This window comes from Pseudomonas fluorescens group sp. PF-1, assembly GCF_054481335.1.
The window spans coordinates 2,820,464-3,694,186 of record NZ_JBTMNG010000002.1 but is presented as its reverse complement, the minus strand read 5'-3'; the positions used below and the strand labels follow the sequence as shown (position 1 = coordinate 3,694,186).

At 58.9% G+C, this 873,723-nt stretch carries 742 protein-coding genes, 1 tRNA gene and 39 pseudogenes (1 of these 782 running past the window's edge); 418 read left to right on the top strand and 364 right to left on the bottom strand.

The features are described 5' to 3' along the window. The 3 genes from arnA to arnB all read right to left on the bottom strand — a co-directional run. Window positions 1-1,434: bifunctional UDP-4-amino-4-deoxy-L-arabinose formyltransferase/UDP-glucuronic acid oxidase ArnA (gene arnA, locus ACX3YD_RS31760; protein ID WP_458962051.1), on the bottom strand; the 1,434-nt coding region annotated here is incomplete at its 3' end. Next, a complete protein-coding gene (gene arnC / locus ACX3YD_RS31755; protein ID WP_103403068.1) occupies window positions 1,431-2,450 on the bottom strand; it encodes an undecaprenyl-phosphate 4-deoxy-4-formamido-L-arabinose transferase in 1,020 nt (339 codons plus the stop codon). The genes arnC and arnA, both read right to left, overlap by 4 nt. Further along, complete coding sequence (arnB, locus tag ACX3YD_RS31750) at window positions 2,447-3,595, bottom strand: UDP-4-amino-4-deoxy-L-arabinose aminotransferase (protein ID WP_458962050.1); 1,149 nt, start codon at window positions 3,593-3,595, stop codon at window positions 2,447-2,449. Before arnB ends, arnC begins: the two co-directional genes overlap by 4 nt. Before the next feature lie 380 nt (window positions 3,596-3,975). Between arnB and ACX3YD_RS31745 the strand changes: the two genes are divergently transcribed. Beyond that, window positions 3,976-4,914 carry a site-specific integrase gene (locus tag ACX3YD_RS31745; protein WP_103403070.1) on the top strand — a complete coding sequence of 313 codons (939 nt, stop codon included), beginning with the start codon at window positions 3,976-3,978 and terminating at the stop codon, window positions 4,912-4,914. Window positions 4,915-4,930: 16 nt separating this feature from the next. Here ACX3YD_RS31745 and ACX3YD_RS31740 read toward each other — a convergent pair whose 3' ends face one another. From ACX3YD_RS31740 to ACX3YD_RS31685, 12 genes are all read right to left on the bottom strand, one after another. Continuing rightward, complete coding sequence (locus ACX3YD_RS31740) at window positions 4,931-5,995, bottom strand: ABC transporter ATP-binding protein (RefSeq protein ID WP_458962049.1); 1,065 nt, start codon at window positions 5,993-5,995, stop codon at window positions 4,931-4,933. Beyond that, the gene (locus ACX3YD_RS31735; protein WP_103403208.1) at window positions 5,992-7,590 is read right to left on the bottom strand and encodes an ABC transporter permease; all 1,599 of its coding nucleotides are present in this window, start codon (window positions 7,588-7,590) and stop codon (window positions 5,992-5,994) included. Before ACX3YD_RS31735 ends, ACX3YD_RS31740 begins: the two co-directional genes overlap by 4 nt. 3 nt (window positions 7,591-7,593) lie before the next feature. Then, window positions 7,594-8,607 (bottom strand): iron ABC transporter substrate-binding protein, encoded by a 1,014-nt coding sequence (locus tag ACX3YD_RS31730; protein ID WP_458962048.1) that lies wholly within the window; start codon window positions 8,605-8,607, stop codon window positions 7,594-7,596. A 310-nt stretch (window positions 8,608-8,917) separates the two neighbouring features. Next, window positions 8,918-10,576 (bottom strand): lipid IV(A) 4-amino-4-deoxy-L-arabinosyltransferase, encoded by a 1,659-nt coding sequence (gene arnT, locus ACX3YD_RS31725; RefSeq protein WP_458962111.1) that lies wholly within the window; start codon window positions 10,574-10,576, stop codon window positions 8,918-8,920. Between the two features lie 221 nt (window positions 10,577-10,797). Then, window positions 10,798-11,472, bottom strand: a complete 675-nt coding sequence (gene pmrG, locus ACX3YD_RS31720) for a lipopolysaccharide core heptose(II)-phosphate phosphatase PmrG (protein ID WP_458962047.1) — start codon at window positions 11,470-11,472, stop codon at window positions 10,798-10,800. A 299-nt stretch (window positions 11,473-11,771) separates the two neighbouring features. Continuing rightward, complete coding sequence (locus ACX3YD_RS31715; protein ID WP_458962046.1) at window positions 11,772-12,317, bottom strand: PqiC family protein; 546 nt, start codon at window positions 12,315-12,317, stop codon at window positions 11,772-11,774. A gap of 17 nt (window positions 12,318-12,334) precedes the next feature. Continuing rightward, window positions 12,335-14,011 (bottom strand): PqiB family protein, encoded by a 1,677-nt coding sequence (locus ACX3YD_RS31710; protein WP_458962045.1) that lies wholly within the window; start codon window positions 14,009-14,011, stop codon window positions 12,335-12,337. After that, entirely contained in the window at window positions 13,992-14,648 is a 657-nt protein-coding gene (locus ACX3YD_RS31705) for a paraquat-inducible protein A (protein ID WP_458962044.1), read from the bottom strand. The genes ACX3YD_RS31710 and ACX3YD_RS31705 overlap by 20 nt, the downstream gene beginning before the upstream one ends. Then, window positions 14,645-15,241, bottom strand: coding sequence for a paraquat-inducible protein A (locus ACX3YD_RS31700; RefSeq protein WP_458962043.1), 597 nt, complete (start codon window positions 15,239-15,241; stop codon window positions 14,645-14,647). The genes ACX3YD_RS31705 and ACX3YD_RS31700 overlap by 4 nt, the downstream gene beginning before the upstream one ends. A 171-nt stretch (window positions 15,242-15,412) precedes the next feature. Further along, a complete protein-coding gene (locus tag ACX3YD_RS31695; protein WP_458962042.1) occupies window positions 15,413-16,714 on the bottom strand; it encodes an NAD(P)/FAD-dependent oxidoreductase in 1,302 nt (433 codons plus the stop codon). Further along, window positions 16,711-17,799, bottom strand: coding sequence for a polyamine ABC transporter substrate-binding protein (locus ACX3YD_RS31690; RefSeq protein WP_458962041.1), 1,089 nt, complete (start codon window positions 17,797-17,799; stop codon window positions 16,711-16,713). Before ACX3YD_RS31690 ends, ACX3YD_RS31695 begins: the two co-directional genes overlap by 4 nt. A gap of 171 nt (window positions 17,800-17,970) precedes the next feature. Then, the gene (locus tag ACX3YD_RS31685; protein ID WP_458962040.1) at window positions 17,971-19,329 is read right to left on the bottom strand and encodes a glutamine synthetase family protein; all 1,359 of its coding nucleotides are present in this window, start codon (window positions 19,327-19,329) and stop codon (window positions 17,971-17,973) included. 162 nt (window positions 19,330-19,491) lie between these two features. Here ACX3YD_RS31685 and ACX3YD_RS31680 point away from each other — a divergent pair, with 162 nt between their 5' ends. Beyond that, window positions 19,492-20,424: a helix-turn-helix domain-containing protein gene (locus ACX3YD_RS31680; RefSeq protein ID WP_458962039.1), complete on the top strand. Its 933-nt coding sequence runs from the start codon at window positions 19,492-19,494 to the stop codon at window positions 20,422-20,424. Here ACX3YD_RS31680 and ACX3YD_RS31675 read toward each other — a convergent pair. Both ACX3YD_RS31675 and ACX3YD_RS31670 read right to left on the bottom strand, forming a co-directional pair. Then, on the bottom strand, window positions 20,421-21,017 hold the full coding sequence (locus tag ACX3YD_RS31675) for a helix-turn-helix domain-containing protein (RefSeq protein ID WP_103403083.1): 597 nt from the start codon (window positions 21,015-21,017) through the stop codon (window positions 20,421-20,423). The two genes, ACX3YD_RS31680 and ACX3YD_RS31675, sit on opposite strands and share 4 nt — an antisense overlap. 106 nt (window positions 21,018-21,123) lie before the next feature. After that, entirely contained in the window at window positions 21,124-23,085 is a 1,962-nt protein-coding gene (locus ACX3YD_RS31670) for an oxidoreductase (protein WP_458962038.1), read from the bottom strand. Between the two features lie 308 nt (window positions 23,086-23,393). Between ACX3YD_RS31670 and ACX3YD_RS31665 the strand changes: the two genes are divergently transcribed. The 19 genes from ACX3YD_RS31665 (at window position 23,394) to ACX3YD_RS31575 (ending at window position 46,999) form a co-directional block, all read left to right on the top strand. Continuing rightward, the gene (locus tag ACX3YD_RS31665; RefSeq protein ID WP_103403085.1) at window positions 23,394-24,443 is read left to right on the top strand and encodes an ABC transporter substrate-binding protein; all 1,050 of its coding nucleotides are present in this window, start codon (window positions 23,394-23,396) and stop codon (window positions 24,441-24,443) included. A 74-nt stretch (window positions 24,444-24,517) separates the two neighbouring features. Then, entirely contained in the window at window positions 24,518-25,312 is a 795-nt protein-coding gene (locus tag ACX3YD_RS31660; RefSeq protein ID WP_458962037.1) for a class II aldolase/adducin family protein, read from the top strand. Window positions 25,313-25,409: 97 nt separating this feature from the next. Next, window positions 25,410-26,072 (top strand): TetR family transcriptional regulator C-terminal domain-containing protein, encoded by a 663-nt coding sequence (locus tag ACX3YD_RS31655; RefSeq protein WP_458962036.1) that lies wholly within the window; start codon window positions 25,410-25,412, stop codon window positions 26,070-26,072. A gap of 92 nt (window positions 26,073-26,164) precedes the next feature. Continuing rightward, entirely contained in the window at window positions 26,165-26,881 is a 717-nt protein-coding gene (locus ACX3YD_RS31650) for a response regulator (protein ID WP_103403088.1), read from the top strand. Between the two features lie 5 nt (window positions 26,882-26,886). Continuing rightward, on the top strand, window positions 26,887-27,660 hold the full coding sequence (locus ACX3YD_RS31645) for a substrate-binding periplasmic protein (protein ID WP_458962035.1): 774 nt from the start codon (window positions 26,887-26,889) through the stop codon (window positions 27,658-27,660). Beyond that, window positions 27,657-29,912, top strand: a complete 2,256-nt coding sequence (locus ACX3YD_RS31640) for an ATP-binding protein (protein WP_458962034.1) — start codon at window positions 27,657-27,659, stop codon at window positions 29,910-29,912. Before ACX3YD_RS31645 ends, ACX3YD_RS31640 begins: the two co-directional genes overlap by 4 nt. A gap of 214 nt (window positions 29,913-30,126) precedes the next feature. Beyond that, window positions 30,127-31,539, top strand: a complete 1,413-nt coding sequence (locus tag ACX3YD_RS31635; protein ID WP_458962033.1) for an amino acid permease — start codon at window positions 30,127-30,129, stop codon at window positions 31,537-31,539. Between the two features lie 248 nt (window positions 31,540-31,787). Beyond that, the gene (locus ACX3YD_RS31630) at window positions 31,788-32,273 is read left to right on the top strand and encodes a hypothetical protein (protein ID WP_458962032.1); all 486 of its coding nucleotides are present in this window, start codon (window positions 31,788-31,790) and stop codon (window positions 32,271-32,273) included. 315 nt (window positions 32,274-32,588) lie between these two features. After that, a complete protein-coding gene (locus tag ACX3YD_RS31625) occupies window positions 32,589-33,380 on the top strand; it encodes an enoyl-CoA hydratase/isomerase family protein (protein WP_458962031.1) in 792 nt (263 codons plus the stop codon). 51 nt (window positions 33,381-33,431) lie between these two features. Continuing rightward, window positions 33,432-34,592: an acyl-CoA dehydrogenase family protein gene (locus tag ACX3YD_RS31620; protein WP_458962030.1), complete on the top strand. Its 1,161-nt coding sequence runs from the start codon at window positions 33,432-33,434 to the stop codon at window positions 34,590-34,592. A gap of 17 nt (window positions 34,593-34,609) precedes the next feature. After that, entirely contained in the window at window positions 34,610-36,709 is a 2,100-nt protein-coding gene (locus ACX3YD_RS31615; protein WP_458962029.1) for an acetate--CoA ligase family protein, read from the top strand. 10 nt (window positions 36,710-36,719) lie between these two features. Then, on the top strand, window positions 36,720-38,327 hold the full coding sequence (locus ACX3YD_RS31610; protein ID WP_458962028.1) for a 5-guanidino-2-oxopentanoate decarboxylase: 1,608 nt from the start codon (window positions 36,720-36,722) through the stop codon (window positions 38,325-38,327). Window positions 38,328-38,357: 30 nt separating this feature from the next. After that, window positions 38,358-39,548 (top strand): pyridoxal phosphate-dependent aminotransferase, encoded by a 1,191-nt coding sequence (locus tag ACX3YD_RS31605; RefSeq protein WP_458962027.1) that lies wholly within the window; start codon window positions 38,358-38,360, stop codon window positions 39,546-39,548. Further along, on the top strand, window positions 39,541-40,956 hold the full coding sequence (locus tag ACX3YD_RS31600) for an aldehyde dehydrogenase family protein (protein WP_458962026.1): 1,416 nt from the start codon (window positions 39,541-39,543) through the stop codon (window positions 40,954-40,956). Before ACX3YD_RS31605 ends, ACX3YD_RS31600 begins: the two co-directional genes overlap by 8 nt. A 101-nt stretch (window positions 40,957-41,057) precedes the next feature. After that, window positions 41,058-42,659, top strand: coding sequence for an ABC transporter substrate-binding protein (locus ACX3YD_RS31595; protein WP_458962025.1), 1,602 nt, complete (start codon window positions 41,058-41,060; stop codon window positions 42,657-42,659). A 165-nt stretch (window positions 42,660-42,824) separates the two neighbouring features. Continuing rightward, a complete protein-coding gene (locus ACX3YD_RS31590; protein WP_458962024.1) occupies window positions 42,825-43,784 on the top strand; it encodes an ABC transporter permease in 960 nt (319 codons plus the stop codon). Window positions 43,785-43,787: 3 nt separating this feature from the next. Next, window positions 43,788-44,615, top strand: a complete 828-nt coding sequence (locus tag ACX3YD_RS31585) for an ABC transporter permease (protein ID WP_458962023.1) — start codon at window positions 43,788-43,790, stop codon at window positions 44,613-44,615. Window positions 44,616-44,617: 2 nt separating this feature from the next. Beyond that, a complete protein-coding gene (locus ACX3YD_RS31580) occupies window positions 44,618-46,264 on the top strand; it encodes an ABC transporter ATP-binding protein (RefSeq protein WP_458962022.1) in 1,647 nt (548 codons plus the stop codon). 9 nt (window positions 46,265-46,273) lie between these two features. Next, window positions 46,274-46,999, top strand: coding sequence for an NAD(P)H-dependent oxidoreductase (locus ACX3YD_RS31575; RefSeq protein WP_458962021.1), 726 nt, complete (start codon window positions 46,274-46,276; stop codon window positions 46,997-46,999). 61 nt (window positions 47,000-47,060) lie between these two features. Here the strand turns inward: ACX3YD_RS31575 and ACX3YD_RS31570 are convergent, their stop codons facing one another. Then, window positions 47,061-48,167, bottom strand: coding sequence for an RHS repeat-associated core domain-containing protein (locus tag ACX3YD_RS31570; protein WP_458962020.1), 1,107 nt, complete (start codon window positions 48,165-48,167; stop codon window positions 47,061-47,063). Between the two features lie 283 nt (window positions 48,168-48,450). Here ACX3YD_RS31570 and ACX3YD_RS31565 point away from each other — a divergent pair, with 283 nt between their 5' ends. Continuing rightward, the gene (locus ACX3YD_RS31565) at window positions 48,451-48,903 is read left to right on the top strand and encodes a hypothetical protein (protein WP_458962019.1); all 453 of its coding nucleotides are present in this window, start codon (window positions 48,451-48,453) and stop codon (window positions 48,901-48,903) included. Here ACX3YD_RS31565 and ACX3YD_RS31560 read toward each other — a convergent pair. From ACX3YD_RS31560 to ACX3YD_RS31550, 3 genes are read right to left on the bottom strand one after another with little or no spacing between them, the layout of a single operon-like run. Next, entirely contained in the window at window positions 48,893-49,936 is a 1,044-nt protein-coding gene (locus ACX3YD_RS31560; RefSeq protein WP_458962018.1) for a DUF2955 domain-containing protein, read from the bottom strand. The genes ACX3YD_RS31565 and ACX3YD_RS31560 overlap by 11 nt on opposite strands. Continuing rightward, window positions 49,926-51,047 carry an HlyD family secretion protein gene (locus ACX3YD_RS31555; RefSeq protein WP_458962017.1) on the bottom strand — a complete coding sequence of 374 codons (1,122 nt, stop codon included), beginning with the start codon at window positions 51,045-51,047 and terminating at the stop codon, window positions 49,926-49,928. Before ACX3YD_RS31555 ends, ACX3YD_RS31560 begins: the two co-directional genes overlap by 11 nt. Next, window positions 51,044-52,579 carry an efflux transporter outer membrane subunit gene (locus tag ACX3YD_RS31550; RefSeq protein WP_458962110.1) on the bottom strand — a complete coding sequence of 512 codons (1,536 nt, stop codon included), beginning with the start codon at window positions 52,577-52,579 and terminating at the stop codon, window positions 51,044-51,046. The genes ACX3YD_RS31555 and ACX3YD_RS31550 overlap by 4 nt, the downstream gene beginning before the upstream one ends. A 256-nt stretch (window positions 52,580-52,835) precedes the next feature. Here ACX3YD_RS31550 and ACX3YD_RS31545 point away from each other — a divergent pair, with 256 nt between their 5' ends. From ACX3YD_RS31545 to ACX3YD_RS31525, 5 genes are all read left to right on the top strand, one after another. Next, window positions 52,836-54,839: an aminotransferase class I/II-fold pyridoxal phosphate-dependent enzyme gene (locus ACX3YD_RS31545; RefSeq protein ID WP_458962016.1), complete on the top strand. Its 2,004-nt coding sequence runs from the start codon at window positions 52,836-52,838 to the stop codon at window positions 54,837-54,839. 24 nt (window positions 54,840-54,863) lie between these two features. Next, complete coding sequence (locus ACX3YD_RS31540; protein WP_103403111.1) at window positions 54,864-55,652, top strand: transporter substrate-binding domain-containing protein; 789 nt, start codon at window positions 54,864-54,866, stop codon at window positions 55,650-55,652. 169 nt (window positions 55,653-55,821) lie between these two features. Next, entirely contained in the window at window positions 55,822-56,535 is a 714-nt protein-coding gene (locus ACX3YD_RS31535; RefSeq protein WP_458962015.1) for an ABC transporter permease, read from the top strand. A gap of 5 nt (window positions 56,536-56,540) precedes the next feature. Next, the gene (locus ACX3YD_RS31530) at window positions 56,541-57,239 is read left to right on the top strand and encodes an ABC transporter permease subunit (protein WP_047538681.1); all 699 of its coding nucleotides are present in this window, start codon (window positions 56,541-56,543) and stop codon (window positions 57,237-57,239) included. After that, window positions 57,239-58,243, top strand: a complete 1,005-nt coding sequence (locus ACX3YD_RS31525) for a DMT family transporter (protein ID WP_458962014.1) — start codon at window positions 57,239-57,241, stop codon at window positions 58,241-58,243. The genes ACX3YD_RS31530 and ACX3YD_RS31525 overlap by 1 nt, the downstream gene beginning before the upstream one ends. Here ACX3YD_RS31525 and ACX3YD_RS31520 read toward each other — a convergent pair. After that, window positions 58,199-58,627: pseudogene (locus tag ACX3YD_RS31520) on the bottom strand (TetR family transcriptional regulator C-terminal domain-containing protein); the annotation flags it as partial. The gene ACX3YD_RS31525 and the pseudogene ACX3YD_RS31520 sit on opposite strands and share 45 nt — an antisense overlap. 228 nt (window positions 58,628-58,855) lie before the next feature. Here ACX3YD_RS31520 and ACX3YD_RS31515 point away from each other — a divergent pair. The 3 genes from ACX3YD_RS31515 to ACX3YD_RS31505 all read left to right on the top strand — a co-directional run bounded on the left by ACX3YD_RS31515 (window position 58,856) and on the right by ACX3YD_RS31505 (window position 61,179). Beyond that, window positions 58,856-59,872 (top strand): M14 family metallopeptidase, encoded by a 1,017-nt coding sequence (locus tag ACX3YD_RS31515; RefSeq protein WP_458962013.1) that lies wholly within the window; start codon window positions 58,856-58,858, stop codon window positions 59,870-59,872. 185 nt (window positions 59,873-60,057) lie between these two features. After that, complete coding sequence (locus tag ACX3YD_RS31510; protein WP_103403117.1) at window positions 60,058-60,615, top strand: chalcone isomerase family protein; 558 nt, start codon at window positions 60,058-60,060, stop codon at window positions 60,613-60,615. 39 nt (window positions 60,616-60,654) lie between these two features. Continuing rightward, window positions 60,655-61,179: a DUF3833 domain-containing protein gene (locus tag ACX3YD_RS31505; RefSeq protein ID WP_103403118.1), complete on the top strand. Its 525-nt coding sequence runs from the start codon at window positions 60,655-60,657 to the stop codon at window positions 61,177-61,179. A 17-nt stretch (window positions 61,180-61,196) separates the two neighbouring features. Here ACX3YD_RS31505 and ACX3YD_RS31500 read toward each other — a convergent pair whose 3' ends face one another. Further along, window positions 61,197-61,688, bottom strand: a complete 492-nt coding sequence (locus ACX3YD_RS31500) for a DUF2878 domain-containing protein (RefSeq protein WP_458962012.1) — start codon at window positions 61,686-61,688, stop codon at window positions 61,197-61,199. A 171-nt stretch (window positions 61,689-61,859) separates the two neighbouring features. Further along, a complete protein-coding gene (locus ACX3YD_RS31495; protein ID WP_458962011.1) occupies window positions 61,860-63,050 on the bottom strand; it encodes a cation:proton antiporter in 1,191 nt (396 codons plus the stop codon). Between the two features lie 295 nt (window positions 63,051-63,345). On the opposite strand from ACX3YD_RS31495, the gene ACX3YD_RS31490 reads away from it, so the two are divergent. The 3 genes from ACX3YD_RS31490 (at window position 63,346) to ACX3YD_RS31480 (ending at window position 68,585) form a co-directional block, all read left to right on the top strand. Beyond that, on the top strand, window positions 63,346-64,017 hold the full coding sequence (locus ACX3YD_RS31490; protein WP_458962010.1) for a MarC family NAAT transporter: 672 nt from the start codon (window positions 63,346-63,348) through the stop codon (window positions 64,015-64,017). A gap of 158 nt (window positions 64,018-64,175) precedes the next feature. Next, the gene (mgtA, locus tag ACX3YD_RS31485; RefSeq protein ID WP_458962009.1) at window positions 64,176-67,733 is read left to right on the top strand and encodes a magnesium-translocating P-type ATPase; all 3,558 of its coding nucleotides are present in this window, start codon (window positions 64,176-64,178) and stop codon (window positions 67,731-67,733) included. Window positions 67,734-67,886: 153 nt separating this feature from the next. Then, window positions 67,887-68,585 carry an ion channel gene (locus ACX3YD_RS31480; RefSeq protein ID WP_458962008.1) on the top strand — a complete coding sequence of 233 codons (699 nt, stop codon included), beginning with the start codon at window positions 67,887-67,889 and terminating at the stop codon, window positions 68,583-68,585. Between the two features lie 99 nt (window positions 68,586-68,684). Here the strand turns inward: ACX3YD_RS31480 and ACX3YD_RS31475 are convergent, their stop codons facing one another. Continuing rightward, on the bottom strand, window positions 68,685-69,611 hold the full coding sequence (locus ACX3YD_RS31475) for a transporter (protein ID WP_458962007.1): 927 nt from the start codon (window positions 69,609-69,611) through the stop codon (window positions 68,685-68,687). Window positions 69,612-69,875: 264 nt separating this feature from the next. Here ACX3YD_RS31475 and ACX3YD_RS31470 point away from each other — a divergent pair, with 264 nt between their 5' ends. The 7 genes from ACX3YD_RS31470 to ACX3YD_RS31440 all read left to right on the top strand — a co-directional run bounded on the left by ACX3YD_RS31470 (window position 69,876) and on the right by ACX3YD_RS31440 (window position 77,416). Continuing rightward, the gene (locus ACX3YD_RS31470; RefSeq protein ID WP_458962006.1) at window positions 69,876-71,087 is read left to right on the top strand and encodes an MFS transporter; all 1,212 of its coding nucleotides are present in this window, start codon (window positions 69,876-69,878) and stop codon (window positions 71,085-71,087) included. A gap of 128 nt (window positions 71,088-71,215) precedes the next feature. After that, the gene (locus tag ACX3YD_RS31465; RefSeq protein ID WP_458962005.1) at window positions 71,216-71,911 is read left to right on the top strand and encodes a TetR/AcrR family transcriptional regulator; all 696 of its coding nucleotides are present in this window, start codon (window positions 71,216-71,218) and stop codon (window positions 71,909-71,911) included. 286 nt (window positions 71,912-72,197) lie between these two features. Continuing rightward, window positions 72,198-72,680 carry a VOC family protein gene (locus tag ACX3YD_RS31460; RefSeq protein ID WP_458962004.1) on the top strand — a complete coding sequence of 161 codons (483 nt, stop codon included), beginning with the start codon at window positions 72,198-72,200 and terminating at the stop codon, window positions 72,678-72,680. Beyond that, window positions 72,677-73,897, top strand: a complete 1,221-nt coding sequence (locus ACX3YD_RS31455) for an FAD binding domain-containing protein (RefSeq protein WP_458962003.1) — start codon at window positions 72,677-72,679, stop codon at window positions 73,895-73,897. The genes ACX3YD_RS31460 and ACX3YD_RS31455 overlap by 4 nt, the downstream gene beginning before the upstream one ends. A 31-nt stretch (window positions 73,898-73,928) precedes the next feature. Continuing rightward, entirely contained in the window at window positions 73,929-74,291 is a 363-nt protein-coding gene (locus ACX3YD_RS31450) for a DUF485 domain-containing protein (RefSeq protein WP_458962002.1), read from the top strand. Beyond that, a complete protein-coding gene (locus tag ACX3YD_RS31445; protein WP_458962001.1) occupies window positions 74,288-75,943 on the top strand; it encodes a cation acetate symporter in 1,656 nt (551 codons plus the stop codon). Before ACX3YD_RS31450 ends, ACX3YD_RS31445 begins: the two co-directional genes overlap by 4 nt. 135 nt (window positions 75,944-76,078) lie before the next feature. Continuing rightward, window positions 76,079-77,416: an OprD family porin gene (locus ACX3YD_RS31440; RefSeq protein ID WP_458962000.1), complete on the top strand. Its 1,338-nt coding sequence runs from the start codon at window positions 76,079-76,081 to the stop codon at window positions 77,414-77,416. A 232-nt stretch (window positions 77,417-77,648) separates the two neighbouring features. Here ACX3YD_RS31440 and ACX3YD_RS31435 read toward each other — a convergent pair whose 3' ends face one another. Genes ACX3YD_RS31435 through ACX3YD_RS31425 form a run of 3 tightly spaced genes read right to left on the bottom strand, consistent with a single transcriptional unit; the run spans window position 77,649 to window position 81,636 of the window. After that, the gene (locus ACX3YD_RS31435; protein ID WP_458961999.1) at window positions 77,649-79,904 is read right to left on the bottom strand and encodes a xanthine dehydrogenase family protein molybdopterin-binding subunit; all 2,256 of its coding nucleotides are present in this window, start codon (window positions 79,902-79,904) and stop codon (window positions 77,649-77,651) included. Further along, complete coding sequence (locus ACX3YD_RS31430; RefSeq protein ID WP_458961998.1) at window positions 79,901-80,365, bottom strand: (2Fe-2S)-binding protein; 465 nt, start codon at window positions 80,363-80,365, stop codon at window positions 79,901-79,903. Before ACX3YD_RS31430 ends, ACX3YD_RS31435 begins: the two co-directional genes overlap by 4 nt. 5 nt (window positions 80,366-80,370) lie before the next feature. Further along, window positions 80,371-81,636, bottom strand: coding sequence for a c-type cytochrome (locus ACX3YD_RS31425; protein WP_458961997.1), 1,266 nt, complete (start codon window positions 81,634-81,636; stop codon window positions 80,371-80,373). A 286-nt stretch (window positions 81,637-81,922) separates the two neighbouring features. Here ACX3YD_RS31425 and ACX3YD_RS31420 point away from each other — a divergent pair, with 286 nt between their 5' ends. From ACX3YD_RS31420 to ACX3YD_RS31345, 16 genes are all read left to right on the top strand, one after another. Continuing rightward, window positions 81,923-82,567, top strand: a complete 645-nt coding sequence (locus ACX3YD_RS31420) for a DsbA family oxidoreductase (protein WP_458961996.1) — start codon at window positions 81,923-81,925, stop codon at window positions 82,565-82,567. A 37-nt stretch (window positions 82,568-82,604) separates the two neighbouring features. Then, on the top strand, window positions 82,605-83,717 hold the full coding sequence (locus ACX3YD_RS31415; RefSeq protein WP_047529184.1) for an alkene reductase: 1,113 nt from the start codon (window positions 82,605-82,607) through the stop codon (window positions 83,715-83,717). Between the two features lie 53 nt (window positions 83,718-83,770). Beyond that, window positions 83,771-84,913, top strand: a complete 1,143-nt coding sequence (locus tag ACX3YD_RS31410) for an FAD binding domain-containing protein (protein WP_458961995.1) — start codon at window positions 83,771-83,773, stop codon at window positions 84,911-84,913. Window positions 84,914-85,027: 114 nt separating this feature from the next. After that, window positions 85,028-85,927, top strand: coding sequence for a LysR family transcriptional regulator (locus ACX3YD_RS31405; protein ID WP_458961994.1), 900 nt, complete (start codon window positions 85,028-85,030; stop codon window positions 85,925-85,927). Window positions 85,928-86,443: 516 nt separating this feature from the next. Beyond that, on the top strand, window positions 86,444-88,093 hold the full coding sequence (locus ACX3YD_RS31400; protein WP_458961993.1) for a flavin-containing monooxygenase: 1,650 nt from the start codon (window positions 86,444-86,446) through the stop codon (window positions 88,091-88,093). A gap of 83 nt (window positions 88,094-88,176) precedes the next feature. After that, window positions 88,177-89,226: an alpha/beta fold hydrolase gene (locus ACX3YD_RS31395; RefSeq protein ID WP_458961992.1), complete on the top strand. Its 1,050-nt coding sequence runs from the start codon at window positions 88,177-88,179 to the stop codon at window positions 89,224-89,226. Window positions 89,227-89,308: 82 nt separating this feature from the next. Continuing rightward, a complete protein-coding gene (locus ACX3YD_RS31390; protein WP_458961991.1) occupies window positions 89,309-90,283 on the top strand; it encodes a transporter in 975 nt (324 codons plus the stop codon). A gap of 84 nt (window positions 90,284-90,367) precedes the next feature. Beyond that, window positions 90,368-91,489 (top strand): Re/Si-specific NAD(P)(+) transhydrogenase subunit alpha, encoded by a 1,122-nt coding sequence (locus ACX3YD_RS31385; RefSeq protein WP_458961990.1) that lies wholly within the window; start codon window positions 90,368-90,370, stop codon window positions 91,487-91,489. A 15-nt stretch (window positions 91,490-91,504) separates the two neighbouring features. Then, entirely contained in the window at window positions 91,505-91,828 is a 324-nt protein-coding gene (locus ACX3YD_RS31380; protein WP_458961989.1) for an NAD(P) transhydrogenase subunit alpha part 2, read from the top strand. Beyond that, on the top strand, window positions 91,828-93,270 hold the full coding sequence (locus tag ACX3YD_RS31375) for an NAD(P)(+) transhydrogenase (Re/Si-specific) subunit beta (protein ID WP_458961988.1): 1,443 nt from the start codon (window positions 91,828-91,830) through the stop codon (window positions 93,268-93,270). Before ACX3YD_RS31380 ends, ACX3YD_RS31375 begins: the two co-directional genes overlap by 1 nt. Window positions 93,271-93,614: 344 nt before the next feature. Then, window positions 93,615-94,505, top strand: coding sequence for a helix-turn-helix domain-containing protein (locus ACX3YD_RS31370; RefSeq protein WP_458961987.1), 891 nt, complete (start codon window positions 93,615-93,617; stop codon window positions 94,503-94,505). A 92-nt stretch (window positions 94,506-94,597) separates the two neighbouring features. Beyond that, on the top strand, window positions 94,598-94,855 hold the full coding sequence (locus ACX3YD_RS31365) for a hypothetical protein (RefSeq protein WP_458961986.1): 258 nt from the start codon (window positions 94,598-94,600) through the stop codon (window positions 94,853-94,855). A gap of 288 nt (window positions 94,856-95,143) precedes the next feature. After that, window positions 95,144-95,692, top strand: coding sequence for a hypothetical protein (locus tag ACX3YD_RS31360; RefSeq protein WP_458961985.1), 549 nt, complete (start codon window positions 95,144-95,146; stop codon window positions 95,690-95,692). 1,097 nt (window positions 95,693-96,789) lie between these two features. Next, window positions 96,790-98,619, top strand: a complete 1,830-nt coding sequence (locus ACX3YD_RS31355) for a transposase (protein WP_458961984.1) — start codon at window positions 96,790-96,792, stop codon at window positions 98,617-98,619. Window positions 98,620-98,621: 2 nt separating this feature from the next. After that, a complete protein-coding gene (locus ACX3YD_RS31350) occupies window positions 98,622-99,494 on the top strand; it encodes a TniB family NTP-binding protein (RefSeq protein WP_458961983.1) in 873 nt (290 codons plus the stop codon). Further along, on the top strand, window positions 99,491-100,222 hold the full coding sequence (locus tag ACX3YD_RS31345) for a P-loop NTPase family protein (protein WP_458961982.1): 732 nt from the start codon (window positions 99,491-99,493) through the stop codon (window positions 100,220-100,222). The genes ACX3YD_RS31350 and ACX3YD_RS31345 overlap by 4 nt, the downstream gene beginning before the upstream one ends. 1,079 nt (window positions 100,223-101,301) lie before the next feature. Here ACX3YD_RS31345 and ACX3YD_RS31340 read toward each other — a convergent pair. Continuing rightward, window positions 101,302-102,351: a site-specific integrase gene (locus ACX3YD_RS31340; RefSeq protein WP_458961981.1), complete on the bottom strand. Its 1,050-nt coding sequence runs from the start codon at window positions 102,349-102,351 to the stop codon at window positions 101,302-101,304. Between the two features lie 100 nt (window positions 102,352-102,451). On the opposite strand from ACX3YD_RS31340, the gene ACX3YD_RS31335 reads away from it, so the two are divergent. After that, complete coding sequence (locus ACX3YD_RS31335; protein ID WP_458961980.1) at window positions 102,452-103,510, top strand: DNA-binding protein; 1,059 nt, start codon at window positions 102,452-102,454, stop codon at window positions 103,508-103,510. Window positions 103,511-103,932: 422 nt separating this feature from the next. Here the strand turns inward: ACX3YD_RS31335 and ACX3YD_RS31330 are convergent, their stop codons facing one another. Beyond that, the gene (locus tag ACX3YD_RS31330) at window positions 103,933-104,409 is read right to left on the bottom strand and encodes a helix-turn-helix domain-containing protein (RefSeq protein ID WP_458961979.1); all 477 of its coding nucleotides are present in this window, start codon (window positions 104,407-104,409) and stop codon (window positions 103,933-103,935) included. Between the two features lie 245 nt (window positions 104,410-104,654). Here ACX3YD_RS31330 and ACX3YD_RS31325 point away from each other — a divergent pair, with 245 nt between their 5' ends. The 6 genes from ACX3YD_RS31325 (at window position 104,655) to ACX3YD_RS31300 (ending at window position 107,478) form a co-directional block, all read left to right on the top strand. Further along, window positions 104,655-105,386: a metallophosphoesterase family protein gene (locus ACX3YD_RS31325; RefSeq protein ID WP_458961978.1), complete on the top strand. Its 732-nt coding sequence runs from the start codon at window positions 104,655-104,657 to the stop codon at window positions 105,384-105,386. Window positions 105,387-105,585: 199 nt separating this feature from the next. Next, window positions 105,586-105,894 (top strand): hypothetical protein, encoded by a 309-nt coding sequence (locus ACX3YD_RS31320; RefSeq protein WP_458961977.1) that lies wholly within the window; start codon window positions 105,586-105,588, stop codon window positions 105,892-105,894. A gap of 120 nt (window positions 105,895-106,014) precedes the next feature. Next, window positions 106,015-106,449: a DUF6957 family protein gene (locus tag ACX3YD_RS31315; protein WP_458961976.1), complete on the top strand. Its 435-nt coding sequence runs from the start codon at window positions 106,015-106,017 to the stop codon at window positions 106,447-106,449. Next, the gene (locus tag ACX3YD_RS31310; RefSeq protein WP_458961975.1) at window positions 106,442-106,819 is read left to right on the top strand and encodes a hypothetical protein; all 378 of its coding nucleotides are present in this window, start codon (window positions 106,442-106,444) and stop codon (window positions 106,817-106,819) included. The genes ACX3YD_RS31315 and ACX3YD_RS31310 overlap by 8 nt, the downstream gene beginning before the upstream one ends. A gap of 281 nt (window positions 106,820-107,100) precedes the next feature. Beyond that, window positions 107,101-107,256, top strand: coding sequence for an antitoxin Xre/MbcA/ParS toxin-binding domain-containing protein (locus tag ACX3YD_RS31305; RefSeq protein WP_458961974.1), 156 nt, complete (start codon window positions 107,101-107,103; stop codon window positions 107,254-107,256). Beyond that, window positions 107,257-107,478, top strand: a complete 222-nt coding sequence (locus ACX3YD_RS31300) for a type II toxin-antitoxin system PrlF family antitoxin (protein ID WP_458961973.1) — start codon at window positions 107,257-107,259, stop codon at window positions 107,476-107,478. Window positions 107,479-107,588: 110 nt separating this feature from the next. Here ACX3YD_RS31300 and ACX3YD_RS31295 read toward each other — a convergent pair whose 3' ends face one another. From ACX3YD_RS31295 to ACX3YD_RS31285, 3 genes are all read right to left on the bottom strand, one after another. Further along, window positions 107,589-107,921 (bottom strand): hypothetical protein, encoded by a 333-nt coding sequence (locus ACX3YD_RS31295; protein WP_458961972.1) that lies wholly within the window; start codon window positions 107,919-107,921, stop codon window positions 107,589-107,591. Between the two features lie 580 nt (window positions 107,922-108,501). Further along, window positions 108,502-108,876: a helix-turn-helix domain-containing protein gene (locus ACX3YD_RS31290; RefSeq protein WP_458961971.1), complete on the bottom strand. Its 375-nt coding sequence runs from the start codon at window positions 108,874-108,876 to the stop codon at window positions 108,502-108,504. Window positions 108,877-109,461: 585 nt separating this feature from the next. Next, window positions 109,462-109,932: a hypothetical protein gene (locus tag ACX3YD_RS31285; RefSeq protein WP_458961970.1), complete on the bottom strand. Its 471-nt coding sequence runs from the start codon at window positions 109,930-109,932 to the stop codon at window positions 109,462-109,464. Window positions 109,933-110,426: 494 nt separating this feature from the next. Here ACX3YD_RS31285 and ACX3YD_RS31280 point away from each other — a divergent pair, with 494 nt between their 5' ends. After that, window positions 110,427-110,774: a hypothetical protein gene (locus ACX3YD_RS31280; RefSeq protein ID WP_458961969.1), complete on the top strand. Its 348-nt coding sequence runs from the start codon at window positions 110,427-110,429 to the stop codon at window positions 110,772-110,774. 42 nt (window positions 110,775-110,816) lie between these two features. Here ACX3YD_RS31280 and ACX3YD_RS31275 read toward each other — a convergent pair whose 3' ends face one another. Next, window positions 110,817-111,098, bottom strand: coding sequence for a hypothetical protein (locus tag ACX3YD_RS31275; RefSeq protein WP_204149599.1), 282 nt, complete (start codon window positions 111,096-111,098; stop codon window positions 110,817-110,819). Window positions 111,099-111,347: 249 nt separating this feature from the next. Then, the gene (locus ACX3YD_RS31270) at window positions 111,348-111,833 is read right to left on the bottom strand and encodes a glycine zipper domain-containing protein (protein WP_458961968.1); all 486 of its coding nucleotides are present in this window, start codon (window positions 111,831-111,833) and stop codon (window positions 111,348-111,350) included. 287 nt (window positions 111,834-112,120) lie between these two features. Between ACX3YD_RS31270 and ACX3YD_RS31265 the strand changes: the two genes are divergently transcribed. Continuing rightward, window positions 112,121-112,318, top strand: a complete 198-nt coding sequence (locus ACX3YD_RS31265; RefSeq protein WP_458961967.1) for a hypothetical protein — start codon at window positions 112,121-112,123, stop codon at window positions 112,316-112,318. A 539-nt stretch (window positions 112,319-112,857) separates the two neighbouring features. Here the strand turns inward: ACX3YD_RS31265 and ACX3YD_RS31260 are convergent. From ACX3YD_RS31260 to ACX3YD_RS31230, 7 genes and pseudogenes are all read right to left on the bottom strand, one after another. Next, a complete protein-coding gene (locus ACX3YD_RS31260) occupies window positions 112,858-113,979 on the bottom strand; it encodes an HD domain-containing phosphohydrolase (protein ID WP_458961966.1) in 1,122 nt (373 codons plus the stop codon). Between the two features lie 426 nt (window positions 113,980-114,405). Continuing rightward, entirely contained in the window at window positions 114,406-114,858 is a 453-nt protein-coding gene (locus tag ACX3YD_RS31255) for a PAS domain-containing protein (protein WP_458961965.1), read from the bottom strand. A 528-nt stretch (window positions 114,859-115,386) separates the two neighbouring features. Further along, on the bottom strand, window positions 115,387-116,397 hold the full coding sequence (locus ACX3YD_RS31250) for a zinc-dependent alcohol dehydrogenase family protein (protein ID WP_458961964.1): 1,011 nt from the start codon (window positions 116,395-116,397) through the stop codon (window positions 115,387-115,389). Window positions 116,398-116,451: 54 nt separating this feature from the next. Continuing rightward, window positions 116,452-116,748 carry an ArsR/SmtB family transcription factor gene (locus ACX3YD_RS31245; protein WP_072405141.1) on the bottom strand — a complete coding sequence of 99 codons (297 nt, stop codon included), beginning with the start codon at window positions 116,746-116,748 and terminating at the stop codon, window positions 116,452-116,454. A 335-nt stretch (window positions 116,749-117,083) separates the two neighbouring features. Next, a pseudogene (locus ACX3YD_RS31240) lies at window positions 117,084-117,550 on the bottom strand (thiol-disulfide oxidoreductase DCC family protein). Window positions 117,551-117,641: 91 nt separating this feature from the next. Next, a pseudogene (locus tag ACX3YD_RS31235) lies at window positions 117,642-118,169 on the bottom strand (methyl-accepting chemotaxis protein); the annotation flags it as partial. Window positions 118,170-119,371: 1,202 nt separating this feature from the next. Next, window positions 119,372-120,591 (bottom strand): IS3 family transposase gene (locus ACX3YD_RS31230; RefSeq protein WP_371106590.1). Its coding sequence is split into 2 segments (ribosomal slippage): window positions 119,372-120,246 and window positions 120,246-120,591, totalling 1,221 coding nucleotides; the frame shifts between segments, so codons are not numbered across the junction. 850 nt (window positions 120,592-121,441) lie between these two features. Between ACX3YD_RS31230 and ACX3YD_RS31225 the strand changes: the two genes are divergently transcribed. The 4 genes from ACX3YD_RS31225 to ACX3YD_RS31210 all read left to right on the top strand — a co-directional run bounded on the left by ACX3YD_RS31225 (window position 121,442) and on the right by ACX3YD_RS31210 (window position 125,652). Continuing rightward, window positions 121,442-121,906: a DUF3429 domain-containing protein gene (locus ACX3YD_RS31225; RefSeq protein WP_047528736.1), complete on the top strand. Its 465-nt coding sequence runs from the start codon at window positions 121,442-121,444 to the stop codon at window positions 121,904-121,906. Then, window positions 121,903-123,222, top strand: coding sequence for an ABC1 kinase family protein (locus tag ACX3YD_RS31220; protein WP_458961963.1), 1,320 nt, complete (start codon window positions 121,903-121,905; stop codon window positions 123,220-123,222). Before ACX3YD_RS31225 ends, ACX3YD_RS31220 begins: the two co-directional genes overlap by 4 nt. Before the next feature lie 723 nt (window positions 123,223-123,945). Then, entirely contained in the window at window positions 123,946-125,505 is a 1,560-nt protein-coding gene (locus tag ACX3YD_RS31215; protein ID WP_458962109.1) for a diguanylate cyclase domain-containing protein, read from the top strand. An 87-nt stretch (window positions 125,506-125,592) separates the two neighbouring features. Beyond that, window positions 125,593-125,652: a hypothetical protein gene (locus ACX3YD_RS31210; protein WP_458962108.1), complete on the top strand. Its 60-nt coding sequence runs from the start codon at window positions 125,593-125,595 to the stop codon at window positions 125,650-125,652. Window positions 125,653-125,701: 49 nt separating this feature from the next. On the opposite strand, the pseudogene ACX3YD_RS31205 reads toward ACX3YD_RS31210, so the two are convergent. The 5 genes and pseudogenes from ACX3YD_RS31205 to ACX3YD_RS31185 form a co-directional block, all read right to left on the bottom strand. Next, a pseudogene (locus tag ACX3YD_RS31205) lies at window positions 125,702-126,391 on the bottom strand (LysR substrate-binding domain-containing protein); the annotation flags it as partial. 22 nt (window positions 126,392-126,413) lie between these two features. Next, the gene (locus tag ACX3YD_RS31200; protein WP_458961962.1) at window positions 126,414-127,556 is read right to left on the bottom strand and encodes an acyltransferase family protein; all 1,143 of its coding nucleotides are present in this window, start codon (window positions 127,554-127,556) and stop codon (window positions 126,414-126,416) included. A gap of 1,891 nt (window positions 127,557-129,447) precedes the next feature. Continuing rightward, window positions 129,448-129,681, bottom strand: coding sequence for a hypothetical protein (locus ACX3YD_RS31195; RefSeq protein WP_458962107.1), 234 nt, complete (start codon window positions 129,679-129,681; stop codon window positions 129,448-129,450). A gap of 276 nt (window positions 129,682-129,957) precedes the next feature. Next, window positions 129,958-130,200, bottom strand: coding sequence for an AbrB/MazE/SpoVT family DNA-binding domain-containing protein (locus ACX3YD_RS31190; RefSeq protein WP_458961961.1), 243 nt, complete (start codon window positions 130,198-130,200; stop codon window positions 129,958-129,960). A 65-nt stretch (window positions 130,201-130,265) separates the two neighbouring features. Then, window positions 130,266-130,547 (bottom strand): hypothetical protein, encoded by a 282-nt coding sequence (locus ACX3YD_RS31185; protein ID WP_458961960.1) that lies wholly within the window; start codon window positions 130,545-130,547, stop codon window positions 130,266-130,268. A 400-nt stretch (window positions 130,548-130,947) separates the two neighbouring features. On the opposite strand from ACX3YD_RS31185, the gene ACX3YD_RS31180 reads away from it, so the two are divergent. Together ACX3YD_RS31180 and ACX3YD_RS31175 are read left to right on the top strand one after the other, a co-directional pair. Continuing rightward, window positions 130,948-131,163: a hypothetical protein gene (locus ACX3YD_RS31180; protein WP_458961959.1), complete on the top strand. Its 216-nt coding sequence runs from the start codon at window positions 130,948-130,950 to the stop codon at window positions 131,161-131,163. 202 nt (window positions 131,164-131,365) lie between these two features. Further along, window positions 131,366-131,779, top strand: a complete 414-nt coding sequence (locus tag ACX3YD_RS31175) for an AbiU2 domain-containing protein (protein ID WP_458961958.1) — start codon at window positions 131,366-131,368, stop codon at window positions 131,777-131,779. A gap of 169 nt (window positions 131,780-131,948) precedes the next feature. On the opposite strand, the gene ACX3YD_RS31170 is transcribed toward ACX3YD_RS31175, so the two are convergent. Continuing rightward, entirely contained in the window at window positions 131,949-133,172 is a 1,224-nt protein-coding gene (locus tag ACX3YD_RS31170; protein ID WP_458961957.1) for a DUF3422 domain-containing protein, read from the bottom strand. Window positions 133,173-133,179: 7 nt separating this feature from the next. Next, window positions 133,180-133,797, bottom strand: coding sequence for a TetR/AcrR family transcriptional regulator (locus ACX3YD_RS31165; protein WP_458961956.1), 618 nt, complete (start codon window positions 133,795-133,797; stop codon window positions 133,180-133,182). Between the two features lie 115 nt (window positions 133,798-133,912). On the opposite strand from ACX3YD_RS31165, the gene ACX3YD_RS31160 reads away from it, so the two are divergent. The 9 genes from ACX3YD_RS31160 to ACX3YD_RS31120 all read left to right on the top strand — a co-directional run bounded on the left by ACX3YD_RS31160 (window position 133,913) and on the right by ACX3YD_RS31120 (window position 145,870). Beyond that, window positions 133,913-134,662 carry an SDR family NAD(P)-dependent oxidoreductase gene (locus ACX3YD_RS31160; protein ID WP_419709573.1) on the top strand — a complete coding sequence of 250 codons (750 nt, stop codon included), beginning with the start codon at window positions 133,913-133,915 and terminating at the stop codon, window positions 134,660-134,662. Next, on the top strand, window positions 134,655-135,413 hold the full coding sequence (locus ACX3YD_RS31155) for an SDR family oxidoreductase (RefSeq protein ID WP_458961955.1): 759 nt from the start codon (window positions 134,655-134,657) through the stop codon (window positions 135,411-135,413). Before ACX3YD_RS31160 ends, ACX3YD_RS31155 begins: the two co-directional genes overlap by 8 nt. A gap of 169 nt (window positions 135,414-135,582) precedes the next feature. Beyond that, window positions 135,583-137,658, top strand: coding sequence for a hydantoinase/oxoprolinase family protein (locus ACX3YD_RS31150; RefSeq protein ID WP_458961954.1), 2,076 nt, complete (start codon window positions 135,583-135,585; stop codon window positions 137,656-137,658). Between the two features lie 29 nt (window positions 137,659-137,687). Beyond that, a complete protein-coding gene (locus tag ACX3YD_RS31145; protein WP_458961953.1) occupies window positions 137,688-139,355 on the top strand; it encodes a hydantoinase B/oxoprolinase family protein in 1,668 nt (555 codons plus the stop codon). Then, window positions 139,355-140,557, top strand: a complete 1,203-nt coding sequence (locus ACX3YD_RS31140; protein WP_458961952.1) for a pyridoxal phosphate-dependent aminotransferase — start codon at window positions 139,355-139,357, stop codon at window positions 140,555-140,557. Before ACX3YD_RS31145 ends, ACX3YD_RS31140 begins: the two co-directional genes overlap by 1 nt. Before the next feature lie 35 nt (window positions 140,558-140,592). Then, window positions 140,593-141,405, top strand: a complete 813-nt coding sequence (locus tag ACX3YD_RS31135; protein ID WP_458961951.1) for an NAD-dependent epimerase/dehydratase family protein — start codon at window positions 140,593-140,595, stop codon at window positions 141,403-141,405. 33 nt (window positions 141,406-141,438) lie between these two features. Then, on the top strand, window positions 141,439-142,635 hold the full coding sequence (locus ACX3YD_RS31130; RefSeq protein ID WP_458961950.1) for an NAD(P)/FAD-dependent oxidoreductase: 1,197 nt from the start codon (window positions 141,439-141,441) through the stop codon (window positions 142,633-142,635). A gap of 25 nt (window positions 142,636-142,660) precedes the next feature. Beyond that, window positions 142,661-144,349: a thiamine pyrophosphate-binding protein gene (locus ACX3YD_RS31125; protein ID WP_458961949.1), complete on the top strand. Its 1,689-nt coding sequence runs from the start codon at window positions 142,661-142,663 to the stop codon at window positions 144,347-144,349. A gap of 69 nt (window positions 144,350-144,418) precedes the next feature. Next, window positions 144,419-145,870: an NAD-dependent succinate-semialdehyde dehydrogenase gene (locus tag ACX3YD_RS31120; RefSeq protein WP_458961948.1), complete on the top strand. Its 1,452-nt coding sequence runs from the start codon at window positions 144,419-144,421 to the stop codon at window positions 145,868-145,870. Window positions 145,871-145,894: 24 nt separating this feature from the next. On the opposite strand, the gene ACX3YD_RS31115 is transcribed toward ACX3YD_RS31120, so the two are convergent. After that, window positions 145,895-146,620, bottom strand: a complete 726-nt coding sequence (locus tag ACX3YD_RS31115) for a FadR/GntR family transcriptional regulator (RefSeq protein WP_177132587.1) — start codon at window positions 146,618-146,620, stop codon at window positions 145,895-145,897. Window positions 146,621-147,066: 446 nt separating this feature from the next. On the opposite strand from ACX3YD_RS31115, the gene ACX3YD_RS31110 reads away from it, so the two are divergent. The 7 genes from ACX3YD_RS31110 (at window position 147,067) to ACX3YD_RS31080 (ending at window position 155,858) form a co-directional block, all read left to right on the top strand. Next, window positions 147,067-148,215, top strand: a complete 1,149-nt coding sequence (locus ACX3YD_RS31110) for a branched-chain amino acid ABC transporter substrate-binding protein (protein ID WP_275970501.1) — start codon at window positions 147,067-147,069, stop codon at window positions 148,213-148,215. Window positions 148,216-148,361: 146 nt separating this feature from the next. Next, window positions 148,362-149,300 (top strand): branched-chain amino acid ABC transporter permease, encoded by a 939-nt coding sequence (locus ACX3YD_RS31105; protein WP_275970500.1) that lies wholly within the window; start codon window positions 148,362-148,364, stop codon window positions 149,298-149,300. An 11-nt stretch (window positions 149,301-149,311) separates the two neighbouring features. Then, window positions 149,312-150,556, top strand: a complete 1,245-nt coding sequence (locus tag ACX3YD_RS31100) for an ABC transporter permease subunit (protein WP_458961947.1) — start codon at window positions 149,312-149,314, stop codon at window positions 150,554-150,556. Further along, on the top strand, window positions 150,553-151,326 hold the full coding sequence (locus tag ACX3YD_RS31095; protein ID WP_458961946.1) for an ABC transporter ATP-binding protein: 774 nt from the start codon (window positions 150,553-150,555) through the stop codon (window positions 151,324-151,326). The genes ACX3YD_RS31100 and ACX3YD_RS31095 overlap by 4 nt, the downstream gene beginning before the upstream one ends. A 2-nt stretch (window positions 151,327-151,328) precedes the next feature. Then, complete coding sequence (locus ACX3YD_RS31090; RefSeq protein ID WP_458961945.1) at window positions 151,329-152,045, top strand: ABC transporter ATP-binding protein; 717 nt, start codon at window positions 151,329-151,331, stop codon at window positions 152,043-152,045. A gap of 107 nt (window positions 152,046-152,152) precedes the next feature. Then, window positions 152,153-155,185, top strand: coding sequence for a D-2-hydroxyglutarate dehydrogenase YdiJ (gene ydiJ / locus ACX3YD_RS31085; RefSeq protein WP_458961944.1), 3,033 nt, complete (start codon window positions 152,153-152,155; stop codon window positions 155,183-155,185). Between the two features lie 214 nt (window positions 155,186-155,399). Beyond that, entirely contained in the window at window positions 155,400-155,858 is a 459-nt protein-coding gene (locus tag ACX3YD_RS31080; protein ID WP_458961943.1) for a cupin domain-containing protein, read from the top strand. Window positions 155,859-155,942: 84 nt separating this feature from the next. Here the strand turns inward: ACX3YD_RS31080 and ACX3YD_RS31075 are convergent, their stop codons facing one another. The 5 genes from ACX3YD_RS31075 to ACX3YD_RS31055 all read right to left on the bottom strand — a co-directional run bounded on the left by ACX3YD_RS31075 (window position 155,943) and on the right by ACX3YD_RS31055 (window position 161,234). Next, a complete protein-coding gene (locus tag ACX3YD_RS31075) occupies window positions 155,943-157,283 on the bottom strand; it encodes an OprD family outer membrane porin (protein ID WP_458961942.1) in 1,341 nt (446 codons plus the stop codon). Window positions 157,284-157,314: 31 nt separating this feature from the next. Continuing rightward, window positions 157,315-157,497 carry a hypothetical protein gene (locus tag ACX3YD_RS31070; protein ID WP_458961941.1) on the bottom strand — a complete coding sequence of 61 codons (183 nt, stop codon included), beginning with the start codon at window positions 157,495-157,497 and terminating at the stop codon, window positions 157,315-157,317. Then, the gene (locus tag ACX3YD_RS31065; RefSeq protein ID WP_458961940.1) at window positions 157,497-158,681 is read right to left on the bottom strand and encodes a M20 aminoacylase family protein; all 1,185 of its coding nucleotides are present in this window, start codon (window positions 158,679-158,681) and stop codon (window positions 157,497-157,499) included. Before ACX3YD_RS31065 ends, ACX3YD_RS31070 begins: the two co-directional genes overlap by 1 nt. Window positions 158,682-158,685: 4 nt before the next feature. Then, window positions 158,686-159,975, bottom strand: a complete 1,290-nt coding sequence (locus ACX3YD_RS31060; RefSeq protein ID WP_458961939.1) for an MFS transporter — start codon at window positions 159,973-159,975, stop codon at window positions 158,686-158,688. A gap of 335 nt (window positions 159,976-160,310) precedes the next feature. Then, on the bottom strand, window positions 160,311-161,234 hold the full coding sequence (locus ACX3YD_RS31055) for a LysR family transcriptional regulator (protein ID WP_458961938.1): 924 nt from the start codon (window positions 161,232-161,234) through the stop codon (window positions 160,311-160,313). Window positions 161,235-161,472: 238 nt separating this feature from the next. Between ACX3YD_RS31055 and ACX3YD_RS31050 the strand changes: the two are divergent. After that, window positions 161,473-161,715, top strand: a pseudogene (locus ACX3YD_RS31050) (methyl-accepting chemotaxis protein); the annotation flags it as partial. A 21-nt stretch (window positions 161,716-161,736) separates the two neighbouring features. Here ACX3YD_RS31050 and ACX3YD_RS31045 read toward each other — a convergent pair. Then, window positions 161,737-161,964 (bottom strand): DUF2790 domain-containing protein, encoded by a 228-nt coding sequence (locus tag ACX3YD_RS31045; RefSeq protein ID WP_047528965.1) that lies wholly within the window; start codon window positions 161,962-161,964, stop codon window positions 161,737-161,739. A gap of 119 nt (window positions 161,965-162,083) precedes the next feature. Between ACX3YD_RS31045 and ACX3YD_RS31040 the strand changes: the two genes are divergently transcribed. Next, entirely contained in the window at window positions 162,084-163,022 is a 939-nt protein-coding gene (locus ACX3YD_RS31040; protein ID WP_458961937.1) for a LysR family transcriptional regulator, read from the top strand. A 57-nt stretch (window positions 163,023-163,079) separates the two neighbouring features. On the opposite strand, the gene ACX3YD_RS31035 is transcribed toward ACX3YD_RS31040, so the two are convergent. The 4 genes from ACX3YD_RS31035 to ACX3YD_RS31020 form a co-directional block, all read right to left on the bottom strand. Beyond that, window positions 163,080-164,006: a helix-turn-helix domain-containing protein gene (locus ACX3YD_RS31035; RefSeq protein WP_458961936.1), complete on the bottom strand. Its 927-nt coding sequence runs from the start codon at window positions 164,004-164,006 to the stop codon at window positions 163,080-163,082. A gap of 177 nt (window positions 164,007-164,183) precedes the next feature. Then, window positions 164,184-164,726 (bottom strand): VOC family protein, encoded by a 543-nt coding sequence (locus ACX3YD_RS31030; RefSeq protein ID WP_458961935.1) that lies wholly within the window; start codon window positions 164,724-164,726, stop codon window positions 164,184-164,186. Further along, window positions 164,723-166,618 (bottom strand): oxidoreductase, encoded by a 1,896-nt coding sequence (locus ACX3YD_RS31025; RefSeq protein WP_458961934.1) that lies wholly within the window; start codon window positions 166,616-166,618, stop codon window positions 164,723-164,725. Before ACX3YD_RS31025 ends, ACX3YD_RS31030 begins: the two co-directional genes overlap by 4 nt. Window positions 166,619-166,748: 130 nt before the next feature. Then, a complete protein-coding gene (locus tag ACX3YD_RS31020) occupies window positions 166,749-167,651 on the bottom strand; it encodes a LysR family transcriptional regulator (protein ID WP_056856509.1) in 903 nt (300 codons plus the stop codon). 334 nt (window positions 167,652-167,985) lie between these two features. Between ACX3YD_RS31020 and ACX3YD_RS31015 the strand changes: the two genes are divergently transcribed. From ACX3YD_RS31015 to ACX3YD_RS30995, 5 genes are all read left to right on the top strand, one after another. Next, complete coding sequence (locus ACX3YD_RS31015; protein WP_458962106.1) at window positions 167,986-169,326, top strand: MFS transporter; 1,341 nt, start codon at window positions 167,986-167,988, stop codon at window positions 169,324-169,326. A 175-nt stretch (window positions 169,327-169,501) separates the two neighbouring features. Then, window positions 169,502-170,785: a salicylate 1-monooxygenase gene (salA, locus tag ACX3YD_RS31010; protein ID WP_458961933.1), complete on the top strand. Its 1,284-nt coding sequence runs from the start codon at window positions 169,502-169,504 to the stop codon at window positions 170,783-170,785. Between the two features lie 80 nt (window positions 170,786-170,865). Next, window positions 170,866-171,804 (top strand): catechol 1,2-dioxygenase, encoded by a 939-nt coding sequence (gene catA / locus ACX3YD_RS31005; protein ID WP_458961932.1) that lies wholly within the window; start codon window positions 170,866-170,868, stop codon window positions 171,802-171,804. 48 nt (window positions 171,805-171,852) lie between these two features. Beyond that, a complete protein-coding gene (locus ACX3YD_RS31000; protein ID WP_458961931.1) occupies window positions 171,853-172,998 on the top strand; it encodes an NAD(P)-dependent alcohol dehydrogenase in 1,146 nt (381 codons plus the stop codon). 27 nt (window positions 172,999-173,025) lie between these two features. After that, window positions 173,026-174,477, top strand: a complete 1,452-nt coding sequence (locus ACX3YD_RS30995; RefSeq protein ID WP_458961930.1) for an aldehyde dehydrogenase — start codon at window positions 173,026-173,028, stop codon at window positions 174,475-174,477. Window positions 174,478-174,580: 103 nt separating this feature from the next. Here ACX3YD_RS30995 and ACX3YD_RS30990 read toward each other — a convergent pair whose 3' ends face one another. From ACX3YD_RS30990 to ACX3YD_RS30980, 3 genes are all read right to left on the bottom strand, one after another. Further along, a complete protein-coding gene (locus ACX3YD_RS30990; RefSeq protein ID WP_458961929.1) occupies window positions 174,581-175,855 on the bottom strand; it encodes an MFS transporter in 1,275 nt (424 codons plus the stop codon). 63 nt (window positions 175,856-175,918) lie between these two features. Further along, complete coding sequence (locus tag ACX3YD_RS30985) at window positions 175,919-177,073, bottom strand: acyl-CoA dehydrogenase family protein (protein WP_458961928.1); 1,155 nt, start codon at window positions 177,071-177,073, stop codon at window positions 175,919-175,921. Between the two features lie 58 nt (window positions 177,074-177,131). Further along, window positions 177,132-177,998 carry an IclR family transcriptional regulator gene (locus tag ACX3YD_RS30980; RefSeq protein WP_457371969.1) on the bottom strand — a complete coding sequence of 289 codons (867 nt, stop codon included), beginning with the start codon at window positions 177,996-177,998 and terminating at the stop codon, window positions 177,132-177,134. A 237-nt stretch (window positions 177,999-178,235) separates the two neighbouring features. On the opposite strand from ACX3YD_RS30980, the gene ACX3YD_RS30975 reads away from it, so the two are divergent. The 6 genes from ACX3YD_RS30975 to ACX3YD_RS30950 are packed head-to-tail and all read left to right on the top strand — an operon-like array spanning window position 178,236 to window position 184,816. Continuing rightward, on the top strand, window positions 178,236-179,021 hold the full coding sequence (locus ACX3YD_RS30975) for an enoyl-CoA hydratase (RefSeq protein ID WP_458961927.1): 786 nt from the start codon (window positions 178,236-178,238) through the stop codon (window positions 179,019-179,021). 3 nt (window positions 179,022-179,024) lie between these two features. Beyond that, a complete protein-coding gene (locus ACX3YD_RS30970; RefSeq protein ID WP_458961926.1) occupies window positions 179,025-180,554 on the top strand; it encodes a 3-hydroxyacyl-CoA dehydrogenase in 1,530 nt (509 codons plus the stop codon). A gap of 24 nt (window positions 180,555-180,578) precedes the next feature. Then, window positions 180,579-181,781: a 3-oxoadipyl-CoA thiolase gene (locus ACX3YD_RS30965; RefSeq protein WP_458961925.1), complete on the top strand. Its 1,203-nt coding sequence runs from the start codon at window positions 180,579-180,581 to the stop codon at window positions 181,779-181,781. A gap of 26 nt (window positions 181,782-181,807) precedes the next feature. Then, window positions 181,808-183,046 carry a CaiB/BaiF CoA transferase family protein gene (locus ACX3YD_RS30960; RefSeq protein ID WP_458961924.1) on the top strand — a complete coding sequence of 413 codons (1,239 nt, stop codon included), beginning with the start codon at window positions 181,808-181,810 and terminating at the stop codon, window positions 183,044-183,046. A 60-nt stretch (window positions 183,047-183,106) separates the two neighbouring features. Continuing rightward, entirely contained in the window at window positions 183,107-183,871 is a 765-nt protein-coding gene (locus ACX3YD_RS30955; RefSeq protein ID WP_458961923.1) for an electron transfer flavoprotein subunit beta/FixA family protein, read from the top strand. Continuing rightward, window positions 183,872-184,816 (top strand): electron transfer flavoprotein subunit alpha/FixB family protein, encoded by a 945-nt coding sequence (locus tag ACX3YD_RS30950; RefSeq protein WP_458961922.1) that lies wholly within the window; start codon window positions 183,872-183,874, stop codon window positions 184,814-184,816. Window positions 184,817-184,858: 42 nt separating this feature from the next. Here ACX3YD_RS30950 and ACX3YD_RS30945 read toward each other — a convergent pair whose 3' ends face one another. Then, on the bottom strand, window positions 184,859-186,727 hold the full coding sequence (locus ACX3YD_RS30945; RefSeq protein WP_458961921.1) for a sigma-54-dependent Fis family transcriptional regulator: 1,869 nt from the start codon (window positions 186,725-186,727) through the stop codon (window positions 184,859-184,861). Between the two features lie 313 nt (window positions 186,728-187,040). Between ACX3YD_RS30945 and ACX3YD_RS30940 the strand changes: the two genes are divergently transcribed. The 6 genes from ACX3YD_RS30940 to ACX3YD_RS30915 all read left to right on the top strand — a co-directional run bounded on the left by ACX3YD_RS30940 (window position 187,041) and on the right by ACX3YD_RS30915 (window position 194,577). Continuing rightward, window positions 187,041-187,841: an SDR family NAD(P)-dependent oxidoreductase gene (locus ACX3YD_RS30940; protein WP_458961920.1), complete on the top strand. Its 801-nt coding sequence runs from the start codon at window positions 187,041-187,043 to the stop codon at window positions 187,839-187,841. 126 nt (window positions 187,842-187,967) lie between these two features. After that, complete coding sequence (locus tag ACX3YD_RS30935; protein WP_458961919.1) at window positions 187,968-189,647, top strand: flavin-containing monooxygenase; 1,680 nt, start codon at window positions 187,968-187,970, stop codon at window positions 189,645-189,647. After that, complete coding sequence (gabD, locus tag ACX3YD_RS30930; RefSeq protein WP_458961918.1) at window positions 189,644-191,092, top strand: NADP-dependent succinate-semialdehyde dehydrogenase; 1,449 nt, start codon at window positions 189,644-189,646, stop codon at window positions 191,090-191,092. The genes ACX3YD_RS30935 and gabD overlap by 4 nt, the downstream gene beginning before the upstream one ends. 113 nt (window positions 191,093-191,205) lie before the next feature. Further along, a complete protein-coding gene (locus ACX3YD_RS30925; protein ID WP_458961917.1) occupies window positions 191,206-192,537 on the top strand; it encodes a carbohydrate porin in 1,332 nt (443 codons plus the stop codon). Window positions 192,538-192,595: 58 nt separating this feature from the next. After that, a complete protein-coding gene (locus tag ACX3YD_RS30920; protein ID WP_458961916.1) occupies window positions 192,596-193,378 on the top strand; it encodes a (S)-acetoin forming diacetyl reductase in 783 nt (260 codons plus the stop codon). Between the two features lie 74 nt (window positions 193,379-193,452). Next, window positions 193,453-194,577: a glycerol dehydrogenase gene (locus tag ACX3YD_RS30915; protein ID WP_458961915.1), complete on the top strand. Its 1,125-nt coding sequence runs from the start codon at window positions 193,453-193,455 to the stop codon at window positions 194,575-194,577. 117 nt (window positions 194,578-194,694) lie between these two features. On the opposite strand, the gene gfa is transcribed toward ACX3YD_RS30915, so the two are convergent. The 8 genes from gfa to ACX3YD_RS30875 all read right to left on the bottom strand — a co-directional run bounded on the left by gfa (window position 194,695) and on the right by ACX3YD_RS30875 (window position 201,009). Further along, the gene (gene gfa, locus ACX3YD_RS30910; RefSeq protein ID WP_458961914.1) at window positions 194,695-195,273 is read right to left on the bottom strand and encodes an S-(hydroxymethyl)glutathione synthase; all 579 of its coding nucleotides are present in this window, start codon (window positions 195,271-195,273) and stop codon (window positions 194,695-194,697) included. Window positions 195,274-195,339: 66 nt separating this feature from the next. Next, window positions 195,340-196,449, bottom strand: a complete 1,110-nt coding sequence (locus ACX3YD_RS30905) for an S-(hydroxymethyl)glutathione dehydrogenase/class III alcohol dehydrogenase (protein WP_458961913.1) — start codon at window positions 196,447-196,449, stop codon at window positions 195,340-195,342. Between the two features lie 67 nt (window positions 196,450-196,516). Further along, a complete protein-coding gene (gene frmR, locus ACX3YD_RS30900; RefSeq protein WP_103408668.1) occupies window positions 196,517-196,792 on the bottom strand; it encodes a formaldehyde-responsive transcriptional repressor FrmR in 276 nt (91 codons plus the stop codon). Between the two features lie 185 nt (window positions 196,793-196,977). Next, window positions 196,978-197,328, bottom strand: a complete 351-nt coding sequence (locus ACX3YD_RS30895) for an ArsR/SmtB family transcription factor (protein WP_458961912.1) — start codon at window positions 197,326-197,328, stop codon at window positions 196,978-196,980. Between the two features lie 26 nt (window positions 197,329-197,354). Continuing rightward, the gene (locus ACX3YD_RS30890; protein WP_458961911.1) at window positions 197,355-198,338 is read right to left on the bottom strand and encodes an LLM class flavin-dependent oxidoreductase; all 984 of its coding nucleotides are present in this window, start codon (window positions 198,336-198,338) and stop codon (window positions 197,355-197,357) included. A 35-nt stretch (window positions 198,339-198,373) separates the two neighbouring features. Then, window positions 198,374-199,180, bottom strand: coding sequence for a sugar phosphate isomerase/epimerase family protein (locus ACX3YD_RS30885; protein WP_458961910.1), 807 nt, complete (start codon window positions 199,178-199,180; stop codon window positions 198,374-198,376). 15 nt (window positions 199,181-199,195) lie between these two features. Beyond that, complete coding sequence (locus ACX3YD_RS30880) at window positions 199,196-199,996, bottom strand: sugar phosphate isomerase/epimerase family protein (protein ID WP_458961909.1); 801 nt, start codon at window positions 199,994-199,996, stop codon at window positions 199,196-199,198. Then, complete coding sequence (locus tag ACX3YD_RS30875) at window positions 199,993-201,009, bottom strand: LLM class oxidoreductase (protein ID WP_458961908.1); 1,017 nt, start codon at window positions 201,007-201,009, stop codon at window positions 199,993-199,995. The genes ACX3YD_RS30880 and ACX3YD_RS30875 overlap by 4 nt, the downstream gene beginning before the upstream one ends. Window positions 201,010-201,167: 158 nt before the next feature. Here ACX3YD_RS30875 and ACX3YD_RS30870 point away from each other — a divergent pair, with 158 nt between their 5' ends. Continuing rightward, on the top strand, window positions 201,168-202,049 hold the full coding sequence (locus ACX3YD_RS30870; RefSeq protein ID WP_323625839.1) for a LysR family transcriptional regulator: 882 nt from the start codon (window positions 201,168-201,170) through the stop codon (window positions 202,047-202,049). Between the two features lie 75 nt (window positions 202,050-202,124). Here ACX3YD_RS30870 and ACX3YD_RS30865 read toward each other — a convergent pair whose 3' ends face one another. From ACX3YD_RS30865 to ACX3YD_RS30850, 4 genes are read right to left on the bottom strand one after another with little or no spacing between them, the layout of a single operon-like run. Further along, window positions 202,125-202,526, bottom strand: a complete 402-nt coding sequence (locus ACX3YD_RS30865; RefSeq protein WP_458961907.1) for a DoxX family protein — start codon at window positions 202,524-202,526, stop codon at window positions 202,125-202,127. A gap of 17 nt (window positions 202,527-202,543) precedes the next feature. Further along, entirely contained in the window at window positions 202,544-203,215 is a 672-nt protein-coding gene (locus ACX3YD_RS30860; RefSeq protein ID WP_458961906.1) for an alpha/beta hydrolase, read from the bottom strand. After that, window positions 203,208-204,050, bottom strand: coding sequence for a DODA-type extradiol aromatic ring-opening family dioxygenase (locus ACX3YD_RS30855; RefSeq protein ID WP_458961905.1), 843 nt, complete (start codon window positions 204,048-204,050; stop codon window positions 203,208-203,210). The genes ACX3YD_RS30860 and ACX3YD_RS30855 overlap by 8 nt, the downstream gene beginning before the upstream one ends. A gap of 9 nt (window positions 204,051-204,059) precedes the next feature. Further along, window positions 204,060-204,689 carry an NADPH-dependent F420 reductase gene (locus tag ACX3YD_RS30850; RefSeq protein ID WP_458961904.1) on the bottom strand — a complete coding sequence of 210 codons (630 nt, stop codon included), beginning with the start codon at window positions 204,687-204,689 and terminating at the stop codon, window positions 204,060-204,062. Between the two features lie 109 nt (window positions 204,690-204,798). Here ACX3YD_RS30850 and ACX3YD_RS30845 point away from each other — a divergent pair, with 109 nt between their 5' ends. After that, entirely contained in the window at window positions 204,799-205,698 is a 900-nt protein-coding gene (locus tag ACX3YD_RS30845) for a LysR family transcriptional regulator (RefSeq protein WP_458961903.1), read from the top strand. Between the two features lie 19 nt (window positions 205,699-205,717). On the opposite strand, the gene ACX3YD_RS30840 is transcribed toward ACX3YD_RS30845, so the two are convergent. After that, the gene (locus ACX3YD_RS30840) at window positions 205,718-206,635 is read right to left on the bottom strand and encodes an alpha/beta fold hydrolase (protein ID WP_458961902.1); all 918 of its coding nucleotides are present in this window, start codon (window positions 206,633-206,635) and stop codon (window positions 205,718-205,720) included. A gap of 203 nt (window positions 206,636-206,838) precedes the next feature. Here ACX3YD_RS30840 and ACX3YD_RS30835 point away from each other — a divergent pair, with 203 nt between their 5' ends. Further along, complete coding sequence (locus tag ACX3YD_RS30835; RefSeq protein WP_458961901.1) at window positions 206,839-207,747, top strand: LysR substrate-binding domain-containing protein; 909 nt, start codon at window positions 206,839-206,841, stop codon at window positions 207,745-207,747. A gap of 139 nt (window positions 207,748-207,886) precedes the next feature. After that, a complete protein-coding gene (locus tag ACX3YD_RS30830; protein ID WP_458961900.1) occupies window positions 207,887-208,681 on the top strand; it encodes an SDR family NAD(P)-dependent oxidoreductase in 795 nt (264 codons plus the stop codon). An 86-nt stretch (window positions 208,682-208,767) separates the two neighbouring features. On the opposite strand, the gene ACX3YD_RS30825 is transcribed toward ACX3YD_RS30830, so the two are convergent. Continuing rightward, window positions 208,768-209,640, bottom strand: a complete 873-nt coding sequence (locus ACX3YD_RS30825) for a LysR family transcriptional regulator (protein ID WP_458961899.1) — start codon at window positions 209,638-209,640, stop codon at window positions 208,768-208,770. Between the two features lie 103 nt (window positions 209,641-209,743). On the opposite strand from ACX3YD_RS30825, the gene ACX3YD_RS30820 reads away from it, so the two are divergent. Further along, the gene (locus ACX3YD_RS30820; RefSeq protein ID WP_458961898.1) at window positions 209,744-211,135 is read left to right on the top strand and encodes an MFS transporter; all 1,392 of its coding nucleotides are present in this window, start codon (window positions 209,744-209,746) and stop codon (window positions 211,133-211,135) included. A 9-nt stretch (window positions 211,136-211,144) separates the two neighbouring features. Here ACX3YD_RS30820 and ACX3YD_RS30815 read toward each other — a convergent pair. The 4 genes and pseudogenes from ACX3YD_RS30815 to ACX3YD_RS30800 all read right to left on the bottom strand — a co-directional run. Further along, window positions 211,145-211,353 (bottom strand): annotated as a pseudogene (locus ACX3YD_RS30815) (arsenical resistance protein ArsH); the annotation flags it as partial. Between the two features lie 362 nt (window positions 211,354-211,715). Next, on the bottom strand, window positions 211,716-212,330 hold the full coding sequence (locus ACX3YD_RS30810; protein WP_323625828.1) for a nitroreductase family protein: 615 nt from the start codon (window positions 212,328-212,330) through the stop codon (window positions 211,716-211,718). A gap of 70 nt (window positions 212,331-212,400) precedes the next feature. Continuing rightward, window positions 212,401-212,754 (bottom strand): putative quinol monooxygenase, encoded by a 354-nt coding sequence (locus ACX3YD_RS30805; protein ID WP_168187357.1) that lies wholly within the window; start codon window positions 212,752-212,754, stop codon window positions 212,401-212,403. 86 nt (window positions 212,755-212,840) lie between these two features. Beyond that, entirely contained in the window at window positions 212,841-213,038 is a 198-nt protein-coding gene (locus tag ACX3YD_RS30800; protein ID WP_458961897.1) for a tautomerase family protein, read from the bottom strand. Between the two features lie 166 nt (window positions 213,039-213,204). Between ACX3YD_RS30800 and ACX3YD_RS30795 the strand changes: the two genes are divergently transcribed. Beyond that, window positions 213,205-214,107, top strand: a complete 903-nt coding sequence (locus ACX3YD_RS30795; RefSeq protein WP_458961896.1) for a LysR family transcriptional regulator — start codon at window positions 213,205-213,207, stop codon at window positions 214,105-214,107. Between the two features lie 25 nt (window positions 214,108-214,132). On the opposite strand, the gene ACX3YD_RS30790 is transcribed toward ACX3YD_RS30795, so the two are convergent. The 4 genes from ACX3YD_RS30790 to ACX3YD_RS30775 form a co-directional block, all read right to left on the bottom strand. Then, window positions 214,133-215,653, bottom strand: coding sequence for an MFS transporter (locus ACX3YD_RS30790; RefSeq protein ID WP_019689198.1), 1,521 nt, complete (start codon window positions 215,651-215,653; stop codon window positions 214,133-214,135). A gap of 12 nt (window positions 215,654-215,665) precedes the next feature. Next, on the bottom strand, window positions 215,666-216,853 hold the full coding sequence (locus ACX3YD_RS30785; RefSeq protein ID WP_458961895.1) for an efflux RND transporter periplasmic adaptor subunit: 1,188 nt from the start codon (window positions 216,851-216,853) through the stop codon (window positions 215,666-215,668). After that, complete coding sequence (locus ACX3YD_RS30780) at window positions 216,853-218,358, bottom strand: efflux transporter outer membrane subunit (protein WP_458961894.1); 1,506 nt, start codon at window positions 218,356-218,358, stop codon at window positions 216,853-216,855. Before ACX3YD_RS30780 ends, ACX3YD_RS30785 begins: the two co-directional genes overlap by 1 nt. 122 nt (window positions 218,359-218,480) lie before the next feature. Next, a complete protein-coding gene (locus tag ACX3YD_RS30775; RefSeq protein WP_458961893.1) occupies window positions 218,481-219,101 on the bottom strand; it encodes a TetR/AcrR family transcriptional regulator in 621 nt (206 codons plus the stop codon). Between the two features lie 243 nt (window positions 219,102-219,344). Between ACX3YD_RS30775 and ACX3YD_RS30770 the strand changes: the two genes are divergently transcribed. After that, complete coding sequence (locus ACX3YD_RS30770; RefSeq protein ID WP_458961892.1) at window positions 219,345-219,809, top strand: transcriptional regulator, SarA/Rot family; 465 nt, start codon at window positions 219,345-219,347, stop codon at window positions 219,807-219,809. A 748-nt stretch (window positions 219,810-220,557) separates the two neighbouring features. On the opposite strand, the gene ACX3YD_RS30765 is transcribed toward ACX3YD_RS30770, so the two are convergent. The 10 genes and pseudogenes from ACX3YD_RS30765 to ACX3YD_RS30720 all read right to left on the bottom strand — a co-directional run bounded on the left by ACX3YD_RS30765 (window position 220,558) and on the right by ACX3YD_RS30720 (window position 232,020). Continuing rightward, window positions 220,558-221,031 (bottom strand): hypothetical protein, encoded by a 474-nt coding sequence (locus tag ACX3YD_RS30765; protein WP_458961891.1) that lies wholly within the window; start codon window positions 221,029-221,031, stop codon window positions 220,558-220,560. Window positions 221,032-221,416: 385 nt separating this feature from the next. After that, a pseudogene (locus ACX3YD_RS30760) lies at window positions 221,417-222,269 on the bottom strand (alkene reductase); the annotation flags it as partial. 188 nt (window positions 222,270-222,457) lie between these two features. After that, window positions 222,458-222,607: pseudogene (locus ACX3YD_RS30755) on the bottom strand (endonuclease); the annotation flags it as partial. A 36-nt stretch (window positions 222,608-222,643) separates the two neighbouring features. Then, window positions 222,644-223,441 (bottom strand): substrate-binding periplasmic protein, encoded by a 798-nt coding sequence (locus ACX3YD_RS30750; RefSeq protein ID WP_458961890.1) that lies wholly within the window; start codon window positions 223,439-223,441, stop codon window positions 222,644-222,646. A gap of 117 nt (window positions 223,442-223,558) precedes the next feature. Continuing rightward, entirely contained in the window at window positions 223,559-224,287 is a 729-nt protein-coding gene (locus tag ACX3YD_RS30745) for a methyl-accepting chemotaxis protein (RefSeq protein WP_458962105.1), read from the bottom strand. A gap of 129 nt (window positions 224,288-224,416) precedes the next feature. Beyond that, window positions 224,417-225,175, bottom strand: a pseudogene (locus tag ACX3YD_RS30740) (MCP four helix bundle domain-containing protein); the annotation flags it as partial. Between the two features lie 1,403 nt (window positions 225,176-226,578). Next, a complete protein-coding gene (locus ACX3YD_RS30735; protein ID WP_458961889.1) occupies window positions 226,579-228,369 on the bottom strand; it encodes a sigma-54-dependent Fis family transcriptional regulator in 1,791 nt (596 codons plus the stop codon). Between the two features lie 84 nt (window positions 228,370-228,453). After that, window positions 228,454-229,344 (bottom strand): transporter, encoded by an 891-nt coding sequence (locus ACX3YD_RS30730; RefSeq protein ID WP_458961888.1) that lies wholly within the window; start codon window positions 229,342-229,344, stop codon window positions 228,454-228,456. Window positions 229,345-229,407: 63 nt separating this feature from the next. After that, window positions 229,408-230,532, bottom strand: a complete 1,125-nt coding sequence (locus ACX3YD_RS30725) for an NAD(P)-dependent alcohol dehydrogenase (RefSeq protein WP_454837992.1) — start codon at window positions 230,530-230,532, stop codon at window positions 229,408-229,410. An 18-nt stretch (window positions 230,533-230,550) separates the two neighbouring features. After that, entirely contained in the window at window positions 230,551-232,020 is a 1,470-nt protein-coding gene (locus ACX3YD_RS30720; RefSeq protein ID WP_458962104.1) for a benzaldehyde dehydrogenase, read from the bottom strand. Between the two features lie 626 nt (window positions 232,021-232,646). Between ACX3YD_RS30720 and ACX3YD_RS30715 the strand changes: the two genes are divergently transcribed. Continuing rightward, the gene (locus tag ACX3YD_RS30715) at window positions 232,647-232,802 is read left to right on the top strand and encodes a globin family protein (protein ID WP_458961887.1); all 156 of its coding nucleotides are present in this window, start codon (window positions 232,647-232,649) and stop codon (window positions 232,800-232,802) included. A gap of 168 nt (window positions 232,803-232,970) precedes the next feature. After that, a complete protein-coding gene (locus tag ACX3YD_RS30710) occupies window positions 232,971-233,666 on the top strand; it encodes a hypothetical protein (RefSeq protein WP_458961886.1) in 696 nt (231 codons plus the stop codon). A 222-nt stretch (window positions 233,667-233,888) separates the two neighbouring features. Here the strand turns inward: ACX3YD_RS30710 and ACX3YD_RS30705 are convergent, their stop codons facing one another. Together ACX3YD_RS30705 and ACX3YD_RS30700 are read right to left on the bottom strand one after the other, a co-directional pair. After that, window positions 233,889-234,077: a hypothetical protein gene (locus ACX3YD_RS30705; RefSeq protein ID WP_458961885.1), complete on the bottom strand. Its 189-nt coding sequence runs from the start codon at window positions 234,075-234,077 to the stop codon at window positions 233,889-233,891. A gap of 33 nt (window positions 234,078-234,110) precedes the next feature. Further along, complete coding sequence (locus tag ACX3YD_RS30700; RefSeq protein WP_458961884.1) at window positions 234,111-234,302, bottom strand: MbcA/ParS/Xre antitoxin family protein; 192 nt, start codon at window positions 234,300-234,302, stop codon at window positions 234,111-234,113. 206 nt (window positions 234,303-234,508) lie between these two features. Here ACX3YD_RS30700 and ACX3YD_RS30695 point away from each other — a divergent pair, with 206 nt between their 5' ends. The 8 genes from ACX3YD_RS30695 (at window position 234,509) to ACX3YD_RS30660 (ending at window position 243,205) form a co-directional block, all read left to right on the top strand. Continuing rightward, window positions 234,509-236,491 (top strand): ATP-binding protein, encoded by a 1,983-nt coding sequence (locus ACX3YD_RS30695; protein ID WP_458961883.1) that lies wholly within the window; start codon window positions 234,509-234,511, stop codon window positions 236,489-236,491. Next, window positions 236,448-238,259, top strand: coding sequence for a hypothetical protein (locus ACX3YD_RS30690; protein ID WP_458961882.1), 1,812 nt, complete (start codon window positions 236,448-236,450; stop codon window positions 238,257-238,259). The genes ACX3YD_RS30695 and ACX3YD_RS30690 overlap by 44 nt, the downstream gene beginning before the upstream one ends. 152 nt (window positions 238,260-238,411) lie before the next feature. Next, window positions 238,412-239,437 carry a hypothetical protein gene (locus tag ACX3YD_RS30685; RefSeq protein ID WP_458961881.1) on the top strand — a complete coding sequence of 342 codons (1,026 nt, stop codon included), beginning with the start codon at window positions 238,412-238,414 and terminating at the stop codon, window positions 239,435-239,437. A gap of 533 nt (window positions 239,438-239,970) precedes the next feature. After that, window positions 239,971-240,669 carry a DUF6035 family protein gene (locus ACX3YD_RS30680; RefSeq protein WP_458961880.1) on the top strand — a complete coding sequence of 233 codons (699 nt, stop codon included), beginning with the start codon at window positions 239,971-239,973 and terminating at the stop codon, window positions 240,667-240,669. 123 nt (window positions 240,670-240,792) lie between these two features. Next, a complete protein-coding gene (locus ACX3YD_RS30675) occupies window positions 240,793-240,960 on the top strand; it encodes a hypothetical protein (protein ID WP_458961879.1) in 168 nt (55 codons plus the stop codon). Window positions 240,961-241,927: 967 nt separating this feature from the next. Next, window positions 241,928-242,422: a hypothetical protein gene (locus tag ACX3YD_RS30670; protein WP_458961878.1), complete on the top strand. Its 495-nt coding sequence runs from the start codon at window positions 241,928-241,930 to the stop codon at window positions 242,420-242,422. Continuing rightward, window positions 242,419-242,541, top strand: coding sequence for a hypothetical protein (locus ACX3YD_RS30665; RefSeq protein WP_277620683.1), 123 nt, complete (start codon window positions 242,419-242,421; stop codon window positions 242,539-242,541). The genes ACX3YD_RS30670 and ACX3YD_RS30665 overlap by 4 nt, the downstream gene beginning before the upstream one ends. 214 nt (window positions 242,542-242,755) lie before the next feature. Further along, window positions 242,756-243,205, top strand: a complete 450-nt coding sequence (locus ACX3YD_RS30660; RefSeq protein WP_458961877.1) for a DUF3223 domain-containing protein — start codon at window positions 242,756-242,758, stop codon at window positions 243,203-243,205. A 769-nt stretch (window positions 243,206-243,974) separates the two neighbouring features. Here the strand turns inward: ACX3YD_RS30660 and ACX3YD_RS30655 are convergent. The 3 genes and pseudogenes from ACX3YD_RS30655 to ACX3YD_RS30645 form a co-directional block, all read right to left on the bottom strand. Next, a complete protein-coding gene (locus ACX3YD_RS30655) occupies window positions 243,975-244,697 on the bottom strand; it encodes a hypothetical protein (RefSeq protein WP_458961876.1) in 723 nt (240 codons plus the stop codon). A gap of 35 nt (window positions 244,698-244,732) precedes the next feature. After that, window positions 244,733-245,140 carry a hypothetical protein gene (locus tag ACX3YD_RS30650; protein ID WP_458961875.1) on the bottom strand — a complete coding sequence of 136 codons (408 nt, stop codon included), beginning with the start codon at window positions 245,138-245,140 and terminating at the stop codon, window positions 244,733-244,735. Between the two features lie 27 nt (window positions 245,141-245,167). Continuing rightward, window positions 245,168-246,454, bottom strand: a pseudogene (locus tag ACX3YD_RS30645) (tyrosine-type recombinase/integrase). Window positions 246,455-248,037: 1,583 nt separating this feature from the next. Here ACX3YD_RS30645 and ACX3YD_RS30640 point away from each other — a divergent pair. The 3 genes from ACX3YD_RS30640 to ACX3YD_RS30630 are packed head-to-tail and all read left to right on the top strand — an operon-like array spanning window position 248,038 to window position 252,924. Then, window positions 248,038-249,291: a tyrosine-type recombinase/integrase gene (locus ACX3YD_RS30640; RefSeq protein ID WP_458961874.1), complete on the top strand. Its 1,254-nt coding sequence runs from the start codon at window positions 248,038-248,040 to the stop codon at window positions 249,289-249,291. Window positions 249,292-249,302: 11 nt separating this feature from the next. Then, entirely contained in the window at window positions 249,303-250,823 is a 1,521-nt protein-coding gene (locus ACX3YD_RS30635) for a tyrosine-type recombinase/integrase (protein WP_458961873.1), read from the top strand. Further along, a complete protein-coding gene (locus ACX3YD_RS30630) occupies window positions 250,810-252,924 on the top strand; it encodes a hypothetical protein (RefSeq protein ID WP_458961872.1) in 2,115 nt (704 codons plus the stop codon). The genes ACX3YD_RS30635 and ACX3YD_RS30630 overlap by 14 nt, the downstream gene beginning before the upstream one ends. A gap of 517 nt (window positions 252,925-253,441) precedes the next feature. Here the strand turns inward: ACX3YD_RS30630 and ACX3YD_RS30625 are convergent. Then, on the bottom strand, window positions 253,442-253,885 hold the full coding sequence (locus tag ACX3YD_RS30625; RefSeq protein ID WP_134826945.1) for a hypothetical protein: 444 nt from the start codon (window positions 253,883-253,885) through the stop codon (window positions 253,442-253,444). An 84-nt stretch (window positions 253,886-253,969) separates the two neighbouring features. Between ACX3YD_RS30625 and ACX3YD_RS30620 the strand changes: the two genes are divergently transcribed. Further along, the gene (locus ACX3YD_RS30620; RefSeq protein ID WP_458961871.1) at window positions 253,970-254,236 is read left to right on the top strand and encodes a helix-turn-helix domain-containing protein; all 267 of its coding nucleotides are present in this window, start codon (window positions 253,970-253,972) and stop codon (window positions 254,234-254,236) included. 457 nt (window positions 254,237-254,693) lie between these two features. On the opposite strand, the gene ACX3YD_RS30615 is transcribed toward ACX3YD_RS30620, so the two are convergent. Continuing rightward, complete coding sequence (locus ACX3YD_RS30615; RefSeq protein WP_458961870.1) at window positions 254,694-254,843, bottom strand: hypothetical protein; 150 nt, start codon at window positions 254,841-254,843, stop codon at window positions 254,694-254,696. A gap of 48 nt (window positions 254,844-254,891) precedes the next feature. Here ACX3YD_RS30615 and ACX3YD_RS30610 point away from each other — a divergent pair, with 48 nt between their 5' ends. The 5 genes and pseudogenes from ACX3YD_RS30610 (at window position 254,892) to ACX3YD_RS30590 (ending at window position 258,805) form a co-directional block, all read left to right on the top strand. Next, window positions 254,892-255,350, top strand: a complete 459-nt coding sequence (locus ACX3YD_RS30610) for a hypothetical protein (RefSeq protein ID WP_458961869.1) — start codon at window positions 254,892-254,894, stop codon at window positions 255,348-255,350. Between the two features lie 86 nt (window positions 255,351-255,436). Beyond that, window positions 255,437-256,111, top strand: a complete 675-nt coding sequence (locus tag ACX3YD_RS30605) for a histidine phosphatase family protein (RefSeq protein WP_458961868.1) — start codon at window positions 255,437-255,439, stop codon at window positions 256,109-256,111. 455 nt (window positions 256,112-256,566) lie between these two features. Next, window positions 256,567-256,650: pseudogene (locus ACX3YD_RS30600) on the top strand (ATP-binding protein); the annotation flags it as partial. Window positions 256,651-256,875: 225 nt separating this feature from the next. After that, window positions 256,876-257,688 carry an inositol monophosphatase family protein gene (locus tag ACX3YD_RS30595; protein ID WP_458961867.1) on the top strand — a complete coding sequence of 271 codons (813 nt, stop codon included), beginning with the start codon at window positions 256,876-256,878 and terminating at the stop codon, window positions 257,686-257,688. A 496-nt stretch (window positions 257,689-258,184) separates the two neighbouring features. Beyond that, complete coding sequence (locus tag ACX3YD_RS30590) at window positions 258,185-258,805, top strand: hypothetical protein (protein WP_458961866.1); 621 nt, start codon at window positions 258,185-258,187, stop codon at window positions 258,803-258,805. 100 nt (window positions 258,806-258,905) lie between these two features. Here ACX3YD_RS30590 and ACX3YD_RS30585 read toward each other — a convergent pair whose 3' ends face one another. Then, window positions 258,906-259,526 (bottom strand): tyrosine-type recombinase/integrase, encoded by a 621-nt coding sequence (locus ACX3YD_RS30585; protein WP_458961865.1) that lies wholly within the window; start codon window positions 259,524-259,526, stop codon window positions 258,906-258,908. 167 nt (window positions 259,527-259,693) lie between these two features. On the opposite strand from ACX3YD_RS30585, the pseudogene ACX3YD_RS30580 reads away from it, so the two are divergent. From ACX3YD_RS30580 to ACX3YD_RS30560, 5 genes and pseudogenes are all read left to right on the top strand, one after another. Continuing rightward, window positions 259,694-260,198: pseudogene (locus tag ACX3YD_RS30580) on the top strand (GNAT family N-acetyltransferase). A gap of 533 nt (window positions 260,199-260,731) precedes the next feature. Then, a complete protein-coding gene (locus ACX3YD_RS30575; protein WP_458961864.1) occupies window positions 260,732-260,968 on the top strand; it encodes a hypothetical protein in 237 nt (78 codons plus the stop codon). An 86-nt stretch (window positions 260,969-261,054) separates the two neighbouring features. After that, window positions 261,055-262,302, top strand: a complete 1,248-nt coding sequence (locus ACX3YD_RS30570; RefSeq protein ID WP_458961863.1) for a S8 family peptidase — start codon at window positions 261,055-261,057, stop codon at window positions 262,300-262,302. 157 nt (window positions 262,303-262,459) lie between these two features. Continuing rightward, entirely contained in the window at window positions 262,460-263,473 is a 1,014-nt protein-coding gene (locus ACX3YD_RS30565; RefSeq protein ID WP_458960030.1) for an IS110 family RNA-guided transposase, read from the top strand. Between the two features lie 399 nt (window positions 263,474-263,872). After that, a complete protein-coding gene (locus ACX3YD_RS30560; protein WP_458961862.1) occupies window positions 263,873-264,031 on the top strand; it encodes a hypothetical protein in 159 nt (52 codons plus the stop codon). A gap of 215 nt (window positions 264,032-264,246) precedes the next feature. Here the strand turns inward: ACX3YD_RS30560 and ACX3YD_RS30555 are convergent, their stop codons facing one another. The 8 genes from ACX3YD_RS30555 to ACX3YD_RS30520 form a co-directional block, all read right to left on the bottom strand. Then, a complete protein-coding gene (locus tag ACX3YD_RS30555; RefSeq protein WP_458961861.1) occupies window positions 264,247-267,624 on the bottom strand; it encodes a hypothetical protein in 3,378 nt (1,125 codons plus the stop codon). Further along, on the bottom strand, window positions 267,621-269,672 hold the full coding sequence (locus tag ACX3YD_RS30550) for a trypsin-like serine peptidase (RefSeq protein WP_458961860.1): 2,052 nt from the start codon (window positions 269,670-269,672) through the stop codon (window positions 267,621-267,623). The genes ACX3YD_RS30555 and ACX3YD_RS30550 overlap by 4 nt, the downstream gene beginning before the upstream one ends. 80 nt (window positions 269,673-269,752) lie before the next feature. Beyond that, window positions 269,753-270,880: a trypsin-like serine peptidase gene (locus ACX3YD_RS30545; RefSeq protein WP_458961859.1), complete on the bottom strand. Its 1,128-nt coding sequence runs from the start codon at window positions 270,878-270,880 to the stop codon at window positions 269,753-269,755. Then, on the bottom strand, window positions 270,877-271,062 hold the full coding sequence (locus tag ACX3YD_RS30540) for a hypothetical protein (RefSeq protein WP_458961858.1): 186 nt from the start codon (window positions 271,060-271,062) through the stop codon (window positions 270,877-270,879). Before ACX3YD_RS30540 ends, ACX3YD_RS30545 begins: the two co-directional genes overlap by 4 nt. 108 nt (window positions 271,063-271,170) lie before the next feature. Beyond that, window positions 271,171-272,070, bottom strand: coding sequence for a trypsin-like serine peptidase (locus ACX3YD_RS30535; RefSeq protein ID WP_458961857.1), 900 nt, complete (start codon window positions 272,068-272,070; stop codon window positions 271,171-271,173). Window positions 272,071-272,312: 242 nt separating this feature from the next. Continuing rightward, entirely contained in the window at window positions 272,313-273,086 is a 774-nt protein-coding gene (locus ACX3YD_RS30530) for a hypothetical protein (RefSeq protein ID WP_458961856.1), read from the bottom strand. A gap of 35 nt (window positions 273,087-273,121) precedes the next feature. Continuing rightward, window positions 273,122-273,703 carry a hypothetical protein gene (locus tag ACX3YD_RS30525; RefSeq protein WP_458961855.1) on the bottom strand — a complete coding sequence of 194 codons (582 nt, stop codon included), beginning with the start codon at window positions 273,701-273,703 and terminating at the stop codon, window positions 273,122-273,124. Between the two features lie 57 nt (window positions 273,704-273,760). Next, the gene (locus tag ACX3YD_RS30520) at window positions 273,761-274,444 is read right to left on the bottom strand and encodes a glycoside hydrolase family 25 protein (RefSeq protein ID WP_458961854.1); all 684 of its coding nucleotides are present in this window, start codon (window positions 274,442-274,444) and stop codon (window positions 273,761-273,763) included. Window positions 274,445-275,214: 770 nt separating this feature from the next. On the opposite strand from ACX3YD_RS30520, the gene ACX3YD_RS30515 reads away from it, so the two are divergent. Together ACX3YD_RS30515 and ACX3YD_RS30510 are read left to right on the top strand one after the other, a co-directional pair. Next, entirely contained in the window at window positions 275,215-275,571 is a 357-nt protein-coding gene (locus tag ACX3YD_RS30515; protein ID WP_458961853.1) for a hypothetical protein, read from the top strand. Between the two features lie 8 nt (window positions 275,572-275,579). Further along, a complete protein-coding gene (locus ACX3YD_RS30510; protein WP_458961852.1) occupies window positions 275,580-277,214 on the top strand; it encodes a patatin-like phospholipase family protein in 1,635 nt (544 codons plus the stop codon). A gap of 564 nt (window positions 277,215-277,778) precedes the next feature. Here ACX3YD_RS30510 and ACX3YD_RS30505 read toward each other — a convergent pair. Both ACX3YD_RS30505 and ACX3YD_RS30500 read right to left on the bottom strand, forming a co-directional pair. Further along, entirely contained in the window at window positions 277,779-278,915 is a 1,137-nt protein-coding gene (locus ACX3YD_RS30505) for an ABC1 kinase family protein (protein ID WP_458961851.1), read from the bottom strand. Window positions 278,916-279,094: 179 nt separating this feature from the next. Then, window positions 279,095-279,559 carry a DUF3429 domain-containing protein gene (locus tag ACX3YD_RS30500; RefSeq protein ID WP_458961850.1) on the bottom strand — a complete coding sequence of 155 codons (465 nt, stop codon included), beginning with the start codon at window positions 279,557-279,559 and terminating at the stop codon, window positions 279,095-279,097. A gap of 219 nt (window positions 279,560-279,778) precedes the next feature. Here ACX3YD_RS30500 and ACX3YD_RS30495 point away from each other — a divergent pair, with 219 nt between their 5' ends. The 6 genes and pseudogenes from ACX3YD_RS30495 to ACX3YD_RS30470 all read left to right on the top strand — a co-directional run. Then, window positions 279,779-280,300, top strand: a complete 522-nt coding sequence (locus ACX3YD_RS30495) for a thiol-disulfide oxidoreductase DCC family protein (protein WP_458961849.1) — start codon at window positions 279,779-279,781, stop codon at window positions 280,298-280,300. A 13-nt stretch (window positions 280,301-280,313) separates the two neighbouring features. Then, window positions 280,314-280,583 (top strand): annotated as a pseudogene (locus ACX3YD_RS30490) (GTP cyclohydrolase I); the annotation flags it as partial. A gap of 35 nt (window positions 280,584-280,618) precedes the next feature. After that, window positions 280,619-281,329: an SDR family NAD(P)-dependent oxidoreductase gene (locus ACX3YD_RS30485; RefSeq protein WP_458961848.1), complete on the top strand. Its 711-nt coding sequence runs from the start codon at window positions 280,619-280,621 to the stop codon at window positions 281,327-281,329. Between the two features lie 14 nt (window positions 281,330-281,343). Next, the gene (locus ACX3YD_RS30480; protein WP_198131880.1) at window positions 281,344-281,649 is read left to right on the top strand and encodes a DUF6482 family protein; all 306 of its coding nucleotides are present in this window, start codon (window positions 281,344-281,346) and stop codon (window positions 281,647-281,649) included. Window positions 281,650-281,788: 139 nt separating this feature from the next. After that, window positions 281,789-282,067 (top strand): annotated as a pseudogene (locus tag ACX3YD_RS30475) (cryptochrome/photolyase family protein); the annotation flags it as partial. Beyond that, window positions 282,064-282,195: pseudogene (locus ACX3YD_RS30470) on the top strand (DUF2256 domain-containing protein); the annotation flags it as partial. The pseudogenes ACX3YD_RS30475 and ACX3YD_RS30470, both read left to right, overlap by 4 nt. Before the next feature lie 251 nt (window positions 282,196-282,446). On the opposite strand, the gene ACX3YD_RS30465 reads toward ACX3YD_RS30470, so the two are convergent. After that, window positions 282,447-283,439 carry a TerC family protein gene (locus ACX3YD_RS30465; protein WP_458961847.1) on the bottom strand — a complete coding sequence of 331 codons (993 nt, stop codon included), beginning with the start codon at window positions 283,437-283,439 and terminating at the stop codon, window positions 282,447-282,449. A 612-nt stretch (window positions 283,440-284,051) separates the two neighbouring features. Between ACX3YD_RS30465 and ACX3YD_RS30460 the strand changes: the two genes are divergently transcribed. Together ACX3YD_RS30460 and ACX3YD_RS30455 are read left to right on the top strand one after the other, a co-directional pair. Then, entirely contained in the window at window positions 284,052-284,624 is a 573-nt protein-coding gene (locus tag ACX3YD_RS30460) for a TetR/AcrR family transcriptional regulator (protein WP_458961846.1), read from the top strand. After that, window positions 284,621-285,577, top strand: coding sequence for a DMT family transporter (locus ACX3YD_RS30455; protein WP_458961845.1), 957 nt, complete (start codon window positions 284,621-284,623; stop codon window positions 285,575-285,577). Before ACX3YD_RS30460 ends, ACX3YD_RS30455 begins: the two co-directional genes overlap by 4 nt. A 956-nt stretch (window positions 285,578-286,533) precedes the next feature. Here the strand turns inward: ACX3YD_RS30455 and ACX3YD_RS30450 are convergent. Next, complete coding sequence (locus ACX3YD_RS30450) at window positions 286,534-286,896, bottom strand: hypothetical protein (protein WP_458961844.1); 363 nt, start codon at window positions 286,894-286,896, stop codon at window positions 286,534-286,536. A 110-nt stretch (window positions 286,897-287,006) separates the two neighbouring features. Between ACX3YD_RS30450 and ACX3YD_RS30445 the strand changes: the two genes are divergently transcribed. From ACX3YD_RS30445 to ACX3YD_RS30430, 4 genes are read left to right on the top strand one after another with little or no spacing between them, the layout of a single operon-like run. Continuing rightward, the gene (locus ACX3YD_RS30445; RefSeq protein WP_458961843.1) at window positions 287,007-288,572 is read left to right on the top strand and encodes a recombinase family protein; all 1,566 of its coding nucleotides are present in this window, start codon (window positions 287,007-287,009) and stop codon (window positions 288,570-288,572) included. Beyond that, window positions 288,569-289,477, top strand: coding sequence for a plasmid partitioning protein RepB C-terminal domain-containing protein (locus ACX3YD_RS30440; RefSeq protein ID WP_458961842.1), 909 nt, complete (start codon window positions 288,569-288,571; stop codon window positions 289,475-289,477). Before ACX3YD_RS30445 ends, ACX3YD_RS30440 begins: the two co-directional genes overlap by 4 nt. Window positions 289,478-289,479: 2 nt before the next feature. Then, window positions 289,480-290,382 carry a plasmid partitioning protein RepB C-terminal domain-containing protein gene (locus ACX3YD_RS30435; protein ID WP_458961841.1) on the top strand — a complete coding sequence of 301 codons (903 nt, stop codon included), beginning with the start codon at window positions 289,480-289,482 and terminating at the stop codon, window positions 290,380-290,382. 42 nt (window positions 290,383-290,424) lie between these two features. Further along, complete coding sequence (locus ACX3YD_RS30430) at window positions 290,425-290,634, top strand: hypothetical protein (protein ID WP_458961840.1); 210 nt, start codon at window positions 290,425-290,427, stop codon at window positions 290,632-290,634. Between the two features lie 205 nt (window positions 290,635-290,839). Here the strand turns inward: ACX3YD_RS30430 and ACX3YD_RS30425 are convergent, their stop codons facing one another. Next, window positions 290,840-291,055 (bottom strand): hypothetical protein, encoded by a 216-nt coding sequence (locus ACX3YD_RS30425; protein WP_458961839.1) that lies wholly within the window; start codon window positions 291,053-291,055, stop codon window positions 290,840-290,842. A gap of 403 nt (window positions 291,056-291,458) precedes the next feature. Between ACX3YD_RS30425 and ACX3YD_RS30420 the strand changes: the two genes are divergently transcribed. Both ACX3YD_RS30420 and ACX3YD_RS30415 read left to right on the top strand, forming a co-directional pair. Then, window positions 291,459-291,740 carry a hypothetical protein gene (locus ACX3YD_RS30420; protein WP_052193504.1) on the top strand — a complete coding sequence of 94 codons (282 nt, stop codon included), beginning with the start codon at window positions 291,459-291,461 and terminating at the stop codon, window positions 291,738-291,740. A gap of 78 nt (window positions 291,741-291,818) precedes the next feature. Next, window positions 291,819-292,045: pseudogene (locus tag ACX3YD_RS30415) on the top strand (AbrB/MazE/SpoVT family DNA-binding domain-containing protein). A gap of 192 nt (window positions 292,046-292,237) precedes the next feature. On the opposite strand, the gene ACX3YD_RS30410 reads toward ACX3YD_RS30415, so the two are convergent. Both ACX3YD_RS30410 and ACX3YD_RS30405 read right to left on the bottom strand, forming a co-directional pair. After that, complete coding sequence (locus ACX3YD_RS30410) at window positions 292,238-292,678, bottom strand: CopD family copper resistance protein (RefSeq protein WP_458961838.1); 441 nt, start codon at window positions 292,676-292,678, stop codon at window positions 292,238-292,240. Between the two features lie 31 nt (window positions 292,679-292,709). Next, on the bottom strand, window positions 292,710-293,126 hold the full coding sequence (locus ACX3YD_RS30405; protein WP_458961837.1) for a group II truncated hemoglobin: 417 nt from the start codon (window positions 293,124-293,126) through the stop codon (window positions 292,710-292,712). Between the two features lie 290 nt (window positions 293,127-293,416). Here ACX3YD_RS30405 and ACX3YD_RS30400 point away from each other — a divergent pair, with 290 nt between their 5' ends. Next, window positions 293,417-293,656, top strand: coding sequence for a hypothetical protein (locus ACX3YD_RS30400; RefSeq protein WP_458961836.1), 240 nt, complete (start codon window positions 293,417-293,419; stop codon window positions 293,654-293,656). Window positions 293,657-294,146: 490 nt separating this feature from the next. Here the strand turns inward: ACX3YD_RS30400 and ACX3YD_RS30395 are convergent, their stop codons facing one another. Next, window positions 294,147-295,706 carry a diguanylate cyclase domain-containing protein gene (locus tag ACX3YD_RS30395; protein ID WP_458962103.1) on the bottom strand — a complete coding sequence of 520 codons (1,560 nt, stop codon included), beginning with the start codon at window positions 295,704-295,706 and terminating at the stop codon, window positions 294,147-294,149. 561 nt (window positions 295,707-296,267) lie between these two features. Beyond that, a complete protein-coding gene (locus ACX3YD_RS30390; RefSeq protein ID WP_458961835.1) occupies window positions 296,268-297,824 on the bottom strand; it encodes a methyl-accepting chemotaxis protein in 1,557 nt (518 codons plus the stop codon). Window positions 297,825-298,206: 382 nt separating this feature from the next. On the opposite strand from ACX3YD_RS30390, the pseudogene ACX3YD_RS30385 reads away from it, so the two are divergent. The 5 genes and pseudogenes from ACX3YD_RS30385 to ACX3YD_RS30365 all read left to right on the top strand — a co-directional run. Beyond that, window positions 298,207-298,488, top strand: a pseudogene (locus ACX3YD_RS30385) (PAS domain-containing protein); the annotation flags it as partial. 165 nt (window positions 298,489-298,653) lie between these two features. Then, complete coding sequence (locus ACX3YD_RS30380) at window positions 298,654-299,772, top strand: methyl-accepting chemotaxis protein (protein ID WP_458962102.1); 1,119 nt, start codon at window positions 298,654-298,656, stop codon at window positions 299,770-299,772. 23 nt (window positions 299,773-299,795) lie between these two features. Next, a complete protein-coding gene (locus tag ACX3YD_RS30375) occupies window positions 299,796-302,492 on the top strand; it encodes an EAL domain-containing protein (protein WP_458961834.1) in 2,697 nt (898 codons plus the stop codon). 174 nt (window positions 302,493-302,666) lie between these two features. Then, window positions 302,667-303,163 (top strand): annotated as a pseudogene (locus ACX3YD_RS30370) (oxidoreductase); the annotation flags it as partial. 38 nt (window positions 303,164-303,201) lie between these two features. Then, complete coding sequence (locus tag ACX3YD_RS30365) at window positions 303,202-303,654, top strand: PAS domain-containing protein (protein ID WP_196586723.1); 453 nt, start codon at window positions 303,202-303,204, stop codon at window positions 303,652-303,654. 313 nt (window positions 303,655-303,967) lie between these two features. Here the strand turns inward: ACX3YD_RS30365 and tnpC are convergent. The 3 pseudogenes from tnpC to ACX3YD_RS30350 form a co-directional block, all read right to left on the bottom strand. Next, window positions 303,968-304,735: pseudogene (tnpC, locus tag ACX3YD_RS30360) on the bottom strand (IS66 family transposase); the annotation flags it as partial. A 30-nt stretch (window positions 304,736-304,765) separates the two neighbouring features. Continuing rightward, window positions 304,766-305,044 (bottom strand): annotated as a pseudogene (locus ACX3YD_RS30355) (IS3 family transposase); the annotation flags it as partial. Then, window positions 305,043-306,397, bottom strand: a pseudogene (locus tag ACX3YD_RS30350) (IS30 family transposase). The pseudogenes ACX3YD_RS30350 and ACX3YD_RS30355, both read right to left, overlap by 2 nt. A 38-nt stretch (window positions 306,398-306,435) precedes the next feature. Between ACX3YD_RS30350 and ACX3YD_RS30345 the strand changes: the two are divergent. After that, a pseudogene (locus tag ACX3YD_RS30345) lies at window positions 306,436-306,750 on the top strand (integrase core domain-containing protein); the annotation flags it as partial. Between the two features lie 112 nt (window positions 306,751-306,862). Here the strand turns inward: ACX3YD_RS30345 and ACX3YD_RS30340 are convergent. Continuing rightward, window positions 306,863-307,786 (bottom strand): hypothetical protein, encoded by a 924-nt coding sequence (locus ACX3YD_RS30340; RefSeq protein WP_458961833.1) that lies wholly within the window; start codon window positions 307,784-307,786, stop codon window positions 306,863-306,865. 527 nt (window positions 307,787-308,313) lie between these two features. Between ACX3YD_RS30340 and ACX3YD_RS30335 the strand changes: the two genes are divergently transcribed. The 10 genes and pseudogenes from ACX3YD_RS30335 to ACX3YD_RS30290 all read left to right on the top strand — a co-directional run. After that, the gene (locus ACX3YD_RS30335; RefSeq protein WP_410921570.1) at window positions 308,314-309,516 is read left to right on the top strand and encodes an ABC-three component system protein; all 1,203 of its coding nucleotides are present in this window, start codon (window positions 308,314-308,316) and stop codon (window positions 309,514-309,516) included. Further along, the gene (locus ACX3YD_RS30330; RefSeq protein WP_258695762.1) at window positions 309,513-310,001 is read left to right on the top strand and encodes a three component ABC system middle component; all 489 of its coding nucleotides are present in this window, start codon (window positions 309,513-309,515) and stop codon (window positions 309,999-310,001) included. The genes ACX3YD_RS30335 and ACX3YD_RS30330 overlap by 4 nt, the downstream gene beginning before the upstream one ends. Further along, complete coding sequence (locus ACX3YD_RS30325; protein ID WP_410921568.1) at window positions 309,998-311,947, top strand: DUF3732 domain-containing protein; 1,950 nt, start codon at window positions 309,998-310,000, stop codon at window positions 311,945-311,947. The genes ACX3YD_RS30330 and ACX3YD_RS30325 overlap by 4 nt, the downstream gene beginning before the upstream one ends. Before the next feature lie 303 nt (window positions 311,948-312,250). Then, the gene (locus ACX3YD_RS30320; RefSeq protein ID WP_458961832.1) at window positions 312,251-315,217 is read left to right on the top strand and encodes a DEAD/DEAH box helicase; all 2,967 of its coding nucleotides are present in this window, start codon (window positions 312,251-312,253) and stop codon (window positions 315,215-315,217) included. 195 nt (window positions 315,218-315,412) lie between these two features. Next, a complete protein-coding gene (locus ACX3YD_RS30315; protein WP_458961831.1) occupies window positions 315,413-316,201 on the top strand; it encodes a hypothetical protein in 789 nt (262 codons plus the stop codon). Window positions 316,202-316,498: 297 nt separating this feature from the next. Beyond that, a complete protein-coding gene (locus ACX3YD_RS30310; RefSeq protein WP_458961830.1) occupies window positions 316,499-317,560 on the top strand; it encodes a hypothetical protein in 1,062 nt (353 codons plus the stop codon). Between the two features lie 148 nt (window positions 317,561-317,708). After that, a complete protein-coding gene (locus ACX3YD_RS30305) occupies window positions 317,709-318,866 on the top strand; it encodes a caspase family protein (RefSeq protein ID WP_458961829.1) in 1,158 nt (385 codons plus the stop codon). Then, complete coding sequence (locus tag ACX3YD_RS30300; RefSeq protein WP_458961828.1) at window positions 318,863-319,903, top strand: hypothetical protein; 1,041 nt, start codon at window positions 318,863-318,865, stop codon at window positions 319,901-319,903. Before ACX3YD_RS30305 ends, ACX3YD_RS30300 begins: the two co-directional genes overlap by 4 nt. Window position 319,904: 1 nt before the next feature. Continuing rightward, window positions 319,905-320,990: a ComEC/Rec2 family competence protein gene (locus tag ACX3YD_RS30295; protein ID WP_458961827.1), complete on the top strand. Its 1,086-nt coding sequence runs from the start codon at window positions 319,905-319,907 to the stop codon at window positions 320,988-320,990. 28 nt (window positions 320,991-321,018) lie between these two features. Further along, window positions 321,019-321,180: pseudogene (locus ACX3YD_RS30290) on the top strand (dihydrodipicolinate synthase family protein); the annotation flags it as partial. Window positions 321,181-321,406: 226 nt separating this feature from the next. On the opposite strand, the gene ACX3YD_RS30285 reads toward ACX3YD_RS30290, so the two are convergent. Further along, window positions 321,407-322,432 (bottom strand): IS110 family RNA-guided transposase, encoded by a 1,026-nt coding sequence (locus ACX3YD_RS30285; protein ID WP_458961826.1) that lies wholly within the window; start codon window positions 322,430-322,432, stop codon window positions 321,407-321,409. Between the two features lie 144 nt (window positions 322,433-322,576). On the opposite strand from ACX3YD_RS30285, the gene tnpB reads away from it, so the two are divergent. From tnpB to ACX3YD_RS30260, 5 genes and pseudogenes are all read left to right on the top strand, one after another. Next, complete coding sequence (tnpB, locus tag ACX3YD_RS30280) at window positions 322,577-322,942, top strand: IS66 family insertion sequence element accessory protein TnpB (protein WP_458961825.1); 366 nt, start codon at window positions 322,577-322,579, stop codon at window positions 322,940-322,942. A gap of 844 nt (window positions 322,943-323,786) precedes the next feature. After that, window positions 323,787-325,124 (top strand): MFS transporter, encoded by a 1,338-nt coding sequence (locus ACX3YD_RS30275; RefSeq protein ID WP_458961824.1) that lies wholly within the window; start codon window positions 323,787-323,789, stop codon window positions 325,122-325,124. Between the two features lie 305 nt (window positions 325,125-325,429). Further along, the gene (locus tag ACX3YD_RS30270) at window positions 325,430-326,122 is read left to right on the top strand and encodes a 3-oxoacid CoA-transferase subunit A (protein ID WP_047529128.1); all 693 of its coding nucleotides are present in this window, start codon (window positions 325,430-325,432) and stop codon (window positions 326,120-326,122) included. Between the two features lie 8 nt (window positions 326,123-326,130). Beyond that, window positions 326,131-326,772 (top strand): 3-oxoacid CoA-transferase subunit B, encoded by a 642-nt coding sequence (locus ACX3YD_RS30265; protein ID WP_458961823.1) that lies wholly within the window; start codon window positions 326,131-326,133, stop codon window positions 326,770-326,772. Window positions 326,773-326,983: 211 nt separating this feature from the next. Then, window positions 326,984-327,153 (top strand): annotated as a pseudogene (locus ACX3YD_RS30260) (MFS transporter); the annotation flags it as partial. A 132-nt stretch (window positions 327,154-327,285) separates the two neighbouring features. On the opposite strand, the gene ACX3YD_RS30255 reads toward ACX3YD_RS30260, so the two are convergent. The 6 genes from ACX3YD_RS30255 to ACX3YD_RS30230 form a co-directional block, all read right to left on the bottom strand. Then, window positions 327,286-327,930: a dTMP kinase gene (locus ACX3YD_RS30255; protein ID WP_458961822.1), complete on the bottom strand. Its 645-nt coding sequence runs from the start codon at window positions 327,928-327,930 to the stop codon at window positions 327,286-327,288. Window positions 327,931-328,215: 285 nt separating this feature from the next. Further along, window positions 328,216-329,280 carry a 2,3-butanediol dehydrogenase gene (locus ACX3YD_RS30250; protein WP_458962101.1) on the bottom strand — a complete coding sequence of 355 codons (1,065 nt, stop codon included), beginning with the start codon at window positions 329,278-329,280 and terminating at the stop codon, window positions 328,216-328,218. Window positions 329,281-329,370: 90 nt separating this feature from the next. Further along, complete coding sequence (locus ACX3YD_RS30245; protein WP_458961821.1) at window positions 329,371-330,483, bottom strand: acetoin dehydrogenase dihydrolipoyllysine-residue acetyltransferase subunit; 1,113 nt, start codon at window positions 330,481-330,483, stop codon at window positions 329,371-329,373. After that, the gene (locus ACX3YD_RS30240; protein ID WP_458961820.1) at window positions 330,480-331,499 is read right to left on the bottom strand and encodes an alpha-ketoacid dehydrogenase subunit beta; all 1,020 of its coding nucleotides are present in this window, start codon (window positions 331,497-331,499) and stop codon (window positions 330,480-330,482) included. The genes ACX3YD_RS30245 and ACX3YD_RS30240 overlap by 4 nt, the downstream gene beginning before the upstream one ends. Window positions 331,500-331,532: 33 nt before the next feature. Beyond that, entirely contained in the window at window positions 331,533-332,510 is a 978-nt protein-coding gene (locus ACX3YD_RS30235; RefSeq protein ID WP_047529008.1) for a thiamine pyrophosphate-dependent dehydrogenase E1 component subunit alpha, read from the bottom strand. Continuing rightward, entirely contained in the window at window positions 332,488-333,588 is a 1,101-nt protein-coding gene (locus ACX3YD_RS30230) for an ATP-NAD kinase family protein (protein ID WP_458961819.1), read from the bottom strand. Before ACX3YD_RS30230 ends, ACX3YD_RS30235 begins: the two co-directional genes overlap by 23 nt. 343 nt (window positions 333,589-333,931) lie before the next feature. Between ACX3YD_RS30230 and ACX3YD_RS30225 the strand changes: the two genes are divergently transcribed. Continuing rightward, a complete protein-coding gene (locus ACX3YD_RS30225) occupies window positions 333,932-335,812 on the top strand; it encodes a sigma-54-dependent Fis family transcriptional regulator (RefSeq protein ID WP_458961818.1) in 1,881 nt (626 codons plus the stop codon). A gap of 36 nt (window positions 335,813-335,848) precedes the next feature. Here ACX3YD_RS30225 and ACX3YD_RS30220 read toward each other — a convergent pair whose 3' ends face one another. After that, window positions 335,849-336,817 (bottom strand): LysR family transcriptional regulator, encoded by a 969-nt coding sequence (locus ACX3YD_RS30220; RefSeq protein WP_458961817.1) that lies wholly within the window; start codon window positions 336,815-336,817, stop codon window positions 335,849-335,851. 119 nt (window positions 336,818-336,936) lie between these two features. On the opposite strand from ACX3YD_RS30220, the gene ACX3YD_RS30215 reads away from it, so the two are divergent. Further along, window positions 336,937-337,164, top strand: coding sequence for a DUF2790 domain-containing protein (locus tag ACX3YD_RS30215; protein WP_458961816.1), 228 nt, complete (start codon window positions 336,937-336,939; stop codon window positions 337,162-337,164). 21 nt (window positions 337,165-337,185) lie between these two features. Here the strand turns inward: ACX3YD_RS30215 and ACX3YD_RS30210 are convergent. The 4 genes and pseudogenes from ACX3YD_RS30210 to ACX3YD_RS30195 form a co-directional block, all read right to left on the bottom strand. Next, a pseudogene (locus ACX3YD_RS30210) lies at window positions 337,186-337,587 on the bottom strand (methyl-accepting chemotaxis protein); the annotation flags it as partial. 485 nt (window positions 337,588-338,072) lie between these two features. Next, complete coding sequence (locus ACX3YD_RS30205) at window positions 338,073-339,341, bottom strand: OprD family porin (protein WP_458961815.1); 1,269 nt, start codon at window positions 339,339-339,341, stop codon at window positions 338,073-338,075. Between the two features lie 50 nt (window positions 339,342-339,391). Continuing rightward, window positions 339,392-340,600, bottom strand: coding sequence for a benzoate/H(+) symporter BenE family transporter (locus ACX3YD_RS30200; protein WP_458961814.1), 1,209 nt, complete (start codon window positions 340,598-340,600; stop codon window positions 339,392-339,394). A gap of 19 nt (window positions 340,601-340,619) precedes the next feature. Further along, window positions 340,620-341,963 carry an aromatic acid/H+ symport family MFS transporter gene (locus ACX3YD_RS30195; protein WP_047528959.1) on the bottom strand — a complete coding sequence of 448 codons (1,344 nt, stop codon included), beginning with the start codon at window positions 341,961-341,963 and terminating at the stop codon, window positions 340,620-340,622. Between the two features lie 469 nt (window positions 341,964-342,432). On the opposite strand from ACX3YD_RS30195, the gene ACX3YD_RS30190 reads away from it, so the two are divergent. After that, window positions 342,433-342,858 carry a potassium channel family protein gene (locus ACX3YD_RS30190; protein WP_103403198.1) on the top strand — a complete coding sequence of 142 codons (426 nt, stop codon included), beginning with the start codon at window positions 342,433-342,435 and terminating at the stop codon, window positions 342,856-342,858. 51 nt (window positions 342,859-342,909) lie between these two features. On the opposite strand, the gene ACX3YD_RS30185 is transcribed toward ACX3YD_RS30190, so the two are convergent. Beyond that, window positions 342,910-345,285, bottom strand: coding sequence for a phosphoketolase family protein (locus tag ACX3YD_RS30185; RefSeq protein ID WP_458961813.1), 2,376 nt, complete (start codon window positions 345,283-345,285; stop codon window positions 342,910-342,912). A 426-nt stretch (window positions 345,286-345,711) separates the two neighbouring features. On the opposite strand from ACX3YD_RS30185, the gene fnr reads away from it, so the two are divergent. Then, window positions 345,712-346,455 carry a fumarate/nitrate reduction transcriptional regulator Fnr gene (gene fnr / locus ACX3YD_RS30180; RefSeq protein ID WP_458961812.1) on the top strand — a complete coding sequence of 248 codons (744 nt, stop codon included), beginning with the start codon at window positions 345,712-345,714 and terminating at the stop codon, window positions 346,453-346,455. A 24-nt stretch (window positions 346,456-346,479) separates the two neighbouring features. Further along, window positions 346,480-347,463 carry a zinc-dependent alcohol dehydrogenase family protein gene (locus ACX3YD_RS30175; RefSeq protein ID WP_103403201.1) on the top strand — a complete coding sequence of 328 codons (984 nt, stop codon included), beginning with the start codon at window positions 346,480-346,482 and terminating at the stop codon, window positions 347,461-347,463. Here the strand turns inward: ACX3YD_RS30175 and ACX3YD_RS30170 are convergent. Continuing rightward, window positions 347,453-348,364, bottom strand: coding sequence for a universal stress protein (locus ACX3YD_RS30170; RefSeq protein WP_103403202.1), 912 nt, complete (start codon window positions 348,362-348,364; stop codon window positions 347,453-347,455). The two genes, ACX3YD_RS30175 and ACX3YD_RS30170, sit on opposite strands and share 11 nt — an antisense overlap. Before the next feature lie 224 nt (window positions 348,365-348,588). Between ACX3YD_RS30170 and ACX3YD_RS30165 the strand changes: the two genes are divergently transcribed. Then, window positions 348,589-349,152: a GNAT family N-acetyltransferase gene (locus ACX3YD_RS30165; protein WP_103403203.1), complete on the top strand. Its 564-nt coding sequence runs from the start codon at window positions 348,589-348,591 to the stop codon at window positions 349,150-349,152. A 112-nt stretch (window positions 349,153-349,264) separates the two neighbouring features. Here the strand turns inward: ACX3YD_RS30165 and ACX3YD_RS30160 are convergent, their stop codons facing one another. Together ACX3YD_RS30160 and ACX3YD_RS30155 are read right to left on the bottom strand one after the other, a co-directional pair. Further along, window positions 349,265-349,507 carry a hypothetical protein gene (locus ACX3YD_RS30160; RefSeq protein ID WP_103403204.1) on the bottom strand — a complete coding sequence of 81 codons (243 nt, stop codon included), beginning with the start codon at window positions 349,505-349,507 and terminating at the stop codon, window positions 349,265-349,267. A 57-nt stretch (window positions 349,508-349,564) separates the two neighbouring features. Further along, the gene (locus tag ACX3YD_RS30155; protein WP_458961811.1) at window positions 349,565-349,771 is read right to left on the bottom strand and encodes a hypothetical protein; all 207 of its coding nucleotides are present in this window, start codon (window positions 349,769-349,771) and stop codon (window positions 349,565-349,567) included. A 176-nt stretch (window positions 349,772-349,947) separates the two neighbouring features. Between ACX3YD_RS30155 and ACX3YD_RS30150 the strand changes: the two genes are divergently transcribed. From ACX3YD_RS30150 to ACX3YD_RS30135, 4 genes are all read left to right on the top strand, one after another. Continuing rightward, window positions 349,948-350,877, top strand: coding sequence for a universal stress protein (locus ACX3YD_RS30150; RefSeq protein WP_458961810.1), 930 nt, complete (start codon window positions 349,948-349,950; stop codon window positions 350,875-350,877). Window positions 350,878-351,209: 332 nt separating this feature from the next. Beyond that, on the top strand, window positions 351,210-352,556 hold the full coding sequence (gene potE, locus ACX3YD_RS30145) for a putrescine-ornithine antiporter (RefSeq protein WP_458961809.1): 1,347 nt from the start codon (window positions 351,210-351,212) through the stop codon (window positions 352,554-352,556). Between the two features lie 41 nt (window positions 352,557-352,597). Further along, window positions 352,598-353,503, top strand: coding sequence for an amino acid ABC transporter substrate-binding protein (locus ACX3YD_RS30140; protein WP_458961808.1), 906 nt, complete (start codon window positions 352,598-352,600; stop codon window positions 353,501-353,503). A 461-nt stretch (window positions 353,504-353,964) separates the two neighbouring features. Next, a complete protein-coding gene (locus ACX3YD_RS30135) occupies window positions 353,965-355,137 on the top strand; it encodes a DUF2252 domain-containing protein (protein ID WP_458962100.1) in 1,173 nt (390 codons plus the stop codon). 55 nt (window positions 355,138-355,192) lie between these two features. Here the strand turns inward: ACX3YD_RS30135 and ACX3YD_RS30130 are convergent, their stop codons facing one another. The 5 genes from ACX3YD_RS30130 to ACX3YD_RS30110 all read right to left on the bottom strand — a co-directional run bounded on the left by ACX3YD_RS30130 (window position 355,193) and on the right by ACX3YD_RS30110 (window position 359,305). Further along, entirely contained in the window at window positions 355,193-355,537 is a 345-nt protein-coding gene (locus ACX3YD_RS30130) for a cupin domain-containing protein (RefSeq protein WP_047538635.1), read from the bottom strand. Window positions 355,538-355,673: 136 nt separating this feature from the next. Continuing rightward, window positions 355,674-356,060 carry a VOC family protein gene (locus tag ACX3YD_RS30125; protein WP_047528937.1) on the bottom strand — a complete coding sequence of 129 codons (387 nt, stop codon included), beginning with the start codon at window positions 356,058-356,060 and terminating at the stop codon, window positions 355,674-355,676. Window positions 356,061-356,106: 46 nt separating this feature from the next. Then, a complete protein-coding gene (locus ACX3YD_RS30120; protein WP_458961807.1) occupies window positions 356,107-357,231 on the bottom strand; it encodes an S-(hydroxymethyl)glutathione dehydrogenase/class III alcohol dehydrogenase in 1,125 nt (374 codons plus the stop codon). Between the two features lie 112 nt (window positions 357,232-357,343). After that, on the bottom strand, window positions 357,344-358,312 hold the full coding sequence (locus tag ACX3YD_RS30115; RefSeq protein ID WP_458961806.1) for a glycine betaine ABC transporter substrate-binding protein: 969 nt from the start codon (window positions 358,310-358,312) through the stop codon (window positions 357,344-357,346). A gap of 153 nt (window positions 358,313-358,465) precedes the next feature. Continuing rightward, window positions 358,466-359,305, bottom strand: coding sequence for a HalD/BesD family halogenase (locus ACX3YD_RS30110; protein ID WP_103405533.1), 840 nt, complete (start codon window positions 359,303-359,305; stop codon window positions 358,466-358,468). Between the two features lie 111 nt (window positions 359,306-359,416). Here ACX3YD_RS30110 and ACX3YD_RS30105 point away from each other — a divergent pair, with 111 nt between their 5' ends. The 5 genes from ACX3YD_RS30105 to ACX3YD_RS30085 all read left to right on the top strand — a co-directional run bounded on the left by ACX3YD_RS30105 (window position 359,417) and on the right by ACX3YD_RS30085 (window position 366,974). Next, the gene (locus ACX3YD_RS30105; RefSeq protein WP_130204280.1) at window positions 359,417-360,328 is read left to right on the top strand and encodes a LysR family transcriptional regulator; all 912 of its coding nucleotides are present in this window, start codon (window positions 359,417-359,419) and stop codon (window positions 360,326-360,328) included. Window positions 360,329-360,478: 150 nt separating this feature from the next. Then, window positions 360,479-360,919: a tryptophan-rich sensory protein TspO gene (gene tspO / locus ACX3YD_RS30100; protein ID WP_458961805.1), complete on the top strand. Its 441-nt coding sequence runs from the start codon at window positions 360,479-360,481 to the stop codon at window positions 360,917-360,919. Between the two features lie 205 nt (window positions 360,920-361,124). Beyond that, on the top strand, window positions 361,125-362,330 hold the full coding sequence (locus ACX3YD_RS30095) for an efflux RND transporter periplasmic adaptor subunit (RefSeq protein ID WP_458961804.1): 1,206 nt from the start codon (window positions 361,125-361,127) through the stop codon (window positions 362,328-362,330). Continuing rightward, window positions 362,327-365,536, top strand: coding sequence for an efflux RND transporter permease subunit (locus ACX3YD_RS30090; RefSeq protein WP_103405487.1), 3,210 nt, complete (start codon window positions 362,327-362,329; stop codon window positions 365,534-365,536). Before ACX3YD_RS30095 ends, ACX3YD_RS30090 begins: the two co-directional genes overlap by 4 nt. A gap of 1 nt (window position 365,537) precedes the next feature. Continuing rightward, window positions 365,538-366,974: an efflux transporter outer membrane subunit gene (locus tag ACX3YD_RS30085; protein ID WP_103405488.1), complete on the top strand. Its 1,437-nt coding sequence runs from the start codon at window positions 365,538-365,540 to the stop codon at window positions 366,972-366,974. A 39-nt stretch (window positions 366,975-367,013) separates the two neighbouring features. Here ACX3YD_RS30085 and ACX3YD_RS30080 read toward each other — a convergent pair whose 3' ends face one another. Both ACX3YD_RS30080 and ppk2 read right to left on the bottom strand, forming a co-directional pair. Beyond that, the gene (locus ACX3YD_RS30080; protein WP_458961803.1) at window positions 367,014-368,798 is read right to left on the bottom strand and encodes a SulP family inorganic anion transporter; all 1,785 of its coding nucleotides are present in this window, start codon (window positions 368,796-368,798) and stop codon (window positions 367,014-367,016) included. Window positions 368,799-368,846: 48 nt separating this feature from the next. Then, window positions 368,847-369,668, bottom strand: coding sequence for a polyphosphate kinase 2 (gene ppk2 / locus ACX3YD_RS30075; RefSeq protein WP_103405490.1), 822 nt, complete (start codon window positions 369,666-369,668; stop codon window positions 368,847-368,849). 382 nt (window positions 369,669-370,050) lie between these two features. Between ppk2 and ACX3YD_RS30070 the strand changes: the two genes are divergently transcribed. Continuing rightward, window positions 370,051-371,763, top strand: coding sequence for a cation:proton antiporter (locus ACX3YD_RS30070; RefSeq protein ID WP_458961802.1), 1,713 nt, complete (start codon window positions 370,051-370,053; stop codon window positions 371,761-371,763). A gap of 7 nt (window positions 371,764-371,770) precedes the next feature. Here ACX3YD_RS30070 and arcD (ACX3YD_RS30065) read toward each other — a convergent pair whose 3' ends face one another. Continuing rightward, complete coding sequence (arcD, locus tag ACX3YD_RS30065) at window positions 371,771-373,198, bottom strand: arginine-ornithine antiporter (protein WP_103405492.1); 1,428 nt, start codon at window positions 373,196-373,198, stop codon at window positions 371,771-371,773. Window positions 373,199-373,662: 464 nt separating this feature from the next. Here arcD (ACX3YD_RS30065) and arcD (ACX3YD_RS30060) point away from each other — a divergent pair, with 464 nt between their 5' ends. The 5 genes from arcD (ACX3YD_RS30060) (at window position 373,663) to ACX3YD_RS30040 (ending at window position 378,910) form a co-directional block, all read left to right on the top strand. Then, window positions 373,663-375,090, top strand: a complete 1,428-nt coding sequence (arcD, locus tag ACX3YD_RS30060; RefSeq protein ID WP_458961801.1) for an arginine-ornithine antiporter — start codon at window positions 373,663-373,665, stop codon at window positions 375,088-375,090. A gap of 34 nt (window positions 375,091-375,124) precedes the next feature. Then, window positions 375,125-376,381, top strand: coding sequence for an arginine deiminase (gene arcA / locus ACX3YD_RS30055; RefSeq protein ID WP_103405494.1), 1,257 nt, complete (start codon window positions 375,125-375,127; stop codon window positions 376,379-376,381). Window positions 376,382-376,449: 68 nt separating this feature from the next. Next, window positions 376,450-377,460 carry an ornithine carbamoyltransferase gene (locus ACX3YD_RS30050; RefSeq protein ID WP_090461679.1) on the top strand — a complete coding sequence of 337 codons (1,011 nt, stop codon included), beginning with the start codon at window positions 376,450-376,452 and terminating at the stop codon, window positions 377,458-377,460. Window positions 377,461-377,552: 92 nt separating this feature from the next. Further along, window positions 377,553-378,482 carry a carbamate kinase gene (gene arcC, locus ACX3YD_RS30045; protein WP_103405495.1) on the top strand — a complete coding sequence of 310 codons (930 nt, stop codon included), beginning with the start codon at window positions 377,553-377,555 and terminating at the stop codon, window positions 378,480-378,482. Window positions 378,483-378,547: 65 nt separating this feature from the next. Further along, window positions 378,548-378,910, top strand: a complete 363-nt coding sequence (locus ACX3YD_RS30040; protein WP_458961800.1) for a DUF5064 family protein — start codon at window positions 378,548-378,550, stop codon at window positions 378,908-378,910. A 140-nt stretch (window positions 378,911-379,050) separates the two neighbouring features. On the opposite strand, the gene ACX3YD_RS30035 is transcribed toward ACX3YD_RS30040, so the two are convergent. The 7 genes from ACX3YD_RS30035 to ACX3YD_RS30005 all read right to left on the bottom strand — a co-directional run bounded on the left by ACX3YD_RS30035 (window position 379,051) and on the right by ACX3YD_RS30005 (window position 390,351). After that, window positions 379,051-380,688: a fatty acid--CoA ligase gene (locus tag ACX3YD_RS30035; RefSeq protein ID WP_103405535.1), complete on the bottom strand. Its 1,638-nt coding sequence runs from the start codon at window positions 380,686-380,688 to the stop codon at window positions 379,051-379,053. 51 nt (window positions 380,689-380,739) lie between these two features. Continuing rightward, window positions 380,740-382,518, bottom strand: coding sequence for an acyl-CoA dehydrogenase C-terminal domain-containing protein (locus tag ACX3YD_RS30030; protein ID WP_458961799.1), 1,779 nt, complete (start codon window positions 382,516-382,518; stop codon window positions 380,740-380,742). Between the two features lie 63 nt (window positions 382,519-382,581). Further along, window positions 382,582-385,071 (bottom strand): efflux RND transporter permease subunit, encoded by a 2,490-nt coding sequence (locus tag ACX3YD_RS30025; RefSeq protein WP_103405498.1) that lies wholly within the window; start codon window positions 385,069-385,071, stop codon window positions 382,582-382,584. Window positions 385,072-385,102: 31 nt separating this feature from the next. Beyond that, window positions 385,103-386,176 (bottom strand): WD40/YVTN/BNR-like repeat-containing protein, encoded by a 1,074-nt coding sequence (locus tag ACX3YD_RS30020; protein ID WP_458961798.1) that lies wholly within the window; start codon window positions 386,174-386,176, stop codon window positions 385,103-385,105. Between the two features lie 65 nt (window positions 386,177-386,241). Next, window positions 386,242-387,600 (bottom strand): DUF1329 domain-containing protein, encoded by a 1,359-nt coding sequence (locus tag ACX3YD_RS30015; protein ID WP_047528900.1) that lies wholly within the window; start codon window positions 387,598-387,600, stop codon window positions 386,242-386,244. 38 nt (window positions 387,601-387,638) lie between these two features. Beyond that, on the bottom strand, window positions 387,639-389,654 hold the full coding sequence (locus ACX3YD_RS30010; RefSeq protein WP_458961797.1) for a DUF1302 domain-containing protein: 2,016 nt from the start codon (window positions 389,652-389,654) through the stop codon (window positions 387,639-387,641). Between the two features lie 130 nt (window positions 389,655-389,784). Next, window positions 389,785-390,351: an RBBP9/YdeN family alpha/beta hydrolase gene (locus ACX3YD_RS30005; RefSeq protein WP_458961796.1), complete on the bottom strand. Its 567-nt coding sequence runs from the start codon at window positions 390,349-390,351 to the stop codon at window positions 389,785-389,787. A 258-nt stretch (window positions 390,352-390,609) separates the two neighbouring features. Between ACX3YD_RS30005 and ACX3YD_RS30000 the strand changes: the two genes are divergently transcribed. Then, entirely contained in the window at window positions 390,610-391,665 is a 1,056-nt protein-coding gene (locus ACX3YD_RS30000) for an AraC family transcriptional regulator (RefSeq protein WP_103405503.1), read from the top strand. 165 nt (window positions 391,666-391,830) lie between these two features. Here the strand turns inward: ACX3YD_RS30000 and ACX3YD_RS29995 are convergent, their stop codons facing one another. The 11 genes from ACX3YD_RS29995 to ACX3YD_RS29945 all read right to left on the bottom strand — a co-directional run bounded on the left by ACX3YD_RS29995 (window position 391,831) and on the right by ACX3YD_RS29945 (window position 404,129). After that, the gene (locus ACX3YD_RS29995; RefSeq protein ID WP_103405504.1) at window positions 391,831-392,841 is read right to left on the bottom strand and encodes a YeiH family protein; all 1,011 of its coding nucleotides are present in this window, start codon (window positions 392,839-392,841) and stop codon (window positions 391,831-391,833) included. Continuing rightward, on the bottom strand, window positions 392,838-393,161 hold the full coding sequence (locus ACX3YD_RS29990) for a Rieske (2Fe-2S) protein (RefSeq protein WP_458961795.1): 324 nt from the start codon (window positions 393,159-393,161) through the stop codon (window positions 392,838-392,840). Before ACX3YD_RS29990 ends, ACX3YD_RS29995 begins: the two co-directional genes overlap by 4 nt. Further along, entirely contained in the window at window positions 393,158-393,820 is a 663-nt protein-coding gene (locus ACX3YD_RS29985; protein ID WP_458961794.1) for a DsbA family oxidoreductase, read from the bottom strand. Before ACX3YD_RS29985 ends, ACX3YD_RS29990 begins: the two co-directional genes overlap by 4 nt. Beyond that, the gene (locus tag ACX3YD_RS29980; RefSeq protein WP_458961793.1) at window positions 393,817-395,139 is read right to left on the bottom strand and encodes an MFS transporter; all 1,323 of its coding nucleotides are present in this window, start codon (window positions 395,137-395,139) and stop codon (window positions 393,817-393,819) included. Before ACX3YD_RS29980 ends, ACX3YD_RS29985 begins: the two co-directional genes overlap by 4 nt. Window positions 395,140-395,230: 91 nt before the next feature. Further along, window positions 395,231-396,283, bottom strand: coding sequence for a beta-keto acid cleavage family enzyme (locus tag ACX3YD_RS29975; protein WP_103405507.1), 1,053 nt, complete (start codon window positions 396,281-396,283; stop codon window positions 395,231-395,233). 87 nt (window positions 396,284-396,370) lie between these two features. Next, window positions 396,371-397,219, bottom strand: a complete 849-nt coding sequence (locus tag ACX3YD_RS29970; RefSeq protein ID WP_458961792.1) for a TauD/TfdA dioxygenase family protein — start codon at window positions 397,217-397,219, stop codon at window positions 396,371-396,373. Window positions 397,220-397,233: 14 nt separating this feature from the next. Next, complete coding sequence (locus ACX3YD_RS29965) at window positions 397,234-398,214, bottom strand: quinone oxidoreductase family protein (protein WP_458961791.1); 981 nt, start codon at window positions 398,212-398,214, stop codon at window positions 397,234-397,236. Between the two features lie 197 nt (window positions 398,215-398,411). Continuing rightward, the gene (locus ACX3YD_RS29960) at window positions 398,412-400,025 is read right to left on the bottom strand and encodes a mechanosensitive ion channel family protein (protein ID WP_458961790.1); all 1,614 of its coding nucleotides are present in this window, start codon (window positions 400,023-400,025) and stop codon (window positions 398,412-398,414) included. Between the two features lie 23 nt (window positions 400,026-400,048). Beyond that, window positions 400,049-401,143 (bottom strand): AI-2E family transporter, encoded by a 1,095-nt coding sequence (locus tag ACX3YD_RS29955; protein ID WP_458961789.1) that lies wholly within the window; start codon window positions 401,141-401,143, stop codon window positions 400,049-400,051. Between the two features lie 78 nt (window positions 401,144-401,221). Further along, window positions 401,222-401,848 (bottom strand): response regulator transcription factor, encoded by a 627-nt coding sequence (locus ACX3YD_RS29950; RefSeq protein WP_103405511.1) that lies wholly within the window; start codon window positions 401,846-401,848, stop codon window positions 401,222-401,224. Between the two features lie 4 nt (window positions 401,849-401,852). Beyond that, a complete protein-coding gene (locus ACX3YD_RS29945) occupies window positions 401,853-404,129 on the bottom strand; it encodes a PAS domain-containing sensor histidine kinase (RefSeq protein WP_103405512.1) in 2,277 nt (758 codons plus the stop codon). A 229-nt stretch (window positions 404,130-404,358) separates the two neighbouring features. On the opposite strand from ACX3YD_RS29945, the gene ACX3YD_RS29940 reads away from it, so the two are divergent. The 6 genes from ACX3YD_RS29940 (at window position 404,359) to ACX3YD_RS29915 (ending at window position 412,813) form a co-directional block, all read left to right on the top strand. Beyond that, entirely contained in the window at window positions 404,359-405,981 is a 1,623-nt protein-coding gene (locus ACX3YD_RS29940; protein WP_047528872.1) for an acyl-CoA synthetase, read from the top strand. A 125-nt stretch (window positions 405,982-406,106) separates the two neighbouring features. Continuing rightward, entirely contained in the window at window positions 406,107-406,433 is a 327-nt protein-coding gene (locus ACX3YD_RS29935) for a DUF485 domain-containing protein (protein WP_052193517.1), read from the top strand. Further along, the gene (locus ACX3YD_RS29930) at window positions 406,433-408,103 is read left to right on the top strand and encodes a cation acetate symporter (RefSeq protein WP_458962099.1); all 1,671 of its coding nucleotides are present in this window, start codon (window positions 406,433-406,435) and stop codon (window positions 408,101-408,103) included. The genes ACX3YD_RS29935 and ACX3YD_RS29930 overlap by 1 nt, the downstream gene beginning before the upstream one ends. 68 nt (window positions 408,104-408,171) lie before the next feature. Next, the gene (locus ACX3YD_RS29925) at window positions 408,172-409,944 is read left to right on the top strand and encodes an acyl-CoA dehydrogenase C-terminal domain-containing protein (protein WP_458961788.1); all 1,773 of its coding nucleotides are present in this window, start codon (window positions 408,172-408,174) and stop codon (window positions 409,942-409,944) included. Between the two features lie 128 nt (window positions 409,945-410,072). Beyond that, window positions 410,073-411,341 carry an OprD family porin gene (locus tag ACX3YD_RS29920; RefSeq protein ID WP_047528866.1) on the top strand — a complete coding sequence of 423 codons (1,269 nt, stop codon included), beginning with the start codon at window positions 410,073-410,075 and terminating at the stop codon, window positions 411,339-411,341. Window positions 411,342-411,535: 194 nt separating this feature from the next. After that, window positions 411,536-412,813 (top strand): OprD family porin, encoded by a 1,278-nt coding sequence (locus ACX3YD_RS29915; protein ID WP_458962098.1) that lies wholly within the window; start codon window positions 411,536-411,538, stop codon window positions 412,811-412,813. Window positions 412,814-412,821: 8 nt separating this feature from the next. Here ACX3YD_RS29915 and ACX3YD_RS29910 read toward each other — a convergent pair. The 7 genes from ACX3YD_RS29910 to fdnG all read right to left on the bottom strand — a co-directional run bounded on the left by ACX3YD_RS29910 (window position 412,822) and on the right by fdnG (window position 421,884). Beyond that, window positions 412,822-412,917: transfer RNA gene (locus ACX3YD_RS29910), tRNA-Sec, on the bottom strand. Between the two features lie 10 nt (window positions 412,918-412,927). Next, the gene (selB, locus tag ACX3YD_RS29905; protein ID WP_458961787.1) at window positions 412,928-414,829 is read right to left on the bottom strand and encodes a selenocysteine-specific translation elongation factor; all 1,902 of its coding nucleotides are present in this window, start codon (window positions 414,827-414,829) and stop codon (window positions 412,928-412,930) included. After that, on the bottom strand, window positions 414,826-416,256 hold the full coding sequence (selA, locus tag ACX3YD_RS29900) for an L-seryl-tRNA(Sec) selenium transferase (protein ID WP_458961786.1): 1,431 nt from the start codon (window positions 416,254-416,256) through the stop codon (window positions 414,826-414,828). Before selA ends, selB begins: the two co-directional genes overlap by 4 nt. Before the next feature lie 45 nt (window positions 416,257-416,301). Beyond that, window positions 416,302-417,228 carry a formate dehydrogenase accessory protein FdhE gene (fdhE, locus tag ACX3YD_RS29895; protein ID WP_458961785.1) on the bottom strand — a complete coding sequence of 309 codons (927 nt, stop codon included), beginning with the start codon at window positions 417,226-417,228 and terminating at the stop codon, window positions 416,302-416,304. A 4-nt stretch (window positions 417,229-417,232) separates the two neighbouring features. Further along, the gene (locus ACX3YD_RS29890) at window positions 417,233-417,886 is read right to left on the bottom strand and encodes a formate dehydrogenase subunit gamma (protein ID WP_130204243.1); all 654 of its coding nucleotides are present in this window, start codon (window positions 417,884-417,886) and stop codon (window positions 417,233-417,235) included. Then, window positions 417,883-418,818: a formate dehydrogenase subunit beta gene (fdxH, locus tag ACX3YD_RS29885; RefSeq protein ID WP_458961784.1), complete on the bottom strand. Its 936-nt coding sequence runs from the start codon at window positions 418,816-418,818 to the stop codon at window positions 417,883-417,885. Before fdxH ends, ACX3YD_RS29890 begins: the two co-directional genes overlap by 4 nt. After that, complete coding sequence (gene fdnG / locus ACX3YD_RS29880; RefSeq protein ID WP_146041511.1) at window positions 418,819-421,884, bottom strand: formate dehydrogenase-N subunit alpha; 3,066 nt, start codon at window positions 421,882-421,884, stop codon at window positions 418,819-418,821. A 281-nt stretch (window positions 421,885-422,165) separates the two neighbouring features. Between fdnG and ACX3YD_RS29875 the strand changes: the two genes are divergently transcribed. Both ACX3YD_RS29875 and ACX3YD_RS29870 read left to right on the top strand, forming a co-directional pair. Then, window positions 422,166-423,320 carry a MalY/PatB family protein gene (locus ACX3YD_RS29875; protein ID WP_458961783.1) on the top strand — a complete coding sequence of 385 codons (1,155 nt, stop codon included), beginning with the start codon at window positions 422,166-422,168 and terminating at the stop codon, window positions 423,318-423,320. 125 nt (window positions 423,321-423,445) lie between these two features. After that, entirely contained in the window at window positions 423,446-423,586 is a 141-nt protein-coding gene (locus ACX3YD_RS29870; RefSeq protein ID WP_458961782.1) for a hypothetical protein, read from the top strand. On the opposite strand, the gene ACX3YD_RS29865 is transcribed toward ACX3YD_RS29870, so the two are convergent. From ACX3YD_RS29865 to ACX3YD_RS29850, 4 genes are all read right to left on the bottom strand, one after another. Further along, complete coding sequence (locus ACX3YD_RS29865) at window positions 423,549-425,468, bottom strand: hybrid sensor histidine kinase/response regulator (RefSeq protein WP_458961781.1); 1,920 nt, start codon at window positions 425,466-425,468, stop codon at window positions 423,549-423,551. The two genes, ACX3YD_RS29870 and ACX3YD_RS29865, sit on opposite strands and share 38 nt — an antisense overlap. A gap of 98 nt (window positions 425,469-425,566) precedes the next feature. After that, window positions 425,567-426,469 (bottom strand): zeta toxin family protein, encoded by a 903-nt coding sequence (locus tag ACX3YD_RS29860; RefSeq protein ID WP_458961780.1) that lies wholly within the window; start codon window positions 426,467-426,469, stop codon window positions 425,567-425,569. A 125-nt stretch (window positions 426,470-426,594) separates the two neighbouring features. Continuing rightward, window positions 426,595-428,874 (bottom strand): ATP-dependent DNA helicase, encoded by a 2,280-nt coding sequence (locus ACX3YD_RS29855; RefSeq protein ID WP_458961779.1) that lies wholly within the window; start codon window positions 428,872-428,874, stop codon window positions 426,595-426,597. Further along, complete coding sequence (locus ACX3YD_RS29850; protein ID WP_458961778.1) at window positions 428,871-430,538, bottom strand: VRR-NUC domain-containing protein; 1,668 nt, start codon at window positions 430,536-430,538, stop codon at window positions 428,871-428,873. The genes ACX3YD_RS29855 and ACX3YD_RS29850 overlap by 4 nt, the downstream gene beginning before the upstream one ends. A gap of 193 nt (window positions 430,539-430,731) precedes the next feature. Here ACX3YD_RS29850 and ACX3YD_RS29845 point away from each other — a divergent pair, with 193 nt between their 5' ends. Together ACX3YD_RS29845 and ACX3YD_RS29840 are read left to right on the top strand one after the other, a co-directional pair. Further along, on the top strand, window positions 430,732-430,956 hold the full coding sequence (locus ACX3YD_RS29845) for a YgdI/YgdR family lipoprotein (RefSeq protein ID WP_047528837.1): 225 nt from the start codon (window positions 430,732-430,734) through the stop codon (window positions 430,954-430,956). A 140-nt stretch (window positions 430,957-431,096) separates the two neighbouring features. Beyond that, window positions 431,097-431,756 (top strand): MliC family protein, encoded by a 660-nt coding sequence (locus tag ACX3YD_RS29840; protein ID WP_103405527.1) that lies wholly within the window; start codon window positions 431,097-431,099, stop codon window positions 431,754-431,756. Between the two features lie 39 nt (window positions 431,757-431,795). On the opposite strand, the gene ACX3YD_RS29835 is transcribed toward ACX3YD_RS29840, so the two are convergent. The 4 genes from ACX3YD_RS29835 to ACX3YD_RS29820 all read right to left on the bottom strand — a co-directional run bounded on the left by ACX3YD_RS29835 (window position 431,796) and on the right by ACX3YD_RS29820 (window position 435,611). Then, window positions 431,796-432,881 (bottom strand): polyamine ABC transporter substrate-binding protein, encoded by a 1,086-nt coding sequence (locus tag ACX3YD_RS29835; protein WP_103405528.1) that lies wholly within the window; start codon window positions 432,879-432,881, stop codon window positions 431,796-431,798. Window positions 432,882-432,950: 69 nt separating this feature from the next. Beyond that, window positions 432,951-433,295, bottom strand: coding sequence for a cupin domain-containing protein (locus ACX3YD_RS29830; protein ID WP_103405529.1), 345 nt, complete (start codon window positions 433,293-433,295; stop codon window positions 432,951-432,953). Window positions 433,296-433,338: 43 nt separating this feature from the next. Beyond that, a complete protein-coding gene (locus ACX3YD_RS29825) occupies window positions 433,339-434,745 on the bottom strand; it encodes an NAD(P)/FAD-dependent oxidoreductase (protein WP_458961777.1) in 1,407 nt (468 codons plus the stop codon). A gap of 50 nt (window positions 434,746-434,795) precedes the next feature. Next, window positions 434,796-435,611: a helix-turn-helix domain-containing protein gene (locus ACX3YD_RS29820; protein WP_103405531.1), complete on the bottom strand. Its 816-nt coding sequence runs from the start codon at window positions 435,609-435,611 to the stop codon at window positions 434,796-434,798. A gap of 263 nt (window positions 435,612-435,874) precedes the next feature. Here ACX3YD_RS29820 and ACX3YD_RS29815 point away from each other — a divergent pair, with 263 nt between their 5' ends. Continuing rightward, window positions 435,875-436,147 carry a DUF1652 domain-containing protein gene (locus ACX3YD_RS29815; protein WP_103405537.1) on the top strand — a complete coding sequence of 91 codons (273 nt, stop codon included), beginning with the start codon at window positions 435,875-435,877 and terminating at the stop codon, window positions 436,145-436,147. Window positions 436,148-436,203: 56 nt separating this feature from the next. Here ACX3YD_RS29815 and ACX3YD_RS29810 read toward each other — a convergent pair whose 3' ends face one another. The 6 genes from ACX3YD_RS29810 to ACX3YD_RS29785 form a co-directional block, all read right to left on the bottom strand. Continuing rightward, window positions 436,204-437,391, bottom strand: coding sequence for a hypothetical protein (locus ACX3YD_RS29810; protein WP_458961776.1), 1,188 nt, complete (start codon window positions 437,389-437,391; stop codon window positions 436,204-436,206). Window positions 437,392-437,457: 66 nt separating this feature from the next. Further along, window positions 437,458-438,636 carry a hypothetical protein gene (locus ACX3YD_RS29805; protein WP_458961775.1) on the bottom strand — a complete coding sequence of 393 codons (1,179 nt, stop codon included), beginning with the start codon at window positions 438,634-438,636 and terminating at the stop codon, window positions 437,458-437,460. After that, on the bottom strand, window positions 438,629-442,057 hold the full coding sequence (locus tag ACX3YD_RS29800; RefSeq protein ID WP_458961774.1) for a toxin VasX: 3,429 nt from the start codon (window positions 442,055-442,057) through the stop codon (window positions 438,629-438,631). Before ACX3YD_RS29800 ends, ACX3YD_RS29805 begins: the two co-directional genes overlap by 8 nt. Next, window positions 442,054-442,929 (bottom strand): DUF4123 domain-containing protein, encoded by an 876-nt coding sequence (locus ACX3YD_RS29795; protein WP_458961773.1) that lies wholly within the window; start codon window positions 442,927-442,929, stop codon window positions 442,054-442,056. The genes ACX3YD_RS29800 and ACX3YD_RS29795 overlap by 4 nt, the downstream gene beginning before the upstream one ends. Further along, window positions 442,922-444,937, bottom strand: a complete 2,016-nt coding sequence (gene tssI, locus ACX3YD_RS29790) for a type VI secretion system tip protein TssI/VgrG (RefSeq protein ID WP_458961772.1) — start codon at window positions 444,935-444,937, stop codon at window positions 442,922-442,924. Before tssI ends, ACX3YD_RS29795 begins: the two co-directional genes overlap by 8 nt. 256 nt (window positions 444,938-445,193) lie before the next feature. Continuing rightward, window positions 445,194-447,668: a UvrD-helicase domain-containing protein gene (locus ACX3YD_RS29785; RefSeq protein ID WP_458961771.1), complete on the bottom strand. Its 2,475-nt coding sequence runs from the start codon at window positions 447,666-447,668 to the stop codon at window positions 445,194-445,196. A 278-nt stretch (window positions 447,669-447,946) separates the two neighbouring features. Here ACX3YD_RS29785 and ACX3YD_RS29780 point away from each other — a divergent pair, with 278 nt between their 5' ends. Next, window positions 447,947-448,642: a pirin family protein gene (locus ACX3YD_RS29780; RefSeq protein ID WP_458961770.1), complete on the top strand. Its 696-nt coding sequence runs from the start codon at window positions 447,947-447,949 to the stop codon at window positions 448,640-448,642. Between the two features lie 106 nt (window positions 448,643-448,748). Here the strand turns inward: ACX3YD_RS29780 and pgm are convergent, their stop codons facing one another. The 3 genes from pgm to ACX3YD_RS29765 form a co-directional block, all read right to left on the bottom strand. Beyond that, window positions 448,749-450,395 (bottom strand): phosphoglucomutase (alpha-D-glucose-1,6-bisphosphate-dependent), encoded by a 1,647-nt coding sequence (gene pgm / locus ACX3YD_RS29775; RefSeq protein WP_458961769.1) that lies wholly within the window; start codon window positions 450,393-450,395, stop codon window positions 448,749-448,751. A gap of 111 nt (window positions 450,396-450,506) precedes the next feature. Continuing rightward, on the bottom strand, window positions 450,507-451,907 hold the full coding sequence (locus ACX3YD_RS29770; protein WP_103405660.1) for an aminotransferase-like domain-containing protein: 1,401 nt from the start codon (window positions 451,905-451,907) through the stop codon (window positions 450,507-450,509). Between the two features lie 37 nt (window positions 451,908-451,944). Beyond that, window positions 451,945-453,429 (bottom strand): hypothetical protein, encoded by a 1,485-nt coding sequence (locus tag ACX3YD_RS29765; protein ID WP_256590349.1) that lies wholly within the window; start codon window positions 453,427-453,429, stop codon window positions 451,945-451,947. On the opposite strand from ACX3YD_RS29765, the gene ACX3YD_RS29760 reads away from it, so the two are divergent. Beyond that, window positions 453,415-453,657 carry a hypothetical protein gene (locus ACX3YD_RS29760; RefSeq protein ID WP_146041513.1) on the top strand — a complete coding sequence of 81 codons (243 nt, stop codon included), beginning with the start codon at window positions 453,415-453,417 and terminating at the stop codon, window positions 453,655-453,657. The genes ACX3YD_RS29765 and ACX3YD_RS29760 overlap by 15 nt on opposite strands. Window positions 453,658-453,992: 335 nt before the next feature. On the opposite strand, the gene ACX3YD_RS29755 is transcribed toward ACX3YD_RS29760, so the two are convergent. Then, a complete protein-coding gene (locus ACX3YD_RS29755) occupies window positions 453,993-455,015 on the bottom strand; it encodes a zinc-dependent alcohol dehydrogenase family protein (protein ID WP_047528683.1) in 1,023 nt (340 codons plus the stop codon). A gap of 269 nt (window positions 455,016-455,284) precedes the next feature. Here ACX3YD_RS29755 and ACX3YD_RS29750 point away from each other — a divergent pair, with 269 nt between their 5' ends. Next, window positions 455,285-456,199: a LysR family transcriptional regulator gene (locus tag ACX3YD_RS29750; protein WP_047528682.1), complete on the top strand. Its 915-nt coding sequence runs from the start codon at window positions 455,285-455,287 to the stop codon at window positions 456,197-456,199. 373 nt (window positions 456,200-456,572) lie between these two features. Here ACX3YD_RS29750 and ACX3YD_RS29745 read toward each other — a convergent pair whose 3' ends face one another. Further along, window positions 456,573-457,466 carry a DMT family transporter gene (locus ACX3YD_RS29745; RefSeq protein ID WP_458962097.1) on the bottom strand — a complete coding sequence of 298 codons (894 nt, stop codon included), beginning with the start codon at window positions 457,464-457,466 and terminating at the stop codon, window positions 456,573-456,575. 154 nt (window positions 457,467-457,620) lie between these two features. Between ACX3YD_RS29745 and ACX3YD_RS29740 the strand changes: the two genes are divergently transcribed. From ACX3YD_RS29740 to ACX3YD_RS29725, 4 genes are all read left to right on the top strand, one after another. Next, entirely contained in the window at window positions 457,621-458,202 is a 582-nt protein-coding gene (locus ACX3YD_RS29740) for a helix-turn-helix domain-containing protein (protein WP_458961768.1), read from the top strand. A gap of 541 nt (window positions 458,203-458,743) precedes the next feature. Next, complete coding sequence (gene mexE, locus ACX3YD_RS29735) at window positions 458,744-459,997, top strand: multidrug efflux RND transporter periplasmic adaptor subunit MexE (protein WP_103405663.1); 1,254 nt, start codon at window positions 458,744-458,746, stop codon at window positions 459,995-459,997. Window positions 459,998-460,012: 15 nt separating this feature from the next. Beyond that, window positions 460,013-463,204, top strand: coding sequence for an efflux RND transporter permease subunit (locus ACX3YD_RS29730; RefSeq protein WP_103405664.1), 3,192 nt, complete (start codon window positions 460,013-460,015; stop codon window positions 463,202-463,204). Beyond that, window positions 463,201-464,622, top strand: a complete 1,422-nt coding sequence (locus ACX3YD_RS29725; RefSeq protein WP_103405665.1) for an efflux transporter outer membrane subunit — start codon at window positions 463,201-463,203, stop codon at window positions 464,620-464,622. Before ACX3YD_RS29730 ends, ACX3YD_RS29725 begins: the two co-directional genes overlap by 4 nt. 183 nt (window positions 464,623-464,805) lie before the next feature. Here the strand turns inward: ACX3YD_RS29725 and ACX3YD_RS29720 are convergent, their stop codons facing one another. The 3 genes from ACX3YD_RS29720 to ACX3YD_RS29710 are packed head-to-tail and all read right to left on the bottom strand — an operon-like array spanning window position 464,806 to window position 468,095. Next, complete coding sequence (locus tag ACX3YD_RS29720; RefSeq protein ID WP_458961767.1) at window positions 464,806-465,765, bottom strand: HlyD family secretion protein; 960 nt, start codon at window positions 465,763-465,765, stop codon at window positions 464,806-464,808. A gap of 4 nt (window positions 465,766-465,769) precedes the next feature. Continuing rightward, a complete protein-coding gene (locus ACX3YD_RS29715; protein WP_047528674.1) occupies window positions 465,770-465,970 on the bottom strand; it encodes a DUF1656 domain-containing protein in 201 nt (66 codons plus the stop codon). Then, window positions 465,960-468,095, bottom strand: a complete 2,136-nt coding sequence (locus ACX3YD_RS29710; protein WP_458961766.1) for an FUSC family protein — start codon at window positions 468,093-468,095, stop codon at window positions 465,960-465,962. Before ACX3YD_RS29710 ends, ACX3YD_RS29715 begins: the two co-directional genes overlap by 11 nt. A 198-nt stretch (window positions 468,096-468,293) precedes the next feature. Here ACX3YD_RS29710 and ACX3YD_RS29705 point away from each other — a divergent pair, with 198 nt between their 5' ends. The 3 genes from ACX3YD_RS29705 (at window position 468,294) to ACX3YD_RS29695 (ending at window position 472,635) form a co-directional block, all read left to right on the top strand. Then, window positions 468,294-469,349: a tetratricopeptide repeat protein gene (locus tag ACX3YD_RS29705; protein ID WP_458961765.1), complete on the top strand. Its 1,056-nt coding sequence runs from the start codon at window positions 468,294-468,296 to the stop codon at window positions 469,347-469,349. A 116-nt stretch (window positions 469,350-469,465) separates the two neighbouring features. Then, window positions 469,466-470,968, top strand: a complete 1,503-nt coding sequence (locus ACX3YD_RS29700; RefSeq protein ID WP_103405669.1) for an ATPase domain-containing protein — start codon at window positions 469,466-469,468, stop codon at window positions 470,966-470,968. Next, a complete protein-coding gene (locus ACX3YD_RS29695) occupies window positions 470,965-472,635 on the top strand; it encodes a response regulator (protein WP_458961764.1) in 1,671 nt (556 codons plus the stop codon). The genes ACX3YD_RS29700 and ACX3YD_RS29695 overlap by 4 nt, the downstream gene beginning before the upstream one ends. 14 nt (window positions 472,636-472,649) lie before the next feature. Here the strand turns inward: ACX3YD_RS29695 and ACX3YD_RS29690 are convergent, their stop codons facing one another. From ACX3YD_RS29690 to ACX3YD_RS29670, 5 genes are all read right to left on the bottom strand, one after another. Beyond that, window positions 472,650-473,027, bottom strand: coding sequence for a response regulator (locus ACX3YD_RS29690; RefSeq protein ID WP_458961763.1), 378 nt, complete (start codon window positions 473,025-473,027; stop codon window positions 472,650-472,652). Between the two features lie 77 nt (window positions 473,028-473,104). Next, entirely contained in the window at window positions 473,105-474,286 is a 1,182-nt protein-coding gene (locus tag ACX3YD_RS29685; RefSeq protein WP_090469526.1) for a hybrid sensor histidine kinase/response regulator, read from the bottom strand. After that, entirely contained in the window at window positions 474,280-474,873 is a 594-nt protein-coding gene (locus ACX3YD_RS29680) for a chemotaxis protein CheB (RefSeq protein WP_047528665.1), read from the bottom strand. The genes ACX3YD_RS29685 and ACX3YD_RS29680 overlap by 7 nt, the downstream gene beginning before the upstream one ends. Then, on the bottom strand, window positions 474,870-475,703 hold the full coding sequence (locus tag ACX3YD_RS29675) for a CheR family methyltransferase (protein WP_103405672.1): 834 nt from the start codon (window positions 475,701-475,703) through the stop codon (window positions 474,870-474,872). Before ACX3YD_RS29675 ends, ACX3YD_RS29680 begins: the two co-directional genes overlap by 4 nt. Continuing rightward, window positions 475,703-479,191, bottom strand: a complete 3,489-nt coding sequence (locus ACX3YD_RS29670; RefSeq protein ID WP_458962096.1) for a response regulator — start codon at window positions 479,189-479,191, stop codon at window positions 475,703-475,705. The genes ACX3YD_RS29675 and ACX3YD_RS29670 overlap by 1 nt, the downstream gene beginning before the upstream one ends. 257 nt (window positions 479,192-479,448) lie before the next feature. On the opposite strand from ACX3YD_RS29670, the gene ACX3YD_RS29665 reads away from it, so the two are divergent. From ACX3YD_RS29665 to ACX3YD_RS29655, 3 genes are all read left to right on the top strand, one after another. Next, on the top strand, window positions 479,449-479,808 hold the full coding sequence (locus tag ACX3YD_RS29665; protein WP_458961762.1) for a response regulator: 360 nt from the start codon (window positions 479,449-479,451) through the stop codon (window positions 479,806-479,808). A gap of 77 nt (window positions 479,809-479,885) precedes the next feature. Then, window positions 479,886-481,178, top strand: a complete 1,293-nt coding sequence (locus ACX3YD_RS29660; RefSeq protein WP_458961761.1) for a glycosyltransferase — start codon at window positions 479,886-479,888, stop codon at window positions 481,176-481,178. Between the two features lie 73 nt (window positions 481,179-481,251). Beyond that, window positions 481,252-482,196 carry a carbohydrate kinase family protein gene (locus ACX3YD_RS29655; protein ID WP_458961760.1) on the top strand — a complete coding sequence of 315 codons (945 nt, stop codon included), beginning with the start codon at window positions 481,252-481,254 and terminating at the stop codon, window positions 482,194-482,196. 117 nt (window positions 482,197-482,313) lie between these two features. Here ACX3YD_RS29655 and ACX3YD_RS29650 read toward each other — a convergent pair whose 3' ends face one another. After that, entirely contained in the window at window positions 482,314-483,615 is a 1,302-nt protein-coding gene (locus ACX3YD_RS29650; RefSeq protein WP_458961759.1) for an OprD family porin, read from the bottom strand. 333 nt (window positions 483,616-483,948) lie between these two features. On the opposite strand from ACX3YD_RS29650, the gene ACX3YD_RS29645 reads away from it, so the two are divergent. Together ACX3YD_RS29645 and ACX3YD_RS29640 are read left to right on the top strand one after the other, a co-directional pair. Continuing rightward, the gene (locus tag ACX3YD_RS29645) at window positions 483,949-484,221 is read left to right on the top strand and encodes a DUF2790 domain-containing protein (RefSeq protein WP_458961758.1); all 273 of its coding nucleotides are present in this window, start codon (window positions 483,949-483,951) and stop codon (window positions 484,219-484,221) included. A gap of 91 nt (window positions 484,222-484,312) precedes the next feature. Beyond that, window positions 484,313-484,708: a hypothetical protein gene (locus ACX3YD_RS29640; RefSeq protein ID WP_047528650.1), complete on the top strand. Its 396-nt coding sequence runs from the start codon at window positions 484,313-484,315 to the stop codon at window positions 484,706-484,708. On the opposite strand, the gene ACX3YD_RS29635 is transcribed toward ACX3YD_RS29640, so the two are convergent. Next, window positions 484,705-484,977, bottom strand: a complete 273-nt coding sequence (locus ACX3YD_RS29635) for a DUF1652 domain-containing protein (protein WP_047528649.1) — start codon at window positions 484,975-484,977, stop codon at window positions 484,705-484,707. The genes ACX3YD_RS29640 and ACX3YD_RS29635 overlap by 4 nt on opposite strands. A 302-nt stretch (window positions 484,978-485,279) precedes the next feature. On the opposite strand from ACX3YD_RS29635, the gene eco reads away from it, so the two are divergent. Continuing rightward, window positions 485,280-485,762 carry a serine protease inhibitor ecotin gene (gene eco, locus ACX3YD_RS29630; protein ID WP_458961757.1) on the top strand — a complete coding sequence of 161 codons (483 nt, stop codon included), beginning with the start codon at window positions 485,280-485,282 and terminating at the stop codon, window positions 485,760-485,762. A 57-nt stretch (window positions 485,763-485,819) separates the two neighbouring features. On the opposite strand, the pseudogene ilvA reads toward eco, so the two are convergent. The 4 genes and pseudogenes from ilvA to ACX3YD_RS29610 all read right to left on the bottom strand — a co-directional run. Then, a pseudogene (gene ilvA, locus ACX3YD_RS29625) lies at window positions 485,820-486,819 on the bottom strand (threonine ammonia-lyase, biosynthetic); the annotation flags it as partial. Window positions 486,820-486,902: 83 nt separating this feature from the next. Beyond that, window positions 486,903-487,124 (bottom strand): hypothetical protein, encoded by a 222-nt coding sequence (locus ACX3YD_RS29620; protein WP_458961756.1) that lies wholly within the window; start codon window positions 487,122-487,124, stop codon window positions 486,903-486,905. Continuing rightward, window positions 487,121-488,044, bottom strand: a complete 924-nt coding sequence (locus tag ACX3YD_RS29615; protein ID WP_103405682.1) for a magnesium transporter CorA family protein — start codon at window positions 488,042-488,044, stop codon at window positions 487,121-487,123. The genes ACX3YD_RS29620 and ACX3YD_RS29615 overlap by 4 nt, the downstream gene beginning before the upstream one ends. Window positions 488,045-488,051: 7 nt before the next feature. Beyond that, complete coding sequence (locus ACX3YD_RS29610; RefSeq protein WP_090469494.1) at window positions 488,052-489,638, bottom strand: RimK family protein; 1,587 nt, start codon at window positions 489,636-489,638, stop codon at window positions 488,052-488,054. A gap of 92 nt (window positions 489,639-489,730) precedes the next feature. Between ACX3YD_RS29610 and rimI the strand changes: the two genes are divergently transcribed. Continuing rightward, window positions 489,731-490,828, top strand: coding sequence for a ribosomal protein S18-alanine N-acetyltransferase (rimI, locus tag ACX3YD_RS29605; protein ID WP_458961755.1), 1,098 nt, complete (start codon window positions 489,731-489,733; stop codon window positions 490,826-490,828). Window positions 490,829-490,881: 53 nt separating this feature from the next. Here rimI and ACX3YD_RS29600 read toward each other — a convergent pair. Beyond that, window positions 490,882-490,983 (bottom strand): annotated as a pseudogene (locus ACX3YD_RS29600) (PQQ-dependent sugar dehydrogenase); the annotation flags it as partial. Between the two features lie 49 nt (window positions 490,984-491,032). Continuing rightward, window positions 491,033-491,386, bottom strand: a complete 354-nt coding sequence (locus ACX3YD_RS29595; RefSeq protein ID WP_458961754.1) for a hypothetical protein — start codon at window positions 491,384-491,386, stop codon at window positions 491,033-491,035. 190 nt (window positions 491,387-491,576) lie between these two features. Here ACX3YD_RS29595 and ku point away from each other — a divergent pair, with 190 nt between their 5' ends. Then, entirely contained in the window at window positions 491,577-492,437 is an 861-nt protein-coding gene (gene ku, locus ACX3YD_RS29590; RefSeq protein ID WP_458961753.1) for a non-homologous end joining protein Ku, read from the top strand. 65 nt (window positions 492,438-492,502) lie between these two features. Here ku and lpxO read toward each other — a convergent pair whose 3' ends face one another. The 3 genes from lpxO to ACX3YD_RS29575 form a co-directional block, all read right to left on the bottom strand. Next, window positions 492,503-493,402 carry a lipid A hydroxylase LpxO gene (gene lpxO, locus ACX3YD_RS29585; protein ID WP_458961752.1) on the bottom strand — a complete coding sequence of 300 codons (900 nt, stop codon included), beginning with the start codon at window positions 493,400-493,402 and terminating at the stop codon, window positions 492,503-492,505. A 320-nt stretch (window positions 493,403-493,722) separates the two neighbouring features. Then, window positions 493,723-494,178 (bottom strand): EAL domain-containing protein, encoded by a 456-nt coding sequence (locus ACX3YD_RS29580; protein WP_458961751.1) that lies wholly within the window; start codon window positions 494,176-494,178, stop codon window positions 493,723-493,725. Continuing rightward, window positions 494,147-494,608, bottom strand: coding sequence for an MASE3 domain-containing protein (locus ACX3YD_RS29575; protein ID WP_458961750.1), 462 nt, complete (start codon window positions 494,606-494,608; stop codon window positions 494,147-494,149). The genes ACX3YD_RS29580 and ACX3YD_RS29575 overlap by 32 nt, the downstream gene beginning before the upstream one ends. Between ACX3YD_RS29575 and ACX3YD_RS29570 the strand changes: the two are divergent. From ACX3YD_RS29570 to ACX3YD_RS29555, 4 genes and pseudogenes are all read left to right on the top strand, one after another. Beyond that, a pseudogene (locus ACX3YD_RS29570) lies at window positions 494,607-495,105 on the top strand (site-specific integrase); the annotation flags it as partial. The gene ACX3YD_RS29575 and the pseudogene ACX3YD_RS29570 overlap by 2 nt on opposite strands. A gap of 12 nt (window positions 495,106-495,117) precedes the next feature. Next, a complete protein-coding gene (locus ACX3YD_RS29565) occupies window positions 495,118-496,704 on the top strand; it encodes an ABC-F family ATPase (RefSeq protein ID WP_458961749.1) in 1,587 nt (528 codons plus the stop codon). 214 nt (window positions 496,705-496,918) lie between these two features. Beyond that, window positions 496,919-498,115 carry an MFS transporter gene (locus tag ACX3YD_RS29560; protein ID WP_458961748.1) on the top strand — a complete coding sequence of 399 codons (1,197 nt, stop codon included), beginning with the start codon at window positions 496,919-496,921 and terminating at the stop codon, window positions 498,113-498,115. 162 nt (window positions 498,116-498,277) lie between these two features. Beyond that, window positions 498,278-498,706: a tail fiber domain-containing protein gene (locus ACX3YD_RS29555; protein WP_458961747.1), complete on the top strand. Its 429-nt coding sequence runs from the start codon at window positions 498,278-498,280 to the stop codon at window positions 498,704-498,706. Window positions 498,707-498,733: 27 nt separating this feature from the next. Here the strand turns inward: ACX3YD_RS29555 and ACX3YD_RS29550 are convergent, their stop codons facing one another. Both ACX3YD_RS29550 and ACX3YD_RS29545 read right to left on the bottom strand, forming a co-directional pair. Further along, on the bottom strand, window positions 498,734-499,771 hold the full coding sequence (locus ACX3YD_RS29550) for an alpha/beta hydrolase family protein (RefSeq protein ID WP_458961746.1): 1,038 nt from the start codon (window positions 499,769-499,771) through the stop codon (window positions 498,734-498,736). Between the two features lie 169 nt (window positions 499,772-499,940). Then, complete coding sequence (locus ACX3YD_RS29545; RefSeq protein ID WP_047528566.1) at window positions 499,941-500,552, bottom strand: FMN-dependent NADH-azoreductase; 612 nt, start codon at window positions 500,550-500,552, stop codon at window positions 499,941-499,943. Between the two features lie 131 nt (window positions 500,553-500,683). On the opposite strand from ACX3YD_RS29545, the gene ACX3YD_RS29540 reads away from it, so the two are divergent. Next, complete coding sequence (locus ACX3YD_RS29540) at window positions 500,684-501,592, top strand: LysR substrate-binding domain-containing protein (protein ID WP_458961745.1); 909 nt, start codon at window positions 500,684-500,686, stop codon at window positions 501,590-501,592. Then, a complete protein-coding gene (locus ACX3YD_RS29535; RefSeq protein WP_047528564.1) occupies window positions 501,589-501,948 on the top strand; it encodes an MmcQ/YjbR family DNA-binding protein in 360 nt (119 codons plus the stop codon). Before ACX3YD_RS29540 ends, ACX3YD_RS29535 begins: the two co-directional genes overlap by 4 nt. On the opposite strand, the gene ACX3YD_RS29530 is transcribed toward ACX3YD_RS29535, so the two are convergent. Beyond that, window positions 501,945-502,373, bottom strand: a complete 429-nt coding sequence (locus ACX3YD_RS29530; protein ID WP_103405692.1) for a DUF1294 domain-containing protein — start codon at window positions 502,371-502,373, stop codon at window positions 501,945-501,947. The two genes, ACX3YD_RS29535 and ACX3YD_RS29530, sit on opposite strands and share 4 nt — an antisense overlap. Further along, on the bottom strand, window positions 502,370-503,200 hold the full coding sequence (locus tag ACX3YD_RS29525; protein ID WP_090469468.1) for an undecaprenyl-diphosphate phosphatase: 831 nt from the start codon (window positions 503,198-503,200) through the stop codon (window positions 502,370-502,372). Before ACX3YD_RS29525 ends, ACX3YD_RS29530 begins: the two co-directional genes overlap by 4 nt. A gap of 259 nt (window positions 503,201-503,459) precedes the next feature. Between ACX3YD_RS29525 and ACX3YD_RS29520 the strand changes: the two genes are divergently transcribed. The 9 genes from ACX3YD_RS29520 (at window position 503,460) to ACX3YD_RS29480 (ending at window position 511,880) form a co-directional block, all read left to right on the top strand. Further along, window positions 503,460-505,094 carry a methyl-accepting chemotaxis protein gene (locus ACX3YD_RS29520; RefSeq protein ID WP_458961744.1) on the top strand — a complete coding sequence of 545 codons (1,635 nt, stop codon included), beginning with the start codon at window positions 503,460-503,462 and terminating at the stop codon, window positions 505,092-505,094. 145 nt (window positions 505,095-505,239) lie between these two features. Continuing rightward, window positions 505,240-505,803: a nicotinamide riboside transporter PnuC gene (gene pnuC / locus ACX3YD_RS29515; protein WP_458961743.1), complete on the top strand. Its 564-nt coding sequence runs from the start codon at window positions 505,240-505,242 to the stop codon at window positions 505,801-505,803. Continuing rightward, the gene (locus ACX3YD_RS29510) at window positions 505,800-506,324 is read left to right on the top strand and encodes an AAA family ATPase (RefSeq protein ID WP_458962095.1); all 525 of its coding nucleotides are present in this window, start codon (window positions 505,800-505,802) and stop codon (window positions 506,322-506,324) included. Before pnuC ends, ACX3YD_RS29510 begins: the two co-directional genes overlap by 4 nt. Window positions 506,325-506,654: 330 nt before the next feature. Continuing rightward, the gene (locus ACX3YD_RS29505; protein ID WP_458961742.1) at window positions 506,655-507,095 is read left to right on the top strand and encodes a hypothetical protein; all 441 of its coding nucleotides are present in this window, start codon (window positions 506,655-506,657) and stop codon (window positions 507,093-507,095) included. Window position 507,096: 1 nt separating this feature from the next. Beyond that, complete coding sequence (locus tag ACX3YD_RS29500) at window positions 507,097-507,672, top strand: adhesin (protein ID WP_130206083.1); 576 nt, start codon at window positions 507,097-507,099, stop codon at window positions 507,670-507,672. 51 nt (window positions 507,673-507,723) lie between these two features. Continuing rightward, entirely contained in the window at window positions 507,724-509,037 is a 1,314-nt protein-coding gene (locus ACX3YD_RS29495) for a heme utilization protein (RefSeq protein ID WP_458961741.1), read from the top strand. Window positions 509,038-509,099: 62 nt separating this feature from the next. Further along, the gene (locus ACX3YD_RS29490; protein WP_458961740.1) at window positions 509,100-509,780 is read left to right on the top strand and encodes a C39 family peptidase; all 681 of its coding nucleotides are present in this window, start codon (window positions 509,100-509,102) and stop codon (window positions 509,778-509,780) included. A gap of 33 nt (window positions 509,781-509,813) precedes the next feature. Beyond that, window positions 509,814-510,554, top strand: coding sequence for a hypothetical protein (locus tag ACX3YD_RS29485; RefSeq protein WP_458961739.1), 741 nt, complete (start codon window positions 509,814-509,816; stop codon window positions 510,552-510,554). 45 nt (window positions 510,555-510,599) lie between these two features. Beyond that, a complete protein-coding gene (locus ACX3YD_RS29480; protein WP_458961738.1) occupies window positions 510,600-511,880 on the top strand; it encodes a hypothetical protein in 1,281 nt (426 codons plus the stop codon). A gap of 94 nt (window positions 511,881-511,974) precedes the next feature. Here the strand turns inward: ACX3YD_RS29480 and ACX3YD_RS29475 are convergent, their stop codons facing one another. Continuing rightward, window positions 511,975-513,300 carry a sigma-54 dependent transcriptional regulator gene (locus tag ACX3YD_RS29475; RefSeq protein ID WP_458961737.1) on the bottom strand — a complete coding sequence of 442 codons (1,326 nt, stop codon included), beginning with the start codon at window positions 513,298-513,300 and terminating at the stop codon, window positions 511,975-511,977. A 345-nt stretch (window positions 513,301-513,645) separates the two neighbouring features. On the opposite strand from ACX3YD_RS29475, the gene ACX3YD_RS29470 reads away from it, so the two are divergent. The 3 genes from ACX3YD_RS29470 to nhaB all read left to right on the top strand — a co-directional run bounded on the left by ACX3YD_RS29470 (window position 513,646) and on the right by nhaB (window position 517,069). Next, window positions 513,646-513,912 (top strand): hypothetical protein, encoded by a 267-nt coding sequence (locus tag ACX3YD_RS29470; protein WP_458961736.1) that lies wholly within the window; start codon window positions 513,646-513,648, stop codon window positions 513,910-513,912. Between the two features lie 285 nt (window positions 513,913-514,197). Continuing rightward, window positions 514,198-515,487 carry a hypothetical protein gene (locus ACX3YD_RS29465; RefSeq protein WP_458961735.1) on the top strand — a complete coding sequence of 430 codons (1,290 nt, stop codon included), beginning with the start codon at window positions 514,198-514,200 and terminating at the stop codon, window positions 515,485-515,487. Window positions 515,488-515,566: 79 nt separating this feature from the next. Then, complete coding sequence (nhaB, locus tag ACX3YD_RS29460) at window positions 515,567-517,069, top strand: sodium/proton antiporter NhaB (protein ID WP_458961734.1); 1,503 nt, start codon at window positions 515,567-515,569, stop codon at window positions 517,067-517,069. A gap of 54 nt (window positions 517,070-517,123) precedes the next feature. Here the strand turns inward: nhaB and ACX3YD_RS29455 are convergent, their stop codons facing one another. From ACX3YD_RS29455 to gnd, 3 genes are read right to left on the bottom strand one after another with little or no spacing between them, the layout of a single operon-like run. After that, window positions 517,124-517,945, bottom strand: coding sequence for an HAD family hydrolase (locus tag ACX3YD_RS29455; protein WP_458961733.1), 822 nt, complete (start codon window positions 517,943-517,945; stop codon window positions 517,124-517,126). Further along, a complete protein-coding gene (gene zwf, locus ACX3YD_RS29450) occupies window positions 517,942-519,465 on the bottom strand; it encodes a glucose-6-phosphate dehydrogenase (protein ID WP_103405706.1) in 1,524 nt (507 codons plus the stop codon). The genes ACX3YD_RS29455 and zwf overlap by 4 nt, the downstream gene beginning before the upstream one ends. Then, window positions 519,462-520,466 (bottom strand): phosphogluconate dehydrogenase (NAD(+)-dependent, decarboxylating), encoded by a 1,005-nt coding sequence (gene gnd, locus ACX3YD_RS29445; protein ID WP_458962094.1) that lies wholly within the window; start codon window positions 520,464-520,466, stop codon window positions 519,462-519,464. Before gnd ends, zwf begins: the two co-directional genes overlap by 4 nt. A gap of 247 nt (window positions 520,467-520,713) precedes the next feature. Between gnd and ACX3YD_RS29440 the strand changes: the two genes are divergently transcribed. The 3 genes from ACX3YD_RS29440 to ACX3YD_RS29430 all read left to right on the top strand — a co-directional run bounded on the left by ACX3YD_RS29440 (window position 520,714) and on the right by ACX3YD_RS29430 (window position 523,309). Beyond that, the gene (locus ACX3YD_RS29440) at window positions 520,714-520,890 is read left to right on the top strand and encodes a DUF6026 family protein (protein WP_458961732.1); all 177 of its coding nucleotides are present in this window, start codon (window positions 520,714-520,716) and stop codon (window positions 520,888-520,890) included. Between the two features lie 199 nt (window positions 520,891-521,089). Beyond that, a complete protein-coding gene (locus ACX3YD_RS29435; RefSeq protein WP_458961731.1) occupies window positions 521,090-522,826 on the top strand; it encodes a phosphoethanolamine transferase CptA in 1,737 nt (578 codons plus the stop codon). 267 nt (window positions 522,827-523,093) lie between these two features. Continuing rightward, window positions 523,094-523,309, top strand: a complete 216-nt coding sequence (locus ACX3YD_RS29430; protein WP_103405709.1) for a hypothetical protein — start codon at window positions 523,094-523,096, stop codon at window positions 523,307-523,309. A gap of 94 nt (window positions 523,310-523,403) precedes the next feature. On the opposite strand, the gene ACX3YD_RS29425 is transcribed toward ACX3YD_RS29430, so the two are convergent. From ACX3YD_RS29425 to ACX3YD_RS29405, 5 genes are all read right to left on the bottom strand, one after another. Next, entirely contained in the window at window positions 523,404-523,895 is a 492-nt protein-coding gene (locus ACX3YD_RS29425) for a GNAT family N-acetyltransferase (RefSeq protein WP_090469446.1), read from the bottom strand. A gap of 96 nt (window positions 523,896-523,991) precedes the next feature. Next, window positions 523,992-524,573 (bottom strand): DinB family protein, encoded by a 582-nt coding sequence (locus ACX3YD_RS29420; protein WP_103406068.1) that lies wholly within the window; start codon window positions 524,571-524,573, stop codon window positions 523,992-523,994. Window positions 524,574-524,591: 18 nt separating this feature from the next. Then, the gene (gene zapE / locus ACX3YD_RS29415) at window positions 524,592-525,710 is read right to left on the bottom strand and encodes a cell division protein ZapE (protein ID WP_458961730.1); all 1,119 of its coding nucleotides are present in this window, start codon (window positions 525,708-525,710) and stop codon (window positions 524,592-524,594) included. A 144-nt stretch (window positions 525,711-525,854) separates the two neighbouring features. Continuing rightward, window positions 525,855-526,814, bottom strand: a complete 960-nt coding sequence (gene speB / locus ACX3YD_RS29410) for an agmatinase (RefSeq protein ID WP_458961729.1) — start codon at window positions 526,812-526,814, stop codon at window positions 525,855-525,857. 13 nt (window positions 526,815-526,827) lie between these two features. Further along, window positions 526,828-527,919: a polyamine ABC transporter substrate-binding protein gene (locus ACX3YD_RS29405; protein WP_458961728.1), complete on the bottom strand. Its 1,092-nt coding sequence runs from the start codon at window positions 527,917-527,919 to the stop codon at window positions 526,828-526,830. A gap of 101 nt (window positions 527,920-528,020) precedes the next feature. Between ACX3YD_RS29405 and ACX3YD_RS29400 the strand changes: the two genes are divergently transcribed. The 4 genes from ACX3YD_RS29400 to ACX3YD_RS29385 all read left to right on the top strand — a co-directional run bounded on the left by ACX3YD_RS29400 (window position 528,021) and on the right by ACX3YD_RS29385 (window position 531,701). Beyond that, entirely contained in the window at window positions 528,021-528,914 is an 894-nt protein-coding gene (locus ACX3YD_RS29400; protein ID WP_458961727.1) for a LysR family transcriptional regulator, read from the top strand. 208 nt (window positions 528,915-529,122) lie between these two features. Then, window positions 529,123-530,595, top strand: coding sequence for a nucleobase:cation symporter-2 family protein (locus ACX3YD_RS29395; protein WP_103406072.1), 1,473 nt, complete (start codon window positions 529,123-529,125; stop codon window positions 530,593-530,595). A 59-nt stretch (window positions 530,596-530,654) separates the two neighbouring features. Further along, window positions 530,655-531,128, top strand: coding sequence for an LEA/WHy family protein (locus tag ACX3YD_RS29390; RefSeq protein WP_458961726.1), 474 nt, complete (start codon window positions 530,655-530,657; stop codon window positions 531,126-531,128). A 27-nt stretch (window positions 531,129-531,155) separates the two neighbouring features. Beyond that, window positions 531,156-531,701 (top strand): GNAT family N-acetyltransferase, encoded by a 546-nt coding sequence (locus tag ACX3YD_RS29385; RefSeq protein ID WP_458961725.1) that lies wholly within the window; start codon window positions 531,156-531,158, stop codon window positions 531,699-531,701. A gap of 147 nt (window positions 531,702-531,848) precedes the next feature. On the opposite strand, the gene ACX3YD_RS29380 is transcribed toward ACX3YD_RS29385, so the two are convergent. Beyond that, a complete protein-coding gene (locus tag ACX3YD_RS29380; protein ID WP_458961724.1) occupies window positions 531,849-532,772 on the bottom strand; it encodes a carbon-nitrogen hydrolase family protein in 924 nt (307 codons plus the stop codon). Between the two features lie 84 nt (window positions 532,773-532,856). On the opposite strand from ACX3YD_RS29380, the gene ACX3YD_RS29375 reads away from it, so the two are divergent. Next, window positions 532,857-533,765 carry a LysR family transcriptional regulator gene (locus ACX3YD_RS29375; protein WP_103406076.1) on the top strand — a complete coding sequence of 303 codons (909 nt, stop codon included), beginning with the start codon at window positions 532,857-532,859 and terminating at the stop codon, window positions 533,763-533,765. Between the two features lie 3 nt (window positions 533,766-533,768). Here ACX3YD_RS29375 and ACX3YD_RS29370 read toward each other — a convergent pair whose 3' ends face one another. Beyond that, window positions 533,769-534,023 (bottom strand): hypothetical protein, encoded by a 255-nt coding sequence (locus ACX3YD_RS29370; protein WP_047528516.1) that lies wholly within the window; start codon window positions 534,021-534,023, stop codon window positions 533,769-533,771. A gap of 163 nt (window positions 534,024-534,186) precedes the next feature. Between ACX3YD_RS29370 and ACX3YD_RS29365 the strand changes: the two genes are divergently transcribed. Then, window positions 534,187-534,504 (top strand): ElaB/YgaM/YqjD family protein, encoded by a 318-nt coding sequence (locus ACX3YD_RS29365; RefSeq protein WP_047528515.1) that lies wholly within the window; start codon window positions 534,187-534,189, stop codon window positions 534,502-534,504. Between the two features lie 147 nt (window positions 534,505-534,651). On the opposite strand, the gene ACX3YD_RS29360 is transcribed toward ACX3YD_RS29365, so the two are convergent. Together ACX3YD_RS29360 and ACX3YD_RS29355 are read right to left on the bottom strand one after the other, a co-directional pair. Next, complete coding sequence (locus ACX3YD_RS29360) at window positions 534,652-535,692, bottom strand: Ldh family oxidoreductase (RefSeq protein WP_458961723.1); 1,041 nt, start codon at window positions 535,690-535,692, stop codon at window positions 534,652-534,654. A 238-nt stretch (window positions 535,693-535,930) separates the two neighbouring features. Continuing rightward, window positions 535,931-536,110: a hypothetical protein gene (locus ACX3YD_RS29355; RefSeq protein ID WP_458961722.1), complete on the bottom strand. Its 180-nt coding sequence runs from the start codon at window positions 536,108-536,110 to the stop codon at window positions 535,931-535,933. A gap of 57 nt (window positions 536,111-536,167) precedes the next feature. On the opposite strand from ACX3YD_RS29355, the gene ACX3YD_RS29350 reads away from it, so the two are divergent. Continuing rightward, window positions 536,168-537,172, top strand: coding sequence for a FecR family protein (locus ACX3YD_RS29350; RefSeq protein WP_458961721.1), 1,005 nt, complete (start codon window positions 536,168-536,170; stop codon window positions 537,170-537,172). Between the two features lie 249 nt (window positions 537,173-537,421). After that, window positions 537,422-537,793, top strand: a complete 372-nt coding sequence (locus tag ACX3YD_RS29345; RefSeq protein WP_458961720.1) for a fe2+ zn2+ uptake regulation protein — start codon at window positions 537,422-537,424, stop codon at window positions 537,791-537,793. 20 nt (window positions 537,794-537,813) lie between these two features. Here the strand turns inward: ACX3YD_RS29345 and ACX3YD_RS29340 are convergent, their stop codons facing one another. Further along, window positions 537,814-538,002, bottom strand: coding sequence for a hypothetical protein (locus ACX3YD_RS29340; RefSeq protein WP_458961719.1), 189 nt, complete (start codon window positions 538,000-538,002; stop codon window positions 537,814-537,816). Between the two features lie 169 nt (window positions 538,003-538,171). On the opposite strand from ACX3YD_RS29340, the gene ACX3YD_RS29335 reads away from it, so the two are divergent. The 15 genes from ACX3YD_RS29335 (at window position 538,172) to ACX3YD_RS29265 (ending at window position 559,234) form a co-directional block, all read left to right on the top strand. Next, entirely contained in the window at window positions 538,172-538,312 is a 141-nt protein-coding gene (locus ACX3YD_RS29335) for a hypothetical protein (protein WP_167361821.1), read from the top strand. A gap of 383 nt (window positions 538,313-538,695) precedes the next feature. After that, window positions 538,696-539,142, top strand: a complete 447-nt coding sequence (locus tag ACX3YD_RS29330) for a DUF411 domain-containing protein (protein ID WP_103406081.1) — start codon at window positions 538,696-538,698, stop codon at window positions 539,140-539,142. Next, complete coding sequence (locus ACX3YD_RS29325; RefSeq protein ID WP_103406107.1) at window positions 539,142-539,576, top strand: YqaA family protein; 435 nt, start codon at window positions 539,142-539,144, stop codon at window positions 539,574-539,576. The genes ACX3YD_RS29330 and ACX3YD_RS29325 overlap by 1 nt, the downstream gene beginning before the upstream one ends. A gap of 82 nt (window positions 539,577-539,658) precedes the next feature. Next, entirely contained in the window at window positions 539,659-540,684 is a 1,026-nt protein-coding gene (locus ACX3YD_RS29320; protein ID WP_103406082.1) for an alpha/beta fold hydrolase, read from the top strand. Between the two features lie 13 nt (window positions 540,685-540,697). Then, complete coding sequence (locus ACX3YD_RS29315; RefSeq protein WP_458961718.1) at window positions 540,698-541,651, top strand: D-2-hydroxyacid dehydrogenase family protein; 954 nt, start codon at window positions 540,698-540,700, stop codon at window positions 541,649-541,651. A gap of 558 nt (window positions 541,652-542,209) precedes the next feature. Then, window positions 542,210-543,796 (top strand): glycogen synthase GlgA, encoded by a 1,587-nt coding sequence (gene glgA / locus ACX3YD_RS29310; RefSeq protein WP_458961717.1) that lies wholly within the window; start codon window positions 542,210-542,212, stop codon window positions 543,794-543,796. A 12-nt stretch (window positions 543,797-543,808) separates the two neighbouring features. Beyond that, window positions 543,809-545,608, top strand: a complete 1,800-nt coding sequence (treZ, locus tag ACX3YD_RS29305) for a malto-oligosyltrehalose trehalohydrolase (RefSeq protein ID WP_458961716.1) — start codon at window positions 543,809-543,811, stop codon at window positions 545,606-545,608. Next, the gene (malQ, locus tag ACX3YD_RS29300; RefSeq protein WP_103406086.1) at window positions 545,601-547,679 is read left to right on the top strand and encodes a 4-alpha-glucanotransferase; all 2,079 of its coding nucleotides are present in this window, start codon (window positions 545,601-545,603) and stop codon (window positions 547,677-547,679) included. Before treZ ends, malQ begins: the two co-directional genes overlap by 8 nt. Then, window positions 547,676-550,450, top strand: a complete 2,775-nt coding sequence (locus tag ACX3YD_RS29295; RefSeq protein ID WP_458961715.1) for a malto-oligosyltrehalose synthase — start codon at window positions 547,676-547,678, stop codon at window positions 550,448-550,450. The genes malQ and ACX3YD_RS29295 overlap by 4 nt, the downstream gene beginning before the upstream one ends. Before the next feature lie 21 nt (window positions 550,451-550,471). Beyond that, window positions 550,472-550,792: a DUF2934 domain-containing protein gene (locus tag ACX3YD_RS29290; RefSeq protein WP_103406088.1), complete on the top strand. Its 321-nt coding sequence runs from the start codon at window positions 550,472-550,474 to the stop codon at window positions 550,790-550,792. A gap of 204 nt (window positions 550,793-550,996) precedes the next feature. Next, a complete protein-coding gene (gene glgX, locus ACX3YD_RS29285; protein WP_458961714.1) occupies window positions 550,997-553,156 on the top strand; it encodes a glycogen debranching protein GlgX in 2,160 nt (719 codons plus the stop codon). Window positions 553,157-553,350: 194 nt separating this feature from the next. Next, on the top strand, window positions 553,351-554,109 hold the full coding sequence (locus tag ACX3YD_RS29280; RefSeq protein ID WP_458961713.1) for a PIG-L deacetylase family protein: 759 nt from the start codon (window positions 553,351-553,353) through the stop codon (window positions 554,107-554,109). A gap of 111 nt (window positions 554,110-554,220) precedes the next feature. Beyond that, window positions 554,221-555,021 carry an endonuclease/exonuclease/phosphatase family protein gene (locus tag ACX3YD_RS29275; RefSeq protein ID WP_458962093.1) on the top strand — a complete coding sequence of 267 codons (801 nt, stop codon included), beginning with the start codon at window positions 554,221-554,223 and terminating at the stop codon, window positions 555,019-555,021. Window positions 555,022-555,303: 282 nt separating this feature from the next. Then, entirely contained in the window at window positions 555,304-557,853 is a 2,550-nt protein-coding gene (locus ACX3YD_RS29270) for an autotransporter family protein (RefSeq protein WP_458961712.1), read from the top strand. A gap of 313 nt (window positions 557,854-558,166) precedes the next feature. Continuing rightward, the gene (locus ACX3YD_RS29265; RefSeq protein WP_458961711.1) at window positions 558,167-559,234 is read left to right on the top strand and encodes an autotransporter outer membrane beta-barrel domain-containing protein; all 1,068 of its coding nucleotides are present in this window, start codon (window positions 558,167-558,169) and stop codon (window positions 559,232-559,234) included. 122 nt (window positions 559,235-559,356) lie between these two features. Here ACX3YD_RS29265 and glgB read toward each other — a convergent pair whose 3' ends face one another. From glgB to ACX3YD_RS29250, 3 genes are all read right to left on the bottom strand, one after another. Beyond that, window positions 559,357-561,588 carry a 1,4-alpha-glucan branching protein GlgB gene (gene glgB / locus ACX3YD_RS29260; protein ID WP_458961710.1) on the bottom strand — a complete coding sequence of 744 codons (2,232 nt, stop codon included), beginning with the start codon at window positions 561,586-561,588 and terminating at the stop codon, window positions 559,357-559,359. Window positions 561,589-561,590: 2 nt separating this feature from the next. Beyond that, a complete protein-coding gene (gene treS / locus ACX3YD_RS29255; RefSeq protein ID WP_458961709.1) occupies window positions 561,591-564,932 on the bottom strand; it encodes a maltose alpha-D-glucosyltransferase in 3,342 nt (1,113 codons plus the stop codon). Window positions 564,933-565,007: 75 nt separating this feature from the next. Beyond that, window positions 565,008-567,005: an alpha-1,4-glucan--maltose-1-phosphate maltosyltransferase gene (locus ACX3YD_RS29250; RefSeq protein WP_458961708.1), complete on the bottom strand. Its 1,998-nt coding sequence runs from the start codon at window positions 567,003-567,005 to the stop codon at window positions 565,008-565,010. A gap of 185 nt (window positions 567,006-567,190) precedes the next feature. On the opposite strand from ACX3YD_RS29250, the gene ACX3YD_RS29245 reads away from it, so the two are divergent. Then, on the top strand, window positions 567,191-567,355 hold the full coding sequence (locus ACX3YD_RS29245; RefSeq protein WP_458961707.1) for a hypothetical protein: 165 nt from the start codon (window positions 567,191-567,193) through the stop codon (window positions 567,353-567,355). Between the two features lie 126 nt (window positions 567,356-567,481). Here the strand turns inward: ACX3YD_RS29245 and ACX3YD_RS29240 are convergent, their stop codons facing one another. Then, window positions 567,482-567,985: an MgtC/SapB family protein gene (locus ACX3YD_RS29240; RefSeq protein ID WP_458961706.1), complete on the bottom strand. Its 504-nt coding sequence runs from the start codon at window positions 567,983-567,985 to the stop codon at window positions 567,482-567,484. A gap of 120 nt (window positions 567,986-568,105) precedes the next feature. Between ACX3YD_RS29240 and ACX3YD_RS29235 the strand changes: the two genes are divergently transcribed. The 3 genes from ACX3YD_RS29235 (at window position 568,106) to mapR (ending at window position 571,457) form a co-directional block, all read left to right on the top strand. After that, window positions 568,106-568,339: a DUF3203 family protein gene (locus ACX3YD_RS29235; RefSeq protein WP_458961705.1), complete on the top strand. Its 234-nt coding sequence runs from the start codon at window positions 568,106-568,108 to the stop codon at window positions 568,337-568,339. 195 nt (window positions 568,340-568,534) lie between these two features. Further along, window positions 568,535-569,965: a cytochrome c oxidase accessory protein CcoG gene (gene ccoG / locus ACX3YD_RS29230; protein ID WP_458961704.1), complete on the top strand. Its 1,431-nt coding sequence runs from the start codon at window positions 568,535-568,537 to the stop codon at window positions 569,963-569,965. Window positions 569,966-570,047: 82 nt separating this feature from the next. Next, complete coding sequence (mapR, locus tag ACX3YD_RS29225; protein ID WP_047528467.1) at window positions 570,048-571,457, top strand: GntR family transcriptional regulator MpaR; 1,410 nt, start codon at window positions 570,048-570,050, stop codon at window positions 571,455-571,457. A 90-nt stretch (window positions 571,458-571,547) separates the two neighbouring features. On the opposite strand, the gene ACX3YD_RS29220 is transcribed toward mapR, so the two are convergent. The 7 genes from ACX3YD_RS29220 to tpx form a co-directional block, all read right to left on the bottom strand. Beyond that, the gene (locus tag ACX3YD_RS29220; protein ID WP_047528466.1) at window positions 571,548-572,294 is read right to left on the bottom strand and encodes an SDR family oxidoreductase; all 747 of its coding nucleotides are present in this window, start codon (window positions 572,292-572,294) and stop codon (window positions 571,548-571,550) included. 119 nt (window positions 572,295-572,413) lie between these two features. Next, window positions 572,414-574,495, bottom strand: coding sequence for a putative bifunctional diguanylate cyclase/phosphodiesterase (locus ACX3YD_RS29215; protein WP_458961703.1), 2,082 nt, complete (start codon window positions 574,493-574,495; stop codon window positions 572,414-572,416). Window positions 574,496-574,660: 165 nt separating this feature from the next. After that, entirely contained in the window at window positions 574,661-576,142 is a 1,482-nt protein-coding gene (locus tag ACX3YD_RS29210; protein ID WP_458961702.1) for an efflux transporter outer membrane subunit, read from the bottom strand. Then, entirely contained in the window at window positions 576,139-579,246 is a 3,108-nt protein-coding gene (locus ACX3YD_RS29205) for an efflux RND transporter permease subunit (RefSeq protein ID WP_458961701.1), read from the bottom strand. Before ACX3YD_RS29205 ends, ACX3YD_RS29210 begins: the two co-directional genes overlap by 4 nt. Continuing rightward, window positions 579,243-582,347, bottom strand: coding sequence for an MdtB/MuxB family multidrug efflux RND transporter permease subunit (locus ACX3YD_RS29200; protein ID WP_458961700.1), 3,105 nt, complete (start codon window positions 582,345-582,347; stop codon window positions 579,243-579,245). The genes ACX3YD_RS29205 and ACX3YD_RS29200 overlap by 4 nt, the downstream gene beginning before the upstream one ends. Beyond that, window positions 582,344-583,657 carry an MdtA/MuxA family multidrug efflux RND transporter periplasmic adaptor subunit gene (locus ACX3YD_RS29195; protein WP_458961699.1) on the bottom strand — a complete coding sequence of 438 codons (1,314 nt, stop codon included), beginning with the start codon at window positions 583,655-583,657 and terminating at the stop codon, window positions 582,344-582,346. Before ACX3YD_RS29195 ends, ACX3YD_RS29200 begins: the two co-directional genes overlap by 4 nt. A 178-nt stretch (window positions 583,658-583,835) precedes the next feature. Further along, window positions 583,836-584,336, bottom strand: a complete 501-nt coding sequence (gene tpx / locus ACX3YD_RS29190) for a thiol peroxidase (RefSeq protein ID WP_090469360.1) — start codon at window positions 584,334-584,336, stop codon at window positions 583,836-583,838. Window positions 584,337-584,659: 323 nt separating this feature from the next. On the opposite strand from tpx, the gene ACX3YD_RS29185 reads away from it, so the two are divergent. Beyond that, window positions 584,660-585,082, top strand: coding sequence for a YciI family protein (locus ACX3YD_RS29185; protein ID WP_103406645.1), 423 nt, complete (start codon window positions 584,660-584,662; stop codon window positions 585,080-585,082). Between the two features lie 95 nt (window positions 585,083-585,177). Here the strand turns inward: ACX3YD_RS29185 and ACX3YD_RS29180 are convergent, their stop codons facing one another. The 5 genes and pseudogenes from ACX3YD_RS29180 to ACX3YD_RS29160 form a co-directional block, all read right to left on the bottom strand. Then, the gene (locus tag ACX3YD_RS29180; RefSeq protein ID WP_458961698.1) at window positions 585,178-585,735 is read right to left on the bottom strand and encodes an S-type pyocin domain-containing protein; all 558 of its coding nucleotides are present in this window, start codon (window positions 585,733-585,735) and stop codon (window positions 585,178-585,180) included. Window positions 585,736-585,802: 67 nt separating this feature from the next. Then, a pseudogene (locus tag ACX3YD_RS29175) lies at window positions 585,803-586,077 on the bottom strand (bacteriocin immunity protein). Next, window positions 586,067-586,222: pseudogene (locus ACX3YD_RS29170) on the bottom strand (hypothetical protein); the annotation flags it as partial. The pseudogenes ACX3YD_RS29175 and ACX3YD_RS29170, both read right to left, overlap by 11 nt. A gap of 12 nt (window positions 586,223-586,234) precedes the next feature. Further along, a complete protein-coding gene (locus tag ACX3YD_RS29165) occupies window positions 586,235-586,540 on the bottom strand; it encodes a bacteriocin immunity protein (protein ID WP_458961697.1) in 306 nt (101 codons plus the stop codon). A 2-nt stretch (window positions 586,541-586,542) separates the two neighbouring features. Further along, entirely contained in the window at window positions 586,543-587,085 is a 543-nt protein-coding gene (locus tag ACX3YD_RS29160) for an HNH endonuclease signature motif containing protein (protein ID WP_458961696.1), read from the bottom strand. 138 nt (window positions 587,086-587,223) lie between these two features. Here ACX3YD_RS29160 and ACX3YD_RS29155 point away from each other — a divergent pair. The 3 genes and pseudogenes from ACX3YD_RS29155 to ACX3YD_RS29145 form a co-directional block, all read left to right on the top strand. Further along, a pseudogene (locus tag ACX3YD_RS29155) lies at window positions 587,224-587,346 on the top strand (DUF6124 family protein); the annotation flags it as partial. Window positions 587,347-587,709: 363 nt separating this feature from the next. Beyond that, window positions 587,710-588,738, top strand: coding sequence for an HAD family hydrolase (locus tag ACX3YD_RS29150; protein WP_458961695.1), 1,029 nt, complete (start codon window positions 587,710-587,712; stop codon window positions 588,736-588,738). Between the two features lie 237 nt (window positions 588,739-588,975). Then, window positions 588,976-591,342: a tetratricopeptide repeat protein gene (locus ACX3YD_RS29145; RefSeq protein ID WP_458961694.1), complete on the top strand. Its 2,367-nt coding sequence runs from the start codon at window positions 588,976-588,978 to the stop codon at window positions 591,340-591,342. 57 nt (window positions 591,343-591,399) lie between these two features. On the opposite strand, the gene ACX3YD_RS29140 is transcribed toward ACX3YD_RS29145, so the two are convergent. After that, window positions 591,400-591,879, bottom strand: a complete 480-nt coding sequence (locus tag ACX3YD_RS29140; protein ID WP_458961693.1) for a DUF934 domain-containing protein — start codon at window positions 591,877-591,879, stop codon at window positions 591,400-591,402. Continuing rightward, window positions 591,876-593,549: a nitrite/sulfite reductase gene (locus ACX3YD_RS29135; RefSeq protein ID WP_458961692.1), complete on the bottom strand. Its 1,674-nt coding sequence runs from the start codon at window positions 593,547-593,549 to the stop codon at window positions 591,876-591,878. The genes ACX3YD_RS29140 and ACX3YD_RS29135 overlap by 4 nt, the downstream gene beginning before the upstream one ends. 326 nt (window positions 593,550-593,875) lie before the next feature. On the opposite strand from ACX3YD_RS29135, the gene ccoN reads away from it, so the two are divergent. Both ccoN and ACX3YD_RS29125 read left to right on the top strand, forming a co-directional pair. Continuing rightward, window positions 593,876-595,303 (top strand): cytochrome-c oxidase, cbb3-type subunit I, encoded by a 1,428-nt coding sequence (ccoN, locus tag ACX3YD_RS29130; protein WP_130206237.1) that lies wholly within the window; start codon window positions 593,876-593,878, stop codon window positions 595,301-595,303. Further along, window positions 595,303-595,524 carry a hypothetical protein gene (locus tag ACX3YD_RS29125; protein ID WP_047528444.1) on the top strand — a complete coding sequence of 74 codons (222 nt, stop codon included), beginning with the start codon at window positions 595,303-595,305 and terminating at the stop codon, window positions 595,522-595,524. The genes ccoN and ACX3YD_RS29125 overlap by 1 nt, the downstream gene beginning before the upstream one ends. Window positions 595,525-595,592: 68 nt before the next feature. Here the strand turns inward: ACX3YD_RS29125 and ACX3YD_RS29120 are convergent, their stop codons facing one another. The 4 genes from ACX3YD_RS29120 to ACX3YD_RS29105 form a co-directional block, all read right to left on the bottom strand. Continuing rightward, entirely contained in the window at window positions 595,593-596,087 is a 495-nt protein-coding gene (locus ACX3YD_RS29120; protein WP_458961691.1) for a hypothetical protein, read from the bottom strand. Window positions 596,088-596,200: 113 nt separating this feature from the next. After that, window positions 596,201-596,722 (bottom strand): GNAT family N-acetyltransferase, encoded by a 522-nt coding sequence (locus ACX3YD_RS29115; protein WP_103406656.1) that lies wholly within the window; start codon window positions 596,720-596,722, stop codon window positions 596,201-596,203. A gap of 106 nt (window positions 596,723-596,828) precedes the next feature. After that, window positions 596,829-597,809, bottom strand: a complete 981-nt coding sequence (locus tag ACX3YD_RS29110) for a LysR substrate-binding domain-containing protein (protein WP_458961690.1) — start codon at window positions 597,807-597,809, stop codon at window positions 596,829-596,831. A 72-nt stretch (window positions 597,810-597,881) separates the two neighbouring features. Then, window positions 597,882-598,322, bottom strand: coding sequence for a carboxymuconolactone decarboxylase family protein (locus ACX3YD_RS29105; protein ID WP_103406658.1), 441 nt, complete (start codon window positions 598,320-598,322; stop codon window positions 597,882-597,884). A gap of 205 nt (window positions 598,323-598,527) precedes the next feature. Between ACX3YD_RS29105 and pdxR the strand changes: the two genes are divergently transcribed. From pdxR to ACX3YD_RS29080, 5 genes are all read left to right on the top strand, one after another. After that, window positions 598,528-599,961, top strand: coding sequence for a MocR-like pyridoxine biosynthesis transcription factor PdxR (pdxR, locus tag ACX3YD_RS29100; RefSeq protein WP_103406659.1), 1,434 nt, complete (start codon window positions 598,528-598,530; stop codon window positions 599,959-599,961). Window positions 599,962-600,084: 123 nt separating this feature from the next. Further along, complete coding sequence (locus tag ACX3YD_RS29095) at window positions 600,085-600,378, top strand: antibiotic biosynthesis monooxygenase family protein (protein WP_103406660.1); 294 nt, start codon at window positions 600,085-600,087, stop codon at window positions 600,376-600,378. 199 nt (window positions 600,379-600,577) lie between these two features. Beyond that, a complete protein-coding gene (locus ACX3YD_RS29090; RefSeq protein WP_047528432.1) occupies window positions 600,578-600,997 on the top strand; it encodes a cupin domain-containing protein in 420 nt (139 codons plus the stop codon). Between the two features lie 227 nt (window positions 600,998-601,224). Next, a complete protein-coding gene (locus ACX3YD_RS29085; RefSeq protein WP_458961689.1) occupies window positions 601,225-601,935 on the top strand; it encodes an ATPase in 711 nt (236 codons plus the stop codon). A 144-nt stretch (window positions 601,936-602,079) separates the two neighbouring features. After that, a complete protein-coding gene (locus ACX3YD_RS29080; RefSeq protein ID WP_146041541.1) occupies window positions 602,080-602,655 on the top strand; it encodes a hypothetical protein in 576 nt (191 codons plus the stop codon). Between the two features lie 90 nt (window positions 602,656-602,745). Here ACX3YD_RS29080 and ACX3YD_RS29075 read toward each other — a convergent pair whose 3' ends face one another. Further along, window positions 602,746-607,641, bottom strand: coding sequence for an NAD-glutamate dehydrogenase (locus tag ACX3YD_RS29075; RefSeq protein WP_458961688.1), 4,896 nt, complete (start codon window positions 607,639-607,641; stop codon window positions 602,746-602,748). A 536-nt stretch (window positions 607,642-608,177) separates the two neighbouring features. Next, complete coding sequence (locus tag ACX3YD_RS29070) at window positions 608,178-609,305, bottom strand: RHS repeat-associated core domain-containing protein (protein WP_458961687.1); 1,128 nt, start codon at window positions 609,303-609,305, stop codon at window positions 608,178-608,180. Between the two features lie 130 nt (window positions 609,306-609,435). On the opposite strand from ACX3YD_RS29070, the gene ACX3YD_RS29065 reads away from it, so the two are divergent. The 10 genes from ACX3YD_RS29065 (at window position 609,436) to ACX3YD_RS29020 (ending at window position 622,540) form a co-directional block, all read left to right on the top strand. Continuing rightward, complete coding sequence (locus tag ACX3YD_RS29065; RefSeq protein ID WP_458961686.1) at window positions 609,436-609,789, top strand: hypothetical protein; 354 nt, start codon at window positions 609,436-609,438, stop codon at window positions 609,787-609,789. A gap of 290 nt (window positions 609,790-610,079) precedes the next feature. Continuing rightward, on the top strand, window positions 610,080-611,039 hold the full coding sequence (locus ACX3YD_RS29060; protein WP_003218556.1) for an AAA family ATPase: 960 nt from the start codon (window positions 610,080-610,082) through the stop codon (window positions 611,037-611,039). 5 nt (window positions 611,040-611,044) lie between these two features. Further along, the gene (locus ACX3YD_RS29055; protein WP_103406665.1) at window positions 611,045-611,989 is read left to right on the top strand and encodes a DUF58 domain-containing protein; all 945 of its coding nucleotides are present in this window, start codon (window positions 611,045-611,047) and stop codon (window positions 611,987-611,989) included. Next, window positions 611,986-612,480, top strand: a complete 495-nt coding sequence (locus ACX3YD_RS29050; RefSeq protein WP_047528405.1) for a DUF4381 domain-containing protein — start codon at window positions 611,986-611,988, stop codon at window positions 612,478-612,480. The genes ACX3YD_RS29055 and ACX3YD_RS29050 overlap by 4 nt, the downstream gene beginning before the upstream one ends. Next, window positions 612,473-613,552: a vWA domain-containing protein gene (locus ACX3YD_RS29045; RefSeq protein WP_047528399.1), complete on the top strand. Its 1,080-nt coding sequence runs from the start codon at window positions 612,473-612,475 to the stop codon at window positions 613,550-613,552. The genes ACX3YD_RS29050 and ACX3YD_RS29045 overlap by 8 nt, the downstream gene beginning before the upstream one ends. Further along, window positions 613,549-615,288, top strand: a complete 1,740-nt coding sequence (locus ACX3YD_RS29040) for a tetratricopeptide repeat protein (RefSeq protein WP_458961685.1) — start codon at window positions 613,549-613,551, stop codon at window positions 615,286-615,288. Before ACX3YD_RS29045 ends, ACX3YD_RS29040 begins: the two co-directional genes overlap by 4 nt. Continuing rightward, window positions 615,285-616,937: a BatD family protein gene (locus tag ACX3YD_RS29035; protein ID WP_458961684.1), complete on the top strand. Its 1,653-nt coding sequence runs from the start codon at window positions 615,285-615,287 to the stop codon at window positions 616,935-616,937. Before ACX3YD_RS29040 ends, ACX3YD_RS29035 begins: the two co-directional genes overlap by 4 nt. Window positions 616,938-617,064: 127 nt before the next feature. Beyond that, window positions 617,065-618,309: an exonuclease SbcCD subunit D C-terminal domain-containing protein gene (locus ACX3YD_RS29030; RefSeq protein ID WP_458961683.1), complete on the top strand. Its 1,245-nt coding sequence runs from the start codon at window positions 617,065-617,067 to the stop codon at window positions 618,307-618,309. Then, entirely contained in the window at window positions 618,306-621,947 is a 3,642-nt protein-coding gene (locus ACX3YD_RS29025; RefSeq protein WP_458961682.1) for an AAA family ATPase, read from the top strand. The genes ACX3YD_RS29030 and ACX3YD_RS29025 overlap by 4 nt, the downstream gene beginning before the upstream one ends. Then, window positions 621,944-622,540 carry a glutathione S-transferase gene (locus ACX3YD_RS29020; RefSeq protein ID WP_458961681.1) on the top strand — a complete coding sequence of 199 codons (597 nt, stop codon included), beginning with the start codon at window positions 621,944-621,946 and terminating at the stop codon, window positions 622,538-622,540. The genes ACX3YD_RS29025 and ACX3YD_RS29020 overlap by 4 nt, the downstream gene beginning before the upstream one ends. A gap of 11 nt (window positions 622,541-622,551) precedes the next feature. Here ACX3YD_RS29020 and ACX3YD_RS29015 read toward each other — a convergent pair. The 10 genes and pseudogenes from ACX3YD_RS29015 to ACX3YD_RS28970 all read right to left on the bottom strand — a co-directional run. Further along, window positions 622,552-622,629, bottom strand: a pseudogene (locus tag ACX3YD_RS29015) (outer membrane lipoprotein carrier protein LolA); the annotation flags it as partial. A 44-nt stretch (window positions 622,630-622,673) separates the two neighbouring features. Beyond that, complete coding sequence (locus ACX3YD_RS29010) at window positions 622,674-622,931, bottom strand: hypothetical protein (protein ID WP_047528375.1); 258 nt, start codon at window positions 622,929-622,931, stop codon at window positions 622,674-622,676. Beyond that, window positions 622,928-623,140 (bottom strand): hypothetical protein, encoded by a 213-nt coding sequence (locus ACX3YD_RS29005; RefSeq protein WP_458961680.1) that lies wholly within the window; start codon window positions 623,138-623,140, stop codon window positions 622,928-622,930. Before ACX3YD_RS29005 ends, ACX3YD_RS29010 begins: the two co-directional genes overlap by 4 nt. 115 nt (window positions 623,141-623,255) lie before the next feature. Continuing rightward, window positions 623,256-623,381 carry a hypothetical protein gene (locus ACX3YD_RS29000; RefSeq protein ID WP_262984240.1) on the bottom strand — a complete coding sequence of 42 codons (126 nt, stop codon included), beginning with the start codon at window positions 623,379-623,381 and terminating at the stop codon, window positions 623,256-623,258. A 208-nt stretch (window positions 623,382-623,589) separates the two neighbouring features. Continuing rightward, complete coding sequence (locus tag ACX3YD_RS28995; RefSeq protein WP_090320901.1) at window positions 623,590-623,769, bottom strand: hypothetical protein; 180 nt, start codon at window positions 623,767-623,769, stop codon at window positions 623,590-623,592. Window positions 623,770-623,925: 156 nt separating this feature from the next. Beyond that, window positions 623,926-625,095 (bottom strand): lactonase family protein, encoded by a 1,170-nt coding sequence (locus ACX3YD_RS28990; RefSeq protein WP_458961679.1) that lies wholly within the window; start codon window positions 625,093-625,095, stop codon window positions 623,926-623,928. Continuing rightward, window positions 625,088-625,396 carry a DUF5629 family protein gene (locus tag ACX3YD_RS28985; protein WP_103405650.1) on the bottom strand — a complete coding sequence of 103 codons (309 nt, stop codon included), beginning with the start codon at window positions 625,394-625,396 and terminating at the stop codon, window positions 625,088-625,090. The genes ACX3YD_RS28990 and ACX3YD_RS28985 overlap by 8 nt, the downstream gene beginning before the upstream one ends. 112 nt (window positions 625,397-625,508) lie before the next feature. After that, entirely contained in the window at window positions 625,509-627,089 is a 1,581-nt protein-coding gene (locus ACX3YD_RS28980; protein WP_458961678.1) for an aldehyde dehydrogenase (NADP(+)), read from the bottom strand. A 10-nt stretch (window positions 627,090-627,099) separates the two neighbouring features. After that, window positions 627,100-628,092, bottom strand: coding sequence for an AraD1 family protein (araD1, locus tag ACX3YD_RS28975; protein WP_458961677.1), 993 nt, complete (start codon window positions 628,090-628,092; stop codon window positions 627,100-627,102). A gap of 91 nt (window positions 628,093-628,183) precedes the next feature. Next, window positions 628,184-629,506 (bottom strand): MFS transporter, encoded by a 1,323-nt coding sequence (locus ACX3YD_RS28970; protein WP_458961676.1) that lies wholly within the window; start codon window positions 629,504-629,506, stop codon window positions 628,184-628,186. Window positions 629,507-629,699: 193 nt separating this feature from the next. Here ACX3YD_RS28970 and ACX3YD_RS28965 point away from each other — a divergent pair, with 193 nt between their 5' ends. After that, the gene (locus ACX3YD_RS28965; protein WP_103405646.1) at window positions 629,700-631,436 is read left to right on the top strand and encodes an IlvD/Edd family dehydratase; all 1,737 of its coding nucleotides are present in this window, start codon (window positions 629,700-629,702) and stop codon (window positions 631,434-631,436) included. A 209-nt stretch (window positions 631,437-631,645) separates the two neighbouring features. Continuing rightward, a complete protein-coding gene (locus tag ACX3YD_RS28960; protein ID WP_047528355.1) occupies window positions 631,646-632,365 on the top strand; it encodes a FadR/GntR family transcriptional regulator in 720 nt (239 codons plus the stop codon). Window positions 632,366-632,456: 91 nt separating this feature from the next. Here ACX3YD_RS28960 and ACX3YD_RS28955 read toward each other — a convergent pair whose 3' ends face one another. The 8 genes from ACX3YD_RS28955 to ACX3YD_RS28920 form a co-directional block, all read right to left on the bottom strand. Continuing rightward, window positions 632,457-634,841 (bottom strand): efflux RND transporter permease subunit, encoded by a 2,385-nt coding sequence (locus ACX3YD_RS28955; RefSeq protein ID WP_103405645.1) that lies wholly within the window; start codon window positions 634,839-634,841, stop codon window positions 632,457-632,459. A 28-nt stretch (window positions 634,842-634,869) separates the two neighbouring features. Next, window positions 634,870-635,922, bottom strand: coding sequence for a WD40/YVTN/BNR-like repeat-containing protein (locus tag ACX3YD_RS28950; protein ID WP_458961675.1), 1,053 nt, complete (start codon window positions 635,920-635,922; stop codon window positions 634,870-634,872). A gap of 446 nt (window positions 635,923-636,368) precedes the next feature. After that, on the bottom strand, window positions 636,369-639,026 hold the full coding sequence (gene pepN / locus ACX3YD_RS28945) for an aminopeptidase N (RefSeq protein WP_458961674.1): 2,658 nt from the start codon (window positions 639,024-639,026) through the stop codon (window positions 636,369-636,371). Window positions 639,027-639,036: 10 nt separating this feature from the next. Beyond that, complete coding sequence (locus ACX3YD_RS28940) at window positions 639,037-639,867, bottom strand: DUF2797 domain-containing protein (RefSeq protein WP_090469259.1); 831 nt, start codon at window positions 639,865-639,867, stop codon at window positions 639,037-639,039. After that, the gene (locus ACX3YD_RS28935) at window positions 639,864-640,124 is read right to left on the bottom strand and encodes a YeaC family protein (protein ID WP_103405642.1); all 261 of its coding nucleotides are present in this window, start codon (window positions 640,122-640,124) and stop codon (window positions 639,864-639,866) included. Before ACX3YD_RS28935 ends, ACX3YD_RS28940 begins: the two co-directional genes overlap by 4 nt. Window positions 640,125-640,157: 33 nt before the next feature. Continuing rightward, complete coding sequence (locus tag ACX3YD_RS28930) at window positions 640,158-641,027, bottom strand: rhomboid family intramembrane serine protease (protein WP_090469256.1); 870 nt, start codon at window positions 641,025-641,027, stop codon at window positions 640,158-640,160. After that, window positions 641,024-641,995: a metallophosphoesterase gene (locus ACX3YD_RS28925; RefSeq protein ID WP_458961673.1), complete on the bottom strand. Its 972-nt coding sequence runs from the start codon at window positions 641,993-641,995 to the stop codon at window positions 641,024-641,026. The genes ACX3YD_RS28930 and ACX3YD_RS28925 overlap by 4 nt, the downstream gene beginning before the upstream one ends. Then, entirely contained in the window at window positions 641,995-642,885 is an 891-nt protein-coding gene (locus tag ACX3YD_RS28920) for an NAD(+) kinase (RefSeq protein WP_047528343.1), read from the bottom strand. Before ACX3YD_RS28920 ends, ACX3YD_RS28925 begins: the two co-directional genes overlap by 1 nt. A gap of 115 nt (window positions 642,886-643,000) precedes the next feature. Here ACX3YD_RS28920 and ACX3YD_RS28915 point away from each other — a divergent pair, with 115 nt between their 5' ends. Continuing rightward, entirely contained in the window at window positions 643,001-643,951 is a 951-nt protein-coding gene (locus ACX3YD_RS28915; protein WP_458961672.1) for a DUF1853 family protein, read from the top strand. A gap of 108 nt (window positions 643,952-644,059) precedes the next feature. On the opposite strand, the gene ACX3YD_RS28910 is transcribed toward ACX3YD_RS28915, so the two are convergent. Then, on the bottom strand, window positions 644,060-645,343 hold the full coding sequence (locus ACX3YD_RS28910) for an arsenic transporter (RefSeq protein WP_458961671.1): 1,284 nt from the start codon (window positions 645,341-645,343) through the stop codon (window positions 644,060-644,062). A gap of 175 nt (window positions 645,344-645,518) precedes the next feature. Continuing rightward, the gene (locus tag ACX3YD_RS28905; RefSeq protein WP_047528337.1) at window positions 645,519-646,079 is read right to left on the bottom strand and encodes an NADPH-dependent FMN reductase; all 561 of its coding nucleotides are present in this window, start codon (window positions 646,077-646,079) and stop codon (window positions 645,519-645,521) included. Window positions 646,080-646,261: 182 nt separating this feature from the next. Here ACX3YD_RS28905 and ACX3YD_RS28900 point away from each other — a divergent pair, with 182 nt between their 5' ends. Together ACX3YD_RS28900 and ACX3YD_RS28895 are read left to right on the top strand one after the other, a co-directional pair. Further along, window positions 646,262-646,498, top strand: coding sequence for a hypothetical protein (locus ACX3YD_RS28900; RefSeq protein WP_103405638.1), 237 nt, complete (start codon window positions 646,262-646,264; stop codon window positions 646,496-646,498). Between the two features lie 89 nt (window positions 646,499-646,587). Continuing rightward, window positions 646,588-647,481 carry a LysR substrate-binding domain-containing protein gene (locus tag ACX3YD_RS28895; protein WP_458961670.1) on the top strand — a complete coding sequence of 298 codons (894 nt, stop codon included), beginning with the start codon at window positions 646,588-646,590 and terminating at the stop codon, window positions 647,479-647,481. Here ACX3YD_RS28895 and ACX3YD_RS28890 read toward each other — a convergent pair. Next, entirely contained in the window at window positions 647,447-648,061 is a 615-nt protein-coding gene (locus tag ACX3YD_RS28890) for a GNAT family N-acetyltransferase (RefSeq protein ID WP_103405636.1), read from the bottom strand. The genes ACX3YD_RS28895 and ACX3YD_RS28890 overlap by 35 nt on opposite strands. A 14-nt stretch (window positions 648,062-648,075) precedes the next feature. Continuing rightward, window positions 648,076-649,290, bottom strand: a pseudogene (locus tag ACX3YD_RS28885) (Orn/Lys/Arg family decarboxylase); the annotation flags it as partial. Window positions 649,291-649,294: 4 nt separating this feature from the next. Between ACX3YD_RS28885 and ACX3YD_RS28880 the strand changes: the two are divergent. After that, window positions 649,295-649,660, top strand: a pseudogene (locus ACX3YD_RS28880) (lysine decarboxylase); the annotation flags it as partial. Between the two features lie 29 nt (window positions 649,661-649,689). Here ACX3YD_RS28880 and ACX3YD_RS28875 read toward each other — a convergent pair. From ACX3YD_RS28875 to ACX3YD_RS28860, 4 genes and pseudogenes are all read right to left on the bottom strand, one after another. Next, a pseudogene (locus ACX3YD_RS28875) lies at window positions 649,690-650,331 on the bottom strand (Orn/Lys/Arg decarboxylase N-terminal domain-containing protein); the annotation flags it as partial. Between the two features lie 117 nt (window positions 650,332-650,448). Further along, the gene (gene dnaQ, locus ACX3YD_RS28870) at window positions 650,449-651,207 is read right to left on the bottom strand and encodes a DNA polymerase III subunit epsilon (protein ID WP_458961669.1); all 759 of its coding nucleotides are present in this window, start codon (window positions 651,205-651,207) and stop codon (window positions 650,449-650,451) included. A 126-nt stretch (window positions 651,208-651,333) separates the two neighbouring features. Further along, entirely contained in the window at window positions 651,334-651,786 is a 453-nt protein-coding gene (gene rnhA, locus ACX3YD_RS28865; protein ID WP_047528325.1) for a ribonuclease HI, read from the bottom strand. 92 nt (window positions 651,787-651,878) lie between these two features. Next, window positions 651,879-652,637: a class I SAM-dependent methyltransferase gene (locus ACX3YD_RS28860; RefSeq protein ID WP_047528323.1), complete on the bottom strand. Its 759-nt coding sequence runs from the start codon at window positions 652,635-652,637 to the stop codon at window positions 651,879-651,881. 65 nt (window positions 652,638-652,702) lie between these two features. Here ACX3YD_RS28860 and gloB point away from each other — a divergent pair, with 65 nt between their 5' ends. From gloB to fabI, 8 genes are all read left to right on the top strand, one after another. Further along, the gene (gene gloB / locus ACX3YD_RS28855) at window positions 652,703-653,470 is read left to right on the top strand and encodes a hydroxyacylglutathione hydrolase (protein WP_458961668.1); all 768 of its coding nucleotides are present in this window, start codon (window positions 652,703-652,705) and stop codon (window positions 653,468-653,470) included. A gap of 99 nt (window positions 653,471-653,569) precedes the next feature. Then, window positions 653,570-655,018, top strand: coding sequence for a transglycosylase SLT domain-containing protein (locus tag ACX3YD_RS28850; protein ID WP_103405632.1), 1,449 nt, complete (start codon window positions 653,570-653,572; stop codon window positions 655,016-655,018). 249 nt (window positions 655,019-655,267) lie between these two features. Continuing rightward, window positions 655,268-657,100, top strand: coding sequence for an extracellular solute-binding protein (locus ACX3YD_RS28845; RefSeq protein WP_458961667.1), 1,833 nt, complete (start codon window positions 655,268-655,270; stop codon window positions 657,098-657,100). After that, window positions 657,097-658,938 (top strand): extracellular solute-binding protein, encoded by a 1,842-nt coding sequence (locus tag ACX3YD_RS28840; protein ID WP_458961666.1) that lies wholly within the window; start codon window positions 657,097-657,099, stop codon window positions 658,936-658,938. Before ACX3YD_RS28845 ends, ACX3YD_RS28840 begins: the two co-directional genes overlap by 4 nt. A gap of 4 nt (window positions 658,939-658,942) precedes the next feature. Then, complete coding sequence (locus ACX3YD_RS28835) at window positions 658,943-660,016, top strand: microcin C ABC transporter permease YejB (RefSeq protein WP_047528314.1); 1,074 nt, start codon at window positions 658,943-658,945, stop codon at window positions 660,014-660,016. A gap of 1 nt (window position 660,017) precedes the next feature. Then, complete coding sequence (locus ACX3YD_RS28830) at window positions 660,018-661,037, top strand: ABC transporter permease (protein WP_047528312.1); 1,020 nt, start codon at window positions 660,018-660,020, stop codon at window positions 661,035-661,037. A 1-nt stretch (window position 661,038) separates the two neighbouring features. Further along, complete coding sequence (locus ACX3YD_RS28825; RefSeq protein ID WP_103405629.1) at window positions 661,039-662,649, top strand: ABC transporter ATP-binding protein; 1,611 nt, start codon at window positions 661,039-661,041, stop codon at window positions 662,647-662,649. A gap of 21 nt (window positions 662,650-662,670) precedes the next feature. After that, window positions 662,671-663,465: an enoyl-ACP reductase FabI gene (gene fabI, locus ACX3YD_RS28820; RefSeq protein WP_020799278.1), complete on the top strand. Its 795-nt coding sequence runs from the start codon at window positions 662,671-662,673 to the stop codon at window positions 663,463-663,465. A 138-nt stretch (window positions 663,466-663,603) separates the two neighbouring features. Here the strand turns inward: fabI and ACX3YD_RS28815 are convergent, their stop codons facing one another. Beyond that, complete coding sequence (locus ACX3YD_RS28815; protein WP_458961665.1) at window positions 663,604-664,503, bottom strand: LysR family transcriptional regulator; 900 nt, start codon at window positions 664,501-664,503, stop codon at window positions 663,604-663,606. Window positions 664,504-664,615: 112 nt separating this feature from the next. Here ACX3YD_RS28815 and ACX3YD_RS28810 point away from each other — a divergent pair, with 112 nt between their 5' ends. Then, complete coding sequence (locus tag ACX3YD_RS28810) at window positions 664,616-665,041, top strand: VOC family protein (RefSeq protein ID WP_458961664.1); 426 nt, start codon at window positions 664,616-664,618, stop codon at window positions 665,039-665,041. A 133-nt stretch (window positions 665,042-665,174) separates the two neighbouring features. On the opposite strand, the gene ACX3YD_RS28805 is transcribed toward ACX3YD_RS28810, so the two are convergent. The 6 genes from ACX3YD_RS28805 to ACX3YD_RS28780 form a co-directional block, all read right to left on the bottom strand. Continuing rightward, a complete protein-coding gene (locus ACX3YD_RS28805; RefSeq protein WP_103405626.1) occupies window positions 665,175-665,756 on the bottom strand; it encodes a GGDEF domain-containing protein in 582 nt (193 codons plus the stop codon). Window positions 665,757-665,830: 74 nt separating this feature from the next. Beyond that, complete coding sequence (locus ACX3YD_RS28800; RefSeq protein ID WP_458961663.1) at window positions 665,831-666,409, bottom strand: hypothetical protein; 579 nt, start codon at window positions 666,407-666,409, stop codon at window positions 665,831-665,833. Between the two features lies 1 nt (window position 666,410). Next, the gene (locus tag ACX3YD_RS28795; RefSeq protein ID WP_458961662.1) at window positions 666,411-668,579 is read right to left on the bottom strand and encodes a xanthine dehydrogenase family protein molybdopterin-binding subunit; all 2,169 of its coding nucleotides are present in this window, start codon (window positions 668,577-668,579) and stop codon (window positions 666,411-666,413) included. A 7-nt stretch (window positions 668,580-668,586) separates the two neighbouring features. Continuing rightward, window positions 668,587-669,042, bottom strand: a complete 456-nt coding sequence (locus ACX3YD_RS28790) for a (2Fe-2S)-binding protein (protein WP_103405623.1) — start codon at window positions 669,040-669,042, stop codon at window positions 668,587-668,589. Window positions 669,043-669,288: 246 nt separating this feature from the next. Then, complete coding sequence (locus ACX3YD_RS28785) at window positions 669,289-670,443, bottom strand: NnrS family protein (RefSeq protein ID WP_458961661.1); 1,155 nt, start codon at window positions 670,441-670,443, stop codon at window positions 669,289-669,291. Beyond that, window positions 670,443-670,691: a hypothetical protein gene (locus tag ACX3YD_RS28780; RefSeq protein ID WP_047528280.1), complete on the bottom strand. Its 249-nt coding sequence runs from the start codon at window positions 670,689-670,691 to the stop codon at window positions 670,443-670,445. The genes ACX3YD_RS28785 and ACX3YD_RS28780 overlap by 1 nt, the downstream gene beginning before the upstream one ends. 265 nt (window positions 670,692-670,956) lie before the next feature. Here ACX3YD_RS28780 and ACX3YD_RS28775 point away from each other — a divergent pair, with 265 nt between their 5' ends. Beyond that, a complete protein-coding gene (locus ACX3YD_RS28775) occupies window positions 670,957-671,460 on the top strand; it encodes a VOC family protein (RefSeq protein WP_458961660.1) in 504 nt (167 codons plus the stop codon). 33 nt (window positions 671,461-671,493) lie between these two features. Then, window positions 671,494-672,327: an AraC family transcriptional regulator gene (locus ACX3YD_RS28770; protein ID WP_103405619.1), complete on the top strand. Its 834-nt coding sequence runs from the start codon at window positions 671,494-671,496 to the stop codon at window positions 672,325-672,327. A 41-nt stretch (window positions 672,328-672,368) separates the two neighbouring features. Here ACX3YD_RS28770 and ACX3YD_RS28765 read toward each other — a convergent pair whose 3' ends face one another. Both ACX3YD_RS28765 and ACX3YD_RS28760 read right to left on the bottom strand, forming a co-directional pair. Continuing rightward, a complete protein-coding gene (locus tag ACX3YD_RS28765; RefSeq protein WP_458961659.1) occupies window positions 672,369-672,956 on the bottom strand; it encodes a LysE family translocator in 588 nt (195 codons plus the stop codon). A 76-nt stretch (window positions 672,957-673,032) separates the two neighbouring features. Then, entirely contained in the window at window positions 673,033-674,364 is a 1,332-nt protein-coding gene (locus ACX3YD_RS28760; protein ID WP_458961658.1) for an aminotransferase-like domain-containing protein, read from the bottom strand. Between the two features lie 89 nt (window positions 674,365-674,453). Here ACX3YD_RS28760 and ACX3YD_RS28755 point away from each other — a divergent pair, with 89 nt between their 5' ends. The 5 genes from ACX3YD_RS28755 to ACX3YD_RS28735 all read left to right on the top strand — a co-directional run bounded on the left by ACX3YD_RS28755 (window position 674,454) and on the right by ACX3YD_RS28735 (window position 679,045). Beyond that, window positions 674,454-675,350, top strand: a complete 897-nt coding sequence (locus ACX3YD_RS28755) for a DMT family transporter (protein WP_458961657.1) — start codon at window positions 674,454-674,456, stop codon at window positions 675,348-675,350. A gap of 90 nt (window positions 675,351-675,440) precedes the next feature. Next, window positions 675,441-676,061 carry a LysE family translocator gene (locus tag ACX3YD_RS28750; RefSeq protein WP_458961656.1) on the top strand — a complete coding sequence of 207 codons (621 nt, stop codon included), beginning with the start codon at window positions 675,441-675,443 and terminating at the stop codon, window positions 676,059-676,061. A 98-nt stretch (window positions 676,062-676,159) separates the two neighbouring features. Continuing rightward, window positions 676,160-677,200: a DMT family transporter gene (locus ACX3YD_RS28745; RefSeq protein ID WP_103405614.1), complete on the top strand. Its 1,041-nt coding sequence runs from the start codon at window positions 676,160-676,162 to the stop codon at window positions 677,198-677,200. A gap of 101 nt (window positions 677,201-677,301) precedes the next feature. Then, window positions 677,302-678,423 (top strand): bifunctional transcriptional activator/DNA repair enzyme AdaA, encoded by a 1,122-nt coding sequence (locus ACX3YD_RS28740; RefSeq protein ID WP_458961655.1) that lies wholly within the window; start codon window positions 677,302-677,304, stop codon window positions 678,421-678,423. Window positions 678,424-678,427: 4 nt separating this feature from the next. Then, complete coding sequence (locus ACX3YD_RS28735) at window positions 678,428-679,045, top strand: DNA-3-methyladenine glycosylase family protein (protein ID WP_458961654.1); 618 nt, start codon at window positions 678,428-678,430, stop codon at window positions 679,043-679,045. Window positions 679,046-679,130: 85 nt separating this feature from the next. On the opposite strand, the gene ACX3YD_RS28730 is transcribed toward ACX3YD_RS28735, so the two are convergent. The 3 genes from ACX3YD_RS28730 to ACX3YD_RS28720 form a co-directional block, all read right to left on the bottom strand. Beyond that, window positions 679,131-680,228 carry an extracellular solute-binding protein gene (locus ACX3YD_RS28730; RefSeq protein WP_458961653.1) on the bottom strand — a complete coding sequence of 366 codons (1,098 nt, stop codon included), beginning with the start codon at window positions 680,226-680,228 and terminating at the stop codon, window positions 679,131-679,133. 2 nt (window positions 680,229-680,230) lie between these two features. Continuing rightward, complete coding sequence (gene aguA, locus ACX3YD_RS28725; protein ID WP_458961652.1) at window positions 680,231-681,355, bottom strand: agmatine deiminase; 1,125 nt, start codon at window positions 681,353-681,355, stop codon at window positions 680,231-680,233. A 101-nt stretch (window positions 681,356-681,456) separates the two neighbouring features. After that, window positions 681,457-682,341 carry a LysR substrate-binding domain-containing protein gene (locus ACX3YD_RS28720; protein ID WP_047528263.1) on the bottom strand — a complete coding sequence of 295 codons (885 nt, stop codon included), beginning with the start codon at window positions 682,339-682,341 and terminating at the stop codon, window positions 681,457-681,459. A gap of 164 nt (window positions 682,342-682,505) precedes the next feature. Here ACX3YD_RS28720 and ACX3YD_RS28715 point away from each other — a divergent pair, with 164 nt between their 5' ends. Then, complete coding sequence (locus ACX3YD_RS28715) at window positions 682,506-683,030, top strand: GFA family protein (RefSeq protein WP_458961651.1); 525 nt, start codon at window positions 682,506-682,508, stop codon at window positions 683,028-683,030. Between the two features lie 146 nt (window positions 683,031-683,176). Here the strand turns inward: ACX3YD_RS28715 and ACX3YD_RS28710 are convergent, their stop codons facing one another. Beyond that, window positions 683,177-683,785, bottom strand: a complete 609-nt coding sequence (locus ACX3YD_RS28710) for a MiaE family protein (protein WP_458961650.1) — start codon at window positions 683,783-683,785, stop codon at window positions 683,177-683,179. Window positions 683,786-683,941: 156 nt separating this feature from the next. Here ACX3YD_RS28710 and ACX3YD_RS28705 point away from each other — a divergent pair, with 156 nt between their 5' ends. Then, window positions 683,942-684,805 carry a universal stress protein gene (locus ACX3YD_RS28705; protein WP_458961649.1) on the top strand — a complete coding sequence of 288 codons (864 nt, stop codon included), beginning with the start codon at window positions 683,942-683,944 and terminating at the stop codon, window positions 684,803-684,805. 93 nt (window positions 684,806-684,898) lie between these two features. On the opposite strand, the gene ACX3YD_RS28700 is transcribed toward ACX3YD_RS28705, so the two are convergent. Next, window positions 684,899-685,369: a DUF1289 domain-containing protein gene (locus ACX3YD_RS28700; RefSeq protein ID WP_458961648.1), complete on the bottom strand. Its 471-nt coding sequence runs from the start codon at window positions 685,367-685,369 to the stop codon at window positions 684,899-684,901. A gap of 456 nt (window positions 685,370-685,825) precedes the next feature. On the opposite strand from ACX3YD_RS28700, the gene acnB reads away from it, so the two are divergent. Further along, window positions 685,826-688,426, top strand: a complete 2,601-nt coding sequence (acnB, locus tag ACX3YD_RS28695; protein ID WP_103405607.1) for a bifunctional aconitate hydratase 2/2-methylisocitrate dehydratase — start codon at window positions 685,826-685,828, stop codon at window positions 688,424-688,426. Between the two features lie 113 nt (window positions 688,427-688,539). Here acnB and ACX3YD_RS28690 read toward each other — a convergent pair whose 3' ends face one another. Beyond that, on the bottom strand, window positions 688,540-690,180 hold the full coding sequence (locus tag ACX3YD_RS28690) for a SulP family inorganic anion transporter (RefSeq protein WP_458961647.1): 1,641 nt from the start codon (window positions 690,178-690,180) through the stop codon (window positions 688,540-688,542). A gap of 254 nt (window positions 690,181-690,434) precedes the next feature. Here ACX3YD_RS28690 and ACX3YD_RS28685 point away from each other — a divergent pair, with 254 nt between their 5' ends. From ACX3YD_RS28685 to ACX3YD_RS28660, 6 genes are all read left to right on the top strand, one after another. Continuing rightward, window positions 690,435-692,438, top strand: a complete 2,004-nt coding sequence (locus ACX3YD_RS28685) for a type VI secretion system Vgr family protein (RefSeq protein WP_458961646.1) — start codon at window positions 690,435-690,437, stop codon at window positions 692,436-692,438. After that, a complete protein-coding gene (locus ACX3YD_RS28680) occupies window positions 692,435-693,301 on the top strand; it encodes a DUF4123 domain-containing protein (RefSeq protein WP_458961645.1) in 867 nt (288 codons plus the stop codon). The genes ACX3YD_RS28685 and ACX3YD_RS28680 overlap by 4 nt, the downstream gene beginning before the upstream one ends. Continuing rightward, the gene (locus ACX3YD_RS28675) at window positions 693,298-696,897 is read left to right on the top strand and encodes a toxin VasX (RefSeq protein WP_458961644.1); all 3,600 of its coding nucleotides are present in this window, start codon (window positions 693,298-693,300) and stop codon (window positions 696,895-696,897) included. Before ACX3YD_RS28680 ends, ACX3YD_RS28675 begins: the two co-directional genes overlap by 4 nt. After that, a complete protein-coding gene (locus tag ACX3YD_RS28670) occupies window positions 696,887-698,017 on the top strand; it encodes a hypothetical protein (RefSeq protein ID WP_458961643.1) in 1,131 nt (376 codons plus the stop codon). The genes ACX3YD_RS28675 and ACX3YD_RS28670 overlap by 11 nt, the downstream gene beginning before the upstream one ends. Before the next feature lie 102 nt (window positions 698,018-698,119). Then, the gene (locus ACX3YD_RS28665) at window positions 698,120-699,250 is read left to right on the top strand and encodes a hypothetical protein (protein WP_458961642.1); all 1,131 of its coding nucleotides are present in this window, start codon (window positions 698,120-698,122) and stop codon (window positions 699,248-699,250) included. 102 nt (window positions 699,251-699,352) lie between these two features. After that, window positions 699,353-700,462: a hypothetical protein gene (locus tag ACX3YD_RS28660; protein ID WP_458961641.1), complete on the top strand. Its 1,110-nt coding sequence runs from the start codon at window positions 699,353-699,355 to the stop codon at window positions 700,460-700,462. A 171-nt stretch (window positions 700,463-700,633) separates the two neighbouring features. Here ACX3YD_RS28660 and ACX3YD_RS28655 read toward each other — a convergent pair whose 3' ends face one another. Beyond that, on the bottom strand, window positions 700,634-701,914 hold the full coding sequence (locus tag ACX3YD_RS28655) for a serine/threonine transporter (protein ID WP_103404309.1): 1,281 nt from the start codon (window positions 701,912-701,914) through the stop codon (window positions 700,634-700,636). Between the two features lie 214 nt (window positions 701,915-702,128). Here ACX3YD_RS28655 and ACX3YD_RS28650 point away from each other — a divergent pair. The 5 genes and pseudogenes from ACX3YD_RS28650 to ACX3YD_RS28630 form a co-directional block, all read left to right on the top strand. Then, window positions 702,129-702,254 (top strand): annotated as a pseudogene (locus tag ACX3YD_RS28650) (tautomerase family protein); the annotation flags it as partial. 30 nt (window positions 702,255-702,284) lie between these two features. Continuing rightward, window positions 702,285-702,890, top strand: a complete 606-nt coding sequence (locus ACX3YD_RS28645) for a TetR/AcrR family transcriptional regulator (RefSeq protein ID WP_103404308.1) — start codon at window positions 702,285-702,287, stop codon at window positions 702,888-702,890. Between the two features lie 154 nt (window positions 702,891-703,044). Next, window positions 703,045-704,010 carry a 2-hydroxyacid dehydrogenase gene (locus tag ACX3YD_RS28640; RefSeq protein ID WP_047528244.1) on the top strand — a complete coding sequence of 322 codons (966 nt, stop codon included), beginning with the start codon at window positions 703,045-703,047 and terminating at the stop codon, window positions 704,008-704,010. Between the two features lie 143 nt (window positions 704,011-704,153). After that, window positions 704,154-705,221, top strand: coding sequence for a phosphotransferase family protein (locus ACX3YD_RS28635; RefSeq protein WP_458961640.1), 1,068 nt, complete (start codon window positions 704,154-704,156; stop codon window positions 705,219-705,221). 137 nt (window positions 705,222-705,358) lie between these two features. Continuing rightward, window positions 705,359-706,126, top strand: a complete 768-nt coding sequence (locus tag ACX3YD_RS28630) for an SDR family oxidoreductase (protein WP_090468870.1) — start codon at window positions 705,359-705,361, stop codon at window positions 706,124-706,126. A gap of 423 nt (window positions 706,127-706,549) precedes the next feature. Here ACX3YD_RS28630 and ACX3YD_RS28625 read toward each other — a convergent pair whose 3' ends face one another. The 4 genes from ACX3YD_RS28625 to ACX3YD_RS28610 form a co-directional block, all read right to left on the bottom strand. Next, window positions 706,550-706,801 carry a DUF1652 domain-containing protein gene (locus ACX3YD_RS28625; RefSeq protein WP_103404305.1) on the bottom strand — a complete coding sequence of 84 codons (252 nt, stop codon included), beginning with the start codon at window positions 706,799-706,801 and terminating at the stop codon, window positions 706,550-706,552. Between the two features lie 182 nt (window positions 706,802-706,983). Then, complete coding sequence (locus tag ACX3YD_RS28620) at window positions 706,984-708,480, bottom strand: helix-turn-helix transcriptional regulator (protein ID WP_458961639.1); 1,497 nt, start codon at window positions 708,478-708,480, stop codon at window positions 706,984-706,986. Window positions 708,481-708,619: 139 nt separating this feature from the next. Further along, on the bottom strand, window positions 708,620-709,903 hold the full coding sequence (locus ACX3YD_RS28615) for a Zn-dependent hydrolase (protein ID WP_458961638.1): 1,284 nt from the start codon (window positions 709,901-709,903) through the stop codon (window positions 708,620-708,622). A gap of 203 nt (window positions 709,904-710,106) precedes the next feature. Beyond that, window positions 710,107-711,591 carry an NCS1 family nucleobase:cation symporter-1 gene (locus tag ACX3YD_RS28610; RefSeq protein WP_103404302.1) on the bottom strand — a complete coding sequence of 495 codons (1,485 nt, stop codon included), beginning with the start codon at window positions 711,589-711,591 and terminating at the stop codon, window positions 710,107-710,109. A gap of 545 nt (window positions 711,592-712,136) precedes the next feature. On the opposite strand from ACX3YD_RS28610, the gene hydA reads away from it, so the two are divergent. The 3 genes from hydA (at window position 712,137) to preA (ending at window position 716,378) form a co-directional block, all read left to right on the top strand. After that, on the top strand, window positions 712,137-713,576 hold the full coding sequence (gene hydA / locus ACX3YD_RS28605) for a dihydropyrimidinase (RefSeq protein ID WP_103404301.1): 1,440 nt from the start codon (window positions 712,137-712,139) through the stop codon (window positions 713,574-713,576). A 159-nt stretch (window positions 713,577-713,735) separates the two neighbouring features. Continuing rightward, complete coding sequence (locus tag ACX3YD_RS28600; protein ID WP_458961637.1) at window positions 713,736-715,103, top strand: NAD(P)-dependent oxidoreductase; 1,368 nt, start codon at window positions 713,736-713,738, stop codon at window positions 715,101-715,103. Then, window positions 715,104-716,378, top strand: coding sequence for an NAD-dependent dihydropyrimidine dehydrogenase subunit PreA (preA, locus tag ACX3YD_RS28595; RefSeq protein WP_103404299.1), 1,275 nt, complete (start codon window positions 715,104-715,106; stop codon window positions 716,376-716,378). A 142-nt stretch (window positions 716,379-716,520) separates the two neighbouring features. Here the strand turns inward: preA and ACX3YD_RS28590 are convergent, their stop codons facing one another. Next, window positions 716,521-717,141 (bottom strand): TetR/AcrR family transcriptional regulator, encoded by a 621-nt coding sequence (locus ACX3YD_RS28590; RefSeq protein ID WP_047528232.1) that lies wholly within the window; start codon window positions 717,139-717,141, stop codon window positions 716,521-716,523. 140 nt (window positions 717,142-717,281) lie between these two features. Between ACX3YD_RS28590 and copC the strand changes: the two genes are divergently transcribed. The 11 genes from copC (at window position 717,282) to ACX3YD_RS28535 (ending at window position 727,194) form a co-directional block, all read left to right on the top strand. Beyond that, a complete protein-coding gene (gene copC, locus ACX3YD_RS28585; protein WP_458961636.1) occupies window positions 717,282-717,647 on the top strand; it encodes a copper homeostasis periplasmic binding protein CopC in 366 nt (121 codons plus the stop codon). Window positions 717,648-717,650: 3 nt separating this feature from the next. Then, on the top strand, window positions 717,651-718,508 hold the full coding sequence (gene copD, locus ACX3YD_RS28580; protein WP_458961635.1) for a copper homeostasis membrane protein CopD: 858 nt from the start codon (window positions 717,651-717,653) through the stop codon (window positions 718,506-718,508). 50 nt (window positions 718,509-718,558) lie between these two features. Further along, window positions 718,559-719,116 (top strand): hypothetical protein, encoded by a 558-nt coding sequence (locus ACX3YD_RS28575; RefSeq protein ID WP_458961634.1) that lies wholly within the window; start codon window positions 718,559-718,561, stop codon window positions 719,114-719,116. Window positions 719,117-719,143: 27 nt separating this feature from the next. After that, on the top strand, window positions 719,144-719,584 hold the full coding sequence (locus ACX3YD_RS28570) for a hypothetical protein (RefSeq protein WP_458961633.1): 441 nt from the start codon (window positions 719,144-719,146) through the stop codon (window positions 719,582-719,584). Window positions 719,585-720,049: 465 nt separating this feature from the next. Further along, window positions 720,050-721,336: an OprD family porin gene (locus tag ACX3YD_RS28565; protein WP_458961632.1), complete on the top strand. Its 1,287-nt coding sequence runs from the start codon at window positions 720,050-720,052 to the stop codon at window positions 721,334-721,336. A 205-nt stretch (window positions 721,337-721,541) separates the two neighbouring features. Beyond that, complete coding sequence (locus tag ACX3YD_RS28560; protein ID WP_458961631.1) at window positions 721,542-722,366, top strand: NAD-dependent epimerase/dehydratase family protein; 825 nt, start codon at window positions 721,542-721,544, stop codon at window positions 722,364-722,366. Window positions 722,367-722,421: 55 nt separating this feature from the next. Further along, the gene (locus ACX3YD_RS28555) at window positions 722,422-723,309 is read left to right on the top strand and encodes an SMP-30/gluconolactonase/LRE family protein (RefSeq protein WP_458961630.1); all 888 of its coding nucleotides are present in this window, start codon (window positions 722,422-722,424) and stop codon (window positions 723,307-723,309) included. A 66-nt stretch (window positions 723,310-723,375) separates the two neighbouring features. Continuing rightward, a complete protein-coding gene (locus ACX3YD_RS28550; RefSeq protein ID WP_458961629.1) occupies window positions 723,376-724,359 on the top strand; it encodes a TRAP transporter substrate-binding protein in 984 nt (327 codons plus the stop codon). A 79-nt stretch (window positions 724,360-724,438) separates the two neighbouring features. After that, a complete protein-coding gene (locus ACX3YD_RS28545; protein WP_103404293.1) occupies window positions 724,439-724,966 on the top strand; it encodes a TRAP transporter small permease in 528 nt (175 codons plus the stop codon). After that, window positions 724,967-726,247, top strand: a complete 1,281-nt coding sequence (locus ACX3YD_RS28540) for a TRAP transporter large permease (protein WP_090468847.1) — start codon at window positions 724,967-724,969, stop codon at window positions 726,245-726,247. 77 nt (window positions 726,248-726,324) lie between these two features. Continuing rightward, entirely contained in the window at window positions 726,325-727,194 is an 870-nt protein-coding gene (locus ACX3YD_RS28535; RefSeq protein WP_458961628.1) for an aldose 1-epimerase, read from the top strand. Here the strand turns inward: ACX3YD_RS28535 and ACX3YD_RS28530 are convergent. The 13 genes from ACX3YD_RS28530 to pedF all read right to left on the bottom strand — a co-directional run bounded on the left by ACX3YD_RS28530 (window position 727,191) and on the right by pedF (window position 740,678). After that, window positions 727,191-728,918, bottom strand: a complete 1,728-nt coding sequence (locus ACX3YD_RS28530) for a PAS domain-containing hybrid sensor histidine kinase/response regulator (RefSeq protein WP_103404290.1) — start codon at window positions 728,916-728,918, stop codon at window positions 727,191-727,193. The genes ACX3YD_RS28535 and ACX3YD_RS28530 overlap by 4 nt on opposite strands. After that, a complete protein-coding gene (ercA, locus tag ACX3YD_RS28525) occupies window positions 728,902-730,065 on the bottom strand; it encodes an alcohol dehydrogenase-like regulatory protein ErcA (RefSeq protein ID WP_103404289.1) in 1,164 nt (387 codons plus the stop codon). The genes ACX3YD_RS28530 and ercA overlap by 17 nt, the downstream gene beginning before the upstream one ends. A gap of 248 nt (window positions 730,066-730,313) precedes the next feature. After that, window positions 730,314-731,456: a pyrroloquinoline quinone biosynthesis protein PqqE gene (pqqE, locus tag ACX3YD_RS28520; RefSeq protein ID WP_047528206.1), complete on the bottom strand. Its 1,143-nt coding sequence runs from the start codon at window positions 731,454-731,456 to the stop codon at window positions 730,314-730,316. Beyond that, a complete protein-coding gene (pqqD, locus tag ACX3YD_RS28515; RefSeq protein ID WP_047528205.1) occupies window positions 731,434-731,706 on the bottom strand; it encodes a pyrroloquinoline quinone biosynthesis peptide chaperone PqqD in 273 nt (90 codons plus the stop codon). Before pqqD ends, pqqE begins: the two co-directional genes overlap by 23 nt. Continuing rightward, window positions 731,703-732,455, bottom strand: coding sequence for a pyrroloquinoline-quinone synthase PqqC (gene pqqC / locus ACX3YD_RS28510; protein WP_103404287.1), 753 nt, complete (start codon window positions 732,453-732,455; stop codon window positions 731,703-731,705). The genes pqqD and pqqC overlap by 4 nt, the downstream gene beginning before the upstream one ends. A gap of 50 nt (window positions 732,456-732,505) precedes the next feature. Next, on the bottom strand, window positions 732,506-733,420 hold the full coding sequence (gene pqqB, locus ACX3YD_RS28505; protein WP_458961627.1) for a pyrroloquinoline quinone biosynthesis protein PqqB: 915 nt from the start codon (window positions 733,418-733,420) through the stop codon (window positions 732,506-732,508). Between the two features lie 56 nt (window positions 733,421-733,476). After that, window positions 733,477-733,548, bottom strand: a complete 72-nt coding sequence (pqqA, locus tag ACX3YD_RS28500; protein ID WP_003253598.1) for a pyrroloquinoline quinone precursor peptide PqqA — start codon at window positions 733,546-733,548, stop codon at window positions 733,477-733,479. Between the two features lie 258 nt (window positions 733,549-733,806). Beyond that, window positions 733,807-735,327: an acetaldehyde dehydrogenase ExaC gene (gene exaC / locus ACX3YD_RS28495; protein WP_103404285.1), complete on the bottom strand. Its 1,521-nt coding sequence runs from the start codon at window positions 735,325-735,327 to the stop codon at window positions 733,807-733,809. A gap of 238 nt (window positions 735,328-735,565) precedes the next feature. Continuing rightward, window positions 735,566-737,341 carry a PQQ-dependent methanol/ethanol family dehydrogenase gene (locus tag ACX3YD_RS28490; RefSeq protein WP_458961626.1) on the bottom strand — a complete coding sequence of 592 codons (1,776 nt, stop codon included), beginning with the start codon at window positions 737,339-737,341 and terminating at the stop codon, window positions 735,566-735,568. A 264-nt stretch (window positions 737,342-737,605) separates the two neighbouring features. Beyond that, window positions 737,606-738,544: a quinoprotein relay system zinc metallohydrolase 1 gene (locus tag ACX3YD_RS28485; protein ID WP_103404282.1), complete on the bottom strand. Its 939-nt coding sequence runs from the start codon at window positions 738,542-738,544 to the stop codon at window positions 737,606-737,608. Window positions 738,545-738,560: 16 nt separating this feature from the next. Next, window positions 738,561-739,328, bottom strand: a complete 768-nt coding sequence (locus ACX3YD_RS28480; protein ID WP_458961625.1) for a quinoprotein dehydrogenase-associated SoxYZ-like carrier — start codon at window positions 739,326-739,328, stop codon at window positions 738,561-738,563. 9 nt (window positions 739,329-739,337) lie between these two features. Next, entirely contained in the window at window positions 739,338-740,213 is an 876-nt protein-coding gene (locus tag ACX3YD_RS28475) for a substrate-binding periplasmic protein (RefSeq protein WP_047528197.1), read from the bottom strand. Window positions 740,214-740,216: 3 nt separating this feature from the next. Further along, window positions 740,217-740,678: a cytochrome c-550 PedF gene (gene pedF / locus ACX3YD_RS28470; protein WP_103404281.1), complete on the bottom strand. Its 462-nt coding sequence runs from the start codon at window positions 740,676-740,678 to the stop codon at window positions 740,217-740,219. A gap of 253 nt (window positions 740,679-740,931) precedes the next feature. On the opposite strand from pedF, the gene exaA reads away from it, so the two are divergent. After that, entirely contained in the window at window positions 740,932-742,824 is a 1,893-nt protein-coding gene (gene exaA, locus ACX3YD_RS28465) for a quinoprotein ethanol dehydrogenase (RefSeq protein WP_448646486.1), read from the top strand. 174 nt (window positions 742,825-742,998) lie between these two features. Next, window positions 742,999-743,646, top strand: a complete 648-nt coding sequence (locus ACX3YD_RS28460) for a pentapeptide repeat-containing protein (protein ID WP_458961624.1) — start codon at window positions 742,999-743,001, stop codon at window positions 743,644-743,646. Between the two features lie 523 nt (window positions 743,647-744,169). Here the strand turns inward: ACX3YD_RS28460 and ACX3YD_RS28455 are convergent. From ACX3YD_RS28455 to ACX3YD_RS28445, 3 genes are read right to left on the bottom strand one after another with little or no spacing between them, the layout of a single operon-like run. Beyond that, the gene (locus ACX3YD_RS28455) at window positions 744,170-744,808 is read right to left on the bottom strand and encodes a response regulator (protein ID WP_458961623.1); all 639 of its coding nucleotides are present in this window, start codon (window positions 744,806-744,808) and stop codon (window positions 744,170-744,172) included. Continuing rightward, on the bottom strand, window positions 744,805-746,067 hold the full coding sequence (locus tag ACX3YD_RS28450; protein WP_103404278.1) for a sensor histidine kinase: 1,263 nt from the start codon (window positions 746,065-746,067) through the stop codon (window positions 744,805-744,807). The genes ACX3YD_RS28455 and ACX3YD_RS28450 overlap by 4 nt, the downstream gene beginning before the upstream one ends. Before the next feature lie 2 nt (window positions 746,068-746,069). Further along, window positions 746,070-746,192: a hypothetical protein gene (locus tag ACX3YD_RS28445; RefSeq protein WP_256590233.1), complete on the bottom strand. Its 123-nt coding sequence runs from the start codon at window positions 746,190-746,192 to the stop codon at window positions 746,070-746,072. Window positions 746,193-746,349: 157 nt separating this feature from the next. Between ACX3YD_RS28445 and ACX3YD_RS28440 the strand changes: the two genes are divergently transcribed. The 6 genes from ACX3YD_RS28440 (at window position 746,350) to ACX3YD_RS28415 (ending at window position 751,445) form a co-directional block, all read left to right on the top strand. Beyond that, window positions 746,350-747,534, top strand: coding sequence for an ABC transporter substrate-binding protein (locus tag ACX3YD_RS28440; RefSeq protein WP_458961622.1), 1,185 nt, complete (start codon window positions 746,350-746,352; stop codon window positions 747,532-747,534). Window positions 747,535-747,573: 39 nt separating this feature from the next. Then, the gene (locus tag ACX3YD_RS28435; protein ID WP_047528189.1) at window positions 747,574-748,533 is read left to right on the top strand and encodes a YVTN family beta-propeller repeat protein; all 960 of its coding nucleotides are present in this window, start codon (window positions 747,574-747,576) and stop codon (window positions 748,531-748,533) included. Next, window positions 748,530-749,261 carry an ABC transporter ATP-binding protein gene (locus ACX3YD_RS28430; protein WP_103404276.1) on the top strand — a complete coding sequence of 244 codons (732 nt, stop codon included), beginning with the start codon at window positions 748,530-748,532 and terminating at the stop codon, window positions 749,259-749,261. Before ACX3YD_RS28435 ends, ACX3YD_RS28430 begins: the two co-directional genes overlap by 4 nt. Beyond that, complete coding sequence (locus ACX3YD_RS28425) at window positions 749,258-750,049, top strand: ABC transporter permease (protein WP_047528186.1); 792 nt, start codon at window positions 749,258-749,260, stop codon at window positions 750,047-750,049. The genes ACX3YD_RS28430 and ACX3YD_RS28425 overlap by 4 nt, the downstream gene beginning before the upstream one ends. Before the next feature lie 116 nt (window positions 750,050-750,165). Further along, window positions 750,166-750,723: a PQQ-dependent catabolism-associated CXXCW motif protein gene (locus tag ACX3YD_RS28420; protein WP_103404275.1), complete on the top strand. Its 558-nt coding sequence runs from the start codon at window positions 750,166-750,168 to the stop codon at window positions 750,721-750,723. 56 nt (window positions 750,724-750,779) lie between these two features. Next, a complete protein-coding gene (locus ACX3YD_RS28415; protein ID WP_047528184.1) occupies window positions 750,780-751,445 on the top strand; it encodes a response regulator transcription factor in 666 nt (221 codons plus the stop codon). Between the two features lie 242 nt (window positions 751,446-751,687). Here the strand turns inward: ACX3YD_RS28415 and nahK are convergent, their stop codons facing one another. The 3 genes from nahK to ACX3YD_RS28400 form a co-directional block, all read right to left on the bottom strand. Further along, window positions 751,688-754,321 carry a hybrid sensor histidine kinase/response regulator NahK/ErcS' gene (gene nahK / locus ACX3YD_RS28410; protein ID WP_458961621.1) on the bottom strand — a complete coding sequence of 878 codons (2,634 nt, stop codon included), beginning with the start codon at window positions 754,319-754,321 and terminating at the stop codon, window positions 751,688-751,690. Continuing rightward, window positions 754,251-755,414 carry a nitric oxide-sensing protein NosP gene (gene nosP, locus ACX3YD_RS28405; protein WP_103404273.1) on the bottom strand — a complete coding sequence of 388 codons (1,164 nt, stop codon included), beginning with the start codon at window positions 755,412-755,414 and terminating at the stop codon, window positions 754,251-754,253. Before nosP ends, nahK begins: the two co-directional genes overlap by 71 nt. 268 nt (window positions 755,415-755,682) lie before the next feature. After that, window positions 755,683-756,867: a porin gene (locus tag ACX3YD_RS28400; protein ID WP_103404272.1), complete on the bottom strand. Its 1,185-nt coding sequence runs from the start codon at window positions 756,865-756,867 to the stop codon at window positions 755,683-755,685. A 300-nt stretch (window positions 756,868-757,167) separates the two neighbouring features. On the opposite strand from ACX3YD_RS28400, the gene ACX3YD_RS28395 reads away from it, so the two are divergent. After that, the gene (locus ACX3YD_RS28395; RefSeq protein WP_458961620.1) at window positions 757,168-758,031 is read left to right on the top strand and encodes an MBL fold metallo-hydrolase; all 864 of its coding nucleotides are present in this window, start codon (window positions 757,168-757,170) and stop codon (window positions 758,029-758,031) included. Here ACX3YD_RS28395 and ACX3YD_RS28390 read toward each other — a convergent pair. After that, window positions 758,018-759,721, bottom strand: a complete 1,704-nt coding sequence (locus ACX3YD_RS28390) for a hypothetical protein (protein ID WP_458961619.1) — start codon at window positions 759,719-759,721, stop codon at window positions 758,018-758,020. The genes ACX3YD_RS28395 and ACX3YD_RS28390 overlap by 14 nt on opposite strands. A 139-nt stretch (window positions 759,722-759,860) precedes the next feature. Then, on the bottom strand, window positions 759,861-760,349 hold the full coding sequence (bkdR, locus tag ACX3YD_RS28385) for a Bkd operon transcriptional regulator BkdR (protein WP_047528178.1): 489 nt from the start codon (window positions 760,347-760,349) through the stop codon (window positions 759,861-759,863). A 185-nt stretch (window positions 760,350-760,534) separates the two neighbouring features. Between bkdR and ACX3YD_RS28380 the strand changes: the two genes are divergently transcribed. From ACX3YD_RS28380 to ACX3YD_RS28360, 5 genes are all read left to right on the top strand, one after another. Then, window positions 760,535-761,770, top strand: coding sequence for a 3-methyl-2-oxobutanoate dehydrogenase (2-methylpropanoyl-transferring) subunit alpha (locus tag ACX3YD_RS28380; RefSeq protein ID WP_090468819.1), 1,236 nt, complete (start codon window positions 760,535-760,537; stop codon window positions 761,768-761,770). Between the two features lies 1 nt (window position 761,771). Then, window positions 761,772-762,830, top strand: coding sequence for an alpha-ketoacid dehydrogenase subunit beta (locus ACX3YD_RS28375; RefSeq protein WP_103404268.1), 1,059 nt, complete (start codon window positions 761,772-761,774; stop codon window positions 762,828-762,830). After that, window positions 762,831-764,105, top strand: coding sequence for a dihydrolipoamide acetyltransferase family protein (locus ACX3YD_RS28370; RefSeq protein ID WP_103404267.1), 1,275 nt, complete (start codon window positions 762,831-762,833; stop codon window positions 764,103-764,105). It begins immediately after the preceding gene. Between the two features lie 17 nt (window positions 764,106-764,122). Further along, entirely contained in the window at window positions 764,123-765,505 is a 1,383-nt protein-coding gene (lpdA, locus tag ACX3YD_RS28365; RefSeq protein WP_458961618.1) for a dihydrolipoyl dehydrogenase, read from the top strand. 146 nt (window positions 765,506-765,651) lie between these two features. Then, on the top strand, window positions 765,652-766,671 hold the full coding sequence (locus tag ACX3YD_RS28360; RefSeq protein WP_047528166.1) for a branched-chain amino acid aminotransferase: 1,020 nt from the start codon (window positions 765,652-765,654) through the stop codon (window positions 766,669-766,671). Window positions 766,672-766,814: 143 nt separating this feature from the next. On the opposite strand, the gene dmeF is transcribed toward ACX3YD_RS28360, so the two are convergent. The 3 genes from dmeF to ACX3YD_RS28345 all read right to left on the bottom strand — a co-directional run bounded on the left by dmeF (window position 766,815) and on the right by ACX3YD_RS28345 (window position 768,503). Then, window positions 766,815-767,744: a CDF family Co(II)/Ni(II) efflux transporter DmeF gene (dmeF, locus tag ACX3YD_RS28355; RefSeq protein WP_103404265.1), complete on the bottom strand. Its 930-nt coding sequence runs from the start codon at window positions 767,742-767,744 to the stop codon at window positions 766,815-766,817. 12 nt (window positions 767,745-767,756) lie between these two features. After that, window positions 767,757-768,032, bottom strand: a complete 276-nt coding sequence (locus ACX3YD_RS28350) for a metal/formaldehyde-sensitive transcriptional repressor (protein ID WP_047528162.1) — start codon at window positions 768,030-768,032, stop codon at window positions 767,757-767,759. Window positions 768,033-768,164: 132 nt separating this feature from the next. Then, entirely contained in the window at window positions 768,165-768,503 is a 339-nt protein-coding gene (locus ACX3YD_RS28345) for an FKBP-type peptidyl-prolyl cis-trans isomerase (RefSeq protein WP_103404264.1), read from the bottom strand. 185 nt (window positions 768,504-768,688) lie between these two features. Here ACX3YD_RS28345 and ACX3YD_RS28340 point away from each other — a divergent pair, with 185 nt between their 5' ends. From ACX3YD_RS28340 to ACX3YD_RS28330, 3 genes are all read left to right on the top strand, one after another. After that, the gene (locus ACX3YD_RS28340) at window positions 768,689-769,762 is read left to right on the top strand and encodes a diguanylate cyclase domain-containing protein (RefSeq protein ID WP_458961617.1); all 1,074 of its coding nucleotides are present in this window, start codon (window positions 768,689-768,691) and stop codon (window positions 769,760-769,762) included. A 163-nt stretch (window positions 769,763-769,925) separates the two neighbouring features. After that, complete coding sequence (locus ACX3YD_RS28335; protein WP_103404262.1) at window positions 769,926-771,734, top strand: monovalent cation:proton antiporter-2 (CPA2) family protein; 1,809 nt, start codon at window positions 769,926-769,928, stop codon at window positions 771,732-771,734. Window positions 771,735-771,891: 157 nt separating this feature from the next. Then, entirely contained in the window at window positions 771,892-773,001 is a 1,110-nt protein-coding gene (locus ACX3YD_RS28330; protein WP_458961616.1) for a DNA alkylation repair protein, read from the top strand. On the opposite strand, the gene ACX3YD_RS28325 is transcribed toward ACX3YD_RS28330, so the two are convergent. Further along, on the bottom strand, window positions 772,982-773,554 hold the full coding sequence (locus ACX3YD_RS28325; RefSeq protein WP_103404260.1) for a cytochrome b: 573 nt from the start codon (window positions 773,552-773,554) through the stop codon (window positions 772,982-772,984). The genes ACX3YD_RS28330 and ACX3YD_RS28325 overlap by 20 nt on opposite strands. 184 nt (window positions 773,555-773,738) lie before the next feature. Between ACX3YD_RS28325 and ACX3YD_RS28320 the strand changes: the two genes are divergently transcribed. The 7 genes from ACX3YD_RS28320 to ACX3YD_RS28290 are packed head-to-tail and all read left to right on the top strand — an operon-like array spanning window position 773,739 to window position 780,051. Beyond that, window positions 773,739-774,416 (top strand): thermostable hemolysin, encoded by a 678-nt coding sequence (locus tag ACX3YD_RS28320; protein WP_047528145.1) that lies wholly within the window; start codon window positions 773,739-773,741, stop codon window positions 774,414-774,416. After that, the gene (locus ACX3YD_RS28315) at window positions 774,406-775,887 is read left to right on the top strand and encodes an AMP-binding protein (protein ID WP_458961615.1); all 1,482 of its coding nucleotides are present in this window, start codon (window positions 774,406-774,408) and stop codon (window positions 775,885-775,887) included. The genes ACX3YD_RS28320 and ACX3YD_RS28315 overlap by 11 nt, the downstream gene beginning before the upstream one ends. Then, window positions 775,884-776,558, top strand: coding sequence for a TenA family transcriptional regulator (locus ACX3YD_RS28310; RefSeq protein WP_458961614.1), 675 nt, complete (start codon window positions 775,884-775,886; stop codon window positions 776,556-776,558). The genes ACX3YD_RS28315 and ACX3YD_RS28310 overlap by 4 nt, the downstream gene beginning before the upstream one ends. Beyond that, a complete protein-coding gene (locus ACX3YD_RS28305) occupies window positions 776,545-777,354 on the top strand; it encodes an SDR family oxidoreductase (RefSeq protein WP_047528140.1) in 810 nt (269 codons plus the stop codon). Before ACX3YD_RS28310 ends, ACX3YD_RS28305 begins: the two co-directional genes overlap by 14 nt. Beyond that, window positions 777,351-777,995: a tetratricopeptide repeat protein gene (locus ACX3YD_RS28300; RefSeq protein WP_458961613.1), complete on the top strand. Its 645-nt coding sequence runs from the start codon at window positions 777,351-777,353 to the stop codon at window positions 777,993-777,995. Before ACX3YD_RS28305 ends, ACX3YD_RS28300 begins: the two co-directional genes overlap by 4 nt. An 11-nt stretch (window positions 777,996-778,006) precedes the next feature. After that, a complete protein-coding gene (locus ACX3YD_RS28295; protein WP_458961612.1) occupies window positions 778,007-778,669 on the top strand; it encodes a response regulator in 663 nt (220 codons plus the stop codon). Then, a complete protein-coding gene (locus ACX3YD_RS28290) occupies window positions 778,666-780,051 on the top strand; it encodes an ATP-binding protein (RefSeq protein WP_458961611.1) in 1,386 nt (461 codons plus the stop codon). The genes ACX3YD_RS28295 and ACX3YD_RS28290 overlap by 4 nt, the downstream gene beginning before the upstream one ends. A gap of 20 nt (window positions 780,052-780,071) precedes the next feature. On the opposite strand, the gene ACX3YD_RS28285 is transcribed toward ACX3YD_RS28290, so the two are convergent. After that, window positions 780,072-780,968, bottom strand: coding sequence for a LysR family transcriptional regulator (locus ACX3YD_RS28285; RefSeq protein WP_458961610.1), 897 nt, complete (start codon window positions 780,966-780,968; stop codon window positions 780,072-780,074). Between the two features lie 118 nt (window positions 780,969-781,086). Here ACX3YD_RS28285 and ACX3YD_RS28280 point away from each other — a divergent pair, with 118 nt between their 5' ends. Both ACX3YD_RS28280 and ACX3YD_RS28275 read left to right on the top strand, forming a co-directional pair. Further along, window positions 781,087-782,733, top strand: coding sequence for a GMC family oxidoreductase (locus ACX3YD_RS28280; RefSeq protein ID WP_458961609.1), 1,647 nt, complete (start codon window positions 781,087-781,089; stop codon window positions 782,731-782,733). Between the two features lie 106 nt (window positions 782,734-782,839). After that, on the top strand, window positions 782,840-784,462 hold the full coding sequence (locus tag ACX3YD_RS28275; RefSeq protein ID WP_103404253.1) for an MFS transporter: 1,623 nt from the start codon (window positions 782,840-782,842) through the stop codon (window positions 784,460-784,462). Between the two features lie 59 nt (window positions 784,463-784,521). Here ACX3YD_RS28275 and ACX3YD_RS28270 read toward each other — a convergent pair whose 3' ends face one another. Then, window positions 784,522-784,890 (bottom strand): DUF427 domain-containing protein, encoded by a 369-nt coding sequence (locus tag ACX3YD_RS28270; protein WP_090468789.1) that lies wholly within the window; start codon window positions 784,888-784,890, stop codon window positions 784,522-784,524. Window positions 784,891-785,148: 258 nt separating this feature from the next. Between ACX3YD_RS28270 and ACX3YD_RS28265 the strand changes: the two genes are divergently transcribed. Further along, window positions 785,149-787,089, top strand: coding sequence for a DNA topoisomerase III (locus ACX3YD_RS28265; protein ID WP_458961608.1), 1,941 nt, complete (start codon window positions 785,149-785,151; stop codon window positions 787,087-787,089). An 80-nt stretch (window positions 787,090-787,169) separates the two neighbouring features. On the opposite strand, the gene ACX3YD_RS28260 is transcribed toward ACX3YD_RS28265, so the two are convergent. After that, a complete protein-coding gene (locus tag ACX3YD_RS28260; protein ID WP_103404252.1) occupies window positions 787,170-787,943 on the bottom strand; it encodes an IclR family transcriptional regulator domain-containing protein in 774 nt (257 codons plus the stop codon). 146 nt (window positions 787,944-788,089) lie between these two features. Between ACX3YD_RS28260 and ACX3YD_RS28255 the strand changes: the two genes are divergently transcribed. From ACX3YD_RS28255 to ACX3YD_RS28240, 4 genes are read left to right on the top strand one after another with little or no spacing between them, the layout of a single operon-like run. Then, a complete protein-coding gene (locus ACX3YD_RS28255; RefSeq protein WP_103404251.1) occupies window positions 788,090-788,908 on the top strand; it encodes a shikimate dehydrogenase family protein in 819 nt (272 codons plus the stop codon). Window positions 788,909-788,941: 33 nt separating this feature from the next. Beyond that, window positions 788,942-790,720 carry an FAD-dependent oxidoreductase gene (locus ACX3YD_RS28250; protein WP_103404250.1) on the top strand — a complete coding sequence of 593 codons (1,779 nt, stop codon included), beginning with the start codon at window positions 788,942-788,944 and terminating at the stop codon, window positions 790,718-790,720. Next, on the top strand, window positions 790,689-791,009 hold the full coding sequence (locus ACX3YD_RS28245) for an NIPSNAP family protein (protein WP_458961607.1): 321 nt from the start codon (window positions 790,689-790,691) through the stop codon (window positions 791,007-791,009). The genes ACX3YD_RS28250 and ACX3YD_RS28245 overlap by 32 nt, the downstream gene beginning before the upstream one ends. A gap of 59 nt (window positions 791,010-791,068) precedes the next feature. Beyond that, window positions 791,069-792,775 (top strand): FAD-dependent oxidoreductase, encoded by a 1,707-nt coding sequence (locus ACX3YD_RS28240; protein ID WP_458961606.1) that lies wholly within the window; start codon window positions 791,069-791,071, stop codon window positions 792,773-792,775. A gap of 94 nt (window positions 792,776-792,869) precedes the next feature. On the opposite strand, the gene ACX3YD_RS28235 is transcribed toward ACX3YD_RS28240, so the two are convergent. From ACX3YD_RS28235 to ACX3YD_RS28195, 9 genes are read right to left on the bottom strand one after another with little or no spacing between them, the layout of a single operon-like run. Beyond that, entirely contained in the window at window positions 792,870-794,051 is a 1,182-nt protein-coding gene (locus ACX3YD_RS28235; RefSeq protein ID WP_103404243.1) for an acyl-CoA dehydrogenase, read from the bottom strand. A gap of 34 nt (window positions 794,052-794,085) precedes the next feature. Beyond that, window positions 794,086-795,288, bottom strand: coding sequence for a 3-oxoadipyl-CoA thiolase (locus ACX3YD_RS28230; protein ID WP_458961605.1), 1,203 nt, complete (start codon window positions 795,286-795,288; stop codon window positions 794,086-794,088). Then, window positions 795,285-796,805 (bottom strand): 3-hydroxyacyl-CoA dehydrogenase, encoded by a 1,521-nt coding sequence (locus tag ACX3YD_RS28225; protein WP_458961604.1) that lies wholly within the window; start codon window positions 796,803-796,805, stop codon window positions 795,285-795,287. Before ACX3YD_RS28225 ends, ACX3YD_RS28230 begins: the two co-directional genes overlap by 4 nt. Before the next feature lie 10 nt (window positions 796,806-796,815). Next, complete coding sequence (locus ACX3YD_RS28220; protein ID WP_458961603.1) at window positions 796,816-797,760, bottom strand: electron transfer flavoprotein subunit alpha/FixB family protein; 945 nt, start codon at window positions 797,758-797,760, stop codon at window positions 796,816-796,818. After that, the gene (locus tag ACX3YD_RS28215; RefSeq protein ID WP_458961602.1) at window positions 797,760-798,509 is read right to left on the bottom strand and encodes an electron transfer flavoprotein subunit beta/FixA family protein; all 750 of its coding nucleotides are present in this window, start codon (window positions 798,507-798,509) and stop codon (window positions 797,760-797,762) included. Before ACX3YD_RS28215 ends, ACX3YD_RS28220 begins: the two co-directional genes overlap by 1 nt. A gap of 30 nt (window positions 798,510-798,539) precedes the next feature. Continuing rightward, on the bottom strand, window positions 798,540-799,682 hold the full coding sequence (locus tag ACX3YD_RS28210) for an acyl-CoA dehydrogenase family protein (RefSeq protein ID WP_458961601.1): 1,143 nt from the start codon (window positions 799,680-799,682) through the stop codon (window positions 798,540-798,542). An 11-nt stretch (window positions 799,683-799,693) separates the two neighbouring features. After that, a complete protein-coding gene (locus tag ACX3YD_RS28205) occupies window positions 799,694-800,890 on the bottom strand; it encodes an acyl-CoA dehydrogenase family protein (protein WP_458961600.1) in 1,197 nt (398 codons plus the stop codon). A 48-nt stretch (window positions 800,891-800,938) separates the two neighbouring features. Continuing rightward, window positions 800,939-801,799, bottom strand: coding sequence for an enoyl-CoA hydratase/isomerase family protein (locus ACX3YD_RS28200; protein ID WP_458961599.1), 861 nt, complete (start codon window positions 801,797-801,799; stop codon window positions 800,939-800,941). 51 nt (window positions 801,800-801,850) lie between these two features. Beyond that, window positions 801,851-802,627: an enoyl-CoA hydratase gene (locus tag ACX3YD_RS28195; RefSeq protein ID WP_458961598.1), complete on the bottom strand. Its 777-nt coding sequence runs from the start codon at window positions 802,625-802,627 to the stop codon at window positions 801,851-801,853. Window positions 802,628-802,865: 238 nt separating this feature from the next. On the opposite strand from ACX3YD_RS28195, the gene ACX3YD_RS28190 reads away from it, so the two are divergent. The 8 genes from ACX3YD_RS28190 to ACX3YD_RS28155 all read left to right on the top strand — a co-directional run bounded on the left by ACX3YD_RS28190 (window position 802,866) and on the right by ACX3YD_RS28155 (window position 810,817). After that, complete coding sequence (locus tag ACX3YD_RS28190; protein WP_458961597.1) at window positions 802,866-804,461, top strand: AMP-binding protein; 1,596 nt, start codon at window positions 802,866-802,868, stop codon at window positions 804,459-804,461. A gap of 46 nt (window positions 804,462-804,507) precedes the next feature. Beyond that, a complete protein-coding gene (locus ACX3YD_RS28185) occupies window positions 804,508-805,275 on the top strand; it encodes an SDR family NAD(P)-dependent oxidoreductase (RefSeq protein WP_047528102.1) in 768 nt (255 codons plus the stop codon). A 31-nt stretch (window positions 805,276-805,306) separates the two neighbouring features. Continuing rightward, window positions 805,307-806,089, top strand: a complete 783-nt coding sequence (badI, locus tag ACX3YD_RS28180) for a 2-ketocyclohexanecarboxyl-CoA hydrolase (protein WP_103404234.1) — start codon at window positions 805,307-805,309, stop codon at window positions 806,087-806,089. A 59-nt stretch (window positions 806,090-806,148) separates the two neighbouring features. Next, window positions 806,149-807,288, top strand: a complete 1,140-nt coding sequence (aliB, locus tag ACX3YD_RS28175) for a cyclohexanecarboxyl-CoA dehydrogenase (RefSeq protein ID WP_458961596.1) — start codon at window positions 806,149-806,151, stop codon at window positions 807,286-807,288. Between the two features lie 73 nt (window positions 807,289-807,361). Continuing rightward, the gene (locus ACX3YD_RS28170; RefSeq protein WP_103404233.1) at window positions 807,362-807,841 is read left to right on the top strand and encodes a MarR family winged helix-turn-helix transcriptional regulator; all 480 of its coding nucleotides are present in this window, start codon (window positions 807,362-807,364) and stop codon (window positions 807,839-807,841) included. Window positions 807,842-807,959: 118 nt separating this feature from the next. Continuing rightward, entirely contained in the window at window positions 807,960-809,261 is a 1,302-nt protein-coding gene (locus tag ACX3YD_RS28165; protein ID WP_458961595.1) for an OprD family porin, read from the top strand. 144 nt (window positions 809,262-809,405) lie between these two features. After that, entirely contained in the window at window positions 809,406-809,927 is a 522-nt protein-coding gene (locus tag ACX3YD_RS28160) for a GNAT family N-acetyltransferase (RefSeq protein ID WP_458961594.1), read from the top strand. Window positions 809,928-810,487: 560 nt separating this feature from the next. Further along, on the top strand, window positions 810,488-810,817 hold the full coding sequence (locus ACX3YD_RS28155; protein WP_047528094.1) for a hypothetical protein: 330 nt from the start codon (window positions 810,488-810,490) through the stop codon (window positions 810,815-810,817). A gap of 109 nt (window positions 810,818-810,926) precedes the next feature. On the opposite strand, the gene ACX3YD_RS28150 is transcribed toward ACX3YD_RS28155, so the two are convergent. Next, window positions 810,927-812,429 carry an aldehyde dehydrogenase family protein gene (locus tag ACX3YD_RS28150; protein WP_458961593.1) on the bottom strand — a complete coding sequence of 501 codons (1,503 nt, stop codon included), beginning with the start codon at window positions 812,427-812,429 and terminating at the stop codon, window positions 810,927-810,929. Window positions 812,430-812,594: 165 nt separating this feature from the next. On the opposite strand from ACX3YD_RS28150, the gene ACX3YD_RS28145 reads away from it, so the two are divergent. Further along, window positions 812,595-813,386, top strand: a complete 792-nt coding sequence (locus tag ACX3YD_RS28145; RefSeq protein ID WP_103404228.1) for an N-acetylmuramidase domain-containing protein — start codon at window positions 812,595-812,597, stop codon at window positions 813,384-813,386. 60 nt (window positions 813,387-813,446) lie between these two features. On the opposite strand, the gene ACX3YD_RS28140 is transcribed toward ACX3YD_RS28145, so the two are convergent. Beyond that, window positions 813,447-813,818, bottom strand: a complete 372-nt coding sequence (locus ACX3YD_RS28140; protein ID WP_458962092.1) for a CZB domain-containing protein — start codon at window positions 813,816-813,818, stop codon at window positions 813,447-813,449. Between the two features lie 39 nt (window positions 813,819-813,857). Further along, a pseudogene (locus ACX3YD_RS28135) lies at window positions 813,858-814,136 on the bottom strand (methyl-accepting chemotaxis protein); the annotation flags it as partial. A 787-nt stretch (window positions 814,137-814,923) separates the two neighbouring features. Here ACX3YD_RS28135 and ACX3YD_RS28130 point away from each other — a divergent pair. Further along, a complete protein-coding gene (locus tag ACX3YD_RS28130; RefSeq protein ID WP_458961592.1) occupies window positions 814,924-815,439 on the top strand; it encodes an HvfX family Cu-binding RiPP maturation protein in 516 nt (171 codons plus the stop codon). 127 nt (window positions 815,440-815,566) lie between these two features. Beyond that, window positions 815,567-819,058, top strand: coding sequence for a hypothetical protein (locus tag ACX3YD_RS28125; protein ID WP_458961591.1), 3,492 nt, complete (start codon window positions 815,567-815,569; stop codon window positions 819,056-819,058). Window positions 819,059-819,208: 150 nt separating this feature from the next. Here ACX3YD_RS28125 and ACX3YD_RS28120 read toward each other — a convergent pair whose 3' ends face one another. Next, the gene (locus ACX3YD_RS28120; protein ID WP_103404224.1) at window positions 819,209-819,829 is read right to left on the bottom strand and encodes a cell wall hydrolase; all 621 of its coding nucleotides are present in this window, start codon (window positions 819,827-819,829) and stop codon (window positions 819,209-819,211) included. Between the two features lie 143 nt (window positions 819,830-819,972). On the opposite strand from ACX3YD_RS28120, the gene ACX3YD_RS28115 reads away from it, so the two are divergent. The 6 genes from ACX3YD_RS28115 to ACX3YD_RS28090 all read left to right on the top strand — a co-directional run bounded on the left by ACX3YD_RS28115 (window position 819,973) and on the right by ACX3YD_RS28090 (window position 827,871). Beyond that, the gene (locus ACX3YD_RS28115) at window positions 819,973-820,824 is read left to right on the top strand and encodes a CAP domain-containing protein (protein WP_458961590.1); all 852 of its coding nucleotides are present in this window, start codon (window positions 819,973-819,975) and stop codon (window positions 820,822-820,824) included. A 438-nt stretch (window positions 820,825-821,262) separates the two neighbouring features. Beyond that, window positions 821,263-822,261: a GTP 3',8-cyclase MoaA gene (moaA, locus tag ACX3YD_RS28110; RefSeq protein WP_458961589.1), complete on the top strand. Its 999-nt coding sequence runs from the start codon at window positions 821,263-821,265 to the stop codon at window positions 822,259-822,261. 6 nt (window positions 822,262-822,267) lie between these two features. After that, the gene (locus ACX3YD_RS28105; protein ID WP_458961588.1) at window positions 822,268-823,167 is read left to right on the top strand and encodes a bestrophin family protein; all 900 of its coding nucleotides are present in this window, start codon (window positions 822,268-822,270) and stop codon (window positions 823,165-823,167) included. A gap of 121 nt (window positions 823,168-823,288) precedes the next feature. Next, window positions 823,289-824,647, top strand: a complete 1,359-nt coding sequence (chrA, locus tag ACX3YD_RS28100) for a chromate efflux transporter (RefSeq protein WP_458961587.1) — start codon at window positions 823,289-823,291, stop codon at window positions 824,645-824,647. Window positions 824,648-825,046: 399 nt separating this feature from the next. Then, a complete protein-coding gene (locus ACX3YD_RS28095; protein ID WP_047528069.1) occupies window positions 825,047-826,411 on the top strand; it encodes a glutamine synthetase family protein in 1,365 nt (454 codons plus the stop codon). Between the two features lie 164 nt (window positions 826,412-826,575). After that, window positions 826,576-827,871, top strand: coding sequence for an NAD(P)/FAD-dependent oxidoreductase (locus ACX3YD_RS28090; RefSeq protein WP_458961586.1), 1,296 nt, complete (start codon window positions 826,576-826,578; stop codon window positions 827,869-827,871). Window positions 827,872-827,929: 58 nt separating this feature from the next. Here the strand turns inward: ACX3YD_RS28090 and ACX3YD_RS28085 are convergent, their stop codons facing one another. Next, window positions 827,930-828,718 (bottom strand): DeoR/GlpR family DNA-binding transcription regulator, encoded by a 789-nt coding sequence (locus ACX3YD_RS28085; RefSeq protein WP_458961585.1) that lies wholly within the window; start codon window positions 828,716-828,718, stop codon window positions 827,930-827,932. Between the two features lie 365 nt (window positions 828,719-829,083). Between ACX3YD_RS28085 and ACX3YD_RS28080 the strand changes: the two genes are divergently transcribed. From ACX3YD_RS28080 to ACX3YD_RS28065, 4 genes are all read left to right on the top strand, one after another. Next, window positions 829,084-829,848 carry a COG4705 family protein gene (locus ACX3YD_RS28080; RefSeq protein WP_103404217.1) on the top strand — a complete coding sequence of 255 codons (765 nt, stop codon included), beginning with the start codon at window positions 829,084-829,086 and terminating at the stop codon, window positions 829,846-829,848. 28 nt (window positions 829,849-829,876) lie between these two features. Continuing rightward, window positions 829,877-830,314: a hypothetical protein gene (locus ACX3YD_RS28075; RefSeq protein ID WP_103404216.1), complete on the top strand. Its 438-nt coding sequence runs from the start codon at window positions 829,877-829,879 to the stop codon at window positions 830,312-830,314. Between the two features lie 108 nt (window positions 830,315-830,422). Then, window positions 830,423-831,088, top strand: a complete 666-nt coding sequence (locus tag ACX3YD_RS28070; protein ID WP_103404215.1) for a response regulator — start codon at window positions 830,423-830,425, stop codon at window positions 831,086-831,088. Next, window positions 831,064-832,410, top strand: coding sequence for an ATP-binding protein (locus ACX3YD_RS28065; RefSeq protein ID WP_458961584.1), 1,347 nt, complete (start codon window positions 831,064-831,066; stop codon window positions 832,408-832,410). The genes ACX3YD_RS28070 and ACX3YD_RS28065 overlap by 25 nt, the downstream gene beginning before the upstream one ends. Before the next feature lie 29 nt (window positions 832,411-832,439). Here ACX3YD_RS28065 and ACX3YD_RS28060 read toward each other — a convergent pair whose 3' ends face one another. The 4 genes and pseudogenes from ACX3YD_RS28060 to ACX3YD_RS28045 form a co-directional block, all read right to left on the bottom strand. Then, window positions 832,440-833,111: an ATPase gene (locus ACX3YD_RS28060; protein ID WP_103404213.1), complete on the bottom strand. Its 672-nt coding sequence runs from the start codon at window positions 833,109-833,111 to the stop codon at window positions 832,440-832,442. Window positions 833,112-833,284: 173 nt separating this feature from the next. Beyond that, window positions 833,285-833,464 (bottom strand): annotated as a pseudogene (locus ACX3YD_RS28055) (helix-turn-helix domain-containing protein); the annotation flags it as partial. 340 nt (window positions 833,465-833,804) lie between these two features. Continuing rightward, entirely contained in the window at window positions 833,805-833,987 is a 183-nt protein-coding gene (locus ACX3YD_RS28050) for a DUF1289 domain-containing protein (protein ID WP_047528048.1), read from the bottom strand. A 3-nt stretch (window positions 833,988-833,990) separates the two neighbouring features. After that, window positions 833,991-834,362, bottom strand: a complete 372-nt coding sequence (locus ACX3YD_RS28045; RefSeq protein WP_458962091.1) for a hypothetical protein — start codon at window positions 834,360-834,362, stop codon at window positions 833,991-833,993. Window positions 834,363-834,566: 204 nt separating this feature from the next. On the opposite strand from ACX3YD_RS28045, the gene ACX3YD_RS28040 reads away from it, so the two are divergent. Next, window positions 834,567-836,630, top strand: a complete 2,064-nt coding sequence (locus tag ACX3YD_RS28040; RefSeq protein WP_458961583.1) for a bifunctional DedA family/phosphatase PAP2 family protein — start codon at window positions 834,567-834,569, stop codon at window positions 836,628-836,630. Window positions 836,631-836,674: 44 nt separating this feature from the next. Here the strand turns inward: ACX3YD_RS28040 and ACX3YD_RS28035 are convergent, their stop codons facing one another. The 3 genes from ACX3YD_RS28035 to ACX3YD_RS28025 are packed head-to-tail and all read right to left on the bottom strand — an operon-like array spanning window position 836,675 to window position 839,906. After that, window positions 836,675-837,865 (bottom strand): MFS transporter, encoded by a 1,191-nt coding sequence (locus tag ACX3YD_RS28035; RefSeq protein ID WP_458961582.1) that lies wholly within the window; start codon window positions 837,863-837,865, stop codon window positions 836,675-836,677. 2 nt (window positions 837,866-837,867) lie between these two features. Continuing rightward, window positions 837,868-839,238 carry a heavy metal sensor histidine kinase gene (locus ACX3YD_RS28030; RefSeq protein ID WP_458962090.1) on the bottom strand — a complete coding sequence of 457 codons (1,371 nt, stop codon included), beginning with the start codon at window positions 839,236-839,238 and terminating at the stop codon, window positions 837,868-837,870. Continuing rightward, window positions 839,235-839,906 (bottom strand): heavy metal response regulator transcription factor, encoded by a 672-nt coding sequence (locus tag ACX3YD_RS28025; RefSeq protein ID WP_458961581.1) that lies wholly within the window; start codon window positions 839,904-839,906, stop codon window positions 839,235-839,237. Before ACX3YD_RS28025 ends, ACX3YD_RS28030 begins: the two co-directional genes overlap by 4 nt. Before the next feature lie 147 nt (window positions 839,907-840,053). On the opposite strand from ACX3YD_RS28025, the gene ACX3YD_RS28020 reads away from it, so the two are divergent. The 5 genes and pseudogenes from ACX3YD_RS28020 (at window position 840,054) to ACX3YD_RS28000 (ending at window position 843,497) form a co-directional block, all read left to right on the top strand. After that, the gene (locus tag ACX3YD_RS28020) at window positions 840,054-840,557 is read left to right on the top strand and encodes a GlcG/HbpS family heme-binding protein (RefSeq protein ID WP_103404210.1); all 504 of its coding nucleotides are present in this window, start codon (window positions 840,054-840,056) and stop codon (window positions 840,555-840,557) included. Window positions 840,558-840,567: 10 nt separating this feature from the next. Next, window positions 840,568-840,978 carry a hydroxyisourate hydrolase gene (gene uraH / locus ACX3YD_RS28015; RefSeq protein ID WP_458961580.1) on the top strand — a complete coding sequence of 137 codons (411 nt, stop codon included), beginning with the start codon at window positions 840,568-840,570 and terminating at the stop codon, window positions 840,976-840,978. Window positions 840,979-841,340: 362 nt separating this feature from the next. Next, window positions 841,341-842,114: pseudogene (locus tag ACX3YD_RS28010) on the top strand (PAS domain-containing protein); the annotation flags it as partial. 33 nt (window positions 842,115-842,147) lie between these two features. Beyond that, window positions 842,148-842,657, top strand: a complete 510-nt coding sequence (locus ACX3YD_RS28005) for a methyl-accepting chemotaxis protein (protein WP_256590236.1) — start codon at window positions 842,148-842,150, stop codon at window positions 842,655-842,657. 69 nt (window positions 842,658-842,726) lie between these two features. After that, the gene (locus ACX3YD_RS28000) at window positions 842,727-843,497 is read left to right on the top strand and encodes an EAL domain-containing protein (protein ID WP_458961579.1); all 771 of its coding nucleotides are present in this window, start codon (window positions 842,727-842,729) and stop codon (window positions 843,495-843,497) included. A gap of 131 nt (window positions 843,498-843,628) precedes the next feature. Here the strand turns inward: ACX3YD_RS28000 and ACX3YD_RS27995 are convergent, their stop codons facing one another. Continuing rightward, window positions 843,629-844,102, bottom strand: a complete 474-nt coding sequence (locus ACX3YD_RS27995) for a hypothetical protein (RefSeq protein WP_103404207.1) — start codon at window positions 844,100-844,102, stop codon at window positions 843,629-843,631. A gap of 296 nt (window positions 844,103-844,398) precedes the next feature. Between ACX3YD_RS27995 and ACX3YD_RS27990 the strand changes: the two genes are divergently transcribed. The 7 genes from ACX3YD_RS27990 to ACX3YD_RS27960 all read left to right on the top strand — a co-directional run bounded on the left by ACX3YD_RS27990 (window position 844,399) and on the right by ACX3YD_RS27960 (window position 850,441). Beyond that, window positions 844,399-845,709 (top strand): flavin-containing monooxygenase, encoded by a 1,311-nt coding sequence (locus ACX3YD_RS27990; protein ID WP_458961578.1) that lies wholly within the window; start codon window positions 844,399-844,401, stop codon window positions 845,707-845,709. Window positions 845,710-845,733: 24 nt separating this feature from the next. Continuing rightward, window positions 845,734-846,150, top strand: a complete 417-nt coding sequence (locus tag ACX3YD_RS27985) for a RidA family protein (protein WP_047528033.1) — start codon at window positions 845,734-845,736, stop codon at window positions 846,148-846,150. A 146-nt stretch (window positions 846,151-846,296) separates the two neighbouring features. Further along, window positions 846,297-846,974, top strand: a complete 678-nt coding sequence (locus ACX3YD_RS27980; RefSeq protein ID WP_458961577.1) for a DUF1028 domain-containing protein — start codon at window positions 846,297-846,299, stop codon at window positions 846,972-846,974. Further along, the gene (gene argE / locus ACX3YD_RS27975) at window positions 846,971-848,119 is read left to right on the top strand and encodes an acetylornithine deacetylase (RefSeq protein ID WP_458961576.1); all 1,149 of its coding nucleotides are present in this window, start codon (window positions 846,971-846,973) and stop codon (window positions 848,117-848,119) included. The genes ACX3YD_RS27980 and argE overlap by 4 nt, the downstream gene beginning before the upstream one ends. A gap of 158 nt (window positions 848,120-848,277) precedes the next feature. After that, a complete protein-coding gene (locus ACX3YD_RS27970; RefSeq protein WP_458961575.1) occupies window positions 848,278-848,667 on the top strand; it encodes a VOC family protein in 390 nt (129 codons plus the stop codon). A gap of 647 nt (window positions 848,668-849,314) precedes the next feature. After that, a complete protein-coding gene (locus ACX3YD_RS27965) occupies window positions 849,315-849,605 on the top strand; it encodes a fructose-bisphosphate aldolase (protein WP_458961574.1) in 291 nt (96 codons plus the stop codon). Window positions 849,606-849,895: 290 nt separating this feature from the next. Further along, window positions 849,896-850,441, top strand: coding sequence for a hypothetical protein (locus tag ACX3YD_RS27960; RefSeq protein ID WP_458961573.1), 546 nt, complete (start codon window positions 849,896-849,898; stop codon window positions 850,439-850,441). 185 nt (window positions 850,442-850,626) lie between these two features. Here the strand turns inward: ACX3YD_RS27960 and ACX3YD_RS27955 are convergent, their stop codons facing one another. From ACX3YD_RS27955 to ACX3YD_RS27940, 4 genes are all read right to left on the bottom strand, one after another. Continuing rightward, the gene (locus ACX3YD_RS27955) at window positions 850,627-851,175 is read right to left on the bottom strand and encodes a cupin domain-containing protein (protein ID WP_103404202.1); all 549 of its coding nucleotides are present in this window, start codon (window positions 851,173-851,175) and stop codon (window positions 850,627-850,629) included. Window positions 851,176-851,493: 318 nt separating this feature from the next. Then, window positions 851,494-852,777: an NAD(P)/FAD-dependent oxidoreductase gene (locus ACX3YD_RS27950; RefSeq protein ID WP_458961572.1), complete on the bottom strand. Its 1,284-nt coding sequence runs from the start codon at window positions 852,775-852,777 to the stop codon at window positions 851,494-851,496. Window positions 852,778-852,830: 53 nt separating this feature from the next. Next, window positions 852,831-854,321 (bottom strand): aldehyde dehydrogenase, encoded by a 1,491-nt coding sequence (locus tag ACX3YD_RS27945; protein WP_103404200.1) that lies wholly within the window; start codon window positions 854,319-854,321, stop codon window positions 852,831-852,833. A gap of 221 nt (window positions 854,322-854,542) precedes the next feature. After that, window positions 854,543-855,919: a glutamine synthetase family protein gene (locus tag ACX3YD_RS27940; RefSeq protein WP_103404199.1), complete on the bottom strand. Its 1,377-nt coding sequence runs from the start codon at window positions 855,917-855,919 to the stop codon at window positions 854,543-854,545. A gap of 283 nt (window positions 855,920-856,202) precedes the next feature. Between ACX3YD_RS27940 and ACX3YD_RS27935 the strand changes: the two genes are divergently transcribed. From ACX3YD_RS27935 to ACX3YD_RS27915, 5 genes are all read left to right on the top strand, one after another. Continuing rightward, window positions 856,203-856,964, top strand: a complete 762-nt coding sequence (locus ACX3YD_RS27935) for a gamma-glutamyl-gamma-aminobutyrate hydrolase family protein (RefSeq protein WP_103404198.1) — start codon at window positions 856,203-856,205, stop codon at window positions 856,962-856,964. Between the two features lie 311 nt (window positions 856,965-857,275). Then, window positions 857,276-858,418, top strand: coding sequence for a polyamine ABC transporter ATP-binding protein (gene potA, locus ACX3YD_RS27930; protein WP_103404197.1), 1,143 nt, complete (start codon window positions 857,276-857,278; stop codon window positions 858,416-858,418). Window positions 858,419-858,447: 29 nt separating this feature from the next. Next, the gene (locus ACX3YD_RS27925) at window positions 858,448-859,329 is read left to right on the top strand and encodes an ABC transporter permease subunit (RefSeq protein ID WP_167361848.1); all 882 of its coding nucleotides are present in this window, start codon (window positions 858,448-858,450) and stop codon (window positions 859,327-859,329) included. Continuing rightward, the gene (locus ACX3YD_RS27920) at window positions 859,326-860,210 is read left to right on the top strand and encodes an ABC transporter permease subunit (protein ID WP_090320155.1); all 885 of its coding nucleotides are present in this window, start codon (window positions 859,326-859,328) and stop codon (window positions 860,208-860,210) included. The genes ACX3YD_RS27925 and ACX3YD_RS27920 overlap by 4 nt, the downstream gene beginning before the upstream one ends. Before the next feature lie 178 nt (window positions 860,211-860,388). Then, complete coding sequence (locus ACX3YD_RS27915; RefSeq protein WP_103404195.1) at window positions 860,389-861,486, top strand: polyamine ABC transporter substrate-binding protein; 1,098 nt, start codon at window positions 860,389-860,391, stop codon at window positions 861,484-861,486. 172 nt (window positions 861,487-861,658) lie between these two features. Here the strand turns inward: ACX3YD_RS27915 and thpR are convergent, their stop codons facing one another. After that, window positions 861,659-862,198 carry an RNA 2',3'-cyclic phosphodiesterase gene (gene thpR / locus ACX3YD_RS27910; RefSeq protein WP_458961571.1) on the bottom strand — a complete coding sequence of 180 codons (540 nt, stop codon included), beginning with the start codon at window positions 862,196-862,198 and terminating at the stop codon, window positions 861,659-861,661. A 107-nt stretch (window positions 862,199-862,305) separates the two neighbouring features. Here thpR and ACX3YD_RS27905 point away from each other — a divergent pair, with 107 nt between their 5' ends. Continuing rightward, the gene (locus ACX3YD_RS27905) at window positions 862,306-862,500 is read left to right on the top strand and encodes a hypothetical protein (protein WP_047528004.1); all 195 of its coding nucleotides are present in this window, start codon (window positions 862,306-862,308) and stop codon (window positions 862,498-862,500) included. A gap of 14 nt (window positions 862,501-862,514) precedes the next feature. On the opposite strand, the gene ACX3YD_RS27900 is transcribed toward ACX3YD_RS27905, so the two are convergent. Together ACX3YD_RS27900 and ACX3YD_RS27895 are read right to left on the bottom strand one after the other, a co-directional pair. Continuing rightward, the gene (locus tag ACX3YD_RS27900) at window positions 862,515-862,868 is read right to left on the bottom strand and encodes a DUF1428 domain-containing protein (protein WP_103404193.1); all 354 of its coding nucleotides are present in this window, start codon (window positions 862,866-862,868) and stop codon (window positions 862,515-862,517) included. Window positions 862,869-862,885: 17 nt separating this feature from the next. Then, complete coding sequence (locus ACX3YD_RS27895; protein WP_458962089.1) at window positions 862,886-863,944, bottom strand: hypothetical protein; 1,059 nt, start codon at window positions 863,942-863,944, stop codon at window positions 862,886-862,888. A gap of 332 nt (window positions 863,945-864,276) precedes the next feature. On the opposite strand from ACX3YD_RS27895, the gene ACX3YD_RS27890 reads away from it, so the two are divergent. After that, window positions 864,277-864,537 (top strand): hypothetical protein, encoded by a 261-nt coding sequence (locus ACX3YD_RS27890; protein ID WP_103404817.1) that lies wholly within the window; start codon window positions 864,277-864,279, stop codon window positions 864,535-864,537. Between the two features lie 57 nt (window positions 864,538-864,594). Here the strand turns inward: ACX3YD_RS27890 and ACX3YD_RS27885 are convergent, their stop codons facing one another. The 5 genes from ACX3YD_RS27885 to ACX3YD_RS27865 form a co-directional block, all read right to left on the bottom strand. Then, complete coding sequence (locus ACX3YD_RS27885; RefSeq protein ID WP_458961570.1) at window positions 864,595-865,710, bottom strand: HlyD family secretion protein; 1,116 nt, start codon at window positions 865,708-865,710, stop codon at window positions 864,595-864,597. A gap of 6 nt (window positions 865,711-865,716) precedes the next feature. Next, complete coding sequence (locus tag ACX3YD_RS27880) at window positions 865,717-866,547, bottom strand: hypothetical protein (RefSeq protein ID WP_458961569.1); 831 nt, start codon at window positions 866,545-866,547, stop codon at window positions 865,717-865,719. A gap of 1 nt (window position 866,548) precedes the next feature. Beyond that, entirely contained in the window at window positions 866,549-867,877 is a 1,329-nt protein-coding gene (locus ACX3YD_RS27875; RefSeq protein WP_103404820.1) for a glycosyltransferase family 2 protein, read from the bottom strand. 5 nt (window positions 867,878-867,882) lie between these two features. Further along, window positions 867,883-869,271, bottom strand: a complete 1,389-nt coding sequence (locus ACX3YD_RS27870) for a TackOD1 domain-containing metal-binding protein (protein WP_458961568.1) — start codon at window positions 869,269-869,271, stop codon at window positions 867,883-867,885. A 516-nt stretch (window positions 869,272-869,787) separates the two neighbouring features. Then, window positions 869,788-870,678: a LysR family transcriptional regulator gene (locus ACX3YD_RS27865; RefSeq protein ID WP_458961567.1), complete on the bottom strand. Its 891-nt coding sequence runs from the start codon at window positions 870,676-870,678 to the stop codon at window positions 869,788-869,790. A gap of 132 nt (window positions 870,679-870,810) precedes the next feature. Between ACX3YD_RS27865 and ACX3YD_RS27860 the strand changes: the two genes are divergently transcribed. Beyond that, a complete protein-coding gene (locus ACX3YD_RS27860) occupies window positions 870,811-872,229 on the top strand; it encodes an MFS transporter (protein WP_458961566.1) in 1,419 nt (472 codons plus the stop codon). Window positions 872,230-872,273: 44 nt separating this feature from the next. Here ACX3YD_RS27860 and ACX3YD_RS27855 read toward each other — a convergent pair whose 3' ends face one another. Continuing rightward, window positions 872,274-873,723, bottom strand: the 3' portion of a protein-coding gene (locus ACX3YD_RS27855; RefSeq protein ID WP_090468667.1) for a peptidase U32 family protein. The gene runs 548 nt beyond the window's last position; only the last 1,450 of its 1,998 coding nucleotides appear in the window; its start codon lies beyond the right edge, outside the window; the stop codon is at window positions 872,274-872,276.

Genomic DNA, 873,723 nt, shown 5'->3' with positions numbered 1-873,723 from the left:
AACCGGAACGCGGTCCAGCAACTGCTTGGAGACCGAGTAGATCCAGCGCTGCTTGTTGATCGGGCCAACGATCAGGTTCGAGGCGTCTTCGTCGAAGTTCTTGTCCTGGCACATGCCATAGACTTCCGACGTCGACGGGAAGATCACGCGCTTGTTGTACTTGACGCAGTAGCGCACCAGCTTAAGGTTTTCCTCGAAGTCCAGTTCGAACACGCGCAGCGGGTTGCGGGTGTATTCGATCGGGGTGGCAATGGCCACCAGCGGCAGGACCACGTCGCACTTCTTGATGTGGTATTCGATCCACTCGGAGTGAATGCTGATGTCGCCTTCGACGAAGTGGAAGTTCGGATGGCTGCGCAGACGGTCGATGGCGTCGGAACCGATGTCCAGGCCATAAACCTCGTAGCGATCATCACGCAGCAGACGCTCGGACAGGTGGTTGCCGATGAAACCGTTGACGCCGAGGATCAGCACGCGGGTGCGACGCGGGGCGCGGCCGGATTCGGCACCGCGCAGCACGGAACCGTCCACCAGACCCAGCTCGTTGGCCAGTTGCGGGCCGCTGAGGTACAGGCCGTTGTCGTTGCGCTGACCGGCGGTGATCACCAGCGAGTCTTCGCCACAGGCAATGCGCAGCGGATCGACACTGATTACTCGGCCCGGGGCCTGGCCTTCATTGCCCTTGGCCACTTCGGCACTCCAGACAATCAGCTTGTGCTCGCCCACCGCGCAGAACGCGCCCGGATAAGGCTGGGTCACGGCCCGAACCAGATTGAACAGTTCTTCCGCCGGTTTTTGCCATACCAGCTTGCCGTCGGCTGGTGTGCGGCGACCGAATACGCTGGCCTTGGATTCATCCTGCGGGGTTTCAGTGACTTTGCCTTGCAGCAGCAACGGCAGGGTGTCGCGCAACAGGTCGGTGGCGGCCTGACGCAATTTGCCGTGCAGGCTCAGCGCGGTATCGCTGCGTTCGATCGAAACGGCGCGCTGGGCGAGAATCGCCCCCGCGTCGGCGCGCTTGACCATGCGATGCAGGGTCACGCCGGTTTCGGTTTCGCCATTGACCAGCACCCAGTTGGCCGGCGCGCGGCCACGGTAGCTTGGCAGCAACGAGCCATGCAGGTTGAATGCACCTTTGCGTGCGGTGGCCAACAATGGCTCGCTCAACAGGTTGCGGTAGTAGAACGAGAACAGGTAGTCAGGGTCGAGCTTGCTGATACGTTCGATCCACAGCGGATGGTTGGCGTCTTCCGGTGCATGCACGGTAATGCCCTTGCTCGCACACAGTTGCGCAACGGAACCGTAGAAGGCGTTTTCCTTGGGGTCATCGGCGTGGGTGAATACGGCGGCGATTTCGATACCGCTGGCGAGCAGGGCTTCAATACCGGCACAACCGATATCGTGGTAGGCGAAGACAACAGCTTTTGCGCTCATGGGTGAACCCGATCAGAAGAAGTGGAGGTGAGGCCATCGATGGTGGCAACGGAAACAGGAGAGGCAGGCTGACTACGCAGCACCTTTTCGATAAAGAAACGCGGGCGGGCACGGACATCGCTGTACATGCGGCCCAGGTATTCGCCCAGCAGGCCCATGCCGATGAATTGCCCGCCGGTGAACACGAACAGCACGGCAAACAGGACAAAGGTGCCACCGCCGGCCCAGCCGGCACCGAATGCCAGACGCAACACGATCAGGGCGAAGGCGAAGAGTACGCCGAGGCCCGCCATCGCGAAGCCGACGATGCTCAGCAGGCGCAGCGGCGTGGTGGTCATGCAGGTCACCAGATCGAACATCAGGTTGATCAGGCGCATGGGGCTGTATTTGGATTCGCCGTGTTCGCGCTCGGCGTGGTTCACCAGGATTTCCGTGGTGTGACGGGCGAAACTGTTGGCCAGGATCGGGATAAAGGTGCTGCGCTCGCGGCAGGCCAGCATGGCGTCGACGATGGTGCGTCGGTAGGCGCGCAACATGCAGCCGTAGTCGCTCATGGCCACGCCGGTGGAGCGTTGTACGGCGAGGTTGATCAGTTTCGATGGCCAACGGCGCAAGGCCGAGTCCTGACGGTTGTTACGCACGGTGGCGACGACGTCGTAGCCCAGTTCAGCCTGGGCCACCAGACGCGGGATTTCTTCGGGCGGGTTTTGCAGGTCGGCGTCGAGGGTAATCACCACGTCGCCCTTGCACTGCTCGAAACCGGCCATGATCGCCGCGTGCTGGCCGTAGTTGCGGTTGAGAATGACCGCCACTACCGGGCTGTCGGGGCGGGAGGCGGCTTGTTCCAGAATATGCGCGGAGTCATCGCGACTGCCATCGTCGATCAGTACGATCTCGTAGGGGTGGTGCAATTGCTCGCACGCCGCTTCGGTGCGGCGCAGCAATTCCGGCAGGCTGTCTTCTTCGTTGTAGACCGGAATCACGATCGAAACGAAGTTGATTGGGTAAGGTCTCACAGGCGTGTGTCCAGGCAGTTTTCTATGGCGCCGACAACGCGCTCGACGTCATCGGTGGTCATGTCGGGGAACAGCGGGATCGAACACAGTCGGGCCGAGTTCCATTCGGTATTGGGCAGGTACAGGTCAGGGTAACGCTGGCGATACCAAGTATGCAGGTGTGTCGCGATGAAGTGAATGCCGGTGCCGATGTTCTGTTCCTGCAGGGCTTTCATGAACGCTTCGCGGTCGAGGCCGCAGCGCTCGGCATCGATACGCAGAATGAACAGGTGCCAGGCGTGTTGCTGGGCATGGGCCGGAATGGCCAGCGGTTGCACCGGCAGGCCTTCCAGGCGTTTCAGGTAGGTGTTGGCCAGCAGCGTGCGCTTGGCGTTGATCTCGTCCAGCCGTTCCAGTTGGACCAGCGCGATGGCGGCATTGATGTCAGCCAGGTTGTACTTGAATCCCGGCTCCATGACTTGCGCCTGGGGCTTGCGGCCATGGGTAAGGCGGTCGTAAGCGTCGACACCGAGGCCATGGAACTTGAGCATGCGTACCCGCGTGGCCAGGGCTTCATCGTCGGTCACGAACATCGCGCCTTCGGCACAGGTCATGTTCTTGATGGCGTGGAACGAAAAAATCGCGGTGCCCCGGGCACCGACATGGCGGCCTTTATACCGCGTACCCGCCGCGTGGGCGGCATCTTCGATCACGGTGATGCCGTGCTTGTCGGCGAGTGCATACAACGGATCGAGATCGAACGCAGCGCCGGCGTAATGCACGGGAATGATGGCTTTGGTACGCGGGGTGATCGCCGCCTCGATGCTCGCCACGTCACTCATCAGTGTGTCACGGTCGACGTCGACGAAAACGGGAGTCGCACCCAGCAGGCTGATCATGTTGGCGGTGGACACCCAGGTTTGCGAGGGCGTAATGACTTCATCGCCCGGGCCGATGCCCAGTGCCAATAGAGTGATATGCATTCCGCCCGTGGCCGAGGACAGTGCCACGGCATGACGGCAACCGACATAATTGGCGAAGTGTTCTTCCAGCGCCTGGTTTTTTGGCCCCGTGGTAATCCAGCCCGAGCGCAGGACTTGTTCTACCGCGGCAATTTCCTCATCGCCGATACTGGGACGGGAGAAGGGAAGAAAAGCCTGACTCATGCGCACCTCTTGGCGGAAAAAAAGTGTAGCCGTTGAGGCTAAAAAAATGGACCCGGTCGCAGTCTAGACGCAAAAAAACGTCAACGAGTTACTTAAGATCGGTGAGAAATACCGCCCGTTGACTTTTTCTGCAACGGTCGGCAAGTTGGAAAAATGCCGAGGGTCGCCAGAGCCGCATGAGGGTATGCCCGATTTTGTGAAAGGAACATGAAAAAACGGTCGGCGAATCGTTTATCTAAAAGCTATTAAGCGACTGTTCAGACTTTTACGGTTTCTCGCTGCTTTTAACAGAAAAGTCTGACAGAAGTCTCGCACTGTATATGGTCTGTTTTCCATCCTTAGTTGTTTCGTTGAATTGTTTTCATTCAAGGCCGTTTCGTTTGATTGACTTACCTGTTGTTGACTCGAATATTCCCAAGACCAATCCACTGACGCTGTATCTGGCGAGACTGGCGCCGTCCAGCCAATTGACCATGCGTTACGTCCTGCAGGACGCTGCCGATCGTCTTGACTTCGAAGACGTGAACATCGAAGAGATCCCTTGGCATCAATTGCAACCTGAAGATGTAATTGCGCTGGTCGCCACCCTGCGCGCCGATGGATACGCACCGAATACCTCGTCGCTGTACGTCAATGCGGTACGCGGTGTGATGAACGAGGCGTGGCGCATGAGCCTGATCAGCCAGGAACACTTGCTGAAAATGCGTTCGGTCAAGGGCATCGCGGGCACGCGCCTGTCCCAGGGACGCAATCTTCGCCGGACGCTGATCCAGGAACTGATGGAAGTGTGTGCCGCCGATCCACGACCGCAGGGCCTGCGTGACGCGGCGATCATCGGGATTCTGTACGGCTCGGGAATGCGCAAATCGGAATCGGTGAACCTGGACTTGAATCAGATCGACTTCACCGAGCGCAGCCTTCGGGTCACCGCCAAGGGCAATAAACAGTTAATCAAGTACGCCCCGGCCTGGGCCTTCGCCAAACTCGACGCCTGGCTGGAGCTGCGCCGATCACAGTTGAAGGAAGGCGAGGCCGACGACACCTTTCTGTTCAACCGCATACGGCGCGGCAGCCACATCACCCGTGAGCGCATTACCAAGCATGCGATCTATTACATCGCCCGCCAGCGGGGCGCCCAGGTGGGGGTGAAAATCATGCCCCATGACTTCCGCCGCTCGTTCATCACCCGGGTCATCGAGGAGCATGACTTGTCGATTGCCCAGAAACTCGCCCACCACAGCAACATCCAGACCACGGCCAATTACGATGTACGTGACGACAATGAGCGGCGCCGGGCGGTCGATCGCTTCGACCTTTGAAGGGAAGGGTGAACGGTCAGCTCAGGACATGGGCGTGACCGATGGTCGAGACTTGAACGGTACTGCCAGTCGGTGGCGCGTACAGGCCGGAGCTGCGCACCAGCAGTGATCGACCTGGCGCGTCGTCGGCGTTCAAGGATTGCAGCTCCACGGTCAGCGTACAGGTGTTGCCGCTGAAATCACGCTCGGTCACCACCGCGTTGCAACCGGTAACCTCTGTCGTGTTGGGCACGACGCTGGCCAGCTGCAATTGCTCGGGCCGCAGCATGATTTGCGCCGAACTGTTGTTGCGGTGGTTGTTGACCGGAATCCGACCCAGATCGCAATGGGCCCAGCCGGCCTCGATTCGGGCGGGCATGACCACGGCGTCACCGAGAAACAACGCGGTCTCTTCATCCTCGGGATAGCGGTAAAGGTCCAGGGGATGTCCGGACTGCACCAACCGCCCATTACGCATGACCGCCAATTGATCGGCGAAGGACAAGGCTTCGCTCTGGTCATGGGTGACCAGAATGGTGGTCACGCCGGCGTCCGCCAGCAATCGCGCGACCAGTTTGCGCATGGCGGCGCGCAAGCCGGTATCGAGCGCTGAAAAAGGTTCATCCAGCAGCATCAGCCGCGGTTGCTGGGCGAGGGCACGCGCCAGCGCCACCCGTTGTTGCTGTCCACCGGACAGCTCATGGGGCCAGCGGTCCGCCATGCGCGCGTCAAGGGCAACGCTGTCCATCAATTCAGCAATGCGTTCTTGCCGTTCGCGGCCTTTGCTGGCCAGCCCGAAGCCGATATTGGCGGCCACCGTTATGTGCGGAAACAGGGCGCCGTCCTGTGGGACATAGCCAATCAGGCGTTGGTGCGCCGGCACCTCGTGGGTGCTATCGACCAGCGTCTGGCCGTTGAGCGAAAGGCGGCCGGTATCGGGAAATTCGAAGCCGGCGATCATCCGCAGCAACGTGGTTTTGCCCGACCCCGACGGGCCGACAATCACCGTGCGGCTGCCCGTCGGCACCGACAGGCTGACGTTATCCAGGGCCCGGTGGGAACCGTAGGATTTAGAGATCGAATGCAGTTCTAGAGCGTTCATCGGCCAGCCGTTTTCTTGGATTGGTGATAAAGGAGCCCGGTCAGCGGCAGCGACAGGACAATCATCAGCAGCGCGTAGGGCGCTGCGGCGGCGTAATCGATTTCGCTGGTCATGGCCCAGAACCCAGTCGCCAGCGTGCGCGTACCGTTAGGGGCGAGCAGCAGGGTGGCGGTCAGTTCATTGGTGATCGCCAGGAACACCAGCGCGGCGCCCGCCGCAGCACCCGGAGCGGCCAGGCGCAGGGTGATCAGCCACAGGGCCCGGGCGGGCGAGCGGCCCAGGCTGCGGGCCATGTTTTCCAGTTCAACCGGCGCCTGGGCGATACCGGCACGCAGGCTCACCAGGGCGCGAGGCAGGAACATCAGCAGGTAAGCCAGCAACACCGTAATGGTGGTCTGGTAAATCGGCCGGGCAAAGTGGATGGTCGCCGTCACCAATGCCAGCGCCACGACGATCCCTGGCAGCGAACTGGTGATGTAGTTGCAGCCTTCCAGCAGCCGTTGCAGGCGGCCCGGTGAGCGAATCGACAACCAGGCAATCGGGATCGCGGCGCAGGTGGTCAGTGCCGCCCCCGCCACGCCCAACAGCAGCGTCTGTTCCAGCGCCGGGAGTAGCTCAGGCAAATCCCAGACCTGGGCGCCACCGGCAATCAGCCATTTACCCAGGGTGAACAACGGCACGCCCAACGCAAGGGCGCAGGTGATGATCTGCAGGAACAACGCAAGTGCCTTCAAAGGCGCGCTCAGTTGCACCACCCGTTGCTCCCGGGCACTGCCTGAACCGACACGGGCGTAACGCGCATGGCCGCGCGCGGCCGATTCAGCGGTCAGCATCGCCAGGCAGCACAGGGCCAGCACACCGGCCAGCAAGTTGGCGGCAGGCCCGTTGAAGGTGGACTTGAACTGATCGAAGATCGCAGTGGTGAAGGTGTCGAAGCGGATCATCGCGTACAGGCCGTACTCGGCCAGCAGGTGCAAGCCGACCAGCAAGGCACCGCCGCAGATGGCCAGGCGCAATTGCGGCAGCACCACGCGGAAAAACACTGCCCAGGGCTTGAGCCCGAGAGACTCGGAAACATCTTCGATGGCCGGGTCGAGTCGGCGCAGCGTCGCGGCCACCGGCAGGTAAAGAAACGGGAAGTAGGCGATGACCGACACCAGCACCCCGGCGAACAAGCCGTGTATCGGCGGCACCAGGCTGACCCAGGCGTAACTGTGAACGAAGGCCGGCACCGCCAGCGGCGCGGTGGCCAGCAACGACCACCAGCGTCGTCCCGGCAAATTCGTGCGTTCTGTCAGCCACGCCAGCGCCACCCCCAGAGCAATACACAAAGGAATGGTGATAACGACCAGCAACACGGTATTGACCAGCAATTCGCCGACGCGCGGCCGAAACACCAGTGGCACCAGGGTGGACCAGCCGGTCTGCAGATAAACGCCGACGACGAACGCAATGGGGAGCAGCGCCAGCAGGGAAACCAGCACAGACAAGCCGATGACCCACGCGCCGCCACGGCTCGCGAACCGGCCACGTGATCGGCGACGCAGGTGGGTGGGTATCGCCTCGGCGATACCCACCGGCAGGGTTTCAGGCAACAATTAAAGTAGTCCGGCCTGAGTCATGAGCTCCACGGCTTTCTTGCTGTCGAGTTTGGAAGCATCGACAGTTGGCGCGTCAAGCTGCTGCAAAGGCACCAGTTTTGGGTTGGATTGAGCATTCTTGCCCACGGCGTATTCAAACGAAGTGCCGTTCTTGAGCGTGTCCTGGCCTTCCTTGCCTGTCACGTACTTGAGGAATGCCTGGGCTTGTTCCTTGTGTTGGCTGGAGGCGAGGACGCCGCCGCCCGAGATGCTGACAAAGGCACCCGGATCCTTGTGTTTGAAGTAGTGCAGAGCGGTGTTCTTGCTGTTCTCACCGGTCTTGGATTGATCGACCAGACTGTAATAGTGGTAGATCACGCCGCTGTCGATCTGCCCGGCATTGACCGCCTTGAGCACCGAACTGTTACCCCGGTAGGCGGTGAAGTTGGTTTTCATTGCCTTGAGCCATTCAAGGGTCGCGGCTTCACCTTTCTGCTCCAGGATGGCGGCGACGATGGCCTGGAAGTCGGCACCGCCCGGCGATGCGGCCCAGCGGCCTTTCCAGGCTGGCGAGGCGAGGTCCATGATCGATTTCGGCAGTTGTGTTTCCGGCAGCTTGCCCGGGTTGTAGACGAATACGGTGGAGCGTGCGGCGATCCCGACCCATTTGCCGTGGGCCGGGCGGTAAGCGGAGTCGACTTGTTCCAGGGTGGTTTTATCGACGGGGGCGAACAGACCCGCGTTATCGACCAGGACCATGGCTGGAGAGTTTTCAGTCAGGAACACATCGGCTGGCGACGCGGCGCCTTCCTGCACGATCTGATTGCCCATCTCGGTGTCATCACCGTTACGCAAGGTGACGGGAATACCGGTTTCCTGGGTAAAGCCTTCGACCCATGCCTTGGTCAGGCCTTCGTGCTGCGCGTTATAAACCACGATACCGACGCTGTCGGCTGCATACACGTGACCGGCACTCACCAGGGCGGTGGCCAGCAGGGCTTTTTTCAGGAATGACGGCAAACGGGAAATCATGCGGTGGCAGCTCCGGCTTTTAAGGATCGAACACGTAGAGTTGACGAGGATAGGGCGTCGCTCAGTGTAGTTCAATAGGAATCATTTGCATGTTTGGCGGGCGAATGTAGTGCAGAGAATGAGAAAAAAACGTCAATAAAATCGTTAATTCCTGTCATTTTACGCTTCAGCGAAGGCCGGTAACGGCTCAAGCGCGGGCTTCTGCGCAAAGGGTTCGCGCAGCGTTGCCCTGGACCCGAAAACCAATGCACCCCTGACGCAAAAAAACCGAGAACCCGTCGAGGGTCTCGGTTTTTCACATCAATCGCCGTCAGGGCCTGATTTGCGGGAAGATCAGCACTTCCAGGTTGCCGCGTTGAAAACGCTGGCCGTCGATGGGCAGTAATTCGACTTCCTGAATTTCATCGACACTGTTGACCCGCATCACCACGCCGACCGAACCCTTTTTGCGCGCCTCGGTCATCCACTGCCCGACGTTTTCCTTGGTTACCTTGCGCGAAGCCATGGCCGGGTCTTCGAGGCCGTATTTCAACTCGCCGATGACATTGTAGAGATCGACCTGCGGTCGTTTGACCAGCCAGGACAGCGCCGAGGCCGCACCCAGGTCATTGCTGAGCAATGACGTGGTCTGCTTCAGGCTGTCCAGGTGCTCGGCGATAAACCGGTCGGGCATTTTGCTGTCGACAATCTGGCTCGGCATGGCGGCCGGCAGCAGCGCGACCAGCAGCCAGATGCCAAGTGCCGGCATTGCCCATAGCTCCAGGGGGCGCAAGATCTGCAAGGCGTTGGCGATGATCCAGCCAACCAGCACGATGTACACCATGGACAGGCTGAACATCTCGGTATTCGCGTAGATTTCTCTGGTTGCTTGCAGGTAGAGCAAAGCCAGCAAGGCGCTGGTGGCAATGACGACGTTGAGCCAGCCGTTGATGCGAATCGTCCGGCCTTGCGCATGGGCCAGCAACTCGGTCACGGCATGTCCCATCAACAATGCCAGCGGCAACAGGCACGGCATGATGTAGGTCGGCAGCTTGCCGCTGCTCATGCTGAACACGGCCAATGGCAACAACAGCCAGAGCAGGAGAAAAGCAAAGACCGGTTGGCGTTTGTTCTTCCATGCCTGGATGAAGGTCGTTGGCAACAACGCAGCCCAAGGCAGGCTCGAAACCACCATCATTGGCAGGTAGAACCACCAGGGACGAGCGTGTTGTGCGTTATCGGCGGCGAACCGGCGCACGTGTTCGTTCCAGAAAAAGAAGTTCCAGAAATCCGGCTCTTGGTGGTGGATGGCAAGCACCCAAGGCAGGCACACGATGACCGCAACGAGCACCGCCAGTGAGCCGTAGCCCAACAATTCCTTGAAACGGCGCTGCCAGAGCATATAGGGCAGGGCGATCAGCGCTGGCAACAACCAGGCGAGAAACCCCTTGGTCATGAAGCCCATGCCGCAGGCAAAGCCCAGCAATGCCCAGGCCCCCAGCCGACCACGGCTCGTGCGACTGTCGATGGCGAACCACAGCATGACCAGGCTCAAGTTGACCCAGAGCGTAAACTGCGGGTCCAGGTTGGCGTAGCCGGCCTGGCCGGCGATCAGCCCGAAACTCATGTAAAACAGCGCGCACGCAAAACTTTTGCGCGGATCGTTCCACAAACGGCGGCTGATCAGGTAAACCAGCCAGACGCTCAGGCCGGTACTCAACGCCGACGCGATCCGCACCCCGAACAGGTTGTCGCCAAACACCGCCTGCCCGATGGCGATCATCCAGTAACCGGCAATGGGTTTTTCGAAGTAACGGATACCCATGAAGTGCGGTGAGACCCAATTACCGCTCAGCAACATTTCCTGGCTGATCTGGGCATAGCGGGTTTCGTCGGGAATCCACAAGCCATGGGTCATCAGTGGCAGCAGGTAGAACGCCACGAACGCCACAGCCAGCGCACACAGGATCCAGCGCTCACTGAAAAGCATTGGCCGGGAGGCATTACGGGGCAAGCCGTCAACAGATCGGGGTAAGGAAGGGTGGTGCGTCATTGCTCGTCCTTGGTACTCGGAAGTTGCCTGCAAGTATGGGCAGTTTCAGGTTGTTCGCCGACGGTGCAGAACTTATTATGTGTCATTTGGTTTCGGCGAACGCTCAATAAAGGCTAGTGCACTCACAAGTGTGTTCTTAACTAAGCCTGATTGTTGTTTCAGTGTTTTTGATTAGACAGCAAGTGCCAGTCTTCTGCCTTGACAATGCCAACTATCTGAAGCGCCCCATCGTTCGCGATGTGCACGAACAATGAACTGCCATATTCACTGGTTGCGGCATGTTTAAAGCCGGTCTGGGCTTCAAAATCGCTGATGCATCCGCTGTGCGTCACCAGTACCAGATTATGGCCGGCACGCTTGTGCGCCACGACGTCATTGCGCAGGGTACTGCCACAAGTGGCTAGCCAATCCTGGGCCGGCGCGTCTTTGCCAAACATGTAATGTGCGGTTTGCATCGTACGGGTCAGCGGGCTGGAAAAGACATCAGCCTGCGTCATCCCCAGGGCCAGAAAGCCTTGCCCGACCACCTTGGCCGCTTCACTGCCCAGGCGGGTGATGCCGTCAGGCGGCCCCAGGCAAGGGTTGGTTGAGCGGTCACAGCGTTCAGCATGGCGCACCAGAACCACCACTTCGCCAGCGGCCCATTCCTGCAACAGTTGAGTCCTGACCTGCGTTCCGGCGTCCACCAGATTGACCGGGGATTTTTGCCACCAGACAAAACCGGTCACCAGCGCGGCAACCAACAGCACACCACCGAGCGACAGCAACGATATGAGCAGGCGCTTTGCCTGAACGGGGGGCTGCGACCCTTTGTGCGAAAAGCTGTTGATCAAGTTCTTTCCACCTGCAGAGGCGCATTTGAATGTGCTGTTAATGACAGAATTCAAACTGCGCAGAATGATTGCCTCATAACAAAGAGGGCGTTTTAGTCGCGGTGAAAACTAAATCCGTGCAGGTGTCAGGGGGGTGAAATGAATGTGAAAAAAACGCAACGATGCTCAAACGGATAACTTTGTTTGTTATTGGTAACTCTTATCTTTTACCGGGGCTTGAGACACCGTAGAGCTGAGCGCAGATCACCTGGCTCAACGGCGATCCAGTCACCGTTGAGCGCCCAGCCTCTGCCAGGTGATCAGGCTGACGGACAAATCGAGCGGGTACCCGAGGCGGCCTGGCTGATCAGCGCAGCGAGGCGTTTAACGTTGTTCTGTTGTGCCGCCACCAGCTCATCGATGGATGGCCCGGAAGGGGTCTGCAACGTACTGCGACAGGTCATCAGAATCTCCTCGCTGCTACGCAGACGCCATTTCACATCAAGGAGTCCGTACTGGCCGGGGATCGAATCAAAACGCTGTACTTCCAGGCGCACCGAGAGTTTGCGTTGCGGATTGCTGTTGACCATCTGATCAAGCAGGGCACTGCGTAACTCATCCACCAGGCTCGCCCCCCACCACTGGGTTTCGAGGATTGCCATGCCCGTATTGCCCTGGCGCACGACGATCTGCGGACGATCGACCTGAGGCGGAACAATCAGGCTTTCAATCTGGATATCCGTCGTGGTTTTCGAACTGTTGCCCAATTGAGCCGGTGTCAGGGTGTGGAACTGAATCGGATCGCTGCGACAGGCGGCGAGCAATGCCAGCGTAGCGATCAACGCAAATTTCAGTGGAAAAACCATGGTTGATGCTCCTGTGGTCATTTGCTCGGTGGTCCTTGCAGATCCATCGGGGCGGCGTTTTCGGGGCGACCGCGAATCAGGGATTCGGGGTGCCGTCCCAGGTAGTCCGCCAGATCACGCAAGGAACGTGACGTGCGCCCGAGTTCGTTCAGGGTCTGGTCCAGTTTTTCCCGTTGTGGCGAATCATCAGCCAGGGTGGAGTGGGCCGATTGCAGCGTCGAGTTGGCTGTTTGCAGGGTCTTGCTCACGTCCGTAAGCGTGTTATGCACCCCAGGCAGAGTCTTGGCATTGAACTGCCCCAGGCTTTTGCGCAGTTCAACCAGGTTGCTGTCGAGATTGCTGGCAATGCGCTCGATCGGCAGTTGATTGATCTTGGCGACCATGGCTTCGAGTTTTTCCTGCAGTTGCTCGAGGTTGCCAGGAATCGTAGGAATCATGACCGGGCGCATATTGGCATCGAAGGTGACTTTTTCCGCTTTCGGGTAGAAGTCCAGGGCGATGTACAACTGCCCGGTCAACAGATTGCCGGTGCGAGCCTGGGCGCGCAGGCCGTTTTCGATGAAGGAACCGATCAGCCGCACACCGCCGGCTTCATCGTTGGGGTCATGTTTCAAGGCCTTGAGCATTTTCTGGTGAGCCTGACCCAGGCGTTGCGGATAGATCACGATGCCGATATTGACCGGGAAGCTGTGTTTTTGCGCGTCGAAATCGAGATTGACCGAAACCACCTTGCCAATCTCCACGCCCTGGAATTCGACCGGAGCATCAACCTTGAGCCCGCGCAATGCCTGATCGAAGCGCAAGGCCAGGTACTGCGGCTTACCGTTGGGTGGGGCCAGGGCGGTTTGCTGGTCCTCGAACAGTTCGTAGGTGTATTCCTCGGCCGCAGGCTTGTCGTCGGGACTGTATTCAGGCGCACGGAAGGCAATGCCGCCGACCAGCAAGGCGGACAGGGATTCGGTCTTGACCGCGAAGCCGTTGGCGCCGACGTTCACATCGACACCACTGGCATTCCAGAAACGGGTGTTCTCGGTGACGTACTGATCATTGGGGGCGTGGACGAACAGGTCGATGTTCACGCCCTTGCCGTCAGGGTCCAGGGCATAGGCCACGACCTGGCCGACCGGGATCTTGCGGTAGTACACCGGAGAGCCGATATCCAGCGACCCCAGGTCCTGGGTATGCAGGGTGAAGCGCTTGCCGGGCTCGCCGTAGGTGATGGGTGGCGGGTTTTCCAGGCCCTTGAAATTTTTCGCCCGGGCATTGGCCTGGCCGATATCGGCGCCGATGTAATCCCCGGACAACAGGGTGTCGATACCCGACACGCCGCCAGCGCCGATACGCGGGCGCACCACCCAGAATTTGGAGTCTTCGCGGGTGAAGCTTTCCGCCTGCTTGGCCAGCTTGACGGTCGCATTGACGCTTTTCTGGTCATTGCTCAGTTCCACGTCCGAGACTTGACCAATCACCACGTTGCGGTATTTGACCTCGGTCTTGTTCGCCGTCAGGCCGTCACCGGTCTTGAAGGTGATGGTGATGGTCGGCCCTTCCTGCAGGATGCTGTGCACCACCAGGGAAATGCCCACCAGCACCGCGACAATCGGCACGATCCAGACCAGTGACACGCTGAAGCGGCGGGTCTTGACCGGCGCCGGCCCAGGCACCTGTGCCCCGTCAGTGGCTAGTTGCTTCATCCGTGATCTCCTCATTGTGTGGGGCTTGCGGTTTTTCATCCCAGATCAGGCGCGGATCGAAACTCATCGCCGACAGCATGGTGAACACCACCACCAGGCCAAAGAACAGAATGCCGGGCCGTGGCTCGATATCGGCCAGGGCTTGAAACTTCACCAGCGAGGCCACCAGGGCCACCACTATCACGTCGAGCATCGACCAGTAACCGATGACCTCGACAAAGCGATACAGCTGTGATCGTTCCTTGCGCGCCCAGTGGCTGTCGCGTTGCACCGTCACCAGCAATAAGGTAATGGCCACGAACTTGACGCCGGGCACGGCGATACTGGCGATAAAGATGATCAGGGCGATGTCCCAGGCACCGGCCTCCCAGAACTCCAGCACACCGCTCATGATGGTGCTGTCGGCGCCATGGCCGACCATTTTGGTGTTCATCACCGGTAGCAAGTTGGCCGGGATATAAAACACCAGGGACGTGAACAGGTAGGCCCAGGTGCGGGTCAGCGAATTGGTTTTGCGCCGGTGCAGCGGAGTGCCGCAGCGCTCGCATTCGTCGGGCTCGTGGGTCATGTCGCAGGCCAGTCCGCAGCTGTGACACAGGCACAAGCCGAGTTCTCGGGCGACTGGAGGTGTTGTCATAGGATGTCCCACAGTTCGCGAATATCGCGCCCGGCAATGCGGATCATCATCAGGCTGAGGATGGCCAGGGCAAACAGACCGATGCCCGGCAACACATCGAGAAAGCCGGCGAGCTTGATCACCGCGACCATTGCCCCCAACAGGCAGACTTCCAGCATGCTCCAGGGCCGCAGAGTTTCCAGCCAGCGCATGCAGAACTTGAAAGCGGGCGAGCGTCGGCCGGCGAGGGCGAAACCGAGGACCCAGATCAGCAGCAACAGCTGAAAGATCGGTGCGATGATCATGGCGATGGCCGCCACCATGGCGATGAACGTGATGGGCCCCAGACTCAGGGCCATGACCGAATCCCAGAGCGTCGCGCTGTTTTTCAGGCCCTTGAGACTGATGCTCATGACCGGGTAGAAATTGGCGAAAATCCACAGCATCAGCGCGGTCAGGGTCAATGCCAGACGCTGCTGGAGCGTCAAACCGTCATAGCGCTGCAGCACCCCGCCGCAGCGGATGCACAGGGTTTTCTGGTGTTTGGCGAGCGTGACTTTCTCGTACACACAGTCGCAGTGCTCGCAAATGATCAGTGGGGCAGTCGTCGCCATTGGCCAAGCTCGACAGGAGGCAGGAATGAATGAGCACCTCCTCAATATAGAAGTGACTGGCCATTGAGCAAATCGAAAGGCTATTTGACGACTGAATGAAACTGGCTGCTCAGCCGGATACCGGTGGCGAGGGGGCTCGCCACAGGATGGGTCTATCTCTTGAGGCCAACCTTAGCCCAGCACTTCACGCAGGCGATACCACAACATGCCGAGCGCCAGCAGTGGCGAACGCAGAACGCGACCGCCGGGGAAGGTCATGTGCGGCACGGCGCTGAACACGTCAAAGCCGTGGCTGTGACCCGCGTGAATCGCTTCACCCAGCAACCTGGCGCACCAGTGGGTCACGTTCAGGCCATGGCCCGAATAACCTTGGGCGTAGAACACATTGGGATGCTGGCTCAAGCGCCCGACCTGCGGGAAGCGATTGGCCGTGATCCCGATCATGCCGCCCCATTGATAGTCGATGCGCACATTCGCCAATTGCGGAAAGACTTTGAGCATCTGCGGACGCATGTAGGCCGAGATGTCCCGAGGATCGCGCCCGGAGTAATGGCAGGCACCGCCGAACAGCAGGCGTCGGTCGGCCGATAACCGGTAATAATCCAGGCCGACTTTCTGGTCGCACAGGGCCAGGTTATGCGGGATCAGCTGCGCAGCGAGCTCTGCGGACAAGGGTTCAGTGGCGATGATGTAACTACCCGCCGGCAGCACTTTGCCGCTGAGTTTCGGCTCAAGCTCTTCAAGGTGAGCGTTGCAGGCCAGTACCAGGCTGCCGGCGCGCACCGTGCCCCCGGCACAGCGCACCTGCACGGTACTGCCATGGATCAGCTCCAGCACCGCGCTCTGCTCGAAGATCTGTACGCCCAGGGATTCGGCGACTCTCGCTTCACCCAATACCAGGTTAAGCGGGTGCAAATGCCCCGACCCCATGTCCACCAAACCACCGGCATACACACCGGAGTTCACCACCTGCTCACGGATCTGCCCCGGTTCGATCAAGCGGGTTTCATGGGCGTAACCCGACTCTTTCAGCTCTGCGAATTCGCTTTTAAGGCCGGCGAACTGCGCCGGGGTGTTGGCCAATTCACAAAAGCCCCAGCGCAGGTCGCAGTCGATGCCATGCTCGCGGATACGCTGGCCCACGAGCGCCACCGATTCGACACCGGCCTGCTCCAGATAGCGCACGCCGTCGGCACCGATGTGCCGGGCGAAACCGCTGACGTCATGACCGATCCCGCGAATCAACTGGCCACCGTTGCGCCCGCTGGCGCCCCAGCCGATTCGCCGGGCTTCCAGCAGAATCACCGAGAGACCGCGCTGAGCCAGTTCGATGGCGGTGTTGACGCCGGTAAAGCCGCCGCCAATCACACAGACATCCGCGACCAGGTCCCCGGCCAGCGCGGGCCGGGGCGCCATGCCCCTGGCCGAGGCGGCGTAGTAGGAGAGCGTGTGTTCCTGGGTGTACTGGTTCATTGGTTCGACTTCACTTTGCTCCAGGAACGGGTCATCAGACGCATGATCGACTGTGGAGGGGTGGTGGAAATGTAGAGTTTGTCGAGCACTGCCTGGGAGGGATAAACCTCGGGATTGTTCACCAGCTCCGCATCCATGTACTGCTTGGCGGGCGGGTTCGGGTTGGCGTAGCCGACCGAGGTGCTGACCTTGGCAATCACCTGTGGATCGAGCAGGTAATTGATGAAGGCATGGGCTTGTTTCGGGTTGCTGGCGTCGGCCGGGATGGCCAGCAGGTCGAACCACAGGTTGGCGCCTTCTTTGGGAATGGCGTAGGCGATGTTCACGTTGTTCTTGGCTTCCTTGGCCCGGTTGGCGGCCTGGAACACATCACCCGAGTAGCCGAACGCGACGCAAATGTCGCCATTGGCCAGGTCCGACACGTACTTGGAGGAGTGGAAGTAAGTGACGTACGGACGGATGCTCAACAGCTTGGCTTCGGCTTTCTTGTAGTCCTCGGGGTTTTCGCTGCGCGGGTCCATGCCCATGTAGTTGAGCACCGCCGGGAACACTTCATCCGCCGAGTCCATGATCGACACGCCGCACTGGCTGAGCTTCTTGATGTTTTCCGGTTCGAACAGCACGGCCCAGGAGTCGATGTGATCGATGCCCAGCACCTGCTTGACCTTGTCGACGTTGTAACCGATGCCGTTGGTGCCCCACAGGTACGGCACCGAGTGGGCGTTGCCCGGATCGTTTTTCTCCAGCAGGGCCAGCAGTTTCGGGTCGAGGTTCTTGAAGTTCGGCAGTTGCTCGCGATCCATCTTGAGGAACGCGCCGGCCTTCACCTGGCGAGCGAGGAAGTGGTTCGACGGCACCACCACGTCATACCCGGTCCGCCCGGCGAGCAGTTTGCCCTCCAGGGTTTCGTTGGAGTCGAACACGTCGTAGATCACCTTGATCCCGGTTTTGGCCTGGAAGTCGGCGAGGGTGGTCTCGCCGATGTAGTCGGTCCAGTTGTAGACGCTGACCTGTGGCTGAGCCTGGGCCACGGCGCTGAACAAAACAGTCAGCGCGACCGGAACCACGGACTTCAATAGACGCATAGCGACACCTTTCTTGGAATTATTGGATTCTTCAGGTGCTCACCCTATCTGTGGGAGCGAGCTTGCTCGCGATGGCGGTTTCACAGTCAACATTGATGTCGAATGTCACGGCCTCATCGCGGGCAAGCCCGCTCCCACAGGGGGATGTGTGTCCCCAGGGAGAGCCGGGGATTAAACGCTGAGCATCAGGAACTCACGTTCCCAGGAACTGATGACTCGCTTGAAGTTCTCGTGCTCGGCGCGTTTGACCGCGACATAGCCACGCACGAACTTGCTGCCCAGATAACGGCCGACGGTTTCGCATTCTTCCATCTGCGACAGCGCTTCCTCGATGGTGATCGGCAGGCGCAGGTTGCGACGTTCATAGGCGCGGCCCTGGACGCCGGCGCTCGGTTCGACGCCCTCGACCATGCCGAGGAAACCGCACAGCAAACTGGCGGCAATGGCCAGGTAAGGGTTGGCGTCGGCCCCCGGCAAGCGGTTCTCCACGCGCATCGCGTCCGGGCTGGAGGTCGGCACACGCAGGCCGACAGTGCGGTTTTCTTCGCCCCATTCAACGTTCACCGGTGCCGAAGTATCCGGCAGGAAGCGGCGGAACGAGTTGACGTTTGGCGCGAACATCGGCAGCACTTTCGGGATGTATTTCTGCAGGCCACCGATGTGGTGCAGGAACAGCTCGCTCATGTTGCCGTTTTCATCGGCGAAGATCGGCTTGCCGGTGGCAATTTCCACCACGCTCTGGTGAATGTGCATGGCACTGCCCGGCTCATCGCCAATCGGCTTGGCCATGAAGGTTGCCGCCACGTTGTGCTTGAGCGCGGCTTCGCGCAGGGTGCGCTTGAACACCGTGATCTGGTCGGCCAGGTCCAGGGCGTCACCGTGACGGAAGTTGATTTCCATCTGCGCCGGGCCGTCCTCGTGGATCAGCGTATCGAGGTCCAGTCCTTGCAGCTCGCACCAGTCGTAGACGTCTTCGAACAACGGGTCGAATTCGTTGGCGGCATCGATGGAGAACGATTGGCGACCACTTTCGGCCCGCCCCGAGCGGCCCATCGGTGCCTTGAGCGGCAGGTCCGGGTCTTCGCAGCGCTGGGTCAGGTAGAACTCCATTTCCGGCGCGACGATCGGCTTCCAGCCCTTGTCGGTGTACAGCTGCAGGACTTTCTTCAGCACGTTGCGTGGCGACAGTTCGATCGGGTTGCCGAACTTGTCGAAGGTGTCGTGAATCACGATGGCGGTCGGTTCGATGGCCCATGGCACTACGTACACCGCGTCGGACACCGGCTTGCAGACCATGTCGATATCGGCCGGGTCGAGCAGGTCGTAGTAGATGTCGTCGTCGACAAAGTCCCCGGTTACCGTTTGCAACAGCACACTTTCCGGCAGGCGCATGCCTCGCTCATGCAGGAACTTGTTGGTGGGTGCGATTTTGCCGCGTGCAATGCCGGTCAGGTCGCTGACGACGCACTCGACTTCGGTAATCTTGTGATCTTTCAGCCACGTGAACAGCTGATCGAAAGGGACATTCATAAAGACCTCGTTATTGGTTTTATTAACGCCAGGAGAAGCCGATTTCATCTTTCGGACACTTCCCCTGTAGCGCGTTGACGACTATCTTGGGCGAGCCTCGCCGTTCCATCTATCCACTTTAAGCAGCACAAAGCGCACCAAAAGAGTGCGCAAGGCCACGCCATGACAGTCTGTAATCCGCTACAGGTTCAAGCGTTCAATACCGCCGATGTGGCCGAGCAAATTCGCGCCACACCGGGTTGGGTCCAGCATTACCAGCAAATGTCACCGGGGCATTTCGCCGGTCTGGTGCGCTATCTCGACCTGCAAGGCGTGGAGATTTACGAGGAACACATGAACACCCGGGTCGAGCAGAATTTCAGTGCGCCGCAAGGCTCGCTGGCGTTCTGCTTCGATCGCAGCGACAACGCGCTGTATGTGCTCAATGGTGAAAGCCGCAACATCTGGATCACCCCCGAGAACTACCAGGAAATCGCCGTGGTGTTCGGGCCGGAGTTCGTGCAGCGTCACGCGCTGGATGTGGCCAGGCTCGAAGGGCTGTTCATGGCCCCGCTCAATTCGCAGCAGAATGCGCTGTTCAGTCGCTGGCTCAGCGGCACCCTGACGCGCTTGTCGCAGACCTTCGATCCGCCGAGCCGCGAGGCGCTGACCCAGCAGTTGCTTGACGATTGCCTGTTCATCCTCGACAACGCCTGCGTATGCCTGGACCAGGGCGCCTTGCAACGCCGGGCGGGGGAGCGGGCGATCATGAAGCGGGTCGGGGAATGGGCGGCGGATACCCCGGAAGAACACCTCAATCTGCTGGAGCTGTCCCAGGTTGCCGGGGTTTCACTGCGCCAGTTGCAGCACGCGTTCAAGACGTTCACCGGCATGGCGCCGACCCAATGGCTGCGCCTGCGTCGTCTCAACAGCGCACGCCGGGAGTTACTGATCAGCACGCCGTCGCAAACCACCGTCGCCGAAGTGGCGATGCACTGGTCGTTCTGGCACCTGGGGCGGTTTTCCAGCAGCTATCGCGCGCTGTTCAAGGAGTTGCCCAGCGACACCCTCAAGCGTGTGAGTGCCGCGCAGCCGAGTGGCCGAGGGCGTCGCTAGAAGGTCGGCGGGGTGATCACCCAGATCACCACCGCATCGACGTCGCCAGGGTTGCCGTAGCGGTGCGGCTCCTGGCTGGAGAAGCTGAAGCTGTCGCCTTCGTTGAGCTGAAAGTAGCGCTCGCCGACCCACAACTCGAAACGCCCCGAGAGCAAGTAACCCGCTTCTTCGCCGTCGTGGCTGTAGCTTTGCTGGCTGTAGGTGCCGGGAGGGAAACGCGAATGCAGCATTTCCAGGTGCTGACTGGGCTGTGGCGTCAGTAACTGGTCAATGATGCCGTCTTCGTAGTGCACGCTCAGGCGACTGTTCTTGCGCACGACAATGCCGTCATCTTCGGGAGCGGTGACCGCTTCGCTGGCGAAGAACCACTGGATGGTCACCCCCAGGCTGCGGGCGATATTGAACAACGCCGGAATCGACGGGTAGGCGAGGTTGCGCTCCAGCTGGCTGATATAGCCGGCGGTCAGCTCGCTTTGTTGCGCCAGCTCCGCCAGGGTCATGCCCCGGCGTTTACGCAGGCCACGAATCCGCGTGCCGAGAAAATGCGGTTCGGCGCTGGCGGTGGCGGGTTGTGGGGTGGTGCTGTTGCTCATGGTCGATTCCGAGCCGGTGGCTACGCTCCGCCCCCTGTAGGAGCGAGCGTGCTCGCGCCTGCAAAGAGCAGTCATTTAGAGTCAAAGCCCCGGAGTATAAACAGCCTCAAAGCTCCCACGCGACTTTCAGGCCCTCATAAATCGCTTCTTCGGCCGTTCGCGGCGCCAGGCAGTCGCCAATGCGTCGGAACTCAACCAGTCCCTGCAGTTCGGCCCCCAGGGTATCCACCGGCTGATGGCCCTGGCACAGCACCAGGGTGTCGATGTTTTCCATCAACATCGGTTCGCCGCTGGCAGTGTGTTGCAGGTAGACGGTGTTGTCATCGCAGCCGTACAAACGCGCGTAAGGGGTGATGGCAATCCCCAGCTTGTGCAGCTCGCCGGCCATTTGATCACGCACATACAGCGGCAGGTTTTCCCCGCAATGGGTGCCGTTGACCGCCAGTTGCACCTGATGCCCGGCACGGGTCAGACGCTCGGCGATGCCGGGGCCGATCCAGTCGCAGCGCCAGTCGACCACCACCACCGACCGGCCGATCTGCACCTCGTCGCGCAGCACCTGCCAGGCGTCCACCACCTGCAATTCACCACCGCGTTCGAAATGCGGCCAGTAAGGTTCAGCGCCAGTGGCGACGATCACCATGTCCGGTTTTTCCCGTTCGACCAGGGCGCGATCGACCCGGGTGTTGCGCACCACGCGCACCCCGGCCAGTTCCATTTCCCGTTGCAGATTGGTGCTGGCGCCGCCGAACTCGCTGCGTCGTGGCAGCAATTGCGCCAGCAACACCTGGCCACCCAGTTGCGCGCTGACTTCATACAGCGTCACCTCGTGCCCGCGTTGGGCAGCGACCGCCGCGGCTTTCATCCCGGCCGGGCCTCCGCCGGCAATCATGATGCGTTTGCGTGTGTTTGCTGGTCGGCGCTCGCCGAAGATCAGTTCGCGTCCGGTTTCCGGGTGCTGGATGCAGGAAATCGGCAAGCCCTTATGGAAGTGGCCGATACACGCCTGATTGCAGGCGATGCAGGCGCGTACATCTTCAGCGCGGCCGGCGTCGGTCTTGTTGGGCATTTGCGGGTCGCAGATCAGGGCGCGGGTCATGCCGCAGACATCGGCCTGGCCCCGGGCAATGATCAGTTCGGCCTCCTGGGGCTGGTTGATGCGCCCGGTGACGAACAACGGGATGTCCAAACCTGCCTTGAAGGTGCCGGCCTCTTTGGCCAGGTAGGCGGCCTGGATCGCCATCGGCGGGACGATATGCACCGCGCCACCGAGCGAGGCCGAGGTGCCGGCGACGATGTGTACGTAATCGAGCTGCGCTTGCAGCGATTGCACGGCGGCCAGGGACTCGTCTTCGGTCAGCCCTTCGGGGTCACGCTCGTCGGCGGAAATGCGCAGGCCGACGATGAACTGCTCGTCAGTGCTGGCGCGGATGGCGGCAATCACTTCACGCAGGAAACGCAGGCGTTGTTCCAGGTCACCGTTATAGCCATCGGTGCGGCGGTTGACCCGTGGATTGATGAATTGCGCCGGCAGGTAGCCGTGGCTGGCGACCACTTCCACGCCATCGATACCGGCCTGATGCAGGCGCCGGGCTGCAGCCGCATAACCGGCGACGATCTCGTCGATCATCCCCTGATCGAGCGCACGCGGCATGACCCGGAAACGCTCGTTGGGCACCGCCGAGGCGGAGTAAGCCACGGCCAGCAAGCCATCGCTGGATTCCATGATTTCCCGCCCCGGATGGAACACCTGGGACAACACCACGGTGCCGTGGGCATGGCAGGTTTGCGCGATTTTCCGGTAGCCGTCGATGCAGGCGTCATCGGTGGCCATCAGCACATGGGAGGTATAACGCGCGCTGTCATGCACGCCGGCGACCTGCAACACGATCAGCCCGACACCGCCTTCGGCCCGCGCCCGGTGATAGGCGATCAACTGTTCGTTGACCAGGTTGTCGGTGGGCATCGAGGTGTCGTGACCGCTGGACATGATGCGGTTTTTCAGGCGCTTGCCACGGATCTGCAAGGGTTCGAACAGGTGCGCAAAGGCTGGGGACGGGCTCGGCATGGTGCGGGTACTCCGGGCAGGCTGACCTGTAGGAGCGAGCCTGCTCGCGATGGACGTTAACGATAACGCGTGTTGCCTGGATGAACGCGTCGCTCTCAGGTCCATCGCGAGCAGGCTCGCTCCTACAGAGGCATTTGGTGTTGTTGTTTTGTTCTATAGAAATTTACCCGCAGTAAAAAATCAACTTGTTTTTTTACTGGGCCTTGCAGTAGTTTGAAATGGCACCCGCATCTTGGGGCGAACCTCACAACAATAAAAAAGGGCCACACCGACTTGAGTTCGGCGGGCACCTGCACGAGGAACCACTGATGAAATCGAAAACGCTCAAGCACGGTTTTTATCCCTTGGTGTTGTCCATGGCCATGGGCCTGGGCAGCGCTCAGGCGGCATCGGAGATGGTGGTGGTCGGTTACGGCGGCGCCGGACAAAAAGCCCAGGATGTGGCGTTCTTCCAACCGTTCAGCGTGGTGGATCAAAGCAAGGTGATCCAGAGCGAATACAACGGTGAGATGGCCAAAATCAAAGTCATGGTCGACACCGGCAACGTCGATTGGGACGTGGTGCAGATCGAAGGTCCGGACCTGATGCGTGGCTGCGAAGAGGGCATGTATGAGCGCCTCGACTGGACCCGCCTGGGCCATGCCGATCAATTGATTCCCGAAGCCGCGCAGGAGTGCGGTTCGGCCGCGTTGGTGTGGAGTGTGGCGATCGCCTACGACACCGACAAACTGGCCCGGGCCCCCACCTCATGGGCGGATTTCTGGGACGTGCAGAAAATCCCCGGCAAACGCGGCTTGCGCAAACGCGCGGTGTACAACCTGGAGTTCGCCTTGCTGGCCGACGGGGTGAAAGTCGAGGACGTGTACAAGGTGCTCAATACCCCGCAAGGCGTGGACCGGGCATTCGCCAAACTGAACCAGCTCAAACCCTACATCCAATGGTGGGAGGCCGGCGCCCAGCCGCCGCAATGGCTGACGGCCGGCGATGTGGTGATGACCTCGACCTACAGCGGACGCATCGCTGCCGCCGCGCAATCCGGCAGTCATCTGGGGCTGGTGTGGCCCGGCAGTCTGTATGGCATGGACTACTGGGCGATCATCAAGGGGTCCAAACACGTCGATCAGGCCAAGCGTTTTATCGCCTTCGCCAACCAGCCGGACGCCCAGGTCAATTACGTCAAACAGATTCCCTATGGCCCGACCAATACCGAGGCCGCCGCTCGCCTGGACGATAAACTCGCGCAGTGGGTACCGACGGCGCCGCAGAACCTCAAGGGCGCGTTGTCGATGGACGTCGGCTTCTGGGTTGACCATGGCGAAGAGCTGGAAGAGCGCTTCAACGCCTGGGCCAGTAAATAACCGCCTGTGGCTGGACGTCCTTGCACGTCCAGCCTTACTGTCTGCCCGGCCGACCCGTCTGGAGGATTAAAACAATGAACGAAATCGAGACCCACCTGACTGCCGCGCCCGAGCGCAGCGCTACCGAACAGCGCCTGCGTGAAGAGTTGGCCGCCTGTTATCGCCTGATTGCGCATTACCGCATGACCGATCTGATTTTCACCCACATTTCGGTGCGTATTCCCGGCCCGGAACATCATTTTCTGATCAATCCCTATGGGTTGATGTTTGATGAGATCACGGCTTCCAATCTGGTGAAAATCGACCTCAGTGGTCAGGCCGTTGAGCCGTCGCCATTCCCGGTGAACCCGGCCGGTTTTGTGATTCACAGCGCGATTCATGGCGCCCGTGAAGATGCGCAATGCGTGCTGCATACCCACACAAAATCCGGCTGCGCGGTGGCCGCGTTGAAGTGCGGCTTGTTGCCGGTGAATCAGATTTCCATGGAGTTTTACGGTCGGGTTGCCTATCACGACTATGAAGGCGTGGCGCTGGACATGAGCGAGCAGCAACGGCTGGTGCAGGACCTGGGCGACAAGCCGGTGCTGATGCTGCGCAACCATGGCTTGTTGACCGTTGGCGAAACCGTGGGGCAAGCGTTTTTGCGCATGTACTACCTGGAAAAAGCCTGCGAAATCCAACTGGCCGCGCAGGCAGCCGGTGAATTGATGCTGCCACCGGCTGAAGTTTGTGAACATACCGAGCGTCAGTTCAACGACCCCGGCCGACCGCTGGATGAAGGTGAATTGAGCGACCCGGATGCCATGCAATTGGCCTGGGCGGCGTTGTTGCGCTTGCTGGAGCGAGTGGCACCGGGGTATCGGAACTGACCACCAGACTGGAGACATGCCAGGCTCTTGCTGTACAGTCGTTCAGCTTTCAAGCGTAACGCGAGCCCCCATGATTGAATCCAGGAGCATGTCACCCATGAATCAGGAAGCCCGTTTTTCCCGCATGGAACCGGAGTTGCGCAAGGCCAATCTGATCGAGGCGACGCTGGTGTGCCTCAAGCGCCACGGTTTTCAGGGTGCGTCGATCCGCAAGATCTCCGCCGAGGCCGGTGTCTCGGTGGGGCTGATCAGCCATCACTATTCCGGCAAGGATGAACTGGTGGCCGAGGCCTACATGGCGATCACCGGGCGAGTCATGACCTTGCTGCGCGATGCCATGGAACAGGCTGCACCGAACGCCCGCGAACGTTTGTCGGCGTTTTTTCGCGGCTCGTTTTCCGCCGAGTTGCTCGACCCGCAACTGATTGACGCCTGGCTGGCGTTCTGGGGCGCGGTGAAAACCGCCGAGGCGATCAACCAGGCCCACGATCATTCCTATGGCGAGTACCGCGGCATCTTGCGCAAAGTGTTGATGGAACTGGCGCAGGAAGAGGGCTGGGAAAACTTCGATGGCGATCTGGCCGCGATCAGTCTCAGTGCCTTGCTCGACGGTCTGTGGCTGGAATCCGGACTCAACCCGGGCACCTTTACCCCGGAGCAGGGCATTCAGATTTGCGAGGCCTGGGTCGATGGTTTGCAGGCCGGTGGTCGCCAACGGTTCTGTATCAAAACAAGCGGCGTGCAGACGAGCAGCTGTTGATCGGTTGTTCAGCAATGGCTACTCTCTGGCGCTGATGCAGAAAAACACTCTAATAAGAAATACGCCTTCGGGCACAGGCAGGACATCCAGTAATGACGCCACGGGTACTGATCGTCGATGACGATCCGCTGATTCGCGAACTGTTGCACGCCTACCTGTCCCAGGAGGGCTACGAGGTTCATTGCGCAGCCACGGCGGAACTGGCCGAAACCTTCCTGGCCAGCCAGACCGTGGACCTGGTCATGCTCGATATCCGCTTGCCCGGCAAGGACGGCCTGACCCTGACCCGTGAGCTGCGGGTGCGTTCGGAGGTCGGGATCATCCTGATCACCGGGCGCAATGACGAAATCGACCGCATCGTCGGCCTGGAATGCGGTGCCGATGACTACGTGATCAAACCTCTCAATCCACGGGAACTGGTGTCCCGGGCGAAAAACCTGATTCGCCGGGTTCGTCATGCGCAAACGCCTCAGCCTTTGGCGGCGGTCGCCAAACCGGTCAAACAGTTTGCCGACTGGTCGCTGGACACCGACCGCCGGCGCCTGATCGATCCCTCCGGTAGCGAAACCCTGCTGACCCACGGCGAGTACCAACTGCTCAGCGTGTTCCTGCGCAACAGCGGCCACACCCTGAGCCGCGACCAATTGATGGACCAGATCCGCAACCGCGAGTGGGTGCCCAACGACCGCTCCATCGATGTGCTGGTCGGCCGATTGCGCCGCAAACTGCACGACGACCCGGCCGAGCCGCAGTTGATCATCACCATCCACGGCGCCGGTTACCTGTTCACTGCCAGCCTGGCGGCGTGACGGCCGTGGGGCGACCGCTCTGGTTGCTGTTGGCGCTGCTGGCGGGCAATGCCCTGGCCGGGGAAAAAGTCCGCTACTGCGATTATCCGGTGTACCCGCCGATTTCCTGGAGCGACGGCAAGCAGGTCCGTGGCCTGGCGCCGAGTGTGGTGAAAAAGCTGTTCGGTGAGTTGGGCTACGACGTCGAAACCGTGGTGCTGGGCAACTGGAAACGATGCCTGCTCGATGCTGCCGAAGGCCGGGTCGACGTGGTTCTGGCCTACAGCACCGCGCAACGGGAACAAAGCATGCTGTTTTCCTCGGTGCCGGTGCTGCGCGAAGAGGTCGCGTTGTTCATCAATCGCCAACACCCGGTGCAATTCGAACGCCTGGAAGACCTGGCCCATTACCGTGGCGGCTTGCTGTTCGGTGAAAGTTACGGCGTGGAATTCGATCGCATGGTCGCGCAAAACAACAACATCGAATGGGTGTCCGACAGCCGCCAGAACTTCGGCAAGCTGATTCGCGGGCGCATCGATTTCATCACCCAGGAACGCCGCACCGGCCAGCTCTACATCGAAAGCCTGGCGGGCGCCAAGGACATCGTCGCGCTGCCCAAGGCCCTGAGCGTCGACTACCTGCGGGTCGCGGTTTCCCGTCGCTCGCCGCTGGCCAGTCATATGCCGCAGATCAATGCGCAACTGCAGCGCATGGTCGATGCCGGCGACATCGAGCGCTTGCTCAATGAGAGCGAAGTCACTTACCGCGACATGATCAACCTGCCGGTGAACGAACAATGATGCGCCCGCGAACCGGTGGCCTGTTGCGGCGCCTGCTGCTGTTCATTCTGCTATTCAGCCTGTGCTTCACCGTGCTCGCCAGTACCGTGCAGCTGTACATCGAATACCGTCGGGAAATGCGCGACATCGACTCGCGCATGGAGCTGATCCGCGCCGGTTATCTGGCGAGCCTGGAGCGCAGCCTGTGGGATCTGAACCAGGAGCAACTGAATGTGCAGTTGCGCGGCCTGGTGGACTTCTCCGATGTCGCGCGGGTGCATTTGAAAAGCCCGGATTTCGACTTGCTGCATGGCAATGCGGATCCGCTCGGGCCGTTGCGCGTCGAACGTTTCGCCCTGGACTACCAACCGCCTTCCGGCCCGTTGCGGCATTTAGGCGAACTGGAAGTCAGCACCGATCTGGGGGCGGTGTATCAGCGCCTGTATGCCACCGGGTTGACCAGCCTGTTGTGGATGGGGGCGTTCCTGTGTGGTCTTGCGATTGCGCTGTCCTGGTTGTTCTACCGCCTGGTCACCCGTCACCTGCAAGTCATGGCTGATTTCGCCCGGCGTATTGCCGCAGGTGAATGGCATGAGCCGCTGCGCCTGCACAAGCGGCGCAGTATCCACAAAGACGAAATCGACACCGTGGCCCACGCCCTCGACGACATGCGCCGGGCCATCCTCAGCGATATCGACCGCCGTGAAAACGATCGATTGGCCTTGCAGGACAACCGTGACGAGTTGCTGAAAATGGTCGAGCGACGCACCGCCAGCCTGATGCGCGCCAAGGACGAAGCAGAAGCGGCCAACCTGGCAAAGTCACGGTTCCTGGCGACCATGAGTCATGAGTTGCGCACGCCCCTTAACGGTATTCTCGGCATGGCCGAGTTGTTGCGCGGCGCCAGCCTCGATCCGCTGGACAGCAAACGCCTGGATGCCTTGCACAAGGCGGGCGAGGGATTGCTGACCATCCTCAATGAAGTGCTGTTTTTCGCCAAACTGGAGGAGGGCGCGAGCCTGCCCGAACCGGTGGATTTCTCGATTCGCCAATTGATCGATGAAGTACTGACGCTGCTCGAGCCCAAGGCGCTGGATAACGACACCCTCCTGCAATGTCGGGTGGATCAGCGCATCGCCGAGTATCACCACGGTGCCGAGCAATTCTTGCGACAAGTCTTGAGCAACCTGTTGGCCAACGCCATCAAGTTCACCGAGTGCGGTGAGGTCAGTGTCGAAGTGGCGTTGCTCGCGCAGTCCGGAGGGCCTGGCGGCGATCGTCTGCGGGTGAGTGTCACCGACAACGGCATCGGCATCGCCCCGCCAATGCAGGCGAGGATTTTCGAGCGCTTCACCCAGGCCAGCGAAGAAGTGGCACAGCGCTACGGCGGCACCGGGTTGGGGCTGGCGATCTGCAAACACCTGGTCGAACAAATGGGTGGCAGCATCGGTGTCACCAGTGAAGTCGGGCGGGGCAGTTGCTTCTGGTTCGAGTTGACGTTGCAACCCGCTGCAGGCGTCACCGCACCAATACCGATCACAGTGGCAGGGCCGGCATTGAAGGTGCTGGTGGTTGAGGACGTGGCGCTCAATCGCGAAGTGGCCCAGGGGTTGCTGCAACGGGACGGCCATCAGGTGTGGCTGGCCGAAGAGGCTGAACAGGCATTGGCCCAATGCGCCGCGCAGCGGTTCGATCTGATACTGCTGGATGTGCATCTGCCGGGCATGACCGGTGTGGAATTATGCAAACGGATCCGCAGCCTCGACGGGCCGAATCGTACCGCACGCATTTTCGCCCTGACTGCCAGTGTGCAGCCGGCGCTGGTTCGTGGGTATCTGGACGCCGGTATGGATGGCGTGCTGGCCAAGCCGCTGAATCTGGACTCTCTGCGCAAGGTCATGGGCGGGCAGCTGATGGCGCCCAAACCGCTGCTGGAAGAGGGCGCCATAGACTGGCCGCTGCTGCAAACACACCGTAACTTGCTCGGCGAACAGAAAGTGCAGGGGCTGCTGACGGTGTTACGCGACTCGATCCTGCAACACCGCGAGGCGCTACGCGAAGCGATTGACGCCGACGACTTCACTGAAATCGCACATCTGGCCCACCGTTTGGCGGGAAGCGCCGACTCTTTGGGTTTTCGTGCCTTGGCCGGCGTTCTGAGATCACTGGAACAAGCGGCCCTGAAAAATGATCAGTCGGCTATCGGTCAGTTGGCGCCAACCTTTCATGAGTACTGCAAACACGCGCTGGAGACGCTGAAAGGCTTGTTGTAGAGCTGACGTACATAATTGTTACGACTTTCTACAACTTCGATCCATACGTACAACGCGACCTTACATGGCTTTCCAATAATCGACGCAACCGCCGCAGCGCGGTCTTCGAAGCTTATTGGAGATAATAATAATGAATTGCCGTAAAGCTGATCCTTCCCCGCGCCACGACATCCTGTCCTGCGCTGCGCACCTCACTGACTGCTGAGGTGCCGACATGAGTGAACACATCGACCGTAAAGGCATCCAACTGACCCGTGCCCTGAAAAGCCGGCACATTTTCATGCTGTCCCTGGGGGGCGTGATCGGCACCGGCCTGTTCATGGGCTCCGGCGTCACCATCAACCAGGGCGGTCCGGTGGGGGCGATTCTGGCCTACCTGGTCGCCGGTTTCCTGATGTATCTGGTGATGGTCTGCCTGGGCGAGCTGTCGGTGCAGATGCCGGTTTCCGGTTCGTTCCAGACCCACGCCACCAAATTCATCGGTCCGGCCACCGGTTTCATGATCGGCTGGGTGTACTGGATGAGCTGGGCCACCACCGTGGGCCTGGAGTTCACCGCTGCCGGCATGCTGATGACGCGCTGGTTCCCGGCGGTGCCGATCTGGTACTGGTCAGCGCTGTTCGTGGTGGTGCTGTTCGGCATCAACGCCATGGCCACCCGCGCCTTCGGTGAGGCCGAATACTGGTTCTCGGGGATCAAGGTCGCAGCGATTCTTGGTTTCATCGTCGTTGGTGTGCTGGTGATCTTCGGCGTGATGCCGCTGAGCAGCGGTGCGCCCGCGCCAATGGCGACCAACCTGATCGGCGACTCACTGTTCCCCAACGGTCTGTCCGCCGTATTCGCGGTGATGATGACCGTGGTCTACGCCTTCCAGGGCTGCGAGATCATGGGCGTGGCCGCTGGCGAAACGGATCAGCCGGAAAAAAGCATCCCGCGCGCCGTGCGCAACGTGGTGTTCCGCGTGCTGATTTTCTATGTGCTGGCGATTATCGTGCTGTCGGCCATCGTACCGTGGCAGCAAGCAGGCCTGATAGAAAGTCCGTTTGTGCAGGTGTTCGACATGGTCGGCATCCCCTATGCCGCGGACCTGATGAACTTCGTGATCCTCACCGCGATTCTGTCGGTGGGCAACTCCGGCCTCTACGCCTCGACCCGCATCCTCTGGGCGATGTCGAAAACCGGCATGGCGCCGAAAAGCCTGTCGCCGCTGAGCAAGCGTGGCGTGCCGTTGCGCGCCTTGAGCATCACCCTGTGCTTTGCGCTGGTGTCGCTGCTGACCAGTTTCATCGCGGCTGACACCTTGTTCATGGTGCTGATGGCGGTGAGTGGCATGTCCGGCACCGTAACCTGGATTGTCATCGCCCTGGCGCAATACAAGTTCCGCAAGGCCTACCTGCGTGAAGGCGGCAAACTCAGCGACCTGAAATACCGCGCCCCGTGGTTCCCGGTATTGCCGCTGATGTGCATCACCCTGTGCTGCTCGCTGTTCGTGTTCCTGGCCCTGGATGAAACCCAGCGTCCTTCGCTGTACTGGGGCTTCGGCTTTATCGCCCTGTGCTACGGCGCGTACTTCCTGTTCCATCGCAAACGCGAGGCGGTGCTGGCACCGAGTTTGCCAAACGCTTAATTCACTTTCTCCAGCACATCCCCCTGTGGGAGCGAGCCTGCTCGCGATAGCGGTGCGGCAGTCAGCAGCGATGTTGAATGTCCTGCCGTCATCGCGAGCAGGCTCGCTCCCACAGTTGTTCCAAGCGATTAGCCGTTGGTCGCGACTGTCAGAACTGACAGTAGATTGCATCGAATCTCCACAGCCTAATGATGCGGTATTCGTCGGTATGCCGTACGAAAGTTAAATCAATCAGGAAGGAGCGCCCAATGGACAGCAACCGCATCAGGAACGGTGACTTCACAACCGGAAACTTCGAGCATTGGACAGTGAGCGAATTTGACGGTACAGCGAAAGTCTTGAGGGATGGAGATGGCTACAGGGCCAGAATCACTTTAGGTAAAAATGAGTCGGTACTACTTGTCACTGAAAGGTTCTCGATCAGACGACCAGCATTCAAACTGTCCCTTGAAGCTTCCATGCCAGAACCCGTTGATGAAGACGCTGGGACGACGTTGTATTGCACACTCGCCGGTTACGGGCCTTCGCTACCATTCCCAATCATAACAACCATTCCTTTCACTTTATCTGGAGTCAGCGAAGGATTTGAATACATGGGCGAAATGCGGTCAGCGGTCACTGAGGTGCAATTCACCATTGCACTGGCACCTGTATCGAATCCGAAAGCGGTCGGACCGATTTACATCGACAATGTGAAGTACACCGTGGATCTTTCGGATAAATCGGTTAGTTAAATCAGTTCCATAGTCAGTTCCGCCAACATCACCCTCAAACGCGATGACCCCCTGTGGGAGCGAGCAAGCTCCCACAGGGGGGAGAGCGCTCGGTTAATCCGCTACAGACCTCCTGTCACCAGTTGTTCGAAGTTGTAACAACGCCAACGACTCATGCTCGCGAATTTGAAAATAACTCAATAAAAACAATGTGTTAGTTAGCTTATGAGTTAGTTACAGCCCATTTCCTCACCGATTGCCGGCTTACTGAACACTCGTTTAGTATGACCTCAAGTCGCAACACCTCAAGACAAACAAAATAATTCGAGGACCCGCATGACTACTCATGATTCTCTGCTCAGTCAGGTCGAAGCAGGCGTTGCCTGGATCACCCTCAATCGCACGGCTCAGCGCAATGCGCTGGACATCCCGACGCTGAAAAGTCTTCACGCCTTGCTCGACACCTACAACGCTGATCCAGCGGTACGCGTGGTGGTATTGACCGGTAGCGGTCGCAGTTTCTGCGCCGGTGCCGACCTCGATGAGTGGGCCGAGGCCGAAGCCCGTGGCGCGCTGGAAACCTACGGCTGGACCGAAACCGCCCATGCCCTGATGACTCGCTTGCACAGCCTGGAAAAACCGACCATTGCTGCCATCAATGGCACCGCCGTCGGTGCCGGGATGGACCTGACCCTGTGCTGCGACCTGCGCATCGCCGGGCAGTCGGCACGTTTCAAGGCCGGCTACACCAGCATGGCCTACTCGCCGGACGCCGGCGCCAGTTGGCACCTGCCACGCCTGATCGGCGCCGAACAAGCCAAGCGCCTGTTGTTCCTCGACGAACTGTGGGGGGCCGATCGCGCCTTGGCCGCCGGGCTTGTCGGTGAAGTCTGCGCCGACGAGCAACTGCTGAGCGTCACCGGCGAGCTCGCCACACGCCTGGCCGCCGGGCCGACCTTCGCTTTTGCCCAGACCAAAAAACTCATGCGCGAAGGCGCCGACCGCAGCCTGCCCGAGCAGTTGCAAGCAGAACTGGCCGCCGGCCTGCTCTGCGGGCGCAGCGAAGACGGCAGCGAAGCGCTGCGCGCCGCCATGGAAAAACGCCCGGCACGCTTTATCGGTCGCTAAGCCCGACCCGCCTCGCCAACCACTCTTTGCAAACGAACACAGGTAACACCCATGAATTTCCAACTGACCCAAGAACAAGAAATGTTGGTGGACTCGGTACGCAGCTTCGTCGAGAAGGAACTGCTGCCCTATGAAACCGAAGTCGATCGCGCCGACGAAGTCTCCCCGGAGCTCGCCGCGCAGATTCGCGGCAAGGCCATTGCCGCGGGCTTCTACGCCTTCAACATGCCCGAAGAGGTCGGTGGTGGCGGTCTGGACTACCTGTCCCAGGCGCTGATCGAGCGTGAGCTGTCGAAAGTCTCCTGGGCACTGCATGTGTTCGTCGCGCGGCCGTCGAAGATCCTCATGGCCTGCACCGGCGACCAGATCAACGATTACCTGTTGCCGTGCATCCAGGGCGAGAAGATCGACTGCTTTGCCCTGACCGAGCCGGGCGCCGGCTCCGACGCCAACGCGATCAAGACCCGCGCCGTGCGTGACGGTGACGACTTCGTCCTCAATGGCAGCAAGCACTTCATCAGCCACGCCGGCCACGCCGATTTCGCCATCGTCTTCGCCGTCACCGACACCTACGAGCACAACGGTAAGAAGCGCAACGCCGTGACCTCGTTCCTGGTCGATCGCAACACCCCGGGCATGACCATCCGCCGTGGTCCCAAGTGCGTGAGCAACCGTGGTTACCACACCTTCGAAATGTTTTTCGACGACTGCCGCGTACCGGCCTCCAAGGTGCTCGGTGAAGTCGGCAAGGGCTGGGACGTGGCCAATGCCTGGCTGACTGCCGGACGGGTGATGGTGGCGGCCAACTGCGTCGGCCAGTCGCAACGGGCGCTCGACGTCTCGCTGCAATGGGCGGCGGATCGCAAGCAATTCGGCCAGCCCATCGGCACCTACCAAGGCGTGTCGTTCAAGTTGGCGGACATGGCCACGCAAATTCGCGCGGCGGAACTGCTGACCCTGCACACCGCATGGAAAATGGACCAGGGCACCATGACCGATGGCGAGGCCGGCATGGCCAAGCTGTTTGCCAGCGAAGTGCTGGGTCGTGCGGCCGATGAAGCGGTGCAGATTTTCGGCGGCATGGGCTTGATGGACGAAGGTCCGGTGGAGCGCATCTGGCGTAATGCGCGGATCGAACGGATCTGGGAAGGCACCTCGGAAATCCAGCGCCACATCATTTCCCGCGAGCTGCTGCGGCCGCTGTTGCGCTGATCGCCCGGAGAATTTCCATGTCTCAGACTATTCGTGACAACCTCAAACGCATGCTCGCACCCCGGCATGTGGCGTTCGTTGGCGGCCGCAGCATGGCCCGCGCCCTCAAACGTTGCGCCGAAGGCGGCTACCCAGGGCAAATGTGGCTGGTCAATCCGCAGCACGAGAGCCTCGAAGGCGTGCCTTGTGTGCGCAGCGTGGCCGACCTGCCGTGCGGCCCGGACGCGGTGTTCATCGCGACCAACCGCGACCTGACCCTGACCTGCGTGGCCGAACTGGCCGCCATCGGCACCGGCGGCGCGATTTGCTACGCCTCCGGTTTTGCCGAAACCGGCGCCGAAGGCCAGGCCCTGCAACAGCAACTGCTCGAAACTGCCGGCGACATGGCTTTGCTCGGCCCCAACTGCTACGGCCTGCTCGACTACCTGCACAGCTGCGCGCTGTGGCCGGTGGCCCATGGCGGCAAAGCGGTGGAGAAGGGCGTGGCGGTGCTGACCCAGAGCGGCAACTTTGCCTACAACCTGTCCATGAGCGACCGCTCGCTGCCCGTGGCCTACATGGCTTCGGTCGGTAACCAGGCGCAACTGGGTGTGGCCGAATTGATGGACGTGCTGCTCGATGAGCCACGGGTCACCGCCATCGGCCTGCACCTGGAAGGTTTGAAGAACGTACCGGGGTTCGCCCGCGCCGCGCACAAGGCGCTGGAAAAGGGCGTACCGATCATCGCCTTGAAAACGGGCGTGTCGCAGATCGGCGCCGAGCTGGCCCTGAGTCACACCAGTTCGTTGTCCGGTTCCGACGCGCTGTACGACGCGCTGTTTGCACGACTGGGCGTAATCCGCGTCAGTGGCCCGGTGAGCTTTGTCGAAACCCTGAAAGCCGCGGCCTGCGGCAACCTGCCAGCGGGCAACAGCCTGATCGCCCTGGCCTGTTCCGGGGGCGACGCCGGGCTGATCGCCGACTACGCCGAACGCAATGAACTGGCGCTGCCCAAGCTCGACGCGGGTCAAACCGGCGAGCTGGCGCAAGTGCTGCCCAGCTACGCCAATCTGGTCAACCCGCTGGATTTCACCACGGCGATCTGGGGCGATGGCGAGGCACTGAACCGCATGCTCGACAGCGCCCTGCGCACCGAAGCCGATGCCGCGATGCTGGTGCTCGATTACCCGTCCGAGTTCACCGGCGAACGCAAGGAATGTGACCTGCTGCTGGACCTGTACTGCAAGGCGCTGGAGCGCCACGGCAAAACCGGTTTCGTTACCTCGGCCTTTCCCGAGTTGCTGCCGGCCCATGCTCGCGAGCGTTTGCACGAGCAGGGCGTGGCCGCATTGCAGGGCGTTGAAGACGGCCTGGCAGCCTGGGGCCGCATCGCCAATTACCAGCGTAACCGTCAGGCCTTGTTGGCCCTGGGTGAATCGGCGCTGGTGCCGCTGTGCCCGCAAGCGCTGCAAGGCGAGGGTCATTTGCTCAACGAATGGGATTCCAAGCAAGCCTTGCGCGAATTCGGCCTGCCTACGCCCAACGGTGTGTTGAGTTCCCCGGACCGGGCACTGCAGGACGCCAACGCCCTGGGTTATCCGCTGGTGCTCAAAGCGGTCAGCGCCCAATTGCCGCACAAAACCGAGGCTGGCGCCGTGGCGCTGAACCTCAAGGACGACGTGGCACTGAGCGCGGCACTGGAAAAAATGCGCGCGAGTATTGCCGCGTACGCACCTGGCGTGGCGTTCGATCAGTTGTTGCTGGAGCCAATGGCCAAGCCGCCACTGGCCGAACTGATCGTCGGCATCAAGCGTGAAAACGACTTCGGCCTGGCGCTGGTGATGGGCGCTGGCGGCATTCTGGTGGAGCTGCTCAAGGACAGTCGCAGCCTGTTGCTGCCGACCACTGACGGGGCCATTCGCCAGGCCTTGCTGAGCCTGCGCAGCGCGTCATTGCTGCAAGGCTTCCGTGGTCGCGAAGCGGCAGATCTGGACGCGCTGGTCGCGGCGATCCGCGCCGTGGCCGACTACGCCTGCGAAAACGCTGCGCAACTGCTCGAACTCGATGTGAACCCATTGTTGGTCGGTGCCCAGGGCACGACCGCGGTCGATGCGTTGATTCGCCTCGGCCATGAATGAGGAACTGAACATGCAAAGCAAAACCTTGACCGGTGGCCAGGCGCTGGTGCGCTTGCTGGCCAACTACGGCGTCGACACCGTGTTCGGCATTCCCGGCGTGCATACCCTGGAGCTGTATCGCGGCCTGCCCGGCAGCGGCATTCGGCATGTGCTGACCCGTCATGAGCAGGGCGCCAGCTTCATGGCCGACGGTTATGCGCGGGTCAGCGGCAAACCCGGTGTGTGCTTCGTCATCACCGGCCCCGGCGTGACTAACGCCGCCACCGGCATCGGTCAGGCCTACGCCGACTCGATTCCGATGCTGGTGATTTCCAGCGTCAACCACACGGCCAGCCTCGGCAAGGGCTGGGGCATCCTGCACGAGTGCCAGGACCAGCGCGCCATGACCGCGCCAATCACCGCGTTCTCGGCTGTGGCCCTGACCGCCGAAGACCTGCCGGAATTGATCGCCCGTGCCTATGCGGTGTTCGACAGCGAACGTCCGCGCCCGGTGCACATCTCGGTGCCGCTCGACGTGTTGTCGGCGCCTGTCACCCGTGACTGGAGCAACGACGTGGTGCGTCGCCCGAGTCGCGGTACGCCTGCAGCCACCGCGCTGGATCAAGCGGTCGCCAAGCTACATGGCGCCAAACGTCCAATGATCATCGCCGGCGGCGGCGCGCTGAATGCCGCTTCGGAGCTGCAAGAAATCAGCACCCGACTGGCCGCGCCGCTGTTCACCAGCGTCGCCGGTAAAGGCTTGCTGCCACCGGATGCAACACTCAATGCCGGTTCGTCGCTGTGCGTGGAGCCGGGCTGGAACCTGATCGCCGAAGCCGACGTGGTACTGGCGGTCGGTACGGAAATGGCCGACACCGATTTCTGGCGCGAACGCCTGCCTCTCAATGCCGAACTGCTGCGGGTGGACATCGATCCGCGCAAGTTCAACGACTTCTACCCGTGCGCCGTGGCGTTGCACGGTGACGCACAGCAAACCTTGGCCGCCGTACTCGAACGCCTGTCGCCGGATGTCCGCGACGCCAATGCCTCGATTGCCAAAGTGGCAGCACTGCGTGAAGCCATCCACGCCGGTCATGGCCCGTTGCAGCAGATCCATCAGGCGATCCTGCAGCGCATCGCCGCCGAACTGCCGGCCAACGCCTTCATCAGCACCGACATGACCCAACTGGCCTACACCGGCAACTACGCCTTCGCCAGCGAGGCTACCCGCAGCTGGTTGCACCCGACCGGCTACGGCACCCTGGGTTACGGCTTGCCGGCCGGTATCGGCGCCAAGTTCGGTGCACCGCAACGACCGGGCCTGGTGCTGGTGGGCGATGGCGGTTTCCTCTACACCGCGCAGGAACTGGCAACGGCGGTCGAGGAGCTGGACAGTCCGCTGGTGGTGTTGCTGTGGAACAACGACGCCCTGGGGCAGATTCGTGACGACATGATCGGGCTGGATATCGAGCCCATCGGCGTGCTGCCGCGCAACCCGGATTTCGCCGCGCTGGGCCGTGCCTTCGGCTGCACCGTGACGCAGCCGCAGAACCTTGCGGAACTGCAAACCGACTTGCGCCACGGCTTTAATCGCAACGGCGTCACCCTGATCGAACTCAAGCATGCCTGCGTTCGCTGATATTCAACCTTTACTGGAGGGAATAGGGCCATGCGCTTTTCCGATCTGACTCAACGCATCGCCGGTGACGGCGCCGCCGCCTGGGACATTCACTACCGTGCACTGGCCATGCTGGAGCAAGGCAAGGACATTTTGCTGCTGTCGGTCGGCGACCCCGATTTCGATACGCCGCAACCCATCGTCCAGGGCGCCATCGACAGCCTATTGTCCGGCAACACCCACTACGCGGAGGTGCGCGGCAAGCGTGCCCTGCGTGAAGCCATCGCCCGGCGTCATCAGCAACGTAGCGGGCAAACTGTCTCGGCGGATCAGGTCACAGTGCTGGCCGGGGCTCAGTGCGCGTTGTTCAGCGTGGCCCAGTGCGTGCTCAATCCCGGCGATGAAGTGATCGTCGCCGAGCCGATGTACGTCACCTACGAAGCCGTGTTCGGTGCTTGCGGGGCCAAGGTCGTGCCGGTACCGGTGCGTTCGGAAAACGCCTTTCGCGTCCTGCCAGAAGACGTCGCCGCCCGCATCACGCCACGTACCCGCGCATTGGCGCTGAACAGCCCGCACAACCCGTCGGGCGCGAGTCTGCCACGCAGCACTTGGGAGGCCTTGGCCGAACTGTGCATCGCCCACGATCTGTGGCTGATTTCCGATGAGGTCTACAGCGAGCTGCTGTTTGAAGGCGAACACGTCAGCCCGGCGAGTCTGCCGGGCATGGCCGAGCGCACCGCAACCCTCAATAGCCTGTCGAAATCCCACGCCATGACCGGTTGGCGCGTGGGTTGGGTGGTGGCGCCACTGTCTTTGTCCGCGCACCTGGAAAACCTGGCGCTGTGCATGCTCTACGGCTCGCCGGACTTTATCCAGGACGCCGCAGTGGTCGCGCTGGAAAGCCAGTTGCCGGAACTGGAGGCCATGCGCGAAGCCTATCGTCAGCGCCGTGATCTGGTGTGCGAAAGCCTGGCCGATTGCCCCGGCGTGCGTGCTCTCAAGCCCGATGGCGGCATGTTCGTAATGGTCGATATCCGCGAAACCGGCCTCAGCGCCCAGGCATTTGCCGACCGTCTGCTCGATCGCCACGGCGTATCGGTGCTGGCAGGCGAAGCCTTTGGCCCGAGCGCTGCCGGACACATTCGCCTCGGGTTGGTGGTGGGGGCGGCGCCGTTGCGCGATGCCTGCCAGCGCATCGCCCGTTGCGCCCAGGAACTGATGGAGGCTCAGGTTCATGCTTGATCACAAAGCACTGTTTATTGATGGACGCTGGCAAACCCCGTCGGGGCAGGGCGTCGCCGAGGTCATCAACCCGGCCACCGAAGAAGTCGCCGGACGCGTGCCCCTGGGTGATGAACGCGACGTCGACAACGCCGTGGCCGCTGCCCGTCGAGCCTTCGGGCCATGGTCGCGAACGCCGTCCAGCGTGCGTGCCGGTTATATCCGGGCGCTGGCCGAGCAATTGCGCGCCCGCGCCGATGAAATGGCCGCCGTGATTACCACTGAACTGGGTATGCCGGTGCAATGGTGCCGTTCGGTGCAGGTCGACGGGCCGATCATTGGCCTTGAGCAGTATGTCGAACTCGCCGGTTTGATGGATGAAGTGCGCGAAGTCGGCAACTCACTGGTGATCCGCGAAGCCGTCGGTGTGTGCGCGTTCATCAACCCGTGGAATTACCCCCTGCACCAGTTGATCGGCAAACTCGCGCCAGCCTTGGCCGCCGGTTGCACGGTGGTGGTCAAGCCGAGCCAGGAAACGCCGCTGCACGCGTTTCTGCTGGCGCAGATGATCGAGGATATCGGCCTCCCGGCCGGGGTCTTCAACCTGGTCAGCGGGCCGGGCTCCAAGGTCGGCGAAGCCCTGGCCAGGCACCCGGACGTCGACATGGTGTCGTTCACCGGTTCCACCGGCGCGGGCGTGCGCGTTGCGCAAGCGGCAGCGCCATCGGTGAAGCGGGTGTGCCTGGAGCTGGGCGGCAAGTCGCCGCTGCTGATCGCCGAGGACGCGGATCTGGCCGCAGCGGTGCGTTACGGCGTACAGGACGTGATGATCAACTCCGGGCAGACCTGCACCGCGCTTACGCGCATGTTGCTGCCGGCCAGTCGTTATGCCCAAGCGCTGGAGATCGCGCTGGAGGAAACCCTGAGCCTGCGCATGGGCGACCCGCTCGACCCGCAGAGTTTTCTCGGCCCGATGTGTTCGGCAGGGCAGCGCCGCACCGTTGAGGATTACATCCGCCTCGGTCAGTCCGAAGGCGCGCGGTTGCTCTGCGGTGGCGATTCGGCGCCGGACTTCGAGCGCGGCCATTACGTTCGCCCGACGCTGTTCGCCGACGTCGACAACCGCATGCGCATAGCCCAGGAAGAAATCTTCGGCCCGGTGCTGTGCCTGATTCCTTATACGGATGAAGCGCAGGCGATCCAGATCGCCAATGACTCGCCGTTCGGCCTGTCCAGCGGCGTCTGGGCCGCCAGCAACGAGCGGGCTTTGCAACTGGGGCGGCAACTGCGGGCGGGCCAATGTTTCCTCAATGGCGCGGCCTTCAACTATCAGGCGCCGTTCGGCGGCTACAAACAATCCGGCAACGGACGGGAGTGGGGGGAAGAGGGACTGGGCGAATTCGTCGAAGTGAAGGCGATCCAGGTGTGACGGTTAACGATTCAAAGGTTGTTCGCACCGGGCCATGGCCCGGTGTTTCGCGTGGTGGATTTGAACGGGTATTTCCTTAGCTTTCAATCAGGGGCAATGCAATGAGCGATAACAAAAACAAGATTACTCAAGCGAACCATGAATTCAGCTTTCCTCGCCGTGACTTTCTCAAGTACAGCGCGACTGGCGCAGCGATGGCCGGCGCGTTCTCCATGGGCCTGCCATTGGGCGCCATGGCGGCCGAGGCAACGCCGAAACCCGGCGGCGTGCTGCGTCTGGGACTGGCCGGCGCCAGCACCACCGACTCGAAAGACCCCGGTTCCTGGGTCGATACCTTCACCTTTGTCGGTTTCTCGGCGATCTATAACACCCTGACCGAAATTGCCGTCGACGGTTCGGCCATCCCCGAACTGGCTGAAAGCTGGACCTCGACCCCGGATGCCCGGGTCTGGACCTTCAAATTGCGCCAGGGCGTGACCTTCCACAACGGCAAGACCCTGACCGCCGACGATGTGGTCGCCTCGATCCAGCATCACCTCGGGGAAAAATCCAGTTCGGCGGCCAAGACCGTGTTGGGCGACGTGGCCAAGGTCAGTGCTAACGGCAGCGACAGCGTGGTGTTCGAGCTGCATGCGGGCAACGCCGACTTCACCTACGTGGTCGCCGATTACCATCTGGTGATCATGCCGAGCAAGGACGGCGTACCGGACTGGCAGGCCGGTATCGGCACTGGTGGTTATCGCCTGAAGAACTTCGAACCGGGGGTGCGCATGACCCTGGAGCGCAGCCCGGACTACTGGAAAGCGGGCCGGGCGCACTTCGCCAGCGCCGAACTGATCGCCATCGGCGATGGCGCCGCGCGAATCAACGCGCTGGTGACCGGGCAAGTGGACGTGATCAACAAGGTCGACCTGAAAACCGTGGCCCTGCTCAAGCGCAACCCGAACCTGGTCATTGAAGAAACCAAGGGCGCGCAGCACTACACCTTCCCGATGCTCACCGACAGCCCAGTGTTCCAGAGCAACGACGTGCGCATGGCGATGAAGCACGCGATCAACCGTGAAACCCTGCTGTCCTCGGTGCTGTATGGCTATGGCCTGGTGGGCAACGATCACCCGATCCAGCCTGGCAGCCGCTTCATCAACACCGCGCTGGAACAACGCAGCTACGATCCGGACAAGTCGCGTTTCTACCTGAAAAAGGCTGGCATGGATTCGCTCAAGGTGCGTCTGCAAGCCTCGGACGCGGCGTACACCGGCGCCGTCGATGCCTCGGTGCTGTTCAAAGAGCAGGCCCGTGCTGCCGGGATCGATATCGATGTGGTACGCGAGCCGGCCGATGGCTTCTTCTCCAACGTGTGGATGAAGCAACCGTTCACCACCTCGTTCTGGTACAGCAGCCTGACCGCCGACCGCATGTTCAGCATCGGTTACGCCAAGGGCGCGGCATGGAACGAAACCCACTGGGATAACCCGCGCTTCAATCAACTGCTCAACGCCGCCCGTGGCGAAATGAACGACCCGCTGCGCCGCGAGATGTACAACGAAATGCAGTCGCTGTGCCGGGATGACGGCGGGGCAATCGTGCCGCTGTTCGCCAGCTCCGTGGCGGCGCGCTCCAACCGCGTAGCGCATGGCGGGCAGACCGCGCCCTATGGCGAGCTGGATGGGCTGCGCGTGATCGAGCGCTGGTGGCAGGCGTAACCAATAGTCGAAGCAATGAAAATCCCTGTGGGAGCTGGCTTGCCAGCGATGGCGCCGGCACAGTCAACATTGATGGTGAATGAGCTACCGCCATCGCTGGCAAGCCAGCTCCCACAGTGGACATTTGCAGTCTTCAAAGGCGTGCCCAATTCAAGGAACTGCACGATGAGAAGTATTTTCAAGCTGTTGGCGCAGCGTTTGGCATTGGGGCTGTTATCGCTGTTTGCGGTGTCAGTGATCATTTTTCTCGCGGTCGGCATGCTCCCGGGCGATATCGCCCAGGCCATGCTCGGCCAATCCGCCACCCCGGAAACCGTGGCGGCGTTCCGTGCGCAACTGGGACTGGACCTGCCGCCGCTGACCCGCTTCGGGCAATGGATCTGGCATTTGCTGCAGGGTGACCTCGGCGTGTCGCTGGCCAACCAGCGTCCGATCTCCGAACTGGTGGGCTCACGGCTGGGCAACACCTTCAGCCTGGCGCTGCTGGCGGCCCTGGTGTCGGTGCCGTTGGCGCTGCTGTTGGGGATGCTCGCGGCGTTATACCGCAACAGCTGGTTCGACCGTTTGCTCAACACCTCGGCATTGAGTGCGGTGTCGTTTCCCGAGTTCTTCGTCGCCTACATCCTGATCCTGGTGTTCGCGGTGAAGCTCAACTGGTTCCCGAGTATTTCCAATCTGGCGCCGGATGCGTCCCTGGGCACGATACTGGAGCGTTCGGTGCTGCCCGTGGCGACCCTGAGCCTGGTGGTGATCGCGCAGATGATGCGCATGACCCGCGCCTCGCTGATCAACCTGCTGGCCAGCCCCTACATCGAAATGGCCCGGCTCAAGGGCATCAGCCAGTCGCGGATCATCTTTCGCCATGCCTTGCCCAACGCCCTGGCACCGATCGTCAACGTGGTGGCGCTGAACCTGGCGTACCTGGTGGTGGGCGTGGTGGTGGTCGAAGTGGTGTTCGTCTATCCAGGCCTGGGCCAGTTGCTGGTGGACTCGGTGGCCAAGCGCGATATCCCGGTGGTGCAGGCCTGCAGCCTGATCTTCGCGGCGACCTACATCCTGCTCAATACCAGCGCGGATGTGCTGTCGATTGCCAGCAACCCACGCTTGATGCATCCAAAGGGGTAGACCATGAGCTTGCTTAAACAATTGGTCCGGGCGCCGCTGAGTGCCAAATTCGGATTGCTGGTCATCGTTGTGTACATCCTGGTGGCGCTGTTTGCTCCGGTACTGGCGCCCTTCGGCGAAACCCAGGTGGTGGGCGAGGGCTTCGCGCCGTGGGGCGGGCAATTCCTGTTGGGCACCGATAACCTGGGGCGCGACATGTTCAGCCGCCTGGTCTACGGCGCGCGCAACACCCTGGGCATTGCCTTCCTCACCACGGTACTGGCGTTCCTGCTCGGTGGCTTGAGCGGCCTGGTCGCGGCGATCAAGGGCGGTGCGATCGATCAGGGGTTGTCACGGGTGGTGGACATCCTGATGGCGATCCCGCAGCTGATTTTTGCCTTGCTGATTCTCAGTGTGATCGGCACCACGGCGACCTCGTTGGTGCTGGTGATCGCGCTGCTGGATGCGACCCGGGTGTTCCGTCTGTCCCGGGCGGTGGCGATGAACGTCGTGGTCCAGGACTTCGTCGAAGCGGCGCGCCTGCGGGGTGAAGGCCTGTGGTGGCTGGTGACCCGCGAAGTGTTGCCGAACGCGGCGGCGCCGTTGATTGCCGAGTTCGGCCTGCGCTTCTGCTTTGTGTTCCTGTTCATCAGTGCACTGTCATTCCTCGGCCTGGGCATTCAACCGCCCACCGCCGACTGGGGCAGCATGGTGCGCGACAACGCCGTACTGATCACCTTTGGCGACATCAGCCCGTTGCTGCCCGCCCTGGCCGTGGCGTTGATCACGGTCAGCGTCAACTTCGTCGTCGACTGGATGCTGCACAAATCCAGCGGCCTCAAGGAATGCTGAACATGACGACCTCCAAACCTTTGCTGGAAATCCGCAACCTGCACATCGAAGGTCACTACGAAGACGCCTGGCATCCGCTGATCAAGGGTATCGACCTGACCCTGCAGCGCGGCGAAGTGCTGGGGCTGATCGGCGAGTCGGGAGCAGGCAAGTCGACCCTCGGTCTGTCGGCAATGGGCTATACCCGAGACGGCTGCAAAATCACCGGCGGCTCGGTGCATTTCGACGGTATCGACCTGCTCAAGGCCAAGCCCGAAGCCCTGCGCAAGTTGCGGGGTTTGCGCATCGCCTACGTCGCGCAGAGCGCGGCCGCTTCGTTCAACCCGGCCCACCGGCTGATCGATCAGCATGTCGAAACCGCCGTGATCAATGGCGGCATGAGCCGTGCCCAGGCCATGACCGAAGCAGTGGCGTTGTATCGGGTGCTACGCCTGCCCGATCCCGAGCAGATCGGCCAGCGTTATCCGCACCAGGTTTCCGGCGGTCAATTGCAGCGGGTGATGACAGCGATGGCCATGGCGTGCCATCCGGACCTGATCATCTTCGACGAACCGACCACTGCGCTGGACGTCACCACCCAGATCGAAGTGCTGGCGGCCATTCGCGATGCAGTGAAAACCTACGGCAGCGCCGCGATCTACATCAGCCACGACCTGGCGGTGGTGGCGCAGATGGCCGACCGCATCATGGTGCTGCGCCACGGCAAACTGGTGGAAGAAGCCGAAACCCGCAAGATGCTCGGCGATCCGCAGGAGGACTACACCAAGTCGTTATGGGCGGTACGCAGTTTCCGCACTGAACCCAAGGCGTGCCCGCAGCAGGAGCAACCGTTGCTGGAACTGCGCAACAGCTGCGCCAGTTACGGTCGTCAGCCGGTGCTGCATGAGGTTTCGCTCAAGCTGTACCGTGGCCAGACCCTGGCGGTCATCGGCGAGTCCGGCAGCGGCAAAAGCTCCACGGCACGACTGATCACCGGTTTGCTGCCGCCGACCTCGGGCCAGGTGCTGTATGACGGCCAGCCACTGCCGGCGGACTTTCGCCAGCGCAGCAAGGAGCAGCTGCGGCGCGTCCAGATGATTTATCAGATTCCCGACACAGCGCTGAACCCACGCCAGCGCATCGTCGATATCATCGGTCGCCCCCTGACGTTCTACTTGGGACTCAAGGGCAAGGCCCTGCGCGCGCGGGTGGCCGAATTGCTGGAAATGATTGAACTCGACCCGGCCACCTTCATGGAGCGTCAGCCTCGGGAGCTGTCAGGTGGGCAAAAGCAACGGGTGTGTATCGCCCGGGCACTGGCGGCCGACCCGCAGTTGATCATCTGCGATGAAGTCACCTCGGGACTGGATCAACTGGTGGCCGAAGGTGTGCTCAAACTGCTCAATCGTATTCAGCAACAGTTGGGCGTGGCCTACCTGTTCATCACCCACGACGTCGCCACCGTACGCGCCATTGCCGATGAGGTGCTGGTGATGCAACGGGGCAGGGTGGTCGACCACGGTTCACGCAGCAAGATCTTCACCCCGCCGCACCAGGATTACACCGGACTGCTGTTTTCGTCCGAACCGCAAATGGACCCCGACTGGCTCGACCGTTTGCTGGCAAGCCGCGCGCTCCCGAATTCAAACCCTACGCTGGAAAAAGTCTAAGGAATCACCATGAAAGTACTGATCGTCCACGCTCATCCAGAGCCACAATCCTTCACCGCGGCCTTGCGCGATCAAGCGGTCGCGACCCTGGAAGCCCAGGGCCATGAAGTGCAGGTCAGCGACCTGTACAAAATGAACTGGAACCCGGTGGCCAGCGCCGATGACTTCTCCTCGCGGGAAAACCCCGAGTATCTGGTGTACGCCCTGGAGCAACGCCTCGGGGTTAAAAGCCAGTCGCTGGCGGCGGACATCCAGGCCGAACTGGACAAACTGCTGTGGGCCGACCTGCTGATCCTCAACTTCCCGATCTTCTGGTTCTCTACCCCGGCCATCCTCAAGGGCTGGATCGACCGGGTGCTGGTGTCCGGCATCTGCTACGGCGGCAAACGTTTCTACGATCAGGGTGGTTTAAGCGGCAAGAAGGCGCTGGTGACGGTGACCTTGGGCGGGCGCGAACACATGTTCGGTGAGGACGCGATTCATGGTCCGCTGGAAGATATGTTGCGGCCGCTCTTGCGCGGGACCTTGGCTTACGTTGGGTTTGATGTGCTGGAGCCGTTTGTGGCGTGGCATGTGCCGTACATCAGCGATGAAGCGCGTCAGCAGTTCCTGGTTGATTACAGCCAGCGGTTGCAACACCTGAGTGATGATCAGCCGTTGGTGTTTCCACGACTGGAACAGTTTGATGAACAATTGCATCCGTTGAGTAGGCCGGTCGTTGCTGAAACGGAGTAAAACGTAAATCCTGTGGGGTATGCGGTGGTGCCACACCCTAAACCCACAGGAGTTCTGTTGATCAAAAAAATGGTCGATAGTCCGGATGAACCCCCATAATCTCCCCCCTTCTTACATTGCCTGATAGTTGTTTTATTGCTGCGCCACTATTGCCTCCTAAAGGTACATTTTTTATGACGTTTAGATACTCAGCATGAGCATTGTAGAAATTTTTAACACTCATCCAAGGTGCTTTAATGCCAAGATCTTTCAATTCTTTGCCTGGCACACTCTTGTAAGCCAATTCTTTCAGGGATGGAGTGGCGCTATATGAAAAGTGTTTTTTCTCATTGTAATTTCCCCATATTAATCCATCTTTCCCATATACCATCCTGGATGAAATTTTCTTACCGGTAAAATCTTTAACTTCGGAGTAGGTTTTCCAATGACTTGTAACTGTATCGCGCCCTGTAGAGATTGTGAATTTGGTAGTGGTAGCGGTTTCGATAGCATCAGTAAATGTTATTGTTGGGCCGCTTATAAATTCGGTGGTGGCAGTGGAGATTGTAGTATTTACCATGAACTGGTCGAATTTCTTGGGTATGCCCAATGTATTTCGTACTCGTTGAAATAGATTCGAAAGAAAATTCGGTAGGGGTGAATGGCCGTTGCGATCGGAGTGATTAATTGGGTCGCCCATGCAATACCCATACGCATTCAACCCACCTTTCCCAAACGGACTTAAACTATCTGGGCTATTAAATCTCATCAATACGGGATTAAACGCCCGGTAACTGCCCAATAAATAATGCCCGGTCACCGAATCCGGCCGTTCGCCATTGAATCCGAGAAAACTGAGCAGCGCACTCTCAGCGGAGCGATATCCATAAGGGGAGTATGCGATGGGCTGGGGTTGGGCGTTTCTCTTGAGGGTGTGCAGCGCCGAGCGTTGCAGGTCGGTGGCCAGTAAGGTGCTGTCGTGAATATCTTGTTGGTGCAGTTGCTGAGCCAGCAGCAAGTCGTCGTGCTGCACGATGGAGTACCCGACTGCCCCCTGTATTTCGGTGGTTAGCCGGTTTTTGCAATAAAAGCGATGGCGCGCGGCTGTATCTGGCACGGTGTGGCTGGTGATTTGATCCAGCGGATCATAGTGATAGCGGATGAGCCAGGGCTGTTTGGATTGGGACATTTGGCGCTCCGGGCTTTCAAGGACTGGGAGGGTCTGAGTATCAAGCGCTTGGAAAGATTCGGGTACTAGCAGAACTGATAGGAGGCCGACTCAGACCGCACAACAAAACCTTTAAGAGCGAGCTTGCTCGAAAGCCGAACTATTCCCGTCTTTTCATTCCATTTGTCGAGCGAGATGATTCCTGCAGGGTCCTTGCTTGATTCAACTGTCGGGTTGGAACAGTTGGGCGAGGAGCGCTGATCTACACTCTCTGAGGGCCACTCGCGCCCATCCGGAGGACATCATGAACAGATTGTCGCCCATCGGCCTGTGCGTCGTATTGTCGGTTTTCAGTGCCCAGGGTTGGGCACAAACGGTCGTACCGATGAAGGGCCAGAATTCGCAACAGACCCAACTCGACATCAATGAATGCAACAGCATCGCCGCCAGTAGTACATCGACGACCTCGACGCCTTCCGGTGGACGGGTCAAGGGCGCAGCGGTGGGGGCGGCCGCCGGGGCCACGGCGGCGCAGGTTCGGGGAAACCAGCATGACGAGATATATGATCGCGTCGATGACAATACCAAGCAGGATTACCGGCAGAATCGCGCCAAACAGACGGCCGCCGCAGGTGCCGTCGTCGGTGGTTCGCGCCAGCGTCAGGAGCGGCGTGCCCAGGAGAAAACCAACGCCTCGACCACGTCCACCGCTTATACAAGCTGTCTACAGGGCAAGGGGTATCAGGTTAATCCTTGAGCAGCTGCAGATTCGCGCTGATTTTTGTGGCCGGTCGCTGATCGAGCCAACGAACCATCACACACGCATACAGCGTCACCGCGATAAACAGCCCCATGCGAATCGCGAACGCGGTGTACACGTCCTTGCCCAACAGGCTGTCCTGCACCGACTGCCCCAGCAGGATAATCAGCGTGATCAGGGTATTGAGCCAGAAGCCCGGACTCAACCGGCCCGGGCTCAGGCCATAGAGCTTGCGCGCCAGGACCAGGGCGAACAGCAGCATCCACAGAAAGAACATCCAAAGGTGTACGAAAAAGCTCAGGGCGCTCCAGAACAGGATCGCCAGCAGCCCGCCGAGCAAGGTCGAGCCAATCAGCTCGCGGGCGGCGTCGCGGGTATTGGTGCTGGAGCTCTGCTGGCCGAGGCTGACGGCTTTGAGGACGATGGGCAAGTAGCTGGCGGGATCGATCAGCGCCAGCAGAAAGGTCGGCATCACGATCAGGGTGGCTCGTAGCGCGACTCGGTCGACGTCGGCCTCCGGTAGTGTGGCGGCGGGCGGCGGCGCTGGGGCATTATCCGGTTCGGGGAACAGCCAGTGGCTGAATGCGCCGATCATCACCGCCAGCAGTAAGCCACTGATCAGCGCCTTGATGACCATCGCTGCCAGACCGAAGTCCGCGACCCCGGCCGAGGGGATCATGGTCAGGCCGATCACCAGAAAGGTCACCACCAGGTTGTTGCCGCCGCGCAGGCCATATCGAAAAACCATGAGCAGGCCAAGACCGATCAATAGCACGCCACTGAAGGCGTAATACCGCAGCACCGGGATCAACAGCAGGCCGATGCCGGTGGTTAGCATCGCGGTCACCGCCAGTACCAGGGCGGCCTTGAATGGCAACGGACGATTGAGGCTGACCAGCAGCAAGGCACCCAGCACCGGCGCCAGGAACGGGATCGGCAACGCCAGGCCGAAACTCGCGGCCAGGCACAATGCGGTGCCGCTGGCCAGGCGCAACGCGCGCTGAACCCGTGGCGGGCGTTTAGTAGGCATAGGACAGCCAACTCATCAGCCACAGAAATAACCGGCCCAGAGGGTTGAGGACATTGCCCTCGGACGGGAAGGCCATGACCTCGGCCTGGCCGCCGGCGCGAATGGCACGGTTGTCCTTGAGCATGGCCAAGGCGTCCGGCGAGAACTCGATGACCACCGGAAAACGCTGGGCCGGACGCAACCAGTCGCGACTGTTCTGCACCGTGGGCAAGCTGCCGGGTGCAGTTGGCTGACCGACACTGACCCCATAACCGATACTGCGCACGCGCCCGGCAAACACTTCGCCGGGCAACGCATCCAGTGCGATCAACACCGGGCTGTCTGGGCGCATCAGGCCGAGGTTGTTTTCGGTCATGTCAGCGCTGATCCAGACATCGTGGATCGCAATCAGGGTCATCACCGGGTTGCCCGCCGCCGCGAACTGGCCGACGTCGGTACGCAGGTCGGTGATCAAACCGGCTGAGCGTGCATGGACCTGAGTGTTGGACAGATCCAGTTCAGCCTTCGACAGGGCGGTCGCGGCGCTGCGCAGCAGGGCGTTGGACTCCTCATTGCCGCCTTCCTGCTCGCGGGCGCGCTGGACTTCGGCGCGGGCGGCGGCGACCTGGCTGACGGCCTGTTCGCGGTTGGCGCGGGACACTTCCAACAGGCGCACGGAAATGGTTCCGGGGTCCTGGCGATACAAGCCTTCCAGCCGTTGGTTGTCCTGCGTGGCCTTGAGTTCGTTGGCCTGCGCCGCGCGCAAGTTGGCTTGCGCCGAGGCGATGCCGGCGGTGCTGGCGCCGACCTGACGACGGGTGGATTCAAGGTCCGCCCGGGCCCGGTCGACTGCGATCTGATAGGGCTGCGGGTCGATCTCGAAAATCACGTCGCCGGCCTTGACGTCCTGGTTGTTGCGCACGTTGACGCGGATCACCCGGCCGGAGACTTCCGCCGCCACCGGAATCACAAAGGCACCGACCCGTGCCTGTTGCGTATAGGGCGTGAAGCGGTCAGCCAGCAGATACCAGGCCAGGCTCACGACGATCACCAGCAAGACCCATTTCACGCCTTTTTTCGTCGGGTCGGCGGCGGGTTCCGCTGCCGGCGGGGTGGAGGCGGCTTCACTCATGGTTTTTTACCTGGTTGGGCAAGGGGGGAGACGGGCTGCTCGGCCGGGGGCTCGTTCAGCAGGTCGCCCCAGTCCGTGCGTAGTTCCATTTGTTGGCGCGTGGCCGCGTCGACCCTGGGCTGGGCGCTGTACCAGCCGCCGCCCATGGCCTTGTAAAGGGCGATCACGTTACTCACCGCATCGCCTCGACTGAGCAGGTAGCTGTCCTGCAGTTCGAGCAGCGCACGCTGGGCATCGAGCACCCGCTGGAAATCCGAATAGCCTTCGCGGTACAGGATGACGGCCAGGTCCAGCGAGCGTTTGGCCGCGCCTTCGGCCTCGCGCAGGATGCGTTCGCGCTGCAAAGCATGGGTCAAGCCGTTGGCGGCATCATCCGCTTCGCGAGCCGCCTGGCGCACTTTGTCACGGTAGGCCTCGATCAATTGCTGCAAGCGCGCATCCTGGACCCGCACGTTGTTGCTGATACGGCCATGGTCGAACACGTTCCAGCGCAGACTGGGTCCGCCGATCAGATCAAAACTGCGCGACGTACCGCTCAAGGTATCGGTCGACCAGACAATGCTGCCCAGCAACGACAGCGACGGGTAGAAATCGCTTTCGGCCACCCCAATCAATGCGGACTGCGCGGCGACATTCAGTTCGGCGGCGCGCACGTCCGGGCGGCGCAACAGCAGATTGGCCGGCACGTCCTGCAACACGGCACGGTCCACCAACGGAATCAGCCCGGTGCTCTGGACGACCAGCGGCAGTGCGCCGGGTGGTTGCCCGATCAACACGGTCAAGGCATTGCGGGTGCGCGATATCTGGTCTTCCAGGCCGGGGATGGTGCTCAAGGTACCGAGGTATTGGGTTTTGGCCCCCTGCAGGTCGAGCTCGGCGGTCTGGCCGCTTTTGAACAGCTTTTCGGTGATCTCGTAGTTGCGTAACTGCTGTTTCGCGTTTTCCCTGGCCACGCGCAGGCGCGCTTCGGTGGTGCGCAGGACGAAGTAGGTGTCCGCCACTTGTGCTCGCAGCAGCACCAGGCCGTCTTCATAGTTGGCCTCGGCGGCGAAGTAGCTGGCGTCGGAAGACTCGATGGCCCGGCTGAAACGGCCCCAGAAATCCAGTTCCCAACCGATATCGAACCCGGCGCTGTGCTGCCAGAACTGGCTGTCGACCGGGTTGTTGCCCCCGGATTGATGGCGGTCGACGTACACGCTGTCGGCGGCAACCTGTTGCAGTTGCGGGTAGCGTCCGCTCTGGGCGATGCCTAATTGCGCGCGAGCTTCCATCACCCGCAGGCCGGCGATCTTCAGGCTGGAATTGTGCGCATCCGCGGCGGCGATCAACTGGTCGAGCACCGGGTCGGCAAAGACTTGCCACCACTGGCGGATGTCCGGTTGCAGGGCGCGTTGGCTGGCGTGCTCGATCGCCGGGGTGTTCCAGTGATCGACCCAGGCCTCGCCCGGCGGCTGAAAGTCCGGCCCCAACCTTACGCAACCGCCGAGAGCGAGCACGCCGCAGAGCATTAGCCGGGCGGGTCGCGTCAGCAGGGAAGCATTTGATTGCATTGGCAGTTTTCCGACCGGGGAACTTCACAGGAGCATAGTCGCCCGGCTGCCTTCTGCATGCCCGGATTGGCCTGTACGCAAAAACGCCGCGACTGTCGCAAAAACGACCTGTTTACGCTGAACGCGAACCTTGATCAGTATTCTGTTGAACGAGTGTTCAGCTTGGGCTATGTTCGTTCGACCTTCTCTCCCGGCTGGTTGCGGGCTTGCGTTTCTTCATTTCGAACGAGGCACTGGCATGCGGTTTTCACCCTTTGTTGAGCGGATCTCAGGTCAAGGTGTTGCAGCCTGGGATATTCACAATGCGGCGTTTGAAGCACGGCGTTGCGGCGAGGATGTGATCATCCTCAGCGTCGGCGACCCGGATTTCCCCACCCCTGATTTCATCACCGACGCCGCCATCCAGGCGCTGCGCGAAGGTGATACCCACTACACCGAGATCGCCGGTCGCCAGGCGTTGCGCGAAGCCATCGCCGCACGCTATGGCAAGCTGTTCGAGCGTGAGCTGCAAGCGTCAAACGTGATTACCGTGGCCGGTGCGCAAAATGCTCTGTTCGTTGCCTCGATGTGCCTGCTCAGTGCCGGCGACGAAGTGATCGCCCTCGATCCGATGTACGTGACCTACGAAGCCACCCTCAAAGCCTCCGGCGCCACGCTGGTGCGGGTGCCCTGTGCGGCGAGCGACGATTTCCGCCTCGACGCGGCAGTGCTGGCCAAGGCCATTACTCCCCGCACCCGGGCGATTTTCTTTTCCAATCCGAACAATCCCACTGGCGTGGTGCTCAACCGCGAAGAGTTGCAAGCGATCGCCGACCTGGCCATCGCCCATGACCTGTGGGTCGTGGTGGATGAGGTCTATGAGAGCCTGGTGTTCGAGCGCGAACACCTGAGCCTGGCCGCCTTGCCGGGCATGGCCGAGCGGTGCGTGGTGATCGGCAGCCTGTCGAAGTCCCATGCCATGACCGGCTGGCGCATCGGCTGGATCGTGGCCGATCCCGCACTGGTGGCGCATGCCGAAACCCTGGTGTTGAGCATGCTCTACGGCTTGCCGGGGTTCGTCATGGAAGCTGCGCTCAAGGCCGTGCAGGCCCACGACGAAGTGACCCACGGCATGCGCGACATTTATCGCCGTCGGCGCGATCTGGTGGTGGCGGGTTTATCGGATTGCCCGGGGATTGACGTGCTCAAACCCGACGCCGGCATGTTCGTGTTGCTGGATGTGCGCGCCACCGGCCTGACGTCGCTGGAGTTCGCCTGGCGCCTGCTGCGCGAGGCGCGGGTATCGGTACTGGATGCCGCGGCCTTTGGCGAACCGGCGCAAGGTTTTGTGCGTCTGTCGTTCACCCTCGGTGAAGAACGCCTGGCGGAGGCCTGCCAGCGGATTCGCGATTTTGTGCGGGTGCTCAACGGTGAAGCGCCCCGGCCGATCATCAGCCACGAGCCCCCTTCGGCGGTGGTCGAACCGGTCGCGGGACGCACCATGATTCAGGTCGAACAGCTGCACAAGCGCTTCGGCAATATCGAGGTGCTCAAGGGCGTCTCCCTGACGGCCCGCGAGGGCGAGGTGATCTCCCTGATCGGGGCCAGCGGCTCGGGAAAAAGCACCTTGCTGCGCTGCATCAATATGCTCGAAGTGCCGGATCAGGGGCGGATTCTGGTGGACGGTGAAAGCATTCACCTGAACCACACGAGGCCTGGCGCACCGTTGGTGTCCGATGCCAAGCAGCTTGTGCGCATCCGCTCAAGCCTGGGCATGGTGTTCCAGAACTTCAACCTCTGGCCCCATCGCACGGTGCTGGAAAACCTGATCGAAGCGCCGACCCAGGTCCTGCGCGAAAGCAAAGCCGAGGCCACTGAACGGGCCGAAGCCTTGCTCGAACGCGTGGGGCTGGCGGCCAAGCGCAACGAGTACCCGGCGTTTCTTTCCGGGGGACAGCAACAACGGGTGGCCATCGCCCGGGCCCTGGCCATGCGGCCCAAGGTCATGCTGTTCGATGAACCCACCTCGGCACTCGACCCGGAACTGGTCGGGGAAGTGCTGCGGGTGATCCGCTCTCTCGCCGAAGAAGGCCGGACCATGATCCTGGTGACTCATGAAATGGCCTTTGCACGCGATGTCTCTTCCAAAGTCGCCTTTCTGCATCAAGGGCTGATCGAGGAAACCGGTTCGCCGGACGAAGTGTTCGTACACCCACGCAGCGAGCGCTGCCGACAATTCGTCAACGCTCATCAAACTCGCTAACACATAAAAAGACGGGAAAACATCATGGGAAATCGACGTTTTGCACACTGGTTGACCGGCGCGGCCTGCGTATTGCTCGCGGGCATGAGTGCGGCCCAAGCGCAGCCCATCAGGTTCGCGGTCGCCGCCGAACCCTATCCGCCGTACACCGAGAAACAGGCCAACGGTGAGTGGAAGGGCTTTGAAGTCGACCTGATCCACAAGCTGTGCAGCGAAATGAAAGCGCAATGCGAGATCAAGGAAGTGGCGTGGGACGGGATCATTCCGTCGTTGCTGGCGAAGAAGATCGACGTGATTTTCTCTTCAATGTCGGTGACCGAGGAGCGGGAAAAACAGATCGCCTTCAGCAAGGCCTATTACGACTCGGTTGTCGCACTGGTCGGGCCGAAGGGCACTGCCGTGACCCAATACCCGGATGACCTCAAGGGCAAGACCATCGGCGTACAGAACTCGACCGTCAGCGCCAGCTACCTGAAGACCTACTACGAAAAAATCGCCGACGTTAAGTACTACGACACCCAGGACTCGGCCAACGCCGACCTGATCGCCGGGCGTATCGACTTGATGATGGCCGACGGCACGGCAATGGCGTCTTTCGTCAAGACCCCGGATGCCATTGCCAGCAACCTGGCCTACCTCGGCGCGGTGCCTTACGACCCGATCTTCGGCAAGGGTGTAGGCGCCGGCCTGCGCAAGGACGACACCGAACTGAAGGCCAAACTCGATACGGCGATCAAGGCCCTGCTGGCAAGCAAGGACTATGACGACCTCTCCCAAAGCTACTTCGGTACCAGCGTGAAACCGACGTTCTGACGCAAAGCCAAACGCAGTACCTGTGGCAAATGCAATCCCTGTGGGAGCGAGCTTGCTCGCGATAGCGGTGGTTCAGTCACCCAAGATGTTGACTGTTATGCCCTCATCGCGAGCAAGCTCGCTCCCACAGGGGCCGGCGGTGCTGTCACGGTCATGATTGGAGAGTGAAATGCCAGCAATGTTCGATTTGATCAATTTCACCGAACAAGGATGGGGCGGGGCGCTGCTCAAGGGACTCTGGATGACCCTGCAGATTTCGGCGGGGGCTTTTGTGGTCGGACTGGCGATCGGCCTGGTCGTGGCCTGCCTCAAGTTGGGCGCGCCCAAGCCGATTGCGGCCGTGGCGCGGGTCTATACCACGCTGTTCCGGGCGGTGCCGGAGTTGTTGCTGATTCTGCTCCTGTACTACGTCGGGTCCATGTTGCTCAATTCGCTGATGGCCAGCCTCGGTTGCGACGCGGTAAACCTGAGCGGTCCACTGGCGGCGATCCTGGTGCTGGGGCTGGTGCAGGGCGCTTACGCCTCGGAGATTTTCCGGGCGGCCATCCAGGCGATTCCCTACGGTCAGATCGAATCGGCGAAGGCTTTCGGTCTGCACGGCTTCGGGCTGTTCCGCCGCGTCACGCTGCCGATCATGGCGCCGTATGCGATGGCCGGGATGGCCAACCTGTGGATCAACCTGATCAAGGACAGTGCGCTGATCAGTGTGGTCGGCACCAACGAGTTGCTCTACACCGCCAAACAAGGCGCGGGTTCGACGCGTCACTATCTGTTGTTCTACCTGACGGCCGCCGCCTTGTATTACGCGGTGACGCTGGTGTCCAACTACCTGTCGGGACGGCTCGAGCGACGCATTCGTCGCTGGATGCCATTGGCGGAGTGAATGACATGATTCCAGCGTGGACAGTTGAATACGCGGCGCTGTTGGGCCGGGGGCTGCAAACAACCATTACCATCCTGCTGGTTTCCAGCGTGTTCGGTTACGCGCTGGCCGTGTTGGTGGCGCTGGCCCGGATCTCGAAAAACAGGGTGATCGCCAAGGTCAGCCTGTTCTATACCAGCGTCACGCGCGGCACGCCGCTGTTGATCCAGATCTACATCTTCTATTACGGCCTCGGCAGTCTGTTTGCGCAGTTCCCGCTGATCCGTGGCAGTTTTCTCTGGCCCTACCTGCGCGATGGTTACTGGTACATCGTGTTCGCCCTGGTGGTGTCAGTGGGCGCCTACGTCGGTGAAGTCATTCGTGGTGGCTTGCTGGCGGTGCCCAAGGGGGAGATGGAAGCGGCCTCGGCGTTTGGCATGACCCCGCGTCAGTCCTTGTTGCGGGTGCGCTTGCCACGGGCGTTGCGCCTGCTGTTGCCGACCCTGGCCGGGGAAACCGTGATGCTGCTCAAGTCCACGGCGCTGGCCTCGACCATTGCGGTGATCGACTTGCTGGGCGCGGCCAACGTGGTTCGGGCGCAGACCCTGCAAGTCTATGAGCCGCTGTTGCTGGTGGCCGGCGTGTATGTCTGCCTGACGTTCCTGATCGAGGCGCTGTTTGCCTTTGCCGAGCGGCGCGGCACGCCCGTGCGCAGGTCAGCCTGATGAGTTCGCCACGGGTTGATCGTTCGCTGCAGGGCATTGGCCTGTGCACCTTGGGCTACGCGTTCCTGACGTTGCAGGATGCGGCCATCAAGTGGCTGGTGGCTGACTACTCCGTGGTGACCATTCTGTTCTGGCGTGCCCTGGTGGTGGTCGCCGTGGTGTTGGCCGCGGGACGCACGCGCCTGATCCAGCGGGCCTGGTACTCACCGAGCCGGCGCTTGCTGGTGGTGCGCGGCCTGCTGTCGATCGTGGCCTGGCTGCTGTACTACACGGCGGCCCGTGACCTGACCCTGGCGGAAATGACCACCCTGTATTTTTCGGCGCCAATCATGGTCACGGTGCTGGCAGCGGTGATTCTCAAGGAGCGTGCCAGCGGTTGGCAGTGGTTCAGCCTGATCGTCGGTTTTGTCGGCGTGGTCATCGCCTGCCGCCCGGACAACATGAATGAACCACTGCCGGTTGTGCTGACGCTGCTGGCAGCGGTGTGCTGGGCCTTCACCTATATCCAGTTGCGCCAGGTGGATGACCAGACTTCCGTGCTGGAGCAGATGCTGATCACCAACGTGGTGTTCGTATTGTGCATGGTCGTGGCGCTGCCATGGACCTACACCCCGGCGCCGACAACGGCCTGGCTGGGGATGGTTGGGGCAGGGCTGGTGGGTGGTATCGGGCAGTTCCTGCTATTCGCCAGTTTCCGCCGCGCCACGGCGACCTTGCTGGCGCCGTTTGAATACACCGGGCTGATCTGGGCGTTTGCACTGTCGAGCCTGGTCTGGGGCACGCTGATGGATCTGTCGTTGATGATCGGTGCCGGGTTGATCGCCGTGAGCGGCACCCTGGCGATGATCTTCGGCCGGCATCCGTCACAGGACGTCGTCGGTGCTGAATGCTCCGTGACGCAACCCCTTTATCCAGCAACGACAGATATGGAGGCCGTTGGCGGCGCTGAAGGTCTCGGGGTTGAGGCACCACTCGAGCCAGAGTCCGTCGAGCATCGCCGATAGGCCGATGGCGGCCAGGCGCGTGTCGTCAATCCTGAAGCCTTCACTGGCGGCCATGCCGTCGAGCAATTGGCAAAGCAGATCAAGGTACGCGCCGTAGGTTTTGACGTGGGACTGGCTGACGTGTTCGGAATGGCGGATCAGGCTCCAGAACACCACCCAGACGCCCAACAGTTTCGGGTCCATGACCCTGGGTGAAAACGAGCCAACGAGAAACGCATCCATTTTTTGCGCGGGTGTGCCGGCCTGCTCGATTTCCTGGAGCAGTGCCGTGGTGAGTTCGCTCGCCAGTTTCTGATAGGTGTCGGCAATCAGCGCATCGATGCTGCCGAAATGATGATTGAGCAAACCGACGGAAACCCCGGCCTCGGTGGCGATGCGCCGCACGGAAATCCCGGCATGACCGTCGCGGCCCAGGCAGCGCAGGGTGGCGGCGACCAGCAATTCGCGACGCTCGTCAGGCTCGGCGCGGCGGTTTTTCGGGACGGTGGTGGTCACAGGGGATTCCTTGGCAGTGGTTCCACGCTGGCGAGCTTAGTTGAACGTGTGTTCAATCTCCAGCTTCGACAGCGGCAATACCTCGATTGTTAACGCTCATCAGGGGAGGGCTAGTGCATGGTTCAGGATATTTCGTTCAACGTTCACAATAACAACGGCGAACCGGTGCAGGTCGGTGCCTGGCGTTTCGAGGGCGATGGCCACGGGCCGAAGGTGCATTTGCAGGCGGGTGTGCATGCCGATGAAATCGCCGGGATGCTGGTCCTGCATCTGTTGATGCAGCGCCTGCGAGTCGCCGAGGCCGGGGGGCAGCTCAAGGGCAGCGTGACCGTGGTGCCGCAGGCCAATCCGCTGGGCATCGGGCAGTTTCGCCAGGGGCGGATTCTGGGGCGTTACCACGACGCCACCGGGCATAACTTCAACCGGGGTTTCGACCAGTCGGCGGCGATGGAACGGTCGATGAGCAACGTCCAGCAATGGCAGAAAAAACTGGTGCAGCTGGCGGCGCCCGCCGACGTGATGCTCGACCTGCACACCGACGACGAAGCGTTGCCCTACCTCTACGTTCATCGCCGTTTCTGGCCCCGTGGTCGCGCGTTGGCGGCGGCGATGAAAATGGACGTCGCGATCATCTGGGATGAGGGCGGCGACGGTTCGTTCGAAGAAACCATCATTGCCCCGTGGCTGAGCGAAGGCAGGACCGACCAGCGCATGGCCGCGACCCTGGAGTTGCGAGGGCAGGGCGATGTCAACGATCGATTCGCCGAGCAGGATGCCGAGGGCCTGTATACGTGGCTGTGCGGTTACGGGGTGATCGATGAGGCACGCACACCCCCTGACTGGCCTGTCGAAGCGGTGGAAATGGGCCACATGGAAACCATCATTGCGCCGCAGCCGGGGGTGTTGATCTTTGAAAAGGAGCTGGGCGATATCGTCGAAGAGGGACAGCGCTTTGCACGGATTCTGCGCCGGCCGGGTGATCCGTCGTCGGAAGTGGTGTTGTATGCCGAGCAAACCGGGCGCCTGGTCACCCGCTTTCGTGATCGCTTGATTGCCCAGGGCATGGGCGTGGCCAAGTTTACCGGGCGCCGGGTATCGCGGAACTGGAGCGGCGGCTTGCTGGACCCGAACTGAGCCAGACGAAACTGCCTGGCGCGTGTCGCCATGGAAAACCTCCAGGTCTATCGCGGAAAGTCAAAACTCACCTGCATAGGAGAGGCGTTCACCGCAAATGTTGTACAAATTTTTGCCGCTGTTCGGCATAAAGCTATACAAACAGCTACTCTTGTACAATATTTAACTGCAAGCAGGAGGCGCTGATGAACGTGGCTGACGCAAGACGTATTTTCAAACATCGCCTGTCGAAGGCTTGTCTGCTGTTGCTGATTCTCTCGGTGCCGGCCTCGGCGGACTGGCGCCCATCCGTCCCCGAGGCACGTCTGGTCGGCCGGGGCGATTTCACCTGGTTTGGCATGAGCCTGTACACCGCGCGCTTGTGGAGCTCCGAGGCGCCGCCGGCGTGGAGTCAGCCCTTTGCGCTCGAATTGACGTATCGCCGTGCACTGTCAAGGGACACCCTGGTCGAGGCCAGCCTGGATGAAATGCGTCGCCTGGGCGGGGCGAACCTGGACGATGCCACCCTGCAACGATGGTCCGCTGAAATGCGTGAGGCCTTCGTTGATGTTCAGCCCGGCATGCGCATTACCGGGGTCTACCTGCCCGGCAAAGGCTGCACGTTTTACGTCGACGACCGGCTTCACCGGCAAGTGCCTGATGCCCGATTCGCCCGTGCGTTTTTCGACATCTGGCTCGACCCGCGGGCGCGAGATCCACAGTTGCGCCAACGCCTGCTGGGGCAGGGCGGTCCTGCTGCATAGGAGCGTTCTGAATACCAGCCTGCTGAACAGGAGATAGACATGTGGCGAATACTGTTACTGATGGGCAGCCTGTTGCTGGCCAGCTGCGGCAATGTCGGCGTGGAACACTACGCCCGGGAGCGCCCGACTCTGGATCTGGCGGCGTTCTTTTCCCGACCGGTGCAAGCCTGGGGGCTTTACCAGAATCGCTCGGGCGAAGTGCTCAAGCGCTTCCACGTCCAGATCGAAAGCCATAGAGAGGGGCAGCGCCTGATCCTCGATGAGCGGTTTGTCTACAGCGACGGTACGCGCCAGCAGCGGGTCTGGACCCTGGAACCGGATGGCCCCATGCGCTGGCGTGGCCGGGCGAGCGATGTGATTGGCGAAGCCCGGGGCGAGGTCGCCGGCAACGCGCTGCGCTGGCGCTATCGCCTTGACCTGCCGGTGGATGACAAGCATTGGGAAGTGGATTTCGACGACTGGATGTACCTGATGGACGACGACACCCTGATCAATCGTTCGAGCATGAGCAAGTTGGGCGTCGAATTGGGGCAGGTGAGTCTGTTCTTCCGCCGCCAGCCATAGCGGCTGGCTTGATTTTGTCAACGCGGTGCGGCCAGTCGCAGGGCCAGGGGCAAAGCTGCTGCCCACAGCGGCCCCAGCACCAGGGCGGTGCCAAGGGTACCCCAAGGCAAACCGACCCCGGCCAGTGGCGCCCCGGCGATGTACGCCAGCGGTCCACCGATCAGGCCGAGCAGCACGCCGTACCACATCGGCTTCCGGGCCCAGGCCAGGCTGTGGCGAAGCCCGCTCGCCAGCACCAGCCAGAGCAGTGCCAGCCACAGAGGCAGAGGCGGCTGGTCAAATTCGAAAACTCCCAGCGCGCCCAGGCCGGCATCCATCAGCCAACCGGCCACCCCCACGCGCAGGAGCGCAGTGGCTTCCTTGCCCGGCCGTGGACAGATCGCGACATGGATCACCAGGCCGGCCGCGACCAGCATCAGCAGCCAGGGGTGTCTGGCGCCCAGCACACAGCCCCACCAGCCGGCCTGCATCCATAGCGCGTTGCCGATCAGCCATGCCCGGCTCGACATCAGGCGCTCGGCGGCGACATGCGGCGCATAGTCGAGACTGGGTTAAGCGTTGCGAACGTCTTGGCGAAAGAGGGCGGGCGGGCGGACATGGCAGGTTCCAGGCAATGTTGTACACGTCAGAAATTCTGTACAGATAAGCCTGAAGCCTAGGGGCAAAGTTGTACAAGTCAATCAATGCTTGCGACGGGCCAGCCGCGAGACCCATGGATTGGCGCTCAAGCCGTGCAGTACCACGCTGAGTAGAACCGTGCAGACTGCGATGGCGCCTATCGTGCGTATGGCCTCCAGCGGGTAATCCAGGATCATGATGGCAAAGACGATGGTGGCCAGTCCGCGTGGGCCGAACCAACCGATGAACAATCGCGTTTCGTAATCGAAGGCCGTGCCTGCCAGGCTGATCAGTACCGGCAGCACGCGAATCACCGTCAGGCTCAGCACCGCATAGAGCCAGATGGCCGGGGTGAGATTGCCCCAGACTCGAGGGATGACCAGCGCGCCGAACACGATCCAGGTAATGACCGATAGCGGCGTGGCGAATTCTTCGCTGGACTCGAGCAGGCGATGCTTTTGCTCGGAAAACAGACTGCTCGCCAGTAACCCGCCGACGAACGCGGCGATAAACCCGCTGCCACCAAGCGTTTGCGCTGTGGCAAAGCACAAGAGGGCGAGTCCGGGCAGCGTCAGTTGTGACCATATGGGGGATTGCCAATCCTGCTTTGAAGCGTAGCGAAACATCAGCCAGGCGATGAACGTCAGGGCCAGCCCGACGACGGCACCGATCCCCAGTTCCTCAACGAACAGCTCTGCGGCCAGTGACAGGGGGGATCGGGTCTGCTCTTCGACCAGCAACGCCAGGAACATCAACAGTACCGGCACGCAGATGCCATCATTCAGCCCACTCTCGACGTTCAACCCTTCACGCACGGCGCCGGGAACCTTGGGATTGCTCACCACCGCCTTGCCCAGGGCCGCGTCAGTGGGGGCCAGCAGGGTCGCCATGACTGCCAGTTCCACCGACGGTATCTGCGGAAACAGCCAGCGACCGACCAGCCAACCACTGAGGATCGTCAGGGGCAGCCCGATCATCAGCAAGCGCATGGGCAATCCTTCGTGGGCTTTGAGAATCTTCAGGTCGGCATTGGCCGCATCGCTGAACAAAACGATCGCCAATGTCAGCTCGGCGAGGATCTTCAGGCCGTCCTTGTCGATCCGGGGCGCCAAAACGCCCAGGAACGCCGGGCCAAGAATCAGGCCGACGAGCATGAACATCAGGGGACCATTGAGCAGGCGCGTCTCGATACCCCCGGCAAACAGGCTGTAGAGCAGGAGGAAGGCGGCGAAGAGAGCGAGGTTCTGATACATCGACGGCATGCCTGTGCAGGGACCGGTTTCGGATGTCAGCGGTGCTTAACTTGTTCGGTGAGTATGATCTACGTTGGATTCGCGCGTAGTCGGGTCATCTGATTTAAGTCAATGGATGGCCAGATTCTCGCCGTCAGTGGTGAAAACCCACAGCGCACCTAGACTTGTCTGGCGTTACTTGTCTGGCGTTCGAATGCAGCCCCGAAATGGAAGTTGTATAGAAAGCGTCGACACCCAGTTGATTCCATAATGACGCACCAAGAAGTGTTTTCAGTGACTTGCAGGGTGGATAGGGATGAACCATTTATTCGACGCCGTCACGCTCGGGTTGTTGGCATTGTTGCCATTGATCAATCCACCCACCACCGTGGCGCTTTTTCTGGCGTTATCCCAAGGGTTCAGTCGTGAAGAAAAAAACCAGCAGGCCTTCCTGACGGCATTTTACGTTTTCGTCATTATGCTGGTGACCTATTACATCGGTGAGTTCGTTATGGGTGTATTCAGTATCTCCATCCCGGGCTTGCGGATTGCCGGTGGCGGAATACTTGTCGTGATCGGCTCGAGCATGTTGTTTCCCAAGCCTCGCGAAACCGCTTGCGGCGATAGCGCGGCGAAAAAAACCAGCTTCGCCTTCATCCCCCTGGCCATGCCCAGCACAGCCGGCCCAGGCACTATCGCAATGATCATCAGTGCCTCTGCCACCATTAAAAACAACACCACCTTTCCGCAATGGGTGCTGCTGACCGCTCCACCTTTAATTTTCCTTGTCACCGCGTTGACGCTTTGGGGTTGCTTGCGCGCGTCGGACTTGATCATGAAGGTGACGGGGGAGTCGGGTATCGATGCCATTTCCCGTTTGATGGGTTTTATATTGGTGTGCATGGGCGTTCAATTTGCCATCAACGGATCGGTCGAGATCATACAAACCCTCATCAACAATAACGCGCCAATAATACGTTCCCCCTAGGCGCGGTTGGCTTGTTCAGCGCTGCGGGTACCCGGAGACCGGCAGCAGTGTCCCACCGGACTGAACCCGCTTGAGCAAGCGGGATTGACATTAATCAATGCCGCCCGCCCACACGGGCCCAGAATCCAGCGATCTGCCACATTGCTCAGGGACCCGGCATGTCTGTCAAATCACCCATTCCAGACTTTCCTCCTCCAACTGCGCTGGAAGACGGCCAGCATTTCAGTCGTCCCGCACTCTGGCTGACATGGCTGCTGGGAGCCGCCATGTTTGCGACGGTGGTGGGCGTCGCACTGCAATTCACGGACGTCGAATCCTTCACACGCCTGCTGACGGAGGCAGAGCCACTGTGGCTCATCGCGGCCTTTGGCTTGCAAGCCCTGACCTATATGGCGCAGGGGCAGGTTTTTCGTGTGGTGCTCAAGGCCGGGGCTCAGCATCTTTCACTCTGGGAGGCGGGCAAGCTCAGCTTGATGAAGCTGTTTGTCGATCAAGCCTTGCCGTCTTCCGGCATCAGCGGGGCCTTTGCGGTGGTCGCCTCGTTCGTGCGCCTGGGGTTCGCCAGACCCGTCGTGCTGGCGTGCCTTGTACTGGATTTGTCCGGGTACTTCCTGGCCTATGTACTGTCCGTTGGCGTGGCACTGCCGGTGGTGATTTTCCAAGGGCATGCAACGGCGGCTTTAGTGGGGACCTGTGTGGTGTTCGTGGCGGTCAGCCTGATGCTGGCGGTTGCCACGCCAAGGCTGGCCGGCAACACACGCCTGGCGACCCATGTGCCGGGGCAGCGTTTTTCGATTATAGCCAAAGGCCTTGCGTTGCTCACCGGAGCGGATCGACAGCTGGTACGCAGCCACGCCTTGCTCTGGCGCATCACGTTGCTCGAACTGGCGATCATCATGCTGGACAGTGCAACGCTGTGGGTCCTGGTGCGAGCGTTGGGTGTCTCGGCACCGCCCCTGGGGTTGTTTGCCGGTTTCATGCTGGCCAGCGTTCTGCGCAGTATCGGCATTGTGCCGGGTGGTCTTGGGGCCTTCGAAGCCGCAGCCGTGGTGACGTTGCATTGGGTCGGGGTGAACGTTGCCGTAGCGTTGTCTGCCACGCTGCTGTTTCGCGGCCTGACGTTCTGGTTACCGATGTTGCCCGGTCTCTGGCTGGCGCATCGCGAATGGCATTCCACCACGACAAAACCGACGCATGATGTCTGCGCCGATTATTGGAGCCCGTCGCTCAGCGAGTTGTTCAGCACCTTGCACAGCAAGCCGACGGGATTGAGCCAGGCCCAGGCCAAGGCTCGACTGCGCAGCGCGCCGCCACAGGCCAAGGACCGGCCACAGGGATTGGCCAGGCTGGTGCTGGAACAAATGCGCACGCCGTTGGTGCTTATCCTGATCGCCGGCGCAGTGGTGGCCGTGGTGGTGGGCGACTGGCTCGACGCGGCGATTGTCGGGTGTATTGTGCTGATCAGCGCCGTCCTCAGCGCCTGGTACGAAAATCGTGCCAGCCACGCGGTGGAGCAGCTACGCAACAAGATCGCCTTGCGCGCAACGGTCCGTCGGGAGGGCAAGACCCTGGAGGTTGCCGCCAGTGACGTGGTGCCAGGTGACGTCCTGTTACTCAGCGCCGGCAGTCTGATCGCCGCCGACGGCCGCATCCTGCAGGCCCTCGATTGCTTCATCGCCGAGAGCCTGCTGACCGGCGAAACCTTTCCGGTCGAAAAGCTGCCAGGTGATTGCGCCCCTGAGGCCACCGTGGGGCAGCGCCACAATTGTGTGTTCATGGGCACCTCGGTCCGTAGCGGTACCGCCGAGGTGCTTGTGACGCGCTATGCCCAGGACAGCGAGATCGGCCACATTGCCAAGACCTTGTCGCTCAGGCCTCCCGAAACGGAATTCGAGCGTGGCTTGCGTCGTTTCGGTGCCTTGTTGCTGCGGGTGATGCTGGTGATCACGATCGTCGTGTTCGGCATCAACATCTTGCTGCATCGCCCGACCCTCGACACGCTGCTATTCGCCATCGCCTTGTCCATTGGTCTGTCGCCGGAACTGTTGCCGGCGATTCTCAGCATTACGCTGGCCAAAGGCGCGCAGCGCATGGCGGCGAAAGGGGTGATCGTGCGTCACCTCAACGCCATCGAAAACCTGGGGGCCATGGACATCCTGTGTACCGACAAGACCGGTACGCTGACACGGGGTGTCGTGGTGCTGGACGCTGCGATGGATGTGGAGGGCGTCGCCGCCACTGATGTCCTGCAGCTGGCGGTGTTCAATTCCAGTTTGCAGACAGGCATGCGTAACGCGATGGACGATGCCATCACCCTGGCCGGCAAAGACCTGGCCCCGTTCGCCGACGTCGTCAAATTCGATGAAGTGCCCTATGACTTTGTCCGTAAGCGCCTCAGCGTGGTGGTGGCCAATGCCCCTGAGGCCAGCAGGCTGATGGTGACCAAGGGCGCCCTGGACAATGTGCTTGAGGTTTGCACGCACCTGCGCCGTGGTGAACAGGTTGTCACGCTGAACGACGCGGAACTGGCGACGATCGCACAACGTTTCGCGAACTGGAGCGAGCAGGGCTTTCGCGTCCTGGGCCTTGCCACCCGTGCATTACCCGATCAGCCGCACTATGGTCGCGACGAAGAGAAGGACATGACCTTTCGCGGCTTTCTGTTGTTTTTTGACCCGCCGGAACCCGGGGTCAAGGACACGCTCGCCACCCTGGACGGGCTGGGTGTGCAAGTGAAGATCATCAGCGGCGACAACCATCTGGTCGTCCGCCATGTCGGCCAGGCGGTGGGCCTGCCGGTGGAGCGAATCATCACCGGCGGTGAACTCTCGGCGATGAAAGATGAAGCCTTGATGCACTTGGCCCCCCGGACAACCCTGTTCGCCGAGGTCGATCCCAATCAGAAGGAGCGCATCATCCGGGCCCTGCAAAAGACCGGGCATGTGGTCGGGTACATGGGCGATGGCATCAATGATGCCCCGGCGCTGCAAGTCGCCGACATCGGGATTTCCGTGGACAACGCGGCCGACGTGGCCAAACAGGCCGCTGACTTTGTGCTGCTGGAGCACGACCTGAATGTCCTGCGCGAAGGCATCGAAGAGGGGCGGCATACCTTTGCCAATACCCTCAAATACATATCGATTGTCTCCAGTGCCAACTTCGGCAACATGATCAGCATGGCCCTTGCTTCCCTGGCGCTACCCTTCCTGCCGCTGCTGGCCAAGCAGATATTGCTCAATAACTTCCTGTCCGACATCCCTTCGATGGGGATTGCCAGCGACAACGTTGACCGGGAATGGGAAAGCACGCCTCACCGATGGAACATCAAGCAGATACGTAATTTCATGGTGGTGTTCGGGCTGGTGAGCTCACTGTTCGACATCCTGACGTTCGTGGCCCTGTACCTGCTGGCGGAGATGGTTCCTGCAGTATTCCGCAGCGGCTGGTTCGTTGAGTCGCTGCTGACTCAACTGCTGACGATCTTCATCGTGCGCACCTACAAACCGTTTTACCAAAGCCGCCCGGCTAAACTGCTGATCGTCAGTGCACTGGGCATCGGCCTGCTGGCCATCGGCCTGCCGTACAGCCCGGTAGCCCCCTGGTTCGGCCTGGTGCCTTTGCCATTCCATATCCTGTTGCTGATGCTGGCAATCAGTCTGGTGTACATGGTGTCGGCCGAGTTTGTGAAACGGACTTTTTATCGGCGTCAACACTAGTGGTTTCATCAGGCACTTGAGTAACTTGCAGCGCGTTGATGGGGGCGGGCGTCTCGGGCCCTTGAAAAAACCGGCACAGACAGGGAAGGGGGTCAGACTGTAATTCGAACATAGACGCCATATAAAGCAACTATTCGGCCTCAGGGAGGCGATATGACCCATCCACAAGATAAAACCGATTCCGATGCGGATTTAGGTCAGATTGTCATAGGGCTGGGGCCCTGCACTTATCTGTTGCTGCTCTTAGTGGGATTGATCCTCCTGTTTCCCTTTCTTGAAGAGGGCATATTTGACCGCATCTTGCTCGCCATTCTGTTTTCAACCGTGCTGCTCGTGGGCGCTTTCGCCACCAGGCAGACTCGGCAGGGAGTCATTCTCAAACTGTGTCTGGCGTTGCTGGGGGTCGGCCTTCTATGGGGGGCATTGTGGGCTGGGAGTGTCGCCGTTCTTAAACTTGCCGGGATGGCTTATACAGCGTCTCTTGCCATCTCGTTCAGCGGAGTGCTTCGCTATGTTCTCAAGCGCGGGCCCATTACGGCGGACAAACTGCATGGCGCGCTTGCAGGTTACATCCTGCTGGCGTTCGTCTGGTCATTCGTATATGCCTTGGTCGAGATGTCCAGCGCCGGTTCATTCGGCCCTGGCCACCTTGACTTCGTCCAGCCCGGAAACTTCTTCAAGCTGATCTATTTTAGTCTTACGACCCTCACAACAACCGGTTACGGTGATTTTATCCCGTTAACCAATCACGCTCGTTCACTTGTGATGGTTGAAGAGTTTTCAGGGGTCTTTTACGTGGGTGTGGTGATAGCGCGGCTTGCCGGTCTTTATCCATCGAATCAGATTATGTGACGCTCGATTTTCCTGAACCACTTGCGGGTATTGGTCAATAATCAGACTCCGTCGAATATTCCACCGATGCCTGAATGGAATACAGCGCAAGCCCCGGTTTCAAAGCCCTCCGCCGAAGCGATATTGCCAGACGATGCCAATGGCATCGTATTCGCTGCCCGTACGAGTATGTCCGCCATTGCTCGCATTGAGCTTCACCGAATGGTTGCGGTTCAACGGTAGCGTGAGGGTGCATCCGTAGCGCGTATTTTCCTGGAAGTCATGGTTGCCGACGCCATCGATTGAAGTACTCCCCCCCTCAAAGTAGGTCGAATCCAGCGAGACCCATACACCGCTCTCAAAGGCATAGATAAGATGCGCCTGCACCTGGTATATCGGGTTCTGGGAAAGTGTGCGGTTGCCCAGGTACTCGTTGTTGTCGGTGTAATACGTTGCCGCGCCGGACAATTCCAGGGTCACGGGTCCCAGACGCTTGGAAATCCCGAGTTCGGGCTTGAACGACCAGCGGTTGTTGCCGAGATTCACCAGCTTGTTCGCGTCGTACTGGCCGAGTGGCGCGGTGATCGCCAGGCTGGTGCCGATAATCACATCCTGTTTATAGCTGGGGAATTCAGCCAGGGACATCGCCGGGGCGCCATACCAGTTGACCGAGAAGCGAAATCTTGGGTCGATCAAACCCGTCACATTTCGCTCCTTGGGCTCACCGGCAAACAGGGCAGACCCAGTCAATCTTGCCTCAGGCACGACGATATCGAACTTCCCGGAGCGGCCCCAGATGTCCAGGGATCTGGCAAAGGCAAACACGACAGTCTTGATATCGAGCTTGGCATCCTGGAGCGGGACCGAGGGGTTGGCCGTCACGTTGCCATGGAGATCGCTATAGCCCATGAGCAGGAAGTTGATACCGACCGGCGTATTGGCGTAGGACCTGGGCTCGAGGTCCTCTGCGCCGGCAATGGAGGTGACGAGGATGAGCGAGGCGGTCGCGAAACGAATCGGCCGAACGACGCAGAGTTGGTGTTTCATCCACATTCGCTCGCTGCCTGTCAGGCCCCGGAAGTTCTACTCATTGTAGTAGCGCATCCGTATTCGTCTGGCATTCATAGCGACCACGTACCGACGGCGGTTCCAGCAAACTGCCCAGGCATCTTTTGCGCACGACGCAACAGGACGTTGCGCCATGTCCATATTCTCCCGGCGAGGCGTGCCGCCTATTTTGTGGCCTGACAAACATCCAGCGGGTGACCTTCATTGGAACGTCACCGTTGTCGAACTTCAGGAGTCCACAGCATGAGTGTTTCAACAAGCGGTACGGCAGCGACGGTGGCAATAGCTTCAATGACGAGAGGGATGGTGCTTCTCTTTGCATTTTGTTGTGGCGCCATCGTGGCCAACATCTATTACGCACAGCCGATTATCAGCCTGATCGCCCCGGACATCGGCATGTCCAATGGCAGCGCCAGTTTTATCGTATCGCTGACTCAAATCGGTTACGCACTCGGATTGTTCTTCCTGGTCCCGTTGGCGGACCTCATGGAAAATCGCCGGCTGATGATCGCAACGATCGTGGTTACGATCTTCAGCCTGATCGCAGCCGGCCTGGCCAGGCAGCCGAGTGTGTTCCTTGTCGTCTCGGCACTCATCGGTTTCAGCTCGGTCTCTGTGCAAATGCTGATTCCATTGGCCGCGCATCTGGCGCCGGAAGAATCTCGCGGCCGAGTGGTGGGCGGGATCATGGGCGGCTTGCTGTTGGGGATCCTGCTGGCGCGGCCGCTGTCGAGCCTGGTTGCCGATCATTTTGGCTGGCGGGCCGTGTTTATCGGCGCGGCTGCGTTGATGCTCGTCATTTCCGTGGTGATCGGCATGACCATGCCCAAATGGCAACCAGCCCATCGCGCGTCGTATGGCCAGTTGCTGAAATCCCTTGGCCAACTGTTTTGCCGCGAACCCGTATTACGTCAGCGAGCGCTTTATCAAGGGTTGATGTTTGCCGCGTTCAGTTTGTTCTGGACCACTGTCCCGATGGTATTGAGCCGTGAGTTCGGCCTCTCGCAAAGTCAGATCGCGATTTTCTCCCTGGTCGGCGCCATCGGTGCAATCGCCGCACCTATCAGTGGTCGACTCGCGGATGCCGGGCACACTCGACGCGCCTCACAGTTGGCCATGATATTGGCCGCAGTGAGTTTCCTCCCGGCCTTCATCAACCCTTTTTACGGTGTGATGGGTTTGGCAGTTACCGGTATCGCGCTGGACTTTGCCGTGCAGATGAACATGGTGCTTGGGCAGCGCGCTGTCTACGCCTTGGGCACTGCCAACCGAGGCCGTCTGAATGCGTTGTACATGATCAGCATCTTCATTGGCGGGGCGTTTGGCTCCTCGGTGGCCAGCTCGCTTTATGAACACTTCAGCTGGTTGGCGATTGCGGCCGTCGGCAGTGCACTGTCACTGGTGACCTTGATCATCTTCCTGGTGGTGTCCCGTAGAGACGCGCAGAACCACTGAGTCGTCGCGCTGCCTGAACGCCTGCCCGGTGACGGAACGGTTCACGTCCTCGGACGCCGGGTCGGGGTTCATAGCCAGCGCATTCTTTTGTTTTGTATGATGCCTCGATGAAGCTCGAGCGAGGCGTTATGCAAGACTCAAAAAAAACAACGGACTCACAGGGCACCGTCAAAGCGGCAACCCGGCGCCTTTCCCCAGAGGTCCGGGAAAAGCAGATCGTGCAGAAAGCCATCGAGCACTTCGCGACCTGCGGATTCTCGGGAAGCACCCGTGAGCTGGCCCGGCAACTGGACATCACCCAGCCTTTGCTTTATCGCTATTTCCCCAGTAAGGAGGCACTGATCGACCGCGTTTACGACGAGGTCTATCAGTGGGATGCTTCTTGGGAGACGGTGATCAAGGATCGTTCGCAACCCCTTCAGGAACGCCTGGTGCGTTTCTATACCTCATACGCCAACGTGATTTTGCGACGAGAATGGATTCGCATCTTCGTTTTCGCCGGGTTGACCCGTGAAGGCATCAACGATCGGTATCTGGCCAAATTACGCGAGCGAGTCTTCATTCCCGTTATTGCCGAAATTCGCCACGCCCATGGCCTGGCGCCTTCCTGCGGTGAAACGATCAATGAAAAAGAGCTCGAACTGATCTGGAGTTTGCATGCCAGTATTTTCTATATCGGCGTGCGCAAATGGATCTACGATCTTCCGGTAACCGAGGACATTGACGCGCTGATAGAGCAGATGGTCGATGCGTTCCTCAATGGCGGTCCCCATGTATTGGCTCAGGTCGACAACGACATCGGCGGGACGCCTCGCTTGAGTTGATTTCCCGCCTGGCCACCTCCTGACATCCTGCTTCCACCCTTCTTTTTTCGACCACTCATCACCTGTTTCAGCCTTTGGCTGGATAGGTGGCGGGAGGGCGCGCACCTCGCTATTTCGCGCTGAAAAGCCCGTTCCAAACGCCTCCAGCGTGTTCTGCCAGGACGCCACCGCGACGTGGCTCAGGGGCAGTCCTGAAAAAATCGGGTCCGCCGGCTATTTACATCAATTTCGTCAGGCCTTACTGTTTATCAACCGATAAATAACAACAAAAACTGTTGGAGGCATCATGCAAGTCCGAAAACTCGCTCATTACTCGATCCGGTCGTTCGACCTGGAAAAGTCCAGCCAATTTTATGAAAAGGTGCTCGGTTTCACCCCCGGCTACCGGCCGCCGTTCGACTTCCCTGGCGTGTGGTTGTACATGGGAGGGGACGAGCAGGATTTTGGTACGGTCCACATCATCGGGATCGATCCCGCCAACCCCGAGGGCCTGAAGAAGTATCTCGGCGACAAGGACATCCCGCTGAAGGGCACCGGGACCGTTGATCACATTGCGTTTCTGGTAACCGGCCTGGTTGAGTTCTGGGGTGTCCTGAAAGCCGAAGGCATTGCCTGGCGTGATCGCACCGTTCCGAGCCTGGGCCTGCATCAGGTATTCATCGAAGACCCTTCCGGCGTCACCATCGAACTGAACTTCCCGGCCTCCGAGATTGAAGCCGTCGGTTCCTACGCCACCCATGCCGCTGCGATGTTGGAGGTGCAACCATGATGAATATGCCGAACAAACGCCGCGCCATTGTCGTCGGTGGCTCGCTGGGTGGTCTGTTTGCAGCGAACATGTTGCTTCGCAAAGGCTGGGATGTCGAAGTCTTCGAACGGGTACCCGATGAACTCGCTGGACGAGGTGCAGGGATCGTTACACACCCTGAGTTGTTCGAAGCGATGGCCGCAGCGGGCATCCCGCTCGATGCGTCGGTAGGTATCGATGTGCTGTCGCGCGTCACGCTGGACCAGGACGGCGATGTCGTACTGGAGAACGCGCTCCCGCAAACGCTGACCGCGTGGGGAAAGATGTACCAGGTGCTTCGCGCCGCTTTTCCAGACTCGCTCTATCGTTGCGGCGGCAACGTCGTCTCGGTCCAAAGCTCGGCGTCCCATGCCAGCATCACACTGGCCGATGGCACCACGCATCAAGCAGACATCATCATTGCCGCCGATGGATTTCGCTCGACGATTCGCCAGCAGCTTTTGCCTGACTTGCATCTGCAATACGCCGGCTATATCGCCTGGCGCGGGTTGGTCGATGAAGGTGTTCTTTCCGACGCCGCCCACGCCGCGCTCTTCGATAAATTTGCGTTCTGCTTACCTCCGCGCGAACAGATTTTGGGGTATCCGGTTGCCGGCCAGTCGAACAGCACCCTGGCAGGCGAGCGTCGTTATAACTTCGTGTGGTATCGCACCAGCGGCGACGATGAGTTGAAGGACCTGCTCCGGGATGAGAGCGGCAAGCAGTTTGAAGGTGGAATTCCTCCGACGCTGATACGTCGTGACGTGCTCGCCGATATGTATGAGTCCGCCGATACGCTGCTCGCCCCGCAGTTTGCCGAAGTCGTGAAGAAAGCTGCGCAGCCGCTGTTCCAGCCGATTTACGACCTTGAAGTACCGAAGATGAATTTCGGACGCATCGCCTTGCTCGGCGACGCTGCATTCGTGGTCCGTCCCCATTGCGGGATGGGTGTCACCAAGGCGGCCGGTGATGCCTTGGCCATCGTCGAAGCGCTCGAGCGAGAGGCATCCGTTGAAGAAGCCTTGGCGGCCTACAGCGAGCAACGTTGCCGTTTCGGCGCCTCGATCGTTCAGCACGCCCGGCATCTTGGCGCGTATATGCAGGCGCAATTGAAAAGCGAGGAAGAGCGCGAAATGGCTGAGTTGTATCGGACTCCGGAAGCCGTGATGCGCGAAACGGCAGTGCCCGTGAAGTTTTAATTCAGTCACACGCCCTTCGCAGGAGAGAACCATGGAACATGCATATCCGCAAGACGGTGGCCCGGCCGTGTCCGCTGAACAGCTGGAAGACACTCTTCAAAATCCGATTCTGGAAAACCCGCAGTTTCGTGCATTGGTCAAACAGCGACGAATATTTTCGTGGAGCATGACGGCGCTCATGCTGGCAGTGTATTTCGGCTTCATTCTTACGCTGGCCTTTATTCCTGCCCGCCTGGGCACACCCATCACCGAAGGTCATCCCATGACGTGGGGCGTGCCGATTGGTTTCGGGATGCTCGCCTTCACGATTCTTCTCGTTGCCGTCTACGTCTGGCGCACCAACACCTGCTACGACCCCAAAATAAAAACAATCATCGGGAGCTTCAAAAAATGAAGCGTCTTCTTATTACATTCTCGGCCATCCTTGCTTCGGCAACTGTCTACGCGAGCGATGTCCCTGCCGCAGTGCCCAGACACAACCCCATTGCCATCGACATGTTCCTGGCGTTCGTCGTGTTCACTCTGCTTGTCACACGATGGGCGGCGCGCAAGAACAATAGCGTTGCCGATCACTATGCCGCAGGCGGGAAAATCACCGGTTTCCAGAATGGTTGGGCCATTGCCGGCGACTACATGTCCGCAGCGTCTTTACTGGGCATCTCCGCGTTGGTGTTTACCAGTGGCTTCGATGGACTGATCTACTCGATCGGCTTTCTCGCCAGCTGGCCGATCATTCTGTTCCTGATCGCCGAGCCGTTGCGCAACCTTGGGCGCTACACCCTGGCGGACGTCCTGTCGTACAGGTTGAAGCAAAGACCCATACGAGCGTTCGCGGCGTCCAGCTCGATCGTGATCGTGCTGCTTTACCTGGTGTCTCAACTGGTCGGCGCCGGGAAACTGGTGGAATTGCTGTTCGGCTTCGACTACACCGCGGCTGTACTGCTGGTGGGTACGCTGATGGTGATCTACGTGTTCTTTGGCGGGATGCTGGCCACCACCTGGATTCAGATTATCAAGGCAGTCTTGCTCCTGACCGGCTGCGTTTTCATGGCGTTCATGGTGTTGTCCGAGTTCGGATTCAGCCTGAACCAACTGTTCACTCAAGCCATTCAGGTTCATCCGTCCCATGGCGCAATCATGAGCCCCGGCGGTTTGATTTCCGATCCGGTATCCGCTATTTCCCTGGGGTTGGCACTGGTCTTCGGTACGGCAGGTCTTCCACACATTCTCATGAGGTTTTTCACCGTCGGTGACGTTAAAGCCGCGCGCCAAAGCATTCTTTATGCCTCCGGTCTCGTCGGCATCGGCTATGCGCTGATTGTCATCATTGGCTTTGGCACCATCGCCCTGGTGGCGAGCAATCCGGCCTATCACGATGCATCCGGTGGAATATTGGGTGGCGTTAACATGGTTGCCATTCACCTTGCCCATAACGTCGGGGGCAATGTCTTCCTCGGATTCATGTGTGCGGTATCGTTCTCGACGATATTGGCGGTCGTGGCAGGGTTGACCCTGGCGGGCTCGTCAGCGGTTTCTCATGACCTCTATGCCCATGCGTTGCGCCGTGGCACCGCCAGCGACCGTGACGAAATGCGCGTCTCCCGCGTGACGACCATCGTGCTGGGGGTGTTGTCGATTCTGCTGGCGATTGCATTTGAAAAGCAGAACATCGCCTTCATTGTGAGCTTGACGTTCTCCATCGCCGCCAGTTCCAACTTTCCGGTCCTGCTGTTATCGATCTACTGGAAAGGCCTGACAACCCGTGGTGCCGTGATGGGTGGATCGCTGGGGCTGGTATCGGCCATTACCTTGTGCATTCTCAGCCCAACCGTTTGGGTCAAGATCCTTCATCATCAGCAAGCCTGGTTCCCTTATGAATATCCGGCCCTGTTTTCAATGGCCGTCGCATTCATCGGTGTTGTCTGGTTTTCCAAGACCGATCGCTCCGCCAGTGCCATCAGCGAACGCAATCAATTCGAAAACCAGTTGGTCGATTCTGAACTGGGTACACCGGCAACATGGAAGGCTCAGCTCAAAGCCGATTAATCCATGTAGTTGGTCCCTGCATTAAATAATTTCTGAATAACGGCGCTTATGTTTCCTGTGCTGTCGGGACATTTGCGCCTGAAAAACGCTTAAAAGTTAATACAAAAATAATAATCTCAACGTGAGTGCAGAGAAATGAAATGTATTTTTACCCTTGCGGCCGCCCTTTGTGTCTTGGCGCAGCAAACCCATGCGGCTGGTTTCATTGAAGACAGTAAGGCAGCACTTAAATTGCGTAATTACTACATCAATAGCGATTATCGTGACTCTGCAACACCCGCGCAGGAAGCCGCCAATCAAAGTTATCAAGCGGAATGGGGACAGGCTTTCCAGTTGGAATATATCTCCGGATACACCCAAGGGCCTGTAGACTTCGGTGTCGATGCGCTAGGCATGTTGGGTGTCAAGCTCGATTCAAGCGCCGGCAAACATGGTAATCCAACGGGCAACAACTTCGGCGGTGTGGTATTTCCAAGCGACGGCGACCATGCGGTTGACGATTTTTCCAGTCTGGGACTGACCGGGAAAGTGAAGATTTCCAAGACCGAGTTGAAGCTTGGCACTCTGGTGCCGAAACTGCCGGTTATCTATAGCAATGACGGACGATTGCTGCCGCAAACCTGGCAAGGAGCCCAGGTAACCTCTGCGGACATCAAGGATCTGACCCTGACAGGAGGTCAAATTGACGGGGTCAAGGGCCGCAACTCCAGCAATACCGAAAACATGTCCATTGTCGGCGCCAACAATCCGGTCACCGGTCGCTTCAGTAATAAATTCATTTATGCGGGTGGCGACTACAAACTGAGCAAAGACCTGACCTTGCAATATTATTACGGCAACCTTGAGGATTTTTATAAGCAACACTTTCTGGGGTTGATTCATAACTGGGCAATCGGTTCAGGCGTGCTGACCAGTGATCTTCGATATTTCAATAGCCAGGACGCTGGTGCGAACGGCCATGACCCTGCTTACTTTACGACAGGCTACTACGGCGGTAATACGATCAAAGGCAAAGTCGACAATAACCTGTTCAGTGGATTATTGACCTACGCCGTTGCCGGTCACACCTTCGGAGCCGGCTATGAGGTTAGCAACGGGAAAAGCGATTTCCCTTATTTAAACCAGGGTGACGGCCCGACCACTTACACCATCACGGAAATGCAGGTTCAGAAATTCGTGCACGCCGGCGAGAAGTCCTGGCAAGCACGCTACGCCTTTGACTTTGCAAAACTGGGCTTGCCCGGTGCGACCGCGGGAGTTGTCTACGTTAAAGGCGATGACATCAATACCATCGCTTCCAGCGATTCCAGTGAGTGGGAGCGCGATATAACGCTGGCCTATGTCGTGCAATCGGGACCGTTGAAAGGCGTTAGCCTCATGTGGAAAAACGCGATGGTACGAAACAACATTCCGAACACCCGCCAACAGGACGAAAACCGGATCATCATTAATTACCAACTGGCATTGTTTTAGGCGTTACCCGGTAGAGCGCGGGTGAAAACTTATTCAGCGGGCTGGCTGCCCGCTTGACTGACAGGCAGCGCTTAAAGGCGTGTTGCGTGTACATGCCGTTCTCTTCCAACGGCATGTTTTATAGAAGAGAAACATTTCCCTTGAATGGGGTAGGGCGGTGCGAGTGATCCTCCACCGCCCTTTTTTTATCTCAGGTGTGCGATAGCCGACCGATTCAGCCTGTCAGAACCGCTCATGATCCCAACGCTTCCTGCCAGCCACGTCGAGCCAGTGGCAGATCGAGCAAACGCTTGCCGGTGGCATCCCGAATGGCGTTACCCAGCGCTGCGGCCATGGGGCCCTGGACGATTTCCGCGGCACCGAGAAATGGCTGGTCCGGCTGATCGATCATGTGGACCTCGACCTGTTTGGGCACCTCGGAAAAACGCATGATCGGATAGCCGCTCCAATCGAAGCTGTGCATGCCATTGGCGTCATAGAGGATTCGTTCATAGAGCGTCCAGCTGGCGGACTGCACGATGCCACCCTGAACCTGATTGAGCAGCCCGTCGGGGCTGACAATTTGCCCCACATCGACGGCGGCCACCACCCGATCAATCGTCACTTGCCCGGTCTGGCGCTGCACATGCAACTGCACGGCGATGGCGCAGTAACCCATGATGTTTTTATAGCGGGCGAAGGCGAAGCCGATTCCGCTGCCGGGGCCTGTGGCTTTTTGCGGCCAGTTGAACGCACTGGCCACCCGATCCACCACCGCCCGTGCTCGCGGATCGCTCAAGTGATTCAGGCGAAATTGCACCGGATCCACCGCAGCCCGCGCCGCCAGTTCATCCACCGTGCTTTCGATGGCGAACACGTTGATATGGGCACCCAGCGAACGCATGGCCGAGGTCCTGAAGGGCATGGTCAGCACAAAATTCAGATCAACCTGCAGGTTGGGTATCTCATACAACGGAACTGCGTTACGGTCGCCGTCGCCCTCGGGCTGGGCGATAGGGACCGAAGGCGCAGGGGTGAAGGGTTTGGCCAATAGCCACGCCGGCAGCAGGCGCCCGGCATTGACGATGCGTTCGTTGTGCGGGGTACTCCAGAGTTCGTATTTCCAGTCACGAAGACGCCCGCTGTCGTCCAGTCCCGCTTCCACTTCGGCCAGCATTGCCGAGCTGTAGGGCTCCCAGAGATTTTCCTGTTCGCGCATCCATTGCACCCGTACGGGTTTGCCAGGCAGGGCCATGGCGATCAACGCGGCATCGGCGGCGGCGTCATCGGCGCCGTTGTGGCCATAGCAGCCGGAGCCTTCAGCATGGATGCAGCGTACCTGCTGCACAGGCAGACCCAGCATCTCGGCGATGCCCATGCGCAGAGGATAAACACCCTGGGTGTGGGTCCAGACGGTCAGCGTCCCCTCCTTGAACCAAGCCACCGCGCAAGACGGCCCAATGGAACCGTGCATCAGGTATTGCCTGGTCACCCGTGCCTTGTACCCACGGGACTCAGGTTGCGTGAGCTGACCCTTGGCGCTCACCGGGTAGCGCCGCGCCGGCAGCTCGGTAAGCAGCTGATGGATATGGGTCGAGTCAGGTAGCGGATTCCCTTCGGTCCAGCGGGCAGTGGCGTAGCCCTCGCGCATCGCCTTGACCGCGAGCCATTCATCGGTGGCGACCACCGCGAGGTAACTGCCGTTGCGGACCAGCTTCACTACACCGGGGAGTTTATTGAGGGCGGCCTCGTCAATGTCCAGTAGCTGACTGCCGCGCCGGGGTGGACGTATCACGCGGGCATGCAACATATCGGGCAGGCGCATGTCCTGCACATAGGCCGCACCGCCGCTGACCTTGGCCGGGATGTCCAGCCTGGGCAATGATGTGCCGATCAGGGTGAAACTGCTGGCTGGCTTGAAGGGGGAACTCGCGGATGCGAAGCGATGCAATTGAACCCCGTTCACCGCTTGTATGTAGGTCATGCTGCGGCCTTGCCCATCGTGGATCACTGCGTCCCGCGTGCTCAGGCTGTCGGTGTTGCATTGCCATTGGCGTGCCGCGGATTCGAGTAACAACTGCCGCACCTGGGCCGCCGCGTTGAACAGTGCAGTACCGCTGTCGACGATCGTATGGCTGCCGGCGGTGTAGCCCTCATTGGGTGTCAGGGCAGTATCGGCGGTGAGAAAACGGATGAGACCCGGTGACACTTCCAGGCGTTCAGCGGCGATCTGCAGGAGCGCGGTCTTGACCCCAGTGCCCAGCTCCACTTTGCCGGTGTAGACGGTAATGCCGTCTTTCGCGTCAATGCGGATCCAGGCGTCCAGATAGGGCGTGGCCCGCAAACTGCCTGGCAGATCAGGCGCCAGGATTGCCGTACCCAGGGTGTCCACTTCGGTGTCGGCGAAGGCACGCGGGATACTCGGGAGCATGGCGAACCCCATCACCAACGCACCGTTTATCACGAAGACGCGGCGGCTCAGATCGACGTTTTGCCTTGAGGACTTCATACCTTGTCTCCCTGCGCGATGACCGACTTGATAGCGGCGAGGATCCGTACATGAGTGCCGCAGCGGCACAGGTTGGGCGCCATGTGGCGACGAATCGTGTCATCGTCCGGACGGGGGTTTGCCTCCAACAGCGCCTGCGCCCGTACGATCATCCCCGCGATGCAATAACCACACTGGGCTGCCTGCTCGTCGATAAAGGCTTTCTGCAACGGCCCCGGTTTGTCGGCACTGCCCAGGCTCTCCACGGTGCGCACAGACTTGCCCGCCAGCGCGCCGCAGGGCGTCAGGCATGAAAACACCGGTTTGTCGTTCACTAAAACGGTGCAAGCGCCGCACTGACCCAGACCGCAGCCGTATTTCGCGCCATTGAGCCCTACCTGGTTGCGCAAGGCGTACAGAAGCGGCATGTCTTGCGGGATGTCCAGTTCATGCGTCTTGCCGTTGATGTCGAGTGTGATCACGGTGGCTACTCCTGAGTCCGAATGCTCTTGATTGTCTTGTCGAGATCCGTCCAGGGCCTGGTCGGGCAGCTCTCGTTGCGCAAGTACTCGGCGATGGCGGCGAGGTGGGTGTCATCCAGACTGTCTGCGAAGGCCGGCATGTAGTGGCTGGCAGCGGCAGTGGACATCGGGATGCCCTGCAAAATGGTCTGGATCAGATTACGTGGCGAGTCCGCCCTGACGGCGCTGGTGTTGACCAGCGCGGGCCTCGAATCAAGGGTGCGCATGGGGGCGGCGGCGCTGTGGCAACTTGCGCAGGCACCGTCGAACAACGACGCGCCGGGCAAAGCCTTGGCAGTGGAATTGGCCGCAGGGGGGCAGGGCGGTGACGTGGCGTCCGACGAGGTTTTTTTGAGGTCAAGGATATAGCGGGCGATGGCCTGGGCATCTTCCACCGGCAATTGCGCGATGCTCAGGCTGACCGGCAACATCGGGCCCGCCGCCGCGCCGTGATCTTCGGCGACCTTGCCCGTCAGATAGGCGACCAACTGGGCTTCGTTCCAGGGGTGTTGCGCGTCGGCCATCCCGCGCAGGGAGGGGGCCGTCCAGCCGTCAACGATACCGCCGTTGAACAGCTCGCTGCTCTTTTCGCCACCAATCAGGTTCAGCGGCGAATGACAGGACGAACAGTGTCCTGCGCCTTCGACCAGATAGCGTCCGCGGTTCCATTGCGCAGACCGGTCGGGAAGCGGTTGCAGCGGATCGCCATGCAGGAACAGCAAGTTCCAGAACGACACCAGCGCACGGAAGTTCATGGGGAAAACCATATGGTTTTCAGGTGCGGTGTATTTGACCGGGTCCACGCTCATCAGGAAGGCGTAGGCATCCGCGATATCGGCATCACTCAACTTTCGGTAATGCACGTAGGGGAAGGCCGGATAGAGGAAGTGACCGTCGCGGGCGATGCCTTCACGCATGGCTCGTTCAAAGGCCGGCAGCGACCACTTGCCGATACCGGTTTCCGGGTCCGGGGTGATGTTGGTGGTGAAGAGTGTTCCGAAGGGCGTGATCAATGGCAAGCCGCCCGCCATGTAGTCGCCCCCGGGCCGCGTGTGGCAGACCGCGCAGTCGCCTGTTTCGACGATGCGCCGGCCTCTGTCCAGGGTTTCCCTTCCGGCACTCTGCGGCGGGCTGACAGCAGCGATTTGCGGCCTCCACATCATCCAGAACGCGAACCCTATTCCCACCACGCCGAGCGCCACAACGGCACCGATGATCGTCTTGCGCTTCATCGCCTTACCTCTCGAACTGAGTAAACGACAGATCTTTCAATCCGCCGCGTGCGATTGGCGTACGGCGACTTTCAGCTCGGTGAGCTTAGACAGGGCGCTTGGGATCGAGTAGTCCATCAAGACGCAACGCTACATTGCGTCGGGCGCAACGACGGCCATGAGCCGACGCGCAGATCACCTGAGCGTTGCGTTTCGCGAAAAGCAACGTTGCGCGGCAGGTGGATACTCCGGCGGGTGCCGGACGCTTACCTTGGGGGGGTGAAAACATTCAACCACGGAGACCGTCATGAGTTTGCACTCAACCACCATTCAAGTGACTTACGACTTCATCTGCCCATGGTGCTGGATCGGTGAGGTGAATCTTGAACGCGCACTGGCCGCGTCGGTTTTTTCAACTGATCGTCAAATCAGTTTCCTGCCTTACCAATTGAACCCGGACATGCCTGTTCGAGGCATGGACCGCAAGGCCTATCGTTCCGACAAATTCGGCAGTTGGGCGCGCAGCCAGGCCATGGACGCGCAGGTCACCCACGCCGGTAAAGCCGTCGGCCTCGGGTTCCATTATGAGCGCGTCGAAACAACCCCCAACACCCTGGCCGCGCACCGCTTGGTATGGCGCGAGCAACAGGCGGGCAAAGACGCTGCATGCCTGGTCAAGGCCATTTTCAAGGCGTACTTCGGCGAGGGGCGGGATATCGGCGACCTCAATGTGTTAGCCGATATCGCTGGCGAAACAGGACTGGACCGCAAGGTCATTGTCGACTTTCTCAACACCGATGAAGGCATGGCTGAAGTCTTGAAGCTTGAAGCGCAAAGCAAGGCGTCCGGTGTGCGTTCGGTACCGACCATTGAGATCGCGGGTGACGTGATCAGTGGCGCACAACCCAGCGAAATCATGATCCAGATAATGAAACGAAACCAGGCCGCTTGAGCCACTTGTTCAACCCCGATCCCTACAGGAAATCATCATGTCCCAGCACTTGTTCAGCCCAATCAAACTCGGTCAACTCAACCTTGATCACCGTGTCGCCATGGCCCCTCTGACTCGCTCGCGGGCGGGGCAGCCCGGCAACGTGCCGACATCGATGAACGTTGAGTACTACCGTCAGCGCGCCAGTGCCGCGTTGATCATCACCGAGGCCACTCAGATTTCGCAGCAGGGTCAGGGTTACGCCTGGACGCCGGGCATCCATAGCGACGAGCAGATTCACGGCTGGAAAGCGGTCAGCGACGCCGTGCATGCGGAGGGCGGGCGCATTTTCCTGCAGCTCTGGCATGTGGGGAGGGTGTCACACCCCGTGTTTCAACCGAACGGCGGCTTGCCGGTCGCGCCGACCGCACAGCCGGTCCCCGGCAAGACCTTCATCCTCAATGAGCAGGGCGAGGGGGTGTGGGGTGATGTTCCTGTCCCTCAGGAACTGGACATCCCGGGGATCGAAGCGATCGTTTCCGATTTCCGCAAGGCCGCGCGCAATGCGCTTCTGGCCGGTATGGACGGCGTGGAAATCCACGCGGGCAATGGCTACCTGCTGGACCAATTCATCAACAGCGCCAGCAATCAGCGCAGCGATCGCTACGGTGGAAGTATTGAAAACCGTGCACGGCTGCTGCTCGAAGTGGTTCAAGCGGTGACCGAAGAAGTCGGGGCCGAACGCGTTGCCGTGCGCCTGACACCGATGGGGCGATTCATGGGAATGGGCGATGACACCCCGGAACAGACCTTTGGCTACATCGCTTCCCGGCTCAATCAATGGAACCTCGCCTACCTGCACCTGGTGGAACCGATGATGGTCGGCACGGTGCTCGATGAAAGTAATGATCCACGCTGGGACGCCATCATCAAACAGCTGCGAGCTGACTTCCACGGCGTTCTGATGCTGGCGGGGGGGTACACCGCAGAGACCGCTGAACGCGCCATCGCGCAAGGGCGTGCCGACGTCATCGCGTTCGGTCGCCCGTTCATTGCCAACCCCGATTTGCCGGCTCGCCTGCGTGGGCGTACCGAACTCAACCCGGCGGACGGCAACAGCTTTTTTGGCGGCGACGCCAAGGGCTACATCGACTATCCGGCGCTGGCATAACGCAGCTCAAAACCGGTTGGTTCGGGAATCACCACTTCGCAAGGAGAAAGGTAATGAAGAGTCCGGATAGTCCGAAGGCCCTGGTCATCGGTGGTTCACTGGGCGGCCTGTTTGCCGCCACGGCGTTGCGGGCGATTGGCTGGCAAGTCGATGTTTTCGAGCGCTCCCCCGCGGCAATGGATAGCCGTGGCGGTGGCATTGTTCTGCAAGCGGATGTCCTGCAGCATTTTCGCTATGCCGGCATCCAACAGACCCATGCGCTGGGCGTCCGCTCCCATGATCGCCTGTATCTGGATCGAGCCGGTAGCGTCTTGCATAAAGAACCGATGCCGCAAACACAGACGTCCTGGAACACCCTGTACAACGCATTGTTTTCGGCATTTCCCGCCGAGCATTATCACCGTGGCAAGACGCTGGTGGATCTGGCTCAGGACGAGCACCGGGTGACGGCGATATTCGCCGATGGCAGTCGTGCCGAGGCAGACCTGCTGGTGGGGGCCGATGGGGCGGGTTCAACCGTGCGGAGCAGGGTGTTGCCCGGGGCGCAACCTGGCTATTCGGGCTATGTGGTTTGGCGTGGGCTTGTGGATGAAGACCGACTTGCAGACTTCGCCAAGACGCAGCTTTACGAGGACTTTGTCTTTCAACAGGACCCTGGATCGCTGATGCTCGAATACATGGTGCCGGGCTTGAACGGCTCCATTGAGCCTGGCGAGCGTCGGTTCAACTGGCTATGGTATTTGAAAGCCGCGCAAGGGCCGGAACTGGACGCCTTGCTCACTGATCGCGACGGCCAGCGGCGTAGCCACTCCATTCCACCGGGGGCATTGGCGGCGGAGCAGGAGGCTTACCTACGGGAAATGGGCGAACGGCATGCAAACCCGGCTTTTCGCGAACTGATTCGCCAGACCGAAGACATTTTTGTCCAGGCGATCCTTGATCTGAACGTTCCACAAATGGTCTTCGGACGTGTGCTGTTGACCGGCGATGCCGCTTTTGTACCGCGGCCCCATACCGGCGCAAGCACGGCCAAGGCGGCCCGCAATGCACTGTTCCTGGCGCAGGCCATCGACGACAGTGGCGACCTCGATAAAGCCCTGCAGACCTGGCAAAGTCAGCAACTCGCAGAAGGCAGGCGCATGGGCGACTGGGGGGTAAGCATGGGTAATCGGATCATGGGCATCACGCCATCCTGATTCAGCGGCTCATATCGGGTTTAATCCACCACTGATTGAGCACAGCCATGCAAGACGTGAAACGCCTGGTCATGCACAGTCGTTACCTTTCCTATTCGACCCTGGACTCCGCTTATGGATAAGTTGCTGGCGCTCAAAATGTTTGTCGAAACCGTACGCTGTGGGGGGTATTCGTCTGCGGCGCGCAAGCTCGGCATCTCCACTTCGTCTGTGACCCGGCAGGTCGCGGGGCTGGAGAGTGAGTTGGGCGCCAGCTTGCTCAATCGCACCACGCGCAACACGAGCGTCACGGTAGCGGGGCAGCACTATTTCGATAAAGCCGTGGCGATCCTCGAGGCCATCGACGAGGCCGATGCCGTCGTGACCGACCGTGGCAGCGAAGCCCAGGGACGCTTACGGGCCAGCGTCCCGGTGGAGTTCGGCCGACGCATCATCGCGCCGCATCTGGGACGACTGCTGGATCGCCATCCTGGCCTGGAGATCAGCCTCGCGCTGAGCGACGAGGTCAGTGACCTGCTCAGCGAGCAGATAGATGTGTCCGTGCGCCTGGGTTCATCGGTCGTCAGTGAAGACATCGTCAGCAAGCGCCTGGGCGATTTCCAGCGTTGGGTAGTGGCGAGCCCCGATTACCTGACGCGTACCGGACTGCCCCGACACCCCCATGATCTGCTGGAGCACCAATGCCTGCGTTTTGATTACCGCACAGGCCACCACAATTGGACATTCCAGGGTGATGAGGAAATCATTCGCTTGAATGTGCAGGGAAGGCTGCAAAGCAACAACGCCGACATTCTGCGTGAGGCGGCGTTGGCCGGGGGCGGGGTGACGCTATTGGCCGACTGGCTGGTGCGTGACGACGTCAGCGCAGGTCGCCTGACGCGTGTGCTGGAGCAGTACGAGGTCAACCCAGGCAGCGCGAGCACTAGCATCAATGCGCTGTACCTGCCCAATCATCGTGGTTCCAGTCGCATCAATGTGTTCATTGAATTTCTACAGGAAATCCTCGCCCCCTGAGCATGTGCCGTGCATTTGACTACCCGGCCTGTGCGACATTGCCCAAGACGGTTCAGGCGGGATAGATATTCATCATGCGGCCGGCAGGGCCGCATCATCTGGTGCATCGGCTTCAGTCCGGACTCTACCTGGGTCGAGGCTCCCGTCTTCAATGGCCGTGGACACACGGGACACCAACGCGGGGTCACGGCGCAGCCAGGTCTGTATTTCTTCGGATTGCCATGGTTGTACACCTGGGGGAGGGCGTTTTTCCGGCGTGGCGAAAGAAGCGCAATACCTGGTGAACCGTATCAGTGCTTCACGCGTCGAACCCTCGATTCAGACGAAACGGGCTATCGCAAGATAATCGTCTTTGTGGGTCATACCGTCTGTCACTGCACCGGATTCTTCAAGCTATTCACCATTTCCTTCAAGAGTGACACTCGCCTTCATTGTTAACGTTTATCCGCGCCTTAACCATTGCCTGGCAGCAAGTAAGTAAAGGCAAATATAAACATAACAATATGAGGTTTCAAAATGAGTGCTCAATCTAAACTCACCTCTGCGTTTACCGGCGACGGTAAAGTCACCTACCTGGACGCAATGGTGATTGGTGCTGGGGTTGCTGGCCTCTATCAGTTGTATCGACTTCGTGAAATGGGCTTGACAGTCCGCTCCTACGATACGGCTTCCGGTGTTGGCGGTACATGGTATTGGAATCGTTACCCCGGTGCGCGCTTTGACTCTCAGGCTGAAATTTATCAGTACTGGTTCTCCGAAGAACTCTACAAATCCTGGCAGCCAACCGAACGATTCCCCGCGCAGCCCGAAACAGAGGAGTGGCTGAACTTCGTCGCGGATCGGCTGGACCTCAAGAAAGATATCCAGTTCAACACCCGTATCGCTTCCGCTCACTTCTGCGAGGAGAGTGGTCGCTGGATTGTGACAACCGAGGCGGGTGAAACGATCAATACGCAATACCTGATTTCTTGCTGCGGCATGCTGTCCGCCCCACTGTCCGACCGGTTCCCCGGCCAAACCGACTTCAAAGGCCAGATCTATCACACCGGTCTGTGGCCAAAAGATCCCGTGGATTTCAAGGGCAAACGTGTAGCCGTGGTGGGCACCGGCGCCACCGGTATTCAGGTGATTCAGACCATCGCCCCATCGGTGGGATCAATGAAGGTCTTCGTGCGCACCCCGCAGTATGTCATTCCGATGAGGAACCCCAAATACAGCAAAGAAGACTGGGAAAAGTGGGGCGCACAATTCCACCAACTCAAGAAGCGCGTGCGAGAAACCTTTGCAGGTTTTGACTACGACTTCGACGCCGGCCCGTGGGCCGAGAAGTCCCCCGAAGAGCGACAAGCCGTGCTTGAACAACTCTGGGAAGATGGCTCGTTAGCCATGTGGCTGGCTTCTTTTCCCGAGATGTTCTTTGACGAGCAGGTCAACGAAGTCGTGTCGGAGTTCGTACGTATCAAGATGCGTGAGCGACTCCAGTCGAAGCCGGATCTTTGCAACCTGCTGATCCCCACCGACTATGGTTTCGGCACCCATCGCGTACCGCTCGAAAACAAGTACCTTGAAGTCTATCTGCAACCCAACGTCGAGGCGGTTGACTGCAAGCAGTCACCGATCAAGCGCATCGTGCCGGAGGGAATCCAGACCGCCGATGGAAAGATTCACGAGGTCGACATCATCGTACTGGCCGTGGGCTTTGATGCCGGTTCCGGCGCACTCAGCCGGATCGATATTCGCGGTCGCGACAACCGGTCACTGAGGGAGCAGTGGAAACAAGAAATCCGCACATCAATGGGACTGCAGATCCACGGCTACCCCAACCTGTTCACAACGGGTGCACCGTTGGCACCGTCGGCTGCACTTTGCAACATGACCACCTGCCTGCAGCAGCAGGTGGACTGGATCACTGGATGTATTGAGTTTGCCGCCCGGCACGGTAAACAAGTCGTGGAAGCCTCCAAAGAGCTCGAGGACGACTGGGTACAGCATCACGACGAGACGGCGGCGAAGACCTTGGTCGTCAAAACCGACTCTTGGTACATGGGCTCCAACGTAGATGGAAAACCGCGCCGACTTGTATCCTATATTGGTGGCGTTGGTAATTATCATCGCCGATGCGACGAAATCGCCGCACAGGGTTACCCGGGCTTTGAAATGGCCTGAGGTCGAATGACTGCTCACTAGTTGCAGCTGTCACCACGACTCTCTATTTCGCCGTGACAGCTCGATAAACGAGGTAACCTGTAATGAACAATTATTACTCCCAAGAAAATCACGGTCCTTTTGAACTTATTAATATCGGGCCAATTCAGCTTGAAGAAGGGTCATGTATTCCTGACTGCCGACTGGCAGTAGCAGTGCATGGCACCCTGAACGCCGACAAGAGTAACGCCATACTTGTTCCGACCTGGTACTCCGGCACGAGCAAGGCGATGGAGCAGATATACATTGGCGAGGGGCGAGCGCTGGACCCTTCGAAATACTGCATCATTGTTGTCAACCAGATCGGTAACGGCCTTTCCAGTTCTCCGAGTAACACGGGCGGATCGCTGGCAGGCCCTGGCTTCCCGAATGTCAGGATTGGCGATGACGTCAGTGCCCAGCACACATTACTGACCGAGTACTTTGGGATCGAGAGCCTGGCATTAGTGGTTGGGGGGTCGATGGGGGCGCAGCAAACCTACGAGTGGGCCGTGCGCTATCCAGACTTTGTCAAACGCGCCGCAGCGATAGCGGGTACAGCGCGCAATAGCGAGCATGACTTCCTGTTTACCGAATTACTCATTGAAACGATAACGACCGATCCGGCCTTCCGGGCGGGCTTATACAGCTTATCTTCAGAAGTACAGGCCGGACTCAAGCGGCATGCGAAACTGTGGGCATTGATGGGCTGGAGTACCGAATTCTTCCGCGCCGAGCGGCATAAGGCGCTGGGTTTCGAGTCGATGAAGATATTCGTCGACAGTTTCATGGCGAGCTACTTTGCGGCAATGGACCCTAACAACCTCCTGACCATGGCCTGGAAATGGCAGCGGGGAGATGTCAGTCGAAACACGGGCGGTGATCTTGCGACAGCCCTGGGTCAAATCAAAGCGAAAGTCTATGTAATGCCAATCTCGCACGACCAGTTCTTTACCGTGGAGGATTGTCTGTCGGAGCACAAAATGATCCCGAACAGCGAGTTCAGACCCTTGAGCTCAATCGATGGTCACCTCGGACTGTTTGGCACCGATACTGAAATGCTCAATCAACTGGACGCCCATCTGGCAGAGCTGCTGTCATCCCCAACACATTGAAACACGCCCTCAAGAACAATAAAAAATGGCACAGGGTTCCTGTGCCAAACCCAGAACAATTTTATAAAAAACAGGGTTGAAGATGAAAACAACAACAGCACATTTTTTGCGCGTGCCAAATACGCTCGAGCCGAGTTCTGACGCTAACGTTGACAGCCTCAGAAAAAACAACATAAACGTCCGAATTCGCCATGCGTTTCGGTTGATGATTTTAGTTTTCTGCCTTCAACTTTCTATTGTGTGTCACGCATTGGATGTCGATCCTGGCGACTATACGCCAATGCCAGATGGCACAAAGCTTGGACTTGTCTATTTACAGCACGCAGAGCGCGACGATTATTACGTGCGTGGCAATCGTTTAAGCGACAAATATAACCTTCAGTCGGACGTCGCCATCCTGAGAGGGGTCAGCTATCAGGAGTTTGCAGGGCTCCTGACGAATATCCAACTCCTATTGCCTTTTGGCCACCTGGCGGCAGATGGCGATATAAAAGCCATGGGCAGTGAAACCGGAATGGGCGATCCCATTCTGGCCAATGCGATCTGGATCCATCAGGACCCTTCGGCAAACCGCGCATTGGGCATAACTCAATATCTGTTTTTGCCTTTGGGTGACTACAGCAAGAATAAAGAGCTGAATATTGGGGAAAACAGGTGGAAGTATGTGTTGCAGGGTGGGTACATGCACGGCATCGGCAGCAACGTCATTCTGGATTTCGTCGCTGACGTTACTTTTTTCGGTGACAACGATAGTTACTCCCCCGACGATCTGACAATGAAGCAGCGTCGGCAGTACCAGATGCAAGGATTTGCCAGGTACAAACTCAGTGAGCGCGCGACCATTCATGTCGGTTATTCCCGGCTATGGGGAGGGGAGAGAGAAGTTGATGGAACTGATTTGAAAGATGAAAGCGGTCAAGAAAAATTAATGTTGGGTGGGTCTTATTTCGTTACTCCCAAAGCACAGTTACTTGCAACATTGGGGCGTGATATTTCAGTCGATAATGGCTTCAAGGAAGAGTCTCGCCTTAATCTTCGATTGCTTTACGTATTCTAAACAACACCGTTCTTGATCATGGATAGTCTGGAAGGGACTCCACAACACGCTCCGCTCTAACGTTATTATCCAGAGAGATTCGCCGTGCATATTGGTATAACTCGCGAAACACACGCTGGAGAGACCCGTGTGGCTGCTACGCCGGAAACGGTGAAAAAACTCGTTGGCCAAGGCCATAGAATCACCGTCCAAAGCGGCGCCGGCATTAACGCCAGTGTTGTCGACAGTGCTTATGAAGCGGCAGGCGCGATCATTGGCAGCGCCAACGATGCGTTTGGTGCGGAGCTGATTCTTAAGGTGGTCGCGCCCAGCGACAGCGAGCTGGCGCTGATCAAGCGCGGCACCGTTGTGGTGGGCATGCTCAACCCGTTCAGCAATGAAACCATCGCCAAAATGGCCGAGTGCGGCATGACCGCGTTCGCGCTCGAGGCCGCACCGCGTACCTCCCGCGCCCAAAGCCTGGATGTGCTGTCCTCGCAAGCCAACATTGCCGGCTATAAAGCCGTGCTGCTGGCCGCTCATTACTACCCGCGCTTCATGCCGATGCTGATGACCGCTGCAGGTACCGTGAAAGCGGCGCGCGTGCTGATTCTCGGCGCCGGCGTGGCCGGGCTTCAGGCAATCGCCACGGCGAAACGTCTGGGTGCCGTGATCGAAGCGTCTGACGTGCGCCCCGCGGTAAAAGAGCAGATCGAATCCCTCGGCGCCAAGTTCGTCGACGTGCCCTACGAGACCGACGAAGAGCGTGAATGCGCCGTCGGTGTCGGCGGTTACGCGCGGCCCATGCCGGCCAGCTGGATGCAGCGCCAGGCGGTGGCCGTGCACGAGCGCGCCAAGCAGGCAGATATCGTCATCACCACCGCGCTGATTCCGGGCCGCAAGGCGCCGACGCTGTTGAGCGCCGAAACCGTGGCCCAGATGAAACCGGGCTCGGTGGTCATCGACCTTGCCGCCGCCCAGGGCGGCAACTGCCCGCTGACCGTGGCCGATCAGGTGGTCGTCGAAAATGGCGTGACCATTGTCGGTCCGACCAACCTCGCCGGTGCGGTCGCGGCAGATGCTTCAGCGCTGTATGCCCGCAACTTGCTGGACTTCCTGAAACTGGTCTTCACCAAGGAAGGCCAGTTCGAGATCAACCTCGAAGACGACATCGTCGCCGCGTGCCTGATGTGCCGCGACGGCCAAGTCATCCGCAAAAACGCCTAAGCAGGGATTCAGACGATGGAAGAGCTTATCTCCCCCGGTATCTACAACCTGATCATCTTCGTGCTGGCGATTTATGTCGGTTATCACGTGGTCTGGAACGTTACACCTGCGCTGCACACGCCTTTGATGGCCGTGACCAACGCCATTTCGGCGATCGTGATCGTCGGCGCCATGCTGGCTTCGGCTTTGACCGTGACGCCACTGGGCAAGACCATGGGCACCCTCGCGGTCGCGCTGGCGGCAGTCAACGTGTTCGGTGGCTTCCTGGTCACCCGCCGCATGCTTGAGATGTTCAAGAAAAAAGCCCCGAAAGCCGTAAAAGAAGAGGCGCCGAAGTAATGAGCATGAACCTCGTAACGACGCTCTACCTGATCGCGTCGATCTGCTTCATCCAGGCCCTCAAAGGCCTGTCGCACCCCACCACGTCGCGTCGCGGCAACCTGTTCGGCATGCTCGGCATGGCGTTGGCGATCCTCACCACCGTGGGCCTCATCTATAAGCTGGGCGCCCTCTCTTTTGGACAAGGCGGGGCGACAGCGGGCATTGGTTACGTGATTGTCGGCCTGCTGATCGGCGGCACGGCCGGTTCGATCATGGCCAAGCGCGTTGAAATGACCAAGATGCCGGAACTGGTCGCGTTCATGCATAGCATGATCGGTCTGGCCGCGGTGTTCATCGCCATTGCTGCCGTCGTCGAGCCGCAGTCCCTGGGCATCGTCAAGCACCTGGGTGATTCGATTCCGACGGGTAACCGTCTGGAACTGTTCCTCGGCGCCGCCATCGGTGCCATCACGTTCTCCGGTTCGGTGATCGCGTTCGGCAAGCTGTCCGGCAAGTACAAGTTCCGCCTGTTCCAGGGCGCACCGGTACAGTTCGCCGGCCAGCACAAACTGAACCTGCTGTTGGGCCTGGCCACATTGGCGCTGGGCGTGACCTTCATGCTGACCGGCAACCTCAGCGCCTTCGCCCTGATGCTGGCCCTGGCGTTCGTCATGGGCGTGCTGATCATCATCCCGATCGGCGGCGCCGACATGCCGGTGGTGGTGTCGATGCTCAACAGCTACTCCGGCTGGGCGGCGGCGGGTATCGGCTTCTCGCTGAACAACTCGATGCTGATCATTGCCGGCTCCCTGGTGGGCTCGTCCGGTGCGATCCTCTCGTACATCATGTGCAAGGCGATGAATCGCTCCTTCTTTAATGTGTTACTCGGCGGTTTCGGCAACACAGCCGACGCAGGCCCGGCAGGATCCAAGGAAGCCCGTCCGGTGAAATCCGGCTCGGCTGACGACGCGACCTTCCTGCTGACCAACGCCGACACCGTGATCATCGTTCCGGGCTACGGCCTGGCGGTGGCCCGCGCCCAGCACGCGCTGAAGGAACTGACCGAGAAGCTGACCCACCGTGGCGTGACCGTGAAGTACGCGATCCACCCGGTGGCAGGGCGGATGCCTGGCCACATGAACGTATTGCTGGCCGAGGCCGAGGTGCCTTACGACCAGGTGTTCGAGATGGAAGACATCAACTCCGAGTTCGGTCAGGCCGACGTGGTCCTGGTGTTGGGCGCCAACGACGTGGTCAACCCGGCCGCGAAGAACGATCCGAAATCGCCGATTGCCGGCATGCCGATTCTCGAAGCGTTCAAGGCCAAGACCATCATCGTCAACAAACGCTCGATGGCCAGCGGCTATGCCGGTCTGGACAACGAACTGTTCTACCTGGACAAGACCATGATGGTGTTCGGCGACGCCAAGAAGGTCATCGAGGACATGGTGAAGGCCTGATATAAGTCGCTCCGCTGCGAGAACTATGTCTCGCAGCCCCTTTACGGCCACCCCCAGGCGGCCGTTTTTTTTACCTGGACAGGAAAAAGTCGAAACCATCAGCTCATGGGAATTAGTTGGTATTTTATTATGTCTTTTTCATATTGGTGTCCGGATTTTTTATAATAACTTTAAGTCGCATGGCGATTGATATCTCTTTCGACACCGAGAATCCCATGCTAGTATCCCGACATGCTGCATATACTAATAAAAACAATACTAGCCGACCACCTCTTGAGTGCTTTAAATTCTGCGTAGGAGCGCAATAAGAGCAAGGGGGACGGCCCTCAAATGAGACTTTAAGTATGCCGACTGTCATTACTCCAAAGGAACTTCTCAAGTGGGTGCCAGGCGTAGTTCTCAGCTCAAGCGAAGAACTCGGCTGGAAAGATATAGAGCAGCGGTCATATCGATACAAAGGTCAGGACGTCCTTATCCCACCCCTGGATCATTTCATGATCGTTTATTATTTCCTGGGCCATACACCGATGGATAGATGCGTGGATGAAGGGTGGACGCGTACCGCTTGCGCTCCGGGCGATATTTCCCTGCTTACAATGTCACAGGACTCCCATTGGAACTGGACTGAAGACATTGATGTTTCTCACCTCTATCTTTCCAATGCGCTGATGTCACGTGTTGCCATGGATGTGATGGAGCGGCCGATTGAAGAGGTCCGCCTACATGATCTGCTCCGCACGCAAGACTCGATTCTGGCATTTATTGTCAGCGCAATTACAAGCGAAGTGAGAAGTCGTGGAATAGGTGGATCATTGTATGTTGAGGCCTTGAGCATGCAGTTAGCCATTCATCTTCTCCGAAATTACGCCAGCGTCACCTTTAAAGAATCCTGTACGCCTGGTCGCCTATCTCAACAGCAGAAGAAACATTTGCTCGACTTTATCGATGGCCACTTGGAACAATCCATACGCCTGAATGAAATGGCCGACGCAGTAGGCTTGGGAGTCTGGACGTTCTCGAAAAAATTCAGCGAATCATTTCATTGTTCGCCACATACATTTGTCACCGAGCAGCGCGTCGAGCGAGCGAAGCGGCTGCTGTACAATGGAACACTTTCGATTAAAGAAATTGCATATCATTGCGGATTTTCGGATCAGGCGCATTTAACTCGCATCCTGCGTACCAAACTTGGTGTGACACCTACACAACTAAGGCGAATTAAAAACCAAGAATAGCGTTCCTGCAAATATCGAAATGAATTTTTCTGCTTCGCTGAACAAGGGCAAGTGAAGTAAAGCATTTTCCGTCAACTGCTATCGGAAAAAACATGGACCTCTTAGACATTCTATCATCCGCTGTCATATCGGTATTGGTTGCGGCGCTGATAACACTCAGAACCACTGACAGGAAGATCCGGATCGAAAACATCACGCAGGAACGTGCCAAATGGGAAGAGAAGATTCGCGGTAAATCCCAGTTAACCCTCACACGACGTCCGGGCGAAACCTCTATCCCGAAACAACATTTGCCTTGCGAGCCTGTAACCATCAGTGAGGCGATGTCTGATCCAACCGATAAAACATAAAACGGGCCATCTGGTGCATGATTTGATGGAGCAGAGTAGGGGAGCGCTACCATGTCGTCTTGAACGTCTTTACGACGAAATCTTGGTGGATCAGGCATCGGATCTCAGTGGATGTGACAGGGAGATCCTTAGGGGCGGTGCTATCGTATTCTGTCGTCCAATAACCGCCTCTTTATTATAACTAAACTAAATGACTATTTAATTTAGTTATTCTCTAGGGTTATTACGATACAAGGCGAGGAGGGTTACAGTGCGTGTCAGTCAGAACCGAAACATGACGAGAGCATAATGACTATTTCAATAGCCATTGATAGCTGTGCGTGGAATTTCTTTTTCGACAATGAGTATGACCTTTGCGTCGAATTACCTCCCGAGAGGTTTTCTTTGTTCATTACCAGGGAGGTTGAATTAGAGCTGGATCAGATTCCCGACGAGTCTCAGGGTGTTGATAAGCGTCCGTTGAAGGATTACATCCGTACAAGCATTCAGCTTCGTAACGTTGAAACCAGCTGCCTCTTTGGATTTTCTGAGGCAAACGTTCCTGGGGAGCCGGCTCGTTATGGTGGCTTTGGCCAAGGCACTTTCGAATCCGACATCGAGCGAGATTGGCGTCAGCGCGAGGAAACTCAGCGTTTTCTCCGTGGCAGCACCAAGCGGGCATCCACGGTTCTGGGCCCAAATGAAGCTGATGTTTCTCTGGCTGTGGCCTCACTGAGCTCGGTTCTGATCACGGTTGATCAGAAGAAAGGTGCAAAGCTAGGAAAGAAAGGTCCAATCCATGATGCAGCTATCAATGGTGGCCGGGTCGTATACACCGGGGATGTGGCCCTCCTTTAAAAGTGGTCAAACGCTCAAGCCCTTACAGGCCGTGGCTTCCAGCGATTCTGACTTTTAGAAATGGTTGAAAGCCCGGGTGTATTAGCAGATTTGATCATTTCTAAAGGAGAGCAGTCTTAGCCCGTAAACACAGGGCGCGGCTGAGGTAACCCTTGCATCCTTGTTTTGATGATCTACCCAACATACTGATTTGTAATGATTTTTTTTAAAAGTTGAAACCCGCAAGGCCTAGAGGAATCGGCCAGTTCTAAAAGCCAGAAAGATCACTTCCTGATCCCCCTATCAGGTCGTTGCTCAAGGGGGCGTTTGCTTACATGGAGGATCGGGCTGAAGGGCTCGAAATCAGCCAGGGACTATTCTCAGCCACAGCCCCCAAGGCTCTGGATACCCACCCCGTGAACGCTGCTCAGCGCGCGGAGAACCCCCGCAATCCTTCAGTGAACCTCACAGGCTATTGACGTTCAACCCTGGCTGGCTATAAGCGCTGGAAGGGGCCAAGCCGTCCTCCTTGCTATGCCATTGGATGTCGAGTACGGCTCACGAAGCTGAGATTACAGGTGCTCTGATAGGCTCATCTTGGTCACTGTCAATATATAAGAAAAAGCAGCGTTCGTTCCCAGGCATTAGCCTTTCGTGGGGGTTGGTGTGGGGCCTGAGACCGCAGATTCTGGTGTTGTGTCATTTTTTTGGCAGTCATTTCTAATCGCCAAATCAAGGAAACCCGATCATGGCAGTAATTGCCGTGGGGCTGGCGCAAAAATCACTTCCGCCAACTTGAGCGGGGTTCATATGCCCGGATCAGAACTTGAATACCATTGAGCTTAATTGTATTTAATCGATAATTGATTTTCCATGCAGTGATCGAAAAATAATATCAAAAAAATATTCAACGCCTCGTGTATTCGGTGCTTCGAGGCTTTGGCTTGCTTATTGCTATGGGTTAAATGATCAATTAGTGTGATATTCGTTAAGTCTTGTCGTAAACTAATTCAATATTGGTTTAAATATAGCGCCAATTATATGGCCGTTGACAAACTTAGTGGTTGTGGAGTTATGCTTCCGCAATTAGCTTTTCAATCACTAGGTGCTGAGTCCTTATGCTGCAACCCATAATCGAAGGAAGTTTAGTCAGCTTTGAGGATAAGACGTATCGAGTAATAACTTGTGGAGCTGACGGCACTGTCACCCTGAAAAGTCAAGAAAGTGAGCACTCCTTTGATGTACTCTTCACTCAGGTGACTCTGGTTGAAGTAGATGAAGAAAAGTATCAGCTATACAACGATCGCCGTTTGATTTGGATGGAACAAACGGATGTTAATCCCAAAGAGTTGGCTATTGCTTCGGAGCGAGCCAAAAATATTAATGACTACTTAGAAGGTAAGTTCTCCAGGGCGGATCTTCTTAAAAAGCTTGATTCCTCGGAAACAACGACTCGACGCCTATTGAAAAGATATGATCCGGAGCTTGGAGCAGTTTCTCTTGTTAGGAGTATCAGAGGGCGCAAGAAGAACTCCCGATTGCTTTCTGATATTCAAGAGAAGATCATGGAGAAAGCAATTTCAAAACGCTTTAAGGATAAGACAAAAAAGTTAGAGGCGCTTTCTTCTCTTTGGGAATATGTCGACTCTCTTAGTCATGGTATGGGTGTTAAAACTCCGAGTATGAATGCCCTGAAGCGAAGGCTTGAGTCATTCGGGCAGAAAGCCATTTACTCCCTTCAGCACGGCAGGGAGGCGATGCTTCAAAAGTTTGATCTGAAGCCTGGGATGATCGATGTAGATACCATACTTACCATGGTGCAAATTGACCATACGCGGGTAGATGTCATTATCTGCGATGAACATGGTCGACCCCTTATGCGACCTTGGCTGACGGTAGTTATCGATCTAAAAAGTCGCGTCATTCTTGGTTACTATCTTGCGCTGCATCCGCCTAGTTCAGTCAGCGTTGCCATGGCGATGCTTTCAGCTTGTTTTCCAAAGCAAGACTTTCCGATCGCTCTTGGTGGCGGTCAGAATACTCGCCATAGGTTCTGGGGCGTAGCTGGTACAGCGGGTATGGATAATGCCGCCGAATTCACTAGCCCGGAGCTTGAAGCCACACTGCAGTATTACAAAATCATCCCCATGCTACGGCCTATTGGTAAAAAGCATTATGGAGGGCACGTTGAGCGGGTCATCGGCACGCTCATGGGGAAGGTGCATCTTCTGCCAGGTACTACCTTTTCAAATGTGCTGAAAAAAGCGGACTACGACTCCGCCAAACATTCAGCCATGACTTTTTCAGCATTTTGTGAGTGGTTCGCGAATGAAGTAGCCATTTATCATGGGCGTGCTCATGAGGGGCTGAACAGGCTTGCGCCGTTCGAGGTTTGGGATGCAGAGATGGCCAAGAAGGGCCCAGATTATGTTCAGCCTATGCCGGGAAACTTCAAAACCTTTGCTCTTGACTTTTTCCCAAGCGTGATTCGAACAATTCAACCAAAGGGAGTCGAGTTTAGTCGTTCGTTCTACTCTTCAGCAATACTGAGAAGGTTTGTTGGTCAGCGGCTGTCGTTTAAATACAACCCATTGAACCTATCAAAGATATGGTTGCGCCAAGATGGGCGGTATCATGAAATTCCCTATTCCGATCTTACGAAAACACCTATCTCCTACAGCGAGTATTGGGCGTTTGCGCGACCGCGCGAGCGTCGCCCCGGCACACTTGTGGACGAAGAGTTGCACCAGATTCGTTTGGAGAATTATGAGCTAGTGGAAAGTTCCAAGGCTGCGACGAAGCGGCTCCGGCAGAATGTCGCCAAAAAAGTTACGGCCGCTGAAACCATGTCTTTCCTCTCCTACGGCGGGGATGGGAATTTGCTTCAGGGGACTACCAAAGAACCTAGTGCTGATCAAACACGCAAAAAATTGACGTGGGGAGAGTGATGATGGATGGTGAACATTTGCATGAGAGTCGGCGTTATGCATTGGCCTTGTCAGATGAGGAGCGCTGCCAGATTATCCGGCAAGACATCAAGATCGATACGGAGCATCTCCTCACCGTTTCTAACATTGTTCATAACATGCTTAGCATCAGACGTGGTAGTACGGAGGCTCCGTGTCTGCTAGTGTCCGCCGGTTCTAATCACGGGAAAACAACCATCTGCAATGCGGTTAGGGGTATGGATGAATCCTGGCGCCATAAAATCAGGTATGTGACCTTCGTCAAAGACACTGAGAAGACAAAACCTATGGTGAAGCTCTTGACGGCTTTGGGCATGGAGCCTGGGAAAGCGGGGATTCCCATTAGCATGGTAGCCGAATACTGTATTGCCAACGATATTCGCGGTTTGTTTATGGATGAGTTCCATGATTCTATTAAGGGGCTTTCCAAGGGAGAGCAGGATACTTTTCTCTCCTTGCTGCGAGGTTTGTGCGGAGCACCTGCTTACCTGAGCTTTTTCGCTTTTGGTATTGATGAGGCTTACAACGCTCTCGCGATCGATGCCCAGTATGTACGCCGGTTCGAACTTTACGAACTTACACCTTGGGCTAGGGCGGATGCGGAGTATCTTAACTTTTTGGATACTTGGGAAGAAATCGCACCTCTTGCCAAGAGGTCGCATCTTTCCTCCAAGTCGATTGCGGACTATATCTATAATCAAACGTCCGGTGTAATTGGCAATATATGCTCGCTACTTCGAGCCGCTGGATGTTTGGCGGTCACATGGGGAGACGAAAAAATTACTCTTGAGAGCCTGCAGGCCGCTACTCAGTCAAAATGGAATACCCGTGTACGGCGGTCAGGTGTTGTCGAGTGAAGTATTTATTGTGTCCAAAACAGTATCAAGCTGAACGGAGCGTGGTGGATAGTTTTTCTGATAAAGCATTTACGATTCTGGGCGGGGATGCTCAAACGGGAAAAACCACAGTTGCCAAGAGACTACTTAAAAATGCCGATCGGGCACACGTGTATTCTACTTATGTGCCTGGGAGTTTTACTAAAGCATATGGCAACGTCGACCTGGCATTCGCGTCAGCCTTGGGGCTACCTGTGACCAGTGATTTCATGTCCTTTCGAAATGTCGTGCGCCCGCTTGAGGATATGATTGGTGGTCGAGAGTTTCGGCTGATTTTTGACGATGCAAGCGTTCACTTTGGAGGCGGTGCGGAGCAGCGAAATGCTGCTATTGATTTAGTGCGAGCCCTGATCCGACAATTTCCAAACTTAAAAATACTGCTTGTGTCCAAGCCCAATATTTTAGATGGCGCACTGAAAGAGGTCGTTTCTAAGAAGGCACGCTACGTCGACATCGGTGTGTGGCAGTATGACCAGCAGTACCGAACCTTCATCACCCAAGTTGGAAAGGCATGTGGCTTCAAGAATTCTCAATTGACCAATGATGATTTCATGAAAGGTCTTCTGGATAGATCTCATGGTGCCAGTGGAGCCATCATTAAATATCTCCAGACACTAGCGCGAAATTCCAGCTACAGGGATTGTCCTTCTTTGCCTGTTGAGTGTCTGCGTAACTTGTGGAAATTCTAATTTGTTTGACGAGTTCTCATCAGGGGCAGCGCCTCGTTTCGTTCTGGGAGAAACACTACTTTCCTGGGTGATGCGGGGGCTTGCCCGCAACAAGCTCCAAAACCCTCATCTATTTCGGGAGGCAATTAACCGAGGCCTTTCTGTCCCCAAGCGCGTGGTTCCCGGTGTCGTGGAATCGTGGCCTTTTCCCGCATTCGAGGACATTGAATTTGATTGTGATTCTGAGCTTTTCAAAGTGATGTGTGCCACCTATGGTACCGATGGGATTCTGCTACAGAAGCAATTTGCCGCCCGCCAGTCTAGGTTGCTTCACATCCATTTCAGGCACACATACTGCTCTTCCTGTCTATTCGAAAGTATGGTTAGAACTGGATTTCCCATCTGGCGTCAATCTTGGTGCTACACGACCAGCGCATATTGCGTTGATCACCGACGCGCGCTGATGAGGCCTCGAGAGACGTTTACCCCTGGTAGACGGATCTGGAATGCCTACCTCCATTCAACGGGTGAGCGGTCAGTGAAGGACTCCTTGTTTGACCGGCGGATTGCGGGAATCACAATACGCGTGCAGCAATGGTTTGAATCTCTGGTACCAGGGCAGGCACTCACAGAAGGAGTGGAAACTCTGTATGGACTGCTGCTTGCGAAGCGGACGGCATTTGCATCCGGTGGGATAGCCTCAGCAGGGTTTTCTCGCACTCAACAGTTTCTGTGCAGAGTCAACTTGGATCTGCATGAGCGCATTGAGTTCGGATTGAATGACAGTGATCCGTACCAGCGCATGGGGGCTTTGCTTTTGATCGGATGGTTGAGCGGTATGGTGTCACCGGCTGAAATAGACTACTTGGGACGCCATGACCATTGCGTCCGCAGAACGCTGCCACCCTCACCACAGCAATTGGCACACATGGTAACTCTGGTTCTAACCGCAGAGGAAGTGCTGTACCTTCGAGAGAGACTGGCCAAGCTGGAGGCGGTATCATCCACCATGATGTCGAGTTTTTTGGAGGGGTTCGATGGAGCTATATTGCGCTCCCTTCGTTCAAATCGGCCAAAGCGTTAAATCTCATGCAACACTCTCATTTAACACACCGGTGTTCGATCCAAGCCGGCGCGTCAGATCTCCGCGCTCCCACCGCTAGCCCTGCAAAGGATGCGCTCGCGTCCATGTAGCGCAGCGCCGACTTCATATCCTTCCACCCGACGTAGGTCATTAGCGCTTTGATGTCCCAGCCATTCGCTGAAGCCCAAGTGGCAAAGCCGCGACGCATGGAGTGGCTGCTGTAAAGGTCAGCCGAGACACCCGCCTGCTTGAAGATACGGCGAAGTAGAGGTATCAGGCTGCCGGAGTTGATGCCGTCCTCAGCAAGATTGCCCCAGCGATCCACTTTCCTAAACACCGGCCCGCGCGTAATGCCGGCTACGGTGATCCAATTGATGTAAGCCTGCACAGGGCAAAGCTTCTTCAGGGCAGGGGTGTGGAATGAAGCACCCAGATGCTGCCGATCGCCCTTCGTGTGCGGCAGATAGAAGGTGATGCCTACCCCTGATTCTGCTTGGGTGTGTTCTACCTGCAGACGCGCCAGTTCATCCCCGCGGAATCCCCGCCAGAATCCAATCAGCACCAGGGCGATGTCGCGCCGATGCTTCATCACGTTTCTATAGTCACCACGCTCAGCCGCAAGACCCGCTTCGCGCTCCAGCCAGCTCACCGCTTGTTCCAAGTGAAGTAGAAGGAGAGGGGTCGCCTGTTTCTCTTGGGCTGGATGCAATGTCCGAATGCCCTTGATCATCTGCTTAACCGTCGGTGTCTTCGTGGGATCAGGGAAGCCTTGCGTGATGTGCCACTGAGCCAGTGCAGCCAGGCGCTGCTTCAGCGTGTTGATGCTGTGCTTGTCCGCGTACTCGGCAAGGTAGCGCACGATGCCATCGCCAGTAGCCGGCAGAAACCCACCCCAGGTTACTTCGAAGTGTTCTATCGCCGCGCGGTAGCTGCGCCGGGTGTTTTCCCGGGTACCAGCCTTCAGGTAACGATCCGCCTTGTTCATCTCGACCCTTGCTACGCAAAACGTACTTTTTCCAGCGACGGAAAAGGCAAAAAATGGCTCTATGATTTGATAACGCTCCATTATTTTATCAGAGATAGCGTTATTTTTTGATCTATTTTTTCTCTGTTGGTATTATGTATTTACGTGATACATCACACAGTATGAAATCGTAGGAGAGAACATGGCTCGCGGCGGAATCAACAAGGCAATTGTCCTGGAGGCAAGGCATGCATTGCTCGCCCGCGGCCAGAATCCAAGCATTGATGCCATGCGCATTGAATTGGGAAATACCGGCTCTAGAACCACTATTCACCGATATTTGAAGGAGATAGAAGAAGCTGAAGCTTCCATGCGCGCTCCTCGAGAGCCTAGTGAGCGCTTCAGTGCAGAGTTGACCAATCTGGTGTCACGACTGCTAGAGCGGATGACCCAAGAGTCTGGGGCAGCCATAACCGATGCCCAGGCGATGTTCGATCAGCAAAAGGCCGAACTGGAGAAACAGATTGAAGTTTCACAGTCGGAGCTCGCGTCGTTACAGCGTCAGTTCGACAGCCAACGCAGCGCGCTGGAGATGCACGAAGCCGAGTTACAGACCAGCCAGACAAGCCTGCAAGCCGAGCTCACTCGTAACGCGCGTTTGAGTCAGAGCTGCAGTGACTTGGAGCTTCGTGTCCAGGAAAAGGATGAGCAGATCCGCTCCTTGGAAGAAAAGCACCTCCACTCCCGAGACGCATTGGAGCATTACCGTCATGCGGTCAAGGAACAGCGAGACCAGGAACAGCAACGACACGAAGGGCAGGTGCAGCAAGTTCAGGTTGAGCTGCGCCAACTCCAGCAGACGTTGATGGTCAAGCAGGACGAACTGACTCGACTCAACAGAGATAACGAGCGCTTGCTGAGTGAGGCTCGGCAGCAGGCCAAAGCGGTGGCGACACATGAAGATGCGGCGGCTCGTTTGACCGGTGAGATTGCCGCCATGAAGACAGCAGTCGCCAAGGCTGACGGGGCGAAAGAAGCGCTTCAAGAACAACTTGGTTTGTCGCGCGCGGAATCCAAGCGGCTAGAGGAGGGCCTGTCACGGGCAAGTGCGCAATTGGCCGAGGCCCAAAGACTGTCGGAGCAATATTTTGCGGAGCTCACTCAGTTACCGCAAACCACGGATCACCCTGACGCTGAAAACCAAAGCAAAAACCAAATCGAAAAACGAAAGCTCCAAAAAATAAAACCAAGGGAGAGTTAGATTGATCAAATTTGACGCGGTGTGTGGTGGTGCTGTTGCGGGCACTCTTGACCTGAAATATGCGCCCGGACGCCTAAATCAGATGGTTTCTTCGGACGATTGTTCGGGGCCACTGAAGCGTATTGGGTGAGTCACGTTTCGTGTGACGACAGTGACACCTAGAGTGAGCAGGAGGGAGAACCTTCAGGCGTAGAAAGCAATAAGACGCCGAGAACACCTTTCCGTTTGTGACGCGCCAGACAAGAGTACGAACGTTGTTATCCAACGACGCCTAACACATCTCAGTGGGGTCGCTGTGCCGGTAGACAAGGAACAACGCCCATTCCAGATCGAAGCAGCCTCTCACTGTGGATAGCGAGAACAAGCCAAACAGGCGTTATGCTTTTGATCGTGCCCGGACAGGGAATACAGGTCGCGATCAATCATTCTTCAGCGCGCTTCCAGATCCTGCCAACCGTTGATGTCGGCATGCCCAGAATCTCCGAAGCCTGTTTTTGAGTCAGCCCGTGTGCTCGGCAGCGGAGCACGGCGTCGACCTTCTCAGGCGGAGTGCGCTGTCCCGGTAGTCGTGGTTTCAGGGCGCCGTCTACGAACTGCGTCGGCAATCCTTCCAAAACTCCCAGATCCTTGAGTTTCTTGATCTCTTTGTTGAGGTACTTGAGGAAGTCCTCGGGTGCCTGCTGCTTTTCAAAACTGCCAGCAACGACGAGAAGAGCCAGAGGCTCTACATCTAGGCGCTCAGCGAGAATTTCCAGGGTATCGAGGGTCACGCTCGCCTTGGCATGCTCCAAGTTATAGACGTGCTTGGCATCCACTTGGCCATGGAAATCCTCTTTCGCCAGGCCACGGGCCGACCGAACGAGGCGGATGACTGCTGCCAACGGATCTCTCAACGGCATTACAAATCCCCAAAGCTGAGGATAAAGCCATATTGATCAATCCCAATCCATGGAATATAGTCCCCGTATTGGGATTATCAATTAGCCACGGCGTTCACATGGAGCGTCATTTGCTGGGATGAACCTGATCCAGATGCATGCAATCCGTGCTGATCTTTTCCTTGCGTCTCTAATCGGCTAGCCCGAAATGTGTAAGCGGTAAGACGGCTATCAATATATCGCTTAATCGAAGATGCCTGTTCACCATGAAGCTCCAAATTTACTCAGACTTGCACAACGAATTTGCTGTCTTCGAGGCACCAGCCGTCGCCGCGGATGTGGTCATTCTCGCGGGCGATATCCACACGAAGGCTAGAGGCGTTGCTTGGGCTGGTGAGACCTTTTCCTGCCCAGTGATTTACATCTGCGGAAATCACGAGTTCTACGGTGGCCACATCGATCACACGCTGCGCGAGATGAAGGAAGCCGCCTCACCGCACGTCCACGTCTTAGAAAATGAGGTCTTTATTTGGAATCAAACACGGTTCCTTTGCGCAACTGCGTGGACTGATTTTTCGTCGACTGGAAACGTGGTTGCGGCAACCCAAACAGCATGGGATTGGATGAATGATTTTCGAGTCATTCGGACTGGAGAAAACTATCGTCGTCTACGCCCGTCCGACCTTATTAGTCGAAATCACGCGTCGTTCGCTTGGCTGACCAAGGAGCTCGATGAGCCATTCGATGGCAAAACTGTGGTCGTTACGCATCACGCACCCATACCCGAAGTAACGGGTGATAAACATGAAGGGCATTTGAGTGGTGCTTACTCAAACCGTTGGCACGAGCTTCTGGATAAAGCGGATCTTTGGATTTTTGGACATACACACCGGGCCGTCGACGTCACACTGGGCCGGTGTCGCGCGGTCTCTAACCCTCGGGGTTACCCAAACGAAGACACTGGCTTTGATCCTGGCCTGGTGATCGACCTTTCATGAGTGCCATGGTTAGACGTCATGCGTCGACCAAGGACTCCTTTAAACGTTTTGGCTCGTATCGACCATGTCTTCATAGCAATAGAGTGTGGGGAGTCTGTCGGTGCCCGATTGGATGAGTATGAGGACTTTGAATGATTCATTGGCGAGACAAAAAAGTACGACCCTTGAAGACTCAGATGCACTTCTTAGGTATTGCGGCATGACTGAGGTGGAGCATCCGCCATCCATTCCGGCAGCAGTGGCATTGGCAAAGGAGATAGATTTCGGCATGCCCATCACCGCGTTTTTGATTGCAGCCGTCGACAGCCCTCCGGTGCTGCTGGGGACGGTGTTTGGCGATACCACAGGTCGATTTCGGGAGGGCACCAGTATGAGAACTTCCGCGATAAAGAACGTGTTCTTCATTGACGGTTATGCGTTGTTCCGAACTGTGGCAGGTAGCCTCTACGTTGTGGTCAGCTGGGCTCCGGGTGGTAGCAACATCTACATGAACCGTATTTATCACTGAGCGATCTGCAAATGCAGATACGCGGCAAAAGCTTCGGGTTATCCAGGTGGCGACGGGATCGGGAAAATGATTCTTAGCTTGGTGATCGCGGGGGGAGAGCAGGTTAGCGGAATGACGAGAATGAGTGTTACAGACGACAAACTGCTGGGAGATTTACTGTATGGGTCAGCACGCCCCCTTGGGGGCTCAAAACTTGGCGATGATGAGTTGGTCGAACTGGCCGCTGATACCTTCAAAGAAAAACCGTTCTGCATCGTCCGACACTGGCTGATTTTGGATGTCATGCTTCCAGAATCTACTGAGCAGAAAATCAAAGCCCAGGGCCTTGAGGCGACTGTCTTGTATGCCCAATCGGCAGTGTTCGACAGCGATAACAAACATGCACCTGGTGACAGCATCCTGAGCGGTTACCTACGTGACTTCGACGGCTGCATTTTTGAAAGCAAATCCACGATTTTCATCTTGGCCGGCCGTGGAGCGCGCAAGCACGCGAGCTTGCCCGCTGTTCAGGTACTCGCACTGCATAGCAAAGGAGCACGAAAATCCTATGACTGACGATCTGTTTCCGACCTTGCGTGATCGCTACCCGGAAATCTTTTCCAGTGCGCCTCTTCGCGAAATTGCGTGTTTGCTAGGGTGGCTGGATCTGCTAGATGAGCTGTGTGGTGCGCTGAAAATCTACCTGAAAGCTCACCCCGAGGTGCCTCAAGTGCGGGCGCGTCAGGTGAAGGAAAAATTCGGGGGGTTGCGGTTTTACTATTCGGGTGGTGATGCGACGTGCCGTGAGTTGGTCGCTCGCGCAGAAGAAAGGTCGTTGTCGATCTGCGAGGTTTGTGGCCGGGCCGGGACGTTAGGAGGGGAGCACTGGCTCAGCGTACGTTGCCTCGATCACGTCAACAGGTCACCTTCAGGCGACTGCGCATGAAATCATGGAAGAGTCCCTGTTGAGTCCATGAACACGGACAATTGGGGCACTGTGAATTTGCCTTCTTCAGGCATCGAGCTTCGCGACGTCGTTCACTGCCGTGTGCCTTTCTCCTCATATCAATCTCTATCCGAGATGTTGTATATCGATGAAGTGATGCTTGGTCAGCACATGTGCATTTCTTCTGAGCTCTTGTTGAGCGCGACGACTGTAGGTTTTTTTCTTTGTGTGAGAGCAGACGTCTGTATGGATTGATTGTTGTTCTACAGGCGACCTGCGAAATGTTCGAAGGCGATGTCAAGGCAGTCAGGTCTTTCTTATGCTCGCCGCTGCGGTGTTTTAACTCGAAGACTCCTTTGGAAATGCTCATTACCGAGGAGGGCACGAGCGCCGTGATTGATCTAATCGGTCGATTTGAGCACGGAATCCCCATGTGAATGGTTTCCTTTTTGCGGGGGAACGAACACGGCATTGGAAGGGGGGAACCCTTGAAAGAAGATAGTGCGGTAGTCCAGATGCTGGATTTCTTGGCGGCTGACATTTTTCACCGGCCCGAACGATTGCAGCTGTTGAGTTGGGAGTTGATCGCCCGAATCACCTCGCTCGTCGGTGATGTAGACGTTGATCTGAACGCACCGCTCGCACTCGATGACGAATGATGCATACGAGCCTTTGGTCTTCGCCAAACTAGAGCTGGCAGGCCCATAGTGAAGTCGAGGTCGCAACGCAACTGGGCGCTCCAACCATCGCTTACAAGACTAAGCTTTCGTCAACCCCCGTGCCCACCGTCGCCCTTGTCTGCAAACAGCGTGTCTTGATGACCCATTAGGAAATTGACATGGGATCTGATGCCCACCATTTGTCCACAATTGAAGTAATCATGGCACAGGGACTCGATACTGATCAGCGCTTCAACGGGTGTCTTGATAGAAATATACCCAATTAAAACGGCTTTGCCTGGATTCGATGGGTGAGTGTTCAAATGATAAATTTTATAGAAATCTTCATGTTCCTCATCATCGCAGAGCTCTACTTCCCAGTGGGTATCTTTGCCCAGCTCCTCATTGTATTGCTTGATATATTCTGCTGATTTGTAATTCATGATCATCTCCTTTTTTTGTTATGAGATAATTGTAAAATTGGAGCAAGCAGGGTTACAACTATCTTGTTCGTGGTTTTTAGTAAATGTTGGCCGGCCGTGAAGAGCGAAAAGTGCTAATTGCCTTTTTAACAACGTCAAGGAGTGGGGGCGTACTAAGACTAATACGAATGCAGTATTTTCAAGCTATGAGCGGGAAACATAGTGGTGTGCCACTGGTATCCTCACACAACTGCAGAAGGCACCTGAGTATTGTTCATGAGCGCGCATCAGGAGTTGATTTCTAGGGGCGAGCTTTTTTCTTTAATGAGCGCGGTAACTCTGTCTTAGTCAAAGCCTACGAGGGCATTGATGGACGTTCTCTGGTTGAATCTGCACCGAGCTGTAATTCAGCTTTGTGGTTAGGCGCAGAACGCTAAAGCATGCAGGCGTGTACCTAGGGCTCATTGACCCACTCGACTTCACATATCCGAAGTCGAGTTGATGGACGCTCAGGCGAGCGGCTTGAACTGGCTTAATGAGGCGATTCCAGACTTATCTGATGGTCATGAATCTTTCCCACGCAAGCAGGTGGCTAGCGCGCCTAAGTCGGTTTGCTTGGAGAAGGGAAGGGAGGTCGCGCAGGAGTAGATGTGGGAATGCCAAAGCCAACCTTGCTTTTCTTGGCCGCTGCCTCGTTGAGATCTGCCGGATTAAGGTGAGTCAAGCTTATATGAAGGCCGAATTTCTTGAATACAGCCTCCAGGGTTGAGAGAGTCGGATTGCCGCTATCGACCTCTAGTTGCGACAGAGCCCGCTTTGAAATTTTGCTGGCCAGCGCGAACTGCTCTTGGCTCACGCCCAGAAGATTTTCACGAAGACGCTTAACGGCGCCGCCAAGCGTCAGTTTCCCTTGGGCGACCTCATCGGCCACTGCTAGAATGTAGGCTTTGCGCTCTACTAGGGTCATCTCCTTCATATCCACCCTCATTTCTTCAATCGTGTATCCAGATTGTTGATAGGATTACTTTTCGCATTGGGAACTCTAAATATCTTGCCAGGTGCCATCAGCGAACACTTGGACGGTGAGTTTTTTGGCCATAACAAATCAATGGTCAGCGCATTACAATGCACTAATACACGATCAATGATGGGTGACAGTGCATTAAAATGCGCTGATTGAGTGCACATCGCCTTCTTAGCGCTTTGTAAAATACAACGTAATGCCCCGGCATTGATGGCAGGGACTCCTCAACACCTCAACCAAACGGCTTGTCTGGGCTGGGGTTTTGGCTTGAGTCAGAAACTACCTATGCGCTACAGCGGCTGTTGATTCGTGCCCTTAAGCACCTAGTTCAGCTCTTCAAATGTCCAATTCTGCCTATCGTTGCGATCAGCGAAGACAGGACTCGTCTCACGGCGCTATGCCTCCGAATTTCAACCTGTGTGACATGCACGGGAAGCTACCACAATCGACGCGTTTGCCAAGCGTAAAGCATTAGGGGCAGAGCATCTGACGAAATACTTAAGCAAGCATAGTCGCCGTCGCGAACCAGGAGGAAGGTCATGAGAGCCGATGAGCCGCTAAATGCTCCATGTCTCGAATCCAGCCTCTTAGAAACCGACACCAATCATGAGCATAGCTTCCTTCCGCGAAACGTTCGGACAGTGCATTGGCTGCTTCGAATCTCGTTCGCCAAACTTGAGGAATGTGCTGGTCTAGAACGATCACGAAATGGTGGCCGTCGCTGCTTTCGTACGACGTTTCCGGCACAGAGTTTCTCAACTCCTCAATCGTCATAAACTGAGCATCCCCATGAGATTGTTCGCGATCTTGTCGATCAATTTCATCGAGAATGCTCAGGTGAGGTTTTGCGCGTTCATCACCGGGTCGCAATCCCTCTAGATCCCATAAAGCTGCCCGTCTTGCGCGCTCGCGCTGCCACAGCCCTTTCAAGTCGACTGCCATCAGTGTTTCCTTAATACATTCACATTCCGCGCTAACGCTCATCGGCAGGAGTGGAATCAAGCTCATCCATCTCCTTCTTGGACGACCCAAGCGTTTCCAACAGCAAGCGTAATTGTACGCTGATAGACGTTTATAACTGAATGCACTCATCGCACTTTCTTCAAGCAAAACGAGTATGGAAAAGTCGCAAGTTCCTGATGGGCCCTGTCAACAAAAATATTTTTTCAGAAGGTCCCTTGAAAATTTTTTCGCGCGACGGATCTTTATATTTGAGGACAACAAAAAAGCAGCGATCTCGGCGCTCCACCTTCCACCGATCCTTTAGGGGAAACGGTGTTAGTTTTTGCTTTTGCTGTGCTTCTGTTTTTGTCCTTTTTTCTTGCGGTATACCTGCTGACGCCGACGTATGGCCTGCCTATGGGTATAGCAAAATCGCCCCTGTGCGGCGTAGGCCGCTGCTTTCCATTTTGATTTCAAAACAACGAGTCATTTTTTGAAAAAATACCCGTGTCGGACAACTTTCGTTTTGGTGAAGTCCGCATAGGAAATGGAGAGAGAAGATGGGAGAAGAGCTTGAATGGAAGGTTTGGCGCTTGGCGCAGCAGACACATGACACAGCAGCGTTTGTGCGACTGCTTGAAGAGGCGGTTGGTAGTTTTAAGAGGGCACCAGGTTTCGATCCTAGCGTGCGGATGCACACGTCAGGGATCGGTGTGGAATGTATCAGGGTGCTGCAGGATGTTCTGAAGCGTCGTGATATCTATGCAGGCCCATCTGCAGACTACGTTGAGCTCAGGTCTCGTCTGAGAATGCATTTGCGCGACCAATTGCAAATGCACCTTATGAAGTCGGGGCAGGCCAGCGACGAAATGAAGGAGGATCAGTTGGGGCGAGATCTTGGGCTGTAGAAGGTTCCAAGTTAGGGAGAGTTCAGCTCAATTTCTACTCGTTCAAATTTCCCGCCTGCTTCCCATCAATTGTGGACGGTGTACTGCAAGCACGACAACGAAATTGTGTCCGTCCCGTCTCAAAATCTTGGTTTCTGGAACGCGTACTTTTAGCTCGTCAATCGACATCGCCCATGCTTCACCAATAGGCTCCTCCCGATCTCGGCGCTCAATGTCATCAAGAATCGCCAAGTGAGGTTTCGCTTGATCAGATCCGGGCTGCAGACGCACCAACTTCCACAACGCTCTGCGTCGTTGGCGTTCGCGGGCTTCTAATTCATTCATCAATTTCCACCTGCGTCTTGTGGTGCTACATCGACAGCTTGCCACATATTCGCCGCGAGCGAGGCGTGGGTATGGCTGGCCAAGGCACGCTCACTCGCGCGCCGACTCACGACATGATTTTGTATACACCCTCTTAGGGAGATTGAGGCTTGCAGAAGTGGTTCTGTAATCCTAGGGGGACTGGAGATGTTGGTCTAGCTGGCCGCGACTGCTGCGGCCAGCCCTTCCAATGGGCCTGTTACGCGGGGATCAGTCGTCGTCGCGCCAGTGGTGTTTGCGCCAGCCATAGTGATGGCCACGGTCGTGGTGGTGGCGACGCCAGCCGCGATCGTCGTCATAGTCACCATCACGGTAGCGATGACCACTTTCATCATCATATTCCCGGCCCATGTTGTTGCCCAGGGCACTGCCCAAGCCACCACCGGCTGCCGCACCGATCAGGCTGCCAGAGGTGCCGCCCATCTTGCGACCTACCACGTTACCGCCGGCTGCGCCCAGTGCGCCGCCAATGGCCGCTTCGCCACGGCTGTGTTTGTTGGCGCCCACCGCACCACCGGCCGCGCCACCCAAGCCTGCGCCGATTGCCGAGCCGGTGCTGCCGCCGATCGACTGGCCGACCACCGAGCCCAATACTCCTCCCAATGCGCCGCCTATGCCTGCTTCGGTATTGCCGCCTGCCGACGCAACACCGCTTAGCAGGCCAAGTGACAACAAGAGAATCGAGGAGTACTTCATTTATGAAAGCCTCAAAGGGGTGACGAGGCGATCCTGAGGCTCTGGACTGGGGCTTACAATTGAAATCCGACGAGTAACACGGCTTGACAAAATTCTCTAAGCTGCTGTTTTTTCAATGAAACTTTAGGGGTGTTCGACAGTCTCAGATTAATTGCGACAGGCCATTTTCAAATATGGAAAGGCCTATTTTGGGGGGCGAAAAAACCGCTAGCCTGTTGGCGCCGGCGCCGAATTGTGAATCGCCCCGGGTTTCGTTGACACCTCTTTGCCTTCGGCCATCAAGAAGCATGCGCAAACTGCTCGACTCCGTCGCCACCAACAATGAGGTTGCGGCGCTTGATGTGATGCGTGCTGCTGAGCAGCTCCAACAAGATGAGGTGTTGCGTCAACGATTGCTGAACCTGATTCATCGGCTCAACCAAGACGCAAATGACTTGCGAATGGCGCGGGATGATATCCAAGGTGGAATTATCAAGCGCGCGTGACCCACGTCCGCAACTTTTAAGCTCGTTCGCCTAAGCCGTGCATTGGGTGTCTAAAGCACCACGAACGTTACCGGCGATCTCCGTCGATCCGCGCTGCTCGACCCAGAGTGTCAGCTCCGGTTTTTGATTGATCTTGAATAGTTGGGAAGGGAGCAAGTCTGAAAGGGCCTAATGATTTAGGACACCTCGATCTGGCCAATAGAGCGAAGCGGCGGGCGTATTATTAAGGTTTATTGCATGTCCCAGATCTGTCGTTATTTTGGGCCATCGAGGCACGGCTCGGCCTTGAGTACTGCCCGATCTCTCGGCGCACAGCTAGGCTATCATGTAAGTGTTCAATCGCGTACATCGGTGTCGATACGGGCGCCTTGCTGACCTCTACATACCTAGACCCAGAAATGCACACCCTTACGCTGAGGGGCACTTCACGTCACATACCCGAGCAGGAGCCGTAAGCGGTAGTGCTGCACGTACGGCTCTGTGCGGGGGGCAGGTCACTGCCATCCCTACCGTTCCCCCTTAAACGACCATTAGGCTAATTAAGCATCGCCATCGATGTATGTCGTCATAACGTGCTGTACCGTCTCAGTCTGTTCTATCAATGCCATAACACAATCGTTGTCCAGCTTCCCTTGATCTGCGAGAAGGCTGAGTTCCGCAAAGGCCTCATCCAGTGACCATTGTTTCTTGTATGGCCTTTGAGAGGTGAGCGCATCGAAGATATCCGCAACGCTCACAATACGAGCCTCTAGTGGCACTTCAACACCGACAAGGCCTCGTGGATAACCTGTTCCATCCAGTAGCTCATGGTGGCACAACACAATATTCCTGAGTATGGAGGACTCTGGAAATGCGTTGATGCGTCCTTTGCCCATCATTCGTTCGATGATCTCCATGCCCTTTTCGACGTGGGTTTCCATAATCGCGCGCTCATCGGCATCTAACCTACCTGGCTTCAGCAAGATTCGATCAGGGATGGCTATTTTTCCAACGTCGTGCAAGGGGGCAAACAAGCATACGCTTTCAACAAACTCGTCATTGAGCCCGCGTGATTTTGCAACTGCGCGCGCAATGATGTGCGAGTAGCGGCCCATGCGTTCCAAGTGAGCACCTGTCTCGAAGTCGCGCATCTCGGTGAGCTGACGTACAACACGCGTCGTCTCGATTGCCATCCTGATGGCCGATATCTCGCTGGTAATCGACATGCGGATCAAGCTGGTATAGAGGACGAGATCTCGCTGCACCTTCACGTTGAATGTGGCAGGTTGATTCGAGTCGAAAAAGACGAATCCGAGCAGTCCGCCCTCATCATAGATCGGCACAGTGAAGGATGACTGGTAGCCTTGATCTTTGAGCCAGGTTGAGTGTGCAGAGTCAGAACAAACCGCTGAAGAAATTTCGTCCAGAACCCTGAACTCGCCACTGTCGGCTAACGCTTTAAGTGAGTAGCTGTCAGACAGTGGGTATTCATATCCTACTAAGGTATTTCCATTGTGTGTGCTGTTAATGAATGTCTTTAGCGTGTCTTCCTGTGGGTCGTATAGCGCACAGGCGATGCGGTCAACACCTGGAACCGTCTCTATCAATTTCGTATGCAGGGCCGTCAGCCGATCTGTCAGCGATCTAGAACTCTCGATGAGAGCTCGCGTAATTTTTTTCATGGTTATGGCCAATACCTTTAGATGATATTCGTCAAGTTATGACGCGAATTGCTCCCTGCTCTGTACTGCCCTTGATAGCCTTAATGTGTGGGTCAATACGCATAGTGGCAGATTGCTACATGCGCGCGGTAGAAAACAAGAGTACTGAATTGTTGAAGACCCTTGTTTGTCGATGATGTAGAGCATCGGCATGCGCCAAACTTGGCGAAAGGCCAGGCCATGACATCTTACTGGAATGTCGCGTGATAGCTGTAATGGGCCATCACATTGTGCACCATCTGATCACGATTACGGCAGTGCACAAGTTCTGGCGGATGATTGCGAGGGGCGGGGACGTTGCTTGAGAGTTCACCAGTTCCTGGTTCAGAAACAGGGACGTTTTTACGAGTGGACACTGGATCGTTAACCCATCAGGTGCTGATCTAATTAGGCTTTATATTGCAATTGAGCCAGTTGGGTCTTCAGCTGTGAGACTTCAGCTTCCAGTTCACGCACTCGCTCCCTAGCCTCAACTTCGACGGTGACGTCCTTCTGGATACCGATGAAGTAGGTGAGTTGATCGGTGTCGTTGAACACCGGGGTAATCGACAGCTCGTTCCAGAAGGCGCTGCCGTCCTTGCGATAGTTGCGAATGATTTGTCGGCAGGGGAGAAGGTTCCTTATCGCCTCACGGATTACTGTCAAGCCGGCTTGGTCACGGTCGTCACCCTGCAGGAAACGGCAGTCTTGGTACAGGATGTCGTCAACGCTGTACCCTGTCAGGCGCTGGAAGGCGGGGTTGGCGTAGATCAGGATGTTTTCGTCGCCTTCCTGCTCTGCTACCACGATGCCATCGTTGGATGCTTCAACCACCAGTTTCAGCAATTCTGCGTTGATCATTTTCAGAGCCCCAGTGAGTGACATGTCATCTTAAAGCAACTTAACGCGTCTGGACATGTTCTAGAAAATCATACCCCTGCTGTGTTGGATCGGATTTCCAATCAGCGCCAACAGTCTCAGGACTAATTCCCGAGCCGGTACGAGAACCACTACACTTTTTCTCAAAACGATCATTCGGGCTATCGGAAAAGCTGCCGCAGTGTGACTGCGTTTTCTAAGCCACCTGAGTCGCAAACCTGCCCACTGCGTGGACTACTCTCTTGGCGCCATCCTGAATCCAACTGGGGACGCTGTTTGCACTGTCGAATCTGTGGATGGCCCCCCGACGTTTACTGAGAAATGCAGGAGAGGCGCGCGGATAGCCGCCGCGAGGTGCTCGCAGCGGCTAATAAAGGCAGGAATGAGTGAGTGATCTGAGCGTTTTGGATCAACTCGCCACTTTCAAAATCGGCGGTGGCCGAAGTTGGCCGGAAACATATGGCTACTTCAGACCTTCCTTAAGGTCTGCTCATGCCTATTCATGCGCGATCAGATATCCAGACAAATTTTGCCGAAATGCTGGTTGGTTTCCTGATACTTGAACGCTTCGACAATCTCGCTCAAAGGGAAATGACGATCAATTATCGGGCGCATACCATTAGCATTGATCGCTCGGATCATATCTTGCTGCTGGCTGCGGCTACCCACCAATACACCCTGCAGACGCACTTGCTTGATCAGTGCCGGTACAAAATTCATTGCACCGCTTACGCCACTCAGTATTCCGATGACGGAGATGTGGCCAGCAACCCGAGTTGCAATCATCGATTGCTCAAGCGTCGCAGGGCCGCCGACTTCTATGATGTGATCAACACCACGGCCACCCGTTAGAGCGCGTGCAGTTTCGCCCCAGTTAAGGTCTTTGCGGTAATTGATCACATGATCAGCGCCTAGCGCTTTCAGACGTTCAAGTTTTTCGTCGCTTGAAGAGGTAGCAATGACGATAGCACCGGCCATTTTAGCGAACTGCAGGGCGAAAATTGAAACGCCACCAGTGCCTTGGACGAGCACGGTGTCGCCCGGCTTGAGTGAGTCATCGGCCATCAGGGCACGCCATGCGGTGAGGCCTGCGGTGGTAAGCGTCGACGCTTCAGCATGGCTGTATCCAGTAGGCGCGAGGGTGAACGATGTGGCTGTGGCCGTCACGTGCTCACGAGCGTAGCCGTCAATGCCATCACCTGGCACGCTAACGAAGCCTTCAACCAGTGGCGCCCCATTGATCCACTCCGGGAAGAAGGTGCTGACGACTGAGTCACCCACCTTGAATTCAGTGACATCTGGGCCGACAGCAATGACCTCACCTGCACCATCTGCCATGGGGATGCGTTTTTCGCTAGGCCCCCACATACCGCTGACCACCGCGAAGTCGTGGTAGTTGAGCGAGTTGGCGTGAAGGCGTACGGTGATTTCGCCGCACGCTGCGGCTCGGACTTCGCTGCTGCCGACCACAACATTTTCATAGCCGCCACCGGGTTGGACGAAGATAGTTTTGCTGCTCATAGGAATTTCCTTTTGTTTTTTCATTCCGCGAAATAACGAAATGAAAGGATAAAATTACAATTCGATGATCAACCTAGCCGCAAAATCATCAATCGCCTGCTCGTTGCGCCGATAGTAAGTCCATTTTCCGATTCGGGTGGTTAGCACGAAGCCTGCACGCTGCAAGATAGCTAAGTGTGCAGACGCGGTAGAAGGTGAAAGCCCTGCCTTGTGCTGCAAATGTGTTACGCACACTCCTATCGCAGGATCGCCATGATCCTGAGGTGGGAAATTACTAAGTGGGTCTTTGAGCCACTCCATCATTTGCATGCGAGTGTCATTGCCCAAGGCTTTGAGCTGTTCGAGTATCATGGTCGGCGATGTTACGTTTTTTTACGAAATGTTCAATAAGTAATCTGTTGCCTTTTGTAAGGTTTAGAAATCACAAAAAACGCATCCAGCTACCATTGCACGGGTTGCTTCTCAGCCTTGGTGTGTGGGGGTTCTCTCGCGATGAATAGGTCAGGCCGCTGCCCAATCCGGTTGGTAATCAGTACCGTTGCGTAGGATCGTATAATCCGAGCGTGCAGTTTTGTTCGCCAAAACGATAGCGGCCACGTTGGGATGTGAGCCCTCTGCTAGGGGAGCGCCTGCTAAGCACCAGAAAACAAGTTGTTCAACAGATCAGCTATGACCCAGGTTCTTAGTCAGGTGACAAAGCGAAGCTTTCTAGGGGCTGCTTTTTTTGAAAGTGGGCTGCTCGTCTTGTGCGGGTTTTGACTCCGCCCCCCCCCACCGCAACGGTCATTGACACAGCGACGGCGGCCATCACGGTGAGGAAGCCACGCCAAATGGGGGCGTAAGCGGCAGAAGAGGCGATAACCTAAAGCAAGGAGCGGTCGGGTGGCACGCCATGTCAATGGCGCAGCCCAAAACCCCAAGCCGGCGGCTCGCCAGCTCGAAAAGATGGCGTCCAGACCGATTACCCAGCGGCGACCGGCGAAACGGACGTGCAGCGCGTTTTGCATTTGCTCGGACTTGAACCTAGTGCCTTTGCGTTGAACGCACCGCTGCTGATGTCAATAAATAGCAGTCGACTCTCTGCTGCGTGTCGATTCAGGATCTTGATTTCGCGCGCACACAGCGGATATTGACCGTCAAAGTACAGCGTCAGTGGTCAATTCTTTGTATCGTACATCTATAGCGACCGTGTATAGGTTTTGTACTAGATATGCTGAAAGAAAAGGACTGACAATGGGCCCGCCCTAAGCCACGCTAAAAAATGCGACCTTCTGGGTAAGACGATCAGCAAGCTGCGCTAACTCCTGGCTGGCCGTTGCAACTTGACGAGAGCCAGTTGCCGATTGCACCGTTGAGCTATGGATTCGCGTGATATTTTGCGCAACGTCTTCGGCCACGGCGCTTTGTTGGATAGATGCGCTGGCGATTTGGGCATTCATGTGGTTTATGGCGCCGACTTGCTGGCTAATTTTAGCTAGCGCCGACTGGGCGTTGCGGGTTTGCGCAACGGTGTGGCTCACCAGTTCGCAACTATTACGCATGGTTTGTGCGGCCGTTTCAGTACCGCTCTGCAGTGTGCCTATCATTTCTTGAATTTCCCGCGTCGACTCCTGAGTGCGATTAGCTAGAGAGCGCACTTCATCGGCCACAACTGCAAACCCTCTGCCATGCTCGCCTGCTCGGGCCGCTTCGATGGCTGCGTTCAGCGCCAACAGGTTAGTTTGCGAGGCAATTGAATTGATTACCTCGATCACTATTTCAATCTCTTCGCTGCGCTTGGACACCTGCTCTACGGTATTGGTGGTTTCAACCAGTGTGCTCGCTAATTGTTCGATAGCGAGAGTAGTGTCCGCAACGACGCGATTACCGCTTACAACTTCAGCATCGGCTAGACGCGTTGCGTCCGCTGCTTGAGATGCATATCCTGAAACTTCATTGACCGTTGCTGCCATTTGCGTAATTGCAGTTGCCACCTGCTCGGCTTCGTGGGTCTGCAAGCTGATTTGATTGTTATTGGCGGAAGATGTGGTCAACATCTGCCTGGATGAATTGTTGACCTCTTGGGCCGCAATGCGTACTTCACTAATGGTATCAGCCAAACGGCTTAGGGCAGTTTTCAGGACGCCCATCACGCTGTTCGGATAATCGGTAACAATGATTTGTTGCAAGTCACCTGCCGCCAACCGTTGGATAGCCTGTGCAACCTGAGTCGGCTCAGCACCCAGCGTTGATTTGACGAAGCGAATAATTGAGATCGCCAGGATGATGCTCAGCAGCAGCGCTATCCCGGTGGCCATGAGCATAAGTCCTCGAAACTCACTAGCGGTGGCTTGTACCGCATTGAGTTGGCTTTTGATCGAGGCTTCTTCGTAGTCAATCAGTGCATTCACGCGTTTCAACCACTCACTGTATTCACCGGAGGTTTGGCGCAGCAGCAAAGCCTGTGCACCTGAAATATCTCCGGCGCGACGCAAAGCAATTACCGACTTAGTGGAAGCTAGCGTTTGCTTTTCAATGTCTTTAATCGCCAGTAGCAGCTGTTGCTCCTGCGATGTTACCCCTGCAGTTGCGAATAGCTGATCCATTGGTATGGCTGAATCGGAGTAGGCCTGTTCTAGATGGATAACTTCATTGAGGTGGACGGTTAAGTCTTGATCACTATCCACCAACACTGCGTCCCGAATAGCAATGGCTCGGTTGTGTACACTTCCGCGAAAGTTAATAGCGTAGCGTTGAATCTTGGCCGCATTTTCACTTACGTGTTCCAGGGTGGAGTCGATAAAGCCCACACGTTGGATGCCCACGGCGGTGATTAGTATGAGCAGCGACACAATTACGGCGAAACCAAGGCCTATGCGCGAGGCTAGTGTGATGGAGTTTTTCATCGGCTGAACTCTTAGATAGACCCTGTACGGGCAAGACGTGGTGGTTCTGTTTTGGACTTGCCCCTACAAAACCGGACACCAACTCCCCGTTAAATTGATGCTGCCGCCAAGCGCCTGAACTCCCTCGGTGAACGGTAATTCAAGGCGCTGTGCGGATGCTGCTCGTTGTAATGCTCGAAGGCAATTGCCAAGTTACGCAACGCCGTTTCTCGATCCGGCTTAGGCATGTGCGCCACGTAGTCACGCTTGATCGTTTTCACGAAGCTCTCGGCCATGCCGTTGCTCTGCGGGCTGCGAACTGGGGTGGTCACCGGCTGCAAACCGATCTGTCGAGCAAACAGGCGTGTCTGTTCGGCGGTGTACGCCGAGCCGTTATCGCTGAGCCATTGCACCGGCGTGGTCGGCAGTTGATCACCGAAGCGCTTCTCCACGCTTTCCAGCATCAAGTCGCGGATATCATCGCCACTGTACCCGGTCGGGCTGGCGACCCACCCGATGGCTTCGCGATCACAGCAGTCCAGGGCAAAGGTCACGCTCAGTTTGGCGCCGTCCTCGCAGCGGAACTCAAAGCCGTCCGAGCACCAACGCGTATCGCTGCTTTCCACCGCAATACGGCCTTCGTGCCGACGCGGCACGCCGGGTTGTTTGATCCGGCGTTCAAGTAGCAGGTTGTGATCACGCATCACCCGGTAAACCCGCTTCACGTTGATCGCGGGTAGCAACTGGGTTTCACGGGCGCGACGCAGCAATCCCCAGACTCGACGGTAGCCATAGCTGGGCAGTTCGCTGACCTGTTGCTGGATTTCGGCCACCAACTCAGCATCGTTCACAGGTCTGCTTCGCCGTATTTTGGGCGATACCGATTGCTTGATTCGAACCGTTAATTGCGAGCGCGCCACACCGAGACATTCGCTGACCAGCTTCACTGGTCGTCCCCCGGCAACAAGGGTGAGTGCGCAATCCATTTTCGCGACCGGGCGATCTCCACGGCCTCTTTGAGGATTTCTGCTTCCATCGTTTTCTTGCCCAGCATCCGTTGCAGTTCACGGATCTGCTTGAGCGCATCGCTCAGCTCGGAGGCCGGCACCACGGCTTCACCGGCACTGACCGCCGACAGGCTGCCGTCCTGATACAGCTTGCGCCACAGGAACAGCTGGTTGGCATTGATGCCGTTACGCCGAGCCACCACCGAAACGCTTTGCCCTGGCTCAAGGCTCTCGCGAACCATGGCCAGCTTTTGCTCTGGGCTCCAGCGGCGCCGCCGCTCCTGGCCCAAAAGCTCCCCACTCTTATCGTTGCTGTTAGTCATAAACATAACCGTTTGCCTATCCCTTATCGTAAGGGGGAAACGGTGTCCTGTCTTTCATGGGGCTCGTTCATGTTTTGCTATCCATGTTAAGGACTACTTGTGTGCCTCCACTGCCCATTTGAAAGTGACGAGAGCCCGGCGAGGCACGAGCGTGAGCAGCTGGTGATAGCTGACTGATGGCAGAATGGCACACATTGCAGAAAACCTATACACGAATTTATTTTTGTACAGGTTTTATCGCTTTTCGCAAAGTCGAGCCACTGCTGGCAGTCGCAGCCTGGTTTCGGTGATGCACCAGGATGGCGAGCGGATCTGTTCGTAAAAGCTAGGTGGCCCGATAAGGAACTGGGATTAGTCAGTGAGAGCCCAGGCTCGTATGCTTAAAAGCGATGGTGAAACGACCAGACATTTCCGAAAATTTGTAGTCGTGATTTTCGTGCTCTGGCGCCTGATCATCTCATGCAGCTTCGTCAGCCACATCGCGTCATGACTTACTGCAAGCAGTCTTGGACGACCAGGCAAAGCACAGCTGGCGCGGTTTTCCTATTAATTTTGGTTTCAAGAATCTGTTGATTGCATTGGAACGCTTTAAAAACCAGCTCACGAAGAACTGAAGGCTGGAAGGCTTCTAGGGTGCGGTCGACTTGGTAAATGCAGGCACTGAGCATGATCTCAAGGATGCGAGACTCCTCATATGCCGTCGCCTGCTTGCCCGAAAAGCAGTGGGGCAATGACCTAATTCTACAAAGCGACTCATTACGCTGACCTCAGCTTCGGATCGCCATCAATCTCGCCCAAGCGGGGCTTTTGGGCCTAAAGTCTTGAGTGTCGCTCACTGCAAGGAATACAAATGAACGCGTTGCCTTCAACCTCTCTGCCAAAGCACGTCAGCCTGCTGGGTTATGGCGGTCTGTTGCCGTTTATTTTTCTGGCGCTGCTGATCCCGTTCTCTCTCGACTTTCGGCCGTTGTTTGCGATTGCGCTTGTTAACTATGGCGCAGTCATCCTGAGCTTCGTCGGCGCCTTACACTGGGGCTTCGCCATGACCGTGCAAGACTTGAGCGCCGAACAGGGCAGCGACCGGTTCATTTGGAGTGTCATTCCTGCGCTTATTGCTTGGATTGCCACGTTACTGCCAATGCCATTGGGTTGCTTGCTGTTGGTCATCGGCTTAGTTGTCCACCTCCGGCAGGACAGGCAGCTGTTGCGGGTTACGAGCTTGCCCGCCTGGTACCTGCCGATGCGATTACGGCTTACCCTCGTGGCGAGCGTCTGCTTGTTGCTTGCCGCGATCGTTGAGGCGCTTCATTCATGAAGCCTCGTGTGCCCGGCTCGTTGCCCGTGCCTGGCAGCCGCTTATCGCGGTTGATGCGTTTTGGCAGTTTGGCCTCGGGCGTCGCGGGCGGCATGCTAGCCGAAGGCGCTCGGCAGTGGGTTCAGGGCAAACGTCCGGCGCTCAGCGAACTGCTGTTGACCTCGGGTAATGTGCATCGGGTGGTCGAGCAACTGTCGCAACTGCGTGGCGCCGCCATGAAGGTTGGGCAGTTGCTATCGATGGATGCAGGTGATTTGTTGCCGAGCGAGTTCAGCGAAATCCTTTCTCGTCTGCGTTGCGACGCTCATTCTATGCCCATGAGCCAGTTGGTGGCAGTCCTCAACGAAAGCTGGGGCAAGGGCTGGGAAGGGCGCTTCGAACGGTTTTCCTTCACGCCATTGGCGGCAGCGTCCATCGGCCAGGTTCATGTTGCGAAAGGAAAGGACGGCCAACGTCTGGCGATCAAGGTGCAATACCCTGGCGTGCGCGAGAGTATTTCGAGCGATGTGGATAACGTTGCTACCTTGTTGCGCATGTCCGGGATGCTGCCTAAGGGCATGGACGTCGCCCCATTGCTTCAAGAGGCCAAGCGTCAGCTGCAGGATGAAGCGGACTACATGAAAGAAACCGAGCACTTACGGCGCTTTTATCAGCTGTTGGCTGACAGTCCTGACTTTCTGGTTCCTCGTGCGTATGCCCAGTTCAGCACGCCGAATATTTTGGTGATGTCGTTCGTTGACGGAGTAGATGTGGAGTCAATAGAGCACGCGCCCCAGGGAGAGCGCGACCGGATCATCATGTTGCTATTCGGCCTGTTTATGCGCGAGGTGTTCGAGTTCCAGTGCGTGCAGACCGACCCTAACTTTGCCAATTACCGTTATCAGCAAGGCTCCGGCCGGATGGTGTTGTTGGACTTCGGCGCTACGCGACTCTATGACCGCAACACTACCGAGGCTTATCGCCGCTTACTGATTGCAGGCCTGCATGAAGACCGTGCCGCTATAACCAATGCCGCGCTAGACGTCGGCTATTTTCAGCCTGAAACACTGCCCAAACACCGAGCGGTGCTCACTGATCTCATTACACAGGCCTGCGAGCCACTGAGGCATCAAGGTGCCTATGACTTTGCTACGTCTGACCTGGCCGTACGCCTGCGTGATACCGGTTGGGAACTAGGTGCCGAACGCGACTTCTGGCACACGCCACCTGTGGATTTACTGTTGCTGCATCGCAAGGTGGTAGGTTTGTACCTGTTGGCCGCTAAGCTGAAGGCGCGGGTGAATGTCCGGAGGCTGTTCGAGCCTTACGTGATTTGAGCGCTTTATGGACGATAAATGCTCGCCTTGGGTACCGCTAACGATACCGCTTAACCAGGCCTTTACATAATTCTCGGCCCGCAAGTATCTGATCTCTGATTCAATTGGCGATTTGCTAGGCTGTGGAGCTATAGCTACATCGGCTATCGCTCATTCGGGCTTAAGCCCGGCTCAACCCAAAGTCTTCATATGCCCTGAGGGCGCCATAGAAAACGTACGCTGAACCATACCTAACGCACGTTTGATCGAGGCAACTCTCGCTCCATCACTGACCGCAGGTGGCCCTCCGTGAGTGCCGGGCCTGATCTTTGCAGTCAACTCATCATTCGTAGGATTAGAAAATTTCGAACTGAGAAGCTTGCACCAGACGCAGCAAATAGTGGCAAATTGCCCTACAATGAGTTTTTTTGCAGCGGTGACTACGTAGGAAGCCTGCAAATAGGGGCTCGAATATTTTTCTATCTAGCACATGCGAAAGGGGTTGAGGCAGAGCTGAGCATGAATCCGAAAGCCTGCTACGCCTTTTTTAGGGAGATGAACCGTGCCCAGCACCATTTTCGACTCGCAAAATATATTCATCAGATCTGATCCCTTGGGAATTGTTTTCAACGCTCAACGACCTTCAAATCGGTATTTCATCGGTCGTTCACCTCCAATCACGTTTAGCTTCTAAGGTGCATGCCAAGGTATGGCTCTCCCTCAGCATCCTGGAAAGTGAAAGTGATGCTTACTAAATGGCGCAGCTCCCTGGCAGGATTCATTGTCTTGGCTGTCGGATTGGTTGGCTTTTCAGCCCTGTTACTGCTGAAGTCCGAAACTCAGCGCAGAGAAAAGCGCTTCTCGGAAAATGTGCAAAATATTTCCGGAGTCGTGCGCAATCAGCTTGATACCAATGAGGCTGTTTTGGCCGGTTTTTCTGCATTTCTCCAGGCTGTCGATCAAAGCGATACGGATGCGGCGGCCCGTTACGCAGCCGCCGTTTTATCCGCTTACCCTCATATTTACATGCTCGAGGCGGCGAGGGCGGTACCCATCGGCGAACAGGCTGCGTTCGAAGATCTATTGCGGCGTACCTGGCGGCCAGACTTTGAACTCAAGGACTTCCCCAGCCTTACTCATCAACCTGCACAACCTCAGGCCTATCTCAACGAGACTTGGCCTGTATTGTTCATGTACCCGTTACTCCCTGAATCCAGCTCGATCTATGGCGTCAGGCTGGAAACCGTCGCCTATCTCTCCTATGCGCTGGCTCGAACCCACAGTAGCCAGAAACCTGTGGTATCACCGGTTTTCTCAATGTACGAGGGCGGTAACGCTTACATTCTGATGCAGTCAGTCAGCCGGCCTGAACAGGCGCGAGAGAACACCCGTCCCAATTTCTTTGGCAGCACGATGGTGTCTTTGCTTTTGATCAAGACGGGGTCACTACAGGATGCTGTGATTTATGCGAACGTAGATCCTCTGGTTCACGTTAGTGCTTTCCTGAAAACCGCTGCGGGGTCTGAAAGCAATGTCTTTTCAACGGAGACCGAGCAAGCCGGTATCCTGGATCGCCTCCTGTTACCGGCTTTGTCCGACAGAGTCGAGATCAGGAGTGTTTCACAACCGGTGACCTTGTCATTTGAGCGTCAGTTGCGAATAGCGGATATTCTGACTTCGGAAACATTGATAATCCTTGCGGTTCTCGCGGGGGCATTGGTACTGATGCCGGTGGTGTTGATTCGGCATTTCAAAGCGATCGAAAGAGCAGAGGTTGAATTCGAACGCTCGGCTTATCTCGCCACCCATGATGTTCTAACCCAACTGCCGAATCGCTACCTCTTCGTCGATCGTTTTAATCAGGCCCTCTCAAACTGGACATCGAGTGGGACTGCGTTTGCCGTTCTGTTGATCGATCTGGATCATTTCAAGGAAATTAACGATAAGCATGGCCATGAGGTCGGCGACCAGGTTCTCATAGCTGTCGCGAATCGCATGCTTCAGGTCACTCGTTCTTGTGACACCGTCGCACGTTACGGTGGAGATGAATTCGTGATTCTGATCACGGATCTTATTAACTCAGAGAGTGCTGAGCAGTACGCTGAGAGGGTGCTGGAATCCATTGAGCAGACAGTAGCGACAAGCGCAGGAGAGCTATCACTGTCGTGCAGTATCGGCGTCTCTCTGTGCCCCAATCATGGTCAAAGTCTGGGCTCGTTGCTGAAAGCAGCGGATCAGGCGATGTACGGTGTTAAACAACTGGGGCGCAAAGGAGTGGCGATGACTGAGTCCCCAGAAACTTGAGTCGCTTACACTCACAACGTTGCTCCTGAACATACCAGTCGCTTATTGGCCGATTTTCTACCTTGCGTTGTTGGCAACCACTAAATTTTGAAAGAGTGGAAGGCAGAACACGGCCTAGCAACCGTTGAATCCTGGCAGACCAAGTGAGTTTGGTTTGAGTACAAAAGGCCTTTCAAGGGCCTTTTTTGCCCGGTTTTTACTCGAAGCCGATTTTTACTTGTCCGCTTATAATCTGGGCAAGTATTGGCGCTAGTTTGGTAAGTGTCTGCGAGGATCTATGTGCAAGCCCTATATCGCGGTGAAAGTATACTGGCGTAGGTCGAGCGCTCGTACACACGCTGGTCAATCCTGATGGGATGTTGTCTGCGGCACCAACGCTATTCATATACCATTTTTGACCAGCTAAATGATGGTCTCCAGCTCATCCAACTTGCGCACCTCACGCAAAGTGAAAAGCATCTGCCGCAGGATACGATCTACCTGCGTGCCGCCGAAGGATGATCGGTCGTCGTGAATGAAAGGATGGCTGGTAAGTAATTTCGACCAATTTTCTCCAGGCACGTCGCGAGGAACGATCAGACGATAGGGCTCAAGTGCCTATGTCGTCCAACTTAGATCACACTGAGGCGAGAAGGGCGCGAATTATTGCAGTCATGTCGATCTCGCCTGCATCCACGAGGTTGACCGGCTCCATGAATAGCCCCGTGATTGCTCGTGTTCGGCGTTGCGGGCATTGTTGGTGAAAATTAGCTAACGCACTTGGTAAATAAAAGCTCTGTATGGAAGCGATAGCGCCCATATTCACCAGGATGCTGGCAGGAAGTCCGACTGTGGTGGAGCCCAGACTGCCATAGAACCTAAGCAGCTCTTGTGCTTTCAGGAGTACGGCCATTTTAATCTTTGGGTAGTCAATCCTTGAGCAAGGGCAATTTATCCCTCAGTGATATTCTGTTTATCAACCGCCTACCGAACTCCTGCCCCTTAATCTCTATATATTTATATGTGAAGCTAGAAACATAGATAACTAGAGCTAAAGCAAAAAAAACTATAAAATTATTGATTAGGTAATTGCCTGTATCAATGTACCGCTGACCGTTCACCATAGGAGTAAGGTTTAACCCAAGCATTTTTTGTGCGATCATGAAAGCGGAAACAAAACATAACAAGACAGCGGCATGCGTAAGATAAATTGAGTATGAAATCTTACCAGCAAAGGAAAAAAGCTCTCTCTTAAATAATTTAGAAATAGCTCCGCCATCGAAAGCAAAAACAACGACAACAACACAAAACAAAAAGCTAGCCAATAGCGACTTGTTGCCAATGTCAGAGATGATAACAACGACAACTGCGACCAGAGAACTTATTTCAAGAGCAGTCATCCCCCAGAGACCTAGTTTTACCAACCTCCTAATCCTGGAAAACAAAACATATGACAAAGTACCCGAAAAAAAGCAAGATAACCCTCTTGCTACAGGAGCTGTAAGAAGTTCGCTATCCGTATACAAAATGGAAAAAGCGATTATAGCTATCATCCCCCAAATCACATATCTAATTTTATTTAGAAAAAACAAGATGTTTGCAAAGATCATGTACATATAATACTCGACACTGATACTCCATGAGGGATAGTTAAAAGAAACAGGGCTTGTTGAGTCAGTCCATGACTGAACTAGAAAGAAGTTTGGGATTAACTCCGAAGGAGAATAGTCACCCGTGAAAGGTATGTTATTGAGCATAAAGCCTTTCTTGTAGGCAAATAACTTACCAAACTCCAAAAACACGATAGCAGCCAACATCAACCAATGCAGCGGGAGAAGCCTAAAGGTTCTTGATATACAGAATTTTTTAAGATCAAATCCCTCTTGTAATACATAAGTGTGTGCCAAGACAAAACCACTCAAAACAAAAAAGAACTCTACTAAAAAATTTGCATTACGAAAAAAACCAATTTCGGCAATGCTTCCAGAAATATGCATATGATGCACCGCAACAGATAGAGCGCAAATCCCTCGAAAACTATCCAAAGCATAAAATCGTTCTATTTTGCTCATGTTAACCATACCCATATGAATGGTTGCGTTTTACGTCTGTAATTTGTGTCCGCCTTGATGTCAATGCTCACGCCGAGGGTCGATCCATTTTTTCAGACCATCTCGACTATTAATTGGGATCTATAGAGATTAAAGACACTCTGAAAAAGATTTCCACAACTGAGGGCTGAATTATTGTCCCCAAGCCTAATGGTTAAGCGTTTCAGGAATCGAAAAGCTCCTACCACGACTACGCAATAAGGCTTTTCACTCCACCTCGCTGGATCATTACCGTCAGATTTTGAACGATGGTGCGCTCACTCCAAATCCTGGGTATCGTCCTTCTCCGTTTGGATACAGACCTAACGGCTATTTTCGCAATCGCCATTGCGTCTCGTTTTTTGACTACAGGCTACATCGCTCTCGAGATTGGAAAGGGCATGCCCAAGCCTGCTGACCTACGTCCCCGCATAGAGAGGAATATATCCTCATCTTGTTCCTCCAGGAGGAACTCTACTCAGAGTTGATCGGCTGGGAAGCGTACAAAGGCAATCTTGGGTCGCTGCCGATTGTTCAAGGACACGCCATGCTTGCTGGCTGACCCTCCCTCTACAAGATCAACGACCCAGTATCGCTTTCTGCCATCGTCCAGTGTGGTGGTCTCGATCACTCTGAATCTTGGGTGCATGGTTGCTTTCCGTCCATGTGATTGGTGCCTTACAAGTACCGGTAAAAGGAGGCGACTTTAAGAACGGGACGGGCTTAAGCTGAGACAATTTATGACGGTGCACCATGCCTCTTATCGCATGAAGCACGGTTCGGCAGCAGGTGCCGTGTTGAGCCATTTTCCTATAGTCGTTGCTTCGGGCTAGCAGGGCCCGGCTGTCGCATCCTCATGTAGGGCCTTGCTTGCGGGTCAATTCGGTGTCGGCATCGACAAGCATCGGCGCAGCCGACGGGCTTTTGGATACTTAAACTTATTTAGAATGAGGGATATCGCGCTGGGAGACGCCTGTGGACTATTCGAGCCGTTGAGAGGGTATCGCAATTGGCGCGACCTCCTGAGTTCTCAATTTTGGTGAGTGCTCCACCTGCGGGCTCAAATTTACGTCGTCGATCTCTTGGGGGCTGGGGGCTATTCGGTCAGCGAGCACTAATGCCATGACCAGAACGATAAAGCCAAGTATCACGGGGAACGAGCCCCGCCAAAATATGATTCGTTGGCGGCGTTGGCGTGTGTTCATTTTGTCACCACCGTTCAGTTGAATAGCTGGCGCATAGCGAGGTTACCTCGCTGACTGACAACCATATCTGCAATGTAGCTGCCGCTCTGTTCGATAGCCAACCCATGAAAAGCTGCCGGTTGACTGACTCTGCAAATGTCAGGGGCCGCTTTCAGCGCCATACTATGGCATTCCCGCCACTCTGTTTCAGGAGGATCGGCTATTGACGCGGCTCATTCATGGGGTTTGTTTTCGCAGCGACGTTATTCCATTGTTGCGCAGTGGCGCGCCTCGGTGACTTCCTGGATATGAGGATGGGTGATTGATTGATGCCACCTCACGTTTGTGACGCCAAATCTCTCTGCAAACTCAACGATGGCTGAGTAGCTACCCTCCCACCTTGATGGTCTTTCTTGTATAACTGCGGGCGAATTAAACAGCGCGTAACACACGGCATCGTGCGGAGTGAGATGATTGGCAGGAAGCTCAAACACCCTATTTTGACCCTGGAAGGCGTAGCAGATCGTAAAGCCCATAGCGCATCCCCACAAAAAGACTACTGGTGATTGGTTCTGAGCATAGCCAGCCAAACAACAACTCAATAGGGAGAAAACCACCGCTTATCGGGATGGACTCAATCCCAACTTTCTGAATTTTGCTGAGGGGCTTACCGTGCGGTGCTCCATCGTTCATAACCATGATTCCGCAATACGGCGGTCTAGCTCTTCCCAATCAGCCATGCCCAGTACTCTGGTGGTATTGAGACCGCGCAGGTAGCCCCTGAGCTGATTTGCCGATGTACGTAGGTCGTCAGAGCGAGCATTTTCATCGTGTAGAGCTTCTTCGTAAAGACACAGATACTCGGCCACTCGGTCTCGGAACTCCGGCACCACTGCTTCGCGGATAAGGTCAAATGTTCGCAGCTTCTGATTGGTGTTCACGGTGTCACCCCGGCTGATGTTGTTTTGGTTAAATGATCAAACTTCAATGTACCTAATGCGCCGTCGCCTACAGCCACATTTTCCTGATCACTCGCCGAGATTCCACGCCTTGGGCAAGCGTTCGCCTGGCTTCCTTGGTGAGCAGGCCAATCGCCTGCTGTTCAAAGGCTGCCGCCATGACGCTGGTCTTTCTGATTATCAGCAGCGCCGGCTCTGGCGGAAACACCACCTTGTCGGCAGTCGGGTATGCTCGACTCCTCATGTGCCCTTGGCATCGTCAAGCCGTCCTCTATTCCTGGCTTCAGTGAGTTCGTCTATTCGATCTGCGATTTGAGGCGTTTTTGATAGGACTAGGCATCGCGTGTTGCCGACAAATTCTTCAATCAAATACACGGCGTCGCCGACATCCAGCTCCTGTTCCTGCAGCGCTTCATCGGGAATCCGGATTGCCCCGTCACCATCCCGATCTTCGATGGTGATTTTCATAGGTGGCTTTCTCACGTGTGGTCTTCATAGATTCTGATTCTGCAAGCTGTTCAATACCTGTGGTCTCACAGTGACAGGTTTTACAAATCTGGATAATCATCAAGCTTAAGGCTAGGAGCGTCTCCGTCCTCCGGCTCGCGCTTAGGCGTATGTATCACTCCAGCTTCGGCATCTGCACGCATTTGCTCGAGCTCTTTGTGAAAAGCTTTATCCTGCACCGTGGGCTTGCTCGTGTAAGGTTTACGCTCTGGCTCAGGCTTGGCTGCATAAGTCGTTACTGCATCAGAATCATGCTGCAGTTTTTCTTGAACTTGCGATTCCAACATTGCACGGAGCGCGTCTTTGTCGGGGCGGGTAAGCAATTTTTTACTCCTACTAATTGGCAGCTAGCGATTGGCTCATTGGATAGTGAAAAATGAGGCGCCCAAGCCTTTGCTGCAACTGCCCGCGTTGAATGACTTTTTCAAGTCTCAAAGAATCAAAAACAGGACGCATGTCCTTTTCTAATGTTGGGTGCCGACCTCGGTTTGCCAAGTCGGCCCGCGATAGACTGAGGGTTGTATCGCGCGGCCGATTGCGTCGCAGTTCAACGACGTGTACAGGATGTTGATGAGCGTTAGGGGAAATGACCGCTCATAGGGCACCCTCCAGCCAACCTCAAATCAGCTCCAGCTGGTGATTCAAAACCTGTTCGTGCAACTGAAATGCTGACGAAACATTCCGGCCATATGATTCGCGTCACCGAACCTGGGAGGGTTGGAGATGAATCGGCCATCAAGAAGTATGCGCAAACTGCTCGACTCCGTCGCCACCAACAATGAGACAGTGGCGCTTGATGTTATGCGTGCTGCCGAGCAGCTCCAGGATGAGGTGTTGCGCCAACGATTGCTCAACCTGATTCATCGGCTCAACCAAGACGCCCATGATTTGCGATTGGCGCGTGACGAAATCCAAGGCGGCGTCATAAAGCTTGCGTGACCGGTTTTGTAGACGTTACTGAGTGGTTCCTTCGGGTCACCAGGCCCGGCTAGAACCTTGTATTCGCTGATCGAACACCTTTATCCAAAGTTGTAGTGAAATATCTAAACACCGCAGGTATTGTTTTGACCAAGTTCGTCAAACCCTGGTTCAGTTCCGGACCGGGCGCACAGGCCTTCGCTCCAAGTTTGCACCCGACGCCATGAGAAAAGAACTCAAGCCCAAACGGGATCAGGTACTGAAATTGATCCGCAAGTACTTCGAGAATGGCACAGCCTTCGAGGTTCTGGAGAAGCTAAGGACGTTACGTAACGAGCATCTGGCGCACCGGGAATTGCCAAAAGTACCGGTAGCAGTAGCTGGATCGGATACCCCGAGGCAACAAGACGAGGAAGGTCAGCGGCCTGTTCGGGCGACCGATGACGAGATTGAGACGTTCTATCAAGACAATCTCGAAATCATGCGCCTACTGTTGAGTTTGGTTCAAGGTGTGGCCTTCGACTTATCGGACGCCGCCGTCGTATACAAGCATCACGCGAAGTACTTTTGGGCCTCTGCACGTGGTGAGCGCACCGAGGGGCATCCCGATTATCATCCGCCGCCTTCAGGCTCGTGATAAGAGGTGCGGCGGGCTTCTGCGATTGCAGTTTGATTGCGCGCCCTTAGCCCTGAGCGCAATGCAGAAGTTGTTGACGATTCCCGTAGGAAGGTCGACCGTCCGTTGTTGGCCGATTGTTGCCTGTCGAGTAATCGACTCATGGAGCCAAAGGTTGCAAGGAGGCAGTTCAATGCTGCTTTGCTGCCCTTATTCGTATAAGAATTTGCACCAGGATGAAAATTGCAATAGGAGCCATCGCAATGACCGCTGATCTTGGAGACAGCTCCATGCCCAGTAAATGCACTCCCGAGTAAAGCAACTTCATCAGGTTCAGGACGTAGTAGGTGATCGCGATAATGGAGAGTCCTTCGACCGCTCGTTGAATCTTGATCTGTGCATCCGCTCGTGCATTCAGGCTTTTCAATATTTCGGCATTTTGCTCCTCCATCTCAACTTGGACGCGCGCCTGCAAGAGCTCACCCAGATTGGCCACGCTCTTGGCCAAAACGTCGAGCCTTTGCTCTGTGACTGCGCAATATCGCACCGTCGGTTTGAAACGACGTTCGATGAAAATCCCGAGGCGCTGGCAGTCACCTACGCGACTTTCCCGTAACTCTCCCAGGCGTTCGAATACGAGTTGTGCGTACGCTTGTGTGGCACTGAAGCGGTGACGGTGCTTGGCTGCGAGACTGACGACTTTTGCAGAAAGCTCCGCGATTTCCGCGAGCAGGGCTTTTGTATTACTTCTGTCGGGCGCGGCATTTCGCTCTGACAGATCGGACAGCGTTTTATCGAAAACGTTGAGCTGAAAACTCAATTGCTTCGCTGCGGGCAATGAAAGTGAGGCCATCATGCGATAGGTTTCAATCTCAAGCAGGCGGCGAATCATGCGCCCTTGGCGATAGGCGTTTAGATGATTGTTGATGAATAGAAACCGATTCTCGCCGCATTCTCTTAGCCGGAAATCGCTCCAGACCGCTGCATCGCCGCCTCCTATGGATGATCCGCACGGATCCTTGAGCCCGTATTCCGAGTGGTCTCCCGTCCAGGAATTTTTACTGCGGACCACGATTTGCACGCTGTTGATTAACAGGTGGGTGTAGGGGGTGATTTTTACCGCCAGGGCATTGGGTAAGGAGCGCCAGTGCGGGCTATCCGTTGGTGCGGTGACGACATAAGTGAGGGTAAAGAACTCGGCATGTCGTTCCCATTTCAGCCAGTGCCCGTCAAGTCTGGTGATGCCTTGGGGGATTTCACCACTGACCGGATCATCATAGAGGCTGTTTAGCAGCGACTGTCGTTCGCATTCGCTGCCCATTACGGCCATGTGAAAAACATGGGCCGGCTCGCTGAAGTACAGAGAGGGGCGGGCGTGCAGTTCGTTATGAAGCGAATGTCGTAGTGGGTGCATTGAATGCTTATGCCTTGAGCGCTGAGTCTTTGCCACAGGTAACGATTCCCACGACAAAGTGAGTTAGGGCATCCGTAAGTTTTTGTTCCGGGACTTGTGTGCTCTGCCAGAGGGAATGTCCGTATAGCATCCCGATGACGGCTTCCGTGATAAGTCCGGTGCGGTCGCTGATGCAGCCATTTTCACCGCGTTCAGCGGCGATGATTGTTCTTAATAGGGCGACATAGTTGCTCTTGAGCAGGTTGATTTCCTGCTGCTGCTCATCGGTTAAATTGACGAATTCACGTGTCACCAGCAGAAGACGGTGCTTTTCTGCCAGATTGAAAGCCACAAACGCATGTACAAAGCGGTGGAGACGATCGCGGTGAGTCCTGGCTCCACGCATACGACGTTTGGTATCGGCCAACAGGTCAGATACCGCGCCTTCAATGAGTTCGAATAACAAACATTGTTTGTTCTCGATATGCGCGTAAAGCGAGCCGGCATGCAGCCCCAGTTGCCCTGCAAGATCGCGCAGGCCTATCGCCTGATAGCCGCGCGTCGCGAAGAGTTCCAGCGCCACATCAAGAAGACGGTCTCGGGCACTGCCGGGTTCGGATTTCAAGTAGAGAGTGGCCGCAGGCATGGTGCTGTCCTGTGTTCTTGGGCGGGGTGCTTGCCGACCGTTGTCGGACAAATTGGGTTTGACCAAATGTAAGACAACAGGCATCTTACGTAAAGACTAATCGCGGAGGTGTTTTATGGATGGGCAAACGGTCGTAATCGTCGGTGGCGCTTCAGGTCTGGGGCTGGAAACTGCCAAGCTGATGCGTAAGCGTGGAGCCGCAAAAATCGGCATCATCGATAGAAATGAGCAGTTGATGGCTGCTGCGGCGGAGGTGCTTCGCGCCGATGGTTGCGAAGTTGCCACCGCGGTAGGCGATATCTCCCGGCAGGAGTCCGCCCATGGCGCTTTCCAGCAAATCGTCGATGCATTGGGGCGTGTGCATTGCCTGGTCAATAGCGCCGCGATTTATCCGCGCAAGGACATTTTTGAGATCACGGACGAGGAGTGGGATCTGGAAAACGCGGTTAACATCAAAGGCACTTACCACATGATGGTCGCTGCGGTGAAGCACATGCAGGCCTACGTGGCGGCACCTGCCGTGACTGGCCGCATCGTTAATGTTACTTCGGTAGACGCTTTCAAAGCTCACCCGCAGAACGCCCACTACGCCGCGACTAAGGCGGCCGTTGTCAGCTTGACCAAATCCTTTGCCCAGGCCTGCGCCAAGGATCAGATTCTGGTCAATTCGGTGGCGCCCGCAGGTTTCGCCACCGAGCGCGCAAAGCAATTGGGCTTCCTCGGTGAGCTGGCTGCGGCCAACCCGCTGGGCCGCGCTGCTGAGCCTGCCGAGATTGCCGAGTGGATTGTCATGATGGGCAGCAGTCGCAACAGCTATGCCACCGGCGAGAACGTGATTGTCAGCGGGGGCTACATCTATGCCTGATTCAGTATCGGTACCGGCGATCTACCGCCGGGCTTTGGTCACGGGTGCCACCAGCGGTATCGGCAAGGCCGTTGTCCTGGCGTTGCGCGATGCCGGTTTGCAGGTGATTGCCGTCGGCCGCAGCCCTGAGGCGTTGGCCGAGCTGCGTTCGGAGCCGGGCGTGACGGTAGTCGAAGCCGATGTGCGGCAAGTCGATGTGTTTACCGAAATCCTGGCTCGCTACCCTGTGGATGTGCTGGTCAACAACGCTGGCGTGTTGTCTACCCGGTCCTCGTTCCAGGAGATAGACCCGGCCGAAATCGACAACATGTTCGACATCAATCTGAAGGCGCCTTTGCACCTGGCGCGCAAGGCGCTGCCAGGAATGATCGAGCGAGGGCATGGTCATCTATTCTTTATCGGTTCCAGTGCTGGTCGTGCGCCGCATCCAGGCGCTGCGGTATACGGCGCATCCAAAGCCGGCATCAGTCTATTCTGCGATGCATTGCGCTGCGACTTGCTCGGCAGCGGGGTGCGCGTGACGGAGATTGCACCCGGGCGGGTCCAGACGCAACTGTACAAGGCAGCCATGGGCATGGAGGCTGCTGGCGCCGAACTGTACGACGGGTATGAGTCGATCATGCCGGAAGATATTGCGACGCTGCTGTTGGCGGCATTGAGCCTGCCTCAGCAAGTAGATGTTTCTCGCCTGGAGGTTTTCCCGACTGCGCAGGCGGTGGGCGGGGCGCGCATGGTCAAGACCAAGGGTTGATGATCAGGGCCGGGATTTCATCGATCCCGGTCGACACTTTTACGAGTGTTTGAAGCAGCCGAATACCGTGTGACAGTGCTTGACTACCTGTAAGACAACATATAACTTACATTTCAAGCGGGCTTGATTGCCTCTTGTCATGAAATCAGGAATTTCAGGGGATACGACGATGACTGCTACTTCATGCCGGGTCGGCGTGGACATAGGTGGGACCTTTACCGATATCGCGCTTGATGTAGGCGGGGTATTGCACTCAACCAAAATTCTTACCGACTATGAGCTGCCAGAGCGCGCCATTCTCACCGGTGTGAAAAGTGTCATTGATGCCGCCGGCCTGAAGCTGTCTGACATTAATCAACTGATCCATGGCACCACCCTGGCCACCAACGCACTGATCGAGCGGCGCGGGGCCAAGACGGCATTCATTACCACGGAAGGTTTTCGTGACACGCTGGAAATGCGCACCGAAAACCGCTTCGAACAATACGACATCAACATCACGTTGCCGCCGCCGCTGATTGAGCGCGAACACCGCTACACCTTGCGCGAGCGCCTGGATGTGCACGGTGATGTGCTGATCGCGCCTGAACCATCCGATATCGATGCGCTAGTCGAGCGAGTGGCCGAAGGTAACTACGAGAGCATCGCGGTTGGCCTGATTCACAGTTACGTCAACGGTGCCCACGAACGCCTGTTGCGCGATGCCTTGCAGCGCCGCTTGCCGCATGTGTCCGTGTCGATTTCCAGCGAAGTCTCTCCGCAGATGCGCGAGTTCGAGCGCTTCAATACCGTTTGTGCCAATGCCTACGTCAAGCCGCTGATCAAGTCCTACCTGGATCGCCTGGTGGTGACACTCAAGCAATCGGGTGCCGATTGCCCAGTGTTCATGATCCACTCCGGTGGCGGAATTATTTCGGTGCAGAGTGCGGCAGAGTTCCCTGTGCGGCTGGTCGAATCCGGCCCGGCCGGTGGTGCGATTTTCGCAGCCGACATTGCGCGCAAATACTCGCTGGATTCGGTGGTGTCCTTCGACATGGGCGGTACCACGGCGAAGATCTGCCTGATCGAAAACCAGGTACCCAAGACTGCCAAGACCTTTGAAGTCGCGCGAACCTACCGCTTCAAGAAAGGCAGCGGCATGCCGATCTCGATCCCGGTGGTGGAAATGGTGGAAATCGGTGCCGGTGGCGGCTCGATTGCCAGCATCGACAGCATGCGCCAGATCCGGGTCGGCCCGCACAGCGCGGGCTCCGAGCCAGGGCCGGCCTGCTACGGTCGTGGCGGGCTGGAACCGACCATCACCGATGCCAACCTGTTGCTGGGTCGCCTTGATCCGGACAACTTCGCCGGTGGCGCGATGCGCCTGTCCATCGATAACGCCGCTTCGGCCACTGCGCGAGTCATCGGTGCACCTCTGAACATGGAAGCGGTCACCGCTGCCTACGGTGTGTGTGAAGTGGTCGATGAGAACATGGCCAACGCGGGCCGTGTGCATGCCGTCGAAAGCGGCAAGGACATCGCTGAATACACCATGATTACCTTTGGTGGTGGCGGTCCGCTGCACGCCGCCCGCCTGTGCGAAAAAATGGGTGTGTCGCGCTTCCTGGTGCCGGCAGGCGCGGGTGTTGGTTCGGCCATTGGCTTCCTGCGTGCGCCGTTCGGCTATGAGGCGGTTCGCAGTGCGTTTGTGCGCCTGTCGCAGTTCGATGCGCCGCAGGTCAATGCGTTGATCGATGACATGAAGTCCGAGTCCATTGGTTTCCTGCGCCAAGGTATGCCTGAAGGCGAGCCAGAGCTGGAATGCACGGCATTCATGCGTTATGTCGGCCAGGGCTGGGAAATTCCTGTTTCTCTGCCATTTAAACCATTCAGCAACAGCGACACCGCACAATTCAAAAACCTGTTTGAAGCGGCCTACACCCAGTTCTTCGGTCGCCCGATCGAAGGTCCGGATGTCGAGATCGTCAGTTGGTCGGTTAAAGCCAGCTCGCCTCTGTTGCCGGTGCAGCCAGTCCAGCAGATCAGCGCCTCGCATCGTGCCCACGAAGTTTCGCGTCGAGAGGTTTTCGACGTCGTCAGCGGTGGTTTTGTCGATGCTGGCATCTTTCAGCGCGAGGAGTTGCAACCGGGTGCTCGTGTCGATGGCCCGGCCATCATCGCCGAGCGCGAAACGTCGACCTTCGTGTCGTCCTCCTTCACCGCCACGGTCCAGCCTGACGGCTGCCTGTTGGTTGTTCGACGCTAAGCGTCACTTGTATAGAAGGCGATTTTCCCATGAGCGATACCTTGATCGATATTCAAATGCAGGTGATGTGGAATCGCCTGATTTCGGTGGTTGAAGAGCAAGCCCTGACGCTGATCCGCACGGCGTTCTCGACCAGTGTGCGTGAAGCCGGCGACTTGTCCGCCGGGGTCTTCGACCGTGCTGGCAACATGCTGGCCCAGGCGGTTACCGGTACACCGGGACACGTCAACACCATGGCCGAGGCGGTGGCGCATTTCATCAATGAAATCGGCCAGGACAACATCTTCGAAGGCGATGTCTACGTGACCAACGACCCATGGAAGGGTACGGGCCACCTGCACGACATCACCATCGTTTCTCCCTCGTTCTACAAGGGCAAGCTGATCGGTTACTTCGCCAGTACGGCCCACGTGGTGGACATCGGTGGCCGTGGTTTTGGGCCTGACGCTCGCGAAGTCTACGAAGAAGGCCTGTTCATCCCGATCATGAAGTTGTTCGAGCGTGGCAAGGTCAACCGCGACTTGATCAACATTCTGCGCAACAACGTGCGTGAGAACGATCGGGTAGTCGGTGACTTCTATGCGTTGTCGGCCTGCAACGAAACCGGCCACAAGCGCCTGGTGAGCATGCTCGAAGAGTTCCGCCTGGAAAACCTGGAGCACATCGGTGGCTTCATTCTGGAGCACAGTCGCCGTGCGACTCTGGAGTGCTTCAAGTCGCTGCCGCACGGCACCTACCAGAACAGCATGACCCTGGACGGCTACGACGTGCCAGTGACCTTGTCGGTGACGCTGACGGTCGGGCCGGACGGCATCCTGACCGATTTCAACGGCACTTCCGGTATGAGCCAGTTCGGTATCAACGTACCGTTGGGTTATGCCAAGGCCTATGCCTGCTATGGCCTCAAATGCATCGTCGCTCCTGAGATCCCGAACAACTCAGCGTCCCTGGCGCCGTTCGATGTGGTGGCACCCGAAGGCTGCATTCTGAATGCCAAGCACCCGGCACCGGTATCGGTGCGTCACGTCCTGGGTCATTTCGTTCCTGACCTGGTGCTGGGGGCGCTGCACAAATGTCTACACGGCCAGGTTCCGGCCGAGGGCGCCAGTGCGCTGTGGAACTTGCACCTGAGTGTCCGTCCTCTGGAAAACAATCCAGATGGACGAAATGCCGAGATGCTGATGTTCAACAGCGGTGGCATGGGGGCGCGCGCGGCGAAGGATGGCTTGAGTGCCACAGCGTTCCCGAGCGGTGTGCACACCATGCCGGTCGAAGCTACCGAACATGCAGGTCCGGTCATTGTCTGGCGTAAAGAACTGCGTAATGGCTCCGGCGGCGCCGGTCAGTTGCGTGGTGGTTTGGGACAAGAGATCGAAGTGTCGGCCGCAGAGGGCTACTCGTTCCGCTTCAGCGCCATGTTTGACCGCATTCTCTATCCCGCTCGTGGCCTTGAGGGCGGCAAGGAAGGCGCTAAGGGGTATGTCGGTCTGGACGACGGCACGTTGTTGCGCGGCAAAGGCCAGCAGTTTGTTCCTGCGGATCGGCGGTTGATCCTTAGTCTGCCGGGCGGGGGTGGTTACGGCGACCCGCGTCAGCGTGCTCGCGAAGAGGTCGAGCGCGACCTGCGCTTTGGCTATATCAGTGCCGAACAAGCGCGTGACGATTATGGTTTTGAAGCCGGGCAGGGGACCAAGTGATGGAATTTCAAAGTTCGCGGGTCAGAACGGTCAAGAGTTCGCCGAGCATGGCGGTATCGGTTCTGGCCAAAAAAATGCTCGCTCAGGGCGAGCCGGTTATCAACCTCAGTTTGGGTGAGCCGGATTTCAACACCCCGGCCCACGTCATCGAGGCGGCCTACAAGGCGATGCTGGCGGGCAACAACCACTACACCGCGCCCAACGGGTACGAGGTACTGCGCCAGGCCATCGTCGACAAGTTCTCTCGCGAAAACGCACTGAACTACGGACTGGACGAAATCTGCGTGGCCAACGGCGCCAAGCAACTGTTGTTTAATGCCTTCCTCGCGACCCTGGAGCCAGGCGATGAGGTCATCACGCCTGCACCTTATTGGGTGTCCTACACCGATATGGTGCTGCTCAACGGTGGTGTGCCGAAGGTTATTCCCTGCGGTTCCGAGTACGGTTTCAAGCTCGATGCTGCACGGCTGGAAGCGGCTATTACGCCGAAGACGCGCTGGCTGATGCTCAACTCGCCGAACAATCCTTGTGGCGCGATCTACAGCCGGGAAGAGTTCGCGGCGTTGGGTGCTGTGTTGCAGAAGCACCCGCGGATCTTGGTGATCTCCGATGAGATCTACGAGCACATCATTCTTGGCAACAAACCCTTCGTCCCGTTCGTGATCGCGTGCCCTGAGCTACGTGAGCGCACCCTGCTGATCAACGGGGTGTCCAAGGCCTACGCCATGACGGGCTATCGCCTGGGTTATGCCGCGGGTCCGAAAGAGCTGATCGTGGCGATGAACAAAACCCAGTCCCAGACCACCACATGCCCATCGGCCATTTCACAGTTAGCCGCCGCGGCAGCCTTGAGCGGTCCGCAAGACTTCGTGCGTGACGCCAATCGTGAGTATCAGGCACGAGGCGCAATGGTTGTCGAAGGCCTGGCGGCCATCGACGGCCTGGAGTTGCAGATGCCGGAAGGGGCGTTCTATGCCTTCCCCAAATGCTCGGCGTTTATCGGCAAGCGTACGCCCGATGGGCAAGTGATCCAGAGCGATACCGACCTCTCTAACTATTTGCTGCGGGTCGGCAAGGTCGCGACGGTTCCGGGTTCTGCGTTTGGTCTTGAGCCATACATCCGCCTGTCCTTCGCCACATCCAGACAACAGCTTGAGCAGGCCATCGTGCAGATGCGAGATGCGCTGGCCCTGTTGATTTAAGCATTGCAGTCACTGACTAATTCGAGAATGATCTGATGAGCAAGCCTTTCAAACGACTGTTGATTACCGGTGCGGCCGGCCGCCTGGGCAAGGTCTTGCGTGAGCATCTGCGAGACTTCGCCGATGAACTTCGCCTGACCGACATCGCTGACATGGGCACGGCGGCGCCGCACGAGCATCTGGTGCGCTGCGACCTGGGCAATCTGGCCGATGTACTGCCGCTGGCCGAGGGCGTCGATGCAATCATCCACGCCGGTGGTGTGCCGCTGGAGAACACTTTTGCCGCGATCCTCAACGGCAATATCGTCGGTACCTACAACATCTACGAAGCTGCGCGCCAGCATGGTGTGAAGCGGGTGATTTACACCAGTTCCAACCATGCCATCGGTTTCTATGATCGCACCGAGACCATCGATTCCACGGTTGCCCACCGCCCCGACAGCCTGTACGGAGTGAGCAAATGCTTTGCCGAGGACCTGGGTCGCTATTACTGGGACAAGTTCGGCGTCGAGTCGGTGAATCTGCGCATTGGCTCTTCGTTCGAGGAACCGTTGGACCGGCGCATGTTGGCGACCTGGTTGTCGTTCGCCGACTTTGCTCAATTGGTCGAGCGCTCGCTGACCGCACCGCGCGTGGGGCACATGATCGTCTACGGCATGTCGGCCAACCGTGAATCGCTGTGGGACAACCGCACGGCCTCGTCGATTGGCTACGTACCAAAGGACAGTGCCGACGATTACCGGGAAAAAATCGAAGCGAAGTTTCCGCCCCTGGACCCCAATGAGCCTGCGGCGCGCTACCACGGTGGCAACTTTGCCGGCGCCGGCCATTTCGAAGATCCGAAGTAACGTTTCCCCATCGAATTCTCAGAGGTCCGAACCATGGCTTCGACAGCTACAAAGCAACACTACGACGTAGTGATCGTGGGTGGCGCAGTGAACGGCAGTGCCACGGCTTATTTTCTGGCCAACAACCCGGACTTCACCGGCTCGGTGCTGGTCATCGAGCGCGACTGGACCTACGCACAGTCAGCCACGGCGCTGTCCAGCAGCTCGATTCGCGTGCAGTTTTCCAACCCGATCAATATTCAGATCTCCCGCTTTGGTGCGCAGTTTATTCGGGATTTCCCGCAACTGATGGAGGTCAACGGCGACAAGCCCGATCTCGCCTTCAAGGAAAACGGCTATCTGTTCCTGGCCGACCAGAAGGGCTTCGACGTGCTCAAACGCCTGCACCAGACCCAGCTGGACAACGGTGCTGACGTGACCCTGATGGATACCGAGGCACTGATCCGGCGTTTCCCTTGGGTCAATCCCGACAGCCTGGCTGGCGGCACCTATGGCGAGAAGGATGAAGGCTGGTTTGACAACTACGGCATCATGAACGGCTTTCGCAAAAAGGCGCGCTCACTGGGTGTCGAGTACATCGAGAATGAGGTGGTCGAGGTCTTGCGCAAGGGCGATCTGGTTACGGGAGTGACACTGGCCAGTGGTGAGCGCATCACCTGTGAATACCTGGTCAATACCGCCGGCACCCGCGGGCCGACCGTGGCAAAAATGGCCGGCTTGCAGATTCCGGTTGAGCCGCGTCGACGTTCGCTGTTTGTTTTCGACTGCCATACACCGCTGCAAGGCGTGGTCCCGCTGACGATTGATCCAACCGGCGTGTTCTTTCGTCCGGAAGGGCATCTGTACCTCGGCGGTACATATCCAAAAGCCGACCCGGAAGTCGATTTCGATGACTTCGAAGTCTTGCACGACGAATTCGACGAAGAGGTGTGGCCGATCCTCGCCGAGCGAGTGCCGGCGTTCGAGGCTATCAAGGTGGTCAACTCCTGGGCCGGTCATTACGACTTCTGCGTGCTGGATCACAACGCAATCGTCGGGCCGCACAATGAAGTGCGCAACTTCCTCTTCTGCAATGGCTTCAGCGGTCACGGCTTGCAACAGGCACCGGCGATTGGTCGGGGCCTGAGTGAGCTGATCACTTACGGCCAATACCGCAGCCTGGATCTGAGTGCGCTGTCTTACGAGCGCGTGGTGGAAAACCGTCCCTTTTTGGAAGACTCGGTCATCTGACCGCGTGGCCTGTTGGAGAACAACGATGACTAACAAGAATTCCACAGTGCCTCGCACGGGCGGTCAGGTACTGGTCGATGCGCTGCGCATCAATGGTGTTGAGCGTGCCTTCTGCGTGCCCGGTGAAAGTTATCTGGCGGTGCTCGATGCGCTGCATGACGCCAAGGACGATATCGAACTGATTGTCTGCCGTCAGGAAGGCGGGGCGGCATACATGGCCGAGGCGTACGGCAAGCTGACGGGCAAGCCGGGCATCTGTTTCGTGACTCGTGGTCCGGGCGCAACCAATGCTTCGGTGGGCGTACACACGGCGTTCCAGGATTCCACGCCAATGATCCTGTTCATCGGCCAGGTGGCCCGGGATCAGGTCGAGCGCGAAGCCTTCCAGGAGATCGACTATCGCCGCATGTTTGGTCAAATGGCCAAATGGGTCGTCGAAGTGGACGATGCCGCGCGCTTGCCGGAGCTACTTAGTCAAGCCTTCCATCGCGCCACCAACGGTCGACCGGGTCCGGTCGTCGTGGCGCTGCCGGAAGACATGCTGACGGATATGGTGGATGTCGCTGATGCTGGTCCTGCGCAGGCCATCGAGCCGGCCGCTTCGCCTGCTTCGCTCGAACAGCTGCAAAGCCTGATCGGTCAGGCGCAGCGCCCGCTGGTGGTGCTTGGCGGTGGCGGCTGGAGTTCCGAGGCTGTTGAGAATATTCGCGTGTTCATTGAGAAGCAGAATCTGCCGGTAGCGGCGTCGTTCCGCTGCCAGGACCTGTTCAACAATACGCTGCCTAACTACGCCGGTGACCTGGGCCTGGCGGCAGGTCCCGAGTTGGTCGAGGCGGTAAAAAATTCGGATCTGTTGTTGGTGATCGGCGCGCGTCTAGGCGAGATGACCACGGGGGGCTATTCGCTGGTCAATATCCCGGTGCCGAAGCAAAAGCTGGTTCACGTCCACGGGGGAATTGAAGAACTGGGGCGGGTTTATCAAGCCACCCTGGCGATCAATGCCGGGATGAAAACCTTCGCGGCGCAGGTGGCAGCCTTGCCAGCCGTCAACCCGCAAGGGTTGGCTGACTGGACGGCACAACTCAACCGTGGCTACCGCGCCAATTTTGACTGCCCAGCTTCGCCGGGTCCGGTGCAAATGAGCGAGGTCATCGCCTGGCTCAATGATCGCCTGCCCCACGACAGCATCATCACTTGCGGTGCGGGCAACTACACCGGTTGGGTGCATCGCGGCTATCAGCACCGCACCTTCCGTACGCTGCTGGGCCCAACCAACGGTTCGATGGGTTATGGGGTGCCGGCTGCGGTGGCGGCCAAAATCACCGCGCCAGAGCGGACGGTCGTGGCATTCGCCGGTGATGGCTGTTTCCTCATGAACGGTCAGGAACTTGCAACGGCCGCCAACTACGACGCCCGTCTGGTGGTGATCGTGGTGAACAACGGCATGTACGGCACCATCCGCATGCACCAGGAACGTAGCTATCCAGGTCGCGTTTCCGGCACCGAGTTGCATAACCCGGATTTCGCCATGTTGGCCCGTTCCTACGGCTTCCATGCCGAGACAGTCGTGGCGACCGAGCAGTTCGCTGAGGCTTTCGAGCGGTGTGTCGCTTCGCAGAAACCGGCTTTGATCGAAATTCAGGTCGACCCGGAGGCACTGACTCCTCGAATGACCCTGAGCCAGATACGCGAAAAAGCACTCGCTTCGCGCTGATTGACCTCGGGCGGGACGGATTGATCGTCCCGCCTTTTTTTTGCCTTCAATTTATACGAGCGCCTCATTATGAGACTTGCCGATCCTGAACTGCTGCGTGAATTTTGCTACATCGATGGTCAATGGGTAGCGGCTGACAATGCTCAAACCATCGACGTTACCAACCCGGCCACTGGTGAAGTGATCGGACGTGTACCACGTATGGGGGCCAGTGAAACCCGGCGAGCGATCAATGCCGCTCAGGCCGCGTTACCCGCCTGGCGTGCACTCACGGCCAAGGAGCGGGCCGCTCGCCTGCAAGCATGGTTTCGCGAAATTATGAACCATCAGCAAGATCTCGCGCAGATCATGACGGCCGAGCAAGGTAAGCCGCTGGTCGAGGCGCGGGGCGAAATTGCCTTCGCTGCGGCTTACGTGGAGTGGTATGCGGAGGAAGGCAAGCGTATTTATGGTGATGTGATCCCATCCCCCCATGCTGATCGACGTCTAATCGTGACCAAGGAGCCTATTGGTGTCTGTGCCGCGATTACCCCGTGGAACTTTCCGGCGGCAATGATTACCCGCAAGGCTGCGCCTGCGTTGGCAGCTGGATGTACGTTGGTGCTCAAGCCCGCGTCACAGACGCCTTTCAGTGCTCTTGCACTCTGTGTGCTGGCTGAGCGGGCTGGCATTCCCCGAGGTGTACTGAGTGTGGTCACGGGTGATTCCGGCGCAATCGGTGGTGAGCTGACCTCCAGTCCGATTGTGCGCAAGCTTTCATTCACTGGCTCCACGCCGATTGGCATCAAGCTTCTTGAGCAGTGCGCCGCCACGGTCAAAAAAGTCACGATGGAGCTGGGCGGCAATGCGCCTTTCATTGTGTTTGACGATGCGGATCTCGACGCTGCGGTCGAAGGGGCCGTGATTGCCAAATTCCGCAACGCTGGCCAGACCTGTGTTTGCGCTAACCGCTTCTTTATCCAGGACGGTGTCTACGATCAATTCGTTGAGAAATTTGCCGCCCGGATCAACAGTCTGGCAGTAGGTGAAGGTACCCAGGCCGGCATCGAAGTCGGCCCGATGATCGACACCAAAGCGTTGGCTGGTGTCGAGGCATTGGTGGTCGAGGCTCGGGAGGCCGGTGCGCGGGTGGTGGTGGGAGGCAAGCGTCACTCCTTGGGTGGTGCCTTCTACGAGCCGACCTTGTTGGCCGACGTGACCGCCGATATGCGTGTGGCTCAGGAGGAAATATTTGGGCCGGTGGCGCCCTTATTCCGCTTCAGTAGCGAGAGCGAGGTGATCGCCCTGGCAAACGACACGGAATTCGGCCTGGCTTGCTACGTCTACGCCCGTGACCTGGGACGAGTATGGAGGGTGTCGGAGGCGCTGGAGTACGGAATGGTGGGGGTGAACGTGGGCGTGCTGGCCACGGAAGTTGCGCCATTCGGCGGAGTCAAATCTTCTGGCCTGGGGCGCGAGGGATCGCGCTACGGTATGGAGGATTACGTCGAGATCAAATATCTGTGTCTGGGGCTTGGCTGATCAGGTGGAACAGCAGGGCGGAGATTACTCTCCGCTCTGTACCAGGCGCTGATAGCGCGAGAGGCTTTCTTCAAGATGCTTGCGCAATGCATTACGGGCACCGTTGATGTCACCCATGGTAATGGCCGAAAGAATCGCACCGTGTTCCCGGCCGATTTTCTTGATGTGTGTTTGGCGACTCTTACCTGTAGATTGTCCATGTTTGAGGTGCAGGTCGAAGATGATGTCCGGCCCGAGTGCCTCTAGAAGCTGGGTGAAGTGAGGATTGTTGGTAGCACGGGCGATAGCGAGGTGAAACTCGAAATCTGCCTTGGCCTCTTCTTCAAGATCGGTTCCATCCAATGCATTGAAGCGATCAAAGGCCTTTGTGATGTCGGCCATGCTGGTTGGGCTGCGACGTTCGGCTGCTCTGGCAACGGACTCGGTTTCAATGCCCAGGCGAAGCTCCAGTATTTGGGCTGCCGCGCGGACATCATCCACGGCGGTGCTGAGTGCATAGCCGATGCGCTTTACGTCCTGCTCCACCACAAACACGCCCACACCTTGGCGTGCTATCAGGCGGCCACCAAGGCGCAGGGAAGCGACGGCCTCGCGGATAACCGGCCGGCTGACATTGAATTCCTTGCACAGTGCCTGTTCAGAAGGCAGCTTCTCACCAGGGCCGTATGTGCCTATATCAATACGATTAGACAGTTCACGAATCACTGTCTCCGCAAGATTTTCCCTACGCGTACCAGTTGTCGCGTCCATTTATGTTGCTCCTGAAACTGAATGCTCATCACGGAAGATGAATGGTTGTACAGCTCAATGGACCTCGTCAAATAAATGCAAAGTCTCTATTTCTTACGTCATTTAGCCGATGAACCGGCCAGTTGGCCGCTGCCCGTATGTTATCAAACAACTGACCTCACATGGTGCGAACGTCCCATCTTGGCAATGAATGCGCGTCGGATTTGTGCATTTTTGTCGCCTCCAGAATTTCTTCTTTCTCATTTTCGCTGACACCTAGCATACACCCATTGACAGTTGCCTGCTGACTGTTATCTTACAAGTGCGGTCGCCATTGGTGACTGCGCAATGCAGTGAGATTGTCCCGAATAAGGTCTGGTTGCCGTGACAGGGCGCCGGGCGTGGAAAAGAAGACTTGCACGCCAACGTGCTCAATTCGTTTGTCCGATGATTTCTGGGAGGCGTATATGCGTAAACACAACCTGATCTTCACAGCACTCGCTGCGGCAATGGCCTCAGCGCTAAGTGTTGGGATCGCCACTGCTGCGGACACCGAGCAGGTCCGAATCGGTTTTGCCGGTCCGCTGACTGGACCCTCCGGTCACCAGGGCCTTGATGTTGAACATGGCGTAAGCATCGCCATCGAAGAGGCCAATCAGCAAAAACTGAAAATTGGCGACAAAGTGGCCGAGTTCAAGCTTGTCTCCGAAGACGACGTAGCTGACCCCCGCACTGGTACTGCGGTGGCCCAGCGATTGGTCGATGCCAAGGTGGCTGTAGTCATCGGTCACTACAACTCTGGAACCAGTATCCCTGCCTCGAAAATCTACGGCGACGCCGGCATTCCCCAAATCTCTCCTTCGGCGACCAATCCTGCGCTGACCAAGCAAGGCATCAAGTCGGTTTTCCGTGTGGTCAATGATGACGCCACCTTGGGTCGTTATGCCGGTAACTACCTGGTCAATAAACTCGGTGCCAAGCGCATTGCGATCTTTGATGACCGCACCGCTTACGGCCAAGGGCTGGCCGATGAGGTAAACAAGGCGGTTAAGGCTGCTGGCGGCAATGTCGTGGTGCGTGAATACACCAACGATAAAGCCACCGATTTCAACGCCATTCTGACCACCGCAAAAGCGCAACAAGTGGACGCGGTGTTCTTTGCTGCCCTGGATTATCAGGCCGCGCCAATGGCCAAGCAGATGAAAAACCTGGGCATCAAAGCCAAATTCATGAACATCGGTAATTTGCCGAACGACGAGTTCAAGAAAATGGCCGGCAGTGCAGCTGAAGGTGCTTACGCCTGGAACTACGGTACTCCTTTGCAGGACATGCCAAAGGGCGCGGCATTCGAGCAAAAGCTCAAGGATAAATATGGCGTCGGTGTCGTTCAGTCATCCCCGGCTGCGTACGACGCTACCTGGGCTGCGATTACTGCAATGGTCAAGGCGCAATCGGATGATCCCGCGGTATATCTGCCAGTCCTGAAAACTTCCAGCTACGACGGAGTCACCGGCACCATCGCGTTCGATGAGTCGGGCAACCTCAAAAATGCGGCAGCAACGATCTTCCAGTTTGAAGATGGCAAGTGGAAAACCCTGGCTGTTGAGCGCGAGTAATTTTTCAGAACCATCCAGAACAATAAGCGGGCCACCACGGCCCGCGACAACAACAAGAAGACTTTTTTCTGATCTGCCATGAGTTTCATCGCGTGCTCTCGCAAGTGATCGCCGGTGAATACAACGCAGCTTTGAGGATTCACCAAGTGGAAGCCAATCTTAATATCTTGTTGCAGCAGATCCTTAATGGTCTGGTGCTCGGCAGTATCTACGCCCTCGTGGCGCTGGGTTACACCATGGTTTACGGCATCATTGGTCTGATTAATTTCGCCCACGGCGAGATTGTAATGGTCGGTGCCATGGTGACGATTTCGGTGCTGACCATGCTGGCCGGGTTTGGATTTGCACCAGGTATATTGACGCTCATGTTCGCAATCATGATTGCGGCAGTCGTCTGCATGCTGATGGCACAAGGTATGGAGAAATTTGCCTACCGACCGTTGCGCAAAGCCCCTCGTTTGACCCCACTTATCCTGGCAATTGGTATCTCTATTTTTCTACAGAATCTGGCGATGATGATCTGGGGGCGGGGTTACAAGACCTTTCCCGAAGTCGTTGAAACCCGGCCTATCGAAGTGTTTGGTGCGACCATTACCAATGTCCAGATGAGCATCATGATCATCTCGGTCGTCATCATGTTTGCCCTCTGGGTACTGGTGGACAAGACCCGTCTTGGCAAAGCCATGCGGGCGACGGCACAGAACCAGGAAGTCGCCGGTTTGATGGGTATCAACATCAATCGGGTTATCTCTGCCACCTTTGTTATCGGTGCATCACTGGGCGCTGTGGCCGGTGTCATGCGCGCAGTCAACTATGGCCAGGCTGATGCCTACATGGGGTTGCTGCTTGGACTCAAAGCCTTTTCGGCAGCGGTACTGGGGGGGATCGGAAACCTCTTCGGCGCCATGGCCGGAGGAATCTTGCTGGGACTGATTGAATCCCTTGCCGCGGGTTATACCGGTCAACTGACAGGCGGATTTCTGGGTGCGAATTACCAGGACATCTTTGCGTTCATGGTGCTCATCATGGTCTTGCTTTTCCGACCTAACGGTCTGATGGGCGAGCGCCAAGCCGACCGCGCATAGGAGGCTACGTCATGAAGAATAATTATGCTCAATACGCGCTGCTCGCGCTGGCGTTCATTGCGCTGCCGTTTGTGGTCGACGCGATACCGTTCCTTGGACCGACCTGGGTGCGAATCCTCGGGTTCGCCATGCTCTATGTGCTGTTGGCACTGGGGCTGAATATCGTTATCGGTTACGCCGGTCTGCTGGACATGGGGTACATCGGTTTTTACGCCATTGGTGCCTACCTGTATGCGTTGCTCTCGTCTCCTCACTTGAACATGGCGGGATTGGCAGAGGGGGTATTGAACTGGCCGTTGTGGATCATCATTCCGTTGGCTGCCGTCATTGCAGCGATATGCGGCGTTTTGATAGGTGCACCGGTGCTCAAATTACGCGGTGACTACCTTGCGATTGTCACGCTGGGCTTTGGAGAAATCATCCGAATCTTCATGAACAACCTAGACCAGCCAGTGAACATCACCAACGGTCCTCAGGGCATTTCAGGAATAGCCCCATTGCACATCGATGCCGGCGCCTGGAGCTACGCGAGCGGGCATGCACCGGACGCCATCCTGTCATTGCAGACAAAGTGGAGTCTGTTCGGTTTGCAGGTTTCTCCAGTCATCAGCTACTACCTGTTCTTCCTGGCGGTCGTCATCCTCGCGATCATTTTGTCCAAGCGTCTGGAAGTGTCCCGCATCGGTCGTGCCTGGATGGCGTTGCGTGAAGACGAAGTTGCCGCCGAGGCAATGGGCTTGAACAAGCGCAATCTCAAACTGCTGGCCTTTGCGATGGGGGCAACGTTCGGTGGTGTGTCGGGTGCATTGTTTTCCGCTTACCAGGGCTTTGTGAGCCCGGAATCGTTCACGCTAATGGAATCAATTATGGTCCTGGCAATGGTGGTGCTGGGGGGCATGGGCTCGATCCGCGGTGTAGTGCTTGGCGCGTTGATTTTGTCGATCATGCCCGAAGTGTTTCGCGATTTGGTGAACTGGGTACAGCCATTAGTGATGGACAACGTGACCTTCATCAGTCGTGAAGTGCTGCGTAATATCCTCGATGCTTCAACGTTGCGGATGCTGGTCTTCGGTCTCGCATTGATCCTCGTCATGCGTTTCCGGCCGGAGGGACTTTGGCCATCAAGCCGCCGTCGTGCCGAGTTGCATGAAGATGAAAGCGAGCCATTGGTCCCCGCACCTGTGCTGGATAGCACCGTGGAACATCTGGAGCCAGCGACAGCCGAGTTCAGACTGAAAGAGGTGAATAAGGTATGAGCGACGTACTGCTGGAGCTGCATAAAGTCAGCAAGTTTTTTGGCGGGCTACAGGCCTTGCATGGCATTGACCTGAGTATCAAACGCGGTGAAATACGTGGTTTGCTGGGTCCAAACGGCGCAGGTAAAACGACGTTGTTCAACGTCTTGACCGGCTTGTACCGCGCTGAGGAAGGCAAGGTGAATTTCAACGGCAAGCCGCTGCGGATCAGCAAGCCCCATAAAGTGGTTGAGGCCGGCATCTCTCGAACCTTTCAGAACATTCGCCTGTTTCACAATATGACAGCGTTGGAGAACGTCATGATCGGCCGTCATGTGCGGACGAAAAGCGGCGTGCTCGGCGCTATTTTGCGAACCCGTAGTTGTGTCCAGGAGGAGCGCGAGATTCATGAGGCGGCGCGTTATTGGCTCGATTACGTCGGTATTGGCCGGTTCGCCGGCGAGTTGGCAAAAAACCTTTCATACGGTGATCAACGTCGGCTGGAGATAGCGCGAGCCCTTGCAACGGATCCGCTGCTGGTTGCCTTGGATGAGCCCGCGGCCGGTATGAATGCCTCAGAAACTGAAGGCTTGCGTCAATTGATGTGCAAGATGAAAGGCGATGGCAAGACGGTTCTGCTGATCGAGCATGACGTGAAACTGGTCATGGGCTTGTGCGATCACGTTACGGTTCTGGAGTTTGGTAAAAAAATTGCTGATGGCCTGCCAGCGCAGGTACAGAAAGACCCTCGGGTGATCGAGGCTTATTTGGGCACTGAGACGGTGGCTTGAGCATGAAAAATATTCTTCAGGTAGACGATCTCAAGGTTTCCTATGGTGCCATTCAGGCCATCAAGGGGCTGGACTTTCATGTGGGCGAGGGTGAGATGGTCGCCTTGATCGGGGCCAACGGTGCCGGCAAAACCACGACGCTCAAGACACTGGCTGGAATGCTGACGCCGACATCCGGGCAAATTACGTTTGATGGGAAAGTCCATTCAAAGATCAAGAGCTACGACTTGATTCGCGAGGGCTTGGCGTTGGTGCCTGAAGGTCGGGGCATTTTCCCCAAGCTGACGGTCGTTGAGAATCTGGAAATGGGCGCCTTTTCGCGCACCGATGGCAAGACCGCCATCGAAGCCGATATCGACCGCATGTTCTGCATTTTCCCCCGACTCAAGGAGCGTGCCTTCCAACTTGCCGGCACTATGTCGGGCGGCGAGCAACAGATGCTGGCAATTTCTCGGGCGCTGATGGGTAAACCCAAATTGCTCCTGCTCGACGAACCCTCCATGGGACTTGCACCGATCATCGTGCAAAAAATCTTCGAGACCATTCGTGAATGCGTGAAGGGGGGAGTAACGCTGTTGCTGGTTGAGCAGAACGCAAAACTTGCCCTCCAGACATGTCAGCGCGCCTACGTGATTGACGGTGGTCGCATTGTATTGGAAGGGCAGGCGGACGAATTGCTGCACAACGAACAAGTTCAGAAAGCCTACCTCGGCGAATAACCGGAACACGTTTCTAAAAACCATCGGATGTCACCCACCCCAGTGCGAATTTCCTCTTGTACTGGCGTGGTTGGCGTTGTCGCTCCCTTCTTCGTGAGTCTTCTTGAATGATTGCCCAGCTGCCGCCGAGCCTGACAACGCCTGACTACAGTGATTTTCTTGCGGCCTTGAAAACGAAGGGATTCAAGGGTGAAGTGGGAATCGATTACGCCAGTCGCACAGTCCTGGCGACAGATAATTCAATTTATCAGCGCTTGCCTCAAGCCGTTATTTTTCCCTTGGATCAAGACGACGTGGCGTGTATGGCACGGCTTCTGGCTGCACCTGTTTATCGCGAATTAAAACTCACGGCGAGAGGCGGAGGGACGGGCACTAACGGGCAGTCACTGACCGATGGGATCGTGGTTGACCTTTCGCGGCATATGAACAAAATTCTGGAAATTGACCCGCTGAGCAGACGGGTACGGGTTCAGGCCGGCGTTGTCAAAGACCAGCTCAATGCTGCGCTCAAACCTCATGGACTGTTTTTTGCTCCTGAGCTGTCCACCTCCAATCGGGCGACTATCGGCGGAATGGTCAACACCGATGCGAGTGGACAAGGCAGCTGTACCTACGGCAAGACCCGGGATCACGTGCTTGAACTGCACAGTATTCTGCTAGGCGGTGAATGCCTTCACTCCCGGGCTTTAGATGAAAATGAGCTGAATCGGGAATGTGCTCGCGATGATCGGATTGGAGAGGTTCACCGCGTCGTGCGAGGGATACACGCCGACAAGTCCGATCTGATTGAGGCCCGGTTTCCGAAACTCAATCGCTGCCTCACCGGATATGACCTTGCGCATATCCGTGGCGAAGACGGGCGTTTCAACCTCAATAGTGTGCTGTGTGGTGCCGAAGGATCATTGGGCTTTGTGGTGGAGGCGTTATTGAACGTGTTGCCCATTCCCGAATACTCGGTGTTGGTGAATGTGCGCTACGCAAGCTTCATGGATGCTTTGCGGGATGCTCGCTCGTTGATCGAGCATAAACCGTTGTCGATTGAGACGGTCGATTCGAAAGTGCTGATGCTGGCAATGAAGGACATTGTCTGGCACAGCGTTGCAGAGTATTTCCCGGGGAATCCTGATCGCCCGACATTGGGCATTAACCTGGTCGAGTTCAGTGGTGACGACATATCAGAAGTCGAAAGTCGGGTAGCAGCGTTCATTGAACATTTGCATACGGATCAAACGGTAGAGCGTCTCGGCCATACGTTGGCTGAAGGTGAAGAGGCCGTAAAGCAAGTCTATGCGATGCGTAAACGCTCGGTCGGTTTGCTCGGCAACGTACAAGGCGAGATTCGACCTCAGCCTTTTGTCGAGGATACGGCGGTCCCTCCTGAAAACCTTGCGGATTACATTGCCGAGTTTCGTGCTTTGCTGGACAGTTTTGGCTTGCAGTATGGAATGTTTGGGCACGTCGACGCCGGGGTGCTGCATGTGCGTCCTGCACTTGATATGAAGGACCCGCGGCAGGCCGCATTGGTACGTCCGATTTCCGATGGCGTGGCAGCACTGACGCAACGCTATGGCGGATTGCTTTGGGGGGAGCACGGAAAAGGCATCCGCTCTGAGTATGCCCCGGCATTTTTTGGTGAGCTGTACCCATCCTTGCAAGCGGTAAAGTCTGCTTTTGACCCTTACAATCAACTCAATCCTGGAAAAATTGCCACGCCGTTGAATAGCACGGAGTCATTGATCAAGATCGATGAAGCTGTCATGCGTGGCGATCTTGATCGCCAGATCGATGAGCGTGTCTGGAACAGTTACGAGTCTGCTGTGCATTGCAACGGGAACGGCGCTTGCTACAACTACGACCCGAACGATGCAATGTGCCCGTCGTGGAAGGCCACGCGGCAGCGACAACACTCGCCGAAGGGGCGGGCGTCGCTGATACGTGAATGGCTGCGTCTGCAAGGGAATGCAGGCGTGGACGTCCTCTCGACATCACTACGCCGTCCACACTTTCTAAAAGGTCTACCGCAGCGTTGGCGCAACAGCCGGGCACAACGTCAAGGCAGTTCTGACTTCTCCCATGAAGTGTATGAAGCCATGGCCGGCTGCCTTGCCTGTAAATCATGTGCGGGCCAGTGTCCTATCAAGGTTAATGTTCCTGAATTCCGCTCGCGGTTCCTGGAGCTTTACCATGGTCGGTATCTTCGGCCTCTGCGTGACTATCTGATCGGATCGCTGGAGTTCAGCATTCCTTATTTTGCGAAGGTTCCCGGCCTTTACAACAAGCTGATGGCGGCGCCATTGGTGAAGCGCTGGCTGGCCGAAAAAGCGGGCATGGTCGACAGCCCTCTACTCAGCCGCTTCAACTTTCAGGCTGTTCTGGATCGCTGGAATGTGGAGCCTGCAACGCCTGAGCGATTGGCAACATTGGGTCGCGCTCAGGCAGATAAAAGTGTCGTTATCGTGCAAGACGCGTTCACCCGCTATTTTGAAACTACCTTGCTTGCTCAGTTTATCGAACTGGCATCGCGCCTAGGTTTTCGAGTCTTCGTCGCGCCGTACAGCCCCAATGGCAAGCCGCTTCACGTGCAGGGTTTTCTGGCGGCATTCAACAAAGCGGCCGTGCGCAATGCTGCACAGCTTAAAGCTCTGCAAGACTCCGGGGTGCGCCTGGTCGGCCTGGATCCTGCGATGACGTTGGTGTATCGCCAGGAGTACTCCAAAGTGCCGGGCTTGGCGCAGGTTCCCTCGGTTGAGTTACCTCAGGAATGGCTGCTCAACTATGTGGGTGAAGTGCCCAATCACAAGTTGCCGAGGGCATTTCGTTTGCTGGCCCACTGTACGGAGAAGACCAATGTGCCGGCGAGCAGCAGACAGTGGGTTGAAGTATTTCGGCGGTTTAAATTAGACCTGAGGATTGATGCGGCAGGTTGCTGTGGCATGTCCGGTACCTATGGTCATGAAACACGGAACCAGGAGACATCACGGCTGATTTTTGATCAGTCATGGAAGCCAAAGGTGGCTGAGCACATGCCAGGCGAACCGCTTGCAACTGGCTACTCGTGTCGCAGCCAAGTAAAGCGCCTTTCCAGCAGAACCCTGAGGCACCCGCTGGAGGTGCTGTTAGAGGTGTATCGGAATATCTAGGCAAACGACTTAGCCTACTTTTGCCCATTGAGAAGAGCTGCTTCGACTCATTAAAACACGTTACAAGATCTGATCCGTGAAGGTTCGCTAAACACGGCGGCTCGTGAGTTCTCTAAAACGATACATTCAAAAGACGCGCAGAATTATTCAATACACAGCTCGGTAAACCCTCTGAAACTGCCCTCTCAAGAACAATAACAGTTATGAGGAAGTCATGAAGATACTCAATATTTGCGCCAGCCTGCTCTTCGTTGCGACCACACTCGCCAGTGTCACACAGGCCGCTGACAAGCCTGAAATCAAGGCGAAAGTTGCATTGAAGGAGAGCGTTTCGTGGGACGGGACGCCTTATCAGCCTTACCCCAAGGGGCAGCCGCAACTCTCGATACTGGAAATTACCATTCCTCCCCACACGGCATTGCCTTGGCATCACCATCCCGTTCCTAACGCAGCCTACGTGGTGTCAGGGGAATTGACGATCGAGGACAGGGCGTCGGGGGCGCATCATAAGGTGACCGCCGGGCAAGCATTCGCTGAGTCGGTGGGGGCCAGCCATCGCGGCGTAACCGGCGATCAGGCGGCTGTCGTGATAGTGACCTACTCGGGTGTCGAGGGTACCCCTCTCTCTATTCCCGACAAAGGCGAAAAGGCTGAGTTCGAACACGTCGAATAAACCGCCAGGTGGATGGACCGCAAGGCTGATTGTGGGCCTTGCGGTCGTTTCACCCATTCATCGGGCAACATGCTACGGGTTGGCTTAGAACACCTTGATCGGTACGTTGACGATAAGCCTGAGCTCATCGAGATTACCTTCCAGTTGATATTCACTGGCTCGATGGGTGGAATAACTTGTGATCAGGCTGATGTTCTTGAAGGTGCCCGATTGCACTGTGTAGCTGGCATTGGCGCCCACTTCATAGTGGCTTTCACCCCGTTGCTTGAGTACCGAGTTGTAGATGCCGTTCGGCCCACCGTCGTAATGACTGCCGTCGATGCCCATGCCCTTGATGTACCAGAGCGTAGTCTTGAGACCAGGTAAACCATAAGCGACCCAATCGTTGTTGTAGAACACCCCGATCGAGCGCTCATTGGGGCCGTTGAAGAACGACATCATGGTATTGGGCAGGCTGATGGCATTGGATTCGAAGGGATAATCGAAATATTCGTCGCCCTTGATTTGCTGCAGGCCGATCTTCAGCGAGTGGTTACGCCACTGGGGCGTGATACTGAGGCCGTAGGCCTGCTGGTCGATATTGCCACCGATTTCGCGACCACTGGACTGGGTGTTATAGGCATCCAATTGAACATCGACGTTAAACGGTCCCCAGTGGGTTTTCATGCCCAACCCCAGATACTCACGATCCCAGATATCGTCGAATCGAGAGACATAGGCGCTGCTGCGCCAGCCAGCGTTCGACACGTAGTCGGCACCGGCGTAAGCGTTAAAGTCACTGGTGACCAGGGGCGAACCGTAAGTAGGAGTCAAATCCTGGCTTCCGGCCCCGGTACGCGGCGAGCCCTTGTCGAAGTAGCCCGACTTGATCGTAAACCCTTCGACATCATGACTTTCCAGAGACACGCCATTGAACGTTGAAGGCAACGTACGGGTGTCGGTATAGGACATCATCGGTGTCCTGACTTGCTGCCTGCCCACCTTGAGCAGCGTGTCGGCGAACTTGAACTTCAGCGCTGCAATACCGAGTTTGCTCCAGTCATCGACCACATCGCCGTCCTTGTCCACCAACATTCGATTACTGCCGCCTGCCGCCGCTGTTCGGCTGCGCTCCAGCGCCACTGCCGAGAAGGTCGAAAGATCCAGCCCAAACCTCACCGGCCCTTCAGTAAAACCGGAGACGAAGTCGAGCCTGACGCCTTGCAACCAGGCAGTACGGTCACGCAGCTTGCGTACACCGTCTGGTGTCTGCAGTTTGAAATATGTGGCCTTGTGGCCGACTTCGTGTGAATACCAGTGTCGGGTATTAAGTGTCAGTGAACTGTCCTCCAGAAACCCTTGTTCCTGGGCCTGGACCTGAGAAGTAGAAACCGCGGCCGCCAGCGAACCAGCGGTGAAAAGCGCCAAATTACTTTTGCGATACATAGACTTTGCCTGTTGTTGTTTTTAGGGCAGATCAGAAGAAAGTCGCCGAGTAATCGTTATGAAGATATTGCGCGGGCAGGGCGTGGCCCGACTTGTCCAGCAGGCCGCAAGCGGCTTGCTGGTGGTCGTACAGGTATTGGGGTTGTTGGTTCAGTGGCTCGAGCACGTCGAAGTCATCAAACAGCGATGAAGACGCCGCTAAAGCCTGCGCCATCAGTTGAGATAATCCCCCACCAGTTTCAGCCAGCAGTCGGAGCCGATGCGAATCAGCTCGTCATTGAAGTCGTAGTGGGGGTTATGCACTGAGCAGCCATGAAACTCGCCTTCACCGTTCCCCAGGAAGAAGTAGCAACCGGGGACCTCAGTCAGCATCCACGCGAAGTCTTCTGTCGCCATGATCTTCGCTGTGTGCGGCAATAACTGGCCGGGATTGAATAGCGGCTCCAAGCTTTGGCGCAGCACCTGCGTTTGCGCCGCTGTGTTGACGAGCGCCGGTGCCAGTTGCGTGATTTCCAATTCGATTTCAACGCCGAACATCTGCTCATGACCTAGAGCGATCTCTGCCAGGCGCTGATTGATTTTGCCTTCGGTCTGCGCTGTATCGGTACGCACGCTGATCAGCATCGATGCCGTGTCGGGAATGATGTTGTAGACGCTGCCGGCCTCGACCATGCCAATGCTGATCACGGCGTGTTCATCAACGCAGAGATTGCGCGATTTCACTGTCTGAATCGCGTTGATCAGGCTGGCCAGCACTGGCACGGGATCTACCGCGCGCTCGGGCATCGCACCATGGCCGCCGCGACCTTTGATCAACACTTTCACGCGTTCCGAGGAGGCCATGGTGGGGCCTGCCTGGACCACAGCGGTACCCACCGGTATGCCCGGCAAATTGTGCAAGGCAAAGATCGCATCGCAAGGAAAACGTTTGAAAAGACCGTCATCCATCATGGCCTTGGCGCCGCCCAGGCCTTCTTCGTCCGGCTGGAAAATCAGATTGAGCGTGCCATTGAAACCAGGTGACTGAGCGATTCGCCACGCTGCAGCCAGCAGGATGGCGGTGTGGCCGTCATGGCCGCAGCCATGCATGCGTCCCTCGATCCGGCTGGCATGTGCGAAGCGGTTTTTCTCCTGCATCGGCAGGGCATCCATGTCGGCACGCAGGCCCAGTCGGCGAGTGCCGCAGCCTCGACGCAGTACGCCGACCACGCCATGTCCACCGATACCTCGATGAACTTCGTAGCCCCAGTCCTCGAGCTTGCTGGCCACCAACTCGGCGGTCAGCGGGGTGTGAGCACCCAGTTCAGGGTTCTGGTGGATTTCCCGGCGCAGTTGGATAAACGTGTCCAGGTCCGGTTCGGCAAGCGTCCGGGTTTGAGTTTGGTTCAATGCATTCATCAGGTCACTCCCGACCAGGGTTTTCGGGGAATACAGCCAGGCACGCCAGACTGATTGCGCCGCCGGCGAGCAGGTACAGTGCTGGCGCCTGGGGGTTATCCAGGACCGCCGTCAGCCATGTGGCGATTAACGGGGAGAAACCGCCGAACAGGGTGACGCCGAAGCTGTAGCTGACGGCGGTACCCAGGGCGCGGCGATTTTTCGGAAAGGCTTCCATGATCAGAGCGAAGAAGGCTCCCGAACCGATACAGCCAGGCAGTACCAGAATCGCGATGACCAGCATCGCTACGAACAAATTGGTGCTCAAACTGAGCAAGTAGAAAGCTGGCCACGCCAGTAGCACCGGCAGGGTGATTGTCCAGGCCAGCAGTTTCTTGCGCAGGCCATGGCGATCGGCAAAGCGTCCTGCCAGAGGCGTGATGACAGCCAGACAGGCACTTGCCACACAGGCGATAGCCAAGGCGCTGCGTTGCGGGTAACCCAGGGTGACAGTCAGGTAGGCGGGCAAATAGAAAATGAACAGGTATATGGCGATGGTGGCGCTGGCCATAAGGCCGATTGCCAATAGGGTGTGACGCACGTCAATGTGATCGCGTAGTCGACCATCGCGTTTGGTCGGTTCAGCTTCGTGGGTTTCTGGCAGGCAGCGACGGATGTACCAGCCAATCGGTCCGATGAGCAGCCCCAGCATAAAAGGGATACGCCAACCCCAGCTTTCAAGGTCATCTGCACTCAACGTGCTGTTGAGCAGTAAACCCAGACCGGCGCCAACCAAGGCGGCGTAGCCTTGGCTGGCAGCCTGCCAACTCACATTGCGACAGCGATTTGCCGTAGCGCTGGACTCCATCAGATACACCGATGCAGTCCCTATTTCCCCACCTGCCGAGAAGCCCTGTAGGAGCCGGCCAGCCACGAGCATCAAGGTGCCGAACAGGCCGATTTGCTGATAGGAGGGCGCGAAGGCAATCATCGCTGTGCCGAAAGTCATCAAACTGATCGTGAGGCTCAAAGCGGCCTTGCGGCCACGGCGGTCGGCAAAGCGACCAATCACAAGTGCACCCACCGGCCGCATAAGGAACCCGACGCCAAATGTGGCAAGCGACATCAGCAGCGATGCCATTGCCGACTGTGCGGGGAAAAAGTTCTTTGCAATCACCACGGCGAAGAAGCTGTAGATCGTGAAGTCATACATTTCCAGGGCATTGCCTAGAGCGCAGGCGACGGTGGCTTTCCTGGACCCGATTACGGATGACGCGGTGGCGCGGGGGAGAGGGGGCGCTTGCAGAGTAGTCATCGATATTTCCTGTGACAGTTTTGTTGTGGGCCGAATATCCGGCAAACACTGTCACTGCGCACTTGCGCTTTTCTTCGATGATTAACCGTTGGTTATGACCTCCAGCCGCCCCAGTGAAACTCGGCGCCAGATCGGTGCGGTTTCGCCCGATAATCGATCGCACGCACTGTTGGACGACCGCGACACAGCCGTCCTGGCAAGCAACTCAGGCGGCAAAAACAGGGTTTGGCTCGATGCTCTTAAAGATAGGGTGGTCGGTCCCAAGGAACAGGGACTGACTTAACCATTGGGCATATCGTTGCGTTTTTCTTAAGTTTCTCGCTTGCCGCTGCGCTCTAGCGTGACGCATCCATAGGCTGGATCTTCGAGAGCACGCTTCTGATCGCGTAGTAAAGGTCTCGTGCCGTTGTGGTCAGCGCGTGGCGATCAATGCAAACCAGATAGATGGGGTACTCAGGGATGCTTTCTTCGATCATGACCTGCATCAGGTCTTCATTGAGTCCTTTGGGTAAACTGTTTTCCATTCCGGCTTCACTGAGCGTCATGAACGCATCGGCGTGATGTAACAGATCAAGGGCCAACAAGACTGATGAACACTCGGTTATCCGCTGCGGCGGTGGTATCTCGTTGTCTTCAAACATTTGATAGAACTGCGACGAGTGATCGTCGATGGCATCGAGGCTGATCCAGTTTGCAAACTGCAACTGGCGCAGCGAATGAGAGTGGCGAAGCGGATTGTTTTTTCGACAGACCACCAGACCCCGCATGCGGCTCAGCGCTTCCCAATCCAGGTTTAGCCTCTGTGTATGCTGCTGCGAAGTAATGGCGAAATCCAGGGTGCCGTCCCTAAGTCGCTGCAGCATCTGGTTGGGGCGCAGATTCACCAGGCGGATGCGTACACGCGGATTCTTGGCCTGGAACCCGGCGATGCATTCCCCCAGTCCTTTGAGCACTGAAGTCAGGGACGTGACGCCGATGGTAACTTCACCGACCTGCATATCCTTGATGTTTTCAGCCTCCAGTTGCAGCCGTCGCATGCTCTCGACGGTCAACTGTGCATGGCGAATGATGCGACGGCCTTCGTCAGTGAGCGACATCCCCCTGTGGGAGCGCTGCAGTAGAGCCAGGCCCAGCTCGCTCTCCAGATCCTTGATCGATCGGCTGATGGCGGGTTGAGTGACGTGCAGGATCTGCGAGGCCTCGCTGATGCTCCCAGTTTGGTGGATGGCGACCAGTGCCCTGATTTGATGGAGTTTCACGTACTGACAGGTCCTTGCGGTGCGATGAAGATTCAATCGCTTGCATAGTGTCATGCCTATCACTGCCGCAACAATGCGGTGGCCATCTGAAGAACCCCAGAACCAGATTCGCTGGCGGACGCTCGTTACTGCAAGACCCATGAGCCAAAAAACAGGAATCGCTTCTCTGGCGATATCACCCTTTGCACAAATCGGATAGCGATATGCGCAAAGCGGATATTGCTGCGCTTACGGTCTCAACAGTGCGCAGATCCGGCAGATTGCCACAGGCCTGGAAAAGTCGGCACAGGAAGCCCGTCAGGGCCTTGAACAGCTTAGCGATTCGACGCGTCTGGGCCTGGACAAGGCCGAGGTCGCGTTGCAGTCGATGGGGGAGTTACGCAGTGGTGCGGTTGCCAGGCTGGAAGTGGTCGAGCGCGTCATGCAGCGGTTGGCCGGTTTGCACGAGTTGGCCCTTCAGGCCACCCGGATAGCGGCGTGAACGAGGTGCCTTTGCGGCCTCTCACACGCCCGAGCAACTGCCCATCACGTTGTAGGTCAACTGGTGGGTTTCACCCTGATGGTCGATGTAGACCATGGTCGCCGGTACGACGTCGCAGGCAGTCGAGGTATCGGTGACCGAGATGACCTTTGCGATATCCAGGGATGGAGGTGTTGTGGCCGGGTTGCCTTCACCGGCCATGACGGCGGTCGTGGTCAGGGCCAACAGGACGCTTAACAAAGTCTTCATGGTTTCTTCTCCGTGGTGTTTCGATGAGTCAATTCTATTCTTCTACAGATAGGGATAAAGAGGGCCGTACTTGATGCAGCGTTACATCAGATGCAACAGTCGTTGTCGCCGGAGGGTCCATGGACTTGCTTAACAGCCTGCGCGTATTTGTACGTGTAGCCGATGCAGGCAGCTTTACCACCGCCGCACAGGCGCTGGACTTTTCCACGGCGCAAGTGTCTCGGCTGGTGGCGGATCTTGAGCAGCACGTGCAGGCGCGTCTGTTGCAGCGCACCACCCGCCGATTGAGCCTGACCGAAGCCGGCGAACGCTTCCTGTTGCGGGCGCGGCAAATACTGGATGACATGGCCGAGGCCACCGCAGAAGCCCGTGGCGCTCACCTGGAGCCCAATGGCCGGTTGCGTCTGCACTGTTTGACCGGGCTGGGTGTGCTGATGACGCCGCTAATTGCCCGCTACTGCGAGCTCTATCCGGACGTGGTGGTCGAGTTGACCTTGTCGCAACGCAACCCCGACCCCCTTGAAGACGGCCACGACGTAGTCATCTCCATTGCCCATGAATTGGCGGATTCACAATTCGTTGCCCAAACGGTAGGGTGCATCTTCAGCATGCCTTGCGCATCGCCTGCGTACATCGCGCGTCGGGGCCTGCCCACCCGCCCCGAACAACTGAATGAACATTGCTGCCTGCGCATGATCGACCCGTTGTACGGCGATGAGTGGGTGTTCCGTGACGAGCAGGGTGAGCATTGCGTGGTGCCCGGCAAGACCTTCCAGAGCAACGTTCCCGAGGCGATGGTCAATGCGTCGGAGGCCGGGATGGGCATCAGCCTGTTGCCGTTCTACACCGCCACCCGGTCCCTGCGCGAGGGCACCTTGCTGCGCCTGCTGGGCGACCACCGGCTCAGGGAGCGCAACGTCTATGCACTCTATCCTTCCAAGCGTTTTCTGGATGCCAAGGTCAGGACCTGGGTGGACTTTCTCAAGGCCGAGTTGCCCGGGCTTTTTTCCGGGCATGAGATCACAGCCAATGATGTTCGGTATTGGGCAGCAGGCTAAATGAAAAGGCCAACATTCCCGGATGATGTCTGGGTGATTGACCGACGCGCTGTTTCGTTACTGCAAGGCCGATGAGCAAAAAAGCCTGGAGGCGTTTTTCTCGCGATACTGTTTGGGCGTCATGAACAGTTTTTCCTGAAACAGTCGGGTCATATGGCTTTGGTCCGAGAATCCACAATCCATGGCCACCGCCTTCAACGGAATATCGCGCACCGTCGACAGGATGCGCTCGGCCTTTTTCAAACGGCGCGACTGAACGTACTGATGGGGAGAGACCCCGTATACAGCCCCAAAAACTCGTACAAAGTACGACGGGCTCAGGTCGACGATGGCGGCCATTTCCTTGACAGAAATGGGGCAGGACAGATGTGAATCGATGTATTGCTGAAGCTGGTCGCGTTTGAGGTTTGTCAGGCGTGACGCTTGATCGCTGTCTCTGAGGTCACATCGCACGTACTGACGCAGCAGATGGATGCACATCTGTATTTCCAGCGTCTGGGCGAAGATGCTGCTCCCCGGTTCGCCACTCAGGCACTCCATTTCATAGGTCGCCATGAGTCTGGAGAGCTTCGCGTCGTTGACGAGCGGGCAGTGGTCGACAAAAACGCCGTCAACATCCTGTTGAAAGACTTCATTGGCGACTTTGGCCATCATGGCTTGCGAAATGTAGATATGACTGACTTCGATATCGTTCATCCAGTACCACCTGGATGATTCGCCTCGGGTCAAAATGGTGACGTCGTTATCGCCAACGGACCATTTTTGCCATTGCTTGCCATCGTGGAAGCCCAGATTTGACGTGCCTGATTTCCATCTCACCAACTCGTAATCGCGCATGCAGGGAATACTGACTTCGGTTTTGTCAAAGCGGTAACCCCGGATCGACACGCCGTTATCAGACGCGCTCTCAACGGTTCCCTTGATCGTTACTTCACCAGGGATAACGTCCAGCATTTTTTCTGGCGTTAGCAGGATGGCACTCATCACAACTCCCTTTTTATTTGTATTGGCTGTGGAGTTTTTATCAGTACTTAGCGGCTTTTGAGCGTTGAATGCATCGAGAACACAGATTTAAAAATTAACACATCCTTCAAATTTGTACGCAAAACAGGCCTGCCATCGATCGGGGGAATTTCCACCGCTCGTCTGGCAAGCCTTTTCTTACTGCGCCTGGATTTTGTGGTCACCCGGCTCGGTCAAGTCCGGTCGCCAGCGGCGCAGGTGAGTGTGACGCTCATAGGCTTGCGATGAGGGGTAAGTCACCAATTCAATCGTGCTTCCCCAAGGGGTGCGAGTGTACACGTAGCGATTACCTGGTCCGGCGTCACCACCCGGGAGGTCGCCGGGTCGGCTGAGCAGAACGCCGCCGGCCTTCTCGAGGCGATTGGCAGCGGCATCGATATCGTCAACGTAGATGCAGATGTGCTGAATACCAAAGTCGCTCGGAACAATCGGCTGCAACTGCTGGACGCCAGTGTAGGAAAACAGCTCCAGGTTGGGGCCGTTGCCCAGACGCAGCATCCGGATTGAGGCAATCACTGCACCGGGCGGAATGCCGAGTCCCGCTTCTACCTCAGGCCCTCCCAGGGGAGCGTCGAGCATGTCGTAAAGCTTCTCGGCACCAAAGGCCTCGACGAAGAATCGGGTTGCCGCTTCCATATCGGGAACGGTAATGCCTACGTGTTCAATTGCACGAACATTCATGACAACTCTCCTATTTTCGCCGCCGCCCAGAAACCGGACTGGGTCGCCTCATACATCCGCCCACCACGGGACCTTGTACCGATGCTGTGGACGCGAATGTCATCGACCGACTCCTCCAGAACCGTTGAAGGCGCACGGGCGGTCGCCATTACTACATAACCATCATCAGGCACCTTTGCTGCCGTGTTGATCGATACGTCCAGATGCTTGAGAAGGCCGGCGAGATGTTCGCGCTGCATATCATTGGTGTCGATACCCACGCTATCCGCGGGTGAAACAAGGCTGACCTTTTTGCCTTGCTCCGCCAGCCACAGGGCGGCGAACATTGCCGCCTCGGTTTCACCAAATACGGTGACCTCGTCCGTCATAGGCAAATTGGCGCTTGCCAGCATATCGGCCACATCCGGGCCGCGATCCTGCGCAACGGTACCGGTCGCAAGCAGTACGGTGTCCCATGGGCTCAGGTCCAAGTCAGCTGCATCGGTATTGAGATGAACGTCGACGCCTACGCGTTCGAGTTCGCTCTCGTAAAACGCAATCATGTTCTTGACCTCCATGCGAAACGGGCTCGCGGCTGCCCACGCATGGAGCTGGCCGCCGATGCGATCCGCTCTCTCGACCAACCTCACACTATGTCCACGCTCGGCAGCCAGTATCGCGGCCTCACAACCGGCCGGTCCGCCACCGACAATCAATACTCGCTCCTGTCTGGAAGCAGGGCGGCGAGCATCACTTGCGCGACGCTCCTGTCCCAGGGTCGGATTGATCACGCACTGGGTGCCTTTGCCGTTGAACATCCACCGCGAGATGCATTCATTGACCGCCAGGCAGCGGCGGACACTTTGCGGTTGCCCGCGCCGTGTCTTGTTGACTGTTTCGGGGTCCGCCAGACCCGATCGACCCAAGGCCACAAAGTCGAGTTCGCCGTCAGACACCGCTTGTGCCATCTCGTCGAACAGCCAGGTGAGCCGACCGACACCGATCACCGGGATCGACACACGCTGTTTCACCAGCTTGGCGTAATTGACTAATGATCCTGGCGGTACCATAGGCAGCAACGTCATTGCGGTGTCGTAGTTCCCGGCACTGACATCCAGGGCGTCAACGTAAGGCTCGAGCATTTCGCAAAAGGCCAGGCCATCTTCCAGCGAGAGACCACCCTCGTAAGGCTCCATCACGCTGAGCCGATACAGGATCGGATAATCCGCACCGACCTGTTCGCGGATCCCACGCACGACTTCGAGGGCGAAACGGGCTCGGTTTTCCAGGGAGCCGCCCCAGCGGTCAGTGCGTTTGTTTGTGAAAGGAGAGAGAAACTGGCCGAGCAGATAGCCATGTGCACCGTGCAGCTCAACGGCATCAAAGCCAGCGGCCACCGCACGTCGGGCACCCTGGACATACTTATCGATCAGTCCTGGTATTTCATGTTCTTCAATTGCACGCGGTGGGGTACCGAATGCGCTGGTGATACCGGCTGTCGGTGCCAGTGGTGGCTCGTTACGCTCTGTGTTGCTTTGGGAGTTCTGGCGCCCGGTATGGTGCAGTTGCACAGCAATCTTCGCGCCTTCACCGTGGACCGCGTCGACCAGGTTGCTGAGTGCGCCAATGAACCTGTCATGGTCGATTCGCATCGGGTGACCCGCGGTGCGCCCGACCTCCCAATCGATAGAGGTATTCTCGGTGATGATCAGACCAACGCCTCCTCGGGCGCGGGCTCTATGGTATTCAATGAGCTTATCGTCAACCTCACCGAAGGTGCTGGCGAACTGAGTGAAGATCGGTGCTTGCACGAAGCGATTGCGCAACTGCAAGGTGCCAATACGCCCGGGTTGGTAAAGCGCCGCGGCAGGGCCGTCTGAAATCACAAGGTTTCGGATGTCTGGGTGTGCCATTGCCATCTCCTCATTATTTTTTTTGTTTGAGGTTCAAGCATGGAATGAGCGCCGGCATGAGTATTGAACATTCATGTCAAGGCGTTGAAGAATCCTGCCTTGGCGTCGTAGCGGTACTTGTTCAGGTGACTTAGTCCGAAAACAACTCGAACATCAGCTGGCGAAGCCAACGATTGGCGGGGTCTTTGTTATAGCGTGCGTGCCAGAACAGGTTGATTTCGATGTTCGGCAATTCCACAGGCGTCGGTAGAACCGCGAGGCCAAAGGGTTGTTCGCAACTGCTGGCGAATCGTTCAGGCACTGTTGCCACTAAGTTGGTGCGTTGAAGGATGTGGCCAACCGCAACGAAATGGGGGACTTCCAGGCGAATGTTGCGCTCGATACCGGCCCGCGCCAAAAACGTATCGACTTCGCCGTGTCCTGTGTTCGCCGCTACCACGCGAACGTGCTCATAACTGCAAAAGCGCTCAAGCGTTAACGGTTCCCGAGTAGCGGGGTGATCCTTACGGCACATGCAGACATAGCGATGGTGAAACAGGCGCTGCTGAAAAAAACCGGCTTGCAGGTGTGGCAGTAATCCAACGGCGAGGTCGATCGCACCGTTTTGCAACCCTTCGGCCAGGGTATCGGATGTGTTGCGCAGCGTGCTGATCGAACAGCCCGGCGCGCGTTCAGCCAGCGCGTCCATCAGCCGTGGCATGAAGTAGATTTCACCAATATCGGTCATTGCCATGGTAAATCTGCGATTGCTGTTGAGCGGGTCGAACGTGTCCTGTCGGCTCAGTGCATCGCGTAAGGTCTGAATCGCCAGTGCGACGGGTTCGGCCAACTGCCGGGCATAAGGCGTGGGCTCCATTCCCTGATAAGTGCGCACGAAAAGCTCGTCGTTCAAGGTGACACGCAAGCGTTTCAACGCGTTGCTGACAGCGGGCTGGGTCAGATCGAGATTATCCGCCGCGGTCGATACCCGCCGGTCAACCAGCAGTTGGTTGAATACCAGAAGAAGATTGAGGTCAAGCTCACGTAATTCCATAACGCCTCGTGCAGATTGCGTGCTCATGAGGGCGATAGATCTCTGCCCGTTATTGGGTCTGAACCGCTCTAAATTCGCCGCTGCAAGGGTCCCAAGCCTAACAAGCGCCTACCATCGCGTCCATTGAGAGATATTCGGGCCTTTTGCTTAGTCTCGAGCTTTATTCACGTTCGAAATAATGAGTATTCGCCTGGCTGCATTTATCCCGGTTGTTGGTTTGCCCATGATCGAATCCATGCCCGGTTCTGAACGCTCCGCGTCCATTGGGCAGCTCGCAATTTTCCGGAGGCGCCAGATCCTCCGGCTCTATAACAATGACAAGAAGAGCGAAGCCATGCGTACGATAGATGTGTCAGCCCTGATTGACGGGGCACGGTTCAATGCCTTCCATGCGCGCGTACTGTTCTGGTGCGCGTTGATCATCATTTTCGACGGATACGATCTGGTCATCTATGGGGTCGTGCTGCCCTCATTGATGTCCGAGTGGGGCCTCAGTTCGTTGCAGGCTGGTGCGCTGGGCAGTTGCGCGCTGGTGGGCATGATGCTGGGGGCGTTGTTTTTCGGTTCATTGTCCGATCGTATAGGTCGACGTAAAACCATCATGATGTGTGTCGCTATCTTCAGTGGCGTCACAGCGATCAACGGCTTGGCGCAGAGCCCCGAGGCGTTTGCGTTGTGCCGGTTTATCGCCGGTCTTGGGATCGGTGGGGTGATGCCCAACGTTGTGGCGTTGATGAACGAGTACGCGCCAAAGAAATCCCGTAGCACTCTGGTGGCGATTATGTTCAGCGGCTACTCGTTGGGCGGAATGCTATCGGCGGGCCTGGGCATGGTGCTCATCCCGCAATGGGGATGGCAAGCCGTGTTCTATGTAGCGCTGATCCCTCTGTTGGCCGTGCCTTTTTTAATACGCCAATTGCCCGAGTCGATGGATTTTCTGCTGCGCACTGGGCAGTCCGTGAAGGCTCAAAATCTATTGGCACAAGCCGAGCCGTCTTACGTACCCACTCCAAATGACCAACTGAACCAGATGGTCGCCAAAGGCACGAAAGTGTCGATTGCGCAGTTGTTCCAAGGCGGGCGCAAGGTGAACACTTTTATGCTGTGGTTGGCGTTTTTCTGTTGTTTGCTGATGGTTTACGCGCTGAGTTCCTGGCTGCCGAAACTCATGACGGCCGCAGGCTACGGATTGAACTCCAGCCTGGCGTTTCTGCTGGCGTTAAACGTCGGCGCGATAATTGGCGCGGTGGCTGGTGGGTGGCTGGGGGACCGTATTGGGATCGCCAAGGTCTTGTTCGCGTTTTTCAGTTGCGGAGCGTTAGCCCTGAGCCTGTTGGCGCTCAAGGCGCCGTTACCCGTTCTTTATCTGCTTATCGCCATCGCCGGGGCATGCACCATTGGTACGCAGATCCTGGCCAACGCTTGCACTGTGCAGTATTACCCCGCGCACATAAGGTCTACCGGGCTTGGCTGGGCAATGGGTGTAGGTCGCACAGGCGCCATCATCGGTCCTTTACTGGGCGGTGCGCTGCACGCTTCATCACTGCCGCTGCAGGCGAGCTTTCTCATCTTCGCCGTACCCGGACTGATAGGGGCCATCGCCATTCTGGTCTTTCTCATTCAGAACGCCTCAAGCCGCCAGGCCGCTTTATCCAGGCAAACCGTGTCGCAGTAACGATGGCCGAAACAGGCGGGCTCAAGGAGAGCTCGCCTGGGCAATGTCTGTTCTAGCGCAAGAGCAATATTCACCCCCGTGATGGGGTGTATGGCAGTTGCGGTATTTATCAATAGCGCTCGGATGGCGATGATTTGGCTACTCCAATAACAATCAGCCTCATGGGTAACTTGCTATGCGTACTTCTCAATCCAAACTGCAGATCGGTATTGTTGGCGGCGGTATTGCCGGCGTGGCACTGGCCCTGGACCTGTGCCGTCACTCGCACCTGAGCGTGCAGTTGTTCGAATCGGCGCCTGCCTTTGGCGAGGTCGGTGCGGGTGTCTCCTTCGGCGCCAATGCCGTTCGTGCCATCGCGGGCCTGGGTATTGCCGAACCCTACCGCAAGATCGCCGACCAAACCCAAGACCCCTGGCAGGACATCTGGTTCGAATGGCGTCGTGGTGAAGATGCCCGTTATCTGGGCGCAAGCCTGGCCGAAGGGGTAGGGCAGTCTTCAGTACACCGTGCTGACTTCCTCGACGCCCTGGCCAGCCAGTTGCCCTATGGCATCGCCCAATTCGGCAAGCGCGCTGTCAGCGTGGAGCAAGATGCCGAGCAGGCTCGCGTTGTGTTCACCGATGGCACTGAGCATCGCTGTGATTTGTTGATTGCCGCAGACGGAATCAAATCATCGATTCGCGATCATGTTCTCAACGGTCTTGGCCAACCCCTTGTGGCGCCTCGTTTCAGTGGTACCTGCGCCTATCGCGGAATGATCGACAGTCAACAGCTGCGCGAGGCCTACCGGGCCCGGGGTGTCGATGAACACTTGATCGACGTCCCGCAGATGTACCTGGGGCTTGATGCCCATATCCTCACGTTCCCCGTCAAACAAGGCCGGCTTATCAACGTAGTGGCCTTCATTTCCGATCGCAGCCGTCCAGATCCAACCTGGCCAAGCGATGCTCCGTGGGTGCGCAATGCCAGCCAGGAAGAAATGCTCTCTGCCTTCAACCATTGGGGAGACGCGGCACGGGTACTGCTCGAATGCATTCCGGCACCCACCCTGTGGGCGCTACATGAGCTCGATGAGTTGCCGGGCTACGTGCACGGCCGCGTGGGGCTGATCGGCGATGCTGCCCATGCCATGTTGCCGCACCAGGGCGCTGGCGCCGGTCAAGGCCTGGAAGACGCCTGGCTTCTGGCGCGATTGCTGGCCGATCCACAGGTCCTGGACAGCCAGCCACAATCGGTGCTCGCAGCCTATGACGCCATCCGTCGTCCCCGTGCCTGCCGTGTGCAGCGCACCTCCTGGGAAGCCGGGGAGCTTTATGAAATGCGTGATCCAGCTGTGGCCGATGACGAACAACTTCTGAGCAAAACCCTCGCCGAGCGTTTTGACTGGCTGTGGAATCACGACATGCAGTCCGACCTTCAAGAGGCCCGTGCCCAGTTGGGCTGGCGAGCAGTCGCCTAATGATTTGAACCGACACGCGCGGAGGGAGCACCCAGCGGCTCTCTTCGTGGGTCAATACCAATAAGATCAGGTGAATCGAAATGACAGTGAAAATTTCTCAACTGCCGCAATTGCAGCAATTCTTCCGAGAAGCCTCGGGACTGGACAACAATGCAGGCGATCCGCGCCGCAAGCAGATTGTTTTACGTCTGCTGCAGGAAGTCGCCCGAGTGATCGAAGATTTGCAGATCAGCGACGATGAATTCTGGGGCGCCGTGGACTACATCAACCGCCTGGGCGCCAAAAACGAAGCAGGTTTGCTGGTCGCCGGGCTTGGCATCGAACACTTCCTTGATCTGCTGGCCGATGCCAGGGACGCCGAAGCGGGTCGTACCGGTGGCACCCCACGGACAATTGAAGGCCCGTTGTACGTCGCCGGCGCTCCGCTGTGTGAGTACCAAACTCGAATGGATGATGGAACCGAGGATGGGACAGCAACTGTGATGTTTCTGGAAGGGCGTGTAACCGACCTTAACGGCCAGCCGATCGCTGGGGCCACCGTGGATTTGTGGCAAGCCAACACCCAGGGCAACTACTCCTACTTCGACAAGAGCCAGTCTGAATTCAACTTGCGTCGCCGGATTCTCACGGACGCCAATGGTCGTTACCGGGCTCGCAGCATCGTGCCCTCGGGCTACGGTTGCGATCCAGCCGGCCCGACTCAGGAATGCCTCGATCACTTGGGCCGCCACGGTCAACGACCCGCGCATATCCACTTCTTCATTTCTGCCCCTGGGCATGAACATCTGACCACCCAGATCAATCTGTCGAATGACAAGTACCTGTGGGACGACTTCGCCTACGCGACTCGTGACGGACTGATTGGTGAAGTTCGCTTTGTGGAAGACGAGGAACGAGCCGCAGCCATGGGTGTAGCAGGGCGCTTTGCCGAGATGACTTTCAATTTCAGCCTGCGTCCGGCCACCAGCGAACAAGCAACCCAACGCAGCCAGCGTCCGCGTGCGTTGCAGTCTGCCTGACAAACCGACGTTTACTCGACGTCGACGAACCACTTCAAGGAGACAACGATGTCCCGGACCGATGCACAATCGATGAACATCCGTGCCGCAGTGCTGCGCACTTCGGGAGCGCCATTGGAAATAGAGGATGTCTTGCTCGAAGCTCCCCGGCCAACCGAAGTGCGCGTCCGTGTGGTCGCCACCGGTGTTTGCCACACAGACATGGTGGTGCGGGATCAGCTGTTTCCTACACCACTGCCCATCATCCTCGGCCATGAAGGTGCCGGTGTAGTGGATGCGGTCGGTTCTGCCGTCACTACGGTACAACCGGGTGACCACGTGGTGATGACCTACATGTCATGCGGCCTTTGCCTGCCTTGCGAAACGGGTCACCCGGCACATTGCACGCACATGCACCCGCTGAACTTTGGTGGCGGCCGGCTCGATGGCAGTGCCTCCGCATGCGCTTGTGGTAACGACCATGCGATCCACGACCATTTCTTCGGCCAATCCTCGTTTTCCACTTACACGATCGCCAATGAGCGCAACGTGGTCAAAGTTGCGAAACAGGCGCCACTGGAACTGTTGGGGCCACTGGGTTGCGGCATCCAGACGGGCGCAGGGTCGGTTCTCAATGCACTCAAGGTGGAGGCGGGATCGAGCTTCGCCGCCTTTGGCGCGGGTGCGGTCGGCCTGGCAGCGGTCATGGCCGCGAAGGTCGCCGGCGCTACCACCATCATCGCTGTGGACGTCACCCCGAGCCGGCTGGAACTGGCGCTCGAACTGGGGGCAACCCATGTCATCAACAGCCGCGAAGAGGATCCGGTTCAACGCATTCAGGCCATCACCCAGGGCGGTGTCAATTACAGCCTTGAATGCTCCGGTCGCTCCGAGGTGTTGCGCCAGGCGATCGACGCACTCACCACGCTGGGCACCTGTGGCATCGTCGGCGCTACCAAAATGGGTACCGAGGTCGCCTTCAATATCAATGACGTGATGATTCCCGGCAAACGGATCATGGGCATCGTACAAGGCGATGTCGTTGCCAATGCCTTTATTCCGAAGCTGGTTGATCTCTTCCTGCAGGGCCGATTCCCCTTCGACAAGCTGTGCAGGTTTTATGAGTTCGATGAGGTGAACCAGGCGATGGCCGATAGCGAGCGCGGTGTCACCATCAAGCCGATTCTTCGCATGCCAGTCCCTGCTTCGGTCTGACTTTTTCCATTTCCCAAGGAACCCGCAATGACCGTTCAACTCGTGATAGACAATCAAAAAATCGACGCCTCCAATGGCAAGACTTTCCAGCGTGTCGATCCGCTCAGTGCCGCGACCGTGAGCGTAGGTGCTGCCTGCAGCGTCGAGGACGCCATCCGTGCCGCCGAATCATCCCAGCGCGCTTTCCGGACGTGGTCCAGAACCGGCCCAACCGAACGCCGGCGCATTCTGCTGGCGGCCGCCGATGCCCTGGAGTCGAAAATGGCGCAGTTCTGCTCGGTCATGGCCGAAGAGATCGGCGCTTCGCAACTCTGGGCACAATTCAACGTCGGCGCATCGGCCAACCTGCTGCGTGAAGCAGCAGCCCTGACCACGCAAATCAAAGGCGAAACCATTCCTACCGACAAGCCAGGTGCACTGTCGATGACGTTGCGCCAACCGGTGGGCGCGGTCCTGAGCATCGTGCCGTGGAACGGTCCGGTCATTCTTGGCGCACGCGCCATTGCCTACCCGTTGGCGTGTGGCAATACGGTGATCTTCAAGGGATCTGAAAGCAGTCCACGAACGCATGCGTTGCTGGCCGAAGCGTTTTACGACGCCGGTTTGCCGGCGGGGGTGTTGAACTTTCTGATCAGCGCGCCAGAGGACGCGTCTGCCGTGACGGAAGCGTTGGTAGCGCATGACGTTGTGCGTCGAGTGAATTTCACCGGCTCGACCAAGGTCGGCCGCATGATTGCCCAGACTTGTGCCAGTCATCTCAAACGCTGCCTGTTGGAACTCGGTGGCAAAGCCCCTTTCATCGTTCTGGACGACGCGGATATCGACGGAGCAGTCAACGCGGCCGTTTTCGGAGCGTTCCTTTATCAGGGTCAAATCTGCATGTCAACCGAGCGTTTCGTGGTCGATGAAGCGGTTGCCGACCAATTCGTTTCCCGTTTCGCGCAGCGCGTACGGTCGCTGGAAACAGGCGTGCCCTCTACATCACCTGGCTGCGTGATTGGCCCGATGATCGGCCAGGGCTCGGTACAACGGATCAATCATTTGCTCGACGACGCCATTGGAAAGGGCGCCGACATCGTGGCTGGTGGCCTGGCGGAAAACGCCTTGATGGGGCCGACACTGGTCGATCGGGTTACCCGTGAGATGTCGATCTACGACGAAGAGACCTTTGGCCCGGTGACTACGATCGTCCGGGTCAAGGGGGCCGAGCAAGCGCTGGACGTGGCCAACGACACCGCTTACGGTCTTTCGTCTTCCATCTTCAGTCGCGACGTCACCCGGGCACTGGATTTGGCTGCCCGACTGGACGCCGGCTGCGTACACATCAATGGCGCCACCGTGCAAAACGAACCGCAGGCTCCCTACGGTGGAATGAAGAAGAGCGGCTACGGACGCTTCGATGGCAGTGCAGTCATTGAGGAGTTTACCGAGATCAAGTGGGTCACGGTTGAACCCTCCAACCAGCCTTATCCCTTCTAGTAACGAAACCGGCGCTTAATGCGCCGGTTTTTTTGCACACGGGTGCCACGGGACAGCCTTGTCCCATTAGCCGCACCGCCAGCCCGACAGGGATTACAAAGCGCTACTGCTTTTGTGGGTCGAACTGTTTATCCCTGATGAACAACGCCGGAATCACGCCACAGATGAAGTAGGCCGCGCCCATGACCAGGAAGCCCACACCGATCGAACCATGGGAGGCGAGGAACCCAATTGCGGCCGGGGCAATGGCTGCACCCAGTCGCCCGATATTGTAGGCACCGCCGACGGCGGACCCGCGAAACTTGGCCTCGAAGCTTTCGGTCATGTACGTGGCATTCACTCCGTAAGGAATGCCGTACAAAAAGCCGAACACCACCAGCATCCACAAGATGTTTTCCGGGCTTTGGAAGAGCACGATCACCGGCAGGAATACCGCAGTCCCCAGGGCGCCAAAGGAGAATACGGTACGACGCCCAATACGATCAGCGGCCAGGCCTGCTAGAACTTTGCCGAGGATCATGGCGGTGTAGGTGCCGACCATATAGCCGGTCATGGATTTGAGGTTCAGGCCCAATTCGCTCTCCAGATACGTCGGCATCCAGTTGTTCACACCGTAGTAGCCAAACTGCAAAAAGCCGGCAGTCATAGCCCAGAAAATAAACATCCTGCTAGCTTGTGGATCACTGAAAATCAGCTTGTACATGCTTTCGCGCTTTTGGGAGAGCAGGTTTTGGGTACCGGTGACTTTCTTCCTGGCGCGCTCGGTCTGAGCGTTGATCCATGCCTGTGGCTCAGGCACGAAGTGCTGCATCACCACAGCCAGGATCACCGGGATAATCGCTATGTAGAAAAGCCAGCGCCAACCGTGGTTCGGCAGTATCCAGCCCGCCAGCAGCGTCGCAACGATATACCCGACCGACCACCCTGCCTGCAGGGTGCCGAGTACAGTTGTGCGGTACCGGGTAGGCACGTATTCCGACATCAACGTATTGCAAGCCACATACAGTGCCCCGATCCCCAGGGAGGCCGCGAAACGGGTGATCGCGAATTGCCAATAACTATGCGTCAGGCCCAGTACCGCCGTGCCTACGGAAAACAGCGTGATACTCCAGACCACCGTTTTCACCCGACCGAAACGATCGCAGGCCCAGCCACCGTAGATGCCACCGATGGCCATCCCGGCCAAGGTGAAACTTCCCAGGCTGCCAGCCTCAACGTTGCTCAGGCCGAACTCGGCCTTCAGGCTGCCGAGGCTGTAGGAAAGCAGCATCAGATCGGCACCGTCGATCAGCAATCCAAGAAAACAGAAGATGAAGACCAGCACCCAGGTACTGGTTTTGGCGTGCGAAGTTATGCTCGCCTGAGCTGCAGCGTCCATGGTGATACCTTGTTGTATTTATTGGAGGAGGGCACTTGAACCAGAAATAGAAACCCTGTGACCTCAGCTTTGAGCGTCGCGAATCATGTTGCGCGCGATAACGATCTGCTGGATCTGGGTCGTGCCTTCGTAAATGCGGAACAAACGAACATCCCGATAGAAGCGCTCGATGGCGTATTCGCTCACATAGCCGGCGCCACCATGAATCTGCACGCAGCGGTCGGCGACACGACCGCACATTTCAGTGGAGAACATCTTGGCGCAGGAGGCTTCAGTGCTGACGTTACGTCCATCGTCACGCTTGCGTGCAGCATCCAGCACCATGCAACGACTCGCATAGATTTCAGCCTTGCTGTCAGCGAGCATGGCCTGGATCAGTTGAAACTCGGCGATCGGTTTGCCGAACTGTTTGCGCTCCATTGCGTAGCGCAAGGCATCGTCGAGCATTCGCTCAGCAGCACCAATACTCAGGGCTGCAATATGCAGGCGCCCCTTGTCGAGCACTTTCATGGCGGTCTTGAAGCCTACGCCTTCGACACCTCCAATGAGTTGGCTGGCGGGGACACGTGCATTTTCGAATATGACGTCGCAGGTGTGTGCCCCCTTGTGGCCCATTTTGTGGTCAGGCTTGCCTAGGGAAACACCGGGTGTGCCGCGCTCGACAATAAACGCGCTGATGCCGGCGGCGCCTTTGATCTCAGGATTGGTTCGAGCCATCACCGTATAGATTCCGGCGTGCGGGGCATTGGTGATGAAGCGCTTGGTGCCATTGAGAATGTAGCTGTCGCCGTCGCGCATGGCGGTGGTTTTGAGTGAAGCTGCGTCCGAGCCCGCATCTGGCTCAGTCAGGCAGAAGGAGCTGAGCAGCTCGCCGCTGGCCAGTTTTGGCAGGTAGTGATGCTTCTGCTCGTCAGTGCCATCCAGGAGGATACCGATTGAGCCGATACCGTTATTGGTTCCGATGTAGGAGCGAAACGCCGGCGAAGTGCGACCCAGTTCGAAGGCAATATTGACCTCTTCCTCCATCGTGACACCCAAGCCACCAAACTCTTCCGGAAGCGTCAGGCCAAACAGGCCCATTTCCCGCATCTGCTCGACGATGTCCTGGGGGATTGCGTCGGTGTCAGCTACCTCATTTTCCCGGGGAATCAGCACTTCGCTGACGAACTGACGAAGGGAATCCAACAGAATCTGCAGGGTTTCGGTATCACGGATCATGTGCGCTCCTGAGGCTCGCAAGCGAGCCGTTTTGTTAGAGCGCCGTTACTCCGTTGCGTCAGCGAGCAGCGGCGCCAATGTTATTGACCATGTTGATCAGGCGAGGCCCGATATCGTCCATGAGCTGTTCACGGGGAAGCTGAAAGCTCGGTCCACCGCAGTTGAAGGTCAGTAACCCGTACTGCGGGTGCAGCAATGGCACTGCAACGGAGTTGACGTCGCGGTGCCACTCACCGATCGACAGGCAGAAGCCGTAGTCGGCGAAATCCCTGAACGCTTTGTCCAGCCCCTTACGAATGGCTGGCCACTGCTCCGATTCGCGCTGGCGAATGTGATCGAGCAGAAATTCCCGCTCGGTTTCCGGCATTGCAGCAAGGCAGGCGCGACCCACCGAACTCTGTGCCAGGGGCAAATAACTGCCGATCTGACGACGCATGGTCATGTTGCCCTGGCCCTGGACTACATCCAGGTACACCATCTGCAGTCGATCGCGGGCGGCCATGGCGACGGCGGCCTGAGCGTGATTGGCCAACTCTTCCATCAAGGGATGAGCCACCGTACGGATCGCCAGATTCGACAACATGGCGTAACCGAAACCCAATACACCCACGTCCAACTGATATTTGCCTGAATGCACTTCACGTTTGAGGCAGCCCAACCGCATCAACGTATTGGTCAGACGCGTCACGGTCGGTTTGGGCAGCCCGGTCATTCGCGCCAGGTCCTGATTGCCGAGTACGTTTTCGCGCGGGGTGAAACACCTCATCAATTCAAGCCCGCGAGCTAACGCCGTTACGAACTGGCCACCGCTTTCGTCTTCGCTCAGCGCGCTGGCGGGATCGAGCATGCCCATCTTCAACAAGCCGATTTCATCTGTTCCTTTCGACTGGCCCACGGCCTGGTGATCTGCCTTGTTGCGACCCATGGTAGAACCTCGCTTTCAAGAAATGCAAGAAAATAAAATATAGTTTCGCTAGACGAAATTATATTTGCTGCTTTTAAAAAAACCAATCTATTTATTTTTCAGACGTAAACACTTGTAAATAAAGGGCTAAAGCAGATTTATTGGTTTTCCTGTTTACAGCGATTTAGAAGCGTATCTATGATTGATCGTAATTACGGTATTTAGTTTCGTATAGCGAAATACAAATAAGAGGTAGCTATGGACTCCCGACTCAACGCTGTAGTGGATCTGCACATTCGCGATGATGCCGTCGCTGTCGTACAGATCCAGCGGCCCGAGGCCAGGAACGCGCTCAACAGCGCAGTGCGCGAACAGCTGGCAGCAATCTTTCGCTCTTTGACCAGCAATGAGCAGGTGCGCGCGATCGTCCTCACCGGTGGTGAACAGTGCTTTGTCGCCGGGGCCGACATCCGCGAGTTCGCCGAGGCCAGCCCTATCGAGATGTATCGCCGCCACACGGAGTACTTGTGGGAGGCCATCGCTCGTTGCCCTAAACCTGTGATCGCAGCGGTGAATGGTTTCGCCCTGGGAGGCGGCTGCGAATTGGCGATGCACTGCGACATCATCGTTGCCGGACAATCGGCGCGTTTCGGTCAACCGGAGGTCAAGCTTGGCCTCATGCCGGGAGCGGGTGGCACCCAGCGCCTGATTCGTGCCGTCGGCAAATTCCAGGCGATGCGTATCGCGCTGACGGGCTGTCTGGTCCCAGCCCCCGAAGCGCTTGCCATAGGCATGGTCAGCGAAGTGGTGAGTGACGAACGCACAGTACCGCGAGCACTTGAACTGGCTGCTGAAATAGCCGCCTTGCCGCCGCTGGCTGTCGCACAGATCAAGGAGGTGATGTTGCTGGGTGCTGACTTGCCCCTGGACAGCGCGCTGGCGTTGGAGCGCAAGGCGTTTCAGTTGCTGTTCGATTCCAGGGATCAGAAAGAGGGTGCCAGTGCCTTCCTTGAAAAACGTAAAGCCACCTTCTCGGGAGAGTAATTCATGACACGCGAGATCAACCATATGGCGGTTGTCGGGGCTGGCATCATGGGCACCGGCATTGCCCAGATTGCAGCCCAGGCTGGTATTGAGGTCCTGCTGTTTGATAACCGCGAAGGCGCTGCCCAGTCGGCTCGCGATAACCTGGAACAGACACTGGAAAAACTGGTGGGCAAGGGCAAGGTCCTCGCCGCAGATGCAGAGGCCGCACTCGACCGCCTGCGTGTAGCGACCGATATGACCGAGCTAAAGGATGTCGACCTGGTCGTCGAAGCGATTATCGAGCGCCTTGATGCCAAGCAAGCCTTGCTCGCACAACTTGAAGTAGTCGTCGGTGACGATTGCATTCTGGCAACCAATACCTCATCGCTGTCCGTGACCAGCATCGCTCGGGAATGTCGGCGCCCTGAGCGTGTCGCCGGGTTTCATTTCTTTAACCCGGTGCCACTTATGAAAGTCGTTGAGGTCATCGACGGGCTGGCCAGTGATCCGCAAGTAGGTGATCGCCTGCGGGCGTTGGCATCGCGCATGGGCCATCGTGGAATTCGGGCCAAGGACACACCTGGTTTTATCATCAACCACGCGGGACGAGCCTACAGCACCGAGGCGTTGCAAATCCTCAAGGAGGGCGTGACTGAGCCCGCCGAAATCGACCGAATCCTGCGTGAAGGACTGGGTTTTCGCATGGGACCGTTGGAGTTGTTCGACCTTACGGCCCTGGATGTCTCGCATCCGGTGATCGAGTCTATCTACAACCAGTTTTACCAGGAGCCTCGATATCGCCCGGCAGCGCTGACGCGTCAGATGCTTGAGGCTGGTTATGTCGGTCGCAAGGTTGGGCGTGGTTTTTACCGATACGCCAACGGCCAAATGGTTGATGCCCCCCCGGCGCAGTCAGTGCCAGTCGTGGAGACTCTACCGCCGGTGTGGTTGGGTACCGAGAACGAGGTCGATCGTGCCAATCTGACTGCTTTGCTCGAGAAGTTAGGCGCGGAGGTAGAGCAGGGCGCCACACCGTCCAGCAAAGCTCTCTGCTTGCTGGCGCCCTACGGTTTGGATGCGACCGGTGCCGTGGAACACTTTGACACTGACCCGACCCGCACGGTGTGCATCGACCCGTTGCTAGACAGCGCTCGCTACCGCACGTTGATGTTGAACCCGGCAACCCGAATCGACATGCGCAATGCCGCGCATGCATTGCTCGCTCGCGATGGCGTCGGCGTGAGCGTGATCAACGACAGTGTCGGCTTCGTCGCCCAACGTGTACTGGCAATGATCGTCAACCTGGCAGGCGATATCGTCCAACAGCGCATCGCCAGCGTCGAAGACCTGGATGAAGGTGTTCGCCGGGGGCTGGGCTATCCGCAGGGACCGTTGGCCTGGGGCGACAGTGTCGGCAGCAAGCGCTTGCTGACCATCCTGCAGCGCATGACCGAATTAACCGGGGATCCTCGTTACCGGCCGGGCCCTTGGCTACGCCGACGCGCGACCCTCGGCCTGTCGCTGTGCCACACCGAATCGACACTTACCTGACCTTTTAACGCCTAGGATACTTCCATGCTCGACGCCTACATCTTCGCTGGGTTGCGTACTCCTTTCGGTCGTCACGGTGGAGCACTAGCACCCGTGCGACCCGATGATCTTGCTGCTCACGTGATTCGAGAATTGCTTGCGCGATATGCCATTCCTGGTGACGCCATCGAGGACGTCATCCTCGGCAATACCAATCAGGCAGGAGAGGACAGTCGCAATATCGCCCGCCATGCAGCGCTGCTCGCCGGCTTACCGGTGACGGTACCAGGTCAGACGGTAAATCGGTTGTGTGCCAGTGGTCTGGCCGCCGTAATCGACGCAGCTCGTGCGGTGACCTGCAAGGAAGGTGAACTGTTTATCGCTGGCGGGGTGGAAAGCATGTCCCGCGCCCCGTTTGTCATGGCCAAGGCTGAAGCGGCATACAGCCGTGAGTTGACGGTGTTCGACAGCACCATTGGTGCGCGCTTTCCCAACCCGAAGATCATCTCCGAGTTTGGCAATGACAGCATGCCCGAAACGGGCGACAACGTGGCCCATGAGTACGGTATTGACCGAACACAGGCCGATATTTTTGCCGCAGCCTCGCAGGCGCGTTACGAAGCAGCGCGCAAGTCAGGCTTCTTCGATGACGAACTTCTGGCGGTGAGTGTACCCACTGGCCGGAAGACTCCACCCAGCCTGATCGAACAGGATGAACACCCGCGCCCGCAATCGGATCTCGCGGCCCTGGCTCGCTTGCAGCCTTTGCGCGAAGGTGGTGTGGTGACAGCAGGCAACGCTTCCGGGGTGAATGATGGCGCCGCCGCACTGCTGATTGGCTCTTCTGCCGCTGGCGAACGTCATGGGCTGGTACCCATGGTACGAATCCTGTCTGCAGCCGCCGTGGGTGTGGCGCCTCGCATCATGGGTGTGGGGCCTGTCGAGGCTATCCATAAGGCTTTGGCGCGAGCCGGACTGAGTCTGGCGGACATGGACATCATCGAAATCAACGAGGCGTTCGCCAGCCAGGTTCTGGGCTGTCTCAAGGGGCTTGGCCTTGCTTTGGACGATCCTCGAGTGAATCCCAATGGCGGTGCCATCGCCGTCGGGCATCCGTTGGGCGCTTCTGGCGCGCGATTGGCGTTGAGCACCGCACGAGCATTGCAAATAAGTGGCAAACGCTACGCAGTGGTCAGTTTGTGTATTGGCGTTGGCCAAGGGCTGGCGATGGTTATTGAGCGCGTTTGAGTGCGCGCAAACAAAGGTGGTATGAAATGGGTGCTTTGACTGGATACCGCGTACTCGATTTAAGCCGTGTGCTGGCCGGTCCCTGGTGTGGTCAGACCCTGGCCGACCTGGGAGCCGAAGTCATCAAGGTTGAACGACCGGGTGCGGGTGACGACACCCGTGGCTGGGGGCCACCATGGATGAAGGGCCAGAACGATGAGGCTACAAACGAAGCCTCCTATTACCAATCGACCAACCGTGGCAAGTTGTCGGTGGCGCTGAACCTGGCGAGCGCCGAAGGTCAGGAACTGGTGCGTGCGCTGGCTACTTCCTGCGATGTGCTGATCGAAAACTATAAAGCCGGCTCGTTGGCCAAATACGGGCTGGATTATGCCTCTTTGTCCCAGCTCAATCCGCGGCTGGTGTATTGCTCGGTGACCGGCTTCGGGCAGACCGGGCCACGGGCGGCGGAGCCTGGTTATGACTTCATCATCCAGGGAATCGGTGGGCTGATGAGCATCACCGGGGAGCGTGATGACCTACCCGGTGGCGGGCCACAGAAAGTTGGCGTGGCGTTTTCTGACCTGATGACAGGGCTCTACTCTACAGTTGCTATACAGGCCGCATTGCTCAGTCGCGAGAAGACTGGCATGGGGCAGCACGTCGATATGGCGCTGCTTGACGTTCAAGTCGCCACGCTGTGCAACCAGAGCCAGAACTTCCTGGCTTCCGGTAAATCTCCAGGTCGCTACGGCAACGCCCACGCCAACATAGTGCCATATCAGGTGTTTCGCGCCAGTGACCAGGATTTCGTGATCGCCTGCGGCAACGACTCCCAGTTCGGTGCACTGTGCGAGGCTATCGGTTTGGCGGACCTTCCTTTAGACCCTCGCTTTGCGCGCAATGCGGACAGAGTGACGAATCGGGAGGCAATCATCGAGATTCTTGCACAACACTTTCTCGCTGCCACCGCCGATGAGTGGGTGCGGCGTATTCACCCGCAAGGCGTGCCAATAGGTGTGATCAATAGCATTGCCCAGGCACTGGATGAGCCGCAGGTGAAGGCACGCAATATGCTGGTGAACATCCCCCATCCGCTAAAGGCCGATTTCGTTACCGTGGGCAGCCCCATCAAGCTATCGGGCACGCCGGTGGAGTATCTGCGCCCGGCACCGATGTTAGGTGAACATACCGATGAAGTCCTCAAGCGTCAGTTGGGACTGGACGATGAGCGCCTTGCCGAATTGAAGTCACGCGGCGTCATCGAGCAACTGGGCGAACGCTGATTTGTACGACCTGGCACAGCACTTGTGCTGTCGGGGCATTTTTTACCATTGGAGCCTGTCATGAAAGTCCTCGTAGCCATCAAGCGCGTGGTCGACTACAACGTGAAAGTCCGCGTCAAGGCGGACAATTCCGGCGTCGACCTCGCCAACGTCAAGATGTCGATGAACCCGTTCTGCGAGATCGCCGTGGAAGAAGCGGTACGCCTGAAAGAACTCTCTATAAAGGAAGGGCGCGTTGCGACTGAAATCGTCGTCGTCTCTGTCGGCCCGTCCACCGCTCAAGAGCAACTGCGCACTGCGCTGGCTCTGGGTGCCGACCGCGCCATCCTCGTCGAATCCGCCGAAGATCTGACTTCCCTGGCCGTTGCCAAACTGCTGAAAGCTGTTGTCGACAAGGAACAGCCTCATCTGGTGATCCTTGGCAAACAAGCCATCGACAGTGACAACAACCAGACTGGCCAGATGCTCGCTGCATTGAGCGGCTACGGTCAGGGCACGTTCGCTTCGAAAGTCGAAATCAGCGGCGACAGCGTCGCCGTGACCCGCGAAATCGATGGCGGCGCGCAGACCGTTTCCCTGAAACTGCCGGCCATCGTCACCACCAACCTGCGTTTGAACGAGCCGCGCTACGCGTCCCTGCCAAACATCATGAAAGCCAAGAAGAAGCCTCTCGAAGTGCTGACTCCGGACGCTTTGGGCGTTTCCACCGCCTCCACCAACAAGACCGTGAAAGTCGAAGCGCCTGCTGCACGCAGCGCGGGTATCAAGGTCAAGTCGGTGGCTGAACTGGTCGAGAAACTGAAAAACGAAGCGAAGGTAATCTAAATGACTATCTTGGTTATTGCTGAACACGACAACAAAGTGCTGGCCCCGGCCACGCTGAACACCGTGGCTGCCGCTGCCAAAATCGGCGGTGACATCCACGTGCTGGTTGCAGGCCAAGGCGCTGGCGCCGTGGCTGAAGCCGCTGCGAAAATCGCTGGCGTGGCTAAAGTGCTGGTGGCCGACAACGCCGCTTACGCTCACCAGTTGCCGGAAAACGTCGCTCCCCTGGTCGCTGCTCTCGTTCAAGAAGCAGGGGCTGCGGGCTACAGCCACATCCTGGCTGCCGCCACTTCCAATGGCAAAAACATCCTGCCGCGCGTTGCCGCTGCACTGGACGTTGATCAGATCTCCGAGATCATCTCGGTAGAAAGCGCTGACAACTTCAAGCGCCCGATCTATGCCGGTAATGCCATCGCTACCGTTCAGTCGAACGCTGTGGTCAAGGTGATCACCGTGCGTGCCACCGGTTTCGATCCGGTTGCTGCTGAAGGTGGTTCGGCTTCGGTTGAATCCGTTGCTGCTGCTCACGATGCTGCGATCTCCAGCTTCGTCGGCGAAGAGCTGGCCAAGTCTGATCGTCCGGAACTGACCGCTGCCAAGATCGTCGTTTCCGGCGGCCGTGGCATGCAGAACGGCGACAACTTCAAACACCTGTACGCCCTGGCCGACAAGCTGGGCGCTGCCGTCGGTGCTTCGCGCGCCGCGGTCGATGCAGGTTTTGTACCCAACGACATGCAGGTCGGTCAGACCGGCAAGATCGTTGCTCCACAGCTGTACATTGCCGTCGGTATCTCCGGCGCGATCCAGCACCTGGCCGGCATGAAAGACTCCAAAGTGATCGTTGCGATCAACAAGGACGAAGAAGCGCCGATCTTCCAGGTAGCAGATTACGGCCTGGTGGCGGACTTGTTCGAAGCCGTCCCGGCGCTGCAGCAGGCTTTGTAAGGATCCATCGGCAGGTGCGCAAAGAGCTCGCCTGCCGCAGGCTCAGTCGTAAGAGCCTTTGCCGGGCATTTTGATGCCATGCACGTTCACCTTGCGGTATAGCGTTGCCCGGGAGATCCCCAGCTCGCGCGCGGCCAACAGGGGTTTCCACCGGTTGCGTACAAGCGTATCGATCAACGCCTGGCGTTCCGGGCTGCCGCTGACGGTCTCCAGGCCTTTTACCGGCGCACTCGCGCTGAGCGTCACTGGCAGATCATCCACTCCGATCACCGGGCTTTTACACACGGCGCACGCGTATCGCAGCACGTGATGCAGTTGTCGCATGTTGCCCGGCCAGCTGTAATTCAAGAGCATTTCCAGCGCAGCCTCGCTCAGTTCCACACGCTCGCCCGAGCGCTGGCACTCGTCTTCCAGCAGTGTGTTGATCAACGCAAGTTTGTCTTTGCGTTCGCGTAGTGGCGGTATATCGAAGCGCGCGCCGCTCAGGCGGAAATACAAGTCTTCGCGAAAGCTGCCGGCTTCAACCAGCGTTGCAATATCGCGGTGACTGGCACACACCACCTGAATATCGATGGCCTGGGTGCGGGAACCACCCAGCGGAGCCACCTCACCTTCGCTGAGTACTCGTAATAGGCGGGTTTGCAGGGCCAAGGGCATGTCGCCGATTTCATCGAGAAACAACGTGCCACCATCAGCCTGCTGCAACAGACCCCGCATGCCTTTGGTCGAAGCGCCGGTAAAAGCGCCAGCGGCATAACCGAACAATTCACTCTCAATCAGGCTCTCGGGTATCGCCGCGCAGTTCACTGCGACAAAGGGCTTGTCTCGACGTTTGCTGGCGGCATGCAGTTGCAGGGCAAAAAACTCTTTGCCCGCACCGGTCTCACCATGGATCAGCACAGGCAAACCGCGATCCTTGACCCGTACCGCCAACTCCATCGCCTGCGCAACCTTGGGGTCCAGCGCTGATGCCGGGTTGCTGGCCAGTGGCGAGCTGATCGGGCGGCGGGGCGCCTTGAGGCGCACGTGCAACCCCATCGACGGCAGAAAGTGGATGCTGTCATCCCCAGCGGCGGGCAGCTTTGCTGAGGCGAAGGCTTCGTCAATATGGGCGGGGATTCGGCCGCAACGCTGTAAAAGCAGGCGCCGCGCTGCGGGGTTAAGCGCTTCTATGCGGCCATCCTGGTCCCAGGCGAACAGGCATTGCGGTTGGCTGTCAACGTAACCCAGCAGGGGGTGTGCCCGTAATACCCATAGATCTTGGGTGCTGTACATGAAATACGCATTTTCGAGTTCGGTAGCGCTTTGAATGACCATTTGCCGAATCAAATGCTGACTACGCCGGTCATCTGGGGCACGTACTGAAGAAACGTCCAATACCGCGAGGATCTCGCCGCTGGGTGAAAATATCGGCGCCGCGGAGCAGGTATTGCCAATGAATGCCGCCCGGAAATGATCGAGTTTGTGCACGGTGACCGGCAATTTGTCGATTAACACCGCGCTGACAGCTGTCGTGCCTTCTTCTTTCTCCGACCAGCATGTGCCGACGTCCATGCCGGAGCGGCGGTACTCGCCGCGCAAGGCCGAGTCGATCCGGTAGTCGACGGTACAACCGAGCGTATCGGTGAGCATCACACAGTAGTCGGCGTCGCGAACGCGGCTGTGCAGCCGTGACATTTCATCACCTGCCAGGTGCAGGAAATCGTCCACACGCTGACGGTGCTCATTGATCTGGTGAGCCTCCAACACCCTAGGCCCCTGTAAGGACCCCGGGTCAAGCTTGTAATGCTGTACCGAGCGACGCCAGGAATCGAGGATGGCGTTGGGCACCGGCAGAGTCGGGGCATTCTGGGCAGTGCGCAGTACGCGACTCACGTGTTCCACATGAGTCTTCGAAAAACCAGAGGACATGGTACCTCCGAAGGTTAGATCTTATTTTTCTGTTGATGGCCATTAAAGGCGGCTTGGCCAATCCCTTCAAGCTGAATCCGTCAGCCTGTGCCGGTGAGACATTACCGCTCAGCATTCCCAGCGTACCACTTGAGACACGAGCGGTTATGTCTTGCGGCGGCGGGGCGGGTGGTTGTGATCAATCATGCGTTTAGCGCTCTATTCCGGGCGTTGTGGCCGGCTATCAAAGTGTTGGCATCCGACTTGCTCTGTCAGTTTCAGCAGGCCGCGTCGAACGGTCGCATCTCAACAACAATAAAGACAGAGGCAGTACATGAGCGAATTCAACGCTGTGAATTTCTCCCTGAACGGCAAGGTTGCACTGGTAACAGGCGCTGGCCGTGGCATTGGCCAGGGTATTGCGCTGAGCTTGGCACAGGCGGGCGCAGACCTGGTGTTGGCCGATTACGACATGGGTATCGCGCAAGAGGCTGCCGCCTTGGTCCAGGCCCTGGGTCGTCGGGCTGTGGCACTGCAAGTTGATGTCAGCAAACCCGAGAGTGTCGCCAACTTGATTGAGCAGGTCAGGGCGCAATTTGGCCGCCTGGATGTGGCGGTCAACAACGCCGGCGTAGTCAGCCTCGGTCGGGTCGATGAGTTAGCGGTCAGCGAGTGGGACCGCATCATGAACATCAACGCCCGTGGCGTATTCCTTTGCTGCCAGGCCGAACTCAAACTGATGCGCGAGCACAACTTCGGCCGCATCATCAACTTGGCCTCGATTGCCGGCAAAGTCGGTTTCCCGGACCTATCCCACTACAGCGCTTCCAAGTTCGCCGTGATCGGTTTTACCAACGCCTTTGCCAAGGAGGTTGCCCGCGAAGGTATCACGGTTAACGCCCTCTGCCCCGGTGTGGTGGGCACCGGTATGTGGCGAGGTGATGAAGGGCTTTCCGCGCGTTGGGCGCAACCCGGCGAAACCGAAGCGCAATCCTGGGAGCGCCATCAGTCCAGCCTGCTGCCTCAAGGGAAAGCGCAAACCGTGGAAGACATGGGCCAATTGGCCGTTTACCTGGCGTGCGCGCCTCACGTTACCGGGCAGGCGATCGCTGTTGATGGCGGCTTCTCGCTCTAACTGACCCCGTTCACTTATCAAGTTTATGTCCGCTGAATCCTAATTCAGGGGAGCGGATACGGCTTGCCTGCAGCTTTGCTCTTGAGTTCAAGCCTGCAGGCGCACTGATCGAAACAGGAGAACATAATGACAACTACAGTTCTGGCTAAACGTTCCGTTGGCACCGACGTTATCAACTACGACGCCATTGTGATCGGCGCGGGCTTCGGCGGCATTTACATGCTCAAGAAGTTGCGCGATGAATTGGGCTTGAAAGTGCGCGCCTTTGACAAGGCCGGTGGCATCGGCGGTACCTGGTTCTGGAATTGCTACCCCGGCGCGTTATCCGACAGTGAATCGTTTGTCTATTGCTTCTCCTGGGACCGCGAACTGTGCCAGGAATGGGACATCACCACGCGCTACCTGACCCAGCCGCAGATCCTGTCCTACCTGAACCACGCAGTGGATCGTCACGACTTGCGCCGCGATATCCAGCTTGAAACAGGGATTAGCGCCGCCGTGTTCGACGAGCAGAGCAGTCGCTGGCTGGTCACTGCCGATGACGGTCATCAATACAGCGCCAAATACCTGGTGACGGCGCTGGGCCTGTTGTCGGCAACGAATGTGCCCAAGATCAATGGCCTCGATCAATTCAAGGGGCACATGTATCACACCGCCAACTGGCCGGCAGATGCTGTGCTGGAAGGCAAACGCGTGGGTGTGATCGGCACTGGTTCGACGGGTTGCCAGGTCATCACCGCGATCGCACCGACCGTCGGCCACCTGACCGTGTTCCAGCGCTCTGCGCAGTACACCGTACCGGTGGGCAACGGTCCGGTCAGTCGCGACTACGTCGAAGACATCAAGCGCAACTATGACGCAATCTGGCAGGAGGTGCGTTCCTCGCGCTTGGCGTTCGGCTTCCCCGAAAGCGACATTCCCACCATGAGTGTGGATGCTGCTGAACGCAAAGCCATCTTCCAACGCGCCTGGGAAGGTGGCGGCGGTTTCCGCTACATGTTCCAGACCTTCAACGATATCGCCACCAGTGAAGAGGCCAATATCGAGGCGCAAAACTTCGTTCGCGAAAAAATCGCCGAGATCGTCACCGACCCAGAAACCGCACGCAAGCTTATGCCTCGCGACCTGTACGCCAAGCGCCCGCTTTGCGACAGCGGCTACTACGCCACCTTCAACCGGGCCAATGTGTCGCTGGTCGACGTTAAGGCCAACCCGATTGAAGAGATCACTGCCAGGGGCATTCGTACGGCAGATGGCGTCGAGCACGAGCTTGATGTGCTGGTGTTTGCTACCGGTTTTGACGCCGTAGACGGTAACTACAAACGCATCGATATTCGCGGCCGCGATAACGTCTCGATGAAGGATCACTGGGCTGACGGTCCATCGAGCTACCTGTCGGTGGCCACCGCTAATTTCCCGAACATGTTCATGATTCTGGGGCCTAACGGTCCGTTTACCAATCTTCCGCCGACGATTGAAACCGAAGTGGAGTGGGTCTCCGATCTAGTCGGGTTCATGGAGCAGAACGAGTTGGCCTGCGTGGAACCGTCTGCGCAAAGCGAGCAGGAATGGGGCAAAACCTGCCAGGACATTGCCGATCAGACGCTGTTCGCCAAGACCGACTCATGGATCTTCGGCGCCAATATCCCCGGCAAAAGCAACAAGGTTTATTTCTACATGGGTGGTTTGGGCGCGTTCAGCGAACAACTGGCAGCGGTCAAGAACGATGACTACCGGGGCTTCAAGTTCAAGGCCTTGAGTATTGATCAGGCGCAATCGCGCCGCGCTACGGAGCTCCTGAAATGAAGTTGAACAACCCTCAACTCTTGCGTCATCAAGCCTACATCGACGGTGAGTGGCTAGCCGCCGACAACGAAAGCACCATCACCGTGGTCAATCCATCGACGGGTGTGACCGTCGGCCAGGTGCCGCGCATGGGCAAGGCTGAAACACGCCGTGCCATCGAAGCGGCCGAGCGCGCGCTGCCGGCGTGGCGTGAGCTTTCTGCCAAGGCCCGCGCCAATACGTTGCGGCGCTGGTACGACTTGATCATCGAAAACCAGCACGATCTGGCTCACATCATGACCCTGGAGCAGGGCAAGCCGCTGCCTGAAGCGCTGGGTGAAATTGTCTTCGGCGCGTCCTATATCGACTGGTATGCGGAGGAGGCGAAGCGGGTCTACGGCGATATTATTCCGGGTGCAACGGACAAACGCTTGCTGGTCATCAAGCAGCCCGTGGGTGTTTGCGCCGCCATTACGCCGTGGAATTTCCCCAGCGCAATGATCACCCGCAAAGCCGGGCCGGCGCTGGCCGCCGGTTGCACCATGGTCATCAAGCCGGCCTCCCAGACGCCGTTCTCGGCGTTGGCGCTGGTGTACCTCGCCGAACAAGCGGGCATTCCCAGGGGAGTGCTGTCGGTGGTCACGGGCGCAGCTGCAGAGATTGCCGAAGAGCTGACCGGCAACCCGGTCGTGCGCAAGATTTCCTTCACGGGGTCCACCGAGATCGGGCGCCAGATCATGGAAAAATGTGCTCATGACATCAAGAAAGTCTCTTTGGAGCTTGGCGGCAACGCGCCCTTTATCGTCTTCGAAGATGCCGATCTGGATGCTGCCGTTGAGGGCGCACTCGCTTCGAAGTTTCGTAATGCCGGGCAGACCTGCGTCTGCGCCAATCGCCTTTATGTGCATGACAAAGTGTACGACGCCTTCGTCGACAAACTCGCTTCAGCGGCGGGCGCTCTGAAGATTGGCGATGGTTTCACCGATGGCGTCACGCTCGGCCCGCTGATCGATGGCAAGGCCGTCGCCAAGGTGCGCGAGCATATCGAGGACGCCTTGGCCAAAGGGGCCAAGGTTGTCCAGGGCGGCGGTGCACATGCTCAGGGCGCCAATTTCTTTGAACCCACGATCCTGGTGGATGTGTCGGACACCGCTCGGGTCGCCAAAGAAGAGACTTTCGGTCCGCTTGCGCCGGTCTTTCGATTCTTTGATGACGCCGAAGTCATCGCTAAAGCCAACGACACCGAATTCGGCCTCGCGGCGTATTTCTACACCGCGAACCTGAGCCGGGTGTTTCGTTTGGGCGAGGCGCTGGAGTACGGCATCGTCGGGGTCAACACCGGGATTATCAGTTCCGAAGCTGCGCCGTTTGGTGGGGTAAAGGCGTCGGGTGTCGGCCGGGAAGGCTCCAAATACGGGCTGGAGGATTACCTGGAGATCAAATACCTGTGCCTGGCCGGCATTTGATCTGTAGCTGCCCACTTTTCACCTGATTACTTTCTTGATTGACCGCAAGGGCGCTGCCCTGCGGTCGGGTCAACGCTGTGTCGTAAAACATAAAAACAATAGGATAAGTCGACATGAACATCGCTTGTACATTGCCGCTGGGGCTCGGGCTCCTGTCATGCATCGCCGTGCCTGCCTCTGCCGACGATGCTTCCTCGAAATGGGGAACCGGAGATTGGGGAGGGGTACGCAATGAGCTACTGGAGCAGGGCGTTGACGTGATTGTCGGTTACGTCGGCGAAGCTGCCACCAATGTTCACGGCGGTTATGACCATGACCGCACTGCGCGCTACACCGCGCAATGGGCACTGGGCACTCACCTGGATCTGCAAAAGTTGCTGGGCTGGAATGACGCCGAGTTCCAACTGCTGGTAACTGAACGCAATGGCAACAACCTCTCCAACGATCGCGTTTCTGATCCCCGCGCGCCGCAACTCAGTTCGGTGCAAGAGGTGTGGGGCAGGGGGCAGACCTGGCGCTTGACCCAGATGTGGTATCGCCAGAAATTTTTCGACAATGCCCTGGATCTCAAGTTTGGCCGCGTGGGCGTCAACGAAGACTTCGCCAGTTTCCCATGTGACTTCCAGAGCCTGTCTTTTTGCAGTGCACCCATCGGCAACGTCGCCGGTGATGTCTGGTACAGCGGGCCTGTGAGCCAGTGGGGCGGGCGGGTACGCTACAACCTCGATGAACGCTGGGCGGTGCAGGTCGGGGTCTATGAGCAGAACCCGTCGAACCTCAGCACCGGCAATGGCTTCAAGCTAAGCGGCAGTGGCACCAAAGGCGCGTTGGTGCCGGTGGAGGTTATCTGGAAGCCATCAGTCGGCAAAGAAGCCTTACCCGGTGAATACCGCCTGGGTTACTACCACAGTAGTGCCAGCGCCAACGATCTATTCGACGACGTCAACGGTAACCCGCAGGTGTTGACTGGCCAGGCGCCAAAGTCGCGCAGCAGCAAACACGGCGCATGGATCATTGGCCAACAGCAGGTCACTACCCATAACGGCGATGCCTCACGCGGCCTTAGCGTATTTGCCAGCCTGACCGTGCATGACAAGGCCACCAGCGGTATCGAGAGTTTTCAGAACATCGGTGCGGTCTACAAAGGCCCGTTTGATGGGAGGCCCAAAGATGACCTCGGCTTGGGCATCGCACGTCTCAAGGTCAATGACGATGTCACCAAGCGCCAGCACCTGATCAATGACAGCACGGGCATCAGTGACTATGACGACCCACAGTACGTTCCAGTGCAGCACAGCGAATACAACATCGAACTCAATTACGGCGTACACGTGACCAACTGGCTAACCGTGCGCCCGAACGTGCAGTACGTGCGCAATCCAGGCGGCGTCTACGAGGTGGACAATGCCTGGGTTGCCGGTGTGAAGCTCCAGGCGAGCTTTTGAGCCGGGGCATTGTGTGACCAGTCTTTAACCCCCATCACGAATAAGAAGGAACACCAGAATGAGTAAGTCCTTGGGAAAAGTTGCTTTTGTAACCGGTGCGGGTCAAGGGATCGGAGAGGCCATTGCCTTACGCTTGGCCGCAGATGGTTTTGCCGTAGCCTGCGCCGATATGAATCTTGAAACAGCCGATCAGGTGGCTGAAAACATCAGGAAAACGGGCGGCAAAGCCCTGGCGATAAAGGTCGATGTTGCCGATCGCGAGGATGTTTTCAAGGCTGTGCAGGCAGCGCTGGAGGGCTTGGGTGACCTGCATGTGGTCATCAATAACGCAGGCATTGCGCCAATTGCTCCAATCGAAGCGATTACGCCAGAGATCTATCGGCGAACGTTCGACATCAATGTGGGTGGTGTTCTCTGGGGCATACAGGCGGCAGTAAACGCGTTCAAGGCGTTAGGTCACGGCGGCAAAATCATCAGTGCTTCGTCGCAGGCCGGTCATATCGGCAATCCCGACCTGGCGGTGTACGGCGGGACCAAGTTTGCCGTGCGTGGCATCACCCAGACCGCGGCCCGGGAATTGGCTCACCTGGGTATCACGGTAAATGCCTACTGCCCTGGCATCGTGAATACACCGATGATGCGCAAGGTCGCCCAGGACGTGGCCGATAACGCGAATCAAAGCATTGAATGGGGGATGGAACAATTTGCCCAGCACATCACCTTGAAGCGACTTTCCCAGCCTGAAGATGTGGCGGCCTGCGTTTCCTTCCTGTCCGGCCCTGACTCCGACTACATGACCGGTCAGGCCGTGATCATTGATGGCGGAATGGTATTTAACTGATTCGTCATCAGCGCAATGGAACGTTCAAGCGTGCACACGTTGAACGTTTTGCGCATGCGACGTGAGGGAGTGAGATGACTATTACCAAAGGCATTGCATCGCCGGCCAAATTTCTGGTCCAGGCCGATGCACTGGTGGATTTAGCGATACATGGCAAAGCCTTCGGGGCCAATGCCTATTTGATCTGCGATCAATTTATCGTCGGCCGGGTTCATGAGAAAGCGATGCCGGGGTTCAAAAACGAACAACGCGCCGAGTTGGCCGTGTTTGGCGGGCAGTGTTCCGATAGTGAAATTAACAGGCACGTGGAAGCGGCGCGTGGGGCTGATTATGTCGTCGGAATAGGTGGTGGAAAAACCTTGGATACCGCCAAGGCGGCGGCACACTTCCTGGAAAAACCCGTGTTGATCCTGCCTACGTTAGCCTCTACGGATGCTCCCTGTACGGCGATTTCGGTGATTTACAACGACGACGATACGTTTAATCGCTATTTGTTTTTATCCAAAAACCCGGACGTTGTTTTAGCCGACACACGTATTCTGGCCGAACAACCCCCGCGGTTTTTTGCAGCAGGCGTGGGTGACGGTCTGGCCACGTATTTCGAGGCTCGGGCGTGCTTTGCCGCGCAACGCGACAATCTGATCTTGGGCAATGACGGCAAGATGCTCAAACCCACATTGATCGGGTTTGCGATTGCCCAAACGTGCTACGAGACCATCAAAAAGTATTCGGCCCAGGCGGCATTCGCGGTGCAGAAGAAAGCCATTACCGCCGCCCTGGAGAATACGATTGAAGCCACCATTTACATGTCGGCAGTCGGGGCCGAGTCGGGTGGTTGCGCCGCTGCGCATGCGATCCATAACGGAATGACCAACGTGCATGATCTGCATGGCGCACAGCACGGCGAAAAAGTCGTGTTCGGCCTGTTCACCCAGCTCGTGATGGAAGCTTCGCCTATGGCTGAGATTGAGGAGGTAGTGGACATTGCGATGGCCGTCGGTTTGCCTCTGACACTCGAAGATTTAGGGCTTAAACACTTCAAGGAAGCGGAGTGGAGAATAGTCGCCGAGTTGGCCTGCGATAAAAACGACACGATGCACAACATGCCTTTCACGGTGACGCCGGACCTGGTGTATGACGCGATCGTGGCGACTGACGCATTGTTGCATGGCTTCAAGAGACAAAAGGCTGTGCATTAGCCCCTTGAATGAGTACCCGTTTTGAGGCGTCCGTAGCGCTCAAACGGTTTGGCGCCGTCAATCGTTCAAACGGATTGGCGGCGCCTTTTTTTGAACATGGCACTGAGGGTGCCAATATTACCTGGCCTGCGCTGCGCCTTTGAGCTTGGCGACTTGGGTTGCCAATACATCCATCAAGTCCGGGGACAGGCAGTCGTAGGTCTCCAGTCCGATTGAACGCAGACGCGTGCGGATGCCCTTCATCTGCTCAGGAGGCGTGCCGGTTTCTATGACCGAAGAAACGAACGCCGCGAATCCCGGAGCAGACCAACCAGCCTGTGGCGACAGTTCAGTGTGAACGAAGTCCAGGCCATAGAAAGCGTGGTCCTTGTTCTCGATGCGCCCGTACATGTGCGCATGACACGCGGTGCAGGCGTGGCGCTGAATGGCCGCGTTCTTGTCCACAATAGCGAGCTTGTCTGCATGTGCAGTGACGCTGACGGTGTCACGCGGTACCACCGCAATGACGGCAAATGTAGCGCCCGCTGGTTTCCAGCATTTGCTGCAGCCACAGGCATGGTTATGCAGGGTCTGGGCCGCGATTGTCACCTCGACCTTATCCGCAGCGCACAGGCATCGCAGTGTGCCCCCGGTAAAGTCAGAAGCAGTAGCGGATAGGCCGTTATCCAGTGACGGATGAAGTTTGATATCGCTCACTGTGTATCTCCAGATCGGTAAGGAACTCGAAATGACCCGAGGGGCTTTGCGCCCCTGGGCTTCACGTCAGTATTTGATGACGGTGCGGATCGACTTGCCTTCATGCATCAGGTCGAACGCTTCATTGATGCGTTCCAGTGGCATGGTGTGGGTGACAAAAGGCGCCAGTTCTATTTCACCTTTCATGGCGTCCTCAACCATTTTTGGCAGTTGCGTACGGCCTTTGACGCCGCCGAACGCCGAGCCTTTCCAGGTGCGACCGGTAACAAGCTGGAAGGGACGTGTGGAAATCTCCTGGCCCGCGCCAGCGACACCGATGACGATGGACTGCCCCCAGCCACGGTGCGAACTTTCCAGCGCAGCGCGCATGACATTCACATTACCAATGCATTCGAAGGAGTGGTCGACGCCCCAGCCGGTCGCTTCGATGATGACCTGCTGGATCGGCTTTTCATGATCTTTCGGGTTGATGCATTCGGTGGCACCGAAAGACTTGGCGAGTTCAAACTTGCCCGGGTTGGTGTCCACGGCAATGATGCGGCCAGCCTTGGCCTGGCGCGCGCCTTGAATAACGGCAAGACCAATACCGCCAAGACCGAATACTGCAACGGTGTCCCCCGGTTGTACCTTGGCGGTGTTGTGCACTGCTCCGATCCCCGTGGTTACACCGCAGCCCAACAGGCATACATGCTCAGGGTTGGCGTCAGGGTTGATCTTCGCGACAGAGACTTCTGCCACCACGGTGTACTCGCTGAACGTCGAGCAACCCATGTAGTGATAGAGCGGCTGGCCATTGTAGGAAAAGCGCGTAGTGCCATCGGGCATAACGCCTTTGCCCTGAGTCTCTCGAACCGCGACGCAAAGGTTGGTCTTCCCGGACTTGCAGAACAGACATTCGCCGCATTCGGCAGTGTACAGAGGGATAACGTGGTCGCCTGGCTTGAGGCTGGTGACGCCTTCGCCCACTTCCACAACGATGCCAGCACCTTCATGGCCCAGGACCACAGGAAACAGGCCTTCAGGGTCATCACCCGACAAGGTGAAGGCATCGGTATGGCACACACCGGTATCGGTGATTTTGATTAGCACTTCGCCTTTGCGGGGTGGCGCAACATCGATCTCGACGATTTGAAGTGGCTTGCCCGGTTCAAATGCAACTGCAGCACGTGATTTCATAAAGGTATTTCTCCAAGTGGTAATGCTCGTATGGCTGGTGAAACGTAGGGCCCGAAAGGTTCGGTGCTTACTTGAGGTAAGTGCGCACCAGTGAAACCACCTCATCGATCGAGGCACGCTGTGCCTGCGACGTGTCGGTTAGCTGTGAAAACTCTTCCCTGAGATGGCTCTCTAGAACGCCAGCCATCAAGCCGTTTACCGCGCCACGCAGCGCTGCAATCTGCTGCAGAACCGGGCCGCATTCAGCGCCTTGTTCAAGTGCAGCTTGCAGGGCATCCAGTTGGCCCCTGACCCGATTGACTCTGCCTAATACACGTTTTTTTTCTGCGGGCGAATGTGGCATTGAGCAACTCCAGTATGGGCGTGGTGGCCATGGTACGCCGGTACTGAGGGGAGCATTTGAATATACTGACCGGGAGTATATTGGCCCGCCTTGCAAACAAACATCGGCATTTTGTTTGGGGACTGATCGCAATCTGTTTCTAATGGCTCGCGGTGCGCCGGCTGCAGCGGCTACGGAGCGGGCGTCTAGAGGGGGCGACCAGGCTGAATCTGGAGTTGGTCTCGTAGCGAGATCGCCAGCGCTTCTACTGCCGTCTCGTTGCGCCGATAGAAGTGAAAGGTGCCCGTCCGACAGACATCAACCAAGGTTGCCTCCCTGAGTACGGCCAAATGTTGGGACACGGTCGATTGGGACAGGCCGCAAAGTTGCGTGATCTGGCCGACACTGATTCCCCGTTCAACGTCCCACTCCTGCTGGGGGAAATACAAAAGTGGTGCCTTTAGCCACTTTAGGATTTCCCGCCGCAGCGGGTGGGCAATCGCGCGCACAGCGGCATCGACGTCAGGCGAGGGGCATTTTTGCTGTTTCTCACACATGGGCTGTCCCATCGCTCCAGGCTGGATCAACTCGCCATGTCGGCCAAGGATTCGGCGATGAGTTGGTAGGATCGGCAGCGAGCCTTGGCGTCATAAATGCGCGCATCAATGATCACTTCATCCACCTGGGTCGTTGTAATGAACTGGCGCAGCCAACTGCTGACGTCGTCCTGGTCACCAGTCGCGGTGCACTGCATCGCCTGATTAAGCGTGTGCCGATCATTATTTGTAAGCGTATCCATAAAGCCCTCCGAGGGACGTGGTAACGGGCCTGTTTTCCCGGTGTACAGGTTGCACACCCACTGCCGGTGAGAGCTCGCGATGTAATCGGCTTCGGCCCGTGAGGGGGCAGCAAAGACATTCACGCCCGCGATCACATAGGGCTGCTTGAGCGCCGCAGATGGGCGAAACGAAGTACGGTAGTGCGTAATCGCATCCATCAAGAAGCGCGGTGCGAAATGTGACGCGAAGGCATAGGGCAGCCCGAGCTTGGCGGCAAGGTCTGCGCTGTTCATGCTCGAGCCCAGGAGCCAGAGTGGCGCGTGGTGGGGGCCGGGAATCGCCCGCACCGGCTGATGCCCGTTGTCCGCCAGGTAATCCTGCACGTGTTGAATGTCCTGCGTGAAGTCACGCTCTGAAGCGTCACCGCGCAGGGCGCGGATGGCCGCCCCCGCTGAACCTGGTGCTCGACCGATACCCAGGTCGATGCGGCCAGGGAACAAGGTGGCCAATGTGCCGAACTGCTCGGCCACCATCAATGGGGAGTGGTTGGGCAACATGATGCCGCCGGAGCCCACCCGCAGTGTGTTGGTGGCCGCTGCCAAATGCTGAACGAGCAGTGTGGTGGCCGAGGACGCGATGCCCGGAAGGTCGTGATGCTCGGCGACCCAGTAACGTTTGTAACCATGGGCTTCCACATGCCGCGCCAGTGCGACAGCGTCATCCAGGGTGTCAGTGAAGGTTTTACCTTCGCCAATCATCATGAGGTCAAGAACAGAGAGGGCAGTCATTGCAGGCTCCTTTTTCATGTCAGGTGGAGAGGGCGTTACAGCGATGTAAAGTCAGACCAGTGCGGATGACGATCCAGGCGACGATCAATATCGCGAAGGGTTGCCAGGCAGCGTTGCAGTTTCAGGTAAATATCGCCGCCGTAGTCCCAACCGAGCACGCCAATGCTGCCTGTGTAGCCGACGCTGTTCAGCGCCGCGACCACGGCAAAGTTGTCCAGCTCTCCACGGTCAACCGGCTCCATCGTGGCCACGCCGCCCCAGCCCAGTTCACTGAGCGCGCTGCCTGAAAGTACAACCTGCATCAACCAGGGTTGCATCGTTTCAAGACGCTGTTGAAGTTCGCCTTCCTGACTGGCGTACCAGTGATAGCCGTTGAACGATGCACCCAGGCGCGGGTGAGCGAAGTATTCGCAGATCTGCACCACTTGAGCCGTGGTCTGGGTGACGTGGTGAAGATGGGGATACAGAGCGATTCTTAAGCCGCGCCGTTCTGCGATGGGTAGCAGCGACTCGATGAACCGCATGATGGCCTGGCTGCCGTTGACCGAGGTCTGGACCGCCAGTTCGATGAGTTCGACCCCTTCGACGCTTTCAATGATGCGCCGTATAAGCTGATCATTGCGGCCTTCGTGCAGCACCAGGTACAAGCCCTCGACACGCAGGCCGTGCTGCTCGCCAACGCGCGGCAGCAGGCGCAGGTCGGTCAGCGGCGTGCCGCCCCAAGCCGAAACAGTGAGGCCGTCATAACCGAGTTCGGCGAGCATTTCGCACTGTGACTGGAAGGCATAAACGCCCATTGAAGAGTAAAAAAATGAATCGAGTGCATGGACACGATGGGCCACGGTCTATCTCCTCGCCTAGCGTGGCGTCTCGGTCAATAGGGCCCATTCAGGGTGTGCGGCCAGGCGTTGCTCCATGGAACGATATGCCGTCGCTGAACGGCGCAGGTTGCCGTAGACGTCGCCTCCCATACTTTGCCATCCCAGCACGCCGACACGCCCCGTAAAACCGCGACGTTCCAGGGCACCCAGCAGGACGAAATTATCCATCTCACCCTCATCAAGTGTTTCGATGGTCGCCAGCCCGCCCCAACCCAACGGAGAACGTCGTGTGCCGGCAATATTCACGTGCTGGAGCCAAGGCCACATCGCATTAAGGCGTTCTTCCAAGTCTTGCTCTTCAGTGGCGTACCAGTGATAACCGTTGAACACGATATTGAGCAGGGGATGGTTGAACTGCTGGCACAGTGCGACGGCTTCCGAGGTCGTTTGCATGCCGTAGCGTGCGTGCGGATAAAGGTTGATGCGCAGGCCTCTGCGCTCACAGATAGGCAACAGACGCTCAAGCATGCGGCGGTCAAAGTTCGTGACTTCATCACCTGAATGCAGCGCCAGTTCAATGGTGGTGCAACCCTCAATGCTCTCGAAAACCTGGGTCACGAACTGTTCGAGGCCCTTGCGGTAGATCAAGTAGACCGCGCCCACGTCAAGGCCCCAGGTCGGTTTGACTTGAGGAATCGACTTTAGGTCCTGGCTCCACGCAGACATCGTCAAGCCTTGGTAGCCAAGCTCGGCGAGCATTTCGCACTGTGCGGCCAGGGGATAGGTGCCCATGGCGGTCTGGAAGATGAAATCCATATGGTGAAGGGGGTGTTTCATTGGGCGGCCTGCATGGGTTGAGGGTCGACGGGGAGGGCAATGCTCGGAAAATGAGGCAGCAGGTATTCAGCCAGCTCATCGATGACTTCAGCGGCAGGGCGGCGTTGAGGTTTGAAGTGCAGGGCGACATGACCCACCCCCTGATCCTGCTGGCGTTTCCAATGTTCTATCAGCGCATTACGCCCGGCGCGCAGCACACGTCCCGCCTGAACGGGATGGTTCGGATCGCGATCCAGATCAAACAACGTGCCGTAGCCATAGGGTTTGTGCACCTCGTTGCCACAGACGGCGCGCCAGCGCTCGATCACCTGGGGAATCAACGCAGGGTTGGAGGTGTAGGAAAGAATCCCGTCAGTGTTTTCACCGATCCATTCCAGCGACTGACCTGCGTGGCCGACGATAAGGGTGGGCAAGCGCGCCCCAACGGGTTTGGGGATCAGGTCAATTTCGCCATTCAACTGGCCATAAAAACGCGACGTATGCTTTGCCCAATGGCTTTGCGTGGTTGCGCGGATGATGCCCAGTGCGTCCCGGAAGCGTTCGGCACGGTTGTCAAAATCCAGCCCGAAAGCCGGGTATTCGATCGGCCGGTCGCCGGTGGCCAGCCCCAGTATGAATCGGCCGCCGAGCAGTTGGTCCACGCTCGCGGCCTGCTTGGCAACAATCAGAGGATCGCGCAACGGCAGGACAATACCCGCCGTGCCAATCGCAACTCGCTTGGTCACGGCAGCCAGGTAACCCGCATAGACCAGTGGATCGAGGATCTGGCCGACGTCCCCGAAATTGGGGTCATAAAATGGTACATCGCGCAGCCAGATCGCCGAAAATCCGGCTTCGTCTACGCGTTGAGCCATCTGCGCGTGATCCTGCAGGGTGGGGCCTGGGCTGTTGGGGTAGCTTTCCAGCGGGGCAATGAAACCGAAGGTCAGATGTCCCGGTTTGAATACGCGGGCATAGCCAGGGTGTCGCTGAAGCTCCGGCGCGATTGCGCGTGCGCAAGGTTGAGAAGTCATCGGAGTACGCTCGTAGTAACGGATGGCGGTGACGTTGAAGGCGAGAAGCACTGCATAAAGTCACGATGGAGGGGACTATAAGCGGTATGATTTGAAAGAAAAACAGGATGAAGTTCCGATCATTTGTGAAAAAAACGCTCAAATAGGCGAGGCTGTTCATGGATCATTTTGGCGCGCTCAGCGCATTCGTTCAGGCGGCGCAGACCCGCAGCTTCACTGAGGCCGGGCGCAGGATCGGGGTGTCTTCCTCGGCCGTTGGCAAGGCCGTCGCGCGGCTTGAGGAAGAGTTGGGCGTGCGGCTATTTCATCGCTCCACGCGGGCGATTACCTTGACGGCCGAGGGCAGTCTTTTTCTGGAGCGTTGCCAGCGGATTTTTGCCGAATATGAAGTCGCCAAACGCGAGCTTACGCAGGCTGCAGGCAACCCCCAGGGCAAGTTACGCCTCGGTTTGCCACAGCTCGGCATGCGGTTGATGCCTCATCTGATTGCGTTTCAGCAAGCGTATCCAGAAGTGGAATTGGAGCTGGAGTTCAGTGATCGCTTGGTCAATGTGATCGAGGAGGGCTTCGATGCGGTGATGCGCATCGGCGAAGTCGACGATTCCCGACTGATGATGCGTAAGCTCAATGGCTACAGTCACCGGTTGGTCGCATCGCCAGATTACCTCTCGCGTCGCGGTGTCCCTTCGCGGCCGACGGACCTTTCGAACCATGCTTGCCTGCGATACCGCTATCCCACCAGCGGTAAGCTTGATCCCTGGCCGCTGGTGACAAAGAAAGGGCAAGACACGCTGGAGCTGGGGCAATCGGCGACGTCCAACGCGATTGAAGCCTTGCTGGCAATGGCGGAGGCGGGGCAGGGTATCGCCTGCCTGCCCGACTTTTTTATCGAGGATGCCATCGCGACAGGGCGCTTGGTGCCGGTGTTGGACCGGTATATCAGTGATCACCGCACGTTCAGCATCCTGTGGCCGTCCAGCCGACAGCCGCTGCCCAAGATCAAAGCGTTTGTCAGCTTCATGGCGTCACGTCTGACGTGAGCCCGTGTTGGCCCCAAACGCAGCTGCCGGCGCTCTGGGTTCCCAAGGCGCCGGCAGCTGTTGCGTGGGGTTCAATCAAGCATTGTTGGATGGCTTGGCTGCAAAGGCGCCATCACCCAGCAATGCAACAACCAGTGCGGTCATGCTCAGGTAGATCGGATATTCCCAGCCGCCATTGGCGTTGGTGAAGCTCCAGCCGTTACCGAAGTGTACGGTCGCCGCGACGAACAGTTGGACCACTGCCAGTGCTGCTACCCAGCGTGCATAGACACCTAATACCAGCATCAAGCCGCCGATCACTTCGAAAGCCATGACCGGATAGGCCAGGAAGCCTGGAAAACCGATGGACTCGAAAAAGCCTGCGGTGCCCGCCGGGGTGAATACCAGCACTTTGGTCAAGCCGTGGGCGATGAACATGATGCCCAGCGCCAGGCGCATTACGAGTGCAGCGTAGGGTGCAGTGCGAGAATCAATCATGGTGTAGCTCCTTTTATTTAGTTGGGAAGGGACAGCGTGTGGCGCAGCCATTGAGAAAAGTCGGCCAGTTCTTCACCGATAATCTCGTGGGCCATGTTGTAGAAATGGGTTTCGTGCTTGACGCCGATGCGATCCAGCCAGGCATCTGCCTCGTTCGCCCAGTCCACCGGCAGGACGGAGTCCTGGTGACCGTGGGCAATGAAGGCCGTGACCGACTTGAGGCGCTCGGCTGAAGCAATCCTTGGGGCAACCTCGCGCAGCATGCGGCCGCTCAATATTGCAAAGCCAGCCACCAGTTCCGGCTCGGTGACGCCCAGGCTCGCACTCATGATGCCGCCCTGGCTGAAGCCTGCGATCACGGTTGGCAGGGCGGGCAGCGCTTCGATAAAGCGCTGCAAAAGCTGGCGGCTGGATTCCGCCTGTTCCTGGTTGAAGGACGGACCGTTGCTGGTGAAGCTCACCTGGTACCAGGCAAAGCCTTGCGGGCCGACCTGCAAGGGTGCGCGAACCAGAATGACTTCCAACTCTTCGGGAAGCGATTCGGCCAAGGCAGCAAGATTGCCCTCGTTCGAGCCCACACCATGCAGCAGGATCAGGCGACCTTTAGGCGTGAAGGTGCTGCAGCCTTTGCGGAAAAACAGACCTGTTTGTGGTTCGCGGGCTGCGTCGGAAAATGTAGTGTCACGCATGGTCGATACTGCCTTGAGTTTGTTGAAAAGGTTCGCCGCCATTGGACGGGGCCGAGGAGAACAAGTAGCTGTCCATTGCCAGCACGCCGTAGGTCACGCCGCCTTCCAATACCTGCGTCTCGTAGCCTTCCCCGGCTGCGCCCAGGGCGATCAGCAAGGGTAGAAAGTGTTCATCGGTGGGGTGAGCCCGCTCAGCCGACGGCGCATACTGTTTGAAGTCCAGTAATTGCCCGGTGTTACCGTCTTGCAGGGTTTGAGCTGTCCACGCGGCGAACGCATCGACATAGGGAGCGCTCTCGCGGGTGGTTCCACGGAACTCATACAAGTTGTGGGTCAGGCTGCCTGACGCGACGATCAGTACATTCATGTCTCGCAGCGGCTTGAGCGCATCGCCCAGCTTCCAGGCCTGATGGGTGTCAAGACTGGCCGGCATGGAGACCTGGACCACCGGGATATCCGCCTCGGGTGCCAGGTACAACAACGGTACCCAGGCGCCATGGTCCAGGCCGCGTTGAGCGTCCAGCCGCGACTGCCAGCCGGCTGCCTGCAACAGGTCTACGATATGACCAGCCAGGGCGGGCGCCCCCGGTGCTGGATAGCTCAGTTGATACAGTGCGTCGGGAAACCCTCCAAAATCATGGATGGTCGCAGGCGCGGTGCTCGCCGTGACAAGGACTTCGCCTCGTGTCATCCAATGCGGAGAGAGTACGACGATGGCGTCAGGTCGCGGCAGCTCGCGACCGACCTGAGCCAGGCGGGGACCCGCCAAGCCAGGCTCGATGGCGAACATTGGAGCACCATGAGACACAAACAGCAGGGGGAACGGGGTGTTCATGGTGGAATGCTACTTGTTAAGCCAGACAGGGGCGATGGAAGTGCCAAGGCCGGCGCCGTAGCCGAGGTAGATGTTCAGGCCTGCCAGCGGCTCCAGGTAGCGAGCGTTGATCAGTGCGCCGGTATCGACGGTGTTCCAACCCAGGCTGCGAGCCAGGGCGGTTGCTGTCTGCTTGGCGCGTTCACTGTCACTGGCCACGAATACGCTCCCACGCTGGTCATTGGCGAAAGTCGGTCCATCGCCCAGCACTTGAGCAAACAGAGTGTTGAAGGCTTTGACGACCTGGGCCTGTGGGACTGCCTTGGCGATTTCTTCGCTGGCGCTGGTGACGTGGCCGATGGTCAGCGACATGTAATCGGCGCTGAGCGGGTTGGTGATATCGATGATGACCTTGCCGGTCAGATCGCCCAGGCTCTGCAGCGCTGAGACAGCATCTGCGTAGGCAGTGGCAAGCACTACCACATCGCTGTCGCCCAGCGCCTGGTCGGCTGTAAAGGCGGTTACCTGTTCGAACCGGGCTGCCAGCGCTTCTGCCTTCTGGATATCACGGCCCGTAATACGGACAACGTGACCGGCGCCAGACAACTGCTTGGCGAACGCTGAACCCATGTTGCCGGTCCCCACTACTGTAATTTTCATATCGACCTCTTTTGCGTTGGTTTGTGTTTCGATGGGCTCAGTTTATAGGTTGTAAATCTGAGATAAATAAGGCCGAATGTGATGCATAGTCCCAGTAAGTGAGACAGTTATGGACAGAGCGTTGGAAATGCAGGTGTTCTGCACAGTGGTCGATAAAGGGACTTTTGTAGGCGCGGCCGAACCGCTCGAAATGTCTAAGGCCGCTATCTCGCGGTATGTGAGTGCCCTTGAGGAACGATTGGGCGCACGGTTGCTGCATCGCACCACACGCAAGCTTTCGCTGACCGAGGAGGGTCGGCAGTTCTACCATCAGGCACGAGAGGTGCTTACCCTGATGGATCAGGCAGAGGAGGCGGTATCGTCCGCAGCGCCGGAACCTAGCGGGGTTTTACGGGTGAATGCGCCAGTCAGTTTCGGCGTTCTGCACCTTGCGCCGCTGTGGGGGGCGTTCATGAGTGCCCACCCGAACGTCGAGTTGGATATCAGCCTGAATGACCGTTTGGTGGACCTGGTGGATGAGGGCTTCGACGCGGCGATACGTATTGCGCGCATGGAGAATTCGTCCCTGGTGGGGCGGCGGCTGGCTGGCACACGTATGTGCCTGTGTGCTTCCCCCGAATATTTGGCGAGTCATCCCCCGCTACGCACGTTGGCGGACCTGGCTGAACATGGGGTCATTGCCTATACCAACTTTGCGACGGGCAATGAATGGCCGTTCGACGGGCCCGACGGTCGCGTCAGCGTGCGCACCCGCTCGAGTGTGCGCTGCAACAATGGTGATACGTGCCGCAGTATCGCCCTTGCGGGTGGTGGCATTGCCCTGCAACCAAGCTTTATGGTCGGTGAGGATTTACGCAGCGGAGCGCTAGTGGAAATCCTGCCTGAATACCGCTCCATCGAGTTGGGCATTTACGTGGTTTATCCCACGCGCAAACACCTGGCGAGCAAGGTGCGAGCGCTGACCAGCTTTCTGACTGAACGTTTCGCCCATCCCAAGTGGGAGCGCTGAAGGGTTTAAGCGGCACGCATCAGGAGCGCTGCAAAAAGCTGTGCAGGTCAGCGGCGAATTTTTGCGGATTCTTGAATGCCAGAAAGTGATCGCCCTGTTCGGCCTTGTCGTACACATACAGTACCGAGTCACTGATCACTGAATTCATCCACTTTTGACTGTCCAGCCAGTCACTGTATTCACCGGTAAAAATCGCGGTGGGCACGTCGATCTTGGTTTGGATGACATCTCGCCAGTCGTTAGTGACGTGGTCGAAAAGCACCAACCCGGTAAACGCCATGTCATCCATTATGGCCGCCTGGACCAGGCTGATTACGTTGTGAAAGTAGGGTGAGTCGAGCGCCACCGCGCGCTCGACAACCCGACTTTTTGAAATCAATTGATTAGTCGGTGTCATATTCACGTAGGAATCGATCATGCGTTCCGGCGAGGTGGTGAACGCGCCCGCTTCCAGCCGCTGTTTTTCCGTCCAATCAGCGTGACAATATATCGAAGGTGCCTGGTCGATGATGCTCAAGGTTCGAATACCTTGTGTACCGAACAGATCGATGTAAGCCCACATGACCGAGGCACCCATCGACCACCCGCAGTAATGCGCGTCGGGCACGCCCAGATGTTCGGCAAACTCTTTTACGTCCATGGCATAACGGGAAATGCGATTGCCCGACGCCGTTTTCTCGGAAAATCCTTGGTTGCGAACATCCAACACGTAGACATGATAGTGATTGCTGAGAATGTGCATGAGGTGGAAATACATCGCACCGTTGGCAGACCAGCCTGGGATAAAAATCAATGGCTGGCCTGCACCCGCTTCCCAGTAAGCCAGGTTTACACGGTCACTGGTGGTGAAGCTGCTGACTTTAAGGTCGGGAAAATCCGAGGCGCGGAATGCCTGGCCGATGATTTCGTGGGGAAAGTAAAAGTCTTCGCCGAGCATAGTCGGGAGTGATTGATTGATCAGAGGGTATTCCACGGTCCAATCCTGTGTCGTTTTAAATAACGTTCAAGCGACGATTTCCGGCGCCGGCTGTCAGTTGGCCGCCCCCCATTACGTCAATTCGCTTCCAAGCCAAGATAGCCCTTGGACAGTTAGAGGATAAATACTCAAAATGCCTGAACATTCGAAACGGATCATTGGTAATGGATCGTTTGAGCAGTATGGCCGCATTTGTCAAAGCCGTGGAAATGGGGTCTTTCAGTGCTGCTGGTGATGCATTGCAGATGTCGGCGCAATTGATCGGCAAGCATGTGCATCACCTGGAGCAGCACCTCAGCGTGCGCTTACTCAATCGCACCACGCGCAGACAAAGCCTCACCGACTTCGGGCGCGAGTTTTACGAGCGTTCCAAATTCATCCTGGCCGAAGTTGAAACCGCCGAAAACCTGGCAGCCCATACCCAGACTGCCCCAAGCGGACGGCTACGCATCAATGCGCCCGTCAGCTTCGGCATGCAGTCCCTTGCACCATGCCTGCCGGCGTTTATGGAGGCCAACCCGCAGGTGAGCGTCGAGCTTAGCTTGGCCAATAGTGCTGTTGATCTTATCGATGAGGGCTTTGATGTGGTTTTCAGAGTCGGTGTGCTGGCCGACAGTGGTTTGGTCGCCAAGGCACTGGCGCCCTACAGGCTAGTGTTGTGCGCTGCGCCGTCTTACCTCGAAGGCAAGCCTGCGATTGAAACTCCGTGGGACCTGCAGAGTCATGAGTGCCTGGGGTTTTCCCACACCGAGCTGCGCACGCACTGGACATTCGATGGGCCTGAAGGAAAAGTCGTTGTTCCAGTAGGCAGTCGATTGATGGCCGATCACGGCGAACCGCTGCTGTGCGCCGCGTTGGCCGGGTTGGGGATACTGCTTCAACCGGTGGAACTGGTACGCAAATCACTGCTCGCCGGGGAGCTAGTCACGCTGCTGCCAGATTACCCGCCACCCAGTCGCCCCCTGCACGTGCTCTACGCGCCCGACCGCCGGCTCACGCCGAAATTGCGCAGTTTTCTCGACTTCGCCACGCAGACATTCGGTGCTGATTTCGTTGAGACTGAGCTCTTTTGAAACAGGCTGTTGTAGATGACCAACCTGAATCGACATTTTTCCAAGAGCGGCTAACACATAAAGTGGCCACTTTGTTTTCTACGTAACGGTAGGAACTGATGGCGGGCATACCGGCCCGTACATTCTTGAAGGAGAAATGATGAATATCCAACTGAAGACGAAACGCGCACTGGTTACCGCCTCGACCGGTGGCATTGGTTTTGCGGTGGCCAAGGGGCTTGCCGAGACAGGCGCCGCCGTCGTCGTCAATGGTCGCAGTGAAGCTTCTGTGAACGCAGCTGTTACCCGTCTGCTGGCTGAAGTGCCCGGTGCCAGTGTCAGTGGTGTGGCTGCAGACCTGAGTACCGCGCCAGGCGTTGCGGCCTTGTTGGCTGGTGTCAGTGATATCGACATTTTGGTAAACAACGCCGGCATTTATGAGCCGCTGGATTTCTTCGAAGCCGGTGATGACGTGTGGGGCAACTACTGGCATACCAACGTGATGTCGGGCGTTCGCTTAAGCCGTGCGCTGCTGCCAGCCATGGTTGACCGCGGATGGGGGCGGGTAGTGTTCGTTGCGTCTGAGTCTGCACGAAACATTCCGGCGGACATGATTCACTACGGCGTTTCCAAGACGGCCCAATTGGCACTGGCCCGTGGTTTGGCTAAAAGGGTTGCGGGCAGTGGTGTGACCGTCAATAGCGTTCTGCCTGGGCCTACGCTGTCTGATGGCGTCGCGGACATGATGAAGGGCGAAGTCGAACGCACCGGCAAATCCCTAGAGTCGCTGGTCGCCGAGTTTGTCATGCAGCATCGTCCAAGCTCGATCATTCAGCGCGCGGCTAGCGTAGATGAAGTGGCTAACATGATTGTTTATGTCTGCTCGACGCAGGCATCGGCTACCACTGGCGCTTCGTTGAGAGTCGACGGTGGCGTGGTAGACGACATTGTCTGACAGGCGTTAAACGCTGGCGTGACACCTATGGATTCACCACGACGAAGACCACCCTCTGATCGAGCCTCAGCCGGGACCGCCGAGGCTCAACCTTTCGAGGGCAAGCCCAAGCCAAGGGGCTCCAGTAACTGCAAAATCGCCTCTGTGGTCTGGCGTACCACCTTGTCATTACGGCGGTCGGGGTGCATGGCGACCCAAATGTCGAGGTTGAGCATTTCACGGAGGCTGTCCAGCCTTACCAAACGATCGTCACTGTCCCCGATAAAGCACGGTAATCCTGCAACGCCGATCCCGGTGCAGGCTGCCTCATATTGGTGGCTTAAATCTGTGACCTCGCAGGCAACCCGCCTCGGACCGATTAATTCGTATAGCCAGCGCTTGTGGGCAAAGTCACCTTGCCGATCGGTATAACCGATGAATTCCCATTTTTCCTCATTCAGCGCATCCGCGTAGCCAACCTTCGCGTAGAGCGCAAACTGCATCAGACCCACCTTTCGAGTGATGTCGGTATCTTCGATAGGCGGCGAAAGACGCAATGCCAAGTCTGCTTCAAGCCGTGACAAGGATGCGAAGTGGGGCTCGCTGAGAATAGAAAGCTGCACCAGCGGAGACATTCTGGCCAGCTCAGCCAGATTGGGTGTCAGGAAATGCCTGGCCAGGATGGGAGGGGCAGTGATAGACACCTTCGCCCGCACAGTCGACCTAGAAGACAAGCACTTGCGCTCAACGGCGAAGGCCTTTGCTTCAATATCCAAAACATCCTGCATTATCAGCTGACCTATTTCAGTCAGGCGCGATTCACGCGGGAGTCGATCTACCAAGCGTACACTGAGTTGGGCTTCCAATGCGGCGAGCCGCCGGCTGACTGTGGCTTGATTAACATTAAGATTACGTGCAGCGCCCGACAGGCTGCCTGCAGTTGCAATCGCCAAAAAAAATCGCAGATCTTCCCAGTCCATGTGCCATGCGTTTTTGCATTGAATGTGTGCGGATATTAATATTTACGCATTGCTTGTCAAGCGCTACCGTTTAGCTCTTGAAATAACACCGCGACCCCATCTCATGTCCGCCAACACACCCAAAACTACATCCCTGTCAGCAATCCATATCGCAGCTTGCCTTGGTTTTCTTGTCGTCCAACTCGACGTCAGTGTCGTCAACGTCGGTCTAGGTGCGTTAAAAGCCGCATTCGATACGGACCTGACCGGCCTGCAATGGGTCATCAACAGTTATGCACTTGCATTCTCGGCGCTGCTGATCATGGGAGGCGCGTGGGGTGACAAATTCGGTGCCAGAGAAATGTTCGCCTCGGGGTTTGTAATATTCACCATTGCCTCCATAGGTTGCGGCATATCCAATAGCATGAGCATGCTTATAGGGATGCGTATCGTCCAAGGCGTGGGAGCAGCCTTCTTAGTGCCTACCTCCCTGACATTGATACGGCTGGCATTCGAGGATCCTGCCAAAAGGCGATCAGCCGTGGCAGCGTGGGGTGCTTGTGGAGGTATCGCCTTGGCTGCGGGGCCGGTCATAGGAGGTCTGCTGATCGAGTCGCTCGGCTGGCGCAGTGTTTTTTTACTCAACGTCCCAATCGGCCTAATTGCCATCGGATTAATCTTTCGGTATGCACCACCTTCTCCAAAGTTCGATAAGAAAGTGGATTTTCCGGGGCAAGTCAGTATCGGTCTTTGCCTGGCGTCACTGACTTACGCCCTGACTGAATCAAGTTCCCAAGGCTGGGGCATTGAAACGCTATCGACCCTGGCAATCGCCGTACTTTGCGCATTTGCATTCGTCTTGATTGAGCGACGCGTAAAGGCCCCTATGCTGCCAAGTCGACTGGCCCGAAACAGAACTCTGGCAACCACTGCATTGGCAGGTGCCACCATCAATTTCACTTTCTACGGCACCGTGTTCATATTCAGCATCTACTTCCAGTCGTTCCTGCATTACGACGCTTTTAGAACTGGGCTGGCGTTCATACCGCTCACGGCAGTGCTAACTATTTCCACGATGATCTCGTCTCGGATCGCCAGGCGCGTCAGCGCACAGCGCATCATTACTATAGGTTTCCTGATTCAGGCAGCCGGCTTTGTGGCGTTAGCGCGCGTCACCCCTGAGACATCGCTTTGGTACCTGAATATTGCCCTGATGGTCGTGGGGATTGGGAGTGCATCGTCTGTACCTTCGATTACGAACTCGATGCTGTCGTCGGTTTCTTCGCATGACGCCGGCATGGCGTCCGGACTGATGGCATCTGCCAGACAGTTGGGCGGCGTGATCGGTGTGGCAGTGTTCGGGGCCATGATCACCAGCACCGAACCTGCTGCTTTTTCCCGAGGGTTATCGACTGCAATGATTGTCTCAGCGATAGTTTTGTTAGCCTGCATAGCGGTGAATTTTGGGGTCGGCCGAGCGTCCCGAGTGCCCGTCAACGCTGATACGCTTGAATAAATCTTTAGCAGATTCTCTACTTCGGCAGACCTGGATGACCGCAAGTTCTTACCCTGGGCCGGCCGCACAGCACCGATTGCCTGCGGCACCCAGTCCATCCGAGCCTTGAACAATACGCTCATCGAACCGTGGCGCAGAGCACCACACGTGCCTTCCGGCTATTGCATCAGCTCCCGCAGGACCGCAACTTTGGGGTGAGTGTCGGGTGCATCTTCCGGCGTGTACATTCGGTAATGTGTCTTGGATAAAATCCCTTCGGGTGCGCCCAACAGGCACCACCTCAATTACCTATCAAAGCGAACCGATGCGATTAAGTTTGGCCGTGCGTTCACTCAGCACTGGGAACATTACCCAGCTCACTGCTGATACAGATTCGGGCGCCGATTTGACGAACAACACCCTGCGCAACGGCGGGCGACCTCGCCAAAAGCTTGAGCGTGCCCAGAAGGAGAGGGGGAAGTGGAAAGGGTATTGCGGTCGATGGAGGGGAGTTACAGGAGCAAATCTGCGGCAGTCTTGTTGCCAAAAAGTTAGCAATCTACCCGCATGCCCGGACTAACCTGACATACGGGCCCGCAGCTTAAACAAACTGCAAAATGTCGTTCACGGCTTTACGCGGTTTCTGTGGCCAGTTGGCCAAGCCAGGGTAGCCAACGGTGATTAACATCACGGGCACATCTTCATCCGACAGGCCGAACTCTTTGGCGACCGCAGCCTGATCGAACCCGATCATCGGCGTCGATACTAAACCTTGGCCCTTGGCGGCCAACATCAGGGTCATCGCGGCGAGCGAGCCAGAGCGGATTGCTTCGTCGCGCTGCAGCTGAGGATTCTCCTGGTACATGCCTTGAGCCGCACCCACCCACATGTCGTAGATCGATTGGTCAATGATCCCGGCATCAAGTGTCGGCTTCAATGCAGCAGGGAGGGTCGCATGCGGGTTCAGGGTACCGCAGACAATAAATGTCACAGAGGCGTCCATGACCTTTTGCTGGCCGAATGCCAATGGCAACAAGCGCGCTTTAGCTTCGGTGCTGCGCAGGGCCAGAAACTTCCAATTTTGCAGGTTGAAGGCGGAAGGGGCGTGGGTAGCCAGGTCAATCAGTTCGGCAATCTGCGCGTCCGTCAATGAACGTTCAGTGTCGTAGCTGTTGGCGGAAATGCGGGACTTGATAACTTCGGCGATTACGGACATGGCGGTCTCTGTGTGGGATATCGATGCGCAGGGAACGGTTGTCGCTCCTGAGCCTGCGCCTTGATTGAATTCAGCGGCTGAAGCCATCAAATGGGGTCATGTAGACGGCGCCGAAGGGGTCCAGGCGCTTGCGGATTTCAGCGTCGGGTGTGCCGTAGACCACCAGGCTTTTGATGGAACACAGCTCCAGGAATCGCTGGCCGAAGGGCGCAAACGTGGTGTCTACGTGGCTCACCACAGCATCGACGTTATAACGCTCAAGGATATGAACGGTGCTGTTGTCTTCATTGACGCTGTATTCGTAAACCAGTGTGCCCGGCTCAGCACGGGTGGCAGCAACGATGGTGGCGATCAGTGCCTTGAACTCAGCGAATTCCGCGGGTTTGACCGCGAGAGAGAACAGGCAGGAAATATGCGGATGCATGGTGGTTTTCTCCAGCAGATTTTTAACAAATACCTGCACGGCAGCATCGCGGGTCTAGCCGATGCATACGGTGCAGGTCGGGGGCGTCAGGACTTTTGGGGTGCTTCCCCGAAAAGCTTGCCGGCGCCGGCCCAATCCGATGCGGCTACATCTTCGAAAATCACGTAAATGTAATTGGCATCGGTCCCGGTGTGTTTAACGATGCTTTCGGTGATGTCTGCGGCAACAGCGGCTTTTTGCGCGTGTTCTTTACCTTCGAACCAGCTCACACGTACTACAGGCATGATGTTGTCCTTCTAATCATTGATGATCGGGAGAAAGGTGCGCGACGTAGGATCACGATCGACACCGTTGCATTGCTGGAGTCCATCTTACTGTTGAATATTCTGGCGATAAATAATCTAAAACTATAATCTGGGTAGATCAGAACTCTACAATTATCGAGCTGCCATGGTACCTATCGATTCGTTTCAAGGCGTCATCACATTCGTCGTCGCGGCACGCTCGACCAGCTTCACTCAGGCTGCCGAGCGCCTCGGGGTGTCAAAATCTGCTGTAGGCAAAGCCATTGCGCGCCTGGAAGAACGCTTGGGCACACAATTGTTTCATCGCACAACGCGGCGCATTTCCCTGACCGCGGATGGTGAGGCGTATTTCGTTGCGTGTTCTTCCGCCCTTGAAGAGATCGGTGCCGCAGAGAGCGGATTGGGGCCCGGTGGTGGCGAGCCCTCCGGACGCCTGCGAGTCGACATTCCTGTGGCATTCGGGCGTCGGGTCGTGGCCCCATTGCTGTTTGAGATCGCCAACAAGTACCCGGCTTTGCAACTGAGCCTGACGTTCTCCGATCATCTGGTTGACCCCTTCGAGGAAGGCATCGATTTACTGGTTCGCTTTGGAGAACTGCAAGACACCAGCGGTCTGGTAGCGCGGCGCCTGACCCGACAACGCTGGGCCATTTGTGCCTCACCCGACTATCTGATGCGCTTTGGCGTCCCGCAGACCTTGGAAGACCTGAGCCAGCACCGTTGCATTGTCGGGCATCGACGCGGCCAGCCGCTGTCGTGGCGGGTCATGCAGGCAGGGCAGACCGTACGTTACGCGCCACCTTCAACCCATCAGATTGGTGATGGGGAAGCCATGATTCTCGCGGCGGTCGCTGGCGCCGGTTTGTGTCAGATGCCACGCAGCCTGTTCCAGGAGGATATCCAGACGGGCAGGCTGGTGGAGGTTCTGCAAGGGTACGAACCCGAAGCTGTCGATGTCCATGCAGTGTGGCCGAAGGTGTCTCACCTGCGGCCAAAGGTCAGGTATGTGGTGGATGAGTTGGTCAGGCTCTGTGAGCATTTGCAGTGATGCAGTCCAATAAGCGGAAAAGGCCTCACTTGAAGGTTTTCTGAGTGATAGAAATGACCAGCGCGACACTGGCGACAATGATGACCGCCCAGAAGTACTCCATGCTCGCGACCAGGGTGGATTGTTGGTGCAAGGATTGGGCAATTGTCGCTACCGAAATCTGACTGGCTGGCCCTGCGCCTACAGAGGGTGTCAGTGCCTGAGTCAGCGTATGAGTCTGTTCCAGATAGAGCGAGTCGCCAGAGCTGAAGTGAGTATTCAAGTTGTTGTATTGCAGCGTGGTACGCCATTGCAGGAACAAGGTCGCGACGGTTGTACCCAGTGCCATGGCGATCTGAGCCAGCATACTTTTGATCTGATAAGCGTGGGCGAACAGCGTGTCGTGGTGTGTCACATCGCGGAATGTCTGCATGGCCGCCGTGGCGAGCACCAGCATCACGAAACAGCCGTTAAGCACCAGTGCAGGCAAGATGTTTGACCACATATTCGCGTCCGGCGTAAGGGATGAGGACAACCAGCCGAAGCCTATCAACGCTGCGAACCCGGCCACAAAGAACTTCTTTGGCGCAGGGAATTTGGGAATAACGACGGACATGATGCCCCAGGTGATCAACGCTCCCGCCAGGCCGAAAGCCTGAAAGGTACCGATTGTGTCCCACGAGTAGCCGAGTCCGGTCTGCAGAAAGTACGGCAAGATGTAGTTGTTGCCGCCCAGTACTATGTAGGTGAAGCAGAAGAGGGCCACCCCTAACATGTAGCGGTGTTGCATCAGGTCCTTAACCTTGAGAAAAGGTTCATGTTTGCCGTGTTCGGTGTGAAAAAAGATGTAGATGCCCAGCGCAGCCAGCAGCGCAAAGGCGATGAGAATGAATGACTCGTTGTAAAATTCGTAGTAGGAGCGTTGCAGAACATAAAGCAGGAAAAAACTGCTGACCGATAACAAGAGGATGTTGGCCGGGCTGGAGGGCGTTCTTTCATCTTCCGGTGCGAGGGTGTTGGGCAAAAAACGCGTGCACAGAAAAGCGGCTAGCACTGCGCCTGCGGCCAATATCGCGAAAATGGCGTGCCAGGTGTCTTCAACCACCACAAGTGACGAAAGAAATGGCGCCGAAGCCGTACCGCCCGCCAGACCGGTCGCAAATACCTTGACCCCGGCAAAACGTCCAGGGCCGGGCGGGAGCAGATTGACCATCAAGCGTGCGGATGTCATGAACGACGCTCCACCCAATGCCATGATGACCCGGCCGACTGTAAAGGTACTCAGATCAGTCCCCACGCCACACACGAAAGCGCCCACGACGTAGATGCTGATTGAACCGAGCATGAAGTTACGCCAGCCCAGCCGTTCGACCAGCCAGCGCTGCTTGGAAATCACCACAACGGCGATGCACGCATACAGCGCGGCGACAAGCGTGAACTCTTCGGGACTGGCGTCGATTTCTCCGCGGATTGGCGCCGAGGCGAATGCAATCATGCCTGCCTGCAAATATTCCAACGCGCATAACAGTCCCACAGTCAGCAATAAGGCGGCATTCTTTCTGTACATGGTCTGGCCCCGTTACAGATTCATATCTTTGGAGCCAGGACGATCTGCGTTAGCACTGATCACTTGCTCGACGATGTCGTTGGCATCTTTAAGCTCATTGTCAAAAATGTCAGTGCTGTAGGCAGGTTGCGGCGGTGTTCGAGTGTTAAGAACAGGGCCGCTGGTGTCAGAGGTGTCCACCGCAACGCGCATGGACAACCCGAGGCGAAGCGGGTTTTGTGCAACCTCTTGAGGTTTCAGCGCAATACGCACAGGAACGCGTTGGGTAACTTTGATCCAGTTGCCTGTAGCATTTTGTGCCGGCATCAGAGAGAAAGCGCTTCCGGTGCCCGCGTCCAGCCCGACAACCGTTCCGTGGAAATCCACATGGCGGCTGTAAGCATCGGCACTGAGGTGGACGGATTGTCCAATACGCAAATGTTCGAGTTGAGATTCCTTGAAGTTGGCGTTCACCCACACCTGATCCATGGGAACAACCGACATGAGCGCTACGCCCGGACTGATCCGCTGACCAACTTGTACGCTGCGTTTGGTCACGATGCCTGAGGTAGGGGAGTAGACCTGCGTGCGGTGCAGTGAGATGTAGGCATCACGCAGATTGCTTGCAGCAACGAGAACGTCAGGGTGAGTTCGAAGCGTCGTGTTGTCCACCATGGCCAGGCGAACTGCCAAGGCATGCCGCGTACCTTCCAGTCCCGCCACGGCATTTTTGAGAACCTCTTCGGCATGGCTGATCTCCTCACGGGAAACGGCGCCACTGGAGGCAAGCTGATTGCGGCGGCGTACATCATCCTGTGCCTTGCGCACGTCGTTTTGTCGTTGGTTGACCTCGGTCTGCAACTGCTGCACTTGATAATACTGAGTGCGTGCCTGGCGAACAGCCCGGGCCAGGTTGGATTTCGCGCGCTCATATTGGATCTCGGCATCCACGGCATTGAGTGTGACAAGCGGCGAGTTAGTATCGACGTGATCCGTATTGTCGACATTGATCACCGTCACCGTACCGCTGACCTGCGACGTTACTTGAACGATGTTGCCGTCCACATAGGCGTCGTCGGTGGTTTCTGTTCCCTGTTTCAGGACGTACCAGCCTCCCAGCGCTACCACTAACAGCGCGATGGCGAGAATCAAAAGAAGTCGAGGCCAGACAGGGGCTTTTCGGGTGACTGGTTCAGCAACGGTGGAAGTATTGGACGTCATTATTTATCGGCTACGGAAGAGTTTGCATTGGCGGTCATGGGCAGTTCCGGGCGGTATCCACCACCCAAAGCCCGGCTCAAGTTGGCTTGCAAGGAAAGCGCTCTGGATTGCAGGTCGACCAACTGGCGTTTTTCAACGAGCGTTGCGTTCTGCGTTGCCAGGACTTGCAGGTAGGTAGCCAGTCCCGCGGCATAGCGCTGGTCAACGAGATCTGCGGCGGCCACGGCGGTCGCCACGGCCTCGTTTTGTTGAGCAAGGCGTTCCTTCAACCAGCGCAGCGAAGACAATTGATCGGCGATGTCACGCAGCGCATCGATGACTGTCTGGTTGTAGTTTTCAACAGCGAGATCGTAGGCCGCGTCCTGAGCATCCAGGTTTCCGCGCAAGCGGCCGCCTTCGAAAATGGGCAGGCTGATCGCGGGCGCGACGCCCAAAATGCGGCTGCTACGATCGTTGAATGTGTCAAAAGCCAGGCTCTGCAATCCAATAAAAGCAGTCAGGTTCACATCCGGGTAGAAGCGTGCCTTGGCAACATCAATCTCATGACCGGAGGCCTCCACACGCCAGCGTTGAGCCACAACATCCGGGCGGTGGCCGATCAGCTCAGCCGGGATATTCGATGGCATCACGACCGTGTCACTTGCTTCCAGGTGAGGTCGGAGGATTGTGCGACCACGGTCAGGCCCTTTGCCCAGCAATGAGGCGAGCTTGTTTTGATTGAGTTCGATGGACTCCTTCAGCGCTGCGATATTGGCTCTGCTGGCAGGCAAGGCTGCCTGAGACTGCTTGATGTCAATTTCCGTACCGAGCTCGGCGACGAAACGCTTTTTCGTGAGCGCCTCAATCTGCTCTTGTTGGTTGAGCAGGGCCTGCGCAACGTCGATTTGTTCATAGATATTTTGCAAGGTGATATAGGTTTGTACGATGGACGAGGAGAGAATGAGAGACGCGGCGCGCTCATCGACTTCCAATGCCTTTCGCCTGCCCACGGCCGCCTCGACTGAAGAGCGGTTCTTCCCCCAAAAGTCCAATTCATAGCCGACATTCAAAGTCCCTTGGTGGACGCTCTGCCATGTGCCCTTGGCGGGCGCAGGGGTCGTACCATTGGAGCTGAACCGCTCGCGGGTAACGCTCATGGACGCACTGACGTCAGGGAACAACTGGGCACCCTGTATCGCTTCCAGTGCGCTGGCCTGGTGGACGCGCGCAGCGGCGGAACGGAGGGTAGGGTTGTTGGCCAGGGCTTCATGTATCAACTCGTCAAGTTGCGGATCCTTGAAACTGCTCCACCAGTTCTCGGCCGGCCACGAAGCCTCCGAGAGCTTGATTCCGCTGTTGGCTAGCGTCTCGTTGACCTCGGAAGGCTGCAACATGTGTGATATGGGTTTCAGATCGCTGAACGTGCATCCAGCAAGCATCACCAGCACCATCGCTAACGATGCGTTCCTGCCTGATGTCGTGAAGGGCGGCCTGTCCTTTGCCCCCTGAGTAGATGGAGTTTTCATTAACGATTTCTCTGAAGCCTGCGGTGAAAATGAACAAGGGCAGGGTGTTTCGCCAAGGGTGGTAATAAACACTGTTAGTGTCGTTATGCTTATTAAAAAAACGCCGAAGCGGCATTGTCGGCTTATCCAGACCTCAAACCCTTCACGACAATGGCAACGGCACTGTCGATGTAATCCAGGTTTTCGAGGTTTGCCGTGACCAGGTGAAGCCAGGACATACCGGTCAACATCGAGACGGCGCTATCAACGGCTGGACCATCGTGGATATCCCCTGATTCCACCGCCCGGGCAAAAATCTTTCGTAACGTGCGCTCGCGACGTGGCAAAAACTCTTTCCTGAACTCCTCAAGCGCTCTGGGCTCGTGCTGGATCTCGGCAATCAAGCTGCGCAATGTTTCGCCCGCGCTTGAAGTGCGCCACCAGTTCCAGAGGGAACGCAAGTGAACGATCAAGTCGCTCTGCAGATCCCCTGTGTTCGGTTGTGTCACAAACGTCAGTGCGGTGCGTTCATACACATCCCTGAGCAAAGCGCTCTTGTTCTTCCACCAGCGATAGATCGTAGGCTTGCTCGAACCGGCACGTTCCACCAGCGCATCCATCGTGAATGCTTGATAGCCGCGCTCCTCCAGGATCGCCGCGGCGGCCTCAAGAATGGCTTCTGTACTCTGAGGGCTGCGCACCGCGCCGATGGAGGATCGGCTACGCACTTTGACGGGTTTGGGCTGGTCGGAATTGGAGGTCATATGGTGTTCTGGATTGTTTTGCAGGGTCTATAGAAACTGGCAGTATTTATAGATTCAAAAATACCTTCAGTCAATAAGAGAAGCTCATTTACAGTATTCAATTCGTGAATAGTCAGTATCGCGCCAGGTTATGATCTGTTTTTGAAGTTGATGTTACAGTGATCATTATTATGGCACTGTACTGTTGATTTATTGTTGATCTTCATTAGAAAACGCCCACGCGACAGACGTTTGGAGGCACGAGTGGCTACGCATTTAATTGACGTGTTTAATGTACTTGAGAGCGTTAATAAAGCGATGGGGGACTGGATAGAAAAATCCATTGTCAGCCACAATCTGGCGGTGCTGGATTTTCGTATTCTCGATAGCTTGGCCCAAGGCAATGCGGCCACTATGGACCAGTGCGCCAGGCATTTAAACATCATGCCATCCAAAGTTTCTTCAAGTGTGGAGAGACTTGAAAAAGTTGGCTACGTGCAGCGTCGTCGCGACCGGCCGGATAGACGAATGGTTTTTTTGCAATTATCTGACGAGGGTCTTGAAATATATGAACTTGCTCTAAACACGTTGAATGAGCAGTGGCGAAACGTGCTGAGTAATGTCGGCACCGATGTAAAGCAAATGGCTGCACTGTTCGCTGGCCCAACTCTAGCCCCCCTTGGGGATTTGGTCAAAAACCTGCTGCGAGAAAGAAGTTCGGCCGTTTAATCGGCATGGCGATACCTGTTCAGTCGCGGCGGCTATTGAATCTCAAAGCCGCCGCGTCACTTTCGATGAATCCCTCAGTTACACCACTTTCAAGACCCCGAAAACCCTCAATCGCGACTTGGACGAACCTTATGATGCCTGGGAAATAGCCAGTGCCGGAACAGCGATACCGAGTCCAGAACCAGTAGACGCATACGAATAGCGTGACGCAGCCTATGAGCCAACGTTGTCGAGAAACAGTCTGTGAGCGCAGCCACCTCCGATCCGATACTGTCGGTCAGAAACGTTGGACGAGCTAAACATTGGAATCGACCAATTCCGACTTTGGGCCGGATGCCTGCCTGATAGGGTAGGCAGCCTTGGGGCGTTCTCTGCCGGTAATGGCCACGAAGCGTGATGATCAATTCCGATGACAATGGCTGTTCAGCTCGAATGCAAATCAAGAAGTCGAATGATTCGAAATACGATTGAGGGGCCAGCGATAGCCATTTTTGTTGACGGCGATAAGGTTACATGAACCTCACTTTGCCTCGACTACCTGACAGAAATCCATCTAGGCGCTGCTGTCGGGTTAGACGGTTCGGCTAGCGTTGAGTCTTGGCTGACCACGTGATTTTGGTTTGTGTACAAAAAAGGGCTCTTCAAGGGAGGGCCCTTTATGTTGGCGAGGAGAGATGTGTTGCAAAGGACAGTTTCTGTTCGACGACGTGTACTCTTATCATCTGAACCCAAACGACCTTATAGTAATTTAAGACGCAAGATTGGGTGAAATCGTGGCATTACCACTTTGATTTTTGGCTTGTGGAGCACTAGGTCGCGAGACGAGATAGTCACGGAATGTGCAGTTAAAAGAATCAAATCCTGGCCAGTAATTATCCCAGTAATCATAATCCAAATATAAAGCCTCATCACGCTCGTCGTTATTCAGTTGTTGCCAAGCTGTCTCGAATCGCCTCCTCCAATCGCGAGAATTTAAGAGCTGATCTGCTGAGGCCTCATCCAATTTGGCAAATTTGATCAGCGCCTTCTTTGCATATTCTTCATCGGCTAGGCATCTTGGATCTACTTTCGCATTCACCATATCTACGATGTCCAGTATCCAACCAATAGTTTGGAAGCGACAGCGCCGTGCGGATCGAGAATCCTGGCTTAAATAGTTTATTTCAACCCACGCTAGGTCTTGTTCTTCTCTATGTTCGATATGGATGATGTAAGCAGACATGGGATGCTCCTATTTTTGTTGTTATGAATTAAGAATATCATGAGGTATTTTTGCCAGCAAACGCTTTCGGCTTGACACTTTTCAAGTATTAGTTATACGGTGTTAAACTAGCGGAACCGTATGAAAAAGTTAAAGCTGTGAATAGAGCATTTACTAAAAGAGCGGCCTGGGCCCAAAGTTAGCGGTCACGTCCTTCGGCAACCAGATGCAATCCCAATGCTCCCGATGGTTCATGCAGAGCACCCTTTCGAATGAGCAGAGGGCCGAGACTAGGAGATCCTCCAGTGGTTGGCGTGCCTGAGTTCTAGCGAACTGATAATTCGACTTTTCAGCAGAATCGGCTCGGTTCGCGACCATGCTTGACTCTGTCCATCGTTGTCCTCCTTCCATGAACACGATAGCTATCATTAGCCACGAGCGATGGAGTAGCTGCCGCGTGGTAGTCGACATTGGCACCGAACAGGGCGACATGCAGATAGGCGAGATTCAGCCCATGCAGGTGTTCGACGAGATAAGTTTAGGTTTCTTGCGGGTTGGCATCGACGATGTCATTGAAATTCATTTCAGGGGAGACCTTGAGACCCACCCGGTCACCACCGATTTCCGTCGCGATAGCGGACAGCACGTCCAATACAAAACGCACCCGGTTTTCAACCGATCCACCGTATTCATCCGTGCGCTGATTGCTGCCCGTCGAGAGGAATTGTTCAGGCAGGTAGCCCGACGCGGCATGCAACTCGACACCGTCGAAACCAGCTTCTATGGCCAGGCGCGCTGCTTGGCGTTAGCCTTCAATGACCGCGGCAATCTCAACCACGCTCATTGCATGGGGGTAACGAAATCCTGAAGGCCCTTTGCGGTCCAGGTCTGGCCGCGGTTTTGATCGCGGAAGGTGCCTGTGGCAAGGCGCCATTCGGTAGCAACGAAGGGTGCCTGTGCATCAACTGCATGAAAATACGTCCGCCACGAGCATGCACGGCCTCCGTGACGTGCTTCCACGCAGCGACCTGCTCGGCGGTTTCGATACCTGGGGTACGGACATAACCTTTGCCCATTGCAATGGGAAACACACCTTCACTGATGATCAGGCCGGCGGTGGTACGTTGGGCGTAGTAAGTCGCAACCAGTTCGCTTGGTACACCGTCATCGTCATCACGCGAGCGCGTCATTGGGGCAATGACCATACGATTGGAGAGGGTGTAGCGACTGACTTGGACTTGAGAAAAGAGAGAATTAATAATGGGGCTCCTCAGTAGTGATGGAGCCGTCATTGATCAATCCTGATTCGGGATCACAGTGAATTTACAAAGGAGTCATTTTTGCTGGCCGTCATCGTGAATCCAAGCTTTGTAAGCGGACAGCAAGTTTTGAGAGATGGTCGCCAAACCTTGCTCGATCTCGGTCAATCTTGCTTGATTCCTCACCGATAGAGGTTGAACAGGTCTGCCTCCATCGCTCGAAATACGGGATCATCATTCACACAATGCTCTCGACCACCGTTCTGCCAGCATTGGCGTTGGTGACCGAATGTCCAGGTAGGAACGATGTGTTCCCATTCAATGCTTACACATTCTGCGTTGTTCCCGCAGTTGTATGGTCAAGGCCAATGAAGCTAAGGAAACCAGCGCAGGTGAATATCCTTGAGGGCGCCGTTGGCCTCGATGCGGCGATAGCCCTCGTCATACATCTCCAGTGCTCGCAATCCGTCTGGGTGGGCCACGCTAAAGCCAATTGTTGAGTTTTCCACTCCGCAATTGAAGGCGAAGCGCACTATATCCTCTGTGCCCGATTGTTTGGCCTTTTGATTCCTTGCCTCAAGGTCATTACTCATGATCAGCGCTGCCTGAAAACGCCGAGCGGCGAGTTTTTGCAGGCTTGTTAAGTCCGAAAGAGAGTTTTCAAAGACCACCCCAGAGATCTGGAGCGCCGTCGCCTGGGCTGAGTATTCATAGTCTCTGGTGATGCCAATGACAGTGCCGGTCGGCAAAACACATTTTCCATCTGGAGGCTTCGGCAAGGGAGCATTGATATGTTCGAAGATGTCATTACGTACTTTGAAGATCGGCTGTGCAGCCAGCTTGATCTTGCCCTCGAATTCTGGCTGCCAGCTCATGTTGAAGCAGGCGGCGACTTGGCCATTGAGCACCATGTATTTACAGCGTGAGTACGGCACGACTTTTAGCTGTACCTCTACCGCCATTTCTTTGAAGGCGGCGATGACTACGTCATTGGCGTAACCTGTTCCGTCACCCTTCGACCATGGCGCGGCGGCATCTTCCACCATGATCGTCAGTGTCTCGTGCGCCTCCTGTGCAATGCCGGCGCTCGTTGCCAGCAGTTGGAGCATGCACATCAAAAGGGCCTGCGCAGCTTGTGGCCACATTCTGTGGTGTGTCTTCTTATCGTACATAGGGGAGGCTTCATTGAATCGTTGATTCCACCGCAGCCAGATAGAGTCTTTGTCTGCGATCTAAAACAGGGCGACTGTCTGCCGGGTAATGGCAGACAGTACGGGCAGGGCCAGGAGCTACATGCTAAAGCGATTGACCAGATTGTTAAGATTTGTGGCCAAGCGCGCCAGCTCTTCACTGGCCACGGAGGTCTGCTGAACTCCGTCTGTACTCTGTTTGGAAATGTCGCTGATTGCCACTAAGTTACGATCGACTTCTCGCGCCACTTGCGCTTGCTCTTCTGCTGCGCTGGCAATCACCAGGTTCATCCCATTGATTTCCGTGATGCGTTCGGCGATCAGCGTCAGCGCCTCATCGGCTTCGCTGGCCATTGTCTGACTACGTGCAGCGAACTCGCCGCTCTGCTGCATCTCACGCACACCTTCCTGGGTCACGTTTTGGATCGCGGAAATCATTCGTTCGATTTCTTGAGTAGAGGTCTGGGTGCGTTGAGCCAAATTGCGAACTTCGTCTGCGACTACCGCAAAACCACGGCCTGCCTCGCCAGCGCGGGCGGCCTCAATCGCAGCATTGAGGGCAAGCAAGTTGGTTTGCTCGGCAATGGCACGGATCACGTCCAATACACGACCGATGTTCGATGCTTCCTCAGCCAGGCGGAAGACGGTGCTGGTGGTTTCATTGAGCTTGCCACTGAGCTGATCGATGGTCTCGCGGGTTAGCACAACCTGTTTACGCCCCCCGTCGGCCAACTCCATCGCTTCGCGTGAGGCATTGGATGTGCGGCCGGCATTGTCCGCGACTTCATCCACTGCAGCGGACATTTCGGTGACTGCCGTCGCTGCCATTTGCATCTCATCATTTTGCCGATGGATACCCTGGGCTGTGCCCTCAGTGACCGCCTGAAGTTCTTCAGCGGCAGCTGCCAATTGGGTCGCCGAGCCTTGGATATCCTGCAAGGTATTGCGAAGAGTCGCCTGCATCGTCTGCACAGACTGCTGCACGTCGGTAACCTCATCGCGACCGCTGACCTGAATCGACTGGCTCAGATCGCCAGCCGCTACACGGGCTGCTGCATCCTTAAGCGTCGCCAAAGGCTGAATGATGCTCCGTATTAGCAGAGTGGCGAAGACACCACCGCAAATCAGAATTCCCAAGAGCAGCAGCACTAACATAGTGCGGGTAGAGTCATACAGGACAACGGCGGCATCATAGACACGCTTTGATTCCTCCAGTTGGATCTGGATGAGGTTGCTGAACCCCTCCGAAAGCGGATCAATCACCGGGTACATTTCATTTTCGACGAAGGCATCGAGTGCTGCCTTATCGCCACGCTCCAAAATGCCTTTCAAGCGTTCAATGGGTTCTTGAGCGTGTTCCACAAGCTTGGCAAGAACGTCGACTGAACGTTGTTCTTCATCGATCATCTGGGTCTTTTGGTAGGCGGGCCATAGGGTGTCGATCTGCCGGTCGGCTTCTTTCACCTCATTCTCGGCTTGGGCGTAGGTCATGCGGCCGCTGCGCGCCTTGTGGCTACTATCGACGATTTTTACTGCATACAGGTCGGCGATGGTTTTCAGGTCACGTAGCGGAACGACTCGATCCAGATAAACCGTGTCAAGGCCTGCCACGCTTCTCTGAAGAGCATTAAGCCCCATCATTCCGATAATTACGCAGCCGATCAACATAGCCCCGACCAGAATTAAGAGTCGGGTTCGAATAGTGAATTGCTGCATGAGTGCGATCCTGTTCCGTATTGCTTGGCACGGCGATGTGATCCGACAAGCATTTATTGGTTGTGCGTTAATGTGGGTAAGTTTAAATTTCAAACTATTTTTGACTGGGCATGACTGGACTTAAGTGCCTGACCTTGTGTTAGGTGTGCGAAGAAGAGGATATCAAGTCAGGTAGTATGATTTGCGGGTCAGTCAGCCTGGCGATTAAGGGGTTCATAGCCTAAATGGATAAGGTCTTGTTTTTTGTGAATTTTTTAAGTCATCTGTATTGCGAGATGATAATTGAAGGGCGTGACTAATTTGCATAGGCATACAACTGCTATTGGCTTGGTCGTGCGATAGTCGCATGCCAATTTCAACACAAGCGGCGATGATTTTTTCGATTGGCGGATGGGCTGGTAGGCGTGGCCGGCAGAGCTGCCCATTTCTTGATTTTCGATTCAATATAAGGCAATCGCCGGATATCATGAGTTGATCGTATTCGAATTTTATAGGCGACATTGATATATCTATTTGCGACCTTGGCGTGCTGAAAACACGGCAATTACCATGCCGGATTGACGGTTTGTTATCTTTCGCGGGCAACAATAAGCGTGTACGGCCGTACTAAAAAATATCGCACCCATTGAAGAATAAGGCTTGTACGCATCAGGTACGGAACGCAGTAACAAATGAATTTTTTATTTAATGAGTTGGAAGTCTTTCTGTGGAGCATGCATGCTGTTCAATTTTGCCCTATTAGTGAGCGCGACTTTAAAGAGGCGCTCATTAATGGGGCACAATCTGACCCCTCTTAAAAATCTCTATCGCAGTATTTGAAAGTTATTCGTATTTGTGTGGGTTAGGTGTTTAGAAAATCTTGAACCGTTTGGGAGGTGGCAGTAATTGGGTCTTGCTGATTTTCCCAAGGCCGGATTCAAACTCGCTTCTGATCAGAAAAATTCTTGAGTGGATGCAGAAGAAGTTGGAGCAAAACTTCAATTGTTCATCTCGACTTCATTACACGCCAGCCTCTAATCCCCTCTAATTCGGCTGCTTTTCATAAGCATGGATGAATCGCTCGAGAGTTAGACAGGTGTGCCAAGGGAATTCGAGGTGCTCGGTCGATTGATCCTTGCTCAAGTTTATCGATATACAGGCACTCCGGCTGACATGGGCATCGCCCGCACAAAAAATCTAATCAAGCTCGCAATCCACGCGGTCAAAGGATCGCAGGCACAGAGCGGTAATGATTGACCTTCGTGATCAAGCCGATTTCAAGCCCATGTCCATTCTAATTCTTTCCATTTAGCGCAGCAGAATGGACGTCACTATACCCAGTACTTCGGATTTCCGGATGGGAGGAATAAGACCCTTTCAGCCGGTACATCCTTTCGAGCTATAAGATTATTTGCAAACGGGCGCTACCGTATCGCTAACCTTTTGTACAAGGTCGTTCGCGATATACCAAGCTCTTTGGCAGCCGCTGTAACGTTGCCCTGATGGGATAGCAGAACGCGCTCGATCATATCTCGCGTAGCATCCGAGAGGTTCCGGGCCGGTGCACTGGTGTTGCCTAATATCTCTTCTGGAAGGTGATTTACAGTAATAAAGGGAGCGCCTTCGGCAAGAACTGAAGCAAGGCCTGCTACGTTTTCCAACTGCCGCAGATTCCCTGGCCAGTCATATGCATGGAGCATCGCTCGCGCCTCGGAATTCAGTCTTGGGTAGCCAGAACGTTGAAAAAAAGCATCAATCAGCTGCTCTTTGTCGAGCCGCTGATCCAGTGATGGCAACGCGACACGTAGCCCATCTAGACGGTAAAAAAGGTCTTCGCGGAAGTCACCATTAGCCACTAATGCGGGTAGCGACCGATGAGTGGCGGCGAGAATGTGGGCCTTCAACGGAATAGCTGTTGTGCTGCCGACTCGCGTTATTTGCCTTTCTTGCAGAGCGCGTAATAACCTGCTTTGAAGGGTTAATGGCATGTCGCCAATTTCGTCCAGTAATAGAATACCGTCCTTAGCTGCCTCAAGAAGCCCCATAGAGCCACCCTTACGGGCACCTGTGAAGCTTCCTTCGGTGTGTCCGAAAAGTTCAGATTCGATCAGGCTCTCTGGCAGCGAAGCGCAGTTGATTGCTACGAACGGGGCGTCTGGAAAGCAGTGCCGGTGTAGCGCTTTGGCAAATACCTCCTTTCCACAACCTGTCGGGCCAGTAATCAGCACCGGCAAATTTGCCATGACAGCCTTCTTTGCGTCTTCAAATCGCGCGTTAACCCTACGATCACTCCCTAATGTAGAGCTCGTTGCGCGCAGGGCCTGACTCTTTGTCGGTTGGTGGCTGAGCATTCGCCCGTAAAGCCTTGAGCCATCGGTGAGCGTTAGTAGCTTGGGTGCAAAATCGAGCTTGTTGCTGCTGCAACGATCAAATAAATGTTCAAGGTTTAGATCAATAGGCCGGTAATTGGTGATTCCGAGTAACTGCTGAGCTGCGCGATTAGCTCCAACAACCGTCCCATCCTCACGAACGGCGAGCAACGCTTGAAGTGGCGACCCGAGAAGCCTAGGGTCATGTTGAAGCTCCAGGATCTGGCAGTTTGTCAAGGTGAGAAAAAAGTTGTTTTCAGTGGCTAGTGCCGCATGCTTCAAACGCTCAAGCATGGTACCGGCATTTCGAGTGCCAATGCCGGTGAGATCCAGAGCGCCCATCAATTCGCCGTTCACACCGCGCAGAGGGACACTTACGCAAAAGAACTGCGAAAACTCCTGGAGGTAATGCTGATTGCCGGCGACGATAGCCGGCATGCCATCGACTAAGGTGCATGCTGGGGCAGTGGTACCTACATCGATTTCACCTATTCGGCGCCCGGCATGCAGGGCTGACAACGGACTATCCATTCCTGCAGGTTTGCGGGTTTGAACAATTCGATTCTCAGGGTTGACGCAAAAAAGCATCCAATGTGAATCGCCGATCAACTCCCACAACCGCTCAAGTTCTGGCAGCACGCATTCGGCCAAATGGGCGTCGGCATCGGTCAATTGGAGAATATCAAGGTGCCCTTGCGCCAGGCGAGGTTGCCATGGTGTAAGGCCTGCGGTTCTAGAGCGCTCCCACGATCGCTCAATGGGCTCGGGTAATAAGCCAATCGGTAATGGCGCACCCTCGGCAAAATGTCGGCGCGCGGTGTGCAATTCGAGCTGTAGGCGATCCATGAATACACCTTGTTATTTTTGCTATGTAGTGTTGCCAGATCACGGTGCCCCGTGGCTGGCAACACGTCAAGGTTACTCGGCGGCTCAAAACAACAGGAGGGCTCGTAGATTGAGACCTGTGTCTTCCTGAAATCCGCCCACAACATGGGTGTCGTGGGTCAGTTGGGCACTTAATTGCACTGACTTTCCGACCATTTGTTGAAATTCCAATCGCGCTTGCTGTACTTCGGTTTTTTGCTCGTTGTAATCACCCGAAAGGTATTGCTTACCGCCTTCTGAGGCGGAAAACCCCAACGCCAAGCGCTGGGCTGAATTGAAGTCATAGCGAATGTTGGTTTGGACCTGATAGGTCGGATCCTGGCGTAGCGTGTGGTTTCCGCCGCCGGCATCGTCGTTCGGGCCATACACCACGGCATCGGCATACAACTCTATCGACCACCGGCCCAGCAATGGCTCTACCCAGCCCAGTTGTAAATCACCTTTCCAGCGATTTTCACCCAGATTGACGGCTTCACGTCGGTCGTACTGGCCAAAAGGAAGGTAGATGAGCGGGGTGATCCCGAAATAACGGCCGCTGGTGCCCGCGCCTGGTTGGTTTACTAACCAGAATGTAGCGCCGATGATCGGGTCGGCGGCACCACTATTGCTACCTTGGGACTGTCCTCCGACCTTCACGTCATAGACATGGCCAAATGGCAGGAGAATCTGCGGGTCTATGGTGATCCCGCCCAGCTCCGTGAAGTGAATCAGTCGCAGTATGCTGATGTTGGATCGAAGGCTTGTACCTTCCTTAACATCGGGCGAACCATCGCCGTTGTATCGGTCTGCTCGACCGAATTGTTGATACCAGGCAGCTACATTAGTTCCAGGAGGCAAAGCGGTGTAATCGCCAGCGTTCACATCTACCGCTCGGGCGTTACCCGACATTAGCGCGCACAGCATTAAGCCCCAAGCGAGGCTGAAGATCTTGGTCACGAGAGGTATTCCTTTTGTTCTTGTTGTAGAGCAGGGGGCCGTCGGCGGCCCCCGCTGCGAGGCTTACTTCTGGATTCGAATGATTGGCTTGAGCGTCACGCCTTTTTCACTGTCTTGTGCCGCCTGATTGATCTGATCGAAGTCATAGAACTTCACCAGTTTGTCGAAAGCGAACTTCCCCTGCATGTACAGGTGCACCAGTTCTGGAATGAACTTTTTCGGTACGCTGTCGCCTTCGACGATGCCTCGTATGGTCTTCCCACCCAGCAGTAAATCATTTACGTCGAAGTTGGCATCTGTTCCCAGCGGCGGAGCGCCGACTACGCCGAGGGCCCCACGGCTACCGAGCGCATCGACCGCCTGACGCAATACTTCTGGTCGGCCAGTGGACTCAAGCGCGAACTGCACCCCACCTCCGGTAATCTCCCGAATCGCAGCCACTGGATCTGATTCCCGGCTATTCACAACATGGGTTGCACCGAGTTCCAGAGCGAGTTCCAGTCGTGAAGGCACTACATCGACGACTATGATGGTTGAGGCTCCGGCTACCTGCGCAGCCAGCACTGCCGAAAGACCCACAGCACCACCGCCGAACGCGGCAAAGGCACTACCAGGAGTGACCTTCAGTGAGTTAATTACCGCCCCAGCACCAGTCTGAATGCCACAGCCGAGCGGGCCGAGTAGTTCGATTGGTGCCTCTTTCGGTACCCGGATGGTGTTATTTTCGCGCCCCAATGCGTAGGTCGCGAAAGATGATTGCGCAAAAAAATGATCGTGCAACGCTTCGCCTTTCTCGTCCAATAGAGCATTTCGGCCATCCGGGCCTGCTCCACTAAAATTACGTCCGAAGAAGTCCTTGCAGTAGGCTGCATGGCCGGAGTCACATGCCAAGCAGTGGCCGCAATATCCATAAGTCATCACGACGTGGTCGCCAACTTCCAGATTCTGCACAAGTGGGCCCACGCCCTCGACAACACCCGAACCTTCGTGCCCGAGTACGGCTGGCAGGGGAACCGGGTAGTATTGGTCTCGCACGATCATGTCGGTGTGGCACATGCCGGTAGCAACAATGCGTACCAGTACCTCGTCACCTTCAGGTGCGCGAATACGAGCCTGCTCCAGCACGAAAGGTGCACCTTTGCCACGTGTGACGGCAGCTTGAATAGGGCGAAAGATTGTAGTTGTCATTGTTATTGTTCTCCGAGATTAAAGCGGATACGCCGGTGCTACGCCTTTAAGGGTCAGCCACTGCCATTGAGTAAACTCTTCCCAGTTGGCGGCCCCCCCAATACTGGTGCCATTACCCGAGGCGCCCACGCCGCCGAATGGGTTGATGACTTCATCGTTAACTGTCTGATCGTTGATGTGCAGGAGGCCGGTGCGCAGTTGCTCGCCGAGGCGCAAAGCCCGTCCAGTGTCACGAGATAGCACTGCGGCGCTTAGGCCATATTCAGTATCGTTAGCAAGCTGGACGGCTTCTTCGTCAGTATCAAAGGGAACAACCACTGCGACGGGCGCGAAAATCTCTTCGTTGAATGCTGGATTACCACGCAACACACCGCTGATCACTGTCGGCTGAAAAAACAGTCCTTCAGCCGATCCACCCGTTTCTACCTTTGCCCCCGCAGCGCGTGAGGCTTCGACGATACGCAGGGCATTGTCGCGCTGGGCAGCATTGATGAGTGGGCCAAGGTGTACTTGAGCTGTTGTCGGGTCACCTACAGTTAAGCTTTGAGCTTTGGCTACCAACCGTTTTAGGAAAGCGTCGTAAATACCGCGCTGAACCAAAACGCGGCCGGTTGACATGCATATTTGCCCTTGATGCAGATAAACCCCCCACGTTGCATTCGCGATCGCAAGATCTAAATCCGCATCGTCCAGAATGATCAGTGAGTTTTTGCCGCCGAGCTCGAGAGACACCTTCTTCAGGTGGCGCCCGGCAGCTTCCCCGACTTTACGGCCCGCAGCAGTGGAACCTGTAAATTGGATCATCGCGACGTTGGGCGAAGAGGTGAGTGCTGCCCCGGCTTCTGCCCCGCCTGGTAGGACATGGAGCACGCCTGCCGGGAGACCAGCCAGCTCGAAAATCCGCGCAATGACATGACCACCGCACACAGCGGTGCGAGGATCTGGCTTGAGCACTACAGCATTACCTGTGGCTAACGCTGGAGCCACGGCGCGCATAGCCAGATACAGCGGGAAGTTGAATGGGGAGATAACACCTATTACGCCTAGTGGGCGGCGCCGCGCGATGCTCAGACGTCCTGCTATGGATGGCAAAACCTCGCCCTGACTACGGGAGGGGAGTGCGCACGCTTCGTGAAGGGATTTAATCGAGATTGACGTTTCAAAGCTCGCCTTGGGATGAGTAGAGCCGCTTTCTTTTACGATCCATTCGGCAATCTCCTCTTGATACTGCTCGGCAATGGCCGCAGCCTTTCTCATCACCTTGGCTCGATCATCGTAGGGAAGGGCGTACCAATCACGCTGGGCTATTGCAGCCTTTAACGCGCTTCGCTCAACCTGATTGGGGCTGGCATTGGCCAAGGCCCCCAAATGTTGGCCATTGCTTGGAGAGTTGACTGGCGTGGCGGGGAGTTCACCTGCCTCCCAGCTTCCGGTAAAGAGTCGCTCATTCCAAATTTCATCGGGCAGCAAAGTTTCCACTTCATGCATCCTGTATTTGTTGGTGGTCGCGGATACAAATTGCAGGAGGCATGCCAACGCTTGTGAGGCTTTAAGTACGGGGGGAATCAGAGCTAAGGTGTCCAGATAGTGGACATATAGGGCGTGTGCGGGTGTCCAGATTTTGAACGATTGATGCAAAAAGCCGTAAGCCCGCCAAATTCGCCTTCTTGAGCTCGACCCAAGATGAGAAGAAAACTCATCGAGCGTATGTCTCGGCTTAAAGCCGACACCGTTTTCAGTACTCACAGCCGTGGTTTACCCAAACTGCTGCACTGGAGACGTCAGTAGTGCAGGCGCCGCCCCTAAATTGGCCCAGTTGCCGAGATGTCACTGACCCAGTCTGTTCCTCACGAACCATTTCCTTTGCTGAATTTGTTTCGATTTGGAGGTGGGTCAGTCTTGCGTCAGCACTTGAGGGTGCGGCAAAGAACTTGGGCTGGTTATGCCGCTAGGCCCAGGCTCTCACGATACTCAACGGGACTGAGAGTGCCGAGGGGGGCAGTTCGGTTTCGGCGTCAACACCATCTCTTCTTCCGTCTCCTTATCTAGGTCAAGTCGACTGATTTTGTGGCACCAACTAAGAAGCCCGTACAACCCATTCGAAGGCGCGTGAGATGACCAATCCCTATCAACTGCTCGGTGGCGAAGCCGGCGTGCACGCGTTGCGCGAGGCGTTCTACGCAATCATGAACACGCAGCCAGAGGCCGCCGATATGAGCAGGCGCGACATCGGCAATCGAGATGTCAGACCGACTCACAGCAGGCAGTGACTTGACCTTACTGCGCAACGATTATGCATCGAAGACTCTCGCCCGATTTCTAGCCAGTGATGTCATGGCGCATCTCTATCGATATGCTTGCGAGATTTCAGGGAGGTGTGGGATATGTGGGTTTGGCGGGAAGCAAGAGAAAAGTGGTTACTGGCAGGGGCTGTCGGAGTGCTAGTTTCTATTGTCCTGATCAACCTGAAGTTGTCCGTATGGCCGTGGTTGGATGGTGGCCAAGCTGCTGCATTCCTTCGCGCTGACGCCACCGGCAGCGTATCCAGCGACCTCCTTGTCGGTCTCTTCTCGGCATATGTGTTTTACGTATTCGTCGAGCTTATGCCACGCCACCGAAGAGAGCATCTGACATTGAGGCCCCTAAACATGATTGTGGCTTCAGTGATCGATGCATACGAGCGCGCCAGGGTGTTTGGGCATGAGACCCCCATCACTTCAATCGACTTAGCCGTGCTTGATATCGAAAGGCTCAAAATTCACAAAAGCGAGCTGGTGACCAAAAGGGATCTGTTGAAGGTGAAGTTCGCGATGGAGACTGGCCATTCCCGATACCCTGACTTCCAGCACGCATTGGCCATGGCAGCCTCTATCTCGCCAGAACATGCATTGAGCTGGCTTGTGCTCACTGACAAGGTTCGTTTGCTTGCCGAGCAGTATGAGTTATGGCCAGTGAACCCATTCGCTAATAACTATCTCGGCCAACCTACGGATGAGCAGCGTGGGGATGCAAAACTCATGGAGGTGTACGGCAAATACAAGAAAGATATGGCGTTGATCGAAAGCTCTCTCCGCCTAAGAGTTACTGAGGTTATCGATGCCACGACTTTTTGGATGGAGCAGCAAGCCTCTTAGCACCGTTGCGTAGCGCGGCAAGCGCTTCAGACCCGAGCGATTCAAGGCGTAGAAATCCATAGATATTAACCGTGCGTGTTTTCTCGTAACTTTTCAGCAGTTCAGCTATCAAGTGCAACAGAGCCTGGGCTCCAAGAGTGGCCACTGGCAGTTGCCAAAGCTGCCCTTCAATAGTTGGTGTGATCATATTAACGCCAGGCTGATCGGAAGTTAGATCGACACCTACCGGGCTGGTTCTGGGACAGATCGAGCGTCGGTGCCTTCCAGGTGCGACAGAAGGGCGGCGCGCAACTCAATCAAGGCATCAACCAATCGATCATCTTCACGAGGATCATCAGACATTGGTTTGAATTCCTCGACGTGCCGGAGAAGGGCTTCGGTGTCGTTTGTGTTGAGATCAAAAGTGATCATGCTGAGTCCTGGGCTTGGAGGAGGGGAGCTAGATCAGTTGGCGAATCCGTGACTGAGTCTTTCGAGTTCTGCCTTCACGAGTTCGTATCCTGTTTTACTGTGAGCTGTTTGTAATCGTGAGCATTCATCAGCACCTACCATGGGCTGATTCAGCCAATGATCTGCTTTCTCTTTGTTGCCAAATATCCGCTCGGCTTGGCGTCGGATCAGCTCAACGTAATTCATTTTCTGGCCCTTGGGTGGCTCGCCGGTGTCTTTTCAGTTTTAGCTGACGGTCGAGGTTGATGATGGGGGCTTGGCGCAATATTCGCAAAACGCCTTTATGCCGCGTTTGATGATCAATATTGGCTTAATCATGTAAGGTACGATAGCTAACATGCATAGCACCCTGGGGTAAATGGCCGGGGAACACCACTCCATGGAGGGAACCGATGTCTGAACAAACCCGTCACCTTTCGTTGTTTGAGGAAGACTATCTTCTCCGTGAGCTAGGCCCGGTCGCGCACGTGCCGCAGGTGGCACTTACTGAACTTGTGGCCAACGCCTGGGACGCAGGCGCAAGCAAGGTCGATCTGTTTCTACCTAGCGAGCTTGGCGGCACCCTGACTGTGGTCGATGATGGCCACGGAATGTCTGCCCAGCAGTTCAGCAAACGTTGGATGACGCTTCGGTATAACCGCCTCAAGCACCAAAGTGCCAAGGTTGAATTCCCTAAGGAGAGGAGTTCCAAACTCCGGAAGGCCTATGGGCGTAACGGAGTGGGTCGACATGGGCTGCTATGTTTCGGTGATCAGTACCAGGTCGAAACATGGCGCGACACCAAGCTCAGCACCTTCGTGGTGGGTACCGAGTCTGGGCCCAGTCCGTTTGTAGTGCGTACAGAGGAGTTTGCCGAGCGTGAAGGGTCTGGCACGCGACTTTCTGTTTCAGTCACCCGCAAGATGCCGGATGTCAAAGAAATCATCACGGTACTTGCAGCACGATTCATTCATGACCCGGGATTCCAGATCCGAGTAAATGGTACGCCTCTGACCCTGGCGAAACTGGAGCAGCATGCCCGCACGCACGCGCTGAAACTGAGTGATGGCCGCACGGCAAAAGTCATCGTCATCGACTCCACACAACAGAACCATTCGTCCATCCACCAAGGGGTGGCATTCTGGGTTGACCACCGACTCGTTGGCAATCCCTCGTGGGTCATCGGCCAGATCGCGAACTTCGATGGGCGTACGAGGTTTGCCAAACGCTACAAGGTTATCGTGGACACCCAGGGCTTTGAAGGTCACGTGAGACAAGACTGGACAGGGTTTCAGTCAACGCCTGCCGTCGAGGAGTTGTTCAAGGCCGCTGCTGACTGCATCAGTCGGGTGGCGGATGAGCTGGCGGCAGAAGTCGTGGAGGCAACCTCCGAAGATGCCCTGGTTCAGAACCGTTCAGAGCTCAAATCCTTGGGTCATGGTGCTCAACTCGAAGTATCAGAGTTCACGAAAGCTGTGGCCCAGGCACACCCTATGGTGTCTCCAGAATTTCTCGCCACGGCGGTGAAAGCAGTCATCAACTTGGAGAAATCCAAGAGCGGGGCATCTTTACTACAAAAGCTGGCCAACTTGCCTGCAACGGATATTGAGGGTTTGGATTCCCTCTTGGCAGACTGGTCAGTTAAGGACGCATTACGTGTGCTTGACGAGATTGATGGCCGGCTCAGCGTCATTGAGGCCATCGCCAGGCTGGCGGAAGATCCTGAGACGGATGAGCTTCACACCCTACACCCTCTGATCCTACGATCCCGCTGGTTGTTTGGCCCCGAGTTCGAGTCGATGGAGTACTGCTCAAACATGACGTTGAAAAGCGTTGCGAAGCAGCTCTGGGGGGATGGCGACGCCTCCTTTGTCAACGAGCGCAAGCGACCTGACATCGTGGTGCTGCCAGATCGATCGACTGTACAACTGGTGGGTATCGAGCATTTCGATCCTCAAGATGCATCTATCGCCCAGATGCAGAACATCCTTCTGATTGAGCTTAAGAAAGGCGGCTTCAAACTCAATCGGCAGGAGGTCAACCAGGCCGACGGGTACGTCCAAGACATTGCGAGCTCAGGCTACGTCAACGGCTCGCCGTTCATTACGGCCTGGGTCGTCGGGCAGTCGATCGCTGCAGGGGTGGGTACTTCCAAAACGGTAGGGGATGAGTCCCGTAAGTACGGGCAAGTCCGAGCTTCCACTTATGGAGCCTTGGTGAGCACAGCCAACTTGCGACTGATGCGGTTACGGAGAACCTTGGAAGACCGGTACGACAATATCAAAACGGACGCGCTCCTCGTCAAGGTATTGTCGACCCAAGAGCAGGGCACGCTCGACCTGGTCGAATCCAATGTCGTTGACGCAAACGACGTCGCAATCAGAGAAGCTGTATAACCTCTACCAGCTTGATAAACGTGGGTTTATCAATCAAGGAGTTTCCGTGCTACAAGCTGCGACCGGAAAGCTGTTCACAAATCGCGAAAACCCACGCCAACAAGATCTCAAAGGGGTGATTTACACGAACTTGGATCTCGGTGGTGTCGACCGGTTTAGCTCCAGGATCGGAACGCTGATCAACCTGGACACATCGCATACCCCAGCCGCATTTGGCTATGAAATGACCGAGTACATGGAAGCGGCTGCCCCGGAACCAGGAGTCCACGTTTCCCGCACGATGGGAGCCTACATCGACGACTTCGCTGACGTGGCCTCCTTCACTTTACAGGTGATTTGCTCGCCAGACGTTCACGTTGCTGAACGCTTACTGCGCCAGCGGCTTCGACCAAGTGAGCGGCATCCCAGTGAACGGCTAGCGCGCTTTTATGATGCGTCAGTAAGGGCCACTCAGTCTGAGCTTCAGGATTTTGAACAGTTTGCAGACCAATTGATTGGTTTGCAGCGCACCACCTACCTGGCGGCGATCCAGGCAATCAGGACGTACGTGGCCGCTGTACACAGAATGAGCGATGATCTCAACCTGGCATACACTCTCTTGGTCATGTGCGTTGAGTCGTTGGCCCAGAAATTTGATGGCCACGAGCCGCAATGGACAGATATCCCTGATCAAAAGCGATCTGGGGTGGATGAGGCACTCACTGGCGTCAGCGATGAACACTCGCAAAAAGTCAGGGACGCAGTGTTGGAAGTCATACATCCGCGCCTTGGCTTTCGATTTGTACAGTTCATCCTCGCTCACCTGCCGGCGGATTACTTCTCGGTTCAGGCTAATGCTCAGAAACATCCGATAGGGCGCCGTGATCTGGAAGCAGCACTGCAGAACCTCTACGGCGTGCGCTCTAGTTATGTCCACACGCTCAAACCTTTGACCAAAGAGTTCCTCCACTTCGCCAGCCACAGAGAAACGTGTGAGGACGACGGGAAGCTAACCTTCACCTTCCAAGGGCTATTCCGCCTGGTAAGGACGGTGATCATCGAGTTTGTCCGCAAGGCCACGAAGATCGAGCACGAGCCGAGCAACTACGAGTGGGACAATCCCCACCTCTTGACACTGAGGCTCGACCCCTCGCTGTGGATCTACAATCCCCCAGGTTTTGACACTCAGACATCGAGACGATACTTCCTAGGCTTGGTAGAGCTGCTTGACCAATGCCTGGTTGATTACCCAAACCGCAAACTTCATCGGCTCAATCATGTCGTCGAGAAGGGGTTGAGCATTCAACCCCAAATGAGCGAAGCACAGAATGTGTCTTTCCTCGCCTTCTGGTATTTGTCCGACATCTACCTTGGGGGAGATCCAACTGGAAGAAAGTATTCGGCCAAAGAATTGGAGCTGTTGAACAAGCCGAGTGTCGATTCCCTTGTCGCGCAGTCATTGCTTGGCAGCGACTCAGAATGGACACCGCTTGACCACCAGCTCCAGCTGGATCGCTATTACACGCAACGCTACAAGAAAAAAGGCATCAGGGTGCCCACGAATGTTGAAGCCTGCATGGCTCTTTCACTGGCTGAACGGCACAGAAGAGTCGGTGATTCGACCTCCGCCAATGCAGCATTATCTGCAGCAGCCGAAAACTTCCCGCATCTCATCCAACTGCGAACATTGGCGGCTGAATTTGATCAAAACACTCCCATCGTCTGGCTTTCGATCATCTATCCCCGCACCACCCTGCAGCGAGCTGACCTCGAATGCGTGGGACTGTGATTGGCTATTGGGCGATTCTCTAATGATGATCCGCTTTCACGCATCAGTGTTTATGCACACAGGTGGTGCCACCCTCGCAGCAGTGGTATTGCTTAGGAACGAACGCTGGCGCGTGGGTCGGTAAACTTCCGCCAATGATCATGGAGAACGCGATGGGTGCCCCCTCCACCGACCGAAAACAGTTAAAAGTGACTGTCTGCAATCCTTTCATTCCCCCTGCGGAATATCGCCAAGAGATGGTGCTTGCCTTGGAATGCATTGGGAAGCATCTCAGCCAGCGCAAACTTGAGGCGCTAGTGTACAAAAAGCTCCGCCTGGAAGATCCAGCGCCGGCGGAGTATCAGTATCTCCAGTCGGCAGTCGAACTCACCGTATGCGCTCACTACGCCCTAAATTTCCCCAGTGATTTCGTCTACGAAGACAGAGTGGTGGCACCTCGTGATGTCGACTGTTCATTTCGCAGCGAAGGGTACAAATTCAACGTCGAGGTGAAGTGTGCTGACTACACGACCAAGCATGAGATCGACTCGGGCAGCGAGTTCATCATCCGGGCGATAGGGCGACTGCCAGACTACAACGATGCAGTCGCTCAGCTTCAAGAGACCTTTTCCAGTGGTGGTAGCACCTTGCAGAAAGGGCTCCACATGGACAACAAGCTGAAAGACTATTTATATGATGCCCATGGGAAATTCCCTGACGAGGCAGACCAAAGCCAGTACAACGTACTCGTCGTCGGATGCGATGATCCGTGGGACATGCAGCAGTGGGAAGGCTACCTGACTGGCCAGCAGGGGCTGTTCACCGAGGAATCGTTTGCGGATGTCACGCGCTACGGCAACGTCGATTTGGTCGTCCTGACCAATCTGTACCATCGCCACAAATCGGTCGGGGACAAGGACAAACTAACGGGGCACTGGACGTTTTCCAATGCCTTTTGCCTTCTGTATGAAAATCCTAAATCCAAGAAGCCTAGACCGATGTTCTATGCCTTTTCCAGGACGCTACGTTTTTACAACAACGAAGTGATCAAACATAAGATGGAGGGCGATGCACCTGATTTTCTCAAGGAGCGTCTAGCTATTACCCATTATGTCGGGCAGGTGCTGTGGTCAAACGGGCAATACACCTTTCAACCCAGATCTGGGAAGTCACGGCAGGGTGGTAACGAGGCAGACTAGACGGCTAGGCGAAAGCGCAGCCTGGTACTGGATTATAGCCAGCCGGGTCGGCACTCAGTGAGTGAATTGGAACCTAATCAACTGATGGTCTGCAATGCAGCGAGCGCTGCGATGATGGAGCCACCTCGTGCGCACTTTGGAATACGCTCAGCCCACCGAGCAGATGAAACTGACGGCCGTTGTGGATCTGGACAGCGCGGCGCCCATCGAAATTGGCAGCTTCCTGACCCGCGAATTGTCTTTGGTCATACGGGACAGAGCGAAGCTGGCGTCGCGATTCCTACTAGATCGAGACATGCCCTGGCTAGTTTGCCAGCTGTGTGCGGCGCCGCGCTTTTGCTGGTTCGCAACCAGAATCGTTTTTTCCACTTCCGTCATCACCCGAGTATCGAAGGACTTATCAAGTGCGATATCTCTACCAAAGGTGAGGTGAGCTCAGCCCACCCAGCCCAGCCCAGATCACTGCGATCAAGTACAACGCGCAAAAAGAGAGCCAGGCGCATATCTGGCTCAAAGGGATCATTCGCGACAGTTTGATTGCCGACCGATCGTGCGGCGAGCCCCAGGTCGAGAAAGTCTGGAAAGGGCAGGCCGTTGCCGAACTTGCTACCTGGCGCAAGCCAGACGTACAAGTGGCCAGGGGCGATGAACGCATCGCGTTCGAGGTACAGCTGTCGACGACTTTCCTGACCGAGATTGTCGGGCGAATGGAGTTCTATCGGGCCAATGGTGGATCGATGATCTGGGTATACCAGAATTTTGATCCCGGCTCAACCAAGACTGCAGAGGAAGACATTTTCTTCCTGAACCACCTCAACGTATTCATCGTCAACGATCAGACGCTGGCACGATCGAGGGATACCGGTCGAATGGCATTTGATTGCTGGTATGCAGTGCCCGGATTGATCGGCCGTACCAAAGTCAATGAATGGCGGCGGGTTGAAGTGTTTCTGGATGAGCTAACGTTCAGTCCGGAGAAGCAGGTCGTGTTCTACAACGATTACCAGACACAGAGAGTGGTATTGGAGGCATCGGTCAACACTGACGTGCTACGCCATGATTTCCATTCTTTCTGGACGGAGTACGGCAGGCAGGACACGCCAGTATCCCGAGAGCGTTGGGTCGATCTACGCGAGCGGATGGCAATTGCGTTTCCAGCTATCAAGCTTCCGAACTTCCACTGGACAGATCCTTTTCAAGGGGCAGTGTCCATTGTATTGAGCGCGCGCTAAGGCCGGCCCATAGGCTACCGATTCGAGCGCCTGCTCAACGTCAGTAACCAAGCGTTCGATTCCTACAAACCTTTTCTGCTGCAGTTCGGCTGGACGCTGGAAATCTTTGAGCAGAATGAGCTGTTGGCTGAGCAGGACAAGAAGGGTACCTGGGCGAAGCGACGTGCAATAATCCGCACCGGCTTCAAGGATCGGGATGAAGCATATCGGCCCGATCTCCAGTTCAACCTGCTCTTCGCATTCCTGGTGCCGGAGCTCAAAGAACGATTGATCAACATGCGTCCTTGGTGATCACCAAGACTTCGGATTACCAATCGGTGATCGCCACCGCGCTGAGTCTCTGCAGTCATATTGTCAGCACCGCAAGCTTGGCAGATGAGGGTAACGGCAGGGAAGTCGCTTGGTTGTCTTGCGCTCGACCCAGGGCACACCTTTCTGCGACGTTGATCCTGGAGACCTTCAGGAAGACCCGCTTCATTCAAAAGCTCATGCCGTGACTTGAGGGCCAAAAGGCCGCTGCCAAGAGCCCCCAGGAAACCGCGAAGAAAGACATGATGCTGATGTACGTGGGGATGACCCGACCGACTCACATGCTGTGCCTGGCGATACGTCAGAGCTCATTGGGGGAGGGCGCTACTGGAGAGAAGCGCAGGACAGCGCTCAAAACAGCCGGATGGTCGATTGTGGAACTGACAGCTCAGGCTCCGGTGCCATAGGTACTTCGTTGCTCCCATTACGCGCGGGGAATAAACGCCTTTCGCTATGAATGATGAAGAGCGGGCTGGATGGTTATTATCCAGCCTGCTCAAGCAGATTGGCGCTTGCGCGCCTCATGTTTCTGCTCGAGCTCTAAAGCTTTATAGAGATGGCACTGATCCGCAACAAACCGAGCCAGCTCACGGTTGAATGTCGCGACGAATTTCGCAGCGTGTAACAGCCCTTACTCTCTGATTCATCTTACCGCTGCACTTGCTGTTGCTTTGTCTTGGCAGTGGCCGCAAACTTAATCCGTGATATCTCAGCCATCGCCTCGCTTCAGACTTCGAGCTTCGTGCATTTTCGGCATGCGTCTCTCTCAGGAGAGCGATGCGCTGTTGGTCAGTACACGCACCAAACCGCGATAGTGATTTGAATTCATGATTCACCTCCAAGTATCCACGACGTTGTGAATGGAAGCTTGATTCATGGACACTTCGCTTGGTGATTAGTTTTCACAGACGCCGACTGTCAAATCAATGTCGGACAGACGGATACGATCATGGACGAAACCCTGGCTTACTTGAAAGACCGCTACAAGGATGAACAGGCCCGGTTTGATCACTTCGAAAATAAATGCGCCAAGTTTTTAACCGCTGTTTCTGTCGTGATCGCTGCCCTGACAGCCCTCGTTAGCGCCAAGGGGAGAGTGCTCTTCACCCTTAATGGCCCCTCAGATTTTGTCGCATTGGGATGTTTTCTCGCAGCAGCACTCTGTGTGATTTGCTCGTGGGGACATGCTTTGAGCGCTTTGAGGATAAGGAACTGCCCAACACTGCCATACAGCCGTCAGACCGTAGAATGGTTGAAAGACGCTGATTCTTCAGATCATCAGCAGCATGTCTACAACTGCTATATAGACACGTTGGAAAAATTGAAGTCGGCCATCGACGAGAAATCCAAACCTCTAGATTTTGCCTACAACGAGATGGTCTACGCTGCCTGGGCGTTGTCGCTGTTGGCAGTAATCAGTATCACCAAGGAGCTATTTGCATGAGCAACGACCAGAAACCGAAGAATCAGGAAAACAAGACGCCACCGCCGCCCACCACTGAGTACCACCGACGCTCCGAAGAGCGACCGGTTAACCACAAAGACCAGACCGGTCGCCGTTGATTCTGAAATTCCAGATGAATCAGGGGCTGTGCGGCAGGGGATTGAGCTTACGCAAATCGTCGTGCCATACGCCTCAACTGTTTCCCCTATCGGACAAGGCGCTGGCTGGTGGGGAGCCATATAACCGTCACCCCAAGCCAAGCAACTACTGATCTAGCATCGCTACCTGCCGGCGGCGTATTTTTACTTTGAGGATGAGGTAGGGGGCTTCTGAATGTTCTGGTTGGGGCCGTTTGAGTACAAATCAAAAAAAGAGCTGCTGGATCGGCTCAAAGACTATCTGCAAAACGCACCAATAGGCGTGATCGCCAGCAAGCTCGCAGTCAAAAAATTGCACTTGCTGATAGCCATGCATCCGGAGGCGAGCAGGAAAATTGGAGTCGGAATCGACCACTTCAGGATCCAGAGAAATGCTCTAGGAGCGGGTAAGGGGATCAAATTTGTCCGTGTGGATGGCAGCGAAGATGGCTTTTCCTACAAGCGCTGCATCACCGGTGCCATCCAATCGCCGCATGGCAAAGTTTGCGAGGCACTGAGGTTTACTGTGCGCTCTCAACTGATCGCATTTCGTGATGCGCTTGGTCTGCCTGTGAGGTGTGCAACGAGCGGAGTGATCATCACAGATCGAAAAAATTTGCACATTGATCACAGGGAACCGTTCTGAGTATTGCTGGAGCGATTTTGCCACGATCGCCAGGTTGATCTAACGACTCTTGAAACGACCGGAAACGGAGAGAACCTCGCGTTGGTAGATCAAAAGGTATCTTCAGAATTTGAGGAGTACCACCAGCACAATCAAAACGGGAACTGTTTGACCACAAACAGCTCGACTGAGGATAGAAACAAGCTCTCCCTGTTTGACCGCAAAGAAGGTGTAGAGCTTTTCGCTGCGACGCCGCTGCGTGCTTACGACCAGATCGGGCTGGATGAGGATAGGCTCGAGTTGATTATAAAGGTCACCTGGGGTGGGGAGTACCCGCACCGGGCGGCGGGGCGCTGTTGGATGAAGATGCTGTGGATGCAGCGTTGCTGGACTCGGCCAACTATGCGGACGTCATTCTGATTGCGCAGTCCATATTCAAACCTAGGCCGGTTCGGTTGCATTGGACAGGATTTTGGCTGCACTGATCAGATCACCCGCGCAGGGGCGGATGACAACCCAGAGTGTCAGCCAGCCGCGTTGAAGGTGCAGTGCGCTTGCGCATGAGGCATTTAGCCAAACTCGCGACGCTATCGGGTGTTATGGCAGGTGCTGAGTTGAAGCCCGAAGATCAGGGTGAGGAGGAGGGTGGACTTGTTAAGAAAAAAGAATTTCAATGAGTACATGCCTCAAGACGATACAACATTTAACTCAACTAAAGAGACATTTAGTTGAGTTAAACAGGTCTTCTAGGAATGACTCTCGCAAAAGGATAGGGCAGGCCTACAAAATCCTAATCACGCCAAGCAAAAAACCGTTGGAAGGAGTTTTCAGCGTTCGACTTTCGTGCAAGCCTGATGACGTCACTCATCTCCATTGTCCTCGCGCTATGGTGCATGCCTGTTTCTCGCACCCAAAACAGAGTCGCTGTACGAAACCCCGAGTTAGGCGAGACCACACATCCGCTCTCGGTAAGCCTATCAATGACGACCTGACATACTTCCCGGAATAATGCTCTCGCATAACCTGAGCCAATCGAACTTTTGCCACGAATCTTCCCGAGCAACAACGTGTGATCACGTTCGATCGGAATGAATTGCCGCCCGAGCCTTTCACGGTAACGATTCACATAGTTGGCAACAAACTCAGGATAGATTTTCCACGCCCAATTGCCAGGAAACTTTTCCTCCACTAAGTCGTAAGTTCCATCCCGCATGAGCCTCAGCGCACTGATCGTGAGATCTCCCCCTAGATTGTCAATTTCAGATGGCTGCAGCCTCAGATAATAAACTGACGCAATCATGAGCAGCGTGCGCTCATGTTTGATGTCTTCATCAGCCATGTCGCTAAGCGTTAACATCAACACCGCAAACTCTTCATCAGTGAAGACATTCGCACCACTGTGAACGGGGAGACTCGGAGTGTAAAAGCCCGCAGCATGCAGCCTTAGCGCAGGGTTGATTGCGATCAAGTCATCGTAATGCAGATGCAGAAAAAAAGACGCAACTACCGACATCTGGATCGCGAGTCCGCTTCTACCAGCAATATACGCTATGCGAATAACATCCCTTCAGGGTTGAAGCCCACTACGCTCCTCAGTTTGCCGGGAGTGAATCGTCGGCAAGACTTATCTGCCACCCACGAGTCCGGAGGGGTTGTGCAGAAATTCATAAACGCTTGAATGTCGGCTTCATTCAAATCAGTTAAGGGTTTTTTTGCCTCCAAAATGCTCCAGAGCAACAGCCGCTCCGTACAGGTTCGGTAGTTAGCATAGCGCGTAGGTTCGGCATGCTTAATCAAAAACTGCTTCACCAGCATGTAGCTTTTTATCGGCAGACTACTGACTGGGCATCGGTTAAGGAAGTCCTGAACTACAGGAAGCTCGCCATCAAGTGTATCTGGGTCTAGCAGGGCAAAGTCTTTTAGCGTCTCAAAGCAAGGACGGGGTATTTTTTCCATGGTTTTTCTACCGGTTATCTCCGAAATTCAGTCGCGATTTTTCAATCCCAATTTTTTAAGCGAGTACGAACGTTTGTCTTCGTAGCTGCTGTAGTAAATATCCTGCGTAGTGGCCAAATTGTTGTGACGTAGATCCATCTGCAAGTCCTTGGCGTCTCGCCAAGGGGCATCAAGTGTCGCAGCCGTATGCCTTAGCCAGTGAGTGGAGGCCATTTGCAGAGCCTCGATCTCGCCCGGCTGACGACCTTCGCTCACCATCTCATCAACGGCTCGGTCAAACAGCTCCTGGATAATCAACTGAACCATTCGAGTGGATAACCCTGGACGACCATTCAAGGTCGCAATCAGAGGGGTCTGCTCATTAGGTAGCGGCAGTTCAGACAGCCCCATGAACCGCCGGTAGCGCTTTAGGTACCGATCAATGTATTCCGGCCTTACAGCGACCTTGGCGGCCTTGTCACCCTTACCAATGAGGTGGAACCACCAGTTGGAATCGTGATCCGCCTTGAACGAGCCCATCGTGGGCTGCCAATTGACCCGACCACAAACATCTGAAACGCGTAGGTACATCGAGAACAACGTCGCAGCAATGAACAGGGTACGTTCATAGCGCTCAGGAGCCGTTGCTGCCATTTATTCAGCGGTGGTCAGCACGAAGTCCCATTGAAGAGGCGTAAGGGCACGTCCGGTTTGCTCCATGGAGCGCGACGCTTTAAAGCGCGATTTCTGTTTGATCGCCCTGAAGGGATTCGCCGACGTCAAGCCCTCATCCAGGCCGTATTCGTACAAGCTGCTGCAAACCGAGAAAACCTGGGAAATGCTCCCTCGGGATGGCTGGTACGGAGCACCGGTACCCGGGCCGTCATGATCAGCGGCATCAAGCGTGCGATCAGCTTTCTTCACCGAGAATGGGCGCCAGCGTGGATTTGGGCACAGCCCTGAATCTTTGTCGGACGCCACGATTAGAAACCTGCTGCGTGTCACGGGGCCAAGCCATTCCGTGGGTGGGCTCATGCAGAATTCCAAGAAAGCTTCGGCGTCTGCGCGACGCAGCTCCATGAGGGGCTTCATTCTGATCAACAATGCCCAAAGCAGCAGGCGCTCGGCATGGGTGCGATACGAAACGAATGTCGCCTCGACGTTGGAGTATGAACGCAGAAAACCACTGACGGCTTCGAAACCGTCCATGGGTTTTAGCTGCGCATCAAAGTTCGCCAGATAGTTCATCACCAGCGGTAGGCACGGGTCGGGTTCATTGCTAGTGTGGTTGATGAATTCTTTATAGGTGTTGAACAGCGGATGCGGGCTCGGCATCTCGTCATCCTTCTTTGAATGCTGGATTGCAGACTTCCGATTCTGGGAGTTATCGGAAGTAGGGGACTTACTCTTTCGTTTTTTCGAGGCGAGCTCGTCCGCTTGCCTGGATGAATCACTCATCACCTAGCCCTTATCACTTGATCGATGTCATGTAAGTTATACACAGCAAACTTGACTTTGCAAGCACTCTCTTGGAAAGCTTCACTGGTGACAAGGTAACTAACCACGCTTTAGTTATATATTGATAGTTATGGTCAATTCTGAATTAAGAAGTTCCGACCGCACGGCTGCGCGCCCCAAGCCATGCGGGCTCAGCATTTGAACCGCCCCGATCTTGAGTGGCGCCACTGCTGCTTTAGATGGGTGACTGGCCTTCCCGCAGCCGTGACCTAGGAGGTCACTTTTAAAGGATTCGGCCATTTTTAAAAGTGTTTAGCCGTACCGCTCAGGAAATACGGCGGCACGGCAGTGATTCGCCATATTTAGCGGGCTTGATCATTTTTAAAAGTTTCGGTCATTTTTAAAAGTTAATGTTTTGAATGTGTAAGGGCGCCTTGAGAACGACCAGTTATCAGGCCATGGAAAAGACTATTGAAATCCAAAACCATTAGTGATTTATAATGAAGCTTCTTCGAAGCTTCAGTCTTTAAGCCACCTTTACATATTCTCCTTCCGCGTATATAGCGCTGTTCTAGGCGCTTGAATCTCTCCTAAGCTGACATATTGGTCACGAGCTCCAACATCTATCCACGCTACGCACGCTGACGGAGTTAGTCCGCAACCAGGCTGAGTCTTCACGCCGAGGGCTAGGTTCACATCAACTCGGCATGGCTCCCGAGTTTTCTCCTTGATATTTGACCTTTGTCGATCATCGTGCACCGGCGGATGAGACTGAAACGATGTGACGGCGAGCGATTGAGTCTATGCGGCTAGGCACGTGTTTCGAGCGCGTCTCAGCTCTCAGCAAATCGCAAACCGTCGCATTCATTGGGCTACAGGGGTGGTCACTTTTAAAGGATTCAGCCATTTTTAAAAGAGATCTCGCATTCTGGCGCTTTGTTGCACTGAACGAGCCTGGTCGAAATGGACGCTTACCAAGACGCATGGAAGCCTTTTTGCGCGGCATATGGCTTCTCGATCCCACAAAAAATGGCCAAACCGTGGGTTTTGGCCGATGCCGCCAGAATTAAAAAACACTGAAATGGAGATCTCCGAGGGGGTTGATTGCTCGCAAAGGCCCGGATTGCAAGGCTTTCGGGGTGGACACGTTAGGCGCCACCTTAGGCGCCATTTTTAAGGGAGGGCCACAGCGGCCATCGTAATGTTCGTGACGGTGTTTTTCTCACATGCGAGAAATTCGGCCTGGCCAGCCTGATCACCTGGTGAAAAGCATCAAGCAGAGCCCCACAAGGAGAACCCTTCGCTTCGCATAATGTATATTATGTTAAACGACAGGTCATGTCATAGATGTTCATGAGCCACCTAAACCACTGATTCGACAAACCTGCTTCTGACGTCCACTCTCTCAACGGGCCATGTACGTTGTGTTCATCGTGAGACATTGAATGAGGTGGCTGCCGATGAAGCTGATTCAGTGCCGTTTCTCTTCAGGTCAGCGTGTACCGCTGCTCGTGCAGACTGGAGCTGCGGCGCCATTGCCCATACTTGTTCCATTCATCTACGTCCAACTCAAGCTCAGATACCGCGCGTACAACACCGCTGCGGCACATCTGCGCGCGATCCAAGCTTTCTATATCTATGCCAAAAGACGTGACCTCAACATTGATGAAGCCATCTTGGCCTGCCAATTCGAATCGATTTTGGCTCTACTGGACGGTTATGCCATTTGGCTCCAAAGCGGCCGTCAAGCCGATAACCTGGTCGCCCGAATCGGCAAAGCTGAAACGGCACCTTTTTCGCAGATCGATCCGCGTACTCGTGACCAGTACCTGCGATTGCTGAAGCTATACCTGTCCTGGTGTGTTACCCGATACATCCCGCGCGCTCGTCAAAATTCAACCACCCTGGCTAACATCGAGGTGGTATTCGCAGATGTCGCCAACGTCATTGAACGACGCTTTGAGAGCCATATCATCAATGTTCGTCCCGACCATGCTCGTTACCGCAGTCTGACAGATACGCAACTCCAGATCATTCGCACACTTATTCGCCCGGGCGCTGCAGAGAATCCGTTTCCAGAACGTTTGCAGTTGCGCAATTGGTTAATGATTGAATTGCTGTTCGAGACGGGTATCCGTCGAGGTGAGCTTCTGAAGCTCTACACCACGGACATCAATCAGGGTTCACAGCATGCCTATGTCAGTGTCAATGATCGCGAACATGACCCAGGTGACCCGCGCGCTGAAGAGCCTGCGCTGAAAACGCACGGACGGACCGTAGGTATCTCCGCACAGTTGTATGAGGTCTATGAGCGCTATATCCAGAGCGAACGACGCCCACTGCGTGAAGGCAAACCGATGAAATTGCTGTACCGCTATTTGTTCATCTCTGACCGAGGCCGACCGCTGTCCATTCGCGCGTTGTCTAACGTCCTTGATCGGTTGTTTCTGACCATTGAACTGGCTCATCCGGGGTTGTTGCCTACACTTTCCGCGCATGACTTTCGCCACACCTTTGCCGACCGCTTTTTGGCTTACCTGGTCGAGCAGCGTGGGTATGACCTGGAGCGCGCCACGGACGAACTCCGACGAGTCTGCGGTTGGTCTGAGACTTCGACGATGCCACGCCGTTATGCAAGTCGTTATCTAGCCGAGTCAGCCAACCTCCACAATGCCCAGCGTACCTCGGCAGCCTGGAGCCGACTTGACAGTTAAGGAGGTTCGCTGTGACTAAATCAGTTAGCCAAGATCATGCTTCACCCTCCTCCTCTTTTGCGGGTTATTTGTTCCAAGGGCCGGCTCAGGTTGCTATTCGAACACGCACCAATGATCAGCCACGCTACGTTGAGACCCGGCTGAAGGTATGGACGTGGTACGACGGTGGACTCGCGATGAAAATCGATTGGACTGCACTCCAAATGAATTCGGAGCTAATCGAAATAGGCAAAGGTTTTATGGCCTATGCACTTGAGAAATATGCCCCTCGAACCGCAGTAATGTTCGCAGATACCCTACGCTTTTTATCTAGTACAAATCTCGCGACCGGACTTCCTTGGGACACCGATCAACTGGTCACTGCTCTCGAGGAACTCAAAAAAACGAGGGCAGTACTTATAGGATTTCGAAGGCTTTACCGATGGGCAATGGATAGAGGAATCAACGGCTTCGATCCAATCACCTACTTAAAAATCAAGGATGTGAAATCAGATCGAGTTGACCCGTATGCGCGAATTTTTCTCTCGCAGTCTGGTTTAGACCTCGATGAAGAAGTTCGATTGCTCAAACGTATTGAGCGAGAGGTTTCACCTAACTCCTGGGAGGAGGCCCAGTTCAATATAGTACTTCACTTAGGTTTCGAACTCGCACCACGCTCGATTCAATTCCACTCGCTTGACATCGCGGATTTTGAGTTCATTGAAAGCGATGATAATGAGAGGTACTACACCCTTTGGCTACCCATGGCCAAAAAGGTCGGTCAACGCAGACCTGAGCGACGGCCCCGCAAAATAACAACCCGGCTGGGTGAAAAAATCTCGCAGCATGTTTCGGAAATTCAACGCCGCTTTGGCAGCGAATGTGAACCATTGCTTGTAAGTCCTAACGGAAGACGTCTATCTGTAACCGAAATCGGTGTAGGCCTCAAACACGAGCTGCGAGAAGCAGGGATAGACAAGCCGAACCAGGTAACAATGTTGCTGCGTCATCACCTCGGGCAAGGTTTGGCGGATCAGGGAACTCCGGCAGACATGATTGCAGAACTGCTCGGCCACAACAGCACGGTTGCGGCGCGTGCTTACGTAACGGCAACCCCCAACATTGCCCGGATCAAAGAGAAAGCACTCGGTAAGAGCCCTTCCTATCAACGCATCATGCGCAGTTTATTAACCGGGGAAATCGTCCAACGCCGAAATACGGTGCCCGATAGAGCCATCCGCGGCGTCATCGATACGCAGTACATCGGGGACATTGGTGCCTGCGCCCTCCCAGTTCATACCCACTGCCCCTACAATCCCGTCTATGCCTGCTACACCTGCAAGAAGTTTCACCCCTTTGCTGACGGCCGTCATGAGCAGGTGAAAGAGGCGCTGCAACGAGAAGCGCAGCGGTTCATTGACATGGCAGAACAAGCCGGTGACCTCATTCACAACCGGCCCCTCGCCCAGCATCAGACAACCATCCTGGCAGTAAGCGCTACGATCGAACGCTGCCGGCAGCACACGGAGGTTGCCGCAGATGACGCTATCTAGGGAAAGGCAAAGCCTCGAAGGCTTCATTAACCAGGAGCAAGCGATTTTTCAGTCATTACCGATTACAACGCCGTGGGAGTCAACGCTGTGGTCGGTCGAGCGCTGGTTGCCGCAACGCCTAAAGCAACAGACCATCACCTTTGAAACACAACGACAATCGCTTGAAAAAAATGGCTATTCTGCTCCTCCTAAAACCGCCCTCCCCTTGGATTTTCAGGATTTTTGCAAGGCCTTAATCGTGTATCTACAGCGCACCCGGAGTCTGAAGTTTTCGATGGTGGCTGCTTACAATATTGCGATCCGGCGGCTGTATAACCCGTTGTTTGAACGTGGCGTATCCGACCCCACACAATTAACGCGAGGCGATTTCGACCGCGTCGTAGGATTTCTCCGCGAGAGTGGCTACAAGAACCTCTATGACGCGATCTCTCATCTTCAAGTAATAGCGGATACGATTGATAATCTGCAATTAACCGAGATCGCCATCCACTTTGAGCACAATGCAAAACCAGAAAAACGCCGCCACGACTACATTTCATTGCACGATCCTGATCGTGCGGTAAAACAGCGTAAATCTGATGACAGATTGCCTTCTCGCGAGGCGATGGAAGCCTACGCCTTATGCTCGAACCACCCACTCAGCGAGGGCGAAGAAATCTTGCTGCGCGTGATCGATTTATTGATTGCAACCGGTCAACGGGGTAATGAGGTAGCAGTAATCCCCTATGACTGTTGGGTCGAAAGGCCGATCAAAGGGACGACAGGAGAGGTGGTTGTAGATGCCAATGGCAAACCTCTGGTCGAATGCGGAATTAGGTACTTTGCGGAGAAGCAATTTCAATCTCGTGTGCATTGGTTAGCCGAAAGTGATGTTCCATTAGCTAGGCGTGCAGTCGAACGACTGAAAGTGCTGACGCAAGAGCAACGACAGATTGCTATGTGGCAGGAAGCCAATCCCGGGCGCATCTGGGAATACCAACCGCAAACGGTGATGACTGAGAATCAGGTTCTGCGGTGGCTTGGTTTTAGTGACGAACAGAGCGCAGCTAGGAATCTTTATTTATACCTATCGAGAAATGGCATTGATCCATATGACGATGAAACAAACTATAAGCCCAGAGAAGCCAGAAGGAGGCGGTACCTGGCCGGCAAGATTGAACAGTTACTTGCTCCCGCGCTGCGCGGTCATGAGGTGTTAACAGAAAATCTTGGAGGCATGCCTCGTGTAGTACTTAGAACCAGCGAAACATTAGCCATCTCGTTTGATGGCCAATTTCGTCTAGGTGGGCGGGAGGCTAATGTATTTCGAGCGATCCCGCGTCGGGTGACCCTCCAGGATATCAATCACGCGCTGGGCAGCGATGACAAATATGCGTCCATTTTTTCGCGTCGTTCATTAACCGAATCCGATGGGACTCCGATTCGGCTAACAAGCCACCAACCTCGACACTGGCGAAACACCATTTACCACCTGACCGGTATGAGCGATGTTCAGCAAGCGTTGGCCCTGGGTCGAAAACGTCTCGACCAGAACGTCTATTACCAGCACACAAGCATTGAAGAAAACACTGATGCCCACCAGGATTTCTTGGAGTTCAATAGTCATCACGAGCGCATTGATTTCCTACATGCAGGTATAAGAGATAGACGCATTCAAGGCGCTTTAACCGACAGTTACCATGCACTGTTGGAAAATAAAGGTACGACCACAGCGGAAGCATTCCTTACCGTTCACGCAACAGCGTTGCATGTGACACCCTTTGGCGGCTGTGTTCATGACTTCTCACAGGCACCCTGCCCCAAGCATTTGCAATGTTGGAATAATTGTTCCCACCTGCATTTGCTGGGCACACCTTCTGAGAGGAAGAATCTTCAGCAGCAAGCCGAGCGTTTGTCACAGGCCATACTGATCATGCGAGATGCAGGGGACGGCGAAGCAGGGAACGATGTCTGGCTGGCAGACCAAGAACACAAACTCAACAATCTGCAGGCCGCTCTTTCTAGCGACGCTGGAGTGAGCCCACATCAGGTGTTTCCGTCTGGGCATCCGGTAACCATTCCTGAAACTAGCGAACGACACAGCTCTGTATCGGATGATTAGAGGTAACCATGGCGCGACGACAATCGTTAAGGGGCGCGGACCTGGATGGTGCAATAGACGCCCTCCTCGCCCAGATGATCAGCCTGGGATTGGAACGTGCACCTATTTCGCGATCTGAGGTGCAAAAGCGCTTGGGGCTGACAAGTCGAGCCACCTTGGTGGGCGAGCGCGGTAGGCGGATAGAGTCCGCACGCGTCGCGCAGTTGAAGGAGAGTGGAAAGGATCCTGACAACGAACGCCGACGTAGAAGCCTGGAAGAGCGTATAGCTGGCTTACGGGCAGAGAATGCTGACTTGGTCCGGCAGCGAGATCGACTGTTCGAGGCGTTGTCAGTAATTTCGAGTATTTGCTTGGTGAAGGGACTTGATGTGGAAGAAATATTGGCTCCATTGAGCAGACACTAGACAGAGAGCTTACTCGAAAGGCGCAAAATACTTTGAAGAGCCAAACAATGGACTGCTCTTAGCTGTGATCCCCACTGAGGGTTGAATATCGATACATACAGAGGCTCATCGACTCAAGGGCTACCTAAACACATGGAAGTGTCAAAAATAACCTCCCGATAAGCACCATTGAACGCTTGCAAATTGGTATCACCAACGAAATAGGTCGTGCCATTTTCGACCTCATACAGAAGTCCTTCGAGGCCGTGTTCGGATAGCAATTCAATCTTAACCAATTGCTCCATTCGGTGGTGACCAGACTGATTAATTGTTCCGGAGCTGACGAACTGGACACTCCGAACCACCAACGTTTTCGATTGCTGCGCGAGTAACGAGCAAAGGGCACGTTCACCAACGACCATAAGGATTAAAGGGAAGCGTCGTTTTCCATTTCGCTCCTCAACCAGCACGTTAAACCAGCCAAGCCCCACGTCGTACTCGACACACATCCATGTGCGAAAGGTCTCACCCAAAAAAGGGACTAACGGCACTTCGGCCCACTCATAGGTTCGAAACATCAGCTGCTCTCCGAAAATATCGCTAACGAGTATAGTTAATTTCGGGCGTGACGGGCTTCATCATTCCTTTTGCGAGTCAGGCAAATGGAACTGAAGGAAGCATTTGGGGTAGCCCTGCGCCAGGCGCGTTTGGAAAAAGGTTTGGCGCAGGAAGCTCTCGCCCCTAGTCAGGCCTATGTCAGCGAGGTTGAAAATGGCCGGAAAAGCCCCTCTATAGAAAAAGTTGATGAGTTAGCGAGCGTCTTGGGAATACATCCCGTGACGTTATTCGCCCGTAGTTATCTTGTTGACGGTGGTGACCTGACTGAACTCTTGAAACGCGTTACGCAAGAGCTTCACGAACTCCAATGAGTAAGCAGCTTCCTTTTTGAGATCTCGCAACCCTTTACCACTGCAAAGGTGCAGGAGGGCCGGCCAATGGCGGGCGTGTCGGTGATGTGCATGAGGTTGCCGGACAGCTAGTGAAGTCCGCTTATTACTGCGAGGTCTCGACATTGGTGCGTCACATGGAAGATCGCATGCACCGGCGACACACATCGCCCTCGTATTTTGTCAGAGGAGACAAAGAGGAAATCTTTCGGCTATTAGCGTCGACACCTGCAACGAAGCTTACTTTTACAATTGTCGGCGTCCAGCCAGGCATACGTCGCACCATGGTGGACGAGCGCCTCAGTGACTTGATGGCCTTCTGCATCGGTTACGTACGCCAAGGTGCGGCCAGAGCTTATTGGCTGGTGAGTGAATAGCGGTGAAGAGATCCTTAAGATAGAGGCTCCCGGAAAGCGCGGCGCTTTCCAGGCAACTCCCTTTAAAACTTACGCTGGTTATACCCCTGCAGCAGGCCCGCCAAACTAAGAGCCGCCGAAACCGCATCGATGAAGTTACGAAGACTGGGGTGCCCTTTTTGGCAGTTAGCCGGAAAATCCATAAAAATTATCCCTTTCGCGATGATCTGCATATGGGCGAAACTCCTCGGCTCTGATCCTGCAATTGTGGTGTGGCTAAAATGCAAAGAGCATATCTGGATTGCGAATTTACCGCCCTTGATCCCTACTATGAGCTCATTAGCCTCGCATTGGTCATTCCCAATGGCCCAGAGTTCTATGTTGAAATAGAAGACGGCTGGATTCTCAGTGATTGCTCCAACTTCGTTCAAAAAGTCGTGCTCCCCCTCCTCGACCTTGATAAGTATGGAAGAACGCAATCGCAAGCTGCGGACGAGCTACAGCAATGGCTAAGTCAGTTCGATGGTCTTGAAATCATCAGTGATGCGCCACAATGGGATTGGCCGTTGTTAGTGCGATTGGCAGGTCCAGACGGGTTGCCAAAAGGAGTGGTATCTAGCTCTATCACCTATGCAGATCAAGCGCAGATGGCCCACCTGGTCTTTCCTCACCATGCTCTACGGGATGCAAGATTGATTGCCGATTTTGTGGAGTCGATTCGAAATCGGCAGCTTGGCTAAAACGAGCGCTCGAACCAAGACAGTCTACGAAACCCGGGGCGATTCAAAGTGAGGTAGTTCTTCCACATCAAACCGAGAGCTCTCAGATGAAACTCGTAAGGTTGATCCGCCACGCGGAGAGCGCTGCTAACGTTGGTCTCGCCACTGCAGCACCAGATTCAATACCACTGACTGAAAACGGCCTCCATCAAGCTCGTGAGCTTGCTGAGTCCATAACGTGCACGCCCGATCTGATCATCTCATCCCCCTTTGAGCGCGCTATCGCAACCGCACTTCCAACCACAGCGTGTTTCCCTGACGTGTCATACGAAGTGTGGCCGGTCGAAGAATTTACGTATTTGAGCCCAAACCGCTTCGTCAGCACGAATCAGGCAGACCGAAAACCACATGCGGAAAGCTATTGGGTAAACGGAGATGCGGCAATGATTGATGGGCCTGGCGCTGAGTCGTTCGATCATCTGATCGGGCGCGTAGATGCAATGCTGGCCAAGCTTGCGGATCACGATGCTCAGTACATCCTGGTCTTTAGCCATGGGCAATTCATCAGAGCTGCCGCTTGGCTGATCAAACATGGTAGCCACGCTCGTTCATACGAACTCATGCGTGAATTTCGAGCTCACGATGTGAGGGAGCCGTTCAGAAATTGCTCGAGTTATCAGCTTGTGTTTAGCGACGGAAGCTGGACAGTTGAATGCCAGATTGACTCTTCTGATCAAGAGAGATTTAGCGACACGTTCTGCACAAGCGAGTGTTCTCGGTGACACCGTTTCAGCCAAGCTTCGCTGTCTCGCCAGCAAGCCCGGAAGCTTCGGTGTAACGTAATTTTGTGCTTCGTAACAGTCGCAACGTTACACATAGAAAATTGCGTTACAAGCCAACAAACACGGGGTCAAGAGCTCAAAACCATCATCCAAATCAGACTGCGTAACTGGCTCAGGCATTTATTTCCGAACTGAGCTTGCCGGAGAGGATGTTCGGGCTGGACTCCCCTATCCTGCTGCCCTGCCATAGTGTTTAGCATGACCGGTGCAACCTTCCGCGACTACTAGGAGCTCACCGATTTACTGGCGACCGAATGGCGGCGGCAGCCACTCAGTCGACCTATCAGTTCAAGGACTGCTTCTGCCCCAACTCTCCTACCTGGTATCTCCAAGGAACACATCGAACCCAGTCCTTGCACGGGTGACTTCATACGTGCTCATGATCTGAGTCAGATATCCTTGACCGAATCGTGCACAAATCTCATGTTCTTCAGCTCAAGGGTGAGTCTATGCGCAAGATCAAAAGCCGCAAGCGCTAAGCCTTTCGCCAGGCGGGAGGTTGGGGCTGGTAGTGGAAGCGTCAAAAGCCCTCCGACCGGTGATGTTCAATGCACTGGTCAGATCGAATGCAAATGCCTGGTCAAATGGTATGCAACTAACTGTTTTATAGGATGTTTCATGGATGAAGCCCGTGTGCCCACGACCTATAATGTTTCGGCTGCGTTTGAGGAATTCACTGGCGGCCGTCATTTTTTTGGAGCGTTATGGCCAGTCAAAATCTTTCAAATCTCCTCGCTCAAGTCACCCAGATCGTTGAACGCACAGGCGTTTTGCTCTCGAAGGAGTGGAATCGTGCGGATGGACCCCGCGGCCAGGGCGACAAGGCCTTAGTTGACGTAGAAATCGAAGATATTTTGAGGCCTGAACTTCTCAACCTACTTGGGTGCGATTTTTGGGGTGAAGAGACGGGGCACTTGCTCACGGGGCATGCCTGGTGTTGGGTTGTAGACCCAAACGACGGCACAAGTGATTTCTTGAAGGGGCTAAAGGGGTCTGCTCTGTCGGTGGGTCTGCTGCATGAGACTATCCCAGTGCTCGGGGTTGTGTATGCCCCTGTCACTCCTGAGGGGCTTCCTGATTGCATCGGTTGGGCAGAAGGTGTTCCACACTTGATTCGCAACGGCAAACCAGTAAGCGTACGTCTTGCTGATAAAAAGCTCTCGAAAGGCAGCACAGTAATGGTCAGCGCCGCGGCGGTGAATAAACCGGAGCTCAATCGTGAGCTGTGCGCACCGGCGTGTTTTCATGCAATGCCGTCAATTGCATACAGACTAGCAAGAGTCGCCATCGGCGATGCTGTATGTGGTGTCTCGCTCTATCCTGTCTCAGCTCATGACGTCGTAGCTGGGCATGCGCTATTGAGAGGTGCAGGAGGGGTGTTGCTGGACGAAAACGGAGTCTGTATCCGTTACACGACAGAGGCCGAAATGGCGAATGTATCGAAACGATGCTTCGGCGGATCACCTTCAGCGTGTCACAAATTAGCAACTCGTGAATGGGAACGAGTGCTTCGATAACATTCCATACGAAAGCGCAGCGGCGTGTTCCGAGTACAACCTGCATACCCCGTGTAGTGTCATCAACGCTTCGACGTTCCATTGTATGCGAAATTGCACTCCACTTGATCACCCGTTTGCATTCGACCTGACCAGTCATTTGCATTCGTTCGGGCCATCGATTGCATCGGATTTGACCAACACGCTTTCCAACCATGAACGGTAGAGAACGGCCAATTTCGGCCCTTCAGAAAAGACAAAAAACGACCTATAACAGACAGACGCCAGGGCTTGTATTCGGGCAGAAGTCGCCAGTGGACGCACAACGTCCCCCCGCCCTCAATTGCTGCGGCCAAAACGCGAAGACGCTGCTCGATCGGCTGAACGCTGACTATTCCGCTATAACTCAAGTGATGCCCTATCTACATCAGCGATGTCGCGCTGCCTAGCCCGATAGCGGGCATACCGGCCCCAGCAAGTTGAATGGCATTGGATATTCTGCTCGGTGAGTGAACCCATGGTAAAAATACAAACTAAATCAGCTTGGGCGACTTTGCAGCTGATGGTGGTAACAGAATGCGTTCTGGCAGACGATCAGACACCCATACGAAACTTTCGGGACCTTGACCTGAACGACCAGATAATGTCGTGTGCCGCAGTACTCGGCGTATTGATAACACTGTTTGGTGTGATCCGCGGTTTGGCAGAAGCACGCAAATCGAACCGTTTGAGGCAAGCAGCCGTGGCAAAGGAAGTACTCAAGGACCTGTTTACCGACCCACTCGGGCGCTCCGCGATGCAGATGCTGGATTGGGATGGCCGCACCTTCCAGACGGGCTCGCAACATGTGACCGTCCAATGGAGCGATCTTAAGCCAGCCTTGGTGGTTCACTCCAGTTCGACGATATTCAATCTCCAGCAACAATACATTCGCGATTGCTTCGAGAACCTGTTCGATCACTTGTTGATGATCGAACACCTGATAGCGATAGAGAACATTCACTACAATGACATCAAGGTGCCTGTCCAATATTACGCGGTGAAAATTTTTAAATATCCGCAAACCTTCGACCCATTCCTGTTCGAGTACGGTTACGCCAAGGCGCATGGGCTTATCGCCCGGTTGGCCAAGGATTAACAAGCGGTCAACTCACTGACCACGTGTCTTGTGAGTTGGGACTGTGCGTCCACATCGGGTCGGAAAGCGACGGTCTGGCCCAGATCGTCGCAGTGGAAGATTAGACTTCTGTCTGCTCTGCCATTTCTAGAGCATCGTCGACCTCGATGCCCAAATACCTGGCAGTGCTTTCGAGTTTCGTATGACCTAGCAAGAGTTGAACTGCCCTCAAGTTCTTGGTCCTGCGATAGATCAACGAAGCCTTGGTTCGCCGTAGCGTGTGGGTACCGTACATCGTCGGGTCAAGTCCAATGGCTGTTACCCATGCTTTGACTATTCGAGCGTATTGCCTGGTGGAGAGATGATCTGAGTCATGCAATCGCGTCGGGAACAGAAAGTCCTCACTGCGAAGATGCGCCTGACGCATCCAAGCCTCCAGAACTATTCGTGTTTGCTCAGTAATTTCAAACTGCACTGGATGTTGAGTTTTCTGCTGCATCACGATGGCCCGTGACGAAACATGCTCCCCATGCGCAATGTCACGTACTCGCAGCTTGGTTAAGTCACAGGCACGCAGTTTGCTATCGATGGCCAAGTTGAAGAGAGCCAGATCCCGTGTCTTCTCCGCGAGCTGAAGTCTGACCCGAATGGCCCAGATATCTCTGACTCGGAGCGGAGCTTTCTGCCCTACAAGTTTTCCCTTGTTCCAAGGCTGATGGCGATGTAAACCGATAGTGTTCATGGCTTGTCCTTCAGGTGAGGGAGGACAAGGGTGGATCAGTCGCAATGCGAAATGGTCGCTAATCGACCCAAAGCGAACGTTCATCAAGGTCTGCTTTTCGGGTTAAACGGGACTGACCCGCCTCTGTTAATCAGGCAACGAGCAGGACACCAGAGAAATAACTCCCCATGAATTTGACCATTCGCAACGAGCGCGCTGGAGACTTCCAACGCATCGCCACACTGACTGCCACAGCGTTTAAACAGACAGAACCTCTAGCCACACCGAACACTTCATCGTTGACGCCCTGCGCCGCGCCGGGCAACTGACCGTCTCCCTGATGGCAGTGGAAAATGACGAAATCATCGGACACGTAGCCATCTCCCCCGTCACCGTATATGGCGGTGTAACGGGATGGTACGGACTCAGCCCCATACCGTGTCGCCAAACCGCCAAGGCCAGGGCATCGACTCAATCTTGATGAAAGCCGCCCTGGCTGAATTGCAAGGCAAGGGTGCAGCGGGCTGCGTGTTGCTGGGCGACCCTGGCTATTACAGTCGCTTGGGTTTCAAGGCCAACACGGGATTGGAGTTGCCTGGCGTTCCCCAGGAATATTTCCAGGCACTGTCTTTCTACGGTGATATTCCGACGGGCTCTGCGCAATATCACAAGGCTTTCGATGCAGTGGAATGAGACTCGGGCAGCTTGACTATAGAATCGTCGCACCGCCTCATTGGGCTAGTGCAAAGCGCCCCCAAAAAACCGCTGCATCCAACAATTCCTGCTGTCTAGTGTCTAGTCCTGAAATAGATCTGCCACCTTTTGCTTTTTGCTGCGTGGTATCGCGTTCTCATTCGCGAACAAAGGTTGCTGCAAGAGAGATGAACGATGAGAGAGTAAGGTTTGCCGGAGCAGCCTAGAGATTTTTGGCGCCAGGTTTGTGTGTCTAGTCTTGGATGCAGGATCGCTAGTTAATTATACATAAAGTTAGATTTGTACAATGTAACACTGGCGGAACAGAAAAAATTAACAGTTAAGGCTTTATCTCGCACAATTTAGCCGAACTGTCTCATCAAATTTCCACTACAGGGCGCATTTTGAGCGATAGAGAATATAGCAAAACAATATAAATCGACTTAAGCAAAAAAAAAACCTTGGATCCATACTGAAACTTGCAGTCACTTTGTAATTACGCATGAAAACAAATCATAATAACGGAGCCAACAATGAACTTAACAAGCGAAGCAGTCGTGCAGATCGAAAATGAAGTTAAGGCAGCCCTCGACGCTCAAGGAGATATGGCAACTGAAAGCATTAGCACTCAATCTCTTTGCCAAAACAAAGAACTTATTCTTGGATTTTTGGAGACTTTAATTGGGCTCATCCCTGGTGTTCTCGGAAAACTAGCCGGTCAAGGAGTATTGGTTGCAGCCAAGGCCTGGTTTACCCATAAAGGTTGCTGAATACCAGGGCCGCACACGTTGCGGCCTTGGTTCCTCTGTGGGGAGGCCGTTTGGAAATCAATACGACCGCTCAGGAGCCACCATCCATGACCATCAACTCTCAATACGGCATTGGTTTTTCCGAAAAGCAGGTTATTATTAAATTCGACAATGTACTGGACCCAAATCAAAAAATTGCACTAGACGCTAACAAACCTTTTAGTGCTGGCATTCCCGAAACCTTTGACCATCATATATCAGAACAAATCGAATGGTCTTTTAATGCGCGCGATCTAAGTATTCAAGAAGTCGAAGAAAAGAAAACCGAAGCCGATACGGTAGCCATTGCTCCGGTAATGCCAATGCAGCTCATAGCTCCCCTTGAGATACACACCAGCGACGATGTTTTAACCACTAGTTCTATTGCATGGGGAGTGGAAGCCGTAGGTGCGACAACTTCAGCCTATACGGGAAAAGGGGTGACCGTCGCAATTCTCGACACTGGTATCGACCTCACTCACCCTGCTTTTACAGGTATTAACTATAAGGTTAAAAATTTCACCAGTGATGGCAATGGTGTAGATGACGTAACGGACACCAACGGTCATGGTACACATTGTGCAGGGACGATATTTGGGCGTAATGGAATATATGGCCGTATTGGTGTCGCACCGGGCGTGCAAAAGGTATTGGTCGCCAAAGTTATCGGTACTAACCGAGGAGATAGCGAGCAGGTCGTTAACGCTATCCAATGGGCAGCCGAACACGGTGCAGATATTATTTCAATGTCATTGGGGATTGACTATCCGGGGAAGGTAAAGCAACTGGAGCGGAACCTTCCAACTGAGCTAGCTGTTTCTCGTACATTAGAAGGCTATCGCGCTAACGTTATCCTATTCGATCGACTCGCAGCATTGATGCGGAGTAAAAAGGTTCTGATCGTGGCAGCAGCGGGAAATGAAAGTAGAAAAGACTTGAACCGTGAGTATGAAGTAGGTGTGAGCCCCCCAGCTGTCGCCGAAGGAATTGTTTCTGTTGCTGCCCTGAAGCAAACGCCTGGAGAGCACATATATGATATTGCTGACTTTTCAAATGTAGGTTCCAACATTGCAGGACCCGGTGTAGGCATTCTGTCTGCGAGCGCTGGTGGAGGTGTAAAGAAACTCAGTGGCACCAGCATGGCTGCACCACATGTTGCTGGTGTAGCCGCCTTGTGGATTGAAAAACTCAACACAACGGGTGGATACAGCTATTCAGCCTTGGCTGCGACATTAATTGGCAATGCCGATATTAACGTTTTTGTTCCCGGTTTTGACTTGCTCGATGTTGGAACTGGACTCGTCAAAGCTCCTTGATTGAGACGTCCGTCACGTCGGCGAATTATACGCAAAGGGAGACAGATTTATTGTCCAGAACAATAAGTCTGAGAATCATCTGGCCGGCCTCCCCATCTCACGGAGGTGGCGCAAAATTCAAGGTGCGAACTTAGACTTTTGCTGTGAGGAGGCCGTGATGAAATTCTGTGGCATAGACCTGCATTCGAACAACAGCGTTGTTGTGGTTACCGACGAAACGGACCGAGTTTTGATCAGCCGACGCTGCCCCAATGAGCTGACGCAAATCCTCCCGTTACTCGAACCACATCGTAGAGAATTGCTCGGCGTCGTGGTCGAGTCTACGTACAACTGGTATTGGCTGGTCGACGGCCTGAAGGCGGCAGGCTTCGAGGTAAAACTGGCCAACCCGGTGGCGATGCAACGCTACAACGGTTTAAAGCATTCCGACGATAAGGATGATGCAGCGTTCCTGGCGCATTTACTGAGGCTGGGGATATTGCCCACTGGCTATATCCATCCGCCACAAGAGCGAGCGCTGCGCGATCTGGCACGTAAACGGATTCAATTGGTACGCAACAGGACACAGCACATTCTGGCCGCTGAAAACATCATGGCGCGTCAGTCTGGCCACCGCCTGACCTGTAATGAAGTCAAAAGCCTGTCAGCCACCTCCGTGGACAGGCTGGGCCTGTCCACGGAGGTGGCTTTGGCGATGAAAGCCAATGTCGCCATTGTCCAGGCATTACAGACTCAAATTGATGTTCTCGAGGAGCGATTGCTGCATGAAGTCAGCCTGCGCCCCGAGTTCTGTTTATTGAAAACAATGCCTGGAGTTGGCGAAGTCTTGGCCACGGTCATCATGTTGGAAACCGGCGATATCGAGCGCTTTGCCGATGTCGGCAACTTCGCCTCTTATGCCCGCTGCGTAAAGAGTGCGCATTACTCCAACGGCAAGAAAAAGGGCGAAGGTAACACCAAGAACGGGAACGCTTACTTGATCTGGGCCTTTATCGAAGCGGCCAATTTTGCGCGACGCTTCAGTGCGGACGCCAAACGCTTTTTTGAGAAAAAGAAAGCCAAGACCAACGCCGTGGTCGCTACCAAAGCACTGGCGCACAAACTGGCGCGGGCGAGTTACCACATTTTGAAGGAGAAACAGCCTTTTGATGCCAAGCGCTGTTTCGCCTGAAGGGCGAGTTAAGGTGATGGCCGATCAACCAAAAAGGGACTGGCGTAAGCCATAAAATCTGAGTGGCGGCCGGCTGTCACCGCCTGAGTGTGTTGTAACCGGGTCGTCTGCCAAATGAGCCCGTCGAGACTGGACGTGCTTTTGCACGAACCACAGATCTGTGACATCTTTTTGGACATTTGGCGGCACCAACGTTTCTCTGGGGCAGTTGACTGCCAGGGCGGTGCTGGGTGTATCGCTACCGCTTGATCCACATGGGTGTCAGGCACGACTCGGTCGTAGCCAGCGATGAGGAAACGGATACGACGGGTTCAACCAGTCGGGTTTAGTGATAGGAGAAAACCCCGCAGCAAGAGCTGCAGGGCAAGTTGGCTTTTAGCCTTGACTCGAGACCGGCTAATGGGTGTCCCTTTTTTTGCATTGATGAAGTCATCACTGACTGAGTTGCAAGGCAAGGGCGCAGTTGGCTGCGTGTTGCTGCGTGATCCTGGCGACTACGGCCGCTTCGGCTTCAAGGCTAATACTGGATTGGAGTTGCCTGGCGCTCCCCTGGAATAATTCCAGGCGCTGTCGTTCAGCGGTGATTGGACGGCGGGCGCTGGGCAATAATTCCGGATTAGGCCATCCCCCTTGCGTACTAAAGAAAGATCTCAAATACATTTTTTGTTGTCGAACAAACCATGGCCAATTTTTCAACAGGCTCTGCCATAAGCAAGCGTCGTAGATGTGGGATTGCATAGGGTGGATGCCGTATACCTCTTGTGTGTGGATCATCACCGTCGTTGCAACAGAGTCTGCCTGTTGATCATCATCACCCAATCCTCGAACGCTTGCGAAAGTGCAATGAAATCTTGGGCGGCCACCAAAGTTTTGCGATTAGCTAAGAGTTTTGAGTAAGCCTCGACCGCTCCTTGGAGACTGGATGCTTCATCTGCCAGCGACAGGATGGCACGGCCGTCGGCGTTCTGTTTTAACTTGCGTGCCCGCTCGCCGCTGCCAACGTACTTGTCGATCGTTGACCACAAGCCGATGCGTGTGGGGACATTGCCATCAAACGCGCGGGTGAGAGCATTGCCCAAAGGCTCGAGCCAGTCGGGATGCTTGCAGGCCAGCATGCGGAGCACTTGATCGGCCGAGTGAGGAGGGCCAAAGGTTATGTAACTGCGAACGACCGCAGCAAACTCGCGTGTGATTTCGATATCGGCGATGACGAAGTCGCCCTTGAAATGAAGAAGTTGCTTCGCCAGCTTGTTGCCACGTGCAAGTACGTCGAGGTAAGCATCGGAGTCAACCGCCTGTGAATAGGACTTGTCCGCCATCTGCTTGCCTGATTGATTAATGAAAACGTCGAGGAAAACGTCAACTTCGCGACGGCTGATAGTGGCGAAGTGATTGTCGAGGTCGACGCGTTTCAGTATGGGCCGGTCGGGCGCCGTCTCGAAGAACGAGAGGATACGCAGCGCATCGCTGCCCGCTGCTGCATCGGGCAGCCTCGTCGTGCTGCGCGCGAATTCGCTCGCGCGGTCCAGCACCGGCTGCAAGTCCACGACGAACTTGCGCCGTTCACCACACACCATAAGCGTTGCGAAATCCCAGGCAATCTCAGGTATATCCATGGCCACCGCCGGAGAATAGGTCGCCCTGGTAAATTGCTCGATTACTTCGAAGAGCATCTTGTCGGCCTTCGAGTCGCGAGTTGCCCACCGCAATACGAAGCGTAGGGCATGTAACGTTGGTGGATCCAGTCGCGCAACGTCGTCGAGCCTGGCTTGCGCCAGCGTTTCGATGGCAGCCTTGATTTCCTTGTTCCGCGCAATGCGACCAGAGCCCGCGTCGCGCAGGCGGCTCCACCGTCCCGTGCGATAGAGCGCCTCCAAACGAAGCCCGTGCGAATCCGACGACTTTTCCAGGGTTGGTTGCGCGTCCAGCAGTTTGAGGAACCCTTCAGCGCCGAGACGCCGCAACAAGCGCGGGCCCGACTCCCTCAGCAGCGAATTGAGGATCGGCAGAGAAAAGGTAGCGAGCGTGGTAGCAGGGATGCTACGGCCGAGCTTCGCCTTGAGGTAGCTCTGCGCGGGCTCCGCCAGGTCATCAACGGCACTGGACAGCGACCGCGCCATCGCGGGCGTCCATAACAGATCGACTTCCTCGAGCGGTACGCGTGCACCAAGCAACATGTGGTAGATCGTTTCCGAGCGTGCGGTGTCGTCCAGTTCCGCACTCTCGCGAAACCGTTCCAGCGCACGGTTGTTGGCGGCCTCGAACTTTTGTCTATCCTTGCTTCGCATGAGTGCGAGCATCGCACGTCGTACTTCCGGGCGATGTCGCAGCACGGGGCCTTGCCGCGTGACAAGCCAGCGTTCGTTCTGGAGTCGGCGGAAAAGCTCGTTCTCGGCGCCCTCGGCCAGCGGATGTTTGTCATCGCAAAGACCACTGGCCGGCGCCATGACGTCACGGATGATCTCCGGTGAGATCGTGCGCACGACGAGGCCTGGCTCGGCGAGCTTTCGCACGTCTTTGTCGTTGATATGCTCGATCATGCGTCGAGCCAGGATGCCGGTGATTCGAAGTGCCACGAGCTCTGCACCGAACTGGTCTTCGCTTTGAGTGGCGGCGTCGATCTCTTGGCCAATGCCCTCGATGAGGCTGTTGAGCAGAGATGCGCGCTGATCCGGCTCCTGACCTCTCAACCAGTTTGTGACGACGATAACGTCCAGTGGACTATTGCGTAGCGCGGGTGCGAGTGCTGCGATGTGCGCTTCCGTCAGGTTCAACGCTTCGGTGTTGCTGCGGCGGCGCAAGAGCTCCCTGGTTTCGGCCAACGACAGTTGCCTGAGATCCACGGGACTCTGTTGCGTTTCGATATCCGTGAGGTCGCCTCGGCCGGCGACCACCAGGCGAAGGTTGCTCCACTCGCCCATCACCGGTGTGCGTAGCGCGTTGATCAGCGCGTTCACGCCCGCAACGGCTTCCTCGTCGTACTGGACGATCTCATACGTATCGAAAACGATCAGCACAGGCCCGCGGCCCCCGTTGAGTTTCTCGACAATGGATCGCAGGGTTTCGCAGTAGCTGGAAAGCTCCGAGCCGGTAGCGTACTCGCGCTCGCGCCGAGTGAAGTTCTTGGCTTGGTTATCGATGGTATGGCGAAGGTCACCCCGGTACCTGCTGAGGTCAGGCTCTGCCAGGGGCAGACACAAGCCCAGTTGTACGGCAATCTCGATCAGCAGCTGCAGTGGCTGCCGGGGCGCCAGCGCCGCGCGGTCGAAGTCGAGGTAGGCAAATGGTAGATCGACACCGGCGAACAATACGTGGTCCAGCACGAACTTACCGATCAGTGTCGATTTGCCCATGCCTCCGATGCCGCGCACAAGCAGCGGCTGATTGGCATCCTTGAACGTGGCCGTCGCCCATAACGAATCGAGTGCCCGCGTCACATAGTGCTTGAGCGCCTCTGGCTCGCGTAGCCCGACGTAGGCACGTAGCCGCTCGGTTTGCGCGATGCGCCCCACGACGCGGTCTTCCCTGCCGTCCGAACCGGCCTTGACACTGCGGCCAACGAGAAGGCGGAAAGGATCCAGTATTCCCCGTCGCGCGATGAGGCGCCGCAAATCGAGCGGGCGCGGCAGCTCCGCAAGGTCCGAACCCTCCAGCCACTCCGCGATGGTAGCGAGTTGCTCCAGTTCTTCTAGTTCCATGAGCTCGAGGTCCAGGCGCTCACCCGCGAGCACGCGGCGAAGAAGGGGGCCCTCACGGTCGTGGGCGTTCAGCGCCTGCGCGCCTACGCTGAGTTGGGACCACAGGTGGCTATTGCGCGCCTGCATGAGGATTTCGCGTCGCGCCTGCGGCCGCAGTTGCCAAACCCGCTCCGCTCCGGCGGTTATCACGTCGGAAACCGCAATGATCTCGGCGATCGACGATTTGTTGCCGTCGACGTCGGTTGTCAGGTCGGATGGCAGGAAACAGCCGCGCGTCGCCGCGGCCATTGCCAGCGGCGTCACGTACGGGGCAGCTTCCAACGCGTCGGGTAGCGCGGTCACCCAGGAGGCGCTCTGCACATCGATGGCGCTAATGAAGCCCTCGGTGTCGAAGCCGGCCTTCCGTAGCCTGGCGATCAACTCTTGCTCCGATGTCTCATGCTTGGTGGTCATGCTATGCCTGCTGTCTTGAAGAGCTGGTTCATGACTTCGATGATCGCCCCGCCGAGGACACGGATGCGTGTCGCCCGATCCCGGACGGCCGTCGCCTGCTTGAACTCAACCAGCTCATAGAGGCTCCTGGCCATGGATTCGTCAAACTTGTTGCCTGCGCCCTCGCTTTCGAAGGCAGTCTGGACGCACTTGATCCAGGCATTGCCGTCGATGTCATCCTGGGAAACGGTGTCGCGCAAGTACTCGATCGATCTCTCGCGCACGAAATCCGGCACGTGGCCGATGGTGAGCCAGCGCAGGGATCGAAGGCCGGCGCCTAGGGCCTGGTCGGTGTCCGTGATCGCCATCATGCCGGCAAGTAACTCCTTCATCGCGCCTTCCGGCGGGTACCGATGAACGTTGTCGATCACAATCCAGAGTAGCTCGCGCAGCATAACCTTTTGCCCAGTAGCCGTCGCGGCCTCCCACTCGTTCTCCCCGGCCGTCTCGGTGTTCGCCGTTCCGTTGGCAGCGGCCCGCTGTTCGAGCAGATCTCCGAACCAATGCGGCAGGTCATTTGCCCACCAGCGCGTCCACTGTCGCTCGTCGTTGGGCCTGGGGGGAGCCGTGTCGAGCGTGGGCAGGTCGATACCGATACGCCGCCCGATCTCGCGCAGGAATGCATCGGGCCCCATTGAGCGCAGTTCCTTGGCCTCAAACTCGACGATGAGAACTGAGCGCCCTCGTGCCAATGCCTTCAACAACTCGGCCGAGAAGCTTTTGCCCGACTTGCCAATACCCTTGACGTCATCCGCATCGTCAACAACGATCAAACGCCGCTCCACGTCTGGCTGCATCAGGTTGAGAGCCATTTCCTTGAAGTCCTCGCGCCCGAGCACAGGGCGCGGCGCCGCCAAGTTTGTCGACAGTGACCAGAGCTTGATGTCCGCGGGCGGCTGGTTGCGAGATGCGCTCGTCACGACGGCAGGCAATGCGCTGATCACGTGATCGATGCGAACGCCCTGGTTGCACTGCTGGGTGGCGCCCTGGAAGTTTTTGGGTCTGCCCGCGTTGTGAAAGGCAATCAGATCAAGGTTGCGGTCGAAGCAGGGTGAGCCGGACGAACCGTGGTCGGTATTGGTGTCGTACCAGATGCGCGAGGTGGTTGGATCCTGTGCGCAAAACTCGTTCATCGAGAAGTTCTGCGGCAAACCCTGCGGGTGCTGAAGTATCGTAATGATCTCTTGCGTCCTGAGCACCGGCACGGAGCCATTGAGCTGCAGCCAGCCGCGCATCTTGCCTCCCCGCCGCGCATCGGCCTTGATACCGATGGGCGTGGCCAGGCGAATGACGGCGCAGTCCAGGCGCGTTGCGATGCTGGGGTTTCCGGCAAAGTTGTGCGTGTACCCGTCCCTTGCGTCGGTAAGGCTCGACCACACAAGCCAATCCGTGTCGGCATCGACGACAATACATTCGGGCGGCGGTGTATCCCGCTCGAACTTGCTGACGATCGTCCGGTAGTCGAAGACGCAGCAAAGCTTGGGCGCGGATCCCACTTGCTGCTGGTCGTTCACCTGGACGACATTATTGATCACGACACCGGTCGCGATCGCGTTGATCAACCCCACCACCACATGTCGGGCGGTGAGCACAAGGTCAGGAGCGATAAGAAAGCCCGTGCCACGAATGCCCGGATCATCGAGTCCATCGTCGACCCAGATCGCGCAAACGCATGGCATCATCGCCTTGAGCCAAGTCGAGAACTCCTCGGCGTTGAAATAAGGCTTCACCTTGTTGTTAATAGATTGCAGCGCGGCGGCGTTGACCTTGCCATCCACATCCACGTTGACCGTGCCATTCAAGATGTGAACCAGCTCGGAGCTCGCATTGCTGTCCTGGTACAGCGCATAGACAAACGCGGCGAGCTTATCACGGGTGACGAGATCCTCAACCAGCGCCTTACACAGCTTCGGCCAATCGTTGATGGCGTCCGGCGCAAGCTCTTCCACGTACTTATGGCGACGCGAGGGCTCCATGTCCGACGGCAGCGTCGATTGGGCCGCGTTCATCACCGCGGTCCACGACGCGTATCTGGCAAGCACCTTCGGAAACACGTCAGGGGAAGTGGCAGTAATCATCGTCGACGAGGCTAGACGCCCCACTCCTGTGCCAGGTTTTTGACGATCACGGCATGCGCTCTGATCGCCGTGAAAAGCACCGCCTCGTTACGCTCGCCGGGCGTTCCGAAGTAGTGAAGCCCCACAGCCTGATAGCTGCCGAAGTCGATGACCGGGCTGCCGGATGAGCCGTTAGTTGTCGCGCAGTCGTGCGCCAGCGTATTGCCCCCGAGAATCTGGCTGATCTTGCCAGGGCTCAGTCGCTTAGTTCCGTCCAGCGGGCCGAACACCGTCGCTACGTTCGGGTCGTCCTGGAGGTCGACGATAGGGTGGCCGACAGTGAACACGTTGGCTTTCTCCCAGACGGATCGCTCGACAAGGTCGAGGTCGATCTTCCGCCGTTCGTTGAGCACGGGCGAATCGGAGAGCCTGAACACGGCGATGTCCGGCACCTGCGAAGACTCAACGTAGAGGACCTGCTCGATCGCGACCTCGCTCGGAGGCTTGGCTGCATGTTCGAAGGAAAAATTGACGAAACCATTGACGTCCGGCCGCAACCTGTACCCCCTGCGCGCGTCATCCGCCGGTACGCCCGGCTTCAGGCGGGCAAGGTGCACTCCGACGTGGGCGTTGGTAACTAGCGTGCGAGGGCCAATCAGCCATCCGGTTCCGATCGGCTGGCGCTTACCGTCGATCTCCTTCACGATGTAGCCGACCGCGCGGCATATGGCGTCCATCTTCGTCTCGGCCGCCGTAGCCAGTCCGATCCACAAGCCACTCGCCTCGAATGAGGCCGTATCGGGCAGGTTGTCGGCGACGAACCACGCTGGCCGGTCGGTGACGGATATGACCGCTTCAAGGCCCGAGATTTCTTTGTCCGAGAGATCGTCAACGCGCAACTCTGCGCGCGCGAGCTTGACCGCCGCTTCATGCCCGGCTTGCGCCAGTGCAGCCGCAGCACCTGCCGCGACATCGGTGCCCATTGTCGGTGCCGCGGCACTCATCCGCGCCGCCATGCGCGACGCGAGTTCGTCCGCGGGGGGAAGTGCCGGCTGCATGGCTGACTCGAGCTGAGCATCGCTGGCACGTGCCAGACGCATGGCGAAGTCCGCCGCCCGTTGGGCGCGCTCTTCGCGAGATTCCGGGTATCTGGCCTTCATCGCTCTTGCGCTCCTTTTGTGTTGAGGACCACCTTGTAGACCGCCCCCTCGTCGTCACCCACTGCAACGATGACTGCCTGATTACTTCCATCGGGCAAGAAGAAGCGCAGCGACACCTCTCCTGGTGGCAGTCCCGCGCGCGCAGTCCCGTCCGGTCCGGTGACATAGCCGATCTCCGGCATGGGCTCGGACGCATGCTCAACGACCAACCGTGTGCCAGGAAGTGGCTCGCCGCTGGAGCTTCTCACGACGAGCGTGCACGCAATCCGTGCCATGACAGGGCCCGTGCCTCAGCTTCCGTCCGCCGCAAGCCACTCCTTGATCAACTGCACCATCTCCGGAATGAGCCGCGGTCCCGAGTTCGCCATGATCCTCCACGAGCCAGGCGTGCCTCCCGTACCGTACGCGTGAATAGCGATCGCGACAGGATCGGCTCCCAACGCCGCCTGATGCCAAACGGGAGAGCCGCTTTGTCCGCCATAAGTGTCGATGTCGTAGAAAACACGCCGTGCAGTGGTGCGCAACACGCGATTGGCGTGGAAGTACTGCGCCTCACCGCCGCCGCGATCAGCTGGGTAACCTGAAATGTTGAGCAACGCGCCTTCGAGGTCCTGGTCGGTCAACGAGGCGATCTTGAAGTACCCCACCGTATCCCCGAGCGGCTGGTCGAGGTGGATACAGCCGATGTCGTAGTCAGGATTTAGTTCGTCCTGCCAGATCTTGGTCGCCGAGAAGCGGGTGGCTGTCACCGTGCCATATGGGAACTTGTCACCATTGCGGCCAGGGGACACCTCGATGGATTCGATCCAGCCTCCGAAATCGCTTTCACTGAACACACAGTGGCCCGCGGTTAGCAGCGTACTTGGGCCGATGAACCATCCGGTGCCGATGTAGGTCGAGGAGTAAGGCGGCTTGGGCTTGAGCTTCAGCGCCGCGATCATACGCCAGGGCTGCTTGTCCGTATCACTGATTCGGACCCGTTCGTCAACGCCGATTACGGTCTCGGTGCCAATGCGAGTTAATGGGAGCAGCATGCGTGCGCTGCTCTTGCCAATGACAATGAGATCGTCGGCCGCACTCGATTCCGCACTGGAAGCGCTGCCCTTGCTGCCCGTTGTCTCCGTCACCGTGAACAGAGGTGTCATTTCTGTCGGTGGCGTAGAGGAAGACCACTGAATTGGCTTTGTCATGATGTGCTCCTGGAAATCGGCTCATTTCAGTTGCATTTGGCGAATGCGAAGAGCAGCGTGATAGATCGCCACTCGTTACATTTAGGCTGAAAGCTCCTGGCACCAAGTCGTGTAAAGCGAGCAGCAGCGAATCAAGATCTGGACATAACCCTCCTCCTTCAGTGCCAGTAACATCTCTGCTGCACCACATTGTCGGACGGCCCTTGGGGACCTTCGTTGAGCGTATTGACGACCGCTGGTTGTTAACCAGAGCCTTCGCGAACCAGTTTGGCTGCCAAGATGGCCTGTAATGCAATTTCGCCCAAGCGATCGCCAAGAGGCTTTTCCAGCACGGAGAGGAGGTGGTTGTTGCCGATGATTTCGGTGGTCGCGCTTTCGAACTCAGCGGCTGTACTATTGATCTTGAAAAACAGTATATTTGTCTCGCGATCGTCCACACTCAATCGAGCGGCCACATGCCGCATACGAGTCTCCACTGCGTCCGAACTGACCGCGCCAATATAAATCTCCTTGGTCTCGAAGCGCTTACTCTGCTGGTCGAACAGACGGATCCACGGCTGGTTCTCGTCCTCTTTCTTTAGATTTTCCAGCAGGGCCAAGATTACGGGCCCGACGCCGATGCCACCTAGAGCAATGGTCAAAAATGGGATGATGGCCTCATGCACAGAAAGACCCTTCTTGCGCAAGGTCGACCGGGTGAAGCTACTCGGCGACACGTCCAATCCAATGCGCATTAGATTAGATTTGTAGGAAGCGAACCACTCGTCTTCGGATGCGTTGAGCCCCACTTCTCCGTTTGCGGCCAAAGTAGCAAATGTCAAGGCTAGCGACAGCGGGCCGCGACTCTCAGGCGCACTTTTGGAGTAATCAATGAGGGTATTGCCAGTGACAATCGCGTCGGGCAGTTTGTTCAGGTCGAGCGCGGGTGGCGCAACTGCTAACTCCCTCACCGCCTCTGGCAACTCTACTTTTAGCAGCTTCGCATTTTCAATAAAAGTCACGGCATTATGGTTCATGCTTATTTTCCTGTCAGATGCCGTAACGATCGAAATTACGGCTGCGAGCTTAATTTTGAAAAAAACGGCTCCTCGTCAATAACAACGAATGCATCGGGGATGGCTTCTCCATTCTTTCCCGGAAAATTTCCATTTCCATATAACTTTAAGTCATCCAATATTGCTATAACTCGTCTACGACTAGGAACAAAATCTATCATTTCCTTTTCATCAGGCAATGAGGTACAAGGATTAATACAGCCAATACTAGAAAGAAACCCCACTCCAGGATGTAAAAGTATTTCAGTGCGTGGGTAAACCCCTTTAAGCTCAATGCCTGGTTTTGGTTTTGCAGATGTACTCTCCGAATCCTTATAGCCGATCGATACATATTTTATGCCATCTTGGGTATACAGTGGGTAGCGGCCTGCCTCTATCCGCCGATTGTTATTCTCAGGTGCATTGGCACCGGGTCCGCGAGTTTCCGCTACCGTGCCAGACAGCCGCTCCCCTGATCGTTTTACTCCATCATGATAGACCTGATAAGTACCAACCGTTCTTCTCTTCCCATCGCTTACGCGCTGTTGTTCGGAATGCCTGACTATGTGAAGCTCCCACCCAACGCCGTTAATTGGCATACCCATTCCTCACCTATTAATCCAGCGGCTATTGACGAGTTCAGATGTTTCTCAGCCCTAGTTGTATGGGGCGCCCAAGTGATAACTTGCAAATGGCCACCCGGCCTTTAGATCCTCCAGCGTTCCGTTAAAGCAATTGCGGTCCGCCCTCCCCATTCCACTGACTTCATGCGGCTTTGGCCCATGATTACCGTCACTGTATTGCCACAAAGTGAAATCCGGCCAAGTGTCGACTGGAATTCCAATCGGCTTGTCTCGGTACCTTGCGTACCAAAGCGGGCAGTTCTTCAATATGTCGTCTGGTGCATGGTGCGAAATGGATTCTCGCAGAAGGCTTCCACCATAGATCATTGGCCACCGCCCAGTTTTATCATTGACAAGACTGACAAATTCCTGGGCCTGTTCGATGGTCATATCAGGCCCACTGGTACTTGGCTCGAAATCCAGACAAAGAAGGGTGGACTTGTCTTTCAGATGTTCCCAGTCTATTGCCTGTAGAAAATTATTAACTTGATCATCGACATTACGACTGCTGGAGAAGTGATAAGCTCCCCAGAGCAACCCAGCCTCTAACGCCAACTTCCTTCTGGGGAGATATTTTTCATCGCGAAAGGTCGCACCTTCGCTTGCCTTATGGATGACACCCACAATCCCAGCGCGCTTGATTTTTTTGAAATCAATTTCGTTATCGTGATTCAAATCAACAATCACATCAATGGTTCCAGGAAGAGTGCTAGGCATGACAGTGGACCCTATCGATTTGTTAGCTTCAGCTTTAAACACCAAAGAAATATTTACAGAACCACCCAGCCCTGTAAATTTTTTTGAAACTATGGAGCAGCTAGCCACCTCTAAACAAAACTAGACGAACAATTGCATTCCCCCTTATGAAAGATGAGATTTTTTTCTCATAAACCTTATTACGTTTCACTATCTTGAACATTAATGGATGGATCTGCAGCGCTATGAAAGCTGACTTGACTAGTAGATGGATCAAAAAGCCACCTAGAGTTTCGTTACGGCAGGAACTTCACCGCCCCTCTTCTCAAACCACCTATCGCAGTTTGCGACCCGCTCACCTAATAAAAAACGCGAGGGTGGCCTGCGCAAATGAAGTGAAGCAGGAGTGTTGGAGGCGATGGCACGATGGATCGCTCGCACACTTCCTTATTCCGGCCTTCCCTCAGCCAATAGATTGATTGATGCGCATAGAGTGCCTGCAACACCTCCGTGGGGAATGAAGCAAGAGATTAAGTCGTCGGAGGGTCATAGGCTGTTTGCGGCCATTGAGCGACCTTCGAACTTGTGCCGCATAGCCGTCGTTCGAACGACATGGAAGTCTGCGCTAGTCGGAACCCTGTGCCACACTTGGTGGAATTGCAGTATGCCATGACTGCGCGCAGCGTTCCGTACCGCACGACCCAGCTTAACCGCAGGACCCAAACGACTCTAGAGTCGCGGAAGAAGCGCCGGCTACCCTTTTTGTCACTAACGGGAATGGGAGACGAAAAATGGAGATCCATGTAACACTAAGGAGGACAGGACGCATATTAGCGACGCCCGATCCCGTGCGCGTCTTTACGGGTGAGCCCATCATCTGGGTGTTCGAATCCGACGTGCTGAACCAGCCGCGTATTTCATGGCTTGCTTACTTTTTGCAACAAGCTCCGTTCTTGGGCTCAACTCAGTTCTCGGCGGTATCGAGGCAGCACGTACATCAGTACCCCGGGATGACGCACTTGGCAGCAACCACGCCTGTCGTCGCGCAGATCGCTGGCGACTACAAATACGGCATTCGCGCAACGGCCACAGGAACTGGCGTTCTCCTCGGCGACGACGACCCACTGCTTATAGTCCTCCCCAGGTAGGATACGCCGTGCCATATCACGTTGAGGTCATCTGCTACAGCGAGAAGCTGTATTCGGACACCGGTGCAGCGATCCGCCTCCTCAACCATGCGCAGGATGCGAACGGCGCGAGCATCGAAATCGCCTTTGCGCTTCCGCCCGTGCATCTACGCCGGTACCTGTATTCGCACCGCCTCGAGCAGTACCTCACCGATGACATATTCGCGCAGCTTAAGGAGTATCGGTCGCACGCGAAGGGGGACAGACGATACCTGATCGCTATTGTCGACGGCAGACTCAGCTCCTCACGCTTCACAAAACTATTCGGGAGCCATAATGCCGAGCAAGGCCTCGCAGTGATCACAACGCATGGCTTCGACTCCTACGTCGCCTCGCGCAAGTCCTACCTGGCTTTTTTTCTCACTCGCTTCGCAATGAGCTTCATCGCTCCGGAACGGATGTCGCACGAGGACGAGCCTAGCTGCATCTTCCACAAGCGGCGCGACCGTACGCAGCTCACCACCGCCCTTTACCACGGCATAATCTGCGATGACTGTCGAAAGGCATTCGCCGCGAAGATAAACGTGGAGATCGACCACGCGTTGGAGCTAATGCTTGGATTGATTCGGCTCGGCTTGCCGCCGGAAGGCTCCACTCTCATTCGCGAGCGTCGTGCGCTCGTTCTAAAGGGCGGCGGAGTCAAGGGACTTGCGTTGGTTGGAGCACTCCTTGAGCTAGAGCGCTGGTACGAGTTCGATGAGTTTATTGGAACTTCGGCAGGCTCGATCGTCGCTGCTTTGATGGCGCTTGGTTGCTCAGCAGGCGACCTCGAGCGAATCCTACGGAAAACCGACTTTGGGTCCTTCAAGGACTCCAGTCTGCTGAGCTCCATGTGGAGCGCGGTACGGGTCCGCTACCTCCACTCCGGACGGAGTTTCGAGGAATGGTTCTGGTCTCAAGTGAAGCAGTCTTACATCGCGCGCACTGGCAAAGTTCAACCTCCGATGATGCGCGACGCCGATCGGCACCTGGTAGTGTTCGCCACCCAGCGCAATGTCGGATTGGTGCGCTTCGACTCGGAAGATCCCACGGCGCGCCAGAATCATCTCATCACGTTCGCCGTTCGCGCGAGCATGAGCATCCCGGGATTTTTCAAACCGCCGACGGAGCAAGGACAGCCCATCTATGACGGAGGCCTCCTTGCGAACTTTCCGCTCAAGGAGTGGATAGATCTGTATCCCGATCGGCCGTTCCTCGGCATCTACCTCGGACCCTATGTGCTGGATCCGCTCACCAAATCGAACCTCGTTGACGATGTTGTCGAAATTGCGACGACGCGTGACGACTATCAAATCATTGATGCGAATCGTGACGATGTAGTCATGGTCGATCCTTCGCCTATCGGGACAACTGAGTTCTCACTTGGCAAGGAAGATATGGACTTTCTCGTTCTCGAAGGGCGTGCGTCGGCGCTGGAACACATGGCGCGCCGACTCAAGGATAGCGAAGTCAAGAAGCTCGCGCAGATCGCCCGTGCGAACGCCATCCGTGCGAAACACAAGGTGGGAACTCGTAAAGTGAAGAAGCACCAAGTGCGTAGAGTCTGGATCGCAGTAGTCGTCGCGCTCGTTGTTGCTGTACTGGTGTGGTTCAGATGGGGATAGTTGTGGGGGAAGAGAGAGCATCCACACAAAAAATTGCATAAAACCAGCATCGCACGGTTTGTCACCTATTTGCGTTGTCGAGTCGCAGACATGTAGGAGGTCGTCGATCGAACGTCTGCTTTCGAAAGACTGCTTTTGGCCGTTCTCTGCCGGTCATGTCTCCACAAGTCTTGCTGGTCAAATACGGTGCACATGACTGGTCAGGTCGAAAGCAAATGGGGGGGCAACCTCGTGCAATTACCCAACTGTGATCTGAATATGGCCGAGAGCAAAATTCTCATGCTCTGAGGAATCCATTCAAAGCATCTGGTCAAGTCCCATGCAAACAGCTGGTCAGGTCCAATGCAAATGGGTGGTCATATGCAACGCAAACGGGTGGTCAAGTAGGGTGCAATTTCCCACCGGGCTTAAGCCCGAATGAGCGATAGCCGATTTAGCTATAGCTCCGCAGCCCAGCAAATCGCCAATTGATTCAGAGATCAGATACTTGCGGGCCGAGAATTATGTAAAGGCCTGGTTAAGCAGTAGTGGTACCCAAGACGAGCATTTATTTCCATAGTGCGCTCAAATCACGTAAGGCTCGAACAGCCTCCGGACATTCACCCGCGCCTTCAGCTTCGCGGCCAATAGGTACAAACCTACCACCTTGCGATGCAGAAACAGTACATCCACAGGTGGCGTGTGCCAGAAGTCGCGGTCGGCACCTAGTTCCCAACCGGTATCACGCAGGCGTACGGCCAGTTCAGACGTCGCAAAGTCATAGGCATCTTGATGCCTAAGGGGCTCGCAGGCCTGTGTAATGAGATCAGTGAGCACCGCTCGGTGTTTGGGCAGCGTTTCAGGCTGAAAGTAGCCGACTTCCAGCGCGGCATTGGTGATGGCGGCACGGTCTTCATGCAGGCCTGCAGTCAGCAAGCGGCGATAAGCCTCGGTAGTGTTGCGGTCATAAAATCGCGTGGCGCCGAAGTCCAACAACACCATCCGGCCGGTGCCTTGCTGATAACGGTAATTGGCAAAGTTAGGGTCGGTCTGCACACACTGGAACTCGAACACCTCGCGCAGAAACAGGCCGAATAGCAACATGATGATCCGGTCGCGCTCTGCCTGGGGCGCGTGCTCCAGTGACTCCACCGCTACTCCGTTAACGAAGGACATCACCAAAATATTCGGTGTGCTGAACTGGGCATATGCGCGAGGAACCAGAAAGTCAGGACTGTCGGCCAACAGTTGATCAAAGCGCCGTAAGTGCTCAGTTTCTTTCATGTAGTCCGCTTCATACTGCAGTTGGTACTTGGCCTCTTGGAGCAATGGGGCGACGTCCATGCCCTTAGGCAGCATCCCGGACATGCGCAACAAGGTAGCAACGTTATCCACATCGCTCGAAATACTCTCGCGCACGCCAGGGTATTGCACCTTGATCGCCAGACGTTGGCCGTCCTTTCCTTTCGCAACATGAACCTGGCCGATGGACGCTGCCGCCAATGGTGTGAAGGAAAACCGATCGAAGCGCCCTTCCCAGCCCTTGCCCCAGCTATCGTTGAGGACTGCCACCAACTGGCTCATGGGCATAGAATGAGCGTCGCAACGCAGACGAGAAAGGATTTCGCTGAACTCGCTCGGCAACAAATCACCTGCATCCATCGATAACAACTGCCCAACCTTCATGGCGGCGCCACGCAGTTGCGACAGTTGCTCGACCACCCGATGCACATTACCCGAGGTCAACAGCAGTTCGCTGAGCGCCGGACGTTTGCCCTGAACCCACTGCCGAGCGCCTTCGGCTAGCATGCCGCCCGCGACGCCCGAGGCCAAACTGCCAAAACGCATCAACCGCGATAAGCGGCTGCCAGGCACGGGCAACGAGCCTGGCACACAAGGCTTCATGAATGAAGCGCCTCAACGATCGCGGCAAGCAACAAGCAGACGCTCGCCACGAGGGTAAGCCGTAATCGCATCGGCAGGTACCAGGCGGGCAAGCTCGTAACCCGCAACATCTGCCTGTCCTGCCGGAGGTGGACAACTAAGCCGATGACCAACAGCAAGCAACCCAATGGCATTGGCAGTAACGTGGCAATCCAAGCAATAAGCGCAGGAATGACACTCCAAATGAACCGGTCGCTGCCCTGTTCGGCGCTCAAGTCTTGCACGGTCATGGCGAAGCCCCAGTGTAAGGCGCCGACGAAGCTCAGGATGACTGCGCCATAGTTAACAAGCGCAATCGCAAACAACGGCCGAAAGTCGAGAGAGAACGGGATCAGCAGCGCCAGAAAAATAAACGGCAACAGACCGCCATAACCCAGCAGGCTGACGTGCTTTGGCAGAGAGGTTGAAGGCAACGCGTTCATTTGTATTCCTTGCAGTGAGCGACACTCAAGACTGTAGGCCCAAAAGTCCCGCGTGGGCGAGATTGATGGCGATCCGAAGCTGAAGTCAGCGTAATGAGTCGCTTTGTAGAATTAGGTCATTGCCCATTCCTTTTCGGGCAAGCAGGCGACTGCATATCCGCTGAATTTGAACACTGCCTGCCGCGAGTGGTTCATTTCACGGTAAAGGAATGACCGTGATTGTCAGGTCGTTTTTTTGGGTCTATCTTATACAAAACCTATACACGACAATCACCAACGTACAACAAAGAGCCTTGGCCACTGACGCTGTACTTTGACGGCAACTGTCCGTTGTGTGCGCGTGAAATCACGATCCTGCGCCGACACGCTGCAGAGACCCGACTGCTGTTTGTTGACCTAGACAGTCCTGAGTTCGACGCCAAAGCACTTGGTTTCACGCTCGAGCAAATGCAAGCGACGCTTCATGCCTGTTTTGCCGATGGCCGCTGGGTTAAGGGCCTGGACGCCACCCTATGGAGCTGGCGTGCAGCCGGCCTGGGATTTTGGGCCACGCCGCTGACTTGGCGTGCACTCAGACCGCTGCTTACACTCGGTTATCGCCTGTTTTGCCGTCTCCGTCCCCATTTGGCGTGGTTACCTCACCCGGATGGCCGCCGTCGATGTGTCGATAACCGTTGCGCGGTGCCGGAAGCAAAACCCACACGCGACGAGCTGCTCACCGTCAAAACAAAGCAGCCCTAGAACGCTTCGCTTTGGCCTGTCCAAGGTCGCACGAGTGGTCGATATGTTTGCCCGCCGCTTACAGATCCAGAAAAACCTCACAAAACAAATTGCTGATGCCATCCATCACATCACCGATGCGGCCGGCGTGGCTATGGTTATTGAGGCAAAGCACATGTGCATGATGATGCGAGGCGTGGAGAAGCAAAACTCGGTGATCACCACATCGGTGATGCTGGGCGCCTTTCGCGATTCGTCCGCTACGCGTCACGAGTTCCTACAACTGATAGGGCGACTCGCTTAGCGCCAATAGATCACGTCTGTCTGCGGAGAGGCTAAATGAACAGTTCCTTCAGGATGAACTCCCTTGGCGAGGGCTACCGTGCATTGGTGATAGGCGCCAGTGGAGCGCTCGGCGCGGCGTTTTGTGAGTTGCTCAACGAAGATCCAAGATGCTCGGTTGTTCGTGAGCTGGGGCGCAACAGTGCTCCAGGATTGGATCTGGAAAAGCCCGACAGTATCGCCAGGGCGGCCGCCGAATTCGCTGAAGAAGCCCCGTACCAGTTGATTTTACATGCTGCCGGCCTGCTTCATCGCGAAGACATCAAGCCTGAAAAAAGTTACACCTCTATTGAAGCGGATGCGCTTCAGGCGATATTCCAAGTCAACACACTCGGGCCTGCACTGGTTTTGCGCCACTTCCTGCCCTTGCTTGACCCTCGTGGTGCGATGGCAGTGCTCTCCGCCAAGGTGGGCAGCATCGGTGATAACCGTTTGGGCGGCTGGTATGCCTATCGCGCCTCCAAGGCAGCGTTGAACATGTTGATTAAAACGGCTGCGATCGAACTAGCACGAACACGTCCTCAGACCCGCTTGCTGACTCTTCATCCAGGTACGGTCATCTCGGGCCTGTCCCAGCCCTTTAAAGGCGCTTCTGCCGCCAGGCCCGCAAGCCTCGCTGCCCGCGAATTGTTATCACTGATTGACCGTTTGGCGCCTGCCGACAGCGGCAATTTCTTTGCTTATAACGGAGAGCGCCTACCGTGGTAGGCAGGGAGTGAACCTTGAATCTGCAAGCGTTGACCGAACGGGCCGCGAATGGCGAAGTACGAGAGTTGGAGCTGCTGTCTCTGGAAGGCGGTTTTTATCTGGCTCGAGTCGGGCTGGATCAAGACCAGTTCACACTGCTGGACGACGAAGCGAAGCCTATACGCCTTCGCTCCATCAATCACCTGCGTGACTTGTTGCAGTTTGTCCCGCCATTCCCCAGCGTGCTTGTGCAGCAGTGCGTCCATGACGAGATGTGCGGTTCACGTGATGGGCCCATTGGGTCGTTACGCATTCCTTTCTCGCTGACTGCGCCTTGGTGAGTAACCTTCCGTTGGACTCCGTCGAATGAATAAGGCTCACCGACTATGCCTGGTCTTGGGCGACCAGTTGTCTTTTGACCTGGCCTCATTGAAGGGGTTGAACAGCGAGCGCGATACGCTTTTACCTGGGCTGCAAGCCTGCGCCAGTGGCCAATATATAAAGCGCATGTCTGACTACTGCCGTCACTGCGCGTACAAAATCAGTGAAAGCACGACCGACGACGCCTGCCTTTTCAATTCGCTTTACTGGCATTTCCTGATGCGTCACGGCGACCTATTGCGCAGCAATCAGCGCATGGGCATGGGCATGGGCATGGTCTACAAGAACCTCGATCGGATGACTGAAGCCAAGCAGGAAGCGCTCTGGAAACGGGGCCAAAAACTGCTCGCCAAACTCGATGCTGGGGAGTCGTTTTGAAGAAGAGTGAACTGCCCGTAAAGGCGTGTGCGGTCTGCGGATTGCCTTTCGCCTGGCGCAAGAAATGGGCGCGCTGCTGGGCTGAGGTGCGCTACTGCTCGGAGCGTTGCCAACGGCGCAGAAGTAGTGGAAGCCATCTCATCCCCTCCCCAACTGCCGGACGTACTCGAAACCCTTCACGAAAACCAGCTCGCGCTTGCCGGCGCTATTTAGTCGATAGCAATGTGGATTGATCAGAGGGGATCCACTGGCGTTTCCTGTACCGCCCTTGGCGCTATAGCCACGCTCGACTTGAATGCCGTGTCCGTTACTGTCCCCATTTCTCAAAGTTGCCAATTCGCTAGGAGGTAGCCGACTGGCGGCCGCCACCTTTTTTGATTTACTCCTGCGAGCCAGCAGAGGCTTGGTCGCGGGTTTTCCACAGCGACAGCAGCACACCGCCCAGCAGCAGACCCAAGGTCACGCTCAGTGAAATGACCGCCGGAATCTTGCCGATGATGCCGACCAGGAAGATCTTGCCCCCGATAAACACCAGCACCAGCGCCAGCGCGTACTTGAGGTAGGCGAAGCGGTGAATCATCGCCGCCAAGGCGAAATACAACGCACGCAGACCAAGGATGGCGAAGATGTTCGAGGTGTAGACGATGAAGGGGTCTTGGGTGATGGCGAAGATCGCCGGCACGCTGTCCACGGCGAACACCAGGTCGGCACACTCGATCAGCACCAAGGCTAAGAACAACGGCGTTGCCCAGACCACGGACTTGCCGCTGGCGTCTGCCTGACGGACAAAGAAGTGCCCTTCATGCAGTCGCTCGGTCACCCGCATGTGTTTGCGCAGGAACTTCACCAGCAGGTTTTCGCTAAGGTTTGGATGGGCATCAACCTTGCTGAACAGCATCTTCACTCCGGTTAACAGCAGGAAGATGCCGAACACATACAGAATCCAGCTGAACTCGGCGATCAGCGCCGCCCCCAGGCCAATCATTATCGCGCGCAGCACGATTACACCGAGAATGCCCCAGAACAGCACCTCTTGCTGATACCTACGCGGGATAGAGAGGAAGCTGAAGATCATCGCCATCAGGAACACGTTGTCCATCGACAACGATTTCTCGATTAGAAAACCGTTGTAGAAATCCATCCCGGCGTCACCGCCCTTGACCTGCCAGACCCAGAGGCCGAACAGCAAACCAGCAGTGATATAGCCAGCAGACAGCAGTAGACTTTCACTAACGCCGATCTCTCGATGCTCACGGTGTAGCACCCCGAGGTCGAAGACCAACAGGCCCATCACGATGCTTATAAAGACTAGCCACAACCAAGTGGCGGTGCCGAGAAGCTCGGCGAAGAAGAACGGTTCTAGGGCAGTCATGAGCCCCTCCTCTCAGTGTCGAAGTTATAAAAACTGCAACTCCGACATGGCAGCGATTAGCTGTCAGAGGGGCCCGGCATTGCGAAATTAAATCTAGAGAGATGCGTGGGATTTCTCAATCACGCAAGGTTTGCAAGGTATTTCAAGCTGGTAGGCCGCATCGAAAGTCGGAATACCGATGTGCAGAAATGATATCTGCATCCAGAGAATCTTTAACAGAACCTGGGCTGGCTCCCTGGGTTTTTGTTGCAGAACTTAGCGATTAAATGAGCCTGAACGTCCTAAACGTAAGACCGGTACCGAAGAAAGACCGCGAAAGGCAAAGCTCCTCTAAGTTAATAACGCAATAGCGCAAAAAAACGGACGCCTTGTCGGACGCACGTTTAGTTTAGGGGGGGCGTGCTGCGAGTTTAGATATGACGAAGGCTATCGCCGCATTGAGGCCAACGGCGCCCTCAGGGATATTCGCTGATTGGCCAAATCCTACGATTTACTGCCGCTTCGGCATGGTGCCGCCTGTGTCGTAGCTGCCATGATTCAGGTCGTATTTGGATGCACCCCAATCTTACCGGTCAGTATATTCGGCTCCGTCCCTCTGCCGGAGTGCCTTAAATGGACAATACCCGTGAGCGCTTGATTGACTCAGCGCTGAAGCTGTTTCTGTCACAAGGTATAAACATTACTGGTGTGATGGCCATCGCCGCGGTGGCGGGTGTTACCAAGATGACGCTCTACAGCCACTTCCCCTCCAAGGATGCGCTGATAGTGGCTTGCCTTGAGGAGCGTGACCGACGCTGGCGTGAAGAGGTAGCGCGCACCTTGGCTGTGCATCCTGACCCGGTCAGCGGCATGCTAGCGTTCTTTGATTTGTATCAACGCTTTCTTTTGAAAGATAGCGGACGCGGGTGCCTGTTCGTCAACAGTGCGGCTGAATTCCCCCAGTTTAGCCACCCTGTGCATTTGGCCGTGAGCAGGCATAAGCAAGGGATACGCGAAAATCTTACTGCATTGGCCATGAGCGCCGGTATAAGCGACCCGGACGTAGTTGCGGAGGGGCTGTTTATCTTGCTGGAGGGCAGTTTTGTCAGCGGCGCCATGGGCCAGGACGTGCGGGTATTCGACACTGCCCGACACGTAGCTCATTGCTGGATCCGGAAGCAGGGCCAGCAGGAGCAGAGCGTATGACCCTAGGTTTGATAGCGGCCATTGCCGCCACTTTTTCATGGTCGCTGCTCTACATCTTTCCGGGGCTGGTCGGCGATTACAGCCTTTTTGATCTGGCTGTGGTGAGCTATGCCTTTGCCGGCTTAGGTAGCCTGCTCGTGCTGTTTTTTTACCGTAGCGAAGTGCGGCAATTGCGACTGAGCGACTGGGCCTGCGCCGCACTGCTGGGCTTCTTAGGATACACCGGCTACTTCTTCCTGATCACCACTGCGGTCTTGGCAGCTGGGCCGGTGATCCCTCCGGTGATGATGGGGTCAGTACCGATTGTGCTCGCGATTGCCGGCAACTTGCGAAGCTCCAGCGTTCCCTGGCGCGCTATTGCCGGGCCACTGTTGGTAGCGGCATTGGGCATAAGTTTGGTCAACCTGAGCGTGTTTGATTTTAGCAGCGCAACGGTGGGGCTCCCGACCGATTCGATGCTGCTTGGGCTGCTCGCATCGTTAATGGCAATTGGATTTTGGACTGGTTTTGGATTGTTAAATGAAAGTGCTTTAGCTCAACGCCCAAGCATTTCCCCCATGTTGTGGTCAGCCATGCTGATCTTCATGTGCAGCGTCGAAATGCTGGCCTTCATCCCCGCTGGTCTGCACTTGAACCTGTCCCACTTCGCTAGCCAGCCGAGCGGGTTAGCAGGTACTCAGGCGCTAATAGTTTGTGGGTTAATTCAGGGGTTAGGGGCCACCCTTGCAGGTGCCTGGGCATGGTCAATCGCAACTCGGCGTCTACCTCTGGCGCTCAGCGGGCAATTGATCGCCAGCGGTACCATTTATGCAACTACGATGGGCCTGCTCATCAACCAACGCTGGCCCTCTCCTATGGAAGCGATAGGGACAGGGTTGCTATTCGTTGGGGTGGTATGGGCAATTCATGCCTTTTATCGCAGGCAAACACGTATCGAGAGCATGGCTGGATAACTGGTCTTAGCCAAAATTGCCGGCATGGGCATTTCAGGTGTCCACTTTGGATTGATCTGACCCTTGAAAAGTTGGACACCTTCGCCCTTATCGCTGAGATCGGGTAGGTGACTTTGGCAGACGGTTACCAATGTCCGCCAGCTGCAGTTGGCCCAGCAAATCTTGGCCATCCCGATCAAGCGCTTCTGCAGTCAGCGAAGGCCTGGACGGGATCACGACAACCCTATCGACCTGTTAAGTACCTCGGAGCGTGCACAACTCAAGCGCTGCTCCCTGCGCTCTGAGTCTTTACGCAAAAGCACGTTACCATCGCCCACTCAGAATCATTGGAGCCCGGCGCCCTGGCTGCCCTACTCCGACCAATGCATCATCGCAGCCTTCTTCCGCTAAGCGTTCCACTAGCTCGTCCAGGTTGCTCTCGCCAGACGTCAGTTCGTAATTGAGGGTGAAGGTAAACCATCTCGAACACTCCGCTTCAGCAAGGCTCTACCCGAAGATACGATAGCCGGGCCCTGCTGGCCCGAAGCATCGACTGTAGGAAAATGGCTCAACACAGCACCTACTGCCGAACCGTGCTTCATGCAATGTGAGGCATGATGCACCGTCATAAATTGTCTCAGCTTAAGCCAGCCCTGTTCTTGAAACCGTCTCACTTTGCCGGTATTTCTAGATCACCATGTCATGAACGGAACGCACTCATGCACGCAAGATTCAGAGTGATTGAGACCACCACACTGGACGATGGCAACAAGCGATACAGGGTCGTTGATCTTGTAGAGGGCGGCTCAGCTAGCAAGCATGGAGTCTTCAAAGTCAGGACAGAGGCAGAGACTGTTTGCTCGACATTAAATGCTGAACATCCGACTCAGTTGGTGCATAAATCGCGTAGTACCAGCTAAGCCGCTGCTAAATCTCGCGCAGAAAGCGCGAGATCGAATTTCCCCTCGCTAATTTCATCATTGATCCGAACCCTCTTGCCCCCCTTCACAGAGGTAGGAGTCAATCCCCTCAATCACAACCTGAAGCTTCTGCCTGAGCGTCGGTAGCTCGGAAGCAGTCAGCGCATGCGGCCTCTCCGCCATGCCAAGAAACGCTGCCAGCGCCAGGTCTGAGTGTTTGACCAACGCCACCAAGTGCTCACCTCGTGGGCCACTGCTGCCTGCCATCCAGTTTTTGACCGTCCTCTCATTTGCGTTCGTCCAGCGCATCAGCGTTTTGGTGGCTTGGTGTGTTTCTCCGAGCTCCATATGAAGCGCCTTGGCGATGCCGGCTGCGTACTGTTTTTGAGCCAGAAAAGAATTTCCCGTTTTCGTGAACATTTTTCCCTCCCCGATCTTCTACCTTCTTTAGAGCTATATCGAAAAACGCGGTATCCCATCACGTCTCTGACGACGCCTTAGTGGCCGCGAGAAAGTTGAGGATGTTGTCGATGCAAAATCTCATTGGTGTGGGTAATACACTCAATGAACCAAGCACGGCCTTGGCAGCGGCGTACGTTCGGATGTCCACTGAGCATCAGCAATACTCGACAGAAAATCAGCTCGATACCATTCGCCTATACGCGGTTACCCATGATCTTGAGATCAATAAGATTTACACCGACGCGGGTAAAAGCGGCCTTCGACTTGAGGGTCGAGATGCCCTGAAGCAATTGTTTTTCGATGTGGAAAGCGGTCGCGCGGAATACTCCACTGTTCTGGTCTATGACGTCAGTCGCTGGGGACGCTTCCAGGATCCGGACGTCAGCGCGAGCTATGAGGTTCGCTGCCGCCAAGCCGGTGTTTCCGTTCAATACTGTGCAGAGCAATTCACCAACGACGGATCGCCCGTCTCCAACATCGTTAAGAGCGTGAAGCGAATGATGGCTGGCGAGTACAGCCGAGAACTGTCAGTGAAAGTTTTTGCGGGGCAGTCGCGACTTATTGAATTGGGATACCGCCAAGGTGGCCCAGCAGGGTTTGGCCTCCGGCGGCAGTTGGTTGACAGTCATGGCTCACTCAAAAATGAGCTGCAGATAGGCGAACACAAAAGCATCCAGACAGACCGAGTTATTCTGGTGCCAGGCCCGCCGGGCGAAGTTGAAATGGTGCAGCACATCTATCGATTGTTCGTCGAGGAAGGCAGAAGTGAACGTGAAATTACCGACTGGTTGAATTCCCAGGGAGTACTCAACGACCGCGCAGGAGCGTGGTCTCGGGGCACTGTGCATCAAGTGTTGATCAACGAAAAATATGTTGGCAATAACGTCTGGAACCATAGCTCTTTCAAGCTAAAACAGGAACGTGTAGAGAACCCGCCTGAAGAGTGGATACGGGCCAATGGCGTATTTCGCCCTATCGTCAATTCAATTCTATTCAAGGCAGCTCAGTCGATAATTGAAACGCGTTCCTATCGGATGCCCGATGAGGAAATGCTGCAGGTGCTGAAAACTATCTATCAACGTAGCGGTTATCTTTCGGGCCTTGTTATCGACGAGGCAGAAGGATGCCCTTCGAGCAGCGCCTACCAACACCGGTTTGGAAGTTTGCTTCGCTGCTACTCCCTCATCGGATACACCCCGGCAAGGGACTACCAGTACATTGAAGCCAACAAGCGACTTCGGCAGATGCATCCTTTGCTTCTTGAGCAAACCACGTCAAAAATAGCTGAGGTCGGTGGAAAGGTTAAAGTCGACCCTCGCACCGATCTAATTCTGGTCAATGACGAAGTAACGATCTCTCTTGTGCTTAGTCGATGCCAAGTATCCCCGGTGGGCAGCAAACGCTGGAATATCCGCTTTGATTTCGGCTTGAGTCCAGATATCACCTTGGCTGTGCGGATGAAGGAGCATGAAGAGGCAGCTTTGGACTACTACATCTTGCCGGCTATCGACGTCGAAAGCCCTCGGATTCGCCTTGCCGAACATAATCACGCCAGTCTTGAAATCTACCGGTTCGAAACCTTGGATATCCTTTCTGAGCTGTCGCGCCGCAGCGACTACGGGAGGGTGGCATGACAGCGATTCAAACGCACCGAAAAGCCCCATTGCATGTTGCGGAGGAGACCACCATCCAGCTCATTCCGCTTGTAGACATTCGGGTACTCAACCCACGGGCGCGAAATAAACAAGTATTTGCCAGGCTTGTGGAGAACATATCTGCGTTGGGTCTCAAGCGTCCGATCACCGTCGCTCCGACTGCTGCCGGTACGGAGCCCTATGAGATTATTTGTGGCCAAGGACGCTTCGAGGCATTTCAAGCTCTGGGAGAGAAAAAAATCCCCTGCATCGTCGTAACTGCGAGCGAAGCGGATCGATACCTAATGGGCCTGGTTGAAAATCTGGCACGTCGAAAACATTCAAATCGTGATCTTTTAGCCTCTATCCAACTCCTTTCAGATCGTGGGTATACCTCCAACCAGATAGCTGAAAAAACTTGTCTGGATGCAGGTTACATATATGGAATTCTTGTGCTCCTGCGTCAGGGAGAGGAGCGCCTGATCGCAGCAGTTGAAAACGGCTGGCTATCTATAAAATTGGCGATGGATATTGCACGATCTTCAGACACTCAGCTGCAACAGGCCATGATCGACGCATACGAAGGCGGAGTACTCAAAGGCGATCAGTTAATGAGGGTACGTCGCCTCATCGATAAACGGAAGACCCTCGGCAAGCGCTATGGACAACAAGCGCCTAGTACGGATAAGCCTACACCTCAAAAGCTTTTACACACCTATCAAGTCGAAGTCCGACGTCAGAAGGTAATGATCAAAAAGTCGGACATCAATGAACAGCGACTGCTAATCATTGTCACCGCTATGCGCAAACTATTGACCGACGACTACTTCAGGACGCTGCTTCGCAGCGAAGACATTCCGGACATGCCCAAACCCTTGGCTGACCGGATCTTTGGAGAGACGTAGCAATGACTGAGATCAAACAGGCATTCGAGCAACGCATCATTGCAATTCCACTAGAGCGAATCCTTCCCTCGCGTAAGGTGGAGTCGCTGATACCTGGAAGTAAAAAGTACGCCAGCATTTTGAGCTCAATAAGGGAACTTGGAGTCGTTGAACCTTTGGTGGTTCATCCCAAGCCGATCATCGAAGGTGGATTATCTTCATTCATGCTTTTGGATGGTCACTTCCGCCTTGAGGCACTCAAGGAACTGGGGGCGGTCGAGGCGCTATGCTTGATTTCTACAGATGATGAGGGGTTCACCTACAATCGGCAAATCAACCGTTTGACTCCGATCCAGGAACATAAAATGATCATTTCTGCACTGAAGAAAGGCATTGAAGCCTCTCGCATTGCAGCGGTGCTTGGGATCAATGTGGATAGGGTTCACGAAAGAGAAAACCTGCTTAAGGGCATAGCGCCAGAGGTAGCTGAGATGCTCAAGGTACGGATGGTATCGCAGGATGTGTTTCGTGCCCTTCGACTGATGAAGCCAATACGCCAAATTGAAACTGTTGAAATGATGATTTCGGCTAACTGCTTTACACGAAATTATGCGCGGATGGTCTTGGCAGCATCGCGACCGGAGATGCTGGTTGAGCAGAAAAAAAAGCCTAGTGATGTCAGCGCGGTCGACATTGCTCGTATGGAGCGAGAAATGGAGAACCTGCAACATGATTACAAGCAGGTTGAGGACACGCTAGGGGAAACGATGCTGGTCTTGGTCGTGGCCAAAGGTTATCTCGTTCGTCTCCTTCGCAACGATGCCATCGCCGGCTATCTCACTCGTTACTATGCGGAATTGCTTGAGGAGCTGGTATCCATCATGGAAGCAGTAACCTCCGATGCCAGGCAGCTCGAACGGGAATAGCATCCGCCTGCTACGCTGTCTTCTTTTCACGGAGGAAATACGATGTCGAACGCAGACCTGCTCCCTTCCCTACTCTTCAAGATCAATCAAAATCAATTGGCTCTCGAAGCAGCAATCATGGAGCTCACACTCTGGGTCGAGCAACGAGGATCGGCGGAGGTCGCCGGAAACGTTCGCGGTGCACTGGCAGCTATCGACCGAAACGAAGAATTCATTAACATGACGCTTGCGGTGCTCATGACACCTGATTGATCTGGTCGCCCTTCAACGTGGATGATGCGAGTCGAGTAGGTGATTTAGTCGTGGTTCATTGAGGGCTCAAGCTCTTCAAGTAGAGCTGGAGTCACCGGCAGCTTGCAGCGTCACCGCCCAGCACTACCTGAGTTGAGATAAAACTGTTCGTCGTACCACTCAGCGAGTGCCTTAGGCGTACGACCTTAAAAGTGGTGGACGCGAGTCATGCGAGCTTGATGGCTCCGCATTGGATATCGTCCCGCGCCATTCGCAACTCACTGGCGTCTTGGCTGAGCCGATGAATCAGGTTGAGCAATCGTTGGCGCAATACCTCATCCTGGAGCTGCTCGGCAGCACGCATAACATCAAGCGCCGCTGCCTCATTGTTGGTGGCGACGGAGTCGAGCAGTTTGCGCATGCTTCTTGATGGCCGATTCATCTCCAACCCTCCTAGGTTTAGGTGAGGCGAATCATATGGCTGGAATGTTTCTTCAGTGTTTCAGTTGTACGAACAGGTTTTGAATCACCAACTCGGGTTGATTTGAGGCTGGCTGGAGGGTGTCCCATGAGCCGTCCATTACCCTAAGGCACTTCAGCATGCTGTACACGTCGTTGAACTGCGACGCAATCGGCCAGGCGGCACAACCTTCAGTCTATCGCGGGCCTACTCGGCAAACCGAGGCCGGCACCCACCATTAAACTGAGACATGCGTCCTGTTTTTGCTATTTTCATACTTGATAAGGTCATTCACCGTAGACGGTTGATGCAAAGGCTTGGACGCCCCTCCCACATCACTCAGCCAATGAGCCAATCCCTGACACTGCCAACTAGGAGTAAAAAATTGCTTAACCGTCCCGACAAAGAAGCGCTCCGTGCAATGCTGGAGTCGCAAGTCCAAGAGAAACTACAGCACGACCCAGACGCAGTAACGACCTATGCAGCCCAGCCTGTACCTGACCGAAAACCCTACACCAGCAAACCCACGGTTCAAGACAAGGCTTTTAACAAAGAGCTCGAGCAGATGCGTGCAGACGCTGAAGCCGGAGTGATACGTGCGCCTAAGCGCGAGCCGGAGGACGGAGGCGCTCCTAGCCTTAAGCTTGATGATTATCCGGATCTGTAAAACGTGCCACTGAGAACCTGCAGGGAGGAACGGCTTGCCGGTTCAAAGCAACGGAGACCACACGTAAGAAAGCCACCTATGAAAATCATGATCGAAGATTGGGATGGTGACGGTGCAATCCGGATTCCCGATGAGGCACTGCAAGAGCTGGAGCTGGATATCGGTGACGTCGTGTATCTGATTGAAGATTTGTCGGTAACACGCGATGCCTCGTTCTATCAAAAACACCTCAAATCGCGGATCGAATAGACGAACTCACTGAGGTCTGGGATAGCGAACAGCACGTCAGCGCCGAGGACAAATGAGTCAGCTGCAATCCACTTCCTTGACGCAGTCACGGCAGGCCGCCTGCAGACAGTCATGGAGCGTGAGTTGTCTTGATCAAGCGTGCATTAGGGACATTAAGGCGAATAGTCAGCACCGAGACGTTTGCTCGTACGATCCCTACAAAATGCGTACTGAGCTGCCTGAAGCGTCGAAGTCAGCGTTGCAACGCGTCACCAAGACAGCAAGACCATCGCCTTGGCCAGAAACAGGATGCCGAGCACGTGCACCAGCACACTGATGTGAATCCGCCGTGATCGCAGCGCCGTCATGCGCCCCGTTCGCATCAGGTAAACCACATAGCTGAATTGGCCGAGAATACTCAGGGCCAGGCCGATTTTCAGCGCCAGCAAGGTGCCAAAGCTGGTGGCCAAAGGATCGTGCAGCACCGCTCGATACTGCCATGCCAATCCCAAGCCTGCGCCGAATAGCGCCAGTACGACCCAGTGCATGACACGGCGCGCCCGTACGCCCAAAGCCTTCGACAACTGCTCGCGAGGAGCTTGATCCATCTGGTGGGCTGCGGGACTGAGGATCATCACCTCAAAGAACACCCCGCCAATGAAGAACGCCGCCGCCGTCAAATGGATGAACTTCAACAACAGATAACTCATACCTGCTCCATCAGTAGGATGCCTCGCTGGATCACTCGCCGCCCTGGGCAGCCTCCCGCTCGATCGCGCTGCTGCTGCGATTACGCATGGCATCGGCAATGCGCGCCATTGGGCCTTGTAACATCGCCTTAACTTCAGCGCTGGCGCCGATGCGCTCCAAGGCAAGATCCATACACAGTAGCCATTGATCGCGCTCGCGCGTACCGATGGCATAGGGCTGGTGCGGTTTGCTCATGCACACCGTTCCGTGACGCATCTGATACAAGGGCGGCCCGCCCATCCAGCCGGACAGATATTCGTACAGCTTTTCCTTGATGGGCCCGAGATCGCTGCCGTGCATGCGGCGAATATCGGCGGCTTCTGGCTGCGTGTCCATGATTGCGTAGAATGCCTCGCACAGCGCGCGCACGCCGGCTTTGCCACCGAGCAGTTGATAGGGATTGGTCATCTCACGCGCCTTCGAATGGGTCTCGCGTGGATAGTAACGTGGCGATAGGAGCGCCTTTTGATATAGGTCATTCCTCGATGCCTTGGACGCATTAAACCGGGCACTTGATCGGATCAGAATTGGAGAGAGTCGCAGGATTCTCCATTAAGGATACAAATCGGCTGGCGGGTTATGCGGATGAGGTGAAGGCGGGAAGGATTGTGCGGGGCAAAGCTGAGTAGAGTGCTGCCGGACTAGAATGCGCGCAAGATATACCCATCTGGCGTGATAACCAGTTACAGGAGATCACCATGCCATTCACCCAGCCGAATCAAGAACTCAGGCACGATCTCAAGCAAGCAGATGATCTGCTCAACTGGTGTGGCGTAGACCTATCAAAGCTATCGGCCAGGCTCAGCGAGGCCGGTCGCGAGGAGGATGCCCAGGAAGCGCTACGGATTGCCCGGGCGCTTCAAGAGACCGAGGACAAACTGACCGAGTATGCCGATGAGGTGAGGGTGGGAAGGATTGTGCGGGGGAAGGCAGAGTGATCTGACGGAGCTTGAGCGTGTAAGACCAAGTGCCCTGGGCACTATCTGTCATGCCTTCGTCACACCTGCCGAGCACAATGAGCTCAGCCAAAAGGATTTGGCCCCATCTACAGAGCCTGGCCGAATGCCGGGCTTTTCGTATCCGCCTTGCACCCTACTCCGCTTGACCTACACTGCTTCTTGCCGAAGAGTATCCCCCTCTCCTTCAGCACAAAGAGCCCGCTCCGCGCGGGCTTTTTGCTGCCTCTGTGATAAACAATCGGGCACAGAAGATGTAGTGCGCTTCGCCTTCAATTGCGGAGTGGAAAACTCAACAATTGGATTTAGCTTGGCACACCCAGACGGATTGCGGGCACTGGAAATATACGACGAGGGCTATCGCCGCATCGAGGCCAACGGCACCCTCAAGGATATTCACCTGCGCTGGTTTCCTTAGCTTCATTGGCCTTGACCATACGACTGCGGGAACAACGCAGAATGTGTAAGCATCTCAAGCTTCTGGGGACTCAGTCATCGCAACTCCTTTACGCCCCAGTTGTTTAACACCGTACATGGCCTGATCCGCTGCTTTCAGCAACGAGCCCAGACTTTGACCATGATTGGGGCACAGAGCAACTCCGATACTGCACGACAGTGATAGCTCTCCTGCGCTTGTCGCTACTGTCTGCGCAATGGCTTCCAGCACCCTCTCAGCGTACTGCTCAGCACTCTCTGGGTTAATAAGATCCGTGATCAGAATCACAAATTCATCTCCACCGTAACGTGCGACGGTGTCACAAGAACGAGTGACCTGAAGCATGCGATTCGCGACAGCTATGAGAACCTGGTCGCCGACCTCATGGCCATGCTTATCGTTAATTTCCTTGAAATGATCCAGATCGATCAACAGTACGGCAAACGCAGTCCCACTCGATGTCCATTTTGAGAGGGCCTGATCAAAACGATCGACGAAGAGGTAGCGATTCGGCAGTTGGGTTAGAACATCATGGGTGGCGAGATAAGCCGAGCGTTCGAATTCAACCTCTGCTCTTTCAATCGCTTTGAAATGCCGAATCAACACTACAGGCATCAACACGAATGCCCCCGCGAGAACCGCAAGAATTATCAATGTTTCCGCAGTCAGAATGTTCCCAAAACGCAACTGACGCTCAAACAGCAATGTCATCGGTTGTGAAACACTCCTGACCTCGACTTTGTCAGATAAAGCCGGCAATAGGAGGCGATCCAGGATACCAGCTTGCTCCGTCTCCGTTGAAAAGACATTGCTTTCAAATCCTGCAGCGGATTTCAGGACAGCACTGACGTGAACCAACGGATCTACGTTCGCATAAATCACAGCATCCTGTAGTGACCCCGTCTTGATCAAAAGCAAAGACACCATCGTGCTACCAAAGAAGTTGGGACGGGTGTTCTCTCGCGCCTGTTCAGGCCGGCTGACTGACTGCATCAGAATGTAAGCGCTACCGCCCTCGTACATTGAGAAAACCGGTGATACGACAGGTTTCTGGCTACTGTGGGTTCGAGCCAGCGCATAGGAGAGATAGGCGACGGTTTCTAGCCTGACGCCATAGATCGAGCTGGACTCAGGGAGTAACGGGTACATGAACAATACAGGCCAAGTCTCGTTTAGATAGACCTGATGTTGTGCAGGTTGATGAGTGAGGCTCGGGAAGTCCTTGAGCTCAAAGTCTGGCCGCCAGGTACTACGCAATAGATCTTCGAACGCAGCCTGTTCACCAATGGGTACCGCCCTCGCCGCCTCGAGCATGTAAATATGAGGGTAAGCGGATAAAACGGCCGCTGCATAACGGGCCGCCGCATCCGTATCGCTTTGATCGACAGCCTGGAGAAATGCCGAGAAACCGGCCAACACAGCCTCATTGGTATCAAGCTGATTGCGCACGACGCCAGAAATGTTCTGCACGTATTCTGAGAAACGCTTTTCTCTGCGCTGAGTCTCGGACTTCAGCAGTAACAGGGCTGAAAAACCAACCAATCCGACCGCCAGGATAATGAACCCGGCCAGGGAGCTGCGCCGTTTAGTAAGTATCACGTTCACTATCCAAGAGACAGAGGGAGAACCGTGCCTTGGCAAGCACCCTTGAAGCCAAAGGTGGTTGGGAGTGACCGACCGATGACATTTCGCTTCTGAAGGTCGTTGAATATTGAAAACGATTCCCAAGGGATCAGATCTGATGCGCATATTTGCGATTCAAAAGTGATACTGGGCACGGTTCATCTCCCTAAAAATGGCGTAGCAGGCTTTCGGACTCATGCTCAGCTCTACCTCTAACCTTTTCGCATGTGCCCGAAAGAAAACTTTTCGAGCGCCCCTTTGCATGCTTTCTACGTGGTCACCACTGCAACGAAACTCAGTGTAGGGCAATTTGCCAGCATTCGCTGTGTCAGGTGCGATTCCGTCAGTTCGAAATTTACTGATCCAACCAATGATGAGTTGGCCGCAAAGACCAGGCTAGAAATTTCGTGAAATTGAAGGGGCGCGTTAGTTACCAAGCAGCAGGAGCGCTTGAAGAAGCTATTTCACGACCTGCACCTTGTGAACTGGAGTGGCAGATAACCGCGACTCCCACCGAGACCATTTAGATTAAACCTATAGCCGAAAGCGTTTAACCAAACCATCAAGCTCGTGGCCTAAGCGTGCCAACTCAATGCTTGATGAGGCCGTCTCATCACTAGCACCAGCCGTTTGTTCAGAGATATCACGCACGTTGAGGACGCTACGGTTTATCTCTTCCGCCACTGCGCTCTGCTGCTCAGCAGCTGAAGCAATTTGCTGATTCATCAACTGGATTGTAGACACCGCTCGGGTGATATTTTCCAGCGATGTTCCGGCACGACGGGCTAATTCAACACTGTTGTCAGTCAATACACGGCTGCTTTCCATGACGTCGGACACTTCTTGAGTACCACTTTGTAATCTGGAGATCAGCTTTTCAATTTCTTCGGTGGACTGCTGGGTGCGCTGCGCCAGGCTACGGACTTCATCGGCAACTACAGCGAAACCTCGCCCAGCTTCACCTGCTCGCGCTGCCTCGATGGCGGCATTGAGAGCGAGTAAGTTGGTTTGTTGTGCGACCGACTTAATAACATCGAGCACACCGCCGATTTTGTTGCTTTCCTCTCTGAGATTCCCCATGGCCGCAGTGGAGTTGCCGACTTCGATAGCCAGACGTTCGATTTGGGCCACGGCCTCTCCAACAACCTTGTCACCCTCTCGTGCTTGGTGATCTGCGGCAGCGGCGGCGTCAGAGGCCTCTTCAGCATTACGCGCGACCTCCTGCACTGTGGCGCTCATTTCGTTCATGGCTGTAGCAACTTGATCAGTTTCGACTTTTTGGCTGTTCACACCTGCACTGGTTTGCTCGGTGACGGCTGACAACTCTTCAGCAGCGCTAGAAATCTGAACGACACTGGCGCTTATACCGCCAATCAGTTCGCGAAGACTGGTGGTCATTTGGCGTAGGCCTCTCTGCAGTTGACCCAACTCATCGCGGCGATTAACCCCAGAATTCTGACCCAAATCGCCGGAGGCAATGCGATCGACGTCTTTAAGGACATGCTGCAACGGTGTAACGATTTGCCGGGTAATGATCCAAGCCGCGACGACGCCGAGCAGCAGCGCCAACGCAGCAATACTGGCAAGCAGGGTTTTAGCAAAAGACGAATCGGATTCGCGCTTGGTGGATTGTGACGCTATCAACTGCTGGGTGGTATTAAGCAGAATCTCGCCTTGCACACCCATTTGGGCGAATACGGGAGTCAGATCGACGCCCGGCTGGTTTAAGGTACCTTGGGCATCACGGTACACCTTAACGGCGGCTATCTGCTGGTCAATCAGAGCCAAATCACTGGGCGCGGTCAGTTGGGCACGTGCAGTATTCAAATGCTTAGTTAGTTTCGCAAGCGTTTGAAGGATCAACTGCGCACCCTCGCCTTTGGGATTTAACTCCATCTGCAAGCGATGAATTCGCAAGTCTTTTGTCATCTCAGCGACGCGAGCAATACTCTCTATTTTGAGGCCCCGCTCATCAAGACTATTGATCGCTATCCAGCCCGTGAGGGCGAGCAGGGAAGTAAGCGCCAATACAAGGCCGAAGCCAAGACCAAGTTTCGTGCCCACACGGATATTTTTGATCCAATCGAACATACATGCTCCAAGCAATAAATGATGTTTACTAGCGGGCAGAAAATCACAGGCCCATTTGATGGGATATGCCTCCAGCCCAACCCTACGCCACTTTGACTACACTTTGACGCTCTACTAATGGATAGAGCCCTACATCCCCAAGAGCATGCCTAGGCCGAGAACGAGAGAAATAGTTCATTTGCTGCCGCCTCGGAGGGTGCCCGCTTGAGTCATGAAAGTTGCAGCAGATGTGCATTCCAGATGAGTAGCATCCTTGATGGAAAACCACACAATTAAAATCGGCAATCTTCAATCCAGCTCAATAGCCGCACAAACTCTACGACAATAGCAGCAGTGATGGCATAATGGCCATAACGTATGCCTTTTTTGTAGAGAATTAACCTTGCGTGCAACTCAAACGATTACGACTGTTGAGCAAATTTTCCCCGCCCAGCAGCGCTTGATCTCAGCTACTGATTCCAGCGGCAAAATCACCTACTGCAATGATGAGTTCACGAAAATAAGCGGCTACTCCCGTGAGGAGTTGGTCGGTAGCCCACACAATTTGGTTCGCCACCCTGACATGCCGCCTGCTGTTTTCGGGATGATGTGGAGCTACCTGAAGGCCGGAAAAAGCTGGATGGGCATCGTAAAAAATCGTTGTAAGAATGGCGACTATTACTGGGTCAATGCGTACGTCACCCCCATCCTCGAAAATGGCCATCTAGTCGGCTACGAGTCCGTAAGGGGCAAGCCGACTCGCGAACAGATTGCGCGTGCACAAACACTGTATCAGCGTCTTCGCGCCGGCAAAAAGGCCGTCCCGAAAAGGCGCCACTATGCCGCATTTATGGGCAGGCTGATTTTCCCGGCCATTGCGGCACTGACAGCTATCGGAGTGGTTAACACGCTGCCGAATCTGCTGGAGCAAACAATCATCGTCGCGCTCTTTTTGGCCATTGGATTGTGGACTTATACGCGCGAGGTTAACCAACTCAATCGAATCATAAAAAGCGCTCCCGATGCGTTCAGTGATCCGATCAGCGCCCTCACTTACAGCGATATATACGGCCCTTCAGCGCAGCTGGAAATGGTACTGATCAGCGAGGATGCGCGCCTTAAAACCGCCTTGACTCGACTGAGCGATCTGGCTAACCAGGTGGCTGAGGCCGCTGCGCACTCCTCCTTGCTCTCTAATCAGACTGAACATGCCTTGCTTGAGCAGCGGGCAGAAACGGACATGACCGCAGCCGCCATGACTGAAATGGCGGCTTCAATCAGTGAGGTGGCTGGGCATGTTCAGCAAACCGCGACTGAGGCGCAAACAGCGAATGAACTGGCCGAACAAGGTGACAAAGTCGCCGGTACCACCAGAGAGGCGATTCAGCATCTGGCTAGCACGGTAACCAATATCAGCACTGCGGTGGATAATCTCGCCAATGAAACACAGCAAATTATGACGGCTGCCGGGGTGATCCAATCTATTGCGGATCAAACCAACTTGCTGGCCCTCAATGCGGCAATAGAAGCCGCCAGGGCTGGTGAACAGGGTCGAGGTTTTGCTGTGGTCGCTGATGAAGTTCGCGCTTTGGCCAGTAAAACCCGCGTGTCTACCCAACAAATTCAGAGTGTGATTGAAACCCTTAAAAAGGGTGCTGATGAGGCGGTGAGCATTGCCAGACTCGGTATCCGCGAGGCAGATCACGGCGTGCAGCAGGTCATAGAGGCGCAGAGTGCCCTTCAAGGTATTCGCGAGGCGGTCGAACGCATCAGTGGCATGAGTCAGCAAATGGCCGCCGCTTCAGAAGAGCAGGCGCATGTCGCCGAAGATATTTCTCGGCAAATCAACAACGTTGCAGGGACGGTTGATCGAACAGCTAAAAATGCTAACGCAGCAGTCGCTCGTGGCAGTGAGCTTGAAACTACCTCCCGTGGTTTACGGGCTCTGGTTGAACGCTTCAACAGGTAACCAGACCTAAGGGAGAGGGTCTCTTGATTATCAGCCTTATTAATGGAGCGGCGTTGCTTTTGGCTTTGTGCTGGCTGCACGCGTTCATTACGCGTCGCTGGGACAAGCACAGCGCAGCCATAAAATGGGTTTTAGGACTACTCTTCGGCGCTATTTGCGTGATCGGCATGCTGAATCCCATTTCACCAGAGCCCGGAATATTCTTCGATGGCCGCAGCGTAGTTCTGAGCATGGCCGCACTATTTAACGGGCCACTCGTAGCCGGCGTTGCCGGCCTGATCGCGGGTATTTACCGAATATGGATGGGTGGCAGCGGTATGGCCTTCGGTCTGGCGGAGATCTGCCTATCCATACTGTTTGGCCTGTTGTACCGGCATTGTTCCTTAAGCGGCAAGCTCGCTATCGGCCCTTGGCAGCTTTGGCTTTTAGGCCTCTTAATGCAGGTTTTGGATATGCTGTTGTTGCCCGCAGCACAAGCAGCATCCAGCTTGGAACAGACAGCTGTTCCCTTGCTGCTGGTCATGCCAGTTGCAACAGTTGTACTGGGTTTGATGCTCAAAGAGATCGAGCAACGCCAACGAACCGAGCTCGCCCTGCAACTCAGGGAGTCGCGCCTACGCGCAATCACCGAAGCGATCCCTGACACCCTTTTGGTGCTGGATGAAGATGGACTCTATCTTGAGGTGACTCCTTCCAAGAATGAAGCGCACAGTGGTTCCCTGACCGCACGTATCGGGCAAAGCGTGCACGATGTGTTGCCTCAAAGCGAAGCCGAGCGCTTTATGGAGTTCATAGGGCAGACCTTGGCCAGCGATAGACCGCAACTCATCGAATACACTCGGCAGAGCGCAGACGGCATAAAGATACTTGAGGGGCATGCCCAGCGCCTGGATATTCAAGTCAATGGCAAGCAAGCAGTGGTGGTACTCGCCCGCGACGTAACCCAGCGAGTCGATGACGAACATCAATTGCGCATCGCAGCTGCTGCGTTTGAAACGCAGCAAGGCATGATTATCACCGACGAGTTCAACCGAATCCTGCGAGTGAATCAGGCCTTCAGCACCATCACCGGGTATAGCAGTGAGGAGGCCGTGGGTCAGCGAACCAGCCTGCTCAGCTCTGGACGTCAAAGTCTGGCGTTTTATCAAAGCATGTGGAAACAGCTCAAGGCAGCGGATCGCTGGCAAGGCGAAATCTGGAATCGCCGTAAAAACGGAGAGATTTTCCCTGAATGGCTGTCGATCAGCGCGGTACGAGACACCCAGGGCCAAGTCATCAATTATGTCGCATCAATTGACGATACCTCCGAGCGTAAGGCGGCCGAGGAGCGTATCCAGCGTCTTGCCTTTTTTGATGGACTAACCGACCTGCCCAATCGGAGCCTTCTCCTCGATCGCTTGCAGCACGTGCTGGATGGTTGCGTGCGTAGCGGCGAATGCGCAGCGCTGATGTTTCTCGACCTCGATGGATTTAAGAATATCAACGATCTGCATGGGCATCATATTGGTGACAAAGTCTTATGTCTCGCCGCTGCGCGGCTCAACGGCGCAGTGCGGGTGAGTGACACCGTGGCACGCCTTGGCGGAGATGAGTTTGTGGTGCTGCTAGAGCATCTCAACAAGAAACCAGAACAGGCCGCCTTGCAGGTCGAGCATGTGACCACATTGCTACTAGCAACACTGGCCGAACCTTACCAAATTGACGGTCTGGAACTGCGCAGCAGTGCGAGTATCGGCGTGACCCTGTTCAACGACAGTTCTTGTTCGATAGATGAGCTCATGCAACGTGCGGACTTGTCGATGTATGAGGCTAAAGCGGCGGGCAAGCATACGGTACGGTTCTTCGATCCACGCATGCAAGAGGCCATTAGCGAGCGTCTAAATCTGGAACAGGATATCCGCCGGGGGCTGATGTCTGAAGAGTTCATCCCCTACCTGCAACCACAGTTTGATGACAAAGGTTGCCTGGTTGGCGCTGAAGTACTGGCACGCTGGCAACATCCTAAGCGTGGTCTACTGAGTCCGGCGGCCTTTGTTGAGGTGGCTGAACTCGCCGGCTTGATCGAGACACTGGATTTACAAATGCTACAGAAGGCTTGCCATCAACTAGCGTTGTGGCGCCACCAATCGGCCACAGCATTGCTCAGTTTGTCCGTCAATCTAAGTGCACGGCTCCTCTATCAGCCAAACTTTGTCGAGCGAGTGCTTCAGATTTTTGAGCAAAGTGGCGCAGATCCGCACAGGCTGAAACTTGAGCTTACCGAAACGCTACTCCTTGACGACTTGCCAGGTGCCGTTGCTCGCATATGCGAACTCAAAGCCCATGGTATTCGTTTCTCAATCGATGACTTTGGCACCGGTTACTCGTCGCTTGCCTATTTGCAGCAATTATCGCTAGATCAATTGAAGATCGACCAGTCCTTTGTTCGTGAGCTACCAGGCGATACAAACAGTCTTGCAATCATCAGCGCCATCTGCGCATTGGCCAATAGTCTGCAGCTAGAGGTGATTGCCGAAGGGGTGGAGACTCATGAGCAATACATCGCTCTGCTGGAGCTCGGCTGCCAGAGTTTCCAGGGTTACCTTTTTGGTCGACCAATGCCGCTGATGGAGTTGGAGCGCCTAATACCGACAAACACTTTGAAAATCGAGAGTGAAGGCCCTATTTTTTTAGAGTCAAGCGCACTGGACGCACCGAGCACATCGATAATAAACCTATAACAAATGCGTGCCAGAGGATATTCGCAGATCAAGTTAGTTTCTATTGTTTTCCCTAGCACTCCTCGGAGTCCCGTTGTGGGCTTTGCCGATAGAACTCCTGCCCTGCATTATTGGTCTGGGAAGGCCGCTTAGCCCATGGGGAGTAGTTCTTTATCTAAGCGGTGCGGCTGACAAGGCGGTTCCCTTCACAACCGCCTGCGGTTTCTGCGTGAGGTGGTTGCTGGGGTAGCCGAGTGTATTGGCAAAGAGAAAGTTGGCGTCCGTTTCGCGCCATTGTTCATCTGCACCGATGAGGTGCGCACTTACCTAGAGATGGTTGAAGACGATCCTCATACCACCTACATCGAAGCGATCAAAGTACTTGAGGATGCCGGCATTGCTTACCACTGGACTGGCATGATGCACCATGGATGCCGAATTCATTCCGTCGCGCAGTTCGTAGTACCTTCAGCGGGGCGATCATCTATGCCGGTCGTTACACCGCACAAAGCGGCGCGCATTTGCTGGATTCAGGACTGGCCGACCTTGTCGCTTTCGGCCGTACGTTCATGGCCAGCCCGGATCTACCAGCCAGAATCGCGAACGATTGGCCGTTGAACCCTCTGAACTCAGCCACCGTGTATGGCGGCAATGCCGAGGGTTATACTGATTATTCCGTGTATGGTGGGTAACCGCTAAAAATGATATGTCACTCACTGGGGCTCTGAAAATGATCGACGCAGAACTGCTGAAACTGGTGGTTGAAGCATCTAACGATGGCATCGTGGTAGCAGAGCAGGAAGGTGACGAAAACATCCTGATCTACGCCAACCCAGCCTTCCAGCGCCTGACCGGGTACAGCGTTGATGACATCCTGTACCAGGACTGCCGTTTCCTGCAGGGTGATGACCGTGACCAAGCCGGTTTGACAGTAATCCGCGAGGCGATAAGGAACCTTCTCCCCTGCCGACAAGTCATTCGCAACTATCGCAAAGACGGTAGTGCCTTCTGGAACGAACTGTCGATTACCCCGGTGTTCAATGACACCGATCAACTCACCTACTTCATCGGTATCCAGAAGGACGTCAGCGTAGAAGTTGAGGCTAAGGAGCGAGTGCGTGAACTGGAAGCTGAAGTCGCCCAGCTGAAAATCCAACTGGCTCAATTGCAATCTAAAGCCTAAATACATCCGCCCTTGATGGGTTAATGAACCCGCTGTGCGCTCTAGAAACCAAGACCCTAGGTTCGCGAGTTGTTGCGTCAAGGCCTTCAGGGCTCGGGCGCGACTCCGCGTGACCTTTATTAATGCTAGTATGGCGGGTTATCGCATGCACGCTTGTGCGCCGGTGATGCGATGATTTTTCGTTTCGCCACTCTCTACAGTTTTTAAAGTCGGAGCTGGAAATGAGCCATGCATTCCACAAGGGTGTCCATATCGCTCTCGTCAGACGTCAGTTCGTAATTGGTAAGCGTACGGGGAATACGCCTTGCGTAGATCAGCCAGGCATCCACTGATGCGGCAGTAGATGCTCGATCTCACTAGCTTTCTGCGTCGGCAATCGCGTCAGTACCTCCTTGAGATACGCGTACGGATCATGCCCGTTCATGCGTGCCGACTGGATCAAACTCATGATCGCTGCCGCTCGTTTGCCACTGCGCAGAGACCCGGCGAACAACCAATTGGAGCGCCCAAGCGCCCATGGCCTGATCGTGTTCTCCACCGGGTTGTTGTCGATGGGGACGGCACCATCATCCAGGTAGCGCGTCAGCGCTACCCAGCGTTTCAAGCTGTAATCCAGAGCCTTGGCCGTGGCCGAGCCCTCGGGCACGAGGTCGCGCTGACCCAGCATCCACTCATGTAACTTCTGTGCAATGGGCGCCGCTATTTCTTGGCGTAATCGCCAGCGTTCTTCATCGCTCATGTCTTTGGCCTGCCGTTCGACTTCGTACAGCCCGCCGATTGAGTGCAGCGCTTGTTCGGCCAACTGGCTTTTGTTCGCTACATGCAGGTCGAAGAACTTACGGCGGGCATGCGCCATGCAGCCGATTTCGGTGATGCCCAGGTCGAAGCTGGCCTTGTAACCCGCGAAGTCATCACAGACCAGCTTGCCGTTCCAGGTGCCCAGGAAGTTACGCGCATGTTCGCCGGCGCGGCTGGGGCTGAAGTCGTAGACCACCGCCTTGAGGGCCGAGAACGGCGTCGTGCAATAAGCCCAGACATAAGCTCGATGCGTTTTCTTCTCTCCGGGCGCTAGCATCTGAATCGCCCCCGCCCCCATAGACATTTTCCAGCCTCAAAGTGAGGCTCTTTCAAAGGCTTCAGGACTGACGCCGCCCAGGTGGCTGTGACGACGCGTTCGGTTGTAAAACGCTTCAATGTAATCGAATACGTCGGCCCGGGCCATGTCCCGGGTTTTGTAGATCCGCTTACGGATACGCTCTTTTTTCAGGCTGCTGAAAAAAGACTCCGCCACCGCATTGTCCCAGCAGTTTCCTCGGCGGCTCATACTCGGCTCGAGGTGGTTGGCCAGACAAAAACGTTTCCAGTCATCGCTACCATATTGGGCGGATTCAACCGGTCGTCGCAACACCGGGTTGTTGAACAGATTTTAGATACTCATTCAGAGCTTCGACGGGTGTTTTCCAGCCGAGTGTTTTTCGGGGTCTCGTGTTTAGCGCGTGAGCTACGGCTTGGATCTCTTGAGCACTCCAGCGAGACAGGTCGGTACCTTTCGGGAAGTATTGGCGCAGAAGACCGTTCGTATTCTCGTTCGTGCCGCGCTGCCATGGACTATGAGGGTCAGCGAAGAAGACCTTTACTCCGGATCCGATAGCTCCTTCCCACGATCCCAGGTTAAAGATCTCCACAGCTCGACGGGAAGATCAGTCACCGTCTTCTTCAACGCGTTGGCCATGCTAACTGCCCCGTAACCGGCAAGTGCCGGGCCGTTCTTCGTTCGGGGAATTAGCCCATAACCTTCTTCGCGGGGCAGATGGACGAGCATGGTGAATCGAGTTGAACGCTCGACCAGCGTTCCAATCGCAGAACGGTTTAGACCGATGATCAGGTCGCCCTCCCAATGCCCTGGTACAGCTCGGTCTTCCACCTCGGCAGGGCGACTGGAGATCATGACATCCTCGCTGACATGTGCCCACGCCTTGGCCTGCGCCCTGGCTCTCGGCACGCGCAATGCTCTCCCCGTGCGTAAACAGCTAACCAGTTCGCGCTTGAGAGCCCCTCGCCCCTGAATGTAGAGCGCCTGATATATGGCTTCGTGAGAGATGCGCATGGATTCATCGTCCGGAAAATCGATCTGTAGCCGGTTGGTAATCTGTTCGGGTGACCAGCCGCTGCCCCATTTACGGTCACTGCGGTGTGGTTTATTTCGGCCTTTGAAGGGAGCTTGTCGAGGCCCAGTAATCTCACGGCCATCAGCGTCGTGAACCTTACCCTCCAGACGGTCTTGCACGTAGTGATGCAGTCGTGGGTTAGTCGCCAGTTTCGCTGGCTTTGGCCTCTTGGCAACCAATTCTGCCTTCCATTGTGCGACTGAAGCTCGATACTCAAGCCGACCGCAACGAGTTGCAGCATTACGTGCCAGCTCCCGTGAAACTGTCGATGGGCTTCGTCCAAGGCGACGGGCAATCTCGCGCACGCCAACACTTTGCGCCCTAAGCAGTCCAATCTCTTCTCGCTCTGCGAACGATAAGTACCTTCCGGATATGTGGTTAGACATAAACAACGGCATCCCGCCCCGATGACGGAACCAGCGTGTGCCTACCGCTGATGAAACGCCAATGGCCTGCGCTGCCTTTTCGCTTGTGATCCCGGTTGCGATCTGCGCCCAAAACAGCCGCTCGATTTCATTGCGAAGCGACGGCGCACCTGGCGAACGCATCGCCCCTCGTCCCGTCAATTTTTGCATCCAGCCTGCAGGTCGTCCCATAAACACCTCGATCAGAGGTGTTGCGACGACCGGTTGAATCCGCCCAATATGGCAGTCGCCAGTTTCGCCAACGGCTCTGGCGTTACCGCATGCGCCAAAGCATGAGCCGTCGTGGAAACTGTTGGGATAATGCGCCGATGGAGCGTGTGTTTCGCAGCTTGAAAACTGAATGGATACCGACCGTGGGCTACATGACAGCTCAAGAAGCGCACCGCGACATCAGTCATTACCTGATGCATCGGTACAACTGGATTAGACCGCACCAATTCAATAACGGATTGGCCCCAGCTCAGGCCGAGAAAAAACTTAACGTCGTGTCCGGGATTAGTTGACCACTACACCTGGCGATAAGGGTGATCGCGACCGCGTAAAAAAACGCGGACACCATCGTTCTTAATGCCTACTAACGTGCCCTTGTAGCCTTCCATACCGAGCGAGCTTACCCTATAGGCATCCCGGCCAGGTCGGTGCAGGCTTGGTACCGCCGAGCCATTCGCCAGCAAGATCCTCGGGGCTGAAAAACCAGCCAGTCTGAAAACTGTCGATATCAGCGAGCCCGCCCAAGAAAGCCTTGTCCCTTGTCACCACCAACGCGGGGAGTATCAGGAAGCGATAAAGATCTGCGTCGATTCCGTCGTTCCGTTTTTTTCGCGCCAGTGGATCGTAAGGGCACTCCGGCTTCAGGGAGCGCACGATCTGCCTCCAGAGATAGCGATTCTGAAGATGATTCCGTACGGACATCGGTGGTGTAATCAAGTCCTGAGATACCTGCACCCTCTCCATCGCTTGAAGCACTATTTGAGTTTTTGAGTTCAAGTCAAATGGCTCTGGCTCGACTGCTTCTGCTGTCGTCGATAGAGCAGTCTCCCGGGCGATCATGCCTGCAATTTGCGTCCGCCAACGGATGAAGTTGTCAATCCAATCATCACGCTCTTTCTGGAGAATCGCTTCAGGTGAGCCTTGGGCATCCACGGCGTCCACTCGACGCCTGAGCTCCCCCCACGCTGCCTGGGAAAGGGCTTGGCATTCACTCTCATCCCAGTCCAGACGTTCAAGCTGCAACATTCCTCGCAGATCACGCTTCCCTAGCAGCACCGGTAGGTTTGGAGCTAGAAAGAGTGCCAGACGCTGAATGATCTTGAGTAGCTGATCACCCGAAATCGCGTCTTTCCCACGCTGGTTGAGCAACTCTGCAAACGTCCCGTCGGCCAGTGAAAAGCTATACCCGTGCTGGGACATCTCAGCGAAAATGTTTACCCATGCTGGTATCTCGTCAACATAGGCTAGTTCTCGAGCAGGCGCGGTGTCCAGAACGACCACAATCTTGTCGTCCGGCACCAAAAGCCGTTGGTTTAACGCTTGATCCATTCACATGCCCATTAGGTAGTCCGGGCGGCGGTTGCTAAAACGCCAGCCCTGAAGAGATCTTAACTTGGGAACTGATCTTCGGAGCCATCATCCGACTGTAGTGGTCAACACAAGTTTGGCAGACGCTTACGACTCGTCGAACGTTTGCCTGCTGCTCAACACTCATTATTGGGACAAAGCTTCGGCTCCCGTCGAACGTGCAGGAGCCGGATTGCCATTGCAGCGTCTTGAAAATTGCAGACACCTAGCTGCGGCTTACGAGCAGCTTTTGCCAAAAGTGGGTGCTTAAGATCAGTGATTCTGCTCAAGGTACGGCGCCGACGCTGAGAGGTATAGGTGCTGAAAAAACGCCCTGGAAATATTTAGGCGCTCGTGCCCATCCCAATGCCGATGATATCATCTTGATACCGTTTCTTGCGCCCTGCCTCTGCACTCACCCAAGAGGGCCTCCAAACACCGTATCGTGCTGCAATTCGTGCGGGCGTTGCGCAAAAAAACCAAGCTAGCGTGTACATCGGAGGTATGCAATGGATCGCTTTTCCGCGAGCGAGCAGGGACTTGGCTATATTTACCAGCCTAGATTTGCCCTGTTGAAAATGCTGGAAATGCCCGAAAGCACATCCGTGCTGATCGAAAAAGAAGATGATTTGGACTTCATTGACGCAAGCGGTGTTAAGACTCTCGCGTCGTTGAAACACAAGGCCGTAGGGGATCGAATCACCAACCTTTCGGTCGACTTCTGGAAGTCGGTGAACATCTGGATCCATAGGTACGATGCCCAGGATAGGAGCCAGTCTGATCTGAGGTTCTTTCTATTTAGCACGGCCACGGTCGCATCCGACTCATTTTTACGCCACTTCTTGCCGGACGCCTCGCGCGCTGAGCTAGGGCCCAAGCTTTGGGTCACGGCGGTCGATACGCTGGAAACCAGTAATTCCAAGCTTCTGCTCCCTATCCAGGCAGCCTTGCGCACTTTCTCCGACCTAGAGAAAGAGGACTTTTTTGCGAGGATTACCATCTTTGATGAAAGCCCTCGTATCGTCGATATCCCTGCGATTATCAAAGGTAAAATGAGAACCGTGCGCCGCGAGATAAGGGACGCTGTTTACGAGCGACTTGAGGGGTGGTGGAACGATTTGATCGTGCGGCTGCTATCGGGCCAGCAGGATGCTCCAATCTACAACCACGAGATCTCCGACAAGCTTTCTTCGTTTTGCGAAGAGTACGCCTCGGACAACCTGCCGATCACGTTCAGAAATGTATCCCCCGCTGAAGAGATCGATGTGGAGTCTGATTCCAGAGTGTTCGTTCAGCAGCTACGAGCGCTTGGCATCAGTTCTACCCGCATCCGTAATGCGATCTTGGACTACTATCGCGCGTTCGAACAGCGATCCGCATGGGCCCGTGAGAATCTTCTCGTATCCCAGGAAATCGAACTTTACGAGGATCGCCTAGTTGACGAATGGGAGCGGTACCGCGAGGTAGTTTTCGAGGACTTGAACGAGCACAGCGCTGAGTCAATTCTGACTGATGCCGGTAAGACCCTGTACAAATGGGCTGAACTGGGAAGCGGCAACATGGCCTCGTTGCAGATCCGAGCTCGCGTTACCGAGCCATATGTTCTGCGCGGAGGTTTTCATATCCTGGCCAACCATCGCCCTACCCCTAGGGTCTATTGGCATCCGTCTTTCCTCGCCGGGGTTCAGCGAATCGTGGGAGTTAACCCATGAAGCGCTGGGACTTGAGGCCATTTGAAACCAAAAATCTCTTCAATCCTGCTTTTTGCGCTCTGCTGCTGATGCGCTCGCTTGAGGCGTTTGAGCTCGAAGACGCAAGGGGCATTCCCTTCTCGTTATCCCTATTGATACTACCGTTATCACTTCACAAGGGTAGCCGGGACGTCCTCGCCCCTAGCAGTCGAAGCTACCTACTCAAGACCATCGAGGATAATCCCCAGCTTCTCATTGCGTTTGCGGAGCGGGTAACCGAGATGCTCCCGTTTACATTTGAAGCGTTCGGGCTGGCCATGCAAATGGGCTGCTTTCAGGTCACGCCAGAAGGTCGACTAATCGGTACGCCCAAGACGACCAAGAAAGCGATTACAGGAACTGAGGAGTCGATCAGTTGCCAGCGAGCGGCCCGCCTTCTGGGCCGCGAATTTGCGCGCATTGGCGACAGAGTAACGATATATACAGCATTCGGAATCAGACCATGAAGATCAGCTCCATCCATGTGTATAGCCACGACGGTCAGCGTCGAGATCTCAAATTCAAGGTCGACGGACTGAACGTAATTACGGGTAGATCCTCAACCGGTAAATCCGCGCTTTCGGACATCATCGAATACTGCATGGGGCGATCCACGTTCAACGTCCCGGAAGGGATCATCCGTGACAAGGTGTCTTGGTTTGCAGTTATCTACCAGCTACCTGGCGTCCAGGTGATGATTGCGAAGCCCACGCCGCCGACGGGGGGTGTGAGCTGTAGCACCGCGATGGTGAGATATGGTGACCAGGTGGTTGCACTGCCCTTCGGCGAGCTAGCGGTTAACGCGGATGACGATACCGTCACGTCCCTGCTCTCACGCTTGATCGGGATTCCGGAAAACCGTACTGACGTTGACGCTGAGCATAGCCGTGTGAGCTTTGATGCGAACATCAAGCACACGTACTACTACATGTTCCAGAAGCAGGGTTTGGTCGCAAACAAAGACCAGCTGTTTTACCGACAGAACGAGCAATTTCAGCCACAGGCCATTCGAGATACGCTTCCAATCCTGCTGGGCGTGTCGACAAATGAACGGTTTGAGCACGAAGCAAAGCTACGAATTGCGAAGCGAGACTTGAGGCTTCAGGCAAAAGTGCTCTCGGAAGCACAGCAGACGCTCGACACCTTTCAACTCAAAGCCATCTCGCTGTACTCAGAGGCCAAGGCTGTTGGCATCATCAGCTCCAACGCTACGCCTAGCGGCGAGAATGGATTGATTATGGCGCTGCGCGAGGCGGTTCAATGGGTACCCCAAAAACGTGTAGTTGACGACGGGGACAGGGTCACAAAATTAGAAGCTGAGCTAGCTAATCTGCGTAAGACGCGGCGAGAGATCAAGGGCCGGATCGATGCCGGTAAGCAGTTTGAGAGGCGAGCCAGCGGCTTTTCGAATGAGGCTAGCCAACATATTGATCGCTTGGGCTCGATCAAATCCCTTCCCAAGAACGTCGCTACAGGCGAATGGCAGTGGCCGTTCTGTGAAAGCAACCTGGCCATGGATACTCCCATTGCCGCATCGCTCCTGCAGGAACTAGCCACGCTAGAGGAGGAAATGACGGTAGTAGTCGGGCAGAGGCCGAAGTTGCAGGCCTACTTGACTACGGAGGAAGAAAACCATCAAAAAATCTCCGATCAGATCTCCGAGAAAGATGCCGAATTGAGTGCTGCAATCGCCGCAAGTACAGCGCTCGCCTCAGCAGAAGCCCGCACCACCGCTGCCTCCGTTGTTGTCGGCAGAATCAGCTGGTTTCTGGAGCAACTAATCCCCGATGCTGACCTGAGCAACCTTCGAGCCGAGTATCAACGTCGGGAGCTGCGGGTCAAGGACCTGGAGAATGCGATTGGCTTGGATGACAGCGATGATCGTCTGATATCGATCCTGAACAACATTTCTGCGCAAATGTCGCGATACATCACACGCTTTGGGGCAGAGTTCAGTGATTACCCTGCGCGGCTCGATCTGAAGCAACTGACAGTGGTGTTCGACAAAACCGAACGCCCGGTACCAATGGCCAGAACTGGCGGCGGGGAAAACCATCTTGCCTACCATCTCAGTGCGCTACTTGCGCTTCACTGGTTCGCGGCCAAGAGCAATCGTCCTCTTCCTCGTTTCCTGATGATCGACCAGCCAACGCAGGTCTATTTCCCTTCCGAAAAGGTTTATCAGGAGGCCGATGGCTCGGTGCAAAAAACTGAGGCAGACGCTGACATGGTGGCGGTGCGGAAACTGTTCGAGCTGCTTCTGAAATTCACCCAGGATGAGGTTCCTGGCTTTCAGATTATCGTCACTGAGCACGCCAACCTCCGAGACCAATGGTTTCAGGATGCACTGGTAGAGGATCCATGGTCTAAACCTCCAGCGCTGGTGCCAGAGGAGTGGCCTGTAAAAGGATAATCGCTGCTGACTGATGCGCATGTCCTACCTGTGGCATGCGCGCAATTCTCGAATGGAATCCGTATGCGCGGACGGATTGGTCAAATGTCGGGCATCACATCAAACCTCAGCGGCAGCCAAAACGAGCACTGGTCGCCCCTCTTTTCTTGCGCATCTCGTGGCTCAGTATCGACGAAAACTAGCGGCACTGAGGAGGTTGATTTGGGGAATGCATACGGCATCTAATGGCGCGTTGCTCTTTCGACTCTTGTTTAAAGTGCACCGCAGATTACGATTAGCGCTAAATTTCCAAGGAAGGACAGCATGGCTGGATTTTTTGTTGAACAGGCTGGAACCCTTAAACTTTTTCAGCAATCGGACAGCCCAAACAGCGGCTTCAGACCAGGTCAGCTAGGCGCAATGCATGCGACCTTGGCTCACTTCTCGGTTCAAGATGATCCAGCAATCATCTGTTTGCCTACCGGTTATGGAAAGACATCGCTCATGATGTCGCTACCACTTCTGCTCGGAACAGGCCGCGTTCTGATAGTCGAGCCATCAAGTGCGCTGCGCAAACAGGTGCATTCGCATTTTTCCGCCCTTTCGACACTCCGGCGCATCGGTGCACTACCTGAAGATGGGCCCCTCCCCTCAGTTCATCTTCATTCGGGTCGGCCCTTGACGCCGGAGAACTGGGAGCTGCTGCGGGACTACGACGTGGTGGTGTCGACCCCAGGCAGCTCGTCCCCAATGGTTGCCCCAGGAGCAGCATCTGACCTGTTTGACTTGGTGATCTTCGATGAGGCACATCACGCCCCCGCAGATTCCTGGGCGGCCTATTTGGAGCACTACGCCAATGCTCAATTCATCTTCCTTACGGCTACACCGTTCAGGCGCGATAATCGCGTAATTCCAGGAAAACTGGTGTACCGATACCCCGTGATGAGAGCTGTCTCTGAAGGCGCGTTTGACCCGATCACTTTTCGGCAGGCTGTGATTGAAAACGAACTTGATGACGACCACGTCGATCGCGTGATTGCGCAGACTGCCGTTGCACAGTTGGAAGAAGATCTAGCCAACGGCTTCGACCACCGGCTCTTTGTTCGAGCCGCGACAATTTCATCGGCGCAAGCGCTCGTGCCAGTCTATGAGCAGTTGGGTGTACCCGTGGCCGCCATTAGCAGCAGACTAACCAAGCGTCAGCAGGATGCGATCGAAGAGAAGCTTGTCTCGGGCGAGCTCAAGGCAATCATTTGCGTCGACATGTTCGGCGAAGGTTACGACTTCCCAAAGCTCAAGGTCGCTGCGCTGCACGCGCCTCACAAGTCCTTGGTGCCCACCATCCAGTTTATCGGCAGGTTTGCAAGGATTGATAACACGACCGGACGCCCTACATTGATAGCGCCGGCGTTCCGGGTTCGCGAAGCGACGGCGACTCTGCTAAAAGAAGGTGTCGACCTAGCTCAAATGATTGATGAGGCTGCTCTCGCTCAGATCCAGGGGGCGGTCGAGGCTCAAGAATTCATCGAGAGCTTACCGGTACGCCGGATCACCGAATCAGATTACGAGTCAGTGTCCGCTCTTTCCTTCAACCTCTATGCGCACGTCCGCGTCTTCCACTGCAGCCGCCAACCGGACTTCGGGCTTCTTGGCGAGAGGGTGGGTCGGCTTCTTCGAATCGTTAAACAGTGGGAAACGCCAGACGGCACGATCTCCCTCGTACTGACGGCGGATGAAGCGCCTCCGAATTGGGCCACTTCGAATACGCTGACTGACGTGAGGCACGAAGCCTTCCTACTCATGTATTTCCCTGAGTCAAACTACTGTTATATCGGATCAACACTCAGAACAGAAAAGCTGTACCTGACGATCATGGAGATTGTTTGCCGAGCAGCTAGCCGCGGACTGAGCTACGAGGAGACCAGTCGTGCGCGAGCGGGACTGGAAGGCATGAAGTTCTTTGCTGTTGGCCTGCAGAACACCACGTTCAATTCACAGGTCGAAACCTACAGAACCCTGACCGGCCCGCAAGCAGAGCGCGCCGTGACAGCAGGTGATAGCCGTGCTTACGCCCAAGGTCACTACTTCGGGAGCGGCATGAACGGGCTGATTCGCGAAACCATCGGTGCAAGCAGCAGTTCAAGAATCTGGAGCAACCAGCGTCTTTCAGTCCCCGACTTCGTCGCTTGGGTTCAGACGCTAAACGGGCGCATCGCGGGCGATGCTCAATTTAGCGCTTCTCACCTGGACTTAGTTCGCACCACTACAACCCTTCGAGAGTTGCCGGACGCGCTGATTGCCGCAAATTGGCCACGGCAAGGCCTCAAGGGCAATCCACGAATCCAGTTCCGACCTTCACCGGAGCAACGCCCCCTACTCTCCAGGCTCGTGGAATGGGATATCCAAGATTTTGACTGCAATCCTCAGGCTGGGCAGCTGGATTTCTCCATCGTGCACACCGAGGGACAGATCCGGATGCGGTTCAGCCTCGAAGGTGGCCAACTCATCAATTGCCTGGATCCTGAAGCATCAATCTTGGTTGAGTCCAGTTATGACGCATGGATGCCGTTGGCCGAATGGCTAAGCGAGCACCCTCCCATCTTTTATGCCACCGACAAGTCTTCCTTTGAGGGGATGAACAAGATCGCCGCCCCTCTGCTTCGAACACTTGCCCTCGCCCCGGGAGATGCCGAGTCGATCGATTGGACAGGATGCGCGATTGAGGTCGAATTCCTGCCCAACAATCAGGAACCTCGAACCTTGGAGCGCCGCGCGCAGCTGGAAGGCAATGCAACGGTACAGGAGCATCTGGAGCAATACCTCCTGACGCTGCCTGATCTGCAGTGCCTGTACTACGACCATCGATCAGGTGAAGCTGCCGATTACATCTGTGTCACGGCCGATGAGGCCCAGGACGTAAATGTAACCCTTTACCACTGCAAAGGTGCAGGAGGGCCGGCCAATGGCGGGCGTGTCGGTGATGTGTATGAGGTCGCCGGACAACTGGTGAAGTCCGCTTATTACTGCGAGGTCTCGACATTGGTGCATCACATGGAAGATCGCATGCACCGGCGACACACATCGCCCTCTTATTTTGTCAGAGGAGATAAGGAGGAAACCTTCCAGCTTTTAGAGTCGACACCTGCAACGAAGCTCACTTTTACAGTTGTCGGCGTCCAGCCCGGAATACGTCGCACCATGGTGGACGAGCGCCTCAGTGACTTGATGGCCTTCTGCATCGGTTACGCACGCCAAGGTGCGGCCAAGGCTTATTGGCTGGTGAGTGAATAGCGGCGAAGAGATCCTTGAGATAGAGGCGCCCGGAAAGCGCACCGTCCCAAACCAAACTAGCATTTTGTGGCTACCCCGCTTCTTCAAGTTAACTGCGATTCGGCTCGCTTTCCTGCCGGTCTGACGTCCTGCAGCTACAGTTGATCACGGCCTTTCTATGGCCACTTACCAACCTAGTCAAAGGGGAGCTCAAGCATGGCACAACGCGATAACGTCGAACCGAAGCAAAACGGCATCGTGCTTTTCCAAATGTGGGAGCCTTTTCGGGAAAGCTTGATCGAAGAGCACCGGTTCTATCTCGACCAAGGAAAGAAAAAACTGCTCTCGCAGTTCAACGAAATGGATAAGGAGGCTGATGAAGCTGCAGAGCGATGGCTGGAAAGCCGGGGGCTGCATTTCAATCCCGATCGGGACGACCCGGCGGCCGACTTCGAAAATGCCTATCACGAAGGCATCGAATACTATCGCCTGTTGAGCGAGATGCGGGACCAGACCCGTCTCAGCCTCGTAGCGGGCATGTTCCATGTGTGGGACAAGCAACTGCGTAGCTGGCTCGTCAAGGAGATCCACCATTGGCATGATGGTGATGTAACTTTGAAGAAAGTCTGGTCCGCGAATTTTGATGAGATTGCAGGCCTCCTCGATGCGACAGGTCTTGCCAGCAAAGATACCGCTTATATGGAGCGGCTTAGCGCCTACCGCTACGTTGTGAATGTTTACAAGCATGGCGACGGCCCAGCCTTTGAAAAGCTCAAGGCCAAACACCCAGAATTTCTGCGCACATCTCTAAGCGATGAGATTCCGTCCGAGCTGCTTTGGGTAGACTTCACATCCTTGACCATCAGCGAAGCGCAACTTGATGAGCTCTCGCTGGCCATCACCGAATTCTGGAAACGTATGCCGCTTGAAGTGTGTTTCAGCCAAGTGGATACAGTGCCTGAGTGGTTCGAAAAGGCGCGAGCTAAGGATTTCGCTAATCAGTAGCCAGAGTGGCAGGCCAGGCATCTCCAACCACTAAAGCATGGGCCCTGATCTGAGCGAGGGCGTTATGCCATCATTGGACGAACGAGTACCCTCACCTAGCCAGTCATGCAGTCGGCCTAACACTACAAATACGAGTATGAGAGATGTAGGGATATGTCAATTCCAAAAATAACAAAACTACTGATCAAGAATTTTGGATGTATTGGGCCAGAGGGTAGGCGGTGGTAATGCAGTAAGCGTCAATCGACCTTCATCTATCTTAAATATCCTAAAAAACACTCTACTAAGGAGCAAATGATGACATATATAAGAACCATTGATCCTGTCAACTGGGAGCAATTCATTGCTCGCCGAAATGCTGGTGCGAAGTTTATACTTGATTTTGAAATTGACGCCGGCTTCAGCTTCGCCGCTGCAGTTGCCCAAAGAAAAATGAAAAAAGGTGCTGGCTCAGTAACCCTTGATCACACCCTCGAAGTTCCTGAGGTGGTACTTGATGTCGACTATTATTTGAAAGATGAAGGTGTGCACTTAAAGACAGTAAGCATTATAAGTCTACTCAGTCCCACCTATGAAATTACAGATAAATACGAAATCTCAGCACTGTTCTCCCTGAAAAAAATAGACTACGGGGAGATTGAGAAAGATATAGCCAGCGCATTAGATAGTAATCCAAGTATACCGCGACAGACGCACTTGAGCGTGTATTTCTCAAGTTTTTTTGGAGGAATAGCAACATCCCTGAAAGATAAGATTATTGCCCACATCGAACTTTCAGGATTTTTTGCAAAGCACACACCAGCCTCACTTAATCTATACCTTACAGCTGACGAGGGGGATTTCCGAATTCTTCAGCAAGGCGGCGGACACGACTCCGCTGGTCATCATCCCTTCCACCCCTACCTAATCAAAAAAAAGAATGTAATAGAGCACCATGAATGGTTCTCGGCAGTCCCCCAAAATATCAGAAAACATTACCAAAAAGGTGTGCATTATCAGTTTCTTGGATTTTATGATGAGAGCTTTCTTTGTTACTACAAGTTGATCGAAACTGCATTCAAAACAACTAAATTTCTTGACAAAGTGACGACTGTATTGTTTGGGGCCGACAGCAAAAAACTAAGAGAGACGCTAAACAGCTCTAACCAGAGGATGATGATGCTATTTATCTATCAGGCGCTAATAAAAACAAGTCAGGTAATACCGGAAGAAAACAAAAGCAAAATCATGGAAGCCATGCTTGATTCCAGTAAGTTACGGAATGACGTAGCACACAGCTCGGATCAGGCAGAAAGAAGTAAAGCCCTATTAGCATTTATTATTTGGCTATCAAACCTGATGCTGAATAGCGTAAGATAGATAGAGTAGCTGAGAATTAGACCTCTCAAACAAAAATTTAACAACCTATTAGCTACAGGGAACCATGATGCAGTAAAATTCCATGGTTCAAGGCATACAGAGCGTTTAGGGTTGATACCCGGGCCCCAATCAAGGAGTGGGTTACCGCATGACAGCAGTTATAGATGATAGCTCGGGCTCCCCCGGAACCCATGCACTGATCATCGGTGTAAGCGCGTATGACTATCTTTTAGGTAACAGTAAAGGCAGATTCAGTAAGCAAGGCTCAGCTTCTGGCTTCGGACAGCTAACTGCGGCCGCAAGATCTGCTGCGCGATTTGCGACCTGGTTGATGAATGATTATCGGCGCAAGGGATTTCCCCTCCGGAGCTTGCGGGTACTTTTATCGCCAGCGACCGAAGACGAAGTAAGTGAAAACCTGAAGGATATGCTTGAAAAGGATTCAATCCCAACAAGAGATAATGTCGCAACCGCTTTCAGAGAATTCAAAAAGGCTGCGGCAAGAAACCCTAACAATATCGCGATTGTTTATGTAGCGGGTCATGGTGTTCAATTCACCAACACAGGAGCTGTACTGCTATTGAGCGATTTCGCCCACCCAGATCATGAGGAAGAGAGATACAGGGGGGCGGTAGATATGAGAGCTATGCATGAAAGCATGACTTATACAAACGGTGCGCGGAGTCAGTTTTGGTTTGTGGACATATGCCGACAACGAGCTCCAGACGCCCAAGATTTCGAAGAGTTAGCTGGCGTATTAAAATTCAACAAAGATATTTATGGTGCGGCCGCCTGTTCTCCTCTATTTTTATCGGCATCAACTGGAGAGCAAGCATTTGCAAAACCTGGAGAGCTGACACTTTTCTGCGAGGCATTGATGTTGGCTCTTGTTGAAGGTCATGCTGCTTCCTCTGACGGGGAGCGCAGTTCGCCTTGGCTGGTGTCTACTAGCGGATTACAGATGTATCTCCGGAAAACTGTCGACTTACTGGCTGACAATGGGGATGAAAAACAATTAATCGAATGCACCGGAATTTTTAATGATGAGGTTTTTCATGAGTGCGAAAATACCCCGAAAGTTGATCTAACCATTCAAATAAAAGATGGCATGATTGGGGGGCACTACAGCGCAAAGCTGTCTCATCTAGACAGAGTTTTGTATGACGATCATACAACTTGGCCGCTCTGCGCAAGAATACCAGCCGGCCTCTACAAGATTGAGGTTACAACCCTTACGACTAAAGAGAAAGATTCAGATAATCTCAAGCTTGCACCACCAAGCCGGCTGAAGGAGCTTCCACTATGAACGAGACCATCCCCGAAAAAGTAAATCTCAAGATTAAAGTGAAGTCTAAGTTTAACTACGGCGGGCGTGGAACTGCGATCGATATCCGAGATAGCGAGCTGATACTTGTTGAAAAAGGCACTACAGAGAGAGAGTTCAATCTACCGCCGGGACTTTATGAAGTTAGCGCATTTCTTGGAGATGGAAAGAGAGCATCGCAGATTGTTGAAGTACTCTCATCAAATGAAACCGAGCTGAAATTTGAGCCAGACCTCGATTATCAGCCCGCCCCCCCAGAAGAAGACAGTCAATTCAAAACAATTGACAACCTAGAGCAAATTGATATATCTGGGGCAAGACTGCTTGACACTGAGGCCGACTTTACCGTGTATCCGGCCGAAAACTATTGGATCGTGCAACACCGAGATGCAATGCGTAAAGTATCGGTTATAACATTCGAAAAAAATGGGTCACGTATTCAAGCGAGCCTCCCTATTAGCGAAGGCCACCACTACTCCGTTACTTGTCACGTGAAACTAAGTATCGAGTCGCAACACGCCCCTGTACAGATAAACATCTCACAGTCTAGATCCATAGCTTTCGGATTAGAAAGCATGCTCAGAAGTGGGCAAATTATGAAAGCTGGCGAGGTAGCCAGTAATGCGCTTCAAGCTTTGATCGAGAAATACACGGACCCTACGGGCGCCTTACTCGCAGCACTGATTCTTTACAAAACAGGTCAGCTTGATGAATGGAACAAGAGGTATTTAATTAACTTGACAAAGCACCATGGCTGGCTGCCAGACTGCAAAATAATATTGGCACTATACCTTGCCAGCACTAAACACTCAGAAGATGCATTGAACCTGGCTTGTGAAGCTAGCAAACAGCGCATACTTTTGACTGAGAATTTCTCGTTACTGTTAGACCTGCTCCGCTACTGGCCGGACGCTACTCACAATGAACAAAGAAATGAAGCCCTCAAGCGTTTAGCGAAAATCGCACCTTCCGTCAGTTGGAATTCGATGTATCTTACTACCACAGCACCTGGAGGCTAAGTTGTTCTCGATTCAAATGCTGCCCGCACGCGAAGGAGATGCGATCTGGATACGCTGGGGAGAGGAGCACACTCCCTATCAAATGCTTATTGATATGGGTACTGAGGAAATTGGGAAGACGCTCAGCCAGAAAATTAGTGCATTGCCCCAAGCGCAGCGAACTTTCGAAGCGATTGTAGTGACACATATAGACGCAGACCATATCGGGGGATTTTTGAGTTGTTTCGTTGACTCCGATAAGCCCTCAGGTGTCTCCGTTAAGGATTTTTGGTTCAACGGTTACATGCACCTCGATGGACGCAGAAGCAGTTCTACATTAGAAGTATTAGGCGCTGTTCAAGCCGAAAGGCTCACCAACTGGCTGATCACTCAGCCATGGAACACTTTATTTAACGGTGGGGCAATCTGTCGCCGCGAGGGAGAGCCGCTTGAAGTTATTGAACTCGCAGGTGGGATGAAGGTAACTGTCTTAGGGCCCACTGTGCAGCGACTTAAAGAGCTCAAACCTGAATGGGACAAAGAAATAAAAATCGCTACGCAGAAGAAAGAGCAGGCGCGTTCAGTTTCCGTTTTAGAACCCATGGGGGCGAGCTTATCTTTGGAGCTTCCGAGCGCTCAGTCCCTAAAAAACCTAACCAAGCAAAAACCGTTGCGCGACACTAAAGCTGCAAACGGAAGCAGCATAGTATTGCTGCTCGAATACGAAGATAAAAAAATTCTTCTTGCCGGCGATTCCTTCGCGGAGGATTTAGTTGAAGCAGTGACACAATTATCGCCTGAACGCCCTCTACAGCTCGCAGCATTCAAGGTGCCCCACCACTGTAGCCGTGGAAATATTTCCGAACGGTTGATTGCAACCATTAATTGCCCAAACTGGCTGATATCCACAGATGGTAGTCGACATAAACATCCCGACGACGAGGGGATAGCGTCTATCCTACATTATGGGGGAAATACTTCAGTACGGTTGCTTTTCAATGTGAGTAGCAAGTACAACTCCAAATGGTCAAGAACAGAGTGGCAATCGCGCTTCAGTTACTCTACCGAATATGGATCCGACGAAGATGGACATTCGCTAGACATCTAATAGCTGCAGCGGGGCGGAACACGTCGATTTTGTTGCCCTACAACCCGTGGTGACAACGCTCCTGGCTGAGGGCGTGAGAGGTCTAGTCGTCTGCGGTACGACTGGCGAAGCTGCAGCAATGAGCAAAGATGAGAAACTCGAGGGTAAGCGCTCCATAAATCTATGGTCACCCCCGTTTTTGCAATACTGATTAGCGGGTGAAGTGGTTGGCTTGCTTAAATCTATCCGGCGTCTATCTGGGGCATGCCCCGCGCCACGATGAGAGTCGCGCCTGACGATCCTAAAAACCCCAGCGGCTTCATATAGCCGGTTTATGGATCAGGTTCTTCGCCAGGCCGGAGGGCCGTTCACGTCATTCGTTATTCAGCTATCGCAAAACCTGAAAGGTAAATCGTGGTATTGCAACAACCGCAGGGTCAGGCACTCAAGGTGTCTGGCCCTGCTTCAAACTCGCTATGGTGGGCCGCTATCGCCCAGGCGATCCGCGCCAGCTTGTTCGCCAGGGCGCAGGCCACCACATTGGAATGCCGTCGCATCAGTAGCGAGCGCACCCAATCGGCCAGAGCCCCTTTCTGGTGTTCCAGCCGCTGCATGTAAACCCTGGCGCACTGAACCAACAGTCGCCTGAGATTCTTGTCACCGCGCTTACTGATCCCGAGCAAATTCGCCTTGCCGCCCGTGCTGTACTGTCTGGGCACCAGGCCAACAGACGCGGCGAAGTCGCGACTGCATCCATACTGTTGGCCGTCACCCATTTCCACAGCCAGCAGGCTGGCGGTGATCGGCCCGACACACGGCAGGCTCAGTAAACGACTGCCCAGATCATCGTCGGCCAGTTGGCCTGCCAGCTCTTTATCCAGCGCCTTGATCTGCTCGTCCAGGTAGACGAAGTGATCGTGCAGCCGTTGCAACAGCACCGTCAATCGAACAGGGAGTTCATGTTCGGCCAGGACACTGGACAGGCGTTTCATGATGGCCAGCCCTCTTGGCAGACTGATGCCAAACTCCAGCAAGAAGCCGTGCATCTGGTTGGCTGTTTTGGTGCGGTCGCGCACCAGCGACTCACGCAGACGATGCAATACGGAAAGCGTCTGCTGGGCCTCGGTTTTGGGCGAGACAAAGCGCATCGACGGGCGCGACGCGGCTTCACAAATCGCCTCGGCATCGACGAAATCGTTTTTGTTGCCTTTGACGAAGGGCCGAACGAACTGCGGTGAAATCAGCTTGGCTTGATGCCCCATGATCATCAGTTCGCGAGCGACGAAATGTGCACCAGCACAGGCCTCCATCACTACGGTGCATGCAGGGAGATTGCCGAAGAACCTCATCATCTGCTGCCGTGAGAGCTTCTTGCGAAACACCTCTCGACCCGATTTGTCCTGGCCGTGCAGGTGAAAACTGTGTTTGCCGAGATCGATACCGACCCGCACTAATTCGCTCATGAAGATGGCCTCCGAAAATAAAACACCCTGCGAAAGCGTAGCCCTCGCAGGGTGTCGGGGGTGACCATCTCATTACCCCACATTAAAAATCACCACCTGATCCTCGATGCTGTGCTCCCGATTCCTTTCTGAAGCCAGCACCTCATGCTGCGTCCCGACGCAAAAGTAGAAAAAGTCTATCTCTACCCCAAGCCCGTCGACTTCCGAAAATCCATCGATGGCCTAGCTGCTCTTGTCGAACTGGACATCAACGTCGTGGTGTTTGACCCGGTGCTTTTCGTGTTCCTCAACAAGCCTCGAAACCGAGTGAAGATTTTGTATCGGGAGCGCAACGGCTTTTGCGTTTGGCTAAAGCGCCTGGAATCCGAGCGCTTCAAAACATCGCCGGATTGTTCGGATGAAGCCAATTGCTGCGCAATCTGTTGCCCAGCGGTCGTGCGACGATCGAAAGAGTGGCTGACTGCTAGGCAGCCTTTGTTGTTTCAGAGTCGAATGAAATGTCGGCCATGAACGTATTCCGGTGAACATGCGGTTCACTTTTTTCAGTTAAAGTTATTGCTTTTTAAGGAGTTAAGTTATCGGTGAACACCTGACATCGCCCACAAGTTAAATACGATATTGCTCGATAAATGATAGGCGTGTTTTGTTCTGATTCTCTCCCTCAGTGCCCAATTGCTCATCAACAGCGTCGTCATGCTGCTGGGGGGTTGTCCTGCGTTCCGTACTGTATTGGATTGCCAGTTTCATTGAGCAAAACTTCGCCCGCGCCCCTAAGCAACGCAGGACCAGCAACTACATCGTGTGCAGGCACGTGCAGCTAGATACACCGCACGCGCCATCGCCAACGGCTCCTTTTGCAGCCCGTATGCAACGAGGACATGGCGAAAAAACTACTTGGAGCGCAGAGCTCATGAATTATTTCTTCTTTATTCACGGCAGCCGAACTGAGCATCACGCGGCTATCACTTGACCAAATCAAGTCCGGAAGTTTGAGTACTAGGTATTTGCCATCGAGTAGCAAGTTAGACAGTCCTTCACTCCAAGCGATGCAGCACTGCTGACGTAAAAGCGGTTCAATTTCGACATCGACTACTGCCTGACTCCCCTGCCCCTCGCCCCGTTTGCTCGTTGCCATTTTGTTACGAGAAGTTGCCCTGTCATGCAAAGCAGCGGGGTTATCAGGGCCACTGACGTTTGAGGGCACGTGAAATTGATCATGCAATAGCAGTTCATACCTTCTAGGTATCACACACCACTCAAATGATATTAGACCCCGGTGAGTTTCGAACTTAGCCTGTGATCCGTAAGGCTATGCGTACGCATAAAAATAAAAATGCCTTTTAATGGAGCAATTATGAGTACTCATTGTTCGATTCCCAAGCTTCTCGACGGCACTCGAATCAGCGCATTTCAATGGAAAGTGTTTGGCCTCTGCTTTTTCGTAGCCATACTCGACGGCTTTGATACTCAAGCCATTGCATTCACAGGTCCCTCAATCATTCAGTTTTTCGGACTGGGCGCAGGTGCATTGGCACCGATTCTCACCGCCGGTATTGTCGGCATGGTGCTCGGGGCAATGACATTGGGACTGTTGGGCGACAAATTTGGTCGACGACCGACAATTATCGGATCGGTCACCTTATTTGGTGTGGCCTCCTTAGTCACCGCATTTGCGCACACTACCGAACAAATTCTGGTTTTACGGTTTATCGCGGGACTTGGAATGGGCGGCGCAACGCCCGTAGTTCTGTCGCTTGCGGCCGAGTACGGCAGCGCCAAACATCGCGGCACAATCATGACCACTGTTTTGCTTGGATTGCCTGCAGGCGCCATTCTGGGAGGGTTGTTGGCGGCAAAAATGCTGCCCTCGATCGGCTGGCAAGGCATTTTTGCGGTTGGCGGTGTAGTGCCGCTGGCGCTGGTGGGGGTATTAGTGTTCGCGTTGCCTGAGTCGCTGTATTTTTTAGCGAGGAATCAATCAACGATCAGCCGTCAAAAGATTGCGCGAATTATTGCCAGCATCACCAAAACCCAAACAACACCCGACGCCACTTATAGCGTTCCTGAGACGGAAGTCAAAACCAGGGTGGCTTCGTTGTTCAATGGCGGCCTGGCTCGTAATACCCTGGGGATATGGACGGTCTACCTGTTTAACTGGGTTGCCTGGTTTATGTTTCTATCCTGGCTGCCCACTGTTCTTAAAGCGACCGGATTACCCGCAGAACAGGCGCCAATGGGGACTGTCGCGGTCAATGCAGTGTTTGTTGCGTGTGCCATACCACTGTCTACCATCTTGCCGAAGATCAACACGCGGCTTTTGCTGCTTATCCTGTTCCTGTTCGGGATCGCGCTTTGCTGGGGACTGGCTAACAGTGGCACCAATTGGACGCTGGTGTTCATCCTGGCCGGCTGCGCCGGTGTAGGTATCGGAGGTCAGCAAATAGTATTGAACTACATGGTTGCCCAAGCCTACCCCACTGCACTGCGTGCAACGGCAACAGGCTGGGCTATTGCACTGGGGCGGGTCGGGGCCATTATCGGATCGGCAAGCGGTGGCTGGTTTCTTGAACACGGTGGGCCCGCTGGTTACTACTCAGCGCTGATCATTCCGCTGATCATTGCCTCAGCCGGGCTGATTATTATTCGCCCTCAAATCGATGCGGTGGAAGGTCATCCGCTCGCCACTCATTGACGCTCAGCGGTTACACGGGAAGGTTTCGAGGAGGACGTTCATTAAGGTTCGTCTTCCTCTAACCCCGGTACAACCCAACCCAATGCCAAGGATGGGTTCGGTAACCTCGCACATGCACAGCTGAATGCTCCAAGGTACCTGTCACGGTGTTACGGTTTCGTTCGCTAATCGCACGACATCACATGCCAGGACACCCTCCTTGCCCCATTGTTTGGCACGCTATGCACATCTCAGCCGTCACGATGATCCCGTCGGTTTTTCCATCGGATCATTCTGTTCAGCCAACATAAAAACGGGAGTACGTCTTGATCAACAAAACATTTGAGTCCGTCGCTGCTGCACTAGACGGCATTGCCGATGGTTCGGTCATCATGGTGGGTGGCTTCGGCACTGCCGGGATGCCGTCGGAGTTGGTAGATGGTGTCATTGCTTCCGGCGCTCGCGAGCTGACCATCATCAGCAACAATGCCGGCAACGGTGAGATCGGTCTGGCTGCACTGCTCAAGGCCGGGCGCGTTGCCAAGGTCATCTGTTCGTTTCCACGCCAATCCGATTCCTATGTATTCGACGAACTCTACCTGGCAGGAAAGGTCCAGCTTGAAGTCGTGCCACAAGGCAATCTGGCCGAACGTATCCGCGCGGCAGGCTCTGGAATCGGTGCGTTTTATTCGCCCACCGGGTATGGCACGTTGCTGGCCGAAGGCAAGGAAACCCGAGTGATCGACGGTCGCAACTATGTGCTGGAAATGCCGTTGCGCGCCGATGTCGCACTGATCAAGGCCGAAAAGGGCGATCGCTGGGGCAACCTCACCTATCGCAAAGCCGCGCGTAATTTTGGACCGATCATGGCGATGGCGGCGACAACGACAATCGCCCAGGTCAATCAGATCGTCGAGTTGGGAGAGCTGGACCCCGAACACATCATTACCCCGGGGATCTTCGTTCAGCGCGTGGTCAAAGTGCCGCGTGCCCCTCTCACGAAAGCCAACGTCAACTGAGGCCCGCCATGACTGTTATGAAAAAACTATCGCGTAGCGAAATGGCCCAACGCGTGGCCGACGATATTCTCGAAGGCTCTTACGTGAACCTGGGCATTGGCGTGCCCACGCTGGTGGCCAACTACCTGGGTGACAAGGAAGTGTTCCTGCACAGTGAAAACGGTGTACTGGGCATGGGCCCGAGTCCTGCGCCGGGTGAGGAAGACGATGACCTGATCAACGCGGGCAAACAGCACGTGACGCTGCTGCCCGGTGGCGCCTATTTTCACCACGCCGATTCGTTCTCGATGATGCGCGGCGGGCACATCGATATTGCCGTGCTTGGCGCCTTCCAGGTCTCGGTCAACGGCGACCTTGCCAACTGGCACACCGGCGCCGAAGGCTCCATTCCGGCAGTGGGTGGCGCGATGGACCTCGCGACAGGCGCTCGTCAGGTGTTCGTCATGATGGATCACCTGACCAAGACGGGCGAAAGCAAATTGGTGCCGCAATGCACCTACCCACTGACCGGCATCGGCTGTGTGACTCGGATTTATACCGACCTGGCTATTCTGGACGTCACCGCGGAAGGCTTGAAGGTCCTGGAGATCGTCGCTGATATCAGCTTTGATGACCTGCAAACGCTCAGTGGCGTGCCATTGGTTCGATAACGGATCGAGTTTGCGTATTCACCAAGCAATGTGCCGGGCAGGTTCAAGCTTGTCCGGCAACGGGTATTTACGGCTTCAGGGCTCAAGCCAGAAGCTCACAGCCACAAACCTCGGTAGATCCGCTGATCATGGCGGCGTCAACGGTACTCCGCCTGCAGACCATTGTGTCGAGAGAAATCTCCCCGCTGGACCAGGCTGGCCTGACGATTGGCTCGTGCCCCCGGGTCGGCGCGGGAGTGCCATGGCCCTGCAAACCATCATCAGCACCCTGCTCGGGGTCGGTGTCGGTCCGCTGCTCGTCGGCCTGTTCAGCGACCTGCTCTGCCGGTCTATGGCCAGGAGTCACTGCGTTATGCGCTGATGCTGGTGAGCCTGCCAGTGAGCGAGTGACTTGGAGAAGCGCCAGGCAACCAGGCGCTTTGGCGCCTGTCGTTCGGTGCCTCGCTCAGGTCCTGCCCCGTGAGCCCGCTACCGCTGCGGCGACACATTCCCCCCTTCGATCCGGCCAACGCACTAAACCTCGGCTATATCAACCGCATCTACCGGACATTCAAGGACGCTATAGATCTCAGAAATCACCTGCATCGTTGCGTCTTCGATCGTTCCTTCATTACGGCATAGAACCCAGCCGTGATCCGCAATCGCTCGTTCGAACGCGTGGGTACAAGCAACCTGCTCTTCCAGCTTATGGATGACCGTACTGCTCAGCCCGCGCTGTCGTGCCGCGGCCCTGGCCCATGAAATTTCAGGGGCAGTGACAACCCCGACATGCAGGTCTGGCACTCGCACGTTTCGCTCAATGTTTAACTGTAGAATTTCTGCAAACGGGATTATCCGGCGAAACGCCGCATCAGACGGGTACCAGCGATCAATCAAGATGATGCTGCCCGGTGGCTGTTTAGTCAGCACATGCCGGGAAATCCAGGCACGGCTATCGGCAAAGCGCTCACAAACCCTCCACTCCAAATCCCGGCCGGGATTTCTGACGAGCTGGTTGACGAGGGCCATTGTTTCACCCCTGCCGGGATCGCTTTTTTTCTCGCAAAGCCGGATCACCATTTTATTGTCGGCCCTCAGTACTTTCGTAACGGCCTCCAACAACGTGGTTTTGCCGGTTCCCTTGGGCCCATCGAGTGAAACAAACAGCGGACGATTCATTTTTTCAAATAACGATTGATAGACGGTTTTTTTGCCCGGTTCGTTCGCTTGAAACGCTTGGCGCGACGATGCGAATCGAGTGGAGGGACCTTATGAACAGACAGTTGATGAGCACTCTAACCCGGTTTTGGGCGGACGGGTCTCAAATCCAGGGTCCGGTTCTCTTTCAACCCGCCAAACCTGTGTTCAATGATGTTGCGCTGGTCGCAATAGCGTCGCAGGTACTCAGCTTCGTAGCCCTTGTCCGCTTGCGACCAGCCTGGTCCGTCGTGCGATTCAGCCGCTTCAGACTCGAGCGGGCGACACGATGATTTTGACGTTGTGCTCCTTGTTGTTGACCAGTTCCTCGAAGCCCTGCCCCACGATCTGCTCCAACTGGATGCGCCCCGTCACCAGCGGCGTGATATCCAGCCGACCATCAGCGATAAAGGCGATCACATCCGCGAACTCACCGTTATAGGCCAGCGCACCCAGCACCTGTTTTTCGGTAGCCACCAACTCGAAAAAGTTGAACTCGCTGGGCTCCTCGAAGATCCCCACCAGTACGCACTTGCCGGCCTTGCGGATCAGGTCGATTGCGAGCTTGGCCGTGTGTTTGTTGCCGATGCATTCGAAGCTGACATCCGCCCCGAGCCCACCCGTCAGGCGTCGCACTTCAGCCAGGACATCGCATTCCTTGGGATCGAGCACATGGCTCGCTCCCACTTCCAGGGCCTTGGCCTTGCGCGCGCCAGACATTTCCAGCGCGATCACCTGAGCCGCACCGGCAGCCTTGGCGCACATGATGGTGCACAAGCCAATGGTGCCCGCACCCACGACGACAACGTTCTGACCCAGCAGGCTCCCGGCTTTTTTCACCGCGTGCATGCCCACCGCCAGAGGCTCGATCAGTGCCCCGGCTTCTGCTGGAAAGTTCGCTGGCAACTTGTACAACAGATTCGCCGGCACGTTGACCAGTTCGGCGAAGGCACCATTATTCATCAGTCCGGTGAAGGCCAGGTTCTCGCAGATGTTGTACAGCCCGTGGGTGCAGTAGTAGCAAGTGCCGCAATGTTGGCAGGCATCGGCCGCCACCGGTTCGCCGACACTGAAACCCTGGACCCCGGCACCGAGCTCGACGATTTCGCCACAAAACTCGTGACCGAGAATGCACTGGCCCTTGATCCCGGTCAGGGGGTGCGGTGCGTCAACCGGAATGAACACCGGCCCGGCCACGTACTCATGCAGATCGGACCCACAAATTCCGCACCATTGCACACGGATCTGCACCCAGCCGGCCGGTGGCGCCACTGGCAGCGGAACGTCTTCGACACGGATATCGTGACGGCCGTGCCAGACAGCGGCACGCATACTGCGTTGAGGATTGATTGGAAGGCTCATAGCGACATCTCCTTGAAATAGTTGCTCCTGGCAGCCCGCGAGAGGCCGCCAGGAGGGGCGTCAGTGCTGTTGCACAAACTTCAGAATCAATGGGTTCACTTGCTCGGCCGCTTCCATCTGCACCATGTGTGCCTGACCAGGCAGGACCTCGACCTGGGCGTTCAGCCCGACGCTATGGTTCACCGGAATAATCGCGTCGTCACTGCCCCAGATCAGCAATACCGGCTGCTGGCCGTCTTGCACCACGCCCCGCAGATCGAGCTGTTGCGATCCATCTTTGAACAAGCCTGATACCAGCAGGCGCAGGGCCTCGCCCACGCCTTCCAGACGCTTGTACTTGAGCATGTCTTCAAGCATCTGCCGGTTGACCAGTTCGGGATTGGAGAACAGTTTCACCAACTGTGGCTTGAGGGCATTGCGGTTGGTCGCCTCGACAAAACCTTCCAGATATTCGCCGTTGATACCCTCCCCCAGACCCGCGCTGCCGATCAAGGTCAAGGTCCGTACCCGTTGCGGTGCCAGACGCGCCAGGTTCAGCGACACCGCTCCGCCCATGGAATGCCCCACCAGATGCGCGGTGGGAATGTCCAGGTGATCAAGCAGTGCCAGCACTGCGCTGCTCAGCTCATCCAGGTCTCCGCGCTCCAGCTGTTTGGTCGACTCGCCATGGCCCGGCAGGTCCAGAGCAATCACCCGACGCCCGGCGGCCAATGCTTCGTGATTGAACATCCAGTTGTTCAGGTCACCGCCAAAGCCGTGCACCAGTACCAACGGCACCCCGCCTTCGCCGCGCTCGAAGTAACGGATCAACCGCCCGTCCAGCTCGACCTTTTGCGGCTTCGGCCCCAGGTCTTCTTCGGCACTGCCCCCGGGCACGAACGTGGCCTGAAACTGTTCGATAACCGCATCGATCTCGACCTCGCTGGCCTCGCCATCGACCACGATGCCGAGCAACGCCCCCACCGCGAGGGTTTCATCCTGGCGGGCGATCTGCCGACGAAGCACCCCGGAAAAAGGCGCTTCGACACTGCTGGAGATTTTGTCGGTTTCGACGTCCAGCACTTCGTCGCCCTTGGCGATGGCCTGGCCCTCCTCCTTGAGCCAGACATCGACCCGGCCCTCAGTCATGGACAGGCCCCACTTGGGCATGGTCAACGTATGGATCTGGCTCATGAACGCTTGCTCCACTCGATCAGCTTGAGCACGGCGTTCTCGATCTTCGCCGCGTCGGGAATGTAGAGGTCTTCCAGAGCGTCGGAGAACGGAACCGGCGTATGCGGTGCAGTCACCATCTCGATCGGTGCCTTGAGCGCGGCAAATGCTTTTTGCGCCACCAAAGCCGAAATATCAGTCGCCATGGAGCAACGCGGGTTGGCTTCGTCGATGACCACCAGGCGTCCGGTCTTCTCCACACTTTCCAAAATACTGTCTTCGTCCAGCGGGCTGGTGGTGCGCAGGTCGATCACCTCGCAGTCGATGCCACGCGCGGCCAGATTGCGGGCGGCGTCCATTGCGGTGTTGACCGTACGGCCATAGGAGACCAGCGTCACATCCTTGCCGTCACGCAGGAAATTGGCTTCACCGAAAGGGATGGTATAGAGCTCTTCCGGTACTTCACCCTGCATGCTGTAAAGCATTTTGTGTTCACAGAAGATCACCGGGTCGTTGTCGCGGATCGCCTGGATAAGCAAACCCTTGGCGTCATAAGGAGACGACGGGCAGACCACTTTCAGCCCCGGAATGTGGGTCCACAACGAGGTCAGCATCTGCGAGTGCTGGGCGGCGGCCCGCAACCCGGCACCGACCATCGTGCGGATCACCAGTGGCGTGGCCGCCTTGCCACCGAACATGTAGCGAAACTTGGCCGCCTGATTGAGGATCTGGTCCAGGCAGCAACCGGCGAAATCGACGAACATCAACTCACACACCGGGCGCACGCCACAGGTCGCGGCGCCCACGGCAGCACCGACATAGCCCAACTCCGACAATGGCGTGTCCAGCACGCGCCCGGGGAACTGGTGATAGAGACCCTTGGTCACGCCCAGCACCCCGCCCCAGGCATCGTTTTCACCGGGGGCACCGGCACCGCCGGCGACGTCCTCCCCCATGATGAATACGCTGGGATCGCGGCGCATTTCCTGGGCCAGCGCTTCGTTGATTGCCTGCTGATAACTGATTTTTCTCGCCATGATGTAAGTCTCGATTCTTGTTATAGGGGGCGTTCAGGGATAGGAAACGTAGACGTCGGATAGCAGATCGGCCGCGCTCGGCTTGGGGTCGGACTTGGCCTTGCGCACGGCGTTCTCGATCAGCAGATCCACCTCGCTGTCGATCTGGTCCAACTGGCTGGCCTGCACCCGCCCGGCACGGGTGACGCGGTCACGGAACTGCATCAAACAGTCGTTGTGTTCGCGGAAATGCTTGACCTCGTCCGGCGCCCGATAGGTCTGGGCGTCGCCCTCAAAGTGACCGTAATAGCGCGTCAGCTTGACCTCGATCAGCGACGGCCCCTCCCCGGCCCTGGCCCGCTCCACGGCGGCACCGGCGGCTTCGTGAACGGCGAAGAAGTCGAAGCCGTCCACGGTGACGCCGGGCATGCCGAAGCCGGCTGCGCGGTCGGCGATGTGATCGCAGGCCACCGACCAGTTGGAGGCCGTGGCTTCGGCGTAACCGTTGTTCTCGGCAATGAACAGGCACGGCAGATTCCACACCGAGGCCATGTTCATCGCTTCGAACACCGCCCCTTCGTTGGAACCACCGTCACCAAAGAACACCACCGCAACACTGTCAGTCCCCTTGAGTTTGGCGGCCAGGGCCGCGCCCACGACCAGCGGCGCTCCGGCCCCCACAATGCCATTGGCACCGAGCATGCCCTTCTCGAAATCGGCGATGTGCATGGAGCCGCCCTTGCCTTGGCAGACCCCGGTTTTCTTGCCGTAGATCTCGGCCATCATTCCGTACACATCGACGCCTTTGGCGATGCAGTGGCCGTGACCACGGTGGTTGGAGGCAATGCAATCGTCATCACCCAAGTGGGCCATGACCCCGGCGGCCGAGGCTTCTTCGCCGGCGTACAGATGGACAAAACCGGGAATCTCACCGGTGGCGAATTCCACGTGCAGGCGCTCTTCAAAGACGCGGATGGTGCGCATCACCTGATAGGCATGCAGCAATTGATCAGCGGTCAGCTGTGTCGACATTTTTATTCTCCAGGGTGTCTTGTGATTCAAGGTTCAGAGGGTGTTGCGGGTGCTCGCGGCCGATGGCCAATAGTCGCTGTTGCGCGGCATGGGCCAGGGTCGCATTGACATCGATGCTCAGCGGACCGCCGGCATCGAGCGTGACCGTGGGCCGGTCATGGGCGTTGAATTCGATCTCGCGCTCGCCATCCAGGGCGAGGGTTCCGCTGGCCAGGCACAGACGATGGGCGACCCCGGGTTCAAGACTTCCAGCCGCGAGCACACCGCAGCCTTGCAGCAGGCCCGGCGCCAGCGGCACCAGCAGCGCTTCGGGCGATCGCGCATCAAGTCGCATCCAGGCTCCGCCAGGCGCCTGACGTGACACGGGGAACCACAAGCCGCAAAGGGCCGAGATGCCAATGGATTGAGGTTCGGCGAAAGTCACGAACACCTCGGCCAGATCGGCCCCACGACTGATGGCCCGTGCGCCGACAAAGGGCAGCGAGGACACCGCCACGTCCACCAGGGCCATTTCGCACAGGCCACGACTCGGCTCGCGCACCAGCAAGCGTTTGTTGCGGCGCAAGGCGATCCCGGGCGGAATCCGCCCACTGACAAACAGTCCGCCGGCCAACCCGGCGCTGGTGGCTTCACGTAATTCCGGGAAGGCGTTATTGGTGCCGGTGGACAGCGTCAGCAGCGGAATGTCGCCCACCTCAGCGGCCACCGCCTTGTGAGTGCCGTCACCGCCCAGCACGGCAATCAGCGCAACGCCGCGTTCGGCCATCCAGCGTGCCGCGAGGCGGGTGTCCTCGACGCTTTGGCGCAGGGTCAGGTCGAGGAACTCCAGGGTTGGCCAGTGACTGCTGCGCGCCTGGCGGCCGTGGCTGTTTTTCAGCACGGCGGCGGCAATGCCAGTCATGTCCGTGGGCATCAGCACCCGGTCGACACCCGTGGCGCCAAAGGCCGCCAGCAAGCGCTGGATCACCGAGACCTTGTCGGTGCTGGAAAACAACCCGGCGTTGGCGGTCAGTCGCCGCACGTCGCGGCCGGAGGCCGGGTTGGCAATGATGCCTACAGTCAGCGGCGCACGACTCATGACGCCACCAACGGCAGATCAGGGAAAGGGTTTGGGCAGGACATCGGGCACCTCTTTTTATTATTGGGTGGCCAGTCGGGCTGGTTGCCAGAGCAAGAGCAAGGCCGGTGCCAAGTCTGCAAAAACGCCTGCATAACCCCGCCGTAGAGCGTTCCGGTGGTCACCCATGGATGACCGGAACCTGTCCCGAATGAGACGCGTCATGTCAGGCTGCACGAGGTGGCGGCGAGACCGTGAGACGTCGCGTCTCACCGCCGGCCCCGGTTGACCCGACACTTGTCTGTGGCCAATGAACGGCGCTTAATAGCCGCACAACTAAAAGAAGATGGAACCGGAGGCCTTAATGCTTTCCGCACACTCAAAGGCGCATGTGGATTGCGTCAGCCGTGTTTTGAAGAATGCCGGGCACCTGCCGCAACTGCCCGTGTCGGACCTGATTCTCGACTCCTGGCGGCGCTCCATGGAGCAACACCACCTGGATCCCGGCTCGCTACAAGGACCACGGATCCTCTCGCAGAACGTGTTGCAGGAATGCCGCGAGCGCTCCGAGTTGTTCTTGCGCATCGCCAGTGAAGAAGTCGCCCGCCTCCACGGTCGGGTCCGCGATGCCGACTACTGCGTCCTGCTCACAGACGCTCAGGGCCAGACCATCGACTACCGCGTCGAAACCGCCATCCGCAATGACTGCCGCAAGGCCGGTCTTTACCTCGGCACCTGCTGGTCGGAGGGTGAGGAAGGTACGTGTGGCGTGGCGGCGGTACTGACTGCGCGAACGCCGGTCACTGTTCACAAACGCGATCATTTTCGCGCCGCGTTTATCGGACTCACCTGCTCCGCCGCGCCGGTCTTCGACCCCAAGGGCGAACTGCTCGGAGTGCTCGATGTGTCGGCGGTGCGCTCACCCGACGACCGCCGCTCCCAACACCTGATCCGGCAGATGGTGGTGCAGAGCGCGCGTGAAATCGAACAGGCATTTTTCATGAGCAGCGCCCAGGGTTACTGGGTGCTGCGGGCCCACGGCAGCCCGGGCTACGTCGACAGTCAACCCGATTACTTGCTTGCCTGGGACGACGACGGCTGCTTGCAGGCCTTGAACCCCGCTGCGCGGCAATGGCTGTTGCACAGCTTTGGTCAACTGCCGGAACACATTGGCCAGGTGTTCGATCAGCAGCTGCTGCATCGGATCAGTGACGAGTCGCTGTGCCTGTTGCACAGCCAGGTTGGCCACACGCAATTGCACGGTCGCCTGAACGTGCCACGGCGGGTGAAACACAGCGCTCCGCGACTGGCACTGACACCCGCCGAACTCGACCCGCGACTGGAAGAAAGCCTGCGCCTTGCCGTGCGGGTTAAAGACCGCAACCTGCCGGTGCTGATCCAGGGCGAGACCGGCTCCGGCAAGGAAGTCTTCGCCCGTCAGCTGCACCAGGCCAGTCAGCGCCGCGAGCGGCCGTTCGTTGCGGTGAACTGCGCGGCGATCCCCGAGAACCTGATCGAAAGCGAATTATTTGGCTATGTCGCCGGTGCCTTCACAGGTGCCTTGAGCAAGGGCATGCAAGGTCTGCTGGAACAAGCCGATGGCGGCACTCTGTTTCTCGATGAAATCGGCGACATGCCCCTGCCCTTGCAAACCCGGCTGCTGCGGGTGCTGGCGGAGGGTGAAGTGGCGCCTCTGGGCGCTTCACGGAGCAGAGCGATCGACCTTCAGGTCGTCTGCGCGAGCCACCGCGATCTGGAAGGATTGGTCGCCGCGGGCGAGTTTCGCGAAGACCTCTACTTTCGTTTGAATGGTGCACGCTTCCAGTTACCGCCTTTGCGCGAGCGCACTGACCGGCTGGCGCTGATCAACCGGATTCTCGCTGAAGAATCGACGCGTTGCGCGGAACCGATGCAACTGGGCGGTGCGGCTCTGGAATGCCTGCTTGGCTACCGCTGGCCAGGTAACGTACGCCAGTTACGGAACGTGCTGCGTTATGCCTGTGCGGTGTGCGATTCAAACCTGATTCAGGTCAGCCATTTGCCCGAGCAGCTGCGGGATCACAGACTTGATGGCCCCACCATCGATGGCTGCGCGAGCCCGGAACGCCAGGCGCTGCTCGACGCCCTGGTCCGCCACCGCTGGAAACCCACCGCCGCTGCCAAGGCGTTGGGCATTTCCCGGGCAACCCTGTATCGGCGGGTGCATCAGCACGGCATCGACATGCCTGGCAGAAGCCAGGTGTAAAGCCTGGCTGTCCTGGCAAGCCGCTGTAACGAGCGCTCATGTCGGTCCGTTCAACAGACTTGCTCTGCAGTCCACCCCCCAATACCGAACATCGTTCGCGATGACCTCATGTCCGGAAAAAAGTCCAGGCAACTCGGCCTTGAGAAAGTCCACCCAGGTCCTGACCTTGGCATCCAGAAAACGCTTGGAAGGATAGAGTGCATAGACGTTGCGCTCCCTGAGCCGGTGGTCGCCCAGCAGGCGCAGCAAGGTGCCCTCGCGCAGCGACCGGGTGGCGGTATAGAACGGCAACAGGCTGATGCCCATCCCGGCCTCCGACGCATTGACCATCGCTTCGGGAACGTTGCTCTGGAAGGTCTTGCCGGGCACCACGCAATGCTCACCCTGCTCGTCACGGAACACCCACTCATCGCCGTACAACGGGTCGATCATGCGCAGGCAGCAATGTTCATTCAGTTGTTCGGGGCGGGTGGGCAGGCCCCGACGCGCGATGTACGCAGGCGATGCGCAAGGCATGCTGAAGATGCACCCTACCGTTTGGGCAACGAATTGTGAATCCGCCAATTCATGGGCAATGGAGATGACTACGTCGTGGCCGTCTTCAAGGGGGTCGGGGTTGCGTTGCGACAAGGTCAACTCGACCACCACGTCCGGATAGAGCTCGCAGTAGCGGGCAATCAGCGGCGTCATCAGCACGCCCAGCCCGGTCAAACAGTGCAGACGCAACCGGCCATTGGGCTTCAGGTGAGCGCCACGGGCTTCTGCGGTGGCCTCGGCCATGTCATCCAGTATTTGCCGCGCCCGCAACAGGAAGCGTTCGCCGGCTTCGGTCAGGCTCAAACGGCGGGTGGTGCGCTGCAACAGACGCGCCTGCACGTGCTGCTCAAGATCCGCCACCAGCCGAGACACTTGCGCCGTGGAAAAGTCCAGCGCCTGTGCGGCGGTGGTAAAGCTGCCTGCATCGGCTACACGTACAAATACGCGCAGGCTGTTAAGCAAGTCCATGGACCCTCCGGCGACAATGACTGTTGCATCTGATGTAACGCTGCATCAAGTACGGCCCTCTTTATCCCTATCTGTAGAAGAATAGAATTGACTCATCGAAACACCACGGAGAAGAAACCATGAAGACTTTGTTAAGCGTCCTGTTGGCCCTGACCACGACCGCCGTCATGGCCGGTGAAGGCAACCCGGCCACAACACCTCCATCCCTGGATATCGCGAAGGTCATCTCGGTATCCGATACCTCGACTGCCTGCGACGTCGTACCGGCGACCATGGTCTACATAGACCATCAGGGTGAAACCCACCAGTTGACCTACAACGTGATGGGCAGTTGCTCGGGCGTGTGAGAGACCGCAAAGGCACCTCGTTCACGCCGCTATACGGGTGGCCTGCAGGGCCAACTCGTGCAAATCGGCCAACCGCTGCATGACGCGTTCGACCACTTCCAGCCTGGCCACCGCGCCACTGCGTAACTCCCCCATCGACTGCAACGCGACCTCGGCCTTGTCCAGGCCCAAACGCGTCGAATCGGTCAGTTGTTCAAGGCCCTGACGGGCATCCTGCGCCGACTTTTCCAGACCTGTCGCGATCTGCCGGATCTGCGCACTGGAGTCCGCTGCCTGGCGCGACAGATTGCGCACCTCGTCCGCCACCACGGCAAAACCACGGCCATGGTCACCGGCCCGCGCGGCTTCGATCGCGGCGTTGAGCGCCAGCAGGTTGGTCTGCCGGGCGATGTCCTGGATGCTGCCGACAATCGCACCAATGCGTACCGACTGGCTGCCCAGCTCATCGAACACCTGATCCAGGCGCTGCAGGTACTGATCAAGATCCCCCAGCACGGCAGCCGAAGACTGCATGCTCACGGCGCTGGCCTGTACCCGCTCGCCCGCGCCACGCGCCAGTTGGTTGGCAAAGCGCATGTCGTCTTCAGTCTGCTGCACCACTTGAGTCAAGTGTTCAAGTGCCACCTTGACCTCGGCGCCCGGCCAGGCCGGCTCGACCACCGGCAACGACGGTAGCGGGACCGGTGCACTGGACACCACGGGATCCGGCTCCCGCTCCACGAGCACCTCGACCACGCGCACCGGCTGACGCTGATAAAGCACCGCCGCCGCCAGCAGCAACAAATCGATGATGCCGGCATACATCAGGTGCATGCCGTTGCCGGCAGCGAGCAGCACCACTGCGCCGCCGGCTGTAATCAGGGCCAGTCGTGCCCAGGCTTTATTGCTCATACTCGCCCCCAGTTGGCTCACAGCAACGTCCAGGTGTAGCTCAGGATCAGTCGGTTCTCGTCGATATCGGTGCGGTAATTGGAGCGCGCCATGGCATTGCGCACCCGGATCCCAAGCCCCGCGAAGGTGCCGCTCTGCACGACGTAACCGAGGTCCAGGTCGCGTTCACGGTCCTTGCCTTCAAAGCCCTTGCCGGTCTCGACGTTGTTGCCGGTGATGTAGCGCACGGTGCTGGTCAGGCCCGGCACGCCGAGGGCGGCGAAGTCGTAGTCGTAGCGCGCCTGCCAGGAGCGCTCGTCGGTAGAGGCGAACTCATAGGTTGGCACTTCGTTGCCCAGCGGCGAGATGTTGGCAAATACCCGAGGGAACGCGCTTTCACCAAACATGCCCTGATAGCCGACGTAGAAGGTATGGCCGCCGTACTTGGCCGACAACAGGGAGAAGAACGCCTGGTTGTCGATATTGCCCAACAGCTTCTTGCCATCCTCCCTGGCATCGAAATAGCCGAGGTTGGCGCCCAGGGTCCAACTGCCCAAGGGCTGGCTGTGTTTCAGGCCCAGGAAGCCTTGATGGTAGATGTCTTCCAGTTGCCCGTACCAGGCACTGACGCTGGTGTGTTTGTCGTTGAAGGCGTAATCGCCGCCACCATAGTTGAACGCGTCACTGCTGGCCTGACGCTGAGGCACGTAGCTGAGCATCGCTTGCATCTTCTCGTCGCCGGCCTCGTTGCGCAGGTGAGTGGAAGTCAGATGACCGCCTTGCAACGTCAGGCCATTGATCTCGCCGGACGTGATGCTGGCCCCCTGGTAGCTTGGCGGCAGCAGGCGGATGTCACTGAACACCAGCACCGGCAAGTTCGGTTGCAGTTCGCCAACGCGCAGTTCGGTTTTCGAGTAACGCAGTTTCAGCGTGCCTTCCACGCGGCTGTAGTCATCGGCCGCGCGACCATCGCTTTGCACCGGTAACAGGCCGGTGTTGACCCGGTCCGGGCTGCTGTCGAGCTTGAGCCCGAGCAGGCCGATGACATCGACGCCAACGCCGATCGTCCCTTGGGTGTAACCGGACTTGGCGTTGAAGATAAAGCCCTGGGCCCACTCCTCGGCCTTCGACTGCCGGTTAGCGCCGACAATGTCCGAAAAGTCCCGGCTGAAGTAGTAATTGCGTGCCTGCAAGGTGGCGGTGGCGTCCTCGATAAAACCGCCCTCGGCGGCCATCAACTGGCTGGAACAACCCAAGGCGACAGCCGTGGACAAAAGCGTACGAGTTGCATGAATGGTTGACTTCATCGGTGTGCTCTTATTGTTGTTATGAATAGGTAAGGCGTGGCGGATAAAGGTCAGCGCGCCACCTCCCGGACGCTGCTGGAGGTGGCATGGGGTGGCCGCCGCGCACCCGACAGCAGGTGAGCGGCCATGCCGAAAATCAGCCCCCAGAACGCGGCGGACAAGCCGAACAGCGACATGCCCGAGGCGGTGGTGAGGAACGTCACCAGCGCCGCTTCGCGGTCATGGGGTACGGCCATGGCATTGGCCAGGGCGCCGGCAATGGCAGCGAACAGGGCCAGGCCCGCCAGGGCGGCGATCAGTTCTTTGGGGAAAGCGGCAAACAACGACACCAGGGTCGCACCAAAGATGCCCAGTACCAGGTAACAGAGACCGCCGACCACACCGGCGACATAGCGTTTGCCCGGGTCTTCGTGGGCCTCGCGGCCAGTGCAGATGGCGGCAGTGATCGCCGCCAGGTTGAGGCCATGGCAACCAAACGGCGCCAACAGCGCCGTGCCCAGCGCGCTGCAGGCGATGATCGGACTGGCCGGCGTGGCGTAACCCGAGGCGCGCAACACGGCCATGCCCGGCACGAACTGCCCGGTCAGTGCCACCATCACCAGTGGCAAGGCGACGTTCAAGGTTGCACTCAGACTGAACTGCGGGGTGACCCAAACCGGCGTCGCCAGGCCGATCACCAGGGCTTCGCGGTGCAATTGGCCGGTGAGTATGGCGATGGCACAGCCCACCACCAGTACCGCCATCACCGCGTAACGCGGCAGCAGCCGTTTGCACACCAGGTAGGTGACGAACATGGCCAGCACCAACCCGGGCTGGCCTTGCAATGACACGAACAGGCCAGTGCCGAAACGCAACAGAATCCCCGCCAGCATGGCCGCTGCGATGGCGCCGGGCAGTTTGCTGATAACGCGGTCGAAGGCGCCCGAGATGCCGACCAGAAAGATAATCAGACTGCTCAGCAGATAGGCACCGACGGCCTCGTTCATCGAGATGCCCGGCAGCAACGCCACCAGCAGGGCCGAGCCGGGTGCCGACCAGGCAATGATGATCGGCACGCGGTAGCGCAGGCTCAGGCCGATGCCCAGCAGCGCACTGCCAATGGAGATCGCCCAGACCCAGGACGACAACAGCTCGCGAGACAGATGCGCGGCGTCCGCCGCCTGGAAAATGATCACCAGTGGGCCCGCATACGAGATCACCGTGGCAATAAAGCCCGCCACCGCAGCGGACAGCGAAAAGTCACGCATCAAGCCTTTCATCAAACAGCTCCTTGCGCACTCAAGCCTTGGCCGTGGACAGTGGCGCGGTCACCCTGGAGGCGTTTCGCTCGCTGCTGATGGCGTACAGGGTCATGGCGAGGGCGGCCACCGCACCCGGCAGGGCGAACGCCATGAAGTTGAGTTGCAGCGGCAAACTGATTCCCAGCAACGCACCGCCTAACAAAGGACCGACAATGGCGCCGTTACGGCCGATCCCCGACGCCCAGCCAAGCCCCGTGGAACGAATGGCCATGGAATAGAACTGCGCGGCACAGGCATACAGCAGGATTTGCGAACCGATGGTGGTGGCGCCGGCGATTGCGATCAGCAGGTACAACACAGGGGTCGGACTTTTGAAGCCGAGCAAGGTGATCGACACCGCGGCAATGGCGAAGAACACCGCCAGCACCCTTGGAAGATTGAGCTTGTCGCCCAATACGCCACCGCCCACCGCACCGAAAATCGCGCCGAAGTTCAACACCAGCAGGAAGGACAAGCTTGAGCCCAGGCTGTAACCGGCGTTGGCCATGAGTTTCGGCAGCCAGGAACTCAGGGCGTAGACCATCAACAGGCAGCAGAAAAACGCCAGCCAGAGCATCAGCGTGCGCATGGCGCGGCCTTCGCGGAACAGCTGCAGTACCGGCGTGCCGGTGCCTTTCACTTCCGCCATGTGCAGGGTATCGCTGGCCTGGGCGACATAGGCCGGGTCAACGCGTTGCAAGACAGCACGCGCTTGCTCGTTGCGGCCCTGGCGCAGCATGAACCCCACCGACTCAGGCAGGAAGTACATGATCAGCGGCAACAGCAGCAAAGGCAGCCCCGCCACATAGAACACCGCCTGCCAACCGAAGCTTGGAATCAGCACGATCCCCAGGCCCGCCGAGAGCATGCCGCCCACCGAATAACCGCTGAACATGATGGCGACCAGGGTGCTGCGAATTTTCTTCGGCGCGTACTCGTTCATCAGCGCCACCACGTTGGGCATGACGCCGCCGATGCCAAGGCCGGCAATGAACCGGCAGATGCCAAAGGTCGTGGGACTCGTGGCAAAGCCATTGAGCACGGTGAAGCCGCTGAAGAGCATCACGCAAAGGGTGATGGTTTTCTTGCGCCCGATCTTGTCCGACAGCGGGCCGAAAAACAGCGCACCGAACATCATGCCAAACAGCGCATAACTGCCCAGAGCCCCGGCCTCCAACGGGCTCAACCCCCACTCTTTCATCAGCGTCGGCAAGACCACCCCGTAGATCACCAGGTCGTAGCCGTCGAAGATGATGATCAGGGCGCACCAGAACAACACCATCCAGTGAAAGCGGTTGAAGCGTGCGTTGTCGATAACCTCGTGTACATCGATTTTTCGCATGGCATGGGTCTCTTGTTGTTATTTTTTATTGTTCGTTCGGGCGTTTCAGCGTGCTGCCATGAGCGGTGCAGGCAAGGGTCCGCCGATGGCGGCCGCATTGTTACGCGCCATGCACAGCACTGTTACGCGGGATGCAAATGAAGGGTATTGAGACCGGCAGAGCGGCAATATCCGCTTTGCGCATATCGCTATCCGTTTTGTGCAGAGGGGTGATATCGGCGCGTTGCCATGGCCCGCGAGCGATTTGTCGGGGGCTCACTCAAGCCTCGTTGATTTAGCTCAATGTCTTCGCCCTGCTCAGGCGTAAAACAGAACCGGGTTCTGGCGACCTGTAGTGGGAAGTGCCGAAACAGTCCAGGTCCAGAAGGAAAAGGGCACCGGCTCAGTGGGCGACATCGCCCTGAGCAAGCCGTCTTGTTGACCCCCTTGGCGCGCACCTCCACGCAGCCGTCACCGCCGGAGAACCTCCATGCTGGCAGTCACCTTGATCAACACGCTGGTGGTCATCGTCGTCGTGGTGATCCACTACGAATGCCTGTTACGCCTGAATGACTGGCTTCCGCGACTCAAGCTTTGGAGCCGCTTCAGGATTGTCGTCGGGGTGTTCGGCGCACTGGTGGCTCACGCGATGGAAGTCTGGTGCTTTGCACTGGTCTATTACCTGATGGTGCGCTCCGGCGAATGGGGCGGCCTGACAGGCAACTTCGATGGTTCGCTGATGGACTGTGTCTACTTTTCCTTCACGACCTACACGACGATCGGTTTCGGCGATATTTCACCCGTGGGCAATCTCAAGTACCTGACCGGCCTGCAAGCGTTGACCGGTCTGGTACTCATCACCTGGACGGCCTCGTTTCTCTTTCTCGAAATGCAAAAGTACTGGAAGAGCAAATAGCGAAGGACCGGACGTTGCCCCTCGCTATCACCGCCCTGCCCCGTCTGGGCCTCAGCCAACGGCCACAGGCGTCCACTGCCAGTTCAGCACCTCGGGCATGTCTTGCCCGTGTTCGATCAGGTAAAGCTTGTGTTTTTCCATCGTCGACCAATACCGCGACCGCGCGATTTGCAGTTGATCATGTAAGCGAGGTACTCGCTCAATGACGTCCAGTGCCAGTTGATAACGATCCAGGTTATTGATCACGGCCATGTCGAACGGCGTCGTGGTCGCGCCCTCCTCCTTGAAGCCGCGGACGTGAAAATTGTCATGATTGGTGCGTTTGTACAGCAGGCGGTGGATCAGCGCGGGATAGCCGTGGAAGGCGAAAATCACCGGTTTATCGACCGTAAACAGCTCATCGAACGCCGTGTCAGGCAAACCGTGGGGGTGCTGGAAGGACGGTTGCAGCACCATCAAGTCGACCACATTGATGACCCTGACGCGCAAATCAGGCACGTACTCGCGCAATAAGGTGACCGCCGCCAGGGTTTCCAGGGTCGGCACATCACCGGCGCAGGCCATCACCACGTCCGGGTCCTGATCATCCCGGCATGCCCAGTCCCAACGACCGATGCCCGTCATGCAATGTCGGATCGCTGCATCAATATCCAGCCACTGCCACTCCGGTTGCTTGCCGGCGACGATGACGTTGATGTAGTTGCGACTTTTCAGGCAATGGTCCGTCACCGACAACAGGCAATTGGCATCGGGCGGCAAGTAGATCCGCACCACGTCTGACTTTTTATTCGCCACCAGATCGATGAACCCCGGATCCTGGTGGGAGAAGCCATTATGATCCTGACGCCAGACATGGGACGTCAGCAAAAAATTGAGCGAAGCAACCGGCTTGCGCCATGGCACCTCGGCGGCGGTTTTCAGCCATTTGGCGTGCTGATTGACCATCGAATCGACGATATGGATGAACGCCTCGTAACAGGACAGCAGGCCATGGCGCCCCGTCAGCAAATAGCCTTCGAGCCAACCCTCGCACACCTGTTCGCTGAGGATCTCCATCACCCGGCCATCGACTGACAGGTTCACATCCTCGGGCTTCAGCGGCTCCATCCATGCCTTGGCGCTGACCTCGTAGACCGCATCCAGCCGGTTCGAGGCTGTTTCGTCCGGACCGAACAGACGGAAGTTATTCGAGGCCAGATTGTTTTTCATCACGTCGCGCAAAAACGTACCCAGTACCCGCGTGGCCTCGGCGCGCACGCTGCCGGGAACCTCGTGCTTCACCGCATAGTCGGTGAACGACGGCAGGTCCAGGGCGCGCAACAGCCCGCCACCGTTGGCGTGGGGATTGGCGCTCATGCGCCGATGCCCGGTCGGTGCCAGCGCGGCGATTTCGGGCAGCAAGGCGCCATTGGCATCAAACAGCTCGCCGGGACGGTAACTGTTGAGCCACGCCTCCAGCTGCTGTAGATGAACGGGCTGCTGAAAATCGGCCAGGGGCACCTGATGGGCGCGCCAGGTCCCTTCGACACGATGGCCATCGACGAATGTCGGGCCGGTCCAGCCTTTAGGGGTGCGCAACACCAACATGGGCCAAAGCGGCCGCTCCAGCCTGCCGGACTGTCGGGACTGGCGCGCGTCGCGCTGAATCTCGCGGATTTTCAGCACCATCGTATCCAGCGTCCGGGCCAGGGCCTGATGCACCTGCGCCGGATCATCGCCCTCAACGAAATAGGGATCGTAGCCATAGCCATACATCAGGGCCGACAACTCATCCTCACTGATGCTGGAGAGCACCGTCGGGTTGGCGATCTTGTAGCCATTGAGGTGCAGGATGGGCAACACCGCGCCGTCACGTCTGGGGTTGAGGAACTTGTTGGAGTGCCAACTGGCCGCCAGCGTACCCGTTTCGGCCTCGCCGTCACCGATCACGCAGGCGACGATCAGGTCCGGGTTATCAAACGCGGCACCATAGGCATGCGCCAGGCTATAGCCGAGTTCGCCGCCTTCATGGATCGAGCCCGGAATCTGCGCCGACACATGGCTGGAGATCCCGTATGGCCAGGAAAACTGCCGAAAAAGGCGCAGCAGGCCGTTGGCATTGCGCTCAACCGAGGGGTAAAGCTCGGTGTAGGTGCCTTCGAGGTAGGTCTGCGCCACAATCGCTGGCCCGCCATGGCCGGGGCCGGCGACAAAGAGCACCGTGAGGTCATACTGATTGATCAGCCGGTTGAGGTGCGTGTAGATCAGGTTGAGTCCCGGCGTCGTGCCCCAATGGCCCAGCAAACGCGGTTTGATGTGTGCCTGTGTCAGGGGCACGTTCAGCAAAGGGTTGTCCTTGAGGTAGATCTGCCCCACAGCCAGATAATTGGAGGCCCGCCAATAGGCATCCAGCCCTTCCAGTTGCTCATCACTCAGAAAATCGCTCATGAAGTTCTCCGCCAGCGCCCGGCCTGCTGAAGTTGTTGGCCGATTCTGGGAGCCTGAAACGTTCAAGACTTGATTTACATCAAATGTCAAAGCCAACGCCCAAGCTGAATGACGTTGGGATCGAACCCTATCGACTGACCAGGACAATCGTGTTCTCCCGTCCGTCGCCTATCCTGCAAAATGCCCGAATGAGCGATGCATCCCCTGGCCCAACACCTATGCTTAGACCACCCCTAATTAATGTTAATGCCGATCAGTTAAGAGTTTGAACGAGCGAAGAGTCGCGTGTGACGAGGGAACTTGCTCCGCTGGGCAGCGAAGCGACCCCAACAACACGGGACGGTTCGGCATTCCGATAAATTCCCTCACTTGAGGTCGAGGGTCATGCTTAACTGATTGACGTTCCCCAACAAGGCGTCATGACCCATGCCTGAAGTCCGTCCACTGCAAGTTCATTATATGAAGGCTGCCTGTTCCAACTGCAGCGTGCTGGAATTGTGCCTGCCGATTGGCATGAGCAGCCTGGAGGTCGAACGGCTGGATACGCTGATCGTGCAACGCTTCAAGGTCAAAAAGGGCGCTGCGTTGTACCGTACGGGAGATCCCCTGCGTTCGCTTTACGCGGTCCGTATCGGCTCCTTCAAGACCAGCGTGCTGTCAGTCGATGGGCGTGAACAGGTCACAGGCTTTCACATACCCGGCGAGATGCTTGGCCTGGACGCCATCAGCGCCGATCAGCACGCCTGCAATGCGTTTGCCCTGGAAGACAGCGAAGTCTGCCCCATCCCTTTTGCGCAACTGGAGAAACTCGCGCAAAACCTGCCATCGCTGCAACACAACCTCAACAGGCTCCTGAGCCGTGAAATCGTGCGTGATCACAGCATGCTGATGCTGATGGGCAACATGAACTCCGATGAGCGCCTGGCCGCTTTTCTGCTGAACCTGTCGCAACGTTTCAGCATCCGTGGCTATTCCGCCAAGGATTTCGTGCTGAAAATGCGTCGCGAAGAAATCGGCTCCTACCTGGGGTTGCGTTTGGAAACCATCTGCCGGGGGATCGCGCACCTGCGGGACCAAGGATTGGTGGAGGTCGCAGGCCGAGACGTCAAGATCCAGAACCTGGAAGGGCTCAAGCAGCTGGTCGCCGGATGCAATCGCTCTATGCGCTAACCCTTGCACATCTGGAGAATCGTCATGCGCGCCATGGTGCTACGTACTTACGGCGAACCGCTGCAACTGGAAGAACGCCCCATCCCCACACCCGGCCCGCACCAACTGTTAATCAAAGTCCTGGCCTGCGGCGTCTGTCGCACCGACCTGCACCTGGTGGACGGCGAATTGGCGCAAGCGCAACTGCCACGGGTCCCAGGCCACGAGATCGTCGGTGAAGTCACGGCGGTGGGCGCCGATGTCGCAGCGCACTGGATCGGCCAGCGGGTCGGGGTTCCGTGGCTGGGGTGGACCTGCGGTCAGTGCGAATTCTGTCTGTCGGGCCGGGAGAATCTTTGCGACAAGGCGCAGTTCACCGGTTGCCATCTGGACGGCGGTTACGCCGAATACACCGTTGCCGACGAGCGTTTCTGCTTCCCGATCCCCCAGGTGCTCTCGGACATTCAAGCGGCTCCGCTGCTGTGTGCCGGGCTGATCGGCTTTCGCGCGTTGCAGATGGCCGGGGGCGCGCGCCACCTGGGTCTCTACGGGTTCGGTGCGGCGGCGCATCTGGCGATTCAGGTGGCGCGGGGCCGTGGACAAAAGGTGTACGCCTTTACCCGACCGGATGACCATGACGGTCAGGCTTACGCCCGATCCCTGGGGGCCGAATGGGCGGGGGCATCGGATCAACCGCCACCGCACTTGCTCGACGCCAGCCTGATTTTCGCGCCCGTCGGTGCTTTGGTGCCGATGGCACTGACGGCGACGGTCAAGGGCGGCTGTGTGATCTGCGCCGGCATTCACATGAGCGACATTCCCGCGTTTCCTTATCGGCTGCTCTGGGGCGAACGCAGCGTTCGTTCAGTGGCCAACCTGACCCGCGAGGATGGCAGCGCGTTTTTTCAAGAGCTCAAACACACGCCCGTGCATTGCGACGTCACTCTTTTTGCCCTGGACGACGCCAATCAGGCACTCGCCTGCTTGAGGGCCGGGCAGTTCAATGGCGCCATCGTGCTCACCCCGTGACGCCCGTCCTGACCGCCAGAATGCTGCCCGGCACCGAGTACAGCGCACGTTCAGTGTTACTGCCGATCAAGCGATCGATTCCCACCCGGTGCACGGTCCCCATCACCACCACATCCGCCAGGTATTGTTCGACAAACTCACTGATCACCGGCACGGGCAAACCCATGACGAAATGCCGCCGCTCAGGCGGCACCCCGTAACGATCCGCGAGGGCCACAAAAGCCTGGTGCAGGGACTGACGCAGTTCCTCGATGAAGTCCACCCCCCAACCACCGCCCACCAGCGGCGAATCGGCATTGAAGGCCGGCGACAAATCGTAGGCATACAGCAAGTGCAACGGCGCATCGCATTGCAAGGCCAGGGCATTGGCGGTTTGAATGATGGTGTCGTTCAGGCCATTGATTTGCGTGGAAGGATCAAACGGATCGACGGCAGCCACGACCCGGTGCGGCAAGCTGTAGCGGGCCTGGTTGACCAGATGTACGGGCACCGGGCAGACACGCAGCAGGTGGCAATCGAGCGGCGTGATGAACACTCGCTTGAGTACAGGCTCCAGGGTGACATCCTTGATCAACAGGTCGGGCTTGAGTTCTTCGACCGTTTTCAGGATGTCCAGCAGTGGATGGGTCGTGAAAACCACTTCCACCGAGACATCCAGCCCTTGTCCGCCGAGCAGTTCGACCTCGTCTGAAACCCAGCGACGATAGCGGCGCATGTAACGCTGATACCCGGCGTCGTCCGTTTTCTCTTCCCACAAATGCACGACCGGCACCGGTTCGACAAAGGCTCTTATATCCAGCACCGCCCCGCTCACCTTGGCCAGCGCAACGGCGCGCAGCAGGGCGGGAGATTGTTGCAGGGTTTGGTCGGCAATCAGCAATAAACGTTGATATTGACCCATCACACACCTCCGCTCGGTTCCGGCCCTTCAGTGCCGTCAGGTTCCAGACTGCGCTCGTTACCCCCTGCCCCACGTTGATTTACATCAAACACGTGCAAATCTGCGCCGTCGGCAAGAGTCTATGATCCAGATCAGATTCAAGCGCCGCCGACGGCGTAGAAAGGAATGAACCGTACGGCGCGTCACCGTGCGCCTGCCTTTCAAACCGAATGGAGGATCACCCCATGCTCACCGTCAAAGACCACAACGATCGGGCCGCAGCGGCCTACTCCACCGTCACCGGAGAACACTGGATCGAAGCGCTCAAGGATGGCCGCCATGTATTGATTCGGCCGCTGACGGAGAAAGACCGCGAGCGTGAATACGCCTTCATCAAGCGGCTGTCGCCCGAGTCCCGGCACATGCGCTTTCTTTCACAGATCAGTGAGCCCGGCACCGGGATGCTCGACCAGCTGATGGATACCGACAACAAGCAGCGCACCGCCTACGTCGCGCTGGTCCACGAAAACGGCCAATTGATTGAAATTGGCGTCGCCCGCTATGCCGCCACGTCCGAGCATGAATGTGAATGTGCCGTGACCGTCGCCGATGAATGGGCACATCTGGGCCTGGGGACATTGTTGATGGAACACTTGATCAAGACCGCACGCAAAAACAACTTTCACCAGATGTATTCGGTGGACGCCTCAAGCAATGCACCGATGCGGGATCTGGCCAAATCCCTGGGGTTCGAGACACGCAATGATCCCGATGACACCCGCCAGGTCATTCATCGTCTGCACCTGTAATACATCGCCTCGCGATGTACCGGCCAACGGTTCATCGCGGGGCGATTGAGTACACAAGATTGCAAGTCCCTCCCCCGTTCAATCGCCTGTCTCGGTATCAGCGTGATTCCTGTCAGTCCACAAGGTCGGCGCTCATCCTTGCGCCCCGGGTATAAGCAGATCGCCCCCCGGGGAATGGGCGTGTGAAAGAAGTCCGGCCGGTGCTGACAGGCCAGACATGCGGCGCATCGATTCGCGCCTTGAGCTGGTCGACAAACGCCTGGGCGCCTTCCAGGCTGTTGAAGTCCACCGCCAGGTCGTCCATGTACACCATCCAGACATCGGTTGCCTGCTTCTGCGTGATCTCAATAATCATCGAAAACCTCCCGAAATCCTCGAAAATGCCCCCGCACCCAACGGTGCAATACGCCGATCACTTGAACGGGCGCCAAGGCGCGATAACCCCACGGCCCTCGATCTGGGCCAAGACTGGCTCGGCGACGTTGCCGTGCTTGAAATTGACAGCGTGGATCGCACCCAACTGCCAGACGTTTTCGTTCCAGGTGCGCAAGCGATAAGCACGAACTCCAGATTGCGCCAGGGTGACTGAGCAAAAGTTGATCACGGTCAACAATTTCAATGACTGAACGCGCCACGCATGACCGGACGTCGGGCGGCATCGTCGTAACTCCCCGGGTTTGACAAAGATCAAGCCCGCGTCCCCGGATAGACGCAGGATGAATGCAAGGTTTCACGTCCAGATGGCAGCGCAGCCATTGGACCCAACGCTTGCAAAATGACTAGAGGAGACAGGTCATGTCGGATCAATCACGTTTCATGTTGGTCGTCTCGCCCTTGATGGAAAACAGCCCTGCCTTCGATCGGGCTGCCGCACTGGCCCACGCCTCGAACGCGGCACTGCACATCGTGGCGTTCGACTATCTCGAAGGGCTGGCGACCGCCGGCATGGTCAACGAGCAAGCGCTGGAACAGATGCGGCTCGGGTACGTGGAACGCCATCGCCAGTGGCTGGAAGATCAGGCTCGGCCGTTGCGCAAAATCGGGGTGCACGTGACCACGGAAGTGGTCTGGGTGGAAAAACCCTTGCAGGAAATCCTGATCCATCTCAAAGAGCAGCCCATGGCGGCACTGATCAAGGCCCTGGCACACGAATCGCGTCTGTCGCGCCTGTTGTTTACGCCGCTGGACATTCATCTGCTGCGCGAATGCCCGGTGCCCTTGCATTTTGTCAGCCACATGCACCACGCCTTGCCGCGCAAGATAGTCGCCGCCATCGACCCCTTCCATCGCGAGGGGCAATACCAGGACTTCAATGACCGGATTCTGCAAGAGGCTTCAAAACTGGCGATTACCTGTCATGCCGAACTGGACGTTGTCTATGCCCATGACCTCTCTTCCATCAGCGCAGACGAATTCGGCTTCGAGAATGCCTCGACGTTTTTCTCTTCCAGCAAAGCCAAGACCCTGTTCGATGCACAGGCTGATGCCTTCCGCGAACTGTCGGAGCGCAACGGCATCCCGCCGGAGCACCAGCGCATGATCATGGGCAATCCGGCGAAGGTGCTTGCCAGCTACGCAACCGCCTATGACATCGACATGATCGTGATGGGCCGGGCCGGGCATCGTGTCATGGACCGGTTGGTCGGCAGTACGGTAGAACATCTGCTGTACAAGATGCCGTGCAGCGTCTGGGTGGTTTCGCCACAGGAACTGAATGAGGAATAAAGGAAGTCACGTGGGCGCCGTCCTTTGTCGGTCGAACCGTGTCGCCGGCAATGGACGGGATGGTTTTGCGCGACCGCACGTAGAGAAGCCTGGCCAGCCTCTACTCGCGAGTCTCGCCAATTCTTCCCGTTTTGCGGTGCAACACTGGCGTGCGTGAATCCATGTTCTAAGGTTATCCGCAGGCGATCCATCGCAAACGAAGAACATGATCTTGCGATAACTGACCCTGCGCAAAAGCGATTGACGTGGTTAGCGGTAACGACTGAAAGGTGGTGGGTTAACGAAGGCCTCAGTGCTCGGGCCAAGGCGTTGCGCATATCAAGGAGTTCCCGATGGCCGACTCAAGCAAGAAGATGAGCCTCATGGGGCTTACCACGCTGGTGACCGTGAACATGATGGGCTCGGGCATCATCCTGCTGCCGACGAGCATGGCGCAACTCGGTGCCGTTTCATTGCTCTCATGGCTCGTCACCGCCGTCGGCTCCATGGCCATCGCCTATTGCTTTTCCCAGTGCGGTATCTACTGTCTGCGCTCGGGCGGGCTGTCGGCCTACACCGAAGAGGCTCATGCCAAATCGGGCTTCTTCCTCTGTTCGTATCTGTATTTTCTCTCCCTGGGCATCGCCAATGTGGCCGTCGCCATTTCTGCGGTGGGTTACATGACAGCGTTCGTGCCCTGGCTCGGCAGTGGCGCCATTCCCCTGTTCATCGGTACGGTCGGCCTGCTCTGGCTCACCACTGTGGCCAACTTCGGCGGCCCGAGCATCACGGGCAAGATCGGTACGATTACCGTGTGGGGTGTCATCATCCCGGTGGCCGGCTTGAGCATCATCGGTTGGTACTGGTTCAAGACCGATGTGCTGATAGCCGCCTGGAACCCCAACAACCTGCCGATCTCCGAAGCCATCAGCAAGGCGATTCCCCTGACCCTGTGGGCTTTTCTGGGCATGGAGTCGGCGGCGCAGGCTTCCGATGCGGTGGAAAATCCCAAGCGCAACGTGCCGCTGGCCTGCCTCTTCGGCACGCTGGGCGCGGCGGTGGTCTACATACTGTCGACGACGGTAATCCAGGGGATGATTCCCAATGCCGAACTGGCCAACTCGTCCGCGCCCTTCGCCCTCGTCTATGCCCACATGTTCAATCCCACGGTCGGCAACATCGTCATGGCGCTGGCCGTGATGGCCTGTGTCGGGTCGTTGCTGGGCTGGCAATTCACCCTGGCGCAAACCGCCAAGATGACCGCTGACCAGGGCATGTTCCCGAAATTCTTCAGCAAGGTCAGTACGCGGGATGCCCCGATTATCGGCATGCTTGCCTGCGGCGTGCTGCAGACCTTGATGGCGCTGTCGACCATTTCACCCAATGCCAGCGAGCAGTTCGGCAAACTCGTCAGCCTGGCGGCAGTGACCAACCTGATCCCCTACGTGACAGCCGCCACGGGCCTGCTGGTCATGATGTACAAAGCCAGAGTCAGTAAAGGGATCTACACCCGCAACACCTCGCTATTACTGATCGCCGTGGCCTATTCGTTGTACGCCCTTTATGCCTGTGGCAAGGATGCCGTATTCGGTGGCCTCATCGTCCTTGCATTTGGCTACCTGCTCTATGGCTTCCTCTCCAAACGTTTTGTCGAAATGCCTCCCGCCGCCCCGACCAGTGCCGGCAATCCTCAGCTGTAATTTTCAGGCAACACGGACATTCGAATGCGGGGCGCCAGGATATGAACGTACAACGGATCAAAGCCACCCACTTGCTGCTGGTCAGCCTGCTTGCCATGGTGCCGGCACTGGCCGATGCCAATACCCTTGAACGCGTCCGAGGGAGTCACACCTTCACGCTCGGTTACCTGCCGGACCTGGCCCCATTCAGTGTCCAGGCAGGCGACAAGGCCAGCGGTTATGCGATTGAGCTTTGTCAGAAAATCGCTGACAAAGTCAAAGTCGAGCTGGGCCTGCCCGACCTACAGGTCCGTTACCAACCGGTCGCCCTTGGCGACGCGATGACGGCCGTCAGCACGGGCAAGATCGACATCCTCTGTACGCCCAGCCCACCTACTCTGGAGCGTCGCAAGCAGGTGAGCTACTCGGTACCGATCTACACCGCCGGCCTATCGGTGGTGGTGCGCCAGGAAGCCCCCGAGGCGCTGCTCAATGTCCTCAACGGCAAAGTCGCCCGTACCGGGCCGACCTGGCGGGCGACGGTCAATCATGGGCTGTCCGATCAAACCTATGTCACCACCGCTGGCGGGATCACCGAGACGTGGATCCGCCAGCAAATGCGTTTGCTCGGCGTGGTGGCCACCCTGGTCACGGTCAAGAACACTGAAGCGGGCGTCAACCTGGTCGCCGAGGGCAAGGCCGATGCCTTTTTCGCCGAACGCATGTTGCTGAGCAACCTCCTGGTCACGCACCCCTCCACGGCAAAACTGGTGCTGCTGGATCGGGTTTTCGAATATTCGCCGACCGCGATGGCAGTGGATCGAGACGATGAAAATTTCCGCTTGCTGGTTGATACCGCGCTCAGCGAAATGTACAGGTCGGGCGAGATTGAACAGGCCTGTAACACCTACCTGGGGGGCATCAGCGACATGGCGAAAAAACTGTTCAAGGTCTACGCGCTTCCCTAGAAGAGAGCCGCAACGATCGGGGCCATCGGTCGAGGAAGAAAAAACCCTCTACCTCTACCGGTGCGCCATGATCCGTCGCGGGAGCTGCTACGCTTGAAACAATGTACTTCGCCGCTTTCAGGAAACCGGCACACGCACTTTCTGTGGGCTGATGGAGCAGTCGCATTCCCGGATCCCGTGCCCAAGCGAGTCTGACTTCGTTGAGCAAAGGAGTGGACATGCCTCCCCGCAAAAATAGCCCCGCCCATGGCAAGACAGCGCAATCGGAAGACCACGGGGACGAGTTGGTCTTTCACTCGCGCAAGGAGCGTCTGTACGAGGGCGAACAGATACGCGAGCGCGTGCCCCATGCCGATCACGCCGTATGGAAACCACCGCGCAAACATCGTGACCCCATCGAACTCCTCGAAGTCTCCAACCGCTATCGATTGCCCAATCTGGTACCGGTGCGCTACGGCCGCATGTCGCGCAGTCCATTCACTTTTCTGCGTGGCTCTGCGGGCTTGATGGCGCATGACCTGGCCAAGACGCCGACCACCGGCATTCAGGTGCAGGCCTGCGGCGATTGTCACCTGATGAACTTCGGGTTATTCGCCACACCTGAGCGCAACCTGATATTTGACATCAACGATTTCGACGAAACGCTTCCAGCCGCCTGGGAGTGGGATGTCAAACGCCTGGCGATAAGTTTTGCCGTGGCCGCGCGGGATAACCGCCTCAGCGATAAAGACGCACGGGCCATCGCCGTCGAAAGCGTTCGAGCCTACCGCGAAAGCCTGCGCAAGCATTCGAAGATGAGCCCACTGGATGTCTGGTATGACCGACTGGATGCCCAATCGATCATCGACATGGCGCCCAATTCAGAGATCAAGAAGTTTCGCGAGCAAGTGGTCGCAAAGGCCAGGATGCGCGTCGGCGATTACCTCTACCCCAGGATCAGCAGTGAAGTCGGCGGACGGCGGCGCCTGATCGATCAACCCCCGATACTGTTTCATGTGTATGAAAAAGGCTTCATGAAAAACGTGCGCCTGACGCTGCAAGACTATCGATTGTCGCTGCCCCATGAACGGCGGGTGCTCTTCGACCGCTATCGCCTCGAAGACATTGCGGTCAAGGCCGTCGGGATCGGTAGCGTCGGCACCTATTGTTTCGTCGGCCTGTTCTTTTCCGCGGAAAATCACCCGCTGCTCCTGCAATTCAAGGAAGCCTGTCCCTCGGTGCTGGCGCCCTATGCGGGCAAGAGCGAATACGAGAACCAGGGCCAACGTGTCGTCACGGGGCAACGCCTGATGCAGTCGTCCAGCGATATCTTCCTGGGCTGGACACGCAGTCAGAACGGTCGCTACTTTTTTGTACGTCAGCTGCGCGATATGAAGATGTCAGCGCCCATCGAGGGTATATCCGCCACGCGAATGAAGCTGTACGCCGAGTGCTGCGGCCTGACCCTGGCCCGTGCCCACGCCAAATCCGGGGATGCTGCACTCATCAGTGGCTATCTGGGCAAGACGGATTCCTTCGACCAGGCCATCGGCAAATTTGCCCTCGCCTATGCCGATCAGACTGCAAAAGACCATGCCATGCTGCTGGCCGCAGAAAAATCAGGACGGATCAATGTGTTGAGGGAAGAAGAGTAATGAGCGCGCAGCGGACTTTAGCCGGTCCGCTGCCAATGCGGATGTCCCGTTGAGCTTACCCCTGCCTGACGATGTCGACCGAGATCTCACACGCCGCGACCGTTCCCCTGTTTTCAAGCCAGTGGGTGGTGTTTCGGTCTTCAGGCCAGCCCACTCCCGGCCCGTAGTCGGTGGCCGTTCCATTTCGGTGATCGGTGATCGTTCCTTGCAATATGTAGACGATGCCCGGCCTGTCGACATGGTTGTGCACCGGCCCGAACACACCTCCAGGCTCGATGGTCACCAAACGCATCCTGAGTTGGCGCCCGGCCATGCCCTCGATCTCGGGACCCAGGTCGATCGTTGCGAGTAACTGCACCGCAACACCTTTCGTTTCGGGTGCCATCTGTTCGTTGCTCATCATGCGTTCCTCTCTGTATCTGCAGGCCCTGATGAGCAGTAGACACCTTAAAAGGCCTGAGCAGTCGAGAGGCGACCAAGGGTCGATTTCGTGGCGTCGTGAAAGGCGAGGCTTGAATCAAGCCTCGCCCTGACGCTTACCAGACAGGCTTGAAGCAGTACGCCGCCAGCTTGTTACCGTCGAGGTCGCGGGCATAGGCCGCGTAGGCATTAGGCGCCCAGCCACGAGGGCCCGGTGCGCCTTCGTCGGTGCCGCCATTGGCCAGCGCGGCAGCGTGGAAGGCATCGATCGCGGCGCGATCAGGTGCTTCAAAGCTGACCGTGACACCGTTGCCCACGCTCGCCGGGGCGCCGTTGGCCGGTTTCAGCACGAAGAAGGACGGGGCGTCCTGTCCCCAGATCGAGCCATTGTCATCGAGGTCGGCAAGGCGCTTCTGGCCCAGTGCGCCGAGGACTTTGTCGTAAAAGTCGCGGGCTTTTTGCAGATCGTTGGTGCCGACGGTGACATGGGTAAAGATGCTCATTGTGATGTTCTCTCGGGTAAAGACACGGTGGGTGGTAGTGGTTGAATCAGCGATCGAAATGAATGACGGTTCGGATGCTGCGGCCTTCATGCATCAGGTCGAAGGCCCGGTTGATGTCTTCCAGGCCCATGGTGTGGGTGATGAAGGTCTCCAGCGGGATTTCGCCCGTGCGCGACTTCTCGACATAACTGGGCAGTTCGCTGCGCCCTTTCACCCCGCCAAAAGCCGAACCGCGCCAGACGCGACCGGTCACCAACTGGAACGGACGGGTACTGATTTCCTGCCCGGCACCGGCGACGCCGATAATCACCGACTCGCCCCAGCCCTTGTGGCAGCACTCAAGCGCCGCACGCATCAGCTGGACGTTGCCGATGCACTCGAAGGAGTAATCGACACCGCCCTCGGTCATCTCGACGATCACTTCCTGGATCGGCCTGGCGTAATCCCTGGGGTTGATGAAGTCGGTGGCGCCCAGTTGCCTGGCGATCTCGAATTTGGCCGGGTTGATATCGATGGCGATGATTCGGCCGGCCTTGGCCATGGTGGCACCGATGATCGCCGCCAGGCCGATGCCACCCAGGCCGAAGATGGCCACGCTGGCGCCCTCTTCCACCTTGGCGGTGTTGAGTACTGCACCGATGCCGGTGGTCACGCCGCAACCGAGCAGGCAGACCTTGTCCAGCGGTGCATCCTTGGGGATCTTGGCCAGGGAGATTTCCGGCAACACGGTGTATTCGGAAAAGGTCGAAGTGCCCATGTAGTGGAAGATGGGTTGGCCCTGGTAGGAAAAACGACTGGTGCCATCCGGCATCAGGCCTTTGCCCTGGGTGGCACGGATCTTTTGGCAGAGGTTGGTCTTGCCGGACCGGCAGAATTTGCACTCGCCGCATTCCGGGGTGTACAGCGGGATCACATGATCGCCCACCGCCAGGGAGGTCACCCCCTCACCCACGGCTTCGACGATACCGCCGCCTTCATGGCCGAGAATCACCGGAAAGATACCTTCCGGATCGGCACCGGACAGGGTGAAGGCATCGGTATGGCAGACACCGCTTGCCACGATCCGGACCCGTACTTCCCCGGCTTGCGGGGGCTCCACGTCGACTTCGACAATTTGCAGGGGCTGGTTGGCCGCGAACGCCACCGCCGCTCGTGATTTGATCTTGTTCATAAAATTCCGCACGCAAAAAAGGCTGCCTCTGGATAGAAGCAAGAAGGTCAGTCGTGAATTCGGTGTTGCGAAAGGCGTTATGGCTGGCGGGCGTCCTTGCCCTCATTACCGATTAAAGCGCCGCCTGGATTTTGCTGGCGGCCGCGTCATCCACCCAGGCATGCCACACTTCGGGGTGTTCCTTGAGGAAGATTCGGGCCAGTTTGGGTGACTCGATGCGTTCCCTGGTCATCCTCGCCAGGTTCTGATTCAACAGTTCGATGGGGATATTGACCTTCTCCAGCACCGCCACCAGTTCGGGCGCCTGCTCATGGAAGGCTTTGGAAATGCCGACTTTGGTTACCACGTTCTTGTCGACACCCGGCTTCTCTTCCAGCCGTATTGCATCGATCTGTCCCATCAGTGGCGTCGGCGACCAGTAGTAGAACAGCACCGGTTCCCCGCGCTTATAGCTGGACAGTACCGCGGCATCCAGGGCAGCACCGGTTCCCGGACGGAAGTTGACGAAGGTGTTTTCAAGACCGTATTCCTTCAACATCTCCGTGTTTTCCTGTTCGCAGATCCAACCTGCCGGACAGTTGTAGAAGCGGCCTTTGGACGGCTCTTCCGCGTCACGAAACACCTCGGGGTATTTGCTCAGGTCCGCGACCGTTTTCAGGTCTGGCGCCCGTGCCGGCTTGTTGCGTTTTGCGTCCCCTTCGACCACATAACGCGGCACATACCAGCCCTGAACGGCGCCGATGATCGGCGAGCCGATCGCCACGACCTTGCCGGCAGCCGCGGCCTTTTTCCAGACTTCACTACGCTCCATCCACTCTTCGCCGAATACCTGGATGTCGTTGCTGGCCAGAGCGGTCTCGAGAATGATGGTATTGCCGACCAACTCGTCGGTTGCACAGCCGTACCCTTCCTTGAGCACAATCTTCATGATGTCGGTGAGCAGCATCCCGCTCTCCCAGTTCAGACCGGCAAACTTCACCGACTTGCCCGAGTCGCACCACCCTGATGCCTGGCTTGAAGCACTGGCAACCAGTACGCCAAGGGTCAGTAACGAGGCCAGCAAGTTCTTCCTGTATTTCATGATCAGACGCTCCGAAATTATTATTGGGGGCAGCGAGCTGTTGCGTGCTGCACCTGCAAAACGAGACCCACCGATCGAAGGTGGACAAGTGCCTGTGCATACACGTGAAGCGAAGAAGTGAATCGACTGTTTTTATTGTGAGTGCTGCTGGACTTAAACCAACGGCTCTACCGACGTGCGTCCGTAGAACAATTTACGCGCATAGTCGCTGAACTCGACATTGGGCTGATCCACGTAGGCCAATACCGCGTTGAGCCTGAGCCTGTCCCCCACCACCGGCGTCACACGGTGCAGTGAATAACGGCCACGGAACAACGTCAGCGTTCCGGGCACCTGCGGCAGAACTTCTATCTTCTGTGTCGCGGGGTTGTCGAGGAATTGCCCGACCGCGTCATAGCAATCGTCGTTCTCGTTACGCAGCATGCGCACATACTCAAAATCGCCACCGGCGTTCGCCGCCTGAAGCGACAGCGTCACGCTGAAGTCGGAACGATCAAAGTGCCAGCCCAACTGTTGCCCCGCCGAGAAGCCTTGCAGATTAAGTGCCGCCAAGGGATCTGCATGGCGATAGAGCACGTCCAGATTCAGTACATCGCGAATGAACGAAAGTACGTCGTCCGATTGGTAAATCTGCCGGATCAGATGGTCTGTCGGGATATCGGCGTAGGCGACCGTATCTTTCTCGGTGCTCATCAATCGCCGCAGCGGGTGCGTCGGTTCAACGCTGTCGTCCTGAGGCTTGAAATACACCGTGTGGCTTTCCCGGAAAGGGAACATGCACGGGTGCAACGCAAGGGTTTGATCCGCCATCGTGGCGACCACTTCATCGCGGACGAACCCCGGAAAGATCGCAACGCCTTCCTCGCCGAGCAGGGATTGGCTTCGGGTCACCAGCGCCTGATAGGCCGGGTTGGTTCGATCGGTAATGGGATAACGCTCGAGGTCGACGATATCGCCCAGAGTGGCTGCAGGGGTTAAGGCAAGCTTTGTCATGTTGTTGTTCTCCGATGGGCTGTTGCTGAAACCAGATTGCACCGGAGCAAAAAACAAGTCACGCTCATATTTTTACGCATTTTTGTGAATTATTTTCAGGTCGCCTCCCCTATGAGACTCACTCTGGATCACCTCGTCATGCTGCAAACCCTGTCGGAAGTCGATTCAGTGACGGCCGTTGCCGAGCGCCTATGGCTGACGCCCTCCGCCGTCAGTCACCGCATACGCGAGGCGGAACGGCGACTGGGTGTGAGCCTGACAGAACGATCCGGAGGAAAACTAAGACTCAGCCCTGCCGGCGTGCGCCTGGAACGAGCCGCCAAGGACATCATCGCGATACTGAATGAAGCCGAATCCGAAGCCCGGTCCATGGCTGGAGGCGTTACAGCTTTTGTTCGTATGGGGGTCACCTCCTACGGCCCGTTTCGCTGGATACCCAAATTCATCAAGCATTATTCAAACTTGCGTCCGGACATTGAAATCACACTGGTGACCGTGCCGCGCAACGACGTTTACGCGAGCTTGATGCAAGGTCGGCTTGACGTGTCCATTATCGATGACGGCATGGTGCCCAGCGGGGTCGCAAAGTTGCCGCTGTTCCGCGACGATTTGATTGCCATCATGGCCACTGACCATCCCCTTGCGGGAAGGAAAAATATCTACGCCGAAGACTTCAAGACCTACAACCTGGTGACCTACTCAACCGATCGCGCCAGTGGCTGGGAATATGATCGGTTCTTCGCCCCCGCCAGCATCTTGCCGCGGCGCATGATCACCGTGGAGTTGATCGAAGCCATCGTCGAACTGGTTCGTTCAGGGTACGGAATCAGCATATTGCAACGGGATTTGGTGACCCCCAGCCTGGAGCGTGGGGAGCTGGCATGGGCGGCTCTGAATGACGGCCTCGACATCGCCTGGAACGCCATCGTTCGCCCCTCCGAGCGGGAAGACAGTGAGGTTAACAAAATGGTGACGGAACTGAGCACCTGGATTAAAGATGCTGGAAATCCTGAACTACGCTAATCCCGGCCAGGGCGCATGCACCGGGAAACGCAGCGATCAGTGAAATGTCATCCCTGGACCCAAACTTTTCGCTTCGCCGAGCGTCTTTCCTTTAAGAAGGCCGACATGGCTTTGTAACCCCGGACAACTGACCTCAATCAAGGACTGGTGATGACCTTTTTCATTTTTCTTCTCGCCTGCGCTGCTGCCGCCACCACCGGCCTGCTGTTCAAACCGGGCCCGTGGTACGAGTCTCTCGTCAAACCCGGCTTCACACCGCCCAATTGGGTGTTTCCCGTCGCCTGGTCGTCTATCTATCTGCTGCTCGCCTGGGCCGGATACCGGTTGACCCTGATACCCGGAAGTCAGGCGGTGCTGGCTTTATGGGCGGCGCAGATCGCACTGAATACACTCTGGACACCGGTGTTCTTCGGCGCTCATCGCCTCTTCGCCGCCATGGTGATCCTGACACTGCTCTGGCTGGTCGTCGCGGCAATGGTGTTGATGGCATTGCGGCTTGACCTCATCACCGGCCTGATCCTCTTTCCTTACCTTGCATGGCTGTGTGTAGCGGCTGCGTTGAATTTTTCCATCTGGCGCAATAACCGCTGACGGTGAATTGCGAACGTCCGGGGGACCAGATCCTCTCGTTCTAATGCGCGTAAAGCCGGTGGCGTCAATCTCACCGGCTCGTCAAGAAGCACAGCTCAGCAGAACATCGTAATCACGGCTTTTTTTGAGCCAAAAACGCCCCTCGCCACTGGTATCCAAAGCAATGCTAGCTACGCTTGCTTCATCGACCTGAGGGAGCACTGGTATGGGTGGCGTGAAATTTTCCAGCGGTTTGGGCCTGCCAGTTGCCAGTCTGCTGGGGATTTGCGTCCTGTTGGCCGGCTGCGGAAAGGAACCGGTTTCCCCGGCGCGCAAACCGCCTGAAGTAACGGTCATGACGGTCACCGCCCGCGACACGCCAGTGACCTTCGAATTCGTCGCCCAGACCCAGAGCTCCCGCGAGGTGGAAATCCGTGCTCGCGTGGCCGGATTCCTGGATAAGCGGCTGTACACCGAAGGCGATGTGGTGAAAGCCGGGCAGACACTGTTCCAGATGGACCGTAAACCCTTTGAAGCCGCGCTGGTGTCGGCCCAGGGTCAACTGGCCCAGCAACAGGCCCGCTGGGAAGTGGCCAAGGCTACGCTGGCCCGGGTCAAGCCACTGGCGGCGCAGAATGCAGTCAGCAAGATGGACCTGGACAATGCCGTGGGCAACGAGCGTGAAACCCGTGCTGCCGTGCTGGCCGCAGAGGGTACCGTGCGTACCGAACAGTTGAACCTCAGTTACACCACCATCGCCTCGCCCCTCAACGGGCTTTCCAGCTATGCCAAGAAGCAGGAAGGCAGCTATGTGACGCCAGGCGAATCGGGGTTGCTGACGTCGGTGTCACAGATGGACCCGATGTACGTCAATTTCAGCCTCTCGGAAAACGAAACACTGAAGTACCGCGACGAAATCGCCAACGGCCATCTCATTTTCCCACCGCGCAGTGAATTCATCGTTGAGGTAGTCCTGGCGGACGGCACCGTGTTCCCCAACAAGGGCAAGTTGAACTTTCTGGCGCCTTCCTACAGCCAGGGCACCGGCACCTTCCTGGTTCGCGCCGTGCTCGCCAACCCCGATGGCCTGCTCCGCCCCGGCCAGTTTGTGCGGGCCCTGGCCAAAGGCGCGTCCCGGCCAAACGCCATTCTTGTCCCGCAAAAGGCCGTGCTCGAAGGTGCCAAAAGTCACTTCGTATGGGTCCTCAATGCCGAAGGCAAACCCGAGCAACGGGTGGTTGAAGTGGGTGACTGGCAGGGTGACAACTGGTTCATCAACAAGGGCCTGCGGGCCGGCGAGCGCATCGTGGTCGATGGCGCGATCAGGGTCACGCCGGGCGGGCCATTGAATATCGTCGATGCCCCGGGCGCCGCCTCCACAGGCGCCGCCGACGGGCAACCGGCCAAAGCCAATGGCGGGAAAAGCCAATGAGCATTTCTCACTATTGCATCGATCGGCCCATCTTCGCCTCGGTGATTTCCATCATCATCACCCTGGCCGGTGCAGTGGCCATGCTCAAGCTGCCCGTCGCGCAGTACCCGGACATCACGCCGCCACAGATTACGGTGGCCGCGACATACCCCGGGGCCGATGCACAGGTCGTGGCCAATAACGTGGCGGCGCCCATCGAGCAGCAGGTCAACGGCGCCGACAACATGATCTACATGAACTCGTCGAGCTCCGCGACGGGCAACATGACCCTCAACGTGTTCTTCGAAATCGGCACCGACCCGTCCCTGGCCCAGGTCGACGTGCAGAACCGGGTCAACCTGGCCTTGCCGCAACTGCCCTCCGCCGTGCAGAGCCAGGGCATCCAGGTACAGAAAAAATCCTCGGCATTCATGATGGTGCTTGCCGTGTACTCCGCCGGCGAGCGCTACGACAGCACCTACGTCGCCAACTACGCCAACCTCTATATCCTCGATGCGATCAAGCGGATTCCGGGGGCGAACCAGGCCAGCATCTTCGGCACGCCGGACTACGCCATGCGGATCTGGCTCAAGCCCGACCGCATGGCCCAGTTGGGCATCACCGCCGCCGATGTGCAGAAAGCCGTCGCCAATCAGAACCAGCAGTTCGCTGTGGGCCGGGTCGGCCAGTCGCCAACGGGGCAACCGGTCGAGCAGTCTTTTGCCGTGACCACCAAGGGGCGCCTGACCGAGCCTTCGGAGTTCGAAAACATTATCTTGCGCGCCAGCAACAACGGCGCGGCCATCGTTCGACTCAAGGACGTCGGCCGCGCCGAGCTCGGGCAAAAAGACTATTCCCTGCGCAGCACCTATCAGGGTCGGCCGGCGACGCTGATTGCCGTGTATCAGCAACCCGGCGCCAACGCCCTCGACGTGTCCGCGGCGGTGACCAAGACCCTGTCGGACATGAAGGCCACGTTTCCCGAGGGCATCGAATACAAGATCGTGATGGACACCACGGACTTTACCCGCGCTTCGATTACCGAGGTGATTCGCACCTTCTTCGAAGCCCTGGTGCTGGTGGTCATCGTGGTCTACATCTTCCTGCAAAGCCTGCGAGCCACGCTGATTCCGGTGCTGGCGGTGCCGGTGTCGATCGTCGGCACGTTCATCGGCATGTCCGCCCTCGGGTTTTCGGTGAACATGTTGACACTGTTCGGCATGGTGCTGGCCATCGGTATCGTGGTGGACGATGCGATCGTGGTGATCGAAAACGTCGAACGCAACATGCATGTACACAAGATGACGCCCAAGGACGCGGCAAAACGGGCGATGGATGAAGTGGCAGGCCCGGTGGTCGCCATCGTGCTGGTGCTGTGCGCGGTGTTCATTCCGGTGGCCTTCATGGGCGGTATCACCGGTCAGCTCTACAAGCAGTTCGCGATTACCATCGCCATTTCCGTGGTGATTTCCGGCCTGGTCGCCCTGACCCTGTCCCCCGCCCTCGCCGCCCTGCTGCTCAAGCCGCAGCACGGTGACAAGAACGCCTTTTTCCGCTGGTTCGAACGCAACTTCGAGCGCATGACCGAGGGCTATTCACGCTCGGTGGCTTTCATGATCAAGCGCTTCGTCCTGGCGCTGCTGCTCTTTGCCGGGATGATCGTGCTGATCCTGTTGATGGCAGAGCGCATCCCCAGTGCGTTCCTGCCACCGGAAGACCAGGGCTACTTGCTCGGCGCGGTGATCATGCCCGACGCCGCCAGCCTGGATCGCACCGGTGAGGTGGGCAAAGTGGCCAGTGACTTCTTCATGAACGAAGAGGCCGTCGAAGGCGTCGCCATTGTTAACGGCTACAGCCTGCTCGACGGCCAGAACAAGAACAATGCCGGTGCGTTTTTCGTCGGTTTCAAGGATTTCGAGGGGCGTTACAAAGATTCCGAAACCATCAAGGCACAAAGCGCCCCGGCGGTGATTCAAAAAGCCGCGCGGGCGTTTTCCACGGTTCAGGGCGGGATCATCCTGCCGGTCAACCCACCGTCCATTCCCGGCCTGGGTACCACCGGCGGCATGGAGGTCTGGGTGCAGAGCAAGGGCGACGGCAGCGTCGATCAACTGGCGGAAATGGTCGGCACTCTGGTGGCCAAGGCCAAGGAGCGCCCGGAGCTGGGCGTCATCACCTCCACCTTCAACGTGTTTTCCCGGCAATTGATGGTGGACGTTGACCGGGAAAAGGCGGAATCCCTGGGGGTACCCGTCGAAGATGTCTACAGCGCCATGCAGACCATGTTCGGCTCGCTGTACGTATCGCAGTTCAACAAGTTCAGTCGCCTGTGGCAGGTGATTTTGCAGGCCGAACCGGCCTATCGCTTGAAAGCCGAGGACCTGCAGGAGATCTTCGTGCGCAGCAAAAACCTCGACATGGTGCCGCTCAAGGCCTTGCTGACTACCCGCTACGTCACCGGCCCCGACCTGTTGACCCGCTTCAACAACTTCCCGGCGGTCAAACTCACGGCGAACCCCGCACCCGGTTATAGCTCCGGCCAGGCGCTCAAGGCCCTGGAAGAAATCAGCGCCGAAATCATGACCAACGACTACGCGCTGGCCTTGAGCGGCGAGGCGTTCGAAGAGAAAAAGAGCGGCGGCGCCTCTTCCCAGGTGTTCATCTTCGGCCTGGTGATGGTGTTCCTGATTCTCGCCGCGCAGTACGAAAAATGGTCGCTGCCCGTGGGTGTGCTTCTGGCAGTGCCTTTTGCCCTGTTCGGCGCCCTGCTCGCCGTGTTGCTTCGGGGCTTGAGCAACGACGTCTACTTCCAGATCGGCTTGACCATGCTGGTGGCGCTGGCCGCCAAGAACGCCATCCTGATTTTCGAGTTTGCGGTGTTGAACCGGGAAACCGGCATGTCGGCCTACGATGCCGCCATGACTGCCGCGAAAGAACGTCTGCGCCCTATCGTGATGACATCCCTGGCCTTCATTCTCGGTTGCGTTCCGCTGGCCATTGCCGTCGGCGCCTCCGAGAACAGCCGTCACTCCATCGGCACCGGGGTAATCGGCGGCATGCTGGCGGCGACGGTGATCGCGATCTTCTTCATCCCCCTCTTCTATTACCTGGTGGAACGAATGTTCGGGGAAAAGGACGCCGTCCAAAAACCTGCCAAACCGGCTGCACTGACACAGGCTCCGCAGCTTCCCGACGGCGCGGCGCAGAACAGACATGAGGGGGATTGAGATGCGTAAGCCCCCTTTTCCACTGTTGTTGTGCCTGGGCCTGGCAGGTTGCATGGTAGGACCTGACTACCAGCACCCGACCATTGAAACCCCGGCGGCCTACCGTTACGCGGACAAGGAAGCGAAGAATCTGTCGAACACGCTGTGGTGGGAGCAGTTCCAGGACCCGGTCCTGAATGATCTGATCCGCACCGCGTTGCTCGAAAACAAAGACATCAAGATTGCCGCCGCGCGGGTCGAGGAATTCCAGGGGCGTTACGGTCAGACCCGCTCCCTGCTGTTTCCACAAGTCGGGCTGGGCGCCCAGGGGCAGCGGTCCCGCTCGCAGCGAGACAACGGGCCGGTGCCGCTCGATCCGTCGGTGGATCCGGTGTTCAACAACTACCAGGCGATTCTCAGCGTGAACTGGGAACTGGATATCTGGGGCCGTTTGCGCCGCCTCGACGAATCCGCCCGTGCCGATCTGCTGGCGTCGGAAGAAGGCCGTCGAAGCGTCATATTGAGCCTGGTGGCGTCAGTCGCGTCGAGTTACGTAACGCTGCGTGATCTCGACCGGGAGCTGGAAATCGCCCGCACGACCGCCAAGGCGCGCGGTGAATCCTACGAAATATTCAAACTGCGCTACGGTGCCGGCACCATTTCCGAAATGGAATTGGCGCAGAACCAATCCGAATACGAGCGCACCCGGGCGTCGGTTGCGCAATTCGAACCCCTGGTCGCACAACAGGAAAACGCCCTGGCCGTGCTGCTCGGACGCAACCCGGGGCCGATCATCCGCGGGCGTGACCTGGCCCAACTGAATCTGCCAACGGTGCCTGCCGGCCTGCCGTCGGATTTGCTCGAACGGCGACCTGATTTGCGTCAGGCCGAGCTGAACCTGATCTCGGCCAATGCCCAGATCGGCGCAGCCAAGGCCCAGTACTTCCCGACCATTTCCCTGACCGGGCTGTTGGGCTCTGCCAGCAACCAGCTGTCGAACCTGTTCACCGGACCCGCTTCCACCTGGTCCTATGGTGTTGCGGCGAGCATGCCGATCTTCACCGCCGGCGGTATCGCCGGGCAGGTGCAACAAGCCGAAGCCATCCAGAAACAAGCGCTGCAGTTCTACCAACAGTCGATTCAATCGGCGTTCAGGGACGTGGAAAACGCCTTGGTCGCGTCGAGCAAATCCAGAGAACAGATGGCCTACCAGGCCAAGCAGGTCGAGGCACTGAGCACCTACGCCCACTACGCACGGTTGCGCTACGACAACGGCTACACCAGCTACATCGAAGTGCTGGACGCCGAGCGCAGTCTGTTCGACGCCGAATTGAACTACACCCGCACCCGTGGCTCGGTGTTCACCAGCATGATTGATCTGTACAAGGCAACCGGCGGCGGTTGGGTGAATCAGGCAGACAAATTGACCGCAACCGATGTGCCGAAAACGCAACCATGATCAAACCGCCAGGGCCCGCCCTATCGCCATCGTGATGGCTTACTCGAGATCCAGGTCATTTCCCTCTCGATGTTCTACGGGATAGCGTTGGAGGTAGTGGCTGACCGCCGAGCCCACCGTCGGGAAGAACGCCGACTCGCCAAACTTCGCGAGAAGCCCGAATCGCTGCAGTTTGTCCTTGACCGGGTCCTTCATTTCCGCCACGCATAATTCGATGCCGGCGTCGTGCAAGGTTTGGTGCAGCTCGGCGAGCATGTCGGCGGAGGTCACATCGACGCTGGTCACCGGTTCTGCCGCCACCACCAGCCAACGCACGGGCGTCGGGGATTCGGCCACGGCGTCCAGCACGCGGTCACTGAACAGCTCGGCGTTGGCGAAAAACAACGGTGCGTCCCAGCGAAACAACACCAGTCCGGGCAGCATACGCGCGCCGGGATAACGCTTGATGTCGTGAAAGCCTTGCACACCTTCGGCGCGTCCCAGAATGGCAGAGTACGGGCGCCAGGCGTCCCACAGGAACTCGATGACCGCAATGACGATCGCCAGGCCGATGCCCTCGATGGCGCCAAACACGGCCACCCCGACCGTACAGACTATCGAGAGCCAGAATTCCCATTGCTGAATACGATAAATTCGTCGCAGGTCGGTGACCTCGATCAGGCCAATCGCCGAGGCAATCACCACCGCCGCCAACGCACTGGTCGGCAGGTTATGCAGCAGGTCCGGCGCCACCATCAGCAACACGGCGACCGCCAGCGCTCCGACGACGCCGGCCAGTTGGGTTCTGGCCCCCGCTGCTTCGGCCACGGGGGTGCGCGATGAACTGCTGCTGATCGGGAAGCCTTGAAACAACCCGCCCGCCAGATTGGCGACACCGAGTCCCACCATCTCCTGGTTCGGGTCGACGTAGGAATGGGTGCGCGCCGCATACACCCGTGAAAGCACACTGGTGTCGGCGAACGACACCAGGGCAACGGCGCAACCGCCGATGATCACCGGGACGATATCGTCAGTGGTGATCCACGGGATGGCGAACGCTGGCAGGCCTTGTGGCAGCGAGCCGAGGATCGCTACGTTATGCGATGCCAGGTCCAGGACACCCACGGCCACCGTGGCGCCTGCCACTGCGATCAGAATCCCCGGCACGCGCTTTTTGTCCTTGAGCAGCAGGATCACCGCCAGGGTTGCCGCGCCGATGGCGAACGTGACCCAATTGGTCTTGCCATGAAGCACCGCGTTGGCAATGGCCCACAGATTTCTCAGGGGGCCTTCCGAGTTGATCGAGAAGCCGAAAAACTTCGGTAACTGGCTGATCAAAACTGTCAACGCGATCCCGTTCATGTAGCCATAGCGAATCGGTTTGGACAGCAGTTCCGTGACGAAGCCCAGACGCGCGACCCCGGCCAGAATGCACACCACCCCCGAAACGATCGCCATCATGCCCGCCAGGGCGATCGCTCGCTGCGGGTCGCCGCCGGACAATGGCAGGACCACCGCGAGTATTACCGCAGCCAGCGAGGAATCGGGCCCCAGTACCAGAATCCGGCTGGGCCCGAACAGCGCATAGGCAAGTAGCGGCACGATGGTCGCGTAGAGGCCATAGATACCGGGGACGCCTGATGCCACCGCATAGGCGATGCCGACCGGTACCAGCATGGTCGTGAGCACCAGGCCGGCGACGATATCGTGCTGCAGCCAGGCAGCCTTGTAACTGCGCAGCACTCGCAGGCCCGGCAGCCAGCGGCTCCAGCCAGGTTGGTCAGCGCCTGTTTCCTTGCGCGCAATCCGCCCCGGCTCGGGTGGCGTCGTATCCGATTGATTCATGGGACTTCAGCCCTCTGGCGATGGCACAGGTTCGCGCGGTCGTACCGGTCAGAATTTTTGCGGGATTTTCCTGTAGGGATAATCCGGTTCGCGATAGCCATCAGGCTTCTGCCGCTTGGGCAACTTCACCTTCTCGCGCGGAACACTCTGGTAGGGGATGCGGCTGAGCAGGTCGGTGATGATATTGAGCCGCGCCCGGCGCTTGTCGTTCGAGTTCGCAACAAGCCACGGCGCAAATTCGGTGTCGGTTGCCTTGAACATCTCGTCACGGGCGCGCGAGTAGTCGTACCAGCGACTGTAGGACTTGAGATCCATCGGGGAAAGCTTCCAGATTTTGCGTCCGTCCTGGATGCGCGCCTCGAGTCGACGGGTCTGCTCTTGCTCGCTGACCTCCAGCCAATACTTGAGCAGAATGACGCCGGAGTTGACGATCGCATGCTCCACCATGGGCACCGATTTCAGGAAAACGTCTACCTGTTCTTCGCTGCAGAACCCCATCACCCGTTCGACACCCGCACGGTTGTACCAACTGCGATCGAAGATCACCACTTCACCGGCCGCAGGCAGGTACGGCAGGTAGCGCTGCACATACATCTGGCTTTTTTCTCGGTCGGTCGGTGCCGGCAAGGCCACCACCCGAAAAACCCTCGGGCTGACGCGTTCGGTCAGCGCCTTGATCGTTCCGCCCTTGCCGGCACCGTCGCGCCCCTCGAAGACGATACAGACCTTGACGCCCTTTTTCTGGACCCACTCCTGCAGCTTGACCAGTTCGACATGCAACAGGCGCAGTTGCGCCAGATACACTTTGTTTGTCAGTTTCGAGCTTTCAGCGGAAGTGCCCTTGGAGCTGCGTTTTTTTTCCTTTGCCATGTTCAAGCCCTCACGAAGAAGAGTCACTGACATACAACAGTTCGCCCCGGCGGAGGCGTACTGCGAGCATCGTCCGTTCAAGCCTCAGGAACGGGATCACCATCGTCATTCAAGTTCACGGGTTTGCGCTGACCCCGGCCTTTCGACAGGGCACTTGCAGCCCTGTGAGTGTAGTTTGAATCGATATTGCTGCCGTATCGACGCGAGCAAACCCCGGCTGTGTTCGAAGCGCGGTCTACACTCCCCCGGTAACCACGCACTGGCTTAGCGTTACCCTCGATAGCCGACTTGAAGAATCAGGCCCCACCCTGACGTCAACCTTTCGCCTTGAGCCTCACTGGCGCGGCGTTGTGGCCGCCCCCAGCACCGTCACGGAGTCTCCATGTTCGTCAGTCTGATCATCATCCTCACCTCGTCGCTGGTCGTCATTTCCCTGTTCTATCGCCTGCGATTGCCACCGGTGCTGGGTTATCTCTTTGTGGGCCTGATCGTCGGGCCCAAGGCATTTGGCTGGGTGGATGACAGTGAAGCACTGCCGCTTCTGGCCGAACTGGGCGTGGTGTTTTTGCTGTTCTCGCTCGGGCTGGAGTTTTCCCTGTCGAAAATGATCGCGCTGCGCCAGGTTGTCTTTGGCCTGGGCAGCCTTCAAGTGCTGGTGTCCGGGGCGGTGCTGGGCGCATTGCTGATGCTCGCGGGCGTGCCGACCACGTCTGCACTGTTACTCGGTGGCGGCCTGGCGCTGTCGTCCACGGCCATTGTCAGCAAGGAGCTGACCAGCCTCGGCGAGATTTTCAGCAGCCACGGCCAGAACGCCATCGGCGTTTTGTTGTTCCAGGACGTGGTCGCGGTGTTGTTGCTGACCCTGGTGCCGGTGTTCGCCGGCAACAGCGATCAAGCCTGGTATTGGGCGCTGCCCCTGACCCTGGGCAAAACCGTGGTGTTGTTCGTCGGGCTGTCCCTGGCCAGTCGCTGGGTACTGCCGCGCCTGTTCCATGAGGTCGCGGCGGCTCGCTCGGCGGAACTGTTCGTCTTGCTGGCCCTGGTGATCGTCCTGCTGACCGCCGGGCTGACGCACCTGATCGGTCTCTCCCCTGCCCTGGGCGCATTTCTCGCCGGCATGCTGCTGGGGGAAAGCCACTACCGGCACCAGATCGAGGCCGATCTGCGGCCGTTTCGCGACATACTGCTCGGCGTGTTTTTCATCAGCATCGGCATGCTGATCGACTTGCGCCTGTTCGCCAGTCACGGCCTGTTGATCCTCGGACTGACCCTGGCGTTGTTGCTGATCAAGGGCAGCGTGGTCGCGCTGTTGGTCAAATTGCGTGGCAGCGACCGGGAGACCGCCTGGCGTAGCGGCCTGGCCCTGGCCCAGGGCGGCGAGTTCTGCTTTGCATTGATGGCGCAGATGCAGCAAAACGACCTGATGCCTGCCAACCTTGGCAGTCTGTTGCTGGCGGCGACCTTCTGCTCGATGGTGGTCACCCCGTCTTTGCTGCGCGCCGCACCCTGGATTGCCACACATCTGCACCGCAAACCCAATGAAGAAGTGAAGCTGGAGGAAATCAGCGCGCTCAACGCCGAAGTGCAGGGCCATGTGGTGATTTGTGGTTACGGTCGCGTGGGGCAATCCATCGGGCGCATCCTGCACAAGGCCCGGCAGCCCTACATCGCCCTCGATAATGACCCGGTCCGGGTTCGGGAAGCCGCCGTGGCCGAAAGCGCTGTGCATTACGGCGACTCTCATCGTGGCGAGCTACTCGTCGCCGTGGGCCTGGAGCGTGCCAGCCTGGTGGTCATAGCCGTCGACAAAGCCGAGGTTGCCCTGCAGGTGGTGAAGGAGGCGCGCCGCATCAATCCGCACGTGCCGATCCTGGTGCGTACGCGGGACGACAGCCAGAGTCCCGAGTTGAAAGCGGCCGGTGCCAGCGAAGTGGTGCCCGAGTTACTCGAGTCCAGCCTGATGCTCGCCTCCCATGCCCTGATCATGCTGGGTTTCCCTGAGCGCCAGGTCCTCGACCGCATCGCTCAGGTACGGCATGACCGCTATCGCCTGCTGCATGGGTTTTATCCCGGTGCCGAAGACGAGGAGGTTTGAACACGCCTCATAACGACAGAAAACCGCTGTACAACCCATATCCCGCCAGGCCGGCACCGGTGATGACGCAGGTAAAAATGCCCTTCTCGAAATGGGTGAACAAAGGTTCACCCTGCTCGTGCTTGGCCTTGGCGAACAAGATCACCCCAGGTGCATACAGCAACGCCGAGAGCAGCAGGTATTTCACGCCCCCGGCATACAGCAGCCACACCGCATAACTCAACGCGATGCCGCCGATCAACAGATCCTTGGTCCGCTCCGCCGAGGCATGTTCATAGGTTTCCCCGCGCCCGCTCAACAGCACCGCATAGGCCGCCGACCACAGGTAGGGCACCAGAATCATCGAAGACGCGAGGTAGATCAGGCTGGTGTAGGTCCCTGCGGAAAACAGCGTGATCAGCAAAAAAATCTGGATCATTGAATTGGTCAGCCACAAGGCGTTGACCGGTACATGGTTGGCGTTTTCCCGGGTCAGGAACGCCGGCATGGTCTTGTCTTTGGCGGTGGCAAAGAGGATCTCCGCGCACAGCAATGCCCAGGACAACAAGGCCCCAAGCAATGAGATCGCCAGGCCGACGCTGATCAGTACCGCCCCCCAATGCCCCACTACGTGCTCCAGAACAGCCGCCAGCGACGGGTTCTGCAACGTCGCCAGTTCAGGCTGGCTCATGATCCCGAGCGACAACACGTTCACCAATACCAGCAGCGCCAGGACACCGAGGAAGCCGATCACCGTCGCCCGCCCGACATCCGCACGTTTCTCTGCCCTGGCCGAATAGATGCTGGCGCCTTCAATGCCGATGAACACGAACACCGTCACCAGCATCATGTTGCGCACCTGGTCCATCACGCCGCCGAAGTCCGGATTGCTCTTGCCCCAAATGTCGCGAGTAAAGACTTCGGCCTTGAACGCCACGGCGGCAATCACAATGAACATGATCAGTGGGACGATCTTGGCCACGGTGGTCAACTGGTTGATGAACGCCGCTTCCTTGATCCCTCGCATCACCAGAAAGTGCACGGCCCATAGCAGCACCGAGGCGCAGCCGATGGCGATCGGTGTATTGCCCTGGCCAAATACCGGAAAAAAATAACCGAGGGTGCTGAACAGCAATACGAAATAGCCAACGTTGCCCAGCCAGGCACTGATCCAGTATCCCCAGGCCGAGGAAAACCCCATGTAGTCGCCAAACCCGGCCTTGGCGTAGGCATACACCCCGGAATTCAGTTCCGGCTTGCGATTGGCCAGGGTCTGGAACACGAAAGCCAGGGTCAACATGCCCACGGCGGTAATTGCCCAGCCAATCAGCACCGCACCGGCATGGGCGCGTTCTGCCATGTTCTGAGGCAAAGAGAAAATACCGCCACCTATCATCGAGCCCACCACCAGGGCGATCAATGCACTGAGTCGAAGCTTTTGCGTCGGTTGCGACATTCCTGAGTCTCCATGTATTTCCCGATGCGGCCGGGCTCTGGCACAGCCATCAAACCGTCACTTGGTTGGCATTAACTAAAGGGCTACAGCGTAAGTACGTTTATTAAATAACGCCAAATCGGGGACCCGTTTATTTATAGCCGATCAGAATATAGGCGCCTTGCTAAGAACACTTGGATTGAACGAAACCATTAATCCACAAGCGCTACTGGAATCGGACGTCAAAAATTTGCGGAAACCAAAATACGAACTAGCTTAAAAACTCAAAGCAATACCGGGTATTGCCGCTTGTTCTGTCCAAGCCCTCTGGATAAGGCCTTTCCGGAGAAATCACTATGCCAATGAAATGAGCATAAGTCCTTCAAATTACAATGGAATGTACCCATGTACTGATCTAAGTCAGATGATTGAATTGCTAACAGAACTAATCTGTTGTCTCTTTTCTCCTGCATTGGAGTCATGCAATGTCTGAATCCCCCGGAAAACTGAAACTTGGCGCACTGGTTGCCCTGGTCGTCGGCTCGATGATTGGTGGCGGCATTTTCTCTTTGCCACAAAACATGGCCGTCAGTGCTGACGTCGGCGCCATTCTGATTGGTTGGGCAATTACCGCCGTGGGCATGTTGACCCTGGCCTTCGTGTTCCAGACCCTGGCCAACCGAAAGCCTGATCTGGACGCCGGGGTTTACGCGTATGCCAAGGCCGGTTTTGGCGACTACATGGGTTTCTCGTCCGCTTGGGGATACTGGATCAGTGCCTGGCTGGGCAACGTCGGTTACTTCGTTCTGTTGTTCAGCACGCTGGGGTATTTTTTCCCGATCTTTGGTGAAGGCAATACCGTGGCCGCCGTCATCGGCGCGTCAGTGCTGCTGTGGGCCGTGCATTTCCTCGTGTTGCAGGGGATCAAGGAAGCGGCGTTCATCAACCTGGTGACCACAGTCGCCAAGGTCGTGCCGCTGATGCTGTTCATGTTGATTACCTTGTTCGCCTTCAAACTGGACATCTTTACCGCTGACATCTGGGGCCTGAAAAACCCCGACCTGGGCAGTGTGATGAACCAGGTGCGCAACATGATGCTGGTCACCGTGTGGGTGTTCATCGGCATCGAAGGCGCGAGCATTTTCTCGGCGCGGGCGGAAAAACGCACCGATGTGGGTAAAGCCACCGTGATCGGTTTCATCACCGTGCTGCTGTTCCTGGTGCTGGTGAACGTACTGTCGCTGGGCGTCATGACCCAACCGGAACTGGCCAAGCTGCAGAACCCGTCGATGGCCGCCGTGCTGGAACACGTGGTGGGCCATTGGGGCGCGGTGCTGATCAGCGTCGGCCTGGTCATCTCGCTGCTCGGTGCATTGCTGTCATGGGTGCTGCTGTGCGCGGAAATCATGTTTGCCGCGGCCAAGGACCACACCATGCCGGCGTTCCTGCGCAAGGAAAACGCCAAGCATGTACCGGTCAACGCCCTGTGGCTGACCAACGCCATGGTGCAACTGTTCCTGATCATCACCCTGTTCTCGGCCAGTACTTACCTGTCACTGATCTACCTGGCAACCTCGATGATTCTGGTGCCGTACCTGTGGTCGGCGGCCTATGCGCTGCTGTTGGCGGTACGCGGTGAGACTTATGAAAACGCGGCGGCCGAGCGCCGCAAAGACCTGCTCATCGGTGCCGTCGCCCTGATTTACGCGATCTGGCTGATCTACGCCGGCGGCGTCAAATACCTGCTGCTGTCCGCCCTGCTCTATGCCCCCGGCGTGATTCTGTTCGCCAAGGCCAAGATGGAACTCAAAAAACCGGTTTTCACCAACGTCGAGAAGCTGATTTTCGCAGCCGTCGTCGTAGGCGCCCTGGTGGCGGCCTATGGGCTGTATGACGGCTTCCTGACCATGTAATAGCTGAATAATTGTCATCTGGAGGATCACGGTAATGACCACGGAAAAAGTTAAGTACGGCGTCCATTCCGAAGCCGGCAAGCTGCGCAAAGTCATGGTTTGCTCCCCCGGCCTGGCCCATCAGCGGCTGACCCCGAACAACTGTGACGAACTGCTTTTCGATGATGTGTTGTGGGTGGCACAAGCCAAGCGCGACCATTTTGACTTCGTCACCAAAATGCGAGAGCGCAACGTTGATGTGCTGGAAATGCACAACCTGTTGACCGACATCGTTGCCATTCCCGAAGCCCTGGACTGGATTCTGGAACGCAAGGTCACCGCCAATTCGGTCGGCCTGGGCCTGATCAATGAAACAAGCTCTTGGCTGCGCAGCCTGGAACCGCGCAAAATCGCCGAGTTCCTGATCGGCGGCGTGTCGGCCGATGACCTGCCGGACAGCTTCGGTGGCAAGACCATCCAGATGTTCCGCGACTTCCTCGGCCACTCCAGCTTCATTCTGCCGCCACTGCCCAACACCCAATTCACCCGCGATACCACCTGCTGGATCTACGGTGGCGTGACGCTCAACCCGATGTACTGGCCGGCGCGCCGTCAGGAAACGCTGCTGACGACCGCCATCTACAAATTCCACCCGGAGTTCACTAACGCCGACTTCCAGATCTGGTACGGCGATCCTGACCAGGAACACGGCAGCTCCACCCTTGAAGGCGGCGACGTCATGCCAATCGGCAACGGCGTGGTCTTGATCGGCATGGGTGAGCGCTCCTCCCGTCAGGCCATTGGCCAACTGGCGCTCAATCTGTTCAAGAACAAAGCCGTCGAGAAAGTGATCGTCGCCGGCCTGCCAAAATCCCGTGCAGCGATGCACCTGGACACGGTGTTCAGCTTCTGCGACCGCGACCTGGTGACCATCTTCCCGGAAGTGGTGAACCAGATCGTGGCCTTCACCCTGCGCCCGGACGAAAGCAAACAAGGCGGCATCGACATTCGTCGCGAAGAAACCAACTTCCTCGACACCGTGGCCAAGGCCCTCAATCTGAAAGCACTGCGCGTCGTGGAAACCGGCGGCAACAGCTTCGCCGCCGAGCGCGAACAGTGGGACGACGGTAACAACGTGGTCGCCATGGAACCCGGCGTGGTCATCGGCTATGACCGCAACACCTACACCAACACCCTGCTGCGCAAGGCCGGGGTCGAGGTCATCACCATCAGCGCCGGCGAACTCGGCCGCGGCCGTGGCGGTGGCCACTGCATGACCTGCCCGATCATCCGCGACCCGATCGACTACTAACCTATAGACCTCGGTCCGTACTTACCGAGTGCGGACCAAGGGGATAACCGACACCCTGGAGATCCAAAATGGCGTTCAACATCCATAACCGCAATCTGCTGAGCCTGGAACATCACACCCCTCGCGAATTGCGCTATCTGCTCGACCTGTCTCGCGACCTCAAGCGGGCCAAATACACCGGCACGGAACAGCAACACCTCAAGGGCAACAACATTGCGCTGATCTTCGAAAAGACCTCGACCCGCACCCGCTGCGCCTTCGAAGTCGCTGCTTATGATCAGGGCGCCAATGTCACCTACATCGATCCCAACTCTTCGCAGATCGGCCACAAGGAAAGCATGAAGGACACCGCCCGGGTGCTCGGGCGCATGTACGACGCCATCGAATACCGTGGCTTCAAACAGGAAATCGTCGAAGAGCTGGCCAAGTTTGCCGGCGTCCCGGTGTTCAACGGCCTGACCGATGAATATCACCCGACGCAAATGATCGCCGACGTGCTGACCATGCGTGAACACGCCGACAAGCCGATCCATGAAATCAGCTACGCCTACCTCGGGGATGCGCGTAACAACATGGGCAACTCACTGCTGCTGGTGGGTGCCAAGCTCGGTATGGACGTGCGCATTTGCGCGCCAAAAGCCCTGTGGCCGGCGGACGACCTGGTGGGTCGCTGCAAAAAATACGCGGAAGAAAGCGGTGCCCGCATCACCCTGACCGAGGACCCGAAAGCCGCTGTCAAAGGCGTGGACTTCATCCACACCGACGTTTGGGTGTCCATGGGCGAACCGGTCGAAGCCTGGGCCGAACGCATCAAGCAACTGCTGCCGTATCAGGTCAATGCCGAACTGATGAAAGCCACCGGCAACCCGCGCACCAAGTTCATGCATTGCCTGCCCGCGTTCCACAACAGCGATACCAAGGTCGGCAAGCAGATTGCCGAACAGTATCCGCACCTGGCCAACGGCATAGAAGTGACGGACGACGTGTTTGAGTCACCGGCCTGCATCGCCTTCGAGCAAGCGGAAAACCGCATGCACACCATCAAGGCGATTCTGGTGTCGACTCTGGCTGATCTGTAACAGCTGACTCGGCTCCTTGTGGGAGCTGGCTTGCCGGCTCCCACAAGGAGATCGGGTCGCCCGCTTACTTCTCTTTTTGAAGGACATGCACCATGCGAATCGTCGTTGCTCTGGGCGGTAACGCCCTGCTTCGCCGGGGTGAACCGATGACCGCTGACAATCAGCGCGCCAACATCCGGGTCGCCACCGAACAGATCGCCAAGATCCACCCCGGCAACCAACTGGTCATCGCCCACGGCAATGGCCCTCAAGTTGGCCTGCTGTCGCTGCAAGCGGCGGCCTACACTTCGGTGTCGCCTTACCCGCTGGACGTGCTGGGTGCCGAAACCGAAGGCATGATCGGCTACATCATCGAACAGGAACTGGGTAACCTGCTGGACTTCGAAGTGCCCTTCGCCACGCTGCTGACTCAGGTCGAAGTGGACGCCAATGACCCGGCGTTCCAGAAGCCCAGCAAACCCATTGGCCCGGTGTACACCAAGGCCGAAGCGGAAAAACTTGCCGCCGAAAAAGGCTGGGCCATCGCTCCGGACGGCGACAAATTCCGCCGCGTGGTTGCCAGCCCCAGACCGAAGCGTATCTTCGAAATCCGCCCGATCAAGTGGCTGCTGGAGAAAGGCAGCATCGTGATCTGTGCCGGCGGTGGCGGTATTCCGACCCTGTACACGGCGCCCGGAAAACTCGAAGGCGTCGAAGCGGTGATCGACAAAGACCTTTGCTCGGCGCTGCTGGCCGAACAGCTGGAAAGCGATCTGCTGGTGATCGCTACAGACGTCAACGCGGCGTTTATCGACTATGGCAAACCGACCCAGAAAGCCATCGCCCAGGCGCACCCCGACGAACTGGAGCGTCTGGGCTTTGCCGCCGGGTCCATGGGGCCAAAAGTGCAGGCAGCCTGCGAGTTTGCCCGCCATACTGGAAAGGTCGCGGTGATTGGCTCACTCTCGGACATCGAAGCGATCGTCCAGGGCAAGGCCGGCACCCGCGTCAGTACGGCGACACCCGGCATCAGCTATCGATAAACGTTAAGTCGCGGGCCGGCAGCAGGCCTGCCCGCCTTCAAGGCCTGTTTGCAGGAGAGATGACAATGGCTAAGTTCGAGCCCGGTCACTTACACATCGAGCGTCACGCGCTGACCAGCGACGACGTCAGCTACAACGTGTACATCGACTATGAAGTCACTCAGGACCCCAGGGAAGGCAAGGGGATGCAGTTCAAAATGCACGGCACCATTCAGGGCAGGGAGTTCGACGAGACGTTCTATCTGCCCAAGGACCAGGCCTACAACTTCGCCAGCAACGTCACGAAAATCGCGGAGAAGTACGGCATTCCCAAGACCCACAGCCAGATCGGCTCGATCCACAAGCATTACGACCTCATGTTCGAGGATGTACGGGTGCAGCTGAACATGCAGTCAGGGGACCCGGTCAAACCCGAACATCTGGAGTGACCCACCGCCCTTGTAGGAGCGAGCCGGCTCCGGGCGGCGTTCCGACGATGAACTCGAAGACACCACGGGGTGTCAGGTTCCCCGCGTTTTCGTTGACCACCATCGCGAGCAGGCTCGCTCCTGCAAGGGCACATCGTCGGCTATTGGCTCAATTCCTGTTCACGGATCAGCCGCTTGTTGATCTTCCCGACACTGGTCTTGGGTATGTCGGCCACCAGCCTGATCTGCCGGGGGATCGCCCATTTGTTGATGCGGCCACTCTCGACATACCGATGCAGATGAGCCACCAGCATTTCAGCCGTGATGCCTTCTGACACCACCAGCGCCACCGGTCGTTCACCCCACTGCGGGTCCGGAACGCCCACGACCGCAACCGAGCTGACCGCCGGGTGTTCGCTGATCAGGCTCTCCAGTTCCAGCGAGCTGATCCACTCCCCGCCCGTCTTGATCACGTCTTTGATTCGGTCCTTGATTTCCACGACGCCCATGGGGTCGATAGAGCCAATGTCACCGGTATGCATCCAGCCGTTTTCCCACAGCTGCGCGCCTTGCTCGGGTGCGTTCAGGTAGCCCTGGGTCAACCAGGGCGCACGCACCACGATCTCGCCGAGCGCCTCGCCATCCTGCACCACCTCGTTGCCGCTGGCATCGATGATGCGCAAGTCGACCATCGGCACCGCCACCCCGGTCTTGATCCGAGCGGCCACCTGGTCTGGCGCCGGTTGTTCCAGCTCGGCCTCACTCAGGTGCGTCAGGCACAGCAACGGACAGGTCTCGGACATCCCGTAGCCGCTGTGCACCCGCATGCCCCGTGCGGTGGCCTGGGCGGCCAGGCCATGGGTCAAGGCGCTGCCGCCCAGGAGCATTTTCCAGCCGCGAAAGTCAGTCGCGGCGGCTTCGTCGCAACCCAGGATCATTTGCAGGATCGTTGGCACGCAATGGGAAAAACTGACCTTCTCTTCGCGGTACAACCTGACCAGGCTATTGGGCTCATAGCGCCCGGGATAAACCTGCTTGATCCCCATTAATGTCGCGACATAGGGCACGCCCCAGGCATGCACATGGAACATCGGCGTGATTGGCATGTAGACATCGTCGGAGCGCAACAATGGCAAACCCTGATACACGCCGAGGGTGCCGACGGCATTGAGCGTGTGCAAGACCAACTGGCGATGGGAAAAGTAAACGCCCTTGGGGTCGCCCGTCGTGCCGGTGGTGTAGAACAGCGTGGCGACCGAATGCTCATCGAAATCGGGGAAATCGAAGCGCGGTTCAGCCTGCGCCAACAGACGTTCATATTCCCCCAGCACCGGCAACCCAGTCGACGGCGCGTCCTGATCGGTGAGCTGAATGTAGCCTTTGACGGTTGTCAGCTGATCGTGGACCTGTTCCATCAGTGGCAGAAAATCGTCATGCACCAGCACCAGATCATCTTCGGCGTGGTTCATGGTGTAGAGAACCTGCTCCGCAGACAGACGGATATTCACCGTGTGCAACACCGCGCCAAGCATGGGCACGGCGAAAAAACACTCCAGATACCGATGGCTGTCCCAATCCAGCAGGGCCACGGTATCACCGGCCTTGACGCCCGCTTGCGTGAGCGCGTTGGCCAATCGCTGGATGCGCTCATTCAGTGTCCGGTAGCTGTAGCGCAGCTTGTCCGCGTAGACAATTTCCTGATCGGGCGCATAGCGTGCGCCCGAGAGCAACAGACTCTTGATCAACAAGGGGTAGCTATAAGCGCCTGGTGCGGGGGCGAGTATTTTTGTTTTCACCACGGTGAAGTCTTCCTGATGCGGTTGATTGGAGATCATCTCCGGTTCACGGGGTCAGAACTGATCGGCGTCGAGCAAGTACAGTGAATCGCTACCGGCCTTGACCGACGCGGCCAGCGACTGAACGCGCGGCAGCAGGCGGGCGAAGTAGAACCGCGCCGTGCCCAGTTTGCTGGCGTAGAAGTCGTCCTGCGCTTCCCTGCTCACCGAAGCCTTGGCCATCAACGCCCACATGTAGGCGTAGGCGGTGTAGCCGAAGGCGTGCAGGTACTCGACCGACGCCGCGCCGATTTCGTTGGGGTTGTTTTTCGAACGGTCGAGCAGCCATGCCGTGAGTTCGTCGAGGTTGTCCAGGGCAATGTTCAACGGTCTGGTGAACTCCGCGAGGTCGGCGCAAGCGGTGGCGGTGAAATGGCGAATCTCGTCAGCGAACAGTTTGTACAGCTCACCGCCAGTGCCCACCACTTTGCGTCCAACCAGGTCCAGCGCCTGAATGCCGTTGGTGCCTTCGTAGATCTGGGTGATGCGCACGTCGCGCACCAGTTGCTCCTGGCCCCATTCGCGGATGTAACCGTGGCCGCCGAAGATCTGCTGGCCATGAATCGTGGTCTCCAGCCCCATGTCGGTGAGGAACGCCTTGGCCACCGGGGTCAGCAACGCCACCAGACCTTCCGCGCGCTGGCGGGTTGCGGTGTCTTCGCTGAACCTGGCGGTGTCCAGTTGCATGGCCACGTACGTCGAGAAGGCGCGCCCGCCTTCGTTTGCGGCTTTCATGGTCAGCAGCATGCGCCGCACGTCCGGGTGGACGATGATCGGGTCGGCCACGGTGTCCTTGCTCTGCGCGCCGCTCGGCGAACGGCTTTGCAGACGATCACGGGCGTATTCAACGGCGTTCTGATACGAACGCTCACCCGTGGCCAGGCCTTGAATGCCGACACCCAGACGCTCGTAGTTCATCATGGTGAACATCGCCGCCAGGCCCCTGTTCGGTGCATCGACGATCCAGCCGGTGGCGCCGTCAAAGTTCATCACACAGGTGGCGGAGGCCTTGATCCCCATCTTGTGTTCGATCGAACCACAGGACAGCGCGTTTCGCGGCCCCAGGCTGCCATCGGCATTGACCATGAACTTCGGCACCAGAAACAGCGAAATGCCCTTCGGCCCCGCCGGGGCATCCGGCAGTTTGGCCAGCACCAGGTGAATGATGTTTTCGGTCAGGTCTTGCTCGCCACCGGTGATGAAGATCTTGGTGCCGCTGACCTTGTAGGAGCCGTCGGCCTGAGGCTCGGCCTTGGTGCGGATGATGCCCAGGTCGGTGCCCGCGTGCGGTTCGGTCAGGCACATCGATCCGGCCCAGATGCCGGCGTACAGGTTCGGCAGGAAGGCGGATTTCAGTTCTTCGCTGGCATGGGCCTTGATCGCCAGACAGGCCCCAGCGGTGAGCATCGGATACAGACCGAAAGACAGATTGGCACCGTTGACCATTTCCTCGACCTGCGCACCGATCACCTTGGGCATGCCCATGCCGCCGTAGGCCGGGTCACCACCGACACCGCCCCAGCCGCCTTCGGCAAAGGCGCGATAGGCCTGCGCAAAACCGTCAGGGGTGGACACTTCGCCGTTGTTCCAGGCGCAACCCTGCTCGTCGCCACTGCGACTGAGCGGTGCGATCAGTTCTGCACTGATCTTGCCGGCTTCTTCAAGGATCGCATTGGCGGTTTCTTCATCCACCACCTCGGCCAGCGCCGGCATCGCCGCCCACAGGCGGGAGACTTTGAAAACTTCATTGAGTACGAACCGGATATCGCGCAGGGGCGCTTTGTAGTCAGCCATATTTGAAATACTCAGGCAATGTCAGGGCATTCAACATGCCCTGGTCAATGGAAGTGCGAAGGGTTAATGGTTTGCGCCCACAAGCTCAGCCGTGCGTTCGCTGGTGCTTGCGGGTACGGGGGTGATGTTGCGCAGCAGGAAACAGGACAGCGCCGGGATCAGGATCAAGGCGCCGAGCATGTTCCAGATGAACATGAAGGTCAGCAGGATGCCCATGTCGGCCTGGAACTTGATCGGCGACCAGGCCCAGCACACCACACCTGCCGCCAGGGTGATGCCGACCAGCCCCACCACCCGGCCAGTGAAGGACACGGCATTACGGTAGGCCTGTGCCAACGGCATGCCCTGGCGCTGGTAGTGCAACTGCACACTGAGCAAATACAGCGCGTAGTCGACGCCGATCCCGACCCCCAGCGCGATCACCGGCAGCGTCGCGACCTTGACGCCGATCCCCATGATGACCATCAACGCCTCGCAGAGAATCGACGTCAGCACCAGCGGCAACAGCGCCACCAGCGTGGCACGCCAGCTGCGGAAGGTGATCAGGCAGAACAGCGTCACTGCTGCATAGACGTACAGCAGCATCGTGTGGTTGGCCTCGCGCACGACGATATTGGTCGCCGCTTCGATACCGGCGGTGCCGGCAGCCAGCAGGAACTGGCGGTCCGGGGTGCTGTTTTCCCGGGCGAACTTGTCGGCGATGGCGACCACCGCGTCCAGCGTCTCGGCCTTGTGGTCCTTGAGGAAAGCGATCACCGGCATCACCGAACAGTCGGTGTTGAACAGTTCCGGGGCATTGACCGAAGCCTGTTGCGCGGCATAGTTCAGCACGTTCTGGTTGCGCTGGATGCTGTTGAGCTTGGGATTGCCCTCGAACGATCCGGCGGTGATCTGCCGGACCGCGTTGACCAGCGAAGAGGTCGCTTGCACACCGGGGTATTGCTGCAGCGCCCAGGCCAGGCGGTCGGCCAGAATCAGCGTCTGATAATTGAGGCAACCTTCGGGTGCGGTCTTGATCATCACCGCGAACAGATCACTGGACAGCGCATAGTGGCTGGTGATGTAGGCGTTATCGCGGTTATAGCGCGAGTCGGCGCGCAGCTCCGGGGCGCCGCTGTCGAGGTCGCCGATCTGCAGGTGCTGACTGACCATGAAGCCCGCGATGCCCAGCGCCACGGCACCGAGCACGATGCCCGTGGCCCACTTGCGCGTGGTGAAGCGGTCGAGAAAATCCCACAGTTTGCCGAAGCCACGGCTTTCGTCGGCGCGGGTGTCGATCTTCAACGCGCGCTCGGCGGCCTTGCGCCCGACACCGATGTAGGACAGCGCCACCGGCATCAGTAGCAGCGAGGTGAAGATCAACACGGCCACGCCGATGCTGGCGGTGATGGCCAGGTCCTGGATCACCGGAATGTCGATCAGCATCAGCACCGCGAAACCCACCGCGTCAGCCAGCAACGCGGTGACCCCGGCAATGAACAAACGGCGGAAGGTGTAGCGCGCCGCGATCAGTTTATGGGTGCCACGGGCGATGTCCTGCATGATGCCGTTCATCTTCTGCGCCGCGTGGGAGACACCGATGGCGAAGATCAGGAACGGCACCAGCACCGAGTACGGATCGATGGCATAGCCCAGCCAGGCGACAATGCCCAATTGCCAGACCACCGCCGTCAGCGAACAGAAGATCACCAGCAGCGTGCTGCGCAGGCAGCGGGTGTAGAGGTAAATGATGACGAACGAGGTGACCACGGCCAGGCCGAAGAACATCATCACCTGGATCAGACCGTCGATCAGGTCGCCGATCAACTTGGCAAAACCAATCACGCGGACCTTGTATTTGCCCTTGCCCTCCTCCCCGGCCTTGCGGGCCTTGCTGTCGCCGGCAAACTCGATCTTGTCACGCAGCTGTTGTTCGAGCAGCTGCGCGAACGGGTAGTAATTGATGCCGTGACCGGTCGCCGAGGCTTTGTCCAGCAGCGGCACGATCAACATGGTCGATTTGAAATCGCTGGCCACCAGGCTGCCGACGATGCCGGCGCGGTTGATGTTCTGGCGCAGCTGTTCGATGTCTGCGGGCGAACCCTGGTACGCATCGGGCATCACCGGGCCGCCCTGGAAGCCTTCCTCGGTGACTTCATTCCAGCGTACCGAAGGGCTCCACAAGGACTTCATCCAGGCGCGGTCGACGCCTTCGGTGAGGAACAGGTCGTCGTTGACCTGCTTGAGCACGGCCAGATAGTCGGGGTCGAAGATGTCGCCCTGGGTGTTTTCCACCACCACCCGCACCGAGCTGCCCAGGCCGCGCAACGATTGGCGGTTCTCGAGGAAGTTCTGAATGTAGGGCTGGCTCTGCGGAATCATTTTTTCGAAGCTGGGGCGCAGCTCCAGGCGAGTGGCCGCCATGTAGCCCAGCACCAGGGTGATCAAGGCCATGACCAGCATGAACAGCGGACGGTAGTTGAAGACCCAGCGCTCCAGGCGGTTGCCGGAGTTCCGATCGAAGTCACGCATGTGGCGGATCACCGGCATGGTGTCTTGCTTGAGGTTGCCCATGTCAGGGTTCTCGCTCTAGTGAATCCAGTTCTTATTTGACGTCGAGTGCGCGCACGCCACGGCTGCCGACCAATACCAGCCCGCCGTTGGGAGCTGTGATCGCGCCGGCGGCCGGCGACATGTCTTTTCGGGGCTGCGGCTGGAGGCGCGCGCCATCGTCGGTGCTAACCAATAACTGTCCTGCCTGGCTCAACAATCGGTAGTGCCCTTCGGCATCCAGAGTGGCCGCCGTGAGGCTGACTTGCAGGCCGGTACTGAGCGCCGTCCAGCTGGCGCCACCGTCGACGCTGCGGAACACGTGCCCGCGCAGGCCATACACCAGCACTTCGCCGGGCTTGCCGATCACACCGAAAAAGCTGCCCTGGTAGGGCGAATCCAGCGCCACGAAACGCTGCTTGGGTTCATCCCATTTGAGCAGCAGCCCCTGTTCGCCAACGATGAACAGCCCGTCCCCGGTGGAGGCGATGGCGTTGAGGTGCAGACTTTGCGGGTTATCGGTGCGGTCCTGAAACGGTGTCCAGTGCTGACCGCCATCCTCGGTACGCAGAATCAGATTGAACACGCCCACCACATAGCCGACTTTTTCATTGGCGAACCAGACGTCGAGCAGCGGCTTGTCGGCGCCCTCCTCGACCAGCCGCTGACCATCCGCGGCCAGCTGCGCCCATTGTTCGTTGGCCGGTTCGGCACTGGCCAGCGCACTGTAATGCTTGACCAGCAAGGCACCGATCTGGCGGCCGTCCAGTTGCTTGTTCCAGGTCGCGCCGGCATCGCTGCTGTGCAGGACCACGCCGTCGTTGCCAACCGCCCAGCCCTGGGTGGGCGAAGGGAAGCTCACGGCGTTGAGGTCGGCGCTGACCGGCACGGCGGCCTGCTGCCAGGCGTTGCCACTGTCATCGGAGTAGAGAATGTGGCCTCGCTGCCCGACCGCGACCGTTCGTTCACCCGCACGGGCCGCGCCGAGCAACGGGCTGTGCGCGGCCAGGGCGCTGGGCCTGGCTGGCAGGTCCAGCACGTCGACGTAACCGGCCGCCAGGGTGAAGCCCTGTAGCGCAGCCAGTGTGGCGCCCAGCGCCCACTGCAGGTACTTCTTGTACGAACACATACTGCGTCCTCTTGGAAAGACCGCGCCGGGCGCACCTCATGCGCACCCGGCGTCGAACAAGGCGCTTAGCGAATGCCGGCGCCTGCCAGGGACTCCGGCGACCACTGCGCCTTGGACAGCGAGTCGATGTAGCGGATACCGCCGTAAGGCCCGACCACACCGTTGATGTTGTAGGAACCGCCGACCAGGTCGTAGATCATGAAGGGCGTGGAGTCCGGCACTTGCTTGTCATAGCTCTGGCTGAGGAAGGCAAAGGAGCCACGGTAGAGCTGACCCCGTGCGTCGTATTGGTCGGAGGCCAGAGCGGCCCAGCTGTCTTCATCCAGGTAGAAGCGACGCTTCTGGTAGACATGGCGTGCGCCGGCCTTGAGGTTGCCCTCGACCACCCACACGCGGTGTTTCTCCCAGCGCACGAAATCGGGGGCCAGGTGGTTCGGCGTGGTCAGGCTTTTCGGGTCCTGGGCGTAGGTCAGCTTGTAGGTGTTGTACGGCACGATCATTTCCTGCTTGCCGACCAGCTTCCAGTCGTAGCGATCCAGCGCGCCGTTGAACACGAACACGTCGTCGTAAGTACCGGCGCCGGCGGTACCCGGGTTCGGCGTGTCGTAGGCCAGGTTCGGTGCCAGCTTGACGCGACGCTGGCCCGGCAGGTACTGCCAGGCGCGGCGCGGCTGCTGCAGCGGGTTGGCGGCGTCCTTGAGCATGATCGACTCACCGGCGCGGCGTGCCGGCCCGGTGTAATACAGCTTCATCTGGTAGTACACGTCGGCACTGCTGATGGTCTGCGCCAGGTTTTCGTAGATCGGGTACGTGATGAACGCCTGCCCGGTGGTCGCCAGGCTCGGTACACCGGCCGAGTCGACGTTCCAGGAGTCGTACTTGGAGTTGATGTTGACGCCCTGATAACGCAGCAGGAAGTTCCACATCGCCTCGCTGCCCGATTGCGGGATCGGGAACGGCACGCCCGGCAAGACGTTGTCGATGGCCAGGCCGCCTTCAAGGGACTTGGCGCCGCTGGCGTTCTTCACGCTGTTGTCCAGCACCGCCTGGGGCAATGCAACGGTGCGGTGGGTCGGGTAGACATCGACACGGAAGGTCGGGAAACGCTTGGCCAGCTCCACGGTGGTGGCAGTGAGCATGCCTTTGTACTGATCAACGTTTTTGCCGTCGATGACCAGTACCGGCTTTTCACTGGCGAAGGGGTCCGGGCGCATGCTGTCGCCTGCCTTGAAGCTGGCCGGGGCCGTGGTCAGCCCGCCGGCATAGGCGGGAATGGCACCATCGGCGCTGGCGGCCTTTTCGGCCCCCACCAGGGTCAGGCTGCTGCCCAGTTTGGCGGCCTCCTGAGTCGAAACGGCGGCCTGCGCCTGGGCGCCAATGGCCATGACCAGGGAAGCGGCCAGCAAGGTTTGCACGAATTTCATGGGTCATACTCCTGCTTAGTGACTAAGCATTGGGTGAATCAAAAGGTGGTTTTCAGCGTCAGGTACAGGGCGCCACGGTCTTCGGTGGTCGCGCCGCCACCCGAGAAGGCTGAATAGCCACCGGCGTAGCACGCATAGTTTTCGTTACCGCTGAAGGCGTTCGGCGTGGAGCCGTCGCCGCTTCCGGCATTGGCAGCGCCGGTGCTGTTGCCGCTGACATTGCACTTGTCGGCCTTGCCGAAGGAGTCCACGTACTTGAGGTCGACGAAGTACTTGTTGTAAACCGCGGCACCGAAGCCGAACGCGTAGTTGCCGGTGTCCTTGGCGCCGCCGCCGGAGACCGGGGACACGCCAGCGAGGCCGACGTTGACCGACATCGGCAGAGTCATGTCGACGCCCGGAAACACCTGATACCAGGTCGGGGTGAAGTTGACGGCAATGCCCCAGTTGTCGCGGGTCGGCGCATCGATACCGCGATAGGTGCTCTTGCCTTTGTAGAGCGCCTCGTTCTTGCTATCGAGCTTGAGCAGGTTGCTGTAATACAGCTCGGCGAGCAGGGTCGCCGAATCGTATACCGGCGTTTTCGGCAGGCTCATCAGACCGTTGAGTGTCCAGTGCAGCGTGTCACCGGTGGCGCTCATGCTGTCGCCATCGTGCGGGGTGTCATAGACCACGCCGCTGGCCGCCGAACGCGCCGGCAACAGGCCAAGACCCTGCCCCAGTCCGAGCGGGCTGCTGCTGCTGACGATCGCCGGAATACTGGCCAGGGGCATGTTGTGCCGGATGTTCAGGTCACTGCCGACGCTGATGCCGCAGATGTCCTTGGACAGGCTCAAGCCGAAGATGTCGATCTTGTCGGAATAGGCCAGTTGATAGGTGGCGGTGCTCAGGGAGTTCAGGGTATTGACCACCGCCGGCACCTGGCCCGCTGGCCGCGTACCGTTCGGGTTGACCGAGCTCACGCCTCGGGCGTCGAGCCAGGCTTGCGGCAAGATGTCCGACGTCTGGCGGTAGTAGAAGCCCAGCGTACCGTCCAGCCAGGCGGGCGACCATTTGGCCATGACGCCCCAATCGCCTGAATTGCGCGGCGTCAGATCATCCCCGCGGCGCACGTTGGTCAGGCCGTTGCAAGGCGCGATGCCACAACCGAGCGGGCTGCCCGGCGTCACGGAGTTGGTATTGCCCAGCAGGAACGACTGCGCGCCGAATCCCACCAAGTCGGAACCGCCATAGTAGGTCCCGGCCTCGGGCAAGCGCGCCGCATCCCAATCGAGGAAATACTGGGCGCCTACCGTCAATTCCGGATTGAGGGTGAAGGTCATCGAAAGCTGATTGCGAGGAACGAACAGTTCCTTGGCCTCGGTCCCCGGCGATGCGGCCAGCTTGGCCAGGTCCAGGCCGGACTGGCCGTAGCTGATCGAATGCACCGGGTTGAGGATGGTTTCACCCCAGAACACGTTGTGTTGCCCGGCCTTGACGCTGAACATCGATTCATCGCCCACTTCGGTGCTGTAGAACACGAAGGCGTCGAGGATTTCCCCGGAAGGTCCGTTGTAATAACGCTGGGCATAGTTGCTCAGGTGCGGGCTGCCGAAGCCGACGTTGTCGTTGGTAACCGCCGCCAGGCGCGGGTCATTGGCGACCAGGCCGGAAGTGCCGCCATTGCCGTTGACGAACGGGTTGGAATTGGAACCGGTGTTTTCATACGCCTTGTCGTACCAGCTCGCGGCACTGACCCGAAAGCCCATGCTCTGCTGGTAGACCACATCCATTTCGGTCAACAGATCGACGCGGTTGGTGATGTTGGTCCCGGCCTTGCGAAAGTTGTAATCGCCGTCGTTATTGTTGGGGGTCGCCAACATGCGCTTGTCGGCGCCTTCGGTGCGCACGCCGTAGTTGTACTTCACGGTGTTATCGAAACGCACCGACCAGTCAGGGTTGCCGGTATCCACCTCGACGGCGTGAGCGACCGGCATGGACGCCGCCAGAATGGCCAGGGCCAACAGACTGTGTCGCGAAGGAAGTGTGTGGCTGTGACTCTTATTGTTATGCATTACGTTGTCTCCGCCATGTTGTACTTGTTTTTTAAGCGCAGCTTTCCTTGCACAGGGCCTGCAGAGAGGCCTGCGTTTTCTCACGCGTTAGAGCAATTACCAGACGGATCGCGTCCGGTCAGGTGCCTGACTAGCGATCCAGTTCCAGAATCAGGGCTTCGGCTTGCGGCCAGTGGCCGAAGCCCGAAGCAGGATTGAGATGGCCGACCTCGCCGAGGTTGACCAGTTCGCTGCCCCAGTCGCGGGCCATGCGGGTGACGGCCTCGAGGCTGGCCAGGTGATCGTTGGTGCTGCCCGCCACGAGGCTGCGAAACGGCAGCGCACCGGCAGGCAGAGGGGCCCAGCCGTTGGCTTTGAGGGTTTCAGGGGACGGGTAGTTTGCCGGCCAGGTGGCATTGAGGTCCGGCGGTGCGGCCAGCAGAGCGCCCTTGATCGAGCCGCTGTGGCGGGCGGCCCAGTGGGCGACCATCAGCACGCCGGCGCTATGGGCGACGAGAATCACCTGGCCGTCGATTTGTTCCAGCTCATGCTGGATCGCCCGGACCCGGGCAGCGCAGTCGAGCTTGTCGGTCTGGAGGGGCGGTACACTGCGCACATTGCTTAAACGGGCCTCAAGCAGCGTTTGCCAATGCTCGGCAACGTGGTCACGCAGGCCCGGTACGATTAGAACGGTTGCGGCAGTTTGCAGTTTGTTCACTTGAACACCCTCACCTTCTCGGTAGCTCGCCTGGCTGTTTCGCCAGAATCTTTTTGTAGTACCGACATTAAAGAGCGCCCACCCGCTACGCTTTTCATTTGACGACACCGACTTTTCTTTTGATGACAGGACAAGGGCGCCTGATTGGTGGTCGTGTGGACGCGCAAAACATGGCTTCAAAAACTTTTCATTTCATGATGTGCTGGATATAGTCCGCCCCGCTCAACTCCATCGAGACGCTCCAGGGATGACCTCTTCATGACCAAGCTCGTTCGCGCCGCTGTCTTGACCAACTACCTGGATGTAGCCCATTACCTGGGGTTCAATCCGCATGATGTGCTGGCGCAGGTCGGCCTGAGCAAGGCCCGCCTGCTGGCCCCGGAACAACGCATTCCGATCGATTCCGCGGTGCGTCTGCTGGAGCTTTCGGCGACCGCCAGCGGTTGTCAGACCTTCGGCCTGAGCATGGCCGAGTCGCGTCAACTCTCGGACTTTGGCGTGGTCAGCCTGCTGCTCACGCACCAGCGGACGCTGCGTGATGCGTTGCAGGTGCTGGTGCATTACCGCCATCTCATGAACGACTCGTTGGCGATCTTCGTCGAGGAAGCGGGCAAGATGGTGATCATCCGTGAAGAGGTGGTCACCGAGTCTCCGATGTCCTGCCGGCAGGCCAATGAACTGGCCATCGGCGTGATGTTCCGTCTGTGCGCGGCGCTGCTGGGAACGCATTGGCATCCGTACAGCGTCAACTTCACCCACCAGGCCCCGGAAAACCTGCACCTGCATCGCCGCCTGTTCGGTTGCAACCTGGAGTTCGGCAGTGAGTTCAATGGCATTGTCTGCCCAGACGCCAGCCTCGACATGACCAATCCCCATGCCGACCCGGCCATGGCCCGTTACGCCCAAAGCTACCTGGATTCGCTACAGAGCCACGAAGGGCCGTCGATGCTGTTTGAGGTGCGCAAGGCCATTTACCTGCTGCTGCCGATGGGGCGCGCCACGATCGAGCAGATTGCCCAGACCCAGGGCATGAACGTACGGACCCTGCAACGTCGCCTCAAAGAGGATGGCTGCGCGTTCAACGACCTGATCAACGACGTGCGTCGCGACCTGGTGCTGCGCTATCTGGACAACCCCAATTACTCGCTGAGCCGAATCGCCGACATGCTCGGCTACTCCATGGCGAGCTCGTTCACGCGCTGGTTCATCAGCCAGTTCGACATGCCGCCAGCCGTTTGGCGCACCACCCATAAGCCTGGCAGTGCCAAGGCGCCGGCAGGCAGCAGCGTCCTTTCCGATCCAAAGAAGCCCTGAACACGCGCCGATCTTCCTGCAGGCAGCCTCCAAATAAAAAAACGACGACTGCTGGTACAGTCGCCGTAAAGGAACCGGTGCTTATGACGCCGGTCGAGTGCCGCACTGCGTCGGAGTGAACACAATGTGGCGCCGCTTGTTGAATGCGGTCGCGAGCAGCCGGGTTTACATCCCCCAGTGCAGCAACAGCAGCACAAGAACCACCAGGAACACGGTCTCCCCCACCATCAGCAGGATCGGCTTGATACCGACGGCCGCCAGTTCCTTGAGCTGGGTTTTCATGCCCAGGGCGCTGATGGACACCACCAGGCACCAGCGCGACAGTTCATTGACCGCGCCCTGCACCGCCGGGACCACCCAGCCGGTGCTGTTGATGCAGGCCAGTATCAGAAAACCGACCGCGAACCACGGCAGTAGCGGCGGCCGTTTGCCGGTGGGATCGGCGCCTTGCATGCGGGTGATCATGGCGGCGCTGACGATTACCGGCAGCAGCATGGCGACGCGCATCAGCTTGACCACGGTGGCGGTGTCGCCGGTCTCGGTCGACATGCTGTAACCGGCCCCGACGACCTGGGCGACGTCGTGGATGGTGGCGCCGAGAAACACACCGGCCACTTGCGGCGACAAGGCCAGCCAATTGGCGATCATCGGATAGACGATCATCGCCAGGGTCGACAGCGCCGAAACCCCGATGACCGTGAACAAGGTAGCCCGCTCTTTCTGCGGATGGTTGGGCAATGCCGCTGCCAGTGCCAACGCCGCCGATGCCCCGCAAATCGCGGTAGCCCCGCCGGTGAGCATGCCGAACAGGCGCTGGAACCCCATGGCCTTGGCCGCAATCACCGAGACACTAATGGTCACGACCACCAGAATCACCACCAAAGCCACCGGTTTCCAGCCCAGCGCGGCCATCTGTTCCAGGGTGATGCGCATGCCCAACAGCGCGACGCCGATGCGCAACACGCTGCGAGCGGTGAACTCGATGCCGGCCTTGCAGGCGCCGTCACCCGCCAGAAAGTTGAGCGCCATGCCCAGCAGCAACGCGAACAGCATCACCGGGGCGCCGTAATGCTCGGACAAAAACGACGCGGCGGCGGCCACGATCAGACTGACAATGAACCCCGGTGCCAATTCGCGGGTGCGGCTATGGATACGGGTAAGAGCAATGGCGCTCATGGCGCGGACTCCTCGGAAATGATGATGAACGCCTGGTCGTTGATGATCTCGACCGGGTAGTGGGTGACCTTGACCTGGGTGGAATTGAGCAGGTAGCCGCTGAGCAGGTCGAAGCGCAGGCCGTGGGCGCGGCACTGGATCACCCGGCCCTCCAGGCGCCCGCCACAGAGCGAGGCGCCCTGGTGCGGGCAGCTGTCGTCGATGGCGAACAACTGCCCGTCGACGTTGAACAGCGCCAGGCTTTTGTCTTCGAATTCGAACAGCGCACGGCCACCGGCCTGCGGGTGTTTGCCGGCCGGTACGGGGATACGTCTGGTCATGCCGGTTGCCGCTCGTGCTCACTCTCGTTAAGCGCTTCGCTCATGGCCCCGAGCAGCGCCTGCGCGGGTTGTGCACCGATCACCGTCAAACGGCGGTCGAACTGAAAGCCCGGTACGCCACTGGTCGCCTCGGGGGATCCGGCAAAGGGCGTGGCATCGCCCTTCAGGCAATCGAGCACGCTGTCCGTATCGACGCCGCAGGAGCGGGCAATGGCGAGCAAGGTCTCTCGGCAACCCAGGTTTTCGCCTTTGCGGAAATAAGCGGCGAACAATCGTTCGAGCAGCATTTCACGCTGAGTGGCATTGCCCCGTGCGCTGACTCGCTCGAACAAACGATGGGCATCAGCGGTGTTGGGCATGGTCTCGATACGGCTGAAGTCGATGGTCAGTCCAACCGCCGAGGCAGCCTGCTTTACCTGGGCCTGGCGAATGGTCACCGCATCGGCATTGCCCAAGCGCTTGCGATAGAAATCGGCGAAGGGTTCACCTTCCACGGGCAACTGAGGCAGCAACTGCACCCCATGCCACACCGTGGTGATCTGCACGTCCGGATAGCGACTGCGAAACTGCACTTGCGCATGCTCCAACTGGCGTTTGCCGATCAGGCACCAGGGGCAGATGAAATCGAAAAACACATCAATGGATAAGCGACGACTCACAACTTCACCTCTAACCCGGCTGCATTGACAGGATCAGGCACGTGCTGACCCTGAAGGCGGGCAATATCTCTGTGGTAATGACACTTGGCATAAAAGAACACCGCGGCTGCCCCGAGGCTGACCAGAGGCACCCACTGGAAGGCCGCGTGCAGGCCGATCAGGTCGGACACCCTGCCGGTGATGAACGGCCCCGGCGCCAGGCCGAGCATGTTGTTGGCCAGGGTCAGGGTGGCGAACGCTGTGCCATGCAATGAATACGGGGTCAGGTTGGCCACCATCGCCCCGGCAGGACCGGTAGTGCCGGCGGCGATCAACATACCGAGGCAGATCAACGCCAGTTGCGCAGGCCCCGCCGGCAGGGCGAACGCCGCCGACAACAGCAGGCAACTGCCCAGGCAATAGGCAATGGCCAGGGCCACCTTGCGCTCCGGTGATTGCCGGCACAGGCGATCACTGAGCATGCCGCACAGAATCATCCCGGCACCGCTGCACAACACGATGATGGCCGCCATGCCTCCAGCTTTGTCCGTGCCCATTTCGTAGTAGCGATTGAGGTAACTGGGCATCCACACGATCACGGTGCCGCCGACAAACAATTGCAAGCCGCTGCCGACATAGGTCGCGATCACCGAGCGGCTGGAAAACAGCGTGCGCAACGGTTGCCTGGCCTTGGCGGCAGCCATGTTGGCCATGCGCTTCGGTGCGATGCGGGCTTCCTTGACAATGACCGGATACAGCACCGCCAGCAGCAGGCCAAACAGCGCCATCCCGGCAAACGACCAGCGCCAGCCCAGCTTGGCAGCGATGGCTCCACCCAAGGCCATGCCCAACACGGAGCCGAACATGCCACCCGCCATGAAGGCGCTGGCCAGGGTGGCCCGCATGTGTTTGGGAAACACGGAAATCACCACGGCGATACCGACACTGCCGTAAGCCGCTTCTCCGACCCCGACCATGAACCGGGCAATGAACATCTGCTGGTAATCCTGGGCCAGGGCACAACCCAGAGTGGCCACACTCCACAACAGCGCCATCAGGGCGAGGCTTTTGACCCGGCCGAAGCGGTCCGCCAGCAACGACAGGGGAAACGTCAGCAGGCCGACCATCAGGGCGACAACGCCACTGAGCAAGCCGAGCTGACCATCGCTCAAGGACCACTCGCCCTTGAGCATCGGGAACACCGCGTTCAGTACCTGACGCGACATATAGTCGGAAATCAACAGGCCGAACGTCAGTGCAAAGACGATCCAGGCATATTTGCGCGCAACGCCGACGCCACTGCAGTCGTCATCGTCCGCGGCGATTGGATGAAAGGCCATGCAGCCTCCTCAAAGCTTCGTTTTATTGTTGTTATCAAGCGTGTTGCATGCAGTGAGCGAGAGGCCAACGACCTCTCGCCGCCACTGCCGGTCAGCCGCGCTGCGGCACACCCTTTTGCCCGGCCTTGCGGTTGGGGGCCATGCCGTTGGCCAACAGGGTTTCTTCGATGCTTTGGTATTGCACACCAATGCGATAGATCTCACGGGCTTCTTTGCCGGTGGCGATTTCGCGACCCAGTTCATGGGCGATGCGCACGGTTTGCTTGATCTGTGCGACCGAGCCGAAACGTTCGCCCTTGTGATCAATAATAGTGTCTTCGTTGCCCACGCGCGGGTGCAGGCCCATAGACATCGCCATGGTGTTGAACGGCAGCACGTTCTTGAGCAGCGATTCAGAGGTCAGGGTGCAGCCGTCCGGAACACGGTGGATGAAGTTGAAGAAGTTGAACGGGTTCGGGCCGTCGAAACCGCCACCGATGCCAATCCAGGTCAGGTTCAGCGGGCCCTTGTAGATGCCCTTGCGTACCAGACGTTCGAGGGTTTCATAGGCATGAATCCCGGTTAGCTGGAAGTGTGGCTGGATGCCGTTTTCCGTCAGGCGCTTGAGGTGCTCGGCCACCCAGGCCGGACCGGCCGGCACGGTCATTTCGCTGTAGGCGGCCTGGAACAACGGATTGGCCAGGGAGGTGCCTTCCAGGTATTGCGGATACAGCAGCTCCATGATGTTCATCTGGGTGGTGTTGATCGCCACCGTGACCTGATCCGGTTTTGGCGTCAGCTCGGCCAGCATGTGGCGAGTGTCGTCGGACAGCCACTTGGCTGCTTCGCCATCGCTTTCAGGGGCGAAGGAAATCGAGCCGCCAACCTGGATGATCATGTCCGGCACGGCTTCGCGCACACCGGCGATCAGCTCGTTGAACTTGGACAGACGCTTGGACCCCTTGCCATCGAGTTCGCGCACGTGCAGGTGCAGGACCGTGGCACCGGCTTCGTAGCACTCGACCGCTTTTTGCACCTGCTCGTCCATGGTCAGCGGAATGTCTTCGGGGAAGTCTTCCGGCATCCATTCCGGGCCGTAGGGGGCCACGGTAATGACGACCTTTTCCATGTTTTCGGGGTGCAGGGAATCGTCGAAGAATTGCATGGTTTACTCCTGTTTTTATGATTGTCCCGTCCACCCGGGATCGTGCCGGGCAGACGTGTTTACGAGTGCGTATGCAGAAGGGGTCGATCAGTAAGTCTTGTTGCCGATGATCCCGGCGCGTTCCATCTTGCGATGGCACGGCGGGTAATCCATGACGGCGTAATGCTGGGTACTGCGGTTATCCCAGATGGCCACGCTGTTGGGCTTCCAGCGCCAGCGAACTTGATACTCCGGGATGTACGCCTGGCTGATCAGGTAGCGCAGCAGCTCGCTCGCGCCAGGGTTGGCGTCCTGGCCGAAACGCACCCGCTCGGGGGTGTGGTAGTTGCTGAAATGGGTGGTGAAGGCGTTGACGAACAGCACCTTCTCGCCGGTTTCCGGGTGGGTGCGCACCACCGGGTGCTCGGCGTCCGGATACAGGGCCTTGAGCGCCAGGCGTTTTTCGAGAGGCATGGCCGCGCCAAAGCTCGCTTCGATGCTGTGGCGGGCACGCAGGTCGGCAATCTTCACCTTCACGTCATCGGGCAGGTTGTCGTAAGCCTCGACCATGTTCGCCCACATGGTGTCACCGCCGACCGGCGGACACTCCACGCAACGCAGCACGCAACCCATGGGCGGTGCATCGCGCCAGGTGGCGTCGGTGTGCCAGGCATTTTCGTAGCGATCCATCGGTTGGTCCGGTTTTTTGTAGATCTGCACCAGGCCGGGGTGATCCGGATCACTGCCGGCCACCGGATGATCCTCCAGCTCGCCGAAGCGCCGGGCGAACGCCACGTGCTCGGCACGACTGATGTTCTGGTCGCGCAGGAACACCACACGATGGGTGAGCAACTGGGCCCGAATCTCGGCAAAAAGACCCTCGTCATGGATCGCGTCGGCAAGATTGACGCCGATCAGTTCCGCACCAATGTTGCAGGTCAATTGTTCGACTTTCATGGCAGCGGACTCCCTTAAATGACGAAAATCGACGAGCCAGTGGTCTTGCGCGATTCCAGGTCCCGGTGGGCCTGAACGGCATCCTGCAAGGCGTAGTGCTGGTTGATCTCGATCTTGATCCGGCCATTGCCGACGTGGTCGAACAGTTCACCGGCCAGGGCCGCTTTTTCCGCAGGGTCGGCGATGTAATCGGCCAGCGCCGGGCGAGTCAGGAACAGCGAGCCTTTCATCGCCAGCATCACCGGGTCGAACGCCGGGATCGGGCCGGAAGCCGTACCGACGCAGACCATCAGGCCGCGGCGCTTGAGCGAATCGAGCGAGCCCATGAAAGTGTTCTTGCCGACGCTGTCGAACACCACGTTGACACCGACACCGTCCGTCAGCTCGCGAACCCGCTGGGCGACATCTTCATGGCTGTAATTGATGACATGGTCGCAGCCATGGGCCCGGGCGATTTCGCCCTTGACCTCGGTGGATACGGTGCCGATCACGGTCAGGCCCAGCAGCTTGGCCCACTGCGAAACGATCAGGCCGACCCCACCGGCGGCAGCGTGCAGCAAAATGCTGTCGCCGACCTTGAAATCGTAGATGCGCCGCATCAGGTACGACGACGTCAGGCCGCGCATGGTCATGGCCGCCGCGGTCTCGAAACTGATGGTTTCCGGAAGTTTGATCAGCGGTGCCGCCGGGATCAGACGCTCGGTGCTGTAAGCCCCCAGCGTGTTGAGAAACCCGGTATAGGTGACGCGATCACCCACTTGTACATTGGTCACCCCTTCGCCAACGGCCTGGACCACGCCGGACGCTTCGACCCCCATGCCGTTCGGCATCGGGATTGGGTAAGTGCCGTTGCGAAAGTAGGTGTCGGCATAGTTCAGGCCGACCGCCACGTGACGAAGACGAACCTGGCCCGGGCCCGGGTCCCCCACTTCGACCTCTTCGTAACGAAGCACCTCGGGACCACCGGTTTCGTAAAAGCGAACGGCTTTGGCCATTTTTTCTTATTCTCCAATCTGCATTTTGGCGAGTGCGTCGAATTGCGCTGATTGGACTGTAGGTCTGCGGCTCAGTCATCGCTTCTCATCAGACGACAACGGCTTTTCATTTCATGACAGGCGTGGGGCTTGCCGGGAGAATCACAGCGGCCATTGCGGCGGTGCGGGCTTGCTCGTCTTCTGCTTCTCGCGGTCAGTCACTTTGTCTCCTTCGGCTCCTGGGCAGGTGCCGAATACCATTTCTCCCTCGGCACCCACTTCTCTTCCCGCGGGTCGCCGAAATAGTGCGGCGACATGATTTGCACACCGTACTCGTTGAACACATCCTGGATATTGGCGTGCAGCATGCTGAGCAATTCGGCACGCGGGCGCGGCTGGCTGGGGATGGCCTGGGCCACGAGGCGATACTCCGGGTAGAAGTCCGACAAAGCGGTCTGAAACACTTGAGGCGTGGGCACTGCGAGAATCCCGGCGGTGCGTCTGGCGGCCTCCAGCAGCATGGCTTCGACCTGCCGCCACGGCGTGTCGTAGCCGATGGTCACCACCGTATCGACCACATAACCGGCGCCCTGCACGGTCCGCGAATAGTTCTTGGTGACCGAGTTGGTGATCATCGAGTTGGGCAAGGTCAGCACCTCGCCCAGGCCGGTACGGATGCGCGTGGTGAACATGCCCAGCTCGGTCACCGTGCCTTCGTATTCGCCGATGCGCACGAACTCCCCCGGTCGCAGGGTGCGTGTGTAGGTCAGAATCAGCCCCGACGCCGCCTGGCCAACCACACTGGTGGCGCCCAGGGAAATCATCAGGCCGATCAGCACCGACAAGCCCTTGAATGCATCGGTACCCGCCCCCGGCAAGTATGGATAGGCCATGGCCAACGCAAATAACCAGATCGCCAGGGACATCAGCCGGGTGGTCGGCTGCAGGGTTTCTTCATTCAGCCAATTCAAGATGCCGGGGCCGGCCATGCGCCGCAACACTCGCTTGCTGAATGCGCTGACGCCCCGGGCAATGAAGAAAATCATCAGGGCCACGCCCAGTCCGGGAATCGCACTGATAATGCTTTGGAACAGGTAGGTCGCGACCTCCAGCAGGTAGTTGTTGAGGCTTTCGCCCCACGGCCGGGTGTAGGGAAAACGCGACAGGACAAATCCCAGCCATTCATAGGTCAACAGCAACACCACCAACCAACGCAGAAACCACAACACACGGCTGACCAGCGGGTAGAGGAAATTGGCATCGATGAGCTGCACGCGTCCCACGCTCAACGCCTGGGTGTGCCGATGCATCAACGCCGGTAGTTTTTTCAACAATTTGAGCCGCAGGTAAACCATGCCCCACAGCAGCGCGAAATAAAGGGTGGTGGCCAGCGTGACGGCGATCAACGCCCTGAGAATCAGCCGCAGGCTGCGCGCTTCCTGGGTTTCAGCGACTACCTGACGCAGGTTCTGCGCCGCTTGCTCGGCGGTCTCCAGGACTGACGCGGTGCCCAGGCTGTCGACGTCTTTGGGGGAGACAATGAAAGCGCGCCGGGTGCCCAACAGCACCAGGTAACTGTTCTGGACCGGATCGATGCTGACGTTGACATCGTCGGCTTCATCCAGCGCCTCGCGGATCACCGCGCCAGCGCGTTTGACCCGCGATTGCGGCGGTTCTCCAAGTACCGTGGCACGGAACACCATGACACTGCGGTTGGCCACTTTGAGTTCGGCGGACACATCCGAGGCCTTGGGTGCATCCTCGGCCCACAGATGCACCGGGCTCAATAAACAGAAAACGGCGATGACGACGGTGAGTACCCTGATGCGCATGCTGAGTTCCTTCCCGCACAGGTTCAGAGTAATGGCTGATTTTCATCCTGGGGCCGATCCTCCACCCACTGCCAGAACAACTGATAGCCGACCGCAAGCACCACCGGGCCGATGAACAAGCCGAGGATGCCGCTGGTGACCATGCCGCCCAGGGCACCAATCAATATCACCGGCATCGGCACATCCACGCCGCGCCCCAGCATCAAGGGCTTGAGTACATTGTCCACCAGCCCCGCAACGAACACATAAATGGCGAACACGATGGTGCCGGTATTGGGGCCTTCGGTGGCGAACACATAAACGATGACCGGGATGGTAATCAGCGTCGCCGGCAGCTGCATGATCCCCAGCAACAATATCCCCAGTGCCAGCAACCCGGCGGCAGGCACGCCCTTGAAGACAAACCCCAGGCCCACCAGCAACATCTGGATAAAAGCGATGCCGACCACCCCGAGCGCCACGGCACGGATGGTTGCGGTGCACAGTGCCGCGATGCTCGGCCCTCTGTCCGGGCCGCTGATACGCGAGGCGATCTGGATCGCGCTACGGTTGCCGGCTTCACCGTAGGCCATGAAGATACCGGCGATAATCAGCGCAAAGATGAAAATGAGAAAGCCCATGCCGAGTCCGGCCAGTTTACTCAGCAGCCCCAGGCTGATGCCTTTGATTTGCGGAATGTACTTCACGGTCAGGCTTGGCAAGTCGTTGGCTGCCTGCAACCACAGGGCCGATATGGGTTTGCCCACCAGTGGCCAGGTGGCGACGGATTCGGTCGGAGGGGGAATTTGAAAGCCTTGGGTCTTGACCGTGGTGATGGTGTTCTGCACCGAGTCGGCAATCGAGGAGCCCAACAGATAGACCGGCACCATCAGGATCGCGATGGCGACGAGCACGATCAGGGTCGCAATGAATCCATCCTTGTGCCCAAGGGGCCCCCTGAGCCGCGTTTGCAACGGGTAAAGCGTGATCGCCAGGATCAACGACCACAACATCAAGTCGCGAAACGGTCGGAAAATCTCGAAGCAAAACAGCACCATGACGACAATCAGTCCGGCGCGGATCATTACGTCAAGCAGGCCGCGGGACAAGGTTTTCACTGTGATCGATGTGGGCACCATGGCTGTCTCCTCACGGTTCGCCGTGAAGTGGGCGAATCTGTTAGCCCAGCATAGACGCACATTGCACGGCGCGAAGGTTCAACGCAGCTTCAGTGGATCGACCATGTTCGCCGCAATGGCCATGCCCACCAGGTCCGGTAACGTGCTGGCCTGCATACGTTTCATGACGCGCGAGCGATACAGATCGACGGTCTTTGCACTCACCCCCAGTTGCTCGGCGATTTCGCGGGTGGTGTAACCCTGCACCAGAGGCAACATGACGTCGCGTTCCCGTGGAGTCAGGGTCAGCAAGCGTGCCTGCAAGGCCTGATTGCCGGACCGCTGCGTGGCGCAACTGCTCAGTGCCTGCTGCACGCTGTCGAGCAGCAACTGCTCGTTGTAGGGTTTTTCGATGAAGTCATGGGCGCCGGCCTTGAAGGCACGGACCACGATTGGCACATCGGCGTGGCCGCTGACGAAAATGATCGGCAGGTTCAGCTCACGCACGCGCATTTCTTCCTGTACGTTCAACCCCCCCATGCCGGGCATGCGCACGTCGAGAATCACGCAGGCATCGAGACTGGCGTCGCAGGCATCGAGGAACTCGACACCACTGGTAAACGGCAAGGCCTTGAGACCGACCGACTCCAATAACCACACTGTTGATTCGAGCATGCCCTGGTCATCGTCGACCACATACACCACGTGCTCCGTCGCACCTGCCATTACGTTATTCCTGTTGTTGTTTTGTTGGACCGGCAAGCGGCAGGCGGCAACACATCAGCAACCCGACAGGCTGGCGCCGGGCCTGCAGTTCGCCACCGAAACCCTCGATGATGCTGCGGCTCATGGACAAGCCGAGCCCCAGGCCATCGGCCTTGCTGGTGTAGAACGGGGTAAAAATCTGCTCCAGTTCGGGCTCGCCGACCCCCGGCCCCTGGTCTCGCACACTGATTTCCAGGGTGCCACCACTGCCCTGCTCCACCGCCATCACGATCAGCGAAGGCTGGCCAGGATGTTGCTCGCGATTAGCGTCGATGGCATTGCGCAGCAGATTGAGCAACACCTGCTCAAGCAACACGCGGTCGGCATAAACGGGCGGCAGATTATCCGGCAGTCGATCCTCGATTGTCACTTGGCAATTGCTCGCCTCCCAGGCACACAAACGCACCGATTCACGGGCGACTTCGGTCAGGTTCAGCGCCTGCATGCGACGCTGCCCCTTGCGCAGAAACGCGCGCAGACGCCGGATCACTTCAGACGCATGGGTGGCGTGATGGGTAATGCGTTCCAGGCCTTGCGCCACCCTGGCGGCCGCCTGGGGATTGCTGCCCAGGGTCTGCAAATAGCGTTGGCTCGCATTGGCGTAATTCACCACGGCAGCCAGTGGCTGGTTGATTTCATGGGCAATTCCCGAGGCCAGTTCGCCCAGCGTCACCAACCGCGCGGTGTGCGCCAGCTCATCCTGATGGCGACGTTGTTGCACTTCGCGCAGTTCCCTTTCGGTCATGTCCCGTGCCACCAGCGAGTAATAGCGCTCGCCGCCGGCAGAACGGTGCGCCAGCAACACCAGCGACACGGGCACCGATGTGCCGCCGCCAGGCGGCTGCAAGCGCGCATCGGTGCTCCAGACGCCATCGCGTTCGGCGCTGCTCCAGCCGTCACGTTGCAGGCGCCCCAGGTCGCTACTGGCGAACAACTCGGCCAGGGCTGGCATCGCTTGCTGCTCATCGATGCCGAGAATGCGCCGCGCCGCCGGGTTGAGGTAAGTGACTTGGCCCTTGGGGTCGATGAACAGCACCGGATCGGTGTTGGCCTCCACCACCTCGGCCAGTCGTCGCTTGTTTTCCTCGGCCTGCACCCGCGCCGTGATGTCCCTGGAGACGCTGACCACTTCGACCACCGCTCCGGTGTAGGTCTCGCGTATCGCGCGGCAGGCGGTTTCGAACCACAGGTAATGCCCGTCGCGATGGCGGATGCGATAGGTCATCGTGTGATATCCATCCTGCTCCAGCGCATCGCGCGCGCGCTGAACCAGGCTGGCCAGGTCCTGCCCATGGAACAGGCCTTGGGCCATTTGCCCGCGCAATTCCTCGGGCCAGTAGCCGAGCAAGGTCCAGGACGCGGGCGAGGCATCGAGAAAGCGCCCGTCCGGCGTGTGCCGGGAAATCAGGTCAGTGGTGTTTTCGATGATCAGCCGGTACAGCCGGCGAGCGGTGGCCGCTTCCCGTTCTGCCAGCACCTGGGTCGTGGCGTACCGGCAACGGGCGAGCACGCGGTTGTCCTGGGGATCGGGGATGAAGGTCCAGATCAGTATTTGCTCTTCGAACTGTGCCTCGACGCCTTCGATGGCACGTTGCTGATCCAGGCATGCGCGCACCAACACACGATGATTGACCGGTAAAAAGCCCAACACATCGGTCAACGGCTTTTCGGCAAGCAAGGCCAATAGCGCCGCGTTGAACTCCAGCGGTCGGCCCTGTGCATCGAGCAACAGGCTCGGTTGCGGATCATGGCCCAGCAACGGCGAACCGCGCAGCATGCCATTGACGCTGGTCAGCAATGTCGTCAACAAGTCCTGCACCCAGCCCAGCCAGTCGAGACTCACACCCTCGCGCACTTCCACCAGCAACAACCCGGCCTGCCCCGGCTGCAGGGCCAGATCGAACACCTGGCCATGGCTGATGGCCGCTCGACGCAATCGGCCCGACAACCAGCAGTCGAGTTGACGGACTTGAGCCAGATCCAGACGCCCGGCTTCGACCAGATGCTCAAACAGCAACTGATCGCTGGCCAGCGCCGGGTCGCCCTGGCCCGGCGGAAAGTGCTGGGCCGAGCCCTCGTGACCGTAGATCCGCGCACCGGGCTGCCAACTGAGATAAACCGCACGCTGCACTTCCGGGCAATCCTGAAGGGCACGACACAACGCATCGGCGCGGGCGGATAACGCCACGCCTTCGCGCTGCAGGCGCAACCAGCTGTGCAATCGAACGGGGGTCAGGGTCATCGCGGGTCCACTTTGTCAGGAAAACCAAGCATATACCGGCTTTGGAGGTGCGGCGGCATTGATTTGGATCGGAAAGAATTAAATATAGTAGAACTACTATACGCCCTAGGTTGTACTTCCATACGTATAGCTGGATGTTATATAACGTACTCCGGACATCAAGGTGCCCTCAGCGACTGCCTCGCGAGTTCACCCATAGAGCTAACAATAAGCCACCGAGTACCCGAAAATGTCGATCTATGAGCAAGGGTTAGACCCTTCGGCTGTCAATCACATTGCCCTGTCTCCGCTCAGTTTCATCGAGCGCACTGCCAACGTTTATCCCCACTACCCCGCCGTCATCCACGGCTCGATCCGCCGTACCTGGGCGCAGACCTACGCCCGCTGCCGGCGACTGGCCTCTGCTCTGGCCGGTCGCGGCATCGGCAAGGACGACACGGTGGCGGTGATGCTGCCCAACATTCCCGAGATGCTAGAGGTGCATTTCGGCGTGCCGATGATCGGTGCCGTGCTCAACCCGCTCAACGTTCGTCTGGATGCCGAGGCCATCGCCTTCATGCTCCAGCATGGCGAAGCCAAGGTGTTGATTACCGACCGTGAGTTCCACAACGTGATCCGCGCAGCGATCGGCATGCTCGATCACCCGCCGCTGGTGATCGACGTCAACGACCCGGAATACGGCGAAGGCCAGGCCGTCAGCGATCTGGACTACGAAGCGCTGTTGGCCGAAGGCGATCCGGATTTCGCCTGGAAATGGCCAACCGACGAGTGGCAAGCCATCTCCCTGAACTACACCTCCGGCACCACCGGTAATCCCAAGGGCGTGGTTTACCACCATCGCGGTGCCTACCTGAACTCACTGGGGAACCAAATGACCTGGGCCATGGGCAACCACCCCGTGTACCTCTGGACGTTGCCGATGTTCCATTGCAACGGTTGGTGCTACCCCTGGACCATCACCGCAATGGCCGGTGTGCATGTGTTCCTGCGCCGGGTCGACCCGCAGAAAATCCTGACGCTGATTCGCGAACATCAGATCACTCACCTGTGCGGTGCACCGATCGTGCTCAATGCCCTGGTGAACATGCCGGAATCGGCGAAAGCGGCCATCGATCATCCGGTCAACGCCATGGTTGCCGGCGCCGCGCCGCCCGCCAAAGTGATCGGCGCCGTCGAAGCGATGGGCATCAAGGTCACTCACGTGTATGGCCTGACCGAAACCTACGGCCCGGTGACGATTTGCGCCTGGCATGCCGAATGGGACGAGTTGCCCCTGGATGAGCGGGCGCAAATCAAGTCTCGACAAGGCGTGCGCTACCCGACACTGGAAGGCGTGATGGTCGCTGATTCGGCGACCCTGGAGCCGACCCCGCGCGATGGCCTGACCATCGGTGAGATCTTCATGCGCGGCAATACCGTGATGAAGGGCTACCTGAAGAACCCGTCCGCCACTGCCGAAGCGTTCGAAGGGGGCTGGTTCCACACCGGCGACCTGGCGGTGTGTCATCCCGACGGTTACGTCGAGATCAAGGATCGCCTCAAGGACATCATCATTTCCGGCGGCGAGAACATTTCCACCATCGAACTCGAAGGTGTGCTCTACCGTCATCCGGGTGTGCTGGAAGCTGCGGTGGTTGCCCGTCCCGATGAAAAATGGGGCGAAACGCCCTGTGCCTTCATCACACTCAAGACCGATCACCAGGACGTTTGCGAGGCAGACATCATCACTTTCTGTCGCGAACACCTGGCCGGCTTCAAAGTGCCGCGCACCGTGATCTTTACCCTGTTGCCGAAGACATCCACCGGCAAGATCCAGAAGTACGTGTTGCGCGACCGGGCCGCAGCGCTCTAACCCGAAACAACGATGTACCCCTCGGGCGGCAGGTGATCAACCTGCCGCCTCGGGTTCGTGCACGCCGAATTCGGCGATGCCGGGCCCACCACGGACCGATAACAAAAACAAAAGTGGAGCTACTGATGATCGACATCCATTCAACCGATACCCAACGTTGCGAACGCATTCGCAACAATCCCAAATTCCTTGAACTGGTGAGCAGTCGTTCGCGCCTGGCCTGGTCGTTGAGTGCCGCCGTGCTGGGCACTTACTACCTGTTCATGCTGATTGTGGCGTTTGCCCCGCAGTGGCTGCACGCGCCGCTCGGCGAGCACCGGATGTTGACGCTCGGCATGCCGGTAGGCGCGGCAATCATCGTGTTTTCCTGGCTGCTGACCGGCTGGTATGTCTACAGCGCCAATACGCGCTTCGATGTCCTGGGCGCCGCCATTCTCGAGGAGAGCAAATGATGACCCTGTTCAACAAGCTCATCCTCGGCACTCTCGGCCTGTTGCCGGCCTCGGTCGTACTCGCCGCACCGGCCCTCGGGGCGGTGGAAAAACAGCCGCTCAACCTGAATGCGATCGGCATGTTCTTCGTCTTCGTCCTGGGCACGCTGGCCATTACCTGGTGGGCGGCGCGTCAAACCCAATCCACCTCGGACTTCTACACGGCCGGCGGCGGTATCAGCGGCTTTCAGAATGGCCTGGCGATTGCCGGTGACTACATGTCGGCGGCCACCCTGCTGGGGCTTTCCAGCCTGGTGTTCGCCAAGGGCTACGATGGTTTCATTTATACCATTGGCTTCTTCGTCGGCTGGCCGATCATCACCTTCCTGATGGCCGAGCGTCTGCGCAATCTGGGGCGCTATACCTTCGCCGACATCGTTTCCTATCGGCTGGACCAGAACAAGGTGCGGATCTTCGCGGCCTTCGGTTCATTGACGGTGGTGTGCTGCTACCTGATCGTGCAGATGGTCGGTGCGGGTCAGCTGATCAAGCTGCTGTTCGGGCTCGACTACCCGGTGGCGGTGGTGATCGTCGGTGCGCTGATGCTGGTGTATGTGATCTTCGGCGGCATGATCGCCACCACCTGGGTGCAGATCATCAAGGCCGTGCTGTTGCTGGCCGGTGGCACCACCCTCGCGGTGATGGCGATGTCGCAGTTCGGTTTCAGCTACGAGACCCTGGCCGACAAAGCCGTGCAGGCCCACGCCAGCGGCTGGAACATCATGGGCCCGGGCTCGATGCTCGCCGATCCGATCAACACCGCGTCGATGTCCCTGGGCCTGGTGTTCGGCATCGCCGGCCTGCCGCACATTCTCATGCGTTTCTTCACCGTGCCTAACGCCAAAGAGGCGCGTAAATCGGTGTTCTACGCCACCGGCTTCATCGGTTTCTTCTTCCTGGTGGTGTGCACCCTGGGCTTTGCCGCGATGGTGATCATCGGCACCGATCCGCAGTACTACGTCAACGGTGAAGTCGGCGGCGCCCTGATTGGCGGCGGCAACATGGTGGCCATGCACCTGGCCAAAGCGGTCGGCGGCAACCTGTTCTTCGGCTTCCTTGCGGCAGTCGCCTTCGCCACCATCCTGGCGGTGGTGTCCGGGCTGGCACTGGCCGGTGCTTCGGCGATCTCCCATGACCTCTACGCCACCGTGTTCAAGAAGGGCAAGGCCAGCGAGAAACAGGAAATGCGCGTCACACGCATGGCCACGGTAGGCCTGGGCATCATCGCGATTCTGCTGGGCATTCTGTTCGAGAAGATGAATGTCGCGTTCCTCGTGGGCCTGACCTTCGGCATCGCCGCGTCGACCAACTTCCCGGTGCTGATCATGGCCATGTACTGGAAAGGCCTGACCACCAAAGGCGCGATCATCGGCGGTTTTGCCGGCCTGGTTTGCGCGCTGGTGCTGGTGATCCTCTCGCCAGCGGTCTGGGTCACTGTGCTCGGTCATGCTCACGCGATCTTCCCGTATGACCACCCGGCGCTGTTTTCCATGCCGCTGGCGTTCCTGGTGATCGTCGTGGTGTCCAGGCACGACCGCAGCGTGCGCGCCGAGAAGGAGCGTGATGCCTTCGCCGACCAGTTTGTCCGCGCCCAGACCGGTCTCGGTGCCGCCGCCGCTTCCAGTCACTGATCGAAAAGGCACGGCCCGCCCATGCGGCGCCGTGCCCGTTGCACAACCGTCCCAACGAGGTTCACGTTATGCCCCAATTCAATGCCCCGCTGCGCGACATGCGCTTTGTGCTGCATGAAGTATTCGACGCCCCGGCCCTGTGGGCGCGCCTGCCGGCCCTGGCCGACAGCGTCGACGCCGATACGGCCGACGCCATTCTTGAAGAGGCGGCGAAAGTCACCTCGCACTTGATTGCACCACTCAATCGCAGCGGTGATGAAGAAGGCGCGCAGTGGCATGAAGGCCAAGTCACCACGCCCATCGGCTTCAAGCAGGCTTACACCACCTACATCGAAGGCGGTTGGGTGGGTTTGTCCGGTAATGCCGAGTTCGGCGGTATGGGCATGCCGAAAATGCTTGCGGTGCAGTTCGAAGAGATGCTCTACGGCGCCAACTCGAGCTTTGCACTGTATTCGGCCTTGAGTTCCGGTGCCTGCCTGGCGCTGGATGCCCATGCCAGCGAGACCCTGAAAAACCTCTATCTGCCGCCGATGTATGAAGGTCGCTGGGCCGGTTCCATGTGCCTGACCGAAGCCCACGCCGGCACCGACCTGGGGCTCATCCGCACCCGCGCCGAGCCTCAGGCCGATGGCAGCTACGCCATCACCGGCAGCAAGATTTTCATCACCGGTGGCGATCAGGACCTGACTGAAAACATCGTGCACCTGGTGCTGGCCAAGCTGCCGGATGCGCCGGCTGGCCCGAAAGGCATCTCGCTGTTTCTGGTGCCGAAAGTGCTGGTCAATGCCGACGGCTCCCTGGGCGCCGGCAATGCCGTGAGCTGTGGTTCGATCGAACACAAGATGGGCATCAAGGCGTCGGCCACCTGCGTGATGAACTTCGACGGCGCCAGCGGCTGGTTGATCGGTGAAGCGAACAAGGGCCTGGCGGCGATGTTCACCATGATGAACTACGAACGCCTGTCCATCGGCATTCAGGGCATCGGTTGTGCCGAGGCGTCCTACCAGAGCGCCGTGGCATACGCCCGCGAACGCATTCAGAGCCGCTCGCCGACCGGTGCCATGGCCCCGGGCAAGGCAGCCGACCCGATCATCGTTCACCCTGACGTGCGTCGCATGTTGCTGAGCATGAAAGCCATGACTGAAGGCGGCCGCGCGTTCGCCAGTTATGTCGGGCAGCAACTGGACCTGGCGAAGTTTTCCGACGATGCCTGGGAACGCGAAAGCGCACAGGACCTGGTCGCGTTACTGACACCGGTGGCCAAGGCGTTTTTTACCGACACCGGGCTGGAAAGCTGTGTCAACGGCCAGCAAGTGTTCGGTGGCCATGGCTACATCCGCGAATGGGGCCTGGAGCAGTTGGTGCGTGACGTGCGCATCGCGCAGATTTATGAAGGCACCAACGGCATCCAGGCGCTGGACCTGCTCGGCCGCAAAGTGCTGGCCGACAAGGGGCTGGCGCTGCGCCAATTCACCGGGGAGATTCGCCGCTTTGCCACCCAGCCGAACGCCCCCTATGCCGCTCAACTGCTCGACGCGGTGCGATGCCTGGAGGAACTGAGCGACTGGCTGCAGGATCGCGCGGCGACCAATCGCAACGAAGTCGGAGCCGCTTCGGTGGAATACCTGCACCTCTTCGGATATGTCGCCTACGCCTGGCTCTGGGCACGGATGGCTCAGGTCGCCCAGCAAAAACGCAATGAAGACGAAGGTTTTTATGGCGCGAAAATCGCCACCGCCGACTTCTACATCCACCGCCTGCTGCCACGCATCTTGAGCCTGGAGCAATCCATTCGCGCTGGCAGTGGTCCTTTGTTCGGCTTGAGCGCCGAACAGTTCTGACGTTTTCACCAACGCGGCGTCAGCTCCTCTCATTTTGGCGCCGCGTTTTTTATTCATAAGCCCTTGCCGCCATGGCGAGGGCCGCTGTGCCCGTCATTTCAACAATAAAAAAACAAAGGGGCTTCATCATGGACCGCAATACCTGCACCCTCTCGACCCGACTGCTGCTTGCCGGCGGTATCATCAGTCTCTCGGCTCCCGCCTCTGCTGACTTCGTCAAGGACAGCAAGGCCAGCCTCGAGCTGCGTAACTTCTACTTCAACCGCGATTACCGCCAGGACAACGCTGCGCAATCCAAACAAGAGGAATGGGCGCAAGGTTTCCTGCTGCGCTATGAGTCCGGTTTTACCGAAGGGTTGATCGGTGTCGGTTTCGATGCCATCGGCCTGCTGGGCGTCAAGCTCGATTCCAGCCCTGATCGCGCCGGCTCCGGCCTGCTCAAACGCCATAGCGACACAAGCAAAGGCGCTCAGGACGAATACGGCGAAATGGGTGTGACGGCAAAGCTGCGTGCATCCAAAAGCACGCTGAAACTCGGCACGTTGCTGCCCAAGGTGCCGACGGTATTGGCCAACGACTCACGGTTGTTGCCACAAACGTTCGAAGGCGGTCAGTTGACCTCGATGGAAATCGAAGGCCTGACCATCGATGGTGGACGGCTGACACAGGTCAATCAGCGCGACTCTTCGAACTATGAAGACATGGGCATTACCCGAACCGGCGCCAAGGGCATCACCAGTCGCCATTTGACGAGCGACAGCTTCGACTTCGCCAGCCTGAGCTACAAGTGGACCAGTAATCTGACCACCGGGTATGCCTACGGCCACCTCGATAACTTCTATGACCAGCACATGGTCAACCTGACTTACCTGCTGCCAGTGACCGCTGGCCAGTCATTGAAGACGGACCTGCGCTTTGCCCGTTCGACCGACGATGGCGGCAGCAATATCGACAACAATGCGTTCGGCGCCATGTTCACCTATAGCCTGGGCGGCCATGCCTTCGGCCTGGGCTATCAAGGCATGAGCGGTGACACCGGGTTTGCCTATATCAACGGAGCCGATGCATTCCTGGTGAACTTCGTCCAGATCGGCGACTTCGCCAGCAAGGACGAGCAGTCCTGGCAGGCGCGCTACGACTACAACTTCGCAGCCGTCGGCGTGCCCGGCCTGACCTTCATGACCCGCTACATCAACGGTTCCAACATTGACCTGGGCAGCAATCGGCCCGAAGGCAAGGAATGGGAGCGCGATACCGACATTGGCTACGTGGTCCAGAGTGGCCCGTTGAAGAATGTCGGGGTGAAATGGCGCAACGCGACCGTGCGCTCGAGCCACTTTGGCAGCGACCTCGATGAAAACCGCTTGATCCTCAGCTACACCTTACCGATCTGGTAAACCCCGAAATGTCGTTCCCACGCTTGCGTGGGAACGACAAACGCAGCCCCCCTCGAAAAACATTTCTGACACAGCACACCGATTCAATATTCCCGGCTGAATCTACGCAATCATGCACGCCTCGTTTCCCGTCAGCCCGCAAGGAAACTGCATTGCAAGATCATCGAATCGGACCGTGCTTCTGGTTTTCGCTACTGGCCACCGGCATCACCGGGACCGCCCTGGCAGACGAACCGACATCAGGCTTTCTCGACGGTGCGTCGCTGGAAGTGCTCAGTCGCAACTTCTACCTCAACAGCGATTACCGTTCCCCCTCACCGACGGGCAAAAGCTATAAAGCCGAATGGGCTCAGGGCTTTATCAGCTCTTTTGAATCCGGATTCACACCGGGGACCGTGGGTTTTGGCCTCGACGCCCATGCCTTCCTGGGCGTGAAACTGGACAGCGGAAAGGGCCGTTCCGGAACCGGCCTGTTGCCGGTCGACAGCGACGGGCGTAGCGCCAGTGACTACTCCAGCGGTGGTGGTGCAATCAAACTCAACCGGTCGAAAACCACGCTGTCCTTCGGTGAAATGACAGTGGAAACCCCGGTGTTCGACACCTCAGACAAGCGCCTGCAACCGGAATACGCCACGGGTTTTCTGCTCAACAGCCGCGAAATCGACGGAATGAACCTTACTGCCGGCCACTTCACCGCCTTCAAGAACCAGGACAGTTCCTCAAGCAAGGGCAATTTTTCCGGTTACGGGGCCAATACCGACGCGGGCGGGATCTCGTTCGCCGGCGCCGACCTGTTCACACAGAGCCCTGTCGGCGGCGCACTGTACGCGTCAGAGCTGACGGACACCTGGTACCAGTACTACGGCAACCTGCACCTGAAACAGCCGGGGCTATTCCTCGACGCGAACATCTACCACACCCGGCAAACCGGTCAGGCGCTGGCCGGCGCCATCGACAACACCGCCTACAGCCTGTCAGGCAAATACACGCTCGGAGCCCACGGTTTCACCCTGGCGTATCAAAAAGTCCAGGGCGACACACCCTTCGATTTTGTCGGCGGCGATTCGATCTACCTCGCCAACTCGATCAAGTACGCCGACTTCAACGGCGCGGGTGAACGCTCGTGGCAGGCACGTTACGACCTCGACTTGAGCACCTTTGGCGTGCCCGGCCTGAACTTCATGACCCGCTACGTCAAAGGCACCGGCATCGATGGCACCCATGCGCCCCAGGGCGGCGCCTACAACCCCTTCGACCCGTCGCTGGGTGAGTACGTGCCGCAACAAGGCGATGGCGGACGCCACTGGGAACGCGACATCGACCTGCGCTATATCGTGCAGTCCGGTTCCGCCAAGGGGTTGAGCCTGCAGGTGTCCCATGTGTCGCACCGCGCCAACGCTGCCCAGGGCGGTGACGACATCGACAGGCTTTACGTGGTCATCCAGTACCCGCTGAATTTCGGGCCCTTCTGAGTGGAAAATGGCGGAAGGTAGCCGGAGTCGAACCTGCCCGGGAACGGATGCCGTCCCCCACCGGGTTTGAAGCCCGGCCGCGCCACCGGGCGCGATTACCTTCCTTGAAACCTGCTACGGGCGCCTGGCCAACACGTTGTCGGGGCGAATCTGGCGCCGGTCGCCAACCCGTCGGGTCAGCCCCAGGCGGTCGAAGTATTCGAGAATCTGGATACTGCGCTTGCGCCCCAGGCCCACTGCATCGCGAAACGCCGACACCTGGATCACCGGGTTGTCGTCGGCCAGTTGCAACAGCATAGCCGCCAAACGGCGGATCATCGCATCGGTGTAGAAGAGGTCGCGGACCACCTGGTGCAGTAACCCCAACCGGGCCATTTTGCGCAGGAGCAGCCGCACCGTAGCTTCGTCATGGGGCAAGTCGCGCACCCACGGCGGATCGAAACCGGCTGTTTCGAACAAGGGCTGCAACGCTTGCCACAGGGCCTCGTCCGCGTCGCTCAAGCGCACTTGATGGCCAGGCAGATGCAGCCACGGCCCGCTGCTGGCGATGGCGCCACTGGCCAGCAGTTCGTCAAGCAGGCAGATGAACGTCGGACGATCAAGCACCGTGGCGCTGAATCGACGCAGGCGATCACGGTCCGGACCCATCTGGTCCGGCTCCAGTTCGTGAAAGCGCGCCAGTTGTTCCAGCAAGCGTGTTTTCAGCCCTTCCCAGCGCGCCGCGCTGAACAGCAAAGACCCTTGGCGGGTGTCGATCAGACGCACGTCCGCAGGTAACACCCAGGTGTCGTGGGGGCGATTGAATTGACGCTCAAGACGCACCGAGTCCAGCCCCGTTTCGCCGTGGGCCAGTAATGCCGGCAGGCAGTACTCCAACTCATTGTGCGTGGCCAGGGCGCGTAACTGCGCCAGTCGCTCGGGGCTGCGTCGTTGCCGATCGGGCGCGAACGGGTCGAGCACCCGGCCACCGCCTAGGGTGCGTTGTGCGCTCTGGTCACGCAGGATCAGCGGATCGCCCTTGACTGCCTGCACCGGCGCATTGAGCAGCAGTTGCGCGAACATCCGTGCGCCCGGCACCAGGCTGGTGCCCTCCAGCAACGCCACACGCCCGGTTACGTCCTGGGTGCCGAGATGAACGTGCACCGGTTGAAAGTGCTCGAAAGCGCGCGGTTCGCCGGGCAACAGACGCAGGTCGATATCGATTCGCCGGGTCGGGGCATACAGCCATTCGGCGCACAGCCACTGACCTCGGTGAATCTGCTCCAGCGCCAGGCGTTCGGCACTGATGTTCAAGGCAACACGCTGGCCGGCCAGGGCGACCTCGGCCACTTGATTCTGCGCATGCAGGCCGCGCACCCGCACCGGTTTGCCGAGGGGGCCGAGCATCAACGTATCGCCCACCGCCACCTGCCCGGACAGCGCCGTGCCGGTGACCACGATACCCGCGCCCGCCACGCTGAACGCCCGATCGATCCACAGGCGAAAACCACCTTCGTGGCTGCGTTGAACGACCTCGCGTTGCACCTTGATCAAGGCCTGACGCAGGGTGTCGATGCCCTGCCCGGTCACGCTCGACAGCACAATCTGCGGCGCATCGGCATAAGGGCCGGGCGCCAGCAAGGCGTTGATCTGCTCGCAAACGTCTTGCACCCGAGCCCCATCGACCCGGTCGCATTTGCTGATTGCCACCAGCGCCCGGGGGATGCCCAGCAGTTCGACGATGGCCAGGTGCTCGCGGGTTTGCGGCATCACCCCGTCGTCGGCAGCCACTACCATCAGCACCAGATCGATGCCCTGCGCTCCGGCCAGCATGTTGTGGGTGAAGCGCTCATGACCGGGGACGTCGATAAAACCGGTGAGGCCGGCGCCCGGTTCCAGCGCGGCATAGAGGTAACCGAGGTCGATGGTCATGCCTCGCTCACGCTCTTCCCGGCGTCGGTCGCCGGCCTGCCCGGTCAGTGCCTGGAGCAATGCGGTCTTGCCGTGATCAATGTGCCCTGCGGTGCTGACGATCACTGTGCTGCTTCTCCTGCTTGCAACTGGCCGAGTTGCGCCAACCACGCCGGCTCGTCGTCCAGTTGCCGCAAGTCCAGCCACAAGGCGTCGTCGTCGATGCGCCCGAGCACCGGAATCGGCAGGCTCCGCAGGTGCTCTTCCAGACCGTGCAGCCAACGACCGCGCAGACGTTTGGAGCAGTTCGGCCGCAGGCACAGCGCCGCACTCGGCAAGCGCGCCACCGGTTGGCTGCCGCTGCCGATCATGCCCAGCGCCGGCACTGCACTGACGCCCCAGGCAGCGCCCAGCACCTGCGCCAGGGGCGGCAACAGGCGTTGGGCCTGGGCGAAGATATCCGCCTGGGGTCGGGTCAGCAGCCGCAGGCTTGGCAGCCGCTCGGCCAGGCGATCCGGGTTGCGGTACAGGCCGAGCACGGCTTCGAGGGCGGCGAGGGTCAGTTTGTCGACGCGCAGCGCTCGTTTCAGCGGGTTTTTCTTGATCCGTGCAATCAGCTCTTTGCGGCCGACGATCAAGCCAGCCTGGGGGCCGCCGAGCAGTTTGTCGCCGCTGAAGGTGACGATGTCTGCGCCGTCGAGCAACGCCTGGCGCACCGTCGGCTCGGCCGGCAGGCCCCAGCGCGTGAGGTCCAGCAAACTGCCGCTGCCGAGGTCCTCCAGCAGCGGCAAGCCATGCCGGTGCGCCAGTTGCGCCAGCTCTGCGGTGGGTACGCGGGTGGTGAAGCCCTGGATGTTGTAGTTGCTCGCATGCACGCGCATCACCAGACCACTGCGCGGGCCGATGGCGGCTTCATAGTCACGGGCGTGGGTACGGTTGGTGGTGCCGACTTCATGCAGTTTGACCCCGGCGCGGGCCATGATGTCCGGGATGCGAAAGGCGCCGCCAATTTCGATCAGCTCGCCCCGGGAAATGATGCCTTCCTTGCGCGCGCCGAGGCTGTTGAGGGTGAGCAGCACCGCGGCGGCATTGTTGTTGACCACGGTCACCGCTTCGGCGCCGGTCAGCTCGCGGATCAGGCCTTCGATCAGATCGTCGCGGTCGCCGCGCTTGCCACTGTGCAGGTCAAACTCCAGATTCAGCGGATAACGCGCGGCCATTTGTACGGCATCTATGGCTTCTTCCGGCAGCAAGGCGCGCCCCAGATTGGTGTGCAGCACCGTGCCGGTGAGATTGAACACCCGGCGTACATGGCTGCGATGCTGGCTGGCCAGTCGCTCACCCGCCCTGCCCGCCAGCACTGGCGGGGCGAGTTCAACGGCGTCGAGTTGTCCGGCCAGCACCGGTTCGCGCAAGTCGTCGAGCAACTGCCGCAGGCTGGCGAGCAAGGCATCGCGCCCATAGCGTTCGGCCAAAGGCTGACACGCCGGGTCGCGTAGCAAGCTGTCGATGGAGGGCAGGCGCAAGGCTGGGCTGGCGGATCTGGCGGACATCAGGCGCTCCGGCAAAGGTTGACCGCCTGAGTGTAGACGTTCGCTTCAGTCGCCTCCGGGGGCCAGCAGCAGATTGGGCGCCGGCCGCTGAAAGCCTTCCTGCTCCAGGCGCATGTCGAGCATCAGGCTGCTCAAGTCGGCGGACAGCGCTTCGCCTTCGGCGTCGCACTCCAGATAGATCTGCTTGAGGTAACTCTGGCAGCCGGGGCAGGTTTCGGCGCGCAACGGCGCTTTGTCGGCGGCATGCCGGTCGCTGTCGAAGCTGACGTATCGCAGGCCCTTGCTTTGCTCGCAATACACGCACTTGACCCGCACCACGTGCCATTCACAGGCGCACAGCGAGCACACCAGATAGCGCAGGCCGTTGTATTTGCCACGATGGCGAATCACCCCGGCCATGGCCGGTGATCCACAGGCCGGGCACTGGTTGAGGCTGGTGCCGGGCTTCAGGGCGAGGTTTGGCGTCGTCAGCAACCAATGACTCCACGCGGCCTGCAATGCCGCGCCGAGAAACGGCACCAGGGCCGCCGGCAGCAAGGAGAACTGACCGCTGACCAACGCCAGCGCCCAGGTCTTGAGCTGCCCGGCGCTGGCGTTGCGCAATGTCGTCACGGCCTGCTCCATCGGTGATTGCGCTGCGGGTTGATAGCCTTGCAACAAACCGTGCAGCCAGGGCAACCAGGCGTCTTCGCGCACCAGGCTGTCGGCGGCGAACGGAGGCAAGCCGTGTTCCAGGCAGCGCTGGACACGCTGCGGGTCCGGCACGGCCGCGTCGGGCGGATCATCCATCAGACGCTGCTGCGCGTGACACAATTCGGCAATCAGGCGCAGGTACTCGGCCAATGGATGCCCTTCTGCCAGACGCTCCAGGCGCAGCGCGCGCAAGGTGAACAGGTTGGACGGTGGCAGGTGCAGAAACGGCGGTGCCGTGGCCGCCGCTTCGATCTCTCCTGGCTCCAGAATGGTGGCCAAATCGTTATCCTTTTTTGCTCAAGGGCGGGTCGGGACGCTCGTCACGCGTCACCTCGCGATACCACAGTTCATGGTGTTTCTTCGCCCAGGCGCGGCTGACCCAGCCATGCATCATGGCGCTGACCGAGCCCTTGATCCAGATCCCGGCATAGATGTGCACGATGATGCTCAGGATCAGCACGAAACCGGCCAGTGCATGCAGCAACATCGCCCAACGGATCAGGGTGATGCCGAAGTAGTCGCTGAAATACGCACGCCAGATCACCAGACCGGTGAACAGCAACCCGAACATGCACAGCAGTAAAGTCCAGAACAGCAGCTTTTGCCCGGGGTTGTACTTGCCGATGGGGGGCACGCCCTCCTCCTCGTTTTTCATCACCCGGTCAATGCGCTTGAGCCACAAGCGGTCATTGGCAATGAAGTAATTGGCGCGCCAGAAACGCACCACCAACCCGAGGAACAGCAGGAACATCAACACACCCATGAAGGGGTGCAGGATGCGTGTCCAGGGACCGCCGCCAAACAGGTTGCTCAGCCAGAACAGCGCCGGGTGAAACAACGCCAGCCCGGACAGCCCTGCCATGAAAAACAGGATCGCCACCAGCCAGTGATTGGTGCGCTGATTGGCGGTGTAGCGAAGGATCTCTTTGCGGATCATGGCCTGTTCTCCCGCTTCGGATCATAGGTGTGCACCGACGGATCGACCTCATGCACCGCCGGGTCGTTGCCTGGCGGCCGTTCATCTTCTTCCACGATCTGCGGACCGACGCGCACGTAGTGGAAGAAGCCGGCCAGCACCGCCGCGCCCATCGCCAGCAGCGCCAGGGGTTTGCTCACGCCTTTCCACAGGCCCACCAACGGACTGATCGCCGGATCGGCGGGCAGTCCGGCGTAGAGCTTCGGCGTGTCGGCATGGTGCAGCACGTACATCACATGGGTGCCGCCGACGCCTGCGGGGTCGTACAGACCGGCCTGGTCAAAACCGCGACTCTTGAGGTCGACGATGCGCTCGGCGGCGTGCTCCTTCATGTCTTCCTTGGTGCCGAAGACGATGGCCCCGGTCGGACAGGTTTTCACGCAGGCCGGCTCCAGCCCTACAGCCACCCGGTCCGAACACAAGGTGCATTTGTAGGCCTTGTGATCCTTTTGCGAGATGCGTGGAATGTTGAACGGGCAACCGGTGATGCAATACCCGCAACCGATGCAGTGGTCCTGGTTGAAATCGACGATGCCGTTGGCGTGCTTGATGATCGCACCGGGGCTGGGGCATGCCGCCAGGCAACCGGGCTCGGCGCAGTGCATGCAGCCATCCTTGCGAATCAGCCATTCGAGGTTGCCGGCATCGTTTTCGTGCTCGGTAAAGCGCATCAGGGTCCAGGTTTCGGCGCTGAGATCCTGCGGGTTGTCATAGGTGCCGTGGTTGTGGCCGACCTCGTCGCGCAGCTCGTTCCATTCAGAACAGGCGACCTGGCAGGCCTTGCAGCCAATGCATTTGGTGGTGTCGATGAGCTTGGCGACTTCCTCCTGATTGCGTACCGAGGACGGTACGGTGGTGGTGGCCGAGCGGGCAATGATGTCTTGGCTGGCCATTTAGATTTTCTCCACGTTGACCAGGAATGACTTGGATTCCGGGGTCTGGGTGTTGCCGTCGCCGAGGAACGGCACCAGGGTGTTGGTCAGGTAACCGTGGCGCGTCAGGCCGGTGAACCCCCAGTGCAGCGGGATACCGATCTGGTGCACCACTTGATTGTTGACCTGCAACGGCCGAATCCGCTTGGTCACCACCGCCACCGCTTCGATATGACCGCGCTTGCAGCTGACGCGCACACGGTCGCCGGCGACGATGCCTTTCTCCTTGGCCAACACTTCACCGATTTCGACGAACTGCTCGGGCTGGGCAATCGCGTTGAGCTTGCAGTGCTTGCTCCAGAAGTGGAAATGCTCGGTCAGCCGGTAGCTGGTGGCGGCGTACGGATAATCCTTGGCCACACCGAGCGAATCCCACACCGAATCAAAGATCCGCGCCGCCGGGTTGCTGGTGGCTTTCTTGTTGTCCGGGTGCATCGGGTTGATGCCGATAGGCGTTTCGAACGGTTCATAGTGTTCGGGGAAAGGCCCCTCGTTCATCTTGTCGACGGCGAAGAACCGCGCCACGCCTTCGGGATTCATGATAAACGGGTTCATCCCGGCTTCCGGCGGCACATCGGCCTTGTAGTCAGGCACGTCGGTGCCGCCCCAGGCTTTGCCGTTCCACCACACCAGGCGTTTTTTCGGATCCCAGGGTTTGCCTTGCACGTCGGCCGAGGCACGGTTGTAGAGAATCCGCCGGTTGGCCGGCCAGGCCCAGGCCCAGCCCTGATGTTGATGCATGCCATACGGATCGCTGTTATCGCGGCGGGCCATCTGGTTGCCCGCCTCGGTCCAGCTGCCGCAGAAAATCCAGCAACCGGACGCCGTACTGCCATCGTCCTTGAGCTGACTGAACGCCGCCAGTTGGGTATTGGCCTTGACCGCCGCGCCAGTGGCATCGGTGAAGTCGGCGGTGGCGGAGCCGTTGATTTCCTTGGCCAGTTCTTCTGGCGAAGGCTCGTCGGCGATCTTGTAGGGCCAGGACAGTTTGAGGATCGGGTCGGGGTACTTCCCGCCTTCGCTCTGATAGCGTTGGCGCAAGCGCAGGAACAGCTCGCTCATGATGCGGATGTCGGTTTGCGCCTCACCTGGGCCATCGGCGCCTTTCCAGTGCCATTGCAGCCAGCGGCTGCTGTTGACCAGCGAGCCGTCTTCTTCGGCGAAGCAGGTGGTGGGCAGGCGTATCACTTCGGTCTGGATGTCGGCGCTCTTCACATCGTTGAACGGCCCGACGTTGCGCCAGAACTCCGAGGTTTCGGTGGCCAGCGGGTCCATCACCACCAGCCACTTGAGTCTGGCCAGTGCCGCCATCACCCGGTTCTTGTCGGGCAACGCGGCGATCGGGTTGAAGCCCTGGCACATGTAGCCGTTGACCTTGCCCTGCCCCATCAGGTCGAACACCTTGAGGATGTCGTAGTTGGGAATGTCCAGTTTCGGCAGGTACTCGTAGCACCAGTTGTTCTCGGCCGTGGCGTTGGCGCCGTACCAGGCTTTCATCAGGCTGACGTGGAACTTGCCGTAGTTCTGCCAATAGGACAACTGCCCCGGACGCAGCGGTTTCTGCGTCCGTTTGACGATGTAGGCGTTGTAGTCCTGCTCGGCGTCGCCCGGCAGCGTCAGGTAACCGGGCAACGAGTTGGACAACAGCCCCAGGTCGGTCAGCCCCTGGATGTTGGAGTGGCCGCGCAGGGCATTCACGCCCCCGCCCGGCATGCCGACGTTGCCCAGCAGCAATTGCACCATGGCGGCGCTGCGGATGATCTGCGACCCGATGGAGTGCTGGGTCCAGCCCAGGGCATAGAGAATCGTCATGGTCTTGCCCGGTTGCGAGCACGTGGCGATTTCTTCCCATATTTTCTGCATGGCATCGACCGGCATGCCGCACACCTGGCTCGCCAGGTCGATGTTGTAGCGGCTGTAGTGCTGCTTCATCAGCTGATAGACGCAACGCGGGTCTTGCAGGGTCGGGTCGACCTTGGCAAAACCGTCCTCGCCCAGCTCGTAACCCCAGCCGGACTTGTCGGTATAGGCGCGTTTGGCGACATCGTAGCCACTGAAAATCCCGTCTTCGAAGCCGTAGCCGGCTTTGACGATGAACGACACGTCAGTGTAATTGCGCACGTATTCGTGCTGGATTTTGTCCTCGGTCAGCAGGTAGTTGATCAGCCCGCCCATGAAGGCGATGTCCGTGCCGGTGCGGATCGGCGCGTAATAGTCGGCCACCGAGGCGGTCCGGGTAAATCGTGGGTCGACCACGATCAGCCGCGCCTTGTTGTGCGCCTTGGCTTCGGTCACCCATTTGAAACCGCAAGGGTGCGCTTCTGCCGAGTTGCCGCCCATCACCAGAACCAGATTCGCGTTAGCGATATCGGTCCAGGTATTGGTCATGGCACCACGGCCGTACGTCGGGGCAAGACTTGCCACCGTCGGACCGTGTCAGACACGCGCCTGGTTATCAAACCCCAGCATGCCGAGACTGCGAATGACCTTGTGGGTGATGTAGCCCGCTTCGTTGGACGCCGCCGAGGCCGCGAGGAAACCGGTAGTCAGCCAGCGGTTCACCGTTTGCCCCTGGGCGTTTTTTTCGATGAAGTTGGCGTCGCGGTCGGCCTTCATCAGGTCGGCGATGCGATTGAGCGCGTCATCCCAGGACACCCGCGTCCATTCGCTGCTGCCGGGCTTGCGGACCTGCGGGTACTGCAGGCGGCCGGGGCTGTGAATGAAGTCCAGCAGGCCCGCGCCTTTGGGGCACAAGGTGCCGCGGTTGACCGGGTGGTCGGCGTCACCTTCGATGTGAATGATGCTTTGCGCGACATTCTTCGCCGCATCGCCCTGGCTGTACATGATCACCCCACAGCCGACCGAGCAGTACGGGCAGGTGTTGCGGGTTTCATGGGTGTGGGCGAGCTTGAAGTGGCGCACCTGTTCGGCAAAGGCAGGCGCCGGGGCCATGCCCAGCGCGCCCAGGCTAGAGCCTGCAAGGCCGATACCGGCGACCTTGAAGAACTGACGACGGCTGAGGTCCATCGTGCACTCCTGATCAGGTGGAGATCCGGTAGTTTTCCCGGATTTTTCTGGACAAACACCCTTGCGGCAGGCGGGCTGCCGACACTTAAACTCTAGTCAAGGCTGTCGAAACCGCGATGTCACCCGACCGTCGGGCATTCCCGGGGGACGCGGCCACCTGTAGACACGAGCTTGCTCGCGATGGTGTGTCGACTCAGATTCCATCGCGAGCAGGCTCGCTCCTACAGGGGCTTGGCGCTTATCATGGCGCCATATCCAACCCAGCCTTCACGAGACTGCGCATGACTTTCGATTTTGATCAGGTCTTCGACCGCCACAACACCGGCAGCACCAAATGGAGCCGCTACCCGGCCGACGTGTTGCCGATGTGGGTCGCCGACATGGATTTCGCCGCGCCGCCGGTGATCATCCAGGCCCTGCAAAAACGCCTGGAGCACCCGATGGTCGGCTATAGCGTGGCCTCGGACGACTTGCGCGAGGCCATCGTTGCCGATCTGTGGAACAAGTACGCCTGGCGCGTAGAGCCGCAGGAACTGATCTTTCTGCCGGGCGTCGAGTCGGGCTTCAACATGGCGCTGAAGGCGCTGGTGCAACCGCAACAGAATGTCGTGGTGCAGGTGCCGAACTACCCGCCGCTGCGCCACGCCCCGGGCCACTGGGGGCTGAACAAGGTCGAACTGGGCTTCGAGGCGCAGCCTGACGGTACCTACAGCACGCCGCTGGCGACCTTGAGCCAGTCGCTGCAAGGTGGCGGCGCGCTGCTGTTGAGCAACCCGCACAACCCGCTGGGCAAGGCCTTCCCGCGTGCCGAGCTGCAGGCCATTGCCGATATCTGCCTGGAGCACGACGCCTGGATCATCTCCGACGAAATCCATGCCGAACTGTGTTTTGACGGTCGCCAGCACATTCCGATGGCGACACTGAGCCCGCAAATTGCCCAGCGCACCATCACCCTGATGTCGGCCAGCAAGGCCTACAACATCGCCGGGCTGAAAACCTCGTTCATGATCATTCAGGACCGTCACTTGCGCGAGCGCGTCAACCAGGCCCGTTGCGGCATGGTCGACAGCGTCAACCCCCTGGGACTGGAAGCCACCCGCGTCGCTTATAGCGAAGCCGCGCCCTGGCTGAACGAACTCAAGGCCTACCTGCAAGGCAACCGTGACTACCTGGTCGAGGCCGTGCGCAGCCGCCTGCCGGGCATCAGCATGAACATACCGCAAAGCACCTACCTGGCCTGGCTCGACTGCTCGGCGTTGGGCCTGGAGAACCCCCAGCAGTTTTTCCTCGAACAGGCCAAAGTCGGTTTGAGCGCCGGCCTGGACTTCGGCGATGACTGCCAACAGTTCGTGCGCCTTAACTTCGGCTGCCCGCGCTCGTTGCTGGAAGAAGGCATCGCGCGGATGGAACGCAGTTTGCGCAACCTCCACGCCTGATACCGCCCGATTGCAGGAGCGAGCTTGCTCGCGATGGACGTGAACGATAACGCGTTTAACCAGACTGAACGCAGCGCACTGGAGTCGGCGACATACTGTCGTTTGGCAGCCTGGTCGAACGGGCCATGGAAGTGTTTCTGGTGACCTTGCTCGGCGTAGTGCTGGTGGGGCACTGGGACTTCAGCACGCAACCGCCGTTGGCGCGTTATGAGCAGTACACCCGGCCGCTCACTTCATCGCCGAAGCAATCACTTCCACCAGGCTGAGTTGAGTAAAGGGTTTCGGCAGCCTTGGCAGTTTGGCGGCGAAGCCTTCCAGTCGCTCGGCATAACCGGTGGCCAGAATAATCGGTACGGTGGGGTTCAGTATGCGGATCGCATCCGCCAGTTGCGCACCATTCATTTGCGGCATTGCCATGTCAGTGATCACCAGGTCAATGTCCTGTTGCCCGACAAATAGTTCCAGTGCCTGGACAGCGGATGTTGCGCTGACGACTCGATGACCAAGGTCTTCCAGCAACAGACAGGTACTGGTCAGCACCAGGCTGTCGTCATCCACCACCAGGACGCACAGGCGAGGCACATCCGGTGCCACGGGTTCGTCGGCAACAAGGGCAGCCGTGCACTCGGTAGCGACGGGCAACCACAGTTCCGCCGTGGTGCCCTGGTTTTTCTGGCTCTTGAGTACGAACCGTCCGCCCAATTGCGCGATAAAGCCGTGGACCATCGACAACCCCAACCCGGTGCCTTTGCCCAGTCCTTTGGTGGTGAAGAACGGGTCCATCGCCGACGCCAGCGTCGCCTCATCCATCCCCTCCCCGGTGTCGCTGACGCTCAGGCACACATAACGGCCAGCAGCCAGTGCCGGGCGGTTGCCCTTCTGAAACTCTTCACTGCGCGTGCTGATGACGATTTTGCCGCCATGGGGCATGGCGTCACGGGCGTTGGTGGCCAGATTCAACAAGGCCAGTTCAAGTTGGTTGACGTCAGCCATCACCGGTTCGACATCCGCGGGAAAACGCGTTTCCAATACCACTGAAGGTCCCAACGAACTGCGCAAAAGCCCGGAAATACCCTGCACCAGGGCCGGTATCTCAACCGGTTCGGACTTCAGCTCCTGGCGCCGTGCAAAAGCCAGCATGCGCTGGGTGAGGGAGACACCGCGCAAGGCTCCCTGGGTGGCGTTGTCGAGCAAACGCACGACTTTTGGATCATCCGCCAGACGTTTGCGGACGATTTCCAGATTGCCGAGAATGACGGTCAGCAAATTATTGAAGTCGTGGGCGATCCCGCCGCTGAGTTGGCCGATGGCCTGCATTTTCTGCGCCTGGAACAAGGCTTCGCGGGTTTGCTCCAGCGTCTGCTGGGCCTGTGTCGCTTCGGTGATGTCGCGGGTGATCTTGGCGAATCCGAGCAAGGTGCCGGTGTCGCCCCGGATCGGATCGACCACGACATGCGCAAGGAACTGCGTACCGTCCTTGCGCACACGCCAGCCCTTGCTTTCGAATCGCCCTTCACGGATCGCCGTATCCAGCGTTCGCTGCGGCTCACCCGCCTCGCGGTCTTGCGGGGTATAGAACATTGAGAAATGTTCGCCGATCACTTCCTGGGGCAAATAGCCCTTGATGCGCTGCGCACCGAGATTCCAGTTGGTCACGCGTCCATCCGCAGCGAGCATGTAGATGGCGTAGTCCGTGACGCTTTGCACCAGCAAGCGGAATTGCTGTTCACTCTGCTTGAGGACTTCTTCGGCCATTTTACGATCGGTCAGATCACGGGTGATCTTGGCAAATCCCAGCAATTTTCCCGAAGGGTCAATAATCGGATCAATCACCACGTGGGACCAGAAGTGCGTGCCGTCCTTGCGTACGCGCCAGCCTTCGCCTTCGAATCGCCCTTCGTGAATCGCCGTGTCCAGCGCCCGTTGGGGCAAACCGGCACGGCGGTCCTCATTGGTGTAGAAGCGCGAGAAATGCTGGCCGAGGATTTCCGCCTCCTCATACCCCTTGAAACGCTTGGCGCCAGCGTTCCAGCTGGTGATGATGCCGTCGGGGTCAATCATGTAGATCGCATAGTCAATCACCGCATCGATCAACAGGCGAAAACGCTTGTCCTCAACGGCATTCGGCCTGCTTCGATCCTCGCTCATTGAGTTCTCGCATCATCATTGCTTTTCTGGAGTATGAGACAAACCGCATTTGGAAAGCCATGATTCCGGCAGTTTGCTTCGCAGCCTGCAATCCCGGCCTAGCGATAGACGTATTTGGTGATATAGGAATAAAGATCGTTGTAGACGAAATCAGGAACCTGTTTGTCATATTGGCTGGTTTTAAGCAGCTGTAGATGACATTCCTTGACCATCTCGTCACGCTCCTCCATCGAGTAGACGGACCTCCTGAGGATGGTGTCATAAGCGCTGTACACATATGGCTGCAACGTTGACGCTTCGTTCAGATTCCCGTTTGCGTCCAGGGTATAGCGGCTGTGAGCACGCAGTACCCGTTCGCTCAGCGTCCCCAGGCCACGCTCGTACAAGAAGATCTGCGAGCCACTTACCGTCTTTGCGATGAACTCGAACGCAACGAGAACCGCCGGGGCGTTGCTGATACTCGACTCGAGTCTCGAATAGCTGACAAACCGCTCCATCTCCTGCTTTTGCAGGCTGGAGAATGCTCTTTTGATGCTGGACAGATGGGCGAACGCGTGATTACAACCCACGACATGGACTTCGAGTTGATAACCAGGCACAAACTTTGCCAATCCGGCAAAACCGATGTCATCGAACGCGCACTCCATGATGATGTTGTATCCATAAGAAAGCGCGTTGGCGAAGATTTTCGAACCCAGCTCCCTGGCAAACGCTTCTGAATGTTCGTAAGCGTGCAAAACGCCCAACTCGATCATGTCGTCGTAACGCGGGTGTTTTTTTCGATATTCGGGCAGGTACAGTCGAATGTAGTTCCCGTATTTCCCGGATGGCAGCAAGCTCTTTTCCAGCAGGTAAGTCTTGCCCGAGCCCTCCACTCCGGCGGTGATCAGCAACTTCGGGATGGTTTCAGCAGCTTTGTCGGCAAAGAGCGTCGGGTAGATCTCGTCGAACGCCTTGATCACGTCGTCTGAGGAGTAACTGTATTTCGGTACATCTGACATACCTTGATTTCCTTATCAAAGAATTGAGTTGTGATATCCAGCCCTTCCAATAAAACGTACTGGCCCCAATTGTTCAAATCGTTGTTTTAATCAAGGTATGTATTTGTTATTTAACGTAAAAACTCCTACGGCGCAGAATACAAATTCGTTGGGGCAATCGACCACCAGCGCGGCAGTAATTGCCTGACCTTATGCTCGCCGAAACGGTCATCGATCAACATCACCACCCCTTCATCCTGCTCGTTGCGGATCACTCGTCCCGCGGCCTGAACCACTTTCTGCACGCCGGGAAACAGGTAGGTGTAGTCGTAGCCAGCGCCGAAAATCGCGGCCATGCGCTGTTTCAATTGCTCGTTGACCGGGTTCAGTTGTGCCAGCCCCAGGGTGGCGATGAACGCACCAATCAACCGCGCGCCGGGCAAATCGATACCTTCGCCGAACGCACCGCCCAGTACCGCAAAGCCGACACCCTCGCCGTCTTCGGTGAATCTGTCGAGGAAGTCCTGGCGTTGTGCCTCACCCATGCCTCGGGATTGTGACCACAATTCGATCTGCGGGTGCCGCTCGGCCAGCAACTGCGCCACTTGCTGCAAATAGTCGAAACTGCTGAAGAACGCCAGGTAATTGCCGGGACGCTGGGTGAACTGGTTGGCGATCAGCTCGACTATCGGCGCCAGCGAGGCTTCCCGATGCACGAACCGCGTGGAGATCTGATTGACGATGTGCACTTGCAACTGGTCGGCATGAAACGGCGATTCGACGTCGATGCACACGGTGTTGGCCGGTGTGCCCAATAGATCGGCGTAATAGTGGCGAGGGCTGAGGGTCGCGGAAAACAGTACGGTGCTGCGTGCGGCGATCAGGCGTGGCCCGATGAAACCGGCGGGCACCACGTTGCGCAGGCACAGTTGCGAAAGACATCGTTTGCGGTCGAGGTCGCGTTTGCTGATGTCGAACAGAAACTGTTCATCGAAGAGTTCGGCCACTCGGCAGAACTGCAGCATCTCGAAGTAGAAACTCTGTAACGCACTGTCCAGCCCTTGCGGGTGATCGTTCAGGTAATCACCGATGCTGGCACCGCAGGAAGACAGCGCCTGAAGCAATTTTTCCGGGGGCTTGTCATAGGCCTGGTAGGCACCTGATTGCAGGTTATGCAGGGCATTCCATTCACGGTTGACCCGTTGCAGCGGCTTTTTCAGCGCTTCGGGCGCGGTTTTTCGTACGCCGTTGAGGGTCGATTGATCGAGGCTGGCGCTATACATCTGACGGCCACGCTCCACCAGATTGTGCGCTTCGTCCACCAGCACCGCGACAGTCCAGTGGTTGGCCTGGGCCAGACCGAACAGCAAGGCGCTGAAATCGAAGTAATAGTTGTAGTCCGCAACCACCACGTCCGCCCAGCGGGCCATTTCCTGGCTCAGGTAATACGGGCAGACCATGTGTTCCAACGCAACCTGACGCAAGGCGCCCTGATTCAACAGGTTGAGCCCGCTGGCGGCCTGGCGTGCCGCCGGCAAACGGTCATAGAAGCCCTGGGCCAACGGGCAGGACTCACCGTGGCAGGCCTTGTCCGGGTGCTCGCAGGCCTTGTCCCGGGCGACCATTTCCAGCACCCGCAAGGGTGGCGCATCGGCGCTGTCGAGGATCACCTGGGCGGCGTCCAGAGCCAGTTTTCGTCCCGGCGTTTTCGCCGTCAGGAAAAACACCTTGTCCAGTTGTTGGGGGGCCAGGGCCTTGAGCATTGGAAACAGCGTACCGACGGTCTTGCCAATCCCCGTCGGCGCCTGGGCCATCAGGCAGCGGCCCGTGCTCACCGCCTTGAACACCGACTCGGCCAGATGACGCTGGCCCGGTCGAAAACCGGCATGGGGGAACGCCAGCTGCTGCGCCGCCCGATTGCGCGCCTCGCGATGAGTCATTTCCTGCTCGGCCCAGTGCAGGAACCGTTCGCAATGTTCCTCGAAGAACGGCTTCAGCTGTGCGGCGCTGAACGCTTCGAGCAGACAGGTTTCCTTTTCGCTGACGATGTCGAAGTACACTAGCGCCAGGTTGATCTGCTCAAGGTCGAGCTTGCAGCACATCAACCAGCCGTAGACTTTCGCCTGGGCCCAGTGCAGTTGACGGTGGTTGGCGGGTTGCTTGCTCAAGTCGCCACGGTAGGTTTTGACTTCTTCCAGACAGTTTTGCCCGGGATCGTAGCCATCTGCCCTGCCCTTGACGGTCAGGTTCTGATATTGCCCTGCGAGCGCAACTTCACTCTGATAACCCTCGCTGCGCCGGGATGCCACGGTGCGATGACCGACGATGCCTTCCAGCGCGGTCGGCGACGGCGTGAAGCGCAGGTCGAGATCACCGACCTTGGCGGTGAACTCACACAGCGCCCGCACCGCGATGCTATAGCTCAAGCGTCTTGCTCCGCCCATTGCACGTAGCACACGGCAATCGGCATCTGGTGCTCATGGCAGAACTCCAGCCAGCGCAGCTGGTTATCCTGCAGGCGATCGCCGGGGCCTTTGACTTCGATCATGCGGTAGGTCTTCTGCTGCGGCCAGAACTGGATCAAATCCGGCATGCCGGCGCGATTGGCCTTGATGTCCAGCAGCAAGCGATTGAACCAATGCTTGAGGTGCTCGGCCGGCAGGCAGTCGAGGGCCTGTTCCAGCAGCTCCTCGCTGAGCACGCCCCAGAACACGAAGGGCGACTGCACGCCCCACTTTTGCGCGTAGCGTTCACGAAGGGTCTGCCGGTAACGACCGTCATCGAGTTCGGCCAGGCATGCCTGGAACAGGTCGGCACGTCGACTGTGGAAATCCTCACTCAGCAGATCCACCGGACCGCGTTGGAACGGGTGGAAAAACGCCCCTGGCAACGGCGCGAAGATCGCTGGCCAGCACAACAGGCCGAACAGCGAATTGATCAAGCTGTTTTCAACGTAATGGACCGGCGCCGCCTCTTCAGACAAGTGCGCCTGGACGTGGTACTCCACCGACAAGGCCGGATCGACCCTGGGCAATTGCAGGTCCAGGCGCACCATTTCCCGAGGGGATGCCCGCTTCATCGCCGGCCCGCCGAGTTTGCGCCGCAGCCTGGGCAGCACACGAAGCAATTGTTGCTGTTCGGCAGCGCTTTGCGGGGATTGCCCGGCCTGGGTCGCGAGCTCCAGCGCCAGTTCATATTCCTCGCAGCGCTCCAGTACGCGAATCAGACGCAGGCGCGCACCGGGATAGGCGCACTGGCGGTACAGGGCCAACGCGGTGGAAAGGTCGGCAATGCGCTCGCAGTGTTGACCGATCTGGAACAGCAGCTTGTCTCGACGTCTTTGCAGCCAGGGATTGCTCAGTGTCAGGCCGTTGATCCGCTCGACGACCTCCGCCAGCGCCTCACCGGCCTCGAACTGCTGCTGTTGCTCATACAGGAACAGGCAGGCGTCCACGTCCTCACGGCTGCGCAAACCGCGGGAGTCGGCGCTGAACTCGACTTTTTCGTAGGTGAAGATGCCCAGATCGGCGAGCACGAATTCGGACCAGTCCTGGTAAAGATTGCCGAAAAACATCAAGCGCAGTCGATCGCACAGGCCCATGATGGTCAGACTGTAGAGGCAATCGTCCAGTGTCGGGCACCAGTCGCGGAAGCTTTGCGTTTCTGGATAGCGCTCGCTCAGCGCCGGCAACCAGTCGGCTTTTTTGCCCTTGGGTTGATCGATGGCGCTGCCCAGGCATTGTACGATCTCGGCCTTGAGCAAGACCTCGAACAGCGTTTCAAGCGTCAACGGCGCCTGTGAATCGATCCAGCCCAGCGCCAGTAACGGGCCGGCGGCGCTGGCGATGTCGCCGATCTCGACGTAATGCAGCTTGCCGGCCCTGAAGTGAATGCCCTTGCGCATGACCATTCTGACCAGCAGGCCCCGGGACTCACGCGGCAGGCCATTGAATTCACGAATGAAGCGCTGCTCCTCGAGGCTCAGTACATCGGCATAGCGATGCTCAAGCCAATCAAGCACTTGCATGAAGTTATTGAGGTAATAGAACGGGTCTTCAAGAGGATTTGCAGTCACAGGAAAAAGGGCCATGGCAAGCGAATACTGGTTATGCGTACAGATACCAGTTACGCCCTGCCCGATGCAAACGAAAAGGGATAAAAGGCGGCACTGACAGGTAATTTTCAGCGGATGTCGAACTTTCTGCCTTTGCGCGGCACCAACCGCGTTAGAGCTGCGGTCGTTTGCGGCCATGACAGCGTTTTTTGGAGTATGAGAGGTGGATATGAACATCAAGACTTTCGGCCTGCCCCTGGCAATCGCGGCCTTTCTGGCACTGGCCGGCTGCTCGACGCCAACGGTAGTGACGTTGCAGAACGGCACACAGTATCTGACCAAGGACATGCCTAAAACCAAGACCAAGGACGGCTTCTTCGAGTTCGAGGACATTTCCGGAGCCAAGGTCAGAGTCAACGCCAATGACGTGTCCACGATCCGTCGTGAGGACTGAGTAGCGCGTTTTCCTTGATCACGCTCCCCCCTGCTTGTCCCCCGGGTGTGGCAGGTTTCGATACCTGCCTTACACTGCGATACACCCAGTGCGAGCGAATGTTTGCGCAGGCATGACGTCATGATTCAGGTGAAGCCGGAATGAAAACGCTCACACCCCTTTTGGCCTCTCTCCTCGCCGCCGGCGCGTGCGCGGCAACGAGCCTGTGCGCCGGTGCCGCCACGTCTTCACGAGAGTTCAAGACCAGCTTCGATTGCGCCTCGACCAGGGCATCCATCGAAAAACTGATCTGTCGCGACCCGCAGCTGGCGCAAATGGACATCGAACTGCAGCGCCTCTATCTACTGGTGCTGACGGATGACCACGCCGTACCGCCTCGAAACAAGGTCGAAATCGACCAGCAGTTCTGGCTCGACGCCCGTAATCAGTGCGCCACGGATCGCGAGCCCAAGGCATGCACGATCCGTAGTTATGCCGAGCGCGCCTATCAACTGCGCCAGGGCTCAGCCATTGCCAGGACCAAAGATCCCAGCCGCCTGACTGAAGGCCCCGTGGCGTTTCGTTGCGCGGGATTGAACGCATTGGTCGCGGCCACCTTTTTTACGGTCAACCCGGCTGTCGTGTACCTGAAGTGGGCGAACACCTCCGTCACCCTGAACCAGCAGCCGAGCAGTATCGGCACCCGATACGGCGGCAAGGATTTCAGGGGCAGCTACAGCTTCTGGTACGACGGCGACGACGCCTTGTTGCAGATGCCGGGCTCGGCGGAAATGAGTTGCAAGGCCGAGCCGGTTGGCTGATGACGCACCGGGACGTCCTGTCCCGATGGCCTGAACCGCTTAGCTACCGGTGCGAATCTTGTTCCACACGCGGGTGCGAATCCGGTCGATGTCCAGCGGCATGGCTTCCAGCGCGAACAATTTGCCCATCATTTCCGGGCTCGGATAGACCTTGGTGTCGTTCTTGATGGCCGGCTCGATCAAGCTGTCGGCCTGTTCGTTGCCATTGGCGTAATGCACGTAGTTACTGATATCGGCCATGACGTCCGGGCGCAGCAGGTAGTTCATGAAGGCGTACCCGGCCTTTTCGTCCGGGGCGTCGACGGGCATGGCCACCATATCGAACCAGATCGCCGCACCTTCCTTGGGAATCGAATAACCGATGTCGATACCGTTCTTGGCTTCCCTGGCGCGGTTTTCCGCTTGCAGGATGTCGCCGGAGAAGCCGACGGCCACGCAGATGTCGCCGTTGGCCAGATCACTGGTGTATTTGGACGAATGGAAATAACTGACATACGGCCGGACTTTCAACAGCAACGCTTCAGCCTTCTTGTAGTCTTCCGGTTTTTTACTGTGAGGCGGCAGGCCCAGATAGTTCAGGGCAGCGGGCAACAACTCCGGGCCGTTGTCGAGAATGGCCACGCCACACTTCTGCAGTTTTTGCATGTTCTCGGGTTTGAAGATCAGGTCCCAGGAATCCACCGGTGCGTTGTCGCCCAGGACTGCTTTGACTTTGGCAATGTTGTAGCCGATCCCGGTACTGCCCCACAGATACGGAAAGCCGTGCTCGTTACCGGGATCGTTGGTCTGCAAGGCCTTGAGCAGCACCGGATTGAGGTTTTTCCAGTTCGGCAACTGACTCTTGTCGAGTTTTTTCAGCGCCTTGCCTTCAATTTGCCGCGCCATGAAGTGGTTGGACGGAAACACCACGTCGTAACCGGATTTGCCGGTCATCAGCTTGCCATCGAGGGTTTCATTGCTGTCGTAGACGTCGTAAGTGAAGGCGATGCCGGTGTCTTTCTGGAAGTTTTTCGTGGTATCCGGTGCGATGTAGTCCGACCAGTTGTAGATCTTGACGGTGTCGGCGGCCTGACTGATTGAAGCGACGAGCATCAGCGGAGCAAGGGTGAGTGTCTTTCGGATCATGAGTCGATTCCTGTAGAGGCTGTTTTTGTTTGGCAGGCAATCAAGCGATCAGCTTTCAACTTTCTATTTTCAAAAAATCAAAACATAGGTCTTGCGCACGGTTTCCTGGATATCCCAGATGCCGAGGGTGTTGGCGGGCAACATCAGTGCGTCGCCGGCTTCGATGTGCAGGGTTTCGCCGCCGTCATCCGGAGTGAAGGTGCAGCGGCCCTGGATGAAGTGACAGAACTCCTGGGCGACGATCTGCCGCCGCCAGCGACCGGGCGTGCACTCCCACACCCCGGTTTCGACGCCGTCGTCGCGCTCGACGCTGGTGGTCGATGCGACGGCCACGGGCAAGCCCAGCGGCACGGCGACCGGGTTCGACTCTTTCAGTGTCAGGGTGGCGGTGTTCTTGAATTGCGTGATGCTCATGGGAGTACCTGTCGATGATGCCTATGGATGAAGAGCGCGTCGGTCAGTGCATGAAACCTTCCATGAACCCCGCGACCCCGCTGGCAAGCTTGCGCCGCCAGGGCGCGGTGGCCGGGTTGGCCAGGGTCTGGTCTTCGTGGACGAAGCTGCGGATGATCGCGTTGTAGCCGAGCCAGCGGCAGGGTTCGGGTTCCCAGGCCCTGAGCGCATCGAGCCCGCGCCGGGGGATGACCCACGGCTGGTGAACCAGCTCGGTGTCGCGCTGCAGGATCAGGTCGGCGAGGGTTCGCCCGCCCAGGTTGCTGGCGCCCACCCCCTCCCCGCCATAACCGCCGGACAAGGCGATGCCACTGGCGTGGTCGCAGAGCATGTGCGGCTTGAAGCGCCGCGACATACCCAGATTGCCGCCCCAGCCATGGGTGATCTGCACGTTCTTGAGCTGCGGGAACAACTCGCCGAACAGATAGCGGCGCAGCTCGATTTCGCTGCGGGTCAGGTTGAAGTCATGGCGCAGCTTGCCGTCAAACTGGTAGCCGCCGCGCGCGCCGAAGATCAAACGGTTGTCAGCCGTGCGCTGGCCATAAGTGACCTGACGGCTGCTTTCGCTGAACGCCTGGCCGTTGCTCAGGCCAATTTCATCCCAGGTAGCCGCGGATAAAGGCTCGGTCGCGACGATCAGGCTCTGTACCGGCAATTGGTAACGCCCGAGCGGCGGCAGCGTGACCGAATAACCTTCCACCGCCGGCACCACCCAGCGGCTGCGAACCGAGGCTTGCGCCGTGCGCAGGCTACCCGCCTGCCAGTGGGTGACCGGACTGTTTTCGTAGATTCTGACGCCCATGCGCTCGACCGTGCGCGCCAGACCACGGACCAGTTTGGCCGGGTGCAGGGTCGCGACGTGAGGTGCGTAGATCCCGCCATAGGGCTTGGCGATGCGGATTTGCTGCGCCAACTGCTCCGGGTTGAGCCAGCGGTAATCGTTTTCGTTGAGGCCCTGCTTGTGTAGCGAGTCCAGATACTGGCGAAGGCTTGTTTCCTGTTCGGGGTACCGGGCGGCACAGTACAGTACCCCGCCTTTGCGGTAATCGCAGGCGATGCCTTCGCGTTCGAGGACGATTTCCACTTCATCGGGAATGTTGTGCAGCAGGTCATAGGACGCCCGGCGCTGCACGGGCGACAAATCGGCGAGTAGCCGGTCTTCCCCCAGCAGATTGCCCATCAGCCAGCCGCCATTTCGCCCCGAAGCGCCAAAACCGGCGGTTTGCGCCTCGATGATGGCAATCTTCAGCCCCGGTGCCTGAAGTTTCAGGTAGTACGCCGTCCAGAGCCCGGTGTAGCCCGCGCCGATAATGGCGACGTCGACATCCAGATCCTCGGCCAGCGCCGGACGAGCCAACAGTGGCTCGTCGAGTTGGTCCATCCACAAACTGATAGTGCGCCACGCCGGCATGCAGGACTCCGCCACTCAAACTTCGATGGCGGTGATCCTAGTGCGTGGGCTCAGAGACTGTCTTGCGCGCGTGCACGCAAAGAAATTTGTTTGGCGTAGGCCTTGGGCGACTGGCCGGTGTGCTGGCGGAAACAGCTGTAGAACGCCGACAGCGAATTGAACCCGGCGGCAAAGGCCAGTTCGTCGATACGCAGCGGCGGTGTGGCGTTATCCAGTGCGGCAAGCAGGTGTCGCAGGCGCGCCTGGTTGACGTAGCGATAGAAGCTCTGGCCCAACACCTGATTGAGCAGATAGGAAATCTGATTGCGGCTGTAGCCGCACTCCTTCGCCACCCGCTGCAGATCGAGCTCTGGATCGAGGTAAGGCTGCTGGCGTTGGAAATATTGCTGCAAGTCCTCGGCCATGAAGCTCAACTGACGGGGCGACAATCCGAGCCGACTCACCGCCGGACGCTGGTTGTTGGCGGCCTTGCTGGGGGGCTGCTCATGCACCAGTGACGCGTATTCGTTGACCCGCCAGATCAGCCCGTCCTTGACCGTGATCGCCTCGCTGGCGCGGAACGACACCAGGCCGTCCCCGCCACGCAGGGTAATGCGGTACTGAATGAATGCGGTGTTGCCATCAAGGCGGATACGGTCGGAATGCTCGAGCGCCTCATCCGGATCCCTCGGCATGCTGCTGCGCACGTATTCACGCAATTCGGCCAGGCCCATCACCCGATTCTGGAAAAAATCGCTGTACAGGACGTCCGGGTGATACAGCGCCATGACCCCATCCAGGTCCCGGTGTTTCCAGCGCAAGTGGTAGCGCATGACCGTTTCGCCCGTGGCCTGGGTTTGCTGCGGGCCATCATCCTCGACGTGCATAAGGGTCTCGAAGAAAAGAAACGACTTTGCCGAACTTCTGCCGTCGCTTCAATGGTCACCCGCTGGCAACCTTTTATCGGAAAATTCGCCGACTCGTGCGCTGGATCAAGAAAGCGCGAGGCAATCGCCAAACGGACTGAAAAAAACACATGATTTTCACATCCGGGTGCTACTTTTAAAGTCTGTCACCGGTTGAACCAATGAAGGTTCTTCCCTCCTACCATGAGCTAATGGAAGCGCTCGATGAAGAAGGCGGGCAACATATGAATAAAGGGTTCAGTAAGGTTACGTTTCCAAACGCCTGTCAGCTGATGCGCTGGCATTTTCATCCCATGGGTTTCGAGGCGAGCATGGACGCCCCGGGCAGCATGATTGCCCGTCTGTTCGATCGCGCCACTGGCGAGACCATGATCGCCATTGCCGGTATTCCTTGTGCAACGGTCATGAATGCAGCCGATGTAGAGCGAATAATCGAAGCCGTGGAGGATGAGCTTGAAACGTTCATTCCCCCGATGGCCCTCAGGAGTTATGCCTGAAGGTCGAAAAAACACAAAAGCCCACTTTACGTGGGCTTTTTGTTGGGCAAGCGCGCTCAATGCAGCCCCGCCGCTTTGCAGGCATCGATGAAGTTCGCCCCTTTTTTGTCCATCGCGGTTTTCACCAGTGCATTGGCTTTTTGCAGCGCCGGGCTGGGTTGGGTCCATTGCTCGGGCGGCAGTGGTCGGGACCAGGCTTGCACGCTTTGCGGCAGGGTCGGGCGGCCCTTGCGGTGGGCCCACTCGGCGATCAGGTAGGGCATTTTCCAGAAGGTCAGGACGCGGCGGACGTACCACCAGCGCAGGGGCCATGGCGTGCGCTTGCCATAACCGTAACGGTGACGCTGTTCGGCGCTCAGGTGCTCGGCGCCATCGTCTAATGAGCCCATGAAACGTGCCCCTTTACGCTCTATCTCAAACGTATGCAGGCCTTCATAAGGCTTGAGCTCGTCCTCGGTTGGCGTCAGGCCCAGAACAACGAGCATGGGGTTGGGCGTATCGACCAACTCCCCTTCTTCCATGTAGTTGCGAATGGCCGTCCACATGCCCAGTGCATGGGCATCGCTGGGCTGGGCCGACAGGATGAATTGCACGGTGTCGCGCGCTTCGTCCTCCAGGCCCATGCCGAAGGTGTAATCGCGCATCGCGCCGTAGCTGGTGACGCCCTGGCTGCGAGCGACCCAGGCCACCACGCTTTCCCAGGGCACGATCAGCACGCGGTGGGTGGTGTCGTCGATGTAGCAGACTTCGCGACGCTGGCGGTTGAAGCGCACCGGGTAGCTTTTGGCCAGGGTGCGGACGTTGGAGAGCATGCCGTAAATAACGGCACCAATAGGGAGAATCGATGCGACGCTAATTTTGCCGCCTGCCTCTATAAATAGGAGTAAATCTCGCCATGGATACCTAAAGTTTTCTGGATAAAAGAGCACCCCGTACAGGATGAATAGGCTTGGAGCTATGAAAGCTACAAACAAAGGAATCCAGATTCCAAACGCTAATCTTTTTCCCTGCTCCACCATCCCGTAGTTGCTCCCCCCCAACTCCAGATAGGTCTCATTCATCGCCGAAAAATGACGCCGAGAGACCGGCACCTGCCCGGTGTACACCGGCAACGGCGCCAGAAACAGCGTTTCATTCAAGCCCCGAACCCGCAGCTCCCCGGCGCTGGGCCGTTGGCTGCGAATGTCCGGTGCCGGCTTGGTGGTTTCCGGTTTATTTTTGCGTTTGAACAGTTGGCTAAACATCGACCGTCGCCATTTCGTCTCGGGTGAACCACCAGTGAGTCCACTTTCTCGTTTGCAACGGCGCGCTCAATGCAGCCCCGCCGCTTTGCAGGCATCGATGAAGTTCGCCCCCTTCTTGTCCATCGCGGTTTTCACCAGTGCGTTGGCTTTTTGCAGCGCCGGGCTGGGCTTGGCCCATTGTTCGGGGGGCAGTGATTGGGACCAGGTTTGCACGCTTTGCGGCAGGGTCGGACGGCCCTTGCGGTGGGCCCACTCGGCGATCAGGTAGGGCATTTTCCAGAAGGTCAGGACGCGGCGGACGTACCACCAGCGCAGGGGCCATCTCGTCGGTTGGGGATACCCATAACGCTTTCGGTAGGCGTCATCCATGCCGTCATCGAGGTCGCCCATGAACCGGGCGTCAAGCCGCTCGATTTCAAACGTGTGCAACCCTTCATAGGGTTTGAGCTCGTCTTCGCTCAAGGTGATGCTTAACGCAGCGAGCATGGGGTTGGGCGTATCGACCAACTCCCCTTCTTCCATGTAGTTGCGAATGGCCGTCCACATGCCCAGTGCATGGGCATCGCTGGGCTGGGCCGACAGGATGAATTGCACGGTGTCGCGCGCTTCGTCCTCCAGGCCCATGCCGAAGGTGTAATCGCGCATCGCGCCGTAGCTGGTGACGCCCTGGCTGCGAGCGACCCAGGCCACCACGCTTTCCCAGGGCACGATCAGCACGCGGTGGGTGGTGTCGTCGATGTAGCAGACTTCGCGGCGCTGGCGGTTGAAGCGTACCGGGTAGCTTTTGGCCAAGGTACGGACGTTGGAGAGCATGCCGTAGATGAAGGCGCCGATAGGGAATATGAAAGGGAGAGAGACTTTGGTCGTAACCTCGAAGAACAAGACTAGTTCTTGCAATGGGTTCTTGAAGTTTTCCGGATAAAAAAGCGCCCCGTACATAATGAGTAGGCTTGGAGCTATGAAAGCTACAAACATCGGCATCCAAAACATAAACGCCAGTCTTTTCCCCAGCTCCACCATTCCGTAGTTGCTCCCCCCCAACTCCAGATAAGTCTCATTCATCGCCGAAAAATGACGCCGAGAGACCGGCACCTGCCCGGTGTACACCGGCAACGGCGCCAGAAACAGCGTTTCATTCAAGCCCCGAACCCGCAGTTCCCCGGCGCTGGGCCGTTGGCTGCGAATGTCCAGTGCCGGCTCAGAGCTTTCAGGCTTGTTTTTGCATTTGAACAGTTGGCTAAACATCGACCGTCGCCATTTCGTCTCGGGTGAACCCCCAGTAAGGGGCATCGCCCGTACCACGGGGCAAGCTGTCCACGGCCTCAAGCTTGAATCGGCCCTCAGTCGGCAAACGTACCCCCCGCACTGTGGCGATGCGCAGGTCGCTCAGGACGAAACAAGTGCGGTGAAGCAAGTCGCGCCCGGGCTCCAGTTGGTAACCGATGTTGATCGCCAGGGCGAAATCCCATTTTTGTATACCTTTGCCGATGGGCAGGTGTAGGGTCAGGGCCTCCTCTTCCTGGCTGGCGACCACGGCAACCGCCGCCCATGCCGCGCTGCATTCCTGCCAGCGGGCCGGCGGTAACTGCCGACTGTGGGGCCGAGGGCGATTCAGATCGCGGGTTTGACGATAGGCCTGCAAATGCAGCTGACGACTGTCCATTTCCCGGGTGCGCACGCCGGGCAGTCGCAGTTGCACATAGGTGCGTTCACCCTCGCGCACCAGTTCGCAGGTGGGCTGTTGCACCACCCGCGCCAACGCGCTCCAGTCCTCGGCCAGGCTGCGTTGCAGATTGGCCTTGCCCCAGGCGCTGGCTTGCAGCCATTTTTGCAGTTCGTCCAGGTTGAAGTAGTTGTACAAACCTTCGCCCACCAGTTGCAGGGCCGTGCCGATCAGCCCCACCAGGTTGGCCCTGGCAGCGATGCTCAGCAGCCGTGGACTGGCTTCGGCCCAGGCCAGCGCCCGCAGTTCGGTGGGTTTTTTGAGGATCTGGTTGATGATCGACGTCGTGTGTTTGGCGCCCCAGGTGTTGGTGCCCACGAGGATGCCGTCGCCAGCGATTTGCAGGGTCGTGGCTGCCAAGGCCTGGTGATTGCCTTGGGCCAGAGCTTTAGCCCATTGTCGGGAATGCTTGCCTAGATCGATTGCCGCAGCCGCAGCACCAAATCCAAAGGCACCCAACCCAGCGATACCACTCCAGTGTCCTAGACGGCTCATGGTGTTGAGCTTGCCTGCAACACTGTCCATCTGCACGATATGTGCCTGAAGGACCGTCACTGACAGGCCCTGTACAGCGGCAAAACCTGCTGCCGAGATTCCAATCAAGGACTCAGCGAAAGCCGCTTTATCAGAGAAAGAACGGTCATTGTTTTTAATGATCGCACTCAACACCTCCACAAACTTCTGCCCCTGATAAACAAACAGCAACAACGCAATCCCGTCGCCCCCGGACTTCAACGCACTCATCAGAGGCTGGCCAAACGTCCCCGTGGCGCGAAAATCACGCACCGTGCGCACCATTTCGTCACGCAGCGCCGGGGCCATGCCATCAATCACGGTGCCGATTTGCCAGGGCCCACCCGCGCCGACGGTCAGGGCCCGGCTCAGCTGGTCTTCCAGCGGGACCAACGCGGTCTTGAGACTGATGATCCGCTGGTTAAGCCTCTGCTCGCCGCCGGGCTCGGTCAGGCCATAGATTTGCCGCGCCAGCTCGCGATGGCGCTGTTTGTAGGTGTCCTTGAGCTGGCGGCGCAGGTCGAGCGCGGCATCGCGGGTCTGGTTGAACGCCTGGATTTCGGCCGCCGACGACGCCCGCAGGGTCAAGCCGCTGCGGGAAAATTCGCGTAGAAGTTGCAGGCGTGCCGGTACGCCCAGGTCACGAATGAAGCTGTTGGGGTCAATTGAAGCTCCCTGGCGGAAATCTCGAAGCGCTAGATCGAGCCTGTCCGCAATCTTCAATTGCCTCGCCGGGTTATACGCCCCATCCAACAAACTCTGCAGCCCCCTGAATCGCGTATTCAGGTCCTCAAAATTCGGCAACCGCTCGTTCATCAGGCTTCTGAACTGATTGCTCAGCACCTGCACGTTGGCAAGGTTTTCCGGCGCCGTGCCGAGGGTGATCGAGAAACTGCTCAGGTCCATGAGTTTCTTGCTCACGTCGAGCTGATCGACCTGGGTCAGGGTGTCCAGCCCCGGCACGACGGTGAGCAGGTTGCTTTGCAGGTAGGCGGCCAGTTTTTCGATGGCTTCGCGGTTCCCGCACAGGGCCGCCACGCAGACGAATTCGGTTTCCAGGCGATGGCGGATCTGGGCATCGTTGCGGAAGTCGTAATACCAGGCGGCACGGTGAAAATGTCCGGCGACGATCATGTTCAAGCGGTCTTCGCGAATGACCTGCAGACGCTTGTGCCAGTGGCTGAGCAGCGTTTGCTGCCGGCGGACGGATGCTTCCATCTCCGCCCGATTGACCAGATGATCAATGCCACGCTGACCGATAGCCTCGCCGTGCAATGCTTCCCAGGTTTGCCCGTGGAGTCTGGCGATGGTGCTCTGATGTTTTTGCCACAGCACTGCGCCCAAGGCGTCCTGCAGGTTGACGGTGGCTCGCGCATAGGGATCGCTTGTCGCGGCCTTGCGCCAATGGGCCTCATCGCCATGGATCGGCGGGCCGTCATGGTCACGCCGGATGCGCAGATACTCCTCAAGGGCGGCCTGCTGCGCAGCGTCGGTGTCTTCTATCAGGGTTTTGACATCGGCATCGCGGGTGGCCAGCGCCTCAAGGCGCGCCGGTGTCACCTCGTACAAGGACTGGATGTAGGCGCCGGTGAGGTACTGGCGCTGGGCCGCGTCGTCGGCGCTCCACTGCTCGATCCAGTCCGCGACGTTCAGTTGGGCGCTGGCCAGATCGCGCATCACGCCAAAGTCATCGCGCAAGACCAGGAACAGGCAGTCGTTCTGATAACTCCCCAGCACCAGGCTGGTGAGTGCTTCGATCGCCGTGGCCTTGAACAGCGACCTGTCTTCCCAAACGTAAGGCTGGCGCTCTTGCGGATGGGCGCCCTCAGGCAATGACTCGCGGCCCTGGGCGGGCGCGTCCGCTTCCGCAACCTCGGCCAGCCAGGTTTGGGCCTGGCGCCGGCTCAGCAAATCGGCGCCGCCCCGGTCCGGACAGGCTTTGGCCAGCTCGATGCGTTGCATCAAGCGCTCACGCTCGGCGGCGTCCTTGAGCACTTGCGAACACTTGTAGGCCGTCCACTGGATTTCCGAATAGCTGGCAAACAAGGTGTGTTGCCGGGCGAAGACCAAATGAGGCTCGCCAACCGACGTGGTGCGCGTATCGCCCGCCACTTCCGGGCCCTGCCACAACAGCTTGCTGATCTGCCCCTGCTCGACGCGGTATTCATGCAGGTAGCCGGTGCCGTTGTCGATGATGTACAGGTAACCGTCGCGCAGCAGGCGTATGCCCAGGGGCTGGCTGTTCAGCTTGAACGGCAGGGTCAGTTCGGATGAAGGGTCGAGGTGCTCGACCAGTCCATAGCGCAGCGGCAGCAACTGCACTTTTTCGCTCATCAAGGGGCACAGGCCGATGGGCGAACGGATGTCTTGGGCGCTCTTGGCCATGGCGGCAATGTTGGCCGCGCCTCGGAGCGGTGGTTGGGCTGTCACGGCACGTCTCCCGGTAGCTGGGTCGAGCGCTGATATGCCAGCTCCGCTGCACGTTGCACGCGGCTCAACGGTGAGTGTTGGGTCGACACCGTCAGCAGTTCGACGATGTCAGGGTGATCGCTCAATGGCTGGCCGGATAGATAGGCATATACATTGGCGTAGAGGGTGATTTCCTGCTCCGAGGTGAAGCCGAGCCGATGCGCCTCCCGCGCTGTTTTTTCGGCAAACTGCAGGCGCTCCCGGTCTGGGCAGGACGCCATGAAACCGGGAAAATAACGCTGCAGGTGATCGTTGAGGTCGAGTACCACATGATGAAACTGCGCCTCTTCCAGGGCCGTGAGTTCCTCCTCGGTCAACCGATAGGTATCGCTGCTGCCTGGCGCGGGGTTATCCGGACGCTTATGTTGTAGCCACGCTGCCTGAAGACCATCCGGCAGGCACAGGTGCTGGACGGGGCCGAACCAGCGCGCACTGTTGGCTTGCCGTGCAAGGTCAAACAAATGATGCATGACGGCTGGGTCGGCGATGCGTGGCATGACCTCCCCCGCGCTCGGGTGCTTGACGGTCAGGAGATGACGCCAGTGCTTTAGAAGCGTTGACACATCGGCATCGCTGAACAGCAAAAAACCCCACTCCAGTGCTGCGTTTTCCTGAAAGTGAGCCAGCACAGGATCGTCTGCGCCGTTGAGGGTGACCAGACGCGGTGAAATATCCGCCAGTTCCTGCCAGCGCGTACCCTGGTAGAGGCCATGGACCGGGTTATCCCAACGGCTCAGACGTTGCGGCAGGTTGGGGACACTGACACCGTCCAGAAGCAGGTACGCCGATACAGACCATGGCAAATCATCCGGCAATGGAGGTAACTCAAGCATTGTCTTCACCTATTTGCTGTTGGGCGGCTTCACAAACTGCGCAGATTGGTTGTCTGGCCATCAGGGCCAGACGCTGCGTGCGGGGTAACAAGGGCACTTGCAGGGCGGATGCGGTTGTTGGAGCAGCGGACAGCGGTGGTAACCCCGCCATCGGCACACCGCCCTCGACAATGGCCACACTGCTGAAGATCCCGCCCGAATGGATCACGAGGTGATGGCCGCCGGCCGACAGCGTCAGGCTCGCCTCGGCATCGATCACCACTTGGCTGGCGGTGACTCGCGCCTGTGGACCGGCCTGGATCACCCAGGTGCCTTCAACCGTGGTACTGCTGTTGCTGCCGACGTTGAGCAGGTCGTGGGTGCCGATGACGGTGCTGCGCATCCCGTCGGTGGTGTGCCGTTCATCCGCCTTGATCAGGCTGGTGCTGTTGGCGTCAACCTGCTCGACGCGGTTGCGGCGGATCAGGCTGTGGCTGTCATTGAGGATCAGTTGCTCGACATCGCGCTCGGCCCGCAGGTAGATTTTTTCCTGACCGGCGCGGTCTTCGATCATCAGTTCGTTGTACCCACCGGTGTGCGGCGAACTGTGGCTGCGCAGCACGGTTCGGGTCCTGTGCTCGGGCAAGGGATAAGGCGCGGACATGACCTTGTTGGCCACGCAGCCGGTGATCAGCGGTTGATCCGGATCGCCCTCCAGAAAAGTCACCACGACTTCCATGCCGATGCGCGGCAGGGTCACCGAACCGAAGTTTTCCCCGGCCCAACTCGATGAAACGCGGATCCAGCAGCTGCTGCGTTCGCTGTTGAGTTCGGCACGATCCCACGGGAACTCGCACTTCACCCGGCCGAACTCATCGCAGTAGATTGCTTCGTGTTCAGGCCCGGTCACTCGCGCCGTCTGGCTGACCAATGGAGGGCGGCGCGGCGGCAGCGGTGGACGGAAAACCACCTGCGCGGGGATCACGCGGAACGTGTTGCGATAGCCTTGGGTGAAACCGTCGGCGGCCTTGACGTCAGGGGTGACCGCCTCTTCGAGCACATTGGGTTGTCGGCCATCGTGGGAAACACTGAGCAACAGCCATAAGTCGTTGCACTTTTCCCGGGGGTGGTCCGTCAGGTCGAACAGATGGCCGCAACGCAGGTGTGGCTGATCGCTCTCACCCTCGCCCAATTCATAGTCGCTGCGATGCCGCTCCAGCGCCTGACGGGCAAGTTGGTCGCCGCGCTTTTCGTTCCCCAGCAACAACGGGTAGCGATAATCCTCCAGTTCCGGGGTGGATTCGGCGCTGAAACGGCTTTCGAGCAACAGGCTCGGGCGTTTCAGGTCGTAGTCACGCCGGGTGACGGTACTGGTGCGCGTGCCGGTACGCACGCTGAAGCGGCTGACCACCGGATGCTCGGCCACCATGCCGCAGTCCTGCTGATAAGGCGTGGCCCCGAGTTTGGGCAGGAACACCTGATCATCGGTGAACACCAGCAAATGACCGTCCGCCGAGTGCTGGTGATGCCACGCGATGCCGTCCTCGGCGCACAGGCGCTGGAGGAACGTAAAATTGTCCTCCCCGTATTGAGTGCAATACTCGCGCGGCGCGCTGGTGCTGACATGGAAGGTAAAGGCATCGGCCTGAATGCCATGGCCCTTGAGCACCTGGGTGATGATCTGCGGCACGTTCATGCCCTGAAAAATCCGCTGGTCGTGACTGAACTGCAAATAGTGCAGCGCCGGTACCAGGGTCAGGTGATAGCGAGTCAGGCGTTTACCCGACTCGCCCATCAGCACATCTTCGATATGCCCATGTATGCCTTCGCCATCAAGGCCGAATTGCAGAAACGCGGGTTGGCCGAGCAAGCTTTCCAGATCGAAGTCCGGGTACTCGCTGACCAGTTCAATGTGGAGGCTGTAAAGCGTGCTGATGGCTTCAGTGCCCTTGAAGGCCAGTACCTTGAAGTCGTGACGGATAGCAGGAATCTGCAACACGAAATGCGCTGCATTGGCCGACCGGAACATACGCTTATCCTTAAGCAAAGGAGGAAAAGAGCGCGATGTCCAAACCGTCCCTGGTTCGTGCTCGCGAAAACTGGCGGGCACACTAGCAAGGCAAAAAACAGATGAATGTAGGAAGCGTCCTTAAAGTCGGAAGGAAGCTTCCTATACAAAAATATCCGTTTAGAAAAAAACCACGTTTACCGTGGTTTTTGGTGAATTAAAATTTTTCGCCTTCGGCAGTACCTTGGCAATTGCGAAGTTGGAGATGTCCGGGAATCTACGCCAATGCCTTGGGCAAACGATGATCGGCAAAAAACGCCTTGCCCTTGCCGATGCGATCGGATGCCTTGGGCATATTTACCGCTTGGGTATCCTGGGCATCGACATACCAGTAGCAATGACTGACGGCCCGGGTGATGCCGACGTAGGCCAGCCGCAGGATTTCGTCCTTCTGCGCGTTGTCATAGGGCTCGCTGTCGCTGGCCTTGCCCAGGCCCGCCATGCGGTAGACCTGATTCTTGTACGGTGAACTGGTCAAGTGCTGACAATCGCCGAGCAGGAATACGGCATCAGCCTGCAAGCCCTTGGCGCTGTGGTAGGTCAGTTGCTTGAGGCGCCGTGCTTCATACGGCAAGCTAGAATCAACGTTAACTACTGACTGAATATGCTGCTCTATCAATGACTTATCGCTACTTTTTCGATAAAGCATCAAGATTGAATCACCCTTGCGGTAATGCTCCATCAGGCACGCCGCCATGGCCTGATCATCACGGTCCAGCACCTTGACGGGCCACAAGTCCTTGGGCTCGCCGCTGGCCTTGGCCTTCTTGCCCGGAATTGCTGGCGCGGCACGAACGATGTGTTCTGCGGCATCGATGATGTGTTGGTGGCTGCGATAGTTGTCGCTGAGCATGACCCTGGTGGTGCCTGGCGACGAGAATTCCTTGTTGAACTCCATGAAATAGCCAGGTGTACTGCCGCGCCAACCGTAGATCGACTGCCAGTCATCCCCCACGCAGAGCAAGGACGAGCGCTGCGCTCCGCGCCCCACATGCATGGCCGGCCCACGACGGCGGATCTCGGCCAGGCTGGCGCGAATCCAGGAGACGATTTGCGGCGATACGTCCTGAAATTCGTCGATCATTAAATGTGACAAGGGTCGCAGCAGTTCGTCACTGAGCAGTTTCAGGTTTTCCGGGGAATGTTCGCTGAACAAGGCAAACATTCGGTTGTAGGTCATGATCGGCGGCTTCTGGTCGAGCAAATGGTCTTCCAGCGCACGCCAGTACAGACTCAATGCCTCGAAGAAAAACCGATCCGGGTCGTCCTTGGCAAAGCTCATCTGGCTGACTGCGTTCGGCACATCCAGGCCGAGGTTCTCGATAAACCCGGCGGCGGCGACAAAGCAGTCCAGCAACGGCGCGGAAGCAAGCTCACCCTTGACCTTGTAATCAAAACCCGGCCCGGCACTGGCGTCGCCGGCCAACGCAGCCAACACACGCCTGGATGATTTGTAACTATCAAGCCAAATCAATGGCTTACGACAGAAAGCTTGAAACAGTGTGCGCTTTACTGCCCATTCCGCACGAACCGTCAATTTGGCGTTCGGGCGGCTGACCTGGGGGTTTTCCCCAGGATCGAAGCCCAGCATCACCCAGGCGTCCAGGGACGGAATGTAGCCATGGCAATGGAAAGTCGAGCCGTTGATATCGAAGGTCTGGCGATTCGGCTCAATGCCTTTGATCGGCCAGGCGCGCGCCCTGAACCACAAGTCTTCCACCGTGTCGCACAGTTCCTCGTCACGCTTGGCAGCCAGCTCGGTCACCGCCATGCGTTTTTGTACATCAGGGTGATCACGCTCCAGCTCCTTGAGCTGCAGGGCGTGGCGCGACAGCGGCTTGATCAATTCGCGAAAACGCTCATCACGCGTATGCAAGGCGTGAAAACAGGCGTTCAGTTGCTGACGCTGGGCGTCATTGATGCGCAGGTCAAATGGATTGCTGTCAGCGTCCTCCTCGCCGTTTTGTGCACGATGACTGAGGTTTTCAAAGGCTTGCAGGCGTTCGAAACCTGGCAAACTGCGGACCATCGGCAGGATCCGCGAGTGGAAGGTCCGTACCAGATCGCGAGCGTCCTTGAAGGTGAGCGAACGCCCCCAGAGAGCAAACAGTTCGATCAACTTGTTGATGAAGTCCTTGCGTGACTCTCGGGTGAAGGTCACCACGGTCATCGAGCTCAGCTCGAAGCCCAGATAATGGCTCAGCAGCACGATCCGCAGCACCAGGGTCGTCGACTTGCCCGCGCCCGCGCCGGCGATCACCGAAGTGGTCGGTGTGTCGCTGAAGATCATTTTCCACTGGGCCGCGCTGGGCTGGGCATGAGGCGCAAGCAGTCGCGCGACATCGGCCTTCATGCGCTTCTTCACCTCGGCGTTCAGCGGCAAACGCCAATCGTCGAACAAGTGATCGTCGATAGTGGGGGGACGATGTTCGGTCGAGCGCGAGTCGCGAATCAGCAGGACCTGTCGCCCCTCTTCCAAGCCTTCGAGCTTGCCTTCCTTATAGCCGTAATCCACTCCCGCCATGTGCCCGCTGCGGAAGCCGTCAGCCTGACCGTGCAGCCAGGATGCTCGGTGTTGCGCACGCAACCGCGTCAAGCCGTGACCAAAGAATCGGGCGGCCAGGCGCTTGAGCAGCGGCATCTCGGCCAGAGGACGTAGTTCAGGCGGAAGATCGGGGGTGTGTTGCGGCACGCGGACGGACTCCAGGGTGTGAGGCTGTTGAGGGCTATGGTGTCTGCATTTGCCGTCGAGTTCTAGTGAATTGCTTATGACTCATTAGCTTATGCGATGAACTGAAGGTGAGATGAGAATGTTTTGAGGGTCTAACTTATCAGCCATTTCGATTGTTATACGGCATTTTTTACGCTTTTTATCGATGCTTACCTGATGGATGATGCCCGTCATCAACCACCGGTCTCGCTTCATGGCCCAGGCCTGCCGCCCCATGACGAACCTTTCAGGAGACGATCATGCTTGAACTCAGACCTTTCAACTCGCTCGGTGGCGCTCACCACGGCTGGTTGGATGCCCATCACCATTTTTCGTTCGCCGAGTACCATGACCCCAAACGCATGAACTGGGGCAACCTGCGGGTCTGGAACGACGACGTAATCGCCCCAGGCACCGGTTTCCCACAACACCCGCATCGCGACATGGAAATCATCACCTATGTCCGTGAAGGGGCCATTACCCACCAGGACAACCTTGGCAACAAGGGCCGCACTGAAGCCGGTGACGTACAGGTCATGAGCGCCGGCACCGGGATTGCCCACAGCGAGTACAACCTGGAGGCGACGCCGACCAAGATCTTCCAGATCTGGATCATTCCCAACGAATCCGGCCTGGCGCCGTCCTGGGGCGCCAAGCCGTTCCCTAAAGGCCAGCGTGAAGGTTTCGTGACCCTGGCCAGCGGCAAGGCTGGCGACGATCAAAGCTTGCGCATCCGTGCCGATGCACGGCTGGTGGCGGCCAACCTCAAGGCCGGCGAAACTGCTGAATATCACCTGGAGAACGGTCGACGCGCCTACCTGGTGCCAGCAACGGGAATCATTGAAATCAATGGCTTGCGTGCACAAGCTCGAGACGGTGTTGCGGTAATGCAAGAATCCGTATTGCGGGTAACGGCCATCGAGGACAGCGAAATCGTGTTGGTGGATCTGGCTTGATCCAGTAAACGCCGGGCAAAAAAAGGGGCGACCGTTATGGTTGCCCCTTTTTTGTCTATTTCGGCGTGGCGAGGGGGCTTGCCCCCCCTCACCACAGGCCCCTCAATCACTTCGCGGAGATGGCGCCATCCACCAACGTTTGAGCTTCGGCCACCAATTGCTTGAGGTGTTCGTCGCTGACAAAGCTTTCCGCGTAGATCTTGTAGATGTCTTCCGTGCCCGACGGGCGCGCCGCGAACCAGCCGTTCTCGGTCATGACTTTCAGGCCGCCGATGGCCTGGTCGTTCCCCGGAGCGTGGCTGAGGATGCTCTGGATCGCTTCGCCCGCCAGTTCGGTCGAGGTGACTTGCGCCGGCGACAGCTTGCTCAGCAGGGCTTTCTGCTCCGGGTTGGCCTTGGCATCGACCCGTACCGAGAACGGCTCGCCCAGCTCATCGGTCAAGGCACGGTAGGCCTGGCTTGGATCGCGACCAGTGCGAGCGGTCATTTCTGCCGCCAACAGGGCCGGGATCAGGCCATCCTTGTCGGTGCACCAGACGCCACCGTCCTTGCGCAGGAACGAGGCACCGGCGCTTTCTTCGCCGCCAAAGCCCAGAGAACCGTCGAACAGACCATCGGCAAACCATTTGAAACCAACCGGCACTTCGTACAGGCGACGGCCCAGGCGCTTGGCCACGCGATCGATCAAGCCACTGCTGACCACGGTTTTACCCACGGCGGCATCGGCACGCCATAGCGGGCGGTTCTGGAACAGGTAGTCGATCGAGACCGCGAGGTAATTGTTCGGCGCCAGCAGGCCGCCGGACGGCGTGACAATGCCATGGCGGTCGTGATCCGGATCGCACGCGAAGGCCACATCGAAACGTTCTTTCAGGCCGATCAGGCCCTGCATCGCGTAGCTGGACGATGGGTCCATGCGAATCTGGCCGTCCCAGTCGACGGTCATGAAGCGGAAGGTCGAATCGACCTGTTTGTTCACCACCTCCAGGTCCAGACGGTAGTGTTCGGCAATCGCCGACCAGTAGCGCACCCCTGCTCCACCCAGCGGATCGACACCCAGACGCAGCTTGGCGTCGCGAATGGCATCGAAGTCGATCACGTTGATCAGATCGGCGACATAGGTATTGAGGTAGTCATGACGATGGGTGGTGCTGGCCTTCAGTGCCTGTTCGTAACTGATGCGCTTGACGCCGGCCAGCTTGTTGGCCAGCAGCTCGTTGGCCTTGGCTTCGATCCACTTGGTGATGTGGGTATCGGCCGGGCCGCCATTGGTCGGGTTGTATTTGTAGCCACCGCTTTGCGGTGGGTTGTGGGACGGCGTGATGACGATACCGTCGGCAAGCCCCGAAGTGCGTCCGCGGTTGTAGCAGAGAATCGCGTGGGAAATCGCCGGGGTCGGCGTGTATTCGTCGCCTTCGGCGATCATCACCGTCACCCCATTGGCGGCGAGCACTTCAAGGGCGCTGGCACCGGCCGGGGTGGAGAGCGCGTGGGTGTCGATGCCGACAAACAGCGGGCCATCGATGCCCTGGGCTTCGCGATACAGGCAGATCGCCTGGCTGATCGCCAGGACGTGCCATTCGTTGAAACTCAGGTCGAACGAGCTGCCCCGGTGCCCGGACGTGCCGAAGGCGACGCGCTGGGTGGAGATCGAGGCGTCAGGCTGGCCCGTGTAATAAGCCGTTACCAGTCGCGGGATGTCGACCAACAATTCTGCCGGTGCCGGTTTACCCGCAAAAGGACTGAGTGTCATGCAAAACCTCTGGAATAGAGTGGTTCAGGGATAGGAGCGCAGTTTACTGGCAGTTTGACCATAGTGCGATGGGATCGATCCATCAGTGTGGCTGATGTTTTGCCGCCCTGCTTACTCGATTGCTTCCAGGCGCAAAGCGTCCCCCAGCAAGCCCAGCGCTTCCGCCAGGTCCTGTTCGCCTCCAAAGGTGTGGCTCAAACGCAAATGTTGTGCGTGCAGCCCCTGGAGGCTGAACAGCTCTCCTGGTGCAATCACCACCTGGTGCTTGAGCAGGCGTTGAAAAACCCGACGCACATTGACCCGGCGCGACGAGTTCACCCAGATGGTTGCACCACCGTGCGGCTCGACGAACTGCAACGCATCACCCATCCGCTCCTGCAGCAGCTGGGTCATCTGCGTCTTGCTGTCCTTGAGCCGCCGTCGCAGTACCTGTAGATGCTGATCCACGCGTCCATTGCCGTACAAACGGGCAATGGCTTTCTGGCGGATGGGCGAAAGACGGAAGGCGCGCAACAGAAAATGCCGTTGCAACTCGTCTCTCAGATGGCGCGAAAGCAGATAACCGTAGGGCGCTTCGGGGCCGATGATTTTTTCGAAGGTGGAAAACACGATCAATCGTTCGACAGGCAACAGGTCGCGAAAACGCAGACCCTCCGGCTCGAAACCCAGCTCACCGTAACAATCGTTTTCCAGGACCTGGCAGTCATACCGCTCCAGCAGTTGTGCGATGGCTTGGCGGTTGTGATCCGGGGCCCGGCTGCCTCGGGGCATGTTCAGGCCGGAGGACACCATGACCAACCGCACCGATTCGCTTTCGAGCAGGTCCTTCAGACGCAGGATATCCAGCTCGCCGTCAGCCAGCACCGGCCATTCGATCACCCGCACGCACGCCTCCTGAAGCAAGCGCAACAGCGCCCAGTCGCACGGCGACTCGACCACTACCGTAGCGTCCCTGAGGCACAACACGGTGATCAGGATTTCCAGCACGCCCCGAAGGTCGGCGCCGATGTAAACATCATCGGCGTGCCAGCACCGTACCGGCGACGAGGTGTAGCGCGCGGCCAGGGCGGTGCGTAATTCCAGTTCGCCACAGGGTTGTGACGACGGTTGCGGCTGGCGTGGATATTGGCGCAGCAGCTCTCTTTCCAACAGCAACAACGGGCTGTCGAGTGACTGTAGCGATGCGGGCTCGTCAGCACTCAGGTTCAGCGTGCCAGGGCGTCGCGCATTGCTGTAGACCATTTCCAGCAGGTCGTCGCCACTGTAGAGCGTGCTGATGGACGGCACCGGCATTGCGTAATAACCGGATTTGGCCAACGAGTAGACGCGCCCTTCCTTCTCCAGCAGCGAGTAGGCGTACTGAATGGTCGAGATCGATACGTTCAGGCGCTGGGCCAGTTGGCGCAACGATGGCAGGCGAACGCGCGCATCAGTGGCATGCTCGCTGATCAGGCTGGTCAGATAGCGGTACACCGCCTGATACGCAAAATCCGTTTCCCGCGGCCCTTTCATGGGAGATGGCCGATAACGAGGCGTCTGAATCTCACTTTCACCGACCCGCCGACCATTCACTCGTCACGGGGGCGGCGCTTTCGCTGCCCTCAATGATCGGCGGCGTGTCGGCACCTGCCGACTCGCCCGCCCAGCCCTCATGGGCGGATACCGATTTCATGTGGTACAGCTTACCGATCAGGCTGACCGGCAAGCCGCTGACATCAACCATCCATTGCATGACCTGCTCGGCGACCGGTTGCCCCTGCATCGCCCGGTGCAGGTCGGGCATGGCCACGAGCATGCCGGGGTGGCACTGACGCAGGAAGCGCTCAAGGTTTGCGCCACTGTCGACGAAAGGCGCAAACAGCAGACACAGCAGTTGTGCCTCGCTCAAGCCAAGATTGCGCTGGATCTCGGCCGCCGTACGTGCGCGTAGCTCAGCCAGCGTCGCCGGGTTGCCGAAGGTTTCCACCGCCTGCTCGCACAGGCGCTCCGGCAGTTGTTTGCGGCGCATCATCACCAAGGTGCGCTGCAGGTATCGGGCGACGCCCTCCTCATAGGTTTGCCCCTGCACGAAGCAGGCTTGCAGCCCTCGAACGTGCGCCAGAACGTCAAGACTCACGTATTCATTCTCGCTGAGCTGAGTCGACAACTCGTCCGCCTGGAGACCGAGAAACTCGGTCAACAATGGCCAACGGTCTTCCAGATTGTTGACCAGAATGTCGTGAATATTGATGAACGCGGTACGCCGACAGGTTTCAAACTGATCGGCCGGACGCCAGGGTGCCTGGCCGTGCTCGCCATATAACGCGCGAAAGCAGTCGCCTCCCAATTCGTCCAGCAAAGCGAACAGGCCGTCGTAACCCGGCTGGACATGGCTCAATGGCTCAAGTCCGGCTTTCGCGATGGCACGTCTCAACCCTTCGATAAATTGCTTCTGTTGGCGAAGCGCGTCGCCGCTGACCAAAGCATCGACGCCATGGTTCCAGCGGGCAATTTGCCCATAGAACTCGCCGGTGGCCAGATAGCCGTCGTCCCATAGATCAAGCGGCTGATCCCATACACGACGATGGCCAATCATCAACTGGTTCATTCGATGGGACTCGCGCCCGGCCCTGGACGTCGGTGCCACGTGATCGAACGGCAGGACTTCCCTGTTATCGACCATCAGCACTTCGACCCGTGGATCGTCAAAGAGGAACAACGCGCTGCACGTCCGATGAATGTTTTCCAGCGCCGTCGTGCTGGTGCTGTTCAAGCGCAAGGTGGCCACTCGCAGCTGGAATGTCGCCGGGGACCGGGTGGCGATCGTCAATTGCGCGGCGCGCAGCATCGCCAGGGTGTAGCAACTGTCACGGGAACCGGACTGGATCGCCAGCACCTTGAAGTCCGCTATTTGATCCATACCGCCAGCCGCCACTGCCAGACGCTGGATCAACAACTGCAACGCAGTTCGTTCGGCACGGGAAAAAAAACCCAGCAGGCGCTGCAACACTTGTTGATAGACATAGTTCATCGCTTGATCATGGATGCTGGTCATTTTTATTTACCTGATGCTCATAAGTTCGATATCGCGCAACAACTGCATGCACAGCGCAAAGAATTGTCTGGAGATGATTTAGTTACGGAACATGATTGCCAAATGTTAGCACTTAAGTTTTCTGGCCAAGATTTGAACGGTTTGGACGTTACCAACGTATTGAATGCCGTCTGCGCTGAGGAAACGCCCTGCTGGCAAGGTTTCTTCCGTTTGCGCTCGACGTCCTAGGAAGTTTCCGACAGAGCCCCACAGACGCGTAATACAAAAAATAAAGAAAGAAGTTGCCCGCGAATGTTCGGTAACGGCGTAACAGCCCACTCTTTTTTGGATATGTATTAGTGCTGCATAGCGAAAAGTATCGATCTGATACCTGACCATGACTCATTCCTTGAGATGAAAGTAATCATTCAATTATCAGGGCTTAGATGCTGATTAGAAGCTACAGATCGAGAGCAAAAACCAGTTCAGTTGCTGAACCGGCCCGTCGGCAGGCCGATGGGGTGTCTCATGGCACAAGGTGCCGACAGTAAAAAGTCCGTGCAAGCACGGACTTTTTGGGGGGATCAGGCCGGTTCGACCTGTAGCGCAACCCGCTCACGGCATGGGCATTCGTCCATATAGCGGTGTGCTTCGACAAACTCGGAAAACGGGAAGACCCGAGTCTTGAGTGGCAATACCACGCGGTCAGCGGTCAGCTGGTTAATGTCGCGCAAGGCACGGTGCAATGCCACCTGATCCTGGATGATGCCCAGTTCCGGCTTGCCGGTGAAGTTGCCGATGCAGTGCACAAAGAACTGAATGTTCTTCTGGAACGCTGCGCAGGCCGGGAATGGCGTCTGGTTGCCCCCTTGCAGGCCATACAGGACCAGGCTGCCCCGAGGCGCCAGTACATCGCCAAGCAGCGACATCTGCGGCCCACCCAAGCCATCGAAAACCACATCCACACCACGGTTGTCGGTGATCTTGTTGATCCGCATCAGCAGATCTTCTTCCTCGGTGACGATCACTTTCTCGGCACCCAGCGACAGCAGGTATTCACGTTCATCCGCAGTTTTGGTCGCCGCGATCACCCGGACGCCCAAGGCTTTGCCCAGTTGTACAAACGATGGGCCGGCACAGTGACTGGCGTCGGTAACCAGCGCAAATTGCCCGGGTTTGACCCGCGCCAGATCGACATAAGCGAAATAGGCGATCAGCAGCGGTGTGTAGTGCACACTCGCTTCAATCGGGCTGAGTACGTCGGGATAGCGGGTCAGTGATGTGCGCGGCAGCACGATCAGCTCGCCGTAGACCGGGTAGTCGTTGGGGCTTTCGGCCGGAAAACTGGCGACCTTGTCACCGACTGCCAGGTCATCGACACCTTCACCGACAGCGGTGACGATACCCGCCATTTCCTGGCCAAGGCCGGACGGCAGACGGGCGTGGGACGGCGCCAGGTTCTGGCGCCACAGTGTGTCGTACCAACTGATCCCAATGGCTTCGACGCGCACCTGCACTTCACCCGGTGCAGGCAGAGACGCCGCATGCTCTTCGCATTTGAGCACCTCGGCTGGACCAAACTTGTGAAAACGGATCGTGCGGGACATCGCAAACCTCGCCAATTAAACCTCTAATGCCCTGAACTCTAGCTGGGCTTTTAGCCCAAGACTATCAGTGGCTATTAATAGTCGACATGCCTGTCATTGATTCCGCCGCAGCGCCAACATTCTCAAATGTCGTAGGAAACCGAAGCCGTCCTTGTAGGAAAACTGAATTACTCGGTGCAGAGTACCAGCCTTTCCCCGTAATATTCTCGCTGGCCATTGTTCTCATATGGCTGCACACGTCAAGTTTGCTGACTCTGCCAGGACTCCAGATGAATCGTAATGACCTGCGTCGTGTCGACCTGAACCTGTTAATCGTATTCGAAACATTGATGCACGAGCGCAGTGTGACTCGCGCTGCCGAGAAACTGTTCCTCGGCCAACCTGCCATCAGTGCGGCGCTTTCGCGCCTGCGCGGGCTGTTTGATGATCCGCTGTTTGTGCGCACCGGCCGCAGCATGGAGCCGTCCGCCCGGGCCGTAGAGATCTTCGCCCTGCTCTCGCCAGCGCTGGATTCAATTTCCACCGCAGTCAGCCGTGCGGCCGAGTTCGATCCGGCCACCAGTACCGCTGTGTTTCGCATCGGGCTGTCGGACGACGTTGAATTTGCCTTGCTGCCCATGTTGCTCAAGCGACTGCGCGCCGAATCCCCGGGGATCGTCCTGGTGGTGCGACGGGTCAACTACATCCTGATGCCGGGACTGTTGGCATCCGGCGAAATTTCCATCGGTGTCAGCTACACCACTGATTTGCCGGCGAACGCCAAACGCAAAGTACTGCGCCGCAGCCAGCCCAAGCTGCTGCGGGCCGACACTGTGCCGGGGCCGTTGAGCCTGGATGATTACTGCGCGCGGCCCCATGCGCTGGTGTCATTCGCGGGCGATCTCAGCGGCTTCATTGATGAAGAGCTGGAAAAGCTCGGGCGCAAACGTCACGTGGTACTGGCCGTCCCGCAGTTCAACGGCTTGAGCACCCTCCTCTCCGGCACCGACATTGTGGCGACCGTGCCGGACTATACAGCCGACGCGCTGACCGCCGCAGGCGGTGTGCGGGCCGAAGATCCACCGCTGCCGGTGCGCAGCTTCGAATTGCACATGGCGTGGCGTGGGTCGCAGGACAACGATCCGGGCGAACGCTGGTTGCGGTCGCGGATTCAGATGTTTTTCGGGGATCCGGATAGTCTCTAGGGGTCGTCTAACAGGTTGTTCAGCTGATCATTTTTGCCTTTCCACAAACCATGGAGCTCTATTCACTTCCAGTGGATTGCTACATTGGGGGCACATCTGAGGCCAGCAGGCTATTGATGAGGATGGGGGCACTGAGGGAGATATAAGACCCCTAACTATCCCAACGTGCGGACTGGAGAATATGTGCATCCGTTGGAGGCTTGAGACATCAGTGGATGAGTCAAGGTCGCATCAGTGGCTCTCCACCGATCCATTTTTTACAGGGTTATAGAAGAGCTTGAGCGGCGGAATCTGCATCTTCCAGCCCTGAACCTCCAAAACCCAAAAAACAGCCGATGCAGATATCAGATGGCGTGCGGTGTCACGTCCGACCCTAGGTCACTTCCTGACGCGGGGCGCGGCCCAGCGACCAACCAAAATTCATGCCCGCCGCCGCCAGCAGGATCGCGCTCGCGCCAAGCACTTGCAGGGCGCTGAGCGGATGGGCGAAGGCAACCCAGTCGACCAGAATGGCGACGATCGGATAGATGAACGACAGTGCGCCGACCAACGCCGTGGGGATTTTCTGGATGGCGCTGTACAGCAGGGTCGACATGAGCCCGGTATGGACCACGCCGATAATGATCAGATATGTCCAGGCGCCCTCGGCTGTATCGACCCTGCTGAAATCCACGAACGGGGCCAGGACCAGCACGCCTACCACCATCTGGATCAGCACGATCAGGTGCGCGGGCAAGTCCTTGAGGCGCTTGGTGATCGCCGCCGCCACGGCGTAGAAAAAGGCCGAAGCCAGGGCCAGGCAGACGCCGAGCACGTAGTCGGCGCCGGTGGCCTGGCCACTGCCCTTGGCGGACACGATCAGCATCAGCCCGGCGAAGGCCAACATCAGCCAGCCAACCTTGGCGGCGCTGAGGCGTTCAGCGAAAAACAGCACACCCAGACCGACCAGCATGAACGGCTGAACGTGGTAGACCACCGTGGCAATGGCGATAGAGGAATGTTTGTAGGCACTGAATAGCAGCACCCAGTTAAGGATCAGCGCCACCCCGCCCAGGCACACCAGAATGAACTGCCGGGCGGTGATCAGGGAGCGGCGCAGCACCCCAAGCACCAGGCATGTGACCAGCATCGCCATGGCGCCGAACAAGCAACGCCAGAACACCACGGCCTCCGGGCTCTGCCCCGACACGATGACAAACCAGCCCACCGTGCCGGAGATGACCATGGCCGAAATCATTTCGAGCGTCCCACGGGTTTGCGACTTCATCACTCACTGCTTCCTTGCCGTCGACATTGCCGTAACCTAAGCCGCCGTTCGCAGGGGTTGGTTCGGCAAAACGAACTTTATAATGAACTAATTACCACTATAATGAACAGGACACCCAAGAGCGTCAACCACTTAAGGATGATATACAAAACAAATGACCGATATAACGAACGCCCTGCCAAAAAGTCATCCGAGCCGAATCGATCTGCTGGCGCTTTCAATCAAACGCGAACGCTTGGCCGCCGGGCTTTCCTTGACCGAGCTGGCGAAGCGCGCCGGGGTGGCAAAGTCGACCTTGTCTCAATTAGAGTCGGGAATCGGTAACCCCAGTATCGAAACCTTGTGGTCGCTGGCGATGGCAATGGGGTTGCAAGTCACCCGGTTCTTCGAGCAACCCCAACAGCCGTTACGGGTGATTCGCGCCAACGAGGGCATGACCACCTATGCCGAGACTGCCAATTACGCAGCGACACTGCTTGCCGATTGCCCGGCGGGAGTACAGCGCGACATCTACCGGCTTAAGGTGCAGCCCGGTGAAGTTCGGCTGTCTCAGCCTCACCCACCAGGAACCGTAGAGCACGTGGTGTTGTGCAGTGGCAGCGCCCGTATTGGCCCGGCGAGCGGACCTGTGTTGCTGAACGCTGGCGACTACATCAGCTACCTGGCGAATGTGCCTCACGTGTTCGAAGCACTCGAGGCGGACACTACTGCGGTGATGGTGATAGAGCATTCCTAAGGTTGGCGCCATGGACACGCCAAATGTTGAATCGCCCTGCATTCCTGGACGCGCTGACAGCGACTGGCGATGCCCCTGACTCCAATGTGGAGTTAACAGTAACCATTAGGACCCTAATGGAGTTCGGCCAGCTCTCGCCGTTTTCGTTCGTGTATCAAGAGTGACTTGGGGCTAAAAGTGGGGGGGCAACATTGGTGGCATATTTGACATTTTTCTGCCTGAAAATATTGTTCTAGAGCCTGGTCAAAATGTTCTTCGCGGATCCGGACAGTCTGGCTTGAGTGCTTTGTGAAGGCATCCGGCGCCATCGCTGCTAGCCAGCGATGGTCGCGACCAGGCTGCCAACCAGACCATTGCGTCGGCGGCAACACACAAATGCCATCAACCGGGTTGATCCTGACTTGATATAAGGCGCAGGCTAGAGAGCTCGCCGGGCCTCTCCCATCATTCCGAATGATAGTTATCTTCGCCCCGTTCGATTCGTCCGCACCAACCCTGCCGCGCATCATTCGCCAATCTCAATACATTGGCGGATGCATCCATGGAACAATCACTCAAATATTTGCGCTTCCCGTTGGCCGTGTTGGCCGTCGTGGTGATGAGCGCCTGCGGCAAAGCTCCACAAACCGCAGCCACGATGCCGGCGGCCAAGGTCAGCGTGGCCAAGGTGCTGGAGCAACCGGTCAACGAGTGGGACGAATTCACCGGGCGCCTTGAAGCCCCGGAAACCGTAGAAATTCGTCCACGGGTCTCCGGCCAGATCGATGACGTGGCCTTTACCGAGGGCGCCCTGGTCAAGAAAGGCGACCTGCTGTTCCAGATCGATCCCCGTCCGTTCCAGGCCGAGGTCCGCCGCCTCGAAGCGCTGGTCGCCCAGGCTCGCGCCAACGCTACCCGCAGCGAAAATGAAGCCCAGCGCGGTGAACGCCTGCGCACCAGCAATGCCATCTCCGCTGAACTGGCCGATTCGCGTACCAGCGCCGCTCAAGAATCCCGCGCCGCCGTCGGCGCGCTTCAGGCGCAACTGGACCTGGCCAAACTGAACCTGAGTTTCACCCGCGTCACCGCGCCCATCAGCGGTCGCGTCAGCCGCGCGGAAATCACCGCCGGCAACCTGGTGACCGCCGATACCACCGCGCTGACCAGCGTGGTTTCCACCGACAAGGTCTACGCCTACTTCGACGCTGACGAGCGTGTGTTCCTCAAGTACACCCAGCTCGCCCGCCAGGGCAAACGTGGCGCCACCACCCCGGTTTACATGGGCCTGTCCAACGAAGACGGCAACCCGCACCTGGGCCAGATGAACTTCGTCGACAACCAGGTCAACCCGAAAACCGGCACCATCCGTGGTCGCGCCGTCTTCGACAACAGCGACGGCAGCTACACCCCGGGCCTCTATGCGCGCCTGAAACTGGTCGGCAGCGGTACCTACAACGCCATGCTGATCAACGATGAAGCCGTCGGCACCGACCTGGGCAAGAAATTCGTGCTGGTGATGGATGCCGACAATAAAACCGCCTACCGCGCGGTCGAGCTGGGCCCGAAAATCGAAGGCTTGCGCATCGTGCGCAACGGTTTGAACAAGGACGACACCATCATCGTCAAGGGCCTGCAACGGGTTCGTCCCGGCTCGCCAGTCACCCCTGAAGTGATCCCGATGGCCAGCGAGCAAACCCTCGCGGCCCTGGCACAACAACGCCAAGCGCTGGAAGCCAGCAATCTGCCTCAGGTCGCGCCTGCCAAGGTTGCGCCGGGTACGACTGTGAAACTGGCTGCTGCGACTCCACGCGGTTAAGGAATAACGACTCCGATGAATTTTTCCCAATTCTTCATTTCACGGCCGATCTTCGCCGCGGTGCTGTCGCTGCTGATCCTGATCGCCGGCGCGATCTCGCTGTTCCAGCTGCCGATCAGCGAATACCCGGAAGTGGTGCCACCGACCGTCGTGGTCCGCGCCAACTTCCCCGGTGCCAACCCCAAAGTCATCGGTGAAACCGTGGCCGCTCCACTGGAGCAAGCCATCACCGGCGTCGAGAACATGCTGTACATGTCCTCGCAGTCGACCGCCGACGGCAAGATCACCCTGACCATCACCTTCGCCCTGGGTACCGACCTGGACAACGCGCAGGTGCAGGTCCAGAACCGCGTGACCCGGACCGAGCCCAAACTTCCCGAAGAAGTGACGCGCATCGGTATCACCGTGGACAAGGCGTCGCCCGACCTGACCATGGTCGTGCACTTGACCTCGCCGGACAAACGCTACGACATGCTGTACCTGTCCAACTATGCCTTGCTCAACATCAAGGATGAGCTCGCGCGCCTGGGCGGTGTCGGTGATGTGCAATTGTTCGGCATGGGCGATTACTCGCTGCGGGTCTGGCTCGATCCGAACAAGACCGCCTCGCGCAACCTGACTGCCACCGACGTGGTCACTGCGATCCGCGAACAGAACCGTCAGGTCGCCGCCGGTGCACTGGGTGCGCCGCCTGCACCGAACGCCACCGCGTTCCAGCTGTCGGTCAACACCCAGGGTCGCCTGGTGTCCGAAGAAGAGTTCGAGAACATCATCATTCGCTCCGGCGACAACGGTGAAATTACGCGCCTGAAAGACATTGCGCGCGTCGAGCTGGGCTCCAGTCAGTACGCCCTGCGTTCGCAACTCAACAACCAGCCGGCGGTGGCGATCCCGATCTTCCAGCGTCCAGGCTCCAACGCCATCGAGATCTCCAACGAAGTGCGCGACAAGATGGCGGAGCTGAAGAAGAGCTTCCCCGAAGGCATGGACTTCAGCATCGTCTATGACCCGACGATCTTCGTGCGCGGCTCCATCGAGGCGGTGGTTCACACCCTCTTCGAAGCGCTGATCCTCGTGGTGCTGGTGGTGATCCTGTTCCTGCAAACCTGGCGCGCCTCGATCATTCCGTTGGTGGCGGTGCCGGTGTCGCTGATCGGTACGTTTGCCGTGATGCACCTGTTCGGCTTCTCGTTGAACGCCCTGTCATTGTTCGGCCTGGTACTGGCGATCGGTATCGTGGTGGACGACGCGATCGTGGTGGTGGAGAACGTCGAACGCAATATCGAACTGGGCCTCAATCCGGTCGAAGCGACCAAGCGCGCCATGCGTGAAGTGACCGGGCCGATCATCGCCACGGCACTGGTGCTGTGTGCGGTGTTTATCCCGGCGGCCTTCATTTCCGGGTTGACCGGCCAGTTCTACAAGCAGTTCGCCCTGACCATCGCGATTTCCACGGTGATCTCGGCTTTCAACTCGCTGACCCTGTCGCCCGCCCTGGCTGCGGTCCTGTTGAAAGGCCATGATGCGCCGAAAGACCGCTTCTCCAAACTCCTGGACAAGGTATTCGGTGGCTGGCTGTTCCGTCCCTTCAACCGTTTCTTTGAAAAGGCCAGCCATGGCTATGTCGGCACCGTTGGCCGCGTGATCCGCAGCAGCGGCATCGCCCTGTTGCTGTACGCGGGTCTGATGGTCCTGACGTTCTTCGGTTTCTCCAGCACCCCGACCGGTTTCGTCCCGGCGCAGGACAAGCAATACCTGGTGGCGTTTGCCCAGCTGCCGGACGCTGCAAGCCTGGATCGCACCGATGAAGTGATCCAGCAGATGTCCGAGATTGCCCTCAAGCAACCTGGCGTCGCCAACTCGGTAGCCTTCCCAGGCCTGTCGATCAACGGCTTCACCAACAGCCCCAACGCCGGCATCGTGTTCACCCCGCTCAAGCCGTTTGACGAGCGCAAGGACCCAAGCGAATCGGCGGGTGCCATTGCGGCCGCGCTGAACGCCAAGTTCGCCGACATCCAGGGTGCCTACATTGCGATCTTCCCGCCGCCGCCGGTACAGGGCCTGGGCACGATCGGTGGTTTCCGCCTGCAAATCGAAGACCGGGGAAACCTGGGCTACGACGAGCTGTACAAGCAAACCATGAACATCATTGCCAAGAGCCACAGCGTTCCTGAACTGGCCAACCTGTTCACCAGCTACACCGTGAACGTGCCGCAGGTCGATGCCGCCATCGACCGGGAAAAAGCCAAGACCCACGGCGTGGCCGTCAGCGACATCTTCGACACCCTGCAGATCTACCTGGGTTCGCTGTATGCCAACGACTTCAACCGCTTTGGTCGCACCTATCAGGTCAACGTTCAGGCCGAGCAGCAGTTCCGTCTTGAACCGGACCAGATCGGTCAGCTGAAAGTACGCAACAACAAAGGCGAGATGATCCCGCTGGCGACCTTCATTAAGGTCAGCGACACCTCGGGTCCGGACCGCGTGATGCACTACAACGGCTTCATCACCGCTGAAATCAACGGTGCCGCTGCCCCCGGCTACAGCTCCGGCCAGGCCGAAAAAGCCATCGAGAAACTGCTCAAGGAAGAACTTCCGAACGGCATGACCTACGAATGGACCGACCTGACCTACCAGCAGATTCTGTCCGGCAACACCGCGCTGTTCGTGTTCCCGCTGTGTGTTCTGCTGGCGTTCCTGGTGCTCGCGGCGCAGTACGAAAGCTGGAGCCTGCCACTGGCGGTGATCCTGATCGTGCCGATGACCCTGCTGTCGGCTATCACCGGAGTGATTGTGTCCGGTGGCGACAACAACATCTTCACCCAGATCGGCCTGATCGTACTGGTGGGCCTGGCGTGTAAGAACGCGATCCTGATCGTCGAGTTCGCCAAGGATAAACAGCTGGAAGGTCTCAACCCGCTGGCCGCGGTACTGGAAGCCTGCCGCCTGCGTCTGCGGCCGATCCTGATGACCTCCTTCGCGTTCATCATGGGTGTGGTGCCACTGGTGTTCTCCAGCGGTGCCGGTGCCGAAATGCGTCACGCCATGGGTGTGGCGGTGTTCTCCGGAATGCTCGGGGTGACCTTCTTCGGTCTGTTGCTGACACCGGTGTTCTACGTACTGATTCGCAACTTTGTCGAGCGCGGTGAGGCACGAAAAGCCGCCAAGGCGCTGAAACTGCAAAAGCCGCTGGAGTCGCATTCATGAGTGTGAAAGCCTTCCTGCCGAGTCTCCTGGTACTGGCGCTGAGCGCCTGTGCCGTGGGCCCGGACTACAAGACCCCGGCCACCGAGGCGGCCCACATCACCACCGCCACCGATGGCGCGGCCGGTCAGAAGAATTTCGACCGCTCCCGTTTCGAAGGCATCTGGTGGCAGCAATTCGAGGACCCGACCCTCAACCAGTTGGTGACCGAGTCCCTGAAGGGCAACCGCGACTTGCGCGTCGCCTTCGCCCGCTGGAAAGCGGCGCGGGCGATACGCGATGACGTCAGCAATGATGCCATGCCGACCATTACCAGCCGGGTCAGCAGTGACCTGGCCAAGGGGCAGATTCCCGGCCAGACCACCAACCGGGTCAACAGCGAACGCTATGACCTGGGACTGGACATGGCCTGGGAGATCGACCTGTTTGGCCGCATCCAGCGCAACCTGGAATCAGCCAACGCCGAGCAACAAGCGGTCGAGGCCGATCTGTATCAACTGCAAGTCACGATGATTGCCGAGCTGGTGGACTCCTACGGCCAACTGCGCGGCGCACAACTGCGGGAAAAGATCGCCCTGGCCAACCTGGAGAACCAGCAAGAGTCGCGCAAGATCACCATCAGCCTGCGTGATGCCGGCGTCGGCGATCAACTTGACGTGGAACGCGCCGACGCACGACTGGCGTCGGTCGAAGCCAGCGTGCCGCAATTGCAGGCCGAACAGGTTCGGCAGAAAAACCGCATTGCCACCCTGCTCGGTCAACGCCCGGACAAGTTGAGCATCGACTTGAGCCCGAAAAACTTGCCGGCCATTGCCAAGGCGTTGCCCATTGGTGATCCGGGTCAATTGCTGCAACGTCGCCCGGACATTCGTAGCGCCGAACGCAAACTTGCCTCGGCCACGGCGCGCATCGGCGTGGCCAAGGCTGATCTGTTCCCGCAGGTCAGCCTCAGCGGCTTCCTTGGCTTTACCGCCGGGCGTGGTTCGCAGATCGGTTCCTCGGCGGCCAACGCCTGGGCGCTTGGCCCGAGCATCACCTGGGCGGCGTTCGACCTGGGCAGCGTGAAGGCCCGCTTGCGCGGTGCCGACGCCGACGCGGAAGGCGCCCTGGCGAGCTACGAGCAGCAAGTCTTGCTGGCCCTGGAAGAATCGGAGAACGCTTTCAGCGACTACGGCAAACGCCAACAACGGTTGATCTCGCTGATTCGCCAGAGCGAATCGAGCCGCTCCGCTGCCGACCTCGCCGAAATCCGCTACCGCGAAGGCACCGCCGATTTCCTGGTGTTGCTCGATGCCCAGCGTGAGCGCCTGGCGGCCGAAGACACCCAGGCCCAGGCCGAAGTCGACCTGTATCGCGGCATCGTCGCGATCTACAAGGCGCTCGGCGGTGGCTGGCAGCCGGAAACGGTCGCCAGCAACTAAACTTTTTCAAGCGCTCCTTTGGTTGGCCGCAACCAACCAATTCCCTTGCCCTGCGCCTCATTCGGTCGCGGGGCTTTTTTTGCTTTTCAGGCAATCCCGGGAAACGCCAACAACGCCCCCCCTGCCGGGGCCTGCCAGGCAACCAAAGTGGGAGGCGTGCCCGCGGGATTCGCAAGAACAGCGTTAGTCTTGAGGTTTGGGATTTTCCTCGACGGTGACGGTGGCCGTGGTCCCCGCGCGTAGCTTGTCTTTACCGGCGTAACCCTCGTCAATCCTGATCCGCACCGGCACCCGTTGCGCCAGCTTGACCCAGGTGTAGCTGGGGTTGATGTTGGCCAGTAGCCGGCCACCGGGCAGGTTTTCCCGGTCGGCGATGGCGAAGGCAATGCTTTGCACCGTGCCAGCGAATTTTTCGCCGCTCATCAATTCAATGTCGACCCGGTCGCCCTCGGCGATTCGCGGCAACTTGGTTTCCTCGAAGTAGCCGCTGACATAAAAGCTGTCACTGTCCACCAGCGCCAACAGCGGGCCACCCACCGTGGCGTAGTCACCCTGACGGGTCAGCAGGTTGGTGACGTAGCCACTGACTGGCGATTCCACGCGCGTGCGCTGCAGATCCAGTTCGGCCTGGGTCAATGCCGCGATCGCCAGCTGCACGTTGGCCTGCGCCAGCCCCAGGTTGGCCTGGTTACGCAACAAATCAGCCTGGGCCACCGAGACTTCGGTGTTGGATTTTTCCCATTCCTCGCCCGAGATGGCGGAGCGTTCCTTCAGTGTGCGCCGGCGCCGCTCTTCGCTCTGGCGCTGGCGTAACAACGCCTGGCTGGAGACGATGGTCGCTTCAGACTGCCCCAGCGACGCTTTCGCCACCTCCACGGAACGTCTGGCATGTTCAACCGCCAGGGAATAGCGCGCCGGATCGATCTCCAGCAACAACTGGCCTTTATCCACGTGCTGGTTATCCTGCACGCCGAGGCTGACGATGCGCCCCGAAACATCGGCGGACAGGGTCACCACATCGGCACGCACCCGGGCGTCCCGGGTCCAGGGGGCGCGGGTGTAATGCTCCCAGGCAAACCAGCCAAGGACGAACGCCAGCACGACCACAGCCACGGTCGTCAGGTGCGAAAGGATCTTCTTCAAGGCATCAGGCTCCCATCAGCAAAATCAGCGTCGCACACACGCAGGCGTACAACGCGCCCTCGAACAACGCTTCATGCCAGACGAAACGCAGCACGCCCAGGCGCCGCAGCACCCAGTCCAGCGCCAGGAAAATCGGCAGGCCCAGCAGCAGCGCCTGGGCGATGGGCGGGAGGTAGACACCGCCTATTTCCAGATCAATGGGCAAGCGCAGGTACTCCTTGTGGGGCCAGCGGTTCGAAGTGACGGCGATGGCGCTCCAGGAATGACACCACGATCAACAGCGCCACGCGCATGCGAAAGACCGACCACAGATGTTCATGAACGCTGGAATGCAGGGCGTCCAGTTCATCACCCAAGGCATGCAGGCTGTCGATCACGTGATCCGCCTGAATGCCGGGGCGGCCAGCGACCAGCCGCCCGGTTTCACGGACCGTGGCGAACACCTGGCTCTGCACAGCGGGCGTCAACAACGCGTTGCCCTGTCCCTGTTGCCGCAGCTGGTTCAAGGCGATACCCAGGGCCATGCAACCGAGACTGACTTCAAACACATCCCGCGATCCCTGGTCCTGGGTCGCCGGCAGCAATCCCAGCATCATGGTCAGGCGATCGACCATGCGGCTCTCGAAGGCAAACTGGTTTTCATCGGTGGCCGGGACTTTCAGCAAGGCGTACACCTGCTCGCAGTTCTCCTTGAACAGCCGGCGCATCCGCAATACCGGCCTGAACGGAAAGATCAGCGCGTAGACACTCAACCCCAGCACCGTCGCGCACATGTAGGCGCCAGCAAACTCGAACCACTGGATGGCGGTGTTTTGTCCAAGCCCGACATTCAACGGGCCCAGCAGCAGAAATGTCGTCAGCCCCAGCCCTATACCGGTGCCGGTGGTGGGCGGGCTGGACAGCCCCACGGCGACGGCATAAAGCAAGGGTGTCAGCAGCAATGCGAGCATTTCGAAGTTACTGATCATCGGGACAAACATGAACTGCAGCAGTGCCGACGCCAGCAACGCCAGGCCAAACCCTCTGGCATAGCTTTGAACCACCAGCAGCGGCCGTGGAAACGTCGACATCAGCGAACAAAGAATCCCCAGCAGCACCATGCCGCCCCGCGCCCCGTCCCAGCCGGTTTCGATCCAGATCAGGCCAGCCACCAATATCGCGGAGAATGCGCGGATGGCGTTCATGGTCGCCAGGGTGAAATCCAGGTGCAGCGGGTTTTCCTGGCCGCGAAAGACACTGCTGGCGGGCCGCCCGCTCTGGATGGCGTCGCTCAGTTCCAGTATCTGTTCGAGTTGTTGCAGCAGGCGCGCTTGTTCCCAGCGCAGCGACCAGGCCAGCGAGCGCAAGGTGGCCGGCATGGCCTCGGTCAATTGCTCGGCCCTGTAGGCCAGTTCGTCGAAGCGTTGGCGCAACGAGGTGAAATGGTGGCGCTTTTCGCTCGACAGCGAGCGGCCCTGTTGCGCCAGTTCATCGAGAAAGGCCAGCTCTTCGGCGCGCAGACGCTGTATTTCCTCGGGCAACGCCCCTTCCCAGCGCTCCGTCAGCAGTAGCCGCTGGTGACGCAGGGCGGTGAGCCTCGCGGTCAGCAGCACCAGCTGATTGCCCAGCAGTTGCACCAGGCCGTTGGCACTACGCAAGCGAGGTGCATCGAAGTACAAATGCCGACGTACGCCCTCCAGGGCGCTGATCTGACCCAGCAGTTGCATTTGCCGACGTTGGAAATCCGCCTCGCTTTCCTCGGTGCGCAGGACGGCACTGGCATGGGTCGCCAGCAGTTTGGTGATCTGATCGATTTTGGCGAAATAGTCCCGGGCGACGGCTTCGGGGCGCGCGGTGAGCAGGCTGACCACGCACACACAGGCGACCGCTAACAAAGTCTCGGTGACTCGGGTCACCGCCAGCAGGAATGTGCCCTCCGGGTCGGGAATCGCCAGTAGCGCAATGACCACGGCGGTGTAGCCACTGAGGACGAACGCCTGGGAACTCGTGTAGCGCAACAGGGTGCCACCGGCCGTACACAGCGCGAGCCACAAGGCCAGGGTGGTAATGAAAGGCAGGGGCGCCTGGGGAAAGACCGCCATGGTGGCTACCGCCACGACCGCGCCCATGGTGGTGCCGATGACCTGGCCGAAACTGCGGGCCAGCACCATGCCGCCCAGTGGCTGACTGATGATGACCACGGCCATGATCGACCACTTGGGCTGGTCGAGGTCGAACAGGAAGGCCAGGTAAAGCGTCAACAGCCCGGCCGCAATGGTTCTCAAGGCAAACAGCAACACCCCGGGACCGGGGTGGAGAATCGCCTTGAAGTACTGCAACAGTGCTTGCATGGGGGTGCTCGTGGGCGCTTATCCAGCAAGCGTAGTCACAGCTTCCGCGTCTCGACAGCGCGTCGACGCAACATGGAGGTAAAGCCGTCGATCCCGCTCCCCCCTCAGCAGGCATTCAGATGAGCCAGGGTTTGACTCAGCGCTCCGCCTGACCGAAGCTGCTGACTTTGCAAAAGCTTGCCAGCTTCCGGATTCTGCATGCCCCAGTCCCGCCGTTATCTGCTTATCAGTCTCTTCGCCTTGCTTGTCATCGGCCTCGCCTGGGTGTACCTGCGCAGCACGACGCCAGTGGTGCCCGAAGCGATCAAGCGCGGCTACAGTGAGGCGCTGGCCCAGGCCCGCGCCGGCCATCCGGGCGCTGCGCGGGTGCTGTACCAGCAATTGGGCCGCCCCGATCTATCGCCCAAGCGGCGCATCTGGCTGCACGCCGAACTGCCAAACTACCCGAGTTCGGTGGCCCTGAAACTGGCAGACGCCGATTTGCAACATGAGTCGCCCGAAGTACGTATCGCGGCGATCAAAAGCATCAGCGGGCTGGTGCCCAACGGCCAGCGCAGCTTATTGCTCGGGCCGTTGCTCGATGACAGGGATCAGAATGTGCGGTTGGCCGCCGTCAACGCCTTGCTGGGCTTGTCACCGGACGACCTCGGCTTGTATTTCGGGCCACTGGAACAAGCCATCGATGCTTGGGAGCAGGTACTCAAAAGCGCGCCGGAGAGCGCCGAGAATCACTATCAGCTGGCTCGACTGCATTTGCACAACGCCGAATTCAAGGAGGCCCAGCAGGCGCTTGAAAACACCCTGCGCCTGGCCCCCGACAACCTCCCGGCGCTGGTCATGCAGATTGAGGTGCTGGACAAGCTGGGACAAAGCGATGCCGCCCGGCAGTTGTTGGCCAGGCAATTGAAAGCACAGCCCGAATCCGCCTATTTGCAGCATGCCCTGGGGCTTTGGCTGCTCAATCATGGCCAGAGTGAATTCGCGCTGTTGGGCCTGTCCAAAGCCGTGGAACTTGAGCCCGACAACAAGGACTATCGCTATGACCTGGCCACCACCCTGCACGGTGAACAGGAGCTGGAAGCGGCGCAGAAGCAATTGCAGGAGATCGTCCAGCGCCACCCGAACGATCGCAGGGCGCGAGTGCTGTTGATCAATTATTGGAAGGAAAGCGGACAACTGCAGAATGTGCAGATCCTGTCGGCGCAACTCGAACAGATGAATCCGGACGACCCGGCCCTGCAGCAGGGACTCTGACATCCCTGCGTAAATTTTGTTGAACGCTCGTCTCGACTCAAGGTCAAGTGAACAGGCAGACCCTTGCGGCACTCAGCGGCCACTGCCTCGTTCCCCTAGTCAAGAGAGGGCATTTTTTGTCTATATCCAACGAGTTGATCAGTGTAAAAGCCGCCACCGGTATCGAAGGGCTGGATGACATCCTCGATGGCGGACTCTCTCGCGGCCACGTGTTTCTACTGGAGGGCGAACCGGGCACCGGCAAGACCACCGTTGCCCTGCACTTTCTGTTGGCTGGCGCCCAGGCCGGCGAACGCTCGTTGTACATCACCCTGTCCGAAACCGAACGTGAACTGCGCCAGGGCGCCCGCTCCCACGGTTGGGAACTGGGCGAAAACGTGCATATTTTCGAACTGACGCCGCCGGAAAGCCTGCTCAATGCCCAGCACCAGCAGTCGCTGCTGTACTCCTCTGACCTGGAATTGGGCGAGGCCACCAAGCAAATCTTCGAAGTGGTCGAACGCTTCAAGCCAACCCGCGTGGTGCTCGACAGCCTGTCCGAGATTCGTCTGCTGGCCCAGAGCTCATTGCGCTACCGCCGGCAGATCCTCGCGATCAAGCACTACTTCGTGCGTTACGACGCCACCGTGTTGCTGCTCGACGACCTGACCACCGAGTCCCTCGACAAAACCGTGCACAGCGTGGCCCACGGCGTGATCCGCCTGGAGGAGCTGACCCCCAACTACGGCGCCGAACGGCGGCGTATCCGGGTGGTCAAGTACCGGGGCCAGAAATACCGTGGCGGCTTTCACGACTTCACCATCATGGGCGACGGCGTGCATGTGTTTCCACGCCTGGTGGCCGCCGAACACCGCGGGCGCTACCTGCGCCAGCAATTGACCAGCGGCATCACGGAAATGGACGCGCTGCTCGGCGGCGGGATTGAAACCGGCTCCAGCACGTTGATTCTCGGTCCGGCCGGTACCGGCAAATCCCTCATTTCCATGATCTTCGCAGCCGCCGCCGTGGCCAGGGGTGAAAAAGCCGCCTTGTTCATTTTCGACGAGGAACTGGGCCTGCTGTTCGAGCGCATGAAAAACATCGGTATCGATTTGCAGGGACTGCAGCACGGCGGCAATTTGCTGATCGAACAGGTGGATGCCGCTGAACTGTCCCCCGGCGAGTTCTCCCACCGGGTTCGTCGCTGCGTCGACGAGCGCAACATCAAGACCGTGGTCATCGACAGCATCAATGGCTACCAGGCGGCCATGCCCGAAGAGAACGCCCTGGTCCTGCACATGCACGAGCTGCTGCTGTACCTCAACCGTCAGGGCGCCGCGACCTTCATGACCGTCGCCCAGCATGGACTGGTCGGCGATATGCAGGCCCCGGTGGACATCACTTATCTGGCGGACACGGTGATTCTGCTGCGCTACTTCGAAGCCGTGGGCAAGGTGCGCCGGGCGATTTCGGTGATCAAGAAACGCACCGGCAGCCATGAATCCACCATTCGCGAGTACCGCATCAGCAGCCATGGCATGACCATCGGTGAGCCGCTGGAATCATTCCAGGGCGTTTTGCGCGGCGTACCCACTTATCTGGGCGCCAGCAACCCGTTGCTCGGGGAAGAAAGCCCATGACGGCGATCGAAGCCACGTCCGAGCGCGCGATCATCCTCGCGCCGCTGGGGCGTGACGGCCAGATCGCCTTGATGTTGCTCCGAGAAGCGGGATTCGACGGGATTGTCTGCGCAGGTCTGGTCGAGCTCTGCCGGGAACTGGAACAAGGTGCGGGGTTGCTGCTGATTTCCGCCGAGGCCTTGTTGGGCGTTGATCTGGACCCCTTGCTGGGCCTGATCGAGCAGCAGCCGGCCTGGTCGGACCTGCCGATCGTGTTGTTGACCCATCATGGCGGCCCGGAACAAAACCCCGCCTCACGTTTTGGCCCGCAGCTGGGCAATGTCACCTTCCTTGAGCGGCCCTTTCATCCGGAAACATTGATCAGCCTGGTGACCACTGCGCTGCGCGGACGTCGACGACAGTACGAGGCCCGGGACCGGCTGATCGACTTGAGCCAAAGCGAACTGCGCTTGCAGAACACCCTCGAAACCCTTGAGCAGCAAGTCGAAGAACGCACCGCACAGCTGCGTCACAACGAAGAAGTGTTGCGCCAGTCGCAAAAAATGGAGGCCGTCGGCCAACTCACTGGCGGTATCGCCCATGACTTCAACAACATGCTGACGGGCATCATCGGTAGCCTGGAGTTGCTGCGCCGGCGTCTGGCCCGTGGCCGCACCGAAGATCTGGACAGCCTGATCGACCTTGGCGTGACCTCGGCCAATCGCGCGGCGGGCCTGACTCACCGTCTGTTGGCGTTCTCCCGTCGCCAGTCGCTGGATTCCAAACCGGTGGAGATGAACAACCTGGTGATTTCCATGGGCGAATTGTTGCAACGCAGCATCAACGAAAGCATCCGTCTGGAAATGCAGCTGAGCGAGCACCTGTGGGTGGCCGAGGCCGATCCCAATCAACTGGAAAGTGCCCTGCTCAACCTGGTCATCAACGCCCGCGATGCCATGCCCGATGGCGGCAAACTGGTGGTGCGGACCGCGAACCAGCAACTGGACGCCCGCTTCACCGAAGCCCACAGCAACCTCAAACCGGGTGACTACGTGGTACTCAGTGTCACCGACAATGGCTGCGGCATGCCGCAAAGCACCATCAGCCGCGCTTTTGACCCGTTCTTCACCACCAAGCCTATCGGCCAGGGTACCGGCCTGGGGTTGTCGATGATCTATGGCTTCAGCAAACAATCCCGGGGCCATGTCGCCATTCAAAGCGAAGTGGACCAAGGCACGACCGTGAGCCTGTTCCTGCCGCGCTTCGGTGGCGACCTGCCCCGGGACAATCCGGTCGTTCGCCAGCATCCTCTGTTCGCGCAGAATGGCGAAACGGTACTGATCGTCGAGGATGACCCGGCGGTCCGGGTGTTGGTGAGTACCGTGTTGAGCGAGCTGGGCTATGCCTTCGTCGAGGCTGGCGATGCAGCCGCCGCGTTGCCGGTTCTCGATTCGGGGCAGCGTATCGACCTGATGATCAGCGACGTCGGCCTGCCCGGCATGAACGGCCGGCAACTGGCGGAAATCGGCAGGCAGTACCGGCCCGGGCTCAAGGTCTTGTTCATCACCGGCTATGCCGAGCACGCGGCGGTGCGCGGGGGGGTCCTCGACCCTGGCATGCAGATGATCACCAAGCCGTTCACCTTCGACCTGTTAACGGCGAAGGTGCGGGAGATGATCAGCGTCTGAAGCACCCGCCCTCCTCAGGACAGCATGTCCTGCATCATTTCCTGCAACACATCCAGGTCGAACGGTTTGGCGAGGATAGGCGCCGTGCGCGTGATCGGGCTGTCGGTTTCACGGATTTCCTGCGGATAGCCGCTGATGAATATCACCTTCAGCTCCGGTCGCAGCTTGATCGCGGGCTCGGCGATCTGCACCCCGGAGATTCCGCCCGGCAGGCGGAAGTCGGTGATCATCATGTCCAGGTGCGGCTTGCTGGCGAGGATCTCGAAGGCCTGCTCGCCGTTTTCGGCCTTCAGTACCCGGTAGCCCTCCCCCGACAGATAGGCCGACAGCACCATCAGAATCGAGGGGTCATCTTCGACGATCAATACGACATCTTGTGCATCTTCACTCATGGGAAGCCTTTGTTCGGTCAATAGCTGCTGATACGACCATGGGGTCGATCAGAGGTTGCGTTTATCGGACTGTTTTCCTACAGCGGCAGACAAACGCGAAACAGGGCGCCTTCGCCAATCCGGCTTTCGACGGTAATGGTACCGCCATGGGCGGTCACTATCTGTTCAGAAATAAACAATCCCAACCCAAGCCCGGCGACGGCGTGTTTGGCCGTGACGCGCTCGAACTGCTGGAAAATCCTGTGCTGGTTCTCTTCACTGATGCCGATCCCGAAGTCACGCACTTCCACCCGTGCTTCACCACGCTCACTGTACACCTTCACGGTAATCGGACTCTTGGCCCCGTAACGCAGGGCGTTGGTCAGCAGATTGGAAATGACCTGCTCGATACGAAACTCATCCCATTGGCCGACCACCGGTTGCTCGGCCACCAGGGTCACCGACGACTCGGCGGCCTCGATCTGTGCGGCGAAGTTCTGCAACAGGTTGCGAACCCGTTCCGACAGATCGAAGCGTGTCGGTCGAATCGACAGCTTGCCGGTGCGAATACGCGACACATCGAGCATGTCTTCGATCAGGCGAATCAGGCTTTTGATCTGCCGCTCATCGCGTTCGACCATGGCCTGCATCTTGTCGAGGGTAAACGCCGCAGCGTTATCCCGGGCCAGGTGCATCTTGCGCAACTGGGTCTCGAGGATCAGGCCATTGAGCGGCGTGCGCACTTCGTGGGCGACGATCGACATGAAGTCATCGCGCATCCGCACGGCCTGCTCCAACTCCAGCTGGGTACTTTGCAAGCGCTTGAGCAACGCCTCCTGCTCGCGCCGGCTCTGCTCCAGCGCCTCGACCTGTTGCTTCATGGCCTTGCTCTGACGAAACAGCTCGACGAACACATTGACCTTGCTCTTGACCGCATGAATGTCCAGCGGTTTGTGCAGGAAGTCCACGGCACCGCTTTCATAGCCCTTGAACGCGTAATTCAGCTCGCGACCGGCGGCACTGACGAACACGATCGGAATGTTTTTGGTCTTTTCCGTGCCACGCATCAACTCGGCCAGTTCAAAACCATTCATGCCGGGCATCTGCACATCGAGAATGGCCATGGCGAATTCGTGCTGCAACAACAGCGACAAGGCTTCATCGGCGCAAAGCGCCTTGTAGACGATGCGATCCTCGCGCTTGATCAGCGCTTCGAGCGCCAGCAGGTTTTCCGGCAGATCGTCGACAATCAGCAGTTTGGCCTGGAAATTACTTAGCATGCGATTTGTTCCAGCTCGACAAGCAAACGGCCAATGCCGCGGATAGTGAGTATGTGGTCAGGCTGGTGAATATCCAGCGCCGCCTGGGGCATGGTCGCGACCTGCGCCTCGTCCGGATCCTGCACGACCGTCAGTCCGCCACGTCGCTTGACCTGCGCCAGGCCGTGGGCGCCATCGCGGTTGGCGCCGGTCAGCAGCACGGCAGCCAGTTTCGGCCCATAGGCATCGGCAGCCGATTCGAACAAGTAGTCGATGGCGGGTCGCGAATAATGCACGCGGTCTTCAAGGCTCAAGGAAAAGCTGCGGTCCTGCTCCACTGACAAGTGATAACCGGGCGCGGCGAAATACAGGGTTCCGGCTTCGATGCGACTTTTGTCGCTGGCCTCCAGAACCGGCAGGGCCACCCGTCGGGCAAATACTTCCGCCAGGTGGCTGCGCCGCTCATCCGGCAGGTGCAGTACCACAACGATCGGCAACCCAAAGCCTTCACGCAGCGGGGTAAGGATATTGAGCAGCGCTTCAACGCCGCCTGCCGACGCGCCGATCACGATTGCTTCTATAGAAGGCAAGCCCATGGCGTCGTTCATGATTTACGGTAGATCCGCTCCTGCTTGGCCAAGGACTCGAACTGATTGCCATAGGCCGAAAAATCCGGGGTTTCCTTGCTCCCAAGCACCAGAAATCCACGGTGGCACAGTGACTCGTGAAACAACCCGAACGCGCGATCCTGCAATTTTTTATTGAAATAAATCAATACGTTACGACATGAAATTAATTGTGTTTCTGAAAATACACTGTCGGTCGCCAGGCTGTGGTCGGCGAACGTCACGTTCTCGCACAGCGACTTGTCGAAAATCGCGTAGCCATAGGCAGCCGTGTAGTAATCGGCGAAGGAGCGCTGGCCTCCGGCGTGCTGGTAATTAGACGTATAGGCCCGGACATTCTCCATCGAAAAAATGCCTTGCTTGGCTTTTTCCAGGGAGCGTGGGTTGATGTCGGTGGCATAGATGATGGTGCGATCGAGCAGGCCTTCTTCGCGCAGCAAAATCGCCATCGAATAGACCTCTTCGCCCGTGCTGCAGCCGGCGATCCAGATCTTGATCGACGGGTAAGTCTTGAGCAGCGGTACCACTTCCTTGCGTATGGCCAGAAAATGCGAGGGATCACGGAACATTTCACTGACTGGAATCGTCAGCAGCTGCAGCAATTGCATGAATGCCTTCGGATCGTGCAGAACCTTCTCCTGCAGGGCCGAAATGGTGCCGCACTCGAACTGGCTCAGCGCGTGCGTCACCCGGCGCTTGATCGAAGCGCCGGAATAATCGCGAAAATCGTAGCTGTACTTGAGGTAGATCGCCTCGATCAACAAGCGCAATTCGATTTCGCTGTTTCGCTCACCTGAATAGTTGCGCTCCACTAGATACGTTCCATCTTCGGCAACCACACACGAATCAGCGAAAACAGGCGATCCAGGTCGATGGGCTTGGCCAGGTAATCGTTGGCGCCCGCCTGCAGGCAGCGCTCCTGATCGTCCTTCATGGCCTTGGCCGTCACCGCAATGATCGGCAGTTTGCGCCAGCGCGGGTCCTTGCGGATTTCGGTGGTGGCTTCGAAGCCATCCATCTCCGGCATCATCACATCCATCAACACCAGATCGATGTCCTCGACTTCATTCAATCGATCAATCGCCTCAAGGCCATTACGCCCGATGATCACGACTGCGCCCTTTTGCTCCAGTGCGCTGGTAAGGGCGAAGATGTTGCGTACGTCGTCGTCCACCAGCAGCACTTTGCGCCCCTCGAACACCTTGTCGCGGCTGCGGGCGGTCTTGAGCATGGTCTGTCGTTCATGGGACAGCCGGGATTCGACTTTGTGCAGAAAAAGTGTGACCTCATCCAGCAAGCGCTCGGGCGAACGCGCGCCCTTGATGATGATCGAGCGCGAATACTTGCGCAGTTCGGTTTCTTCGTCCCGGGTCAGATTGCGCCCGGTGTAGACGATCACCGGCGGAAACGAGCAGATGTCCTCGGTCGACATGCGTTTGAGCAGGTCATTGCCGAGCATGTCCGGCAGTTTCAGGTCGATGATCATGCAATCGAAGATCGTGGTACGCAGCAGGTCCAGTGCATCTTGCGCCAGGCCGACGGCGGTGATTTCGATGTCATCGTCGCCGATCAGGCGGGAAATGCTGTCGCGCTGCAGGTCATCGTCTTCCACCAGCAGCACGCGTTTGACTTTCTGGGTCAGCTTGGCTTCAAGGCGCGCAAAGACGTCCTTGAGTTCTTCGCGAGTGGTGGGCTTGACCGCATAACCGATGGCGCCCATGTGCATCGCCGCCTCGACCCGGTCTTCAACGGAAATCACGTGCACCGGTATGTGTCGGGTTTGCGCGTGCTCCTTGAGGCGTTGCAGGACGGTCAACCCGGAATGATCGGGCAGGCGCATGTCCAGCAGGATCGCGTCGGGGCTGAACTCGCGGGCCAGGTCGTAGCCTTCATCGGCACCGTGGGCCACCAGGCACTGATAACCCAGCTCATGGGCGAGATCGTAGAGAATGTGCGCAAAGTTCGGCTCGTCCTCGACCACCAGAATGCAGCGGGTAGCGAACGGCGCCCGGTTGCGGTCATCGTCGAAGCGCGGAATGTCTTCGACAATCAGCGGTGCCGAGATGGCCGGCGCCACGGGCGGGGCTGCCGCTACCGCCACTGGACGCATCGGTTCGACAGGGTCGTCCCCCGCTTCGACGTATTGTTGCGGCAACACCAGGGTGAACACGCTGCCCTCTCCCGGTGTACTGCTGACGCTGATGGAGCCGCCCAGCAAAGCGGCCAGGTCGCGGGAGATCGACAAGCCCAGCCCGGTGCCGCCGTAACGGCGATTGGTGGTGCCATCGGCCTGGCGAAAGGCTTCGAAAATGCTTTCCTGCTGATCCTCGGCAATGCCGATCCCTGTGTCGCGCACCGTAAAGGCAATGCCGTGGTTGGGCGCCGAGGCAACGCTGAGGCTGACGCTGCCCTTTTCGGTGAACTTCACCGCGTTCGACAGCAGGTTCTTGATGACCTGCTCCAGCCGCTGGCGGTCGGTAAAGATCAACGAAGGAGCGCTGTCTTCCAGCGTGGCGTGGAATGCCAGTTGCTTGTCCGTGGCCAATGCCTGGAACATCCCGCGCAAGCCATCCACCAGACGCGCAACGCTGGTGTTTTCCGGGCGGATCTCGAGTTTGCCGGCCTCGACCTTGGAAATATCGAGAATGTCGTTGATCAGGTTGAGCAAGTCATTACCGGCGCTATAGATCGATTCGGCGAACTTGACCTGTTCGGCGCTGAGGTTCTCCTGAGGGTTTTCCGCCAGCAACTTGGCCAGGATCAACGAACTGTTCAGCGGCGTGCGCAGTTCGTGGGACATGTTGGCGAGAAATTCCGACTTGTATTTGCTGGAACGCTGCAGCTCTTCGGCGCGCTCTTCGAGTTGACGCTGGGCCTGATTGAGCTCGGTGTTCTTCAGGTCCATGGCGTCGCGCTGCTCGGCCAGAATGGTTGCTTGTTCGGCGAGTTGTTCGTTGGTCTGCTCCAGCTCCACCTGCTGGGTTTCCAGGTGTGCCTGGGACTCCTTGAGGATTCGCGACTGCTCTTCGAGTTCTTCGTTGGCGGTCTTGAGCTCTTCCTGCTGCACCTGTAGCTCTTCGTTGAGTTGCTGGGTTTCGGCAAGCACTTCCTGCAGGCGCTGACGATAACGCGCGGCCTCGATGGAGGTGCCGATGTTGGCCGCTATCAGCTCAAGCAGTTCGATGTCGCGATCGATCAGTGGGCGCAGGAAACCCAGTTCGATGACGCCATTGACCCGATCGTCGTCGCTGGTTGGCACCACCAGCACACTGTGCGGCAAGCCCTGGCCGAGGCCGGAACTGACCTTGAAATAGTCGCTCGGCACGTTGTCCAGGCGGATCAGGCGTGCCTGTTGCGCCACTTGGCCGACAATGCCTTCGTCACTGTAGATCTGCTGATCGATGGCTTCCTGCTCACGGGAAAAGCCGTAGGACGCCACGCGCCTGAGGCCGCCGTGCTCTTCGCGGACATACAGCGCGGCCACGGCGCTGCCCAGGTACTGCGCACAGAACTGCAGGATGTTGCGCCCCAACAGATTGAGGCTCAGTTGCCCCAGCACTTGTTCAGCCAGTTCGGTCTGGCCATTGCGCAGCCAGGCTTGCTGCTCCAGGCGATGGGCGCTGGCCTGCTGCGCGGCAAGGTTGGCGCTGTAACTGTTGGACAGATTGAGCAAGTCGCGACGGCCAATGTAAGCCAGCAAGCCACTGATGCCAGCGATGAACAACAGGTAGAGACCGATGCTCCAGACTGTCGTGCGCCGCACCTCATCGTTGCGGGTGGTGCGCAGTTGTTGCTCCATGTCGATCACGTCTTCGAATTGCTTGCGGATCTCATCGGTCAAGCGCTTGCCTTTCCCAGCCCTTACCGCGCCGCGATAATCGCCGCTGGTTCGCTGCAAATCGATCATGCCTTGCGCATAATCGGCCCATTCCTGTTGCAACGCCTGCAGGCGGTGCAGACGGTCGGTCTGGGCCGGGTTGTCGCCAGTCAATTCGAGCAAGGTTTTGAGGACGACCTCGATTCTCGGCTTCGCCGTTTCATAGGGTTCGAGAAATTTTTCGTCACTGCTGAGCAGGAAGCCGCGCATGCCGGTTTCCAGATCGACCGTCAGCTTGAGCGCTTCATTGGCGTTATTGATCACTCGATCCGTGTGCTCGACCCACTGGATCGTCGACAGCAGGTACATGATCAACGAAACGAAGAACACCGCACTGACAACGCCGACACCCAGCGGGAGGCTGATATTGCGGCTCAGGAGTTTGCGGAACCGTTGCTCATCAACTGAAGACTCAGAGGTCATAGTCAAGCCTTGTCCAACCGGTGAAAACCAAGGAGTTTGCCCCATAAATGGCGCATTGATCCAATTTCTGATGCGTTTTTGTGCGATTTCCTACATTCAGCTGATTTGATGCCACAGGAGCGGTTATCCTTCCATGTGCTGTGTCACTACTCTTTTTATAGCCTGTCGGGGAACTTGTCGGCAGTCGCCATTTACTCATGCAAGACGCCGGCGATTTAGATCGACTGGCAACCCTCACCAATTTTCGAGATGCCACCATGTCCGCCAACGCTCCCATCATCCTGGTCGTCGAAGACGATGCCATCGTGCGCATGTTGATTGTCGATGTGCTGGAGGAGCTTGAGTTCAAAATTCTTGAAGCCGATGGCTGCGAACAGGCGCTGGATTTCCTCAATGACGAAGACCAGCACATCGACTTGATGATGACCGATGTCGGCCTGCCGGTGATGGATGGTCGGGAACTGGCCGAGCAGGCGCGCATGCTGCGCCATGAATTGCCGGTGCTGTTTGCCAGCGGTTATGCCGAAAGCATCGAAGCGCCCGAAGGCATGCATGTGATTGGCAAACCCTTCTCCATCGATCAGTTGCGGGACAAGGTCAAGGGCATTCTCGAGTGATCCTGCTACCCGCCGTGGTGTAATACCGCCCCTCTCTTACTTGCCTGCCCCCTGCACGCTTCAAGGAACCCCCGTACATGAGTCAACCTCGCGCAACCAGCGTCCTGGTCATTGGTTACGTCTGGCCCGAGCCCCGCTCCTCCGCAGCCGGTGGCCACATGATGCAAATCCTTGAGACTTTCCTGCAGCAGGGTTGGGACATCACCTTCAGCAGCCCGGCCGGCAGCGGTGAGCACCGGGCCGACCTCACGGCGCTGGGCATTCGCGAAGTGCCGATCGAGTTGAACAACAGCAGTTTTGACACGTTCATCCACGAACTGGCGCCGGATGTGGTGTTGTTCGATCGCTTCATGATGGAAGAACAGTTCGGCTGGCGCGTGGAGAAACATTGTCCTGCCGCGCTGCGCGTGCTTGAAACCTCTGACCTGCAAAGCCTGCGCGATGCCCGGCACCAGCGACTCAAGGCGCGGCTGAAGGCCAGTGACGACGTCAATGATTTCACGGACTTGTTCGCACCTGCATTGCGTGAAGAGTTCGAGTTCATGGCCGATACCGATCTGGCCAAACGGGAAATTGCAGCGATTTATCGTTGTGATTTGAACCTGATGATTTCCGACGTGGAAATCGAGTTGCTGGTCGAGCAATTCAATCTTCCGCCAAGCCTGCTGCACTGGTGTCCGCTGATGGTTGATCTGCCGAACCAGTCGCCGGTCCCGTTCGAAGACCGCGCGCATTTCCTGCACATTGGCAATTTTCGGCATGCGCCCAACTGGGATGCGGTGCTCTGGCTGAAAACCATCATCTGGCCAATGATCCGCGAGCAAATACCTGACGCGCAGTTGCACATCTATGGTGCTTACACGCCGCCCAAGGCGACCGCGCTGCACAATGCCGCCCAGGGCTTTCACGTGATGAACTGGGCGGAAGACGCGTTGCAAGTCATGTCAGCGGCACGGGTGTGCCTGGCGCCGCTGCGTTTTGGTGCGGGAATCAAAGGCAAACTCGTCGATGCGATGCTCTGCGGCACGCCCAATGTCACCACCCCGATGGGGGCGGAAGCCATGCACGGCGAGCAAGCGTGGCCCGGCGCCGTGACCCGGTCCGCTCGCGACTTCGCCGACAACGCTGTGCGGCTGTATACCGACAAGGTTCTGTGGCAGCGTACGCAAGTTCAAGCGCAGGCTCTGCTAGCCAGCCGTTACCAGCAATCCATTCACGGGCCCGCCCTGATTGAAAGGCTGGTTAATTGCCAACGGCATTTGGCGCAGATCCGCCGGGACAACTTTACCGGCAGCATGTTGCGTCACCATCATCACAAGAGCACTCAGTACATGGCGCAATGGATCGAGGCAAAGAATCGCATTCCCTAAAAGTCTATTGCGCTTCAAATAACGTGACGCGCCAAAAACCGTGTTCGGCTTTCCCTTTAAAGAGCGAATAACTATGTATCTGGTGTGTGGCGAAGCGCTGTTCGATTTCTTCAGTGAAGACGACGCCAGCGGCCTGGCTTCAAAAGTGAATTTCAAGGCGATTGCCGGCGGCTCGCCGTTCAACGTTGCAGTAGGATTGCGCCGCTTGGGCGTGGACGTGGCGCTGTTTGCCGGGTTGTCGACCGACTACCTGGGGCGGCGCTTGTTGCAAGTGTTGCAGGATGAAGGCGTAGGCACCGACTATCTGGTGGATTTCGCGGCGCCCACCACCCTGGCCATGGTCGCGGTCGGGGCCAATGGCTCGCCGCACTACAGCTTCCGTGGTGAAGGCTGCGCCGACCGCCAACTGAAACCGCAACATCTGCCAGAACTGGGGCCGCAGGTGCGCGGGTTGCACATCGGTTCATTTTCGCTGGTGGTGCAGCCAGTGGCCGACACACTGCTGGAACTGGTGCGTCGCGAAAGTGGCCGGCGCCTGATCAGCCTCGACCCGAACGTGCGGCTTAATCCCGAGCCGGATATCGAGCTGTGGCGCTCACGGATGGCCACGCTGGTCGAGCACGCCGACCTGATCAAAGTCAGCGACGAAGATTTGAGCCTGCTGTATCCCGGACAAGACCCTGCGCGAGTGATCGATGGCTGGTTGCAACACCGTTGCCAGTTGGTGTTTTTGACCCGGGGTGGCGAAGGCGCCACCGTATTCAGTCGCGCTCATGGTTCATGGTCGGTTCCCGCCTGTTCGGTGAAAATCGCCGACACCGTCGGTGCCGGCGATACCTTTCAAGCGTCTTTGATTACCTGGTTGACCGAGCACCAACTGGATTCGGTTGAAGGTCTGGGACAACTGAGTCGCGAGCAGATCGACGCGATACTCAGGTTTGCGGTTCAGGCCGCCGCGCTGACGTGCAGCAAGACCGGACCGGACTTGCCGTATCGCCATCAGTTGGACCTTCGCTGAACCGGGGGGCCCTATCGCGAGCAAGCTCACGCCTACGATTCCTGGTCATGCACAGCGACCGGTGTGGGAGCGAGCTGGCTCGCGATGACGATCCTTCAGGCGCTGAAACAGCCGTGCTTACAACACCGAGAAGTTGTAGCTGACAATCAACCGTGTCTCATCCACATCCCGGGCGATTTTTTCGTAGTTGGTTCGGTACGTCGCGTTACGCAAGCGCAAGCTCACATCCTTGAACGTGCCGCTCTGCACCACGTACTTGAGCTCGCTGTCGCGCTCCCATTCCTTACCTTCCACGTCGCTGCCAGGCACCTTGATGTGATCGCCGTTTACATAGCGGGTCAGGAATGTCAGGCCATCCAGGCCGATGCCCTTGAAGTCATAGTCGTAGCGCAACTGCCATGAACGTTCCTGCGCGGCCGCGAAATCGTTGACTTGCACATAGTTGACCAGGTACGGGTTGGAGCCATCCAGATACGGCATCGAATTGTCGCCGTTCATGCGCTGCCACCCTGCGCTGAGCGTATGGCTGTTGATGGCGTAGGCAAGCATTGCGCTCAGGGCGCGGTTGTCGATGGACCCGGCGCGGGCGGCACCGCTGTCGGCACTGTCGATCACGCGCATATCGGCCTTGAGCACACCGCTGCCCAACGGTTGGTTGCCCAGCAAGCCCACGAACTGCTGGCGGTAAATGTCTTCGAGCTCCGAGTAGTGATACTGGGCTGTCAGGCGATCGTTGATCGTGTAATCGACGCCGTACATATCGAAGTGATCAGCGGTGACGTTGCAGGCATAGCGCTTGTTCTTGCAGTTCACGCGAATGTCCTGGGCATCGGTGGAGTCCCGGGCGGTGTACTTGTCCAGTCGCGCCGCCATGAGGGTCAGATCGTTCACCTCTTTGGAGGTCAGCATGGCGCCGTTGAACATCGTCGGCAGCAAACGCCCGTCGTTGTATTTGAGCAGTGGCAAATCGGGCCGCAATGCGCCGTATTTCAGCACGCTTTTCGAAACCCGCACTTTGGCCGTAAGGCCGAGCTTGGCGTATTGGTCTGCCGAACCGCGCGGGTTTTCCCCACTGGATGGCAGCAGGCCGCTATTGCTGCTATCGGGACTGGAGTCAAGCTTGAAGCCGGCCATGCCCAAGGCGTCGATACCAAAACCGACTGTGCCCTCGGTGTACCCCGACTGCAGGTTGAGAATAAAACCCTGGGCCGACTCGTCACGCTTGGAGGCGCCCTGTTCGGTGGAAGTGTGCCCATCACGGAAATCACGATTGAAATACATCGTGCGCGATTCGATGTTCGCCGTGGTGTCGTCGATAAAACCGCTCGCTTGGCTCGATCCGGTAAAACCGGCGCACAGGACCAGAGCGCCGAAGCCGAATGACTGGCGCACGGTGATAAAGGTAAAGGGGGAACGCATTTAAAACTCCAACAGTGCCGCTCGCGCCAAAGCGCAAGCAGCCAAAAATAGCCTTCATCCAGGCCAATGGCTGGCCTGAAGAAGTGAAAACGCAGGGGGGGGTGATGGGCAATGATGGCAGAGGGCTTTCTTTACAAGGATACGACCTTAGTCTGAAAGACTCCGCCAAACGGTAGCGGCCAGGCGACAGGTGGCATTCAGGCGAGTTAACCAATGCTTAATCACGCAGTCAAACACTCTACTGGACCGCACGCCCTCAGAGCCCTCTGACGCCCAGTGCGGCAGGTTCGACGAAACGTCGAACTGACTTCCGTCTGCACTGGAGAACGCCCCATGAACTCGCGCACCCTGCTCGTTTCCGCCGCCCTGGCCTGTGTCTCATTGACAGGCTTGGCTCAGGCCAATGACACCTCCACCACTCAGGCCGTGCCTTCCTATCATTACGGCATGCCGCTGCACGTGGGCAAAGTCATCGCGCTGACCGAACCTGACACCCTGGATTGCAAGGTGATCAGCGCGCACATGAAATACATCGATGAGCAGACAGGCAAACCCGCAGAAATCGCCTACAGAAAACTGTCTGATGCCTGTAGTTATCAGAACTGACTGAAAAGTCTTAAATAACACCTTGCGGTATTCGTGAAAGGATTCAGGCGCTATGCTCTAGCGCCTTCCCCCACTGCCGCAAGGATTCGCCATGCAGTTATCGTTTCGCACATTGTCGATATTCACCGCCGCATTATGTCTGCTACTGGCGTTGGTATGGGGTGTGATGCCCAAATGGTTGCTGGCGACCTGGGACATCGAATATTCACTGACGGCGGGACTGATGGCACGGCGCATCGCCGTACTGTTTGCGGCGCTGTGCGTGATTTTTTATCGAGTCCGCAATGAAGAGCCTTCCCCCATACGTCAAGCGCTGAGCTATGGCTTTATGGTCGGCTGCTGGGGACTGGCAGCACTGGGTTTCGGCGAATGGCTCAATGGCCATGCCGGTCCGGGCATACTGCTGGCGGTCGGATTCGAACTGGCGCTGGGCCTGGCGTTTTTCCAGACCCAGCGCGTGTCGGCGGAGCTTGAAACAGCGGGCTAACCGACCTTGCCAACCACGTGGCGGTGCTCGCTTTCTGTATGGTGAAGCTGCAGGTCGGAACGCAGTTCGGCGATCAGATCATTGATTTCCCGGCAACCATTCAGGCGTTTTGCGTTTATACCCGTCTTCAATAGATCCAGCTGATCGGTTGCACCGTCCGCATAGACTTTCACCGTCATCGATAACTCCGGCGACAGCGAGCATTCACACCGTTTCGGTAGAAAACTGCTTTCAATGATGTTGCGTAGTTCCAAGGCAGATAAAAACATAGTGACCCTCTCCTTCGTGAGACTGCCAATCAACTATCGGCACTGACTCATGTGAAATCCTGGCCAGCTTGAGAACTACTCCAGCATAAAACATGCCTTGAATTTCGCCGTGCAGTTCATCAGTAAATCAATCAGTTATTCAAACGCACTGATTTTTGACCATGCAATTTGCAAAAAACACATTCAGAAGCCCTGCAATTTGCACACTTCGCTGGCGGGTTTGCATTAGCCATCGATGCCGTCAAAAATAGAGACATGTTTATTCAGTATCCGCTGACACCGCACAGAGGCAAGGAGGCAACATGGGTTACTGGACCATTAACACCACCGTTGGGCTGATAGTTGCCGCGCTGTCCAGCGCCGCGCACGCAGCAAAACTTGAAGAAGTCGCGCCCTTTCCCAAACCTGAGAGCGGCTTTGCCCGCCAGGTTATCCACCTCACGCCGCAGGCCCGTGAAGACGATTATCAGGTCGAGATCCTTGCCGGAAAGACCTTGAAAGTCGACTGCAATCGGCAACGCCTGGGCGGCATTCTCGAAGAGAAAAACCTTGAGGGTTGGGGCTATCCGTTATACCGCCTGGAAAAAGTCATCGGCCCGATGAGCACCCTCATGGCGTGCCCGGATGGCAAGAGCCACCAGGATTTCGTGCCGGTGGTCGGGGACGGATTCATGCTGCGCTATAACAGCAAGCTGCCGATCGTACTGTACGTGCCCAAGGACGTTGAGGTGCGTTATCGAATCTGGTCTGCCTCCAGCAAGGTCGATAAAGCCGTCGAAGAGTAGCCGTGAAGCGGACGGACGGCGTCCGCTTGCCGGCTGACTCGCTTCACGCCGGGGCGTCGCATAATGCGGCGCGCTCGGCCACATGCCGCAAACTGTCGAAATTGATGTTGGCCCCCGAATCGATGGCCACGAAGGTCTGGCCGCGGGCTGCGCTTTTTGCCACGTACTTCTTGATGCCAGCCACCGCCAATGCGCCGGAAGGTTCGGTGATCGAGCGGGTATCGTCATAGATATTCTTGATGGCGGCGCAGAGTTCGTCATTGCTGACGGTCAGTACCTCATCGACGCAAAACCGGCACACTTCGAAACCATGGGCGCCGATCTGTGCGACGGCCACGCCATCGGCGAAGGTGCCGACGCGCGGCAGAACGACGCGCTGATCCGCCTGTAATGCGGCCTGCAAGCAAGCGGAATGTTCCGACTCGACGCCGATGATGCGTATTTCAGGGCGAAGGTATTTGACGTACGCCGCGATTCCGGCGATCAAGCCGCCACCGCCCACCGGTACGAAAATCGCGTCCAGCGGACCTTGATGCTGACGCAGGATCTCCATGGCCACGGTGCCCTGTCCCGCGATCACATCCGGGTCGTCGAAGGGCGAAACAAAAGTCTTCCCGGTTGTTTGCGCCAGGTCCAGCGCAAAGGCCAGGGCAAATGGAAAGCTCTCGCCGTGCAACAACGCTTGTGCGCCACGGCTGCGCACCCCGAGCACCTTCAGTTCCGGTGTGGTAGCGGGCATCACGATCGTGGCGTCGATCCCCAGCTCACGCGCCGCCAGTGCCACGCCCTGGGCGTGATTTCCCGCCGACGCCGTCACCACGCCCCGCGCCTTTTGCTCAGGGCTCAGTTGGACCAGTTTGTTGTAGGCGCCTCGGATCTTGAAGGAAAAGGTCGGTTGCAAGTCTTCGCGCTTGAGCAGGATTTGATTGCCCAATGCGGCGGACAACGCCGGCGCCGCTTGTAACGGCGTGCGCACCGCCAGCTCATAGACTGGCGCAGCAAGGATCTTTTTGACGTAATGCTCAAGCAGGGATTGTTGGGCGGGCACGCGGGTCATGATCGTCTCCTGACATTGATCAGAGCCCCGAGACAGAAAATGAAAACCCGCCTCTAGGGCGGGTTGGGTGCTGCAGTCGTGAGCTAGCCCGCCAAATGAGGAATGGCGGTAATAATGCTTGGCTGGCAGCGCAATACGGTGGAAGTCATGCCCGGAAAATAGCCGGGCGCTGATGGCAAGTCAATGGCCAATTCCCTTTGGCCTGTTGATCCGGAATTTGCAGCCTCGTCGAGAGTGCTCTCGCCGCCAAGGCGGCTCCCATACTTGTTGAGCGCTTCAAATACCCTGCCGATGATCTCATTCACTTCGCCAGCCGCTTGAGTCCCAGTACCATCACCCCTGCCCCGAACATCATCGCCAGCAAAAACAACGGATAAGAAACCCACCACGGGGTTCCCGCCGTCATCATGCTGAACTCGGACATGCCGCCGATACTCGCGATCAGGTTCAGCGGCAAAAACACCACGTTAATCAATGTCAGTTTGCGCAGCAGGTTGTTCATGCTGTTGTTCATCAGGTTGCCCCGGGCGTCGATGAGCCCGGAGAACACCGTCGAGTAGATTTCCGCCTGCTTGTAGCACTGGTTGTTTTCGATGATCAGGTCGTCGATCAGACCAATGGCATGGGCGCCGAAGTGCTCCTTTTGCGCATGATTGCGCAACCGGGTCAGCACCGCGCCGTTACTGTGAATGGCGTTGATGTAATAGATCAGGCTTTCGCTGAGATTGAACATCTGGATCAAGTGCTGGTTCTGCATCGACGCGTTGAATTTCTGCTGCAACTCGCGGGCAACCATCTTGATCACCTTGAGGTGCCCCAGATAGTGATGGATGTTGTTGAACAGCAGTTCGAGCAGCACATCCAGTGGTGTGTTCAGCGGCTGGCGCTTGCCGAGCCCGCTCAGGGGCGCATCGTCGGTGGCGATCACCAGCAAGCGATCCGGGCAAAACAGCAGGCCGCAGGACGACACTTCGAAGGCCAGGCTGTCGGCACCGGAGTAATTGTCCGGTCGCTTCCAGATCAAGAAGAGGTTGTCCGGATGAAACTCGATACGCGACACCTCGTCCGGGTCGAGCGCCGAGGCCAGGGCATGATCATCCAGCTTGAAATGACTGTGCAGCAGGTCCCGTTCGGCGGCGTCGGGATTGCTGAACAACATCACCTCGGCGTCCAGTCTTTCGACCGCGTGCAGCGTGCCGTGGGTCAATTGATAGCTTTTGATCATGGGCCGCTCACCAGGCCTGGCCGCGACGCTTTAGCTCCAGGCGCCTGACGAACTCTTCCAGCACCAGTGAATACAGATCGTCCTGCAAATAGGCGTCTTCGATACCGGCGTCCATGTTCGGGTTGTCATTGACCTCGATCACCACCACTTTGTCGCCGGACTGCTTGAGGTCGACGCCGTACAAGCCATCGCCGATCAGATTCGCGGTCTTCACCGCCAGTTCCACTACCGCTCGGGGGGCTTCGTGAACCGCCAGGGTCCGGCATTCGCCATTGATGTCCTGGCCCTTGGCCTTGTGGTTGTAGATCTGCCAGTGCCCCTTGGACATGAAGTACTGGCAGGCAAAGATCGGTTTGCGGTTGAGTACGCCGATGCGCCAGTCGTACTCGGTGTAGAAGAATTCCTGGGCCAGCAACAGCACCGAGTGTTCGAACAGCTCGGCCGTGGCTTCGAGCAATGCTTGCTGGCTTTCAACCTTGATCACGCCTCGGGAGAAACAGCCGTCGGGTATTTTCAGCACCAATGGAAAACCCAGGCGCTCGCCAACCCGTTCGAAGTCCTCCGGTCGTTCCTTGTAGAGGATTTCAGTGGCAGGCATGCCCAGTTGATGGCTTTTGAGCAGGTCTGTCAGGTACACCTTGTTGGTGCAGCGCAGGATGGAGGTCGGGTCGTCCATCACCACCAGCCCTTCGCTCTCGGCTTTCTTGGCGAAACGATAGGTGTGGTTGTCGACGCTGGTGGTCTCGCGGATCAGCAAGGCGTCGTACTCGGCAATTCGCGCGTAATCCTTGCGCTCAATCAACTCGACGTCGATACCCAGGGTCTTGCCGACCCTGACAAAGTTGTCCAGTGCCTTGGCATTGGACGGCGGCAAGGCTTCCTGGGGATCGTGCAATATCGCCAGATCATAACGCGCCAGGCGCCTTGATCGCGGTAACCGCCAGATCTTTCGACTAAACGTGTCCAGCGCATTCGCAAACTGATCTTCCTGGTCCTCACGCAACTTGTGCAAGGCACCAAACTTTATACCTTCGATGTGCCAACCGTTAGTTCGGCGAAACTCAACTAACAGAATGGGACAAGCAAACACTTCAAACAATTGCCGAGCCAAATCCTGTAAAGGCTCGATGTTGGTTTTGCCGAAATACAAGGTCAGGGTAAAGCCTTCGGTATCACTGTAGAGATGATGGCTGAGGGCCTTTTCCAAAGTTTTATCCAGGTCATCCAGCGCCAGGCCATACAGGGACTTGCGTGTCAGCTCGCTGATGGTACGCACCGATGGAATGACCTTGTGCCCCCGCGCCTCGGCCAGTAGCGAGCAGTAATAGCCATGCCCCAGGTACTTGTAGCTGCGGCACAGGTTGATCACCTGGACGCGTTTGCCCTGGTCATTGTCACGGGTTTGCTCAAGGTACTCCTGGGCCGTAACGATGTCTTCACTGGGGAAGTAAGAGGCCCAGTCTTCCTTGCGTTCGACAATGATAATCAATTGGCTGGAAGTTCTATTCGCATCATTTAAATAAGTTGCAGAAGTGATTGCTGTCGGCAAAGTTTGTTCGGATACTTCGCGCCAATGACCCTGTACCGCTGACATAGTGATTGATCCGTTGGAGAACAAGACCTTTCCTATTAAGCACGAACTTTTTCGAAAGTCCCGTTTCGTTACGCAACTTTTACGGTGGTCATATGAATCTGATTTTTCGGTTGGCGGTCACTGAGGATCTACCGGCACTACTGCAACTTGAAGAACAGTGTTTCACCACGGATCGGCTCAACAGTCGCAGCTTTCAATGGATGATCAATCGGGCACACGGCCAACTGCTGGTGGCCCAGCGCGGCGAGAACCTGGTGGGGTATGCCGTTGTGCTATTCCATCGAGGTACGTCGCTGGCGCGCCTGTATTCGATCGCGATCGCGGTTCAGGCACGGGGCAGCGGTTTGGGCAAACAATTGCTCGAGCGGATCGAAGCCTGTGCACTGGAACACGATTGCGCCTATTTGCGGCTGGAAGTGCGCATCGATAACCCGGCGGCCATTGCCCTGTATGAGCGCAATGGCTATCGGCGCTTCGCCTTGATTCACGACTATTACCAGGATCATGCCGACGCGTTGCGCCTGGAAAAGCGCATCCTTGAGCACCGCGCCTCACGAAACATCCAGGTGCCCTATTACCCGCAAACCACCGATTTCACCTGCGGCCCGGCCTGCCTGCTGATGGCCATGGGTGCTCTGCAACAGGGCCGTATGCTGGAACGCCGCGAAGAATTGCAGATCTGGCGCGAGGCGACCACCGTGTTCATGACCTCCGGCCACGGTGGTTGCAGCCCACAGGGTTTGGCATTGGCGGCCTGGCGACGTGGATTTCGGGTGTGTCTGCAACTCAGCATGGCCGGCCCTTTATTCCTCGACGGTGTGCGCAACGCGCATAAAAAAGACGTCATACGCCTGGTGCACGATGAGTTCACACTGCAATTGCAGGCCACCGATGTCGAGTGTGTGATGGGCGGGGCGTTGAACCTGCCACGACTGCTGGAGCACGGTGGACAGCCGTTGGTACTGATCAGCAGCTATCGACTGACCCGTTCGAAATCCCCGCATTGGGTGATCGTCACCGATTGCGACGACGAATTCGTCTACCTGCATGATCCCGATGTGGATCACAGCCAGCATCGCCAACCCATGGACTGCCAGCATCTGCCGGTCAGCCATGGGGAATTCGACAAGATGTGCACTTTCGGCCGGGACAAGTTGCGGGCGGCGGTAATTTTGTATCGTAGTGAGTGAACGCTCCGTTTTCTGTGGCGAGGGGGCTTGCCCCCACGCCACAGGTATCCGCGTTATTTCAATCCCACCCTGTACAACCCGCCGTTTTCTTCATCGGTCAGCACGAACAGATAACCATCCGATCCCTGGCGCATATCGCGAATGCGTTGGTTGAGCACGAATCCTTTTGTCAGGTGAATCGCCGACAGCCTGGCTGCCCTGCCTTCAAGGGTTGCGGGTGTCCGGGTCTCGCTGGGGCGGATTGGGAATGAATTTGGGTGGGCTGGCGGGCGCCGGGCGATCCTGGGGATAGCGATTGCCGATACCGCCGTTATCGAGGGTCGGTGGCCTCGGTACCGGCACAGTGTTCGGCCCGCGGATGGCCGGCGCATTGGGCTGCGTGCCCTGCATGCTGTTTGGATTGGCGCGGCGAATCGGGCTGTTGTAGGGGTTGTTGTTGCCCGGCAGGTTTTGGGCGATCTGCAACGACGCACCTGCCCTTGCAGCTTCAGCCTGCACCGTTTGGCTGATGACGCCGCTCAGGGCGAGCGTGATGAGGCCAAGCATGCATCGGTTCATGGGGAGCCTCTCGACGTGAGCCAGAATAGAGTCTTCGATAGCACGCTACGCTCGGGGTTCGTATTTGTTAACAAAAACCTCCGACAAGATGTAACACGACGTTGACGCCCCATCGCGGCAGGGCTCAATGCGGCTGAAACTTTTTCAAGAGGCCACGGGTCACCTGATCATCACTCACGAGTAGACGACCATGGCGCGGGCAATCTGGAAGGGCGCAATCAGTTTCGGCCTGGTGCACATCCCTGTGGCGCTGGTCTCGGCAACGTCTTCCCAAGGGGTGGATTTCGACTGGCTCGACAGCCGCAGCATGGACCCGGTTGGCTACAAGCGCGTCAACAAAGTCACCGGTAAAGAAGTCACCAAGGAACACATCGTCAAAGGTATCCAGTTCGAAAAGGGTCGGTATGTGGTGCTCAGCGAAGAGGACATTCGCTCGGCGCATCCTTTGTCGACCCAGACCATCGACATTTTTGCCTTTGTCGATAGCGACCAGATTCCCTTGCAGAACATCGACACACCTTACTATCTGGCGCCGGATAAACGCGGGGGCAAGGTTTATGCGCTGTTGCGCGAAACGCTCACCCAAACCCAAAAAGTCGCCCTGGCCCGCGTGGTGCTGCACACCCGCCAATATCTGGCCGCGCTCATGCCGCTGGAATCGGCCATCGTCCTGATGAAACTGCGCTGGCCGGCGGAAGTACGCAGCCTGGACGAGTTGACGTTAGGCCCTGACGTGACCAAGGCCGAGCTGACCAAGGGCGAACTGGATATGGCCAGGCGACTGGTGGAGGACATGAGCGCCGAATGGTCGCCGGATGACTACCGGGATGAGTTTGAAGACAAGATCATGGCCCTTGTGGACAGGAAAGCCCACGAAGGCAAGATTGAGGACGTTGAAACAGCCACCGGCGAAGAGCAACGCAAAACAGCGGATGTCATTGACTTGACCGAGCTGCTCAAACGCAGTCTGGGCAGCAAGGCGCCAGGCAAGGCGACCGCAAAGCCCAAGCCGTCCGCCAAACCAGCGGCGAGAAAAAAAGCCAGCACGTAATGGGCGGGCCGCCCAGGATCATCGCAGGCAAGCCCGCGACGCCCTCGGTCGGCCAGGCGAAAGCATCAGACGAGGATGAAGATGGCCAGCAACCCGCCAAAGATTGCCCACTTTTCCAGGTAATAGCGTGTGCGGTTGCGCTTTTTCAGTTCTTTGCCGCGCAGACGAATTTTGTAGATTCTGCCGAACAGTCGATTGATGCCCCCGGTTTTGTCACCCGCCTCATTCGGCGCGCCGGCCGCCGCCATCACATTGCGGCTGAACCAGGTGTTGAACGCGGCCGCCCAGCGATACTTCATCGGGCGCTCAACGTCGCAAAACAGAATGATACGGTTCTGCTCGGTGGCGTTTTCAGCGTAATGGATGTAAGTCTCATCGAACATTACCGCTTCACCGTCGCGCCAATGGTAGTTCTCGCCATCGACATTGATGTAGCAACCGGCATCGTTGGGGGTTTCAAGGCCCAAGTGATAACGATAGGAACCGGCATAAGGGTCGCGGTGACGCACCAGTTTCGAGCCCGGAGGCAATTCAGCGAACATCGCAGCCTTGATCGAACCGATGCTCTGCACCAGTTCAGTGGTGCGCGGACAGAGTTTCATCGCCGATGGATGGCTGTCGCCGTACCACTTGAGGTAGAAGCGTTTCCAGCCTGATTTGAAGAACGAGTTGAAACCGACATCGTCGTACTGGCTCGAGCGTTTGATCTCCCCTGCCCGCAACAGGTTTTGGCCTTCGGCGCGGATTTCTTCCCAGTGAGCCTGCAACGGGCTCAGGTCGGGAAAGTCGGCAGGATTGAGGAAAGGTTTGTTGGGTATCTTCGAGAAGAGATAAAGGAAGCAATTGATCGGGGCCAGAAACGTCGAGTGATCACTCAACTGGCGGCCCAGCTTGTGTCGCACCTGCCCTCGCAAGTGGACGTATGCGATGGAGACAACATAGATAGCGGCAATAATGAGTTTCACGGAAATCGTCACACGTCAGAATTGAACAAACTGCGCCCCTTGGCAGCCCTTGGCCCAGGGGCTTGTGCAGAGTTTTAATACGAAAGCTGTCCCGAAGGCGCATCCTTGAGCCGGCGCTGCTTATCGGCACCCGATGATCGGTGGCATTTTAGCCACAATTTGTAACCAAAAGTGAACCAAAGCCGCGAAAAACTGTCATCTCTCACCACCAAAACATCGCCACTGCCTTTTTGCCTTATGGCTTAGAGAGCCAGCCCACACAAACTTTACGGGCCCCCTGATTGACCGGCCTCAGCGCGCTTCGACTTGGGCCAAGCGCTTCACATGCTCCTGTCCACTGATTGCCAGATGGATCTTCCGCTTCTGACCGGGTCGCGTTTCCCGTGATCCGAATGGCGGAACGGGGACTGATTCGGTACTGCCTCAACCCTGGTTATGAATCGCCCCCTCTTACTAGAATAATTCGGATTGCCAAATTTCTCTCTGCTCCGAAAGTTCAAGAGCATCCGCAACCTGAATCTCGCGTTGAGCCTCGACCTTCCTGACGAACTCTGGAATTTGATCTGTGGACAGTGGCCGGCTAAACAAATATCCCTGAGAAACTCCCACTGCGCCGGTGTTTCCACCCCCTCGACATTAGTGATTAAACCCACGCTTCGAGCCATTTGTACGATGGTCTTGACTATGGCTCGATCATCGGCATCGATTGCGATATCACGCACGAAAGACTGATCGATTTTGAGTTTATAAACCTTGAACTTCTTGAGATAGCTCAACGAGGAATACCCGCCCCAAAGTCATCACTGGACATGCGTACCCCGCGCGAGTGCAAGTTGTCCATGATCTCGATGGCGGAATGAAAAGGTGAGGCAGCCAATACTGGTAGTAAATGACCACCCACTTAACAATTGCGGTGAGTAACAACAGAGCTGAGAAAATCAGGTATTTGGTGAAGACCGTCATCAAACGTTGCCAGGAACGCAAGGTCACCAAGAGCAACGGGACGGCCACCACAAACCGTGCTGAAAGCCAAAAATAGAGGTGTTTCGCTGAGGCGTTATGCGATAGAAAATCGGGCATGCCTTCATAGGAGGCGGCATGCAAAAAAATACATCCAACCCGGCCACATGGTGCATGGAAGCACGATGTGAAGAGCGCACCCGCCAAATTGCAATCTGCTCGATCTGAGGCTGTTTTTTTAAGCATAGACTTGATTACCACCACCCTCCTGCGCCGCCTCATTGCGGCCACGGCATGGCCTTCTCCGGGTGTTCGTCGCCATGCTCTGGTCAAGCTCTCGACGACTCTGGAAGCCGCAGTTGCCGAAGCGCTGATCAAGAAGAACCCGGCTAACGCACCAAAATCGGAAAAATCGTTTCGTACCACTCAACGAACGTGCACTGCATGCGCTGGAGTTCGCCCGCCAGTACGCCATGCGCCGTGCATAAGGCGTCGGCAAGCTCCAGGCACTGGCGATGCCTTATCGACCACCGTACAACTGCCGTCATACTTATGCGACAATATGCTCAATGTCCAACATGAACCCCGCATTCATCGCTCAGCAGCTTGGCCACAGTGTCCAAATGTTGCTGACGACCTATGCGCGTTGGCTCAACTCAAGCTCAGACTGGGCGGAGCTGGAAAAGCTCCAGATTGGTATCAAATCGGTATCAGGCAAAAAAAGACCAGCTCTAACCCATTGATAGGTAAGGTAATTGATCTCCACAGCTAACATCACCATGCAGTTCGGCGCCAAGCCGTTGTTCGAAAACGTTTCGGTCAAATTCAACGGCGGCAATCGTTATGGCTTGATCGGCGCCAACGGTTGCGGCAAGTCGACCTTCATGAAGATTCTCGGCGGTGACCTCGAGCCATCCGGCGGCCAGGTCATGCTGGAGCCGAACGTACGCCTGGGTAAATTGCGCCAGGACCAGTTCGCCTACGAAGAATTCACCGTGATCGACACCGTGATCATGGGTCATGAAGAGTTGTGGAAGGTCAAGGCCGAGCGCGATCGCATCTACTCGTTGCCGGAAATGAGCGAAGAAGACGGCATGGCCGTGGCCGAGCTGGAAACCGAATTCGCTGAAATGGACGGTTACACCGCCGAATCCCGCGCCGGTGAGCTGCTGCTGGGCCTGGGGATTCCCCTGGAACAGCATTTCGGCCCGATGACCGAAGTCGCTCCGGGCTGGAAACTGCGGGTATTGCTCGCCCAGGCCCTGTTCTCGGACCCGGAAGTGCTGTTGCTCGACGAACCGACCAACCACCTGGACATCAACACCATTCGCTGGCTGGAAACCATTCTCACGGCGCGTAACAGCACCATGATCATCATTTCCCACGACCGTCACTTCCTCAACAGCGTCTGCACCCACATGGCTGACCTGGACTACGGTGAGCTGCGCCTGTTCCCGGGCAACTACGACGAGTACATGACTGCCGCGACTCAATCGCGCGAACAATTGCTGTCGGACAACGCCAAGAAGAAAGCCCAGATCGCCGAACTGCAAACGTTCGTCAGTCGCTTCTCGGCCAACGCCTCGAAAGCCAAACAGGCCACTTCCCGCGCCAAGCAGATCGACAAGATCCAGCTGGCCGAGGTCAAGCCGTCGAGCCGCGTGAGCCCGTTCATCCGCTTCGAACAGACCAAGAAGCTGCACCGTCAGGCCGTGACCATCGAGCAGATGTCCAAGGGCTTCGACGGCAAGACCCTGTTCAAGAACTTCAGCTTCACCGTAGAAGCCGGCGAGCGCGTTGCGATCATCGGGCCGAACGGTATCGGCAAGACCACCCTGCTGCGCACCTTGATGGGCGAGCTGACCCCGGACGCCGGTTCCGTGAAGTGGACCGAAAGCGCGGAGCTGGGCTACTACGCCCAGGACCACGCCCACGATTTCGAAGACGACGTCAGCCTGTTCGACTGGATGGGCCAGTGGACGCAAGGTGAGCAGATCATTCGCGGCACGTTAGGTCGCATGCTGTTCTCCAACGACGAGATCCTCAAGTCGGTCAAAGTGATCTCCGGTGGTGAGCAAGGTCGCATGCTGTTCGGCAAACTGATCCTGCAAAAGCCGAACGTGCTGGTGATGGACGAACCAACCAACCACCTGGACATGGAATCCATCGAAGCACTGAACCTGGCGCTGGAGAACTACCCGGGCACGCTGATCTTCGTCAGCCACGACCGTGAGTTCGTGTCCTCTCTGGCCACCCGCATCATCGAGCTGAGCCCGAATGGCGTGACCGACTTCAGCGGCACCTATGACGACTACCTGCGCAGCCAAGGCGTGGTGCTCTAAAGGCAGCTACCAGCCTTTAGCTGCAAGCTTCAAGTGAAAAGCCCTGTCTTTTGTGACGGGGCTTTTTGCATTTCAGACCAAGGTTTCTTGTCGGTGCATCAATCATCGCGAGCGACAGCGATAATGTCATGGCAAAGGTAGTTAGCCTGCTTTCTTTTATATCAATGCCAAGCCATCATGCCGCTCTCCCACCGCCGCCCGCGAACGAGCTCTCATGTCTGCGCAGCAACAGCCACCGCAAAGCTCCATGGCGATCACCCTGCAGATCGTCTCCATCGTCTTCTATACCTTTATTGCCTTTCTTTGCATCGGCCTGCCGATTGCGGTGCTGCCCGGCTATGTCCATGAACAACTGGGGTTCAGTGCCGTTGTCGCAGGGCTGACCATCGGTTCGCAATATCTCGCTACCCTGCTCAGTCGCCCCATGGCGGGACGCATGTCCGACAATGTCGGCACCAAGCGGGCGATCATTTACGGGTTGTCCGGGATTGTGTTGAGCGGCGTGCTGACGTGGCTGTCGACCTTGCTGCAAAGCGTTCCTTTATTAAGCTTGTTGATCCTGATCGCCGGCCGCTTGCTGCTTGGGATTGCCCAAGGCTTGATCGGAGTCGGCACCATCAGTTGGTGCATGGGTCAGGTAGGGGCCGAACACACCGCGCGTTCGATCTCCTGGAACGGCATCGCTTCTTATGGCGCGATTGCCATCGGCGCGCCACTGGGCGTGGTGATGGTCGATCAACTGGGCTTCGTCAGCCTGGGCATCGCCCTGTCTGTGCTGGCCCTGGCAGCACTGCTGCTGATTCGTAACAAGCCGTCGGTGCCTGTGATCCGGGGCGAGCGGTTGCCCTTCTGGGCGGTGTTCGGGCGCATTGCGCCGTTCGGTGCGAGCCTGTGCCTGGCCTCCATTGGCTACGGCACCCTGACCACTTTCATCACCTTGTATTACCTCAACCGTGGCTGGACCGGCGCCGCTTATTGCCTCACCGTCTTCGGCGTGTGCTTCATTCTGGCGCGCCTGCTGTTCATCTCCAGCATCAGCCGTTTCGGTGGATTCACCTCGGCCATCGCCTGCATGAGCATTGAAACCGTCGGCCTGATGTTGCTGTGGTTCGCGCCCTTGACCGGCTATGCCTTGATCGGTGCCGGCCTGACCGGCTTCGGTCTGTCGTTGGTGTACCCGGCGCTTGGCGTCGAGGCGATCAAGCAGGTGCCCAACTCCAGTCGTGGTGCCGGCTTGAGTGCCTATGCGGTGTTTTTCGATCTGGCGCTGGCGATTGCCGGCCCCTTGATGGGGGCGGTGGCGTTGAACTTGGGTTATACGTGGATATTCTTCGCAGCTGCGTTGTTGTCAGTCACCGGCCTTTGCCTGACGCTGCTCCTGTCACGCCAAAGTGCGCGTCAAACCCGTTGAACGCTGACACGGACAAGGCAATAGATTAAAGCATTACAGAAGGATTCCAACGCAACATTCCGCATCGATTGATGCAAAGAGCCAGCATTGTTTGAAGCGTCAACTTTCACAGATGCTTATCGTGGCTCTTACATAACAATCGATAAATGGAGATTAATTAATATGCGTATATTGCCTTTAAGCCTGCTCGCGCCTGCATTGCTGTTTTGCCTCCACGGCACGGCCCATGCGCAAAGCTCCACACCGCAGCAAATCTGCCATAACGGTCAATGCTGGGACATCGGCGACGATATTGGAGATGAGTGCTGCCCATTCAGTGATGAACGACTGAAAAGCAACGTTCAACGTCTGCAAAATCCCATGGAAAACCTCCTGAAACTCAATGGTGTAACGTTCAACTGGAAGCAAAACGACCAGGCCGATGTCGGCCTGATTGCCCAAGATGTACAGAAAGTTTATCCCCAGTTAGTGCGCACTGATCGAGGCCACTTGCAAGTTGATTACCAAAAACTGGTGGCACCTCTCATCGAGTCCGTACGCGAACTTAATGCAAGGGTAGTTACACTGGAAACTGCTTTAGCTGATAAGTAACTAACGATAAACAACTGCCGATCTCCCTCACTGATCGGCAGTCTGCATCCCGGCCCGCGTCGCCTTGCCCAGCGTGCGAGAGAAGAAGCGTCCGGCTTCGGAGATCATGTTGCGGTGAATGTCTTCGCGGTCAACGCCATCGGCATCAGTACACAGCGCCGGCATGATGACGATCTGCTCGTCGTTGCACGGTGCCATGAATACAAAGTGCCCTGCCCCGGCCAGCAACTTGAAGTCCGGCGCGACTGGCAGCTTGCGCGCCAACGCCACCGCGTTTTTGTCGATGGGCACCAGATTGTCGCCGTCTCCGCTGTAAAGCAGCACGGGCACGTGCACATCGGCCAGCGTGTGGCGACCGAACTTCAAGCTCAGCGGCGCCATCAGCATTAGCGCGTGGACGCGTGGATCGGCCACCGGTTGCAGGTCATCGCGGTCGACGATCAATTCCCCCCGGGTGTTGCAGGCGTCACGGTCATCCGGACGCTCCTGGCAGTAACGGCGCAGGCGGTCCAGGTCCGGAGTCGCACCGGACAGAATCAATGCCGTCTCGCCTCCGGCCGAGTAACCGATGACGCCCACCTGATCAGCATTGACGAACGGCGACAGCATGCGGTCGCCCAGGGTCGCAGTGATGGCTTCGGAAATCTGGATCGGCCGCCCGTACAGATTGCTCAAGGTGCCGAGACGACTGTGATCCTTGGAGTTGTCGCCGGGGTGAATCACCGCCACCACCACAAAACCCTTGCGCGCCAGCGAGGTGGCGAGGTCATGCAGGGCCAGCGGGGTTCCGGTGTTGCCGTGGGACAGCATCAGCATGGGGAATCGGCCGATGGCGACTTTCGTGTCCTCACCCGCCTCGACGGTGTAACCCTCAAGTCGGCTGGAATGTTCCTTTTCGCTCGATGGGTAGAAGGCGATGGCACGCATCGGTTGCAAGTCCAGCGGGTCGAGAAACTTCATCTCGTGGTAGCCGACGCTCCAATGAGGATGCGGCGCAGGGGCGGCGTGCACTGTATTCAAGCTGCTGAGCAGGCAAATCAGTAAAGTTGCACAAAGACGCACCATGGGATGCCCCACCTTGTTACCGGATTAAAGACATAAACCCTCGACTGCATAACTTGGGCCACAAAACGAAATGGACAGAAACAAAAAACTCCGTATCTGATACTTGCGCATTCAGAATACAGAGTTTTTTGAGGGTTTGCCCAACCGGCTTGAAGTCTTTATGCAAGCCTTACGCGGCGGCGAACAACTGCTCGCTGATCTGCTCGTGAGCGTCGCTCATGGCTTTGTTACGGACATCGTCACCATAGGCCAGGCCATGGGCACGCACGAATTCGATGTCAGTGATGCCGATGAAACCGAACAACACTTTCAAGTAGTCTTCGTGGGCAACGCCGGTTGCCTGGCCGGCATGCAGCCCGCCGGAAGTCGAAACGATCACCACTTTCTTGCCACCGCACAGCCCCTCGGGACCGGCTTCGGTGTAGCGGAAAGTCTGACCGGCAACGGCGATGCGATCGATCCAGGCCTTCAGTTGGGTCGGAACAGTGAAGTTGTACATTGGGGCTGCAATCACCACGGCATCGGCGGCGAGGAATTCGGCCAGTGTCGAAGCGCTGAGTTCGGCTTCGTGCTGCTGTGCGGCGTTGCGCAATTCAGCGGCGGTGCCGGCAGCCACCAGGGTGGTCGACGAAAAATGGCTGATTGCATCGGCCGCCAGGTCGCGGTAAGTCACCACAGCGGATGGTTCGGCGACTTGCCAGGCTTTCACGACTTCACTGCTCAGCTGACGGGAAGCCGAGTTGTCACCAAGAATGCTCGAATCGATATGCAGCAGTTTCATGTGGGATCTCCAGGTGAGGATCGCTACAAGGGCGATCTGATGGAAACAATCCTACAGATGAAACCAATAGGTGATTAGACCGCAACAATGCGATAGTTTGTCTCACTGGTAGAACGATCGAGTCATCAGCCATGCAAGACCTCAATGACCTTTATTATTTCGCCAAGGTGGTGGAATCCGGCGGCTTCGCGGCGGCCGGGCGTTTGCTGGGCATTCCCAAGTCGCGGTTGTCGCGGCGTATCGCCGAACTGGAAGAACGCCTGGGCGCGCGCCTGCTGCAACGAACCACTCGCCAGCTGAAACTGACCGCCGTGGGCGAACGCTACCTGCGACACTGTCAGGCCATGCTGCTGGAAGCCGAAATGGCTGATGAAGCCGTGGCCAGCATGTCCAGCGAACCCCGGGGACGTTTGCGGGTGTCCTCCCCGGTCGGCCTGGCCCACGAGATTCTGCCGGCAGTCATCAGCAACTTTCTGGAGAAATTCCCCCAGGTGCAACTTGAGGTCGTGCTGGTCAATCGCCGCGTCGATCTGGTCACCGAAGGCGTGGATGTCGCGCTGCGCGTGCGTGAACCGGGCGATGAAGATCCGCTGTTGGTGACCCGCCGCTTGCGCCAGGCACAGATGCTCCTGGTGGCCAGCCCCACATTCCTGCTGGGGCGTGAGATCAACCGCCCCGATAATTTGAAAGACCTGCCAGTGCTCGGTGCCCTCGAACCGGATCGGCTGGTGCACATCCGCCTGGTCGATCGCCAGGGCAAAAGCCACGATCTGGCAATGGAAGCGCGCCTGGGCGTCGACGACTTCATCGTACGCAAGACCTGCGCCCTCGCCGGGCAGGGGTTTACCACGCTACCGATGATGTATTGCGAGCAAGAACTGGCCAACGGTTCGCTGGTGCAGCTGTTGCCTGAATGGTCGCTGCCCGGTGGCTGGCTGCAAGCGGTCTACCCTCATCGACGCGGGGTGATGCCGGCCGTGCGTGCCTGGCTCGACCATTTGATCGAAACATTCAATGCCTGCGGGGACCGTTTGATATGAAGGCTGGACGCATGAGCGAAGTGGACGTCGCGACATTCTGCCTGGCGCTGCCCGGTGCGCGGGAAGACTATAAATGGGGAGGCGTACGGGTGTTTTCGGTTGCCGGAAACAAGATGTTCGCGCTGCAGAACCTGCGCGGCGAATCCCTGGCGTTCAAGGTCGACAAGGATTTGTTCCTCGGTCATTGCGACCGTCCGGGCATTCATCCGGCGCCTTATCTGGCGCGGGCCCAGTGGATCATCATGAACACGCCCTACCCACTGGGTGCCGAAGAGCTGCAAGGCTTGTTGCAACGCTCTCATCAACTGGTGGTGAGCAAACTGCCCAAACGAACGCAGGTCGGGTTATTGCTTTAGAACAGTGCCAACAGGTTTGCACCGAGAAACAGCCTGTCGATCCAGAACACTTGGTGCAGCATCACGATGAGCCAGAACACCAGTTGAAACGAGACCTTGCGCGTCTTGTGCCGAAACACTTGTTGCGCCAGCAACGCCCCCGGCCAGCCACCCGCGAACTCCAGTGCATGCAGCACGTTTTCCGGTGTTCGCCATTGATCGACACGGGCCTTGCGCTTATCGCTCCAGTACAGCAAAAACGTCAGCAGGCTGACGATGCCGTAGACCGCGAGGGGAATCAGCGACACCCCACGCAACCACAACGACATCGACCCGAACAACGGCAGCGCGCACAGGGTTGCGAACACCAGCAGCTTGAGGCGTAGATGCTGGATATGTCCCCCGGACTTGCCTGCGGAACGATAGCGCGCGCTGGAATCACTCATGGTTTGGCCGCGGTCCAGTCTATCCAGCCAAACTGCCACGTGGCCAGAATCAGCAGGCCGAAGGCAATGCGGTACCAGGCGAACGCCGCGTAGCTGTGGCTGGCGATGAACTTGAGCAACCCGCGCACGGCAATCATCGCGAAAATGAATGCAGTCACGAAGCCAAGGGCAAATACCGGAAAATCAGCCGCCACGAACAGCTTGTGGTACTTGTAGCCCGAGTACACGGCCGCACCCACCATCGTCGGCATGGCCAGGAAGAACGAGAACTCGGTGGCGGTTTTACGCGACAGACCAAACAACAGGCCGCCGATGATCGTCGAGCCGGAACGCGAAGTACCCGGAATCATCGCCAGGCACTGGGCGAACCCGACTTTGAGTGCGTCTTTCCAAGTGATCTCGTCCACAGTATCGGCATGCACTTCATGCTGACGCTGTTCAGCCCACAGCATGATGATGCCACCCACCACCAGGGCCGTCGCCACGGTGATCGGGTTGAACAGGTAGTGGTGGATCAGGTCAGCAAAAATCACTCCCAGAACCACGGCGGGCAGGAAGGCGATCAACAGGTTCGCGGTAAAGCGTCGCGCACTGGGCTGGGTCGGCAAACCGATGACCACATCGAAAATCTTGCGGCGGAACTCCCACACCACCGCCAGGATCGCCCCGAGCTGGATGATGATGTTGAATGCCATGGCCCGCTCGCCACCGAAGTCGAGCAAGTCGGCCACGATAATCTGGTGCCCGGTACTGGAAATGGGCAAAAACTCTGTCAGCCCTTCTACAACGCCAAGAATCAAAGCCTGAAAGGCAGTCCAAAGATCCATTCATCCCCCAAAAGGCTATGCACCGTTGCATGCCCCGTTAGTATTTTTAAAAACATTTATCGCGATCAGCGTAGTTGAATTCGCACGCTTTCAGGCTCCACACCTGGCCATGAAAAATCCGTGAAACATTTGGATTCAGGTTTTCCCGTGCGGGGCCGAAATCCTATCAGACAAGTCCGATAAGTGCTTTCGCGTTATCGGGCCTGGCCGAATGCTGGCGATCATTCATTACAAGAACAAGAAAACGGAGCACCACGTTATGAACAGCTTGCGCAATATGTCGATCAGCCGGCGCTTGTGGCTCATCCTGGTCGTGGCCGTCATAATGCTGCTGGCCTTGGGTGTCTTGATGCTCAAGCAGATTCACGATGACTTGTATGTCGCCAAGGCACAGAAAACCCAGCATGTGGTGCAAACCGCCAGTGGCATCCTCACTTACTATCACGACCTTGAAACCGCCGGCACGCTCACCCGCGAAGCCGCGCAGAAACAGGCGCTGACAGCCGTTCGCGGACTGCGTTACGACCAGAACGATTACTTCTGGATCAACGATCTGACGCCGGTGATGATCATGCACCCGGCCAACCCCAAACTGGACGGCCAGAATCTCTCGGCGATCCGCGACCCCGACGGTGTTGCGATATTCAATGAGATGGTCACGGTGGCCAAGAGCAAGGGCGCCGGGATCATCAATTACCGCTGGCCAAAACCGGGTGCCAGCGAACCCGTGGGAAAAACCTCCTACGTCAAACTCTTTGAGCCCTGGGGCTGGATGATCGGCTCGGGCGTGTACATCGATGACATGCAAGCCGAATTCTATGGTCAGTTTTGGAAAGCCTCGGTCATTGGCTTTGCAATCGCGCTGATCATGGCGGCACTGGTGATCCTCATCGCCCGTAGCATCGTTCGCCCGCTTCAGGAAACCGTCCACGCGATGGCCAACATCGCCAGTGGTGAAAGCGATTTGACCCGCAGCCTCGACACCCACGGCCAGGATGAAGTCACACAATTGGCCCGGCACTTCAATGCCTTTACCGCCAAATTGCGCCAGGTCATCGGTGAACTGCAGGTCTGCGCCAGTGCGCTAGGCCAATCGTCCAGCGAATTGGGCAACGACGCGACCCAGGCCCAGCAACGCAGCCAGCAACAGTCGCAGCAGATGGAACGGGTGGCCACGGCGATCAATGAAGTGACTTCCGGCGTGCAGGATGTGGCAAAGAATGCCGAACATGCCGCCAGCGAAATGCGCGATGCCGAAGCTCAGGCCCAACAAGGCCAGGTCAACATTGATGGCAGCCTGCAGCAGATCGACACGCTGTCGTGCACCATCAATCAGGCCGTGGACGTGATCCGCACCCTGGCCACCGAAAGCACCCAGATTGGCAGCGTGCTGGAAGTGATCCGCTCGATTGCCGATCAGACCAACCTGCTGGCGCTCAATGCCGCCATCGAGGCAGCAAGGGCTGGCGAACAAGGTCGGGGTTTCGCGGTGGTAGCCGACGAGGTTCGCCTTTTGGCCCAGCGGACCCAGAAGTCCACGGCGGAAATCCAGTCGATGATCGAACAACTGCAAAGTCATTCCGAGGCAGCGGTCAAGGTGATTGGCGACAGCAGCCGGGCATCGCAGCTGACCATCGAACAGGCGGGTCTGGCCGGTACAAGTCTGAATGCCATTGGTCAGGCGTTGCGCAACCTCAACGGCCTGAATGCGTCCATCGCCAGCGCCACCCTGCAACAGGCCCATGTGGTCGAAGACATCAACCAGAACGTCACCCAAGCCGCCGGGTTGTCCCACAGCACCGCGCTGGCGGCTGAACAATCCAGCAAGGCGAGCCTGAGACTGAAGGAATTGAGCGAGCAATTGAACGGTTTGCTCAGGCAGTTCCGGGTTTAATTCGAAAAAGATCGTCCGAACGCGATCCGTGCCTCTGGCAGCGCCTGCAGGGTAATCGTCACCCTGTGAGGCGCCGCCAAAGGCTGCGATCGATTGATCTTCAGTTACAATCCGCCCCCTCTTCGACTTCCCCCAAGGAAACTCCATGTCCGGGCTTGAACTGTTTGCCGCCGCCCTCGGTGTCATTGCCGTATGGTTGACGGTCAAACAGAACCCCTGGTGCTGGCCGATCGGTCTGGTCATGGTGCTTGTCTATAGCTGGATCTTTTTCGAGGTGAAGCTGTATTCGGACATGCTGCTGCAAGTGATTTACGCCGCATTGCAGCTCTATGGCTGGTGGCAGTGGACCCGCGCTGGCGATGCGCATCATGGACGCGAGGTCAGCCGGCTAGGCAAACATGCGGTGGCGTCGGGACTGGCCATCGGTGCGGCGTGCAGTCTGTTGCTGGGCGCCGCCATGGCGCACTGGACCGATGCCGCCCAGCCTTGGCTCGATGCTTTCCTCACCGCCTTCAGCCTCGTGGCGCAATGGTGGATGGCGCAAAAGCGCCTGCAGTGCTGGCCGCTGTGGATCGTGCTGGATTGTATTTTCGTCGGTCTGTTCCTGTACAAGGGGATGTACGTGACGGCGGCCCTGTATGGCCTGTTCACCCTGCTGGCCATTCAAGGCTGGCGCTCATGGCGCAGCGATCCGGTGCTGTGCCCATGAAGGTGCTGGTGCTGGCAGGGCCGGAATCCAGCGGAAAAAGCTGGCTTTCGAGTGAGGTTCACGCCAACTTTGGCGGCATATTGGTCGATGAGTACGTCAGGCACTTCATCGAAAGCGAAGCCCGGGAAACCTGCTACGATGATATTGAATCAATAGCACATGGCCAGCTGACCTGGGAGGATGTCGCACGTGCCTCACAACCGTCGCTACTGATCCTCGATACGCATCTTTTAAGCAACATTCTTTGGAGTCGTACGTTGTTTGGCGCTTGCCCGACCTGGATCGAACAGGCACTGCTGACCCGGCACTACGACATGCATTTACTGCTGAGCCCTGAAAACGTGGCCTGGCATGACGATGGACAACGCTGCCAGCCGAAACTGGCAGAACGCCAGGCGTTTTTCCAGGCCAGCCGCCAATGGCTTGAGCAGCACCACCAGCGTTATCAGGTACTTGAAGGTGATTGGCAACAACGCAAGGACGCCGCATTTGAGGCCGTGACACGCTTGCTCAAGGCCTGACAGGGCTACCCTGCCCTGTCACATATGTCCATTCCTGAAACACCCTCCCCCGCGCAAACCCTCGAACTAAAGCGGCCCGAGCGCTGCAGCAAGAAAATGTTAAGCCACTGATACAACCTGCCTCAAGCCACCTTGACGAGCAATGGCGCCCATCTGGACGGCGTTTTTGCGCGGCTTTGTCTCAGCGGTGATACAAATTTTTTTGACCGCCACGGCAAATATTTACAACTTACTGTTTTTTAAAGAAAAACAAAAACCGGCACACCTTCTGCTCTCTTCCCCGCAGTGCTGATTAACACCAGCGCTCCACTTACAGAAGGAATTGCCGCCGTGGGGAAACTTGATAACCACATTTTTAGCCTCCTGCTGATCGGATGTGCATTGGGCTCAAGTGTTTGCCTGCCTGTACAGGCTGACAACGGCATCATCATTATCAAACGTGACGTCCAGCCGCGCATGGCGACACGCGCGCCGGTGGCTCCCGATCCTAACCCCACGACCGCCAATGCCAACCCGTCGAAACAGATCCTCAATCAGACGAGCGAATTGAGCGACGGTGACTTTGCCACCGTCGCCAGTGGTGCAGGCATTTCACGCCTGGTCGCCCAAGGCACCAATAACATGGGCGGCAATATCACCAACCAGACACAACTTTCCAACGTCCCCGCTGGGCGTTCGGGAAATTCGGGCAACAACGGCATTGCCAACATGGTCAATTCAAACGTCCAGCAAGGCCTGGGCGCTTTGAGAATCATAACGGGAGACCGTTGAGATGAATCGCACGCTGCTGATTATCGCCATGCTTTGCAGTAGTACATCGGCCTTTGCCCAACCTCCTGTCATCAATAACGCCGAAATCGATAATTCAGGCGCGCAGTACCAAGGCAACTTCTCCGTCAACCAGGCGGCTGGCGATCTACAGCAACAGGCCAACGCCCGAGCCATCGCCATTGGCCATGGAGCCAGCGCGACGGTACAGATTCGCCAACGGTTGCGCGGCCAAGTCGACCCCGCCATGGATGCGCGATCGAGCATCCAGGGTAACTCCTTCAGTAACGGCAACGGCGTACTGGGCGTGAACCAGAGTTCGGGCGCCAATACCCAGCAAGCCAACGCACTGCGTATCAGCATCAGTGCTCAGCCGCAAAGCATCGACGACAGCGTCCTCATGCAACAGAACGTGACGCTGCTCAACAACTCCGATCCAACTGACTCTGCACCAGGCTTTCGCCAGGTCGCCACCAGCGACCAGGCCTTCACCGGTAGCCGCGGGGTAATTCAGTTGAATCAGAGTGCAGGGGTGGGAAACCGCATGGCTAACACCCTCAGCATACGGGTCGCGGATTGACCCAAACAGGTAGTTTCAACACTTAACCTAAAATAAGTACGGAGAATCACCATGAAACCTTCGATGGCATTAAAGCCTCTGGTTTTCGCAATTGCTGCGGTCATGGCTGTTGCTGTACAAGCTGGGCAAAACGATCGGCGTGACCATCACCACGGCCACACCCCACCTCCTCCAACCAAAATCCTTGTCAATGCGACTGCCAGTGCAACCGACAAGCAGACCAGTACCGGCAACCGCATCTATAACGAAGGGACTCAAAACTCTGCCGAGATGAGCAGTTCCGCCTCTGGTGCCAGCGGCAACGTGGGCGTCAACGTGGCAGGCGGCAATGGCAACCAACAAGACAACGCGGCGGCCATCGCCAACGCCTCCTCCGACTCAAGCCTGGATAACAGCTTCGTGTTCGGCACTGCCACTGCCACTGCCAAAGTCACTCAATACGGCAATAACAACCGGGTTGATAACTATGGCGTCACGAACACTGCAACGATGAGTGGCTCAGGTAACGGCGGCAGCGGCAATATGGGTATCAACGTTGCTGGTGGTGACCTTAACCAACAGAAAAACACCATGGCAATCGCCAACTCTAACTCCCCACTGGGCAACGCTACCGCCACTGCCTCGGCTGATCAAAGCAGCCCTGGCCTGACCGTGAATAACGTCGCCGACCGGACTTATCGCGTGGATACGGTGACTGTTACCAAAACAGCCAGTGGCAGTGCCTCCTTCAACAAGAACTCCAGCCTGAGCGTTGACAAGAGCGCTTCCAGCAACTGGGCTGCGAGCGGTTCCAACAGCTTCAATGCAAGCGGATCCAAAAGCTTTGATGCAAGCGGATCCAGAAGCGCAGATTCCAGTGCGACCAGCAGCGCTTCTTTCGATGCTTCTCTGAACGCTAACCTGGACGCATCGGCGAGTGCTTCGAGATCGGTCACCTGGAATAATGGCGGCGCCGATCACACTCGCAGCAGGTCTGGTGACGCATCGCTGAGCGCATCGCTTGATGCATCGGCCAGTGGTTCTCTCAATACGTCGAACAGCAACTCGTCCGACTCTTCCTACACCAAATCGCACGACTCCTCGTTCACAAAAGCGTATGACTCCTCGTACGCCAAATCAGGCGAGAAATCGTCTGCGTCTTCTAAAGACGTAACGAAGAGCTACAGCGAAAGCAGTTCATTTGATTTGAGTAATACCTACTCCTATCAAGTGCTGACTCCAACCGGCTGGGCAAACCCTGTGACCAACACTGCAACCCTGAGTGGTTCGGTGAATGGCGGCAGCGGCAACCTGGGTGTCAACGTGACTGCTGGTGTGGGCAACCAACAAAGCAACTCGCTGGCTATCTCCAACCAGTCGTTCTAATGCTGTCTCTGGAGGCCCCCTTACGGGGGCCTTTTTTCAATATGACCAGAGGGCATCCCCCCATGCGCATTATCGCCTTGGCATTTTTGCTTTGCGTGACCAGTGTGATCGAGGCTGCACAAATGCCGCTGTCCGTCCTGCCGGGCGGTGCGGTGGTATTCAAGCCGATCCAGAGCATCCGCGAGCGTAAATTTGCCGACCTGGTGCAACAGAAAACCGACTTCAGTTGCGGCGCAGCAGCGCTGGCGACCATTTTGCGCCAAGCCTATTGGCTGGACGTCACAGAAGACCAGATCATCGAAGGCATGCTGGCACACTCCGACCAGGATCTTGTCCGCGTTCAGGGCTTCTCCATGCTCGACATGAAGCACTACGTGGAAAGCATCGGCATGCGCGCCCGAGGCTACCGGGTGGCGCCGGAAACCCTGGGTGAAATCAAAATCCCGGTGGTGGTACTCATGGATATCCGTGGCTACAAACATTTTGTAGTCATGCAAAGGGTCCATGACGGCTGGGTCTATATCGGGGATCCGGTACTCGGTCATAAACGCTACAAAGTCGACGACTTTGTCAAAGGCTGGAACGGCATCATTTTTGCCGTCATCGGTCAGGGCTACGACAAAACCAATGCGTTGCTCGATCCGCCGTTGCCACTGAGCGCCAAGAATCGCATCAACACCTTCAACCCGGTGCAAGACGCCGAGTTGATGGATTTCGGATTCATCCAAAGCGACTTCTTCTAATAACAAGGGAGCACGAAGCTCCGGGAGTATCCAATGAAGACTCCAATCTGGCTGGCGGTGGCTTGCCTCGCCGCCAGCCTGCCAACCCATGCAGAGACTTTCAAACCCATCGAACTGAATGACCAGGAATTGGCGAGCCTGCGCGGCCGCTTTGTCATGCCCGGACGCATCATCAGCTTCGGCATCGCCATGACCAGCACCTGGCAAAATGCCAACGGTGAAGTGATCGGGGCAACGTCCTCGATGCAGATTCAACAATCCACCATCCAGCCACAGTTCTACGTGTCGAAGATCGATGAAAAAGGCACTGGAACGTCGCGATCACAAGGCACCGGCATCGTCATTGGTGGCAGCGGCCTCAACAGCACTGAAGGTGTCACACAAGTCGCGCGTGCTGCCGGTGACTACAACACGGCCTACAACAACGTTTATATCAACGTGACCAAGGCCAATCAGGCACCAGCCACACAACAGCAGGGCCAGGCATTGGCCGCTGGCTCGACATTAACCGGCGCCAACGATGCGGGTTCGATGAGCGTTTCCTTGACCGGTAGTGGCATACAACTCAACATTCTGGCCAACAACAACCAGGGCAGTACGGTACAACGCCTGGCCCAGGGCGGGCTGCTGCAGAACACGACGCTGCTCGGCACCGGCAACCAGGTCCGCAACATCACATCGCTCAATGTCGTGCTGCGTGACACCGTTCCGACAGCCGGCTCGCTGAGCGGCAATCTAGACCAGCTCAGAGGACTACGCACCAGCGGATTCTGATCTACGCTCAGTGTCACCAGACGTGTCAGAAGGGACGGCTCACCCATGCATCGATCTTTAACGTTCAGGGCTATCGTTTGTTTGAGTAGCCTGGCCCCGGCTTCATTGCTGTACGCAGCACCGGATCCCCAGGTCGAAGCACTAAAACAAGAACTCATGGAGCTGAAACAACGTTACGAAGCACAACAGAACGCGCTGATGGTACTCGAGCAGCGCGTTCGCCAGGTCGAAGAAACACCGGCGACACCGGCACCCAAGCGCCTGACCAAATCCCCCGCGGAAAAGACCAAGGGTGGCCAGACAGTGGCCACCTCTGGGTCGGGAGCCACGGGCAGTTCATACGGTCAGTCGCTCAAGGATGACTCGGAGCCTGCGCAAAGCGTTTCCAACCTGTATGACGAAGCCAGCGGCTTCTTCGGAGGCGGCAAGTTCAGCGTCGAAACCGGCCTGACCTACACGCACTACGATACCCGCGCGTTAACGCTCAACGGTTTCCTGGCACTGGACTCGATTTTTCTCGGCAACATCAACATTGACCGCATCAAGGCGGATAACTGGACCCTGGACCTGACCGCCCGCTACAACGTGGCTCAACGCTGGCAGTTCGACATCAACGTTCCCGTGGTTTATCGCGAATCGACGTATTCCTCCGGTGGTGCCGGTGGCGCAGCACCGGTGACGTCGGACGCAACCGTTACCCGCGACCCGACCATCGGCGATGTCAACGTAGGGGTTGCCTACAAGTTTCTGGATGAGTCGGCCAACTATCCCGACGCGGTCGCCACACTGCGCATCAAGGCGCCCACCGGTGAAGACCCTTACGGCATCAAGCTGATCGAGGTCCCGGGCAACAATAACCTGGCGGTCCCCGAAAGCTTGCCGACCGGCAACGGGGTCTGGTCGATCACCCCGGGCATCTCGCTGGTCAAGACCTTCGACCCTGCCGTGCTGTTCGGCAGCCTGGCCTATACCTACAACATGCAGGAATCTTTCAACGACATCAGCCCTCAGGTCGACTCCAAGGTGAAGGGGGATGTGAAACTGGGCGATTCCTGGCAGATCGGTGCCGGCATCGCATTCGCCTTGAACGAGAAGATGAGTATGTCGTTCTCGTTCACCGATCAGTTCGCCCGCAAGAGCAAGATCAAGCCGGACGGGGGTGATTGGCAATCCATCACCAACAGCGATTACAACTCGGCCAACTTCAACATCGGCATGACCCTGGCAGCAAGCGATAACCTGACGATCGTCCCGCAACTGTCCATCGGGATGACCGATGACGCGCCCGATTTTTCCTTCAGCCTGAAATTCCCTTACTACTTCTAATGCTGCGACAACAAGAAGCCCGCTGTTTCAGCGGGCTTTTTCGTGGGTTCTACGAGCTATTGGAGCATTGACCTGCAGCCATACACCTCGCTACTCAACGTATCTGATGCTTGTGCAGCAAACGGTAGAAGGTCGGCCTGGATATCCCTAATACCTTGGCGGCGATGCTCAAGTTATCGCTATGACGGTTAAGCACATCACACAACGCCTGACGTTCTGCCCGGTGTTTGTAGTCTTCCAGCGTGCCCATCGGTGCGGAACCGGTTTGATGGCTGATCAGCCCCAGGTCTCGCGCCTCGATCTGCCGGCCTTCGGCCAGGACCAACCCGCGTCGTACCCGGTTGGCCAGTTCGCGAACATTGCCCGGCCAGTCATGCTTGCCCATGGCTATCAAGGCATCCTCACTGAAGCTGCGCGGACGGCGGCCGGTTTCATGACTGTAGAAATGGGAAAAGTGGTTGGCCAGCATCGACAAATCGCCATTTCGCTCACGCAGGGGCGCGGTCGAGACCTGCAAGACGTTCAGGCGATAATACAGATCTTCGCGAAAGCGCTTCTTCTCGATCGCAGCCTCAAGATCGACGTGGGTCGCGGCCAACACCCGCACATCCACGGGAATCGGCTGACTGCCACCCACTCGCTCGATGTGCTTCTCCTGGAGGAAGCGCAACAGGTTCGCCTGCAGTTCAAGAGGCAGGTCACCGATTTCGTCGAGGAACAGCGTACCGCCATTAGCCGCTTCTATTCGCCCGACCTTGCGTTGATGGGCGCCAGTAAAGGCCCCCTTCTCGTGACCGAACAGTTCGGACTGGATCAGGTGCTCGGGAATCGCGCCACAATTGATCGCGACAAAGGGTTTGTTGTGGCGCAACGATTGCCGATGCAGCGTGCGGGCGACCAACTCTTTACCTGTCCCGCTTTCGCCGCGAATCAACACTGGAGACTCCGTTGGCGCCAGTTTGCTCAGGAGCTTGCGCAACTCGCGTATTGGCTTGCTGTCACCGAGCAACTCGTGCTCGGGCTGATCGATATGCACCGTGCCCTGCCCGCGAAGACGGGCCATGCCGAAAGCCCTGCCCAGCGTCACCTGGACTCTGGAGACATCAAAAGGCAAGGTATGGAAATCGAAAAACCACTCGCAGACGAAATCCCCGACATTCTGCAGTCGAAGCACTTCCTGGTTGAGCACGGCGATCCACTCGGTACCGCTGCGGCTGATCACCTCTTTGACGGCGTCCGGGTGCTCGAGATGCCAGGGCTGCAAACGCAACAAACCTACGTCACACGTTCGGTCGGTGGCGTTTTCCAGCGTGCAGCTGTCAACGTCCCAACCCACGGAGCGTAATCCGGGCAATAGTTGATGGCAGTCGTCGCACGGATCCACCACAAGTAAACGTCTTAAGGCAGGCGCATCGCTCATGACTGTTCCTTGGCGCCAAAGTCAGGAAAAATTATTAAAAACAGTCATTTGGCAAACCTGACTGTAACATTAGCAAGAATTTGACAGAGCCTTGTATCGTTTGACTATAGAGCGGTCCTGGTATTAGTTATAAGAAGAGACTTCGATAAAAATACCTGACAAGCCCAGGTTTTCATTCAGCGTTCAAAATGACTCGGGCCAACCGGGTATATGAAAGAAAGTTGAAATTTCTTTTGATTGCATGTGACCCGAACCACCCTTGCGGGCATCAGTACAAGTAACCAGCCGAAGGGTCAGCCCAACCGTCGGCCTATCACTTGATTGGGCATACCGAGGGAACATCCAATGAACGCCCCGCTCCGTATCAACGAAGCTCTTCTGATTGCCGACCGCGCATTCCAGCCTTTCCAGTGCGTGGCCTGGGCGCCACAGGACGGCAACGGTGAACTCAGCCTGACCGTTATCGATCGCACCAAAAACAGTATAGGCCGCAAGCTGATCCCGAGCAGCGCCTACACCGACCCGGCACAACTTGAACGCCTGCTCGAACAGGCGCGTGCCGAGTTGAGCCACGAAGGTTACAAGCTCCAGTCGTGGTCGATGCCGCATTAATATTTTTTTGCGGATTACTCCGGGGTAATCCGCGCCCTTCCCCGTCGTTAACAGGTTGGCTGATCATTGCCAGCTGAACTTATGACATGGCTTTATTCAAACTTCCGTGTGCCTTTATACATTGCAGGCTTGCCACTGGTTCGAAAAGACACTGTTGTGGCACACAGCGACCCTCCATCTGTTAGTTATGACAGTTGTGCATTCAACCATTCAGGTTTTGAATATTCTCCTTATACAGTCGCCACCCAATTCCCGGATCAGGACGACTCGCAAGGAGGTGCGTGCATGTCAAGCCAGTCCGTTGTGGCTTCGCCCTCAACACTCAGTCATGCAGGCAAACTGGATCCTGCATTCGCCACCCAAGGCAAATCCCAGGTCTATTTCGCCGGCAGTCTTTCAAGCATCGCCCATGACGTCGCAATAGATTCCCAGAACCGCCTGTTGGTGGCGGCCAAGGTAGGCACCCCGGGCGGCAGTCGCTTCGGTCTGGCTCGCCTGCTGGAGGACGGCTCGGCGGATCTCGCCTTTGGCAATCAAGGCAGTGTCATCGGGCAGTTCCAACAAGGTTTCGAAGCCATGGCTGCCAGGGTTCGCGTGCTCCCCGATGAGCGCATTCTGGTCGTCGGTCTGCACTACGCAAATACGCACCTCACCCTCCCCGCACTGGCATTGTTTGACCCACAGGGTCGTCCCGTTCAGGACTTCGGTGACAATGGTCGCTGCATCGTGCGTCTGCCAGGCAATCTCTCCCATGGTATGCGTGATGCCTGGCTTCCACCCGGCGTACCGGGCGCCGAAGCCTGCGATGTCGACGTTCAAGCGGACGGTCGGATCCTGCTGATGGCCAACCATCACTTCGAACGGGCCGATCATGCCGGCCTGCTCATTCGACTGAACCCCGACGGATCGCTGGACAGCACATTCAATGGCCGCGGGTTCGTGATCGTCAGGCACTTGCTGATGAACACTTGGCTCAGCAGCCTGAAGATTCAGCGTGACGGGCGAATCCTTGTGGGCGGGTCGATCAACCTCCCCGGAGAAGGATTGCTGGCCCGTTATCGCGCGGACGGCAGTCTCGACACCCATTTTGCCGTGGACGGCTTCATGCGTTTCGAGGCGCGGGGACATAGCGCTCAGGTCAACCGGATCGTCCAGCAAGACAATGGCGACGTGCAGTGTTTCGGCAGCAGTCGTGAGCCGATGCGCTGCCTGGCCTTGAAAGTCCACATCAATGGCCGCCCGGACAGTCACTGCAACGGCGGGCAGCCGCAATTGCTGGAAATCGCCAATAACGGTTGCCAATGGACCGCCGCACAGGCGCAACCGGACGGCAGTGTGGTGGTAGCCGGCGCAACCATTGGTGGCGTCGAGGCAGACTTTCTGCTGGGTCGATACTCGCCTGGCGGCCAGCTCGATCCGGACTTTGGCGATGGCAACGGTTGGGTTCGCACCCGTCTCGGTCGCAGCCTGGACACCGCCACCTCGGTGGCCGTGCAGCGTGATGGAAACATTGTCGTGGGCGGTTATTCCCTGGACGGCCACTATCGGGCGATCGTCGCCCGTTACCTGGCTTAGCCCACTGGATTTTTTCCTACACTTGATCTTCCCATCCGCTTACGGCAAGTTGCGCGCTTCTTAATACAAGGAGCAGCCAATGTCCGGCTCGATGGCACAGGCGTTCGCCCGTAATTTTCTGGGCAACTCACCCCGCTGGTACAAGGTTTGTATTGTCGGCTTCCTGATTCTCAATGCCCTGGTGCTGTGGACAGCAGGTCCGGTGGCAGCCGGCTGGTTGCTGGTGCTGGAATTCATATTCACCCTGGCCATGGCGCTCAAGTGTTATCCACTGATGCCTGGCGGCTTGCTGCTCGTCGAAGCGTTGTTGCTGAAAATGACCACGCCACAAGCGCTCTATGACGAGCTGGTGCACAACTTTCCGGTGATCCTGCTGCTGATGTTCATGGTGGCCGGCATCTACTTCATGAAAGACCTGCTGTTGTTTCTGTTCTCGCGGTTGCTGCTTGGGGTCCGCTCCAAGGCGCTGCTGTCGTTGATGTTTTGCTTTTTGTCGGCGTTCCTGTCGGCCTTTCTCGACGCCCTGACCGTGACAGCCGTCATCATCAGTGCTGCCGTCGGTTTTTACTCGGTGTACCACCGGGTGGCCTCGGGCACCGATCCCCGCCAGGACGGCGAGTACAGCGATGATCGGCACCTGCCTTCCCTTCATCATGGCGATCTCGACCAGTTTCGTGCGTTTCTGCGCAGCCTGCTGATGCACGGTGCCGTCGGTACGGCGTTGGGTGGCGTGTGCACGCTGGTGGGTGAACCGCAGAACCTGCTGATCGGCCATGAAATGGGTTGGCATTTTGCCGAGTTCTTCCTGAAAGTCGCTCCGGTTTCACTCCCTGTCCTGGTCGCGGGTCTGGTCACCTGCGTCCTGCTGGAAAAATTGCGCTGGTTCGGCTACGGCACCTTGCTGCCGGACAACGTCCGCGCCGTGCTGGCCAATTACGCCGCCGAGGACAATGCCGAACGCACCTCGCAACAGCGTGCAGCCCTCATCGTACAGGGCGCGGCCGCACTGATCCTGATTGCCGGCCTGGCCTTTCATGTGGCGGAAGTGGGCTTGATCGGTTTGATGGTGATCGTGCTGATCACAGCGTTCACCGGCATCACCGATGAACACCGTCTCGGTAACGCGTTTAAGGATGCGATGCCATTCACCGCGCTACTGGTGGTGTTTTTCGCCGTGGTGGCAGTGATTCACGATCAACAACTGTTCACGCCATTGATCCAATGGGTGCTGGCGCTGCCTGCCGATCAACAACCGGGCATGCTGTTCATCGCTAACGGGTTGCTCTCGGCGATCAGTGACAACGTGTTCGTGGCGACCATCTACATCACCGAAGTGAAACAGGCGTTCCTTTCCGGGCACATGAGCCGTGAGCATTTCGAGACCCTGGCCATCGCGATCAACACGGGCACCAACTTGCCGAGCGTGGCGACACCCAATGGTCAGGCTGCGTTTCTGTTCCTGCTGACGTCGGCAATTGCACCGCTGGTTCGCCTGTCGTATGGACGGATGGTGTGGATGGCGCTGCCCTATACGGTAGTGATGGGTGGTCTTGGTTGGTATGCCGTGAGCTTCTGGCTCTAACACTGCCCCAAAAAACGAGGGAGCGAGCCTGCTCCCTCGATTGGGTCTAAAGGGTTATCGAGGGAGGATATACCGCTCAATCGCCAGAGCCGCACCGTCCTCGGTATTGGCGCCCGTCACCACATCGGCCTGGCGTCTGACTTCTTCCTCGGCCTGCCCCATGGCGATCGACAGACCGGCGCGATGGAACATGGCCGGATCATTACCGCCATCGCCCATGGCCGCCGTCTGTTGCAGCGGTACGCCGAGAAACCCGGCCAATGTCGCGAGGGCGTCACCCTTGTTGGCACGTATCGCGGTCACGTCCAGATACACCGGCTGCGAACGCGAAACCTGAGCCTGCCCTTCCACCAGCGGTAACAACCGCGCCTCCAGCTCAACCAGCAACGCGGCGTTGCTGCTGGCGGCGACGATCTTGTCGATGCGAGCAAGAAACGGCTCGAAACTATCGACGCTCACCGGTGGGTACCCCAGCCCGTGCTGCTCTCGCGGCAGCATGGGGCCGCTCGGATCTTTCACCAGCCAGTCGCCACCACTGAACACCCACACCTCGATATCCGGTTGATCGGCAAACAATGCCAGGGCGATCAGCGCCGCCGTGGCAGGCAAGTAATGCGCGACCAGCAAACTGCCATCCGGATTGACGATCGTGCCGCCATTGAAGGCCGCCGTCGGCAAGTCGACGCCCAGTGCCTCGATCGCCTGCAACATGGCTTTGGGGGGCCGGCCGGTGGCGAGACTGAACAGCACCCCGGCCTCACGCAACGCGCGTACCGCGTCGATGGTGCGCTGACTGAGGCTGTGATCGGGCAGCAGCAACGTGCCGTCCATGTCACTGAGCAAGAACCGGATGGGATGTTGCGCTACCTCACTCATCCGAGACCATGCCAGACGCGACCGTCGCGAGCCAGCAACTCTTCGGCGGCCTGCGGCCCGTTTTCACCCGCGGCATAGCTCTGTACCGCTGAATCCTGCTGCCAGGCGTCAAGGAACGGTTGTACGGCCCGCCAGCCGTTCTCAATATTGTCGGCGCGCTGGAACAGCGTCTGATCCCCGGTCAGGCAGTCATAGATCAAGGTTTCGTAGCCGGTGGACGGCTGCATTTCAAAGAAATCCTTGTAGGCGAAGCCCAGTTCTATGTTTTCCATCTTCAGTGCCTGGCCAGGCCGTTTGGCCAGCAGATCGAACCACATGCCTTCATTGGGCTGAATCTGGATCCGCAGATAGGTCGGTGCAAGCTCTTCGACCTCGGTATCACGGAACTGCGCATAGGGCGCAGGCTTGAAGCAGATGACGATTTCGGTGTCGCGCACGCTCATGCGCTTGCCGGTGCGCAGGTAAAACGGCACACCGACCCAGCGCCAATTGTCGATCATGACCTTCAGGGCCACATAGGTTTCGGTGTTGCTGTCCGGCGCGACCTTGTCTTCCTGGCGATACCCCGGCAGTGGTTTGCCGTCGACTTCGCCGGCGGTGTATTGACCGCGTACCGAATTGATCCGCGCGTCTTCGACCGACCAGGGACGGATCGCGCCGACCACCTTGGCTTTCTCGCCACGAACAGCATCGGCGCCAAAGGCCGCCGGAGGCTCCATGGCCACCATCGCCAGCAACTGGAACAGGTGATTGGGCACCATGTCCCGCAGAGCGCCGGTGTGCTCATAAAAACTGCCACGGGTTTCCACGCCGACGGTTTCAGCGGCAGTGATCTGCACGTGGTCGATGTAATGGTTGTTCCAAAATGCTTCGAACAGGCTATTGGAAAACCGGCTGACCAGAATGTTCTGCACGGTTTCCTTGCCCAGATAGTGATCGATCCGGTAGATCTGCTTTTCCGTCATGACCTTGAGCAGGCATGCGTTCAAGGCTTCGGCGGTTTGCAGATCGGAACCGAAAGGCTTTTCGATCACCACCCTTCTGAAGGATTCGGGGCTTTCCTCCAGCAAACCGGACGCGCCGAGACGACGCGCCACCTCACTGAAAAAACGTGGCGCGGTGGCCAGGTAGAACACCGCATTGCCAGTGCCACTGGCGGCGATTTTTGCCCCCAGCGCTTGATAAGTGCTGTCGTCCAGGAAATCGCCCTGGACGTAGCTGATGCCCTTGGCGAGTTTGGCCCACACCTGCGGATCAAGGGCCTGATCGCCCTTGCCGACTTTCGCGGCCGCCTCGTTGCGAATGAAGTCTTCAAGTTTTTGCGCGAAGCCTTCATCGCTGATGGCGTTGTGGTCAACGCCGATGATCCGCAGTCCATCCCCGAGTAACCCGTCGCGCTTGAGGTTATACAGCGCCGGCATCAGCAGGCGCTTGACCAGATCGCCATGGGCGCCGAACAGAAACAGCGTGGTCGGTGGCGTGGGTTCAGCCTTGGATTTTCTGCGGATCACATGGGTCATTTTTTAGGTGTCTCCACATGACCGCCAAAGCCGAAGCGCTGGGCCGAAAGGATCTTGTCGCCAAAGGTGCCCTGGCCACGGGAACGGTAGCGCGAGAACAGCGAGTTCGACAGCACCGGAACCGGTACTGCTTGTTCCATGGCCGCTTCGATGGTCCAGCGGCCTTCACCGCTGTCCGCCACAGAACCGGAGTAGCCTTCAAGTTTCGGGTCGCTGGCCAGAGCGTCGGCGGTCAGGTCCAGCAGCCAGGACGACACCACGCTGCCACGACGCCAGACTTCGGCGATGTCGGCGACATTCAAGTCGAAACGCTGGTCTTCCGGCAGGTTGGTGCTGGCCTTGGTCTTGAGAATGTCGAAACCTTCGGCGAAGGCCTGCATCATTCCGTACTCGATACCGTTGTGAATCATCTTGACGAAATGCCCGGCACCCGCCGGGCCGGCATGGATGTAGCCGTGCTCGGCACGGTTATCATCGGATTGGCGGTCCCTGGTGCGCGGAATGTCGCCCATGCCCGGTGCCAGGCTTCGGAACAGCGGATCGAGGCGCTCTACGGTCTCGGCGTCGCCACCGATCATCATGCAGTAACCGCGCTCCAGGCCCCAGACGCCGCCGGAAGTGCCGACATCGATGTAGTGCAGGCCTTTTTCCGAGAGGGTTTTCGCGCGACGGATATCGTCCTTATAGAAGGTGTTGCCGCCGTCGATGATGGTATCGCCGGCTTCGAGCAGGCTGCTCAGGGTGTCGATGGTGTCTTCGGTCGGCGCGCCTGCCGGCAGCATGACCCAGACTGCTCGTGGTTTGGCCAGGCCAGCGACCAGGGCCGGCAAATCGGCAACCCCGGTGGCGCCCTCTTCGCTCAACGTGTCGACGAAGGCGGTATTGCGGTCGTACACAACGGTGGTGTGCCCGTTGAGCATCAGGCGCCGCGCAATATTACCGCCCATGCGGCCCAGTCCAATAATCCCGAGTTGCATGTGCTGATGCTCCTTACTACAAATAAATGTGTGTCAAAGGTTATAGCCCAACGCGACTAATGAAGCTTAGTCCAGAGCGTCGGGATGAAGTTTCCGGGCATTGTGCCCGATCCAGACTGATAACGTCGGGAATCGTGCCGAAGACACAACGACCGCAAAAAATAAAAAAGTTCCCTTCGGGAGCGAAAGAAATCAAAATCGGCGCCGATAGTAGATCAGCCGCTGATGTGGGCGGATTTACAGTTGAGACACGCCATTTGCGAGGTGAGCAATGGGCACAGTACACACCGCACTGCCAGCACAAACCCTTTATGTCACTGTCCGTCGCGATGAATTGCGCCAGTTGAAAGACGAACGCGATCAGTTGAAACACGAATTGGCGCAATTGCGCTTGCTGCTCCAGAGGCAACAGCCCTTGCCCTTGACTCAGGACGCCTCCCCCGCCTGACCTCCCTCGCTCAAATCGGAAGCAGCTCTGCACTGCTTCCGATGCAGGGTAGCCTTTCGTCTACCATGCCAACTCACGAATTTTTCACATTTTCTTGGTAATACTCTGCGCCCTTTAAATGTCGTGGCCACCTCTTGCGTGCGCCTCCCGTCTGTCGCCCCCTCTGACTGACGGTGATGAACTCTGGCTGGAGCGTTGAATGTTTTGGTTTAAGCGCAGCGATGTGGCTGTGAAAGGTTTCGATTGGACCGCCCTTCTCTGGATGTTTCTGTTCTTCTGGTATTTCTCCGGCATCACCCAACTGCTGATCCAGTTGACGGGCACCTCGGGTTTCTCCGGGTTCCGCCAAGCGTTTTTCATGAGTGCCCTCTGGCTTGCGCCAATGCTGCTGTTCCCGAAAAAAACACGCGTCATGGCTGCGGTGATCGGCGTGGTGTTGTGGGCCTGCTCCATGGCGAGCCTGGGTTACTTCTTCATCTATCAGCAGGAATTTTCCCAAAGCGTCATCTTCATCATGTTCGAGTCGAACGTGTCTGAAGCCGGCGAGTACATGACCCAGTACTTCGCCTGGTGGATGGTGCTCGCGTTCCTCGCGCATACCGCGTTTGCCTATTTCCTTTGGACGCGCCTGCGCCCCGTGTACCTGCCCCGTGGCAAGGCATTGGTGGCCGCGACCGCCATTCTGGTGGCAGTGGTCGGTTATCCCCTGATGAAACAGACGGTGCGGGCAGGCAGTTTCGCGCAAGGATTCGACAAATTCGAAAGTCGCATCGAACCTGCGGTGCCGTGGCAGATGGCCGTGGCCTATCACCGTTACCGGGAAACCCTGGCCGGCATGCAGGACATGCTCAAAAGTGCCAGCACGATCCCGCCGCTGCACAATCTGAAGGACGCGATGGCCAACCAGCCCGCGACCCTGGTACTGGTCATCGGCGAATCCACCAACCGTCAGCGCATGAGCCTGTACGGCTATCCGCGGGAAACCACGCCGGAACTGGACAAGCTCAAGGATCAACTGGCGGTTTTCGACAACGTCATCACACCGCGCCCGTACACGATCGAGGCGCTGCAACAGGTGCTGACTTTTGCCGACGAAGAACATCCTGACTTGTACCTGTCGACACCATCGCTGGTCAGCATGATGAAACAGGCGGGCTACAAAACCTTCTGGATCACCAACCAGCAGACCATGACCAAGCGCAACACCATGCTCACGACCTTCTCCGAGCAGGCCGACGAGCAGGTGTACCTGAACAACAACCGCAACCAGAATGCCGCCCAATACGATGGCGACGTGATCGAGCCATTCAACAAGGCCCTGGCCGACGCGGCACCGCGCAAGTTGATTGTGGTGCACTTGCTGGGCACGCACATGAGCTACCAGTACCGTTATCCTGCGTCCTTCGACAAGTTCAAGGACCGTAACGGCGTACCGTCAGGCGTGCGCGACGATCAGGTGCCCACTTACAACAGCTATGACAACGCGGTGCTGTACAACGACTTCGTGGTGTCGAGCCTGATCAAGGATTACGCCAAGTCTGATCCGAACGGCTTCCTGCTGTACCTCTCCGATCATGGTGAAGACGTTTTCGATTCCACTGGCCATGGCACGCTGGGGCGCAACGAAAACAAGCCGACAGCACCGATGTACACCATTCCGTTCATGGCATGGGCCTCGCCGAAATGGCGCGAAACCCATGACTGGAGTTTTGCCGGCGATCTGGGGCGCCCTTACAGCAGCTCGCAACTGATCCACACCTGGGCCGACCTGGCCGGTCTGAGTTTCGATGAACTGGATCGCAGCAAAAGCCTGGTCAGCGACAGCTTCAAGCCACGGCCCTTGCTGATCGGCAATCCGTACGAGCGCCAACAGCGGCCATTGATCGACTTCAGCCTGATGAAACCCAAGGCAGCGTCTGCCGTCGTTCAGCAGTAAACCTTTTCAGGGGCCGGTTCCGGCCCCTTTTTCCTGGGCGCGCGCAAGGCCGAGCTGGCCAAGGCGTACCACCTGCCCGGCAATTGGCGGGCACTGACGGGCCGGCCCCCGATAATCGACGACACTCAGCCTGGACTGGAAACTGGACTTGAAATTCCAGATCTCGCCAATTCCCTTTTAATGGAATCGGCGGATAATCGGGATTCGACTTCGATTCATTGATTCATGGACGAATGGCATCCGACAGCTATTAGTGGGAGGCACACCATGAAACGTATTACGTTGACCCTCGCCATCCTGATGACACTTGGCTCCACCTGCGCCTTTGCCGAAGGCGGAGCCGAACGCATGCGGTACTACTACGAAACCCTGCGATACAACCAACAACTGGCGTTGGGCAACGCCACGCAAAGTCAGACGACGCCGATGCGGGTCCCGGACGATCAAACCGCGCAGATGACCGAATCCTACAGACCGAAATGATTGTTACACCTCTGACTGTCCTGCTCTGCAGTCAGAGTCGATCATTGGGCGTCCTGATGGGCGCCCCTTTTTTGCCATGATCAGAGCACCTTGATCAAAGCGCCTTGATCCAGAACATCATGCGCCCGTGCGCCGGATCGAACTCGCCCGGGGCAAAGCCGAACTTGCCATACGACGCCTGGGCCACCGCATTGCCCTCCAGCACCTCCAGCGTGATTTTGCAGCAGCCACGCTGGCGGGCGATCTCCTCGACCTTTTGCAACATCCGCTGGCTCAATCCCAATCCGCGAAACTTCGGCACCACCGCCACATCGTGAATATTGACCAACGGCCGGCAGGCAAAGGTCGAGAAACCTTCGAAGCAGTTGACCAGCCCGGCCGGCTCGCCGCCGACAAAGGCCAACACGCTGAAGGCATGGGGACGCTTGGCCAGCTCGCCCGGCAGGTGTTCCAGCACACTGGCAGGCAAGGAGTGACCGCCCCCCATCGGGTCTTCAGCGTAACTGTTCAACACCAGACAGATCGCTTCGGCATGCACCGGATTGGTATAGCTGGCTTGCAGTACTAGTATTTCCGCGGAATCCATTTCCATCCTCGTTTGCAGTAGCCCCAGCGCGTTGTTCGCGCTGGAAGGCCGGGTGAAGATATCGTGGGCGCCGCTGCAAATCAAAGGATCGCAGGCTCAATGCCCCCAAATCAAAGCCTCGGTCCAGCCCAATTCGGCAAAATCCCCGGCCCGCAGATGCGATTCGCCGACACAGAAAAACTCATCCAGCTGTGGCGGCTTGACTGAAGTCGCGCTGAGCATCCCGTGGACCTGACCGCGATGGTGAATCTGGTGCTCGAACAAGTGCGACAACAGACGCAGACGGCTCTCGTACTGGGGCGTGTCCCGGGCGATGGTCACGGTCCTGCTCAGGTCCGCATCGCGCATTTGCTCGCAGTAGGCGATCAAGCGTCGATCGACATGGGATTGCTCACGCATGAGGTCGGCGGCCAGGGTGTGCGGCTCGTCGTCCTTGAAAAAAACGTAGCAATCGGGGTGCGGCTCATCGCCGCGCAACTCGCGCTCTAGAGCATCTACATAAAACCAGTCACAGGTCAGGATATGGTTGAGGGTCGCGCGGAGACTGGGAAAGAAACTGGTGCGCGGCGCCGCCAGCTCATCCTGGCTCAACTGGCACCAGGCCTTGGCCAGTCGATGGTTGGCCCAGGCGTTCTGGTAGGCCATGGTCAGCAAATGGTGTGACAGCGGTTGATTCATCTTCACGCCTCCTGATTGTCACGCCTCGGCGAAGCGTTGCAGCTGCATCTCCTGCAGGCGACTGAGGGTGCGGCGGAACGGGAACTCCAGATAGCCCTGGGTGTAGAGCGAGTCCATGGGCACCTGCGCTTCGAGGTACAGCGGCACCTTGCGGTCGTAGCACTCGTCCACCAGGGCGATGAACCGGCGCACGCCATCATCATGCACCGACAACTGCGGCAACTCGCGATCGCCGGCCACCACTCGCTCAACCCCATCCTCAGTGCCACGGGCTATGCGCCCTTCGCGTTTTTGAGCACTGAGATTGGGTACATCGCTCAACAGAATAGCGCTGCAGGTGTCACACAGGGCCATGAAATCCATGGCGGAAAACGGCTGTTCACAGAGGTCGGCGTAACGACACCAGACGACGCCCCGGCTGGCCTGGACCACATTGAGCGAGCGGTAGCCAACCTGAATCGGAGCATTGGAAACCGCCTGACCGACGGTCAACGCCTTGAACACATCGCCAAGGGCACTCGATTGTCCGGGCGTGGCCACCCAATAACGCTGCAAGCCTTGCCCCGGATGCAGGCGATGGTCTTCCCCGCCATCCACCGCAATCACCTGCATGTGCTGCTTGATCGCCGCAATGGCGGGCAGGAAACGGTCGCGATTGAAGCCGTCGGCGTACAACTGGTCGGGCGGCAGGTTGGAGGTGCAGACCACCACCACGCCCTGCTCGAACATGACCTGGAACAAGCGCCCGAGAATGATGGCGTCACCGATGTCATTGACGAACAGTTCGTCGAAGCACAGCACCCGCACCTCGTCGGCCAGCTCCCGAGCCAGTGCCTTCAACGGGTCGGCAGTGCCGGTCAGTTGAAACGAACGCTGATGCACCCAGCCCATGAAGTGGTGGAAGTGCTGGCGCCGGGCCGGCACCCGCAGGTGTTGGTAAAACTGGTCCATTAACCAGGTTTTACCGCGCCCGACCGGGCCCCAGAGGTACACGCCCATGATCGGCGCCCGACCTTCATGCAAGGCTTCGTGGCACTTTTGCAACGCCCAGACGGCATGTTCCTGGGCTTCGTCCTGGACGAAACCCTTTTGTTCTATGGCGTGTTGCCAGGCGCTGAGTGGGGAGTCGACATTCATGGGCGGCAGTATGCCACTGGACAGCATTATCTTCAGTGAAATGTCCTGCGGGTTCTGCATCGAGGAAAAAGCATCACTCAGGTCGAATACAACATGGCCTGTGACACTCTCACCCCGAGCAGGCGCCCAAATGCCGGGTTGTAGTTACCGGTCAACCTTATGCTTCGCCGCGTACAAGCACAGCATTTCCATGGCCAGGGTCGCGGCCGCCAGCGAGGTGATCTCGGCGCTGTCATAGGCCGGCGCCACTTCCACCACGTCCATGCCCACCAGGTTGATCCCGCGCAAGCCGCCGAGAATCTCCAGCGCCTGCACCGTGCTCAAACCGCCGCACACCGGCGTCCCGGTCCCCGGAGCGAAGGCCGGGTCGAGGCAGTCGATGTCGAACGTCAGGTACACCGGGTGGTCGCCGACCCGCGAACGGATGGCTTCGACGATCGCGTCCACGCCCCGCCGATGCACTTGCCGTGCATCCAGCACTTCAAAGCCCTGGTGATCGTCGTTGGTGGTGCGCAAACCGATCTGCACCGAGCGCGAAGGATCGACCAGCCCCTCCTTGGCGGCGTGCCAGAACATGGTGCCATGGTCGATGCGCTTGCCCTCCTCGTCCGGCCAGGTGTCGCTATGGGCGTCGAAGTGAATCAGCGACAGCGCGCCGTGCTTGCGGGCATGGGCCTTGAGCAGCGGATAGGTGATGAAATGATCGCCGCCGAAGGTCAGCATCGCACTGCCGGCATTGAGGATGTGTTCGGCATGGGCTTCGATGCATTCCGGCGTCGACTGCGGCGAACCGAAATCGAAGTCGCAATCGCCAAAGTCAACGACCGCCAGGTGGTCGAACGGGTCGAAGGTCCACGGCCAGTGGCGTTCCCAGGCAATGCCGGTGGACGCGGCACGGATGCCCCGTGGTCCGAAGCGTGCACCGGGACGGTTACTGGTGGCCGTGTCGAATGGCACACCGCTGACCGCGACGTCGACACCGCGTAAATCGCGACTGTAGCGACGACGCATGAAACTGGTGATACCGGCGTAGGTGCTTTCGGCGGCAGTGCCGTAAAGGCTGTCACGGGTGATGGCTTGGTCGTTCTGCACTGGGACGTCCATTGAAGGTTCCTTGTTATTGGCGGCTACGGAAAGTGGTCCACACGCGAGTGCGCTGACGCATGTCCTTGAGGCTCATGCTGCGGTCGGCGTACAGGCGGTCACGAATGTCGGCGGGTGGATAGATGTCCGGATCAGTGCGCACAGCCTCATCCACCAGCGGCGTGGCTGCCTGGTTGGCCGTGGCGAAGAACAGCGTGTTGGTCAGCGCGGCGACCGATTCGGGGCGCAACATGAACTCGATGAACTGGCGGGCGGCTTCGGGGTTCGGCGCATCCTTGGGGATCGCCAGGTTGTCTTGCCAGACGATGGTGCCTTCCCTGGGAATCCGGTAGGCGATTTCGTACGGCTTGTTGGCCTTGTGCGCCTGATCCGCGGCCATGCTGGCATCACCGTTGTAAGTCAACGCCAGGCATATACTGCCATTGGCCAGGTCATTGATCTGCCGCCCGCTGGCGACGTACAGCACCGATGGCTGCAATTGATGCAACAGCGCCTGCGCCGCATCCAGATCGTTCTTGTCGGTGCTGTAGGGGTCTTTGCCCAAGTAGTGCAAGGCCAGGCCGATCACTTCCTGCGGCGAATCAATGATCGCGACGCCACAGTCCTTGAGCTTGCTGGCGTATTCGGGCTTGAAGAGCAAATCCAGGCTGTTGAGCGGCACATTCGGCAGGCGCTTTTGCACCGCTTCGACATTCATCCCCAGCCCCAGGGTGCCCCAGGTGTAGGGCACGCCATATTGATTGCCAGGATCGACCGCGGCGAGTTTCTCCAGCAGGTCCGGATCAAGATTCGCGTAGCCCTTGAGGCCTTCATGGGGAATCGCTTTCAGCGCGCCCGCCGCCAGACCACGCGCCAGTACGCTGGACGAGGGCACGACCACGTCATAGCCGCTGCCACCGGTGAGCAACTTGGTTTCGAGCACTTCCGGTGCATCGAAGGTGTCGTAGCGCACATGAATGCCGGTTTCCTGCTCGAAACGTTGCAAGGTTTCGGGGGCAACGTAATCGGCCCAGCTATAGAGATTGACGACTTTGTCTTCAGCCTGGGCCGAGGCGGCCACGGCCAGGAGCAACGCGGGTAAACACAGCTTGAACTTGGGAGCCATGACGAACACCTGTCAAGAGGAAGTGACTGCAGGATGCGTCGTCGGATACATTGGTGAAATATCAAGTTTATTAACCTGACATTACCAAGGAGTAATGTTTGATGCTCGGTCAACTCCACGATCTGGACCTGCAACTGTTGCGCCTGTTCGTCAGCGTGGTGGAATGCGGCGGATTCAGCGCGGCTCAGGGTGAACTGGGCTTGAGCCAGTCCAGCATCAGCCAGCAAATGGCCAAACTGGAAACCCGGCTCGGTTATCGCCTGTGCAGTCGTGGCAAGGGCGGATTCAAGATCACCCCCAAGGGCGAACAGTTGCTCTCGGCCACCAAGGCTTTGTTCGAATCCATCGAAGCGTTCCGCCATCAATCCAACGGCGTGGCCGGAAGATTGATCGGCGAAGTGCGCCTGGGCCTGTCCGAAGCCCTGGATCAATCGGTGCTGCAACGAGTGGCCGACGCTATCCGGCGTTTCCGTGAACGAGACGAATCGGTGCGCATCGAATTGATCAGTGCGATGCCCGGCGAAATGGAGCGCTTGTTGCTGCAACAGCGGCTGGACCTGGCCATCGGTTATTTCTCCCAGGTACAAAGCGCTTTCGATTACCGCGAGCTGTTCAGCGAAACCCAGCACCTGTATTGCGCCCCCGGTCATCCGCTGTTCAACAATGACGCGCCGGATGATCAGGCATTGCAGGCCTGCGACCGGGTCGATCATCCCTACCGCTTCCTGCGCAGCGACGAACCGTTCCAGGGAAAATTGTGTTCGGCGCGCTCGGAGCAGGTCGAAGGCACCCTCGCCTTCATCCTGTCCGGCAAGCATGTCGGGTATCTGCCCAGCCACTTCGCCCGAAGCTGGGAAGACAAAGGCTTGCTGCGGGTCGTCCGCCGTGAAGGCATGAGCTTCGATGTAGCGTTTCACCTGGCCCGCCATCGCGCCCTGGTCCCGGGGGATGCGCAGAAGGCGTTCGAAGAGGATTTACTCGCCGCGTTCGCCTGAAATCCAGCGAATGCCCCTGTGGGCGAGCTTGCTCGCGATGACGGCGTGTCTTACATCATTTACGTTGGTTGACTCACCGCTATCGCGAGCAGGCTCGCTCCCACAGGTTGTGCGGGGTTTTTGGGGCTTTGCTCGCCACAAAAGGGGCTTTCTGGCATCCTGCGCCTCCATTTTCTGACCCGGCCCGCCTTCTGGCTTGCACAACCCCATGACTGCTTCTGAAAAACCGCCTGCCCCGCGCCACAACGACCTGATCTATGGCCTTAACGACCGCCCGCATCTGACCGCCACCGTCTTCGCCGCCCTGCAACATGTGCTCGCCAGTTTCGTCGGCATCATCACCCCGACGCTGATCATGGGCAGCGCCCTGGGCCTGCAAAGCGAAATCCCTTACCTGATCAGCATGGCCCTGTTCGTCTCGGGCCTGGGCACCTTCGTTCAGGCGCGGCGTTTCGGGCCGGTAGGTTCCGGCCTGCTGTGCCTGCAAGGCACCAGTTTTTCGTTCATCAGCGTCATCCTCAGCGCCGGCTTCATGGTCAAGGCCCGAGGGGGCGGCACCGATGAAATTCTCTCGACGATTTTCGGCGTGTGCTTTTTCGCTGCGTTCATCGAAGTGGTGTTGAGCCAGTTCATCGGCAAACTGCGCATGCTGATCACCCCGGTGGTGACCGGCACGATCATCACGCTCATGGGGCTGTCGCTGATCAAGGTCGCCATGACCGACATCGCCGGCGGTTTCGGCGCCAGCGACCTGGGTGCAGCCAGCCACCTGGGCCTGGCCGCGCTGGTGCTCGGGACGATCGTGGTGCTGAACCGGGTTGATGTGCCGTTCCTGCGTCTTGGCGCCATTGTCATTGGCCTGACCCTGGGCTACGGGGTCGCCTGGCTGTTGGGGCACGTCGACTTCGCCAGCCTGCCCGCCGTGCCGCTGATGAGCGTGCCGGTGCCGTTCAAATACGGGTTTTCGTTCGATTGGGTGGCGTTCGTGCCGGTGGCGGTGATTTTCCTGGTGTCGCCACTGGAAGCGGCGGGTGATCTGACGGCCAACTCGATGATTTCCCGGCAGCCGGTCAAAGGCCCGGTGTATATCCGCCGCATCAAGTCCGGGCTGTTGGCCGACGGCCTCAACTCGGCCATGGCGGCGGTGTTCAACAGCATGCCGATGGTGACCTTCGCGCAGAACAACGGCGTGATTCAGCTCACCGGCGTGGCCAGCCGTTACGTGGCGTTTTTCATTGCCGGCCTGTTGGTGCTGCTGGGGTTGTTCCCGATGATCGGCGCGGTGCTGCAACTGATGCCCAAACCGGTGCTCGGCGGCGCCGAGCTGGTGATGTTCGGCACAGTGGCGGTGGCCGGGATCAAGATCCTTGCAGAAGCCGGACTGCATCGGCGCAACATGCTGATCGTGGCGATTTCCCTGGGCATGGGCCTGGGCGTGGCGGCAGTACCAGAAGTCCTGCGTGAACTGCCCCAGGCCCTGCACAACATTTTCGAGTCGCCCATCACCGTCGGCGCGCTGTGCGCTATCGTTCTGAATATCTTCCTGCCTGAAGAGTTCATTGAGCTGGAAGAGGACGAGTTCGACCCCGAGGCCTCGGTACTGCAAGTGATGCAGAATCCCGATGTCCCGCCCCGGGGTGAACCCCAAACGCCTGCGGGTGTCGCACAGGTGAACCGCTAGATCGCGCTCAAGGGCTGAGTCGCTGGTGGTTCAGCCCTTTTCTCCACGAGAGCACGTCAATGCGCAGTCTCCAAGCGGTCCTTCTTTCCCTCCTGATGCTCTGCCTGAGCGCCTGTAGCTCGTTCCCCAACAGCGATCCGCTGAACGTCAACGTCGTCGGCATCCAGCCGCTGCAAGGCCAGGATATGGAAGTTCGTTTCGCCGTGAAGATCCGCGTGCAGAACCCCAATGGCACCAACGTCAACTACAATGGCGTGGCACTGGACCTGGAAATCAACGGTCAACCTTTCGCCTCCGGGGTCAGCGATCAGTCCGGTTCAATTTCGCGCTATTCCGAGACCGTGCTGACCGTGCCGGTCAGCGTGTCGGCCTTCTCGGTGCTGCGGCAGACCATTGGGTTGAGCCAGGTGCAAACCCTGAACAATCTGCCCTACGTCCTGCGCGGCAAGTTGGCCGGTGGCCTGTTCGGCACCACGCGCTTCATGGACAGCGGCAAACTCAGCCTGCCAGGGCCGATGACCGGCAGCCGGTAAGCACGATTTCAAGGAGCGATAAAGAACATGGAAGCCACCCCCACGCTTTCCACAGAGCGCCTGATTCTGCGTCCGCTGGAACTGGCCGATGCCGAAGCCATCCAGCAACAATTCCCGCACTGGGAAGTGGTGCGCTACCTGAACGTCTTGGTGCCATGGCCCTATCCCGCCGATGGAGCGTTCATTTACTTGCGAAACATCGCCCTGCCGGCCATCGCCCGGGGCGAGGAATGGCATTGGTCGATCCGTTTGAAGTCGGCCCCCGGGCAATTGATCGGCAATATCAGCCTGATGAATGAACAGGACAACAACCGCGGATTCTGGCTTGGACCGCGATGGCAAGGTCAGGGACTAATGACGGAAGCGACTGAGGCGGTGACCCGGTACTGGTTTGAAACCCTGGGTCGTGACGTGTTGCGCGTGCCCAAAGCGGCGCCGAATAATGCTTCGCGCAAACTTTCCGAGCGTACCGGCATGCGCCTCATCCACACCGAGGTGGGCGATTTTGTGGGTGGACGATTTCCGAAAGACGTCTGGGAAATCACCCGCACCGAGTGGCTCGAGCAACGCTGACTCATCATTTCCTCGGCGAATGAACACCGACACTTGTAATGCCGCCACTCAAATGTAGGAGCGAGCTTGCTTGCGATAGCGTTGGAACAGTCAACAAACGTGTTGGATGCGCCTCCGTGATCGCGAGCAAGCTCGCTCCTGCAGAAGCTATGCGCTGAATTTCACGCCGGGTCTGGCCCGCTCATCCACCGTCAACTCGAACACATCCGGACGCGCATAGTGGCCCACCACGTCATAGTCGTAACGGGCGCGGATCAGGTCATCGGTGTCGATTTCGGCGGTGAGCAAACCTGGCCCGTCACGTAATGGGCCGGCCAGAATGTCGCCCATGGGTCCGACGATCACGCTGCCACCGGCAATCAGCGGTCGCTGCGCCGGCCAGTTGGCGATGTCGACGCCCAGGGCTTGCGGCGAATCCTGGACCTGACAGGCGCTGACCACAAAGCAGCGGCCCTCATGGGCAATATGGCGCATGCTGACCTGCCACATCTCCCGTTCGTCCACGGTCGGCGCGCACCATACTTCAATGCCTTTGGCGTACATCGCAGTGCGTAGCAACGGCATCATGTTTTCCCAGCACACCACCGCCCCAATCCGCCCGACCTGGCTATCGATCACCGACAGGGTCGAACCATCGCCCTTGCCCCAGATCAGGCGTTCGGTGCCGGTGGGCATCAACTTGCGGTGCTTGGCGACCAGCCCCGCCTGCGGGTCGAAATATAGCGCGGTGCAGTACAAGGTGCTGCCGGCACGCTCGATCACACCGATGACCAGATTGGCGTTAGTGCGCGCCGACAACCCGGCCAGCGCGTCCGTTTCCACACCGGGTACATCAATGGCGTTGGCGAAATAGCGGGCGAAGGCTTCGCGGCCCTCGGGCAATCTGTAGCCCAATTGCGTGCCAAAGCCCTCACCTTTCGGATAACCGCCCAACAAGGCTTCGGGCATTACCACCAGCGCAGCGGCGGATTCGACGATTGCGTTTTCATACGACAGGATCTGTTCCAGGGTTTCGCCCTTGCCACCGGGCAAGGCGCCAATTTGCAGGGCGGCAACAATTGATTTGGGCATCGCGGTCACTCCATTCACATCAGGTGTTGCTGATTCTCCGGCCTCACGCAATCATGAATAAAGCCCCACTCACTGCTGAATGATATGAATCAAATGAATATCACCGACGTCGACCTCAACTTGCTCAAAGTCTTCGAAGCCCTGCATGAGGAGTCCAGCGCCAGTCGCGCCGCCCTGCGCCTGGGCGTCACGCAATCGGCAGTCAGTGCGGCGTTGCGCCGGCTGCGCGAGGTGTATGGCGATCCGCTTTTCGTGCGCACCGGTCGTGGCCTCGCGCCAACGCTCAAAGCCAATCAATTGAAACCGGTGGTCAGCGATGCGCTGAACAAATGCCGGCAGAGCCTGGCCATGGTCGACCCGACGGCCAACCATTACGACGGGCGCGCCGTGACGGTGGGCATGTCCGATGATTTCGAGATTGCCTACGGCCGACGATTGATCGAGGAAATTGCTCGCAGCGCACCGAAGTTGCGCCTGATCTTTCGCCAGACTCACAGCCAGATCGTCGCGCAGGCGTTGATGGACCGCAGTATCGATCTGGCGATTACCGCCGGCGGGTTTGCCGAACGCTTGCTCAGTCGTCAGGTGCTGGGGGAAGGAAGCTACCTGTGCCTGGTCGATCCACTCAGCCTGGTCGAGGGCCAGCAGCACATCAGTCTTGAGGAGTTCGTGGCCCGCGAACACATTCTGGTGTCGTCGGGTGGGTTCATCGGGATCACCGACGAAGGCCTGGCGGCGGTCGGTTTGAACCGACGGGTCTGTGCCTCGACCACGCATTTTGCGGCATTGCCGCATCTGCTCAAGGGCAGTCAGGCGGTGGCGACCATCCCGGCCCACGCTGCCCGAAGCATCGCGGCGCTCACAGGGCTGGCGCTGCTGCCCTGCCCTTTGGCGCTACCCCGCTACCCGATCGAACTGGGCTGGCGTACCAGCACTCAGCTCGATCCGGTGGTGTTGAAAGTGCGTGAAGCGATCGTCGCGAGTTTTGCCTAGGCGTTACTTATTGGCCGCCATCAGGCGATTGACTTCACTGCGCACCATGTTCGAGAACTCCGGCGGCGACATGCCATCCAGTTCGGCGCGGACCCACTCGGCCCATTTGCCTTTGCGTTTGGCGCGCTCGCCAAACAACCGTGCGGCTTCGCCCTTGGCTTTGCCCAGGTTGGTTTGCCAGAGTTCGAACAGACGTGATTTCTCATCTTCAAGCGCAGCGCGCTCGGCAAGGGGTTTGTCGGCCAGATTGAAGCTCATGGGAATTTCCTGCTGCGTAAAATAGGCGACATCTTACACTGTAGGATGAATCGTCCTGCGCCGGATTTTTGCAGGATCAAGTCCGTGGGAAAAGTCGCTGCAACTTTTTCAATCGCGGCGCACTCCATTGTTCACTGTCCACTTACCTGCAAGGAGTCCTTAAATGGCCCGGAAAACCGCCGCACAAGTCGCCGAAGATCAAATCAAGGATCAGGCATTCAGTGAGTTATCGGCGCTGATAGAAGAGTCGGAGAAGCTGCTGAAAAGCAGTGCCTCCCTGGTGGGAGAGGAAGCCGAGACGCTCCGCGGGCAGATTGCCCAGAAACTCCAGCTGGCCCGGGACTCGGTCACCAGTGTGCGTGATCGGGCCAAACCTGCGGTCGACGCCACCGAAACCTACATTGGTGGCCATCCATGGCAAACCGTTGCGGTTTCTGCCGGGTTCGGCCTGGTGGTCGGATTGCTGCTGGCCCGCCGCTGAATTCCGGTCACCCTTGAACGTGTAGGAGCGGCCTTGCTCGCGATGGCGGCGGCACATTCAACATCAATGTGCCTGATCGACCGCTATCGTCGAAACGCCGCCCGGCGCGAGCTCGCTCCTACATTGATCGGGGGTGTTATTCCAGGATCAAAGCCCCGCCAGTTTCCGCAGACTGGCCAGTGTCTGCTCATCCAGGGCAATACCCGCCGTTGCCGATTTCGCGCGTTGCTGATGACGCCGATCACCCGGCAAGCGCTTCAAACCCACCCCGTGCATCTGCCGCACCAACTCCTGGCTGCGCTCGGCGAAGCTCTGGCCCGCCGCCTTGGAAGGATCGATCACGATCAGCAATTGCCCGGTCCATGGGGTCTTGGCGCCGGGATGGTTGTTCCAGTCGAACTCGAAAGAAAAATTGCCTCCGGTCAGGGCCGCCGCCAACAACTCCACCATCATCGACAGCGCCGAGCCCTTGTGCCCGCCGAACGGCAGCAACGCGCCACCTTCGAGGATCGCCTTCGGGTCCTGGGTCGGCTGACCGAGGCTGTCCACACCCATGCCGGGTGGCAACCGCTCGCCCTTGCGCGCGGCAATCTGCACGTCACCATGGGCAATAGCACTGGTGGCCAGGTCGAAGACAATCGGATCACCGTCGGCCCGCGGCGCCGCAAAGGCGATCGGGTTGGTGCCAAACAACGGTCGGTCGGCGCCATGCGGGACGACGCAAGTCATGCTGTTGACCACGCTGAGCGCTACCAGCCCCTCATAAGCGAACGGCTCGACGTCCGGCCACAACGCGGCGAAATGGTGGGAATTGCGGATCGCCAGTACCGCGATGCCGGCACTGCGGGCTTTTTCCACCAGCAAGGCCCGTGCGGCGGCGAGGGCCGGTTGCGCGAAGCCGTTGTCGGCGTCGACCCGGACAAACCCCGAAGCCACATCCTCGACCACCGGTACGGCCTTGCCGTTTACCCAACCGCTCTGCAGCGTCGAGACGTATCCCGGCATCCGGAACACCCCATGACTGTGCGCGCCGTCGCGCTCGGCGCCCGCGCAGTTTTCAGCCAGCACCCGAGCGACCTCGGCCGAGGTGCCATGATGCTGGAATATCTTCTCAAGCAACGCTGTCAGCTCATCGAAGGACAGGTTTTGCGAGACAACAGTAGACACTTGATCGTGTGGCGCAGACATCTGAAGCTCCAGACTAATTTTTGGAGGGGGCAACAGCGTATATAGACCGCCGATTAACAACGCGGGGCGAGCGACCTGTCAACTTTTAGATGAGGCCGTGGCATCCATCACCCGATCACAATGGCCAGTGCCAGTAGCCGATCGTCCTCGGTGGGACTGTTGAGGCGCTGTTCAAGTTGTCTTTTCAGCGTGACAAGACTGTCGAACTTCTTGATGCCGTCGTAAGGGGTCTAAAGGATCAACCCGTTGTCATCCCGTTGCCCGGCACGTCCGCCCCACAGGCCTGAGTGACACGAACGTGCGCAGCGGCGAGGGGCTGCGCATCATTTTTCAGCGCGATGATGGAAACGGCCCGGCACCGTTTCAGTTTTTCCGGGCCTTGCCGAAAAACAAGCGTCCTTTGATGGGTAATTGCCATGACTGATGTTCTCGCCGACTGGCTCAAGGTTAGAATGCGGGAAATCAGGATGAGTCAATGACCGACAACGCTCTCTCGCCAGCCGAATACGATGCCATCACCGATGCGGCAGCGCACTGGTGCATGCGTTTGCACGCCGATGACTGTACCGCGCAGGAACGTCTGGCGTTCGAGCGGTGGCGGGATGCCCACCCGCTCCATGCGTTCGAGTACCAGGCGATGCTGGAAATCTGGGATGTCGCCGGGGATTTGCCCCGTCCCGAACCTGTCGTCGCACCGATGGTTCAAGCCAAACCCCGGACACCCTGGCGTACCTTCGGCATCGCCGCGGCGGTGTGTGCCCTGGCCCTCCCGCTGGCGGCCTACAGCGGTTGGAACCTCGGCTGGTTGCCGAATTCGTACCAGCACTTCGAGGCCACCGATTCTGTTCGTCAGGTCACCCTGCAGGATGGCAGTCAGGTCGAGCTGAACCTGGGCAGCGAGCTGACGTACAGCCACTACAAGGATCAGCGTCGGGTCACCTTGAAAACAGGCGAAGCTTTCTTCAGCGTCACCCATGACACCACCCACCCGTTCGTGGTCAAGGCCGGCGAAGGCAAGATCCGCGTTACCGGCACCCGATTCAATGTCTGGATGTACGAAGACCAGGTAAAAGTGAACCTGATCGAAGGTTCGGTGCTGGTCAGCAGCCACGATGACCCGTCCGGCGATGGTGTGCGACTCGGCCCTGCCATGCAGGCAAGCTATCAACAGGGTGATCGCGTCCCTCGCATCAGTCAGACTGACGACCACGACAATTCGTTGGCCTGGCGTAGCGGCAAACTGGTCCTCGATGACCTGGCGCTGAGCGATGCGCTGCCATTGATCAACCGCTACCTGAAAAAGCCGCTGATGATCGCGGATCACGGCACCGGTGCGATCCGTATCGGCGGGGTCTACAACATCAAGGAGCTCGACACCCTGGTGGCGACACTGCCCAAGGTGCTGCCGGTCTACCTGACCCGCAACAAGGACGGCAACCCGGTCCTCAACTCCATTGCGCAACAAACGCCGAAAAGCTAAAGGCCGCCCCCCTGCCGGGTGCGGCCCCCGGTTCTGCGTACTGACACGCACAGCGCATCCACTGCGCAACGAAACAAACGACGAAAATCCAGGCCAATGGCGGGTAATGCTGCGGGGCTCACGGGTTGCTGACGCAATGACGACGAAATTTCTACATTCTAGTCTTCATGATTTGCGTGGCTCATACGTCCAGTCAGGTACGAGCGCATACGTGTTTTTCCTGATGAGCCTCGCAACAGGAGTTTTGCCATGTACAACTCGCAACTGCCGACGGACGGTAGCCATGCGCCAATCAGCACCGCCATCGGGAGCGATACCTTTGAACCGCCTGCCGAACGCCACGGCAATGAGCGGATCAGGTTACTGCTCAAGAGCTTCGGCCTGCGAACCAGTCTGATTCGCCTGAAAGTCATCGACGCCTTGCTGAGGGCCGCCGAACAAGACCGCAGCCTGGGCGTGCGTGGCGTGCACACTCAATTGCTGGAACTGGATATTCCGCTGTCCTTCCTGAGTGTGCGCGAAGTACTCAAACGCCTGTGCAGTGAAGGCGTGATTGTCCTCAATCCGGACAAAAGCTACAGCCTGCACCCGAAGGCCGCCGCTGTCCTGCAACAGGCATGATCAAACCCTGGGCCTATTGCTCAGGGCTTGACCTTGCGGCGCATCACGCCATTGATGACCACCACAATCACCGCCACGCCAATGGCGATGTACTGAAACAGCTTTTCGCTGATGACCCCTGTGCTCTGCAAATACGAAAGGCCAAACATGATTCCCAGCACCATCAGGGAAATCAGAATCGAGTATTTCAAACGTTGCGACTGGGTCATTGCCATTTCCTGAATGTAAGCCTGAACCTGAAAAATGTATCCGCTTTGTATCCGAATGCATGCCAAGACCCTACTGTCTTTCGGGGATGAGTGGCCGCAAACGGGGTCTCATGTTACAGCCGATGAAGAGTTTTAGCTTTATCTCGGCGATAACCATGAGGATTTTCAAATGTTGCGTCGAATCACCCTGCTGATTCCCCTGCTGGCTCTATTGTCCCTGAGTGGCTGCATCGTGTTCCCCCACGGTGGCTGGCACGACCATGACCGTCACTACGATCACGGCGGACCGGGTTACTACCAGCGTCGATAACACCCGTCATTCATCAGACGGCGCGTCCTTCAGTCAGCGAACTGACAAACAGGTTTTCTTAGTGGAGTCTTGATCCGGAAAAATAATGGCCTGGCCCGTTCGATTGCCTGAGCGGGCCAGCACTGTTTGAATTCAGGCTGTCGTTCGACGTTCCTGCCAGGTCTAAGCGCCGGGTCGCCGCTCTCGACATCAGTTTCAGGCTCTGCATCCCCCTCTACGAGGTACCTGACAGTTTTGTAATGTCCGCCTCATCGGCATGTCAGATGGGATCTGCGAGGCTAGGGCTGAGCAACTCTGTATCAATTAGAAACAATCCTTGAATGCCCGAAAGGATATTTTGGTCAGAATGCCTTCCTTTGCCCGCAAGACGAGACCCATTTTCCATGCGAAACCCTCTGCGCCTGGCTGCCTTGAGCGCCCTGTTGATCTCCTCCCTGGCCCAGGCCGCCGACCTGATCCCTATCGAAGTCCATCGCGACGCCAATTGCGGTTGCTGCAAAAAATGGATCAGCCACCTGGAGGCCAACGGCTTCAAGGTCGAGGACCATGTCGAAAGCAACATGAGCGAATTCAAGCAACAGCACGGCGTGCCACCGCGTCTGGCGTCGTGCCATACCGGTTTGATAAACGGCAAATTCGTCGAAGGTCACGTACCGGCCGATCAGGTAGTGGCCCTGAGCAAGCGTGACGATCTCCTGGGTGTTGCCGCGCCCGGCATGCCCATGGGCTCGCCCGGCATGGAGATGGATGGCATGAGCGATGCGTATCAAGTTATCGGCCTGAAAAAGGACGGCACCGATGTGGTGGTAGCGGACTACCCGGCCCATTGATTTTCGGCGCTTACATGGGGCTGTTCCTGGCAGCCTTCGGTGCCGCGACGCTGCTGCCCTTGCAGTCCGAAGCGGTCCTGGTGGGGCTGCTGCTCAGCGACCGGTATTGGCTGTGGTCGCTGCTGGCAGTGGCGACCCTGGGCAATGTCCTCGGCTCCCTGCTGAACTGGTGGTTGGGCCGCGCCATCGAACGTTTTCGCGAGCGGCGCTGGTTTCCGGTCAGTCCTCGGCATCTGGAACGGGCCCGTCATCATTACCAGCGTTACGGTCATTGGTCGCTGCTGCTGAGCTGGTTGCCGGTGATCGGCGACCCGCTGACCCTGGTGGCCGGCGTCATGCGTGAGCCATTGGGGCGTTTCCTGCTGATCGTAACGCTCGCCAAGGGCGCCCGTTATGGGGTGCTGGCCCTGATCACCCTGGGCTGGATGGGTTGAACCCATCGCGACGGCGATTGCCTGATTAATGTCGCCCTAATCCAGCCGATCCAGCATCGGCGGATTTCCCATGGAGTTCCCCATGTCACCTACCCTCTCCCGCTGGTTGCCCGGTCTGCTGCTGAGCGCTGCGCTGCCGCTCAGCGCTTACGCCGAGGGACCGGCGTATGGTCCTGAGCTGCAAGGGTTCGACTACCCCTACACGGTCAAGCATTTCGAGTTTGAGTCCCAGGGCCAATCCCTGCAAATGGGCTACATGGATGTCGCCGCCCATGGCAAGGCCAATGGCCGCAGCGTCGTACTGATGCATGGCAAGAATTTCTGTGGTGCGACCTGGGACACCTCGATCAAAGCCCTGAGTGACGCCGGTTATCGGGTCATTGCCCCGGACCAGATCGGTTTCTGCACCTCCAGCAAACCCGAGCGCTATCAGTACAGCTTCCAGCAACTGGCGAGTAACACCCAGCAACTGCTCAAAGCCCTGGGTATCCAGAAGGCCAGCCTGCTCGGCCACTCCACCGGCGGCATGCTCGCCACCCGCTACGCGCTGCAATACCCCGAACAAGTCGAGCAACTGGCGCTGGTCAACCCCATCGGCCTGGAAGACTGGAAGGCCCTCGGCGTTCCCTGGCGCTCCGTTGACCAATGGTACGAGCGCGAACTCAAGCTCAGCGCCGACGGTATCCGCACCTATGAACGCAACACCTATTACGCCGGGCGCTGGAAGCCCGAGTTCGACCGCTGGGTGGACATGCTGGCCGGCCTGAACAAAGGCCCGGGCCATGCGCAAGTCGCGTGGAATTCGGCGCTGATCTACGACATGATCTTCAGCCAGCCGGTGTATTACGAGTTCCAGAACCTGAAGATGCCGACCCTGCTGCTGATCGGCACGTCCGACACCACCGCCATCGGCAGCGACATCGCGGCTCCCGAGGTCAAGGCAAAAATCGGCCACTACGACGTGCTCGGCAAGCAAGTGGCACAACGGATTGCGCAATCGACATTGATTGAGTTCCCGGGCCTGGGCCACGCACCGCAGATGGAAGAACCGGCAAAATTCCATCAGGCGCTGCTCGCCTGGCTAAACAAAACCAACCCCGTGCGTTGATGAGGTAAGGCAAATGGCGGTGCAAATTGCAGTAATTGACGATTGGCAGGACGTGGCCCGCAACGTGGTCGACTGGTCAGTGCTCGAAGGCATCGGCCCAGTGAGTTTCATTCATCAATACCCTGCGGACGACGCCACGATGGCGGCTCGCTTGAGTGAGTTTGACGTGATCTGCGTGATGCGCGAACGCACGCGCTTTGATGAGGCGCTGCTTCGCCAGTTACCCAAACTCAAGTTGCTGGTCACCGGTGGCATGCGCAATTTCGCCCTCGACCTCAAAGCCGCCGCCACCCTGGGCATCCAGGTGTGCGGTACCGACAGCTACAAGCACGCGGCCCCGGAACTGACCTGGGCGCTGATCATGGCCGCCACCCGCAACCTCGTGGCGGAAGCCAATGCCCTGCGTGCCGGTGTATGGCAGCAAGGGCTGGGCGGCGACCTGCACGGCAAGACCCTGGCGATTCTCGGCCTGGGCAGCATCGGCCAGCGTGTCGCGCAGTTCGGGCAGGTGTTTGGCATGCGCGTCATCGCCTGGAGTGAGAACCTCACCGCCGAACGGGCCGCGCAAGTGGGTGTGAGCCATGTCAGCAAACAGGAGCTGTTCGAACAGGCCGATGTGTTGTCGGTGCATCTGGTGCTCAGCGAGCGCTCCAGAGGCCTGGTGGACGCCGAGGCACTGGGCTGGATGAAACCCACGGCGCTGCTGGTCAATACGGCGCGGGGGCCGATTGTCGATGAGGCTGCCTTGATCAAGGCCTTGCAGAAACGTCAGCTGGCAGGCGCGGCGCTGGATGTGTTCGACATCGAGCCGTTGCCCCCTCTGCACCCCTTCAGGACCCTGGACAACGTCCTGGCCACACCCCATGTCGGGTATGTCAGCCAACAGAATTACCAGCTGTTCTTTTCACAGATGATCGAAGACATTCAGGCCTGGTCCGCCGGTACGCCCATTCGGTTGCTGGTCTGAGTACAAGCCCGCTGCCACAGGTTTTGTGCACACTGCGAATTTCTGTGGGAGCGAGCTTGCTCGCGAAAAGGCCAGATCAAACACCACGCCGCCAACTCATGCACCGCAATGGTGCACCCCAACTGTTTGCCTACGCACACCGATGTGACAGTTCTGCTTCTTTTTCAGCCGTTTTAACAAAAAAAACTGCACTTCGTCGCTGCGTTTGCCTCGCAATCCGGCACGTCCGTACCTCGTTAAACCGATTGTCGAACAATTTTGCCATCTGAGCTTCACCGCTCTAAGTTCTGGCCTAGACTCACGTTCGCGGGAAAAAACCGGTCGGTCACAAAGTGGAAAAAAAGTCGAAACTTTTGCCTTGGGTGATCGGTCGACTGAAAGGTAGGTGCGTTACGACTGGTGCAATCTTTGCAACGGCTCCTCCACCCATTCTGCTTCAGCGCATTTGGGCAGCACTTGCTCATCGATGTGTAGCGCTTTTGCGCCCGGCCACAGGAATTGGCCATGAAATGCCGTTTGCCAGACCTAAGAATTAGATCAACAACACGGGAGATGCATATGATCAGTGCGGCTTTAGATATTCAGGGAGAGCGTGCTCATCAACAGGTCGGTGAATCGAGCGCCGTGAGCGCCCACAGCGCCCAATCGATTAGTGTGCCCGTCACCAAGGTGCTGACACCGGTTGCCAGTCAGAACCCGAACAAGAAAAAAGTACTGTTTGTGACCTCCGAGATCGCCGATCTGGTGAAAACCGGGGGCCTGGGCGACGTTTCCGCGGCATTGCCCCGCGCGATGTCGCATCTGCACGACGTGCGCGTGCTGATTCCCGGTTACCCGCAGGTGCTGCACAGCGAGAACCCGATTCATATCATCGGTGAGCTTGGTGGCCATGCCGCCCTGCCACCCTGCAAGATCGGGCGCATGGACATGCCCGACGGCCTGGTCATTTACGTGTTGATCTGCCCCGAGCTGTACGAACGCGAAGGTTCGCCTTATGGCGCCAACAACGGTCGCGACTGGCCGGACAACCACATTCGCTTCGCCCGCCTGGGCCTGGCGGCCGCCGATATCGCCGCCAACCTGGCACAAATTCACTGGTGCCCGGACCTGGTGCATGCCCACGACTGGCCGGCCGGCCTGGCGCCCGCCTATATGCACTGGCGCGGGCAACGCACGCCAACCCTGTTCACCATCCACAACCTGGCGTATCAGGGCGTAACCAGCCTCGGCTCCTGCCCGGAACTGGGCATTCCCCACCACGCGCTGCAACAGGAAGGCATGGAGTTCTACGGCAAGATGTCGTTCCTCAAGGCCGGCATGGCCTATTCGAGCCACATCACCACCGTCAGCGCGACCTACGCCCAGGAAATCACCACGCCAGCCTTCGGCTGCGGTCTCGACGGCTTCCTCGCCGCCAAGACCCAGCAAGGCCTGCTCAGCGGCATTCCCAACGGCATCGATGAAAGCTGGGATGCGGCCACCGACACCCACCTGTTCCGCCCTTTCAGCATTGGCGATTGGGAAGGCAAAGCGGTCAACGCCGCCCACGTACGCGAACTGTTTGGCCTGGAAGACTCCGAAGGCCCGCTGTTCGCCGTGGTCTCGCGACTGGTCTACCAGAAAGGCCTGGACCTGACCGAAGCGGTCTCCGAATACATTGTCAAATCCGGTGGCCAGATTGCGATCATCGGCCGGGGCGAACCGGAAGAAGAACAAGCCATGCGCGAACTGGCGTTGCGCTTCCCCGGGCAAATCGGCGTACGCATCGGCTTCAACGAGACCGACGCCCGACGCATGTTCGCCGGCAGCGACTTCCTGTTGATGCCTTCGCGTTACGAGCCTTGCGGCTTGAGCCAGATGTACGCCCAGCGTTTCGGTTCGTTGCCGGTGGCGCGCAACACCGGCGGTCTGGCCGACACCATTGAAAACGGTGTGACCGGTTTCCTGTTCGATGAATCGACGGTGGAGAGTTATCAGCAAGCCCTGAGCCGTGCCTTCAAGGTGTTCGCATTCCCCGATCTGCTGCATGCCATGCGTTGCCGGGCCATGGCGGCACCGTTCAACTGGTGCAAGGCCGTCGAACCCTACGCCGAACTCTACGAACAACTGGTGGCCAAGGCGCTGGGGAAATCGCACAGACAATAAAGAGGGTTTGAAATGCCGTTACGGACCCTGAAGACCTGGCCCCACGGCGCAATCATGCTGGACGCGGAGCACACGCAATTTGCGTTGTGGGCGCCAGATGCGTTCTACGTCAGTGTCGAACTGGAAAATGGACAATCCTTGCCGTTGTTGCCGCAGGACGACGGCTGGTTCGTAGTCAAAACCCGTTGCCCGGCGGGCACGCGTTATCGATACAGCATCGATGGCGAAATGGAGGTGCCCGACCCGGCCTCCCGCGCCCAGGCCGGCGATATCGACCAACACAGCGTGGTGGTCGATCCGCATGCCTATCGATGGCGACACAGCACCTGGCGTGGTCGCCCCTGGCACGAGGCGGTGATTTATGAAGTGCACGTGGGGGTGCTTGGCGGTTTCGCAGCGGTCGAGCAACAACTGGCGCGCCTGGTGGAATTGGGCATCACCGCCATCGAACTGATGCCCCTGGGGCAATTCCCCGGTGAGCGTAACTGGGGCTACGACGGGGTGCTGCCCTATGCTCCCCAGGCCTCCTATGGTTCGCCCGACCAACTCAAACACCTGATCGACACCGCCCACGGTCATGGTCTGGCGGTGATTCTCGATGTGGTCTACAACCACTTCGGCCCCGACGGCAATTACCTGCATCGCTATGCCAGCGGCTTCTTCCGCGAAGACGTGCACACCCCCTGGGGCGCGGCCATCGACTTCCGTCGGCGCGAAGTGCGGGATTTTTTCATCGAGAATGCCCTGATGTGGGTGCTGGAGTACCGTTTCGACGGCTTGCGCCTGGACGCGGTACACGCCATCGACGACCCGGATTTTCTCCAGGAGCTGGCCCAGCGGGTGCGCCGGCAGAGCGATCCGTCACGCCATGTCTGGCTGATGGTGGAAAACGAGCACAACCAGGCCCGCCTGCTGGAACAGGGTTACGACGCGCAGTGGAACGACGACGGCCACAACGCCTTGCATGTATTGCTGACCGGTGAAACCGACGCCTATTACACCGACTATGCACAAAACCCTACCGGGCAACTGGCGCGCTGCCTGAGCCAGGGCTTTGTCTTCCAGGGACACATCGACCGTCGCGGCAAACCCCGCGGCGAGCCCAGCGGGCACCTTCCGCCCAGCGCGTTCGTGCTGTTTTTGCAGAATCATGACCAGATCGGCAACCGCGCCTTCGGCGAGCGCCTGCATCAATTGGCCCCTCCTCAGGCACTGCAGGCCGCCACCGTCCTGTTGCTGCTGTCGCCGATGATTCCGTTGATGTTCATGGGCGACGAGTTCGCCGCCGAACAACCCTTTCTGTTTTTCACCAGCCACCACGGCGAACTGGCGAAATTGGTGCGTGAGGGACGGCGTAACGAGTTTGCAGCCTTCGCCGCGTTTACTGATCCGCATAAACGCGAGCGGATTCCCGACCCTAACGCGCCACAGACCTTCGAGTCATCCCGCCCGGTGCTGACAGCCAATGGATCGTCGCCCATGCACGAGCTGTATCGCCGCCTGCTGCATATCCGCCACCGGCAGATCATCCCGTACCTGCCCGGCACCCAGGCACTGGGAGCCGAGGTCTTGGCAGTCGGTGCGGTGAGTGCGTCATGGCGACTGGGCGATGGCCGTCTGTTGCGCATTGATCTGAACCTTAGTGCTACGCCGGTACTCCACACAGCGTCGGCCAGCAGCTCTTTGTTGTTCGAACATCCGCCACATTCGGCCGAGCGCCTGGACAAAGGCACTCTGGCGCCGTATTGCGCGCTTGTCAGCCTCACGGCCGCAACCCCTTTGCAACCCCTGATGGAGAGCGCCAATGAGTGATGCGCAACTGGAAATCCTGGCCAGCCGGGCTGGCCTCGCGGTCGACTGGATTGATGCCAATGGTCGCCCGCAAAAAGTTGCACCCTCGGTCTTGCGCAGCGTTCTGACCGGACTCGGCCACCCGGCCGGCAGCGCTCAGGAAATCGACGCCAGCCTGCAGCAATTGCAGCAGGTTCAAGAAACCCGGCAACTGCCGCCACTGATTACCGCCGACTTCGGTGTCGGTCTCGATCTGGCCCATCATTTCGAACCGCACGCGCCGTGCGAGATCCACCTCGAGGACGGTTCGCGGCTCACCCTCAAGCTGGACGCCGAGGCGATTCTGCCGGGGTTGATTCCAGTGGGTTACCAGCACGTCAGAATCGCTGGCCAGACCTTTACCCTGGCCGTGGCCCCCGAACGTTGCTTCAGCGTAGGCGATGCCGTGGACAGTCCGATCCCGCGCACCTGGGGCCTGAGCGTGCAGTTGTATGCCCTGCGACGCAAAGGTGACGGTGGCTTCGGCGATACCCAGGCCCTGGAAGACCTGGCCAGGGTCGCGGGCGAACGCGGCGCCGAGGCGCTGGCGATCAGTCCGCTGCATGCCATGTTTGCCAGCGATACCCGGCGCTACAGTCCTTACTCTCCGTCCAGCCGGTTGTTTCTCAACAGCCTGTATTGCGCGCCCGGGACGATCCTCGGTGAGCATGCGATGCGCGCCGCCATCGAGGCCACCGGCCTGAGCGTAGAGCTCAAGGATCTGGAAGAGCGCGCCTTGATCGACTGGCCCGCCGCCGCCGAAGCCAAGCACCGGCTGTTGCAAGCGTTGTACGAAGGCTTCGTACAGGGCGAACACCCGTTGCATGCCGACTTCAGCAGTTTTCGTCACGCCGGCGGCGAAGCCCTGGAAAATCACTGCCGGTTCGAAGCCATTCAAGAGGTTCGCGAAGCACGGGGCGAAAACCTCGACTGGCGTCAGTGGCCCGAGCAATGGCGCGACCCGCGCAGCGCCGCCCTGGCCGAGTTCGCCGAAGAAAACGCGGGCCGCATCGGTTTCTTCGCTTTCTGCCAGTGGCTGATCACCCGTTGCCTGGAGCGTGCGCAGGCAACCGCCCGCAGCAGCGGCATGCGCATTGGCCTGATCACCGACCTGGCCGTGGGCGCTGACGGTGGTGGCAGCCAGGCCTGGAGTCGCCAGGACGAATTGCTCGCCTCCCTCACCGTCGGCGCACCGCCGGACATTCTCAACCGCACCGGCCAGGGCTGGGGGATTTCCGCGTTTTCTCCCGAAGGCCTCATACGCAACGGCTTTCGCGCCTTCATCGAAATGCTCAGGGCCAACTTTGCCCACGCCGGCGGTCTGCGTATCGACCACGTCATGGGCCTGCAACGTTTATGGGTCATCCCCAACGGCGCGCCGCCCGCCGACGGTGCGTACCTGTATTACCCGGTGGACGACTTGCTGCGGCTGCTGACCCTGGAATCCCATCGCCACCAGGCCATCGTCCTTGGCGAAGACCTCGGCACGGTGCCCGAAGGTCTGCGGGAAAAACTCATCGCCCGTTCGATGCTGGGCATGCGAGTGTTGCTGTTCGAACAGGACAACACCCACTTCAAGCCGATCCTCGACTGGCCGGACAACGCACTGGCGACCACCAGCACCCATGATTTGCCAACCCTCAACGGTTGGTGGCATGGCCGCGACATCGACTGGAACGCGCGGCTCAACCTCATCGATGCCAACGCTGAAATCGAGTGGCGCCATCACCGCGAACGCGAACGTGAAGGCCTGCGAAGGGCCTTGAGCCAGGACCCGCAGAACTTTCGCGAAGAATCCCACGAGACCGATCAGGTGCTCGACGCCAGTGTGCGTTTCCTTGGTCATACCCGTGCGCCGCTGGTGTTGCTGCCACTGGAAGATGCACTGGGCATCGAACAGCAGGCCAACTTGCCCGGCACCATCGATACCCATCCCAACTGGTCACGACGCCTGCCGGGCTACAGCGAGGCCCTGCTGGACGACCCGGACGCCTCGCGACGCCTGGAATTGCTCGCCTGCGCGCGGCTTCAGGCGGCTGAGCGTGACCAATGAGCACGCTGCCAACGCAGCCGCTGCGGGCCACCCTGCGACTGCAGTTTCATAAGGGTTTTACCCTGGACGATGCGGTACCGCTGGTGCCGTACTTCGCCCGCCTCGGCATCAGCCATGTCTATGCCTCGCCGCTGCTGCGCGCCCGCGCCGGATCGATGCATGGCTACGACGTGGTGGACCCGACCACGGTCAACCCGGAGCTGGGCGGGGAAGCGGCGTTGCGCCGCCTGGTCAGCGCGTTGCGCGAACAAGGTATGGGGCTGATCCTCGATATCGTCTCCAATCACATGGCGGTCGGCGGGAGTGACAATCCCTGGTGGCTGGACTTGCTTGAGTGGGGTCGCCTGAGCCCTTATGGCGAGTTCTTCGATATCCAGTGGCACTCCGCCGACCCGTTGATGGAGGGGCAACTGCTGCTGCCGTTCCTCGGCAGCGACTATGGGGTCGCCCTGCAGGACGGCACCCTGCCCCTGCGCTTCGATGCGCAACACGGCGCGTTTTTTGTCGAGCATTACGAACACCACTTTCCGATTTGCCCGATGACCTACGGCGAGCTGCTCAAATCCGACATCGAGCCGCTGAAATCCCTGGCCGATCGATTCAGCACATTGAGCTACCAGACCGATGCCCACAGCCTGGCGATCCCCTTGCAGGGCGAGTTGCGTGAACTGGCCACCGACCCGGCCGTGTTCCAGGCCATCGAGCACAACCTGAAAGCCTACGATTCGCTCACCCGTGAAGGTTTCCAGTGCCTGCATAACCTGTTGGAACGCCAGAGCTATCGCCTCGCCAGTTGGCGCACGGCTGCGGATGACATCAACTGGCGGCGTTTTTTCGATATCAACGAACTCGGCGGCCTGCGGGTCGAACGCCCGGCGGTGTTCGAGGCGACCCATGCAAAGATTTTCCAGCTGGTGGCGCAAGGACTGGTCGATGGCCTGCGCATCGACCACATCGACGGCCTCGCCGACCCTCGGGGTTACTGCCGCAAGCTGCGGCGGCGGGTCGACAGCCTGGTCCCCGACCGGCACCTGCCGATCTACGTGGAGAAGATCCTCGGCGAAGGCGAAACCCTGCATCGCGACTGGTCGGTGGACGGCACCACCGGCTATGAATTCATGAACCAGGTATCGTTGCTGCAACACGATCCCCAAGGCGAGCAGGCCTTGGGCAGAATCTGGCAGCGGCACAGCGAACGTCCCGCCGATTTCCGTGCGGAAGCGCAACTGGCCCGGCAACAGATCCTCAATGGCTCCCTGGCCGGGGATTTCGAAAGTGTCGCCCAGGCGCTGCTGCAAGTGGCCCGGGAAGATCTGATGACCCGCGACCTGACCCTGGGCGCGATCCGCCGGGCACTGCAGGAACTGATCGTACATTTTCCGGTGTACCGCACCTACATCAGCCCCCTCGGGCGATCGGCCCAGGACGAGTTTTTTTTCCAGCAGGCCATGGACGGTGCCCGGCAAACCCTGGGCGAAGCGGACTGGCCGGTACTCGATTGCCTGGCCCGCTGGCTGGGCGGCGAGCCGTGGCGAAAATACCCGGCCGGACGCGCGCGCAAACGCCTCAAACATGCCTGCGTGCGGTTTCAGCAGTTGACCTCACCGGCCGCGGCGAAGGCCGTGGAAGACACCGCGTTCTATCGTTCGGCGGTGCTGCTGTCGCGCAACGACGTCGGCTTCAGCACCGAACGGTTCAGCGCGCCGGTCGAGGGTTTTCACGCGGCATGCGAACAGCGTCTCGCCGAGTTCCCGGACAATCTGCTGGCCACCGCGACCCACGATCACAAGCGCGGCGAAGACGCTCGCGCGCGCCTGGCGGTGTTGAGCGAACGCAGTCAGTGGTACGTCGAACAGATCGGCCTCTGGCGCGCCCTCGCCCGCCCGTTGCGTGACGATGATCAGCAGCCATCGGCGGGTGATGAATTGATTCTGTATCAAGCGATGCTCGGCAGTTGGCCGCTGGACCTGAACGCTGACGATCAGCCGGCGCTGCAGGCCTACGCCGAACGCCTCTGGCAGTGGCAACGCAAAGCCCTGCGTGAAGCCAAGCTGCAAAGCAGCTGGAGCGCGTCCAACGATGCCTGCGAACAAGCGGTTGAAACCTTCATCCAGCGCCTGCTGTTGAGCCCGCAGGGCAACTTTCTGCGCACGGCGCTTGGCAAGGCCGTGCACGCGATTGCCGTGCCCGGGGCACTCAACGGATTGGCGCAAACCTTGCTGCGCATGACCGTGCCGGGGGGCCCGGATCTCTATCAGGGCGCCGAGTTCTGGGACTTCAGCCTGGTCGATCCGGACAACCGCCGGCCAGTGGACTACGCCAGCCGCCAACAGGCCTTGCAGCAAGCCGTGAATCTGCCTGATCTACTGGCGAACTGGCGCGACGGGCGCATCAAGCAAACCTTGATTGCGCAGACCTTGAACGTACGCACCGAGCACGCCGAACTGTTTCGACGGGGGACTTACCAGGCCCTCGAAGTCGTCGGCAGCCAGGCCCATCGAGTGCTGGGATTTGTTCGTGAATGGGAGGGCAAACGCGCCATCGTCATCGTGCCAATCCGTTGCGCAGCGCTGCTGGAAAACAGTGCCGAACCGCAGGTGAACGCGCCGCTGTGGGGCGATACGCGAATCCATGTGCCGTTCGCGACTGCTGACGAGAATCTAAAGGGACTTTTTTCAAGCATCACAGTCACAAAAAACAGGGAGCTGATGATCAGCGCCGCGCTGGGGGACTTCCCGGTCAATCTCTTTATCCAAACTACCGACACTTGAGTTCAGTTCAGGAGCATTGCGATGAGTACCGACGATAAACGCATCCGCGAATTTGCCTATCAGATCTGGGAGTCCGAAGGGAAACCCGAAGGCCAGGAAAGCCGTCACTGGGAGATGGCCCGCAAACTCGCCGAAGCTGAAGCGCTGGCGCCGAAACAACCGGCAAAAGCGCCGGCGAGCAAACCGGCCGTCAGCAAAACCGCCAATGGCAAGGCTGGCGAGGTCAAGGCGGCCGCACCAAAAGCCAAGGCCAAGCCGGCGGCAGCCTCGACCGTGATTCCACCCGGAGAAAAAGCCGCCGGCAAAAAGCCTCGCGCCGCGCGTAAACCGCCAGCGGTCTGATTGGCCCGGACTTTTTCCTGATCGAACGCGTGGCGAGTCCGCTCGCCACCGACGGACGCTCACCCTCAACAAAACCTGTGGGAGCGAGCCGACTCGCGAGGACGATTGACCCTCGACACATGCGTTACCTGACACCCCGCAATCGCGAGCCGGCTCGTTCCCACAGATTGCGGCGTTTTTGTACCTCACTTTGCAGGAGCACCTATGCCCAGTCCGAAGAAAACCGCGCCAGCCCCTCAAGTCGAGGCCTCGCGAATTCGTGAAGGCCTGCCCTTTCCACTGGGTGCGACCTGGGATGGTCTGGGGGTCAATTTTGCCTTGTTCTCCGCCCACGCCACCAAGGTCGAACTGTGCATTTTCGATGATGCCGGCGAAGTCGAGCTCGAACGCATCGAACTGCCGGAATACACCGACGAGACCTTCCACGGCTACTTGCCTGACGCCCATCCAGGGCTGATCTATGGCTATCGCGTCTACGGCCCTTACGATCCCGCCAACGGTCACCGCTTCAACCACAACAAGCTGTTGATCGACCCCTACGCCAAGCAACTGGTCGGCCAGTTGAAATGGTCCGAGGCATTGTTTGGCTACACCATCGGCCATCCCGACGCCGACCTCAGTTTCGATGAACGGGACAGCGCGCCCTTCGTCCCCAAATGCAAAGTCATCGACCCGGCGCACACCTGGGGCCACGATCACCGGGTCAGCGTGCCGTGGGACAAAACGATCATTTATGAGACCCATGTGCGCGGCATCAGCATGCGTCACCCTTCCGTCCCCGAGAACGTGCGCGGCACGTTCGCCGGGTTGATGGTCGACGACGTCCTGGAACATATCCGCAAGCTCGGCGTGTCCTCCGTGGAGCTGCTGCCGATTCATGCCTTCGTCAACGACCAGCATCTGCTGCACAAGGGCATGACCAATTACTGGGGCTACAACAGCATCGCGTTTTTCGCCCCCGACCCGCGTTACCTGGCCAGCGGCAAGATTGCCGAATTCAAGGAAATGGTCGCGCACCTGCACGAAGCCAACCTCGAAGTGATCCTGGATGTGGTCTATAACCACACCGCCGAGGGCAACGAACAAGGCCCGACCCTGTCGATGCGTGGCATCGACAACGCCTCCTATTACCGCTTGATGCCTGACGACAAGCGCTTCTACATCAACGATTCCGGCACCGGCAACACCCTGGACCTGAGCCATCCCTGTGTCCTGCAAATGGTCACCGACTCCCTGCGCTACTGGGCGAAGGAGATGCACGTGGATGGCTTCCGCTTTGACCTGGCGACCATTCTGGGGCGCTACCACGATGGCTTCGACGAGCGTCACAGCTTCCTCGTGGCCTGTCGCCAGGACCCGGTGCTGCGTCAGGTGAAGATGATTGCCGAGCCCTGGGATTGCGGCCCCGGCGGCTATCAGGTCGGCAACTTCCCGCCGGGCTGGGTGGAATGGAACGACAAGTTTCGCGACACCGTGCGTGCGTTCTGGAAAGGCGACGATGGGCAATTGGCAGATTTCGCCAGTCGCATGACCGCGTCCGGCGAGATGTTCAACCAGCGCGGCCGACGGCCCTATGCCTCGGTGAATTTCGTCACCGCCCACGATGGCTTCACCCTCAACGACCTGGTGTCGTACAACGACAAGCACAACGAAGCCAACGACGAAAACAATCAGGACGGCAGCAACAACAACCTGTCCTGGAACCATGGGGTCGAGGGCCCTACGGACGACCCGCAAATCAATGAGCTGCGCCAGCGGCAGATGCGCAATTTCTTTGCCACGCTGCTGCTGTCCCAAGGCACGCCCATGCTGGTGGCCGGCGACGAATTCGCCCGCACCCAGGACGGCAACAACAATGCCTATTGCCAGGACAGCGAAATCGGCTGGGTCAATTGGGACCTGAGTGAAGACGGCAAGGCCCTGCTCAAATTCGTCAAACGCCTGATCAAGTTGCGCCTGGCCTATCCGATCCTGCGCCGCGGGCGCTTCCTGGTCGGCAATTTCAATGAGGATATCGGCGTCAAGGACGTCACCTGGCTGGCCGCGGATGGCAGCGAGATGACCACCAAACATTGGCATGATGCGCACAATCGTTGCCTGGGCATGCTGCTGGATGGACGTGCGCAGGAAACCGGCATACGCCGCCAGGGGGCCGACGCCACCCTGTTGCTGGTGGTCAACGCCCATCACGACATCGTCAATTTCACCTTGCCGGAAGTGCCCGATGGCGGCTTCTGGACCTGCATGGTCGATACCAATCAACCGTCGATTCGCGGCCAGGAGCGCTTCGAGTTCGGCCACGAGTATTCAGTGACGGGCCGTTCACTGCTGCTGTTCGAACTGCAGCACGAAGAAGAGGATTGAAATGAGCCGGACTCCCGGCGGATAAAAATTTGTTTCAGATCGACGAATACGTGTCCGTGAGCAATACTCGATGCGCGGCGTTCCAGGGTTCGGAGCGCCGCGCATTGCTATCAACCCGCCCTCACGGGTCTGCCGGCTGGTCATGTACAAGGCTTGCGCACGACTGAAGGCAATAAGGAACAAGGACGTAGCCCATGAAACCTGTATCCCTCTGTGAAAGCAGCCAGTCGGGACAAATCTGGAACAGCGCCGCGCAACTGGACAACATTCCGGTAATCGGTACTCAGTCATTGGTCCCCCCTGGCGCTCGCGCCGTGGTGATCGCCCCGCATCCCGGCGATGAAGTGGTGACCTGCGGCGGCCTGCTGCAATTGCTCAGCGCCAGCGCTCACCCGCTGCAATTGATCTCGGTCACTGACGGCAGCGCGAGCCATCAGGGATCCCGGCAGTGGTCGGAAAAACGCCTCAGTGTGTTTCGCTCCCAGGAAAGTGTCGAAGCCTTGCGTCGCCTCGGGTTGCCCATGCATAGCCTGAAATGGATTCGGGGCGGCTTTACCGACAACGCCTTGGCCAACCATGAACTGAAACTGACGCAATTCATTGCGCGCTACCTGCGCCCCGGCGACGTGGTATTCAGCACCTGGAGCGAGGATGGCGTCAGCGACCACGACGCCGTAGGCCGCGCCAGCGCCAATGCCGCGAACATTGCCGGTGCAACGTTCCATGAAGTGCCGGTCTGGGCCTGGCACTGGCCGGCGCGTGATTACGGCTCTATCCCCTGGCACCGCGCGCGCAAGGTACGCCTGGACAGCTGGACGGTCGCGCGCAAGAGCCACGCCACCCACGCGTATGCCAGCCAACTCGATGGCGAGCCGGCGATCGGCCTTGCACCGATGCTGCCACGGGTGTTGCTGGAGCGGATGCGTTTGCCTTACGAAATCGTATTTGTCTGACACGACCAACAGCCAATGCGCGCGTGAGGACTATCCTTGCCTGACTCAAACTGAACTGCCCGCTTGTGTATCAGTCGCATACATAAGCAACCCGGATTCAGAGGCGTGAAAGTGGTCCGCAACTTCAAACGCGACACGATTGAATCAGTGCCGTCGAGCACCCCCCCGGCCATCCATCGACTGCGCGTGCTGACGGTCAATACCCATAAGGGATTTACCGCCCTCAACCGGCGTTTCATCCTCCCGGAACTGCGTGAAGCAGTACGCAGTACGTCGGCGGATCTGGTGTTTCTGCAAGAAGTGGTGGGCGAACACGAGCGTCACTCCTCGCGCTACAACCAATGGCCGGCCACCTCGCAATACGAATTCCTCGCCGACAGCATGTGGAGCGATTTTGCCTACGGGCGCAACGCGGTCTACCCGGATGGCCATCACGGCAATGCCCTGTTGTCGAAATACCCGATTCGCGAACACCGCAACCTCGACGTTTCCATCACCGGCCCGGAACGGCGTGGACTGCTGCATTGCGTACTCGATGTGCCGGGCCACGCCGAGGTCCATGCGATCTGCGTTCATCTGAGCTTGCTGGAAAGCCATCGCCAACTGCAATTGCAGCTGCTCTGTCAGTTGCTTGAGTCCCTGCCTGTCGACGCGCCGGTGATCATTGCCGGCGACTTCAACGACTGGCAGCTGCAAGGCAACGCCGCCCTCGCCCGTCGTGACGACCTTCATGAAGCCTTCGAACGCCACCACGGACGCCCCGCAAAAACCTATCCGGCGCGATTTCCCCTGCTGCGCCTGGACCGCATTTACCTGCGCAATGCCAGTAGCCATCACCCGACAATCCTCGGAAGCAAACCTTGGACGCACCTGTCGGATCACCTGCCGTTGGCGGTGGAAGTGCATTTGTGACGGTTAAAATCGCGCTGAAAAACCGTTGCATCAGCCGCAACGCTGGTCATTTCTGGTATTTCTGACAGTAGATGCAACTAGACGCTGCTGCTACGTTGCCCCTATCCGCAGGAAAGCCCCTACGGATAGGCAAACAACGTAGCGAGCGTTGCCGAAGAAATCTGGATGACGGGAGATTGCTTCCCGATGCTGTCTCGCAACTCGCGCTGCCGAGAGTGGCTGACGCACGGCCGACGCTGAGGCCGTGGCCAATCAGCCGCCGGTCCCGATGCGGAGACGAGCATGAATCCATGGCCAGATCTACCCAAGTACCGTTACAGCGCCTGCGCCTTTTCCCTCTGGCTGTGTGCCAGTTGGTCACCTTCCACCCTCGCCGCTTGCACCCTCACCCCCACCGCTGGCAACGATAACTTCGTCTGTGACAGCGCCACCAGTGGACCGCTGACCGATCTGGCGGGCAACAACACCCTGACGTTCCCCGCCAATGGCACCGGCACCATCAATGGCAATGTGACGTTTGGCAGCGGCAACGACACCGTCAAAATGGACTCCGGCACCCTCGCTGGCGTACTTGACCAGGGCGATGGCGCCAATGTTTTGCAAATCAACAACGGGGTGATCACCGGCGAAGTCCATCAGCACAACGGTATCGACACCTTCATCATGAACGGCGGACGCATCCAGTCTCTGGCGCAAGGCGAGGGCTTCGACAATTTCCTGATGACCGGCGGGACGATCGTCGGCGCCTTCGAAGACGGAGACTTCGCGAAGATGACCGGAGGCACCATCGGCCGGGTAGACATGAAGCTCGACGACAATACGTTCGATATGTCCGGTGGGCAGATCCTGGGAAATCTGGTCACCGGATTTGGCAACGACACCATCATCGTGGCGGGCGGTCGAATTGGCGGCAACATCAGTGTCAGCGGTGGCAATGACAACATTACGGTGACAGGCGGCGAGATCGCCGGTGAAATCCGCGCCAGCGCCGGCAATGACACACTTGTGTGGGACGGTGGCGGCATCATCCGCTCGGCGATCCTGATGGGCGATGGCAATGACACAGCCATTGTGCACAATCTGAGTGAGACCACCCTTGCCCTGACCCCGAGCATCGACGGTGGCACGGGCACCGATCAATTAACCTTCGACCACACCACATCCGCCGGCGCCGCCCGTTACATCAATTGGGAAATCGTCAACCTGAACAACGGTTCGCAATTCGACCTCGCCGGCAATTTCGTGCTCGGTGACAGCAGCAGCGGCACGGGTGTATTCAACATCGATGGCAGCAGCGTACTGACGTCCAGCCAGGGCAGCATCGTGCCCGCCACTGCTGGCCAGCGCGCGACCCTGAACAACGCCGGGGTGATCGACCTGAGCAGCGGCAATACGCGCACCAATGATGCACTGACCGTACAGGGCAATTATTCGGGTAACAACGGGCAACTGTTTTTGCAAAGCGCTGTGGGCGACGACAACTCGCCCAGTGACAAGCTGGTGGTCATCGACGGCACCTTGACCGGCACCACCTCGATCAGCGTCAGCAACCTCGGTGGCGCTGGTGCGTTGACCCAACAGAACGGCATCCAGGTGGTTCAGGCCCAGGGGACGGCCATCAGCGACAACGGCGCCTTTACCCTGAAAACGCCAGTGTCGGCGGGTGCGTTCGATTACGTCTTGTATAAGGGCGGTATCACCGCCGGCAGCGAAAACAGTTGGTACCTGCGCTCCTCCGTCGTCGCCGTGCCGCTGGTGGCCGTCCCGAACCCCGACCCGACCCTGCCGCCGATTCTGGTGCCAGTGGTGGCAACGCCGGTCGCCGCTGCCGGTAGCCCGCCACTACCCACCGCCCAACCCGGAGCCGCTCCCATTCCCCTGTACCGCCAGGAAGTTCCGATTTGGTCCGTCTTGACGCCAGCGGCTGCGCAACTGACCCTGACCGCCCTGGGCACTTTCCACGATCGCCAGGGCGATCAACGCCTGCTGAGCGAAACCGGGACCTTCGGCGCGGGCTGGGGTCGTGTCTATGGCAAGAATGTCGACCAGACATGGGCCGGCACCGTCACGCCACGGCTCGATGGTTCGCTTGACGGCTTCCAGGTGGGCAACGATCTGTACGCCTCGCAGACGTCCGAGGGCCAAACCCAACGCAGCGGGTTCTTCGTCGGCCATAGCCGCTTGAAGGGTGATGTCGACGGCTTCAACCAGGGCTTCGAAGGCAAACGCGCGGGCAAGGTCGAGCTGCGAGGTGACAGCCTCGGTGCGTCCTGGACCCTGACGGACGCCAGGGGCTGGTACATCGACACGGTGGCGATGTATACCTGGCTCGACGGCGACAGCCATTCCGAGCGCGGCCTCAAGCTCGATAACAAGGGGCACGTGGTGACGCTCTCGGTGGAGGCCGGTTACCCCTTCCCCCTGGCAGGCGACTGGGTCATCGAACCCCAGGCGCAGGTGATCCATCAGAACGTTAGCCTCGACAGCCAGAACGATGGAATCTCGCAGGTATCGTTCGATTCCGATCCAGCCTGGACCGGCCGCCTCGGCGCCCGGCTCAAGGGCCGCTACGAGGTCAGTGGCTTGCCATTGGAACCTTATCTGCGAGCCAACCTGTGGCATACGTTTTCCGGCACCGATACGGTCACCTTTGCCGGAAACACCGATATCGACACCGGGCAAAAATCTTCCTACGCCGATCTTGGTATCGGTGCCGTGCTGACGCTGGCGCCCTCCGTCAGCGTGTACGCCAGTGCCGACTTCTCCAGCAATATCGACAGTCAGCACCTGCGGGGAACGATGGGAAATGCCGGTATCAGGATCCGTTGGTAAAACTGAGCAAAGGCTCTAGCTCGTGACTTTTTTGGCGATTGCGCCATTAAACAAGAACTTAGTGAGCGCCAAAAAATCAGCCACTTACACTCCCTAAAATACCCCTACCACTTATCGGCCATTTTCTTGACGCAGTGGCAGCGGTCTCCTTGAATTCACGTTACTACCCCCGGAACCACAATCAGGGGCAAGCCCCCCAAGTCACCCATATACACGGGCGGCCCCCGGCTTGCCCCCATCCATCGGTCGCCCCTCATTCGGGGTAGGAGAGACGGCAAAGCGAGAACGGCATGCGATTGCAAGGTAGACCCCCATGAAAACTTCATTCACCCAACAAGAGATCAAAATCACTTTTTGCACAGTCTCGAGCTCACTCCTGCTGTGCTCTTCCATGGAAGTGCAGGCCTCGCCTGTCGAGGAAGAGACTTCGCCCTGGTATCGCCAGGACGTCCCGGTGCTCTCCTTGCCCGCACAAGTTTCCACGTATCCCGGCCGTTTCAGCGCCATGCCCGATCTTCGAAGTTCGCACCTGACGACCGAAGAGGCCTCGCCTGCTGCCTGGGATCAGGTGTACGGACAGGCCTCGCGCCAGGCACAAAACGATGTTCTCGCCGAAGGCCTTTCCACTGCCGGTGCCAGTCAACTCAAAGGCCCGGCACTCATGACCCTGGAAACTGGTAATGGCCGTACTCAGCGGGTCGGCCTGATCGGTGGCACCAGCATGATCCAGGGCAACAGCACGGGCTTGTTCACCAATCGCGCCCAATCCGACGCCAACAGCGACACCTTCAGCCTGCAAGGCCAAAGCCTCGGCGCCTACTGGAGCCTGATCGGGCCACAAGGCTGGCACGTGGACTTGACGGCCAGTGGCGGCCGGGTCAATGGCTATACCCGCAACGAGCAGGGTGTGCGGCAAGCCGCCGAGGGCAGCGCGATGACGGTGTCGATGGAAGGTGGCTTCCCCATCGGCCTGGGCGAACACTGGGTGGTTGAACCCCAGGCGCAATTGATCAATCAACGGATCACCCTGGACACTCCTTACGCAGGCTCGGGCACTGCCTCTTCCACTGACTTGTCGTCGTGGAGCGGCCGGGTCGGCGCCAAACTGAAAGGGAGTTACGACATCAACGGCCTGCCCGTGGAACCCTATGTGCGGACCAACTTGTGGCACACGGTGAACACCGGCAATACCGTGACCCTCGATCAGGTCGACAAGATCAGCAGCAGCCGGAACTCGTCCACGGTCGAGCTGGGATTGGGCCTGGTGGCCAGAATGACCCCGACCGTGAGCCTGTACGTCAGCGCCGATTACAGCAGTGACGTCGACCAAAATGATTTGAACGGGTTGATCGCCAGCCTGGGTGTACGGATGCGGTGGTGAGGGTCAGACCTCGAAAAGACTGTTGAGCGGGCTGACGCCATCGCGAGCACGCTCGCTCCCACAAGGGCCACACGGAACCTGTCGGAGCGAGTTGACTCGCGATGTGGCGAGGCGTTTTCGGATCAGCCCTCGGGGCGCAACATCAGCACCGCCAACGGCGGCAGATTCAGCACCAATGACAGCGCCTGACCATGACTCGGCGCTTCCTCGGTGAACGCCCCGCCGCTGTTGCCATAATTGGAGCCGGCATAGGTCGCCGAATCACTGTTCATCAACTCGGCCCAGCGGCCGGCAAATGGCACACCGATGCGATAAGCCTCACGCGGCACCGGGGTGAAGTTCGCCACCACCAGCACCGGCTTGCCGTCCTTGCTCCAGCGCAACCAGGCATACACGCTGTTGATGGCGTCATCGCCGATCAGCCACTGGAACCCTTTCGGTACATCATCCTGTTCGTGCAGCGCCGGCTCTTCGCGATACAGCCGATTGAGGTCGCTCACCAGCTTCTGAACACCTTTGTGTTCGGGGTACTGCAGCAAGTACCAATCGAGTTGCTGGTCGTGATTCCACTCGCGCCACTGACCGAACTCACAACCCATGAACAACAGTTTCTTGCCCGGATGCGCCCACATGAAGCTCAAATAAGCCCGCAGGTTGGCAAATTTCTGCCAGCGGTCGCCGGGCATTTTGTCGATGAGCGAATGCTTGCCGTGCACCACTTCGTCGTGGGAGATCGGCAGGATGAAGCGCTCGGACCAGGCGTAGACCAGGCCGAAACTCAGCTCGTTGTGGTGATGGGCGCGGTACACCGGGTCCTGCTGGATGTAATGCAATGAATCGTGCATCCAGCCCATGTTCCATTTGTAGGCGAAGCCCAGACCGCCCTGTTGCGTGCTCTGGCTGACGCCCGGCCATGCGGTGGACTCCTCGGCGATCACCAGGGCACCCGGTGCTTCCTGTGCCACAACGTCGTTGAGGTGGCGCAGGAAGTCGATGGCTTCGAGGTTTTCCCGACCACCATGGCGATTCGGCACCCATTCGCCGGCCTTGCGCGAGTAATCGCGATACAGCATCGACGCCACGGCATCGACCCGCAGGCCGTCGACATGGAAATGCTTGAGCCAGTGCAGCGCCGACGCCAGCATGTAGCCATGCACTTCGGTGCGGCCAAGGTTATAGATCAGCGTGTCCCAATCCTGATGAAAGCCTTCCTGTGGATTGCCGTACTCGTACAGCGCCGTGCCGTCGAATTGCGCCAGGCCATGGGTATCGGTCGGGAAATGCGCCGGCACCCAGTCGAGGATCACACCGATGTCGGCCTGGTGGCAGGCATTGACGAAGGCCGCGAACTCATCCCCGGTGCCGTAGCGGGCGCTGGTGGCGAATTGCGAGAGCAACTGATAACCCCACGAGCCGCCAAACGGGTGCTCCATGATCGGCATCAGCTCGATGTGGGTGAAGCCCAGTTCCTTCACATACGGAATCAGCCGCTCGGCCAGTTCCGGCCAGGTGTACTGGCGAGCCACTTCGCCCAGATCATCCAGCTCACATTGCCACGAGCCGGCGTGCAGTTCGTAAATGGACAGCGGCGCCGTCAGGCGCTGACGCTCGCCACGGGACTGCATCCATTCCTGGTCCTGCCAGTCGATCTTCAGCGGTGGGGCCACTTTCGAGGCCGTGTCCGGCGGCAAGGACGTGGCGAGGGCCATGGGGTCGGCCTTCAGCGGCAGGATCCCGTCCTTGCCAAGAATCTCGTACTTGTACGCCTCCCCCGCCTGCACGCGCGGAATGAAAAGCTCCCAGACCCCCGTGGGATGACGCAGACGCATCGGATGGCGGCGACCATCCCAGACGTTGAAATCACCGACCACCGACACCCGCCTGGCATTCGGCGCCCACACGGCGAAACGTACGCCGTCGACCCCGTCGACCGTCATCAGTTGCGCACCCAGGCAGCTGCTCAGGTCGCGGTGATTGCCTTCGGCGAACAGGTATAGATCCATATCGCCGAGCAGCGGACCAAAGCTGTACGGGTCTTCGGCAATCTGCTCGCCACCGGCCCAGCGGGTGCGCAGCAGATAGGACTGCGCCCGGTCGAAGTGCCCGACGAATAACCCCGGTGTCTGTGTCGGTTCCAGATTGCCGAGTTCTTCTCCAGAGTCCCTGGCCACCACCTGTACGCTCAAGGCGTCCGGCAGATAAGCCCGAATGAACTGTCCACCGGCGCCATCGCCGTGGGGACCAAGAATTGCAAAGGGGTCGTGATGTTCGGCGCGCACCAGCGCATCGATGTCCCGCGCCCTGGGTAGCAGGGCTTCTTTGTACTGACCCTGTTCCTTGTTCGAGAAACTCATGACTACTCTCCACCAAGATCGGAAAAGGGTTTAAGCCCGTTCAATAACCCGTACAAACCGTGCAACGGCACGGACAGCCATGTGGGGCGGTTCTCTGCCTCGTAGGCCACTTCGTACGCTGCCTTCTCCAGGCCGAACAACGCCAGCGCGGCGTCCTCGCCTTCAGGATCTTGCCATGCATGACCCAGACTAGCTGCCGCCAGCCGATAAGCGTCGACAAATGCTTGCCGCGCTTCGCTCAAGTAGCGATCGGAAACCCGTTGGCGAGCCGAGCGGGCTTCAGCAGTGTTATCAACGTTATGAACGTTGATGGCCATGGCCGCAGCGTAGTCGAAAGATCGCAAAACGCCGCTCACATCTTTGTATGGACTGTGCTTGCCACGACGTTCATGCAACGGTCGCGCCGGTTCGCCTTCGAAGTCGATCAAATAAGCATCACCCTTGATCACCAATACCTGGCCCAGATGCAAGTCGCCATGCACGCGAATCTTCAGGCCGCCTGCAGATTTTTTGCCCAGTTCCTGCACATGACTGAGGATGGCTTTTTTGTTATCCAGTAAACGGCTGACCAGGGTTTTGTCCGCCGGGGTCAGTTCCGTTTGATGTTGTTTGAGCAACGTCAGCGCATGCTCGATCTGTGCCACGACATCCCTGGTCGACGCCAGTGCCTCTTTTTGCGTAGTCAGGTGCGGAGCGAAATCCGGATTGTCACTCGGCGCGGCCAGCACCTGATGCATTTCCCCCAGGCGCTGCCCCAGCATGGCAGCGAAATCTTTCAATTCACCGAGCGCGTTGTAGTGTTGTTCCTGCTCGGACATGGCGTCCGCCAGTTCGTCGCGCAGTGCCCGCTCCAGGTTGTTCTGCGTCCACTCCCAGGCGTCGCCCTGATTGCTCAAGTAGCCTTGTGCAATCATCAGCAAGTTGTCCTCGCCCTTGGCATCCCGGCGCACCACCGAGCCCAGCAACGGTGAAATGTTGCGGAAACCGGCCTGAGTCAAATACGCGCTCATTTCCAGTTCCGGGTGCACACCGGAGGCGACTTTGCGGATCAGCTTCAACACCAGGCTGTTGCCGATCACCACTGAACTGTTCGATTGCTCGGCGGACAGATAACGCACTTCCGATTCAGCCGTCAGCCCCAGCCTGGCCAGCTCGGCGGTCGGCTCGAAGCGGATCTCACCACCGTCCGAAGGCAGCACCCGTTGGTCCTGCATGCCCTGCAACACGGTGCGGATGAAATTCTCGAGACTGAAGGCATCGGTGATCAAGCCGACCTGCGGCCCACGTCGAACCCGTGACAGTGCCAGTTGCTGCGGCAATGCCGTCCCGACCTGGTCTTCGGCAATGAAGCCGAACGGCAGTTGGTAACGACTGGTCTGGCCGCCGCTGGTGACTTCGATTTCACTCAACAGCACCGGGTGCATGGCATCACCAAAACGCACACCATAGGCCAGATGGACCTGCTCGATGGCCGCGTCCTTGCCAGCGAACCAGCGGCGGTTTTGCAGCCAGTTGGGCAAGATGTCCTGCTCCAGCGTACGTCGCGCCGGGGCTTCGAGCAGTTCTTCCATGCGTTTTTTCAGCACCAGCGTGGTGAAGTCCGGCAAGCTTTGGGCCGGTTCCACGTGCCAGCTCGGCATCTGGTTTTCCGTCGCCAGGACGAACCAATAGAAGCCATAAGGGGCCAGGGTCAGGAGAAAATTCAGCTGCCCGATCGGCGGAAACGCGTTACCGCCAAGCATCTCCACCGGCACCATGCCGACGTAGGCCGACAAGTCAAGCTCAGCGGCCTGCGCACTGCGGGACACGTTGGCCACGCACAGAATGATTTCGTGCTTGCCGTCCGCCCCGGTGAATTCCCGGGTGTAGGCCAGAATCCTGCGGTTGCTCGGCGAAAGCATTTTCAACGTGCCGCGCCCGAACGCCTTCGATTGCTTGCGCACCGCGAGCATGCGCCGGGTCCAGTTCAACAGCGAATGCGGGTCGCCGGCCTGGGTTTCGACGTTGACCGAGAGGTAGCCGTATTGCGGGTCCATGATCGGCGGCAGCACCAAGCTGGCCGGGTCGGCGCGGGAAAAGCCTCCGTTACGGTCGATCGACCATTGCATCGGCGTGCGCACACCGTCGCGGTCACCGAGGTAGATGTTATCGCCCATGCCGATTTCATCGCCGTAGTACAGCGTCGGCGTGCCAGGCATCGACAGCAGCAGGCTGTTGAGCAATTCCACACGGCGTCGGTCCCGCTCCATCAAGGGCGCCAGTCGCCGACGAATCCCCAGGTTGATCCGCGCCCGACGGTCGGCCGCGTAGTAGTTCCACAGGTAATCGCGTTCCTTGTCGGTGACCATTTCCAGGGTCAGTTCATCGTGATTGCGCAGGAATATCGCCCACTGGCAATTGGCCGGAATCTCCGGGGTCTGGCGCAAAATGTCGGTGATCGGGAAGCGATCTTCCTGGGCCAGCGCCATGTACATGCGGGGCATCAGCGGAAAGTGAAAGGCCATATGGCATTCGTCGCCGTTGAGGCCCTGTTTGTCTGTGTCGCCGAAATACAACTGCGTGTCTTCGGGCCATTGATTGGCCTCGGCCAACAACATGCGGTCCGGGTAATTGGCGTCGATTTCCGCGCGGATCTGCTTGAGGACGTCGTGGGTCTCGGGCAGGTTTTCGTTGTTGGTGCCGTCGCGCTCGATCAGGTACGGGATCGCGTCCAGGCGCAGACCGTCGATGCCCATGTCGAGCCAGTAACGCATTACCGACAGCACTGCCTTCATGACTTGCGGGTTATCGAAGTTCAGGTCCGGCTGGTGGGAATAGAAACGGTGCCAGAAATACTGGCCGGCGACCGGGTCCCAGGTCCAATTGGACTTTTCGGTATCGAGAAAGATGATGCGCGTGCCGTCGTACTTTTGATCGTCATCGGACCACACGTAGAAATCCCGCGCCGCCGAACCTTTCTTGGCCTTGCGGGCACGCTGGAACCAGGCGTGCTGGTCGGAGGTATGGTTGATGACCAGTTCGGTGATCACCCGCAGGCCGCGTTTGTGCGCCTCGGCGATAAAGCGCTTGGCGTCCGCCAGGGTGCCGTAGTCGCTGTGGACGCCGCGATACTCGGCGATGTCGTAGCCATCGTCGCGCCGTGGCGAGGGGTAGAACGGCAAGAGCCAGATGGTGTTGACGCCGAGGTCGGCAATGTAATCGAGCTTGTCGATCAGGCCGGGAAAATCGCCGATCCCGTCGTTGTTGGAGTCAAAAAACGATTTGACATGAACCTGATAGATCACTGCGTCCTTGTACCAGAGCGGGTCCTTGATGAAGGTCGCTGCCTTGGGTTTCTTCGCCATTGGAAACTCCTGTCGAATTCGAAATAACCTCTGAGCCGATCACCCATTCAAGTGTGGTTATTAACTGTGGTGGACTCAGGACGCGGTAATCCGCCAGATCCCGAACGGCTGGTGCGCCGGATCGATCCGCATGAACTGGTACTTGCCGTACCAGGTCCAGCGATGGCCGTTCATCAAGTCTTCGCCGTGGGTCGCGGCATCGTCGGGCAAGCCCATTTCCCACAGCGGCAATTCGAAACTCGCCTCCTGCGGGTGATGTGGATCGAGGTTGACGGCCACCAGGATGAAATTGCTGCCGTCGACGCTGCGTTTGCCGAAATACAGAATGTTGTCGTTCCAGGCGTTGTAGACCTTCAGGCCCAAATGCGTGTGCAGCGCCGGGTTCTGTCGACGGATGCGATTGAGCTGGGCGATCTCGGCAATGATATTGCCCGGCGCGGTGAAGTCCCGCGGACGTATCTCGTACTTCTCGGAGTCCAGGTATTCCTCCTTGCCCGGAATCGCTGCCGACTCACACAGCTCAAACCCGGAATACATGCCCCACAACCCGGAGCCCATCGTTGCCAGCACCGCACGAATCAGAAACCCGGGGCGCCCGGAATCGTGCAGGTACGCCGGATTGATGTCCGGCGTATTGACGAAAAAGTTCGGCCGGTAGCATTCGCGCCACGGCGATTCGTTCAGCTCGGTGAAATAGGTCGCCAGCTCCTGCTTGGTATTGCGCCAGGTGAAATAGGTGTAGCTCTGGGAGTAACCGACCTTGCCCAATCGGGCCATCATGGCCGGCGTGGTAAAGGCCTCGGCGAGAAAAATCACCTCGGGATACAACGCACGCACATCGGCGATCAGCCACTGCCAGAACGGCAACGGCTTGGTGTGCGGGTTGTCGACGCGAAAGATCTTCACGCCCTCCTCGACCCAACCGACCACTATGTCGCGCAATTCGACCCAAAGACTGGGGATCGCCTCGGCGGCATAGAAGTCGACGTTGACGATGTCCTGGTATTTCTTCGGCGGGTTCTCGGCGTATTTGATCGTGCCGTCCGGCCGCCAGTTGAACCAGCCGGGATGCTGTTTGAGCCACGGATGGTCCTGGGAGCACTGAATGGCGAAGTCGAGGGCGATTTCCAACCCGTATTCGGACGCGGCCACCACCAGCCGACGGAAGTCTTCGCGGGTGCCCAGTTGCGAATGAATCGCCTCATGGCCGCCCTCTTCGCTACCGATGGCGTAAGGGCTGCCGGGGTCGTCCGGCCCGGCGCTCAGGGAATTGTTCGGGCCTTTGCGGTAGCTGCGACCAATCGGATGAATCGGCGGGAAATAAAGTACGTCGAAGCCCATGTCCTGAATCATCGGCAAACGCGAATGCACGTCGTTGAAGGTGCCGTGGCGCGCTGGATCGTCAGTGATCGAGCGTGGAAACAATTCATACCAACTGGCGAACTGCGCCAGTTCGCGTTCGACATCAACCGGATACTCGGGGCTCAAACTCAGGTAAGCACGGTGATCGGCCTGGGCCATTAACTCGGCGCTACGGTGGTGCAGAAACAACGCGACCTGCTCGGTTTCGAGCAACCCGGACAATTGATGGTGCAACGCCGCCAGTTGTTCGCTCAGTTGCCCCTCGGTGCGCTCGGCCGCTTGCTGAACCTGATGGCGGCCTTCCTGCAACTCCAGGCTGACCGGGACCGAGGCCATGTGCTTTTTTTCCAGCTCGTAGCGGAAACTGGCGAATTGATCGATCCAGGCTTCGATGCAGAACACATAACGCCCCTGGTCTTCGACGCGGAAGCGGCCCTGCCAGCCGTTGTTACCCAGGTCCGTCATGACTTCGCTCTGCCAGACCTCATCGCCCTCGGCGCGCCAACGCACCCGTACCGCGAGCTTGTCGTGACCGTCGGCAAACACTTTGCTGGTCACCACCACGTCCTGCCCCACCACGGCCTTGATGGCAAACTGCCCACCGTCGAGGGTCGGCATGGTGTCTTCAATCACGATTCGTGGCAGTAAAAGCGCCTGTGACAGCGGCATGTGCGGGTTGTAGCTCAGTTCTGTCGGTTTTTCAGTCGTCATCGAGCATCTCTCCGTTACGCCCCATGGACGCTCTTGTGTCTGGTTGTCATCCCAATGAACTCACTTAGGTTCCGAGCGCCGGGCGCCCGGAAAAGTTCATCGGCAATTGGCCGGAATCAAATCCGTGGTGTGGCGGTCAATCAACTTAAGCACGACTCACGCCATGTGCCACTGGAGGCTAGACCATGACCAATCCATTCCCGGGCGAAACACCCGATCCGAATATCGACAACCCGGTGATCCCGCCGACGGACCCGCAACCTGTGCCCGAGCAGGAGCCGCCCGACACCACGCCACCACGGGAAGAACCGCCTAAGACCATGCCGCCGGTGATAGTTACGCCGGAATGACCATAGGCTGACGATCTTTCACCGTTGTACCTGTAGGAGCGAGCCCGATTGCATTGGAATAACGAGCACCGCTGAGTGTCTGGTTTTCCGCGTCATCGTTAACGACCATCGCGAGCAGGCTCGCTCCTACAGGTGGTCGTTCTTCCTTTCGAGCACCTTCACGATTCTCGGCATCACACTGAAAATCACCAACGCCAACACCGTACTGAACACCGCCGTCGCCTCCCTGCCCAACCCGGCGGACACGCCGATGGCGGCGGTCATCCATAAGCCGGCGGCGGTGGTCAGGCCTTTGACGTGGCCTTCGTCGCCTTCCTGGTTTTTGAGGATGGTGCCGGCGCCGAGGAAGCCGATGCCGGCGATGACGCCCTGCACGACCCGGCTCATGGCATCGGCCTGGGAGCCGGACATCTGTGGCACCAATACGAACAGCGCCGCGCCAAGCGCCACCAGCATGTGGGTGCGCACTCCGGCCGCCTTGCCCTTGCTCTCGCGCTCGAAGCCGAGAATGCCACCCAGGGTCGCGGCGATCAGCAGGCGCACGGTGATGCGTGTCAATTGCGAGGCGTCTGCGATGTCAGCGAATTCGGCTTGCATGGTTACCCAGACTTCGTGCCACCAGGCGTTCATGGCGTGGTCCTTGAAAAGGTCATGGAGGGTGGACAGCGCCGACCATTAATCGGTTGCACAGAACGATGGCCGCCGGGCGTGCCCTAACACTGTAGATCCCGCTGAAAGAAGGACATCTCCATGACCGTGCGCATCGAAAACCAGACTTGCTTCTTTACCACCGAAGACGGCGAAGAAATTCGTCTGTGCACCGACGTCACCATTGTCACCGACGCGGAAAAAGCCATGTCCGCGGTGGACATCAACGGCCAGCACATTTACATCACCGAAGCTGAAGCCGACGCATTGACCGTCGCCGGCGCGGTCGACGGTCGCCGACACCTGAAGGCGACGGACAGTGATTCGGTGATTTGACTGACCCGGATCAACATCGGCCGCAAACAACTGATATAGCCGCCCGCGTCCCGTTGCGAAAGGTGCTTCAACTTGCCGCAGGGGAGCACGCGGCACTCATCTGATCCTGTTTTTATTGCAATACCTGAGTCTGTTATGCAAACAGATGGCCGCTCATAGTGCTCATGCCTGATGGAGGCTGATGAGCGAAAGACCATGAGCGAGAGAATCCCCGTCCGAACCGTAGAAAGCGCCCCGACCGTAAGAATTCATGAACCTTCACGCCCGAAGGTGAAGGTCAAGACCAGTGACAACCTGATCCATACCCGTAGCTTCACCGGTTTGTTCCGCACCCTGCGCATGAGCGGTGCCGGTTTTCTGTTTCTGCTGTTCTTCGGCACCGTGTGGTTGAACTGGGGTGGCCGCCAGGCGGTGCTCTGGGACCTGTCCGAAAGCAAATTCCACATCTTCGGCGCGACGTTCTGGCCCCAGGATTTCATCCTGCTCTCGGCCCTGCTGATCATTGCCGCGTTCGGGCTGTTCGCGATCACCGTGTTCGCCGGCCGGGTATGGTGTGGCTATACGTGCCCGCAAAGCTCCTGGACCTGGATCTTCATGTGGTGCGAGAAAATCACCGAGGGCGAACGTAACCAGCGCATCAAACTGCAAGCCGCGCCCTGGGGCTTGAACAAACTGATGCGCCGTTCGGCCAAGCACACGCTGTGGCTGGCCATCAGCCTGCTGACAGGACTGACCTTCGTCGGCTACTTCACGCCGATCCGGCCGCTGGCCGAAGAACTGATGACCTTGCAACTGAGTGGTGTCAGCCTGTTCTGGGTGCTGTTCTTTACGGGTGCGACCTACATCAATGCCGGCTGGCTGCGTGAGGCGGTGTGCATGCACATGTGCCCCTATGCGCGGTTCCAGAGCGTGATGTTCGACAAAGACACCCTGACCATTTCCTACGACGTCGCCCGTGGCGAGAACCGTGGCCCGCGCAAGCGTGAGGTCAAACCGGCGCAAGTCGGGCTGGGAGATTGCATTGATTGCCAACTGTGCGTGCAAGTGTGCCCAACCGGCATCGACATCCGCGACGGCTTGCAGATGGAGTGCATCGGCTGCGCCGCCTGCATCGACGCCTGTGATTCGATCATGGACAAAATGGGCTACGCTCGCGGGCTGATCAGCTACACCTCGGAGCATCAGTTGCAAGTTGGCAAGACTCACCTGTTGCGGCCACGGCTGATCGGCTACACCGCCGTGCTGTTGGTGATGATCGGCGCTTTGGTGCTGGCCTTGGTCGAACGACCCATGGTGTCGCTGGACGTGAGCAAGGACCGCGGCCTGTTCCGCGAGAACAGTCAGGGGCAGATCGAAAACATCTACAGCCTGAAAGTGATCAACAAGACCCAGCAGCGCCAGGACTACCACCTGACGCTGGTCGACGGCGACGGTTTCCAGTTACAGGGCAAAACCGAACTGAGCCTGGCGCCCGGCGAGATCGTCGATGTGCCGGTGTCGGTGGCAATGACGACGGAACGGCCGGAAAGCAGCTCGAAAAGCATCAGCTTCAAAATCGTCGACAGCGACGAGCCCGGCATCTACAGCGTGGCCAAGAGCCGGTTTGTGGCGCCAATGAACCGTTGAGCCTTTAAGATGCACACCTTTGTGGCCAGGGAACAAGCGCCCTGGCCACAGTCATTCGATTCGATTCCATCGCGGGATACCGATGAAACGCTACGAAAAATTCGCCGATGACATCGCTGAACTGATCCGCTCCGGCGTTCTCGGCCCCGGGCAGCGCGTGCCATCGGTACGCTACGCCAGCCAGACCTACGGCGTCAGCCCCTCCACGGTGTTCCAGGCCTACTACCTGCTTGAGCGCCGCGGCTTGATCCGCGCCCGGCCGCGCTCCGGCTATTTCGTCAATGCCCATGCACCGCGGCCGTTTTCCGAGCCGGAGATCAGCAGCCAGGTCAACGAATCGACCGAAGTCGATGTCAGCGAACTGGTGTTCTCGGTCCTCGATTCGATCAAGGACCCAAACACCGTGCCCTTCGGCTCGGCGTTCCCCAGCCCGACCCTGTTTCCATTGCAACGATTGTCACGGTCGCTGGCCAGCGCCAGTCGCGCGATGGACCCGCGCATGGTCGTGACCGACATGTCGCCGGGCAACCCGCAGTTGCGTCGGCAAATCGCCCTGCGCTACATGGTCGGCGGGCTGATGCTGCCTATGGAAGAACTGCTGATCACCAACGGCGCACTGGAAGCACTGAATCTGTGCCTGCAAGCCGTGACCCAACCCGGCGACCTGGTGGCCATCGAAGCCCCGGCGTTCTATGCCTGCCTGCAGATTCTCGAACGACTGAAACTCAAAGCCGTGGAAATCCCGGTGCATCCGCGCGACGGCATCGACCTCGGCGTGCTCGCACAAACCCTGGAACGTCACCCGATCAAGGTGTGCTGGTGCATGACCAGTTTCCAGAACCCCATGGGCGCCACCATGCCCGAGGCGAAAAAACAGGAACTGGTGGAGCTGCTGCGTAGCCATCAAGTACCGCTGATCGAAGACGATGTCTACGCCGAGTTGTATTACGGTCAACAGGCACCGAAACCGGCCAAGGCGTTTGATACCGAAGGCCTGGTGATGCATTGCGGCTCCTTCGCCAAAAGCCTTGCTCCCGGTTATCGCATTGGCTGGGTGGCTGCCGGCCGCTACGCGCAAAAAATCGAACGCCTGAAGCTCATGACCTCGCTTTGCGCCTCGATGCCGGCTCAGGCCGCCATCGCCGACTACCTGCAGCACGGCGGCTATGACCGGCACCTGCGCAAACTGCGGTACGCGCTGGAAGAACAGCAAAGCGCGATGCTCGCAGCCATTGCCCGCTATTTCCCGGCACAGACTCGCGTCAGCCAACCGGCGGGCGGCTACTTTTTATGGCTGGAATTGCCGGAGCAGATGGATTCGCTGAAGTTGTTTCAGATGGCGTTGGCCCAGGGCATCAGCATTGCGCCGGGGCCTATATTCTCACCGACCCAAAGGTTCAGGAATTGCATTCGATTGAATTACGGGAGCCCGTGGAACGAGGCTGCGGAAAAGGCGATGGAGACGTTGGGCCGGATTGTCAGGTCCTTCTGACGTTCAGATGTCGCTTGAAAGGACGCTATCGCGAGCAGGCTCGCCCCCACAGGGCGACTCGGTCAATTGTGGGAGCGACAATCCTGTGAACTAACGTCCACCGCCCAAATCAACGAAAGTCCCGGTCGCATAGGACGCCTTGTCCGACAGCAACCAGATAATCGCCTCGGCCACTTCATCCGGCCGGCCGCCCCGGGCCATGGGTATCGCCGACTCGAGTTTGCTGACCCGATCAGGATCGCCGCTCAGCGCATGGAAATCGGTATAGATGTAGCCGGGACGTACGGCGTTGACACGAATGCCTTCGCCGGCCACTTCCTTGGACAGGCCAATGGTGAAGGTGTCGAGTGCACCCTTGGACGCGGCGTAGTCGACGTATTCGTTGGGCGCGCCCAGGCGGGCGGCGACCGAAGACACATTGACGATGCTGCCGCCCTGCCCGCCGTGCTTGGGCGACATGCGCAGAATCGCGTGTTTGGCGCACAGAACGGGTGCCAGCACATTGGTCTTGAGGGTTCTGAGGATACGGAATTCGGACATTTCGTCGACACGGGACTTGTGTCCCACGGTGCCGGCGTTGTTCACCAGTGCGGTGACCCGGCCGAGCTCGGTATCGACCCGGTGAAACAACGCGATCACTTCATCTTCGATGCTGACATCGGCACGCACGGCGATGGCTTCAGCGCCCAGTGCGCGGACTTTATCCAGCACGCTCTGGGCCGCTTGTTCATCAGACTGATAGTTGATGCAGATCCGGTACCCTTGTTCGGCGGCCAACAGGGCTGTGGCGGCACCGATGCCGCGACTGCCGCCGGTGATAACAATGACTTTGTCCATACAAGCTTTCCCCGTTTCAAGCGTAAGCGAACCGGGGGGAAGGATAACCGTCCTCTTCGGTTTTTGCATGGGTCTGTTGCCATTCGATATGGCGAGGGAGCGAGTTCCCTCGTCACCGATCAGACGACGGCCGATTGCTCCGAACGGTGAATTTCCACGATGAAACGCTCGGCCGGCAATGGATGCCCGAGCAGGTAACCCTGCAATGAGTCGCAACCGAGTTGGGTCAGGAAGTCCTGTTGCATCCCGGTTTCCACGCCTTCGGCGACGATCCGCAAGCCCAGCGCCTGGCCCAGGGCGACAATGGCGGAAACGATGGCGGCGTCGTCGCTGTCACGCTCCAGATCCCGCACAAAACCGCGGTCGATCTTCAGTTCGTTGGCCGGCAGACGCTTGAGATACATCAAGCTGGAATAGCCGGTACCGAAATCATCGATAGACAGGTCAACACCCATATCCGACAGCAACTGGAGCACCGTCATGCTCGCATCGGCATCGCTCATGGCCGTGGTTTCAGTAATTTCCAGGGTCAGGCTGTTGGCCGGCAGTTGGTGCGTGGTCAGCGCCTTGGCGACACTCTGTACCAGGCCGACATGGCAGAACTGCATGGCGGAAAGGTTCACTGCGATGCGCCAGTCGGTGTAGCCGAGCACGTACCACTCACGCATCTGGCGGCAGGCTTCATTGAGCACCCAATCGCCAATCGGAATGATCAGCCCGGTCTTTTCGGCGAGTTGGATGAACTTGTCCGGCAGCAACATGCCTTGCGTCGGGTGCTGCCAGCGCAACAACGCCTCGGCACCGACCGGCCGACCCGTGCCGGCGTCGAACTTGGGCTGGTAGTGAAGACTGAATTCGTTCCGGTCCAGCGCGTTGCGCAGGTCTTGCAGCAGTTGCAGCTGCTTGCGCGCGTTGCTGTTCATCGAGGCATCGAAAAAGCTGTAACCGTTTTTGCCTGCGCCCTTGGCGTGATACATCGCCGCATCGGCATTCATCAGCAACTCATGGACGGTCTGGCCATTGCCCGGATAGAGCGCAATGCCGATGCTGGCAGAGATCTGCACGTCATGTTCGGCGACCCGGAACGAACGGGCGATCAATCCGACCTGGCGCGCCGCCAGGCCCATGGCATCGATCTGCTCACCCAGTTGCACCAGCAGCACGAACTCATCGCCGCCGATTCGCGCCAGGGTGTCCTGACTACGCAGTTCTTCACGCAAACGCAGGCTGACCTCGCGCAACAACAGGTCACCCATATGATGACCAAAGGCATCATTGACCGGTTTGAAGCCGTCCAGATCGATGAACATCAACGCAAAACAACCGCCCTCGGCGTCCACCCTGGACATCGCCTGCTCGATGCGATCGGCCAGCAGGATCCGATTCGGCAACCCCGTCAGGGTGTCGTGCAGGGCCAGTTGGGTAAGTTCGCGGTTGGCTTCGGTCAGCGACTGGGCAAGGCCAGCGGTGCGGGCCTCCAGGCGCGCATCGAGGATCGATGTCAGCAAGGCAATGCTCAACACCGCCAGGGTGGTGATCAGGACGAGGTTGTCCAGGCCTTTGCCATTCAAGCCATTGACGGCAGCGCCGCAAAAGCTGCCATCCGCGAAACGCGCAGCCGCCATGCCGGTGTAATGCATGCCAACGATGGCAATCCCCATGATGACTGCCGCACCGCCACGGATCAGGCGCACATACGGCGCGTGCTGGCGCAGGCGGAATGCGATCCATAGCGCCGCACCGGAGGCGCCCGCCGCGATCAGCAGCGATGCGCTGAACAGCGTCGGGTCGTAATCGATACCAGGCTGCATGCGCATGGCCGCCATGCCGGTGTAATGCATGGCACTGATGCCGGTCCCCATCGCCACTGCGCCGAAAGCCAATTGCCAGGCCGGCAGTTGCGGCTGACTGACCAGCCACAGCGCAAAGCCGCAAGACAGGATGCCGATCAACAGCGACAACAGCGTCAAGGTGAGGTCGTAGCCCAGGTCGATGGGCAACTTGAACGCGAGCATGCCGATGAAATGCATCGACCACACGCCAATGCCCATGGCAAAAGCACCACCCGCCGTCCATAAATGCACGGCCCGTCCCTTGGCCGTGGCAATGCGTCCGCTCAAGTCGAGGGCCGTGTACGAAGCGAGAATCGCGACACAAAGGGAGATGATAACCAGGGTGGGGGAATAACTGCCGATAAGCATGAGACTTCTCGCCAACACCCTCCGTAATGGAATTCATTCTCGGCAGGGCAAATCCGGCGATTGTACTGATTCCAATTGAGAACGCACTCACAAAATTAGCAAAAGGCCAGCAAGTCGATGAAACGCTTGTTCGACCTCTCTCCACCAGTGCCCACAGGCATTGCCTTACCGGTTTTCGCTCACTTGAAGTTGGCCATCCCAGCCGCCCCCCAACGCCGCAATCAACTGCACGCTGGCAATCAAGCGACTTTGCAGCAGGCTCAGGTTGCTGCGCTCATTGTTCAGGGCCGCCGCCTGGGTCACCACCACATCGATGTACGCGATCAACCCGGCCTTGTATTGGTTCTGGGTCAAACGCAACGACTCACGGGCAGCATCCAGTGCCTGCTGACGCACGACCGCTTCGTCTTGCAGCACCTTGAGTTGAACCAGGTAATTTTCCACTTCACGGAAACCGTCGAGCACCGTCTGGCGGTACTTGGCCACGGTTTCATCGTAGGCCGCTTCGCTGCGGTCCACTTCCGCCGAACGCTGGCCACCGTCGAACAAGGTCATGGCCAGTTGCGGGCCGACCGACCAGAAACGGTTAGGCAGGCTGATCCAATTGGCGTACGTGCTGCTGCTGTAACCGCCATTCAGGCTCAGCGTAAGGTCCGGGTAATAGGCCGCCTTGGCCACACCGATGTTGGCGTTGGCAGCCATGACCGAACGCTCGGCGGAGGCAATGTCCGGGCGTCGTTCAAGCAATTGCGAAGGCAAGCTCAGTGGCACTTGCGGCAATGCCGGGATGCTGTTGATTTCCACCAGACTGAACTCGGCGGGCGGCAGACCGACGAGTACGGCAATGGCGTTTTCGAACTGGGCACGCTGCCAGATCAGATCGACCATGTCTGCCTCGGTACCCTTGAGTTGCGTCTGCGCCTGAGCCACCGCGTCCTTGCCGGAAACCCCGGCGCGGTACTGGTTCTCGGTCATTTTCAGCGAACGCTGATAGGCCTCGACGGTCGCTTCCAGCAGACGTTTCTGCTCATCGATCACGCGCAATTGCAGGTAGTTCTGCACCAGTTCCGACTGCTGGCTCAGGCGCATCGCCGCCAGATCGGCAAAACTGGCCTCGGCGTTGGCGGTGTCGGCTTCCAGGCCACGGCGCAGTTTGCCCCAGACATCCGCTTCCCAACTCACGCCCGCCTGGGCGGTGTAGGTGTCGCGAATGCCGCTGGAAGAACTGGTCAGGCTGGAATTGCTGCTGCCGGTGCCCTGGCTTGAACGGTTCTTGCCGACGGTCAGGTCCACCGTCGGGAAAAAAGCGCCTCGTGCGCTGCGCACCAGGGCCTGGGCCTGGCGATACTGGGCTTCGGACTGGGCCACGGTCTGGTTGGACGCATTGAGTTTCTCGACCAGCCCATTGAGTTGCTGATCACCGTACAACTCCCACCACGCGCCGCGCGCCAGGGAGTCGCTGGGATTGGCCTGACGCCAGCCGGCGGCTTCCTTGTACTGCGCCGGCGAGGCGGTTTGCGGGCGCTGGTAATCGGGGCCGACGGCGCAGGCACTGAGCATCGCCACGCACAGCGACAGGCTCAACAAACGCGAGCCTCGAGCCGCGATCATCGGTGCAGTCAGGTTGTAAAGCGAACGGTCAGTCATAGCGGAGTTTCCAGAGCAGCATCAGTACGCACCCCACGCCAATGGTTGAAGCGATGGCGCAGCTTATCGAGATAGAGGTAAACCACCGGGGTGGTGTAAAGGGTCAGCACCTGACTGAAGATCAGCCCGCCGATAATGGTCAGGCCCAGTGGCTGGCGCATTTCCGCCCCTTCGGCACGACTGAGCAACAATGGCAAGGCACCTAGGATCGCCGCCAGTGTGGTCATCAGAATCGGCCGTAAACGTTGCAGACAGGCGTTGCGGATCGACTCCAGCGGCGCCATGCCTTGCTGGCGTTCGAGCTGCAGGGCCAGGTCGATCATCAGGATGGCGTTTTTCTTGACCACGCCGATCAGCAGGAACAGGCCCAGCAACGAGATCAGGCTGAACTCCCCGCCCAGGGCATAGATCGACAGCAACGCGCCGACCCCGGCCGAGGGCAAGGTGGACAGAATGGTCAGCGGATGGATGTAGCTTTCATACAGCACACCCAATACCAGGTAAACCGCCACCAGTGCGCCAAGGATCATGAACGGCTGGCTCTTCTGGGTGGCGGCAAAGGCATCGGCGGTGCCGGCCATTTTCACGATCACGTCCTCCGGCATCCCCAGTTTGGCAATCGCTCGCTCGATGGCCGCCGTGCCCTGCTCCACCGTGACCCCCTCGGCCATGTCAAAGGAGATGCTTTCCGAGGCGAACTGGCCTTCGTGGCTGACCCGGTCATCTTCCAGGCTGTTTTCGTAGTGAGCGATGGTCGACAACGGAATCCGCGCACCCGCAGCGGTAATCACCTGAACCTGCTTGAGGGTGATCGGGTCCTGGGCGTATTTCGGATTGACCTCCATCACCACCTGGTACTGGTTGAGGCTGTCATAGATGGTGGAAATCTGCCGCTGACTGTAGGCGTTATTCAGCACCGCCGTGACCATGTTCATGTCGACCCCCAGGCGCTTGGCCTGGTCGCGGTCGACAATCAAGGTCACTTGCTGGGCGCCACGGCCTTCACGGGCGTCAATCGCGGTCAGCTCCGGCAAGGCCCTCAGCGCCGTGACGACTTTCGGGTACCACTGGCGCAACTCGCCAAGATCAGCGCTTTGCAAAATGTAGGAATACTGCGAGGTGGTCTGCTCGCGACCACCGCCGAATTGCAGATCCTGGTCGGCCATCAACATCAGTTGCGCCCCGGCAACCTTGGGCATTTCCTTGCGCAGACGTTCGATGACTTTCTGCGCCGAAATATTGCGCTCCTTGATCGGTTTCAGACGCACCAGCATGAAGGCGTTATTGGTGCCGTTGGTGCCACCGATGAAACCGGCAACGCTTTCCACCGCTTCGTCCTTGAGCACGGCGCGGCGGAAGGTCTCCATTTTCGGCTGCATCACGCTGAACGACAGGCCGTCATCGCCACGCACAAAACCGATCAACTGGCCGGTGTCCTGTTGCGGCATGAAGGTTTTCGGCACGACCACGTACAGCGCAACATTGACGCCAACGGTCACCAACAGACTCAACAAGGTCAACCGACGATGACGCAGGACCCAGTCGAGGCTCGTCGCGTATTTTCCGACCAGCCATTCGTTGGCCTGCCGGCTCCAGCGCTGCAGCCGGTTTTCCTGGCCCGGCACATGGGGCTTGAGCCAACGGGCGCAAAGCATCGGCGTGAGCGTCAGCGAGACCACCAAGGACACCACGATCGACGCCGCCAGGGTGATCGAGAACTCGCGAAACAGGCTTTCGATGATCCCGCCCATGAACAGGATCGACAGGAACACCGCCACCAGCGACACGTTCATCGACAGCAGGGTGAAACCGACTTCCTGGGCACCGAGGTACGCGGCCTTCATCGGCGGCACACCTTCATCGATGTGCCGGGAAATGTTCTCCAGCACCACAATGGCATCGTCCACCACCAGCCCGGTGGCCAGAATCAGCGCCATCAGCGACAGGTTGTTCAGCGAGAAGCCATAGAGGTACATCACCGCAAAGGTGCCGACCAGCGACACCGGTACCGCCAGGGTCGGAATCAGCGACGCACGGAAGTTACCGAGAAACAGGAACACCACCAGAATCACCAGGGCCACGGCGATCAACAGGGTCATTTCCGCTTCGTGCAATGTGGCCTTGATCACCGGCGAGCGGTCCATGGCCAGGTTCAGTTTGACGCTGGCCGGCAGCACCGCCTGCAACGCCGGCAACTGGGCCTTGATCTCGTTGACCGTCTCGATGATGTTGGCGCCGGCCTGCCGGTTGATGACCAGCAATACCGCCGAATCGTTGTTGAAGAACCCGCTGTTGTAGCGGTCTTCGACGCCGTCGCTGACCTTGGCCACATCCTTCAGGCGCAAGGCTGCTCCGTCGGCGTAGTGAATGATCAGCGATTCGTAGTCCTTGGCTTTCTCCAGTTGATCGTTGGCCTGGACCTGCCACAAGCGCTGGCTGTCCTCCACCGAGCCCTTGGGCCGGCGCACGTTGGCATTGGCGATGGTGTTGCGCACATCGTCCAGCGCCACGCCGTACTGATTGAGCGCCTGGGGTTCGAGTTCGATGCGCACCGCCGGCAGCGAACTGCCGCCGATCTGGACCTCACCGACACCCTGCACCTGGGACAGGCTCTGGGACAGGATGGTCGACGCCAAGTCATAGAGCTGGCCTTTTTCCAGCACATCCGAGGTCAGCGACAGCACCATGATCGGCGCTTGGGACGGGTTGACCTTCTTGTAGGTCGGCATGCTGCGCATACCGCTGGGCAACAGGTTACGCGAGGCGTTGATCGCCGCCTGCACCTCACGCGCCGCGCCGTTGATGTCGCGGTCGAGGTCGAATTGCAGGATCACCCGTGTCGAGCCCTGGCTGGAGCGACTGCTCATGGTGTTGACCCCGGCGATGGCGCCGAAGGAACGCTCCAGCGGCGTGGCCACGGTGGACGCCATGACCTCCGGGCTTGCACCAGGCAGGCTGGCCTGCACCACGATCACCGGAAAGTCCATTTGCGGCAGCGGAGACACCGGCAACAAGCCGAAGCTGACACCGCCCAGCAGCATGATCGCCAGGCTCAGCAACATGGTCGCGACCGGACGCTTGATGAAAGGACCGGAAAGGTTCATGGCTGCTCTACCGCTTCCACGGATTCAGGCGTGCGGCCCCAGCGCCGACCGAGGCGATCGAAATACAGGTAGATCACCGGCGTGGTAAACAACGTCAGCACTTGGCTGACCAGCAAACCGCCCACCATCACCAGGCCCAGCGGCTGGCGCAATTCCGCCCCCGAACCGGTGGCCAACATCAGGGGCACCGCACCAAACAGGGCCGCCAGGGTGGTCATCAGGATAGGCCGGAAGCGCAGCAAGGCCGCCTGGTAGATGGCCGTTTCCGGGTCCATGCCCTGATTACGCTCGGCGTCCAGGGCGAAGTCGATCATCATGATCGCGTTCTTCTTCACGATGCCGATCAGCAGGATGATGCCGATGATCGCGATCATGCCCAGGTCATTGCCGCTGAGAATCAACGCCAGTAACGCGCCGACCGCCGCCGAGGGCAAAGTCGAGAGAATGGTAATGGGGTGAATGTAGCTTTCGTACAACACGCCCAACACAATGTACATGGTCACCACCGCCGCCAGAATCAGCAGCAAGGTACTCGACAGCGACGCCTGGAAAGCCTGGGCCGCACCCTGGAACTGGGTCTGCACGCCAATCGGCATGCCGATGTCCTTCTGCACCTGTTCGATGATCTGCACTGCATGCCCCAGCGCCACGCCGGGCGCGAGGTTGAACGACATCATCACCGCCGGGAACTGGCCGATATGGGTGATCGCCAGTTGCGCCTGGCGCTCTTCGATGTGCGCCAGGCTGGACAATCGCACCTGACCGCCATCGGTGGTCTTGACGTGGATCTGCTCCAGCGCCTGCGGGCCGATCTTCTCCCCGGACTGCGATTGCAGCACCACACGGTATTGGCTGGCCTGGGTATAGATGGTGGAAATCTGCCGCTGGCCGAAGGCGTCGTACAGTGCATCGGTGATATTCGACACCGAAACCCCAACCCGCGACGCCGCATCCCGGTCGATCACCAGATAGACCTGCAAGCCCTTGTCCTGCAGATCACTGGCGACGTCTGTCAGCTCCGGCCGTTGCGCCAGGGCCTCGACCAGCCGCCCGCTCCACAGGCTGAGCAGTTCGGAGTCCGGCGATGACATGCTGAATTGATATTGCGTCCGGCTGACACGATCCTCGATGGTCAAATCCTGCACCGGCTGCATGAACAGGCGAATGCCGACCAGTTTGTCCAGCTCCGGTTGCAGTCGGGCAATCACTGCCATTGCGCTCAGGTCGCGCTCGCTGTGGGACTTGAGATTGATCAGCAACCGACCGCTGTTGAGCGTCGAGTTGTCGCCATCAACGCCGATATAAGACGACAGGCTTTCAACCGCCGGATCGGCCAGGATCACCTTGGCCAGTTCCTGTTGACGTTCGCTCATCGCGGCAAAGGAAATCGACTGCGGCGCCTCGGAAATCCCCTGGATCACCCCGGTGTCCTGTACCGGAAAGAAACCCTTGGGCACGACCATGTAGAGCACTACCGTCAGCGCCAGGGTGGCGATGGCCACCAACAGGGTCAGCGGCTGGTGCTTGAGCACCCACTGCAATTTGCGCCCGTAGGCCGCGATCATCCAGTCGATGAACGCGCCACTGGCGCGATAGAAACGGCCTTGTTCTTCTTCCCTGGGTTCCCGCTTGAGCAGTCGCGCGCACATCATCGGCGTCAGGGTCAGGGACACCACCAGGGAAATCAGGATCGCCACCGACAGGGTGATGGCGAACTCGCGGAACAACCGCCCCACCACGTCCGCCATGAACAGCAGCGGGATCAACACCGCGATCAACGACAGGGTCAGGGAGATCAGGGTGAAGCCGATCTGCTTGGCGCCCTTGAGCGCCGCATTCAGCGGACTGTCGCCCTCTTCGATAAATCGGGAAATGTTCTCCAGCATGACGATCGCATCGTCCACCACGAAACCGGTGGCGATGGTCAGGGCCATCAGGGTCAGGTTGTTAACGGAGAAGCCCGCGAGGTACATCACGCCAAAGGTGCCGATCAGCGACAGCGGCACGGCCACCGACGGAATAATCGTGGCGCTTGCGCGACGCAGGAACAGGAACGTCACCATCACCACCAGCGCGATGGCGATCAGCAACTCGTGCTGCACGTCCTTGACCGAGGCACGGATGGTCTGGGTACGGTCAGTCAGCACGGTCACATCAAGGCCGGCCGGCAGGTTGTCGGTGATGCTCGGCAACAAGGCCTTGATCCGGTCAACCACCTCGATGACGTTGGCCCCGGGCTGGCGCTGGATATTCAGCAGCACCGCCTGGTTTTCGTTGGCCCACGCCGCCAGGCGTTCGTTCTCGGCACCGTCGACGATCTCGGCCACGTCCTTGAGACGCAATGGCGCGCCGTTGGCGTAAGCCAGGATCAGGTTGGCGTAGTCCTTGGGCGACGTCAGTTGATCGTTTGCATCGAGCATCGAAACCCGGGTCGGGCCATCGAAGTTGCCCTTGGGCTGGTTGACGTTGGAGGCGCCGATCAGGGTGCGCACGTCCGACAGGTTCAGGCCGTTGGCCGCCAGAGCCTCGGGGTTGACCTTGATCCGTACCGCCTGACGCTGTCCACCGGCGATGCTGACCATGCCGACGCCGCTGATCTGGGCGATCTTCTGTGCCATGCGCGTGTCGACCAGGTCATTGAGCTTGGGCAGCAGCATGGTCTTGGACGTGATGGCCAGGGTCAGTACCGGCGTATCGGCCGGGTTGACCTTGTTGTACACCGGCGGTGCCGGCAGATCCTTGGGCAGCAGGTTGGTCGCGGCGTTGATCGCGGCTTGCACCTGCTGCTCGGCGACGTCCATGTTGATGTCGAGGCTGAAACGCAGGGTCAGCACCGAGGCGCCGCCGGAACTGGTGGACGCCATTTGTGTCAGGCCAGGCATCTGCCCGAACTGCCGTTCAAGTGGTGCGGTCACGGCGCTGGTCATGACGTCCGGGCTGGCGCCGGGATAAAGGGTCATCACGCGGATGGTCGGGTAATCGACCTGGGGCAATGCCGAGACCGGCAACAGTCGATAAGCGATCACGCCGGCCAGAATAATGGCCAGCATGCTCAGGGTGGTCGCTACCGGGCGTAGGATGAACAGCCGCGAGAGATTCATGCGCCGCCCTTTTTCACCTTGTCGGTGGTCTGCTCAGTCGCGCTGGCCGCCGATTTGCCTTGCAGGTGGCCGGCCGGGCTGGTCGGTACGTCCTCGGGGGTGTTGACCACTTCCACGTCGCTGCCGTCTTTCAGGCGATCGGTGCCCTCCAGCACCACGCGATCACCTGCGGAAAGACCTTCAGTGACCACAGTATTTACACCGTCACTGGCACCGATTTTCAATTGGCGAATCTTGACCTTCTTGTCGCCGTCCAGGGCATAGACGAACGTGCCATTGGTGCCGAACTGGATCGCCGCGGAAGGCGCGAGTACCACGTCTTTGAGGGTGTCGGCCAACAGCCGCACATTGACGAACTGGTTGGGGAACAGCGACTGGTCGCGGTTATCGTAGCGGGCCTTGAATTTCAGGGTGCCGGTGGTGACGTCGATCTGGTTGTCCAGGCTCTGCAACACGCCGGTGGCCTGCAGTTTGGTGTCACCGCGATCCCAGGCCTCCGCCGGCAGCTTGGCGCCGCTGCGATAGCGGGCCAGTACGACCTCAAGGCTGTTTTCCGGCAAGGTGAAGGCCACGCTGATCGGTTGAGTCTGAGTGATGATCGCCAGCGCCGTGGTGTCGTTGGCTGCGACAAGGTTGCCGACGTCCAGTTGCCGCAGACCGACGCGCCCGGCGATCGGTGCGCGGATCCGGGTGAATTCCAGATTGAGCTTGGCGTCGTTGACCGCCGCCTGATTGGTCTTGACCGTGCCCTGGAACTGTCCCACCAGCGCTTCGGCGGTGTCCAGGGTTTGCTTGGCGATGCTGTCTTCACGGTACAGGCCACGATAACGCTCGACGTCCACCTGGGCGTTTTTCAATTGAGCCTGGTTCTGCAGCAAGGTGCCTTCGGCCTGGAGCAAGGCGTTCTGGTAGGGGCGCGGGTCGATCTCGGCCAGCAGATCGCCAGCTTTGACCATCTGCCCTTCTTCGAAATAGATCTTGACCAGCTCACCGCCAACGCGGCTGCGCACGTTGATGGTATTGAGCGCCGTGACAGTGCCCAGCGCCTTGTAGTACAGCGGGAAGTCGCCCTTGACCGCGGGAGCCACTCGCACCGGAACCGGCCCGGTCGCACCGCCGAACCCTGGACGCATCGCGCCTGACTTGCCCGTGTGTCCGGCAACGGCTTTTTGACCCGCAGCGTCTTTCGGCACAGCGCTGCCGGGCCAGAATTTCCAGCACAGACCAGCGATGACCAACAGGACAAGCAGGCCAAACAGCCAGCGACGGGGACTACGGGGGGCGGAGGATTGCATTGAGTGATCAACCATTAGGCGCGTGGGCTTCTTTTACATGAGGCTGAACGATAAGCACTGGCGGGTTTTAAGCAAAGCGCCTTTACCGGCAATTTACTTTCGGCTTACGTATCAGGAGATTTATCCAAGACACTGAAACACAAATGAAAACGGCCTGGGGAGGGCCAGGCCGTTAACAAATGTAAACGCAGGCTTATTTCAGTACAGCAAGTGCCGCTTCGTAGTTCGGTTCTTCAGCGATTTCCTTGACCAGTTCGCTGTGCAGGACGTTGTCGTTCTCGTCCAGCACCACCACGGCGCGGGCAGTCAGGCCTTTGAGCGGGCCGTCAGCGATGGCAACGCCATAATTCTGAATGAACTCGGCACCGCGCAGGGTCGACAGGTTCTGCACGTTTTCCAGGCCTTCGGCGCCGCAGAAACGGGCCTGGGCGAACGGCAGGTCAGCGGAGATGCACAGCACCACGGTGTTGGCGACGTCATTGGCCTGAGCGTTGAACTTGCGCACGGACGTGGCGCAGGTCGGAGTGTCGACGCTTGGGAAGATGTTCAGCACTTTGCGCTTGCCGGCGAAGTCCTTCAGGGAGACGTCGGACAGATTGCCGGCAACCAGGGAAAAGGCTGGCGCCTTGGAACCGGCTTGAGGCAGTTGGCCGTTGACTTGAACCGGGTTGCCTTTAAGAGTGACTTGAGCCATGAACGGAGTCCTTCTGAACGTTGTGGTAGAGAAATTTGAAGAGGTCGAAGTTAACCACGAAATTGTCGGACGACCTACTCTGGATACAATTTGTGAACAGTCGTCGAGCAATCTGAAATCCGGCGCTTGCACAATCACCACAAAACCCTGTGGGAGCCCGGCTTGCCCGCCCCAATAGGCAATCGCCCTCCCCAGCCGCCCCCGGACTCATTAGGTAATACTCGCATCGACTTCGTAGGCGATTTATTTTGCAACAGTGTCGATTTGGCCCTCCGCCGTACGACTATAAATTGAATCACTCAAAACCAGCGGAGATCGAAACCATGCGATTCATGATCATCATCAAAGCCAGCCAGGATTCCGAAGCCGGTGTCATGCCCAGCAACGAACTGCTGACCGCCATGGGCAATTACAACGAAGAACTGGCCAAGGCCGGCATCCTCGTCGCGGGCGAAGGCCTGCACCCCAGCAGCAAAGGCGCCCGCGTGCACTTTTCGGGCGACAAGCGCACGGTGATCGACGGCCCCTTCGCCGAAACCAAGGAACTGATCGCCGGCTACTGGCTGTGGCAGGTGAAATCCAAAGAAGAGGCCATCGAGTGGGTCAAGCGCTGCCCTAATCCGATGCCCGGCACTGAAGCCGAGATCGAGATTCGGCAGGTGTTCGAGATGGAGGATTTCGGCGAAGAGTTCACGCCGGAACTGCGCGAGCAGGAAGAGCGGGCGTTTGGGCATAAGAAGTGCTGAATATTTGTGCCTGAGCAGGTAACGACGATTCGTGCGATCACGTCCCGAGTATTTCCAGTCTCAATGGACGTGATCGAATGCTCGGCGATCACCTGCTAGACGGGATACTCATGTCGGTTTCTAAACATGACATAAAGAGGATCCAGCTCTGACGCGGTAGGGAAAACCACGATGTAGTCGTCAAAATGAACACCTTCGTTATTGCTCAAGGGGGTCAGAACCGGGACAGGTGGAGATTCAACAAACAGCAACGAACGTGATTGTTGCCAGTTCCCAGGTTTGTTGTTTTCAAGAGAAATCTCGCCGGCCCAGGAAATCGTAACCGGCGCTGCGCCATCAGCAGTAAAACCGTACGCACTCACTCCCTGGCCTGGATAGGCCGGCCTCACCCGCACTTTGGGAGTTGAGTGTCCAGACAAAGACGCAGTGACGAAAACCTGCGACATGGAACTGACACCCTGCATGCCCAGTAGCGAGGTGCCAGGTGTGGCGGTAATGACGGCAGAACTCATCCTGAATGGGATCTCTATCTCCGCCCTGCTCCGTGCCAGTGCTTGCCAATCCATACCTTCGATAGGCACCAGTTCTGACAACGACGTGCTAAGGCCGTAAATCTGGGCATCTGCACGACTGGAAAAACCGAAATGCAGCACAGGAGCGCACTGGGTGGCGAGTGGAGCACCAGTGGTGTTCTGCCATGAAAATTGAGCCACCGCCAAGTTATTCAGGCTTGAAGCCGGGTTTGTTATTGGCGGCACGCCATGCTTTGACTTCTTTCAGGATGCCTTCGGGGCTGTCTTCCTGACCTTCTCTTGGATAGAAGATGACGTCTGAACGGCCTGGGTGCTCTGTGACTTTTTCAAAATGTGTGAGAAGGCGATCCAAATATGCCTCCAACGCTTTACCGTGCAATCCGTCCGGATAAATGCTGAACCCTCGAAGGAAATCCAAAACTCCGCTTCGGTGTAGTCTTCTAATCTCTGCTTAAAGATCATGATGATTTCTTTCCCGGTGTAGTTGTATATGACGCTGTGGTGTCACAACCGAAATATTATCAATCCCATAAACATCACCGCCCATCGAAACTTCGACATTGTGGTGAAGTTCAAACGTTTTACGTCCTCCACTTTGATCTGCAAATCGTGGGTACGGTCAAAGGCCCTCGCGCATCCGCCCTAGTTTGTTATCAGACTTGAAACCGGGTTTGTTATTGGTGGCACGCCATTCTTTAATGACCCTTAAGACATCCTCAGGTGTACTCACGCATCCTTCCTTAGGATAAAAAATCACATCAGAGCGATCTGGATGCTCGGTCACCCATTCGAAATGCTGCACCCCCTCGGCGATGAAATTATCAAACGCTTCTGCAGACAAGTCGTCTCGCTCCTCATAAAGGCTGCGTAAAAACTCCAAAAATTCAGCTTCTGTGTAGTCTTCAAATTTCTCTTTGAAAATCATGATTAATTTCCTTGTCCATGAAAATCAATATGCCGCTTGGGTGTCATTACAACTAAATTATCCACATCGTAAACTGCCCCACCTTTCGCAACTTCATCCAAGTGATGAATCTCACATTTAGTGCGACCTCCATTTCTATCATTTGTTGATGCATAAGGCGCATTGCCTTTTTTCATCAAGTGCAAATCGATAGGCGTAAATTGAGACCTGACCTGTGCATCTGCCGCTACCGCCATCCAAAACGCTCGCCTAAACCCATGAAAGTTCCTAAATTCCCGCAAACGCAGTTGATCCGCAATCTGCGAAGGTATAGGCGCTCCCTGCCCTCGCGCAGCCTCCCCCAACCATCCCCCCGAAACCGCTTTCCCCATTCCGGTCGCAACCCCCGGATCGTCCCGTCGATCACGAAACAGGGCATCCGGCGAAGGCAATTCCATATCCCCCGGAAACCCCGGAATACTCGCACCAATCTCCGCTTCATCAACAGCCGGAAACGTCTCGATTGGCGGTAGGACGGGGATGGTCGGGCTGCCGGGATAAACCAAGGGGTCGGTCGGTGAGATCGGCGATGTCGTCGATCCAAGGTGTTCGCTGCCCGGCGGCACCAAGGGTTTCCAGCTGTGGACCGACGGTATAGGCCAGGGTACAACCGCAGGTACGACGCCAATCCAACCCTCGGCACTGCCAGTGACTTCGCAAGGTATCTGAAGGGGTCCCAGAGCAATACGCTGCTGGTTATTCAACAGTCGATCATGCTGGGAGAACTGGCTGTTAACCGGGTGCTGGATAATCTTGTTCCGCGCTGATCACCTCTGACCCTTTGTGACGAGGTGATTGCCTGTCGGGTGCGCGGGCGCCTCCGGAATTGTCGACCCTTTTTCTCGATAAATCGCGTCTACCGCGTTGGGGCCCCCTCACCACAGATCCTTGAAACCCACCTTTTGCCTTCACGCAGACGGCGGGTTTCGTCGATTCAGCCCCCATACTCACGTCGAAACGGCCGCCAAATACCCCGTTATCTATACAGGTCACCTGGAGCGACTAACGATCAAGCTCCGCACCCCAAGCAGGGAATCCTTGACTACGCTCCATAGTCAGGCCGAACGCAGCAAATGAGCTGCCGTTCCCGGACTGCAAACACTCAATCCGGTTCACTCGAAGGAACGCCCATGACGAACCCGATCAGCCACCGCCACTTTCACGGGTTGAAGCTGCTATTAGCCTTGGCTTTAAGCCTGCCACTGCTGGCTCAGGCCGCCGAACCACTGCCCTCCTGGAACGACGGCCCAGCGAAAAAGAACATCATCGAGTTCGTGCAGGCGGTGACCGATCAAGGCAGCAAGGACTTCGTCAAACCCGAAGACCGCATCGCCGTGTTCGATAACGACGGCACCTTGTGGAGCGAGCAGCCGATGTACTTCGAACTGCTGTTTGCCCTGGAAGAGGTCAAGCGCACCGCGCCACAACACCCGGAGTGGAAAACCACCCAGCCGTTCAAGGCGGTACTGGAAAACGATCACAAGGCGCTGGCTGCAACCGGGCTGGACGGCATGATGAAGATCTTCGGTGCGACCCACACCGGCATGACCACCGAGGCCTTCGACGACTACGCCAAGACCTGGCTCAGCCAGGCTCGCCATCCGAAAACCGGCAGGCCCTACACCGAGATGATCTTCCAGCCAATGCTGGAAATGCTCGACTACCTGCGCAGCGAAGACTTCAAGACCTACATCGTCTCTGGTGGCGATACCGGTTTCATGCGCGCCTTCGCCCAGAAGGTTTATGGCATCCCGCCCGAGCAGGTGATCGGCACCACCTTCGTAACAGTGTTTCAGTACAAGGATGGGCAGGCGTCGATCCTGCGCACACCAAAACTGGCCCATAACGACGACGGCCCAGGCAAACCGGAAAGCATCGACGCGGTCATCGGCAAGCGGCCGATTCTGGCGTTCGGCAACTCCGACGGCGACCTGCAGATGTTGCAGTGGACCGCCGCCGGGCCGGGCAAACGCTTCATGGGCCTGGTGCATCACACCGACGCCAAGCGCGAGTGGGCCTATGACCGCGAGTCGCAGATCGGCCGTCTGGACAAGGCCCTGAACGAAGCGAATAAACGTGGCTGGACCGTCGTCGACATGGCGGCCGAATGGCGTCGGATCTATCCGTTCGATGCTGTCTCAACAGAGCCAACGCAATAGATCAACCTGGCTGAGGTGTTCAACAAGGCATCATCGGATAGGGACTGCGCCCGCCCCATCGAAGAATGAACACCTGCCAACAGCACCCTATGCAGTTTTCCATTGCCCACGACCTGGGCAACACAACGCCGCATCACCGATCACAATCGTCATTTGACAGACGCCGACCATCCGGCAAAGCTGCCTCTCGCAGCACGCATGCCTGCTGGAAAACGCACCTGGACCAGGGAAGTCGCAATGCCGAAACATAAAAACAAAGCTGCAACCGCCACCCCTGATTCGCAACCGCCCCTGATCAATCGCTACCTGTTTCCCGTCACCATTGGCGTTTTGCTGCTGGCGGTCGCGGGCATCGGCTGGTTTCTGTTCGGCAACAATCCGGCACCCGTGACCTACGCACCGATCAGCAAAGCCGCGGTTGAACCGGCCAAAACACAACCTCTACCCGTTGCCCTGGCGCCGGCCAAAATGGTCGATGAGCAACAATGCCAGGGCTGCCACAGCGCACAGGTCAAGGACTGGCAAGGCTCCCATCACCAATTGGCGATGCAGCCAGCCAACGCCGACACCCTGCTCGGCGACTTCAACAACGTCACCTTCAAGGCGGAAAACGAAACCACCCGCTTTTCGCGCAAGGACGACGGCTTTTGGGTCAACACCCCCGGCAGCGATGGCAAGAACGCCGACTTCAAGGTGGCCTACACCTTCGGCATTGCCCCCTTGCAGCAGTACTTGATCGAGGTCGGCGAAGGTCGACTGCAAGCCCTGGGCGTGGCCTGGGATACCGAAAAGCACCGCTGGTTTCATCTGTATCCGGGCCAGGGCGTGACCTTCAAGGACCCGCTGCACTGGAGCAAACCGAGCCAGAACGCCAACTTCATGTGCATCGAGTGCCACACCACCGGTTTCAAGCGTAATTTCGATGCGGCGAAAAACACCTTCGACAGTCAGTGGAACAGCCTCGGGGTCGGCTGCCAGGCTTGCCACGGCCCGGCCTCGAATCACCTGGAATGGGCCGCGAAGAAGACCGACCTGATCCACGCCGGTTTCGCCGTCGATCTCAAGGACAAGAACGCCACCGTCGAAATCGAAACCTGCGCCCGCTGCCACTCGCGCCGCGCGCCCTTGGACGACGGTTACACCGTTGGCAAGCGCCTGATGGATGACTACCTGCCGAGCCCCCTGACCCGCGAGCTGTATGCCCTGGATGGCAAGATCAATGACGAAGTGTTCGAACACGGCTCCTTTGCCCAGAGCAAGATGTTCGACAAGGGTGTGCGCTGCAGCAATTGCCACAACCCGCACAGCGCCGAGCTCAAGGCGCCGGGTAATGGCGTCTGTCTGCAATGCCACAACACCGCCGGCAAGACGACCGTGGAAACCGTCGATGGCAAGGGCCTGCAAGCGAAGAACTACGACTCCATCGAACACACCCGTCACGCCATGGGCCAGCCCGGATCGCAGTGCGTGGATTGCCACATGCCCGGCAAGTTCTACATGGGCAACGACTTCCGCCATGACCACAGTTTCAGCATTCCCAACCCCGAGCGTGCGGCAAGACTCGGCACACCGGACGCCTGCCTGAGCTGTCACCAGGGCAAGGCAGGCGACAAGGTCACCGAGCAGTTCAAATTGTGGAACACCGCCAATGCCAGCCCCGTCCAGGCCCCGCGCTACGACGAAAGCCTGTGGTTGATTCGCAACGGCCAGCCGGGCGCGGCGCAGGCACTCTACGAGCAGCTGCAACGCAGCAACCTGCCGGCGATTCAACGGGCGACCCTGCTCGCCGAGCTGCCGCTGTATCCGAGCGAACAGGCGTTGAAACTGGCGACCAGGGACCTGAGCCATCCGGCTCCGCAAGTGCGTGAAAGCGCGGTCCACGCCATCAGTGCGTTCCTGCCGCCCGAGGAACGCGCCGCGCTGCTGTCGCCGTTGCTCGGCGATCCGGTGAAAGCCGTGCGCATTGCCGCAGCCAGGGACCTGCTCAGCGTGGCTAACACGGGTCTGGGCAGTGCACGGGCCAATTGGGAGGCGGCCATCAGCGAGTACGAAAACGTGCAGAAGAGCCTCGCCGAGCGTGCCGAATCTAACCTCAACCTGGCCATGCTGTATCAGGCCAGCGGACGCAGTGACGAGGTCGAGGGCTTACTGCGAACCGCGCTCAAGCGTGATCCGGGCTTCTACCCGGCCCTGGTGACGCTGGTGCAATGGCTGGAGGCCAATGGCCGCCGTCAGGAGGCGCAGGCGCTCTTGGCGCAGAGCCTGAAAGAGCACCCGGACGCCGCCCTGTTGCAACACACCCAGGGCTTGTCACTGGTGCGCGCCGGCCAGTCCGCCCAGGCCATGCCGTTCCTGCGCAAAGCCGCGCAACTCGAACCGCAGAGTGCGCAGTTTGGCTATGTGCTGGCCGTGGCGCTGCACGACAGCGGCAAAATCGATGAGGCGTGCGCAGAACTGGAACGACTGCTGAAAGTGCAGCCGGCCAACCGCAATGCGCGCCTGGCGTTGATCCAGTACTACCTTAATAACGGCCATGAACCCAAGGCGCAGGTGCTGTTGCAGGGCTGGAAGAAAATGAACATGGGCGATCCGGCGTTGAAGTGATTGGATGGGCTGCTTTGGCGAGGGAGCAGGCTCCCTCGCCAAAGCAGCCCTTCTGAGTCAACGCCGCCGAAACAACGGCCGAGGCTCTATCACCGAGCGTCCGTACAGCACGCTCATGCCGGCCAATCCTTTCAATGCATCCTCGGCAGATTTATCCGCCCGCACCGCAAAGCTGTCAAAACCGCATTGGCGCATGTGGCTGAGCTGGTCGCGCAGCACATCACCAATGGCTCGCAACTCGCCCGTCCAACCCAATCGAGTGCGCAGCAAATACGCCTGGCTGTAGCCGCGACCATCGCGAAAACTCGGAAAGTCCACGGCGATCAGCGGCAACTCGGGCAACCACGGCTTGAGGTGCTCCACGTCATCGTCCGGCCCCAGCCACAGCGTGTGTTGCCTCGGGTTTTCCAGCCAACGGGCCAGTGGCAGGATCAGCTTCCCCGCCGGCAATGGCACCTGCAGGTCCCGGACCAGCGTCCATGGGTCGTCCTCGATCAGCCGTGCCACGCCCTCTTGCAGACGCAACAGATTGTTCATGCCGACACCTCCAGCACTTTCGGATAAACCGCCTCTTTGAACGGTTCCAGGCCGATGCGCTGAAAGGTATCGACGAACACTTCCTCGCTCTCGCGATAACGCACGAAGGTGTCGATGATCTGCTCGATCACCCCCGGCACTTCGGTGGCACTGAAGGACGGGCCGATGACCTTGCCCAGCGCACTGTTCTTGCCCTGGGCGCCGCCGAGGGTGATCTGGTACCACTCGCTGCCGTTCTTATCGATCCCCAGGATGCCGATATTACCGATGTGATGGTGCCCGCAAGCGTTCATGCAGCCCGAGATATTGAGGCTGATATCACCCAGATCGTGCAGGTAGTCGAGGTCGTCGAAACGCGCCTGGATGGCCTGGGCGATAGGGATCGACTTGGCGTTGGCCAGCGCGCAGAAATCGCCACCGGGACAGGCGATGATGTCGGTCAACAAGCCGACGTTGGCACTGCCCAGGTTGTGTTCGCACGCCAGGCGCCAGAGCGCGAACAGATCGGCCTTGGGCACGTCCGGCAGGACGATGTTCTGTTCGTGGGCAATGCGGATCTCGGCGAACCCGAAGCGCTCGGCCCATTCGGCCACCGCCTCCATCTGTTCGCTGGTGACATCGCCCGGCGGCGCGGCATTGCCGGGTTTGGTCGACAGCACCACGCTGGCATACCCCGGCACTTTGTGCGCCTGCACATTGCGCTGCACCCAACGGGCGAATGCCGGGTGCTCGCTCAACTGAGTGCCGAAATCCAGGCTGGTGTCCGCCAGTTCGCGGTATGGCGGCGCAACGAAGGCACTGGCCACGCGCTCGTATTCATCTTCGGTCAGCTGTGCCGGACCGTCCCTGAGGTACTGCCATTCTTCCTCGACTTCCCGGGCGAACGCCTCAATGCCCAAGGCTTTGACCAGGATCTTGATCCGCGCCTTGTACTTGTTGTCGCGCCGGCCATGGCGGTTATACACCCGCAACACCGCCTCGACGTAGGACAGCAAATGCTGCCACGGCAAGCCTTCGCGGATCTGCAAGCCGAGGATCGGTGTACGTCCCAAGCCCCCGCCGACGATGACCCGCAGGAGCATTTGCCCATCGCTGCCAGGGTAAAGATAGAGGCCGATGTCATGCATCATGATCGCCGCCCGATCCTGCTCGGCCGAGCAGATGGCGATCTTGAACTTGCGTGGCAGGAACAGGAATTCCGGGTTGATGGTCGACCACTGCCGCAGGATTTCCGCCAGCGGGCGCGGGTCGATCATTTCGTCGGCCGCGACCCCGGCAAAGGCTTCGGTGGTGATGTTGCGCACGCAGTTGCCGGACGTCTGGATCGCGTGCATTTCCACCTGTGCCAGGCGTTCCAGGATGTCCGGCACTTCGGCCAGTTCGATCCAGTTGAACTGCATGTTCTGCCGGGTGGTGAAGTGGCCGTAACCACGATCGTAGTCGCGGGCGATGCTCGAAAGCGTGCGCATCTGCCGGGCGCCCAGCGTGCCGTAGGGGATCGCCACGCGCAGCATGTAAGCGTGTTTCTGCATGTACAGGCCGTTCTGCAGGCGCAGGGGCAGGAACTCTTCCTCGCTCAGTTCCCCCGCGATGAAGCGTTCGACCTGATCGCGAAACTGCGCAACCCGTTCGAACACCAGCGCCCGGTCATAGTCGTCGTACTGATACATGTGGCTACCTCATCAGGATTTGGCACAAAACCCTGCAGGAGCGAGCCTGCTCGCGAAAAACGCACAGACAACGGGGGCATCCAGACAGCCCGCGCCATCGTTGACGCCCATCGCGAGCAGGCTCGCTCCTACAGGAGGTAGCACTATGGGCCGGCGCTGATTTTCATTACAGATTCAGATCTTTGTTAAAAAGCCGTATCAGTTTTGACTCAACCGGGACAAGGTCATTTCCAATCTGATCCGCATTAATGAACTTTTCCTGAGCCTGTTTTGTTTACGCCACGGTTTCTACAGTGCACGGCATTGCAACCGTGGAAGCATTGAACATGAGCACAACAACTGTCGGGCAAGCCTATAACTACAAGGTCGTGCGCCAATTCGTCGTGGCGACGGTGATCTGGGGCGTCGTGGGGATGGCGATGGGCGTATGGATCGCCTCGCAACTGGTGTGGCCGCAGATGAACCTGGATCTGCCGTGGACCACCTTCGGCCGTTTACGCCCGCTGCACACCAGCCTGGTGATATTCGGCTTTGCCGGCAGCGCGCAATTCGCGGCCAGTTACTACGCCGTACAGCGGACCTGCCAGGTACGGCTGTTCTCGGACACACTCGCCGCGTTCACCTTCTGGGGCTGGCAATCGGTGATTGTGATCATGTTGATCAGCCTGCCGCTGGGTTACACCACCACCAAGGAATACGCCGAAATCGAGTTCTCCGGCGCGGTGTGGATGACCGTGGTCTGGGTCGCTTACGCCATCGTGTTCTTCACCACGGTGGTGCAGCGCAAGACCAGACACATCTACGTCGGCAACTGGTTCTTCGGTGCGTTCATCGTGGTAATCGCGATGCTGCACGTGGTCAATCACCTGTCGATCCCGGTGGGCTGGTTCAAGTCCTATCCGGTGTATTCCGGGGCCACCGATGCCATGGTGCAGTGGTGGTACGGGCACAACGCAGTGGGTTTCTTCCTGACCACCGGTTTCCTCGGGATGATGTATTACTTCGTGCCCAAACAGGTGGGGCGTCCGGTGTACTCCTATCGCCTGTCCATCGTGCATTTCTGGGCGCTGATCACCCTGTACATCTGGGCCGGCCCGCACCACTTGCACTACACCGCGCTACCGGACTGGGCGCAGTCGCTGGGCATGGCAATGTCGCTGATTCTTCTGGCGCCGAGCTGGGGCGGCATGATCAACGGCATGATGACGCTGTCGGGCGCCTGGCATAAGTTGCGCACCGATCCGATCCTGCGCTTTCTGGTGCTGTCCCTGGCGTTCTACGGCATGTCGACCTTCGAGGGGCCGATGATGGCGATCAAGACCGTCAATGCCCTGTCCCACTACACCGACTGGACCATCGGCCACGTGCACGCCGGTGCCCTCGGCTGGGTGGCGATGATCACCTTCGGCGCGACTTATCACATGGTGCCGAAGGTATTCGGTCGCGAGCAGATGCACAGCACGCCGCTGATCAACCTGCATTTCTGGCTGGCGACCATTGGCACGGTGCTGTACATCGCCTCGATGTGGGTCAACGGCATCACCCAGGGCCTGATGTGGCGGGCGATCAACGACGACGGCACCCTCACCTACTCCTTCGTCGAAGCCTTGCAGGCCAGTCATCCCGGATTTGTGGTGCGCTTTGCCGGTGGCGTGTTCTTCCTCAGCGGTATGTTGCTGATGGCGTACAACGTGTGGCGCACGGTACGGGTGGGCGACGTGGCCATGGCCGAACGGGAGGCGCAGATCGCCTGATGATTGAAATCGCACTGAATATTCTGGCAGCGGCGAGCCTGTGGCTGGGCGTCGAGTACTGCCTGAGAAGTCACTCGGCGCAAAGCCTGGATGACGCCAGCCTGATGCCCTTCGCCGATGACCCGGAAGTGGCGCGGCGGGTGGAACAGGCGACAGGGAAGACGGTGAAGGCTGTCGCCCCGCCCGCGCCTAAGCCGGGATGGGGCCACCTCGAGCTCTGAGACAACAGCCAACCCCTGTGGGAGCGAACTGGCTCGCTCCCACAGGGGCTGTGCATTGATCAATCAGTTCAGTTGCGTTCGCGGGGGATCAGGCTTTGCAACTGTTGCGCCAGAAAGTTCGCATCGAAGGCGAAGGTATCAGGGTCCTTCAGGCCATTGGTCTTGCGCCACTGCCAGCCCTGCGACGGCGGCTGGCAAACCAGGGAAACACTGCCGTAGCGTGCGGCGGTAAAGCCCATCACCGCCACTGAAATCTGCCCGCCGACACCCATCACATCCGGCACGAACTCCACCGGCTTACCGGCAATCAGGATGCTCAGCTTTTCGGTATTGAAGGTGGACGTCTCCACCGGGACACTCGGCCCCGAGGCGACATAGGCTTCACGACTCACCTCCAGCAGATTCGGCGCCTTGACCGGTTCCAGCCACTGCTGGATCTGATCGAACAGCTCGCCAATGCGCTTGGCCCACTCGGCCGATTGCGTCTCGAACAATTGCTTCTTGTGCGCTTCGCTGTCTGCGTAATGACGAAGCATCTCGCCCAGTTGCTGTACGTCGTCCATCGCGATGATCCTTTGGTTGAAGCGGTGCTGCGGACCCTGAGCATGGCAGAAGCGCGCCGCTGGCGTGCGACTAAAAGCACGAGCGGCGCTGGCGTTTACCCTGAACCGGTGATTCAACCGGCGTTACGTGGGCGACGCAGACGCGCCATGCTCAAGGTATCGACGAATACCCCGTCACGCACCGCGTAATCGCGAAAGATCCCCTCGGTTTCAAAGCCGAATTTGCGATACAGGCCGATGGCAGCCTCGTTATCGGTATAGACGGACAGTTCGACCCGCCGCAGATTCATCCAGTCATCGGCGATATCCAGCGCCGCCGCCAACAGTGTCGAACCAACGCCCTTGCCCTGCCACGCCTGCGCGACCCCCATGCCGAAAGTCCCCGCATGGCCGCGACGGACACGTGAATACTGCTCAAGGGTGATACTGCCGACAACGGCTCCCTGGTGCAGCGCTACCAATTGAACGATTCGTTCGTTGTCCGACGCCAGGCGCTTGCGCCAGGTCTCGCTGGACGGAAACGGCATTTGCAGCGTCTGCCGGGCGACCATGGGGTCATGGTAAAGCGCGGTGATGCCCTCGATGTGGGATTCGTTGAGGCGTTCGAGGGTGATGACAGGGTCGATGGCGGGCATGGGTGACTCATCCTTGATACAGACATGGCTGCTCACTCTATATCGCAAACTTCCCGGCTGGCGAGCACCCTGTGAGAGCTGGCTCGCTCCCACATCTTGATTGGGCTCAACCTTCGAACCACTCCCGGCGCTCGTTGAAGGTGCCGTTGATCAACTCGACGATCATCCGCACCTGTGCATCCGCCTCGGAGTGGCGATTCACCGCCAACCAGACCTGACGCTGCATCGGCAGGTCGAACAGCTCCGGCAAACCGATCAGGCCACGGTCGAAATGGCTCATGTAGCCGGGCAACAGGCCAATGCAGGCGCTGCAACGGATCATTTCCAGCATCAGTTCATAGGAATGCAACTGCACCACCCCGGCCAGGCGCTGGTCCACCAGATTGTTCCACGGGCGAAAACTGTCGACCTGCCGATCATGCTGCCATTGCACGAGCAGGAAATCGGCCAGGTCATCAAGGCTGTCCGGGCGCGAAGCGACCCTGGAGTAACGTTTGGCGATATGCGGCAGGTAGTCGAGACGCGCCAGGCACCGGGGTTCGCTGATGGCAAAACTCGGCCCCGGCAGCGCTGAATCGGCGCCAGACAGCCACAGCACCACATCGGCACTGACGGCTCGCAGGGACAGCTCGCTGTCGAGGCTGATGATGTCCAGGCGCACACTGGCATTGCGCCGCAGCAAGGCCACCAGGTCGCGCCCGAGAATGTCATGCAGGATCGATTCGGCGACGGCCAGGCGCACCAGCGGCTGTTCGATCACCGGCCAGTCGCGCTCGTGGGCCAGTGCGATCAATTGCGAATGCAGTTGCAGCCCGTCACGACTGAGGGCGACGCCATTGTCCGAGGGGCTGAACAATGAGCACTGCAGCTGTGTTTCCAGTTCCGCCAATTGCTTGCGTAACCGGGTCGCCTTGATATTGAGACTGCGCGCCGCCTGCATGAAACAGCCAGAACGCGCGGTGACGCTGAAACACTGGGCCAGCACCGGATCGACATCTGCCGCCAGTGTCCGCCAGGGCACGCTTTTATCGAGGGGCGCGTCATACTCGGCAATGCGACGACGGCTGCCGGTTCCCATGATTGGCATTGATGACTCCCTGTCCTTCTATCCGTGCGATTCATCCTGCGCACCTTTCATGAAAGCCGTATGACAACCCGATCAGGCACTGGGGCTTTGCCGGAAACTCACCGCCAGGCGATTCCAGCTATTGATGGTCGTGACGGCGATGGTCAGGTCGACCAGTTCAGCTTCACTGAATTGCGTCCGCGCCTGCTCGTAGACGTCGTCCGGCACGTGGCTTTCGGCAAGCAGGGTCACGGCCTCGGTCCAGGCCAGGGCTGCACGCTCGCGCGGGTTGAAGAAGTTGCTGTCGCGCCAGACCACAATCGAGTAAAGGCGCCGGTCGGTCTCGCCCAGACGCCGGGCATCCACCGAATGCATGTCGGTGCAGAACGCACAGCCATTGAGCTGTGAAGCGCGGATCTTGACCAGGTGCAGCAGCGCCGGTTCGATGCTCAAGCTGCTGGTCAAGGCCTCCATCGCGATCATGGCTTTCATCGCCTTGGGTGACGCGCTGTAGTAATCCAGGCGGGGGTTCATGACAGGCCTCGTGCAGCGAGAATGTGTAATTCACGGTATCCGTTGTTACCCCTGCGTTACAGGTCCAATTTGGCGAAAAAACCGTGGACCACCCGCCTCCAGACCAATTGACGGTTTTTACGCCACGCAACTTCTGCATCACCGGCGGATGGGGGTAATCTTGCGCGACGCACACGCGCCTCAATTGCCCCGGAGCTTCGCCGGTATGGAACTGCATGTTGTCATCAATGGCCGCAAGGACCTGGCAGGTCAGCTGTACAACCAACTGCGCAGCGCCATCGAGTCCGGGCGCCTGGCGGCGGGGACGCAGCTGCCACCCAGTCGCCTGCTGGCCGAGCAACTGGGCATTTCACGCAAGACCATTTCCGACACCTACGCTCAACTGACCTACGAAAACTTCCTCACCGGAGTGATCGGCAAAGGCACCTACGTCAACGCCCGGGCGTCGAAAGTCGAGCGTAAACAGAGCCACTCGGAACTGGCCGGATTCGAGGTCATCGAATCCTGGCGCAACCTGCCGGTGTTTCTGCGCCACCCGACACTGGAAGGCTCGTTGCGCTACGACTTCATTGGTGGCGCCACCAGCAAGGGCCAGTTTCCCCAGGACGACTGGCGGCGCTGCACCTCCCACGCCTTGCGGCAGATCTCCGCGTCCAAAGGCTTCTACAGCCTTCCGGAAGGCCTGCCAGCACTGCGCAATGCCATCGCCCGGCACATCGCGTTTTCTCGCGGGGTCAATTGCCAGGATGAAGACGTGGTGGTGTGCAACGGCGCCCAACAGGCCCTGGACCTGATTTCCCGGGTGCTGACCCGCCCGGGCAGCATCGTCGCCATGGAGGACCCCGGATACCCGCCCGCGCGCCTGTTGTTCGGCACCCACGGCGCCACGGTGATCGGCGTTCCGGTGGATGGCGAAGGCATTCAGGTGGACAAGATCCCCCTTGGTACCCGGCTGATATATGTGACCCCGTCGCACCAGTTCCCGCTGGGCATGCCCATGAGCCAGGAACGGCGCGTGGCGTTGCTGGCCAAGGCCCACGAGCTGGGCGCAATCATCATCGAGGACGACTACGACAGCGAATTCCGCTACGAGGGCCGGCCCACGGACTCGCTGCAAAGCATGGATGAGCGCGGAATCGTCGCCTACGTCGGGACCTTCTCGAAAACGCTGCTGCCGGAGTTGCGGCTGGGTTATGCGATTCTGCCGCCGGCGATTCTCGATGCGGTGGTACGCGCCAAGCAACTGACTGACCTTCACACCTCTACCCTGCCGCAATGGGCGCTGGCCAAGTTCATCGCCGAAGGCTGCCTGCTCAAGCACATACGCCGTTGTCACAGCATCTACGCCAGTCGACGGGAACGGATACTGGCGCGCATCGCCACTGACCTCTCGCCATGGCTGGAAGCGGTGCCGACCACGGCCGGTTTCCACATGGTGGTGTTGTGCAAGGTGCCGATCGATGTACCCCTGGTGATCGAACTGGCGAAAAAAGTCGAAGTCGGGCTCTACCCCATCAACAGTTTTTTCTACCAGCAAGCGCCGCTGGCCGGGCTTTTCCTCGGTTTTGGCGCCATTGATACGCTGGACATCGACACCGCTCTGGATCGCCTGCGCGACATCTTGCAGCAAGTCGCCTGACGGATTGGTCTGCGACTTTATCCCGCGATTGGCTATTGGTGGTCCGGGGGTGCAGGCCTATCCTGCATAGGCGTTATCTCTCAATGAGCAGGATTCGTCCGGCCTGATTCAGGAGTGTGAGCAATGCCCAACCAAATGATCAATACCGTCAAGGTGAAAGCCGTCTCCGGCCGCTCGGACGAGCTGGGTAAGCAACTGCAAAAGATTGTCGAGACGCTGCGCGATCTACCGGGCTGTGAGTCCTATATGGTGGACCGTTGCCCCGACGACAGTAATCGCTGGACCGTCAGCTCCCATTGGCAATCCGAAGCGGCCATGCAATCGCATTTCAACAGCCCTCAAGTGCAGGGATTCATCGACCTGATCGATTGCCAACTGGCCAACGCCGTCGACTTCAACAGCTTTCCGATTCGTTAAGAACGCGATTAAAGATCGCAGCTTTCGGCAGTTTCTACAGGGCATGGGTACCTCTGTAGAAGGTGCCGGAGGCTGCGATCTTTTTTTGCCTGTAAACCTGACATTGGTCCCCTGGACTTCCCGAATATTGGCTGTTTGTTTGTTATGGGTGACGGACTAGATTGGTCCCGGACAACTCACCCATTGCAGGTAATGAACCATGAACGTTTTGCGCTTCTGTACTGCCCCTTTTGTTGCCCTGGCGCTGGTCGTTTCCGCCTCGGCGTTCGCCCATGAAGCCGGTGGTCCTTCGGAAAAGGTCACGGTGTTGCAAGATCAAATGCTGCAAAACGCGCCTGGCAAAAAAGCCATGATGATCGAAGTCGACTACAAGCCAGGGCAATCCTCCATTGCACACAAACATGAGGGCACGGCCATGGCCTACGTGTTATCCGGGGCCGTCACTTCTCAGGTGAAGGGCGAAAAAGAGCGGACCTATAAGGCCGGTGAGTATTGGTACGAACCGGCCGGTTCCGAGCACCTGGTGTCGAAAAACGCCAGCAAAACGAAGCCTGCAAAGCTATTGGTGTTCATGGTGCTCTCACCGGACGAGAAAGTGCTGATCCCGTTGGAAAACTGATGGCTGAACGTACAGCCATAAACAAAAAAGCCCGAATCATTGATTTGGGCTTTTTTATATCTGCCGGCAATTAACCGAAAAGTTTTAAATCAAACAAAACTATTGCCCGGCGGATAACTACGGATATTGGCTACTGCATGGGAGTCAAGCGGTTTAGTCTGGAATGACGGCCGCTTAAAACCGGCTATTTAACTTTCCGACTGATGTTGTTTCACTGGAGAAACACCATGAAACTCGCGCTTGTCAGTACCTTGACAATGACCGTCCTAATAGCCGGCTGCTCCATACCCACCGCTCCTTCGGCGGTTTCTTCTCTGGACGGCATGTTCACCCAGCCGGTCGGACGTAGCAATGCCACGAGCATTCCCAACGCCCACAATGTTTCGCTGGGCATCGTCTACAGCCACAACACCCAGGCCAACCGCGCCTACCTGCAGGATTACCAGGCCAACGCCGGTACCGGTTTCGGCCAGAGCCTGCTGGTGCAGCCGATTCACGATGCCTACGTAGCCACCTCCCAACCCGACCTGGCCGTGGATTGGGTCAAGGCCTCGTTGCAACGCCAGTTCGGCTCGGTCACGGTGTACCCGGACATGCAAAGCCTGAAGGCGGCCAAACCGGACGTGGTCGGCATCGTCGACAGCCGCAGCCAGTTGATGACATCGCGCAGCTCGGACATCGAGGCGAAGGTCAGCGTGGACTTCTACGACAAAAACCTGGGTTACATCGGTACGGCGCAAGGGCATGACGCCAAGGCGATGAGTCCAGTGTGGGCGGACTACAAGCGCAGTGAAGAAATCGTCGCGGATATTAACGAACAGCAAAACGTGCAAGTAAGAGCACTGCAGAAGTTTGACCAGTCACTCAGCAATTTATTGACCAAGCCGACAAGTAACGTTTCGATGATCGACAAAACCAAAGAGCAACAACTGTATTGAGACTGCGACAATCAATGTGAGCAAGCCCCGATTTGGACAGGAAGGGTTTGCTCACAATTAATCAATGCCACGACTTTTAAATAGCGATACCTTCTGTTCCGCGCAACAGCGCCAATAACCATTTTTTCGGACAAGGACGTCTACATGACTAAAGACCAGGAAAGATCCTTCATCGCCCGTATCACTTGCGCTGGAATCAACATGACATTTTTTGACGAGTTGTTGAGCCCGGGGCATTTCCAATTCAACGGACGCAGTTCTCCACTACCTCCAAATATAGTGTCGACATTTGAAGCCTACGATCCAGCCACCCAAACAATGCTCCCTGTAGGCCGAAGAAAAATGAAGACCATGGTCGTCCACTTCAAGTGCTATGACGACTACTACAACATTCAGATTGTGAGCGAAGCCTACTATCAGAAATATTTCAGCAAGGACGGGCAAGGCGTACTGGGTGCCTATCCGGCCGCCGGCGGTGATACCACCTCCTTCAATTTACTGAGCGGCAATCATCAAATCATCACTCTGGATGATTTGAACAGCTCCCAAGCGGCCCTTCACTTGAAAGCGCGTAACGCCGGCATCATCAAAAAGGAAATCTGGCGCGACCCGGCGTACAGCACTTGTTTCACCGATAAATCCGGAGACATCGCCACGTTCGAGCTGGATATTCTGGAAAGGCACGTCGCTACACCCGAACGCTCTACCCCCTACACCTGAGTGATCGATCCCTGGGCCGACGTGTTGTCCGCCCTCAAATAAAAAAAGCCCCGCATCTTTCGATGCGGGGCTTTTTCATTCAACGCCTGATCAGGCCGCCGGTTCCAGCTCGGCGACCGCAGCGGCAGGAACTGCCGCTTGACCGCTCAATGCCAGGTCCAGCAGTTCGCGGTTGGCCACCGCGTACATGGCGTAGTCAGTGCCGCTGGCGGCACGGATTTCCACCAGCATGGCGCGCCAGCGCTCGATCATGCCCTCGTTCTGCTGCATCCACAGCTCCAGACGTGTTTCCACGTCCAGGGTGCCGTCACCCTGCTGCAGGACCGAGATGGTGATCGCACGTTGCTGCCAGTCGACGTCATCGCGGAACGCTTCGCGGGCCAGCGCCTGCCAGTTGTTTTCAACCGGCAGAGCGCTGATCTGTTGCAGGTACCAGGTAATGTCCAGCGCACTGCCCACGGCGAAGTAGGCCTTGGCCACCTCAGCCGGATCCTGGCCAGTCACGTCGGAAGCCTCGATGATCGGCAGCAGGGTGTACAGGTGCGAAGTACCCGCCACCATACGCGCCAGCAACTCCGGCACACCGGCTTCGACATACGCCTGATAACGGGTTTGCCAGGTTTCGCGGATCTCGCCACTGAGCAACTCGTCCAGCTTGAGACCCAACTCCTTCAGGTGCGGACCGAAGTGTGCGACGTCACGGGCAGCGTTCTGCTCGTTGCGTCGGGCGCGCAGGAACCAGCGCGTGGCGCGACGGCCCAGGCGCATCAGTTCGTCCATCAGCTCCAGTTGCACGTCGGCGGAGACCTGGTAGTCCAGGGCTTCAATCTGACGGAACCAGTGCGGGAGGTGGAAAATATCGCGCACGATCACATAAGCGCCCGCCACGTTCGCCGGGCTCATGCCGGTCGACTCTTTGAGTCGTTGAACGAAGGTAATGCCCATGTGGTTGACCAGATCGTTGGCGATCTGGGTGCTGACGATTTCGCGCTTGAGGCGGTGACGGCGCATGGCTTCGGAGAACTTGCTCACCAGGGTCGGCGGGAAAGCGGTTTCCATGTCGCGGGTCAGGTAGTCATCGTCCGGCACCAGGGAGCCCAGCAGCTGCTCCTTGAGGTCGATCTTGCTGTAGGAAATCAGTACCGACAGCTCGGCCCGGGTCAAGCCATGGCCTGCCGCGATGCGTTCGTTGAGCTGGTCTTCCGACGGCAGGAACTCGATGGCGCGATCGAGTTTGCCGCGACCTTCCAGATCGTTCATCAGACGCTTGTACTCGGCAATCCGCGGCAAGGCGCGACGGGCCGCCAGGGACAGGGCCTGGGTCTGCTTGTAGTTGTTGCCCAGCACCAGACCACCGACTTCGTCGGTCATGCTCGCCAGCAACTGATTACGTTGCTTGTCGGTCATGTCGCCGGCCTGAACCACTTCGTTCAGCAGGATCTTGATGTTCACTTCGTGGTCGGAGCAGTCCACGCCACCGGCGTTGTCGATGAAGTCGGTGTTGGAGCCGCCGCCATTGAGGCCGAACTCCACACGACCCAGTTGGGTCATGCCCAGGTTACCGCCCTCGCCCACCACTTTGCAGCGCAGTTCGTTGCCGTTCACGCGCAGCGCATCGTTGGCCTTGTCGCCGACATCGGCGTGGCTTTCGCTGCTGGCCTTGACGTACGTACCGATACCGCCGTTCCACAACAGGTCCACCGGCGCCTTGAGCAAGGCATTGAGCAGTTCGGTCGGGGTCAGCTTGTCAGCCTTGATGTCGAAGCGTTCCTGCATCTGCGGGGAAATCGCGATGCTTTTCGCGCTGCGCGAGAAGATCCCGCCGCCTTCGGACATGAGGCTGGTGTCGTAATCCGACCAGGCCGAACGCGGCAGGTCGAACAGGCGCTGACGCTCGGCGAAGCTGGTGGCCGGATTCGGATTCGGGTCGATGAAGATGTGCAGGTGGTTGAACGCAGCGACCAGTTGCAGCTTGTCGGACATCAACAAGCCGTTACCGAACACGTCACCGGCCATGTCGCCGACACCGACCACGGTGATGCTGTCTTTCTGGACGTTGATGCCGCGCTCGCGGAAGTGGCGTTGTACGCCGACCCACGCGCCCTTGGCGGTGATGCCCATTTTCTTGTGGTCGTAACCGGCCGAACCACCGGACGCAAACGCGTCGCCCAGCCAGAAGCCGTAGTCGATGGCGATGCCGTTGGCGATGTCGGAGAAGGTCGCAGTGCCCTTGTCCGCCGCCACGACCAGGTACGGGTCATCGTCGTCATGACGCACGACGTTGGCCGGCGGCACCAGAGCGCCGTCTTTCAGGTTGTCGGTGATGTCCAACAGGCCCGAAATGAAGATGCGGTAGCAGGCGATGCCCTCGGCCGCGATCTCGTCACGGCTGCCGCCCAGTGGCAGGCGACGCGGCAGGAAGCCGCCCTTCGCGCCGACGGGCACGATGACCGAGTTCTTCACTTGCTGGGCTTTTACCAGGCCCAGGACTTCGGTACGGAAGTCTTCTTCACGGTCGGACCAGCGCAGACCACCGCGAGCGACGTTGCCGAAGCGCAGGTGCACGCCTTCGACGCGCGGCGAGTAAACGAAGATTTCGAACTTCGGTACTGGCTTTGGCAGCTCTGGAATCAGGTGCGGGTTGAACTTGAAGCTGAAGTAGGACTTGTTATGACCGTTGGCGTCGGTCTGGTAGAAGTTGGTGCGCAGGGTCGCCTTGATCAGGTCCAGGTAGCGACGCAGGATGCGGTCTTCGTTCAACACCTGGACGTCGTCCAGTGCGCTCAGGATCGCTTGTTCCAGACGTTGCTGCTTGTCTTCCAGGTCATCGCTGGTGAGCTTGCGCGCCAGGTAGAAACGGGTCTTGAACAACCGGGTCAGCTCGCGAGCGATGTCAGTGTGGTTGTTCAGGGTGCTGGCGATGTAACCCAGATCGAAGCCCAGGCGGATCTGCTTCAGGTAACGGGCGTAGGCACGCAGCAGCGCCACGTCACGCCATGGCAGGCCGGCGGTCAGCACCAGACGGTTGAACGCATCGTTCTCGGCATCGCCGCGCACGATGTGGACGAACGCGTCCTGCAGGGTGTCATTGAGTTGCTGGATGTCCAGCTCCAGGCCTTCAGCGGCGGTGAACGCGAAGTCGTGAATCCAGAACTCGCGGCCATTGGTGTGACGCAGGCGATACGGGAACTCACCCAGCACGCGCAGACCGAGGTTTTCCAGGATCGGCAGCACGTCGGACAGCGCCAGCGGGGTATCGGCGTGGTACAGCTTGCAATGCAGCTCACGCTGGCCGGAAACCTGGCCCAGCGGCTGATAGAAACTCATCACCAGCGGATTTTTTTCGCTCAGGCTCAGCAGGTGTTGCATGTCGACCACAGCCGAATGGGCGGCGAAACGCTCGCGGTAACCGGCCGGGAAACCTTTCGGGAAATCAGCCAGCACGTTGGTGCCATGGGCTTCGCCGAAGCTTTCGACCACCAGGCTGGCGTAGTCGTCCTGCCAGCTGCGGCAGGCCTGCACCACTTCTTTTTCCAGCAGCAGCGGGTCGATGTCGATGCGGTTTTTCGGGTCGACGCGCAAGATCAGTTGCACGCGGGCCAGCACGGATTCGGAGAAGAAGGTCCAGAACTCGCAATCGGAGGCTTTCAGGCGATCCATCAGCACTTGCTGGATCTTCTGCCGCACTTCGGTGGAGTAGATATCACGCGGCACGTAGGCCAGGCAGTAGCAGAAGCGGCCGTACGGGTCTTTGCGCAGGAACACGCGAATCTTGTTGCGTTCCTGGATCTGCACGATCGACATCACGGTGCTGAACAGCTCGTCCACCGGGGTCTGGAACAGATCGTCGCGCGGCAGCACTTCAACCACCTGCGCCAGTTCCTTGCCCAAGTGAGCCTTGGCCTGGAAGCCGGAGCGGCGTTCGATTTCCTCGACCTTGCGACGGATGTACGGGATGACCCGCACGCTCTCGCCATACACCGACGAGGTGTACAGGCCCATGAAGCGGCATTCCTTGATGACGTTGCCGTTGGCGTCGATTTCACGGATCGACACGTAATCCGGGTAAGCCGGACGGTGTACACGGCTCGGGTGCGCAGCCTTGGCGAACGACAACAGGGTCGGTTCGCGCAGGTAGTTCACCGCGTAGTCCTCGATGCGCAGGTCATCGTAGGTCAGGCCGGTACGCAGCAATTTGGTCAGGCCGAGGAAGGAATTCTGGTCGTAGACGATGTGACCGCCATCGGCCTCATCGCGCACCACGAACTCTTCATAGCCCAGGAACGTGAAGTGATTGCCCACCAGCCATTCCAGAAAGCTCTTGATCTCGGCCTTTTCGCCGGCATCGACCGCGAACTGGCTGTTGTCCAGGCCGGTAAGGATTTCCTGGACCTTGGCTTTCATCGGTTCGAAGTCGGCCACCGCGACGCGTACTTCACCGAGCACTTGCTCCAGCTCTTTGGCCAGTACGTTCAATTCGGCGGTGTTGGCGCAACGGTCGATTTCCAGGTACATCAACGACTCTTGCAGGATGCCGTCGCCCTGGGTGCCTTTCGGCAGGATTTCCAGCAACTCGCCCTTGCTGCCGCGACGCACGCTCAGCACGGTGGTTTGCAGGGTATGGATGCTGTAGCCGCGACGGTTCAGCTCGGTACGCACCGAGTCCACCAGGAACGGCAGGTCATGGTGCAGCACTTCGACCGCGGTGTGGGTCGACTGCCAGCCATGACGCTCGTAATCGGGGTTGTAGACGCGCACTTGCGGTTGCGCGTGATCGAAGCGCTCAAGCAGGCGCCACGCAGAAAGGGTACAGCCAGCGAGGTCGGACAACCGACGCTGGGTCAGTTCATCCAGGGAAATGATGCCGAAGAATTGTTCAGCAAACAGCGCCACTTGTGGCAGTGCCTGTTCACTGATGTGCTGCGCCAGTGCCGCTTGCAGTTGGTGCTGGAAGTCGGCTTTGCTGGCTGCGGTGAAGAACGCCATCTGTGGTACTCCGCTTGGGCTTGTTATTGATGGAAGCGTCGCGTGCAAAACCCCTGTTCGGGGCAACCCGTCACCCTGTTCCTGATTCTCGGGCAGAGGAAACAGGACGACAGGTGGGTGAAGCTGGACGAGACACTCAGGTCACATTCACCTTCCATGGATGGGCATCTGCAAAAACGACTGGGCTGCGTGCAGCTCAATGCCTTTACAGGTGCTCATCCGTTGCGCAGCTTAACGAGTGCGGCAAGGCCCGTGCTTGCGGTGCTGCGACATATTCGGTCAACGGTACGCTGCTTGGTGGCGACGCCATCGAACAACACTAGCAGCAGTACGGGAAAATGACGGATTTCAAGGCTGTTTTACCCGGCATCCGTGTCAGAAATGACTAATGAGTGAAATCCGTTCACGGATGAAGCGACCCAGGGTTTGCGCCCCCGGAGCACGTGCAGGGTGGGGATTGGTTAGCGCGTATCTCGATGAGCCCGGGGCGTCTTGAGTCTGCCGTTGCTAAAAACAACTTACGCCGTGCAGAACGGCTAACTCCTTACATTCTTATTTCGTCTTTTGACTCGATCAAAAATAACCGGACGATATTCTCCACCGGGATACTGCTCAAGCGCAGACTTCGTTTTTATCACCCCAAAGAAATACTCACCGGAATAAGTTTCGCCAACACCCAGCCTTTCAAACACACCATAAGTATTGATAGTTGCAACCTTCCCTTTGTAGGCTTTCACTGGACGCTTCACAAGGCGATTAAAGCTCTCAGCGTATGAAATATCCGCTATCCCATACCGGTTTTTTTCTATATCTGCCGAGTTACACACGACCATCCGTACACTTTCAAATCTATCAATACGAACCCCGTGACGCTTGGCGAGGCTAACGAGTTCCAACCCGCTTAACCCCTCTGCCAGCCCCCCTGCAATCCCATGCCCATCAATGGTTAGCCTAGGGCGGCCCTTGTAAACATCTTCGAATGTAAAGATACCGTCAGAGAGCCTTGTTACATTTCTTACAGGCTTGAGCTGAATGCCAGCCTCAAAAGAGTACGCTAGCGCCTTAGTCTTCGAAAGAAACTGACTTAATGCAGAAACAATATGCCCCGTCGGATCACTCCGATTTATCGGATCGCCCTGACAATACGCATACGGATTTAAACCACCCTCACCAAACGGACTCAAACTGTCAGGACTGTTAAATCGCATCAGCACCGAATTAAACGCTCGATAGCCATTACCCAGCAAATAATGTCCTGTCACCGGATCCGGCGGTTGACCATTGAAACCTAACAAATTTCCAACGCCACTCGCGGCAGGGTGAAAACCAAAAGGAGAGTACGCAATGCTGCGCTGTTGGGTCGCCTTTAGCGTATTGAATATGGAGCGCTGCCGATCTGTCACCAACAATGTGCTATCGACCTTATTGCCAAGACGCTGTTGCTGTGCCAGCAACTGATCCCCGTGCTGAACGATCGATATCTGCACGTCGTCTTGAACCTCGGTTACCGGGCGACTTTCGCAGTAAAAACGCTGACAAACGGGGCCTTCCACCTGCCGGTGGTGGGTCAAGCGATTCAGTGGGTCATATTGATAGCGAATGACCGGTGTTTTCTGCTGGGATGACATCGAAGACTCTGGCAGTTCGCGATAATGGGCAAGCATCACTGTCGAACCTTTCATTGAGCGCGGCAACTAGCAGAACTAATAGTCCCAACACCCCAGCAAAAAAGTTCCGACACTGGCAAAATCGCGCTTTGCCCGCCAACACTGCGCCCAGCGCCAGGATTCCTCCATGCAAATGACCACCCCCCTCTTGATCGTCAACCCGTGCGATGAAGAAGAAGACAACATGGCCATGCTCTGCTGCCACAGTGACAAGAGCGAAATGTTCCTGATGACCCGCTACCCCGACGAGGACGAGCTGGAAATCACGCTCGATGGCGAGCCGTCGACCCTCGATGGGGTGAAAGTCACCCTGAGCCCTACCCTGCTGAAGATCGAAATTGCTGCAACGGATGCCGATGCGTTGAATGGGGATGATGTGCTGGAGATCACTCACAGCACCGATGCGAGTGATCTGGCGGAAGTTGAGGAAACCTTGAAGAACATTCTCAAGGGGACCGGGACTTACATCAGCAACATTTGACGGTGCCTGAGCAGGCTTCATCGCGGGCAAGCCCGCTCCCACAAGGTCTGGATGTGCAGCAAAGATAGTGAGCACACCGCAGATAACTGTGGGAACGGGCTTGCCCGCGATAACGTCGTGAAGCCCCAACCTGCCTCCCTGCCTGTCAAGGTTATGGCGCCTCGCCAATCATTTCCCCCACTTTGCGCAAAATGCCGTTAGTCGCCGCCCCCTGCGATGGATTAAAGTAACGCCCCCAGCCCTGGCGTTATTCGAACGCCTTCGGTCACCCTTTCCAGGAACAGTCATCGATGGAACATCGTGAAGCGCTGCTCGCGCTGCGAACCTTTCTTTCAACGCAGATTCTCGGCCAGGAAAAACTCATCGAGCGCTTGCTCATCGCCCTGCTTGCCGACGGCCACATGCTGGTCGAGGGCGCCCCTGGCCTGGCCAAGACCAAGGCCATCAAAGAACTGGCCGAAGGCATCGAAGCACAGTTCCATCGCATTCAGTTCACCCCCGACCTGTTGCCCGCCGACATCACCGGCACAGAGATCTATCGCCCCGAAACCGGCAGCTTCGTCTTCCAGCAAGGTCCGATCTTCCACAACCTGGTGCTGGCGGACGAAATCAACCGGGCCCCGGCCAAGGTTCAGTCGGCCTTGCTCGAAGCCATGGCCGAGCGCCAGGTCAGTGTCGGGCGCAGCACTTATGAGCTGTCGCCGCTGTTTCTGGTGATGGCCACGCAAAACCCCATCGAGCAGGAAGGCACCTACCCGCTGCCCGAAGCCCAGCTCGACCGTTTCCTGATGCACGTGAAAATAGGCTTCCCCGATGCCGCCGTCGAGCGGCGGATCCTGCAGCAGGCTCGCGGCGAAGCGCTGAACGGCGAGACCAAGCCCGAACGCAGGGTCAGCCAGCAGGCCATCTTTGCCGCGCGCAAGGAAATCCTCGGCTTATACATGGCCGATGCCGTGGAGGAATACCTGGTGCAACTGGTCATGGCCACGCGGACACCGGCCAAATTCGACCCGGAGATGGCCGAATGGATTGCGTACGGCGCCAGTCCTCGCGGTTCAATTGCCCTCGACCGTTGCGCCCGCGCCCACGCCTGGCTGGCCGGGCGCGACTTCGTCAGCCCGGAAGACATCCAGGCCGTGCTGTTCGATGTGCTGCGCCACCGCATCATTCTGTCCTTTGAAGCCGAAGCCGCAGGGATCGACCAGGATCGGGTGGTCCAGCGGATTCTCGACGTCGTAGCCGTCGCTTGACCCCGATGAACGTCCCCCTGCCGTCCCAACCGGGTATCCGCATCACGCTCGCCGAGCTGATCGAGATGCGCCATCGCGTACGTGAAGTGCAATTGTTCTCCACGCCCAGCCAGCGCAGCCCGCTGATCGGCCTGCACCACTCCAAGCTGCGCGGACGTGGCGTGGATTTCGATCAGGTGCGGGTCTACCAGGCCGGTGACGACGTGCGCACCATCGACTGGCGCGTCACCGCGCGAACTCAAGAGCCGCACACCAAGCTGTTCCATGAAGAGCGCGAGCGGCCGATCTTCATCATGGTCGAGCAAAGCCGGCGCCTGTTTTTCGGCTCCGGGCTGATGTTCAAGTCGGTGCTCGCCGCCCAGGCTGCAAGCCTGATCGGTTGGGCGGCGCTGGGTCATAACGATCGGGTCGGCGGGCTGGTGTTCGGCGACAACGAGCATTACGAAATCAAACCCCGGCGCAGCAAGCAGAGCCTGCTGCAATTGCTCAACCGACTGGTGCGCGTCAACCAGTCCCTGAACACCGAAAGCGAGCCGTCCCGCGATGCCTTCGGCATTGCCTTGCGCCGTGCCCGGGAAGTGTTGCGCCCGGGCAGCCTGGTGATCGTGATCTGCGACGAGCGGGCCCTGTCCGAAAGCGCCGAACAGCAGTTGAGTTTGTTGTCGCGCCATTGCGACCTGTTGTTGCTACCACTGTCCGACCCGCTGGATCATGCCCTGCCCGCCGCCGGGCTGTTGCGCTTTGCCGAACGTGGCGCACAACTCGAACTCGACACGCTGAACTTCGATCTGCGCCAGACCTATCGTGCCCAGGCCGAAGTGCGCATTGCCCGCTGGGAGTTGCTCGCGCAAAAGCTGCGCGTGTTGTTGATGCCGTTGAGCACCCAAAGCGAGATGGTCGAACAATTGCGCGAATACCTGAACCCACAGAAACCGGGGAAAGGTCGATGAACGGTCTCGATCAACTGCAACCGCTGATTACCCCGCCGGCCATCGGGTTCTGGCCACCGGCGCCGGGCTGGTGGTCACTGCTGTTGCTGCTGCCTTTGATCGGTTTCGGCCTGTGGAAGCTGCGACGCTTGATTCCCGACAAACGCCCGATCGTGCGCGCCGAACAGCCGCTGGACCCGGTGCGCCTCGCCGCACTGGCGGAACTGGCGCTGATGCCCAAGCCCTACGACGGCGCACCGGCAGGCGCCTGGCTGCAACAGCTCAACGGCCTGCTCAAGCGCCTGTGCCGCAACCACTATCCCTACAGCCAGAGCCACACCCTCAATGGGCGCAAATGGCTGGCATTTCTGGACAACCGCTGCCCGGCGGCCGGCCTGACCCGCTGGATGGTGCTGGTCGAAGGGGCCTACAAGCCCGAATGCAAACTCGACGACAAGGCCATCGCCGGCCTGACCCAAGCCGTCGAAATCTGGATTCGCAAACATGTTTGAGTTCGCCTGGCCATGGATCTTCGTCCTGCTGCCGCTGCCGTGGCTGATGCGCATCCTGTTGCCGGTGGCCGACAGCGGCGAGCCGGCGCTCAAAGTCAGCTTCCTCAGTGACCTCGAAGGGCTGGCCCGCCGCCGTGCTCGCGCGAACCTGCCGGCCTGGCGCCAACAGGCACCGTTCATGCTGCTGTGGTTGATGCTGCTGATCGCCGCCGCGCGTCCGCAATGGCTGGGCGAGCCGCTACCGATTGCCGCCAGCGGCCGTGATCTGCTAGTGGCGGTGGACGTGTCCGGCTCCATGGACTTCCCCGACATGCAATGGGAGGACGATGACGTCAGCCGCCTTGCGCTGGTCCAGCATCTGCTCGGCGACTTCCTCGAAAGCCGCGAAGGTGATCGGGTCGGCTTGATCCTGTTTGGCAGCCAGGCGTACCTGCAAGCGCCACTGACGTTCGACCGCCATACCGTGCGTGTCTGGCTCGACGAGGCGCGCATCGGCATCGCCGGCAAGAACACCGCCATCGGCGACGCCATTGGTCTGGCCATCAAGCGCTTGCGCCAGCGTCCGGCGCAAAGCCGCGTATTGATACTGGTGACGGACGGCGCCAACAACGGCGGCCAGATCGACCCGCTGACCGCTGCGCGTCTGGCGGCCAAGGAAGGGGTGAAAATCTACCCGATCGGCATCGGCGCCGACCCGGAGCAAAGTGGCACCCTGGGATTCCTCGGGATCAACCCGAGCCTGGACCTGGACGAACCCTCCCTCAAAGCCATCGCCGAAACCACGGGCGGCCAGTACTTCCGGGCCCGTGACGGCAAGGAACTGCAAGCGATCAAGGACACCCTCGACCAACTGGAACCGGTGGCACAGCAACCGACCCAGGCCCGCCCGGCCGAGACCCTGTATCAGTGGCCTTTGGCGCTGGCACTGTTGTTGAGCATGCTGTTGGTGGCCCGCGAGCTCTGGCCGGATAACCCGCTGCACCGTTTGTTTACCAAGGATCTGTTTTTGCAAACGCAACTGCCCGACTGGCGAGAGCGGCTCAAGCGCCTGCGCCTGCGGAGGCGTCGATGAGCGCACTCTGGCCCTACTGGTTCCGCCCCTGGTGGCTGTTATTGCTGCCACTGCTTGGCTGGCTGCTCTGGCAACTCTGGCATCGGCAGAAGCGTGCCGGGCGCTGGCAGATGATTCTGCCCCCGGCCTTCCATGCGGCATTGCTCAGTGGCGGTAACGGACGCGACAGCAAACTGCCATGGATCGCCCTCGGCGTGGCCTGGCTACTGACCGTATTCGCACTGTTGGGACCGAGCTGGGAACGTGTCGAGCAACTGAGCCAGAAACCCGCCGACCCGTTGGTGGTGCTGCTGGAGTTGACCCCCGAGATGCTCGCCACCGACGTTCAGCCCAACCGGCTGGAACAGGCCCGGCGCAAGCTCTTCGACCTGCTGCAAAATCGCAGTGATGCGCAGACGGCCATCGTCGTATACGCCGGCAGTGCCCATACCCTGGTGCCCCTGTCGGACGATTTGGCCACCAGCCGCAATCTGCTCGATGCACTCAAGCCGTCGCTGATGCCCGAAGCCGGCCATCGCGCCGACCTCGCGGTGGTCAAGGCGCTGACGTTGCTGCAGCAGGCCGCGCTCGGCGATGGCCGGATCCTGTTGATCGGCTCGTCCCTCACGGAACAGGAACGCCTGGAGATTCGCCGTGCGCTGAGCGGCAAGACAACGCAGTTTCTGATGCTCGGCATCGGCACCGCCGAAGGTGCGCCGATCACTCAGGACGATGGCAGTTTTCTCAAGGACGAACAAGGCGCGATTCTGGTGCCGCGCCTGGACGACGCCGGCCTCAAAGCCTTCGCCAATGACCTGGATGGACATTACCGCCACGCGCGCCTGGACGATGCCGATCTGCGTGAGCTCGGCCTGCTCGACGGCCCGCGAAACCTGCGCAACGACGGCCAGACCCTGCGCCTGGACACCTGGGCCGATCAGGGTTACTGGTTGCTGCTGCCCTTGTTGCTGCTGGCGGCCTGCGCCGGCCGGCGCGGCTGGCTGTTCTGCCTGCCGCTGTTGCTGGCGCTGCCACAACCGAGCTATGCCTTCGACTTCCAGGACCTGTGGCTGCGCCCCGACCAACAGGGTCAACACTTGCTCATGCAGAAACGCCCGGCAGAAGCGGCACAGCATTTCGAAGATCACCAATGGCAAGGCGTGGCCCTTTACGAGGCTGGCGACTACACCGGCGCCGCCCAGCGGTTCGCCGAAGGCAATGACGCCCATGCCCACTACAATCGTGGCAATGCCCTGGCCAAGAGTGGTGAACTGGAAGCGGCGCTGGATGCTTACGACCAGGCACTGGAACGCCAACCGGACTTGCGCCCGGCCCTGACCAACAAGGCGCTGGTGGAAAACCTGCTCAAGCAGAAGCAGACCCCGCCTGCCGCCGAGCCGGACAAGGCCTCCAGTGAAGAGCCACAGACGCCGCCCCAGGAATCTCCGTCCAGCGCTGCGGCACAACCGTCGAGCACGGGCGAACCGAAAACCGAGGGCGAGGACGCCCAATCCACCACCGAACAACAGCCAGCCCGCCCGGCCCGCCCCGGCAGCAATGAAGTACCGGGCAGCGAACCGGGGGATGAACAGCACACCACGCCACCCATGCGTCCGGCCAACGACAGCATCGAAGGCGAACAACAGCAGGCGCTGGAGCAATGGCTGCGGCAGATCCCGGATGACCCCGGCGAATTGCTCAGACGCAAATTCTGGTACGAACAGCAACAACATCAGGATCAGGGAAAAACTCGATGACCCGCTTCACCGCCTACATGCTCGCCTCGATGCCGGCCTTGCTGATCTGCACCGTTCAGGCCCAGGCAGCCGAACTGGTCGCCAGCGTCGATCGCACGCGCCTGAGCTCCGGAGAGACGATCGAACTGACCCTGGAGTCCTCCGACGTCACGCAGTTCGGCAAGCCGGACCTGGCGCCGCTGGAGCCGCTGTTCGACGTGCGCGGCACACGCCAGGTCAACCAGTTGAACACCCTCAGTGGCGACAACCGCGCCACGACCCGCTGGATCGTCACGCTGCTGCCGAAACAAACGGGCAGCGTGGTGATTCCGCCGCTGAAACTGGGTGAGGTCGAGAGCCAGCCGATCACCGTACAAGTGGTGGAAAGCGAAACCCAGGACAACCCGAACAAACAGGCCCCGGTCTTCATCGACGCCAGCCTCGATCAGAGCAGCGTGTACGTGCAGGCTCAGGCGATCCTGACGTTGCGCATCTACCACTCGGTGTCGCTGTACGACGACAGCAGCCTGCCACCGTTGCAGGTTCCCGATGCACGCATCGAGCAGCTCGGCGAATCGCGCACCTACGAGAAAGACATCAACGGTGTGCGCCACGGCGTGATCGAAATGCGCTATGCGATCTACCCGCAGCACAGTGGCGAATTGATCATCCCGGCGCAGATCTTCAATGCCGCGCTGGTGGATGCACAACCCGCCCCGGACGCCACGCCGCAGTCGCCGAAATCCGGCAAACTGATGCGCGTCAGCTCCAGTGAACTGCTGCTGACGGTCAAAGCCAAGCCCATCACCTACCCCGCCGACCTGCCTTGGCTGCCGGCACGTAGCCTGACCTTGAGCGAGAACTGGAATCCGGAGCCCGATCATGTGCAGGTCGGTGACTCGCTGACCCGCAGCCTGATCGTCAAGGCCGAAGGCCTTGGCAGCGCACAGCTGCCGCCATTGCCCGGCACCGAAGCCAGTGGTCTGCGTCGTTATCCGGATCAACCGGTGCTCGGCAACCAGAACAGCGACCGCGGCCTGGTCGGCAGTCGCGAAGACCGTGAGGCGCTGGTGCCATCCCGTAGCGGCTCGATCGAGTTGCCATCGGTCGAAGTGGTCTGGTGGAACACCTTTGAAGACCATCTGGAACACAGCAGCCTGCCTGCCAGAACCCTGCAGGTCTCGGTCAATCCGAGCCTGATGGTCGACACGCCGGCCGGCACTTCTCCGGCCAACGCCACGGTCGACAGCGAGACCCTGTGGCGCTGGAAACTCAGCACCCTGATCCTCGCTTGCACCACTCTGCTGGGCTTCGGCCTGTGGTGGCGCGCACGCTGGCAACCGGCGATCGCGCGAGCCGCACAAACCGGCCCGAGCCCGCGCACCGTACTGGACGACCTCAAGCGCGCCTGCCAGGCCAACGACCCCCACGCCACGCGCCAGGCCCTCGACGCCTGGGCCCGCCAGCAACCGGAAACCCTGGCCGACATGGCCGCCCGCTTCGTCCCCCTGTCCGACGCCCTCGACGGCCTGAACGGCGCGCTCTACAGCGAAACCGGCCAACACTGGCAAGGCGAGGAACTGTGGCGGGCGATCCGCACCATCCCGATTGCCGAGCGGGTCCAGGACCCGGTGGGTGATAGTGGTTTGCCGCCGCTTTATCCCAAATAAACACCTGTCTTTATGGCAGGAGGCTTTTGTGGCGAGGGAGCTCGTGCTTTTTTGCCAGTAAACTCTCCCCCTTTCGCCGCTGTCATGTGTCCCCGCGGCCATCACCTTTTATCTAGCGGAGTTGCCCTTGCGTCTGTTCCACACCTCCGACTGGCACCTCGGGCAGAACCTGCACGGCCAGGATCGCGATTTCGAGCACGGTTGTTTTCTCGACTGGCTGCTGCGTCAGCTCAAGCTGGATCAGCCCGATGTGCTGCTGATCGCCGGCGACATCTTCGACACGGTCAATCCGCCGGTCAAAGCCCAGGAGCGTCTCTACGACTTCATCGTCAGCGCCCACGAGCAGCAGCCATTGCTGACCATCGTGATGATTGCCGGCAACCACGACTCCGGCTCACGCATCGAACTGCCGGCGCCGTTGATGCGTCGCTTGCGCACCCATGCCTTGGGCCGCGTGCTGTGGCTGGATGACGGCCAGCTCGATGCCGAGCGCCTGTTGCTGCCATTGCCGGACGCCAGCGGTGAAATCGCCGGCTGGTGCCTGGCGCTACCGTTCCTGCGCCCTGCTGAAGTCACCGGCTCGCATCTGGGTGACAACTACTTGCGCGGCATTGGCCAGGTCCATGAATGGCTGATCGAAGCGGCCAACGCCAAACGCCAGCCGGGTCAGGCGCTGGTCGCCATCAGCCATGCGCACATGGCCGGAGGTTCGGTCTCGGAAGACTCCGAGCGCAGCCTGATCATCGGCAACGCCGAAGCCCTGCCCGCCAGCCTGTTCGGGCCGAGCATCAGCTACGTGGCCCTCGGTCACTTGCACAAGCCGCAGAAGGTCAACGGCGAGGAGCGCATTCGCTACAGCGGCTCGCCGATTCCGTTGTCGTTCTCCGAAATCGGCTACCAGCACCAGATTCTCGACATCACCCTCGACGGCGAAACCCTGGTCAGCGTCGAACCCAAGCTCATCCCCCGCGCGGTGAACCTGCAGCGCCTCGGCCCGGCGCCGCTGGCAGAGATCCTGTTGCAATTGGCCGACCTGCCGAACATCGACCTGCTCGCCGACTTGCAGCGTCAACCCTGGCTGGAAGTCCGCGTGCGCCTTGACGAACCGCAACCGGACTTGCGCCATCAGGTGGAAAGCGCCCTGCAAGGCAAGGCTGTGCGCCTGGTGCGCATCGCCGCCGAATACGCCGGCAATGGCAGTCGTGACGGCGCCGAGGACGGTGCGGCGTTGATCGAACTGGACCAGCTCACGCCTCAGGAACTGTTCAGCCGTGCCTGGCAGGACAACTACGGCAGCGAAGTCGACGAGCAAACCCTCAAGGACTTTGCCGAGCTGCTGCAAGACGTGCAGATGGAGAGCGAACAGCCATGAAGATTCTCGCGATCCGCCTGAAAAACCTCGCCTCCCTGGCGGGGCCGTTTGAAATCGACTTCACCGCCGAACCCTTGGCCAGTGCCGGCCTGTTCGCCATCACCGGCCCGACGGGCGCCGGTAAAAGCACGTTGCTCGATGCCCTGTGCCTGGCGCTGTTCGGCGCGGTTCCACGCCTGAACAACACCGGCCGCGACGCCAAGGTGCCGGACGCCGATGGCGAAATCGGCACCGGTGACCCGCGCACCCTGCTGCGTCGCGGCACCGGTGAGGGCTATGCCGAAGTGGATTTCGTCGGCGTCGACGGCCGCCGCTATCGCGCACGCTGGGAAGCCAACCGCGCCCGGGAAAAGGCCAGTGGCAAGTTGCAAGCCAGTCGCCAGAGCCTGCGTGACATCGATCAGGATCAATTGCTGGCCAGCCAGAAAGGCGAATACAAGACCCAACTCGAAGCCGCCCTGGGCCTGAATTTCGAACAGTTCACCCGCGCCGTGCTGCTGGCCCAAAGCGAGTTCAGCGCCTTTCTCAAGGCCGATGACAACGACCGCAGCGAACTGCTGGAAAAACTCACCGACACCGCGCTCTACACCCGCCTCGGCCGTCGGGCCTTCGACAAGACCAAGGAAGCCCGCGAAGCGCACAAACTGCTGCAGGACCAGGCCAGCGGTGTCACCCCGTTGTCGTCCGAAGCCCGTGCGGAGCTGGATGAACGCTTCAACGAAGCGCAGCAACAGCTGAAGTTGCAGCAGGCGCAACTCAAGCAGCTTGAGCAGCAACACACCTGGCTCAAGGATCTTCGTCAATTGCAGGACGCGCAGCACGCAGCGACCGAGCAACTGCACAGCGCCCAACAGCAGTGGGAAGGTCTGGCCGACGAGCGCCTGAAGCTGACCCGGCTGGAACATCTCGCTCCACAGCGGCACCAGTTCGCCCGCAAAACCGAACTCGATGCACTGTTGACGCCACTGGCCGCGCAGATTGCTGCCCATACCCGGCAACAACATGAGCTGACTGAGCGTCAGACGGTGCTGGAGCACCATCTCACGGCCACGCAAACCGCCCTGAGCGAAGCCCAACAACGGCAATCCGAAAGTGCTCCACGACTGCGTCAGGCTTTCGAAGAGCAAAGCACCCTCGCCCGCCTGGCCAAGGAAGCCGCCCTCAGCGCCGACGCGAAGCACACGGCAGAACAGGCCTGTCTCCAGGGCCAAAGCGCCATTCAAAACTTGCTGGAAAAGCAGACCCAGGTTGCCGAGCGTTTGCAGCGCATCGCCACCGAGCTGGAACGCAGCGGCCATCTGGCATCGCTTGGCGATGCCTGGAATGCCTATAGAGACCGCCTGCAACAGTTGATGCTGATCGGCAACCGTCTAAACAAAGGCCAGGCCGAACTCGCGACCCTCGAACTCAACGCCACCCGCAGCGCCGAGGCGTTCGCATCACAAAAGCAGCAACTTGAAGTGCTGTTTAAAGAGGCCGGTGCCGAGCCGGACGCGGTGGCCGAGCAGATCGGCATCCTCGGCAACCTGTTGCAGGACAACCGTAAACAGCTGCGCACCGTCGAAGACCTGATGCGACTGTGGGCCAGCCAGCAGGAACTGGACAAGCGCGGCACCGAACTGCAACAACGCCAGCACGCCGCGCAACAGGAACGTGACCGGCTGACTCAGGACGGGGTAAAAACCAAGGCCGAACTGACGGTGGCCGAACAAACCTTCAACGTCACCCGAGAACTGCTGGAGCGCCAGCGTCTGGCCCGCAGCGCCAGTGTCGAAGAGTTGCGCGCGCAGTTGCAGGACGACCAGCCGTGCCCGGTCTGCGGCAGTCAAGAGCATCCTTACCATCAGCCCGAAGCACTGTTGCAAAGCCTCGGTCGCCACGACGAAAACGAACAGGCCAGCGCGCAACAAGCCGTCGACCAACTCAAGGAAAAGCTCACCGAATTGCGCGCCGAGGTGGTGGGCGTTATCGCCCAGCAAAAGGAATTGCTGCAACAACAGGAGCAACTGAACGCCCAGCAACAAGCCTTGGCCCCGAGCCTCAGCGCCCACCCTCTGGCCGCACAACTGCTGGATCAGGACGCCCCACAGCGAGACGCCTGGCTGACCCGCCACAACGATCAGTTGAACCAGAGCATCGCTCAGGACGAACAGCGTCAGCGCGCCCTGCTCACCTTGCAGCAAGATGCCGCGCGTATGACCCAGCAATTGCGCCAAGCCGAAACAGCGCATCAACAAGCGGCCCAGCACCTGAGCAACCAGCAGCGCGAATTGAGCAGTGACCGTCAACGACTCGACGAGGAACTCACCGCGTTCGGCAGTCTGTTGCCGGCCGAAACCCTCGAAGCGCTAAGGATGGAACCTGCGGCGACGTTCATGCAGCTGGATCGGCAGATCACCGAACGACTCGCACAACTCGATCAGCAGAAAGAAGAGCTGGCCGAGCAGCAACAGCGTCAACAGACGCTTGAGAAAGAACAGGATCGCCAGCAAACCCGTGTGCAACAACTGCAAACTGCCGAGCAGCAGTTTAGTGCGCTGGCCGAGCAGCAACAGGCTTGCCAGCTCCAGCTTGCACACTTGCTGGGCGAGCACAGCAGCGCCGAGCAGTTTCAGCAAGGGCTGGAAAACGCCGTAGAGCAAGCACGCAGTGCCGAAACAACAACGGCGCAGGAGCTGCAAAACGTCCGTACGCACCGCGTGCAGATCGCCGCCGAACTCAAGGCGCAGCAAGAGCGTCTGCAGGCGCTGGACATCGAAGATCGCGATCTCACCGACAAAATCGCCGACTGGCGCGGCCGTCATCCCGAGCTGGATGATGGCGGTCTCGAAGACCTGCTGCGGGTCGATGACACGCACGTCAGCGAGCTTCGCCAGCGTTTGCAGAACAGCGAAAAGGCCATCGAACAGGCCAAAGTGCTGCTGCAAGAGCGCGACCAGCGCCTGCTCGCTCATCAGGCGCAGCACAACGGTAACCTCGACGCCGAGCAACTCGCCACAGCGCTGGCAGAACTGCAAAACCAGTTCAGCGTCAGCGAACAGCGCTGCGCCGAATTGCGTGCCGAGCAGGCAGAAGATCAGCGCCGGCAAAACGCCAATCAGGCCCTGGCGCAACAGATTGCCGATGCTTATGCCGAATTCCAGCGCTGGGCGCGTTTGAATGCGTTGATCGGCTCGGCCACCGGTGACACCTTCCGCAAGATCGCCCAGGCCTACAACCTCGACTTGCTGGTCCATCACGCCAACGTGCAACTGCGCCAACTGGTGCGCCGCTATCGCCTCAAGCGCGGCGGCAGCATGCTGGGGTTGCTGGTGATGGACACCGAAATGGGCGACGAACTGCGTTCGGTGCATTCGTTGTCGGGTGGCGAGACCTTCCTGGTGTCGCTGGCGCTGGCATTGGGCCTGGCATCGATGGCGTCGAGCACGCTGAAAATCGAATCGCTGTTCATCGACGAAGGCTTCGGCAGCCTCGATCCGGAATCCCTGCAACTGGCCATGGACGCCCTCGACGGCCTGCAGGCCCAGGGCCGCAAGGTCGCGGTCATTTCCCATGTGCAGGAAATGCATGAACGGATTCCGGTGCAGATTCAGGTCCGCCGCCAAGGCAACGGCCTCAGCACCCTGGAGGTGAAATGACCACGCTCTATTCCTTTCGCCGCTGCCCGTACGCCATGCGGGCGCGCATGGCCCTGCGCTACTCAGGGGTTGAATTCAGCATTGTCGAAGTCAGCCTGAAGGCCAAACCCGCCGAAATGCTCGCGCTGTCGAGCAAAGGCACGGTGCCGGTGCTGGACGTGGACGGCCGGGTCATCGATGAAAGCCTCGAGATCATGCGCTGGGCGTTGGCGCAGAACGATCCGCAGGATTGGTTGCTCAAGGATGATCCGCAGGGACAGCTGACGATTGCCGCGCTGATCGAGGCAAACGACCAGTCGTTCAAGGTGCAGCTCAATCGCTACAAATACGCCGAACGTTACCCCGAGCACGCGATGGAGTTTTACCGCGCCGAGGGCGAGGTGCTCTTGCGCAAGCTCGAGGAGATGCTCGCCAGTCGCGACTATCTGCTGGCCGACCACCCCAGCCTCGCCGACGTGGCGCTGATGCCGTTCGTACGGCAATTCGCCCATGTCGATCGCGAGTGGTTCGCGCAGACGCCTTATCGGCGGTTACAGGCCTGGTTGCAGCGGTTTATCGAGTCGCAATTGTTTACGTCGATCATGGCGAAGTAAACGCGATTCCCTGTAGGAGCGAGCCTGCTCGCGAAAAACCTGAGAGCGCCGCGCGGTGTCAGGTTCTCAGCGTCATCGTTCACGACCATCGCGAGCAGGCTCGCTCCCACAGGGAGCGTGGTGATTCAGTGATTCAGGCCAGTACTTCGCACATCCCGATGGCTGAGCAATCAACCTGGAACGGCCCGAAAAAACCGCTTTCAGGCTTGATCGGCGGGTTGCCGGCCAGCAAGCCCAGCGCCTTGGCGGTTTCGATGTTACGGGCGATGTTGTGGTTGGCCTCTATGGACCGGGCCACCGAGCCCGCCGAGCCCTGGCCGATCCCCAACAGCGACGCGCCGTTGGTCATGAACGCCAGGAAGGCAATGACCCAAAGTCTGTGACCTTTCATGCGCCGCCGACTCCCGCGAGATCCGCCTGGTCGACCATCGCGTTGTGCGCGCGGTGCTCAAACTGGATGCCAGGATGTGCGACTTGAATAGGCGTTTCGAAGGATCGTTGCGACTGCGGCGAAAGGCTGACAACCAGCACCATGAGCAGGTAAAGACCGATAGCCACATAGGCGCCATGTTTGGCAGAAGTGATGATTGCGCGGGCCATGATGTTCTCCGTGGGCATGTTTCAATGTCCACAGGATCGATCAAAAAAGCGCGGATAACCAACGAGTCCGGTCTATAGCAACTATCAGCTTCGTTGATCATTGAAGCAGACTATTTCAGTCTTCAATAAAACTCATCAAGCGTTCGCGGGCAGCGTCAGGCTCGCCAGAAACAGGCTCTACGGCGGATAAAATCGGAGTGGAATAGAGGAATAACAGCACCACAGCCAGACGCATCGCCATCTTGTCGATCCTTTTCTTGAGAAGGAGTCAAAAAATCAGCGTCAAATTTAAACGCATGGCTGAGTGATATCAAGCAGAAGATTAATGGCTATTTGATGCTGTCGTAAATGCGTTATGCAGGAGCGACATCACTTCAGCGCCTTTCGATCGGTGAACGGTCGATTGGCAAGTGACTTCGCTCCTGCATAAAGGGTGCAGGGAGGCGCTTTCAGTGTTGGGCTTTGTGGTCCAGCGCGGCGTAGAAGTTGGCGCTCTGTTGCAGGTATTTCTGGGTGTAGCTCTGGGTGTGGGATTTTTTCTCGCTGATTTCAACGTTGGCACTGGCTGGCAGGGCAACGGAAGCAGAGATGGCGGAAGCGGCGATTACGGAGAAGAGATTGAAGTTCATGGCGGTATTCCTCGAAGTCAGTTGGCTTGCTTGCCCGGTGGGGCCGTGAAGCAAACTTAACCTTCAAGGGTCGATGCCTTGAAATGCTTTGCAGCAGTACCAGATATCAGCCTCATTGATAGAACGACGCAGGCCCCCTGGACCGGGGCCTGCGGCCTATTGTCGCAGCAGAAACTTGAGATCGCTCGGGGCGTCCATCGGCAATTTCTGCACGGTTTTGCCCAGCAAACCGGTCTTGGCATCGCGCTCGACGACGACAATCCCGTTGCTTTTCTGGTTGGCGATCAACACGAACTTGCCGCTCGGATCGAGGCTGAACTCACGCGGGTGGTCACCCTCTACGGAGCGACGCTGCAATTCCTTGAGGTGGCCGGTTGCAGGGTCGATGGCGAATACAAGCAACTGATTGGCGGTGCCACGGTTGCTGACGTAAAGGAATTTGCCGTCCGCCGAGGCATGCAGCGCGGCGGCAGCCTTGTCCGACACCGGTTGGCCGGCCGCCAGATCGACCATCTGCGTCTGCTCAAGCGAGCCGTCCCGGTAATCGAACACCGCCACCTGCGCACTCATCTCCATGGTCAGCCACGCATGTTTGCCATCGGCGCTGAACAGCAGATGCCGTGGCCCGCTGCCGGCAGGCAACTGGACGAATGCAGGGTTGGCCGGGGTCAAGGGCAGATCGGGGTTGGCCTTGGGATCGAAGCGATAGGCAAAGACCCTGTCCGCGCCCAGGTCATTGGAGAACACGTAACGGCCGTCCGGCGACGAAACCGTCGAATGCACATGCGACGACATTTGCCGCTCGGGATTGACCCGACTGGCCGGATGACTGCTCATCTGCACCACCGCCTTAAGCGCACCGTCAGCACTGACTGGCAACACCGCCAGGGTGCCACCCGGATCTTCGGCCACCGAGTAGTTGCTGACAAACAGATGGCTGGCGTCAGCGCTGAGACTCGAATGCGTCGGCTCGTTGCCCAGGCTCTGCACCTGATTGATCAGGCTCAGCTCATGGGTCTTGGGGTCGATCGCGTAGCTGCTGACACGCCCCACCGGATCGCTCTGACCGGGGCCGTTTTCGTTGACCACGAACAGGCGACGCTGATCCTTTGACAGGGTCAGCCAGGAGGGATTGTCGCTCTTGATCACTTGCAGGGGTTTGGCGTCGATCTGTCCGGTGGCGCTGTTGAAATTCAGCCGATAGATGCCCTGGCTCTGGCCAGCGGTGTACGAACCCACGAGCAGTTGATAGTCGTCGGCAATGGCCGCCTGAACGCCCATCGCGCCGATGCTGCCGGCCATTAACAAGGGCCAGAAGTTACGCATCCTCATTTTCATCGTCTTCGTCATCGTCGTCGTTGTCACCGCCGAAGACGTCACCGAGGCATACCAAGCGATGCTCGCCAGAATCACCAGTGATCAACCAGCTTTGCAGTGTGCTGTCGAAGGTCGCGGCCTGGATTTGCGCCGGGGTGAACGCCCAGTGCTTGGCCGCTCGGCCGTCCATGCATTCGATATGCAGGTTGTCCTCTTCATCGAGGGAGAATTCGAAGGCATGCAGCCCGTCGATTTCCACCATACCGCAGTGTAAGAGGGTATTGAGCAGGGTGTCGGTTACGGCAGTCATGGCAATCAATCTTGAAGGGGAAAGACGCAATGATAGCTCATGCGTTTGCTGACTGTTCCACACAAACCATGGGAACGGGTTTGCCCGCTCCCATGGGGACTGTAACCAGCCGTTAGATCGCGTCGCGTGACGGCTTGCCATCCACCAGGCGCTGAATGCCCAGCGGGTTGGCGTTTTTCAACGCGTCCGGCAGCAGGCTGTCCGGGTAATTCTGGAAGCACACCGGACGCAAGAAGCGGTCGATGGCCAGGGTCCCGACCGACGTGCCGCGAGCGTCCGAAGTCGCCGGATACGGCCCGCCATGCACCATCGATTCACACACCTCGACACCGGTCGGATAGCCGTTGAGCAGGATTCGTCCGACCTTCTGCTCCAGCAAGTCCGTGAGCTCGCCGAACTGCTCAAAGTCCGCCTGTTCGCCCATGATGGTCGCGGTCAACTGACCGTGCAGCCCATTCAAGGCCGCGTGCAGTTGTGCCTGATCAGCCACTTCCACCACCACAGTGGTCGGGCCAAACACTTCCTCTTGCAGCACCTCGTCGCCATCGATCAGCAAGCTGACATCGGCCTTGAACAATTGCGGCTGCGCCTGATGACCTTGTTGCGGATTGCCCGCCAGGTGCTCGATGCCCGGATGATCTAAAAGCTTTTGCAGGCCCTTGCCATAACTGCCCAGGGTTCCCGCGTTGAGCATGGTTTGCGCCGGTTGATCGGCCATCAAGTCCGTCAGCAATTGCAGGAACGCCGTGAACTGCGGCGAACGAATGCCAATCACCAGGCCCGGGTTGGTGCAGAACTGGCCGCAACCCTGCACCACCGAAGACGTCAGGCCACGGGCGATGGCTTCCATGCGCACGTGCAACGCCTGGGGCAGCACGATCACCGGGTTGATGCTCGACATCTCGGCGAACACCGGTATCGGTTGTGGACGCGCCGCCGCCATGTCGCACAGCGCCCTGCCGCCCTTGAGCGAACCGGTGAAGCCCACCGCCTGAATCGCCGGATGCTTGACCAGTGCCTCGCCGACGCCACCGCCATAGATCATGTTGAACACGCCGGCCGGCATCGCGGTTTTTTCCGCCGCGCGGATGATTGCATCGGCCACCTGCTCGGCCGTGGCCATGTGTCCACTGTGGGCCTTGAACACCACCGGGCAGCCGGCGGCCAGTGCCGAGGCGGTATCGCCGCCCGCCGTGGAAAACGCCAGGGGAAAATTGCTGGCACCGAACACCGCCACCGGCCCCAGGCCGATACGGTACTGGCGCAGATCAGGGCGCGGCAACGGCTGGCGTTCAGGCAGCGGCTGGTCGATGCGCGCACCGTAGAAGTCGCCGCGCCGCAGCACCTGGGCGAACAATCGCATCTGGCCGCTGGTGCGGCCACGCTCGCCGATAATCCGTGCTGCTGGCAGCGCGGTTTCACGGCAAACCACCGTCACGAACGCGTCACCCAGGGCATCGAGTTCATCAGCGATGGCCTCAAGAAACTGTGCGCGTCGCTCGGCGCTCAAGCGGCGATAAGCCGGGTATGCCGCTGCCGCCGCCTTGGCGGCAGCCTCGACTTCTGCCGGTGTGGCCTGGAAGAAATCGTGGGGCAATGCCTCGCCCGTTTCGGCATCGACACTCTGCAGCTTGACGGTGCCCAACGCGCTGCGCTGGCCGCCGATGTAGTTGTGGCCAAGAATCCGGGTCATGGGTAACTCCTCACAATGTGCCGACGGAGCCGGGTTCGAATACCGCTTCGACCGGCGTGATGCCATTGATCAATGGCGCGCCGAATTCGGCCTGACTGATTTCGAACACATCACCGGGACGGGTGCGCACGCCATCGGCGAACGACAGGGTCGCGGTGCCGAAGAAGTGAATGTGCACGTCCCCCGGGCGCAGGAACTGGCTGTACTTGAAATGGTGAAACTCCAGGTTGGCCAGGCTGTGGCACATGTTCGCCTCGCCACTGAGGAACTCGTTCTGCCACAGCACTTCACCGTCGCGCAGGATGCGGCTGCTGCCAGCCAGATGCTGCGGCAGTTCGCCGACTCGCAGTTCCGGCCCGTAGCTGCAACTGCGCAATTTCGAATGGGCCAGGTACAGGTAGTTCTTGCGCTCCATCACGTGGTCGGAGAACTCGTTGCCCACGGCAAAACCGAGGCGATAGGGTTTGCCATCGTGACCGATGACGTACAGGCCGCTGATTTCAGGCTCTTCCCCGGCGTCTTCGGCGAACGGCGGCAACGGGAACGGCTGGCCCGGACGCACGACGATGCTGCCGTCGCCCTTGTAGAACCATTCAGGCTGTACGCCGGCCTGACCCGCCGCGGGCTGACCGCCCTCCACGCCCCATTTGAAGATGCGCATGGTGTCGGTCATCGACGCTTCGTCACCGGCTTGCTGGTGCATTTTGTCCCGGGCCGAAGCGCTGCCCAGGTGCGTCAGACCGGTGCCGCTGACCAGCATGTGCGCCGGGTCCGGATGATCCAGCGGCGGCAGGATACGCAATTGTGCCAGCAGTTCGACGTAGTCATGGCTGATCCCCAGCCCGAGACTTTTCACTTGCTGCTCAAGGTTGACCCCGGCTTCGATCGCCGCCAGTGCCAGGTCACGAACCGTGTGCGCATCCTGCACCTCGTGTACCAACCCTTGCTCGACCACGCCAACCCGGCGCTCGCCGTTTCTCAATTCGAATTGAACCAAACGCATGAACTTTCTCCTGTTTATTGAAGCCGCACCGTTCCCTGTGGAAGCAGGCTTGCCCGCTCCCACAGGCTCGGTGGTGAATGCCCGCTCTGTGTCAGGTGCGGGTTGCCCCACGCGCACTGGCGGCAAATTCGTCGGCCGGCAGTACATGCTTGCGTTCCAGCAGGCGATAGACCACGCCAGTCAGCACCAGGCCGAACAGCATGACGCCGGACAGGAAATACAAACCCGAGGCCAGGTTGCCGGTGTATTCCTTGAGCGCCCCGATCACGAACGGGCCGATGTAGCCGCCGAGGTTGCCCACCGAGTTGATCAAGGCAATCCCCGCCGCCGCGCTGGCACCGGCAAAGAAACGGCCCGGCAAGGTCCAGAAAATCGCCGTGCAGGAAAACAGCGCAAATGCCACCAGGCAAAGCGCCGCCAGTTGCAACACCGGCACCGACAGCCAGGCGCTGAAGAACAAGCCGATGGCACCCAATACGTAAAGCACCGCGAGGTGACCGTAGCGATCGTTCAGACGGTCGGAACTGCGCGGGATGATCAGCAAACCGATGATCCCGAAAATGTAGGGCACCGAGGACACGAAACCGGTCACCAGGTCACTGCCGCCAAACTGCTTGATCAGCGTCGGCAGCCACAGGCCCAGGCCATAAATGCTCAGTGTCACTGGCAGGTAGAACAGCGCCAGCAGCAGCACGCGTTTGTCCTTGAGGGCATGCAACGGGTTGCCGTGGCGGGTCTGGCCGTACTGTTCCAGGTCTTTTTTCAGCTCGCCGGTCAGCCAGTCCTTCTCGGCCTGGTCCATCCATTTCACCTGTTGCGGGCCGTCCGGCAGGTAACGCAGCACCGGCCAGGTCAGCAGGATCGCCGGAGTGCCAATGACGATGAACAGCCATTGCCAGCCATGCAGCCCGAGCACGCCGTCCATGCCGAGCAAACCGCCGGACACCGGGCCGGTGATCATCATCGCGATGGGTTGGGACAGGATAAACAGCCCGAGGATCTTGCCGCGATGGCGAACCGGGAACCACTGGGTGATGTAGTAGAGAACGCCCGGAAAGAACCCGGCTTCGGCTGCACCGAGCAGGAAACGCATCACATAGAAGCTGTTCGGCCCCTGGACGAAGGCCATGCCGATGGTGATGGCGCCCCAGGTGATCATGATCCGCGCGAACCAGCGCCGAGCACCGAAGCGGTCGAGCATCAGGTTGCTGGGGATTTCCAGCAGGAAGTAACCAATGAAGAACAGCCCGGCGCCCATTCCGTAAGCCGCATCGCCAAGGCCGATGTCGGCGCCCATGTGCAATTTGGCGAAGCCCACGGCAGAGCGATCCACATAGGCGATCAGGTACAGCAGGATCAGGAAGGGAATCAGTTTCAGCGTGATGCGGCGAATAAGCCGCAGTTCCTGGCTCATGAGATCGGTCTCCGATTGTTGTTTTTATAGAAACTCGGGAGACGCCTCTCACGGAAAACCGTCAGGGCCATCCCTCCGTTGAAATCGACTATATAGTAATACTATTTGATCAACAACACTTCCAAACACGGCAATTTGAGCTTATGTTAGGCACAAGCTTGAACAATATAGTCATACAATAAGAGAATCGATCATGTCTGATAAGAAACCCACCCTGCGCTCCGCCCAATGGTTTGGCACGGCCGACAAGAACGGCTTCATGTACCGCAGCTGGATGAAGAATCAGGGCATCGCCGACCACCAGTTCCATGGCAAGCCGATCATCGGCATCTGCAACACCTGGTCGGAACTGACTCCGTGTAACGCGCATTTCCGCCAGATTGCCGAGCACGTCAAACGCGGCGTGATCGAGGCCGGTGGCTTCCCCGTGGAATTCCCGGTGTTCTCCAACGGCGAATCGAACCTGCGCCCAACCGCCATGCTCACCCGCAACCTGGCGAGCATGGACGTCGAAGAAGCCATTCGCGGCAACCCGATTGACGGCGTGGTGCTGCTGACCGGCTGCGACAAAACCACCCCGGCGCTGCTGATGGGCGCGGCCAGCTGCGACGTGCCGGCCATCGTCGTCACGGGCGGGCCGATGCTCAACGGCAAGCACAAGGGCAAGGACATTGGCTCGGGCACCGTGGTCTGGCAGCTCAGCGAACAGGTCAAGGCCGGCACCATCACCATCGACGATTTCCTCGCGGCCGAGGGCGGCATGTCCCGCTCGGCCGGCACCTGCAACACCATGGGCACCGCCTCGACCATGGCCTGCATGGCGGAAGCACTCGGCACTTCCCTGCCCCACAACGCGGCGATTCCAGCGGTGGATGCGCGTCGTTATGTCCTGGCACACATGTCCGGCATGCGCGCCGTGGAAATGGTCCGCGAAGACCTGAAACTGTCGAAGATCCTGACCAAGGAAGCCTTCGAAAACGCCATTCGCGTCAACGCCGCCATTGGCGGTTCGACCAACGCCGTGATTCACCTCAAAGCCATTGCCGGCCGCATCGGCGTGGAACTGGATCTCGACGACTGGACCCGCATCGGGCGCGGCATGCCGACCATCGTCGACCTGCAGCCCTCCGGGCGCTTCCTGATGGAAGAGTTCTACTACGCCGGTGGTTTGCCGGCGGTGCTGCGCCGTCTTGGCGAGGCCAATCTGATCCCGAACCCAAACGCCTTGACCGTCAACGGCAAGTCCATCGGCGAGAACACCAGGGACGCGCCGATCTACGGTGAAGATGAGGTGATCCGCACCCTCGACAACCCGATTCGGGCCGACGGCGGCATCTGCGTGTTGCGCGGCAACCTGGCGCCCCTCGGCGCGGTCCTCAAGCCTTCTGCGGCCACACCGGAATTGATGCAACATCGCGGACGCGCGGTGGTGTTCGAGAACTTCGACATGTACAAGGCGCGGATCAACGACCCGGAGCTGGACGTCGACGCCAACTCGATCCTGGTCATGAAAAACTGCGGCCCCAAGGGTTATCCAGGCATGGCCGAAGTCGGCAACATGGGCCTGCCGGCCAAACTGCTGGCCCAGGGCGTGACCGATATGGTGCGTATTTCCGATGCACGCATGAGCGGCACCGCGTATGGCACCGTTGTCCTGCACGTAGCGCCGGAAGCGGCTGCGGGCGGCCCCTTGGCGGCGGTGAAGGAAGGTGACTGGATCGAACTCGATTGCGCCAGCGGCCGCCTGCACCTGGACATTCCGGACGCCGAACTGGCGGCGCGCATGGCGGATCTGCAACCGCCGCAGCAATTGTTGGTGGGTGGTTATCGCCAGCTGTACATCGACCATGTCTTGCAGGCGGATCAGGGTTGCGACTTCGATTTCCTGGTCGGTTGCCGTGGGGCTGAAGTGCCGCGTCACTCCCACTAACCCCGCCCCCTGCAGGAGCGAGCCTGCTCGCGATGAACTGGAAGGCGACGCGTGCTTTCAGACAGCACGCGTCAACGTTCACGTCCATCGCGAGCAGGCTCGCTCCTACATTCGTTCTGCGTCGGTCAAATACCGGCGCTAACGACCGTCACCCGCCGTGCCTGCTATCATGCCCGGCATCTCCATCGCACAGGACCGCGCCGTTCCCCATGGACTACCGCAAACCCTCCGACCGCAAAAGCATGCATTCGCGCATCGTCCAGGAACTGGGCATGCAGATCGTCTCCGGACGCTTCAAGCCCGATGACAAACTGCCCGCCGAAGCCCTGTTGTGTGAGGAATATGCCGTCAGCCGGCCGGTGTTGCGCGAAGCCACGCGGGTGCTGGTTGCCAAAGGCCTGGTGTATTCCCGTCCACGGGTCGGCACCGTGGTCAAACCGCGCAAAGACTGGCACATGCTCGATCCGGACGTGCTGCATTGGCTGATGCAAAGCAGTCCGCAGAACCAGTTCTTCGATCTGCTGACCAGTGTGCGCAGCATCATCGAACCAGCCGCCGCCGCACTGGCCGCGCAATTCGCCACGGAGGCCGATATCGCGTCCATCGGTGAGGCCTACCAACGCATGGAAGCCGCGCCGACGCCGGAAGCGCTGTTGCAACCGGACCTGGACTTCCACAGCCGCATCGCCGACGCAACCCACAACGACTTGCTGGCCAACCTGTGCAACATGCTATCGGTGGCCATTGCCGAAGCGCTGAAGCACTCGAACCAGCGGCCCAACCTGCATGAACTGGCGCTGCCACGGCACAAGGCGATTTTGACCGCTATCGAGAATCGCGATGCGCTGGGAGCACGACATGCGACCCTGGTACAACTCGACGATGCGCGTAACGCGTTGAATGTGGTGCTGGGCAGCGATCCTGCCTGATCACCGAAGAACCCTGTGGGGGCGGGCTGGTGTGAATGTGAGAAATAAAAAAGCCGCAACCAGGGTTGCGGCTTTTTCATTTCAACGTGGGTCAGTGAGCGAACAACGAATTGCCCTTCTGCCCCGCCAGTTTCTCCGGCTTGATCAGGAAGCGTGCCAGCGCTGGCAGCAGCCAGAGTGCACCGAACATGTTCCAGAGCAGCATGAAGGTCAGCATCAGGCCCATGTCGGCCTGGAACTTGATGGCCGAGAAGATCCAGGTGCACACGCCGATGGCCAGGCACAGACCGGTGAACAGTACGGCCTTACCGGTGGACTTCAGCGTCTGGTAGTACGCCTCTTGCAGCGGCAGGCCGGCACGCAGGAAGCTTTCCAGGCGACTGTAGATGTAGATGCCGTAGTCCACGCCAATCCCGACCCCGAGCGCCACGACCGGCAGGGTCGCGACTTTCACGCCGATGCCCATGAAGGCCATCAGGGCGTTACCAAGCACCGATGTCAGCACCAGCGGCAGCACGATACACAAGGTCGCCGCCCAGGAACGGAAGGTGATCATGCACATGGTTGCCACGCAGATGTAGACCAGGATCAGGATGGTCAGCTCGGATTCCTTGATCACCTCGTTGGTGGCCGCCTCGATACCGGCGTTACCGGCGGCGAGGATGAATTCCAGACCCTCCTTGTTGTTAGCCTTGGCAAATTCCTGCACTGCATGCACGGCGCGATTCAGGGTCTCGGCCTTGTGATCGTTGAGGAACACCAGCACCGGCGCCAGGGAGCAACTGTTGTTGTACAGACCATCGGCCCGGGCAATGGAGTTGTTCAGCACGTCCGGGTTACGCGACAGGGTTTCCCACTTCAGGTTGCCCTCGTTCATGCCCTTGATCATCTGCTTGGACACAGTCACCAGGGAAATCGCCGACTGCACGCCCTCGGTGTTCTGCATCTTCCACATCAGTTCATCGATCGGTGCCATGGCTTCGTAGCGCGAGCAGCCTTCGGCCTTGGTCTTGACCATCACCACCAACACATCGGAGCTGGTGGAGTAGTTGCTGATGATGAAGTTGTTGTCCTTGTTGTAACGCGAGTCCGGACGCAGCTCCGGCGCACCCTGGTCGAGGTCACCGATTTTCAGGTTCTGGCTGTACCAGAGGCCGCCACCGAAGGCGATCAGTGCCAGCAGGACGGACACCGGCGCGACTTTGGCACTGGCAAAATTGGCCAGCAGACGCCAGAACGGGTGTTCGCGGTGAGCATCCTTCTTGCTGCGTTCCACAGCGCGCTTGCTGATGCCGACGTAGGAGATCGCCACCGGCAGCAGGATCAGGTTGGTGAACACGATCACCGCCACGCCGATCGACGCGCCAATGGCCAGCTCGCGGATCACGCCGATGTCGATGATCAGCAACGTGATGAACCCCACCGCATCCGCGAGGATCGCGATCATCCCCGGCAAGAACAGTTGGCGGAAGGTGCGGCGCGCGGCGGTCAGGGCGTTGTCCGCATCGCTGGATTGCAGGGCAATGCCGTTGATCTTCTGTACGCCATGGGAAATACCAATGGCGAAGATCAGGAACGGCACCAGCATCGAGTAGGGATCAAGCCCGAAGCCGAAGAAGTGCATCAACCCGAGCTGCCAGACCACCGCCACCAGCGTCGTACTCAACACGGCCACCGTACTGCGCATGCAGTTGGTGAACCAGTACAGCAGGATCAGCGTGATCACGAAGGCGATGCCGAAGAACATCACCACCATCACCAGGCCATCGATCAGGTCGCCCACTTTCTTGGCGAAGCCGACGATGTGGATTTTGATGTGGGGGTTCTGCGCCTCGAACTTGTTACGGATCTTGTCTTCGAGTTCGTGGGAAAACTTGCGGTAGTCCAGCGCCAGCAACTTGCCCTGGTCCTGCGGGTCCGGGTAGGCCTCCAGCAGCGGGATGTCGACGATGCTCGACTTGAAGTCGTTGGACACCAGGCGCCCGACCTGTCCGGACTTGAGCACGTTGTTGCGCAGCAGGTCGAGGCTGGCCTGGGAGCCGTTGTAACTCTGCGGAATCACCTCACCACCGGCGAAGCCCTCCTCGGTCACTTCGGTCCAGCGCACGCTCGGGCTCCACAGCGACTTGAGGCCGGAACGGTCGACGCCGGAGATGTAGAACACCTCGTCGTTGATCTGACGCAGGGTCTCCATGTATTCCTTGGAGAAGATGTCACCGTCGGTGGCCTCCACGGAAATGCGCACGGTGTTGCCCAGGTTCGCCAGATCGTTGCGGTGCTCCATCATCTTTTGAATGAACGGATGCTCGAGCGGGATCATTTTCTCGAAGCTGGTGGATGGGCGGATCAGCGTCGCCTGCCAGAACAGGAAGATGCTGACCAGCAGGCAGATCGTGATCACTGCCGGGCGGTTGTTGAAGATCAGGCGCTCAAGAAACGTCGCCTTGTCCTGATGATGAGTGCTCAAGGAAGTCATAGCCCCGCCTTCTTATTATTAACCCGGCTCATTTGCCCAGCTCAGCGCCGTTTGGCGAAGTGGCGTGAACGCCGCCCTGTCCGGTCAGAATCAGATTGCCATTCCCGGCGGCAGTGACCGACGAGAGGGAAATGCGATCCCGACGATTGAATACGCTGAAAGTCTCGCCGTTGTCGCTGCTGCTGATCACCGAACCACCGTTGCCGACGATCACGATCGATCCGTCATCGAGCAGCGTGCCGCCGGACAGACCGAATTCCAGGTCTCCGCGTTCAGCCTTGAGTTCGATTTGCTGCCAGGTGCTGCCGAAATCGGTGGAGCGATAGAGATTGCCGCGCAGCCCGTAAGCCAGCAGCGTATTGGCCTGTGCGGTGCCGAGCACTCCAAACAGCGAGCCCTGGTAAGGGCCTTCGAGTTTTTCCCAGGTCTGGCCCCCATCGGCGGAGCGGAACATGCTGCCCTGCTCGCCAACGATGAACAGCCCGGCATCCTTGACCGCCGTGATGGCGTTGAGGTGGTACTGGTCTTCGTTGTCCAGGCGATCGCTGGCGTCTTCCCAGTGCTTGCCGCCGTCGGTGGTTTCCATCAACGCCCCGTAGGCGCCCACGGCAAAGCCACTGTTGACGTCCTTGAACCAGACATCGAGCAGCGGCGACTCGCGTTTGAGATCTTCGAATTGCTTGGTCCAGGTGACGCCACCGTCCTCGCTGGCGAGGATCTGCGCGTCATGACCAACGGCCCAACCGTGCTTGTCATCGACAAAAAACACCGACGTCAGCAGTTGCCGGGTGGGCACTTTGGCCTGAACCCAGGTCGTACCTTTGTCGTCGGAATACAGGATGTGCCCGCGATCCCCGACCGCCACCAGGCGCGAGCCGGCGTGCACGACATCGAGTATCAGGCTTTTGCTGGCCTTGGCCGATTCAACGGAATAAGCAACGTCGGATGCCGGCGCGTCGGCGGCCAGCACGGGTGCCGACGCCACGGCACAGCCAAACAGCGAGAGCGCTGTGGCCAGCAACGCGAATTTGCGTAATGCCGGCGGGCGGCAAATACCCACACCCATGACAGGCTCACTCATAGACCATCCCCCATTATTATTGTTAGGTCATTCAACCTTTCAGGGCGCCGACAGGGTGCTCGTTGTGATTGGCTATTTCGGAGCATAGTCCCGAAACCCGCAATCCAGAGCCCCTTCGGAAGCTGGCTTATCCTATCGGTGTTTTTGAAGGGCTGACAATCGACGGCACGTTATGTTTTGTTAACTGCCGGGCTAACGGGTGCGGGTGAATGAGGGGGTATCAGGAAGGATGATGATGAGGTCTGGGCCGACATCATCGCGAACCGGCTCCGGGCGGCATTCCGACGACGGACTCAAGTGCGCCGCGTTTTTCCTGGTAATACGCGTGATCGTTGACGACCATCGCCAGCAGGCTGGCTCCCACAAGGATCAGGCTGAACCCTGTGGAAACGAGCTTGCTGGCAATCAAGGCATCGCGGAGTACATGGCACTTCGCGCAAAAGGCATCACGCCAGGCTTTTGCTGACCACTTCAAACACATCGCTGGACAGTTGACCCGAAGCACGGATGCGCTCCAGTTCGCCTTTCATCAACGCCTGACGGGCGCTGTCGTATTTGCGCCAGCGGGTCAACGGTGCCAGTTGGCGAGACGCGATCTGCGGATTGAAGCCGTTCAACTCGATCACCAGGTCTGCCAGGAAGCGATACCCGGAACCGTCGGCCGCATGGAAGTTGATCAGGTTCTGCCCGGCGAATGCGCCCACCAGTGCCCGCACCTTGTTCGGGTTCTTGATGTTGAACGCCGGATGCTGCATCAACGCCTTGACCCGCGCCAGGCCGCCCGGCAACACACTGCCGGCCTGGACACTGAACCATTGATCCATGACCAGCGGGTTGTCCTTGAAGTGCTCGGCGAAACTGGCCAGTGCCTTGGCCTTCTGCTCTTCGAACGGAGAGTTGACCAACACTGCGAGTGCGGTCAGGCGCTCGGTCATGTTGTCGCAGGTGTCGAACTGCTCCAGGGTCGCCGCCAGGACTTCAGGCTTGCCGCTGAGCATCAGGTATGACAGCGCAATGTTCTGCAGCGCCCGGCGGGCGAAATGCTCGGCCTCGGCCACATACGGGGTTTGTTTCGACAACTCGCGGTTAGCCTGATAGCGCAGCCACAGGCCTTCGAACAACGCTTCGGCCAGTTGCTTGCGGGCAAACTCGCGGGCGATGTGAATGGCCTCGACGTCGGCCACTTCGCTGATTTCGGTCAGGTAGGCTTCGCTTGGCAGCGAGAGCATTTCCGCGACCATCGCTTGATCCAGCGACTCGTCGGACAGCACGGTGCGCAAGGCCGAAACCAGACGCTGATCCAGCACCAGCGCTTCGCCCTTTTGCTGCTGGGCAATCAGTTCCTGCAGCACTTGCACCGACAATTGCTGGCCGGCATCCCAACGATTGAACCCGTCGCTGTCGTGCTGCATCAGGAACATCAACTGGTCGCGGTTGTACGGGAAGCTCAGTTTCACCGGTGCCGAGAAGCCACGCAGCAGCGAAGGCAGCGGTTGCTCTGCGATGTCGACGAAGGTGAAGGTCTGCTCGGCTTCGGTCACGGAAAGGACACGGGTAGCGCCCTGGGCGCTGGCTTCGCCCTGAAGGCGCAAGGCTATTTCGTTGCCTTGGCTGTCCAGCAGGCCCAGTTCGACCGGGATCACAAACGGCAGCTTCTCGACCTTGTCCGGGGTTTGCGGGCAGCTCTGGCGGAAGGTCAGGCTGTAGGTCTTGGCCGCTGCGTCGTAGGACTCGCTCACCGCCAGACGTGGGGTGCCTGCCTGGCTGTACCAGCGCTTGAACTGGGTCAGGTCGACGCCGTTGGCATCTTCCATGGCCTTGATGAAGTCGTCGCAGGTCACGGCCTGACCGTCGTGGCGTTCGAAGTACAGGTCGCTGCCTTTACGGAAACCTTCGGCACCGAGCAAGGTATGGATCATCCCGACCACTTCCGAACCTTTTTCGTACACAGTCAGGGTGTAGAAGTTGGAAATCTCGATGAAGCTGTCCGGGCGCACCGCGTGGGCCATGGGGCCGGCGTCTTCGGCGAACTGGTGCGTGCGCAGGTACGCCACGTCCTGGATGCGCTTGACCGTGGCCGAGTTCATGTCGGCGGAGAAATGCGAATCGCGGAAAACCGTGAAACCTTCCTTGAGCGACAACTGGAACCAGTCGCGGCAGGTCACGCGGTTGCCCGACCAGTTGTGGAAGTATTCGTGGGCAACGATCGCCTCGACCCGCTGGTGCGCGGCGTCGGTGGCGGTTTCGGCCCGGGCCAGCACGGCGCTGGAGTTGAAGATGTTGAGGCCCTTGTTCTCCATGGCGCCCATGTTGAAGTCGTTCACGGCGACGATCATGAAGATGTCCAGATCGTATTCGCGACCGTAGACCTCTTCATCCCAACGCATGGATTTCTTCAGGCTGTTCATGGCGTGCTGGCATTTGTCGATGTTTTCCGGCTCGACGTAAATGCGCAGCGCCACGTTGCGCTCGGTCATGGTGGTGAAGGTGTCTTCGACACACCACAGATCACCGGCCACCAGCGCGAACAGGTACGCCGGTTTCTTGAACGGGTCCTCCCAGGTCGCCCAGTGCCGGCCATCTTCGCCGGGCCCCGAGGCAATCGGGTTGCCGTTGGACAGCAGCACCGGATAGCTGTGCTGCTCGGCGACCACGGTGGTGGTGAACGTGCTCATCACGTCCGGACGGTCGAGGTAATAGGTGATCTTGCGGAAGCCTTCGGCCTCGCACTGGGTGCAGAACATCGTGCCGGACTTGTACAGGCCTTCCAGCGCGGTGTTGGTTTCCGGGTGGATCCTGACGCTGGTATCGACCGTGAAGGTGGTACTGGTCGGGTGCAGGGTCAGATGATTCTCGGTCAACTGGTAATCGGCGATGCCCAGCTCGCGATCGGCCAGCGTCACCGACAGCAGTTCCAGTTGTTGACCGTCCAGCACCAACGGCGGCAGGCCCGGACCACGCTCGGGGTTACGGCGCATCACCAGTTGCGCATGGACCAGGCTGTGGTCCTCGAACAACTCGAAGGTCAGGTGCGTTTCGTCGATCAGGTACTCGGGAGCCTGATAGTCCTTGAGGTAGATCATCTTCGGTTGTTCGGTGCGCATGCTGGAGTCCTTACTGATGCACGGCGAGCTGATAAGCCGTGTATTTACGAATGTTGATCACGCCGGTGTCGAAGATCAGGTACTGGCCCTTGATCCCCATCAGCGTGCCTTCGGCAATGGGCTGCTTGTCCAGGTTAAAGCTGACGATCTTGGCCGGATACTGCTCGACCGGGTAGCGGATTTCGAGCGGCTCGACATCGGCGACGGTCTGAATCGCCTGCAGGCCGAACCGCTGCTGCAAGCCTTGCAGCCCCTCGGCGCAGCTGTCGAACAACTGGTCGCGAACTTCTGCCAGGTTCACCGGCACCGCATCACCCTTGAGCAGCGCGCGCCAGTTGGTCTTGTCCGCCACCTGACTGCGGAACAGGTCCTCGACAAAGCCCGATTGCTGGCGGGTCGACACGCGCATGATCGGCAAGGCCTGGCTGGCGCCCTGGTCGATCCAGCGGGTCGGCAGTTGGGTGGCACGGGTGATCCCGACTTTCACTCCGGAAGAGTTCGACAGGTACACGATGTGATCGGTCATGCAGAACTGCTCGCCCCACTGCGGCTCACGGCAAGTGCCGGCGTCGTAATGGCAGCGCTCCGGGCTCATGATGCACACGTCACACTGGGCCAGTTTGGTCATGCAGGGGTAGCAGTAGCCCTGGCTGAAACTGGTTTTGGTCTTGCGTCCGCAATGGGTGCAGTGGATCGCCCCCAGGTATTCCAGGCGAACCGTGGTGCCGATCAAGGGGTTGACCGGTACCTCGACGTCGCCCAGACGAAATGCGTATTGCACGTTCGGCCCGTCCAGGCGCGCCGACATTTTACTGATTGCACCGCGGCCAATCTCGATCAATGGATGGCATCCGACTTGAACAGGATATTGGGCACTTGAATCGATTTGGAGCTGCACTCCTGCGGCCCCATGTAGCCGGTACGCTCTTCTTCAGGCAGGTTCTTGATTTCCCAGGCGATCATCGCTTGCAGCGACAGCTCGCGCTGCTCGGCGGTGAGCTTGCCACCGTCGGACCATTTACCGATTTCCACCGCCAGTTTCAGGCTCTGGTAGATCTCCGGGGTGATGTTTTTGATCATTTCGTTAAAAGAGGACATTGGGTCTCCGCGCTCTCTATTTACATAACTGTTTCAGGCGGCCAGTTTACGGCGGTTGTACAAACCACCCAACAAACCGGTCAGGCATCCGACGAGCAACCCGCCGACGTGGGCCGCGTTGGCGATTTCACCAAAGCCGATCATCGAGACCAGCCCGGACAGGCACAGCAGCAGCCACACCAGCATCATCACCAGCACCCCGCGGGGCAGGCGATAGGCGGCGTTTGGCGACAATATCTGGAAAATCCAGCAATGCCCGAGCAGGCCGTACAGCACCCCGGACAACCCCCCAAACAGGGTCGGGCCACCGAATACGAACTGGGAAAAATTGGACACGAGGCTGAACAGCAAGGTCAGCCCGATCAAATTGACAGTGCCCTGACGCGATTCGATGCGCCGCCCCAGCTCCCAGTACCACATGCCATTCATGGCCAGGTGCAGGATGCCGAAATGGATCAGCATCGGCGTCACCAGGCGCCACCACTGCCCCGCCGCCAGGCTGTCGGCCAATGGCACGAAGTGGATGTACTCACCGACGACGTGATAATCGAGGAAGGTCAGCCAGCGCATGGTGGCAAGGTTATCGCCCAGCAAGGTCACGACACCGACGAGCAGGCTGAGCAGCAGTATCAGCGCCGTGCCTTTTGCATGCCGAAGCTGCGAGGCGAAACTCGGCCGGCGAACCGTTCGGGCCACCGGGATGGCCAGTTGCTCATCGGGGTCACCCGCCGGATAGCGTTCGTACAACACCCGGACGTCTTCACTGATGTTCGCCGGCACCCACAACACCTGCTCGCCCGACTCCTCACTGACCCGATGCGGTACCTGCATGCGTTGCAGCAACTTGACGAACCCGCTCAAATCCACCGCCAGCGGCAGTCGCAATACAGCGACATTCGTCATTGCAGTGCCTCCGGGCGCTCGACGTCGACCCAGACGAACTTATGCGGATCAAGACGAGTTTCCTGGTCCAGGCGATAGGCGACGAGTTTGCCGTAGAGCACGGCGCTGTAATCCAGGCACGCGAGGTTCGGACGAATCGGTGCCGGTTTGCCGCTGCGCCAGTAATGACCGACGAACAGCAACGGTTCGTCGATGCCATAGCGCAGCAAGTTGTTTTTCTCGGTTGACGTCAGTGGCGTGCGGGCCACCGGGTCGGGCAAGGCGTCAGGCTGGAACACGATGTCTCCGTAGGTTTGCGGATCGTCTTCCCAGAACTTGGTACGGAAGAACGAGCGTGTCAGGCCATCGCCGCTGGTCATGGTCAGACCATGGGGCAAACGCATGTCGGTGCCGCGCAGCAATCGGTCGAACACGGTGCAGGCGAAGCTGCCCGGCATGGCCGACGCCTGAAGGAAGTGCTCATCGACGCAACCATTGGGGAACAGCGCCCGCAACGGTTCGATCAAACTCGCGTCCCAACAGGCATGCACCACCCGGAAACGCCCGGCATCGACGAACAACGGCAGTTCATAGAACCATTGCTGAAAGTCATGCCAGTCCGCCGGATGATGCTCGAACTGGGTCAGGGTTTCCTGGAGCAACCGGGCATGGCGCGGAGTGTGTTCGCGCACGAACTGCTTGCCGCTGCCAGGGAGTGCCGGCGTGCACCAGCCCAACGCGTTGAACTCATGGTTGCCCATGATGCACAGCGCCTGCCCGGCCTCGACCATGTCGTGGACGATGTGCAGCGCCTCGCGAATCCGCGGGCCGCGGTCGATGATGTCACCGACGAACACCGCCATGCGCGAAGCGTGGCGCCAGACGCCGGCTTGTTTGTGGTAACCCAGTCGGTCGAGCAAGTGCTCCAGGGTCAGAGTGCAACCATGCACGTCACCGATCAGGTCGTAGCTACGCGCGGGATCGAGCATCAGTCGCCTCCACCCCCCAACTTGCTGCCCCAGCCGAGTTTGGTTCGGCAGACTTCATAATAGTTGTGGTCGAGCGGGTGAATCAGCCGCAGCTTCTGGGCTTTCTTGCTGACGGTGATGGTGTCGCCGGGCGCACAGGTAAAGTGGTTCTGCCCGTCGCACGAGACTTGCGGGTAAATCTGCATATCCTTGGACACGACGATTTTCAGCTCACTGTTGCCATCGACCACGATTGGCCTGCCTGACAGGGTATGGGGGTACATCGGCACAATCACAATAGCGTCGAGCTTGGGGTGCATGATCGGGCCACCCGCGGAAAGCGCATAGGCCGTCGACCCCGTCGGCGTGGCAACGATCAGGCCGTCGGCCTTCTGGCTGCAGACGAACTGGCCATCAATGTACAGCTCGAATTCGATCATCCGTGTGGATTTGCCGGGGTGCAGCACCACGTCATTGAGCGCGTCGCCCTGACCGATGGCCTCGGCGTGGCGCCGGACTTCGGCTTGTAACAGGAAGCGGTTTTCCACCAGATAGTGGCCGTCGAGCACTTCGGCGACCTTGATTTCCAGCTCATCGGGGCGAATGTCAGTCAGGAAACCCAGACTGCCCCGGTTGATGCCCAGTACCGGAATATTGTGCCTGGCCAGCGCACGAGCCGCGCCCAGCAGGCTGCCATCCCCACCCACCACAATCACCATGTCACAGACTTCGCCGAGCATCTTGCGCGACGAGGTCTGCAGGCCATGGCCCGGCAGGACTTCGGCGATGGTGTCTTCGAGAATCACGTGCAGGTGACGATCGAGCAGAAAGCGTTTCAGTCGGCGGACGGTATCCAGCACCTGAGAACTGCCCAGGCGACCGATGATGCCGATATTGCGAAATTGCTCCATGGGGCTCCTAAGGAAGGGCAGCGACGGCGAAAAGCACGATTATGGGCGAAAGCCGCGGATAGACAAAATCCTTTCAGCCTCAAGGTAGCTTCCGGTTTCGGGCTATGCTCGCAAGATGATCCTATTTCCAGATTTATTGCAGTTACCCCATCAGTTGCGCCACCCCGAAGTGCGCGACCTGGCGTGGGTCATCCTGGCGCCGCCGATGCTCAGCGACACCCCGTGGCCGCAGCGCCATCCGCTGGCCGGCAGTGACTGGGTACAGGCGCCGGAACGCCTGCAACACTGGCTGCGACAACTGGACCGGGACAGTTATGGCTTGCTGCATTGGCTGGCCCAGGCCCGCACCCGGCGCCTGGGCCTTTACTACGAGCGTCTCTGGCAATTTGCCATACAGCACGCGCCCGGCATCGAGTTGATTGCCGCCAACATGCCAATCCGTCGCGAAGGCCACACCCTTGGCGAGCTGGACATGCTGCTGCGTGATCGCGACGGCGTGCATCACCTGGAGCTGGCGATCAAGCTGTACCTGGGGCCGCAAAACGGCGACGGCCACGATGCCGCCCAATGGCTCGGCCCCGGCTGCCATGATCGACTGGACCGCAAACTGGCGCACCTTTGCCAGCATCAGTTGCCGATTTCCGCGCGTCCGGAAAGCCGCGAAGTGCTGGAGGCGCTGGATATCCGCGAGTTCAGCGCTCATTTGTGGCTGGGCGGTTATTTGCTTTATCCCTGGCCGGGGAAAGCCACACCCCCCAGGGGTGCGCATCCGCAGCATTTGCGTGGTCGCTGGCTGCACCAAAAGGACTGGGCCGAATTCGCGGCCCAGAGTCCGCCTGGCCGCTGGCAACCCCTGCCCCGCCATGCATGGCTGGCGCCTGCGCACTACCCGGCCGAGCAGACATGGAGCGCCGAGCAGTTGGACGCGTGGCTGAGCGATCTGGAGCCGCTGGCCCCGGCGCAGTTGCTGGTGCGACTGGTGAAAAACGCCCAGGGCGACTGGGAGGAAGCCGAACGATTGTTTCTGGTGGCGGATCTTTGGCCGGATGTGCCGGGACAGGGTTAATCCGGATTTTATGACAACTGTAGTGGCCCTATCGCGAGCAAGCTCGCTCCCACCTTGAAATGCATTCCCCTGTGGGAGCGAGCCTGCTCGCGATTGCGGCGAGCCGATTTAAACGGACAACCGCACCGCCAGCGCCGCCAAGGTCACCAGCAACACCGGCACGGTCAACACGATCCCGACCTTGAAGTAATACCCCCAGCCAATCCGGATGTTCTTGCGCTCCAGCACATGCAACCACAAAAGTGTCGCCAGACTGCCAATCGGGGTGATTTTCGGGCCCAGATCGCTGCCAATAACGTTGGCGTAGATCATCGCTTCTTTCACCACCCCCGTCGCCTGACTCGCATCAATGGACAGCAGGCCAATCAACACCGTCGGCAGGTTATTCATGATCGATGACAACAACGCCGTCAGCACCCCCGTGCCCAGCGCCGCGCCCCAGACGCCGTATCCGGCGAAAATGTCCAGCCAGCCCGCCAGATACCCGGTAAGCCCGGCGTTACGCAGGCCATAGACCACCAAATACATGCCCAGCGAAAAAATCACGATGTGCCATGGGGCTTCCTTCATGACCTTGCGCGTGGAAATCTTGTGCCCGCGCGCAGCGATGGCCAGCAGCAACGCGGCGCACACCGCCGAGATCGCACTGATCGGAATGCCCAGCGGTTCCAGTGCAAAACAACCGAGCAACAGAATCACCAGCACCGCCCAACCAGCATAGAACGTTGCCTTGTCGTGGATGGCGGACGCCGGGTGCTCCAGTTGTTCGGGGTCGTAATCCCGGGGAATGTCGCGCCGGAAAAACCACATCAGCACCGCAAGGGTCACGGCAACGCTGACCAGGTTGACCGGAATCATCACCGCCGCATAGCGGTTGAAACCAATCTTGAAGAAGTCCGCGGAAACGATGTTCACCAGGTTCGACACCACCAATGGCAGGCTCGCGGTATCGGCAATGAAACCGGCCCCCATGACAAACGCCAGGGTTGCCGTGGGCGAGAAACGCAAGGCCAGGAGCATTGAAATCACGATGGGCGTCAGTATCAGCGCCGCGCCGTCATTGGCGAACAGCGCCGACACCAGTGCCCCGAGCAGCACCATATAGGCAAACAACTTTCGCCCATTGCCCCGTCCCCAGCGGGCCACATGCAACGCCGCCCAGGCAAACAGCCCGGCTTCGTCCAGCAACAGGCTGATGATGATCAGCGCGACAAAGGTACCAGTGGCGTTCCAGATGATCTGCCACACCAGCGGAATGTCACTCAGATGCACCACGCCGAAAATCAGCGCCAGCACGGCACCCAGCACCGCGCTCCAGCCGACACCAAGGCCTTTGGGCTGCCAGATCACGAGGGTAATGGTCAGGAGAAAAATCAATGAAGCGGCGAGCATGCGAAACAGCCTTGAGCGAGGGGGCGGACCGGCAGGGATTCTGAAGTAGAGCCGCCGTGCGTGGCAACGGCGACGATAGACTCAATACTGTTGTGCTTGCGTGACAGGGAACATGCCTGTCAAGGGAAGCCTGCCCCCTCTGTCACAGGCAAACTCCCTCGGGACGCGAACGACCTCAGACTTTCTTGTGCTGCTCCACCCACTGACCATAGGCATTGATGAAGCTCTGCAGGAACGGCTTGACCGACTCCGACAGTTTGCCCGCCTCGTCGAACGCCGAACCGGCACCGCCCAGGTAGGCTTCCGGCTGCTGCATCAACGGCACGTTGAGAAACACCATGGACTGACGCAAGTGATGGTTGGCGCCGAATCCGCCGATCGCGCCGGGCGAAACACTGATCACCGCCCCCGGTTTGCCGCTCCAGGCACTCTTGCCATAGGGACGCGAACCGACATCGATTGCATTCTTCATCGGTGCCGGCACCGAACGGTTGTATTCCGGCGTAACGAACAGCACTGCGTCGGATGAACTCACTTGTTGTCGGAAACTACTGTAGGCTGCCGGCGGTGTAGCACCATCGATGTCTTCGTTGTAGAGCGGCAGGTCACCGATTTCGACAATGTTCAGCTTGAGATTGGCCGGCGCCAGGTCTGCCAGTGCGAGGGCGACCTTGCGGTTGATCGATTCTTTTCGCAGGCTGCCGACCACTACGGCGACGGTATAGACATTGCTCATGGAAGACTCTCGCTTATCCGTGGGAGGAACCTGAAGTTATAGTTGATCAGATGACGATTCAACCAGTGAACACAGGTATATCTGCGTTCTGATTATTTTTTATACGCAGGAAAACTTACCGTGCTCAGTGACGGTCTACTCCACCGCACATTGAGTGATTTATCTCCAGAGGTTCTAAGCAGATGGCAGCAGTACTCGTCGGTCAGTTCCATGCAAGAGACGCGGAAGGCCGCATTTATTCCGTACATGAGTTCCAGGAATCCACCCCGCCGGCAGACGGTCTGGCAAGCGCGGCGCCTGTCACCACGTACAAACTGGCTATTGGCGATCGCGTGAACAAGCTGGATGAAAATGAATTTCTATTGGTGCAGTCGGGCGTCACCATTACCCGCGAACCGGTAACCAGCACCGCTTCATAACTCGACGTTATGAGCAGGAGTCATAGGCGCAGACTTGGGTTAGGATTCAGTCACTGGCTTCCTCACCCTGCTGAACATGGACTTCACGCATGCGCTTACGCCATATCGAAGTGATCCAGGCGCTCCTGCAGACCGGTCACCTGGGCACCGCCGCCGAATGGCTGCAGTTGCCGGTGACCGAAGTCGAGCGCATATTGCGCGACGCCGAGGATCAACTGGGCTTCATGCTGTTCTCCAGTGTACGCGGGCGCCTGCAAGCCACGCGGGAGGCGCGGGAGCTTCAAGTCGAAATGGCCCGCGTCTACGATGCGCTTGAACCGGTCCAACGCCTGGCCAACAGCCTCAGGCAATACCAGGCCCCACCCTTACGTATCATTTGTACGCCTCCCCTGGCCCAGCAACTGCTGCCCCAAAGCATTGCGGCTTTGCGCCGACGCCTGCCTGACGCACCCTGCACCCTGCTCAGCCAACCGACCCGCGACATCGTCCGAAGCCTGCTGTTGCACGAAAGCGATCTGGGCTTGAGCCTGCATGATCCCGATCGCGCCGAGATTGAATGCCAGGTGATTGCCCAAGGCAAGCTGCAACTGCTCGCCCCCCACGGCTGGCTGCAACCCAGGCAGAAGTACATTTCCCTGCAGGATCTGGCGGGCCAGGCAATGGTCGGCCTCGAAGGGCATGACCCGCTCAGCCCGGCGCTGGAAAACAAACTGCATGCACTGCGCCCGGCACCTGTGATCCACACACGGGTACAGACTCACCAGATGATGCGCAGCATGGTCGAGGCCGGTGAAGGCCTGGCCATCGTCGACCCCTTCACCGCGCTCGGCGCCAAATCGGCCGGACTCGATGCCTGCCCCCTGGCGCCCGCAGTGCCGGTCAGTCTCTACGCCCTGAGCCTTAAAAACGACGCGCCCTCGCCCGCCATTCAGACCCTGTTAGCGATCATCACGGAACAAGCCGCGGCGATGCTCGCGAACTGAGCGGATTTTCCAGCGGATTATCGAACAATCGATACCAGAACAGCGCCACCTCGGCGGTGTTGGGATCGATGCCCCGATAGCGCAGGTGATCGATGCCGCCAATCACGTAACCGCAGCGCTCATAGAGACGACAGGCTCCCAGATTGTTGTTCTGGGTTTCCAGCATGATGCCTGGCAGCTTCTTCTTGCGACTCCAGAACTGCGCCACATCCAGCAGCGCCTTGGCCACACCATGGCGCCGGGCGGGCGCATGCACCGCCAGTTCGTCGATATGGGCAAAGCCATTCCAGTTAGTGCTGACCACTATATGTCCGACCGGCTCGTCATCCAGGTACGCCATGAAAATCGCACTGTCGACGGCGTCGCGATAACTGCTGAACTCCTCGGGGTCAATGCCATAGCACTTGCGATAGGGCGTGATCGGCGTGATCGCCCATTGCTCCACTGGCTGGCCTATTTCGGGGGTGCCATAGGCGGTGACTTCAAAACTGAAATCACTGCCCCAGATATAGGCGGCAAAAGCTTCGTCGGCGACTCGCACCGACAGCCCTGGGTAAATCGGGTTTATGACCGGTTGCATACTGGGAAAGGTCCTCATTCCTTGATGCAATCGACGGTGTAGTGCCGTCCATTGCCCTCATCTTCGTGTTGCAAGCCGTGCACATCGGCGACAAACCCGGGAAAGCTGCTGTCGAACGTGCGAGCAAACTTCAGGTAATCGATGATCGAGCGGGTCGACTCGGTAAAACGCTCGCCGGGCATGATCAACGGAATCCCGGGTGGGTATGGCACCAACATCACGGCAGCGATACGCCCGTCCAGAGCATCGATCGACACCGCTTCAACTTCGCCACGCACCAATTGATCATAGGCGTCAGCCGGCTTCATGGCGATTTCCGGCAGAACGGTGTACATGCGCTTGAGATGCCTGGCCGTGGCATTGCTGCGATAACAGGCGTGCAATTGATCGCACAGGTCACGCAGGCCCATGCCCTGATAACGCGCAACATTCTCCTGCGCCACGCACGGCAGGCAGTTGGCCAGACTGACGTTGGCGTCGTAGCTGCGCTTGAATTCCAGTAGCTCGGTGAGCAGCGTGCTCCACTTGCCCTTGGTGATGCCCATGGAGAACAGCACCAGGAACGAATACAGCCCGGTCTTCTCCACCACCAGCCCGCGCTCCCACAAGAACTTGCTGACCACCGCCGCCGGAATCCCGCGCTCGCTGAGGGCGCCGCCGGCGGTCAAACCCGGCATCACCAGGGTGACCTTGATCGGATCGAGCAATACGTAATCGTCGGTCACACCGCCAAAGCCGTGCCAGTCGTCCTCCGGTTGCAGCAGCCAGTCTTGTGTGACAACCCGGTCGATACCTTCCACCGAAGGCGGTTGCCAGATGGAAAACCACCAGTCATCGGCGGCGATGTGCTGGCGCAGGTTGGCCAGCGCCCGGCGAAAACTCAGGGCCTCGTCGAACATTTCCTGCAACAGCGAACGTCCGGCAGGCCCTTCCATCATCGCCGAAGCGACGTCCAGCGAAGCGATGATGCCGTACTGCGGCGACGTCGAGATGTGCATCATGAACGCTTCGTTGAAGCGATCGCGATCGAGCTGCCGCGCGCCACCGTCCTGCACATGAATCATTGATGCCTGGCTGAACGCTGCCAGCAACTTGTGGGTGGAATGGGTGGTGAACACCAGCGGGCCGTTTTCACTGCGTGAAGTGCCCATGCCGTAACGCCCGGCGAAAAACTCGTGGAACGCCGCATAGGCGTACCAGGCCTCATCGAAATGCAGCACCTCGACGCCGGAGCTGGGGTCGCTGCTGGATCACACCGGGCCGCTGGCAGAAGCAGAAGCCCGGGCGGCGCGCAACTTCGGCGCCGATCACACTTTTTTCGTCATCAACGGGACGTCGACCGCGAACAAGATCGTCTGGCACTCCATGGTCGCGCGCGATGACCTGGTGCTGGTCGATCGCAACTGTCACAAGTCGGTCCTGCATTCGATCATCATGACGGGCGCGATCCCGCTGTACCTGTGCCCGGAGCGCAATGAGCTGGGGATCATCGGTCCGATTCCGTTGAGTGAGTTCAGTCGCGAATCGATCCAGGCGAAGATCGACGCCAGTCCCTTGACCAAGGGGCGGGCGCCCAGGGTCAAACTCGCGGTGGTCACCAATTCGACCTATGACGGCCTGTGCTACAACGCCGAGCTGATCAAGCAGCAATTGGGCTCCGGCACCGACACCGACAAATCCGAACGCAGGGTGTTTTCCCCGAAAAACTGGTGAAACGCCTGACCCACGGGGCTCTTGTGGTAGGCCACGCCACCACCATGCCCAGGCGTGTGCCAGGAATAGTTGGAGTCTGCCGTGTGCTGCACCAGCGCCTTGAAAAAGGGCGGCAGCAAGCCATCGAGGTATTTGCGCGCCGCCCGCGCCACCTGACGGGCGAGAAAAGGCACGGTGTCTTCGAACAGATAAAGAATCCCGCGCAATTGATTGAGCTCGGCCATGGCGTCCGCGGGGGCGTTTTCCAGGGTGACTTGCTCGCCCAGGGCGAAGATAGGCAGGTCCGGCGCGCGCACTCGCGCCAGCCCGATCAACTCGGCCATATTCTGTAACAAATGCGAGCGAGCGCTGGCGTCTTCGGCGGCGATCAACATGCACGAGAGACCGTGATGAGTCGAAGCCACCAAACGCCCTTCGGTGTAGTCCACGGCCGAGACAATGCTGAAGCCTTCTTGCTCAAGCTCCCGGGCAATGCCCCGCACACGGTCACCGGCAACGGTGTCGGCCTTGATGTCGCGATGGACAATCAATACCGGGAATTTCAAATCTTTATACATGGGACTCAGTGTCCTGAGGCGGCAGAACAGAGCCTGCCAATAACCTCAGGGTAGAGGGTTGCAGCGGATGTAGCGAGTGCGACGCCCCAAAACGGGTCACCGGCATAAAGAAACAACCTAGACCTGAACTTCAGCCTCGGCCAACTGCACCCACAGCGCCGGCGCACCTGCCGACTTGGCAATGGCTTCCATGCGTGCCACGTGCCGGGCCATATCGTCTTCGCTGGCGCGAATGATACGTGTCGGCTGGCGGTCGGCGGGCAGACGGCGGATTTCCGTGGCGGAGTTGTCCGCGCCTTCGCCGGAGCCATTGCCATCGGACGCATTGCCGGCCAGCGACAGGCTGGTCTGGCCGCCGGTCATGGTCAGGTAAACGTCGGCGAGAATCTCGGAGTCGAGCAAGGCGCCGTGCAGTTCACGGCCGGAGTTGTCGACGCCGTAGCGTTTGCACAAGGCATCGAGGCTGTTGCGCTGCCCCGGGTGACGCTCCCGGGCCATGAGCAGGGTGTCGAGGATCGAGCAGTGCTGCGTGATGTCCGCACGGTCGTGCTGACCCATCAGGGCGAATTCATTGTTGATGAAGCCAACGTCGAACGCGGCGTTATGGATGATCAGCTGCGCGCCCTTGATGAACTCGAAGAATTCTTCGGCTACTTCGGCGAAACGCGGCTTGCCCACCAGAAACTCGTTGGTGATGCCGTGGACGCCGATGGCGCCTTCATCACTTTCGCGATCCGGTTGCAGGTAGACGTGGAAATGCCGACCGGTCAGGCGACGACCGATCAACTCGACACAACCGATTTCGATAATCCGGTGGCCGTCGGTCACCGGCATGCCGGTGGTTTCGGTATCGAGTACAACGGATCTGGTGGCCATCTGATGCTCAGCTCTCAATCGGTCAATCGTGCAAAAACGGCGATGTTAACACGCTCGCCAAGGTCTTTCAGGTACGCCGTGTTGCCCCCCATCGCGAGCTATCTCGCGATAGCGACGCCCCGGAAATCAGGCCTGCTTGAACCCGCGCACTTCATCCACGCCACGGTTGGCCAGTTGGTCGGCCCGCTCGTTGCCATGGTGGCCGATGTGCCCGCGCACCCATTTCCAGGTGACGTTGTGACGGTTGACCTGCTCGTCGAGCATCTTCCATAGGTCAGCGTTCTTGACCGGTTCTTTCGCAGCGGTTTTCCAGCCGCGCTTTTTCCAGTTGGCCATCCACTCGTTGATGCCCTTCATCACGTACTGCGAGTCGGTCACCAGCAGCACATCACAGGGACGCTTGAGTTCTTCGAGGCCACGAATCGCGCCCATCAGCTCCATGCGGTTGTTGGTGGTGTTGGTTTCGCCGCCCCAGAGTTCCTTTTCAACACCCTTGCACACCAGTAATGCGCCCCAGCCGCCAGGGCCAGGGTTGCCTTTACAGGCGCCGTCAGTGAAGAGTTCTACGCTATCGCTCATGCCAATCTATCCAGAAAATGCGGTGGCTCGCCGATCGTTGATCGACAACGCCCGAGACCGGGGGCAACCCCGGCCAGGAAATACAAGGTGAATTACGGTTCGATATGACGACGGTTAACCTTGGCCATAGGCAATGGAATCAACTTGCCCATCGGTTCGCGGCGCTCCTGACGCAAGGGTCGCAGGCCGACCACTATCTTGCGCGCCACCAATAAATAGAAGCCACCGCCAGACAACTGCCAGCGACCGGCCATGCGCTCCCAGCCGGCCAGACGGGTCTGCCAGGCGGGTGACGCGAGCGGCGGACGATAGCACCCGAAGCGGCGTTTCTCCAGCGCGAAGCCCAGCAGATTCAGCCAGTCGGCGACCCGCGACGGGGAAATGCAGCGGGCCTTGCGCAACGCATCATGAGCGAACACATGACGCAGGCCCCAACTGCTCCAGGGATTGATCCCGATGATCAACAGGTGCCCGCCAGGCCGCACGCTGCTCGCCGCTTCGCGCAGCAGTCCGTGGGGCGACAGGCAGAAGTCCAGGCCATGCTGCATGACCACCACGTCGGCGGCATGTTCGCTCAACGGCCACGCTTGCTCTTCGCAGACAATCTCAACCCCTGGCAACGGCGCGCCCAGACGGACATTGCGCTGCACCTGCGGTGCCGACGGTGGTGTCTGGGCAGATGGGCCGTAATGCACCAGATAACCGCCGAAAAAGCGACCCAGCTCTTCTTCGAGCATGCGCCGTTCTTCATCCAGCAAAAACTGCCCGATGGGGCCGGACAGCCAGTCACGGGCCGCGCTGATCAATGCCAGCCAGTCAGGATCAGCCTGAGCGAACGCTTTATCCGTCATTGCATTCTCCAACGCGCCAGGAAGCTCTAAGATGCGCCATTGCTTTCCAATTGGCGAATCCGACGATGATACAGATCACTGCCCTGCCCGCCTTTACCGACAACTACATCTGGTTGTTACAAGATCCCGACACCCGGCGCTGCGCGGTGGTCGACCCCGGCGATGCCGCCCCCGTGCAGGCCTGGCTTGCAGCCAATCCGCACTGGGTGTTGAGCGATATTCTGATCACTCATCACCATCATGACCATGTCGGCGGCGTTGAACAGCTGAAAAAAGCGACGGACGCCACCGTCTACGGCCCGGCCAGTGAAAACATTCCGGCGCGGGACGTGGCCCTCAAGGACAACGACCGCATCAATGTACTGGGCCATGACTTCGACGTCATCGCCGTGCCCGGCCATACCCTGGGCCACATTGCCTATTATCATCGCGGCCTGCTGTTTTGCGGAGATACCCTGTTTGCGGCCGGTTGCGGACGCCTGTTCGAGGGGACGCCCCTGCAAATGTACACCTCGCTGTCGCGCCTCGCGGCCCTTCCCGAAAACACGCTGGTGTACTGCACTCACGAATATACGCTGAGCAACCTGCGTTTCGCAGCGGCGGTCGAGCCCGGCAATCCCGATACGCTGGAACGCCTCGCCACCGTTACCCGCCAACGGGAAGCGGGCGTCATCACACTGCCTTCCACGGTGGCCCTGGAAAAACGTACAAACCCGTTTTTGCGTACCGCCGTAACATCCGTTAAAGAAAAAGTGGACGAACGGACCGGCACCGATAACTCTGCGCCCGATATGGTTTTTGCTGCGCTAAGAAGCTGGAAAGACACGTTCTGAGCCACCTGTACGATGGTGCAAAAACCATGAGTGGTTGACCGTTGGAGGTGCGCTTTCTAGAATCCCCCGACATTTTTGCCCGGAACTTACTTCCAGCCAATGTCGTCATCTATTCGTAAAGCCATCAATTCGGACGCATTGACCCGCCTGGCTCAAGCCATCGCGGTGGCTGTGTCAGCGACCTTGGCCGGCTGTTCCAGCCATGTGCCGCAAACCGATGCGGCACACACTCCGAATATTGCCGCACGCGCCAAGCAGAAGCCCGTCTGGCTCAGCGAAAAGCCGAGCCCGCAGATTCCGCAGGACGTCTGGGAACGCATGCGCCAGGGCTTCCAGTTGCAGGATGGCCTGGGCGTCAACCCGCGCATCGAGCAGCAACGCCTGTGGTTTGCCAGCAACCCGTCTTTTCTCGAAAATGCCGGCGAACGCGGCAGCCTCTACATTCACTACATCATCGAACGTCTTGAAGAGCGCAACATGCCGCTGGAGCTGGCGCTGTTGCCGGTGATCGAAAGCGCCTACAACCCGATGGCCTACTCCCGATCCGACGCGGTGGGCCTTTGGCAATTCATCCCTTCCACCGGGCGTTACTACAACCTGCGTCAAACCCGCTTTTATGATGGCCGTCGCGACATCACCGCCTCGACCACCGCCGCGATGGATTACCTGACTCGCCTGCACGACATGTTCAACGGTGACTGGCTGCTGGCCCTTGCCGCGTATAACGCAGGCGAAGGCACGGTCAGCCGGGCCATCGAGCGCAATGAAAGACTCGGCCTGCCTACCGACTACTGGAACCTGCCGCTGCCTGCCGAGACCCAGGCGTATGTGCCGAAACTGCTGGCCCTCTCGCAAGTGGTGCTGGCGCCAGAGGCCTACGGCGTGAACCTAAACCCGATCGCCAACGAACCCTATTTCAAAGTCGTCGAAATCAACCAGCGCATGGACCTGTCCAAGGTCGCCGAAGTCGCCAACATCGACGAAGACGAACTGTTCCAGCTCAATCCGGCGTTCAAGCAGCGCACCACCCTCGACGGCCCCCAGCATCTGTTGGTGCCGACCTCCAAGGCGCAGCTGCTGACCACCAGCCTGCAGACCATGCGTCCTGAAGAGTTGATCAGCAAGAAATCGCGCAAACCGGTTTTCGAGGGCGCTGATGACATCCAGGTGGCGAGCGCCAAACGCAACTACCGGGTCAAGCGTGGCGATAACCTGGGCTCCATCGCCAAGGCCAACAACGTCGACACCAAAGACCTGCAGCGCTGGAACAAGCTGAGTGGCAAGAACCTCAAACCAGGCCAGACCCTGGTTCTTCAGGACACCAGCAAACGCGGTTCCGGACGCATCAACACCGTGGTCGCGGCCAATGCCAAGACCAAGGGCGAGACCAGGAAGCCACAATCCCAATACAAGGTTCAGCAAGGCGACTCGCTGTACATCGTGGCCAAGCGCTTCAATGTTGAAATGCAGCACCTCAAGCGCTGGAACCCGCGCGTCGGCCAGGCGTTGAAACCGGGTCAGATGCTGACCGTTGCCAATCCGCATTAAAAACGAGCCCCTGAATTCAGGGGCTTTTTTTGCCCGCGATTTTTTCACCCCGCAGGAGCGAGCCTGCTCGCGAAAAACCAGAGAGCGCCGCCGCGCTTCCCGTTTTACGCGTAATCTCCCCAACCATCGCCAGCAAGCCCGGCCCCTGCAACGGATCAGATCTGCTTTAAACCCCTGTCTTTTTCCTGTTCATACAAGCTGTTACTGTACGGTCCACAAAGCCCAAGCCGCCCGGATCGGATTCCCTATTTGAAGCATCCCCTCCTCTCGCTCCTGATCTGCCTGGCCTTGAGCTCCACCGCAAGCGCGACGATCAGCGAAAGCCATGGTTATGCGCAGTTCGGCACGCTCAAGTACCCGGCCAGATTTACCCACTTCGACTGGGTCAACCCGCAAGCGCCCAAGGGCGGTACGTTGCGGGTGATGGCGTTTGGCACCTTCGATACGCTCAACCCTTACACCTTCAAGGGCACCAGCCCGGTGACCACGCCGAATTTCCTGCAATACGGCATCAACGAACTCAATGAGCCGCTGATGGTCGGCACAGGTCAGTACGCACCGTCCGGCGACGAACCCGCCTCCAGTTACGGCCTGATTGCCCAGTCGGTGGAGTACAACGAGGACCGCAGCTGGGTGGTGTTCAACCTGCGCCCCGAGGCGCGTTTCCACGACGGCACCCCCATCACCGCCCATGACGTCGCGTTTTCCTACCGTTTACTGCTCAAGGAAGGCCATCCGCTGTACCGCACCAGCCTCCAGGAAGTGTTGAGGGTCGACATTCTCAATCCACGGCGCATACGGTTCGTCTTCAAACGCGCCGGCAATCCGCTGCTGATCTTGCGACTGGGCGAGTTGCCGGTACTGCCGCAGCACTACTGGAAGGGTCGGGACTTCAAGGCCACCACCTTCGAACCACCACTGGGCAGCGGACCGTACCGCATCACGTCGGTGACGCCGGGACGACAGATCGTTTTCGAGCGGGTCAAGGACTACTGGGGCAAGGATCTGGCAGTCAATCGCGGCAAATACAATGTCGACCGCATGGAGGTCGAGTTCTACCGGGACAGCGATGTCGCGTTCGAAGCGTTCAAGGCCGGCGAGTTCGACATTTACATCGAGCACCAGGCGAAGAACTGGGACACCGGCTACAACTTCCCGGCGATACGCCGCGGTGACGTGATCAAGGCGCAGATCCCGCACCAGATCCCGACCCAGAGCCAGGGTCTGTTCATGAACAGCCGCCGGCCGACGTTCTCCGACGTGAAGGTTCGTGAAGCGCTGGGGCTGATGTTCGACTTCGAGTGGACCAACCGCACGCTGTTCAGCGGTGCCTACAGGCGCGCCATGAGTTACTACCCCAACAGCGAGTTCTCCGCCACCGGCCTGCCGGTCGGACATGAATGGCTGATGCTCAAACCCTGGCGCGAGCAGTTGCCCGCGAAGCTCTTCACCGAGCCCTTCAGCCTGCCGCAGACCCAAGGCGCCGGCATCCCTCGGGAAACCCTGCGCAAAGCCCTGGGGCTGCTCGCCGAAGCCGGCTGGAAGCTCAACGGCCAGCGCCTGCAAAACGCCGCCGGACAACCCTTGCGCCTGGAGATCCTGCTGGTCAATCCAAATCTGGAGCGCATCCTCCAGCCTTACGTCGAGAACCTCGCCAGCATCGGCGTCGACGCCCGGCTGCGCACGGTCGATCGTGCGCAGTACAAACAGCGCCTCGACCAGTTCGATTTCGACATGATCCTGATGACGCTCAACCAGACCCTAAGCCCGGGCCTGGAGCAATGGCAGTACTTTCATTCCAGCCAGGTCGGGGTCAAGGGCAGCAAGAATTACGCCGGCATCGCCAACCCGGTGGTCGACCACCTGCTCGAACAACTGCTCGCAGCAAAGAGTCGCGATGAACAAGTGGCCGCCGGCAGGGCCCTGGATCGGGTACTGCTCTGGCAGCACTACAGCATTCCCAACTGGTACCTCAATTATCACCGTCTGGCCTACCGCAACCGGTTGGCTTTCGTCACCACGCCGCCCTACACCCTGGGCCTGAGCGCGTGGTGGCTGAAATCTTCGGAGAAAGATCAATGAAACCTGTAAGCGCCCTGCTCCTGCAGGCCAGCGCCCTGTTGTTCGCCGGGCTGGCCTGCGCCGCCCCGCAGCATGCCCTGACCCTGTACAACGAGCCGCCGAAATACCCGGCCGATTTCAAACACTTCGATTACGTCAACCCGGATGCCCCCAAGGGCGGAAAATTCCGCCAGGCCGGGTTTGGCGGCTTCGACAGCCTCAACCCGTTCATCAGCAAAGGGGTGGCCGCCGAAGACATCACGCTGATCTACGACACGCTGGCCAAACAGGGCCTGGATGAACCGTTCACCGAATACGGCCTGGTCGCCGGCAAAATCGAAAAAGCCCCGGACAACACCTGGGTGCGTTTCTACCTGCGCCCGCAAGCGCGATTCCACGATGGTCATCCGATACGCGCCGAAGATGTGGTGTTCAGCTTCCAGACCCTGATCAAGGATGGCGCCCCGATGTACCGTGGCTATTACAGCGACGTTGACGAAGTGGTCGCCGAGGACCCGCTCACGGTGCTGTTCAAGTTCAAGCACGGCAACAACCGAGAACTGCCGCTGATCCTCGGCCAGTTGCCGGTACTGCCCAAGCATTGGTGGGCGACCCGCGACTTCAACAAGGGCAACCTGGAAATTCCCCTGGGCAGCGGCCCCTATCGGGTCAGCGAAGTGAAGGCCGGGCGTTCGGTGCGCTATGAGCGGGTCAAGGATTACTGGGGCAAGGACCTTCCGGCCAATCGTGGTTTCTACAATTTCGACGTGATGACCACCGATTACTATCGCGACAACACCGTCGCGCTGGAGGCGCTCAAGGCCGGGCAGTTCGATTACTGGCTGGAGATGACCGCCAAGAACTGGGCCAACGCCTACAACATCCCGGCGGTCACCGAGGGCCGATTGATCAAGGAGCAAATCCCCAACGGCAACCCCACCGGCATGCAAGGCTTCGTGTTCAACCTGCGTCGCCCGAAGTTCCAGGATGTGCGCGTGCGTCAGGCCCTGACACTGTTGCTGGATTTCGAATGGACCAACAAGCAATTGTTCAACGGCGCCTACGCGCGAACCCGCAGCTACTTCGAAAACTCGGAAATGGCCGCCACCGGCCTGCCGGACGCCGATCAACTGGCAATCCTCGAACCGTTCCGCGGCAAGATTCCCGAACAGGTGTTCAGCGAAGCCTTCCAGAACCCGGTCACCGATGGCAGCGGCATGATCCGTGCCCAGCAGCGCAAGGCCTATCAACTGCTGCAAGAGGCCGGCTGGCGCATCGTCGACGACAAAATGGTCGACGCCACCGGTAAACCGGTGACGATCGAGTTCCTGCTGGCCCAGACCGAATTCGAGCGGGTGCTGCTGCCGTTCAAGCGCAACCTGAGCGACCTGGGCATCGACCTGGTGATCCGCCGGGTCGACGTCTCGCAGTACGTCAACCGCGTGCGCTCGCGGGACTTCGACATGATCGTCGGCAGCTTCCCGCAGTCCAACTCGCCGGGCAACGAACAGCGCGAGTTCTGGATGAGCGCTGCCGCCGACAAACCGGGCAGCCGCAACTCCATGGGCCTCAAGGACCCGGTGGTGGACCAACTGGTGGAACAATTGATCAACGCCGATTCGCGCAAAAGCCTGGTGGCCCATGCCCGCGCACTGGACCGGGTGCTGCAATGGGGCTATTACGTGGTTCCCAACTGGCACATCAAAACCTGGCGCGTGGCCTACTGGAACCACATCGGCCATCCCAAGGTCTCGCCCAAATATGACATCGGCACCGCCACTTGGTGGGTCAAGCCCGATGCCAAACCGGCCATAGAGATCGAAACCAAATTGCAAGCCGACCCTGCGGGCACGGAGTAATCAGATGCTGGCGTATATTTTTCGGCGACTGCTGCTGATCATTCCGACCTTGTTCGGCATTTTGCTGATCAACTTCGTGATCATCCAGGCCGCCCCCGGCGGGCCGGTAGAACAGATGATCGCCAAACTCGAAGGTTTCGAAGGCGCCACCAGCCGCATCGCCGGTGGCGGTGCCGAAGTCTCGGTAGCCGGCTCGGCCTATCGCGGCGCCCAAGGCCTGGACCCGGCGCTGGTCAAGGAAATCGAGCACATGTACGGCTTCGACAAGTCGGCGCCGGAACGCTTGTGGATCATGGTCAAGAACTATGCGTCCCTGGATTTCGGTGACAGTTTCTTCCGCGACGCCAAGGTCATCGACCTGATCAAGGAAAAGATGCCCGTGTCGATTTCCCTCGGGCTGTGGAGCACGCTGATCATGTACCTGGTGTCGATCCCGCTGGGGATCGCCAAGGCCACGCGGCACGGCAGTCACTTCGATGTCTGGACCAGTTCGGCGATCATCGTCGGCTACGCCATCCCGGCGTTCCTGTTCGCCATCCTGCTGATCGTGGTGTTTGCCGGTGGCAGTTATCTGGACTGGTTCCCGTTACGCGGGCTGACGTCGAACAACTTCGATGAACTGAGCATGGGCGGCAAGGTGCTCGATTACTTCTGGCACCTGGCGCTGCCAGTGACCGCGCTGGTGATCGGCAACTTCGCGACCATGACCCTGCTGACCAAAAACAGCTTCCTCGACGAAATCAACAAGCAATACGTGGTCACCGCCAAGGCCAAGGGCCTGACCAATCATCGCGTGCTCTACGGCCATGTGTTCCGCAACGCCATGCTGCTGGTGATCGCCGGGTTCCCGTCGGCGTTCATCGGTATCTTCTTCACCGGTTCGCTGCTGGTCGAAGTGATCTTCTCCCTCGATGGCCTCGGCCTGATGAGTTTCGAAGCGGCAATCAACCGCGATTACCCGGTGGTTTTCGGCACCCTGTTCATCTTCACCCTGCTGGGGCTGGTGGTGAAACTGATCGGCGACCTCACCTACACCTTTGTCGATCCGCGCATCGACTTCGAAAGCCGGGAGCATTGAGATGAACCTGTCCCCTCTCAATCGCCGTCGCTTCGAACTGTTCAAGGCCAACAAGCGTGGCTGGTGGTCGCTGTGGCTGTTTCTGATCCTGTTCGGCGCCAGCCTCGGCGCCGAACTGATTGCCAACGACAAACCCCTGGTGGTGCATTACGACAACAACTGGTACTTCCCGGCACTCAAGCGCTACCCGGAAACCACCTTCGGCGGCGAATTCCCGCTGGAAGCCAACTACAAGAGCCCGTACATCCGCGAACTGCTCAAGGCCAAGGACGCCTGGGTGCTGTGGGCACCGATTCCCTACAGCTACCAGAGCATCAACTACGACCTGAAAGTCCCGGCACCGGCGCCGCCCTCGAGCGATAACCTCCTCGGCACCGATGACCAGGGCCGTGACGTATTGGCCCGGGTGATCTACGGCTTCCGCATTTCGGTGTTGTTCGCCCTGACACTGACCCTGTTCAGCTCGATCATTGGCGTCATCGCCGGTGCCCTGCAGGGTTTCTACGGTGGCTGGATCGATCTGGCCGGGCAGCGGTTCCTGGAAATCTGGTCCGGGTTGCCGGTGCTCTATCTGCTGATCATCCTGGCCAGTTTCGTCCAGCCCAATTTCTGGTGGCTGCTGGGCATCATGCTGTTGTTTTCCTGGATGAGCCTGGTCGACGTGGTGCGCGCCGAATTCCTGCGGGGGCGCAACCTGGAATACGTACGCGCGGCCCGGGCGCTGGGCATGCAGAATGGGGCGATCATGTTCCGCCACATCCTGCCCAACGCCATGGTCTCGACCATGACCTTCATGCCGTTCATCCTGACCGGTGCCATCGGCACCCTCACCGCCCTGGATTTCCTCGGCTTCGGCCTGCCGGCGGGCAGTCCTTCCCTGGGTGAACTGGTGGCCCAGGGCAAATCCAACCTGCAAGCACCGTGGCTCGGCATGAGCGCGTTTGCGGTGTTGGCGTTGATGTTGAGTTTGCTGGTGTTTATCGGCGAGTCCGCTCGCGACGCCTTCGACCCGAGGAAGTGAAATGAATCAGGACAATCTGATCGAAGTGCGCGACCTCGCCGTCGAGTTTGTCGTCGGCGACCACTGCCAGCGTGTGGTCGAAGGGGTCAGTTTCGACATCAAGCGCGGTGAAACCCTGGCCCTGGTGGGCGAAAGCGGCTCCGGCAAATCGGTGACCGCCCACTCGATCCTGCGCCTTCTGCCCTACCCGCTCGCCCGGCATCCGTCGGGCACCATTGCCTATTCCGGGCAAGATCTGCTGAGCCTGAAAGAGAAAACCATCCGCCACATCCGCGGCAACCGGATCGCAATGATCTTTCAGGAGCCGATGACCTCGCTCAACCCGCTGCACTCGATCGAGAAGCAGATCAACGAGGTATTGGGCATCCACAAGGGGCTGGTGGGAAAAGTCGCGACCAGGCGCACCCTGGAGTTGCTGGAAATGGTCGGCATCCCCGAGCCGCACAAGCGCCTCAAGGCCTTGCCCCATGAGTTGTCCGGCGGTCAGCGCCAGCGAGTGATGATCGCCATGGCCCTGGCCAACGAGCCGGAACTGCTGATTGCCGACGAGCCGACCACCGCGCTGGACGTGACCGTTCAGCTGAAAATCCTCGAATTGCTCAAGGAACTACAGACCCGCCTGGGCATGGCATTGCTGCTGATCAGCCACGATTTGAACCTGGTCAAAAGAATTGCGCATCGCGTATGTGTCATGCAGCGCGGTTGCATCGTCGAACAGGCATCGTGCGAAGAATTGTTCCGCGCGCCGCAGCATCCGTACACCCGGATCCTGCTGGCAGCGGAGCCCAGCGGTACGCCGGCGACCAATGTGGTTGGCCCGCCATTGCTGACGGTCAAGGACTTGAAAGTCTGGTTCCCGATCAAGAAAGGTTTGCTGAAAAAGACGGTGGATTACGTCAAGGCAGTGGACGGCATCAATTTCAGCCTGCCTCAGGGTCAGACCCTGGGGATCGTGGGAGAGAGCGGTTCCGGCAAGTCGACGTTGGGTCTGGCGATCCTGCGGTTGATCGGCAGCAAAGGCACCATCCGTTTTGAAGGCAAGCAGCTAGACTGCCTGACGCAACAACAGGTGCGGCCGTTGCGCAGGGAAATGCAGGTGGTGTTCCAGGACCCTTTCGGCAGCCTGAGCCCGCGGATGTGCGTGAGCCAGATCGTCGGCGAAGGCCTGCGGATCCACAAGATGGGCACCGAGGCGGAACAGGAACAAGCGATCATTGCGGCACTCAAGGAGGTAGGACTGGACCCGGAAACCCGGCACCGCTACCCCCACGAATTTTCCGGTGGGCAACGGCAGAGAATCGCCATTGCCCGGGCATTAGTGCTAAAACCGGCGTTGATTCTGCTGGACGAGCCGACTTCGGCCCTCGACCGCACCGTGCAACGCCAAGTGGTGGAGCTTTTGCGTTCACTGCAAAGCAAGTACAACCTGACGTATCTGTTTATCAGCCATGACCTGGCTGTCGTCAAAGCGCTGAGCCACCAGTTGATGGTGGTCAAGCATGGCCAAGTGGTCGAACAGGGAGACGCGCAAAGCATTTTTGCCGCCCCCCAACATCCGTATACACAGCAGTTGCTCGAAGCCGCTTTCCTGGCTCCAGCCACTGCGCAATAACCTGAAAGAGAGGAGCAACACATGGGTTTTCTCGCCGGTAAGCGCGTACTGATCGTCGGTGTCGCCAGCAAGCTGTCCATCGCATCCGGCATCGCTGCCGCCATGCATCGCGAGGGCGCTGAGCTTGCCTTCACTTATCAGAACGACAAACTGAAAGGTCGTGTCGAAGAGTTCGCACAAGGCTGGGGTTCGAGCCCTGAGCTGTGCTTCCCGTGCGACGTGGCCAGCGATGCGGAAATCGCCAAGGTCTTCGAAGAGCTGAGCAAGAAGTGGGACGGCCTGGACTGCATCGTGCACTCCGTCGGCTTCGCCCCGGGCGACCAACTGGACGGCGACTTCACCGAAGCCACCACCCGTGAAGGTTTCCGCATCGCTCACGACATCAGCGCCTACAGCTTCGTGGCCCTGGCCAAGGCTGGTCGTGAAATGATGAAAGGCCGCAACGGCAGCCTGCTGACCCTGTCATACCTGGGCGCCGAGCGCACCATGCCTAACTACAACGTCATGGGCATGGCCAAGGCTTCCCTGGAAGCCGGCGTACGTTACCTGGCCGGTTCCCTGGGCCCGGACGGCACCCGCGTCAACTGCGTATCGGCTGGCCCGATCCGTACCCTCGCCGCTTCCGGCATCAAGAACTTCCGCAAGATGCTGGCCGCCAACGAAGCGCAAACCCCGCTGCGTCGCAACGTCACCATCGAAGAAGTCGGCAACGCCGGCGCCTTCCTGTGCTCGGACCTGGCGTCCGGCATCAGCGGTGAAATCATGTACGTGGACGGTGGCTTCAACACCACCGCCATGGGCAACCTCGAAGAGTGATCTTCGGTTAGCCGATAAAAAACCCGCCGCTTCAGGCGGGTTTTTTTTACCTGCGATGTCGGGACGGCACGCCCTTTGTAGGAGCGAGCCTGCTCGCGTTGAACTTCAGAACACCGCGTTTCTTCCTGACAAAACGCATCATCGTTTACGACCATCGCGAGCAGGCTCGCTCCTACAGGGGTTGTGCATGAGGCAGTCTGCAAACAACCGGTGAATTGGCTGGGTCCGCTGGCTATAGCGCTGCAACAGCACAATCTCCCGATAAAACGTCAACTCGCCCAGACGAATCACCCTGACCTTCGCCCCATGCTCCAGCCACAACCCGGCTTCGGGCAGTAACGAAACCCCCAACCCGCATTCGACCATCTTGACGATGGCTTCCAGTTCATCCAGCTCCAGCGCCACTTGCACATCAATTTGCTGTTCACGCAGAAACCGGGTCACCAGGCGTCCACCAAACGAGTTGCGGTCGTAGCGTACATGGGGGTGATCGGCGAGCAGTTGCAGTGGCTCGTCGCCTTCGAGCTCCGCCGGGACGATCAATACAAACGGCTCGCGGCGAATCACTTGCGCCGACAGTTCCTTGGGCAGGTCGAACGGTGGCTTGATCAGGATCGCCAGATCGACTTCGCCGGTGTCCACCTGACTCAACAGATTGAGCGATACCCCCGGCACCAGTTTTGGCTCCAGCAATGGCGCCTGCTGACGCAAACGCAGCAGGGCCTGGGGCAGCAATCCGGTCTGGGCCGTGGCCACCGCACCGATTTTCAGCTCGCCACGGTATTCGCTGACATCGTCGCTGACTGCCATGCGGCTGAAGGTGTCCAGGATCTCCCGGGCCATGGGCAACGCGCGCTGCCCCGCCGCATTGAGCAATGCCTGACGTCCAGTGCGATCGAACAAGCGAATCCCGAGGGCCTGTTCCAGGTTGCGCATCTGCGCACTGACGGCCGACTGCGTCAGGCCAATGTGCATGCCCGCCGCCGCAAACGTGCCGTAACGGGTCACCGCGATAAAGGTTTTCAGTTCCCGCAGCATAGGGCCCCCGATTGATCGAAATAATTTGAGCTCGGCGCAAAAACTATCGTCTTTTAATCGAAAAGCACAGGACTACACTCAGCCTGAATTCAGAAGATTGAGGCCCACCCCGATGCAGCTCTCCCCTTTTCACCTCGCCATTCCCGTCTATGACCTGCCGGCCGCGCGACACTTCTATGGCAGCGTGTTCGGTCTGGAAGAAGGTCGGTCCAGCGAACATTGGGTCGATTTCAACTTTTTCGGCCACCAACTGGTGATTCACCTGGCACCGAAAAACGCGACCCAGGAAGCCGCCCACACCAACGCCGTGGACGGCCATGACGTGCCGGTGCCGCATTTTGGCGTGGTCCTGGGAATGACGGAGTGGGAGGCGCTGGCCGAACGGCTGAAGGCGCTGGGGACGCGCTTCGTGATCGAACCGGGGATTCGTTTCCAGGGGCTGGTGGGTGAGCAGGCGACGATGTTTCTGTTTGATCCCTGCGGCAATGCGCTGGAATTCAAGGCATTCAAGGATATCGGGCAGTTGTTTGCCAAATAAGCGGTGACAGCGAGGACGCCTTCGCGGGCAAGCCCGCTCCCACAGTGATTTCTGTCGTTCACACGAACGGTGTACACCAACACCCTGTGGGAGCGGGCTTGCCCGCGAAGGGGCCAGTCCTGCCAACACACGTCTAGCGGCCCAACACCGCTTCCACCTCAACCAAAAGCTCTTCAATCGAGCCATGCAGCACCGTGTCGTACTCGATCTGCCCAATGCTGAAGCGAATGTCATAACCGCGATGCACCGTGGCATTGCGCTCATCGAGCATTTCTTCGAGTCGCGCCGTGATCGCCTTGATGTCCACCGCGCTGGACCCCGTCAGCAAAGCAACGAAGGTGGCACCGTCCAGTCGACCGATCACGTCGCTTTCCCTGAAGCCTATGCGCAGCACGTCGGCAAAGGTTTTCAGGGCATCGTCGCCCTCGGCGCGACCGAACAGGTAGTTGATGCGCTTGAAGTCGTCGAGGTTAAAAAACAGCAGGGTCGCCGGCCGGCCCAATTGCTGGCAAACGTTCAGCCCCAGTTGGGCCAATGCGATAAACCCGTGCCGATTGGACAGCAGCGTCAACTCATCCATGCTCGCCATCTGCACGCCGATCAGTTCCTGCTCGGCCTGCCGCGCCAGGTCGCGAAGCAGTTCGCGCTCCTGCAGTGGCGTGCGCAAAGGGTCTGCGCAGACGCTCGTTTGATGAGACTTGCCTGGGATCAGCATAAGTTGCTCCAGTGGCGACGATACACTTTAGAGTCGCCCAGAACCGGTTTGACTCCCGGTTGACGCACCGTTGGTCAGCTCCCCAGCGGACAGGGCCCTCCCGCGTCCGCCCAAATCTTGAATTGATCGACGAAAATAGCGTGGGGCACCGGCACCGGCTCGCGATTGCCTCCGGGATTCCAGCCCCACAGCACCAGTTTGTCCTCGCTGACATGCTTGATCAGCGCCGCGAAATCACGATCGCCGTTGCTGGAACGGTCCTTGATCAGGGCGCACAACTTGTCGGGCGGCAGGCCAATCCAGGCCATTTTGTGCGCGGCCGGTGGCAGGCTCCAATGGGGCGCCCCCGGCGGGGCCTTGGGGTCGTAACCGGGCGGTGGATTGGCCTCGGCGTGGCAGGTCGCGCAGGGCAGTCCCGCGGCACCCTTGCCATCCAGGCCACGCACCACATTCATCCCATGGGGCTTTCCCGAATCGAACTGCAACGGTGAATCGCCGGGAATGTGGCAGTTCTGGCAACGCGGGCTCTGGAAAACCTTCTGCACGGTTTCGAAGGCTTTCAAGGCTTCACGGTCATCGGCGAACAGCTCGGTGGCATAGATAAAAAGGCAAATCAGCAATAACGAGCCCAGCAACCAGTGATGGCGTTTCATCTCACACCCCCGACAACTGCAGCGGCAATTCGCGCAGGCGCTGGCCAGTCAAGGCAAACACCGCGTTGGCCACGGCCGGTGCCGTGGGCGGCACCCCCGCCTCGCCGATACCACCGGGCTTGTCGCTGCTGGGCACGATATGCACCTCCACCACCGGCATCTCGTTGAGCCGCAGCACCTGATAGTCGTGGTAATTGGACTGCACCACTTGCCCGTCCTTGAAGGTCAGCTTGCTATGCAAGGTAAAGCCGAGCCCGAAGGTGATGCACGACTCCATCTGCGCTGCGATGCTCTGCGGGTTGACCGCAATCCCGCAGTCCACCGCGCACACCACCCGATGCACGCGGATCGCCAGGTTGTCCTGGGACACTTCGGCAACCTGCGCCACGTAACTGCCGAACGACTCGTGCACCGCCACGCCCAGGGCATGGCCCTGGGGCAGCGGCGCCTTCCAGTTGGCTTTCTCCACCGCCAGGTTCAACACACCGAGGTGTCGCGGATGATCCTTGAGCAAGGTTCGGCGGTACTCCACCGGGTCCTTGCCCGCCGCCGTCGCCAGCTCGTCGATCAACGATTCCATGACAAACGCCGTGTGACTGTGCCCCACCGAACGCAACCACAGCACCTTGATGCCGGTTTGCGGTGAATGCAGCTCAACTTGATGGTTGGCCAGCCCTTCGAGGTAGGGACTGTCCACCACGCCTTCGACCGAGGTCTTGTCGATGCCGTTCTTGACCATCGCCGCTTCGAGGGAGGTGCCGGCCATGATCGACTGCCCGACCATCACATGCTTCCACGCCAGCGGCAGCCCGTCAGCACCCAGGCCAATCCGCGCCTGATGCAGGAACGCCGAGCGGTAATAGCCGCCACGAATGTCATCCTCCCGCGCCCACACGGTTTTCACTGGCGCGCCCGCTGCCTTGGCCACCTGCACCGCTTCAGCGACGAAGTCCGAGGTCGGGTTGGCGCGCCGACCAAAACCGCCGCCCAGGAATTCGGTATGGATTTCCACTTGCTCTGGTTTGAGCCCGGTGATTTTCCCGGCGATCATCTGATCGAGGGTCTGGAACTGGGTACCGGTCCAGATTTCGCACTTGTCCTGGGTGATCTTCACCGTGCAGTTCAGCGGTTCCATGGGCGCATGGGCCAGGTACGGCACGCTGTACTCGACATCGAGGGTCTTGCTCGCCTTGGCCAGCGCCGCCTGGGTGTCGCCGGCCTGACTGGCCGGTATGCCGGGCGTGGCGGCGAGTTTGCGGAAGCTCTCCAACAGTTTTTGACTGTCGAGGCCTGTATTCGGCCCCAAGTCCCACTCCACCGTCAGCGCGTCACGCCCCAACTTGGCCGCCCAATAATGATCGGCAATCACCGCCACACCGGTCGGCACCTGCAGCACTTTGTGCACCCCCGGAATCGCCAGCGCGCCGGCGCCCTCGAAGGATTTGACGCTGCCGCCAAACACCGGCGACCGGGCGACCATCGCGGTCATCAAGCCGTCGAATTGCACGTCCATGCCGAACTTCGCGCGCCCGGTGATTTTTTCCGGGGTGTCCAGGCGTTTGGTGGGCTTGCCGATGAATGTCCAGTCCTTGGCGTCCTTGAGCTTGATCGACGCCGGATCCGGCACCGGCAGCTTGCCCGCATCGTCGGCCAGTTCGCCGTAGCTGGCGCGCTGGTCACCGGCAATGACCACCCCCGATTCCGTTCGAATCTGCGACGGCGCCACGTTGAAACGCTTGGCCGCAGCCTCGATCAACATCAATCGCGCCGCCGCACCGGCCTGGCGGTAGCGGTCGAACTCCATCCAGGTCGAAGTCGAGCCGCCGGTGATTTGCATCCCGCCAAACCCGGCCAGCCCATAATCCTTGGCCGAGGCCGGGGAATGTTCGACGCGGATTTTCGACCAGTCGGCATCCAGCTCTTCGGCGATCAGCATGGTCAGGCCGGTCCAGATACCCTGGCCCATTTCCGAATGGCCAAGCAACACGGTGACGCTATTGTCATTGCCAATGCGCAGGAACGCATTCGGCGCGAACACCTTGCCCTGGTTGTCCGCGCCCTCGGCAAACCGATGGGCGCCAGGGATGACAAACGCCACCACCAGTCCACCACCTACTGCTGCGGCACCCTTGAGAAAACCACGACGCGATAGCGCAATCAGGCTGTCCATGGCCACCTCAACCCAGCTCGGCGGCGCGTTTCACCGCAGCGCGAATTCGTGGATAGGTGCCGCAGCGACAGATGTTGCCGGACAGCGCCTGATCGATGTCGCTGTCAGTCGGCTTGGGGATTTTCGCCAGCAGCGCCGCCGCCGACATGATCTGCCCGGACTGACAGTAACCGCACTGCACCACATCGAGTTCGGCCCAGGCTTGTTGCACCGGGTGCGAACCGTCGGTGGACAGGCCTTCGATGGTGAGAATTTTCTGCCCATTGGCCACGGCCGTGGCGGGCGTGATGCACGAGCGCAGCGGCGCGCCGTCGATGTGCACCGTGCAGGCGCCGCACTGGGCCATGCCACAACCGAATTTGGTCCCGGTCAGGTGCGCAACGTCGCGCAGGACCCAGAGCAGCGGCATGTCCGCGGGGACATCCAGTTCCTGGTCCTTGCCATTGATGTTCAGGGTCAGCATTGCGAAGGTCCTCAGACTCAAAGTGTTCTGAAGAGCGCGCGTCTTGGGAAAGGTGATGGGTTGCAGGAGTAAAGCGAATTTTCGCGCGCCTTGGGTTATCCCTTACAGCTAAGCGCAATTTGGCCCGCAGGCCGAACCCTATCGACAGTCGGTCAATTAAACCGTCTCAATCGACTGATCCCAGTGAGTTCAAGGACCGTTGCGGGAGCGAGCCGGCTCGCCCCCACAGTTTTAGCGACATCGGCGCTAGACCCGAGGCTTGAGCAACACCCCGGTATAACGCAGCAGGAACAATCCGAATGCCGAACACCACAGCAACGCCGCCAGTCCCAGTCCCAACCCGGAAAACGGCACCAGCAGTACCCGTGACAAACCGGCCAGCAGCATCAGGGAAAAACCCGCCACTATCGCGTTGGAAGGCAACAACGGCCGCCCGGTATGGCCGAGGCTGACCCGGGCAATCATCGCCAGAATCAGCCCGCCGATGGCGCCAACCGCCAGCGCATGGGTGGCCAGGCTCTGTTGCGGCATCAAGCCGGCGTGCCACAACGCCATCGCCACGACCGCCACAAACAGCCACCCATAGGACAGGTACAGCGACCACAGCAGAGGCACCCGCCACATTCCACGGTCATGCCAGCGCCACAGCCGCAGCAGATGCAACGCCCCGATCAGCACAAACAACAACGACAACCAGGGCCTTGGCGCGTCGTTCAAGCCGAAGGCAAAGCTCACGGCGACCAGCATCCCACTGACCAGCAGCACCCTGGTCGGCAACGGACTGGCCGCAGGCGCTGGCGGACGACTCAATCCGCGCTGAATGAAAAACGGGATCACTCGCCCACCGATCACACTCATCAACGCCGCCACCAGCCACAGGGCCGCCAACACACCGCGCCGTTGCAGGCCATCGTCATGGGTCGCGAGCCCCCACAGCGTCATCACCTGGCACCCGGCCAACAAGGTGATCATCAGCAAAATCGGGTAATTATCGCGTTTGCCTGCCGCCAGCAGATCCCGCCCCAGCACCCACGCCAGCAGCGGCAGAAAAGGCAGTTGAAGCACCAGCAACAACGCAGGAGGAATCGGCATCAGCCACGCCAGCCGGGCCAGCAGCCAGACCAGCACCAGCCCGATCAGCGGCCAGCCATTGAGTCCCCGCCGACCTGTCCAGTTCGGCACCGCTGTCAGCAAAAAGCCGGCAATGATCGCCACGGCAAACCCGAACGGCATCTCGTGTCGATGCCAGGCAAGCATGCCGCCCACCGGTTCAACGCCGGGCCATCGGCCGTACAGCCACAGCGCCCAGATGGCCACCGCCAGCGCGGCAAATGCAGCGCCGGCGAGAAAGAACGGGCGAAAACCGAGACTGAAGACGGGTGCAGCGCCGAATGTGCGCATCAGGCCAGCACCCCGGCCATGGGTATGCTCAACCGATGCTGAGCCAGCAAGCGCATGACGTAGCCGACTTTCAACAGGGTGGGTCCGACGATGGTCATGGCATGCATCGCTACCAGCGCGACGATCGGCAAATGACCGGCATAGAGATAAGCGCCATAGATCCCGGCAAGCAGCATGGCCAGGCCGGTGCCGAGCACGCGGCTGGAAAGATGCAGAACATTCTGAGGATGGCTGAAGAAGTCGAACATTTTCCGTACTCCTGAAGGCGTTCAGTGGTACGTGTGTCGTATCAAGTCCCGTGCCAGATATTTAACCCCTATAAATCAGCCACCTGCGATGCCTTGAGTCTTTTCGACTACCACAAGGAATAGTCTGTATGACTCGATCAGAAGTCAAACAGACTACACCCGACAAAACAGCAGCAAGCACTTGTCGATCTACGGCACGCCCGGCCGACATCAGGCTGGCTACGCTGATAGTCCAGTCTGCAAAAACCTGCCAGGGAGACCCGCCATGCTACACGTACAAAAAATCACCCCCTGCCTGTGGTTCGACGGCCAGGCCGAAGAGGCCGCCAGGTTCTACTGTGCGATCTTCGATCACGCAAAAATCACCGCCATCACCCATTACGGCAAGGCCGGCCAGGAATTCCACGGCCGGGAAGTCGGGTCGGTCATGACCGTCAGCTTCGAACTCGACGGCCAGACGTTTACTGGCCTTAACGGAGGCCCGAACTTCACGTTCAACGAAGCGATCTCGTTCCAGGTCAATTGCCAGACCCAGGAAGAAGTCGACCACTTCTGGGGACGCCTGTCCGCGGGCGGGCCGGTCGAGGCGCAGCAATGCGGCTGGCTCAAGGACAAGTTCGGCGTGTCCTGGCAAATCGTGCCGGTGGCGATGATGGAGATGATCAAGGACCCCGACACGGCCAAGTCCCAGCGCGCCATGCAGGCGATGATGCACATGAAAAAACTCGATATTGCCGAGCTGCAACGAGCCTTTGACGGCGAGAGCTAATACACTCCGACGCTGAACTGCCAAGGATTGACCATGAAGCTCTCCACGCCCAAGGCCACCGACAAGGCCCCGCGCTTCTGGCGCGATGACACCCTGCCCTTCATCGAAGCCCGCGCCATCGCCGACGGGCGCGAGGTCTGTTACACCCGGCATGCCCACGAACACTTCTCCATCGGCGCAATCACCGCCGGGCGCAGTACTTACGTCCACGAACAATCGCAGTTCGAGGTCAGCACCGGCACCGTGGTGTTGATGAACCCCGACGATGTCCACGCCTGCAACCCGATCGACGACCAGCCCTGGTCGTACCTGATGCTGTACGTCGATACCGCGTGGCTCACCGACCTGCAGCACCAGCTCGGGTTCAGCGACGACCTGGCGTTCCGCCGGTTTGCAGTCACCCACACGTCCGACGCCAGCCTGTTCGATGGGCTGAAGACCTTGTATGAAGTGTTGGTCGATCCGCAGCAGGACGTGCTGCGCAAGCAGAGCACGGCCGTGGAGTTTTTCAGCGACGTGCAACTGCGCCTCAACCCGACCGATCAACCGCTGCGCGAGCCGAACTTCAAACTCGAACGCGCCGCCGAATTCATCCGCGATCACTGCACGCAGATGCTCAAGCTCGAAGACATCTGCGAAGCGGCACAGCTGTCACCGTCCTACCTGATCCGCGCGTTCAAGCAGCATTACGGCATGACACCCCACGCCTTCCTGGTCAACCGACGCATCCAGTTCGCCCGGGACCAACTGCGCCATGGCAAGCTGATCGCCGACGTCGCACTGGAAGCGGGATTTGCCGACCAGGCGCACTTTCAACGGGCGTTTAAACAGCATCTGGCAGCGACGCCGGGGCAGTATCGGGGGTGAACCCTCGCCACCGATACTCATCAACACAACAGACCTGTCACTCATTCAGCAATCAGATAAACCGCACTCACCGCCAGCATCAACGCCATCACCCGGTTAAACCAGCGCATGCCCGCCGGGTTGTTGAGGTAGCCGCGCAAGAACGTCCCGGCATAGGCCCAGCAGCCGACGGACAGGTAGCAAATCACCAGGTAAACCGCCGCAAACTGCCAGACCAGCCGCGCCTCGCCATCGGCGACAAACGCGCCCATGCCGGCCACGCAGGCCAGCCAGGCTTTCGGATTGAGCCATTGCATCACGGCGCCATACAGCATCGACGGGGCACGGCTTGCGTCCTTCGCCTCAAGCTGTCCATTGTCGGCCGCGAGCTTGTACGCCATGTACAACAGGAACGCCACGCCCGCCCACTGCACCACACGGGTCATCGCCGGCCACAGCCGCAACACCTCATGCAACCCCAGCCCCATCAACATCAGGAGCAACACGAAGCCCAGGGTCGCCCCGGCCACATGCCGTTGACTGGCACGAAAGCCGAAGCGCGCCCCGGAACTCAAGGCCACGATATTCACCGGCCCCGGCGTAATCGAAGCGGCCAACGCAAACGCCGCCATGGACATCATCAAACTCATCGCACACCTGTTCCTGTCAGTTGAACCAGGCCCCAAGGTAAAGAGCCTGCTGGCGTGCGTATTGAAGAAAACTGCCCTAGGCGTAAAAGTCGACCACCCTCTTGACCTTCACCAGCGCCTGACGCAACGAGTCCATGTCCACCGAGCCCAGCGCCAGGCGGATCGCATGGGGCACATGGGTCGAGATCGCAAAGGGGTCGGCGGGCGAGACCGAGACCTGCTCGCGCATCAGCGCCATGGCGATCTGGTCAGCGCGGGCATCGTCGGTCAGTGGCAGCCAGATGAAATACGAAGACGGATGGCTGATGATCCTGAGCCCCGCCAGTTCCTTGCGTGCCAGGACCTGCCTGGCCTGGGCGTCCGCACGTTTCTGCGCTTCGAGCTTGAGGACGGTGCCGTCATCGAGCCAGCCGCAGGCGATGGCGGTCATCACGCCGGGCGTGTTCCAGGTGGTTGCCATGATCGTGCGCTCGAAGGCCGCGACCCATGGCGCGGGCGCGGCAATAAACCCGACGCGCAATCCGGTGGCGATATTCTTCGACAGGCCTGAAACGTACACCGTCCTCTCCGGCGCCAACGTCGCCAGGGGCGGCGGCGCGTCTTCGGCAAGAAAGGCGTAGGCCGCGTCCTCAATGACGGTCAGATCATGCCGGCGCGCAATCGACACCAACTGCTCCCGCTGTTCGGTCGCCATCACCCAGCCCAAGGGATTGTGCAGCGTCGGCATCGCGTAGACGGCCCGTACCGATCGAGTCCGGCACAGCTTTTCGAGGGCGGGCAGGTCAGGCCCCTGGTCCGTGACGGGAATGGGCAAGAGCTCCAGATGCAGGGTTTCGGCCAGCGTCTTGAAACCGGGGTACGTCAACGCATCCGCAGCGATCACATCGCCGGGCTTGAGCAAGGTCATCAGGGTCACCGCCAGGCCGTGCTGGGCGCCGCTGACGATCATGACCTGTTCGGCCGGCACGTTGAGCCCGCGCTCAATGAGGTGCCGCGCCACCGAGGCCCGCTCATGCAGACGCCCCGCGTGGGGCTGATAACGCAGCAGCGCTTCCAGGTCCCCGGACAACGCCAACTGCCGCAGGGCGTTGCGCAACAGATCGGCCTGACCGGGCAACGACGGATAGTTGAAGTTGAGGTCAATCATCCCCGCCGCCACCACCGACTGGGCAATGCCTTGACCGGGCGGCAGCGACGTCTCCCGGACAAAGGTGCCGCGCCCGGTTTCGCCACTGACCAGGCCCATGCTTTCAAGCTCGGCGTACACCCGGCTGGCCGTGACCAGCGCCAGGCCTTGCTCGCGGGCGAGTTGTCGGTGAGTCGGCAAGCGTGTACCGGGCGACAGGCGACCGGCGCGGATGTCGGCGGCAAAGGCGTCTACCAGGGATTTGTAGCGGGAGCGAGGCATGTCGAGATGTATCCATGACAATTTTTTGATTGTACCGATAGTCGGTCATAGGATGGCTTTCGTGCAACCAGACTCTGAGCGAGAGCGAAATGGAACGGACTTCGAACCTGCAACACCCGTCACTGCAAAGCAACGCCAGCGGCTGGATCAACGGCCTGATCGGCGTGGTGATCTTCAGCGGCTCGCTGCCTGCGACGCGGGTGGCGGTGCTGGAGTTCGATCCGGTATTCCTGACAGTCGCCCGCGCCACCCTCGCGGCGATCCTGGCACTGTGCCTGTTGCTGCTGTTCAAGGAAAAGCGCCCCGCGCGCCAGCAACTGCTGCCCTTGGCCATCGTGGCCTTGGGTGTGGTGATCGGCTTTCCGCTGTTGACGGCACTGGCGCTGCAATACGTGACGTCCGCACACTCCATCGTGTTCGTCGGCCTGTTGCCGCTGGCGACTGCGGTGTTCGGGGTCTTGCGCGGTGGCGAGCGGCCCCGGCCAGTGTTCTGGGTGTTCTCGGTACTGGGCAGCCTGCTGGTCGTCGGTTTCGCCGCGTCCCAGGGACTGACCGCGGCACCGCAAGGCGATCTCCTGATGCTGCTGGCAATCCTGGCCTGCGGCCTTGGCTATGCCGAAGGCGCGAAGCTGTCCAGGACGCTCGGTGGCTGGCAGGTGATTTCCTGGGCGCTGGTGTTGGCGCTGCCGATCATGACCGCCGTGACCTGGTGGCGAGTGCCCGTGACCCTCGCCAACATCAGCGCACCGGCCTGGCTCAGCCTGGGGTACGTGTCACTGTTCAGCATGCTGATCGGCTTTGTGTTCTGGTATCGCGGCCTCGCCCAGGGCGGAATCGCCGCCGTCGGCCAACTGCAATTGCTGCAGCCGTTTTTTGGCCTGGCACTGGCGGCGACCTTGCTGCACGAACAGGTCAGCCTTGGGATGCTTGGCGTGACAGTCGCGGTGATCCTCTGCGTGGCCGGGGCGAAAAAGTTCTCCCGCTAGCCACTGATACGGCACTTTAGGTCCATGACTGTACGGGGCGGCCCCTTCAAGGGCTGTGATAAAAATACGCTCTCGCTACTGGAGCCCATCATGGACCTCGCCACCCTCTCCCTCTTTCTCCCGGCCTGCTTCGCCCTGAACATGGCGCCCGGCCCGAACAACCTGCTGTCGGTGAGCAATTCGACCCGCTACGGCTATCGCACCGCGTGCCTGGCCGGCCTAGGGCGCCTGCTGGCATTCGCCGGGATGATCGCTCTGGCCTCGGCCGGTCTGGCGGTGGTGCTGCAAACCTCGGAATTGTTGTTCTACGGGATCAAGATTCTCGGTGCCGCGTACCTGTTCTACCTGGCCTGGCAGTTGTGGCGCGCCGATCCTGGCGTTGCGAACGTGGTGGCCAGCGCGCCCGTGGGCCTGCTTGGGCTGGCCCGGCAAGAGTTTCTGGTGGCGGCGGGCAATCCGAAGGCGATCCTGATCTTCACCGCGTTCCTGCCGCAATTCGTCGACGCGACCCGCGCCATCACCCCGCAATTCGCGGTGCTGGGTGCACTGTTCCTGATACTGGAATGGATCGCCATCGCCGCCTACGCCTACATGGGCCTGCACATGCGCCGCTGGTTCGCCAAGCCGTCGGGCAAGCGCCTCTTCAACCGCTGCTGCGCGGGGCTGCTGTCGGCGGCGGCTTCGGTGTTGCTGATGGCGCGTCGGGCCTGAGGCGTTTTTTATTCATGGCCCTCTCCATCAGCATGGATCGGGCACTGCGCTTGTGACTAAATAGATCATCCCGCCATTGATGTGAAAGCCAGGCCCCAATGAACACAAGCATTCTTTACGCCCTTGCCGCCGCTGCGCTGTTTGGTGCAAGTACGCCATTGGCCAAGCTGTTGGGACTGAACCTTTCGCCCATCCTGCTGGCCGGACTGCTGTACATGGGCAGCGGCCTGGGATTGACCCTTGCCCGATTGATCCGCGACCGCGGCTGGCGCCCCAGCGGGCTGACCTCTGCCGAATGGCCCTGGCTGATCGGCGCGATTGCATTTGGCGGGATTCTCGGCCCCGTGGCATTGATGTCTGGCTTGACCTCAACCTCTGGCGCCACAGCCTCCTTGATGCTGAACCTCGAATCAGTACTGACCGCCGTGCTGGCGTGGGTGGTGTTTAAAGAGAACGCCGACCGACGCATCGTCATCGGCATGCTGGCGATCGTCGCAGGGGGCGTGCTGCTGGCCTGGCCACAGGGAGCGGTTCACTCCCAGGGCTGGACCGGGCCGCTGTGTGTCGCCCTGGCCTGCGCCTGTTGGGCTATCGATAACAATCTGACGCGCAAAGTGTCAGCCTCGGACGCGCTGTTCATTGCGGGTGTAAAGGGTTTGTGCGCCGGGTTGGTGAACTGTTCCCTGGCGCTGTCGCTCGGGGCATCGTTGCCACCGATGACGGTACTTGGCCCAACCCTGATCGTCGGCTTCCTCGGTTACGGTATCAGCCTGGTGTTGTTTGTACTGGCCTTGCGCGGGCTGGGCTCCGCACGCACGGGTGCCTATTTTTCCACCGCGCCGTTCCTCGGCGCCGCCATTGCCATCCTGCTGCTGGGCGAATCGGTGACGGCGAGTTTTTGGGTGGCTTCTTTGTTGATGGGGCTGGGGGTCTGGATTCACCTCAAGGAAAGCCATGCCCATGAACATGAGCACCAAGCCCTTCTTCACCGTCATCGACACGTCCACGATGAACACCACCAACACGAACATACATTCGAGTGGGACGGCACCGAACCCCACAGCCATGAACACCAACACACGCCCCTGCGCCACAGCCATGCGCACTTTCCAGACATTCATCATCGTCACAAGCACTAGTCGAGCACCGGCAACTCCTGATGGAGCGGGTCTGGAACGCTCCGCAATTCTCTGTCGATTTTCCGGTGGAGACCGTCTGATTCGCCCTCTATGCTGGCCCCATGAACGTACACAGCACGCTACTTCCGCCCCACGCCGAGATGGTTCGCGCCATGCTCGAACGCGACACCGCCTACGAGGGGGTGTTTTTTACCGCGGTCAAAACCACCGGGATTTTCTGCCGTCCCAGCTGCACGGCACGCAAGCCAAAGCCGGAGAATGTCGAGTTCTTCGCCCATGCCGACGAGTGCCTGTCGGCGGGCTATCGTGCCTGCCTGCGCTGTAAACCCCTGGACGCCGCGGCCATCGCCCCGGATTGGGTACAGACGCTGCTCAAGTCGGTGGAAGCCGATCCCGAGCAGCGCTGGACCGATGCCCGGTTGCTGGCCGCCGGCATCGAGCCGCTGAAACTGCGGCGCTGGTTCAAGCAGCATTTCGGCATGACCTTTCATGCCTGGTTGCGCACGCGCCGCCTGGGCATGGCGCTGGGCGGCATCAAACAGGGCGACTCCATCGACAGCGCGGCGTTCGACTGCGGCTACGAGTCCCTGAGCGGTTTTCGCGATGCCTTCCAGAAATCCTTCCACATCACCCCCGGTCGCGCAGCCAACAGTGAGCCGCTGCTGTTCACGCGCCTGACCACGCCGCTGGGACCGATGATCGCCATGGCCGAGCGCCGTGGGCTGGTGTTGCTGGAGTTCCTCGACCGGCCGGCGTTGACCCGGGAGATTGAAGCCCTGCAGAACCGTTTCGGCTATGCCGTGGCGCCAGGGCACAATCACCACCTGCAGCAAATCGAGCAGGAACTGGCGCGGTATTTCGCCGGAGACTTGACCGCGTTCAACGTGGCGCTGCACCTGCCCGGCAGCGAATTTTCCCGCCAGGTCTGGGCCATCCTGGCGACCATCCCTTACGGCCAGACCACCACCTACGGGGCCATCGCCGCCAGGCTGGGCAAACCCGGCGCCAGCCGCGCAGTCGGCCTGGCCAATGGGCACAACCGCCTTTCGATCGTCCTGCCGTGCCACCGGGTGATCGGTGCCGATGGCTCGCTGACGGGCTATGGTGGAGGGCAACCGCGCAAGGCGTTTCTGCTCAGGCTGGAAAAAGCCGCCGTGCAGATCAGCCTGCCATTCGCCCATGACGAAATCGACACACTGTTGCAGCCTTCCGGGAATGCCTGAAACCATGTCCGACCGCTATCAACCCGCCACCGATTTCTTGTCGTCAATCGATGAGGACTGGCGGCAACACATCGCGATGGTCGGCCCGTGCCTGCACCAACCCCACACCGCCCGCGATCCCTATGAGTCGCTGGTACGGGCGATTGCCTATCAGCAACTGCATGCCCGGGCCGGCGATGCGATCATCGGCCGGTTGCTGGCCCTGTTCCCGTCAGGCGGGTTTCCCAGGCCCGAGCAAATCGTCGCCTGCGACTTCGATCAACTGCGCGGTTGCGGGTTCTCCGCCAGCAAGATCGCCACTATTCAAGGCATCGCCCAGGCGACCCTTGAGGGCCTCGTGCCGGATTACGCCACGGCCCTGGCCATGGACGATGAAGCGCTGATCGAGCGCTTGATCACCCTGCGCGGGGTGGGCCGCTGGACCGTGGAAATGCTGCTGATCTATAGCCTGGAACGGCCGGACATCCTGCCGGCCGACGATTTCGGAGTGCGTGAGGGTTATCGGCGGCTCAAGGGCCTGGAAGCACAGCCGACGCGCAAGCAGATGGTTGAAATCGGCTTGGCGTGGAGCCCTTATCGGACGGTGGCTTCCTGGTATTTGTGGCGGGTGTCCAACCGATAGACCGCGTTATCGTTCTTCGCGAGCAGGCTCGCTCCCACAGGGTCGGCGCCGATCCTTCGGAAGCGAGCTGGCTCTCCAACGCCAGTCACAACCCCGATTTCAACCGGCTGAACGCCCGGATCAGCGCCCGGTTGAAGTCCTTGCCGTTGTCATTCTTGCTGTACAACGATGCGCGAACCTCGGCCGGCGGGTAGGTCCCCGGATCATTGCGAATCGCCGGGTCGATCAAGCTGTCCGCCGCAGTGATCGCGTTGGCGTAGTGAATGGTGTCGGTGATCGGCGCCATCACTTCAGGCGTCATCAAATAGTCCATCAGAGCCAGGCCGGCCTGCGGATGCGGCGCATCCTTGGGAATGACCATGGCATCGAACCAGATCAACGTGCCCTCCTTCGGTATCCGGTAACCGAGCTTGTAAGGTTTGCCCGCCGCTTCCGCCTGGCCGGCAGCGATGGCCACGTTGCCGTTCCACGACATCGCCACACAGGTGTTGCCATTGGCCAGGTCGCTGATGTTCAGGTCGTTGTCGAAGTAGCGAATGTAGGGGCGGATCTTCGCCAGTTGCGCCTCGGCGCGTTTCAGGTCATCGAGGTTCTGGCGGTTGATGTCCAGGCCCATGTACTTCATGACCGCCGCGAACACCTCGTTGGGATCATTGAGCAGACTGACCCCGCAATCGGCGAATTTCGCCACCACCGCCGGGTCGAAGAGCATTGCCCAACTGTCCGTCGGCGCGTCGGGCAGGCGCTGTTTGACCGCCTCATCCTGAAAGCCCACGCCCGTGGTGCCCCAGGCGTAGATCCCGGCATAGCGATTGCCCGGATCGAACACCGCCATATGCTGACGAAACTCCTCGCCGACACCGGCAAAGTGCGGCAGTCGCTGCTTGTCCACGGGCTGGATCGCGCCGCTCTGGATGGCCCGGGACAGATGCTGGCCGGCGGTCAGCACCAGGTCGTAGCCGCTGCGGCCGGTGAGCAGTTTGGTCTCGACGGTTTCCAGGGAGTCAAAGTGATCGGCGACCACATGGATGCCGGTTTGTTTCTCGAAATGGGTCAGGGTGTCCGGGGCCAGGTACTCGCCCCAGATATAGAGATTCACCACTGGTTTTGGGGGGTCGGCGGCCTGCACACACAGGGGTGCAAGCACCAGCAGTATTGCTTGAGTCAGTTTGTGCAGGCCCATGGTCACGCTCCCTTTTTGTGGCTGGCGGCGCCGGCGTACTGAGGCATGGTGATGCACGCGACGTTGCCGCCCCCGAGGAGAATTTCCCGGGAGTTTTCGATGCCGACGATGTTGTGCCGAGGGAACAGTTCCGCCAGGGTCGCCTGCGCCACCTGGTCGTTGCGATCACCAAACAGCGGCACCACGATCGACGTATTACCGGCGTAGTAGTTGATGTAGGACGCACAGATTTTGGTGCCGGCCTGGCGGGTGTGGGTGCTGTCCTGCTGGTCCAGGCCTTCGGCCTCTTCAGCGGTCCATTCCAGCACATCCGGTTGCGGCAGTTTGTGCACGATCAGCTCGCGGCCACGGCTGTCGCGGGTGCTGCGCAGGATGTCGTAGGCCTCCTGGTAGATTTCCCACTGCGGGTCATCGCGGTTGTCGGTCCATTGCAGCACCACTTCTCCGGGGCGCACGAAGCACGCGAGGTCATCGACATGGCCATCGGTTTCGTCGAACTTGCAGCCCCGCGGCAGCCAGATGATTTGCTCGGCGCCCAGGTAATCGGTCAGGCGCCGGGTGACTTCGTCCTTGCCCAGGTGCTGATTGCGATTGCGGTTGAGCAGGCATTGCTCGGTGGTGAGGATGCTGCCCTGGCCATCGCTCTGGATACCGCCCATTTCGGCAATCAACGGTGCGCGATAGCGGTCGAAGCGCTCGATTTCGAGGATTTTGCTCGCGATCTGGTCGTCCTTGTCCCATGGATAGTACAAACCGCCGTCGAGTCCGCCGTAGGCGTTGAATTCAAAGTCGACGCCGCGCACTTCGCCACTCTGGTCGTTGACCACGAAGCACGGGCCGCTGTCGCGAAACCAGGTGTCGTTGCAGGTCATTTCGACCACCCGCACTTGCGGCGGCAACTGGCGGCGTGCGGTGGCGAATTGCGCAGCGGAGGCACACACGGTGACCGGTTCGCTCTGGGCGATTGCGGTGACGATCTGCACCCAGACTTTCTGCGCAGGCTTGGCGCCATTGCGCCAGACGTCCGTGCGCTCCGGCCAGCCGAGCCAGCAGCCGGACTTGGTTTCGAATTCGCCGGGCAAACGGAAACCGTCGAGCTTGGGAGTGGAATCGAGCAAACGTGCCATGGGCCTACCTCATCAGCGGGGGATTGGAATGACCACAGGCTAAGGTCGTTGGCGGCCTCCTCGCCAACGATGATTATTTCGGAACACTTGAATTCAACTCATCAATCGACCAGCTGATCGTTGAACCATTCCAGCATCTGCGCGACCGCCGGCCGCTCCAGGCGCACCCGTTCACACACCAGCGCGTATTGGCCCAACGCGGTCATGCTGGAGGTAAAAGGCCGGACCAGACGGCCGCTGAGCAAGTCTTCCTGGGCGGTCAGGTTATCGCCCATGGCCACGCCCTGCCCCTGGGCCGCAGCCTCAAGCGCCAATCCGGCATGGGCGAAATACAGCTGCCGTTCGGGGCGCTGATCGCCGGCGTGGCTGGTGAGCCAGGCGGTCCAGGTCTTGCCGTCCTGATCGTCGTGGAGCAGGCAGTGACGGGCCAGATCCCTGGGAGCTTTCAACGTGCCCTGGTTGAACAGGCCGGGACTGCACACCGGAAAAAACTGCAGCGCCGGCAACGGCCGGACGAAATACGCACTGCTGTCCACCGGGCCGGTGCCGTAGGTGATGGCGAGGTCGATGTCTTCCCCCGGCGCCGTGGCATCAATCGGTTGTTCGTAAAGGTGCAAGGTGATGTGTGGATAGCGCGCATAGAAATCGGTGAGGCGGCTCATCAGCCACTTTTGCGCCAGTTCGGCGGTCACCGCCAGGCGCAACACCGCGAGGGACGAGGGGTCGCGTAATTCGTCGCAGGCATCACCGATCAATTCGAAGGCCTGCTGCAAGCTTTGCATCAAACGCCCGGCCGCCATGGTCGGACGAATCTGCCGGCCTTCGCGAATAAACAACGACACGCCCAGTTGTTCTTCCAGCTGACGAATCTGATGGCTGACGGCGCTGTCGGTCACGCACAACTCAGCGGCTGCCCGACCGAAATGGGCATGGCGCGCGGCGCATTCGAAGGTTCGCAGTGCTGCCAGGGAGGGTAGTCGTCGCATCGGGCCTGGTCCGGAAAGGGAGGTGCCCATGCTGACTTGGCTGTCGGTAGCCGTCCAGTGGCACCGCGTTATCGTTCATCGCTGGCTGGCCAGCGAAGGTGTCAGCAAGCTCACCACAGACCTTCTAGGCTGAACGAACGATTTCAGTCCTCTGGGAGAGCACCATGCAACTCGACGGTTCCTGCCATTGCGGCGCGGTGTCATTCAGCCTGACCAGCGCCCACCCCTACCCTTATCAACGCTGCTATTGCTCGATCTGCCGCAAGACCCAGGGCGGTGGCGGCTATGCGATCAACCTGGGCGGCGATGCCGCCAGCCTGAAAGTACGCGGGCGCAAGCACATCGCGATCTACCATGCGCGGCTGAAGAATGAAGGTGACAAACGCGCCCACAGCAGCACCGCCGAGCGGCATTTCTGCTCGTTGTGCGGTTCGGGCTTGTGGTTGTTCAGTCCTGAATGGCCCGAGCTGATTCACCCGTTCGCCTCGGCCATCGACACCCCGCTACCGATCCCGCCGGAACACACGCACCTGATGCTCGGCTCGAAAGCATCGTGGGTGGAGGTCGAGGCGCATGGGAAGGACCGGCAGTTCGATGTCTATCCCGAAGAGTCCATTGCGCAGTGGCATGAGCGATTGGGTCTTGGCTGCCAGGATCGCGATCCAGGCACCAGCGCGATCCCCCTGTAGGAGCGAGCCTGCTCGCGAAGCACCCAAAGACGCCGCATTAAACCTGAACGTGCGCGTAATCGTTGACGACCATCGCGAGCAGGCTCGCTCCTACAGAGGGGCGGTGTTTTGAAGGCATAAAATCGCACCCCGGAAGGTCATGCGGTTCAGGCCGCGGCCGGCACACCACTGTGGAAGCGGAACTCCACATCCGGCGACTCGATCAGCTCCTGCTCGGCGGCGCGGACCTTGTCGATGACCTGGGCGATATCCTTGGCATCTCCGTACTGATAGGCCAGTTTCAGGTAACCCTGGAAATGCCGGGCTTCACTTTTGAGCAGGCCGAAATAGAACTTGCCCAGCTCTTCGTCCAGATGCGGCACCAAGGCTTCGAAACGCTCGCAACTGCGGGCCTCGATGAACGCGCCGACCACCAGGGTATCCACCAGTTTTACAGGCTCGTGACTGCGCACCACTTTGCGCAACCCCGAGGCGTAACGCCCGGCGGACAGCTGACGCAGTCCGATCTTGCGTTTTTTCATCAGGCGCATGACCTGCTCGTGGTGCACCAGCTCTTCCCGGGCCAGGCGCGACATCATGTTGATCAGATCGACGTGGGAGTGATACTTGGCAATCAGGCTGAGCGCCGTGCTGGCAGCCTTGAATTCGCAGTTCTTATGGTCGATCAGCAGGGTTTCCTGATCGGCCAGTGCGGCTTGAACCCAACCATCGGGAGTGCGGCAGCCAAGGAATTCGTGTATTTCGGGAAGGATCATGGGGCCCACGGACAAAAGGTTCAAAACGAAGGGCGCCGATTATACCGGCCTGCCCGAAGACCACCAGTCGCTACCGTTGATATGCGTCAAGTCCCGTGCAGGCGACCAGCATCTATAGTAGTTTCACGCAGTCCTTACTTTCCGGAGATCCCGATCATGCAAGCCATTCGCAGCATTCTGGTGGTTCTTGAACCCGAGCACTCGGAAAGCCTCGCGCTCAAGCGCGCCAAATTGATTGCCGGTGTGACCCAGGCTCATTTGCACCTGCTGGTCTGCGACCGCAAGCACGACCACAGCGCCATGCTCGGTGTGCTCAAGGCGGCGCTGGTGGCGGATGGCTATAGCGTCACCACCGAACAGGCCTGGGAAAGCAGCCTGCATGAAACCATCGTCACGGTGCAGCAAGCCGAAGGCTGCGGTCTGGTCATCAAGCAGCATTACCCCGACAGCCCGCTGAAAAAGGCCCTGCTGACCCCGGAAGACTGGAAAGTGTTGCGCACCTGCCCGACTCCGGTACTGCTGGTGAAAACCGCAGGTTCCTGGAAGGACAAAGTGATTCTGGCGGCCGTCGATGTCGGCAACATCGACAGTGAGCACCGCCATCTGCACAACACCATCATCGATTACGGCTATGACATTGCCAGCATGGCCAAAGCGCACTTGCATGTCATCAGCGCCCATCCGTCGCCCATGCTGTCGTCGGCCGACCCGACCTTCCAGCTCAGCGAAACCATCGAAGCGCGCTATCGCGAACAGTGCAAGGCGTTCCAGGCGGAGTTCGACGTCGACGATGAACACCTGCACGTCGCCGAAGGCCCGGCGGACGTGCTGATCCCGTTCATGGTGCACAAGCTGCAGGCGGCTGTGACGGTGATTGGCACCGTGGCGCGCAGGGGGATTTCAGGGACGCTGATCGGCAATACGGCGGAAGTGGTGCTCGATGCGGTGGAGAGCGATGTGCTGGTGCTCAAGCCGCAGGAAGTCGAGGATCACCTGGATGAAATCGCGAGCAAGCATTAAGCCCAGCAGCGCCTGGCAGATTGCCATCGCGGGCAAGCCCGCCCCCACAAAATCGATGAAAAACCTGTGGGAGCGGGCTTGCCCGCGATGCTCTTAGCCGCCAAACGCATCGTTCAGAAACCCCGGCGCGATATAGCGCTGGTAATGCGCTTCTGAAAGCAAAAAGAATTCCCGATCAATGGCGTCCCGCAGCTCCGGCAGGTTCCAGTCGCGAAACTCCGGCAGCAGCACCATGCCGTAGGCTTCCAGGTCGTTGATCACCCGCGCGCCCCGTGCAATCAACTGATACGCCCAGCAGTATTCCGACTGATGGGGCACGAAGCGGATCTTGCGCTGCTCCAGCTGCATTCGGAGCAGCGCCGGATCAAAAATTTCCACCTTGGCCGCCATCACCTGGGACAACAACTGCTCAAGACGCAGCCATACCGCGCGCTTTTCGTCTTCGTTGTAGCCGTTCCAGTGAATCACTTCATGATGGAAACGCTTGCAGCCACGGCACACCAGATCACCGTAAACGGTGGAGCAGAGGCCGACGCAAGGGGTCTTGATGGTCTGATTGGGCATAGGGGAGAACGCGAAAAAGCAAAACAGAGCGGCATGTTAGCCCTTTGTCCGCCATTGATCACCCCTCAACGCTCTGCGCATCCGGCGCGTCAACATTCCGGGGTCGGCTCTCCACCAAAGTCCAATAGAGCCCGACTTACCTTTAAATTTTTTTTACCGTAGAATCAGCCAGCCTTTTTAGGCGCCAATGTCCGTTGGAAGCTGTTTTCAAAGCGTCACGAGCACAGTCGTTCCTTCAGAACGGTGTTGGCGAAAGGTTTTTTCCAGCGGGGAAAAACCCGACGCCAACCCTCATCAGCTCCCGTTCTGCAGGCGTAAAACTTTGAAAGCAGCTTCTGTAAGAAATTGCCGGTAATTCTGGCTAAGTGGCTCACAACGCCATGAAGCGCATGAGTACGGCAATTTCTGGATGAGCGTCCCGGACACCCATTTGGGACCACTGATGAGGGTAATACTGTGCTTGAAGCCTACCGCAAACATATCGAAGAGCGTGCAGCACTGGGTATCGTTCCCCAGCCGCTAAACGCCGAACAAACTGCAGGCCTGGTCGAGCTGCTGAAAAATCCCCCGGCTGGCGAAGAAGCTTTCCTCGTTGACCTGATCACCAATCGCGTTCCACCGGGAGTGGACGAAGCAGCCTATGTCAAGGCCGGCTTCCTGTCCGCCATCGCCAAAGGCGAAGCCAAATCCCCTCTGATCGACAAAAAACGCGCTGTTGAACTGCTCGGCACCATGCAGGGCGGCTACAACATCGTGACCCTGGTGAACCTGCTGGACGACGCCGAACTGGCACCAGTAGCGGCCGAAGAACTCAAGCACACCCTGTTGATGTTCGACGCCTTCCACGACGTCGCTGAAAAAGCCAAGAAAGGTAACGTTCACGCCAAGGGCGTACTGCAATCCTGGGCTGACGGCGAGTGGTTCGTGAAGCGCCCGGTGCTGGCCGACAAGATCAGCCTGCGCGTGTTCAAGGTTACCGGCGAGACCAACACCGACGACCTGTCCCCTGCTCCGGATGCCTGGTCCCGTCCAGACATCCCGCTGCACGCCCTGGCCATGCTGAAAATGGCTCGCGACGGCATCGTGCCTGACGCACAAGGCGTCACCGGTCCGATGAAGCAGATCGAAGAAATGCGCAACGCCGGCTTCCCGATCGCCTACGTCGGCGACGTGGTCGGTACCGGTTCTTCGCGTAAATCGGCTACCAACTCGGTACTGTGGTTCTTCGGCGACGACGTTCCTTACGTGCCGAACAAGCGCGCAGGCGGTTTCTGCTTCGGCAGCAAGATCGCTCCGATCTTCTACAACACCATGGAAGATGCCGGCGCACTGCCAATCGAGTTCGACGTCTCCAACATGAACATGGGCGACGTGATCGACCTGTACCCGCATGCTGGCAAAGTCTGCAAGCACGGTACCGACGAAGTCCTGACCACCTTCGAAATGAAGACTCCGGTCCTGTTGGACGAAGTTCGCGCCGGCGGCCGTATTCCGCTGATCATCGGCCGTGGCCTGACCGAGAAGGCTCGCGCCGAACTGGGTCTGCCACCTTCGACGCTGTTCAAGAAGCCTGAAGCACCGGCTGAAAGCACCAAGGGTTTCACCCTGGCGCAGAAAATGGTCGGCAAGGCTTGCGGCGTGACTGGCATTCGTCCAGGCACCTACTGCGAACCAAAAATGACCACCGTGGGCTCCCAGGACACCACCGGTCCAATGACCCGTGACGAACTGAAAGACCTGGCGTGCCTGGGCTTCTCGACCGATCTGGTGATGCAGTCCTTCTGCCACACCGCGGCGTACCCTAAGCCGATCGACGTGACCACCCACCACACCCTGCCTGACTTCATCATGACCCGTGGCGGCGTTTCCCTGCGTCCGGGCGACGGCATCATCCACTCGTGGCTGAACCGCATGCTGCTGCCAGACACCGTCGGTACCGGTGGCGACTCGCACACCCGTTTCCCGATCGGTATCTCGTTCCCGGCCGGTTCCGGTCTGGTTGCGTTCGCCGCAGCCACCGGCGTCATGCCGCTGGACATGCCTGAGTCGATCCTGGTTCGCTTCAAGGGCGAACTGCAACCAGGCGTCACCCTGCGTGACCTGGTTCACGCCATTCCTTACTACGCGATCCAGGCTGGCCTGCTGACCGTAGAGAAGAAAGGCAAGAAGAACGCCTTCTCCGGTCGCATCCTGGAGATCGAAGGTCTGGAAAAACTGACCGTCGAGCAAGCGTTCGAACTGTCCGACGCCTCGGCCGAACGTTCGGCTGCCGGTTGCACCATCAAGCTGTCCAAAGAGTCGATCGCCGAATACCTGCAGTCGAACATCACCCTGCTGCGCTGGATGATCGGCGAAGGCTACGGCGATGCGCGTACCCTGGAGCGTCGTGCTCAAGCGATGGAAGCCTGGCTGGCCAACCCTGAGCTGCTGGAAGCGGACAAAGACGCTGAATACGCCGAAGTCATCGAGATCGACCTGGCCGACGTCAAGGAGCCTGTGCTCTGCGCGCCGAACGACCCGGACGACGCTCGCCTGCTCTCCAGCGTTGCTGGCGAGAAAATCGACGAAGTGTTCATCGGTTCGTGCATGACCAACATCGGTCACTTCCGCGCTGCCGGCAAGTTGCTGGAACAGGTCAAAGGTCAGCTGCCTACCCGTCTGTGGCTGTCGCCGCCGACCAAGATGGACGCTCACCAACTGACCGAAGAAGGCTACTACGGCATCTACGGCAAGGCTGGCGCGCGCATGGAAATGCCGGGCTGCTCGCTGTGCATGGGTAACCAGGCACGTGTAGAGCCGAACTCGACTGTCGTGTCGACTTCGACCCGTAACTTCCCGAACCGTCTGGGTGACGGCGCAAACGTCTACCTGGCTTCGGCCGAGCTGGCGTCGGTGGCTTCCATCCTGGGTCGCCTGCCGACCGTCGAGGAGTACATGGAATACGCTGGCAAGATCGACAGCATGGCGGCTGATGTCTACCGCTACCTGTCCTTCGACCAGATCGCCGAGTTCCGCGAAGCGGCTGCGAACGCCAACATCCCGGTCGTTCAAGCCTAACGCTGCAAGGCAATGAAAAACGCCGCCCATCGTGAGATGAGCGGCGTTTTTTTATGCCCAGGCTTTTGTGGCATGCCCCTTGTGGGAGCGCGCTTGCTCCCACAGGTCATGCCTTAATCCTTGTAGGCTCGTTGCACAGCGCCATCCACGCTCAGCCCGCTGAGCATCACCCCGTTGGCCCGAACTTCGGGCAACGCCGACAATACCGTTTCCGCACTGTCCTTGAGACGCGCCAGAATCAGTCGTTTGCCTTCGTTATGCACCCGGACGAAAAACTCCTGCATCGCCTCGATGCTGGTGCCATCCAGATCAGGGGACTCTTCCAGACTGAGGATCACGGTATGGATCGGTGCCGGTGGGTGCCGGATCAAGTGCAAGGCAGCACCGAGAATCCGCTCGACATTGGCAAAAAACAACGCTTCATCCGGTCGCACGACCAGGACGCCCGGCACGGTTTCCGCCGCGGGATGACGTTGCACGTCGACAAAGTCGTGCCCGCCGTCGATCCGGCCGAGAATCTGGATATTGGCCGCCGACATTTGCTTGAGCATCAGCAGCACGCTGATCGCCACGGACACCAGCAAGCCGTCCAGCACCCCCAGCACCAACACCGCGCCCACGGCGCACATCACCAGCACACGGTCACGCCGCCAGATGAAATATCGCCCCAACGGCTGCAGGCTCAACCCGCGCGCCAATGCATGAATGACGATGGCGGCGAGGATCGGCTCCGGGGTCAAGGCGATATACGGCAGTACCGTCATGACGATGAGCAACACCACCAGCGCCGCCACGCCACCGGCCAGCCGTGACGTGGCACCCGCCGCCTCGTTGGCCGATGTCGCTGAATACCCTGCCCCCGCCGGCAGGCCATGGAACAGGCCGGACAGCAGGTTCGAGGCCCCGAGTGCCAGCATGTCGCGGTTCGAATTGACCCGGTCACCATGCTTGAGCGCGTAGGCACTGATCGAGCCGTAGGACTCCGCGTACAGGATCATCACCATGGCAAACGCCACTTCGCCCAAACGCAGCCAATCGGCAAATGGCAAGACTGGCAGGTTCGGCACTTCCAGGCTCAGGTCGATGAGTCCGATCATCTTCACCCCATACGCCGACAGGTTCAGCCACTGGCCAGCCGCGATGCCGATCACCACCACCAGCAAACCACCGGGCACCCGTGGAAACCGCGAAAACAACAGCAATAACACCAGCGCCACCGCCGCCACACCGGCTGCCGGCCAGTTCCATTGCGGCAGTTGTGCGAGTAATTGCGGGGCGAAGCGCACCAGGTTGGCGTCGATCAGATGCACACCGACCACACTGGCGACCTGTTTGAGAATGATGGTCAGCGCCAGGCCAAAGGCAAACCCGCGCAACACCGGTTTGGCAATAAAGGACGTGACACTGCCAAAGCGAAAGATCCCGGCCAGCAGAAACAGCCCGCCGGTGACCAGCACCAGCCCGGCCGCCAGGGTCGAACGCAACTGCGGATCGCCGTTGGCCAGGGTCGCCGTCGCCGCCGCCAGCACCGCCGCCGCCGACGAAGTGGCCGAGACAATGGCAAACCGGCTGGTGCCGAACAGCCCATAACAGAGCAACCCGGCAAACAGCGCGATCACCCCGGCCTGCGGCGCCAACGCAGCAATGCTCGAATAGGCGACCGCCTCGGGCAGCAACAGACCGGCAATCGACAGCCCGGCCAGAACATCCTGCCAGCGATGGGTGGATTCAACAGGGTTGGGGGCACTCGACAAGCCACTGTCTCCAGACAAGAAAACCGCTGCACGCGTGATACGTGCAGCCGCCACTGTAGCGCAAAAGCAAACGATCGCCGTCTGTGGCTAAAGGATTTGTTCCCGCTGGCCCCGTCGCAGACGCCCGATGGACTGCCCCTGCGGCGCCACTCAATCTCGGAATCGTCCTACACATCAAAGCGATTCGCCTGACTGCGCCAAGCCGTGGACCCGCGCAAAGTCCCGTGCCTTAAAAAAAACACAGGGAAATGTGAATGCTCATTGCCGGCAAACCCGTCGTTTACAAGCTCGATATCCAGGGCGTCCCCCACGACTTTCAAGTGTTTGAGTTCAAGTTCACCGAGGCGCTCAACGAGACGTATGAGGTCAAACTGGAACTGGTCAGTGAACGCCGAGACCTCGATCTCGAATCACTTTTGCACCTGCCGGCCCATCTCTCTTTCGGTCCCGACGGCAGCGGTGTTCATGGGCAGGTTTATCGCGTCGCCCAAGGCGATTCCGGCGCCCGGCTGACCCGCTATCAGATGACGCTGGTGCCGCATCTCGCCTATCTGGCGCATCGTCACAACCAGCGAATTTTTCAGCAGCAGAACGTGCCGCAAATCATCCAAAGCGTGCTGAGCGATCATGGAATGCAGCCCGACGTCTGGCGCTTCCAGGTGAGTGCCGACTACCCACCCCGCCCGTACTGCGTGCAATACAACGAGTCAGACCTGGATTTCATCCATCGGTTATGCGAGGAAGAAGGTCTGCACTTTCATTTCCAGCACAACGCCGATGGACACGTCCTGGTCTTCGGTGACGACCAGACCGTCTTCCCCCTGCCTGACGCGCCGACAGCCTACGCACAAGATAGCGGCATGGTCGCCGACGCAACGGTGATCGACCGCTTCAATGTCCGCCTGGAAACCCGCACCACCCAAGTCAGCCGCCGCAATTACCACTTCGAAAAACCCAATGTGCAACTGGAGGCCGAGGCCGCCGAGCCGCGTGTTCCCGTGCTGGAGGATTACGGCTTTCCCGGGCAGTTCACCCTTCGCGATCGTGGTGAGCACCTGAGCCAGCGCACCCTGGAGCGGCATCGCGCCGATTACCGTCAGGGCAACGGCCGCAGCGACCAGAGCCTGATGCGCAGTGGCAGCTTCGTCGAGATGAGCAAGCACCCGCGACCCGACTGCAACGGTTTATGGCTACTGACCCGCGTCGTGCACGTTGGTCGACAGCCACAAGTGCTGGAGGAGGCAGCGGCGGCCTCCGACAACGGTGATGGCTTCATTCAGGGCTACCGCAACCACTTTGTCGCGACGCCCTGGGATGTGATATTCCGCCCCGCACTGAAACACGCCAAACCGCGCATCCCCGGCAACCAGCACGCAGTGGTGACCGGCCCGCCCGGCGAAGAGATTTACTGCGATGCCTACGGCCGGGTAAAGGTCCAGATGATGTGGGACCGGGACGGTCAGCTCAATGAGCGGACCAGTTGCTGGCTGCGGGTGGCCACGGGCTGGGCCCATGATCGCTACGGCAGCGTGCAGATTCCACGGGTCGGCATGGAAGTGCTGGTGGGATTCGCCGAAGGTGATCCCGACAAACCGTTTGTCCTCGGTTGCCTGCCCAATGCCGTCACCCCGGTGCCGCTGGACCTTCCGGCGGAACAGACGCGCAGCATCCTGCGCAGCCAAAGCAGCCCCGGCGGTGGCGGTTACAACGAGCTGCGGATCGAGGACAGGAAAGGCGCCGAAGAAATCGCCATTCGCGCCCAGCGCGACTATGTCCAGCATGTGCTCAACGACCAACGCATCCAGGTCGACAACCAGCTGTCGGTGGTGGTCGGCGGCATTGCCAGCCATGAGCTGCGCAGTGATGAACATCACCTGACCCACGGCAATCGCCTGACCGAACTCAAACAGGATGATCATCTGTCGGTGCAAGGCGACCGTCATATTCGTGTCGCCAGTCAGCGACTCAGCGCCAGCCAGCATGTGCACCTCGGTGCCGGCCAGCAAGTGGTCATCGATGGTGGCGCCCATGTGACGATCAAGGCCGGCGGGCATTGGTTGACGCTGGGGCCTGAAGGCATCTTCAGCAGCGTGGCGATTGTCGAAGGTGGCGCTCCGGCGGTGGGCCTGTTGGCGGAACCCTTGGTACCGGGCGCATTGCCATTGCTGAAGGTGGCGTTCGATGCGGTTCAGCAGCGCCACGCATTGGTGTCGACCCGCGCCTCGCGCTGCCTGATCTGCGAGGCCGCCCAGGCATGAGCCTTTCGACTTCCTTGCCTGAAAATCTGCCATGGGGCGAGCAGCAGGCCTTTGTGCTGCTCGATGGCGCGACGCTGAGCGACTTGCCATCGCGGATAAAACGGCTCAACCGCGCTGCACTCACCCTGCCCCTGTACGACCAGCCACCTTTTAGCGCCTTGCGCGATGTCTCGCCATTGCTGGTGGCCGTCGAGCAACCGGACGACGCCGTGATGCAGTTTTTCATGCAACACGCCCCCATGGAGTGCGGTGTGCTGCTGTTCAGCCCGGCTCCACCCCAAGTCGTCGCCGAACATTTAAGAAAGCTGCTGACCGTAGAGCTGTCCGAAGGCCTGTCGGTACTGTTGCGACTGGCCGATGCCGCCGTGATGCGAGCCCTGTTGGCCAGCGCCGATCAAAGTCTGTTCGGCCCGATGTCCTGGGTGGTGACGGCCGACTGCGTCAACGCGGTCTGGCACAGTCATCGCCCTCGACACCCCGAATGCCCCGCGCTGCCCGCCCCCTATCGACTCAGCCCGGAACAGATCGCGGCGCTGGATCAGGTTGATCACCGGCGCACACTGCTTGAACTCGACGCACATCTGCTCAGCCATTTTCCCCAACGCCACCCCGGCGACAGTCTGGCCCAGCGCTGGGCCAGGCTTGAACAGCTGGAGGTCCAGGCCTCTGCCCTCGGGCTGCAGGGTCAATCCGAGTTGTTTTACTACGCCAATGTCGTGGCCTGGCTGGAGGGCGACGACCTCGACCGGCACCCGCACATCCGCCACTTGCTCCACACGCCCTCCCTGCAATCACCCGGCGAGCGCGTCGCGCTGGCTGCGGCCCTGGCCCATCAATGGGCGTCTGAACGAGGCCCATCATGAACCAACACCCCGCCAACCTCGCGGCCGCCGCCGCTTCGAAATCACCCATCGGCGCACCCGCTGCCTGCCCGCTGCGGCAAACCCATGTGCAACTGCTGCCGTTGCGTTACGGCCTGGTGGAAAAAACCCTCGACCCCGGCGCCGAACTGGAGATGCCCTACGCCCTCACCGCCCGCCCCCTGGGCGTCCGCCTGCTGCGCGATGGCTGGCTGTACCTGATCGACAGCCTCAGCGGCGAGCTGTACGAGTACCGGGTGCTCGACGGTGTCGTCAGCGCGCTGCTGCACAAAGGCAAAACGGTTCACGAGGATCAGCGAGCGGCCATCGAAGAACGCCCGGCGCTGATCTTTTCCCGCAAGAGCACCCTGTACGTGACCTTCGCCGAGGTGCAGTGGAGTGCCGCCAAATGCCGTCAGGTGCTGGACAGCGCCGAGGAGCGCAAGCATTTCATGCAGGTGGTCGACCTCGGGCCGGTACATTGCCAGCTGGGTGGCGAGCACTTGCTCACCGTCGCCCAGGCCCGACAATGGCTGGCGGAAGTGGCGACCGGCGCAGAACCGGCCACCGCCCCGCAAACGGGCCAGGTCGAGCTGCCCGCCGTGCAGGTCAGCGACGCCCCCGAACACGAACGCGAGCCTTATCTGTGGGAGCAACCGCGGCGTTTCCGCGCGGCACACATCGGCGAATTCCTGGGACGGGTGCGCGCGCCTTATCAGGACGACACGCTGTTTCTGCTGGTCAACGATGACCTCGGCGTGATGCGCGATCTGGCCGACTTTCAGGACACCGTGGTCGGCTGGGTCGATGACTGGAGCAACGCCGACAACAACCAGCGCGATTACCTGCTGGCCTGTTACATCGAGTCCCTGAGTCAGCTCAGCGACCAGGACATCGACAGTCTGGCCAAGGCCAACGACCAGCCGCAGGCCAAAGCCGTGTTTGCCGAACTGGAGCAGTTGCCCGAGCCGGATCGCGAGAACACCCGCAAGGCCTTGCTCGACTACCTGAACAAGGGCGGCAAGATCGAGCCGAGCGACACCGCCGCCTCCCCGGAGCTGGAGCAATTACGGGACAAGACCCTCGACCGCGCGCTGGAGCTGAACCGCTTTGACGGTGTCGCGCCGGACTTCACCGCCCACGGTCGGGCCATGGCCGACGCGGATCGACGCTACTACACCCGTCAGTACTTCGAAGCGGTCGCTCCCGAGGACTTCGTCGAGCGGCACCTGTCGGCGCTGGTCGATCTGGGCAAGGATCAGGACCTGCGCATGCGCAACGTGCTCGACGGCCCGGTGCTCAGCGGCAAGCGCGGGGTCAACGACCTGATCGACCGCCCGGCGATGGACGAGGCATTGAACCGTCATCGCGACGACCTCCGCCGCTGGAACCACCTGCTCGACCGCATCACCGCCGACCGCACGCAACTGCTGTGCGCCGGCCATTACCATCGCTCGGCCTGGTACTACGACGCACAAGTGCCGGCGCAACTCGGCCAGGCGTTCACCGCCGAATACGCCTGCCTCAAGGACCTCTGCCGCAGCGACGCGGCCGCCGAGCAATTGCTGGGCTATCTGGAGGAACACCCGGAGCTGACCCGAGCGCTGTTCTACACCTTGCCGCTGCGTTTGCAATCCGAGCAGGTCGGGCAGTATTCAACGCTGTTCAACGCCGGCATGGCGATGTTCAACAACCTGGCGGAGTGGCTGGCCAAACTGCGGAAAATCGAGCAACCGCAGCTGCCGGCCCTCGACGACCTGCCCGACCACACCCGCGCCGTCGCCGAGGCCGTGCAGCACACCTACAGCCCGGCGCTGAACCTGGGCCTGGCCCGCGTACTGGAAGGCTTCGACCTCGCGGCGGAGAAAATCCCCGACCTGGACGAACTGTTCCAGCGCCTGCCCAAGGGCCTGAAGCTGCGGCTCTTCGATGCCGCAAAAACCAGCGGTGTGACCTTCACCGTCGCCAGCCCCGCCGAACAGGCCGCCTTGCAACGGGAAATCAAGGACCTGCTCAGTGAACGCGACTACCTGAAAACCCTGAACCGCGAACGCAACCAACTGACCCGCAACAAAAACCGCCAGGGCCACAAAACCGCGCGGGCCGTGGAGTTGCAGCACGAAATCGTGCGGGTGCGGGCGCAACTGGCGCTGATCGAAGGACGGCTGGCCAAGGCATTGAGCCCGATTACGGAACTGCCGGACGAGTCGGCACGGCTGTACGGCGCAACCCCGGCGCGGGCCGGCGTGACGGTGCTGTTCCCGCCGGCGCAGCAGCAGGAGTTGCGGAGTTTGTTGGGGAATATTCGGTCAGGGCTGGGCGGAGTGTCGACGGGTAGCCTGGTGAAGACTGAAGGGATGGGGTTGGTGGTGGTGTTGGTGCAGGTGGTGAATTTGGTGGGGGCTTACAGGGAAGTTCGCAGACAAACTCGCAATGAGCGGGTATGGAAACCATTCAAAAATGCGGTAGCTGCGACGGGAGCTGCGGGGTTTACTGCCGCGCAAAGTCTTACTGATACAGCCATGAAAGCGCGTAGCACAGCACTTGTTACGGGGCTTCAGCATCATGCCTTGCAGCACATACACGTGCAGATGGGGAGGTTACATATCGGACTAGGTGCTCTCACCTATCTTTTCGGTTTCTTCTCCTCGATGGCTAGCTTCAATTCCCAACGAAAAAACTGGGAACAGGCAACTCGAAGCGGCAATCGCCCTGCACAAGGCGCCGCTGCATTAGCCACATTAGGTGCAGGCGGCATGGTCACGGCTAACGCCTATGGCATGACCAATACTGTCCACGCCACATTCAACGTATTGACTGCCCCGAACAGTGCCGCACGAAAAGCCGCCTGGGCCGCCGCCGGCACACGCCTTTCCACCGTGTTCTTCCGTTTCAATCTGGCAGGCGCACTGTTCACCGTGCTTGAACTGAGCGGCGCCTGGCTGTTCAACCGCTACAACCTCAGCGCCCACGACAAATGGCTGAAAACCACCCCCTGGAGCCGGGATGCCGAAATGCGCGGCGACCACTCACTGGATGAGTATCAAAGTTATCTAGCCTATGTGATACACGCACCCTACGCGCAACTGGGCCCGAACCCGTACGACTCCTGGCTGAAAAACCTGCTGTTCAAAGCCAAACTCAGCGATATCCATCTGGTGCTGCCAAGGGTGACATTGGAAAACCTCCTGCCTCCCTTTGGCGGCAAGCCGACCCATCGACTGGGTATCGGTGCCCACCGTATTTCCATGCCCTTGCATAGCCAGGGAGCACCACGGGAACGCAAGGAGGTAATCAGCGACGAGGTCGTGAGCAGCCTGCGCATCGTCAAATCAACCCCAGAAGGCTTGGTGCTCTGTCTTCGATATCCGGTCAATCCCGGCGCCGAGTACACACCAGCGAAAGAAACACTGGAACTGGCCGTCTGTGTTCAGACGTTGAATGCCAAAGGCGAGTGGACGTCGCGTACCTCTGTCATACATGTAGATCCTCGTGGTGAAGGCCATTTCTCGGTAGTTGCTTCACAGCTAGTCAAAGAGAAGCCACCGGTCTTGCATGTCGAAACCGAGTTTCTGGAGCAAGCCGACCATGCCGAATAATCACAACAAGCCAGCCAGCGCGCCGCAGCTTCAGCAGCCAAGAAAAGCTGGAGACATTGAACCGTTTCCAAGCGGGAAAATGACCTATCTCGCGCCGCTTCCACTACCAACACCAATGCCTCCCTACGGCCCGCATATTGGCGAGTTGAATGACGTTTACATGGATTTTGGGTTGGGTTCGCCGCAAGTGTTTTCATGGCAAATTATTTTTGGTGGGCCTTTAAATGTTCTCCTCATCATTGTTGTTCTTTTCCCGTTCCTAGGAGGCTTCTTGGGACTCTTATATGGAGATGGATGGAACGATATCAGTAGCGCCATGGTAGGGATCTTCTTAGCTTCATATGGAGAAGCCCTCATCACGTTCTTTGTCGGTCTCTTTATCGGCCTGGGAGTCTGGCACCACAACCACAAAAAACGCGCCACCCTCATCCCCACCCGCTTCAACCGCCAACGCCGCGAAGTCTGCTTCATGCCCGAAGGCGCGACCGAGCCCGTCTTCATCCCCTGGGAATCCCTCTCGGCCTGGGTCATCGAAGCCCAGGGCGCCACCCAGTACGGCATCCATCGCCAGTACGGCATGGGCATCGGTTACCAGCATGGCGAAACCCTCACCAGCCTCGAATTCCAGTGCGCGGGCCTGCCGCTGGCCATCAGCCATTGGGAAGCCATTCGCGGCTACATGGAATACGAAGTCAACGACCTTAAATCCATCCAGGACCTGCAAGACCTGCAAGGCCCCGACGACCCGCCCCACGAAGGCCTGCACACTTTCCGCAACGCCCGCGCACGTATGCACCAGCAGATCCGCGACGGTTCGCGCAGTCGAACATCGGGTTTCTTCTGGTACCTGTACCACGTCATGACCTTGTGGACGATCCCCAACCGCCTCGTCGAGTGGGAAGTGCGCCGCCTCGAAGAAATCGGCAAACAAGCCCTGCCCGACGCCATGCGCGGATGGTCGGAGCCGCTGCCGCAAGAGCAATGGGCCAAGCCGAGTGAGGAATTGCTGCGGCTGAGCGAACAGGTGCGACAGCTGCAAAAGCGCCAGCCGCGACGGCCTGTCACCGAGATTTTTGCCGAGGTACAGCGCTCGCCCTCCAACGGAAAACGTCGCGCATGAGTGGTTTTCCAGAGGTGCACAGTTGGGCTGGTGCCCACCAGAAAGAACAAGAGAGACCGTCGGTTGTGCTGGTCGAAACCGAGTTCTTGGAGAAGGCCGACCATGCCGAATAATCACGACAAGCCAATCGGCGCGCCGCAGCTTCAGCAGCCCAAAAAAGCTGGAGACATTGAACCGTTTCCAAGCGGGAAAATTACGTATCTCGCGCCGCTTCCACTACCAACACCAATGCCTCCCTACGGCCCGCATATTGGTGAGTTGAATGATGTGTACATGGACTTTGGGTTGGGATCGCCGCAGGTCTTTATGTGGCAAATGACTTTGGGTGGCCCCTTCAGTATCGCTTTTATGATCGCGTTTGTATTTCCACCTGTTATAGGTTCCATGGGACTAATGTTCGGTTACGACTTTGCATACTCATGGGAGGTCGTCGTTGATTTTTTCTTTGTCATCTATCAATACGCCATTTTCGGAGCTCTAGTTAGCTTATCCATCGGCCTGGGAGTCTGGCACCACAACCACAAAAAACGCGCCACCCTCATCCCCACCCGCTTCAACCGCCAACGCCGCGAAGTCTGCTTCATGCCCTCAGGTGCGACCGAGCCACTCTTCGTCCCATGGGAATCCCTCTCGGCCTGGGTCATCGAAGCCCAGGGCGCCCCCCAATACGGCATCCACCGCCAGTACGGCATGGGCATCGGTTACCAGCATGGCGAAACCCTCACCAGCCTCGAATTCCAGTGCGCCGGCCTGCCGCTGGCCATCAGCCATTGGGAAGCCATTCGCGGCTACATGGAATACGAAGTCAACGACCTTAAATCCATCCAGGACCTGCAAGACCTGCAAGGCCCCGACGACCCGCCCCACGAAGGCCTGCACACCTTCCGCAACGCCCGCGCACGCATGCACCAGCAGATCCGCGACGGTTCGCGCAGTCGAACATCGGGTTTCTTCTGGTACCTGTACCACGTCATGACCTTGTGGACGATCCCCAACCGCCTCGTCGAGTGGGAAGTGCGCCGCCTCGAAGAAATCGGCAAACAAGCCCTGCCCGACGCCATGCGCGAATGGTCGGAGCCGCTGCCGAAAAATCAATGGGCTAAACCAAGTGAGGAATTGCGGCGGCTGAGCGAACAGGTCCGGCAGCTGCAAAAACGCCAGCCGCGACGGCCTATCACCGAGATTTTTGCCGAGGTACAGCGCTCGCCCTCCAACAGAAAACATCGCGCATGAGTGGTTTTCCAGAGGTGCTCAGTGGGGTCGCTGTCCACCAGAAAGAACAAGAGAGACCGTCGGTTGTGCTGGTCGAAACCGAGTTTCTGGAGCAAGCCGACCATGCCGAATAATCACGACAAGCCAATCGGCGCGACTGAGCTTCAACAGCCCAAAAAAGCTGGAGACATCGAACCGTTTCCCAGCGGAAAAATGACCTATCTGGCGCCGCTACCACTACCAACACCAATGCCTCCCTACGGCCCGCATATTGGTGAGTTGAATGATGTGTACATGGACTTTGGGTTGGGTTCGCCGCAAATATTTTCTTGGCAAGTCATATTCGGCGGCCCGCTAACAATGACCTTTATGTTTGCTTTCTTGTTGCCGTTATTTAGTTTTTTCTTCGGACTCGTTTTAGGGTACGACTTGTTGTATTCCTGGGAGTTCGCGGAGCAGGTTTTTTTCCCTTCGTCAGAACTAGGATTGCAAACTGCCTTTGTATTGTTATCCATCGGCCTAGCCGTCTGGCACCACAACCACACAAAACGCTCCACCCTCATCCCCACCCGCTTCAACCGCCAACGCCGTGAAGTCTGCTTCATGCCCTCAGGCGCGACCGAGCCACTCTTCGTCCCCTGGGAATCCCTCTCGGCCTGGGTCATCGAAGCCCAGGGTGCTACCCAGTACGGCATCCACCGCCAGTACGGCATGGGCATCGGTTACCAGCATGGCGAAACCCTCACCAGCCTCGAATTCCAATGCGCCGGCCTGCCTCTGGCCATCAGTCATTGGGAAGCCATTCGCGGTTACATGGAATACGAAGTCAACGACCTCAAATCCATCCAGGACCTGCAAGACCTGCAAGGCCCCGACGACCCGCCCCACGAAGGCTTGCACACTTTCCGCAACGCCCGCGCACGTATGCACCAGCAGATCCGCGACGGTTCGCGCAGCCGAACATCGGGTTTCTTCTGGTACCTGTACCACGTCATGACCTTGTGGACGATCCCCAACAGCCTCGTCGAGTGGGAAGTGCGCCGCCTCGAAGAAATCGGCAAACAGGCACTGCCCGACGCCATGCGCGAATGGTCGGAGCCGCTGCCGAAAAATCAATGGGCCAAACCAAGTGAGGAATTGCTGCGGCTGAGCGAACAGGTGCGGCAGCTGCAAAAACGCCAGCCGCGACGGCCTATCACCGAGATTTTTGCCGAGGTACAACGCGGACTGTGAATAGAGGAAGGAGGACGTTATGGCGAGGGGTTTCGGTGGGGCAGGTGACTGCGGGTTTTCGCTGCCGTCCTTCAATCCGAAGCAAAAAAAATCGCAGCCTCTGGCAGCACCTGGGAGAAAACACCGTTTTCTACGGAAGCTGCCGAAGGCTGCGATCTCTTGATCTTTAAATCACGCCGTCAACGAGTAGACGAGAGCCGTAATCGCCACCAGCCCCACCGCCACCACGAATACGTTGGACGCCTGGCCGCGATAGCGCGCCATGGCCGGTACCTTGCGGATTGCGTACATCGGCATCAGGAACAGGATTGCCGCGATAACCGGGCCACCGAGGGTTTCGATCATGCCGAGGATGCTCGGGTTGAGGGTGGCGACGATCCAGCACACCACCAGCATGAACGCCGCGACGATGCGGTCCAGTGCCTTGGCGCCCGGGCGTTTGCCGCTCTTGACGATCAGGCCTTTCAAGCCTTCGCTGGCGCCGATGTAGTGGCCCAGGAACGACTTGGAAATGGCCACGAAGGCAATCAACGGCGCCGCGAAGGCGATGGTCGGGTTGCTGAAGTGGTTGGCCAGGTACGACAGGATCGACAGGTTCTGCGCCTTCGCCTCGGCCAGTTGTGCCGGGGACAGGGTCAGCACGCAACTGAAGACGAAGAACAGCACCATCACCACCATCAAGGCGTGGGCACGGGACAGGATTTGCGAGCTGCGTTCTTCGGCGTGGTCGCCGTAACGACGCTTCTGATCGACCGCGAACGCCGAGATGATCGGCGAGTGGTTGAACGAAAACACCATCACCGGAATCGCCAGCCACAGGGTGTGCAGCAGCGCCGAGGGCTCAGGCAAGGTGCTGGCCGTGGTCAGGATGCCGCCGTTCCAGTGAGGAATCAGGAACACCGCCAGGAACAGCAAGGCGACAATGAACGGGTACACCATCAGGCTCATGGCCTTGACGATCACCTGCTCGCCACAACGCACCACGGCCAGCAGGCCGAGTATCAGCACCAGCGACAGCAGCGCGCGGGGCGGCGGCATGATGTGCAGTTGATGCTCCAGGAAACTGCCCACGGTGTTGGTCAGGGCCACGCTGTAGATCAACAGGATCGGGAAGATCGCGAAAAAATACAGCAGGGTGATCAGCGCGCCGGCCTGGATGCCGAAATGCTCTTCGACCACTTCGGTGATGTCCGCGCCTTCACGGCCCGACAATACGAAGCGGGTCAGGCCGCGGTGCGCATAGTAGGTCATCGGGAAAGCCAGCAGCGCCAGCACCAGCAAGGGCCAAAAGCCGCCCACGCCCGCGTTGATCGGTAAAAACAGGGTGCCGGCGCCAATCGCCGTGCCAAACAGGCCAAGCATCCAGGTGGTGTCTTGGCGATTCCAGCTCGAAAGGGTCGCTGGTGTCGCGTCTAAATAGCGTTCGTTAACGCTATTGGCCTGATCATTCATCCGGTGGGATCTCCACATTCCGGTCACTTGCCACCCGGTCAGAACGCGTCGGAGTACCCGACAGGTAGCGCCCTGGCCGAAACAGGGGCGCGATTGTCCGGGATTAGTGAACAGAAGCAAAGACTTAGGTGAGGAACGGTGGTGCCAGGTGGCTGAAATCTAACAAGCTACTGGCCCTGTAGGAGCGAGCTTGCTCGCGATGACACAGCGCTGTAAAACCATCGTCGAGCGCCTTGACGCGCAACTGGCGGTGCGCCTTGAAGACGTTTTCATTAATCTGGCGGAAGTGAAGCAAGAGAACGGGTCGTGCGGTAATGGCATTGCTCAATACGCGATCTGATGTCCCATTTGAATTTTTGTGAGCCCACCCATGCCCCGAGTCTCCCGCAAGCAAGCCGACCTCAACCGCGAAATCATCGTCGAGGCGGCCACGCGGCTGTTTCGCGAGCGCGGCCTGCATGGGATCAGCGTCGTCGATGTGATGGGCGCGGCGGGGCTGACCCACGGCGGGTTCTATGGTCACTTTGAATCGAAGGAGGCGCTGGCCGTTGAGGCCAGTGGCCGGGCGTTCGAACAGGCGGCAGGGCGCTGGCGGGAGTGGATTGTGGCGGCCGAGGACCACGCCACCGCACGCCGCGCCTTGATCGAGCCCTACCTGTCGACCGCCAGCCGCGACAACCCGGGTAACAGCTGCCCGGTGGTGGCGTTTGCCGGTGACATGTGCCACGAGCCTGCCGACAGCGCCTTGCGCGAGACGTTCATGACCGGCTTGAACAGGCTGCTCGACACCCTGAGTCAACTGATGGACTCGGACGACGCCGCCCGTAACCGCCAGCAAGCGCTGGCGCAGTATTCGCTGATGGTCGGAGCGTTGACGCTGGCCCGCGCCACGCGTGGCGACGCCCTGTCGGATGAAATTCTGGAGGCGGCCAAGGGCTTTCTCGGCGCGGAGCCTGCATCCCCTGCCCCACGCTGAATGCCTGGCCACCCCACAGAAAACCCTCGCCTGCCGCGCCAGCTCCTACACTGAGTGACGCGGCACCGATGTTGCTGATTGCCAGGACGTCCGGCAGCCAGCAATCTCCACCGATGTTCGAGTCCAAAATACCGATGCCCACAGGGAGCCAAGCATGCCTGCAACCGTTCTGGTACTGGTCGAAACCATCAATGATTATCTGCCCATCCTCGAACATCAGGGCTTTCACCTGATACTGGCGCCTACGCCTGCCGAACGCGCCGAGGCCATCACCCGGCACAGCGGCCAGATCAACGCGGTCCTGACCCGCGGCCCATTGGGCCTGTATGCCGATGAAATCGCTGCCCTGCCCAATCTGAAGATCATATGCGTGATCGGCGCCGGTTATGAGCATGTCGACCTGCAAGCGGCGGCCGACCGCGGCATCACCGTCACCAATGGCGCCGGGGTCAACGCCTCTTCAGTGGCGGACCATGCCATGGCCCTGCTGCTGTCACTGGTACGCGATGTTCCGCGCTGCGACGCTGCCGTGCGTCGGGGCGAGTGGCCGAAGATCATGCGCCCTTCCCTGTCCGGCAAACGCCTGGGCATCCTCGGCCTCGGCGCCGTTGGCATGGCCATCGCCAAACGCGCCGCCAACGGCTTCGACATGAGCGTGAGCTACCACAACCGGCAACATCGCAGCGACGTGTCCTACGCCTTCTGTTCCACGCCCACTGAACTGGCGCGCGCCTCGGACTTTCTGGTTATCGCCACTCCGGGAGGCCTGACCACCAAACACCTGATCAATCGCCAGGTGCTCGACGCCCTCGGGCCCAAGGGCTTTCTGGTCAACATTGCCCGGGCCAGCGTGGTGGTCACCGCCGACCTGATCAGCGCCCTGGAACAACGCCGCATCGCCGGGGCCGCACTGGATGTCTTCGATGCCGAACCTCATGTGCCGGATGCACTCAAGTCACTGACCAATGTGGTGCTCACCCCGCACGTCGCCGGATTGTCCCCGGAAGCGATCGAAGGCACGGTTGAACTGGTGGGCCGCAACCTCGTGGCGTTCTTTTCCGGGCAACCGGTGCTCACCCCGGTTGAATTGCCGACCCGTATCAGTAACGCGGTCCTGTAGGACAATTCAAACAGGCGTATCAAAAATAATGATTGCCCGGCAACACGCTCACCTATAAGGGCCGTTCATGGTTGTGGGTGCCGGGTGGGCGCATTAGATTAGTCAATAGTTTCAGGCCTCCAGAATAAGCAGAAGGGATAAGCATGGCGCTTACTGACCAGTCCACCCGTATCCGCACCGGCGAAGAACTCGATGCCAGCCTGATCGATCCTTACCTCAAGGCGCACATCCCAGGCCTCAGCGGCTTGCCGCAGATCAGCCAGTTCCCTGGGGGCGCATCGAACCTCACCTACTTGCTGGAATACCCCGAACAGGAATTCGTCCTGCGTCGCCCGCCCTTTGGCCACAAAGCCAAGTCCGCCCACGACATGGGCCGCGAATTTCGCATCCTCAACCAGCTCCGCGAGGGTTTTCCCTACTGCCCCAAGGCTTACGTGCACTGCACCGATGAATCAGTGATCGGCGCCGAGTTCTACGTGATGGAACGGGTCAAGGGGATCATCCTGCGTTCCGAACTGCCGCCGGAGCTCGGCCTGGATGCCGCGAAAACCGAAGCCTTGTGCAAGAGCTTTATCGACAAGTTCGTCGAGCTGCACCGGGTCGACTACAACGCCTACGGCCTGGGCGATCTCGGCAAGCCCGAAGGCTACGTGGCACGCCAGATCAAAGGCTGGAGCGACCGCTACGAGAAAGCCCTGACGCCCGACGCGCCACAGTGGGAAGCAGTCAAAGCCTGGCTCAACGACAAGATGCCGGCCGATCACCCGACCTCCAGCATCGTCCACAACGACTACCGCTTCGACAACGTCATCCTCGATCCGAACAACCCGATGCAGATCATCGGGGTGCTCGACTGGGAACTGACCACCCTCGGCGACCCATTGATGGACCTGGGCAACACCCTCGCCTACTGGATCGAAGCCGGTGACCCGGCGCCGGTGCAACTGATGCGTCGCCAGCCAAGCCACGCGCCGGGCATGCTGACCCGCCGCGAGTTCGTCGATTACTACGCCGAGCGCTCCGGCATCCGGATCGACAACTTCGACTTCTACTACACCTACGGCCTGTTCCGCCTGGCCGGCATCGTGCAGCAGATCTACTACCGCTTCTACCATGGCCAGACCCAGGACAAACGCTTCGCGCAGTTCATTCACATGAACAAACTGCTGGAGCAGATGAGCCTGCAGGTCATCCAGAAATCCAGCCTGTGACCGTACGCGATCCCTGCAGGAGCGAGCCTGCGCGCGAAAATCGTGAACGATAACGCGCACTGACTGGGCTCAACTGAACAGCATTGGCCGCAACCCGGCATTTGACTCGAAAACAAGACTTTTCATAAGGGAATCCCATGTCCAAGACTCAGTTGTTCGACCTCGACGGCAAGATCGCATTCGTCTCCGGCGCCAGCCGTGGCATCGGTGAAGCCATCGCCAAGCTGCTGGCGCAGCAAGGCGCCCATGTCATCGTTTCGAGCCGCAAACTCGAGGGCTGCCAGCACGTGGCCGACGCAATCATCGCCGCGGGCGGCAAGGCCACCGCCATCGCCTGCCATATCGGTGAAATGGAGCAGATCAGCCAGGTCTTCGCCGCCATCAAGGAACAATTCGGGCGTCTGGACATTCTGGTCAACAACGCGGCGACCAACCCACAGTTCTGCAACGTGCTGGACACCGATCTGAGCGCCTTCCAGAAAACCGTCGACGTGAACATTCGCGGCTACTTCTTCATGTCGGTGGAAGCCGGCAAGCTGATGCGTGAAAACGGCGGCGGCAGCATCATCAACGTCGCTTCGATCAACGGCGTCTCGCCGGGCGTGTTCCAGGGCATCTATTCGGTGACCAAGGCTGCCGTGATCAACATGACCAAGGTGTTCGCCAAGGAATGTGCGCAGTTCGGCATCCGCTGCAACGCCCTGTTGCCGGGCCTGACCGACACCAAGTTCGCTTCGGCGCTGGTCAAGAACGAGGCCATCCTCAATACCGCGCTGGCACAGATTCCGCTCAAGCGCGTGGCCGACCCGAGCGAAATGGCGGGCGCCGTGCTTTATCTGGCGAGCGATGCGTCGAGCTATACCACCGGTGTATCGCTGAATGTGGACGGTGGCTTCCTGTCCTGATCCCGGTTCAGCAGATGCGCAAAAGGCAGTCCTCGGGACTGCCTTTTTTGTGCCCGCTTTACTGCGTCACGCAGCGGGTGGTCGTCGTGACCCGGGTCACCTCGCCTTCGGCCCTCACATCGCCCATGACATCGGTTTTATCCAGGGTCTGGCAGGTGCGTTCAGGGGGTGGAGGCGGTGCGGCGGGAGGTGGCGGAGGCGGACTGGCACAGCCGCCGAGAATCAAGGCGCAGAGTACAAGCGACGTTGGAGCAAAAACGCGTTTCCCAAGACTGTTCATAGGATGACCCGCGAGAAAAGGATGTACACAGGGGTGTGACAACAAAACACCGCCCAAAAGTTCACGGGGCAGGTGCAGAAAGATCACTTTTATACATTCTTATCGCGTAACCAGCCGTCCAGACCGGGAAAACCTGACGATTCCTACACCACCGGGTCGGGGCGTTGCAGGCTGTTGCTCTCCAGTTCATAACGCAGCTCTTCAATGAGCGTCGCGATCGATTCGGGCGTCTGCAGCCTCGTCATGTTCAAACCGCTGACCACCAGATCAACTTGCCCGGTCACCGGGTGATAGAGCTTGATGGTCAACGAGTGTTCGCCCGTAACCGCACATTCACAGGCCAATGGTGAAAAGGTTCGCTCAAGCTGCGTCCGCAGTTGCGCCAGGCTCATCATTGCGGTGGCACTCGGCGGCAAACGGCTGCGCAGAAATAACGTTGTAGGTGCATGGCTGGTCCTTTTAGCGATTTCGGAGCGTGCGAATGATCCGAAAATGTCATTCGCACGCGCTCAGCCTAAGGCTTGCCACCTGCTGGCCAGAACGTGAATTTGCACCGTATCACCTAGTGCATTTGCACCTACCGTTGGCCCTTCTGTCTCCATGTGCCGGAAAACAACCCGCGTTCGCGTGCCCAGACAATCGCCTCGCTACGACTGTGCACATCAAGCTTGGAGTACACCGTCGCCACATGATTGCGCACCGTGTTCGGTGCCAGCTTCAGGCGCGCTGCGATTTCCTTGTCGGCCAGGCCTTCGCAGATCAACTCCAGCACATCGCGCTCCCTGGCCGTCAGGTCAGTGAAGGACACGCTGGGCAACTGCGGCGAGTTGACGTGCTTCACGTTGGCGAGCTTTTCGATCAGCGTGCGACTGAACCAGGAAGCGTCTTTCATCACCTCTTCAATGGCCGACACCAACTCCAGCTCGGTGCGTTTGCGCTCGGTGATGTCCATCAACACCAGCAGGTAGCAGGCACTGTCCTGAATGTTCACGGTGTCAGCGGAAACCGCGCAATCCATCAGTTCGGTATCTTTCTTTCGAACGCGAACATCAACCCGATCCAGATGTCCGGTTTTCTCCAGGGCGCTGAACAGTTTTGTCCTCGCGCCCTTATCGTGGATGAAGTCGATGTCGGCGATGGTCTTGCCCTGCACTTCCTCGCGGGGATACGCGAGGGATTCGAGAAACGCCTCGTTGACATCCATCACCACCTGATCGCTGGCACTGCACACCAGGATCGGCACGGGCGTCAGGCCAAATGCCTTGGCAAAGCGCTCCTCGCTCTGGCGCAGGGCGACTTCAGCCTTGCGCCGCGGCTCCACGTCGACGAAGGAAAACAGCATGCAGGGCTCATCGTTGAGCTCAAGCGGCTGGCCGGCGACGATGACCTGCTTGCTACCCCCGCCGGCCACGCGCAGTTCGGCCTGCATTTGCGGAATGGTCGCGCCTTCGCGCAAACGTTGCTTGGCCAGGTCCTTGTCTTGCGCCTGGTCCAATATATCCAGTTCATAAGTGGAGCTACCAATCACCTGATCACGGGCATAACCGGTCATTTCGAGGAAACCGGGATTGACCTTGATGTAGCGCAAATCGCTGAGCCGGCAGATCACCGCCGGGGCCGGGTTGGCGGCGAAGGTTTTCTCGAAGCGCTGCTCGGCGCTGGCCCACTCGGAGACATCGTCCATGATCAGCACCAACGACTCCGGCTCACCGTGGCTGTCGGTGACCACCAGGCTGCGCACCTTATGCACCCAGGTACGTTCTTCGTCATCAACCGGGGTCAGCTCGACCAGCACATCGCTGAAGGTCTCGCCTCGGGCGACACGGCTGATCGGGTAACTGGCCACCGGCACCGGGTGATGGTTGCGATAACGCAGGGCAAAGCGGCGCGCGTATTCCCCGGCGTTCGCCCCGAGTTCTCCGATCCGCTCGATGCCGTGCATGGCCAGCGCGGCATCATTGGCCCAGACGATGGTCTGGTCGAGATCGAGCAGGATCACCCCGTCGGACAAGCCCGTGATGATCTGCTGCAATTGGCGGCGGCTGGTTTCTGTGGTCAGGACGTCTTGGCTCATTGCATCTCCATACCTGCGGCGGAGCAATTGCACTCCGGTGACAAGTACGACCGCCAGAGCCTGCAATCGTGCGAAGTTCCTGCACGCGTTCGACCAGCACTGCCTTCACGGGATGCCGAGGGTTACGGTCTGTTGCGCTTCAAGCGGCCAATTGCCCACTGGCAATCGCCGCCGAAGCCGCCAGCATGGCCCGCAACAACACCGCACAACCGGCCGCCAGGTCATCCGGCGCGGCGTTTTCGATTTCGTTGTGGCTGATGCCGCCTTCGCAGGGGACGAAGATCATCCCGGCGGGGCCGAGTTCAGCGAGGAAGATCGCGTCGTGCCCTGCTCCGCTGACGATGTCCATGTGCGACAGGCCCAAGCCTTGTGCCGCACCGCGCACGGCTTCAACGCACCCCTTGTCGAAATACAGCGGCGGGAAGTCGGCGGTCGGGGTGAGTTCGTAGGTCAGGCCGTGTTCCTCGCAGGTGGTTTCGATGACTTCGCGGACTTCGGCGATCATCGAGTCCAGCCGTGCCGGGTCGAGATGGCGGAAGTCCAGGGTCATGCGCACTTCGCCGGGAATGACGTTGCGTGAACCGGGATAGGCTTGCAGGCAACCGACCGTGCCGCAGGCGTGGGGTTGATGGCCGAGGGCGGCGCGATTGACCGCGCCGACGATCACCGCGGCACCGACCAGCGCGTCCTTGCGCAGATGCATCGGCGTCGGCCCGGCATGGGCTTCGACGCCGCGCAGTTTCAGGTCGAACCATTTCTGCCCGAGGGCGCCCATGACCACGCCAATGGTCTTGCGCTCGTCCTCGAGAATCGGGCCTTGCTCGATATGCGCTTCGAAATAGGCGCCCACCGCGTGGCCGCTGACCGCGCGCGACCCCGCGTAACCAATCGCGTTCAACGCCTCGCCCACGGTAACGCCCTCGGCGTCGACCTTGGCCAGGGTTTCCTCGAGGGTGAATTTTTCCGCGAACACGCCGGAGCCCATCATGCACGGGGCGAAACGCGAGCCTTCTTCGTTGGTCCAGACCACCACTTCCAGCGGCGCTTCGGTTTCCACGCCCAGATCATTGAGGGTGCGCAGCACTTCGACCCCGGCCAGCACGCCGAAGCAGCCGTCGAACTTGCCGCCGGTGGGCTGGGTGTCAATGTGGCTGCCGGTCATCACCGGCGGCAGGTCCGGGTTGCGTCCGGGGCGCCGGGCGAAGATGTTGCCCACGGCATCGATGCTGACGGTGCAGCCCGCCTCTTCACACCATTTGACGAAAATATCCCGGGCCTGGCGATCGAGGTCGGTCAGGGCCAGGCGACAAACGCCGCCCTTGACCGTGGCGCCGAGTTTGGCCAATTCCATGAGCGACTGCCACAGACGGTCGCGGTTGATGTGCTGATGGGTGGACTGCAGAACATCTACAGCTGCGTTCATGATGATCTCCTCAAGCAGTTCGTATGGATTCTTCAGGCTGTTCTTGTGTGTTTTGTCCGGCCGCACTCGAGGTGTGTTCATGGCCGCCTTCGCTGCGATGCGGCGACCCGACAAGCCAGCTCTCACAGTGGTCCGGGTGTCCCATGCAAAGGTGACCGCCGCGATCCCTGTGGGAGCTGGCTTGCCAGCGAAGAGGCCCCTCCTTACACCGCCGATTTCACGGCCGACGGCTGCGCCCGCATCGAGCACAACCCGTAATAAATCAACCCGCCCAGGGCCGAGCCGGTGAACCAGCCGTAGCTGTAGAACCAGCTGAAGGCATCGCTGCCCAACGACAGCAGCGTCAGCACCACCGGCACACCGAACGCCAGGAACCCGTTCCAGTTCCACGCCGGGTACACGTCATCGCGGTACAGCCCGGCGAGGTCCAGTTGCTGTTTCTTGATCAGGAAATAGTCCACCACCATGATCCCGGCAATCGGCCCCAATAGACTGGAATAGCCCAGCAACCAGTTGGAATAGACGGTTTCCAGGCTCACGTCAGAAACGATCAGGCCCAGTTTTTTCAGCAGCTCATGGGCCATCAGCGCCAGGCCGACAAACCCGGTCAGCAGTACGGCTTTGGTGCGGTTGATCACCTTGGGCGCAATGTTCTGGAAGTCGTTGGTCGGTGAAACGATGTTGGCCGCGGTGTTGGTGGACAACGTAGCGATGATGATCAGCGCCATGGCCACCGCGACCCAGACCGGACTCTGGATATGGCCGATCAGCGTCACCGGGTCGGAGACGGTCACGCCCACCAGTTTCACCGACGCGGCGGTCATCACCACGCCCAGCGAGGCGAACAGGAACATGGTCAGCGGCAAACCGATGATCTGCCCGACAATCTGGTCCTTCTGGCTTTTCGCATAGCGGCTGAAGTCCGGGATGTTCAGCGACAGCGTGGCCCAGAAGCCGACCATCGCGGTCAATCCGGCGGCGAAATAACTGGCCACGCCGGCCCCTTCGGGACGCTTGGCCGGAATCGCCAGCAGTTCAGTCATCGACACATTGGGCATGGCCCACACCAGCAAGCCTGCGCCTACCGCCACCAGCAATGGCGCAGACAGGGTTTCCAGCCATTTGATCGACTCGGCGCCACGAATCACCACCCACAGGTTCAGCGCCCAGAAGATCATGAAGCCGATGACTTCACCAGTGCCGCCCAGGGATTTCCAGCCGTCGAACACCGACCCCAGGAACAGGTGAATCGCCAGGCCGCCGAACATGGTTTGAATGCCGAACCAGCCGCACGCCACCAAGGCACGGATCAGGCACGGAATGTTGGAACCGAGGACGCCGAAGGACGAGCGCAGCAACACCGGAAACGGGATGCCGTACTTGGTGCCGGGAAAGGCGTTCAGGGTCAGCGGGATCAATACGATGATGTTGGCAAACAGGATCGCCAGCAGCGCTTCGCCGACGCTCAGCCCGAAATAGGCCGTCAGCACGCCGCCCAGGGTGTAGGTCGGCACGCAAACCGCCATTCCGATCCACAAGGCCGTGATGTGCCATTTGTTCCAGGTTCGTTCGCGCACCTTGGTCGGTGCCATGTCGTGGTTGTATCGGGGACTGTCGAGGACGTCGCTGCCGGCCTCCAACTCAAACAAGCCGTCGCGCTCGGTCACTTGCGATCTGATCTGTTGCATGGCCGCTCCATTGTTGTTTTGTATTGCTCATCGAGGGCTGGCGGCATCAATAAACGTGCCGGATACCCCGCTTACGCATCGGGCAGTTCCATAAACGTTTTATAAATATTTGATTATTATCAGTTTTATTTATTCATCCATTCAGTCTTCGGTCACTTGCCATGCCACTCAGGCCGAATGTCAGGCAAGTTGTCCGAACAGTCAGGTCTCAATCTGGTGCGTGAATCTTTTTTTAAACGGTGCGCATCAACCATAGACCATTCTCAAACAGCTGATTTCACATAAGAAATCTTGACCATATTTGAATCCTGTCAAGTGCGTCAAAATGGTGAGAGGCCTCACCATTTTGGTGATTTTTAATTTTTACTGTTAAAAATCAATAATTTAAAACGCATATAAGCTTATAAAAATTATTCTTGCTGATTTCAATAACACCAGCTAGCTTTCAATCTTGACAGCGATGACAGGAATACACCTGTGCAACTCGCTTCATATAAAACATTGAGAGCCGGCATCAGCCGGTCATTGCCTGCGAGGAACTCGGAATGTCTCTGTTGATCCGTGGCGCCACCGTTATTACCCATGATGAAAGTTATCGCGCCGATGTGTATTGCGCAGACGGCGTGATCAAGGCCATCGGCGAAGACCTCGAGGCTCCCACAGGCGCCGAAATACTCGACGGCAGCGGCCAATACCTGATGCCCGGCGGCATCGACCCGCACACCCACATGCAACTGCCCTTCATGGGCACCGTGGCCAGCGAAGACTTTTACAGCGGCACGGCGGCCGGTCTGGCCGGCGGCACCACGTCGATCATCGATTTCGTGATTCCCAACCCCCAACAATCACTGATGGAAGCGTTCCATCAGTGGCGTGGCTGGGCCGAGAAGTCGGCTTCCGATTACGGCTTCCACGTCGCCATCACCTGGTGGAGCGAGCAGGTCCGCGAAGAAATGGCCGAGTTGGTGAAACACCACGGGGTCAACAGCTTCAAGCATTTCATGGCCTACAAGAATGCGATCATGGCCGCCGACGACACGCTGGTGGCGAGTTTTGAACGCTGCCTGGAGCTCGGCGCGGTGCCCACCGTGCACGCGGAAAACGGCGAGCTGGTCTATCACCTGCAACGCAAGTTGATGGCCCAGGGTATGACCGGGCCGGAGGCGCATCCCCTGTCGCGTCCGTCGCAAGTGGAAGGCGAAGCGGCGAGCCGGGCGATCCGGATCGCCGAAACCCTGGGCACACCGTTGTACCTGGTGCACGTCTCGACCAGGGAAGCCCTCGACGAAATCACCTATGCCCGCGCCAAGGGCCAACCGGTTTACGGCGAAGTACTGGCCGGGCACCTGTTGCTGGACGACAGCGTCTATCAACACCCGGACTGGCAGACGGCCGCCGGTTACGTGATGAGCCCGCCGTTCCGCCCTGTCGGGCATCAGGAAGCGCTCTGGCATGGCCTGCAAGCCGGCAACCTGCACACCACCGCCACCGACCACTGCTGCTTCTGCGCCGAGCAGAAGGCCGCCGGCAAGGACGATTTCAGCAAGATCCCCAATGGCACTGCCGGCATCGAAGACCGCATGGCCGTGCTCTGGGACGAAGGGGTGAACACCGGGCGTTTGTCGATGCAGCACTTCGTGGCGCTGACCTCCACCAACACCGCGAAAATCTTCAATCTCTACCCGCGCAAAGGCGCGATCCGCGTCGGCGCCGATGCCGACCTGGTGCTGTGGGACCCTCAGGGCACGCGCACGATTTCCGCCAAGACCCACCACCAGCAAGTCGACTTCAACATCTTCGAAGGCAAGACCGTGCGCGGCGTGCCCAGCCATACCATCAGCCAGGGCCGGGTGGTCTGGGCCGACGGCGATCTGCGCGCCGAACGCGGAGCCGGGCGCTACATCGAGCGGCCGGCGTATCCGGCGGTGTTTGATTTGCTGAGCAAGCGCGCCGAGTTGAATCAGCCGGTTGCCGTGAAACGCTGAAATCGGCCTTCAGCCTATCGCGGGCAAGCCCGCTCCCACAGGTTTTGTGAACACCTGAAATCCCTGTGGGAGCCAGCCTGCTGGCGATGGCGTCAGCCCGAACCACACAAAAACAATGCCCGACAGAGGCAGCACCGCCATCACCGTGAGGCCAATACCGTGATCAAGACCCTGAACCACCTCCCCCATCCCGTAGAGCAGGCGGCCGTCCTCGCCAGTCATTTCACCGACCTGGCACCGCCGCTCAACGACCGCCAGGCTCACCTTGAAGCTTCGCGCTGTCTGTATTGCTACGACGCGCCCTGCGTGAACGCCTGCCCGAGCGAGATCGATATTCCATCGTTCATCCGCAATATCCATCAGGACAACGTGCAGGGTGCGGCGCAGAAGATCCTCTCGGCCAATATCCTCGGCGGCAGTTGCGCCAGGGTCTGCCCCACCGAGATCCTCTGCCAGCAAGCCTGTGTGCGCAACAACGCTCAGGAGTGCGCACCGGTGCTGATCGGCCTGCTGCAGCGTTACGCGGTGGACAACGCGCACTTCAGCGAACACCCCTTCCCCCGTGCCGCCGCCACCGGCAAACGCATCGCCGTGGTCGGTGCCGGGCCAGCGGGTTTGTCCTGCGCCCATCGCAGCGCCATGCACGGCCATGACGTGGTGATTTTCGAAGCCCGTGAAAAAGCCGGCGGCCTCAATGAATACGGGATCGCCAAGTACAAACTGGTGGATGACTACGCGCAGAAGGAGCTGGAGTTCCTGCTGCAGATCGGCGGGATCGAGATCCGTCACGGGCAAAAACTCGGCGAGAACCTGAGCCTGACTGAACTGCATCAGCAATTCGATGCGGTGTTCCTCGGCCTGGGCCTGGCGGCGAGCAAGCAATTGGGGCTGGCCCATGAAAACGCGCCGGGGCTGCTGGCCGCGACCGACTACATCCGCGAACTGCGCCAGGCCGATGACCTGACTCAACTGCCATTGGCTGATCGTTGCATCGTACTCGGTGCCGGCAATACCGCCATCGACATGGCCGTGCAGATGGCCCGCCTCGGGGCCCGTGACGTCAATCTGGTGTACCGCCGTGGCGCCGAGGACATGGGCGCCACCCACCACGAACAGGACATCGCCAAGGCCAATCAGGTGCGCCTGATGACCTGGGCACAACCCGAAGAAGTCCTGCTCGACGCCAACGGTCGCGTGCGCGGCATGCGTTTCGCGCGCACGCATCTGGTCGAAGGCCGCCTGCAAACCACCGGCGAAACCTTTGAACTGGCCGCCGACGCCATCTTCAAGGCCATCGGCCAGGCCTTCGACAGCAGTGCCCTCGCCGACCCGCTGGCCCGTGAACTCAAGCGCCAGGGGGATCGCATCGAAGTCGATGAGCACCTGCGCACCAGCGTCCCCGGCGTGTATGCCGGCGGCGATTGCACCAGCCTCGACCAGGACCTCACCGTGCAGGCGGTGCAGCACGGCAAATTGGCCGCCGAGGCCATCAACGCTCATCTGATGCTCAACGTGGAGGCTGCGTAAATGGCCGATCTCTCGATTGTCTTCGCCGGCATCAAAAGCCCCAACCCGTTCTGGCTGGCCTCGGCGCCGCCCACCGACAAGGCCTACAACGTGGTCCGCGCCTTTGAGGCCGGATGGGGTGGCGTGGTCTGGAAAACCCTGGGTGAAGACCCGGCGGCGGTCAACGTATCGTCGCGCTACTCGGCGCACTTCGGTCCTAACCGTGAAGTCATGGGCTTCAACAACATCGAACTGATCACCGACCGCTCGCTGGAGATCAACCTGCGGGAAATCACCCAGGTCAAAAAGGACTGGCCGGACCGCGCGCTCATCGTGTCGTTGATGGTGCCGTGCGTCGAAGAATCGTGGAAACACATCCTGCCGCTGGTGGAAGCCACCGGTGCCGACGGCATCGAACTGAACTTCGGTTGCCCCCATGGCATGCCGGAACGCGGGATGGGCGCGGCGGTCGGTCAGGTGCCGGAATACGTCGAACAGGTCACCCGCTGGTGCAAGACTTATTGCTCGCTGCCGGTGATCGTCAAGCTGACACCGAACATCACCGACATCCGCGTCGCGGCCCGCGCGGCGCACCGTGGCGGCGCGGATGCGGTATCGCTGATCAACACCATCAACTCGATCACCAGCGTCAACCTGGAGCGCATGGTCGCCAACCCCATGGTCGGCAGCCAGAGCACCCACGGCGGCTATTGCGGCTCGGCGGTCAAGCCGATCGCCTTGAACATGGTCGCCGAAATCGCCCGTGACCCGCAGACCCGTGGCCTGCCCATCAGCGGCATCGGCGGCATCGGCAACTGGCGCGATGCGGCGGAATTCATGGCCCTGGGTTGCGGCTCGGTGCAGGTGTGCACGGCGGCCATGCTGCATGGCTTCCGGATTGTCGAGGAGATGAAGGACGGCCTGTCACGCTGGATGGACAGTCAGGGTTACGCCAGCATTTCAGCGTTTTCCGGGCGTGCCGTGGGCAACACCACCGACTGGAAGTACCTGGACATCAACTATCAGGTCATCGCCAAAATCGATCAGGACGCCTGCATCGGTTGCGGTCGCTGCCACATCGCCTGCGAAGACACCTCGCACCAGGCGGTGGCCAGCCTCAAGCAGGCGGACGGCACACACAAGTATCAAGTGATCGATGATGAATGCGTGGGCTGCAACCTGTGCCAGATCACCTGCCCGGTGCAGGACTGCATCGAGATGGTGCCGGTGGAAAACGGCAAGCCGTTTCTGGACTGGAACCATGATCCGAGGAATCCCTATCACGTCAGTCCTTGAGGTTTTCAGCGTCTGAAATGACGCCTTCGCGGGCAAGCCCGCTCCCACAGGTTTCTCTGGTGTACACAGGCTTTGTGTACGACCTGAAACCCTGTGGGAGCGGGCTTGCCCGCGAAGAGGCCAGCAGCCAGAACACCCGACCTCAGGGCTCCAACCCGATCCCGCGCAAAATCACACTGGTCACGGTCTGTATCGCCCGTTCGAACTGCATGTCCGACAGCGGCTGATGGTCGTTGAGGATGTTCACCTGGTGATCGAAGTCGGCGTAGTGCTGGGTCGAGGCCCAGATCATGTACAGCAGGCTCGAAGGCTCCACCGGCAGGATGCGTTTGTCGTCCACCCACTGGCGGATTTTCGCTTCTTTCATCTTGGCCCAGTCGTACAGGCTCGCATCCAGTGCCTCCCCCAGGGTCGGGGCGCCGTGGATGATTTCGTTGGCCCAGACTTTCGAACCGTAGGGACGGCTGCGGGAGTGGTTCATCTTGGCGCGGATGTAACTGCTGAGCACCACGCGCGGGTCGTCGAACATCTCGAAGCACAGCGCGTCCTGCTTCCAGACCTCCAGCAAGTCGAACAGCACGGCGCTGTACAACTCGGTCTTGGTGCTGAAGTAGTAATGCAGGTTGGAGCGCGGCAGTTGCACTTCGGCGGCGATGTCGGCCATGGCGGTGCTGCCGAAGCCTTTCTCGGCGAAGACCTTCTCGGCCCCCAGCAGAATTTTCTCGACGTTACTGCGACGAATCTCGATCTTGTGATTGCCCATGAGGGCTCCCTGACAACAGCGTTAAACAAGACTAGCATCCGCTCTACCTCGCGGCGACAGGGGAAAACCAAACTTCGTACAACAGGCCTCTGGCGGCTAAACTGACGCCCACTTCGCAACGGCCTGACAGGAACCCGACCATGCTGCTCAAAAAAGCCCTCTCCACCGCCGCCCTGCTCGGCTCGCTGCTGGCCGCCTCTGCAGTGTTCGCCCACGCCCATCTGAAAAGTGAGACACCCGCCGCCGACAGCACCGTGAGCGCGCCGACGGAACTGCGCCTGGTGTTTTCCGAAGGCGTTGAAGCGGCCTTCACCAAAGTCACGATCAGCAAGGACGGGGCCACCGTTGCGGTGAAAAACCTGGCCACCGAGGGCAGCGACAAGAAGACCCTGGTGGTCACACCGGCTGCGCCCTTGACACCGGGTGCCTATAAAGTCGAATGGCACGCCGTGTCGGTCGATACCCATAAAAGCGAAGGCGCCTACAGCTTCAAGGTGGGCCAGTAATACATGGCGAGCGCGTTGGTGCTGTGCCGCTTCCTGCATTTCACCGTGGTACTGATGCTGTTCGGTGCCTGGGTATACAAGCCTCTGTTGCTGGGCCGTGAGAGCACCCTGGACCGGACGTTGACACGCATCAGCCGTTGGCTGGCGGCACTGGCGCTGGTCAGCGGCGTCTGTTGGCTGCTGCTGATCACCGCCAGCATGGCCGGCGCCTGGGACGCGGCGCTCGAACCCTCGACCTTGCGCCTGGTGCTGGGCAGCACCTTCTTTGGCCAGGTCTGGAGCTGGCACCTGCTGTTCAACGGATTGCTGCTGGCCTTGATGCTGACGCCGCTGCGCACCCACCTGCCCTTGCGCCTCGCCCTCGGCGCATCGCTGCTGGCGACCCTGGCACCGGTCGGCCACGGCGCCATGCTCGATGGCGTCGAAGGCCGATGGCTGATGCTCAATCAACTGGTGCACCTGGCCTGCGTCGGCATCTGGCTCGGCGGCCTGATGCTGCTGGTGATGATCCTGCGCCGCCCTGCCGGGCATGACATCCGGGCGCTGTTGCAGCGATTCAGTGGCGTCGGTTACATCGTGGTGGCGGGATTGCTGATCACCGGGCTGATCAACGTACGGGTCCTGACCGGCGCCTTCTGGCCGACGCCCTTGCTGTCCGGGTTTGCCCTGATCCTGTTGATCAAGGTCACCCTGATCGCCACGATGCTCGGCCTGGCGTTGTTCAACCGGCTGCGGATCAAGGACTGCGAACAGCGCCTGTCGGCATTGCGTAAAAGCGTGATCGCCGAATGGTTGCTGGGCATTGGCGCGGTGGCGGCGGTGTCGTTGCTGGGCACCATGCCGCCAATGATTGCTGGCTGACAACCCAATCGCCTGTGGGAGCGGGCCTGTCGAATCGTCGCACCGTCGCGATGGACGTCAACGATAACGCGGGCTGTCTGAATACCCGCATTGCCCGCCCGTTTTTCGCGAGCAGGCTCGCTCCTACAGGTTCCACGCAGATCCTTGTGGGAGCGAGCCTGCTCGCGATGGTCGTCAACGATAACGCGGGCTGTCTGGATGCCCACATTGTCCGCGCATTTTTCGCGAGCAGGCTCGCTCCTACAGGTTCCACGCAAATCTTTGTGGGAGCGAGCCTGCTCGCGATGGACGTCAACGATAACGCGGGCTGTCTGGATGCCCGCATTGTCCGCGCGTTTTTCGCGAGCGGGCTCGCTCCTACAGGTTCCACGCAAATCTTTGTGGGAGCGGGCTTGCCCGCGATGGTCGTCAACGATAACGCGGGCTGTCTGGATGCCCGCATTGTCCGCGCGTTTTTCGCGAGCAGGCTCGCTCCTACCGGTGCCACGCAAATCCGTGTAGGAGCGGGCTTGCCCGCGAAGGACGTCAACGATAACGCCGGCTGTCTGAATACCCGTGTTGCCCGGACGTTTTTCGCGAGCAGGCTCGCTCCTACAGGGTCCACGTAGATCCTTGTGGGAGCGGGCCTGCCCGCGATGGTCGTCAACGATAACGCGGGCTGTCTGGATGCCCGCATTGTCCGCGCGTTTTTCGCGAGCGGGCTCGCTCCTACAGGTTCCACGCAAATCTTTGTGGGAGCGGGCTTGCCCGCGATGGTCGTCAACGATAACGCGGGCTGTCTGAATGCCCGCATTGTCCGCGCGTTTTTCGCGAGCGGGCTCGCTCCTACAGGTTCCACGCAAATCTTTGTGGGAGCGGGCTTGCCCGCGATGGTCGTCAACGATAACGCGGGCTGTCTGAATGCCCGTGTTGCCCGGACGTTTTTCGCGAGCAGGCTCGCTCCTACCGGTGCCACGCAAATCTTTGTGGGAGCGGGCTTGCCCGCGATGGACGTCAACGATAACGCGGGCTGTCTGGATGCCCGCATTGTCCGCGCGTTTTTCGCGAGCAGGCTCGCTCCTACAGGGTCCACGTAGATCCTTGTGGGAGCGAGCCTGCTCGCGATGGTCGTCAACGATAACGCGGGCTGTCTGAATGCCCGTGTTGCCCTGGCGTTTTTCGCGAGCAGGCTCGCTCCTACAGGGTCCACGTAGATCCTTGTGGGAGCGGGCTTGCCCGCGATGGTCGTCAACGATAACGCGGGCTGTCTGAATGCCCGTGTTGCCCGGGCGTTTTTCGCGAGCAGGCTCGCTCCTACAGGGTCCACGTAGATCCTTGTGGGAGCGGGCTTGCCCGCGATGGTCGTCAACGATAACGCGGGCTGTCTGAATGCCCGCATTGCCCGACCGTTTTTCGCGAGCAAGCTCTCCCATAAGAATTTGCAGCCAAGGTCATCGTACAACTTCTGATTGACAACACTGAAACGCCACGTAAATAATCGCCCCAATGTTGTACGACGACGTATAACAACCATAAAAACAAAAAAGAAATGGAGCGTTACAGTGAGCAAGCCCGCCCGCAATCCGTCCCCACGTCCACACTTCGCCCGCCGTCATGCCATGAGCCTGATCGGTTGCAGCAGCCTGGCCATCGCCCTGCCCATGGCCAGTCACGCCGAAGGTTTCACCGATGACGCCAAAGCCACGCTGAACCTGCGCAACGCCTACTTCAACCGCAACTACACCAACCCGGCCTACCCTCAGGGCAAGGCTGAGGAGTGGACCCAGAACTTCATCCTCGACGCCAAATCCGGATTCACCCAGGGCACGGTCGGCTTTGGTGTGGACGTGCTGGGCACGTTTTCGCAGAAGCTCGATGGCGGCAAGGGCACCGGTGGTACACAGTTGCTGCCACTGGACCACGACGGGCGCCCGGCCGACAACTTCGGCCGTCTGGGCGTGGCGCTCAAGGGCAAGATCTCGAAGACCGAGGTCAAGGTCGGTGAATGGATGCCGGTGCTGCCGATCCTGCGCTCGGACGACGGCCGCTCCCTGCCGCAAACCTTCCGTGGTGGTCAGGTCACCTCCACCGAAATCAGCGGCTTGACGCTCTACGGCGGGCAATTCCGCCAGAACAGCCCGCGTAACGATGCGAGCATGGAAGACATGTTCATGAACGGTAAAGCGGCGTTCAAGTCGGACCGTTTCAACTTCGGCGGCGGTGAATATGCCTTCAACGACAAACGCACCCAGGTCGGCGTGTGGTACGCGCAACTGAGCGATATCTACCAACAGCAATACTTCAACCTGAGCCACAGCCAACCCATTGGCGACTGGACCCTCGGCGCCAACCTCGGCTACTTCATCGGCAAGGAAGACGGCAGCGCCCTGGCCGGCGACCTCGATAACAAAACCGCGTTCGCCCTGCTCTCGGCCAAGTACGGCGGCAACACTTTCTATGTCGGCCTGCAGAAGCTCACGGGCGACGATGTGTGGATGCGCGTCAACGGCACCAGCGGCGGCACCCTGGCCAACGACAGTTACAACTCCAGCTATGACAATGCCAAGGAAAAATCCTGGCAAGTGCGTCACGACTACAACTTCGTGGCCCTGGGCGTGCCGGGCCTGACCCTGATGAACCGCTACATCAGTGGCGATAACGTGCACACCGGGAGCATCACCGACGGCAAGGAATGGGGCCGTGAATCGGAACTGGCCTACACGGTGCAGAGCGGACCGCTGAAAAACCTCAACGTCAAATGGCGTAACGCGAGCATCCGCAAAAACTTCAGCACCAACGAGTTCGACGAGAACCGCCTCTTCATCAGCTATCCGATTTCGTTGTTGTAAAACGGATCGGCTGATACCGGTCTTGTGGCGAGGGAGCAAGCTCCCTCGCCACAGGTGTAACTTGCCATCGAAAGATGAGCCAACCCTTCGTCAAATTCGCCACAAGACGCGTTGACAAGGAACGGCATGCCTTACGATACTGCCAATAGTCGTACGACAACCTACAACAAATTCAATGACCACCACTGCTTGTCCAGGACGCCCCATGACCACCACTCCCACTGCCCGCGCCCCTTTCAATCGCCTGCTGCTGACCGGTGCCGCCGGTGGCCTGGGCAAGGTCCTTCGCGAAACACTGCGCCCCTACGCCAATGTCATTCGCCTGTCGGACATCGCCGACATCGCGCCAGCCATCGACGACCGTGAAGAAGTCGTGCCGTGCGATCTGGCCGACAAGCAAGCCGTGCATCAACTGGTCGAAGGCGTGGACGCGATCCTGCACTTTGGCGGCGTGTCCACCGAGCGCTCGTTCGAAGAGATCCTCGGTGCCAACATCTGCGGCGTCTTCCACATCTACGAAGCCGCGCGCCGTCATGGCGTCAAGCGCGTGATCTTCGCCAGCTCCAACCACGTGATCGGCTTCTACCAGCAAGACGAAGTCATCGACGCCCACTCCCCTCGTCGCCCGGACAGTTACTACGGCTTGTCCAAGTCCTACGGCGAAGACATGGCCACTTTCTACTTCGATCGCTATGGCATCGAGACCGTCAGCGTGCGCATTGGCTCTTCGTTCCCGGAACCGCAAAACCGCCGGATGATGAGCACCTGGCTGAGCTTCGGCGACCTGACCCAACTGCTCGAACGGGCGTTGTACACGCCGAATGTCGGTCACACCGTGGTCTATGGCGCGTCCGACAACAAGGACGTCTGGTGGGACAACCGTTACGCCACGGTCCTGGGCTATGCGCCGAACGACAGCTCCGAAGTGTTCCGCGAAAAGGTCGAAGCCCAACCGATGCCAGCGGCTGATGATCCGACGCGGATCTACCAGGGCGGCGCCTTCTGCGTGGCCGGCCCGTTCGGCGACTGAACCGCCAGTGTTTACCGCGTGATCCCCACAACAAAAACCAAGGGAATGAGTGGCCATGCCAGCTGAATTGATTGTCGATGCCCGCAACGCCGTGGGTGAATGCCCGGTGTGGGTCGGTGAAGAAAACGCCCTGTACTGGGTCGATATCCCGGCCGGCGGCCTGCAGCGCTGGAGTGCCGGCACCGGCCAGGTGTCGGCGTGGAAAACCCCGGAAATGCTCGCGTGCATTGCCCGTCACGCTGACGGCAGCTGGGTCGCCGGCATGGAGAGCGGCTTCTTCCAGCTGCGCCCGCACAACGACGGCAGCCTCGACAGCGAGCCCCTGGCCGGCATCGATCACAACCGCCCCGACATGCGCCTCAACGATGGTCGCTGTGACCGTCAGGGGCGTTTCTGGGCCGGCAGCATGGTGCTCGACATGGGCGCCAACGCCGCCGAGGGCCGACTCTACCGCTACAGCGCCGGACAACGCAGCCCACTCGATGCCCAGTTGAACGGCTTCATCGTGCCCAACGGCCTGGGCTTCAGTCCGGACGGTCGCACGATGTACCTGTCCGACTCCCATCCCGCCGTCCAGCAGATCTGGGCCTTCGACTACGACATCGACAGCGGCACGCCGAGCAATCGCCGGCTGTTTGTCGACATGAATCACTACGCCGGGCGCCCCGATGGTGCTGCGGTCGATGCCGAGGGTGGCTACTGGATCTGTGCCAACGACGCCGGCTTGATTCACCGCTTTACCCCGGATGGGCGCCTGGACCGTTCCCTGGCCGTACCGGTGAAAAAACCGAGCATGTGTGCCTTCGGTGGCAGCCGACTGGACACCTTGTTCGTCACTTCGATCCGCCCCGCAGACGACCACGACGATCAGTCACTGGCCGGCGGCGTGTTCGCCCTCAACCCCGGCGTAAAGGGTTTGCCGGAGCCACTTTTCAACGTCTGACCGCAACCGCTCGTGCTGCAACGCTGTGCCTTGAACACAAAAACAATAAAACAGGAGACACCCCCAATGGACTTCAAACGCACCTTGCTCGCCGCTGCACTCCCCTTCACCGCAGCCCTCACCTTCTCCCTCAGCAGCGCCGCCCATGCGCTGGAAATCAAATTTGCCGACGTTCACCCCGCCGGCTACCCGACCGTAGTGGCCGAGGAACAACTGGGTAAAACCCTGGTGGCCGACAGCGACGGCAAACTGACCTTCAAGATGTTTGCCGGTGGTGTGCTCGGCTCGGAAAAGGAAGTGATCGAACAAGCCCAGGTCGGCGCCATCCAGATGGCCCGGGTCAGCCTCGGCATCGTCGGGCCGGTGGTGCCGGACGTGAACGTGTTCAACATGCCGTTCGTGTTCCGCGACCAGGCGCACATGCGCAAGGTCATCGATGGCGAAGTCGGCGACGCGATCCTCGCCAAAATCACCGACTCCGAGTTCGGCCTGGTCGCCCTGGCCTGGATGGACGGCGGCACGCGCAACCTCTACACCAAGAAACCGGTGCGCAGCCTGGAAGACCTCAAGGGCATGAAGATCCGCGTGCAAGGCAACCCGATGTTCATCGAAACCATCAATGCCATGGGCGGTAACGGCATTGCCATGGACACCGGTGAAATCTTCAGTGCGTTGCAGACCGGGGTGATCGACGGCGCGGAAAACAACCCGCCGACCCTGCTCGAACACAACCACTACCAGAACGCCAGGTTCTACAGCCTGACCGGGCACCTGATCCTGCCAGAACCGATCGTGATGTCGAAAATCACCTGGGAAAAACTGACGCCCGAGCAACAGGTACTGGTGAAGAAAACCGCCAAGGCCGCGCAGGCACAGGAACGCGTCCTGTGGGACGCCAAGTCGGCCAGCAGCGAAGAGAAACTCAAGGCGGCGGGCGTCGAGTTCATCACCGTCGACAAGAAACCTTTCTATGAGGCCACCGCCTCGATCCGCGAGAAATACGGCGCGCCCTATGCCGACCTGATCAAGCGAATCGAAGCCGTTCAGTAATCCCTCCCTGCATTCAAGAAAGGCCCGGCGTCACTGACAGGGGTGTCTGTCAGTGCGCGCCCGGTTACGGTGAAACCCGATGAAGAATCTACTGCTGCGCATCAACGACAGGATTTACATGACCTGTATCTGGGTCGCGGGCCTGTCCGTGCTGGCCATCGCCCTGATCATTCCCTGGGGCGTCTTCGCCCGCTACGTCCTTGGCACCGGTTCCAGTTGGCCGGAGCCCAGCGCAATCCTGTTGATGATGGTCTTCACCTTCATTGGCGCCGCCGCCAGCTATCGTTCCGGTTCGCACATGGCCGTGGCGATGCTCACTGATCGCCTGCCACCAAACCTGCGCAAAGCCATGAGCGTGTTTGCGCAATTGCTGATGGCGTCCATCAGCCTGTTCATGGCGATCTGGGGGACCAAGCTGTGCCTGTCGACCTGGAACCAATTCATGAGCGCCCTGCCGACCCTGCGTGTCGGCATCACTTACATGCCGATCCCGATTGGCGGTGTGCTGACGTTGGTCTTTGTGCTGGAAAAACTCCTGCTCGGTGACCAGAGCAACCGGCGGGTCGTGCGCTTCGACCTGGTTGAAGAAAACGAAGGGGCTGCCTGAATGGACGCATTGATTCTGCTGGGCAGCTTTATCGCCTTGATCCTGATCGGCATGCCGGTGGCCTATGCCCTGGGGCTTTCGGCCCTGATCGGCGCATGGTGGATCGATATTCCGTTCCAGGCCTTGATGATTCAGGTCGCCGGCGGCGTGAACAAATTCTCCCTGCTGGCGATTCCGTTCTTCGTCCTGGCGGGCGCGATCATGGCCGAGGGCGGCATGTCCCGGCGGCTGGTGGCGTTTGCCGGGGTGCTGGTGGGATTTGTCCGTGGCGGTCTGTCGCTGGTCAACATCATGGCCTCGACCTTCTTCGGCGCGATCTCCGGTTCATCGGTAGCCGACACCGCCTCGGTCGGCTCGGTGCTGATTCCCGAAATGGAACGTCGCGGTTATCCACGGGAGTTCGCCACGGCGGTCACCGTCAGCGGCTCGGTGCAAGCCCTGCTGACCCCGCCAAGCCACAACTCGGTGCTCTATTCGCTGGCCGCGGGCGGCACCGTGTCGATTGCCTCGCTGTTCATGGCCGGCGTGGTGCCCGGCCTGCTGATGAGCGCGTGCCTGATGGTGCTGTGCCTGATCTTCGCCAAGAAGCGTGATTACCCCAAGGGCGAAGTCATCCCGATGCGCGAAGCGCTGAAGATCTGCGGTGAAGCGCTGTGGGGCCTGATGGCCATGGTGATCATCCTGGGCGGCATTCTGTCGGGGATTTTCACCGCCACCGAGTCGGCGGCGATTGCGGTGCTGTGGTCATTCTTCGTGACCATGTTCATCTACCGCGACTACAAATGGAGTGAACTGCCTAAACTGATGCACCGCACGGTGCGGACGATTTCGATCGTGATGATCCTGATCGGATTCGCCGCCAGCTTCGGCTACATCATGACGCTGATGCAGATCCCGGCGAAGATCACCACGATGTTCCTCACGCTCTCGGACAACCGTTACGTGATCCTGATGTGCATCAACGTCATGCTGCTGTTGCTCGGCACGGTGATGGACATGGCGCCGCTGATCCTGATCCTCACGCCGATCCTGATGCCGGTGATCCTCGGCATTGGCGTGGACCCGGTGCAGTTCGGCATGATCATGCTGGTCAACCTGGGCATCGGCTTGATCACACCGCCCGTAGGCGCGGTACTCTTTGTGGGCTCTGCCGTGGGCAAGGTCAGTATCGAATCAACCGTCAAAGCCCTGTTACCGTTCTACGGCGTGCTGTTTCTGGTGCTGATCGCCGTGACTTACATTCCCGCGCTGTCACTGTGGTTGCCGCATCTGGTGTTGTAACCAAGACTCGCAAAGCACTTTGTGGCGAGGGAGCCTGCTCCCTCGCCACAACAGCTCATCAACCAGCAGAGAAGGCCATGACGTCAGCCACCCTCGAACTCGAAGACGGATTCACCCGCCTCACCCTCGCCCCTGAACTGGGCGGGAGCATCGTCAACTGGACCGTACGCGATAGCGGCCAGCCCTTGTTGCGCCATACCGACGCCCACGCGCTGAACATCGGCCTGCCCGGCAAACTCGCCTGTTTTCCGTTGGCGCCCTGGTCAAACCGCATCGCCGAGGGCGGCTTCGATTGCCCCGATGGCTGGCAGTCGCTGACACCCAACAGCCTCACCGATCCCCTGCCGATTCATGGCAGTGCGTGGCAGCAGGCGTGGCAAGTGGTGTCCCGGACGGCGGATGAAGCGGTCCTGCAACTCGACAGCAGCACGCCCTTCGCCTATCGCGCGCGTCAGCGTTTTCATTTGAGCGAAGGCAAGCTGAGCATCGAATTGAGCGTCACCCACCTGGCCGAACGCGCGATCTGGCATGGCCTGGGATTGCACCCGTACTTGCCGCGAACCGCGAACACCCGATTGCAGGCGACAGCGCGCCAGGTGTGGTTTTGCGACGCGTCAAAATTGCCGACACAGCTTGGCGAACTGCCTGCCGAATGGGATTTCCAGCACCTCGGGCCGTTGCCGGAAACGCTGGTCGACAATGGCTTCTGCGAATGGGACGGCCATTGCCTGATTCAGCAACCGGACCTGGGCTATGAACTGGAGTGCCAGGCCAGCGGCAGCGATTACTACCTGCTCTATTGCCCGCCAGGCCTGGATTTTTTCTGCATCGAACCGGTCAGCCACCCGGTCAACGCCCATCACTTGCCCGGTCGGCCGGGGTTGCGTTTACTCGAACAGGGGCAGTCCACCTCACTCGGTTTCACCCTGCACTATCGAGCGCTCTAACCCAGCAGTTGACTCAACACCGCACGCAGCTTGCCGGGCTTGACCGGTTTGTTGAGCAACGGCGCGTCGAGGCGTTGCAACGCACGCCGACACTGATCGGTGCGGTCGGCGGTGATGATCACGGCGGGGATGGTCTGATGAAAATGTTCGCGCAGATGCCGGACCACATCACAACCGACCACCGCGTGATCGAGGTGATAGTCCGCCAGGATCAATTCCGGAGCCTGCCCGCGCAAGGCATCGATCGCCGAGGCTTCGTCGGTGGCGGTGACCACTTCGCAGCCCCACTGCCCGAGCAACGCGCTCATGCTTTGCAGAATGCTCACTTCATTGTCCAGCACCAGCAAACGCCGGCCCGGCAGCGGATTGCCGGTCCCGGCCTGCGGCGCGGCCAGGCTGACGGGCAACGGCATCTCGGCGCAAATCGGCACATCGATGCTGAACATCGAGCCGCGCCCCGGCAGCGAATGCACGCCGATTTTGTAGCCGAGGATCTTGGCGATGCGCTCGACGATGGCCAGCCCCAGGCCCACCCCCTTGCGGTCGGCGGCGCGGCCGACGTCCAACTGGTTGAACTCGAGGAAAATCGAATCGAGCCGATCCGCAGCGATGCCGCGCCCGGTGTCCCAGACTTCCAGGCGCAGCATCTCACCCCGGCGCCTGGCCCCCAGCAGGATGCAGCCTTCGTCGGTATAGCGGCAGGCATTGCTGAGGAAATTGCGCAGGATCCGTGTCATCAGGCGCAAGTCGGTACTGATGGCGTAATGGCCCATGTGCACACGCAGATTCAACCCCGCCGCCTCGGCAACCGACTGAAATTCCGACACCAGCGGCCCGAGCAGTTCGTCGAGGCGGTAGACGGCGACGTCGGGCTTGACCGCCGACTGATCGAGCCTGGAAATGTCGAGCAAGTCGGTCAGCAGGTCTTCGGCGCCTTCCAGTGCCTGGTGGGTGCGTTCGACCAGCACCTGCTCGACCTCCGGCAGCTTGCGCTCGCGCAGGGTCGAGATCAGCAAGCGCGCAGCGTTCAAGGGTTGCAGCAAATCGTGACTGGCGGCGGCGAGGTACTTGTCCTTGCTGCGATTGGCCGCCTCGGCGGCATCACGGGCATCGCGCAAGGCCTGGGCGATCTGCTGACGCTGGGTGATCTGCTGCTGCAGGTTGCGGTTGGCTTCCAGCAGTTCATCGGTGCGCGCAGTGACCCGTTGTTCCAGTTCGTCGTTGAGTTGTTGCAGGCGCTGCTGGGCCAGTTTGCGTTCGGTGATGTCGGCGACAAAACCTTCCACCAGCCCTTCCTGATCGGGTTTGAGCAGCAAGTTCATGAGCACATCGAGGTGGCTGCCGTCCTTGCGCCGTAAACGGGTTTCGTAACCGTGCAGGCTGCGTTGCTGCCTGAGGGTTTCACCGATGCTTTGCAGCTCCGCCACGCCACCGGAAAACAGGTGGCTGGCCAGATCGGTCAGGGAAAACAGCACTTCCTGCGGGTCCTGATAACCGAGCATGCGCGCCAGCGCCGGGTTGGCCGCGCGCATGCCGTCTTGCAGGCTGGCCTGGAAAATCCCGTGGACCGCGTTTTCGAACAGCCATTTGTAGCGGTTGCGCTCGGCTTCCAGCTCGTCCAGGCGCGCGGCCAGCTCGGGGTAATGGCTCTTGCGCGCCGAATGGCTGCCTAACCCCAGCAGCCCGGCCAGCGCCCGTTGTTGCTCGTCAGAGGGCTTCGCCATACACGACCTCGACATCACGCTGACTGGACTCGCGCGGGTTGGTCAGGATGCACGGATCGTCCATCGCGTGTTGCGACAGGAACGGAATGTCCGCAGTACTGACCCCGTGCAACCCGAGGGTTTCGTGGAAACCGATGGCGTGTTTGAGCGCGATCAGGTGTTCCACCAGTCGCCCGCAGATCTGCCGGTGATTGAGGCCACGGCAGTCGATGCCGAAGGTCTCGGCAATCACCTTGAAGCGTTCCGGCGCCGAGCTGTAGTTGAAGGCGACGACGTGCTCCACCAGCACCGCGTTGCACAAGCCGTGGGGCAGGTCGAGAAAGCCGCCCAGGCTGTGGGACATGGCATGCACCGCGCCCAGGATCGCATTGGAGAAGGCCAGCCCGGCCTGCATGCTGCCCAGCATGATTTTCTCGCGCAGCGCGATGTCCGTCGGGTTGGCGATCATTTGCACCAGGTTGCCATTGATCAGGCGCATGGCTTCCAGCGCATGGGGATCGGTCAACGGCCCGTTCCCGGTGGACACGAAGGCTTCGATGGCATGCACCAGCGCGTCGATGCCGGTACAGGCCGACAGGAACGGGTCCATGCTCAGGGTGGTTTCCGGGTCGATCAGCGAAACGTCGGGCACCACGGCCTTGCTGACGATGGAGAACTTCATGCGCTCCTGCTGGTTGGAAATGATCACGAATTGCGAAACATCCGCCGAGGTGCCGGCAGTGGTCGGGATCAGGATCAGCGGCGGGCTGGGCACGCGGATGGTGTCCACGCCCTCGAACTCGAGAATGCTGCGACCGTGGGCGACGACAATGCCGATGCCTTTGCCGCAGTCCATCGGGCTGCCACCGCCGACGGCGACGATCACATCGCAGTGATTTTCCCGGTACATCTCGGCTCCGAGCATCACTTCTTCGACACGCGGGTTGGGCGACACCGCGCTGTACAGGCAGTATTCGATGCCCAGGGCTTGCAGGCTGGCCTCGACATCGGCCACCCAACCGGCGGCAATCACCCCGGGATCGCTGACCACCAGGACCTTGCGGGCGCCAAAGGTCTTGGCATAGTTGCCGACGTTGTGCCGGCAACCGGCACCAAAGATGATTTCAGGCGAAACGAATTTACGCAGCTGGCTGAGACTCTGGCTCATTGGAAAGCCTGTTTTTTATTGTTTTGAAAGGTAGCGCTCACACTAAAGCATCCAGCTGCGAATGCAATCAGACCAAAGGCCGGATTCACTGCAGATCCTGAAGCGGGTTGGGTGTGTACCTGGATTGTCGCGTCAACCAATGCCCCCTGTAGGAGCGAGCCTGCTCGCGATGGAGTGTCAGTCGCCGCGCCTTTTACTGATACACCATCGCGAGCAGGCTCGCTCCTACAGGGGATGTGTGAGTTCAATCAGCCGCGGTAGATCAGCCGCGACGCTTTTTCGTTGCGCAACGTCAGGTGTTCCATGCCCAGCCCCGGCGCTTCGGCCTCCTCCCGCGCCTTGAGGATGACCCCGTGATGGGGCGACTTGCTGCACACCGGGTCGGCATTGGCGGCGTCGCCGGTGAGCATGAAGGCCTGACAACGACAACCGCCCAGGTCCTTGTGCTTCTCGTCGCAGGAGCGGCACGGCTCTTTCATCCAGTCATCGCCGCGAAAACGATTGAAGCCGAACGAGTGGTTCCAAATGTGCTCGATGCTGTGTTCGCGCACGTTGGGAAACGGCACCGGCAACTGCCGGGCACTGTGACAAGGCAAGGCCGTGCCGTCCGGGGTGATGTCGAGAAACAGGTTGGCCCAGCCGTTCATGCAGGTCTTGGGCCGCTCTTCGTAATAGTCCGGGGTGACGAAGATCAACTTGCACGGGTGCCCCTGGGCCTCGAGACGTTCGCGATACTCGTTGGTGATGCGCTCGGCTCGCTGCAGTTGCTCGCGCGTCGGCAACAGCCCGACGCGGTTGAGCTCGGCCCAGCCATAGAACTGGCACGTGGCCAATTCGACGAAATCCGCTTCCAGCTCCAGGCACAGGTCAATGATCTGTTCGATGCGGTCGATGTTGTGCCGATGGGTGACGAAGTTCAGCACCATCGGATAGCCCTGGGCTTTTACCGCCCGGGCCATCGCCAGTTTCTGCGCGAAGGCCTTGCGCGAACCGGCGAGCAGGTTGTTCACCGCTTCGTCGGCGGCCTGGAAGCTGATCTGGATGTGATCGAGCCCGGCAACCTTGAAGTCACGCACTTTCTGTTCGGTCAGGCCGATGCCCGAGGTGATCAGGTTGGTGTAGTACCCCATGTCCCGGGCGGCCTTGATCAGCTCGGCCAGGTCCTGGCGAACCAATGGCTCACCACCGGAAAAACCCAATTGCGCGGCGCCCATTTCCCGCGCCTCGCGGAACACCCGAATCCATTCTTCGGTGCTCAACTCTTCGCCCTGCCCGGCGAAGTCCAGAGGATTGGAACAATAAGGGCATTGCAAGGGACAGCGATACGTCAGCTCCGCCAGCAGCCACAGCGGCGGCCCCGGTAGCGCGTCACTCGATCCAGAACTGCGCATGGGCCACCTCCAGAAACGCCAACACATCCTCGTCGATCCCCGGCACACCGGGGAAACTCGCGGTCAATTGATCGATGATCGCAGCCACGCTGCGCTGCCCGTCCAGCCGTTCAAGGATCTGCCCGGCGCTGGCGTTGAGCTTGATCATGCCTTCGGGGTACAGCAGCACGTGGCAGTCCTGGCGGGGTTCCCATTGCAGGCGAAACCCCCGGCGCAACGACAGGGCCTGGTCGCGACGGATCGGGCTCACAGGGCGATCCCCCGGTGCCAGACGTTGTCGCGGGTCACGGTGTGGTACGGCGGGCGCTCCAGTTCATAGGCCATGCTCATGGCATCGAGCATGCTCCACAGCACGTCGAGCTTGAACTGGAGGATGTCCAGCATGCGCCGCTGCGCCTCGGCGGTGGTGTAATACGCCAGGGTGATGCGCAAACCGTGCTCGACATCGCGTCGGGCCTGGCTCAACCGGGTGCGGAAATAGTCATAGCCGGCGACATCGATCCACGGGTAATGGGTTGGCCAGGCATCGAGCCGCGATTGATGGATCTGTGGCGCGAACAGCTCGGTCAGCGAGCTGCTGGCCGCTTCCTGCCAGCAGGCACGACGGGCAAAATTGACGTAGGCGTCCACGGCAAACCGCACACCGGGCAACACCAGTTCCTGGGACAAAATCCGTTCACGCTCAAGCCCCACCGCCTCGCCCAGACGCAACCAGGCCTCGATGCCACCCTCGCTGCCGGGTGCGCCGTCATGATCGATGATGCGTTGCAGCCATTCCCGGCGCACGTCGCGGTCCGGGCAGTTGGCCAGGATTGCGGCATCCTTCAACGGGATGTTCACCTGGTAGTAAAAGCGATTGGCGACCCAGCCCTGGATCTGCTCACGCGTGGCGCGCCCGGCGTACATGGCTTGGTGGAACGGGTGATGGATATGGTAGTAGGCGCCTTTGGCACGCAGGGCTTGTTCGAATTCGGTGGGGGTCATTGCTGCATCGGTCATTGCGGTTACTCCTGGAAGCCCTGCGGTGTCTGGTCTGGCCTCATCGTCGGCTACAGCTCAATGCTCATGCCGTCATACGCCACTTCGACGCCCCGCCGCTCCAGCAGCGCCCGTTCGGCCGAGTCTTCATCGAGGATCGGATTGGTGTTATTGATGTGAATCAGCACCTTGCGCTGACGGGGGAAGCCTTCCAGCACTTCGAGCATGCCGCCGGCCCCGCTTTGCGACAGATGCCCCATGTCGCTGCCCAGGCTCTGGCCGACTTCGCACACGCGCATTTCATCGTCGCGCCACAGGGTGCCGTCCACCATCAGGCAATCGGCGCGCTGCATCCAGCCCAGCACCTCTTCGTCGATTTGCCCCAGGCCTGGCGCGTAGAACAGCGACGCACCGCTGCGCAGGTCTTCAATGAACAGGCCGATGGTGTCGCCTGGCTGCGGGTTGCCGCGATTGGGTGAATACGGTGGCGCGTTGCTCACCAGGGGAATCGCCCGGAACTGCAAATGCGCGCAGGCCGGGATGCTGAATGGCTGGCGATCCAGGCCAAGGGGTTGCCAGTGCAACCCGCCGTTCCAATGGGCAAGCATGTTGAACAACGGGAAACCCGTGCTCAGGTCCTGATGAACCCGTTCGGTGCACCAGACGTCCTGCGGGCAGCCTTCACGCAGGCTCAGCAGGCCGGTGCAATGGTCGATCTGGCTGTCCATCAGCACCACGCCGGCAATGGCGGTGTCGCGCAGGCGACGGGCCGGTTGCAACGGCGCGAAACTCTCGAGTTGCGCACGGATGTCCGGTGAAGCATTGCACAGCACCCACGCCACGCCGTCGTCGCTCAGGGCAATCGATGACTGGGTGCGCCGTTGTGCGCGCAGGCTGCCATTGCGCATACCGGCGCATTGCCGGCAGTTGCAGTTCCATTGCGGAAAGCCACCACCGGCGGCGGAACCGAGAACGCGGATGTGCATGGGCAATGCTCCCTAAAGGCAGGCCCGGCCAACACCCTGGCTGGCCGGGTGAACCATCAACGGTTGGCGAAGTACATCGTCACTTCGAAGCCAATGCGCAGGTCGGTAAACGCGGGTTTAGTCCACATGGGTCAATCCTCTTGTTGTGCCGGGCGATTCCGGTAGAACCATTAATGCACGGGGCATCGGCCGCCCGAATGCTACTTTCGAAGGAGTTTTGGGGGGGATTTGGTAGGGGGGGGTGACGAGATTTTCAGCAATACCATCGGACCTGTGGAAGCGGGCTTGCCCGCGATAGCGGTCGGACAGTCAACATTGATGTTGAATGTACCGGCCCCATCGCGGGCAAGCCCGCTCCCACAGGTTTCGGTGGTGTTATTACGAGGTTAGAAGAACCCCAGCGGGTTGATGTCGTAGCTCACCAGCAGGTTTTTGGTCTGCTGATAATGGTCGAGCATCATCTTGTGGTTCTCCCGGCCGACGCCGGACTTCTTGTAGCCACCGAACGCGGCGTGCGCCGGGTACAGGTGGTAGCAGTTGGTCCATACACGCCCGGCCTTGATCGCCCGGCCCATGCGGTAAGCGCGGTTGATGTCACGGGTCCAGAGCCCGGCACCGAGGCCGAACTCGGTGTCGTTGGCGATGGCCAGGGCTTCGGCTTCGTCCTTGAAGGTGGTGATGCCCACCACCGGACCGAAGATTTCTTCCTGGAACACGCGCATGTTGTTGGTGCCCTTGAGCAGCGTCGGCTGGATGTAATAGCCGCTGGACAAGTCACCCTCAAGACGTTCGGCCGCGCCACCGGTGAGCAGTTCGGCACCCTCTTCCTGGGCGATGGTCAGGTACGAAAGGATCTTGTCGTATTGCTGCTCCGACGCCTGGGCGCCGACCATGGTCTCGGTGTCCAGCGGATTGCCGCGCTTGATCTTGACGATTTTCTTCATGACTTCGGCCATGAACGGTTCGTAGATCGACTCCTGCACCAGCGCCCGGGAAGGACAGGTGCACACTTCGCCCTGGTTGAAGAACGCCAGTACCAGGCCTTCGGCGGCTTTTTCGATGAACGCAGGCTCGGCGTTCATGATGTCTTCGAAGAAGATGTTCGGCGACTTGCCGCCCAGTTCCACGGTGCTTGGAATGATGTTTTCGGCGGCGCAATGCATGATGTGCGCGCCGATCGGAGTCGACCCGGTGAAGGCGATCTTGGCGATGCGCTTGCTGGTGGCCAGGGCCTCGCCGGCTTCACGGCCGAAGCCCTGGACGATGTTCAGCACGCCCGCCGGCAGCAGGTCGGCGATCAGTTCGGCAAACACCATGATCGACAGCGGCGTCTGTTCGGCCGGCTTGAGCACGATGCAGTTGCCGGCCGCCAGGGCCGGGGCGAGTTTCCAGGCCGCCATCAGCAGCGGGAAGTTCCACGGAATGATCTGCCCGACCACGCCCAAAGGCTCGTGGAAGTGATAGGCGGTGGTCAGCTCGTTGATCTCGGCGGCACCGCCTTCCTGAGCGCGGATGCAGCCGGCGAAATAACGGAAATGGTCGGCGGCCAGCGGCACGTCGGCATTCAGGGTTTCACGCACGGCCTTGCCGTTGTCCCAGGTTTCGGTGACGGCGAGGATTTCCAGGTTTTGCTCGATGCGATCGGCGATTTTCAACAGCACCAGGGAGCGGTCCTGGGCCGAGGTCTTGCCCCAGGCATCGGCGGCGGCATGGGCCGCGTCGAGGGCCTTGTCGATGTCGGCGGCGCTGGAGCGCGGAAACTCGGCAATCACTTCACCGTTGACCGGCGAGGTATTGGTGAAGTACTCGCCATTGACCGGCGCGACGAACTCGCCGCCGATGAAGTTGCCGTAGCGTGGTTTGAAGGAAACGACTGAGCCTGGTGTTCCGGGTTGTGCGTAGATCATGGTGGGCCTCTGTCTGGGTCGATGCCTGTCGAACCAACAGGCGATGAACCGATACTAGAGAGCCCCGCGCGCCAGACGAATGCGCCGTTGGCAGGGGGGGCTCTCGTTATTTGGTCGTAGGAGCGAGCCTGCTCGCGAAAAACCTGAGAGCACCGCGGGATATCAGGAATCCAGCGTTATCGTTGACGACCATCGCGAGCAAGCTCGCTCCTACAGGGGTTATGCGGTGATCCTGGCGTCAGTGCTTGGCCACCAGATCTTTCGGCAACTTGAAGGTCCAGAGCATGCCGCCCTGGTTGAAGTCCTTGACGCGCTTGGCCACCTCGCCACCCCAAAGCGGTACGGCGCCGCCCCAACCCGAGAGGACCGAGACGTACTGTTCGCCGTCCATCTCCCAGGTCACGGGCGAGCCCAGCACGCCGGAACCGGTCTGGAACTCCCAGACTTTCTCGCCGGTCTTGGCATTGAACGCTTGCAGGAACCCTTCCGGCGTACCGGTGAACACCAGGTTGCCCTTGGTGGTCAGCACCCCGCCCCACAGCGGCGCATAGTTCTTGTGGCGCCAGACTTCCTTGCCGGTGACCGGATCGATGGCGCGCAGCACGCCGATGTAGTCTTCGTTCAACGGCTTGATGGTGAAACCGGCACCGAGGAACGCCGCGCCTTTCTTGTAGGCGATGCCTTCGTTCCAGATGTCCATGCCCCACTCGTTGGACGGCACGTAGAACAGCTTGGTGTCCTTGTTGTAGGCCATCGGCATCCAGTTTTTCGCGCCGAGAAACGCAGGCGCTACAAACACTGAACTGCCCTTGGCTTCGGCGCCCGGTGCGCCAGGACGACTGGCTTCGTTGTAGATCGGCCGGCCGTCCTTATCGAGCCCGGTGGCCCAGGTGATTTTGTCCACGAACGGGAAGCCGCGGATGAATTTGCCGTTGGTACGATCCAGCACGTAGAAGAAACCGTTACGGTCGGCGGTCGCCGCCGCTTTGATTTCCTTGCCACCCTCGTTGTAGTTGAACGAGATCAGTTCGTTCACGCCGTCGTAGTCCCAGCCGTCGTGGGGCGTGCTCTGGAAGTGCCATTTGATGGTGCCGTCGTCCGGGTTGAGCGCCAGGCGCGACGAGGAGTACAGGTTGTCGCCAGGGCGCAGGTGCGAGTTCCACGGCGCCGGGTTGCCGGTGCCGAACAGCAGCAGATTGGTTTCCGGGTCGTAGTAACCGCCCAGCCAGGGTGCTGCACCACCGGTTTTCCAGAGGTCGCCCGGCCAGGTCTTGCCGGCTTCGCCGCCGGAGATGCCGTTCTCTATCGCCTTGCCATCTTTGTAGACATAACCCATGTGGCCTTCGACGGTCGGGCGGACCCACAGCAGATCGCCGTTTTTCGGGTCATAGGCCGAGATCTTGCCGACCACCCCGAACTCGCCACCGGCCACGCCGGTAATCAGTTTGCCGTTGATGACCAACGGCGCGGCGCTGATCGAATAGCCTTCCTTGTGATCGGCCACCTGCTTGCTCCAGACCACCTTGCCGGTGTCCTTGTTCAGGGCCACGAGCTTGGCGTCGAGTGTGCCGAAGAACACCAGGTCGCCGTACAGCGCGACGCCACGGTTGATCACGTCGCAGCACGGACGGATGTCATCGGGCAGGCGCGCATCGTATTGCCAGAGTTTCTTGCCGGTGCGCGCATCCACGGCGAAGACCCGCGAGTAGGAGCCGGTCATGTACATCACGCCGTCCTTGATCATCGGCTGTGCTTGCTGACCACGCTGTTTTTCGCCACCGAAGGAGAAGGCCCAGACCGGCCGCAGCTCCTTCACGTTGCCGACGTTGAGGATATCCAGCGGGCTATAGCGCTGACCCTGAACGCCCAGGCCGTTGGTGACGATCTGCTCAGGGTTCTTGGGGTCCTGGAGAATGTCTTGATCGGTGACGCCGGCCAATGCCTGGCCGGATAACAGCATGGCACTGAGCAACAGGCTCAAGACGAAGGGCTGGCGACGTGCGGGTTGAGTCATGACGGCTACCTCTGCGGTTTTTGTTATGCCCGGGAAATTTTCCCGGTGTGATGCAGATTCTTGGGCGCCGCCGCCCTTACAACAATGACCCGCTGTGTGGAGATTTCTAGTTCCTTGGTAGGGGGTTGGGTGTGGAGATGGCGCACTTCCCGTGTAGGAGCGAGCCTGCTCGCGAAGAACCTGAGAACGCCTCGGGGTGTCAGGCTTCCAGCGTAATCGTTGGCCGCCATCGCGAGCAGGCTCGCTCCTGCAAAGGGGCGTTGATCATTGCTGCGTGGCGGAATCGACGCGCTTCATTTGCGTGCGCTCATAGCGCGGGTACAGGTGGCTGACGCTGCGGATGAGTTCATAGCGGCTCAGGCTGATCCCGGCGAAACGCTCGGGAATGGGGCTGCGGATCATCTCGGCCATGTCGCTGCCCTGGGCGGCGCCGTCGCGCATCAACTGGTCGAGCCAGCCCAGGTAATCGCGCATTTGCTCGAACGGTTTTGCGTCCGTGGCCAACGGCCCGTGGCCGGGCACGATCAGCGTCCAGGGCAACGCTTGCAGGGTGGCGATGTCCGCCAGCCACACCGATAACCCCGGACTGTTGGGCGTGGTCAGCGCCCGTTGATAAAACACCAGATCCCCGGCAAATAGCACACCGGTTTTCTGGTCGAGAATAGCCAGATCCGCACCCGTATGCCCACCCAGGCTCAGCAGCTGCAGATCGTGGTTCCCAAAACGTTGCACGCCGGCGGTCAGCGTCCGGGTCGGCAGCACCACCTCGGTGCCGCGCATCCAGTCACCCACCAACCGATACATGTTTTGCGCCATGGCATCACCCTGTTGATGCAACAGTTCGGTGGTGCCGGCCAGCGCACCGATCGGCACATCGGTGAACGCCTGGTTGCCCAGCACGTGGTCCGGATGATGGTGCGTCAGCAGCACCTCGATCACCGGTTGATCCGTGACGGCGGCAATCGCCCGGCGCATGGCTTCGCCGTAGCGCTTCGATGGCCCGGTATCGATCACTACCACGCCACGTTCGGTGACGATGAACGCGGTATTGACGATGTTGCCGCCGTTGGCCGTGGCGAAATTGTCCGTGCTGCCTTCCAGCAGCCAGGTGTCTTCGGCGATCTGCCGGGGCTTGAGCGCATAGTCGAGATCGGCCATGGCCGGCAGGCTCAGGCTCATGAACAACAACAGCATCCAGCGCATGACGCGCTCCTTGGGGTCAGGGTATCGACGCATCGAATTCATTGCCGCTGTTGTCGCGCAACACCAGGCGCGTCTGCCCTGCCCCTTCAATGTCAAAGGCCAGGCTGGGGTTTTCACTGACCGCGGGAAACAGTTCCAGGCGGGCCATTACTTGATTGTTCGAGTCCCGCAATTCGGCATGGTTGATGAAAAACTCCGGTATGCCGCTGACCATGCCGTTGTCCATCGGGTGGGCCACCTGCAATCGCAAGCGGCTGAAATCACCGCGTGGATAGCGACCGCCCAGTACTTCGCCTATGTGTTCCTCCCAGCCTGGCTGGGTACGCACCACACTGGGCGCGGTACAGCCTCCGCCCGCTGCATCGATCAGGGTCGAACCGACATGCCACAGCCCGTCGCGGGTCAGCACCGCGGCGCGCAACGGGGTCGCCTGTTCAACGCGAATACGCACCGACAGCCACGGCAACACACCGGACACGGGCTCGAAGTCGACGATTTTCGGTAAAGGATTGAGTTCAGCCCAGGCGAGTATTCGCACCACCTCGCCCTTGAACGCCCGGGCGTCGATTTCCACGGGCACTTGTCGGGCGTCCTCGGCAAAGGGCGGCGCCAGCAGCTTGACCCGCTCATCGAACACGAACGGCGCGTCGCCCAGCATCTGCTTGTGATAGAACGACCACATGACCGACGGCACCGGGTCCTTGCCCGATTCAATCCCGGCAGCCTGTGCGGCCTGGCCCAGGCTCAAACAGCAGGCCAACAGACAACTCGCTCGCCAGGTCATCGCCCGCTCCTATTGATACATCTCGGGTACGTCATAACGCAGGCCGTAATGGCCATAGATGGTTTTCACCGAACCCTCGCGGATCAGGCCTTCCAGCGCCTCTTCCACGGCATAGGCCAGTTGTCGGTTGCTTTCGTGCACGGCCATGCCGATTTCCCAAAGCTGCTTGCCCATGTTCGGATAAGCGTTTTCCGCCAGCGCCACCTGCGGGTCGGCAGCCTCGTGCACCTGCCAGTCGATCTCGCCGCGCATGGCCATCACCGCGTCGACCTCACCGGCCTTCATCGCCGCAAACGCCTGGGGTACGCCCGGGTAGTGGTGGGTCTTGCCAGCGAGCATGCCGTTGAACACCGAAGTCAGGTAGAACGACGGCACGCTGTCGACTTCGACGCCGATCGGGTGCTGCTCGAACACCGCGACACTGCCGACCTTGTCCAGTCGCCGACGGTCGTAGGCCACTTGCCATTGCTCATTCTGGTAAGGGCCGAACATCACCACATGACCGTTTTCCATCTCGCCGAATTCGTTGCGCTTCTGCGCGTAATCGCGGTCGTAGGGCACGCGCATCATCAGATCGGCCAGTTGCTGCTTGTGCAGTTGGCTGGCACGCCAGATGTAGTCGCGCAGGTCGTCGTCGAGTTTTTCCCCGGCCGGCGCCCAGATCAGTGTCAGGCGCACACCCAGTGCCTTGGCCAGCGCCTGGGCGAGTTCGACATCAACACCCCGTGGCTGGCCGGCGTCTTCAAAACTGTAGGGCGCGAAGTCCTTGTAGACCGCTACCTTCAGTTCCCCGGCGGCGATCATTTCGTCATAGTTGCGCACCTGCGCCTGCACCGGCTGGCAGCACAGCCACACAACGCTGATCAACACCGCGAGCAGGCGCATGGGTTATTCCTCGACGTGGACGCTGTCCAGATAAGTGCGGACCGCCCACAGGGCTTCCTGGCTCAGGTAGTCGGCCATTTTCGGCATGTAGACCCGACCGTCACGCACGGCCCCGTGACGTACCCGTTCGACGAACCATTCATCACCGGCGTCGCCGACATCGAGCATGCGCAAGTCCGGTGCGATACCGCCCGACTTGGCTTCCAGGCCGTGACAGGCCGCGCAGTTCTGGTTATAGGCCGATGAGCCGATTTCCAGGGCCTTGTCGTGTTCAGGAGAATTGCGGTACGGGTTCACGGCGGCCCAGCCATCGCCATCCACCGTCACCCCGGCATCCTTGATGGGCGTCAGGCCTTTGGTTTCGACGGCTTGTGGCACCACGTTGCCGTGGGCCCATACGGAACCTGCACTGATAAAGCCGGCCAGCAGTCCGGCAACGAGCAAGGCGTTGCGTTTTGTTGTCATTGTTATGCCCTCAGGATTGCACGCAAAACCTCTTGGCAGAGGCTATGGCAACCATCTTAGGAACCCCGCCGCGCCGGCCCCATGCTGCTTTGGTGGTCGCGGCCCAGTACCTTGGTAGTAGGGCTTGTGGCGCACACCCAAATCAGGTGCGCTACGGGAAGTCTTCCCGGCCACAGCGGGACTTTTTCCGTATCCGGCAAACGCTGCGCGCACCAACCTGTGCAGGCCAAAACCTCCACTGGGAACTGCAACCATGACAATAAGATCGCTACCCGCCCTTTCCCCGCTGACACTCGCCGTGCAGGCTTTTCTGCTGGTGGGCAGTGTGTCCCTGAGCGCGGCCAGCTACGCCGCGACAGCCCCCGCTGCCCCCACCGGCAATGTGAGTTGGGAAGACATTGCCAACGATCACCTGACCACCAAGGACGTGCTGCAATACGGCATGGGCACCAACGCCCAGCGCTGGAGCCCGCTGGCCCAGGTCAACGACAAGAACGTGTTCAAGCTGACGCCGGCCTGGTCCTACTCGTTTGGCGATGAGAAGCAGCGCGGCCAGGAATCCCAGGCCATCGTCAGCGACGGCGTGGTGTACGTCACCGGTTCCTACTCACGGGTATTTGCCCTGGACGCCAAGACCGGCAAGCGCCTGTGGACCTATAACCATCGCTTGCCGGACAACATTCGCCCGTGCTGCGACGTGGTCAATCGCGGTGCCGCCATTTATGGCGACAAGATCTACTTCGGCACCCTCGATGCGCGGCTGATCGCCCTGGACAAGAACACCGGCAAGGTGGTCTGGAACAAGAAGTTCGGCGACCACGCCGCCGGCTACACCATGACCGGCGCCCCGGTGCTGATCAAAGACAAGACCAGTGGCAAGGTGCTGCTGATTCACGGCAGCTCCGGTGACGAGTTCGGCGTCGTCGGGCAATTGTTTGCCCGCGACCCGGACACAGGCGAAGAAGTCTGGATGCGCCCCTTTGTCGAAGGCCACATGGGCCGTTTGAACGGCAAGGACAGCACCCCGACCGGCGACGTCAAGGCACCGTCCTGGCCGAATGACCCGACCACCGAAACCGGCAAGGTCGAGGCCTGGAGCCATGGCGGTGGCGCCCCTTGGCAGAGCGCCAGTTTCGACCCGGAGACCAACACCATCATCGTTGGCGCTGGCAACCCAGGGCCGTGGAACACCTGGGCGCGCACCGCCAAGGACGGCAATCCCCACGACTACGACAGCCTCTACACCTCGGGCCAGGTTGGCGTCGACCCGAGTACCGGCGAGGTGAAATGGTTCTACCAGCACACCCCGAACGATGCCTGGGATTTCTCCGGCAACAATGAGCTGGTGCTGTTCGACTACAAGGACAAGGACGGTAAAACGGTCAAGGCCACCGGCCACGCGGACCGAAACGGCTTCTTCTACGTGGTCGATCGCAACAACGGCAAATTGCAGAACGCGTTTCCCTTCGTCGACAACATCACCTGGGCCAGCCACATCGACCTCAAGACCGGACGCCCGGTAGAGAACGAGGGCCAGCGTCCGGCCAAGCCACTGCCGGGCGAGACCAAAGGCAAACCGGTGGAAGTCTCGCCGCCGTTCCTCGGCGGCAAAAACTGGAACCCGATGGCCTACAGCCAGGACACGGGGCTGTTCTACATTCCGGGCAACCAGTGGAAAGAGGAATACTGGACCGAAGAGGTCAGCTACAAGAAGGGCTCGGCGTATCTGGGCATGGGGTTCCGCATCAAGCGCATGTACGACGATCACGTCGGCACCCTGCGGGCGATGAACCCGACCACGGGCAAAGTGGTGTGGGAGCACAAGGAGCATCTGCCATTGTGGGCCGGCGTACTGGCGACCAAGGGCAACCTGGTGTTCACCGGCACCGGCGACGGCTTCTTCAAGGCCTTCGACGCCAAAACCGGCAAGGAGCTGTGGAAGTTCCAGACCGGCAGCGGCATCGTCTCGCCACCGATCACCTGGGAACAGGATGGCGAGCAGTACATAGGCGTGACCGTCGGTTATGGCGGCGCCGTACCGTTGTGGGGCGGCGACATGGCCGAACTGACCAAACCCGTGGCACAGGGCGGGTCGTTCTGGGTGTTCAAGATTCCGAGCTGGGATAACAAGACCGCCCAGAAGTAAGCCTTCCGAGAATGCGGGGCCGCCTTTGTGGCGAGGGAGCTTGCTCCCCTCGGGCTGCGAAGCGGCCCCGGCATTCCTTCAGCCACACCCTGCGCTCAGGTCTTGTGACTGCTGCGCCGCCGAGGGGGACGATTCGACAAGTTCCCTCGCCACAGGAACACCCGAGGTCTCGCGATGAAATACCTGCCCTTCCTACTGCTCTTGAGTTTTTCCCTGGCCCAGGCCGACGAGGGCGACGACGCCCCGCTGGTCATCAACGGCTGCACCCTCGCCGAACACAGCCAGTGCCCCGGTGCCAATCTCAGGGGCGCCAACCTGAGCAATCAGGACTTGCGCAACATGAACCTGGCCGGCGCCGACCTGCGCGATGCCGACCTGCGCCACGCCAACCTCGACCTGGCCAATCTGGAAAAAGCCCGGCTGCAGGGCGCCAACCTGACTCGCGCCAGCCTGCAGCAAAGCAATCTGCGGTTAGCTGATTTCAGCGGTGCAACCTTGATCGCGATCCAGGGCTGGGGCCTGTTCGCCCAGGGCGCGCAGCTCCAGGACGCCAACCTCAGCGGCGCGTACCTGCAATTCGCCCGCCTCTCCGGGGCCAAACTGCACAACGCCAACCTGCGGGCCGCCGATCTGGAAATGACCTGGCTGAGCAAGGCCGATCTCAAAGGCGCGAATCTCAGTGATGCCAACCTGCAAGAAGCCAAGCTGGGCGAAAGCAACCTGGAAGGCGCCAACCTCAGCGGCTCGCGCCAGCACTACGCGAATTTTCAGGATGCAAACATGGAGGGTTGCAGCGGCTGCCCGGCCACCTGGAATCGCTAACCCCCCCTCTTCTGCAGGAGCGAGCCTGCTCGCGAAAAAACCGAGAGCGCCACGGGGCATCAGACTCCCCGTGTTTTCGTTGACGTTCTTCGCGAGCAGATGTCGATGCTTGCTCTTTTGTAGGAGCGAGCCTGCTCGCGAAAAACCCGAGAGAGCTATGGGGCATCAGACTCCCCGCGTTATCGTTGACGTTCTTCGCGAGCAGGCTCGCTCCTACACAGGCACAAGCGAAGAACCCGAGAGCACCACGGGGCATCAGGCTCGCCCGCGTTATCGTTGACGTTCTTCGCGAGCAGATGTCGATGCTTGCTCTTTTGTAGGAGCGAGCCTGCTCGCGAAAAACCCGAGAGCGCTATGGGGCATCAGGCTCCCCGCGTTTTCGTTGACGTTCTTCGCGAGCAGGCTCGCTCCTACACAGGCACAAGCGAAAAAACCGAGAGCGCCACGGGGCATCAGACTCCCCGTGTTTTCGTTGACGTTCTTCGCGAGCAGGCTCGCTCCTACACAGGCACAAGGCGGTGAATCAGCCGGCCACCCGTACCACGCCCATGTCGATGCCCAGGTGCACCAGTTCGGCATGGGACGAAACCTGCAACTTGCTCTTGAGCAACGTCAGGTGATTGGAGACTGTTTTGCTGCTGATGCTCAGCTGTTCGGCAATCATCCGGGCCGGGGTGCCTTTGGCGATCATCACGAAAATTTCCAGCTCGCGCTGGGTCATGCTCTGCAAACGCGGATCGCTGGCGTCCTGTGGCGGGTGGCAGGCCAGTTGGGTGGCCAGGGGCTGTTCGATGTAGGCATGGCCCGCGAGAATCCGCCGCACCGCTTCGATCAGCACTTGCGGCGCCGAGCTTTTGGTGAGGTAGCCCGAGGCACCGGCGTCCAGTGCCTGACGCACCAGGGGCAGCTCGTCGTGCATGCTGAAAAACAGCACCCGCAACTGTGGCAGGCGCTGACGCAGGCGTCGTATGGTTTCCAGGCCGCTGATCCCCGGCAAACCGAAATCCATGATCACCAGATTCGGCACAGCTTCCTGCACCCTGGCCAGCGCTTCCTCGCCGGTCGCCGCTTCTCGCACGTCCATTGCCGGCAACACCGCGCGCAACAGACTCGCGTAGCCCTGGCGGACCACCGCATGGTCATCGACCAACAGAATATTCATGACACCTCCAAAGGCATGCTCAAGGCCAGCGCCCAACCGGCGCCGGGCCGGCTGATCACCCGCAACTCGCCGCCCAGGCTGCGGGCGCGCTCGAACATCGAATGCAAACCGACACCCGAGCGGGGTGGCTGTCGGGCGCCGCGACCGTTATCGCGAATCAGCAAGCGCAGATGGCCGCCATGATGTTGCAGGCGAACCCGCACCTCACTGGCGCCGGCGTGACGGCTGATGTTGGTCAGGGCTTCCTGCAACAGGCGGTAGAGATGAGTCTTGTCCGGTGCGGACAACGGCGGCAACTGTGCGCTGACCCTCAACTGGCAATCGATCCCCTGCCGACCTTGCCATTGCTCGACCAGCAAGCCAAAGGCTTCGGACAACGACAAATGTTGCAACACCACCGGATAGAGGCCATGCACCAGCGCCCGAAAGCCCTGTTGCAGGTGTTCGCAGTTGTGTTCGAGCTCACGCACTGTGCGTTCCACGGTGTCTGGCTGATCCGCCACCAGCCGCAGCAGGCAGGCCTGGGCGCGAATCCCCGCCAGGTATTGTCCGAGGTCGTCGTGCAGGGTCTGCGCCAGTTGTGTGCGTTCCTGTTCCTGCACCGCCAGCAATGTCCGGGTCAGTTCGGTGTTGTCGGCGCGCGCCTGTTCCAGTGCGTCGGTCATGCGGTTGAAATGCGTCGCCAGTTGCCGCGCCTCCGGCAGGCCTTGCGCACGCAAACGCACATTGAGCTGGCCGCCGGAGACCTGTTGCAGGGCGCGCAGCAAGTCGTCGAGCAGGCCCAGGCCCCGACGTACGGCCCAGCGAATGGTCAGCAGACTCAACCCTAACGCCAGGCCACACAGGCTCAGCAATTGTTGGAGGGAATCCCAGACTTCGTCGATCTCATCCCGTGGATCGACCACGATCTGCACGCGGCGGCCGTCCTGCAATGGGAGAACCCGTTCACTGTGTCGGGCCTCGGCAAACAACAGCCGTCCGAGCCAGGCATCGAGCCCGTCCTGCACCGGCAGCCGTTCCGCTTCGCCCGGCTCGAGCCAACGCACCCGCACGTGACGCAAACTGCGCGTCAGCCGGGGTTGCAGGCTGGCAGGATCGCGCTCGGCGGTTTCACTCAGGTACTCGACCACCGCTTCGGCGGATTGCAGTTCACGCTCCACATCCGCCAGTGCCTGATGCACCAGCAACCCCATGCACGCCAAAGTGACCAGGGCGAAAAAACCGCACACCCAGAGGTTGATCCGCCACAGGGCCGACATGCCTAGCGTCCCGGTGTCGCGGGCATGACGAGCAACGGCACGGGGCGTGGGCCGTGCAGCTTGTCGATACCGATCAGGCTCAGGACCAGTAAAAACGGCAGGAGCAGCGCTTTGAGAATTCGCATGATCGATTGCCTCCAGGGTCATGGCCGTTTCAGCCCATGCTAAAACCGCACCGCGCGGTGCGAGCTACTACCTTGGTACTGCCTCGCTGGTACTTTCTGCATATTTCATCCGGCCTTCAGCCTTCCTATGCTGGCGCTACCTGTGATGGAGTGCCCTATGCGCCAGCTTGCCCCCTACGCCTTGTTCTACGTGCTGGCGATTGCCTGCGCGGCGGGGCTGGCGACTCAAAGCCAGGCCGCCGATGCGCCGTTGCAGGTGCGTATCGGCTACCTGGGCTATCGCCCCGACCCGGGACCGCTGCTGTCGAACGTCATTCCCGAACCGACCGATGCCGGGTTGCGCGGTGCTGAACTGGCGATCACCGACAGCAACAGCACCGGGCGCTTTCTCAACCACAGCTACAGCCTGGTGAGTGCCAGCGTCGACAGCCCGGATGCGTTGATCCATGCCGCCCAGGCCCAGCACGAACAGGGCCTGCGCCTGTTTGTGGTGAATGCGCCGGCAGAGACCCTGCGCCGGCTCAGCGCGGTACTTCCCGACAGCCTGTTGTTCAACGCCGGCAGCCCGGACGACAGCCTGCGCACCACCGATTGCTTGCCGAATGTGCTGCACAGCCTGCCCAGCCGGGCGATGCTCGCCGATGCCCTGGGGCAATTCCTGGTGGTGCGCAAATGGCAGCGAGCACTGCTCATCGTCGGCCCGACCGCAGACGATCAAGCCTACGCCACCGCCCTGCGCCGCGCGGCCAAACGCTTTGGGGTGCAACTGGTGGCGGAAAAAGCCTGGAGTTTCGACAACGATCAACGACGCAGCGCCCAGGCCGACATGCCGCTGTTCACCCAGACCGCTGAATACGACGTGGTGTTGGTGGCCGACGAACGCGGCGACTTTGGTGAATACGTGCCGTACCAGACCTGGTATCCGCGCCCGGTGGCGGGCACCCAGGGCCTGACCCCGGTGGGCTGGCACAAAACCGTGGAAACCTACGGTGCCGCTCAGTTACAGAAACGTTTCGAAGCCCTGACCGGGCGCTGGATGAACGACCGTGATTTCGCCGCATGGATGGCCGTGCGCAGCATTGCCAGCGCCGTGAGCAAACTGCGCCAGACCGAGCCCATGGCGATCCGTCAGCTGGAAATCAGCGATCAATTGCCGCTGGACGGCTTCAAGGGGCGCAAGCTCAGTTATCGGCCGTGGAACGGCCAGTTGCGCCAGCCGATCCCCATCGTGCAACCCCGGGCGCTGGTCAGCACCTCGCCCCAGGATGGCTTTCTGCACCCCTTCAACGAAATGGACAGCCTGGGCTACGACAAGCCCGAGGTCAGCTGCCGCTTTCCCTGATCCTTTTTTCACTACAACGACAACAATAAGGAATCTGCCATGCGCCGCACCCTGCTTTCATGCGCCCTGCTGCTCGCTGCGGGACACGCCGCGGCCAGCACCGCCTGGGTCTCCAACGAAAAGGACAACAGCCTGAGCCTGATCGACATGCAGACCCTGCAAGTCACCGAGACCTTGCCCGTCGGCCAGCGTCCGCGTGGCCTGCTGCTGTCCCATGACAACAAGCTGCTGTACATCTGCGCCAGCGACTCGGACCGGGTGCAGGTGATGGACGTGGCCACGCGCAAGATCATCAAGGAACTGCCGTCGGGCAAGGATCCCGAGCAATTCGCCCTGCACCCCAACAATCGCTGGTTGTATGTGTCCAACGAAGACGATGCGCTGGTCACGGTGATCGATACCGAAACCTCCAAGGTCCTCAGCCAGATCAACGTCGGCGTCGAACCCGAAGGCATGGCCGTCAGTCCCGATGGCAAGTGGGCGGTGAACACCAGCGAAACCACCAACATGCTGCACTGGATCGACACCAGCACCCAGACCCTGGCTGACAGCACCCTGGTGGATCAGCGCCCGCGTTTCGTCGAGTTTTCAGCGGACGGTTCGCAGCTGTGGGCCTCAGCGGAAATCGGCGGCACCGTGACCATTCTCGACGTGGCCAGCCGCAAGATCCTCAAGACCCTGAACTTCCAGATCAAGGGCGTGCACCCGGACAAGGTCCAACCGGTGGGCGTCAAACTCAGCGCCGATGGCAAGTACGGCTTCGTCGCGCTGGGCCCGGCCAACCATGTGGCGGTGATCGATGCCAAGACCTTCGAAATTCTCGACTACCTGCTGGTCGGGCGACGGGTCTGGCAGATGGCGTTTACCCCGGATCAAAAACAGTTGCTGGCCACCAACGGCGTCAGCGGTGACGTCTCGGTGATCGATGTCGAAAGCCTCAAGGTCATCAAATCCGTGAAGGTCGGACGCTATCCCTGGGGCGTGGTGGTGACCCCATGAACGCCCTGGAGGTCAGCGACCTGAGCTTCGCCTACGGGGCCCGAGAGGCCTTGCGCCAAGTCAGTTTCAGCCTGGCACCGGGACGCTTCGCGGCGTTGCTGGGGCCCAACGGTGCCGGCAAATCGACCCTGATTGCCCTGCTGACCCGGCTCTATGACGTGCAGCACGGAGACATCCGCGTCGGTGGCTGCTCGTTGTCCAGAACGCCACGCCCGGCGCTCAGGCAGTTGGGCGTGGTGTTTCAACAAAGCACCCTCGACCTGGACCTCAGCGTCGAGCAGAACCTGCGTTATCACGCGGCGCTGCATGGCCTGTCCCGGCGCCAGAGCGCCCTGCGGGTCGAGGCGGAGCTGGCCCGCCAGGCCCTGACCGAACGCCGGCGCGAACGGGTACGCGAACTCAATGGCGGGCATCGCCGTCGGGTGGAAATCGCCCGTGCCCTGCTCCACGAGCCACGCCTCCTGCTGCTCGACGAAGCCAGTGTCGGACTCGACCCCGCCAGTCGTCTGGCGCTCAACCAGCACATTCGCAGCCTGTGCCGCGAGCAGGGCATCAGCGTGCTCTGGACCACCCATTTGCTCGACGAAGTGCAGCCCAGCGACGACTTGCTGATTCTCCATCAAGGCCGACTGGTCGCCAGCGGCCAGGCCGATGCCCTGAGCCTGGAACACGGCGGCGATCTGGATTCGGCCTTCACCCGTCTCACCACCTCCGGAGCCGCCCGATGAATGCGTACTGGCAATGTTTCAGCGGCATCGTGCTGCGCGAATGGCTGCGTTTCGTTCTGCAGCGCACGCGGTTTCTCAGCGCGCTGGTGCGGCCCTTGTTATGGCTGCTGGTGTTCGCCGCGGGTTTTCGTGCGGCCCTCGGCATCGCGATCATCGAGCCCTACGACACCTATATTCCGTACGAGGTGTACATCATTCCGGGCCTGGCCTGCATGATCCTGCTGTTCAACGGCATGCAGGGTTCGCTGTCGATGGTCTACGACCGCGAGATGGGCAGCATGCGCGTGCTGCTGACCAGCCCCCTGCCCCGGACCTTTCTGCTGTGCAGCAAGCTGTTGGCCACGGCGCTGATTTCGTTGTTGCAGGTGTATGCGTTTCTGGCGATCGCCTGGGTCTACGGTGTGCGACCGCCGGCCATGGGCCTGTTGTGGGCCTTGCCGGCGTTGTTGCTGGTGGCGCTGATGCTCAGTGCCCTGGGCCTTTTGCTGTCGAACGCGATCCGCCAGCTGGAAAACTTTGCCGGGGTCATGAATTTCGTGATTTTCCCGCTGTTTTTTCTGTCTTCGGCCCTGTATCCGCTGTGGAAGATGCGCGAGTCCAGTGAATGGTTGTACTGGCTGTGCGCCCTGAACCCGTTCACCCATGCCGTGGAACTGGTGCGGTTTGCCTTGTATGAACGCTTCAATGCCCTGGCGCTGGCGGTGTGCGTGGGGTTGACCCTGCTGTTTTCGCTGCTGGCCGTGTTGACGTTCAACCCGCAACACGCCGCCCTGCGCAAATCTGGCTGACAGACCTCCCCAAGGACCAGAATTACTACTTTAGTACTGGTTTTCCTGTCTATCGTCGCATTCCAAACGCAGCGCGACTGGCATGTAATGGGTCCATAACGATAAGGACTGAACCCATGCCGCATGCCCGACGTCGCCTGCTGCGTCTCTCTCTTGCTGCGTTGTCGCTGAGCCTGTGGCTGGGCAACGCCCACGCTCAAGCCCCGCTGTTTTCCGCAGAGGGCTATCGCATCGACCTGTACCGCAGCCCGACGCCCCATGAGTTGCCGGGCGCGATCCTCGTCGACACACCGGCCCTGCAAACCCTGCTGGAACAAACCCCACGCCCGCTGCTGATCGACGTTTACCGCCGCCCATGGCTGCAAGGCCAGTTCATCGAAGACCAGCCCCACGAAAACCTGCCCGGCAGCCATTGGCTGGCCAATACCGGTGATGGTGAGCTGACGCCACAGTGGCAAGACTATTTCGCGCACAACCTGAAAAAACTGACCGCCGGTGACCCGACGCAACCACTGGTCTTTTACTGCCGCTCCGACTGCTGGTTGAGCTGGAACGCGGTCAAACGCGCGGCCAGCCTGGGCTATAAGACACTGTACTGGTACCGTGACGGTGTGGACGCCTGGCAGGCGGCCAACCTGCCGGTGACGCCGGCCCGGCCCGAGCCCTTTCCCTGAGCTTTACGCGTGCGTGTTGTTGCCACACCATAATCAAAATAATGAGGTGAAAGGCTATGTACAAAATTCTGATTGCCGATGATCACCCGCTGTTTCGCGAAGCCATCCATAACGTCATCAGCGACGGCTTTGCCGGCAGCGAAGTGATGGAAACCGCCGACCTGGACAGCGCCCTGGCCCTGACCCAGGAACACGATGACCTGGACCTGATCCTGCTCGACCTGAACATGCCCGGCATGCACGGGCTCAATGGCTTGATCAACCTGCGCAACGAAGCACCGACCATTCCGGTGGTGATCGTGTCCGCCGAACAAGACAAGCAAATCGTCCTGCAAGCCATCACTTACGGCGCGGTGGGCTTCATCACCAAATCCTCGCCCCGCAGCCAGATGACCGATGCGATCCAGCAGATTCTCAACGGCAACGTCTACTTGCCTCCGGACATTATCCGCTCGGCCAGAACCGGTACGCACCGGCGGATGAACGACACCCCGAGTTTCCCGCCGGAGCTGCTCCAGGCCCTGACCCGCAAGCAATTGCAAGTGCTGGAACGCATGACCAAGGGCGAGTCCAACAAACAGATCGCCTACACCCTGGAAATCGCCGAAACCACGGTCAAGGCCCACGTCTCGGCGATCCTGCGCAAGCTCAACGTGCACAACCGGGTGCAGGCGATCCTGAGTGCCGGGGACATTGATTTCGGGTCGTATTTGCGGCGGTGAGGCTTGCCTGAAGAGCGCATAATGACCATCGTCGGAACGCCGCCCGGAGCAAGCTCGCTCCTACAGGAATTGGTGAGCGTCACAGCCCACCAATCACCCGCAGGTGCACCCCAACCACTGTAGGAGCGAGCTTGCTCGCGATAAACGTCAGGGCAACGCGGGCATTCAGACAGCCCGTGTCATCGTTGACGACCATCGCGAGCAGGCTCGCTCCTACAGGGGGGGCGCCTACACCCGGGAAATCACGGCCGAGCGAGCAAATGACTCATGGCTGTCTTGAGCTTCATCGGCCGTACCGGCTTGTGCATCAGGGTGTGCCCGAGTTCGCGGATCTGCTGCTTGAGTTCGTTGCTGTAGTTGGCGGTGATCATCATCGCCGGGATCGGTGAGCCGCGCCGGGCATTGATCCGGGCCACGGCGTCCACACCGTTCTGATCGTTGTCCAGGTGATAGTCGGCGATCAGCAGGTCCGCGTCGGCGTGGTAGTTGTCCACTTGCCGTGCCAGGTCCTCTTCCGACAGCGCCGTGACCACCCGGCAGCCCCAACCTTCCAGCAGCGTGCGCATGCCGGCGCAAATGGTCGCATCGTTGTCCAGCACCCAGATCCGCGCCCCGCGCAGCCGTTCGAGCATCGGTTCGCTCATCAGCAAACCGGGGGCTGCCTGCGGTGCGGTGGCGCTTAACGGCACTTCGACGCAGAACATCGAGCCCTTGCCCGGCCACGAGCGAACCTGAACCCGATGCCCGAGAATGCCGGCGATCTTTTCGACGATCGCCAGGCCCAGCCCGAGGCCGCGGTCCTGATCCGGACGTTGCACATCGCCACGCTTGAACTCCTGGAAAATCTCCTCCAGGCGATTTTCGTCAATGCCCATGCCGCTGTCCCAGACCTGAATCGACAGGCGCTGGTGATGGCGCCTGCAACCGAGCACCACGCGACCGCTGTAGGTGTAGCGAATGGCATTGCTCAACAGGTTGCGCAGGATGCGCGCTAACAACTGTATATCGCTGCGCACCAGTGCCGAACAGGCAATGAAATGCAGCTCCAGGCCTTCGCTGCGAGCGACCTGGGTGTATTCCGCCGCCAGGTTGTCCAACAGCTCGCTCAGGGCGAACGGCGCGATGTCGGCCTTGATCACCCCGGCATCGAGTTTGGAAATATCCACCAGGGTGCCCAACAGGTTTTCCACGTCTTCCAGGGAATTGCTGACGTTGCGCACCAACACCTCGTTGCTGACCGCCTCGCGGCGCTCCAGCAAGGCACTGGTGAACAACCGCGCCGCGTTCAAGGGTTGCAGCAGGTCATGGCTGACGGCGGCGAGAAACTTGGTCTTCGACAGGTTGGCTTGCTCGGCCTCCTGCTTGGCCTCGCGCAAGCGTGATTCGACCCGGCGACGCTCCTCGATCTCACGCAACAACTGGTCGTTGAGGGTGGTCAGTTCCGCGGTGCGTTCGCGCACCCGCAGCTCCAGATTCTGATAGGCCTGATGCAACGCCTCGGCGGTGCGGCGGCGCTCGGTGATGTCGCGGATCAACACGAAAATCCCCACCACCTCGCCGCTGGCCAGCCGATTGGGCACGTAGGAACGCAACATGTAGCGTTCCTGATTATTGACGTTGGTTTCGGCGACCTCGAACGTCACGCTCTCGCCGGCCAACGCCCTGGCCACGTAGGACTCCAGGCGCTGGTAATGCTGTTCGCTGTGCACTTCACGCAAGCTTTGGCCGAGCATCACGCCCCGTGGCCAGCAGTACCATTCTTCGTAGACCTTGTTGGTGAATTCGTAGACCAGGTCCGCGTTCAGATAGGCAATCAACGCCGGCACATGGTCGGTGATCAGGCGAATCCAGCGCTCGCTTTCGCTCAGGGCTTCGGCGTGCTGGTAGCGTTCGGTGATGTCGGTGAAGGTGTTGACGAATCCGCCCGTGGGCAGTGGATGGGTGCGAATCTCCAGGACCCGGCCATCGTAGAGGCGTTGTTCGCATTCCTGCGTGGGCCGCCCGTTGGCGTCGCGGCTGGCCGGGGTCAGCAGGGTCAATTCGCTGTCGGCGATGACTTCGGCAAACGGACGATGGGCCGCTACCGGTGCCAGGCCACTGAGTTCGAGGAACCGGCGGTTCCACAGTTCCAGGATGCCGTCGGCGTTGACCATCGCCACCCCTTGGGAGAGGTTGTCCACCGCCCGTTGCAACAGGTGCGACTTCTGCGCCACCGCTTGCTCGCGGCGCACGGTTTCGCTGAGTTTGACGTCGGTAATGTCGGTGAACAGAATCACCCGCCCGCCTTCCTGGGTGGGCCGCTCGCTGACTTGCAACCAGCGACCATCCTGCAAGCGATACAGCAGGTTTTCGTCGGCTTGCCCGCGCGGCTCTTCGGTGAACAGACCGTTGTTCATCATCAGACGCTTGACCTCGGTCAGGCGCATGCCGGCGCTGATCCGCACCCGGCTGTTGCTCCAGAAGGCCTTGAAGCGGCTGTTGAACAGGACGATGCATTGCTGGGCATCGAACAGCACGAAGGCGTCGGAGATGCTCTCGATGGCGTCGATCAGGTGTTGATGAGCCGTTTCTGCGCGCAAGCGCGCTTCGCTGAGCAAGTGGTTGCCGGCCTTGAGTTCGGCCATGGCCTGGTTCAAGGCGTCGGTGCGCTCTCGCACCTGCTCGGCCAGCACCACCGAATGCTGGAACGCGGCGTAGGGATCATTGCCCCGGGTGATCCCGGACTCGATGCGTTCGATCAACGCGGCGTTGATGCGTTGCAGTTTCTGGTTGTCGTGTTGCAGGCCGGCGATCTGCGCCCGCAGTTCAGCGCAGTCCGAGGGACCGCCCTCGGGCAATGGCGACGCCGGTGAATGTCTGGTTGATGTGCATGCCATTGAACTGTTCTCCGTAGGTGTTGAACCCCATCACCCGCTGCTCGCGCAAAAAGGCGCCGATCTGCTCGAGGCTGCCGTCGTCCTCCAGCTCCAGGCGCCGCAGAAAACAATCGCAGCCAATGGTCAGCAGCAAATCACCGAGACGCTCCTGCAAGCCGTCGAACAGGCTCTGCAGGTTCGGCAGCATGGGACCGGGGGTCATGGCGGTGAGGACGATGCCGTTCTCCACGGCGCAATAGAAACTCAGGCTCAAATCGGCATGAACCTGCTGAATGGCACGCACGTAATACTGTTCGTTGATCCGCACCGCCAAGGGGTGCGCAGCGAAGATCCGGTGGTCGAGCTCGGCCACTGGCACGCCGATGTGTCGGGCGTACTCGGCGGCGGCCGGCTCGGCATTGAGTTCAAAGACCCGCCGCGACGCGCTGTCGGCTCCGGTGACCACCAGTTTTTCCGCCCGGGGCAGGATGTGATGGGTGGTGAACACTTCGAAGTCCAGCCACGTATTGACCAGCACCACGACTGCCGCGCCGCTGTGAAACTCGCCGTCGAAGTAGACATGGGTGTGGGTCAGGTAGTTGTCGTCGCCGGCCGAACCGCCGAAATGCGGAATGTCGCCCAGCGCGGCGCTCAAGGCCGCCAGGACCATTTCTTCGCGGCTGGACAGGCCATCGAGCAAGGTCAGGGCAAAGCTGTTGCCCTTGATCGGTGCCAGGGTATTGCTGCGACAGCCGCCGACCAGGCGCTCGACCATTTGCTGGGCGTCGATCAGGCTGAAGCGCTCCATTTCGTCGATCAGTTCGAGGGCGATGGAGAAGTGCCGGTGATCGAAACCGACCGCCGTCACGCAATTGCGTCCATACCCCAGCGGCGTGATTTCCCCGGCGCTGGTGCAACCCGCCAGGCGAATGCCGCCGAAGCTCTGTTGCAAGGCCTGCCCCAGCGCCTGCAAATCGTACTCGGCGGAACAGAAGAACAGCACGAACCCCAGGTGCGGATGCAATAACTGTCGCGCCAGCTCCTGCGCCACCTGTTGGGCATCGGTGGCCTGGGACATCGCGCTGACGATACCTTCGTTCTGGACCTGCTGCATCGTCGCCTCCCGCAGGTGCGCATGTATGAGGTACGAGTGTACGAAGCCTGTTTGGTGCGACCTATGCTACTTGGGTAGGGGTCAGGCGCTTCGATGGAATGAGAGCCGGGAGTGGATGGCGGGGGCTGTTGTGGCAAGGGCGCTTGCCCCCGCCGGGCGACGAAGCAGCCCCTGCCTGGCCGATGCGCGACCAAAAGCAGGGGCCGCTTCGCGACCCAAAGCGGGAGCAAGCGCCCTCGCCACTGGGAAGGGTTGGACGATCAACCCCTTACCAGGTGACTACAGCCCCTACCGCAAACGTATCGGTGTCTTCGTTCTGGGCGCTGGTATCGTGACCGTTGATTTTGAACTGGTTGTACTCGGCCACCAGCTTGAGGTTGTCATTCACGTCATGGAACAGCGCGACGCCGCGGGTTTCATAGTCGGCGCCACTGCCGACCACGCCGTTGCCATCGTCATTGGTCTTGCCATAGGACAGCGCCAGGCGGTTTTTCCCCAGTTTGTAGGAGCCCTGAAGCAGATAACCGTCGCTGTCGACGTTACGCAGGGTCGGTTCCCCGGCATTGTTGGTGAAGAAGGGGTTGATGCCCTTGGCCTGGAAACCGGAACCGACCAGGGTCAGCCCGCCCATTTTCGCCTGCACCCCGTAACCGACGCCTTTTGAGGTGACGCTGTTGACGGTGGAGTCAGTATTGTCGGACGTCTGGTAGCTGCCGTTGACCCAGCTATAGATCTGCGCGCCGGCCAGGTCGAACTGGTAGGTGATTTCGCTCTCGGTGCGCGGGTTCTCCTGATAGGCCTTGCCGGTCGGGCTGCTGTCGTTGGTGTCCACCGGGTCCATGATGCCCACCGCCACGCGCAGACCGTCCATCACCGGTGTGCGGTAAGTGATCTGCGACGTCGGGAAAGGATAGGGATAACCGGTGCCGATGTTGCCGAACGAGACCCCGCCACCGTCCACCAGCCCCAGGGTGTCGCTGACCTGGCCGTACCCGGTCAGCAGTTCATCGAGCAGGATGTTGGAACGGGCAAACAGGCCGAAGTCCTTGCCGATCAGCACTTCGCCCCATTGCGGGTTGGCCACGGTGCCGTAGAACTGGCGGACATCGATGGCGGTGTCGGTACCGTTGGTTTGGCTGTCGTTGATCGTCACCCAGAACGAAGCCCGGGCGCCGAGCTTGAGATCATCGACCTGTTTGCCCATGTTGAAGCCCAGGTAGTTCGGCAGGAACCCCATCTTCACCCGCGCCTGCCGACGGTCGTACTGGTCCCCTTCACGGTTTACGTCACTGTTCACGTAAAAGGCGTTGATATAGCCGTCAGTGGAGAACGTGGTCTGGTCCTTGTCGTACAGCATGATCTCGGCCTCGGCCATCGAGCTCAGGCCAAGGGCCGGCAGGCTGGCGATGAAGACCGGTAAAAGACGATGCTTGAAGTTCTTATTGTTGTGCATGGCGCGCTCCGCGACTGGTGACGAGGTGTCGGTGGCGATTATCGAAAGCGGACCGGCGGCGCCATACGCTGCCTTGGGGGCGAATTGCAGCTGCTTTGGAGCGGCCGGCGCTGCGCAACAAGTTCGGCGTAAGACCGCTCGTCGGCAGGGTCAGCAACTTAAGGTGTAGGGCCTGCGGACCCCGAGGTGGGGGCCACAGGAACCGCTACTGACTGGACAGCCGCCTTCAATAGCATGCAGGCCGCCACCACGGGGAAAATGAAACTACCCTCAATACTCGTCCAGACAGAAACAGCCACCATGCCCGCCTTGATTGAAGCCTTCCTCGACCCGGCCTCCTCGACCTACAGTTACGTGGTTTATGAAGCCGATGGCAGTCAGTGCGCAATCGTCGACCCCGTGCTCGACTACGACCCGGCCGCGGGGCGCACCGCCAGCACCCAGGCCGACCGCATCATTGCGTTCGTTCGCGAACACCGGTTGCGGGTGCAATGGCTGCTGGAAACCCACGCCCATGCCGACCACCTGTCGGCCGCGCCCTGTTTGCGTCGGGAACTGGGCGGCCGGATTGCCATAGGTGCGTCGATCAGCAAGGTCCAGGAGGTGTTCAAGGCGCTGTTCAATCTTGAACCGGAGTTCTGCGTGGACGGTTCGCAGTTCGACCATCTGTTCGCCCCGGACGAATCGTTCAGGATCGGCAATCTGAAAGCCACCGCCCTGCACGTCCCCGGCCACACCCCGGCGGATATGGCCTACGTGATCGACGGCGAGCAGATCCTGGTGGGCGACACGCTGTTCATGCCGGACGTGGGCACCGCGCGTTGCGACTTCCCCGGCGGTAATGCGCATCACCTGTACGCTTCGATCCAGAAGCTGCTGGCCTTCCCGGCCGGTGTGAAACTCTACGTCTGCCACGACTACCCGCCTGAAGGTCGGCAAGCGCAATGCCAGAGCACCGTTGGCGAGCAACGAAAAAGCAACATTCATATACATGACGGCATCGACGAAAACACCTTCGTCGCCATGCGCACCCGGCGCGACAGGGGGCTGGGGATGCCGACGTTGTTGCTGCCGGCGATCCAGGTCAATGTGCGGGCGGGAAATCTACCGCCCGCGGAAGACAATGGCGTGGTCTACCTGAAAATCCCGATCAATCAGATGTAGCGTTGGTCAAAACCGGTTCCATACTCCAGCCGCCGGCAGGCTCGTCGTAGGTGAATGCAAGCGTCTGACCCGCCGAAATGACATGCTCGATTTCATCCGCCCCCCGGGCATGACATATCCTGGTTTCGTAGGGTGCCTCGCTGACGACCAAAACGACGCCATTCGCTGCCGCCACGGCCGGTAGATACACCAAGGGCAAATAGTTGCCGTAGGACAACGTGTATCGAACAAACTTTTCTCCATCGCAGGGTGCAGGAATCGATTGCGAATGATCATCAGGCGAACAGTCGCGGACCTGTAACTGCCATTGCTCGCTCCCGTCGAGACAGACGAAGGCCACGGCATCACCTGCTGACAGCGTCACCCGAGCCATCGGGACATCACTGTTGCGCATATCCAGTACGCATTCAGCGCTGGCGTCCGAGCGGACCAGCAGCCTGTGTGATTCCGCACTCAGGATGGGAGGCAGTGAGACCGTCGGCGACCAGTGCTCGTCACTGATGCTGAACAGCATGTGGCGGGCCGAGGGCAGGCTTTTGGCACGTGCGACAGTCGGGTGGGCCTGTTCGACATCCTCAAGCCCCAACGTACGTGCACGAAACTGATTCGAATAGATGATGTTATCGACCAGTCGATGCCTGAGCGACCAATCTGTATTGATGATGTAGTACTTCATGATAGGAGAATGGGCATTACCGGCCGCGAACCATGACATCAGTGAACTCGATATGTCTTTCGGTTCAAAAAGAGGAAACGCCATACGGGCGGCCTGAATCGACCTGAGCTCACCCGCAGGCTTGGCCTCTTTACCCACCACGTCGATGAAGGCCTTGAGAGCGGAGTCCGACGGGGTGTTGGAACCGATCCAGCGTTGATTGACGCCCGGCCAGAAACTAAGGTCTCGCTCGCCAGCGTTATAAGACACGACAACATTTTTGAATCCCGGCAAGCCCCAGATCTGCGACATACTCAAATTTTTATACGTTGGGGAAATAATCGAGTCGCCGAAAGAAGACTTCAAAATACCGATAAGTTCTGCATGCGCAGCCTTGGTAAATTTCCGGAACTGATGGAAATTCACAATCACGATTTCTCTTCGACGGTCCCATCCCGAACCGAAGTGAAAGGACTTGATTCCGTTAATGATGTCGCCCTGAATGGTTCGACCATTGGTTGTACTGTGATAAATCATGAATCGTCGGGGATCACCCGCCAGATATCCGGAATAGTGGTGAACCCTGATATCCAGCACTCGAATGCCCGCGTTCAGTTGTTCATGAGGCGAAACATCCTGGCAAACTTCCATAGAAGGAGCGAACTCGGCCTTCAGGTCAAATCCCGAATTATGAGTACCCGGCAAAATGGCCGAATGTATAGGCAAATTCCGCACACCCGTATAAGTGCTCATCCAGTGCGTACGATTATTATTGAAAGGCTTGCATACGCCACCGCTCCAGCTTCCTCCCGGACACCAGCCGGCGGCTAGTCCGACGTCGTTCTCATCGCTGGCGGATGCCGGCCCGTGATTCAGAAGCGATTGTGGATCTACCGACTGTATGACCGCCGCACTTTCAAAGTAAGGCCCAAAAACCGGAGGCCGGTATTCTTTTATATGACCGAGCGCATCCAGATCATCAGCACTCACATCCAGCGAACTGGCCAATGCAACTTTATCCAATAGGGAATTCATCTTGTACCTCAACTATTAATTAACAATGGAGGAAACAACATAAACGGAGCCCTATCCGATAAACATGGACCCAAACTGTAGATTGGCGTTGTACAGGTGTGACTTATTGATTCAACAACAATAACAACGCCATCGAATGTTATTTATCCAGCGTCATTCCATTGGCCGGCAACGGCAGCGCCGTCTTGTATCGCACCTGCTTGAGGGCAAAGCTCGAGCGGATGTTCGCCACCCCCGGCACCTTGGTCAGAAAGTCCATCATGAACCGCTCCAGCGACTGAATGGTCGGCACCAGTACGCGGATCAGGTAGTCCGGGTCTCCCGCCATCAGGTAGCACTCCATGACTTCCGGGCGATCGGAAATCGCCTCTTCGAAATGCTGCAACGCCTCCTCCACCTGTTTTTCCAGGCTGACATGGATGAACACGTTCACGTGCAACCCCAGCAGGTCGGCATCGAGCAGGGTCACTTGCTCGCGAATCAGGCCCAGCTCCTCCATCGCCTTGACCCGGTTGAAGCACGGTGTCGGCGAGAGGTTCACCGAGCGGGCGAGGTCGGCGTTGGTGATCCGCGCGTTCTCCTGAAGGCTGTTGAGAATGCCGATATCGGTACGGTCCAGTTTGCGCATGAGATAAAAACACCTGTTTTTTATGTTTATGCAGATTTTTTATCTGCAAATGATCTTTAGCGCAACGAAACAGAGAGAAATATTCTTCTTGGCCGGGCCTATGATGTTTGTAGGACAAGATTTCTTCCACAGAACGAAATCTGTCAGCTCACTACAAGAAATTCACAAGATCGAGCGTAGAAGCCATGAACCAAGCGTACGAACCGCTGCGTCTGCACGTTCCCGAACCCTCGGGCCGTCCCGGCTGTAAAACCGACTTCTCCTACCTGCGTCTGACCGACGCCGGTACGGTGCGCAAACCCTCCATCGACGTTGAACCGGCCGATACCGCCGATCTGGCCAAGGGCCTGATTCGCGTGCTCGACGACCAGGGCAATGCCCTCGGTCCATGGGCTGAAGGCGTGCCGGTCGAGATCCTGCGCAAAGGCATGCGCGCCATGCTCAAGACGCGGATCTATGACAACCGCATGGTGGTCGCCCAGCGCCAGAAGAAAATGTCGTTCTATATGCAGAGCCTCGGCGAAGAAGCCATTGGCAGCGGCCAGGCCCTGGCGTTGAACATCGACGACATGTGCTTCCCGACCTACCGCCAGCAAAGCATCCTCATGGCCCGCGAAGTACCGCTGGTGGACCTGATCTGCCAACTGCTGTCCAACGAGCGCGATCCGCTCAAGGGCCGTCAGCTGCCGATCATGTACTCGGTCAAGGACTCCGGTTTCTTCACCATCTCCGGCAACCTCGCCACCCAGTTCGTGCAAGCGGTGGGCTGGGGTATGGCCTCGGCGATCAAGGGCGACACCAAAATCGCCTCAGCCTGGATCGGCGACGGCGCCACCGCCGAATCGGACTTCCATACCGCCCTGACTTTCGCCCACGTGTACCGCGCGCCGGTGATCCTCAACGTGGTCAACAACCAGTGGGCGATCTCCACCTTCCAGGCCATCGCCGGTGGTGAAGCGACCACCTTTGCCGGTCGTGGCGTGGGTTGCGGCATCGCTTCGCTGCGGGTCGACGGCAACGATTTCTATGCGGTCTACGCCGCTTCTGCCTGGGCCGCCGAACGCGCCCGCCGCAACCTCGGCCCGACCATGATCGAATGGGTTACCTACCGTGCCGGCCCGCACTCGACCTCCGACGATCCGTCCAAATACCGTCCTGCCGACGACTGGAGCCATTTCCCGTTGGGCGACCCGATCGCGCGCCTCAAGCAGCACCTGATCAAGGTTGGCCACTGGTCCGAAGAGGAACACGCCGCCGTCAGCGCCGAGCTGGAAGCCGAAGTGATCGCCGCGCAGAAAGAAGCCGAACAGTACGGCACCCTCGCCGGCGGCCAGATTCCAAGCGCCGCGACCATGTTCGAAGACGTCTACAAAGAGATGCCGGAGCACTTGAAGCGCCAGCGTCAGGAACTGGGGATCTGACATGAACGATCACAACAACAATATTCAGTTGGACACCGCCATGACCACGACCACCATGACCATGATCCAGGCCCTGCGCTCGGCCATGGATGTGATGCTTGAGCGTGACGACAATGTCGTGGTGTTCGGCCAGGACGTCGGCTACTTCGGTGGCGTGTTCCGTTGCACCGAAGGCTTGCAGACCAAGTACGGCACCTCGCGGGTGTTCGATGCGCCGATCTCCGAAAGCGGCATCGTCGGCACTGCCGTGGGCATGGGCGCCTACGGCCTGCGGCCGGTGGTGGAGATCCAGTTCGCCGACTACGTCTACCCGGCCTACGACCAGATCATTTCCGAAGCCGCCCGCCTGCGTTATCGCTCGGCCGGCGAATTCACCGCGCCGCTGACCCTGCGCATGCCCTGCGGCGGCGGCATCTACGGTGGCCAGACCCACAGCCAGAGCATCGAGGCGCTGTTCACTCAAGTGTGCGGCTTGCGCACCGTCATGCCGTCCAACCCCTACGATGCCAAGGGTCTGTTGATCGCCTCCATCGAAAACGATGACCCGGTGATCTTCCTGGAGCCAAAGCGCCTGTACAACGGCCCGTTCGACGGCCACCACGACCGTCCGGTGACCCCTTGGTCGAAACACCCCGCCGCTCAGGTTCCGGACGGCTACTACACCGTGCCGCTGGACGTTGCCGCCATTGCCCGTCCTGGCAAGGATGTCACCGTACTGACCTACGGCACCACGGTGTACGTGTCGCAAGTTGCCGCCGAAGAAAGCGGCGTGGATGCCGAAGTCATCGACCTGCGCAGCCTGTGGCCGCTGGACCTGGAAACCATCGTCAAGTCGGTGAAGAAAACCGGGCGCTGCGTGATCGTTCACGAAGCCACCCGCACTTGCGGTTTCGGTGCCGAACTGACGGCGCTGGTGCAAGAGCACTGCTTCCACCACCTGGAAGCGCCGATCGAACGCGTCACCGGTTGGGACACCCCCTACCCGCACGCGCAGGAGTGGGCGTATTTCCCTGGCCCGTCCCGAGTGGGCGCGGCGTTGAAACGGGTCATGGAGGTCTGAATGGGCACGCACGTTATTAAAATGCCGGACATTGGCGAAGGCATTGCAGAAGTTGAACTGTCGGTGTGGCACGTCAAGGTCGGCGACATGGTCGTCGAGGATCAGGTGTTGGCCGATGTCATGACCGACAAGGCGATGGTCGATATCCCGTCGCCAGTGCATGGCAAAGTCATCGCCCTTGGCGGCCAGCCAGGCGAAGTCATGGCGGTCGGCAGTGTGCTGATCAGCATTGAAGTCGAGGGCGCGGGCAACGTTAAAGAGTCGGCTCAGCCAGCGACCGCTGTAAAAGAAGCACCGATTGCAGCCCCGAAAGTGGAAGCCGTGGTCGAAAGCAAACCGGTCGCTGCCGCCACGCCGCGCCCGGCCGTGTGCCAGGGCCCGCTGGTGGCCCGTGAGGCGAATGAGCGTCCGTTGGCGTCCCCGGCCGTGCGCAAGCATGCGCTGGACCTGGGTATTGCGTTGCGTCTGGTACGCGGTACCGGCCCGGCCGGTCGGGTGCTGCACGATGACCTCGAGGCCTACCTGGCCCAGGGCCAGTCGAATGCGTCGAGCGTCAGCAGCGCTTACGCCCAGCGCAACGATGAAGCGCAGATCCCGGTGATCGGCATGCGCCGCAAGATCGCCCAGCGCATGCAGGACGCCACGCAACGCGCCGCGCATTTCAGCTACGTCGAAGAAATCGACGTCACTGCTGTTGAAGAGCTGCGCGCGCACCTCAACGAAAAACACGGTGCGACCCGTGGCAAGCTGACCTTGCTGCCCTTCCTGGTCCGCGCCCTGGTCGTTGCCCTGCGCGACTTCCCGCAGATCAACGCCCGTTACGACGACGAAGCCCAGGTCATCACACGCCTCGGCGCGGTGCACGTGGGTATCGCCACCCAGGCCGACATCGGCTTGATGGTGCCGGTGGTGCGCCACGCCGAAGCCCGCAGCCTGTGGGACAGCGCGGCGGAAATCGCCCGACTGGCCACGGCCGCACGCAATGGCAAGGCCAGCCGCGATGAACTGTCCGGCTCGAGCATCACCCTGACCAGCCTCGGCGCCCTCGGCGGCATCGTCAGCACCCCGGTGCTGAACCTGCCTGAAGTGGCCATCGTCGGCGTCAACAAGATCGTCGAACGGCCGATGGTGATCAAAGGCCAGATCGTGATCCGCAAGATGATGAACCTCTCCAGCTCCTTCGATCACCGCGTGGTCGACGGCATGGACGCGGCGCAATTCATCCAGGCCGTGCGCGGCTTGCTCGAACAACCCGCCACCCTGTTCGTGGACTGATTATTAGAGAGGCATGCATGCAAACTCTGCACACCACGCTGCTGATCATCGGCGGCGGCCCCGGCGGTTATGTGACGGCGATCCGTGCCGGCCAGTTGGGCATTTCGACCATTCTGGTAGAAGGCCAGTCCCTGGGCGGCACCTGCCTGAACATCGGCTGCATTCCGTCCAAGGCGCTGATCCACGTCGCCGAGCAGTTTCACCAGACACAACAGCACAACCAGCATTCGGCCCTGGGCATCAGCGTGTCGGCGCCGACCCTGGACATCGGCAAGAGCGTCGAGTGGAAAGACGGCATCGTTGATCGCCTGACCACCGGCGTCGCCGCGCTGTTGAAAAAGAACAAGGTCCAGGTCATTCAAGGCTGGGCCAGGGTCATCGACGGCAAGACCGTTGAAGTGGGCGACACGCGCATTCAATGTGAGCACCTGGTGCTGGCCACGGGCTCGAAGAGCGTGAACCTGCCCATGCTGCCAATTGGCGGGCCGATCATTTCGTCCACCGAAGCCCTGGCGCCGAAATCAGTCCCGAAACGGCTGATCGTGGTGGGCGGCGGTTACATCGGCCTGGAACTGGGGATTGCCTATCGCAAGCTCGGTGCCGAGGTCAGTGTGGTCGAGGCTCAGGACCGCATTCTGCCGGCCTACGACGCCGAGCTGACCCAGCCTGTGCACGACGAACTGAAAAAGCTCGGCGTGACTCTTTACTTGAAGCACAACGTTCAAGGCTTTGATTCCAAATCAAATACCCTGCAAGTGCTTGCCCCCAACGGCGACACCCTGAACCTGGAAACCGATCAGGTGCTGGTGGCAGTCGGTCGCAAGCCGAACACCCAGGGCTGGAACCTTGAAGCGCTGGGCCTGGCGATGAACGGCGCGTCGATCAAGATCGACAACCGCTGCCAGACCAGCATGCACAACGTCTACGCCATCGGCGACCTCAGCGGCGAACCGATGCTCGCTCACCGGGCCATGGCCCAGGGCGAGATGGTCGCCGAGCTGATCAGCGGCAAGTCCCGCGAGTTCAACCCGACCGCCATCGCCGCCGTGTGCTTCACCGACCCGGAACTGGTGGTGGTCGGCCAGACACCGGACGAGGCCAGGGCTGCGGGGCTGGATTGCATCGTTTCCAGCTTCCCGTTCGCCGCCAATGGCCGGGCGATGACCCTGGAATCGAAAAGCGGCTTCGTGCGCGTGGTCGCCCGTCGCGACAATCATGTGATCGTGGGCTGGCAAGCGGTAGGCGTCGGGGTATCCGAATTGTCCACGGCGTTCGCGCAAAGCCTGGAAATGGGCGCGCAGCTGGAAGACATTGGTGGCACCATCCATGCCCATCCGACGCTCGGCGAGGCGGTGCAGGAAGCGGCGTTGCGCGCGCTGGGGCATGCGTTGCACCTCTAGCCCGAACCTGTTGGAGCAAGCTCGCTCCTGCAAGGAATGCAATCCGGGCTGCGAAACCGGCCCGGAATGAAGTATTGTTGTGCCCATCCGGAAAAACGTCAGAAGCCTTGTACCGTTTCGGCGGTTGTTAAGTGATAGAGGGTGTCATGGGTAACGAAAGCATCAATTGGGACAAGCTGGGTTTTGACTACATCAAGACCGACAAGCGCTATCTGTCGCACTGGCGTAATGGCGAGTGGGACAAAGGCACCCTGACCGAAGACAACGTGCTGCACATCAGCGAAGGCTCCACTGCCCTTCACTATGGCCAGCAATGCTTCGAAGGCCTGAAGGCCTATCGTTGCAAGGACGGCTCGATCAACCTGTTCCGTCCGGACCAGAACGCCGCGCGCATGCAACGCAGCTGCGCCCGCCTGCTGATGCCGCACGTGTCCACCGAGCAGTTCATCGAAGCGTGCAAGGAAGTGGTCCGCGCCAACGAGCGTTTCATTCCGCCTTACGGCACCGGCGGCGCGCTGTACCTGCGTCCGTTCGTGATCGGCGTCGGCGACAACATCGGCGTGCGTACCGCACCCGAGTTCATCTTCTCGATCTTCTGCATTCCGGTAGGCGCCTACTTCAAGGGTGGCCTGACGCCGCATAACTTCCTGATCTCCAGCTACGACCGCGCCGCCCCGCAAGGCACCGGTGCGGCCAAAGTCGGTGGCAACTACGCGGCCAGCCTGATGCCAGGCTCCCAGGCCAAGAAAGCGCACTTTGCCGACGCAATCTACCTGGACCCGATGACCCACAAGAAGATCGAGGAAGTCGGTTCGGCCAACTTCTTCGGGATCACCCACGACAACAAGTTCGTGACCCCGAACTCGCCATCCGTGCTGCCGGGCATCACCCGTCTGTCGCTGATCGAACTGGCGAAAACCCGCCTGGGCCTGGAAGTGGTCGAAGGCGACGTGTTCATCGACAAGCTGTCGGACTTCAAGGAAGCCGGTGCTTGCGGTACCGCCGCCGTGATCACGCCGATCGGCGGCATCAGCTACAACGACCATCTGCACGTGTTCCACAGTGAAACCGAAGTCGGCCCGATCACCCAGAAGCTCTACAAAGAGCTGACCGGCGTGCAAACCGGCGACGTCGAAGCGCCAGCAGGCTGGATCGTCAAGGTTTGACCTGACGCCTGATGCACAAAAGCCCCCCATCGGCCTGCCGATGGGGGGCTTTGTTTTAAGTGCGTTTTGCGTCTTTCGCAGGGTGACTTCTGTGGGAGCCAGCCTGCTGGCGATGGCTGTCAACGATAACGCGTGAAACCTGGTTAAACGTTGCGCAGTTCGACCGTCAGGTGTGACAGTTCATGGACCGGCGCCAGGCGTTCGCGGATGGTATCGGCGCTGATGTTCGCCGCCGCCACGACACTGACGATGGCCGCCCGTGCCTGCGGGCCGACCTGCCACACATGCAGATCGCTGATCCGCACATCGTCGGACGATTCGAGCAGCTCGCGAATTTCCTCTGCCACGTGTTCGTCCGTGGTGTCCAGCAGCACAGCGGCGCTATCGCGCATCAATCCCACGGCCCATTTTGCGATTACGATGGCGCCGACGATCCCCATCGCCGGGTCCAGCCAGACCCATCCCAGATAGCGCCCGGACAGCAATGCGGCAATCGCCAGGATCGAGGTCAGGGCGTCGGCCAGTACATGCAGGTAAGCCGAACGCAGGTTGTTGTCGTGATGATGGCCGTGGTCATGGCCGTGCCCGTGATCGTGGTGACCGTGATGGCTGTGGTCGCCCGCCAGCAGGAAGGCACTGAGAATGTTCACCGCCAGCCCTATCACGGCAATCACTGTTGCCTCGGTGAAGGCCACGGTCGTCGGCTGGAACAGGCGCAGGATGGATTCGCCAGCGATGCCGATCGATACCAGCCCCAGCACCATGGCCGAGGCAAACCCGGCCAGATCCCCCACCTTGCCGGTGCCGAAGCTGTAACGCGCATTGTTGGCGTTGCGGCGGGCGAAACCGTAAGCCGCCGCGGCGATGCCCAAGGCTCCGGCATGGGTTGCCATGTGAAAGCCATCGGCCAGCAACGCCATCGAACCGGTCATGTACCCAGCGGCAATTTCGCCGATCATCATCACAAACGTCAGTGCCACGACCCATAAGGTGCGGCGGGCGTTTTCGTCGTGGGAGGCGCCCAAAAACACATGGTCATGGGAAAAACGTGAGGCCTGCGGTGTCAGTGTCATGGTTCCAGACCTCTATTTCGAGTAACGGCGGATGGCTTGCAACAAGTCTTCCAGGCCTTCGGCGCGAGCTTCGTCGCTGAGCCCCGGATGCGCGACATGCTCACGGGCATGAGCATCGATGAACTGTTCCAGCAAACCATTGACCGCCCCGCGGATGGCCGCGACCAAATGTAAGGTCTTGGCGCAATCGGCATCCGATTCCAGCGCGCGCTCCACTGCCTGAACCTGACCGGCAATACGCCGGACCCGTTTGAGCAAGTCGTCTTTGTGTTCGTGAATGTGTGACATACCTATACCCCCTACCCCTATACGGCGCGCATAGTCGCCGATAGCCCGGGGGTTGGCAAGGCGTTGACTGGATTTATTCAGAGGGGGGCATTGGTGCTGTGACGAGCCGGCGGGTGCCACCGGCTGCATCGATCAATCATCACGGGTCAGCACTTCCAGCAATTCAATCTCGAAAACCAGGTTCGAGTTCGGCGGGATCTTGCCCATGGTGCGTTCGCCATAGCCCAAGTGAGCCGGCACCGATAGTTTGCGCTTGCCGCCGACCTGCATGCCCATCAGGCCCTGATCCCAACCCTTGATCACGCGACCGGTGCCGATCACGCACTGGAAAGGCTTGCCCCGGCTGTAGGAGGAGTCGAACTCCGTACCGTCTTCCAGCCAGCCGCGGTACTGGGTGGTGATCAGTGCGCCTTTGACGGCTGCTTTGCCGTCGCCCGGTTGGAGGTCAATCACCTGAAGCTCGTCATTCATTGAATTCACTCGTATGCTTTCTCGCCCGACAAGGGCCTGACCGGCGCCGTTTTCCCAGATCTGCACTCGATTGGCAACCCTTGCTGCCGTCAGGCGCGGCGTTGAAAGCTGTTTGCCGAAGTATCCTGAACTAAAATAACCGAACCTCCCCGGACGGTTCGCATCGCCATGATGGCCACCCCAGAATGATTTTGCTCTCGACCCACACTGCCCTTGGCTTGGGAATACTCGCGCTGATCATCGTGCTGCTCTGGCGCGAGCGCACGTTGCGCAAGCAACTGAGCGAATGCCGCACACTGATCGACAACCTCTGCAAAGGACAGAATATCCACCAGAAAGGCGACGCGGAGCGTTTCAAACGCAGCCAGTACTTTGCCCGCATCGGCACCTGGGACTGGGAAGTCGATACCGACAGGCTCTACTGGTCGGACGCGATCTACGGCATGTTCGGGTTCAAGATCGGCGAAGTGACCCCGTCGTACGCATTGTTCTGCGCCTGCGTGCACCCGGATGACCGGGCCAGGGTCCGGGCCGGCGAGTTGCGTTGCCTGGAAACCGGTGAGAATCACGACGAGGAATATCGTGTGGTCTGGCCCGACGGCACCATCCGCTGGTTGCGCGAGACCGGCAACGTGGTGAAGAACGAGCACGACAAAACGATCAAGATGATGGGCGTGGTGCGCGATATTACCGAAGAAAAGGCTTCCGCCAGTTACCTGCGCCACCTCGCGCACTTTGACCCACTGACGGGATTGCCCAACCGGCTGGTGCTCGAAGAACGTCTGGCCGAAGCGCTGGAACAGGCGCGGGTCAACGACACGCGGGTGGCGCTGGTGTTCGTCGACCTCAATGGCTTCAAGGCCATCAACGACCACTATGGACACGCCGCCGGCGACCGCGTACTGATGACCACCGCGACCCGCCTCCAGAAGATCCTGCGTGCGACCGACACCGTTGCCCGCATCGGCGGCGACGAATTCGTGATCATTCTTCAGGGATTGCCTCAGGGTCGCAGCCTGCAAGACGAAGCCCGCAGCATTTGTCAGAAAATCTTCGTCGAGCTCTCCCCGCCCGTCACCATCGGCAACGACCAGCGCCACATCGGCACCAGCCTGGGCGTGGCCGTGTTCCCCGACCATGCGCCGAGCATGGACCGGCTGATCCACATTGCCGACCTGGCGATGTATGCGGCCAAGCGCAGCGGGAATAATCAGTACCGATTGGGCGATCAGGCGTTGAGCCACGGCAGAATTGAATAGAGCCGCCCAGCGTGTCAGCCACTATCACGCCTGGCTGACAGGGTCCCTCACGGGCAAGTCCACGATGTCACTTGCACATCCGCCATCGATCCACGGTAGATATGAGGCAACCCCAGCCTTTATCCTTGCCCCCCCACCGTACCGAGTGAATGGAGTTTTTCTCATGCCCCATGAAGGCAATCTGCTGCAAGCCGCTGTCGTGTTTCTGCTCGCGGCGGTGCTCACCGTGCCGCTGGCCAAGCGGCTGCAATTGGGGGCGGTGCTGGGTTATCTGTTTGCCGGGGTGATCATCGGGCCTTCGGTGCTGGGCCTGATCGGCAATCCGCAGAGTGTCAGTCATATCTCGGAACTCGGTGTGGTGTTGCTGCTGTTCATCATCGGCCTGGAATTGTCGCCACGACGCTTGTGGGTGATGCGCAAGTCGGTGTTTGGCGTCGGGCTGGCGCAGGTCCTGTTGACCGGCTCGGTGATCGGTGTGGTGGCGCTGCTGGTGTTCGGTCAGCCGCTCAACAGCGCGATCGTACTGGGCCTGGGCCTGGCGCTGTCCTCAACGGCGTTTGGCTTGCAGAGCCTGGCCGAACGCAAGGAACTGACCAGCCCCCACGGACGCCTGGCGTTTGCCATTCTGCTGTTCCAGGACATCGCCGCGATCCCGCTGATCGCCATGGTGCCGTTGCTGGCCGGCGTCGATCACAACACCAGTACTGCCGACGATGTGAATCACGGCTTGCGGGTGCTGGGCAGCATAGCCGTCGTCGTGATCGGTGGACGCTACCTGTTGCGTCCGGTGTTCCGGGTGGTGGCCAAAACCCGCTTGCCCGAGGTGTCCACGGCCACGGCGCTGCTGGTCGTCATCGGTACGGCATGGTTGATGGATCTGGTCGGTGTGTCGATGGCCCTTGGCGCCTTCCTTGCCGGCCTGCTGCTGGCGGACTCCGAGTACCGCCATGAACTGGAAGCGCAGATAGAACCGTTCAAGGGCCTGCTGCTGGGGCTGTTTTTCATCAGTGTCGGCATGGGCGCGAACCTGAGCCTGCTGCTGAGTGCACCCGCCCTGGTGCTGGGCCTGACCCTGTTGCTCATCGCCTGCAAGCTGCCATTGCTGTTTGTCGTCGGTCGACTGGCCGGAGGCCTGGGCAAGGTCAACGCCGTTCGCCTCGGCATCGTCCTGGCGGCCGGCGGTGAGTTTGCCTTTGTGGTGTTCAAGATCGGTCGCGATCAGGGGCTGTTCGAACCGCATCTGTACGACTTGCTGGTGCTGACCATCACCCTGTCCATGGCGCTGACGCCGTTGTTGCTGCTGGTGTGCGACCGTCTGTTCAGCCCCAAGGTGCAACCGGTGGAGGTGCCTGAGAAATTCCGCGACTTCGACACCGAAGCTCCCCGTGTGGTGATCGCCGGCATGGGCCGGATGGGGCAGATCGTCGCGCGTATCCTGCGGGCGCAGAACATCAAGTTCGTCGCCCTCGACACCTCGGTGGAAACCATCGAACTGTCCCGCAGCTTCGGCGGCGTGCCCGTGTTCTACGGCGACCCGATGCGTCCGGAAATCCTCAAGGCGGCGAAAGTCGGCGAAGCGGAGTTTTTCGTGATTGCCACCGACGACCCGGACACCAACATCAAGACCGCCGAGCTGGTGCGCAAGCTCTACCCGGAGATGAAAATCATCGCCCGCGCACGCAACCGCCAGCATGTGCATCGGCTGATGGACGTGGACGCCCTGCCGGTGCGCGAGACCTTCTATTCCAGCCTGGAAATGAGCCGGCAGACCTTGATCGGGCTGGGATTGACCCATGCCCAGGCGGATGCGCGGATCAAGCGCTTCAAACATCACGATGAGCAGGTGCTTGAAGCCCAGCATGCGGTGTACGACGATGCGGTGAAAGTCATGCAGACAGCGCAGGAAGCACGGGCGGAACTGGCGCGGCTGTTTGAGTCGGATCAGCTGGAAGAGCAAGCGGCGAGGGAATGATGCGTTGGCACGGGCCTCATCGCGGGCAAGCCCGCTCCCACAATGATTTCGGATGAGCTGAAATTTTGCCTGCCCCACGATCCTGTGGGAGCGGGCTTGCCCGCGATGAACATTCACGCGTTGTATCGGATGCATAACGACTGCAAAGGAATCCACAATGGCTGCTGATTCATCCTCCCCCGCCCTCAAGGAAATCTTCAACACCGAACGCCTCCAGCACATTGCCACCGAGATGACCGCGGTCCATCCCGGGTTCGACGCCAAGGCGTTCCTGAAGCTGGCCAGAGCCGGTCTGGCGGAACTGTCGGTGATGCAACGCATGGCCCGTGTCAGCGAATGCCTGCACGCGGTGCTGGCGCTGGACTTCGAGGCCTCTCTGCCGGTGTTGCGCGCCCTCGCACCGCGCCTGAACAGCGGCTTCGTCAGCATGTGCCTGCCGCACTACGTCGCGACTTATGGCGCCGAGCGATTCGAACTGTCGATGGACGCGCTCAAGTACTTCACCGCCTTCGGCTCTTCGGAATTCGCCATCCGTCACTTCCTGCGTCGCGATCTGGAGCGTTCCCTCAAGCGGATGCATGAATGGTCGCTGGACGCCAACGAACACGTCCGGCGCCTGGCCAGTGAAGGCTGCCGGCCACGGTTGCCGTGGTCGTTTCGCCTGGAATCGATCCAGGCCGAGCCACGCCTGGCCGCCGCCATTCTCGACAACCTCAAGGCCGACCCCAGCCTGTATGTCCGCAAGTCCGTGGCCAATCACCTCAACGACATCACCAAGGACCATCCCGAGTGGGTACTGGACCTGATCGAAAGCTGGTCACTGGATAACAAACACACGGCGTGGATCGCCAGGCACGCGCTGCGCAGCCTGATCAAACAGGGTAATCAAAGGGCACTGGCCATCATCGGCGCCAGCGGCAAGCCTGAAGTCGAGATCATCGACCTGCAGGTCAATCCGCCGGTGATTGACCTGGGGGAAAAAATCACCCTGTCCTTTGCCGTCAAATCCACGGCAGAGGTCAGCCAGCGCCTGGTGATCGACTACGCCGTCGACTACGTCAAGGCCAACGGCAGCACGTCGGCGAAGGTGTTCAAGCTCAAGGCCCTGACATTGCCTGGCAATGCCACCGAATCCATCGCCCGCCGCCAGCACATCAAGGAACTGACCACCCGTCGCCACTATGCGGGCCGGCATGCGGTGCATGTGTTGATCAATGGCGAACGGGTGGCGAGTTCAGCCTTCGAGATCAGGGTTGGCGCTGGTTGAGCGCATCCCGTGAGCGACCGGGCAGCATGCGCGTCAGGGTGTTGTCCTGGACCCAATAGTGATGGAACAAGCCTGCCGCCGCATGCAGGCCGATCAGCCAGTAGCCCGCATTTCCGAGCAGCTCGTGCCAGTGCTTGAACTGTTTGGCCAGGTCGGGATCGACAGACACCAGTGCCGGCAGGGCAAATTCAAAATAGGGCATCGGTTTGTCGCCTGCCGACAGCATCAGCCAGGCCAGTAACGGCGTGGCAATCATCAGCACATACAGCGCCAGATGCATCAGGTGCGAAACACCGGTCTGCCAGGTGGGCGGCGCCGGCGTGATGGGTGGGCGCGGGGTCAGCCGTCCGAGCAGACGGATCCAGACCAGGGCAAAAATACTCAAGCCGAACACACCGTGCAGCCCGAGAAAAAAACTCCTCCCCGTACTGCCACGGGGCAGCAACCCCTTGATTTCGATGCAGGCGTATACGCCGACAAACAGCGCCAGCATCAGCCAGTGCAGCGTGATAGACAGTTTTCCGTAACGTTGTGCCGTTGAATCGCGGGTCATGGTGGGCCTCGTGAGTGTCAGTCCAGGCTGGCGACTCATTCGCACAACCTGATCGAGCGCTACCCTGCCAGCCCAATCTTAAGCGAACCTGAAGACGACGTGATTTAACTTTTTTCTCACCTTCAGACTCCGTTAAGAAATGCTTCCGATACTCCTCCCAATCTTCCCCGGGAGGCGTCTTTCAATGCCCCATTCCTACTGGAACATCCCTTTGCCTCTGCAGTTCGGCCAAGCGGAAACACCGCAGATGAGCCTGGCCAGAGCGTTGCCGGATGACCCCCAGCGCAAATCGTTCGAAACCTATATCCAGCAACGTTTCCGCAAGGCCCACGGCGCCGACATCCGCCATTTCATGCCGGAGCTGTTCGGCATGAGCAATGACGCGGGTGAGCTCTGCGCAGTGGCCGGTGTGCGCCTGGCCAATGAAGGAGAGCTGTTTCTGGAGCGTTACCTGGACGAACCGATCGACCCGCTGATCAGCGCCGCGGCTGATCGCCCGGTGGAACGGGCCGGTATCGTCGAAGTGGGCAATCTGGCGGCCAGTGACACCGGCAGCGCACGAATGAGCATCATCGCCATCACCTACCTGCTGGCCATGGGTGGCCTGGAATGGGTGGCGTTTACCGGCAACATTGGCCTGGTCAACAGCTTCCACCGGCTCGGTTTGAAGCCAGTGACCCTGTGCGCCGCCGACCCGGCGCGACTGGGCGAGGACCGACACAGTTGGGGCAGCTATTACGAGAGCAAGCCTTGGGTGCACGTCGGCAATATCCGCGCCGGATTCATTCATTTGCGCAATATCGGACTGTTCGGTCGCCTGGGTTTGCCGACGTCCATGGAGGGGTTCAACCATGTCGCCTGAAATGCAACGATTCGACCGGATCCTGCGCCGTCACGCCGAAGAAAAACCCCTTGGCATCGCCTTGCGGGGCGATCAGTCGAAGCTGGACTACGCCACCCTCTACACCGAGGTGACGAGCCACCGACAGCGCCTGCGCGATGAGAACGTCAAGGTGGTCGCCTTGGCGCTGGACAATGGCGTCGAAGCGATGCTCTGGGACCTGGCCGCACTGTTTGAAGGCCTGACGTGCCTGACGTTGCCACCGTTCTTCAGCCCCGCCCAACGCAACCATTGTCTGGAGCAGAGCCAGGCCGAACTTGTGATCGCCGGGCCGGAGCTGGACAGCGACCTGCGAGCGAGCGGATATGAGCGCACCGGCGAGTTCTGGCGCCGCACCTTCAAGGGGCCCGAGCGGATGCCCGAAGGCACCGCCAAGCTGACCTTCACGTCCGGCACCACCGGCACACCGAAAGGCGTCTGCCTGAGTGCCGAGAGCATTCTGCAGGTGGCCCGCGAACTGGAACTGGCCAGCCGGCCCAGCCAGCCGCAGCACCACCTGGCCCTGCTGCCGCTGGCCATCCTGCTGGAAAACATCGGTTGTTATGCGGCGCTGTACGCGGGGGCGACCTTGAGCCTGCCCAGCCAGAAAACCCTGGGCATTCAGGGCGCCAGCGGCGTGGATGTACCGCGCTTGCTGGGGTGTCTGGCCGCCCGTGCACCGCAGAGTCTGATTCTGGTGCCGCAATTGCTGTTGATGCTGGTCAGCGCCGCCGAGCAGAAAGGCTTCGACCCACAACACCTGCGTTTTGCCGCGGTGGGCGGTGCGCGGGTTGCCACGGAGTTGCTGCAGCGGGCGCAACGCGTGGGCATACCGGTCTACGAAGGCTATGGTCTGTCGGAGTGCGCGTCAGTGGTCTGCCTCAATCGGCCGCAGGCATGTCGCCCCGGCAGCGTCGGCCGGCCCCTGCCCCATGTGCAAATTCGCCTGGCCGACGACGGTGAAGTGCTGATCAAGGGGTCGACGCTGCTCGGCTACCTGGGGGACGCACCGCACACCGATCAATGGTGGTCCAGTGGCGATCTCGGCGAATTCGACGCCGAGGGCTTCCTTTACCTCAAGGGGCGCAAGAAGCATCAGTTCGTCACCAGCTTCGGTCGTAACGTGAACCCCGAGTGGGTCGAGGCCGAATTGACCCAACGTCGTCATATCGCCCAGGCGTTCGTCTACGGCGAAGCCATGCCCCACAACCATGCGTTGCTCTGGCCCCATCGCCCCGACTGCCCGGACGAGCAACTGGCCGCCGCCGTGGCCGAGGCCAACGCGGACTTGCCCGACTATGCCCGGGTCCATCACTGGACCCGCCTGGATCAACCCTTCACCCCGGCCAATGGCCTGCTGACCGCCAATGGCCGCCCCCGCCGCGACGCCATTGTCGAGCGATACCGGGCACAACTGACCGAATCTGCGTTTTCAGAGGACACCGCATCATGAGTTTTTTTGACGCACTGCAAGAAGCCACCCACCAGGAACGCCATGAACTGTTCAACCTACCGGTCATTCGCGATGCCCTGGAGGGCAAGGTCAGCCTGGAAAGCTACCGGGCGTTCCTGACGCAAGCCTACTACCACGTTCGCCACACGGTGCCTCTGATGATGGCCTGTGGCGCGCGCCTGCCCTCACGCCTGGAATGGCTGCGGCAAGCGGTGTGCGAGTACATCGAGGATGAATACGGCCACGAACAGTGGATCCTCAACGACATCGAAGCCTGCGGTGGCGACAAATCCGCTGTCCGCGACGGTCGCCCTTCGCTCCCCATCGAGTTGATGGTGAGCTTTCTCTACGACCTGATTGCCCGGGGCAACCCGGTGGGTCTGTTCGGCATGGTCAACGTGCTGGAAGGCACCAGCATCGCCCTGGCCACCCACGCCGCCGGCAGTATTCGCGAACGCCTGGACTTACCGGAAAGCGCCTTCAGCTACCTCAGTTCCCACGGTTCACTGGATATCGAGCACATGCAGACCTACCGTCGCTTGATGAACACGCTGGACGACCCGGACGATCAGGCCGCCGTCATTCACGCCTCCAAGGTGGTGTACAAGCTCTACGCCGACATGTTCCGCGGTTTGCCACGTGACGAGGAGAACGCCCATGCGCCTGTCTGAAGCTCGTGTGGTATTGACCGGTGCCAGCGGCGGCATAGGCCTGGCCATCGCCACGGCCTTGTGCGACAGCGGCGCCCGGGTTTTGGCCGTGGCCCGGCATCGACAACCGTTGGAACCGTTGCTCGAGCGTTACCCCAATAACCTGTGCTGGATCGCGGCTGACCTGACGTCGCTCGCGGACCGCAACGAAGTTCTGGCCGAGGCCGAAAGCATCGGTGGCATCAACCTGTTGATCAATGCCGCCGGGGTCAATCATTTCGCCATGCTCGAACAACTCGATGACAGCGAGATCAACGCGATGCTCGCGCTGAATGTCGGTGCACCGATCTGCCTGACGAAAACCCTCTTGCCACTGCTCAAGCAGGCAACCAGCGCCATGGTGGTCAACGTCGGGTCAACCTACGGTTCCATCGGCTATCCCGGCTACGCCAGCTATTGCGCCACCAAGTTCGCGTTGCGCGGTTTTTCCGAAGCCCTGCGCCGGGAGCTGGCGGACACCCGGGTCAGTGTGCTCTACGTCGCCCCGCGTGCCACCCGCACCAGCATGAACAGCCCGGCGGCGCAGGCGCTCAACGATGCCCTGAAGTCCAACGTCGACGACCCGCAAACCGTGGCCGCCGCCGTGATTCACGCCATTGCCGGTGACCGTCGCGATTTGTACCTGGGCTGGCCGGAACGTTTTTTCGTGCGCCTCAACAGCTTGCTGCCCAATCTGGTGGACCGAGGCCTGCGCAAGCAATTACCACTGATCCGTAGCTTGAGTCAGAAGTCCGACAAGGAGAATCTCAAACCATGAACAAAATCGCCGCTTACCTGCTGCTGGGCGCCTTGAGCCAAAGTGCCTGGGCACTGGATGCCGCCGACGAGCAACGTCTGCTGGGCATTCAGCAAAACTGGGCACACATTCAGTACGAACTGCCCGAGGGCCAGCGAACCGCGGCTTTCGAAAAGCTTGCCGCCCAGGCCTCGACCTTCACCCAGGAGCGCCAGAGCGTCGCGGAAGCCTGGATCTGGTCCGGGATCGTTACCAGCAGTTGGGCCGGCGCCCAGGGCGGGCTTGGCGCACTGAGCAAGGTCAAGGAAGCCAAAGTCGACCTGGAAAAAGCCCTGGCCCTGGACCCCAAGGCGCAGCAAGGCTCGGCCTACACCAGCCTTGCCGCGCTGTATGATCGCGTACCCGGCTGGCCGATCGGCTTCGGCGACGCGGACAAAGCCGAGCAGTTGCTCAAAACAGCGTTGCAACTGAACCCCAATGGCATCGACAGCCTGTACTTCTGGGGCGATCACCTTTACCGTCAAAAGCGTTACACCGAAGCCAAGGCAGCCTTGCAAAAAGCCCTGCAAGCGGCGCCCAGACCGGGCCGCGAAACCGCTGATGCCGGTCGTCGCAAGGAAATCGAGGCATTGCTGGTGGACGTGAATAAAAAACTCGGCTGACAGGAGTCCGTGTGCGCTTACTACTGGTTGAAGATGACGTGGCTCTGGGCGAAGGCATCCATCAGGCCCTGAGCCGTGAGGGCTACACGGTCGATTGGTTGCAGGACGGCAACAGCGCCTTGCATGCGTTGCTCAGTGAATCCTTCGATCTGGCGGTCCTCGACCTTGGCCTGCCGCGCATGGACGGCCTCGACGTGCTGCGACGGCTGCGCGACAGCGGCTCCAACCTGCCGGTGCTGATCCTCACGGCCCGCGATGCCACCGAGGACCGCATCGCCGGGCTGGATGCCGGGGCCGACGATTACCTGATCAAACCCTTCGACCTGGCCGAGTTCAAGGCCCGCCTGCGGGCCTTGTTGCGGCGCAGCGCCGGCCGCGCGCAGATGCTGATCGAACACGCCGGCATCACCCTGAACCCCGGCACCCAGCAAGTCAGCTATAACGGCGAGCCGGTCGCCCTGACGCCCAAGGAATATCAACTGCTGCACGAACTGCTCTCGCCACCCGGCCGGGTGATCACCCGCGATCATCTGATGCAATTGCTGTACGGCTGGAACGAAGAAGCCGAAAGCAACACCCTGGAAGTGCACATCCATCACCTGCGCAAGAAATTCTCCACCGATCTGATCCGCACCATACGTGGGGTCGGTTACTTGGTGGAGGAGCGTCGATGACTTCGATCCGGCGTCGCACCCTGACGCTGATCATTGGCCTGATGCTCACCGGTCTCGCCGTGATCAGCGTGCTCAACCTGCATGACAGCAACCATGAAATTGCCGAGGTCTATGACGCTCAACTGGCCCAGAACGCCCGGATGCTGCAGGGCGTGATGCGCATGCCGCTGGCCAGTAAGCAACACGCCGAGCTGTATCAGGCGTTCAACCAGGCCCTGAGCGAAGCGGAGCCAAAGGTCGATGGCCATCCCTATGAAACCAAAATCGCCTTCCAGGTCTGGAACCGCAAGGGCGAGGTGTTGGTGCACACCGTCAGCGCCCCCTCATTCACCGCGCCGCCCGCCACGCCGGGCTTCAGCGACGTGGTGGACCTGAACAACCGCCACTGGCGCGCCTTCCTGCTCGAAGACAAACAGAATGAGCTGCGGATCTGGGTCGGTGAGCGCGACGACGTACGCGCGGATCTGGTGGATCGCATCGTGCGTCACACCCTGTGGCCGAACATATTGGGTAGCCTGGTGCTCGCGGCGATGGTCTGGATGGCCATTGGCTGGGGCCTCAAGCCCCTGGCCGACATGGCAGAGACCCTGCGGGCACGCCACAGTGGCTCGCTCGAGCCTTTGCACCTGACGCCCCTGCCGAGCGAACTCGAACCGATGCAGGCGGCACTCAACCGCATGCTGGCGCAGATTCAGGAAGTGCTCGGCCGAGAGCGGCGCTTCATTGCCGATGCCGCCCATGAAATGCGCACGCCCCTGGCAGTCTTGCGGGTGCACGCGCAGAACCTGATGGAGGCCGGCACCGAAGAGGAGCGCCACGAGTCCCTGGCGTTCCTGATCGCCGGCGTCGATCGCACCAGCCGCCTGGTCAACCAGCTGTTGACCATGGCCCGCCTCGAACCCAAGAACCAGACGCCGGCACTGCACGCTATCGACCTGACCGAAACCGTCCGTGACAGCCTGGTCCAGCTCACACCCTGGCTTCTGAGCAAACATCTGGAACTGGCCTTCGACGCCAGTGACCGCCCCTGCCAGGTCTTCGCCGACGCCGCCACCCTCGACATCGCGCTGAACAACCTGATCACCAATGCCGCGAACTTCTCCCCCGAGCACGGCGTTATTACCGTGCAGTTGAGTCAGGCCGATGGTTTCTACGCGCTGAGTGTCCTGGATCAGGGACCGGGTATCGACGAAGCGGATCGCGCACGTGTGTTCGAACGCTTCTACAGTCGTGGTAACGCCCAAGGCGCGGGACTGGGGCTGACAATCGTCAACACCATTGCCCATCGACTGGGTGGACGCATCACCCTGGTCAACCGACCTGAAGGCGGGTTGCAGGCAACCCTGACGATTCCGGATGCCCGGCCAATCAGTACTGCCTAGCGTCCCCTTGGGAGCCGTCCCTAGAGGGGGTTGGGGCCGAGCAACAAGCCCTGTTCCCGTTCACACAATTGCACCACGTAGTCCCACAACACGCGCAGCCGCACGGATTTGTGCAGCTCGCGGCGGGTGCTGATCCAGTAGCTGCGCTGGATGCTCTCCTCCGGCAGCAACGGCACCAGTCCGGGATCGGCGCCGGCCATGTAACACGGCAGCACCGCGATCCCCAGGCCCGCGCGCGCGGCCTGTTGCTGGGCGATGACGCTGGTGCTGTGGAACACCACCCGCGGGTTGCGGCAGAAGCTGTTGAGGAACATCAGTTCCTGGCTGAACAGCAAATCGTCGACGTAACCGATCCACGCATGCCGGCCCAGGTCTTCGCGGCTACGCAGCGCCGGCGAACGGTCGAGGTACTCCTGGCTGGCGTAAAGCGCCAGGCGATAGTCGGTGAGTTTGCGGGTGACCAGCATGTCGGCGGCCGGTCGTTCGAGGTGGATGCTGATTTCCGCCTCGCGGTTGAGGATGCTGACGAAACGGGGCACCGCCACCAGTTCCACCTCCAGCCCCGGATAGCGTTCGAACAGGCCATTCATGCGGCTGGCCAGGAACATGATGCCCAGTCCTTCCGTGACCCCGACCCGGATCTTGCCCAAGGGCGCCGTGGATTGGGTGATTTCCTCCTGGGCCAGCAGCGCGACGTTCTCCATGGCTTCGGCGTGCTTGAGCAGCGCCTCGCCGGCCGGTGTCAGCTCGTAACCCTGGGCATGCTGAACGAACAGCGCGGTGCCGAGGCTTTTTTCGATGGCCTCGATGTGCCGCGCGACGGTGGCGTGGGTCGTGTTCAAGCGCCGGGCTGCGGTCAACAAACGTCCGCTGCGCTGTAATTCGAGAAAAAACCGCAAGTCATTCCAGTCGAACATGAATCGTCCTTGTTTACAGGTGTTTAAAAACGCACAGCAGCTGCGTAAAAACTAACATTCTTTTGACGAAAGCTAACAACTAGGATGGATCAACAAGAACAACAACATGAGGTCAGGGATGCAGACTTCCCTTGATGAGTACGACTACATCGTGGTCGGGGCCGGCCCGGCCGGTTGTTTGCTGGCCAATCGGCTGTCGGCCAACCCGCAACACCGCGTACTGCTGCTCGAAGCCGGCGGCCGCGATAACTATGCGTGGATTCACATCCCGGTGGGTTACCTGTTCTGTATCGGCAACCCGCGCACCGACTGGTGCTTCAAGACCGAAGCCCAACCCGGCCTGCAAGGCCGAGCCCTGAGCTATCCACGCGGCAAAGTGCTCGGTGGCTGCTCCTCGATCAACGGCATGATCTACATGCGCGGCCAGGCGGGCGACTACGACAGCTGGGCTGCGGAGGGCAATCCGGGCTGGCGCTGGCAAGACGTCCTGCCGCTGTTCAAGAAAAGCGAAAACCACTTTGCCGGCGACTCGGCGTTTCACAGTGGTGCCGGCGAGTGGCGGGTCGAACGCCAGCGCCTGTCCTGGCCGATTCTCGATGCCTTCCGCAGCGCCGCCGAGCAAAGCGGCATCGCCAGCATCGATGACTTCAACCAGGGCGACAACGAAGGCTGCGGCTACTTTCAGGTCAATCAAAAGGCCGGGGTCCGCTGGAACGCGGCCAAGGCGTTTCTCAAGCCCATCCGCCATCGCCCCAACCTGACCGTGCTGACCGGCGTCGAAGTCGACCGCGTGCTGTTGGACAATGGCCGCGCTGCAGCGGTCGTCGCTCGCTGGCAGGATCAGGCCAGGACCTTCAAGGCTCGCAAGGAAATCGTCCTGAGCGCCGGTTCGGTCGGCTCGCCGAGCATCCTGCAGCGTTCCGGGATCGGCCCTCGCCCACTCCTGCAACGGCTGGGCATCGGCGTCGCGCATGAACTGGCCGGCGTCGGCGGCAACCTGCAGGATCACCTGCAATTGCGCCTGATCTACAAACTGGAAAATGCCCGCACCCTGAACCAGATCGCCGGCAGCCTGTGGGGCAAGATGGGCATGGGCCTGCGCTATCTGTATGACCGCAGCGGCCCGCTGTCCATGGCGCCCAGTCAGCTCGGCGCGTTCGCTCGTTCGGGGCCGGAGCAGACCTCGGCGAACCTGGAATATCACGTGCAACCGCTGTCGCTGGAGCGCTTCGGTGAACCGCTGCACGCCTTCCCCGCCTTCACCGCATCGGTCTGCGACCTGCGCCCGCAGAGTCGCGGCCGGGTGGAAATCCGCTCCGCCAACCCGCAGGACGCGCCGCTGATTCAACCCAACTACCTGAGCCATCCGGAGGACTTGCGCGTCGCGGCCGACGCCATTCGCCTGACCCGGCGCATCGTTGCCGCACCGGCCTTGAAGGCCTTCAAACCGGTGGAATACCTGCCCGGCGACCGCCTGCAAAGCGAAGAAGAGCTGCACGAAGCCGCCGCCCGGATCGGCACCACGATTTTCCACCCGGTCGGCACTTGCCGCATGGGCAATGACACGCACGCAGTGGTCGATGCCGAACTGCGCGTGCACGGCATCCCCGGCCTGCGCATCGCCGACGCCTCGATCATGCCGCGCATCACCTCGGGCAATACCTGTTCGCCCACGCTGATGATCGCCGAGAAAGCGGCACAACTGATCCTCAACCCCCACACAAGGAGCATCACCGAGACAAAGGAACGGGTCACACACCCGTGAACCCTGCACAAACGCGTACATCCGATACATCGAAGTAGCGGCGCCCGCCCACAAAGCCGGCGTCGACAGTGGAACAACAAAAACAATCACTGTGAGGGATACCGATATGTCAGAACACGTTCAGCCCCTGGAGAGCTTACGCAGCGTGCGTACCAGCCAGGACACCCAGAAAGTCATCTTCGCCTCCTCGCTCGGGACAGTCTTCGAGTGGTATGACTTTTTCCTCTACGGCGCCCTCGCGGCGGTGATCAGCAAGCAGTTCTTCGCCGGGGTCAACGACACCACGGCGTTCATCTTTGCCCTGATGGCCTTCGCCGCCGGCTTCATCGTGAGGCCGTTCGGCGCCCTGGTGTTCGGTCGGTTGGGGGACATGATCGGACGCAAGTACACCTTCCTCGCCACCATCGTCCTCATGGGCCTGGCGACCTTCTGCGTCGGCCTGCTGCCCAATTACGCGAGCATCGGCATCGCCGCGCCGATCATCCTCGTGGCGCTGCGCATGCTTCAGGGCCTGGCCCTGGGCGGCGAGTACGGCGGCGCCGCGACCTACGTCGCAGAGCACGCGCCCATCGGCAAACGCGGCTTCCACACCAGCTGGATTCAGTCTACCGCCACCCTTGGCCTGCTGTTGTCGCTGCTGGTGGTGCTCGGTTGCCGTTACTTCACGGGCGATCAGTTCGAAGTCTGGGGCTGGCGCATCCCGTTCCTGTTCTCGATCATCCTGCTGGGCATCTCGACCTGGATTCGCCTGAGCCTGCACGAGTCGCCTGCCTTCGTGAAAATGAAAGAGGAAGGCAAGCTCTGCAAGTCGCCGATCCGCGACTCCTTCGGTAAATGGGAAAACCTCAAGGTCGTGCTCATCGCCCTGTTCAGCATCAACGCCGGGCAAGCCGTGACCTTCTACGCCGCGCAGTTCTATGTGCTGTTCTTCCTCACCCAGTTCTTGAAAATGGACCCTGCCGTCGCCAACGGCCTGCTAATTGTCAGCGTGACCCTTGGTGCGCCGTTCTTCATCTTCTTCGGCTGGCTGTCGGACAAGGTCGGGCGCAAACCGGTGCTGATGATCGGCCTGCTGCTGGCCACCGCGCTGTACTTCCCGATCTTCAAGACCCTGGCCCATTACGCCAATCCGGCCATCGACCAGGCCAGCCGTCAGGCACCGATCACCGTGCTGGCCGACCCGGCCACCTGCACCTTTCAGTTCGACCCAGTGGGCAAGGCCAAATTCGACAGCCCGTGCGACAAGGTCAAAACCTTCTTGGTCAAACAGGGCTTGCCCTATACCAGCGCCGTGGCGCCGGCCGGCAGCACTGTGCAGGTCAGCGTTGGCGACGTGAAGATCGACGGGTTTGACGAAGCGGCATTGCGCGGCGCCGTCACCCTCGCCGGCTATCCGCAGCAAGCCGACATGCAGCAGATCAACAAACCGATGATCGTCGCGCTGATTGTCGCTCTGATCATCATTTCCGCGATGTGCTACGGGCCGCTGGCGGCGCTGATGGTGGAGCTGTTCCCGACGCGCATCCGCTACACCTCGATGTCCCTGCCCTACCACATCGGCAACGGCTGGTTCGGCGGTTTCCTGCCGACGGTGTCGTTCGCGTTGGTGGTGTACACCGGGGATATCTTCTACGGGCTGTGGTATCCGGTGGTGATCACCGGCGTCAGCCTGGTGGTGGGATTGATCTGTTTGCGCGAGACCCGCAACGTCGACCTGCACAAAAATTAAGGGAAGACCGTAACTAACGGTAGGAGCGAGCAGGCTCGCTCCTACCGGCATTGCGAACATCACTCGTCGAGCTCGACCACCTCAAATGTCACCTGGTCCGGATAGAACGCCACATACCCGCGAATCTGCTCCACCGACACCTTGGGGTTTTCGTAACTCCATACCGCATTAGCCCCTTCGTGCCCCGGCACCTGCAAACTGAAATAGCTGGCATCGCCCTTGTAAGGGCAATAGCTGGTGTGATCGGTGCGGGCGTAATACTGCTCGTCGATGTCCTCTCGCGGCACGTAATACACCGGCGGATAATTGGCCTCCAGCAGCACCAGGGCGCGCGAAGACGCGGCCACCTGGATACCGTGGAACTTCACCAGCAGACAGCCGGGTTGCTCGGCGATGGTGATGACAGGACTGGGACCGGTGCTTTTCATGGAGTTCGTTCCTCATGACGATGATTGACCCTGGGGGGGCGTGGCTTGCCCGCGACGGGCTGCCCGGCAGCCCCATGACCTGAGACCACGATCTATCAGGTATAACCCAAATTCCGCACTCACGGCCGCCTTGCAGCCGAACGGATCAGGCAAACCATTGCAACGCAAAACTGTACATCCATACAGATAAAGATTGCCCCCGCGTCCATCTCCCGCCATTCTGTGCACCTCTTCGGGCACTGATCGACGATGGTGGTTATGCGGCTGTACCTCTGTGAAAAACCTTCCCAGGCCAAAGACATTGCGGCTGTGCTCGGTGCCAGGCGCCGTGGCGATGGCTGCTGGCTGGGAACGGACGTCACGGTGACCTGGTGCATCGGCCATCTGCTGGAAACCGCGCCGCCGGATGCCTACGACGCACGCTACAAGCGCTGGGTGCTGGCGGACCTGCCGATCATTCCGGACAAATGGAAAATGACCGTCAAACCGCGCACGGCCAGTCAGTACAAGGCCGTCAAACGCCTGCTCGGCGAAGCCGACGAACTGATCATCGCCACCGACGCCGACCGCGAAGGCGAAATGATCGCCCGGGAACTGGTGGAGCATTGCCGTTATCGCGGGCCGATCCGCCGCTTATGGCTGTCGGCGCTGGACGACGCCTCGATCCGCAAGGCCCTCGCCGCCCTCAAGCCGGGCGCCGAAACCTTCAGCCTTTACCATTCGGCGCTGGGGCGTTCCCGGGCCGACTGGCTGATCGGCATGAACATGAGCCGGCTGTTCACCCTGCTCGGCCGCCAGTCCGGCTATCAGGGCGTGTTGCCGGTCGGGCGCGTGCAAACACCGACGCTGCGCCTGGTGGTGGATCGCGACCGCAGCATCGCCAACTTCGTACCGGTCGCCTACTGGGCCATCGATGTCCAGCTGCTGCATGACGGCACCGCGTTCACCGCGCAATGGCGGGCGGCCAGCGAGGTTTGCGACGATCAGGATCGCTGCCTGAACCAGGCGCTGGCCCAACGAGCGGCCGCTGCGATGACCGGTGCAGCGAGCGCCCGGGTGATCAAGCTGCGCACCGAACGCATGCGCGAGGTGGCGCCGCTGCCGTTCGACCTGGGCACCTTGCAGGAAGTCTGTTCGAAGAAGCTCGGGCTTGGCGCCCAGGAAACCCTCGACATCGCCCAGGCGCTCTATGAAACCCATAAAGTCATCACCTACCCGCGCAGTGACTGCGGCTATTTGCCCCTCAGTCAGCACACCGAAGCGCCGGGTATTCTGGCGGCGCTGCGTCAGGCCAACCCCGCGCTGAACGCCTTGCACGACCACCTTGAGCCCCAGCGGCGCTCACGGGCCTGGAACGATGCCAAGGTCAGCGCGCACCACGGCATCATCCCCACCGCCGCCGCGAAGAACCTCGAAAAACTGGCGGGCAAACAACGCGCGGTCTACACCCTGATCCGCGCACGCTACCTCGCCCAATTCCTGCCCAATCACGAATACGACCGGACCCAGGCCGACTTCGACTGCGCCGGGGAAGCCTTGCGTGCCGTTGGCAAGCAGATCGTCGAACCCGGCTGGAAACGTGCGTTGCCCGAAGCCCTTGCCCCGGCCAGGGGCCGTGAAGCACCGGCCCCGCAAACACTGCCCAACCTCAAGGAAGGCATTGATTGCGCAGTGGCCAACGTGCAGCTCAAGGACCTGTGGACGCAACCGCCCAAACCGTTCACCGAAGGCGATCTGATCAAGGCGATGAAGAACGTGGCCAAACTGGTGGAAGATCCGCTGCTCAAGCAAAAACTCAAGGACACCACCGGCATCGGCACCGAAGCGACCCGCGCCTCGATCATCCAGGGCCTGCTCGACCGTGGGTACCTGGTCAAGAACGGCAAGGCGCTGGCTGCCACCCCCGCCGCTTTCAGCCTGATCGACGCAGTCCCGCGGGCGATTGCCGATCCGGGCACCACGGCCATCTGGGAACAGGCGCTGGACATGGTGCAAAGCGGCGAAATGAGCCTTGAAGAATTCGTCACCAAACAAGCCGCCTGGATGAGCAAGCAGGTCAGCCGTTGTGCCGGCCTGAGCCTGACCATCAGCGGCCCGGCCAGCCCCGCCGGACGTGGCGCGACACCGTGGAAAAACAAGCGCAAGCCGGCCAAGCGTAAAGCAACGGCGGGCAGCAAGCGGACAGCAAAACCGGCGTGACAGCGCCGTTGTTCATGGGGTTCGACGAACACCGGGGCCCCGCCGTTGTAAGGGTGTTCACTTGAGCAAGCGGCGCACGCTCAGAGTGTCATGATCGGCCGCAGCAGTGCCTGCCCTTCGTAGAGCGCCGACAGATAACGCTCGCGCATGTCCTCGATGGTCATGCGCGACGCGTGCGTGGTGAGTGTGAGCGTCGCCTGCAACCGCCCTTCCCGATCGATCAGCGGCACGCTCAAAACCCGCATGCCCACTTCATATTCCTGATCCACCAGCACGTAACCGCGCTCTGCGGCCAAGGCTATTTCGCTGCGGATCTGCGCTTCGTCGGTCAGGGTGTAAGGCGTGACGGCCCGTGGCCGATTGCGCGCGAAATAGGCGGCAAGCGCCTCTTCGGCAAGGCTCGCCAGCCACAGCCGACCGCTGCCGGTGCAATACATCGGTACCCTCGAACCCGGGCGAATCGACATCGAAGTGATGTGGCTGTAGCGGCTGCGCACCACATGCACAATGTCATCGCCGTCACGCACGCCTACCGACACATGTTCCTGAGTGGTTCGCGCCACCTGCTCGACGATGGGCCGCAGCATGCGCGGCAATACCGCTGAATCGACATAGGCCTGGCCGATACGCAAGGTCTTGGCGGTCAGCCAGTAATAGCGGCCGTCGGTTTGCGCAAAGTCGTCATGCACCAGCGTCAGCAGAAAACGCCGGGCGGCGCTCTGGGTCATGTCGGCCATGCGCGCCACTTCCGGCACGCTCAAGCGCGGATGCTCCTGGGAAAACAGCTGCAACAGCGCCAGGCCTTTTTGCAGGCCGACGATCAAATCCCGCGAATGGATGGTGGGCTGTTTCATCGACTCGGACTCTTTATCACGCAAAGACTGCGATTATCGCACTGTCATTGCGATTATCAACGTATTCGCCCCAGGCTTTGATTGTTCGTCTTGTGGCCCGCTTGCAGTATCGGCCCCACAACACAGCCAATAAGCGGGTACATCTCATGATTCAGGGTTCGACTGAATTGGTCGCCATCGTCGGCTCACCGATCGCCCAGGTGAAATCGCCGGAAAACTTCAATCGCTGGTTCGCCGACCACCAGCAAAACGTTGCGATGCTGGCCATCGACCTCGCACCGACCGCCTTGCAGAACTTCATCCAGACCCTGCGCGGCTGGCAAAACATGCGCGGTTGCGTGGTGACCGTCCCTTACAAACAACTGTTGGCCAGCCGCCTGGACAGCCTCAGCGAACGCTCGGCAGCCCTGCGTTCGGTCAATGTGATCCGCCGCGAGGCCGACGGGCGGCTGGTGGGCGATATCGTCGACGGCGAAGGCTTTCTCAATGCTGCGCGCAAACACGCGTTCAATCCCAAGGACAAGCAGGCGCTGGTGATCGGCACGGGCGGCGTCGGCAGCGCGATCGCCTATTCGTTGTGCCAGGCCGGCGTCAGCCACCTGGTCATCAGCGACCTGAGCCAGGAGCGCGTCGAAGTGCTGGGCGAGCTGTTGCGCAGCGCCTTCCCGGAGATTGTGATCAGCGCCAATCCGCTGACACTGAAGCACTTTGATCTGGTGGTGAACGCTTCACCGGTTGGCATGGGCGCTGCCACCGATGACGGCCCGATGCCATTGCCGAGTGCGCTGATGGAAACCTTGAGCGCCACCGCTCTGGTGGCTGATGTCGTGACTTCGCCGCAGGTCACGCCCTTTCTCGCCTGCGCCCGACGCATGGGCTGCACGATTCAGACCGGGCCGGAAATGGCCCTGGCGCAACTGGGCAACCTCGGTCATTTCATGGGCGTGACGCCGCTGGAAATCTGAACATCCAGCCACGTCCTCAACAGGCAATAGACAATGAACACTACGACTTCCCTGCCCGCTGCCAACGCCGACCTGACCTATGACGTGATTGTCCTGGGCAGCGGCGCGGCCGGTTTCGCCGCCGCCGTGACGGCCAGTTGCCGGGGCCTCAAGGTCTTGCTGGTGGAAAAGACCGAGGCATTTGGCGGTACGTCGGCGATTTCCGGTGGCGCGGTCTGGCTGCACGATACCGATCAGGCCCGGGCCGCCGGGCATCACCTGCCCGCCGAGCAGATGCGCCGTTACCTCAAGGAGGTCATCGGCGCCGGCTACAACCCGGAACTGATCGACGCCTTTATCGAACAGGGTCGCGAAGCCCTGCACTACCTGGAAACCCACAGCGAACTGAGTTACAGCCTGCGGCCGCTGTCGCCCGACTATTACCCCGACCTGCCCGGTGGCACACAAACCGGCCGAGCGCTGGAAATCGACGAATACGACGGGCGTCGGCTGGGCGAGCATTTCAAGCACCTGAAACGGCCACCGGACGGCATGCTGCTGTTCGGCGGCATGATGGTCAATCGTGTCGATATCCAACACTTCCTCAGTTTCAAGCGCTCGGCAAAATCCCTCTGGCACTGTCTCAAACTGATGGGGCGCTACGCCGTCGACCGGCTCAGCCATCCACGCGGCACCCGCCTGACCGTGGGCAATGCCTTGATCGCGCGCCTGGCCAGCACCGCCTTCGCCAATGGCGTCGACCTCTGGCTGCAAGCGTCGGCGGAGTCGTTGATCGTTGAACAGGGAACGGTCAAGGGCGTGCGAATTGCCTGGCGCGACGCGACCCGTGTGGTGTGGGCGCGCGGCGGCGTCGTGTTGGCCACGGGTGGTTTTGCCGCTGGCGACCAGGCCGCCGGGCAGCGGCCGGCCACCGACTCGGAGCACTGGACCATGTCACCGCCGGCCAACGTCGGTGACGGACATCGCCTGGCCGCGTCGGTCAACGCGGCCATCGGCGACCACCTCTCGGCGAACTTCTTCTGGGCGCCGGTCTCGGTGCTGCACAAGGCCGACGGCAGCGTCGAACGCTTTCCGCACCTGGTCACCGACCGCGCCAAGCCGGGCGTGATCGCGGTCAACCGCGCCGGGCGCCGTTTCGTCAATGAGTCCGACTCCTACCACTGTTTCGTCGAAGGCATGTTCGCCAACGGCGGCGCCAACGCGCCCTGCTGGCTGATCTGCGACAGCGACGCCATGAACAACTACGGCATGGGACTGGCCCGTCCACGGCCGGTCGACAACAGCGCACTGATTGACGCCGGTTACCTGCTGCGCGCCGACAGCCTTGCCGAACTGGCCCGGATCGCCGGCATCGATGCGTCCGCCCTGGCGCAGACCCTGGCGCAATACAACGCCGATGCCGAACACGGTGTCGACCGCCAGTTCGGCAAGGGCAGCACGGCCTACAACCGGTACATGGGTGATCCGCTGCACCAGCCCAATCCGTGCCTCAAGCCGTTGCGCAAGGCGCCGTTCTACGCCGTCCGTTTGTTTACCGGCGACCTTGGCTCGGCCCGCGGGCTGGTCACCAACGGCAAGGCCAGGGTGCTGGATCGCAGCGGCGCACCGATTCCCGGCTTGTACGCCGCCGGCAACGAAATGAATTCGATCATGGACGGCACCTACCCCGGCCCCGGCATCACCCTGGGCCCCGGCATCACCTTCGGCTACCTCGCCGCCAGCGACATCGCCGGCCGGCTCGATCAACACCCCACACAACCATCCCGCACTGGAGAACAGCATGTATTACGAACTGCGCACCTACACGATTAAACCGACCAGGCTCGGCGACTGGCTGTCCCTGTACAAAAGCGCCGCACTGGCCGTCCAGCAAGAGCACCTGGGCAACCTGATCGGTTTCTTCACCACTGAAATCGGCGAAGCCAATCAAGTGGTGCACATCTGGGGCTACACCAGCCTTGACGATCGCATGGCCCGCCGCAACGCCATGGCGGCCGATCCGCGCTGGCAGGCGTTCGCACAGCAGAACAAGGAACTGGACGCCGTGGTGACCCTGGAATCACGACTGCTGCGCCCGACAGACTTCTCCCCGCTCAAGTAAACCCGGTCGCGCCGCTTCGATGTTCGAAGCGGCCCTCATCCTTTCTCGCGGTAATCCCCATGCACATCAGCAATCCCCTGCTTTGTGACGTTCTGGTCATTGGCTCCGGCGCCTCCGGCCTGGCGACGGCGGTGACCGCCGCTGAACTCGGTTTGGACGTCATCGTGGTGGAAAAAGAGCCGCAACTGGGCGGCACCAGCGCCTGGTCCGGCGGCTGGCTGTGGATCCCGCGCAATCCGCTGGCCATCGCCGACGGCATCGTCGAAGACCCTGAACAAGCGCGTATTTATCTGCGTCGGGAACTGCACAACGAAGCGCTCGACGCGCGTGTAGAGATGTTCCTCGAACAAGGGCCGAAGATGGTCGAATTTTTCCAGCGCCATACCGAGGTGCAGTTTTTCTCCGGCAGCAAAATGCCGGACTTTCACGCCAGCGAAGGCCACGCCAAAGGCGGGCGCTCGGTCTGCGCACAACCCTTCGACGGTCGTCGACTCGGGCCCTGGATCAACAAGCTGCGACGCCCGCTCGACCTCATCAGCCTGTATGGAATGGGCATCGCCGGCGGCACCGACCTCAATCATTTCCTCAATGCCCGGCGCTCGCCGTCTTCGCTGCTTTACAGCGCCAGGCGGGTGTTGCGTCATACCCGCGACCTGCTGCGGCATGGTCGAGGCATGCACCTGGTCAATGGCAATGCCCTGGTCGCCCGCCTGCTCAAAAGCGCAGTGGACCGCCAGGTGCGCCTGTTCACTGACACCCCCGTGCGCACGCTGCTACGCGAGGGCGACCGGGTGGTGGGGGCGCGTGTTGAATCCGCAGGGCAACGGATCGATGTTCACGCCCGGCGAGGTGTCGTGCTGGCTTGTGGTGGCTTCCCCCACGATCAGCGGCGCATCGCGCAGTTGTTCAAGCACGCGCCCAATGGCACCGAACATTTGAGCGCGGCGCCCAAGGGTAATACCGGTGACGGACTGCGCCTGGGCGAAAGCGTGGGTGGATGCGTTGCAACCGGATTGCCCCATGCCGCTGCGTGGGCACCGGTATCCCGAGTGCCACGGGAGGACGGTGGTTTCAGTGGTTTTCCCCACCTGATGGAACGGGCCAAACCCGGTTTCATCGCCGTGCGTCAGGATGGTCGGCGCTTCGTCAACGAGGCCGACTCCTACCACGACTATATGTGCGCGCTGTTCAACGCCTCAGGTGCGCAAGAAGCCCCGGTGTCCTGGCTGATCTGCGATCACCGCGCCCAGCGCCGCTATGGGCTGGGCTGGTCGAAACCCTTTCCGTTTCCGACAGCGCCCTATGTACGCGGCGGCTACCTGTTCAAAGCCCGGACCTTGAGTGAGCTGGCACACCAATGCGGTATCGACGCGCAACAACTCGAAGCCACCGTCAATGCCTTCAACCAGGGTGCAGAGCAAGGTCGAGACCTGCTGTTTCAGCGTGGAGCGTCGCTGTACAACAAAGCGCAGGGGGAAGCACTGCACGAGCCGAACCCGTCCCTGGGCAGCCTGCGCGAAGGGCCTTTCTATGCCGTGAAACTGGTCCCCGGCAGCCTCGGCACCTTCGCCGGCCTGAACACCGACGCCTGCGCCCGCGCCCTCGATGAACACGGCACGCCGATCCCGGGGCTGTTTGCCGTGGGCAATGACATGAACAGCATCATGAACGGGTACTACCCAAGCGGCGGCATCACCCTGGGGCCGGGCATGACGTTTGGGTACATCGCAGGAAAAACACTGGCCGGTCAGCCAGCGCAGGCGTAAGGCACCTCCGGCTTGTCGAGGCGGATATCCGACGCTTCTACAAGCCGGGCAAACGCCCGGCAAATAAACCCAAGGGATGCTTTTCAGGCAACCATCAGAAAAACGCCTGGATACCGGTCTGCGCACGACCGAGGATCAGCGCATGCACATCGTGGGTGCCTTCGTAGGTATTGACCACTTCCAGATTGACCAGATGGCGGGCCACGCCAAATTCGTCACTGATGCCGTTACCGCCCAACATATCCCGCGCCAGGCGCGCGATCTCCAGCGACTTGCCGCAGCTGTTGCGCTTCATGATCGAAGTGATTTCAACCGCGGCCGTGCCTTCGTCCTTCATCCGCCCCAGGCGCAGGCAACCCTGCAAGGCCAGGGTTATTTCGGTCTGCATGTCTGCCAGCTTCTTCTGGATCAACTGGTTGGCAGCCAAGGGGCGACCAAACTGGATGCGATCCAGCACGTACTGGCGCGCAGTGTGCCAACAATCTTCAGCCGCACCGAGCGCGCCCCAGGCGATCCCGTAGCGTGCCGAGTTCAGGCAGGTGAACGGCCCGCGCAGACCGCGCACTTCAGGGAAAGCGTTCTCTTCAGGGCAGAACACGTTATCCATGACGATTTCGCCGGTAATCGATGCACGCAGCCCGACCTTGCCATGGATCACCGGCGCGCTCAGGCCCTGCCAGCCTTTCTCCAGGACGAAGCCACGAATCTGCCCTTCATCGTCTTTGGCCCAGACCACGAAGACATCGGCGATCGGGCTGTTGGTGATCCACATCTTGTTCCCGGTGAGGCGGTAGCCGCCTTCGACTTTTCTCGCCCGGGTAATCATCGAGCCCGGATCGGAGCCGTGGTTCGGTTCGGTCAGGCCGAAGCAACCGATGTAATGACCGCTGGCCAGCTTCGGCAGGTACTTCTGTTTGGTGGCTTCGTTACCGAACTCGTTGATGGGCACCATCACCAGGGAGGACTGCACGCTCATCATCGAGCGATAGCCAGAGTCCACGCGCTCGACTTCCCGGGCAATCAGGCCATAGCACACATAGTTCAGACCGCTGCCGCCGTAGATCTCGGGTATGGTGGCGCCGAGCAAGCCGGTCTCGCCCATCTCGCGGAAGATAGCCGGGTCCGTCTGCTCATGACGAAAAGCCTCCAGCACCCGGGGCGCGAGCTTGTCGGCGGCGAACTGTTGGGCACTGTCGCGGACCATGCGCTCTTCTTCGGTGAGTTGCTGATCCAGCAGCAGTGGGTCGATCCAGTTGAAGCTTGCCTTGTTGGCCATGGGTAATTCTCCGGGTTCGTTCTTGTGATGTTTGTTAGTCGACGCGTTCAATTACGCAGGCAATGCCCTGGCCCAGTCCAATGCACAAGCTGACCAGGGCGAAGCGCCCGTTGCTGCGTTCCAGTTGACGCACCGCGCTGTAGGCCAGACGGGCACCGGAAGCACCGAGCGGGTGACCGATGGCAATGGCACCACCGTTGGGGTTCAGGCGCGAATCATCGAAGGCCACGCCGAGTTGTCTGGCACAGCCGAGCACTTGCGCGGCAAACGCTTCGTTGATTTCGATCAGGTCCATGTCGGCCAGGCTCAAACCTGCACGCTGCAAGGCCTTGGTGCAGGCCGGCACCGGGCCAAGGCCCATCAGGCGCGGTTCGACACCGGCCACGGCACCGGCCAGGATGCGTGCGCGCGGCTTGAGGCCGGCCTTCTCACCGATGGCGCGCGAGCCAATCAGCAGCGCAGCCGCGCCATCGTTGATGCCCGAGGCGTTGCCGGCGGTAACAACGCCGCCGTCAAACAGTGGTTGTAGGCCTGACAGCGCTTCGAAGTTGCTTTGTGGACGCGGATGCTCGTCACGGTCGACGATCTTCGGCGGCTGCTTGCGCCCTGACGGCACTTCGATCGGCAGAATTTCACCGGCCTGGAAACCGTCCCGCACCGCCGCGTCAAACAGCATCTGACTGCGAGCGGCGTAGGTGTCGGCTTCTTCGCGAGTGATGCCCAGTTCATGAGCGACGTTGTCCGCCGTCTGCGGCATCGAATCGGCACCGAACCCGGACTCTACCTTCGGGTTGGGAAAGCGTGCTCCGAGGGTGCTGTCGTAGACATGGAAGTCACGGGACCAGGCACTTGTCGCCTTGGCCACCACGAACGGCGCACGGCTCATGCTCTCCACGCCGCCCGCAATAAACAGCTCGCCTTCGCCGCAGCGAACGGCGCGGGCAGCATCCAGTACAGCCGCCAGGCCAGAGCCGCAGAGACGATTGACGGTCAAACCGCCAACGGCCGTCGGCAAGCCGGACAGCAGCGCAACATGGCGCGCCAGGTTGCGCCCGTCCTCACCGGCCTGGCTGCTGCAGCCGGCGATCAAGTCTTCATAGTCGCGCACCTCAAACGGGTTACGCGCCACCAGCGCGCGCACCACAGAGGCCAGCAGGTCATCGGGACGCACACCGGCCAACGCGCCACCGTGGCGACCGAAGGGTGAACGCAGGCCATCGTAGATATAAGCCGTCATGCTGGGTCCTCGGGGGTGGTCAGGGGCAGGCCGAGCTGGACCCGGCGACGCAGCCAGGGGCTGACCCGATAGCGCGGATCCTGATACAGCTCATGCAGTTGGTGCAGGATCTGCTGGATCTGCAACGCACCGTAATGGTCGCCAAAACCCAGCGGACCATGGGGGTAACCGAGGGCCAACTGCACCGCACGGTCCAGGGTCGCCGGCTCGGCGATGCGACGCTGGGCAATCTCGCAACCCAGGTTGACGATCCCGGCTAGCACGCGCTGGGCGATGAAGCCCGGCGAGTCATTGATGACTTCCACCGGCACGCCATCGACGCCCAGGGCCTGGCGTGCTTGCGCCAGCAACTGTGAGTCGAGCGCCGGTTGGCGCATCAACACGCGACGCGTGTCGAAACCAACGAAGGTTTCCAGCGCCAGGCTGCGTTGCGGTGGCAGTCGCTTGCGGGCGATCACGCGGCTGGCATCCTCGCCCAAAGGCGTGACCAGGCAGATGGCGTTCGCACTCGGTTGATCGCCCTGCTCCAGCACCACGCCAGCAGCGGACAGCACCGCGGCGATCCGTTCGCGCATGGCCGAGTCGTCGCAGTCCAGCCAGAACGGCTGGGTGATCGCCACCTGCGGCGGCGACTGCTCTGCTTGCTCGACCACACGACCGTCCTGGTAGCGATAAAAGCCCTGCCCGGTCTTGCGCCCCAGCAAACCACTGGCCAGACGCGGTGGCACCAGTGCCGACGGGGTGTAGCGCGGGTCCTGGTAAAACTGCGCGTGTATCGACTCCATCACCGCATGGGAAATGTCGAGGCCAACCAGGTCGAACAGTTCGAACGGCCCCATGCGAAAGCCGAGGCTGTCCTTGAGGATGCGATCGATCTGCGCCGGGGTGGCAATCCCCTCGCCGAGGATACGCAAGGCCTCCGGACCGAAGGCCCGCCCGGCATGATTGACCAGGAAGCCCGGTGAATCAGGCGTTGTCGCGGCAAAATGCCCAGCGTGCCCGGCCAGCGCCGCCAGGCGCTGAACCACCTGCGGGTCGGTCAGTTCACCACGCACCACCTCGACGATTTTCATCAATGGCACCGGGTTGAAAAAGTGAAACCCGGCCACCCGCTCTGGATGTTTGCAGGCACTGGCTATCAGGCTCACCGACAAGGATGAAGTGTTGGTCGCCAGCACCGCGTCGGCCCTGACCACTTGTTCCAGCGCACGGAACAACCCCTGCTTGGCCTCAAGGTTTTCAACAATCGCCTCGATCAATAAATCGCAATCGGCCAAGGCTTCAAGGCTGATGGCCGGGCGCATGCAAGCCAGCGCGCTCGCCAGCGCTTCGTTGCTCAACTTGCCCTTGGCGGCGGAGCGCTCCAGCACGGCCCGATTGGCTTGCAGCGCCTCCTGCGTCGCTTCGCTGCGACTGTCATACAGCAACACCGGAACGCCAGCGGTGGCGAACAACTGGGCGATCCCCCGGCCCATCGCGCCGCTGCCGATCACACCGATCTGTTTGAACGTATTCACAAGCACCTCCTCAAATCGCCCGTTCCAGTTCCGGCACGGCGTCGAACAGATCCGCCACCAGGCCGTAGTCGGCGACCTGGAAGATCGGCGCCTCTTCGTCCTTGTTGATCGCCACGATGACCCTGGAATCCTTCATGCCGGCCAGATGCTGGATGGCACCCGAGATGCCCACCGCGATGTACAACTGCGGCGCGACGATCTTGCCGGTCTGACCGACTTGCATGTCGTTGGGTACAAAACCGGCATCGACGGCGGCACGCGATGCACCCACGCCCGCGCCAAGCTTGTCGGCCAGCGCATAGAGGTGTTTGAAGTTGTCGCCGTTCTGCATGCCACGGCCACCCGACACAACAATCTTCGCGGCGGTCAGCTCCGGGCGATCGGACTTGGCCAATTCTTCACTGACGAAGACCGACTGACCGCTGTCGGTGACCAGGGCGAGCGCTTCGATGACGGCGTTGCCCCCTTCGGCGGCAGCGGCATCGAATCCGGTGCCGCGCACGGTGATCACCTTCACGCTGGCAGAGGACTGCACCGTCGCGATGGCGTTGCCCGCATAGATCGGGCGCTTGAAGGTATCGGCGCTTTCGACCGCGATGATCTCGGAGATCTGGTCGACGTCCAGTGCGGCGGCGACGCGCGGCAGGATGTTTTTGCCATTGGACGTGGCGGCAGCCAGGATGTGGCTGTAGCTGTCAGCCCCGGCTTCTTGAACAAGCGCGACGATCAACGGCGCGACGTTTTCCGGCAACCCGTGCGCGTAGGCAGCGTTGTCGGCCAGCAGCACTTTCGTCACGCCTGCCACCTTCGCCGCGGCCTCTGCCGCGGCGCCCGCGCCCTGACCGGCGACCAGCACATGAATATCGCCGCCGATCTGCTGCGCAGCCGTCACGGTGTTGAGGGTGGCAGCCGCCAGTGCTGCGTGGGTGTGTTCAGCGATAACCAGGATAGCCATTAGATTACCTTCGCCTCGTTCTTCAGTTTTTCGACCAGTTCGGCCACCGACTTGACCTTGATCCCGGCGCTACGCGCGGCCGGTGCTTCGACTTTCAGGGTCTGCACGGTGCCCGCGCAACTGACGCCCAGGGCACTCGGGGTGAGCACCTCCAGCGGCTTCTTCTTGGCCTTCATTATGTTGGGTAGCGACGCGTAGCGCGGCTCGTTCAGGCGCAGGTCGGTGGTGACGATGGCCGGCAGTTTCAGGGAAACCGTCTGTGCGCCGCCGTCGATTTCGCGGGTCACGGCCACGCTGTCGCCGCTGATGGCGACTTTCGAAGCGAAGGTGCCCTGACCGTAGCCGCTCAATGCCGCAAGCATCTGGCCGGTCTGGTTGTTGTCGCTGTCGATGGCCTGTTTGCCGAGGATCACCAACTGAGGCTGTTCCTTGTCGACAACCGCTTTCAACAGCTTGGCAACGGCCAGGGACGTCAGATCTTCGGCGGATTCGACCAGGATGGCGCGGTCGGCACCCAGCGCCAGCGCGGTGCGCAGTTGCTCCTGTACCGCACTGCTGCCGATGCTGACGACCACCACCTCGGTGGCAATCCCTTGTTCTTTGAGGCGCACCGCTTCTTCCACGGCGATTTCGCAGAAGGGGTTCATCGCCATCTTGACGTTGGCAAGGTCAACGCCGGAGTGGTCCGCCTTCACGCGAACCTTGACGTTGAAATCAACCACACGTTTTACCGCAACCAGTACTTTCATAGTGTGTTCCCGTGTTAGTGCAGTGATCGGTCAGGCGCTGTGCAGCAGCTCGGCGTAGGCCTGCAAATGGTGATCGTCATCGCCCAATTGATGACCCAGCATCACCAGGCGCTTGGCGTGATGGGCCAGGCTGTACTCCCAGGTCATGCCGATACCACCGTGCAACTGGATCGCTTGCTCGGCGATCAGGCGTGCGGCGCGGACTACCACGAACTTCGCGGCGGCCAGTTGCCGGCTACGTTCGTCGCCGTCGGCTTGATCAGCCACACAGGCGGCAAGGATGGCCATGGAGGTGGCCATTTCCAGCTCGCCGCACATGTCGGCCATGCGATGCTGCAGCACCTGGAATTTGCCGATTGGCGTGCCGAACTGCTTGCGCGTCTTCAGGTAGTCGAGGGTCAGGCGAAAGGCTTCCTGCATGCCGCCGACGGCCTCGGCGCACTGCCCGGCAATGGCCCGACCCTGCTGATAACGCAACGCCGGCAAGGCTTCGCCGATGTCACCGAGCAAAGCACCCCGGGACACAAAGACATCGTCGAGAATCAGATCACTGGCTCGCGGGCCATCGATGCAGGGGTAATCGCGACGCTGCAACCCATGGGCTTGCGCCTCGACCAGAAACAGGCTGATGCCCTGTTCGCAACGTGTATCACCGCTGGTTCGTGCCGACACCAGGATCAATCCCGCACTGGCCGCGCCCACCACGCAGATCTTGCGCCCGGACAGGCACCAGCCACCCTCGACCGGGCGCGCCTGGGTCTGCACATCGTGCAGCTGGTAATGGCTTTGCAGTTCCTCCAGAGCCACCGCCAGTTGCAGTGAGCCTTCGGCCACCCGCGGCAGCAGGTCTGCCTTTTGGCTGGCATCACCGAGTTGTTGCAGCAGGCCGGCCGCGTGAATCTGCGACTGCAGGAAGGGCTCCAGGCACAGGTGGCGACCGAGCTCGGTCATGATCAGCAGGTTGTCCACGCCGCTGCCACCGAAGCCGCCATGTTCCTGGGCAATCGGCACCGAACACAGGCCCAGTTCTGCCATGTGGTTCCAGAACACCGGGCTCATGCCGGCTTCGCTGTGGTAATAGCCTTCGCGGGCTTCGAAGCTGTAGTGGTCGCGGGCCAGTCGGGCCACGGTGTCTTGCAGCATTTGCTGCTCGGAGCTGAGTGTGAAGTCCATTGCGTGCCTCCTTAAAGCTCAAGAATCATCTTGGCGATGATGTTCTTTTGAATTTCATTGGAGCCGCCGTAGATAGACAGCTTGCGAAGGTTGAAATACTGGCTGGCGGGGGCGGCGCTGTAGTCGCTGTGCAGCGAAGTGCCGGTAAAGTCGTCGGTCAATTGCGCTTCGACGAAAGGCAACGCCTTGGCGCCCAGCGCCTTGCGCAACAGGTGACTGATGGCCTGGCGAATTTCCGAGCCTTTGATTTTCAGGATCGAGCTTTCGGCACCGGGCACACCGCCGGCCTGGGCAGCAGCGAGGATGCGCAAGGTGCTCATCTCGATGGCCAGCAGCTCAATCTCCACCTCGGCGACCTGCAAGCGAAACTGCGGGTCCTGCAGCAACGGCCGACCGTTGCGCAACTCCTGCCGGGCGACCGCTTTGAGGTGCGCCAAGGCTGCCTTGGATTGGCCGATGCCAGCCTGCCCGGTGCGCTCGTGGGTCAGCAGGTATTTGGCGCAGGTCCAGCCCTGGTTCTCTTCGCCCACCAGGTTTTCCACTGGCACGCGGACGTTGTCGAAGAACACTTCGTTGACCTCATGCTCTCCCTCGAGCGTGATGATCGGGCGAACGCTGATGCCCGGCGTGGTCATGTCGATCAGCAGGAAGGAAATGCCCCGCTGCTGCCGGGCTTCGCTGTCCGTGCGCACCAGGCAGAAAATCATGTTGGCGTGCTGGCCGAGCGTGGTCCAGGTCTTCTGGCCATTGACCACATAGTGGTCGCCCTCGCGCACGGCACGGGTCTTGAGGCTGGCCAGGTCCGAACCGGCACCCGGTTCCGAGTAGCCCTGGCACCACCAGTCTTCTCCGCTCAGGATGCGTGGCAGGTAATGCGCCTGCTGCGCTGGGTTGCCGAATTTCATGATCACCGGCGCAACCATATTGACGCCGAAGGAGATCAGGCGCGGCGCACCGAAGGCGGCGCACTCCTGCTCGAAAATGTGTTTTTGCACCACGCTCCAACCGGTGCCACCAAAGGTCACCGGCCAATTGGCCGCGTACCAGCCACGCCGGGCAAGGATGCGCTGCCAGCGTTGGTGGTCGTCCTTGCTCAGACGCTTGCCCAGGCGAACGCTATTGGCGATGTCCGCCGGCAGCGCGTCACGAAGGAAAGCACGCACCTCGGTGCGGAACTCAAGCTCGGCGGGTGTGTAGTGGATGTCCATGCAAAGTCCTCGGTCGATGGTCAGGCCAACACCAGGCTGGCCGCAGGTTCAGCGTTGGCCGTTCTTGGCTGTCTGGCGCCGGGCAAAGAAATCTTCGATCAGCGCTGCACGTTGGGGCGATGCCATGCATTCGAGAAACAGCGCGCGCTCGCGCTGCAACCCTTCGATCAATGGCATATGGATCGCCGCTTCGATCGCAGCGAGGCAGCGCGGTGCCGAGAACGAATCAGCCTGGGTGCGGCCGATTTCGCTGCGCCGGGCCGCAATCAATGCACTGGCCTCGGCAGACGTCGTTGGTATCGTCATCTGGCCGACGCGCCGCACGCCCACCCGCTCGGCCAACAGGTGCCGCGCATGCGCAAGGCCTGCAACCAGAGGCTCATCGTCGAACAGTGCGTCGACAAGACCGAGCTCCAGTGCCCGGGTTGCCTCGATCGGCTCGCCGCCGATGATCATGGCCAGCGCGCTTTGCACACCCACCAAGCGCGGCAGGCGTTGGCTGCCGCCGCCCCCGGGCAGCAAACCCAGACGGGTTTCCGGCAGGCCGAACCGGGTGGCACGGTGAGCGATGCGGTAGTGACAGCCCAGCGCGACTTCCAGCCCGCCACCCAGCACTGAGCCGTGCAACACCGCCAGCGAGGGCTTGCTGCCGTTCTCGATGGCCAGGGTCAGTTCCTGCAGGATCGGCGCCTGGGCCGGTTGGCCGAACTCGCGAATATCGGCACCGGCAATAAAGGTCTTGCCTGCGCAATAGAGCATGATCAACTCGACCTGCCCGTCCCGCTCGGCCGCCATGAACGCTTGCAACAGCCCGACGCGCACGGCGTGACCGAGGGCATTGACCGGCGGGTTGTCGACCCGGATCAAGGCCACGCCCGCCTCGCGCGTCATTTGTACGACTGAAGTCATCGGACAGCTCCTCTTTTTATAGTTATGCGGCTTGCCAATCGATCGCGTTTCTCAGCGATGGGTCCATACCGGCTGGCGCTTCTGAGCGAAAGCCTGCATGCCCTCCTTCTGGTCCTGACTGGCGAAACTGGCGTGCATCAATCGCCGCTCGAACTGCACACCCTCGGCCAGGGTGGTTTCGAAGGCACGGTTGACCGCTTCTTTGTTGAGTTTCACCGCGATCGCCGGGTGAGCGGCAATCTGCGCGGCCACGGCCAGGGCTTCATCCAGCAGGTCTGCCAGGGGCACCACGCGACTGATCAAGCCGCAGCGCTCGGCCTCATCGACTTCCATGAAGCGCCCGGTCAGGCACAGATCCATGGCCTTGGCCTTGCCGATGGCGCGGGTCAGGCGCTGGGTGCCGCCGGCACCGGGCAACGTGCCGACCTTGACTTCGGGCTGGCCGAATCGAGCGTTGTCGGCGGCGATGACCATGTCGCACATCATCGCCAACTCGCAGCCCCCGCCCAGCGCCAGGCCGGCAACCGCGGCGATCACCGGCTTGCGGCATCGGGTGACGGTCTCCCAGTTGGCCGTGACGAAATCCTCCAGGTACACATCGGCAAACCCCTTGAACTGCAATTCGCTGAGATCAGCACCGGCCGCGAAGGCTTTGTCGTTGCCGGTAATGACGATGGCCCGAATCCGCTCATCGGCCTCGAAGGCCAGCAGCGCCTGGCCCAGCTCGGTCATCAAGGTGTCATTGAGGGCGTTATGGACAGCCGGGCGATTCAAACGGATCAGGCCGACGGCTGCACGCTGCTCGACAAGGATATTCAGGAAAGCCATGTCACCTACCTCTTGTTGTTCGGTATGGGTTTCGAATATATCCACAGAAAAAATTAAAGACAACATGTTGACATATTAATTTTGAAAGCCTTATCTTCAGCTCATCGAAAGGGCAATACCAGATCGTAAGAAAACAACAATTCCAACCCTTAAGAGTCGATACTTATAAATGAACACCTGGACAGCCACACCACCAGATCGTCATCCGGAAGCGTCCTCCACAAGCGCTATCAGTGACATGATCATTACAGATTACTGGGGTATACAGGTTGCACGAGGCCAAGGTCGCCGCGCCCTGTCGAGCTACCAGGCTGGCGAGAACAATCCTGTCTCGTTTACCTACGGCGAACTGGATGCCGTGGTCACCCGCATGGGTGCCGGCCTGGCCGCCCTGGGTGTGGGAAAAGGCAGTGTGGTGTCCTGCCAGTTGCCCAACGGCTGGCAGATGACAGCCTTGTTCCTGGCCTGTGCCCGTATCGGCGCGGTGTTCAACCCGCTGATGCCGATCTTTCGGGAACGCGAACTGCGCTTCATGCTCGGCCACGCCCGCAGTCATCTTCTGGTCGTGCCCAAACACTTCCGGGGTTTCGATTACGCCAGCATGGCCGAAGGCCTGCGCACCGACCTGCCGGAACTGCGCCATGTTTTGGTGATAGGGGGTGACGGTCACAACTGCTTTGAACAGCAACTGCTCGAGCGGGAATGGGAAAAGGACTGCGATACCCAGGCGCTGTTCGCAGAACGACGCCCCCAGGCCGACGATATTCTCCAGCTGCTCTTCACTTCCGGCACCACGGGTGAACCCAAAGGGGTGCTGCACACCTCCAGGACCCTGCTGAGCAATATCATTCCTTATGCCGAGCGCCTGGGGCTTGGCCACGAAGACATCATCTTCATGGCCTCGCCCATGGCTCACCAGACCGGTTTTCTCTACGGCCTGATGATGCCCATCTACCTCGGCGCGGCAGCGGTACTGCAAGACGTCTGGGATGCGCGCACCGCCATAAGGATCACCGCCGCCGAGCGCCCAACTTTCACGATGGCCTCAACACCGTTTCTCGCCGATTTGATCGAGCTCGCACCGGACAATGGTGACGCGCTCACGAGCCTGCGTTTTTTTGTCTCGGCCGGCGCGCCCATTCCGGAAAGCCTGGTGGAAAAGGCTGGCCACAGCATCAACGCGAAAATCATCTCGGCCTGGGGCATGACCGAAACCGGCGCTTCCACCATGACGCGCCCGCAGGACGATCCCGAGCGGGCCATCTACAGCGACGGCGTGGTGCTACCGCTCATGGATGTGCGGGTGGTCGATGATGCCGGGCTTGCGCTGCCCGCCGGCAGCGAAGGCCATCTTCAGGTCCGCGGCGCGAGCCTGTTCGTGGGCTACCTCAAGCGCCCCGATCTCTACGGCGTTGACGCCCAGGGCTGGTTCTCCACCGGAGACCTGGCCCGTATGGATGCCCAGGGCTACATCCGCATCACCGGACGAACAAAGGATGTCGTCATCCGCGGCGGCGAAAACATTCCGGTGGTTGAGGTGGAAAACCTGCTCTACAAGCACCCGGCCATTTCGGCGGCAGCCCTGGTGGGCTGCCCCGACGAGCGACTCGGTGAGCGTGTCTGCGCTTACGTCACGCTGCATGACGGCTATACGGAGCTGAGCCTCGATGACGCGGTGACCTTTCTGCTCGAACACAGCCTGTCGCGCAACTATTTGCCCGAGTACCTGGAGGTGCTGCCTGCCCTGCCCCGCACGCCCTCCGGGAAGATCCAGAAATTCAAGCTGCACGAGCGGGCCGCGAACATTCGCATCGACCCGGCCAAGCGCCGCTGATCAACACACTCGACACACGCAACTCAACTGACTTGGAGAATGCCCCATGAAAGGCCTTAGTGGAAAAACCGTGATCATCACTGGCGGGGGCGGCGGCATCGGCCGCGCGGTGTGCCAGCGCTTCGCCGCCGAAGGCAGCCGGGTGGCGGTGCTGGATCGCGACAGCGCTGCGGCGCAGGTCACCGTCGACCTGATCCGCGAAGCCGGTGGAAAAGCAGTCGCCTATGCCGCCGACATCGCCGACTACGACGCCATCACCCAGACCGTGGCGGCCATCGAAAAAGACTTGGGTGTGCCGACCGTACTGGTCAACAACGCCGGGTTCGACCGCTTCATGCCGTTCCTCAAGACCGAACCAAAGCTCTGGGAGCAGCTGATTTCGATCAACCTGACCGGTGCCCTGAACATGCACCACGTGGTGCTGCCGAAAATGCTCGAGGCCGGTGGCGGCAAAGTCATCAACATTGCCTCGGATGCCGCCCGCGTCGGCTCGTCGGGCGAGGCCGTCTATGCAGCCTGCAAGGCTGGCCTGGTGGGCTTGAGCAAAACCCTGGCGCGGGAACTGGCGACCAAGAACATCAACGTCAACGTGGTCTGCCCCGGTCCGACCGACACCGCGCTGCTCAAAAGCGTGGCCGAAACCTCCAGCAATCCGGAAAAGCTCCTGGAAGCCTTCAAGAATGCCGTGCCGATGCGCCGACTCGGCCAACCAGAAGACTATCCGGGAATCATCGCCCTGCTCGCCAGCGACGATGCCAATTTCATCACCGGTCAAGTCATCAGCGTGTCCGGCGGCCTGACGATGGCTGGCTAAGCCAGACGATACTCATATGGGAGAGCATGCAATGAACTACGAAGACATCCTGTACCAAGAACTCAACGGCGTCGCGACCATCACCATCAACCGCCCCGAGCGCTACAACGCGTTCCGCGGCCAGACCTGCATGGAGCTTATTGACGCGTTCAACCGCGCCGGCTGGAACAAGGAAATCGGCGTCATCGTCTTCACCGGCGCAGGCGACAAGGCTTTCTGCACCGGCGGCGACCAGGGCGCCCATGAAGGCCAGTACGACGGCCGCGGCCTGATCGGCCTGCCGGTCGAAGAGCTGCAGAATCTGATCCGCGAAGTACCCAAGCCAGTGATCGCGCGGGTCAACGGCTTCGCTATCGGTGGCGGGCACGTGCTGCACGTGGTCTGCGACCTGAGCATCGCCTCCGAAAACGCGGTGTTCGGCCAGGTCGGCCCCAAGGTCGGCTCGGTAGACCCGGGCTACGGCACCGCCTACCTGTCGCGCCTGATTGGCGAAAAACGCGCCCGCGAGATCTGGTACCTGTGTCGCAAGTACAGCGCCCAGCAAGCGCTGGACTGGGGGCTGGTCAACGCTGTGGTGCCCCACGAGCAGCTCGATGAAGAAGTACAGAAGTGGTGCGAGGAAATTCTCGAGAAGAGCCCTACCGCGCTGTCCATCGCCAAGCGCTCGTTCAATGCCGACAGCGCCAACATCGGCGGCATCGGCGGCCTCGGCATGCAGGCCCTGAGCCTGTACTACGACACTGAGGAGTCCAGGGAAGGCGTCGCCGCTTTCAAGGAAAAGCGCAAGCCCGAGTTCCGTAAATTCTACAAATGATCCCTGCGCCGGCAGCCATGGCGCTGCCGGTTCAGCACCCGAATGGCCTGGAGAGCATCATGAATTTCGCATTCACAGAACAACAAAATGCCATCCGCGACAGCGTTGCACGATTCAGCGCTGACGTCCTCGCCCCCGGTTACCGCCAACGGGATCGCGACGGCCGCATCGAGCGCGAAGTCATTGCCCAAATGGGCGAAATGGGCCTGCTTGGTGGCGAACTGCCTGAGGAGTTCGGCGGCAGCGGCCTGGACTGTGTCACCGCCGGCCTGATCATCGAAGAACTGGCCCGTGGCGACTTCAACGTCGCGTACATCCCACTGCTGACGTCGTTGAACGGCCAGATCATCGCCCAATACGCCGAATCCTCGCTCGCCCGGGAATGGCTGAGCGAAATGACGGCCGGGCGCAAGGTCGCCTGTATTGCCCTGACCGAACCCGGCGGCGGGTCCGACGCTGCCAGCTTGCGCCTGAAGGCCGAACTCAAAGGCGGCGTCTATGTGCTCAACGGCGAGAAAACGTCTATCTCCATGGCCGATCAGGCGGATGTCGCCGTGGTCTTCGCCCGCACCGGCACCGTGGAGCAACGCGCCAGCGGCATCAGCGCTTTTCTGGTGCCCATGAACCTGCCGGGCATCAGCACTACCCGTTTCGAGGATGCCGGCGAGCGTGCCATTGGCCGCGGGTCGATTTTCTTCGACAACGTTGAAGTGCCAGCCAGCCATCGCCTGGGGGATGAAAACAAGGGCTTCAAACAGGTCATGCAGGGCTTCGACTACAGCCGCGCCCTGATCGGTCTGCAGTGCCTGGCCCTGGCCCAGCAGTCGCTGGATGAAACCTGGCAATGGCTGACCGAACGCAAGGCCTTCGGCCAAGCGTTGTCTTCCTTTCAGGGTTTGACCCACCCACTGGCAGAATTGCAGACCTACGTGCATGCTGCGCGCCTGCAGTGCTATTACGCCTTGTGGCTCAAGGATAATAAGCTGCCGCACAATGCCGAGGCGGCCATGAACAAATGGTGGGGACCGAAACTGGCATTCGATGTGGTCAAGCAGTGCCTGCTGGCCCATGGGCACACCGGTTACGGCGAGGACCTGCCGTTCGCCCAGCGCTTGCGCGATGTACTTGGCCTGCAAATCGGTGACGGCACCGCGCAGATCATGAAAAATATCATCGCGCGCGAATTTGTCCCCAACTGATGCCCTGCCTGCTCCGCCAGGCCGGGCGCTCATACAGCCGCGCTCGTCCTTACGGAGCCGACAAGGAACATTGATGAACAATAGCGATACCCGATCCGTACCCAATACGCTGTTTTTCCGGTTGTTCCAGACCGGTAACGTGCTGCAAAGGCAAGTCCAGAAAGAGATGGGCATCAGCACGGTGCAATGGGCCGTGCTCGGCGCACTGTCACGCGAACGTTATGAAGGGGGTATTTCGTTCTTTGAACTGACCGAATACCTGTTCGTCAGTCGCCAGAGCCTGGACGGTGTACTCAAGCGCATGGAGCGCGACAACCATGTGCTGCGCGTGCCCCACCCGGATGACGGACGTGCCCGCCTGGTGCAGTTGACCGATACCGGCAGGGCATTCTGGGACTCTCTGCAGGAAAGGATCCAGACGTTTTACCAGCAGGCATTGAAAGGCTTCAGTTTCGACGACAGCGTCAGCCTGCTGCATTACCTCAACAAGCTACAGGGCGACATGGCCGCCATATCGCTCGGTAGCGAGCAGCAAGACGACGAGGCGCAATAGGCTGATCCCAACCTTCCTGCCCTCGCCCAAGCGTCATTGTTCATAAAACCCTGAACAGCCCTTTCCAGGGGCTGGCTGAACAACAAAAACAACTCACGGCAGGCAGGAACATCACATCATGCGTACAGCCAATCCCGTCATAGGGCATCTGGCCGGGCCGACTCGCGCCCGGTATTCCTTGAAAGCCACTTGTGTGTCTGCGTTATTGCTCGCGACACAGGCCCATGCAGACCTGGTCGCCGACAGCCACATGAGCCTGGAAACACGAAATTTCTACATGAATCGCGATTACCGGGATGCGGGTCTGTCCGACGGACCGCGCCATGATGGCAAGCCTCAGAGCAAGGCCGAAGACTGGGCACAAGGCTTCATTTTGCGCGGTAACTCCGGGTTCACCGAGGGTACGGTCGGCGTTGGCCTGGATGTCCTGGGGCTGGTCGGCGTCAAGCTCGACTCCGGCGGCGGCAGCAGTGGTACGGGTGTCCTGCAGCGCAATCAACGGACCGGCGAGCCCGTCGACGAGTACAGTTTCCTGGCGCCGACCGCCAAACTCAAAGTCGCCAAGACCCTGGTCACCCTCGGCAACCACGAACCGGTCATGCCCGTGTTGTTCCGCAATGACACACGGCTGTTGCCACAAACCTATCAGGGTGGCCAGGTCGTCTCCACTGACATCCAGAACCTGAGCCTCACCGCCGGACAATTTCGCCAGGCCCATCAGCGCGACTCGTCAGACTATGAAGACATGCGCATGGCGGCCGATGGCTCTACCGGCGGCGTGCCCACAGACCGCTTCAACTACGCAGGCGCGACCTACGCCCTCCAGCCCAATCTCAGCGCCACGTTTTACCGCGCCGAACTGAAGGACAATTACAGCCAGAATGCCGCCAGCCTTTTATACAAGTCGGCGTTGACCGAAAGCGTCAACTTCAAGGCCGACCTACGCTACTTCGGCAGCGATAACGAAGGCCATACCAACGTCGACAACCGCTATTTGGGTGGCATGTTCACGGTGAGCAGCCGTGGCCATTCCCTGGGCCTTGGTTACCAAAACCAACGTGGCGACACCGGACTTCCCTATTTGTCGGTTGCCGATCCCTGGGCCTTGAACAACGGCACTTACCAACCCTTTGTCCGGGCCAGGGAAGATTCCTGGCAATTGCGCTATGACTATGACTTTGCCCCCGTGGGCCTGCCCGGACTGACATTGATGACCCGCTACATGCGAGGCAATGATTTCGAGATTCGAGGCGTTGCCGCCAAAGAGTGGGAGCGCAATACCGACATTGCCTACGTGATCCAGAGCGGGCCTTTACGAAACCTGAGCCTGCGCTGGCGCAATGTCACCTATCGCGGCAGCGAAACGACCGATGTGGATGAAAATCGCCTGATCGTCGCCTACACGTTCAAGTTCTGGTAGGCCGAGGTTTACGCCCATTGTCCCGGAACTGAATTCAGCCAGAAGTGGCATCGTCACAACCGTGGCGAGGGTGCCCGTTCCCTCGCCACGGTTCATTCGCCGTTCCAACTATCCTTGACTGACGGATATCAGGAGCCACCGGTGATGCCTACGATCAATCTGCACGCCGCACAGCGCGACGACCTGGAAACCCTTGAATGCCTGATGCAGTTCTATACCTATGACTTCAGCGAGTGGTTGCCGTTGAAACTGGCTGAACACGGTTTCTTCAACATCCTGCCCCTGACCGATTACTGGCGAAAACCCGCGACCCGGCCGTTTCTCATCAGGGTGGACGGGGAATTGGCCGGGTTCGTGACCGTGGACGATGAAACCCATCGGCCCGGTATCGAGCACAACATCGGTTACCTGTTCGTGACCCGGCGCTTTCGTGGCCAGGGTGTCGCGAAGTTTGTCGTTTCCACCCTCTTGAGCCGTTTCCCCGGTCAATGGCAGATTTTCCACATCGAGGCGAACCAACCGGCGCGACTGTTCTGGGCTGCGGTCATGCCCGATCTCACGGGTGGCGAGTACAGCCTACATCACCCGTCGATTGGCGGTTATCCATGCACCCTTTACCGCTTTGAAAAATCGCCACCTTCGCCAGTGCCAAGCCCAATCCCATAGAACCGCCAAAGGCTCCGATCCTGGCGATCCATCCGCCCCACAGCCCCCTAAACCCTTTGTGCTAATTCCAAACAGCTTTGTCAGACAATATGTAGTGACTAAAAATATTCACTACAAAACCGTTGACGCCTTCGATTTGCCCTTGCATGATGCAGACGTCTCCCCGATCGGGAGTACACGCAACACGCTTGAGCAAGCTCGTCTGACCGCCGAGCTGTTTTTTCCGGATACACCCTGCCCACAAGGCAGATTGAAGAAGCTGACCTGGCCCGAACGTCCAGTACAAGGACGAGAAGCGCTAGCGATCCATCCTCATGAAGCTTGTGCCCGACCCTGAAAACGTCGGCAGTGGCATGAAGGTATTCGCTGCCTCTCTTCGTTGTGACGCTAACGCGTAGCAGTTATTCAACACGACTACATGCAACAGATGCGGGACCCCGTCGAATATGGCGGACGACTGCTGACGTCCTGGTTTCGGTGCCAGGGATCAACTAACCGATGGGCTACTTGTATTAGCGAATCAACTTTGAAAGATCACCAAATGGTCAAGGGGTTTTAAAATGAATCTGAACAATCAACCAACTATCGAAGAACTGGCTCGTATGTTCGCTGCGCAAAAAGACAGCCACGACAGCCATATTCTGTGGATCAGCAAGTCGGGCCAGGTTCATATCGACTGCCTGTCGCCACATGCCCATGAAACGGAGTTTGACCAGAACAACCAGAACCTGCTCGCCCGACTGAAGATGTACCGTCGCGGCCAGGGCTATGTCGGCAAGAAAGCGGCAGCCGACAAGGACTTCATCGGTAATGTTCTGCAAACGCTGAAACAGACTTGGGCATCGATGCAGAACCAGAACGAAGTTCGGGTGATTGACCGGTTCTACTGATCAGCAAGCGTCATCACTGACATACCCATAAAAAAGGGCCTGCTCCCGATAAGGAGCAGGCCCTTTGTTTATGCCTGGCAGACCACAATGGCCGCCGCGTCAGGCGTTTTTAACGTTTCACCGACAGATTCGTCTGGGTCATGCGGCTACGGATCGTGAACACGCCATCGCCCGAGAGAATCGCGCTACGGGCGAACAGGCGTCCGCTTTCCCAGTTCGACAGGCCCAGCTCGGGCTTGTTGAGCGCGTACTGGCCATCGACCCAACGGGTAATGCCATTGCCGACAAAGGGCGCGTTGACCGCATTGTAGAAACGCTCCTGGGTCGCCGCGTCTTCGCTGAGCAGCGACACGGTGAACTGAGGGCTGTAGCGATTGAACAAGGCGATGGCGCTGTCCAGGTCGTCGACGATCTTCAGGCTCACTTCAGGGGTTTCTTCCCATTCCCACTCGCGGCCCAGCTGATCTTCCGGCAGCGGCTCGGCCAGTGCTTCGGTGCGATAGCCTTCGGCGCGGTAGACCTCGACGGTCGCGTTTTGCCACTCCGCTGGCAGATAGGCTTCGCTGCCTTCGACGATGTGCAACTTGCAGCCTTGGCCCCGCGCCTTGCCGGCCTGTTGCAGTGCCTCCAGAAACAGTGGCACCAGTTCCGCAGCGCGGTCGCGGTGGATCAGGCAGACATTGAGGGTATTGCAGACCTTGCGATCGAGGGAGTTGCACACCACCGCCGCGAAACGCGTGGCGTCGGCGTCGCTATGGGCGATCAACCAGGCGCCACCGGTGCCGTGCAGGCTGACGGCGGTGCCGGCCTGTTGCGCGATGCTGCCCAACTGGCTGACGGCGCGACCCGAACCCCGGGCCACCGCCAGCGATAGACGGCGGTCGGCAAACATCGCCCAACCGGCGGCATGATTGACGCTCTCCACCAGCGACACCGCACCAGTCGGCAGGCCGGCGTCGGCCAGGGCCGGATTCAACGCGTGAGTGACGATGGCCTGGGCGGTGCCCAAGGCATCACTGCCAATGCGCAGTACAGCAGTGTTACCGGTGCGCAGCACACCGGCGGCATCGGCAAAGACGTTCGGCCGGCCTTCGAAGACGAACGCGACAATGCCCAGCGGCGAAACCACCTGCTCGACTTTCCAGCCGTCATGCTCGACGCAGCTGACCACTTGGCCGCGGGTGGCCGCGGCATCGCGCCAGGCGCGCAGGCCGGCGATCATGTCGCGACGCATGCGCTCATCGGCCAGCAAACGGGTGGTCGAACGACCGCGAGCCTTGGCCCGTTCGATGTCAGCCAGGTTGGCCGCCTCGATCAAGGCCCAGCACTCCGGGTTTTCCAGACGTTGGGCAAACAGATCGAAGAAGGTGCTGATGGCTTGATCCGACACCAACGACATTGCGCTAAACGCCGCTTCGGCACGGGCTATCGCGACGGACGCCGCCTGCTGGTCAGCCACTGGAATCAGCAGCAGTTCACCGCTGACCTGTTCCACCAACAGGTGGTCACCGGGCTGGAAGCGTGCCGCCAGTTCGGGGCTGACCACAGTGACACGATTACCAGCGAAAGGGATCGGCGTGCCAGCGACTAGACGTTCGAGCGCGAGAGACATGAAGCAGTATCACCATGCAATGGGCGGGCGGAAAATGTATAGCAAAAGTCCCTGAGCGTCATCCGCCGCTGGCCGGCACCGATGATCGTAAAACCCTCTGCCCGGGCCCGGCCCGCCTACGCTTAAAGCGCGTACCCGCGTTTCCTGTTTTCGACGGAGGCCGTCATGAGCGATGAATTCACCAGCCATGGCGCAGCGCTTGACGACGAAGGAATGGAAAATGCCCTGGACCTGGCCAAAGTCAGCGCTGCGCAACTCTGGGCTGTGCTAGCAGTAGAAACCTCCGGCAACGGATTCTTTTCCGACCGGCGCCCGAAAATCCTTTACGAACGTCACGTCTTCAGCCGCCTGACCCATCAGACGTTTGACGCACAACACCCCGATATCAGCAGCAAATCCCCCGGCAACTACGGCGCAACGGGCGCGCATCAATATGATCGGCTGAATCAGGCCATCAGCCTGAACCGCAACGCGGCCCTGCAAAGCGCTTCCTGGGGACTGGGCCAGACGATGGGCTTCAATTTCGCCTCAACGGGGTCGGCGGATGTCGAGGCGATGATCAAGCGCATGGTTGCATCCGAAAACGAACAACTGCTGTGCACCGTGAACCAACTGATCGAGGGGGGATCGGTCGCGGCGCTGCGGGCCAGGGACTGGGCGAACTTCGCCCGTCGTTACAACGGCCCCAACTACGCCATCAACAACTACGACTTGCGACTCAGCGCCGCGTATCAAAAGTTCTCTTATGGCGGCACGCCGGACCTGCGAATCCGCATGGCGCAAACCTACCTCACGTACCTGGGCTGGCACCCTGGCGCCATCGACGGCATCGTCGGCAAGCAGACCCGGGACGCAATGAACCTGTTCCAGGCCAAGGAAGGACTGGACTCGACCACGGTGCTCAACGACGAAACCCTGGAACATTTGCGCAGCCGGGTCCTGGCGTTATCGGACTGACTCGATGCCCACGCAAACGGCCCCGCAGGTGCAGCGGGGCATGGGACCTCAGACCGCCGATTACAGGCGCGAATGGAGCAAGCCCTTGACCGTGCGCATCACGGCGGCATTCGCCTGCTCCATCTGAGCCACCTGCTTCAAGGCTTCTTCCAGCTCGCCACGGGCATGGGCTTGCATCGCCGCCTGGCCGCTGCTGTGCACCAGACGATGGGGCACCTCCATGCGCCGGAAATCCGCGTTACGCTCGGCCTCGTTGCCTTCGCCGTAATACCACTGGCCGAACAGGCACTCGGTTTCATCTGGCAGGGTCAAGGGCGAACCGGGCTTGGGATTGAGCAGGCGGTCATACACCGTGACCTTGAGCGTCAGCTCCTGCAGGTTGGCCAGCTCGACGTTGGACAACAGGTGCGACTGGTCGATTTCCCGCTGCATCAGCTGCGCTTCGCTGTACATGCCGGCCATGGCTTCGGCGGTTTTATCGATCACCGCGCCGAAGGCACTGGAAATCTGGCTCTGTTGTGAAATCGCCTGTTTGGCCTGGCTGATTTCCTGCTGGATGGCCGAAGTTTCCTTAACGATTTCCCGGGTTGCTTCGGCGGTCTTCTCCGCCAGCAGGCGCACCTCCCCGGCCACCACCGCGAAGCCGCGCCCGGTGTCCCCGGCGCGCGCGGCTTCGATGGCTGCATTGAGCGCCAACAGGTTGGTTTTGCGGGCAATGTCGCTGATCAAATCGACAATGCGATCAATCTCACTGGCCCGGCCGACCAAATGAGTGATCACGCCTTCCAGCGCATCCAGCCCGGCGGCCATGATCCGCGATTGTTCTTGCAGATGACCGACCTGCTCGCGATTGTCGATGGCCGCGCGGGCCACGGTTTGCGCCCGTTGGTGATTGAGCTTGAGGCGCTGGTTGAGCATCGAGAAGGATTCGCTGACCGGCGACAACGAGTTACCGCAGGTCAACAGGTGTTGCGCCAGGCCACGGAAGAAGTCGCGATCACGTCGATCGGCCTGGTGCGCGATCAGAAGCGCGTCGTCCGGGGGTGCCACGACCGTCGGTTGCGGCGCCTCCACGGCAGGCACCACGTTGGGCCCGGCGGTTTTCCTGCGCCATGTGAAATTCATCGTCACTCCCCCTGCCCATGACGCAACGCGTCAAAAGCGCGGACGATACGAATGAACGGCACCGGGTAACAGATCCAATTTGACGAATTAACCGCACGCCACCACACCGCCAATGCCCTGTGGGCGAGCTTGCTCGCGATAGCGGTGGGTCAGCCACCCTCAATGCTGGATGCGCAACCGTCATCGCGGGCAAGCCCGCTCCCACAGGAGGGCGGTGATGACTCGGGATGGCTGCGTATCAAAGTGTGTACAGCCCTGCCCCAGACACACCCCGCACTTAAAACCCCACCCCAAAGACACACCGCAGATACACCCGGTTGATCAAATGCACCTGTCGATTGGCCAAGCCGATCCTTGCGCCGAACGGGCGCACAGTCGCCCGACATCCCTGATCTGTAGGAGACCCCTGTTCATGAGCACTTTCATTTCATCCACCGTCAAAGGCCTGCACCTGAACCTTGACCGCGCCGGCACCTGGATCGCGCCTTTGACCCTGCGGATGTTTCTGGCCTGGGAGTTTTTCGAATCCGGACTGGAAAAATTCAATGGCGAAAACTGGTTCGCCGACATCCAGGACCGCTTCCTGTTTCCGTTCAACCACCTGCCGGCCACGTTGAACTGGGAACTGTCGATGTGGGTGGAATTGATCTGCGCCCTCGCCTTGCTGGTGGGCCTGGCCACACGCTTTTCGGCCATCAGCCTGATGGTGGTCACTATCGTCGCCACCGCCGCTGTTCACTGGCCGACCGATTGGTCGACCTTGAGTGACCTGGCCCAGGGTTACTCGATCACCAACAAAGGCTATGGCAACTTCAAACTGCCGCTGATTTACCTCGCTGCGCTGGTACCACTGTTGCTGTCAGGCCCTGGCAAGTTCAGTCTCGATGCGCTGCTGGCCCGATGCTTCTGGCGCCGCAACCCTGTCTGAATCAACACCTGTTGGCGGTCAGTCAGCGGCAAATCGGGCAAATAATCGTCCATTCAGGCCAAACCCCTTGGTTGTTTGGGTCTATACATAACTGTACGCAGTGGGCCGACAACAAGAGGCACAGGCCGTGGACAGCAAGGGTTCGGGCACGAATCTGGCCTTTTGGTTGCCAGGCAGTGCGGTCATCCTGAGTCTGGTGGTATCGATGTTCGCCCTCAACCGCGAACCCTTCCTGGAACCGCGCCCCATCGGTGCGCAATTCCAGGCGCAACTGCCTATCGAAGCACGGCTCTGGCAGGACCCTTTCGACGCGGTCGAGCGCTATCGCAAAAAGCTCGGCGACAGCAAAAACCCCGATGCCGAGAACGTGTGCAGCCCCGACCTTTCGCCACTGTCCGGCGCAAAGCAGGCGCCCGATATCATGGTCGCGCTGGTCGAGGGCGGTCCCTACGCCGATGAGGTCGAGCGACGCCGGCGCATTCGCTACGCCTTGCTCGCCGGCTTCAAGAATTCCCATCGAGTGCCGGATCAGGAGCAGTACATTCACTGCCTGAGACTGGCCGACAACCTGTCCCCCGATGCGCCACAGAAAAACGCCGTCGTCGACGCGCCCTACGAAGTGTTCGTCTCCAACCCCTTCGATCCGCCGACCGCGCTGGAAGGCGCCTCACCACCTGCGGACCGCACGATCGTGTTCTGGTTGAAACAGGACGCCCTCGGTCCGACGCCGTTGCAAAACCTGGAAACCCTGCGCCAGACCCTGAATCACAAAGTCACTGCGGCGTGCGCGCCAACAGGCTGCTCCGAACAGCCGGAGCGCGCCGTGCTGAAGGTCATCGGGCCGTCGACCTCGACGGTGCTGCGAGACATGTTCCAGGATCAGGACATCGGCAAGGCCTCGCCGAATGTCGAAATCTACTCACCGTTGGCCACCGCCGATAACGAAACCCTGGATCGCGGCTACCAACGGCTGTCGCCGCCGCTGGTCAATCGGCCACCCATGAAGTTACTGCGCACCGTCAGCGACGACGGCACCATGACCCAATTGATGCTCGACGAGCTGAAGTTGCGCCGCGTCGACCCGGCCGCCGGCGTGCGTTGTAGCGACGGTACCCAGCGCCGGGTCGATTCACCCTGCACGCGCACGCTACGGCGCAGCGACAACCGCATCGCCTTGATTTCCGAGTGGGACAGTTTCTACAGCCGTGCGCTGATCGAGAGCTTCAAGCTGCAAGTGGCCCGCGACGCGCACCTCAATGACAGCGAAAAGAACCCGCGTGAAGCGGTCGACCAATGGATTTTGCGCTTCAGCTATTTACGCGGCCTGGATGGGCGCCTGCCGGAAGAGTCGGCGAGCACCGACAAAACCGCCAGCACCGATGCCGGCAAAAACACACCCGGCAGCCCCCCGATCGACCTCAGCCCGCTGGAAAAGGCCGACGGCAATTCTCAGCTTGACTACCTGCGGCGCCTGGCCGACCACATCGCCCGCGAAGACGAGGCCTATCGACGCAATGGCGAAAGCGGCATCGGTGCCATCGGCATACTGGGCGTCGATGCCTACGACAAGCTGCTGGTGTTGCAGGCACTCAAGAGCCGGATGCCCTACAAACTGTACTTTTCCACCGACCTCGATGCCCGCATGCTGCAACGGGGCCAGGCGCAGACCACCCGCAACCTGATCCTGGCGGCCCCTTACGGGCTCACCCTGACGCGCGCCCTGCAACAAGACGTGCCGCCGTTCCGCGACAGCCTGCAAAGTGCGGTATTTGTCTCGGTGCTGGCGGCGCTGGCGCCGCAGTCGTTCGATGCCAAGCGCGCGAAGTTCGACTATTCCAAATCAGAGCTGCTTTCGCCGGGCATTTATGAAGTCGGCATCAGTGGCTTCATTCCTCTGGCGACCCGGCTTAGCGCCTCAGGCCCGGTCAATTGCCAGGCGCCGACCCAATTGCAATCCGATCGCGGCGTCCGCCCCCACGACCTCATGGCCTTGCGCTGCCTGCAAGATCCCTCGCCACCACCCTACCCCGAACCGTCCCCGTCGATCCGCGAGCGTTTCAAACAAACCCAGTCCTTTTTCTGGGCCGGGCCGCTGACGTTCTCCTTGCTGATGATCGCCAGTTTCATCCTCTGGTGGCGGATCGAAGGTCCGCAGGACGATCACGACGCGCGGCTGGCCTGGGTGCGCGGCGTGCCGATCAGCCTGTTCATGGTCGCGGCCGTGTGCGCCTTCATCGCCACGCGCTTCTGGCACGCGGAGTTTCTCTGGTTCACCTTCGTGTTGATCCTGCTGGGCATCCTGTCATTGAACCTGACCCGGCGTTCTACCCGAAAACTGGCGCTGGCCGAGGATCCGATGGCCAGTCCAGCCCCTGCCTCCGACGACGCCTGGGTGTGGTACATCGTGGTTCCGCTGGTGATGTTCATCCTCGCGCTGATGCTGGCGTACCAGATGCGCAGCACCCTGACCGACAACGGCCTGGGCGAGCCGATGTTTCTGTTCGAAGGCATCAGTGCCTGGCCGACCGTGGCGTTGCGCTTGCTGGCGGTGCTGATATCCATCTCGGCATTGACCTGGGGCTGGCGCAAGTTGCGCATCAACCGCGCGGAGATCGAAACCACCTTTCACTTGCGCCTGCACATGCGCAAATACGAGATGACCTTGTGGGGTCAGGTCCGACGTCTGCTGCGCCGTGGCAAAGGCTGGCGCTTGCGGCGCTGGTGCAATGAACTGGGTCACTGGTTGCTGCTGATATTTTTCCCGTTGATGAGCGCCAGCGAAGACTGGTCAAAACCCTGTGCGTCGGCCCAGGTCAATTGCACCGACGGGCGCAAGATGATCTCCATTGCAAGGTTCTGGGGTGAGCATTGCATCTGTGGTTCATTCGGTGCGCGCATGCTGCGGGCGGGACTCGCGACCTGGTTTTACGTGGTCGTGACCAGCGTGCTGTTTGTCGTCTGGCCCATGGAAGGCATGCCCGTTCGCGGTCAATCGATCTGGTGGATGGTGAGTTGGCTGATTCCCACCCTGACCTTCCAGGTGTTGGTGTTCTGGGTCATGGACGCCAATCTGTTGTTGACCCGATTTATCCGCCATCTCAGCGAGCATCACGCGATCTGGCCGGGTTCGTTGCAGGCTGAGCACAAGAAAATCTTCGGAACGCTCAAGCACCCCTGTATCGATGAGTGGGTGGATATGCAGCTGATCGCCAAGCGTACCTCGGCCGTCAATCGGCTGATCTACGCGCCGACGGTGGTCATGTTGATCCTGGTGGCCTCACGCAGCAGCCTGTTCGACAACTGGCCGACACCGCCCGGCCTGGTCATTTCCTACCTGGTCACGGCGCTGTTGCTGCTCGGTTCCGCGCTGTCACTGCGACGTGCCGCCGAAAAGGCCCGCACCCGGGCCTTGCAACGACTCGACGCCTACCTGCTGGAAACCCAGGAAACCACGCCCTGCTACGGCAAGTTCAAGATGATCCGCGAGCGTGTAGCGACGCTCAACACCGGCTCATTCTCGCGCTATGCCGAAGACCCGCTGATCAAGGCCTTGCTGTTGTCGCTGACCGGGATTGGCGGTTCGGCGATTGTCGATGCGTTGAATTTTGCGAAGTTCTGAGGGTAAGCCCCTCGGACCGGAAGCCTTGCGATCGCTGTTGCGCAGCAATCGCAAGGTTGATGCCCCTGACGTTTCTGATGCGTGACTCCGTCATGAAGCTGATAAAACAGAAATGTTTCAGTTTCGTTGGTTCAGAAAAACTTAATCGGATTATTTCGCATCCCCGTCACGGGGCTTATAAAACCGGAACAAGCCGATTTCAGCGGTCTTGACGTACTTGTCCGCCCAATCGGGCTTGACGGTGCGGTCGTGGAAATACAACGCGCCGCCCGTATGGTCCGGCAATTGTTTGTTCAGCGCCTTGCGTGCGATTTCCTTGGCGATCGCGTAGGGGGCCTCCTCCTGAGCCGAGTCGGACTTGCCGTCACACCACCAGGAGAACTGGCAGCTCTTGGTTTCCGAGCCCTGTTTGACCACCGCGCACACCGTATCCGGGAAGCCTTCGTGACCCAGTCGGTTCATCACCACATTGGCGACGGCCTCCATGTCGGTGGAGTCCTTGCCCTTGGCTTCCCAGTAGATCGAACGGGCCAGACAGGTGATCGCGTCGTCCATGGGTGCTTTGCCCGCCGGATCGACTGCCTGGGCTTCAGGTTGGGTAATGGCTTGAGACTTGGGTACCGGTGCCGGACCGCTGTTATCCGCAGCCTTTTGCTCCAGGACCTGGGCCTTGTCTTTGGCGACTTGTTGTTTTTGATCCTGATCGCTGGCGAAGGCCGGGCCGACCAGCAGCGTTATTGCGAGGCAGGTTGCAATCCAGTGGAGGCGCATGATGGGAAGAACTCAATGGGCAATATCGATTCAGTGTAGTAGTGAACGGATTGCATGCCCCCCCACAACATTCTGGAAAATCCACTGCCTTTGATGGGGTAATTTCGCGCATCATGGGCGCAGTCAGCTCAAGGGGGATTTCCATGCGTTCACTTTCATCCGCAATGCGCTTTGCCGGGTTGTCACTGGGTCTGCTGTCTGCCTCCACCGCGATGGCGGGTGAGGAGTCACAGCTGATCGAATCGATCAATGCCTACCGCAGCCAGCTGCAACGGTGCGCCGGTTCAGTGTCGTCGGAGCTGCCGCCGCTGTCGGCCGACCCGCGCCTGGCGCTGTCCGCCACCAGCATCGGCAATTTGCAGCAGGCCATGGTGACCGCCGGTTACCCCATGAAGAACGTGCAGGCGATCAGCCTGTCCGGGCCCCGTGACGCGGCCTCGGCGATGAAAGCGATACAGGAGAGTTTTTGCCAGATCGTGCTGGACCCGCAATTCGTCGATGTCGGTGTCAGCCATCAGGACCGTGACTGGCGAATCGTCGTCGCCCGTCCGTTGCTCAGCGCACGCCTGGGCGACTGGCAGACCGAAGGCCAGAAACTGCTGGCCGAACTCAACATCGCTCGCAGCAAAGCGCGCCAATGTGGCACGCAGCCCTTCGGCGCCACCGCGCCGCTGACCTGGAACGCCACGCTGGCGACCGCCGCCGAAGCGCACGCGCGCAACATGGCCAATAAAAACTTCTTCGACCACAAGGACCCGGATGGCCGCACACCGGGCGACCGGGCGGAACTGGCGGGCTACGACTTCCAGCAGATCGGCGAGACCATCGCCGCCGGGCAAGACACCGTGCGCAAGGTGGTCGATGGCTGGATGGCCAGCCCCGGCCATTGCGCCAACGTGATGAACCCGCTGTTCCGTGATCTGGGCGCGGCCTATGCGACCGATCCGAAAAGCGATGCGGGGATTTACTGGACGGTGATGTTCGGGGCGCAGTAAGGGCCTGACCTGAAACGACCTCTGTGGCGAAGGAACTTGTCGGACTGTTATGACCGACAAACCCGCTCCCACAGCGAGGCACGCGGCGGTCGTTGACTTTGACCTGATTGAGGTCATCGATCGTTTGACGCAGAAAAGAACAGGAATGCGCGGTTAATATCGCCTTATCACTCGTTGCACCCCCGCTATCGACGACACCCATTAGAATTTTTTATTCTTGTTTATCAATAACTTAAACAACCAGAAAGCCAATACCGGAAGAAATAAAACTCTTCATAGATGCCGTCGATCAGCCGGTTACTCATAGTGATTGGACGTTCTCCCGAGTTGCACATAGCCTCCCCTCAACAAATCCGCACATCACGTCATTCGTCACTGTAGGAGCGAGCTCGCGCCTACAGGTTTGGCGGCTACTCATTCAATGCGTATGAGGAAATCATGTCAGAGCGAATCTTGGTCGATGGGTTCTCCCGGCGGGTGGATTACCTGCGCATGTCGGTCACCGATCGCTGCGATTTCCGTTGCGTGTATTGCATGGCCGAGGACATGCAGTTCCTGCCCCGGCCGCGAGTGCTGACCCTGGAAGAGATCTATCAGGTGGCCCACAGCTTCGTCGTCCTGGGCACCCGCAAGATTCGCCTGACCGGGGGCGAACCGCTGATCCGCCCGGGTGTGGTGCAACTGTGCCGGAAGATCGCCGCCCTGCCCGGCCTGCGCGAACTGTGCATGACCACCAACGGCTCGCAGTTGGCCAGGCTGGCTGATCCGCTGTTCGAGGCCGGGGTCAAACGCCTCAACATCAGCCTCGATTGCCTCGACCCGCAACGCTTTCGCGAACTGACCCGCACCGGTGACCTGGCGCAGGTCATCAAAGGCATCGACGCCGCCAACAAGGCCGGATTTCGCAACACCAAGCTCAACTGTGTGGTGATGAAGGGCCGCAACGATCACGAGATCAATGACCTGGTGAGCTTTGCCATCGACCGTCACCTGGACATCTCCTTCATTGAAGAAATGCCCTTGGGCACCATCCACGAACACAGCCGCGCCGAGTCGTTTTTCTCCAGTGCCCAGGTACGTGAAAAAATCGCCGAACGCTACACTTTGATTGATTCCGCCGAGTCGACCCAGGGCCCTTCGCGCTACTGGCGCCTGGCCGAAGCACCGCACATTCGCCTGGGGTTCATTTCGCCCCACAGCCACAACTTTTGCGGCACCTGCAACCGGGTGCGGCTGACCGTGGAGGGTCGCCTGCTGCTGTGCCTGGGCAACGAGCACGCGGTCGACCTCAAGGCCGTCTTGCGCAGCCACCCCGGCCAGCCCGAACGCCTGGAACACGCCATCATCGAGGCAATGAAACTCAAACCTTATCGGCACCATTTCGAAGTGAACGACGATGTCCAGGTGGTTCGCTTCATGAACATGACAGGCGGCTGAAAGACCATGATCGTCAGACCCAAACCCAACCTGATCGGTGTCCTGACATCACTCAAGGGCTCGATCGCCAAGCGCATTGCCCTGCGCAGCCTGATGGTGACGCTGCTGGCCTCGGCCATCGTGCTGATCGAAACGCTGCACCCCAGCTACTTTTCCAAGGTCAGTGCGACACCCTTCACCCTGCTGGGTTTGTCGCTGTCGATCTTCATGAGCTTTCGCAACAACGCCTGTTATGACCGCTGGTATGAAGCGCGCAAGGCGTGGGGCGACATCATCGTCGAAGTCCGGTCGATGATTCGTGAAACCCGGATCATCAAGGACGCCCGTGAACGACACGCGATCCTCGGCAACCTCTGCGGCTTCGCCCATGCGCTTAACGCCCGGTTGCGCAAGGAGAACGAACTGGCCGCCAGCGGTGACTGGTTGCAGCCGATTCCCAAGGGCGGCACCCAGGACATCAGCGGGCAAGTCCTGATGCAGGTTGGCCAACAGTGCTCGGCACTCAGCGAGTCGGGCGCCATCAACGAATGGCGCTACACCATCATCGCCGGTCACCTGTCCAGCCTGACCCGCGCCCAGGCGGTCTGTGAACGGATCAAAAACACCCCGCTGCCGTTCCCCTACACCTTGCTGCTGCACCGGACCATCTACCTGTTCTGCATTCTGTTGCCGTTTGCGATGGCCGAACCCCTGGGCTGGCTGACACCGATTTTCACCGCGATCGTCAGCTACACCTTTTTCGGGCTGGACGCGATTGCCGATGAACTGGAAGACCCGTTCGGCCGCGACGAAAACGACCTGCCCACCGACGCCATCGTGCGCAACATCGAGCGCGACGTCCTGGAGGCACTGGGCGTGACGGAACTGCCGCCACAACTGGAGCCGGTGGACTTTGTCCTGAACTGAAAAGCAAGCTTGCAGGAGCGCGGCTTGCCCACGATGGCGCTCGGGCAAAACCGACTGTTCAAAGCGCCGCTTCATGGCTACAGTCACCGGTTCAAAGCGCCCCAGCACAAGGAACATTCGCTTGAGCCTCACGCCCTCCCCAAACAGCGCACTCGAACTGACCAAGCCTGCGCCGATCAGCTTGCGAGAAGCGTTCGGTTTCTGGCTCAAGCTCGGTTTCATCAGCTTCGGCGGGCCGGCCGGACAGATTTCGATCATGCATCAGGAACTGGTCGAGCGCCGCCGCTGGATCTCCGAACGACGCTTCCTGCATGCCCTCAACTACTGCATGTTGCTGCCCGGCCCCGAGGCCCAGCAACTGGCGACCTACCTCGGCTGGCTGATGCACCGTACCTGGGGTGGCGTGATCGCCGGCGCACTGTTTGTGCTGCCGTCGCTGTTCATCCTGATTGCGCTGTCCTGGGTGTACATCGCCTTCGGTGAAGTGCCGGTGGTGGCCGGGCTGTTTTACGGGATCAAGCCGGCGGTCACCGCGATTGTGCTGCAAGCCGCGCACCGGATCGGCTCCCGTGCGCTGAAGAACGGCTGGATGTGGGCGATCGCCGCAGCGTCATTCGCCGCGATCTTCCTCGGCAACGTGCCGTTTCCGCTGATCGTGCTGGGCGCGGCCATCATCGGTTACTTCGGCGGGCGCCTGGCCCCGGATAAATTCAGTACGGGCGGCCACGGCGCGGCGAAAAAATCTTTCGGCCCGGCACTGATCGACGACGACACGCCGCCCCCCGAACATGCCCGTTTCAGTCGCTGGTACCTGTTGCGCCTGGCGCTGATCGGCGTGGTGTTGTGGACGCTGCCGATGGCGACCCTCACTGCCCTGTTCGGCTGGGAAGGCACGCTCACGCAAATGAGCTGGTTCTTCACCAAAGCGGCCCTGCTCACCTTCGGCGGTGCCTACGCGGTGCTGCCCTACGTGTATCAGGGCGCGGTCGGCCACTACGGCTGGCTGACGCCGACGCAGATGATCGACGGCCTGGCGCTGGGCGAAACCACGCCGGGGCCGCTGATCATGGTCGTGGCCTTTGTCGGTTTTATCGGTGCCTATGTCCATCAAGTGTTCGGCCCTGATCAGGCTTTTGTCGCCGGCGCCCTCGCGGCCACGCTGGTGACCTGGTTCACTTTCCTGCCCTCGTTCCTGTTCATCCTCGCCGGTGGTCCACTGGTGGAATCCACCCATAACGAACTGAAATTCACCGCGCCACTGACGGCCATCACTGCCGCGGTGGTCGGCGTGATTCTCAACCTGGCGTGCTTTTTTGGTTATCACGTGCTGTGGCCCAAGGGCTTCGCCGGTCAACTGGACTGGCCTCCATTGCTGATCGCCATCGCCGCCGCCATTGCCTTGCTTCGGTTCAAGCGCGGCGTCATCGAAGTGTTGTTCGGTTGTGGCCTGATCGGACTGGTCGTGCACCTGCTGCACTGAATCAAAGATTTACATGTGCCCCGTTCACCCCTAGTATCCAGCCATCCCCGGATGGCTGTTTACCGGCCACCGACGTTTTCCTTCTGGAAACATGAGTCATGCGCACTTCGCCGTCAGAGCCCCACTTGCTGGATGTCTCGATCCTGACCCCCTCGCTGCTGGTCGCGGACGGCATTGCCTGATGAAACGCATCGTCAACCTCCCCATGGCCCTGCGCCGCTCAAAACTGCGTCACTCCGCACGCCCGCCGGATAGCTCCCTGCTCGCCTGATCGCGTCTTCGACGCATCGAGCCCCCAGCCTTTTTGCTATCGCTGCCAGCACGCAACGGATCTTTGTCCGTGCCCGTGCCGCGGCCCGAATCCGTGCGTCCGCGGGACGCCAACGTGAGTGACGAACCATGAAATTCGCAGCCCTTGAAGATGCCCAACGCTTTCTGGCAAACAACCCCGATATCGACATGATCGAGCTGTTCATTCTCGATGCCAACGGCGTGCCACGCGGCAAACTGTTGCACCGCGAAGAACTGCTGGCGGTGTATGAAAGCGGTCGTCCGCTGCCCAGCACCATCCTCGGCCTGACCTTGCAGGGCGAAGACGTCGAGAACTCCGGGCTGGTGTGGGACGTCGGCGACATCGACTGCCGCGCCTACCCGCTCGAAGGCAGCCTGGTGCGCTTGCCGTGGCGGCAGATTCCGACGGCGGCGGTGCAGGTCAGCATGCACCCGCAAGAAGGCATGCCGGCGAGCATCGCCGACCCGCGTCACCTGCTGATCAAAGTCATCGACGGCCTCAAAGCCGAGGGTTACCACCCGGTGATGGCCTGCGAGCTGGAGTTCTATCTGCTCGACAGCAAGCGCGATCACAACGGTCGTCCGCAACCGGCGCTGGACGCTGACGGCGGTCGTCCACGGCACACTCAGGTCTATGGCCTGCGTGAGCTGGAACAGATCGAACCGTTCCTCGCCGACCTCTATGCCGCGTGCAAACTGCACGAGATTCCGGCGCGCACGGCGATTTCCGAATACGCCCCGGGCCAGGTGGAAATCACCCTGGAACACGGCGATGCCTTGCAGGCGATGGACCAGGCCGTGCGTTACAAGCGCCTGGTGAAAGCCGTCGCCCACAAGCACGGCATGCAGGCGACGTTCATGGCCAAGCCCTTCGACGATCTGGCCGGCACCGGCATGCACATGCACGTCAGCATCGCCGACGCCGAAGGTCGCAACCTGTTCGCCTCCGAGGACCCGGCCGGCACCCCGCTGCTGCGCACCGCCATCGGCGGCATGCTCGCCTCGCTGCTCGATTCGTTGTTGCTGTTTTGCCCCAACGCCAACTCCTACCGGCGTTTCCAGGCCAACAGCTATGCGCCCCTGGCACCGACCTGGGGCGTCGATAACCGCACGGTGAGCCTGCGCGTGCCGGGTGGCCCGGCCAACAGCCGCCACATCGAACACCGCATCTGCGGCGCCGACGCCAACCCGTATCTGGCGGCGGCGGCGATTCTGGCCGGCATCCATCGCGGCATCCGTGAAAACCTCGATCCGGGCGAACCGGTGCAAGGCAACGGTTATGCGCAAGCCACGCAGTTGCTGCCCACCGACTGGCTGACCTCCCTGACGGCACTGGAGAACTCGGCCTGGGCGCGGGATGCATTGGGTCAGGAATTTCTAGGGGTTTATCTGGCGGTCAAGCGTGCCGAGTACCGGCAGTTCATGGGCGAAGTGGGTGAGCAGGACTGGCGCTGGTATCTGACTGAGGCGTGAGCCTGCAGGTCGGCCATACGCACTTCCACTGTAGGAGCGAGCGTGCTCGCGAAGGGGCCATGTCAGCCACCGCCGTTGGTGAATGACACACCGCCATCGCGGGCAAGCCCGCTCCCACAGGGGTTTGCGCCAACTTCTCTACCTCTTTTTTCCGGACCATGAACATGACTGAACGCTGCAATTCCTACTACACCGCCACTCTCAACCAGGACACCGATTACCCGACCCTGCAAGGCCAACACCGGGTTGACGTGGTGATCATCGGCGGCGGCTTCACCGGCGTCGCCACCGCCGTCGAACTGGCTGAAAAAGGCCTGAAAGTCGCCATCGTCGAAAGCCACAAAATCGGCTGGGGCGCGACCGGACGCAACGGTGGCCAGGTCACCGGCAGCCTCTCGGGCGACGAGGCCATGCGCAAGCAGATGCGCCGCACCCTCGGCGAAGACGTCGACGACTTCATCTGGCACCTGCGCTGGCGTGGGCACCAGATCATCCGGCAACGGGTAGAAAAATACGGCATCGCCTGCGACCTCAAGCACGGCCACCTGCACGCGGCCTACAAGCCAGGCCACATGGAGGGCTTGCGCAAGGATTACGACGAAGCCGTGCGCCGTGGCATGGGCGACGAGGTCAGCCTGCTCGACCGCAGCCAGGTGCGTGACCTGCTGCAAAGCGACCTTTACCACGGCGCAATCAAGAACACCCGCAACATGCACCTGCACCCGCTGAACCTGTGCATCGGTGAAGCCCGCGCGGCCGAGAGCCTGGGCGCGCTGATCTTCGAAAACAGCGAAGTGCTGGAGATCATTCACGGCGATGGCCCGCACAAAAGCCCTGGCGTACGCACCGCCCACGGTCGCATCGACGCCAACCAGGTGCTGCTGGCCGGCGACGTCTACCACAAACTGGAACCGGGCCAGCTCAAGGGCAAGATTTTCCCGGCCATGGGCGGCATCGTCACCACCGCGCCGCTGGGCGACCTGGCCAGGCAGATCAATCCCGAAGACCTGGCCGTCTACGACTGTCGCTTCGTGCTCGACTACTACCGCCTGACGGCGGACGGTCGCCTGCTGTTCGGTGGCGGCGCCAACTACAGTGGCAAAGACTCACGGGACATCGCCGCCGAGTTGCGCCCCTGCATCGAGCAAACATTCCCGGCGCTCAAGGGCGTGGCCATCGATTACCAGTGGAGCTGCGCGATGGGCATCGTGATCAACCGCATCCCGCAACTGGGCAAGCTCTCGGACAACGTCTGGTACTGCCAGGGCTACTCCGGGCACGGCATCGCCACCACGCATATCATGGGCGAAATCATGGGCCGCGCGATCACCGGACAACTGGAGCACTTCGACACCTTCGCTGCCTGCCAGCACATCCGCGTCCCCATGGGCGACCTGCTCGGCAACCCGATGCTCGCCGCCGGCATGTGGTACTACCAAATGCTCGAACGCCTGCGCTGAGGCAGCCACGGAATACACCTGAATCAGCTGTGGGAGCCAGCTTGCTCCCATAGTTTGCTCAAGCCTCCACCTGCACCACCTCGATGCCCAGCTTGCGGTAATCATCGATGTTGCCCGTTGCCACATGACGCTCGGTGATCAGCGTATGCAGGCGCGAACAGGGCGCCACCACGAACGGTTCGACCGCGCCCAGTTTGTCCGCCGTGGTGACGGCGATCACCTGCGAGGCACTGTCGATCAGCGCCTGTTTCACCGGCACCTCCTCGAAATGCAGCGAGCTGATGCCCACCTCGGGATGAATCGCGCAAACCCCGGTGAACAGCAGGTCAGCCTTGATTCCCTGTAGCAAGCGAAGGGTCTCGTGGCCACTGACGGACAGGGTCGCCAGGTTGAGTTGCCCGCCCGCGAGAATGACCTTGATGCCTTTGTATTCAGCCAGGGTGATGGCAGTCATCGGCGAAGTCGTGATGGCGGTGATGGAAATGTCCGAGGGCAGCGAACGCGCGATCTGCAGCGTGGTCGTGCCCGAATCGAACATCACGATCTGGCCGTCCTCCACCCTTTGGGCGGCGAGCTGCGCCAGTCGGGTTTTCACCTCATCGGTTTCGCTGATGCGGGTGAAGTAATCCTTGCCGGTGTCCTTGGGTCGCGGCAGCGCCCCGCCGTGCACCCGCTGAACCAGGCCGGCGCTGTCCAGCTCGGCAAGATCGCGGCGGATGGTGTCTTCGGACACGGCGAAATGCTGGCTCAACCCGGAGGCCATGACCTTGCCGTCGCGCTCGAGGATCAGGAGGATTTTCTGCCGGCGCACATGAGGGAGTTCGGCCGCGGAATGCCGATCATGCATGTTTTTGCCTGCTTATGCGTTTAGCTGCGTGTTTTTGCGAGATTAGTCAAACCGTGCCATAAACACAAACAGGACGAGGCCAGATATCAATTGTTTCGATCTTTCAAATCACGAAGGCGAATTTTTTATTTGCGCGTGACCTGTTCAAGATGAGCGCCATCACAAAAAGCACCGGATGGACATCTCATGAATCTCAATTTCGCCTTCGCCTGCATGATCGTGGTCTCGTTTGCCATCGCGCTGGGCCACGCCTGATTCAAAGTGCCCGGCATTGCTCGATCCTGCCTTGCTCAGTCCCAGCTAAGTTTCAGTCGGTAGCCTTTCTCCTGCGCCACTAACAGCGCTGCCCAGGAGAATCGATCGACATGAACCCGACACCCGCCGGCTGGCTCAACAAGGTGCCCGAAGTGACGCTGTCATTTTGGGTCATCAAGATCATGTCCACCACGGTCGGTGAGACCGGCGCCGACTTTCTGGCCGTCAACGCAGGCCTCGGCGCGGGCTGGACCAGTATCGGCATGGCGGCCCTGCTGGCCATCGCGCTGACCGGCCAACTGCGCACAAAAGCCTACACCCCCTGGATCTATTGGCTCACCGTGGTGCTGGTGAGCATCGTCGGCACGCAGATCACCGACATCCTCACCGACATGCTGGACGTCAGCCTGTACACCAGTACCGCGGTCTTTTCCGTTCTGCTGGCGGTCAATTTCCTGGTCTGGTACCGGACCGAACACAACCTCTCCATCCGCGAAATCGTCACCCCACGGCGCGAGCTGTTCTATTGGGCGACCGTGCTCTGCACCTTTGCCCTGGGCACCGCTGCGGGCGACCTGGCCACTGAAGCACTGGGCCTGGGCTTCACCCTCGGCGCGGTGATATTCGGCGTATTGATTGGCGCCACCCTCGTCGCCTGGCGCCTGGGCGGTAACGTCGTGCTGACCTTCTGGATCGCCTACATCCTGACCCGCCCCTTCGGCGCCTCCCTCGGCGACCTGCTGACGCAAGCCAAAACCTACGGTGGCCTGGGCATGGGCGCGAGCTGGACCAGCGCGCTGTTCCTGTGCGTCATCGTCATTCTGGTGGCCGTCGCGCAAATGAGCGTCGGCAGCCGTAAACACACCACTGCGTAATCCTTCAACAGCTATTCAGGGACACTTCATGCGCTACGTTCAAAACGCCATTCGCCACCTTGCCATTGTTGGCGCCATTGCCCTGCTCGGCGTCGCGACCGGCTGCTCGAAACCGGCGGACAAACCCAATGCCGGTGCCGCTTCGGGCGCGGTCAGCAACCAGGCCGTCGCGGGCTCCAAACTGGGCGACTTGTCAGCGTTCCGCAGCATTGCCGCCGACGTCGTCGGGCTGGTCGACAAAAATGACCTGCCTGCGGCGAAAACCCGGATCAAGGACCTGGAAACCTCTTGGGATGAAGCCGAAGCCGGCATCAAGCCCCGTGCCGCCAGCGACTGGCATGTGGTGGACAAGGCCATCGACCGCGCACTGTCTGCGCTGCGCAAGAGCAGCCCGGTCCAGAGCGACTGCAAAATCGCCATGGATGACCTGCTCAAGGCCTTCGACGCCATGAAAGCCACCCCCTGACCGATGGCCGCTACCTCCGTGAGGCGATAGCGGACAAACCCGGACACAGGTGCTTCACTACAGGCGCGACGGCCATCACCGTCGCGTCTTTTCTTACCGGAGCCGAACATGCGGATACTGCTGGTCGAAGACGACCCGATGATCGGCGACGTGATCCAGAGCGCCCTCACGGATGCCAGTTACGCCGCCGACTGGGTCAAGAACGGCCTGTTGGCCCTGACTGCGTTGCAGACCCAGCACTACGATCTGGTGTTGCTGGACCTCGGCCTGCCCGGCAAGGACGGGCTCGATGTACTCGACAGTATTCGTGGCCAGAACAACCCCGTGCCGCTGCTCATCATCACCGCCCGCGACAACCTCGATGATCGCTTGCGCGGGCTCGATGGCGGCGCCGACGATTACCTGCTCAAACCCTTCGAGATGGCCGAACTGCTGGCGCGCATGCGTGCGGTGCTGCGCCGTCACGGTGGCAGCGCCCTGTCGCGACTCGACAACGGCGTCGTGGCCCTGGACCTGATTTCCAAGGAAGCCAGCACGGAAGAAAATCCCGGGGTTTTGCTCTCCAGTCGCGAGTTCGCCTTGCTCCAGGCGTTGTTGATCCGGCCAGGGGCCATCCTGTCGCGCAGCGAACTCGAAGACCGTCTCTACGGCTGGGGCAATGAAGTGGAAAGCAATGCGGTGGAATTCCTGATTCATGCGCTGCGTCGCAAACTGGGAAGCCACGTCATCAAAAATGTCAGGGGTATGGGATGGATGGTTTCAAAAAACGTTTAGGCGAGTCGGTCCAGCTCAGGTTGAGCGTGGCCCTGTCGCTGGCCATCCTGACGGTCGCCATCGTGGCCGGGGTCTTCGCCTACGTTTCGGCCTTCGATGAAGCCCACGACATGCAGGACGACACCTTGCGCCAGATGGCCAAGCTCTTCGACCGCCAGCACATGACACTCCAGTACCCGGAAAATGGCGCGGCGGACGACGACGAGGCGCGCATCGTTCTTCAGTACCTGGCCGACGGCAGCAAAGCCTCGGGAGACGATGATGCCGGCACCCCGCTGCCCTTCCCCACGACCTTGCCCGACGGTCTGTCGACCGTGCCCATTGCCGGCGAAGCCTTTCGCGTCCTGGTCAAGACCACCGCCCAGGGCGAGCGCATCGCCGTCGCCCAGGAAACCGGCGCCCGCGACAAGGACGCCCGCGCCAGTGCCTGGCGCAGTGTCCTGCCGTTCCTGGTTCTGCTGCCCATCCTGCTGCTGGTGGTCAGCGACCTGGTGCGCAAACTGTTCCGCCCCATTGCCATGCTTTCGTCTGAAATCGACCATCGCGACGAGCAGGAACTGCATCCGATCGACGAACACCACTTGCCCCTCGAAATCCGCCCCTTCGTGGTGGCGATCAATCGATTGCTCAACCGTGTCGCGCAGTCCATGGAAAGCCAGCGCCGCTTCGTCGCCGACGCCGCCCACGAACTGCGCTCGCCGCTGACGGCCCTGTCCCTGCAAGCCGAGCGACTGGCCGCCGTCGACATGCCGGAGCCGGCGCGAGAGCGGCTGGTGCCCTTGCGACGGGGCATCGAGCGCGGCAGACAATTGATTGACCAGTTGCTGACACTGGCCAAGGCGCAGTCCACTGCGACCTGCGGGGCATCAACGACCTCCGTGCATGAGGTCTATCGCCGCGTGCTGGAAGATCTATTGCCGCTGGCCGAACGCAAGCACCTCGACATTGGAGTCGAGATCGAACAAGACGCGCGGGTGTGCATCAACGAAATCGACCTGACGGCCGTGGTGAAAAACCTGGTGGACAACGCTATCCGCTACACGCCGGCGCACGGCCGCGTAGACCTGACGCTAAAAATGGATAACGGCCAGGCCCTGTTGCAGATCAGGGACTCGGGGCCAGGTATTGTCGTGGAGGAACAGGAACGGGTGTTCGATCCGTTCTATCGCTGCCTGGGCACCGATGAATCCGGCTCGGGGCTGGGGCTGTCGATCGTCAAGGCGATCGTGGACCGTACCGGGGCGCGGGTGAAATTGGGTTTCACGGATGAACGGGCCAGAAGCGGCCTGTGTGTGTCGTTGTGGTTGCGCGTCAGCCACTGAGCACGCCTTGACGGCCGATCAACCGGCCGTCAGTTGCTGGCAACGTGATCCACGTTGCCCGTCATCACCAGCGCCTTGAGCGACGCATCAAACTGTTTCAGCGCATTCACTTGCAACTCGGTTTGCTCGTTGATTTGTGCGGCGATCTGCGGAGCGGCTTTGCCATGCACCCACACCGAGGGCATTTGCTTGGCGCGTGAACCTTCAGCCTGGCCGATGTATTGCAGGTTCGCATCGTAGAACCTGGCGACAAACCGCGCTTCGACCTGGTCATTGCGCTTGGACACCAGGCGGCTGAAGGTGTCGAGCATCACCACCACATCGGGATGCGCCTGTACGGCGGCGTCAAGGTTGTCGTAGACCGTCACCGAGGCGAACTGCTTCTGCAGCGACCCCATCAACCCGTTGAGCGCACGTTGCGGATCGGAACTGTCGACGAACGCCTTGGCGATTTGCGGATTCATCTGCGGGTTCTTCGCGCCATTGACCGCCACGGCGTGGTAGCTCTCAAGGTATTGTTGGGTGTTGACGGTGTTTTCGCTGTAAAGCACCGCCACCGATTGCGCGTGCTTCAGGCCTGCAGCGCTATCGGCCATCGGCAAAAAGTGGCAAGACTCCTGACCCGCGCCGAAGGCAGGCGTCATGGCTGCTACACCACAGCTCAAAAAGGCGACAAGCGTCAGCAGGGTGGAAGTTCTCATCGCGTTTGCTCCTTCAGAAACCGCTTCGGTGTATCGCCAGTCTCCTCTTTTTCCGGCAAAACAAAACTTGCATTCCTTGATGATAACTATCGACTGAACGAATGGTGGTGGGCGGTGAGCGACTGAGGCTGACAATCGCGCCCTCCCTGCTACAGCGAAGTTGCGCGCCCCATTCAACCGGGTCGTGAAATACCGTGATGACGCAGTTTGCGATAGAGCGTATTGCGGCTGATTCCCAGGCGGGCGGCGACACGGGCGATATGCCAGTGTTCCGCCTCAATCAACGTTAGCAACGTCTGTCGTTCGGATACTCCCAGCGGATTTTCGGCCAGCGCGGCTGTCGCGGGTGCTGCCATGGACAAGGTCGGCCGCTGCTGGGGCTTGGGTTCTGGAACCACGAATGATCCTGGCCCGTACGAGGGCGACTGCGCAACATGTGGAAGCCACCACACTGGCTGAGTCAAATGGCGCCCAGCCGTGGTTGGGCGCCTCTCCACAATGCCCCGGATGCAGCCTGAAGATACCCGCCAGGGCTCCCCGCTGCCCGGTTTCAGCGTCAGGAATAGTGTTGAGCTAATGCCGCAGAGCACGCCAATGCCCTGAATGTGACACCAGGGCAGGTGTCTTCGCCGGACGCTGACTTTCCGACAACCAGCCCAATCGATGTTGCTCGGTATTGATGCGTATAAAGATTCAAGCGTTCTTTTTTTGCAGGCTTTTCAGACGCAGCGTCGCACGCTGCACGGCAGCCATCTTTTCCGGGCGCTTCATGCGCTTCCATTTTTTGATGTCCTCCTTGGTGCGACCGCAGCTCAGGCAAAGCTCGCTGTTCAGTTGGCAAACAGAAATACAGGGGTTCTCGATATCCTTGGCCATGCTTCAACCCTTCATAACGCGTTTGCGCGCCAAGCGCTGCTGCCAGTCACCCGCGTTCATCCGCCGACATTGCTCTTCACTGTCGAAGTGCAGGTGAGCCATCACTTGGCTGATTTGAATACCCACCGCGAGTAGCGCCTGAGTGGTCAGCTCAAGCATGCGTTTGTCTTGTCCGCAGGCGAGCGCTTGATTCCTGCTGGCGTGGGTGTCGAAAACCCAAACAACCATCAGACTGGATGGGAACAGCGCGTAATCCACCTCGTGGGTCAACCAGGAGAATCCCACTATCTCCGCCTTGGCCGTTTCGCAGGCCTCGGTAAGGGCGGTAATCAGGCGACGCTCAAGTTGTGCCTGTTCGCGCTTGCTCAAAAGCATATATCGATCCTTACTTTCATCTCGGCGGTGATGCGTATGTTGCCGGGAGGAGTGTTTCCCGACCATTATCAACTGTTTGGCAACGTCAAATACCACGAGAAACCAGCCGAAGGATGCGTTGAGTTCAAACATGCGGAAGTCGCCCTGACGGGAAGACACGCGCCTTGATCACCTTAGGGCCGACATTGCATAGGTTGCCCGCGAATGATGACGTACATGGTCTCATCAATCATCGAGTTCCTCACGGCAAATCCACATGTTGCCTACCTGGCGGTGTTTCTTCTGGCACTTTGCGAGTCAATCCCGATTATCGGCGCTGTCGTTCCCGGCACTGCCGTGATCCTCACGCTCAGTGCCTTGGTCCCGAGCGGCGTATTGCTGCTCTGGCCGTTGTTGGTCGCCGCCACGTCAGGTGCCATCGCCAGTGATGGACTTTCGTTCTGGCTCGGGCATCGATACAACCGCGAGATTCTTGGTTTCTGGCCCCTGAACCGCCACCCTGAACTGATTCAGAGAAGCGAGGCCTTCTTTGAGCGTCACGGCGCCAAGAGTGTGTTTTTCGCGCGCTTCGTACCGGGGGTCCGCGCCGTCATACCCCTCCTCGCCGGCATGCTGGGGATGAAGGCCAGTCGATTCTATGCCGTCAATATTGTCTCGGCGCTCGCTTGGGCTTCGTCGCATATCCTGTCCGGTGTACTCGTTGGCGCAACATTCAGCATTCTTGGAGCGGCTGCCAGGCCGCTGGCGATCCTGCTGGTCGTGCTACTCGCTGTGGGCTGGGCACTCCTGTATATCGTGCGCTGGATGTTGCGTCGCGGCATCCCCTGTGCCATCGACGCATTGGGCCGCCTGCAGTGCCGGGTCGGGGCTCACGACACCTGGTTGAGCCGCCGTCTCAGCCATTTACTCGATCCTTCGCGGCCCGAAGCACGAACTCTCGCAGTGTCAGCCGTGCTTCTCGTCGGTGCAGCCTGGCTCTTCTTTGGCATCCTTGAAGATGTCATCACCGGCGACCCGTTGCTGCTCGTCGACAGTGCGATATACCACGTGCTCCAGGATCTTCGAACAGTGCCAGGCGATGCGGTGATGATCGCCATTACAGAGCTCGGCGACACTACAGTCGTGGCTGCGGTAACGCTGGCTGTCTTGTCATGGCTCATGTGGAAACGCGCCTGGCGTACAGCGGCCTATTGGCTGATTGCGATTGCCGGCGCTTCAGCACTCAACTCGGTCATCAAAGTGGCGCTGCATCGAGTTCGCCCCGGTGAGCTTCTCTACTCCGGCTGGAGTGCATTTTCCTTCCCTAGCGGCCATAGCACGGTCAACGTCGTGCTCTACGGTTTCCTCGCCTTTCTCATCGCGCGTGATTTGCACCCGGCCTGGCGCCTCGTGGTCGCTCTCGGCGCAGCAATCCTGATATTTCTGATCGCCTCCTCGCGCCTCTACCTCGGTGCGCATTGGTTTTCCGACGTTATCGGGGGATTGGCATTCGGGTCGGCCTGGCTGGCGCTGCTCGGACTGTCCTACCTGCGACGCCAGGTTGGACGCGTGGAACCAAAGGGCCTGCTTGCCGCCGGATGTTCGGCACTGATACTGGTGGGGGGACTCAATATCTATCGCAGCCATGCCACCGATATCGACCGCTATGCTGTCAAAGCAACGACTCCAAACATGACCGCCACCGATTGGTGGGCGTCGGGCTGGCAGCAAGTGCCGGTGAGACGTATTGACCTCACGGGCGACACCAATGAGCCCATGTCGTTCCAGTGGGCCGGTGATCTGAACGACTTGCGAGATAGCCTGCAAAAACAAGGTTGGAACGACTCGGCGGACTGGACACCAATGAACGCACTGAATTGGTTTAACGTCCAGACTGGCCCGGCAGCTCTCCCGGTCATTCCATTTTTCGCCAGCGGTCGCCTCCCTTGTCTCAACCTCGTTCGAGCGAATAGTGATGACACGTTGAGCCGTTCGCGCCTCGTACTTCGCCTATGGGTCGTCGAGTTCGAGCTTACAAACGAACGGACTTCATCGCTGTGGATGGGCTCGGTGGTCGAGGAGCGCATTTATCATTCCATGTCCCTCATTACCTTGACGTCTACACAGCCTGATGTGAATGCGCCACGCAGCACGCTGGCTGTTGCTTTTGGCGATGCACGACTTGCGCCACGCCCTCCAGGTACGGCAGACGGGGATTGGGATGGCAAAGTCCTGTTAGCTCGCCACACCACCCCCACCCGTGGCCAAAGAGCGCTGTGCCATTGGTGAGTTGCTCAACCCGATCGCCATTCTTCTGCACCCTGCCGGAACTATTATTGTTTCTTGAGTAACAGCAAGAGCAGAGCTGTTGCGGCAATCATTGCCCCCGCGAGGAATGTGCTGCCTGAGCCAAAGCTGTGCCACAGCCAGCCCGCTAAAACACTGGCGATCAGCATGCATACACCACTGACCAGATTGAAAATGCCGAAAGCCGTACCCTTGAGTTGCCCGGGCGCGTTATCAGCGACCAGTGAGGCAAGGATGCCTTGGCTGAACCCCATATGAAGTCCCCACAATGCAACGCCCAGCATCATAGTGATGACAGAACCGGACTGAGCAAGCACCAGATCCGCCAGGACGAGTAACCCCATGCCAATGCAGAGCAGTTTCGTACGGCTCATACGATCAGATAACCAGCCGGCAGGATAAGCAGACAATGCATAGAAAAGTGCCATCACCACCATCACCAGCGGAATCCAGGTGACCGACAGGCCTGTCTGCTGCGCACGCAATACCAGAAACGCCTCGCTGAACCGGGCAAGCGTCAATACCCCTCCCACCACGACGACCCACCAATACCCGGCGCAGAAGTCGTGAAGAAATCGCCAATGAATGGGAGAGCGGAATTCGTGTTCGCTGGAGGCGAGTGTGGGTTCTTTGACGCCTGCGACAATCAGAGCCACCGCTATTATTGCGGGAATCACTGCAAACCAGAGCACGATCTGGATATTGGCAAGCCATAGCATCAGCAAGATGGCCAGAGCGGGGCCAAGAACAGCCCCCAGGGTATCCATCGATTGGCGCAAGCCAAAACAGGCCCCCCGGATCCCGGGCGGTGAAACATCTGCGACCAAGGCATCTCGCGGTGCTCCACGAATGCCCTTTCCGATGCGATCCAGAAAGCGCGCGGTAAAGACGACTTCAACCGAGTGTGCCAGAGGAAAAAGGGGTTTGCTTAGCGCAGCCAAACCATACCCCAGCAACAGCAATCCTTTGCGCCGCCCCATAAAGTCGCTGATAGCACCCGAGAATATCTTGACGAGCATTGCGGTCGACTCGGCAATCCCCTCGATGACCCCGACGGTCAATGCACTCGCACCCAATGTCGTAACCAAAAATACAGGTAGCAAGCTGTGTACCAGCTCAGAAGACAGATCCATGAACAGGCTGACAAAGCCCAACGCCCAGATCGTCCCCGGAATGCGAAGACGCTCGGCTTTGGTGGTTGGCCTTTCGCTACTCATATTCAAGCGTTTCCAAGGGGAAACTCCAAGTGAAAGCGCGTACCGGCTTCAGTGCTATCAACCGATACGCGACCGCCATGCAGTTGCATGATTGAGCGAACAATGGCCAATCCCAGCCCCCCGGAATCGTCGGGTTGATTGCGTGAGGGGTCACACCGGTAAAAGCGCTCAAACAATCGCGGCAGATGCTCTGCTGCAATCGGCTCGCCGTGGTTGTGCACCGTGATTTTGAGCGTGTCCTGCGAAACCTCGCTGCTGACCGTCACTGCCGAGGCGGGAGTGGCGTAGCGCAGCGCATTGGCCAGCAAGTTAGCCAATGCTCGACGGATCAAGCCTGGATCACCCGGCAACTGATCCTGAGTCCGGTTTATCAGCTGCACATCTCGCTCTTGCGCCACGCCTTCGAAGTACTCACATAGCTGCTCGATCAAATCGTGCAGGTTGATTTGCTCGAATTTTACGCAAGCGTTTGGCTGCTCGGTGCGAGCGAGAAACAACATGCTGTCGATCATTCGGGCCAGCCTTTCATACTCTTCCTGATTGGAAACCAGCAGGTTCTGATAGTCCTCGATAGAGCGACTGCGCCTCAGGGCTTGCTGGGTATGTCCCATCAGGTTGCCAAGCGGGGTTCGCATCTCATGGGCGAGATCTTCCGAGAAGCGTGAAAGCTGGGCGAATCCGTCCTCAAGGCGTGCAAGCATCTGATTGAGGGCGCTACAGAGCTGCTTGAGCTCATTCAGTTCATTGAACTGATCCAGCCGCAGATGCAGATGCTGCACATCGATTCCGGCTGCGCGCTTGGCCAGCAGGCGCACGGGGTGCAAGCCTCGTTGACTGACCCACCAGCCGAGTGCAAAAGCCAGAAGCGCACCGACTGACATGGCCAGCCAGAGCTTGAGCCGGTAAGCCCCCAGCATCTGGTCGCGCTCCCCCAGCAACTTGCCAGCAATCAGGGTCAAACCGCGACCACCCTGGGTGACATCCTGCCAGGCAAGTCGCACGGGCTCGGAGGAGTGATCGTCAACGAGGCGAGCGTGGGGTGCAGCGGGTAACTTCGGCAACGTCATTCGCACTGGGTTGATTTCGATTAACACCTTGCCACTGTCATCGACGATCCATAGCAGACTGTCGCGATTGCCCAACATGTTTTCGTAGAGCTTGGGCCGACCTCGCAACTGCTCGATGCTGTCGCTATCGCTGATCAAGGCTTGCATTCGCTCCAGGCGCCCCAGCAGGGCCTGATCATCGCGCCAGGCAATCTCTCGCTGCAACGATTGATAAAGATAAAAACCAATGGAGCCCAGCAACAGCGTGCTGACCAGGGCGAACATGATCGCCAGGCGCAGGCTCAGGGTGCGCGGAAACAGTTTCAGGATTGCACCTCAAGCATGTAACCGATGCCTCGCACCGTGTGTATCAACTTCACCGCGTAAGGATCGTCAACCTTGGCCCGCAGTCGACGGATGGCAACATCAACCACATTGGTGTCACTGTCGAAGTTCATCTGCCAGATCTGTGAGGCAATCAGCGAACGCGATAACACCTCCCCTTCACGACTGAGCAGCAGATGCAGCAGGGCGAACTCTTTGTTGGTCAGGGTGAGGCGTTCTCCATTGCGCGTGACCTTGCGTCGCAACAAGTCCAGGCTCAGGTCGCCAGCCACAAAATGCTCAACCTCGCGAGGCGGGCCACGGCGTAGCAAGGTGCGTATGCGGGCCAACAGCTCGGCATAGGAAAAGGGTTTGACCAGATAATCATCGGCCCCCAACTCCAGCCCTTTGACCCGATCATCCACCGAATCACGTGCGGTGAGAAACAGTACCGGGGTCTGCCACTTACGCCGGATGATTTGCAGCAATTGCCAGCCATCCAACCCCGGCAGCATGACATCCAGAATGATCAGATCGAACTCACTCTCCTGTGCCAAATGCTGGCCATCCAGCCCGTCAAGGGCGATCTCTACCGCATAGCCCGATTCAGTCAGGGCTTTGCGCAGGTAATCCGCCATTTTCGTTTCATCTTCAACCACCAGGATACGCATTTTTTCCTCCAGTACTGGAGCACAGGCTAGCCCGCTTCGCTGATTTCTCACATTACATCTTGGTAATCCGCAGGCAATCATTCTGACGGGGTGCGCAGGTCATGATGTCTGGCAATGACTCAGACAGCCTCAACCCAAGGAAACAGCATGCGTACAAGCCTATCGACTTCATTGCTGATCACACTCGCCATGAGCTCTGCATTCGCCGTTGCAGCCCCGGATCAAGTTGTGCAGCGCAAGGACGTGTCACTGGCAATGGCCAACGATTTGCTAAATGCCGCGCTGACGGCCTGTCACGCCGATGGCCGCACAGCCGTTGCCGCAGTGGTCGACCGTGGCGGCAATCTGGTTGCCGTGCAACGCGATGACAATGTCGGCCCGCACAACACGTTAGCCGCGCAACGCAAAGCCTTTACCGCCCTGTCGACCAAGACTTCGACGCGGTTGCTGGCTGAACGCGCTCGCGCGAATCCGGATGCTGAAAACCTCAACACCCTTGATGAGTTGTTACTGCTCGGTGGAGGCGTGCCATTGAAATTTGAGGGTCAGGTCATCGGCGCCATCGGCGTGGCCGGTGCGGGCGGGGCTGCAAACGATGAAGGTTGTGCAGAGGTTGCTATTAACAAAGTTTTACCTGCCGTTAAAAACTAAGGACATCCCCATGACTGTATTGAAAAGCTTCTTCGCTGGCGCTGTATTGAGTGCCCTTTCAGCCCTTGCATCAGCAGCGGCAAATCCATTGAGCGTGCATGTACTCAACTTGCAGGATGGCCTGCCCTCCCCTGGCGTCAATGTCACGCTGGAAAAACAGGATGGAAAAAACTGGGGCATGCTCAACAGCGCGGCAACCAACGAGCAAGGTCGTATCACCGGGCTGTATCCGGAAGGTCGGGGTCTGGAAAAAGGTACCTACCGTGTCACCTTCAAGACCGGTGAGTGGTTCAAAGCGCACAAGACGTCCAGCTTCTTTCCGGAGGTACCCGTCATTTTTGAAGTGGACGGTACCGTTCCTCACTACCACATCCCGTTGCTTCTCAGCCCTTATGGCTTCTCCACCTACCGAGGAAATTGATCGTCAGGCGATACCCAATGGATAGACAGCCGCCCCGACTCGAAAGGGCGGCACTGTCACAGAAAGAACAGCGCCCATCCTCAGTCTGTTCCGGGGCCCGCTCGATACAAACCTATACAAGACAACGTCCTACGCACAAGAATGCTCAGGCATCGAGTGCGCTGTCGAATATGCCCCGGCTGCGCAGACCCACCATCAATTGCCGACGCTCGATCCCCCCTGCCCGATTAATGCATGACCCGCGATCAACATCCATCCTTCGTGTTCAATCTCAAATTTTCTTGTACAATTAATACAGCAGTGTATAACTTTTGCGTTAGCTTGATGAAAGTGCCAAGCAGTCCATATCCACTGAGGTACGTATGTTCAACTCGCAAATCAAAAAAAAGCTGGCCCTCAGCCAGCGGCGCTTGGCTGACTGCGAAGCCACCCTCGCCGCATTAGGTGGCTCCATGGCGCTGATTGAGTTCCAGCCTGATGGCACGGTCCTCGGCGCGAACAACAATTTCCTGAGAATAATGGGCTATCGCCTTGAGGAAATTCGCTCCAGGCATCACCGCTTGTTCTGTACACCGCAATGCACCAACAGCGTCGCTTATCAAGGTTTCTGGTCACGCCTGAGTAAGGGTGAATTCATAAACAACCGCTTCCTGCGCCTGGACAAACAGGGACGTGAGATCTGGCTGGAGGCCAGTTACAACCCTGTTCGCGACGCCTCTGGACAGGTGATCAAGGTCGTCAAGATTGCTGCTGATGTCACTGCCCGGGTGCAGAAGGAACAAGAGCAGGAGAGCCTGATCAAGGCGATTAACCGTTCCATGGCAACCATTGAGTTCAACCGGCTGGGAGAGGTCATCAGCGCCAACGAAAACTTCCTTGCCGTGATGGGTTACCGCCTCGATGAGATTGTTGGCAAGCACCATCGTTTGTTCTGTGAGCGTAGCGAAAGTGAATCCAATGAGTATCGCCAGTTCTGGGAGCGCCTGAATCAAGGCGAGTTTTTCTCCGGTAACTTCAAGCGTCTCAACAACCGGGGACACACCGTCTGGTTACGTGCGACTTACAACCCAGTGTTCGACGCCAACGGCAGCCTTTACAAAGTCGTCAAGTTTGCGAGCGATATCACGACTCAGGTTCTCCAGCAGGAAGCTGAATCACGAGCAGCCCGCATGGCCTATGAGACCTCATTGAAAACCGACGATACAGCACTCGAAGGTGCCCGAGTGGTGCAGGAGACCGTGGATGTCATGCAAAGCCTGGCCGGCGAATTGAATCACGCAGCCGAAGGTATCAACGATGTCAGTCAACAGTCGGAAGTCATCAGCAGCATCGTCCAGACCATCCGTGGTATCGCCGAACAAACAAATCTTCTAGCGCTAAACGCCGCCATCGAAGCGGCTCGTGCCGGAGAGCAGGGTCGGGGTTTTGCGGTGGTCGCTGACGAAGTGCGCAATCTGGCTTCGCGCACAAGTCAGGCCACCCTCAAGATTGTCGAGGTGGTGCAGCACAATCGTGAATTGGCCCAAGGGGCAGTGGCCAGGATGGAGGCGAGTAAAGACAAGGCGGAACAAGGAGTCAAATTAGCCGGTGAGGCTGGTCAAGTGATACTGGATATTCAGGACAGTGCTCGCCAAGTCGTACAGGCAATCAGCAATTTCTCGTCGACATTGGCACGTTGAGTCAGCCTTGCGGCTTGTACAAAACCCTGGCTCGGTCGACACACTAATCGTTAGTAAAACAGGTCTCGAATGAACACGAAATCACCCATAGTCCCTCCTTGTAGTGCCTGTAGAGACGGCGACGCACTGGATTTTGAGTTCAGTATGGCGTTCCAGCCAATCGTAGACCTGCGTGACAACAGTATTTTTGCCTACGAGGCTTTGGTACGTGGTTGCGATGGCAGTGGTGCCGCCGCCATTCTTGGAAAGGTGAACGAACAGAACCGTTATGCCTTTGACCAAGCATGCCGCGTCAAGGCTGTCGAGCTTGCTTCACGCCTGAAAATCCCCTGTTTTGTCAGCATCAACTTCTTGCCCAACGCGGTATATCAAGCAGCCACATGCATTCGTGCGACGCTTGAAGCTGCACGCAGATTTGGTTTTCCCACAGAAAGACTGATCTTCGAGATCACCGAAAACGAAGAACTGGTGGACAAGGAACATCTGAAAAGCATCATTCGAGAATATCGTCTTAAAGGCTTCAAGACGGCGATAGATGATTTCGGTGCCGGGTACTCAGGGCTCAATTTGCTGGCAGAGTTTCAACCCGACATCATCAAACTGGACATGGCCCTGGTACGTAGCATCTGCACTGACCCGGTGCGACAGGCAATCGTCCAAGGCATCCTCGGTGTATGCAAAGCGCTCAACATTGAAGTGATCGCAGAGGGCGTAGAGACCAATGCCGAACTACAGCAGTTACTGGCCCTGGGCATTAACTTCTATCAAGGCTATCTGTTCGCAAAGCCCGAATACGAAACACTGCCAAACGTGGCTTGGCCAACCCCGACCATTGGCTGAAAGGTTTACTCACGTTGAGTCCTGGCCCTAAAACTGAAGCGCCCTGGGGCAACGAGCAACGTTGAGACGAAAAAAAACCCGCAGGACTGCGGGCCTTTTCTGGGGCTGAAGCTGATCGCTTCAACTGCCGATCAATGGGATTTTTTTGTTCCCGATGGCCCGGCATGACTCAGCCCTTTGGTGTTGTGATCACCGGGCGTGGTAGCCGAGATCGCGGTGGCCTTGGTTACGCCGCGGGTGTCTTTGGAATGAGCGACGCCTGAGGTCGTGCTGCCATGACCGCGATCATCATTTCGCTCACTGCCATTGTGCTTGCCGCTGATGCCATGGTCGCGAACGGCTTTGCCGGCGTGGTCGCTGTCCAGCCCGTTAGCACGGCCATTGCTGTCGGCGTGGTCTGAGCCGGCGTGGCTGCCACCTGCACCACCGCCCGCTCCACCGCCATGACCGCCACCGTTGCCACCGCCATTGCCACCGCCGTGTCCACCCCCTTCCCTGGCGGAAGCGGTGTTGATGACCGACAGATCATTCGGGAGTAAAGGGGCGGCCGCCAACATCAAGGCGCAGGACATGACGGCTACAAGACTCTTGTTTTTTAAAAGCATGATTGCTTCCGTAGGGGGTTGATATCGCGACCTTTATGACGCGATATCCCCCTGACAGTTCAAGCTTGGCGACAGACGGGCCCTTGCCTGATCGCCCACTCGGGACGCCGGGTGGAAGCGGTTTGCCCTGGGCGGAATCACGCGCCCCAAGCTGCGGGGCCAAAGGCGCTGCATCAGTTATTTATGCTCAAATGCCAGCTTAATAATATTTTACCGATATCAGGGTGATCCCTAGTCTTGACCCCAAGAGATGGCAGGCCACATGCGGTTTGAATCCAACTTCAAAGGGTATTGAGATGACCACTGTAAAAATAAAAACAGATACGCTGATTGTGGGCGCCGGTCAGGCGGGTGTGGCCATGAGCGAGCACCTGAGCAAACTGGGTGTGCCGCATCTGGTGCTGGAACGTAACCGCATCGCCGAACGCTGGCGCAGCGGCCGCTGGGATTCGCTGGTGGCCAATGGCCCGGCCTGGCACGACCGCTTTCCCGGCCTGGCATTCGACGACCTGAGCCCTGACAGCTTTGCCCCGAAAGAGCGGGTGGCCGATTACTTCGAAGCCTACGCGAAAAAATTCAACGCCCCGATCCGCACCGGCGTCGATGTGTTAAAGGTCGAGCGCAATGTCGGTCGCCCCGGGTTCACCATCGAAACCTCCGAAGGCGTGATCGAAGCCGCCCGCGTGGTCGCCGCCACTGGTCCTTTCCAAAACCCGGTCATCCCGCCGATCGCGCCGAAAGACCAGCCATTGCTACAGATCCACTCGGCTGATTACCGCAACCCTGGGCAACTGCCGGAAGGCGCCGTTCTGGTCGTCGGCGCCGGCTCGTCGGGGGTGCAGATTGCCGACGAGTTGCAGCGTGCGGGCAAGCAGGTCTACCTCTCGGTAGGCGCCCACGATCGCCCTCCCCGCGCCTACCGCAACCGTGATTTCTGCTGGTGGCTGGGGGTGCTGGGCGAATGGGATCAAGCGGCGATGAAGCCCGGTCGGGAACACGTGACCATTGCCGTCAGTGGCGCCCATGGCGGGCGGACCGTGGACTTTCGCGGGCTTGCCCATCGCGGCATGACCCTGGTCGGCCTGACCCAGTCGTTCGACGGCAGTGTGGCGACTTTCCAGCCGAACCTGGCCGAGAACCTGGCCCGGGGCGATGAGAACTATCTGGCACTGCTCGATGCCGCCGATGCCTACATCGAGCGCAACGGCCTGGACCTGCCGCAAGAACCGGAAGCGCGGATAACCTTCCCCGATCCCGAGTGCGTGACCCATCCGATCCTGCAGCTGGACCTGGCCAAGGCTGGCGTGACCTCAATCATCTGGGCCACCGGTTTTGCCACCGATTACAGCTGGCTGAAGGTCAACGCCTTCGACGCCAACGGCAAGCCGCAGCACCAGCGCGGCGTATCGAGCGAGCCCGGGGTGTATTTCCTCGGTCTGCCGTGGCAGTCGCGACGCGGTTCGTCGTTTATCTGGGGCGTCTGGCACGACGCCAAATACGTGGCTGACCAGATCGCCATCCAGCGCTCATACCTCGACTACCACGATGCGGCGCAACGGCAGGCCGAAGCGGCCCCGGTTGCCCTTGAAACCACGGTCAGTGCCTAAGCCTTTTTCTGTCAGGAGCGTCAAATGTCCACGCCAACCCATACCCGCATTCGCATGTTCAACACCAAACAAACCTACCCGAACCAGAGCCTGGACAACGACCTGTGCCAAGCGGTCCGGGCCGGCAACACCGTCTATGTGCGCGGCCAGGTCGGTACTGACTTCGAAGGCAACCTGGTGGGCCTGGGTGACCCGCGTGCGCAAGCCGAGCAAGCCATGCGCAACGTCAAACAGTTACTGGAAGAGGCCGGCAGCGACCTGAGCCACATCGTGAAAACCACCACCTACCTGATCGACCCGCGTTACCGCGAACCGGTCTACCAGGAAGTGGGCAAGTGGCTCAAAGGCGTGTTCCCGATTTCCACCGGGCTGGTGGTGTCGGCCCTGGGACAGCCACAGTGGCTGATGGAGATTGATGTGATTGCGGTGATTCCCGAGTAAGCAGGCTTACCGAGTGGCTGCCATCGCTGGCAAGCCAGCTCCCACAGGGATCGTCGCATCCACACAATCATCTGTGGGAGCGGGCTTGCCAGCAATGGCGTCCGCCCAGACACCCCATTCGACAAGGCACACCAAGGAACACACCTATGACCTTTTCCATCGCCGCACGCTGCCCCGAAACCGGTCAATTCGGCATCGCGATCAGTTCCTCGAGCATCGCCGTCGGCGCCCGCTGCCCCTGGCTGTTGCCCGGTGTCGGCGCGGTGTCCACGCAAAACATCACCCTGCCGTCCCTCGGCCCGGAAGTCCTCGCCCTCATGGAACAGGGCCTCGCGCCGGCCGACGCGCTGGACAAGGTGCTGACCCGCAACGGTTACAGCCAGTATCGGCAGGTCACCGCCATCGACCACCTCGGCCGCACCGCGCACTTCAGCGGCGCGCAAACCCTGGGCAACCACAATGCCGTGTCGGGCGAACAATGCGTGGCGGCGGGCAACATGCTGGCCGATCGTTCGGTGATCGAGGCCATGGTCCAGGCGTTCGAGCACGGCGAAGGTCAACTCGCCGACCGCCTGCTCGCCGCGATGAAAGCGGCCATTGCCGCAGGTGGCGAAGCCGGGCCGGTGCATTCGGCGGCGATGGTGGTGGTGGGTGAACTGACCTGGCCGATCATCAACCTGCGAGTCGATTGGGCCGACGAAAACCCGATCGGTCAGTTGCAAAAGCTCTGGGACGCCTATCGCCCACAAGTCCAGGACTACATCGACCGCGCCCTCGCTCCCGACAAATCCCCTGGCTACGGCGTCGCCGGAGACGACCGATGAACAGCAGCCGCGATTTGCTGAAAACCCTGGTGGCTTTCGATACCACCAGTCGCGAATCCAACCTGCAGCTGATCGAGTTTGTCCGCGATTACCTCGCGCGCTTCGATGTGCCTTGCGAACTGATCTACAACGAGCAGCGCAGCAAGGCCAATCTGTTCGCGACCCTCGGCCCGGCGGATCGTCCGGGCATCGTGCTGTCGGGGCATACCGACGTGGTGCCCGTGGACGGCCAGCCGTGGACCGTCGCGCCGTTCGAACTCAGCGAGCGAGACGGCAAGCTCTACGGTCGCGGCACGGCGGACATGAAAGGCTACATCGCCTGCGTGCTGGCGCTGGTTCCGGCGCTGGTAACGGCCAACCTGCGGCGGCCGGTGCACATCGCGCTGTCATACGATGAAGAAGTCGGCTGCCTCGGCGTGCGGTCCTTGCTCAAAGCCCTGGAACAGCGCCCCATCAAACCGATGCTCTGCATCATTGGCGAGCCCACCGAGCTCAAACCGGTGCTTGGCCACAAGGGCAAACTGGCGATGCGTTGCGACATTCACGGCCAGGCCTGCCATTCCGCCTATGCGCCGCAGGGGGTCAATGCCATCGAATACGCCGCCGAACTGATCGGCGAACTGGGACGCATCGGCCACCGGCTCAAAGCCCCCGAGCATCACGACGCGCGCTTCGACCCACCGTTCAGTACCGTTCAAACCGGCGTCATTGCCGGCGGCAAGGCCTTGAACATCGTCCCCGCCGATTGCCGCTTCGATTTTGAAATCCGCGCCCTGCCCTCACACGATCCGAGCGAGGTGGCGCAGGCACTGAAGACCTACGCCGAGCAGCAGGTATTGCCGCGCATGCGCGCCGTGAGCGAACAGAGCGAGATTCGCTTCAGCGAGTTATCGGCGTATCCCGGCCTGGCAACCGAAGCCCACAGCGAAGCCGCGGAGCTGATCGCCGGGTTTTCCGGTTCCCGAGCGTTCGGCACCGTAGCCTTCGGCACCGAGGGCGGGCTATTTGACGCCGCAGGAATACCCACCGTGGTCTGCGGGCCGGGCAGCATGGATCAGGGGCATAAACCGGACGAATTCGTCAGCCTGGAGCAATTGAACGGCTGCGATGAAATGCTGCAAAGGATGCTGCTGTCGATCAGTTGAATCACAAGCATCCCCCTCCAAAGAAGCCTGTGGGATCGGGCTTGCCCGCGATGAGGACCTGACATTCAACCTCCATGTCGACTGTCCAGCCCATTGCGAGCAAGCGCTGCGACTCTGCTACATTACCCCCGCCATATCAAAACAAGGAATGTTCACCCATGAAATTCGGCTACCTGATCGTCTACGTCGCCAACGTCCCCGCCTCATTGCAATTCTTCGAAACCGCGTTCGGCCTCACCACGCGATTCCTCCACGAATCCAACACCTACGGCGAACTCGAAACCGGTGAAACCGCCCTGGCTTTCGCCGCCGACGAACTGGCCGCCATGAACTTCAACGGCGGTCACATCAGCGCCCACACCAGCGTGAAACCGCTGGGCATGGAAGTCGGCCTCGTCACCGACGATGTCCCCGCCGCCCACGCCAAAGCCCTGAACGCAGGGGCCCACGAGGTGGCCGCCCCGCTGACCAAACCCTGGGGCCAGACCGTCTCCTACGTGCGCTGCCCGGACGGAACGCTGGTGGAACTTTGCACCCCAATAAAATGAGGTTCTTCACGCGATCCCGGGATGCAAAGCTAATGCAATACCTGTAGGGGCAAGCTCGCACACACATACTGTGTTCTTACACAACCAAACAGCTTTGCCGATCAATCGGAGCTTTGTCTTTTCCCACAACCGAATCCACATGGAAGCCGTCGAAGACGACGGCCCCAGTCGGACGTACCTTTGATTTTGGACTTCCGAAAACCCTGTAGGAAATTACCTCTTGTGGCGAAGGGGCTTGCCCCCGTTGGGCAGCGAAGCGGCCCCAAACCCTGCCCCCGAATTCCCAAGCCCCTGCGCACTGTCCGAAATACCGCAAAAGCCCGTAAACATTGGCTATCAGCCTTGCCAAAACGCTCGCCAAAGCGTCCTACAGCCCGGTTGCGAGCATGAAAATGGACGCCTATATTCGCCTCGCCGCTGACACAAATAGCGATGGGTTTCGCAGCCCTCTGGATTGACACCTAAGAACCGTCAGGCATGATTCGGCCGCTTTTGGTTGCATTAGTTTTATGGCGGTTGTGCGTGGGAGACCTTCGGGTCTGCCGGGTTTTTGGTGTGGGTCCCCGGTCTGCGAACCCGCGCACAGCTGCCACCCATTTGTTTCGCAGCAGAGCGGTGGCAATTCTTCTTTTATCAGGATTATCACCATGTCGAATCAACACCCACCCCGTCGCTTCACCCCCATGTCCCAATTCGCCACCCACTACCCCGTCCTGCTCATCGACAGCGACGCCCCGCTGCGCGAACTGCACAACTGCGTCAGCGAACGCCTCAACGCCGTCCTCCAATACCTGCACCTCATGGCCTGCACCAGCCTCCCCGACTGTGCCGAAAACGACATCAACACCATCACCAACATCGCCCGGATCATGGTCCAGGATGTGAGTGATGTGTTTCGGGTGATTGAGCAGCGTGGGTTTGAGGTGCCGAAGGAGTAGTGACGACTTTTAGCTGCAAAATAACCCGCAGGTTCTGCGGGTTGATGGCCTGGGTCATTTCACAACCAACAGAGCCCTGACCGTTCAGGGGTTTGTTGTTTATGCCGGAGTGGTTGGGGCCAAAAACCGATCAACCATGGCGCCCCCCCCTGTCCTCCCACCAATGAGTAATAGCGGCACACTGGATATTCGTAAAATGTCACTCAATAAAATCAAAACAAACAAAAAGGTCTAGTGAACTGTCATTAATGACAGTAGCAGCCAACAAGCATCCCCACATAGCATCTGTCATGAATCAAAACCAACTAAGTAAACCCCAACAAATGGAAACAAGTCAGGTGATCATCGTGAACGAATCAGAATTGATTAACAATGAAGTTGAAGCTGACGTCGAAGAACATCTAAAAAAAACCGGCTCATACATTCGCCCCAAATCCCACACCGTTTCAGACTATTGGGAAGGTGCGCCAACAGGTTTAATTACTGCGACAGGGGGGATAGGAGCTGGAAAAAACCAATTCATAGCGGATGTAGAATTCAGATATCGAAAAGATGGGCAAATTTGGTACATCATGATTGATAGATACAGAATGGTCGCCATGGGGTATCCACCCAAGTATCGGGCCAATATAAATATTGAATTCACGAGCGCTGGGCACTCTTCTGGAAAGCTTGTATCCCCGGATGCCATGTGGCAGGACAACGCGTGGCACAGCTACGAACGCATCATGAGGGTTTCGAGTGATTTAACTTCAGGTTTCCGGATGGGAATTGAAGTTGACTTTGATGGTCCAGACGGCGGGGGGTGGTTCTGGACGTACAAAAATTTCGCCTGATCGTTGAAGAGTCGAGTATTGCGAGACGCTTAAATACCTGGCGCAAATCCCTATTTTCGAAACCCGTGTTTGAAACTTTGACTCAACAGTTTGCCCGACCAGCCGCAACCAAAAAATCCGACGCCTGAACGGGCATCGGATTTTTTATTAACCACCGTGAATGTAACGCCTGTCAGTAACCCATATCAGAAGTTCGCCGGCGTGTTCGCACTGATGATCTCCGCCTCATCCGCCCCAATATTGCGGAACCGATGGGGCAAGGTCGTCGGGAAGTAATAGCCATCCCCGGCATTCAATACGCTGATCTGCCCATCCACCGTCAATTCAACCGTGCCACGCGTGACGAGCCCGCACTCCTCGCCTTCGGTGTGCACGATCGGTTCTTCCCCGGAGCTGGCGCCCGGCGCGTATTGCTCGCGCAGCAAGCGCATCTGCCGGCTCGGTACGGAAGCGCCGATCAGCAGCAGGCGCAGGCCGTTGCGGCCCAGGTCTGGCTGTTCGTTGGCGCGGAACACGTATTGATGCTCGCGCGGGGGTTGATCGAAGGTGAAGAAGTCCGCCAGGGACATGGGAATGCCTTCGAGCAGCTTTTTCAGGGAGCTGACGGAAGGACTGACGCGATTCTGTTCGATCAGGGAGATGGTGGCATTGGTGACGCCGCTACGCCGGGCCAGCTCGCGCTGGGACAGTTTGTAGCTTTCGCGTACTAATTTGAGTCGAGAACCCGTATCCATGACAGCCTTATGCAAGAACGACTTAAGGGTAATGGGGGTAGAAAACAGGCGCGGATCCTGCCGTTTTCCCTATCCCTGAACCGTGAAAGGCGGCTATTAAATCACGTTTGTTGGTGTTGCTCAGCAGGTTCGATAAACGGTGGTCGAAAATGGCCTATGCCTTGATGCAGTACAAACTGTGGGAGCGAGCCTGCTCGCGATTGCGGTGTGTCAGGCGACTTCGATGCTGGCTGAGCTGACGCCATCGCGAGCAGGCTCGCTCCCACAGGTTAAAAAGCCGGCGACACCTTTTCGGGGCGACCGCCGGCGAGGTAAAACTTAAATCCCTAGCCGGTCGCGCAGCGAGTAATACGCGGCGCCCATGGCGGTGAGCGGCGCCGAAAAAGTGCGCCCGCCGATCATTGGCATGTGCGGCAGCGAGGCGAACGCGTTGAAACGCTCGGCGTCGCCACGGATCATTTCCGAGATCAGTTTGCCGGCCAGGTGAGAGCAGGTGACGCCGTGGCCACTGTAGCCCTGCATGTAGTAGGCGTTTTTCTCGATACGGCCGAATTGCGGCATGCGCGACATGGTCAGCAGGAAATTGCCGGTCCAGCGGTAGTCGATCTTCACGTCCTTCAATTGCGGGAAGGTCTTGAGGATTTTCGGGCGGATCAGTTGTTCGATGTCGTCCGGCTCGCGCGCGCCGTAAACCACGCCACCGCCGTAGAGCAAGCGGTTGTCGGCGGTCAGGCGGTAGTAGTCGAGCAGGTAGTTGCAGTCTTCGACGCAGTAGTTGTTTTTGATCAGGCTGCGCGCCTGTTGCTCGGTCAACGGCTCGGTCACGACGATCTGCGAACCGCACGGCATGCTCTTGCTGGTCACGCGGTTGTCCAGGCCTTGCGGCAGGTACGCGTTACCGGCGATCAGCAGGTACTTGGCACGGACCACGCCCTTGGCGGTGCGCACGGTGATCGGTTCGCCGTAGGTGATTTCCACCGCTGCCGATTGCTCGAAGATCTTGCCGCCCAGGCCAATGATTGCCGAAGCTTCACCGAGGGCCAGGTTCAGCGGGTGAATATGGCCGCCCTGCATGTCCAGCAAGCCGCCGACGTAGGCCTCGGAACCCACTTCGCGCTTGATATCGGCCGCGTCGAGCATTTTCAGGTTCTTGTTGCCGTAGCGCTCCCAGCTTTTTTTCTGCTCGGCCAGGCCTTTGAGTTGCTTCTTGTTCATCGCGGCGAAGATGCCGCCCGGGCGGTAGTCGCACTGGATGTCGTAGTGCTGTATGCGCTGACGGATGATGTCGGCGCCTTCGAAAATCATGCTGCCCAGGACTTCGGCCGTCTTGTCGCCATAGCGCTCTTCGATGACATCGACGTCGCGGCTGTAGGAGTTGACCAGTTGACCGCCGTTGCGACCGCTGGCGCCGAAACCGACCTTGGCGGCTTCCAGCACGGTGACGCTGTAGCCCGCTTCGGCGAGGAACAGTGCCGAGGACAGGCCAGTGTAGCCGGCGCCGATCACGCAGACGTCGCATTCCACCAGTTCTTCGAGCACCGGAAAATCGCCGGTGAAGTTGCGGGTGGCGGCGTAGTAGCTGTTTACATGTGTTTGTTTCATAGGTTTCTCCGAGGGTCGCCGGCAACGTGCAAGCGACCGCCGCTTAAAAGGGCTTAGAGCTTGATCCAGGTCGCTTTGAGCTCGGTGTACTTGTCGAACGCATGCAGCGATTTGTCCCGACCGTTACCCGACTGCTTGAACCCGCCGAACGGCGCGGTCATGTCGCCGCCGTCGTACTGGTTGACCCAGACGCTGCCGGCGCGCAGGCCACGGGCGAAGGTGTGGGCCTTGCTCAGGTTGCTGGTCCAGACCCCGGCCGCCAGGCCGAAGATGCTGTCGTTGGCAATCGCCAGGGCTTCCTCGGCGGTGTCGAAGGTGATCAGCGACAGCACCGGGCCGAAGATTTCTTCACGGGCGATGGTCATGGCGTTGGTCACGCCGTCGAAAATCGCCGGTTCCACGTACAGGCCACCGGTCTCTTCGAGGGTGCGACTGCCGCCGGCGATCAGTTGAGCGCCCTGCTCCTTGCCGATGCCGATGTAACGCAGCACGTTCTCCAGCTGACGCTGATCGACCACGGCGCCGACGGTGGTCGAAGGATCGAGCGCATGACCCGGTTTCCAGGCTTGCAGGGCTTCGACCAGCAACGGGATGAACTGATCGCGGATCGAACGCTCCACCAGCAGGCGCGAGCCGGCGGTGCAGACTTCGCCCTGGTTGAAGGCGATGCCGCTGGCTGCCGCCTGGGCGGCTGCGCGCAGGTCCGGCGCGTCGGCAAAGACCACGTTCGGGCTCTTGCCGCCGGCTTCCAGCCAGACGCGTTTCATGTTGCTCTGCCCGGCGTAGATCATCAGTTGCTTGGCGATCGCCGTGGAGCCGGTGAAGGCCAGCACGTCGACGTCCATGTGCAGCGCCAGCGCCTTGCCGACGGTGTGGCCGAAGCCCGGCAGAACGTTGAACACGCCTTTGGGGATGCCCGCATCCAGCGCCAGCTGCGCGATGCGGATCGCCGTCAATGGCGACTTTTCCGAAGGCTTGAGGATGAACGAGTTGCCCGCCGCCAGGGCCGGGGCGAACTTCCAGCTGGCCATGATCAGCGGGAAGTTCCACGGCACGATGGCCGCGACCACACCCGCCGGTTCACGGGTGACCAGGCCGAGTTGATCGTGGGGCGTGGCGGCGACTTCGTCGTAGATCTTGTCGATGGCTTCGGCGGTCCAGCGGATCGCGTTGGCGGTCGCCGGGATGTCGATGCTCATGGAGTCGCTGATCGGCTTGCCCATGTCGAGAGTTTCGAGCAGCGCCAGTTCTTCCTGGTTGGCCAGGATCAGATCGGCGAAACGGATCAGGATGCGCTTGCGCTCGACCGGGGCCAGCCTGGACCAGACGCCGGACTCGAAGGTACGCCGGGCAACGGCGACGGCGGCGTTGGCATCGGCTTCGTCGGTGCTGGCGACGTTCGCCAGAAAGCGACCGTCGACCGGGCTGATGCATTCGAACGTGGCACCAGTGGCGGCCGCGCAGTACTGACCGTCGATGAAGGCACGGCTTTCGATGGTTAGGGACTGGAAGCGTTGCTCCCAGTCGCTGCGAGTAATTGTCATTGTTGTGACTCGACGCAGGGGAATTGAGTGATCGTTGGGCGAATACCCGCCCAATCAAAAAATATGAAATGCGATCCCTGTGGGAGCTGGCTTGCCAGCGATGGCGGCATCACAGCCAATATTGATGGCGTCTGATCCAATCGCTGCGATGCGGCGATCCGACAAGCCAGCTCCCACAGGGTTGGCGGCGTAGACACATTTTGTGTACGCCGCCAACGCCGTCAGACGGTATGCAGGTACCAGTTGTACTCAAGGTCGGAGATGGAGTTCTCGAACTCGGCCAGCTCGCTTTCCTTGCACGCCACGAACACGTCGATGTACATCGGGTCGATGTATCTGGCCATGACTTCGCTGTCGTCCAGCTCGCGCAGTGCGTCGCGCAGGTTGTTCGGCAGGCTCTGTTCGTTCTGCTCGTAGCTGTTGCCTTCCACCGGGGCGCCCGGCTCGATCTGATTGGTCAGACCGTGGTGCACGCCCGCCAGGACCGAGGCCATCAGCAGATACGGGTTGGCATCGGCACCGGCCACGCGGTGTTCGATGCGCACGGCGTCCGCCGAACCGGTCGGTACGCGCACTGCCACGGTACGGTTGTCGATGCCCCAGCTCGGCGAGTTCGGCACGTAGAACTGTGCGCCGAAGCGACGGTAGGAGTTGACGTTCGGGCAGAGGAAGGCCATCTGCGCCGGCAGGGTCTCGAGCACACCGCCGATCGCGTGACGCAGTGCGGCGTTCTGCTCGGGATCCTCGCTGGCAAAGATGTTCTTGCCTTCTTTGTCGAGAATCGAGATGTGGACGTGCAGACCGTTACCTGCCTGGCCCGGATAAGGCTTGGCCATGAAGGTGGTGTCCATCTCGTGGTCGTAGGCGATGTTCTTCACCAGACGCTTGAGCAGGACCGCGTAGTCGCACGCCTTGATCGGGTCGGACACGTGGTGCAGGTTCACTTCGAACTGCGCCGGGGCGCTTTCCTTGACGATGGCGTCGGCCGGGATGCCCTGCTCTTTCGCGCCTTCGAGGATGTCCTGCAGGCAGTCGACGTATTCGTCGAGGTCGTCGATCAGGTACACCTGGGTCGACATCGGACGCTTGCCGGATACCGGCGAACGTGGCGACTGCGGACGACCGTTCACGTTGTCCTGGTCGATCAGGTAGAACTCCAGTTCGAACGCGGCGCAAATGGTCAGGCCGAGGTCGTCGAACTTGCGCACTACATTGGCCAACACTTCACGCGGGTCAGCGAAGAACGGTTCGCCTTCCAGCTCGTGCATGGTCATCAACAGTTGCGCGGTCGGGCGCTTCTGCCATGGCTCGATGCTCAGGGTGCCGGGGATCGGGTAGCAGATTCGGTCAGAGTCGCCGATGTCCAGGCCCAGGCCGGTGCTTTCCACCGTCGAGCCATTGATGTCCAGCGCGAACAGCGACGCCGGCAGGTTGATGCCTTTCTCGTAAACCTTATGAAGACTGGTGCGTTCGATGCGCTTGCCGCGCACCACACCGTTCATATCCGCAATCAGAAGGTCGACGTACAAAACCTCAGGATATTTCTTAAGGAATGCGTTTGCTTCGTTGAGTTGAACGGTACGCAGAGGGACCGACATGATGCACCTATTTTTTACTGTTAATTATTATGTTCACCGCCCTTTCACGAGCCCAGTCAATCCGAAAGGCAAAGTGAAGTCAATAGCGAACACTCAGCCTTTCAGCGTTTATTTTAGGGCCTCTCAGCGGCACGAGAGTGCCATATCATCGCTCAAACGCAGGTAAATCCTGATCTTCAGACGTACGGCGTTTAGAATTTTTTACATGAGAGTTGTTAATTAAAATCAACAAGGCTAAGCTCCGGAAAAGCTCGTTCAAGTGTGAAACTTCGAGGTGATAAAAATGGCATTCAAGCCATTGATCGGCGTTACTGCATGCGTCAAACAGATTGGCCTGCACCCCTACCATGTCAGCGGCGACAAGTACTTGCGTGCTGTCAGCGTTGCGGCACTGGGGCTGCCCGTCGTCATTCCTTCCCTGGCTGAACTGACCGAAATCGATGATCTGCTGCCGCAGCTCGACGGTCTGTTGTTGACCGGCTCGCCTTCGAACGTGGAACCCTTCCACTATCAAGGCCCGGACAGCGCTCCCGGCACGGAACACGATCCCCAGCGGGATCGCACCACCCTTCCCCTGATTCGTGCGGCCATTGCGGCTGGCGTCCCGGTGCTCGGCATCTGCCGTGGCTTTCAGGAGATGAACGTGGCGTTCGGTGGCAGCCTGCATCAGAAGGTCCATGAGTTGCCCGGCTTCCTCGATCATCGCGAAGCCAACCACCCTGACCTGGCGGTGCAATACGCACCGGCGCACACCGTCGACGTGCAACCGGGCGGCGTGTTCCAGGCACTGGACCTGCCCACGCAATTCCAGGTCAATTCGATTCATAGCCAGGGCATCGACCGACTCGCCCCCGGCCTGCGCGCCGAAGCGCTTGCGCCGGACGGCTTGATCGAGGCGATCTCGGTCGAGCACAGCAAGGCCTTTGCCCTCGGCGTGCAGTGGCACCCGGAATGGCAGGTCCTGTCGAATCCGCCCTACTTGAGAATTTTCCAGGCGTTTGGCGAAGCGTGCCGGCAACGGGCAGCGCTGCGTCATGGGCGCTGACTGACGAACTCAAACACGATTCAACGATTTCACTGCCCCCGTGAGCCCGGCGGGCGCGCTTGTGCGCGCCGGTCCCTCACGACAACAACACACTGCAATAACAACAAGTACTACCAGGCAGCCAGGACGGCGGCGCCGAATAAACCCGAGCGGTGCGGGCCAGTGAGTCAAACGCAAGACTCTGTGGGAGCAAGTTCGCTCCCACAGGGGACCAGCGTTTCGACTGACTGGCACCGTCCGGCAAGGGTTTGCAATCAACTATTAAGTCAGGCCGCGTTGGCCCGACGACTGAAACCTGTTGGGAGTTTCAAATGGCAAACGCCTCCAGCATCTACAGGAAGGCTCTTGAAGGTCACCAGGCACCGAAAAAGGTGTTGGTAAAAGTCGACCGCGTCACCAAGAAATTCGACGAAACCACCGCTGTGGACGATGTGTCCCTGGAAATCCATCAGGGCGAAATCTTTGCCCTGCTCGGTGGCTCCGGCTCCGGTAAATCGACGCTGCTGCGCATGCTCGCCGGCTTCGAGCGCCCGACCGAAGGCCGGATCCTGCTCGACGGTGTCGACATCACCGACATGCCGCCCTACGAGCGGCCGATCAACATGATGTTCCAGTCCTACGCACTCTTCCCGCACATGACCGTGGCGCAGAACATTGCCTTCGGCCTCAAGCAGGACCGTTTGCCAGCCGCGGAAATCGACGCCCGCGTGGAAGAAATGCTGCGCCTGGTGCACATGACCCAATACGCCAGGCGCAAACCTCATCAGTTGTCCGGCGGTCAGCGCCAGCGCGTGGCCCTGGCCCGTTCCCTGGCCAAACGTCCGAAGCTGCTGCTGCTCGACGAACCGATGGGCGCACTGGATAAAAAGCTGCGTTCGCAGATGCAGCTGGAGCTGGTGGAAATCATCGAACGCGTGGGCGTGACCTGCGTGATGGTGACCCACGACCAGGAAGAGGCCATGACCATGGCCCAGCGCATCGCCATCATGCACCTGGGCTGGATCGCCCAGATCGGCAGCCCGGTGGACATCTATGAAGCACCGGTCAGCCGCATGGTCTGCGAGTTCATCGGCAACGTGAACGCCTTCGAAGGCACCGTCGTCGAAGACCTGGAAGGTTACGCGATCATTCACAGCCCGGACCTGGAACAGAAGATCTACGTGGGTCACGGTGTCAGCACTTCGGTGCAGGACAAGTCGATCACCTACGCCATCCGCCCGGAAAAACTGCTGGTCAGCACCACCAAGCCAGAGGCCCGCTACAACTGGTCCAGCGGCAAGGTGCATGACATCGCCTACCTCGGCGGCCACTCGGTGTTCTACGTGGAGCTGCCTGGCGGCAAGATTGTGCAGTCGTTCATGGCCAACGCCGAACGCCGTGGCGCACGTCCGACCTGGGACGATCAGGTCTACGTGTGGTGGGAAGACGACAGCGGCGTGGTACTGCGCGCATGAGAACCTTCAATCAGCAATTCCTGCGCCTGGTGCCCAGTGGACGAAAACTCGTCATCGGGATTCCTTTCCTGTGGCTGTGCCTGTTCTTCCTGTTGCCGTTCTTCCTGGTCATGAAGATCAGCTTCTCGGAAGCGGCCCTGGCCATTCCGCCCTACTCGGAGATCTACACCTACGCCGAGCAGAAATTCCAGCTGTTGCTCAATATCGGCAACTACACCTTGCTGGGCGAAGATGAGCTGTACCTCTCCGCCTACCTGGGTTCGTTGAAGGTCGCGCTGTTCAGCACACTGATGTGCCTGGTGATCGGTTTTCCGATGGCCTACGCCATTACCAAGGCGAGCAAGGAAGCGCAAAACGTCCTGATGCTGCTGATCATGATGCCGACCTGGACCGCGATCCTGATCCGCGTCTACGCCTGGATGGGCATCCTCAGCAACAACGGTCTGCTCAATGCGTTCCTGATGTGGACCGGGCTGACGTCGCACCCGATCGAGATCCTCAACACCAATACCGCCGTCTATATCGGCGTGGTGTATGCGTATCTGCCGTTCATGATCCTGCCGCTGTACGCCAACCTGGTCAAACACGACCAGAGCTTGCTGGAAGCGGCGTCGGACCTGGGTTCGAGCACCTTCAACAGCTTCTGGAAAATCACCGTGCCGCTGGCCAAGAACGGCATCATCGCCGGTTGCATGCTGGTGTTCATTCCTGTGGTGGGCGAGTTCGTGATCCCGGAACTGCTTGGCGGTCCCGAGACCCTGATGATCGGCCGCGTGCTGTGGCAAGAGTTCTTCAATAACCGCGACTGGCCGGTGGCGTCCGCCCTGGCGGTGGTGATGCTGTTGATCCTGATTGTGCCGATCCTGCTGTTCAACCGCAGTCAGGCCAAAGAAATGGAGGCACGGGGATGAAACGTTTCGGCTTCTCAAAAATGATGCTGGTGCTCGGCCTGTCGTTTATCTACCTGCCGATGCTGATTCTGGTGATCTACTCGTTCAACGCCTCGAAACTGGTGACGGTATGGGGTGGCTGGTCGTTCAAGTGGTACGCCGGCCTGCTCGACAACACCCAGTTGATGGGTTCGGTGGTGCGTTCGCTTGAGATCGCCTGCTACACCGCGCTGGCGGCCGTGGCTTTGGGAACACTGGCGGCGTTCGTCCTGACCCGCGTCACCCGCTTCAAGGGTCGCACGCTGTTCGGCGGCCTGGTCACCGCACCGCTGGTGATGCCGGAAGTGATCACCGGTCTGTCGCTGTTGCTGCTCTTCGTGGCCATGGCGCAACTGATCGGTTGGCCGATGGAACGCGGCATCGTGACCATCTGGATCGCCCACACCACCTTTTGTGCCGCCTACGTGGCAGTGGTAGTCTCCGCGCGCCTTCGCGAGCTGGACCTGTCCATCGAAGAAGCGGCCATGGACCTGGGTGCGAAGCCGTTCAAGGTGTTCTTCCTGATCACCATTCCAATGATCGCGCCATCCCTGGCAGCCGGCGGCATGATGTCGTTCGCCCTGTCGCTGGATGACCTGGTACTGGCGAGCTTCGTCTCCGGCCCGGGTTCCACGACCTTGCCGATGGAAGTGTTCTCGGCGGTGCGTCTGGGCGTGAAGCCCGAGATCAACGCCGTGGCCAGCCTGATCCTGTTGGCGGTCTCGATCGTGACCTTCATGGTCTGGTACTTCAGCCGCCGTGCCGAAGCCACCCGCAAGCGGGCGATCCAGGAAGCGATGGACCAGACTGCCAGCGAATCGTGGCAACAACCTAAAAAGCAAATGGTAGAAGCGACGGCCTAGTGCCGCCGACCTGTAGGAGCGAGCTTGCTCGCGATGGACCCAAGGACGCCGCGTTAATTCAGGCAGCCCACGTCATCGTTGACGTCCATCGCGAGCACGCTCGCTCCTACAGGGCACACAAGCACCACTGCATTTTTGTTTTATGTATTTGAATAAGAAAAGAAATGGAGTTGTACCGATGAAAATGCTTGGCAGGACTCTGCTGACACTGTCCTTATTGGGCGCGATGACCACCGGCGCCCAGGCCAATGACAAGGTACTGCGCGTCTACAACTGGTCGGATTACATTGCCCCGGACACCGTCAAGAAGTTCGAAGACGAGACCGGCATCCAGGTGACCTACGATGTGTTCGACAGTAACGAAACCCTTGAGGCACGTCTGCTGGCGGGTAAATCCGGTTACGACATCGTCGTGCCGTCCAACAGTTTCCTGGCCAAGCAGATCAAGGCCGGGGTCTATCAGGAACTGGATAAATCCAAACTGTCGAACTGGAAAAACCTCAATCCGGTCCTGCTGAAGAACGCCTCCGCCAGTGACCCTGGCAACAGCCACGCGTTCCCGTACATGTGGGGCTCGATCGGTATCGGTTTCAATGCGGCCAAGGTCAAGGAAGTGCTCGGCGCCAATGCCCCGACCAATTCCTGGGACCTGCTGTTCAAACCGGAGAACGCCGCAAAGCTCAAAGCCTGCGGCATCAGTTTCCTCGATTCACCGACCGAGATGCTCCCGGCTGCCCTGCACTACCTGGGCTACCCGGTGAACGATCAGGACAAGCAACACATCGCCGAAGCCGAAGCGCTGTTCATGAAGATTCGTCCGTCGGTGGCGTATTTCCATTCGTCGAAATACATCTCGGACCTGGCCAACGGCAACATCTGCGTGGCGGTCGGCTACTCCGGCGACGTGCTTCAAGCCAAGGCCCGCGCCCTGGAAGCCGGCGACAAGGTGAAGATCGACTACAGCATCCCCAAAGAAGGGGCCGGCAGTTTCTACGACATGGTCGCCATCCCGCGTGATGCCGCCAACGTCGAGAACGCCTACCTGTTCATGAATTTCCTGATGCGCCCGGACATCATCGCCGAGATCACCAACAACGTCGGCTACAGCAACGCCAACGCGGCTGCTACGCCATTGGTGGATGAAGCGATTCGCAACGATCCGGGTTCGTATCCGTCCCAGGAAGTGATGGCGACCCTGTATGCCATTCCCGACATGCCGATCGGTGTGCAGCGGGTGATGACCCGGGGCTGGACCAAGGTGAAGCTGGGTAACTGATTCAGTGCACCTGATGCCGCTATCGCTCGCGCCTACAAGTCGGGCGCGCAGGTTGAAATCTGATTTTCCGATTGACATTCATGCAGCGCCTTACCACCGCTGCATCACTCACCTGGCTCCTCGGTTAAGGTGAATGTTGGCGCCCTCGGGCGCCTTTTTTTTGTAGCAGTGCCTACGCAGCCCCCAGCGGCCAATCCGCCAGCGCCCGGTAGCGGCCCTTATGGGATTCGAACAGGGTGAAGCGGTCGGCACGCAGGAAAAAATCCGGCGCCGAGCTGGACTCCGGCACCGACGCCCGATAGTCGCGGGCCAGGGTCAGGTGCGGACGAAACTCCCGTGGCGCATCCTCCAGTCCAAACGGCAACAAGGCCTGTTCCAGGTCATACACCAGGCGCAACAGCGCCGGCGGTGCCTGTTCCGGCGCCAATACCAACACCCCTGCCCTGCGCCAGACATCCAGTCGATCCAGCGCCACGGTCAAACGCGCGTCGGGTATGCGTACAGACGCGACCGCCGTGCAAATGTCCGCAATCTGCCCCACCGCCACCGCACCCAGAAACTTCAGGGTCAGATGGAAGTTCTCCACCGGCACCGGCCGCCCGCTGCGCAGTTGCAGCGCACCACGCCACTGGGCGATGGCCTTGCGTTGCGCGGGGGCGCAATCCAGGGCAAAAAACAGTCGTTTGAACGGTTCGCGGGATTCGTCATTCATGCAGGACACCTCGGCGGGAGACCGCATGAGTGTACAACCTGTGACGCGTCGGCAAGCGCCCTCGCCACGGGTCTATAGTTGAGGCGAGCGATTCAACCGGAGGGGTCATGCGACAGATCATCAGCAAGGAACCATGGTGGGCCGAGCCGCCCAGGCCCGGCCAGGATGAGTTCGAACTGGAATGGGGCTGGCTGGTGCACTACAGCGAAGGCGAGCCGCGTTTCGAATTCATCAGGGTACGGCCGACCGATGACGAAATCCGCCATCGCAAGAGCTGCAGGATCACCCCGACGGCGGAGTGACCCCGGAGCCCGCCTCAGGCCTGGACGAGCAGCTCGAAGCCGCCGAACACCATGCGCTGACCATCGAACGGAATCGGATTGACGTCCGCCTGCGTGCGCGGGTCTTTCATCATTTTTTCCATACCGGCATTGCGGGTGGCCTTGTCCGGCCAGATGATCCAGCCAAACACCACGGTCTCGTCTTCCTTGAGTTTTACCGCCATCGGGAACGAGGTGACCTTGCCCTCCGGCACGTCCTCTCCCCAGCACTCGGCCAGGCTCAACGCGCCGTTTTCCTTGAAAATCATGGCGGCGATTTCGGCGTGTTTCTTGAATTTCTCACGATTGGCGGTGGGCACTGCCGCGATAAAACCATCGACATAAGACATGGGTTGTTCTCCTTGGGTCATGGGTTGAGATGCTGAGTAGTCGATTCAGTCGGGCTCCAATCGACAGACCCCACGCTTGAACCGACCGGCGGTTGAGCGCTCTGTGCCAGGCTGCCTTCGATTTGGGCCGCCATGTACAGGGTCCCGGCCATGACACCGGTGTTCGGGTCCTGCACCAGCTTGATCCAGGCTTTGTCGAAGGTGTTGCCCAGACTGCTGCGGATCAATGCTTCGCTGTCCGGCCGGTCGGCGGCCTGAATCAATGCGCGAACCCCCGCCACCCCCACGGTAATCAATCCCCCGGCGAGTTTGCCGGCGGCCGCCGCCACTGCACTGGCCGCCCCGCGCGGGGCCATTTCGGCTTCCATCCGTTGGCTTGCGCGCCTGGCTACCGGCGCCATGGCGGTGTCGGTCGAGCCAACGCCTTTATTACCGCCCGCCTTGTGGATCTTGTCGACCAGCGCGGAGTACGCCGGCAACGTGTTCAAATCGGTGTAAACGACCTGATAAAGCGAGGCGTCCCGGGCCGGTGGTGGCCCAAGGGCAATGGCCGGGATTTTCTGGATACGGCCATTGAGTTGCGCGATCGGCACGCCATGGCGCTGGGAAATTTTCTGCAGTTCTTCCTTGAGAATGTCCACGTAAAAGGCCGCCGCCAGGCTGAGAATCGCATTCGGGTCGATCTCCACCGCCACCGGCGCCAGGACCTTTTCCTGATACTGCTCCAGCAGATAAGCGGCCAGACGCTTTTCCGTGGCGTCCTGCTCGCCCTTGGCGTTGATGGTGTACCAGCTGACCTTCATCGACAGCCATTCCTGGGTCCAGTAACTGCTGAACCAGGGAATGAAGTTCTGCTCGGTCAACTCATAGACCCGCGTGCGCCAGTAATCCATGGCACCGTGGGCGTAGATTTTTGTCTGCTCGGTCGCCGATTGCGACGCCTGGACGATCTCCCGATCCACTTGTTGCCAGGTGCTGGGAGAAATAATGATGGGCGGTGCCACTGGCGCACGCGGTGGCGTGGCGCACCCCGCCAGTAGCATCAGTATGACGACGATCAACCAGCGCAGGTTCAAGATCGCAGTTCCCAAAGTCGGCTCCCAACGGGATGTTCAGTGTTCAAGAGCCCCTTAATTGAGTATAGGTGTCAGCCATGGTCGGCTCGGCACGGATCTTGTTCCCAAGGCCGGCTTCGCCCGCCGGCTTCGACCATCACTTGCATCGATATTCATCATCGCCACGAATGCCTTCCACCCCACCACCGTCAGCGTAGGATCAACTCCAACCCAACACGAAACCCTGTAGCGGAGGGCCGTACCATGCTGATCCATCTCCTGACCTGTCTGGCCCTGACGGCCTTCACATTGAGTGCATTCGGCTGGTTCGTCCTCTCCGAGGAGCGCACGTCATGATCAACGAAGTCACCCTGTCCGTGAGCTTCCCGGTGTTTGGCAACAACTATTACTCGCAACCTTTCGAGTCTCGTAAAGTGTTGACCCTGGTATTCGACAAAAAATTCGAAGCGCTGCTGATTCCGGCCGCCGCCAATCACTTCAACAACGAAGTGGTCGGGCTCAACGATCAGTTCCGGTTCTTGAACGATGTGCTGGCCGAGCATCTGCAGGCGACCGAAATCGCCGCCACTGCACGCCGTCATCAGTACGTCTGAGAGGCCGCCCCAGGCCAAGTGCCCGTCAGGTCGGCGATGCCTGATCGCCGTGGCCTTTCACCGACTTTCCTGGGCGACGACCGATGCCCGACCCATGGCAATCAGGTCCCCCACTTGCTCGATGAGTTCACGGCTGTCGGCGAACATCTGTTGCCAGTCGGTGGGAAACCTTACATTCAACGGCAGTTGATCGATTCGCCACTTCGCCGGCAGCGGGTGATCAAACCGGGCCGCGACCTGCAAACCCATTTCGCTGGCCGTAAACGGTCCGCGCAACACTGTCGGCGTGCGCCCGGCGCTGTCCACTGCCTGGACAACATGGGCCTGCAGCCAGTCACCATTGGGCATGCGAACGCGCAACGCCTGGCCAATCGCGGCGTAGCTGATGTTCTGCGGCTCCAGGTAAATCCACAGCAGCGGGTCTTCCTGTCGTTCGATGCGCATCAGCAAGGTCCCGGCACCGACGTTTTCACCGGGATTGACCATGACTTCCGCCACGCGTCCGCCCTGCGGAGCCTTGATCGGCAGCGCAGCCAGGCGCGTCTTCAGCCACTGCTGCTCGGCGTTCTGTTGAATGACATCTCGCTCGACGCTCAACGGCGCCTGATTGGCCAGTTGCTCGCGGCGCTCGAACGCCAACAGGTCGGCCCTGAAACCATCGAGTTCGGATTTGGCCGTCAACACTTCCCCCGGCGAAACGGCGCCACGCGACACCAGATCTTCCAGCACCTTCACGCGCGCCTGTGCCCGGCCTATGCGGGTATTGAGCAGCTGACGCTCGCTGCCGCCCAATTTGGTATTGCGTACCGGTGTGGTGTTGGTCGGCAGGGCCGCCAGTTGCGATAACCGGGCGCGCCATTCGGGGTTGTCGAGATTGACCAGTGGCTGATCGACGCCAATCTGGTCGCCGGCCTTGACCAACAGTTGCTCGACCCGACCGCTGTCCCGCGCGCGCACTTCGATGATCGGCAAGCGCAACTGAGCCGGCGCGTCGATCATCAGCATGCCGTAGGCCAGCTTGCCACCCAGCCAGATTAACGGGCTGGCGACCAGAAACAGGATCAAATACCAGCGCACGCGAAACGCCGTGCGCTTGCCCGGTGCATAGAGCACGTTCAATCCCTGCTCCTGAGTCGGGCTCAGCTCCTTACGACTATCAAAACGAATCTTCATGAGGGTTCACCGTTTTGGAAAGTCTCGCCAGGCTTGCCAGTCAATGCCGGCAATCCCGAGAGGTTGCAGTTGTTCACGCCAGGCGCTGCTCTGGTGCTGCAACTGTTCGGTCGAAGCGCCGGCCCAGGATTCCGTGGCATCCAGTTGCGGCTCCGTGCTTTGTGCCAGGCGAAATTGCAGGTCGGGCCAGCGCCTGGCGATTTGCTCTGCCATTCGTGCGCTGTTGTTGGGGTTGCGGGTGTAAATCATCAGGCTGACCTGCCGCACTCCCGCATCGGGAAGCGCACAGGGCACGCAGGTTTGTCCGGGTTTGGGGTCAGCGAACCAGCGATGGTGACTGGAAATCTCGACCGGCCATGGGCTCACCGAAGAAGCTACGCGCAAGGTTTCGAGCCAGTCTTTGAGGCGCTGGTCCGGAACGGGCATGCCCAGTTGCTCGACTTCCAGGTCCAGGTGCAGGCTGATGAAGGCCAGCCCCTTGAGTTTCGCCAGCAGATCGGTGAGCTGATGGCGTTCCGGCGGTTCGATCCAGCTCGGGTCGCCCAGCAGCAGGCTGACCTGTACCCCCTTGCCCGCCGCGTCCCGCAGCAATTGCTCCAGGCGATGGCGAGTGGTGCCCAGGTCTTTGATCTGCGCGGCCTTGAGGCCCAGGTAAATCTTGTCCATCCCGGCGTTGCGCAGCGCATCCAGTTCAGCCGGCCGCTGACCGGGTTCGAGCAACGCTTCGCTGTCCCAGACATAACTGGCCTGGGACCATTTCTCCGCTTGCGCCGCCTGCGCGGTCAACGACAGGGCCACCAGCAGGGGCAAACACAGGGCCGGAAGGATTGAACGCATATCAAAACCTCGTGGCTCGTTTCAGCACCCACCAGGGCGCCATCGAGCTTTCTTCATGCCCGCGGCGGAACATTTCGTTGAGCATGGCGACCACGCTCCAGCAGCGCAGGAGCAACATGAACAGCGGGAAGAACGGCACTAGCAGGCCAAGGGTCATGTCCTGTCGAGGGCGGTCGGAGACCATCAACAACATGGCGCCGAACATCAGCAGGGTGATCGTCAGGTACAACAGATAGATCAGCGAAAACAGAAACAACAGGGTCATGCCCGGCAGGATGAAGATGGCCAGCAAGGTGTAGATGAAGATGATGAATGGCAGCACCAACTGGAAAAAGAAGCCCGTCAACAGGATCATCAGAAAGGTTTTCCAGCCTAGTAACTTCGGGCTGATGTTGCGGTTGTGCTTCCTGATGTACAGGAAGAACAGGTCACCGTCCCAGCGCAATCGCTGCATCAGGAATTGCCCGAGTGTCGCCGGCGCGTCGGTGTGACCAATCGCTTCAGGCTCGAAAGGGATTTTCAGGTCATGGCGCTTGAAGTAGCTCTTGATACGCAGCGTCAGGTCCAGGTCTTCGGCGGTGTGGGTGTTCCAGCCGCCGATTTTCACCAGGAAGCTGCGGCGGAAAGCACCAAAGGCCCCGGACACGTTGTTGACCAGATTCCATTCGGCCAGGCCGATCTTCGACATGTGGATCGACAGCAGGTATTCCAGCGACTGCATCGCCGTGACCCAGGAGCCCCAGACGTTGCGTACCCGCAGGCTGCCGGCCACCGCAGGCACCGCGGGGTCTTCGAAATGCCGCACGATGGCGCTGACCATGTTGTTGTCGAAGGACGTATCGCCATCGAGGGCCATCACGATTTCGCCGCTGGCCAGCGACAGGCCGGCGTTCAATGACGACACCCGCCCGCCCCGCTGCCATTTGGCGATCGGGCGTAAATGGCGCCGAGGGTACAACTGCGGGTCGACGTTGAAACTGCGCACGGCGGCCAGCGTCGGCTGGTTCACAGTGGCGCCGTCCACCACGGGAATCATCTCGATGTGGCCACCGTAGGTCTGCTCGCACAGGCTCAGGAGCGTGGTCTGCACGTCCATTCCTTCGCTGTAGCAGGTGATGATGCACGAGACCCTGGGCTGATAAAGGCTGATCTTCGGCACGCGGGAACGTCGACGGGCGAACCAGCGCAACACCCCCAGCATTACCAGGATCATCATCGGCAATTCAAAAATCAGAAACGATGGAAAGAGCATGTAGAACAACCGGCTCAGACCATCCGCCCCGGCAAGCCCACCCAGTGCGTTGTAGAGTTGTTCCATCAAGGGGTTCATGGGTGTCACACCAACTCACCGGCCAAACGGGCCAGCAGCAGTTCACCGTTTTCCTGATCGAGCAGATCGTCGGGCGCCGTGATGCTGACGACACGCAGGGAGAGGTCGCTGACCTCTGGCGCGGAAAACAGCTCGGCGATCCGGCTCAGGCGTTGTTTGACGCACTCCAGGCCTTTGCCATCGGTATGGGGCAGCATGATCCAGAAGAACTCTTCGGTACTTCGCGAGCAGCGGTCTGTTTCCCGCACGGTTTCCTTCAAGCGATCGGCCACGCTGTCGATGAAGGCATGGCCGCGCTGTTCCCCCAGGTGCGACAACGTGCCGGCCAGGTTGACGAAGCGCAGACCGATCACCGAAAAGGTCGGCGACGGGTATCGGCGCACGACCTGGATCTGCCAGCTCAGCAGATCATAGAAATCCTTGCCGCCCAGCAGGTTGAGTCGACCGAAGTTCTGCACCGAACGATCACTGAACTCCTGACGGCAGCGAAACCGCCCGGCCTCGCTCAGGCGGAAATCCCTGACCTCGCGGACTCGCAGTTTGTCCGGCGTATGGGACAAGCCGCAGTCCAGACAGCGCGCCTGCACTTCGGCATCGACAAAGAACGCCTGGCATGACCGGCAGCGATAGTTCTCCATCGGCCGGTCGTAGTCCGTGCCGATGTGACGCAGCCGGCTCAAGCAGTTGGGGCACAGCAGCACACCGTCTTTGAGAAAGGATTCCTGTGGCCCTACATGCCCACAGGTGAAGCAGTGCAACGAGGGCTGCCGGGAAATGTCCAGGGCCTGACACTCGGCGCATACGTCGATGTAATTGAGTCGGCCCGAGCCACAGTCTGAACAGAGGCGAACGCGATCGACCAGCACCCCGTCTTCCAGCCAGTCCTGCTGCACCATCAAGCCGAGCCAGACGAATGCGTTGATCTGCTCGTTGTCAGCCAGGGCTTCGAGTAGCGGGTAACGGTAATGCTGGGGCACCTCCGGGTCGCGCAACGCGTACACATGGGCGTTGTCGCGCAACCACAACCAGGACAATACCCGGCTTTCGAATCGCTCGGGGGTGGCCCCCTGTTCGAACAGCCTGAAGCGCTCCTGCCAGGCTACCCAAAGCTGCTTGATCTCACTGGACTCGACAGGGCACGCACCATCGCCCAAGGCTTCACACCAGCCATCCTGGTCGCGGCAACAGTAAATCAGGGTGTATCGATAAGGCGGGATCGAGCGCAGCTTGCGCAGCACTTTCCCCGCATAAGCGGCGGGCATGTCCAGCAGTACCACATCAAACGCGCGGGCCGCCAACAAGCTGCCCAGATCGGAAAAGTGTTCAAGTTCCGGAAGGTTCAGACTTGGCACTCTATTACCGAGTATCGCGATTCGAATATTTGGAATCGACATGACGCACGTCCTCTACAGAACGACAAGTGCGGTTTATTGAAGTGACCAACACTAGCACCGCTGAAGAAAAGCGCTCGATTTATTTTGATTTTTTTCCAGATAGGCGACAACAGCACTTCGTCGCCCAACTTTCATTGCAGTCCCGCTACATCAAGCCAACGACGCGACAGTCTGAAGCCGCATTAAAATCAATAATTTTATTTTTTAAATCATCAACTTAATCTTGCTCGTAAAATAAATCATTGAATACATCGACGATACTAGTGAATCGCCACCTTGATAGCGTTGCGCCATTCAATGTATTGGCGAAGATTTCCGTATCAGCGCCTGCAACAAATGATATTTGCGCATACCGCACTTCAAGCCAAAAGTTCAAACGGGATTTATAACAAATCCATCCGTCGATATGACAAAAAATTAATAACTACAAAAATCAGTAACAGAAGCTTAACACCGCCCCTCAATACAACGTGCGTTCGACCAACACTTTAAACTTATTGTTTCTCCGCTTACTTTCTATTCCGAACAAACCACTCGAAGACATTCACGTAACCAGCGATGCACCGGATCGGCATCCAGTCGAGGGTGCCAGAGCATGGCCACGGTGAAAGAAGGCAATGACACCGGAAGTTCGAAACTGTGCATGCCTTCGCGCAGGTCGGCCGTGTGGCGCTCCGGCACGCTGACGATCAAATCACTGGTCCGGGCGAGCGAGAGTGCCGTCGAAAAGCCGGCGACGATGGTGGCGACCTCGCGCTCCAATCCGAGCCGTTCCAGCGCGTCATCGATTGGCCCCTTGTCCAGACCGCGCCGGGACACGCCGATGTGACGGCCCGTAGCGAAACGCGCAGCGCTGATCGGGCCCTGACTCAACGGATGCCCCGAACGCACCACGCCGATGAAACGGTCACGGAACAGACCCTGGGTGCGCAATTCCTGACCGGCGCCCTTCCCCACCACCCCGGTTTCCAGATCCACCGTGCCGTCGCGCAGTGACGTGCTGTCCTTGTCCGGTTTGTGCACGAAGCGCAGGCGCACACCGGGCGCTTGTTCGGCGATGCGCGCAATCAGCCTGGCGCCGAAATTTTCGACAAAGCCTTCACTGGTGCGCAGGGTGAACGTGCGAACCAATTGCGTGAGGTCCGGTTGCTCGGCCGGACGCAGCACCGCTTCGACCTCCTGCACCAGTTGGCTGACCTGCTCTCGCAAGGCCAGTGCCCGAGGCGTGGGCACCAGACCGCGTCCCGCCCTGACCAGCAGCGGATCGCCAGTGGTTTCGCGCAATCGCGCCAGCGCCCGGCTCATCGCTGACGGACTGAGGCGCAAGCGCTTGGCGGCGCGGGCCACGCTGCCTTCTGCCAGCAGCACATCAAGGGTAATCAGCAAGTTGAAATCGGCGCTGGACATGCAATGCCTCGTGGCGAGCTTATAGGGCGTTGAACGCATGTATTAAGTGCAAAAGGTGCGTCTTTCGCCATGTTAGGCGCGGGCGTAGATTTCCGATAGCTCCAATCGGGAGTGGCCACGAGAGGGGACCCCATGAATTCCACAACGACCATGACAGAGGGCGCGCAACGAACAGGATCCGTCAGGTGGGCGCTGGCCAGCCTGTCATTGTCGATGCTGCTGTCCGCCCTCGGCACCAGCATCGCCAACGTGGGTTTGCCGACGCTGGCCCAGGTGTTCGAGGCCTCCTTTCAACAGGTGCAGTGGATCGTCCTCGCGTATCTGCTGGCCATCACCACGCTGATCGTCAGTGTCGGGCGGCTCGGCGATCTGACCGGACGGCGGCGCCTGCTCCTGGGCGGGATCGGCGTTTTTACCCTGGCTTCGGTCTTGTGCGGCTTGGCACCGACCCTCGGCCTGCTGATCGGCGCGAGGGTCCTGCAAGGCCTGGGCGCGGCGATCATGATGGCCCTGACCATGGCCTTCGTCAGCGAGACCGTGCCCAAGGAGAGGACCGGCAGCGCCATGGGCTTGCTCGGGACAATGTCGGCGATTGGCACCGCAATGGGCCCTTCGCTCGGCGGCCTGCTGATCGGCGGATTCGGCTGGCGGGCGATGTTTCTGATCATGCTGCCGCTGGGCCTGGTGACGCTGCTGCTTGCTTATCGCTACTTGCCAGCCGATCAGCGCAAGGCGGACACCGTGGGCAGCGGTTTCGATCCGCTGGGTAGCCTGTTGCTGGGCCTGACACTGGGCGCTTATGCATTGGCCATGACCCTCGGCCGCGGCCACTTTGGTCCGTTGAACATCGCCCTGTTGCTGGTCACGTGCGTGGGCGTCGGCCTGTTCATTCGGGTGGAGGCCCGGGTCGCTGCGCCGCTGATTCGCCTGGGGATGTTCCGCGATCCGCAGTTGAGCGCCAGCCTGGCCATGAGCCTGCTGGTGACGACGGTGATAATGACAACGCTGGTGGTCGGGCCGTTTTACCTGGCCCGGGCGCTCGGACTGGATGCGGTCGGGGTCGGGTTGGTGTTGTCGGTCGGGCCACTGGTGGCGGCACTGGCCGGCGTGCCCGCCGGGCGCATGGCCGATCGCTTCGGCGCGCGGCGCATGACCCTGGCCGGGCTCATCGCCCTGGGGCTGGGTTGCTTCACGCTGTCGGCGCTGCCCAGGACATTCGGTATCGCCGGCTACCTCGCACCCATGGTCATCATCACCCTGGGTTACGCGGTGTTCCAGACCGCCAACAATACCGTTGTCATGAGCAATGTGGCGCCGGACCGACGGGGTCTGGTCTCCGCGTTGCTCAACCTGTCGCGCAATCTCGGGCTGATCACCGGGGCCTCGGTGCTGGGCGCGGTGTTTGCGCTGGCATCGAATTCGATCGACATCAATGCCGCGCCTCCCGAGGCGGTTGCCAGCGGCATGCGCGTGACGTTCATGGTGGCATGGGGACTGATCGGGACTGCGTGTTTGATCGCCCTGGCCAACCGACGCGGCGAACCGGCCTGAGTCGGCGGCGAGCAGGACGCCATGGCGTCGTGCTCGCCCGTCACTCAGTGAGGCGCGCGCGGGATGGTTTTGAGCAGGTCTTCAGGGCTGATGTGGCCAACCACTGACTGAACACTGCCCGGTTGCGGCAGATCCAGGATGTGGCCCTTCATCTTGCCGATCACGTGCATTTCGCACGGTTTGCAGTCGAACTTCAGTGTCAGTACTTCATCGCCGTGCACCAGTTGCATCGGCGCGACCTTGGTGCGAACGCCGGTGACGCCCTTGGCCTGTTTCGGGCAGAGGTTGAAGGAAAAACGCAGGCAGTGCTTGGTGATCATCACCGGCACTTCGCCCGTCTCTTCGTGGGCCTCGTAGGCCGCGTCGATCAGCTTCACGCCGTGACGGTGATAGAAATCACGGGCCTTCTGGTTGTAGACGTTGGCCAGGAACGACAGGTGCGATTCCGGGTACACCGGCGGTGGAGTGGTCTCGGCTTTGCGAGCGCCCCGTGGGTGTGCGGCAATGCGCGCCACGGTCAGCGCTTCGATCACTTCGCGGCGCAAGGCCTTGAGCTGCGAGTTGGGGATGAACCAGGCCTGGGGTGCGTCCAGCTTGATGTCCGTGGCGTGGTACTCGGTGGTGCCCAGTTGGCCCAGCAGATCGTGCAGTTGCTCCAGGGCCTGTTCCGGTTTATTGGCCACCCCGAACGGTCCGTCCAGGTTAACGCTGGCGCTGACGCCTTCTTCACTGGTGGCCGTCAGCTCCAGGCGATCTTCACGCAGGCGCGCGACCCACGAGAGGCCGATGCGGCGCTCGGCGGAGGTCTTTTGCAGCGCCTGGGCCCAGTTGTGATCCAGGTTGCGGCTGAGCGGGTGATTGGGGCGCAACTGGTGCAAGCCTTTGGGCATCTCGTTTGGCTCGACGCGGTAGCGGTAGCGCTTCTCGCCGTCCTCTTCGAACTCGCCCTTGGGCTCGGCGATGTTGGTGCGCCAACCCACCACTTCACGCTTGACCAGCACATTGAGGCCGTCGCCGTTGGACAGCGGCTCGTGGGTGACCACCAGCAGATCGCGCTTGCCGACTTTTTCCACCACGCCCACCGGCAGGCCGGTGAAGGTCGGCGAATCGAAGGCGCCGATGTCGATCTTGCGTTCGCTGACGAAGTAGTCGGTGCTGCCGCGGTGGAAGGTCTTGTCCGGATCGGGCAGGAAGAAGTGCGCGGTGCGGCCGCTGGAGGCGCGGGCCAGGTCCGGGCGGTCTTCAAGCACGTCGTCCAGGCGCTGGCGGTAATAGGCGGTGATGTTCTTCACATAACCCATGTCCTTGTAGCGCCCTTCGATCTTGAACGAGCGCACGCCGGCTTCGACCAGGGCGCGGATGTTGGCGCTCTGGTTGTTGTCCTTCATCGACAGCAGGTGCTTCTCGTAGGCGATCACCCCGCCCTTTTCGTCTTTGAGGGTATACGGCAGACGGCAGGCCTGGGAGCAATCGCCCCGGTTGGCGCTGCGGCCG

Excerpts from the sequence above, each read along its gene's own strand:
- arnB (WP_458962050.1), bottom strand. The coding sequence starts at position 3,595 with ATGAGTCAGGCTTTTCTTCCCTTCTCCCGTCCCAGTATCGGCGATGAG.
- ACX3YD_RS31740 (WP_458962049.1), bottom strand. The coding sequence starts at position 5,995 with ATGAACGCTCTAGAACTGCATTCGATCTCTAAATCCTACGGTTCCCAC.
- ACX3YD_RS31730 (WP_458962048.1), bottom strand. The coding sequence starts at position 8,607 with ATGATTTCCCGTTTGCCGTCATTCCTGAAAAAAGCCCTGCTGGCCACC.
- arnT (WP_458962111.1), bottom strand. The coding sequence starts at position 10,576 with ATGCTTTTCAGTGAGCGCTGGATCCTGTGTGCGCTGGCTGTGGCGTTC.
- ACX3YD_RS31715 (WP_458962046.1), bottom strand. The coding sequence starts at position 12,317 with ATGGTTTTTCCACTGAAATTTGCGTTGATCGCTACGCTGGCATTGCTC.
- ACX3YD_RS31710 (WP_458962045.1), bottom strand. The coding sequence starts at position 14,011 with ATGAAGCAACTAGCCACTGACGGGGCACAGGTGCCTGGGCCGGCGCCG.
- ACX3YD_RS31705 (WP_458962044.1), bottom strand. The coding sequence starts at position 14,648 with ATGACAACACCTCCAGTCGCCCGAGAACTCGGCTTGTGCCTGTGTCAC.
- ACX3YD_RS31700 (WP_458962043.1), bottom strand. The coding sequence starts at position 15,241 with ATGGCGACGACTGCCCCACTGATCATTTGCGAGCACTGCGACTGTGTG.
- ACX3YD_RS31695 (WP_458962042.1), bottom strand. The coding sequence starts at position 16,714 with ATGAACCAGTACACCCAGGAACACACGCTCTCCTACTACGCCGCCTCG.
- ACX3YD_RS31690 (WP_458962041.1), bottom strand. The coding sequence starts at position 17,799 with ATGCGTCTATTGAAGTCCGTGGTTCCGGTCGCGCTGACTGTTTTGTTC.
- ACX3YD_RS31685 (WP_458962040.1), bottom strand. The coding sequence starts at position 19,329 with ATGAATGTCCCTTTCGATCAGCTGTTCACGTGGCTGAAAGATCACAAG.
- ACX3YD_RS31680 (WP_458962039.1), top strand. The coding sequence starts at position 19,492 with ATGACAGTCTGTAATCCGCTACAGGTTCAAGCGTTCAATACCGCCGAT.
- ACX3YD_RS31675 (WP_103403083.1), bottom strand. The coding sequence starts at position 21,017 with ATGAGCAACAGCACCACCCCACAACCCGCCACCGCCAGCGCCGAACCG.
- ACX3YD_RS31670 (WP_458962038.1), bottom strand. The coding sequence starts at position 23,085 with ATGCCGAGCCCGTCCCCAGCCTTTGCGCACCTGTTCGAACCCTTGCAG.
- ACX3YD_RS31665 (WP_103403085.1), top strand. The coding sequence starts at position 23,394 with ATGAAATCGAAAACGCTCAAGCACGGTTTTTATCCCTTGGTGTTGTCC.
- ACX3YD_RS31660 (WP_458962037.1), top strand. The coding sequence starts at position 24,518 with ATGAACGAAATCGAGACCCACCTGACTGCCGCGCCCGAGCGCAGCGCT.
- ACX3YD_RS31655 (WP_458962036.1), top strand. The coding sequence starts at position 25,410 with ATGAATCAGGAAGCCCGTTTTTCCCGCATGGAACCGGAGTTGCGCAAG.
- ACX3YD_RS31650 (WP_103403088.1), top strand. The coding sequence starts at position 26,165 with ATGACGCCACGGGTACTGATCGTCGATGACGATCCGCTGATTCGCGAA.
- ACX3YD_RS31640 (WP_458962034.1), top strand. The coding sequence starts at position 27,657 with ATGATGCGCCCGCGAACCGGTGGCCTGTTGCGGCGCCTGCTGCTGTTC.
- ACX3YD_RS31635 (WP_458962033.1), top strand. The coding sequence starts at position 30,127 with ATGAGTGAACACATCGACCGTAAAGGCATCCAACTGACCCGTGCCCTG.
- ACX3YD_RS31630 (WP_458962032.1), top strand. The coding sequence starts at position 31,788 with ATGGACAGCAACCGCATCAGGAACGGTGACTTCACAACCGGAAACTTC.
- ACX3YD_RS31625 (WP_458962031.1), top strand. The coding sequence starts at position 32,589 with ATGACTACTCATGATTCTCTGCTCAGTCAGGTCGAAGCAGGCGTTGCC.
- ACX3YD_RS31620 (WP_458962030.1), top strand. The coding sequence starts at position 33,432 with ATGAATTTCCAACTGACCCAAGAACAAGAAATGTTGGTGGACTCGGTA.
- ACX3YD_RS31615 (WP_458962029.1), top strand. The coding sequence starts at position 34,610 with ATGTCTCAGACTATTCGTGACAACCTCAAACGCATGCTCGCACCCCGG.
- ACX3YD_RS31610 (WP_458962028.1), top strand. The coding sequence starts at position 36,720 with ATGCAAAGCAAAACCTTGACCGGTGGCCAGGCGCTGGTGCGCTTGCTG.
- ACX3YD_RS31605 (WP_458962027.1), top strand. The coding sequence starts at position 38,358 with ATGCGCTTTTCCGATCTGACTCAACGCATCGCCGGTGACGGCGCCGCC.
- ACX3YD_RS31600 (WP_458962026.1), top strand. The coding sequence starts at position 39,541 with ATGCTTGATCACAAAGCACTGTTTATTGATGGACGCTGGCAAACCCCG.
- ACX3YD_RS31595 (WP_458962025.1), top strand. The coding sequence starts at position 41,058 with ATGAGCGATAACAAAAACAAGATTACTCAAGCGAACCATGAATTCAGC.
- ACX3YD_RS31590 (WP_458962024.1), top strand. The coding sequence starts at position 42,825 with ATGAGAAGTATTTTCAAGCTGTTGGCGCAGCGTTTGGCATTGGGGCTG.
- ACX3YD_RS31585 (WP_458962023.1), top strand. The coding sequence starts at position 43,788 with ATGAGCTTGCTTAAACAATTGGTCCGGGCGCCGCTGAGTGCCAAATTC.
- ACX3YD_RS31580 (WP_458962022.1), top strand. The coding sequence starts at position 44,618 with ATGACGACCTCCAAACCTTTGCTGGAAATCCGCAACCTGCACATCGAA.
- ACX3YD_RS31575 (WP_458962021.1), top strand. The coding sequence starts at position 46,274 with ATGAAAGTACTGATCGTCCACGCTCATCCAGAGCCACAATCCTTCACC.
- ACX3YD_RS31570 (WP_458962020.1), bottom strand. The coding sequence starts at position 48,167 with ATGTCCCAATCCAAACAGCCCTGGCTCATCCGCTATCACTATGATCCG.
- ACX3YD_RS31565 (WP_458962019.1), top strand. The coding sequence starts at position 48,451 with ATGAACAGATTGTCGCCCATCGGCCTGTGCGTCGTATTGTCGGTTTTC.
- ACX3YD_RS31560 (WP_458962018.1), bottom strand. The coding sequence starts at position 49,936 with ATGCCTACTAAACGCCCGCCACGGGTTCAGCGCGCGTTGCGCCTGGCC.
- ACX3YD_RS31555 (WP_458962017.1), bottom strand. The coding sequence starts at position 51,047 with ATGAGTGAAGCCGCCTCCACCCCGCCGGCAGCGGAACCCGCCGCCGAC.
- ACX3YD_RS31545 (WP_458962016.1), top strand. The coding sequence starts at position 52,836 with ATGCGGTTTTCACCCTTTGTTGAGCGGATCTCAGGTCAAGGTGTTGCA.
- ACX3YD_RS31540 (WP_103403111.1), top strand. The coding sequence starts at position 54,864 with ATGGGAAATCGACGTTTTGCACACTGGTTGACCGGCGCGGCCTGCGTA.
- ACX3YD_RS31535 (WP_458962015.1), top strand. The coding sequence starts at position 55,822 with ATGCCAGCAATGTTCGATTTGATCAATTTCACCGAACAAGGATGGGGC.
- ACX3YD_RS31530 (WP_047538681.1), top strand. The coding sequence starts at position 56,541 with ATGATTCCAGCGTGGACAGTTGAATACGCGGCGCTGTTGGGCCGGGGG.
- ACX3YD_RS31525 (WP_458962014.1), top strand. The coding sequence starts at position 57,239 with ATGAGTTCGCCACGGGTTGATCGTTCGCTGCAGGGCATTGGCCTGTGC.
- ACX3YD_RS31515 (WP_458962013.1), top strand. The coding sequence starts at position 58,856 with ATGGTTCAGGATATTTCGTTCAACGTTCACAATAACAACGGCGAACCG.
- ACX3YD_RS31510 (WP_103403117.1), top strand. The coding sequence starts at position 60,058 with ATGAACGTGGCTGACGCAAGACGTATTTTCAAACATCGCCTGTCGAAG.
- ACX3YD_RS31505 (WP_103403118.1), top strand. The coding sequence starts at position 60,655 with ATGTGGCGAATACTGTTACTGATGGGCAGCCTGTTGCTGGCCAGCTGC.
- ACX3YD_RS31500 (WP_458962012.1), bottom strand. The coding sequence starts at position 61,688 with ATGTCGAGCCGGGCATGGCTGATCGGCAACGCGCTATGGATGCAGGCC.
- ACX3YD_RS31495 (WP_458962011.1), bottom strand. The coding sequence starts at position 63,050 with ATGTATCAGAACCTCGCTCTCTTCGCCGCCTTCCTCCTGCTCTACAGC.
- ACX3YD_RS31490 (WP_458962010.1), top strand. The coding sequence starts at position 63,346 with ATGAACCATTTATTCGACGCCGTCACGCTCGGGTTGTTGGCATTGTTG.
- mgtA (WP_458962009.1), top strand. The coding sequence starts at position 64,176 with ATGTCTGTCAAATCACCCATTCCAGACTTTCCTCCTCCAACTGCGCTG.
- ACX3YD_RS31480 (WP_458962008.1), top strand. The coding sequence starts at position 67,887 with ATGACCCATCCACAAGATAAAACCGATTCCGATGCGGATTTAGGTCAG.
- ACX3YD_RS31475 (WP_458962007.1), bottom strand. The coding sequence starts at position 69,611 with ATGAAACACCAACTCTGCGTCGTTCGGCCGATTCGTTTCGCGACCGCC.
- ACX3YD_RS31470 (WP_458962006.1), top strand. The coding sequence starts at position 69,876 with ATGAGTGTTTCAACAAGCGGTACGGCAGCGACGGTGGCAATAGCTTCA.
- ACX3YD_RS31465 (WP_458962005.1), top strand. The coding sequence starts at position 71,216 with ATGCAAGACTCAAAAAAAACAACGGACTCACAGGGCACCGTCAAAGCG.
- ACX3YD_RS31460 (WP_458962004.1), top strand. The coding sequence starts at position 72,198 with ATGCAAGTCCGAAAACTCGCTCATTACTCGATCCGGTCGTTCGACCTG.
- ACX3YD_RS31455 (WP_458962003.1), top strand. The coding sequence starts at position 72,677 with ATGATGAATATGCCGAACAAACGCCGCGCCATTGTCGTCGGTGGCTCG.
- ACX3YD_RS31450 (WP_458962002.1), top strand. The coding sequence starts at position 73,929 with ATGGAACATGCATATCCGCAAGACGGTGGCCCGGCCGTGTCCGCTGAA.
- ACX3YD_RS31445 (WP_458962001.1), top strand. The coding sequence starts at position 74,288 with ATGAAGCGTCTTCTTATTACATTCTCGGCCATCCTTGCTTCGGCAACT.
- ACX3YD_RS31440 (WP_458962000.1), top strand. The coding sequence starts at position 76,079 with ATGAAATGTATTTTTACCCTTGCGGCCGCCCTTTGTGTCTTGGCGCAG.
- ACX3YD_RS31435 (WP_458961999.1), bottom strand. The coding sequence starts at position 79,904 with ATGAAGTCCTCAAGGCAAAACGTCGATCTGAGCCGCCGCGTCTTCGTG.
- ACX3YD_RS31425 (WP_458961997.1), bottom strand. The coding sequence starts at position 81,636 with ATGAAGCGCAAGACGATCATCGGTGCCGTTGTGGCGCTCGGCGTGGTG.
- ACX3YD_RS31420 (WP_458961996.1), top strand. The coding sequence starts at position 81,923 with ATGAGTTTGCACTCAACCACCATTCAAGTGACTTACGACTTCATCTGC.
- ACX3YD_RS31415 (WP_047529184.1), top strand. The coding sequence starts at position 82,605 with ATGTCCCAGCACTTGTTCAGCCCAATCAAACTCGGTCAACTCAACCTT.
- ACX3YD_RS31410 (WP_458961995.1), top strand. The coding sequence starts at position 83,771 with ATGAAGAGTCCGGATAGTCCGAAGGCCCTGGTCATCGGTGGTTCACTG.
- ACX3YD_RS31405 (WP_458961994.1), top strand. The coding sequence starts at position 85,028 with ATGGATAAGTTGCTGGCGCTCAAAATGTTTGTCGAAACCGTACGCTGT.
- ACX3YD_RS31400 (WP_458961993.1), top strand. The coding sequence starts at position 86,444 with ATGAGTGCTCAATCTAAACTCACCTCTGCGTTTACCGGCGACGGTAAA.
- ACX3YD_RS31395 (WP_458961992.1), top strand. The coding sequence starts at position 88,177 with ATGAACAATTATTACTCCCAAGAAAATCACGGTCCTTTTGAACTTATT.
- ACX3YD_RS31390 (WP_458961991.1), top strand. The coding sequence starts at position 89,309 with ATGAAAACAACAACAGCACATTTTTTGCGCGTGCCAAATACGCTCGAG.
- ACX3YD_RS31380 (WP_458961989.1), top strand. The coding sequence starts at position 91,505 with ATGGAAGAGCTTATCTCCCCCGGTATCTACAACCTGATCATCTTCGTG.
- ACX3YD_RS31375 (WP_458961988.1), top strand. The coding sequence starts at position 91,828 with ATGAGCATGAACCTCGTAACGACGCTCTACCTGATCGCGTCGATCTGC.
- ACX3YD_RS31370 (WP_458961987.1), top strand. The coding sequence starts at position 93,615 with ATGCCGACTGTCATTACTCCAAAGGAACTTCTCAAGTGGGTGCCAGGC.
- ACX3YD_RS31365 (WP_458961986.1), top strand. The coding sequence starts at position 94,598 with ATGGACCTCTTAGACATTCTATCATCCGCTGTCATATCGGTATTGGTT.
- ACX3YD_RS31360 (WP_458961985.1), top strand. The coding sequence starts at position 95,144 with ATGACTATTTCAATAGCCATTGATAGCTGTGCGTGGAATTTCTTTTTC.
- ACX3YD_RS31355 (WP_458961984.1), top strand. The coding sequence starts at position 96,790 with ATGCTGCAACCCATAATCGAAGGAAGTTTAGTCAGCTTTGAGGATAAG.
- ACX3YD_RS31350 (WP_458961983.1), top strand. The coding sequence starts at position 98,622 with ATGGATGGTGAACATTTGCATGAGAGTCGGCGTTATGCATTGGCCTTG.
- ACX3YD_RS31340 (WP_458961981.1), bottom strand. The coding sequence starts at position 102,351 with ATGGAGCGTTATCAAATCATAGAGCCATTTTTTGCCTTTTCCGTCGCT.
- ACX3YD_RS31335 (WP_458961980.1), top strand. The coding sequence starts at position 102,452 with ATGGCTCGCGGCGGAATCAACAAGGCAATTGTCCTGGAGGCAAGGCAT.
- ACX3YD_RS31330 (WP_458961979.1), bottom strand. The coding sequence starts at position 104,409 with ATGCCGTTGAGAGATCCGTTGGCAGCAGTCATCCGCCTCGTTCGGTCG.
- ACX3YD_RS31325 (WP_458961978.1), top strand. The coding sequence starts at position 104,655 with ATGAAGCTCCAAATTTACTCAGACTTGCACAACGAATTTGCTGTCTTC.
- ACX3YD_RS31320 (WP_458961977.1), top strand. The coding sequence starts at position 105,586 with ATGACTGAGGTGGAGCATCCGCCATCCATTCCGGCAGCAGTGGCATTG.
- ACX3YD_RS31315 (WP_458961976.1), top strand. The coding sequence starts at position 106,015 with ATGAGTGTTACAGACGACAAACTGCTGGGAGATTTACTGTATGGGTCA.
- ACX3YD_RS31310 (WP_458961975.1), top strand. The coding sequence starts at position 106,442 with ATGACTGACGATCTGTTTCCGACCTTGCGTGATCGCTACCCGGAAATC.
- ACX3YD_RS31305 (WP_458961974.1), top strand. The coding sequence starts at position 107,101 with ATGTTCGAAGGCGATGTCAAGGCAGTCAGGTCTTTCTTATGCTCGCCG.
- ACX3YD_RS31300 (WP_458961973.1), top strand. The coding sequence starts at position 107,257 with ATGGTTTCCTTTTTGCGGGGGAACGAACACGGCATTGGAAGGGGGGAA.
- ACX3YD_RS31295 (WP_458961972.1), bottom strand. The coding sequence starts at position 107,921 with ATGAATTACAAATCAGCAGAATATATCAAGCAATACAATGAGGAGCTG.
- ACX3YD_RS31290 (WP_458961971.1), bottom strand. The coding sequence starts at position 108,876 with ATGAAGGAGATGACCCTAGTAGAGCGCAAAGCCTACATTCTAGCAGTG.
- ACX3YD_RS31285 (WP_458961970.1), bottom strand. The coding sequence starts at position 109,932 with ATGAGCTTGATTCCACTCCTGCCGATGAGCGTTAGCGCGGAATGTGAA.
- ACX3YD_RS31280 (WP_458961969.1), top strand. The coding sequence starts at position 110,427 with ATGGGAGAAGAGCTTGAATGGAAGGTTTGGCGCTTGGCGCAGCAGACA.
- ACX3YD_RS31275 (WP_204149599.1), bottom strand. The coding sequence starts at position 111,098 with ATGAATGAATTAGAAGCCCGCGAACGCCAACGACGCAGAGCGTTGTGG.
- ACX3YD_RS31270 (WP_458961968.1), bottom strand. The coding sequence starts at position 111,833 with ATGAAGTACTCCTCGATTCTCTTGTTGTCACTTGGCCTGCTAAGCGGT.
- ACX3YD_RS31265 (WP_458961967.1), top strand. The coding sequence starts at position 112,121 with ATGCGCAAACTGCTCGACTCCGTCGCCACCAACAATGAGGTTGCGGCG.
- ACX3YD_RS31260 (WP_458961966.1), bottom strand. The coding sequence starts at position 113,979 with ATGAAAAAAATTACGCGAGCTCTCATCGAGAGTTCTAGATCGCTGACA.
- ACX3YD_RS31255 (WP_458961965.1), bottom strand. The coding sequence starts at position 114,858 with ATGATCAACGCAGAATTGCTGAAACTGGTGGTTGAAGCATCCAACGAT.
- ACX3YD_RS31250 (WP_458961964.1), bottom strand. The coding sequence starts at position 116,397 with ATGAGCAGCAAAACTATCTTCGTCCAACCCGGTGGCGGCTATGAAAAT.
- ACX3YD_RS31245 (WP_072405141.1), bottom strand. The coding sequence starts at position 116,748 with ATGATACTCGAACAGCTCAAAGCCTTGGGCAATGACACTCGCATGCAA.
- ACX3YD_RS31225 (WP_047528736.1), top strand. The coding sequence starts at position 121,442 with ATGAACGCGTTGCCTTCAACCTCTCTGCCAAAGCACGTCAGCCTGCTG.
- ACX3YD_RS31220 (WP_458961963.1), top strand. The coding sequence starts at position 121,903 with ATGAAGCCTCGTGTGCCCGGCTCGTTGCCCGTGCCTGGCAGCCGCTTA.
- ACX3YD_RS31215 (WP_458962109.1), top strand. The coding sequence starts at position 123,946 with ATGCTTACTAAATGGCGCAGCTCCCTGGCAGGATTCATTGTCTTGGCT.
- ACX3YD_RS31200 (WP_458961962.1), bottom strand. The coding sequence starts at position 127,556 with ATGAGCAAAATAGAACGATTTTATGCTTTGGATAGTTTTCGAGGGATT.
- ACX3YD_RS31180 (WP_458961959.1), top strand. The coding sequence starts at position 130,948 with ATGAATCGGCCATCAAGAAGTATGCGCAAACTGCTCGACTCCGTCGCC.
- ACX3YD_RS31175 (WP_458961958.1), top strand. The coding sequence starts at position 131,366 with ATGAGAAAAGAACTCAAGCCCAAACGGGATCAGGTACTGAAATTGATC.
- ACX3YD_RS31170 (WP_458961957.1), bottom strand. The coding sequence starts at position 133,172 with ATGCACCCACTACGACATTCGCTTCATAACGAACTGCACGCCCGCCCC.
- ACX3YD_RS31165 (WP_458961956.1), bottom strand. The coding sequence starts at position 133,797 with ATGCCTGCGGCCACTCTCTACTTGAAATCCGAACCCGGCAGTGCCCGA.
- ACX3YD_RS31160 (WP_419709573.1), top strand. The coding sequence starts at position 133,913 with ATGGATGGGCAAACGGTCGTAATCGTCGGTGGCGCTTCAGGTCTGGGG.
- ACX3YD_RS31155 (WP_458961955.1), top strand. The coding sequence starts at position 134,655 with ATGCCTGATTCAGTATCGGTACCGGCGATCTACCGCCGGGCTTTGGTC.
- ACX3YD_RS31150 (WP_458961954.1), top strand. The coding sequence starts at position 135,583 with ATGACTGCTACTTCATGCCGGGTCGGCGTGGACATAGGTGGGACCTTT.
- ACX3YD_RS31145 (WP_458961953.1), top strand. The coding sequence starts at position 137,688 with ATGAGCGATACCTTGATCGATATTCAAATGCAGGTGATGTGGAATCGC.
- ACX3YD_RS31140 (WP_458961952.1), top strand. The coding sequence starts at position 139,355 with ATGGAATTTCAAAGTTCGCGGGTCAGAACGGTCAAGAGTTCGCCGAGC.
- ACX3YD_RS31135 (WP_458961951.1), top strand. The coding sequence starts at position 140,593 with ATGAGCAAGCCTTTCAAACGACTGTTGATTACCGGTGCGGCCGGCCGC.
- ACX3YD_RS31130 (WP_458961950.1), top strand. The coding sequence starts at position 141,439 with ATGGCTTCGACAGCTACAAAGCAACACTACGACGTAGTGATCGTGGGT.
- ACX3YD_RS31125 (WP_458961949.1), top strand. The coding sequence starts at position 142,661 with ATGACTAACAAGAATTCCACAGTGCCTCGCACGGGCGGTCAGGTACTG.
- ACX3YD_RS31120 (WP_458961948.1), top strand. The coding sequence starts at position 144,419 with ATGAGACTTGCCGATCCTGAACTGCTGCGTGAATTTTGCTACATCGAT.
- ACX3YD_RS31115 (WP_177132587.1), bottom strand. The coding sequence starts at position 146,620 with ATGGACGCGACAACTGGTACGCGTAGGGAAAATCTTGCGGAGACAGTG.
- ACX3YD_RS31110 (WP_275970501.1), top strand. The coding sequence starts at position 147,067 with ATGCGTAAACACAACCTGATCTTCACAGCACTCGCTGCGGCAATGGCC.
- ACX3YD_RS31100 (WP_458961947.1), top strand. The coding sequence starts at position 149,312 with ATGAAGAATAATTATGCTCAATACGCGCTGCTCGCGCTGGCGTTCATT.
- ACX3YD_RS31095 (WP_458961946.1), top strand. The coding sequence starts at position 150,553 with ATGAGCGACGTACTGCTGGAGCTGCATAAAGTCAGCAAGTTTTTTGGC.
- ACX3YD_RS31090 (WP_458961945.1), top strand. The coding sequence starts at position 151,329 with ATGAAAAATATTCTTCAGGTAGACGATCTCAAGGTTTCCTATGGTGCC.
- ydiJ (WP_458961944.1), top strand. The coding sequence starts at position 152,153 with ATGATTGCCCAGCTGCCGCCGAGCCTGACAACGCCTGACTACAGTGAT.
- ACX3YD_RS31080 (WP_458961943.1), top strand. The coding sequence starts at position 155,400 with ATGAAGATACTCAATATTTGCGCCAGCCTGCTCTTCGTTGCGACCACA.
- ACX3YD_RS31075 (WP_458961942.1), bottom strand. The coding sequence starts at position 157,283 with ATGTATCGCAAAAGTAATTTGGCGCTTTTCACCGCTGGTTCGCTGGCG.
- ACX3YD_RS31070 (WP_458961941.1), bottom strand. The coding sequence starts at position 157,497 with ATGGCGCAGGCTTTAGCGGCGTCTTCATCGCTGTTTGATGACTTCGAC.
- ACX3YD_RS31065 (WP_458961940.1), bottom strand. The coding sequence starts at position 158,681 with ATGAATGCATTGAACCAAACTCAAACCCGGACGCTTGCCGAACCGGAC.
- ACX3YD_RS31060 (WP_458961939.1), bottom strand. The coding sequence starts at position 159,975 with ATGACTACTCTGCAAGCGCCCCCTCTCCCCCGCGCCACCGCGTCATCC.
- ACX3YD_RS31045 (WP_047528965.1), bottom strand. The coding sequence starts at position 161,964 with ATGAAGACTTTGTTAAGCGTCCTGTTGGCCCTGACCACGACCGCCGTC.
- ACX3YD_RS31040 (WP_458961937.1), top strand. The coding sequence starts at position 162,084 with ATGGACTTGCTTAACAGCCTGCGCGTATTTGTACGTGTAGCCGATGCA.
- ACX3YD_RS31035 (WP_458961936.1), bottom strand. The coding sequence starts at position 164,006 with ATGAGTGCCATCCTGCTAACGCCAGAAAAAATGCTGGACGTTATCCCT.
- ACX3YD_RS31030 (WP_458961935.1), bottom strand. The coding sequence starts at position 164,726 with ATGAATGTTCGTGCAATTGAACACGTAGGCATTACCGTTCCCGATATG.
- ACX3YD_RS31025 (WP_458961934.1), bottom strand. The coding sequence starts at position 166,618 with ATGGCACACCCAGACATCCGAAACCTTGTGATTTCAGACGGCCCTGCC.
- ACX3YD_RS31020 (WP_056856509.1), bottom strand. The coding sequence starts at position 167,651 with ATGGAATTACGTGAGCTTGACCTCAATCTTCTTCTGGTATTCAACCAA.
- ACX3YD_RS31015 (WP_458962106.1), top strand. The coding sequence starts at position 167,986 with ATGCGTACGATAGATGTGTCAGCCCTGATTGACGGGGCACGGTTCAAT.
- salA (WP_458961933.1), top strand. The coding sequence starts at position 169,502 with ATGCGTACTTCTCAATCCAAACTGCAGATCGGTATTGTTGGCGGCGGT.
- catA (WP_458961932.1), top strand. The coding sequence starts at position 170,866 with ATGACAGTGAAAATTTCTCAACTGCCGCAATTGCAGCAATTCTTCCGA.
- ACX3YD_RS31000 (WP_458961931.1), top strand. The coding sequence starts at position 171,853 with ATGTCCCGGACCGATGCACAATCGATGAACATCCGTGCCGCAGTGCTG.
- ACX3YD_RS30995 (WP_458961930.1), top strand. The coding sequence starts at position 173,026 with ATGACCGTTCAACTCGTGATAGACAATCAAAAAATCGACGCCTCCAAT.
- ACX3YD_RS30990 (WP_458961929.1), bottom strand. The coding sequence starts at position 175,855 with ATGGACGCTGCAGCTCAGGCGAGCATAACTTCGCACGCCAAAACCAGT.
- ACX3YD_RS30985 (WP_458961928.1), bottom strand. The coding sequence starts at position 177,073 with ATGATCCGTGATACCGAAACCCTGCAGATTCTGTTGGATTCCCTTCGT.
- ACX3YD_RS30980 (WP_457371969.1), bottom strand. The coding sequence starts at position 177,998 with ATGGGTCGCAACAAGGCAGATCACCAGGCCGTGGGCCAGTCGAAAGGA.
- ACX3YD_RS30975 (WP_458961927.1), top strand. The coding sequence starts at position 178,236 with ATGGACTCCCGACTCAACGCTGTAGTGGATCTGCACATTCGCGATGAT.
- ACX3YD_RS30970 (WP_458961926.1), top strand. The coding sequence starts at position 179,025 with ATGACACGCGAGATCAACCATATGGCGGTTGTCGGGGCTGGCATCATG.
- ACX3YD_RS30965 (WP_458961925.1), top strand. The coding sequence starts at position 180,579 with ATGCTCGACGCCTACATCTTCGCTGGGTTGCGTACTCCTTTCGGTCGT.
- ACX3YD_RS30960 (WP_458961924.1), top strand. The coding sequence starts at position 181,808 with ATGGGTGCTTTGACTGGATACCGCGTACTCGATTTAAGCCGTGTGCTG.
- ACX3YD_RS30955 (WP_458961923.1), top strand. The coding sequence starts at position 183,107 with ATGAAAGTCCTCGTAGCCATCAAGCGCGTGGTCGACTACAACGTGAAA.
- ACX3YD_RS30950 (WP_458961922.1), top strand. The coding sequence starts at position 183,872 with ATGACTATCTTGGTTATTGCTGAACACGACAACAAAGTGCTGGCCCCG.
- ACX3YD_RS30945 (WP_458961921.1), bottom strand. The coding sequence starts at position 186,727 with ATGTCCTCTGGTTTTTCGAAGACTCATGTGGAACACGTGAGTCGCGTA.
- ACX3YD_RS30940 (WP_458961920.1), top strand. The coding sequence starts at position 187,041 with ATGAGCGAATTCAACGCTGTGAATTTCTCCCTGAACGGCAAGGTTGCA.
- ACX3YD_RS30935 (WP_458961919.1), top strand. The coding sequence starts at position 187,968 with ATGACAACTACAGTTCTGGCTAAACGTTCCGTTGGCACCGACGTTATC.
- gabD (WP_458961918.1), top strand. The coding sequence starts at position 189,644 with ATGAAGTTGAACAACCCTCAACTCTTGCGTCATCAAGCCTACATCGAC.
- ACX3YD_RS30925 (WP_458961917.1), top strand. The coding sequence starts at position 191,206 with ATGAACATCGCTTGTACATTGCCGCTGGGGCTCGGGCTCCTGTCATGC.
- ACX3YD_RS30920 (WP_458961916.1), top strand. The coding sequence starts at position 192,596 with ATGAGTAAGTCCTTGGGAAAAGTTGCTTTTGTAACCGGTGCGGGTCAA.
- ACX3YD_RS30915 (WP_458961915.1), top strand. The coding sequence starts at position 193,453 with ATGACTATTACCAAAGGCATTGCATCGCCGGCCAAATTTCTGGTCCAG.
- ACX3YD_RS30905 (WP_458961913.1), bottom strand. The coding sequence starts at position 196,449 with ATGAAATCACGTGCTGCAGTTGCATTTGAACCGGGCAAGCCACTTCAA.
- frmR (WP_103408668.1), bottom strand. The coding sequence starts at position 196,792 with ATGCCACATTCGCCCGCAGAAAAAAAACGTGTATTAGGCAGAGTCAAT.
- ACX3YD_RS30895 (WP_458961912.1), bottom strand. The coding sequence starts at position 197,328 with ATGTGTGAGAAACAGCAAAAATGCCCCTCGCCTGACGTCGATGCCGCT.
- ACX3YD_RS30890 (WP_458961911.1), bottom strand. The coding sequence starts at position 198,338 with ATGACTGCCCTCTCTGTTCTTGACCTCATGATGATTGGCGAAGGTAAA.
- ACX3YD_RS30880 (WP_458961909.1), bottom strand. The coding sequence starts at position 199,996 with ATGAAACACCCCCTTCACCATATGGATTTCATCTTCCAGACCGCCATG.
- ACX3YD_RS30875 (WP_458961908.1), bottom strand. The coding sequence starts at position 201,009 with ATGACTTCTCAACCTTGCGCACGCGCAATCGCGCCGGAGCTTCAGCGA.
- ACX3YD_RS30870 (WP_323625839.1), top strand. The coding sequence starts at position 201,168 with ATGGATCATTTTGGCGCGCTCAGCGCATTCGTTCAGGCGGCGCAGACC.
- ACX3YD_RS30865 (WP_458961907.1), bottom strand. The coding sequence starts at position 202,526 with ATGATTGATTCTCGCACTGCACCCTACGCTGCACTCGTAATGCGCCTG.
- ACX3YD_RS30860 (WP_458961906.1), bottom strand. The coding sequence starts at position 203,215 with ATGCGTGACACTACATTTTCCGACGCAGCCCGCGAACCACAAACAGGT.
- ACX3YD_RS30855 (WP_458961905.1), bottom strand. The coding sequence starts at position 204,050 with ATGAACACCCCGTTCCCCCTGCTGTTTGTGTCTCATGGTGCTCCAATG.
- ACX3YD_RS30850 (WP_458961904.1), bottom strand. The coding sequence starts at position 204,689 with ATGAAAATTACAGTAGTGGGGACCGGCAACATGGGTTCAGCGTTCGCC.
- ACX3YD_RS30845 (WP_458961903.1), top strand. The coding sequence starts at position 204,799 with ATGGACAGAGCGTTGGAAATGCAGGTGTTCTGCACAGTGGTCGATAAA.
- ACX3YD_RS30840 (WP_458961902.1), bottom strand. The coding sequence starts at position 206,635 with ATGCTCGGCGAAGACTTTTACTTTCCCCACGAAATCATCGGCCAGGCA.
- ACX3YD_RS30835 (WP_458961901.1), top strand. The coding sequence starts at position 206,839 with ATGGATCGTTTGAGCAGTATGGCCGCATTTGTCAAAGCCGTGGAAATG.
- ACX3YD_RS30830 (WP_458961900.1), top strand. The coding sequence starts at position 207,887 with ATGAATATCCAACTGAAGACGAAACGCGCACTGGTTACCGCCTCGACC.
- ACX3YD_RS30825 (WP_458961899.1), bottom strand. The coding sequence starts at position 209,640 with ATGGACTGGGAAGATCTGCGATTTTTTTTGGCGATTGCAACTGCAGGC.
- ACX3YD_RS30820 (WP_458961898.1), top strand. The coding sequence starts at position 209,744 with ATGTCCGCCAACACACCCAAAACTACATCCCTGTCAGCAATCCATATC.
- ACX3YD_RS30810 (WP_323625828.1), bottom strand. The coding sequence starts at position 212,330 with ATGTCCGTAATCGCCGAAGTTATCAAGTCCCGCATTTCCGCCAACAGC.
- ACX3YD_RS30805 (WP_168187357.1), bottom strand. The coding sequence starts at position 212,754 with ATGCATCCGCATATTTCCTGCCTGTTCTCTCTCGCGGTCAAACCCGCG.
- ACX3YD_RS30800 (WP_458961897.1), bottom strand. The coding sequence starts at position 213,038 with ATGCCTGTAGTACGTGTGAGCTGGTTCGAAGGTAAAGAACACGCGCAA.
- ACX3YD_RS30795 (WP_458961896.1), top strand. The coding sequence starts at position 213,205 with ATGGTACCTATCGATTCGTTTCAAGGCGTCATCACATTCGTCGTCGCG.
- ACX3YD_RS30790 (WP_019689198.1), bottom strand. The coding sequence starts at position 215,653 with ATGTACAGAAAGAATGCCGCCTTATTGCTGACTGTGGGACTGTTATGC.
- ACX3YD_RS30785 (WP_458961895.1), bottom strand. The coding sequence starts at position 216,853 with ATGACGTCCAATACTTCCACCGTTGCTGAACCAGTCACCCGAAAAGCC.
- ACX3YD_RS30780 (WP_458961894.1), bottom strand. The coding sequence starts at position 218,358 with ATGAAAACTCCATCTACTCAGGGGGCAAAGGACAGGCCGCCCTTCACG.
- ACX3YD_RS30775 (WP_458961893.1), bottom strand. The coding sequence starts at position 219,101 with ATGACCTCCAATTCCGACCAGCCCAAACCCGTCAAAGTGCGTAGCCGA.
- ACX3YD_RS30765 (WP_458961891.1), bottom strand. The coding sequence starts at position 221,031 with ATGTCTGCTTACATCATCCATATCGAACATAGAGAAGAACAAGACCTA.
- ACX3YD_RS30750 (WP_458961890.1), bottom strand. The coding sequence starts at position 223,441 with ATGTACGATAAGAAGACACACCACAGAATGTGGCCACAAGCTGCGCAG.
- ACX3YD_RS30745 (WP_458962105.1), bottom strand. The coding sequence starts at position 224,287 with ATGGCAGCGACGGCAGTCACCGAAATGTCCGCTGCAGTGGATGAAGTC.
- ACX3YD_RS30735 (WP_458961889.1), bottom strand. The coding sequence starts at position 228,369 with ATGGATCGCCTACAGCTCGAATTGCACACCGCGCGCCGACATTTTGCC.
- ACX3YD_RS30725 (WP_454837992.1), bottom strand. The coding sequence starts at position 230,532 with ATGACAACTACAATCTTTCGCCCTATTCAAGCTGCCGTCACACGTGGC.
- ACX3YD_RS30720 (WP_458962104.1), bottom strand. The coding sequence starts at position 232,020 with ATGCATGAAGTGGAAACTTTGCTGCCCGATGAAATTTGGAATGAGCGA.
- ACX3YD_RS30715 (WP_458961887.1), top strand. The coding sequence starts at position 232,647 with ATGACCAATCCCTATCAACTGCTCGGTGGCGAAGCCGGCGTGCACGCG.
- ACX3YD_RS30705 (WP_458961885.1), bottom strand. The coding sequence starts at position 234,077 with ATGATCACTTTTGATCTCAACACAAACGACACCGAAGCCCTTCTCCGG.
- ACX3YD_RS30700 (WP_458961884.1), bottom strand. The coding sequence starts at position 234,302 with ATGAATTACGTTGAGCTGATCCGACGCCAAGCCGAGCGGATATTTGGC.
- ACX3YD_RS30695 (WP_458961883.1), top strand. The coding sequence starts at position 234,509 with ATGTCTGAACAAACCCGTCACCTTTCGTTGTTTGAGGAAGACTATCTT.
- ACX3YD_RS30690 (WP_458961882.1), top strand. The coding sequence starts at position 236,448 with ATGTCGTTGACGCAAACGACGTCGCAATCAGAGAAGCTGTATAACCTC.
- ACX3YD_RS30685 (WP_458961881.1), top strand. The coding sequence starts at position 238,412 with ATGGGTGCCCCCTCCACCGACCGAAAACAGTTAAAAGTGACTGTCTGC.
- ACX3YD_RS30670 (WP_458961878.1), top strand. The coding sequence starts at position 241,928 with ATGGACGAAACCCTGGCTTACTTGAAAGACCGCTACAAGGATGAACAG.
- ACX3YD_RS30665 (WP_277620683.1), top strand. The coding sequence starts at position 242,419 with ATGAGCAACGACCAGAAACCGAAGAATCAGGAAAACAAGACGCCACCG.
- ACX3YD_RS30660 (WP_458961877.1), top strand. The coding sequence starts at position 242,756 with ATGTTCTGGTTGGGGCCGTTTGAGTACAAATCAAAAAAAGAGCTGCTG.
- ACX3YD_RS30655 (WP_458961876.1), bottom strand. The coding sequence starts at position 244,697 with ATGTCGGTAGTTGCGTCTTTTTTTCTGCATCTGCATTACGATGACTTG.
- ACX3YD_RS30650 (WP_458961875.1), bottom strand. The coding sequence starts at position 245,140 with ATGGAAAAAATACCCCGTCCTTGCTTTGAGACGCTAAAAGACTTTGCC.
- ACX3YD_RS30640 (WP_458961874.1), top strand. The coding sequence starts at position 248,038 with ATGAAGCTGATTCAGTGCCGTTTCTCTTCAGGTCAGCGTGTACCGCTG.
- ACX3YD_RS30630 (WP_458961872.1), top strand. The coding sequence starts at position 250,810 with ATGACGCTATCTAGGGAAAGGCAAAGCCTCGAAGGCTTCATTAACCAG.
- ACX3YD_RS30625 (WP_134826945.1), bottom strand. The coding sequence starts at position 253,885 with ATGTTTCGAACCTATGAGTGGGCCGAAGTGCCGTTAGTCCCTTTTTTG.
- ACX3YD_RS30620 (WP_458961871.1), top strand. The coding sequence starts at position 253,970 with ATGGAACTGAAGGAAGCATTTGGGGTAGCCCTGCGCCAGGCGCGTTTG.
- ACX3YD_RS30615 (WP_458961870.1), bottom strand. The coding sequence starts at position 254,843 with ATGCAGATCATCGCGAAAGGGATAATTTTTATGGATTTTCCGGCTAAC.
- ACX3YD_RS30610 (WP_458961869.1), top strand. The coding sequence starts at position 254,892 with ATGCAAAGAGCATATCTGGATTGCGAATTTACCGCCCTTGATCCCTAC.
- ACX3YD_RS30605 (WP_458961868.1), top strand. The coding sequence starts at position 255,437 with ATGAAACTCGTAAGGTTGATCCGCCACGCGGAGAGCGCTGCTAACGTT.
- ACX3YD_RS30595 (WP_458961867.1), top strand. The coding sequence starts at position 256,876 with ATGGCCAGTCAAAATCTTTCAAATCTCCTCGCTCAAGTCACCCAGATC.
- ACX3YD_RS30590 (WP_458961866.1), top strand. The coding sequence starts at position 258,185 with ATGGTAAAAATACAAACTAAATCAGCTTGGGCGACTTTGCAGCTGATG.
- ACX3YD_RS30585 (WP_458961865.1), bottom strand. The coding sequence starts at position 259,526 with ATGAACACTATCGGTTTACATCGCCATCAGCCTTGGAACAAGGGAAAA.
- ACX3YD_RS30575 (WP_458961864.1), top strand. The coding sequence starts at position 260,732 with ATGAACTTAACAAGCGAAGCAGTCGTGCAGATCGAAAATGAAGTTAAG.
- ACX3YD_RS30570 (WP_458961863.1), top strand. The coding sequence starts at position 261,055 with ATGACCATCAACTCTCAATACGGCATTGGTTTTTCCGAAAAGCAGGTT.
- ACX3YD_RS30565 (WP_458960030.1), top strand. The coding sequence starts at position 262,460 with ATGAAATTCTGTGGCATAGACCTGCATTCGAACAACAGCGTTGTTGTG.
- ACX3YD_RS30560 (WP_458961862.1), top strand. The coding sequence starts at position 263,873 with ATGGGTGTCCCTTTTTTTGCATTGATGAAGTCATCACTGACTGAGTTG.
- ACX3YD_RS30555 (WP_458961861.1), bottom strand. The coding sequence starts at position 267,624 with ATGACCACCAAGCATGAGACATCGGAGCAAGAGTTGATCGCCAGGCTA.
- ACX3YD_RS30550 (WP_458961860.1), bottom strand. The coding sequence starts at position 269,672 with ATGAACGCGGCCCAATCGACGCTGCCGTCGGACATGGAGCCCTCGCGT.
- ACX3YD_RS30545 (WP_458961859.1), bottom strand. The coding sequence starts at position 270,880 with ATGAAGGCCAGATACCCGGAATCTCGCGAAGAGCGCGCCCAACGGGCG.
- ACX3YD_RS30540 (WP_458961858.1), bottom strand. The coding sequence starts at position 271,062 with ATGCCGGAGATCGGCTATGTCACCGGACCGGACGGGACTGCGCGCGCG.
- ACX3YD_RS30535 (WP_458961857.1), bottom strand. The coding sequence starts at position 272,070 with ATGACAAAGCCAATTCAGTGGTCTTCCTCTACGCCACCGACAGAAATG.
- ACX3YD_RS30530 (WP_458961856.1), bottom strand. The coding sequence starts at position 273,086 with ATGAACCATAATGCCGTGACTTTTATTGAAAATGCGAAGCTGCTAAAA.
- ACX3YD_RS30525 (WP_458961855.1), bottom strand. The coding sequence starts at position 273,703 with ATGCCAATTAACGGCGTTGGGTGGGAGCTTCACATAGTCAGGCATTCC.
- ACX3YD_RS30520 (WP_458961854.1), bottom strand. The coding sequence starts at position 274,444 with ATGCCTAGCACTCTTCCTGGAACCATTGATGTGATTGTTGATTTGAAT.
- ACX3YD_RS30515 (WP_458961853.1), top strand. The coding sequence starts at position 275,215 with ATGGAGATCCATGTAACACTAAGGAGGACAGGACGCATATTAGCGACG.
- ACX3YD_RS30500 (WP_458961850.1), bottom strand. The coding sequence starts at position 279,559 with ATGAACGCGTTGCCTTCAACCTCTCTGCCAAAGCACGTCAGCCTGCTG.
- ACX3YD_RS30485 (WP_458961848.1), top strand. The coding sequence starts at position 280,619 with ATGAACAGTTCCTTCAGGATGAACTCCCTTGGCGAGGGCTACCGTGCA.
- ACX3YD_RS30465 (WP_458961847.1), bottom strand. The coding sequence starts at position 283,439 with ATGACTGCCCTAGAACCGTTCTTCTTCGCCGAGCTTCTCGGCACCGCC.
- ACX3YD_RS30460 (WP_458961846.1), top strand. The coding sequence starts at position 284,052 with ATGGACAATACCCGTGAGCGCTTGATTGACTCAGCGCTGAAGCTGTTT.
- ACX3YD_RS30455 (WP_458961845.1), top strand. The coding sequence starts at position 284,621 with ATGACCCTAGGTTTGATAGCGGCCATTGCCGCCACTTTTTCATGGTCG.
- ACX3YD_RS30450 (WP_458961844.1), bottom strand. The coding sequence starts at position 286,896 with ATGTTCACGAAAACGGGAAATTCTTTTCTGGCTCAAAAACAGTACGCA.
- ACX3YD_RS30445 (WP_458961843.1), top strand. The coding sequence starts at position 287,007 with ATGCAAAATCTCATTGGTGTGGGTAATACACTCAATGAACCAAGCACG.
- ACX3YD_RS30440 (WP_458961842.1), top strand. The coding sequence starts at position 288,569 with ATGACAGCGATTCAAACGCACCGAAAAGCCCCATTGCATGTTGCGGAG.
- ACX3YD_RS30435 (WP_458961841.1), top strand. The coding sequence starts at position 289,480 with ATGACTGAGATCAAACAGGCATTCGAGCAACGCATCATTGCAATTCCA.
- ACX3YD_RS30430 (WP_458961840.1), top strand. The coding sequence starts at position 290,425 with ATGTCGAACGCAGACCTGCTCCCTTCCCTACTCTTCAAGATCAATCAA.
- ACX3YD_RS30425 (WP_458961839.1), bottom strand. The coding sequence starts at position 291,055 with ATGAATCGGCCATCAAGAAGCATGCGCAAACTGCTCGACTCCGTCGCC.
- ACX3YD_RS30410 (WP_458961838.1), bottom strand. The coding sequence starts at position 292,678 with ATGAGTTATCTGTTGTTGAAGTTCATCCATTTGACGGCGGCGGCGTTC.
- ACX3YD_RS30405 (WP_458961837.1), bottom strand. The coding sequence starts at position 293,126 with ATGACCAATCCCTATCAACTGCTCGGTGGCAAAGCCGGCGTGCGCGCG.
- ACX3YD_RS30400 (WP_458961836.1), top strand. The coding sequence starts at position 293,417 with ATGCCATTCACCCAGCCGAATCAAGAACTCAGGCACGATCTCAAGCAA.
- ACX3YD_RS30390 (WP_458961835.1), bottom strand. The coding sequence starts at position 297,824 with ATGTTCGATTGGATCAAAAATATCCGTGTGGGCACGAAACTTGGTCTT.
- ACX3YD_RS30380 (WP_458962102.1), top strand. The coding sequence starts at position 298,654 with ATGGGCAGGCTGATTTTCCCGGCCATTGCGGCACTGACAGCTATCGGA.
- ACX3YD_RS30365 (WP_196586723.1), top strand. The coding sequence starts at position 303,202 with ATGATCGACGCAGAACTGCTGAAACTGGTGGTTGAAGCATCTAACGAT.
- ACX3YD_RS30340 (WP_458961833.1), bottom strand. The coding sequence starts at position 307,786 with ATGGATCAAGCGTTAAACCAACGGCTTTTGGTGCCGGACGACAAGATT.
- ACX3YD_RS30335 (WP_410921570.1), top strand. The coding sequence starts at position 308,314 with ATGGATCGCTTTTCCGCGAGCGAGCAGGGACTTGGCTATATTTACCAG.
- ACX3YD_RS30330 (WP_258695762.1), top strand. The coding sequence starts at position 309,513 with ATGAAGCGCTGGGACTTGAGGCCATTTGAAACCAAAAATCTCTTCAAT.
- ACX3YD_RS30325 (WP_410921568.1), top strand. The coding sequence starts at position 309,998 with ATGAAGATCAGCTCCATCCATGTGTATAGCCACGACGGTCAGCGTCGA.
- ACX3YD_RS30320 (WP_458961832.1), top strand. The coding sequence starts at position 312,251 with ATGGCTGGATTTTTTGTTGAACAGGCTGGAACCCTTAAACTTTTTCAG.
- ACX3YD_RS30315 (WP_458961831.1), top strand. The coding sequence starts at position 315,413 with ATGGCACAACGCGATAACGTCGAACCGAAGCAAAACGGCATCGTGCTT.
- ACX3YD_RS30310 (WP_458961830.1), top strand. The coding sequence starts at position 316,499 with ATGACATATATAAGAACCATTGATCCTGTCAACTGGGAGCAATTCATT.
- ACX3YD_RS30305 (WP_458961829.1), top strand. The coding sequence starts at position 317,709 with ATGACAGCAGTTATAGATGATAGCTCGGGCTCCCCCGGAACCCATGCA.
- ACX3YD_RS30300 (WP_458961828.1), top strand. The coding sequence starts at position 318,863 with ATGAACGAGACCATCCCCGAAAAAGTAAATCTCAAGATTAAAGTGAAG.
- ACX3YD_RS30285 (WP_458961826.1), bottom strand. The coding sequence starts at position 322,432 with ATGAGCGAATTAGTGCGGGTCGGTATCGATCTCGGCAAACACAGTTTT.
- tnpB (WP_458961825.1), top strand. The coding sequence starts at position 322,577 with ATGCTGCGTCCCGACGCAAAAGTAGAAAAAGTCTATCTCTACCCCAAG.
- ACX3YD_RS30275 (WP_458961824.1), top strand. The coding sequence starts at position 323,787 with ATGAGTACTCATTGTTCGATTCCCAAGCTTCTCGACGGCACTCGAATC.
- ACX3YD_RS30265 (WP_458961823.1), top strand. The coding sequence starts at position 326,131 with ATGACTGTTATGAAAAAACTATCGCGTAGCGAAATGGCCCAACGCGTG.
- ACX3YD_RS30255 (WP_458961822.1), bottom strand. The coding sequence starts at position 327,930 with ATGAATCGTCCGCTGTTTGTTTCACTCGATGGGCCCAAGGGAACCGGC.
- ACX3YD_RS30250 (WP_458962101.1), bottom strand. The coding sequence starts at position 329,280 with ATGCGTGCCGCTGTCTGGCACGGCCGTCACGATATCCGTGTCGAAGAC.
- ACX3YD_RS30245 (WP_458961821.1), bottom strand. The coding sequence starts at position 330,483 with ATGAGCCAGATCCATACGTTGACCATGCCCAAGTGGGGCCTGTCCATG.
- ACX3YD_RS30240 (WP_458961820.1), bottom strand. The coding sequence starts at position 331,499 with ATGGCGAGAAAAATCAGTTATCAGCAGGCAATCAACGAAGCGCTGGCC.
- ACX3YD_RS30235 (WP_047529008.1), bottom strand. The coding sequence starts at position 332,510 with ATGTCGACACAGCTGACCGCTGATCAATTGCTGCATGCCTATCAGGTG.
- ACX3YD_RS30230 (WP_458961819.1), bottom strand. The coding sequence starts at position 333,588 with ATGAGTCGTGCGCCGCTGACTGTAGGCATCATTGCCAACCCGGCCTCC.
- ACX3YD_RS30225 (WP_458961818.1), top strand. The coding sequence starts at position 333,932 with ATGCTTTCCGCACACTCAAAGGCGCATGTGGATTGCGTCAGCCGTGTT.
- ACX3YD_RS30220 (WP_458961817.1), bottom strand. The coding sequence starts at position 336,817 with ATGGACTTGCTTAACAGCCTGCGCGTATTTGTACGTGTAGCCGATGCA.
- ACX3YD_RS30215 (WP_458961816.1), top strand. The coding sequence starts at position 336,937 with ATGAAGACTTTGTTAAGCGTCCTGTTGGCCCTGACCACGACCGCCGTC.
- ACX3YD_RS30205 (WP_458961815.1), bottom strand. The coding sequence starts at position 339,341 with ATGAAGTCAACCATTCATGCAACTCGTACGCTTTTGTCCACGGCTGTC.
- ACX3YD_RS30200 (WP_458961814.1), bottom strand. The coding sequence starts at position 340,600 with ATGAAAGGCTTGATGCGTGACTTTTCGCTGTCCGCTGCGGTGGCGGGC.
- ACX3YD_RS30195 (WP_047528959.1), bottom strand. The coding sequence starts at position 341,963 with ATGCGAAAAATCGATGTACACGAGGTTATCGACAACGCACGCTTCAAC.
- ACX3YD_RS30190 (WP_103403198.1), top strand. The coding sequence starts at position 342,433 with ATGCTGGCAGTCACCTTGATCAACACGCTGGTGGTCATCGTCGTCGTG.
- ACX3YD_RS30185 (WP_458961813.1), bottom strand. The coding sequence starts at position 345,285 with ATGAGCGATTTTCTGAGTGATGAGCAACTGGAAGGGCTGGATGCCTAT.
- fnr (WP_458961812.1), top strand. The coding sequence starts at position 345,712 with ATGCCTGAAGTCCGTCCACTGCAAGTTCATTATATGAAGGCTGCCTGT.
- ACX3YD_RS30175 (WP_103403201.1), top strand. The coding sequence starts at position 346,480 with ATGCGCGCCATGGTGCTACGTACTTACGGCGAACCGCTGCAACTGGAA.
- ACX3YD_RS30170 (WP_103403202.1), bottom strand. The coding sequence starts at position 348,364 with ATGGGTCAATATCAACGTTTATTGCTGATTGCCGACCAAACCCTGCAA.
- ACX3YD_RS30165 (WP_103403203.1), top strand. The coding sequence starts at position 348,589 with ATGCTCACCGTCAAAGACCACAACGATCGGGCCGCAGCGGCCTACTCC.
- ACX3YD_RS30160 (WP_103403204.1), bottom strand. The coding sequence starts at position 349,507 with ATGATTATTGAGATCACGCAGAAGCAGGCAACCGATGTCTGGATGGTG.
- ACX3YD_RS30150 (WP_458961810.1), top strand. The coding sequence starts at position 349,948 with ATGTCGGATCAATCACGTTTCATGTTGGTCGTCTCGCCCTTGATGGAA.
- potE (WP_458961809.1), top strand. The coding sequence starts at position 351,210 with ATGGCCGACTCAAGCAAGAAGATGAGCCTCATGGGGCTTACCACGCTG.
- ACX3YD_RS30140 (WP_458961808.1), top strand. The coding sequence starts at position 352,598 with ATGAACGTACAACGGATCAAAGCCACCCACTTGCTGCTGGTCAGCCTG.
- ACX3YD_RS30135 (WP_458962100.1), top strand. The coding sequence starts at position 353,965 with ATGTCGCGCAGTCCATTCACTTTTCTGCGTGGCTCTGCGGGCTTGATG.
- ACX3YD_RS30130 (WP_047538635.1), bottom strand. The coding sequence starts at position 355,537 with ATGAGCAACGAACAGATGGCACCCGAAACGAAAGGTGTTGCGGTGCAG.
- ACX3YD_RS30125 (WP_047528937.1), bottom strand. The coding sequence starts at position 356,060 with ATGAGCATCTTTACCCATGTCACCGTCGGCACCAACGATCTGCAAAAA.
- ACX3YD_RS30120 (WP_458961807.1), bottom strand. The coding sequence starts at position 357,231 with ATGAACAAGATCAAATCACGAGCGGCGGTGGCGTTCGCGGCCAACCAG.
- ACX3YD_RS30115 (WP_458961806.1), bottom strand. The coding sequence starts at position 358,312 with ATGAAATACAGGAAGAACTTGCTGGCCTCGTTACTGACCCTTGGCGTA.
- ACX3YD_RS30110 (WP_103405533.1), bottom strand. The coding sequence starts at position 359,305 with ATGACAAAGCTTGCCTTAACCCCTGCAGCCACTCTGGGCGATATCGTC.
- ACX3YD_RS30105 (WP_130204280.1), top strand. The coding sequence starts at position 359,417 with ATGAGACTCACTCTGGATCACCTCGTCATGCTGCAAACCCTGTCGGAA.
- tspO (WP_458961805.1), top strand. The coding sequence starts at position 360,479 with ATGACCTTTTTCATTTTTCTTCTCGCCTGCGCTGCTGCCGCCACCACC.
- ACX3YD_RS30095 (WP_458961804.1), top strand. The coding sequence starts at position 361,125 with ATGGGTGGCGTGAAATTTTCCAGCGGTTTGGGCCTGCCAGTTGCCAGT.
- ACX3YD_RS30090 (WP_103405487.1), top strand. The coding sequence starts at position 362,327 with ATGAGCATTTCTCACTATTGCATCGATCGGCCCATCTTCGCCTCGGTG.
- ACX3YD_RS30085 (WP_103405488.1), top strand. The coding sequence starts at position 365,538 with ATGCGTAAGCCCCCTTTTCCACTGTTGTTGTGCCTGGGCCTGGCAGGT.
- ACX3YD_RS30080 (WP_458961803.1), bottom strand. The coding sequence starts at position 368,798 with ATGAATCAATCGGATACGACGCCACCCGAGCCGGGGCGGATTGCGCGC.
- ppk2 (WP_103405490.1), bottom strand. The coding sequence starts at position 369,668 with ATGGCAAAGGAAAAAAAACGCAGCTCCAAGGGCACTTCCGCTGAAAGC.
- ACX3YD_RS30070 (WP_458961802.1), top strand. The coding sequence starts at position 370,051 with ATGTTCGTCAGTCTGATCATCATCCTCACCTCGTCGCTGGTCGTCATT.
- arcD (WP_103405492.1), bottom strand. The coding sequence starts at position 373,198 with ATGTCGCAACCGACGCAAAAGCTTCGACTCAGTGCATTGATCGCCCTG.
- arcD (WP_458961801.1), top strand. The coding sequence starts at position 373,663 with ATGTCTGAATCCCCCGGAAAACTGAAACTTGGCGCACTGGTTGCCCTG.
- arcA (WP_103405494.1), top strand. The coding sequence starts at position 375,125 with ATGACCACGGAAAAAGTTAAGTACGGCGTCCATTCCGAAGCCGGCAAG.
- ACX3YD_RS30050 (WP_090461679.1), top strand. The coding sequence starts at position 376,450 with ATGGCGTTCAACATCCATAACCGCAATCTGCTGAGCCTGGAACATCAC.
- arcC (WP_103405495.1), top strand. The coding sequence starts at position 377,553 with ATGCGAATCGTCGTTGCTCTGGGCGGTAACGCCCTGCTTCGCCGGGGT.
- ACX3YD_RS30040 (WP_458961800.1), top strand. The coding sequence starts at position 378,548 with ATGGCTAAGTTCGAGCCCGGTCACTTACACATCGAGCGTCACGCGCTG.
- ACX3YD_RS30030 (WP_458961799.1), bottom strand. The coding sequence starts at position 382,518 with ATGGCTGACTACAAAGCGCCCCTGCGCGATATCCGGTTCGTACTCAAT.
- ACX3YD_RS30025 (WP_103405498.1), bottom strand. The coding sequence starts at position 385,071 with ATGGGCAACCTCAAGCAAGACACCATGCCGGTGATCCGCCACATGCGT.
- ACX3YD_RS30020 (WP_458961798.1), bottom strand. The coding sequence starts at position 386,176 with ATGTGTTCGTACAAGAAGTACCTGCAGTGGGCGCTGGGCGCCACACTG.
- ACX3YD_RS30015 (WP_047528900.1), bottom strand. The coding sequence starts at position 387,600 with ATGAAATTCGTGCAAACCTTGCTGGCCGCTTCCCTGGTCATGGCCATT.
- ACX3YD_RS30010 (WP_458961797.1), bottom strand. The coding sequence starts at position 389,654 with ATGCATAACAATAAGAGTCACAGCCACACACTTCCTTCGCGACACAGT.
- ACX3YD_RS30000 (WP_103405503.1), top strand. The coding sequence starts at position 390,610 with ATGACCAAGCTCGTTCGCGCCGCTGTCTTGACCAACTACCTGGATGTA.
- ACX3YD_RS29995 (WP_103405504.1), bottom strand. The coding sequence starts at position 392,841 with ATGAGCGCCATTGCTCTTACCCGTATCCATAGCCGCACCCGCGAATTG.
- ACX3YD_RS29990 (WP_458961795.1), bottom strand. The coding sequence starts at position 393,161 with ATGACCAGACGTATCCCCGTACCGGCCGGCAAACACCCGCAGGCCGGT.
- ACX3YD_RS29980 (WP_458961793.1), bottom strand. The coding sequence starts at position 395,139 with ATGGCCTTTCATCCAATCGCCGCGGACGATGACGACTGCAGTGGCGTC.
- ACX3YD_RS29975 (WP_103405507.1), bottom strand. The coding sequence starts at position 396,283 with ATGCAATTCTTCGACGATTCCCTGCACCCCGAAAACATGGAAAAGGTC.
- ACX3YD_RS29970 (WP_458961792.1), bottom strand. The coding sequence starts at position 397,219 with ATGAAAGTCGAACAATTGACCTGCAACATTGGTGCGGAACTGATCGGC.
- ACX3YD_RS29965 (WP_458961791.1), bottom strand. The coding sequence starts at position 398,214 with ATGGCCAAAGCCGTTCGCTTTTACGAAACCGGTGGTCCCGAGGTGCTT.
- ACX3YD_RS29960 (WP_458961790.1), bottom strand. The coding sequence starts at position 400,025 with ATGCGCATCAGGGTACTCACCGTCGTCATCGCCGTTTTCTGTTTATTG.
- ACX3YD_RS29955 (WP_458961789.1), bottom strand. The coding sequence starts at position 401,143 with ATGGTGCCCACATCGATCACAGTGAAAACCTTGTCCCGCGGCCTGCTT.
- ACX3YD_RS29950 (WP_103405511.1), bottom strand. The coding sequence starts at position 401,848 with ATGGCAGGTGCGACGGAGCACGTGGTGTATGTGGTCGACGATGACCAG.
- ACX3YD_RS29945 (WP_103405512.1), bottom strand. The coding sequence starts at position 404,129 with ATGACCCTGACCCCCGTTCGATTGCACAGCTGGTTGCGCCTGCAGCGC.
- ACX3YD_RS29940 (WP_047528872.1), top strand. The coding sequence starts at position 404,359 with ATGTCGATCTATGAGCAAGGGTTAGACCCTTCGGCTGTCAATCACATT.
- ACX3YD_RS29935 (WP_052193517.1), top strand. The coding sequence starts at position 406,107 with ATGATCGACATCCATTCAACCGATACCCAACGTTGCGAACGCATTCGC.
- ACX3YD_RS29930 (WP_458962099.1), top strand. The coding sequence starts at position 406,433 with ATGACCCTGTTCAACAAGCTCATCCTCGGCACTCTCGGCCTGTTGCCG.
- ACX3YD_RS29925 (WP_458961788.1), top strand. The coding sequence starts at position 408,172 with ATGCCCCAATTCAATGCCCCGCTGCGCGACATGCGCTTTGTGCTGCAT.
- ACX3YD_RS29920 (WP_047528866.1), top strand. The coding sequence starts at position 410,073 with ATGGACCGCAATACCTGCACCCTCTCGACCCGACTGCTGCTTGCCGGC.
- selA (WP_458961786.1), bottom strand. The coding sequence starts at position 416,256 with ATGTCCGCCAGATCCGCCAGCCCAGCCTTGCGCCTGCCCTCCATCGAC.
- ACX3YD_RS29890 (WP_130204243.1), bottom strand. The coding sequence starts at position 417,886 with ATGATCCGCAAAGAGATCCTTCGCTACACCGCCAATCAGCGCACCAAT.
- fdxH (WP_458961784.1), bottom strand. The coding sequence starts at position 418,818 with ATGGCCAGCCAAGACATCATTGCCCGCTCGGCCACCACCACCGTACCG.
- ACX3YD_RS29875 (WP_458961783.1), top strand. The coding sequence starts at position 422,166 with ATGACTTTCGATTTTGATCAGGTCTTCGACCGCCACAACACCGGCAGC.
- ACX3YD_RS29870 (WP_458961782.1), top strand. The coding sequence starts at position 423,446 with ATGGAAGTGTTTCTGGTGACCTTGCTCGGCGTAGTGCTGGTGGGGCAC.
- ACX3YD_RS29865 (WP_458961781.1), bottom strand. The coding sequence starts at position 425,468 with ATGAGCGAGGATCGAAGCAGGCCGAATGCCGTTGAGGACAAGCGTTTT.
- ACX3YD_RS29860 (WP_458961780.1), bottom strand. The coding sequence starts at position 426,469 with ATGTCAGATGTACCGAAATACAGTTACTCCTCAGACGACGTGATCAAG.
- ACX3YD_RS29850 (WP_458961778.1), bottom strand. The coding sequence starts at position 430,538 with ATGGCCCTTTTTCCTGTGACTGCAAATCCTCTTGAAGACCCGTTCTAT.
- ACX3YD_RS29845 (WP_047528837.1), top strand. The coding sequence starts at position 430,732 with ATGAACATCAAGACTTTCGGCCTGCCCCTGGCAATCGCGGCCTTTCTG.
- ACX3YD_RS29840 (WP_103405527.1), top strand. The coding sequence starts at position 431,097 with ATGAAAACGCTCACACCCCTTTTGGCCTCTCTCCTCGCCGCCGGCGCG.
- ACX3YD_RS29835 (WP_103405528.1), bottom strand. The coding sequence starts at position 432,881 with ATGATCCGAAAGACACTCACCCTTGCTCCGCTGATGCTCGTCGCTTCA.
- ACX3YD_RS29830 (WP_103405529.1), bottom strand. The coding sequence starts at position 433,295 with ATGAGCATCACGCAATTCAAGAACACCGCCACCCTGACACTGAAAGAG.
- ACX3YD_RS29825 (WP_458961777.1), bottom strand. The coding sequence starts at position 434,745 with ATGCCGGCGTGGCGCACTATCAGTTTGTGGATGGACCAACTCGACGAG.
- ACX3YD_RS29820 (WP_103405531.1), bottom strand. The coding sequence starts at position 435,611 with ATGCACGTCGAGGATGATGGCCCGCAGCAAACCCAGGCCACGGGCGAA.
- ACX3YD_RS29815 (WP_103405537.1), top strand. The coding sequence starts at position 435,875 with ATGAATAAAGGGTTCAGTAAGGTTACGTTTCCAAACGCCTGTCAGCTG.
- ACX3YD_RS29810 (WP_458961776.1), bottom strand. The coding sequence starts at position 437,391 with ATGTTTAGCCAACTGTTCAAACGCAAAAATAAACCGGAAACCACCAAG.
- ACX3YD_RS29805 (WP_458961775.1), bottom strand. The coding sequence starts at position 438,636 with ATGTTTAGCCAACTGTTCAAATGCAAAAACAAGCCTGAAAGCTCTGAG.
- ACX3YD_RS29795 (WP_458961773.1), bottom strand. The coding sequence starts at position 442,929 with ATGCTTGAGTTACCTCCATTGCCGGATGATTTGCCATGGTCTGTATCG.
- tssI (WP_458961772.1), bottom strand. The coding sequence starts at position 444,937 with ATGTTCCGGTCGGCCAATGCAGCGCATTTCGTGTTGCAGATTCCTGCT.
- ACX3YD_RS29780 (WP_458961770.1), top strand. The coding sequence starts at position 447,947 with ATGCTTGAACTCAGACCTTTCAACTCGCTCGGTGGCGCTCACCACGGC.
- pgm (WP_458961769.1), bottom strand. The coding sequence starts at position 450,395 with ATGACACTCAGTCCTTTTGCGGGTAAACCGGCACCGGCAGAATTGTTG.
- ACX3YD_RS29770 (WP_103405660.1), bottom strand. The coding sequence starts at position 451,907 with ATGAAAGGGCCGCGGGAAACGGATTTTGCGTATCAGGCGGTGTACCGC.
- ACX3YD_RS29760 (WP_146041513.1), top strand. The coding sequence starts at position 453,415 with ATGGATGCTGGTCATTTTTATTTACCTGATGCTCATAAGTTCGATATC.
- ACX3YD_RS29765 (WP_256590349.1), bottom strand. The coding sequence starts at position 453,429 with ATGACCAGCATCCATGATCAAGCGATGAACTATGTCTATCAACAAGTG.
- ACX3YD_RS29755 (WP_047528683.1), bottom strand. The coding sequence starts at position 455,015 with ATGTCCCGCACGATCCGTTTTCACAAGTTTGGTCCAGCCGAGGTGCTC.
- ACX3YD_RS29750 (WP_047528682.1), top strand. The coding sequence starts at position 455,285 with ATGAATCGTAATGACCTGCGTCGTGTCGACCTGAACCTGTTAATCGTA.
- ACX3YD_RS29745 (WP_458962097.1), bottom strand. The coding sequence starts at position 457,466 with ATGAAGTCGCAAACCCGTGGGACGCTCGAAATGATTTCGGCCATGGTC.
- ACX3YD_RS29740 (WP_458961768.1), top strand. The coding sequence starts at position 457,621 with ATGACCGATATAACGAACGCCCTGCCAAAAAGTCATCCGAGCCGAATC.
- mexE (WP_103405663.1), top strand. The coding sequence starts at position 458,744 with ATGGAACAATCACTCAAATATTTGCGCTTCCCGTTGGCCGTGTTGGCC.
- ACX3YD_RS29730 (WP_103405664.1), top strand. The coding sequence starts at position 460,013 with ATGAATTTTTCCCAATTCTTCATTTCACGGCCGATCTTCGCCGCGGTG.
- ACX3YD_RS29725 (WP_103405665.1), top strand. The coding sequence starts at position 463,201 with ATGAGTGTGAAAGCCTTCCTGCCGAGTCTCCTGGTACTGGCGCTGAGC.
- ACX3YD_RS29710 (WP_458961766.1), bottom strand. The coding sequence starts at position 468,095 with ATGCAAGCACTGTTGCAGTACTTCAAGGCGATTCTCCACCCCGGTCCC.
- ACX3YD_RS29705 (WP_458961765.1), top strand. The coding sequence starts at position 468,294 with ATGCCCCAGTCCCGCCGTTATCTGCTTATCAGTCTCTTCGCCTTGCTT.
- ACX3YD_RS29695 (WP_458961764.1), top strand. The coding sequence starts at position 470,965 with ATGACGGCGATCGAAGCCACGTCCGAGCGCGCGATCATCCTCGCGCCG.
- ACX3YD_RS29690 (WP_458961763.1), bottom strand. The coding sequence starts at position 473,027 with ATGAGTGAAGATGCACAAGATGTCGTATTGATCGTCGAAGATGACCCC.
- ACX3YD_RS29685 (WP_090469526.1), bottom strand. The coding sequence starts at position 474,286 with ATGCTAAGTAATTTCCAGGCCAAACTGCTGATTGTCGACGATCTGCCG.
- ACX3YD_RS29680 (WP_047528665.1), bottom strand. The coding sequence starts at position 474,873 with ATGAACGACGCCATGGGCTTGCCTTCTATAGAAGCAATCGTGATCGGC.
- ACX3YD_RS29670 (WP_458962096.1), bottom strand. The coding sequence starts at position 479,191 with ATGACCTCTGAGTCTTCAGTTGATGAGCAACGGTTCCGCAAACTCCTG.
- ACX3YD_RS29665 (WP_458961762.1), top strand. The coding sequence starts at position 479,449 with ATGTCCGCCAACGCTCCCATCATCCTGGTCGTCGAAGACGATGCCATC.
- ACX3YD_RS29660 (WP_458961761.1), top strand. The coding sequence starts at position 479,886 with ATGAGTCAACCTCGCGCAACCAGCGTCCTGGTCATTGGTTACGTCTGG.
- ACX3YD_RS29655 (WP_458961760.1), top strand. The coding sequence starts at position 481,252 with ATGTATCTGGTGTGTGGCGAAGCGCTGTTCGATTTCTTCAGTGAAGAC.
- ACX3YD_RS29650 (WP_458961759.1), bottom strand. The coding sequence starts at position 483,615 with ATGCGTTCCCCCTTTACCTTTATCACCGTGCGCCAGTCATTCGGCTTC.
- ACX3YD_RS29645 (WP_458961758.1), top strand. The coding sequence starts at position 483,949 with ATGAACTCGCGCACCCTGCTCGTTTCCGCCGCCCTGGCCTGTGTCTCA.
- ACX3YD_RS29640 (WP_047528650.1), top strand. The coding sequence starts at position 484,313 with ATGCAGTTATCGTTTCGCACATTGTCGATATTCACCGCCGCATTATGT.
- ACX3YD_RS29635 (WP_047528649.1), bottom strand. The coding sequence starts at position 484,977 with ATGTTTTTATCTGCCTTGGAACTACGCAACATCATTGAAAGCAGTTTT.
- eco (WP_458961757.1), top strand. The coding sequence starts at position 485,280 with ATGGGTTACTGGACCATTAACACCACCGTTGGGCTGATAGTTGCCGCG.
- ACX3YD_RS29615 (WP_103405682.1), bottom strand. The coding sequence starts at position 488,044 with ATGATCAAAAGCTATCAATTGACCCACGGCACGCTGCACGCGGTCGAA.
- ACX3YD_RS29610 (WP_090469494.1), bottom strand. The coding sequence starts at position 489,638 with ATGTCAGCGGTACAGGGTCATTGGCGCGAAGTATCCGAACAAACTTTG.
- rimI (WP_458961755.1), top strand. The coding sequence starts at position 489,731 with ATGAATCTGATTTTTCGGTTGGCGGTCACTGAGGATCTACCGGCACTA.
- ACX3YD_RS29595 (WP_458961754.1), bottom strand. The coding sequence starts at position 491,386 with ATGAACCGATGCATGCTTGGCCTCATCACGCTCGCCCTGAGCGGCGTC.
- ku (WP_458961753.1), top strand. The coding sequence starts at position 491,577 with ATGGCGCGGGCAATCTGGAAGGGCGCAATCAGTTTCGGCCTGGTGCAC.
- ACX3YD_RS29575 (WP_458961750.1), bottom strand. The coding sequence starts at position 494,608 with ATGCTTAAAAAAACAGCCTCAGATCGAGCAGATTGCAATTTGGCGGGT.
- ACX3YD_RS29560 (WP_458961748.1), top strand. The coding sequence starts at position 496,919 with ATGTCTGCGCAGCAACAGCCACCGCAAAGCTCCATGGCGATCACCCTG.
- ACX3YD_RS29555 (WP_458961747.1), top strand. The coding sequence starts at position 498,278 with ATGCGTATATTGCCTTTAAGCCTGCTCGCGCCTGCATTGCTGTTTTGC.
- ACX3YD_RS29550 (WP_458961746.1), bottom strand. The coding sequence starts at position 499,771 with ATGGTGCGTCTTTGTGCAACTTTACTGATTTGCCTGCTCAGCAGCTTG.
- ACX3YD_RS29545 (WP_047528566.1), bottom strand. The coding sequence starts at position 500,552 with ATGAAACTGCTGCATATCGATTCGAGCATTCTTGGTGACAACTCGGCT.
- ACX3YD_RS29540 (WP_458961745.1), top strand. The coding sequence starts at position 500,684 with ATGCAAGACCTCAATGACCTTTATTATTTCGCCAAGGTGGTGGAATCC.
- ACX3YD_RS29535 (WP_047528564.1), top strand. The coding sequence starts at position 501,589 with ATGAAGGCTGGACGCATGAGCGAAGTGGACGTCGCGACATTCTGCCTG.
- ACX3YD_RS29530 (WP_103405692.1), bottom strand. The coding sequence starts at position 502,373 with ATGAGTGATTCCAGCGCGCGCTATCGTTCCGCAGGCAAGTCCGGGGGA.
- ACX3YD_RS29525 (WP_090469468.1), bottom strand. The coding sequence starts at position 503,200 with ATGGATCTTTGGACTGCCTTTCAGGCTTTGATTCTTGGCGTTGTAGAA.
- ACX3YD_RS29520 (WP_458961744.1), top strand. The coding sequence starts at position 503,460 with ATGAACAGCTTGCGCAATATGTCGATCAGCCGGCGCTTGTGGCTCATC.
- pnuC (WP_458961743.1), top strand. The coding sequence starts at position 505,240 with ATGTCCGGGCTTGAACTGTTTGCCGCCGCCCTCGGTGTCATTGCCGTA.
- ACX3YD_RS29510 (WP_458962095.1), top strand. The coding sequence starts at position 505,800 with ATGAAGGTGCTGGTGCTGGCAGGGCCGGAATCCAGCGGAAAAAGCTGG.
- ACX3YD_RS29500 (WP_130206083.1), top strand. The coding sequence starts at position 507,097 with ATGAATCGCACGCTGCTGATTATCGCCATGCTTTGCAGTAGTACATCG.
- ACX3YD_RS29495 (WP_458961741.1), top strand. The coding sequence starts at position 507,724 with ATGAAACCTTCGATGGCATTAAAGCCTCTGGTTTTCGCAATTGCTGCG.
- ACX3YD_RS29490 (WP_458961740.1), top strand. The coding sequence starts at position 509,100 with ATGCGCATTATCGCCTTGGCATTTTTGCTTTGCGTGACCAGTGTGATC.
- ACX3YD_RS29485 (WP_458961739.1), top strand. The coding sequence starts at position 509,814 with ATGAAGACTCCAATCTGGCTGGCGGTGGCTTGCCTCGCCGCCAGCCTG.
- ACX3YD_RS29480 (WP_458961738.1), top strand. The coding sequence starts at position 510,600 with ATGCATCGATCTTTAACGTTCAGGGCTATCGTTTGTTTGAGTAGCCTG.
- ACX3YD_RS29475 (WP_458961737.1), bottom strand. The coding sequence starts at position 513,300 with ATGAGCGATGCGCCTGCCTTAAGACGTTTACTTGTGGTGGATCCGTGC.
- ACX3YD_RS29470 (WP_458961736.1), top strand. The coding sequence starts at position 513,646 with ATGAACGCCCCGCTCCGTATCAACGAAGCTCTTCTGATTGCCGACCGC.
- ACX3YD_RS29465 (WP_458961735.1), top strand. The coding sequence starts at position 514,198 with ATGTCAAGCCAGTCCGTTGTGGCTTCGCCCTCAACACTCAGTCATGCA.
- nhaB (WP_458961734.1), top strand. The coding sequence starts at position 515,567 with ATGTCCGGCTCGATGGCACAGGCGTTCGCCCGTAATTTTCTGGGCAAC.
- ACX3YD_RS29455 (WP_458961733.1), bottom strand. The coding sequence starts at position 517,945 with ATGAGTGAGGTAGCGCAACATCCCATCCGGTTCTTGCTCAGTGACATG.
- zwf (WP_103405706.1), bottom strand. The coding sequence starts at position 519,465 with ATGACCCATGTGATCCGCAGAAAATCCAAGGCTGAACCCACGCCACCG.
- ACX3YD_RS29440 (WP_458961732.1), top strand. The coding sequence starts at position 520,714 with ATGGGCACAGTACACACCGCACTGCCAGCACAAACCCTTTATGTCACT.
- ACX3YD_RS29435 (WP_458961731.1), top strand. The coding sequence starts at position 521,090 with ATGTTTTGGTTTAAGCGCAGCGATGTGGCTGTGAAAGGTTTCGATTGG.
- ACX3YD_RS29430 (WP_103405709.1), top strand. The coding sequence starts at position 523,094 with ATGAAACGTATTACGTTGACCCTCGCCATCCTGATGACACTTGGCTCC.
- ACX3YD_RS29425 (WP_090469446.1), bottom strand. The coding sequence starts at position 523,895 with ATGGATTCCGCGGAAATACTAGTACTGCAAGCCAGCTATACCAATCCG.
- ACX3YD_RS29420 (WP_103406068.1), bottom strand. The coding sequence starts at position 524,573 with ATGAATCAACCGCTGTCACACCATTTGCTGACCATGGCCTACCAGAAC.
- zapE (WP_458961730.1), bottom strand. The coding sequence starts at position 525,710 with ATGAATGTCGACTCCCCACTCAGCGCCTGGCAACACGCCATAGAACAA.
- speB (WP_458961729.1), bottom strand. The coding sequence starts at position 526,814 with ATGGACGTCCCAGTGCAGAACGACCAAGCCATCACCCGTGACAGCCTT.
- ACX3YD_RS29405 (WP_458961728.1), bottom strand. The coding sequence starts at position 527,919 with ATGGCTCCCAAGTTCAAGCTGTGTTTACCCGCGTTGCTCCTGGCCGTG.
- ACX3YD_RS29400 (WP_458961727.1), top strand. The coding sequence starts at position 528,021 with ATGCTCGGTCAACTCCACGATCTGGACCTGCAACTGTTGCGCCTGTTC.
- ACX3YD_RS29395 (WP_103406072.1), top strand. The coding sequence starts at position 529,123 with ATGACTGCTTCTGAAAAACCGCCTGCCCCGCGCCACAACGACCTGATC.
- ACX3YD_RS29390 (WP_458961726.1), top strand. The coding sequence starts at position 530,655 with ATGCGCAGTCTCCAAGCGGTCCTTCTTTCCCTCCTGATGCTCTGCCTG.
- ACX3YD_RS29385 (WP_458961725.1), top strand. The coding sequence starts at position 531,156 with ATGGAAGCCACCCCCACGCTTTCCACAGAGCGCCTGATTCTGCGTCCG.
- ACX3YD_RS29380 (WP_458961724.1), bottom strand. The coding sequence starts at position 532,772 with ATGCCCAAATCAATTGTTGCCGCCCTGCAAATTGGCGCCTTGCCCGGT.
- ACX3YD_RS29375 (WP_103406076.1), top strand. The coding sequence starts at position 532,857 with ATGAATCAAATGAATATCACCGACGTCGACCTCAACTTGCTCAAAGTC.
- ACX3YD_RS29370 (WP_047528516.1), bottom strand. The coding sequence starts at position 534,023 with ATGAGCTTCAATCTGGCCGACAAACCCCTTGCCGAGCGCGCTGCGCTT.
- ACX3YD_RS29365 (WP_047528515.1), top strand. The coding sequence starts at position 534,187 with ATGGCCCGGAAAACCGCCGCACAAGTCGCCGAAGATCAAATCAAGGAT.
- ACX3YD_RS29360 (WP_458961723.1), bottom strand. The coding sequence starts at position 535,692 with ATGTCTGCGCCACACGATCAAGTGTCTACTGTTGTCTCGCAAAACCTG.
- ACX3YD_RS29355 (WP_458961722.1), bottom strand. The coding sequence starts at position 536,110 with ATGGCAATTACCCATCAAAGGACGCTTGTTTTTCGGCAAGGCCCGGAA.
- ACX3YD_RS29350 (WP_458961721.1), top strand. The coding sequence starts at position 536,168 with ATGACCGACAACGCTCTCTCGCCAGCCGAATACGATGCCATCACCGAT.
- ACX3YD_RS29345 (WP_458961720.1), top strand. The coding sequence starts at position 537,422 with ATGTACAACTCGCAACTGCCGACGGACGGTAGCCATGCGCCAATCAGC.
- ACX3YD_RS29340 (WP_458961719.1), bottom strand. The coding sequence starts at position 538,002 with ATGACCCAGTCGCAACGTTTGAAATACTCGATTCTGATTTCCCTGATG.
- ACX3YD_RS29335 (WP_167361821.1), top strand. The coding sequence starts at position 538,172 with ATGTTGCGTCGAATCACCCTGCTGATTCCCCTGCTGGCTCTATTGTCC.
- ACX3YD_RS29330 (WP_103406081.1), top strand. The coding sequence starts at position 538,696 with ATGCGAAACCCTCTGCGCCTGGCTGCCTTGAGCGCCCTGTTGATCTCC.
- ACX3YD_RS29320 (WP_103406082.1), top strand. The coding sequence starts at position 539,659 with ATGTCACCTACCCTCTCCCGCTGGTTGCCCGGTCTGCTGCTGAGCGCT.
- ACX3YD_RS29315 (WP_458961718.1), top strand. The coding sequence starts at position 540,698 with ATGGCGGTGCAAATTGCAGTAATTGACGATTGGCAGGACGTGGCCCGC.
- glgA (WP_458961717.1), top strand. The coding sequence starts at position 542,210 with ATGATCAGTGCGGCTTTAGATATTCAGGGAGAGCGTGCTCATCAACAG.
- treZ (WP_458961716.1), top strand. The coding sequence starts at position 543,809 with ATGCCGTTACGGACCCTGAAGACCTGGCCCCACGGCGCAATCATGCTG.
- malQ (WP_103406086.1), top strand. The coding sequence starts at position 545,601 with ATGAGTGATGCGCAACTGGAAATCCTGGCCAGCCGGGCTGGCCTCGCG.
- ACX3YD_RS29295 (WP_458961715.1), top strand. The coding sequence starts at position 547,676 with ATGAGCACGCTGCCAACGCAGCCGCTGCGGGCCACCCTGCGACTGCAG.
- ACX3YD_RS29290 (WP_103406088.1), top strand. The coding sequence starts at position 550,472 with ATGAGTACCGACGATAAACGCATCCGCGAATTTGCCTATCAGATCTGG.
- glgX (WP_458961714.1), top strand. The coding sequence starts at position 550,997 with ATGCCCAGTCCGAAGAAAACCGCGCCAGCCCCTCAAGTCGAGGCCTCG.
- ACX3YD_RS29280 (WP_458961713.1), top strand. The coding sequence starts at position 553,351 with ATGAAACCTGTATCCCTCTGTGAAAGCAGCCAGTCGGGACAAATCTGG.
- ACX3YD_RS29270 (WP_458961712.1), top strand. The coding sequence starts at position 555,304 with ATGAATCCATGGCCAGATCTACCCAAGTACCGTTACAGCGCCTGCGCC.
- ACX3YD_RS29265 (WP_458961711.1), top strand. The coding sequence starts at position 558,167 with ATGAAAACTTCATTCACCCAACAAGAGATCAAAATCACTTTTTGCACA.
- glgB (WP_458961710.1), bottom strand. The coding sequence starts at position 561,588 with ATGAGTTTCTCGAACAAGGAACAGGGTCAGTACAAAGAAGCCCTGCTA.
- treS (WP_458961709.1), bottom strand. The coding sequence starts at position 564,932 with ATGGCGAAGAAACCCAAGGCAGCGACCTTCATCAAGGACCCGCTCTGG.
- ACX3YD_RS29250 (WP_458961708.1), bottom strand. The coding sequence starts at position 567,005 with ATGACGACTGAAAAACCGACAGAACTGAGCTACAACCCGCACATGCCG.
- ACX3YD_RS29245 (WP_458961707.1), top strand. The coding sequence starts at position 567,191 with ATGACCAATCCATTCCCGGGCGAAACACCCGATCCGAATATCGACAAC.
- ACX3YD_RS29240 (WP_458961706.1), bottom strand. The coding sequence starts at position 567,985 with ATGAACGCCTGGTGGCACGAAGTCTGGGTAACCATGCAAGCCGAATTC.
- ACX3YD_RS29235 (WP_458961705.1), top strand. The coding sequence starts at position 568,106 with ATGACCGTGCGCATCGAAAACCAGACTTGCTTCTTTACCACCGAAGAC.
- ccoG (WP_458961704.1), top strand. The coding sequence starts at position 568,535 with ATGAGCGAGAGAATCCCCGTCCGAACCGTAGAAAGCGCCCCGACCGTA.
- mapR (WP_047528467.1), top strand. The coding sequence starts at position 570,048 with ATGAAACGCTACGAAAAATTCGCCGATGACATCGCTGAACTGATCCGC.
- ACX3YD_RS29220 (WP_047528466.1), bottom strand. The coding sequence starts at position 572,294 with ATGGACAAAGTCATTGTTATCACCGGCGGCAGTCGCGGCATCGGTGCC.
- ACX3YD_RS29215 (WP_458961703.1), bottom strand. The coding sequence starts at position 574,495 with ATGCTTATCGGCAGTTATTCCCCCACCCTGGTTATCATCTCCCTTTGT.
- ACX3YD_RS29210 (WP_458961702.1), bottom strand. The coding sequence starts at position 576,142 with ATGACTGACCGTTCGCTTTACAACCTGACTGCACCGATGATCGCGGCT.
- ACX3YD_RS29205 (WP_458961701.1), bottom strand. The coding sequence starts at position 579,246 with ATGAACCTTTCCGGTCCTTTCATCAAGCGTCCGGTCGCGACCATGTTG.
- ACX3YD_RS29200 (WP_458961700.1), bottom strand. The coding sequence starts at position 582,347 with ATGAATCTCTCGCGGCTGTTCATCCTACGCCCGGTAGCGACCACCCTG.
- ACX3YD_RS29195 (WP_458961699.1), bottom strand. The coding sequence starts at position 583,657 with ATGGTTGATCACTCAATGCAATCCTCCGCCCCCCGTAGTCCCCGTCGC.
- tpx (WP_090469360.1), bottom strand. The coding sequence starts at position 584,336 with ATGGCTCAAGTCACTCTTAAAGGCAACCCGGTTCAAGTCAACGGCCAA.
- ACX3YD_RS29185 (WP_103406645.1), top strand. The coding sequence starts at position 584,660 with ATGCGATTCATGATCATCATCAAAGCCAGCCAGGATTCCGAAGCCGGT.
- ACX3YD_RS29165 (WP_458961697.1), bottom strand. The coding sequence starts at position 586,540 with ATGATTTTCAAAGAGAAATTTGAAGACTACACAGAAGCTGAATTTTTG.
- ACX3YD_RS29150 (WP_458961695.1), top strand. The coding sequence starts at position 587,710 with ATGACGAACCCGATCAGCCACCGCCACTTTCACGGGTTGAAGCTGCTA.
- ACX3YD_RS29145 (WP_458961694.1), top strand. The coding sequence starts at position 588,976 with ATGCCGAAACATAAAAACAAAGCTGCAACCGCCACCCCTGATTCGCAA.
- ACX3YD_RS29140 (WP_458961693.1), bottom strand. The coding sequence starts at position 591,879 with ATGAACAATCTGTTGCGTCTGCAAGAGGGCGTGGCACGGCTGATCGAG.
- ACX3YD_RS29135 (WP_458961692.1), bottom strand. The coding sequence starts at position 593,549 with ATGTATCAGTACGACGACTATGACCGGGCGCTGGTGTTCGAACGGGTT.
- ccoN (WP_130206237.1), top strand. The coding sequence starts at position 593,876 with ATGAGCACAACAACTGTCGGGCAAGCCTATAACTACAAGGTCGTGCGC.
- ACX3YD_RS29125 (WP_047528444.1), top strand. The coding sequence starts at position 595,303 with ATGATTGAAATCGCACTGAATATTCTGGCAGCGGCGAGCCTGTGGCTG.
- ACX3YD_RS29120 (WP_458961691.1), bottom strand. The coding sequence starts at position 596,087 with ATGGACGACGTACAGCAACTGGGCGAGATGCTTCGTCATTACGCAGAC.
- ACX3YD_RS29115 (WP_103406656.1), bottom strand. The coding sequence starts at position 596,722 with ATGCCCGCCATCGACCCTGTCATCACCCTCGAACGCCTCAACGAATCC.
- ACX3YD_RS29110 (WP_458961690.1), bottom strand. The coding sequence starts at position 597,809 with ATGCCAATCATGGGAACCGGCAGCCGTCGTCGCATTGCCGAGTATGAC.
- ACX3YD_RS29105 (WP_103406658.1), bottom strand. The coding sequence starts at position 598,322 with ATGAACCCCCGCCTGGATTACTACAGCGCGTCACCCAAGGCGATGAAA.
- pdxR (WP_103406659.1), top strand. The coding sequence starts at position 598,528 with ATGGAACTGCATGTTGTCATCAATGGCCGCAAGGACCTGGCAGGTCAG.
- ACX3YD_RS29095 (WP_103406660.1), top strand. The coding sequence starts at position 600,085 with ATGCCCAACCAAATGATCAATACCGTCAAGGTGAAAGCCGTCTCCGGC.
- ACX3YD_RS29090 (WP_047528432.1), top strand. The coding sequence starts at position 600,578 with ATGAACGTTTTGCGCTTCTGTACTGCCCCTTTTGTTGCCCTGGCGCTG.
- ACX3YD_RS29085 (WP_458961689.1), top strand. The coding sequence starts at position 601,225 with ATGAAACTCGCGCTTGTCAGTACCTTGACAATGACCGTCCTAATAGCC.
- ACX3YD_RS29080 (WP_146041541.1), top strand. The coding sequence starts at position 602,080 with ATGACTAAAGACCAGGAAAGATCCTTCATCGCCCGTATCACTTGCGCT.
- ACX3YD_RS29075 (WP_458961688.1), bottom strand. The coding sequence starts at position 607,641 with ATGGCGTTCTTCACCGCAGCCAGCAAAGCCGACTTCCAGCACCAACTG.
- ACX3YD_RS29070 (WP_458961687.1), bottom strand. The coding sequence starts at position 609,305 with ATGCTTGCCCATTATCGCGAACTGCCAGAGTCTTCGATGTCATCCCAG.
- ACX3YD_RS29065 (WP_458961686.1), top strand. The coding sequence starts at position 609,436 with ATGCAAATGACCACCCCCCTCTTGATCGTCAACCCGTGCGATGAAGAA.
- ACX3YD_RS29060 (WP_003218556.1), top strand. The coding sequence starts at position 610,080 with ATGGAACATCGTGAAGCGCTGCTCGCGCTGCGAACCTTTCTTTCAACG.
- ACX3YD_RS29055 (WP_103406665.1), top strand. The coding sequence starts at position 611,045 with ATGAACGTCCCCCTGCCGTCCCAACCGGGTATCCGCATCACGCTCGCC.
- ACX3YD_RS29050 (WP_047528405.1), top strand. The coding sequence starts at position 611,986 with ATGAACGGTCTCGATCAACTGCAACCGCTGATTACCCCGCCGGCCATC.
- ACX3YD_RS29045 (WP_047528399.1), top strand. The coding sequence starts at position 612,473 with ATGTTTGAGTTCGCCTGGCCATGGATCTTCGTCCTGCTGCCGCTGCCG.
- ACX3YD_RS29040 (WP_458961685.1), top strand. The coding sequence starts at position 613,549 with ATGAGCGCACTCTGGCCCTACTGGTTCCGCCCCTGGTGGCTGTTATTG.
- ACX3YD_RS29035 (WP_458961684.1), top strand. The coding sequence starts at position 615,285 with ATGACCCGCTTCACCGCCTACATGCTCGCCTCGATGCCGGCCTTGCTG.
- ACX3YD_RS29025 (WP_458961682.1), top strand. The coding sequence starts at position 618,306 with ATGAAGATTCTCGCGATCCGCCTGAAAAACCTCGCCTCCCTGGCGGGG.
- ACX3YD_RS29020 (WP_458961681.1), top strand. The coding sequence starts at position 621,944 with ATGACCACGCTCTATTCCTTTCGCCGCTGCCCGTACGCCATGCGGGCG.
- ACX3YD_RS29010 (WP_047528375.1), bottom strand. The coding sequence starts at position 622,931 with ATGAAAGGTCACAGACTTTGGGTCATTGCCTTCCTGGCGTTCATGACC.
- ACX3YD_RS29005 (WP_458961680.1), bottom strand. The coding sequence starts at position 623,140 with ATGGCCCGCGCAATCATCACTTCTGCCAAACATGGCGCCTATGTGGCT.
- ACX3YD_RS29000 (WP_262984240.1), bottom strand. The coding sequence starts at position 623,381 with ATGGCGATGCGTCTGGCTGTGGTGCTGTTATTCCTCTATTCCACTCCG.
- ACX3YD_RS28995 (WP_090320901.1), bottom strand. The coding sequence starts at position 623,769 with ATGAACTTCAATCTCTTCTCCGTAATCGCCGCTTCCGCCATCTCTGCT.
- ACX3YD_RS28990 (WP_458961679.1), bottom strand. The coding sequence starts at position 625,095 with ATGCGTAACTTCTGGCCCTTGTTAATGGCCGGCAGCATCGGCGCGATG.
- ACX3YD_RS28985 (WP_103405650.1), bottom strand. The coding sequence starts at position 625,396 with ATGACTGCCGTAACCGACACCCTGCTCAATACCCTCTTACACTGCGGT.
- ACX3YD_RS28980 (WP_458961678.1), bottom strand. The coding sequence starts at position 627,089 with ATGACCCGGATTCTTGGCCACAACTACATCGGCGGCCAGCGCAGCGCG.
- araD1 (WP_458961677.1), bottom strand. The coding sequence starts at position 628,092 with ATGCGTTTGGTTCAATTCGAATTGAGAAACGGCGAGCGCCGGGTTGGC.
- ACX3YD_RS28970 (WP_458961676.1), bottom strand. The coding sequence starts at position 629,506 with ATGAGCCAGGAACTGCGGCTTATTCGCCGCATCACGCTGAAACTGATT.
- ACX3YD_RS28965 (WP_103405646.1), top strand. The coding sequence starts at position 629,700 with ATGTCTGATAAGAAACCCACCCTGCGCTCCGCCCAATGGTTTGGCACG.
- ACX3YD_RS28960 (WP_047528355.1), top strand. The coding sequence starts at position 631,646 with ATGGACTACCGCAAACCCTCCGACCGCAAAAGCATGCATTCGCGCATC.
- ACX3YD_RS28955 (WP_103405645.1), bottom strand. The coding sequence starts at position 634,841 with ATGACTTCCTTGAGCACTCATCATCAGGACAAGGCGACGTTTCTTGAG.
- ACX3YD_RS28950 (WP_458961675.1), bottom strand. The coding sequence starts at position 635,922 with ATGAGTGAGCCTGTCATGGGTGTGGGTATTTGCCGCCCGCCGGCATTA.
- pepN (WP_458961674.1), bottom strand. The coding sequence starts at position 639,026 with ATGCGCACCGAACAACCGAAGATGATCTACCTCAAGGACTATCAGGCT.
- ACX3YD_RS28935 (WP_103405642.1), bottom strand. The coding sequence starts at position 640,124 with ATGTCCTCTTTTAACGAAATGATCAAAAACATCACCCCGGAGATCTAC.
- ACX3YD_RS28930 (WP_090469256.1), bottom strand. The coding sequence starts at position 641,027 with ATGACGAATGTCGCTGTATTGCGACTGCCGCTGGCGGTGGATTTGAGC.
- ACX3YD_RS28925 (WP_458961673.1), bottom strand. The coding sequence starts at position 641,995 with ATGCTCGATCCCGCGCGTAGCTACGACCTGATCGGTGACGTGCATGGT.
- ACX3YD_RS28920 (WP_047528343.1), bottom strand. The coding sequence starts at position 642,885 with ATGGAGCAATTTCGCAATATCGGCATCATCGGTCGCCTGGGCAGTTCT.
- ACX3YD_RS28915 (WP_458961672.1), top strand. The coding sequence starts at position 643,001 with ATGATCCTATTTCCAGATTTATTGCAGTTACCCCATCAGTTGCGCCAC.
- ACX3YD_RS28910 (WP_458961671.1), bottom strand. The coding sequence starts at position 645,343 with ATGCTCGCCGCTTCATTGATTTTTCTCCTGACCATTACCCTCGTGATC.
- ACX3YD_RS28905 (WP_047528337.1), bottom strand. The coding sequence starts at position 646,079 with ATGAGCAATGTCTATACCGTCGCCGTAGTGGTCGGCAGCCTGCGAAAA.
- ACX3YD_RS28900 (WP_103405638.1), top strand. The coding sequence starts at position 646,262 with ATGGCAGCAGTACTCGTCGGTCAGTTCCATGCAAGAGACGCGGAAGGC.
- ACX3YD_RS28895 (WP_458961670.1), top strand. The coding sequence starts at position 646,588 with ATGCGCTTACGCCATATCGAAGTGATCCAGGCGCTCCTGCAGACCGGT.
- ACX3YD_RS28890 (WP_103405636.1), bottom strand. The coding sequence starts at position 648,061 with ATGCAACCGGTCATAAACCCGATTTACCCAGGGCTGTCGGTGCGAGTC.
- dnaQ (WP_458961669.1), bottom strand. The coding sequence starts at position 651,207 with ATGGCCACCAGATCCGTTGTACTCGATACCGAAACCACCGGCATGCCG.
- rnhA (WP_047528325.1), bottom strand. The coding sequence starts at position 651,786 with ATGAGCGATAGCGTAGAACTCTTCACTGACGGCGCCTGTAAAGGCAAC.
- ACX3YD_RS28860 (WP_047528323.1), bottom strand. The coding sequence starts at position 652,637 with ATGACGGATAAAGCGTTCGCTCAGGCTGATCCTGACTGGCTGGCATTG.
- gloB (WP_458961668.1), top strand. The coding sequence starts at position 652,703 with ATGATACAGATCACTGCCCTGCCCGCCTTTACCGACAACTACATCTGG.
- ACX3YD_RS28850 (WP_103405632.1), top strand. The coding sequence starts at position 653,570 with ATGTCGTCATCTATTCGTAAAGCCATCAATTCGGACGCATTGACCCGC.
- ACX3YD_RS28840 (WP_458961666.1), top strand. The coding sequence starts at position 657,097 with ATGAAACCTGTAAGCGCCCTGCTCCTGCAGGCCAGCGCCCTGTTGTTC.
- ACX3YD_RS28835 (WP_047528314.1), top strand. The coding sequence starts at position 658,943 with ATGCTGGCGTATATTTTTCGGCGACTGCTGCTGATCATTCCGACCTTG.
- ACX3YD_RS28830 (WP_047528312.1), top strand. The coding sequence starts at position 660,018 with ATGAACCTGTCCCCTCTCAATCGCCGTCGCTTCGAACTGTTCAAGGCC.
- ACX3YD_RS28825 (WP_103405629.1), top strand. The coding sequence starts at position 661,039 with ATGAATCAGGACAATCTGATCGAAGTGCGCGACCTCGCCGTCGAGTTT.
- fabI (WP_020799278.1), top strand. The coding sequence starts at position 662,671 with ATGGGTTTTCTCGCCGGTAAGCGCGTACTGATCGTCGGTGTCGCCAGC.
- ACX3YD_RS28815 (WP_458961665.1), bottom strand. The coding sequence starts at position 664,503 with ATGCTGCGGGAACTGAAAACCTTTATCGCGGTGACCCGTTACGGCACG.
- ACX3YD_RS28810 (WP_458961664.1), top strand. The coding sequence starts at position 664,616 with ATGCAGCTCTCCCCTTTTCACCTCGCCATTCCCGTCTATGACCTGCCG.
- ACX3YD_RS28805 (WP_103405626.1), bottom strand. The coding sequence starts at position 665,756 with ATGCTGATCCCAGGCAAGTCTCATCAAACGAGCGTCTGCGCAGACCCT.
- ACX3YD_RS28800 (WP_458961663.1), bottom strand. The coding sequence starts at position 666,409 with ATGAAACGCCATCACTGGTTGCTGGGCTCGTTATTGCTGATTTGCCTT.
- ACX3YD_RS28795 (WP_458961662.1), bottom strand. The coding sequence starts at position 668,579 with ATGGACAGCCTGATTGCGCTATCGCGTCGTGGTTTTCTCAAGGGTGCC.
- ACX3YD_RS28790 (WP_103405623.1), bottom strand. The coding sequence starts at position 669,042 with ATGCTGACCCTGAACATCAATGGCAAGGACCAGGAACTGGATGTCCCC.
- ACX3YD_RS28785 (WP_458961661.1), bottom strand. The coding sequence starts at position 670,443 with ATGCGCACATTCGGCGCTGCACCCGTCTTCAGTCTCGGTTTTCGCCCG.
- ACX3YD_RS28780 (WP_047528280.1), bottom strand. The coding sequence starts at position 670,691 with ATGTTCGACTTCTTCAGCCATCCTCAGAATGTTCTGCATCTTTCCAGC.
- ACX3YD_RS28775 (WP_458961660.1), top strand. The coding sequence starts at position 670,957 with ATGCTACACGTACAAAAAATCACCCCCTGCCTGTGGTTCGACGGCCAG.
- ACX3YD_RS28770 (WP_103405619.1), top strand. The coding sequence starts at position 671,494 with ATGAAGCTCTCCACGCCCAAGGCCACCGACAAGGCCCCGCGCTTCTGG.
- ACX3YD_RS28765 (WP_458961659.1), bottom strand. The coding sequence starts at position 672,956 with ATGAGTTTGATGATGTCCATGGCGGCGTTTGCGTTGGCCGCTTCGATT.
- ACX3YD_RS28760 (WP_458961658.1), bottom strand. The coding sequence starts at position 674,364 with ATGCCTCGCTCCCGCTACAAATCCCTGGTAGACGCCTTTGCCGCCGAC.
- ACX3YD_RS28755 (WP_458961657.1), top strand. The coding sequence starts at position 674,454 with ATGGAACGGACTTCGAACCTGCAACACCCGTCACTGCAAAGCAACGCC.
- ACX3YD_RS28750 (WP_458961656.1), top strand. The coding sequence starts at position 675,441 with ATGGACCTCGCCACCCTCTCCCTCTTTCTCCCGGCCTGCTTCGCCCTG.
- ACX3YD_RS28745 (WP_103405614.1), top strand. The coding sequence starts at position 676,160 with ATGAACACAAGCATTCTTTACGCCCTTGCCGCCGCTGCGCTGTTTGGT.
- ACX3YD_RS28740 (WP_458961655.1), top strand. The coding sequence starts at position 677,302 with ATGAACGTACACAGCACGCTACTTCCGCCCCACGCCGAGATGGTTCGC.
- ACX3YD_RS28735 (WP_458961654.1), top strand. The coding sequence starts at position 678,428 with ATGTCCGACCGCTATCAACCCGCCACCGATTTCTTGTCGTCAATCGAT.
- ACX3YD_RS28730 (WP_458961653.1), bottom strand. The coding sequence starts at position 680,228 with ATGGGCCTGCACAAACTGACTCAAGCAATACTGCTGGTGCTTGCACCC.
- aguA (WP_458961652.1), bottom strand. The coding sequence starts at position 681,355 with ATGGCACGTTTGCTCGATTCCACTCCCAAGCTCGACGGTTTCCGTTTG.
- ACX3YD_RS28720 (WP_047528263.1), bottom strand. The coding sequence starts at position 682,341 with ATGCGACGACTACCCTCCCTGGCAGCACTGCGAACCTTCGAATGCGCC.
- ACX3YD_RS28715 (WP_458961651.1), top strand. The coding sequence starts at position 682,506 with ATGCAACTCGACGGTTCCTGCCATTGCGGCGCGGTGTCATTCAGCCTG.
- ACX3YD_RS28710 (WP_458961650.1), bottom strand. The coding sequence starts at position 683,785 with ATGATCCTTCCCGAAATACACGAATTCCTTGGCTGCCGCACTCCCGAT.
- ACX3YD_RS28705 (WP_458961649.1), top strand. The coding sequence starts at position 683,942 with ATGCAAGCCATTCGCAGCATTCTGGTGGTTCTTGAACCCGAGCACTCG.
- ACX3YD_RS28700 (WP_458961648.1), bottom strand. The coding sequence starts at position 685,369 with ATGCCCAATCAGACCATCAAGACCCCTTGCGTCGGCCTCTGCTCCACC.
- ACX3YD_RS28685 (WP_458961646.1), top strand. The coding sequence starts at position 690,435 with ATGCTCATTGCCGGCAAACCCGTCGTTTACAAGCTCGATATCCAGGGC.
- ACX3YD_RS28680 (WP_458961645.1), top strand. The coding sequence starts at position 692,435 with ATGAGCCTTTCGACTTCCTTGCCTGAAAATCTGCCATGGGGCGAGCAG.
- ACX3YD_RS28675 (WP_458961644.1), top strand. The coding sequence starts at position 693,298 with ATGAACCAACACCCCGCCAACCTCGCGGCCGCCGCCGCTTCGAAATCA.
- ACX3YD_RS28670 (WP_458961643.1), top strand. The coding sequence starts at position 696,887 with ATGCCGAATAATCACAACAAGCCAGCCAGCGCGCCGCAGCTTCAGCAG.
- ACX3YD_RS28665 (WP_458961642.1), top strand. The coding sequence starts at position 698,120 with ATGCCGAATAATCACGACAAGCCAATCGGCGCGCCGCAGCTTCAGCAG.
- ACX3YD_RS28660 (WP_458961641.1), top strand. The coding sequence starts at position 699,353 with ATGCCGAATAATCACGACAAGCCAATCGGCGCGACTGAGCTTCAACAG.
- ACX3YD_RS28655 (WP_103404309.1), bottom strand. The coding sequence starts at position 701,914 with ATGAATGATCAGGCCAATAGCGTTAACGAACGCTATTTAGACGCGACA.
- ACX3YD_RS28645 (WP_103404308.1), top strand. The coding sequence starts at position 702,285 with ATGCCCCGAGTCTCCCGCAAGCAAGCCGACCTCAACCGCGAAATCATC.
- ACX3YD_RS28640 (WP_047528244.1), top strand. The coding sequence starts at position 703,045 with ATGCCTGCAACCGTTCTGGTACTGGTCGAAACCATCAATGATTATCTG.
- ACX3YD_RS28635 (WP_458961640.1), top strand. The coding sequence starts at position 704,154 with ATGGCGCTTACTGACCAGTCCACCCGTATCCGCACCGGCGAAGAACTC.
- ACX3YD_RS28630 (WP_090468870.1), top strand. The coding sequence starts at position 705,359 with ATGTCCAAGACTCAGTTGTTCGACCTCGACGGCAAGATCGCATTCGTC.
- ACX3YD_RS28625 (WP_103404305.1), bottom strand. The coding sequence starts at position 706,801 with ATGATGAGCCTGGCGCAACTGCGGACGCAGCTTGAGCGAACCTTTTCA.
- ACX3YD_RS28620 (WP_458961639.1), bottom strand. The coding sequence starts at position 708,480 with ATGAGCCAAGACGTCCTGACCACAGAAACCAGCCGCCGCCAATTGCAG.
- ACX3YD_RS28615 (WP_458961638.1), bottom strand. The coding sequence starts at position 709,903 with ATGAACGCAGCTGTAGATGTTCTGCAGTCCACCCATCAGCACATCAAC.
- ACX3YD_RS28610 (WP_103404302.1), bottom strand. The coding sequence starts at position 711,591 with ATGCAACAGATCAGATCGCAAGTGACCGAGCGCGACGGCTTGTTTGAG.
- hydA (WP_103404301.1), top strand. The coding sequence starts at position 712,137 with ATGTCTCTGTTGATCCGTGGCGCCACCGTTATTACCCATGATGAAAGT.
- preA (WP_103404299.1), top strand. The coding sequence starts at position 715,104 with ATGGCCGATCTCTCGATTGTCTTCGCCGGCATCAAAAGCCCCAACCCG.
- ACX3YD_RS28590 (WP_047528232.1), bottom strand. The coding sequence starts at position 717,141 with ATGGGCAATCACAAGATCGAGATTCGTCGCAGTAACGTCGAGAAAATT.
- copC (WP_458961636.1), top strand. The coding sequence starts at position 717,282 with ATGCTGCTCAAAAAAGCCCTCTCCACCGCCGCCCTGCTCGGCTCGCTG.
- copD (WP_458961635.1), top strand. The coding sequence starts at position 717,651 with ATGGCGAGCGCGTTGGTGCTGTGCCGCTTCCTGCATTTCACCGTGGTA.
- ACX3YD_RS28575 (WP_458961634.1), top strand. The coding sequence starts at position 718,559 with ATGGACGTCAACGATAACGCGGGCTGTCTGAATACCCGCATTGCCCGC.
- ACX3YD_RS28570 (WP_458961633.1), top strand. The coding sequence starts at position 719,144 with ATGGTCGTCAACGATAACGCGGGCTGTCTGGATGCCCGCATTGTCCGC.
- ACX3YD_RS28560 (WP_458961631.1), top strand. The coding sequence starts at position 721,542 with ATGACCACCACTCCCACTGCCCGCGCCCCTTTCAATCGCCTGCTGCTG.
- ACX3YD_RS28555 (WP_458961630.1), top strand. The coding sequence starts at position 722,422 with ATGCCAGCTGAATTGATTGTCGATGCCCGCAACGCCGTGGGTGAATGC.
- ACX3YD_RS28550 (WP_458961629.1), top strand. The coding sequence starts at position 723,376 with ATGGACTTCAAACGCACCTTGCTCGCCGCTGCACTCCCCTTCACCGCA.
- ACX3YD_RS28545 (WP_103404293.1), top strand. The coding sequence starts at position 724,439 with ATGAAGAATCTACTGCTGCGCATCAACGACAGGATTTACATGACCTGT.
- ACX3YD_RS28540 (WP_090468847.1), top strand. The coding sequence starts at position 724,967 with ATGGACGCATTGATTCTGCTGGGCAGCTTTATCGCCTTGATCCTGATC.
- ACX3YD_RS28535 (WP_458961628.1), top strand. The coding sequence starts at position 726,325 with ATGACGTCAGCCACCCTCGAACTCGAAGACGGATTCACCCGCCTCACC.
- ACX3YD_RS28530 (WP_103404290.1), bottom strand. The coding sequence starts at position 728,918 with ATGGCGAAGCCCTCTGACGAGCAACAACGGGCGCTGGCCGGGCTGCTG.
- ercA (WP_103404289.1), bottom strand. The coding sequence starts at position 730,065 with ATGAGCCAGAGTCTCAGCCAGCTGCGTAAATTCGTTTCGCCTGAAATC.
- pqqE (WP_047528206.1), bottom strand. The coding sequence starts at position 731,456 with ATGCGCAGTTCTGGATCGAGTGACGCGCTACCGGGGCCGCCGCTGTGG.
- pqqC (WP_103404287.1), bottom strand. The coding sequence starts at position 732,455 with ATGACCGATGCAGCAATGACCCCCACCGAATTCGAACAAGCCCTGCGT.
- pqqB (WP_458961627.1), bottom strand. The coding sequence starts at position 733,420 with ATGCACATCCGCGTTCTCGGTTCCGCCGCCGGTGGTGGCTTTCCGCAA.
- exaC (WP_103404285.1), bottom strand. The coding sequence starts at position 735,327 with ATGATCTACGCACAACCCGGAACACCAGGCTCAGTCGTTTCCTTCAAA.
- ACX3YD_RS28490 (WP_458961626.1), bottom strand. The coding sequence starts at position 737,341 with ATGACTCAACCCGCACGTCGCCAGCCCTTCGTCTTGAGCCTGTTGCTC.
- ACX3YD_RS28485 (WP_103404282.1), bottom strand. The coding sequence starts at position 738,544 with ATGCGCTGGATGCTGTTGTTGTTCATGAGCCTGAGCCTGCCGGCCATG.
- ACX3YD_RS28480 (WP_458961625.1), bottom strand. The coding sequence starts at position 739,328 with ATGACCTGGCGAGCGAGTTGTCTGTTGGCCTGCTGTTTGAGCCTGGGC.
- ACX3YD_RS28475 (WP_047528197.1), bottom strand. The coding sequence starts at position 740,213 with ATGCGCCTGCTCGCGGTGTTGATCAGCGTTGTGTGGCTGTGCTGCCAG.
- pedF (WP_103404281.1), bottom strand. The coding sequence starts at position 740,678 with ATGACAACAAAACGCAACGCCTTGCTCGTTGCCGGACTGCTGGCCGGC.
- exaA (WP_448646486.1), top strand. The coding sequence starts at position 740,932 with ATGACAATAAGATCGCTACCCGCCCTTTCCCCGCTGACACTCGCCGTG.
- ACX3YD_RS28460 (WP_458961624.1), top strand. The coding sequence starts at position 742,999 with ATGAAATACCTGCCCTTCCTACTGCTCTTGAGTTTTTCCCTGGCCCAG.
- ACX3YD_RS28455 (WP_458961623.1), bottom strand. The coding sequence starts at position 744,808 with ATGAATATTCTGTTGGTCGATGACCATGCGGTGGTCCGCCAGGGCTAC.
- ACX3YD_RS28450 (WP_103404278.1), bottom strand. The coding sequence starts at position 746,067 with ATGTCGGCCCTGTGGCGGATCAACCTCTGGGTGTGCGGTTTTTTCGCC.
- ACX3YD_RS28445 (WP_256590233.1), bottom strand. The coding sequence starts at position 746,192 with ATGCGAATTCTCAAAGCGCTGCTCCTGCCGTTTTTACTGGTCCTGAGC.
- ACX3YD_RS28440 (WP_458961622.1), top strand. The coding sequence starts at position 746,350 with ATGCGCCAGCTTGCCCCCTACGCCTTGTTCTACGTGCTGGCGATTGCC.
- ACX3YD_RS28435 (WP_047528189.1), top strand. The coding sequence starts at position 747,574 with ATGCGCCGCACCCTGCTTTCATGCGCCCTGCTGCTCGCTGCGGGACAC.
- ACX3YD_RS28430 (WP_103404276.1), top strand. The coding sequence starts at position 748,530 with ATGAACGCCCTGGAGGTCAGCGACCTGAGCTTCGCCTACGGGGCCCGA.
- ACX3YD_RS28425 (WP_047528186.1), top strand. The coding sequence starts at position 749,258 with ATGAATGCGTACTGGCAATGTTTCAGCGGCATCGTGCTGCGCGAATGG.
- ACX3YD_RS28420 (WP_103404275.1), top strand. The coding sequence starts at position 750,166 with ATGCCGCATGCCCGACGTCGCCTGCTGCGTCTCTCTCTTGCTGCGTTG.
- ACX3YD_RS28415 (WP_047528184.1), top strand. The coding sequence starts at position 750,780 with ATGTACAAAATTCTGATTGCCGATGATCACCCGCTGTTTCGCGAAGCC.
- nahK (WP_458961621.1), bottom strand. The coding sequence starts at position 754,321 with ATGGCATGCACATCAACCAGACATTCACCGGCGTCGCCATTGCCCGAG.
- nosP (WP_103404273.1), bottom strand. The coding sequence starts at position 755,414 with ATGCAGCAGGTCCAGAACGAAGGTATCGTCAGCGCGATGTCCCAGGCC.
- ACX3YD_RS28400 (WP_103404272.1), bottom strand. The coding sequence starts at position 756,867 with ATGCACAACAATAAGAACTTCAAGCATCGTCTTTTACCGGTCTTCATC.
- ACX3YD_RS28395 (WP_458961620.1), top strand. The coding sequence starts at position 757,168 with ATGCCCGCCTTGATTGAAGCCTTCCTCGACCCGGCCTCCTCGACCTAC.
- ACX3YD_RS28390 (WP_458961619.1), bottom strand. The coding sequence starts at position 759,721 with ATGAATTCCCTATTGGATAAAGTTGCATTGGCCAGTTCGCTGGATGTG.
- bkdR (WP_047528178.1), bottom strand. The coding sequence starts at position 760,349 with ATGCGCAAACTGGACCGTACCGATATCGGCATTCTCAACAGCCTTCAG.
- ACX3YD_RS28380 (WP_090468819.1), top strand. The coding sequence starts at position 760,535 with ATGAACCAAGCGTACGAACCGCTGCGTCTGCACGTTCCCGAACCCTCG.
- ACX3YD_RS28375 (WP_103404268.1), top strand. The coding sequence starts at position 761,772 with ATGAACGATCACAACAACAATATTCAGTTGGACACCGCCATGACCACG.
- ACX3YD_RS28370 (WP_103404267.1), top strand. The coding sequence starts at position 762,831 with ATGGGCACGCACGTTATTAAAATGCCGGACATTGGCGAAGGCATTGCA.
- lpdA (WP_458961618.1), top strand. The coding sequence starts at position 764,123 with ATGCAAACTCTGCACACCACGCTGCTGATCATCGGCGGCGGCCCCGGC.
- ACX3YD_RS28360 (WP_047528166.1), top strand. The coding sequence starts at position 765,652 with ATGGGTAACGAAAGCATCAATTGGGACAAGCTGGGTTTTGACTACATC.
- dmeF (WP_103404265.1), bottom strand. The coding sequence starts at position 767,744 with ATGACACTGACACCGCAGGCCTCACGTTTTTCCCATGACCATGTGTTT.
- ACX3YD_RS28350 (WP_047528162.1), bottom strand. The coding sequence starts at position 768,032 with ATGTCACACATTCACGAACACAAAGACGACTTGCTCAAACGGGTCCGG.
- ACX3YD_RS28345 (WP_103404264.1), bottom strand. The coding sequence starts at position 768,503 with ATGAATGACGAGCTTCAGGTGATTGACCTCCAACCGGGCGACGGCAAA.
- ACX3YD_RS28340 (WP_458961617.1), top strand. The coding sequence starts at position 768,689 with ATGATTTTGCTCTCGACCCACACTGCCCTTGGCTTGGGAATACTCGCG.
- ACX3YD_RS28335 (WP_103404262.1), top strand. The coding sequence starts at position 769,926 with ATGCCCCATGAAGGCAATCTGCTGCAAGCCGCTGTCGTGTTTCTGCTC.
- ACX3YD_RS28330 (WP_458961616.1), top strand. The coding sequence starts at position 771,892 with ATGGCTGCTGATTCATCCTCCCCCGCCCTCAAGGAAATCTTCAACACC.
- ACX3YD_RS28325 (WP_103404260.1), bottom strand. The coding sequence starts at position 773,554 with ATGACCCGCGATTCAACGGCACAACGTTACGGAAAACTGTCTATCACG.
- ACX3YD_RS28320 (WP_047528145.1), top strand. The coding sequence starts at position 773,739 with ATGCCCCATTCCTACTGGAACATCCCTTTGCCTCTGCAGTTCGGCCAA.
- ACX3YD_RS28315 (WP_458961615.1), top strand. The coding sequence starts at position 774,406 with ATGTCGCCTGAAATGCAACGATTCGACCGGATCCTGCGCCGTCACGCC.
- ACX3YD_RS28310 (WP_458961614.1), top strand. The coding sequence starts at position 775,884 with ATGAGTTTTTTTGACGCACTGCAAGAAGCCACCCACCAGGAACGCCAT.
- ACX3YD_RS28305 (WP_047528140.1), top strand. The coding sequence starts at position 776,545 with ATGCGCCTGTCTGAAGCTCGTGTGGTATTGACCGGTGCCAGCGGCGGC.
- ACX3YD_RS28300 (WP_458961613.1), top strand. The coding sequence starts at position 777,351 with ATGAACAAAATCGCCGCTTACCTGCTGCTGGGCGCCTTGAGCCAAAGT.
- ACX3YD_RS28290 (WP_458961611.1), top strand. The coding sequence starts at position 778,666 with ATGACTTCGATCCGGCGTCGCACCCTGACGCTGATCATTGGCCTGATG.
- ACX3YD_RS28285 (WP_458961610.1), bottom strand. The coding sequence starts at position 780,968 with ATGTTCGACTGGAATGACTTGCGGTTTTTTCTCGAATTACAGCGCAGC.
- ACX3YD_RS28280 (WP_458961609.1), top strand. The coding sequence starts at position 781,087 with ATGCAGACTTCCCTTGATGAGTACGACTACATCGTGGTCGGGGCCGGC.
- ACX3YD_RS28275 (WP_103404253.1), top strand. The coding sequence starts at position 782,840 with ATGTCAGAACACGTTCAGCCCCTGGAGAGCTTACGCAGCGTGCGTACC.
- ACX3YD_RS28270 (WP_090468789.1), bottom strand. The coding sequence starts at position 784,890 with ATGAAAAGCACCGGTCCCAGTCCTGTCATCACCATCGCCGAGCAACCC.
- ACX3YD_RS28265 (WP_458961608.1), top strand. The coding sequence starts at position 785,149 with ATGCGGCTGTACCTCTGTGAAAAACCTTCCCAGGCCAAAGACATTGCG.
- ACX3YD_RS28260 (WP_103404252.1), bottom strand. The coding sequence starts at position 787,943 with ATGAAACAGCCCACCATCCATTCGCGGGATTTGATCGTCGGCCTGCAA.
- ACX3YD_RS28255 (WP_103404251.1), top strand. The coding sequence starts at position 788,090 with ATGATTCAGGGTTCGACTGAATTGGTCGCCATCGTCGGCTCACCGATC.
- ACX3YD_RS28250 (WP_103404250.1), top strand. The coding sequence starts at position 788,942 with ATGAACACTACGACTTCCCTGCCCGCTGCCAACGCCGACCTGACCTAT.
- ACX3YD_RS28245 (WP_458961607.1), top strand. The coding sequence starts at position 790,689 with ATGTATTACGAACTGCGCACCTACACGATTAAACCGACCAGGCTCGGC.
- ACX3YD_RS28240 (WP_458961606.1), top strand. The coding sequence starts at position 791,069 with ATGCACATCAGCAATCCCCTGCTTTGTGACGTTCTGGTCATTGGCTCC.
- ACX3YD_RS28235 (WP_103404243.1), bottom strand. The coding sequence starts at position 794,051 with ATGGCCAACAAGGCAAGCTTCAACTGGATCGACCCACTGCTGCTGGAT.
- ACX3YD_RS28230 (WP_458961605.1), bottom strand. The coding sequence starts at position 795,288 with ATGACGGCTTATATCTACGATGGCCTGCGTTCACCCTTCGGTCGCCAC.
- ACX3YD_RS28220 (WP_458961603.1), bottom strand. The coding sequence starts at position 797,760 with ATGGCTATCCTGGTTATCGCTGAACACACCCACGCAGCACTGGCGGCT.
- ACX3YD_RS28215 (WP_458961602.1), bottom strand. The coding sequence starts at position 798,509 with ATGAAAGTACTGGTTGCGGTAAAACGTGTGGTTGATTTCAACGTCAAG.
- ACX3YD_RS28210 (WP_458961601.1), bottom strand. The coding sequence starts at position 799,682 with ATGGACTTCACACTCAGCTCCGAGCAGCAAATGCTGCAAGACACCGTG.
- ACX3YD_RS28205 (WP_458961600.1), bottom strand. The coding sequence starts at position 800,890 with ATGGACATCCACTACACACCCGCCGAGCTTGAGTTCCGCACCGAGGTG.
- ACX3YD_RS28200 (WP_458961599.1), bottom strand. The coding sequence starts at position 801,799 with ATGACTTCAGTCGTACAAATGACGCGCGAGGCGGGCGTGGCCTTGATC.
- ACX3YD_RS28195 (WP_458961598.1), bottom strand. The coding sequence starts at position 802,627 with ATGGCTTTCCTGAATATCCTTGTCGAGCAGCGTGCAGCCGTCGGCCTG.
- ACX3YD_RS28190 (WP_458961597.1), top strand. The coding sequence starts at position 802,866 with ATGATCATTACAGATTACTGGGGTATACAGGTTGCACGAGGCCAAGGT.
- ACX3YD_RS28185 (WP_047528102.1), top strand. The coding sequence starts at position 804,508 with ATGAAAGGCCTTAGTGGAAAAACCGTGATCATCACTGGCGGGGGCGGC.
- badI (WP_103404234.1), top strand. The coding sequence starts at position 805,307 with ATGAACTACGAAGACATCCTGTACCAAGAACTCAACGGCGTCGCGACC.
- aliB (WP_458961596.1), top strand. The coding sequence starts at position 806,149 with ATGAATTTCGCATTCACAGAACAACAAAATGCCATCCGCGACAGCGTT.
- ACX3YD_RS28170 (WP_103404233.1), top strand. The coding sequence starts at position 807,362 with ATGAACAATAGCGATACCCGATCCGTACCCAATACGCTGTTTTTCCGG.
- ACX3YD_RS28165 (WP_458961595.1), top strand. The coding sequence starts at position 807,960 with ATGCGTACAGCCAATCCCGTCATAGGGCATCTGGCCGGGCCGACTCGC.
- ACX3YD_RS28160 (WP_458961594.1), top strand. The coding sequence starts at position 809,406 with ATGCCTACGATCAATCTGCACGCCGCACAGCGCGACGACCTGGAAACC.
- ACX3YD_RS28155 (WP_047528094.1), top strand. The coding sequence starts at position 810,488 with ATGAATCTGAACAATCAACCAACTATCGAAGAACTGGCTCGTATGTTC.
- ACX3YD_RS28150 (WP_458961593.1), bottom strand. The coding sequence starts at position 812,429 with ATGTCTCTCGCGCTCGAACGTCTAGTCGCTGGCACGCCGATCCCTTTC.
- ACX3YD_RS28145 (WP_103404228.1), top strand. The coding sequence starts at position 812,595 with ATGAGCGATGAATTCACCAGCCATGGCGCAGCGCTTGACGACGAAGGA.
- ACX3YD_RS28140 (WP_458962092.1), bottom strand. The coding sequence starts at position 813,818 with ATGCAGCGGGAAATCGACCAGTCGCACCTGTTGTCCAACGTCGAGCTG.
- ACX3YD_RS28130 (WP_458961592.1), top strand. The coding sequence starts at position 814,924 with ATGAGCACTTTCATTTCATCCACCGTCAAAGGCCTGCACCTGAACCTT.
- ACX3YD_RS28120 (WP_103404224.1), bottom strand. The coding sequence starts at position 819,829 with ATGCGCCTCCACTGGATTGCAACCTGCCTCGCAATAACGCTGCTGGTC.
- ACX3YD_RS28115 (WP_458961590.1), top strand. The coding sequence starts at position 819,973 with ATGCGTTCACTTTCATCCGCAATGCGCTTTGCCGGGTTGTCACTGGGT.
- moaA (WP_458961589.1), top strand. The coding sequence starts at position 821,263 with ATGTCAGAGCGAATCTTGGTCGATGGGTTCTCCCGGCGGGTGGATTAC.
- ACX3YD_RS28105 (WP_458961588.1), top strand. The coding sequence starts at position 822,268 with ATGATCGTCAGACCCAAACCCAACCTGATCGGTGTCCTGACATCACTC.
- ACX3YD_RS28095 (WP_047528069.1), top strand. The coding sequence starts at position 825,047 with ATGAAATTCGCAGCCCTTGAAGATGCCCAACGCTTTCTGGCAAACAAC.
- ACX3YD_RS28090 (WP_458961586.1), top strand. The coding sequence starts at position 826,576 with ATGACTGAACGCTGCAATTCCTACTACACCGCCACTCTCAACCAGGAC.
- ACX3YD_RS28085 (WP_458961585.1), bottom strand. The coding sequence starts at position 828,718 with ATGCATGATCGGCATTCCGCGGCCGAACTCCCTCATGTGCGCCGGCAG.
- ACX3YD_RS28080 (WP_103404217.1), top strand. The coding sequence starts at position 829,084 with ATGAACCCGACACCCGCCGGCTGGCTCAACAAGGTGCCCGAAGTGACG.
- ACX3YD_RS28075 (WP_103404216.1), top strand. The coding sequence starts at position 829,877 with ATGCGCTACGTTCAAAACGCCATTCGCCACCTTGCCATTGTTGGCGCC.
- ACX3YD_RS28070 (WP_103404215.1), top strand. The coding sequence starts at position 830,423 with ATGCGGATACTGCTGGTCGAAGACGACCCGATGATCGGCGACGTGATC.
- ACX3YD_RS28065 (WP_458961584.1), top strand. The coding sequence starts at position 831,064 with ATGGATGGTTTCAAAAAACGTTTAGGCGAGTCGGTCCAGCTCAGGTTG.
- ACX3YD_RS28060 (WP_103404213.1), bottom strand. The coding sequence starts at position 833,111 with ATGAGAACTTCCACCCTGCTGACGCTTGTCGCCTTTTTGAGCTGTGGT.
- ACX3YD_RS28050 (WP_047528048.1), bottom strand. The coding sequence starts at position 833,987 with ATGGCCAAGGATATCGAGAACCCCTGTATTTCTGTTTGCCAACTGAAC.
- ACX3YD_RS28045 (WP_458962091.1), bottom strand. The coding sequence starts at position 834,362 with ATGCTTTTGAGCAAGCGCGAACAGGCACAACTTGAGCGTCGCCTGATT.
- ACX3YD_RS28040 (WP_458961583.1), top strand. The coding sequence starts at position 834,567 with ATGATGACGTACATGGTCTCATCAATCATCGAGTTCCTCACGGCAAAT.
- ACX3YD_RS28035 (WP_458961582.1), bottom strand. The coding sequence starts at position 837,865 with ATGAGTAGCGAAAGGCCAACCACCAAAGCCGAGCGTCTTCGCATTCCG.
- ACX3YD_RS28025 (WP_458961581.1), bottom strand. The coding sequence starts at position 839,906 with ATGCGTATCCTGGTGGTTGAAGATGAAACGAAAATGGCGGATTACCTG.
- ACX3YD_RS28020 (WP_103404210.1), top strand. The coding sequence starts at position 840,054 with ATGCGTACAAGCCTATCGACTTCATTGCTGATCACACTCGCCATGAGC.
- uraH (WP_458961580.1), top strand. The coding sequence starts at position 840,568 with ATGACTGTATTGAAAAGCTTCTTCGCTGGCGCTGTATTGAGTGCCCTT.
- ACX3YD_RS28005 (WP_256590236.1), top strand. The coding sequence starts at position 842,148 with ATGGCCTATGAGACCTCATTGAAAACCGACGATACAGCACTCGAAGGT.
- ACX3YD_RS28000 (WP_458961579.1), top strand. The coding sequence starts at position 842,727 with ATGAACACGAAATCACCCATAGTCCCTCCTTGTAGTGCCTGTAGAGAC.
- ACX3YD_RS27995 (WP_103404207.1), bottom strand. The coding sequence starts at position 844,102 with ATGCTTTTAAAAAACAAGAGTCTTGTAGCCGTCATGTCCTGCGCCTTG.
- ACX3YD_RS27990 (WP_458961578.1), top strand. The coding sequence starts at position 844,399 with ATGACCACTGTAAAAATAAAAACAGATACGCTGATTGTGGGCGCCGGT.
- ACX3YD_RS27985 (WP_047528033.1), top strand. The coding sequence starts at position 845,734 with ATGTCCACGCCAACCCATACCCGCATTCGCATGTTCAACACCAAACAA.
- ACX3YD_RS27980 (WP_458961577.1), top strand. The coding sequence starts at position 846,297 with ATGACCTTTTCCATCGCCGCACGCTGCCCCGAAACCGGTCAATTCGGC.
- argE (WP_458961576.1), top strand. The coding sequence starts at position 846,971 with ATGAACAGCAGCCGCGATTTGCTGAAAACCCTGGTGGCTTTCGATACC.
- ACX3YD_RS27970 (WP_458961575.1), top strand. The coding sequence starts at position 848,278 with ATGAAATTCGGCTACCTGATCGTCTACGTCGCCAACGTCCCCGCCTCA.
- ACX3YD_RS27965 (WP_458961574.1), top strand. The coding sequence starts at position 849,315 with ATGTCGAATCAACACCCACCCCGTCGCTTCACCCCCATGTCCCAATTC.
- ACX3YD_RS27960 (WP_458961573.1), top strand. The coding sequence starts at position 849,896 with ATGAATCAAAACCAACTAAGTAAACCCCAACAAATGGAAACAAGTCAG.
- ACX3YD_RS27955 (WP_103404202.1), bottom strand. The coding sequence starts at position 851,175 with ATGGATACGGGTTCTCGACTCAAATTAGTACGCGAAAGCTACAAACTG.
- ACX3YD_RS27950 (WP_458961572.1), bottom strand. The coding sequence starts at position 852,777 with ATGAAACAAACACATGTAAACAGCTACTACGCCGCCACCCGCAACTTC.
- ACX3YD_RS27945 (WP_103404200.1), bottom strand. The coding sequence starts at position 854,321 with ATGACAATTACTCGCAGCGACTGGGAGCAACGCTTCCAGTCCCTAACC.
- ACX3YD_RS27940 (WP_103404199.1), bottom strand. The coding sequence starts at position 855,919 with ATGTCGGTCCCTCTGCGTACCGTTCAACTCAACGAAGCAAACGCATTC.
- ACX3YD_RS27935 (WP_103404198.1), top strand. The coding sequence starts at position 856,203 with ATGGCATTCAAGCCATTGATCGGCGTTACTGCATGCGTCAAACAGATT.
- potA (WP_103404197.1), top strand. The coding sequence starts at position 857,276 with ATGGCAAACGCCTCCAGCATCTACAGGAAGGCTCTTGAAGGTCACCAG.
- ACX3YD_RS27920 (WP_090320155.1), top strand. The coding sequence starts at position 859,326 with ATGAAACGTTTCGGCTTCTCAAAAATGATGCTGGTGCTCGGCCTGTCG.
- ACX3YD_RS27915 (WP_103404195.1), top strand. The coding sequence starts at position 860,389 with ATGAAAATGCTTGGCAGGACTCTGCTGACACTGTCCTTATTGGGCGCG.
- thpR (WP_458961571.1), bottom strand. The coding sequence starts at position 862,198 with ATGAATGACGAATCCCGCGAACCGTTCAAACGACTGTTTTTTGCCCTG.
- ACX3YD_RS27905 (WP_047528004.1), top strand. The coding sequence starts at position 862,306 with ATGCGACAGATCATCAGCAAGGAACCATGGTGGGCCGAGCCGCCCAGG.
- ACX3YD_RS27900 (WP_103404193.1), bottom strand. The coding sequence starts at position 862,868 with ATGTCTTATGTCGATGGTTTTATCGCGGCAGTGCCCACCGCCAATCGT.
- ACX3YD_RS27890 (WP_103404817.1), top strand. The coding sequence starts at position 864,277 with ATGATCAACGAAGTCACCCTGTCCGTGAGCTTCCCGGTGTTTGGCAAC.
- ACX3YD_RS27885 (WP_458961570.1), bottom strand. The coding sequence starts at position 865,710 with ATGAAGATTCGTTTTGATAGTCGTAAGGAGCTGAGCCCGACTCAGGAG.
- ACX3YD_RS27880 (WP_458961569.1), bottom strand. The coding sequence starts at position 866,547 with ATGCGTTCAATCCTTCCGGCCCTGTGTTTGCCCCTGCTGGTGGCCCTG.
- ACX3YD_RS27875 (WP_103404820.1), bottom strand. The coding sequence starts at position 867,877 with ATGAACCCCTTGATGGAACAACTCTACAACGCACTGGGTGGGCTTGCC.
- ACX3YD_RS27870 (WP_458961568.1), bottom strand. The coding sequence starts at position 869,271 with ATGTCGATTCCAAATATTCGAATCGCGATACTCGGTAATAGAGTGCCA.
- ACX3YD_RS27865 (WP_458961567.1), bottom strand. The coding sequence starts at position 870,678 with ATGTCCAGCGCCGATTTCAACTTGCTGATTACCCTTGATGTGCTGCTG.
- ACX3YD_RS27860 (WP_458961566.1), top strand. The coding sequence starts at position 870,811 with ATGAATTCCACAACGACCATGACAGAGGGCGCGCAACGAACAGGATCC.